The 922,746-nt window shown below is 54.6% G+C and carries 857 protein-coding genes, 9 tRNA genes, 3 rRNA genes and 16 pseudogenes (2 of these 885 running past the window's edge); 447 read left to right on the top strand and 438 right to left on the bottom strand.

Annotated elements, in window-relative coordinates; genetic code table 11:
- A protein-coding gene (mnmD, locus tag C1J03_RS21220; RefSeq protein WP_114888389.1) for a tRNA (5-methylaminomethyl-2-thiouridine)(34)-methyltransferase MnmD crosses the window boundary here: on the top strand, positions 1-29 show its end. The gene continues 643 nt to the left of window position 1, outside the view; 29 of the gene's 672 nt are visible here — the last part of the coding sequence; its start codon lies beyond the left edge, outside the window; it ends in the stop codon at positions 27-29.
- Positions 26-895, top strand: coding sequence for a DMT family transporter (locus tag C1J03_RS21215; RefSeq protein ID WP_114888388.1), 870 nt, complete (start codon positions 26-28; stop codon positions 893-895). Before mnmD ends, C1J03_RS21215 begins: the two co-directional genes overlap by 4 nt.
- On the opposite strand, the gene C1J03_RS21210 is transcribed toward C1J03_RS21215, so the two are convergent.
- Positions 860-2,833, bottom strand: coding sequence for a lytic transglycosylase domain-containing protein (locus C1J03_RS21210; protein WP_174234484.1), 1,974 nt, complete (start codon positions 2,831-2,833; stop codon positions 860-862). The two genes, C1J03_RS21215 and C1J03_RS21210, sit on opposite strands and share 36 nt — an antisense overlap.
- A gap of 130 nt (positions 2,834-2,963) precedes the next feature.
- Here C1J03_RS21210 and dapA point away from each other — a divergent pair, with 130 nt between their 5' ends.
- Positions 2,964-3,839 carry a 4-hydroxy-tetrahydrodipicolinate synthase gene (dapA, locus tag C1J03_RS21205; protein WP_114888386.1) on the top strand — a complete coding sequence of 292 codons (876 nt, stop codon included), beginning with the start codon at positions 2,964-2,966 and terminating at the stop codon, positions 3,837-3,839.
- Between the two features lie 58 nt (positions 3,840-3,897).
- Here the strand turns inward: dapA and C1J03_RS21200 are convergent, their stop codons facing one another.
- From C1J03_RS21200 to pdxR, 6 genes are all read right to left on the bottom strand, one after another.
- On the bottom strand, positions 3,898-4,770 hold the full coding sequence (locus C1J03_RS21200; RefSeq protein WP_114888385.1) for a dimethyl sulfoxide reductase anchor subunit family protein: 873 nt from the start codon (positions 4,768-4,770) through the stop codon (positions 3,898-3,900).
- Entirely contained in the window at positions 4,770-5,528 is a 759-nt protein-coding gene (locus C1J03_RS21195) for a 4Fe-4S dicluster domain-containing protein (RefSeq protein ID WP_114888384.1), read from the bottom strand. The genes C1J03_RS21200 and C1J03_RS21195 overlap by 1 nt, the downstream gene beginning before the upstream one ends.
- On the bottom strand, positions 5,525-8,341 hold the full coding sequence (locus C1J03_RS21190) for a molybdopterin oxidoreductase family protein (protein ID WP_114888383.1): 2,817 nt from the start codon (positions 8,339-8,341) through the stop codon (positions 5,525-5,527). Before C1J03_RS21190 ends, C1J03_RS21195 begins: the two co-directional genes overlap by 4 nt.
- A gap of 12 nt (positions 8,342-8,353) precedes the next feature.
- A complete protein-coding gene (gene pta / locus C1J03_RS21185; RefSeq protein WP_114888382.1) occupies positions 8,354-9,355 on the bottom strand; it encodes a phosphate acetyltransferase in 1,002 nt (333 codons plus the stop codon).
- Between the two features lie 37 nt (positions 9,356-9,392).
- Entirely contained in the window at positions 9,393-11,174 is a 1,782-nt protein-coding gene (gene xsc, locus C1J03_RS21180) for a sulfoacetaldehyde acetyltransferase (protein ID WP_114888381.1), read from the bottom strand.
- Positions 11,175-11,260: 86 nt separating this feature from the next.
- Positions 11,261-12,748, bottom strand: a complete 1,488-nt coding sequence (gene pdxR / locus C1J03_RS21175) for a MocR-like pyridoxine biosynthesis transcription factor PdxR (protein WP_114888380.1) — start codon at positions 12,746-12,748, stop codon at positions 11,261-11,263.
- A gap of 271 nt (positions 12,749-13,019) precedes the next feature.
- Here pdxR and C1J03_RS21170 point away from each other — a divergent pair, with 271 nt between their 5' ends.
- Positions 13,020-13,388, top strand: coding sequence for a BrnA antitoxin family protein (locus C1J03_RS21170; RefSeq protein WP_216825877.1), 369 nt, complete (start codon positions 13,020-13,022; stop codon positions 13,386-13,388).
- A 440-nt stretch (positions 13,389-13,828) separates the two neighbouring features.
- Here the strand turns inward: C1J03_RS21170 and C1J03_RS21165 are convergent, their stop codons facing one another.
- From C1J03_RS21165 to C1J03_RS21145, 5 genes are all read right to left on the bottom strand, one after another.
- Positions 13,829-14,116 carry a hypothetical protein gene (locus C1J03_RS21165; protein WP_114888379.1) on the bottom strand — a complete coding sequence of 96 codons (288 nt, stop codon included), beginning with the start codon at positions 14,114-14,116 and terminating at the stop codon, positions 13,829-13,831.
- Positions 14,117-14,514: 398 nt separating this feature from the next.
- A complete protein-coding gene (locus C1J03_RS21160) occupies positions 14,515-15,351 on the bottom strand; it encodes an FAS1-like dehydratase domain-containing protein (protein ID WP_114888378.1) in 837 nt (278 codons plus the stop codon).
- A 144-nt stretch (positions 15,352-15,495) separates the two neighbouring features.
- Positions 15,496-16,524 carry a fatty acid desaturase gene (locus tag C1J03_RS21155; protein ID WP_114888377.1) on the bottom strand — a complete coding sequence of 343 codons (1,029 nt, stop codon included), beginning with the start codon at positions 16,522-16,524 and terminating at the stop codon, positions 15,496-15,498.
- 162 nt (positions 16,525-16,686) lie between these two features.
- Complete coding sequence (locus C1J03_RS21150) at positions 16,687-17,286, bottom strand: metallophosphoesterase family protein (RefSeq protein ID WP_114888376.1); 600 nt, start codon at positions 17,284-17,286, stop codon at positions 16,687-16,689.
- Positions 17,283-18,191 carry a DMT family transporter gene (locus C1J03_RS21145; RefSeq protein ID WP_254694119.1) on the bottom strand — a complete coding sequence of 303 codons (909 nt, stop codon included), beginning with the start codon at positions 18,189-18,191 and terminating at the stop codon, positions 17,283-17,285. Before C1J03_RS21145 ends, C1J03_RS21150 begins: the two co-directional genes overlap by 4 nt.
- Positions 18,192-18,273: 82 nt before the next feature.
- Here C1J03_RS21145 and C1J03_RS21140 point away from each other — a divergent pair, with 82 nt between their 5' ends.
- Positions 18,274-19,137 (top strand): polysaccharide deacetylase family protein, encoded by an 864-nt coding sequence (locus C1J03_RS21140; RefSeq protein ID WP_114888375.1) that lies wholly within the window; start codon positions 18,274-18,276, stop codon positions 19,135-19,137.
- 357 nt (positions 19,138-19,494) lie between these two features.
- On the opposite strand, the gene C1J03_RS21135 is transcribed toward C1J03_RS21140, so the two are convergent.
- Positions 19,495-19,827, bottom strand: a complete 333-nt coding sequence (locus C1J03_RS21135) for a hypothetical protein (RefSeq protein ID WP_162798628.1) — start codon at positions 19,825-19,827, stop codon at positions 19,495-19,497.
- A 376-nt stretch (positions 19,828-20,203) separates the two neighbouring features.
- On the opposite strand from C1J03_RS21135, the gene C1J03_RS21130 reads away from it, so the two are divergent.
- Positions 20,204-21,085 carry an isocitrate lyase/PEP mutase family protein gene (locus tag C1J03_RS21130; protein WP_114888373.1) on the top strand — a complete coding sequence of 294 codons (882 nt, stop codon included), beginning with the start codon at positions 20,204-20,206 and terminating at the stop codon, positions 21,083-21,085.
- A 271-nt stretch (positions 21,086-21,356) separates the two neighbouring features.
- On the opposite strand, the gene rpsO is transcribed toward C1J03_RS21130, so the two are convergent.
- From rpsO to rbfA, 7 genes are all read right to left on the bottom strand, one after another.
- Positions 21,357-21,626: a 30S ribosomal protein S15 gene (gene rpsO, locus C1J03_RS21125; protein ID WP_114888372.1), complete on the bottom strand. Its 270-nt coding sequence runs from the start codon at positions 21,624-21,626 to the stop codon at positions 21,357-21,359.
- A 139-nt stretch (positions 21,627-21,765) separates the two neighbouring features.
- On the bottom strand, positions 21,766-22,812 hold the full coding sequence (locus C1J03_RS21120; RefSeq protein ID WP_114889128.1) for a calcium-binding protein: 1,047 nt from the start codon (positions 22,810-22,812) through the stop codon (positions 21,766-21,768).
- 90 nt (positions 22,813-22,902) lie between these two features.
- A complete protein-coding gene (locus tag C1J03_RS21115) occupies positions 22,903-23,442 on the bottom strand; it encodes a DUF1643 domain-containing protein (protein WP_114888371.1) in 540 nt (179 codons plus the stop codon).
- A 90-nt stretch (positions 23,443-23,532) separates the two neighbouring features.
- Positions 23,533-24,021 (bottom strand): hypothetical protein, encoded by a 489-nt coding sequence (locus C1J03_RS21110; protein ID WP_114888370.1) that lies wholly within the window; start codon positions 24,019-24,021, stop codon positions 23,533-23,535.
- A gap of 191 nt (positions 24,022-24,212) precedes the next feature.
- Positions 24,213-25,124: a tRNA pseudouridine(55) synthase TruB gene (gene truB, locus C1J03_RS21105; RefSeq protein ID WP_114888369.1), complete on the bottom strand. Its 912-nt coding sequence runs from the start codon at positions 25,122-25,124 to the stop codon at positions 24,213-24,215.
- A gap of 95 nt (positions 25,125-25,219) precedes the next feature.
- Entirely contained in the window at positions 25,220-25,960 is a 741-nt protein-coding gene (locus tag C1J03_RS21100) for a phosphodiester glycosidase family protein (protein ID WP_114888368.1), read from the bottom strand.
- Positions 25,960-26,397: a 30S ribosome-binding factor RbfA gene (rbfA, locus tag C1J03_RS21095; RefSeq protein ID WP_254694290.1), complete on the bottom strand. Its 438-nt coding sequence runs from the start codon at positions 26,395-26,397 to the stop codon at positions 25,960-25,962. The genes C1J03_RS21100 and rbfA overlap by 1 nt, the downstream gene beginning before the upstream one ends.
- An 85-nt stretch (positions 26,398-26,482) precedes the next feature.
- Between rbfA and dapB the strand changes: the two genes are divergently transcribed.
- Together dapB and C1J03_RS21085 are read left to right on the top strand one after the other, a co-directional pair.
- Positions 26,483-27,301: a 4-hydroxy-tetrahydrodipicolinate reductase gene (gene dapB, locus C1J03_RS21090; protein WP_114888366.1), complete on the top strand. Its 819-nt coding sequence runs from the start codon at positions 26,483-26,485 to the stop codon at positions 27,299-27,301.
- A 92-nt stretch (positions 27,302-27,393) separates the two neighbouring features.
- The gene (locus C1J03_RS21085) at positions 27,394-27,747 is read left to right on the top strand and encodes a dihydrodipicolinate reductase (protein WP_114888365.1); all 354 of its coding nucleotides are present in this window, start codon (positions 27,394-27,396) and stop codon (positions 27,745-27,747) included.
- 18 nt (positions 27,748-27,765) lie between these two features.
- Here C1J03_RS21085 and C1J03_RS21080 read toward each other — a convergent pair whose 3' ends face one another.
- Entirely contained in the window at positions 27,766-27,948 is a 183-nt protein-coding gene (locus C1J03_RS21080; protein ID WP_114889127.1) for a DUF1674 domain-containing protein, read from the bottom strand.
- A 139-nt stretch (positions 27,949-28,087) separates the two neighbouring features.
- On the opposite strand from C1J03_RS21080, the gene C1J03_RS21075 reads away from it, so the two are divergent.
- Entirely contained in the window at positions 28,088-29,356 is a 1,269-nt protein-coding gene (locus C1J03_RS21075; protein WP_114888364.1) for an RsmB/NOP family class I SAM-dependent RNA methyltransferase, read from the top strand.
- On the opposite strand, the gene C1J03_RS21070 is transcribed toward C1J03_RS21075, so the two are convergent.
- Positions 29,353-30,108 (bottom strand): phosphate/phosphite/phosphonate ABC transporter substrate-binding protein, encoded by a 756-nt coding sequence (locus C1J03_RS21070; RefSeq protein WP_114888363.1) that lies wholly within the window; start codon positions 30,106-30,108, stop codon positions 29,353-29,355. The two genes, C1J03_RS21075 and C1J03_RS21070, sit on opposite strands and share 4 nt — an antisense overlap.
- Before the next feature lie 186 nt (positions 30,109-30,294).
- Here C1J03_RS21070 and C1J03_RS21065 point away from each other — a divergent pair, with 186 nt between their 5' ends.
- The 6 genes from C1J03_RS21065 (at position 30,295) to C1J03_RS21040 (ending at position 37,496) form a co-directional block, all read left to right on the top strand.
- A complete protein-coding gene (locus C1J03_RS21065; protein ID WP_114888362.1) occupies positions 30,295-32,043 on the top strand; it encodes a heparinase II/III family protein in 1,749 nt (582 codons plus the stop codon).
- Between the two features lie 18 nt (positions 32,044-32,061).
- Entirely contained in the window at positions 32,062-33,648 is a 1,587-nt protein-coding gene (gene purH, locus C1J03_RS21060; RefSeq protein ID WP_114888361.1) for a bifunctional phosphoribosylaminoimidazolecarboxamide formyltransferase/IMP cyclohydrolase, read from the top strand.
- Positions 33,649-33,662: 14 nt separating this feature from the next.
- Positions 33,663-34,163 (top strand): signal peptidase II, encoded by a 501-nt coding sequence (gene lspA / locus C1J03_RS21055; protein WP_114888360.1) that lies wholly within the window; start codon positions 33,663-33,665, stop codon positions 34,161-34,163.
- A gap of 51 nt (positions 34,164-34,214) precedes the next feature.
- The gene (locus C1J03_RS21050) at positions 34,215-34,718 is read left to right on the top strand and encodes a DUF3035 domain-containing protein (protein ID WP_114888359.1); all 504 of its coding nucleotides are present in this window, start codon (positions 34,215-34,217) and stop codon (positions 34,716-34,718) included.
- A 112-nt stretch (positions 34,719-34,830) separates the two neighbouring features.
- Positions 34,831-36,186, top strand: coding sequence for a M16 family metallopeptidase (locus C1J03_RS21045; protein WP_114888358.1), 1,356 nt, complete (start codon positions 34,831-34,833; stop codon positions 36,184-36,186).
- Positions 36,183-37,496 (top strand): M16 family metallopeptidase, encoded by a 1,314-nt coding sequence (locus C1J03_RS21040; RefSeq protein WP_114888357.1) that lies wholly within the window; start codon positions 36,183-36,185, stop codon positions 37,494-37,496. Before C1J03_RS21045 ends, C1J03_RS21040 begins: the two co-directional genes overlap by 4 nt.
- A gap of 12 nt (positions 37,497-37,508) precedes the next feature.
- Here C1J03_RS21040 and C1J03_RS21035 read toward each other — a convergent pair whose 3' ends face one another.
- Both C1J03_RS21035 and deoC read right to left on the bottom strand, forming a co-directional pair.
- On the bottom strand, positions 37,509-39,851 hold the full coding sequence (locus C1J03_RS21035) for an aldehyde dehydrogenase family protein (RefSeq protein WP_114888356.1): 2,343 nt from the start codon (positions 39,849-39,851) through the stop codon (positions 37,509-37,511).
- Between the two features lie 36 nt (positions 39,852-39,887).
- Positions 39,888-40,898, bottom strand: a complete 1,011-nt coding sequence (deoC, locus tag C1J03_RS21030) for a deoxyribose-phosphate aldolase (RefSeq protein ID WP_254694117.1) — start codon at positions 40,896-40,898, stop codon at positions 39,888-39,890.
- Positions 40,899-41,074: 176 nt separating this feature from the next.
- Between deoC and C1J03_RS21025 the strand changes: the two genes are divergently transcribed.
- The 7 genes from C1J03_RS21025 to C1J03_RS20995 all read left to right on the top strand — a co-directional run bounded on the left by C1J03_RS21025 (position 41,075) and on the right by C1J03_RS20995 (position 48,201).
- The gene (locus C1J03_RS21025; protein WP_114888355.1) at positions 41,075-42,568 is read left to right on the top strand and encodes a DUF4153 domain-containing protein; all 1,494 of its coding nucleotides are present in this window, start codon (positions 41,075-41,077) and stop codon (positions 42,566-42,568) included.
- Positions 42,565-43,257: a response regulator transcription factor gene (locus tag C1J03_RS21020; RefSeq protein ID WP_114888354.1), complete on the top strand. Its 693-nt coding sequence runs from the start codon at positions 42,565-42,567 to the stop codon at positions 43,255-43,257. Before C1J03_RS21025 ends, C1J03_RS21020 begins: the two co-directional genes overlap by 4 nt.
- On the top strand, positions 43,245-44,192 hold the full coding sequence (locus tag C1J03_RS21015; RefSeq protein WP_114888353.1) for an ATP-binding protein: 948 nt from the start codon (positions 43,245-43,247) through the stop codon (positions 44,190-44,192). Before C1J03_RS21020 ends, C1J03_RS21015 begins: the two co-directional genes overlap by 13 nt.
- 75 nt (positions 44,193-44,267) lie before the next feature.
- Complete coding sequence (locus C1J03_RS21010) at positions 44,268-45,257, top strand: metal ABC transporter solute-binding protein, Zn/Mn family (protein ID WP_114888352.1); 990 nt, start codon at positions 44,268-44,270, stop codon at positions 45,255-45,257.
- Positions 45,258-45,259: 2 nt separating this feature from the next.
- Entirely contained in the window at positions 45,260-46,066 is an 807-nt protein-coding gene (locus C1J03_RS21005; protein WP_114888351.1) for a metal ABC transporter ATP-binding protein, read from the top strand.
- Between the two features lie 3 nt (positions 46,067-46,069).
- Positions 46,070-47,275 carry a metal ABC transporter permease gene (locus C1J03_RS21000; RefSeq protein ID WP_114888350.1) on the top strand — a complete coding sequence of 402 codons (1,206 nt, stop codon included), beginning with the start codon at positions 46,070-46,072 and terminating at the stop codon, positions 47,273-47,275.
- On the top strand, positions 47,272-48,201 hold the full coding sequence (locus tag C1J03_RS20995; protein ID WP_114888349.1) for a metal ABC transporter permease: 930 nt from the start codon (positions 47,272-47,274) through the stop codon (positions 48,199-48,201). Before C1J03_RS21000 ends, C1J03_RS20995 begins: the two co-directional genes overlap by 4 nt.
- Here C1J03_RS20995 and uraH read toward each other — a convergent pair.
- Complete coding sequence (uraH, locus tag C1J03_RS20990) at positions 48,181-48,540, bottom strand: hydroxyisourate hydrolase (protein ID WP_114888348.1); 360 nt, start codon at positions 48,538-48,540, stop codon at positions 48,181-48,183. The two genes, C1J03_RS20995 and uraH, sit on opposite strands and share 21 nt — an antisense overlap.
- A gap of 411 nt (positions 48,541-48,951) precedes the next feature.
- Here uraH and mutL point away from each other — a divergent pair, with 411 nt between their 5' ends.
- The 3 genes from mutL to C1J03_RS20975 are packed head-to-tail and all read left to right on the top strand — an operon-like array spanning position 48,952 to position 53,034.
- Positions 48,952-50,778: a DNA mismatch repair endonuclease MutL gene (gene mutL, locus C1J03_RS20985; protein WP_114888347.1), complete on the top strand. Its 1,827-nt coding sequence runs from the start codon at positions 48,952-48,954 to the stop codon at positions 50,776-50,778.
- Positions 50,775-52,019, top strand: a complete 1,245-nt coding sequence (locus tag C1J03_RS20980) for a DNA recombination protein RmuC (RefSeq protein ID WP_114888346.1) — start codon at positions 50,775-50,777, stop codon at positions 52,017-52,019. Before mutL ends, C1J03_RS20980 begins: the two co-directional genes overlap by 4 nt.
- Position 52,020: 1 nt before the next feature.
- Positions 52,021-53,034, top strand: coding sequence for a pyridoxal-phosphate dependent enzyme (locus C1J03_RS20975; RefSeq protein WP_114888345.1), 1,014 nt, complete (start codon positions 52,021-52,023; stop codon positions 53,032-53,034).
- Here the strand turns inward: C1J03_RS20975 and C1J03_RS20970 are convergent.
- Together C1J03_RS20970 and C1J03_RS20965 are read right to left on the bottom strand one after the other, a co-directional pair.
- Positions 53,031-53,675, bottom strand: a complete 645-nt coding sequence (locus tag C1J03_RS20970) for a ChrR family anti-sigma-E factor (RefSeq protein WP_114888344.1) — start codon at positions 53,673-53,675, stop codon at positions 53,031-53,033. The genes C1J03_RS20975 and C1J03_RS20970 overlap by 4 nt on opposite strands.
- Before the next feature lie 5 nt (positions 53,676-53,680).
- Positions 53,681-54,187 (bottom strand): sigma-70 family RNA polymerase sigma factor, encoded by a 507-nt coding sequence (locus C1J03_RS20965; RefSeq protein ID WP_254694288.1) that lies wholly within the window; start codon positions 54,185-54,187, stop codon positions 53,681-53,683.
- A 267-nt stretch (positions 54,188-54,454) separates the two neighbouring features.
- Here C1J03_RS20965 and C1J03_RS20960 point away from each other — a divergent pair, with 267 nt between their 5' ends.
- Genes C1J03_RS20960 through C1J03_RS20940 form a run of 5 tightly spaced genes read left to right on the top strand, consistent with a single transcriptional unit; the run spans position 54,455 to position 59,078 of the window.
- The gene (locus C1J03_RS20960; protein WP_114889125.1) at positions 54,455-55,774 is read left to right on the top strand and encodes an NAD(P)/FAD-dependent oxidoreductase; all 1,320 of its coding nucleotides are present in this window, start codon (positions 54,455-54,457) and stop codon (positions 55,772-55,774) included.
- On the top strand, positions 55,771-56,532 hold the full coding sequence (locus C1J03_RS20955) for a DUF1365 domain-containing protein (protein WP_114888342.1): 762 nt from the start codon (positions 55,771-55,773) through the stop codon (positions 56,530-56,532). The genes C1J03_RS20960 and C1J03_RS20955 overlap by 4 nt, the downstream gene beginning before the upstream one ends.
- A gap of 14 nt (positions 56,533-56,546) precedes the next feature.
- On the top strand, positions 56,547-57,779 hold the full coding sequence (locus tag C1J03_RS20950) for an MFS transporter (protein ID WP_114889124.1): 1,233 nt from the start codon (positions 56,547-56,549) through the stop codon (positions 57,777-57,779).
- A 4-nt stretch (positions 57,780-57,783) separates the two neighbouring features.
- Positions 57,784-58,350: a DUF3833 family protein gene (locus tag C1J03_RS20945; protein WP_114888341.1), complete on the top strand. Its 567-nt coding sequence runs from the start codon at positions 57,784-57,786 to the stop codon at positions 58,348-58,350.
- The gene (locus C1J03_RS20940; protein WP_114888340.1) at positions 58,347-59,078 is read left to right on the top strand and encodes an SDR family NAD(P)-dependent oxidoreductase; all 732 of its coding nucleotides are present in this window, start codon (positions 58,347-58,349) and stop codon (positions 59,076-59,078) included. Before C1J03_RS20945 ends, C1J03_RS20940 begins: the two co-directional genes overlap by 4 nt.
- Before the next feature lie 2 nt (positions 59,079-59,080).
- Here the strand turns inward: C1J03_RS20940 and C1J03_RS20935 are convergent, their stop codons facing one another.
- The 3 genes from C1J03_RS20935 to C1J03_RS20925 are packed head-to-tail and all read right to left on the bottom strand — an operon-like array spanning position 59,081 to position 61,422.
- The gene (locus tag C1J03_RS20935; RefSeq protein ID WP_114888339.1) at positions 59,081-60,142 is read right to left on the bottom strand and encodes a saccharopine dehydrogenase; all 1,062 of its coding nucleotides are present in this window, start codon (positions 60,140-60,142) and stop codon (positions 59,081-59,083) included.
- Positions 60,139-60,756 carry a glutathione S-transferase family protein gene (locus tag C1J03_RS20930; RefSeq protein WP_114888338.1) on the bottom strand — a complete coding sequence of 206 codons (618 nt, stop codon included), beginning with the start codon at positions 60,754-60,756 and terminating at the stop codon, positions 60,139-60,141. The genes C1J03_RS20935 and C1J03_RS20930 overlap by 4 nt, the downstream gene beginning before the upstream one ends.
- 12 nt (positions 60,757-60,768) lie before the next feature.
- Positions 60,769-61,422 (bottom strand): histidine phosphatase family protein, encoded by a 654-nt coding sequence (locus tag C1J03_RS20925; protein WP_114888337.1) that lies wholly within the window; start codon positions 61,420-61,422, stop codon positions 60,769-60,771.
- Positions 61,423-61,634: 212 nt separating this feature from the next.
- On the opposite strand from C1J03_RS20925, the gene fdhF reads away from it, so the two are divergent.
- The 3 genes from fdhF (at position 61,635) to C1J03_RS20910 (ending at position 65,997) form a co-directional block, all read left to right on the top strand.
- Positions 61,635-64,403 carry a formate dehydrogenase subunit alpha gene (gene fdhF / locus C1J03_RS20920; protein ID WP_114888336.1) on the top strand — a complete coding sequence of 923 codons (2,769 nt, stop codon included), beginning with the start codon at positions 61,635-61,637 and terminating at the stop codon, positions 64,401-64,403.
- A gap of 65 nt (positions 64,404-64,468) precedes the next feature.
- Positions 64,469-65,653: a hydantoinase/carbamoylase family amidase gene (locus tag C1J03_RS20915; protein ID WP_114888335.1), complete on the top strand. Its 1,185-nt coding sequence runs from the start codon at positions 64,469-64,471 to the stop codon at positions 65,651-65,653.
- Between the two features lie 125 nt (positions 65,654-65,778).
- Complete coding sequence (locus C1J03_RS20910; RefSeq protein ID WP_114888334.1) at positions 65,779-65,997, top strand: DUF6500 family protein; 219 nt, start codon at positions 65,779-65,781, stop codon at positions 65,995-65,997.
- 17 nt (positions 65,998-66,014) lie between these two features.
- Here C1J03_RS20910 and C1J03_RS20905 read toward each other — a convergent pair whose 3' ends face one another.
- Together C1J03_RS20905 and C1J03_RS20900 are read right to left on the bottom strand one after the other, a co-directional pair.
- The gene (locus C1J03_RS20905) at positions 66,015-66,716 is read right to left on the bottom strand and encodes a response regulator transcription factor (RefSeq protein WP_114888333.1); all 702 of its coding nucleotides are present in this window, start codon (positions 66,714-66,716) and stop codon (positions 66,015-66,017) included.
- Positions 66,713-68,623 carry a hybrid sensor histidine kinase/response regulator gene (locus C1J03_RS20900; protein WP_254694116.1) on the bottom strand — a complete coding sequence of 637 codons (1,911 nt, stop codon included), beginning with the start codon at positions 68,621-68,623 and terminating at the stop codon, positions 66,713-66,715. The genes C1J03_RS20905 and C1J03_RS20900 overlap by 4 nt, the downstream gene beginning before the upstream one ends.
- A 202-nt stretch (positions 68,624-68,825) precedes the next feature.
- On the opposite strand from C1J03_RS20900, the gene C1J03_RS20895 reads away from it, so the two are divergent.
- From C1J03_RS20895 to C1J03_RS20830, 14 genes are all read left to right on the top strand, one after another.
- On the top strand, positions 68,826-70,787 hold the full coding sequence (locus tag C1J03_RS20895) for an AMP-binding protein (protein ID WP_114888332.1): 1,962 nt from the start codon (positions 68,826-68,828) through the stop codon (positions 70,785-70,787).
- Between the two features lie 130 nt (positions 70,788-70,917).
- On the top strand, positions 70,918-71,736 hold the full coding sequence (locus tag C1J03_RS20890; protein ID WP_114888331.1) for an ABC transporter ATP-binding protein: 819 nt from the start codon (positions 70,918-70,920) through the stop codon (positions 71,734-71,736).
- On the top strand, positions 71,729-72,349 hold the full coding sequence (locus tag C1J03_RS20885; protein ID WP_162798627.1) for a hypothetical protein: 621 nt from the start codon (positions 71,729-71,731) through the stop codon (positions 72,347-72,349). The genes C1J03_RS20890 and C1J03_RS20885 overlap by 8 nt, the downstream gene beginning before the upstream one ends.
- Positions 72,349-73,356, top strand: a complete 1,008-nt coding sequence (locus C1J03_RS20880; protein WP_114888329.1) for a branched-chain amino acid ABC transporter permease — start codon at positions 72,349-72,351, stop codon at positions 73,354-73,356. Before C1J03_RS20885 ends, C1J03_RS20880 begins: the two co-directional genes overlap by 1 nt.
- A 1-nt stretch (position 73,357) precedes the next feature.
- On the top strand, positions 73,358-73,798 hold the full coding sequence (locus C1J03_RS20875; RefSeq protein WP_114888328.1) for a hypothetical protein: 441 nt from the start codon (positions 73,358-73,360) through the stop codon (positions 73,796-73,798).
- Between the two features lie 45 nt (positions 73,799-73,843).
- Positions 73,844-74,920 carry a branched-chain amino acid ABC transporter permease gene (locus tag C1J03_RS20870; protein ID WP_114888327.1) on the top strand — a complete coding sequence of 359 codons (1,077 nt, stop codon included), beginning with the start codon at positions 73,844-73,846 and terminating at the stop codon, positions 74,918-74,920.
- A 94-nt stretch (positions 74,921-75,014) separates the two neighbouring features.
- The gene (locus C1J03_RS20865) at positions 75,015-76,307 is read left to right on the top strand and encodes an ABC transporter substrate-binding protein (RefSeq protein WP_114888326.1); all 1,293 of its coding nucleotides are present in this window, start codon (positions 75,015-75,017) and stop codon (positions 76,305-76,307) included.
- Between the two features lie 75 nt (positions 76,308-76,382).
- Positions 76,383-77,219 carry an ABC transporter ATP-binding protein gene (locus tag C1J03_RS20860; RefSeq protein ID WP_114888325.1) on the top strand — a complete coding sequence of 279 codons (837 nt, stop codon included), beginning with the start codon at positions 76,383-76,385 and terminating at the stop codon, positions 77,217-77,219.
- 54 nt (positions 77,220-77,273) lie between these two features.
- On the top strand, positions 77,274-78,500 hold the full coding sequence (locus C1J03_RS20855; protein WP_114888324.1) for a phenylacetate--CoA ligase family protein: 1,227 nt from the start codon (positions 77,274-77,276) through the stop codon (positions 78,498-78,500).
- Between the two features lie 43 nt (positions 78,501-78,543).
- Positions 78,544-80,208: an ABC transporter permease gene (locus tag C1J03_RS20850; RefSeq protein WP_114888323.1), complete on the top strand. Its 1,665-nt coding sequence runs from the start codon at positions 78,544-78,546 to the stop codon at positions 80,206-80,208.
- 65 nt (positions 80,209-80,273) lie between these two features.
- Positions 80,274-80,582, top strand: coding sequence for an Arm DNA-binding domain-containing protein (locus C1J03_RS20845; protein WP_114888322.1), 309 nt, complete (start codon positions 80,274-80,276; stop codon positions 80,580-80,582).
- A 455-nt stretch (positions 80,583-81,037) separates the two neighbouring features.
- The gene (gene yghU, locus C1J03_RS20840) at positions 81,038-81,907 is read left to right on the top strand and encodes a glutathione-dependent disulfide-bond oxidoreductase (protein WP_114889122.1); all 870 of its coding nucleotides are present in this window, start codon (positions 81,038-81,040) and stop codon (positions 81,905-81,907) included.
- 144 nt (positions 81,908-82,051) lie between these two features.
- Positions 82,052-83,059 (top strand): extracellular solute-binding protein, encoded by a 1,008-nt coding sequence (locus C1J03_RS20835; protein ID WP_114888321.1) that lies wholly within the window; start codon positions 82,052-82,054, stop codon positions 83,057-83,059.
- 323 nt (positions 83,060-83,382) lie between these two features.
- On the top strand, positions 83,383-85,122 hold the full coding sequence (locus C1J03_RS20830; RefSeq protein WP_114888320.1) for an adenylate/guanylate cyclase domain-containing protein: 1,740 nt from the start codon (positions 83,383-83,385) through the stop codon (positions 85,120-85,122).
- Positions 85,123-85,256: 134 nt separating this feature from the next.
- Here C1J03_RS20830 and ykgO read toward each other — a convergent pair whose 3' ends face one another.
- A complete protein-coding gene (gene ykgO / locus C1J03_RS20825) occupies positions 85,257-85,382 on the bottom strand; it encodes a type B 50S ribosomal protein L36 (protein WP_025058716.1) in 126 nt (41 codons plus the stop codon).
- Between the two features lie 80 nt (positions 85,383-85,462).
- A tRNA-Val gene (locus tag C1J03_RS20820) sits at positions 85,463-85,537 on the bottom strand.
- Positions 85,538-85,686: 149 nt separating this feature from the next.
- Here C1J03_RS20820 and C1J03_RS20815 point away from each other — a divergent pair.
- Entirely contained in the window at positions 85,687-86,547 is an 861-nt protein-coding gene (locus tag C1J03_RS20815) for an N-formylglutamate amidohydrolase (protein ID WP_114888319.1), read from the top strand.
- Positions 86,548-86,609: 62 nt separating this feature from the next.
- Here the strand turns inward: C1J03_RS20815 and C1J03_RS20810 are convergent, their stop codons facing one another.
- Positions 86,610-87,863 (bottom strand): DNA polymerase IV, encoded by a 1,254-nt coding sequence (locus C1J03_RS20810; RefSeq protein ID WP_114889121.1) that lies wholly within the window; start codon positions 87,861-87,863, stop codon positions 86,610-86,612.
- Positions 87,864-87,921: 58 nt separating this feature from the next.
- Between C1J03_RS20810 and C1J03_RS20805 the strand changes: the two genes are divergently transcribed.
- Positions 87,922-88,329: an NUDIX hydrolase gene (locus C1J03_RS20805; protein ID WP_114888318.1), complete on the top strand. Its 408-nt coding sequence runs from the start codon at positions 87,922-87,924 to the stop codon at positions 88,327-88,329.
- 180 nt (positions 88,330-88,509) lie between these two features.
- Here the strand turns inward: C1J03_RS20805 and pyrF are convergent, their stop codons facing one another.
- Both pyrF and C1J03_RS20795 read right to left on the bottom strand, forming a co-directional pair.
- Entirely contained in the window at positions 88,510-89,205 is a 696-nt protein-coding gene (gene pyrF, locus C1J03_RS20800) for an orotidine-5'-phosphate decarboxylase (RefSeq protein WP_114888317.1), read from the bottom strand.
- A gap of 340 nt (positions 89,206-89,545) precedes the next feature.
- Positions 89,546-89,860, bottom strand: coding sequence for an orotidine 5-phosphate decarboxylase (locus tag C1J03_RS20795; RefSeq protein WP_114888316.1), 315 nt, complete (start codon positions 89,858-89,860; stop codon positions 89,546-89,548).
- A gap of 394 nt (positions 89,861-90,254) precedes the next feature.
- Between C1J03_RS20795 and clpB the strand changes: the two genes are divergently transcribed.
- Positions 90,255-92,870 carry an ATP-dependent chaperone ClpB gene (clpB, locus tag C1J03_RS20790; protein WP_114888315.1) on the top strand — a complete coding sequence of 872 codons (2,616 nt, stop codon included), beginning with the start codon at positions 90,255-90,257 and terminating at the stop codon, positions 92,868-92,870.
- A gap of 83 nt (positions 92,871-92,953) precedes the next feature.
- Here the strand turns inward: clpB and C1J03_RS20785 are convergent, their stop codons facing one another.
- Together C1J03_RS20785 and C1J03_RS20780 are read right to left on the bottom strand one after the other, a co-directional pair.
- The gene (locus C1J03_RS20785; protein WP_114889120.1) at positions 92,954-93,430 is read right to left on the bottom strand and encodes a fasciclin domain-containing protein; all 477 of its coding nucleotides are present in this window, start codon (positions 93,428-93,430) and stop codon (positions 92,954-92,956) included.
- 269 nt (positions 93,431-93,699) lie between these two features.
- Positions 93,700-94,809 (bottom strand): calcium-binding protein, encoded by a 1,110-nt coding sequence (locus C1J03_RS20780; RefSeq protein ID WP_114888314.1) that lies wholly within the window; start codon positions 94,807-94,809, stop codon positions 93,700-93,702.
- Between the two features lie 252 nt (positions 94,810-95,061).
- Here C1J03_RS20780 and msrP point away from each other — a divergent pair, with 252 nt between their 5' ends.
- The 9 genes from msrP to C1J03_RS20730 all read left to right on the top strand — a co-directional run bounded on the left by msrP (position 95,062) and on the right by C1J03_RS20730 (position 104,000).
- Positions 95,062-95,970 carry a protein-methionine-sulfoxide reductase catalytic subunit MsrP gene (gene msrP / locus C1J03_RS20775; protein WP_114888313.1) on the top strand — a complete coding sequence of 303 codons (909 nt, stop codon included), beginning with the start codon at positions 95,062-95,064 and terminating at the stop codon, positions 95,968-95,970.
- A 260-nt stretch (positions 95,971-96,230) separates the two neighbouring features.
- Entirely contained in the window at positions 96,231-96,854 is a 624-nt protein-coding gene (gene msrQ, locus C1J03_RS20765) for a protein-methionine-sulfoxide reductase heme-binding subunit MsrQ (protein WP_254694115.1), read from the top strand.
- Positions 96,855-97,605: 751 nt separating this feature from the next.
- Positions 97,606-99,066, top strand: a 16S ribosomal RNA gene (locus C1J03_RS20760).
- A 159-nt stretch (positions 99,067-99,225) separates the two neighbouring features.
- Positions 99,226-99,302: transfer RNA gene (locus C1J03_RS20755), tRNA-Ile, on the top strand.
- A 21-nt stretch (positions 99,303-99,323) separates the two neighbouring features.
- Positions 99,324-99,399: transfer RNA gene (locus C1J03_RS20750), tRNA-Ala, on the top strand.
- 414 nt (positions 99,400-99,813) lie between these two features.
- A 23S ribosomal RNA gene (locus C1J03_RS20745) occupies positions 99,814-102,646 on the top strand.
- A 91-nt stretch (positions 102,647-102,737) separates the two neighbouring features.
- Positions 102,738-102,852, top strand: a 5S ribosomal RNA gene (rrf, locus tag C1J03_RS20740).
- The 16S, 23S and 5S rRNA genes sit together here with 2 tRNA genes alongside, the layout of an rRNA operon.
- A gap of 118 nt (positions 102,853-102,970) precedes the next feature.
- A complete protein-coding gene (locus C1J03_RS20735) occupies positions 102,971-103,846 on the top strand; it encodes a glycosyltransferase family 2 protein (RefSeq protein WP_114888310.1) in 876 nt (291 codons plus the stop codon).
- Positions 103,847-103,923: 77 nt separating this feature from the next.
- A tRNA-Met gene (locus C1J03_RS20730) sits at positions 103,924-104,000 on the top strand.
- 288 nt (positions 104,001-104,288) lie between these two features.
- Here the strand turns inward: C1J03_RS20730 and C1J03_RS20725 are convergent.
- Together C1J03_RS20725 and C1J03_RS20720 are read right to left on the bottom strand one after the other, a co-directional pair.
- On the bottom strand, positions 104,289-104,963 hold the full coding sequence (locus tag C1J03_RS20725) for a 1-acyl-sn-glycerol-3-phosphate acyltransferase (RefSeq protein WP_114888309.1): 675 nt from the start codon (positions 104,961-104,963) through the stop codon (positions 104,289-104,291).
- Positions 104,964-105,195: 232 nt separating this feature from the next.
- Positions 105,196-105,873, bottom strand: coding sequence for a nitroreductase (locus C1J03_RS20720; protein WP_114888308.1), 678 nt, complete (start codon positions 105,871-105,873; stop codon positions 105,196-105,198).
- Between the two features lie 389 nt (positions 105,874-106,262).
- Here C1J03_RS20720 and C1J03_RS20715 point away from each other — a divergent pair, with 389 nt between their 5' ends.
- On the top strand, positions 106,263-108,125 hold the full coding sequence (locus tag C1J03_RS20715; RefSeq protein ID WP_114888307.1) for an AMP-binding protein: 1,863 nt from the start codon (positions 106,263-106,265) through the stop codon (positions 108,123-108,125).
- A 407-nt stretch (positions 108,126-108,532) separates the two neighbouring features.
- Here C1J03_RS20715 and C1J03_RS25485 read toward each other — a convergent pair whose 3' ends face one another.
- A complete protein-coding gene (locus C1J03_RS25485) occupies positions 108,533-108,757 on the bottom strand; it encodes a hypothetical protein (RefSeq protein WP_162798626.1) in 225 nt (74 codons plus the stop codon).
- A 101-nt stretch (positions 108,758-108,858) separates the two neighbouring features.
- Between C1J03_RS25485 and C1J03_RS20710 the strand changes: the two genes are divergently transcribed.
- Positions 108,859-109,752 carry a LysR substrate-binding domain-containing protein gene (locus tag C1J03_RS20710; protein ID WP_162798625.1) on the top strand — a complete coding sequence of 298 codons (894 nt, stop codon included), beginning with the start codon at positions 108,859-108,861 and terminating at the stop codon, positions 109,750-109,752.
- 515 nt (positions 109,753-110,267) lie between these two features.
- On the opposite strand, the gene C1J03_RS20705 is transcribed toward C1J03_RS20710, so the two are convergent.
- Positions 110,268-110,882, bottom strand: a complete 615-nt coding sequence (locus C1J03_RS20705) for a TetR/AcrR family transcriptional regulator (RefSeq protein ID WP_114889119.1) — start codon at positions 110,880-110,882, stop codon at positions 110,268-110,270.
- A 112-nt stretch (positions 110,883-110,994) separates the two neighbouring features.
- On the opposite strand from C1J03_RS20705, the gene C1J03_RS20700 reads away from it, so the two are divergent.
- Positions 110,995-111,675, top strand: a complete 681-nt coding sequence (locus tag C1J03_RS20700; protein ID WP_162798624.1) for a PspA/IM30 family protein — start codon at positions 110,995-110,997, stop codon at positions 111,673-111,675.
- A 74-nt stretch (positions 111,676-111,749) separates the two neighbouring features.
- Positions 111,750-112,031 carry a YiaA/YiaB family inner membrane protein gene (locus C1J03_RS20695; RefSeq protein ID WP_114888304.1) on the top strand — a complete coding sequence of 94 codons (282 nt, stop codon included), beginning with the start codon at positions 111,750-111,752 and terminating at the stop codon, positions 112,029-112,031.
- A 197-nt stretch (positions 112,032-112,228) separates the two neighbouring features.
- On the opposite strand, the gene uxuA is transcribed toward C1J03_RS20695, so the two are convergent.
- From uxuA to C1J03_RS20675, 4 genes are all read right to left on the bottom strand, one after another.
- On the bottom strand, positions 112,229-113,389 hold the full coding sequence (gene uxuA, locus C1J03_RS20690; RefSeq protein ID WP_114888303.1) for a mannonate dehydratase: 1,161 nt from the start codon (positions 113,387-113,389) through the stop codon (positions 112,229-112,231).
- Positions 113,390-113,417: 28 nt separating this feature from the next.
- Entirely contained in the window at positions 113,418-114,728 is a 1,311-nt protein-coding gene (locus C1J03_RS20685) for a TRAP transporter large permease (protein ID WP_114888302.1), read from the bottom strand.
- Entirely contained in the window at positions 114,725-115,219 is a 495-nt protein-coding gene (locus C1J03_RS20680; protein ID WP_114888301.1) for a TRAP transporter small permease, read from the bottom strand. Before C1J03_RS20680 ends, C1J03_RS20685 begins: the two co-directional genes overlap by 4 nt.
- 82 nt (positions 115,220-115,301) lie before the next feature.
- Positions 115,302-116,318, bottom strand: coding sequence for a TRAP transporter substrate-binding protein (locus C1J03_RS20675; protein ID WP_114888300.1), 1,017 nt, complete (start codon positions 116,316-116,318; stop codon positions 115,302-115,304).
- Between the two features lie 327 nt (positions 116,319-116,645).
- Between C1J03_RS20675 and C1J03_RS20670 the strand changes: the two genes are divergently transcribed.
- Positions 116,646-117,335, top strand: coding sequence for a GntR family transcriptional regulator (locus C1J03_RS20670; RefSeq protein ID WP_114888299.1), 690 nt, complete (start codon positions 116,646-116,648; stop codon positions 117,333-117,335).
- A gap of 175 nt (positions 117,336-117,510) precedes the next feature.
- Here the strand turns inward: C1J03_RS20670 and C1J03_RS20665 are convergent, their stop codons facing one another.
- Entirely contained in the window at positions 117,511-118,206 is a 696-nt protein-coding gene (locus C1J03_RS20665; protein WP_114888298.1) for a GntR family transcriptional regulator, read from the bottom strand.
- Positions 118,207-118,307: 101 nt separating this feature from the next.
- Here C1J03_RS20665 and uxaC point away from each other — a divergent pair, with 101 nt between their 5' ends.
- The 4 genes from uxaC to C1J03_RS20645 are packed head-to-tail and all read left to right on the top strand — an operon-like array spanning position 118,308 to position 122,756.
- Complete coding sequence (gene uxaC / locus C1J03_RS20660; protein WP_114889118.1) at positions 118,308-119,714, top strand: glucuronate isomerase; 1,407 nt, start codon at positions 118,308-118,310, stop codon at positions 119,712-119,714.
- Between the two features lie 15 nt (positions 119,715-119,729).
- Entirely contained in the window at positions 119,730-120,551 is an 822-nt protein-coding gene (gene kduI / locus C1J03_RS20655) for a 5-dehydro-4-deoxy-D-glucuronate isomerase (protein ID WP_114888297.1), read from the top strand.
- The gene (kduD, locus tag C1J03_RS20650) at positions 120,548-121,294 is read left to right on the top strand and encodes a 2-dehydro-3-deoxy-D-gluconate 5-dehydrogenase KduD (protein WP_114888296.1); all 747 of its coding nucleotides are present in this window, start codon (positions 120,548-120,550) and stop codon (positions 121,292-121,294) included. Before kduI ends, kduD begins: the two co-directional genes overlap by 4 nt.
- The gene (locus tag C1J03_RS20645) at positions 121,284-122,756 is read left to right on the top strand and encodes a mannitol dehydrogenase family protein (protein ID WP_216825876.1); all 1,473 of its coding nucleotides are present in this window, start codon (positions 121,284-121,286) and stop codon (positions 122,754-122,756) included. Before kduD ends, C1J03_RS20645 begins: the two co-directional genes overlap by 11 nt.
- Here the strand turns inward: C1J03_RS20645 and C1J03_RS20640 are convergent.
- The 4 genes from C1J03_RS20640 to C1J03_RS20625 form a co-directional block, all read right to left on the bottom strand.
- The gene (locus C1J03_RS20640) at positions 122,710-123,987 is read right to left on the bottom strand and encodes a TRAP transporter large permease (RefSeq protein ID WP_114888294.1); all 1,278 of its coding nucleotides are present in this window, start codon (positions 123,985-123,987) and stop codon (positions 122,710-122,712) included. The genes C1J03_RS20645 and C1J03_RS20640 overlap by 47 nt on opposite strands.
- A gap of 1 nt (position 123,988) precedes the next feature.
- Positions 123,989-124,519, bottom strand: a complete 531-nt coding sequence (locus tag C1J03_RS20635; RefSeq protein ID WP_174234483.1) for a TRAP transporter small permease — start codon at positions 124,517-124,519, stop codon at positions 123,989-123,991.
- Positions 124,520-124,603: 84 nt separating this feature from the next.
- Complete coding sequence (locus C1J03_RS20630) at positions 124,604-125,587, bottom strand: TRAP transporter substrate-binding protein (RefSeq protein ID WP_114888293.1); 984 nt, start codon at positions 125,585-125,587, stop codon at positions 124,604-124,606.
- A 156-nt stretch (positions 125,588-125,743) separates the two neighbouring features.
- The gene (locus C1J03_RS20625) at positions 125,744-126,262 is read right to left on the bottom strand and encodes a peroxiredoxin family protein (protein ID WP_114888292.1); all 519 of its coding nucleotides are present in this window, start codon (positions 126,260-126,262) and stop codon (positions 125,744-125,746) included.
- Positions 126,263-126,418: 156 nt separating this feature from the next.
- Between C1J03_RS20625 and C1J03_RS20620 the strand changes: the two genes are divergently transcribed.
- Positions 126,419-126,841, top strand: a complete 423-nt coding sequence (locus tag C1J03_RS20620) for a GlcG/HbpS family heme-binding protein (protein WP_114888291.1) — start codon at positions 126,419-126,421, stop codon at positions 126,839-126,841.
- A gap of 32 nt (positions 126,842-126,873) precedes the next feature.
- Here the strand turns inward: C1J03_RS20620 and C1J03_RS20615 are convergent, their stop codons facing one another.
- From C1J03_RS20615 to C1J03_RS20600, 4 genes are all read right to left on the bottom strand, one after another.
- Positions 126,874-127,785 (bottom strand): NAD(P)-dependent oxidoreductase, encoded by a 912-nt coding sequence (locus C1J03_RS20615; protein ID WP_302661609.1) that lies wholly within the window; start codon positions 127,783-127,785, stop codon positions 126,874-126,876.
- A 110-nt stretch (positions 127,786-127,895) separates the two neighbouring features.
- Positions 127,896-128,807, bottom strand: coding sequence for a sugar kinase (locus C1J03_RS20610; RefSeq protein ID WP_114888289.1), 912 nt, complete (start codon positions 128,805-128,807; stop codon positions 127,896-127,898).
- A gap of 9 nt (positions 128,808-128,816) precedes the next feature.
- Positions 128,817-129,128 (bottom strand): cupin domain-containing protein, encoded by a 312-nt coding sequence (locus tag C1J03_RS20605; RefSeq protein ID WP_114888288.1) that lies wholly within the window; start codon positions 129,126-129,128, stop codon positions 128,817-128,819.
- Between the two features lie 21 nt (positions 129,129-129,149).
- A complete protein-coding gene (locus tag C1J03_RS20600; protein ID WP_114888287.1) occupies positions 129,150-129,893 on the bottom strand; it encodes an SDR family NAD(P)-dependent oxidoreductase in 744 nt (247 codons plus the stop codon).
- A gap of 369 nt (positions 129,894-130,262) precedes the next feature.
- On the opposite strand from C1J03_RS20600, the gene C1J03_RS20595 reads away from it, so the two are divergent.
- Positions 130,263-130,955 carry a GntR family transcriptional regulator gene (locus C1J03_RS20595; protein WP_114888286.1) on the top strand — a complete coding sequence of 231 codons (693 nt, stop codon included), beginning with the start codon at positions 130,263-130,265 and terminating at the stop codon, positions 130,953-130,955.
- A gap of 316 nt (positions 130,956-131,271) precedes the next feature.
- Here C1J03_RS20595 and gltS read toward each other — a convergent pair whose 3' ends face one another.
- The 4 genes from gltS to C1J03_RS20575 all read right to left on the bottom strand — a co-directional run bounded on the left by gltS (position 131,272) and on the right by C1J03_RS20575 (position 135,398).
- Positions 131,272-132,480: a sodium/glutamate symporter gene (gene gltS / locus C1J03_RS20590; protein ID WP_114888285.1), complete on the bottom strand. Its 1,209-nt coding sequence runs from the start codon at positions 132,478-132,480 to the stop codon at positions 131,272-131,274.
- A gap of 413 nt (positions 132,481-132,893) precedes the next feature.
- Complete coding sequence (locus C1J03_RS20585) at positions 132,894-133,610, bottom strand: formylglycine-generating enzyme family protein (RefSeq protein WP_254694114.1); 717 nt, start codon at positions 133,608-133,610, stop codon at positions 132,894-132,896.
- 48 nt (positions 133,611-133,658) lie between these two features.
- Positions 133,659-134,879, bottom strand: a complete 1,221-nt coding sequence (nirK, locus tag C1J03_RS20580) for a copper-containing nitrite reductase (protein ID WP_114888284.1) — start codon at positions 134,877-134,879, stop codon at positions 133,659-133,661.
- A 141-nt stretch (positions 134,880-135,020) separates the two neighbouring features.
- Positions 135,021-135,398, bottom strand: coding sequence for a c-type cytochrome (locus tag C1J03_RS20575; RefSeq protein ID WP_114888283.1), 378 nt, complete (start codon positions 135,396-135,398; stop codon positions 135,021-135,023).
- An 887-nt stretch (positions 135,399-136,285) separates the two neighbouring features.
- On the opposite strand from C1J03_RS20575, the gene C1J03_RS20570 reads away from it, so the two are divergent.
- Positions 136,286-136,894 (top strand): adenylate/guanylate cyclase domain-containing protein, encoded by a 609-nt coding sequence (locus tag C1J03_RS20570; RefSeq protein ID WP_114888282.1) that lies wholly within the window; start codon positions 136,286-136,288, stop codon positions 136,892-136,894.
- Positions 136,895-136,995: 101 nt separating this feature from the next.
- On the opposite strand, the gene C1J03_RS20565 is transcribed toward C1J03_RS20570, so the two are convergent.
- Together C1J03_RS20565 and C1J03_RS20560 are read right to left on the bottom strand one after the other, a co-directional pair.
- Entirely contained in the window at positions 136,996-138,960 is a 1,965-nt protein-coding gene (locus tag C1J03_RS20565) for a hypothetical protein (protein WP_114888281.1), read from the bottom strand.
- A 4-nt stretch (positions 138,961-138,964) separates the two neighbouring features.
- Positions 138,965-140,221, bottom strand: a complete 1,257-nt coding sequence (locus tag C1J03_RS20560) for a phosphatase PAP2 family protein (protein WP_114888280.1) — start codon at positions 140,219-140,221, stop codon at positions 138,965-138,967.
- Positions 140,222-140,364: 143 nt separating this feature from the next.
- On the opposite strand from C1J03_RS20560, the gene C1J03_RS20555 reads away from it, so the two are divergent.
- The gene (locus C1J03_RS20555; RefSeq protein WP_114888279.1) at positions 140,365-141,966 is read left to right on the top strand and encodes a hypothetical protein; all 1,602 of its coding nucleotides are present in this window, start codon (positions 140,365-140,367) and stop codon (positions 141,964-141,966) included.
- A gap of 379 nt (positions 141,967-142,345) precedes the next feature.
- On the opposite strand, the gene C1J03_RS20550 is transcribed toward C1J03_RS20555, so the two are convergent.
- Genes C1J03_RS20550 through rfbF form a run of 8 tightly spaced genes read right to left on the bottom strand, consistent with a single transcriptional unit; the run spans position 142,346 to position 149,204 of the window.
- Complete coding sequence (locus tag C1J03_RS20550) at positions 142,346-143,368, bottom strand: TIGR00180 family glycosyltransferase (RefSeq protein ID WP_114888278.1); 1,023 nt, start codon at positions 143,366-143,368, stop codon at positions 142,346-142,348.
- Between the two features lie 20 nt (positions 143,369-143,388).
- Positions 143,389-144,210 (bottom strand): cephalosporin hydroxylase family protein, encoded by an 822-nt coding sequence (locus tag C1J03_RS20545; protein WP_114888277.1) that lies wholly within the window; start codon positions 144,208-144,210, stop codon positions 143,389-143,391.
- A complete protein-coding gene (locus C1J03_RS20540) occupies positions 144,210-145,034 on the bottom strand; it encodes an NAD-dependent epimerase/dehydratase family protein (RefSeq protein WP_114888276.1) in 825 nt (274 codons plus the stop codon). The genes C1J03_RS20545 and C1J03_RS20540 overlap by 1 nt, the downstream gene beginning before the upstream one ends.
- Positions 145,031-145,522 (bottom strand): acyltransferase, encoded by a 492-nt coding sequence (locus C1J03_RS20535; RefSeq protein ID WP_254694113.1) that lies wholly within the window; start codon positions 145,520-145,522, stop codon positions 145,031-145,033. Before C1J03_RS20535 ends, C1J03_RS20540 begins: the two co-directional genes overlap by 4 nt.
- Before the next feature lie 17 nt (positions 145,523-145,539).
- Positions 145,540-146,784: a class I SAM-dependent methyltransferase gene (locus C1J03_RS20530; protein WP_254694112.1), complete on the bottom strand. Its 1,245-nt coding sequence runs from the start codon at positions 146,782-146,784 to the stop codon at positions 145,540-145,542.
- Positions 146,781-147,350, bottom strand: a complete 570-nt coding sequence (locus C1J03_RS20525; RefSeq protein ID WP_114888275.1) for a dTDP-4-dehydrorhamnose 3,5-epimerase family protein — start codon at positions 147,348-147,350, stop codon at positions 146,781-146,783. The genes C1J03_RS20530 and C1J03_RS20525 overlap by 4 nt, the downstream gene beginning before the upstream one ends.
- Position 147,351: 1 nt before the next feature.
- Positions 147,352-148,440: a CDP-glucose 4,6-dehydratase gene (gene rfbG, locus C1J03_RS20520; RefSeq protein WP_114888274.1), complete on the bottom strand. Its 1,089-nt coding sequence runs from the start codon at positions 148,438-148,440 to the stop codon at positions 147,352-147,354.
- Positions 148,431-149,204: a glucose-1-phosphate cytidylyltransferase gene (rfbF, locus tag C1J03_RS20515; protein ID WP_114888273.1), complete on the bottom strand. Its 774-nt coding sequence runs from the start codon at positions 149,202-149,204 to the stop codon at positions 148,431-148,433. The genes rfbG and rfbF overlap by 10 nt, the downstream gene beginning before the upstream one ends.
- 472 nt (positions 149,205-149,676) lie before the next feature.
- On the opposite strand from rfbF, the gene C1J03_RS20510 reads away from it, so the two are divergent.
- The 4 genes from C1J03_RS20510 to C1J03_RS20495 all read left to right on the top strand — a co-directional run bounded on the left by C1J03_RS20510 (position 149,677) and on the right by C1J03_RS20495 (position 155,147).
- Positions 149,677-150,435 (top strand): hypothetical protein, encoded by a 759-nt coding sequence (locus C1J03_RS20510; protein ID WP_114888272.1) that lies wholly within the window; start codon positions 149,677-149,679, stop codon positions 150,433-150,435.
- Positions 150,436-150,518: 83 nt separating this feature from the next.
- A complete protein-coding gene (gene aspS / locus C1J03_RS20505) occupies positions 150,519-152,294 on the top strand; it encodes an aspartate--tRNA ligase (protein ID WP_114888271.1) in 1,776 nt (591 codons plus the stop codon).
- A 267-nt stretch (positions 152,295-152,561) separates the two neighbouring features.
- Positions 152,562-153,953 carry a DUF1800 domain-containing protein gene (locus C1J03_RS20500; RefSeq protein ID WP_114888270.1) on the top strand — a complete coding sequence of 464 codons (1,392 nt, stop codon included), beginning with the start codon at positions 152,562-152,564 and terminating at the stop codon, positions 153,951-153,953.
- Positions 153,954-153,968: 15 nt separating this feature from the next.
- Complete coding sequence (locus C1J03_RS20495) at positions 153,969-155,147, top strand: DUF1501 domain-containing protein (protein ID WP_114888269.1); 1,179 nt, start codon at positions 153,969-153,971, stop codon at positions 155,145-155,147.
- 16 nt (positions 155,148-155,163) lie between these two features.
- Here the strand turns inward: C1J03_RS20495 and C1J03_RS20490 are convergent, their stop codons facing one another.
- Positions 155,164-155,343 (bottom strand): hypothetical protein, encoded by a 180-nt coding sequence (locus tag C1J03_RS20490; RefSeq protein WP_114888268.1) that lies wholly within the window; start codon positions 155,341-155,343, stop codon positions 155,164-155,166.
- 151 nt (positions 155,344-155,494) lie between these two features.
- On the opposite strand from C1J03_RS20490, the gene C1J03_RS20485 reads away from it, so the two are divergent.
- Positions 155,495-156,217, top strand: a complete 723-nt coding sequence (locus C1J03_RS20485) for a GNAT family N-acetyltransferase (protein WP_174234482.1) — start codon at positions 155,495-155,497, stop codon at positions 156,215-156,217.
- 10 nt (positions 156,218-156,227) lie between these two features.
- Here C1J03_RS20485 and C1J03_RS20480 read toward each other — a convergent pair whose 3' ends face one another.
- Positions 156,228-156,947, bottom strand: coding sequence for a response regulator (locus C1J03_RS20480; protein WP_114888267.1), 720 nt, complete (start codon positions 156,945-156,947; stop codon positions 156,228-156,230).
- Between the two features lie 135 nt (positions 156,948-157,082).
- Here C1J03_RS20480 and mce point away from each other — a divergent pair, with 135 nt between their 5' ends.
- The gene (gene mce / locus C1J03_RS20475) at positions 157,083-157,487 is read left to right on the top strand and encodes a methylmalonyl-CoA epimerase (protein WP_114889112.1); all 405 of its coding nucleotides are present in this window, start codon (positions 157,083-157,085) and stop codon (positions 157,485-157,487) included.
- Positions 157,488-157,490: 3 nt separating this feature from the next.
- Complete coding sequence (locus tag C1J03_RS20470) at positions 157,491-157,787, top strand: DUF1467 family protein (RefSeq protein ID WP_114888266.1); 297 nt, start codon at positions 157,491-157,493, stop codon at positions 157,785-157,787.
- On the opposite strand, the gene C1J03_RS20465 is transcribed toward C1J03_RS20470, so the two are convergent.
- From C1J03_RS20465 to trpS, 5 genes are all read right to left on the bottom strand, one after another.
- Positions 157,741-158,454 carry an EI24 domain-containing protein gene (locus C1J03_RS20465; RefSeq protein ID WP_114888265.1) on the bottom strand — a complete coding sequence of 238 codons (714 nt, stop codon included), beginning with the start codon at positions 158,452-158,454 and terminating at the stop codon, positions 157,741-157,743. The two genes, C1J03_RS20470 and C1J03_RS20465, sit on opposite strands and share 47 nt — an antisense overlap.
- Complete coding sequence (locus C1J03_RS20460) at positions 158,445-159,017, bottom strand: nitroreductase family protein (protein ID WP_114888264.1); 573 nt, start codon at positions 159,015-159,017, stop codon at positions 158,445-158,447. The genes C1J03_RS20465 and C1J03_RS20460 overlap by 10 nt, the downstream gene beginning before the upstream one ends.
- Before the next feature lie 2 nt (positions 159,018-159,019).
- Positions 159,020-160,126 (bottom strand): class II histone deacetylase, encoded by a 1,107-nt coding sequence (locus C1J03_RS20455; protein ID WP_114888263.1) that lies wholly within the window; start codon positions 160,124-160,126, stop codon positions 159,020-159,022.
- 76 nt (positions 160,127-160,202) lie between these two features.
- On the bottom strand, positions 160,203-160,823 hold the full coding sequence (locus C1J03_RS20450) for a cysteine hydrolase (RefSeq protein WP_114888262.1): 621 nt from the start codon (positions 160,821-160,823) through the stop codon (positions 160,203-160,205).
- A 33-nt stretch (positions 160,824-160,856) separates the two neighbouring features.
- Entirely contained in the window at positions 160,857-161,876 is a 1,020-nt protein-coding gene (gene trpS, locus C1J03_RS20445) for a tryptophan--tRNA ligase (protein WP_114888261.1), read from the bottom strand.
- Between the two features lie 79 nt (positions 161,877-161,955).
- Between trpS and C1J03_RS20440 the strand changes: the two genes are divergently transcribed.
- Complete coding sequence (locus C1J03_RS20440) at positions 161,956-162,645, top strand: rhomboid family intramembrane serine protease (RefSeq protein WP_114888260.1); 690 nt, start codon at positions 161,956-161,958, stop codon at positions 162,643-162,645.
- A gap of 18 nt (positions 162,646-162,663) precedes the next feature.
- Here C1J03_RS20440 and murJ read toward each other — a convergent pair whose 3' ends face one another.
- From murJ to C1J03_RS20420, 4 genes are all read right to left on the bottom strand, one after another.
- On the bottom strand, positions 162,664-164,256 hold the full coding sequence (murJ, locus tag C1J03_RS20435) for a murein biosynthesis integral membrane protein MurJ (RefSeq protein WP_114888259.1): 1,593 nt from the start codon (positions 164,254-164,256) through the stop codon (positions 162,664-162,666).
- Positions 164,257-164,321: 65 nt separating this feature from the next.
- Positions 164,322-165,524 carry an MFS transporter gene (locus tag C1J03_RS20430; RefSeq protein ID WP_114888258.1) on the bottom strand — a complete coding sequence of 401 codons (1,203 nt, stop codon included), beginning with the start codon at positions 165,522-165,524 and terminating at the stop codon, positions 164,322-164,324.
- 116 nt (positions 165,525-165,640) lie between these two features.
- Entirely contained in the window at positions 165,641-168,418 is a 2,778-nt protein-coding gene (locus C1J03_RS20425) for a [protein-PII] uridylyltransferase (RefSeq protein ID WP_114888257.1), read from the bottom strand.
- A gap of 8 nt (positions 168,419-168,426) precedes the next feature.
- Positions 168,427-169,611, bottom strand: coding sequence for a penicillin-binding protein activator (locus C1J03_RS20420; protein ID WP_114888256.1), 1,185 nt, complete (start codon positions 169,609-169,611; stop codon positions 168,427-168,429).
- Positions 169,612-169,699: 88 nt separating this feature from the next.
- Here C1J03_RS20420 and rsmI point away from each other — a divergent pair, with 88 nt between their 5' ends.
- From rsmI to C1J03_RS20400, 4 genes are read left to right on the top strand one after another with little or no spacing between them, the layout of a single operon-like run.
- Positions 169,700-170,563 carry a 16S rRNA (cytidine(1402)-2'-O)-methyltransferase gene (rsmI, locus tag C1J03_RS20415; RefSeq protein ID WP_114888255.1) on the top strand — a complete coding sequence of 288 codons (864 nt, stop codon included), beginning with the start codon at positions 169,700-169,702 and terminating at the stop codon, positions 170,561-170,563.
- Complete coding sequence (locus C1J03_RS20410) at positions 170,560-170,940, top strand: YraN family protein (RefSeq protein ID WP_114888254.1); 381 nt, start codon at positions 170,560-170,562, stop codon at positions 170,938-170,940. Before rsmI ends, C1J03_RS20410 begins: the two co-directional genes overlap by 4 nt.
- A gap of 59 nt (positions 170,941-170,999) precedes the next feature.
- Complete coding sequence (gshB, locus tag C1J03_RS20405; RefSeq protein WP_114888253.1) at positions 171,000-171,935, top strand: glutathione synthase; 936 nt, start codon at positions 171,000-171,002, stop codon at positions 171,933-171,935.
- Positions 171,936-171,988: 53 nt separating this feature from the next.
- Complete coding sequence (locus tag C1J03_RS20400) at positions 171,989-172,846, top strand: alpha/beta hydrolase (protein WP_254694111.1); 858 nt, start codon at positions 171,989-171,991, stop codon at positions 172,844-172,846.
- On the opposite strand, the gene C1J03_RS20395 is transcribed toward C1J03_RS20400, so the two are convergent.
- The 4 genes from C1J03_RS20395 to cobU all read right to left on the bottom strand — a co-directional run bounded on the left by C1J03_RS20395 (position 172,812) and on the right by cobU (position 176,232).
- Positions 172,812-174,326 (bottom strand): YifB family Mg chelatase-like AAA ATPase, encoded by a 1,515-nt coding sequence (locus C1J03_RS20395; RefSeq protein ID WP_114888251.1) that lies wholly within the window; start codon positions 174,324-174,326, stop codon positions 172,812-172,814. The two genes, C1J03_RS20400 and C1J03_RS20395, sit on opposite strands and share 35 nt — an antisense overlap.
- A gap of 72 nt (positions 174,327-174,398) precedes the next feature.
- Positions 174,399-175,076, bottom strand: a complete 678-nt coding sequence (locus tag C1J03_RS20390) for a glutathione S-transferase (RefSeq protein WP_114888250.1) — start codon at positions 175,074-175,076, stop codon at positions 174,399-174,401.
- A gap of 59 nt (positions 175,077-175,135) precedes the next feature.
- Complete coding sequence (locus C1J03_RS20385; protein ID WP_114888249.1) at positions 175,136-175,714, bottom strand: histidine phosphatase family protein; 579 nt, start codon at positions 175,712-175,714, stop codon at positions 175,136-175,138.
- Positions 175,711-176,232 carry a bifunctional adenosylcobinamide kinase/adenosylcobinamide-phosphate guanylyltransferase gene (gene cobU, locus C1J03_RS20380; RefSeq protein ID WP_114888248.1) on the bottom strand — a complete coding sequence of 174 codons (522 nt, stop codon included), beginning with the start codon at positions 176,230-176,232 and terminating at the stop codon, positions 175,711-175,713. Before cobU ends, C1J03_RS20385 begins: the two co-directional genes overlap by 4 nt.
- A gap of 96 nt (positions 176,233-176,328) precedes the next feature.
- Between cobU and C1J03_RS20375 the strand changes: the two genes are divergently transcribed.
- From C1J03_RS20375 to C1J03_RS20355, 5 genes are all read left to right on the top strand, one after another.
- Positions 176,329-177,204, top strand: a complete 876-nt coding sequence (locus tag C1J03_RS20375; RefSeq protein ID WP_114888247.1) for an RNA polymerase factor sigma-32 — start codon at positions 176,329-176,331, stop codon at positions 177,202-177,204.
- Between the two features lie 105 nt (positions 177,205-177,309).
- The gene (coaBC, locus tag C1J03_RS20370) at positions 177,310-178,503 is read left to right on the top strand and encodes a bifunctional phosphopantothenoylcysteine decarboxylase/phosphopantothenate--cysteine ligase CoaBC (protein ID WP_114888246.1); all 1,194 of its coding nucleotides are present in this window, start codon (positions 177,310-177,312) and stop codon (positions 178,501-178,503) included.
- Between the two features lie 66 nt (positions 178,504-178,569).
- Positions 178,570-179,004, top strand: a complete 435-nt coding sequence (gene dut, locus C1J03_RS20365) for a dUTP diphosphatase (RefSeq protein WP_114888245.1) — start codon at positions 178,570-178,572, stop codon at positions 179,002-179,004.
- Between the two features lie 35 nt (positions 179,005-179,039).
- Complete coding sequence (locus tag C1J03_RS20360) at positions 179,040-180,044, top strand: HesA/MoeB/ThiF family protein (protein WP_114889111.1); 1,005 nt, start codon at positions 179,040-179,042, stop codon at positions 180,042-180,044.
- A gap of 84 nt (positions 180,045-180,128) precedes the next feature.
- Positions 180,129-182,150, top strand: coding sequence for a M3 family metallopeptidase (locus C1J03_RS20355; RefSeq protein WP_114888244.1), 2,022 nt, complete (start codon positions 180,129-180,131; stop codon positions 182,148-182,150).
- A gap of 8 nt (positions 182,151-182,158) precedes the next feature.
- Here C1J03_RS20355 and C1J03_RS20350 read toward each other — a convergent pair whose 3' ends face one another.
- Genes C1J03_RS20350 through C1J03_RS20320 form a run of 7 tightly spaced genes read right to left on the bottom strand, consistent with a single transcriptional unit; the run spans position 182,159 to position 189,249 of the window.
- Positions 182,159-183,088 carry a 2-hydroxyacid dehydrogenase gene (locus C1J03_RS20350; RefSeq protein WP_114888243.1) on the bottom strand — a complete coding sequence of 310 codons (930 nt, stop codon included), beginning with the start codon at positions 183,086-183,088 and terminating at the stop codon, positions 182,159-182,161.
- Positions 183,085-183,495 (bottom strand): VOC family protein, encoded by a 411-nt coding sequence (locus tag C1J03_RS20345; protein WP_114888242.1) that lies wholly within the window; start codon positions 183,493-183,495, stop codon positions 183,085-183,087. The genes C1J03_RS20350 and C1J03_RS20345 overlap by 4 nt, the downstream gene beginning before the upstream one ends.
- A gap of 28 nt (positions 183,496-183,523) precedes the next feature.
- Positions 183,524-184,663 carry a rod shape-determining protein RodA gene (rodA, locus tag C1J03_RS20340; protein WP_114888241.1) on the bottom strand — a complete coding sequence of 380 codons (1,140 nt, stop codon included), beginning with the start codon at positions 184,661-184,663 and terminating at the stop codon, positions 183,524-183,526.
- A complete protein-coding gene (gene mrdA / locus C1J03_RS20335) occupies positions 184,660-186,603 on the bottom strand; it encodes a penicillin-binding protein 2 (RefSeq protein WP_114888240.1) in 1,944 nt (647 codons plus the stop codon). The genes rodA and mrdA overlap by 4 nt, the downstream gene beginning before the upstream one ends.
- Before the next feature lie 16 nt (positions 186,604-186,619).
- Positions 186,620-187,249 (bottom strand): rod shape-determining protein MreD, encoded by a 630-nt coding sequence (locus C1J03_RS20330; RefSeq protein WP_114888239.1) that lies wholly within the window; start codon positions 187,247-187,249, stop codon positions 186,620-186,622.
- Entirely contained in the window at positions 187,246-188,166 is a 921-nt protein-coding gene (gene mreC, locus C1J03_RS20325) for a rod shape-determining protein MreC (protein ID WP_114888238.1), read from the bottom strand. Before mreC ends, C1J03_RS20330 begins: the two co-directional genes overlap by 4 nt.
- Before the next feature lie 36 nt (positions 188,167-188,202).
- Positions 188,203-189,249 (bottom strand): rod shape-determining protein, encoded by a 1,047-nt coding sequence (locus C1J03_RS20320; RefSeq protein ID WP_114888237.1) that lies wholly within the window; start codon positions 189,247-189,249, stop codon positions 188,203-188,205.
- Positions 189,250-189,432: 183 nt separating this feature from the next.
- On the opposite strand from C1J03_RS20320, the gene C1J03_RS20315 reads away from it, so the two are divergent.
- Positions 189,433-190,017 (top strand): VOC family protein, encoded by a 585-nt coding sequence (locus tag C1J03_RS20315; protein ID WP_114888236.1) that lies wholly within the window; start codon positions 189,433-189,435, stop codon positions 190,015-190,017.
- 69 nt (positions 190,018-190,086) lie between these two features.
- Positions 190,087-190,491, top strand: coding sequence for a RidA family protein (locus tag C1J03_RS20310; RefSeq protein ID WP_114888235.1), 405 nt, complete (start codon positions 190,087-190,089; stop codon positions 190,489-190,491).
- Between the two features lie 46 nt (positions 190,492-190,537).
- Here the strand turns inward: C1J03_RS20310 and C1J03_RS20305 are convergent, their stop codons facing one another.
- Positions 190,538-192,127, bottom strand: coding sequence for a 2-isopropylmalate synthase (locus C1J03_RS20305; protein ID WP_114888234.1), 1,590 nt, complete (start codon positions 192,125-192,127; stop codon positions 190,538-190,540).
- Positions 192,128-192,404: 277 nt separating this feature from the next.
- Here C1J03_RS20305 and C1J03_RS20295 point away from each other — a divergent pair, with 277 nt between their 5' ends.
- On the top strand, positions 192,405-193,070 hold the full coding sequence (locus tag C1J03_RS20295) for an SDR family NAD(P)-dependent oxidoreductase (RefSeq protein ID WP_114888232.1): 666 nt from the start codon (positions 192,405-192,407) through the stop codon (positions 193,068-193,070).
- Positions 193,064-194,593 carry a cryptochrome/photolyase family protein gene (locus C1J03_RS20290; RefSeq protein ID WP_114888231.1) on the top strand — a complete coding sequence of 510 codons (1,530 nt, stop codon included), beginning with the start codon at positions 193,064-193,066 and terminating at the stop codon, positions 194,591-194,593. The genes C1J03_RS20295 and C1J03_RS20290 overlap by 7 nt, the downstream gene beginning before the upstream one ends.
- On the opposite strand, the gene C1J03_RS20285 is transcribed toward C1J03_RS20290, so the two are convergent.
- Together C1J03_RS20285 and C1J03_RS20280 are read right to left on the bottom strand one after the other, a co-directional pair.
- Positions 194,558-194,938: an antibiotic biosynthesis monooxygenase family protein gene (locus C1J03_RS20285; protein WP_114888230.1), complete on the bottom strand. Its 381-nt coding sequence runs from the start codon at positions 194,936-194,938 to the stop codon at positions 194,558-194,560. The two genes, C1J03_RS20290 and C1J03_RS20285, sit on opposite strands and share 36 nt — an antisense overlap.
- Positions 194,935-195,258 carry an NIPSNAP family protein gene (locus tag C1J03_RS20280; protein ID WP_114888229.1) on the bottom strand — a complete coding sequence of 108 codons (324 nt, stop codon included), beginning with the start codon at positions 195,256-195,258 and terminating at the stop codon, positions 194,935-194,937. The genes C1J03_RS20285 and C1J03_RS20280 overlap by 4 nt, the downstream gene beginning before the upstream one ends.
- Before the next feature lie 71 nt (positions 195,259-195,329).
- On the opposite strand from C1J03_RS20280, the gene C1J03_RS20275 reads away from it, so the two are divergent.
- On the top strand, positions 195,330-196,016 hold the full coding sequence (locus tag C1J03_RS20275; RefSeq protein WP_114888228.1) for an ArsR/SmtB family transcription factor: 687 nt from the start codon (positions 195,330-195,332) through the stop codon (positions 196,014-196,016).
- A 4-nt stretch (positions 196,017-196,020) separates the two neighbouring features.
- Here the strand turns inward: C1J03_RS20275 and C1J03_RS20270 are convergent, their stop codons facing one another.
- Positions 196,021-197,460: an MORN repeat-containing protein gene (locus C1J03_RS20270; RefSeq protein WP_114889110.1), complete on the bottom strand. Its 1,440-nt coding sequence runs from the start codon at positions 197,458-197,460 to the stop codon at positions 196,021-196,023.
- A 183-nt stretch (positions 197,461-197,643) separates the two neighbouring features.
- On the opposite strand from C1J03_RS20270, the gene C1J03_RS20265 reads away from it, so the two are divergent.
- From C1J03_RS20265 to C1J03_RS20255, 3 genes are all read left to right on the top strand, one after another.
- Positions 197,644-199,302, top strand: coding sequence for an NAD+ synthase (locus C1J03_RS20265; protein ID WP_114889109.1), 1,659 nt, complete (start codon positions 197,644-197,646; stop codon positions 199,300-199,302).
- 196 nt (positions 199,303-199,498) lie between these two features.
- Positions 199,499-200,311 (top strand): alpha/beta hydrolase family esterase, encoded by an 813-nt coding sequence (locus C1J03_RS20260; RefSeq protein WP_114888227.1) that lies wholly within the window; start codon positions 199,499-199,501, stop codon positions 200,309-200,311.
- 8 nt (positions 200,312-200,319) lie between these two features.
- On the top strand, positions 200,320-200,724 hold the full coding sequence (locus C1J03_RS20255; RefSeq protein ID WP_114888226.1) for a DUF1801 domain-containing protein: 405 nt from the start codon (positions 200,320-200,322) through the stop codon (positions 200,722-200,724).
- Between the two features lie 48 nt (positions 200,725-200,772).
- Here C1J03_RS20255 and C1J03_RS20250 read toward each other — a convergent pair whose 3' ends face one another.
- Positions 200,773-201,699, bottom strand: a complete 927-nt coding sequence (locus tag C1J03_RS20250) for an MBL fold metallo-hydrolase (RefSeq protein WP_114888225.1) — start codon at positions 201,697-201,699, stop codon at positions 200,773-200,775.
- 205 nt (positions 201,700-201,904) lie between these two features.
- On the opposite strand from C1J03_RS20250, the gene gltX reads away from it, so the two are divergent.
- Positions 201,905-203,239 carry a glutamate--tRNA ligase gene (gene gltX, locus C1J03_RS20245; RefSeq protein ID WP_114888224.1) on the top strand — a complete coding sequence of 445 codons (1,335 nt, stop codon included), beginning with the start codon at positions 201,905-201,907 and terminating at the stop codon, positions 203,237-203,239.
- A 35-nt stretch (positions 203,240-203,274) separates the two neighbouring features.
- Here gltX and C1J03_RS20240 read toward each other — a convergent pair whose 3' ends face one another.
- Positions 203,275-203,829: a gamma-glutamylcyclotransferase family protein gene (locus C1J03_RS20240; protein ID WP_114888223.1), complete on the bottom strand. Its 555-nt coding sequence runs from the start codon at positions 203,827-203,829 to the stop codon at positions 203,275-203,277.
- A gap of 268 nt (positions 203,830-204,097) precedes the next feature.
- Between C1J03_RS20240 and gcvH the strand changes: the two genes are divergently transcribed.
- Positions 204,098-204,457 carry a glycine cleavage system protein GcvH gene (gene gcvH / locus C1J03_RS20235; protein WP_114889108.1) on the top strand — a complete coding sequence of 120 codons (360 nt, stop codon included), beginning with the start codon at positions 204,098-204,100 and terminating at the stop codon, positions 204,455-204,457.
- A gap of 116 nt (positions 204,458-204,573) precedes the next feature.
- Here the strand turns inward: gcvH and C1J03_RS20230 are convergent, their stop codons facing one another.
- The 3 genes from C1J03_RS20230 to C1J03_RS20220 are packed head-to-tail and all read right to left on the bottom strand — an operon-like array spanning position 204,574 to position 208,712.
- The gene (locus tag C1J03_RS20230) at positions 204,574-205,458 is read right to left on the bottom strand and encodes an inositol monophosphatase family protein (RefSeq protein ID WP_114888222.1); all 885 of its coding nucleotides are present in this window, start codon (positions 205,456-205,458) and stop codon (positions 204,574-204,576) included.
- Positions 205,459-205,518: 60 nt separating this feature from the next.
- The gene (locus tag C1J03_RS20225) at positions 205,519-208,047 is read right to left on the bottom strand and encodes an ABC transporter permease (RefSeq protein ID WP_114888221.1); all 2,529 of its coding nucleotides are present in this window, start codon (positions 208,045-208,047) and stop codon (positions 205,519-205,521) included.
- Complete coding sequence (locus C1J03_RS20220) at positions 208,044-208,712, bottom strand: ABC transporter ATP-binding protein (RefSeq protein WP_114888220.1); 669 nt, start codon at positions 208,710-208,712, stop codon at positions 208,044-208,046. Before C1J03_RS20220 ends, C1J03_RS20225 begins: the two co-directional genes overlap by 4 nt.
- A 51-nt stretch (positions 208,713-208,763) precedes the next feature.
- Here C1J03_RS20220 and C1J03_RS20215 point away from each other — a divergent pair, with 51 nt between their 5' ends.
- The 4 genes from C1J03_RS20215 (at position 208,764) to preA (ending at position 212,674) form a co-directional block, all read left to right on the top strand.
- A complete protein-coding gene (locus tag C1J03_RS20215; RefSeq protein WP_114888219.1) occupies positions 208,764-209,417 on the top strand; it encodes an arylesterase in 654 nt (217 codons plus the stop codon).
- Between the two features lie 239 nt (positions 209,418-209,656).
- Positions 209,657-210,988: an NAD(P)-dependent oxidoreductase gene (locus C1J03_RS20210; protein ID WP_114888218.1), complete on the top strand. Its 1,332-nt coding sequence runs from the start codon at positions 209,657-209,659 to the stop codon at positions 210,986-210,988.
- Between the two features lie 25 nt (positions 210,989-211,013).
- Positions 211,014-211,361, top strand: coding sequence for a DUF1428 domain-containing protein (locus C1J03_RS20205; protein WP_114888217.1), 348 nt, complete (start codon positions 211,014-211,016; stop codon positions 211,359-211,361).
- A gap of 11 nt (positions 211,362-211,372) precedes the next feature.
- Complete coding sequence (preA, locus tag C1J03_RS20200) at positions 211,373-212,674, top strand: NAD-dependent dihydropyrimidine dehydrogenase subunit PreA (protein WP_114888216.1); 1,302 nt, start codon at positions 211,373-211,375, stop codon at positions 212,672-212,674.
- Between the two features lie 4 nt (positions 212,675-212,678).
- Here the strand turns inward: preA and C1J03_RS20195 are convergent, their stop codons facing one another.
- Both C1J03_RS20195 and C1J03_RS20190 read right to left on the bottom strand, forming a co-directional pair.
- Positions 212,679-213,179: a hypothetical protein gene (locus C1J03_RS20195; RefSeq protein ID WP_114888215.1), complete on the bottom strand. Its 501-nt coding sequence runs from the start codon at positions 213,177-213,179 to the stop codon at positions 212,679-212,681.
- 105 nt (positions 213,180-213,284) lie between these two features.
- Positions 213,285-213,914 (bottom strand): TetR family transcriptional regulator C-terminal domain-containing protein, encoded by a 630-nt coding sequence (locus tag C1J03_RS20190; RefSeq protein WP_114888214.1) that lies wholly within the window; start codon positions 213,912-213,914, stop codon positions 213,285-213,287.
- A 148-nt stretch (positions 213,915-214,062) separates the two neighbouring features.
- On the opposite strand from C1J03_RS20190, the gene C1J03_RS20185 reads away from it, so the two are divergent.
- The 7 genes from C1J03_RS20185 (at position 214,063) to C1J03_RS20155 (ending at position 220,792) form a co-directional block, all read left to right on the top strand.
- Positions 214,063-215,313 carry a Zn-dependent hydrolase gene (locus C1J03_RS20185; RefSeq protein WP_114888213.1) on the top strand — a complete coding sequence of 417 codons (1,251 nt, stop codon included), beginning with the start codon at positions 214,063-214,065 and terminating at the stop codon, positions 215,311-215,313.
- A gap of 7 nt (positions 215,314-215,320) precedes the next feature.
- Positions 215,321-215,644 carry a hypothetical protein gene (locus tag C1J03_RS20180; protein ID WP_114888212.1) on the top strand — a complete coding sequence of 108 codons (324 nt, stop codon included), beginning with the start codon at positions 215,321-215,323 and terminating at the stop codon, positions 215,642-215,644.
- Positions 215,645-215,735: 91 nt separating this feature from the next.
- A complete protein-coding gene (gene hydA / locus C1J03_RS20175) occupies positions 215,736-217,196 on the top strand; it encodes a dihydropyrimidinase (protein ID WP_114888211.1) in 1,461 nt (486 codons plus the stop codon).
- A complete protein-coding gene (locus tag C1J03_RS20170) occupies positions 217,196-217,978 on the top strand; it encodes an ABC transporter ATP-binding protein (protein ID WP_114888210.1) in 783 nt (260 codons plus the stop codon). The genes hydA and C1J03_RS20170 overlap by 1 nt, the downstream gene beginning before the upstream one ends.
- Positions 217,979-218,062: 84 nt before the next feature.
- Entirely contained in the window at positions 218,063-218,926 is an 864-nt protein-coding gene (locus C1J03_RS20165; protein WP_114888209.1) for an ABC transporter permease, read from the top strand.
- Positions 218,926-219,762 carry an ABC transporter permease gene (locus tag C1J03_RS20160; protein WP_114888208.1) on the top strand — a complete coding sequence of 279 codons (837 nt, stop codon included), beginning with the start codon at positions 218,926-218,928 and terminating at the stop codon, positions 219,760-219,762. Before C1J03_RS20165 ends, C1J03_RS20160 begins: the two co-directional genes overlap by 1 nt.
- Before the next feature lie 40 nt (positions 219,763-219,802).
- The gene (locus C1J03_RS20155; RefSeq protein WP_114888207.1) at positions 219,803-220,792 is read left to right on the top strand and encodes an ABC transporter substrate-binding protein; all 990 of its coding nucleotides are present in this window, start codon (positions 219,803-219,805) and stop codon (positions 220,790-220,792) included.
- Between the two features lie 127 nt (positions 220,793-220,919).
- Here the strand turns inward: C1J03_RS20155 and C1J03_RS20150 are convergent, their stop codons facing one another.
- Positions 220,920-221,471, bottom strand: a complete 552-nt coding sequence (locus C1J03_RS20150; protein WP_114888206.1) for a L,D-transpeptidase — start codon at positions 221,469-221,471, stop codon at positions 220,920-220,922.
- A gap of 136 nt (positions 221,472-221,607) precedes the next feature.
- The gene (locus C1J03_RS20145; protein WP_005851393.1) at positions 221,608-221,814 is read right to left on the bottom strand and encodes a cold-shock protein; all 207 of its coding nucleotides are present in this window, start codon (positions 221,812-221,814) and stop codon (positions 221,608-221,610) included.
- Between the two features lie 493 nt (positions 221,815-222,307).
- Here C1J03_RS20145 and C1J03_RS20140 point away from each other — a divergent pair, with 493 nt between their 5' ends.
- Positions 222,308-223,255, top strand: coding sequence for an aldose epimerase family protein (locus tag C1J03_RS20140; RefSeq protein ID WP_162798623.1), 948 nt, complete (start codon positions 222,308-222,310; stop codon positions 223,253-223,255).
- Positions 223,256-223,375: 120 nt separating this feature from the next.
- Here C1J03_RS20140 and ettA read toward each other — a convergent pair whose 3' ends face one another.
- On the bottom strand, positions 223,376-225,031 hold the full coding sequence (gene ettA, locus C1J03_RS20135) for an energy-dependent translational throttle protein EttA (RefSeq protein WP_114888204.1): 1,656 nt from the start codon (positions 225,029-225,031) through the stop codon (positions 223,376-223,378).
- 109 nt (positions 225,032-225,140) lie between these two features.
- Here ettA and C1J03_RS25480 point away from each other — a divergent pair, with 109 nt between their 5' ends.
- Positions 225,141-225,503: a hypothetical protein gene (locus C1J03_RS25480; RefSeq protein WP_162798622.1), complete on the top strand. Its 363-nt coding sequence runs from the start codon at positions 225,141-225,143 to the stop codon at positions 225,501-225,503.
- Positions 225,504-225,639: 136 nt separating this feature from the next.
- Here C1J03_RS25480 and C1J03_RS20125 read toward each other — a convergent pair whose 3' ends face one another.
- Positions 225,640-226,659 (bottom strand): IS110 family transposase, encoded by a 1,020-nt coding sequence (locus C1J03_RS20125; RefSeq protein WP_114888203.1) that lies wholly within the window; start codon positions 226,657-226,659, stop codon positions 225,640-225,642.
- A 205-nt stretch (positions 226,660-226,864) separates the two neighbouring features.
- Between C1J03_RS20125 and C1J03_RS20120 the strand changes: the two genes are divergently transcribed.
- From C1J03_RS20120 to C1J03_RS20100, 5 genes are all read left to right on the top strand, one after another.
- Entirely contained in the window at positions 226,865-227,893 is a 1,029-nt protein-coding gene (locus C1J03_RS20120; protein WP_114883818.1) for an IS110 family transposase, read from the top strand.
- A 290-nt stretch (positions 227,894-228,183) separates the two neighbouring features.
- Positions 228,184-229,248, top strand: a complete 1,065-nt coding sequence (locus tag C1J03_RS20115) for an alpha/beta hydrolase (protein WP_254694110.1) — start codon at positions 228,184-228,186, stop codon at positions 229,246-229,248.
- A gap of 225 nt (positions 229,249-229,473) precedes the next feature.
- Positions 229,474-229,914 (top strand): universal stress protein, encoded by a 441-nt coding sequence (locus tag C1J03_RS20110; protein ID WP_114888201.1) that lies wholly within the window; start codon positions 229,474-229,476, stop codon positions 229,912-229,914.
- 17 nt (positions 229,915-229,931) lie between these two features.
- Positions 229,932-231,485 (top strand): alanine/glycine:cation symporter family protein, encoded by a 1,554-nt coding sequence (locus C1J03_RS20105; protein WP_114888200.1) that lies wholly within the window; start codon positions 229,932-229,934, stop codon positions 231,483-231,485.
- 68 nt (positions 231,486-231,553) lie between these two features.
- Positions 231,554-232,165, top strand: coding sequence for a nicotinate-nucleotide adenylyltransferase (locus C1J03_RS20100; RefSeq protein WP_114888199.1), 612 nt, complete (start codon positions 231,554-231,556; stop codon positions 232,163-232,165).
- On the opposite strand, the gene C1J03_RS20095 is transcribed toward C1J03_RS20100, so the two are convergent.
- Complete coding sequence (locus C1J03_RS20095; RefSeq protein WP_114888198.1) at positions 232,148-232,972, bottom strand: DMT family transporter; 825 nt, start codon at positions 232,970-232,972, stop codon at positions 232,148-232,150. The genes C1J03_RS20100 and C1J03_RS20095 overlap by 18 nt on opposite strands.
- 87 nt (positions 232,973-233,059) lie before the next feature.
- Here C1J03_RS20095 and dacB point away from each other — a divergent pair, with 87 nt between their 5' ends.
- A complete protein-coding gene (dacB, locus tag C1J03_RS20090) occupies positions 233,060-234,553 on the top strand; it encodes a D-alanyl-D-alanine carboxypeptidase/D-alanyl-D-alanine endopeptidase (protein ID WP_114888197.1) in 1,494 nt (497 codons plus the stop codon).
- A 6-nt stretch (positions 234,554-234,559) separates the two neighbouring features.
- On the opposite strand, the gene C1J03_RS20085 is transcribed toward dacB, so the two are convergent.
- On the bottom strand, positions 234,560-234,985 hold the full coding sequence (locus tag C1J03_RS20085; protein WP_114888196.1) for a tellurite resistance TerB family protein: 426 nt from the start codon (positions 234,983-234,985) through the stop codon (positions 234,560-234,562).
- A gap of 120 nt (positions 234,986-235,105) precedes the next feature.
- Between C1J03_RS20085 and C1J03_RS20080 the strand changes: the two genes are divergently transcribed.
- The 3 genes from C1J03_RS20080 to C1J03_RS20070 all read left to right on the top strand — a co-directional run bounded on the left by C1J03_RS20080 (position 235,106) and on the right by C1J03_RS20070 (position 239,605).
- A complete protein-coding gene (locus C1J03_RS20080; RefSeq protein ID WP_114888195.1) occupies positions 235,106-236,686 on the top strand; it encodes a lysine--tRNA ligase in 1,581 nt (526 codons plus the stop codon).
- A 63-nt stretch (positions 236,687-236,749) separates the two neighbouring features.
- Positions 236,750-237,151, top strand: a complete 402-nt coding sequence (locus tag C1J03_RS20075; protein ID WP_114888194.1) for a DUF4864 domain-containing protein — start codon at positions 236,750-236,752, stop codon at positions 237,149-237,151.
- Between the two features lie 162 nt (positions 237,152-237,313).
- Positions 237,314-239,605: a glycosyl hydrolase family 28-related protein gene (locus tag C1J03_RS20070; RefSeq protein ID WP_114888193.1), complete on the top strand. Its 2,292-nt coding sequence runs from the start codon at positions 237,314-237,316 to the stop codon at positions 239,603-239,605.
- A gap of 70 nt (positions 239,606-239,675) precedes the next feature.
- Here the strand turns inward: C1J03_RS20070 and C1J03_RS20065 are convergent, their stop codons facing one another.
- From C1J03_RS20065 to C1J03_RS20055, 3 genes are all read right to left on the bottom strand, one after another.
- Positions 239,676-240,344 (bottom strand): hypothetical protein, encoded by a 669-nt coding sequence (locus C1J03_RS20065; protein WP_162798621.1) that lies wholly within the window; start codon positions 240,342-240,344, stop codon positions 239,676-239,678.
- A 226-nt stretch (positions 240,345-240,570) separates the two neighbouring features.
- Positions 240,571-242,775 (bottom strand): excinuclease ABC subunit UvrB, encoded by a 2,205-nt coding sequence (gene uvrB, locus C1J03_RS20060; RefSeq protein ID WP_114888191.1) that lies wholly within the window; start codon positions 242,773-242,775, stop codon positions 240,571-240,573.
- Between the two features lie 100 nt (positions 242,776-242,875).
- Positions 242,876-243,160, bottom strand: a complete 285-nt coding sequence (locus tag C1J03_RS20055) for an antifreeze protein (RefSeq protein WP_114888190.1) — start codon at positions 243,158-243,160, stop codon at positions 242,876-242,878.
- Between the two features lie 141 nt (positions 243,161-243,301).
- On the opposite strand from C1J03_RS20055, the gene C1J03_RS20050 reads away from it, so the two are divergent.
- Entirely contained in the window at positions 243,302-243,613 is a 312-nt protein-coding gene (locus tag C1J03_RS20050; protein ID WP_114888189.1) for an ETC complex I subunit, read from the top strand.
- Positions 243,614-243,807: 194 nt separating this feature from the next.
- Positions 243,808-244,725 (top strand): MYG1 family protein, encoded by a 918-nt coding sequence (locus C1J03_RS20045; protein ID WP_114888188.1) that lies wholly within the window; start codon positions 243,808-243,810, stop codon positions 244,723-244,725.
- A gap of 20 nt (positions 244,726-244,745) precedes the next feature.
- On the opposite strand, the gene C1J03_RS20040 is transcribed toward C1J03_RS20045, so the two are convergent.
- Together C1J03_RS20040 and C1J03_RS20035 are read right to left on the bottom strand one after the other, a co-directional pair.
- Positions 244,746-245,525, bottom strand: coding sequence for a 3-methyl-2-oxobutanoate hydroxymethyltransferase (locus C1J03_RS20040; protein WP_114888187.1), 780 nt, complete (start codon positions 245,523-245,525; stop codon positions 244,746-244,748).
- A gap of 3 nt (positions 245,526-245,528) precedes the next feature.
- The gene (locus tag C1J03_RS20035) at positions 245,529-246,509 is read right to left on the bottom strand and encodes a sterol desaturase family protein (RefSeq protein ID WP_114889107.1); all 981 of its coding nucleotides are present in this window, start codon (positions 246,507-246,509) and stop codon (positions 245,529-245,531) included.
- A 105-nt stretch (positions 246,510-246,614) separates the two neighbouring features.
- Between C1J03_RS20035 and C1J03_RS20030 the strand changes: the two genes are divergently transcribed.
- Complete coding sequence (locus C1J03_RS20030) at positions 246,615-247,538, top strand: LysR family transcriptional regulator (protein WP_114888186.1); 924 nt, start codon at positions 246,615-246,617, stop codon at positions 247,536-247,538.
- Between the two features lie 31 nt (positions 247,539-247,569).
- On the opposite strand, the gene C1J03_RS20025 is transcribed toward C1J03_RS20030, so the two are convergent.
- A complete protein-coding gene (locus C1J03_RS20025) occupies positions 247,570-248,187 on the bottom strand; it encodes a TetR/AcrR family transcriptional regulator (protein ID WP_114888185.1) in 618 nt (205 codons plus the stop codon).
- A gap of 126 nt (positions 248,188-248,313) precedes the next feature.
- Between C1J03_RS20025 and C1J03_RS20020 the strand changes: the two genes are divergently transcribed.
- The 8 genes from C1J03_RS20020 (at position 248,314) to C1J03_RS19985 (ending at position 257,878) form a co-directional block, all read left to right on the top strand.
- Positions 248,314-250,359: an NADH:flavin oxidoreductase gene (locus tag C1J03_RS20020; RefSeq protein ID WP_114889106.1), complete on the top strand. Its 2,046-nt coding sequence runs from the start codon at positions 248,314-248,316 to the stop codon at positions 250,357-250,359.
- Between the two features lie 104 nt (positions 250,360-250,463).
- Positions 250,464-250,793, top strand: a complete 330-nt coding sequence (locus C1J03_RS20015) for an arsenate reductase family protein (RefSeq protein WP_114889105.1) — start codon at positions 250,464-250,466, stop codon at positions 250,791-250,793.
- A 396-nt stretch (positions 250,794-251,189) separates the two neighbouring features.
- Positions 251,190-252,581, top strand: coding sequence for a tyrosine-type recombinase/integrase (locus tag C1J03_RS20010; RefSeq protein ID WP_114888184.1), 1,392 nt, complete (start codon positions 251,190-251,192; stop codon positions 252,579-252,581).
- 442 nt (positions 252,582-253,023) lie between these two features.
- Positions 253,024-255,660: a hypothetical protein gene (locus C1J03_RS20005; RefSeq protein ID WP_162798620.1), complete on the top strand. Its 2,637-nt coding sequence runs from the start codon at positions 253,024-253,026 to the stop codon at positions 255,658-255,660.
- Complete coding sequence (locus C1J03_RS20000; RefSeq protein ID WP_114888182.1) at positions 255,647-256,273, top strand: hypothetical protein; 627 nt, start codon at positions 255,647-255,649, stop codon at positions 256,271-256,273. Before C1J03_RS20005 ends, C1J03_RS20000 begins: the two co-directional genes overlap by 14 nt.
- Before the next feature lie 473 nt (positions 256,274-256,746).
- A tRNA-Arg gene (locus C1J03_RS19990) sits at positions 256,747-256,823 on the top strand.
- Between the two features lie 165 nt (positions 256,824-256,988).
- Complete coding sequence (locus C1J03_RS25475; protein WP_162798619.1) at positions 256,989-257,129, top strand: hypothetical protein; 141 nt, start codon at positions 256,989-256,991, stop codon at positions 257,127-257,129.
- A 155-nt stretch (positions 257,130-257,284) separates the two neighbouring features.
- Positions 257,285-257,878, top strand: a complete 594-nt coding sequence (locus C1J03_RS19985) for a hypothetical protein (protein ID WP_216825875.1) — start codon at positions 257,285-257,287, stop codon at positions 257,876-257,878.
- A gap of 232 nt (positions 257,879-258,110) precedes the next feature.
- Here C1J03_RS19985 and C1J03_RS19980 read toward each other — a convergent pair whose 3' ends face one another.
- The 5 genes from C1J03_RS19980 to C1J03_RS19960 form a co-directional block, all read right to left on the bottom strand.
- The gene (locus tag C1J03_RS19980; protein WP_162798618.1) at positions 258,111-259,292 is read right to left on the bottom strand and encodes a tyrosine-type recombinase/integrase; all 1,182 of its coding nucleotides are present in this window, start codon (positions 259,290-259,292) and stop codon (positions 258,111-258,113) included.
- Between the two features lie 182 nt (positions 259,293-259,474).
- A complete protein-coding gene (locus C1J03_RS19975; RefSeq protein WP_114888179.1) occupies positions 259,475-260,347 on the bottom strand; it encodes an amidohydrolase family protein in 873 nt (290 codons plus the stop codon).
- A gap of 10 nt (positions 260,348-260,357) precedes the next feature.
- Positions 260,358-262,169 carry a feruloyl-CoA synthase gene (locus C1J03_RS19970; protein WP_114888178.1) on the bottom strand — a complete coding sequence of 604 codons (1,812 nt, stop codon included), beginning with the start codon at positions 262,167-262,169 and terminating at the stop codon, positions 260,358-260,360.
- Positions 262,170-262,172: 3 nt separating this feature from the next.
- Complete coding sequence (locus C1J03_RS19965) at positions 262,173-262,655, bottom strand: MarR family winged helix-turn-helix transcriptional regulator (RefSeq protein ID WP_114888177.1); 483 nt, start codon at positions 262,653-262,655, stop codon at positions 262,173-262,175.
- Between the two features lie 4 nt (positions 262,656-262,659).
- Positions 262,660-263,427: a crotonase/enoyl-CoA hydratase family protein gene (locus C1J03_RS19960; RefSeq protein ID WP_114889104.1), complete on the bottom strand. Its 768-nt coding sequence runs from the start codon at positions 263,425-263,427 to the stop codon at positions 262,660-262,662.
- 369 nt (positions 263,428-263,796) lie between these two features.
- On the opposite strand from C1J03_RS19960, the gene C1J03_RS19955 reads away from it, so the two are divergent.
- Positions 263,797-264,945, top strand: coding sequence for a lytic murein transglycosylase (locus C1J03_RS19955; protein WP_114889103.1), 1,149 nt, complete (start codon positions 263,797-263,799; stop codon positions 264,943-264,945).
- A gap of 45 nt (positions 264,946-264,990) precedes the next feature.
- On the opposite strand, the gene C1J03_RS19950 is transcribed toward C1J03_RS19955, so the two are convergent.
- The 3 genes from C1J03_RS19950 to C1J03_RS19940 form a co-directional block, all read right to left on the bottom strand.
- Positions 264,991-266,340 (bottom strand): hypothetical protein, encoded by a 1,350-nt coding sequence (locus C1J03_RS19950; protein WP_162798617.1) that lies wholly within the window; start codon positions 266,338-266,340, stop codon positions 264,991-264,993.
- 405 nt (positions 266,341-266,745) lie between these two features.
- Positions 266,746-267,231: a hypothetical protein gene (locus C1J03_RS19945; protein WP_216825874.1), complete on the bottom strand. Its 486-nt coding sequence runs from the start codon at positions 267,229-267,231 to the stop codon at positions 266,746-266,748.
- Between the two features lie 423 nt (positions 267,232-267,654).
- The gene (locus C1J03_RS19940) at positions 267,655-268,080 is read right to left on the bottom strand and encodes a hypothetical protein (RefSeq protein WP_114888174.1); all 426 of its coding nucleotides are present in this window, start codon (positions 268,078-268,080) and stop codon (positions 267,655-267,657) included.
- 152 nt (positions 268,081-268,232) lie between these two features.
- On the opposite strand from C1J03_RS19940, the gene C1J03_RS19935 reads away from it, so the two are divergent.
- The gene (locus C1J03_RS19935; RefSeq protein ID WP_114888173.1) at positions 268,233-268,841 is read left to right on the top strand and encodes a TetR/AcrR family transcriptional regulator; all 609 of its coding nucleotides are present in this window, start codon (positions 268,233-268,235) and stop codon (positions 268,839-268,841) included.
- Positions 268,842-269,389: 548 nt separating this feature from the next.
- Here C1J03_RS19935 and C1J03_RS19930 read toward each other — a convergent pair.
- The 3 genes from C1J03_RS19930 to C1J03_RS19920 form a co-directional block, all read right to left on the bottom strand.
- On the bottom strand, positions 269,390-269,662 hold the full coding sequence (locus tag C1J03_RS19930) for a YrhK family protein (protein ID WP_114888172.1): 273 nt from the start codon (positions 269,660-269,662) through the stop codon (positions 269,390-269,392).
- Positions 269,663-269,672: 10 nt separating this feature from the next.
- On the bottom strand, positions 269,673-270,305 hold the full coding sequence (locus C1J03_RS19925) for a MarC family protein (RefSeq protein WP_114888171.1): 633 nt from the start codon (positions 270,303-270,305) through the stop codon (positions 269,673-269,675).
- Positions 270,306-270,676: 371 nt separating this feature from the next.
- On the bottom strand, positions 270,677-271,579 hold the full coding sequence (locus C1J03_RS19920; protein ID WP_114888170.1) for a LysR family transcriptional regulator: 903 nt from the start codon (positions 271,577-271,579) through the stop codon (positions 270,677-270,679).
- A 125-nt stretch (positions 271,580-271,704) separates the two neighbouring features.
- Between C1J03_RS19920 and C1J03_RS19915 the strand changes: the two genes are divergently transcribed.
- Positions 271,705-272,598 carry a sulfotransferase domain-containing protein gene (locus C1J03_RS19915; RefSeq protein WP_114888169.1) on the top strand — a complete coding sequence of 298 codons (894 nt, stop codon included), beginning with the start codon at positions 271,705-271,707 and terminating at the stop codon, positions 272,596-272,598.
- A 448-nt stretch (positions 272,599-273,046) separates the two neighbouring features.
- Here C1J03_RS19915 and C1J03_RS19910 read toward each other — a convergent pair whose 3' ends face one another.
- From C1J03_RS19910 to C1J03_RS19880, 7 genes are all read right to left on the bottom strand, one after another.
- Positions 273,047-273,802 (bottom strand): sulfite exporter TauE/SafE family protein, encoded by a 756-nt coding sequence (locus tag C1J03_RS19910; RefSeq protein WP_114888168.1) that lies wholly within the window; start codon positions 273,800-273,802, stop codon positions 273,047-273,049.
- A 180-nt stretch (positions 273,803-273,982) separates the two neighbouring features.
- The gene (locus C1J03_RS19905; protein ID WP_114888167.1) at positions 273,983-274,621 is read right to left on the bottom strand and encodes a MarC family protein; all 639 of its coding nucleotides are present in this window, start codon (positions 274,619-274,621) and stop codon (positions 273,983-273,985) included.
- Positions 274,622-274,940: 319 nt separating this feature from the next.
- Complete coding sequence (locus tag C1J03_RS19900) at positions 274,941-275,738, bottom strand: class I SAM-dependent methyltransferase (protein ID WP_114888166.1); 798 nt, start codon at positions 275,736-275,738, stop codon at positions 274,941-274,943.
- On the bottom strand, positions 275,738-276,511 hold the full coding sequence (locus C1J03_RS19895; protein WP_114888165.1) for an ABC transporter ATP-binding protein: 774 nt from the start codon (positions 276,509-276,511) through the stop codon (positions 275,738-275,740). The genes C1J03_RS19900 and C1J03_RS19895 overlap by 1 nt, the downstream gene beginning before the upstream one ends.
- On the bottom strand, positions 276,508-277,569 hold the full coding sequence (locus C1J03_RS19890) for a FecCD family ABC transporter permease (RefSeq protein ID WP_114888164.1): 1,062 nt from the start codon (positions 277,567-277,569) through the stop codon (positions 276,508-276,510). Before C1J03_RS19890 ends, C1J03_RS19895 begins: the two co-directional genes overlap by 4 nt.
- A gap of 84 nt (positions 277,570-277,653) precedes the next feature.
- Entirely contained in the window at positions 277,654-278,808 is a 1,155-nt protein-coding gene (locus C1J03_RS19885) for an ABC transporter substrate-binding protein (protein WP_114888163.1), read from the bottom strand.
- A 484-nt stretch (positions 278,809-279,292) separates the two neighbouring features.
- A tRNA-Thr gene (locus tag C1J03_RS19880) sits at positions 279,293-279,367 on the bottom strand.
- A 229-nt stretch (positions 279,368-279,596) separates the two neighbouring features.
- Here C1J03_RS19880 and C1J03_RS25585 point away from each other — a divergent pair.
- The 7 genes from C1J03_RS25585 (at position 279,597) to C1J03_RS19850 (ending at position 284,506) form a co-directional block, all read left to right on the top strand.
- Positions 279,597-279,770, top strand: a complete 174-nt coding sequence (locus C1J03_RS25585) for a hypothetical protein (RefSeq protein WP_174234481.1) — start codon at positions 279,597-279,599, stop codon at positions 279,768-279,770.
- Positions 279,771-279,774: 4 nt separating this feature from the next.
- Positions 279,775-281,046, top strand: coding sequence for a UDP-N-acetylglucosamine 1-carboxyvinyltransferase (murA, locus tag C1J03_RS19875; protein WP_114888162.1), 1,272 nt, complete (start codon positions 279,775-279,777; stop codon positions 281,044-281,046).
- Positions 281,043-281,513: a DUF2948 family protein gene (locus C1J03_RS19870; RefSeq protein WP_114888161.1), complete on the top strand. Its 471-nt coding sequence runs from the start codon at positions 281,043-281,045 to the stop codon at positions 281,511-281,513. Before murA ends, C1J03_RS19870 begins: the two co-directional genes overlap by 4 nt.
- Before the next feature lie 4 nt (positions 281,514-281,517).
- Complete coding sequence (locus C1J03_RS19865; RefSeq protein ID WP_114888160.1) at positions 281,518-282,015, top strand: GNAT family N-acetyltransferase; 498 nt, start codon at positions 281,518-281,520, stop codon at positions 282,013-282,015.
- A 101-nt stretch (positions 282,016-282,116) separates the two neighbouring features.
- Entirely contained in the window at positions 282,117-283,421 is a 1,305-nt protein-coding gene (hisD, locus tag C1J03_RS19860; protein ID WP_114888159.1) for a histidinol dehydrogenase, read from the top strand.
- A gap of 111 nt (positions 283,422-283,532) precedes the next feature.
- Entirely contained in the window at positions 283,533-284,012 is a 480-nt protein-coding gene (locus tag C1J03_RS19855; RefSeq protein WP_114888158.1) for a UPF0262 family protein, read from the top strand.
- A 95-nt stretch (positions 284,013-284,107) separates the two neighbouring features.
- Entirely contained in the window at positions 284,108-284,506 is a 399-nt protein-coding gene (locus tag C1J03_RS19850; protein WP_114889102.1) for an arsenate-mycothiol transferase ArsC, read from the top strand.
- Positions 284,507-284,515: 9 nt separating this feature from the next.
- On the opposite strand, the gene C1J03_RS19845 is transcribed toward C1J03_RS19850, so the two are convergent.
- Both C1J03_RS19845 and C1J03_RS19840 read right to left on the bottom strand, forming a co-directional pair.
- Positions 284,516-284,875, bottom strand: coding sequence for a hypothetical protein (locus tag C1J03_RS19845; protein WP_114888157.1), 360 nt, complete (start codon positions 284,873-284,875; stop codon positions 284,516-284,518).
- A 174-nt stretch (positions 284,876-285,049) separates the two neighbouring features.
- Positions 285,050-286,141, bottom strand: a complete 1,092-nt coding sequence (locus tag C1J03_RS19840; protein WP_114888156.1) for a porin — start codon at positions 286,139-286,141, stop codon at positions 285,050-285,052.
- 666 nt (positions 286,142-286,807) lie between these two features.
- Between C1J03_RS19840 and lepA the strand changes: the two genes are divergently transcribed.
- The 4 genes from lepA (at position 286,808) to C1J03_RS19815 (ending at position 290,333) form a co-directional block, all read left to right on the top strand.
- The gene (gene lepA, locus C1J03_RS19830; RefSeq protein WP_114888154.1) at positions 286,808-288,607 is read left to right on the top strand and encodes a translation elongation factor 4; all 1,800 of its coding nucleotides are present in this window, start codon (positions 286,808-286,810) and stop codon (positions 288,605-288,607) included.
- Between the two features lie 96 nt (positions 288,608-288,703).
- On the top strand, positions 288,704-289,228 hold the full coding sequence (locus C1J03_RS19825; protein ID WP_114888153.1) for a hypothetical protein: 525 nt from the start codon (positions 288,704-288,706) through the stop codon (positions 289,226-289,228).
- Positions 289,225-289,620, top strand: coding sequence for a hypothetical protein (locus C1J03_RS19820; protein WP_114888152.1), 396 nt, complete (start codon positions 289,225-289,227; stop codon positions 289,618-289,620). The genes C1J03_RS19825 and C1J03_RS19820 overlap by 4 nt, the downstream gene beginning before the upstream one ends.
- Before the next feature lie 212 nt (positions 289,621-289,832).
- Entirely contained in the window at positions 289,833-290,333 is a 501-nt protein-coding gene (locus tag C1J03_RS19815) for an alkylphosphonate utilization protein (protein WP_114888151.1), read from the top strand.
- Positions 290,334-290,553: 220 nt separating this feature from the next.
- On the opposite strand, the gene C1J03_RS19810 is transcribed toward C1J03_RS19815, so the two are convergent.
- From C1J03_RS19810 to C1J03_RS19780, 7 genes are read right to left on the bottom strand one after another with little or no spacing between them, the layout of a single operon-like run.
- Positions 290,554-291,030 (bottom strand): class I SAM-dependent methyltransferase, encoded by a 477-nt coding sequence (locus tag C1J03_RS19810; RefSeq protein ID WP_114888150.1) that lies wholly within the window; start codon positions 291,028-291,030, stop codon positions 290,554-290,556.
- Positions 291,027-291,788, bottom strand: a complete 762-nt coding sequence (locus C1J03_RS19805; protein ID WP_114888149.1) for a polysaccharide deacetylase family protein — start codon at positions 291,786-291,788, stop codon at positions 291,027-291,029. The genes C1J03_RS19810 and C1J03_RS19805 overlap by 4 nt, the downstream gene beginning before the upstream one ends.
- Positions 291,788-292,921, bottom strand: coding sequence for a glycosyltransferase family protein (locus C1J03_RS19800; protein WP_114888148.1), 1,134 nt, complete (start codon positions 292,919-292,921; stop codon positions 291,788-291,790). Before C1J03_RS19800 ends, C1J03_RS19805 begins: the two co-directional genes overlap by 1 nt.
- Positions 292,921-293,502: a histidine phosphatase family protein gene (locus C1J03_RS19795; protein ID WP_114888147.1), complete on the bottom strand. Its 582-nt coding sequence runs from the start codon at positions 293,500-293,502 to the stop codon at positions 292,921-292,923. Before C1J03_RS19795 ends, C1J03_RS19800 begins: the two co-directional genes overlap by 1 nt.
- Positions 293,499-294,557: a glycosyltransferase gene (locus C1J03_RS19790; protein WP_254694109.1), complete on the bottom strand. Its 1,059-nt coding sequence runs from the start codon at positions 294,555-294,557 to the stop codon at positions 293,499-293,501. The genes C1J03_RS19795 and C1J03_RS19790 overlap by 4 nt, the downstream gene beginning before the upstream one ends.
- Positions 294,557-295,798 (bottom strand): glycosyltransferase family 4 protein, encoded by a 1,242-nt coding sequence (locus C1J03_RS19785; protein WP_114888146.1) that lies wholly within the window; start codon positions 295,796-295,798, stop codon positions 294,557-294,559. The genes C1J03_RS19790 and C1J03_RS19785 overlap by 1 nt, the downstream gene beginning before the upstream one ends.
- Positions 295,795-297,000: a glycosyltransferase family protein gene (locus C1J03_RS19780; RefSeq protein WP_114888145.1), complete on the bottom strand. Its 1,206-nt coding sequence runs from the start codon at positions 296,998-297,000 to the stop codon at positions 295,795-295,797. Before C1J03_RS19780 ends, C1J03_RS19785 begins: the two co-directional genes overlap by 4 nt.
- A 355-nt stretch (positions 297,001-297,355) precedes the next feature.
- On the opposite strand from C1J03_RS19780, the gene C1J03_RS19775 reads away from it, so the two are divergent.
- Entirely contained in the window at positions 297,356-299,941 is a 2,586-nt protein-coding gene (locus tag C1J03_RS19775; RefSeq protein WP_114888144.1) for a mechanosensitive ion channel family protein, read from the top strand.
- A 6-nt stretch (positions 299,942-299,947) separates the two neighbouring features.
- Here C1J03_RS19775 and C1J03_RS19770 read toward each other — a convergent pair whose 3' ends face one another.
- From C1J03_RS19770 to C1J03_RS19755, 4 genes are read right to left on the bottom strand one after another with little or no spacing between them, the layout of a single operon-like run.
- Positions 299,948-301,105, bottom strand: coding sequence for an ABC transporter permease (locus C1J03_RS19770; protein ID WP_114888143.1), 1,158 nt, complete (start codon positions 301,103-301,105; stop codon positions 299,948-299,950).
- Complete coding sequence (locus C1J03_RS19765; RefSeq protein WP_114888142.1) at positions 301,102-302,130, bottom strand: ABC transporter permease; 1,029 nt, start codon at positions 302,128-302,130, stop codon at positions 301,102-301,104. The genes C1J03_RS19770 and C1J03_RS19765 overlap by 4 nt, the downstream gene beginning before the upstream one ends.
- Positions 302,127-304,031 (bottom strand): ABC transporter substrate-binding protein, encoded by a 1,905-nt coding sequence (locus C1J03_RS19760; RefSeq protein WP_254694287.1) that lies wholly within the window; start codon positions 304,029-304,031, stop codon positions 302,127-302,129. The genes C1J03_RS19765 and C1J03_RS19760 overlap by 4 nt, the downstream gene beginning before the upstream one ends.
- A gap of 1 nt (position 304,032) precedes the next feature.
- On the bottom strand, positions 304,033-305,802 hold the full coding sequence (locus C1J03_RS19755; RefSeq protein WP_114888140.1) for an ABC transporter ATP-binding protein: 1,770 nt from the start codon (positions 305,800-305,802) through the stop codon (positions 304,033-304,035).
- A gap of 197 nt (positions 305,803-305,999) precedes the next feature.
- Between C1J03_RS19755 and C1J03_RS19750 the strand changes: the two genes are divergently transcribed.
- The 13 genes from C1J03_RS19750 (at position 306,000) to C1J03_RS19690 (ending at position 319,722) form a co-directional block, all read left to right on the top strand.
- Positions 306,000-306,491: a class I SAM-dependent methyltransferase gene (locus tag C1J03_RS19750; protein ID WP_114888139.1), complete on the top strand. Its 492-nt coding sequence runs from the start codon at positions 306,000-306,002 to the stop codon at positions 306,489-306,491.
- A 168-nt stretch (positions 306,492-306,659) separates the two neighbouring features.
- Complete coding sequence (locus tag C1J03_RS19745; protein ID WP_114888138.1) at positions 306,660-307,715, top strand: C4-dicarboxylate TRAP transporter substrate-binding protein; 1,056 nt, start codon at positions 306,660-306,662, stop codon at positions 307,713-307,715.
- Between the two features lie 73 nt (positions 307,716-307,788).
- The gene (locus tag C1J03_RS19740; protein WP_114888137.1) at positions 307,789-308,322 is read left to right on the top strand and encodes a TRAP transporter small permease; all 534 of its coding nucleotides are present in this window, start codon (positions 307,789-307,791) and stop codon (positions 308,320-308,322) included.
- Entirely contained in the window at positions 308,322-309,662 is a 1,341-nt protein-coding gene (locus C1J03_RS19735) for a TRAP transporter large permease (RefSeq protein ID WP_114888136.1), read from the top strand. Before C1J03_RS19740 ends, C1J03_RS19735 begins: the two co-directional genes overlap by 1 nt.
- A complete protein-coding gene (locus tag C1J03_RS19730) occupies positions 309,659-310,435 on the top strand; it encodes an IclR family transcriptional regulator (protein WP_114888135.1) in 777 nt (258 codons plus the stop codon). Before C1J03_RS19735 ends, C1J03_RS19730 begins: the two co-directional genes overlap by 4 nt.
- A 28-nt stretch (positions 310,436-310,463) precedes the next feature.
- Positions 310,464-312,560 carry a 3-hydroxyacyl-CoA dehydrogenase NAD-binding domain-containing protein gene (locus tag C1J03_RS19725; protein WP_114888134.1) on the top strand — a complete coding sequence of 699 codons (2,097 nt, stop codon included), beginning with the start codon at positions 310,464-310,466 and terminating at the stop codon, positions 312,558-312,560.
- On the top strand, positions 312,557-313,729 hold the full coding sequence (locus C1J03_RS19720) for an acetyl-CoA C-acyltransferase (protein WP_114888133.1): 1,173 nt from the start codon (positions 312,557-312,559) through the stop codon (positions 313,727-313,729). Before C1J03_RS19725 ends, C1J03_RS19720 begins: the two co-directional genes overlap by 4 nt.
- Positions 313,730-313,740: 11 nt before the next feature.
- Positions 313,741-314,940, top strand: coding sequence for an acyl-CoA dehydrogenase family protein (locus C1J03_RS19715; RefSeq protein ID WP_114888132.1), 1,200 nt, complete (start codon positions 313,741-313,743; stop codon positions 314,938-314,940).
- A complete protein-coding gene (locus tag C1J03_RS19710) occupies positions 314,937-316,070 on the top strand; it encodes an acyl-CoA dehydrogenase family protein (protein WP_114888131.1) in 1,134 nt (377 codons plus the stop codon). Before C1J03_RS19715 ends, C1J03_RS19710 begins: the two co-directional genes overlap by 4 nt.
- 34 nt (positions 316,071-316,104) lie before the next feature.
- Positions 316,105-316,473: a PaaI family thioesterase gene (locus C1J03_RS19705; RefSeq protein ID WP_254694286.1), complete on the top strand. Its 369-nt coding sequence runs from the start codon at positions 316,105-316,107 to the stop codon at positions 316,471-316,473.
- A complete protein-coding gene (locus tag C1J03_RS19700; protein ID WP_114888129.1) occupies positions 316,470-317,240 on the top strand; it encodes an oxepin-CoA hydrolase, alternative type in 771 nt (256 codons plus the stop codon). The genes C1J03_RS19705 and C1J03_RS19700 overlap by 4 nt, the downstream gene beginning before the upstream one ends.
- Positions 317,240-318,241 (top strand): NAD(P)H-dependent flavin oxidoreductase, encoded by a 1,002-nt coding sequence (locus tag C1J03_RS19695; RefSeq protein ID WP_114888128.1) that lies wholly within the window; start codon positions 317,240-317,242, stop codon positions 318,239-318,241. The genes C1J03_RS19700 and C1J03_RS19695 overlap by 1 nt, the downstream gene beginning before the upstream one ends.
- Complete coding sequence (locus C1J03_RS19690) at positions 318,238-319,722, top strand: class I adenylate-forming enzyme family protein (protein ID WP_114888127.1); 1,485 nt, start codon at positions 318,238-318,240, stop codon at positions 319,720-319,722. Before C1J03_RS19695 ends, C1J03_RS19690 begins: the two co-directional genes overlap by 4 nt.
- Before the next feature lie 118 nt (positions 319,723-319,840).
- Here the strand turns inward: C1J03_RS19690 and rpe are convergent, their stop codons facing one another.
- Positions 319,841-320,530, bottom strand: a complete 690-nt coding sequence (gene rpe / locus C1J03_RS19685) for a ribulose-phosphate 3-epimerase (RefSeq protein WP_114888126.1) — start codon at positions 320,528-320,530, stop codon at positions 319,841-319,843.
- Positions 320,531-320,713: 183 nt separating this feature from the next.
- On the opposite strand from rpe, the gene C1J03_RS19680 reads away from it, so the two are divergent.
- The 4 genes from C1J03_RS19680 to C1J03_RS19665 all read left to right on the top strand — a co-directional run bounded on the left by C1J03_RS19680 (position 320,714) and on the right by C1J03_RS19665 (position 324,609).
- A complete protein-coding gene (locus tag C1J03_RS19680; protein WP_114888125.1) occupies positions 320,714-321,925 on the top strand; it encodes an aminotransferase-like domain-containing protein in 1,212 nt (403 codons plus the stop codon).
- Positions 321,926-321,979: 54 nt separating this feature from the next.
- Positions 321,980-322,624 carry a DUF1007 family protein gene (locus C1J03_RS19675; protein ID WP_174234480.1) on the top strand — a complete coding sequence of 215 codons (645 nt, stop codon included), beginning with the start codon at positions 321,980-321,982 and terminating at the stop codon, positions 322,622-322,624.
- Complete coding sequence (locus C1J03_RS19670) at positions 322,609-323,508, top strand: nickel/cobalt transporter (protein ID WP_114888124.1); 900 nt, start codon at positions 322,609-322,611, stop codon at positions 323,506-323,508. Before C1J03_RS19675 ends, C1J03_RS19670 begins: the two co-directional genes overlap by 16 nt.
- 75 nt (positions 323,509-323,583) lie before the next feature.
- Positions 323,584-324,609 carry a glycosyltransferase gene (locus C1J03_RS19665; RefSeq protein ID WP_254694108.1) on the top strand — a complete coding sequence of 342 codons (1,026 nt, stop codon included), beginning with the start codon at positions 323,584-323,586 and terminating at the stop codon, positions 324,607-324,609.
- On the opposite strand, the gene C1J03_RS19660 is transcribed toward C1J03_RS19665, so the two are convergent.
- Positions 324,554-325,387, bottom strand: a complete 834-nt coding sequence (locus C1J03_RS19660) for an ABC transporter permease (RefSeq protein WP_114888122.1) — start codon at positions 325,385-325,387, stop codon at positions 324,554-324,556. The genes C1J03_RS19665 and C1J03_RS19660 overlap by 56 nt on opposite strands.
- A 91-nt stretch (positions 325,388-325,478) precedes the next feature.
- Between C1J03_RS19660 and C1J03_RS19655 the strand changes: the two genes are divergently transcribed.
- Genes C1J03_RS19655 through C1J03_RS19645 form a run of 3 tightly spaced genes read left to right on the top strand, consistent with a single transcriptional unit; the run spans position 325,479 to position 328,936 of the window.
- A complete protein-coding gene (locus C1J03_RS19655) occupies positions 325,479-326,816 on the top strand; it encodes a sugar transporter (RefSeq protein WP_114888121.1) in 1,338 nt (445 codons plus the stop codon).
- A 12-nt stretch (positions 326,817-326,828) separates the two neighbouring features.
- Positions 326,829-327,482, top strand: coding sequence for an ABC transporter ATP-binding protein (locus C1J03_RS19650; protein ID WP_114888120.1), 654 nt, complete (start codon positions 326,829-326,831; stop codon positions 327,480-327,482).
- Between the two features lie 2 nt (positions 327,483-327,484).
- Complete coding sequence (locus C1J03_RS19645; RefSeq protein WP_114888119.1) at positions 327,485-328,936, top strand: glycosyltransferase; 1,452 nt, start codon at positions 327,485-327,487, stop codon at positions 328,934-328,936.
- Here C1J03_RS19645 and C1J03_RS19640 read toward each other — a convergent pair.
- Genes C1J03_RS19640 through glf form a run of 3 tightly spaced genes read right to left on the bottom strand, consistent with a single transcriptional unit; the run spans position 328,927 to position 335,964 of the window.
- On the bottom strand, positions 328,927-332,820 hold the full coding sequence (locus tag C1J03_RS19640; RefSeq protein ID WP_114888118.1) for a glycosyltransferase family 2 protein: 3,894 nt from the start codon (positions 332,818-332,820) through the stop codon (positions 328,927-328,929). The two genes, C1J03_RS19645 and C1J03_RS19640, sit on opposite strands and share 10 nt — an antisense overlap.
- A gap of 48 nt (positions 332,821-332,868) precedes the next feature.
- Positions 332,869-334,764 (bottom strand): glycosyltransferase family 2 protein, encoded by a 1,896-nt coding sequence (locus C1J03_RS19635; RefSeq protein ID WP_114888117.1) that lies wholly within the window; start codon positions 334,762-334,764, stop codon positions 332,869-332,871.
- A 45-nt stretch (positions 334,765-334,809) separates the two neighbouring features.
- A complete protein-coding gene (glf, locus tag C1J03_RS19630; RefSeq protein WP_114889099.1) occupies positions 334,810-335,964 on the bottom strand; it encodes a UDP-galactopyranose mutase in 1,155 nt (384 codons plus the stop codon).
- A 250-nt stretch (positions 335,965-336,214) separates the two neighbouring features.
- Between glf and C1J03_RS19625 the strand changes: the two genes are divergently transcribed.
- On the top strand, positions 336,215-338,947 hold the full coding sequence (locus C1J03_RS19625; protein ID WP_162798615.1) for a calcium-binding protein: 2,733 nt from the start codon (positions 336,215-336,217) through the stop codon (positions 338,945-338,947).
- Between the two features lie 106 nt (positions 338,948-339,053).
- On the opposite strand, the gene C1J03_RS19620 is transcribed toward C1J03_RS19625, so the two are convergent.
- The 11 genes from C1J03_RS19620 to C1J03_RS19570 form a co-directional block, all read right to left on the bottom strand.
- Positions 339,054-340,571: a calcium-binding protein gene (locus C1J03_RS19620; protein WP_114888115.1), complete on the bottom strand. Its 1,518-nt coding sequence runs from the start codon at positions 340,569-340,571 to the stop codon at positions 339,054-339,056.
- 243 nt (positions 340,572-340,814) lie between these two features.
- Positions 340,815-342,350, bottom strand: a complete 1,536-nt coding sequence (locus tag C1J03_RS19615) for a calcium-binding protein (protein ID WP_114888114.1) — start codon at positions 342,348-342,350, stop codon at positions 340,815-340,817.
- A 186-nt stretch (positions 342,351-342,536) separates the two neighbouring features.
- Positions 342,537-344,780 carry a M10 family metallopeptidase C-terminal domain-containing protein gene (locus tag C1J03_RS19610; RefSeq protein WP_114888113.1) on the bottom strand — a complete coding sequence of 748 codons (2,244 nt, stop codon included), beginning with the start codon at positions 344,778-344,780 and terminating at the stop codon, positions 342,537-342,539.
- Between the two features lie 262 nt (positions 344,781-345,042).
- Positions 345,043-346,800, bottom strand: coding sequence for a M10 family metallopeptidase (locus C1J03_RS19605; protein ID WP_162798614.1), 1,758 nt, complete (start codon positions 346,798-346,800; stop codon positions 345,043-345,045).
- Between the two features lie 276 nt (positions 346,801-347,076).
- Positions 347,077-347,307, bottom strand: coding sequence for a hypothetical protein (locus C1J03_RS19600; RefSeq protein WP_114888111.1), 231 nt, complete (start codon positions 347,305-347,307; stop codon positions 347,077-347,079).
- Between the two features lie 76 nt (positions 347,308-347,383).
- Entirely contained in the window at positions 347,384-349,816 is a 2,433-nt protein-coding gene (locus C1J03_RS19595) for a hypothetical protein (RefSeq protein ID WP_114888110.1), read from the bottom strand.
- Complete coding sequence (locus C1J03_RS19590) at positions 349,813-354,468, bottom strand: glycosyltransferase (RefSeq protein WP_174234479.1); 4,656 nt, start codon at positions 354,466-354,468, stop codon at positions 349,813-349,815. The genes C1J03_RS19595 and C1J03_RS19590 overlap by 4 nt, the downstream gene beginning before the upstream one ends.
- 32 nt (positions 354,469-354,500) lie before the next feature.
- Positions 354,501-355,316 carry an inositol monophosphatase family protein gene (locus C1J03_RS19585; RefSeq protein ID WP_162798613.1) on the bottom strand — a complete coding sequence of 272 codons (816 nt, stop codon included), beginning with the start codon at positions 355,314-355,316 and terminating at the stop codon, positions 354,501-354,503.
- The gene (locus tag C1J03_RS25470) at positions 355,313-356,050 is read right to left on the bottom strand and encodes a hypothetical protein (protein WP_162798612.1); all 738 of its coding nucleotides are present in this window, start codon (positions 356,048-356,050) and stop codon (positions 355,313-355,315) included. Before C1J03_RS25470 ends, C1J03_RS19585 begins: the two co-directional genes overlap by 4 nt.
- The gene (locus C1J03_RS19575; RefSeq protein ID WP_114888107.1) at positions 356,047-356,622 is read right to left on the bottom strand and encodes a D-sedoheptulose-7-phosphate isomerase; all 576 of its coding nucleotides are present in this window, start codon (positions 356,620-356,622) and stop codon (positions 356,047-356,049) included. The genes C1J03_RS25470 and C1J03_RS19575 overlap by 4 nt, the downstream gene beginning before the upstream one ends.
- A 32-nt stretch (positions 356,623-356,654) precedes the next feature.
- The gene (locus tag C1J03_RS19570; protein ID WP_216825873.1) at positions 356,655-357,734 is read right to left on the bottom strand and encodes a Gfo/Idh/MocA family protein; all 1,080 of its coding nucleotides are present in this window, start codon (positions 357,732-357,734) and stop codon (positions 356,655-356,657) included.
- Positions 357,735-357,904: 170 nt separating this feature from the next.
- Between C1J03_RS19570 and C1J03_RS19565 the strand changes: the two genes are divergently transcribed.
- Positions 357,905-358,624, top strand: coding sequence for a hypothetical protein (locus tag C1J03_RS19565; RefSeq protein ID WP_162798611.1), 720 nt, complete (start codon positions 357,905-357,907; stop codon positions 358,622-358,624).
- Here C1J03_RS19565 and C1J03_RS19560 read toward each other — a convergent pair.
- Genes C1J03_RS19560 through C1J03_RS19540 form a run of 5 tightly spaced genes read right to left on the bottom strand, consistent with a single transcriptional unit; the run spans position 358,621 to position 362,689 of the window.
- Entirely contained in the window at positions 358,621-359,481 is an 861-nt protein-coding gene (locus C1J03_RS19560) for a Stf0 family sulfotransferase (protein WP_114888105.1), read from the bottom strand. The genes C1J03_RS19565 and C1J03_RS19560 overlap by 4 nt on opposite strands.
- Positions 359,482-359,514: 33 nt before the next feature.
- The gene (locus tag C1J03_RS19555; RefSeq protein ID WP_114888104.1) at positions 359,515-360,432 is read right to left on the bottom strand and encodes a phosphoglycerate dehydrogenase; all 918 of its coding nucleotides are present in this window, start codon (positions 360,430-360,432) and stop codon (positions 359,515-359,517) included.
- A gap of 20 nt (positions 360,433-360,452) precedes the next feature.
- Positions 360,453-361,355: a hypothetical protein gene (locus C1J03_RS19550; protein ID WP_114888103.1), complete on the bottom strand. Its 903-nt coding sequence runs from the start codon at positions 361,353-361,355 to the stop codon at positions 360,453-360,455.
- The gene (locus C1J03_RS19545; protein ID WP_114888102.1) at positions 361,340-362,014 is read right to left on the bottom strand and encodes a 6-phosphogluconolactonase; all 675 of its coding nucleotides are present in this window, start codon (positions 362,012-362,014) and stop codon (positions 361,340-361,342) included. The genes C1J03_RS19550 and C1J03_RS19545 overlap by 16 nt, the downstream gene beginning before the upstream one ends.
- Before the next feature lie 6 nt (positions 362,015-362,020).
- Positions 362,021-362,689 (bottom strand): acylneuraminate cytidylyltransferase family protein, encoded by a 669-nt coding sequence (locus tag C1J03_RS19540; protein ID WP_114889096.1) that lies wholly within the window; start codon positions 362,687-362,689, stop codon positions 362,021-362,023.
- A gap of 153 nt (positions 362,690-362,842) precedes the next feature.
- Here C1J03_RS19540 and C1J03_RS19535 point away from each other — a divergent pair, with 153 nt between their 5' ends.
- From C1J03_RS19535 to ureG, 12 genes and pseudogenes are all read left to right on the top strand, one after another.
- Positions 362,843-363,916, top strand: coding sequence for a GSCFA domain-containing protein (locus C1J03_RS19535; protein ID WP_114888101.1), 1,074 nt, complete (start codon positions 362,843-362,845; stop codon positions 363,914-363,916).
- Complete coding sequence (locus C1J03_RS19530) at positions 363,900-364,721, top strand: hypothetical protein (RefSeq protein ID WP_114888100.1); 822 nt, start codon at positions 363,900-363,902, stop codon at positions 364,719-364,721. Before C1J03_RS19535 ends, C1J03_RS19530 begins: the two co-directional genes overlap by 17 nt.
- A 275-nt stretch (positions 364,722-364,996) precedes the next feature.
- Complete coding sequence (locus C1J03_RS19525; RefSeq protein WP_114888099.1) at positions 364,997-365,359, top strand: Hpt domain-containing protein; 363 nt, start codon at positions 364,997-364,999, stop codon at positions 365,357-365,359.
- Positions 365,360-365,565: 206 nt separating this feature from the next.
- The gene (locus C1J03_RS19520) at positions 365,566-366,510 is read left to right on the top strand and encodes a glucokinase (protein WP_114888098.1); all 945 of its coding nucleotides are present in this window, start codon (positions 365,566-365,568) and stop codon (positions 366,508-366,510) included.
- Positions 366,511-366,607: 97 nt separating this feature from the next.
- On the top strand, positions 366,608-367,453 hold the full coding sequence (locus C1J03_RS19515) for an urease accessory protein UreD (protein WP_114888097.1): 846 nt from the start codon (positions 366,608-366,610) through the stop codon (positions 367,451-367,453).
- A gap of 3 nt (positions 367,454-367,456) precedes the next feature.
- Positions 367,457-367,759, top strand: a complete 303-nt coding sequence (locus C1J03_RS19510; protein WP_114888096.1) for an urease subunit gamma — start codon at positions 367,457-367,459, stop codon at positions 367,757-367,759.
- A gap of 9 nt (positions 367,760-367,768) precedes the next feature.
- Positions 367,769-368,071, top strand: a pseudogene (locus C1J03_RS25815) (urease subunit beta); the annotation flags it as partial.
- Positions 368,060-368,437: a lysozyme inhibitor LprI family protein gene (locus tag C1J03_RS25995; protein WP_174234511.1), complete on the top strand. Its 378-nt coding sequence runs from the start codon at positions 368,060-368,062 to the stop codon at positions 368,435-368,437. The pseudogene C1J03_RS25815 and the gene C1J03_RS25995, both read left to right, overlap by 12 nt.
- A 1-nt stretch (position 368,438) precedes the next feature.
- Entirely contained in the window at positions 368,439-370,148 is a 1,710-nt protein-coding gene (gene ureC / locus C1J03_RS19500; protein ID WP_114888094.1) for an urease subunit alpha, read from the top strand.
- A 9-nt stretch (positions 370,149-370,157) separates the two neighbouring features.
- Positions 370,158-370,631 carry an urease accessory protein UreE gene (locus C1J03_RS19495; RefSeq protein WP_114888093.1) on the top strand — a complete coding sequence of 158 codons (474 nt, stop codon included), beginning with the start codon at positions 370,158-370,160 and terminating at the stop codon, positions 370,629-370,631.
- Complete coding sequence (locus C1J03_RS19490) at positions 370,573-371,268, top strand: urease accessory protein UreF (RefSeq protein WP_254694107.1); 696 nt, start codon at positions 370,573-370,575, stop codon at positions 371,266-371,268. Before C1J03_RS19495 ends, C1J03_RS19490 begins: the two co-directional genes overlap by 59 nt.
- Entirely contained in the window at positions 371,265-371,909 is a 645-nt protein-coding gene (gene ureG, locus C1J03_RS19485) for an urease accessory protein UreG (RefSeq protein ID WP_114888091.1), read from the top strand. Before C1J03_RS19490 ends, ureG begins: the two co-directional genes overlap by 4 nt.
- Before the next feature lie 3 nt (positions 371,910-371,912).
- Here ureG and C1J03_RS19480 read toward each other — a convergent pair whose 3' ends face one another.
- The 7 genes from C1J03_RS19480 to xylF form a co-directional block, all read right to left on the bottom strand.
- The gene (locus tag C1J03_RS19480; protein WP_114888090.1) at positions 371,913-372,464 is read right to left on the bottom strand and encodes a thioredoxin family protein; all 552 of its coding nucleotides are present in this window, start codon (positions 372,462-372,464) and stop codon (positions 371,913-371,915) included.
- A 72-nt stretch (positions 372,465-372,536) separates the two neighbouring features.
- Positions 372,537-372,911, bottom strand: a complete 375-nt coding sequence (locus C1J03_RS19475) for a VOC family protein (RefSeq protein ID WP_114888089.1) — start codon at positions 372,909-372,911, stop codon at positions 372,537-372,539.
- 53 nt (positions 372,912-372,964) lie between these two features.
- Complete coding sequence (locus C1J03_RS19470; protein WP_114888088.1) at positions 372,965-373,645, bottom strand: DUF1045 domain-containing protein; 681 nt, start codon at positions 373,643-373,645, stop codon at positions 372,965-372,967.
- Between the two features lie 136 nt (positions 373,646-373,781).
- Positions 373,782-375,218 (bottom strand): xylulokinase, encoded by a 1,437-nt coding sequence (gene xylB, locus C1J03_RS19465; protein ID WP_114888087.1) that lies wholly within the window; start codon positions 375,216-375,218, stop codon positions 373,782-373,784.
- Positions 375,215-375,964 (bottom strand): ATP-binding cassette domain-containing protein, encoded by a 750-nt coding sequence (locus C1J03_RS19460; protein ID WP_114888086.1) that lies wholly within the window; start codon positions 375,962-375,964, stop codon positions 375,215-375,217. The genes xylB and C1J03_RS19460 overlap by 4 nt, the downstream gene beginning before the upstream one ends.
- Positions 375,965-377,296 carry a sugar ABC transporter permease gene (locus C1J03_RS19455; protein WP_114888085.1) on the bottom strand — a complete coding sequence of 444 codons (1,332 nt, stop codon included), beginning with the start codon at positions 377,294-377,296 and terminating at the stop codon, positions 375,965-375,967.
- Between the two features lie 163 nt (positions 377,297-377,459).
- On the bottom strand, positions 377,460-378,494 hold the full coding sequence (gene xylF, locus C1J03_RS19450; RefSeq protein ID WP_114888084.1) for a D-xylose ABC transporter substrate-binding protein: 1,035 nt from the start codon (positions 378,492-378,494) through the stop codon (positions 377,460-377,462).
- A 213-nt stretch (positions 378,495-378,707) separates the two neighbouring features.
- Here xylF and C1J03_RS19445 point away from each other — a divergent pair, with 213 nt between their 5' ends.
- Together C1J03_RS19445 and C1J03_RS19440 are read left to right on the top strand one after the other, a co-directional pair.
- Positions 378,708-379,976 (top strand): ROK family protein, encoded by a 1,269-nt coding sequence (locus C1J03_RS19445; protein WP_114889095.1) that lies wholly within the window; start codon positions 378,708-378,710, stop codon positions 379,974-379,976.
- 53 nt (positions 379,977-380,029) lie between these two features.
- Complete coding sequence (locus tag C1J03_RS19440; RefSeq protein ID WP_114889094.1) at positions 380,030-381,457, top strand: CRTAC1 family protein; 1,428 nt, start codon at positions 380,030-380,032, stop codon at positions 381,455-381,457.
- On the opposite strand, the gene C1J03_RS19435 is transcribed toward C1J03_RS19440, so the two are convergent.
- From C1J03_RS19435 to C1J03_RS19390, 9 genes are all read right to left on the bottom strand, one after another.
- Positions 381,454-382,779, bottom strand: a complete 1,326-nt coding sequence (locus C1J03_RS19435) for a cytochrome-c peroxidase (RefSeq protein ID WP_114888083.1) — start codon at positions 382,777-382,779, stop codon at positions 381,454-381,456. The two genes, C1J03_RS19440 and C1J03_RS19435, sit on opposite strands and share 4 nt — an antisense overlap.
- Before the next feature lie 137 nt (positions 382,780-382,916).
- Positions 382,917-383,924: an LLM class flavin-dependent oxidoreductase gene (locus C1J03_RS19430; RefSeq protein WP_114888082.1), complete on the bottom strand. Its 1,008-nt coding sequence runs from the start codon at positions 383,922-383,924 to the stop codon at positions 382,917-382,919.
- 131 nt (positions 383,925-384,055) lie between these two features.
- Positions 384,056-384,922 carry an NAD(P)-dependent oxidoreductase gene (locus tag C1J03_RS19425; protein WP_114888081.1) on the bottom strand — a complete coding sequence of 289 codons (867 nt, stop codon included), beginning with the start codon at positions 384,920-384,922 and terminating at the stop codon, positions 384,056-384,058.
- A 159-nt stretch (positions 384,923-385,081) separates the two neighbouring features.
- A complete protein-coding gene (locus C1J03_RS19420) occupies positions 385,082-385,834 on the bottom strand; it encodes a CDP-alcohol phosphatidyltransferase family protein (RefSeq protein WP_114888080.1) in 753 nt (250 codons plus the stop codon).
- The gene (locus tag C1J03_RS19415) at positions 385,831-386,523 is read right to left on the bottom strand and encodes a phosphatidylserine decarboxylase (protein WP_114888079.1); all 693 of its coding nucleotides are present in this window, start codon (positions 386,521-386,523) and stop codon (positions 385,831-385,833) included. Before C1J03_RS19415 ends, C1J03_RS19420 begins: the two co-directional genes overlap by 4 nt.
- 524 nt (positions 386,524-387,047) lie before the next feature.
- Complete coding sequence (locus C1J03_RS19410; RefSeq protein WP_114888078.1) at positions 387,048-387,485, bottom strand: potassium channel family protein; 438 nt, start codon at positions 387,483-387,485, stop codon at positions 387,048-387,050.
- A gap of 238 nt (positions 387,486-387,723) precedes the next feature.
- Positions 387,724-388,401: a cyclic nucleotide-binding domain-containing protein gene (locus tag C1J03_RS19405; protein WP_114888077.1), complete on the bottom strand. Its 678-nt coding sequence runs from the start codon at positions 388,399-388,401 to the stop codon at positions 387,724-387,726.
- A 489-nt stretch (positions 388,402-388,890) separates the two neighbouring features.
- Positions 388,891-389,091 carry a hypothetical protein gene (locus C1J03_RS19395; RefSeq protein WP_114888075.1) on the bottom strand — a complete coding sequence of 67 codons (201 nt, stop codon included), beginning with the start codon at positions 389,089-389,091 and terminating at the stop codon, positions 388,891-388,893.
- Positions 389,092-389,180: 89 nt separating this feature from the next.
- The gene (locus tag C1J03_RS19390) at positions 389,181-390,554 is read right to left on the bottom strand and encodes an aspartate aminotransferase family protein (RefSeq protein WP_114888074.1); all 1,374 of its coding nucleotides are present in this window, start codon (positions 390,552-390,554) and stop codon (positions 389,181-389,183) included.
- 158 nt (positions 390,555-390,712) lie between these two features.
- On the opposite strand from C1J03_RS19390, the gene C1J03_RS19385 reads away from it, so the two are divergent.
- From C1J03_RS19385 to C1J03_RS19375, 3 genes are read left to right on the top strand one after another with little or no spacing between them, the layout of a single operon-like run.
- On the top strand, positions 390,713-391,897 hold the full coding sequence (locus C1J03_RS19385) for a M24 family metallopeptidase (RefSeq protein ID WP_114888073.1): 1,185 nt from the start codon (positions 390,713-390,715) through the stop codon (positions 391,895-391,897).
- A gap of 3 nt (positions 391,898-391,900) precedes the next feature.
- Positions 391,901-393,061, top strand: a complete 1,161-nt coding sequence (gene argE, locus C1J03_RS19380; RefSeq protein WP_114888072.1) for an acetylornithine deacetylase — start codon at positions 391,901-391,903, stop codon at positions 393,059-393,061.
- On the top strand, positions 393,054-393,749 hold the full coding sequence (locus C1J03_RS19375; RefSeq protein ID WP_254694106.1) for a GntR family transcriptional regulator: 696 nt from the start codon (positions 393,054-393,056) through the stop codon (positions 393,747-393,749). Before argE ends, C1J03_RS19375 begins: the two co-directional genes overlap by 8 nt.
- A gap of 265 nt (positions 393,750-394,014) precedes the next feature.
- Here the strand turns inward: C1J03_RS19375 and C1J03_RS19370 are convergent, their stop codons facing one another.
- The 4 genes from C1J03_RS19370 to gabT form a co-directional block, all read right to left on the bottom strand.
- A complete protein-coding gene (locus C1J03_RS19370) occupies positions 394,015-394,956 on the bottom strand; it encodes an HAD family hydrolase (protein ID WP_114889093.1) in 942 nt (313 codons plus the stop codon).
- A 511-nt stretch (positions 394,957-395,467) separates the two neighbouring features.
- Positions 395,468-396,640 carry an MFS transporter gene (locus C1J03_RS19365; protein ID WP_114888071.1) on the bottom strand — a complete coding sequence of 391 codons (1,173 nt, stop codon included), beginning with the start codon at positions 396,638-396,640 and terminating at the stop codon, positions 395,468-395,470.
- Positions 396,633-397,391 (bottom strand): DeoR/GlpR family DNA-binding transcription regulator, encoded by a 759-nt coding sequence (locus C1J03_RS19360; protein ID WP_114888070.1) that lies wholly within the window; start codon positions 397,389-397,391, stop codon positions 396,633-396,635. The genes C1J03_RS19365 and C1J03_RS19360 overlap by 8 nt, the downstream gene beginning before the upstream one ends.
- Positions 397,392-397,780: 389 nt before the next feature.
- Complete coding sequence (gene gabT, locus C1J03_RS19355; protein ID WP_114888069.1) at positions 397,781-399,064, bottom strand: 4-aminobutyrate--2-oxoglutarate transaminase; 1,284 nt, start codon at positions 399,062-399,064, stop codon at positions 397,781-397,783.
- An 812-nt stretch (positions 399,065-399,876) separates the two neighbouring features.
- Between gabT and C1J03_RS19350 the strand changes: the two genes are divergently transcribed.
- The 5 genes from C1J03_RS19350 (at position 399,877) to C1J03_RS19330 (ending at position 405,114) form a co-directional block, all read left to right on the top strand.
- Entirely contained in the window at positions 399,877-401,016 is a 1,140-nt protein-coding gene (locus C1J03_RS19350; RefSeq protein WP_114888068.1) for an ABC transporter substrate-binding protein, read from the top strand.
- 84 nt (positions 401,017-401,100) lie between these two features.
- A complete protein-coding gene (locus C1J03_RS19345) occupies positions 401,101-402,213 on the top strand; it encodes an ABC transporter ATP-binding protein (RefSeq protein ID WP_114888067.1) in 1,113 nt (370 codons plus the stop codon).
- A gap of 8 nt (positions 402,214-402,221) precedes the next feature.
- Entirely contained in the window at positions 402,222-403,151 is a 930-nt protein-coding gene (locus tag C1J03_RS19340; protein WP_114888066.1) for an ABC transporter permease, read from the top strand.
- Positions 403,148-404,317: an ABC transporter permease gene (locus tag C1J03_RS19335; protein ID WP_114888065.1), complete on the top strand. Its 1,170-nt coding sequence runs from the start codon at positions 403,148-403,150 to the stop codon at positions 404,315-404,317. Before C1J03_RS19340 ends, C1J03_RS19335 begins: the two co-directional genes overlap by 4 nt.
- Positions 404,318-404,358: 41 nt before the next feature.
- Entirely contained in the window at positions 404,359-405,114 is a 756-nt protein-coding gene (locus tag C1J03_RS19330; protein ID WP_254694283.1) for a helix-turn-helix domain-containing protein, read from the top strand.
- 531 nt (positions 405,115-405,645) lie between these two features.
- On the opposite strand, the gene C1J03_RS19320 is transcribed toward C1J03_RS19330, so the two are convergent.
- From C1J03_RS19320 to C1J03_RS19295, 6 genes are all read right to left on the bottom strand, one after another.
- Positions 405,646-406,074 (bottom strand): GNAT family N-acetyltransferase, encoded by a 429-nt coding sequence (locus C1J03_RS19320; RefSeq protein WP_114888064.1) that lies wholly within the window; start codon positions 406,072-406,074, stop codon positions 405,646-405,648.
- Between the two features lie 4 nt (positions 406,075-406,078).
- A complete protein-coding gene (gene rsgA, locus C1J03_RS19315; protein ID WP_114888063.1) occupies positions 406,079-407,155 on the bottom strand; it encodes a ribosome small subunit-dependent GTPase A in 1,077 nt (358 codons plus the stop codon).
- Positions 407,156-408,078: 923 nt separating this feature from the next.
- Complete coding sequence (locus C1J03_RS19310; protein WP_254694105.1) at positions 408,079-408,645, bottom strand: universal stress protein; 567 nt, start codon at positions 408,643-408,645, stop codon at positions 408,079-408,081.
- Between the two features lie 14 nt (positions 408,646-408,659).
- On the bottom strand, positions 408,660-409,073 hold the full coding sequence (locus C1J03_RS19305) for an STAS/SEC14 domain-containing protein (RefSeq protein ID WP_114889090.1): 414 nt from the start codon (positions 409,071-409,073) through the stop codon (positions 408,660-408,662).
- Between the two features lie 699 nt (positions 409,074-409,772).
- A complete protein-coding gene (locus tag C1J03_RS19300) occupies positions 409,773-410,303 on the bottom strand; it encodes a hypothetical protein (RefSeq protein WP_114888062.1) in 531 nt (176 codons plus the stop codon).
- Positions 410,304-410,326: 23 nt separating this feature from the next.
- Positions 410,327-411,574, bottom strand: a complete 1,248-nt coding sequence (locus C1J03_RS19295; protein ID WP_114887356.1) for an IS256 family transposase — start codon at positions 411,572-411,574, stop codon at positions 410,327-410,329.
- A 727-nt stretch (positions 411,575-412,301) separates the two neighbouring features.
- On the opposite strand from C1J03_RS19295, the gene C1J03_RS19285 reads away from it, so the two are divergent.
- Entirely contained in the window at positions 412,302-414,194 is a 1,893-nt protein-coding gene (locus C1J03_RS19285; RefSeq protein ID WP_114888060.1) for a VPLPA-CTERM sorting domain-containing protein, read from the top strand.
- Between the two features lie 166 nt (positions 414,195-414,360).
- Here C1J03_RS19285 and C1J03_RS25630 read toward each other — a convergent pair whose 3' ends face one another.
- The 4 genes from C1J03_RS25630 to C1J03_RS19275 all read right to left on the bottom strand — a co-directional run bounded on the left by C1J03_RS25630 (position 414,361) and on the right by C1J03_RS19275 (position 415,534).
- Positions 414,361-414,519: a hypothetical protein gene (locus C1J03_RS25630; RefSeq protein ID WP_216825871.1), complete on the bottom strand. Its 159-nt coding sequence runs from the start codon at positions 414,517-414,519 to the stop codon at positions 414,361-414,363.
- Positions 414,506-414,637 carry a hypothetical protein gene (locus C1J03_RS25990; RefSeq protein WP_302661608.1) on the bottom strand — a complete coding sequence of 44 codons (132 nt, stop codon included), beginning with the start codon at positions 414,635-414,637 and terminating at the stop codon, positions 414,506-414,508. The genes C1J03_RS25630 and C1J03_RS25990 overlap by 14 nt, the downstream gene beginning before the upstream one ends.
- On the bottom strand, positions 414,634-415,152 hold the full coding sequence (locus C1J03_RS19280; protein WP_254694104.1) for a tyrosine-type recombinase/integrase: 519 nt from the start codon (positions 415,150-415,152) through the stop codon (positions 414,634-414,636). Before C1J03_RS19280 ends, C1J03_RS25990 begins: the two co-directional genes overlap by 4 nt.
- Positions 415,153-415,303: 151 nt before the next feature.
- Positions 415,304-415,534, bottom strand: coding sequence for a hypothetical protein (locus C1J03_RS19275; RefSeq protein WP_114888058.1), 231 nt, complete (start codon positions 415,532-415,534; stop codon positions 415,304-415,306).
- Positions 415,535-416,307: 773 nt separating this feature from the next.
- Between C1J03_RS19275 and C1J03_RS19265 the strand changes: the two genes are divergently transcribed.
- Positions 416,308-416,901: a VPLPA-CTERM sorting domain-containing protein gene (locus C1J03_RS19265; RefSeq protein WP_114888056.1), complete on the top strand. Its 594-nt coding sequence runs from the start codon at positions 416,308-416,310 to the stop codon at positions 416,899-416,901.
- A gap of 955 nt (positions 416,902-417,856) precedes the next feature.
- Here the strand turns inward: C1J03_RS19265 and C1J03_RS19260 are convergent.
- From C1J03_RS19260 to C1J03_RS19235, 6 genes are all read right to left on the bottom strand, one after another.
- The gene (locus C1J03_RS19260) at positions 417,857-419,242 is read right to left on the bottom strand and encodes an FAD-binding oxidoreductase (protein WP_114888055.1); all 1,386 of its coding nucleotides are present in this window, start codon (positions 419,240-419,242) and stop codon (positions 417,857-417,859) included.
- 177 nt (positions 419,243-419,419) lie between these two features.
- Positions 419,420-419,947, bottom strand: a complete 528-nt coding sequence (locus C1J03_RS19255; protein ID WP_114889089.1) for a TRAP transporter small permease — start codon at positions 419,945-419,947, stop codon at positions 419,420-419,422.
- A gap of 56 nt (positions 419,948-420,003) precedes the next feature.
- A complete protein-coding gene (locus tag C1J03_RS19250; RefSeq protein WP_114888054.1) occupies positions 420,004-420,978 on the bottom strand; it encodes a TRAP transporter substrate-binding protein in 975 nt (324 codons plus the stop codon).
- A 23-nt stretch (positions 420,979-421,001) separates the two neighbouring features.
- Positions 421,002-422,285 carry a TRAP transporter large permease gene (locus tag C1J03_RS19245; RefSeq protein WP_114888053.1) on the bottom strand — a complete coding sequence of 428 codons (1,284 nt, stop codon included), beginning with the start codon at positions 422,283-422,285 and terminating at the stop codon, positions 421,002-421,004.
- A gap of 1 nt (position 422,286) precedes the next feature.
- Positions 422,287-423,807: an amidase gene (locus C1J03_RS19240; RefSeq protein WP_254694103.1), complete on the bottom strand. Its 1,521-nt coding sequence runs from the start codon at positions 423,805-423,807 to the stop codon at positions 422,287-422,289.
- 117 nt (positions 423,808-423,924) lie between these two features.
- Positions 423,925-424,887, bottom strand: a complete 963-nt coding sequence (locus C1J03_RS19235) for a LysR substrate-binding domain-containing protein (RefSeq protein WP_216825870.1) — start codon at positions 424,885-424,887, stop codon at positions 423,925-423,927.
- A 622-nt stretch (positions 424,888-425,509) separates the two neighbouring features.
- On the opposite strand from C1J03_RS19235, the gene C1J03_RS19230 reads away from it, so the two are divergent.
- Complete coding sequence (locus tag C1J03_RS19230; protein WP_114888051.1) at positions 425,510-425,794, top strand: hypothetical protein; 285 nt, start codon at positions 425,510-425,512, stop codon at positions 425,792-425,794.
- Positions 425,795-426,268: 474 nt separating this feature from the next.
- Here C1J03_RS19230 and C1J03_RS19225 read toward each other — a convergent pair whose 3' ends face one another.
- The 3 genes from C1J03_RS19225 to C1J03_RS25625 all read right to left on the bottom strand — a co-directional run bounded on the left by C1J03_RS19225 (position 426,269) and on the right by C1J03_RS25625 (position 428,571).
- A complete protein-coding gene (locus C1J03_RS19225) occupies positions 426,269-426,745 on the bottom strand; it encodes a hypothetical protein (protein WP_114888050.1) in 477 nt (158 codons plus the stop codon).
- A gap of 686 nt (positions 426,746-427,431) precedes the next feature.
- Positions 427,432-427,926 (bottom strand): helix-turn-helix transcriptional regulator, encoded by a 495-nt coding sequence (locus C1J03_RS25805; RefSeq protein ID WP_254694102.1) that lies wholly within the window; start codon positions 427,924-427,926, stop codon positions 427,432-427,434.
- Between the two features lie 36 nt (positions 427,927-427,962).
- Positions 427,963-428,571, bottom strand: coding sequence for a hypothetical protein (locus C1J03_RS25625; protein WP_216825869.1), 609 nt, complete (start codon positions 428,569-428,571; stop codon positions 427,963-427,965).
- A gap of 254 nt (positions 428,572-428,825) precedes the next feature.
- Here C1J03_RS25625 and C1J03_RS19210 point away from each other — a divergent pair, with 254 nt between their 5' ends.
- Positions 428,826-429,443, top strand: coding sequence for a 2OG-Fe(II) oxygenase family protein (locus tag C1J03_RS19210; RefSeq protein ID WP_114888049.1), 618 nt, complete (start codon positions 428,826-428,828; stop codon positions 429,441-429,443).
- Positions 429,444-429,587: 144 nt separating this feature from the next.
- Here C1J03_RS19210 and C1J03_RS25460 read toward each other — a convergent pair whose 3' ends face one another.
- On the bottom strand, positions 429,588-429,752 hold the full coding sequence (locus C1J03_RS25460; protein WP_216825940.1) for a hypothetical protein: 165 nt from the start codon (positions 429,750-429,752) through the stop codon (positions 429,588-429,590).
- 591 nt (positions 429,753-430,343) lie between these two features.
- Here C1J03_RS25460 and C1J03_RS19205 point away from each other — a divergent pair.
- On the top strand, positions 430,344-430,757 hold the full coding sequence (locus tag C1J03_RS19205) for a hypothetical protein (protein WP_114888048.1): 414 nt from the start codon (positions 430,344-430,346) through the stop codon (positions 430,755-430,757).
- Positions 430,758-431,642: 885 nt separating this feature from the next.
- On the opposite strand, the gene C1J03_RS19190 is transcribed toward C1J03_RS19205, so the two are convergent.
- Together C1J03_RS19190 and C1J03_RS19185 are read right to left on the bottom strand one after the other, a co-directional pair.
- Positions 431,643-431,909: a hypothetical protein gene (locus C1J03_RS19190; protein WP_114888045.1), complete on the bottom strand. Its 267-nt coding sequence runs from the start codon at positions 431,907-431,909 to the stop codon at positions 431,643-431,645.
- An 82-nt stretch (positions 431,910-431,991) separates the two neighbouring features.
- Entirely contained in the window at positions 431,992-432,216 is a 225-nt protein-coding gene (locus tag C1J03_RS19185; RefSeq protein WP_114888044.1) for a DUF1127 domain-containing protein, read from the bottom strand.
- Positions 432,217-432,757: 541 nt separating this feature from the next.
- Here C1J03_RS19185 and C1J03_RS19180 point away from each other — a divergent pair.
- The 3 genes and pseudogenes from C1J03_RS19180 to C1J03_RS19160 all read left to right on the top strand — a co-directional run bounded on the left by C1J03_RS19180 (position 432,758) and on the right by C1J03_RS19160 (position 436,434).
- Positions 432,758-434,092 (top strand): hypothetical protein, encoded by a 1,335-nt coding sequence (locus C1J03_RS19180; RefSeq protein WP_114888043.1) that lies wholly within the window; start codon positions 432,758-432,760, stop codon positions 434,090-434,092.
- Positions 434,093-435,164: 1,072 nt separating this feature from the next.
- Positions 435,165-435,614: pseudogene (gene istB, locus C1J03_RS19165) on the top strand (IS21-like element helper ATPase IstB); the annotation flags it as partial.
- A 238-nt stretch (positions 435,615-435,852) separates the two neighbouring features.
- Positions 435,853-436,434 carry a LabA-like NYN domain-containing protein gene (locus tag C1J03_RS19160; RefSeq protein WP_114888039.1) on the top strand — a complete coding sequence of 194 codons (582 nt, stop codon included), beginning with the start codon at positions 435,853-435,855 and terminating at the stop codon, positions 436,432-436,434.
- Positions 436,435-436,685: 251 nt separating this feature from the next.
- Here C1J03_RS19160 and C1J03_RS19155 read toward each other — a convergent pair whose 3' ends face one another.
- Positions 436,686-437,171 (bottom strand): RidA family protein, encoded by a 486-nt coding sequence (locus C1J03_RS19155; RefSeq protein WP_114888038.1) that lies wholly within the window; start codon positions 437,169-437,171, stop codon positions 436,686-436,688.
- A 343-nt stretch (positions 437,172-437,514) separates the two neighbouring features.
- On the opposite strand from C1J03_RS19155, the gene C1J03_RS19150 reads away from it, so the two are divergent.
- Complete coding sequence (locus C1J03_RS19150) at positions 437,515-438,030, top strand: GNAT family N-acetyltransferase (RefSeq protein WP_162798609.1); 516 nt, start codon at positions 437,515-437,517, stop codon at positions 438,028-438,030.
- A gap of 148 nt (positions 438,031-438,178) precedes the next feature.
- Positions 438,179-439,237 carry an IS110 family transposase gene (locus tag C1J03_RS19145; protein WP_114888036.1) on the top strand — a complete coding sequence of 353 codons (1,059 nt, stop codon included), beginning with the start codon at positions 438,179-438,181 and terminating at the stop codon, positions 439,235-439,237.
- Between the two features lie 28 nt (positions 439,238-439,265).
- Here the strand turns inward: C1J03_RS19145 and C1J03_RS25455 are convergent, their stop codons facing one another.
- The 4 genes from C1J03_RS25455 to C1J03_RS19135 form a co-directional block, all read right to left on the bottom strand.
- Positions 439,266-439,472, bottom strand: coding sequence for a hypothetical protein (locus tag C1J03_RS25455; protein ID WP_162798608.1), 207 nt, complete (start codon positions 439,470-439,472; stop codon positions 439,266-439,268).
- Positions 439,473-439,806: 334 nt separating this feature from the next.
- A complete protein-coding gene (locus C1J03_RS25450; RefSeq protein ID WP_162798607.1) occupies positions 439,807-440,016 on the bottom strand; it encodes a hypothetical protein in 210 nt (69 codons plus the stop codon).
- A gap of 41 nt (positions 440,017-440,057) precedes the next feature.
- A complete protein-coding gene (locus C1J03_RS19140; protein ID WP_114888035.1) occupies positions 440,058-440,465 on the bottom strand; it encodes a universal stress protein in 408 nt (135 codons plus the stop codon).
- A gap of 165 nt (positions 440,466-440,630) precedes the next feature.
- Entirely contained in the window at positions 440,631-441,878 is a 1,248-nt protein-coding gene (locus tag C1J03_RS19135; protein WP_114883178.1) for an IS256 family transposase, read from the bottom strand.
- 913 nt (positions 441,879-442,791) lie between these two features.
- On the opposite strand from C1J03_RS19135, the gene C1J03_RS19130 reads away from it, so the two are divergent.
- The 3 genes from C1J03_RS19130 (at position 442,792) to C1J03_RS19120 (ending at position 444,321) form a co-directional block, all read left to right on the top strand.
- Positions 442,792-443,511, top strand: coding sequence for an META domain-containing protein (locus C1J03_RS19130; protein WP_114888034.1), 720 nt, complete (start codon positions 442,792-442,794; stop codon positions 443,509-443,511).
- Between the two features lie 85 nt (positions 443,512-443,596).
- On the top strand, positions 443,597-444,010 hold the full coding sequence (locus tag C1J03_RS19125; protein WP_114888033.1) for a c-type cytochrome: 414 nt from the start codon (positions 443,597-443,599) through the stop codon (positions 444,008-444,010).
- Between the two features lie 83 nt (positions 444,011-444,093).
- A complete protein-coding gene (locus tag C1J03_RS19120; protein WP_254694101.1) occupies positions 444,094-444,321 on the top strand; it encodes a DsbA family protein in 228 nt (75 codons plus the stop codon).
- On the opposite strand, the gene C1J03_RS25445 is transcribed toward C1J03_RS19120, so the two are convergent.
- Complete coding sequence (locus C1J03_RS25445; RefSeq protein WP_162798411.1) at positions 444,254-444,475, bottom strand: hypothetical protein; 222 nt, start codon at positions 444,473-444,475, stop codon at positions 444,254-444,256. The two genes, C1J03_RS19120 and C1J03_RS25445, sit on opposite strands and share 68 nt — an antisense overlap.
- Before the next feature lie 152 nt (positions 444,476-444,627).
- Here C1J03_RS25445 and C1J03_RS19115 point away from each other — a divergent pair, with 152 nt between their 5' ends.
- The 6 genes from C1J03_RS19115 to C1J03_RS19090 all read left to right on the top strand — a co-directional run bounded on the left by C1J03_RS19115 (position 444,628) and on the right by C1J03_RS19090 (position 448,768).
- Positions 444,628-445,473: an alpha/beta fold hydrolase gene (locus C1J03_RS19115; protein ID WP_114888032.1), complete on the top strand. Its 846-nt coding sequence runs from the start codon at positions 444,628-444,630 to the stop codon at positions 445,471-445,473.
- A 113-nt stretch (positions 445,474-445,586) separates the two neighbouring features.
- Positions 445,587-446,042, top strand: coding sequence for a GFA family protein (locus tag C1J03_RS26135; protein WP_114888031.1), 456 nt, complete (start codon positions 445,587-445,589; stop codon positions 446,040-446,042).
- Between the two features lie 233 nt (positions 446,043-446,275).
- Positions 446,276-447,064 carry a class I SAM-dependent methyltransferase gene (locus C1J03_RS19105; RefSeq protein ID WP_114888030.1) on the top strand — a complete coding sequence of 263 codons (789 nt, stop codon included), beginning with the start codon at positions 446,276-446,278 and terminating at the stop codon, positions 447,062-447,064.
- 231 nt (positions 447,065-447,295) lie between these two features.
- The gene (locus C1J03_RS19100) at positions 447,296-447,580 is read left to right on the top strand and encodes a hypothetical protein (RefSeq protein WP_114888029.1); all 285 of its coding nucleotides are present in this window, start codon (positions 447,296-447,298) and stop codon (positions 447,578-447,580) included.
- 76 nt (positions 447,581-447,656) lie between these two features.
- Positions 447,657-447,857, top strand: coding sequence for a 30S ribosomal protein S21 (gene rpsU / locus C1J03_RS19095; protein ID WP_114888028.1), 201 nt, complete (start codon positions 447,657-447,659; stop codon positions 447,855-447,857).
- A 386-nt stretch (positions 447,858-448,243) separates the two neighbouring features.
- On the top strand, positions 448,244-448,768 hold the full coding sequence (locus C1J03_RS19090) for a cupredoxin domain-containing protein (protein ID WP_114888027.1): 525 nt from the start codon (positions 448,244-448,246) through the stop codon (positions 448,766-448,768).
- A 377-nt stretch (positions 448,769-449,145) separates the two neighbouring features.
- On the opposite strand, the gene C1J03_RS25440 is transcribed toward C1J03_RS19090, so the two are convergent.
- From C1J03_RS25440 to C1J03_RS19070, 4 genes are all read right to left on the bottom strand, one after another.
- A complete protein-coding gene (locus tag C1J03_RS25440; protein WP_162798606.1) occupies positions 449,146-449,292 on the bottom strand; it encodes a hypothetical protein in 147 nt (48 codons plus the stop codon).
- A gap of 28 nt (positions 449,293-449,320) precedes the next feature.
- On the bottom strand, positions 449,321-449,713 hold the full coding sequence (locus C1J03_RS19080; RefSeq protein WP_114888026.1) for a hypothetical protein: 393 nt from the start codon (positions 449,711-449,713) through the stop codon (positions 449,321-449,323).
- Positions 449,710-450,114 carry a hypothetical protein gene (locus tag C1J03_RS19075; RefSeq protein ID WP_162798605.1) on the bottom strand — a complete coding sequence of 135 codons (405 nt, stop codon included), beginning with the start codon at positions 450,112-450,114 and terminating at the stop codon, positions 449,710-449,712. The genes C1J03_RS19080 and C1J03_RS19075 overlap by 4 nt, the downstream gene beginning before the upstream one ends.
- A gap of 337 nt (positions 450,115-450,451) precedes the next feature.
- Positions 450,452-450,784: a hypothetical protein gene (locus C1J03_RS19070; protein ID WP_114888024.1), complete on the bottom strand. Its 333-nt coding sequence runs from the start codon at positions 450,782-450,784 to the stop codon at positions 450,452-450,454.
- A 325-nt stretch (positions 450,785-451,109) separates the two neighbouring features.
- On the opposite strand from C1J03_RS19070, the gene C1J03_RS19065 reads away from it, so the two are divergent.
- Positions 451,110-451,889, top strand: a complete 780-nt coding sequence (locus tag C1J03_RS19065; RefSeq protein WP_162798604.1) for a class I SAM-dependent methyltransferase — start codon at positions 451,110-451,112, stop codon at positions 451,887-451,889.
- A 218-nt stretch (positions 451,890-452,107) separates the two neighbouring features.
- Here C1J03_RS19065 and C1J03_RS19060 read toward each other — a convergent pair whose 3' ends face one another.
- Positions 452,108-453,361, bottom strand: a complete 1,254-nt coding sequence (locus C1J03_RS19060; protein ID WP_114888022.1) for an NAD(P)/FAD-dependent oxidoreductase — start codon at positions 453,359-453,361, stop codon at positions 452,108-452,110.
- 280 nt (positions 453,362-453,641) lie between these two features.
- Here C1J03_RS19060 and C1J03_RS19055 point away from each other — a divergent pair, with 280 nt between their 5' ends.
- On the top strand, positions 453,642-454,325 hold the full coding sequence (locus tag C1J03_RS19055) for a rhomboid family intramembrane serine protease (RefSeq protein WP_114887067.1): 684 nt from the start codon (positions 453,642-453,644) through the stop codon (positions 454,323-454,325).
- 273 nt (positions 454,326-454,598) lie between these two features.
- Here C1J03_RS19055 and C1J03_RS19045 read toward each other — a convergent pair whose 3' ends face one another.
- The gene (locus tag C1J03_RS19045) at positions 454,599-454,799 is read right to left on the bottom strand and encodes a hypothetical protein (RefSeq protein WP_114887065.1); all 201 of its coding nucleotides are present in this window, start codon (positions 454,797-454,799) and stop codon (positions 454,599-454,601) included.
- Positions 454,800-455,069: 270 nt separating this feature from the next.
- Between C1J03_RS19045 and C1J03_RS19040 the strand changes: the two genes are divergently transcribed.
- The 3 genes from C1J03_RS19040 to C1J03_RS19030 all read left to right on the top strand — a co-directional run bounded on the left by C1J03_RS19040 (position 455,070) and on the right by C1J03_RS19030 (position 456,594).
- A complete protein-coding gene (locus tag C1J03_RS19040; RefSeq protein ID WP_114888021.1) occupies positions 455,070-455,609 on the top strand; it encodes an RNA 2'-phosphotransferase in 540 nt (179 codons plus the stop codon).
- A gap of 195 nt (positions 455,610-455,804) precedes the next feature.
- On the top strand, positions 455,805-456,203 hold the full coding sequence (locus C1J03_RS19035) for a c-type cytochrome (protein WP_254694100.1): 399 nt from the start codon (positions 455,805-455,807) through the stop codon (positions 456,201-456,203).
- A 184-nt stretch (positions 456,204-456,387) separates the two neighbouring features.
- Positions 456,388-456,594, top strand: a complete 207-nt coding sequence (locus tag C1J03_RS19030) for a DUF1330 domain-containing protein (RefSeq protein WP_368073910.1) — start codon at positions 456,388-456,390, stop codon at positions 456,592-456,594.
- A gap of 501 nt (positions 456,595-457,095) precedes the next feature.
- On the opposite strand, the gene C1J03_RS19025 is transcribed toward C1J03_RS19030, so the two are convergent.
- Both C1J03_RS19025 and C1J03_RS19020 read right to left on the bottom strand, forming a co-directional pair.
- On the bottom strand, positions 457,096-458,250 hold the full coding sequence (locus C1J03_RS19025) for a low temperature requirement protein A (RefSeq protein ID WP_114888019.1): 1,155 nt from the start codon (positions 458,248-458,250) through the stop codon (positions 457,096-457,098).
- A gap of 412 nt (positions 458,251-458,662) precedes the next feature.
- A complete protein-coding gene (locus C1J03_RS19020; RefSeq protein ID WP_114888018.1) occupies positions 458,663-459,676 on the bottom strand; it encodes an AraC family transcriptional regulator in 1,014 nt (337 codons plus the stop codon).
- Between the two features lie 128 nt (positions 459,677-459,804).
- On the opposite strand from C1J03_RS19020, the gene C1J03_RS19015 reads away from it, so the two are divergent.
- The 7 genes and pseudogenes from C1J03_RS19015 (at position 459,805) to C1J03_RS18985 (ending at position 467,160) form a co-directional block, all read left to right on the top strand.
- Positions 459,805-461,223, top strand: a complete 1,419-nt coding sequence (locus tag C1J03_RS19015) for a DUF1254 domain-containing protein (RefSeq protein ID WP_114888017.1) — start codon at positions 459,805-459,807, stop codon at positions 461,221-461,223.
- 223 nt (positions 461,224-461,446) lie between these two features.
- Entirely contained in the window at positions 461,447-461,818 is a 372-nt protein-coding gene (locus tag C1J03_RS19010; RefSeq protein WP_114888016.1) for a hypothetical protein, read from the top strand.
- Between the two features lie 43 nt (positions 461,819-461,861).
- Positions 461,862-463,868, top strand: coding sequence for a DUF1214 domain-containing protein (locus C1J03_RS19005; protein WP_114888015.1), 2,007 nt, complete (start codon positions 461,862-461,864; stop codon positions 463,866-463,868).
- A gap of 78 nt (positions 463,869-463,946) precedes the next feature.
- Positions 463,947-465,464, top strand: a complete 1,518-nt coding sequence (locus C1J03_RS19000) for a DUF1254 domain-containing protein (protein ID WP_216825868.1) — start codon at positions 463,947-463,949, stop codon at positions 465,462-465,464.
- A gap of 118 nt (positions 465,465-465,582) precedes the next feature.
- A complete protein-coding gene (locus C1J03_RS18995; RefSeq protein ID WP_114888014.1) occupies positions 465,583-465,780 on the top strand; it encodes a hypothetical protein in 198 nt (65 codons plus the stop codon).
- A gap of 166 nt (positions 465,781-465,946) precedes the next feature.
- Positions 465,947-466,360, top strand: a complete 414-nt coding sequence (locus tag C1J03_RS18990) for a DoxX family protein (protein ID WP_254694099.1) — start codon at positions 465,947-465,949, stop codon at positions 466,358-466,360.
- Between the two features lie 335 nt (positions 466,361-466,695).
- Positions 466,696-467,160 (top strand): annotated as a pseudogene (locus tag C1J03_RS18985) (DDE-type integrase/transposase/recombinase).
- A 293-nt stretch (positions 467,161-467,453) separates the two neighbouring features.
- On the opposite strand, the gene C1J03_RS18980 reads toward C1J03_RS18985, so the two are convergent.
- On the bottom strand, positions 467,454-468,080 hold the full coding sequence (locus C1J03_RS18980; protein ID WP_114888012.1) for a CDGSH iron-sulfur domain-containing protein: 627 nt from the start codon (positions 468,078-468,080) through the stop codon (positions 467,454-467,456).
- 39 nt (positions 468,081-468,119) lie between these two features.
- Entirely contained in the window at positions 468,120-468,401 is a 282-nt protein-coding gene (locus C1J03_RS18975) for a GNAT family N-acetyltransferase (protein ID WP_114888011.1), read from the bottom strand.
- Between the two features lie 173 nt (positions 468,402-468,574).
- Between C1J03_RS18975 and C1J03_RS26210 the strand changes: the two are divergent.
- From C1J03_RS26210 to C1J03_RS25620, 7 genes and pseudogenes are all read left to right on the top strand, one after another.
- Positions 468,575-469,265, top strand: a pseudogene (locus C1J03_RS26210) (IS6 family transposase).
- 283 nt (positions 469,266-469,548) lie between these two features.
- A complete protein-coding gene (locus C1J03_RS18965; RefSeq protein ID WP_114888010.1) occupies positions 469,549-470,511 on the top strand; it encodes a glutathione S-transferase family protein in 963 nt (320 codons plus the stop codon).
- A gap of 536 nt (positions 470,512-471,047) precedes the next feature.
- Positions 471,048-471,389, top strand: a pseudogene (locus C1J03_RS18960) (transposase); the annotation flags it as partial.
- Positions 471,390-471,551: 162 nt separating this feature from the next.
- A complete protein-coding gene (locus C1J03_RS18955; RefSeq protein WP_114888009.1) occupies positions 471,552-471,980 on the top strand; it encodes a hypothetical protein in 429 nt (142 codons plus the stop codon).
- Positions 471,981-472,514: 534 nt separating this feature from the next.
- A pseudogene (locus C1J03_RS26130) lies at positions 472,515-472,943 on the top strand (TniQ family protein); the annotation flags it as partial.
- Positions 472,944-473,111: 168 nt separating this feature from the next.
- Positions 473,112-474,206, top strand: a complete 1,095-nt coding sequence (locus C1J03_RS18945; protein ID WP_254694097.1) for a hypothetical protein — start codon at positions 473,112-473,114, stop codon at positions 474,204-474,206.
- On the top strand, positions 474,199-474,483 hold the full coding sequence (locus C1J03_RS25620) for a hypothetical protein (protein WP_216825867.1): 285 nt from the start codon (positions 474,199-474,201) through the stop codon (positions 474,481-474,483). The genes C1J03_RS18945 and C1J03_RS25620 overlap by 8 nt, the downstream gene beginning before the upstream one ends.
- A 687-nt stretch (positions 474,484-475,170) precedes the next feature.
- Here C1J03_RS25620 and C1J03_RS18935 read toward each other — a convergent pair.
- The gene (locus tag C1J03_RS18935) at positions 475,171-475,461 is read right to left on the bottom strand and encodes a hypothetical protein (protein WP_114888006.1); all 291 of its coding nucleotides are present in this window, start codon (positions 475,459-475,461) and stop codon (positions 475,171-475,173) included.
- Between the two features lie 249 nt (positions 475,462-475,710).
- Here C1J03_RS18935 and C1J03_RS18930 point away from each other — a divergent pair, with 249 nt between their 5' ends.
- Positions 475,711-475,890 (top strand): hypothetical protein, encoded by a 180-nt coding sequence (locus tag C1J03_RS18930; protein ID WP_114888005.1) that lies wholly within the window; start codon positions 475,711-475,713, stop codon positions 475,888-475,890.
- A gap of 71 nt (positions 475,891-475,961) precedes the next feature.
- Here C1J03_RS18930 and C1J03_RS18925 read toward each other — a convergent pair whose 3' ends face one another.
- Positions 475,962-476,246 carry a hypothetical protein gene (locus C1J03_RS18925; RefSeq protein WP_162798602.1) on the bottom strand — a complete coding sequence of 95 codons (285 nt, stop codon included), beginning with the start codon at positions 476,244-476,246 and terminating at the stop codon, positions 475,962-475,964.
- 230 nt (positions 476,247-476,476) lie between these two features.
- On the opposite strand from C1J03_RS18925, the gene C1J03_RS18920 reads away from it, so the two are divergent.
- Positions 476,477-476,884, top strand: coding sequence for a WYL domain-containing protein (locus tag C1J03_RS18920; protein ID WP_254694096.1), 408 nt, complete (start codon positions 476,477-476,479; stop codon positions 476,882-476,884).
- Positions 476,885-477,594: 710 nt separating this feature from the next.
- Here the strand turns inward: C1J03_RS18920 and C1J03_RS18910 are convergent.
- From C1J03_RS18910 to C1J03_RS18895, 3 genes are all read right to left on the bottom strand, one after another.
- Positions 477,595-477,900, bottom strand: coding sequence for a DUF4389 domain-containing protein (locus tag C1J03_RS18910; RefSeq protein WP_114888002.1), 306 nt, complete (start codon positions 477,898-477,900; stop codon positions 477,595-477,597).
- 454 nt (positions 477,901-478,354) lie between these two features.
- The gene (locus C1J03_RS18900) at positions 478,355-479,044 is read right to left on the bottom strand and encodes a DUF2306 domain-containing protein (RefSeq protein ID WP_114888000.1); all 690 of its coding nucleotides are present in this window, start codon (positions 479,042-479,044) and stop codon (positions 478,355-478,357) included.
- Complete coding sequence (locus C1J03_RS18895; RefSeq protein ID WP_114887999.1) at positions 479,041-479,853, bottom strand: class I SAM-dependent methyltransferase; 813 nt, start codon at positions 479,851-479,853, stop codon at positions 479,041-479,043. The genes C1J03_RS18900 and C1J03_RS18895 overlap by 4 nt, the downstream gene beginning before the upstream one ends.
- Before the next feature lie 101 nt (positions 479,854-479,954).
- On the opposite strand from C1J03_RS18895, the gene C1J03_RS18890 reads away from it, so the two are divergent.
- The gene (locus C1J03_RS18890; RefSeq protein WP_114887998.1) at positions 479,955-480,845 is read left to right on the top strand and encodes a LysR family transcriptional regulator; all 891 of its coding nucleotides are present in this window, start codon (positions 479,955-479,957) and stop codon (positions 480,843-480,845) included.
- A 435-nt stretch (positions 480,846-481,280) separates the two neighbouring features.
- On the opposite strand, the gene C1J03_RS18885 is transcribed toward C1J03_RS18890, so the two are convergent.
- Entirely contained in the window at positions 481,281-482,474 is a 1,194-nt protein-coding gene (locus C1J03_RS18885) for an IS91 family transposase (RefSeq protein WP_114886494.1), read from the bottom strand.
- Between the two features lie 12 nt (positions 482,475-482,486).
- Positions 482,487-483,374: a tyrosine-type recombinase/integrase gene (locus C1J03_RS18880; protein ID WP_114887997.1), complete on the bottom strand. Its 888-nt coding sequence runs from the start codon at positions 483,372-483,374 to the stop codon at positions 482,487-482,489.
- A gap of 353 nt (positions 483,375-483,727) precedes the next feature.
- Here C1J03_RS18880 and C1J03_RS18875 point away from each other — a divergent pair, with 353 nt between their 5' ends.
- The gene (locus C1J03_RS18875; protein WP_114887996.1) at positions 483,728-484,918 is read left to right on the top strand and encodes a hypothetical protein; all 1,191 of its coding nucleotides are present in this window, start codon (positions 483,728-483,730) and stop codon (positions 484,916-484,918) included.
- Positions 484,919-485,201: 283 nt separating this feature from the next.
- Positions 485,202-485,816, top strand: coding sequence for a DUF6854 domain-containing protein (locus C1J03_RS18870; RefSeq protein WP_114887995.1), 615 nt, complete (start codon positions 485,202-485,204; stop codon positions 485,814-485,816).
- Between the two features lie 63 nt (positions 485,817-485,879).
- Here C1J03_RS18870 and C1J03_RS25430 read toward each other — a convergent pair.
- From C1J03_RS25430 to C1J03_RS18860, 3 genes and pseudogenes are all read right to left on the bottom strand, one after another.
- Positions 485,880-486,065: pseudogene (locus C1J03_RS25430) on the bottom strand (IS30 family transposase); the annotation flags it as partial.
- A gap of 222 nt (positions 486,066-486,287) precedes the next feature.
- A complete protein-coding gene (locus C1J03_RS18865; RefSeq protein WP_254694095.1) occupies positions 486,288-486,875 on the bottom strand; it encodes a hypothetical protein in 588 nt (195 codons plus the stop codon).
- 45 nt (positions 486,876-486,920) lie between these two features.
- Entirely contained in the window at positions 486,921-487,223 is a 303-nt protein-coding gene (locus C1J03_RS18860; RefSeq protein ID WP_114887994.1) for an ArsR/SmtB family transcription factor, read from the bottom strand.
- Positions 487,224-487,341: 118 nt separating this feature from the next.
- Here C1J03_RS18860 and C1J03_RS18855 point away from each other — a divergent pair, with 118 nt between their 5' ends.
- The 7 genes from C1J03_RS18855 (at position 487,342) to C1J03_RS18825 (ending at position 492,783) form a co-directional block, all read left to right on the top strand.
- The gene (locus tag C1J03_RS18855; RefSeq protein ID WP_114887993.1) at positions 487,342-487,776 is read left to right on the top strand and encodes a YeeE/YedE family protein; all 435 of its coding nucleotides are present in this window, start codon (positions 487,342-487,344) and stop codon (positions 487,774-487,776) included.
- Between the two features lie 4 nt (positions 487,777-487,780).
- Positions 487,781-488,212 (top strand): YeeE/YedE family protein, encoded by a 432-nt coding sequence (locus C1J03_RS18850; RefSeq protein WP_114889083.1) that lies wholly within the window; start codon positions 487,781-487,783, stop codon positions 488,210-488,212.
- 11 nt (positions 488,213-488,223) lie between these two features.
- Positions 488,224-489,108 carry an MBL fold metallo-hydrolase gene (locus C1J03_RS18845; RefSeq protein ID WP_114887992.1) on the top strand — a complete coding sequence of 295 codons (885 nt, stop codon included), beginning with the start codon at positions 488,224-488,226 and terminating at the stop codon, positions 489,106-489,108.
- A gap of 24 nt (positions 489,109-489,132) precedes the next feature.
- A complete protein-coding gene (locus tag C1J03_RS18840) occupies positions 489,133-489,558 on the top strand; it encodes a TIGR01244 family sulfur transferase (RefSeq protein ID WP_114887991.1) in 426 nt (141 codons plus the stop codon).
- A gap of 26 nt (positions 489,559-489,584) precedes the next feature.
- On the top strand, positions 489,585-491,312 hold the full coding sequence (locus tag C1J03_RS18835; RefSeq protein ID WP_114887990.1) for a SulP family inorganic anion transporter: 1,728 nt from the start codon (positions 489,585-489,587) through the stop codon (positions 491,310-491,312).
- 232 nt (positions 491,313-491,544) lie between these two features.
- Positions 491,545-492,543, top strand: a complete 999-nt coding sequence (locus C1J03_RS18830; protein ID WP_114887989.1) for a permease — start codon at positions 491,545-491,547, stop codon at positions 492,541-492,543.
- A 12-nt stretch (positions 492,544-492,555) separates the two neighbouring features.
- Positions 492,556-492,783 (top strand): thioredoxin family protein, encoded by a 228-nt coding sequence (locus C1J03_RS18825; protein WP_114883182.1) that lies wholly within the window; start codon positions 492,556-492,558, stop codon positions 492,781-492,783.
- Positions 492,784-493,084: 301 nt separating this feature from the next.
- Here the strand turns inward: C1J03_RS18825 and C1J03_RS18820 are convergent, their stop codons facing one another.
- Entirely contained in the window at positions 493,085-494,245 is a 1,161-nt protein-coding gene (locus tag C1J03_RS18820) for an IS30 family transposase (RefSeq protein WP_114883801.1), read from the bottom strand.
- A 574-nt stretch (positions 494,246-494,819) separates the two neighbouring features.
- Between C1J03_RS18820 and C1J03_RS18810 the strand changes: the two genes are divergently transcribed.
- From C1J03_RS18810 to C1J03_RS18795, 3 genes and pseudogenes are all read left to right on the top strand, one after another.
- Positions 494,820-495,131: a thermonuclease family protein gene (locus tag C1J03_RS18810; RefSeq protein ID WP_114887987.1), complete on the top strand. Its 312-nt coding sequence runs from the start codon at positions 494,820-494,822 to the stop codon at positions 495,129-495,131.
- Between the two features lie 748 nt (positions 495,132-495,879).
- A pseudogene (locus tag C1J03_RS25795) lies at positions 495,880-496,047 on the top strand (IS66 family transposase); the annotation flags it as partial.
- A gap of 1,386 nt (positions 496,048-497,433) precedes the next feature.
- The gene (locus C1J03_RS18795) at positions 497,434-497,721 is read left to right on the top strand and encodes a hypothetical protein (protein WP_114887985.1); all 288 of its coding nucleotides are present in this window, start codon (positions 497,434-497,436) and stop codon (positions 497,719-497,721) included.
- A 100-nt stretch (positions 497,722-497,821) separates the two neighbouring features.
- Here C1J03_RS18795 and C1J03_RS18790 read toward each other — a convergent pair whose 3' ends face one another.
- The 4 genes from C1J03_RS18790 to C1J03_RS18775 form a co-directional block, all read right to left on the bottom strand.
- Complete coding sequence (locus C1J03_RS18790) at positions 497,822-498,334, bottom strand: helix-hairpin-helix domain-containing protein (protein WP_254694094.1); 513 nt, start codon at positions 498,332-498,334, stop codon at positions 497,822-497,824.
- A 237-nt stretch (positions 498,335-498,571) separates the two neighbouring features.
- Positions 498,572-499,288 (bottom strand): hypothetical protein, encoded by a 717-nt coding sequence (locus C1J03_RS18785; protein WP_162798599.1) that lies wholly within the window; start codon positions 499,286-499,288, stop codon positions 498,572-498,574.
- A gap of 129 nt (positions 499,289-499,417) precedes the next feature.
- Positions 499,418-499,840: a hypothetical protein gene (locus C1J03_RS18780; protein WP_114887983.1), complete on the bottom strand. Its 423-nt coding sequence runs from the start codon at positions 499,838-499,840 to the stop codon at positions 499,418-499,420.
- A gap of 212 nt (positions 499,841-500,052) precedes the next feature.
- Positions 500,053-500,466, bottom strand: a complete 414-nt coding sequence (locus C1J03_RS18775; protein ID WP_162798598.1) for a VanZ family protein — start codon at positions 500,464-500,466, stop codon at positions 500,053-500,055.
- A 1,015-nt stretch (positions 500,467-501,481) separates the two neighbouring features.
- On the opposite strand from C1J03_RS18775, the gene C1J03_RS25425 reads away from it, so the two are divergent.
- Entirely contained in the window at positions 501,482-501,631 is a 150-nt protein-coding gene (locus C1J03_RS25425) for a hypothetical protein (RefSeq protein WP_162798597.1), read from the top strand.
- Positions 501,632-501,701: 70 nt separating this feature from the next.
- Here the strand turns inward: C1J03_RS25425 and C1J03_RS18770 are convergent, their stop codons facing one another.
- Positions 501,702-502,337 carry a VPLPA-CTERM sorting domain-containing protein gene (locus C1J03_RS18770; RefSeq protein ID WP_162798596.1) on the bottom strand — a complete coding sequence of 212 codons (636 nt, stop codon included), beginning with the start codon at positions 502,335-502,337 and terminating at the stop codon, positions 501,702-501,704.
- 360 nt (positions 502,338-502,697) lie between these two features.
- A complete protein-coding gene (locus C1J03_RS18765) occupies positions 502,698-503,009 on the bottom strand; it encodes a hypothetical protein (RefSeq protein ID WP_114887980.1) in 312 nt (103 codons plus the stop codon).
- A gap of 101 nt (positions 503,010-503,110) precedes the next feature.
- On the opposite strand from C1J03_RS18765, the gene C1J03_RS18760 reads away from it, so the two are divergent.
- Positions 503,111-503,341 (top strand): hypothetical protein, encoded by a 231-nt coding sequence (locus C1J03_RS18760; RefSeq protein ID WP_114887979.1) that lies wholly within the window; start codon positions 503,111-503,113, stop codon positions 503,339-503,341.
- A gap of 829 nt (positions 503,342-504,170) precedes the next feature.
- Here C1J03_RS18760 and C1J03_RS18750 read toward each other — a convergent pair.
- The 4 genes from C1J03_RS18750 to C1J03_RS18735 form a co-directional block, all read right to left on the bottom strand.
- Complete coding sequence (locus C1J03_RS18750; RefSeq protein ID WP_162798595.1) at positions 504,171-505,064, bottom strand: TniB family NTP-binding protein; 894 nt, start codon at positions 505,062-505,064, stop codon at positions 504,171-504,173.
- 44 nt (positions 505,065-505,108) lie between these two features.
- Complete coding sequence (locus tag C1J03_RS18745; RefSeq protein ID WP_162798594.1) at positions 505,109-507,430, bottom strand: transposase family protein; 2,322 nt, start codon at positions 507,428-507,430, stop codon at positions 505,109-505,111.
- Positions 507,427-508,098, bottom strand: a complete 672-nt coding sequence (locus C1J03_RS18740) for a hypothetical protein (protein WP_254694093.1) — start codon at positions 508,096-508,098, stop codon at positions 507,427-507,429. The genes C1J03_RS18745 and C1J03_RS18740 overlap by 4 nt, the downstream gene beginning before the upstream one ends.
- A gap of 428 nt (positions 508,099-508,526) precedes the next feature.
- Entirely contained in the window at positions 508,527-509,087 is a 561-nt protein-coding gene (locus C1J03_RS18735) for a hypothetical protein (RefSeq protein WP_114887974.1), read from the bottom strand.
- Between the two features lie 1,716 nt (positions 509,088-510,803).
- Here C1J03_RS18735 and C1J03_RS18725 point away from each other — a divergent pair.
- Both C1J03_RS18725 and C1J03_RS18720 read left to right on the top strand, forming a co-directional pair.
- A complete protein-coding gene (locus C1J03_RS18725; RefSeq protein WP_114883178.1) occupies positions 510,804-512,051 on the top strand; it encodes an IS256 family transposase in 1,248 nt (415 codons plus the stop codon).
- 61 nt (positions 512,052-512,112) lie between these two features.
- The gene (locus tag C1J03_RS18720; RefSeq protein ID WP_114887972.1) at positions 512,113-512,841 is read left to right on the top strand and encodes a hypothetical protein; all 729 of its coding nucleotides are present in this window, start codon (positions 512,113-512,115) and stop codon (positions 512,839-512,841) included.
- A 172-nt stretch (positions 512,842-513,013) separates the two neighbouring features.
- Here C1J03_RS18720 and C1J03_RS18715 read toward each other — a convergent pair whose 3' ends face one another.
- The 7 genes from C1J03_RS18715 to C1J03_RS18685 form a co-directional block, all read right to left on the bottom strand.
- Positions 513,014-513,379 carry a VOC family protein gene (locus C1J03_RS18715; RefSeq protein WP_114887971.1) on the bottom strand — a complete coding sequence of 122 codons (366 nt, stop codon included), beginning with the start codon at positions 513,377-513,379 and terminating at the stop codon, positions 513,014-513,016.
- A 92-nt stretch (positions 513,380-513,471) separates the two neighbouring features.
- Entirely contained in the window at positions 513,472-514,212 is a 741-nt protein-coding gene (locus C1J03_RS18710; RefSeq protein ID WP_114887970.1) for an ABC transporter ATP-binding protein, read from the bottom strand.
- Positions 514,209-515,063 (bottom strand): ABC transporter ATP-binding protein, encoded by an 855-nt coding sequence (locus tag C1J03_RS18705; protein WP_114887969.1) that lies wholly within the window; start codon positions 515,061-515,063, stop codon positions 514,209-514,211. The genes C1J03_RS18710 and C1J03_RS18705 overlap by 4 nt, the downstream gene beginning before the upstream one ends.
- Positions 515,060-515,974, bottom strand: coding sequence for an ABC transporter permease (locus C1J03_RS18700; protein WP_114887968.1), 915 nt, complete (start codon positions 515,972-515,974; stop codon positions 515,060-515,062). Before C1J03_RS18700 ends, C1J03_RS18705 begins: the two co-directional genes overlap by 4 nt.
- A 13-nt stretch (positions 515,975-515,987) precedes the next feature.
- Complete coding sequence (locus tag C1J03_RS18695; protein ID WP_441351144.1) at positions 515,988-516,989, bottom strand: ABC transporter permease; 1,002 nt, start codon at positions 516,987-516,989, stop codon at positions 515,988-515,990.
- A gap of 57 nt (positions 516,990-517,046) precedes the next feature.
- Positions 517,047-518,642: an ABC transporter substrate-binding protein gene (locus C1J03_RS18690; RefSeq protein ID WP_114887967.1), complete on the bottom strand. Its 1,596-nt coding sequence runs from the start codon at positions 518,640-518,642 to the stop codon at positions 517,047-517,049.
- A gap of 54 nt (positions 518,643-518,696) precedes the next feature.
- Positions 518,697-519,758, bottom strand: a complete 1,062-nt coding sequence (locus tag C1J03_RS18685; protein ID WP_114887966.1) for a dipeptidase — start codon at positions 519,756-519,758, stop codon at positions 518,697-518,699.
- 112 nt (positions 519,759-519,870) lie between these two features.
- Between C1J03_RS18685 and C1J03_RS18680 the strand changes: the two genes are divergently transcribed.
- Both C1J03_RS18680 and C1J03_RS18675 read left to right on the top strand, forming a co-directional pair.
- Complete coding sequence (locus C1J03_RS18680) at positions 519,871-520,797, top strand: LysR substrate-binding domain-containing protein (protein WP_114887965.1); 927 nt, start codon at positions 519,871-519,873, stop codon at positions 520,795-520,797.
- A gap of 352 nt (positions 520,798-521,149) precedes the next feature.
- Entirely contained in the window at positions 521,150-521,902 is a 753-nt protein-coding gene (locus C1J03_RS18675) for an SDR family NAD(P)-dependent oxidoreductase (protein ID WP_114887964.1), read from the top strand.
- 179 nt (positions 521,903-522,081) lie between these two features.
- Here the strand turns inward: C1J03_RS18675 and C1J03_RS18670 are convergent, their stop codons facing one another.
- The gene (locus C1J03_RS18670) at positions 522,082-522,510 is read right to left on the bottom strand and encodes a DUF4399 domain-containing protein (RefSeq protein ID WP_114887963.1); all 429 of its coding nucleotides are present in this window, start codon (positions 522,508-522,510) and stop codon (positions 522,082-522,084) included.
- A 195-nt stretch (positions 522,511-522,705) separates the two neighbouring features.
- Between C1J03_RS18670 and C1J03_RS18665 the strand changes: the two genes are divergently transcribed.
- The 4 genes from C1J03_RS18665 (at position 522,706) to C1J03_RS18650 (ending at position 524,672) form a co-directional block, all read left to right on the top strand.
- Positions 522,706-522,960 (top strand): GlsB/YeaQ/YmgE family stress response membrane protein, encoded by a 255-nt coding sequence (locus C1J03_RS18665; protein ID WP_114887962.1) that lies wholly within the window; start codon positions 522,706-522,708, stop codon positions 522,958-522,960.
- 121 nt (positions 522,961-523,081) lie between these two features.
- Positions 523,082-523,495 (top strand): c-type cytochrome, encoded by a 414-nt coding sequence (locus tag C1J03_RS18660; protein ID WP_114887961.1) that lies wholly within the window; start codon positions 523,082-523,084, stop codon positions 523,493-523,495.
- A 36-nt stretch (positions 523,496-523,531) separates the two neighbouring features.
- A complete protein-coding gene (locus tag C1J03_RS18655) occupies positions 523,532-523,711 on the top strand; it encodes a DsbA family protein (RefSeq protein ID WP_114887960.1) in 180 nt (59 codons plus the stop codon).
- Between the two features lie 67 nt (positions 523,712-523,778).
- Positions 523,779-524,672, top strand: coding sequence for a DUF1186 domain-containing protein (locus C1J03_RS18650; RefSeq protein ID WP_114889081.1), 894 nt, complete (start codon positions 523,779-523,781; stop codon positions 524,670-524,672).
- A 164-nt stretch (positions 524,673-524,836) separates the two neighbouring features.
- Here C1J03_RS18650 and C1J03_RS18645 read toward each other — a convergent pair whose 3' ends face one another.
- Positions 524,837-525,631 carry a GNAT family N-acetyltransferase gene (locus C1J03_RS18645; RefSeq protein WP_114887959.1) on the bottom strand — a complete coding sequence of 265 codons (795 nt, stop codon included), beginning with the start codon at positions 525,629-525,631 and terminating at the stop codon, positions 524,837-524,839.
- A 457-nt stretch (positions 525,632-526,088) separates the two neighbouring features.
- Here C1J03_RS18645 and C1J03_RS18640 point away from each other — a divergent pair, with 457 nt between their 5' ends.
- Entirely contained in the window at positions 526,089-526,784 is a 696-nt protein-coding gene (locus C1J03_RS18640) for a hypothetical protein (protein WP_216825866.1), read from the top strand.
- Between the two features lie 1,202 nt (positions 526,785-527,986).
- Here the strand turns inward: C1J03_RS18640 and C1J03_RS18635 are convergent.
- From C1J03_RS18635 to C1J03_RS18625, 3 genes are all read right to left on the bottom strand, one after another.
- Positions 527,987-529,897 (bottom strand): DUF3604 domain-containing protein, encoded by a 1,911-nt coding sequence (locus C1J03_RS18635; protein ID WP_114887958.1) that lies wholly within the window; start codon positions 529,895-529,897, stop codon positions 527,987-527,989.
- A 78-nt stretch (positions 529,898-529,975) separates the two neighbouring features.
- A complete protein-coding gene (locus tag C1J03_RS18630) occupies positions 529,976-531,550 on the bottom strand; it encodes a hypothetical protein (protein WP_114887957.1) in 1,575 nt (524 codons plus the stop codon).
- A 556-nt stretch (positions 531,551-532,106) separates the two neighbouring features.
- Positions 532,107-532,649, bottom strand: a complete 543-nt coding sequence (locus C1J03_RS18625; protein WP_162798593.1) for a c-type cytochrome — start codon at positions 532,647-532,649, stop codon at positions 532,107-532,109.
- Positions 532,650-533,180: 531 nt separating this feature from the next.
- Between C1J03_RS18625 and C1J03_RS18620 the strand changes: the two genes are divergently transcribed.
- The 3 genes and pseudogenes from C1J03_RS18620 to C1J03_RS18615 all read left to right on the top strand — a co-directional run bounded on the left by C1J03_RS18620 (position 533,181) and on the right by C1J03_RS18615 (position 536,303).
- Positions 533,181-533,938, top strand: a protein-coding gene (locus C1J03_RS18620) for an IS5 family transposase (protein WP_441351119.1) whose coding sequence is annotated in 2 segments (ribosomal slippage) — positions 533,181-533,505 and positions 533,505-533,938 — 759 coding nt in all. Because the reading frame shifts where the segments join, the coding sequence is not laid out codon by codon here.
- Positions 533,939-534,398: 460 nt separating this feature from the next.
- Positions 534,399-534,827, top strand: a pseudogene (locus C1J03_RS26125) (TniQ family protein); the annotation flags it as partial.
- A 168-nt stretch (positions 534,828-534,995) separates the two neighbouring features.
- Positions 534,996-536,303: a hypothetical protein gene (locus C1J03_RS18615; protein ID WP_254694092.1), complete on the top strand. Its 1,308-nt coding sequence runs from the start codon at positions 534,996-534,998 to the stop codon at positions 536,301-536,303.
- 227 nt (positions 536,304-536,530) lie between these two features.
- On the opposite strand, the gene C1J03_RS18610 is transcribed toward C1J03_RS18615, so the two are convergent.
- The 3 genes from C1J03_RS18610 to C1J03_RS18600 form a co-directional block, all read right to left on the bottom strand.
- Positions 536,531-536,605: transfer RNA gene (locus tag C1J03_RS18610), tRNA-Gln, on the bottom strand.
- Between the two features lie 76 nt (positions 536,606-536,681).
- Positions 536,682-538,007: a mechanosensitive ion channel family protein gene (locus C1J03_RS18605; RefSeq protein WP_114889079.1), complete on the bottom strand. Its 1,326-nt coding sequence runs from the start codon at positions 538,005-538,007 to the stop codon at positions 536,682-536,684.
- 77 nt (positions 538,008-538,084) lie between these two features.
- A complete protein-coding gene (locus C1J03_RS18600) occupies positions 538,085-539,212 on the bottom strand; it encodes an STING domain-containing protein (RefSeq protein WP_162798591.1) in 1,128 nt (375 codons plus the stop codon).
- Positions 539,213-539,350: 138 nt separating this feature from the next.
- On the opposite strand from C1J03_RS18600, the gene C1J03_RS18595 reads away from it, so the two are divergent.
- Positions 539,351-539,764, top strand: coding sequence for a hypothetical protein (locus C1J03_RS18595; protein ID WP_114887953.1), 414 nt, complete (start codon positions 539,351-539,353; stop codon positions 539,762-539,764).
- 58 nt (positions 539,765-539,822) lie between these two features.
- Entirely contained in the window at positions 539,823-540,269 is a 447-nt protein-coding gene (locus C1J03_RS18590; RefSeq protein WP_114887952.1) for a hypothetical protein, read from the top strand.
- On the opposite strand, the gene C1J03_RS18585 is transcribed toward C1J03_RS18590, so the two are convergent.
- Together C1J03_RS18585 and C1J03_RS18580 are read right to left on the bottom strand one after the other, a co-directional pair.
- Positions 540,266-541,264, bottom strand: a complete 999-nt coding sequence (locus tag C1J03_RS18585) for an NADPH:quinone reductase (RefSeq protein WP_114887951.1) — start codon at positions 541,262-541,264, stop codon at positions 540,266-540,268. The two genes, C1J03_RS18590 and C1J03_RS18585, sit on opposite strands and share 4 nt — an antisense overlap.
- Positions 541,265-541,349: 85 nt before the next feature.
- Positions 541,350-541,802 carry an SH3 domain-containing protein gene (locus C1J03_RS18580; RefSeq protein ID WP_254694281.1) on the bottom strand — a complete coding sequence of 151 codons (453 nt, stop codon included), beginning with the start codon at positions 541,800-541,802 and terminating at the stop codon, positions 541,350-541,352.
- Between the two features lie 183 nt (positions 541,803-541,985).
- On the opposite strand from C1J03_RS18580, the gene C1J03_RS18575 reads away from it, so the two are divergent.
- The 5 genes from C1J03_RS18575 to C1J03_RS18555 all read left to right on the top strand — a co-directional run bounded on the left by C1J03_RS18575 (position 541,986) and on the right by C1J03_RS18555 (position 549,632).
- Positions 541,986-542,972, top strand: coding sequence for a 2-hydroxyacid dehydrogenase (locus tag C1J03_RS18575; RefSeq protein WP_114887949.1), 987 nt, complete (start codon positions 541,986-541,988; stop codon positions 542,970-542,972).
- Positions 542,973-543,114: 142 nt separating this feature from the next.
- Positions 543,115-544,893 (top strand): gamma-glutamyltransferase, encoded by a 1,779-nt coding sequence (ggt, locus tag C1J03_RS18570; RefSeq protein WP_114887948.1) that lies wholly within the window; start codon positions 543,115-543,117, stop codon positions 544,891-544,893.
- Between the two features lie 9 nt (positions 544,894-544,902).
- Positions 544,903-546,306 carry an FAD-binding oxidoreductase gene (locus C1J03_RS18565; RefSeq protein ID WP_114887947.1) on the top strand — a complete coding sequence of 468 codons (1,404 nt, stop codon included), beginning with the start codon at positions 544,903-544,905 and terminating at the stop codon, positions 546,304-546,306.
- Between the two features lie 85 nt (positions 546,307-546,391).
- Complete coding sequence (locus tag C1J03_RS18560; RefSeq protein WP_114887946.1) at positions 546,392-547,003, top strand: hypothetical protein; 612 nt, start codon at positions 546,392-546,394, stop codon at positions 547,001-547,003.
- A gap of 136 nt (positions 547,004-547,139) precedes the next feature.
- Entirely contained in the window at positions 547,140-549,632 is a 2,493-nt protein-coding gene (locus tag C1J03_RS18555) for a GcvT family protein (protein ID WP_114887945.1), read from the top strand.
- A gap of 124 nt (positions 549,633-549,756) precedes the next feature.
- On the opposite strand, the gene C1J03_RS18550 is transcribed toward C1J03_RS18555, so the two are convergent.
- From C1J03_RS18550 to C1J03_RS18535, 4 genes are read right to left on the bottom strand one after another with little or no spacing between them, the layout of a single operon-like run.
- Positions 549,757-550,542, bottom strand: coding sequence for a glycoside hydrolase family 25 protein (locus C1J03_RS18550; protein ID WP_114887944.1), 786 nt, complete (start codon positions 550,540-550,542; stop codon positions 549,757-549,759).
- The gene (locus C1J03_RS18545) at positions 550,542-551,192 is read right to left on the bottom strand and encodes a DUF938 domain-containing protein (protein ID WP_114887943.1); all 651 of its coding nucleotides are present in this window, start codon (positions 551,190-551,192) and stop codon (positions 550,542-550,544) included. The genes C1J03_RS18550 and C1J03_RS18545 overlap by 1 nt, the downstream gene beginning before the upstream one ends.
- Entirely contained in the window at positions 551,189-552,268 is a 1,080-nt protein-coding gene (locus tag C1J03_RS18540) for an NAD(P)/FAD-dependent oxidoreductase (RefSeq protein WP_114887942.1), read from the bottom strand. The genes C1J03_RS18545 and C1J03_RS18540 overlap by 4 nt, the downstream gene beginning before the upstream one ends.
- Complete coding sequence (locus tag C1J03_RS18535) at positions 552,265-553,206, bottom strand: aldo/keto reductase (protein ID WP_114887941.1); 942 nt, start codon at positions 553,204-553,206, stop codon at positions 552,265-552,267. Before C1J03_RS18535 ends, C1J03_RS18540 begins: the two co-directional genes overlap by 4 nt.
- 573 nt (positions 553,207-553,779) lie before the next feature.
- Here C1J03_RS18535 and C1J03_RS18525 point away from each other — a divergent pair.
- Positions 553,780-554,208 (top strand): hypothetical protein, encoded by a 429-nt coding sequence (locus C1J03_RS18525; RefSeq protein ID WP_114887939.1) that lies wholly within the window; start codon positions 553,780-553,782, stop codon positions 554,206-554,208.
- Between the two features lie 291 nt (positions 554,209-554,499).
- On the opposite strand, the gene C1J03_RS18520 is transcribed toward C1J03_RS18525, so the two are convergent.
- The 8 genes from C1J03_RS18520 to xdhA form a co-directional block, all read right to left on the bottom strand.
- Positions 554,500-555,579 carry a BMP family ABC transporter substrate-binding protein gene (locus C1J03_RS18520; RefSeq protein WP_114887938.1) on the bottom strand — a complete coding sequence of 360 codons (1,080 nt, stop codon included), beginning with the start codon at positions 555,577-555,579 and terminating at the stop codon, positions 554,500-554,502.
- A 50-nt stretch (positions 555,580-555,629) separates the two neighbouring features.
- Complete coding sequence (locus C1J03_RS18515) at positions 555,630-556,550, bottom strand: ABC transporter permease (protein ID WP_114887937.1); 921 nt, start codon at positions 556,548-556,550, stop codon at positions 555,630-555,632.
- A complete protein-coding gene (locus C1J03_RS18510) occupies positions 556,551-556,862 on the bottom strand; it encodes a hypothetical protein (protein WP_162798589.1) in 312 nt (103 codons plus the stop codon).
- Positions 556,859-557,944 (bottom strand): ABC transporter permease, encoded by a 1,086-nt coding sequence (locus C1J03_RS18505; protein ID WP_114887935.1) that lies wholly within the window; start codon positions 557,942-557,944, stop codon positions 556,859-556,861. Before C1J03_RS18505 ends, C1J03_RS18510 begins: the two co-directional genes overlap by 4 nt.
- A 99-nt stretch (positions 557,945-558,043) precedes the next feature.
- Positions 558,044-559,564: an ABC transporter ATP-binding protein gene (locus tag C1J03_RS18500; protein WP_114887934.1), complete on the bottom strand. Its 1,521-nt coding sequence runs from the start codon at positions 559,562-559,564 to the stop codon at positions 558,044-558,046.
- Positions 559,557-560,357, bottom strand: coding sequence for a xanthine dehydrogenase accessory protein XdhC (gene xdhC / locus C1J03_RS18495; RefSeq protein ID WP_114887933.1), 801 nt, complete (start codon positions 560,355-560,357; stop codon positions 559,557-559,559). Before xdhC ends, C1J03_RS18500 begins: the two co-directional genes overlap by 8 nt.
- The gene (gene xdhB / locus C1J03_RS18490; protein ID WP_114887932.1) at positions 560,354-562,717 is read right to left on the bottom strand and encodes a xanthine dehydrogenase molybdopterin binding subunit; all 2,364 of its coding nucleotides are present in this window, start codon (positions 562,715-562,717) and stop codon (positions 560,354-560,356) included. The genes xdhC and xdhB overlap by 4 nt, the downstream gene beginning before the upstream one ends.
- A complete protein-coding gene (gene xdhA, locus C1J03_RS18485) occupies positions 562,714-564,087 on the bottom strand; it encodes a xanthine dehydrogenase small subunit (RefSeq protein ID WP_114887931.1) in 1,374 nt (457 codons plus the stop codon). Before xdhA ends, xdhB begins: the two co-directional genes overlap by 4 nt.
- Before the next feature lie 315 nt (positions 564,088-564,402).
- On the opposite strand from xdhA, the gene dnaE reads away from it, so the two are divergent.
- Positions 564,403-567,912 carry a DNA polymerase III subunit alpha gene (gene dnaE, locus C1J03_RS18480; protein WP_114887930.1) on the top strand — a complete coding sequence of 1,170 codons (3,510 nt, stop codon included), beginning with the start codon at positions 564,403-564,405 and terminating at the stop codon, positions 567,910-567,912.
- Between the two features lie 71 nt (positions 567,913-567,983).
- Positions 567,984-568,805 (top strand): hypothetical protein, encoded by an 822-nt coding sequence (locus C1J03_RS18475; protein ID WP_114887929.1) that lies wholly within the window; start codon positions 567,984-567,986, stop codon positions 568,803-568,805.
- Between the two features lie 4 nt (positions 568,806-568,809).
- Here the strand turns inward: C1J03_RS18475 and C1J03_RS18470 are convergent, their stop codons facing one another.
- On the bottom strand, positions 568,810-569,004 hold the full coding sequence (locus C1J03_RS18470) for a SlyX family protein (RefSeq protein ID WP_114889078.1): 195 nt from the start codon (positions 569,002-569,004) through the stop codon (positions 568,810-568,812).
- Between the two features lie 124 nt (positions 569,005-569,128).
- Between C1J03_RS18470 and hisS the strand changes: the two genes are divergently transcribed.
- From hisS to hisG, 3 genes are read left to right on the top strand one after another with little or no spacing between them, the layout of a single operon-like run.
- Entirely contained in the window at positions 569,129-570,625 is a 1,497-nt protein-coding gene (hisS, locus tag C1J03_RS18465; RefSeq protein ID WP_114887928.1) for a histidine--tRNA ligase, read from the top strand.
- Complete coding sequence (locus C1J03_RS18460) at positions 570,625-571,704, top strand: ATP phosphoribosyltransferase regulatory subunit (RefSeq protein WP_114887927.1); 1,080 nt, start codon at positions 570,625-570,627, stop codon at positions 571,702-571,704. Before hisS ends, C1J03_RS18460 begins: the two co-directional genes overlap by 1 nt.
- Positions 571,701-572,399, top strand: coding sequence for an ATP phosphoribosyltransferase (gene hisG, locus C1J03_RS18455; protein WP_114887926.1), 699 nt, complete (start codon positions 571,701-571,703; stop codon positions 572,397-572,399). Before C1J03_RS18460 ends, hisG begins: the two co-directional genes overlap by 4 nt.
- Before the next feature lie 64 nt (positions 572,400-572,463).
- Here the strand turns inward: hisG and C1J03_RS18450 are convergent, their stop codons facing one another.
- A complete protein-coding gene (locus C1J03_RS18450) occupies positions 572,464-572,895 on the bottom strand; it encodes a DUF1489 family protein (protein ID WP_114887925.1) in 432 nt (143 codons plus the stop codon).
- A 216-nt stretch (positions 572,896-573,111) separates the two neighbouring features.
- Between C1J03_RS18450 and C1J03_RS18445 the strand changes: the two genes are divergently transcribed.
- From C1J03_RS18445 to C1J03_RS18420, 6 genes are all read left to right on the top strand, one after another.
- Complete coding sequence (locus tag C1J03_RS18445) at positions 573,112-575,391, top strand: adenosylcobalamin-dependent ribonucleoside-diphosphate reductase (RefSeq protein WP_114887924.1); 2,280 nt, start codon at positions 573,112-573,114, stop codon at positions 575,389-575,391.
- Positions 575,392-575,713: 322 nt separating this feature from the next.
- Complete coding sequence (gene phnD, locus C1J03_RS18440; protein ID WP_114887923.1) at positions 575,714-576,688, top strand: phosphate/phosphite/phosphonate ABC transporter substrate-binding protein; 975 nt, start codon at positions 575,714-575,716, stop codon at positions 576,686-576,688.
- Between the two features lie 67 nt (positions 576,689-576,755).
- Positions 576,756-577,547 (top strand): phosphonate ABC transporter ATP-binding protein, encoded by a 792-nt coding sequence (gene phnC, locus C1J03_RS18435; RefSeq protein WP_114887922.1) that lies wholly within the window; start codon positions 576,756-576,758, stop codon positions 577,545-577,547.
- Positions 577,544-578,365: a phosphonate ABC transporter, permease protein PhnE gene (gene phnE / locus C1J03_RS18430; protein WP_114887921.1), complete on the top strand. Its 822-nt coding sequence runs from the start codon at positions 577,544-577,546 to the stop codon at positions 578,363-578,365. The genes phnC and phnE (C1J03_RS18430) overlap by 4 nt, the downstream gene beginning before the upstream one ends.
- Positions 578,365-579,180, top strand: coding sequence for a phosphonate ABC transporter, permease protein PhnE (gene phnE / locus C1J03_RS18425; RefSeq protein ID WP_114887920.1), 816 nt, complete (start codon positions 578,365-578,367; stop codon positions 579,178-579,180). Before phnE (C1J03_RS18430) ends, phnE (C1J03_RS18425) begins: the two co-directional genes overlap by 1 nt.
- A complete protein-coding gene (locus tag C1J03_RS18420; RefSeq protein ID WP_114887919.1) occupies positions 579,177-580,070 on the top strand; it encodes an HAD-IIA family hydrolase in 894 nt (297 codons plus the stop codon). The genes phnE (C1J03_RS18425) and C1J03_RS18420 overlap by 4 nt, the downstream gene beginning before the upstream one ends.
- An 18-nt stretch (positions 580,071-580,088) precedes the next feature.
- Here the strand turns inward: C1J03_RS18420 and C1J03_RS18415 are convergent, their stop codons facing one another.
- On the bottom strand, positions 580,089-580,625 hold the full coding sequence (locus tag C1J03_RS18415; protein WP_114887918.1) for a histidine phosphatase family protein: 537 nt from the start codon (positions 580,623-580,625) through the stop codon (positions 580,089-580,091).
- Positions 580,626-580,916: 291 nt separating this feature from the next.
- Between C1J03_RS18415 and C1J03_RS18410 the strand changes: the two genes are divergently transcribed.
- The 3 genes from C1J03_RS18410 to C1J03_RS18400 all read left to right on the top strand — a co-directional run bounded on the left by C1J03_RS18410 (position 580,917) and on the right by C1J03_RS18400 (position 585,379).
- Complete coding sequence (locus C1J03_RS18410; RefSeq protein ID WP_114887917.1) at positions 580,917-582,092, top strand: MFS transporter; 1,176 nt, start codon at positions 580,917-580,919, stop codon at positions 582,090-582,092.
- Between the two features lie 259 nt (positions 582,093-582,351).
- Positions 582,352-583,977, top strand: coding sequence for a thiamine pyrophosphate-binding protein (locus tag C1J03_RS18405; RefSeq protein WP_114887916.1), 1,626 nt, complete (start codon positions 582,352-582,354; stop codon positions 583,975-583,977).
- Positions 583,964-585,379 carry a tetratricopeptide repeat protein gene (locus C1J03_RS18400; protein ID WP_114887915.1) on the top strand — a complete coding sequence of 472 codons (1,416 nt, stop codon included), beginning with the start codon at positions 583,964-583,966 and terminating at the stop codon, positions 585,377-585,379. The genes C1J03_RS18405 and C1J03_RS18400 overlap by 14 nt, the downstream gene beginning before the upstream one ends.
- A gap of 58 nt (positions 585,380-585,437) precedes the next feature.
- Here the strand turns inward: C1J03_RS18400 and C1J03_RS18395 are convergent, their stop codons facing one another.
- Positions 585,438-586,634, bottom strand: coding sequence for an ROK family protein (locus tag C1J03_RS18395; protein ID WP_114887914.1), 1,197 nt, complete (start codon positions 586,632-586,634; stop codon positions 585,438-585,440).
- A 192-nt stretch (positions 586,635-586,826) separates the two neighbouring features.
- Here C1J03_RS18395 and C1J03_RS18385 point away from each other — a divergent pair, with 192 nt between their 5' ends.
- The 8 genes from C1J03_RS18385 to eda all read left to right on the top strand — a co-directional run bounded on the left by C1J03_RS18385 (position 586,827) and on the right by eda (position 595,805).
- A complete protein-coding gene (locus C1J03_RS18385; protein WP_114887912.1) occupies positions 586,827-587,846 on the top strand; it encodes a sugar ABC transporter substrate-binding protein in 1,020 nt (339 codons plus the stop codon).
- Positions 587,847-587,926: 80 nt separating this feature from the next.
- The gene (locus C1J03_RS18380) at positions 587,927-589,009 is read left to right on the top strand and encodes an ABC transporter permease (protein WP_114887911.1); all 1,083 of its coding nucleotides are present in this window, start codon (positions 587,927-587,929) and stop codon (positions 589,007-589,009) included.
- Entirely contained in the window at positions 589,009-589,776 is a 768-nt protein-coding gene (locus tag C1J03_RS18375) for an ATP-binding cassette domain-containing protein (RefSeq protein ID WP_114887910.1), read from the top strand. Before C1J03_RS18380 ends, C1J03_RS18375 begins: the two co-directional genes overlap by 1 nt.
- Positions 589,773-590,402, top strand: a complete 630-nt coding sequence (locus tag C1J03_RS18370; RefSeq protein WP_254694091.1) for a nucleoside/nucleotide kinase family protein — start codon at positions 589,773-589,775, stop codon at positions 590,400-590,402. The genes C1J03_RS18375 and C1J03_RS18370 overlap by 4 nt, the downstream gene beginning before the upstream one ends.
- A gap of 163 nt (positions 590,403-590,565) precedes the next feature.
- Positions 590,566-592,116, top strand: coding sequence for an AMP-binding protein (locus tag C1J03_RS18365; RefSeq protein ID WP_114887909.1), 1,551 nt, complete (start codon positions 590,566-590,568; stop codon positions 592,114-592,116).
- Between the two features lie 184 nt (positions 592,117-592,300).
- On the top strand, positions 592,301-593,329 hold the full coding sequence (gap, locus tag C1J03_RS18360; protein WP_114889076.1) for a type I glyceraldehyde-3-phosphate dehydrogenase: 1,029 nt from the start codon (positions 592,301-592,303) through the stop codon (positions 593,327-593,329).
- A 13-nt stretch (positions 593,330-593,342) separates the two neighbouring features.
- The gene (edd, locus tag C1J03_RS18355) at positions 593,343-595,142 is read left to right on the top strand and encodes a phosphogluconate dehydratase (RefSeq protein ID WP_114887908.1); all 1,800 of its coding nucleotides are present in this window, start codon (positions 593,343-593,345) and stop codon (positions 595,140-595,142) included.
- A 21-nt stretch (positions 595,143-595,163) separates the two neighbouring features.
- The gene (eda, locus tag C1J03_RS18350) at positions 595,164-595,805 is read left to right on the top strand and encodes a bifunctional 4-hydroxy-2-oxoglutarate aldolase/2-dehydro-3-deoxy-phosphogluconate aldolase (protein ID WP_114887907.1); all 642 of its coding nucleotides are present in this window, start codon (positions 595,164-595,166) and stop codon (positions 595,803-595,805) included.
- A gap of 24 nt (positions 595,806-595,829) precedes the next feature.
- Here eda and C1J03_RS18345 read toward each other — a convergent pair whose 3' ends face one another.
- Positions 595,830-596,351 (bottom strand): winged helix DNA-binding protein, encoded by a 522-nt coding sequence (locus tag C1J03_RS18345; RefSeq protein ID WP_114887906.1) that lies wholly within the window; start codon positions 596,349-596,351, stop codon positions 595,830-595,832.
- Between the two features lie 174 nt (positions 596,352-596,525).
- Here C1J03_RS18345 and C1J03_RS18340 point away from each other — a divergent pair, with 174 nt between their 5' ends.
- Together C1J03_RS18340 and C1J03_RS18335 are read left to right on the top strand one after the other, a co-directional pair.
- Entirely contained in the window at positions 596,526-597,440 is a 915-nt protein-coding gene (locus tag C1J03_RS18340) for a lipid A-modifier LpxR family protein (RefSeq protein ID WP_114887905.1), read from the top strand.
- Between the two features lie 213 nt (positions 597,441-597,653).
- Positions 597,654-598,715 carry a Hint domain-containing protein gene (locus tag C1J03_RS18335; protein ID WP_114887904.1) on the top strand — a complete coding sequence of 354 codons (1,062 nt, stop codon included), beginning with the start codon at positions 597,654-597,656 and terminating at the stop codon, positions 598,713-598,715.
- Positions 598,716-599,065: 350 nt separating this feature from the next.
- Here C1J03_RS18335 and C1J03_RS18330 read toward each other — a convergent pair whose 3' ends face one another.
- The gene (locus tag C1J03_RS18330; protein WP_114887903.1) at positions 599,066-599,635 is read right to left on the bottom strand and encodes a TlpA disulfide reductase family protein; all 570 of its coding nucleotides are present in this window, start codon (positions 599,633-599,635) and stop codon (positions 599,066-599,068) included.
- 23 nt (positions 599,636-599,658) lie between these two features.
- On the opposite strand from C1J03_RS18330, the gene argH reads away from it, so the two are divergent.
- Genes argH through C1J03_RS18310 form a run of 6 tightly spaced genes read left to right on the top strand, consistent with a single transcriptional unit; the run spans position 599,659 to position 605,656 of the window.
- Positions 599,659-601,050 (top strand): argininosuccinate lyase, encoded by a 1,392-nt coding sequence (argH, locus tag C1J03_RS18325; protein WP_114887902.1) that lies wholly within the window; start codon positions 599,659-599,661, stop codon positions 601,048-601,050.
- Entirely contained in the window at positions 601,047-601,220 is a 174-nt protein-coding gene (locus tag C1J03_RS25575; protein ID WP_174234478.1) for a hypothetical protein, read from the top strand. The genes argH and C1J03_RS25575 overlap by 4 nt, the downstream gene beginning before the upstream one ends.
- Positions 601,220-601,381, top strand: coding sequence for a hypothetical protein (locus tag C1J03_RS25415; RefSeq protein WP_162798588.1), 162 nt, complete (start codon positions 601,220-601,222; stop codon positions 601,379-601,381). Before C1J03_RS25575 ends, C1J03_RS25415 begins: the two co-directional genes overlap by 1 nt.
- A 3-nt stretch (positions 601,382-601,384) precedes the next feature.
- Positions 601,385-601,702: a DUF2834 domain-containing protein gene (locus C1J03_RS18320; RefSeq protein WP_114887901.1), complete on the top strand. Its 318-nt coding sequence runs from the start codon at positions 601,385-601,387 to the stop codon at positions 601,700-601,702.
- A gap of 41 nt (positions 601,703-601,743) precedes the next feature.
- On the top strand, positions 601,744-603,009 hold the full coding sequence (gene lysA / locus C1J03_RS18315; protein ID WP_114887900.1) for a diaminopimelate decarboxylase: 1,266 nt from the start codon (positions 601,744-601,746) through the stop codon (positions 603,007-603,009).
- A gap of 40 nt (positions 603,010-603,049) precedes the next feature.
- A complete protein-coding gene (locus C1J03_RS18310) occupies positions 603,050-605,656 on the top strand; it encodes a TIGR02302 family protein (RefSeq protein ID WP_114887899.1) in 2,607 nt (868 codons plus the stop codon).
- An 18-nt stretch (positions 605,657-605,674) separates the two neighbouring features.
- Here C1J03_RS18310 and C1J03_RS18305 read toward each other — a convergent pair whose 3' ends face one another.
- Positions 605,675-606,499: a zinc-ribbon domain-containing protein gene (locus tag C1J03_RS18305; protein WP_114887898.1), complete on the bottom strand. Its 825-nt coding sequence runs from the start codon at positions 606,497-606,499 to the stop codon at positions 605,675-605,677.
- A gap of 165 nt (positions 606,500-606,664) precedes the next feature.
- Here C1J03_RS18305 and C1J03_RS18300 point away from each other — a divergent pair, with 165 nt between their 5' ends.
- Genes C1J03_RS18300 through C1J03_RS18285 form a run of 4 tightly spaced genes read left to right on the top strand, consistent with a single transcriptional unit; the run spans position 606,665 to position 609,576 of the window.
- A complete protein-coding gene (locus tag C1J03_RS18300) occupies positions 606,665-607,342 on the top strand; it encodes a cell division ATP-binding protein FtsE (RefSeq protein ID WP_114887897.1) in 678 nt (225 codons plus the stop codon).
- Between the two features lie 26 nt (positions 607,343-607,368).
- Entirely contained in the window at positions 607,369-608,247 is an 879-nt protein-coding gene (locus C1J03_RS18295; protein WP_114887896.1) for a cell division protein FtsX, read from the top strand.
- Positions 608,244-608,978, top strand: a complete 735-nt coding sequence (locus C1J03_RS18290) for a lysophospholipid acyltransferase family protein (protein ID WP_114887895.1) — start codon at positions 608,244-608,246, stop codon at positions 608,976-608,978. Before C1J03_RS18295 ends, C1J03_RS18290 begins: the two co-directional genes overlap by 4 nt.
- Positions 608,971-609,576 carry a pyridoxamine 5'-phosphate oxidase family protein gene (locus C1J03_RS18285; protein ID WP_114887894.1) on the top strand — a complete coding sequence of 202 codons (606 nt, stop codon included), beginning with the start codon at positions 608,971-608,973 and terminating at the stop codon, positions 609,574-609,576. Before C1J03_RS18290 ends, C1J03_RS18285 begins: the two co-directional genes overlap by 8 nt.
- Positions 609,577-609,992: 416 nt before the next feature.
- Here C1J03_RS18285 and lpdA read toward each other — a convergent pair whose 3' ends face one another.
- From lpdA to C1J03_RS18215, 14 genes are all read right to left on the bottom strand, one after another.
- Positions 609,993-611,381, bottom strand: a complete 1,389-nt coding sequence (lpdA, locus tag C1J03_RS18280; RefSeq protein WP_114887893.1) for a dihydrolipoyl dehydrogenase — start codon at positions 611,379-611,381, stop codon at positions 609,993-609,995.
- Positions 611,382-611,498: 117 nt separating this feature from the next.
- Positions 611,499-611,894, bottom strand: coding sequence for an MAPEG family protein (locus C1J03_RS18275; RefSeq protein WP_114887892.1), 396 nt, complete (start codon positions 611,892-611,894; stop codon positions 611,499-611,501).
- Entirely contained in the window at positions 611,891-612,154 is a 264-nt protein-coding gene (locus C1J03_RS18270; protein ID WP_114887891.1) for a hypothetical protein, read from the bottom strand. Before C1J03_RS18270 ends, C1J03_RS18275 begins: the two co-directional genes overlap by 4 nt.
- A gap of 94 nt (positions 612,155-612,248) precedes the next feature.
- Positions 612,249-613,751, bottom strand: a complete 1,503-nt coding sequence (odhB, locus tag C1J03_RS18265) for a 2-oxoglutarate dehydrogenase complex dihydrolipoyllysine-residue succinyltransferase (protein ID WP_114887890.1) — start codon at positions 613,749-613,751, stop codon at positions 612,249-612,251.
- A gap of 3 nt (positions 613,752-613,754) precedes the next feature.
- Positions 613,755-616,709, bottom strand: a complete 2,955-nt coding sequence (locus C1J03_RS18260; RefSeq protein WP_114887889.1) for a 2-oxoglutarate dehydrogenase E1 component — start codon at positions 616,707-616,709, stop codon at positions 613,755-613,757.
- A gap of 533 nt (positions 616,710-617,242) precedes the next feature.
- Positions 617,243-618,130, bottom strand: a complete 888-nt coding sequence (sucD, locus tag C1J03_RS18255; RefSeq protein ID WP_114887888.1) for a succinate--CoA ligase subunit alpha — start codon at positions 618,128-618,130, stop codon at positions 617,243-617,245.
- Positions 618,131-618,189: 59 nt separating this feature from the next.
- Positions 618,190-619,389, bottom strand: a complete 1,200-nt coding sequence (locus tag C1J03_RS18250; RefSeq protein ID WP_114887887.1) for a hypothetical protein — start codon at positions 619,387-619,389, stop codon at positions 618,190-618,192.
- Complete coding sequence (locus tag C1J03_RS18245) at positions 619,389-620,024, bottom strand: hypothetical protein (protein ID WP_216825865.1); 636 nt, start codon at positions 620,022-620,024, stop codon at positions 619,389-619,391. The genes C1J03_RS18250 and C1J03_RS18245 overlap by 1 nt, the downstream gene beginning before the upstream one ends.
- Before the next feature lie 73 nt (positions 620,025-620,097).
- Positions 620,098-621,291 (bottom strand): ADP-forming succinate--CoA ligase subunit beta, encoded by a 1,194-nt coding sequence (gene sucC, locus C1J03_RS18240; protein ID WP_114887886.1) that lies wholly within the window; start codon positions 621,289-621,291, stop codon positions 620,098-620,100.
- 188 nt (positions 621,292-621,479) lie between these two features.
- Complete coding sequence (locus tag C1J03_RS18235) at positions 621,480-622,193, bottom strand: DUF4344 domain-containing metallopeptidase (RefSeq protein ID WP_162798587.1); 714 nt, start codon at positions 622,191-622,193, stop codon at positions 621,480-621,482.
- A complete protein-coding gene (locus C1J03_RS18230; protein WP_114887884.1) occupies positions 622,190-623,224 on the bottom strand; it encodes a MaoC family dehydratase in 1,035 nt (344 codons plus the stop codon). The genes C1J03_RS18235 and C1J03_RS18230 overlap by 4 nt, the downstream gene beginning before the upstream one ends.
- A 1-nt stretch (position 623,225) precedes the next feature.
- The gene (locus C1J03_RS18225) at positions 623,226-623,429 is read right to left on the bottom strand and encodes a DUF1737 domain-containing protein (protein ID WP_114887883.1); all 204 of its coding nucleotides are present in this window, start codon (positions 623,427-623,429) and stop codon (positions 623,226-623,228) included.
- Positions 623,430-623,440: 11 nt separating this feature from the next.
- Positions 623,441-623,998, bottom strand: coding sequence for an NnrU family protein (locus C1J03_RS18220; protein ID WP_114887882.1), 558 nt, complete (start codon positions 623,996-623,998; stop codon positions 623,441-623,443).
- Between the two features lie 6 nt (positions 623,999-624,004).
- Positions 624,005-624,862, bottom strand: coding sequence for an HpcH/HpaI aldolase/citrate lyase family protein (locus tag C1J03_RS18215; protein ID WP_114887881.1), 858 nt, complete (start codon positions 624,860-624,862; stop codon positions 624,005-624,007).
- Positions 624,863-625,157: 295 nt separating this feature from the next.
- On the opposite strand from C1J03_RS18215, the gene C1J03_RS18210 reads away from it, so the two are divergent.
- Positions 625,158-625,490, top strand: coding sequence for a hypothetical protein (locus C1J03_RS18210; protein ID WP_114887880.1), 333 nt, complete (start codon positions 625,158-625,160; stop codon positions 625,488-625,490).
- 100 nt (positions 625,491-625,590) lie between these two features.
- On the opposite strand, the gene C1J03_RS18205 is transcribed toward C1J03_RS18210, so the two are convergent.
- The gene (locus C1J03_RS18205) at positions 625,591-626,346 is read right to left on the bottom strand and encodes a sulfite exporter TauE/SafE family protein (RefSeq protein WP_114887879.1); all 756 of its coding nucleotides are present in this window, start codon (positions 626,344-626,346) and stop codon (positions 625,591-625,593) included.
- 421 nt (positions 626,347-626,767) lie between these two features.
- On the opposite strand from C1J03_RS18205, the gene mdh reads away from it, so the two are divergent.
- Positions 626,768-627,730 carry a malate dehydrogenase gene (mdh, locus tag C1J03_RS18200; RefSeq protein ID WP_114887878.1) on the top strand — a complete coding sequence of 321 codons (963 nt, stop codon included), beginning with the start codon at positions 626,768-626,770 and terminating at the stop codon, positions 627,728-627,730.
- Between the two features lie 80 nt (positions 627,731-627,810).
- Here mdh and C1J03_RS18195 read toward each other — a convergent pair whose 3' ends face one another.
- Entirely contained in the window at positions 627,811-628,470 is a 660-nt protein-coding gene (locus C1J03_RS18195) for a VPLPA-CTERM sorting domain-containing protein (RefSeq protein ID WP_114887877.1), read from the bottom strand.
- Between the two features lie 774 nt (positions 628,471-629,244).
- On the opposite strand from C1J03_RS18195, the gene C1J03_RS18190 reads away from it, so the two are divergent.
- The 11 genes from C1J03_RS18190 (at position 629,245) to C1J03_RS18145 (ending at position 636,882) form a co-directional block, all read left to right on the top strand.
- The gene (locus C1J03_RS18190; protein ID WP_114887876.1) at positions 629,245-629,907 is read left to right on the top strand and encodes a DUF1194 domain-containing protein; all 663 of its coding nucleotides are present in this window, start codon (positions 629,245-629,247) and stop codon (positions 629,905-629,907) included.
- A 163-nt stretch (positions 629,908-630,070) separates the two neighbouring features.
- The gene (gene sdhC / locus C1J03_RS18185; protein WP_114887875.1) at positions 630,071-630,454 is read left to right on the top strand and encodes a succinate dehydrogenase, cytochrome b556 subunit; all 384 of its coding nucleotides are present in this window, start codon (positions 630,071-630,073) and stop codon (positions 630,452-630,454) included.
- A gap of 12 nt (positions 630,455-630,466) precedes the next feature.
- Entirely contained in the window at positions 630,467-630,838 is a 372-nt protein-coding gene (gene sdhD, locus C1J03_RS18180; protein WP_114887874.1) for a succinate dehydrogenase, hydrophobic membrane anchor protein, read from the top strand.
- An 8-nt stretch (positions 630,839-630,846) separates the two neighbouring features.
- Positions 630,847-630,996 (top strand): hypothetical protein, encoded by a 150-nt coding sequence (locus tag C1J03_RS25410; protein WP_162798586.1) that lies wholly within the window; start codon positions 630,847-630,849, stop codon positions 630,994-630,996.
- 66 nt (positions 630,997-631,062) lie between these two features.
- Positions 631,063-632,868: a succinate dehydrogenase flavoprotein subunit gene (sdhA, locus tag C1J03_RS18175; RefSeq protein ID WP_114887873.1), complete on the top strand. Its 1,806-nt coding sequence runs from the start codon at positions 631,063-631,065 to the stop codon at positions 632,866-632,868.
- A gap of 33 nt (positions 632,869-632,901) precedes the next feature.
- Positions 632,902-633,804, top strand: a complete 903-nt coding sequence (locus C1J03_RS18170) for a hypothetical protein (protein WP_114887872.1) — start codon at positions 632,902-632,904, stop codon at positions 633,802-633,804.
- Entirely contained in the window at positions 633,804-634,127 is a 324-nt protein-coding gene (locus tag C1J03_RS18165; RefSeq protein ID WP_114887871.1) for a hypothetical protein, read from the top strand. The genes C1J03_RS18170 and C1J03_RS18165 overlap by 1 nt, the downstream gene beginning before the upstream one ends.
- Positions 634,128-634,133: 6 nt before the next feature.
- Positions 634,134-634,967: a hypothetical protein gene (locus tag C1J03_RS18160; RefSeq protein WP_114887870.1), complete on the top strand. Its 834-nt coding sequence runs from the start codon at positions 634,134-634,136 to the stop codon at positions 634,965-634,967.
- Positions 634,955-635,734 carry a succinate dehydrogenase iron-sulfur subunit gene (locus C1J03_RS18155; protein WP_114887869.1) on the top strand — a complete coding sequence of 260 codons (780 nt, stop codon included), beginning with the start codon at positions 634,955-634,957 and terminating at the stop codon, positions 635,732-635,734. Before C1J03_RS18160 ends, C1J03_RS18155 begins: the two co-directional genes overlap by 13 nt.
- Positions 635,735-635,788: 54 nt before the next feature.
- Positions 635,789-635,995 (top strand): hypothetical protein, encoded by a 207-nt coding sequence (locus tag C1J03_RS18150; RefSeq protein ID WP_114887868.1) that lies wholly within the window; start codon positions 635,789-635,791, stop codon positions 635,993-635,995.
- Between the two features lie 41 nt (positions 635,996-636,036).
- Positions 636,037-636,882 carry an urea carboxylase-associated family protein gene (locus tag C1J03_RS18145; RefSeq protein WP_114887867.1) on the top strand — a complete coding sequence of 282 codons (846 nt, stop codon included), beginning with the start codon at positions 636,037-636,039 and terminating at the stop codon, positions 636,880-636,882.
- Here C1J03_RS18145 and deoD read toward each other — a convergent pair.
- The 3 genes from deoD to C1J03_RS18130 form a co-directional block, all read right to left on the bottom strand.
- On the bottom strand, positions 636,879-637,583 hold the full coding sequence (deoD, locus tag C1J03_RS18140; protein ID WP_114887866.1) for a purine-nucleoside phosphorylase: 705 nt from the start codon (positions 637,581-637,583) through the stop codon (positions 636,879-636,881). The genes C1J03_RS18145 and deoD overlap by 4 nt on opposite strands.
- A 369-nt stretch (positions 637,584-637,952) precedes the next feature.
- Positions 637,953-638,294: an H-NS histone family protein gene (locus C1J03_RS18135; RefSeq protein ID WP_114887865.1), complete on the bottom strand. Its 342-nt coding sequence runs from the start codon at positions 638,292-638,294 to the stop codon at positions 637,953-637,955.
- Positions 638,295-638,387: 93 nt separating this feature from the next.
- Entirely contained in the window at positions 638,388-640,355 is a 1,968-nt protein-coding gene (locus C1J03_RS18130) for a protein meaA (protein ID WP_114887864.1), read from the bottom strand.
- Positions 640,356-640,506: 151 nt separating this feature from the next.
- Here C1J03_RS18130 and C1J03_RS18125 point away from each other — a divergent pair, with 151 nt between their 5' ends.
- The 7 genes from C1J03_RS18125 to C1J03_RS18095 all read left to right on the top strand — a co-directional run bounded on the left by C1J03_RS18125 (position 640,507) and on the right by C1J03_RS18095 (position 647,416).
- Positions 640,507-641,910, top strand: a complete 1,404-nt coding sequence (locus C1J03_RS18125; RefSeq protein WP_114887863.1) for a 1-acyl-sn-glycerol-3-phosphate acyltransferase — start codon at positions 640,507-640,509, stop codon at positions 641,908-641,910.
- Positions 641,911-642,023: 113 nt separating this feature from the next.
- On the top strand, positions 642,024-643,304 hold the full coding sequence (ccrA, locus tag C1J03_RS18120; protein WP_114887862.1) for a crotonyl-CoA carboxylase/reductase: 1,281 nt from the start codon (positions 642,024-642,026) through the stop codon (positions 643,302-643,304).
- A 216-nt stretch (positions 643,305-643,520) separates the two neighbouring features.
- Positions 643,521-643,736 (top strand): hypothetical protein, encoded by a 216-nt coding sequence (locus C1J03_RS18115; protein ID WP_114887861.1) that lies wholly within the window; start codon positions 643,521-643,523, stop codon positions 643,734-643,736.
- Entirely contained in the window at positions 643,675-644,394 is a 720-nt protein-coding gene (locus tag C1J03_RS18110; protein WP_114887860.1) for a helix-turn-helix transcriptional regulator, read from the top strand. The genes C1J03_RS18115 and C1J03_RS18110 overlap by 62 nt, the downstream gene beginning before the upstream one ends.
- A gap of 108 nt (positions 644,395-644,502) precedes the next feature.
- Positions 644,503-645,138 carry an acyl-homoserine-lactone synthase gene (locus tag C1J03_RS18105; RefSeq protein ID WP_114887859.1) on the top strand — a complete coding sequence of 212 codons (636 nt, stop codon included), beginning with the start codon at positions 644,503-644,505 and terminating at the stop codon, positions 645,136-645,138.
- Positions 645,139-645,179: 41 nt separating this feature from the next.
- Positions 645,180-646,718, top strand: coding sequence for an ATP-dependent DNA helicase (locus tag C1J03_RS18100; RefSeq protein WP_114887858.1), 1,539 nt, complete (start codon positions 645,180-645,182; stop codon positions 646,716-646,718).
- Complete coding sequence (locus C1J03_RS18095; RefSeq protein ID WP_174234477.1) at positions 646,718-647,416, top strand: SDR family oxidoreductase; 699 nt, start codon at positions 646,718-646,720, stop codon at positions 647,414-647,416. Before C1J03_RS18100 ends, C1J03_RS18095 begins: the two co-directional genes overlap by 1 nt.
- A gap of 3 nt (positions 647,417-647,419) precedes the next feature.
- Here C1J03_RS18095 and C1J03_RS18090 read toward each other — a convergent pair whose 3' ends face one another.
- The 11 genes from C1J03_RS18090 to C1J03_RS18040 form a co-directional block, all read right to left on the bottom strand.
- A complete protein-coding gene (locus tag C1J03_RS18090; protein WP_114887856.1) occupies positions 647,420-648,181 on the bottom strand; it encodes a TIGR02186 family protein in 762 nt (253 codons plus the stop codon).
- Entirely contained in the window at positions 648,181-649,095 is a 915-nt protein-coding gene (locus C1J03_RS18085; protein WP_114887855.1) for a sulfite exporter TauE/SafE family protein, read from the bottom strand. The genes C1J03_RS18090 and C1J03_RS18085 overlap by 1 nt, the downstream gene beginning before the upstream one ends.
- An 87-nt stretch (positions 649,096-649,182) precedes the next feature.
- On the bottom strand, positions 649,183-650,154 hold the full coding sequence (locus C1J03_RS18080) for an ABC transporter permease (protein ID WP_114887854.1): 972 nt from the start codon (positions 650,152-650,154) through the stop codon (positions 649,183-649,185).
- Positions 650,155-650,158: 4 nt separating this feature from the next.
- Complete coding sequence (locus C1J03_RS18075; RefSeq protein ID WP_114887853.1) at positions 650,159-651,277, bottom strand: ABC transporter permease; 1,119 nt, start codon at positions 651,275-651,277, stop codon at positions 650,159-650,161.
- A gap of 1 nt (position 651,278) precedes the next feature.
- A complete protein-coding gene (locus C1J03_RS18070) occupies positions 651,279-652,895 on the bottom strand; it encodes an ABC transporter ATP-binding protein (protein WP_114887852.1) in 1,617 nt (538 codons plus the stop codon).
- A 2-nt stretch (positions 652,896-652,897) separates the two neighbouring features.
- Positions 652,898-653,893 carry a BMP family lipoprotein gene (locus tag C1J03_RS18065; protein ID WP_114889075.1) on the bottom strand — a complete coding sequence of 332 codons (996 nt, stop codon included), beginning with the start codon at positions 653,891-653,893 and terminating at the stop codon, positions 652,898-652,900.
- A 139-nt stretch (positions 653,894-654,032) separates the two neighbouring features.
- Entirely contained in the window at positions 654,033-654,473 is a 441-nt protein-coding gene (locus C1J03_RS18060; protein ID WP_114887851.1) for a GNAT family N-acetyltransferase, read from the bottom strand.
- Entirely contained in the window at positions 654,470-655,081 is a 612-nt protein-coding gene (gene tsaB, locus C1J03_RS18055; protein WP_114887850.1) for a tRNA (adenosine(37)-N6)-threonylcarbamoyltransferase complex dimerization subunit type 1 TsaB, read from the bottom strand. Before tsaB ends, C1J03_RS18060 begins: the two co-directional genes overlap by 4 nt.
- Complete coding sequence (locus tag C1J03_RS18050; RefSeq protein ID WP_114887849.1) at positions 655,074-655,634, bottom strand: NifU family protein; 561 nt, start codon at positions 655,632-655,634, stop codon at positions 655,074-655,076. Before C1J03_RS18050 ends, tsaB begins: the two co-directional genes overlap by 8 nt.
- 149 nt (positions 655,635-655,783) lie before the next feature.
- Positions 655,784-656,239, bottom strand: coding sequence for a universal stress protein (locus tag C1J03_RS18045; RefSeq protein WP_114887848.1), 456 nt, complete (start codon positions 656,237-656,239; stop codon positions 655,784-655,786).
- A 347-nt stretch (positions 656,240-656,586) separates the two neighbouring features.
- Positions 656,587-656,817 (bottom strand): hypothetical protein, encoded by a 231-nt coding sequence (locus tag C1J03_RS18040; RefSeq protein WP_114887847.1) that lies wholly within the window; start codon positions 656,815-656,817, stop codon positions 656,587-656,589.
- Between the two features lie 124 nt (positions 656,818-656,941).
- Here C1J03_RS18040 and C1J03_RS18035 point away from each other — a divergent pair, with 124 nt between their 5' ends.
- Positions 656,942-657,658, top strand: coding sequence for a M48 family metallopeptidase (locus C1J03_RS18035; RefSeq protein WP_114887846.1), 717 nt, complete (start codon positions 656,942-656,944; stop codon positions 657,656-657,658).
- Here C1J03_RS18035 and C1J03_RS18030 read toward each other — a convergent pair.
- Entirely contained in the window at positions 657,655-657,951 is a 297-nt protein-coding gene (locus C1J03_RS18030; RefSeq protein WP_254694090.1) for a CBU_0592 family membrane protein, read from the bottom strand. The genes C1J03_RS18035 and C1J03_RS18030 overlap by 4 nt on opposite strands.
- Before the next feature lie 103 nt (positions 657,952-658,054).
- Between C1J03_RS18030 and C1J03_RS18025 the strand changes: the two genes are divergently transcribed.
- Positions 658,055-658,429, top strand: coding sequence for a YigZ family protein (locus C1J03_RS18025; RefSeq protein ID WP_114887845.1), 375 nt, complete (start codon positions 658,055-658,057; stop codon positions 658,427-658,429).
- Here C1J03_RS18025 and trhA read toward each other — a convergent pair.
- The 8 genes from trhA to C1J03_RS25405 form a co-directional block, all read right to left on the bottom strand.
- Positions 658,391-658,999, bottom strand: coding sequence for a PAQR family membrane homeostasis protein TrhA (trhA, locus tag C1J03_RS18020; RefSeq protein WP_114887844.1), 609 nt, complete (start codon positions 658,997-658,999; stop codon positions 658,391-658,393). The two genes, C1J03_RS18025 and trhA, sit on opposite strands and share 39 nt — an antisense overlap.
- Positions 659,000-659,047: 48 nt before the next feature.
- Complete coding sequence (locus C1J03_RS18015) at positions 659,048-659,416, bottom strand: thiol-disulfide oxidoreductase DCC family protein (RefSeq protein ID WP_114887843.1); 369 nt, start codon at positions 659,414-659,416, stop codon at positions 659,048-659,050.
- A 39-nt stretch (positions 659,417-659,455) separates the two neighbouring features.
- Positions 659,456-659,737: a hypothetical protein gene (locus C1J03_RS18010; RefSeq protein ID WP_114889073.1), complete on the bottom strand. Its 282-nt coding sequence runs from the start codon at positions 659,735-659,737 to the stop codon at positions 659,456-659,458.
- Between the two features lie 180 nt (positions 659,738-659,917).
- Entirely contained in the window at positions 659,918-661,303 is a 1,386-nt protein-coding gene (gene rimO / locus C1J03_RS18005) for a 30S ribosomal protein S12 methylthiotransferase RimO (protein WP_114887842.1), read from the bottom strand.
- Between the two features lie 40 nt (positions 661,304-661,343).
- A complete protein-coding gene (locus tag C1J03_RS18000) occupies positions 661,344-661,829 on the bottom strand; it encodes a rhodanese-like domain-containing protein (protein WP_114887841.1) in 486 nt (161 codons plus the stop codon).
- A 2-nt stretch (positions 661,830-661,831) separates the two neighbouring features.
- A complete protein-coding gene (locus C1J03_RS17995; protein WP_114887840.1) occupies positions 661,832-662,356 on the bottom strand; it encodes a YHS domain-containing (seleno)protein in 525 nt (174 codons plus the stop codon).
- A gap of 139 nt (positions 662,357-662,495) precedes the next feature.
- Positions 662,496-663,284, bottom strand: coding sequence for an SseB family protein (locus C1J03_RS17990; protein ID WP_114887839.1), 789 nt, complete (start codon positions 663,282-663,284; stop codon positions 662,496-662,498).
- Positions 663,281-663,475, bottom strand: a complete 195-nt coding sequence (locus C1J03_RS25405) for a hypothetical protein (protein WP_162798585.1) — start codon at positions 663,473-663,475, stop codon at positions 663,281-663,283. Before C1J03_RS25405 ends, C1J03_RS17990 begins: the two co-directional genes overlap by 4 nt.
- A 453-nt stretch (positions 663,476-663,928) precedes the next feature.
- Here C1J03_RS25405 and C1J03_RS17980 point away from each other — a divergent pair, with 453 nt between their 5' ends.
- The 4 genes from C1J03_RS17980 to C1J03_RS17965 are packed head-to-tail and all read left to right on the top strand — an operon-like array spanning position 663,929 to position 668,624.
- On the top strand, positions 663,929-664,588 hold the full coding sequence (locus tag C1J03_RS17980) for an ABC transporter ATP-binding protein (RefSeq protein WP_114887837.1): 660 nt from the start codon (positions 663,929-663,931) through the stop codon (positions 664,586-664,588).
- On the top strand, positions 664,566-666,269 hold the full coding sequence (locus C1J03_RS17975) for a capsule biosynthesis protein (protein WP_114887836.1): 1,704 nt from the start codon (positions 664,566-664,568) through the stop codon (positions 666,267-666,269). The genes C1J03_RS17980 and C1J03_RS17975 overlap by 23 nt, the downstream gene beginning before the upstream one ends.
- Positions 666,266-667,099: a 3-deoxy-8-phosphooctulonate synthase gene (gene kdsA / locus C1J03_RS17970; protein ID WP_114887835.1), complete on the top strand. Its 834-nt coding sequence runs from the start codon at positions 666,266-666,268 to the stop codon at positions 667,097-667,099. Before C1J03_RS17975 ends, kdsA begins: the two co-directional genes overlap by 4 nt.
- Before the next feature lie 28 nt (positions 667,100-667,127).
- The gene (locus tag C1J03_RS17965; RefSeq protein ID WP_114887834.1) at positions 667,128-668,624 is read left to right on the top strand and encodes a phosphomannomutase/phosphoglucomutase; all 1,497 of its coding nucleotides are present in this window, start codon (positions 667,128-667,130) and stop codon (positions 668,622-668,624) included.
- 54 nt (positions 668,625-668,678) lie between these two features.
- Here C1J03_RS17965 and mdoH read toward each other — a convergent pair whose 3' ends face one another.
- The 7 genes from mdoH to C1J03_RS17930 all read right to left on the bottom strand — a co-directional run bounded on the left by mdoH (position 668,679) and on the right by C1J03_RS17930 (position 677,824).
- Positions 668,679-670,574 (bottom strand): glucans biosynthesis glucosyltransferase MdoH, encoded by a 1,896-nt coding sequence (gene mdoH / locus C1J03_RS17960; RefSeq protein WP_114887833.1) that lies wholly within the window; start codon positions 670,572-670,574, stop codon positions 668,679-668,681.
- Complete coding sequence (locus C1J03_RS17955; RefSeq protein ID WP_114887832.1) at positions 670,571-672,094, bottom strand: glucan biosynthesis protein; 1,524 nt, start codon at positions 672,092-672,094, stop codon at positions 670,571-670,573. The genes mdoH and C1J03_RS17955 overlap by 4 nt, the downstream gene beginning before the upstream one ends.
- Entirely contained in the window at positions 672,094-673,332 is a 1,239-nt protein-coding gene (locus C1J03_RS17950) for an OpgC family protein (RefSeq protein WP_114887831.1), read from the bottom strand. The genes C1J03_RS17955 and C1J03_RS17950 overlap by 1 nt, the downstream gene beginning before the upstream one ends.
- 45 nt (positions 673,333-673,377) lie before the next feature.
- Entirely contained in the window at positions 673,378-674,727 is a 1,350-nt protein-coding gene (locus tag C1J03_RS17945) for a tetratricopeptide repeat protein (protein WP_174234508.1), read from the bottom strand.
- A 192-nt stretch (positions 674,728-674,919) separates the two neighbouring features.
- Positions 674,920-676,140, bottom strand: a complete 1,221-nt coding sequence (locus C1J03_RS17940) for a CaiB/BaiF CoA transferase family protein (RefSeq protein ID WP_114887830.1) — start codon at positions 676,138-676,140, stop codon at positions 674,920-674,922.
- A 103-nt stretch (positions 676,141-676,243) separates the two neighbouring features.
- Positions 676,244-676,813 (bottom strand): GcrA family cell cycle regulator, encoded by a 570-nt coding sequence (locus C1J03_RS17935; RefSeq protein ID WP_114889071.1) that lies wholly within the window; start codon positions 676,811-676,813, stop codon positions 676,244-676,246.
- A 102-nt stretch (positions 676,814-676,915) separates the two neighbouring features.
- Positions 676,916-677,824, bottom strand: coding sequence for a DMT family transporter (locus tag C1J03_RS17930; RefSeq protein WP_114887829.1), 909 nt, complete (start codon positions 677,822-677,824; stop codon positions 676,916-676,918).
- A 256-nt stretch (positions 677,825-678,080) separates the two neighbouring features.
- Here C1J03_RS17930 and C1J03_RS17925 point away from each other — a divergent pair, with 256 nt between their 5' ends.
- Both C1J03_RS17925 and argF read left to right on the top strand, forming a co-directional pair.
- Positions 678,081-679,253 (top strand): aspartate aminotransferase family protein, encoded by a 1,173-nt coding sequence (locus C1J03_RS17925; protein ID WP_114887828.1) that lies wholly within the window; start codon positions 678,081-678,083, stop codon positions 679,251-679,253.
- Between the two features lie 77 nt (positions 679,254-679,330).
- Positions 679,331-680,236: an ornithine carbamoyltransferase gene (argF, locus tag C1J03_RS17920; RefSeq protein ID WP_114887827.1), complete on the top strand. Its 906-nt coding sequence runs from the start codon at positions 679,331-679,333 to the stop codon at positions 680,234-680,236.
- A gap of 17 nt (positions 680,237-680,253) precedes the next feature.
- Here the strand turns inward: argF and C1J03_RS17915 are convergent, their stop codons facing one another.
- Together C1J03_RS17915 and hrpB are read right to left on the bottom strand one after the other, a co-directional pair.
- Complete coding sequence (locus C1J03_RS17915) at positions 680,254-680,712, bottom strand: NUDIX hydrolase (protein ID WP_114887826.1); 459 nt, start codon at positions 680,710-680,712, stop codon at positions 680,254-680,256.
- A gap of 136 nt (positions 680,713-680,848) precedes the next feature.
- Positions 680,849-683,272 (bottom strand): ATP-dependent helicase HrpB, encoded by a 2,424-nt coding sequence (gene hrpB / locus C1J03_RS17910; protein ID WP_114889070.1) that lies wholly within the window; start codon positions 683,270-683,272, stop codon positions 680,849-680,851.
- Positions 683,273-683,360: 88 nt separating this feature from the next.
- On the opposite strand from hrpB, the gene meaB reads away from it, so the two are divergent.
- From meaB to C1J03_RS17895, 3 genes are all read left to right on the top strand, one after another.
- Positions 683,361-684,335: a methylmalonyl Co-A mutase-associated GTPase MeaB gene (gene meaB / locus C1J03_RS17905; protein ID WP_114887825.1), complete on the top strand. Its 975-nt coding sequence runs from the start codon at positions 683,361-683,363 to the stop codon at positions 684,333-684,335.
- A 141-nt stretch (positions 684,336-684,476) separates the two neighbouring features.
- Positions 684,477-684,779 carry a 50S ribosomal protein L28 gene (rpmB, locus tag C1J03_RS17900; RefSeq protein WP_114889069.1) on the top strand — a complete coding sequence of 101 codons (303 nt, stop codon included), beginning with the start codon at positions 684,477-684,479 and terminating at the stop codon, positions 684,777-684,779.
- A gap of 131 nt (positions 684,780-684,910) precedes the next feature.
- Positions 684,911-685,387, top strand: a complete 477-nt coding sequence (locus C1J03_RS17895; protein ID WP_254694087.1) for a copper chaperone PCu(A)C — start codon at positions 684,911-684,913, stop codon at positions 685,385-685,387.
- On the opposite strand, the gene C1J03_RS17890 is transcribed toward C1J03_RS17895, so the two are convergent.
- On the bottom strand, positions 685,384-686,076 hold the full coding sequence (locus C1J03_RS17890) for an NAD-dependent deacylase (RefSeq protein ID WP_114887824.1): 693 nt from the start codon (positions 686,074-686,076) through the stop codon (positions 685,384-685,386). The genes C1J03_RS17895 and C1J03_RS17890 overlap by 4 nt on opposite strands.
- Before the next feature lie 216 nt (positions 686,077-686,292).
- Between C1J03_RS17890 and C1J03_RS17885 the strand changes: the two genes are divergently transcribed.
- The 7 genes from C1J03_RS17885 (at position 686,293) to C1J03_RS17855 (ending at position 692,132) form a co-directional block, all read left to right on the top strand.
- Entirely contained in the window at positions 686,293-687,168 is an 876-nt protein-coding gene (locus C1J03_RS17885) for a carbon-nitrogen hydrolase family protein (RefSeq protein ID WP_114887823.1), read from the top strand.
- An 81-nt stretch (positions 687,169-687,249) separates the two neighbouring features.
- Positions 687,250-687,468: a translation initiation factor IF-1 gene (gene infA, locus C1J03_RS17880; RefSeq protein ID WP_010137880.1), complete on the top strand. Its 219-nt coding sequence runs from the start codon at positions 687,250-687,252 to the stop codon at positions 687,466-687,468.
- A gap of 46 nt (positions 687,469-687,514) precedes the next feature.
- Positions 687,515-688,093 (top strand): Maf family protein, encoded by a 579-nt coding sequence (locus tag C1J03_RS17875; protein WP_114887822.1) that lies wholly within the window; start codon positions 687,515-687,517, stop codon positions 688,091-688,093.
- Complete coding sequence (locus tag C1J03_RS17870) at positions 688,090-689,112, top strand: ribonuclease E/G (RefSeq protein ID WP_114887821.1); 1,023 nt, start codon at positions 688,090-688,092, stop codon at positions 689,110-689,112. The genes C1J03_RS17875 and C1J03_RS17870 overlap by 4 nt, the downstream gene beginning before the upstream one ends.
- Positions 689,109-689,294 carry a DNA gyrase inhibitor YacG gene (locus tag C1J03_RS17865; protein WP_114887820.1) on the top strand — a complete coding sequence of 62 codons (186 nt, stop codon included), beginning with the start codon at positions 689,109-689,111 and terminating at the stop codon, positions 689,292-689,294. Before C1J03_RS17870 ends, C1J03_RS17865 begins: the two co-directional genes overlap by 4 nt.
- 92 nt (positions 689,295-689,386) lie before the next feature.
- Positions 689,387-689,461: transfer RNA gene (locus C1J03_RS17860), tRNA-Phe, on the top strand.
- 481 nt (positions 689,462-689,942) lie between these two features.
- Complete coding sequence (locus C1J03_RS17855) at positions 689,943-692,132, top strand: NADP-dependent isocitrate dehydrogenase (protein WP_114887819.1); 2,190 nt, start codon at positions 689,943-689,945, stop codon at positions 692,130-692,132.
- Positions 692,133-692,314: 182 nt separating this feature from the next.
- Here C1J03_RS17855 and C1J03_RS17850 read toward each other — a convergent pair whose 3' ends face one another.
- Entirely contained in the window at positions 692,315-692,995 is a 681-nt protein-coding gene (locus tag C1J03_RS17850) for a hypothetical protein (RefSeq protein ID WP_114887818.1), read from the bottom strand.
- A gap of 214 nt (positions 692,996-693,209) precedes the next feature.
- Complete coding sequence (locus tag C1J03_RS17845) at positions 693,210-694,007, bottom strand: alpha/beta fold hydrolase (RefSeq protein WP_114887817.1); 798 nt, start codon at positions 694,005-694,007, stop codon at positions 693,210-693,212.
- A gap of 247 nt (positions 694,008-694,254) precedes the next feature.
- On the opposite strand from C1J03_RS17845, the gene C1J03_RS17840 reads away from it, so the two are divergent.
- Positions 694,255-695,283, top strand: coding sequence for a glutathione S-transferase C-terminal domain-containing protein (locus C1J03_RS17840; protein WP_114887816.1), 1,029 nt, complete (start codon positions 694,255-694,257; stop codon positions 695,281-695,283).
- Positions 695,284-696,461: 1,178 nt separating this feature from the next.
- On the opposite strand, the gene C1J03_RS17835 is transcribed toward C1J03_RS17840, so the two are convergent.
- Both C1J03_RS17835 and C1J03_RS25400 read right to left on the bottom strand, forming a co-directional pair.
- Positions 696,462-698,018, bottom strand: a complete 1,557-nt coding sequence (locus tag C1J03_RS17835) for an arylsulfatase (RefSeq protein WP_114887815.1) — start codon at positions 698,016-698,018, stop codon at positions 696,462-696,464.
- Positions 698,019-698,911: 893 nt separating this feature from the next.
- The gene (locus C1J03_RS25400) at positions 698,912-699,142 is read right to left on the bottom strand and encodes a hypothetical protein (RefSeq protein WP_162798584.1); all 231 of its coding nucleotides are present in this window, start codon (positions 699,140-699,142) and stop codon (positions 698,912-698,914) included.
- Positions 699,143-699,662: 520 nt separating this feature from the next.
- Between C1J03_RS25400 and C1J03_RS17825 the strand changes: the two genes are divergently transcribed.
- Positions 699,663-700,154: a DUF1993 domain-containing protein gene (locus C1J03_RS17825; protein WP_114887813.1), complete on the top strand. Its 492-nt coding sequence runs from the start codon at positions 699,663-699,665 to the stop codon at positions 700,152-700,154.
- A gap of 78 nt (positions 700,155-700,232) precedes the next feature.
- Here the strand turns inward: C1J03_RS17825 and C1J03_RS17820 are convergent, their stop codons facing one another.
- On the bottom strand, positions 700,233-700,988 hold the full coding sequence (locus C1J03_RS17820) for a globin domain-containing protein (RefSeq protein WP_114887812.1): 756 nt from the start codon (positions 700,986-700,988) through the stop codon (positions 700,233-700,235).
- A 307-nt stretch (positions 700,989-701,295) separates the two neighbouring features.
- Positions 701,296-701,724, bottom strand: coding sequence for a MerR family transcriptional regulator (locus C1J03_RS17815; RefSeq protein WP_114887811.1), 429 nt, complete (start codon positions 701,722-701,724; stop codon positions 701,296-701,298).
- A 73-nt stretch (positions 701,725-701,797) separates the two neighbouring features.
- On the opposite strand from C1J03_RS17815, the gene C1J03_RS17810 reads away from it, so the two are divergent.
- Complete coding sequence (locus tag C1J03_RS17810; protein WP_114887810.1) at positions 701,798-702,433, top strand: cation transporter; 636 nt, start codon at positions 701,798-701,800, stop codon at positions 702,431-702,433.
- Positions 702,434-702,531: 98 nt separating this feature from the next.
- On the opposite strand, the gene C1J03_RS17805 is transcribed toward C1J03_RS17810, so the two are convergent.
- Complete coding sequence (locus C1J03_RS17805; RefSeq protein WP_114887352.1) at positions 702,532-703,779, bottom strand: IS256 family transposase; 1,248 nt, start codon at positions 703,777-703,779, stop codon at positions 702,532-702,534.
- A 552-nt stretch (positions 703,780-704,331) separates the two neighbouring features.
- On the opposite strand from C1J03_RS17805, the gene C1J03_RS17800 reads away from it, so the two are divergent.
- The 3 genes from C1J03_RS17800 to C1J03_RS17790 all read left to right on the top strand — a co-directional run bounded on the left by C1J03_RS17800 (position 704,332) and on the right by C1J03_RS17790 (position 707,368).
- Positions 704,332-705,216: an AraC family transcriptional regulator gene (locus C1J03_RS17800; protein ID WP_114887809.1), complete on the top strand. Its 885-nt coding sequence runs from the start codon at positions 704,332-704,334 to the stop codon at positions 705,214-705,216.
- A 148-nt stretch (positions 705,217-705,364) separates the two neighbouring features.
- Positions 705,365-706,342 (top strand): oxidoreductase, encoded by a 978-nt coding sequence (locus C1J03_RS17795; protein WP_114887808.1) that lies wholly within the window; start codon positions 705,365-705,367, stop codon positions 706,340-706,342.
- 75 nt (positions 706,343-706,417) lie between these two features.
- The gene (locus C1J03_RS17790) at positions 706,418-707,368 is read left to right on the top strand and encodes an oxidoreductase (RefSeq protein ID WP_174234476.1); all 951 of its coding nucleotides are present in this window, start codon (positions 706,418-706,420) and stop codon (positions 707,366-707,368) included.
- Positions 707,369-707,461: 93 nt separating this feature from the next.
- Here C1J03_RS17790 and C1J03_RS17785 read toward each other — a convergent pair whose 3' ends face one another.
- Genes C1J03_RS17785 through C1J03_RS17765 form a run of 5 tightly spaced genes read right to left on the bottom strand, consistent with a single transcriptional unit; the run spans position 707,462 to position 712,281 of the window.
- Positions 707,462-708,928 carry an aldehyde dehydrogenase gene (locus tag C1J03_RS17785; RefSeq protein ID WP_114887807.1) on the bottom strand — a complete coding sequence of 489 codons (1,467 nt, stop codon included), beginning with the start codon at positions 708,926-708,928 and terminating at the stop codon, positions 707,462-707,464.
- A gap of 10 nt (positions 708,929-708,938) precedes the next feature.
- The gene (locus tag C1J03_RS17780) at positions 708,939-709,976 is read right to left on the bottom strand and encodes an LLM class flavin-dependent oxidoreductase (RefSeq protein WP_114887806.1); all 1,038 of its coding nucleotides are present in this window, start codon (positions 709,974-709,976) and stop codon (positions 708,939-708,941) included.
- Positions 709,977-709,980: 4 nt separating this feature from the next.
- Positions 709,981-710,898, bottom strand: coding sequence for a flavin reductase family protein (locus C1J03_RS17775; protein ID WP_114887805.1), 918 nt, complete (start codon positions 710,896-710,898; stop codon positions 709,981-709,983).
- Positions 710,895-711,707, bottom strand: coding sequence for an alpha/beta fold hydrolase (locus C1J03_RS17770; protein WP_114887804.1), 813 nt, complete (start codon positions 711,705-711,707; stop codon positions 710,895-710,897). The genes C1J03_RS17775 and C1J03_RS17770 overlap by 4 nt, the downstream gene beginning before the upstream one ends.
- Complete coding sequence (locus C1J03_RS17765) at positions 711,679-712,281, bottom strand: amino acid synthesis family protein (protein ID WP_114889066.1); 603 nt, start codon at positions 712,279-712,281, stop codon at positions 711,679-711,681. Before C1J03_RS17765 ends, C1J03_RS17770 begins: the two co-directional genes overlap by 29 nt.
- A gap of 104 nt (positions 712,282-712,385) precedes the next feature.
- Here C1J03_RS17765 and C1J03_RS17760 point away from each other — a divergent pair, with 104 nt between their 5' ends.
- The 3 genes from C1J03_RS17760 to C1J03_RS17750 are packed head-to-tail and all read left to right on the top strand — an operon-like array spanning position 712,386 to position 713,788.
- Positions 712,386-713,090 (top strand): GntR family transcriptional regulator, encoded by a 705-nt coding sequence (locus C1J03_RS17760; RefSeq protein ID WP_114887803.1) that lies wholly within the window; start codon positions 712,386-712,388, stop codon positions 713,088-713,090.
- Entirely contained in the window at positions 713,083-713,379 is a 297-nt protein-coding gene (locus C1J03_RS17755; protein WP_114887802.1) for a DUF1330 domain-containing protein, read from the top strand. The genes C1J03_RS17760 and C1J03_RS17755 overlap by 8 nt, the downstream gene beginning before the upstream one ends.
- 22 nt (positions 713,380-713,401) lie before the next feature.
- Positions 713,402-713,788, top strand: a complete 387-nt coding sequence (locus C1J03_RS17750; RefSeq protein ID WP_114887801.1) for a carboxymuconolactone decarboxylase family protein — start codon at positions 713,402-713,404, stop codon at positions 713,786-713,788.
- Positions 713,789-713,827: 39 nt separating this feature from the next.
- Here C1J03_RS17750 and C1J03_RS17745 read toward each other — a convergent pair whose 3' ends face one another.
- The gene (locus tag C1J03_RS17745) at positions 713,828-714,658 is read right to left on the bottom strand and encodes an alpha/beta hydrolase family esterase (RefSeq protein ID WP_114887800.1); all 831 of its coding nucleotides are present in this window, start codon (positions 714,656-714,658) and stop codon (positions 713,828-713,830) included.
- A gap of 288 nt (positions 714,659-714,946) precedes the next feature.
- Here C1J03_RS17745 and C1J03_RS17740 point away from each other — a divergent pair, with 288 nt between their 5' ends.
- The 14 genes from C1J03_RS17740 to C1J03_RS17675 all read left to right on the top strand — a co-directional run bounded on the left by C1J03_RS17740 (position 714,947) and on the right by C1J03_RS17675 (position 728,774).
- Positions 714,947-715,093: a hypothetical protein gene (locus tag C1J03_RS17740; protein ID WP_162798583.1), complete on the top strand. Its 147-nt coding sequence runs from the start codon at positions 714,947-714,949 to the stop codon at positions 715,091-715,093.
- Positions 715,094-715,335: 242 nt separating this feature from the next.
- Positions 715,336-716,736, top strand: a complete 1,401-nt coding sequence (locus C1J03_RS17735) for a selenium-binding protein SBP56-related protein (RefSeq protein WP_114887798.1) — start codon at positions 715,336-715,338, stop codon at positions 716,734-716,736.
- 3 nt (positions 716,737-716,739) lie between these two features.
- Positions 716,740-717,408, top strand: coding sequence for a hypothetical protein (locus C1J03_RS17730; protein ID WP_114887797.1), 669 nt, complete (start codon positions 716,740-716,742; stop codon positions 717,406-717,408).
- A 160-nt stretch (positions 717,409-717,568) separates the two neighbouring features.
- On the top strand, positions 717,569-718,447 hold the full coding sequence (locus C1J03_RS17725; protein WP_114887796.1) for a LysR family transcriptional regulator: 879 nt from the start codon (positions 717,569-717,571) through the stop codon (positions 718,445-718,447).
- Between the two features lie 93 nt (positions 718,448-718,540).
- Positions 718,541-719,365 carry a putative hydro-lyase gene (locus C1J03_RS17720; protein ID WP_114887795.1) on the top strand — a complete coding sequence of 275 codons (825 nt, stop codon included), beginning with the start codon at positions 718,541-718,543 and terminating at the stop codon, positions 719,363-719,365.
- Positions 719,366-719,389: 24 nt separating this feature from the next.
- Positions 719,390-720,421, top strand: coding sequence for a TRAP transporter substrate-binding protein (locus C1J03_RS17715; RefSeq protein WP_114887794.1), 1,032 nt, complete (start codon positions 719,390-719,392; stop codon positions 720,419-720,421).
- A 29-nt stretch (positions 720,422-720,450) separates the two neighbouring features.
- Positions 720,451-720,999: a TRAP transporter small permease subunit gene (locus tag C1J03_RS17710; protein ID WP_114887793.1), complete on the top strand. Its 549-nt coding sequence runs from the start codon at positions 720,451-720,453 to the stop codon at positions 720,997-720,999.
- Positions 720,996-722,279: a TRAP transporter large permease gene (locus tag C1J03_RS17705; RefSeq protein WP_114887792.1), complete on the top strand. Its 1,284-nt coding sequence runs from the start codon at positions 720,996-720,998 to the stop codon at positions 722,277-722,279. Before C1J03_RS17710 ends, C1J03_RS17705 begins: the two co-directional genes overlap by 4 nt.
- 199 nt (positions 722,280-722,478) lie before the next feature.
- Positions 722,479-723,831: an acyclic terpene utilization AtuA family protein gene (locus C1J03_RS17700; protein ID WP_254694086.1), complete on the top strand. Its 1,353-nt coding sequence runs from the start codon at positions 722,479-722,481 to the stop codon at positions 723,829-723,831.
- The gene (locus C1J03_RS17695; RefSeq protein ID WP_114887790.1) at positions 723,828-724,127 is read left to right on the top strand and encodes a DUF4387 family protein; all 300 of its coding nucleotides are present in this window, start codon (positions 723,828-723,830) and stop codon (positions 724,125-724,127) included. Before C1J03_RS17700 ends, C1J03_RS17695 begins: the two co-directional genes overlap by 4 nt.
- Positions 724,128-724,205: 78 nt before the next feature.
- On the top strand, positions 724,206-725,318 hold the full coding sequence (locus C1J03_RS17690) for an S-(hydroxymethyl)glutathione dehydrogenase/class III alcohol dehydrogenase (protein ID WP_114889065.1): 1,113 nt from the start codon (positions 724,206-724,208) through the stop codon (positions 725,316-725,318).
- Positions 725,319-725,497: 179 nt separating this feature from the next.
- Positions 725,498-725,956 carry a (2Fe-2S)-binding protein gene (locus C1J03_RS17685; RefSeq protein ID WP_114887789.1) on the top strand — a complete coding sequence of 153 codons (459 nt, stop codon included), beginning with the start codon at positions 725,498-725,500 and terminating at the stop codon, positions 725,954-725,956.
- A gap of 2 nt (positions 725,957-725,958) precedes the next feature.
- A complete protein-coding gene (locus tag C1J03_RS17680) occupies positions 725,959-728,202 on the top strand; it encodes a xanthine dehydrogenase family protein molybdopterin-binding subunit (RefSeq protein ID WP_114887788.1) in 2,244 nt (747 codons plus the stop codon).
- Positions 728,202-728,774, top strand: coding sequence for a hypothetical protein (locus tag C1J03_RS17675; RefSeq protein ID WP_114887787.1), 573 nt, complete (start codon positions 728,202-728,204; stop codon positions 728,772-728,774). The genes C1J03_RS17680 and C1J03_RS17675 overlap by 1 nt, the downstream gene beginning before the upstream one ends.
- Here the strand turns inward: C1J03_RS17675 and C1J03_RS17670 are convergent.
- The gene (locus C1J03_RS17670; protein WP_114887786.1) at positions 728,768-730,321 is read right to left on the bottom strand and encodes a trimethylamine methyltransferase family protein; all 1,554 of its coding nucleotides are present in this window, start codon (positions 730,319-730,321) and stop codon (positions 728,768-728,770) included. The two genes, C1J03_RS17675 and C1J03_RS17670, sit on opposite strands and share 7 nt — an antisense overlap.
- Before the next feature lie 136 nt (positions 730,322-730,457).
- Between C1J03_RS17670 and C1J03_RS17665 the strand changes: the two genes are divergently transcribed.
- From C1J03_RS17665 to C1J03_RS17655, 3 genes are read left to right on the top strand one after another with little or no spacing between them, the layout of a single operon-like run.
- Entirely contained in the window at positions 730,458-731,495 is a 1,038-nt protein-coding gene (locus C1J03_RS17665; RefSeq protein ID WP_114887785.1) for a pyridoxal-phosphate dependent enzyme, read from the top strand.
- Positions 731,495-732,640, top strand: coding sequence for a M24 family metallopeptidase (locus C1J03_RS17660; protein ID WP_114887784.1), 1,146 nt, complete (start codon positions 731,495-731,497; stop codon positions 732,638-732,640). Before C1J03_RS17665 ends, C1J03_RS17660 begins: the two co-directional genes overlap by 1 nt.
- Positions 732,637-733,386 (top strand): maleate cis-trans isomerase family protein, encoded by a 750-nt coding sequence (locus C1J03_RS17655; protein WP_114887783.1) that lies wholly within the window; start codon positions 732,637-732,639, stop codon positions 733,384-733,386. The genes C1J03_RS17660 and C1J03_RS17655 overlap by 4 nt, the downstream gene beginning before the upstream one ends.
- A 1,300-nt stretch (positions 733,387-734,686) precedes the next feature.
- Here the strand turns inward: C1J03_RS17655 and C1J03_RS17645 are convergent.
- Complete coding sequence (locus C1J03_RS17645) at positions 734,687-735,655, bottom strand: SMP-30/gluconolactonase/LRE family protein (RefSeq protein WP_114887782.1); 969 nt, start codon at positions 735,653-735,655, stop codon at positions 734,687-734,689.
- A 374-nt stretch (positions 735,656-736,029) separates the two neighbouring features.
- Here C1J03_RS17645 and cls point away from each other — a divergent pair, with 374 nt between their 5' ends.
- Positions 736,030-737,460 (top strand): cardiolipin synthase, encoded by a 1,431-nt coding sequence (gene cls, locus C1J03_RS17640; RefSeq protein ID WP_114887781.1) that lies wholly within the window; start codon positions 736,030-736,032, stop codon positions 737,458-737,460.
- A gap of 197 nt (positions 737,461-737,657) precedes the next feature.
- On the opposite strand, the gene C1J03_RS17635 is transcribed toward cls, so the two are convergent.
- Complete coding sequence (locus C1J03_RS17635) at positions 737,658-738,179, bottom strand: DUF3833 domain-containing protein (protein ID WP_114887780.1); 522 nt, start codon at positions 738,177-738,179, stop codon at positions 737,658-737,660.
- A 181-nt stretch (positions 738,180-738,360) separates the two neighbouring features.
- Between C1J03_RS17635 and C1J03_RS17630 the strand changes: the two genes are divergently transcribed.
- From C1J03_RS17630 to C1J03_RS17615, 4 genes are all read left to right on the top strand, one after another.
- Complete coding sequence (locus tag C1J03_RS17630; RefSeq protein ID WP_114887779.1) at positions 738,361-738,615, top strand: GlsB/YeaQ/YmgE family stress response membrane protein; 255 nt, start codon at positions 738,361-738,363, stop codon at positions 738,613-738,615.
- Positions 738,616-738,830: 215 nt separating this feature from the next.
- The gene (locus C1J03_RS17625; RefSeq protein ID WP_114887778.1) at positions 738,831-739,829 is read left to right on the top strand and encodes an aldo/keto reductase; all 999 of its coding nucleotides are present in this window, start codon (positions 738,831-738,833) and stop codon (positions 739,827-739,829) included.
- Positions 739,830-740,036: 207 nt separating this feature from the next.
- Positions 740,037-741,902: a molecular chaperone HtpG gene (htpG, locus tag C1J03_RS17620; protein WP_114887777.1), complete on the top strand. Its 1,866-nt coding sequence runs from the start codon at positions 740,037-740,039 to the stop codon at positions 741,900-741,902.
- A 213-nt stretch (positions 741,903-742,115) separates the two neighbouring features.
- Positions 742,116-742,499: a phage holin family protein gene (locus C1J03_RS17615; protein ID WP_114887776.1), complete on the top strand. Its 384-nt coding sequence runs from the start codon at positions 742,116-742,118 to the stop codon at positions 742,497-742,499.
- A 444-nt stretch (positions 742,500-742,943) separates the two neighbouring features.
- Here the strand turns inward: C1J03_RS17615 and C1J03_RS17610 are convergent, their stop codons facing one another.
- The 4 genes from C1J03_RS17610 to C1J03_RS17595 form a co-directional block, all read right to left on the bottom strand.
- The gene (locus C1J03_RS17610; RefSeq protein ID WP_114887775.1) at positions 742,944-743,279 is read right to left on the bottom strand and encodes a hypothetical protein; all 336 of its coding nucleotides are present in this window, start codon (positions 743,277-743,279) and stop codon (positions 742,944-742,946) included.
- A 125-nt stretch (positions 743,280-743,404) separates the two neighbouring features.
- Positions 743,405-743,926 carry a hypothetical protein gene (locus C1J03_RS17605; protein ID WP_114887774.1) on the bottom strand — a complete coding sequence of 174 codons (522 nt, stop codon included), beginning with the start codon at positions 743,924-743,926 and terminating at the stop codon, positions 743,405-743,407.
- A 100-nt stretch (positions 743,927-744,026) separates the two neighbouring features.
- Positions 744,027-744,404, bottom strand: a complete 378-nt coding sequence (locus C1J03_RS17600; RefSeq protein ID WP_162798582.1) for an amino acid synthesis family protein — start codon at positions 744,402-744,404, stop codon at positions 744,027-744,029.
- Between the two features lie 427 nt (positions 744,405-744,831).
- Positions 744,832-745,608: a LytTR family DNA-binding domain-containing protein gene (locus tag C1J03_RS17595; RefSeq protein WP_162798581.1), complete on the bottom strand. Its 777-nt coding sequence runs from the start codon at positions 745,606-745,608 to the stop codon at positions 744,832-744,834.
- 197 nt (positions 745,609-745,805) lie between these two features.
- Between C1J03_RS17595 and C1J03_RS17590 the strand changes: the two genes are divergently transcribed.
- Positions 745,806-746,450, top strand: coding sequence for a hypothetical protein (locus C1J03_RS17590; RefSeq protein WP_114887771.1), 645 nt, complete (start codon positions 745,806-745,808; stop codon positions 746,448-746,450).
- A gap of 72 nt (positions 746,451-746,522) precedes the next feature.
- Positions 746,523-747,035, top strand: coding sequence for an aggregation factor core (locus C1J03_RS17585; RefSeq protein WP_216825864.1), 513 nt, complete (start codon positions 746,523-746,525; stop codon positions 747,033-747,035).
- Between the two features lie 494 nt (positions 747,036-747,529).
- On the opposite strand, the gene C1J03_RS17575 is transcribed toward C1J03_RS17585, so the two are convergent.
- The 3 genes from C1J03_RS17575 to C1J03_RS17565 are packed head-to-tail and all read right to left on the bottom strand — an operon-like array spanning position 747,530 to position 750,318.
- The gene (locus tag C1J03_RS17575; protein WP_254694085.1) at positions 747,530-748,183 is read right to left on the bottom strand and encodes a GntR family transcriptional regulator; all 654 of its coding nucleotides are present in this window, start codon (positions 748,181-748,183) and stop codon (positions 747,530-747,532) included.
- 27 nt (positions 748,184-748,210) lie between these two features.
- Positions 748,211-749,233, bottom strand: coding sequence for a Gfo/Idh/MocA family protein (locus C1J03_RS17570; RefSeq protein ID WP_114887768.1), 1,023 nt, complete (start codon positions 749,231-749,233; stop codon positions 748,211-748,213).
- Complete coding sequence (locus tag C1J03_RS17565) at positions 749,230-750,318, bottom strand: isocitrate/isopropylmalate dehydrogenase family protein (RefSeq protein WP_114887767.1); 1,089 nt, start codon at positions 750,316-750,318, stop codon at positions 749,230-749,232. Before C1J03_RS17565 ends, C1J03_RS17570 begins: the two co-directional genes overlap by 4 nt.
- A gap of 126 nt (positions 750,319-750,444) precedes the next feature.
- On the opposite strand from C1J03_RS17565, the gene C1J03_RS17560 reads away from it, so the two are divergent.
- From C1J03_RS17560 to C1J03_RS17515, 9 genes are all read left to right on the top strand, one after another.
- Positions 750,445-751,449, top strand: a complete 1,005-nt coding sequence (locus C1J03_RS17560) for a TRAP transporter substrate-binding protein (RefSeq protein WP_114887766.1) — start codon at positions 750,445-750,447, stop codon at positions 751,447-751,449.
- Between the two features lie 81 nt (positions 751,450-751,530).
- A complete protein-coding gene (locus tag C1J03_RS17555) occupies positions 751,531-752,058 on the top strand; it encodes a TRAP transporter small permease (RefSeq protein WP_114887765.1) in 528 nt (175 codons plus the stop codon).
- Positions 752,055-753,341 (top strand): TRAP transporter large permease, encoded by a 1,287-nt coding sequence (locus C1J03_RS17550; RefSeq protein WP_114887764.1) that lies wholly within the window; start codon positions 752,055-752,057, stop codon positions 753,339-753,341. Before C1J03_RS17555 ends, C1J03_RS17550 begins: the two co-directional genes overlap by 4 nt.
- Before the next feature lie 13 nt (positions 753,342-753,354).
- The gene (locus C1J03_RS17545) at positions 753,355-753,645 is read left to right on the top strand and encodes a putative quinol monooxygenase (protein WP_114887763.1); all 291 of its coding nucleotides are present in this window, start codon (positions 753,355-753,357) and stop codon (positions 753,643-753,645) included.
- Positions 753,642-754,439, top strand: coding sequence for an N-acyl homoserine lactonase family protein (locus C1J03_RS17540; protein WP_114887762.1), 798 nt, complete (start codon positions 753,642-753,644; stop codon positions 754,437-754,439). Before C1J03_RS17545 ends, C1J03_RS17540 begins: the two co-directional genes overlap by 4 nt.
- Positions 754,436-755,662, top strand: coding sequence for a 3-oxo-tetronate kinase (gene otnK / locus C1J03_RS17535; protein WP_114887761.1), 1,227 nt, complete (start codon positions 754,436-754,438; stop codon positions 755,660-755,662). Before C1J03_RS17540 ends, otnK begins: the two co-directional genes overlap by 4 nt.
- Positions 755,659-756,306 carry a 3-oxo-tetronate 4-phosphate decarboxylase gene (gene otnC, locus C1J03_RS17530; protein ID WP_114887760.1) on the top strand — a complete coding sequence of 216 codons (648 nt, stop codon included), beginning with the start codon at positions 755,659-755,661 and terminating at the stop codon, positions 756,304-756,306. Before otnK ends, otnC begins: the two co-directional genes overlap by 4 nt.
- Positions 756,307-756,751: 445 nt before the next feature.
- Positions 756,752-757,348 (top strand): sulfite oxidase heme-binding subunit YedZ, encoded by a 597-nt coding sequence (locus C1J03_RS17520; RefSeq protein WP_114887758.1) that lies wholly within the window; start codon positions 756,752-756,754, stop codon positions 757,346-757,348.
- A gap of 182 nt (positions 757,349-757,530) precedes the next feature.
- On the top strand, positions 757,531-758,565 hold the full coding sequence (locus C1J03_RS17515; RefSeq protein WP_114887757.1) for an IS110 family transposase: 1,035 nt from the start codon (positions 757,531-757,533) through the stop codon (positions 758,563-758,565).
- Positions 758,566-758,915: 350 nt separating this feature from the next.
- On the opposite strand, the gene C1J03_RS17510 is transcribed toward C1J03_RS17515, so the two are convergent.
- The gene (locus C1J03_RS17510; RefSeq protein ID WP_114887756.1) at positions 758,916-759,809 is read right to left on the bottom strand and encodes a LysR family transcriptional regulator; all 894 of its coding nucleotides are present in this window, start codon (positions 759,807-759,809) and stop codon (positions 758,916-758,918) included.
- Positions 759,810-759,943: 134 nt separating this feature from the next.
- On the opposite strand from C1J03_RS17510, the gene C1J03_RS17505 reads away from it, so the two are divergent.
- The 3 genes and pseudogenes from C1J03_RS17505 (at position 759,944) to C1J03_RS17495 (ending at position 762,835) form a co-directional block, all read left to right on the top strand.
- Complete coding sequence (locus tag C1J03_RS17505; protein WP_114887755.1) at positions 759,944-760,456, top strand: SRPBCC domain-containing protein; 513 nt, start codon at positions 759,944-759,946, stop codon at positions 760,454-760,456.
- Positions 760,457-760,637: 181 nt separating this feature from the next.
- Entirely contained in the window at positions 760,638-761,051 is a 414-nt protein-coding gene (locus C1J03_RS17500; protein WP_114887754.1) for a c-type cytochrome, read from the top strand.
- 290 nt (positions 761,052-761,341) lie between these two features.
- Positions 761,342-762,835, top strand: a pseudogene (locus tag C1J03_RS17495) (BCCT family transporter).
- A 137-nt stretch (positions 762,836-762,972) separates the two neighbouring features.
- Here the strand turns inward: C1J03_RS17495 and C1J03_RS25985 are convergent.
- The gene (locus C1J03_RS25985) at positions 762,973-763,098 is read right to left on the bottom strand and encodes a hypothetical protein (protein WP_302661606.1); all 126 of its coding nucleotides are present in this window, start codon (positions 763,096-763,098) and stop codon (positions 762,973-762,975) included.
- A gap of 533 nt (positions 763,099-763,631) precedes the next feature.
- On the opposite strand from C1J03_RS25985, the gene C1J03_RS17490 reads away from it, so the two are divergent.
- Together C1J03_RS17490 and C1J03_RS17485 are read left to right on the top strand one after the other, a co-directional pair.
- Complete coding sequence (locus C1J03_RS17490) at positions 763,632-764,483, top strand: NAD(P)H-hydrate dehydratase (RefSeq protein WP_114887753.1); 852 nt, start codon at positions 763,632-763,634, stop codon at positions 764,481-764,483.
- 461 nt (positions 764,484-764,944) lie between these two features.
- The gene (locus C1J03_RS17485) at positions 764,945-766,126 is read left to right on the top strand and encodes an FMN-binding glutamate synthase family protein (protein ID WP_114887752.1); all 1,182 of its coding nucleotides are present in this window, start codon (positions 764,945-764,947) and stop codon (positions 766,124-766,126) included.
- A gap of 476 nt (positions 766,127-766,602) precedes the next feature.
- On the opposite strand, the gene C1J03_RS26120 is transcribed toward C1J03_RS17485, so the two are convergent.
- Both C1J03_RS26120 and C1J03_RS17475 read right to left on the bottom strand, forming a co-directional pair.
- Positions 766,603-767,058: a GFA family protein gene (locus tag C1J03_RS26120; RefSeq protein WP_114887751.1), complete on the bottom strand. Its 456-nt coding sequence runs from the start codon at positions 767,056-767,058 to the stop codon at positions 766,603-766,605.
- A gap of 192 nt (positions 767,059-767,250) precedes the next feature.
- Positions 767,251-767,889: a helix-turn-helix transcriptional regulator gene (locus C1J03_RS17475; RefSeq protein ID WP_114887750.1), complete on the bottom strand. Its 639-nt coding sequence runs from the start codon at positions 767,887-767,889 to the stop codon at positions 767,251-767,253.
- Positions 767,890-768,064: 175 nt separating this feature from the next.
- Between C1J03_RS17475 and C1J03_RS17470 the strand changes: the two genes are divergently transcribed.
- Positions 768,065-769,516: an FAD-dependent monooxygenase gene (locus tag C1J03_RS17470; protein WP_114887749.1), complete on the top strand. Its 1,452-nt coding sequence runs from the start codon at positions 768,065-768,067 to the stop codon at positions 769,514-769,516.
- Positions 769,517-769,666: 150 nt separating this feature from the next.
- Positions 769,667-769,852, top strand: coding sequence for a DUF2783 domain-containing protein (locus tag C1J03_RS17465; protein WP_114887748.1), 186 nt, complete (start codon positions 769,667-769,669; stop codon positions 769,850-769,852).
- A gap of 281 nt (positions 769,853-770,133) precedes the next feature.
- On the opposite strand, the gene C1J03_RS17460 is transcribed toward C1J03_RS17465, so the two are convergent.
- The 5 genes from C1J03_RS17460 to C1J03_RS17440 are packed head-to-tail and all read right to left on the bottom strand — an operon-like array spanning position 770,134 to position 775,482.
- Positions 770,134-771,642: a UxaA family hydrolase gene (locus C1J03_RS17460; protein WP_114887747.1), complete on the bottom strand. Its 1,509-nt coding sequence runs from the start codon at positions 771,640-771,642 to the stop codon at positions 770,134-770,136.
- Positions 771,635-772,651 (bottom strand): zinc-binding alcohol dehydrogenase family protein, encoded by a 1,017-nt coding sequence (locus tag C1J03_RS17455; protein WP_254694083.1) that lies wholly within the window; start codon positions 772,649-772,651, stop codon positions 771,635-771,637. The genes C1J03_RS17460 and C1J03_RS17455 overlap by 8 nt, the downstream gene beginning before the upstream one ends.
- Positions 772,648-773,433 (bottom strand): ATP-binding cassette domain-containing protein, encoded by a 786-nt coding sequence (locus tag C1J03_RS17450; RefSeq protein ID WP_114887746.1) that lies wholly within the window; start codon positions 773,431-773,433, stop codon positions 772,648-772,650. The genes C1J03_RS17455 and C1J03_RS17450 overlap by 4 nt, the downstream gene beginning before the upstream one ends.
- 60 nt (positions 773,434-773,493) lie before the next feature.
- Positions 773,494-774,435, bottom strand: a complete 942-nt coding sequence (locus C1J03_RS17445) for an ABC transporter substrate-binding protein (protein ID WP_114887745.1) — start codon at positions 774,433-774,435, stop codon at positions 773,494-773,496.
- A 33-nt stretch (positions 774,436-774,468) separates the two neighbouring features.
- Positions 774,469-775,482, bottom strand: coding sequence for an ABC transporter permease (locus C1J03_RS17440; RefSeq protein WP_114887744.1), 1,014 nt, complete (start codon positions 775,480-775,482; stop codon positions 774,469-774,471).
- Positions 775,483-775,648: 166 nt separating this feature from the next.
- Between C1J03_RS17440 and C1J03_RS17435 the strand changes: the two genes are divergently transcribed.
- On the top strand, positions 775,649-776,554 hold the full coding sequence (locus C1J03_RS17435; protein ID WP_114889062.1) for a GntR family transcriptional regulator: 906 nt from the start codon (positions 775,649-775,651) through the stop codon (positions 776,552-776,554).
- On the opposite strand, the gene C1J03_RS17430 is transcribed toward C1J03_RS17435, so the two are convergent.
- The gene (locus tag C1J03_RS17430) at positions 776,551-777,528 is read right to left on the bottom strand and encodes an aldo/keto reductase (protein ID WP_114887743.1); all 978 of its coding nucleotides are present in this window, start codon (positions 777,526-777,528) and stop codon (positions 776,551-776,553) included. The two genes, C1J03_RS17435 and C1J03_RS17430, sit on opposite strands and share 4 nt — an antisense overlap.
- Positions 777,528-778,640 carry a mannitol dehydrogenase family protein gene (locus C1J03_RS17425; RefSeq protein WP_114887742.1) on the bottom strand — a complete coding sequence of 371 codons (1,113 nt, stop codon included), beginning with the start codon at positions 778,638-778,640 and terminating at the stop codon, positions 777,528-777,530. Before C1J03_RS17425 ends, C1J03_RS17430 begins: the two co-directional genes overlap by 1 nt.
- 105 nt (positions 778,641-778,745) lie before the next feature.
- On the opposite strand from C1J03_RS17425, the gene C1J03_RS17420 reads away from it, so the two are divergent.
- From C1J03_RS17420 to C1J03_RS17405, 4 genes are all read left to right on the top strand, one after another.
- On the top strand, positions 778,746-779,597 hold the full coding sequence (locus tag C1J03_RS17420) for an amidohydrolase family protein (RefSeq protein WP_114889061.1): 852 nt from the start codon (positions 778,746-778,748) through the stop codon (positions 779,595-779,597).
- A complete protein-coding gene (locus tag C1J03_RS17415) occupies positions 779,597-780,838 on the top strand; it encodes a PfkB family carbohydrate kinase (protein ID WP_162798580.1) in 1,242 nt (413 codons plus the stop codon). Before C1J03_RS17420 ends, C1J03_RS17415 begins: the two co-directional genes overlap by 1 nt.
- 397 nt (positions 780,839-781,235) lie before the next feature.
- Entirely contained in the window at positions 781,236-781,433 is a 198-nt protein-coding gene (locus tag C1J03_RS25395; protein WP_162798579.1) for a hypothetical protein, read from the top strand.
- Between the two features lie 373 nt (positions 781,434-781,806).
- Positions 781,807-782,895: a tyrosine-type recombinase/integrase gene (locus tag C1J03_RS17405; RefSeq protein ID WP_114887739.1), complete on the top strand. Its 1,089-nt coding sequence runs from the start codon at positions 781,807-781,809 to the stop codon at positions 782,893-782,895.
- Positions 782,896-783,229: 334 nt separating this feature from the next.
- Here C1J03_RS17405 and C1J03_RS17400 read toward each other — a convergent pair whose 3' ends face one another.
- From C1J03_RS17400 to C1J03_RS17375, 6 genes are read right to left on the bottom strand one after another with little or no spacing between them, the layout of a single operon-like run.
- Positions 783,230-783,565: an NIPSNAP family protein gene (locus tag C1J03_RS17400; protein WP_114887738.1), complete on the bottom strand. Its 336-nt coding sequence runs from the start codon at positions 783,563-783,565 to the stop codon at positions 783,230-783,232.
- The gene (locus tag C1J03_RS17395; protein ID WP_114887737.1) at positions 783,562-783,972 is read right to left on the bottom strand and encodes a GFA family protein; all 411 of its coding nucleotides are present in this window, start codon (positions 783,970-783,972) and stop codon (positions 783,562-783,564) included. Before C1J03_RS17395 ends, C1J03_RS17400 begins: the two co-directional genes overlap by 4 nt.
- A gap of 5 nt (positions 783,973-783,977) precedes the next feature.
- The gene (locus C1J03_RS17390) at positions 783,978-784,955 is read right to left on the bottom strand and encodes an NAD(P)H-dependent flavin oxidoreductase (RefSeq protein WP_114887736.1); all 978 of its coding nucleotides are present in this window, start codon (positions 784,953-784,955) and stop codon (positions 783,978-783,980) included.
- Between the two features lie 5 nt (positions 784,956-784,960).
- Positions 784,961-785,167 carry a tautomerase family protein gene (locus C1J03_RS17385; protein WP_114887735.1) on the bottom strand — a complete coding sequence of 69 codons (207 nt, stop codon included), beginning with the start codon at positions 785,165-785,167 and terminating at the stop codon, positions 784,961-784,963.
- Positions 785,168-785,178: 11 nt separating this feature from the next.
- A complete protein-coding gene (locus C1J03_RS17380; RefSeq protein WP_114887734.1) occupies positions 785,179-785,553 on the bottom strand; it encodes a nuclear transport factor 2 family protein in 375 nt (124 codons plus the stop codon).
- Positions 785,550-786,173, bottom strand: coding sequence for a glutathione S-transferase C-terminal domain-containing protein (locus C1J03_RS17375; protein WP_114887733.1), 624 nt, complete (start codon positions 786,171-786,173; stop codon positions 785,550-785,552). The genes C1J03_RS17380 and C1J03_RS17375 overlap by 4 nt, the downstream gene beginning before the upstream one ends.
- Before the next feature lie 132 nt (positions 786,174-786,305).
- Here C1J03_RS17375 and C1J03_RS17370 point away from each other — a divergent pair, with 132 nt between their 5' ends.
- Positions 786,306-787,187 (top strand): LysR family transcriptional regulator, encoded by an 882-nt coding sequence (locus tag C1J03_RS17370; protein WP_368073907.1) that lies wholly within the window; start codon positions 786,306-786,308, stop codon positions 787,185-787,187.
- A gap of 40 nt (positions 787,188-787,227) precedes the next feature.
- On the opposite strand, the gene C1J03_RS17365 is transcribed toward C1J03_RS17370, so the two are convergent.
- Positions 787,228-788,163 (bottom strand): LysR substrate-binding domain-containing protein, encoded by a 936-nt coding sequence (locus C1J03_RS17365; protein WP_114887732.1) that lies wholly within the window; start codon positions 788,161-788,163, stop codon positions 787,228-787,230.
- A 188-nt stretch (positions 788,164-788,351) separates the two neighbouring features.
- Here C1J03_RS17365 and C1J03_RS17360 point away from each other — a divergent pair, with 188 nt between their 5' ends.
- Positions 788,352-789,371, top strand: coding sequence for a zinc-binding alcohol dehydrogenase family protein (locus C1J03_RS17360; protein ID WP_114887731.1), 1,020 nt, complete (start codon positions 788,352-788,354; stop codon positions 789,369-789,371).
- Between the two features lie 118 nt (positions 789,372-789,489).
- Here the strand turns inward: C1J03_RS17360 and C1J03_RS17355 are convergent, their stop codons facing one another.
- Complete coding sequence (locus C1J03_RS17355; RefSeq protein WP_114887730.1) at positions 789,490-790,302, bottom strand: alpha/beta fold hydrolase; 813 nt, start codon at positions 790,300-790,302, stop codon at positions 789,490-789,492.
- A 65-nt stretch (positions 790,303-790,367) separates the two neighbouring features.
- Between C1J03_RS17355 and C1J03_RS17350 the strand changes: the two genes are divergently transcribed.
- Positions 790,368-790,667 carry an ArsR/SmtB family transcription factor gene (locus tag C1J03_RS17350; RefSeq protein ID WP_114887729.1) on the top strand — a complete coding sequence of 100 codons (300 nt, stop codon included), beginning with the start codon at positions 790,368-790,370 and terminating at the stop codon, positions 790,665-790,667.
- 142 nt (positions 790,668-790,809) lie between these two features.
- Here C1J03_RS17350 and C1J03_RS17345 read toward each other — a convergent pair whose 3' ends face one another.
- The 14 genes and pseudogenes from C1J03_RS17345 to C1J03_RS26115 form a co-directional block, all read right to left on the bottom strand.
- Complete coding sequence (locus C1J03_RS17345; RefSeq protein WP_114887728.1) at positions 790,810-791,463, bottom strand: hypothetical protein; 654 nt, start codon at positions 791,461-791,463, stop codon at positions 790,810-790,812.
- Position 791,464: 1 nt separating this feature from the next.
- Positions 791,465-791,839: a MarR family winged helix-turn-helix transcriptional regulator gene (locus tag C1J03_RS17340; protein WP_162798577.1), complete on the bottom strand. Its 375-nt coding sequence runs from the start codon at positions 791,837-791,839 to the stop codon at positions 791,465-791,467.
- Between the two features lie 799 nt (positions 791,840-792,638).
- A complete protein-coding gene (locus C1J03_RS17330; RefSeq protein ID WP_114887725.1) occupies positions 792,639-793,922 on the bottom strand; it encodes an amidohydrolase family protein in 1,284 nt (427 codons plus the stop codon).
- On the bottom strand, positions 793,922-794,866 hold the full coding sequence (locus C1J03_RS17325) for an ABC transporter permease (protein WP_114887724.1): 945 nt from the start codon (positions 794,864-794,866) through the stop codon (positions 793,922-793,924). The genes C1J03_RS17330 and C1J03_RS17325 overlap by 1 nt, the downstream gene beginning before the upstream one ends.
- A gap of 2 nt (positions 794,867-794,868) precedes the next feature.
- Entirely contained in the window at positions 794,869-795,918 is a 1,050-nt protein-coding gene (locus C1J03_RS17320) for an ABC transporter permease (protein WP_114887723.1), read from the bottom strand.
- A complete protein-coding gene (locus tag C1J03_RS17315; protein ID WP_114887722.1) occupies positions 795,908-797,449 on the bottom strand; it encodes an ABC transporter ATP-binding protein in 1,542 nt (513 codons plus the stop codon). The genes C1J03_RS17320 and C1J03_RS17315 overlap by 11 nt, the downstream gene beginning before the upstream one ends.
- A gap of 6 nt (positions 797,450-797,455) precedes the next feature.
- Positions 797,456-798,463 carry a BMP family protein gene (locus C1J03_RS17310; RefSeq protein WP_114887721.1) on the bottom strand — a complete coding sequence of 336 codons (1,008 nt, stop codon included), beginning with the start codon at positions 798,461-798,463 and terminating at the stop codon, positions 797,456-797,458.
- Between the two features lie 498 nt (positions 798,464-798,961).
- Positions 798,962-799,219, bottom strand: a complete 258-nt coding sequence (locus tag C1J03_RS25790) for a DUF6525 family protein (protein WP_114887720.1) — start codon at positions 799,217-799,219, stop codon at positions 798,962-798,964.
- Entirely contained in the window at positions 799,216-799,851 is a 636-nt protein-coding gene (locus C1J03_RS17300) for a DUF1826 domain-containing protein (RefSeq protein WP_114887719.1), read from the bottom strand. Before C1J03_RS17300 ends, C1J03_RS25790 begins: the two co-directional genes overlap by 4 nt.
- A complete protein-coding gene (locus tag C1J03_RS17295; RefSeq protein ID WP_114887718.1) occupies positions 799,848-801,056 on the bottom strand; it encodes a GTP-binding protein in 1,209 nt (402 codons plus the stop codon). The genes C1J03_RS17300 and C1J03_RS17295 overlap by 4 nt, the downstream gene beginning before the upstream one ends.
- 12 nt (positions 801,057-801,068) lie before the next feature.
- Positions 801,069-802,151 carry a CobW family GTP-binding protein gene (locus C1J03_RS17290; protein ID WP_174234475.1) on the bottom strand — a complete coding sequence of 361 codons (1,083 nt, stop codon included), beginning with the start codon at positions 802,149-802,151 and terminating at the stop codon, positions 801,069-801,071.
- Positions 802,152-802,225: 74 nt separating this feature from the next.
- Entirely contained in the window at positions 802,226-802,516 is a 291-nt protein-coding gene (locus C1J03_RS17285) for a hypothetical protein (protein WP_114887716.1), read from the bottom strand.
- Positions 802,513-803,088, bottom strand: coding sequence for a nickel/cobalt transporter (locus tag C1J03_RS17280; RefSeq protein ID WP_114887715.1), 576 nt, complete (start codon positions 803,086-803,088; stop codon positions 802,513-802,515). Before C1J03_RS17280 ends, C1J03_RS17285 begins: the two co-directional genes overlap by 4 nt.
- A gap of 8 nt (positions 803,089-803,096) precedes the next feature.
- Positions 803,097-803,570, bottom strand: a pseudogene (locus C1J03_RS26115) (DUF1007 family protein).
- 102 nt (positions 803,571-803,672) lie between these two features.
- Between C1J03_RS26115 and istA (C1J03_RS17265) the strand changes: the two are divergent.
- Positions 803,673-805,172: an IS21 family transposase gene (istA, locus tag C1J03_RS17265; RefSeq protein ID WP_114882484.1), complete on the top strand. Its 1,500-nt coding sequence runs from the start codon at positions 803,673-803,675 to the stop codon at positions 805,170-805,172.
- Positions 805,169-805,933: an IS21-like element helper ATPase IstB gene (gene istB / locus C1J03_RS17260; RefSeq protein ID WP_114882482.1), complete on the top strand. Its 765-nt coding sequence runs from the start codon at positions 805,169-805,171 to the stop codon at positions 805,931-805,933. The genes istA (C1J03_RS17265) and istB (C1J03_RS17260) overlap by 4 nt, the downstream gene beginning before the upstream one ends.
- 213 nt (positions 805,934-806,146) lie before the next feature.
- Here the strand turns inward: istB (C1J03_RS17260) and C1J03_RS17255 are convergent, their stop codons facing one another.
- Entirely contained in the window at positions 806,147-807,181 is a 1,035-nt protein-coding gene (locus C1J03_RS17255; RefSeq protein ID WP_114887712.1) for a zinc ABC transporter substrate-binding protein, read from the bottom strand.
- 56 nt (positions 807,182-807,237) lie between these two features.
- Between C1J03_RS17255 and C1J03_RS17250 the strand changes: the two genes are divergently transcribed.
- Genes C1J03_RS17250 through C1J03_RS17240 form a run of 3 tightly spaced genes read left to right on the top strand, consistent with a single transcriptional unit; the run spans position 807,238 to position 809,293 of the window.
- Positions 807,238-807,753: a Fur family transcriptional regulator gene (locus tag C1J03_RS17250; protein WP_114887711.1), complete on the top strand. Its 516-nt coding sequence runs from the start codon at positions 807,238-807,240 to the stop codon at positions 807,751-807,753.
- Positions 807,750-808,499 (top strand): metal ABC transporter ATP-binding protein, encoded by a 750-nt coding sequence (locus tag C1J03_RS17245; RefSeq protein ID WP_114887710.1) that lies wholly within the window; start codon positions 807,750-807,752, stop codon positions 808,497-808,499. Before C1J03_RS17250 ends, C1J03_RS17245 begins: the two co-directional genes overlap by 4 nt.
- Complete coding sequence (locus tag C1J03_RS17240) at positions 808,499-809,293, top strand: metal ABC transporter permease (protein ID WP_114887709.1); 795 nt, start codon at positions 808,499-808,501, stop codon at positions 809,291-809,293. The genes C1J03_RS17245 and C1J03_RS17240 overlap by 1 nt, the downstream gene beginning before the upstream one ends.
- A 430-nt stretch (positions 809,294-809,723) precedes the next feature.
- Here C1J03_RS17240 and C1J03_RS17235 read toward each other — a convergent pair whose 3' ends face one another.
- The gene (locus C1J03_RS17235; protein WP_114889059.1) at positions 809,724-811,013 is read right to left on the bottom strand and encodes an MFS transporter; all 1,290 of its coding nucleotides are present in this window, start codon (positions 811,011-811,013) and stop codon (positions 809,724-809,726) included.
- Positions 811,014-812,080: 1,067 nt separating this feature from the next.
- Between C1J03_RS17235 and C1J03_RS17230 the strand changes: the two genes are divergently transcribed.
- The 4 genes and pseudogenes from C1J03_RS17230 to C1J03_RS17220 all read left to right on the top strand — a co-directional run.
- Positions 812,081-813,169 carry a tyrosine-type recombinase/integrase gene (locus C1J03_RS17230; RefSeq protein WP_114887708.1) on the top strand — a complete coding sequence of 363 codons (1,089 nt, stop codon included), beginning with the start codon at positions 812,081-812,083 and terminating at the stop codon, positions 813,167-813,169.
- 432 nt (positions 813,170-813,601) lie between these two features.
- Positions 813,602-813,766 (top strand): annotated as a pseudogene (locus C1J03_RS26205) (IS110 family transposase); the annotation flags it as partial.
- Positions 813,751-814,119 (top strand): annotated as a pseudogene (locus C1J03_RS17225) (transposase); the annotation flags it as partial. The pseudogenes C1J03_RS26205 and C1J03_RS17225, both read left to right, overlap by 16 nt.
- A 707-nt stretch (positions 814,120-814,826) precedes the next feature.
- Positions 814,827-814,928: pseudogene (locus C1J03_RS17220) on the top strand (IS5/IS1182 family transposase); the annotation flags it as partial.
- Positions 814,929-815,083: 155 nt separating this feature from the next.
- Here C1J03_RS17220 and araD read toward each other — a convergent pair.
- Positions 815,084-816,814 (bottom strand): L-arabinonate dehydratase, encoded by a 1,731-nt coding sequence (gene araD, locus C1J03_RS17215; RefSeq protein WP_114887707.1) that lies wholly within the window; start codon positions 816,812-816,814, stop codon positions 815,084-815,086.
- A gap of 373 nt (positions 816,815-817,187) precedes the next feature.
- Here araD and C1J03_RS25390 point away from each other — a divergent pair, with 373 nt between their 5' ends.
- The gene (locus tag C1J03_RS25390) at positions 817,188-817,409 is read left to right on the top strand and encodes a hypothetical protein (RefSeq protein WP_162798576.1); all 222 of its coding nucleotides are present in this window, start codon (positions 817,188-817,190) and stop codon (positions 817,407-817,409) included.
- A 12-nt stretch (positions 817,410-817,421) separates the two neighbouring features.
- Here C1J03_RS25390 and C1J03_RS17210 read toward each other — a convergent pair whose 3' ends face one another.
- Entirely contained in the window at positions 817,422-822,947 is a 5,526-nt protein-coding gene (locus C1J03_RS17210; RefSeq protein ID WP_254694081.1) for a RecQ family ATP-dependent DNA helicase, read from the bottom strand.
- A 547-nt stretch (positions 822,948-823,494) separates the two neighbouring features.
- Between C1J03_RS17210 and C1J03_RS17205 the strand changes: the two genes are divergently transcribed.
- The 4 genes from C1J03_RS17205 to C1J03_RS17190 all read left to right on the top strand — a co-directional run bounded on the left by C1J03_RS17205 (position 823,495) and on the right by C1J03_RS17190 (position 826,485).
- The gene (locus C1J03_RS17205; protein WP_114887705.1) at positions 823,495-824,727 is read left to right on the top strand and encodes an MrcB family domain-containing protein; all 1,233 of its coding nucleotides are present in this window, start codon (positions 823,495-823,497) and stop codon (positions 824,725-824,727) included.
- On the top strand, positions 824,724-825,170 hold the full coding sequence (locus C1J03_RS26110) for a 5-methylcytosine restriction system specificity protein McrC (protein WP_114887704.1): 447 nt from the start codon (positions 824,724-824,726) through the stop codon (positions 825,168-825,170). Before C1J03_RS17205 ends, C1J03_RS26110 begins: the two co-directional genes overlap by 4 nt.
- Positions 825,171-825,183: 13 nt before the next feature.
- Complete coding sequence (locus tag C1J03_RS17195) at positions 825,184-825,675, top strand: 5-methylcytosine restriction system specificity protein McrC (RefSeq protein WP_254694080.1); 492 nt, start codon at positions 825,184-825,186, stop codon at positions 825,673-825,675.
- Between the two features lie 516 nt (positions 825,676-826,191).
- Complete coding sequence (locus C1J03_RS17190) at positions 826,192-826,485, top strand: glycine zipper domain-containing protein (protein ID WP_114887702.1); 294 nt, start codon at positions 826,192-826,194, stop codon at positions 826,483-826,485.
- Between the two features lie 301 nt (positions 826,486-826,786).
- Here C1J03_RS17190 and C1J03_RS17185 read toward each other — a convergent pair whose 3' ends face one another.
- A complete protein-coding gene (locus tag C1J03_RS17185) occupies positions 826,787-827,794 on the bottom strand; it encodes a helix-turn-helix domain-containing protein (protein WP_114887701.1) in 1,008 nt (335 codons plus the stop codon).
- Between the two features lie 507 nt (positions 827,795-828,301).
- Here C1J03_RS17185 and C1J03_RS17175 point away from each other — a divergent pair.
- Positions 828,302-828,679 carry a hypothetical protein gene (locus C1J03_RS17175; RefSeq protein WP_114887699.1) on the top strand — a complete coding sequence of 126 codons (378 nt, stop codon included), beginning with the start codon at positions 828,302-828,304 and terminating at the stop codon, positions 828,677-828,679.
- A complete protein-coding gene (locus C1J03_RS17170) occupies positions 828,676-829,890 on the top strand; it encodes an HlyD family secretion protein (protein ID WP_114887698.1) in 1,215 nt (404 codons plus the stop codon). Before C1J03_RS17175 ends, C1J03_RS17170 begins: the two co-directional genes overlap by 4 nt.
- A gap of 738 nt (positions 829,891-830,628) precedes the next feature.
- Here the strand turns inward: C1J03_RS17170 and C1J03_RS17165 are convergent.
- The 6 genes from C1J03_RS17165 to C1J03_RS17140 all read right to left on the bottom strand — a co-directional run bounded on the left by C1J03_RS17165 (position 830,629) and on the right by C1J03_RS17140 (position 837,955).
- Entirely contained in the window at positions 830,629-831,654 is a 1,026-nt protein-coding gene (locus C1J03_RS17165; protein WP_114887697.1) for an ABC transporter ATP-binding protein, read from the bottom strand.
- 22 nt (positions 831,655-831,676) lie between these two features.
- A complete protein-coding gene (locus C1J03_RS17160; RefSeq protein WP_114887696.1) occupies positions 831,677-832,951 on the bottom strand; it encodes an MGH1-like glycoside hydrolase domain-containing protein in 1,275 nt (424 codons plus the stop codon).
- Positions 832,951-834,183, bottom strand: coding sequence for a carbohydrate ABC transporter permease (locus C1J03_RS17155; protein WP_114887695.1), 1,233 nt, complete (start codon positions 834,181-834,183; stop codon positions 832,951-832,953). The genes C1J03_RS17160 and C1J03_RS17155 overlap by 1 nt, the downstream gene beginning before the upstream one ends.
- On the bottom strand, positions 834,180-835,472 hold the full coding sequence (locus tag C1J03_RS17150) for a carbohydrate ABC transporter permease (protein ID WP_216825863.1): 1,293 nt from the start codon (positions 835,470-835,472) through the stop codon (positions 834,180-834,182). Before C1J03_RS17150 ends, C1J03_RS17155 begins: the two co-directional genes overlap by 4 nt.
- 69 nt (positions 835,473-835,541) lie before the next feature.
- Positions 835,542-836,888 (bottom strand): ABC transporter substrate-binding protein, encoded by a 1,347-nt coding sequence (locus C1J03_RS17145; protein ID WP_114887693.1) that lies wholly within the window; start codon positions 836,886-836,888, stop codon positions 835,542-835,544.
- On the bottom strand, positions 836,885-837,955 hold the full coding sequence (locus tag C1J03_RS17140) for a substrate-binding domain-containing protein (RefSeq protein WP_114887692.1): 1,071 nt from the start codon (positions 837,953-837,955) through the stop codon (positions 836,885-836,887). Before C1J03_RS17140 ends, C1J03_RS17145 begins: the two co-directional genes overlap by 4 nt.
- Positions 837,956-838,117: 162 nt before the next feature.
- Between C1J03_RS17140 and C1J03_RS17135 the strand changes: the two genes are divergently transcribed.
- The 3 genes from C1J03_RS17135 to C1J03_RS17125 all read left to right on the top strand — a co-directional run bounded on the left by C1J03_RS17135 (position 838,118) and on the right by C1J03_RS17125 (position 840,525).
- Positions 838,118-838,804, top strand: coding sequence for a D-lyxose/D-mannose family sugar isomerase (locus C1J03_RS17135; RefSeq protein WP_114887691.1), 687 nt, complete (start codon positions 838,118-838,120; stop codon positions 838,802-838,804).
- 3 nt (positions 838,805-838,807) lie between these two features.
- Positions 838,808-839,254 (top strand): GNAT family N-acetyltransferase, encoded by a 447-nt coding sequence (locus C1J03_RS17130; protein WP_114887690.1) that lies wholly within the window; start codon positions 838,808-838,810, stop codon positions 839,252-839,254.
- Between the two features lie 119 nt (positions 839,255-839,373).
- Positions 839,374-840,525, top strand: a complete 1,152-nt coding sequence (locus tag C1J03_RS17125) for a glycerate kinase type-2 family protein (protein WP_441351118.1) — start codon at positions 839,374-839,376, stop codon at positions 840,523-840,525.
- A gap of 381 nt (positions 840,526-840,906) precedes the next feature.
- Here C1J03_RS17125 and C1J03_RS17120 read toward each other — a convergent pair whose 3' ends face one another.
- Positions 840,907-842,154 carry an IS256 family transposase gene (locus tag C1J03_RS17120; protein WP_114883178.1) on the bottom strand — a complete coding sequence of 416 codons (1,248 nt, stop codon included), beginning with the start codon at positions 842,152-842,154 and terminating at the stop codon, positions 840,907-840,909.
- A gap of 1,248 nt (positions 842,155-843,402) precedes the next feature.
- Between C1J03_RS17120 and C1J03_RS17110 the strand changes: the two genes are divergently transcribed.
- A complete protein-coding gene (locus tag C1J03_RS17110) occupies positions 843,403-844,371 on the top strand; it encodes a TAXI family TRAP transporter solute-binding subunit (protein ID WP_114887688.1) in 969 nt (322 codons plus the stop codon).
- A 79-nt stretch (positions 844,372-844,450) separates the two neighbouring features.
- Here C1J03_RS17110 and C1J03_RS17105 read toward each other — a convergent pair whose 3' ends face one another.
- Complete coding sequence (locus tag C1J03_RS17105) at positions 844,451-846,706, bottom strand: ABC transporter substrate-binding protein (protein WP_162798575.1); 2,256 nt, start codon at positions 846,704-846,706, stop codon at positions 844,451-844,453.
- 63 nt (positions 846,707-846,769) lie between these two features.
- On the bottom strand, positions 846,770-847,756 hold the full coding sequence (locus C1J03_RS17100; RefSeq protein WP_114887686.1) for a TAXI family TRAP transporter solute-binding subunit: 987 nt from the start codon (positions 847,754-847,756) through the stop codon (positions 846,770-846,772).
- A 460-nt stretch (positions 847,757-848,216) separates the two neighbouring features.
- Here C1J03_RS17100 and C1J03_RS17095 point away from each other — a divergent pair, with 460 nt between their 5' ends.
- Entirely contained in the window at positions 848,217-849,377 is a 1,161-nt protein-coding gene (locus tag C1J03_RS17095; protein WP_114883801.1) for an IS30 family transposase, read from the top strand.
- A gap of 399 nt (positions 849,378-849,776) precedes the next feature.
- The gene (locus tag C1J03_RS17090; protein WP_114887685.1) at positions 849,777-851,717 is read left to right on the top strand and encodes a DUF3604 domain-containing protein; all 1,941 of its coding nucleotides are present in this window, start codon (positions 849,777-849,779) and stop codon (positions 851,715-851,717) included.
- A 204-nt stretch (positions 851,718-851,921) separates the two neighbouring features.
- Here C1J03_RS17090 and C1J03_RS17085 read toward each other — a convergent pair whose 3' ends face one another.
- The 4 genes from C1J03_RS17085 to C1J03_RS17070 all read right to left on the bottom strand — a co-directional run bounded on the left by C1J03_RS17085 (position 851,922) and on the right by C1J03_RS17070 (position 856,747).
- Positions 851,922-853,082 carry an IS30 family transposase gene (locus C1J03_RS17085; RefSeq protein ID WP_114887684.1) on the bottom strand — a complete coding sequence of 387 codons (1,161 nt, stop codon included), beginning with the start codon at positions 853,080-853,082 and terminating at the stop codon, positions 851,922-851,924.
- A 468-nt stretch (positions 853,083-853,550) separates the two neighbouring features.
- Positions 853,551-854,348, bottom strand: coding sequence for a transglutaminase family protein (locus C1J03_RS17080; RefSeq protein ID WP_114887683.1), 798 nt, complete (start codon positions 854,346-854,348; stop codon positions 853,551-853,553).
- A 26-nt stretch (positions 854,349-854,374) separates the two neighbouring features.
- Positions 854,375-855,316: an alpha-E domain-containing protein gene (locus C1J03_RS17075; RefSeq protein ID WP_114887682.1), complete on the bottom strand. Its 942-nt coding sequence runs from the start codon at positions 855,314-855,316 to the stop codon at positions 854,375-854,377.
- Positions 855,317-855,319: 3 nt separating this feature from the next.
- Positions 855,320-856,747: a circularly permuted type 2 ATP-grasp protein gene (locus C1J03_RS17070; RefSeq protein WP_114887681.1), complete on the bottom strand. Its 1,428-nt coding sequence runs from the start codon at positions 856,745-856,747 to the stop codon at positions 855,320-855,322.
- 209 nt (positions 856,748-856,956) lie between these two features.
- On the opposite strand from C1J03_RS17070, the gene C1J03_RS17065 reads away from it, so the two are divergent.
- Complete coding sequence (locus tag C1J03_RS17065) at positions 856,957-860,277, top strand: transglutaminase family protein (RefSeq protein ID WP_114887680.1); 3,321 nt, start codon at positions 856,957-856,959, stop codon at positions 860,275-860,277.
- A 28-nt stretch (positions 860,278-860,305) separates the two neighbouring features.
- On the opposite strand, the gene C1J03_RS17060 is transcribed toward C1J03_RS17065, so the two are convergent.
- From C1J03_RS17060 to C1J03_RS17035, 5 genes are all read right to left on the bottom strand, one after another.
- Positions 860,306-861,058: a proteasome-type protease gene (locus tag C1J03_RS17060; protein ID WP_114887679.1), complete on the bottom strand. Its 753-nt coding sequence runs from the start codon at positions 861,056-861,058 to the stop codon at positions 860,306-860,308.
- Positions 861,059-861,180: 122 nt separating this feature from the next.
- A complete protein-coding gene (locus tag C1J03_RS17055) occupies positions 861,181-861,963 on the bottom strand; it encodes a transglutaminase-like domain-containing protein (protein WP_114887678.1) in 783 nt (260 codons plus the stop codon).
- A 743-nt stretch (positions 861,964-862,706) separates the two neighbouring features.
- On the bottom strand, positions 862,707-863,492 hold the full coding sequence (locus C1J03_RS17045; RefSeq protein ID WP_114887676.1) for a transporter substrate-binding domain-containing protein: 786 nt from the start codon (positions 863,490-863,492) through the stop codon (positions 862,707-862,709).
- A gap of 27 nt (positions 863,493-863,519) precedes the next feature.
- Positions 863,520-864,224, bottom strand: a complete 705-nt coding sequence (locus C1J03_RS17040; protein ID WP_114887675.1) for an amino acid ABC transporter permease — start codon at positions 864,222-864,224, stop codon at positions 863,520-863,522.
- On the bottom strand, positions 864,221-864,898 hold the full coding sequence (locus tag C1J03_RS17035) for an amino acid ABC transporter permease (RefSeq protein ID WP_114887674.1): 678 nt from the start codon (positions 864,896-864,898) through the stop codon (positions 864,221-864,223). Before C1J03_RS17035 ends, C1J03_RS17040 begins: the two co-directional genes overlap by 4 nt.
- A gap of 504 nt (positions 864,899-865,402) precedes the next feature.
- Here C1J03_RS17035 and C1J03_RS17025 point away from each other — a divergent pair.
- Positions 865,403-865,502 (top strand): annotated as a pseudogene (locus tag C1J03_RS17025) (IS5/IS1182 family transposase); the annotation flags it as partial.
- A gap of 356 nt (positions 865,503-865,858) precedes the next feature.
- Here C1J03_RS17025 and C1J03_RS17020 read toward each other — a convergent pair.
- The 8 genes from C1J03_RS17020 to C1J03_RS16980 all read right to left on the bottom strand — a co-directional run bounded on the left by C1J03_RS17020 (position 865,859) and on the right by C1J03_RS16980 (position 874,786).
- A complete protein-coding gene (locus tag C1J03_RS17020; protein ID WP_114887672.1) occupies positions 865,859-867,403 on the bottom strand; it encodes an FAD-binding domain-containing protein in 1,545 nt (514 codons plus the stop codon).
- A gap of 29 nt (positions 867,404-867,432) precedes the next feature.
- Positions 867,433-867,648 carry a TIGR03643 family protein gene (locus C1J03_RS17015; protein ID WP_114887671.1) on the bottom strand — a complete coding sequence of 72 codons (216 nt, stop codon included), beginning with the start codon at positions 867,646-867,648 and terminating at the stop codon, positions 867,433-867,435.
- A gap of 53 nt (positions 867,649-867,701) precedes the next feature.
- A complete protein-coding gene (locus C1J03_RS17010) occupies positions 867,702-868,856 on the bottom strand; it encodes an FAD-binding domain-containing protein (RefSeq protein ID WP_254694079.1) in 1,155 nt (384 codons plus the stop codon).
- Between the two features lie 97 nt (positions 868,857-868,953).
- Positions 868,954-869,718 (bottom strand): IS21-like element helper ATPase IstB, encoded by a 765-nt coding sequence (istB, locus tag C1J03_RS17005; RefSeq protein WP_114882482.1) that lies wholly within the window; start codon positions 869,716-869,718, stop codon positions 868,954-868,956.
- Positions 869,715-871,214 (bottom strand): IS21 family transposase, encoded by a 1,500-nt coding sequence (gene istA, locus C1J03_RS17000; protein WP_114882484.1) that lies wholly within the window; start codon positions 871,212-871,214, stop codon positions 869,715-869,717. The genes istB (C1J03_RS17005) and istA (C1J03_RS17000) overlap by 4 nt, the downstream gene beginning before the upstream one ends.
- A gap of 357 nt (positions 871,215-871,571) precedes the next feature.
- A complete protein-coding gene (locus tag C1J03_RS16995; RefSeq protein WP_114887669.1) occupies positions 871,572-872,021 on the bottom strand; it encodes a hypothetical protein in 450 nt (149 codons plus the stop codon).
- Between the two features lie 402 nt (positions 872,022-872,423).
- A complete protein-coding gene (locus tag C1J03_RS16985) occupies positions 872,424-873,542 on the bottom strand; it encodes a hypothetical protein (protein WP_114887667.1) in 1,119 nt (372 codons plus the stop codon).
- Between the two features lie 5 nt (positions 873,543-873,547).
- A complete protein-coding gene (locus tag C1J03_RS16980) occupies positions 873,548-874,786 on the bottom strand; it encodes a hypothetical protein (RefSeq protein ID WP_162798574.1) in 1,239 nt (412 codons plus the stop codon).
- Positions 874,787-874,900: 114 nt separating this feature from the next.
- Here C1J03_RS16980 and C1J03_RS16975 point away from each other — a divergent pair, with 114 nt between their 5' ends.
- Together C1J03_RS16975 and C1J03_RS16970 are read left to right on the top strand one after the other, a co-directional pair.
- Complete coding sequence (locus tag C1J03_RS16975) at positions 874,901-875,533, top strand: TetR/AcrR family transcriptional regulator (protein WP_114887665.1); 633 nt, start codon at positions 874,901-874,903, stop codon at positions 875,531-875,533.
- Positions 875,534-876,201: 668 nt separating this feature from the next.
- Complete coding sequence (locus tag C1J03_RS16970) at positions 876,202-877,773, top strand: adenylate/guanylate cyclase domain-containing protein (protein WP_114889058.1); 1,572 nt, start codon at positions 876,202-876,204, stop codon at positions 877,771-877,773.
- A 576-nt stretch (positions 877,774-878,349) separates the two neighbouring features.
- Here C1J03_RS16970 and C1J03_RS16965 read toward each other — a convergent pair.
- On the bottom strand, positions 878,350-879,024 hold the full coding sequence (locus tag C1J03_RS16965; protein WP_114887664.1) for a GntR family transcriptional regulator: 675 nt from the start codon (positions 879,022-879,024) through the stop codon (positions 878,350-878,352).
- A 154-nt stretch (positions 879,025-879,178) separates the two neighbouring features.
- Here C1J03_RS16965 and C1J03_RS16960 point away from each other — a divergent pair, with 154 nt between their 5' ends.
- The 13 genes from C1J03_RS16960 (at position 879,179) to C1J03_RS16905 (ending at position 890,802) form a co-directional block, all read left to right on the top strand.
- Positions 879,179-880,237 carry a Gfo/Idh/MocA family protein gene (locus C1J03_RS16960; protein ID WP_114887663.1) on the top strand — a complete coding sequence of 353 codons (1,059 nt, stop codon included), beginning with the start codon at positions 879,179-879,181 and terminating at the stop codon, positions 880,235-880,237.
- A gap of 89 nt (positions 880,238-880,326) precedes the next feature.
- Positions 880,327-881,334: a TRAP transporter substrate-binding protein DctP gene (dctP, locus tag C1J03_RS16955; RefSeq protein WP_114887662.1), complete on the top strand. Its 1,008-nt coding sequence runs from the start codon at positions 880,327-880,329 to the stop codon at positions 881,332-881,334.
- A gap of 32 nt (positions 881,335-881,366) precedes the next feature.
- Positions 881,367-881,957 (top strand): TRAP transporter small permease, encoded by a 591-nt coding sequence (locus tag C1J03_RS16950; protein WP_114887661.1) that lies wholly within the window; start codon positions 881,367-881,369, stop codon positions 881,955-881,957.
- Positions 881,954-883,249: a TRAP transporter large permease gene (locus C1J03_RS16945; RefSeq protein ID WP_114887660.1), complete on the top strand. Its 1,296-nt coding sequence runs from the start codon at positions 881,954-881,956 to the stop codon at positions 883,247-883,249. The genes C1J03_RS16950 and C1J03_RS16945 overlap by 4 nt, the downstream gene beginning before the upstream one ends.
- 23 nt (positions 883,250-883,272) lie before the next feature.
- A complete protein-coding gene (locus C1J03_RS16940; protein WP_114887659.1) occupies positions 883,273-884,046 on the top strand; it encodes an HpcH/HpaI aldolase family protein in 774 nt (257 codons plus the stop codon).
- Positions 884,043-884,882 (top strand): shikimate dehydrogenase family protein, encoded by an 840-nt coding sequence (locus C1J03_RS16935; RefSeq protein WP_114887658.1) that lies wholly within the window; start codon positions 884,043-884,045, stop codon positions 884,880-884,882. The genes C1J03_RS16940 and C1J03_RS16935 overlap by 4 nt, the downstream gene beginning before the upstream one ends.
- Positions 884,879-886,765, top strand: coding sequence for a bifunctional sugar phosphate isomerase/epimerase/4-hydroxyphenylpyruvate dioxygenase family protein (locus C1J03_RS16930; RefSeq protein ID WP_114887657.1), 1,887 nt, complete (start codon positions 884,879-884,881; stop codon positions 886,763-886,765). Before C1J03_RS16935 ends, C1J03_RS16930 begins: the two co-directional genes overlap by 4 nt.
- Positions 886,766-887,742: 977 nt before the next feature.
- Entirely contained in the window at positions 887,743-887,940 is a 198-nt protein-coding gene (locus C1J03_RS16925) for a helix-turn-helix transcriptional regulator (RefSeq protein WP_114887656.1), read from the top strand.
- Between the two features lie 129 nt (positions 887,941-888,069).
- Complete coding sequence (locus C1J03_RS16920; RefSeq protein WP_114887655.1) at positions 888,070-888,771, top strand: hypothetical protein; 702 nt, start codon at positions 888,070-888,072, stop codon at positions 888,769-888,771.
- The gene (locus tag C1J03_RS16915) at positions 888,768-888,965 is read left to right on the top strand and encodes a hypothetical protein (RefSeq protein ID WP_114887654.1); all 198 of its coding nucleotides are present in this window, start codon (positions 888,768-888,770) and stop codon (positions 888,963-888,965) included. The genes C1J03_RS16920 and C1J03_RS16915 overlap by 4 nt, the downstream gene beginning before the upstream one ends.
- Complete coding sequence (locus C1J03_RS25385) at positions 888,962-889,474, top strand: hypothetical protein (protein ID WP_162798573.1); 513 nt, start codon at positions 888,962-888,964, stop codon at positions 889,472-889,474. The genes C1J03_RS16915 and C1J03_RS25385 overlap by 4 nt, the downstream gene beginning before the upstream one ends.
- Before the next feature lie 67 nt (positions 889,475-889,541).
- Positions 889,542-889,823, top strand: coding sequence for a helix-turn-helix domain-containing protein (locus C1J03_RS25380; protein WP_162798572.1), 282 nt, complete (start codon positions 889,542-889,544; stop codon positions 889,821-889,823).
- 484 nt (positions 889,824-890,307) lie between these two features.
- Entirely contained in the window at positions 890,308-890,802 is a 495-nt protein-coding gene (locus C1J03_RS16905) for an autoinducer binding domain-containing protein (RefSeq protein ID WP_162798571.1), read from the top strand.
- Positions 890,803-890,867: 65 nt separating this feature from the next.
- Here C1J03_RS16905 and C1J03_RS16900 read toward each other — a convergent pair.
- Together C1J03_RS16900 and C1J03_RS16895 are read right to left on the bottom strand one after the other, a co-directional pair.
- A pseudogene (locus C1J03_RS16900) lies at positions 890,868-891,158 on the bottom strand (ATP-binding protein); the annotation flags it as partial.
- 80 nt (positions 891,159-891,238) lie between these two features.
- Complete coding sequence (locus tag C1J03_RS16895; RefSeq protein WP_302661628.1) at positions 891,239-892,123, bottom strand: LysR family transcriptional regulator; 885 nt, start codon at positions 892,121-892,123, stop codon at positions 891,239-891,241.
- Between the two features lie 95 nt (positions 892,124-892,218).
- On the opposite strand from C1J03_RS16895, the gene acdA reads away from it, so the two are divergent.
- Positions 892,219-893,436, top strand: coding sequence for a 3-sulfinopropanoyl-CoA desulfinase (gene acdA / locus C1J03_RS16890; RefSeq protein WP_114887650.1), 1,218 nt, complete (start codon positions 892,219-892,221; stop codon positions 893,434-893,436).
- Positions 893,437-893,824: 388 nt separating this feature from the next.
- Here the strand turns inward: acdA and C1J03_RS16885 are convergent, their stop codons facing one another.
- Positions 893,825-894,121: a hypothetical protein gene (locus C1J03_RS16885; RefSeq protein ID WP_114887649.1), complete on the bottom strand. Its 297-nt coding sequence runs from the start codon at positions 894,119-894,121 to the stop codon at positions 893,825-893,827.
- Positions 894,122-894,390: 269 nt separating this feature from the next.
- On the opposite strand from C1J03_RS16885, the gene C1J03_RS16880 reads away from it, so the two are divergent.
- From C1J03_RS16880 to C1J03_RS16845, 8 genes are all read left to right on the top strand, one after another.
- The gene (locus C1J03_RS16880; protein WP_114883178.1) at positions 894,391-895,638 is read left to right on the top strand and encodes an IS256 family transposase; all 1,248 of its coding nucleotides are present in this window, start codon (positions 894,391-894,393) and stop codon (positions 895,636-895,638) included.
- Positions 895,639-895,768: 130 nt separating this feature from the next.
- On the top strand, positions 895,769-896,149 hold the full coding sequence (locus tag C1J03_RS16875) for a hypothetical protein (RefSeq protein WP_114887648.1): 381 nt from the start codon (positions 895,769-895,771) through the stop codon (positions 896,147-896,149).
- A gap of 85 nt (positions 896,150-896,234) precedes the next feature.
- Positions 896,235-896,690, top strand: coding sequence for an exonuclease domain-containing protein (locus C1J03_RS16870; protein WP_368073906.1), 456 nt, complete (start codon positions 896,235-896,237; stop codon positions 896,688-896,690).
- A 159-nt stretch (positions 896,691-896,849) separates the two neighbouring features.
- Positions 896,850-896,924 (top strand) — tRNA-Gly (locus tag C1J03_RS16865).
- 222 nt (positions 896,925-897,146) lie between these two features.
- Positions 897,147-898,949 (top strand): ABC transporter transmembrane domain-containing protein, encoded by a 1,803-nt coding sequence (locus C1J03_RS16860; RefSeq protein WP_114887647.1) that lies wholly within the window; start codon positions 897,147-897,149, stop codon positions 898,947-898,949.
- Between the two features lie 89 nt (positions 898,950-899,038).
- Complete coding sequence (gene lysM / locus C1J03_RS16855) at positions 899,039-899,470, top strand: peptidoglycan-binding protein LysM (RefSeq protein WP_114887646.1); 432 nt, start codon at positions 899,039-899,041, stop codon at positions 899,468-899,470.
- Positions 899,471-899,984: 514 nt separating this feature from the next.
- Complete coding sequence (locus C1J03_RS16850; RefSeq protein WP_114887645.1) at positions 899,985-901,865, top strand: acyl-CoA synthetase; 1,881 nt, start codon at positions 899,985-899,987, stop codon at positions 901,863-901,865.
- Complete coding sequence (locus C1J03_RS16845) at positions 901,862-902,794, top strand: alpha/beta hydrolase (RefSeq protein WP_114887644.1); 933 nt, start codon at positions 901,862-901,864, stop codon at positions 902,792-902,794. Before C1J03_RS16850 ends, C1J03_RS16845 begins: the two co-directional genes overlap by 4 nt.
- Positions 902,795-902,797: 3 nt before the next feature.
- On the opposite strand, the gene C1J03_RS16840 is transcribed toward C1J03_RS16845, so the two are convergent.
- Positions 902,798-903,634 (bottom strand): alkaline phosphatase family protein, encoded by an 837-nt coding sequence (locus C1J03_RS16840; RefSeq protein ID WP_114887643.1) that lies wholly within the window; start codon positions 903,632-903,634, stop codon positions 902,798-902,800.
- A gap of 219 nt (positions 903,635-903,853) precedes the next feature.
- Here C1J03_RS16840 and C1J03_RS16835 point away from each other — a divergent pair, with 219 nt between their 5' ends.
- On the top strand, positions 903,854-904,357 hold the full coding sequence (locus C1J03_RS16835) for a hypothetical protein (protein WP_114887642.1): 504 nt from the start codon (positions 903,854-903,856) through the stop codon (positions 904,355-904,357).
- A gap of 6 nt (positions 904,358-904,363) precedes the next feature.
- Here the strand turns inward: C1J03_RS16835 and C1J03_RS16830 are convergent, their stop codons facing one another.
- The 14 genes from C1J03_RS16830 to C1J03_RS16765 form a co-directional block, all read right to left on the bottom strand.
- Positions 904,364-906,001, bottom strand: a complete 1,638-nt coding sequence (locus C1J03_RS16830) for an ABC transporter ATP-binding protein (RefSeq protein WP_114887641.1) — start codon at positions 905,999-906,001, stop codon at positions 904,364-904,366.
- A complete protein-coding gene (locus tag C1J03_RS16825) occupies positions 905,998-906,813 on the bottom strand; it encodes an ABC transporter permease (RefSeq protein WP_114887640.1) in 816 nt (271 codons plus the stop codon). Before C1J03_RS16825 ends, C1J03_RS16830 begins: the two co-directional genes overlap by 4 nt.
- Positions 906,810-907,766 carry an ABC transporter permease gene (locus C1J03_RS16820; protein WP_114887639.1) on the bottom strand — a complete coding sequence of 319 codons (957 nt, stop codon included), beginning with the start codon at positions 907,764-907,766 and terminating at the stop codon, positions 906,810-906,812. Before C1J03_RS16820 ends, C1J03_RS16825 begins: the two co-directional genes overlap by 4 nt.
- A 15-nt stretch (positions 907,767-907,781) precedes the next feature.
- A complete protein-coding gene (locus tag C1J03_RS16815; RefSeq protein ID WP_114887638.1) occupies positions 907,782-909,386 on the bottom strand; it encodes an ABC transporter substrate-binding protein in 1,605 nt (534 codons plus the stop codon).
- A 120-nt stretch (positions 909,387-909,506) separates the two neighbouring features.
- Positions 909,507-911,501, bottom strand: a complete 1,995-nt coding sequence (locus tag C1J03_RS16810; protein ID WP_114887637.1) for a CocE/NonD family hydrolase — start codon at positions 911,499-911,501, stop codon at positions 909,507-909,509.
- Between the two features lie 46 nt (positions 911,502-911,547).
- A complete protein-coding gene (gene dtd, locus C1J03_RS16805) occupies positions 911,548-911,994 on the bottom strand; it encodes a D-aminoacyl-tRNA deacylase (RefSeq protein WP_114887636.1) in 447 nt (148 codons plus the stop codon).
- The gene (locus tag C1J03_RS16800; RefSeq protein ID WP_114887635.1) at positions 911,994-912,668 is read right to left on the bottom strand and encodes a nitroreductase; all 675 of its coding nucleotides are present in this window, start codon (positions 912,666-912,668) and stop codon (positions 911,994-911,996) included. The genes dtd and C1J03_RS16800 overlap by 1 nt, the downstream gene beginning before the upstream one ends.
- Positions 912,665-913,780 carry a TFIIB-type zinc finger domain-containing protein gene (locus C1J03_RS16795; RefSeq protein WP_114887634.1) on the bottom strand — a complete coding sequence of 372 codons (1,116 nt, stop codon included), beginning with the start codon at positions 913,778-913,780 and terminating at the stop codon, positions 912,665-912,667. Before C1J03_RS16795 ends, C1J03_RS16800 begins: the two co-directional genes overlap by 4 nt.
- Before the next feature lie 188 nt (positions 913,781-913,968).
- Positions 913,969-915,078 carry an SPFH domain-containing protein gene (locus C1J03_RS16790; protein WP_114887633.1) on the bottom strand — a complete coding sequence of 370 codons (1,110 nt, stop codon included), beginning with the start codon at positions 915,076-915,078 and terminating at the stop codon, positions 913,969-913,971.
- A 94-nt stretch (positions 915,079-915,172) separates the two neighbouring features.
- On the bottom strand, positions 915,173-916,144 hold the full coding sequence (locus tag C1J03_RS16785) for a DUF2927 domain-containing protein (protein ID WP_254694078.1): 972 nt from the start codon (positions 916,142-916,144) through the stop codon (positions 915,173-915,175).
- A gap of 6 nt (positions 916,145-916,150) precedes the next feature.
- Positions 916,151-917,347 (bottom strand): toxic anion resistance protein, encoded by a 1,197-nt coding sequence (locus tag C1J03_RS16780; RefSeq protein WP_114887632.1) that lies wholly within the window; start codon positions 917,345-917,347, stop codon positions 916,151-916,153.
- A 39-nt stretch (positions 917,348-917,386) separates the two neighbouring features.
- On the bottom strand, positions 917,387-918,271 hold the full coding sequence (locus C1J03_RS16775; RefSeq protein WP_114887631.1) for a 5-bromo-4-chloroindolyl phosphate hydrolysis family protein: 885 nt from the start codon (positions 918,269-918,271) through the stop codon (positions 917,387-917,389).
- 136 nt (positions 918,272-918,407) lie between these two features.
- Positions 918,408-919,226: a TerC family protein gene (locus C1J03_RS16770; protein WP_114889056.1), complete on the bottom strand. Its 819-nt coding sequence runs from the start codon at positions 919,224-919,226 to the stop codon at positions 918,408-918,410.
- A 100-nt stretch (positions 919,227-919,326) separates the two neighbouring features.
- Positions 919,327-920,247, bottom strand: a complete 921-nt coding sequence (locus C1J03_RS16765) for a pseudouridine synthase (RefSeq protein WP_114887630.1) — start codon at positions 920,245-920,247, stop codon at positions 919,327-919,329.
- Between the two features lie 63 nt (positions 920,248-920,310).
- Here C1J03_RS16765 and C1J03_RS16760 point away from each other — a divergent pair, with 63 nt between their 5' ends.
- Positions 920,311-920,760 carry a nucleoside deaminase gene (locus tag C1J03_RS16760; RefSeq protein ID WP_114887629.1) on the top strand — a complete coding sequence of 150 codons (450 nt, stop codon included), beginning with the start codon at positions 920,311-920,313 and terminating at the stop codon, positions 920,758-920,760.
- A 121-nt stretch (positions 920,761-920,881) separates the two neighbouring features.
- Here C1J03_RS16760 and C1J03_RS16755 read toward each other — a convergent pair whose 3' ends face one another.
- Complete coding sequence (locus C1J03_RS16755) at positions 920,882-921,571, bottom strand: metal-dependent hydrolase (protein WP_114887628.1); 690 nt, start codon at positions 921,569-921,571, stop codon at positions 920,882-920,884.
- A gap of 184 nt (positions 921,572-921,755) precedes the next feature.
- Here C1J03_RS16755 and gatC point away from each other — a divergent pair, with 184 nt between their 5' ends.
- Together gatC and gatA are read left to right on the top strand one after the other, a co-directional pair.
- Positions 921,756-922,043, top strand: a complete 288-nt coding sequence (gatC, locus tag C1J03_RS16750; RefSeq protein WP_114887627.1) for an Asp-tRNA(Asn)/Glu-tRNA(Gln) amidotransferase subunit GatC — start codon at positions 921,756-921,758, stop codon at positions 922,041-922,043.
- Positions 922,040-922,746, top strand: the 5' end (the start) of a protein-coding gene (gene gatA / locus C1J03_RS16745; protein ID WP_114887626.1) for an Asp-tRNA(Asn)/Glu-tRNA(Gln) amidotransferase subunit GatA. It continues 781 nt past the right edge of the window; the window shows 707 of its 1,488 coding nt (coding positions 1-707); the start codon lies at positions 922,040-922,042; its stop codon lies beyond the right edge, outside the window. The genes gatC and gatA overlap by 4 nt, the downstream gene beginning before the upstream one ends.

Here is a 922,746-nt window from a genome sequence, read left to right as displayed (position 1 = left end):
GACACATGACACGCGCGGTACTGCCATGAGCCAAAGCAATAACATCTCCCTCGGCATTGCGCTGATGGTCATGACTACCTTTATCTTTGCGGTTCAGGACGGCCTCTCCAGGCATCTGGCGGGGGAATACAACGTCCAGATGGTCGTGATGATCCGCTATTGGTTCTTTGCAGCCTTCGTGATTGCAATTGCGCGGCGCAAGGCTGGTGGCATCCGAGAAGCAGCACGCACAACCCAACCGGTGTTGCAAGCGGTGCGCGGTTTGCTGTTGGCGCTTGAAATCTGCGTTATGGTTGTGGCCTTCACGTTGCTTGGACTGGTGGAAAGCCATGCGGTCTTTACCTGTTATCCGCTGTTGGTCGCAGCATTGTCCGGCCCGGTGTTGGGCGAACGCGTAGGTTGGCGGCGTTGGGCCGCGATTGGCGTGGGTTTCATTGGCGTGCTGATCATCCTTCAACCCGGTCGGGCGGTGTTCGATATTCGCTCTGCGATCCCGCTGTTGGCGGCAACGATGTTTGCGGTCTACGGATTGTTGACCCGCTATGCTGCCCGGCGTGACAGCACAGCGACTAGTTTTTTCTGGACCGGATGCATGGGGGCTGTGGCCATGACGGCAATCGGCGTCTGGTATTGGGAGCCGATGAGCGGGCCTGACTGGGCGTTGATGGGGATGCTTTGTTTGACCGGTGTCAGCGGCCACTGGTTACTGATCCGTTGCTACGAGGTCGCCGAGGCAAGCGCAGTTCAGCCCTTTGCCTATCTGCAGCTGGCCTTTGCTACCATCATCGGCATTACTATTTTTGGCGAAACGGTGCGGAGCAATGTGGTGATCGGGGTCGCGATTATTGTGGCAGCTGGTCTATTTACGTTTTGGCGCGAACGGCAAAAGGGTTGATCCTGTCAGCTCTTGAGCAAATGGAATAGGCAGCGGGTTCAGACCCAAACGCGCACGGTAAACAGGTAGGCTTTCAGTGACGCGCATCACGTAGTTTTGCGTCTCGCGGAACGGAATCATCTCGACCCAATCAACGATGTCGATATCGCCTTCGCGCGGATCGCCATAAAGGTCCATCCAGCGGATAGGGCGGCGAGGTCCCGCGTTATATGCGGCCGATACCATGGCCACATTGCCGTCAAACTGTCCCGCCATTTGGGACAGGTACGTTGAGCCCAAAACGGCATTATAGACAGGATCAGCCGTCAGACGGTCGGTTGTGTGCAAAGCGCTTACCCCAAGATCACGGGCAACGTCGCGTGCCGTGCTGGGCATCAACTGCATCAGGCCGCGCGCACCGGCACCTGATTTAACAACCGGATCGAATTCGCTTTCGCGGCGCGCAATGGCGAGGCTCATTTCCGGAGCCATGTTCAATTTTGCGTCGGCCAACGGGTGCAGGGCATAGTAGGGTGCCGCAATGGTTAGGCCGCGACGGGCCGCGCGTTTGCCGATCATCACGGCCAGATGTGGCTGGCCAGCGTCGATAGCGGCCTGGCCCAAAAGCTCTAGATCCTCTGTAACAAGCTGATCTGCCAGATGTGTCCAAAACCGTTCAGCAAGGCTCAACTCTCCGGAGGCTTGCAGCAACATGCCCGCCTCAAAAAGTGGTGCTTTGGAAACTGCGCTGGTGCGCCAATCAATAAGGGGCACACGGCCCGTTAGGCTGGTGTCAAAAGGCAGTTCTGCCCGGTCCGCAGCCAGCAACCCGTAAAATGAGGTCTGGTATTTGGCACCCTCAGAATAGGCCTTGTCGGCCTCTTCTTTGTTGCCCATGGCCTCCCACGCGCGGCCTTGCCAATATCCGGCACGGCCTTGGGAGATCGGTGATCGAACTTGGCTGTCATGGGCTAAAAAGTGTTTCAATGCGCGTTCGGGGTCCTTTAGAAAACGCAGCGCAAGATAACCTGACAGCCATTCCAGATCAGCATAATCGGAACCTCCATCAAGGAAATGCTGCGACGCCATCTTGTACGCGACCGCGGGATCGCCTGAGCGCATTTCACCGCGTGCCAAAGCACGCCTTCGGTTGGACCAAGCTGATGGTTTGCCAAGTGCTTCGACGCTGGTGGATTTCTCCAGCATGAGGGTTTTGGCATCCCCCGCGCGGTTTTGGCGGATGCGCCATTCAAACAACGCGTGCGACAGCCCTCCCGTATTGCGCAGTTTTGGCGGCAAAGCATCGACCAGCGACGCCGCGTTTCTGGTGCGTCGCTGCAAGGCGATACGCACCTCAGTGAGGGTGATCGTGTCCTTGCTGACAAAGTCGTACATTTGGCGGGCTTCGTCGAATTCGCGTTGCCAGACCATTTCATCCAGACGCGCATCGTGATGTGGTTTTAGCAAACCCTCGTAGCGGGCCAGAAACATGCCCTGCGATGTCGCGTTCATGGGCATGGTGCGCCATGCCAGAACAACACTGGCCTCGGCGTCGCCCGTTTGCCCATCAGCGGACAACGCCGATGCGTAGGCCAGCACACCGCGCGGGGTCTGAGGGGGCTGTGCCGCAAAAAATGCGCGGACTGCGGCTGCGTCCTCTTGGATCACGGCAGGCTCAGATTGCTTGCGCAGGTACGCTTCTCCAGGCCAATCGGGGCGGCGAATAAGGAACGCGGTGACATCCGCAAAACTACCCTGACCTGCACGCAGGCGGTGCCATTCGATGATGTCGGCTGCAACAGCGCCATCGCGCACAGCAATCCGTGCGGCGTTATCAAAGCTACCACCCCGCATTGCATCCATAGCCCACCCAAGAGGACGCGGACGTTCGGCGGCGGCTGGCAGTGTCAGCGCTATTACCAGCAGGCAGGCCGTCGTTAGGCGTCTCATCACTTGCATTTCCTATCGTACGAAGGGTACAGCCTTTCAGCATAGACCGCCCCGCTGGTTATTCAATTCACGAACCTGCGGGCGGCTATCTAATCACCAGCAGGCCACCCGCTTGCTTGCACAACAAAGGAGCGTGCACATGTTCAAAGGCTCAATGCCTGCCCTCGTCACGCCGTTCAGGAACGGCGATCTGGACATTGATGCGCTCAAAAAGCTGGTGGAGTGGCATATCGGCCAAGGTTCCAAGGGACTTGTTCCTGTCGGGACCACGGGCGAATCGCCGACGTTGACCCACCGCGAGCATGAGATGGTTGTGGAAGAAGTTGTCAAAGCCGCCGCTGGCCGGGTCCCTGTTATTGCAGGTGCGGGATCAAATAATACCGCTGAGAGCATCCGCTTGGCGCAGCACGCTGAAAAAGTCGGCGCGGACGCGGTTCTTGTTGTGACGCCCTACTACAACAAGCCGACGCAAGGCGGTCTGATTGCGCATTTCAAAGCGGTGCACGAATGCTGTGCTTTGCCGATCATCATCTATAATATTCCGGGCCGTTCCGTTGTGGACATGTCGCCTGAAACGATGGGCGAGTTGGCCAAACTGCCGCGCATTGTCGGGGTCAAGGACGCCACTGGCGATCTGGCGCGGGTCTGTGACCAGCGCATGACCTGCGGCAAGGATTTCATCCAGCTGTCTGGCGAAGATGCGACGGCACATGGGTTTAACGCTCAAGGCGGAACAGGTTGTATTTCCGTGACGGCAAACGTTGCGCCCAAGCTGATGTCGCAAATGCAAACGGCTTGCCTTGATGGTGACTATGCAACTGCGTTGGACATTCAGGACCGCCTGATGCCACTGCACAAAGCGATCTTTACGGAGCCGGGTTTGGTCGGTGTGAAATACGCGATGTCCAAGCTGGATCTATGCTCGGAGGAGGTGCGCTTGCCGCATGTGGGTCTGACCGACAGCACCAAAGCATTGGTTGAAGAAGGCATGCGCCACGCTGGATTGATGAACTAAGACCAATCGGTCAGATATTTTAACGAAGAAGGCGGGGGATGACCCCGCCTTTTTTGCGTTAGCGCTTGCCGTAATACAGGCCAACAACGTGCTCGGCTTCGGCAAAGAACAACCAGCGAGCTGTCAGAACGCCTGCTACATGGGCAAGGACAGCAACCAGCGCAAGGATATGGTTGAACGGCAACAACAACAGGATTACCGGCAGCACAGCCATCAACCCTAGTGCGATGATCCGCAGTTTTTGGCTGTGTTTGCGGCCAATGACATGTACAAATTCGCGCAGCAGGTAGTTGGTGCCCGTGTGGGGCGGTTCAAACGCACGGACCTTGCCGATACCACCCAATTGAGTGGCGCTGGCCATATCTGTATCACCAACAGCAAATGCGCCGTCGCCACGAACCCAGGTTGCAAACTGGATCACCCCGGCAAGGGCGATCAAGATCAGCGACCATGTGACCTGTCCGGCAAGCAATGCCCCGCCCGCAATGGACAGCGACATGAAATTAAGCGGCGTAAGGCGAGAATGCCACCGGGGTACCGTCTTGAGCTGGGCGTAGATCATCGAGGTGGTAAACACCGTGCCGAGGGAAAAGATTGCACCCAGAATGCCAAGGACCGTCCAGCGCTGTCCAAAGAACACCAGGCCAGCCCCGTAAATCGCCATGACCACAAGGGCTGCAACGGCGCACCACCCTTCGCGGCTGAGCCAGCTGGTCTTCCATTGAGTAAAGGCCTTGAGCGCGCGTTCAGGATGGCCAAGGTGGAACGTCGACGAGATCAACCCGCCAACAGCCAAGACATATGCAATAGCGAAAAAGGCAAATGCGCTCCATCCGGTGACGGCCGGAAAGCCTAAGCCAAGCCAGATAAGTAGACCAAAACCGAGGCCTGAAAAGGTGCTAAAGAAGATGACGGAGGGGGCAGGATGCATCAGAGTTTCTCCAGCGTCTTGTCGAGCCAACCCAGAAAGCCCTTAGGCTCTGTGTCGATGGGCTCAAGGAAAGGGGCAAGGATGTCGAGTTGTTCATCCGTGCCTGACAATGTGTCTTTGGGGCGTGGCGGCAGGTATTTGTTGACCGGCTTGGTGCCTTGTTCAGGCATCAGATCAACACCACCTCGGTTGGCCACCAGGATGCTAACATCACTGTAGGGGTCGCCGAGATCGCCAAAGTGCCGAGCACCCGAAGGGCAGGTACGTACGCAGGTTGGGACGCGGTCTACCTCGGGCAGGTTTTCGTTATAGATCCGGTCGACGCAAAGGGTGCATTTTTTCATCACGCCTTCTGCCTGATCCATCTCGCGTGCGCCGTAAGGACATGCCCAAGCACACAGACCGCAGCCGATGCAGTCGCTTTCGTTAACCAGCACGATGCCATCCTCGACGCGCTTGTAGCTGGCACCGGTTGGGCAAACGGTGACACAAGGCGCGTCCTCGCAATGCAGGCAAGATTTAGGGAAGTGGACCAACTGCGCTTCGCCGACGGGAGGCTGCACTTCGTAGCTGTGCACACGGTTTAGGAAGGTTCCCGATGGATCCGCCCCGTAGGGATCTTGATCCGACAGGGGCGCGCCGTAGTTTTCGGTGTTCCAACCTTTGCATGAGATCACGCAAGCATGGCACCCGACGCAAGTGTCCAGATCGATCACGAGGCCAAGTTTTTTAGCGGTGCTGGTGGGCAGTTGTGTCATTTGCCGACCTTCCATTTGAGTTCTTTTGGACCGGGACCCACAGAGGATTTGATAGGCGGAAATTCCGGTTGCGATTCCGTGGGGGCCGCAGTTTTCTCGATTTTGACCTTGAGGTCGAACCACGCAGCCTGACCGGTAATCGGGTCAGAGTTGGCCCACCGCATGCCATCTCCTTTAGGGGGCAGCAATTCGTGGATTAAGTGGTTCAGCAAGAAGCCCTTGGTTGCTTCGGGCGCGTCCTTGTCGAGCGCCCAAGCTCCTTTGCGTTTGCCGATCGCGTTCCACGTCCAAATCGTGTTTTCGTTCAGCGCAGCCATTTCCATGACAGGCACAGTGATCTCACCATGCGGCGAGGTGATCCGCGCCCAATCGCCGTCTTCCAGGCCGTTTTCTTTCATCAGCTTGGTCGGCACATACATCGGATTACGACCGTGCAATTGCCGCAGCCAAGCGTTCTGACTACCCCAACTGTGATACATCGCCATCGGGCGTTGGGTCAGGGCGTTGACGGTAAAACCATCGTTGCCGTGCTGGTCGGTTTCATACCAAATTGGCAGAGGTGACATGGTGTGTTTGATCCGCTCACGCAGGTGATCTGGCGGTTGGCGATCCCCGTGGCCTTCGGCAGCACGTTGGAATTTCCGCATAGGCTCAGCATAGAGCGAAAACAAATAGGGTTGCGGCGCATCAAAGATGCCCATGCCAACGGCCCAGTCCTGATAGGCTTTGTTCCAGGGTTTGTAGTAATTCGCGCCCTTCGGGATATGTTCGACGAAAAATCCGCCGTTTTCGATATAGGCATCAAGCTGCTTTGGATTGACTTCGCCGCGACCTGATTTGTCGCCGTTGGGCCCGCGGAAGCCGGCCAATGGGCCAATGCCGGGGCGACGTTCGTGGTTGGTGATATAGTCGCCGTAATCTGCATATTTCTGGCTGCCGTCTTCGTTGACGAAACCCGGCAGGTTCAGTTTGGCACCCAGATCACACAGTGCGGATTGGAACCCGCGCACGTTGCGGTCAGGCTCCACCACCGGCCAGCGAATTGCATCAGCGGCGGCGTCAGCCTCACAGATTGGGCGGTCCAGCAAAGAGATACAGTCGTGGCGTTCCAGATAAGTCGTGTCAGGCAGGATCAGATCGGAATAGGCGACCATCTCAGAGGAATAAGCGTCCGAGTAGATGATGTGCGGGATGACGTATTCGCCGCTCTCATCTTTGTCGGTCAGCATCTCCATCACGCCTTTGGTGTTCATCGACGAATTCCATGACATGTTGGCCATGTACATAAACAGCGTGTCGATCTTGTAGGGATCACCGGTATAGGCGTTCGAGATCACCATATGCATCAACCCGTGCGATGACATCGGGTTTTCCCATGTGAAGGCTTTGTCGATGCGGGCAGGGCTGCCATCAGCCTTGAGAGCGAGGTCTTCGGGGCCGTGGACAAATCCCAAATGCGGACCGTTGAGCGGAGCGCCCGGCGTGACGCCGACATGTGGCTTTGGGTGTGCCGTGGCGGGTTTTGGATAGGGCGGTTTAAAGCGGAAACCGCCGGGGACTTCGACTGTCCCGAGGATGATCTGCAGGACATGCAAAGCGCGGCAGGTCTGAAAGCCATTCGCATGGGCCGAGATGCCGCGCATGGCGTGGAACGACACGGGGCGACCCGTCATGGTCTTGTGCTTTTCGCCGCGGAAATCGGTCCACTCGTGGTCCAATTCAAACGCTTCATCGAAGGCCACGCGCGCCAGTTCGGCGGCGATGGTGCGGATACGCTTGGCTGAGATGCCAACACGTTCTGCAACCGCTTCGGGGGTGTATTCATCCGACAGATATTTCTCTGCCATCTGGTGGAAAACCGGACGGTGCGTGATGCCCTTGACCCGGTGAGTGGCCGATAGATCTGGGCGAACGCCGGGTTTGTCAAAGGCCGCTGGCTTGCCCGTGTTGCGGTCGATCACCAGCTCTTTGCCGTCCTTGTCGCGCAGAAAGAGACCAAAATCAGGTGATTTCTCATCACCATTCACCAAGACTGGTGCGTCGGTATATTGGGCAAGGTAGTTCAAATCGATGCGACCGGCCTTCATCAGGCAATGGATCATCGACAGGATAAACAATCCGTCGGTGCCGGGCGTGATGCCAACCCAATCATCGGCGACCGCGTTATATCCTGTGCGGATCGGATTGACGCCAATGATACGCGCGCCGCGTTTCTTGATCTTGCCAATGCCCATTTTGATCGGGTTGCTGTCGTGATCCTCTGCCACACCGAAAAGCATGAAAAGCTTGGTATGGTCCCAATCGGGTTGGCCAAATTCCCAGAAAGCGCCGCCCATCGTATAGATGCCCGCCGCCGCCATGTTGACCGAACAAAAACCGCCGTGAGCTGCATAGTTGGGTGTGCCAAAGTTCTGCGCCCAAAACGAAGTAAAGGACTGCGACTGATCGCGGCCTGTGAAAAACGCCAGCTTTTCAGGATTGTCGCGGCGGATAGGCTCCAGCCAATCGGCGGCAATTTGTAGAGCTTCATCCCAGCTGATTTCTTCGAATTCGCCTGACCCACGTGGGCCGACTCGCTTCAGCGGATTGCGCAAGCGAGACGGAGCGTTGTGTTGCATGATGCCTGCGGACCCCTTGGCACATAGCACGCCTTGATTGACGGGGTGGTCTCGGTTGCCTTCGATATAGGCGACTTCGCCGTCCTTCATATGGACGTTAATTCCGCAGCGGCATGCGCACATATAGCAGGTCGTCTTACGAACCTCGTCCGATACTTTCGGTGACAGGTCGATCACGGGCTGTTTATGCGTCATGTGGATCCTAACTTAGGGCTTGGCAACTTGAAGGGTGGTCACGGCAATCATGTTTGTTACGTCTGCCGCACTACATCCGCGCGACAGGTCGTTGGCGGGCTTTGCAAGACCTTGAAGTACCGGGCCAATGGCGTCGGCACCACCAATGCGTTGGGCTATCTTGTAGCCAATATTTCCCGCGTCAAGGTTTGGAAAAATCATGACATTGGCATGGCCGGCGACCTTTGATCCCGGTGCTTTTGACGCGCCAACATCCGGCACGAACGCTGCATCGAACTGCAACTCGCCGTCTGCGGCAAGATCAGGGTGATCGCGGTGCAAAATTTCTAATGCGTCCGTCACCTTAGTCACCGCTGCATGGCGCGCCGAGCCCATAGATGAGAAAGACAGCATCGCAACGCGGGGCACGTCGCCCAAAAGTTGCTGAAACGAAGTGGCCGAGGCGGCGGCGATCGCAGCAAGCTCGGGGGCGGCGGGATCGATAACCAATCCACAGTCGCCAAAAATCATCGCCTCGCGGCCAGACGGGTGCCCTGCAGGCAGAACCATCAAAAAGAAACTTGATACGAGAGGGGCGGCATCTGCTTTGCCGATAATCTGCAATGCCGCGCGTACCGTCTCTGATGTCGTCGCAACGGCGCCGCCAACTGTGCCATCCGCGTAGCCACTGCGCACCATCATGGCCGCAAACACCATCGGATTGTGGGCTTGGGTCGCCGCAACTTCTTCGCTGACACCCTTATGCTTGCGCAGCTCAAAATAGCTGTCTGCAAATTCTGATACCAGCGGCGAGGTCTGAGGGTCTTGGATGGAAATGCCGTTGCCAGCCGATGCCCCGGCATCAGCCAAAGCAGCTTCAATTTTAGCGGATGCGCCGACGAGAGTAATTTGACCCATCCCAGCATTGCGTGCAGCAAGTGCGCCGGCCACGACCCGAGGGTCATGGCCTTCACTTAGAACGATATGGGCTGGCTCAGACGCTGCGCGGCCACGTAGGTCTTGCAGCACTGTCATAGCCAGTCCTTCTTTTTGAGGGAGCCCAAAGGCACCCTTACACGCTTACCTGTTGGCGCATGTCATCTTTGTTTATACCTGCAACAGACACGGGCTTTTTCATCGCGTCGCGACGGAAAGGCTCACCCAGCTCTTGGTTCAGAATAACTTCGATGAACGTGGTAACGCCGTCTTTCATCTGCTCTTTCACAGCGGTGTTCAGCACGTCTGTCAGTTGTTCCATGCCGGTACATTGTACACCCTTCAGGCCGCACCCTTTTGCGATCTCGGCATAGTTGACGCCTTCATTCAGCTCAGTGCCGACAAAGTTGTCTTCGAACCACAATGTCGTGTTCCGCTTTTCAGCACCCCATTGGTAGTTCCGGAAGATCACCATGGTGATCGCAGGCCAGTCACCGCGACCACATGCTGTCATCTCGTTCATGGAAATGCCGAACGCGCCGTCGCCTGCAAATCCGATGACCGGCACATCTGGGCAGCCAATTTTTGCGCCCAAAATTGCAGGGAGACCATAACCACAGGGGCCAAACAGACCCGGCGCGAGATATTTGCGGCCTTTGTCGAAAGAAGGATAGGCGTTGCCGATGGCGCAGTTGTTGCCGATGTCAGAGCTGATGATTGCGTCCTTTGGCATTGCGGACATGATGGCGCGCCATGCTTGACGGGGGGCCAAACGGTCGGGCTGCCGGTTGCGCGCACGCTCGTTCCAGTCGACACCCTCGTCTGCGTCATCTTCGTGATCCATTGAGGACAGCTCTTGGGCCCAGCGGGATTTGGTCAAACCAACCAGGTCTTTGCGTTCCTGACGACCTTTGTCGCCAGCGCCTGCACCAAGATGCTCAAGCAATTGCTCGGCGACGCGTTTTGCGTCACCTTGGATCGCCACGTCGACTTTTTTGGTCAGGCCAATGCGATCAGAGTTGATGTCAACCTGAATGATCTTTGCTTCCGTTGGCCAGTAGTTGATTCCATAGCCGGGAAGGGTCGAGAACGGGTTCAGGCGATTGCCCAACGCCAACACGACGTCGGCCTTTTGGATGATTTCCATCGCAGCCTTGGAGCCGTTATAGCCCAACGGGCCGATGGCCAAGGGGTGCGAGCCGGGGAACGCGTCGTTGTGTTGGTAGTTGCAGGCAACGGGTGCGTCGAGTGCTTCGGCCAGTTTCGCGGATGCATCGATACCGCCGGACAAGATCACGCCAGCGCCGTTCAGGATGACCGGGAAGGACGCTTCGGACAGCAGTTTTGCCGCGTTTTTGACTGCCTGCTCGCCGCCCTGTGGGCGCTCAAGGCGAATGATTTGTGGAAGTTCAATATCGATAACCTGCGTCCAGTAATCACGCGGGATGTTGATCTGCGCCGGAGCGGAACCGCGCCATGCTTTTTCGATCACACGGTTGAGGACTTCGGCCATGCGTGAGGGGTCGCGCACTTCTTCTTGATAGCAAACCATATCTTCGAACAATTTCATCTGTTCAATTTCCTGGAAACCACCTTGACCGATTGTCTTGTTGGCCGCCTGAGGCGTGACCAGCAACATAGGTGTGTGGTTCCAGTAGGCAGTTTTGATCGGCGTCACAAAGTTTGTAATGCCGGGACCATTTTGCGCAATTGCCATGGACATTTTACCAGATGCACGTGTGTATCCGTCTGCGATCATGCCGCCAGATGTTTCGTGCGCGCAATCCCAGAATTTGATGCCTGCAGCGGGAAACAAATCAGAGATTGGCATCATGGCTGAGCCAATGATCCCGAATGCATTGTCGATGCCATGCATCTGCAGCACTTTTACAAAAGCTTCTTCGGTGGTCATCTTCATATCTGGTGATCCTTGGGTTCAGTTGATGAGTTCGAATCTTGTTTGAGGGCAAAGTAAGCCTTCGGGCAGGTTGAAGTTAGGGCCAATTACGTCGCTGGGCTAAGGCCAGATGCTGGGGCTTGAGAAATTGCCGCTGCGATCTCTTTCAAGCCCTCCGAAATGCGCCCCACCGGAATGGATGAATAGCCTAACCGGTAGAAATTCGTTGCTTGGTGCGCGCCGCCAAAAAACGAACGGCCAGGTTCGATTAAGACCCCTCGCGATTTGAGGCTGCGGGCAAGCTGTTCGGTGTCGACATGCTCTGGTGCGCGCATCCAAAAGGACGATCCACCATGCGCGCCTTGGCCGGCAATATGTAGACCGTAGCGTTCAATCCCGGCCTCCATCGTAGTGCGGCGTTCGTTTAGCGCGCCGGCCATCCGGCGAATGAGGGCGTCATAATGGCCCAGCGACAGGAAATACGAAGCGGTACGTTGAATATGACCGGGGGGATGGCGCAGCACGGAGGCCCGCAGGGCGCGGACCTCGCGGATAAAGGGCTCAGAGCCTACCAGATATCCCAGACGCAGCCCTGGAAAGAGCGATTTAGAGAAGCTACCGACGTAGATCACGCGGCCATCCTTATCGAGCGATTTAAGCGCGGGAGAGGGAGGGCGCAGGAACGAGGTTTCGAACTCGTAATCATCTTCAACGATCAGCGCGCCCATATCGCGGGCGCGCGCCAGAAGGGCGCGACGGCGCTCCATCGGCATGGTCGCGTTGGTGGGGCATTGATGGCTGGGCGTTGTGAAAATTACGTCTGTATCTGGTGGAATTGCCTCGGGCGGAATTCCGTATTGATCGACGCGCACAGGTGTCACATGGCAGCGTGACTGGATCAGAATGTCGCGCAGGGCATGATAACAGGGGTCCTCGAGCGCGGCGCGGCGGCGCTGTGTCAGGAGAACCTGAGCGGTCAGCCAAAGCGCATTCTGGGCCCCAAGCGTGATCAGGATTTGCTCTGGCGCTGCAGAAATGCCGCGGCGGGGCAGCGTGTGACGTGCGATGAACTCGATGAGGTTTGGATCATCCTGATCGTAGTAGTCCGTAGTCATAGACGTAAAGTCGCGCTGCCCCAGGGCCTGCAAGGCGCAAAGCCGCCAATTCGCGTGATCGAACAACGTTCTATCGGCTTGACCATAAACAAACGGATAGCGGTACTCGGCCCAGTCCTGAGGTTTGGTGGGGGTGACGCCGCCGCTAAAACGTTGACCAATGGCGCGGGTCCAGTCGACCGCATCCGTTGTGCCCTGAGGAGCCGCAAAAATGGGAGGCGTAGGCGCATTATCAGACACAAAATAGCCGGATCGGCCGCGTGATGTCAGGTAATCATTCGCCAAAAGCTCGGTATAGGCGATTGTCACAGTGATACGGCTGACGCCAAGGTGCTGGGCCAGCTTGCGCGTTGAAGGTAGCTTTTCCCGACACTGAAATCGACCTGACAAAATGCCTTGGGCAATCATTTGTTGGATCTGCGACTGCAGAGTCCCCTGCGCGTCAGGGTGTAGAAAGAAGGTCTCGACGGGCAGGGCCATTTGAGCAGTCTTACATTGGACCTATTGCGAGTGCAAACTGGCCATACATCTGATTGAATTGGAATTTGGGTGTTATTCCAAACTACCACCTATGGCTTCAGATGTAAATCGATAATGAGACTTTAGGTTTCAATAATCGACAAATGCTTGGCCATTAGCCTGTGCATCAGACGTGCACAACATGTACACCGCCTGTGCACCGAACGGCGCATTCAGGACTGATTTGAGTATTTGGATGATGTTGTCCTTACCAGACAGGAAGGGACACACCATGCGGCACAAAGACGCTCACACCCAGATGCTTTATGAGTTGGAGCAATTGCAGACAGAGCTGAGCGTGCAATGGCTGGGGGAAAGCCTGCCGACTGAGTGGAGTGGGATGGAAGGCTGGGAGCCGGTGGCACCGCATAGAACGCGCGTGACGCTGAGGTTGGACAGCGACATGGTGCGCTGGTTTCGCAAGCTGGGTCCGGGATATCAAACGCGGCTAAACCGGGTGCTGCGGGTGTATTGGACGGCGTTGCTGTCAGGGCAGATCAAGGGATATCCGAATGACAATACGGTGCCACGGATATTGAACGACGCGCACCAGATGATTGACGAGATGCGCGCAGATCGTGCCGCGCGTGAAAAGAAGTGAGGGGGCAGGGCCTGCGGGCGATTGTTGTGTAGGCTAGTGGCTGGGCCCTGCTGCACTTCATCCATCGAGAGTGATGCGCCGTTTCATGGTGTTTGTCGGAGTACGTTGGGCGTGTTCAAGCGGCGAAGCGCCAGTGCTTGATAAGAACCGGGTATCTGAACAGGCATATGGACGTCCAGAAAAGGAACGCCATCGTCCAACTTGAATGCTTTTTTTGCCCCGACATTCGGATTTTTGCTACGCAAATGCAGGCAGAGCAAAAACCATCACAAACAAAACCAATAAACTGCGCTTATTTCCTCATACCGTTCCTCTCCTAGCGCATTTTGCCCAAGAGCATTTCTAAAGAGATTCTCAATGGAGGTTTCCTGCCCATAGTTGATTTTGGGATCAAGTGTTCTATCTGGAATAGCATTCGTTATCAGGGCTGATACACAATTCTAGCCCTTTTCAAAACGGGCAGCATCGAACTTTCTTAAATCGGCGCCATCAACAACGTCATAGATTTTTCCACCGATGCAGCGTCCCTCAGGTGTCCAAATGACCTGCATCTTACGAACAATGTCAGAGCCGTTTCGATCAATAGCGAGGTAGATCTGATTGCTGTTGGGGGGGTGATAAAGAAGATCGCAATTTTGGTAATTGAGCGTGAATTTTTGCCGAATTTCCCTCTGAGAACTGTTGAGCCTTTTGACATAATAAGCCGTAGCCCCGACAAGCGGAGCCATTACAAAAAGTAAATCAGCTAAGAGAGACTCAGCGCTATTGTAAGGGAAGGGCAGAAACCTTGAAGCGGGGTGGTACCTGTTCATTACATGAAAAGCGAACGCGAAATAGATCAGAACGATGGGGGCAAGTGTGTAGGTCTAGACGGTCATTTTTCTAACTATGTTGGCAAAGGTACTTCCAAGCATTCTACTGGGCCTCCTCGTTCTATCGGGTATCAACAGGCCGTCAGGTTGCAGGTGCAACATTAGTTAGTGCCGCACTTTCGGATGGCCCTGGCGATAGTTTGCAGTTGTCCGGTTAAAGAACCCGCCGCTATTGGTGCCAAGCGGCCATTTTCCGGAAACCACTGGAGGCGCAGCCGTAGCGGGATGCTCGCCATGGGCCTGGTGAGGGCGGATCAGAAGTGCGCCTTTGCGGTCATTGCCAAAACGCCATCGTGGCGCTTGGCCCACAGATCGACAGTGTTGCCGGTGCGGCGGCCTTTGATGTGGAAAGCCGTGGGGCCCGAGATAGGAGCCAGAGCGCGGAAGGCGAATTGCCTTGGCGTCTGGCCGGTTTCTGCGCAGGCCAAATCGACCAGCAGTGTGGCCGTTAGGGGGCCGTGGAAAACCAACCCGTCATAGCCTTCGACATCACGCGCGTAATCCGCGTCATAATGGATGCGGTGTCCATTGAAGGTCAGGGCGGAATAGCGAAACAAGAGCGCTTCGCTTGGTGTGACGACGCGAGAGAACTCAGGGTCTAGAGGGGCGGGGGTGCGCACAGGGGACGGGGCAGCAGGGTCTGGATCTGCGCGGTAGACGATATCGTGTTCTTCGGTGAGGGCGAGCCGATCGTCCTGGTAGAGTTTGTGTTCAACTTGCACGAAGCACAGCTTGCCCGACCGGCCATCCTTTTCCACAACGCTTTTGATGGCCGAGTGTTTTGCGACATCCTTGCCCAAGATCAACGGAACGTGGAACGTAAAATTACCACCAGCCCACATGCGGCGCGGCAGAGCGATGGGAGGCAGGAAGCCACCCTTTTTGGGTTGTGCGTCGCGGCCCAATTCGCTGTGCCGCGTGGCCTCAAGGAAATAGAGCCAATGCCACAGGGGCGGCAAAGGATCAGCGTGGGTAAACGACGGGGAGCGGTCCAGCGTGGCTTGCATGAATTGAGCTGGTTGAGGACGCAGGTTGTCCTGCATCTGCGCCGTGCGCCCTATCCAGCTTTTTGGATCATGCTTTGATGTCATCCGCTCTCGCCTTGCTGCACCAACGCTGGGGGTTGGTATTGAAACAATGTACCCGGATGCAAGGCAAGCTCAATGACTGCCTTGGGAAGGCCGAAACCGAAAGCTTGCAATAGATGCTGATTAAGCGGTGCGTAGTGTCGTGAATTAGGCCCGGCGCGCTTGGGCGAATGACAACAAGCGCTGGCTTTTTCCATCCCAAAGGTGAAGGCGCGCGTTTGCAAAGCTCTCACGGACGGTCATGCGATTGACGTCAGCAAGGATGGCATGGTCGCGCAGGACTTCGGGTAGCCGGTAAAACGGGATGCGGCTGTAGAGATGGTGCACGTGGTGGATGCCGATGTTTGCGCTGAACCATTGCAGGACTGAAGGCAGGACGTAATGCGAGCTGCCGTGCAGGGCGGCTTCGTGCAAGTTCCAGCCTTCTTCTTCGTCCCACTGGGTCGTGTCGAACTGGTGCTGGACATAAAAGAGCCAGACGCCTGCGGTTGCAGCAAGAAGCGTTGAGGGCAAGAAGATCAGCAAGATCGGCATCAAGCCACCGAAATACGTAATAATAAGCAGACCACCCACGAGAGCCGCATTGGTGAACATGGCACTGGCCCAATATCTTGCTTTGTTCATCAGACCCAAGGGGATCCGGTTTTGAAGAAAAAAGAGATAGCCCGGCCCGATGGCAAAGAGCATGATGGGGTGGCGCATGATACGGTAGCGTATCCGCCAGATAAGGCTAAGTTCGTTATATTCATCGACGGTAAGCGTATAGATGTCGCCGATGCCGCGACGGCCAAGATTGCCCGAGCTGCTGTGGTGCATGGAATGGGTGCGGCGCCAAACATCGAATGGCGTGAGGGTCAGAACGCCAAGTACGCGGCCGATCCAATCGCTGGCCGTGCGGTTCTTGAAGAACGCGCCATGGCCGCAATCATGTTGGATGGTAAAGAGACGCAGCAGAAAGCCTGCGTTGCACAGCGATATTGCGAGGGTCAACCAACCGCTAATGGAATAGGCCCACCAAGCGAGTGCCCAGAGCAGAATGAAAGGTCCAAGCGTGACCGCAAGTTCAACTGAACTGCGCAATGTGCTGGGCTCGCGATATTCTGAAAGGACTTTGACCCAATCGCGCGCCGCTCCCAAGTTATGATTTTGCAGAGACGATTCGGATTTTTGGGTCATGGGCCTGCCGCTGGTTGTTATTTTGAGCCTTGATAAACGAAAGTAGCGTTTGAGCAACGGATATCGACAAATCAAGTAATGCGATGTTTAGACGCATACCCTTATCGCAGGTTGGGCAGGCGCATTTGAGGCGTGCTGCGAGGGCATGTCAGACGTGTTCGCTCAGATCAAAAATACGGTTGGATTGGGGCCAAGATTGCTGATTTTGCTGGCCCCAATTGTAGATTTCATCCCCCATGCCTCGTGGATATGACCGCATAAAACATGGCTTGGGTTCCGTGTTTCGATGTGGGTTGTCAGTGCTTGGCTGCCTTGGTGGGATCCATCCGCTTGAACATCGCAATGACCGAGGGGGGGCGTGTGACTGACGAGGATTGCGTCTTTTGGACAAGCGGTTAGCAGTTCTTGCGCCTCAGCCTCTGACTGACCGACATTCCATACGGCATCGTTTTGGATTGGAGTTTCGCCGCCCATGCCGAAAATGGTCAGGCCTTTCAGGGTGACGCTGTCACCGTGCAAATAATGCGCCCCGGTCCAGTCCTGCGCGATTGAACGCAGCGCCGCCGGGTCGTCATGGTTTCCGTGCACAATTACGAAGGGGCAACGCAGCGCTCGCAGCACCTTTAAGGTGTCATTGGCACCCTGGCCGTGTGTGGCAAAATCACCCGCTCTGATGACGATATCTGCGTCGTGTGCGCAATCGACGATGATCTGTGCTGCGCGCGTGTCCCGGTGGAGATCTGAGAAACCAACAATTTTCATGACTGACGTCCAAATCGTAGCATCACGGCCCCGATCAGGGTCAGGAGTGTCGACAGGACCTTGGCTAGATTGAGCTTTTCGTTAAGGACGAACACACCAAGCAACAGCGCAAAGACGATCGACGTTTCGCGCAAGGCGGTAACCAGTGCAATCGGCGCTTGGGTAAAGGACCAAACGACCAGCGCGTAGGCCACATAAGATGCGCCCCCGCCCAAGAGCACCAAGCGTATGCCTTTGCGAGGCACCTTGCGGAGGGTTTCAGGGCGGGTGATCGCCATGATTGCAAGCGTTGCGATGGTGTTGCCGATGGCAAGCCACCCATAATACCCCAATGCTGTTCCTGCCTGGCGTGCGCCCAAACCGTCGACGAGCGAATAAGATGCGATAAAGCAGCCCGTGATAAGTGCAAAAACGGCCGCCTTTGGGTTGGCCCCACCGTCAACGCGCCTGACCAGCGCCAAGGAAATGATCCCCAACCCGATCAGCGCGATGGCTGCGATTTGGATTGGGTACAGGACAACGCCCAAAAACATCACCGAAACACCGGCGACAATCAACGGCGCGGTGCCGCGTGCAAGGGGATAGACCTGCGTCAGGTCGCCGACGCGGTAAGCGGCCAGCAAAAAGAACTGATAGCCCAGATGCAAAAGAATGCCGGCGGCGATCAACGGATAACTTGACGGCGCGGGGGCCGGCACGAAGGCCAGCGCGGGAACTGCGAACAACCCCTGACCAATCACAACCGCTGTCATGGCCAGATATTTGTCGCCGTCCCCTTTGACCATCGCATTCCACACAGCATGAAACAGCGCGGCCAAGATAACGGCGAAAAAGACGATAGGTTCCATGAGGTGCATTCCAAGTTGGGCAGGCGCAGTTTGCACCCGGTTGTTGCGGGCTACCATTCATCCTTGGGGGGCCGTCGACAAGAGCGATCTTTGACACAATAGTTACAGCCAAAGAAACAGCCGCAAATCGAGCCCAAAGATGAAGATTGCCTTTACGATGGACGACCTGCCGTTGTGGCCTGTGTCCTATCCTCCGGCCGGATATACGGCTGAGGGCATTGTGGCGTCGATCCGGGGCGCGTTAAAACAACATTCGATTTCTGGGGTCTATTCGTTTTCAAACTCTTGGCCGCTTTTGAAAAATCCAGAGTTTTCAAAAATCCTAGATGATTGGGTTGGTGATGGGTATTACATCGCCAATCACACCCATTCTCATATCGAGTTGCCTGATGTGACAGCTGAGGCGTTTATTGAGGATATTGATGCGGCGGAACGGCATCTGGCTCCTTGGCTGCCCAAAGCTCCGTTAAAGCTTTTCCGGCATCCTTTGTGCCATTGGGGCGAGACGCCTGAAAAGTTGGGGGACGTGAATGCTCATTTGCAACGCAGGGGCTTAACACCGGTTGATGTGACGTCTTGGGCGTATGAATGGACATGGAACCGCGCCTACCGAAATGCTTTGGATGCGCAGGACGAAGCCGCAGCAGAGCACGTAAAAGCAAGTTTCTTGGATTTCTCAGCGGCCCAGTTGCGCCATGATATGGCTGCTGCTGAGGCTTGGTTCGGGGAGGAAATCATCGGTATTACTTTGGGGCATAACGTCCCGTTTTTTGCCGATATCGCGTCTGACTACTTTGCGCGTCTAAAAGAAGAAGGCGCGGTTTTTGTCCCTCTTGAGGACGCGCTGCAGGGGCCAGCCCAAAGGGCGGTAGGCTCGGTCGTTTTGGGGGAGTTTGTGGTCCTTCAGCAAAAGTTGGCGGCCATTGCAGGGCGTCCTACCCCAAAGATCCCCGAGGCTCAGGTCGCCGTGCACGCCAGGATTGTTGAGATGGCGATGGGTTAGGGCGGGTGAGGATGTGAAGGCCGTTATTGGGGTTTATTCATAGGTTCAGATAGCGACTGTGCGGAACAGGTGACCCCGTAGGGCCAACTAAGTTGCCCTCAGGAGAGACGGAAAATGTCATTCGGCCTGTTTTAAAATCATAGACTTTAGCATCGCTTGGAAAATCAGGTCTTGCTCATCCCAGTCGCTGTAAGGAACCTGATTCCAAACCTCAAACCGCACAAACATATGGTCAGGGAGACCGTAACTGGTCCCGCAAGCCCACGTTCCGCAGTGCCTAATGATAGGGTCGCCTATCGGGGACAGGTGTTCTTGCGGGAATAGGTAGGCACCGCGCGAGACCTTCAGGTCAGTAGGTTAGGGCAAATCTTGAGGCTCCCTCGTAAACCATTTGAAACCACCTTCCAGCGGAATACCGATTTGCTGAACGCGGTCCAAGAGTCCCAATCCTGTCCAAATGTCACTTTCCGTATCGACCATACGTATACGCAATTTCTGGAATTGTCCTGGGAAACCAATGGCGTTTGCCTGATCAGGAGCAAAGCTCCCGTAGACCAAACGACTTGCCGTGAGCGGTTCTGGCAGGCACTCCTCTCCTTTTCTCAAATATTCATTTGGTCTCATCGAGAGTTCGACACTCCATCTTTCCAGATCTGGAAGGGATAGATAAACATTCAACAATGTCGCCATTCTTGGCCGTTGTTTGCATCCGAACATCGAGGGTCTCTCCGTAGCACGACACGTAATCATGCGAGCGCTGGGCATTTGCCGCAAACGCCAGGACGAAGGAAAATAGATAGGGAATTGCATAGATCAGAGCTGTCCGCTTCACCGACGCTATCCTTTCACAGAACGATTGCCTGACGCCGATTAGCGTCTATAGGTGCGTAATAAATTCAACTCAGAATGAGTAAATACTCAAGTCAATTGCGTTCAACCTTTGCGCCATTACGTGCATCCAGATGCGAATTTTCTGGAAATCACTGCTTGAGGCTTCCTTGGCCCGTTGGTTTAGCGGAGAATGACACCGGCAGGTGTTCGCATTTGCTCAAGAATGGAGATGCACATGCCTGAGACAGTTGCGAACCCGATGGCGGATCGTTTGCGCGCGCTTATCGCGCGGGGCGAATTGATCAAAATGCCCTGCTGCTTTGATGCGCTTTCAGCGAAACTGATTGAGCAAGCTGGTTTTGATCTTACCTTTTTGTCGGGGTTCGGTGCATCCGCGTCGCGGTTGGGCGCACCCGATACGGGGCTGATGAGTTATGGCGAAGTTCTTGATCAGGCGCGTAACGCCATGCGCCCGCTCACAATTCCGATGATGGTGGATGGTGATACGGGGCACGACAACCCGATGAATGTTATGCGTACGGTAACAGGGTTTGCGCGCGCGGGCTGTGCTGCGGTTATGATCGAAGATCAGGTCGCCCCAAAACGGTGCGGTCATACCATGGGCAAGAGCGTCGTCTGTCGTTCTGAAGCCATCGACCGCATTCATGCCGCCGTGGAGGCGCGGGCGGACCACGACATTATGATCCTTGCGCGCACGGATGCCCGCCGAGAGCATGGGCTTGATGAAGCACTTGCGCGTGCGGAGGCGTTTGCCAAGATCGGTGCCGATATTCTGTTCGTCGAGGAGCCGTATACCATCGAGGAAATGGCGACGATTTGCAGTTCTGTCGACGGCGTTCACATGGCGAATATGCTTGAAGGAGGGCAGACGCCTATACTGCCGCCCGAAACGCTCGCTGAGTTGGGTTATTCAATCGCGGCCTATCCGCTGACGCTGCTTTCTGCCGCGATGAAGGCGATGAATGCGGCTCTTGTGGACCTTGCAGCGGGACGGTCTGCGCAGGAACATCTTTTGGATTTCGCCGACCTGCGCGCTCAGATCGGCTTTGAAGAGTATCACAGAAAAGCGACGGCAATGAACGATCGCGCGCGATAGCGCTGCGCCTATTGGAATGGAAAATGCCCTGAAGTTTTCGGTTGGTTCGTCACGACGCATATGATGAAATCGGCTGCACTTACGAGATCTCGAAAACGGGCTGAATTTGCTTTGATGTTATTGATGAAGAATGCGGCGTAACTGAAGAATACCTCTTCGCCGCAACTACCCGGTGTTTTTGCAAACGCCTAAGGCTACTTCCTAGACTGCAGGAAACGAAAAAACCGCGCCCCTTGGGACGCGGTTTTCTGTCGTACGAGAGTTTTTGCGCTTAGCGGCGCAGGCCGAGACGCTTGATCAGGTCTTGGTAACGCGCAACGTCTTTGGACTTAACGTAATCCAAGAGCTTACGGCGTGTGGCGACCATTTTCAGCAGGCCGCGACGGCCGTGGTTGTCTTTTTTGTGGGTCTTGAAGTGCTCTGTCAGCGTGGCGATGCGCGAGCTAAGAACGGCGACCTGAACTTCGGGTGAACCAGTGTCACCTTCTTTGTGGCCGAATTCCTTCATGACACGTGCTTTTTCTTCGTGCGTGATCGACATCGGGATCTCCTTTTCAAAGGTTAGTGTGATGGCGCAGGCCGGGATGTCGTCCAGCACAGGCCCATGGAGTGTTCCGGGTCGACAGTGAGTCGCCCTCAGATCGCCGCGTATAGGAAAGTTTTACGTGTTTGGCAAAGCCTTAATGAGGCGTTTCGCCGTGACCCAGCAGCAAGCCCGATGCCGCGGCGGTACTCAGGGGCAAAAGCGCGATATCATCGATGTTCAGCGCCGTGCCGTTGACCTGCGCCACCACCACGTCGTTCAGCATCACTTGCATTTGCCCGGGTACGGCGGGATCAGTGCCGATCGAAACATTTGGCTGGGGTGCTGCGCTATCGCTGTCATCCCAAACTAGGACAAGACTGTCGTCTTCTTGGGCGAAATCGAGAATTTCTGCGGCGTCGCCCTGATTGATCCAATCGCCCAGCACGATGGTATCTTCGCCGTTCCCCGCCGTAACGATATCGTTTTTGCCAGCGATCAGTACATCATCGCCGCTACCGCCATTTAGAAAATCGCCATCGTCGGTATCCGTATTTTCGGCGTCGTTAGAACCAGCTTCCACGCCGTTGATCAGGTCATCACCCCAACCCCCAAATAAACTATCGGCCCCCGCGCCACCGGTGAGTACGTCGTCCTCAAGTCCACCTTGAAGTACATCGTCGCCTGTGCCGCCAGACAGCGTGTCCGCCCCGTCAGAGCCGTGCAGGTAGTCGTCACCGGCCCCGCCATAAAGATCATCTGAACCGCTGTGGCCGAAAAGCGTGTCATTCGCATCGCCACCCCAAAGCGTGTCGGCACCGTCATCCCCATCAAGGTAATCATCGTCTGACCCGCCCAACAAGCTGTCATCGCCGTCATCGCCATGCAGGTGATCAGCACCGCCATTCCCGAAAAGCAGGTCATCGCCTGCGTCACCGGCAATATTCTGATCGTCATCGTTGCCAGTCAGCGTATCATCGGTGGCAGAACCGGAAATCTGTTCACGGGTCGTCTCATATTCGTCAGTTGATATGTCGCTTGGATCACCGAATTCTATTTGCGGAGAGGCCTCAACATCGGGATTGAGCATATCATCGGGATGGCCTTGCACCGGGGCAATATCATCTTCCTCATCGGCGGAGGTATCAACGAAGGCGACCGAGCCCACGGCCATCAATCCCATCAATCCAGCCAACCACAACATCTGACGATCCAATACAAAAACAGGCGGCGCGAACCGCATAGCCCAGAACATATTGGCAACAAATGCCGCCTCAGGTCAAAAGCTATAGTGTTAAGTGGTTAATGGATCATTGTCGGAAGCGGCAGTTTCCCAGTGGTCAGGTTGCGCGGTATAGCGCAGGTAAAGCGGGTGTTTTGGGTGGCCATGTTTGGTGAGGCCCAGATGGAAAACGGGCTTATCCAACTGCCGCAGCATTGCGCCGACAGTCGCCCCACGGTCCAGATGCGCACCATGTGTCCCCCACGCGGCGATCACATCTGTGGCCCACTGAACCCCTTTAGTAATCATACGGTCATTATCGGGCCCAATTGGGTCGGTGGCCGCGCGCATATCGCGGGGATCTGTGGCTCGGTAAGCAAAGATGTTGGTGACCCGAAAACCACCATAACCCAATGTGCGCGCGCGGCGCTCGCACCGCTCGACCGTTGGATCGTTATGCACTTCTGTGGCTGTGGACGGGTTCAGCATAACAAAAAGAACGCTTTGGGCTGTCGGGTCCCACACCCGGGTCAGCGCGTAACGGTAGCGTTCGCAGTCGGAATAAACGGCCGTAGATGGAGCGTCTGCTTTGGTGTGGCTACGGGTAATCATGCGTCCCTTGTGCCAGTGGACGGGTTGATTTTCAAACGCAAAACCGCCGCGTGAGGGAGGGCGCGCGGCGGTTTGGAGAGCGAGGTGGGATTAACCGATTGCGACGGCGGGGCGCGGTTTGGGCGTAAAGGCGAGCCCGTGTGCTTCGATCACCCAAGCGGCGACCAGCGCATAGATCACGTGGCCATACAGCGCGACCCAAGTGATGCCGCCAAAACCGAGGAAGGCAGGCATGCCGGCCACCAAATGCGCCATGACATAAAGTGCGAACACCCACAGGACCACACCGTAAGCCGCCGCAGTGACTACCCAAGGCAGGGACGGCAAATTCGCCCGCTGAAGTGGCCTGGCGATCAGGAAGTACCCCAGCACGTAGGCGACCATGCCCGTCATTGCGTGCAACAAATGCGCAAGACCGCTGGGGCTGGCTCCAAAGACTGACTTGAGTGTTGAGCTGGCCAATCCAACCGGAGCGAGCTTGGCCATGCCCAAAAGTGGGCTGATGCCTTGACCGTAGGCATCAAAGGCAACGGTGGCGAGCGCGCCGGCGCTTAGAAGGGTGAAGAGGGCCTGTTTCATAGTGTTTTCTCCTGCATGGCGTTTCGTTGATACCAATATGCAGGTGCGGTTGGCCCCTGTGCAGGGGGCCTCACGCAGGGATGATCGCCGCGACGCTAACTGAAACAAACCCTGTCACAAACGCCTTATTCTGCTGACATCCGCGTGTGCGGGATGTCAGACTGTAACATTCGGAACTCATCAGTTCCGAATTAGTTTTCTTGGTTAAATACCCGCGACGGGTGCAGCTCGCCTGACTTATAGCGGCCCACTGCGATAGCGCGGCCTTGGAACGAGGCCCAGACCTCATCGCCGTATTCAGCGTCGCCTGCAAAAACCAAGCCCGGATTGCCATTGCGCAGCTTGGCGGTCCCTTCGGCAGTTGCGGTGACTTCTGGCAGGTCCTGTAGTCCTAACTCAAGCGGTCCCACATGCGTATCCAACGCTTCGGTGCGCGCCATCTCTTCGACCTGCGCAAGGGTCAGGGCATTCTCAACCTCGAAGGGGCCCGACCAAGTACGGCGCAGTTCGCGCACGTGACCCTGACAGCCCAATACATTCCCCAAATCCCGCGCGATAGAGCGCACATAACCACCCTTGCCGCAGACCATCTCTAGCGTGACGTGGTCTGCATCGGGACGATCGATCAACAGCAGGCTTTCGACAAAGAGCGGGCGCGCCGCGATCTCCATCGTCTCGCCGTCGCGGGCACGCTTATAAGCACGCTCGCCGTCAATCTTGACGGCTGAAAACTGCGGGGGGACTTGTTCGATGTCGCCGACAAACTGACCCAACGCGTCCTTGATCGCTGCATCGTCTGGGCGCAGGTCTGATGTGTTCAGAACTTCGCCTTCTGCATCATCCGTGTTGGTCGAAATGCCGAGCCGCACGGTAAACACGTAAGCCTTCAACGCATCAGTAATGTAGGGCACGGTTTTTGTTGCCTCACCCAAAGCCACGGCCAGCACTCCGGTTGCATCAGGATCAAGCGTACCTGCATGGCCCGCTTTGCGCGCATCAAAGGCCCAACGGACCTTGTTGACCACAGCAGTTGAGGTCGGTCCGGCGGGCTTGTCGATCACGACCCACCCCGAAATATCGCGTCCCTTGCGTTTGCGTCCCATGTCGTCCCTCAAATTGCTTGGTTGGCGGGCTGTAACGGCTGACGGCACTGCTGCCCAGCCCGTTAGATGTCTAAAACGTCGAAATGGGCCGAAATTTACTTTTTTTCAGGCTCAACCACGCCAATAATTGGCCCAAGTGCAGTAAAGCCCGCGCCTTTGCGGCCCAAATCGGGTGCGCGCATGCGCGAGATGTTACCATCGAAATAGAGAGCATTCTTGAGCGCAAGGTGGTCGCGGTAAAGGCTGCCGAACTCGTGGAAGGTCACCGGCTGATTCGAAATCGCAAAAACCGCCCTTAGGCCATCTTGGCTGCTGCCAACGCCGTTGCGGATATAGCGTGAAGTGCTGTCTTTGAGGAAACGGGGGTGCAGCTTTCCGTCAATCACCAGCATCGGCCCGGATTGTGTGGCGCTTTTGCATTTGCGGGCTTCGTTAACGTAGCGGAGGGTTTCGATGACATCTGCGCGCCCGTCATTTAGGCACAAAACGCCATTGGGCAGCAGCCCGAAATTTCCCGGGCCAGCGTTCGTGATTACGCGCTGCACCTCTTTGCCGTCTTCGATATAAAGGCCGACTGGTGCGCGATCATCGTGGTACATGCCGGCGTTTGTCGCAAACCCTAGGCGCGTTCCTTGCGTACTCAGCGCCCCATCGATGCTGCCGAAATAGCCAAATGGCGTGCCGGATTCGTTGTGCAAGAACAGACGCAAGGTTTCGGACGCCAGATCGACTTCGCAAATGGTGTAGCCATTGCCCGAATATTCAATGTCGCGACATTGCGCGGCGTGCAGGGGAGTGGCCGCCAGCAGCCCGAGCACCGCCAGCACACGCCACATTAGGCTGGGCCTTGATCGGGCGCGCCATCTTCATCTGTATCAGGCGCTTCGGCATCGCGGCGTACCACGTCCTGGGCCAGCATCCGGCGTGTTTCGTCCATCCGGTCAAAGGTTTCGTCCAGTTGGAACCGCAGATCTGGCGCGAATTTGAGGGCGAGTTTTTTGGAAACCAGCCGCCGCAACTCGCCTTTGTTGCGAGACAAGAGCTTGAGCACGTCCTCGCGTCCAATACCGCCCAACGGCAAAACGTATGCCGTTGCGATCTTGAGGTCGGTCGACATACGAACCTCGCCCACGGTGATCGACATGCGGTTGAGATCTGGATCATGCACGTCGCCGCGCGCCAGAACCTCGCTTAACGAGCGGCGCACCAGTTCGCCAACGCGCAGTTGCCTTTGTGCCGGGCCACGGCCTTCTTGATCTTTGTTCATTCCCATACGCCCCATCTAAGGTGTCATTGCGCCTTTGCCAAGCATCGCGCCGCACGCTAGACGGGGACAAGTTTTTCAGAGGGCAAAACACATGACCGACACCACAGGGATCGCAATCACTGGCGTATCAGGGCGCATGGGCCAAATGCTTGTGCATGAGGTGCTGCAAAACCCGCACACCCATCTTGCCGGCGCTATTGAACGTGCAGGCCATGACTGGGTTGGGCGTGATCTGGGAGCTTGTATGGGCGTGGCTGATTTGGGCTTGCTCGTGACGGATGATCCTTTGGAAGGGATCAAGGACGCGCAGGCCATTATCGATTTCACTGCACCTGCAGCCACGTTGGAGTTTGCGACACTCGCGGCCCAAGCGCATGCGGTCCACGTGATTGGGACGACTGGCATGACCAACGAGCAGATCGCAACGCTTGAACCGGCCGCGCGCCATGCCGTGATCGTGCGTGCGGGGAATATGAGCCTTGGCGTTAATCTGCTGACCCAACTGACCAAGCGCGTGGCCGCCGCATTGGACGATGATTTCGACATTGAGATCATCGAGTCGCATCACAATCAAAAGGTGGATGCGCCCTCGGGCACGGCCCTTATGCTGGGCGAGGCTGCGGCCGAAGGGCGCGGTGTTGCGCTGGGCGACGTATCTGATCGAGGCCGCGACGGCATAACCGGTGCGCGCAAACGCGGCGATATTGGCTTTACCGCTATTCGGGGCGGCGACATTGTGGGCGAACATGACGTGCTTTTTGCGGCCGCAGGCGAACGGATCGTGCTGCGCCACGTGGCTTCGGACCGCAATGTCTTTGCCAGAGGGGCGCTCAAGGCGGCGCTTTGGGGGCAAGGCCGCACGCCGGGGCAATATGACATGCTGGATGTTTTGGGTCTGTCAGAAAACTAAGCTGGGGCTGCGTTAACTAATTTCAGGCGAAATGAAACCAAACGGCGGTTCGGTGCGTATCCCTTTAAGTACGCCACTTGGGGATCGCACCGATGAAGTTCATTTTCGCCTTGATAACCGCCATAGTGGTGTCCGCAGCTCCAGCGTTGGCCGATTTTGCAACGGTAAAAAGCGAGGCCGCATTCGTCCAACTGGTGCGCGACAAAACGCTGACCCGGCCGTTGGTCAAGATCAACCTCTCCCCAAGCGGTAAAATCAGCGGCAAGGGTGCGATTTGGGACGTTGCGGGCAAATGGACATGGGAAGATGGATTTTTTTGCCGAAGCCTTGAATGGGGCGGTGATGATTTGGGCTACAACTGCCAAGAGGTGGCGGCATCGGGCACATCCATCCGTTTCACATCAGACCAAGGCACCGGCGACAGCGCTGATTTCCGCCTGCGCTAAGGCGTTTGGGCGGGCCGTTCAAAAATCGACGGCAATTCCCTTTTTCTCCCAATCGCCATAGCGGACGGGCTCGGGTCCTTCGCGACCCCCCAGTTCGGGCGGTAAATCAAGCTTTTTTGCTGCGGCACGACGCGCTTCGGCTTCGGCCAATGCGCGCTGCGCGGGAGGGGGCAGATCGGATTTAGGCTCAGGTACCGGCATAACCGCAGCGTCGGTAATCGGTTTCGGCTCTGGTTTAGGATTTCCTGCCACGCGATGCCCCTTTGCTCTATGCTAGCTCTTGATATACGCCGCGCCTTGGCCCAGACAACCCGACGACCCCATTCAGAAAGACCTCATCATGTCAGACACCGGCGTTCAAGCCCGCAAAAGTGCCGTGTACCTCCTTGATGAGGTGCTGGGAGAGGGCAAGTTGATGTCCGAACTGTTGGGGGCTGGCGTTCTCGATAAGCTGCCGCCCGATGACCGCGCCCGTGCGCAGCGACTGGCGTTGGATACGTTGCGCAATCTGGAACGCGCGGATCGGTTGCTGCAGAAACACCTGAGCAAATACCCGGCGCTGACCGTGCGCAATGTATTGCGCGTCGGTACGGTTGAACTGTGTCAGGGCGGTGCTGCCCACGGTGTGGTCAACGCTATGGTTACGATGGTTGGTGCGCATCATCGCCACGCCAACCTTAAAGGGCTGGTCAATGCGGTCCTGCGCAAGATTGCCGCCGAAGGCCCAGAGGCATGGGCGGCCTTGCGTGCACCACGCTTGCCAAAATGGCTGCGCGTTCCTTTGGTTGAGGCTTGGGGTGCCGAAGCCATGGCCGCGATGGAAGCCGCGCATCTTGCTGGTGCGCCACTTGATCTGACAGCCCGGGGCGATGCTTCAGAATTGGCCGAAGCTGTTGTTGGTACGATGTTGCCCAATGGCTCGGTGCGGATCACAGACGCAGGGCAAGTTTCTGCAATGCCGGGTTTCGAGGCTGGTGACTGGTGGGTCCAAGACGCCGCAGCGGCTTTTCCCGTCCAAGTGTTGAACCCACAAAAGGGCGAAGCAATTCTGGACCTATGTGCGGCACCGGGGGGCAAAACGATGCAGTTGACCTCGCGCGGCGCGCAGGTTGTCGCTGTTGATAATTCGCCCTCGCGCATGGCGCGCGTTCGCGAAAACCTTGCTCGTGTGCACCTTCCAGCCAAGACCAAAGTGATGGATGCGCGCGCCGTTGAAGGCGAATTTGACGCGATCCTGCTTGATGCGCCGTGCTCTGGCACGGGAACGATTCGCCGTCACCCTGATTTGCCCCACGCTAAGGATGGTTCAGAATTCGGGGCGTTGATGGACTTGCAAGAACAGTTGATCGACCATGCGTGGAGCCTGCTAAAGCCCGGCGGACGCATGGTGTTTTGTACCTGCAGCCTGTTGCCCGACGAAGGCGAAGTCCAAATTGACGATGCATTGGAGCGTCATGCCGACATGCATGTTGACCGCGATGCTCTTGCATTGCCGGGCATTGATCCAAGCTGGATCACCTCAGAAGGCGGCCTTCGTCTACGTCCTGATTATTGGGCGGAGCATGGCGGCATGGACGGATTCTACATCGCTAGCTTGCGCAAAGCTTAATCCGCCGCACTGGCAGGCGGGTTCGGCACGGCGAGGTACGTCTCTTTGGGGATGCGCACAATCCCCTTTAGGCCAAGGCAATCCGCGTCCTCGGGGATCAACGCGGCAATGGCCTCAGCGACTGCATCAAATGTCGTATCTGCGTCCGCATTTGGCCCGGCGATGTAAGGCAGACCGGGCGTAGGTTGCGTGTATTCAAGCACCCGCAGTTTTTCGGCCCAAGGCTCATACCGCTTGATCAAAGCCCATGTTTGCGCATCAACCGCAGCGATATCTGCGGACCCATTTGCGACAGCATGGGCGGAATTGACGTGACCACCGCTTTCGAACCGCTTGGTGAACCAAAACCCGTGCTGCTGCAGATGAGCGTAAGGTGCCGCCCAACCGGATTGCGAGATTGCCATATTATAGGCGAACCGAGCTTCGCGGTATTCAGCAATATCGCCGCGCAGATCATCTTCCCGCACGATAATCGCGCTGTTGTAATAGCCCGGCGCGCAGCCGTCTAATCCAAAATCGGGCGTCCCAATCAGGGTGACGGTTTCCTGCAATTGCGTGCGAAAGGGCATTCCACAGGTTTGGCTGAGCACCAGTGCAGGGTCGCGCCAAACGCTGAATTCCTCGGCCTCTTGTGCTAAGGTTTCGGGGCTTGCGATCCCGCGGTCCGCGAAGGACGTGCGCAGCAATGCCCAATAACGCGCGTGAGCCTCAGACAGTTCGGGGCGGGCATACATCATTAGGTTCGCGATCATTGTGCAGCCTCCGGCGCAGGTTTGACCCAAAGGTGGGCCTCTCGCCCCCTTGCTGCAAGCCCAATTTAGGCCGGGTCCTGCCGAGATTGCAGCGATTCTGGCTCCATCAGCGAAAGTCGGTGACTTGCTGCGTCTTGGGCGTTATGTTGCTGACAAACGCCAGTAGAGCGTGGATAGGCATAGCAGATGTTCAACCAGACCCGGATCGGTGCGCGCAAGGCGCGTTTTTTGAACCTGTGGCACGCACGGGCCGCAACCCGTTCGCGTGGCAAAGCGCGTGGATTCGTGTCTTCTCCTGAACCGCGCACGATCGGTTCCTTTGCGCGGGGCCGTCAGCTGATCGCTGGCAATTTTCTGTTTGCAGGCAATCTGGTGGCCGACCGGGAGAAATCTCCGTGGGACATTACACCCCCCGATGCTGGTTTCGCCGAAGCATTGCACGGGTTTGCCTGGCTTGATGACCTGGCCGCGGTCGGCGACATCGCTGCGCGTCAAACTGCGCAACGCTGGCTTTGGGGTTGGATTGAGCTTTACGGGAAAGGGCGCGGCCCCGGCTGGACGCCAGACCTGACGGGGCGCCGTCTGATACGGTGGATCAACCATGCCCTGTTTATGTTGCGCGGCAATGACACGCCCAACAGCGACGAATTCTACCGGTCTTTGGTGCAGCAAACGCGTTTTCTATCCAGACGTTGGCACGGTGCTCGGCCCGGGTTGCCGCGTTTTGAAGCGCTAACAGGATTGATTTACGCAGGCCTTTCGATCGAGGGGCTCGAGACACTTGCTGATCCAGCGATCAAAGCGCTCGCGCGGGAATGCGCCAGCCAAATCGATGCCCAAGGAGGGTTGCCGACGCGCAATCCCGAAGAGCTTTTGCAGGTGTTCACACTGCTAACATGGGCCGCCGCCGCACTTAGCGATGCGGGCCGTCGCACGCCACAGGCCCATCTGGCTGCCATTGAGCGCATCGCCCCGACATTGCGAACGTTACGCCATGCTGATGGTGCTTTGGCGCGGTTTCATGGTGGCGGGCGCGGTGCCGAAGGCTGGCTTGATCACGCATTAGCCTCTGCTCGGGTTCGTGCGGGCCACCCTGATGGGCTTGCCATGGGCTACGCGCGGCTTTCGGCGGGGCGAACAAGCGTTATCGTAGATGCCAGCCCGCCGCCCAGCGGTGCCGCCTCGGCGAATGCCCACGCCTCGACCCTTGCGTTTGAGTTAACGTCTGGGCGTCGGCCGTTGATTGTAAACTGCGGATCAGGTGCGTCTTTTGGTCTGGACTGGCGGCGTGCCGGCCGGGCCACCCCGTCACATTCTGCCCTGTCGCTGGGCGGGTATTCCAGCGCGCGTTTGGATGTGCCTGACCGCAATTCTGGCGTTGAATCGTTGATTGACGGCCCCGCTCATGTTCCCGTGGAAATCACGCCGGTCTCGGATGGGATGCGGTTTCAGGGCGGACACGACGGCTATGTCTTGACACATGGCCTGACCCATGCGCGGACGCTGGAGCTGACGTTGGATGGCCGCGCGATGGCTGGTGAAGATATGCTGTTGGCCATGGAAGACGCCGACAAGCGCCGCTTTGATCGGGCGTTAGATGGCACCAAATTGACCGGCATCGTCTTTGAAATTCGCTTTCATTTGCATCCTGAAGTCGACGCGACAGTGGATTTGGGTGGTGCCGCCGTCAGCATGGCGCTCAAGAGCGGAGAAATCTGGGTCTTTCGCCATGATGGGGTGCTGGATCTGACGTTAGAACCGGGCGTGTATCTTGAGACCACGCGTCTCAAGCCCCGCGCGGCGCAGCAGATTGTGTTGTCGGGCCGCGCAATAACCGAAGTGACCCGAGTCCGCTGGTCCTTGTCCAAAGCGCAGGAAACTGCGATTGGCGTGCGTGATCTGTCGCGAGAAGATCCATACCGCGACGAAGACTGACATAAAGGACCCCAATCTATGCCCGATCTGCACCCCGTCAAACGCGCCCTTCTTTCCGTATCCGACAAAACGGGGCTAGTTGATCTGGGCCGCGCTCTTGCCGATCGAGGGATCGAATTGTTGAGCACAGGAGGCACTGCAAAGGCCCTACGCGATGCCGGTCTTGAAGTGCGCGATGTGGCGGATGCAACGGGATATCCCGAGATGATGGACGGCAGGGTCAAGACGTTGCACCCGGTGGTGCACGGCGGTCTGCTGGCGTTGCGCGATAATGATACTCACCGCGCGGCGATGGACGAACATGGCATCGGCGAAATTGATCTAGTCGTGGTGAACCTTTATCCGTTTGAGGCCACCGTGGCCAAGGGCGCTGCTTATGACGATGTGATCGAAAACATTGATATCGGCGGTCCGGCTATGATTCGCTCGGCTGCAAAAAACCATGGGTTTGTGAATGTGATCGTCGATGTGGAGGATTACGCTCCCTTCCTCGAAGAGCTTGCGACACATGGAGGCCAGACGACCTATGCCTTGCGCCAACGGTTGGCCCAGACCGCCTATGCGCGCACGGCAGCTTACGACACAGCCGTGAGCACGTGGATGGCAGATGCAGTTGGCGGCACGCCGCGCCGCCGGAGCTTTGGCGGAACACTTGCTCAAACCTTGCGCTATGGCGAAAACCCGCATCAGCAGGCGGCTTTTTACACCGATGGCACAAGTGCTGCCGGCGTGGCGACGGCGGCCCAACATCAGGGCAAGGACCTGTCCTATAACAATATCAACGACACGGATGCCGCGTTTGAGCTGGTGAGTGAGTTTGATCCCCAAAACGGCCCAGCATGCGCAATCATCAAACATGCCAACCCTTGCGGCGTAGGGACGGGCAGCACCATGATTGAGGCCTATATCCGCGCATTTGACTGTGACCGCACGAGTGCATTTGGCGGGATTATCGCGCTGAACCAGACGCTGGATGGTGCCACAGCAGAGGCGATTAGTGGCATCTTTACCGAAGTTGTCATCGCTCCGGGTGCTGATGCTGATGCGCTGGCGATCTTTGCCAAAAAGAAAAACCTGCGCCTGCTGACCACGGACGGTCTGTCGAACCCTGCTGTGGCCAAACTGGCTGTGCGGCAGGTGTCCGGCGGCTATCTTGTGCAGGACAAAGACGTAGGCCGGATCAGCCGAGATGATCTGAAAGTTGTGACCAAACGCGCGCCATCAGATCAAGAGTTGAGCGATCTGCTCTTTGCTTGGACGGTCGCGAAACATGTGAAATCCAATGCGATAATCTATGTCAAAGACGGCGCAACCGTGGGCGTTGGAGCAGGCCAGATGAGCCGCGTTGACAGCACACGCATTGCCGCCCGCAAAGCACAGGACATGGCCGAAGCGATGGGCCTGCCCACGCCCCTGACCCAAGGGTCGGTTGTGGCGTCAGATGCATTTTTCCCGTTTGCCGACGGGTTGATCACTGCAGCTGAAGCGGGTGCAACAGCGCTTATTCAGCCCGGTGGATCAATGCGCGATGACGAGGTGATCGCGGCTGCTGACGCGGCAGGTTTGGCGATGGTCTTTACCGGCATGCGCCACTTTAGGCACTAAAAGGGGCAAGGGTTATGAAGGTCATCTTCTGGGCGGGGCTCACAGCCTTTCTGGCCGATCAGGTCAGCAAATATGTGGTGATCCATATGATGGAACTCGCCCGTATCCGCAGCATTGATGTCTTGCCGCCGGTGCTCAATTTCCGCTACGGCGAAAACCGGGGCATCAACTTTGGCCTCTTTGGCGACGGCTCAGACGCCAGCCGTTGGATTTTGATTGTCCTGGCGCTGGTGATCTGCGGCGCGGTCCTGATTTGGGCCATGCGCACACCGTTGGGTCGGATTGGCCTGATCAGTACCGGTTTGCTGGTGGGCGGAGCACTTGCGAATGTGGTGGACCGTTTGATCTATGGCTACGTACTCGATTTCTTGAACAACTCATGCTGCGGGTTCACCAACCCGTTTGTGTATAACCTTGCGGATGTGTTCATTTTTGCAGGGGCGATTGGATTGATCGTCTTTGCAGAACCGACCAAACCAAAAGGAAAAAAGAAGCCCGTCAAAAAAGTCGGGTGACATTGCCTGTTGGCCTGCGATATTGAGGGGCAGTACCCGAGGAGACGACCCATGCGTCTGATGTTTGCCATATTGCTGATCCCTGCCTTTTTGGCGGGGTGTGCCAACGTCGGCCTGCGGGATCTTCGTAGCGATTCAGAAGGCCCGGACGAATTCAGTGTGCAGCCTGTTGGAGCGCTTCAGCAGCCATCAGATTATAGGGCCCTGCCGGCACCGACGCCCGGCCAAGCCAACCTCACGGACCGCAACCCCAAACAAGAAGGGCTTACGGCCTTTGGCGGCAGCATTGGTAATCCAACAGGACCGATCCCTGCAAGCAATGGCGCACTTGTCCAGCACGCAAGTCGCTTGGGAGTGACCCCCAGCATACGTCAGGATCTGGCGGTAGCCGACGCTGAATTCCGCCGCAGCAAATCGCGATTCACACAGTACCGCATTGTCCCGGTCGATCGCTATGATCAAGCTTACCGCTCTCAGGCCATCGATGCGCAGCGCGAAGCTGCGCGCTGGCGCCAAGCAGGTGCCCGCACGCCGTCTGCCCCTCCACCTAGCTAATCCAAAGAGCATTACATCTTTGTGATCTTCTACTGCCTGCCTTGATCCTTGGCGGATTGGGCGTAGGTACTGTGGTACAGATAAAATTGCCTCCCCATTCAAAGGATCCCCGATGCTGAGACTCCTGCAAAGCGCGGCGCTTGCCGCAGCACTGGCACCAGCCGCCGCACAAAGTGAGACACGGGGTGGCGTGACCGATTTCGTGCTTGATAACGGCATGCAGATCGTTGTCGTCGAAGACCACCGTGCGCCGGTCGTCCAGCATATGCTGTGGTACCGCGCGGGATCAGCGGATGAACCCAAAGGGTCATCAGGGGTTGCGCATTTCCTGGAACACCTGCTGTTCAAAGCAACCGACAAGCTTGAAGCCGGAGAGCTATCGGCCACAGTTGCGGCCAATGGCGGGCGCGACAATGCGTTTACCAGCCACGACTACACCGCATATTTCCAACGTATCGCAGCTGACCGCCTTGAGCTGATGATGTCCATGGAAGCTGACCGGATGAAAAACATCCGTCTGACGCCTGAAAACATCGAAACAGAACGAGACGTGATCATCGAAGAACGCAACCAGCGTACCGAGAATGATCCCGGTGCTCTTTTTGGTGAACAGATGTCTGCGGCGCAGTATCTCAATCACCGGTACGGTACGCCGATCATCGGTTGGATGCACGAGATGCGCGAACTTGATCTGGAAGATGCGCTGTCTTTCTACGAGCTTTACTACTCACCCAATAACGCCATTTTGGTCGTCTCAGGCGATGTGAAACCAGATGAAGTGCGCGCTTTGGCCGAAAAATACTATGGTGTCATCCCAGCAAACCCTGATTTGCCGGACCGTTTGCGCACAGAAGAGCCGCCGCAAAATGCAGAACGGCGTGTGATCTTTCGGGATGCGCGCGTGGCGCAACCTTACGTCAGCCGGAGCTATCTGATGCCGGAACGTGACAGCGGCGCGCAAGAAACCTCTGCGGCGCTGACTATTCTTGCGCAGATTCTGGGCGGCGGCACGACCAGCTATTTCGCCGAAAAGCTCCAGTTCGACGAACCGGTCGCGACCTATTCCACAGCTTACTATTCAAGCGTCTCTTTGGATGACACGACGTTTCGTATGATAGTGGTGCCCAGCGACGGCGTAAGCCTGCAAGAGGCCGAAGATGCGATGGATGCAGCACTGGCTCAGTTTGCCCTCGACGGTGTGAACCCCGAACAGCTGGAGCGGATTAAGCTGCAGATCCGAGCAAGCGAGATTTACGCCCAAGACAACGTTGACGGGATCGCCAATCGCTATGGCCGCGCGCTGACGTCCGGCCTCACCATCAAAGATGTGCAGGACTGGCCCGGATTGCTTGATGCCGTCACCGAAGACGAAATCATGGAGGCGGCAAAGCTGTTGCGCCGTGAGGCTTCCGTCACGGGCTGGCTCATGAAGCCAGAAGCACCCGTCCAGTCAGGAGAAACCCAATGAGATTTTTCGCAGCCATTTTGCTAAGCCTGACCCTCACCGCCCCCGCACATGCTGAGGTCGATATTCAGGCTGTGACGTCTCCGGGCAGGACCACCGCTTGGTTGGTAGAGGAGCACTCGCTGCCTTTTGTCGCCCTAGAGCTGTCATTTCGTGGCGGTACATCATTGGATGCGCCCGGCAAACGCGGTGCCACCAATCTGATGATGGGCCTCATTGAAGAAGGGGCTGCGGACTTAGACGCACGTGAATTTGCCCGCGCAACGGAGGCCATGGCGACCAGCTTTGGCTTTTCTGCGGGCAGCGAGGACGTGACGATCTCGGCGCGTTTCCTGACCGAGAACTTCGATGCTTCGGTGGAACTGTTGCGCAAGGCCCTGCAAGAGCCGCGCTTTGATCCGGCAGATGTTGAACGTGTTCGCGCGCAGGTGATCTCAGGTATTACCTTTGAACTCAAAGATCCTGGCGACATCGCCAGCGCCGCATTCGCTGCGGCGACCTACGGCGATCATCCTTATGGCACGCCCGAGCAAGGCACGCTTGAGAGTGTTGCGGCCCTGACACGCGACGACATCGTTGCAGCCCACCGCGCGGTGCTGGCCCGTGACCGCGTGTTGTTTAGTGCCGTGGGTGACATCACCCCCGAGCAGTTGGGCGTTTTGATCGATACGTTGCTGGGTGCATTGCCCGAGACGGGGGCCCCGATGCCGCCGAAGATTGAGCCTCAAATTCCGCCGGGCGTTACGGTTATCGACTTTGATACGCCGCAGTCCGTCGCGCTCTTTGGTCAGTCCGGTATTGGCATTGATGATCCGGATTACTTTGCCGCTGTTTTGCTTAACCAGATTTTGGGGGGTGGGTCATTCGAGAGCCGTTTGATGACCGAAGTGCGTGAAAAGCGTGGCCTGACCTACGGCGTCTATTCCTACCTCTGGCCACGTGATTTGGCGGCAACTTATATGGGCTCTGTGAGCTCAGCCAATGACCGCATCGGCCAAGCCATCGAGGTGATCCGCGACGAATGGGAAAAGGCTGCAACCCAAGGCGTGACCGAAAACGAACTGCGCGATGCAAAGACTTATCTTACGGGGGCCTATCCCCTGCGGTTTGATGGCAACAGCACCATTGCCAGCATCCTTGTGGGCATGCAGATGATCGGGCTGACGCCTGAGTATGTGAAAACGCGCAATGAATTGGTTGAGGCCGTGACCCTAGAAGACGTCAAACGCGTCGCTGGTGAACTTCTTGATCCCGAAGCGTTGCATTTTGTGGTTGTTGGCCGCCCCGTTGGGCTTGAGACGACCACCGAGTAACAGTGCGGTGCCCTATTCGCCGTAGGGCACCCAGACATTCTTGATCTCTGTTGCGGCCTGCAGAAATGCGTGGCCGTGACCTTCGCTGCTCATCCAATCACGGGCCATGCCGTTGTTAACCCATGTTCGTTTGAGGTTGCTGGCAGAACCATGCTCGATCACGGCGGAATGCGCCGCCGCACCAAAGCTCCAGATCGCATCAATATCCATATGCCGCGCCATAGTGTCAGCGACAGCTTTGTGTGGGCCGGTCAGGATGTTGACCACCCCAGCAGGCACGTCCGACGTCTCAAGCACTTGAATGAAGTCTGTGGATGCCAGCGGGAATGCTTCGCTCGCTGCCAAGATCACACGGTTACCCATGGCAATCGCCGGAGCCATGCAAGAAATCAGACCAAGCAGGGGTGCTTCTGTCGGGCACAACGCGCCGATCACACCCACGGGTTCCTTCATCGCCAAAGCCACACCGCGGATCGGAACGCCGTGCACTTGGCCGTCGTATTTATCTGCCCAGGCTGCATAGGTGAATAGACGGTCGATGCTGGCATCAACCTCTTTGCCGCCAACCTTGCCGCCGGTCATCGCATCAATCTGCTTGCCGAATTCGTCGCGGCGCGCTGACAGGTTTTCAGCGATGTAATACAGGATCTGTGCCCGAAGATGTCCGGTGGTTTTGCTCCACCCGTTGGCCGCTTGTGCTGCCTCAACTGCGTTGCGCACATCTTTGCGGTTGGCTTGTGACACATGCCCCAAAAGCGCACCTGATTTGCCCCAAACGGGCGCGGAATATCCGCTGTCTGGTCGCGCTTGTTTGCCCCCGATATAAAGCTTGGCTGTCCGGTCGATACCGCCCTTTGGTGCGTCTTCTCCGGTAAATGGCTGCAGGTCTTTCAGTGGCTTGGCGTTGCCTGACGGTTTGGTGTAGCCAAACAACCCCTCCCAACCGCCTTCACGACCAAAGCCGCTTTCGCGTACGCCGCCAAAGCCAGCAGCGGCATCCATCATATTGGTTCCATTGATCCAAACGATCCCAGCAGCAAGTTTTGGCGCAATATCCAATGCAAGATTTACGTTTTCAGACCAAACAGTCGCGGCCAGCCCGTAACGGGTGTTATTGGCCAAGGCCACGGCCTCAGCAGGGGTGCGGAACGTTGTTGAAACCAGCACAGGTCCGAATATCTCTTCCTGCATCACCGTATCAGCCGGATTCAATCCAGTGATCAATGTTGGCGGATAATAGCTTCCCTCTGAGGGGATTTCACAAGCGGCCACATGGGTCTGCCCGGCGTCGTTTGCTGCGACCAAAGCCCGGATGTTCGCCAATTGAACCGGGTCCACAATTGCACCCACGTCGATAGATTTGTCTAAGGGGCTGCCCATCCGCAACTTGTCCATCCGCGCGCGCAGCTTGGCATAGAACACATCTGCAACAGGCTCATGCACCAGCAGTCGTGATCCCGCGCAACAGACTTGACCTTGATTGAACCAGATCGCGTCGACCAACCCCTCGACCGCTGAATCAAGATCCGCATCGTCGAAAACGATGTAGGGTGATTTCCCCCCCAGCTCGAGGGTCAGCGCCTTGCCGCTTCCTGCCGTGGCCTCGCGAATGCGCCGGCCCACAGCGGTGGACCCAGTAAACGCCACTTTGTCGACATCCGCTGCCACAACCATTTCGCCCACAGCGCCATCACCAGTCACAATGTTGACGACGCCCTTAGGCAGGCCCGCCTGTTGGCAAATATCTGCGAATAACAGCGCGGTTAGGGACGTATACTCAGCTGGTTTCAACACCACCGTGTTGCCCATGGCCAATGCTGGAGCCACCTTCCACGCCAGCATGAGTAGCGGGAAGTTCCACGGGATCACTTGCCCGCAAACACCCAGCGCGGACCGATCTGGCAGCTCGCTTTCCATCAGTTGGGCCATGCCGGCGTGGTAGTAAAAATGCCGTTGCGCCAGCGGCACATCGATGTCGCGCGCCTCCCGGATCGGCTTACCGTTATCAAGCACTTCGAGCACAGCAAACAGTCGGGCGTGTTTCTGCAAAAGCCGCGCTAATGCATAAAGGTACCGTGCCCGTGCAGCCCCTCCGGCCTTTTCCCACTTGGGTTGCGCGCGCCGCGCCGCTTTGACGGCGGCGTCCACATCTGACTGCCCCGCTTGGGAAATTGTCGCCAGCACGTCGCCTGTCGCTGGGTTGCGGCTCTCAAAGCCGTCGCCAACTTCGGTAAAAGCTCCATCGATGAAATGGCCAAACTGCCCGCCTTGATCGACGATCCAAGCCAGCGCTTCGGCCGCAGATTCTGGGGCCACACCATAGTCCATCGTTTCGAAAATCTCAGAGACGCTCATGGCTTCATCTTTCCAAATAAATTCAAATCGGCCTGCTTAGCTTGTCGCATGCCGGTAGCCTGCCGAGTAATTGCCTGTCACGTGATGCTCCAGCTGCCGCTCGATATCATTTAACAGCGACGACGCACCAAAGCGGAAAAGGTCAGGCCGCAGCCAGCGATCGCCCAGCTCTTCTTTGATCAACGCCAGATACGTAATCGAATCCTTAGCCTTTGATATCCCGCCCGCGGGCTTGTACCCGACACGGATGCCTGTGCGGTCATAGTAATCTCGGATCGCACGGATCATCACCAAACTGACGGGAAGGGTCGCGTTGACGCTTTCTTTGCCGGTCGATGTTTTGATGAAATCAGCCCCCGCCATCATGCACACCAACGAGGCGCGCGCGACGTTGCGCAGGCTGCCCAACTCTCCAGTGGCTAGGATCGCTTTGACATGGGCGTCGCCACACGCCACGTGGAATTGCTGCATTTCGTTATAAAGCGCGTGCCAATTGCCGGTCAGCACATGACGGCGAGAGATCACAATATCAATTTCTGCGGCACCTTCGGCTACGCTTTGCTCAATCTCAGCAATGCGGAGTGGCAAAGGGGATAAACCCGCCGGAAATCCTGTGGATACCGCTGCTACTGGGATGCCGCTGCCGGCCAGCGCCTTGACCGCGGCTGGGATCATCTCGTGATAGACGCAGACGGCTCCGGTGGTGACAGGGGCCATGCCGAGGCTCTTCAACAGCGCGGGTGCGACCGGCTGGCGCGCCTTGGCACAGAGCCGCGCAACGCGGCGATCGGTGTCATCGCCCGACAGGGTCGTCAGGTCGATGCAGGTGATCGCGCGCAAAAGCCATGCGGCTTGATGCGCCTTTTTGACGGACCGCCGCGCAGGCAGTGATGCCGCGCGCCGTTCAATCGCCGAGGTGTTCGCCTGCGCGCCCAGCACCCAATTGAGGTCCAGAGGCATTCCCGGGTTACGTGGCTCGGCCACCTGCGGCAGGTGGTTTTCCGTGGCTGTCGGGGCCCGAAGCATATCGGTTGAAGGAACGGTCATCAAATCAGCTTTCACACAAAGGATCAGGCAGCAAAGATCGCATGACAATGCCCGCAAATGCAAGCCGCAGCGCCGCGTAACCTCTGCGCAAAAGCTGCACAAATCTCGCGCGTGGTGTGCACGCCTGAATGTCAAAACGAATGCAACAGGGCAGTTAGGCTAAGAAAGGCCAACAGATGAAAACATTTCTGATCCAGGGCGTTCCGCCAAGTGTCAGCCAAGATGGCTGGTGGCTATCGAGTAGTGCACCGTCAAATAAACAGCCTACGTCAGACAAGGCAGGCAAACTGGGGGCGGAGCATTTGCGGCTCGGATTGCTGATTTTGTCGATCGCGTTGGGGGATGTGTTGGTTTGGCAGGTTCTTCCGGGCCTGTCTTTGGCCGTTTTTGGGGCAGCACTGATTATAATGGCGCTGATCGCCAGCGGTCGAAAAACATCGCCCACGCAACTCTCGCTTGTGGCGGGTCTGTCCTTGCTGGTGTTGATGCCGTTGGTGGAGTTGGTGCAGCCGCTGTCCTTGTTGGTGTCGTTTGCCGGTTTGTCGATGATCCTTGCCCTTATCGCTGGTCTGCACGCGTCTGAGCTGTTGCGAGGCGCGCGCCGCCTTTGGCCGTTGGGCGTACAGCAGACTGCAAAGGATGCAGTTGGTCTTTTTGAAGCGCAGTCCAATCAAGCGTTGCAGAACCGAGCGCAGCGGATGGCTTTTGCTTGGCTTATGCCGCTGGTCCTTGGTGCGATTTTCATTTTACTTTTGGCTGATGCGAATCCGGTGTTGCTCGATTGGATTGAACGACTGCCCGAAGTTAACATGCCCAATCCAGCACGCGTCGCCTTTTGGTTGTGTCTGGTGCCGCTAGGATGGACAGTCTTGTCCTTGATTGAAACGCGCGAACGTCTGCGCCGCCCAGCCGCGCGCAAGGCACAAGCATTCCGTCCTGTGCGCCAAGGTTTTATCAATCAGGCGTCGGTCACACGGGCGCTGTTGCTCTTTAACGTGGTCTTTGCCCTGCAGACGGTGATGGATATCGTCTATCTTTATGGCGGCGTTGGCCTACCAGAGGGCATTACGTATGCTCAATACGCCCATCGTGGGGCCTATCCTTTGTTGGTTACCGCGCTTTTGGCCGGGGGCTTTGCATTGGTGACGCGCAAATGGGTCGACGGAGACAAAGCGCTGCGTCTGCTCTTGATGATTTGGATCGCACAGAACGTCGCGCTTGTTGTCAGCTCGCTGGTGCGGCTCGACCTTTATGTCGACATCTACGGACTGACACATTTGCGCATGGCCGCGGCGATTTGGATGGCGCTTGTGGCGACCGGCCTAGCATTGGTCATTTGGCAGATTTGGCGCGGTCACGCGAACGCTTGGATGTTAAACCGCAGCGCGGTGTTGGGGGTCGGGGTGCTATATCTAAGTTGCTTCATCAGTTTTGACGCGGTCATCGCACGCCACAATCTGTCCATGCCTGTGCAGAGCGACACTTATTACCTGTGCAGGCTTGGCGACGCGGCAAAGCCCATAATTGCGCAAGCCGAGCAGCGTGGCCGCAGCATCTGCCCGGGCAAAAATCGTGAAATTGTGGCCCCGGCGGATTGGCGCGAATGGGGCTTTCGAAACTGGCGCGCGCGCCGTAGCCTTGACGCAGTCACTGCAGAGGTCGCGTTTTGAGTACCCATATCCTGATCGTCGATGACGACCCACAAATCCGCGCTGTCTTGCGCATTGCCTTGACCCGCGCGGGCCATGAAGTGTCCGAGGCCGGCGATGGGGCCGAGGGCCTCGCCAAAGCGCGGACCGGCCGGTTTGACCTGATCGTGCTTGATATCGGGATGCCAGAGATCGACGGGCTTGAGGTTTGTCGGTCCTTGCGGGCCAGCGACGATACACCCGTCTTGTTCCTGACCGCACGCCAAGATGAGATCGACCGCGTGCTGGGGTTCGAATTGGGAGGCGACGATTATGTCACCAAGCCATTCTCCCCCCGAGAGTTGCTTGCCCGGATCAAAGCAATCTTGAAACGCACCAAGGGGGTGGCCACAACGCCGACCGACACTGCGCAGTCCAAAGGGGTTCTTCGGATCGATTTGGCGCGCCACAGTTGCACGGTCGGCGGTGCCCCGGTCACCCTGACCGCGCGTGAAATGACGATCCTAAGTCAGCTTATGTCCCGGCCTGATCAGGTAATGCCGCGGCCAGCGCTGACCGATGCGGTATACGGCGCGCATATTCATGTATCTGACCGAACCCTCGACAGTCATCTGCGAAACCTGCGGTCAAAACTGTCCAAAGCGGGTTGCGCGGACGCCATTGAAACGGTGCACGGCGTTGGTATTCGGATGGGCCCGTGCGCAGGGTAGCGCCCAAATGGCGACCGCCGTTGGCGTTGGTCATTGGCGGAACGTTGGCAGCGGTGCTTTGCCTGCCGCTGATCGCGATTGGGTACCTTAAGGTTGCGGGCGATATCTTAGGTCGGGCCGAAACGGCGTGGCTTTTGGGGTGGATGGCGGTGATCGCGACGTCGATCCTTGGGTTTCTTTTGTGGCGACTGGTACTGCGCCCGGTCTATGCGCTTACGGTCCATGCGCGATCTGTGCGTGTTGGGCAAACTGGCGTGCGCCCCCCGGATCATTTTGGCACGCCCGAATTTTCTGATCTGGCTGATAGCGTCATCGACATGGGAGCCGCGCTGCAAAACCGTACTGCTAGCCTGCGCGCTTATGCCGATCATGTCACCCATGAGCTAAAATCGCCGCTGACCGCCATCACGGGTGCCGCCGAGCTGCTTGAGACCGATCTATCGCCCGAAGATCGCGCGGCTCTAGGCGCGACAATCACCCAAGCCGCCAGCCGGATGCAGCGCCTGTTGGACGATATGCGCCAGCACGCGGTTGCTTCTCAGACGGGCGAATTGGGTGAGACGGATTTGTTGGAAGGTGCTGAGCGCATCGACATTGAAGGGTTAGAGATGATCGTGCAGGTCGGGGGGATGATCCCACTTCCGCCGGCGGACCTAACGGTTGTGCTGACGCAGCTGGCGCAAAACGCTGCGGATCATGGAGCCCAAACCCTTACGTTGAACTGGGCCGGATCTGAACTTGTAGTATCAGACGACGGCAGCGGCGTGGCGCAGGGTAATCGGGCGCGCATATTCGATCCGTTTTTTACGACCCGTCGCGATGAGGGGGGAACCGGCATGGGCCTCAGCATTGTGCACAGTCTTTTGTTGGCGCGCGGCGCTCAGATTGTGCTGTCTCCGACGGAGATTGGGACAGAGTTTGTGATTGCCTTTTAAGGGATACCGCCAGCTTTATTGCGAATAAGTCGCAAGTGCATTGACTTAGTTGCGAGTCACTCTCATATTGGACCCATGAAAGTAAATAAGTCAGATCTGACCTCGACACGCCGTGCTGCCCTTTTGGGAGGGCTGGCTGCGACTGGTTTGGCGCTTTCGCCAATTTCCGCACAGGCTGAGACAACGCCAAACGTTGTGGCTACCACAGGCATGATTGCAGATGCGGCACGCCAGATCGGGGGTGATCTGATCAATGTGCGTGCACTGATGGGGCCGGGCGTTGACCCACATGGCTACCGTCAGACCCGCAGTGATATTGTCGCGATGACCCGTGCTGATCTTGTGCTTTGGCATGGCCTTTATCTTGAAGCGCAGATGGAGCGGTTCTTTGAAGACCTTGGGCGTAAACGCACCGTGATTGCGGTGGCCGAAGCTATTCCAAAAGACCAGCTGTTAAGCCATGCTGACTATGATGGGCGCTATGATCCCCACGTTTGGATGGACCCTAGCCAGTGGCGTGGTGTGGTCTCCGAAGTTGAACGCGCGCTGAACATTATGGCCCCCCAACACGCGAATATTTTTGCCGCTAACGCAAGCACGTATATTGCGCGCCTCGACGCGCTGTCGGCCTATGCAAGTCAAACACTCGCACAAGTCGCGCCGGATCAGCGTGTGCTGCTGACAGCCCATGACGCTTTCGGGTATTTTGGCCGTGCTTACGGGTTTGAGGTGATTGGCATCCAAGGGATCTCCACCCAAAGTGAGGCAGGCCTGAACCGGATCAGTAATCTGGTCGACACGCTAGTGGACCGCAAGATTAGGGCCGCCTTTGTCGAGACGTCGGTGTCAGATCGCAATATCCGCGCCTTGATCGAAGGGGCCCATGCGCAGGGTCACAACGTTGCTATCGGCGGGTCGCTTTATAGCGATGCCATGGGGCCAGACGGAACCTATGAGGGCACGTATCTGGGCATGATCGACCACAATGTTACGACCATTGCCAAAGCACTGGGCGCAGATATCGATCCGCGCGGCATGGCAGGCAAACTCAAGGGAGAAGGCTAAACATGACACTGGAGCTTGCAACAGATCACGGCGTCGCCCTCAGCGATGGTGCGCGCAACGCGAGCCCGTTGGCAATCCGTGGGATGACCGTATCTTATGGACAAAAGCCCGCTGTGTTTTCGGTTGATATGACGATTGAACCGGGCAAGATGACTGCGATCATCGGCCCGAACGGTGCTGGTAAATCAACATTGTTGAAAGCCGCGCTGGGCATTCTTAAACCGCTAGCCGGCAGTGTAACGGTTTATGGAAAACCAGTCGGCCAACAGCGTAACCGCATCGCTTATGTGCCCCAGCGCGCCAGTGTCGACTGGGATTTCCCAACACGGGTGATCGACGTGGTGTTGATGGGGCTCTACCCGCAACTTGGGCTGCTTGGCCGGGTGCGTGCCACCCACCGGGCCAAGGCCGAAGGCTGTCTTGAGCGTGTTGGCATGCAGGATTTTGCGACCCGCCAAATCGGCCAGCTTTCAGGTGGCCAGCAGCAACGTGTTTTCTTGGCGCGCGCTTTGGCGCAGGACGCCGATCTATATCTGCTGGATGAACCATTTGCGGGCGTCGATGCAGCAACCGAAAAGGCGATTATCAGCGTGCTGAAATCCTTGCGCGATGCAGGCAAAACCGTCGTCGCCGTGCACCACGATCTAAGCACCGTTGCTGAATATTTCGACAATGTGTTCTTGATCAACACGCGCCGGGTCGGCGAAGGTTCTGTTGAAGACGTCTTTACCCCCGAGACTTTACAAATCGCTTATGGTGGCCGTCTTGCTGGCGCTCAGGTTGATGCGCTTAGCGGCACGTCTGGCTAAGCTATGATAACCGACGCGCTGCTGCTGCAACTGGGGTACAATGCCACCCTCGTGACCATTGGCGCATGCCTTTTGGGCATGGCTGCTGGTGTCGGCGGCACATTCCTTTTTCTGCGCAAACGCGCCCTCGTCTCTGACGCAATCAGCCATGCGACGCTGCCCGGTGTTGGCATCGCGTTCATGGTCATGGTGGCGTTTGGAGGAGAAGGGCGCAACCTGATCGGACTGTTGAGCGGGGCCGCGGTGTCGGCGGCTTTGGGGCTGCTGTGCGTTAACTGGCTGAGCACGCGCACCCGTCTTGCCGAAGACGCCGCCATTGGTGCCGTCTTGTCGGTTTTCTTTGGTTTTGGCATCGTGCTGCTGACCATTATTCAGACCATGAGCGCGGGCCGCCAAGCGGGGCTAGAGGGCTTCTTGCTTGGCTCAACGGCAGGCATGTTGCGCAGTGACGCGCTGATCATCGCGGTCTCTGCGGCTCTGACGCTGATGTTGGTTTTGGTGCTGCGCCGTCCACTGACCCTTGCCAGCTTTGATCCAGATTTCGCGACGACGACAGGGCAAAACGTAACCCGCACCGACCTTGCCATGATGGGAATTGTCCTTGCTGTGACGGTTGTTGGTCTCAAGATTGTGGGCCTGATCCTGATTGTCGCACTGCTGATTATTCCGCCCGTTACGGCGCGGTTCTGGACGGACCGGACTGATCACGTCGTGCTTATTGCGGGCGCACTTGGGGGCGTGTCAGCCTATGTGGGTGCCGCGATTTCGGCGGCGCAACCTGCCATGCCCACCGGACCCATTATCGTGCTGGTAGGCTTTGGCCTATTTGCGCTGTCTTTGTTGCTTGCCCCTGAGCGTGGTGTCGTTTCAGCGCTGATCCGGCATCGCCAATTTCAGCGCCGCGTGCATCTGCGCCAAGGGTTGCTGGCGCTGGCCCAAGGCCAACCCATCTATGAACGCCTAACGCTTCGACTGCTCCGCTCAGAAGGGTGGGCATTGCCCGACGGTGTTGCAACAGACGATGGCCGCGCCCGCGCCGCCAAAGCGCTGCGCGACGAGACCCGCTGGCAGACCATTCGCCGCGACCCGGCCTATGAGGCCGCCGCGGCCCATTACGATGGTCTCACACCCATTGAAACGGTACTTACCACCGATCAAATCGAACAGGTGGACCGAGACATTGGTGCGCCGCGCGGGGTGACATCATGAGCGGTGATGAGTTCGTCCCACTGTCGCTCGTACCCATGCTGATCGGCATCTGTGTTGCTGTAGCCTGTGCTCTGCCGGGTAACTTTCTGGTGCTGCGGCGTCAGGCGCTGATTGGCGACGCCATCAGTCACGTTGTGTTGCCGGGGATCGTCGTTGCATTTTTGATAACTGGCGAGGTGTCGACCTGGCCCATGTTGCTTGGTGCTGCGGGTGCCGCCGTGGTTGCGGTTGTCTGTATCGAGGCCGTGCGCCGTCTGGGCAAGATCGAACCCGGTGCGGCCATGGGCGTGATTTTTACCGCGATGTTTGCAGGCGGGGTGTTGCTGCTCGAGCAGTCAGACACCTCATCAGTGCACCTTGATGTGGAACATGCGCTTTATGGCAATCTGGAAAGCTTGATCTGGCTCGATGCTACCGGTTGGTCGTCGCTTTGGGATGTCCAAGCGCTTGCTGGCCTGCCTGTCGAACTGCCGCGGATGGTGTTCACGCTGATCTTTGTCTGCGCCTTCATCGCGGTCTTTTGGCGCCCCTTAAAGATCAGCACCTTTGACGAGGGATTTGCCCAGACGATTGGCTTGCATACGGCACCGCTGGGTCTGGCACTTGTCATTGTTGCTGCCATTGCCGCCGTCGCCGCATTTGACGCTGTGGGCAGTATTATTGTCATTGCCATGTTCATCTGCCCGCCCGCCGCTGCGCGCATGATGACCAACCGGTTGGAACATCAACTGGCGTGGTCTGCTGGCTTTGCTGCTTTATCCGCGATCCTTGGCTACGTGATTGCTGGATACGGGCCGCTATGGATTGGCATGGCAGATGCCGTGTCTGCCGCCGGAATGATTGCGACAATCTCAGGTCTTATTCTGGCAGTGGCAGCGGTCTTTGGACCGCACCGAACCCGAGGGTCAGCTGCCGCGGTAGGTTGAAAACCCAAACGGCGACAGCAAAAGGGGCACATGGTAGTGCGCCTCTTTGTCCGAAATCCCAAATCGGATCGGAATATGATCTAGAAAGCGCGGCTCTTCTGCTGGAACCCCGATGCGGTCCAGATAAGCCCCCGTCTCAAAGACCAGCTCATAGGTGCCGGGCACACATTCGCCTTTTGGCAAAATCGGCGTGTCTGTGCGACCATCTGTATTGGTGCTGACTTGCGCCAACTTCGTGCGATTTTCACCCTCTAAGCGGTAGAGCGAAATCGCCATGCCGCCTGCAGGTTGTCCACTTGCTGTATCAAGCACATGCGTCGTGAGGTATCCTTGGGTCATCTGGCGTACTCCGAAATGGATGGTTTTCCGCAAGCTAGCGAGTTTTGCTCGCTAGTCCAACTGCCAGTGCTCTCATAACCCCCCGTTTAACCAAGCGATTCGTAATTAATTGGCCGCCGATTCGTTTTTGCTTTGACCTACGAATCATCCTTCGCCTATATCTAGTTTCACAAACTAGACAGGCAATGTTTCGGCGAAGGATCATCAAGATCTTGTGTGTGCTGCATTTGAGTACGCATTTAAGCACGAACATTAGCTTCCAGGCATACGGCGCAATTAGAACGTCGAGCAGTCAGCGGGTCGGGCAAATTGTCCGGCTCGTTCGCGTTTGGGGGCAGGTCATCAATTTTGACTGTTCAAGCGTGCCGATCCTCTGGCAGAATCGGGCGGCAATATGCTAGGTATTGCGGCATGGCACATCCCAACCCCAACATAAGCGCTACGGCCCCGGTAATCCGGCAGCTCGACGAGATGGCGATCAACCGGATCGCTGCCGGCGAGGTCGTGGAGCGCCCGGCATCGGCAGTCAAAGAACTGGTTGAGAATGCTATCGATGCAGGGGCCACGCGCATCGCCATCGATTACGCTGATGGCGGCAAAACACTCATTCGCGTTACGGACGACGGCTGCGGCATGTCGGCCCAAGATCTTCCGCTTGCCTTGTCACGCCATGCGACGTCCAAGATTGATGGAAGCGACCTGCTTAATATTCATAGCTTCGGTTTTCGGGGCGAGGCGCTGCCATCACTTGGTTCCGTCGGCCGGCTAACCATAACCAGCCGTGTCGCTGGCCAAGAAGGAGCTGAGATCACGGTCGCAGGAGGTCACCACGAGCCTCTCCGCCCTGCAGCACTCAGCGCTGGAACAATAGTGACCCTGCGCGATCTCTTTTATGCTACGCCCGCGCGGCTAAAATTCATGCGGACCGACCGCGCTGAAGCGCAAGCGATTGCCGATGTGATCAAACGCCTCGCCATGGCTGAGCCCTTTGTTAGGTTTGTGCTGCGTGATGTCTCGGGCGATGGACCGTGCCGCGATGTTTTTCGCGCCGAAGCGGAGCAGGGCGATCTATTTGACGCGCTCCACGGCCGATTGCGCACCGTTTTGGGCAAGGAATTCGCCGAAAATGCCCTGCCTATCGACGCACAGCGCGAAGGGTTTCATCTGACCGGATTTGCCGCCCTGCCAACGTATTCGCGCGGTTCGACCATGGCTCAATATCTCTTTGTGAACGGCCGCCCGGTTCGGGACAAAATGCTGATTGGGGCCCTGCGCGGTGCCTATTTCGATTTCCTAAGCCGCGACCGACACCCCGCTGCGGCACTTTTTGTCGACTGTGATCCAACGCTGGTCGACGTGAACGTGCATCCTGCCAAATCTGAAGTCCGTTTTCGGGATCCCGGCCTCGTGCGCGGGCTTATCGTATCTGCCTTGCGCCATGCGTTGGCAGAGGCGGGGCACCGCGCATCGACGACGGTTGCTAATGCGACGCTGGGTGCATTTACGCCAGAGCCAGCAGGCGCGCGCGTATACCAAATGGATCGACCCTCAATGGGACCGCGCGGCGGGGTGATTGAACCTGCGTTTGCGGAAACTGCAGGCATGTGGGGGCGGGTCGAAGCGCCGGAGCCCACGCAGGAAAATGAAGAAGCTCCCGACTACCCCCTCGGAACGGCCCGCGGTCAGGTACATGAAAATTACATAATCGCGCAGACGGCCAATGGCATGGTGATCGTGGATCAACACGCCGCGCATGAGCGTTTGGTCTATGAGCGCCTCAAAGGCCAGATGGCCGAAAATGGCGTCGCGGCGCAGGCGCTTTTGATCCCCGAAATCATCAGTCTGTCGCCCTCAGATCGCGCGCAGATATTATCGGTTTCGGCTGATCTCGCCCGCTTTGGCCTGACCATTGAACCCTTCGGTGGGGATGCTGTCGCCGTGCGCGAAACGCCTGCGATCCTTGGTGAAGTAGATGCAGGCGCCATGCTGCGAGATATCTTAGATGAACTAGACGGCGAAGGCGAAAGCTTGCTGGTTCAGGCCCGGATCGAAGCAATCCTAAGCCGGGTTGCCTGTCACGGTTCTATTCGCTCAGGCCGCAGGATGCGCGCCGAAGAGATGAACGCCCTCCTTCGTGATATGGAGGCGACACCGCATTCTGGGCAATGCAACCACGGCCGCCCCACCTATGTCGAACTAAAGTTGAGCGATATTGAACGGCTCTTTGGCCGCACATGATTGAAATTGGCACCTATAGCTTTGCCCTAGATGACCCAAGGGTGATTGCCGCCGGAATTGGGGCGGCATTGCTGTTGATCCTTTTTGCCTTGCTGATCATGGCAGTGCGCGCCGCTGGGCGATCGGCGCGGGTTACCGAACCGCTCGCGCGCCAGATGGCCGTTTTAGGCGGTCATGTACAGCAGCTTGGCGCGGGTCAGGAACAGCTGCGGGGCGGGCTTCAAACCGTGTCGGATACTCAAGCCAACGGCCAAAGTCAGATTATTCAATCCATGGAAACGCGCCTGAATGCAGTGCAAATGCAGATGCAAGAAAAGTTGGCCGATAACGCCACGCGATCTGCCCGTGCGCTGGCGGAAATGCAGGAACGCATCGGCCAGACTCTGAGTGGTTCGTCCAAGCAGACAACAACGAGCCTGACGCAGCTGCAAGAGCGGCTGGCCGCCATCGACCGCGCACAAGACAACATCACCAAGCTGTCGGGTGACGTGTTGTCGTTGCAAGACATCCTGAGCAACAAACAGCGACGCGGGATGTTTGGAGAAATTCAACTGACGGACATCGTGTCCAAGGCGTTGCCATCAGACAGTTATGCGATGCAGCATACCCTTTCGAACGGCAAACGCGCAGATTGCTTGGTGCACTTGCCCAACCCGCCGGGACCCATCGTCATTGACGCGAAGTTTCCCTTTGAAGCGTTTGAGGCGCTCGCTGCTGCGGAGACCAAAGAGGATCAGGCCCGCGCCCTGCGCGCTTTGGCTCAATCCGTACGAGTGCATATCAAAGCGATCTCGGCGAAGTACATTATCGAAGGCGAAACCGCGGATGGCGCGATCATGTTTTTGCCCTCCGAAGCGGTCTATGCGGAGCTACATTCACGACTGCCCGAAGTCGTGCGCGAAGGGTTTGCCGCACGGGTCTGGATTGTTTCGCCGACGACCTGCATGGCCACGCTCAATACCATGCGCGCGATCCTCAAAGACGCCCGGATGCGCGAACAGGCCGGTGCGATCCGCAAAGAACTGGGCCTGCTGCACAGTGATGTAGAGCGTTTGGTGTCACGCGTGGGCAACCTAGATCGGCACTTTGGTCAAGCCCGCAAAGACGTAGAAGAAATCATGATTAGCGGCGAAAAAGCTGCCAAACGCGCAGGTCGTTTGCATGATTTTGATTTCGAAGAGCTTGCCCCCGAAGATACTGCACAAGTTGTGCCCCTGGCCCCGCAGAGCAAAGGAAGTTAAAATGACCGGCCCCGACACCAGCGGTATGACGCTGGACGCGATCCGAACCAACACCGCTGCAATTGCAGGGCAGGTGGTGCATACACCGAGCATTGAGATGCATTCACCGCTGATAGATCGCGTGTTGGATGGCGGGTCGGTAACCCTCAAGCTCGAGTGTTTTCAGCACACGGGCACCTTCAAAGCCCGCGGCGCACTGAGCGTTGCGCGCGGCCTTGATGCGGATCAACGGGCGCGCGGGATCACGGCGGCGAGTGCGGGGAACCACGCCATTGCGGCCGCTTGGGCTGCGCGGCAGATTGGGGCATCGGCCAAAGTGGTGATCCAATCGAACGCAAATCCGTTTCGCGTCGCCATGGCCCGCGCAGAAGGTGCTGAAGTTGTGATGATGCCACCGGGTCCCGAAACCTTTGCTGAAGCAGAGCGCCTGGTCCGCGACGAAGGTCGGACGTTTATCCATCCCTTTGAGGGCCTTGGCACATCGCTGGGCACAGCGGGGGTGGGCTTAGAACTGATGGAGAATGCAGTGGGGCTTGATGCCGTCGTGGTGTCAATTGGCGGTGGAGGGTTGATCAGTGGGATCGCAGCAGCGGTAAAACAGATCAATCCGGCCTGCGAAGTTTTTGGCGTCGAACCAACAGGTGCCGCCAGCATGTCACAATCGATGTCTCAAGGCGCACCTGTTCATCTAGATAAGGTGGATACAATTGCCGACAGCCTAGGAGCGCCGATGGCGCTGCCCTTTAGTCACGCGCTATGTGCAGCCTATCTCGACGACATTGTGACGTTGGACGATGACATGATCTGCGCCGGCATGGTGGTTTTCCAACAAGAAGCAAAACTCGCTGTTGAGCCCGCGGCAGGGGCAGCTCTTGCGGCTGTGTTGGGGCCCTTACGCGACCGCCTTGCAGGGCGGCGCGTAGGGGTAATTGTATGCGGCGCGAATATCGACGCCCAATCTTACCTAAAGCTGATGGCCCGTGGCAGATCGGCTCTGGACGGTCTTTGCACTTAAATCCGGACGAATTTTTGCACCAGACGCGGTAACCAACCGGCGAAACGCAGTGGCGCGTCGGTAACGGCAAGGCAAATACAATCGCAAGCAATGTCGGCAACCGGAATATGCTGAACATCAGAATCCGCGATCTCGATATCGCCGCGCGCAAAAACTTCGTCGTCGTCGTGAAAAGCACCCTGCAGCACGAGCGTCATCTCAGTCCCATGGTGACCGTGATCTGGCATCGCAGCGCCCGCTGGAATAAAGAGCAGTCGTGCGGTGGCCCGGGTGGATGTCTTTAGGATCGCTTGTTTTACACCCATGCCAACGGGCCGCCAGCGGATCGCATCCAGATCACCGCCAACGTAATCCTGAAGTGGCGCAGGAAGCGCCCCGGCAGGGCGGCGCGTGGCGGGCACCTCGGCATACCGTTCCTTCAGTTGCGCCAGCGTGCGCGCGAGGCTTGTCTCAGACAGGCTCGCAACGTCTTCTTCCTCCAGAACAGCGCCGCCGAGCGTGTCAAAGCTATCAGCAGCAGCGCGGCAGACGTCGCACATCGATACATGTGCCGCGACGATCAAGTTGAACGCCTCGGGTAAACTACCAGTGGCGTAGGCCATTAGTGTGTCGTCATCTAGGTGGTGATTAATCTTGGTCATTTCTGTCACTTCAAACTGTGGCGTAGTTTTTCAAGCGCCAACCGGATACGGGATTTGATCGTGCCAAGGGGCAGACCGGTGAGGGTTGCGATCTCAGACTGGCTGAGGTCGCCGAAATAGGCTTGTTGAATTAAACTGCGTTGTTCCTCGGGCAGGTCGGCAAGGGCCGTTCGAAGCAGGGTCGCCTCTTGCTGAAACGCGATGACCTCTGCTTGGTCGGGTTCAGGCTCAGGGCCCCATGTTAGGTCTTCAGGTTCAGGGCGCCTGTCACGCCGGAAAATATCCGTGCGCCGGTTCCTTGCAATTGTAAAAACCCAAGTAGCGACGGTGGCGCGGGTCGGGTCAAACTGCGCTGCCTTGTGCCAAAGCGTTGCCATAACATCTTGCGCGCATTCCTCCGCAGTGGCCGGGTCAGTACCTGAATTGATCAAGAAACCTTTGATACGTGGAGCAAAATGGGAAAAAAGAGCACTAAAGGCGTCAGTGTCCCGCTCATCTCGGACGCGCAACATTTGATCTACCCAGTTTGCTGACTGCTGATCTTTGGTCACCTGATGTTGCCCTGCTCTCGTTTGCTTACGGTCACCGCTTTGAGCAGCCCAGGCCAAGGCCCCGCGCTGAGTGTCGTGTGTTTGTGTTTGAAAATCAACTAACATGTATTGTCTACGCCCGGGCTACCCGGTTGGATCAAAAAGAAAATCGAAACTCATTTACATCCAGAAACGTATCTGAGCCGTATAGTGTTTATTGCGAATGAAAATACAGGACTGCTGCACAATATGCCTTTTGAAGCCCCCCAACGGGACATTATACCCAGCGCCTCAATATCCCAAAAAATCGCAGTCGTCGGTGCCGGAATTTCCGGGATGGGTGCGGCGCATATGCTGGGTGCTGATAACCGCGTTACGCTATTCGAAAGCCGGTCACGCCTAGGCGGTCACGCGCGCACGGTGATGGCAGGTAGGAACGCGGATCAGCCTGTTGATACGGGGTTCATCGTGTTCAATTACGCGAACTACCCGCATCTCGCCGCACTTTTCGCCGAGCTTGACGTGCCGGTGGTCAAATCCAACATGAGTTTTGGCGCGTCCATCGATGGTGGCCGTCTCGAATACGCGCTGACCAGTTTTAATGCGATGTTTGCGCAGCGCCGCAATCTGGCGAACCCTAAGTTTTTGCGCATGCTGCGCGATATTGTGACCTTCAACAAACGCGCCGTCGAGTTGGCAAGTGATCGGTCCAAAACGATCGGTCAATTTCTGGCCGCCCTTGGGACAGGTGACTATTTTCGGGACTACTACCTGCTGCCATTGTCCGGTGCGATCTGGTCGACGCCGACCCGGCAGATCATGGATTTCCCCGCTCACGCGCTTGTGCAGTTCTTTGAAAACCACGCGCTGTTGCAATATTCCGGGCAACCCCAATGGTATACGATTCAGGGCGGTGCGCAGGCCTATGTGTCTCGGATCGAGGCTGCAATGAACAGTGTGGGTACTGATGTTCGTTTGAATGCAGCTGTTCAGTCAGTCCGCCGCACGGGCTTTGGTGTGCAGATCAAGACATGGGGCGGCGAATGGGAAGATTTTGACGCGGTCATCTTTGCCACTCACTCGGATGACACGCTGGCGATGCTAGATGATCCAAGTTCGCAGGAAACTGCGACGCTGGGTGCGATTGCTTATCAGCCCAATGATATCGTCCTGCACTCAGATACGGCTATGATGCCCCAACGTCGCGCGACGTGGGCCTCGTGGGTTTACTCCGAAGATAGGAAAGTCAAATCTGACCGGATCGACCTGACCTATTGGATGAACTCTCTGCAACCTATTCCGATGGATGAGCCATATTTCGTGACGCTCAACACGAAACGCACCATCCGTGAAGATTTGATTCATGACCAGACCACCTTGCGCCATCCAGTCTTTGATCTTGCAGCGATGGCAGCACAGGAACAATTGCAGGGCTTTAATGGATCCAACGCGACATGGTTCTGTGGTGCTTGGACGCGACATGGATTTCACGAAGATGGTCTGGCAAGTGCCGTAAATGTCGTACGCGGCATTCAGGGTGCGTTGGCATTGCCCATGGCCGCCGAGTGACCTCTGGCGTTGATCATATCGCAGGGACAACGTTCCATGCCCGCAAAGGTGCGATCAGCAATGCCTTTCGCTATTCGATCGATTATATGCTGTTGGACGCAGAGGCAGATCTAGAAACGCCGGGTCTTTTTTCGCGCAACGGGCGTGGTTTGACCGCAATTCATGACGTGGATCACGGCGGTGCGCCGGGTCTGGGACGCGGCCCGGTTTGGGTGCGTGATGTGCTGTCGCAACACCAGATCGACGGCGTCGCGCGGATCGAGTTGCTTGCGCAACCTCGGGTGCTGGGCCATGTGTTCAATCCGGTTAGCTTTTGGCTCTGCCGGGATATTGCGGGCGCGTTAATCGTTGTTATCGCTGAAGTTTCCAACACCTTTGGTGGCCGGCACAGTTACCTCTGCTATCATTCGGATGGGTCAGAGATTTTGCCGCAAGACAAACTGACCGCGACCAAGATATTCCACGTCTCCCCCTTTCAACCAGTCGAGGGTGGGTACACATTTAGATTTGACATCACGCCTGAGCGCATCGGGATCTGGATAGATTATGAGCAAGGTGACGGCGGCCTGATCGCCACCCTCACCGGCAAGCGCACACCACTCAGCAATCGGCGCATCTTGCAAAGCATGATCCGCCGTCCTTTGGGCGCGCGCCGTGTGCTGGCATTGATCCATTGGCAGGCTCTAAAACTTTGGTTTAAGGGCGCAGGATACCGCGCGCCCCCTGAACCGCCATCCAAAGAAGTAACACGCGGGTGACGGTGCTTGGTGATATGCCCGCGCGTGCAGATCGCTTGCCTGCATATGCGCTTTTTGCGGCGTTGTTGGCCTGTGCGGGCCTGCCAATATATATCCATGCTCCGAAATTCTATGTTGATGAATTTGGGGTCTCACTTGCAGCCCTCGGTACGGTTCTCTTTGCGCTACGACTGCTTGATGTTGTCCAAGATCCGTTGTTGGGCCGTCTGTCAGAAAGGCTGCGCCACCACCGTGCAACAGCCGTAACTGTTGCCTGCATTATCATGGCCGCCGCGATGATCGGGCTGTTTGCCGTCCCACCACTGACCAGCCCGCTTGTGTGGTTCGGAGCTATGCTGACGTTGGTGTTTTCCGCCTTCAGCTTTCTGACAATCTGCTTTTATGCTCAGGGTGTCGCTAAGGCAGACGGGATGCCCGGTAAAAGCCATGTGCAGCTTGCGACATGGCGCGAGACGGGCGCGCTCTTGGGCGTTTGTGCAGCGTCAGTTGCGCCGGTGGCGTTAGGTGTCGCGATGGACCAGCCCTTTGCCGGCTTTGCTGTTGGTTTTTCCGTGCTTGCCGTTGTTGCTGTGATCGCGATGCGCAGTGAATGGCGCAGCGCTGGCATTCCCGAAAGCACCGGGTTTGGCACCGTCTTGCGTGATCCGCTGGCGCGGCGTTTGCTGCTGATTGCGCTCTTCAACGCAGCGCCGGTCGCTGTCAGTTCAACCTTGTTTCTGTTTTACGTTGAAAGTGCGTTGGATGCGCCGGGCTATGAAGGCCCGCTGCTGTTGCTGTTTTTCCTTTCAGCCGCCGGAGCAGCTCCGATCTGGGGAGCGCTCGCGCAGCGCCACGGCCCAAAACGCGTTCTGCTATGGGCCATGATGTTGGCGATTTTTGCGTTTGGCGGTGCGCTGTTTTTAGGACCGGGCGATGTATGGCTGTTCGCCGCTGTTTGTCTGGCATCAGGTGCCGCGATGGGGGCTGACCTGACGCTGTTGCCCGCGTTATTCGCGACTCGCATGTCTCAAATCGCGCCTTCTGCCGCCGAAGGGTTCGGGATTTGGTCTTTTGTATCCAAATTGACGTTGGCTTTGGCGGCGATCACCCTACTTCCTGCATTGGAAACAGCTGGATTTGACGGTGGTGCCGCGGCTCCGCCGCCCCAAGCACTTGATCTGTTGCGGCTGCTTTATGCGGGTGTTCCGTGTGTGCTGAAACTCGCCGCCATTGCGCTTTTGTGGCGCACAGAAATCGAGGAGGTCTGAGCGAATGAGTGACCCAATCATCTTCTTCATGCTCGGCGTAGGAGCCGTATTCATGGTGCTGATTTTGTTGCGCCGATTTGCCGGCTTTGCCAGCCAGCGCGAGACCGATTACGCAGGTGGTGCGCCGCAGTTCGACCTCAAAGAACATTTGAACGGAAAGATGATCTGCGAGGGTGTGATCTTTGGCCCTCTAGGCGGTATGACCAGCAGTTTCGTCGCTGATTTTGATGCGCGTTGGATCAACAATGTTGGCACCATAAAAGAGGTTTTTACCTATAACGATGGCAGTGTGCAGGAGCGTGCGTGGACGATTACGCTCGGTGATCGGGGCCACTTTACCGCAACTGCAGATGACGTTCCGGGCGTTGCGCAAGGACATGAAGCGGGGCCGGTGGTTTTGTTCCGCTATCCGATTAGGATGCCAGAAAGCGCCGGGGGATATGTGCTAAATGCATTTGATTGCATGTACTTGACGTCAAATGGCACGATCGTGAACCGCAGCCAATTTCGCAAATTCGGTATCAAGGTCGCAGAGCTTGTGGCCACAATTCGTAAAGAGGACCAATCATGAAGACGTGGCAGGGCAAAAGATATTGGTTGGTTGGGGCAAGCGACGGGCTGGGCGCGGCATTGGCCCAACAGTTGAGCCGTGCAGGGGCCGAAGTGATCTTGTCGGCGCGGTCTGAGGACAAGCTCCATGCGCTAGCCAAGACATTGCCTGGTCGCGTGCAGGTGCAAAAGGTCGACGTCTCCGATCAAGACAGTGTGAATGCTGCGGCTAAAGCTGTCGGCGACGTAGACGGGATTGTTTATTTGGCCGGCGTGTACTGGCCGTTTGGGGCAAAGGATTGGAACGCAGAACAAGCCACAGCAATGGCGGATATAAACTTTACTGGATTGATGCGTGTGATGGGTCAAGTGGTCCCGCAAATGGTGACGCGGGATGCAGGGCATATCGTGATCACGTCAAGCTTGACGGGTTTTCGGGGGCTGCCGGGATCCATTGGATATACCGCATCAAAGGCTGCGACGATGTCTTTGGCGGAATGCATGTATGCCGATTTACGCAAAACTGGCGTGCAGGTTCAGGTTGTTAATCCGGGTTTCATTCGCACGCAGCTTACCGAAAAGAATGACTTTAAAATGCCATTCTTGATGGAACCTGAGGACGCCGCGCGCGAGGTGTTTGAACACATGAATGGCGACGGTTTCAAAAAGAGCTTTCCATGGCTCTTTTCGCTGTTATTTCGCGGCAGTCAATTCTTGCCAGATAGCATCTACTACCGGATTTTTTCCTAACGCTAAAGCGTGGCACTATGCTGGTGATAGAGCGTATCAGCGCGCGACCAGACATCGGCGTGTGTCTGGGCAAGCTGCACAAGCGTCGGAAGCAACTGGGCGGCAAAATCCTCTGAGCTTTCCAGCGGTAAGAGCGATGGCAGGTTGTCGATGGCCATGACATCCAGAGGCGGCGTTTGATGCACGCGCAGGGCAGGGGCATCCCAACTTGTGGCGCGATCATAGACCGGTACGGGATTGAACGCACTGTCAGGGTCGCAAGCAATATCCCCTATCACGCGCAAATTCCGCGACTGATCCATAGCTGTGGACGGGACAAAAACAGGCGTGCTTTCGCGCGCTAGGATGCAATTGAAAAACAGAGCATGAGCAAGGATTTCCGGAAATGGACCACCCTTTGCGGTTTCTTCCATGTCCCATTTTGTCACGGAAACACCAAGTGCCTCGCAAAGATCGGCAGCCCCGGCCCCAACACGCCCCAGCGCCCCAATGATCAACGCATCAGGCATTGTTGTGCCCAAACTGGACAGATCAGCGCGCAAATCAGCCTTAAGCGCTGTGGCATCTGGATAGGACGCAACGGGGCCGCAAATGCTACCATCTTGTTGGGCGATCCAGCATTTAATGGCCATTGCGGCGCCCGCAAAGCCCGCCCAATATCCAAACGCAGCAACCCGGCGACCATCCCCATTCGTGAGGTATTCCAGATCAAGCAGCGTGCCACAGCCCGCCTTAAACCGACGAAGCAGTATCTGCCCCGCGGTTTGTCCTTTATAGGCATGGCCGAACATGATGTGGCGGTGCCGCAGGGGCGTGCCGTCATCCGGCAATTCCTTGAGACCGAAAATAACCGCGTCCTTGGGCGCATCAGGCCAAGACCCAGCAGCAACGACTGTGCATCCGGCCGCGGCGTAGGCCTGCGTATCGATCACGCGGCTGTCTGTGGCCTCTACTGACACTTCAAAACCCGCGTCGCGCAGGGTAGCCGCTCCTTGAGGTGTCAAGCCCGTCCGCGTTTCATTCGCGCGCTGTTCTGCACGCAGCCAGATATGAGGCGCGCTCATAGCATGTCCTCCGCGCGGCAAAACTTGACGCTGTCACGGGCGTCCATTGCCTTCATAAATGCCGTGATGCCGGGCAAGCCGTCCAAGGGCACACCGTCACCTTCAAGCCAGCTGCAAACCACAAAAAGATACGCATCTGCAATCGAGAAGGTCTCGCCAAGCACGTAAGTGCCGCGCAGGCATTCATCCTCAACATAGGCCGCACTGGCTGCCATGGTTTGAGGAACTTTGGCCGCCATATCTTCATGGCTGCTGGCCTGATCTGCCCAGCGGGTACCGCGCCCTCTGTGGGCGTGATTCACATGCATGGTGGAGGCGAGGTAGTACATCACGCTCCGCACATGCGCCGCTGGCTCCGGGTCTGACGGCACCAACCCCTTTTGTGGTGCGCAGGCGGCAATATAATCCAGCAGCGCACCGGTTTCGGTCAACACTGTGCCGTCCGAAAGCTGCAACGCGGGCACACGGGCCTTTGGGTTGATAGCGCGAAACTCGGGTTTGGTCTGCTCAGCGCTTCCAAAATCAACCCGCTGCGCGGTCCAATCCAGTCCGGATTCTTGCAGTCCAATGGCGACAGCAATCGAGACGGTGCGTTTGGCAAAATAGAGTTTCACAGGACGACCCCTTCAGATGTGAGTTTGAAACTGTCGACGTGCAACAGTATCGAGATGCGGAACAGCGTTGAATAGTACAGGAGACCAATGCCCGCCAATGGGATGCAGCCGGTGCAGCGACGTGTGCATGATTGCCAGCGCCACCCGCGCCATTGCCGGAATGCCAAGACCCATCGCCTGTCCCATCACCATGGAGATCAACCCGCCAGATGTCACGACCAATGCCGGGCCATCGCCCGCGCCGATCTCTGCAATCACGTCTTCAATACGGGTCTCAAACTCGACAAAAGTTTCAGGCGCGCCTTCGATACGGCCTGATTTCCAGCTTTCAAAGACTTCTGGCAGGTGCTGTGAAAACTGCCCCTGTTCCGTGGGAAACGGAACGCCATGTTGTTCCTGCAACAGTGTTGCGAGGGTGAAATACTCAAGTTCGTTCAGACGCGGATCGCGCTCTGGTTCAAGCCCAGTGTCCATACCATCGGCAGTCTCAATATGGCGACGCAGGGTGCCAGTATAAAGGCGCATGTGTGGGGTCTGGCTGTCGTTCAGATGGGTGCCAAGCCATTGCGCTTGTTCGTGGCCCAGCGGGCTGAGACGATCATAACTGGCTTCGTCGCGGGCACTAGAATTGGCTTGGCCGTGGCGGATGAGGGTGACGTAGGACATGAGGCTCTTTCACTGGGTGCTTCCGTGATAGGTCAGGCCTGCGCCGTTTGAAAGCGCGCGCGCCTCCAACAAGGGTATTTTTGGTCAAACAACCCCCAGACGGAGCGTATCGGAAACCCTGATGGCGTAAATCCGGGGTGCAGGGTCGGGAATGGGACTCCTGACGTGCGACAGATTTCGCTATAGAGTGGGAGAGTGTTTAGGAGATTAGCATGGCGGATAAGGTCACATTCACGCTGGACGGCGAAACCGTTGAGGCTGAAGCAGGTATGACAATCTGGGAGGTTGCCAATGGTCGTGGCCTGATCATCCCGCATCTGTGCTTGAAGCCAGCACCGGGGTATCGCCCCGATGGCAACTGCCGCGCCTGCATGGTTGAGATTGAGGGCGAACGCACCTTAGCTGCATCTTGCATCCGCGAACCTTCCGACGGGATGGTTGTGACAACTGACAATGCGCGCGCGCAAAACGCCCGCAAAATGGTTGTGGAGCTGCTGCTAGCCGATCATCCTGAACAAGCCGTAAGCCACGATAAATCCAGCCACATGTGGGACATGGTCGCGCTGAATGGTGTCGAAGAAAGCCGCTTTCCTAAGATCGAAGTGGATCATATTCCACTGTTGGATGACAGCCATGTTGCGATGAGCGTCAATCTGGATGCTTGCATCCAATGCGGGCTTTGTGTGCGGGCCTGCCGCGAGGTTCAGGTCAATGACGTGATCGGGATGTCTGGACGTGGCCAAGACACCTATCCAACGTTTGATATGGCTGATCCGATGGGCGCATCAACCTGTGTGGCGTGTGGCGAATGTGTGCAAGCTTGTCCGACGGGCGCGTTGTTGCCCGCGACAGTTGTTGATGAAAACCAGATCGGTGACAGTGCTGATTTCGATAGCGAAACCAAAAGCATTTGCCCATTCTGCGGTGTCGGCTGCCAGATATCACTCAAAGTCAAAGACGGCCGTGTGAAATACGTCGAAGGCATCAATGGGCCTGCGAATGAGGGACGGCTCTGCGTCAAAGGGCGTTTTGGCTTTGACTACATCCACCATGCGCATCGCCTGACGAAACCCTTGATCCGGCGCGACGATGCTCCGGCAAAGGGGTTGAACGTGGACCCCGGCAACTGGGAAAGCCATTTCCGTGAAGCGTCATGGGAAGAAGCACTGGATCTCGCCGCAGACGGTATGAAAAAGGTCGGTGGCCGCGGCGTCGCGGGCTTTGGATCCGCCAAATGCACCAATGAAGAAGCGTATCTCTTTCAAAAGATGATCCGTCAGGGCTTTGGTCATAACAACGTCGATCACTGCACGCGGCTTTGCCATGCATCCTCGGTTGCCGCTTTGATGGAAAATGTTGGATCTGGTGCTGTGACCGCGACCTTCAACGAGATCGAAAACGCGGATGTGGCGATTGTGATCGGGGCTAACCCTGTCGAAAACCACCCCGTCGCCGCGACCTTCTTTAAGCAGTTCACCAAACGCGGTGGCAAGCTGATCGTAATGGATCCACGCGGCGTTGGTTTGCGGCGGTTTGCGTCGCATATGCTGCAATTCCGGCCTGGCACGGATGTGTCCATGCTCAACGCGATCATGCATGTGATCGTGGAAGAAGAGCTTTATGACGCGCAATATATCGCTGCCTACACCGAAAACTGGGAAGCCGAAAAAGCGCATCTGAAGGATTTCTCGCCCGAAAAGATGGCTGGCATTTGCGGGATCGAAGCGGATGTAATCCGCGAGGTTGCACGGGTGTTTGCGGGTGCCAAGGCCGCGATGATCTTTTGGGGGATGGGCATTTCGCAGCACATCCACGGCACCGATAATTCGCGCTGCCTAATCAGTTTGGCACTGATGACCGGCCAAGTTGGGCGTCCCGGTGCAGGCCTGCATCCTTTGCGTGGTCAAAACAACGTACAAGGTGCTTCTGACGCGGGTCTCGTTCCGATGTTCTTGCCTGACTATCAGTCTGTGACGGATGATGGCGTCCGGTCTGCCTTTACGGACGTCTGGAAGAGCGACGATTTCAGCAATGAAAAAGGTCTGACCGTGACCGAGATCATCGATGCGGTGCATGATGGCGACATTCGGTCGATGTATGTGATGGGCGAGAACCCAGCGATGTCGGACCCCGACACGGCACATGCTCGCGCCGCATTGGCCAAGTTGGAGCATCTTGTCGTCCAAGATATCTTTCTCACAGAGACTGCAAACTTCGCCGATGTGATCCTGCCCGCCAGCGCCTTTGCTGAGAAATCGGGGACTGTCACAAACACCAATCGTCAGGTGCAAATGGGCCGGGCTGCGCTGGCACCACCTGGTGAAGCACGCCAGGATTGGTGGATCGAGGTTGAGCTGGCCAAACGGCTGGGCCTTGGTTGGTCTTACGAAAGCCCCGCAGATGTGTTTGCGGAAATGAAGCTGAACATGAAGTCCCTCAACAACATCACGTGGGATCGCCTGGAGGCGCAGGATGCGGTGACGTATCCGTCGCTGTCGCCCGAAGATCCCGGGCAGGCTATTGTTTTCGCGGATGGTTTTCCACGTGTGGACGGCCGTGCCAAATTCACGCCAGCAAGCATTATTGCGCCAGATGACACGCCCGATGCAGAGTATCCGATGATCCTAACCACAGGTCGGCAGTTGGAGCATTGGCACACGGGTTCAATGACGCGGCGTTCGGCGGTTCTGGATGCGGTGGAGCCTGAAGCGAACTGTTCGCTGCATCCATCGACCTTCCGTAAGCTTGGTATTGACCCAGGTGGTCATGTGCGTCTGACGACGAAACGCGGCAGCATCGAGATTATGGCGCGCTCCGACCGGGCCGTGTCGCCAGACATGGTGTTTCTACCCTTTGCCTTTGTTGAAGCGGCGGCGAATATCTTGACCAATCCGGCGGTGGACCCTTTTGGCAAAATCCCGGAATTCAAGTTCTCGGCCGTAAAAGTCGAAGCTGTGACGGATGCAATCGCCGCAGAGTGAATGAAGGGGCCATGGCCCCTTCAGACGCCGCTTGAGAACCCTAGGCCAAAAGATATGGGGGCAATATGTCCGTTGATGCCGTACGGTTTTTGAATGATTTGAAAGAGTTGCGCAGTTTCGGTGCTGCAGGCAGCGGAAATGGTGTGGTCCGGCCAGCCTACTCTGATGCAGATGTTGCCGCGCGAGGATGGCTGGCGGAGCGCATGCAGGACGCAGGTTTGCGGGTCGAGATGGACGCGATGGGCAACCTCTTTGGGCTCGCGGATGAAACGTCGATTTTGCTGGGGTCGCATTCAGACAGCCAACCCGAAGGGGGCTGGCTGGACGGCGCGCTGGGCGTGATCGCAGCGCTTGAGGTGGCGCGGGTGTCTCAGTGGCCCGTGTCAGTTGTGTCTTTTCAAGATGAAGAGGGGCGATTTGGCGTCACCACAGGCAGCGCTGTTTGGTCCGGGCATCTGTCGCAAGATCATGCGGATGAGCTGAAAGATCACGATGGAATTCGGCTTAGCGAGGCGCGGCAGGCGGTGGCTTCGATGGTGACCGGCCCCATAAATCCGAAGCAATTTCAGGGTTTTATTGAACTTCACATTGAACAAGGGCCGACACTGGATCAATCTGGAGAGCAGATAGGTGCCGTCACAGATATCGTGGGTATCCGCGACATGAAGGTTACCTTTGAGGGCCAGCAAAACCACGCAGGAACCACGCCGATGCACCTGCGTCGCGATGCATTTCAGGCGCTTGCCACGTTCAATCAGACGCTGAATGAGCGGTTACGGAATGTGGTAACGCCGCAAACGGTTTGGACACTTGGGCATGTATCGCTGCACCCTAACGCTTCGTCGATTGTTCCGGGAAAGGCCGTGTTTTCAATGCAGTGGCGTGATGCCGACGCTGGTCGACTGGGCCGAATGGAAAAGATCATCCGCGAAACAGCGGAGGAAATTGCAGCGGCGCGCGGGATGGTCGTGGGGTTCGGTCAAATGTTGGGTCTTGAGCCTGTCGCGATGGATACGACGTTGCGCCAAGCGGTTGAGACGGCAGCAGAAACCGTGACGCCGGGCAAGTGGCGACAGATGCCGTCTGGAGCGTTGCATGATGCCACCAATGTGGCGCGGTTGATGCCTGTCGCGATGGTCTTTGTGCCGTCCATCGGAGGGATCAGCCATGCCTTTGAGGAGGACACCCACGAGGCCGATTTGGTGGTCGGGGTTGAGGTGTTGGCGCAAGCCGTAGTGAACCTCGGTTAACGGGCTGAAAACACGCTGGAAATCGGGATGTGACATCCGTACACGCCGCGTGCACAACCTGTGCACCGTTGTGTGCACGGGGCGGAGGGTTAACAAGCCGAGCGGATGTAAACGGGGGTAGCGCCATGAGATCGAGTTTAAGGCAAAGAGCCATCGCTGTTTGTGATGAAAAGATTGCAAAGAAAGGCGCGACGGTGGGCCTGTCGTTCTATGCGTTTTTTGCAAACAAAAATGACCAACCCGAGCTGTTGATGGAAGCGGCTACGTGGTGGATCAAAACGCACGAGCTTGATCATTTCGAGAAGGCCGTGAAAATTCGGGAAATGATCAGTTCAGGCATCTGATTAGGCTGAGCTTTGCCTTAGCTCCAGACCACGTCGCCAAGGAAAATATACCCAGCTCCGTAGATCGTTTTGATCAGCTGCGGGTTTTTGGGGTCTTCCCGCAGTTTTGTACGCAGGCGCGAGATGCGGACGTCCATCGCGCGGTCAAAGCTCTCTGATGCAGCACCGCCAAGGGTTTCTTGCATTTGTGTGCGGCTGATCAGGCGTTTGGGTGCATCCAGAAACAGCCGCAACACTTCGCCTTCGGCATGCGAAAAGGGCGTCTCAACCCCTTGGGCATCTTCGAGCATGTATCTGTCAAAATGCGCGGTCCAATCGTTGAAGCGGGCAGTGTTGGCGGTTTGCGGCGCGGGGCGGTTGCTGCGCAGGCGGGCGCGGATGCGGGCGACAACTTCGGCGGGATCAAAAGGTTTGATGATGTAGTCGTCCGCCCCAAGCTCAAGCCCGGTGACGCGGTCCTGCACCTGAGCGCGGCCAGAGATGATGATCACCACAGCGCCTTTTTCAAGCGCCAACCGGTGCACGAGCGTCAGCCCGTCTGTGTCGGGCAGCGATAAATCCACCAAGCAGACATCGGGCGTTTGACGGGCAAGGGCGGCCTCAAACGCAGATGCGCGGCCAAAGCTGAGCGTGTCAAATCCAGCCTCTTGCAGGACGTCTGACAACAGGCTGCGAATCTCGGGTTCATCGTCGAGAATGCTGACCAGCGGGCGCTTCATTGGGCGGCCACATCGCGCGGGGCGATCAACGATGTCAGATCAGACGCAGCAAAGGGTTTGCGCAAGACGGGGGCGTGTTTTTGCGCCTCAAGGAACAAGGGGGCGTCGGGCGGCAACGAGGTCATCAGGATCAGCGGCAGACAGCCGGGGCCAAGACGCCGCACGAGGTCGATGCCGGTTGCGGCACCTGCAAGTTGGATGTCTGAGAGGATCAGCGAAATCTCAGGTAGATCGGCAAGCAGGGCGGTGGCTTCATCGGCGCTGGCAGCTTCGATCACGGAATGGCCGATTTCCATCAACATGTCGCGCAGCAACGCGCGCAGATCGTCGCGGTCTTCGACAAGCAAAGCCAGACCGGTGGGAGCACTGACCGCGGCGCGGTAGGGCAGGCGTAGTGTAACGCAGGCTCCGTCTGGGCCGTTGGATAGGCGCAGATCACCGCCAGCGATTTTGGTCATGTCGTAAACCATGGAGAGCCCGAGGCCCGACCCTTCGGCCCCTTTGGTGGTAAAGAATGGATCGAAGGCACGTTTGAGTGCGGCGTCTGAGAAGCCGGGACCAGTATCAGCGAGTTGCCATTCGATCCACGTGTCATGCACCAGCCGAACCGTCAGGGTGATACGCCCCGACGCACCGCAAGCATCACGGGCATTGAGAATGAGGTTCAGCAGGCTGTCTTGCACCATGCCTTTGTCAAGTAAAACAGGGCTTTGTGGTGTCTGGATATCGAGGTCAAGTTGCACAGCCGTTGGCAACGTTGCGGCGGCAAGTGTCGCGAGATCACCCATGAGGGTGGGTATGTCAGTGGCAACGGGGCGCAGGGTGCGCGCGCCTGTCATCTCGGCGATTGTGCTGAGCAGCGCACCCCCACGGCGGGCCGCAGCCAGCGTGCCTTCGATCAGCGGTTCGGCATCACCGGGCAAGGTGGGCAGGGTGCCAAGGCGCGATTGCATGCCAAGGATGATGGTCAGCAAATTCGAGAAATCATGCGCAAGGCCAGAGATCATCTGCGCGGCGAGTTCGCGTTTGCGGGTCTGTTGTAGGGCCACGCGGGTTTGGGTTTCTTCGGTCACGTCCATCGACAGGATATAGACGCCGCCCTGCATGTCAGGGGTAAAGGCCGTACGGATGCGACGCGCGCTGGGATCATCGGTGAATTCCACAACGCTTGCGGCGCCGCTGTAGGCCGTATCGAGCGCGGATGCGATTTTGTCATGGGCAAAAGTTCCAAGCGCGTCACGAATGTGGCGGCCAAGGATCGCGGAGTGTCTGCCGGGCAGCACCGATGATAGCTTGCGGTTGGAGTACGTATAGTGACCTGTGGCGTCCACATGCGCGATATGAGCCGGCATCATTTCGGTTGTCAGTCGCGTACGGGCCTCACTGGCGGTAAGCTGGCGTTTGGTTTCCTCAAGAGCTGTGATGCTGGCGGCAAGTTCGCGGTTGGTCGCCGCCAATTGTTCAGTGTGCGCAAGGACCTGATCATTCAGCGCACCAGCACGGGCGCGCAGCAATGTTTCCTGCGCTTTGGTGGCGGAGATGTCGGTGTAGACGGTGACCCAACCGCCATCGGGAAGGGGTGATCCTTCAACGCTAATGGTTCTGCCATTGGCGCGGGTGCGTTCCATGTAATGCGGCTCGAATGCGCGGGCCTGCATTGTCCGTTCTGTCAAGAAAGCCTCAAGGTCTTCGATATGCCCATATTCGCCAGATTGAGCGAGAAAGAGGATGCTGTCCTGAAATGTAGCACCGGGCGTGACAAGCGCATCGGGAAGAGAAAACATCTGCTGAAAAGGGGCGTTGCAGACAACGAGGCGCAGGTCATTGTTATAGATGGACAGCGCCTGAGCAATCAGGTTCAGCCCGGCAGTGGTCATAGCCTTGGTCACGTCATCAGCAATGTGCATCGGTGTCTCCTTTCGCAATGCCAACTTTGCACCAGAGAGCGAGAGGGGGGAAGGGCTGTAACAATTCGTAAGGATTGCGAAAACATCAGGAAAAAGTTGACGCTGACAGTGGATGCATCATCCTTGTACGACAACAGAATCGTGCAAGCGATTATACGTGCCCAATAGAGGCGCGGTTTGGGAGGAGACTTTTTTGGCCGACATGACACCTCAAGGCGGGGATACCCGTTCAATGCCTGCGTTGCTGCGACGCAATGCGGCGATGTTTGCCGACGCTCCTGCTTATCGTGAAAAAGAATATGGCATCTGGCAGACGTGGAGCTGGTCGCAGACGCTTGAAGAAGTCGAAGCGCTGGCGCTGGGGCTTTTGAATCTAGGGGTCAACGAAGGCGATTTTGTCGCTGTGATCGGACGCAACCGGCCAACGCTTTATTGGGCGATGATGGCGATTGAGATGTGTGGCGGCGTACCTGTGCCCCTGTATCAAGACGCCAACGCCGAAGAGATGGCCTATGTGATGAGCCATTGTGGTGCGCGCATGGCCGTGGTCGGCGACCAAGAACAGGTGGATAAGATCCTTGAAGTCGAAGACCAGCTGCCGAATTTTGAGCGGATGGTTTACCTCGATCCGCGGGGATTGCGCAAATATGACCATGCGCTGCTGGACCAATATGCATTGGTTCAGGAAGCGGGCCGGAAGGCGCGCGGCAAACTCGAAGCTGAGCTGGCGTCACGTGAGGCCAAGCTGAATTACGACAGCACTGGTGTGATGCTTTATACTTCCGGCACAACCGGCAAGCCTAAGGGCGTGGTGTTGAGCAACCGCAACATCATCGAGACGGCAAAATCTTCGTCTGAGTTTGATGATTTGCGCCAAAGCGATGACATTCTTGCCTACCTGCCGATGGCTTGGGTTGGCGATTTTATCTTTTCGGTGGGCCAAGCGCTGTGGACGGGGTTTTGCACCAACTGTCCTGAAAGCGCGGAAACCATGCATGTCGATCTGCGTGAAATAGGCCCTACCTATTATTTTGCACCGCCTCGGGTGTTTGAAACGCAGCTGACCAATGTGATGATCCGAATGGAAGATGCCAGCCCGATGAAAAAACGGCTGTTCGATTATTTCATGGCCCATGCGCGCAAAGTGGGCCCTGCGATCCTTGATGGCGAAGATGTTGGCGGGATGGACCGGCTGAAATACCGTCTGGGCGAGTTGTTCATCTATGGGCCACTCAAAAACACGCTGGGCTTTAGCCGCGTGCGTGTGGGCTATACGGCGGGCGAGGCGATTGGGCCGGAGATCTTTGATTTCTACCGAAGCCTCGGGATCAACCTCAAACAGCTTTACGGCCAGACAGAAGCGACGGTTTTCATCACCGCGCAGCCTGATGGCGAAGTGCGCAGCGATACGGTGGGGGTTGCGTGCCCCGGTGTGGAGCTGAAGATTGCTGACAACGGTGAGGTTTTCTACCGCTCGCCGGGCGTGTTCGTTGAGTATTACAAAAACCCCGAAAGCACCCGCGACACCAAGGATGCCGAAGGTTGGGTTGCGACAGGCGATGCAGGGTTTATCGAAGAAGGTTCAGGCCATTTGCGGATCATTGACCGGGCCAAAGACGTTGGCAAAATGGCTGATGGATCACTCTTTGCGCCAAAATACGTTGAGAATAAACTGAAGTTCTTTCCCAACATTCTTGAGGTTGTGCTGTTTGGTAATGAGCGCAGCGAATGCACTGCGTTTATCAATATTGACCTGACGGCTGTGGGCAACTGGGCTGAGCGAAACAACATCGGTTACGCGTCCTACCAAGAGCTTGCGCGGCATCCGCAGGTGATGGGGCAAATCCAGGAACATGTCGAAGAGGTCAACGCGAGCGTTGCCCAAGACGAGATGCTGTCGGGCTGCCAAGTGCACCGCTTTGTTGTCCTGCACAAAGAGCTGGATGCGGATGACGGCGAATTGACCCGCACCCGCAAAGTACGCCGCAAGATTATCGGTGAGAAATACGCCGATATCATCGCGGCACTTTATGATGGGTCCAAGTCGGTGAGCACCGAGACAGAAGTGACCTATGAAGATGGTCGCAAGGGGTCGATCAAAGCGACGCTAGAAGTGCGCAGCGCCAATGTGATGCCGGTTGCGGCCCGGATGGCGGCGCAATGACGCAACAGCACGCGTCTGCGACGACGTCCCGCCCGCCATCCCGTAATCGGAATGCCAGCATGCGTGTGACGTGTCACGGGACCGAAAACTGCGTTTGGGGAATGATATCCAATTGTGAGAGAGGATCCGCATGAAGGATTTGGCCGACAGCTATCAGACGGCAGACGGGCGCACGATTGGCCCTGTGGTCATGGAGATGAAAAACATCACGCTGAGCTTTGGCGGGGTGGAGGCGATCAAGGATATCTCGTTTGATATTCGCGAAGGTGAGATTCGGGCGATTATTGGGCCGAATGGGGCTGGGAAATCGTCGATGTTGAATGTGATTTCAGGCTTTTACGTGCCGCAAAAAGGTGAAGTCTGGTACAAGGGCGCGCGCCGTCCGCAGATGAAGCCGTTTCAGGTGGCCGAGCAGGGAATTGCGCGGACGTTCCAGAATATTGCGCTGTTTGAGGGCATGTCTGTGCTTGATAACGTGATGACGGGGCGGTTGACCCACATGAAGACCGGGTTGTTCGCGCAGGCGTTCTGGAAGGGCAAAGCGGAAGCAGAAGAGATTGCGAACCGGGAAGTTGCCGAAAGGATCATCGATTTCTTGGAAATTCAGGCCATTCGCAAGACGCCTGTATCGCGTCTGCCTTACGGTTTGAAAAAGCGCGTCGAGCTGGCGCGGGCCTTGGCCGCTGAGCCGTCGATCTTGTTGCTGGATGAACCGATGGCGGGAATGAACGTCGAGGAAAAAGAGGACATGAGCCGCTTTATTCTGGACGTGAACGACGAATTTGGCACCACGATTGCGCTGATTGAGCATGACATGGGCGTGGTGATGGACCTGAGCGACCGGGTGGTCGTGATGGATTATGGCCGCAAGATCGGCGACGGGACACCAAGCGAAGTACGCAACAATCAAGAGGTGATTGATGCGTATCTGGGTGTTGCGCATGATTGATTTGGGGAGACTTGTGGCGGCGTTGCGTAGATGCGGGACAATTGTAGCCTTTGCTTTGTTGTCTTCGGCGGCTCAGGCAAAGGATGCTGAGCTGTGCGATGGCGAGAGAGTCGCGGAGTATAGGCACATGTGTGCGGCTTACACGGCCTTTTGCTCTGCGTTTCTGGCTGATCCGGAAACACTCGATCGTTCATCCCTTTCTCCGTTACCGGGTAAGGCGCGCCGCGACTTTGCGTTCCCTAAGCTCCACAGCGACACGCTGGGTTTTCTTAAAACACCGCATTCGCGTATTTCGGTCGTCTATTACGACAACACGCCAGCCTGCGAGTTGCTGATGGTCGGTGTCAGCTACGCTGATTTTTCGAACGGCTATCGAGTGTGGAAGCAAGGTACCGGCAAGGATTTTGCGACGAGAAGTTCGATCGAACCCAAGTCAGCAAAACGAATGGATCATGCGTTTGCTGCAGTTTTTCTGGCAGGGCAGCGTGACGACGGACGCGTCACTGAATTGACGATGAACTGGAACCTTTCGAAGGGACTCACCCGGGTTAAGGTTGCTTACATGCGCCCGCGCGAACACACACGTAAGTTGTTGTCGATGGAGAAAAACTGATGAACGAACAACTGGCTTTCACCATCGAGGTGTTTCTTAACGGGCTGATGGCAGGGGTGCTCTATGCGCTTGTGGCTTTGGGCTTTGTATTGATCTACAAAGCATCCGGAATTTTCAATTATGCCCAAGGGGTTATGGCGCTTTTTGCGGCGATGACGCTGGTGGGTATTCAAAACGGGCAGGTGCCGTTTGCGCATCTGATCAACGCGATCTTTGGCACGGATGTGCACAAGTTCGGGTGGACCGTGCATTCGGGTTTTGCGATCCTATTTACCGTTATGGTGATGGTTGTGCTGGCTGTACTGGTGCAGCGGTTGGTGTTTCGACATCTAGTGGGCCAAGAGCCGATCATCCTGTTCATGGCGACGATTGGATTGGCGTATTTCCTTGAGGGCGTGGCCGATTTGATGTGGGGGTCCGAACTTAAGGCGCTGAATGTTTGTGCGACCGAAGGGCTTTGCCTTCCTCAAGGGCTGAACTCGTGGATTGATGAGACGACGTACAACACCTTTGGCTACGGCTTTTTCATCGACAATTTGGATATCGTGGCGAGCATCATTGCCGCGGTCTTGGTCTTAGGGTTGGTGATGTTTGCGCAATATACCAAGCAAGGGCGCGCGATGCGGGCTGTGGCGGATGACCATCAGGCAGCACTGTCCGTGGGGGTTTCGCTGAACTTCATCTGGATATTGGTATGGTCGCTGGCTGGTTTCGTGGCGCTGGTTGCAGGGATCATGTGGGGCGCGAAGTCGGGTGTGCAGTTCTCGCTGTCACTCATCGCGCTTAAGGCATTGCCAGTGTTGATGCTGGGTGGGTTTACCTCGATCCCTGGTGCAATCGTCGGCGGTTTGATCATCGGGGTCGGCGAGAAGATGTTTGAGTTCTTAATCGGTTCGCCATTCCTTGGTGGTGCCACAGAGAATTGGTTTGCCTACATGCTAGCGCTCGTCTTCCTGGTGTTCCGTCCGCAGGGTTTGTTCGGGGAGAAGATCATTGAGAGGGTTTGATATGACGCGACTGTTAGAATTAGCGAAGCGTATAGGCCTCTTTGCGTGCGCTCTCGGCGTAGCCACAACTGTTCAAGCTGCCTGTATCGACGACGCCGGCGGCCCGCAGATCGAGAAATTTGAGACCTTTAAGGCAGCAATGCTTGAAGGAAACTTTGAGTTGGCTGCCGCGCAGGTGGATATGGGCGGCAACCGCGAGAACGAAGTGGTTAGGGGTCTTAATCGGCTCAAACTGCAGGGGCTTGAAGGTTTCGACCGATGCGTTTTGCTAAGCCGCCGGGTTCACAGCCCCAATTTCACATCTGAGATATTGTACTTCACCGTTGGTGCAGACGTCGAATACTGGTTGTTGTTGTCTGCGGTGCAGGTCGACGGCGAGGTATCTTTGACGGATGTAACCTTGAGCGATAGTTACAAGCGGTTCCGGGAGTGGCTGCAATGATGAGTATTTCGGCACGATCACAAATGTCCAGAAAGGGCTGCACATATGTTCTATCGTGAAGCAGGCGATTTCAGCACAACCTATGCTGAGGACCAGCAGACATTTCCGATCAAGTTTGATCGCTACCGCTACTATGTGGTGCTGTTCATCGCGATTGTGGTCATTCCATTCATGGTCAATGACTACTGGGTGAACTCGATTTTCATGCCCTTCTTGATCTACGCGATCGCGGCGATTGGATTGAATATTCTGGTGGGATATTGCGGACAGGTGAGCCTTGGGACCGGCGGGTTCATGGCTGTGGGGGCATACGCTTGCTATAAGTTGATGACGTCGATGCCTGATGTGAGCATGTTTGTGCATGTTTTGCTGTCGGGTCTGATTACGGCCGCGGTTGGTGTGCTGTTTGGTCTGCCAAGCTTGCGGATCAAGGGGTTTTACCTCGCCGTGGCGACGCTTGCGGCGCAGTTCTTTTTGGTGTGGCTGTTTAACCGGGTGCCGTGGTTTTACAACTACTCCGCTTCGGGCCAGATCAGTGCACCAGAACGCGATACTTTCGGGATCATCATCACCGGGCCGAACACCGAAGCCTGGGCGGCTTACGGGTTCTGTCTTATCTTTACGATCGCCTCTGCGGTGATCGCGCGCAATCTGACGCGGGGCTCTGTTGGGCGCCGTTGGATGGCGATCCGGGATATGGATATCGCCGCCGAGATCATCGGTGTGAACCCACTGCGTGCGAAACTGACGGCATTTGCGGTCAGCTCGTTTTTCATCGGGATTTCAGGCGCATTGTTCTTTGCGATCTATCTGGGCGCGGTTGAGGTCGGCGAGGTGTTCGGCATCACCAAGTCTTTCTTGGTGCTGTTCATGATCATCATTGGTGGGCTTGGCAGCATCTTTGGCAGCTTTGCCGGGGCGGCATTCTTGGTATTGCTTCCAGTGGTGCTCAAGGTTGTGGGCGTGGATCTGCTGGGCTGGCCTACGGACATCGTGGCGCATTTGCAGTTGGTGATCGTGGGCGCGCTGATCGTGATATTCTTGATCGCAGAACCACATGGCATCGCGCAACTGTGGCGCGTGGCCAAAGAGAAATTGAGATTGTGGCCCTTCCCGCACTAGGCTGGGGGCACATGGGTGGGCAGATTGCTCACCCTACGGGACGACCGGGAAAACCCGGCAGTTAATCGGATAATATCCAAGGGAGGAAACACCGATGAAATATAGACTAGGTAAACGAGTTGCTGCGGGGGCCGTCGCAGGTCTGATGGCAGCAAGCCCCGTGATGGCGGATCTTGTATTTCCAAGCATGAGCTACCGGACTGGGCCATATGCGGCAGGGGGCATCCCTTTTGCTGACGGCTATGCGGATTACTTCACGATGATTAACGCCCGTGATGGCGGCATCGGCGGCGTGATGACAACCGTGCCAGAATGCGAAACCGGCTATAACACCGAAAAAGGTGTTGAATGCTACGAGTCGCTCAAAGGCGGCGGCGGGTTGGTTTACCAACCTCTGTCCACAGGCATCACATATCAGCTGATCCCAAAAACCACAGCTGATGACATTCCAATGCACACAATGGGCTATGGCCGGACGTCTGCAAAGAATGGCGAAGTGTTCACGCACACATTCAACTACCCTGCCAACTATTGGGATGGTGCGTCTGGTGCTGTGAACTATCTGCTCAAGGAAAACGGTGGCGATCTGAACGGCAAGAAGATCGCGCTGGTTTACCACAACTCCGCTTATGGCAAAGAGCCGATCCGGACGTTGCAAGAACTGTCCAAGAAGCACGGTTTTGAGTTCAAAGAAGTGCCCGTTGACCACCCTGGTCAGGAGCAGAAATCGCAGTGGCTTCAGATCCGTCGCGACAAGCCTGACTATGTGATCATGTATGGTTGGGGTGTGATGAACCAGGTTGCCGTTCAGGAAGCCGTCAACATCCGCTTCCCGATGGAAAACTTCATCGGCGTTTGGTGGTCCGGTTCGGAGAATGATGTGCTTGCTGCTGGCGAAGGTGCCAACGGCTACAAGGCGCTGACGTTCCACGGTGTAGGCAGCGACTTCCCTGTGTTCGACGACATCCAGAAATACGTTGTTGATGCAGGAAATGCTGCTGGCGCGGGCGATCAGATCGGTACGGTTTTGTATAACCGCGGTTTGTACGCAGCGATGCTTGCGGCTGAAGCTGCTCTGAACGCTCAGGGTATCCACGGAACTGCCGACATTACGCCTGGAATGATGCGTGACGGAATGGAAGCACTGGAAATGACCGAAGCGCGTATGACCGAACTGGGTCTGCCGAACTTTGGTCCTGAGTTCAAAGTCAGCTGCCAAAACCACGGCGGCAACGGCCTTGTTGGTGTTACGCAGTGGGATGCATCGACCAAGACATGGTCGTTGATTTCTGACTTCTCAGCGACAGATGCTGATGTTGTTCAGCCCCTGATCGACGCGGATTCTGCGGCCTATGCGGCAGAAAACAAGATCGAAGCTGGCTGTTAATAAACCGTTCTTTCCCCGGCCGCTGCACCGTGTTGCGGCCGGGGAATTTAAGATTATTTGGAAAGATGAAGCCTCATGCTGGATGCTGCCAAAACCAATGACGTCACCTCCGAGACCTTGCTTGAGGTCAACAATATCGAGGTGATCTACAATCATGTGATCCTTGTGTTGAAGGGCGTGAGTTTGAATGTCCCCAAGGGGGGTATCATTGCGTTGCTGGGCGGTAACGGTGCGGGCAAGACGACGACCCTCAAGGCGATTTCCGGTTTGCTTGCCAGCGAGCGCGGCGAGGTGACCAAGGGGTCGATCAAATACCGAGGTCGCGAAATTCAACACACCGATCCGGCAGAGACCGTCAAAAGCGGTGTGGTTCAGGTGATGGAGGGGCGGCACTGTTTTGAGCACCTCACCATCGAGGAAAACCTGCTGACCGGTGCCTATACGCGCGGGGATGGCAAAGCAGCCATCGCGGCGGATTTGGAGATGGTGTACAACTATTTCCCGCGTCTGCGGGAGCGGCGGAAATCCCAAGCGGGTTATACATCGGGCGGGGAGCAACAGATGTGTGCTGTGGGCCGTGCATTGATGAGCCGTCCTGAAACGATCTTGTTGGATGAGCCGTCGATGGGACTGGCCCCACAATTGGTCGAGCAGATTTTTGAGATTGTGAAGACGATCAACGAAAAGGAAGGCGTGACCTTCCTGCTTGCGGAGCAGAACACCAACGTGGCGCTGCGCTATTCGCATTACGGTTATATCTTGGAAAGCGGACGCGTCGTGATGGACGGTCCTGCCGCGGATTTGCGTGAAAATCAGGATGTGAAAGAATTTTACCTGGGTATGTCGGATGAGGGACGCAAGTCGTTCCGCGACGTGCGCAGTTATCGGCGGCGTAAGCGCTGGTTGAGCTAAGGGCGTGGAGGCAGATAGCTTCGTTTTATGCATTAGGGTGGCAGAGTGGAACACATGGTGAGCACAGGTTACTTCGATGAGCTTGAGACGCGCAGCATGGACGCGCGTGCCAAAGATATTGCGGCTGCCCTACCGGCGCAGATCGCGCGGGCGCAGGCGCTGTGTGGGTATGGCGACACATTGGCGGGCATTGATGCGGCCCAGGTCACGCAAGTCGCCGACTTGGCCGATCTGCCCGTGTTGCGCAAATCCGAGCTTGGCCGCGCACAGGCATCACAACCTCCCTTTGGCGGCTTCACGACCAAGCCCGCTTGCGGCTTCAGTCATGTTTTTCAATCCCCTGGCCCTATTTACGAACCCTCAAGTGTCGCGCCGAACTGGTGGCGCATGGGGCGGTTTCTGCATGCCTGCGGGATCGGTAAAGGCGACATTGTGCAAAATTGCTTTGGCTATCACCTCACGCCAGCGGGTATGATTTTTGAAAGCGGCGCGCGGGCTGTTGGGGCAGCGGTTTTGCCCGCTGGAACCGGCCAAACGGAGCTGCAGGTGATTGCGGCGCGAGACGTTGGGACGACCGCCTATGCGGGTACACCAGATTATCTCAAAGTGATCCTTGAGAAAGCCGACGAGATGGGCGTGACCCTTGGCATTACCCGTGCCGCAGTTGGCGGCGGTGCTTTGTTTCCAAGCTTGCGCGCTTGGTACGCTGAACGCGGCATTACCTGTTTGCAGTGCTACGCCACGGCTGATTTGGGCAACATCGCCTACGAAACCCCGGCTGTTGAGGGGATGATCGTGGATGAAGATGTTATCCTAGAGATTGTCACGCCCGGCACAGGCATTCCTGTGGCCACCGGCGAAGTTGGTGAGGTGGTTGTGACCACGCTGAACCCTGATTATCCGCTCATCCGATTTGCGACAGGAGACCTGAGTGCCGTAATGGAGGGGCCGTCGCCTTGCGGTCGGACCAATCTGCGCATCAAAGGTTGGATGGGCCGCGCGGATCAGACGACCAAGATCAAGGGCATGTTTGTGCGCCCTGAGCAGGTCGCCGATCTGGTCGCGCATCACAGTGAAATCACCCGAGCGCGGGTCATTGCCAGCCGCGTCGGTGAGCAAGACGTCATGACTGTCCGCATTGAATCGTCCAGTGGCGACGCGGCAGCTTACGGCGCATCTGTTGCCCAGCTGTTGAAGATGAAGGGGCAGATTGAGGTCGTCGCCCCCGGTAGCCTGCCGAAGGATGGTTTGGTAATCGAAGATCAACGGACCTACGAGTAAGTCAGCCACTGGCATTCCTGACAGAAATCGTCGAAATAGAGACATGACCTCTACGCCGACCAATATTGCACCACCTTCTGTGCCCCGCGAGGGAATGCGCCTGCTTAAGGGCGTGTCGCTGCTTGTGGCGAGCATTTGCGCATTACCGATGTTGGCGGTGGCCATTGCGGCGCTCACTGGCGGCACGCAAACCGTGCGCCACCTGGCCGAGACGGTTTTGCCAGGCTACGCAGGCACCACGCTGCTGTTGGTGGTGCTGGTCACTGCAGGCACCTTTGCGATTGGCGTTAGCGCCGCGTGGCTGGTGACAATGACCCGCTTTCCGCTGGTGCGGGTGCTTGAGGTCGCATTGGTGCTGCCACTGGCGTTTCCGGCTTACGTGTTGGCCTATGCCTATACCCATATTCTGGACCACCCCGGCATTGTGCAAACGACCTTGCGCAGTGTGACGGGGTGGGGTCCGCGCGATTATTGGTTCCCAGAGATACGCTCGCTTGGTGGTGCCGCACTGATGCTGATCCTTGTGCTGTATCCGTATGTTTATCTTTTGGCGCGAGCGGCGTTTCTGCAGCAAAGCGGCAGCACGTTTCTGGCTGCACGGGCGCTAGGTTCCAGCGCTTGGGTCGCTTTCTTTAGGGTCAGCCTGCCGCTGGCGCGCCCCGCCATCGCGGGCGGCGTGCTGTTGGCAGTGATGGAGACGATCGCAGATTTTGGCACAGTCGCATATTTCGGCGTCCAGACATTTGCCACGGGCATCTACACCAGCTGGTTTTCTCTGTTTGATCGATCAGGGGCTGCGCAGCTTGCGCTTTGTTTGCTGAGTTTCGCGCTGCTGTTGGCGATGTTGGAGCGTGCCCAGCGAGGAGGGGCCAAATACCATGATCCGTCACGGCGCGCGGATGTGATGCCGCCCGTTCCCTTGCGCGGCATGCACGCTGTGACCGCGCTGTTGGTCTGTGGTCTGCCGGTGGTTTTTGGGGCGTTGCTGCCGATTGGTGTGCTTCTCTGGATGGGGATTGGGTCGGAGCAGAATATTCTGAGCCCGCGGTATCTGGGGTTTATCCGTAATTCGCTAACGCTGGCCGGGATCGCGGCCGTTGTGACCGTGATGGCAGCGATCTGCGTTGGGTTCTTTCAGCGGCTTCGGCCAGGGCGGTTATCGCGGGGGGCGGCGTATGTTGCACGGTTGGGCTATGCGGTGCCGGGTGGCGTGATTGCTGTTGGGTTGCTGGTGCCATTTGCGGCATTCGACAATCAGTTGGATGCGTGGATGCGCGCCACGTTTGATATTTCCACCGGATTGCTGATCACGGGATCGATCTGGTTGCTGATCACGGCATATCTGGTGCGCTTTCTGGCTGCCGCCCTTGGGGCTTATGAGGGGGGGCAGGCGATGGTGCACGCGAATATGGACGCAGCGGCCCGTTCATTGGGTGAAACACCACTGGGCACGTTGCGCCGGGTGCATCTGCCGATTTTGGCCCCAAGCCTGCTGACAGCGTTGTTGATCGTGTTTGTTGATGTCATGAAAGAGCTGCCCGCAACGCTGATCATGCGGCCCTTTAATTATGACACGCTGGCGGTGCAGGCCTACCGTCTTGCCAGTGATGAACGGCTGAATGGGGCCGCGGTACCGAGCCTTGTGATTGTGGCAGTGGGGCTATTGCCGGTGATCTTGATCTGCCGTCAGGTGGGCCGGCCGCGTTAGACGATCGCGGATAACGACGCACTACCCACGATTTTAGTCTCCCATTGTGCTACTATGATCTCTCAATGTTCAGCATTTTTCATAAACTGACGGAGGCGGACGCGCAGAGGGCCGCTGTTGGGCGACATGCTGCTGGACGTGGTCTGTCGCTTTGCCGCGATGAAAGTGGTGCGGCCGAGTGGACGCTGGATTTCGAAATGAATGGCGAGCGCCGCGAGCTTCGTTTGGGCGCATACCCGGAGATGTCCGTGAAGGTGGCGCGGGCGGAGGCTGCGAAATGGCGCCGTCTTGTGCGCAGCGGGTTTGATCCAACCATACAGCAAGAGAAAATCCGCGCTGATGCGGCACGCAATCTGCACCAGTTCTATTGCTGAATAAAATGAGGCGGCTGGCTCCGTTAGACGGTCACGCATTGAGCTGATCGGCTTCGTTCGGGTCGAGGTTGGCAGGCCATCCAAACTGAAATATTTCGGATGCCTTAGCCACAAACAGATTGGTGCACAGCTGATGACAGGAAGAAAGAAAGCCGTTGTAAAGATGATGACCTGAAGCAAACTTTTCAGCTATATGCCCGCATCGTTCTAGGAAACTGCAATCATCAGCATGACCAGCTATGAATAATCGACGAGACATTGGGGACGGCTTTGGCGGATGCCTTGTAAGGCGCAAAAATCTCTTATTAAAATTCACTTAGGTTAATGACGGTGCACAGACCGCCATTCCCCTTCAGGACTCAGCCAGCATCACTTTCGCCTGATCCCTCTGGCCCTTGCCCCTGATGCAAGGCACCATATGTGTTAGCAAGCAAACCCAAACAAGCGAGACCGATATGACCGACACCTACACGCCCCCCAAAGTCTGGACATGGGAGGCTGAGAACGGCGGCCAGTTCGCCAACATCAACCGGCCCATCGCGGGCAAAACCCACGATAAGGCGTTGGAAATCGGTAAGCACCCTTTGCAGCTTTATTCGCTGGCAACGCCCAATGGCGTCAAGGTTACCATTCTGCTCGAAGAACTGTTGGCCGCTGGTCATACAGGTGCGGAATATGATGCTTGGCTTGTGAATATCGGTGAAGGGAACCAATTTAGTTCCGGTTTTGTTGAGGTGAATCCCAACTCAAAGATCCCAGCCTTGATGGATCATTCCGGTGATGCGCCGCAGCGGGTATTCGAATCTGGGTCAATCTTGCTCTATCTGGCTGAAAAATTCGGGGCCTTCATGCCGACGGATGCCGCCCAAAAGACCGAAATGATGAGCTGGCTCTTTTGGCAAATGGGTTCAGCGCCGTACCTTGGTGGTGGTTTTGGTCACTTCTATGCCTATGCACCGGAGAAATTCGAATATCCGATCGACCGGTTTTCGATGGAAGCCAAACGTCAGCTTGATGTGATGGACCAGCATCTGGCCGAGCATGACTACTTCGCAGGCTCGTATTCAATTGCCGATATGGCGATCTGGTCGTGGTACGGGCAACTGGTGCTAGGTCGGCTTTATGGGGCCGCGGAGTTCCTTGATGTGGCGTCCTACAAAAACGTCATGCGCTGGGCTGAAGCGATTGATGCGCGCCCTGCCGTGACGCGCGGGCGCATGGTCAATCGCGCTTTTGGTGATGATCTGTCGATGCAATTGCATGAACGCCATGATGCCAGCGACTTTGAAACCAAGACGCAGGATAAGATTGCGCCGGAGATTTAACTAAACGGCGGCATCGTTTCAATTCCGACTATTTTAGTCGGAAAGGGTTGCGCGCCGCCGCTCAATCTGTTCCTTAGTAAACAAGTCAGGAATTGCCGCGGCGATTCCGGCAACGTAACTAAAGGATATGATACCGTGAAACTAATGACGTCTACCGCGCTTGGCCTTGCCCTCGCATCAATCGCTCTGCCCGCGCTCGCCGAAGGTGAGCTGAACCTTTATTCCTCGCGCCACTACGATACAGACGAGCGGCTCTATTCAGATTTCACTGAAGCCACCGGCATCAAAATCAACCGCATTGAGGGCAAAGCAGATGAGCTTTTGGCCCGGATGCAGGCTGAAGGCGCGAACTCTCCCGCCGATGTCGTGTTAACCGTCGACACCAGCCGCCTCAAGCGCGCCAAGGATATGGGCCTGCTGCAGGCCATCGATAGCCCAATGCTTGAGGAAAAAGTGCCTGCTAACCTGCAGGATGTGGACAATCAGTGGTTCGGCTTTTCCCAGCGCGGACGGATCATTTATTACGCCAAGGACACCGTGGCGAACCCGCCAATGACGTATCTCGACCTTGCTGATCCTGCCAACAAAGGTCTGGTCTGCATTCGGTCGTCCTCCAACACGTATAACCAGACATTGCTGGCAGCTATCGTCACCCATGAAGGTGAAGAAAAGGCGACAGAATGGGCGCAAGGTGTTGTCGATAACATGGCCCGTGCGCCTCAGGGCGGCGACACTGACCAACTGCGCGGCATCGTTTCGGGTGAATGTGGCATCGCGGTCTCGAACACCTACTATTTTGCACGTGCGATCCGCAAAGATGTGGACGGCGTGAGTGCTCAGATCGACAAGATCGGCCATATCTTTCCGGATCAGGACGGCAATGGCGCGCACATGAACCTTTCGGGTGGTGGTGTGGCAGCCAATGCACCCAACCGCGATAACGCGGTGGCGTTCTTGGAATATCTCACATCACAACAGGCGCAGGAGTATTTCTCGGCTGGTAACGATGAATACCCGGTCGTTGAAGGCTACGATCTTGCTCCCTCTGTCGCACAATTGGGCACGTTCAAAGCGGATGAGGTAAATCTATCTGAAGTGGCGCTGAACATCCCCACCGCGCAGAAGATCTTCAACGCTGTTGGCTGGGAATAACCCCAACCAACACAACGATGAAGCAGGGCGGTCCTATGGGGCCGCCCTTTGCTTTGCGGGGGGCAGGTTTAGAGATGAACCAATTCCGATGCTTGGGTTGAGCCCAGAGTAACTGTTTTCGAAGCGTACAGTTTTTGACGTTCGCAATTTTTCGCGGGCTTTGGCTACGTTCGCAGGAGCAATTTGAGTCTCAAGAGAAGCCGATTGCGACCAATGAAACCTAAGGAAACTGACAGGTTGGTTCAGGGCTGATCTGAGAAAAGCGCCTTGTTAGATTGACCTACTTCAGTGCCTACTCATCCCCGACGGAGGGGGAACGGCGCATGGAACGAAAATTAGCGGCGATACTTGCTGCCGACGTTGTTGGGTATTCCGCGATGATGGCGGATGACGAAGAGGCCGCACTGGCCGACCTCAAAGAACATCGTGAGACCGTTTTTGACCCGATTTTAGCGACCTACAGTGGGCGGATCATCAAATTGATCGGCGATGGTACACTGGTTGAATTTCCATCGGCCGTCGATGCCGTTCAGTTTGGATTGGATGTTCAAAGGGAGTTAGCCAATCAAAGTTCGCGCCTGCAGTTGCGCATTGGAATTCATCTTGGTGATGTGATTCTGGAAGATGATGACATTTATGGGCACGGCGTAAATATCGCGGCCCGGCTTGAGACGCTGTCGCCGGTGGGCGGTATTTGCATATCCTCCATCGTTTATGAGTGTATTGGTCGTCGAATTGCCGATTTTTTTTCGGACATGGGGCAAAACACCTTAAAAAATATGTCCAACTCCATCCGATTATACGCGTGGCAACCAAAAGAAGAAATTACGGCTCCCCCGGTAAGGCAGGAAAGAGAGAAGCCCTCAGTCGCCGTGTTGCCCTTCGTGAATATGAGCGAGGATGAGGACCAGCAATATTTCAGCGACGGTATTTCAGAAGACATCATCACAGGGCTCTCACGGTTCCGAACCTTGCTTGTTGTCGCCCGCAGTTCGTCGTTTAAATTCAGACAGTCGGACTTGAGCGACAGCGAAATCGCGGCCAAACTTGGGGTGCAATATTTGGTCGAAGGGAGTGTGCGCAAAGCCGGAAACAGAGTCAGGATATCCACACAGTTGATTGCGGCAGACACTGGCAACCACCTTTGGGCCGAGCGGTATGATCGAAACCTTGAAGACATCTTTAATGTCCAGGATGAGGTAACTCAAAATATTATCGCCGTGCTTCCAGGACGGGTCCAGCACGATGTTGCTGAAAGAAGTACTCTCAAGCCCACAGAAAACATGAAAGCGTATGAGCTTTTGCTGAAGGGTAAGGCCCTCCGTGACGGATTGAACCCACAAGATACTGCGCGGGCTAAACAATACTTTGAAAAAGCTCTCAAATTGGATCCAACCTATGCCCGCGCGTACATGTATCTTGCCGATACGTATGTGGTTGATATGTGGCTCGGCCTTGCCGATCCGGACGCGCCCAAACACGCCTTGGATATCGCCCGCAAAGGGGCCGCGCTCGACAACAACGATGTCTATATTCAGGACCAACTTGGATATGCCTATTTATGTGCCCAATTGTGGGGTCATGCGGATGTGCAGTTCGAAAAAACACTGTCGCGAATTGTTAATGAAGCGGAGTCCATGGCGTGGTGTGGGTATGGATTTTTGCTCCTTTCCCGTCACGAAAAAGCATATGACGTTGTCATCGAAGCAATGAGACTTGACCCGCTCCATCCCCCGGCTCTGGATTGGATACTCGGGCAAGTTTATTTTTTCCTTGGCCGATACGACGATGCAGTTGGCAAGTTAATCGGCGAAGCGCATTTGAATTCGATAGCGGATGCGTTTCTCGTAGCGGCATTTGCGCATTCTGAACGGCAAAGCGAGGCCGAAGCTGCGTTAGAAACTTTTGTCCAACGCCGGCGCGCGGAGCTTGAGAGCCGCGGCATATCAGCGGGTGCAAACACTATCTCGGAACTTGCCGGAGGTTTTAGGGCAACGTGGCGAAATCCTGACGATTGGGTTTTGCTCGCCTCTGGGCTGCGCCGAGCGGGCCTACCAGATTAAACATCGGGTCTCTTTTTGGAGCGGATGAAGGAATACTGCGCCTGCTTAGCAGCCATCATGAGATGGCTACCGGGTATAGTCATAGAAAAAGCCGCCCCCGAAGGAGCGGCTTTTGTTCACGATACAGTGCTGTCTTAACCCTGGCGGGCTTTGAAGCGCTTCTGTGTCTTGTTGATCACATAGACGCGGCCTTTGCGACGCACAACACGGCAATCACGGTGCCGATTCTTGAGCGAGCGGAGTGAATTGCGAACTTTCATCAGTTCAATCCTTCCAAATCATGGCGCGGGCCAGCGCCGGGTTGCGGGCGACCCCATAGAAAAGGGGCCAGTGAAACAGGTGGTGGGCGATACTGGGATCGAACCAGTGACCCCTTCGATGTCAACGAAGTGCTCTACCGCTGAGCTAATCACCCCCTATGAAACGCGAAATTCTCTACCCCAAATAAAATGGGGCGCGAAAACGACGCGCCGGTTTGGCTGCTATAAAAGGAGTCGCGGGGCGGATCAAGGGCTTTTGGCTTTGAATAAACATGCGCTATGGTCGCAGGCGGAAGGAACTACGATGACACACCCGGCCTTTGAAGTGTTGCAACCGGATCGGAACCGGTCCTGCGTCGTTTTTGCGTCGCCTCATTCGGGGCGTGATTACCCGTGGTCCTTCCTGCGAACAACGGTTCTGAACGAGCATGCGATCCGGTCTTCTGAGGATGCATTTGTCGATCGCCTGTTCGATTGTGCCCCAGATTTTGGCGCGCCCTTCATCAAGGCGGAGGCCCCGCGCGCCTACGTGGACCTTAACCGGGCGGCGGATGAACTGGACCCGGCACTGATCGAAGGCGTGCGCCGTTTGGGGCATAATCCACGTGTCGCCTCAGGCCTGGGGGTTATCCCGCGGGTCGTGGCCAATGGGCGTGCGATCTACCGAGGAAAGATGAGCATGGACGAGGCCACGATGCGCATTGAGAGCTGCTGGCGGCCCTACCACGCGATGGTGCAGACCCTTTTGGATGCCGCACATGACCGGCACGGTCAGGCGGTGTTACTGGATTGTCATTCGATGCCCCATGAAGCAATCGACGGTGTTGCGCGCGCTGGTATGACACGGCCTGACGTTGTGCTGGGTGACCGTTTTGGTGCGGCTGCGAGTGGTGATGTTGTGGACCGGGTCGAGGCGGCCTTTGTCGCGGCAGGGTTCAATGTAACCCGCAATTCGCCCTTCGCAGGGGCATATATCACGCAAGCCTACGGGCGGCCTCAACGCGGGCAGCATGCAGTGCAGATCGAAATCGACCGCTCGCTTTATATGAATGAAACGCTTATTCGGCCAAACGCTAATTTCGACGCCGTGCGCGAGGCTTTGCGCGGGGTTGTTGCGGATGTGGCACAGATTGGTCAAGGGCGGGTGCCTTTGGCGGCTGAGTGACTCGGCGCGTTTGTCTGGCAAGCGGCGAAAACACTGTAACAAACGAGACCGGCTGAGTTAAATCAACGCAGCGACCGGCCTTTGATTATAGCGCGGCTGCCATATTTGTCGCGAATGGTATCTGTTGCGCGCTCGGCTTTGCCGCGTTGAACCGCGCTGGGATCCAGTAAATCACCCGACAGGTCTGATTCTTTTGCATCGATCAAGTTCGAGAGGCCGCACCCAATAAGCCTGTAGGGCCCCTGATTCCCGACCTGATCAAACAGATCGCGCGCGGTGCGGTAGATGCGATCTGCCAACTGAGTCGGATCGCGCAGAGCGACGCGACGCGACAACAGGCTATGATTTGAGCGTTTGAGTTTGAGGGTGACAACGCGGCCCGCCATGCCTTTGGCCTTGGCACGGTCCGAGACCTGTTCGGCCAACCGCCAGATGTGCCCATCAAGGACTTCGAGATTTGACGTGTCATCGCCGAAGGTTGTTTCCTTGGAGATCGATTTGACCGGCGCATGGGCCGAAATGCGTCGTCGATCCTGACCGCGTGCAAGGTGCCAAAGCCGCCCACCCATGCCGCCAAAGCGCGCGACCAAATCAGCTTGTTCCCAACGCAACAGATCCGAAAAGGTGCGAATGCCAGCTTTGTCCAGCGCAGCTTGAGTGACGGCACCGACGCCCCAGATCAGTTTGACGGGCCTGTCGCGCAGGAAGTCAGCGGTTTCATGGGTGCCAATCACCGAAAAGCCGTTTGGTTTGTCGAGGTCCGAGGCGACCTTGGCCAGAAACTTATTGTGGCTGAGGCCAATGGACCCGGTCAACCCCAGCTCGGTTTTCATACGGCGCACAAGGCGGCCTAACATCACGGCCGGCGGGGCCCCGTGGAGCTGCGCGGTCCCGGTCATGTCGAGAAAGGCCTCGTCGAGCGATAGCGGTTCAATGGCGGGCGTAAGTTCTTCCATCATTGCGCGGATGGCGCGCGACGCCTCAACATAGGCCTCCATGCGCGGCTTGATGATCACCGCCTCAGGGCAAAGCTTGAGCGCTTGGAACATCGGCATCGCTGAGTGAACGCCCCTGATGCGCGCAATATAGCAGGCAGTAGACACAACTCCGCGCCGCCCACCGCCAATAATGACAGGCTTGCCGTCTAACTCTGGATTATCGCGCTTTTCCACTGAGGCATAAAAGGCATCGCAATCCATATGTGCTATGGACAGATCAAAGAGTTCAGGATGCGACAAAGTTCGAGGGCTGGCGCAGGCCGGGCAACGGCGCGCGGGTTCAAATTCGGTCAGACAGTCGCGGCAGAATGCGGGCATGGGGATTGCGGCCTGAGGTTGGATGCACCAGATATAAACCGGAGCCAGGAGGATGAACATGGAATTCTATGGGGCAAAACTTGCGCTGTATCTTGGTGACCAGCTGGCGGTGATCTTGCGCGATGAAAAGCCGGGGCTGCCCTTTGCGGGCTATTGGGATCTGCCGGGCGGGGGGCGCGAGGGCAATGAAACGCCTATCGCTTGTGCCCTGCGCGAGTGTCACGAAGAACTGGGGTTGAACGTGCCCAAGGCGTCCGTGATCTGGCAGCGCGCCTTTGAAGAAGCAGGATGTGCCAAATGGTTCTTTGTGGCGAAACAGCCAGCTGATATGTCGAAAAACGTGCAGTTTGGTGATGAAGGCCAACGCTGGATGCTGATGAGCGAACAGGAGTTTCTGGCGCACCCCAAGGCAGTTCCGGCGTTTCAGGACCGCCTAAAGGTTTGGATAGGTGAACGGGATGGGTGACATAAAAGCCCCCCGCTGATGGTAGCGGGGGGAGGTGACGAACATCAGGAAGATCCAGTTCGTCGGGGAGTATCACCATCTATCATCTACCATATTGTGGGTTTTTGACCTAGTCAGGAATTCCTGACCAAGCGGTAAATGCATGTTTGTTGTGAATTTAGCACACGCGTAGGTTTAATATTAGGTGTTCGCTATCTCTAAGAGAATAGCTCTTGCGGCTGCCGCTGGATCTGCCGCCTGCCAAATTGGACGGCCAACAACCACGTGATCCGCACCATTTGAAATCGCTCGTGCTGGGGTCGCTACACGTTTTTGATCTCCCAAATCGGCTCCCGCGGGGCGTACCCCCGGGGTCACAATTAAGCGGCCATTGGCTTCGGGCAATGCACGGATGAGTGCTGCCTCTTGGGGCGATGCGATGACGCCGTCGGCTCCAGCCTCAAACGCACGGGCAGCGCGGGTCACAACCAGATCAGAGATATCGCCGGGCTGGATCAACGCATCATCCAGATCGGCCCGGTCCAGCGATGTCAGGATCGTAACGCCAAGGATCTTGAGTGATGTGCCTGCAGCGCCTTCCTTGGCGGCGCGGATAACATGCGGATCACCATGTACGGTCAGAAAATCTAGATCGAATTGCGCCAGTCCACGCACGGCAGCCTCAACAGTAGCACCAATATCAAAGAGCTTCATATCCAGAAAAATACGTTTGCCGTGTTCCTGCTTCAGCTCGTTGGCGAGCGCCAGCCCGCCTCCAGTGAGCATACCAAGGCCAATTTTGTAAAAGCTGACTGTATCACCGAGCCGTTCGGCAAGCTCTAGCCCCATCACGGCGTTTGGTACATCAAGGGCAACGATCAGGCGGTCATCAGTCATGGGGGCGCTCCGGCACAGGGGTAAACGGCCTTGGTTTACGGAGGGCAGGGGGCCAAGTCCATGCTGAAATGGCCCGTGTGGAGCGATAGAGAACACGTTCTCGCAAGGCTTGGGCCGGGGCGCGCAAATTGCGTTATGGGTTTAAGGAGTTTGGAGCCGGCACCTTCGTGCTAGATATCTATGACCAACTTATTTGTTCTTTGCGCCCTCAAAGGGTCGTTTCGCACAACTCCGGGCAGGTTTCGAGATCGCCAATGTAAGGACCATCGACTTCCGAAACCGTAAGCTGGGCCAATCGGGCCTGCTTACTTAACTGCAAGTACCGGATGTGCTGGTTGTATCAGGCGGCGTTTCGACCGGGCAGGCGCGCGATCTGCTGAAGCCACTCAAAAGGTTCGAATTTGGCCCGACCAGCGCGGGGTGCTGGATGCTGGGGTGCGAAATCGGAGAAAATGCCGCCACCATTTAGATGAAGGCGCTGCGCTTGGGTTGCGAGGCCCTCGGCTGCATCTTCAAAGGATGTGGTGATTGGGGCATCAATGCCGCATGCATATTTGCGCGTCACGCCGCCATCGCGGATGATAACGGTTCCTTCAAAGGACTGTGTCGCGGCGTTGTAGACAACATCGCAAAGCTGAATTGGTTGAATAAACATGTTCACCCTCATGGGTTGTTGTTGACTGCTCTAATCTGGATTTGGGTATTGTCCCCTGATTTTCCAACGTGCGAAGGTGTTTTTTGATTTCACATACGGCTGATATTGACGCGTAGTTCTTTAGAGTTCTTTTAAATTCAGTGGGATACCAAGAAAAAAATTCTTAAGGTTTTTGAGAAATAGTCAGTAAATTCGACGTGTTTAGACGCCGAATAGCATCTGCATGTTACGGCAGACCCATCAGAAAGACGGTGCGGAGAGGGGTCTCTTAAGGTCATGCCCCTCTTGATACGGTGCCCAACACACCCCAAATAAAGATCAAGGCTTGGCAATGCTGCACGCTGCAATCGCGGGTGCACAAAGGTCGGGCGCTTATAGAGAAAAGGAGAGAACCATGGACCTAAGCAAGTTCACGGAGCGGTCGCGCGGCTTTGTACAAGCGGCCCAAACAATCGCAGCACGAGACAGCCATCAGCGGCTGACACCAGAGCACATCCTCAAAGCATTGATGGACGACGATCAAGGGCTAGCAAGCAACTTGATTTCCGCCTCAGGCGGGCAGCCTGCACGCGTGGTTGAAACGCTGGAATTGGCGTTGGCAAAGATGCCCAAGGTTACAGGCGACGCCGCACAGGTTTATCTGGATGGTACTACGGCAAAGGTTTTAGCTGAGGCAGAAGCGTTGGCGAAAAAGGCTGGGGACAGCTTTGTGCCAGTTGAGCGTGTTCTGATGGCACTGTGCATGGTTAAATCTGGGGCCAAAGTGGCGCTAGATGCGGGCAATGTCACAGCGCAGGGCCTGAACGGTGCAATTAACGACGTTCGTAAGGGACGTACGGCCGACAGTGCCAGTGCCGAAGATGGCTATGACGCTTTGAAGAAATACGCGCAGGATCTGACCGAGCGCGCCGAAGCCGGTAAAATCGACCCAATCATCGGCCGTGACGAAGAAATTCGCCGCGCGATGCAGGTGTTGAGCCGGCGCACAAAGAACAACCCGGTTCTGATCGGGGAGCCGGGCGTAGGTAAAACCGCAATTGCCGAAGGGTTGGCCCTGCGTATCATCAACGGTGATGTGCCCGAAAGCCTGCGCAACAAACGCTTGTTGGCACTGGATATGGGCGCGTTGATCGCAGGTGCAAAGTACCGCGGTGAGTTTGAGGAGCGGCTCAAGGCCGTTCTGACCGAGGTGACAGAGGCGGCTGGTGAGGTAATCTTGTTCATCGATGAGATGCACACGCTTGTTGGCGCGGGCAAAGCAGACGGCGCGATGGACGCGGCCAACTTGATCAAGCCGGCGCTTGCGCGGGGCGAATTGCACTGCGTGGGGGCCACGACCCTCGATGAATATCGCAAATATGTTGAAAAAGACGCGGCATTGGCGCGTCGGTTCCAGCCTGTGATGGTCCTTGAGCCGACGGTGGAAGATACTGTGAGCATCTTGCGCGGGATTAAGGAAAAATATGAGGTCCACCACGGTGTTCGCATTTCCGATAGTGCATTGGTTGCGGCAGCGACGCTGAGCCATCGGTATATCACCGACCGGTTTCTGCCGGACAAAGCCATCGATTTGATGGACGAGGCGGCGAGCCGGTTGCGCATGGAAGTTGACAGTAAGCCAGAAGAGTTGGATGCGCTGGACCGCCAGGTTCTGCAAATGCAGATCGAAGAAGAGGCGCTGAAAGCCGAAGATGATGCGGCGTCCAAAGATCGGTTGGCGACACTTCAAGAAGACTTAGCCAACCTGCAAGAGCGCAGTTCCGAGATGACGGCTGCGTGGCAGGCAGAGCGCGACAAGCTGGCCGGTGCGCGCGACATCAAAGAAAAGCTGGATCATGCCCGCGCCGAGTTGGAGATCGCCAAACGTGAAGGCAATTTGGCCAAGGCCGGTGAGTTGTCTTATGGCGTGATCCCGCAGTTGGAAAAAGAACTGTCTGACGCCGAAAGCCGTGAAGAAGGCATGATGGTCGAAGAGGCCGTTCGCCCAGATCAGATTGCATCGGTTGTTGAACGTTGGACAGGCATTCCGGCGGGCAAAATGCTGGAAGGTGAGCGCGACAAACTGCTTCAGATGGAAGATCAGCTGCATGGTCGGGTGATTGGCCAGTCGAAAGCTGTGAAGGCCTTGTCAGATGCTGTGCGCCGTGCACGCGCAGGACTGAATGACGAGAACCGTCCTTTGGGATCGTTCCTGTTCTTGGGACCAACCGGCGTGGGTAAAACCGAGCTGACCAAAGCCGTGGCTGAGTTCCTCTTTGACGACGACAACGCGATGGTGCGTATCGACATGTCTGAGTACATGGAGAAACACAGTGTTAGCCGTCTGATCGGGGCACCTCCGGGCTATGTCGGGTATGATGAGGGTGGTGTGCTAACCGAAGCTGTGCGGCGCAGACCTTATCAGGTTGTGTTGTTTGATGAGGTGGAAAAGGCGCACCCGGATGTGTTCAACGTTCTGTTGCAGGTGCTCGATGATGGTGTTCTGACCGATAGTCAGGGCCGCACTGTCGATTTCAAGCAGACGCTCATTATCTTGACGTCCAACCTTGGGGCCCAGGCGCTGAGCCAACTGCCCGAAGGCGGCGACATGGCGCAGGCACAACGGGATGTGATGGATGCGGTACGTGCGCATTTCCGGCCAGAATTTCTGAACCGGCTGGACGAAACCATCATATTTGACCGGTTGAGCCGCGATAATATGGACGGGATCGTAGACATACAGATGGCGCGGTTGCTCAAGCGATTGGCTGGTCGCAAGATCACCCTTGAACTTGATGATGGTGCCAAGAAGTGGTTGGCCGACGAAGGCTATGATCCGGTGTTCGGGGCGCGCCCATTGAAACGGGTGATCCAGCGTGCGTTGCAGAATCCATTGGCCGAAATGCTGTTGGCCGGGGATGTCCATGATGGGGATACCTTGCCAATAACGGTGGGTGTGGATGGATTGCTGATCGGGGATCGTGTGTTGCCTAGCAATAGGCCCAAGCCGGACGACGCGACGGTTCACTAAGACGCACTTTATACATGTTTTAAAAAAGGCCCGCCGGATCACTCCGGCGGGCCTTTTCCTACTTTATGTTGGGGCCTTCCAACTTAGGGCATGATCACTTTGTCGATGATGTGGATGACACCGTTTGTCGCCTCGACATCTGCCGTTGTTACGGTGGCATCATCCACCATCACGCCGTTATCCAGATCGATCATCAAGGTAGTGCCCTGCACGGTTGTGGCTTCCATGTTGTCGGTAAGGTCGGTCGACATTACTTTGCCGGCCACTACGTGGTAGGTCAGTATGCCCACCAGCATATCTTTGTTTTCGGGCAGCAGCAGGGTTTCGACTGTGCCTTCTGGAAGGGCTGCAAAGGCCTCATCTGTCGGGGCGAAGACGGTGAAGGGCCCGTCGCTCTTGAGGGTCTCTACCAGACCAGCGGCTGTCGCGGCAGCAAGCAGTGTGGTGAATGAGCCTGCGTCAGCGGCGGTGTCGACGATATCTTTGGCGTGGCCGTCCGCGAAGGCAGCACCGCTCATCAGGGTTGCAGTTGCGAGGGCAAGAGCTGTGGTACGAAACATTTGGATCTCCCAAGATTTGTCCATGCCGGTGTTGGCATTGAAAGGGATACGCCTCAGGGGCCCAACTGGTTCAGCGTAAAACTGTACATAAACTTCTTGATTTGACCCCGGCGCGACCTAAGCCAGCGTGGTTTTTGATTTCGAATGACACTTTTGTGAAATGGCAGTTTCGCGCTCAGGCATCAGAGGGGCCAAGTGGCTCCCGAATTACATGCAAAAAAGACCGGGACAGTGCCCGGCCTTCTCCGCTGTCTTCACCATGTGTGGGATCAGATGAAGATAAAGTCGTTTTCGTCGATCAATGTCGCATCAAAGTTGCGCAGGGTGATGTGGTAGTCGACGCTATAGGCGACGCTCGTATGTGCGCCGTTTTGGATGACCGTCAAATCTGTAAGGCTGTTGATGTCGTCATAGCGCGAGAAATCCATAATATCGATGCCATCTTCGAAATCACCGATCATGTCCTCGTCCATGCCATCTTCAAAGATAAAGCGATCCGCTCCGGAGCCGCCCCAGATTGTATCGTCGCCACCGCCACTGAGGATTGTGTCGTCGCCGCTACCGCCAGATATCTTATCAGAACCGTCAGCGGCAAGGATATTATCGTTGCCCGCATGGCCATAGACGATGTCATTGCCAGCGAAACCATAAAGTGCGTCATCGCCCGAGTTGCCGAACAAGCGGTCATTGTTACGGCCGCCAAGGACAGTATCGTCGCCGCTGCCAGCATTGACCATGTTGTTGCCTGAGCCGCCCCAGATCCAATCGTCACCGTCGCCGCCGTCGATCCGGTCTTTGCCCTGGCCAGCTTTGATGGAATCGTTACCCGCCCCGCCAACGACGTAGTCGTTATCTGCACCGGCATCGATGGTGTCATCGCCATTGCCACCCAAGATCCGATCGCGCCCTTGCCCACCAAGCACGTTGTCGTCACCGTCCCAACCCGCAAAATAGTCGTCGCCGTCGCCCAGATCAATCGTATCGGCGAGTTCAGTTCCAAAGAGACGGTCATCGCTTGAGGTTCCTTCGGGAGCGCGTGCTTCGACAAAACGCAGGTCATAGTTTTGCGTCGCGGCGTTTGCGGAACTGAGTAGAAACTGGTAGTTTGTGGTCTGCGAAGCTGTGAACGAAAGTTCGAGCGTCTGAATGCCCGTGCTCGACAGATCGCCAGTAACTACAAAACTGTCGCGTGCGCTGAGCGCCTCAAGCGACAGGGGACCGTCATCGGCATTGTACCGGAGCATAAATGTGTAGGTCATATTGGCCAAAAGGTCGGCACTATGCGTGTCAGTCGGATCCGCACCACCAAGAGCACCAAGGATGTTGTCACCAAGTGCAACGTTGAATGGGTTGTCAAATGTCTCTGTAAAGGTCGCCATTCGGTGCCTCCTGTCAAATATTCTGGCCGAGTGACCCTGCTGCGCGACATGCGCATAAGGTTAACGACCATCAACGATTAACCGGGAACTGGTGCGGGAATGGGGCGGCAATAGGGCGATGTCGGGCTGAATTTCGTGCGGAAGTAGCGATTCTGACAATCCGGTGTGGATGCTGTAATGATGTCGAAAGAATTTGGTGCCTGCGTTTTAGAGACCTATCTACAGTAAGAGATGTAAAAGGGAGGCCGGAATATGGCTATGCGCTGGACCAACACGCTGAAAGACCGAGACGTAACTGATGAGGCGTCTTTCTTTAACCGCCGTCAGCTGATGGGCGGTGCCGCTGCAGGAATTGGCCTTGCTGCGATGATGGGGCAGGCGCAGGCCGCCACAGAAGAGCTGGAGCCCAGCAGTTACGAGGACATCACCGAATACAACAACTACTTTGAATTCGGCACTGGAAAGAATGACCCTGCAAAGAATGCAGGTAGTTTGGTGACAAAGCCGTGGTCGGTGCAGATCGACGGTCTGGTCGACAGGCCGGGCGAATATGCCTTTGAGGACATCATAAAGGCGATGACCATCGAAGAACGCATCTACCGGTTCCGTTGTGTTGAGGCGTGGTCGATGGTGGTGCCATGGAACGGCTTTGAACTGGCCGATCTGCTGGACATGGCCGGGATTCAATCGAGCGCGAAATATGTAGCGTTTGAAACGGCGCTGCGTCCTGATGAGATGCCGGGTGTGCGGTTCCCGGTGTTGGATTGGCCTTATGTTGAGGGTCTGCGTCTGGACGAAGCGGTGCATCCGCTTACCATCATGGCGACGGGCATATACGGCAAAGACATTCCCAACCAGAACGGCGCGCCGTTGCGGTTGGTTGTTCCATGGAAGTATGGCTTCAAATCGATCAAGTCGATTGTGAAGATCACCCTGACGGATGTTGAACCACCCACCAGCTGGAACAAGTCGAACGCCCGGGAATATGGCTTCTATAGTAACGTGAACCCTGAAGTTGATCACCCGCGCTGGTCGCAGGCTTCCGAGCGTCCAGTTGGCGGCGGGCTTTTTAGCGGCCGCATCCCGACATTGATGTTGAATGGCTACGAAGAAGACGTGGCCGAACTTTATGCTGGTATGGATCTCAAGGCTAACTTTTGATGGCGCCCGGGCGCGCGCTGACTTGGGCGGGCGCCACGGGGACTTTACTGGGTCTATTGTGCTGCTTTACGCCACTGTTGCCCTTCTTGCTGGCAGCAACAGGATCCTCTGCGTTGTTAAGCATTCTTTACCAAGATGCCGTCTTGATCCCCTTTGTTGTGTTGTCGATGGTCGTGATGTGCGTTGGGGTCTTGAAGATGCGAGGCCGCAGCAAAAACGTCTGAACGTCCATGCGACCTTCGTGGCTCGGAGATTTTAACGTGACACTTAAAGATCTGATAAACAGTACCGCGCGTAAGGTGCCGACATGGGCTGTCTATGTTCTATGCCTTCTACCAGTACCGTGGTTGTTGTATCTGGCACAGACCGGTGGATTGGGGCGCGAGCCAATCAAGGCGCTTGAACATGAGTTGGGCGAGATAGCGTTACAGCTCTTGATCATCGGGCTGATGATCACACCAATCCGGCGCTTCCTTGGACTTAACTTGATCAAATTTCGCCGCACGGTTGGCGTGTTGGCTTTCACGTATGTCGCGTTGCACCTCTTGGTTTGGGTGGTGCTCGATATGAGCCTGCTCTGGGGGCAGATGTGGGGCGATATCTGGAAGCGTCCATATATCACCATAGGAATGGCGGGATTCGTAGCGCTGATCCCTCTAGCGATCACCTCAAACAACATGTCGGTCCGCAAATTGGGGGCAGGGGCGTGGAAGAAGCTACATAAGCTTACCTATCTCGCCGTTTTGCTTGGGGGCATTCACTACATCTGGCTGGTTAAGGGCATTCAACTTGAACCGCTCATCTATATGGCGGTGATATTGGGGCTGTTGGCGCTCAGGTGGCCCAAGAAAAGGGCGGAGCCGCCGCGAGTCGCAGCGCAGTGAGAGTGAAACGGGCCCCTTGGGGCCCTTTTTCTTTGGTGAGGGGGCAAAAAGTGAGTCGCTCGGACCGATATTTGATGAATCTGGGTGAATCGGTCGGTTGATTCGAGGCGATTTTGGCTCGAGTTTCGCGCTGTCTTGGGGAAAAGCCTGTGGATAACCCAACATGTAGATAATGGGGCGCATATGCTGCCCTAAGGGAAGCGTAATAAAACAACGACAAACCACCTCCCGGCGAAACTTTGCACAAGCAACTTGCTGTTTTTACCTAGAAAATAGCAATCTCAACAATTCGAACGTATTTCTTGAAAAAAGGGGTTGCGGGTCTGAGTGACTAACTCTAGAAGCCCCTTTACCGGACGAGCAGTGACGCTCTAGGGGACGCCAGAGGGGCCGGACGAGACGGAAACGGATCAGACGGCGCTGAGGCGGTTGAAGAAAATCAGAGGTTAACGAGGCGGGGCGCGCCAAGAAGATAGGGCGCATCTGGTTACGTTTGTTTCTACGTTATTTGAAAATTTGATATCTGAAGAGATATGTGGGCGGTTTGGTTCAGTTCGATGGATCAGCCTCTACATATCGCGCTCTTAGACTTCGGTCGATTATAGAGTGTCAGCTTCACTGTTTGGACGGCTTCTGGTTATCTTTGATAACTGAAGCACAACAAACAGAAAAGACGCCTGTAGTATTCAGTAAGTACTGCAGGTCGATGTGCAGAGGTTCGAACGTCAAGGTTAAGCATGCAAATGCTTTTCAACTTGAGAGTTTGATCCTGGCTCAGAACGAACGCTGGCGGCAGGCCTAACACATGCAAGTCGAGCGCACCTTCGGGTGAGCGGCGGACGGGTTAGTAACGCGTGGGAACATACCCTTCTCTACGGAATAGCCTCGGGAAACTGAGAGTAATACCGTATACGCCCTTCGGGGGAAAGATTTATCGGAGAAGGATTGGCCCGCGTTAGATTAGATAGTTGGTGGGGTAATGGCCTACCAAGTCTACGATCTATAGCTGGTTTTAGAGGATGATCAGCAACACTGGGACTGAGACACGGCCCAGACTCCTACGGGAGGCAGCAGTGGGGAATCTTAGACAATGGGCGCAAGCCTGATCTAGCCATGCCGCGTGTGTGATGAAGGCCTTAGGGTCGTAAAGCACTTTCGCCAGGGATGATAATGACAGTACCTGGTAAAGAAACCCCGGCTAACTCCGTGCCAGCAGCCGCGGTAATACGGAGGGGGTTAGCGTTGTTCGGAATTACTGGGCGTAAAGCGTACGTAGGCGGATCAGAAAGTATAGGGTGAAATCCCAGGGCTCAACCCTGGAACTGCCTTATAAACTCCTGGTCTTGAGTTCGAGAGAGGTGAGTGGAATTCCAAGTGTAGAGGTGAAATTCGTAGATATTTGGAGGAACACCAGTGGCGAAGGCGGCTCACTGGCTCGATACTGACGCTGAGGTACGAAAGTGTGGGGAGCAAACAGGATTAGATACCCTGGTAGTCCACACCGTAAACGATGAATGCCAGTCGTCGGGCAGTATACTGTTCGGTGACACACCTAACGGATTAAGCATTCCGCCTGGGGAGTACGGTCGCAAGATTAAAACTCAAAGGAATTGACGGGGGCCCGCACAAGCGGTGGAGCATGTGGTTTAATTCGAAGCAACGCGCAGAACCTTACCAACCCTTGACATCCTGTGCTAACCCGAGAGATCGGGCGTTCTCGTAAGAGACGCAGTGACAGGTGCTGCATGGCTGTCGTCAGCTCGTGTCGTGAGATGTTCGGTTAAGTCCGGCAACGAGCGCAACCCACATCTTTAGTTGCCAGCATTTAGTTGGGCACTCTAAAGAAACTGCCCGTGATAAGCGGGAGGAAGGTGTGGATGACGTCAAGTCCTCATGGCCCTTACGGGTTGGGCTACACACGTGCTACAATGGCAGTGACAATGGGTTAATCCCAAAAAACTGTCTCAGTTCGGATTGGGGTCTGCAACTCGACCCCATGAAGTCGGAATCGCTAGTAATCGCGTAACAGCATGACGCGGTGAATACGTTCCCGGGCCTTGTACACACCGCCCGTCACACCATGGGAGTTGGTTCTACCCGACGACGCTGCGCTAACCCTTCGGGGAGGCAGGCGGCCACGGTAGGATCAGCGACTGGGGTGAAGTCGTAACAAGGTAGCCGTAGGGGAACCTGCGGCTGGATCACCTCCTTTCTAAGGATGTTTCTAGTATCTTGAGCTTGCTCTTGATCGTGAAACACTTAGCAAGATCAGCAAACAAAGCTGGTCAAAAAACGTTGTATCGCAAGATACAGCATGGACCGAGCCGTCCTCATATCTCTTCAGAACAGAAACACGAGCTACCGCTCGTATGGGTCGGTAGCTCAGGTGGTTAGAGCGCACGCCTGATAAGCGTGAGGTCGGAGGTTCAAGTCCTCCTCGACCCACCATTATCCCGAGAGGGATGTGATGGGGCCTTAGCTCAGATGGGAGAGCGCCTGATTTGCATTCAGGAGGTCAGGAGTTCGATCCTCCTAGGCTCCACCAAATACAGCAGAACACATCTTCAAGCGTTGCTTACAACGTTTGAACGTCTGTTCTGCAGACGAATTGACATCGTAAAGAGAGATACAATAACAACACTGTTTGTTCATGCCGAGTATGGTTATGAGCTCAGTTTGGTGCGGATACCTTCGGGTTGAAGCAAGCATTTGCGCGGCTGTTTCCTCGGCCAACCTTATGTATGCCAGCTGAAAAGAACGTGTTGTCCAAGTCAAGTACACTAACCAGAGGAACGACGCTTACTTCCCGCACGGATAGTGAGCTATATGCGTTTCTCATCAGTCCAAACTAAAGTTTGGGCGGGTAAAAAGTATGCTTTTGAACCGGAATAAGGGAAAAACAGTTTCTTACCAGCTTCTGTTTTCCGCGCAGGACGCAAGTCTTGCTTTTTCTGGATCAAATCAAGCGCGAAAAGGGCGTTTGGTGAATGCCTTGGCAGTAAGAGGCGATGAAAGACGTGATACTCTGCGATAAGCCATGGGGAGCTGAGAATAAGCTTTGATCCATGGATTTCTGAATGGGGCAACCCACCTGATACTGTGTTATTTTAGCTGCTTCGGCGGCGACGAATAATGCGGTAAAACAGGTATTTATAGACTGAATACATAGGTTTATAAAGGCAAACCCGGGGAACTGAAACATCTAAGTACCCGGAGGAAAGGAAATCAATTGATACTCCCCTAGTAGCGGCGAGCGAACGGGGACCAGCCGAGCCTCAATTGTGGTTAGAATGCGTTGGAATGCGCAACCAAAGTGGGTGATAGTCCCGTATAAGAAGCATGAGAGGACGTATTAAGTAGGGCGGAACACGTGAAATTCTGTCTGAAGATCGGAGGACCACCTTCGAAGGCTAAGTACTCCTTACTGACCGATAGTGAACCAGTACCGTGAGGGAAAGGTGAAAAGCACCCCGACGAGGGGAGTGAAACAGTACCTGAAACCGAACGCCTACAATCAGTTGGAGGGGCTTTACGCCCTGACAGCGTACCTTTTGTATAATGGGTCATCGACTTGGTCTCACGAGCAAGCTTAAGCCGTTAGGTGTAGGCGCAGCGAAAGCGAGTCTTAATAGGGCGTTGAGTTCGTGGGATCAGACCCGAAACCGAGTGATCTAGGCATGGCCAGGTTGAAGGTTAGGTAACACTAACTGGAGGACCGAACCCACATCCGTTGAAAAGGATCGGGATGAGCTGTGCCTAGGGGTGAAAGGCCAATCAAACTCGGAGATAGCTGGTTCTCTGCGAAATCTATTTAGGTAGAGCGTCATCCGAATACCCTCGGGGGTAGAGCACTGGATGGGTAATGGGGCCTTACCGGCTTACTGATCCTAACCAAACTCCGAATACCGAGGAGTACTAGATGGCAGACACACGGCGAATGCTAACGTCCGTCGTGAAGAGGGAAACAACCCTAACCTACAGCTAAGGCCCCTAATTCATGGCTAAGTGGGAAAGCAGGTGAGACGACCAAAACAACCAGGAGGTTGGCTTAGAAGCAGCCATCCTTTAAAGATAGCGTAACAGCTCACTGGTCTAAATAAGTTGTCTTGCGGCGAAGATGTAACGGGGCTCAAGCCATGAGCCGAAGCTTAGGATGCATTTATTGCATGGTAGCAGAGCGTAGTGTGACATAATTCCATGTCTCCTTATCCACTTCGGTGGAGTTGGAGACGCGGAGTTTTCTGTGAAGCGGGCCTGTGAGGGATCCCGTGGAGAGATCACTAGTGAGAATGATGACATGAGTAGCGACAAAGAGTGTGAGAGACACTCTCGCCGAAAATCCAAGGGTTCCTGCTTAAAGCTAATCTGAGCAGGGTAAGCCGACCCCTAAGGCGAGGCCGAAAGGCGTAGTCGATGGGAACCAGGTTAATATTCCTGGGCCAGATGGAAGTGACGGATCTCGAGGGTAGTTCATCCTTATCGGATTGAATGGGCTGCTTAGAGGTTCCTGGAAATAGCTCCATCGTTAGATCGTACCCTAAACCGACACAGGTGGATAGGTAGAGAATACCAAGGCGCTTGAGAGAACTATGTTGAAGGAACTCGGCAAAATACCTCCGTAAGTTCGCGAGAAGGAGGCCCAGTTTCTACGCAAGTGGAAGCTGGGGGCACAAACCAGGGGGTGGCGACTGTTTATTAAAAACACAGGGCTCTGCGAAGTCGTAAGACGACGTATAGGGTCTGACGCCTGCCCGGTGCCTGAAGGTTAAAAGGAGGGGTGAGAGCTCTGAATTGAAGCCCAGGTAAACGGCGGCCGTAACTATAACGGTCCTAAGGTAGCGAAATTCCTTGTCGGGTAAGTTCCGACCTGCACGAATGGCGTAACGACTTCCCCGCTGTCTCCAACATAGACTCAGCGAAATTGAATTACCGGTCAAGATGCCGGTTACCCGCGGTTAGACGGAAAGACCCCGTGCACCTTTACTACAACTTCACACTGGCATTAGGCCGAACATGTGCAGGATAGGTGGTGGGCTTTGAAGCGTGAACGCCAGTTTGCGTGGAGCCTCCCTTGAGATACCACCCTTGTTCTGCTTGATGTCTAACCGCGGTCCGTTATCCGGATCCGGGACCCTGTGTGGTGGGTAGTTTGACTGGGGCGGTCGCCTCCTAAATCGTAACGGAGGCGCGCGAAGGTTGGCTCAGACCGGTCGGAAATCGGTCGTTGAGTGCAATGGCAGAAGCCAGCCTGACTGCGAGACTGACAAGTCGAGCAGAGACGAAAGTCGGTCATAGTGATCCGGTGGTCCCAAGTGGGAGGGCCATCGCTCAACGGATAAAAGGTACGCCGGGGATAACAGGCTGATACTGCCCAAGAGTCCATATCGACGGCAGTGTTTGGCACCTCGATGTCGGCTCATCTCATCCTGGGGCTGGAGCAGGTCCCAAGGGTATGGCTGTTCGCCATTTAAAGAGGTACGTGAGCTGGGTTTAGAACGTCGTGAGACAGTTCGGTCCCTATCTTCCGTGGGTGTAGGATACTTGAGAGGAGTTGCCCCTAGTACGAGAGGACCGGGGTGAACGATCCACTGGTGGACCAGTTGTTATGCCAATAGCAGTGCTGGGTAGCTATGATCGGACAGGATAACCGCTGAAGGCATCTAAGCGGGAAGCCCCCCTCAAAACAAGGTATCCCTGAGAGCCGAGGTAGACCACCTCGTCGATAGGCCAGAGATGTAAGTGCAGCAATGCATTCAGTTGACTGGTACTAATTGCTCGATAGGCTTGATTTGATCCAGTAGAAGCGAGACTTCTACTTATCAGACAGAAGCATACACATCATGTTTACTGTACATGACTTGGACATTCAGAGGATTTTCATGGTTTGGTGGTCATAGCGCGAGCAAAACACCCGATCCCATCCCGAACTCGGCAGTTAAGTGCCGCCGCGCCGATGGTACTGCGTCTTAAGGCGTGGGAGAGTAGGTCACCGCCAAACCTAGTAAATCCTTTGAAATTTTGTATCTCTCTTCGATGTTCCATTTACCTACCACCTTCAAACACGCTTCGGCGTGTTTTTTGTTGTTTAAAACTGCGGCTTCGGCCTAGGTAGGCGGATGCAGATTTGCGCAATCACAATGGTTTACCGCGATCACTGGGCTTTGTCGCAGTGGTACCGTCATTTTGGTGCGCAGCTGGGGCACGGGAATCTCTTCATCGTTGCGCATGGTGCAGATCCACGAATCGCGAAACTTTGCCCAAAGGCGAATATCGTGACGATTCCCCGGGGCGACCTCAGCGATTTTGATGCGCAGCGCGGCCGGATGTTGAACCATCTCCAAAACGCACTGTCTGAGGTTTATGATTGGGTCATCCGCACTGATGCTGATGAGTTGATTTGTCTGGACCCCGCACGATTCGCCAGTTTTGAGGATTTGCTGTCAAACCGTCAGGGGGATGCGGTCTTTGCTCTGGGTCTGAACGTGATCGAAAAGGCCGTGGACGAAGATCTGAGCGCGCAAGACAATGTGTTTGCCCTCAGGGACCGCGCGATATTCTCAGGCCACTATAGCAAGGCCTGGGCTGTGCGCGGAGGCATAAGCCTCGATCACCACGGTGTGCGGGTCGATCCCAGTAGAGTCCAAGCTTTTAACTACGATCTGCCCGTAGGCGTCTATATGGCCCACCTCAAGTTCGCCAATACAGCCGCTCTTGCAAACGCAAACACCCACCGCAAACAGATCGCACAGGGCAAGGGCACCAACCTACCAGGCACCGCTTGGAGAAAACCCAAAACCAACGCAAAACTCATGTTCAAAAATGCCGAATTGTTTGTTTTGCAGCCGTGGGATGAAGCCTCATCGTTAGCCTACGAACTGCAGATGCAAACCGTTAAACGAAACCCGAAAACGGGGCTCATTCGTAGCAAGTTCATTGCACCGAAAGCGAAGACAACGCTACCTGATTGGTTTGCGACACTGGGTGAAAAATAAAGGTTCAGAAACTTGATGATAAGTCCGATAATGCACTTGAGGTCACTGACGATTGGTACTAGGTAATCCAAACTTGGCGCGGGATGGAGCAGCCCGGTAGCTCGTCAGGCTCATAACCTGAAGGTCGTAGGTTCAAATCCTACTCCCGCAACCAAAGTACCGCGAAACCGCCGTTGGCCCACAAGCCGCGGCGGTTTCGCTGTTTCTTGCACCAGTCAATGTCAGTATCCCAGTAAGATCGCCCTGTAGGCCACTGGAGCAGCCATCAACCTGTGGAGTAAGCACGATAGTATTGGAACCAGACCCCGCAGGCTTTCAGCAGCTTTGGCCCGGGCATCAGGCGTATTCAGCGCCGTTCCAAGATTCGTGACTTCCTAGCGATAAAGAGCAGTAAGGTGTTGATGGAGGGGAACTGCTTAGTGGGACAACGTCGCTTTGGTCGCTAAGAGTTCAGATGCACTTCGAGCGTTTGGTTGAAAGCGGTGAGATCTGATCCGGGTTCAAGGTCAGTCAGCGGGACTAATGTTAAGCTAACGTGGCGCCGTCCCAATTTTCTTCCGATGAAGCTCCAAAACCCATCGTATTTGGCAGGCTGAAATTTACCCAAGCCGTCCAATCTTAATAACATCACTGGCGTTTCTGGTTCTGCCACTAAGATTTCGTGTACGCCGGACAAAGCCGGATGTACGACTTCTTCCGGTTGCCTTCGAATTTTTCCGGCAGGAAATAGCAAAACCGAATTTCCATTGGTAAGCACTTTGTGGATGACGTCCAATGTGTAAGCCTTACGTTCTTGACGCTTCTCAACAGGCCATGATTTTGGAGAGCTCATAGGGATGGCGGCTGCGACGTACATGGGAAACCATTGTGCCCAGCTGTAGTATTCATCGTAATGCACCGTCGGCCGAATGCGCATTGTCGTATAAAAAACAGCGGCAATAAGCGGGCCATCATGGCGGCTTACGTGGGTTGCCAAGATTAACGTCCCTGGCGCGTCCTGTAGTAGGTGCTTGTTGGAGCAACTGATATTATAGAAAAGACCATAGTAGGTTCTAACCAGAACGAAGAACAAGTGCCGCAACCATCTTCCAATCGTTGCATCAATGAATTTTTTCATAAATATATTTTCTTTGAAAGGCTGTTAACTGCACTTCCCATACACACGACACCAACTCACTGAGAATAACAACAACGAACTATTTCCTTTGAAACCTGAACTAAAGCGGCCGTCACTGACAGCGGCGGCTTTGCCCGCGTATCGGTCATTAGGTCTGGTCGCATTGAATCGGCTGCATCGTCCTCTAGCAGAGGGCGCTTAAGTCAGGCACAACAACCACGCATTGGGCAATTCACTCGGCAAAGCCAAGGAAACGCGAGGTGTTTACGATGGGCCGTCGACGCGAGACAACTGAGTTCGCGACAAATTCTTCGTCCGGCCATCCAAGTGCTACGCAGGTCAGAATGACTTGATCGTCGGGAATTCCCGCCACTTCCCGCACCACCGGGCTTTGCATGATGCCTTGCCCGTTGATAACTGCCCCAAGGCCTTTGCTCCAGGCGGCTAAAACCAAACCATATGTCATCGCGCCGGTGTCAAAATGCGCAATGGTGTTTCCCAGCAGAGCGCGATCAAAGCAGACAACTATCGAAACTGGCGCGTCAAACTGGCGAAATCCGCGCATAACCCAATCCTGTCGGCGTTCTGCATCATGGCGTTCAATCCCCATGGCTTCAAACAACTGAACTGCAATTTCGATCTGCCGGGCGCGGTGTTCGCCTTCATAGGCCGCATAATCCTCAATCTCGCGGCTGGGCGGTGTGCCATTGAGCATCCGTTCGGTGTTGCCATTGCGGACTTGTTCGAGAGGCGCACCCGTAAGTACATGCATGTGCCAAGGTTGGGTGTTCATTGAAGAGGGCGCGCGATTGGCTAGCGAAATGATTTCTTCCAACAGTTCCCGCGAAACAGGTTGGTCAGTAAAGCCGCGAATGGAGCGGCGCTCTTGCATTGCTTGATCGAGGTTCATCAGTTTCCCTTTGTTGATTCAACTCGCGGTCCCGCATCGGGAACGTGATCAAATCTCTTTGGCTTGCCGCAAGTATTTCGCGAGCTCTCGTCCAACGACCTAAGCCTATTTGCAATTAAGATTAAACCGCAGGGGAGCGTTTTCAGATGATTTTGGTGATGTGCTGTCACGGGACGAAGCACGATCAATCAAAGGCAGCCGACAAGGGCGATGCACGGTCATTCCAATAACGGCGCTTCAACTCAAGGCTCCGTTCGCTTCCCAATGCCTCCTCAGGACTGAAGCTTCTCAGAAAGACGTAACGCGTGATAAGGATTGCCACGAACTGACCGCGAGGTCAGGGTGGTTCGAATATTGAATTGGCAGATTTTGAACGGGAAAAACTCTCAATGGCAACATTTAGCGACGACTCAATTCGCAACCACGACGATATTATACGTTTCGAAGCGGAAATGACCCTTGAGCAACGTCTGCCAGAACGAAGCATTCTAGATGTTTTCGAGGGCAGCGCCGCGCGGTTCCCTAATGCCACAGCAATCACGATGTTGATGACCGGAGCCCCAGATGAACAGCCACGTCGTGTGGATTACAGCCAATTGCTGGGAATGATCCGTGGTGCCGCCAATATGTTCTTCGAATTGGGCGGTCCGGCACCAGGCGTTGCCTATATGCTGCCCTCTTTGGTGGAAACCTATGTGACCCTGTGGGGGGCAGAAACCGCCGGCTATGCGGTTCCCATCAATTTTCTTTTGCAACCTGACAGCATCGCTGAGCTGCTCAAGGCATCGGATACAAAAATTCTTGTGGCGCTAGGGCCGCACCCTCAGCTCGATATCTGGGAAAAAGCGCTGCAATTGCGAGAACAGATTCCTGACCTGATCTTAGTTCGCGTGTCTCCTCCCGGAGCTCCGGCCGAAGACGGCGCGATTGATTATGGCACTGCTTTGATGGACCAGGCCCAGGATACACTGATCTTTGGCGAACCGCGTGGCGGTGATGATGTTGCGGCATACTTTCATACTGGTGGAACGACCGGTGTCCCAAAGCTCGTGACACATACACATCGCAGTCAACTCGTGGCCGGGTTCGGCGGTGCAGCCATGTGCGGATACTCGCCCGACGATATTCTCACGGCTACGCTGCCGTTGTTTCACGTTGCGGGCACCATCGTTACAGGACTGAGCGCATTTATGGCAGGCGTGGAGCTCGTCGTTATGTCGCCGGGTGGACTCCGCAACCAGGCTATCGTCGAAGGATTTTGGCGCTTGGTTGCGCAACACAAGGCCACGTTGGTTGGCGGTGTTCCGACAGCGATGGGTGCAGTGTTGCAGGTGCCTGTTGGGGATCATGATATTAGTAACTTGCGCGCTGGCTTGACTGGTGCGGCACTACTACCGCCTGCGGTTGGATCACGTTTCAAACAAGTGACGGGGCGTTATCTGTATGAAATACTTGGAATGACCGAGGCGTCGGGATTGGTCAGCATCGACCCGTTTTCTGGCCCCGGTGGCGTAGGTTCAGTCGGTTGGGCGCTCCCCTATACGCAGGTCGATATTATGCGCCTGAATGCGGATGGAAGCCTGAGGGAACTCTGTGCGAATGACGAGATCGGAGTAATTGCGATCAAGGGAGATCATATATCGCCTGGCTACCGCGACCCCAAACACAATGATGGCGTTTTTGATGCGGGTCGGCTGAATTCTGGCGACCTTGGGTACAAAGACGAACAAGGCCGCATCTACGTTGCCGGTCGCTCCAAAGATCTGATTATCCGGAGTGGACACAACATTGATCCTACCATGATCGAAAATGCAATGAGTACGCACCCAGCGGTCGCGCTTGCTGCAGCCGTCGGCATGCCCGACGCCTATGCCGGAGAACTACCTGTTTGTTTTGTTCAGTTACTTCCAGGTGCAGATGTGAGCGAGGAAGACTTGCGTCAACACGCTCAAAATACCGTTGACGAGCGTCCCGCATGGCCAAAGCGAATACTCGTAGTAGACACCATTCCTCTGACTACAGTCGGGAAGATCTATAAACCAAGTTTGCGATGCGAAGCAGCTAGGCTTCGGGTCGTGGATTTGGTCCAGAATGAATTGGGGCTGTCGCCTGCTGGTGTCGAAGTCTTGGATGGGGGCACCCGTGGCATGCGGGTGACGGTGACACTTTGTGAGGCTGACCGACCCTCGGCTCTTATTGTTGAGAATGTCCTAGCGGCCTACCTGTTTGAAGCTGAAGTGCAAATTCAATAGGCTTCTTTGGGGCGAGGAGCCAAAGGAAGCTCCCCACTTATCTTGATGCAACAGAATGGCAGTTTCAGGTAGAAGGTAGGCCGCGGCTTCTCGTTTGGCGAACGGCAATTTTGTTTGCTTAGCAGACTTTGGATCAATGTGCGGCCAATGACAGGTCTGAACCCAAAACGGTCCGATTGAAATCATAGCCTTCGCTTGCGCAGCAAGCCGCCTGATCCAAGAGCCACGCTGCAACGCAAAACGATGAAATCTTCCATTCGTAGGAAACGCAGAGAAGTTTAGCGTGCCTATCGCTGAGTCGCAGGCTTAGATGCACTCGCTGGTTTTCTTGAGCCCGCCAACACATGAAAAACATCTACAGGCTGGCTAGTGGCAATAATTATCCAGTAACACCTCTTTGCATCCTTTCAACGGATTAGCGGTGCTTTGGCAAATCTAGATAATTCTGTTTTGTGCTCATCAATACGCGCATCCTCGCGCAACCGCGCACTCAAGTGAGTCAAATCAGGCTGTGGTTGAAATAACGGTACGAGAGCTTTCAACACCCAACGATCCCAAGCTGAGTGGCGGACTTTGGTCCCAAGGCCCGGTGTTTCAAGCACCTGACAATCTTGTTGATATGTGTTTTCCATGTCTGTCTCCATTTTCCCCTCGATACAGACTGCATCCGCGCGTCCCCTATGCTCAAACGCTGTTGCTTGACATCAATTGTTCCAAAAAGTCACAAAGGGGGATGCCAAGGTCCCTGCCTCCCCTAAACGCATTGCGTGCCTTCGAGGCAGCCGGTCGACTGGGCAGCTTTACGCAGGCGGCCGAAGAGCTGAATGTATCGCATTCGGCTATCTCTCGTCATGTGCGTGGGCTGGAAAAACGCCTGAATGTGCACCTCTTTCGTACGCAGAACATCGGAGTGGCGCTCACTGATCAGGGTCACCTTTACTTGGCAGAAATCACCCCCGCATTTGACCAGATTGCGCAAGCAACAGAGGCGCTTTCGGTTCCTCCCGAAGGGGTAGTGACGCTGACGACCGAAAGCACCGTTGCCCAAAAGTGGCTGGTGCCTCGGCTCGCCAATCTTAAAAAACGCCATCCTGACATAGACCTGAGAATATCAGTTGCGGCACAGGTCATGGATATTGAGGCTCATGATTTCGATGTGGGGCTGCGTTACTTGCAAGGCGATTCATCCGATGGCTATGATCTATTATTTCCTTCGATTGTTAGGGCTTATGCGGCACCAAGTTTCGTTCCAAGAAATGGCGCGGCTCTTGATCTTGTGGCCCTGGCCAGCGGCCCTCTGATCGAAGAAGCAACCTTCCGGATTTGGCCGGAATGGTTCAAATTGGCCGGCCATGAGGGTGCTGCAGACCTTGATCTACCGCATCCCCTCGGCGCGCTTCTCGCTATCCATTCCGCGGTCGCGGGGCTAGGTGCCGTGCTCATGGATGAATGCCTCTGCGAGCCGGAAGTTCAAGCGGGCACGCTCGTACAGCTCACCAAAATCGGAATCCCATTTGGTGGTTACTATCTTGCAGTCAACGACCGGGCGGGACGCCGCAAAGCCGTTAGCGCTGTTCGCCAATGGCTTCTCGATGAATGCGCTAACTCCGAAGAACAGACAGCTTAAAGGGCGTAGGCGCTGGGTGGACCTCTCGGTGATACGGCTGTCTTTGTCGTTCAGGCGAGAAAGACATTCGGAGCTGGTTACCGCACTAGGTGTCGCCCATTTCGGCTTCTCTCAATCGACTGAACGACGGTTAACAAGGACGCTTTTGCGAAATGTGCGGTTCTCCAATTAGGGGACAGCCAATAAGCATTCTTGTCTATAAAACAATAATGCGCAGGCCGTCCGATAGGTAACGTCAGAGACCGGTTACTCATTTGGGTTGATCAAAATATCGTCTAGGATCTCAATGCGCCGATCGTCATCGCAAGCGAGAAGGCGATGCAAAAGCTGGGCGTGGACTTTACAAAGAAATGCGGTGATAGGCGATGAACTCGCCGCCGCGAGGTGGGTTCTGGGTAGGCACTTCAATTTTCGAAATGGCTAGTCGTCTATAAACGGCCACATACTTCGAATGCATCTGTAAGTCCTATGCTTTGGCCAAGACAGGTCCAGCATGCGGCCCGTCCTGCCAATTATCACTTGTTCGGAACCACCAGATGGATGCCTCTTGTCATGGCCTCGATCAAGGCATGCACTTCTGAGGCCAACAATTCGGCTGGTGTTCCGACAAAACGGCCGTGAAGCGACAGCTGGACCACACCATGGACAGAAGCAAACAGAGTTTGGGCACGAAGCCTTAGCGAATTTGGGTCAAGATCCGGGCGCATCTCGGCGAGGGGGCTTATCAGCTGTGCAACCAGAACGACGTGTTCCGTCTTGTACCAGTCCGGAAACTCGACACCCTCAGGAAGACGGTGAAAAAAGATCGCTGACCATAGGCGGGTATGGTTCAGGGCAAAATCAACGTAGGCCCGCCCAAGTGCCTGCATCTTTTCTGCCGGCGTTGAATCTTCGCAAACAGATTCGCGCAGAGCATCACCCAACCGGGCGAGGGTCCGTGAATTGACGAGGATCACAAGTTGGTCCAGATCCTGTACGGCATTATAAAGAGCCCCCAGCGCACAGCCTGCGTCGGTTGTCACGTCGCGAGCCTTTAATCCTTTTATTCCCTGCGCAGCGACACGCGCTTCCGCAGCATCAATAAGACGCTTGCGAAGATCAGCTCGGTTAGCTTCCCGCTTAGTCTCCATTTTTAGTTCTCCAAAAGAAATTTGAACAATGTTCATATTTGCACTTGAACAATGTTCATGCTCGTCGTACATGTTCAATGTGAACGATGTTCAATTATCAGGAGAAACTACGATGTTCAAACAAATAATGACCTTGGCTCGCGGCCGTATGACCGACAGCTCACTTACAGTGCTTGATGCGAATGCCTTGGCTTTGCTTCGCCAACAGATGCGGGATGCAGCGCAAGGCGTTGGTAAATCCCGCAAAGCGGTTGCAGTTGTAATGGCTTATGCAGAACGCGAAAAATCCACCCTCAAGCGGATTGAGGCTCAAATCTCTGACCTCGAGACCCGCGCTTTGGATGCGCTGGCGAAGGACCGAGAAGAACTCGCTGCTGAAGCTGCAGAAGCAATTGCCCGTCTTGAAGCCGAGCGTGACACGACTCGCCGAGCGATCAAGACTTACGAAACCCAAATAGTTTGCCTGAAATCCAGCTTGGCAGAAAGCGAGGCCTGCCTGCGCGATATGAAGCAAGGTCAACATCTCGCAGAGGCCAACGACAAGGCACATCGTCTGCGCGGTAGTATGCCTTCAGGCACGACCAACGACCTGAAAGACGCCAAATCCACCCTGGAACGCTTGCAAGAGCGCCAAGAGCATGCCGACGCCACCGCGGCTGCTTTGGTCGAGCTGTCGGTTGGAGATAATGCCGAGGATCTGGCCACGCGTTTGGCCGACGAAGGGTGCGGTTCGCCAATGAAACCTGACAGCGCCTCTGTTCTCGAACGGTTGAAGAAGAAGGCCGCAAAATAGCGTCAAATTCATCAACTCAACGTCGATTATTATTCAGTCTAAATTCTACCAAACTTAGTTAAAGGATCAACATCATGAATACCTACATCAACAAATCATCGAATTCCTGGAACCTCTTCACGTATGTCCAGTTCGCGGTAGCGGCCGCTATGATGGCAGGTGGTATTTACTCACTGGAAGCGAGTTTTGCCGCTAAAGGTTTCTACGCCATGGCAGCCATTATGCTGGTCAGCTCGACCGTGACCATTACGAAAGCACTTCGAGATAAAGAGGAAAGCGAGCGCATGCATAACAAACTAGAAGACGCCCAAACCGAACGCCTTCTGGCCGAAGCGAGTTCGACCGAAACAGTTTGATTTGGAAGTGGCCAGAGTTTCAATGCGAGCTCTGGCCTACCCATGGGCGAACAAGGCAGAGTAAGTATCGCTGGTATCAACCTCCCCCGACCAACGATACTTGCGAAACCGCCGATGGCCACAAGCCGCGGCGGTTTCGTTGTTTCTCTCAAGTGCCAATGTCCCAGCAAGACTGCTGCTTCGCCGTCAATTATGATCTACTTGTGTTCAGCGCTCATTGCCGCAATGGCACCTTGTAGCTCTGCAAGGCTCTTGAGACGGCCAATATAGCTATAGCCAGGGTTTGATTTCTGACCTGCCTCGAATTCTAGCAGGTGGCCGTGATCAGGGCGAAAGGGCAGATCGCTTGCTGGGAGTGGCCGGTCCTTGATCAACCGGGTCAATACGTCGAGCATGTCTGTGCTGCCTTCAAGCAGGCCAGATTCAAAAAAGCTACCGTTTACTTCGCGCCGCACATTACGCAGATGAGCAAAATGTATACGATCGGAAAATTCGCTGGCGATGCCCGGCAGATCGTTGTCGGGATGAGCGCCAAGTGATCCGGTACAGAGTGTCAGGCCATTTGTAAGCGTGGTTTGTGCGGCCACCATGAACCTTAGATCGCCTGCTGTTGAGACGCAGCGGGGCAGTCCAAACAGAGGCCGCGGCGGATCATCTGGATGAATCGCAAGCTTAACGCCAAGTGCTTCGGCCTCTGGAACGACGACCTCAAGGAAAGACGCGAGGTTCGCGCGCAAATCATCATGGGAAAGCTGTGAAAAGCGCGCGATGCCGGTGCGCAGGTGATCACGGGTGAAACCTGTGGCGCTGCCAGGAAGTCCGGCGATAATGTTGCTTTCCAACGCTGCCTGCGCCGTTCCATCCATGGTCCCAAATCTGGTTGCAGCCTCAACTAAAGACTGCTCGTCATAACCTAACTCAGCATTTGGGCGCTTTAGGATATGCACGTCAAAGATGATGAAATCGACGATATCGAACCGAAGGGCCTGCCCGCGGCCCGCAACTTCATAACTCAGATCCGTGCGGGTCCAGTCGAGTAGAGGCATGAAGTTGTAACAGATGATCCGTACACCCGCTTCAGCGAGATTGCGCATGGTTCCGATCCAAGCTTCGATCTCTGCCTTAGCGAGGCTGCCTTTCAGCTTGATCTCATCCGACATCCAGATCGACTCGCAAACGTCCCAAGTCAGGCCGCTCTGTTCGATCATGGCCTTGGTCGATGCGATCTCTTCGGCTGGCCAGACCTCTCCCGGCTTGCGGTTGTGCAGGGCAGTGACGATCCCCAAAGCACCCGCCTGTCTGATCTGCGACAAGGAGATTGGATCATCGGGTCCAAACCACCGCCAGACAGGTTTCATTGGGGCCCCATATTCTGCGCAAGCAAGCTCATTTGAAGGTCATCGGCATCAATGTGCGCGGCAGCCAAAGCGCAATTTCTGGGAACAGGATGATCAAAATCAGGATCAACAGCATTGGCGCGAGGATGATACAGACGTCCCTCATAACACTGATCACGTTCATACCTCCAATGGCTGCCGATATCAGCAGACATAACCCGTAAGGCGGCGTCACCAGCCCAAACGCCAGTGAGATAATGCCAATGATCGCAAATGCGATTGGGTGGATGTCTGCTGCTGTTGCGACGGGCAAGAGCACTGTGCCCAAAATAATGATAGTTGGAATGGCGTCGATGAACAGGCCAAAGAACAGGAAGAGGGCGGCAATAATTAGGGAGGTGCCGATCATTCCGAGCTCATGTGCGGTCAAACTATCTACAATCAAACGCGGCACGTTGTAGAACGCCAGCATCCAGCCAAAGGCCGATGCTGTGCCAATCGCAAACAGTGAGATGGATGCGAAACGGCCGGTGTCATAAAAGATGTGCCCCAAGTCCTTGATGGTCACCGTGCGGTAGACAAACACGCCGAGGATCAGCGCATATCCCGCCGCGATGATCGCGCTTTCTGTAGGGGTTACGATGCCCCCGACAATGCCGCCAATGACTAGGATAGGGGTCAGCAAGGCCAAGGCGGCCCCTTTGAAGGCGCTCCAGAATTGGGCAAATGTTGGCTTCAGTGCGATCGGGTAGTCATAGACTTTTGCGTATCCATAAACGGTCGCCATCAATGCCCCGCCAATCAGCAGGCCCGGAATGGCACCAGCCAAGAACAATGCGCCCACTGAAATTTGCATCACGCCACCCCAGACCACCATCAAAATACTGGGCGGAATGATCACGCCCATGACCGACGAACATGCGGTGATCGCGATCGCAAAGCGCGTGTCATACCCTTCTTTGACCATCGCTGGGATCAGGATTTTGCCGCACCCAGCTGCATCCGCTGTCGACGATCCCGAAATGCCAGCAAACAGCATGGAAACGGCAACATTCACGTGGCCCAGTCCGCCGGGCATCCAACCTGTCAAGACGCGCGCCAGATCAATCAGTTTGGTGGTGATTTTTCCTGAATTCATCAGGTTTGCGGCCAACAAGAAGAACGGCACAGCAAGCAATATGAATGAATTGTAGGACTGAAACATCCGGTCCAAGATGATGAAAGGGGTCAACCTGATATCCAGAATGACGATTGGAATTGTCGCGATCCCCAGCGCGAATGCGACGGGAACTCGGATTAGGATTAGGAGTAGAAACCCGCCAACCAGAACGGCGCAGGCAACACCTGTTGTGATGATCATGATACTGCCTCTTTGCTCGTGCGGTAGGCCGCGAATGCTTCATACAGACGGTAGCCGCTGAAAATGGCCCAGATCGTACCAGCAAGCGGGACGGAGATATAAATCCATAGCAAATTTGCACGTAACATCATCGAACTTTGGATGGATCCAACTTTGGCGTATTCGATGCCGTACCAAGCAAACAAGGCGGCAAAAATCAGTATGAATACATATACGACCGATTTCTGAAGCAGCTGCCCCAGCGGGCTCATGGCGTCCGGGGTGATGACAACATCAAAATGTGTGCCGTCCCAGACTGCAACCATGGAGCCAATCATAACCACCCATACGAAGATGAAAGTGGCCAGTTCTTCGGTCCAAAGATAGGTAGGGATAATACCTGTGTAGCGCGATATCACCTGCATGCCGACGGGTATCGCAAGTGATGCCATCAGGCAGCCCAGCAAGATGCGCAGACCACCGCAGAATGTTTCGAGGAATCGCCCTACCATGATGAGTTCGCTTCAATTCTGTGGAGCTTAGGGCTCCAAGTTAAAGAAAAGGGGCACCCAGGAAGGGTGCCCCTAAATCGCATCACATGCCGCGTACGTTCGCAAGCAGGTCGGTCGCATTGATCTCAGCAGCAAAGGTGTCTTGAACTGGGATCACCATCTCAAGCAGCTTCTCGCGGCCTTCAAATTCCTGAACCTGAACTTGACCCGCATCCACCATTTCTTGCAGCTTTAGGCCGTCTTCACGAGACTCCAGCTCACGGCCGAATGCGCCGGCTTCTGATCCCGCTTTCATGACCGCCGCCTGCAAAGCTTCAGGCAGCTTGCGGAAGGTTTTGCCACTCATCACAATGGGACGCACAGTGATTGTGTGCTTGGTCAAAGTGACATGTGGCGCAACTTCATAGAACTTGAGGTTTTGAATGCTTGCAGCTTCGTTTTCAAACCCTGCAATTACGCCGGATTGGATGGCATTATAGACCTCGTTATAGGCAATCGCCGATGGCGCCGCCGTCAGGGCCGAGAAAGTCTGAGCCTGAATGGGGGCACCCATAACCCGCATCTTGTGACCTGCGAGTTCTTCAAGATTGCCAATAGGTGCGCTTGAAACAAGGTTGCGAACACCGCCACCAGTATAACCGATGATCATGATATCTGCGTTTTCAGCCAATTCTGCTTCCAACGGTGCAAAGGCGTCGCTGGACAGAACTGCGTTCCAATGGTCCAAATCACGGAACAGGAAAGGCATATCCATCAGAGGGATCGCAGGCGCGAACTTGGCCATATTTGAAGGTGCCATGATGGTGTAATCAATCGCCACACCCTGCTGCAGGAAATTGACGTAGTCTTTTTCTACACCCAGTTCACCGTTCAGGCGCAGATCAAATTCAACGTCGCCATCATAGTATTCACCAACCAAGTCAGCGAATTTTACCATTGTTTTTGTGAAAGCATGGTTGTCGTCAAACATGCTTGCACCACGCAGTGTGACGTCTTGTGCGTAAGCCGCCGTGAATGAGATCACGCTCATCCCGGTTACCAAAGCGAGGCCCTTTGTAAGGTGAAGCGCCTTTTTTGCTGCCATATTTAGAATTGTCATCTTGTTTCTCCCAGTCATCAATTTCCCGCCCAGTCATGTGTTTGGGCGGGTAGATTCTGTGCAAATCTGCAGAGACCTAAACCTGCCAGTAGCTGCACGTCAAGAAAAATGCGGACTAGTATGGTACTTTGAATTATGCCAGTCTTACCCGATCAGTTGGCAAGATGCCCAAACAGAGGGAGAGCGAGGAGTGCTAGAACAAAGCGAAGATATTCTCAGATTAGCTTTCAGCGGAATGGTGTTACGATTGCAGTTAAGCCTTTAGGCATTAGGTGAATATCGTAGCCCAGTATAAGAACACGCGGCAAACAGGCATCGGATTTTGAAATGATAACGCTAGAGCCGTCTCAAGACGCAAAAAGGCTTACAACGACAGAAGAAGTCTTTCGTCAGTTGAAGTCGGACATCATCTCTTTGAAATTGGCCCCAGGCGCAAAGCTCTCGGAAGCTGAGATCGCCAAAGCTTGCAATGTGTCCCGCCAGCCGGTCAGAGAAGCATTTATGCGATTGGGGGAATTGAACCTCCTCGAGATAAGGCCACAAAGGGCGACCCGCGTGCGCAAAATATCGCATGAGGAATTGCGCAATACGCGGTTTATCCGAGCTGCGGTTGAGGTCGAAGTTGTTCGGATGGCGTGCCAAGTCGCGCAGCAGGACCAGCTGGATTTGATCGCAGAAAACCTAAGCCTGCAAAGGCAGGCCGTCGACGCCAGTGATGCCGCAATGTTGAAGTCGCTGGATTATCATTTCCATAATTTGATCTGTCTTGCCGCCAATTGCGCACACGCATTCAAAGTGATCGCGCAGAACAAGGCGCATACAGATCGCGCCTGTACACTTGAGTTGTCCGACGCAGAGGGCATGCAAGAAGTTCTTGAAGGGCACACTGGCATCTATGATGCTTTGTGCGAAAGAGATGAAGAAACAGCTGTCGCAAGAACACGATTTCATCTCAGGCATCTTGACGCCACATTAAAGAATGCTTGCAAAAATTCCCCGGACTTCTTCGAGGATTAAGGGACTGCTCGGCTGATTTGACAGCACCATTTGGCCGGCTGTTGGTTTGGGTTAGGGAATTGAACGTAACGCCGTTCTCAATCGGCAAGCGTTCTTGTCGACGCGGCGAATATACCTTCGCCAGAAACCCAGTTTCTTGCGGTGATGAGTTCAACGTTAAAGGGGATGACTATGGCTACGCGATTTCGCAATAATCGGGATAACGCTCGACAATCGTAGGTAGGATGTCCTTGATCGCTGAAATATGCTCGCGGAGTAGCTTTTCCGCTTGAGCAGTGTCGCCCTTCAGGATGGCTTCGAGGATTTTCCGGTGTTCTGCAATGACGTGTTGGCGTCTTTCTTGTGACAAGGATAAGAAACGCAGCCGGTCCAAATGGCCTTTTTGTTCGCGGATGAGGGGCCAAATATGATCGTGTCCGGAGACAGCACAGATAAGTTCGTGGAACGCTTCGTCGATAGCGTGAAAAGCCGCGGTATCTGCCAGCAAAGCCAGCTCTTGATCGGCAATATTGGCCCGCATGCCTTCGACTAAGTGTGCTTTGTTTTTGACCACAGCTTCGCGCAGGCATTCTACCTCAAGGGCTGTTCTGGTGAACACGGCGTCGTGAATCGCGCGCAGTGAAATTTGGGTGATCAGAGTGGGGCGTTGCGCGCGAATAGACAAAAAACCAAGGTTCGAGAGCCGGAAAAAGGCATCGCGGACGGGTTGACGCGACACGTCAAGTTGCCTGGCCACGTCCACTTCCGAAACCTTTGTGCCGGGCGGCAGCTTGACCGAAATCACCGCAATATAGAGCGCGTCAAAGACACGTTCGGTAGCTGATCCCCGGGATGTCTTGAGAGGGCTGAGGGTTGGGATGTGAATTGTCATTTCAGTAACCAGTTAGGTCGAATGAAAGCCTAATTGCGCTTTGACACATCTAATCATCTAGCATATTAGAATACTAGTTGGAAAATACGGGGCATATTGCAGTGACACTAACCGATCCTGACCGTCTTTTCCCCGTAGGCGAACGACAGCGCGATCTGGCGCGCGCGCTTTATGGCGCAGTGTCGGACCTCCCTATCCTTAGCCCGCATGGACATTGTGACCCAAGCTGGTTTGCCAAAAATGCGCGGTTCTCAAACCCTGCTGAGCTTTTTGTTGTGCCGGATCATTACGTGTTCCGCATGCTCGTCAGCCAAGGCGTGCCAATGGCTGATCTGGGTATTCCGCGGGTTGATGGTGGTCTGGTGGAAACTGATCCTCGCAAGATTTGGCACCGCTTTGCCGCCGCATTTTCGCTCTTTCGGGGCACGCCCACGGCGATGTGGTTGGATCATTCATTCGAACATGTATTCGGGATTGATCAGGTTTTGAGCACATCAACAGCGGATGCTATTTACGACAAGATCGAAGCGAAGCTTGCAACACCTGCATTCCGGCCGCGCGCATTGTTTGACCATTTCAACATTGAGCTTCTTGCCACGACAGAGGGCGCAACGGATGATCTGCGCTGGCACCGCTACATTAAAGAAAGCGGATGGCAGGGCAAAGTCGTGACGACCTACCGTCCCGACGCCGTTGTCGATCCTGATTTTGCAGGGTTTGCAGAAAACGTCACAGCCCTTGGCGCGCTAACCGGCGAAGACACGTCAACATGGTCTCGCTATCTGGCGGCCCACGTTGCACGCCGCGCGTTTTTTAAATCTCATGGGGCCACGGCTTCGGATCATGGCCACCCAACCGCGACCACAGCAAATTTGAGCCAAGACGATGCGCGTGCGTTGTTTGCCACAGTTCTTTCCGGCGGGTTTTCTGCCCAGCAGGCTGAAATGTTTCGTGGTCAGATGCTGACAGAAATGGCCAAGATGAGCATCGAGGATGGGCTAACGATGCAAATCCACCCTGGCTCGCGGCGCAATCATAGTGCTGATGTTTTCGCCCAATTCGGGCGCGACAAGGGGTTCGATATTCCCGGTCGCACGGATTATGTCGAAGCGCTTAAGCCGTTGTTGGATGCCGTGGGCATGGAACCCGATCTGACAGTGATTTTGTTCACGTTGGATGAAACTGCGTATAGCCGCGAGCTTGCGCCTTTGGCGGGTGCGTATCCGGCGCTGAAGCTGGGCCCGCCTTGGTGGTTCTTTGACAGCTATGAAGGCATCAAGCGGTTTCGCGAAGCAACGACCGAAACCTGTGGATTTTACAATACGGCCGGATTTAACGATGACACCCGCGCATTTTGTTCGATCCCCGCGCGCCATGATGTGTCGCGCAGGTCCGACTGCGCCTATCTTTCGACCCTCGTCACAACAGGGCGTCTGCGTGAAGCGGACGCCTTTGAGGTCGCCTATGACCTCGCCTACGGGCTTGCCAAAACTGCCTATAAACTCTGATCTGAAAGCACCCAAATGACCAACGCACAGACCCGCTACGCCATTGATCCTGACACAGCAAAGACGTTTGACACGGCAAAGTTGCGCGAGCATTTTCACTTAGGCGATTTATTTGCCGACGATGAGATCCGATTGGTCTATTCCCACTATGACCGATTGATTTTGGGCTCTGCTGTACCAACCAAAGGTCCGCTGACGCTGGATCACGTTCCAGAAACCGGCACGGCGACGTTTCTTGAGCGGCGTGAAATGGCAGCCTTGAACCTTGGCGATGCAGGGCAGATCACAGTCGCAGGCAAAACCTACCAAATCGGCACAGGTGAGGTCCTTTATATCGGGATGGGCGCTGGTCCGGTCACACTGGAAAGCGGACGTTTCTATCTGCTTTCAGCTCCCGCACACCGCATATGTCCCACCACATTGATCAAGTTGGCTGATGCACGCAGGGTCGAGCTTGGGGCGCGCGAGACAGCCAATGAACGAGTTATCATTCAGTTCCTGCATCCAGAAGTTTGCGAAAGCTGCCAGCTGCTTATGGGGTATACACAGTTTGCGCCCGGCTCAGTTTGGAACACGATGCCGGCACATCTGCATGATCGCCGGATGGAGGCTTATCTTTACTTTGACATCCCAGAAGACCAGCGCGTCTTTCATATCATGGGCACACCGGACGAAACGCGCCACATCGTCATGGCGAATGAAGAAGCCGTCATTTCGCCACCGTGGTCGGTTCACTGTGGGGCAGGGACTTCATCCTACACGTTCTGTTGGGCAATGGCCGGTGACAACGTCGACTTCACCGATATGGATATGGTCGCGATGGAGGACTTACGATGAGCGAAGCGTTTCGTCTGGATGGCAAACGCGCGTTTGTGACCGGGGCCAATACCGGAATTGGGCAGGCGATTGCCGTTTCTCTGGCGGATGCAGGGGCCCATGTGATTGCGGCCGGCCGGTCCTCTTGTGCCGATACAGTCGTGAAGATCAAGGCGCTGGGCGGCAATGGCGAGGCCTGTCTCATTGACTTATCTGATCCCGCCAAAGCGGTCGGAGTTTTGGAGTCTGTTGGCGATCTCGATATACTTGTGAATAACGCCGGCATCATTCGCCGCGCAGACAGCGTTGACTATAGCGAGGCTGATTGGGACGACGTCATGGACGTGAACCTCAAGGCTGTTTTTATGATGTGCCAGACGTTTGCCCGCGCGGCAATCGCGCGTGATACGGGCGGGCGGATCGTTAACATTGCATCCCTTTTGTCGTTTCAGGGCGGTATCCGCGTTCCAGCCTATACCGCATCGAAGCACGGTGTTGCGGGTCTGACGAAACTTTTTGCCAATGAATGGTCTGCGCATGGCATTAATGTGAATGCGGTTGCGCCCGGCTATATTGCGACCAACAACACGACCGCCTTGCGCGATGATCCCAAACGCAGCGCGGAAATTCTGTCGCGCATCCCTGCCGGGCGCTGGGGCGATCCCGCGGATATTGCTGGTGCCGTTACGTTCTTGTGCGCGCCTGCCTCGGCGTATGTGACGGGCAGTGTTCTGAATGTCGACGGGGGCTGGCTTGCCCGATAAACCGCGTCTGAAACGGTCTGGTCACACGCCCAAGGTTGGGATTGTGCACTTGGGGCCGGGGGCGTTTTTCCGGGGATTTAATGCGGTCTATACCGACGAGGCCACGGAGTTGGCGGGCGGCGACTGGGGAATTGTTGCAGTCAGTTTGCGCAGCCCAACTGCCCGCGATCAGTTGAAGCCGCAAGGCAATGTGTTCACTTCCGTGACGCTCGCTCCCGAAGGGTGGGAGCCGCGTATAATCCACTCCATTGCCCAAACGCTTGTCGCGCCAGAAGATCCGCAGGCGGTTGTTGCGGCGATGGCTGATCCGAACATCAAAATCGTGTCGTTGACGATCACAGAAAAAGGGTACTGCACCCAGCCTTCGACTGGTGAGTTGGACCTAGAGCACGCCGATATTGCGCATGACCTGTTGCACCCTGATCAACCAAAGTCTGCGGTGGGGTTTATTGTGGCGGCTTTGGATGCGCGGCGCACGGCAGGGGTCAAGCCTTTCACGGTGTTATCTTGCGACAACCTTCCGTCCAACGGGGCTTTGGCGCGTGCGATTGTCCTTGAGTTCGCGCGGCAGCGTAACGGCGAATTGGCAGATTGGATCGCTCGAACAACGACTTTTCCCGCAACGATGGTGGACCGGATTACGCCTGCGACAACGAATGACGATATTGCCAAGCTTGCTGATATCACAGGTTACGACGACCAAGCCTGCGTATTTCACGAAGGGTTTCGGCAGTGGGTAATTGAAGATGACTTCGTTGAGGGGCGCCCAGCATGGGATATGATTGGCGCCAAAATGGTCGCCTCGGTTGCTGCCCATGAGATGATGAAGCTGCGCTGCTTGAATGGCACGCATTCAACGCTGGCGTATCTGGGGTATCTCGCGGGGTATGACACCATCGCGCAGACCGTTGCTGACCCCGATTTTGAGGTGTTGTGTAACACGCTTTGGCGCGATGAGATCATACCGACGTTGAAGCAACCGGACGGCGAAGACTTGTCCGCCTATTGTGCAGCCCTGATGGCACGGTACAAGAACACCGCCATCCGGCACCGGACATGGCAAATTGCGATGGATGGTAGTCAGAAATTACCGCAACGATTGCTTGGGACGATTGCGGATGATCTGAACATGGGTTGCGACCCGAAAGGGTTGGCTCTCGCGGTGGCTGGCTGGATGCGGTACGTGGGCGGGCAGGACGAAAATGGCGGACCAATAGACGTGCGCGACCCGCTTGCCTTGGCACTGAAGAACGCTAGCGAAGGAGCCAAAACAAACGCCGATAAAGTTTCAGCGCTGCTGGCGTTTCACGATATTTTCCCCAGCACGCTGGCAGTGGACCACCGCTTTTGTGATCTGGTCACCAAGGCCTATGGTGGCATTGCCGAGGGTGGTGCAAAAGCCGCCGTTCGAGCTCTTAGAATAGAGACGGAAGCCAGAGCGAAACAGCAGGCACATAAGTGACCAAGATAAGTGCACCAAGGATCGCAAGATAGAACGGCCAAATAGATTTCAGCGCCTCTTCGATCTTGATCTTGCCGACAGCACAGCCCACGAACAAACAGGTCCCAACGGGTGGTGTGCACAGGCCAAGCCCGAGGTTCATCAGCATCATGATACCAAACTGCGTCGGATCCATACCAAGGCCCTTGGCGATTGGTAAAAAGATCGGCGTACAAATCAAGATCAACGCTGCCATGTCCATAATCATGCCAAGTAGCAAGAGGATGACGTTGATCATTAGCAGGATGATAATGGGGTTATCCGAGATCGTGACAAGCGCATTGCTTAGTCTTTCGGGGACTTGGTACAGGGCCAGCAGATACGCAAACGAACTCGCAAAGGCGATGAGGATCATCACCATTGACGTTGTTCGAACGGTTCCTTTGATGGCTGTTAAGAACGACTGCCAACTTAGGCTGCGGTAGTAAAAAGTTGTTAGAAGAATGGCGTAGATTGCACCAAACGCGCCGGATTCTGTGACCGTAAAGACGCCTGACAGTGTGCCACCAACGATGATCACAGCAGTGAAGAAACCCGGGATCGCATCAGCGGCGGTGCGCCCAACTTCACGCCACCCTGGGAAAGGCTCAGACGGATATTTGTGTTTGATCGACAACGCGTAGGCCGCAATAGCGAGGCTTGCGCACATTAAGATACCTGGAATGACCCCAGCAAGAAACAGCTTGGAAACGGAAATGCCGCCGCCCGCTGCAACCGCAAAAATAATCATATTGTGGCTGGGTGGAATTACGACACCCGCAATGGAGGAAGTCACGGTTACATTGACTGCGAAATCGGGGCGATAGCCGCGTTCCTTCATGACGGGAACAAGGATTGAACCCAATGCAGAAATATCCGCAACAGCGGAGCCAGAAATGCCACCAAACAGCATGCTCGAGAAAATATTGACCATGGCGAGGCCACCTTTGAGGTGTCCTACAAGCGCAGAGGCCAGTTTAACCAGCCGGACTGCAATCCCGCCATGCAACATGATTTCGCCTGCAAGCACGAAGAAAGGGATCGCCAAGAGGGAAAATACTGACACACCAGCGGTCGCCCGCTGAAATGTGATCAACATCGGAAACCCTTCGAACCAAAAGGCCGAAGCAGCGGCGATGCCCATGGCGAATGCGACTGGCATGCCGATAACAACACCAAGCCCGAACACGAGCATTAGGATAGTGAGGCCCATATTAGGATTCCTGCAAATTAGTGGTGGTGTTCCATGTCGAGAAGGTCAGCAATCGTATGATCCCCCGCGACCCGGCGTTCAAGACCATCAGGACGCCACACAAGGTGATGGCCAGTGTTCGAAAACTCTCGGGAATGTTGAGCATTGGAAGAGACGAGTCCCAGCCAAATTGCATCAATTGAATACCCGCATAAAACATCACTGCGCCGAAGGCGGCGAGGATGAAGTCGATGATGACGATAATTACCTTTTGAACGCGCAAGGGTGCCATGTCTCTGAACAAGGAAACGCCGAGGTGCGTATCGTCCCGCACGCCTGCTGCGGCCCCAAGAAATGCAATGTAGCAGACAAGTAAAAGTGCCAATTGTTCGACCCATGTCGGGGTGAAATTTAGAACATAGCGTCCAAAAACCAACCATCCGAAGGTTATAATCAGGACGACAAGCGCGAGTGAGGCCGTAGCAATGCAGGTCCATTGAATGGCGTTAAGCAGCTTCTCGGTGCGGGCTATGATAGAATTGCGGTCAGTCATATTTGCCTCGCGACATGCCAAAGGAAAAAGATCAAACGGCCCTCGATACAAGGATCGAGGGCCGTTCAGGTTTTGCGAGATCAATTAGCCGCCGTTGCGGATCATGTTAACCAAATCGGTCAGATCAGGGTTCGCTGCGAGGAACTTGTCGTACACAGGGGCCATCGCTGCTTGGAATGGGCCTTTGTCTGCGATTTCGTTCACCACTGTGCCGCCGTCTTGGACGATTTTCATGCTTGCGGCTTCACGGGCCTGCCACAGTTCGCGCTGCAAATCGGCGCTTGCGCGGCCGGCTTTCATAACGACGTCCTGCTGCTCAGGTGTCAGCTTGTCCCAAGATATTTTGCTCATGCACAGGCATTCTGGAATGATCAGGTGCTGTGTCAGCGAGTAGAACGAAGCAACTTCGTAGTGGCTTGTCGATTCGTAGGACGGTGGGTTGTTTTCCGCGCCATCCACAACACCGGTCTGGATTGACTGATAAACTTCAGCAAATGCCATTGGTGTCGCGTTGCCGTCCATGGATGCAACCATGTCTACGAAAAGGTCGTTGTTCATTACGCGGATTTTCAGGCCAGCAACGTCAGCAGGCGTGTTGATCGGGCGTACCGAGTTATAGAAAGAGCGTGCACCAGCATCGTACCAGCCGAGCGGCACCACGCCACGTTTGATCATGCCTTCGCCGATTGCGGTGCCGACATCGCCATCCATGAGCTTATACATCTCTGGGATGCTGCTGAAGATAAAGGGCAATGAGACAACGTTGGCTTCAGGAACTGATGTACCAAACGGTCCAAGGCTGAATTCGCCAAAATCGATAACGCCCAGGCGAAGCTGTTCAATGGCGTCTGGCTGGCTGCCTAGAACGCCGTTGTGGAATGTTTTTGCTGTAACCTCGCCACCGGTGCCCTCAGAGACGGCATCCGCAAATGCTTCCATCGCGATGGAAACGGGGTAGTCTTCAACGTGGATGTTCCAGCCGCGAAGTTCGCCCGCAGCAACAGATGATGCGGCGAATGCAAGGCAGCTGCCGAACAGCGCGCTGCGAAGTGTGATACTTTTGGTCATGTGATCCTCCCAGATTCAATTTGGGTTGGTTGGCCTGTTTGCAGTCGGGTGAAAGCAGGCGGGCTTACCAACAGGTATACTAGTATTAAAGGTGACAGCCAAAGTCAATCAAACCTGTTGCACCTTTCGTTATCCCGCATGTTCTGCTGACCTCTATCAGACAGTTCCGCGGTGGGGGCGGTCGTTTTGTTTGTTGAAAATCATACCGTCCAACAATTCCCCAAGTTCAGGACGGACCGCTGGGCCATTGGAAATTGAGACAATAATCTGACTGCCATCTTCGCGTAGAACAAAAACGCCAGGCTCCGCAAAACAGCCATCGGCCTCTTGGGGCGACAAGGGTTCTGTCACATAAACACCAAGTGTCGCCATCTGATCTTCGGTCAACCCGTACCCTAAGTCGAAATCCCACCCGAATTCTGCTTGATCCGCTTGCGCTTTTTCTTGCGAATCGGCTGACACCACAGCGATGTCAAAACCGGCATCTGCCCAAGCAGCGCGCATCTCGTTGAGGGTGTTGAGGTACTTTTTGCAACGCGGGCAATGTTTGCCGCGGTAGACGACAAGGAGTGTCCAGTTTTTGCTGGGGCCACCAACAGTTATCTCACCTCCATTTGCACGCGCAAACGTAAGGGGGCTCAGGATACTGCCTGGGGTTGGTTTCGGTGTAGGCATTTTGGGCTCCTGTGCGGGTTGTAAGCGACATATTGGCGTGACACTTCTTGGCTATACTACTAGCATACCAGAAACATTATCTAGCGTGAATTGCAGATCGCAGCGCTTTTTTCCCGTCACTGTTTGAGTGCAACACGACACAACAGGAAGTACCCGATGCTGAAAATCTGCAGGCTAGACGACGCTGATACCACCCGAATTCTGGAAGGTGCGAAAGCAAAGGCCAAAGAGATTGGTGTATCAATGTGTATCGCTGTGACCGACGAAAGCTGTAATCTGCTGGGGTTCATGCGGATGGACGGCAGCAAGATACCAAGCATCACTTTGGCGATCGACAAAAGTTATACGGCCGCTGGCACGCGCAAGCCAACGCATGACCTGGCTGAGGCGAGTATGCCGGGAAATCCTGTTTATGGGCTCACGTCTACGGTAGGGGGTCGGATGGTCGTGATTGCTGGTGGCTTGCCAATTGTGTCGGACGGCGACGTCATTGGCGCAATCGGTGTAAGTTCCGGCACGCCCGCGCAAGATTTGTCTGTTGCAGAGGCGGGCGTGCAAGCCTTTAAGCTGCGCAAATAGCGCGGGCGTAGATATTAAGACCAACCTCAGCCCTAGCTTTCAAGCTTAAGAAAATAGTCGAATATTTCGGGCACGTTGCCTTGGCTCATGCCAGCGCCCATCGCCGCCTGAAGGTTGTTTGATGTGCCTTCCGCAATTTCGGAGCGGGTGCCTAGATCTTCGGCCATTTTCAGGAAATAACCGATGTCTTTGTTGGCGTTTGCGATGGAAAAACCCAAATCGCTGACACCGTCGACCGCGTAGTTCTTGCAAAATCCCATAAAGGGAGAATTGGAAGGACCGGCGGCCATGATATCATACAGCTGCTTGCGATTGACACCGGCACGTTCCGCGACAGCGAAAGCTTGGCTCATGGTGCTGACGGTGGTCATGCCCATAAAGTTATTGATCAGCTTTGTTGTGTGCCCCGCACCAAGCGCGCCAAGGTAAAAGACATTTTCGCCAAGGATGTTCAAAACAGGCGTCACCTTGTCGTAGGTTTCCTTGTCGCCCGCAGCCATGATGTTCAGTAAACCATCTTTTGCGTGGGCAGGTGTGCGGCCAAGTGGTGCATCAATCATTCCTGCGCCTTTCGCCGCCAGATCGGCACCGATCTTGCGCGTGGAGTCAGGAATAGAAGTTCCGAAGTCAATCACGACTGCACCGTCTTTGATTCCAGCAAGAATGCCATCATCCCCGTAGATCAAGCTTTCGACAACTTCCGAGGTCGTCACGCACAACATGATGATATCACACTGAGCGGCGAGTTCTTTTCCTGTTGAGGCAGTGCGCGCACCTCGTGCAACAACAGCTGCGATAGCGTCTTTGTTCCGGCCCATGACAACAGGCTCAATCCCATTTTTTTGCAGGCATTCGACCATATTGCCGCCCATAAGACCGAGGCCAATGAAACCGATGACGGGATTTTGCATGTCTTTACTCCTAAGCGTGGATAACGTTTTCAATTCAGCACACTAAATCATAACAGACTAGTATACCAGAGTCATATCAAAGAAAGCGCTGGGCATTTTCTGTTGTTCCAGAAAGGTGCGAGTTGCGGGGTACTTATGCGGGCTTAATGTTTAAGAGACATCGGTTTGACGGATACCAAAGCGCCACGTGCTTGGACTACAGCGCCGGACAACTGACACGCAGCCGCAATGCTTTGCGGTAAAGAAACCCCGTCGTTCAATCCAGCAAGAATTGCAGCGTTAAAACTGTCACCGGCCGCCGTGGTGTCTATGACGTCCGCGATGGACGGTACAGAAACCGTGCCTTCACCTTGCGGGCTGCAGTGATAAATCGCATCGGCCCCGTTCTTTACAATGACGGTGTTGGCCCCAGCTGTTTGATACCGCTGTGCGGTGGCCTTTGGATCGACATCCTCAAACCAAGTGGCTTCATCCTCGAATGACGGCAATACGATGTCGGATACCTCTGCTCCTGCCATCGTCCCTTGCAACATGGTTTCGTTATCTTCCCAAAGCCGGGGTCGCAGGTTTGGGTCAAATACAATTGTCCTCCCTTTGGCCCGCCCCGCACGTAATGCGGCTAAAAGGGTTTCGCGCCCCAGCGCATTCAGGATCGCAAGTGTGATACCCGAAAAATAGATCAGGTCGTGATCATCAATCGCAAGGCTCAGCGCGCGCGGGTCTGATGCCAAGCTGCGCGCCGCAGATTGCCCCCTCCAATAGGAGAAACTGCGCTCGCCGTTTTCGAGTGAGATCAGGTAAAGACCAACAGTACTGTCCGGTACCACGACCCCGTATTGATCATTGATGTCCGCATCTTTGATCGTCGCGCGTAGTTGACCCGAGATCGCATCAGTGCCCAATCCGGTATAGTATGAAATGCTGATATCGGGATTAAGGCGGCGCAAATACCATGCTGTGTTGAACGTATCACCTGCAAAGCCAAGCCGGAATACGCCAGCTTCGTCTTGAGGCGACATCTCCGCCATACACTCCCCGATTGATAGAACTCTCATGATCCAGGCCTATAAAAAATCATCACGTCGTGGCGTGAAGCAATCAACCAAAGTGCCGGGTTCAAGACAGACGCAGCCGTGTTGCAACTCGCTTGGAATGACAAAGCTATCGCCGGGTCCGACCTCGCGCTGCTCATCACCCAAAGTGAACCGAAACCGACCCGATTCAACGTAAGTCGATTGCACATGGGGGTGATGGTGCAATGCACCAACAGCCCCTTTAGCGCCAAACCGAAAGGCAACGACCATCATGTCGGGGTGGTCCGAAAGAACCTGCCGCGAGACGGATTCACCCGTTGAGACTATAGGAAAGTCTGACATGTCATATCCTCTTGCTGGCGTTTAGCTGAACAGCATGCCGCCGTTAAGGTCTACATTGGTGCCTGTGACGAATGCACTATCGTCACAGGCCAGGAACAAGACAAGATTTGCGGCATCATCCACATGACCCTGTCGTTTAAGCGGTGCATTGGCCTCAAAACCGCGGCGTCCTGCATCGGGCGTGTGGACGTTATGGAAATCGGTGTCGATCATGCCGGGGCACAATGCGTTGACGCGGATGTCAGGGCCCAACTCTTTGGCGAGACCGCGTGTCATTGTCATGACGGCACCCTTGGACGTGGCGTAGGCCACGGCACCGGGTCCACCCCCATCACGACCCGCTTGGCTGGCTAGGTTCACAATCGCGCCGGATTTCATATGAGCAAGGCAGGCTTTGGTCATCATGAACGTACTTGTTAGGTTCAACGTCATGACGGCGTTCCAATGCTCGAGTTCCATTTCAGCGATGGTTTTGCGCGCAATAAGCCCGCCCGCGTTGTTGACCAGCACGTCGATGCTACCAAAGGCGTCCATTGTCTTTGCGATCAAATCGTCAACATCGGCCTGATTGTTCAAATCACCCTGCACTGCAATGGCTTTGCCGCCCGCCGCTTCGATCTGCGCTACGGTTGCGTCTGCACCCTTTGAACTGGAGAAGTAGTTAATCGCAACGTTCGCACCCTCGGACGCGAGTTTTGCAGCAACCGCACTGCCGATATCGCGCCCGCCACCAGTTACGATGGCCGTTTTACCTTTGAGTTTCATGGGAAATTTCTCCGTTGTTTTTCGGCCTGCGCCGGATGTCGGTTATGTGGTCGCGCGCTTTTCCTTCACGACCTCGAATTTTCCATACACATCCGCAAAGAAAATGTAGGCTCCATAGCTTTGGTCAGCCAAGAATTTGAACACCCTGTTGGGCGCGCCGCGATAGATGTCGAATCAATTCCGCACGACTAGCATACTAGTTAAATTCTGGCATACTAGTTAGAAATTGCGTAGAAGGTCTGCCAAGGGTCCTGTCTTTCTTTGTGCCCCCGAGGTATGTGCGGTGCAGCCACGGCCACGATGGCGTTCTTGCGCGTTTTGGTGCAAGCCAAAGAATGTGCGGTGACCATCTTATGAGGAGATGATGATATGGCGAATGCAGGCCGAGTGACGGAACGACGGACCAGTGTTGATGAAGTCTTCGCATATCTACATGAGCAGATCCTTTCCCTGGGGTTGCTCCCCGGCGACAAGATTTCCGAAGCTGATATGGCCGCGCGTTTTGGCATTTCGCGACAGCCTGTGCGTGATGCCTTCAGCCGGCTCGCAAACCTTGACCTGTTACTGATCCGACCGCAGCGGGCCACCGAGGTAAAAAGGTTTTCGATGCGCGAGATTGAAAAGTCGCGCTTTGTAAGAGCGGCGGTCGAAAGGGAAGTTTTGCGTAGGGCGTGCGTGCTGTGCGATGCGGATGGTGCAGCACTGTTGGATGCGTCACTTAAGGCTCAGGACAAAGCGGTGCAAGCACGTGATGTCGACGGTTTCGGCACGCTGGATTACGAGTTTCACAAAGCAATCTGTGAAATTGCACAGGCCGATTTCGTATTCGACGTCATAATGACCGAGAAGGCAAAGGTGGATCGCCTGTGTCGACTTGCTTTATCGAAAGAGCAACGGCTGCCGGACCTGTTGTCGGATCACCAACGAATTGCGGATGCGATAAAAGCACATGACGCAGACCTCGCTGTTGAGGTTGGTAAGTTCCATCTGTCGCGACTGGATGAAACGATCGTGAGAATTACCGAAACGAACGCCAACTATTTTGAACCGGCTGATACCTAAGGGCTGCGCTTAAGGGGCCTAATGACGTTATTTGATGAGGGAATTCTGTTGGCTCATCATAGCCGCAGATGAGTGGGGTCTGAGGCAGACATCCAAGAGCCCTGGCGAGAAGATCGACAAAGTATCCAAACCCGCGACGCAGAAGCACTTTTCATCTGAAAAGAGGTTTTGGCCTGTTTTGGACGTTAGAGATTTGGTGGTTTAGACATTAAGTCAAATATTTGATCACGATGGCAAAGAAATTCGACCCCTCGGAACCTCCAGGGGAAGCTAGGGACCAAGTTGTGCGGCCCAATAGTATTGCGCTGTTGGCCCTCTAAAGTCCCACAAAGAACTGGATGATTGCTGCATTTGCCAGATCAACAAAAAATGCAGACACCAAAGGCAAGACGATAAACGCCAAGGGGGCTGGCCCGTACCGTTTCGTCACCGATGACATATTTGCGATGGCAGTTGGTGTGGCGCCAAGTGCGAAACCCGCAAACCCCGCGCTAAGAACCGCAGCTTGATAGTTTCCGCCAGCCAGTCTGAACACCAAAAATATAATGAACATAACTGTCATTAGGGCCTGCATTGCTAGTACCGTCAAGATTGGTCCGCCTAGTTCAGCAAGTGTCCAAAGTTGCATACTCATCAATGACATTGCTAGAAATACAGACAAACAATAGTCTGAAATCACAGCGAGGGCAGGGGTGCGTGCGGGCCAAGTGATGCTACGGAATACGAACGGTACCGTGTTCGACATTACTATTCCGACCAGTAGGCAGGGTACGAACAATGGAAGTTTCAGGCCAGCCTGCCCAATGGCGTCGTGGCCAAAATAGCCAAAAAGAATGGCCACGTGTATCGCCAAGAAACCGCGCATCAGCGAGATATGATCAATTTGAGTGATCTGATCATCGTCATCTTGGAACTCTAATCCGACAATCGCATCGTCCGAAACATCGCCGCGCAGGTGCTTGCGGTCGATCAGGTATTTGGCAATGGGGCCGCCCATTAGGGCTGCCAAGATAAGTCCCAAAGTCGCAGCTGCGATCCCCATTTCGGCAGCTGCAGCAAAGCCCGAGATTTCTTCTATCTGCGGCCCCCACGCAATCGCTGTGCCATGCCCGCCAATCAAAGAGGCGGAACCAACAAGTGGAGCCGCAGATGCAGGAATCCCGAAAAGCGTAACCCCGGCCAAGCCAACAAGGTTTTGTAAAATCATGAACCCGAATGTCAGCGCCAACAGCGTGATCAGCAATTTGCCGCCCCGAAACAGGTCGGAAACACGCGCATTGAGGCCAATCGTGGCAAAGAAAACCACAAGCAAATAGTCGCGAACCTGCAGGTCGAAGACTATTTTCCTGTCAGTTATTATAAAAAATGCCCACGTTAGCGCCGCGATAACTAAGCCGCCTGAAACGGGTTCGGGGATGTTGTAGTCGCGCAGAAACGCGATCTTGCGGGTTAAGAAGGCCCCCAAAAAGAAAACGATAAAACCAAGCGTGACGGCGATGAAAGCTGGAATTTGTATATCAGACATGGGTTGCGCTCGCGGCCTAAATCATAGGTGGATTTTTCAAATTGAACGGAAGCCGACCCAAAGTTGTCGTCGCACGTTCGGCGCGGTGTTGCTGGGAGGCATTTGCAAAATTCAAAACACTCCTAGACGAGGCGCACCGAATTGGTCAACAAGCCCCTTAATCGAAATGACCGAACGAGCGGTTTCTTCGATCGCACTCTGGTACATCTCCTGCGTTCGGATCCGTGTATCCATATATGCGGTGCATTTATATGGAACGCACTTCAAAATCTGACCGGTCACGTCCACTTGAACCAACTCTAACGAGGGCAAACCGCCATGTTCGAATATTGCATCGCTCCTTCCCCTCGGGGTGCGTTAACCGATGGAGCGCGCGCGCAGCCTCAGATTTAGCGAGCCTTTTCAGGGAAACCCTACGACGCGACAACCAATCGCAAGCCCAAGTGCGCGGGAGGGCTCCCAACGGCGCATCCGCCCCGCGCAGGATCTCTTGTGAAGACTGGGATCGCTGCCATGTGCTCCCCTCCAACATAAAATGCGGGGCACCGGTTGTTAGAGAAATCGGGATCGTAGCAATCACTAGTCCATTCCCAAACACTGCCGTCCAGATCCATCACACCAGCGCGCGTGGCGCTAAAACTGCCAATGGGCTTCAACGTTCTGGGCGACGCAGGTTCGGTGCGATAGGAGTTAGCCCATTCAAGCAATGGATCATCAAAAAGAGGTTCAGGCTCTTCGGGCAAAACTTCGTGCGCGAGCGCAAGCCACTCTTGGCTGGTTGGAAGTCGGTAGGTCTTGCGTGATTGTTGGTTGATCCACGTGATATATTCTTGAATATCAATCCAATTCACGCCGGTTGCTGGATAGTCAGCTTCTCGCCCTTTACGACGCACCGTTAGCTCCAAGGAACACGCCCTAGCGGCGTGACATCTGTTCCATTCCGCGACGGTTAGCTCATGTTTCTGTACGGTGATTGGGTGGTGTTGGGCATCCAGCGCATCGGTGATGACGACCTCAGGGTCGAAAGCAGTTTCCTCATTCAAAAGAAGTGCCCCAAGAACCGCCGCGCTGCATATAAATACAGCAGCGCCCGCGGCCATCATCGCCTTGGGTTTGGCAGGCCACTTCATTTAGTGGCCCACCTATTTTTCAAACAAAGTGTCATTTCGCGACCATGATCAAAGGAACGAGCGGGCCGGCACAACTTGCGCCATCAAGTCGTTGTCCCATTCGCCCGCAACAACAAAGTGCGCTGTTGCCCCCATCAATGATGCCTCGATCAGGTTGTGGTTCACATAGGCGTAGATGCCCGGTTGTTTAAACGTGTACACGGCAGCGCCCGCTGACCCGCCGCGGATGAACCAAGTTTCAAGGTTAGATTGCGGAGTGTCTGAGAACGAGCCCGCTTCCCATACCAAGTCCGCATGGCCGCCAATCAAGTGCGGACGTGTGTCGCGGTTTGCCTGTGCGTGTACCATCAAAACGGTTTTGCCGACTTCAGATTTATATGCGTTTTCGCCGGTCATTGAGCCTACGGAGCCGTTGAAAACCGAATGTGTTGGCGTCAGTGTCCGCATCGCATCAAGGCTGTCGCTGTAATCTTCGCCTGGGCCTTCATAGTCGATGTAATACCCATCCTCGTCCATGGGCAGATAATAATCCTGCTCACCCACATAAACGATATCGTCATACTCAACTCGGTTGCCGTCCCCATCTTTGAGGCCGTCTCGGGGCAGGACCATCACAGCACCGTTCATGCCGTGGCAAACGTGGTACGGGATCATGTCCCCACCGGGGGCGCAGTGATAGACAAAGACGCCCGGCTTGGTCGCTTTCCACCGCAACACGGTTTCTTCACCAGGCAGGACATGGGTCAAACCGCCACCACCCAACGCGCCAGTAGAGGCATGAAAGTCGATGTTGTGCTCCATGAAGCTATCTTCGGGATTTCGAAGTGTCACTTCGACGTAATCCCCTTCGTGCACAATTATCAGCGGGCCAGGAACAGAGCCGTTGTAAGTCAACGCCCAGATATAACCGTCATTGTCTTCATCAACGAGCATCCGCTTTTCGGTTGTGGTTAGTTCAATTTCAACGATCTTTGGTCCGTCTGTAGCAACCTGCTCATGCGCAGGGGCAAGCGGTGGCATCACCATTTCTTGTTTGACGCGTGGCAAGTGCGATAGATCGACCTCCTTGCCCTCAACTGTTACCTGCTCGGCGGCTTTGATCACATTGTCATAGCTTGACCCAAGTTTTTGAACAAAGAGCTTTGGATGCTTGGCGGCCCCTTGCGCAGTAGACGCGCCAGTTGCCAAAGCCACACTGGCCAAGGCTGTTCCTTTCAGAACATTGCGGCGACTTGGGTTGGTTTGAACCGTCTTTGATCTCTTGGACATGCGCTTTCCTCTCAAATGATTGACCGTGCCCTTGAGGTGTCTCTCAAGCGCCCGTGGAATACATCGATCTGGCCCGCTATGACGTCAGAAAAAGCAGTAGTCGTGATCATCGCGGCTGATGTGCCTAGGTGTAAAATCGAATTAGTTGAAGGTGGCCAAGTATGAGACGATATCAGCCAACTGTTCTTCTTTGCGAAACCCTTTGAACGACATCTTGGTGCCGGGCATAAATTTCTTTGGATTCGCGAGAAATTCACTAAGTGATGCTTCATCCCAAACGAGCCCGGCTTCTGCTTGAGCAGTAAGTGCTTTGGAATACTTGAAGCCTTCCACCGCGCCGGCGGAGGCTCCAACAATCCCGTTCAATTCAGGGCCTACCCGGTTCTTGGCTTTTTCGCCGACCATGTGACAAGCTTTGCACTTGGAGAATAGTTTCTTGCCTTTGTCGGGATTACCTTCCGCAAAAACTGGGCCCGACATAATTGCGAGCACTAAAATCACTTGAGTGACTATTTTCATTGTGGGTTCCTCCGATGGGTGAGCCTTGAGCATAGCCGAAGAAGAAACGATCAGTCCATGTTGACGGCGTATTGCGTAAGACGGTCATCATTTCGCTCGCGCTTTGCCATGTTCCATTACAGCTGACTTTCGCTGTGGGGCGCACCACGATTAGCTATTCTCTTCAGATTGAGGTGTTTCAGTTGTGTACGTCAAAGCTGCCTGCAGCCACCCACAATCATTACAATCTCACAAGCCTGCTCCCCCGAGGCGTTGTTTGTTTTGGGCACTCCCAAACCCTAACGTTCCAGCCAATTGAATGCTTAAGGCTTTCCCGTCAGGGACAAGCCTGCTCTCCATCAACAAATTTCGTATGACTGAAGATGCTTCAGCACGCTCCGATGCATCACCCATCAGCAGCGCTTCGCTTGTTGCGAGCCTCTGAGACCTGTAACCCACGCAGCCCAGCAGTGATGCGCATAAAGCCTGTTTTCACGCAAATTTCCCGCAGTATTTACGTTCCTTTGACGTAACTTTGATGCTGCTTTTACGTCGCTCAGTTGAACTAAAACTATAGCGGAGGATTCTCTTCCCCGGTGCGATTTAGGAAACCTGCCGGTTGGCAGAACAACCCGAAAGGTTAAAGAAATGAAGCTCTTATCATTCGGTTCAAATACTACCAGATTTATCGCTAGACCGAGATTCATACACAATTTGTATCTTGCCCCGAATATCGACTTTGCACCGCGCATATTCACGCCTGCAATGCCCGTTCGGTTACTCTTCAATCCGCAAAGCGGCACTTGCGTTGGCACCCCGTGTCAGTCGCACGGCGAGTTAATGCATCGGTGTGTCGGCGTCGCTCAGTCCAAAAGCTTTGAGGCATTACTTACCAAGGGAGAATTGACATGGTGAACGCGGCATTGAGAATACCCGGTCCAAAGGGTGATCACCGTACCCTGTTTTGTCATCACGATTTGGTTCGCGATGAGATCAAGAATAGCTTTTCGGAGAACCTCGGTGAAACGCCGAGCGAGAAAATTGTATTGACGCTCCTAATGACAGACATTGTTGGATCGACGAGTAAATTAGCGCTACTTGGCGACTATTGCTGGGCCGAATTATTGGACCAACATGATGAGATCGTTCGAGAACGGGTCCGTGAATTTGGGGGCCACACCATAAATACGACAGGAGACGGTTTCATCACCGCGTTTTCTGGCCCCACGCGCGCGATTCACTGCGCTCGAAAAATACGAGCAGAAGTTGCCCGCCTAAACATTGCGATCCGCGTGGGAATCCACATCGGCGAATGCGAGCGTCGTGGTTCCGATATCAGTGGATTGACCGTCCACATCGCAGCCCGAATACTGGGTTGCGCGTCGCGCGGGCAAGTCTTGATCTCTGAAACAGTGAGAGACGTCACGATCGGATCTGGGCTTGATCTCCGCCATATTGGCGCACCAAGCCTCAAAGATGTTCCGGGAAACTGGCCGCTTTATGAGGTTCGGATCTAGAGGTTTGAGGGCGAGTGCGCTGCGTATTTTGATTACCTTCATGGTTGGGGCTTGAGCAATCGGTTCACATGATTACTGCGACATACAGATTTGGGCAGAGCTCAAGACTCGAACCGCGGCAATCGTGTCCAGTCTGAAGTGAGGCACCCGCCACCGATCCGGGTTTCCGGAGGGACCGGGTCGTAGGTTTCGAACAGTGGGTTAATAGGCGCTGTCATCGGTATCGCCCGACCGTCATCAGTTGTTGCCAAGGTATTGATAGCGGTTCGCGTCACTGGGAGGCCAGAATGGACCCGCGAGGCTACAATATGCGCTGACATCGCACTGGATACACTGGTGCCATTCATAGGAAACGTGCTTCCACTAAAGTACCCACTAGCCAGAACACCTCCGTGAACCCGACTGTCATCGCAGATTGCCGCCGCCGTCGGCGGGAAAGCAAACGGATGATCAAAACCTTCGCTCGAATAAAGCGCGGGCTGACGCGACTTGCGAAATGAACCCGCTGCGACAAGGGTTTCACTGCCCGTGGCAATGTCTGATATTGTCCCCGCGTTTTGTACAAAGATAGGGGGGATCGCCACCTCTGGCCAAACAGGGCGCTGAGCGTCGAAATAAGATTGCCGTGCGCCATTTCTGGCGAGGCCCAACGCGTCGTCCCGCTCGACCCACAACTCGGCCTTGGCATTGTTATCCAGCGACAGTGCTTTCAACCCGATTTCCCAACGACCAGCCAGATCGGGCCTTCCGCCTTGGAATTGGAAGTAGTCTCGATCTATCGCGGTATGCCGCACCGCAATCATGATGCGCACGCGCGGTGTTTCGAAAAAATAACCGACGCACTGAACGTAGACGCGAGCCAGCAAAGTGTCTCCGTCGAGCAATTCCCAGAATTTTCCAATCTTTGCGTCGGTGATCGTCAAGGTTGGCCCGCCGGGTGGTGTCACTGTCAACTCGATTTGCGGATCAGCGGCGTTGCAGGTTGGCAGCCAGATCTCGACTAAATTCGACGTGCCGTCGTCGGGCTGAACAATCCAACCGAGTGTTTGCTTGGTTGCAAGTTCGTCACCGCGAAAGCTCGCATGTGTGTCCGTATCAAAGAAATTTCCCGCCGGAATCGTGATTGCCGAGGCTGAGGTCCCGTTCAGGATTGTATCGAAAAGCCACTCCATCGGGCCATGGCCGTCGTGACCACCAGCAATGCCTCCAAAACTGAAATTGATCTGCGGTTTCCCGCTTTGCCCGGCCAATTGAAATATCCACAGCACCGCCATGAGCACGGAAGGGATTAGGAAATTGCCATGCGTTGCGTCAACCGCCCGGCTGCTCAGGTTGACGGCAATAATCGGATCGCCGGGCCCATCGCCCCCGGTCATCACGTCAAGCACGTGCGTTCCGTGTCCTAGGCTCGTTGGCAAGCGGGGATAACGTTCAGGGTCGAAACTATTGGCGTAATCATCTGCATAAAGCGCGTGTTCGTCGACGTTGCCACCTTGGTTAAATTCATTCAGCAATTGGTCGATGTCGATCGCGGCATGCGTGGTAAGGGCATCTTGATCCCAAAAGCCAATGATGCGGGTTTCCGTGACGGATTTGCGAAAACGCGCATTCGCAAAACCGATGCCGGTGTCCATGATCGCGACGATACTGTCGCCAGGGGCCATTTCGACAGCCAAGTCCATGGAGCCAACCGCCTCGATATCCTCAATCGGAACCCCAGTCAGCAACAACTCGCCCCACTCACGTCTTTCGATTGTGGAATAGATGCTCGACAGGGCACCGAGTTCTGAAAAACCAACTGCCAATACTTGTCCGGAACTCGTTAGCTCCAACGGTTTCAGTCCTGTCGGGAAAACCACGACATAGTCTCCGCCCGGAGCAAAGTTGCTTTGAAACTCTTCCAGTGCACCAACAGAAGTGAACAAGAATGTATAGGCAACAATCAGGTCATTGTGATCCTTGTCGACGGAAGACACCGGTGAGGGAACCAATAGCCAGTGCTGTGCGGGATCCTGCGAATTTTGCGCAGGATCCAATTCTATCTCATCAGTCCATTCGGCTGCCATCGCCCTAACTCCATTCGGCCAGAGCGTCTGCCCAGAGTTGGCCCAACTCGGTAGAGCCGGTCCCCAATATATTTATGTTGTTTCCTTTTCGTTCATAGGCGGGATTGTCAGGATTAGCCCCGGTGTTGATGGTTTGGATAGCGAGTGATGGAATGAAATCAGGACTGTTACCGGGCGTCCCGGCAACCAACGGATAAAGCGGCCCATTAAAGCTGTAATTTTTCACATCCCAATTTACGACCGCTGGTGCTGTTGAGGCATTTTGCAGTCGCATCACGAAATATCGCCCCAGCACCATTCCAAGATAGGCACCAGCTGCTGAATCTACTGGGAAATGCACCCCGGCCACTGTCCGGTTCACCGCTATCCGATAAGCTTGGCGCATCAATTGGGTCTTGGTGTGGTCCGCGCTGGGCCCGAGATTGGCTGTTGCAACGGTTGTCTGCGCTTCTTGTCGATGATCCGCCAAAACGCCCATGACGACCGCAATTGCAAAAGATTCGGTCGCGTGACCACTGGGGAGGCTTGAATGCCCGGGTGTCATGATCAACGGCTGAACCTGCGGCGAATATTCCGAAGGGCGGCGGCAGGCCATTGCGTCCTTGAACCGCATCTCGATCGCCACCACCGCAGACTGAACCGCATAAAGCAACTCGATGGTCTTGCGCATTCGTGGAAGGGGCGTTGTCATAATAGAGGTGAAGAAAGTCATTATGTCGTCGATTTCGGCCATGATTTCGACCGCACGATCGCTGCGCAAGTCGGCGTAGCGGCGCAGCCATTCCATTTGGACCCGGAACAAATCGGTTCCCGGTCGCCGCATGGCAAAAAGTTGCTCGGGCGCACCGGCAGCGCCCTGCATTTGATCAAGCGGAGCCGGTACGATTTGATTGCGATGCCACAACGTCGCCCAAGAACCTAGATCTTGTGTATCACCGGCCTCAGCACTCAGCGCGAATTCCAACGGTTGCAGCAGCTCCTGAACAAAAATGACCTGCCTTACTCGGTTGGACCAGAGATTTGTATTCAAAGGGTCGCCGAATGTGTGTTGCTTCGGGGCGCGCTCCACCACTTGCCAGTTTCCGACAATCCCATCGCGGTTTTTAAGCAGTGCGCCCGACGTATACGGAGAGACCGTTTCTCCTCCGGCATTGCCTGCGTTGCCCGCATTTCCGGCGTTACCCGCATTTCCTGCGTTGCCCGCATTTCCGGCGTTACCCGCATTAAGCGGGCCTGAGCCAGCACCAAAATTTTCAAACATGTAACACCTAAAATAATTGCGTTGCTTAAAAAGTCACCAAAATACACTCTTTTGCGCTATCGTAGATGTGCAGCTTAAATCGAAGCCAAACCCAACTCGCGCGGAACCATTCAATTATGTCTAGGTCCAACAATAGCACGGAATTGACAAAATCCGGAGTCAAGAATTTTTCGTTCAAAACTTTTGGACGTTTTCAGATCACCGCTCCGGACGGATCGGACATAACTCCGCCCTCGCAAAAAGCTCAAGGATTGCTGGCGATTCTGCTCACTTCTCCTGATTTTTGCCGTCCCAGATCCAAGCTCCAAGACTTACTCTGGAGCGACCGTGAACAAGATCAAGGAGCAGCCAGTCTGCGCCAAGAGATTTCTGGATTGAATAAACGGTTTCGCGTTTTTAGTCAGTTGCTTGGCACCGACAGATCCATCGTGTGGTTGGAGAAGTTGCTTTTTGAAGCTGACTGCGATGAAAACGGACCGACCGAGCTGGCAAGCACCCGCAATCGCGAGTTCCTCGAAGGCAACAATGTCAAAGACCCGGAGTTTGCCAACTGGCTGAGAGATCGTCGCACGGAGTTCGAAAACAAACAGCCAACCCCAGCCAAGATTCGGCACGGTGTCGATGAGGTAGGGCCCAGAACTTTGGTGCTTTCATATTCTGAAACCGCGAGCCCATTATCCAAGCATCTGGCAAGCGCCGTCTCTAGTGGCGTACGGGACTGGCTGCCATTGGATGTGCGAAACGTAATGCCGGCTCTCTTGCCCGCCGACGCCCTTCTACTTGAAGTCGATGAAACCCGGATCGGCCAAGACGCCTATGTGCAAGTTGTTCTGAAGGACGTTGAAAAGGGAAATACACTGTGGCGTAGCGCACTTGAGTTTGAGGTAGGAAAAGGAGGGGATGTCCGGAACAACCTGACTAAGCTCATCAACGAATCCATCGATCGAACGCTTACAACTTTGTCGTTCGATTCTAGTGGGCTGACTCCGCGCAATGCCAATGCTGCGATCCAGGCAATCGAGCGCATGTTTACGTCACACGGCGATTCCTTTGACACGCTGTCTAGAGTCTTCGAAGAAGAATACAAATCAACTGGTCACGGAGTTTTTCTCGCCTGGCAAGCATTTCTGTCGACTTACGTTGTCGGCGGCCGCAAGGCCCACGATCGCGTGGCCATGTCTGAAGAAGTGCGCAGCCTTGTCCACCAAGCCTTGATGTCTGAGCCGCACAATGCATTGGTTTTGGCTCTATGTTCCCATGTTAACGCATTTACCTTGGGCGACTATCACAGCGCGTTCGAACTTGCAGACCGCAGCGTAAAACTTCAGTCGAACAACCCTTTGGGATGGATGTTTCGTGGTGTTGCGTTGATCAACCTTGGTCGACTTGATGAAGGTCGCAAAAGCATTTCTCAGGCCAGAAACACAACCGGCGAGGCACCTTATCGCTATCTGATAGACTGCTACTCATGCATTGCAGAGATGCTAAGTGGTGATTTCCAGAACGCAAAGGCTTACGGGGCGACCTCGCTAAGCTATATGCCGGATTTCGCACCAACCTTAAGGTACCTTCTGGCGACGCATCTTGCTCTAGGAGACACTGTCGCTGCGGAAAAAACAGCCAGGCGCCTCAAGGAATTGGAACCAGATTTTGAACTGTCCCTTCTTGCGGAGCCTGAATACCCCAACCCATTGATGAAGCAGTACAACGTAATTGATTTGAAAAAGCTCCCCAAGCTGCTCTGAAAATTGAGGTGCCTCAGGCTGATGAAGGGGCGACATTCTGCGAACAAGGTCTGCTGTTCTGTCTCCGAGGTGGGCCCTAATGCGTTTTCTTGTGTCTTGCTGGGGTGTTTGGTTCAGGAATGCGTGTTGCTAACTTCAACTGTCAATTGAGACGTCACTCATCTTTCAACTCCGACCCTGAAATCCATATGCCGATCGTTCTGCGCGGCGTCCACACCTACAAACAAAGCCAAAATAGTGCGTTCAAGCTCTCTATTGAGTTTCGCTATCGTCTTGTTTCAGCAGGAGGTCAGGAAAGCTGACAGCATAACGAAACCCAATTTCCTCCATGTAGTCACGAGCTGGTTTAGGTGCCGGTTTTGTGCTTGGGGGCTTTTTCTCAGAGTGCTTCATATTTTTTACCCTCTCCAGCATTGTCTTGTGAAATCAGTGTTGCCCGAAGGCTCTCTGAAATGAAGGCAAGTTTTTCATGATATTTTTTCCGCTGTTCGGTTCCCCCGACAAAAATACTTTTGAAATCGGCGCGGGTGCGGACCATTCGTTCAGTATTGTAGAGGGGTCGTTCAGTGAAGCCAGAGATCCGGGCTGGCGGAACACCAGAAAGTGCAGCAATCCTGCTGCGCACCACCTGTCCAATTACCCTGCGCGCAGCTTCTTCATCGATGTCGTCGACTTCCTGCAAGCGGGCGGTTGTCTTGTCTATAAGCTGCATCACTTCAGGTCCGCGACGCAAAACAACCATATTATCCTCAGATCTATAGTAGCTATGAACTAAGTTTCGGGTGCAAATGAATCCAAGGTCAGGGATAGCGATGAATTTTCCTTCAGCCATATCCATCATGCCAACACCAAGGTCAAAGAACCCCGGAACATTCCAGCTCTGGAGGAATTGGTACCTAGCGATCAGCCTTTCCCTCCGTGCAACTGCATAGGTTGTGGTAAACGGTAGTTGACCAAACAAACGTATCCTCTGCCCTGCCGTGGGTGGAGCGATTTGTCGGACAGGGTCGAGCCGAACTCGTGCGTTTTTTTCGTCCAAGACATCTATATGGATAAGATACCCGCCTGCACAAACGGCGTCAGGGTCCTGTTCGAGGCGATGTTTTGCTCTCTCCATTGTCTCCATGATCGGATAGTCGTCATCCGCAGCCATGATCAGATATTCGTCAGGTGCACTCTTCAGTACTTCTAGAAGGCGGTCAAAAAGAGACAGGTCGCTGCTGTACGGTTGGTAATCAATCTCGATGCTGGCTTCAGCTGCCAGCTTTGCGTTCAGCGGCTTAAAAGCTGCGTCACTGCCGTCCGCCAAGATAATTTCCACATCCGGATAGAACTTTTCGTAGTATCCAAGCACACCGCTTAATGAGGTTGGGCGGTTGCGGGTGGGGATAATGATACGCATTGGCTCTACTTTGATAACTGCTATTTTCGCGCTAGAATGCCTTCAGGGCAAACACTCAGCAGCAGCTTGCCATCCATTTCACGGTCCAGTTCAAAGGCCAATGTGTCACCGTCGGCCGCTTTTACACCGCCGCCGTCGAGCCTAGTCATGAATTTGCGTAAGGCTGTCTTAGGATTGTTGCCTGGAGCCCATGGACGATTGGGGAACATGTCTTCAGCAAGGTCCTCAACGATCGTATCATACACAATACAATAGCTGCCTTTAGAGGTTAGCGGGGAATAGAGTTCCAGCTCTTTGATCACATGATCTTCGGTATGGTTGGAATCGAGTGCTACCAACACTTTTGACCCAGAAGGGATCAGTGCCTTGGCACGTTCGGCCGTATCAGTTTCGGTTGATGAACCCTCTACCATGTCTACGTAGGCGCTGAGTGGATGCGCTTCGATAGCGTCCCGATTATGCTGGCGGATGTCGATATCGATGCCAATCACCTTGCGGTGCGACTTGGCTGGATCAAAAGCGCGGCCTTCAGCGAGCGCATCACAAACGTCCAACATGGCCAACAATGATGCACTCAGCATCAAAGACCCACCATGGGCAATGCCAGTTTCAAAGATAACATCGGGGCGGGTCTTATAAACCAGCTCCTGGAAACCAACGATATCGGCAGGTAGTTGGATGATCGGGCGGCCGGCCCAAGCGAAGTTATACATGTAATGTTCGCGAAATGCGTGGTCCATCCATTGCGCAGAGGAACCGTTCCACGAGTCTTTGCCTTTATAGCCTTCGATGCGGGCACTACGCTCTTTTTCGAATTGGGCTATTGGATCTTGGTTTGGCATCAAGAAGATTCCCCATTTTCTAGTTTTAATGACGTGACTAGTGCCGGCAAATCGTCAGCCAAGTACCGTGGGCAAAAGTCGCATAGCTGGACAAGCTTGTCGACCGAGATTGGTGGGAATTTCCGGACAAGTGTGTTGGGTTGAAACTCGACTTTGAAGTCTAGTTCACGCAGCCGCACTGCAATTTCTTGGTGGCTTGTTACCCGGCCGCTGGCCAAATTATAGCAGCCGCTGCTTGCATCGCGCGATATGGTGGCGAGGGCCGTTACGACATCTTCGACAGACACATAGTCCTTAGCGGAGGAAGGCTCTTCGCTGATCACAACCTCGCCGTCGCGGACAACCGAACCCAGCACTGATCCTAAGAAGGTATTTGAGCTCATTCCCGCACCGTATACATTCGACAAACGTGCGCTAATCATACGCGCATCAGGGTAGGTAGCGCACAACGCTTCACCCAACAGCTTGGCCAGATCATAGGTGGAATCTGGAGAAGGCAGTACGTTAAGTATTTGATTTTCTTGCGCAGGTTTTTCGTGCTCGGTGATTCCATAAACACGGGTGCTAGACAGATATACCAAGGATGAGAAACTGCAGCGCTGCATCAGCTCGCTAAGCAACGTTACCTGCGACTGGATCGTGAGGTGGGGGAATAGCCGAAAATTACCCGTCATCCCAATGCAGTAAAACACAGCACCCAGATCACCTTTAAGCTCTGAAAGCTCTGCTCTGCTTGGTGTTTCGACTGCGTAGCCCTCATGCCGCAGACGGGCAACCAAAGCGGTGCCGATAAAACCTGTTGATCCCAGAACAGTCGCTTTCATCGCCGGGCCTTTATCGGCACCGCAGGATTTCCCGCTGCTACATGATACGCTGGAATTTCAGACCGCACGACGCTTTGTGCACCTATCACACACCCCTTGCGCACGATGGCACCATCCAGAAAAACCACGCCTGCGCCGATCCAAACGTCATCTTCAATCACAATACCGCCCTTACTGGGCCGAAAACCTTGATTAATAATCGGGATGTCGGGATCGACATACTCATGGTTGACTGGCGCAAAGGTGCAATTGGCTGCAATGGCCACATCGTTGCCGATTGTAAGGCCATTTCCAGTGTAAAGCACGCAACCTGAATTGATATAAACCCGTTCGCCTAGGATCAGATCTCCGTTGCCGCCAACGGGCTTAATCTTGACGAAGCTGTCGACCATGGAGTGCGCGCCGATACGTATCAGCGTCCCGCGGGTGCTGTCTTCAATATCAGCGAGCTTGGAAATCTGTGCGGTTGGATGAATGTCGATCGTCACGGAACGCGCGTGCCTCCTTACGGGCTAAATTCTTCGATTTGTGGAATGGCGATTACAAACTTTGCATCCCAATCGCCAACATAACTGAGTTGCGCTGCGACCTCGTTTTTTATGTTCCAAGGAAAGATCAGGATACGGTCAGGTTTTGTTTCCTCAATCTTGTTCGGGCGTTCAATTGGCAGACGTGATCCGGGCATGTATTTACCCTGTTTAGCGGGTGCCATATCGCAGACGTACTCAATCAGGTCGGACCGAATACCGCAGAAATTCATAAACGTATTGCCCTTTGCAGCGGCACCATAGGCCGCAACACTGAGCCCTCGGTCTTTGGCATCCATAAGGTACCGCATCGCGCCGTTACGGATGTCGTAGACCGACGTTTGGAACGCCGCATAATACTCTCGTGTGGCCATCCCGGCATCACGTTCGCGTTGCAGTAACATACTAACGTTGTCACTAAGTGGATACGGCTGTTGGTCCGCGCGCTGAGCATAGACTCGCAAACTTCCGCCGTGTGTGCCAATTTCCTCAACGTCAAAAACGTGCAACCCGTTAGCAGTTGCTATGCGATCAACCGCCAAAAGTGACAGATAGGAGTAGTGTTCATGGTAGATCGTATCGAACTGACATTCGGACACCAACCGCATCAAATGCGGGAACTCGAAGGTTACGACCCCTGTGTCCTTCAGCAGAATTGAAAACCCAGCCAGAAAGTCATTGATGTCAGGGACATGGGCCAAAACGTTATTGGCGGCTATCAGATCGGCTGATTTGCCCGCGTTGCGCAACCGTTTTGCTAGATCGCGGCCAAAGAATTCTTCGTGTGTTTCAATGCCCTTTTCGCGCGAAGCGACGGCCGTGCTGTGGGTCGGTTCAATGCCGTAGCAGGGAACTTTAAGCTCTTGGACATACTGCAAAAGGTAGCCGTCGTTCGAGGCGACCTCCACAAAGCACGATGATGTGGTTAGATCAAACCGCTCCGCCATCGTTTCAACGTAGGATTGCGCATGGGCCAACCACGATTTCGAGGTCGAGCTGAAATAGGCATAATCCGCAGAGAAAAATACGTCACGTTCGGCAAAATCCTGAGTTTGAACGAGCCAACACTCATCACAAACCAAAACCCGCAGTGGGAAATAGGTTTCTGGCTCTGCCAATTGTTCTGCCGTCACGTAGGAATTTGATGGCGGCGCTGTCCCTAGGTCGACGAATGTAAGGCTCAGGTTGTGTCCGCAATGTCGGCAGTTTGATGTTGTCATCATATCATCGGAACTCCGGGAAGATCAGCTTTGTCGAGCGGGGGAAGGTCACGATCTCTTGATGATTGTTGTCCTTGCTTAAGAGGCCATCGAATATTCAGAATAGGATCAAATGCATCAATGCCGCTCTCATGCTTTTGAGCATAGGGTCGAGAATGAAAATAGAACATCTCACAATTATCAGTCAGAGTCTGAAACCCGTGCGCGAAACCTTCTGGGATCAGCAACGCATTGCCAATCGTGGCGTCGAGCAGACAAGCGGTGTGCTGGCCAAAAGTCTTTGAGCCTTCGCGCAGATCGACGGCGACGTCGTATACTTGCCCAGCGAGGCATGTGACCAATTTGACTTCGGAAAAAGGCGCGCGTTGATAATGCATGCCACGCAGCGTCCCAAAGGTGCTGGTCAGGGTTCGGTTGGCTTGTGCGACTTCACCAAGCCAGCCTGCCTGAGCAAGATCATCCTTGCAAAACATCCGCTCAAGATATCCGCGGTCGTCACCTAGGCGATGTCGTCGAACTTCGATTACGCCGGCCAAAGCTGTTTCGTGAAAAGTAAAACGCCCCGCCATCTCAATGACCACCTTGCTGCTGGTCGATGAAATTTGCGATCTGGGCCTGAGTAAACGCAGCCATATCTTTGCCGTCAGCCCATGCCTTGTACCAGCGGATGGTTTCATCGATGGTTCTGTCAAGGTCCCAGCGCGCCGTCCAACCAAGTTCAAGCATTGCCTTAGAACTGTCGAGCCTCAACAGGTTTGCTTCAAGCGGTGCATCAGCTTGGGGAGACACCTCAAGGCTTGCGCCATCACCCCACAAAAGCGCCGCGCGCTCTGAAATGGCCAACGCGCTAGCTTCCCCGCGAAGATCAGGGCCAAAATTCCAAGCTGGTTTTTGAACGATGTGTTCCATTGATTGCATCATATGCTCAGCAACGACGAGATAGCCGTTGATTGGGTCAAGCACATGCTGCCAAGGGCGCACCGCAGTTGGGTTACGAATTTGCGCTGAATCTCCCGCGACGAATGCGCGGATACAATCCGGTACCAAACGATCTTTGGCCCAGTCACCACCACCTATAACATTGCCCGCGCGGACCGATGCTATGCGCATCCCATGGCCATTTTTTGGAGCAAAGCTCTTGCTCCATGTTGCGATGACCAATTCAGCGGCAGCCTTGCTGGTGCTGTAGGGGTCGGCAGCCCCGAGCGGATCGATTTCGCGGAAAGGATAAATGCGCTCGGGGTTTTCATACACTTTGTCAGTCGTTACAGCGACAACAGCACAAGGATATGGCAGTTGCCGCGTGGCTTCCAATACATGCGCTGTGCCCATTACATTTATTTCAAAGGTCTCTACCGGAACTGAATAACTGCGCCGGACAAGGGACTGCGCAGCAAGATGAAAAATAACCTCGGGCTGTGCTTTGGCGACCGATTTCTGCAATGCGTCTACGTCACGAATATCTGCGATCTGGTGATCTGTAATTTTGTCGGCGACACCACATAATTCAAATAGATTTGGCGAACTTTCAGGTGCCAAAGAATACCCAGTGACACGTGCACCCATATGGCTCAGCAGTAGAGCCATCCAAGCCCCTTTGAACCCGGTATGTCCGGTTAGGAATACGGATTTATCTTTCCAGAAAGAAATTAGCTCCATGTCTTCCAAGGCGCTTCATCCCGAGCCAGCAGCCCGTCTAGTGTATTGCGGTCGCGCAGCGTGTCCATTGGTTGCCAAAACCCGTCATGCCGAAATGCCCGAACTTCTCCTTCTGCCGCAAGTTGTGTCAGTGGTTTACCTTCCCAAGCGTCGGAATCGCCGTCGATATAGTCGAGAACCTTCGGAGATAGAACAAAGAACCCACCATTTATCCGAGCACCATCACCACTTGGCTTTTCTGCAAAGCCTTTGACTGCGTTGTTCTCATCTATGTCCAGCGCACCAAAACGCCCCGGGGGCGCTACAGCCAATATCGTCGCCAATTTATTGTGACTTTTATGAAAGGCGATTTCAGCAGTTAGATCGACGTCAGCAACGCCGTCCCCATACGTCATACAGAAATCATCATCACCAATGTATTTCGCAACCCGCTTGAGGCGTCCACCTGTCTGAGTTTCGAGGCCTGTATCAATCAAAGAAACGCGCCAGGGTTCGGCATCTCGATGATGTACATCAACTCCGCTTGTTCGCATGTCAAATGTTACGTCCGACTTGTGCAAAAGGTAGTTAGAGAAATATTCTTTGATAAAATATGATTTGTATCCAAGGCAAACGATGAAGTCATTAAGGCCATGTGCTGAATAGATCTTCATAATATGCCACAAGATCGGCATGCCGCCTATCTCGACCATCGGCTTTGGCCGGATATGCGTTTCTTCGCTGATGCGGGTACCAAGACCTCCGGCTAGAATGACGACTTTCATTTAAATCCAGTCCATCATTTTAGGGCCCGAGTAACGCCTATTAGTTGAGCCTTTTTGTGTCAACAGCCTACCATGAGGTGCTGCGCTTCGCCGATGCAATGCTGCCGAGGGTTCAAGTCAGACGATAGGTTGCTGATTCCAACGTGACTAAAGTCAATGTCTGGATAATAGCTGCAATGGCGGCGTAGTTGATCCTTCAATTCATGGCTCAGAATTTCGCAGCGGCCCGCACGGCCAATATTCTTGCGGGTGCTGACACCTTGAATTTTAGTCTGGGCAGCATCCAGGACTTCTTGGCGACGAGCCAAGGCAAGACGAAATGCTTGTCCTAGTTTTCCATGAGGTTCATTATAGGAAAAGAAGTGCCGGCGTTACGCTCGCGCCAAACTTACATAGAAATTAATGTACCAGGATATAGCCATATCCGCGCAGGTTTCTCTACGGCCACCTGCCCAAAAACCATGGATACCACATGCCAGACCCGATCCTTGTCCATCAATCCGCCGTCAACATGACCCGCCCCATTACCCATTTTCAGGTGTTCGGCGAACGGCGATCTGGCACAACCTATCTGCGCAGTCTCATGGAGCAAAATTTGAAGGCCAAGGCAGTGCATCATTATGGCTGGAAACATGGTTTTATGACTGTGCCCGCTGTCTCGTCCGAGGCGCTGATCATATGTATCGTGCGTGATCCGCTGGAGTGGATCCTAAGCCTGCACGCCACGCCTTTTGCTGCGGAACCCCAGTTGAAAGAACTGAGCCTATCCAAGTTTCTGCGCGCGGAATGGGACAGTATTGCGCGGCCAGCGGGGCAAGGTTGGCGCAATGCGGGGTACCGCCAGAACATGTCCTTGCGCGGCGAGGTGCTACAGCTTGACCGTCATCCAATTGAGGGCCGGCGCTTTCATAACATCCTTGAGATGCGCACCGTTAAACTGCGCGCTCATATTGGGATGACCCAACGGTTTGCCCATGCCTGTGTCGTGACGCTTGATGACGCGCGCGATCGCCCAGAAATGTTGGTCGATGCGCTTGAAAGCCGCTTTGGGCTCGCGCGCAGCGGCCCTTTTAAGCCGATCCAAGAATACGTCGGCAACAAAGGTAATCCGCCCTCAGCGTCGTTAGATGATCTGTCTCCCGAGGATCATGAATTCATCCAAAAGGGTCTGGATTGGACCCTAGAGCGCCCCTTTGGTTACGATCTGACTACCCAGACTGCCAAAGCATAGCCTGCAGGCACGACGCACCCTTGACTTCATGGCCCCCAAACGGTGTATCTGCGCCGAACATTTGCCCACCGAAAGGGACCGTCATGCACGCCTACCGCTCACAAACCTGCGCCGACCTCAATGCCTCTAATGTCGGGGATACTGTGCGTTTGTCAGGCTGGGTCCACCGAGTGCGCGACCACGGCGGCATTCTGTTCATCGATCTGCGCGACCACTACGGCATAACGCAGATACTCTGTGACCCGGATTCAGCGGCATTTTCCGGAGTGGAAAAGGTCCGCGCGGAATGGTGTATCCGGATCGACGGTGAGGTCAAAGCGCGTGATGCATCCTTGATCAACAGCAAAATCCCGACTGGCGAGATCGAAGTGTTCGTCCGCGAAATCGAAGTACTGGGCGCATCCGCCGAGCTGCCCTTGCAGGTATTTGGTGAACAAGAATATCCCGAAGAAACGCGCCTGCGCTACCGTTACCTCGATCTGCGCCGTGAAAAGATGCAAGCCAACATGGTGTTGCGTTCAGACGTTGTGACGTCGATCCGCAAGCGGATGTGGGACCAAAAATTCCGCGAATTCCAGACACCGATCATCACGGCCTCTTCGCCAGAAGGCGCGCGCGACTTTCTGGTCCCAAGCCGTCTACACCCGGGCAAGTTCTATGCGCTGCCACAAGCCCCGCAGCAGTTCAAACAGCTGTTGATGGTCTCAGGCTTTGACAAGTATTTCCAGATCGCGCCGTGTTTCCGCGATGAAGACCCGCGTGCTGACCGATCGCCCACTGATTTCTACCAGCTTGATTTGGAGATGTCCTTTGTCACGCAGCAGGACGTCTTTGACACGATTGAACCGGTAATTGGCGGCATCTTCGAAGAATTTGGCGGCGGCAGGGCCGTTGATAAAGACTGGGCGCAGATTTCCTACAAAGATGCAGCTCTGTGGTATGGCTCTGACAAGCCCGACCTGCGTAACCCGATCAAAATGCAGGTTGTGTCCGAGCATTTCGAAGGCTCCGGATTTGCGATTTTTGCCAAGCTTCTTGAGCAAGACGGCACTCAAATTCGCGCAATTCCGGCCCCGTCTGGCGGCAGCCGCAAATTTTGTGACCGTATGAACGCGTTTGCCCAGAAGGAAGGCCTTCCTGGTATGGGCTACATCTTCTGGCGCGACCAAGGCGAGGGCATGGAAGCTGCAGGACCTTTGGCCAAGAACATCGGGCCAGAGCGGACCGAAGCCATTCGTCAGCAACTGGGCCTTAAAGTTGGCGATGCGGCCTTCTTCCTAGGCGGAAAGCCCAAGACCTTTGAAGCCGTTGCGGGCCGTGCGCGCAATGTCATCGGCGAAGAGCTGGGTCTGACCGACAAAGAGCGCTTCGCTTTTGCGTGGATCGTCGACTTCCCGATCTTTGAGAAAGACGCTGAGAGCGGCAAGATCGATTTTGAGCACAACCCTTTTTCAATGCCGCAGGGCGGGATGGAAGCGTTGCAGGGCGATCCGCTTAAAGTGCTGGGTTATCAATACGACCTTGCGTGCAACGGCTATGAGCTGGTGTCCGGAGCCATCCGAAACCACAAGCCAGAGATCATGTTCAAGGCGTTTGAAATCGCGGGCTACGGCGAAGACGAGGTACGCAAGCGCTTTGGCGGCATGGTTAACGCGTTTCAATACGGCGCTCCGCCCCACGGCGGGTGTGCCGCTGGGATTGACCGCATCGTAATGTTGCTGGCTGACGAAGCGAACATTCGCGAAGTTATCTTGTTCCCGATGAACCAGCGCGCAGAAGATCTGATGATGAACGCCCCAAGTGAGCCAGCCCCGGATCAGTTGATGGAGCTCGGTCTGCGTGTCATCCCACAAGACTAAATAGAACGCCGCGGTATCCCCGCGGCGTTTCTTTTTTGTCTGCCGCGGTATGGGTCTTTGTTTTGAAAGCTGGCTTGGCGTGAGGCATTATTGCTTACGTGACAGCATGAATTTCCGCGTGGCCTTTAAGTACATGCCATTCCTTCAATCTGATGCAGATGTCGCGGGCACAGTTCCGCCAAATCATCCCCTGAACGCGGCGACCCGTGCAATGGCTCGGGTGAAGCCCTATATTGGGCGAGAAGGTACCAAAGCAAAGGGCTGGTTGTGACGTTTTCACCTGAGTTTGCCGAGCGGCGTTTTGGCTACGGTCTATCGCCGTTAAATCCGCCTGTAGCTTCCACAGCAGCGATGCTCGCTGGAATAACGGCTGCTGATGTTCAGGCGGAAAACTTCCCGATTGAGGGTTTTGAGACATTCCGCAATCGGATGATCCTTGCCACATCCAAACGCAAAGAGCTCAAGAAAGCCCGCAAGGCTGGAGCGAAGGACGACGTCCAACGCCTCACAAAGGAGCGCAAGGTGATCAACCGCGCTGCCCGCCAAGATAGCAGGCGTTGGATGCTTGCCAGCATGTTGCGGCGTGCTCATACACAGCAAGCATTTTTTGAGCGTTTGGTTGCATTTTGGGGGGATCATTTTTCGGCCCAAGGTAAGGCCGGCGTGCTGCGCCGTGGCACCGCGCCATTTATCGAAACGGTCATGCGGCCACACGTTGGTGGGCGCTTCGCAGATTTGTTGATCGCGGCTGTGACCCACCCACTGATGGTTCACTATTTGGATCAAGAGCGATCCATGGGGCCGCAAAGCAACCGTGCCCTAAAAATAGGCCGCAAGGCAGGACTGAACGAAAACCTTGCCCGCGAAGTGATTGAGTTGCACACGCTGGGCGTCAGTGGCCCTTATACGCAAGACGACGTGCGCCAATTGGCAGAGCTGTTCACTGGCATGAGCTTTCAGGTTGAGCATGGATTCAAGTTCCGAAAAGACTTTGTTGAACCAGGAACTGAAACAGTCCTTGGCAAGACTTATGGACCCAAACCAAGCATCGGCGTGATCCACAGCGTTCTAGAGGACCTTGCGCGCCATCCCGCCACCGCACGCCATATCGCCCAGAAATTGGCCGTGCACTTTGTTTCCGACATGCCCGATCCCCTGTTGGTGGCGCATCTTGAAGCGGCCTATCTGGAAAACGACGGTGCACTGATGCCGGTTTATGCGGCCTTGCTGGAACATCCGGCCGCATGGCAGGAGACTGCGCTGAACATGCGACCAGCGGATGAATTTATTGGTGCAGCCTTTCGTGCGCTGGGGATGACATCTGGCGCTGTTGATGGGTTGGTCGAAAAAGACATTATTGACCTGTTTTACAAGCCGATGGCGCTGATGGGCCAAACCTATCAAAAACCAGATGGCCCCGACGGTTGGCCCGAAGAGGACAACGCGTGGGTCACACCTCAAGGTATTGCGGCGCGGATGGAATGGGCGATGCAGGTGCCACTGCGGTTAATGCCGGAACTGCCTGACCCGCGTGATTTTGTCGTAACAGCGCTGGGCGCGCTTGCTCCGCCGGAGGTGGTTTTTGCCGCTGGTGCCGCTGAAAGCCGGCATGAAGCAATTGGCCTCGTGCTTTGTGCACCAGCGTTTCAGCGGCGCTAGGAAAGGATGACCCAAATGACATCACTCTCCCGCCGACGCTTTTTGACCCGCGCCACGCTTGTTGGCTGCTCTTTAGCCGCGAGCCCGCTGCTGACCCCCGTGAGCTTTGCCCAAGCACCTTGGGATACCCGACTGGTTGTGATTATCTTGCGTGGCGGAATGGATGGGCTGGATGTGGTGCGCCCCATTGGTGATCCGGGATTTGCAGCGCTGCGGCATGCCACGTTGCGTGATCCGGGGCTGGATCTGGACGGGTTTTTCCAACTGCACCCGGCGCTGGGCGGTCTGATGCCGATGTGGCAGCGTGGGCAATTGGGATTTGTGCATGCCGTGTCCACTCCCTACCGCGATAAACGCAGCCATTTCGACGGGCAGGATTTGCTGGAGGCTGGAACCAGCGAAGATGGTGTGGTTGCGCGCGACGGCTGGTTGAACCGCATGCTCCAGCAAGTGCCGGGTGTGCATGCAGATACGGCCTATGCCATTGGCCACAGTGACATGCGTTTGTTGAATGGGGCTGCGCCGGTCGCGAACTGGGCACCTGATTCTGATCTGCGTCTTAGCCCGCAGGCATTGCGCCTTGCTGAGTTGGTCATGGAAAGCGATCCGCAGATGCACGCAGCCTTGGCTGAGGCGATGTCGCTCTCTGAAGGGGCGCAAGCCGCGATGATGGAGGGCGATGCATCCGGGCGTCAGACACCGCATGCTGAAATTGCGCATTACGCGGCCGACCGGTTGAACAAAGACGCTCGTGTTGCTGCGTTTTCGCTAAATGGATGGGACACGCACCGTGGTCAGGCCAATTTGTTGCCGCGTGCGCTGAAACCCTTGCAAGAAACGCTGCTGACACTAGAAAAATCAATGCGCCCAGATGCCTGGCAGAAAACAGCTGTGATCGCAATGACTGAATTTGGACGCACCGCGCGCGAAAACGGGACCCGGGGAACCGATCACGGGACAGGCGGGCTGATGGTTATGGCCGGTGGTGCGGTGCGGGGTGGCAAGGTCCATGGGCAATGGCCAGGCGTAACACCCGATGCTCTTTATGGTGGACGTGATTTGATGCCGACGCGCGATGTGCGTGCCCATGCCGCATGGATTATGCGAGGGCTGACAGGCATCGATAACGCAACGCTAGAGCGTCACGTTTTTCCAGGGTTGGAAATGGGCGCGGATCCACAACTGTTGATGTGACGCGCCAAAAACGGCTCTAAAAGAAGTCTAGTGATGTTGTGTAGGCCCAGATGCTGTCACCTAAATCGGATGTGCCAGTCTGGATAGAAGAAATCGCAGCTACAGCAAGACCAACGACGGCAGCGCAAAGAACGACCCAATCGACGGTCACGGCACCAGATGTGTCGGCACGGAATTTTGTCAAAAAGCGCTTCATCGCTTGCTCCTAGGGTTAGTATTAATGATTTGTTTATTGTCATAATGTGGCAGGAGTTTGGTCCTGAGAGGCCCATACTTCGGCAGATGCAGGTTTCAGGCGTGAAATTACTGGCCTTGGCCATGGCGGGTATTCGCCATAACGTTCAGGTATGTTGACCGAAAATCCCCCCGCGCCTTTAGGCTCTCTCGTACCGAATTGGACAGCGCCAGCGCGCCCGTCCGGTGTTCCCCTTGAAGGCCAATATGTCCGGCTGGAACGGTTGAATCCCGAACGCCATGCAGCACTTCTTTTTAATGCCTACGAAGGACATGACGCAGTCTGGGACTACTTACCTTATGGCCCGTTTTCGTCATCTGCCAAATATCACCGTTGGGTCCGAGACGCGTCTGCTCATGATGACCCGCTGTTTTATGCCATCAAGAACCTTGAAACAGGCCACTGGGAGGGGGTGGCGAGCTATCTGCGTATCGCTGCTGACGCAGGTTCAATCGAGGTAGGCAATATTAACTACGGTCCGGCGCTGCAGCGCACCCGTGCGTCAACCGAGGCGATGTTTTTGATGATGCAATGGGCCTTTGAGGCCGGGTACCGACGCTATGAATGGAAATGCAATGCGCTCAACGCCCCGTCCCGCCGTGCGGCGCAACGTCTGGGCTTCAGCTTTGAGGGGGTCTTTCGGCAAGCGCTCGTTGTGAAGGGCCGCAATCGTGATACCGCTTGGTTTGCGGCAATAGATTCTGAATGGCCCGCGTTGAAAGAGGCTTATGCGACGTGGCTGTCACCTGCGAATTTTGACAAAGATGGCCAACAAATTGAGCGGTTGGGCGATATGACCGGTCTTGTAAGGGACGCCAGCGACCCCACGCTTTAGCGCGCCACGCTTAGATTGCTATTTTTTGGTTAAGCCGTTGTTGGATCAACCCCGCGATCTGCGCAGTCTCAGATGCCGCGGATTGGCCGAGTGCACGCTTCTCAGCCAGAGCCAACGCAGCTTTTTCAAGCCGGGGATCATCCGCACTGCGTGCCACACCGCTTAGAAACTGCGCCACGTAATCCAACGCAACATCATTGGGCGGATCTTCGAGAACTTCGGCAATGTGGGACATGTCATCCTGAAATGCCATGCGGTCAGGCGTGATCGTTTCATCCGACAACATGCGGGGACTGGCAGGCAGCCGATCTGCGGGGAGGGCGGATAGGATCAATTCCTGAAAGGCCGCTAGTGACACAACAGGTTTGTCTAGAAACCCATGCGCCCCAGCAGCCATCGCATCAGGGGCACGGTGGGTATCCCCGGATGTCGCTATGACAATTGTGCCGTCCGCCTGTGCCTGCGCCAGTTCTGTGATCAAATCAACGCCGTTTCCGTCCGGCAGGCCCAAATCGACCACCACAATTGATGGGCGGTACACTTGAAGATGGCGCCGCGCTGAGCGCAGACAATCCGCCCGCCGAATGCGCGCGCCAGAACGTAGGCACAAGAGCCGCATCGCTTCGCATGCATATCGGCTGTCTTCGATGACTAGAACGGTAAGCCCCAAAAGAGGCCGCGCCGCGGTTGGCGTTGGGATGTTCGCCGCAAAGGGGTCTAACGTATCCATGTGGGTCTCCGAGGGTTGAATCGCTTTACCCATCGTTACGTAAACTTGCCTAACAGGGCGTTAATGCGTCGCATTGCGCTGGGCAGTTTCACGCGGCATAACCCCCCCAAACGCCCCACCTTGTTGGAGAAGAAGATGATCGGACGCCTCAATCACGTTGCCATCGCTGTGCCGGATCTGGATGCTGCCGCTGATCAGTACCGCAATGCTCTGGGCGCAACTGTCGGCGCGCCGCAGGACGAACCAGACCACGGCGTGACAGTCATTTTTATCGAGCTACCCAATACCAAGATCGAACTTTTGTACCCTTTGGGGGAAAATTCGCCCATCAATGGTTTCCTCGAAAAGAACCCCGCCGGCGGCATTCACCATATTTGTTATGAGGTCGACGATATCATCGCTGCGCGCGATCATCTTCAGTCAACCGGCGCCCGCGTTCTGGGCACCGGTGAGCCCAAGATAGGTGCCCACGGCAAGCCCGTGCTGTTCTTGCACCCCAAGGATTTTAACGGCGCGCTTGTCGAACTGGAGCAGGTCTAAATCATGGGTGTTATGTCTGGTCTCGTCCTGTTCGCTGTCATCTGGTTCATGACGTTCTTTGTTGTGCTGCCGTTTCGGATCAAAACCCAAGGTGACCTTGGTGAAACCTTGCCCGGCACCCACGCCGGCGCGCCTGAGCACCATCATCTCAGGCCAAAGGCACTGATCACTACCGTGATTGCCGTGCTTCTTTGGGGGATCATCGCCGTGATCATCCTGTCGGGCGCGATCAGTGTAGATGATGTAGGGAGCTTTATGGGCGGGGGTCGCCCTGTGGCAATAGATGGAACAGATGGGTAAACGTCGCGGCTCCCAAGATTGGCACCAACAGGTTCACCACTGGAATTGAGAGCGGGATCGCCATCAAAATACCTGCGGCCCAGATTGTCAGAATATTCCGACGCCGCAGCACACGGGCCTGCTTTCGTCCGACCCGTCGCATTGCGGCCAGCGTGTAATATTCCCGGCCCAACAAGAATCCATTTACGCCCCAAAAAATGAAGATCGCGATAGGCGCAAACACGATATAGGCGATCAACGCGAGCACATTGACGCCCACCAGCACACCAAGAAAATTCACAGTATCGCGCAGCGCTTCCCAAAATGGCGTGCGGGGGCGTTGCGGCAGGGTTGGATAATGCACCGCTTCGACGGCGTCAGCCACATCATCGAGAAACATCGACGTGATGGCAGAGGCGACAGGAACCATCAAGAAGATCGACAGCACCAACAGTAGGATCGCCGCACCCCAGCTTACAAGATCGTCGAGCCAGTTCACCTCGCCCAAAAACGGCAACCAAACATCATCACCGGTCATCCAGTTGCCCAGCCAGACGAAGCCGGCAGAGACAGCCACCAGCAAACACAGCGCCAGCCCGATCCCCATCAACAGTACCCGCCGAAAGCGCGGATCATCAAGCTGTCCCAGCGTCTGTGAGAACGCGGAAAAGATGAGCCCTATAGCCATGTCGTCAATGCCTCAATGTCGGGGCGCGGGCGATCTGGGGGCGCGCTGGTTTCCGTACCGATGTGGATGATGCCTGCGATCCGTTCATGCGCCTCCAGCCCAAAGCCTTGCGTCTGAAAGTCGCGATCATGAGAAACCCAACCGCTAAGCCAATTGGCCCCCCAGCCAGCAGCCAGCGCTGCGTTCAGCAATGCGAGGCAAACCGCCCCCGCAGAATATGTCTGTTCAAGTGCTGGGATCTTCTCGGAGGGTTTGTGCACTTCGACGACAACGACGGCAAGTTGTCCTAGGTCGAATTGACCGCGCCCTTTTTGGATCTGCTCGGCATCCAAGCCCAATGCCGTTCCTCTTGCCTGAGCAAGTTCCGCCAAAGGGCCCATCGCCGCCCGGTCGATTACAATAAAGCGCCAAGGCTCCAATTTACCGTGATCCGGGCTGCGTGCGGCCGCCGTCAAGAGCGGCATCAGCGCCGTTTGATCTGGGACAGGTAGGCCCAATGTCTTAGCGGGGCGCGAGCGCCGGGTTTGCAGGAACTGCAACGCATCTGCGTTAAGGTCGGGCAAGACTATATCCCCAATTCTAAAGCAAGCTCATCGATAGTGTCTTTCAAAAACGCTCCGAAGCGCGCGTTAGGCTGGCGCACGGTAAATGCGTGTGCAAACGGATCAGGGGCGGTGATCTGACTGCCTGACAGCGCCTCAAGCGTCGCATGCCCGCAAAAGGGTACATAGACCTCAGAATAGCCGCCCTCATGCACCAGAACCAGTTTGCCGTCGCACAGGCGCTCTGCTGCATCCTTGATCCGCAGCGTCATCTGGCGGAATGTGTCAGCGGTGGCCAACATACGTGCCAACGGGTCAATGACCGCAGCATCATAACCGCAGGCAACAACGATAAGATCTGGATTGAACGCCTCAATTTGCGGGATCACCACACGGTCCAGTGCATAGAGATAGGCATCATGCCCGGTTCCTGCAGGCAGCGGCAGATTGAGGTTATACCCCACGCCCTTGCCCTTACCCCGATCCAGCAGTGCGCCAGTATCCAGAGGATAATTCCCCTCTTGATGCAGCGAAATGGTGAGCACATCGTCGCGGTCGTAATAAATCGCTTCGGTCCCGTTGCCGTGATGCACATCCCAGTCCAGTACGACGACACGGGCCGCATGCCTCTTGGCTTGCGCTGCTTCAATCGCAATCGCGATGTTGGCCATGAGGCAAAAACCGTTTGGAAAATCTGGCAGGCAGTGATGGCCCGGTGGACGGCTGAGCGCATAGGCGTTTTGGACTTCGCCAGTCACAACCGCATCCACAGCACCCACGGCGAGGCCCGCTGACAGCGCGGCCAACTCATACCCACCAGCGGCGAAAGGCGTCCGTCGGCCAAGCTCGCCACCGCCAGCATCAGACATCGCTTTGAACTCATCAAGGTAACCCGCTGGATGCACCCGCAATAACGCCTCACGGCTGGCCTCGGAAGCCGAATGTACATCAAGGTCGTGGGTTAACCCGGTCACGTCCATCAGGTTTTTGAGCCGCCGCTTTGTCTCGGGGCTTTCGGGCAGGCCACCTGCCGCGAGGGGTTGTACCAACCCGCCGATGGGAAGCGTAAAGGCATAATTGCCACCACCATGCCACATCGTGCGTTCGTCAAAGAAAAAACCGGTGCTCATGTCGCGTTCCCGTCCAGATATTTCGTTGGAAATTGGCGAATGCGGCGCAGATTGTCCATGCTCAGCGTACCGCCCCTTAGATGTCCTGCATCGCTGTGATCACTTCGTCCAACGAGCGCCGTGCACCGGTCTGCAGATATTCCATCGCACGCAAAGAAGCCTCATGTGCTTCAAGCGAGGACCCCGCCACGCAATCCTCAATGATCCGGCAGAAATAATCCGACTGATGGCCGTCAACAAAGGTGTAGTGCACGCAAACATCTGTCAGCCCACCCACCAACAAAAGCGTATCTACCTTGAGCCCGCGCAGCAATATTTCGAAGTCCGTGCCAAAGAATGCCGAATAGCGGCGCTTTCGGATCAGATAGTCGTCGGGGCGAAAATCCATCTCTTGCACAGCGATCGCGGTGGTTGGGTTGTCTTCAAGGCAATGCACGTCCTCGTCGCCATCCAATTCGCGGCCAAAATCAACCATGTCAGGGCGGTGCACTTCTTGGATGAAAATCACCGGAATACCGGCCGCCCGTGCGGCATCAATCGCCCCGCGCGCATTGAGCATGTGGTCACGGTAGCCGGGCATGTTGTCAATCGAACGCACTTCGGACGCGTCGATAAAGGTACTTGCCTGAATGTCGATGACGATGAGCGCCGCGCGTCCTTCGATCAGCGCACGGGTCGGAGAGTTTGTGTTGGCCATGGGGTTCTGCTCCTTGATGGGGGCAGGCTTAGGTTACCCGACCATCCCGATAATTTCACGGGTCTTTTGCAAGATCGGCGCAGTAATCTCGCGTGCCTGCAGGGCACCGCGCGCGAGTAGGCGGTCGATCTCGGCGGGATCGTTCATCAATCGCGCCATTTCAGTCGAAATAGGTGCGAGTTTCTCAACGGCAAGCTCCGCAAGAGCGGGCTTAAACGTGCCGAACTGCTGACCACCTACATCGCGCAGCACATCTTCAACGCTTTGTTCATTGAGTGCGGCATAGATATTGACCAGATTACGGGCCTCAGGGCGATCCTTAAGACCGGCGATTTCAGAAGGCAGCGCATCGGGATCTGTCTTGGCTTTGCGGATCTTCTTGGCGATGGTATCGGCATTGTCGGTCATGTTGATGCGGCTGGCGTCCGATGGATCAGATTTCGACATCTTTTTAGAGCCATCGCGCAAAGACATCACGCGGGTTGCGGCACCTTCGATCACAGGCTCCGTCAGCGGAAAAAAATCAACGCCGTAGTCATGGTTGAACTTGGCAGCAATGTCGCGGGTCAGTTCCAGATGCTGCTTTTGATCTTCGCCCACAGGCACATGCGTCGCGTGGTAAATCAAAATATCGGCCGCCATCAATGCGGGGTATCCAAACAAACCAAGGCTCGCGGATTCGGCGTTTTTGCCTGCCTTGTCCTTCCACTGGGTCATGCGACCCATCCAGCCCATGCGCGCAACACAGCTGAAGATCCAACCCAGCTGCGCATGCTCTGGCACGGCAGATTGATTGATGAGAATGGATTTTTCAGGACTGATGCCTGATGCGATGAACCCGGCGGCCAGCTCACGCGTGTTGTGGCGTAGTTTCTCGGGATCCTGAAACACCGTGATCGCATGAAGATCGACCATGCAATAAACGGTCTGAAAATCGCCAAGGTTCTGCATATCCACAAAGCGCTTGATCGCTCCCAAATAGTTGCCCAGCGTCAAGCCACCAGATGGCTGAATTCCCGAGAACACGCGCGGGGTGAAAGTGGTATCTGTCATGGCGTGCTCCTAAAGGGGGCTGGAAGTGGCGGTGCGATGGGCTTACCCATGGCGCATACGCCCGTCAAGGAGACCGCACATGTCTGATCCGTCCTTTGAGCCACCCGTCAACAAACTGCCACAGGTTGTTGTTTTATTGTTTCTGGCTATCGCCGGTGTCGAGGGTGGACTGGCGCTAGGAGAAGCAGGGCTGATCGGCGGCCCCAGTGCCATCGGATGGCGTCTTGAACTGATCCGGGATTGGGGCTTTTCGGGCGATATCTTTAACCAGATGCTAGCGTCAGGGCAGTGGCCCTTGCGCCACGTCGCGCGGTTCGTGACCTATCCCTTTATTTACTTCAGCTTTTCCCAAAGCATCTTTGCGATGGTGTTGCTATTGGCGCTTGGCAAGCTGGTCGGCGAGGCGATGGGGCAGGTAGCTGTGTTCCTGATATTCTTCCTGTCTGGCATCGGTGGCGCGTTGATCTATGCATTGCTGCTCAACGATCCTGCGTGGCTTGTTGGAGCCTATCCAAGTGTTTACGGGCTGATCGGTGGTTACAGTTTTGTCACATGGCACAGGCTTGGCGCGGGTGGAGGCCAGCAGATGCGTGCATTTACGCTGATTGCGATGCTGATGGGCCTCCAACTGGTTTTCAGTATGTTTGCCAGCGTTGGAATGGGTTGGGTCGCAGAGCTCGCCGGGTTTGTTTGCGGATTTGGTCTTAGCTTCTTGGTGGTGCCGGGTGGTTTTTCCAGCGTGTTGCGACGTTTTCGTCATCGCAGTTAGGTTGTTCCTCGGGCGAGTTTAACTCCGACGCATCGCTGATTTGAATTCACTAATTTTGAAGGCTCCGATCAACTGACCAACACCGAAGTAACTGACTGCCCCAACAAGGATCAGTGCCAGCAATCCAAGGCCGCGCCACCAGGCCAAGTCAAGGATCGGTTGCAACACCGAATTGGCCGCCCACAACGCGACGCCCATCGCGATTGAGGCCGCAATAATCCGCCAGATCCGTTTGCGGAAACGAGCGTCCAGCTTTGCTGCCTGCCCATAGCCGCGCGCGCCCCGTGAAAGCTGTGCAAACATCACCCAACCCGCAACTGAGGCAGCAACAGCCGGTGATAACCAACCAAAAAATGGAGCCAGCCCAAGCGCGAGGCCTGCATTAACCACCATCGCAACAACGGCAAAATAGAACGGACGCTTTGTATCAGCGCGGGCAAAATATAGCGGCTGCAGGATTTTTTGCAGCACAAACGCAGGGAGCCCCAACCCATATATCGCCACTGCCAATGCGATATTGGCGACGTCTTCAGGCCCTGCCGCACCACGTCCAAACAGAACCGACGCCAACGTAAAGGGGATCACTACCAGTGCCACGGCTGATGGAATGGTGAGCGCCAGTGACACCTCTGCTGCGCGGCTTAATGTGGTTTGTGATCCCGCATCATCGCCAGCTTTCAGTCGCCGCGATAGATCGGGCAGCAGCACCACGCCGATTGCGATGCCGACCACACCCAGCGGCAGCTGATACAATCGATCTGCATAGCTGAGCCACGCCACGGCACCGTCATAAAAACTGGCGACTTGACGACCGACCAGCAAGTTCACCTGAACCACACCGCCGGCAAGGGCGGCCGGGGCCGCAATAATGGCCAGACGCTTGAGATCAGGTGTCAGCCTCGGGCGATGCGACAGTTTCAAGGTGAACCCTGCGCGCCGTGCAGCCCACCAGACCAACGCAAGCTGTGCAGCCCCAGCAAAGGGGACCGACAGCGCAAGCGCATCGCCAACGCTCAGGCCCATCGCTTGGTCCAAACCACTCGCTACGGCATCAGGTGCCGGTTGGCTAAGGGCAGCACCGACCAGAACGGCACCGATAAAAATCACGTTAAGAACCACTGGGGCCGCCGCGGCCGCCATGAAACGTCCCGTGGCATTGAGCACGCCTGAAATAAGCGCCGCCAAAGAGATAAAGAGGATGTAGGGAAACGCGAGGCGGCCGTATTCCACAGCAAGGTCAAACCGTTCATCTCCGGCAAACCCTGACGCCATTAGCAGCACAAGCCCCGGCATCGCCACGACACCCACAGTGGTAAATATCGTCAGGATAAATGCCATGCCAACAAAGGCGTCTTGGGCGAACCCTTCGGGGTCATCGCCCGCCTCTAGGCGTTTAGAAAACATCGGCACGAAGGCCATGTTGAAGGCGCCTTCGGCAAAAAAGCGGCGAAACATGTTGGGTAGGGAAAACGCCACCAGAAACGCCTCGGCCACTGGGCCCGAACCAAGGTATGCCGCAATCATTACATCGCGCACAAATCCCAGAAAGCGGCTGGCAAGGGTCCAGACCCCAACGGTGAAAAAGCCGGACATGAGGCGGATGGGTTTCATCGGGAACTCTCGTTACGGGTTGGCTATGTGACCTAGCGCTTGGGACGCAGCGGTGCAATTGGCAATCAAGTGGACGGCTCCATGGTGATCCGGCGCGCAGCCAGCGCCAAGCCGACCAAACAGAAGAGTCCGGCAATGGCATACCACCCCAGAACGCGCTGGATATCGCCTGCCGGCATTTCTCCAGCTGCGGTGGTTGATCCTGCCGCCAGCAGCAGTGAAGCGGCAAAGACCAGCCTGCCGACGAGGCTTTGTACGGAAAGATACGTGGCGCGGTTGTCATCGGGCAGCAAAGGTTGAATGCGTGCGAGAATAAAGGGTTGTGACAGAGCGTTGGGCACCATGCGCAGGAATAAAAATGCAATCGCCAGCGCCGACGTGGTCAGCGATAGTACCCCGGCCAGCGCAATCTGCATCGCGAAGGCAAGGAGCAAGATCCCCGTTAGGCCGATCCGGTTGCGTAAACCCAGCGCTACCAGCGACACTGCCACCGACAACAGCATCATGATGGCAGAAACGCCGCCACTGACCAACGGAGTTTGGGCGGCCAGACCGGTATTTGAAAGCGCACTAAGGATAAATGGTTGCCCAAAGACAAATGGCAGGTGGCTAAAGCCGTACATCAAAACCGCCAATGCAAAAAGCCAGCAGAGCACTGGATGTTTGATCGCATCACCGAGCGAGCCAAGCTGCAGGGCAGGGTGCGGGCCCGAACGACGCCGTTGCGGCTCTGACAGACGCAAGGTGATGAACAACATCCCGGCAAACGCTAGCGCAGAGGCTAAGAATGGCAACGCAGGGGCATAAAGTGCCATCGCACCGCCGGTGACAGCAGATATCGCCAACCCGGCAAAGGTAAACCGCCACGCACGTAGTTCTTGCTCCTCAACCTCATCAGCACGCCCGGCATCGACAAGTGATTCATAGAGCAATGCGGTATCGGTGCCCGAGGCAAAGGCGATGCTGGCCCCGAGACACAGCTGCCCCATCGCAAACATAGTAAAGCTGTCGCCAAACGCGATGAAAGCCATCCCTGCGATCGCCGCAACCGCCGAGAATATCAGCGTCCGACGCCGCCCCAAACGGTCGGACATATAGCCTGAAGGTACTTCAAGCACTGTCGTTGAGATGTCGTAGACGGCATAAAGTGCAATCGCCTCAGACGCAGACAGCTGCTGTTGGAAATAGAGAAACCAAATGGCCTGCCAAAACAGCAGATTTTGAGTGAATTTGAACCATGGATAGAGGGCAATGTTTTGGCTGGGCACGGGGGGAGGGCTGCCTTGGCTGGGTCAAATCAGCTTAGGCGTAGCAGAGGCTGCAGGGAAGGGGGCGCGATCACATTGGATAGATCGAAATTCTGCTACCATTTCTGGGTCAAACGCTACACGTCCGCGCGCGCCACACCCTCGGTAATTGCCTGACGGAGGCGTTTTTCCAGCGTGCGCTGTTTGCCCTCGGCGTAATATTTCAGCCCAAACATATCTTTAACGTAGAATGTATCGACGACCTGCGCGCCATAGGTCGCGATAACGGCATTGGCGACGTAAACGTTCGAATCTGCCAATGTGCGCGCCAGATCATACAACAATCCAGGGCGGTCGCGGGTGTCGACTTCGATGATGGTATAGATTTCGGACCCGTCGTTATCAAAGGTGATGTGGGTCGGTACTCGGAATGCCTTTTCGCGCTTCTTAACCTTGTCGCGTGATTTCAGCGCATCACGTGCGATAACTTCACCGCGCAGAGTTTTGGCGATCATCTTCCGCAAGCGCGGCAAGCGCGCCGCTTCGTAGGCGTTGCCATCGGCGTCCTGTATCCAAAACGCATCCGTGACGAACCCGTCCTTTGTGGTGTAGCTGCGCGCATCCACCACGTTTGCCCCCACAAGTGCCAGCGCGCCCGCGAGGCGCGAGAATATGCCTGGGTGATCGGCCATGACAAAACAGGCGCGCGTCGCGTCGCGGTCCTGATCGGGGTGCAAGTCGATGCGCACGTCCTCGTTTGAAATGCCGCGCAACAGCTCTGCAAACGCGACGTGTGCCGTGACATGTAGGCCCTGCCAATAGGGCGGGTAATGCCGAGCGGTTTCAATTTTCAGGTCTTTCTTTGGCCAATCGCCCAGCGCGGCGCGCAACCCTTTCTTGGCCTCTGTCCCGCGGTTTTCACGGTTTAGGTCCTCAAGCCCGGTTTCCAGCGCTCGCCGTGTTTGGCGGTAAAGTGCACGGATCAAAACGGCCTTCCAGTTGTTCCAAGTGTTCGGCCCAACCCCGCAAATATCGCAGACCGTCAACACTGTCAGCAGGTCCAAACGCTTGACCGTTTGCACGGCTTTGGCAAAGTCGCGCACAGTGCGCGGATCAGCAATATCGCGTTTTTGCGCCATGTCGGACATCAACAGATGATAGCGTACAAGCCATTCGGCGGTATCGACCTCGTCTTGCTTGAGGCCCAAACGCGGAGCCACTTTTCGCACAATCTTGGCTCCCAAGATCGAGTGATCCTCAGGGCGTCCCTTGCCGATATCATGCAACAAAAGCGCCACGAACAATACCCGGCGGTTGACCCCCTCTTTTAGGATCGTCGACACCACCGGCTGATCTTCTTCCATCTCGTCTTTTTCGATCCGGGCCAGATGGCCGACGCATTGGATGATGTGTTCGTCCACAGTATAGCTGTGGTACATGTTGAACTGCATCATCGCGACAATTGGCTCAAATTCCGGGATAAACGCGCCTAAAACGCCCAGTTCGTTCATCCGCCGCAACGCGCGTTCCGGATTGCCATGTTTCAACAGCAGATCAAGAAAAATGCGCTGGGCTTCTGGGTTGTTGCGCATGTCGTCGTCGATCAGCTTTAGGTTCGCTTTGACCGTCCGCATTGCATCTGGATGGATCAACATACCCGTGCGCAAGGCTTCTTCGAACAGGCGCAATAAGTTTAGCTTGTTTGATAGAAAATCCGCGTCATCAATGATCGAAATGCGGTTATGCACCACTTCGTAGCCTTCACGAATTTTGGGCCGGCGACGAAAGAAGCGCTCCAGTAACGGCTCGGGCTTTGCATGCATCGCTTCAAGCTTGGTTAGGAAGATACGTGTAAGATCCCCCACCTCTGTTGCATGGCGGAAATAAGCCTGCATGAACAACTCAACGCCGCGCCTGCCGTCTTTGTCGAAATATCCCATGGCCTCTGCGACCTGGACCTGCATGTCAAAAGTCAGCTGTTCAGTTGCGCGCCGGGTCAACAGATGTAGATGCCCACGAACCGCCCATAGAAAATTCTCTGCGTCTAGAAACGTCTTATATTCGTCTGGGCGAAACACGCCTTTTCCGACCAAATCAGCCGAGTTTTTCACCTTGTGGATATATTTTGCGATCCAGAACAGCGACTGCAGATCGCGCAAACCGCCCTTACCCTCTTTAACGTTCGGTTCAACGACATAACGTTGGTCTTGCTTGAGGTGTCGCGCGTCGCGCTCGTCTAATTTGGCTTCAATGAAATCGCGCCCGGATCCGGAAAAGAGATCCTTGTTCAGTGCCGTTCCCAGCTGCTTGGCCAACGCTGCATCACCTACGATATGGCGGTGCTCCAGCAAGGTCGTTTGAATCGTATAGTCTTCTGAACCCAACTTTACACAGTCGCGAATGGTGCGGCTGGCATGGCCTACCTTTAGTTTGAGGTCCCACAGCATATAGAGCATCGACTCGATGACGCTTTCCGCCCATGGGGTGATGGTTTTTGGGGTCAGGAACAGCAGGTCGACATCCGAGAAGGGAGCCATTTCGCCGCGCCCATATCCGCCTACGCCGATGACTGACAAGCGATCGGGCTTATCTTGGGTGCTGGCCGCAGTCAGTTGAAGTGATGCTACGAGGGCGGTGTTAACCATCCCATCCGTCAAATACGTATAGGCTGACGTCATTCCGCGCGCGTCAAATGGCGATAATGCAAAGCGATGCGCAATTAGGTCGCGGCCCTGCACTTGGGCTGCACGCAACACTTCGACGACAGCGGCCCGGTGTTCAGCCGGATCCGAGGTCGCCTTTATTGCCTCTTGGACCGCCTCTGCGACCGCAACAGCGTCAAAAATTTCAGAAGGTTCAGCAATCAGGCGCGGTGTCTCCGCCCCGCCTGATTGTTGTTTTTGGGTTTCTGGCAATGTGTGGCTCAGAAACCAGCGCCGCCAAAGGCACGCGGCGCGGCCTCTAGCACGACAACTTGTTGATTGCGGATCGATGCAACCGCAAGTCCGCGCTCATTGGTGCCATCTGCGCGTAGCCGGAAGATACCGCTGGCCCCGCGAAAGCCCGCCCCTTGGGTTAGTGCGGCGCCGGTCAGAGCATCGGTTTTGCCGGACTGCACCAGTGACCCAATCGCTGCAATTCCGTCAAAAGACAGGCCTGCGATGTCCAACGGACCGTTCCCATAAGCAGCTGTGTAGCGCTGACGAAACGCGCTGGTCGCCCCCGGATCAGGCAACGCGAACCAGCCGCCCTGAACACCAGAAAGCTCCAGCGTCTGCACCGGAATGTCCCAGCGGGTCAGGCCAATGTACTGGGTGGCGGGTGACGTTACACCGGCCTCCGGCAGTAGTTGGGCAAAGAGCGGAAGCGCTGTCGCAGAGCTGGTCGTCAGAAACAGTGCGTTTGCGCCCGAGCTATCCATGGTCGCCTTGACCTGCGGCACAGCTGCCAAGACAGATTCTTGGCTGTTGGAATAGGCCACAACGCCAGACTGGGTGGCACCATTTGCCGCAATCGCTTTTTGGATCGCGGAGCGCCCGAGCTCACCGGCGACATCCTGCGCATGCAAGATTACGATTCGGTCCCTACCTGAGCGTTTAGCATAGCTCACAAGCCGAGATGCCGTGTTGTCGAAGGTTGGCCCAAGCACGAAGACGTTGCCGCCTGCGATGGTTGGGTTGTTGGAAAACGCCAGAACGTTAACGCCTTGAGACGCCACGGCATTGCCTGCCGCATTTGCGGCCTCGGCATAGACTGGCCCAAGAATGATCTTTGCGCCCTCGTTTACGGCTTGGCTTGCAACACTCGCCGCCTGTGCTGCATTGCCCGCCGTTGCATAAATGCGCAAATCAATCTGAACCCCACCTAGGTCACGGATCGCAAGTCTTGCCGCGTTTTCAAGGTTCTGCGCCAAAAGCTCGTCTGAGGCTGAACCGCCGCGCGGGATCAACAACGCCACCGGAACAGGAGCATTCGTATCAATTTTGGGGCCGCCACTCGTAGCAGAACCACCCAGAGAGGTTGGATCACAAGCAGCAAGGATCAAGGCAAAAATAGGCATCGAGATGATGTGCCACGGCTTGCGGATCGCGCGTAAAAAGGCAAACATAAATTCGTAACTCCCAAGGTGTTGGTCGAGGGCCTGCGCCGCCCGTCTGATGCAGTGATAATAAACGGTGCGAAAGGCGGGTCCAGCGTTGAATTACATGAATGTGAAGCTGGCACCGGGGCTGTATTTTGTCGGGGTGCCAATTGGGTCCGCGCGCGACATCACTTTGCGTGCACTCGATGTGTTGGCCAGCGCTGATGTACTGGCCGCCGAAGACACCAGATCAATGCGCAAATTGATGGATATTCATGGCGTCCCTCTGAACGGACGCCGGATTGTGGCGCTCCATGAACACACGGGTTCAGGGACAGTGGCACGCCTTTTGGAGGCCGCGGCTCAAGGCCAGTCGGTCGCTTATGCCTCAGAGGCGGGCATGCCGCTTATTGCCGATCCGGGTTTTGAGTTGTCGCGTGCCGCTGGGCAAGCCGGATTGATGGTCACCTGCGCTCCAGGACCGTCCGCTGTGGTCACTGCGCTTGCGTTGGGTGGGTTGCCCACGGACGCGTTTTTCTTTGCTGGGTTCTTACCCAATGCCAAAGCGGCCCGTCTGGGAGCTTTGGAAAAGCTCCGCGATGTGCCCGGGACATTGGTTTTCTACGAATCACCCAAGCGCGTTGGCGCAATGCTTCGGGATGCTGGAAAGACATTGGGGGGTGAGCGTTCCGCCGCAGTTTGTCGCGAATTGACCAAGAAGTTCGAAGAAATTCGACGCGGCACATTGGACGAACTGGCCGAGGCCTACGCGGAGGCCAACCCAAAGGGCGAGATTGTCGTTCTTGTGGCGCGTGGAAATTCACCAATTGTTAGTGAGACAGATGTTAATTCTGCACTTAGGGCGGCATTGGCGGATATGTCGATGCGCGATGCTGTGGATGCGGTTGCGGCGGCACACGCTTTGCCACGCAGGCAAGTTTATCAGGCGGCCCTTGCACTGGGGAAAGATAAGACATGAGTTGTAGTGAGGCAAAAAGTCAGAAGGGTGCTTTGGCGTACCACGCGGGATTGGCTGCAGAACACAGGATCGAACAGGACTATTCTCAGCGCGGTTATTGCGTGGCGCAGCGGCGCTGGCGTGGCAAGGCCGGAGAGATCGATCTCATCCTGAATGACGGGAACGGTCTGATATTTGTTGAGGTCAAGCAAAGCGGCAGTTTTGATCGTGCGGCCGAACATGTGCGCCCTGCCCAGATGCAACGGATTTGCCGTTCTGCTGAAGAATACTTGGCACGAATGCCAAATGGCAGCCTCACAGATATGCGGTTTGACGTCGCACTTGTGAACGGCAAGGGCGAGCACCGGATCATCGAAAACGCTTTTGGTGAGGGCTGACCCATTGCACAGATGCTTTTGCTGGGCCATCTAAAGGTCAATCAGCAAAAGGGACGCCCATGAAAATCGCCTTTCAAATGGACCCAATCGGGGCCGTGGACATCAATGCCGACAGCAGCTTTCGCCTTGCAGAAGAAGCGCAGGCACGCGGACACACTCTGTTTTTCTACACGCCCGACCACCTTGCCTATCAAGAAGGGCGGATAACAGCCCGCGGTCAGGACATGACCGTGCAGCGGGTTCAAGGAGATCACGCCCAACTTGGCGAGATGCGCGAAGTTGATTTGGCTGATTTCGACGTAGTCTGGCTGCGGCAAGACCCGCCTTTTGACATGCATTACATCACGTCGACCCATCTGTTGGACCGGCTTAGAGAGACCACGCTGGTGGTGAATGACCCGTTCTGGGTACGCAATTTTCCAGAAAAGCTGATGGTATTGGATTTTCCGGACCTGACCCCGCCCACCACGATTGCCCGCGATCTTACCACCATCCGTGCCTTCAAGGAAAAACACGGCGATATCATCGTTAAGCCGCTTTATGGAAATGGTGGTGCAGGGGTGTTCTTGCTGACCAAGGACGACCGAAACCTCAGTTCCCTGCATGAGCTTTTCACGGGGTTTTCGCGTGAACCATTGATCGCCCAAAAATTCCTGCCTGACGTATCAAAGGGCGACAAACGGGTGATCCTTATTGACGGTGAACCGGTTGGGGCCATCAACCGTGTGCCCGCCAAGGGTGAGACGCGGTCCAACATGCACGTGGGTGGCCGCCCCGAAAAAGTGGGGCTGACTGAGCGTGATCTTGAGATTTGCGCGCGGATCGGTCCAGTTTTGAAGGAAAAAGACCAAATTTTTGTAGGAATTGATGTGATCGGCGACTATTTGACAGAAATTAATGTCACGTCGCCCACCGGCATTCAGGAGCTGGAACGTTTCGACGGCACTAACATTGCCGCCAAAATCTGGGAAGCGATTGAGCGCCGACGCGCATGAGTGTTGCGCGCCTTCTACTCAATCAGTGGTTTATGCGGGTTGAAAAGCGCCGAATGCGCAACGCCATAGGGCCCATGGAGTTGCGGTATAATTTTGAAAAACAGGCGCGCCTGTTATTTCACGCCCCAAGGGGCACGACAAAGCGTTGGACCGCCCTTGGCGGCGTCGACACTTTGGAACTTACCCCCCGCCACGTCCAACAGGATCGGGTCATTTTGTACTTCCATGGGGGTGGGTTTGTTTTTGGCAGCCCCGAAACTCATGCCGCCCTCGCAGCTCAACTTGCCCACCGGGTGAAGGGGCGTGCACTTCTGCCTCGCTACCGTCTTGCCCCTGAGGCCGTTTTTCCTGCTGCCGCGCTGGATGTCCGGGCTGCTTGGGACGGGTTGATCGCTGATGGGGTTGATCCGGCGCATGTGGTCATTGGTGGCGATAGCGCGGGTGGCGCGCTGGCCTTTGGCCTGTTGGCACAGCTTTGTAGCGAAGGCGCGCCAATGCCTGGCGCGGTGTTTGGCTTTTCTCCTCTGACGGATATGACCCACTCCGGCGAGAGCTTTGTGGCGAATGCAGAGTGCGATGTCATATTGCCAGCCGAGCGGGCTGGTGAAATGGCAGAAATATTCTTGAACGGCCAGCCTCCCGACGACCCGCGCTGCAGTCCGCTCCATGGTCAATTCCATGGCGCTCCGCCAACTTGGTTTACCGTGGGCGATACCGAAATTTTGCGAGATGATGCGCGCAGGCTAGCGGATGTTTTGCGCCGTGATGGTGCCCCCGTAAATCTGGTCGAGCGTCACGATCTACCGCATGTTTGGCCCCTCATGCATAACATTCTGCCCGAGGCACGCGAGACTTTGGATGCGCTGGCAGAGTGGATCAAGCAAGTGCAAGGCTGGCCAACCGAAAGCTGACGGCTTCGGCAATATGTGGGCGGCGAACCTCTTCAGAGCCGTCAAGGTCGGCGATGGTGCGCGCAACCCGGAGGACGCGGTGGTAGCCCCGCGCCGAGAGATGAAACCGCTCCGCCGCCCGGCTTAAGATATCGCGCCCTTCTGCATCTGGCGTCGCTACTTGTTCCAACACATCGCCCTCGGCATCCGCATTGCAGATCATCGCCGGGTAGGCTGCATAACGGGCCTGCTGCACAGCGCGCGCCGCTGAAACCCGCATTCGGACTTCCGCCGATCCTTCGCCCGAAGCGGGCAAATCAAGGTCCGTATAAGAAACTGGCGGCACATCGACACGCAGATCAAACCGGTCCATCAACGGGCCCGAAATACGGCCAAGATAATCCTCTCCACAATGCGGAACCCGGGCGCAGGCCCGTGCAGGATCAGTCAAATACCCACATTTGCAGGGATTGGCGGCAGCGATCAGTAAGAACTTGCAAGGATATTTCACATGGGCATTTGCGCGCGCGATCATCACTTCACCCGTCTCAATGGGTTGGCGTAGAGTTTCCAAAACGGCGCGACCGAATTCGGGGAATTCGTCCATAAAAAGCACGCCATTATGAGCCAGACTTACCTCGCCCGGTTTAGCTTGCCGCCCACCTCCAATAACCGCTGCAGTTGACGTGGTATGGTGAGGGTCGCGGTAAGGTCGCGCCCGAGATATCCCACCTTCGTTCAACAATCCCGCAAGTGAATGGATCATAGACGTCGATAACGCCTCTGCCGCCGAGAGGGGTGGCAGGATTGAGGGGAGCCGCTCTGCCAGCATGGACTTCCCAGACCCCGGTGTACCGACAAGCATCAGGTGGTGACGCCCAGCCGCGGCAATTTCCAGCGCCCGTTTTGCACGTTCTTGCCCTTTGACCTCGCGCAGATCTTTGGCGTGAGCCTGTTCGCTGACCTCGCCGGGCTCCGCCGGAGACAGCGGCACCTGGCCAGTATAGTGGCGCACCACGTCGCCCAATGTGGCCGCCGCAATAACCTGCGTCGCCCCGACCCAAGCGGCTTCTGCACCGGATGCTGCAGGACACAAAAGGCTTCGCCCTTCTTGGGCAGCGGCCATTGCGGCGGGTAGCGCACCGACAACCGGCACGAGCGTTCCATCCAAAGACAACTCCCCCAATGCGACGACATCTTGCGTGACATCACCCGGCAAAATATCGAGCGCAGCAAGCAGCGCCAAAGCGATGGGTAAGTCGAAATGACTGCCCTCTTTTGGCAAATCGGCGGGGCTGAGATTTACGGTGATCCGTTTCGACGGCAAGGCTATCGCCATGGACGTCAGTGCCGTGCGCACCCGGTCGCGCGCCTCGGAAACCGCTTTATTGGGTAGGCCCACTATAGAAAACGCGGGCAAACCCGGGGTCACGGCACATTGCACCTCAACCATCCGGGCTTCAACGCCTTGAAACGCAACAGTATAGGCGCGCGAAACCATGTCATTCCCTTTCAACTCTCACCGAATGGTTAAGAGGTAGGGAGCGAGTGTTTAGGAAGCGTTAACGATGTTTCAAACAGGCCAAGGGGCTATTGCCGTGCCCATATCGTAGGGGAACGGATCATAAGTGACCTTGAGCCCCTCTTTGCGCCACGCCTGAAATGCGGGATCGCTGAGTGTGGCCTCACAATAAGCGCGCGCTTCGTCTGACACAGGCAGGTCATAGCCGATGATCCGGGCACAAACGGGCGCATAAAACGCATCTGCTAGCGAGTACGCGCCGAAAAGCCATGGCCCATCTGATGCTTGTTCCCGCGCAAATTTCCACAACTCTTCAATCCGAGCAATATCAGCAAGGACCGCGTCTGACGCAGAATAACCTGCATTCACATGGACCAACTGCATGGGGCAGGCTTCGCGCAACGCCCCAAACCCCGACACCATCGCAGCACATAGCCACCGCGCACGCGACCGCGCGACGGGATCTGTGGGCCACATTGCGCGTTCTGGGTGCCGTTCCGCCAACGTCTCGGCCATGGCCAATGTCTCGCCGATCACCTCACCTTCGGGGGTGCGCAAAATCGGGACAAGACGCGCCGGAGCAAAAGGGGCCAGATCGTCCGCGAACGTGCCACTGTAGAGCCCAGCCAGAGTTACCTCATGGTCCAGATTGAATTTTTCTAGCATCAGCCAGCCCCGTAAGGACCAACTAGAAAAGCTGCGATCGCCGATAATTAGGTTATATGTCATGGGCCAAACCTATCGGGAGCTACCCGGTTGGTGCAAATGCAATTTTGTGGCGCGGATCATCACGGGACGTGATTGATAACCTCAGCATGGCAGGTGTCACCGTGGTGCAAGGTCGTCACCGACAGATTGTCTATCTTATGCGCAAAGGCATCATAAGCGCTGACCCTAAGGGCGCGTTGTAGCTGGGTCAGGATCACCCCAAAATGCGCGACAGCGATTATATGTGAATGCGGATGGTCTTGGTTCAGGCGGTTCACAATGGCGTTCACCCGCGCCGATGTAGTGTTCCAGCTTTCGCCACCGGGGGGGGCTACATCACCGGGTTGTTCCCAATAAGCGCGGCTCAATTCTGGATGGCGTTTGGCAACGATATCGAACCGAACGCCGTCCCATTCGCCGAAATGTAACTCCCGTAGATCTTTGTGATGGGGCAGGCGCCTGCGCGTCTGCGCGGTAAGGGCATCTGCCGTCGCAGAGGCACGCATAAGGTCCGAAGAGATCATAAGCGCTTCGTCTGGCAAATATGCATTCAGTCGCGCAATTTGTTGGGTATCCGAAAGATCGGCGGGGACATCCCGCCATCCAACAAAGGTCTTTTCATGTGTTGGGCCGTGGCGCACCCAGTGCCAAACCGTCATGGTAAGTGTCCCTTGAGCACCAGAGGCAACCCAGCGATGACCTGCACGGCAAGGTCAGCCTCAGCCGCGAGGGCGATATTCAGACGCCCTTGGAACTCCCGAAAGCGACGGGCCAAAGCGTTATCTGGCACGATCCCGTACCCCACTTCGTTGGAGACGATAATCCACGGCGCGGCACACCTGCGCAACGCGTCCAGCAAGGATGCTTGAACCAAAGAAATTTCTGCATCCGCCATCATCTGATTGCTCAGCCACATGGTCGCACAATCGATCAAAACCGCATCTTTGGACGTTAACCCGGCAAGCGTCGGCGCAAGGTCCAGCGGCTCTTCAATAGTGCGCCAGCGGGCATCTCGGCGCGCTCGGTGTATCGCCACGCGAGAATTTGTTTCGCTATCGCCGATCTGACCTGTGGCTAGATAGATCGCATCTAAGTTATTGGAAAGTATAAAGTTTTCAGCCCATTGGGATTTCCCTGAGGCCGCCCCACCTAGTACAAACGTGCCTGATGGCAACATTTTTCACCTTCATTCATGAACCAATTCCGAAGTTCATGCGTATCCCTATCGAAGGCGCATCACAAGATACGCCACTGCGATAGGGAGTATTGTGCAATGGCAATCAGAACTTCACAGGATTTTTCTCTGACCCGGACAGCAATGAAAGCCGAGCTTTTAGATGCCGAGACCGAGTTGAAACTGGCGTATGCGTGGCGAGATGAGCGCGACGAAGCAGCCCTTCACCGCTTGATTACAGCTTACATGCGCCTCGCCATTTCCATGGCATCAAAATTCAAACGGTACGGCGCGCCAATGAACGATTTGATCCAAGAAGCGGGCTTGGGACTTATGAAAGCCGCCGACAAATTTGACCCTGATCGGGGCGTGCGGTTTTCGACCTATGCCGTCTGGTGGATCAAAGCATCGATTCAAGATCACGTGATGCGCAATTGGTCGATGGTGCGCACCGGGTCGACGTCCAGCCAAAAATCGCTGTTTTTCAACATGCGCCGCGTGCAGGGGCGTCTGGAACGCGAGGCCGCAGCTCAAGGTGGAACGCTTGATAAACATCAGCTACGTCAGATGATCTCAACTGAGATTGGCGTGCCGCTCCATGATGTCGAGATGATGCAAGGGCGGCTGTCCGGCTCTGATTATTCGCTGAATGCGACGCAATCGTCAGAAGACGAAGGCCGCGAATGGATTGACGCACTTGAAGATGATAGCGCCCAAGCCGCCGAAAACGTTGAAGAAAGCCATGACCTTGTGCAATTGCGCTCTTGGTTGTTGGACGCGCTGGTCGGGTTGAACGACAGAGAGCAATTTATTGTTCGCGAGCGCAAATTGCGTGAAAATCCACGCACGTTGGAAAGTTTGGGACAAGAGCTGAGCATAAGCAAAGAACGCGTGCGGCAGCTTGAAGCCGCGGCGTTTGACAAGATGCGCAAGGCGCTTGAGGCACAATCGCACGAAGTACGTCATTTCTTGTGATCTGATGATTTGATGCCAACAGCGTTGCGGTGACATTGCTGCGCCCTTGTCGCGCCCAAAGGTGGGGCCTATGCTCAGCGTTCAAGGGCCATGAAGGGGCGCATCATGCTGGCAGGCAAACATATTCTGCTCATCATCGGTGGTGGGATTGCAGCGTTCAAGTCGCTTGATTTGATCAGGCGTTTGCGTGAACGCGGAGCCGTCGTAACCCCAGTCTTGACCCTTGCGGGCGAAGAATTTGTAACACCCCTTTCCGTTTCAGCATTGGCCGGAAGCAAACTGTACCGCGATCTGTTTGATCTGGGCGACGAGGCCGAGATGGGCCACATCCAATTAAGCCGTGTGGCTGATCTGGTCGTGGTTGCTCCGGCCACCGCCGATCTGATGGCCAAGATGGCGGGCGGTTTGGCCAATGATTTGGCCTCAACCTTGTTGCTGGCGACAGACACACCGGTACTGATCGCACCGGCAATGAACGTGCGCATGTGGCAACACGCAGCAACGCTACGCAATCTCGCTACCCTCAAGGCTGATGGCATTGCGGTCGTGGGACCGAACGAAGGCGACATGGCGTGCGGCGAATTTGGCCCCGGACGCATGTCGGAGCCGTTGGAGATAGTTGCAGCGATTGAGGCGCGCTTGTCGGATGGACCTCTAACAGGGCGGCGCGTTTTGGTGACATCCGGCCCGACGCATGAGCCAATTGATCCAGTCCGCTATATCGCAAACCGTTCTTCAGGGGCGCAGGGCACAGCGATTGCGCGCGCTTTGTCGGCGCTGGGCGCTGAGGTGGTGTTTGTAACGGGCCCCGCCGATGTTCCACCGCCGGACGGCGTTGAGGTGGTCGCGGTCCAGACGGCACAGCAGATGTTAGAAGCCGTCGAAGCCGCATTGCCTGCAGATGCGGCTGTCTTTGCCGCAGCCGTCGCGGATTGGCGCGTCACATCCGCTTCTGATCGCAAGCTAAAAAAGACCAAGGATGGTATCCCTGCGCTGACATTTACCGAAAATCCCGATATTTTGCGCCACGTCAGTGGCCTGAAAAAGGGACGCCCTGCATTGGTCATCGGCTTTGCAGCTGAGACTGATGATGTGCTGGAGAACGCAACGGCCAAACGGCTTCGTAAAAGCTGCGATTGGATCGTGGCCAATGATGTTTCACCGGGTACTGGCATTATGGGTGGCACGGAAAATGCCGTCACACTGATCAGTGACACCGGGGCAGAAGATTGGCCGCGCATGGACAAAGCTGCGGTGGCCAAGAAACTGGCTGCGCGTATTGCTGAAGCTTTGGGGTAAAAAAGGCGATGTCTGCGATGATGAACTCAAACAATTGGAAACGCTGCCGTGCCTGAAATCGCCTGTATGTGGGAGCCGGACGCGGATCGATCGCTGGGGCTTCCGCGCTATGAAACCGCGGGCGCTGCTGGCGCGGATTTGCGTGCTCAATTGCCAGATGGCGCTGTTGAGCTGCCGGTCGGACAGCGCGTCTTGATCCCGCTTGGGCTGCGTATGGCGATCCCCGAAGGGTTCGAGGTACAGATCAGGCCCCGGTCGGGCCTTGCGCTCAAGCATGGCATCACTTTGCCAAATAGTCCCGGCACCATCGACGCAGATTATCGCGGACCGGTTGGGGTGATCCTGTTAAACGCCGGCGACGGGCCTTTTGTGATCGAACATGGCATGCGGATTGCTCAGATGGTTGTTGCGCCTGTGGTGCAAGCAGATTTTGCTGCTGTCGAGGCACTTGATGATACCGTGCGCGGCGCTGGTGGCTTCGGCTCAACCGGGGTTAGCTAGTGCTGGTCGTAGTTCTTGGCGTTGTGATTTGGGCCATGGGGGCTGTGTTAGGCACACCCAAGCCAGCGCGTTGGCTTATGTTGGGCGTTTTGCTGGTTGCGGCCATAGGCATTCAATTGGTGTTTCCTGACGGTCATCCGCTGCGCGCTGTCACCGGAGGAGAGGCTGCCTTGTGGCTGATTGTCCTAGGGGCGGCGGCCGTGGTCTGGGTCTATAAAATTATCTTGAAGCGACTGAAGGCGCAGGCTGTTCAGGATGACGTTCCCGTTGTCGCTCAGAATGGGTCATTTTCCGATACAGAACTAAACCGCTATGCCCGCCACATCGTTCTGCGGGAGGTTGGCGGTGCTGGGCAAAAGGCGCTTAAGAATGCGAAAGTACTGGTGATAGGGGCAGGCGGATTGGGTGCGCCCGCGTTGCAATACCTTGCTGCGGCAGGCGTGGGCACCATCGGGGTAATTGACGACGATACCGTTGAGAACGCGAACCTGCAACGTCAGGTAATCCATAAGGACGCATCAATTGGCACGCCAAAGGTGTTCTCTGCTGAAGCTGAAATGCTGGCCCAAAATCCGTTCGTAACAATCAAACCCTATAATCGCCGCCTTACGGAAGAAATCGCGCCCGACCTTTTCGCGGACTTCGACGTGGTGCTTGATGGGACAGATAATTTCGACACGCGCTATCTGGTCAACCGGACTGCTGTGTCAGCAGGCATACCGCTGATCTCTGGTGCGCTGAGCCAATGGGAAGGGCAGCTGAGCGTGTTTGATCCTGCCCGCGATGCACCTTGCTATTCCTGTGTTTTTCCGACACCGCCCGCGGCGCATTTGGCCCCAAGCTGTGCTGAGGCCGGTGTGATTGGCCCTTTGCCTGGCGTGGTGGGTGCAATGATGGCCGTAGAGGCAGTCAAACTGGTTACGGGGGCAGGCACAGCACTACGCGGCCAGATGGTAATTTATGACGCGCTCTATGGTGAAAGCCGTCAGATCAAGCTGAAACGTCGGCCTGATTGCGCCGTATGTGGCGCGGGCAGCTAAGGGCCCCGCATCGTCAAGAAATTCCGCGCTGTGATTGCAACCTGACCGACGCATGCATACCTTTAGTCTCAAAGGAGCCCCCCCATGACATCGACCACAAATACACTGCTGCAGGACTGGACTACGCCTTACGGATTAGCCCCGTTCGATGCCATTTCTGATGATGATTTTGCGCCTGCACTTGAGGCGGCTCTTACAGCGCATCGAAATGAAATTGATACAATTGCGACGGCATCAGCGGATCCGAACTTTGCCAATACGATTGAGGCACTGGAGGCCGCGGGCAAAGCGCTTGATCAGGTGCTTGGGGTGTTTTTCACGGTCGCCGGAGCGGACAGCAACCCCGCGCGTGAGGCGTTGCAGCGTGACTTTTCACCAAGACTTGCCGCGCATTTTGCTGAGATTTCCAGCAACAAAACACTGTTCTCCCGCATCGCAGCTGTCTGGGACGGACGCGAAGCATTGGGTTTGACAGGCGAACAAGCGCGAGTTCTGATGTTGACGCACCGCGGTTTCGTACGCTCAGGGGCAGCACTTGAAGGCAGCGCTGAAGCACGCATGAAAGAGATCAAGGGGCGGCTTGCCGTGCTGGGAACCGAATTTACCCAGAACCTTCTGGCAGATGAGCGCAGCTGGTTCATGCCGCTGGCGGAGGCCGATCTTGAAGGACTGCCGGATTTCGTTATTGATGCCGCGCGCGCGGCTGGGGACGAGAAAAAGCAAGATGGGCCGGTTGTAACGTTGTCCCGTTCATTGATCGTGCCGTTCCTGCAATTCTCGCCGCGTCGCGACCTGCGCAAGATTGCGTTCAAGGCGTGGGAAGCGCGCGGCGCAAATGGCGGCAAGACCGACAACCGTGCGATTGCCGCCGAAATCCTCGCCCTAAGGCAAGAACGCGCGCAGCTTCTTGGGTACGCAAGCTTTGCCGACTACAAGCTTGAAACCGAAATGGCCAAAAAACCTGACGCCGTCCGTGGCCTTCTGATGGACGTCTGGGAACCCGCCAAGCGCCAAGCCGAAGCAGATGCTGATGTGCTAACCGCGATGATGCACAAAGACGGCGTGAATGACGATCTGGCTCCGTGGGACTGGCGCTATTATGCGGAAAAGCGGCGTGCGGCGGAGCATGACCTGGATGAAGCTGCGCTAAAGCCTTACTTCCAATTGGACCGGATGATTGACGCGGCCTTTGCCTGCGCCACCAGACTATTTCACCTGAAATTCGCACCCCTCGACGTGCCGCTCTATCATGAGGATTGCCGTGCATGGAAAGTGACCCGCGACGGAAAACATGTGGCTGTATTTATCGGGGACTATTTTGCGCGCGGATCCAAACGGTCGGGCGCGTGGTGTTCTGCGATGCGGGCGCAGGCGCGGTTTCCCCAAGCTCAGACGCCAATTGTCATCAACGTGTGTAACTTTGCCAAGGGCGATCCAGCGCTGCTGAGCTATGATGACGCGCGCACGCTTTTTCATGAATTTGGCCACGCTTTGCACCAAATGCTGTCGGATGTGACCTATGAAAGTGTGTCGGGCACCTCTGTCGCGCGAGATTTTGTTGAGTTGCCAAGCCAGCTTTATGAGCATTGGCTTGATGTGCCAGAAGTGCTTGGTGAGTTTGCGATCCATGCCAAAACAGGCGAAGCGATGCCGGCTGAGATGCTCGAAAAAGTACTTGGTGCCGCGACGTTCGATATGGGGTTCCAGACCGTAGAATACGTGGCCTCGGCTCTTGTTGACCTGGCTTTCCACGAGGGCGATGTCCCAGCAGATCCAATGGCACGACAAGCGGAGGTGTTGGCTGAACTTGGCATGCCGGCTGCGATCACCATGCGGCACGCGACACCGCATTTCGCGCATGTGTTTGCGGGGGACGGCTATTCCAGCGGTTATTACAGCTACATGTGGTCCGAAGTGATGGATGCCGATGCTTTTGAAGCCTTCGAAGAAGCAGGCGGCGCCTTTGACGCGGAACGCGCCAAGGCACTGGAAGAACATATTCTGTCTACCGGAGGCAGCCGCGATGCAGCCGAACTTTACGTTGCATTTCGCGGCCGACTGCCGGGGGTTGAGGCCCTGCTCAAAGGACGGGGATTGGCAGCTTAACCTCTGCCTCAATAGCCCAGTGTTCGATCCACAAGGTTAAGAAAAGGCTCACCTGCTTCGCCACGTCGGATGTTTTCAACGATGACCTGCGATGCAGTCACCGACCGTGTCTCCGCCGCGATATGCGGCGTCACGGTAACGTGCGGGTGCGCCCAAAAGGGGTGCTCTACAGGCAGCGGTTCAATCCGAAATACATCTAGCGTGGCGTGTGCAATCTGGCCGTTGTCGAGCGCTTCAATTAATGCGCTATCGTCGATCAGAGGTCCGCGCCCGGGATTGATAATGAACGCCCCACGCGGCATTTGCGCGAGCGTTTGCGCGTTTAGGGTGTTTTCCGTAGCTGCTGTATCAGGCAGGAGCGTCACGCAAATTTCGGCGCGAGACAGCGCATCTGCTAGACCTGCTTCGCCATGTAGGCAGGTCACCCCCGCCATTTCTTTGGCGCTCCGCGACCAACCAGTGACATTGAACCCGAGATTAATCAGCGCTGCTGCCGCCGATTGACCCAATGCGCCAAGACCAAGGATAACCACCTGACGCTCCTGTGCCAAAGGTGGGGTGCGCGGGGTCCAATCGGTGCTCCGGTTCAGAATGTCGATGTCCAAACCCAAATGATAGCGCAGCACATGGGCCGAGATCCATTCCACCATGGCACTTGTCAGCCCCGGATCGACCATTCGCGCCAGCGGGATGCGCAGGGTCTCATTGCCCACAATTGTCTCCACCCCGGCCCACAGGTTCAGCACCGCTTTTGCGCGGGTATAGGGGGTGAAATCCTGCAGCTCGCTGTTGGGCGCATAGACAATATAGTCGACTTCATCTGCCGGGATGTCCTGGGCTAGGTTAGCGTCAATATTTGCGGCTTTCAAAGCTACACGCAGGTGCGATTCATATTTTTGCCACCGGTCAGGTTGGGCTGCGAACAGAATGTTGATCATGTAGCGAAGGCTCCGTTCATGTCGGCAAGGCCCTTGATCTCGATTGGGTTGCCAGAGGGGTCTCGAAAAAACATTGTTGACTGCTCGCCGGGCTGACCTGCAAAGCGTGTCTGCGGCGAGAGCACGAAATCCGCACCAGCCTCTTCGAGCCGGTCAGCCAGTGCGCGCCAGTCTGCATGTTGCAGCACTACGCCAAAATGGGGCATCGGCACTTTGTGATCCCCGACCAATCCTGTAGGGGCATCGGCAAATGGCGTACCCAAATGACACGAAATCTGATGTCCGAAAAAGTCGAAATCGACCCACGTCTGTGTGCTGCGCCCTTCGGCACATCCCAAAAGATCGCCATAAAAACGCCGGGTCTCGTCCAAATCGGTCACGTTAAAAGCAAGGTGAAATATCGACATTTAGGTTCTTTCTGAAGGGTTCATGACGTTAGCGTGGTCTATGGACATGCGCGGATTGCACCAACCCAAAGGCAAGAAGCAAAACCAGCATGGCCGAGCCTCCGTAGCTAACCAATGGCAGTGGTACCCCGACGACGGGAGCAAGGCCCATCACCATCGACATATTCACCGCAAAAAAGAGGAAGAAATTGAGCGCAATACCAAGCGTCAGGAGAGAGGCAAACCGGTCCTTGTTAAGGATCGCAGACACCACGCAGAACACGATTATCAGTGCATATAGCGTCAGCAAGGATATCCCGCCAACAAAGCCGAACTCTTCGGCGAGCGTTGTGAAAATAAAGTCGGTGTGTTTTTCGGGCAGAAAATTCAGACGGCTCTGTGTGCCTTGCATAAAGCCGCGCCCAGTCCAGCCGCCAGATCCCAGTGCAATCTTGGATTGGGTGATGTGATAGCCCGCGCCCAACGGGTCCGTAGACGGATCGAGAAAGGTATCAATGCGGCGGAACTGATAGTCCTTGATCAACTGCCAAGGCGTGCCGCGTGATTGAAAAACTGTTGTCACCAGTCCAATGGCCCCCGCTAGAACGGCGGCGAAGTAGGCCCAGTGCACACCGGCCAGAAACATCAGCCCACCACCGGCCGTCAGCAGCAAGATCGCGGTGCCAAGATCCGGCTGGCCAAGTACAAGCCCCGTCGGCACAAGGATGATGAGCACCGGCAGCAAAACCCACAAGGGGCGCGAGGTTTTCTTGGCCGGTAGCCAATCATAATAAGCCGCCAGAAACATCACGAGCGTTATCTTGGTCAGCTCAGACGGTTGAAGACGGAAAAACCCCAGATCGATCCAACGTTGCGCACCCATTCCGACCGCGCCAAAGAGTTCAACGGCAACAAGCAGCATCAAAGACAATCCGTACGCCAGACCGGCAAGGTTGCGCCAAAGCCAAATCGGCACCATGCCAACTGCCAGCATCAAGACGACCCCGAGGCCAAACCGCTTCATCTGCGTTGCGGCCCACGGGTCAAATTTGCCGCCTGCCACGGAATAAAGCATCAAAAACCCAAAGCCCGCCACACTGGCCAGCAGTAAGGCCAGAGGCCAGTGGAAGAACAGGATTTTGCGCAGCCCGACAGGGACAGATTTGACGCTATGCTCTAGATAACTCATGCCTGATCGTTGCCCTTGATCTGGGCCACTGGCTTTACATCACGCAAGGCTTCTTGTTGGATTTTGATCCTATCGCGGTCGCCGGTCGGATAGGCCTCCAACGGGGGCTCCCCGCCATAAAGCGCCTGCAACATCACATCTCGTGCAATCGGAGCGGCCGCAACTGATCCGCCACCGCCGTGTTCAACCAATACTGCCACCGCATAGCGTGGCTTGTCATAAGGTGCGAAGCTGACAAAAAGCGCATGATCACGCCGCCCCCAAGGGAGGTCTTTGTTGCGGGTCACGCCGCGTGCACGTTCAGCAGCCGTAATATTACGGACCTGACTGGTTCCGGTCTTGCCTGCCATGCGCTCGCCGTCCGCGATAATTCGGCTGCGATAGCCCGTCCCACGACGGTTGTTGACCACCTCGTACATTGCGCGGCGTATCTTGCGCAGATTGTTTTCATTCATGTCGAGCTTTTCGCCCGCCCCTGACGGCTGTTCCACGCCATCAACAGATTTCACCAATCGCGGTGTGATCGACCGCCCCGTCGCGATCCGTGCTGTCATAACAGCCAGCTGAATGGGCGACGCTAGCATAAATCCCTGACCGATGGAGGCGTTGACGGTATCACCAACCACCCAGCCCTCGCCTCGGTTCTCGCGCTTCCATGCCATTGTGGGCATCAGGCCAGCATTCACCGAACTCAGCGCCAAATCATGCTTGATCCCAAGGCCAAAGCGTCTCGCCATGGCAGAAATTTTTTCAATCCCGACTTTTACGGCCAAATCGTAGTAATAGACGTCGCACGATTGCTTGAGCGAGTTTTCCAGATCGACCCAACCATGGCCCGCACGTTTCCAGCAGTGAAACCTCCGCCCGGCAACCTCAAGGTGGCCGGGGCAATAAGCGGTGTCATCTGGCCCTACTAGCCCATCTTCGAGAGCCGCCATTGCGGTCATCATCTTGAACGTTGATCCCGGTGGATAAGCCCCTTGCACGGTTTTGTTGACCAGTGGTCTGTAGGCTGAATTGAGAAGTGGGTTATAGTTTTTGGATGAAATGCCACCGATAAAAAGGTTGGGATCATAGCTGGGAGCCGACGCGATTGCAGCTAGGTCACCTTTTTCGAGGTCAATCATGACCACAGCGGCACTTTCGCCGCCCAACCGCGCCATCACGTAATTCTGGAGGTTCGCATCAATTGTCAGCTGCAGATCGGCCCCTGATTGCCCTTCGCGGCGCGCCAGTTCGCGCATGACGCGACCCGTGGCGTTGACCTCGACCTGCTTGGTGCCGGCGGTGCCGCGCAAAAGCGCCTCTTCGCGGGCCTCAACGTTGATCTTGCCAATATTAAACCTTGGAATGCGAAGCACTTGATCGGGGTCGTCTAATGCGTCCAGATCTGCTTGCGAAACCCGTCCTACACGCCCAACGATATGTGCAAAGTCAGACCCACGCGGATAAACGCGGGTAAGCCCGACCTCAGGCGACACACCCGGCAACGCGGGCGCATTCACTGAAACGCGACTGACATCATCCCAGCTTACGTCCTCCAAAATGGTGACCGGAAGGAACGGGGCAGAGCGTTTCACCTCTGCCAGTACCCGTGCGCGCGTTTCATCATCAACGGCAATGATGGCGGCAAGGCGGTCCAACACGGCCTCGACGTCGCCTGCATCCTCGCGCACCAACACAATACGGTAGCTGGGCACGTTTTGCGCCAAACGCATACCTTTGCGGTCAAAGATTTCGCCACGAGTTGGTGGGATCAGCCGGATATTAATGCGGTTTTCTTCGGCAAGTAGGCGGAATTGATCCGCCTGATCCACCTGTAGAAAGCGCATCCGTGCGGCCAACCCACCCATAAACAACAGCTGCGCTCCCCCCAAAAGAGCGGCGCGGCGGCTTAGTTTACTATGGCTTGCCTCGATATCTGCGCGGCTGCGTCTCATGATTGGATGCCTCGTATCATGCGCGCTGCCCCTTCGAGTCCAATTCCCCGGGAGCAGTTTTGCGTACGCCCATCAGACCATGGGTTACGCCCGCGATCAACGGGTAGAAAAGCAATGTCATTCCCAGCTCAATCAGGCTGAGCCCCCAAGGTGCCGTGTCGACCAGGAGGAGGCTCAAGATGATCCGGTTGGCTATAAAGATGGAGACCATCACAAAAGCCACTGCAATCCACTCTGCTACGAAGGTAGCATCGCGCAAACCGCGTTCGCGCATCTTTAGGTTTTCGCACCCCACCAGCGTCAACAAAGCGAGCAACCCTGGCGGGCGCTGCAGCAACATATCCGCAAGAAGAAATATCCCCGCCAACAAGATTGCGGGGACGTATTCGGGCCGCCGCAAGGACCACGCCATCGCAAAACCAAGCAGTAAGTCGGGGCCGATCCAACGCCGTGGATCGCTTAGGTGAAGCAAGCGTTCCAGCCGTGCATCACTACTGTCCGAGGCCGCAAGCGGCACCAGATCAGTGGTAAAAAGATCAACCGGAGCCGTATCAAGCGGCAGCAATTGGTAGAAAATAATCAGCGCGGTAAGGAGCACAAAACCCGCACGCATCAGCCAAAGCCGGGCAGGGGAGAGCTCGTTCATGGCTGCGTGGCGTCCGGGGCATCTTCAGACGGCACGATCATCTCAGGGTTAAGTGGACCGTTTGGCGTTATGACGAATGCAGTATTTGAAACCGGGTCAGTACCGTGATCACGCAGCACGCGCAGGAATTCGAGCCGCTCATAATCTGCAGCGAGGCGAACGCGCAGACGTCCACCCGGATCCGCCGCAACCTGTCCGATAAGCAATCCCGCTGGAAACACTCCGCCGTCGCCCGAACTGATAACCCTATCGCCGGGGCGTACCAAATCTGGATTTTCAATGAAATCGAGCGGCGGTGCCGCTGAATTGTCACCAGCCACAATGACCCGTTGGCCCGAGGGTTGAATCGTCGCTGGAATGCGACTGGATGCATCGGTCAGCAGGATCACCCGCGCGGTGTTTTGGCCCACTCCGGAGATACGCCCAACCAGCCCGATGCCGTCCATCGTCGCCCAGCCATCCACCAATCCATCGCGTGCGCCGACATTGAGCAGCACGGATTGCCGGAAGGGCGAGCCGGAATCGGCCAAAACCACGCCCGTAACATAGGTCAGCCGCGGATCAAGCCGCACCTTGTTCAGATCCAACAGGCGCGCGTTCTCTTGCTCAAGCTGAAGGGCCGCTTCTTTCCAAACCTGCATCTGGCGTAGTTCTGAGCGCAATTCACCGTTTTGTTCAGAGAGGCGTCGATAGCTTTGGAAATCGCGTAACAAATTCACCGTGCCTGTGACAGGAGCCATGGCCCACTCAAAATTTGGCACGACGCTGTCAGTGATTTGGGCGCGAAACCGTTCTACACGCGGACTGTCGATGCGCCATATCAGGAATATAGCGCCCAATACCAACACCAGCACAGCCAAAAGCAACCGGCGCAAAGGCCCCGTGTAATCATTGGAATTTGATCTGTCTCTGGCCATGTCGGTTCAGGCTCTCCTGCCCGTCGCGCGGGGCGTTTAGCTGTCGTAGTCTATCGCGTGGCGCAGCTGTTTTTCAAACTCAAGCGCCTTGCCAGTGCCTAGCGCCACACAATTGAGCGGCTCATCCGCGATCGAAACCGCAAGGCCCGTCTGCTCGCGCAGCGCCAAATCCAGATCGCCCAAGAGCGCGCCACCACCTGTCAGCATCACGCCCCGGTCCACGATATCGGCAGCCAAGTCGGGAGGCGTTGTTTCAAGCGCGGTCATCACAGCTTCGCAAATTTGCTGAACCGGCTCGGCCAGTGCTTCGGCAATCTGAGCTTGGGTCACTTCGATCTCTTTGGGCACCCCGTTCAACAGGTCACGCCCACGAATTTGCATAGAACTCCCGCGACCGTCATCGGGCATACGCGCAGTGCCTATCGACGTTTTGATCCGCTCCGCCGTGGTTTCGCCGACCAGAAGGTTCTGTTGACGGCGCAGATAGCTGATAATCGCCTCGTCCATACGGTCGCCGCCAACGCGCACTGAGCGCGCATATACGATGTCGCCCAACGAGAGCACCGCGACTTCGGTGGTGCCGCCGCCAATATCCACGACCATATTACCGGTTGGATCAGTGATCGGCATGCCGGCCCCAATGGCGGCCGCAATCGGCTCTGCAATCAGGCCTGCGCGGCGTGCACCAGCGCTAAGAACAGATTGCCGGATCGCACGTTTTTCAACCGGTGTGGCCCCATGAGGCACGCACACAATGATCTTGGGCTTGGAAAAAGTGGAGCGTTTGTGGACCTTGCGGATGAAGTATTTGATCATCTCTTCGGCGGTGTCAAAATCGGCAATGACCCCTTCGCGCATGGGGCGGATCGCTTCAATGCTGCCCGGCGTACGGCCAAGCATCAGCTTTGCATCCTCGCCCACGGCCAGTACTTTTTTGACGCCGTCTTTGACGTGATAGGCCACAACGGACGGCTCTGACAAAATAATGCCGCGCCCTTTGACGTAGACCAACGTGTTCGCGGTACCCAGATCGATTGCCATATCGGACGAGAACAGCCCACGCAGGTTTCCAAAGATATTCATCGGGCTCGGTACTCTCACAATTGGGTTTGGCCCGCGACTCTTTCAAGGCTGGCTGGGGGTCTTTATATGCGCCGCGATCATGGGGTGAAAGGGGGGTTCCGTAAGGACCTCGGCATGTTGTTGCCGCTATGATATCTTGTGAGGCATAGCCACCGGTCAACCCAGCGTTAACAGGAGCAAGTCATGAAGAAAATTCAAGTTTTGGGCGTTCATCATATCACCCTAAATGGGGCGGACCGACAGACGAGCATTGATTTCTGGGAGGGCGTGCTGGGCATGCCCTTTATTTTTGACCAACCGAATCTTGATAACCCTGAAGAGGGACATCTTTACTTTGATCCAGGCGACGGGCGGTTGATAACTATCTTTTCCGACGAAAACCGCGCAGGCAACAGCGACCGGACCCCAACGGATCCGGGCTGCGTCCATCATTTAGCTTTCGAAGTTGACCGTGCAATGTTTGACCAGGTCCCTGTACGCCTAGAGGCGCGCGACATTAAACACTCTGGCGTCAAAGACCGCGGCTTCATGCATTCGATTTATTTTAAGGATCCGCTGGGCCTGTTGATCGAAATGGCCTGCTACACGTTCATCCCACCGCGCGGGTCGTCTCATGCTGAGATGATGTTGGAGGCGCATAAATTGCGGGTCGCGCGCGGTGCCAATGCGATTGAACGCGAAGATTTGGCAGATGCCGCTTTGTTGATCGTGGAGCGGGGGCAAAAATCGCTGAGCGAAGACCGCGGGGCACGCAACCCTTTTGCATAAGGGCACCCCAATCTTCGCCAGATTGTGATATGGTTCTGGTCCGCAACAACATTTGAAAAGGACATATTCATGGCCCCCAAACGCATAAATCCAGAAAACCTTTACAACAGTCTTACCTACGGATTTTCCCACGCCACAGTGAGCGAGCCAGGGCAATTGTTGCACATTTCAGGCCAAGTAGCATGGGACAGTGAGTACAACGTGGTTGGTGGAAATGACCTCGGTGCACAGGCACGGCAGGCATATGCCAATCTCAAAGCAGTGTTGGAAAGCCAAGGGCTGACCCCGGCTGATTTGGTGCGGATCAGGACTTATGTTGTGGACCATTCGCCCGACAAGCTTGAGCCAGTGGCCGCAGAAATGATGGCGTTTTACGGGGATGCGACCCCGGCTGCGAACACTTGGATCGGTGTGCAGGCGCTTGCTTTGCCAGATTTCCTGATCGAAATTGAGGCCACTGCACAGATGCGCTAGAGATTTAGGCGAGGCGAGGTGGGCAAATTGATTGCCCACCCTACATTTAGCTCACATCTTTGTAGCTGACCTCACGCTTGTCCGTGCCGCCTTTTTCACGGCGCACCAACAGACGGTTGAGCGCGTGAATATAGGCGCGCACCGAGGCCACAACCGTATCGGTATCCGCTGATTGGCCCGTCACAATGCGCCCGTCTTCTTCCATACGTACGGACACGGTGGCCTGTGCATCGGTTCCTTCGGTCACCGCATGCACCTGATAAAGTTGCAGGCGTGCGGAATGGGGCACCAGCGCTTTGATGCAGTTAAACGATGCATCGACAGGGCCGTCGCCGGTCTGCTGGGTGCTCTGTTCGGTTCCGTCTACATCAAGGACCATATTGGCCTGCTGTGGCCCGTCTGTCCCGCAGATGACACGCATGGATTTAAGTTTGATCCTGTCTGCTTCGGGGTCTGTGGCCGTGCGCATCAGCGCAACCAAGTCGTCGTCGTAGATTTCTTTTTTGCGGTCTGCCAGCTCTTTGAAGCGTACAAATACGTCCTTGAGTTGATTATCCCCCAGCTCAAACCCGAGGTTCTCCAGCTTGGAGCGCAGGGCAGCGCGGCCCGAATGCTTGCCCATGACGATGTTGGTCTCTGACAGCCCCACATCTTCGGGACGCATGATCTCAAACGTCTCTGCGTTTTTCAGCATGCCGTCTTGGTGGATGCCGCTTTCGTGCGCAAAGGCGTTCTTGCCAACGATCGCTTTGTTGAACTGCACTGCAAAACCGCTGACGGCTGCAACGCGGCGCGAAATGTTCATGAGTTTGGTGCTGTCGATTTCGGTCCGGTAAGGCATAATGTCATTACGCACCTTGAGGGCCATCACGACCTCTTCGAGCGCGGTGTTGCCCGCACGTTCGCCCAGACCGTTGATGGTGCACTCCACCTGACGCGCGCCAGCTTCAACGGCGGCAAGGCTGTTGGCTGTCGCCATGCCGAGGTCGTTGTGACAATGCGTGGCAAAGATGATCTCGTCCGCGCCCGGCACGTTTTCCAGCAGGCCGCGGATCAGTTCGGCGCTTTCGCGTGGCGCAGTATAGCCGACGGTGTCGGGAATATTGATCGTCGTGGCACCCGCTTTGATCGCGATTTCGACGACCCGGTAAAGGTAATCCAACTCGGTCCGCGTGGCATCCATAGGTGACCATTGTACATTGTCACACAGGTTGCGCGCGTGGGTCACGGTTTCAAAGATCCGATCGGCCATCTGGTCCATATCAAGGTTCGGGATCGCGCGGTGCAGCGGCGAGGTCCCGATGAACGTGTGAATGCGTGGGCGGGCGGCATGTTTTACCGCGTCCCAACAACGGTCGATATCGCCGATCTGCGCGCGGGCCAGCCCGCAGATCACTGAGTTCTTTGAATTGCGCGCAATCTCGGACACGGCATTGAAATCACCCTCGGAAGCGATCGGAAACCCGGCTTCGATGATGTCTACGCCCATTTCATCCAGCAGTCCGGCGATTTCCAGCTTTTCAGCGTGGGTCATTGTCGCACCCGGCGATTGCTCGCCATCGCGCAAAGTAGTGTCAAAAATCAGGACGCGGTCTTGTTGTGTACCAGCGGCGTGCGGATTGGTGTTGTCAGTCATTTTATGGCTTTCTGTTCTGCTGTGATTTTCCGTGGCGCGCGGCACATCCCTCTGAGCGGGCGCGCCTGGATGGCACGCTCAGAGGCGGGCTAGCAACAGCAGTAGGGCACGCAGCGAAGGCGCGGTCATGCGCGCGAGGGACGAAGTATGGGCTGCGTTATTCATAAGAGACAAGATACCTGCACGCGCGAAAAAGAAAAGCGCAAAAATCGCCATGGCCCGCAGTGTCTTTGGAAACAGCCCTTGAATGCACCGCCGCATCGTCTAGCTGAGGGGCATGACACAGGTTCTTATCATCGGCAGTTCGGGCGGCATTGGCCGCGCCTTGGCCTCTGCGGCAGCGGCGCGAGGGTGCGATGTAACGGGGCTTTCGCGCTCGGCTGACGGGTTCGACATCACAGATGAGGCGTCGGTTGAGGCACACCTAAGCAAACTTGATGGGCCGTTCGACACGATTATCTTGGCCACAGGGGCGCTGGAAGTGAATGGTGCCAAGCCTGAGAAATCTATCAAAGCTGTGACAGCGCAGGCGATGATGGACCAGTTTGCCACCAATGCCATTGGGCCGGCGCTTGTCCTGCGCCACGCAGCGCGCCTGTTAACGAAGGATGGGCGTGCGGTTTGCGCCGTGCTGTCGGCGCGCGTGGGATCAATCGGTGACAACCGCTTAGGTGGCTGGACCAGTTACCGCGCAGCCAAGGCGGCAGTAAATCAGATCGTGCACACCACCGCGATTGAACTTTCCCGCAGCCACACGCACAGCATTTGCGTGGCCTTACACCCCGGCACAGTTGCGACGCCTTTCACGCAAAGTTATCTGGGGCGACATCCTTCTGTTCCACCCCAGGATGCGGCGAATAACCTACTCAATGTGATCGACGGTCTGTCCCCGCAGGACATTGGTGGTTTCTTTGACTGGGCCGGCAAGGTGATCCCTTGGTAAATCGGCTCATTTTAGTGCTGGGCGATCAATTGACGCCGTCTTTGAGCGCATTGCGCGAGGCCGATTGCAAAACCGATACGGTCGTAATGGCCGAAGTTGCCTCGGAAGCCGAATATGTTCGCCATCATCCAAAGAAGATCGCGCTGATCTTTGCGGCGATGCGCAAATTTGCAGGTCAACTGAAGCAGGACGGCTGGAACGTCGCGTACACCCGGCTCGATGATCCAGATAACGCGGGCTCCATCCCTGGTGAGCTGCTTAGGCGCGCTGCGGAATTTAAGGCGCAAACGGTACTGGTGACGGAGCCGGGCGAATGGCGACTTATTGAAGCGCTCAGGGATACGCCGCTTGATATGCATCTGTTGCCGGATGATCGGTTTCTTGCCAGCCACGCAGAGTTTGAGGGCTGGGCAAGAGACCGCAAGCAGCTGCGGATGGAGTATTTCTACCGTGACATGCGCCGCAAAACAGGGCTGTTGATGGAGGGCGATAAACCTCAGGGCGGCAAATGGAATTTTGACCACGACAACCGTAAGCCCGCAAAAGCGGATCTCTTTGCCCAAGGCCCGTTGCGGTTTGAGCCAGATCCGGTGGTGAGCGAGGTGCTGGACCTTGTGGAGGTACAGTTTGGTGAGAATTTTGGCGACTTGCGCCCGTTCTGGTTTGCTACCACGCGGGAACAAGCGCTTGCGGCGTTGAACCACTTCGTCACCCACAGCCTGCCGCGCTTTGGCGACTATCAGGACGCGATGCTGACAGAGGATCCGTTTCTGTATCATGCCGTGATTTCGCCCTACCTCAACATCGGTCTGCTAACCCCGCTTGAGGTTTGTGAAGCTGCTGAAGCCGCTTTTATGCGTGGCGATGTACCAATCAACGCGGCCGAAGGGTTCATCCGTCAGATCATCGGCTGGCGAGAATATATGCGCGGAATCTATTTCCTAGAAGGGCCGAGCTATGTTTCGCGCAACGCGTTGGAGCACACGCGTGATTTGCCCGGCTTTTTCTGGGGGGCAAAGACAAAGATGGCCTGTGTTACTGCCGCCATCGACCAGACCAAAAAACACGCCTACGCGCATCACATTCAGCGGTTGATGGTCACCGGAAATTTCGCTCTGCTCGCGGGGATCGACCCACACCAGGTGCATGAATGGTATCTCGAGGTGTATGCGGATGCGTTTGAATGGGTTGAAGCTCCCAACGTTGTTGGAATGAGCCAATTCGCGGATGGCGGCGTGATCGCATCCAAACCTTATGTGTCCTCGGGGGCCTACATCAATCGCATGTCGGATCACTGTAAAACCTGCGCTTACAAGGTCTCCCAGAAGACCGGAGAGGGCGCGTGCCCCTTTAATCTTCTGTATTGGGACTTCCTGCTTCGCCACCGCGATCGGTTCGCAAACAATGCGCGGATGGGCAATATGTACCGTACCTGGGACCGCATGAAAGACGACCACAAGGTGCAGGTTTTGGATGATGCCAAGGTGCTACTGGCCCGGCTCGACGCGGGTCAAGCCGTCTAGTTCACCATGTGCCGATTGGCTATCTGTCGGCGCTTCATCGCGCTCAAACATGCCGTAGTCCCGGATCACATGCGCAATGCGCAAAAGATAATCGGTAAAGATACCTGAGCGTCCGGCTTTTTGGGCGCTGCGATGTTTGGACAGCTCTCGCCATGCGGCAACTGCGGCCTCGTCTCGGAAGAACGAGAGGGACAGCAGCTTGTTCGGATCGCTCAGGCTTTGGAAACGCTCAACCGAGATGAAACCTTCGACTTCGTTGACCAAAGCCCGCATATCTGCGGCGATATCGAGGTACTGATGTTTGTGGGCAGGGTCAGGCATAACTTCGAAAATGACGGCAATCATTGGGATGATCCGTGCGGCGCAGATGCCAGCTTCAGGAAACACCGTTCTTCGCGCAGCAAGAACTTCTCAGACTGTGCAAAGGCGTAGTTTTCTTGTCCCAACGGGTCATTGCGAAGCCGCTCGCGATAGTCCTCATAAGCCGCCAAAGAGGGGATGTTGTAGACACCATACGCTAGCGTACTGGACCCCTCGTGCGGTGCAAAATAGCCGATCAACTCGGCCCCACAGCGTGGGATGGCTTGCCCCCAATTTCGGGCATATTGACCAAATGCAGCATGTTTGGTCGGATCGATTTGGTAGCGGATGATACAGGTCAGCATGTTATCTCCTTGGGGTTGCTGTCCTTATCTAGGCCATTGAATGGCGCGAATGCTTCGGCTAAGGTCGAAGTATGAAAGAAGGCCCAGATATCTCTCACATCGCGGCGTTGATCGGTGATCCCGCGCGCGCCAATATCCTGACTGCGTTGATGAGCGGTAAGGCACTGACCGCAACGGAACTGGCCGCGGAGGCAGGGGTGACGGCGCAGACGGCCTCAACCCATCTGGCCAAGCTCGAAGCGGGTGGGCTGACAATTGTGCGCAAATCGGGGCGGCACAAATATATCTCGCTTGCCGGACCAGAGGTCGCACAGGTGCTTGAGGCGCTGATGGGGCTGGCCGCTGGATCGGGACATTTGCGCAGGCAACCGGGGCCCAAAGATGCAGCGCTGCGCGAGGCGCGGGTTTGCTACAATCACCTTGCCGGGGAAAAAGGCATCGCCGTGTTTGGCTGTTTTGTGTCCAAAGGGTGGATCGCGGGCGAAGGGGATGCGCTGTCACTGACGGACGCAGGCCATACCTTTGTTTCGGATTTTGGCGTAGATTTAGCCGAGCTTTCAACTGCCCGCGCCCCACTTTGCCGCCCCTGTCTGGATTGGAGCGCGCGGCGGAATCACCTTGCCGGTAGCGTTGGACGTGCGTTGCTAAATCGGATGGAGGTGTTGGGCTGGGCCCGCCGAATTCCCAAGACCCGTATCGTAGATTTCACCCCCGAGGGCAGCCGCGCCTTTGCGCAAATGTTCCCAAAAACAGCCTGATTCATTAACCGCCGTTGGTTTCTTGCTCAGCTTCAGTTTCTGGCGCGACATCAATGGTTTCCTCGGCAAGCGCGCCGCCGTCCCACTGGCCGCTTACTTCTTGGCCACTCGCATAGCGCATTGAGCCCGGGCCCTGGCGTTTGCCACCGACGAAATTACCCGCATAGACATCACCATTGGCATAGGTCGCAATTCCTTGGCCCTCGATTTCGCCATCAACCCACGTGCCTTCATAGGAAAACCCACTGGCCATCGTGATCACGCCCGCTCCGTTGCGGGTGCCACCAGAAAAACTACCCTCATAGACAGTGCCATCGGGGTAGGTTGTCATGCCCTTGCCGTGGCGCAGACCGTCTTTCCACCCCCCGTCATACCGACGACCGTCGCTATAGGTCAGAACGCCCTGTCCGTCATTGCGCGCATTCACAAAACCGCCCTCATAGACCATGCCGCTGGGATACGTCGCGACGCCCTGGCCCTCGATCACTCCGCTGACCCAATCGCCTTCATAGGTGGAACCATCGGGATAGGTGATCTTGCCCTTACCTTCGGCGAGGTTGGCGGTGAAAGTTCCAGTCTGAACTGAGCCGTCGGGATAGGTCACAATCCCTTCGCCGTCTGACTGGCCATTGACCCAATTGCCGCTGTAAATATAGCCGTCCACGCCCGTAAAGGTGCCCTGTCCCGCGCGCTGATCAGCGGCATAGCTGCCTTGATAGACATCGCCATCTTTGGTGGTGGATATGCCCTGGCCTTCGCGGCGCCCGTCAACCAGATCGCCTTCGTAAATATCGCCGTTGGCCTGAATGATCTTGCCTTTGCCGTTCAGCTGACCGCTCTTCCACATCCCATCCAACACAAAGCCCTCAGGGTGGGTTAGTTTGCCTTCGCCGCTGCGGGCACCATTCACGACCGAGCCCTCATAGACGGCACCTTCGGCGTCTGTGATCGTCGCAAAGCCTGTAGCTGCTCCGTCAACCCAGTCGCCTTTGTATTGATACCCCGTCGAGGTCTGCATCACCCCTTTGCCGTGGCGCTTGCCATTGCGAAATCCGCCCTCGTAGCGTTCGCCGTTCGAATGTTGCGACACGCCTTGCCCCATAATGGTGCCATCGGCCCAATCGCCTGCATAAGTCCCACCATCTGCCATGGAAATTTTGCCAAACCCATCTGGCTTTCCTTTGGAAAAGCTACCCTCATAGACTGACCCATTGGGGAACTTGGCGATCCCTTCGCCTTTGATCTCACCCTCTACCCATTCACCGGAATACTCATAGCCATTGGGGAGGCGGTAGGTGCCATTGCCGTGTTGCAGCCCTTCTTTGAAGGTACCCTCATAAACCCCGCCATCATCGTATTGCTTGCTCTCAACCTGAGCCGCGGCGGGGTGCGCAAAGGCGAGTGGCAAGGTGGTGGCTGCAAGGATCAAACGGCGAAATATCATGGTGTACCTGCTGTCGGCGTCAAGGATCATCACGCCATGCTCAGCATGGGTGCTAAACCGCAGCCTAATGGCGCAGGTGCAACTGGGCAATCTTCTTTTGGGCAGCATATGTTACGCACGGTCTTTCCCTCGGCCGCGGTTCTGCTACATCGGAGCGTAGGTTTGTTGAAAGAGGCCCTGCACATGACAGCACGTTTTCGCATCACATTGGGGCAACTAAACCCAACTGTTGGGGATCTCGCAGGCAATGCTGATTTGGCGCGTGACACGTGGGCCAAAGGAAAAGAGGCGGGTGCCGATCTGGTTGCGCTGCCCGAGATGTTCCTTACGGGCTACAATGCTCAGGACCTTGTGATGAAACGCGCTTTTCAGCTTGATGTGATGACCCACATCAACGCGTTGGCTGCGGATTGCGCAGATGGCCCGGCACTGGCAATTGGTGCGCCTTGGGCAGAGGGCACCGAGCTTTTTAATGCCTATCTCATCCTCAAAGGCGGCAAGATCGCCAGCCGTATGCTTAAGCATCATTTGCCCAATGAAACCGTTTTTGACGAAGTGCGCATCTTTGACAGCGGTCCTTTGGGCGGTCCTTACTCCGTCGGGAATACCCGAATTGGCAGCCCTATTTGCGAAGATGCATGGCATGAAGACGTCGCAGAAACGCTGGCTGAGACAGGCGCGGAATTCTTGCTGGTGCCCAATGGATCACCCTACTACCGCGGCAAATTTGAGACCCGGTTAAACCATATGGTGGCCCGCGTAATCGAGACGGAGCTGCCGCTGATTTACCTTAATATGGTCGGTGGCCAAGACGATCAGGTGTTCGACGGTGCGAGCTTTGGCCTCAATCCGGGTGCCAAATTGGCATTTCAGATGCCGGTCTTTGACAGCACTGTGGCTCATATTGATCTGGAGCAAGGTACTGAGGGTTGGCGCATCGTTGATGGTGAAAAAGCGCCGCAACCCGACCAATATGAGCAAGACTACCGCGTGATGGTACAAGGTTTGCGGGATTACATGCGCAAAACCGGATTTAAAAAGGTCCTGCTTGGTATGTCCGGTGGCATCGATTCGGCGCTTGTGGCAACAATCGCAGCCGATGCCTTGGGCCCCCAGAATGTCCGCTGTGTCATGCTGCCTTCGGAATACACTTCGCAAAGTTCGCTGGATGATGCTCAGGCCTGTGCGACCGCGCTGGGTTGCCAATATGACTATGTGCCCATAGCCCAAAGTCGCGCAGCCATTACCGACACGCTTGCTCCGATCTTTGATGGCACTGAGCCTGACCTGACAGAGGAAAATATCCAATCTCGTCTGCGTGGATTGCTGTTGATGGCGATGTCCAACAAATTCGGTGAGATGTTACTTACCACTGGGAATAAATCCGAAGTCGCCGTTGGCTATGCGACCATTTATGGCGACATGGCGGGTGGCTATAATCCAATCAAAGACCTTTATAAAATGCGTGTGTTTGAGACCTGCCGCTGGCGCAATAACAATCACCGCGATTGGATGATGGGCCCAAAAGGGGCCGTGGTTCCCGATAATATCATCACCAAAGCCCCTTCGGCCGAACTGCGCGATGACCAAAAAGACAGCGACAGTTTGCCTGATTACCCAGTATTGGATGCGATCCTTGGCATCCTCGTTGATGCGGATGGCAGCGTGGCTGATTGCGTCGCAGCGGGTTTTGACCGCGACGTGGCAAAGAAGGTCGAGCATCTGATTTATATCAGCGAATACAAACGCTTCCAATCGGCACCCGGTCCACGTTTGACAAAAGGTGCCTTCTGGCTTGATCGCCGTTATCCCATCGCAAACCGTTGGCGCGATCCAAGCTGAGCGCGGTAATTGTGTGCTGCCCCATGCGATTTCATCGAAGGGCGGCAGCCTAAGAAACTTTGACCATCTCCGATGAGCCGCGGCGGTCATACGCCGAAAGTTGAGCTTGAATGCCGCTGACCACGGCTCTGTGACTTGTGAACTTCTCGCCGCGTTGTCAGACTGAACCGGATAACCAATTCACCGGAGTTTTTTCATGTCTGTCACACGTTGGGCCGCGGCCTTTGTCTTCCTTGGTTTCGCAAGCCCTGCGCTGGCGTGCGGCTCAGACAGCGAATGCAAAATCGGCGACCGCCATTACCAGATTGCTCTGCCCGAAGGATACGACGGGCAAACGCCGATTGGGGCGGTGATCTGGTCGCATGGGTATGGTGGAAGCTCCGCAGGCGTGATGCGCAACGGCAGTTTGCGCAAAATGGTAGCAGCCCAAGGCTTGGCGCTTATCGCGGTTGAGGCAAAGGGTGGCGGTTGGGATATTCCCAACAATCCGCGCGATATGGCCAGCACAGGCGAGGCGGAACTGGCCTATTTTGACGCAGTTATCGAAGACGCAGCCGAGCAATTTCCACTTGATAAGTCGCATCTTGTGGCAAGCGGATTCAGCGCAGGTGGCATGATGACATGGACGTTGGCCTGCGCGCGCTCTGAGGATTACGTGGGTTTTGTGCCGCTCTCAGGCACCTATTGGCTGAAGACGCCGGAGACATGCGACGCGCCCGTTACCAGCATTGTGCACATCCACGGCGACAGGGATGGCACCGTCCCTCTGAATGGTCGTGAAATTCGCGAGACCAAACAGGGTTCCGTTGCCGAAGCGCTAAGCATGTACGCGGATTTTGGGAGTTTCGGCCCGACCAAGCCGTCCCAGGGGCCAGGGCTTAATTGCGAGACGCGCACCAGCCCGGGTGGCGAAATTCTGGAGTTCTGCTTGTTTAAGGGCGGCCATTCGTTCCGAACTGAGTATTTGCAATTTGGCATCGGTCGCCTGCGGGACGTAAACAAGCTATAAGCTCGGCCATGTCAGACGATATTGCGGCATTTCTGGAAAACGTCACACCGGCCAACAGGCAGGATGAAGCAGTGCGCCTAGATGCGTTTTTCCGAGATGTTACCGGTTGGCAGCCAGTGCTCTATTCTGGCGGTATGTTAGGGTATGGCAGCTACGATTACCGGTACAAATCTGGTCGCCGAGGGAGCTATTTTGCGACCGGGTTTGCACCACGCAAGGCCAAGCTTTCGATCTACATTCTGCCGGGCTATGCGGATTTTGACGATATTCTGAGCCGTTTGGGTCGGCATAAGATGGGGCAATCTTGTTTGTATCTGAACAAGCTGGATGATGCCGATCTTGATGTGCTGGCTGAACTGATCCGCGCAGGTCTCAAGAATCTCCAAAGCCATTGGCCCGTAAACCCGACTTGATCTCAGTGGGTGGTGCGGGCTGACAAATTGGTGCCAGCCCGGGAAGGATCAGACCAACAGCTGGTAGCTGTGCGGCACATAAACAAATCCATCGTCTTTTGAATCAACATAACCGACAGCAGGCCATGGCATGTGATAGCCAACAAAGGGTGTCTTGTCGGCGGCAAGCATGCCCAGCATGGTACGGCGGGTCGCGGCGGCGGCGGCTTTATCTTGGTCAAACTTGACCTCCCAATCGGGATGCGCAAGCGACCAGACATAGTGGTTGGCGAAATCTGCGCCCAACAACAGCTGCTTACCGTCTGATTCCAGCATATAAGCCATGTGCCCGGGTGTATGGCCAAAGGCTGCCATTGCCGTAATGCCTGATGCGACGCTACCACCATCATCTAGCATGGTGGTTTCATCTGCGAGCGGGCGTACTTTGGCTTCGAACCCTTCGTTTTCCGCCTTGGCCCATGCATCGAATTCAGTTGAGCCGGTGACATAGCGGGCATTTGCAAATGTGCGTGCGTCTCCGGTGGTCAGCCCGCCGATGTGATCTCCGTGCATATGCGTCAGAACCACAACATCAATCTGGTCAGAGCTATAACCCGCAGCCATCAGCGCCGCAGCGGTCGCTGCGCCATCAAGGCCAGTGTCGAACAAGATCAGTTCTGATCCGGTGTTGACAACTGTTGGCGTGAAGAAAAACTGTGCGACATCTGTCGGCAGGTTTGCAGCGGCCGATACTTCATTAAAGGTGGCTTCATCGACGTTGAGGCCAAAAATATTGTGCGGGCCTTCAACGGGACGTGTGCCTGCCAAAATCGTGGTCACTTCGAACGCACCCAGCTTGACGCGCTGATAGGGGGCAATGCCCAATCCTTGCATCGGTGCGCTGGCGCGGACGGCACTGGCCCCTGCGGCGGCAAGTGGCAATGAAGCGGCCCCGGCAAGTGCGGCACGACGGGTGAATGAAGGTGTGTTGGTCACAGTGGATCTCCTATGTAAGATTTCGCTCTGGTGTCCTACTTTAGCGCTTTTCCCGCGCAAGCACAGGGAAGGGTGCTCATTTTTTCGTCAGGTCAAGGGGGGCGGCAGCCTCGGGTGCATCTCATTTGAACGCGCAGGCACCAGCAGCCAACTGGACAAATCCACAGTGCTGTGACAAATCCACATCGAACAGGAGAACCCCGATATGTCCGCCAAAACCATCACCCGCTTCGCCCCATCCCCCACCGGTTGGATCCATGTGGGCAACTTGCGCACAGCGCTGATGAACTACCTGATCGCACGCAAAGCAGGCGGCGAATTTATTCTGCGCATCGACGATACGGACCCGGTGCGCTCCAAAGAAGAATATGTCGACGGCATCAAGCGTGATCTTGAATGGTTGGGTCTGCATTGGGACCGGGTGGAGCGGCAATCATTGCGGATGGATCGCTATGAAGCCGCCGCTGAAGAACTGCGCAAGATGGATCGGTTCTATGAAGCATTTGAGACGCCAACCGAGCTGGACCTAAAGCGCAAAAAGCAGCTCAATATGGGCAAACCTCCGGTCTATGACCGTGCGGCGATGGCGTTGACGGATGCGGAAAAAGACGCATTGCGGGCGGATCGCGGAGCAGGTGTGTGGCGCTTCAAGCTCGACCGCGAGCGGATCGAATGGCCCGATGGTATCCTTGGTGATATCTCAATCGACGCGGCATCGGTCTCGGACCCGGTCTTGATCCGGGGCGATGGGCAGATCCTTTATACGCTGGCTAGCGTTGTTGACGATACGGATATGGGCGTTACCGATGTGGTGCGCGGCTCTGACCATGTGACCAATACGGCCACACAAATTCAGATCATGAACGCACTTGGCGGTGCCGTGCCATCCTTTGCACATCATTCACTGCTGACCGGCCCGCAAGGCGAAGCGCTGTCAAAACGTCTCGGCGTTTTGGCTTTGCGCGACTTGCGTGAACGCGGCGTGAAGCCCTTTGCTTTACTAAGCCTGATGTCGCGTCTTGGGTCGTCTGATCCGGTTGAATTGCGCACAGATATGGCCGAGCTGATTGATGGCTTTGACATCGGGCGCTTTGGCTCCTCGCCAACAAAACTTGATGATGCTGATCTGATGCCGTTGACCGCGCGTTACTTGCAGACGTTGTCATTAGAAGACGTCGCAGCCGAAGTCGAAGCCGCTGGCGTGCCAGCAGAACTCGCAGCACAATTCTGGGACGTGACACATGACAACATCACAACGCTGCATGATCTTGCGCCGTGGTGGAAGATGTTTAGCGAAGGGGCCGAGCCCGATATCGAGCCAGAAGACCGTGAATTTATTGCACAAGCGATGACGCTGCTGCCGGATGCGCCCTTTGATGGTCAGACGTGGTCCAACTGGACAACTGCGGTCAAGGAGGCAACCGGGCGCAAAGGCAAAGGCCTGTTCATGCCACTGCGCAAAGCGTTGACAGGGCAAGCCCACGGGCCGGAAATGGCATCCTTGATGCCGCTGTTGCAGGTATTGAAGGCGCGGGGCTGAACAGCGCGCTGCTTAGCCGATGCTTAGAGCCTCAGTCAGCGAACCAGCGCGTTAACACGCCCAAGGTGGTGATCCACCAAAGCGGTTTCTTCTGCAGAAAGCTCTTGAGCACGCGGGTACCGGGGTGCTGTGCGGTCGTTAAAGACAGGCGTGTCCCAGCCATCTGTCGTGTCATAGAAACCCGTGACACCAGCGGTTCCAAATTCACGGTGAAACCCTTGCGTCACGACGTCGAGGTAGCTCAACAGAATGTGGTGATCGCCGCCGATTTTCTGGCTTTCTGGTGGAACGACGTAGTGCGCAATCTGTGGGGGTGGCGTCATCTCATGCACGACCGCAGGGCCCGAGCTGTGCCGCTGATATCCAGTCTCTCGAAGATCAAGCGCTCCCCAATCTGCATCCGGTACGGCTGCAATAAGCCCATCGATGGCACTGGAGGGATCAGGGACGACGGTAAGGTAAACAATGTCGCGGCCATGGGTCCGAACCCAAGCGCGCCGCCAACCCTGTAGTTGGGCATGCCGAGCATCGGGGTAGTCATGGGTCGCGCGGTTGACCAGGCTGCCGTAGCCAAAGAAGTAAGGGGTCATATCAAGGCTCCGCAATCATTGGCTTTTACCCAATCATTTTGTGTGCTCCGTCACAAGGGCATCTGAGGTAACACTTGCATGGCCATGTCAAAGGTTAGGCCGATGTGGCTTGCCAATAACAAAGGACCAACTGCGCGGAGACGCTTGAAGATCCCAAGGATCGACCGTGCTGCGCGAAATTCGTGGTGGGTGATTGCCGTTTCAGGTTGCCAAACTGCTCTTTCTAGATGCAAATTTCAGAAAATAGAAAACGGAGAACAAACGCATGATGAAATTTACTGAAGAGCATGAGTGGCTGCGCGTTGAGGGCGATGAAGTTTTGGTAGGCATTACCATCCACGCCGCAGAGCAGTTGGGCGATGTGGTCTTTGTCGATCTGCCCGATGAAGGCACCACCATCAGCAAAGATGACGAAGTGGTCGTGATCGAAAGCGTTAAAGCTGCGTCGGATATTCTGGCCCCAGTTGACGGCGAAATAACCGAGGTAAATGGCGCGCTGTCTGACACGCCCAGCATGGTCAATGAAGACGCACAGGGCGAAGCATGGTTCTTTAAATTGAAGCTAAGCGACCCGTCCCAGATGGACGAATTCATGGATGAAGCTGCCTATCAGAAATTTGTCGCCTGAATATTTCCCAACTTCGAAATTGGCCAATTGAATGCCCCGGCACAGGCCAAGACCCTAACGTTTACCTCAGATGCGTGAGGTGGATCCGTGATCTTGGGTTAAGGCGGCGCTTCGCCTCAGCCAGCGGGTTCCAACAAAAAGCTGAAGATCTTCTTCAGCTTGTTCCATGTGACCTTATCCGGCGCGACCAACAGATGTCCCTCAAGCCGTGCTGCGGAATAATCACCACCATCCAGCATCTCAACATGGGCACCAGCGCGCGCGCAGATCAACGCGCCTGCGGCGTGATCCCACGGATGCAACGAGGCCGTTAACAAGAAATCCGCATAGCCTTGTGCAAGCATCCGGTATTCATGTGCTGAACAGCGCAACGACCCAACCTTTGCAAAGCTAGGAAAGGTCGCGGCCAGCGCGGGTTTGTGGTGATGGGCAAATATACTCAGCGGAATAAAGCCCGAGAGCGCCTCAACCGGTTTGCCCATCGCGGCCTTGAGGTCACGTGCGGGGCCAAAGGAGCGCTGCAACTGCGGTATGCCGTCTTCATCCGCAATCGCCCAGTTGTCGGCGATGGGATCATAGATCATCCCGAACACCGGCTTGCCATAGCGGGTGGCGGCGATGATCACCCCAAAAAGGGCCATGTCATGGGCGAAATTCCAGGTCCCATCCACTGGATCAATATGAAAAGCCAGCTGAGCATCACCAATACCGACCAGCAGCTTTGGGTTGGTTGATGCAGCCTCTTCGCCGATGACCAGCGCGTGCGGAAAGGCGATCTGCAAAGCGCGGGCGATCATCGCTTCAGCGGCGGTGTCCGCTTCAGTGACCAAGTCATCCGGGCTTGATTTGCTGCGAATTGCGTCTTGGGACAGCGCGCGAAACCGCGGCAGGATCTCGGCACGGGCCGCGCGGCGCACGGTGTTTATGACGTGATTTTGCTGCGCATTGCTCAGCGCCGGGGCGAGCTTGGCGGGCAGGCTCTCAGTTTCAGTCGCGGTCATCGTGGATGGCTCCTTTAATTGGGAGCATTTGACCCTCTTGGGTCCGCCGGGGCAAGGGGACTATTCGCGCGCACGCAGCACTTGTGCAGGCCGGGTATTAAGCGAGCGCAGGGCAAAACCAACGCCCGCCAACACTGTAGCTGCGATTCCGCCCGCGACGATTAGCAACGCTGAGGACCAAATAATGGTGAAATCTGTCTCCATTACAAAACGGCTCACGGCCCATCCACCCAATATTCCGGCTAGCAAAGCCACAGCCCCTGCACACAGGCCCAAGAATGCAGCACGAAAGATGAAACTCGCAGCAATGGCGCGCCGAGAAGCCCCCATGGTTTTCAAAAGCGCGGCCTCGTACGTGCGCGCCTCGGCCCCTGCCGCTGCCGCGCCGATCAGAACCAAAAACCCGGTAAGCAATGTCGCCGCGGCCCCGTAAGATACAGCGGCTGCTAACCCTGTAAGAACTGACGCCACCCGGTCAATCGCATCACGGACGCGAATTGCGGTGATGTTGGGGAACTGGCCTGCGAGGTCTCGCAGGATCGCGGCTTCGGCTTCGGGCTCGGCATAGACGGTGGAAATAAACGTATGCGGCGCACCCGAAAGGGCGCTGGGGTTCATGGTCAGGATAAAGCCGATACCCGCCGTCGAAAAATCGACCTCTTGAAAGCTGGCGATGGTTCCAGTTACGTCACGGCCAAGCACGTTGATGGTCAGGGTGTCGCCAAGGCTAAGCCCCATTTCGGCGCCTTCTTCGGCGGCAAAGCTGATCAGCGGCGGGCCGGTGTAATCCGCGTCCCACCAACTGCCTTCGGTGATAATTGTGTCCTGGTCTGGGGCGGCTGCATAAGTCACACCGCGATCACCCCGCAGCACCCAATGATCGCCACCGACCTCGCGCGCTGGCTTGCCGTTGATCTCGCGGACGACCCCGCGCAGCATGGGAGCGCTGTCCACAGCGCTGACGGCCGGATCGCCCAAAAGGCGAGCGGTATAGCCTTCCATTTGATCCTTTTGGATATCGACAAAGAAGTATGACGGGGCGACATCGGGCAGGTTGCCTGAAATAGCCTGCCTTAGGTTCCCATCGATTTGCCCAACAGAAGCGAGCACCGACAAACCCAATCCAAGAGAAAGCACAACGGCCCCAGCACCTTCACCGGTCCCACCGATTGCCGATAATGCCCACCGCAAGCGTGGTCGTCCACGCGCCAATTGTGCACCGCGCCGTGCCCCAACCCGGATCAGCGCTGCGGCCCCTACAAGCAACAAAAGGGCCGCGGCGATTCCGCCCAGCGTCCAAAGCGTGAGCCACCAACTGCCGTTGAACCAACCGGCAAGGCCAACAAGCAGCGCGATTGCGGCCAGTGTCGCAAAGACATAGCGCCCTGCGGGCCAACGTGCAGCCCCATCCCAGGAATCGCGAAAGAGCGTCGCTGCACGAACCTGTTCGGTGCGGGCCAGCGGCCAAAGTGTGAAAATGAACGCGGTCAGTAATCCATACGCTGCCGCCTCGATCAGCGGTGCAGGGTATACTGCGAAGGCCGCTGGGATCGGCAGCCGCGCCTCAATCAAGGGCGCAAGCAGAACAGGAGCCAGCGCGCCCAAAACGACGCCGATACCGACGCCAAGCAAGCTCAGCGTGCCAATCTGCAAGAAATACGTCTGAAATATCGTGGCCCGGTCACCGCCAAGGGCTCGCAATGTCGCGATAACTTCGGTTTTGCGCGCCAGATAGCTGCGCACTGCCGCTGAGACCCCGACACCGCCCACGGCAAGACCAGACAGCCCCACAAGGATCAAGAACGCCGATAGCCGCTCTACAAAGCGAGCGACGCCGGGAGCACCATTGCGCGCGTCACGCCACCGCATGCCACTATCAGCAAAAGCGTCCGCCGCTTGATCTTTGAGCGTATCGAGGTCGGCGTCAGCCGGCAGGTCTAGTCGGTATTTCGTTGAATAAAGTGTGCCCGGGGATAACAAACCGGACTCGGCAAGGCTGTCGGTGCGCACCAACGTCCGGGGCCCAAGAGCAAAGCCACTGCCCGCGCTGTCGGGTTCGCGCGCAATTAGCGCGGACAATCGGTAAGGCTGTGTCCCGAGGTTGAAGCTGTCTCCCACTTCAAGGCCCAATCGGTCGCTCAACGCACGTTCCATCGCGGCACCGGGGACACCGTCCTCGACTGCAAGGGCGGCCTGCAAAGAGATATCGGGTTCAAGCAACATGGTGCCGATCAAAGGATAGGCGTCATCAACTGATTTGACTTGGGTCAACGCACGATCCGCGGCCCCGCCATCCCCGACGACGGCCATGGAACGGAACTCTGCAACTTCGGACATCGCGAGCGCTTGGGTCTGCATCCATGCGCGCTCAGAATCTGTGGCAAACCGGTATGTCAGGTCCAGCTCTGCATCACCGCCTAAAAGTGCCGCACCTTCTCGTGCAAGACCGCCTTCAATTGCGGCTCGGACGGATCCAACGGCCGCAATTGCAGCGACACCAAGGGCGAGACAGGCCAGAAACAGGCGAAATCCCCGCAACCCTCCGCGTAATTCACGCCGGGCAAACCGGGCCGCCAGTTTTAGGCTCATGCGACGCGCCCGTCATGCAGCCGGATCACCCGATCACAGCGCGCTGCCAATTCATCTGAATGTGTAACCAGTACTAAAGTGGCCCCGTAACGGTCGCGCAGATCAAAGAGTAGATCCATGATCGCGGCACCATTTGTGCTGTCGAGGTTTCCGGTTGGTTCATCTGCCAGCAATATCGCAGGTTCAGGTGCCGTGGCTCGGGCCAATGCGACGCGCTGCTGCTCGCCCCCTGATAACTGCGCAGGGTAATGGCCCATCCGGTCGCCAAGCCCGACAGCATTAAGGGCGACCTCTGCGCGGTCAAACGCATCTGCATGGCCAGCAAGTTCTAGTGGCGTCGCAACATTTTCGAGCGCTGTCATCGTAGGGATCAGATGAAAGGACTGGAACACAATTCCCATCCGGTCACGCCGAAACAGCGCCAACTCATCTTCGTTCATCGCGCTTAGGTTTTGGCCCAAGGCTGAAATGGTCCCGCCCGTTGCTTGTTCAAGCCCGCCCATAACCATCAGCAGTGATGACTTGCCCGATCCGGACGGCCCAACCAGCCCCACCGTTTCACCAGCGTTGATCTCAAGCGTGATGCCCTTGAGGATATCCACACGACCGGCATTGCCATTCAGGCTCAACACTGCATCTTGGAGAGAGAAGACGGGATCGCTCATCGGGCCACCTTTGGTTACGCGTACCCTTTGGGATATGGAGGAAAAAACGCAATGCGCAAGGTGATCGCCTACATTCTTATGAGTTTGTCACTCTGCCAGCCGCTCATGGCGCAGGCTGACGATATTGTGATTGCAGTACTTGGGGATAGCTTGACCCAAGGCTACGGGCTGCCGGCCGAGGATGGTCTGGTGCCGCAACTTCAACGTTGGCTTGATGCGCAAAGGGCCGACGTGGTCCTACTTAACGCCGGTGTGTCCGGTGATACGACGGCCGGAGGGCTGTCGCGGGTTGATTGGACGCTGACGCCCGACGTGGACGCGATGATCGTAGCGCTGGGTGGCAATGACCTGCTGCGCGGCCTCGCCCCCGAGGATGCCCGTACCAACATCGACGGGATACTTAGTGCCGCAAATTCCAAACAGGTCGAGGTGTTGCTTATCGGAATGCAGGCCCCTGGGAATTTCGGGGCCGACTACAAGGCGCGGTTTGATGCGGTCTATCCCGAACTCGCGACCAAACATAATGTGCTTTTGATGCAGAACTTTTTCGCAGGGTTGCTTGAGAGCGCTCAGGCCACGGACCCCGCCAGTTTGCAGCGCTGGTTTCAAGCAGATGGCATTCACCCCAACGCCGAGGGCGTCGCCAATATTGTGACGCGCATCGGCCCTGAGGTTTTGGCACTGATCGATACAATCAAAGAATAAAGGCTTTGAAAGTAAGATTTGCATCCTAGGGGTTATGGGACGCCTGCAGGAAAGGCGATTTCCTGCCTTTTGTAGCGTGGCGTGGGAACGCCCCTGAACCTCCAATGAAATACCAGTTTTAAGACATAGGCGAACTGGCGTCACATGCAAAATGCTCATTATTAATTTTACCAGTTGATAAAAAAATGAGCCTGTGCGAGATTTTTTGGATTAGAGGGCATTACGCAAAGGGATCTTAGATGGGCGACAAGGTATTTGAGCCGGGGATCAAGGCAGGGCGACTAACGGCCGAGGCATATGCGGATCACTTCTCAGATTTGCATCCGGCGCTGGACACGCATGAGGCGCTTGTCGCTTCTGATCGCTGCTATTTCTGTCATGATGCGCCCTGCATCACGGCTTGCCCCACGGACATCGATATCCCGTTGTTTATCCGCCAGATCGCGACGGGTACGCCCGATGCAGCGGCCCGCACAATCCTGAGCCAGAACATCCTGGGCGGTATGTGCGCTCGAGTTTGCCCGACAGAACAGCTGTGTGAACAAGCCTGCGTGCGGGAGGTTGCTGAAGGCAAACCTGTGCTGATTGGTCAGCTGCAGCGCTATGCCACCGATCATTTACAAGCCCAAGACATGCATCCCTTCACGCGCGCTGAAACTACGGGGAAAAGCGTCGCTGTTGTTGGCGCGGGCCCCGCTGGACTGTCATGCGCGCACCGACTTGCGATGCTGGGCAACGACGTCGTCATCTATGACGCACAACCCAAGCCCGGTGGGCTGAATGAATATGGAATCGCGGCCTATAAGACGCCTGACGGCTTTGCGCAGGCCGAGGTCGATTGGTTAATGCAAATCGGTGGAATCAGCATCCAGCATGGCAAAACGCTGGGCTCTGATCTGAGCCTTGATGGCCTGAAATCTGAACATGACGCGGTTTTCCTTGGCATGGGGCTTGGCGGTGTGAATGGGCTAAGCGTGCCGGGAGCCGATAAAGACAATGTTTTGGATGCAGTCGATTTTATCTCAGATTTGCGGCAAGCGGGCGATTTGGGGCAGATCCCAGTGGGTCGCGATGTTGTGGTGATTGGGGGCGGCATGACGGCAGTGGACGCCGCAGTGCAGGCCAAGCTGTTGGGTGCGCTGAATGTTACACTTGTGTACCGTCGCGGGCGCGGTGCCATGAACGCATCTGGTTTTGAACAAGACCTTGCAGCCTCAAAAGGGGTGCGGATCGTCACTCATGCCATGCCAAAAGCGGTGCACGGCAATGGAGCCGCGCGCGAGATCGAATTTGACTATGTGGACGATCAAATGCAGCCAACAGGCGAGACACTGCAACTGGCTGTGGATCAGGTTTTTAAGGCCATCGGCCAGACGCTTGAAGGCGCTGACCTGCCAGTACTTGACGCAGGCAAGATCAAGGTGGACGCTGTAGGCCAGACTTCCGTGAGCGGAGTTTGGGCCGGAGGTGACTGTGCATCAGGCGGGGATGACCTTACTGTGACTGCCGTCGCTGAGGGCCGTGACGCTGCAATGGACATCCATGCAGCGCTTTCGAAAAACGCGGGTTGAACCCCGCATCAGGGAGGACTGCACAATGTACATCATGAGTTTTGTTGCCGCCGTACCAACGGCGAAACGCGCTGAATATGAAGCCCACTGCACTGCCGCTGCCCAGATTTTCAAATCCCACGGCGCAGTGCGTGTCGTAGAATGCTGGGGGACCGAAGTGCCGCCCGGAAAGATGACATCCTACCCCCTAGCGGTGGCGGCAAACGAGGACGAAACCGTCGTGACTGGCTGGCAAGAATGGCCCGACAAGGCCACGTGTGACGCCAATATCGGCAACGCAATGCAAGACCCCCGCTTTGCAGCGATGGGTGAGATGCCGTTTGACGGAAAACGGATGATTTATGCAGGGTTCGAGACCCTGCTCGACACTTAGGAGCAGCAGATATGGCCGACCTCACCAGCACCTTTATCGGGATCAAATCACCTAATCCGTTTTGGTTGGCCTCTGCGCCGCCCACGGACAAAGAATACAACGTCCGCCGCGCCTTTGAGGCCGGTTGGGGTGGTGTGGTTTGGAAGACGCTGGGGTTGGACCCGCATGTGGTCAACGTAAATGGTCCGCGCTATGGCGCAATCTACGGGGCGGACCGGCGGCTTTTGGGGCTTAACAACATCGAGTTGATCACCGACCGGCCGTTGGAAACAAATTTGGCTGAGATCAAGGCGGTCAAGCGCGACTATCCTGATCGCGCAATGATCGTTTCCTTGATGGTGCCCTGCGAAGAAGACCCTTGGAAGTTCATCTTACCCTTGGTCGAAGAAACTGGGGCCGACGGGGTCGAGCTGAACTTCGGCTGCCCACACGGCATGTCAGAACGCGGGATGGGCAGTGCTGTGGGGCAGGTGCCTGAATACATCGAAATGGTGACCCGCTGGGTCAAGGCGAACACACGGATGCCTGTGATCGTAAAGCTGACGCCCAACATCACGGATGTGCGCAAACCAGCGGAAGCAGCCAAGAATGGCGGCGCGGATGCGGTAAGCCTGATCAACACGATCAACTCGATCACAAGCGTTGATCTGGACCTGTTTGCACCCGAACCTACCATAGACGGCAAAGGTGCGCATGGCGGCTATTGCGGCCCTGCCGTGAAACCCATCGCGCTGAACATGGTGGCTGAAATTGCGCGCGATCCCGACATGCACGGCCTGCCGATCAGCGGGATCGGTGGCATAACGACGTGGCGCGACGCCGCCGAATTCATGACGTTGGGCGCGGGTAACGTGCAGGTTTGCACGGCTGTAATGACTTATGGTTTTAAGATCGTTGAGGAAATGATCAGCGGTTTGTCAGACTATATGGACAAAAAGGGGATGACATCGGTCGATGAGATCGTTGGCCGCGCGGTGCCGAACGTCACGAATTGGAACCAGTTGAACCTCAACTATGTTGCGAAGGCCAAGATTAATCAGGACCTGTGCATTTCTTGTGGGCGTTGCTTTGCAGCCTGCGAAGACACATCACACCAAGCAATTGCCATGTCTGAGGACCGCACATTTACGGTGATCGACGATGAATGCGTGGCATGTAATCTGTGCGTTAATGTCTGCCCAGTTGAGGCTTGCATCACAATGGAGCAAATGGCCCCCGGTACAACCGATCCTCGCACCGGCCGCATTGTCGAGCTTGAATATGCCAACTGGACGACGCATCCCAACAACCCAATGGCCAAAGCGGCGGAGTAACGCGTTAGTCATCTCTGCCAGATAGCCGTTTCAGCATCGGTGAAGTTGGTAGAGGATCGGGCGGGTCTACTTTGGGAAGGTTGCTGCCAAAAGGGACAGGCTCGCCTGCGTCATCGCCTGTGCTTTCCGTTTGAGCAGAGCGTCGCGCCGCGTCGAGCCCCGATTCAACCAAACGCCGCCTGCTGTTGGTGTCAGGTTGTGGGGTTTGCGCATTTTGAACCTGTGCATTTACCACAGAGCTGCGGGTCGCATCGGTTGTCTGTATTGGGCCGGCAGAGAACCTTCGAAACGGCGCTATTGGCGGCGCGCTCCCGCTTCCAGTGCCATAGCCGCCGCCCAAACCAGAGTGCGAAGTCGGCGTGCCGTTGTTGGTGCTGGCGTTGCCAGATTGCGCAGGGGCGACCGCTTGGACGCCTTGTGCCTCGCCTTTTGGTGTGGCCGATTGCGGGGTTTGCGGGGCCGGCGCTTGTTGCACAGTCAGGCCGCCCAATAGAATTGAACTCATCTGCTATCTCCATCTTATTCCAAAAGAGGAGCCCGCCACCTGACAACAAATTTGCGCCTTAGATATGAACGCGAAGTTAATGCCTGCGGTTATCGCAAAGGGTGGTTAATTCTTGCCTAGTGTTGGGGCCAGCTGGTGTAGAAAAAGACTGCGCAAATGTGCCGAGGCACGCGCATGAGGGTCTTCTGGGGTCAACAACACAGCAACTTGGGCCCCAAAATCTGCATAATGCTGCGTTGTTGCCCAGATCGAAAAGATTAGATGCGCAGGGTCTAACGGGGCAAGCCGCCCGGCATCAATCCAGTCTTGGATCACGGCGCATTTTGCATCGAATAGAGGTTTCAGATCAGCCTGTAGATGCGGCAGCATGCGCGGCGCACCCTGAAGGATTTCCCCGGCGAACAAGCGGCTTTCACGTGGCAGATCACGGGCCATGTCAAGTTTGCGTTGTACATAGCTGAGGATTTCCTCAATCGGGTCCCCGTCCGGATGCAATTCGACCAACGGATCGAGCCATGTCTCCATGAGTTGGCTAAGCAGGGTGACGTGAATGTCTTCCTTGCTGTCGAAATAATAAAGCAGGTTTGGCTTACTGAGGCCCGCTTGAGCCGAGATCATATCAAGGGTCGCGCCGCGAAATCCGTGGGCAGAAAAGACCTCCAGCGCGGCATCCAAAATCAATAGCCGGTTGCGCTTTTGGATACGACTTGGTTCTTTCCCGGTAGATTGCGCCATCGTGGTCTCCATGTTGTGTCGCCAAATGAGGCTCTGCGCGCAGGACATTGGGTAAAGCGGCAAAGCAGTTCTTGACAGATTTGAGCCTAACCGCAATCGTAGCTTTACCAAATGGTAAAAAACGCCACCCCAGCAAAAGGAGCCAGTAATGGCCGCGCCAGGAGAGAACCTCAAGATCAACCCAGACCGCTTGTGGGATAGCCTGATGGAGATGGCTACGATTGGCCCAGGTGTTGCAGGGGGCAACAACCGACAGACGCTCACGGATGCTGATGCTGAAGGTCGCGCCTTGTTCCAATCTTGGTGCGAAGCTGCGGGCTGCACCATGGGTCTAGACCAGATGGGCAATATGTTTGCGCACCGCGAAGGCACGGACCCTGAAGCACTCCCGGTTTATGTTGGATCGCATTTGGATACCCAACCTACGGGCGGGAAATATGACGGAGTTCTAGGCGTGCTAGGCGGGCTCGAGATTCTGCGCACGCTCAACGATCTTGGCATCAAGACAAAACACCCCATCGTTGTGACAAATTTCACCAACGAAGAAGGCACGCGGTATGCGCCTGCGATGCTATCCTCGGGGGTGTTTGCGGGCATTCACACGCAGGATTGGGCGTATGATCGTGTCGACGCAGATGGCAAGAGTTTTGGCGATGAACTGGCCCGCATAGGATGGCGCGGAGAAGAAGAAGTTGGCGCGCGCAAGATGCATGCGTTCTTTGAGCTACATATTGAGCAAGGGCCGATCCTTGAAGCAGCAGGGAAGGACATTGGGGTGGTGACACATGGCCAGGGCCTGAGCTGGACGCAGGTTACGGTAACCGGCAAGGACAGCCATACAGGATCAACGCCGATGCCGATGCGCAAAGATGCGGGTCTGGGTATGGCGCGCATCTTGGAGAAGGTGAACGAGATCGCACTAAGCCACGCGCCTCATGCTGTGGGTGCAGCGGGCCATATCGATGTCTATCCAAACTCGCGCAATGTCATCCCGGGCAAAGTTGTCTTTACCGTTGATTTCCGGTCCCCAGATCTGAGTGTGATCGAAGACATGGAGGCGCGTTTGCGCGTCGAGGCTCAAGCGGTCGCGAATAACATGGGCTTGGCGATCGAGTTTGAAAAGGTAGGGGGGTTTGATCCTGTAGCCTTTGATGAGGGCTGCGTGACGGCCGTGCGCGAGGCGGCGCAACGTCTGGGGTATAGCCATATGGATTTGATCTCAGGCGCGGGACATGATGCGTGTTGGGTCAACCGAGTGGCTCCGACTGCGATGGTGATGTGCCCTTGTGTTGATGGATTAAGCCACAACGAGGCGGAAGAAATCACCAAAGAATGGGCAATGGCGGGTGCGGATGTACTGCTCCATGCGGTTGTCGAGACGGCAGAGGTTATTGGGTGAACCGAGCATGATTGTGGTGGGTCAACCAACGTCTGGAAAGATCGATGCCCTAATCGATGACGAGCTTTCCATGGCACTCAGCAGCAAGGATCGGGTGACGCGCAAGACAGCGCAGGCTTTTGTGCAGACACGACGCACACCCCGCGAAGTGACGGTCAATTTTTCGGGCGGAATGGCACAGACATGCTGGTCGGTTTCAAAAGGTGATGGAACCTACCGGGTGGTGTATCTGCCCACAGCAGGGTATTTTTCGCTTTGCGTTGAAAGTGATTTCGGGCCCTTGGACATTGGCGTGCATGGACCAGCACTTGGGTGCTACGGATCGGTCTAGGCTAGGCAGCCCTGTAAATTCCCGAAGCTTTTCGGGAGAGATGAAATCAGACCCTCGGTAACTCTGGGGTCGTGCGATTGGGAGAAACGTGATGAGCAAAGTGATCAAAGGCGGCATGGTTTGCACTGCGGACCGGACTTGGAAAGCGGATGTGCTGATCGAAGGCGAAAAGATCATTCGCATTGGCGAAGATCTGGTGGGCGACGAGTATATCGACGCGGAAGGAGCCTACGTTATTCCGGGTGGGATCGATCCCCATACACATCTTGAGATGCCGTTTATGGGTACAACTGCCGCCGAGACTTTCGAGAGCGGAACCTGGGCTGCGGCCGTTGGTGGGACCACGATGATCGTCGATTTCTGTCTGCCCGGTGCGGATGGATCGATCAAAAACGCGATCAATGAGTGGCACCGCAAATCTGCGCCACAGATATGCTCGGACGTCGGCTATCACATGGCGATAACCGGATGGAACGAGAACGTCTTTGACGAGATGAAAGACGCCGTTGAGATGGGCGTTAATTCCTTCAAACACTTCATGGCCTATAAGGGCGCGTTGATGATTGAGGATGACGAGATGTTCGCCTCTTTCAAGCGCTGTGCAGAGTTGGGCGCGCTGCCGATGGTGCATGCGGAGAACGGCAATTTGGTCGCGGAGCTGCAGCAGAAATATTTTGATCTGGGGATCACCGGGCCAGAGGGTCATGCTTATTCGCGGCCTCCCGAGTTGGAAGGCGAAGCTGCGAACCGGGCGATCACGATCGCCGACACCGCAGGGGTGCCTTTGTACATTGTGCATGTGTCTTGCGAGCAGACCCATGAGGCGATCCGCCGTGCGCGCCAAAAGGGGATGCGGGTGTATGGCGAGCCGCTTATTCAGTTCCTGACGTTGGACGAATCTGAGTATTTTAACAAAGATTGGGACCATGCAGCCCGTCGCGTAATGTCGCCGCCGTTTCGAAGCAAAGACCATCAGGACAGTCTTTGGGCTGGTTTGCAGTCCGGGTCATTGCAGGTGGTTGCGACGGACCACGCCGCGTTCAACACCGAGCAAAAGCGGGCAGGGCGCGATGATTTTCGGATCATCCCGAACGGGTCCAATGGGCTGGAAGAACGCCTTGCCGTACTGTGGACCGAAGGCGTGGAAACGGGTCGCCTCACGCCCAATGAGTTTGTCGCAGCGACCAGCACAAACGTGGCCAAAATCCTCAATATCTATCCTCGCAAGGGCGCGATCGTTGAAGGGGCTGATGCAGACATCGTGGTGTGGGATCCGAAGATAAGCAAGACGATATCACCCGCTAACCACCATTCAGTGTTGGATTATAACGTGTTCGAGGGCTTTGAGGTGAAAGCACAAAGCCGATATACGCTGAGCCGAGGTGAAGTGATCTGGGCATGGGGGCAGAATTCGCAACCTAATCCGGGCCGAGGCAAATTCATTCCACGGCCTGCATTCCCGTCGGCAAATGTCGCACTTTCTAAGTGGAAAGAACTGAACAGTCCCAAGATGATCAAACGCGATCCGCTCAACATTCCTGCGGGCATTTGATGACTACCAGCACTGTAATTTCTGCGAAGAATTTGGACCTGACGTTCCAAACGAACGATGGGCCGGTCCACGCGTTGAAGGACGTATCCCTCGACATTGAAAAAGGCGAATTCGTCAGTTTCATCGGGCCATCGGGTTGCGGCAAAACGACGTTCCTGCGGGTGATGGCGGATCTCGAGCGACCAACCGGGGGCAATGTGACCGTGAACGGGGTGAGCCCCGAAGCGGCGCGGCGCGCTCGGGCCTATGGGTATGTGTTTCAGGCGGCGGGGCTTTATCCTTGGCGCACGATTGGCGGCAACATTCGCTTACCGCTCGAAATTATGGGATTGCCCAAGGCCGAGCAGATCGAACGCGTGGCGCGGGTTTTAGAGCTGGTTGAATTGGCTGGGTTTGAAAACAAATTCCCTTGGCAGCTTTCTGGAGGCATGCAGCAGCGCGCCTCTATTGCGCGGGCGCTGAGTTTTGATGCGGACATCTTGTTGATGGATGAACCGTTTGGTGCCTTGGACGAAATCGTTCGAGACCACCTGAATGAGCAGCTCTTGAAGCTGTGGGGCCGGACCGGCAAGACCATCGCGTTTGTGACCCATTCGATCCCAGAGGCGGTTTACCTGAGCACCAAGATCGTTGTGATGTCTCCGCGACCGGGACGGATTACGGATGTGATCGACAGTCCTTTGCCGCGAGAACGGCCCTTGGACATTCGCGACAGTCCAGAATTTCTGGAGATCGCGCACCGTGTGCGGGACGGGTTACGCGCGGGGCATGCGGATGACTGAGTTTTCTGCGCAGGCCAAAGCATTGAACATCCGCGGCATGAGTGGATCGAGATTGCTGGGAATGGCGAAACAGGAGGCCTCCGCATGAGCCGCAGCGTTTTACCTGTTTTGACCATTGTCGGCCTGCTGGTTGTGTTGTGGTATGCGGCGGCTGTTTGGCTGAATGCGCCTTGGGCCTATGACAAGGCGACGCGGTCAGGGGAGGACCTGACAGCGCGCATGCTGGTCGCGGATACTTGGTCACAAGATAAGCCAAAGCTGCCGGCACCTCATCAGGTTGTAACCGAAATTTGGAAAACGACCGTAGAGAAGAATATCACGTCCAAGCGGTCGCTGGTTTACCACAGCTGGGTGACGCTGAGCGCAACTTTACTTGGGTTCGCGATGGGAACGGGATTGGGCATTTTGCTTGCGGTTGGGATCGTGTTCAACCGCGTAATGGATATGAGCGTAATGCCGTGGGTGATCACCAGCCAGACCATTCCCATTTTGGCGATTGCACCGATGATCATCGTGGTGCTGAACGCAGTGGGCATTTCTGGATTGCTGCCCAAGGCTATGATTTCCATGTACCTTTCGTTTTTCCCGGTTGTCGTGGGCATGGTGAAGGGATTGCGCAGCCCGGATGTGATGCAACTTGATCAGATGCGCACATGGCATGCGAGTGCTGCACAGACGTTTTGGAAACTGCGTTTGCCTGCATCGATGCCGTATCTTTTTACCTCGCTAAAGATCGGGATGGCGGCGTCGTTGGTTGGGGCGATCGTCGGGGAGCTGCCGACAGGCGCAATTGCAGGTTTAGGCGCACGGCTGTTGGCCGGAAGCTACTACGGACAAACCATTCAAATCTGGAGTGCGTTGATCATGGCGGCGGCTTTGGCAGCAGCGCTGGTGGGCATTATCGGGGTGATCCAGCGGGTCACGCTTAAGCGGATGGGGATGGCGTAGTGGGCTGGCTCATCTTTGCGGTCGCGGCCTGGGTGATTGGCATGGCCATCAACATGACGCTCGCGCGCCAGAAACCGTCGCGCGTACGCGGGCTCGCTGCGCCGATTGTTTTTGGCCTGACGCTGATTGCAGTGTGGGAAGGGATCGTGCGCGGGTTTCAGATCAGCCAAGTTCTGTTGCCGGCACCCTCAGCGATTGCAGCGCGGTTTGCCACGTCGTTGGACATCCTTTGGGTGGATTTCGTGCAGACAGTCCTGAAAGGCGCGCTTTCGGGATATGTCATTGGATGTGGTGCGGCATTCCTGATTGCGATTGCAGTAGATCGGTTTGATTTTCTGCGGCGCGGATTGCTGCCCGTCGGGAACTTCGTGGCAGCATTGCCGGTGATTGGGATGGCCCCAATTTTGGTGATGTGGTTCGGTTTCGACTGGCAATCAAAGGCTGCTGTTGTCGTGGTAATGGTGTTTTTCCCGATGCTGGTGAACACCGTGCAAGGGCTGCAATCAACAGATGCCATGCAGCGTGATTTGATGCGGACCTATGCTGCGGGGTACTGGCGTACTCTGGCCAAGTTACGGCTGCCAGCGGCGATGCCCTTCATCTTTAACGGGCTCAAGATCGGCACGACCTTGGCCCTCATCGGTGCGATTGTTGCTGAGTTTTTTGGCTCTCCGACGCGGGGGATGGGTTTTCGTATCTCAACGAGTGTCGGCCAACTTGCGCTTGATCTCGTATGGGCTGAGATTGTTGTGGCCGCGATTGCAGGCTCTGCCTTTTATGGCACGATGACATTGATTGAGCGGGCAGTGACATTTTGGCATCCAAGCCAACGCTAATAAGATAGAAACGAACGACCAACCAAAGGGAGATACCATAATGAAAAAGATCACATATGCAGCCGCAGCGACGGCGATGGGCTTGTTGGGCACGCAAGCCTTGGCGGCGGATGATGTAACACTACAACTGAAGTGGGTCACGCAGGCGCAGTTTGCAGGCTATTACGTCGCGCTCGACAAAGGGTTCTACGAAGAAGAAGACTTGAATGTCACGATCAAGCCCGGTGGACCGGATATTGCACCCACTCAAGTGCTCGCTGGCGGCGGCGCTGACGTGACTGTGGACTGGATGCCATCGGCCCTGTCTGCGCGTGAAAAGGGTCTGGCGATGGTCAACATCGCGCAGCCTTTCAAATCGTCGGGCATGATGCTGACCTGCCGCAAGGATGCCGGGATCGAAACTACGGATGATTTCAAAGGCCAAACTTTGGGCGTCTGGTTCTTTGGCAATGAGTTCCCATTCCTGAGCTGGATGAACAAGCTTGGCCTCAGCACTGATGGCGGCGATGACGGTGTGACCGTGCTCAAGCAAGGTTTCAATGTTGATCCGCTCTTGCAAAAGCAGGCGGCTTGCGTGTCCACGATGACCTATAATGAATATTGGCAGGTGATTGATGCGGGCCTGACGCCTGAAGATCTGCAAGTGTTCAAATACGAAGACCAAGGCGTCGCGACGCTGGAAGATGGTCTTTATGTGCTGGAAGACAAGCTGTCTGATCCTGCGTTCGAGGACAAAATGGTCCGTTTTGTACGCGCATCGATGAAGGGTTGGAAATACGCCGAAGATAATATCGAAGAAGCGGCTGACATCGTTCTGGAAAATGACGCTTCGGGTGCACAAACCGAAGAGCACCAGCGTCGGATGATGGGCGAGGTAGCCAAGCTGACAGCGGGCTCAAACGGCGCTCTTGATGAGGCAGATTATCAGCGCACAGTCGACTCGCTGTTGTCTGGCGGTTCGGACCCGGTGATTTCCAAAGCTCCTGAAGGTGCTTGGACGCACGCGATCACGGATAAAGCGCTGAACTAACTCTTTGCATCAACGCTAAAGAAAAGGCCGGCCATAACGTCGGCCTTTTTTGTGCCCATTGGTTTTAGGGGGCAAAACGAAAAAGGGCCGGAGTTTCCTCCGACCCGTTCAATCGATTTTGTGTCTTTTACAGTACGGTGACGACCGTTCCGAGTGGGACGCGCTCATACAGATCTTCGACATGCGCATTTAGCATCCGAATGCAGCCGCTAGAAACTGAGCGACCGATAGATTTCGGAGCGATGGTGCCGTGGATCCGGAAGTACGTGTCTTTGCCGCCTTGGAACAGGTAAAGCGCGCGCGCACCCAATGGGTTGCCTGGGCCACCTGGTTGCGCTTCGGTGTTGCCGATGAAGCGGGAATAGGCGCTGGGGTCACGCTCGATCATCTCATCTGTGGGACGCCATGTGGGCCACTCTTTTTTCACAGAGATTGTCGCGGTGCCCGAAAACTCAAGGCCAGCTTTGCCAACGCCAACGCCGTAGCGGTAGGCAGTACCTGGTGCAGTCACAAAATAGAGGTAGTAGCTGCGCGGCAGAATCAAGAGTTGGCCGGGCTGGTATGTCTTCTTGATCTTCACCTCTTGTGGGGTCGGATCAAACGCAAGTGACTGTGCGGAAAGGACTTGGGGCAAAATTGCAGCAGCAGCAGTGCTTGCAATGAATGTACGGCGGCGCATGAAAATATCCTATTTTAAGGGCATAATTATCACTTAGATTGCCAAAACACGCCGTTTTAGCAACCCATCGCATCAAAAAACCGGCCATCCGTTGCGGAATGGCCGGTCAAGTTTTCGTGTCTCTTGCGACGAAAGCTTAGGCGAGTGCGATGTTTGACGCAGATTCGCGGCCGTCACGGCCTGCTTCGATATCGAAAGTAACTTTCTGGTTGTCGGCCAGACCTGTCAGGCCTGCGCGCTCAACGGCAGAAATGTGCACGAACACATCTTTGCTGCCGCCATCGGGTGCGATAAAGCCGAAGCCTTTTGTTGTGTTGAACCATTTTACGGTGCCAGTGGCCATATCCGTAGTCTCCATCTTCATGCCATCCGCGTTGTGCGATGGCCCGGCGTTGTCGGTCTGGATCGAACTGAGCGCCGTATTAGGGAGACAGTGGGTCGAAATAGAATAACGTTTGCTCTTTGGATATGGCATTCCAAGGTGATTCGTTCAAGATGGACCCCGGCTCGGCTCGCGGATAGGCATATTTGTGCCGGTAATCGCTATTTTATTGAGGAAATCGATGAAAGGAACGCATCACGTTTTCGTTAGGTTGACTTAAATGGGTCTGTTTGCGACGCAACTGTGCCGGGAAATTCATGGCAAAAGCGGCCTACGGAGCACGATTTTTCTGCTTTAGACGCGTGGAATTTGCTACTTTCGGATGCGCTAATTGTAGCTATTTGTGGCTTGGACGGGCTTAGAAGATTGTCGCAAGGGAAAGGTCTGTTCTGTCGCAATCCGGCCAACAATGTGAGAGCTTGCCCCTGACCATGTCAACCGGAGGGCACTGGCGTTGCATTCAGATGAGATCATTCTTGAAGGGTTCGGCCTTAAGGCAAGCCTACTTTCGTTTGGTGCGACCTTGCGCGATCTGCGGATCGACGGGGTTTCGCATCCTTTGGTCGTGGGTTTGGCTCCAGAAGACGTCCGCGCGCACGCAAACCTCTATTTTGGAACGGTTGTTGGCCGCGTCGCAGGGCGGATCGGATACGGGCGAACGCAGATCGCAGGCAACAACGTTCAACTGCCCATAAACGGTGACCCCCATCATCTGCATGGGGGACCGGGAGGGTTTTCCCAGCGTGACTGGCAAGTAGTGGGGCGCAGCGATCAATATGCTGCATTGGCTCTTCACAGTCAGGCTGGCGATCAAGGTTATGCCGGCTCGGTTGATGTGACCGCCCACTATGAGATCGTTGAGGGGCCGATTTTGCGATTAACCCTGACTGCGCGCAGTTCGGCAGAGACGTTGTTGAACCTATGCCACCATCCCTACTTCAATTTTGACGGAGCCCCGACAATCAATGACCATTCGCTAGAGATCGCGGCAGATCGATATCTGCCAGCAGACGAAACGGCCTTGCCGACAGGCGAGGTTGTGGGGGTTGATGGCCCGTCTGATTTCCGAGCACCTCACCAGATTGGCGCAGATGCGTTTGATAATACCTTTTGTCTGTCGAGTGCCCCAATGGGGCCGGTGGCCTTTGCCGGACGGCTAAGCGGTGGTGCCGTGGTGATGGAAGTCTGGACAACGCAACCGGGCCTGCATGTCTATACAGGCGAGGGAATTCCAGACGGTTTGGCAGGGCTTGACGGGCGGCAATATGGGCCGCGCGCCGGGGTCGCGCTTGAGGCGCAAGGTTGGCCAGATGCACCCAACAACGCGGCGTTTCCAAGCATTCGGCTGAAGGCCGAAGAGGTTTATGAACAAGTGACAGAATATCGGTTTGGTCGCAGCTGATCGACCAGAAGATTAGCCATCAGGTTCAATCCACAGCGGCAGTCATGCTGGGTGGATAGGCGTCGAAATCTCAGGTGAAATCGGCGGGAGTTTGGTGGGCGGTGCCGCCCACCAATATTGTTAGCGAACGAATTTCTTGTGCTTCAAACGCTTTGGTTCCAAAGCGTCGGCACCCAGACGGAGCTTCTTGTCTTCTTCATAGTCGGTAAAGCCACCTTCAAACCATTCGACATGCGCGTTGCCTTCAAAGGCCAACATATGCGTACAAATGCGGTCCAAGAAGAAACGGTCGTGCGAGATCACGACGGCGCAACCAGCAAAATCTACCAGCGCATCTTCGAGGGCGCGCAGTGTTTCAACGTCCAAATCGTTTGTCGGTTCGTCAAGCAGCAGCACGTTGCCGCCTTCTTTCAAAAGCCGCGCCATGTGAACGCGGTTACGTTCACCACCTGAAAGTTGCCCGACTTTCTTTTGCTGATCGCCACCTTTGAAGTTGAACGATGAACAATAGGCGCGCGAATTCACCTCGGCATCACCAAGTTGGATCAATTCAGCACCGCCTGAGATGGCTTGCCATACGTTATCATCGGCTTTGAGATCATCGCGCGACTGATCGACATAAGAGAGGTCGACCGTATCGCCATATTCAATCGTCCCGGCATCAGGCTCTTCTTGGCCGGTCAACATTTTGAACAGCGTTGATTTACCCGCACCGTTCGGTCCGATCACGCCGACAATGCCGCCGGGCGGCAGTGAGAAATCAAGACCTTCTACCAGAAGCTTGTCGCCCATGGCTTTTTGCAGGCCACTGACTTCGATAACTTTGTTGCCCAAGCGAGGTCCGTTGGGGATGACGATTTGAGCGCGGGTAAGCTTTTCGCGCTCGGACGTTTCAGCCATTTCATTATAAGATTTGATCCGGGCTTTGGATTTCGCCTGACGGGCTTTGGCCCCTTGGCGCATCCATTCCAGTTCGCGCTCCAGCGTTTTCTGCTTGGATTTATCCTCCCGGGCTTCTTGGCCGAGGCGTTTTGCTTTCTGCTCAAGCCAATCGGAATAGTTGCCTTCGTTGGGAATGCCCTTGCCGCGATCCAGTTCAAGGATCCAGCTGGTGATATCGTCCAAGAAATAGCGATCGTGCGTGACGATTAAGATCGTCCCTTTGTAGTTGATCAAGTGTTGCTGGAGCCACGCGATGGTTTCAGCGTCCAAGTGGTTGGTCGGTTCATCCAAGAGCAACATTTCAGGCGCTTCAAGCAGCAGCTTGCACAGCGCCACCCGGCGCGCTTCACCGCCTGAAAGGTCCGAAATACGCGCATCATCAGGTGGGCAGCGCAACGCTTCCATCGACACGTCGATTTGGCTGTCGAGATCCCAAAGGTCCTCTGCGTCGATCTGGTCCTGCAACTGCGCCATTTCATCGGCGGTCTCGTCGGAGTAGTTCATCGCCAGATCGTTGTACCGATCAAGGATCGCCTTTTTAGGAGCCACACCAAGCATCACGTTTTCGCGTACAGACAGCGTTTCGTCCAGTTTGGGCTCTTGCGGCAGGTAGCCTACGCGGGCTCCTTCTGCGACCCACGCCTCGCCGGTGAAGTCTTTGTCCATGCCGGCCATGATCTTCATCAGCGTGGATTTACCCGCGCCGTTCACACCAACTACACCGATTTTTACGCCCGGCAGGAAGTTCAGGTGGATGTTCTCAAAGCATTTTTTGCCGCCAGGATAGGTCTTGGAGACACCTTGCATGTGGTAGACATATTGATAAGCGGCCATTGCGGCATTCCTTCAAAGTAGAGACGTTTGGGTTGCAATATCGCTGACGCCGGGCAAGATCAACGCAGCGTGGTCAGATCGTCTGATTAAAGCAGTGTTTTAGGGGCGGATGATGCGCAATTTTTTCTTGGTGGGCCTGGCGCTTCTTCTGGTGGGGTGCAGTGTTGCAGCTCGTTTGTCGGCACCGCCGAACCTGTACCTTAATGGGAAAAACTATCCGGCTGAACTGGTTCCGGCCTCTTTGCAAACCATCGAGCCGAATATTTTTTATGTAACAGACCGTGCGCCAGTGGATGCGGATAGCGGCCAAACAAGCTATTCGCGGGCCCGTTCACAGGGCATGGCATTCGGCGCAGCGAAGGTCCTGTGTGGATGGCTCCTGCATAGCAAGACATTTTTGATCAGATTTGTGCATTTGTCAGAAGCAGTCATGTGTCCGGCCTGTTTGCGCGGTTTTGACCGCTGGCCCTGATGGGTTCCGCAAACCAAGTCCCTTACAGCTTAGCGGGCTATGACGCCCGGGACCTTCGACGGGGTGTCCTGGTTTTGGCGGCAGACTTATGCACCATCATCTCGCGGGTCTTGCTAACTCTTTGTTCTTTTTCCTTTTAGGCCGTGTGCGGTGTATAAGGTTGGTTGCGGGTGAGAACGGCCCAGACGATCCGAGCAGTCTTGTTGGCCATAGCGACAGTTGCCAAGCGCGCGGGTTTTCGTTCCAGCAGCGATACCAGCCATTTACTTGCGCGCTCTGGGTGCGATTTGGTCTGTCGGACAAGCGATGTCATGCCAACGACCAACAATGATCGTAAGTATTGATCGCCCATTTTTGTAATGCGACCGAGCTTCTCTTTGCCGCCGCTGGATTTGTTCGCAGGCGTCAGACCGAGCCATGCTGCAAACTCGCGGCCATTGCTGAACTGATGACCATCCCCAATGCTGGCGATGATTGCCGAGGCGGTCACAGCGCCGACGCCTGGTATGGTGCGCAACAAACGGACCCGCGCATCTTCCTTGGCGACAAGCTTCAGCCGGTCTTCATACCAGCGGAGCCGTAAATGTAATGCCATGAGATGTTCGCAAAGGTTATGGATCACCTCATTGGCAATCGCGGGCAGGTCAAGCACTTCGCCTGCTAAAATATCCTCCGCAAATCCGATGACCTGGGCGAGGCCCCTCGCAATGTAAACCCCAAACTCAGCGACCATACCACGCAAGCCATTGATCAGCTGCGTGCGTTGGCGGACAAGCAGAGCTCGTGCGCGATGGAGTGACAACAAAGCTTGTTGCTCAACGGTTTTTATTGCCACAAACCGCATTGTAGGACGGGTAACGGCCTCACAAATGGCTTCCGCATCAATGGCATCGGACTTGCCGCGCTTCACGTATGGTTTCACATAAATCGGTGGGATCAACCGAACGTCATGGCCAAACTTCGTCAGCTCGCGTGCCCAATGATGCGCGCTGCTACAAGCTTCCATGCCAATCAGGCAAGGTTCGATCTTGGAGAAGAACGGCAACAATTGTGCCCGTCTCAAAGGCCGGTTGAAGGCGACCTCGTCGTCTTTCGTGATCCCGTGAACTTGGAAAATGTTCTTGGCCAGATCAAGGCCGATTGTGGTAACTCGCATTGGGTGGCTCCTCCTATAAGCAGATATGGACATCTACAGTATGGCGCATTGCGACGCCGGTTGGAGCAAGAGCCATCCACATGGTGTAATCGCGGGATGAGTCGCCATGAAACTTCAAAAGAAGTTGATGGTGGTTGTTCCCCGATAAGATGAAAATACGGGCTCATGACGAGGTGTCTGGCCCAAGCATCATTGGAGAACAGCCATGGCCGATTATATCGGACTCGACGTATCAATGAAAGAGACTGCGATTTCCATTCGGCGCGCAGGTGCGCGCGTTTGGCGAGGGAAATGCAATTCAGATCCAGCGCGAATTGCGCAAATTGTTAGAAAGCGCGCACCCGGCGTCGTGCGGGTGATTTTCGAAACTGGTCCGCTGTCAGTGTGGTTTTATCATGCTTTGAAGGAAGAGGGACTGCCTGCTATTTGTATCGATGCACGCCACGCTAAGGCGGCGCTCGACATGGCGGCGAACAAAACGGATGCAAATGATGCAGATGGTCTGGCTCAGTTAGCTGAGGTCGGTTTTTATCGAGAGGTTCGCGTGAAAGGTTATGACAGTATGCTTGCTCGTTCACTGATAGCTGCGCGAACTCGACTGGTCAGGATCACAGTCGAATTGTCAAACCAAATCCGTGGGCTCATGAAGACGTTCGGATTGATTGTGCCTTCGGGCAAAGGACGCAGCTTTGACGCAAATGTTCGTAGACTTCTGGTGGATCAGACCGAGCTCTCCAACATTCTATTGCCACTGTTGAATGCTTGGCACGACATGCGGATGCGCGCAGCGGATCTTACAAAACTGCTGCTCGCGGTGGCGCGCAAAAGCCACGCCTGTCGACTTCTCATGACCATCCCTGGAGTGGGTGCAATTACAGCCACGTCCTATGCGACAGCTATTGAAGATCCGGGTAACTTCAAAAACTCACGCGCTGTCGGGGCCTGGCTCGGACTGACCAGCCGACGATACCAATCTGGGGAGGTTGATTACAGCGGCAGGGTATCTCGCCGCGGAGATCGACATCTCAGAGGGCTCCTTTACGAGGCCGCACTCGTCATCCTAACCCGGTCAAAGATGCAAAGTGATCTGCGAACATGGGCGCTCAAGCTTAAGGAACGTGTTGGCACGAAACGCGCAGCAGTCGCATTGGCACGCAAATTGGCAGTCACAATGCATGCGATGCTGAAAACCGGATCAGCGTTCAATCCGATTGCTCAACCATTAAGCCTCTAAACACCCTCTTGCGCTCGACATCCTGAGCGCGGCGAGACGTCCCTGCCGGGACGTGGGTTGAGTAATTCCGTTTGATGGGCTGCACCGGCATTCACTGTTGAGTGCGTCATCCACATTGGAAGCTCCACCTGCTAAACCCATCATGCGGCGGCTATATGTCGACCGCGAAGACGACCCTGCACCCGGCATACGAGATCTCGACCCTCAGGAGCAAAGTGCAAGACCAGCTTTGCCAATCTACGTAGGAGCCCGAAAAGGTACCGCGATTGCTGGGTTATGGGAAAAAGTGCTTGCAAAACACTATGCGATTAGACGACCCCATCAGGTTCGGGGCTGAAGACTGGGACGATCTAGTGGCGCGGACCCATGTGGACCGAGGTGGGCGTTTGTCGCGGTTGGATGTCATTGGCGTCGAAGAGTTCGTACGATTTGATCCCGCACCTCTCGCGGCCACGCGCCTGGATGGGGGATTGCGGGTCGAAACCGTAGCCGAGCAATCTTATGAGGCGCAGACCGTAGCGTTCCAAGATGAAGTGCGCGCACAAATCAAGCACACCGGTCATGGACGTATTTTGGTTTACGTGCACGGCGTTCGAAATGAATTTGACGACAGTTTAACCACATTGGCGAACCTGTGGCACTTTACCGGCCGTCGCTCTATCCCGATTTCGTTCAGTTGGCCGGCGGGTAATCGCGGGCCGCTGGGCTATTTCCGAGACCGCGCCGCGGGAGATTTCAGCGTCTTTCACGCCAAAGAATTCCTGCGCATGCTAGCTGCAATGCCAGAAGTCGAAGACATTGATATCGTTGCGCATTCGCGCGGCACAGACGTGATGACACAGGCGTTGCGTGAGTTGATCATCTTTCAGCGCGGTCGGGGTGTGAACCCAAAGCTGGGGTTGAAGACGGGCACTTTGATTTTGGCGGCTGCTGATCTGGATACCGGGATTGTACGCCAACGCTTGCTTTCTGAGCGGTTCTCAGAGGCGTTTGAGCAGGTGAATGTTTATGTGAACCCGGATGATACTGCCATTCGCGTGTCATCGTTCCTGACCAAAACGCCGCGCATTGGAGCGCTGCGCCAAGATGACTTTAGCCGTGTCGAAATTGCCCGACTGGCTAAAGAAGATCTGATTCAGTTTATCCGCGTAGAGGGAGCCGGTAGAGCTGACAGCCATTCGTACCTTCGCAATAATCCTGCCGTGCTGTCAGATATCGTGCTGGCATTGCGCACCCGCGCCTTTCCCGGCGGTACATTGCGCCCCCTAGAAGCGGATGAGGACGGCGTTTGGGTGTTGCAGTCAAATTATCCACTCGAGCGCTTGCCAGAAATCGTGATTGAGTCCGATCGATAGCACCCAAGGTGGTCAAATTGACGCAGGGCCATCCACTGAATCAAAAATAGATATCCGATAAGGCTGCCATTTCTTTGAATTGCAGTTCAGATGACTGTTATATATCGAGCATTCGGTTAATTAGACTTTCTGGAATTTGTTAGACTTGCGAAGGGGAGAGCGTTCAGCGATCCTCTTTAATTAGGTGCAGTCGAAAGGCACGAGATAATTAACAGGGACATCGACATGACAAAAACCACAATCATTGTGGGTCTGGATGGGTCAGAGGCAGGCGCACGAGCGCTCACCTATGCCAAGGAACAGGCCACGCGGATCGGGGACTGCGCTATTGCGCTGTGCTACGTGATCGAATGGTCACCGTTCAGCTTTCAGACACCTGAAGAGAACGAAATGCGCCATAAGCGCCGCGAAGAAGAGCTGCAGACCGTAAACGAACGCGTTCTGGATCCCGCGGTCGCGGCGGCTAAAAAAGAAGGCTTTGACGTTGTTGGTATCGTACGCCACGGCGATGTTGCCGATACTTTAGAAGACCTTGCTAAGCAGCATGGTGCCAGTCAGATCGTTGTGGGCCGGGTCGGCGCACGGGGGCTGAAAGAGCGCCTTTTCGGTGGTGTGTCGGGTCGTCTTGTCGCCACGGCATCCGTGCCTGTCACAATCATTCCATAACCTGAAGGGGCATACCGATGAAGAATTTTCTCAATCCGGTTCTGGCTGCAGCAGCGACGCTGAGCCTACCGACACTTGCCGCCGCTCAGGAAGCGGGCAGCATGGACGAAAAGATCAACAGCATATTTGCCAGCTCGACGGGCTGGTTTGTAAGCCTGATTTTCGCTCCAATCCCCGGCACATCCTTTCCTTGGATTGTGATGTGGTTGGTGATCGGCGCGTCGATCTTTACGATCTACTTTGGTTTCATCCAGATCAAGGCGTTTGGTCATGCGATTAGCCTCGTAAAAGGCGATTATTCCGATCCCAATGATGCGGGCGAGGTCAGTCACTTTCAGGCCCTTGCGACAGCACTTTCGGGAACTGTCGGACTTGGTAACATTGCCGGCGTGGCTGTTGCTGTAGGCATCGGTGGGCCGGGTGCGACGTTCTGGATGATAGCTGCGGGCCTTCTGGGCATGGCGTCTAAGTTCACTGAATGTACGCTGGGCGTGAAGTACCGGAATGAATATGCTGATGGATCGGTCTCTGGTGGCCCGATGTATTACATTTCAAAGGGTTTTGCTGAGCGCGGCGCACCGGGTGGCAAGTTCCTTGCGGTCTTGTTCTCGATCTTCTGTATCCTTGGTGCGTTGGGCGGCGGGAACATGTTCCAAGCCAACCAAGCACATGCGCAAATCTCTGGCATCGTAGGCGACTATCCTGGCTGGATCACGGGCATCATCTTTGCTGGTGTGGTTTTTGCTGTGATCGTTGGCGGTATCAAATCCATTGCGCAGGTTACTGAAAAGGTCGTGCCATTCATGGGCATCCTTTACGTAGCAGCGGCGCTGGTGGTTCTGCTGGTCAACTATGATCAGATTGGTTGGGCCTTTGGTCAAATCTTTGCCGGTGCGTTTACCGGTCTTGGGGTTGCAGGCGGCTTTGTTGGCGCTTTGATCCAAGGCTTTAAGCGGGCTGCATTCTCTAACGAGGCTGGTGTTGGTTCTGCGGCGATCGCGCACTCTGCGGTCAAGACCAAAGAGCCTATCACAGAAGGTGTGGTTTCCTTGCTGGAGCCCTTCATCGATACTGTCGTGATCTGTACCATGACAGCATTGGTCATCACCATTTCAGGTCAGCTGATTATTGATCCGGCAACGGGCAATTACATGTTGAATGAAGCGGGTACCGCGATTGCAACAGTGGATGGTAACTCCGGTGTGTCACTGACTTCGGCGGCGTTTGCGACAGGCTTTAGCTGGTTCCCATTCGTACTGGCGATTGCAGTGGTTCTGTTTGCTTTCTCGACCATGATCAGCTGGTCCTACTATGGACTGAAGGCATGGACGTACCTGTTTGGTGAAGGCAAGACGACCGAACTTGTGTTCAAGGTTATCTTTTGCATCTTCATCGTGATCGGTGCGGCAGCAAGCCTTGGTCCGGTTATCGACTTCTCCGATGCTGCGATCTTTGCGATGGCTGTGGTGAACATTTCGGCGCTCTACGTTCTGATGCCGATCGTAAAGGCTGAGATGATCAGCTACTTCGCGCGCCTGAAATCAGGTGAGATCGTCAAGCACGGTCACTGAGCTTTGGTTGACACAGGTGCCGCAAGGCGCCCTAACGGCCCCCGGATTAGATTTCGGGGGCCGTTTTTTTGCGCCATCACTTTCCCTTTGCGCACCCCGGCCAAGTGATTGGTCTTTTGGGTGGATCGTTTGACCCTGCGCACGCGGGTCACGCGCATATCACCCGTGAGGCGCTTAAGCGGTTTGGCCTGGATAAGGTCTGGTGGCTGGTGAGCCCGGGCAATCCCCTGAAGAAGCTCGGACCAGCACCGTTGCCTGCGCGATTGGCGCGTGCTCGGGAGGTTATGCGACACCCCCGCGTGACGGTGACAGACATCGAAACCCATCTGGGCACGCGTTATACGGCACAAACATTGGCCGCGTTGCAACGCAGATACCCGCAAGTGAAGTTTGTTTGGTTGATGGGGGCAGATAATCTGGCCCAGTTTCATCTGTGGCAAGACTGGCGGCAGATCGCCGAAACGGTACCCATCGGCGTTTTGGCGCGCCCCGGGCAGCGTATCTCAGCGCGGATGAGCCGGGCTGCGTCGCTTTATGCACCTTACCGAATACCGGGGCGGTTTAGTCAGCTTCTGGCGCGCGCAGATGCACCGGCGTGGTGTTTTGTAAACGTGCCGATGGTGGACATATCTTCGAGTGCTATTCGCGCGGCAGGAGATTGGTCAGCGGAGTCGGGTTGAGGCGAGGCCGGACGTGATGATGATGCTGAGACCAATCCAGGTCCAGCTGTCGGGTAGATCGCCAAAGACGGCCCAGCCGAGCCCAACGGCAGCAACCAATTGAAAATAGACCAACGGGGCCACACGGGTCGCAGGGACCAGCTGACACGCATAAAGCAGCAACAAATTTCCCAACATCGAGCAAAAGGCCGACGTGATTGTCAGCGCTGCAATTGTGCCCGTGAACGGGGGCAGTTGTGTCAGCCCGAAGGGGGCAAGCAGAAGTGCGCTGATTGCGAGTTGTGAAAACACCACCGCAATAGGAGAGCCAAGTGTGTTGAGCCAGCGCGATGTTGTCAGAAACGCGCCGTAGCTGCACCCCGCGGCCACCGCCCATAACAGGCCTGTAGAAGCACCCATCCCAGGTCGCACGACGACCAGCACGCCGAGGAAACCAAACGCGATCAGAATTGAGCGCAAAGGTGTGACAGGTTCGCGTAGAAATATCGCAGCGAGGACAAAACTGATCAGGGGGCCGATAAAGAACGCTGCAAAGACGGTTGCGATCATCTCGGTCTGTAGGGCGATCTGGATGGATGTGATGCCGAAAGACAGCAAAACTGCGCGAAACCAGATGCGCCAATTTGCAAAAAGTGCGATGCAACCTTTGGGCAAAAACGGGAGCACAAAAAGCGTACCAATCAAGAATCGCGACCAAGCGATGAACGCCGGTGCAACGCCCAGTTGGCTCGACAAGAGTTTCCCCGCGCTGTCTCCAGCAGGGACCAGAGACATGGCGACAAACATGATCAGAACAACGCGTTGCATTGCACAGGCGCTATCATGCCGATGTAGTAAAAGGAATGTCATAGGCTTGGCTTGAAGGTGGCGCGCAGGTTGGGTTAACTCTGGTCTATGAAAGGCAACATCTCACGGCGCGTTTTTGTTGGATCAACCCTCGCGGGCGTGGTCCTGCCGCGCGTTGCGATTGCTGCGCCACCTGAGACGTCATTGCGTCCGGTGCCGCGCGATCCAAAAATGCGCAAGCGCACGGCGCGTACCGTAGAAGAAATCCTGGGCCGTGCGCGGTTGCAGGGCAAAGTGTCTTTTGCCGTTGTTGAGGCCGCCAGTGGCAAGGCGCTTGAAGCCGAAGATGCCGCATTGGCCAAGCCGCCTGCCAGCGTCGCCAAAGCGCTAACCGCCCTTTATGCATTGGATACACTGGGCGAGGATCATCGTTTTTCGACACGGTTGATGTTCACGGGGGGCATCGAGGATGGCGAAATTCTGGGTGATCTTCTGCTTGTCGGTGGGGGTGATCCGACGCTAGATACCAACGGACTGGCCTCGATGGCGCAGACCCTCAAGACGGCGGGGGTCACGGCTGTCCGCGGTGGCATTAAGGTTTATGATGGCGCGCTGCCAACTTTGCGCGATATCGACCCCGGTCAGCCTGATCATGTTGGGTACAACCCTGGCATTTCGGGTATCGCACTGAATTTCAACCGCGTGCATTTTGAATGGAAGCGCGGCTCGAACGGATATGCCGTTACGATGGAGGGTCGGTCAGATGGGCTGCGTCCTGCGGTCCACATGGCCAGCATGGCAGTCAAAGACCGCAGCACGCCGATTTTTACCTATAGCGATTCAGGCACGCGTGACGTCTGGACCGTGGCCAAGGGTGCGCTGGGCAAGGCCGGAGCGCGTTGGTTACCTGTGCGCAAGCCGGGGCTTTATGCGGGCGAAGTCTTTGCAGTGCTGGCGGGTGCGCAAGGCATCAAACTGGGCAAGCCCGAATTGATCGATACACTGCCGGAAACGACTATGTTGGTGCGCCACCTTAGCAAAGAACTGCGGGTCATCCTGCATGATATGTTGAAGTATTCCACGAACCTAACCGCTGAAATAGTGGGGATGGCTGCAAGCCAGAAGCGGATTGGCCGGATAGAGACACTAGAGGCTTCTGCGGCTGAAATGAACGCATGGGCCAAGATGACGCTGGGCATGGCGTCTCCGGCGCTGGTGGATCATTCGGGGTTGGGTGACGCCAGTCGGGTCACGGCACCCGATATGGTTTGTGCATTGGTCGCCATGCAAGGCAGCGATTTTCATGAGATACTCAAGCCCGTTGCACTTCGCGATTCCAAAGGACGCCCGGTGCGCGATCACCCTGTCAAAGTCGTCGCCAAGACCGGCACTTTGAATTTTGTATCTGCCCTCGCGGGCTATATTACCGGCGAGGATGGCACAGAGCTCGCTTTTGCCATCTTTGCCGCTGACGAAGACATCCGAGCGACAATCAAGCGCGAGGACCGAGAACGCCCGCCCGGCAGCCGAAGCTGGAACGGGCGGGCAAAGACATTGCAATTGGCGCTGATTGAGCGCTGGGCGCTGCTCTACGCCTCCTAAGCCAGTTTAGGTAAGGTGGCGCGCCCGTGCGCCACGCTCAATGGCGGCCGCGTGCAGGCGATCAATGTTCAGCTCATATCGAATTTCTTCGAGCAGTCGTAATTCTGCCTCATCCAACCTGCCATCAGCAGCGGCCACATCGCAGGCCAGCGCATAGGCGGTTTCGTTCATCCGTTCTGGCAGAGATTCGCGGATCAGGCCGAACAGCGCATCAAGCCCGTCTTCTTGCTCAAAAAGGTCAAATACCGTCTGGCTGATGGTACTGATGCGGTCGATGTCGAAGCTCGCAAAGACCGGCAATAGGTTCACTGCCGCCTGAATCTTGATTAATTCAGTCGTTCGGATCTCTTCATCTGACGCTGAAACGGCGATCATCAGGGCTACGAGGCAGTCCTGTGCGCTGAGCGCGTGTGGTTCGGTGCTGTTGGGCATCTTGTTTTCCTTTGCTCTGCCTTCATGAGGTGCAGATTATTGACGCCCCACGGGGGAGGCAATAGGAACAAGGCCAGCCGGGCGTATGGGACGCAGTTGGCGCAAATCTAGGTGATCTGAATGTCTGAGATGCGGGATGCAGCAATGCAGAGCAAAGCGTGGCCCTTTGAAGAGGCGCGGCGCGTGCTGAAACGCTATCATGGCAAGATGCCTGAAAAGGGATATGTGCTGTTTGAGACCGGCTATGGTCCGTCAGGCTTGCCACATATCGGGACGTTTGGTGAAGTGCTGCGGACCACTATGATCAAGCGCGCGTTTGAGGAAATTTCTGAAATCCCCACCAAGATGATTTGTTTTTCAGATGATCTGGATGGAATGCGCAAAATCCCGGGCAACGTGCCACAGCAAGAAATGCTGGCGGAACACATGCACAAACCGCTCACCAGCGTGCCGGACCCGTTCGGAGAGTTTGAGAGTTTTGGTCATTATAACAACGCGATGCTGCGTCGGTTTCTTGACACATTCGGGTTCGAATATGAGTTTTACTCCGCACGGGAATTCTACCGGGCGGGCCATTTTGATGAAATCCTACTGCGTGCTGCGGCGCGTTATGATGACATCATGGATGTTATGTTGAAAACCTTGCGCGAAGAACGCCGTCAGACGTATTCGATCTTTTTGCCAATTCATCCTGAGACAGGCAAAGTTCTGTACGTCCCGATCAAGGAGGTTAATGCCAAGGGTGGCACGATCACCTTTGATACCGAGGAAGGCGAAGAAATGACTTTGCCGGTCACGGGCGGTCATGTGAAATTGCAATGGAAGCCGGATTTTGGCGCGCGCTGGGCCGCGTTGGATGTCGACTTCGAAATGTATGGCAAGGAACACGCCACCAATACCGCAATTTATGACCGGATTTGTGAGATTTTGGGGGGCAAAAAGCCAGAACACTTTAGTTATGAGCTGTTTTTGGATGAAAACGGCCAGAAGATTTCGAAGTCGTCAGGCAACGGCATCTCAATCGATCAATGGCTGAGCTATGCCAGCACGGAATCGCTGTCGTATTTCATGTATCTCAAGCCAAAGACGGCCAAGCGCATGCATTTTGATGTGATTCCCAAAGCTGTGGACGAGTACCACCAACAGCTTCGCGCCTATGAGGGCCAGGATATCAAAGCGCAGTTGAACAACCCGGTTTGGCATATCCACGGCGGGGATGTGCCCAAATCAGACATGGTCGTGCCATACTCGATGCTGCTGAACCTCGCGTCAGTGTCTTCAGCTCAGGACAAATCACAACTCTGGGGCTTTATTCAGCGCTATGCGCCTGATGCGACGCCAGAAATAAACCCCGGCATGGACGCAGCGGCGGGTCACGCGGTGCGGTACTACAATGATTTTGTGAAGCCGGCCAAAGTGTTCCGCGCGCCTAGCGATCTGGAGCGAGAAGCGCTTGAAGAGCTACGTGACGAATTGGTGAAATGGGACGGTGGTTTGGACGCTGAGGCGCTGCAAACCATGGTGTTTGCGGTCGGCAAGGAACGTTTTGATCCGCTGCGCGGTTGGTTTACAGCCCTCTATGAGGTGTTGCTAGGTGCCAGCCAGGGACCGCGTTTTGGCGGGTTCATAGCGCTTTATGGCGTGCAAGAAACCATCACGCTCATCGAGGATGCGCTGGCAGGAAAACTGATTTCTGGATGATATACTTGCCCTGCGGCTCGCGCGCCTTACCCTAAGGTACGTGGGCTGACATGGAGAGTTGCAATGCGGACGGTGGTTTTTTCGTTAATGTTCTGTGTGATTGGGGCGTTTGGCGCTCAGGCGCAGGACGCTGGGATAAAGGGCACAATCTCCCAGCAGTTCGACGCTTTCAGGGCAGATGATTTCGCTCAGGCCTTTGAGTTTGCAAGTCCGTCGCTGCAACAAATGTTTCGCACGCCGGATAATTTCCGGGCCATGGTTACCCAAGGCTATCCAATGGTTTGGAAACCTGCAGACGTGCGTTTTCTTGAACTACGCGAGTCCAGCGGGACCTATTGGCAAAAGGTCATGATCACAGACGACAAAGGTGCGGTGCACGTGCTGGAATACCGGATGCTTCAGACCAATGAGGGATGGCGCATCAATGGCGTGCAAATCCTCAAGGAACCTGCCGCGAACGTATAATCCCATTTGCGCAACGGGCACCGTGACGGTGGTGTAGCCGCGCTTTAACCCATCGTTGATATTTCCCTACCTCGCACTGGCAGCATCGTCAGTGGCGGGATCAATCAATCGGCGCGTTGCACTGGCGAAGGTCAGCGTGGGTGCTGTGGGAAAGGGATATTGATGAATAAGGCGATTACCGAGGGTGTGCTTTTAATGCCGCCAGTATTTGCGAATGGGTTAGGCGTGTGGTCAAGCGGGGACGGGACGCCGGGTTCAGGGACATATGCGAATGCATCGAACGCTGCCTTTGTCCCAGCTGATCAGGATTTTGGTGGCGCGTTGGAATTGGCCAAGACGCAAAGCGTGCAACGCCTGCGCTACATGGGCGAGACGCCTCTGTTGCCGGGGTGCTACCTGAAAGTTACGGTTCGGATAAAAGCAATAAGTGGCAATTTGCCGTCCGTGCGCATCTCGGGGTATCCGGGCGGTGCAGGGGGCGGCAAAATCGGCGGCGTGCCTGAGTTCTCTGTCGCGGTTCCGCTGACATCTTACGGTGAGGTGGTCGAAGTCAGCGCGATTATCGGCGGCGGTGACCGGCGCGGGGTCGACATGGTTTGGGGTCCTGCGGCGGTTTATGGTCATTTAGGGATCGATCTGGTTGGACAGAACGGCGGTCTGGTGCGCATCGATGACATCAGGGTTGAAGACATCAGCTCGGTTTTCCTCAGCGACATTGTGGCCACGGTGGACGTGCGCGATTATGGCGCAATTGGCGATGGCACAACTGATGATACCGCGGCCTTTGAGGCCGCCAATAATGCTTCAAGCGGGCGAACTGTGTTGGTCCCAGCAGGGATTTTTCGTCTAGAAGGCAGCGTTACCTTTGACGCGCCGACCCGGTTTGAGGGCACTGTTCGGATGGCCGATGATGCCGTGCTGCTGCTGCGCCAGAATTACGATCTCGCCAATTATATCGATGCTTTTGGCAATGAAGAGTTGGCCTTTAAGAAAGCGTTCCAAGCGCTTTTGAACAACGCAGATCACGAATCCCTCGATCTTAGTGGACGTAAGGTCAACGTCACGGCCCCGATCGACATGCAAGCAGCCGTGGGCAATCGCACCAGCTATGGAACGCGCCGGGTCATCCACAACGGTCAGCTGCTCGCGGCCTCAGATGGGGATTGGGCCACGGAAACTGTCGTGGCAAGCGGTACCTATAATACCAATAGCACGCGCACGCTGAGCAATGTCAGCAACATTGCCAACATCCCCGTCGGGGCGCATGTTTCTGGGGCTGGCGTTGGCCGTGAAGTTTATGTCCGGTCCAAGAATGTCGCAGCCAACGAGATCACTTTGAACGCGGCACTACACGATGCAGAAGGGACGCAGAACTTCACCTTTCGCCGCTTCAAATACCTTTTGGATTTTAGCGGGTTTACGGTTCTGAGTAAGTTTGCTTTGCATGACATCGAGTTCCAATGTTCTGGCGTTTCGAGTGGGATCATGTTGGCACCCGCGGGCACGATCTTTTCTGTAAAGGACTGCTTTATTACTGCGCCAAAGGACAGGGGTATCACCTCTTCGGGCGGTGGCTGTCAGGGGATGTTTGTCGAGCGTTGCCAGTTCCTATCTAGCGAAGATCAACTGAATGTGCCCCAGCGTGTGAGTATCGCGTTGAACACCAACGCCAACGACGTGAAACTGCGCAATAACCGCGCCACGCGTTTCCGCCATTTTGCTATTCTGGCAGGGCAGAACAACCTCGTGACCGGCAATCACTTTTTTCAGGGAGACACTGTTGCTGGCGGTGTCAGATCCGCAGGGCTGGTGCTGGCGGCGCAACATACATCGTCGATTGTGTCGCATAACTATGTCGATAACTGCTTTATTGAGTGGACGAATGAACGTGATCCGGCCCCGGAATATCAAAATGAATTCTCCTTCAGTTCACTTGATGTGACGAGCAACATTTTTCTGTCAGGTGAAGTCGCAACATGGTTTAGCTATTTTGTCGTGCGTCCACATGGGGCGGGGCATTTCATCAATGGGCTAAACATTTCGGGCAATCGGTTTCGGAGCATCAACGGATATATAGACCGGGTGGAGAGGGTTGACACCAGCTTTGCGAACCTCGCGTTTCAGCGGATGCGCAATGTGAATGTATCTGGCAACTCATTCCATGGGGTCAGCACTTCGGTTCAGAATCCGTACCGCTTTAGCCATAATGAAGCGGCGGTCGCTCAAACTTGGGTTATCGATGCGGGTGAAGGATTGCCGTTTGGCGGTTGGGCGCTGAATGTAGATTCCCTTGTTGCCAAGAACACGATCCGCAATGCCGCCAATCAGGTGGTCGATACCATGCCCTATATTCGTGCTCAGCAAGGGCCAAACAATGATCAAATTCATTTGATCTGGGACCAGCCCGTACGAGGGACAGTTCAGCTGACGGTCCGTATGGACAACGACGTCTAAAGCGAGCGAGTTGATACGGGAAGAAGACATCATGAACCCTCGGTGCCAAAGAGCGCCGGGGTTTTTGACGTTAGAATTCGCGCCACAGGCCAATCTTTAAACCAGTATTCTCAAACGCGCCGACGCGCGCTTCAGCTCCGAGTTGGAGCTTGAATTTAGTCTTGCGCGGAGCAAAAATGAAGGACGGCGCTAGGGTGCCATAACTCTCGCCGCCAACAGATCCTAGGTAAACCTGAAGCATTCCCGAAAACCGATCAGAGAGACTTAGCCCCAAAGTGCTGTCGATTTTTGTCAAATGTAGACCCTGTCCCAAATCCCAATTTACAGATGCATCGACTGCCATCCAGCCGTTTTTTTCACCAAGGGAAAATCCACGCCCCCAACTAATGCCGGTACGGACATGCGGAATGATGACATCACCGATCCAGTCTGCACCAACACCAAGCTCGTAAGCCCAGCGGTGTTTGCCGTCCCGATCACCCAGTGGCCGGCGCAGAAAAAGCGTCACAGTGCCTGCCTGTCCTTGAATCGGACTGCGGTAAATATTCGCGTCGATGCCAAGGGTTAGGTCGTCGCGAACCCCAAATTCCAGATAGGTGGCGTTAGCCGTCTCAAGAAACCAGGTTGAGGTGAAGGAGATCGACGTAAACGTGCTACCTTTTTCACGCAGCCAAGCACCAGCCTGCATGGGGCCGGCTGTAGACAAAAAGATTAAAAGTGAAGTGATTAATCGTAACACAGAGCCGTCTCCCGACGTGCAGTGTCATTAATCACGGTTAATAATTACTTACTCAGAGCGGAAAGTGTTAAATTTAATCCAAAAAATGAGAACGGATTTGGGATGCCAGTGGGTGCATTTTAGGGCTACGGGTTGCTCTACGAAGAGGGCGTTTGTCTCGCGAAGACGCCTATCGCACGGAATTGCAAATGGTGGCTGAATTAACAAACCGAGTTTGACGCAGCCTCTACTTTTTGCCCCGCCGTTTCACACCACCGTGCATCCCACCACGGCCCATCGTCGAGCGGCCAGAGGCTTTGTGTGCGTCATTTACGGCCTTTTCGACAGCATATTGGCGGGCCATCGGATCGTCCGCGATCGCAAGATCCACCGCCTCTAGTCTTTTGACTTCGTCCCGCAGGCGCGCCGCTTCTTCGAATTCCAAGTTCTCAGCTGCCTTGCGCATATCGGTACGCAAGCCTTCCAGTACGGTCTTCAGATTGCCCCCGGCCAGCGGGTTGTCGATTTTGGCAGTGACACGGTTCATGTCGACGTCGCCCTTGTAGAGGCCTGCAAGGATGTCTTCGACGTTCTTCTTAACGGTCGTCGGCGTGATGCCGTGCTTTTCATTATAAGCGACCTGTTTCACACGTCGGCGCTCTGTTTCACCCATCGCGCGTTCCATGGATCCGGTGATGCGGTCAGCATACATGATCACACGGCCCTCAGCGTTCCGTGCCGCACGCCCAATCGTTTGAATGAGCGACGTCTCAGAGCGCAGAAAGCCCTCCTTGTCCGCGTCCAAAATAGCAACCAGCCCACATTCAGGAATATCGAGGCCCTCGCGCAAAAGGTTGATCCCGATCAGCACGTCAAACGCCCCCAAACGCAAATCGCGCAGGATTTCGATACGCTCAATTGTGTCAATGTCGCTGTGCATGTAGCGCACGCGGATGCTCTGCTCGTGCATGTATTCGGTCAGGTCTTCGGCCATACGCTTGGTTAAGGTAGTGCAGAGCGTCCGCATCCCCGCAGCCGACACTTTGCGCACTTCATCCAAGAGGTCATCGACCTGCATTTCAACGGGGCGTATCTCAATCGGAGGGTCAATCAGGCCGGTTGGGCGGATGATCTGTTCTGTGAAAACGCCGCCGGTCTGCTCAATTTCCCACGAAGCAGGCGTGGCAGAAACAAACACCGATTGAGGTCGCATAGCATCCCATTCCTCAAACTTGAGGGGGCGGTTATCCATGCACGACGGCAGGCGAAAGCCGTGTTCGGCCAGTGTCATTTTACGTCTAAAGTCGCCTTTATACATGCCGCCGATTTGGGGAACGGAGACATGGCTCTCATCCGCAAAGACAATCGCGTTGTCAGGGATGAATTCGAACAGGGTGGGGGGCGGCTCACCCGGTGCGCGACCTGTTAGATAGCGTGAGTAGTTCTCGATCCCGTTGCAAACGCCTGTCGCTTCCAGCATCTCAAGATCAAAGTTGGTGCGCTGCTCAAGCCGTTGCGCTTCCAGCAGTTTTCCGTCGCCGACCAACTGATCAAGCCGAATGCGCAGCTCCTTCTTGATGCCAATCACGGCTTGGCTCATGGTGGGCTTTGGCGTGACGTAGTGGCTGTTTGCATAGACGCGGATCTGTTCGAAATTATCGGTTTTTTCGCCAGTCAGCGGGTCAAATTCAGTGATGCTTTCCAGCTCCTCGCCAAAGAACGACAGGCGCCAGGCGCGGTCATCAAGGTGCGCCGGAAAAATTTCGAGTGAATCGCCGCGCACTCGGAACGAGCCGCGCTGGAATGCCGCATCGTTGCGTTTGTATTGCTGAGCCACAAGGTCGGCAATTACTTGCCGCTGGTCGTAGCTTTCGCCAACCTTCAGATCTTGGGTCATGGCACCGTAGGTCTCGACCGACCCAATTCCGTAGATGCATGATACCGAGGCCACGATGATTACATCGTCACGTTCCAGTAACGAACGGGTCGCCGAATGCCGCATCCGATCGATCTGTTCGTTGATCTGGCTTTCTTTCTCGATGAAAGTATCAGACCGCGCTACATATGCTTCGGGCTGGTAATAGTCATAGAAGCTGACGAAATACTCGACGGCATTCTCCGGGAAGAACCCTTTGAACTCCCCAAAAAGTTGGGCGGCGAGGGTTTTGTTGGGGGCTAGGATAATGGCGGGCCGCTGGGTCTGCTCAATGAGCTTGGCCATGGTAAAGGTCTTGCCCGTCCCCGTGGCACCCAAAAGAACCTGATTGCGCTCACCGTTGCGGATGCCTTCAGACAGCTCTTTTATTGCCGTTGGTTGGTCGCCGGCAGGTTCAAATTCTGTCTGGAGTTTGAACGCGCGCCCGCCTTCAAGTTTGAGCCGTTTGCGAACGTCTTCTGCTGCGTTGGCAAGGATCGGTTCCCCATCGGAGCGGTCTGTCTGAGCGTAGGGCATTGCGTGATCCTTCGGGGGCTGCCTTACAGTTGGCTGCAACGCCCGTAACTTCAAGCCCTGCTAGCCTGCATTCCTGTCAATTTCTGACAGGAGGAAGGCCTTATTCCGTCAGACGCACGCGGTTGGCCCGCACCGCTTCGACGAGTGGGTCCAGTGTGGCGTTCATAATCTCTTCTGGGTTTTTGCCTTGTAGGATCGCAGAATTGCCAGCAACGAACGCCTCGGCCATCGCGGGGCCTTTTTCAGTGAGCATTCTCAGATTTTCATCTGAATGTGCCGGTATTGCGCCGCTCATCCCCATTACACGTAGGGCCATGACCGTTTGGGTTTCAAACATTAACGATGTTGCACGTGCTTGAAGCGCGAAGAGTGAAAGGGGAGTCATTGTAGCCTCCTAATTGGCATGAATTCTTACATAATTGCTGCACTGCAGCATTGTAAGGGGAAAAACTGATGTTTACCGTCATGCTCTTGCTTTTTGAGTGTATCGCCCGATAAATAGGGCGCAACATAAATTGGAGTCCCCATGCGCGCGAGAATCTACCAGCCAGCCAGAACAGCGATGTCCTCTGGCTCCGCCAAGACCCACGTATGGCTTCTGGAATTTACCCAATCCGAAGCGCGTGAGGTCGATCCGCTTATGGGTTGGACATCGTCCAACGACACTCAGTCCCAAGTCCGGCTTCAATTTGATACGCGTGAAGAAGCCGTTGAATATGCTAGTGAAAACGGCATAGACGCACAAATTCAAGATCCCCAAAAACGCAAGCCCAACATACGTGCTGGCGGGTATGGCGAGAATTTCGCGACAGGCCGTCGTGGAGCGTGGACGCATTAAATTTTGTGAATTGCGAATGATGTTGGGCGGAATTTCTGTACATATCTAGCCGCCGCTCTTGCAATTCACCTTGAGATTAATTCTCCCTAAAGCACTGCGCTGAATGAAATCTCATCAAGCCAGCACCTCCCCTACATGATGTGAGCGGCCCACCCGGTCGCTTTTTTCGCTTATTGATCGATAGGACCGCACCGATGACCATTACCCACCTTGTTACCCATTCGGGCGGCTTTCATGCGGATGAATTGCTGTCTTCGGTGATCCTTACCCGCCTTTTCCCAAAAGCCGAGTTGGTTCGCAGCCGTGATGCGGCTTGGATCACACCGTCACCAGAGAAAATTATCTATGATGTTGGTCGGGAATTTGACGCCGACGCGCAGATATTTGACCATCATCAGCGCCCCACGCCGCTGCGCGAGGATGACCAGCCCTACAGTTCTTTCGGACTGATCTGGACTTTCTACGGGCGTGAATACCTGCGTGCGCTCGACGTGCCGGACGCGGATGTTGACGACATCCACCACAGCTTTGACAAGAGTTTTGTGGTGCCGATTGATCTGGTGGACAATGGCGCCTTAGCACCTGCCACGGCAGGCCAGCTTGCTGGTATGACTTTGCCGGTCCTGCTCGAGACGTTGAAGCCCGTCTTTGATAGCCGCGGCGCTGATGCTGATGACAAGGCCTTTGCAGCTGCTCTACCTATTGCGCGTGCATTCGTTGAGGCGTCTATCGCTGGCAAATCTGCCAAGCGCCGCGCCGAGGCTGCGGTTTTGGCATCCATCGCCAACGCAGGCTCTGCGCAGGTGTTGGAATTGCCGATGGGCATGCCGTTTCGATCAGCCATTGAAAAGGCCGGCGCGGATCATCTTTTGTTCGTTGTTCATCCGCGCGACGATGATTGGGCGATCATCGGCATTCGCCTAAGCGGGGACAGTTTTGAACAGCGCGCCGATCTACCTGCGGCATGGGCCGGACTAACAGATGCTGAACTTGAGCAAGCTTCTGGCGTTCAAGGTGCGAAATTTTGCCACAACGGCCGCTTTATTGCTGTGGCCAGCACCCGAGAGGCGGCACTTCAAATGGCCGAGCTTGCAGTCAAAGAAGCGGCCTAAGCAGCGTGTCGCGGCTCCGGTCAATCCTGCCAGACTTTGCCTAACGCGCTCTCGTCCATCTCGACAATATGTTCTGCATCGGGGAAGGCCCCGTTTGTCACGTCGGCGATGTACTCTTGATAAGCGGCGATGCGTTCGCTTTGGAGCCGGTCGCGCTCTTCTGCAAAGTTGCGGTATGTTTTGGCATGGCGCGGAATATGTCCGCGATTTTCACCAAGTAAATCGGCCGAGAACAGATACTGCGCGTCACAGCCACCGCCTGAACCAAGCGAAATTGTCAGCATAGATGTGCGGGGGCTGATCTCGGAGGCAAGGTTGGCCGCGACGACTTCCAACTCAACCGCAAAAGCCCCGGCGTCCTCAAACGCCTGCACTTGGCGCCAAACTGTCTTTGCTTGTTCCAACGTTTTGCCCACAGCGCGGTAGCCGCCCGTCCATGTGGCCTTTGGCGGGACCAATCCTACGTGGCAAATTACCGGAACGCCTTCGCGGGCAAGCACTTCGACGACCGCCGGGCTCATGCCGCAATAAACCGATTGCGCGCCGGCTTGCATTGCGGCCATCGCGTCGCGCAATGCTTCTGTGGCACTCGCGTGTTTCCCCCACGGCAAACCAAACTGAAAATGGGTGCCAGGCACCGCCTTGGCAAAATGTGCGCGCTCCGGAATGAACGCAGTACCGATCATATCCATGCCAGCCTCTCCGGCTGCGATGGCCTCTTCTTCTCGCGTAACCTGAACATAGGCCAGCTTCCGTTTGCCCTTGGCTTCCAGCAGCTCTTTTACAGACAGTCCTTTCATGACTTAGCTCCCCATGATCCGCTTGCGACGTTCTTTCATCCGTTCATTCGCCGCCGAGGTGCCGTCGTGAAATGACCCGAAAAATTTGTCCCACGGTATTTCCAGCGACCCGTAGTTACACTCGAAATACCGGTGATGCATTTGGTGGTGGAAAGTGCCCAGCTTGAGGCGGTTTTCATCTTTGACCATCAAACCTTCGAACCCTGTATGCGTCGTGGCCGCAGTCAGCGTGTAGTATTGCAGGTGAAACAAAATATGGACCGGGCTGGCGGCAACGACCCAATGGATCAAGACCGTACCAAGGTAGATCACATGCTCAACGGGATGCATGGATAGGCCAGACCAGGGGCCCACATTGATGTTGCGGTGGTGGAGCGAATGCACATGTTTATACAAGAACGGGACGTGCAGCAGGCGGTGTATCCAGTAAAAACAAAAGCTCTCCCAAATTGGGATCAACAGGAACATCGCGATGAACCAAACTGGATGCGCAGCCCATGTCAGCAAGGGGGCGTAGCCATTGGCCAATGCCCAAAACATGAGCACTTCGTAGGCGGTCCAGACAAATACACCGCTGCCCAAAGTCCAAAACATATTGTCCCGAATTTGACCCCCTAACGTGAACTGCCTGCCGTTTTTCATCAGCGGCCGTGGGTCATATTTCAGCGTCTGACCCTGTTTGGAAAAAGTGTAGAAATACAGATGCAGCCCGCCCGCGACAGCTGCCATCAAGACAAGGTTGCGGACATACATTTCAGCGATCCAGCCGACCGCAAGTGTTTTGGTTTCCTCCAGAGGGGGTTGAAACCAATAAAAAGAGATAAAAGCGATCCCAACGATGATCAGCTTTTCGGTAATCAAAAACCAAGAATTCCAAACCCAGGCCAACATTTCTAGCGGCCGTAATGGCCACCGAAAAAACGGAGACACTGTCAGTGGAACGGCAGGAACATGGTTCCACCCTTTGAGGGGGGCATCGGGCATCTTGGTCACCTTGGTTGGGCTGCGTCTGTGCTGCAGTTTGACAGAACGCACTTCATATGAAAAACAGTTTTAAAGTGCGAATAAGATCTGATTATTAGAGGTAGTATGGCCGTTTCACTAAAGGCGATGGCCTATTTCACGACCGCTTTGCGTCATGGCAACATTGCTAAAGCTGCGGCTGAACTGAATATCGCAGCCTCCGCCGTGTCCACGGCCATTGATCAAGTTGAGGCAGCGTTTGATCTGACCTTGATCACTAGGCAGCGGTCCCGAGGCATAAAGCCAAATGCCAGCGGACTGGCAATTGCGCGTAAATTTGAGCGGTTGCTAGAAGATTACCGCTCGGTGCTCAGTGAAGGGACCGCCCTAAAACAAGCGCTGAGCGGCGCTTTGTGTATCGGATACTACGCACCGATCGCTCCAGCTTTTTTGCCAAAAATCCTGTCATCCTTCGTGCCTGAAGCAAGCGATATCGTTCTGCACCTTGATGAATGTGACAATGATACCGCCCAAGAGGGCCTGTTGAATGGAAAATACGATGCCATTCTATTTGTCAGCGAAGATGCCCGCCCTTCGGTCGAGTTTGACGTGTTGGTTGAGGCTCCTGCATATTGCCTTCTCCCCAAATCGCACGACTTAGCGGGCCAGAGCAGCATCAGTTTAGCCCAAATCGCCCAAGAACCCTTGGTCGTCCTAAATCGCCCGGTCGCCTCAGCTTATTATCGAGGCCTTTTTGATACTCAGACCCACGGTGTTTCCATTGCGGCCTATGCAAACTCGACCGAAATGGTCCGGAGCCTCGTGAGCGAGGGCTATGGGTGCGCAATTCTAAACATGCAGCCCCTGACGGTGACTAGCTACAGTGGCGAAGACGTGGTCGGGCTCCCAATTTCTGATAATCTTCCGCCTTTGACGCTTGCGGTCGCGTATGACAAATCCCGCCCTCGCAAGCTTGTTCAGCATTTTGTCGATGAATGCCGCGCGCATTTCTCGGGTGTTGGCCCCGAACGATGCATTGTTGAAAAATAGAGCTGCAGCACAGCCAGCTGAAGTGTCGGCATCAGTGATGTGGATGGCGGTTTAGAAAACGATCGACATCTTCGGACGTTGGACGGACACCTGCAAAAAGCTCAACATAGTGCTGAACCCGCGCCAATCTCTCTTCTCTCGTTTCTTCGACTTGCATCGAGATATAGCCGATCTGCGTGTAGATGACTGTCAGGCTTCGGACATCCGCTTGCTCTTTTGAAAAAGCATGGCAGGTGAACATGTTTGCCACGGCCTTTATCCGGCGAGCGTCGGCTTCGTTTAACCTTAGTTTCAGATCTGGATCGACGCGCGCCCAATTGCGAATGGCCAGATCAAGCCGCGCATCGAAAAGCTCCGGGTCAAGCCAGCAATCCATCAGATTGAAAAGCGCCTCGCAAATATTGGCGGCATCTGTGTTGCACTGGTCGACAAGGTTTCCGGTGTTTTTGCTTTCCCAGCGCTGAACCATTGCGCTGTGCAGTTCAGAAATATCCTCAAAATACCAATAAAACCCAGTGCGGGTCAGGTTGAGTTTTTTCGCCAAGGGCATCACCTTTACGGCGTTAATCCCTTGAGAAATCAAAAGCTCATAGGCGGCATTGAGCCAGAGATCTTTCGAGCCGCGTAGGCGAGGGTAGGGCGCTGTCATATGCGGCACCCTATATTTCTTGACACACATGTCAATTATGCAGCATCCTTGGAACATGACACATGTGTCAAGATACCGGCAAGAAATGGCACTCCAGCCTAAGCCTCTGATCGCGAGATGACCCTGATGACCAAAGATCCGCTGTTGCAGCCCTTTCAACTAAAGCACCTGACGTTGAAAAACCGAATTATGACGACCAGTCATGAACCTGCATATCCAGAGGACGGGATGCCCAAGGAACGCTACCGCGCGTACCATGAAGAGCGCGCCAAAGCCGGCGTAGCGCTGAGCATGACAGCGGGATCAGCAGCGGTGTCCAAAGACAGCCCGCCCGTTTTCAACAATATTCTGGCCTACAAAGACGAAGTGGTGCCATGGATTCAAAACCTAACTGATGGGTGTCACGAGCACGGGTGCGCCGTCATGATCCAGTTGACCCATCTTGGGCGACGTACCACTTGGAACAAGGGAGATTGGCTGCCTTCTGTGTCCTCATCTAAACACCGCGAGCCTTCACATCGCGCGTTCCCAAAATTGATCGAAGACTGGGATATTGACCGGATCATCAACGACTTTGCAGATGCGGCCGAACGCATGAAAGCTGGCGGCATGGATGGCATTGAATTGCTGGTTAATGGCCACTTGCTGGATCAATTCTGGTCACCGCTGACCAATGATCTGGTGGGCCCATACGGTGCAGACACGCTTGAAAACCGCATGCGGTTCCCTTTGGATGTCCTCGCCGCAGTCCGTAAACGGGTTGGTCCCGAGTTTATCGTGGGATTCCGTTTTACAGCGGATGAAGTGCAGAAGGGCGGCATTACTGCGGCAGATGGGTTGGAGATTGCTAAAAAGCTGTCGGCAACAGGCCTACTCGACTTTCTTAATGTCAATCGGGGACGCATCCATACAGACCCAGCGATGACTGATATGATCCCTGTGCAAGGCATGGCCAGTGCCCCGCATCTGTCTTTTGCTGGGCAGGTAAAAAAGCTAACTGGGATGCCAACTTTTCATGCCGCCAGGATTCCAGATGTAGCAACCGCACGTCACGCGGTTGATGCTGGCTTGTTGGATATGGTGGGTATGACGCGCGCGCATATGGCTGATCCGCACATCGTTCAAAAGATCATGCAAGGTCGCGAAGATGATATCCGCCCTTGCGTTGGGGCGACCTATTGTCTTGATCGCATCTATCAAGCGGGCGAGGCACTATGCATTCATAACGCGGCAACTGGGCGCGAATTGACGATGCCCCACGTAATCCAGCCTGCTGAAACAAAGCGCAAAATCGTTGTGATCGGGGCTGGGCCTGCTGGGTTGGAAGCCGCGCGTATTGCTGCTGAGCGTGGCCATGATGTTGTTGTGTTTGAGGCGCAACCAAATCCCGGTGGACAGGTCCGTTTAACCGCCCAAAGTCCGCGCCGCCGCGAGATGATTTCAATCATTGATTGGCGAATGTCCCAATGCGCCGCGCGCGATGTGGTCTTTTACTTTAACACGTGGGCCGAAGCCGCGGACGTGACGGACCTGAACCCCGACGTGGTGATCGTCGCGACAGGGGGGATGCCAAATATGGAGTTGTATGAGACCGGCAAAGAAGCGGCGCATGTCGTTTCGTCGTGGGACATCATCGCGGGAGATGTGAAGCCTGCACAAAATATCCTGATCTATGATGAAAGCGGCGATCATCCTGCCCTGCAAGCGGCGGAAATCGCAGCGGCCGCTGGATCAACGGTCGAGATTATGACCCCGGACCGCACGTTTTCCCCTGACATTATGGCGATGAATTTGGTCCCCTACATGCGGTCTTTGCAGGACAAGGATGTGACCTTTACTGTGACTCGCCGCCTGTTGGAGGTTGAGCGCAATGGCAACAAACTGACAGCCACCATCGGCACGGATTACAGCGATCATTTTGATACAAAAGACTACGATCAGGTCGTTGTAAACTACGGCACTCTGCCGTTGGACGCGCTTTACTTTGATCTCAAGCCCCACAGCTCAAATGGTGGCGCTGTGGATCATAATGCATTGATCGCGGGCACCCCGCAGACTGTCACACGCAACAAAGAGGGGACCTTTCAATTGTTCCGTATCGGTGACGCGGTCTCGGCCCGAAATACGCATGCTGCGATCTATGATGCGCTGCGCCTCGTTAAGGATCTGTAGGGCGACAGGTTTCGGACCGGCCCCTAGGAAACCCCCCATCCAATGGCTTGCGTTAGAGGGCCCAAGCGGTGAAGTTAGGGGCCAACGCCAAAGGAAGTTGCGACATCATTATTTATGGATTGAGTACCTGTTCGATTTGCCAAAAAGCCCAAAAAGCGCTGGAGGCAGAACGCAAAGATATCACTTTTCGAGATATCCGATCAGACCCTTTGAGCGAGGCGGAACTGGCTGATCTGATTGTGGAATTTGGGGATCGGTTGGTGGATCGAACATCGAATGACTACCGCGCTCTGAATGACTGGTTGAAAAATTCGGAGGCTGAGGCGCAGATATCTGCAAAGCCCAAAGTCATGGCCCGCCCCGTGATCCGCGACGGGGATACGTATTATCTAGGTTGGGATGATGCAGTTCAAAAGGCGCTGCTGACGGGTTGATTCTTGCATGCAGTTTAGCCGTGCTAGGCGCTTGCACGTAGCCCTGTCGACAAGATCTCGGACCACTCGCTCGACCGGTTTTTGGCAAGGACCGCCAAATCGATGGGCCAAGGGCTAAAATTGCTTTTGATTTCAGGAACCATGGCAGGTAGACACCCCATGAGAACGGTTTTCCGAACCGTTTTCACGCGGCTCCGTAGCTCAACTGGATAGAGCAAGGACCTTCTAAGTCCGAGGTTGAGGGTTCTTATGTTAACCAGTCTCGCAGAACGCATTAACAGTCCTCAGATGTTTGTTACGTATTTGTTTTATAACGATTTATCGACGTACTTTTTAGATATTTACTAATACACATTTATAACTATCATCGTCCACTAGGCTTCAATGGTGGAATAGATGAAGAACTTTACTCGCTTGAACCGGTCAACTGGTCGCATAAAGGCGTTCTCGCTGATCGACAACGCAGGTGATTCAGTTCATGCATTTGACCTCTTCGTGGATAGCCTTGTCCAAGAAGGCCTCCATGCCAAAACTGTTGAGACATATTCAAATCATATTGCAGCGTTCCTGGACTTCTTGACCGAAGCGAAGGTGTTTGGTTACCCTTGCCGTCAGTCCGAAATCCTGCCTGCTGTCGAAGCATATTTGCCTGCCAGGCTGGCCGGGGCAAATGCTCGCAACGAGTTTGACATTATCTCACGCAAAATACTGGGGCAGACGAAGCTCACAAAATCATCCGCCAAGAACCATGCAGCGGCCATCAATAAATTCCTACTTGGAAGTGACAATCACGCATTGCACATGCAGCAAATCGAAGACTGGGAGACCGGAGTAGCAGGCAATGCGCCACAACAAATTTTCCAAGTTTCGACACGGCAAAGGTCCAGCGCTGAGATAAAGAGAATTTGCCAAAGCAGCATGTTGGTCAATGTTATGAACCATCACCCAACCAAAGCTGCTGGAAAAGTCCTAACAGTGAGAGGCAAGGACGCGAGTAATAACCGAGACAAAGATTTTCCAGCAGAGCATATTCTCCCCTTTCTCGATTGCGCTACTTGCGCGAGAGACGAAGCATTGTGGGCATTGCAAGCAGGAACAGGCATGCGACCACACGAGGCAATCCTAATGGAAATGGATCAAATTGACTTTACTCGCAGAACCGTAGTCGTAGAAGATCCACATAACCGACGTTTCGCCAGTCAAATGCCTGATGAGTATATTGCAAGGTGGAAGGGGCGAGCCGTAAGCGAAACCTATTTCATTCCAATCTTGCGAGACCGGTTTTTCAAGGCATTGGAACGCTATATCAGGACTGAGTATATGCCCCACCCTAATGAAACGCTCGTTTTTCAGTCAATAAAGGGTGACCAGAAGCCGTATGTTTCTGTGAGTGACAAGAGTAGAGTGCAATCTTTTAATCGCGCATGTCTACGCCTTCAGAAAAGAACACCAGAAACCAAACTGGGTTTAAGCGAGCTTACTCCACATTCCCTTCGGCACTTTTACGGCACTTTTATGCTCAACTACGTCCCCGTCGGAAACAACAAATATGGCTTAGAGCCGGTCGATGTACAAAGGCTGATGGGCCATGAGAAGCTCGAAACGACAATGAAATATGCGCGGCGGGACAAGCATGCACTCGATGCCAAGATTATATTCATGAATATGCAAGCTATGAATGAAGGACCAGAAGTTGACCAGCTGGTAAAGTGGATGGCCGAAAAACATTCCAACCAGGCAAAACGGCTGAATGATATTTGGTCTGCGAGGCTGAGTGGCAATGATTAACTTATCGGACAAGCCTAGTATCTCAGATAGTTTGACTATCAAGAGACTCCGTCACCATATGAATGCGACATTCGCATCCCTTAAGCGGGAGGTCGGAGATTTCCCCAGTCGAGATCAGAAAAGAAAGCTGAGACTAGCTGAGGTCATCTCCAGTTCAGTGACAAACAGAGATGATCCGCAAACTATCGTGAGGTCTTTTTGCGAAATTGCAACCCGAAACGCACGTGTAGATGATAAAATAGCACTATCTTGCAATTACTTCTCATTCACTGAAAAAAGCTCGAGCCGGAACCATATTCGAAAATTTTGCCGCATGGTTCTGTACTTTTCTTGGTGCGAGCGGGATGTCACTTTACCAATTCTATTCAAAATGGAGAAGGCCATAACTCCAAAAATGAGGCAAGAAAGCCCGTCTCTGGTACTCAGAACATTAGCGAACTACGTGTCAGAATCCATAGAAGTTAAGAAATTTGGAAAACATATCCAGCAGTGGCTGACGCAATACTCGCTGAGTTGGATATACTGCACAGATTGGATCAACTTTTCAGATATAAAGGGTATCGAAGCCGCACAACTGCACGTTTTCATGTCTGACTATAATAAAAATAGGAAAGGAAATCCTTCTTCAGTTGAGAGAACCGTGAAGATATTTGCAGAACGCGGATACATCAACCATGACGTAAATGAATACAATGTTGCAAAGAAGGACGCCTTTAACTCTGCTCGTAACACGAGCTCAGGGCCGGAAGAGCTGAATGCCTTCATTACTCCTCGAAGGAGATCTGATCAGAGCTACTTCTATCTCCTCCCGCAATTAGAAGTTGATGGATTTGCACCCGCAGTAACCACTGTCCAACTTTGGGATAAGTTATTCGCTGATTACATCATCCACCGGGAGCAGACTGGACGTTCTGCCAATGAAAGGAGAAGACCGGCCTTACATGTTCTTGCCGACTACATCGCGATAATGCTCCCAATATTTGAGATGCACACTTCAGAGCCTATCGATATGCCGGTGTCTCCGAGAAAATTTACCCGATACCCGTTTGTTAGCCAAACGCTTCTACAAAGGCCTTTCCCTACCTATCTAGAATATCTCAAAAAACGCGGCCTGGCGAAATCCAGCCAGAAAGCCAATCTATACGCTATCTACGATTTCTTTCAGTGGGTTGAATTGAATCTGGCAACGCAAGATTTTACAGATATCGCAGGGCCGGGATTCAAGTGCCCACTTCACAGGAAGGATTTCCCGTTCGTCCCGCGACCAACTGGGACTACAAAGATCCCATTTACAGAGGAGGTCTATCCCCTCGTGTTCCTTTATGTCCAAGAGGTAGAGCGGATTGGTATGTATCTTGAGGCCCATCCCGAAATTGCAAGAAAAGTTTGCAATTTCACCAATCAAGCATCCGATCACATGGTTGACCTTCGCGATCTCGATACCGAGTTCAACATTAGCTATCAAGATGATGTCTTTAGGGTTTTTCAAATACCTCAGCGCTTAATCGTTGGGGCCAAGAGGGCATCAAACGGCATAAACCTTAGCGCGTTCCGACTTTTGATATTTATACTTGAAACTGGTCTGCGTGGACAATCTTCACAATGGCTTGACGAAAGCAGCTGGGCCAAACATAGCGACAAGTATAGCGATGAAGACCCTATTAAACTCATTCATATCAATACAGACAAGACGGGGATAACGAAGGACATTCCAGTGCTATCTCGTGTGGCCGAGATGCTGAAGCGCCAACAGGACCATAGGCAGTCAAAGGGAATACCAGAAATTGTTACTGACTACGAAGGGCGCGCATTGTCGCCATTCAAACCTTTGGTGCCGCTGTTTGCCAAAGAGGATGGCTCGGTAATTTCTGATGGGGGCTATTCGGGAGTGTGGGTTGATCTTTTGCTTAGTTTACAGGGCTTTTTGCATGAAAGTGGCTTTTCTTTTAAGCCTCTGATAAAAGTGAAGCCGCCAAAAGAAGACGACACAGGAAAGGACGGGCCTGACGGATGTGCCGTTTGCCGATTGAACTGGTCGCCTGTTCACACTCCTCACTCGGCGAGGGCAAGCTTTGTCACTCGGCGTTCTGGTTCAACAAAATACGTCGTTTTGGCCGAACTTATCGGGCACAGCGATCCAGTTTCTACGCCGTATTACGATGTCCCAGGTTTTGATAAGATCGTTGATGTGCTCGAACATCAAGATAGGCCGCCATTGGATGCCTCATCCTCAATAAGCGAATTGCGGTCGCAGCTCACATCGCCGGACCATAGTGCAGAAGAAGTGATACATCGGTTTGGTATCAGCAGCCTGCGAGATCTGCATGAATCGGAGGACGGCAACGAAGATCCAAAGGGGATTGAACTTCTCAAATCCAGCCAAGCGTCAGAATTGGTGTTCCGTGAGACCCACATTTGCCCGGCTGGAGAAATGTGCCCAGATGATGTCATTTTAGCCGCTGGGGGCCCTATGCGCTGCGGCACCTGCAAATTGGCCTGTAAGTCCGTAGACCACCTACCAGCTATCGAGGCCAAGTGTAGGGTACTCATAGCCCGCATACAGACTACGAGTACTTCTCTAGTGAGGGAGAAGCGAGGAGGGAGGGATAGAGCTCGCCTGAGGTCGCTCCATGGCAATCTCATGGCCGACAGCTACCAGTTGGTGGGCTGGCAGGACGCAAGCGTCACTCTCCGCCGGCTGTTCGAGGAGAAAAAGTCCGAAGGTATCGTTGCAGGTAGCCCAGACATTATCAAACTTCAACTAAATCGCGTGGTCCGGCAGGTGCAACCAGCCCAGTTTTTGGTGGATCGAATTGTCGACGCGAAAATGTATCCGTCGTTGAGCGATGAAGTTCTACAGCGTCAGGCGTCTCGCTTGGTGAGGAAACTGGCCATGTCTGAACAGGAGGTTTTTGCTGATGAGAATGAGGAAATTTTGACGCTTTACAGCCTAATTAAGACTCGCCTGAAAGTTCTCGGTAAGACATGGGATGAAGCAGGAGAACTACTCGAACAAGAATTCGGGACTCTTATCGCTGACACGAAACCAGAAGTGAGGCTCGTAAATGCCAGCTCCTAAAGGTTCGAAAAACGCAAAGGCATATCAGGATGCCATCACTTCCAAAAACAAAGCTTCAGTTGAGGGGGAGCTCGCGAAGTTAAAGGAGGCCCGCGCAAACTTCGAATCCATTACAGCTTTGTCGCAAGCTATAGCCAAGGCAACGGGACTTACAGATGTTACGATAAGACGCAATAAAGCATACCGAGTACTAATAATAAAATACATCAATGAACAAGGTGGCAAGTCTGGATACATGTCGAGAGCGGAAGCTGAACTGAATAAATTAAGACACAAGGTAACTGAGCTCGAGTTGCGACTTAGTAATGCCTCAGCAGACAACGGTCGCTTGCAGGCGTTTATCAGCAAAATGCAAGATTCGGAAAGCAGCACCCCGCAGATTGAGGCCGCCTCCTCGATTGAAGACCATGAAGTGGACTGGGAACAAGACTGTCACCGAACGTACAGTCTGGTTCAGGCAATTTTGTCCCGTGCGTTTTTTGAGATAAACTTCGCCAAAAATACAATTGAAGACAGAACCGGCATTGAGGAAAATGAGATAATTGCTGGCGCAAATATTTCGCAGCCATTTATCGGGTGGTGCAAGAGGAAAGGCCTGAAAGATGGGCGGTAAGAAAATTGGTGGACCGCAGCGCATACTGCATAGCCTTGCTAAGTTGACGAGGAATATTTGATCAGGATACACAGGTGTCGCCTCCATGCTCAGAATAGCTGACAGATTGAAGCGCAGAAATCGGTATTAGAGCGGGTAAACTTAAACACCGGATATGACCCAGTAAACTTACCTAATGGTTGGAAAAACCGAAACGCTGACGATTGGCCGTAGAACTGGTGTCACGAAGAAAGCCCTAGACCTAGCCCAAAGGGTTGAGGGTTCCTTGCTGGCCATCGCAGAGCGAAATGAAAACCGAGACGATTGGCTCGGTTTTCAGGGGCGCGATGGGAACAGATGCGAATTATCTGACAGCCTGGATAAGACCCGACCCCTTCCGGCGGTTAAGAAAAGGTTAAGGCTTGATGACTTCGAATTGTTTACTTTGTTTTTTAACTTTTAACACCAATGCCATGGTGGTAGTGAATGCCCGTGGCCCGGTAGCTCAGCTGGATAGAGCAGTTGCCTTCTAAGCATCTGGCCGGGGGTTCGAATCCTCCCCGGGTCGCCAAATTATTGTTTTTAAACAGTGGTTTGCTGGATTTTTGGCCATGATTTTACTCCGGCCAGTTGCCGGCCGCAAAGATGGCCTTAACGGTGCCTTGATATCGCACTGGGCAACTGTAAATGTGGTCCGCGGGATGCCCGGCTTGGCCAATGCCAGACGGGCTGACAGATGCGATCCCTCGACCAATTGGCGGTGACGTTCACAAACCAAGAGCGGTATTTTGTATCTGAATCGACGGCCTACCGCGTGCTGAAGGCGCATGCCGCAGAAGAAATGGCGACCGTTGAAGGCTGGAAGCCCGGACTGTAAAAGGCGGAGCAATATTGGACCACAGAAACGGCTGCGAGATGCGGTTGTCGCGGAGTAAAATCCCGCCACTTTGAGCCCTTCGTTTAAGCGGAGGGCGGGAGATGTATTCTGTGGATATTTATAGTCGAGTGCGTCGAGCGTGTTTGAAGGATGGGATGTCGGCGCGTGCAGCGGCGCTGTATTTCAACAAAGATCGCAAGACGATTGCGAAGATGCTGCGGCATGAACTTCCCCCAGGTTATCGGCGTTCCGAGGAGCCCCGTCGCCCAACGCTTGATGCTTATGTTGGGATTATTGATGAGATCCTGCGCACAGACAAAGCGTTGATCAAAAAGCAGCGCCATACAGCCAAACGGATATTTGAGGTTCTGCGTGACGAACACCAATATACAGGCAGTCAGACGACGGTGACGTATTACGTGCGCGAGCAAAAGCGACGGACCAAGGAAGTGTTTGTGCCGCTGTCGCATCGTCCGGGCCATGCGCAGGTTGATTTTGGCGAGACGCTTGGTGTGATTGGCGGCAAGGAGTGCAAGATCCACTTCTTTGTGATGAGCCTGCCACATTCTGATGCGGTGTTTGTGAAGGGATACGGGCCGGGATTTGCGACACGGGACACGATTTCTTTCGCGGTAAACCACCCGCTCATTGGCAGTTCTTCTGCCGGATATGGTTGGGGCATAAAAAAAGCCCTCCTCGATTTGAGAGAAGGGCAGCAACCAGTCAGACCCCTCTCGGGACCCTCCTAGCCGCTGTGTCGGGGGAAGATCAGACACCGGACCTGCATTCTCGCCAAATTAAGGCGTGCTTCCTCGGCTTTCGTGAACGCGATCCATCTGGCTCATTCCAGACTTCATCTGAATTCGGATTACTGAGAGCCACCCCTCAAACCGCTTTCGCGGACCTACTGGTCGATACATCGACGCGACACTAAACGTTTCTCACAGTCAACCTGATTGGTAATACCCGGTCATGACCAGTTCAAGAGGCGATCTGATCTAGCCAATCAGAATAATGCTGCATCATCTCTGACCTCTGATCCATGTAGAGCGCTCTGTTATATGCCCCGCCATGAGTTTCCGGCACGGCATGGGATAGCTGCAGCTCAATGATGCGCGGCTCGTACTTCAAGCGTTCAGCCAGAACTGTGCGAGCAGTCGCGCGAAAACCATGGGCCGAAACCTCGGACTGATCGTAAGTCAGGTTGGTCCGCAGAAATTTGGAAAACATAACGTCGCTGAATGGCTTGTACGGATTGGACCAAACATATTCCCGGTGCCCGGATATTCCCCTTTGCTCTTCCAAGATGCGTAAAACTTGCCGCGACAAGGGCACAGCGTGCCCGCCCTCAACCTTAGTGACGCCATCCCGCCAAATCCGATCTTCCAGATCGATGTCAGCCCATCGCATGCAGCGAACCTCTCCCGGCCTTTGGAATGTCCGGACCAGAACTTCCAGCGCAGGCCGCACAATCGATGTTCCATTATAGGCGTACAGCCGCCGCATGAACTTGGCGATTTCTTCAGGGTGGATCAGAGCAGCTCGGTGCTTGGCCTTCGGTGATGGCTTGAGTGCCGCGCCTATGTCTCGGCTGGGATCGAATGGCGCGAGGCCCAGAGCGACCGCGTAGCGCATCACCTGTCCGATCATGCCTTTTACCCGACGGCCGCTATTAACGGCTCCCCTGCCTTCGATACTGCGCACCACAGACAAGACATCTGTCGGGCGGATATCGCCGACGCGCATGTTGCCGATGGCCGGATTCACATCCTTCTCAATCCTGAAGCGAAACCGGTCAGCATGGGCGTCAGACCAACCCGGTGCGTTTTGAGCGAAGAAGTCGGCCGCGACCTCCTCAAACGTCTCGCCCGGAGCAACGGCAAGTTGCCGCCGCTGGCGCTCTTTCTCCCGAACCGGATCAACGCCAGTAGCGCGCGCCGCGCGCATCTGATCCGCCTTTTCCCGCGCTATTGCCAGACTGACATCGGGATACCTCCCCAGACTAACCATGGTCGCCTTGTCGTCTCTACGGTAACGTAGATGCCAAGTCTTTGTTCCATTAGGCGTGATGGTCAGCGTCAGGCCGTTGCCGTCTGCTACGCGCTTAACTTTATCTCCCGGTTTGGCGGTTTTGACTTTGCTGTCGGTGAGTTTTCTAATCAATTTCGTACTCACTTTTTGTGATTAACTAAATTGAACTGTGACCAGTTGTGATCTATATATTCCACCCAAGTTACTTATTGTAAAGGGTTTGTGGCGATGTATGATCAGTGGTTCGGTAGCTTCCGGGGCCGCCATCATGCATATCTTTCACGGCATGAAACGCATTTCCACATGTGCAAGAATTACGTCAGCCCTAGCAAACGTGCGGCGTTGCCTTTGGTGATGTCGTCGCGCAGTTCGTCCTTGATTGCGATCTTCTCAAAATCTGAGAGCCAGCGTTCGGGTGTAATCATGGGCCAATCAGAACCGAACAGGACTTTCTTTTTGAGGATCGAATTGCAGTAGCGAACAAGAATTTCAGGGAAGTACTTTGGCGACCAACCGGACAGATCAATATAGACGTTTGGCTTGTGCTGTGCGACCGCAAGGGCCTCTTCCTGCCAGGGAAAGGATGGGTGCGCGAGGATGATTTTCATCTGAGGAAAATCCACCGCGACATCATCCATGTACATCGGATTGGAATACTTCAGCCGCATCCCATTGCCACCGGGCATCCCCGAACCAACACCGGTTTGACCAGTATGGAACAGGGCAATCCCACCCTCTTCGGCGATCGCTTCGTAAAGGGGGTAGGCCATCGGGTCGTTAGGGTAAAACCCCTGCATCGTGGGGTGAAATTTGAACCCTTTTATGCCAAAATCTCTGATCAGGCGGCGGGCCTCGCGCACGCCCATTTTGCCTTTCCATGGATCAATCGAGGCGAAAGGGATCAGCACGTCATCGTTTTCGGCAGCCAACGCGGCGACCTCTTCGTTTTTGTAACGCCGGTAGCCCGTTTCTCGTTCGCTATCGACGGGAAAGATCACGGCCGCGATGTTCTGCGCACGGTAATGCGCGGCGGTGTCTTGGATCGTCGGCGGATGTTCCCAGGGCGCGCGAAAGTACGTGGCCATTGCGGATTGCAGATCGTCATATCCGTCGTCTCCATGGCAGCCGCAAGGCTCTTCGGCGTGGGTGTGAATGTCGATGGCGCGGATTTTTGAAAGATCGACCATAGGGCGTTCCTTAGATTTTTGCGACCGCAGGGTCGTTGTTGTCATAGAGCCGCGTTAACAGATCCGCGCGGCGTGTTAGTATTGTCCTGAAATTCAGATTGCCCTTGGCCGTCATTTCGCCAAGCGCCATGGAGGCAGGATCGCTCAGCACAATCGCGCGCGATACATATGTTGAGCTGCTCGATCCGGTGGCGTTTCCAACCAACCGGTCGCCTATTTCTTTTCGCAGATTAGGGTCACAGAGCACGCCATTTGTCTGCACGGCAGAAAAACCAGCGCGCTTTACCTCAGCGATGTTGGGAAAGATCATCAGCCCGATCTGATCCTTATCCGCACCCGTTATCACCAGATCAGCGGCCAAAGGGGCAAGGCGGGCAAGCATATCAAGCCGCAACTGACCTGCTCGCACCCAAGTACCCGTCAGCAGTTTGAAATCTTCGCTCATCCGGCCATCGAACTTGAGACCTTTATTTGGGTTCTCGGGGTCCACAAACCGCATCGCGTCGCCCGTGATAAAGAAACCTTCGGCGTCAAATGCCTCCGCTGTCTTTTCCGGGGCATTCAGGTAGCCTTCCATCACATTGGGGCCTTTGACCCGGACTTCGCATCGCATTTCGTCGTCCGGAACCAGCTTCACCACGACGCCCGTGGCCGGCACGCCAACAACACCTGACCGGTCGGTCGGCTCTTGTTGGATCATCAGGGCAGGGGCGGTTTCTGTCAGTCCCCAAGACGAGGTCATGAGGGGCACCTCGCCTTTCACTTCCATCGCCATATTCTCAAACCCCTCCCAAACGTCCTGCGGCAACGACGCGCCCGCATAGAAAATCAGGTCTAGGTTTTCGAAAAATCTATGACGCAACCCTGTGTCTTTTTGGAGTGCGTTCAAGAGCATTTGAAACCCCAAGGGAACGTTAAAGCATAGGGTCCCCGCAACCATGCCTAGGTTCTGGATCGTGCGATCAAACAAGCCTTCGACCGGCTTACCATCGTCAATATAAAGCGCGCCGCCATTCGCCAGCATCATGTTGAAATTATGAGAACCGCCAAACACGTGGTTCCATGGCAACCAATCCATCACGCGCGGTGGGCGTTCGCGCAGAAAAGGCAGCGCATCGGCGAGCTGCGTTTGGTTTGCACACATCATGCGATGGGTGGTCAGCACCCCCTTGGGAACTGAGGTTGATCCCGAGGTCATCAGAATTTTTGCAACGGTCTGGGGCGTCACAGAAGCATGAGCCGCGTCTACGTCAACGCCTGCATCGCCTTTGATCAGAGCGTCGAACGGTGTCGCGGAAGACATCCCCGGTTGGCTGGCGATGATCTCTACTTTTGCCAAAGCATCCAAACTGAGTGCCTCGGCATAACGGCCAGCATCAACCACATAGGCCATCGCGGGGCGGGTCAATTCAACCGCCTGCAGCAACCGACCATGTGCCGCCGAGACGAGCGAATATTGCTCGGCCACCGGGACCGTGGGCACGCCGATGTATTGCGCTGCAAGGCTCAGCAGCGCGTGATCGACCCCGTTTCCCGACATGATCAGAATGGGTGTATCCTGCCCCATGCCCCTTGCCAGCAGGGCCTGCCCTATGGCGCGGACCTTTTGTAACGTCGCGCCGTAGCTTTCGGTGCGCCACCCCGCGCCGCTGCGTTCCGCAATGAACACGGCGTCAGGCGTTGCTTGCGCCCAATGATGCAACCAGTCACCGGTTTTTTCCACAACCGGACCCATCTCGTAATTTGAACGGAGCAGGATCGTGCCATCGGGTCGATCATGGCGTGTCACCGAGTGGGGCAGGAATTGAGACGTGCGCCGCATCCTCTAGCTCCCAAAAGATCTGTTTTGGATCAACTGCATCGCCGCGATCACCGTTTTGCGGGTGTCTTTGTCTATGTCCAAAAAGACGCGTTCTTCGTGTGCCTTAACTGCGGCAATTGCTTTGTCATAAAGTTGCCGCCCAGCTAGCGTTGCCATCAGCGCATATGCGCGCCGGTCTGTCGGCACCCGTTCGCGGATGATCAAGGCGCGTTGTTCAAGCGCGTCGATAATGACCACAAGGTTGGGTCGCTCCACGTCCATCGCGGCAGCAAGTTGCGATTGGCTGAGGCCCGGATTGTCGACGATCAAAACAAGGGCGGAGTAGGTCAGCATACGCAAGCCGAATGGCTTTAACGTCAGGCTCAGGTCCGCCTGCACCACATTGAACGCCCGTTTCATATGGTAGCCCATAAACTCTCGCAGGGTTTCATCGCTGACTGGTGGGGTGCTGGTCGCGGGCTGCGGGGTTGGTGCAGGATGCTTCATCAAATCACCGGAATTTAGGGGCGCGTTTTTCAAGGAAAGCGCTCAGGCCTTCTTCGGCATCGGGTGTCGTCTGTGCCAAGGCCGTCGCCAAGGATTCCACAAACAAGCCATCGCTTTGGGACATGTCGTTGATCCGGGCGATCGCCTGTACCATCAGGTAGTTGGACATCGGCGCATTTCGGGCAATTTTGCCTGCGAGGCTTCGGGCCAACTCAAGCGCCTCACCTTCTTTGACAGAGTAATGCGCCAATCCAAGTGCCACGCCTTCATCCGCCCCGTACTTACGGCCCGTAAGCATCATCTCGGTCATGCGGTCAGGGCCGATCAATCGACCAACTCGCGCCGTTGCACCACCACCCACAAAAATACCGCGCCGCCCCTCAGGAAGTTGAAAAATAGTCGACGGTTCAGCGATACGGACATGCGTCGACGTTGCCAGCTCAAGGCCGCCACCGATTACAGCGCCAAACATCGCGGAGACCACGATCAGGCCGCCAAACTGGATTTTTTCCATAACGCTATGCCAGTGGCGCGAATGGAAAAGATTATCCTCTGCGGAGCGATGCACATGCTCAGACAGGTCCAGCCCTGAACAAAAATGGCCTGCGATCCCGGTCAGGATCACAACGCGCAGGTCTTTGGGAGGTTTTGAGAAAAAGCTGTCTAACGCGATCAGCAGATCTTCGCACATGGCATTCCGCTTGGCAGGTCGGTTCATTTTCAGGGTCGCGACATATCCGTCAACGTCGATCTTAAGAATGGGTTCGCTCATTTGGACCTCATCAGCGTGGGGGACGGTATGAAAATGCATAGGTTTTTCAAACCTCAATCTCGGTTCTCACGTAATAAGTAGGTATATGGCATAATCATTTTTCTACATAATGAATTCGCTAGGTTGGGCAATGTCAACTGCCTCGACAAAATTTCGGCACCACATCTTTCCTACTTAAGGGCTGCCTCAAACCCATCATTGGATTGAAAGAAGGCTAGGCTTCGACGGACCGCGCAGGCCTTGCATAATACCGGAGTAATTGGCGGCTCGATGTTTCGGCAAAACCCCGCAGCCCCGGTGCGATCTGATTTGCGCGTGCCGGTCATTGCGGTAGGATGCGGAAAATCAAAAAAAGGTTCGGGCATCAAAATGAGCATCACGCGTCGACATTTCGGACTTGGCATTGCAGCGATTTCACTGAACGCTTGCGGCGGCAGTTCTACTTTGGGGCCACGATCCACGGGCAGTACCAGTGGATTGCCCGCTGATCTTCGACCTACACCAAACGTCGCCTATGACGCTTGGGTTGCCAGTTTTCGCGGACGTGCAGGCAGCAGCGGTATATCAGACGCGACATTGGCATCCGGATTTCGCGGCACGGGATATCTGCCCGGCTGCGTAAAACGCGACCGAAACCAAACGGAATTCAAACGCAGCCTTGAAGATTACCTCTCCATCGCCGCCTCCGATGAGCGCATCAGCAAAGGGCGCGCGGCCTTTGGTCGACACAGTGGCACCTTGAATGCGCTGGAGGCCAAATACGGTGTTGATGCGACCATCATTTGCGCGATTTGGGGGCTGGAAAGCTTTTTCGGCGAGCGGCGCGGCGATGTGCCCGTTGTGTCAGCAACATCAACGCTTGCGTTCGATGGTCGACGCGGCGCGTTTTTTGAAAAACAGCTGATCGCTGCGCTCAAAATATTGCAAAATGGAGATACTACTCCGGCGCAGCTGACGGGCAGCTGGGCTGGGGCAATGGGTCACACACAGTTTATTCCCACATCTTACCAGGCGTTTGCAGTCGATTACACAGGGGATGGACGGCGCGATATCTGGTCTGATGACCCCACAGACTCTCTGGCTTCAACAGCGGCTTATTTGGCGCGCAATGGCTGGACCCGTGGTCTCCGTTGGGGCGGTGAAGTTGGAAATAGCGCGCCCGCAGGTACGGTGATCCAACCGCAAGCGGGCGGGCCAAAGTTTGCTGTCACCAGCAACTTCCGCGCGATTAAGCGCTACAACAATTCGGATGCTTACGCGATTGGCGTGGGTCATTTGGCGGACCGTATCGGTGGTGCCGGACCTCTGCGTGGCAGCTTTCCACCAGATGCTACGGGCCTGACAAAAGATGACCGGGTCGCGTTGCAAAAACGTCTGACGGCCAAAGGGTTTGATACTGATGGCGCTGACGGCGTGCTTGGCCCCAAGAGCCAGAAAGCGATTAGCGACTATCAAAGCAGTGTGGGTCTTGAGCCAACAGGCATCCCATCGCCTGAATTGCTGCGTAGCTTAGGCTAACGTTTGGGACTAATGCAGTGCTTTTTAACGGGTGGGATGAGCGTTTCAGGAGTCTGGTCCGGTGACCAATCTTTTCAACTCTTGTTTCACCAAGGCGGGTACAAAGATGTAAGTGTTGTCGCGCAAATAGTGTTTGGACAGTAGGTCAAATACATCGCGTGACAGAATGACGGGCAGATACGCGGTGTGTTTCTGCGAGACAACTTGATGCTCGGTTTCCAAGTCGGTGATGTCATAACCGATGACAAGTTTGTCGTCGCTTGTTGGTTCATACCCGAGCAAGGAAAGTCGATGGTAGAATTCATTGCTGTATTTTTTGGTCCCGTGATCTGACGCGCGGAAGAGAATTTGTCTCCCTTCCGCAATCTCGATAATCCTCGATAGGGTAATATCGGTTGGGTCTGCGATGGTGACGTTTTCGTATTCCGCCGCGATGGTTCGCAGGCTGACTTCGTCATTTGGCGACGGCACCTCGCCCTCCTTGGAGGTTGTGATAAATTTGCTTTGCTGTTCTTTGTCACCCACGATCACAGTCTTTTTCGGGGCCCAGCCTTTTTGTTTTTCGTACTCACGGATCCGCCTCACAGCGATTTCGACCCGGTGAGGAGGAATATCAAACTCTTCTAACCCTGGCAGGAAGAGGTGCTCGTCGACGACTGGAAACAGGACATATTCGCCCGCATCTTCCGAATTGAACTGATCCAAGACGCGAATGAAGCCTTCGTCACCTTCGGCATTGTCAAATTTGCCCCATAGATTTGTGTGGAGCGGCCGCTTGGAAGACAATGTGGGCCCAATGGTGTGGTCGTCCATAATGAGGTTCTTTGCGACTTGGTCGCCTTCGCCCGTAAACATTAATGAAAAACCATCTGGAAAAGCGAACCGCCCGGTTCCCGCAGCAATCGCTTTAGTTAGCTTTTCCTGGGCGTCTTCGACATGATCGCGCCAGTTATCCCTGTTGATCCGTCGCCACAATTGCCGAACACCGGCCACTCCAAAAGCATAAATAATGATGTTGGGCATATGGTACATCAGATGCTGTTTGCCGACTGGTTTACCAACAAGTCCCCAAACATAATCCAATGCTTTGGCCGCACGTTCAGACAGGAGAAGGAAACTCGGAAGAACTCCAATCAAATATTCGCCTACCTCAGGAAAAATCACCAATACAGAGGCAAAGAACAAAGTTAGCCATCCTGCCACCCTCAGCATAAACTGACTAAAGCTGGACGCTTCGGGAAACTTATGGCTCAGAAATGGCTCAACAAGATCCACATCGACCCGATCGCCGGCCCTGATCTTATTCGCCAATTTAATAAGGGTTCTCTTGGATAGTGGTTGGCCCAAACCAGATCTCGCTAAGCTTTGTCTGACGTCCCTTAAGCGCGACACCATTGACCTTAAGTTGACAATGAATTGCTTGCGGCATCAAGTCGATTTCCAAATTCTATTCCCAGCATTCGTTTGCGGTCGAAGCAATGGGGTGCTCCAAGAATTGAAAATACCTCGCTTGGTGAGCTTGGAAACGGTGGGAATTCGGGTTGCGAATGGTTTTGAAAATGCGTTGTCGCGAAGGTGGTCGAGCGACTTGAGAATACCGCAAATGAGCTACATATGTTTTATGCACAGTTTTCTGCGGTGCCACTACCAGGAGACAATGTGCTCTAGACTCTGAATGTTGAAAACAGTTTTCTTGAGAGACATCATAATCCTAATTTTCGCGAACCTGCGCAGCCGTCTCGCCAGATATTTGATGCCTAGCTCTCAGTTCAATTGCCGGCCTCTAGATATCTCGGCGCGTTAGACGGGGCGTTTATCGATCAAACTATAGGTCAAAGCCTGAGAAAAACTATGTGGCGCTAGTATATAGGCTGGCCGATGTGTGCCGCGTTCTGGTGTGACCGACAGCAGGGTAACCGTCTCGCCGCACGGGCTCATGAACGTTAGCTTTTCAACAGGACAAGAGCGAGCAAGGCGCTTCAGATAGGCAGCTTGAACAGGCGAGATACGCTCGCCGCGGTGATCAGGTGCATTGCTATTGGCGGCAAGCCGGTTTTGTAGCCCGATAACACGGTATTCATCGCCTACCTCAAACTCTGCCGACTGCTGCAGAACATTGCCATGCATCGATCCCAATGTGACCCAAACATCTGCAATTGCGATTTTGCTGAATAATGCTTCTGAGGGATCAAGCCGGAACGCGTCCGCAATATCTGGAACGACCCATGGCTGAGCTCGGCCTAACGAAAAGCTACTGAACGCTGCTTGCATTTTCTGGACTTCCATCGCGAAACTACTTTCTCGGTAAACTCGTATTAACAGCTTCTTTTTCAACGACGGATCGGCCGATTTCGCGACTGAATTGTGTCATTTTCTGTGTTTTCTGCACATTTAGGGCTCAAATCGAGGATTGTTTCAAACTCAGCGGGAGCGAAGAATTGATCGAACACTTTTAGGGAGAGTGGTTGCGACTCTGTAATTTCGCGTCAAAATACAGGTTTCAAAATCAGCCAAGAGGTGAGCGTAGCTGTGGTTTACTCTGGACTGGGTAGACCACGCATAGGCTGCTCTCGGCATCAAGGTCTGCTAAGCGGGACAAAGTGGAAATAGACCGAGCTGTCTTGAATGTCCGCTGCTTTGCCAAATCAATTCCCGCATCCAAGAGGTCTAAGATGCGGGAATAGTCTATGTTGGGAGGGGTGTGAAATGTCACCCTTTCGGACGGGCAACCGCGCGATCTCCTTTGAGCCATTTTAGCGAATCTACATAATCAAAGGCGAGTGAGATTGCGTTTACGACAGCCAGAACCGTTAGGTAGGTCTGATAACTTCCGCTGCCCTCGGGGCGTGCAAACAGGATGTATGCAACCAGCAGGGTCCAAGGCACGACGTGACCAATTGCAGTTGCTTTTGACAGGCCGCGCTCGAAGGGGACGGGAGCCAGGCTGAGCAACATGCCAGCAACTACAAGAAACACAACAAACCCGCTGCCAGGTTCTCCGAGGAAGAATATAGAAGCCATGTTGACGGGGCCGAGAATGAACATCAGCCAGAATTTCACCCATTTGGGAAGCGAGATGAACGATTGCAGAATGTCAGAGAAAAGTGAGGCGGGTTTGGGGGAGTCATTTGTCATTGGGTCTCTCTTTGATTTTGGCGTGATCTTGTTGCCGGTAGGGGAGAGGTAGAATAATTTGGTTGATCACTCAAATATAAATTTGGTGGATCAACCAAATGTGATGGTTTCGACGAGACATCCGTATTTCCAGCCACTAAGTTCAAGAAACCATGAAATACGCCAAGCCATATGACAGAGCCGCCGCTTTGAACGCGGCCCTTTTCCTGTTCTGGGAGAGGGGATTTCATGCGACATCGATCAAGGATCTGGAAGATGCGTTGAAGATGCGGTCGGGGAGCATCTATGCGGCTTTCAAAAGCAAAGAGAATCTCTACGCTTTGGCTTTGGAGCAATATTTCCAAAACAGTCAGAACGCCTTCGAGAAAGATGTCCTTGAAGCCCAATCCCCCTTGGCAGGACTCGTCGCAATGATCCGCCGGATATCGCAGGCTGATGACATACTTCGTAGACCATGCATGCTGATCAAAGCTGTCATCAATGCGACCGACGACACAGCCGAAATCGCTGGGATTGCCCGTGATTACCGTAAGCGAATGGTTGAGAACATGGTGCAGGGGTTTGAAAAGGCCAGGCAACTTGGTGAATTGCAGTCAAATAGCGAGCCCAAGGCTTTGGCCAGTCAATACCAAACGGACGTCATAGGATTGCAGGTCGAAGCACAAATGGGCGCTGACACGCAGCATTTTGCGAATAGGGTGGAAGAAACAGCACGCCGCTACGAAAGATTACAGGTAATGAACCTATCGGGGATCAGTTGAGAGGCTACCGTCGGCCATTCGGTCTTGGACCAGCATCGGTCACTAACGGATCAAGGCTGCGGTTGACGTCAGAACCATCTGGAAACGCCCATCAATGCGCCGGCGCTGGCTGTCCGTGAGGTGGGATACCGTCCTGAAAATCGCGACGGGAAAAATCCGAATGGGAAATGTCGCCTGAGAAAAAACTGGCCATATATACATATAGCCTCGGGCAGGGCTAATTCAGGCAATCAGGTGTTGCCTGGTTCTCCTATTTTCTGTGGGAACGCCAAGATATGCCGATTGTTCTTGAGTGCATCTGCCGGGTGATTTCCATCACGGAGAGATTCCCATGCTGTTCCCGCACTAACCAGTGCTCTTATAGCCGATAGGTGCATTGAAACCTTCAAACTAGGGTCAGGACCTAAAAACCGACCAAGAGCGGTCATTCGCTGCATTTGCCCCAATGGCGGTTACTCGGTTTTGGTCCACCTATCGGTACTCAGGTCCGCGCCTTCTTACACGAAATTTGGTGCGGCAACTCCCTGGAAGGGGATTACAATCCGGCCTTAACCGCCAGTTATCTCGTCGTAATCACCTACACGAAGGTATGCGACTTCTCGGTAAAGCTTGATTGTTGGACGCAGCCCAAAAAGGACTGATCCAACCACAAATAGCCATGTCGCTATATATGTCGTGGTCTCGCTAAAAAACAGGATGCTTCCTATCACAAACAGGACCGCCGCTGAGACATCCACAATGGTGTAGGCTAGTTCGCAATAAGCGTATATTTTCTTGTGCTGTTCAGTTCGCGTATGATTGTCAGGGTTAAATATCTTCATCGTAAGCTCCTTAGGCGAGGCCGGGCAGCACAGCTTTGATACCCGCCACAACCATTTCAACTGCAATCGCAAGCAAGATCATGCCCATCAACCGTGTCATGATAACCCGCATTGTGTCGCTTAGAACCTTCCCAAAGAAGGATGCAAAGAACAGCACGACAAATAGAATAGCGAGGATGGCCGCAACCACACCACCAATGGAAATGTACCCCTCAATCCCTTTTGCATGTCCCGCATAAATGATCAGTGTCGCAATTGTCCCGGGGCCGACGATCATGGGAAATGTAATTGGATAAAAGGCGAGCCCGGACAAGTCCGCCATATGCGCCTTTTCGCCATCTGTACCGTGGTGTGATGTGATCTCTTGCCCGTTCAGCATCGACCACGCGATATGAGCGAGCACGATACCGCCAGCGATCCGAAATTCATCAATAGAAATGCCGAAAAAGCCGATGATTTGCTGTCCCGCAAACAGAATGATCCCGCACATGATGGCGGAAAACAACGTGATCTTAACAGCCAGACTGCGTTGCTGCACTACTGTGAATCCAGCGGTCAATGCCAGAAAAATCGGCAAATTCACGAAGGGGTTCATGATTGCAAAAAAGGCACCAAATGCCTTGGTCAGCTCAGCATGGTCCACGGCGCATCTTTCTAAGATTAGAGCTACTCAAGCTGCGTTAGTGCAGAGGCACGTTGGAAAATTCCAGCCCCATGCGCCCATTGGGTAAATGTGCCCGAGCCATAGATCAAGTCAGCAACTCCCAATTTCGGTCAAACCAATTCCAAACGCAAACCAAGTGCTGAACGCGAACTGGGCCTGACAGAAGCGGACGTTGGCTGCGGTGCGGCAAAACTGGAAGCTGGGCTCAGAGCGGCCCTTCGCTGCGGCATGCACCAAAGACAGCTATGTGGGCAAAGCAACCTTTCGTCTATTGTATTTCAATGGCCGTTTGTGCCGTTAGCCTCACTTATGAAACCGTTGTTGACCGCTCACGCCGGGCACACGCGCCACTAAGTCTCGACTTGAATACCCGACCTAAAATATTCCCCTGCAAAGGCCATAAACTTGCGCACGGCGGGGCGCAGGTAGCTTTCCTTCGAGGCGACCAACCAGAGCGTATGATGGAGCTCCTCATGGTGAAAACAACGGACTAAGTCTGGGGTTGCGTCACCTGTAACACAGGGCAACAAACCTAATCCTGCAACGGATTGGAGGGTTGCGACCATGCTGGTAACAGCATTTACCTGATAGAGAATATCTTTTGGGTCGAGTTGCTGGTTGAGCCAGTTCACCGCTTTCATGCCACGGGCGACTTCGTCGGAATAGATCACGAACTTCCGGCCTTTCGTCTCCTCTAAGGATCGTGGCGCACCGTACTTTCGATAATATGCCGTATTGCAATAAATCCCGAGCGGAATCCGAGCCAATTTTTTAGCTATTAGTGTATCTCCGGTAAGCTCATCCAATGGTCGAAGCGCCAAATCGGCTTTGCCCACTTCTAGTGGCGATTGGCTTTTGTCCCACGCCACATCAATCAACAGTTCGAACGAAATATCGGGGTTAGTTTCTCTGAATTTTGAGGCCATTTCGACGCCAAATCTCTGCATCGCCTCAGCATTTCCCGCAAACCGGATCACACCTTCATCATCGCGAGCCAACTGGTCAGCAGCAGTTTGGACGGATGCCGCTGAAACACGCATTGTTTTCGCGGCGTCAAATAAAACCAACCCTTGGGCCGTCAAGCTGTACCCACGGTTCGTGCGCTCAAAAAGCGCAAGATTGAGAGCGTATTCTAATGCGTCTATGCGGCGCGCAACAGTGGTATGGTTCATGCCGATGATACTGGCAGCAGCGAGCGTCGACCCCTCTTCAGCAACAGCCAGAAACACTCGAACGTCGTTCCAATTGAACATTATTCCCCCAAGCTTAGGGGCATTGTGCACTATTGCAGAGCCGCAGGCCACTATTGTGTATTTGTGCAATGGGTGGCTGCATATAGCTTTTGGGCAAGATATTTGGAGTATGAAGGAATTTCACAATGCCTAACTTGCCTACAAAAACCCGCGACATACACAATCATCATATCGACAGCACGGTCTGGGACGACATTCATTTTCGCGACGATGACATTATTATCGGGACGTATGGAAAATCTGGGACGACGTGGATGCAACAAATCGTCAGCCAACTGATCTTCGAAGGTGAGGAAAACCTGCCTGTGTCAGAGATGAGCCATTGGGTTGATCTGCGCATACCGCCCAAAGAGGTGAAACTGCCGATGATTGAGGCCCAGACGCATCGACGCTTTCTAAAGACGCATCTTCCAGTCGATGCGCTCGTCTTTTCTGAAAAAGCAAAATACATTTATGTTGCACGCGATGGTCGCGACATTGCTTGGTCTATGCACAACCACCATGCTTGCGCCAATGATGCATGGTATGACGCGCTCAATAACACGCCTGGTCGTGTCGGGCCTCCGATCACGCCACCAATTGGAACCACCCAAGATTACTTTGAAAACTGGTTAGACAATGATGGAACACCCTTCTGGCCCTTTTGGGAGAACGTCCGTTCTTGGTGGGCCATTCGCAACCTTCCAAACGTGATGTTGGTGCATTTCGCGGACCTTAAGTCGGACATGGAAGGCCAAATTCGCCGCATCGCCGAATTCATTGACGTACCTGCCGAGCAGGCCGTCATGGACCGCGTGCTTGAGCATTGCTCATTCGATTACATGAAAGCAAATGCAGCCCAAACGGTGCCGCTTGGTGGTGCATTTTGGGAAGGCGGCGCAAAGACTTTCATCCACAAGGGTAATAATGGCCGTTGGAAGGACGAGCTCCCACAATCAGTGAGTGACCGGTATGAGCAGGTTGCTGTTACAGAACTTGGAGAGACCTGCGCAAATTGGCTCAAGAACGGCGGATCTTGAGCGCTGGCTGCGGGTTATGCCAGAGCGCACCTGTTCAAAAAAATGATGACTGACCAACACCAAGTTACCAATGTTATGAAGTGGGATCCCGTTATTGACTGAGCATATGCAACCCGGGAAAACGTTGGACAAACTGCATTCGAAATATTGCAGAGCCCCGAATGAAAAATTCAGTCGACATCGCCTTCCGTTGGAATATGCGTGAGCCTGAAAAGGCTGTTCGCAAAAGATCAGGTTCTGGAAAATAGGCTGCGCGCTGCTGGAATGATATCAGAGCCAGATTTTACCCTCTGTAAGATAGGGGATAACGGACACCTTAAACTGCACGCCAACGATATTGCCTTTTATCAGTGGCCGCGTCCTTGTCCCAAGCCGTCAATTTTACATCGCGCAGCATCGGTCGCTTTGGGCACAGCGCGCACCTTGTCTCAAGGTCCGCTTCGTCTGTTCAGCGCAGAAAGAACACTGCCGCCATGGTGACGCCGATGACGGTCACGAAGTGACGCAAAAGGTCGGTCCTAACGATGCGGCGGCTCATTCTCGCGCCCAGATAGCCGCCAACAGTTGCGCTGATGGCCATCACGAGCGCAGGTTTCCACACGATCAATCCAGCAGCAATGAAAGTGGTTGCCGATACCAACGAGACGACGGCCGACAATACGTTCTTGAGGCCGTTCATCCCATGTAAATTGACGTACCCGATGAATCCAAATGTTGCGAGCAGCATGATACCAAGCCCCCCGTTGAAATAGCCGCCATAGATTGACACCGCGAGGATCGCTGCCATCGAGACGGCAACTCCGGCGCTGTTCACGCCGCGTTTCTGAATCATGCGCAATAAGGCCGGTCCGAAGGCGAACATCACCGTCGCAAGCAACAACAGCCAAGGCACAACCCACAGAAATGTATCGGCGGGGGTGATGATCAGCAAAAGCGCCCCCAAGACAGAACCAACAAACCCGACACCGACAATAACCCAAAGCGACAACACGCCCTCGCGCTGCATGTCGTGCCGAAAGCCCCAAGCACTGCTGATATATCCTGGCAAGGCTATCAGCGTTGCCGTGGCGTTGGCGCTGATCGGGGGGACGCCCAGATATATCAACGCAGGCAAGCTCAGGAACGTTCCACCCCCGGCTACGGCGTTGAGAAGACCCGCGGCAAACCCGGCTCCGACAAGTAGGAAGATTTCAAAGATCGTCATGATAGGGGGCGGTCTTTCGCGTTCAGAAGCATTTGGCTGGGGCCAATGCCAATGCTATAAAGGTTCGGCTAGGTGTTCATATACCTGGGCGATCACCAAGCGATCCGCGGTGGAACAATTGAGCTAAACAGCTCCGCCTAAATGGACCTTCGATGTTGATTGCCCGGATTGTGACGAAAGCTAAAGCGAGCCTGTCGACATGATTTCGACAAACGCCGATAGAACCGCATCTGCGGCGACTGAGGCCAGTATCATTCCCATAACCCGGCTCACAATCGCTGCACCCGAATTCCCGATCAGTCGAATAATTGGTTCTGCAAGTAGCATGAATAGATACGCGACCGCGAGGACGGCCATCATAACTGCAGCTGTGACTATCTGATCAGTTACCGCAAAATGGTTGTTGTCCGTCAGAAGCACGATCGCGAGCATAGCTCCGGGTGATGCGAGGGATGGAACCGCAAGTGGGAAGATCGCTGGTGAAGGTCGACTGTCGTCGGGCAGATCGGCATCTTGTTCGACCGAGCGCTTGTCCGATTCCTGCTTTGAGTCCCCAAAAATCATTGTCAGCGCAAACATGAAGAGGATGATTCCGCCGGCAACTTGAAAAGACAAAAGACTTATACCCAAGGCATCGATTAACAGCTGTCCGAAAACGAGAAAGAACAAAAGGACGGCTGCACTAACGATGGTAGCAAGTAGAGCTGTGGAACGACGCGCTGCCGTTGCCATCCCTGCAGTAACCGCAATGAACACGGGTATTGTGCCAATCGGATCGATAACCACCCAAAGTGTAATAAAACGTTCTAAAATATCCATTTAGCGATATCATCACACTTGTCGCGAATGGTCACGATGTTCTTTGAAATGATTACTCGTTACGAGTGAACGGCGGCTCCGCCTCGTAACTCGGGCATAGTCCCAGCAGACTTCGCTGAAGTAACACCGAATTGCGGCTTCTGTAGCTGCAATGCAGCGTAGTAACGGGATCAATCAGGGCGACGGGTATTCTGTATCAGTGATAGATGCGATTTCAGTTCGAGCGGTTTGGGCTCAAAGCTGCCGTTCGCTATACGGCACAGAAATGTCTGCTATGTGGGCAAAGTGCGCTCTCGCCGAGCCCAAATAAATGATCGTTTCAAGTATTTCCAATCTTTTCAAACACAAGCGCATAGCGGTTTTCCGATGACTGCCGAAGGCGTTTAACGATGGGCAAAGCTTGCATACCTTGATGGTATAACGGAGCCACGTTTAAGGCGCTGCTATAGCTCAGACCTTGAGACGTTATTTCCTCTCGCAGCCTTTGTGCAGTCAGGCCCCCAGAGTACGGAAGCCTTCCTCGAATGGAAGCATCGCATGCACGCTCTTCAACTGAGCGCGGTGTTTCTGGTGCAAGCAGATGCGCAAGCCACCGTTTTAGGCGATAGCTTCGCGAAAAAGGTCGCGTCCAATCCCCGTCGTTGACAAGCAACCGTCCCCCTGGCTTCAAGACACGGAGCCACTCAGCGTAGGCCGCCAAGGGATCGGTCAAAGTCCAAGCTAGATGTCGTGTCGTCGCAAAATCGAAACTGTTGTCTGCGACGGTCGCCAAGTTTTCGGCATCGCACAAAAGTGGCCTCCACGATTGACCCTCGAGTTTAGCCTTGGCGATAGTGTGCATCGTCTCAGAGAAATCTAGGCCTGTCACCTCCGCACCGAGACTACAGAGCATTCGGCTTATTTCACCCGTGCCACAGGCCAAATCAAGGACATGTAATCCCTCCATATCTTCGTCGGGACCAAGTCCCATGGCTTGCCGAAGGAACATTTGCCAATTGGGTTTACCAAACTGGTCTTCAATTTTGTGAGACGCACTTTCATCAAAGGTTGCTGCGCGGGCGGACCAATAGGTGCGTATCTCTTCTTTGAGATCGAAGTTCTGTCCATTGCTCTCCATCACGCTGGCAATCTCGCATCGACGTAGAGTGCGCCGCGCTGCGTTTGTTCCAAGTCCGTTTCTACTCGGTATGTCTCTCCGATGACTGAGAGGGATAAAATGTCTGCCGGCAAACCGTCCGCCAGAACTTTGCCGTCGCGTAATAGAACCAACCTATCGCAGAACTTTGCCGCGAGGTTCAGGTCATGCAGCGCAGCCATAACAACGGGCCTACGTTTACCAACTTCGGTTCGGATAGAAGTCATGATGGACAGCTGATGGTGAAGGTCGAGCGCACTTGTTGGTTCATCCAACAAGATGACTTCTGGCGCACGCACCAGTGTTTGTGCCACGGCAACCATCTGCGCCTGCCCACCACTGAGGTCTGCAATTCCGCGACTAGAAAGATGCGCCAATCCCAACGCATTCAATGTGTCCGAGACGCGGTCCAAATTATCGGAGTTTACGCGCCAACCGCTTGTCTGCTTCAATGCAAGCAACACGCTTTCAAACACGGTTAACAACGCATTGCAGCCAAACGCCTGCGGCATGTAGGCGACTCGTTTTGCCCGATCCTTACGTTTGAGGTTTGTGATGTCTTCGCCGTCAATTTGGATTGCACCTGCCATCGGTTTGATAAGGCCCGCTAGGGATTTGAATAACGTTGATTTTCCGGATGCGTTTGGCCCGATCAGCCCAACAAATGAACCGCCTTTAATTGCGGGAATATTGATGTCTTCGAGAACGGCGCGACCGCTATATCCGGAGGTAAGGTTTGCAATGCTAAGGGTCATGACAACTTCTCCCGCCGCGTACTAAGGATGATCGAAACAAACACCGGCACGCCAATCAGTGCGGTGATAATGCCGATCGGATAAATGATGCCGGGGGTGATGGACTTCGAAATCAACGAAGTCAGTGACAATACAAGCGCACCAACAAGCGCGGACAGAGGTACGAAAAACCTCTGATCTTCACCGACTAAGAGGCGGGCAATATGTGGTCCAACCAGGCCGATAAAACCGACCGTTCCGACAAATGATACCGCCGTTGCAGCCAGCAGTGAGACGCATATCAGCATTTCAACGCGCAGTCGGCCAACATCGACGCCCATACTTTCCGCAGTTGCCTCGCCCATGCGAAGTGCTGTCATTGGCCACGTTCGATACAGACTGAACGGGATTGCCACGCAGAGCAGCAACGTGCCCAGTGAGATTTTTTCCCAGCTAGCTCGGCTTAGTGAACCCATCATCCAGAAAACAATGCGGGCGATTTGATCCTCTGACGCCATGTATTGCATCAACGAGAGAAGCGCCGTGAAGGTAAAGAATATCGCGATACCGAACAGGATCATCGTTTCTGATCCCACCCCTTTAAGGCGGGTCGCAAACAAGATGAACCCACAGGTCATCAATGCAAAAACAAATGCATTCATCGTGACCAGAAGTGGCCCAACCGCCGGAATGACGCTAAACCCAAGCACAATGGCGAGAGACGCCCCAAAGCTTGCCGCTGCCGACACACCCAAGGTGAATGGTTCAGCTAAAGGGTTGTTCAGGATTGTTTGCATCTGCGCACCCGCAACGGCCAAGAGCGCTCCGACAAGAACCGCCGTGACAGCAATGGGCAAACGATAATCCCAAACAATGACCTTCAGGCGCACGCCATGTGACATAGGGTCGGCGAAAACCTCAAATACCGTAGACAACGGGTATCCTCCGGGTCCAGTAGCAACGTCTACAAAGAAGCTTATGACCAAAAGCGCGGTTACAAGCGCGATCATCGCGAAGCGGCGTGTATTTTGCGCAGAATACGCTTGCCGCATTTCGGCAGGATCAACATCAGTTGTCATGAATTCGGCCTCCTAAGCCACGTGCATCCGCGCCAAGAAGGAAGGTAAACTTCGATCAGGGCACGGATGATGAGGAGTAGGAAATTAGCCGTCGTTTTCTAGAGTGCCCCAGAAAACGCCCGAATAATCGATGGGAAGGAACTTATCGTGAAGTTCCGTCATCGTTGCATCTGGGTCTAAGTCCTCGAACAGATCTGGATGTATCCACTTGGCAAAGGCCTGCATTGCAACGAAGTGATATGGACTGTTGTAGAACTGGTGATAGACCGAGTGGAAACGGCCATTCTTGACGGCCGACAGCTCTGGCCAACCATCACGGTCTGCAAGTGCAGCAAGACGTTCCTGAACCGCGGCATCACTGGCTTCATAACCAAAAAGTACCGCCGCAGTATCTGGATTTGCTTCTGCCCAGTTAGCGCCCGTACCAATAATCACTTCAGGATCATCGGAAAATATGGCCTCAAGACTAACCGCGGCCGTGAAACCAGGTGTCTTTTGCGACCCCCAATTTCGGCCACCGGCCAAGTCAACAAGACGGCCCATATTGGCGGCACCAAAGGTGTTACAGCATTTTGCTGGATTATATCCCGCTGCACGTTCGATGAAGACAACCGGTCTGTCTTCGATGGGTATTTGTTCAACCCGCGCATAGATCAGCTTCATTTGTGATTGATAGTAGTCTGAGAACTCGTCTGCTTCATCGCGTCTGTCAAAAATGCGCCCGAGCAGTTGAATACTTGGTACCGTGTTTTGCGTTGGGTCCTGCCTGAAATCGACAAAGATGGTTGCGACACCAGCTTCTTCAAGCTTTTCGATGATGCCACTTTCTTGAGCTTTGAGAAGGTTACCCAAGTTCATAAGCACAACTTCGGTACCGAGCGAGATCACAGCTTCAAGGTTCCATTCATCCGAATACGGACTTCCGAAGCTTGGGATGTCTGCAGCTTCTGGGAAAACTGCTTGGTATTTTCGGTAGGCGTCAGGATCAAACAGAACCATGTCGTTCTTCCAGCCGGCAATACGTGCAAACGGGTTTTCTTGGTCCAGCAATGCGATGGAATAGATCATACGACCTTCGCCAATCACAACCTTGGACGGATTCTTTTCAACTTCGACCGTACGGCCGGCGATATCGGTAACGGTAATAGTCTCTGCGGTGGCGAGCGTGGCGGACGCAAAACTAAATGCGATGGCTGCGGTGGCGGAGCAAAGACCCCGCGTCAGTGAACTGACATTCATGGGTCTCTCCTTGAGGATTAAAACGGCGGGCAGATGCGCGTCGCTGACGTTCTAAAATATTAACTGATCGTTTTTGTCAAGTATAATGGCGTGAGTGCTAAAGTCGAAAGGCGTGTTAGAAAGCAAACATTGATCATGACCGCAGCAAATTCAATTTGGGCTCAGAGCCGTTGTTCGCTGCGGGCCACACTAGGTCCAAAAATGCCGATATTTGGCAATTTCCAATTTATGAGTCCAAATCCAACTATTGTCTTAGAGGCCGCCGATGTGCCTTCCTCGAACACTAGCTGGTTGACCGTATTCAGGTAGGCTTGATCACAGGTCCCACTGCTGCTGAGCTGCGTGCCCATCTTCAAGCTTGGCGGGAGGGAAAAGAATGTATTGCTGGAAAAAAGAAAACAGCACATCATTCGATCTGGTGAACCACGATGTGCAGCCATCAAATATACGATTTCATCTAATTTATTTATTCTAGGGGATTTTATGGTGCTGCTAGGGAGAATTGAACTCCCGACCTCGTCATTACCAATGACGCGCTCTACCACTGAGCTACAGCAGCCTATAAAATCTAGGGCTCTAGAACATATGCCCTACTAATACCCTACTAGTTTCTTTCTCTACTTGGTAACTCACAGCTTTAACACACCAATCTAGAATGGACCTACCCATTACCAGGGGTGTGCTCTACCACTGAGCTACCACAGCACTTTGGCGGGTGATTAGACGCATTCGCATATTGACGCAACCCAATTCTGGACCCTGCCGCAGCCCTGCGATAGACAAGCCACATGGCAGACAGTAAGCCCCACAAACCCGCGCCCAAAAAGGCGCAAACCCGCGAAGAGCGTATGAAGTCGGCGTTGAAGTCGAACATGGCGCGGCGCAAGGCGCAAGCACGCGCGCGGGCAGGGGACAAGGGCACGACAGGCACGGCGCATCCTGCGCCAGAAAAAGAAAGCTAAGGCAATGGATTCAATACTGGTACGCGGCGGCAGCGAACTGAACGGGCAAATTCCGATCGCGGGGGCAAAGAACGCCTGCCTTCCTCTTATGCCCGCAACATTACTCAGCGAAGAGCCGTTGACACTTACCAACGCGCCACGCCTCAGCGATATCCGCACCATGACGGAACTGCTGCAGTCTTTGGGTGCCGAAATCACCTCGCTTCAGGACGGCCATGTGCTGGCGATGTCATGCCACGGCGACATCAACACCCATGCGGATTATGATATTGTGCGCAAAATGCGCGCCTCTAATCTGGTGCTTGGCCCGCTTTTGGCGCGCGAAGGCCATGCAGAAGTGTCGCTGCCCGGGGGCTGCGCGATCGGTGCACGTCCCATGGATATCCACACCGATGGCCTCACTCAGATGGGAGCCGAAATTGATCTGCGCGACGGCTACCTGCACGCAAAAGCACAAGGCGGCCGGCTCAAGGGGGCCGTCATTGATTTTCCCTTCGCCAGTGTCGGGGCAACTGAAAACATCATGCTAGCTGCTACGCTGGCCAAAGGCACCACGGTCATCAACAACGCCGCGCGTGAGCCTGAGATTATTGATCTGGCCCGTTGCCTGCGCGCGATGGGTGCCCATATCGACGGCGACGGCACCTCTACCATCGCGATCGAGGGCGTCGACAGGCTACACGGTGCCACGCACCCTGTTGTTGCCGACCGGATTGAACTTGGTACGTATATGCTGGCTCCTGCGATTTGCGGTGGCGAAGTCGAATTACTGGGCGGCAAGCTCGAACTTGTTGGCGCTTTTTGCGAAAAACTGGACGCAGCAGGCATCGAAGTCACCGAAACCGCCCGCGGCCTCAAGGTGAAACGCCGCAATGGCCGCGTCTCGGCCGTGGATGTCACAACCGAACCGTTTCCCGGCTTTCCCACTGATTTGCAGGCCCAGATGATGGCGCTGTTATGCACCGCTGACGGCACATCCGTTCTCGAAGAAAAGATATTTGAAAACAGGTTCATGCACGCACCCGAATTGATCCGCATGGGAGCCAAGATTGATGTCCAGGGCGGCCAAGCCACAGTGACTGGTGTGGAAAAGCTCAAGGGTGCGCCCGTTATGGCGACGGACCTGCGCGCCTCTGTCTCGTTGATCCTTGCGGGGCTCGCAGCAGAGGGTGAAACCAAGGTTTCGCGCGTCTACCATCTGGATCGCGGGTATGAACATGTTGTGGCAAAACTGCGCGGCGTAGGCGCAAATATTGAACGGATCAAAGAATCATGAGCCAAGACGCAAGTTTTGAAGACGGCCGCGAAGCCCCCCTAAATCTAGGTGCGCTTGATGTCGGCGATCTGACGGTGATCTCGTCTCTGACACAAGACGCGGTTTTTCCAGCCTCTGAGATGCGCTGGCACCGTGCGGGCTCGCGCTTTGCATTGCTGGTCAACCGCGTCCGTTGGGAAGACAAAGGCCTTACGCGCCACGCTCCTGAACGGGTGCAATCGGTTTTGATGTTCAACACTGTGCAATCTGTTGCGTCTCAGGGCGTGCCAAAGGGCGACGCCGACACCATTCTTTCGCTGCTGCAAATCAGCTTTGAAGAAACCGAAGCACCTTCCGGTTTTGTGACGCTGACCCTTGCGGGCGATGGCGCGATCCGCCTTGAGGTCGAAGCGCTGGATATCACGGTCAAAGATGTGACCAAGCCCTACGCCGCGCCCTCCAAAAAGCTACCACAGCACAAAGACTAATTTGATGTTGCACACACGCCTCGCCACGCCAGATGACACCACCTTATGGCGCGCCCTGCGCCGCGACGGCATCGTGCGCTATCCCAGTGTCTTCATCCCATCATTGGAAGAACATGATGCAACCCCGGTTGCCCAAGACGCTGAAAACCTCGCCAGAGGGGATCGGGTTTTGGCCTTTCAGGATACCACGCCGATCGGCCTCGCGGGGCTGAACCTCTATCCGGGCCGCGCATCCCACCGCGCAGAAATCGGGCCCTTTTATATCATCCCCGACGCCCAAGGCAGCGGTGCCGCCGCCACATTGATGGAGGCGCTTGTCGCCCTCGCGCCGTCCTTGGGCATTTGGCAGCTTGAACTCGCCGTGAACGAAGACAACCCGCGCGCCATTGCCCTATACTTACGCCACGGCTTTATCCAGATCGGCCGCATCCCCAACGCCCTCATCGGCAAAGACGGTCCTGAACATGATCTGTTGATGCTGCGAAATCTGCCGCGCCCCTAAACCCTTGAGCCTTGGCGGCCCAGCCGCTAGTGCTCGGCTCATCACCTGCTTTTTGGCCTCAACCACCTGCGCCAAAGGCACTCAACATTTTGGAGCACATGATGCCCGTCACGCTCGACAGCACTGCCTCGGATTTTGAGGCCGCCTTTACCACGCTCCTGAACGCTAAGCGCGAAGACAGCCCCGATGTTGATGTCGTCGTCGCAGACATCATTTCCGATGTGTGCAGCCGCGGCGACGCTGCCGTGATCGACCTGACCGCAAAATTTGACCGGCTCACCCTGACCCCGGATACCCTGCGCATTACCGAAGCCGAAATCGACGCGGCCCTGGCCGAAGCCCCACAGGCTGAACTTGATGCGCTGAACCTCGCCGCTGACCGTATTGCTGCCTACCACGCACGCCAGTTGCCCGTAGACGAAAGCTGGACCGATGATACCGGTGCTACTTTGGGTTGGCGCTGGACGCCTGTCTCCGCCGCGGGCCTTTATGTGCCGGGGGGGCTTGCCAGCTATCCATCATCGGTCCTGATGAACGCGGTTCCTGCCAAAGTCGCAGGCGTGCCGCGCCTTGCCATGGTTGTACCGACACCCGACGGTATTCTCAATCCGCTGGTGCTGGCCGCTGCGCGTTTGGCGGGTGTCGATGAGATCTACCGCATTGGCGGGGCGCAGGCCGTTGCGGCACTTGCCTACGGTACTCAGAGCATCGCTGCCGTCGACAAGATCACTGGCCCCGGCAACGCATATGTCGCCGCTGCGAAACGTCGTGTTTTTGGCAAGGTCGGCATCGACATGATCGCGGGACCCTCAGAAATCCTCGTCATTGCCGACGCTGACAACGATCCCGATTGGATCGCCCTCGATCTGCTCAGCCAAGCTGAACATGATGAAAGCGCGCAATCCATCCTGATTACCACGGACGCGGCGTTTGGGCGCGCTGTGGCAAAGGCCGTCGACAAGCGTCTCGAAACCCTTGCACGGCGCGCCATCGCCGGCGCAAGCTGGCGCGACAACGGTGCGATCATCACGGTGCCGGACCTTGCCGCTGCAGCCCAACTGAGCAACCGCATCGCACCAGAACACCTTGAGCTATGTGTGGATGATCCTGACGCACTCAGCGCTCAGATCACCCATGCCGGCGCTATTTTCCTTGGCCAATGGACACCAGAAGCCATCGGCGATTACGTAGGCGGCCCCAATCACGTGTTGCCCACCGCACGTTCGGCACGCTTTTCTTCAGGGCTGTCAGTGCTCGATTTCATGAAGCGCACGACATTGGCAAAAATGACCCCAGAAGCTTTGCGCGCCATCGGCCCTGCCGCCGAAACGCTTGCGCAATCGGAAAGCCTTGAGGCGCACGGCCTCTCGGTGACGGCACGTCTGTCAAAGCTAAACCGATCTTGACATCGCTGCAGCGCAGCATCACTCTTCAGTTCAATTCTCAGCGCTGATTGCCTGAAACGTGCTGCTCGGTTAAGCAGGCATTCACACAGTCCAAGTAAGGGGACAGCTCACATGTCTCGCATCACCCATATCGTCCTCGATGACGCCAACTTGCCCCCGCCCACAGCGGAGATTGAGCAAGAGCGCAAAGTCGCGATGTTCGACCTGCTAGAAGACAACTCTTTTGCCCTTCCAAAACGCGATGATCGCGCGCCGCCGCAAGGCCCTTACCACTTAGGTTTGTCGATCCGCGACAAGCGGCTGGTCTTTGATGTGAATACGGAAGCATCTGAAAAAGCAGCAGAATTTCACCTGTCGCTAGGCCCGTTTCGGCAAGTGGTCAAGGACTACTTCCAGATTTGCGAAAGCTACTTCGACGCGGTGAAAAAACTGCCCCCGGCACAGATTGAGACCATCGATATGGCGCGTCGTGGCATCCACAATGAAGGAAGCCGGGTGTTACAAGAACGGCTTGAAGGCAAGGCAGAGATTGACACTGACACCGCCCGCAGGTTGTTTACGCTCATCTGCGTATTGCACTTCGGGGGATAGAATTGGCTGAAGACCTGCCTCAAAAAGACCCGCCCCAAGAAGGCTTGCCTCAATCGGTCCTGTTTTGCTGCGATCATAATGCCGTTCGGTCACCCATGGCTGAAGGGATGATGAAAAAACTCTACGGCACCGACATCTATGTTCAGTCGGTTGGCGTGAAGAATGATCTTGAGATTGACGGCTTTTCGATCGCGGTCTGTCAGGAACTGGGTGTAGAGCTGTCGCGCCACCGGTCGCGCAGCTTTGACGAAATGCAGCAATGGGGTGACGATCTTAGCTCATTTGATCTAGTTGTCGCACTTAGCCCGGCCAGCCAACGCCGCGCCTTGGAACTAACCCGCTTTTTCCACCTTACGGTTGAATACTGGCCGATCCTTGATCCCACCGGCATCGGTGAAAGCCGCGAGGCCAAGCTCGTACAATTCCGCGCCGCCCGTGATCAGATAATTTCGCGTCTCACGGGGCGTTTTGGGGAACCAGATCACCCATTCTAGGCGTTAAATTCAGCTCGAGGCACAAAGCGTAGCCGCTTTGGATCCAAACTCTTTCCATTCGCGCCAAAACCGCTCGTCGCCGTCCCGGTCAGACTGGCGAACCTCTTGAGCCTTTTCGGGCTCCTTGAAAAACTTGGCGCCTCGTCGCTGATCTCCGCCTGAAAGCGACCGGTCAGCCACCGCTTGAATACAGCCACACCGCGCGCGGCTCGCTTTCTTGCGACCCTGGGATTGGCACGCCTTTTGAACCGGCCCGGTCGCATACAGCACTTCGCCACCACCGCGACTGCCACCCGGATTATACCCGCGCGACCCGCCGCAAGCGGCCAGAAACCCAAGCGCCACAATCGCCAAAACCAGATTTTTCATACTATTGCCCTATCTCACGACCCGCGGTGTTTTCACCTTGCGACAGCCCGCTCTGCTTTAACGCGACTATGCATCAAAGCGGGCAGGGGAGCAATTCACGTTTGGGGCAGCCGCATGACGGTCAAATGCCGCACCCGCATGGTTGCGGGCGCGGCATCGTAAGGAAAATCAGACTCAGAACTTCCAGCGGGCGCCGACGAAGGTTACGTCCAGATCTTCATAGTCGCTTCCGGCGCTCTCAAACTCATAGGTGCGGTAAGTCGCGTAGAGTTCGACGTTATATGCATCCAGCTTCTGCACCACAGCCAACCCGATCGAACTTGACGAAGACCCGGTTATCTCAAAGTCGTCACCGCCATAATAATCCAGCGATAGCGCGGTCCTGCCAATCGCGAACCAATCGCGCTGCAGTCCTGCTTTGGCATAAAAATAACTTGCGTCGCCCTGTTGCTCGCTGCCACCAGACAACGCGAAACTCACGCCAGTGGGCGTGTGAAGCACCGCCGCAGAGCCGACAAGCAGCTCTTCTGCTGAATCGCGGATCGAATACGCCAATCCTCCGGCGACATTAAAATCGCCATAGTCGCGGCCGTAGGTCACACCGATATCGTAGTATTCATCGTCGTTGCCGCTAGCCAACACTTCTGTACCTGCAGAGATTGAAGCGACAAACCCATTATACTTTGGTGTGTCATAACGGATGCGGAAACGCCGTGCGCCGTCGAAGGAGTTGAAAACATCGCCGCCCCGAACGCCAGAGCCTGCACCACTCGCGAGCCGGAATTCCTGGCTACCGGACAGATCCTGCGGGCTGGAATAGGCAATCAATGACGTCCCAGAAAGGTCCGACTCAGCTGCGCCATCCGACGCGGTGCTACCTTGACCAAACCAAAACGTACCCAGCGTTGGAGAGGCGTAGACAATTTCGACTTTTCGCAGCTCAGTCCGGCTGTAATCCACGTCAAAACTATTATCATCAAGACTAATTGAGCTGGACCCGGTCAAACCCAGCCCTGTTTCGAAATTAAACCGAAACTCCGCTCCGTTCTGCAGCCCTTGTTTGAACATCACTCCAGCACGCGAGTTGGAATTGTCATTATCGGTTAACCCGGTCTCGGTATCGAACCCATCATCAACGCTGATGATCCCTAGGTTTAGATGTCCATAGAAATCCCAACTGGATTCCACATTCTGAGCGAATAAAACACCCGGCGTGGCAATCAGGGCGGGAAGGGCAATCTGTGCAACTCGGGTTGGCAATGACATTTTGCATTCCTTTATATGTTCAGCGCCGTTCAACGACGCGGCTCTGGTTTGGTGTTTGACACAAGCGATCTCAAGTTCAATTTACAACCTTGGTGCGAATGGTCAAATGATCAATGTGAGTGCGTGAGCGGTATATTCATTCACATTTTTGCGACGCGAAAAGGCGGCGGCTGGGTCGGTGATCATAAGGTTTTTATACAGTTTGTCCCGGTCTAGTACAGCCTGTTCAATGCGAGCGTGTGGAAGTTCAGGCGGTTGAGGCGTTCCGTACCATCAGTCTACCAGCACAAGTTGGCGAACGGTTTTGTGAAACCAAAAACAGTACAACCATCAGATAAAATGGAATTTTTCGACGATTCACTTATTCAGGCATCCAGTCAATGTGGCTCCAGACCAAAGGCGCCCAATCATTTTGCTGCCCTAGAGACAAAGAGCACGCCAGCACCCTTTAAGATGGATGTCATTCTCTGAAGCATCACTATCACCCCGGTCCAGTGCCTGGAGCGGCAGCGACATTAACCTGCCAAAACTTGTAGGTTACGAGGTTTGATTTGAGGCCAATTCAAGGGGGTAAAATCGTCTGAACTCCGCCCCAATCGCAAAGCGGTTTGCGCCAGAGGCCATCCCACCTTGACCACCCCGCAAAACCGCACCATATCCTCATATATGACAGCACTTTCACACATCCGTAATTTCTCCATCGTGGCTCACATTGACCACGGTAAATCCACGCTTGCCGACCGGTTGATCCAGTCGACGAACACTGTGGCCGACCGGGACATGAAAGAGCAAATGCTCGACAGCATGGACATTGAGCGCGAGCGCGGCATCACCATCAAAGCCCAAACCGTCCGCATCAATTACACGGCCAAGGATGGCGAGGAATACGTTCTCAACCTCATCGACACCCCCGGTCACGTCGATTTCGCCTACGAAGTCTCCCGCTCCATGCGTGCGGTTGAAGGCTCGTTGCTGGTCGTTGATAGCACTCAAGGCGTCGAAGCACAGACCCTCGCGAACGTGTACCACGCCATTGACGCAGACCACGACATCGTACCCGTCCTGAACAAGATTGATTTGCCAGCATCTGATTGTGACCGCGTGGCCGAACAGATCGAAGACGTCATCGGCATCGACGCATCCGGCGCAATCCGCGTGTCTGCCAAAACCGGGCAGGGCATCGAAGAAACACTCGAATCCATCGTCAAGAACCTGCCAGCCCCCACAGGCACCCTTGATGCACCTCTCAAAGCGATGCTGGTGGACAGCTGGTACGACAGCTATCTCGGCGTCATTGTGCTTGTGCGCATCATGGACGGCCAGCTCCGCAAAAACGACCGCATCCGGTTTATGCAAAACGGCGCCGTGCACCATGTTGACCGCATCGGCGTTTTCCGCCCGGCCATGACCGAAATTGACGTGCTCGGCCCCGGTGAAATCGGCTTCCTGACCGCCTCAATCAAACAGGTCCGCGACACCCGCGTTGGCGACACGATCACCAGCGAAAAGAAAGGCTGCGAGGTCGCTCTGCCGGGCTTTAAACCTGCGCAACCCGTCGTCTTCTGTGGCCTATTCCCCGTGGATGCCGCCGAATTCGAAGACCTACGCGAGAGCATCGAAAAGCTCGCCCTCAATGATGCCTCCTTTAGCTTTGAGATGGAAACCTCTGCTGCCCTCGGCTTTGGCTTTCGCTGTGGCTTCCTCGGGCTGCTCCACCTCGAGGTCATCCGCGACCGGATCGAGCGTGAATATAACATCGACCTGATCACCACCGCGCCCTCCGTCATCTACAACATCTTCATGAAGGACGGCACCACCCAGCAGCTGCACAACCCCGCTGACATGCCCGACCTCACCTTTGTCGATCACATCGAAGAGCCGCGCATCAAGGCGACGATCCTTGTGCCCGACGAATACCTCGGCGATGTGCTCAAGCTCTGTCAGGACCGCCGCGGCATCCAGATCGACCTCACCTACGCCGGCTCGCGTGCGATGGTGGTCTATGATCTGCCCCTGAACGAAGTGGTCTTTGACTTCTACGACCGCCTCAAATCGGTGACCAAGGGCTATGCAAGCTTTGACTACGCCATGATCGGCTACCGCGAGGATGCGCTGGTGAAAATGTCGATCCTTGTGAACGACGAACCCGTCGACGCGCTCTCCACGATGGTCCACCGCGACCGCGCCGACATGCGGGGCCGCGCTATGGTCGAAAAACTAAAAGACCTCATCCCCCGCCACATGTTCAAAATCCCGATCCAAGCGGCGATTGGCGGCAAAGTCATCGCGCGTGAAACTTTGTCTGCCATGCGCAAAGACGTCACGGCCAAATGTTATGGCGGCGATGCATCTCGGAAACGCAAACTGCTCGATAAGCAGAAGGCGGGTAAAAAGAAGATGCGGCAGTTTGGGTCGGTTAACATTCCGCAAGAAGCATTTATAAGTGCTTTGAAAATGGATGGCTAAAAGCCGATCGTTTCAGCTACGGTGGGAGGCGGCGTATTGCAAAGCAGTGAGCATGCCCACAAAGTGAGTTGGAACAGCTGGGCTAGGTGAATATGGGTGAGTGAGTTTCTATTGATTGTATTCGCGAGTTTCACTGTTTTTCTTGCGGAGAACTGGGGTAATATTTTATCTGGCATCGGAACTGCGCTGACAGTCGGTTTCTCGTGGCGTGCAAAAAACGCAGCGACATTGGCGAAAGAAGCGTCTCAGAATACTAAGACTAAACTTCAAGGCCTCGACCTACTTTCAGAGATTAGCAGGCTTAATGGAAGAATAGATGACATGAACTATCGTCTTGAGGCAAAAGATTGGCCGATAATCAGTGAGCGCGCTACTGACTTGCGCGTATCCATCGCTGCAATAATTGCAAACGATGAAGCCGTATTCTCAAAACCGCTACAAGAGCGACTGGGTGAGTCAGTAAGTCAATTTCGGATTATCGCAGGCGCAGCAGATCGTTTTGTACAAAAAGCTGACGCAAACCCTGATATAGTGCGATATAAACGGATCGTGGCTGATCAGAAAGAAACGATAGTTTTGGCATTGCAAGAGGCTAGGATCAAAATGGAGGTCCAATCGTGAACGGTGAATTTGGTGCTACTACTCTGAATAAGTGGAGATCTCTAACCAAATTGTTAGAATCACTAACCAAAAAAGGAAAGCTGAAATGGAGAGAAACTTCAAACGATGACGAGTTTCTAACATCTCATGCAGGAATTGTTGTCGTGTTGCGCCAAACAACGAGTGTGGACACACCAGAGGATCTCTATGTTGTTTCACTTAGAAACAAACAGGGAAAGGTCATTGATGTTTTCGATGATGAATTGCTTGATAGAGACCAAACTGAGACTAACTATTTTATGCTTCTAAAGGAACTAATGTTGGGAATAAGACGAAACATGTCGGGCGCTGACGAGGCGCTTGATGAACTGCTTCAAGCGTTGTCGGAAGAAGATCAGGACTTGCCGTTTTAATATAAATTCTTAGCCGATTACCTGCCGCACTTCCCACCCCTCGGTTCGGACGCGGCAGTCCTAATGAAACTGACTGCGTGACTCCCCGGCGAAATTCTCACGAATTCCGCGCTCGGCACTTCAATCGGTCCCCCGGGCCGATTGATCGGGGCCTTGCCCCGACCGTGCCTCGCCCCATTGCACCCCTTCGCAATCACAGATAGCCAATCGCCATGACATGCCCCCTCTGCACCACACTCGACGCACCCCTCATCTCAACACCCGTGCCCGGCGGTCCAGCGGACGCTGCTGTCAACATCTGCGCCACCTGCGCGGACCAGGCCACCGCGCCTGATCATTTCCGCGCCCTCGCCTCCACCATGTGGTCCGAAGACCCCGCGCTCCAAGTCCTTGCCGCGCGCACTCTGGCCCGCCTCGACACCGATTGGGCCCGTGATCTGGCCGAACAGCTCTACCTTGATGATGAAACCCGCGCTTGGGCCGATAACGTCGCCGCCGCCACCCATCACCGCGACGCCAACGGCCAGCCGTTGGCCCACGGCGATACCGTCGTGCTGATCAAGGATCTCAACGTCAAAGGGGCAGGGTTCACCGCCAAGCGTGGCACCGCCGTGCACCGCATTTCGCTGGTTGAGGACAACGACGCCCATATCGAAGGCCGCGTCGAAGGTCAGCGCATCGTCATCCTGACCGAGTTCGTGCGCAAACGCTAAATCCGCGCCCAATGCACCGCGGCGATGCACACCCTGTGCACACCCTGTGCACACCCTGTGCACGGTCTGAGTACGCCCGGTGCACAGTTGTGGAGCGATCATCAGAGGCATACGCGGGTAGAACCCGAACCGCATCGGGATGCCGTCAGGGCGACGATGTGATTACAGGATACAGCGATTAAAATGCGTTGAGCAGTTGTCGTTGCTACTGGTGATCGGCTCAGGAGCGGTAGAAAAGATACCGCTTTGGATCAACCGTGTCGGGGCCTGAAATCTGGGTGAACCCCAACAGCGGTTGCTGGGATACAACAAGTCCACCCGGCACCATCAACGGCGCAATCAGCGGCGACAAGCGCGCGCCTTCCTCGACGTCTTTCTCTTTGATACCAAATCCAAAATCGTAATGCGCCAATGCCATTTTGGCACCCTGCCTTGCCAGCGCGCTCAGCATGTCATCGGCTTCGCCCAGCAGGAAATCAGCCTCTGGCGGCACGCAGCTGGGATGGGGTTGCAGAACCCGGTCAATCACGTGAATACGCCGCGTTGGCAGCTCTTGACGCAGATGGTCATAAGTGCGGCCATTGCCGAGCCCAAGCTCAAGCACGTCGCCCGGAATGTCGGCAATCAACGTTGCGGCCCAATTCAGCCCATCAATTTGAGCCGTCAAACGGCGCCGCATGGATTCAAGTCGGCTCATGGCAAGTTATCTTTCATTTTTGACAAGTCGCAAGCGACCGCCCCCCCGTCCAACAGAACGCGCAAGCAGTCATGGGTGAATGTCCATATTTTCCTGTTGTGCACAAGGTGATGCGTAAGAATCCCTAGCGGCTCCGCAGCATCTGTTTTGCCCTCACGACGATCCGCCAGCAACTTGGCGAGCAGGCTAATCAGTTCATCTTGCGGGACTAATCCGCGATGCCCGCGCCAGAAAATAGGGTCAACGTGGGTGTTGATCTGCGTCAGACCAGGCGCTGCAAATCGCGATTTTCGCGGGAGGTATGTCGAAAGCCCGACATAGCCGTTGTCCGCCAATTGCGGGATGACCCGGTCGTCTATTCGGTTCCAGGGCGGCACAAAAATGGGCACCAGTTTTGGGCCAAACAAGATCTTCATGCGGGCGAGCCCATCCACCAGTTCTTGTTCAGTCTCGGGGCGCAGGAGGCCGAATTCTGCCAGCTTCTGGCTTCCCGCAAAGTGTTTTACGTGCTCCCAGCCGTGCACTAATGGCACTACCGTTGCGCTATCCGCGATTTTTTCGGACAGTCGCGTGTCGGCCAGCTTTGGGATCACCGCGACATGAACTGGGACGTTCAACTTCTCTGACAGTCGGATCAGCCGTCGAAATGCACGAGTCGTGGTTACAGCATCATCATCGCGCCACCAAATCGGCAGCGCGAGACCATCGTGCCGCATCTTTGCCAGCTCAGCCTCGACTGGGCCCCAGTTAGCCTTCATCACATCGCCCCTCGCAACTTATGGGCGATGTGCACCGTCTTTGTGGCACCGTCAAGGCCGAGGCTGCGCGGCATGCGTGTAGAGGCATGCAAAACCCGTTCAATGGCGACTAGTAAACTGGCAGCAGTTAGGTCGCTGTTTTTGAGCAACGCAATCCCATCCAGTTGCGCAAGAGCCTGCGCGCGCAAACCCTGCTCTACCTCGCCGCCCGCGTCGAAAGGCACGAATACTGCAGGCGTCCCAGCCTGCAGAATATCAAGCGCCGTGTTGTACCCACAAAGTGAAACGGAGGCCGTCGCGTGGTGCAGCATTTGTCTAAAATCCGGGCGCGCAGGTTCTGCCACAACCGAAGCGGGCATTGGACCCAGCTTGGCAATACGCGCGGCTGGATCTGCCCCACCAACCAACAGTCGCCAAGTCTGCGATGGGTCCATCGCCGCCGCCTCCATCGCGGTGGCATAAACATGTGCACCGACATCGCCACCGCCTGCACTTACGATGATCTCACCCTTACCAAGCGCCATAGGGTGCAGCGCAGCTGCGGCAGGGGCGACAAAACCGGTGTAGTGCAGCTTAGCTTCTAGATCACCTGAGACCGGCCAGCTGAGCGCCAACGGTGCTATAGCCGGATCAGAATGCACCAAAACTGCGTCATAGAAAGTGGATATGATCTGGTCGGCCAAACCCGCCTTTGCAGGTTTGGAAGGCGGTGCCAGAATGTCGCGGATTGAAGCGCAGATCAGCGGTCGATTGCTGCTGTTATGGGCAGTGGCCAACAGGGCTTCGAACTCCTGTCGCAGGCTGCGCCGGCCAAAGGGAAACAGCTCTGTAATGAGGATATCAGGCTTCATTGCCTTGAAGAAACCCAACAACGCTTCCTGACGGTCGCGCTTGTAGGGCTCGCTTGCAACCTGCCCATCGGCATCTAGCAAGGTTGCAAAGTCGACCCCATCCGACCGCAGCGGCGGCAGCTGTGCAATCTCAACATCTGCGCGATCCAGCAGTTGGCTTGGCATACCACCAGAAACGACCATCACTTTGTCACCGGCGTCTTTGAACGCACGGGCGAGCGTCAGAGCCCGGGCCAGATGGCCCGTACCCAATAGATGTGTGACGACGATCATGACGTGCATTAGGGGCGCTTTTCCAAACGAACCGGATCTGGCCACATAGTCCAACTCTCGGGGGTAACCTCGATCACAAACAACCGTCCACGCTTGACCGCAAAGGGGGCAGGGCCGTCAAAATTCCATCCGCTTGCCTGTGCCAGTAATACCCGCATAACCCCGATATGACACACAGCGACAGTATCGCTTTGCAAACCCGCAACCCAGCCTTGCAGGCGGGCACGCAGTTCACTCACGCTTTCGCCACCTGCTGGGCGGTAATCCCAACCCCACTGTTCGATGTCGCGAAACCCGCTGGTGGGATCAGCGCGAAGTTCAGTGCCATGCAGACCTTCCCAATCGCCCCAATTCATCTCGGTCAATGCATCTGAGGTTTGTGGTTTGCGTCCACTTACCAACTCAGCCGTTCGCGCCGCGCGTTTCAAAGGGCTCGACCAAAGGGCCGCTTGATCCCACGGAGATGGGAGGGCAAGGGCTGCAAGATCCACCTCGGCTTCTGCATCAAGTGCGATGTCGCTGCGCCCTTGAATGCGGCCTTCGCGGTTCCACGCGGTGTGGCCGTGGCGTAAAAGAGCAAGTCGGATCATGAGATACCTCCCTTTGAAAACCCTGCGCACAACGTGTCACGCGCAGCGGGCAGCAAGTGATGCGCGGCAATGTAAGAACGGATAGATGTCGCGTTTGGCGGGGCAGCGAGTGTGCTTTGCAGCAGCGCCACCAATCCGTCGACACCTGCCTCAGGGCTGGGGTATTGGCCGGGCACCAGCACGTCGCGGACGCCCGGTCGGTCTTGTGCGACAACACCAACACCGCGCGCCTGCGCTTCGAGATAAGTAAGCCCAAACGCTTCGTTCACGCCCGGCCAGAACAGCAGGCATGCACGCGCATAGGCAGCATCCATCGCATCCCCGTCCAACTGACCCAGGAACTTCACCCGGTTCCCGAACGGGGCCATGCGCAATTCGACATCAGGCCGGGCAGGGCCGTCGCCTGCGATCTCAAGCGACCAGTCACCACTAAGCGCTGCAAGGCTTTTCGCAATAAGGTCGTAGGACGCGAGTTTATCGCCGGGTCGCATCATCCCTACGCTCAGCATGGTCTTGGTCGGTTGCGCAGCAGGAGGCAGTTCTGACAGGGGCAAGAATGGCCTGAGATGGATCAATTGCTGACCCGCAGGCGCATAAGATTTTAGCGCGATCTCGTCGTGCTGTGTGAGGAAAAAGATGACATCTGCAGTGTCGCATGCTGCCTCTGCTGCTTGAGCATAGGCATCCCATGGTCCGCCCAATCGCTTGCGTGCGCGGGTTGCTTCGACCAAAAAATATGGGATGCCAAGGGCGTTTGACACTGCGGGACCGATCAGATCGGGGGCTTTGTAATAAGAGTGGTAGGTCAGCCACCCTTGCCAGCCTGCGTCGCGGCCTTGCGCAATAATATCGGGGATCAACGCGGCGGCTTCAGCAATTCTGGCCGCCTGAAACGCTGCATCACCTTTGCCGTCCCGACTGCGAAAATCACATGGTAGATCGCAAACCACGCCGCCAGCATCGAGAGCTGCAAGCAGCGCGCGAGCCATGGTGCGGTCGCCGGAGGGCACTGGATCATGCGGGGGTTTGAGCGGCGCATAAAAGCTCAGCCGCATCAGCTTGCCGTGCTTAACAAATTGTTCAAACGCATCTGCAGACGGGCGATGCCAGGCGGCATGGTGAAATCTTGGCGGAGCCGCGCAAAGGCCGCTTCAGCCAATCTGGGTCCAAGATCAGGATCCGCAGCGAAGGCCGCAACAGCCCGCCCAAGAGCAGCGGGCGCATCATCGCTTAGGATGCCGTGGGTGCCGTTATCGATGAATTCTGGAATGGCAGAGACCGGCGTCGACAGGATCGGCAATTTTTGACTTGCCGCTTCCATCAGCACGTTTGGCAGACCGTCGCGGTCACCATCCTTGGCTACCCGTGAGGGCAGCACAAAAAGGTCACTGGCACGCATTGCCTCAATCACCTCGGGTTGGTCGCATGCACCGCGCCATGTGATGCGGTCCGATACTCCCAAAGCAGCCGCGCGTGCGCGCATCTGCGCGTCCAGCGCACCACCTCCGATATGGGTCCAGTGCCAGTTGAGCGTTTCTGGCAACAGCGCTAGCGCGTCTATCAGGTTGTCAAAGCCCTTCTTTTCCACAAGCCGTCCGACGGACATCAGCTTAAGCGGGCCACCGACATCGCGCAGGGTGCGCAATGGAGGGGCAGGAAAACGACCAAGGTCGAGGCCATGGTACACAAGGTCAATGCGCTCAGGCTCTGATGTAAGGCTGCGAAGATGGGTCGCGCCAAACCCCGTACAGGTCACACCAAAATCCGCCCCGTGATGCGTGGGAGACAGCTTTTCACGCAGCTCCCATTCGGGCGATGTCCAGATATCCTTGGCGTGTGCTGAAAACGACCACGGCACTCCGCGCAGGATCGCCGCATAACGCGCGACAGAAGACGGTGTGTGTAGAAAATGGGCATAAAGCCCGCGCAATGTGCTGGGGGCCTCATGTGCAAGGACGCATGCCTGCCCAAAACGGCGGCGGCGATTGGGCGTGTCATCCCGCGCAAGATCTGCGGCAAAGGCATGTTGCGCTGCGTCAAAACCAGGGAGTGCTTCCACCGCGTTTGTTGCTTGCGCCACACGCTCGGGTTCATCGCGCAAATACTCGGGCAAATAACGCACACGGGCGCGCAATTGATCATGCAAAGGATGGGTCTTGATGTCGGTCGGATGGCGCAGCGACCAAATATCAAAGTGCAACCCAGCCTCTTCCAGCGCCACAAGTTCCTGCGCAATGAAAGTCTCGCTCAACCGCGGCCAGCCTTTTACGATAATGGCGAGGGGCTGCTCAGTCACGTCTTGTCTTGCATCAGGGCGCGGGCGCGCTTGATGACGACGTCCAGCCCGTCCAGCAATCCGTCTGCTCCTGCATCAGATGGCTTGCTCTGGCTGGGCAACCGGCGGATTGCGGCGATCATCGATTGTGGTGTCATACCATCACGGGTTTCGTCCAGCATGCGTACCAGTCCTAGCTCTTCGGCGCGCGAGGCGCGGATCCATTGTTCCAGACGCGGCACCGTACGCGGGACGATCACGGCGCGTTTGTCAAAGCTCAGAACTTCGCAAAATGTGTTGTAACCGCCCATGCAGACAATTCCTTCGGCCCCCGCAAAAAGCGCCTCAATCCGACTGTCAAAACCAAGCGCTGTAACCCGTCCGCCTAGTTTTGCCACCCGCGCATCAAAAGCATCCCGAACATCGCCCGACAGGAATGGGCCATAGATCAAAACAGCGCGCGGGGCCAACGTGGGATCCGTTTCATAGGCTTCCAGCACCAGAGACACCATCGCGGCGCCATCACCACCACCACCTGGCGTGACCAGGATGTAGGGCTGTTCAGGTGCATCCGCGGCGTCTGTTACCTCGCGCCTCAGGTAGCCTGTCCAGTACATGCGGTCTCGTGTGCGGTCCGACAGGGCAAGGCCGCTGGTGGGGTCATACACATCACGCATTCCGTAGACCCAGATTTCGTCATAGAGGTTCTCTGCGGCAGGCATGCAACCCTTGCGCTCCCACTCTGCGGCTAGAACCTCAGGCTCGTCCAGCACGTCGCGCAGACCCAACACGGTCTTGGTCCGCCCGCGCAACTTGAGCCATTCCAGCGTCGGTAGCAGTTCACCGCGAAACCCGGTGGGCTCTTTGTCAACGATCAACAGATCAGGCTCATATTGTTCAATCGCGGTCTGAATCAAACCCGCCCGCAAAGATGTGGTGTCGTCAATATCCAGGCCCAGCGTCTGGCTGACATAGCTGCCATCGCTTAATTTGGTGACACCGGGCAGGCGAATGTGGTCGACCCGTTCGGGAAATGTAAACCGCCCGGCAACTGGCGATCCGGTCAGGATGATAGCCGAGGCGTGGTCGTCGCTTTCGGTCAGCGCCGACGCCAAAGCGCGCGAACGCCTCAGGTGACCTAGGCCAAATGTATCATGGCTGTAGAACATCACGCGCCGGGTGGGCGGTTCTGTCTGAGTATGACGTGAAGATCCGTGTGGCATGCATGCTAATCCAAAGCGTTCTCCTCATTCTAAAGCCTCAAACAGCTGACCAAAAGGCGAAAAAGTTAACGCAAGCGTCATAAAATCATCCAATGCTGCAAATCTGCCGATGATAGAAATGCCCCCGCTGCTGTTATGTACTGTCAATGTCTTGATGCCCTCCTGAGTGCCGATGTGTTGCCCAGTGCCCAACTGCGCACTGCAACCTGCGCCAGGTGATATGACACTGGTGTAAAACGCCTAATCTCTTGGGCGCATTACCAAACGTGAGATCGATGGAATTGCAAAGAAGCGGTGGAACGCCTAGCGTCCGCGAAATACGTACAGAATAAACACTTACCGCACGGGGAATTTGATGGTCCGGCTTTTTCTTGCAGTTTTTGCAATAGTCTTAACAACACTAAGCATCTCAGCCCCTCTTGGTGCGCAATCGCTGGGGTCTTTGTTACCCGGCCAGGCGAAAACCGAAACCGAAATCGTTAGTGAAACTCTGTCTGAAACATTGCGCAACGCTGCCAATAATGGGGTTAGCGTTGTTGTCATCGACCCAGACGGCAAAGTGTTAGGTCAAACAGAAGCGGCCCCGCACACCGAGGACGGGCTGCCAAACGTGGACGGCACCAGTTTGATGGAGGAGCAGGAGCGCGCAGATCGGTTTCGCAGTGCTTTGACAGAACATCTGATGGAGCTGCCTGCGGCCTTTAACGAAGTGCAGTTCATCCTACGAGCCGCCAGCCCGGACGGCACCATTATCGCTTTTTTCAACGCGCTGGGTCTGAGCCTGCTGATGTTTGCAGCGGGTGCACTATTTGAGCGCAAGATTTTCGCGCAACGCATTGCTTCCCGCTGGCTTGCCCCACGGATTAAGGAAAATCCGCAAGGCTACTCTGAAAAGATGCCGCTGCTTTTGTTCCGCTTTGGCTTGGGCGTTGTTGGTATTCTTGTTTCTATTGCCGTGGCTTACATCCTTGGTGCGATTATCTTTGGGCCGATCGAAGATACGGCCATGCGGTTTACCGTCACTCTGATCAATGTTGGTTACTTTTCCTGCCGATTGGCCGCGGCCTTGTGGCGTATGATCCTGTCGCCCTTTTTGTCCCAATACCGCATTCCCAGCCTCACAGACCGCGAGGCGAAGCGTCTGCACCTGTGGCTGTGGTCATTGGCCAGCATCGATATCGTCTTTATCCTGTTCGGCATCTGGATCGGCGAGTTGGGGCTGAACTATGACGTCTATGCCTTCATTTCTTCGATGATGTCGGCGACGATTGTGCTGCTAAATATCTTGATGGTTCTCGTTAATCACAAGGCGATCTCCAGTGCATTGCGGGCCGACAAACCCTATGCTGAATGCAGCCTCATGATCAGGATGCTTGTGCGCCTTTGGGCCCCTGTTGTGATCCTTTATGTGCTCTTTGCCTGGGCTGAATTGACCTATGACTTGGTGCTCCAGAACCCCAGTTCGGTACCGCTGATTGCCGGTGCGTACGGCATTCTGATTTCGATCATCGTGGTTTACGGGGTCATCAGCTACGCGATTGAACGTTGGTTTGCGCGCGCCCGCGCCATTCGTCTTCTCAAGGAACAACGCCGGGAACTTGAAGCGCTGGAGCAGGCACGGGCAGAGATGGAAGCGCTTGCCCTGCGCCAACGTCAGGAAGACGGCCCCGACGAAGATGATATCAAAGATGCGGCCCTTGTGGTTATGGATCCAGAGACAGGCTCAGCGCCTGCGCTGCCTGCCGTTGCCGCGGATGAGGTGATAACCAAAGCCAGCACCGCAATCGACATAGGCGGCGATGGCGAACCGGCGCAGGACGATGTCTCGGCCCTGCAACATGATATCTTGGTCGCCCAGCATACCCTCGAAGATCAGGGCCTGACGCCGCGTGGCGCGCTCAATAGCTTTGAAGCGCTGGCTCGGCGGGTCGCAGGCATCCTTGCATTTGTGGCCGGGATTTACGCGTTTTTCTACATTTGGGATAATGATAGTGCGCGCATGGTCGAAAGCTATGCCGACCGGGTGCTGGACATTATGGCCATCCTCTTTGTGGGGTACATCGTTTATCACGCTTTCCGCATCTGGATCGACAACAAGATCGCGGATGAGACAGCGGATGATGTCGAAGGTGAACTGGGCGGTGAAGGCGGCGGAACAGGTGCCTCGCGCTTGGCCACGCTACTACCGCTATTTCGGAACTTCATGTTGATTGTGGTGGTTGTGACGCTCGCCTTGATCATTCTGATGGAAATCGGGATCAACGTTAGCCCATTGTTTGCTGGTGCCGGGATCGTCGGCATCGCTGTTGGTTTCGGTTCCCAAGCTTTGGTACGCGATATCTTTGCGGGCGCATTTTTCCTCTTTGATGATGCATTCCGCAAAGGTGAGTATCTGGATGTCGGCGGCGTAAAGGGCACGGTCGAGAAAATCTCAGTGCGGTCCTTTCAGTTGCGACATCACTTGGGCGCGCTGCACACCATCCCCTTTGGTGAGCTGCAGGTCATGACCAACTACAGCCGTGACTGGGTGATCATGAAGCTGCCCTTGCGAGTGACATACGACACCGACGTTGAGGTCGTGCGCAAGATGATCAAGCAGCTGGGCGTCGAGCTGTTGGATGATCCGGTGATCGGCAATAACTTCATTCAACCTTTGAAGTCACAGGGCGTCATTGAAATGCAGGACAGCGCGATGATCATTCGCGTCAAATTCATGACCAAACCCGGCGATCAATGGCTTGTGCGCAAAAAGGTTTATGAAGAAATTCGAGAGCTCTTTGAGCGCAATGGCATCCGTTTTGCCCACCGCGAAGTTACGGTGCGCCTGGCTGACGGCAAAGTTGAGGACCTGAACGAAGAACAAAAGAAAGAGGTTGCCGCTGCCGCCCATGCCTCCATGGAAGAAGAGCTGATGGACGACACCGAGGGCGATGACCGCTAGGCGCGCCTAGCTGCGATAAGGATCAAGTGAGGCCCGCAGCCCGTCGCCAAGGAAATTGAACGCCAGAACCACCACAATGATCGGCAACATCGGGATCGCCGTCCAAGGGTAGATCTCAATGCTGGCGAGGTTCTGCGCGTCATTGAGCATCACACCCCAGCTGACTGCGGGAGCACGTAGACCCAAACCCAGAAAGCTCAGGGCGGTTTCGCCCAAGATCATCGCCGGGATCGACAAGGTCGCGCTCGCAATCAGGTGAGACATGAAGTTTGGCAACAGGTGTTTGCGGATCACACGAGACGGCCTTGCCCCCATCATCTCAGCGGCGCGCACGTATTCTTCTTCGCGCAGCGACAGAAATTTGGATCGGACCGCACGGGCCAGTCCCGGCCAATCAAGAATGCCCAAGATGATCGAGATGATAAAGAAGACTGACACCGGCCCCCAGTTCGACGGCACCGCAGCAGACAGCGCCAGCCACAAGGGAAGCTCTGGCAGCGAGCGCAAAATCTCAATGGCGCGGTTGATGAACCAGTCTGTCTTGCCGCCAAAATAGCCCGCAATGGAGCCAAAGAAAATACCAAGGATAAACGACACCGTAATGCCGATGATGCCCACGGTTAGCGACAGCTGAGCCCCATAGAGAATACGGCTGAATACATCGCGGCCCAGTCTGTCCGATCCCCAAACAAATACCGTCGCACCTTCAGGCGCGCAAAAAAGATGGGTGTCCGAAGGGATCAAGCCAAAGAGATTGTAGGTATTTCCTTCGCAGAAGAACTCCAAGGGTGCCGCTGTGGTCTTGTCGACGGTGTAGGTCCAGCGGTAGTTTTCCAGATCGGCGACGGCCGTCGTGGGATAAACATAAGGGCCGACAAACGATCCTTCATGCCACAGGTTGATGCTTTGTGGCGGATGATAGAGGTAATCCGCGCTGCGTTCATTTGCAGTATAGGGCGCTACAAACCCAGCCACCGGCAAGATCAGATAGCACAACAGCAAGAACAGACCAGAGATCAGGCCCAGCTTATGTCGACGAAATTTGCGCCACATCAAAATCCAGCCAGGTGCATCGAATTCTGCTCGCTCTGGCGCGGAAAGGTTGGCCTCGTCTTCCCATGGTTCGGAGTCGACGAAACGGTCGTCTGACGGGGAGGTACTCATGTCTCGCGCCCTCCGTAACGGATGCGCGGATCCAAGAGCACCAGCAGCATGTCAGAAACCATCGTCCCGATCAGCGTTAGGAGTGCGACGAACATCAGCACAAAGCCCGCTAGGAACTGATCTTGCGATTTCAGCGCTGCCAGAAGGTAGGGTCCAATCGTCTGGAGGCCCAGCACGACCGATACCAAAACCGACCCCGACACCATCGCAGGCAGCAGGTTGCCAATATCAGCGACAAAAGGGTTAAACGCCATGCGTAGCGGGTATTTCGCCAGCATCCGCGACGGCCTCATGCCTTTGGCGATGGCGGTTTCTACGTATGGCTTATCTAATTCATCAAGCATATTGGCGCGCAACCGCTGCATCATCGCCGCGGCACCAGACGTCCCGATCACGAAAGTCGGCACAATGAGGTGGACCATGATGGATTTGACCTTGTCCCACGACATCGGTTCGCCTTCATAGACCGGATCCATCAGGCCCCCGATGGGCAGATCAAAGTATTTGTGACCGTAGTAGAATAACATCAACGCCAGTAGAAAGTTGGGTGTCGCTAGACCCAGGTAGCCTACGAACCCAGCCGTATAATCCACCCAAGTCTCTGATTTCGCGGCGGCCAACACACCAAGGGGCAGGGCGACGAGATAGACAAAAACCACTGCTGCAAGGTTCACCAGAACCGTCAGCCACAGCGCGTCACCGACGATGTCTGCGACAGGCAGGTCAAATTCAAACGACCAGCCAAAGTTGCCTTGGATCAATCCATAAAAACCCTGCGGCCCCGGCGCAAACCCAACCCAGATGAGGTATTGTTCCCATATTGGCCGATCAAGCGCGTATTCCGTGCGCAGGAATTCTGCCTTTGCGACACCTTCGGCCTGACCTGTTGCGCGCAATTCTGCGATCTGGTTCGACAGGTAGTCCCCGGGCGGCAAGTTGATAATGACAAACACCATCACCGACACCACCACGAGCGTCAGCAGCATGGTGAAAAAGCGGTAGACCGCGTATTTCAGAAACATCATTGGGAAACCTGCTGCATGCCGTCCTCAAAGTAAAACTCATCAATGCGGTGGATGCCAAAATGTGCGCCCGGGTCAAATGCCCAGACACCATTTTCTGGCACATTGCGCAGCGAAAGCGAAACAACAACCGGCTGTGGGGCCTCTGAAAGCACGCCGATGCCGTATTGTTGCTCGGCATGGATGGTTAACATTTCATCCCAGATCGCAGTCAATGTTTCGGTATCGGAGGTTTCCATCCATTGATGGCTCAGTTCCATCAGGCGTGCGGGTTCCGGCATGTCTGGTGCTTCGCCCGCCTGACCCGACGTTTGAAAATATTGCCCCCATTTCGGCCAAGCAAAGAATTCCTGCTGGGTCGGGGCGAGGTAGCCTGGCGATGTCTCTGCGCGCGGCAGGCCATTGTCCCAGCCATACCACGTCGCTGCCATCGCAACGCCAGCGTAGACCCGGTTGCGCAAGATATCACGGTCCAGCGGGCGCATGATCAACCGGATGCCCAGCTCGCGCCACGTATCGGTAATGATCGCCAGTGCGTTCTCTTCTTCTTGCCGTTCGCCGGCCGTTTCGATCACGAATTCCATGGGGCGTCCATCCGGCAGCTTGCGCAGGCCTGACGGTGTCCGCTCAGTAAGGCCCATTTCGTCAAGCAACGCATTGCCACGCTCAATATCAAGGACCGACCACATTTCCAGATCCGCATCCTTGTGCAAGGGGCTCATGTTAATGGCCGTCATGCCACCTTCGACGGCGAGGCCAAAGTACAGCGCGCGGTTGATCATGCGCCGGTCAATGCCAAGGCTGAGCGCACGGCGGAACCGCACATCACGTATGACCTCGCGCCATACGGGGTCGGCAAAATTCAAATTAGGATAGATGGCAATTTGGCTGGCTGCCCCGTTTTCCCACAGCAAAGTCTTGTATTTTCCGCCCTCGTTTTCGCCTTTCTTAAGGATCGCCACATCGCGAAAATCAAGGCCACGCGCCTGAAGATCAACTTCGCCAGCATTGGCCTTTGCTGCGATCAGGCCGCCGCCGACAATCGTCATTTCGACGACGTCGATATAGGGCAGTTGCACACCGCGCTTGTCGATGCGGTGAAAATACGGATTGCGGACAAAGAGCTTGCGAGACGATTGCTGATTGCTTGCGTTCGACCACGGATGCAGCGTCGGCTGGTCAGGATTGTCGAACTTATTCATGCTGTCGTATTTGTTATGCAACGCAGCCCAGCTTCTGACCCGCGCTGTTTTCATGTTCGAGCGCAACTCATCAGAATCCGCATAATCAATGTGGAATTGCTTGAGGTAATGCGCGGGCCGGTAGATGAACGGTGGCGCTGCTTGCGCAAGCAGCGGCAGGAAGACCGGATTAGGGTCATCCCATTCAAATACTACGGTCAACGGATCGGGGAAAGTCACGCTCCCCAACTTTCCATTTACGGTCATGAATTCCGGGGGGCCGGTAGGGGTGATTTTTTCGTTATTAACGATGTCGTTCCACCAATACTCAAAATCAGCTGAGGTGAACAACGCGCCATCTGACCAGCGGTGCCCGTCGCGCAAATGCATGGTGAAGCGGCGATTGTCCTCGACATCTATGGCACGCAGAATGTCAGGCTTTAGCGAATAATCAGGGGCATAGCCTACCAGTCGGGCATACCCGTAAACAACCATTTGCCGCACATCTTTGGAGCGAGAAACGAGCGTGCGCAGCGTCCCACCCTGGCGGCCATAGCTGCGGCCTTTGGTTTCCATATCCGAAATCAGCGGTTCATTCGGCAAACGCTCCGTCACGGGAGGTAAATCGCCCCGCGCGACTTCGGCGGCCCAGAAACTTGATTCTTGCATGGTTTGCGCAGAGGCCGGACCCGACAGAAGGGCGATGACGAAAAGGATCAACATTTTATGCATGACAACGCACCATGTGGCCGGATTCAATCTCGCGCAGAGCAGGCGCGGTGTTGCCTTCAAATCGGTACATTTCTGGCCATCCGGTCGGATCACCAGCGCCCTTGGCTACCAGATCAAGGTCGATGGGGCGGTTAACGTCCGGTTCAGGCTGGGCCGCAATCAACGCCTGCGTATAGGGGTGTTGTGGGTTGTAAAACAGCAAATCTGGTGTGGCTTGTTCGACAATGACACCTGCGCGCATGACGGCAACCTCATCAGCGATCCGGGCGACTACCGCCAGATCATGACTGATGAAAAGATAACTCAGCCCCGCCTCGTCGCGAATATCCTCAAGCAACGTTAGGATCTGGTCCTGAACCGAAACATCCAGCGCCGACGTCGGTTCGTCACAAACCAAAAGCTGTGGATCAAGCGTTAGTGCGCGGGCAATCGACAGACGCTGGCGTTGGCCGCCTGAAAACGCATGCGGATACCGTTTGAGCATCTCAGGGTTCAAACCTACCAACCTCAGCATTGCCGCTGCCTTGTCGAGGCGGTCGGACTTTGTGCCGATGTGGTGGATATCCATCGGCTCGGTGAGTGCGGCTTGTACCCGCATCCGCGGGCTAAGCGAGGAATAGGGGTCTTGGAAAACCATCTGGACTTGTTTTTGGAAGTCGCGGCGCTGGTCTTTGTTCATCTCGTGGACGGCGATTTGGCCTTTGCCCTTTGCACCGCAAAACAGCACCTCAGCCCCCGGATCAGGCATCATCGCGCCCATTGCGATCCGCGCGCAAGTCGTTTTGCCTGACCCGCTCTCGCCCACAATGGCAAGCGTGCGGCCGCGCGGCAGGCTCAAACTAACATCACGGCAAGCCGTGACAGAGATCGGCGCGCTCCAGCCGCCGGCCCGCATGGTGAAGGTTTTCGTGACGTTCTTAAGATCAAGAATAATATCGCTTGAGGGCTCGCCGCGTTTCGGCTCAGCAATTTCAGGGATCATCGGGGCTGCGGCAAAAAGCTTGGCGGTGTAGCCATGCGCAGGGCTGCCCAGAACGTCCACAGATCGGCCCGCTTCCATGACGCGACCCTTGTTCATGACCACCACTTTATCGGCCATGTTTGCAACAACGCCTAAGTCATGTGTCACAAGGATGAGCGCCATCCCGGTTTCTGCTTGCAGCTCTTTGATAAGACCCAACACCTGCGCTTGTGTGGTTACATCAAGCGCTGTGGTCGGCTCATCCGCGATCAGCAATTCGGGGCGTGCCACCATAGCCATCGCAATCATGGCGCGCTGGCGCATGCCACCTGACATCTCAAACGGATAGCTGCGCCAGGCCCGCAGGGGATCGGCAAAGCCGACACGGTCAAATTGCTCGAGTACCTGCGCTTTCGCCGCGGATTTGCTGATGTTGCCGTGCAGATGCAAAACCTCTGACACTTGATCGCCCAATCGGTGCAGCGGCGAAAGCGAACGCATCGGTTCTTGAAAGATCATCGAAATCCGGTTGCCCCGGATCTGGCGCATATCTTTGGGCGCGGTTTTCAGCAGATCCTGCGATTCGCCTCCCGATGTGAAGGTCACAGTCCCGCCACGCATTTGCGCCGCACCCGGTAGGATGCGCAGGATTGAACGGCACGTCAGCGTTTTCCCCGACCCGCTTTCTCCGACCAAGGCGAGCGTTTCGCCCTTGTCCACAGCAAAGCTTACATCACTAACGACCGGGTCATCTTTGCCGAAGCCGATGCTCAGGGAGGATACGTCCAACAAGGGGGTCATGCTCGTTCTTTTATAGGTAACATTACAAGGCGGCAGGGCTTTTCGTTTGCTGAAAGACAGTCAACCCGATTTGTCCCGCAGCGTCCAGTGGTCTTACCACTCTGGCATTCTCGGTTTGATGACACGTCCGTTACAGGGCTACACTTTTATTCGATGATAGCCCATGTAGGGTCCAGACCTTGAATCGGAGCCCCATCATGAGCCGCCTTGACCTTTTTATCGCCCGCATGGTGTCCCAACGTGCCTGTATCGATCACGCCGTGGCGCTTACGCGCGGTATGGCCGGACCCGTTTTTGAGCTGGGATTGGGCAACGGTCGCACGTACCACCACATGGTTGAGGTGATCAAATCCCGCGATATCTATGTGTTTGAACGCGCTGTTGCTTCGCATCCTGACAGCACACCACCCACAGATCATGTGCTGCTGGGGGACGTTTTTGAGACGCTACCCCAAGCACTCGCGCGCTTTGGCCCCAATGCGTCGTTGGTTCACGCCGATCTTGGTGGGCATAACGCCACCAAGAACGATCAGTTCGCCCGCGATGTGTCCCCTTTGGTTGAGCCATTGCTGGCCCCCGGCGGTCTGATGGTTGCAAGTGATCGGATGTATTTCGAGAATTTGACTGAATTGCCACTGCCCAAGGACGCTGTTCCAGGGCGTTGTTTTATCTATCAAAAAAACACTTAGGTACGTAGCCAGACGGCCTTTCACAGCTTGATTTAGCAAGACATGACCGGCAGCGCATCGCGCGGCTGGCAAGTTTCGCTTGCGCGGGTATCGGTCAATCTCTAGCGTGCGTTGATCATAAGTGAAACATAGTTTTACTATGTGAAACAAATCCTTGGGAGGAACCACATGACATTTCTCAAAATACTGTCTTTGGCAGCGGCGCTTTCAACGGCTGCGTATGGAGCAGCCGCTGAAACAACATTGATCCACGGCGAGGCTGGCCCCAACCGTGGTGCCCGCGCCGATGCGTTGCAGTGGTTTGCCGATCAGTTGACCGAGCGGTCAGCCGGCGACATTAAAGTAGATATTCAGTGGGGCGGTGCGCTCTTTAAGGCCAAAGCCGCAGTTCAATCGATCGCGGATGGTGTGGCGGACATGGGCAGTGTCATCGCCGTCTATTATCCACAGGACATGGCAGGCTACGGCATTGCCGACCTGCCTATCAATAACCCCGACAGCTGGGTTGGGATGCGCGCCACGGACGAGTTGATGCGCACAAACCCGGCGATCCAAGCCAACCTCGAAGATCAAGGTTTGGTCTACATCGGGACGTGGACAGCCAGCCAGGTGCATATTGGTTGCAAGGGCGATGCAATTCGCTCGGTCGCAGATATTGAGGGTAAGAAAGTCCGCGGTGTGGGCGCCTATGGCAAGGTCTTTGGTGAAATGGGTGCGAACATGGTCAACATGTCTATCTATGACGCTTATCAAGGTTTGGATACCGGCCTGATCGACTGCTCACAGGGGTATTCTTATGCCGTTGCCGCGCTCAAGCAGGCAGAGGTGATGGACAACTATACGCTGCTAAATTGGGGTCAAATTGGCGCCATCGGTATCTTTATGAACGCCGATTCCTATGACAGCCTGAGCGCTGAACAACAGGAGCTGGTGATGGCGACAGGTTCTGACATGGCGGATGAGTTTGGTCGCCTGATCAACACAGCTAACGCCAAGGCCGTGGTCGCGATGAAAGACGCGGGCGTTGAAGTGATCGAGCTGTCAGATGTTGACCGGAATGCCCTGATTGGGGCTGGTGGAAAGTTCCTCGATGAATGGACCGCAACTGCCGACAAGACAGGCCTGCCCGGAGCAGCACTGTTGGGCGAATACAGAGCCCTTCTCGAAAAATACTCTGCTGAGCGTGACGACATGGGCTACCCTTGGGAGCGCGCGTCAAACTAAGCCCGAGAGCTAAATCGATCGGCAGGTTTGCCGGTCGGCACCAACGTTCATAAGCTACGGGAAGGGCCGGGCCATGTTGATACCGCTCGAGAGAATTTTACTCGCATTGGGTGCGCTTGCGGTGATCTTGCTGGCGGGGCTCATCACCACAAACGTGATCGCCCGCGCCCTGTTTAACGGCAACATTCCTGACAGCGTGACGATGGTGCGCGAACTCATGGTCGCCGCCATTATCCTTCCACTTGCTGCAGCGACAGCAGCCCGTGCCCATGTCAGCGTGGCGTTCTTGTCTGATCGGTTCCCTGCACGTTTTCGATCGATCCTGATCATCATGGGGTCGCTTATCGGGGTGCTGGCGCTGAGCGCACTGATCTACGCCAGCGGGCGCGAATTCTTGAGCGTCTGGGGCAAGGGCAGTTTTTTCTATGGTGATCTCAACTTGCCCAAATGGCCCGGACGCCTGCTGTTTTTGATCGGGATCGTTGCCACGTTTTTGCGGCTGGCCGAATTGGTTTGGCGCGACACGCGTACGGTTCTTAGCGGCGGCGAAGTTTCTGATGAACAACAACATGTGGGCGACCTCTTGCAAGAAAACGAGGCCCGCTAATGGACGCCTCAACCATCGGGATGATTGCATTCGCGGCGGTCTTAATTTTGTTGGCGCTGCGGGTGCCGATTGCCTTTACCCTCGCCAGTGTGGCCACCGTCGGCACGTTTTTCATATTTGCTTTCCGTAGCGGATCCTTCGCGCCTGAACGTGCGATCAAGGCGACCACATCTATGGTGTTTTCCAACTCCTTCGACCTAGTGCACTCCTATGATCTCTCTATGATCCCGCTGTTTGTCGCGCTTGGACATATCGCCTACAAAGCCGACATCACAACCAAGATTTATCATGCAGCAAAGGTTTGGCTCACGCGTTTGCCGGGAGGGGTCGCCATGGCATCTGTCATGGGATGCGGCGGTTTTTCCGCAATCACCGGCAGCTCGATCGCCTGTGCGTCAACGATGGGCAAGATTTGCACGCCAGAGATGTTGCGCATGGGCTATGATCCGCGGCTTGCGACTGCATCTGTGGCCGCCGGCGGCACGCTGGGCTCACTCATTCCTCCGTCGGTTTTGTTCATCATTTACGGCATCTTCACCGAGACCTCGATTTCTTCGCTTTTCCTCGCAGGGATTCTGCCCGGACTGCTGACGTTGGCCGGGTTCATCTTGGTGATCGCCGTCTGGGTTTGGTATTCTCCCGAAATCGCACCGTCGACCGCCACGCGCTATTCCACATCAGAACGGCTTCGTGCTGCACGTGACAGCTGGCCTGCTGTGCTGCTTTTTGTACTGATCATCGGTGGTATTTACGGGGGCATCTTTACCGCAACCGAAGCCGCCGCTGTCTGTGTCTCGGCTGCGGCTGTTATCGGATTTGCCCAACGCAAATTGACCATGCGCAGCCTGTGGGAAGCCGTGAAGGAAACCTGCATCCAAACCTCGGCCATCTTCCTCATTGCAGCGTGCGCGAAAATCTTTGTGGCCTTTGTGGCGCTCACCGGGGTTGCTCCGATGATTGTGGGTGCCGTGTCGGACGCCCAACTGTCCGTTGTTCTATTGATGCTCTGTATTGCAGTGATCTATCTGCTTTTGGGCATGTTCCTTGACCCCATCGGCATCATGGTATTGACCTTACCGTTGATGATCCCGCTAGTAGAGAGCTATGATCTGAACCTCATTTGGTTTGGTGTGGTGGTGATCAAATTGCTTGAGATTGGTTTGATCACACCGCCTGTCGGCCTCAACGTTTTTGTCATCGCCAATGTGGTCGGCAAAGAGGCACCAATTGACAAAATCTTTGCCGGTATCACTCGGTTCCTAAGTGTGGATTTCATTGTGCTGATCTTGATCATGTCCTTTCCAACCCTCTCGCTCCTGATCCCGATGGCTGCAAGATGACGGACCAAAGTACTGACCGCAAATTTGCCAACACTCTGGCCCGGGGGCTAGAGGTGCTGCGTGCTTTTCGCGCCAGTGACAATGGCCTGACCCATGCGCAAATCGCAGAGCGGACAGGGCTGCCAAAACCTACGGTCTCGCGGCTGACCTATACGTTGTGCGAGGTGGGCTATCTGAGCCATGGAGGCCGCAACGATCGGTTTCGGCTAGGACCTGCGGCAATAGCGCTTGGGTCTGTGGCGTCGGTCGCCGTAGGGTTTGTCGATCAGGCCTCCGAGGCGATGCAACGGCTGGCCGATGACACCGGCACGTTGGCGATCATTGCTGTGCGTGACGGCGCGCGGATGATGCTGGTGCGCACATGGCGGCCTGCCACTGCATCGACAATTTGGTTGGAACCGGGCCACCGCATTCCGGCCTTCGGATCTTCCTCCGGGATGGCTGTGTTGGCGAGCTTGGATGATACACGATTTGCGGCCATGGACCCGAACGAAGAAATGCGGGCATTTCGCCAATCGGGCTATGAACAATTGTTGGCTCAGGGCTTTGCAATCGTGCCTGATGGCACCCGCTATAGCGCCACGGTCAACGCCGTCAGCGTACCGTATTTCGCGGGCGAATTTGGCGAAGCTGTGTCTTTTACCTGTGGCGCACTGCCCGCCGATTTACCGCAAGCACGTATGGAAACTGAGGTGGGCCCGGCCCTGCGGGATTTGGTGCGCGCACTTGAACAGCGCAGTGGATCAGCCCCAGCTTTGACCCGCCGCGGCTAGCCCCAAGTTATCACTCAAGGAGACCCAGATGACCGACAAGATCGCCTATACCCGCCACGATGACATTGCCGTCTTGCGCATCCAAAACCCGCCTGTGAATGCACTCGGCGTGGCCGTGCGCCGTGGATTGGCCGATGCAGTGGACCGCGCCGAAGCGGATGCGGGGGTGCGCGCGGTGCTGATTGTGGGCGATGGGCGCGCATTTATTGCGGGCGCCGATATCTCAGAATTCGGCAAGCCTCCGATGTCGCCAAATTTGCCGGACCTTTGCAACCGTATTGAAGCGTCGCCCTTGGTTGTTGTTGCCTCCATGCACGGGGTCTCGCTTGGTGGCGGGTTGGAAGTCGCAATGGCGGCGCATTACCGGATCGCGCAGCCTGGCAGCCGCGTGGGTTTGCCAGAGGTGCATCTGGGCTTGTTGCCCGGCGCAGGGGGCACCCAGCGATTGCCGCGTTTGATTGGTGTTGAAAATGCGATCGAAGTCATCACCACGGGACGGCACATTCAAGCCGCTGAAGCGCTTGAGCTGGGCATCATCGACAAGATTGAAGAGGGCGATCCCGAAACCGTTGGGTTGGCCTATACCAAATCCCTGCTGGCAAAGGATGCGCCGCGCCGCCCGATCAGTGAGATGCCGGGCCCGGATCCAATCGACTGGGACGCGACTTATGCTGCGATCCTCAAGAAAGGTCGGGGACAAATCAGCCCCGCAACAGCCGTACGCGCAATTCAAGCAGCGTCTGAGCTGGAGTTTAGCAAGGGTATGACCCGTGAACGCGAACTCTTTATGGAGTTGATGAAGACCGACCAGCGCAAAGGTTTGATCCACGCTTTCTTTGGAGAACGCGCCGTGAGCAATCTGCCAGAGCTCAAAGGTGTCGAGCCGCGCCCGTTGCAAAGCATCGGTGTGATTGGTGGTGGCACAATGGGGGCAGGCATCGCGACGGCCGCGTTGCTGGCTGGTTTCAAAGTTGTCTTGATTGAGATGAAGAAAGAAGCTGCCGACGCCGCGCAGGACCGCATTTCTGGCAATCTGTCTGGTGCCTTGAAACGCGGCAAGATCACCCAAACGCAATTCGATGCTCTGACGACGACGGCGCTGGAAGTGTCAGTTAATTATGACAGCCTAAGTGATGTCGATCTGGTCGTGGAAGCGGTTTTTGAGGATATGTCCGTCAAGAAACAGGTGTTTGCCAAGCTTGACGCGATCTGCAAGCCGGGCGCGATCCTGGCCACCAACACCTCTTACCTCGACATCAACGAAATCGCTGCGAGCACCACGCGACCAAAAGACGTGATTGGTCTGCACTTTTTCTCGCCCGCCCATGTCATGAAACTGCTCGAGGTTGTCGTGGCAGATCAGACAGCGCTTGATGTTACAGCGACAGGCTTTGCGCTGGGCAAGGCGCTTGGCAAAACGTCCGTGCGCGCGGGGGTCTGTGACGGGTTCATTGGCAACCGCATCCTTGCAACATACCGGACCGCGGCGGACCACATGGTGCTTGATGGTGCCTCTCCCTACCAAATTGATAAGGCGCTGACCGACTTTGGATTTGCGATGGGCCCCTATGCGGTGGCTGATCTTGCGGGTCTCGACATCGGCTGGGCCACCCGCAAACGCAAGGCACCTGAGCGCCATCCAGATGAGCGCGTCCCAACCTATATCGATCGTCTTTGTGAGCAGGGACACTTTGGCCAAAAGACCGGGCAGGGCTACTATATCTACGAAAAAGGCAAGCGTGGTGGTGTGCCAAACCCTGAGATCACCCGTCTGATTGAGGCTGAACAGCAAGCGCTTGGGATCACCCCACAAAGCTTCACGGATGCCCAGATCGTGCGCCGTTACATGTGCGCGATGGTCAACGAAGGTGCGCGCGTTCTCGAAGAAGGCATTGCCGCGCGACCACTCGACATCGATATGACGCTTCTCTTTGGGTATGGTTTTCCGCGCTATTGGGGCGGACCGATGAAATGGGCCGACATTCAGGGCCTACCGCAAGTGTTGGCCGATATCGAAGAATACGCATGCGAAGATGCCTGGTTTTGGCGCCCCGCACCTTTGCTGCGGGACCTGATCGCCAAGGGCCAAGATTTTGAACACATGAACAAGGAAGCTGCGACATGAAACAAGCTGTCATCGTCTCTGCCGCCCGGACCGGGCTGGCGAAATCCTTTCGGGGATCGTTCAACACCACCCACGGGGCCGCAATGGGGGGGCACGCGGTTGAGCATGCTGTTGCGCGTTCCGGGATTGATCCGGCCGCAATTGAAGATGTCATGATCGGCTGCGGCTTTCCTGAGCACGCGACTGGTCAGAACATCGCCCGCCAAATCGCGCTGCGTGCGGGTCTGCCGGTGACTGCGTCTGGTGTGACGATCAACCGTTTTTGTTCATCTGGGTTGCAGACCATTGCGATGGCCGCGAATGCGATTTGCCAAGAAGGTGCCGGGCCCATGGTTGCAGGGGGCGTCGAGAGTATCTCGATGGTGCAGCCTCAGGCCGCGAGCATCCAAGACGATTGGTTGGCCGAACACAAACCCGACGTGTATATGACGATGATCGAAACGGCGGATATCGTGGCCAAGCGTTATGGCATCAGCCGCGATGACCAAGACGCCTACGGTCTGCGCAGCCAGCAGTTGATTGCAGCCGCACAAGATGCCGGCAAGTTCAACGACGAGATCGTGCCGATGCAAACAACCATGGCCGTGCAAGACCGCGAAACCAAAGAGGTGACGCACCAAAACGTCACTGTCGACCGCGATGAATGTAACCGCCCACAGACGACATTGGACGGGCTGCAAGGATTGAACCCGGTGCGCGAAGGCGGCTTTGTCACCGCGGGCAATGCCAGTCAATTGAGCGACGGGGCTGCGGCTGTTGTGTTGATGGACAGCGTTGCCGCTGAAAAGGCGGGGATCACCCCGTTGGGGGCGTTCAAGGGTTTCGCCGTCGCCGGGTGCGAGCCGGACGAGATGGGCATTGGCCCAATTTACGCTGTGCCGCGTTTGCTGGAGCGTCACGGGCTGACGGTAGCTGACATTGATCTGTGGGAACTGAACGAGGCTTTTGCGTCCCAGGCGCTCTATTGCCGTGACACGCTTGGCATCGATCCACAGGTTTGCAACGTCAATGGCGGTGCCATCGCGATCGGTCATCCGTTTGGCATGACCGGCGCACGGATGGCGGGACACTTGATGTACGAGGGCAAGCGACGCGGTGCGAAATTGGGTGTCGTGACAATGTGCGTGGGCGGCGGCATGGGGGCTGCGGGCCTGTTTGAAATTTACTGAAAGGACGGATCATGGACCTGAGTTATTCCCAAGAAGAGATCGCCTTTCGAGAAGAAGTTCAGGGCTTTCTCAAAGAAAAACTGCCCAAAAACTTGAGCGATAAAGTGCGCAAAGGGCAGGAGCCCACCAAGCAAGAGCAAGAAGGATGGCATGCGATCTTGAACGCCCAAGGTTGGCTGGCACCAAACTGGCCAATTGAGTATGGCGGCGTCCAGTGGAACGCCGTGCAGCGCCATATCTTTGAAGATGAATTGGCTGCGCATTATGCTCCGCGCGTTGTGCCATTCGGGCTTTCGATGTTGGGGCCGGTCTTGCAGAAATTCGCCAACCAAGAGCAAAAAGATTACTGGCTGCCCCGGATTTTAGCAGGCGATGATTGGTGGTGTCAGGGGTATTCCGAACCGGGTGCAGGCTCCGATCTGGCCTCGTTGAAAACCAGTGCTGTCAAAGACAGCGACCACTATATCGTCAACGGACAGAAGACTTGGACGACCCTTGGACAGCACGCCAACATGATCTTTTGCCTCGTGCGCACCGACAAGGACGTCAAGCAACAAGAGGGCATTTCATTCCTGCTGATCGATATGGAGACACCGGGCATCGAAGTGCGGCCAATTGTGTTGTTGGATGGCGGTGCCGAGGTCAATGAGGTCTGGTTCACGGACGTGAAAGTGCCAGTCACAAACCTTGTAGGCGAAGAGAACAAGGGCTGGACCTATGCCAAATATCTGCTGACCCACGAGCGTACAAGCATCGCCGGGGTCGGTTTTTCGCAGGCCGGTTTGCGCGCTGTCAAACGCATCGCGCGGGCGGAATTGGCTGGGGGTAAGCCGTTGATGAAAAACCCACATTTCGCGGCACGTGTCGCCCAGGTTGAGATCGATCTGGTCGCGATGAGCATGACAAACCTGCGGATCATTTCAAAAGCGGCCGCGGGGCAGGCTCCCGGTGTTGAAAGCTCAATGTTGAAAGTGAAGGGCTCGATTATCCGTCAGGAAATCAACGATCTGGCGCGCCGCGCAGCAGGGGCTTATGCGATGCCCTTCGCCTCAGAGGCGATTGAAGGCGCAAATGATGCCCTACCTGATCCGCACGCCGCAGGGCCCGTGGCTGCGCAATATTTCAACAACCGCAAACTGTCGATTTTTGGTGGATCTAACGAGATCCAACGTTCGATTATTGCCAAAACCAAGATGGGAGGTGGCAAATGAACTTTGAGCTGACCCAAGAGCGGCAAATGCTGCAAGATACATTGCGCCGCTTTCTGAGCGACCGCTATGACACCGCGACCCGCAACAAGATCCTCGAAAGCGAGACGGGTCTATCCACCACCATCTGGACCGAGCTGGCCGAGTTGGGCATCATCGGTGCGCTCTTTAGTGAAGAGCAGGGCGGCTTTGGCGGCAAAGGGTTTGATCTGGCCGTCGTGTTCGAAGAACTGGGCCGCGCGGGCGTGGTTGAACCGTTTTTGGACACCGGCGTGCTTGCTGGCGGGTTGATTGCCGATCTGGGGAATGAAGCGCAAAACGCTCACATCGAAGAGATCATCGCAGGCAGTCTACATCTGGCTTTTGCCCACGGTGAACCAAGCAGTCGCTATGACCTAACCCGGGTGCAAACCAGCGCAATCGATAGCGGCGATACCATTGCGCTGAGTGGGCGCAAAGCTGTCGTGATCAACGCGGAAGCCGCCGATATGCTTGTCGTTTCTGCCCGCGAAAGCGGTGAGGCAGGGGATGTGGGTGGAATTTCATTGTTCGTTGTTCCGACAATTACAAAAGGTCTGACCGTCCAAGGATACGCCTTGTTGGCGGGTGGCCGCGCGGCAGAGGTGACCTTGGATGATGTCCGCGTCCCTGCCAGCGCCCGCCTTGGCGAACCGGGCCAAGCGTCCTCGGCGATAGAGGCGCGCGTCGCAGCCGCTAGTGTCGCGCAATGCGCCGAAACGTTAGGCGCAATGGAGACGGCCTGTGCATTGACGATGGATTACCTAGGCACCCGCAAACAGTTTGGACGGCCCATCGGCACGTTTCAGGCGTTGGCCCATCGCATGTCCGATTTGTTGATCGAGATGGAGCAGGCGCGCTCAGCGGTGATCCTCGCTGCGGGGCATCTTGAAGACGAACGTGCTGACCGTGAACGCCACATCAGCCTTGCTAAGAACCTGTTGGGTCGCGCGGGCCGTCTGGTCGCCGAAGAAAGCATCCAGCTTCATGGTGGTATCGCCATGACGCAAGAATACGAACTGGCCCATATCGCCAAACGCATCGTTATGGCCGACCACCGGTTCGGCGATGTCGATCATCATCTGGAGCGGTTCATTGACCTCACCTCAGACTGAAACACTGATCCGAGACGAGACCGGCGCCCAGCGCATGATGGGCTACGTGGTCGATGTATCTGACCCCGCACATGGCCGTTGTTTGCTGGATTTGGATGATCGACACCTCAACCGACACGGTGTGCTGCATGGCGGGATTGCGGCGACTTTGCTTGATAATGCCAGCGGCACAACGGGGTCGCTGACCGTCGACGCCAGTGGCAGAGCGCCGTTCCTGACCATTTCGCTGACCACACAATTCGTGGGGCCGGGCCGAAAGGGCCGCGTGATTGCCACGGGTACGGTTACAGGCGGTGGACGCAGCTTGCTCTATATCACTGCCGAGCTGCTGCACGAGGATGGCACCTTGATTGCAACCTCCACCGGCGTATTCAAACGGGTCCCACAGGAGAGACTGACATGACCGCGCGGATTGAAGATGCCGGTGACCGGTTGATCATTTGGAATGGCAATGCGGCGCGGCGGGGGGCTTTGACGCCCGAACTTTATGACGCCATCGCGGAGGCCATGCGCCGCGCAGAAGAGCCGCGCATTCGGTCGGTTGTCCTGACTTCGGCCGGTGATTTCTTTTGCGCAGGCGGCGACCTGAATGTGCTGATCGAGCGGCGCAAACTGTCAGAACCTGAACGGCGCCTGCGTGTCGATACCTTGCATGATCTTGTGCGTTCCATGCGCGCCAGTCCGGTTCCGTTGATTGCCGCAGTTGAAGGCGGTGCGGCAGGCGCTGGGCTGTCTTTGGCGCTGGCGTGTGATCTGATTGTGGCGGCTAAGGGCGCAAAATTTACGGCGGCCTATATCAAGGCGGGATTGGTCCCGGATGCAGGTCTGACGGCTTCGCTGGCGCGTATGTTGCCAAGGCCCTTGGCAATGGAAATGTGCCTTCTGGCCCGCCCTGTCACTGCGGAACGAATGCTGGAGTTGGGAGCCGTAAATGCTGTTGTTGAAACCGGGCAAGCGATGACCGGGGCCACTGAATTGGCGGACAGCATCGCCGCTGGGCCTCGTGCCGCGCAAGGCACGATCCGCAGGTTAGTTGCCACCGCCTACGAGACAAGCGAAGCAGCACAGCTCGATGCCGAGCGCGACGCCATGGCCCGCGCGGCTGGCGGCGAAGAAGCGGCTGAAGGCATCGCGGCTTTTCTTGAAAAACGCACACCGGAGTACCGCTGATGATCTGGGATACCGCCCTTACCCGTACTTTTGGTACGCGCCTGCCCATCGTCGCAGGGGGGCTGCAATGGCTGGCCGATGCGCCTTATGTAAGTGCGGCGGCCCATGCGGGCATCATCGGTTTTGTCACCGCCGCCAGCTTTGCCACCCACGATGATCTGCGCGCAGAAATCCGCAAAACCCGTGCGCGTTGCGGTGACCTTCCCTTTGGCGTCAACGTTTCAATGCTGCCCAAACTGGTCGCGGATGATCAGACCGAGGATATCTTTCGCCTGATCGCCGACGAAGGGGTGCGTTTTATTGAAACCTCGGGGCGCAATCCTGAGCCCTATATTCCATTGCTCAAAGATCTCGGTTTTACCATTCTGCACAAGGTGCCAGCGGTCAAATATGCGCGCAAGGCGCAGGCCGTTGGGGTGGATATGGTCTCAATCGTGGGGGCCGAATGCGGCGGGCATCCGGGCATGGAGTTGATCGGGTCCTTTGTGAACGCTGCCATGGCTGGCCAGGACATAAAAATCCCGTTTCTGATTGGCGGCGGCGTGGGGCACGGCAGTCAACTTGTTGCGGCGCTGTCGATGGGTGCTGCAGGCGTCATCATGGGCACGCGTCTGCTGGTTGCCGAAGAATTGACGGCCCACCGCGACTATAAACAAGCGCTGGTGGATGCCTCTGAAGGCGATACCGCATTGACCATGGGGTCGGTGCGCAACACGATCCGCACGCTGGCCAATGAAACTACGGCAGAAGTTGCTCGCATGGAGGCGGAAACGCCAAATATCACCATCCGAGATTTGCTGCCGTTGGTGTCGGGCCAGATCGGGCGCAAAGCCTATGAAACAGGGGATGTCAGCCGCGGCATGTTGTCGGCTGGGCACGCCTTGGGCCTGACCGACAAAATCGAACCGATGGCCGATATAATCGACCGGATCGAGGCGCAGGCTCTTACGGGGTATGGCCACTTGAGCGGTGCGATGCGCCAGCAAGAAGCTGCGGAATGACTGCGCGCGTAGAGAGTTTTCTGCAGGCTCAGGTGAAGAACCGGCCCAACGCTCTGGCGATGAGTGACAGCAGTGGCGTGCGCTGGAGTTTTGCGGAGCTTGACCGCGCAGCAGGTGCTTTGGCAGATGTGATGCGACAAGGCGGGGTGCAACCCTGCGACAGAGTGCTCTTGCTGTCGGAAAATTGCGCGGCAGCGGTCGCGACGCTCTTTGCCGCGTGGAAGGTGGGGGCGGTGATCCTGCCGATCAATGCACGTCAAAGTCCATCAGAACTTCAACGGATTATTGACCATGCGACGCCTGCGATGGTGCTGTTTACCTGCCAAGTTTCGGATGAGGCCGCGGCCCATGCACATCGTATGAATGCAATTGAAGTTACCGGTTTCTTTGGCGCGCTGCATGTCGCGCAACCTCTGCCATCTTCGCCTGATCCGGTTGTCAGTGACGTGGCGGTCTTGCTCTATACGACAGGCACCACAGGCGATCCCAAAGGTGTGATGCTGACCCATGAAAACGTTCGATTTGGAGGTGTGACTTCGGCAAATTTACGCAGCATGGTGCCCCAAGATTTGATCTATGGCGTGCTACCGATCACCCATGTGTTCGGCCTTGCCTCGGTCGTGACCGCGGCGGCCTTTGCGGGTGCGGCGGTGCAGATGGAGGCGCGGTTTTCTGCGGCAAAGCTGTTCGCGGCGTTGCAAGATGGCGTAACCCTTTTGTCTGCCGTGCCGCAAATGCACGCTCTGTTAATGCAGCACACCAAGGAGCAGGGATTGAGCGCTCTTGGATCAGAAAATCTGCGCTATGTGTCCTCAGGTGCCGCTCCGCTGGATCCAACATGGAAGCGCAAGGCCGAGGCGTTTTACGGCGTGGCCTTGCAGAACGGATATGGCATGACAGAAAGTACAGCTGGTATTTGTGCGACGGCTAATCCTCTGGGATCGAAAGATATTTCTGTCGGCCCACCCTTGCCGGGAGTTGAGGTTCGGATTGATGATGTGGGCGACGGAACCGGTGAAATCTTGACCCGGGGCGGCCATGTGATGAAGGGCTATTACCGCAATGACGCGGAGACAATGAAGGTGCTGGACGGCGACGGCTGGTTGCGTACTGGTGATCTAGGCTGCGTCGACGATGCGGGGCATTTACACATCTTAGGCCGTTCAAAAGAACTGATCATTCACGGTGGTTTTAATGTTTATCCGCCTGAGGTCGAAGCGGCGCTAAATGACCATCCGCAGGTGATCCAATCAGCGGTGATTGGGCGGACTAAAGATGGGGATGAAGAGGTGTTGGCCTTTGTGCAGGTAGCTGAGGGCGACGCGCCGAATGTCGAAGATTTGAAGGCCTTCGTGAAAGACCGACTTACCGGATATAAACGCCCAAGCAGGATCATTCTGGCATTCAATTTGCCGGCCGCCCCAACGGGTAAGATCCTGAAACACAAGCTTTTGACGGAGTTTGTGGATCAGCTGGGCTGAAGGCTGCAAGCCGGAATTGAAACGCCAAGTTTACGAAGCAAAATCGCAAATCTCTAAGCGTGCACACCGAAGTAAACGGAGAAACCGGCCGCCTTTTGAGATGTCTTAACAGCTGAGATCAGACATATGTGCCCACTGCCGCAGCTCGGATTGCGCGGATGTTTTCGCCGTAAGGTGCCGGATTGGAAGCCGATCCACCCTTAAAGACTGCAGAGCCTGCAACCAGCACATCTGCACCGGCTTGAGCCACGGTGGGTGCGGTTTTTGCGTCAACGCCGCCGTCAATTTCAATATGGATTGGTCGATCGCCGATCATAGCGCGCAATGTGCGAATTTTGTCGGTCATATCGATGAATTTTTGGCCCCCAAAGCCGGGGTTCACGGTCATCACACAGACCAAATCGGTGATGTCGAGCAGATGCGCGACAACCTCTGCCGGGGTGCCGGGATTCAGAGCTACTCCGGCTTTGCAGCCCGCCGCGCGGATCGCCTGCAGGGTGCGATGAATATGAGGTCCTGCCTCGACATGGGCGGTAATGAAATCCGCACCGGCCTGTGCAAAAACGTCGATATAAGGATCGACGGGCGCGATCATTAGATGCACATCCATGATGCCTTTGATGTGCGGGCGGATCGCGGCGCAGGTTGTCGGACCGAAGCTGATGTTGGGCACAAAATGACCATCCATCACATCGACATGAACCCAATCGGCACCTTGGGCCTCAACGGCTGCACATTCGGCACCGAAATTGGCGAAATCAGCGGCAAGGATGGAAGGGGCAATTTTGAGGGAACGGTCGAAGGTCATGGGCGTGGGCCTTTGGCTAGGGACGCTTGCGTCTTAGCGGGCAGTGCGCCGCGTTGCAATCGCTGGGTCGTGGTATCGCGTTGCGCGTAAGACCGATCCCGTCAAAGATATTTTAGGTAAGAGATATTGACCTAATGGTGTTGCTGGTGTTGTTATGATGCGGGAGACGTCAGGGAGAGAGACATGGACTGGGCAGAAATTTTCGCGAGCCGCACAAAACGGATGGCCGCCAGCGAAATCCGCGAGCTTTTGAAGCTGTTGGATCAGCCAGATATCATTTCATTTGCGGGTGGTATTCCGGACCCAGCACTTTTTCCGACGAAGGCCTTTCAGGACGCATTTTCGGATGCTTTGAGCGGTGATACGCAAGATGCAGCTCTGCAATATTCGGTCTCTGAGGGCTACGGGCCGCTGCGTGACTGGATCGTGGGCGAGATGGCCAAGCTGGGCATTCCGTGTTCTCGTGACAATATCTTGATCACATCGGGCTCGCAGCAAGGCTTGGACTATCTGGGCAAGATGATGCTTTCGCCAGGGGATACGGCGCTGATTGGCTGGCCCACATATCTGGGGGCTTTGGGAGCGTTCAACGCGTACGAGCCACGCTATGATCGCCTGAACTCTGGATCGAACCGCAGCGCAAAAGATTACGCGGATGCAGCACGCGAAACAGGCGGGCGCGTCAAGTTCGCCTATATGTCGGTCGATTTTGCCAATCCCACCGGAGAGACGCTGGACGCGGCCGCACGCGACCACGTGCTTGATCTGGCCGAAGAGCTGGATATCGCCGTGATTGAGGACGCAGCATATCAATCGCTGCGTTATGACGGCGAAGCGATTGCACCTGTGTTGGCACGAGAGATTGTGCGCAAGGGCGATATCGAGGCGTGTCGCACGATTTATTGCGGCAGTTTTTCCAAGACACTGGCACCTGGGCTTCGGGTTGGCTGGGTTTGTGCGGCGCAGCCAGTTATTGCCCAACTTGTCTTGTTGAAACAGGCGGCGGATCTGCACAGCGCGACAATCAACCAGATGGCGATTGCGACCGTTGCGACAACGATTTTTGACAGTCATGTGGCCAAAATTCGAGCGGCTTATTCGGCGCGGCGCGATTGTATGCTTGAGGCATTAGCCGCGCATATGCCGGAAGGTGTGGAATGGACGCGGCCCGAGGGCGGCATGTTTGTCTGGGTCACGCTGCCGGAGCATCTGAATAGTAGCGATCTGTTGGAGCAATCGCTAAAGACCGAACGGGTAGCATTTGTACCCGGCCATGCGTTTTTCGCAGATGGGTCGGGCACCAATACCCTGCGGCTCAGCTTTTCTCGGGCAGATGAGACAACAATTCGCGAAGGCGTGCGGCGGTTAGCTGCGCTGATTTCGGCTGCTGTTTAGATCGTGAAGCTGAAGGCAATTGCAGCCCGCTGCGCTGCAGCTTAGGTTGCACGTATGATCCGTCTGTTTGCCTTTTTCACGATGCTATCGACGCCGATTGCGGCGCATCCACATATTTTTATCAACACTGGGATTGAAGTGTTGGTGGATGCGCAAAACCGTGTGACGCATCTGAAAGTGACATGGGAATATGACGAGCTTTATTCATTGCTCGTGACCGAGGACATGGGCCTGGATGACGATTATGACGGCACCCTGACGGAAGCTGAGATCGCCCGTCTGACCGGATTTGACATGAACTGGATCGAAGGTTTCAACGGTGATCTGGAGGCGACGCTGGGCAATGTGCCTGTGAGGTTGTCAGGGCCGAAGAACGTAACGGCAAGCTTTGACGACGGCAAAATTACCACGACACATCTGCGCGCCGTCGAGGAGACGCCGTCGCTGGATGCATCAACGCTGAATATCCTGCCCTATGATGCGACGTATTACACGGCCTATGAGGTTAGCTTGCCCGTAAGTGTAACCCGTGAAGGGTGCGAGGCAGTTGTGAGCCCGCCCGATATTGACGCAGCCCTTGCGCTAACGCAGGCCGAATTGGCGCAACTACCGCCTGATGTCGAAGCGGATGAGGCCGGATACCCAAAGATCGGCAAACGGTTTGCAACGTTAGTGCAGGTGACATGCCCCGCATCCTGAGCATTTCCTTGCTGGTCCTCGCTGCGGCGCTCGCGGTGCTGTGGTTCAGCGGCGGGTTTGAACGGATTGCGGTGTATGCGGCAAGCGAACAGCGTGCTTTCCAGAATACGATTGCGCGGACACTTCGCGCGCTCAGAGGCGGCGAGCCGGGGGCATTGGCGCTGCTGATGTCGGCCTGTTTCGCTTATGGATTTTTCCATGCGGTTGGGCCGGGGCATGGCAAGCTGCTGGTGGGTGGCTACGGACTGGGTCGCGCCGTGCCGATGGTCCGGCTGTCGGCGATTGCGCTGATCTCAAGCTTGGGCCAAGCCGTGACCGCGATTATCTTGGCGTATGCGGGGCTGTGGCTGTTAGGCGCAACGCGCGAAGCGATGATCGGCACATCCGAGCAGATCATGGCTCCCGCAAGTTACGCGGCGATCGCGTTGATCGGAGGATGGCTGGCCCTGCGCGGCATGCGGCGCTTGATACGAGCAAGGAAGACTTCGGGCCACGATCATCACGGGGAAAGTGACACGTGCGAAAGTTGCGGCCATCGCCATGGACCCTCCTTGGAAGAAACGCAGGCAGCGGGCACGCTGCGCGAAGCGGTAATTCTGATTGCAGGCATCGCGATCCGGCCCTGTACCGGTGCGCTGTTTGTGCTGATTATCACGTGGCAAATGGGCATCGCGGCCGCTGGCATCGCTGGTGTGTTTGCTATGGCGCTGGGCACAGGCGCAGTGACAGTCGCGGTCGGACTTGCGGCGTCAGGCTTTAGAGGTGGCATCTTGCGTGGGCTGGCAGGCGCGCCCGCGTTGAACTGGGTGATCCCGGTGATTGAGGTGGTTGCCGGGGCCGGGGTCTTGGCGCTGTCGCTGGGCCTTTTGGTGCGCAGCATTTAAACATCGATCAGGGGTTGGGCATCCCAGTCCGACTGATGTATGCAACGCCCACATTCACCGCTGAGGATACCTGTCTTGACCCTTGAAACTACGTCCAACGCTGGCCGCCTTGTGGCGGTTGTGGTGACTTTTAACCGTCTTGCTCAGCTTAAGATCACGTTGGAGCGGTTGCTCGGAGTGCAGGCTGATCATCTGGCCGCCGTGGTTGTCGTTAACAATGCCAGTACTGATGATACGGCGGCCTGGTTGGAGAGCCAAACCAACACCCGGCTGAATGTGATCACGTCGTCCAAGAACCTTGGCGGGGCAGGTGGATTTGAGATCGGGATGCGCCACGCAATGGAGCAGTTGTCGCCAGATTGGATTGTGGTGATGGACGACGACGCGCGGCCAGAGCCTGCGTGTTTTGTCAAGTTTCATAGTGCACCGCGCAGCAGCCATTGGGGCTGGTCGGCTGCTGTGTACCACCCATGCGGCAAAATCTGCGATATGAACCGGCCTGCGATCAACCCGTTTTGGCATTGGGATGTGTTCAAAAGCACACTCACGGGCGGGCGGAACGGGTTTCATTTGTCTGAGCCGGAATACGAGGCCGCAGGATCACGTGACATTGATGTGGCATCCTTTGTTGGCTTTTTCATCGCTGCTGAGGCCGTGCGCCAGATTGGTTTGCCGGATGGTAAGCTGTTTATCTACGGGGATGACGTGCTGTATTCACTGCGTTTGCGCCAAGCGGATGGACGCATCGCATTTGATCCCAATTTGCGGTTTGAGCATGACTTTTCCACCATTGAAGACGGAGAGAAGCGCTTTCGGCCCCTGTGGAAATGTTATTATCATCACCGCAATCTGTTGATGGTGTACCGGGTGGCCGCAGGTTGGTTCTTTGTGCCCGTTCTGCTGATCGTGATCCCGAAATGGCTGTTGAAAGTGAGCAACTACACTGGTGAAAAGCGTGCATTTATGGGGCTTATGATGCGCGCAATCTGGCATGGGCTGCGCCGCCACACGGATGTGACACACCCCACGGTGGTCGCATGGAGCACTAGCGTTCCAGCAAAGCCCGGTGATAGCGACGCATCAAGATCAAACCCAAAGTGAGGGACGCGACCCCGGTCATCAGTACGAATATCTCGCTGACGTAGGACGCTGTGTAAGTCGGGTAAAACCCCTGCCGCATCAGTCCGGTGACATGCATAAGTGGATTGTACCACAGGATATTTTGAGCCGCGGTAGGTAGATCTTCGTAAAGAAATAATACCCCCGACGCAATCATCAGCGGACGCATTGCGATGCCCCAGATCGTGTCCCAGACGGGCCAGAGCCCGCCAACAACGCAGTTAAGTGTGCCCATGCCAAGGCCCAAGAGCATCGCAAGACCCATGGACCAAATAATTGGTGTGACCTCCAGAGTAGTGCGGGCATCGGTAAAGAATAAGATTCCGGCCAGCAAGATATAGGCGACGAGCACCGAGGTCATACTGTTGAGCAAAAACCGCGCCAGCACCGTGTCGAGCCAGCTGACCGCTGGATAAGAAAGCAACGCACGTGAGAAATTGATTGAGCGTGCAATCAGGCTCGCCAGGTTTGAGTAAAGCTGAAACGGCAAGTAACCCGTAGCGTAGAACAGCAAAAAACTGGTGCCAAGCGACGGCGTGCGCAACAGAAGTGAAAATCCCATGGCCAGCACGAGGATTGCGCCCAAAGGCTCCAGGATTGCCCAGACATAGCCACCCGGTGATCGGCCGTAGCGCGTCGACATCTCGCGCAGGATCAGCGCCGATATGCAGCGAAACGAGGCGAAGCGCATGTTACGCCCGCCGCCAAACGCGTTAGCGGGGCGTTGGGCTGGTTCAATATCTTGCGGTGAATATGTCATGTGAAAAGCCGTTCCGATGCTGGCAATAACGTTGTGGAGTATGTAGAAGGTCAGACAAGAATTCAAACGGCTAAAGCCGGGACACTAAAGCATGCCTGAAGATAACACAGCCCCTCGTCCGACACCGCAAAGCCCGCAAGAGGCCGCAGCCGAAGCGGCACGCGCGCCTGCGGCCCCTGCGGTTCCTGCTACGCATCGGACTGGAACACAGCCCGTGGTGCAATCCGTGCGACAACCTGCCGTCCGAAAAAAACCGCCTCCCGGTGGTCAAGTGCCTACAGTGAACATTCGTCCGCTGGCCGTACCTGCCACGATGCGCAAGCGGCATTGGAAGCTTTTGGCCAGCTTTTTGGGGCTGGTCGTCATCCCGCTCACGCTGGTTATCCTATACCTCTCGATTTATGCGGAGGATCAATACGCTTCGACGACTGGCTTTACTGTGCGACAAGACGAAGGCGGCGGGGCGTCGGAATTGCTTGGCGGGCTTTCGGCGATCGTCGGGGGTAGTTCCGGGGGGGCGGACAGCGAGATTTTGTATGAGTTCATACAAAGCCAAGAAATGGTCAATATCGTGCAGGATCGGCTGGATGTCCGTGGGCACTATGCCCAAAATTGGCCGAACGACTGGGTCTTTGCGATCTGGCCTGATGCGACGGCAGAGGACATGAAATGGTACTGGCAACGGATTGTGCGCATCTCCCTCGACAGTTCTTCGGGGCTTATGGAAGTGCGCGTGCTGGCCTATGATCCGCAGTTGGCTCAAGACATTGCCAAAGAAATTGTGCGTGAAAGCCAGGACCGGATTAATTCACTGAATGCGCAGGCCCGTGATGACGCGATGAGTTATGCGATTTCGGATCTCAATCTGGCGGTGGACCGGTTGAAGCAGGCACGCGAGGATTTGACGCGGTTCCGCACCCGAACGCAGATCGTAGACCCAGCCGCCGATATCCAGGGCCGCATGGGTGTGATGAACAACTTGCAACAACAGCTGGCGGAATCGCTAATCGAATACGATCTGCTGTTGGAAACGACCAAAAGCAGTGATCCGCGCATCGTACAAGCCCTGCGTCGCACCCAAGTTATCCGCGAGCGGATCTCTTCAGAGCGCGACACCTTCTCCAGCGATGACACCGCAAATGGTGGCGTCGGCGAGGACTATCCCTCGCTGATCGCCGAGTTTGAGAGTCTGAGCGTGGACCGGGAGTTTGCCGAACAGACCTATGGTGCGGCCCTCGCTGCGCTTGATCTGGCGCGCAACAACGCCCAGCGTCAAAGCATGTATTTGGCGACCTATATTCAGCCCACGCTTGCGCAAACATCGGAATACCCGTCGCGTTGGGGATTGGTGGCGATGGCAGCGTTCTTTTTGTTGTTATCATGGGCGATAATGGCGTTGATCTTTTATTCGCTTCGCGACCGTAATTGAGCTGAACGGCAGATGATCCGTTTTGAGAACCTCTCAAAGACCTATTGGGTGCGCGGTGTGCCCAAAATGGTCATCAACGATCTGAATTTGACGCTGCCGACGGGAAAATCGCTCGCCCTTCTGGGTCGAAACGGGGCTGGAAAATCTACGCTGCTGTCAATGATTGCTGGGAATCTGCGGCCAACGGCAGGGCGGATTGTTTCGGATGGCACAATTTCATGGCCCGTCGGATTCGGCGGATCATTTCACCCTGATTTGACTGGCGCGCAGAACATCCGATTTATTGCACGCATCTACGGTGTAGACACCGACAGCCTGATCGTATTTGTGCGCCATTTTGCCGAATTAGGACCGCATTTTTACATGCCGGTGCGTAGCTACTCGTCGGGCATGCGCTCGCGGTTGGTGTTTGGTGCGTCGATGGGTATTCGTTTTGACACCTATCTGGTGGACGAGGTGACTGCGGTGGGGGATGCATCGTTCAAACGCAAAAGCCGCGCGGTCTTTGTGGACCGTATGAAGACGTCTTCCGCCATTTTGGTTAGCCACGACATGGGCCAAGTTCGCCAGTTTTGCGAAGCCGGTTTGGTACTGGAACAAGGGCGTATTCAGTATTTTGATGATTTGGATCAGGCAATTGATCTGCACGAAAGGTTGATGTCCTGAACATGCGCATTCTTTACTATAACTGGGTCGATTACCTGGATGATGAAGCACGTGGTGGCGGCGTCAGCGTCTATCAGCGCAATGTAATGCGTGCGTGGGACAAGGAACGCGGGGTGCAGGCTACGTTCCTCTGTGCCGGGTTGTCCTTTGATCTAAAAGGCAACGTGCCGCGCTGGGAGAAACTCCGTCACGGCCCTGACGAGAACCGTGCAAATCGCTATGAAATCGTAAATTCTGCCGTTTTGGCTTCGGGTCATTCTTCATATGGTGATCCCGCGCAGATAAGTGATGCGGCGACCGAAGATGTGGTTGCGGACTTCATACTTGAGACGGGACCCTATGATGTTGTTCATTTCAACAACCTCGAGGGGCTGCCAGTGGATGTGCTGCGTCTGAAGCTGCAATTTCCAAAGACGAAATTCATCTTGTCGCTGCACAACTACTATCCGATTTGCCCGCAAGTAAACCTGTGGCAGCGAGAGGAGGTCTCGTGCGCCGATTTTGAAAGCGGGCGTGCGTGTGTCAACTGCCTGCCCGTAGTTCAGAACCCCCGCCATTTGCGATTGGCCAATGCGCTGGCGTATCGATTGAAATCTGCGGGTATCCGGCCGGGATCGCGCCTGTTCAGTTTTGGGTTCAGGAACATGATGCGGGTGGGCTCACGGGCATCTCGTCTATTGGCCAAACTGCGGCCTAAGACTTCACGCGTCGCACCCGATCAAGCTCCGCATTTTGCCGCACGGCGGCCTGCAATGATCGACGCCATCAACGCCAATTGCGATGTGGTGCTGGCAGTGTCAGACCGCGTAGGCCAGATCGCAGCGGATTACGGCATTCGCCCTGATATCTTGCACACCAGCTATATCGGCACCGCCCATGCCGCGTATTTTGAGGCCACAAAGCCCGCTCAGTCGCTACTGGCGAAAGACGGCACGGTGCGGGTCGCATATCTGGGATACATGCGGGCGGATAAGGGTTTTCCATTTCTTCTGAGCGCTTTAGAGAATTTGGATGACGCGGATGCCGCCCGCTTGCATTTAGTGGTCGCAGCGCGGCAAGGCAGCCCTGATCTGATGCACCGAATGATGGCGTTGGAGCCGCGATTGGCGAGCCTAACGCATCTGGACGGCTACACTGCGGATGGGCTTGATGATTTGCTAGAGGGCGTTGATCTGGGGCTGATCCCGGTCATGTGGGAGGACAACCTGCCGCAAGTCGCCATTGAAATGCATGCGCGGCACATCCCTTTGCTGACCTCCGACATGGGCGGCGCGTCTGAGCTTGGGGGAGGCACCGCATTGGTACACCGCGCTGGTGACGTGGGTGATTTTGATGCGCGGATTGCGGATGTTTTGCAAGACCGTGTTGATCTGGATGCTTACTGGGCTGATGCGCTTGCCCCGGTGTCAATGGATGGGCATATCGCGGATCTCAAGCGCTACTATCAGTCCTGACGCGTTAGCCTTGCGCGTACGAAGTCGCTGTCGGTCCACGGCACAGATATACCATTTTCATAAATCACATCGCGGCCTTCGCTAACCACGGCGAGGTATTTTCGGTACTCTTCGGCGTCGTTGAAATGCTGGCCGCGTGCGACTTCAGCGAGCGCTTTGCGGCGAAAATCAGCGTTATATTTGAAATGCGCAAACAGAAGTTCGCGGTCAGCAGGCTTTGTGCCCCCAACGTAATGTAGTCCCGCCGTAGGGCGCATCCACGGCTGATAGCGCAGCAGGGCCAATTTTTGTGCGACAAACAATTCGGGCCGCGACCCAGGGATCAAGCGGTGGCGAACAGCACTTGTCCAAGTGCGACTGTTCGAAAATGGGCCTCGACTGGTGGCGTTAGTGAGGAACGGTTGGTTTTCGGTGAAGCCGCAATCGGAAAAAGGATCACCGTTGGTAAAATCTGCTGCCGCGAGCGGCCCTCGCGGGTACATGTCCAGCATGAAAATCCGCACTGCATCTGCATCTGCAAAGTCGTCTTCCGCAAGCAAATCGGGCAGAGATTGTCGCTGGGGATGTTGCCAAACCAACAGCTCATCGGCATCGGCCATCAAGCTCCATTTCCCAACCCGAAAGTTGGAAATTAGCGCCTGCTGCCATGCCACGCCGTAATACGAGCGGCTATATTCGGTATCGACAGTGAACAGCGCGACATCGGGCTGTTCAGCTAAATATTCGAGCGTGCCATCATCCGAGCAATTATCGGCAATGAGAAAACTCTTGACCCCAAGGCTACGGTAATGGGCAAGAAAATGCGGGAGCATGAACATCTCGTTGCGCACACAGGCCACGACGGCGACAGAAGCATTGCGTGCCAAATCCAAACGGTCGGGAGGCGAGATCATCTCAAGCGCGTTGGAATGGGGACCCAGCGTGGCATTCTGAAAGCTTGGCCAAATTTTTGCAGGCCGCAGAATGGGCGTTTTAAGCCGTGCGTAGGCTGCGTCCTGCGCTGCTGGGTCGTCAAGGTGAACAAGTTTAACTGGCGCGGTTTGACTGGCGTCAAACCCATTGACCCAGCGCGGCACTGCAATCCCCCCAGACGCTTCGCGGCGGCGTACGGTGATAAGGTAATCTTCGCCCTCAACTGAGATCCCTTTGAGCGAGAGCAAATCGCCCAAAAGTTTGTCTTCCATAAACGAGCTTTGCAACAGGGCCTGACCTTGGGGCGTTTCAAGCGCGCTCAAAGCGGCCCCCATGGCGCGACGGCTGAGCATATAGCCTGAACCACCATCGGCATAGCGCGACGGCTCGGGTGATTTATCCAACTCAAGCCGCCCACGCGGGCTGGTGGATTTCGCTACATGCCAACCGCGGTCCATTTGTCCCGGTGCAAGGATCAACGGGCGGCCATAATAATCGAACTTGAGATGGGGCAGCCCATCGAAAAGCGTGGGCACATTCACAAAGCAATCGTCGTCTACTTTGTAGAGATGCCCGAATTGAGTCTGCTCGTGTACCCAGCGCACAGCCGCAAGTGTCTTTTCCGGCAGCCCCTCATAGTCATCCGCCGCCTGCAGTCTTAGCACATCACCCGCAAGCACACCTTTGGGATCTGTGCCGCCGCCAATGATGATAACATAGGGCACGCCAATCGCGGCCAGATCACTCAACCAGCCGCGCCGCATTTGCGGAATGCGGGTGTCCAGATGGGCCTCGCAGGAAAATACTGTGACGACCGTGTTGTGAAGGCCCAGGCCCGCAGAAAGCATCGCGGTGGCGGGAAGAGAAGCAGCTTGATGCGACCAACGCTTGAGGGCCTCTTTTGCCAGTGGATCGTTCCCCGATCGGGTCAGCAGGGCTTGCGCATGCTCGAGGGCCGGTTGGTCGGTTTGGAGTGGGCTATCGGGCGTTTCTTGCCAGAGCGCGTTTGCTTCGGCGTGGTGGTTGCCTTGTAAAAGCGCTGCCACTACCGACAAATTCAGACCTGAAGCAAGCGCTTCATCGGGCATTCCGTTAAGTTGTTTGACGTAATCCAACAGGTGCGTTTGTGATGGATCATCTAACAAGGTTTGGGCCGCGCGGGTCGTCACTTCTGTTTTTGCGGCATCGGCGTTGATAGAAGTCTCCGCATAGAGCGATGGCATGCACTCCCGCGCGGCTGTTGTTAGTGAAGTGTCCTGTGCTGCGTCTTCGGGCGTTTCAGGATGAGCCAGATGGCGGAGTGCTGCTTCGCCAGTGATTGTTTGAGTGGGAACAGCAAAGTCGCGACGAAAGCGGGGCAGATCGATGCAGTCGGTTTTTGCGAGTGAGTCTAGGTGGCGTTGGGTTGGTGCGCCCGATTGTAGCGCTGCAAATGCGTCGCGAGCATGGATCAACGCGGGGGACAGCTCTGGCTCTCGTGCCGCCAATGCAGACCAAAACGCAGGGGTCAGTGCGTAGACCTTCAGACACAGTGTCTCGATTTGCTGGGCAGTGTCAGGTTCAAAACGGTCCCGCGCAGCAAGCAAGTCGGCGGTCGCGTCAATAAGGGCGGCGCAATTGCTGCGGCCCCAATAGCTGGTGGATTGAGCTTCAAGAAATGCTGCATAGGCGTTGATCAACGGCGCAGTATCAAAAGGAACATCCTCTGCTGCCACCCGTTGCATGACCCACGCCAGCGGCGGCGTCATGATCCAATCGTCACTATTTTCAGTCAGCCGGTTGATGAGCGTAGGCAGGCCGGCGTGATCACCTTCAAGCCAACGCCAAGGCAGCAGGGCAGAAACTTCCCATGGGAAGGTAAGATCTGGCATTTTTCCTAAACCCAACGTCTTTGCTGCAGCGGACAGATCGCGAAGCGAGGTTGGATCGGGCGTGTTGCAGGCAAGTTCTGTCAGGGCGAGGCAGGCTTTGCGAAGCTGTCCCTTTGGGGGGGCATTGGCGGCCAGATAAGCGCCAAACGGCGACGTGGCATTGCTGACGAAAGCGCTGAGGGCGTCGTGTTCAGCGCGGAAGCGCGCCTCGGTCTTGGCATCATGTTCCGGCGCTGGTGGCGAGGGCAGCGGTGCGCTCGTGGTGGTATCTTGCGATAAAAAACCATCCAGCTTCATGCCGTGTGCTAGCCGAACAAGCTTAGCGCGCGCGCCCTGTGTGAGGATGGGCATCAAACCCGCAAACCGGACATGCTCAATCACCTGCGCTGCGGCCAACGCGTCCGTCTTCAGCTCAGGCCCGTCCTCAAGCATCGTGGTGATCCGCGCAGCAAGGGCTGCGCGGGTGATCGTGAGGGAAGTCCCACCGACGTACACCGTTAGTGGTGCATCCGGGGAGATCGCTTGCCAGATGCGTCCGGGGATAATGCTGCGAAGGTGTTGTTCCGCACCGATCGTTTCTGTGATGAGTTTGAGTGGTAACGGCATATCGGGCAAGCCAAGAGCCAACTGTTGATCCGCAGGTTGCACCCCGCGTAGCATCAGGCGTTGGTCGAGCCGCAGCGCGGGGCCATCCCCCAAAGCGTCAGCGACGCGTACATCCATCTCAAGCGTGGGACCCAACAGACCGCCGTAGAAATCTGCATACCCCGCACCACGCATGCCGGGGAAAGGCCGGGTGAAGCGGTTTGCAAAACGAAATGCCTCGGTGCCATCAATTTGGACACTCAGGCTTGGTCCTTTAAATTCAAGGACCACATTCACACCGCTGTCGGGCATGGCAACATTGCGGTGCTGTTCGCGTGCCCAGACTTCGCCTTTGCGGCGATTGACAACAGCCGTCCCGGTATCGGCACGCAATGAGAGGTGAAACAGAATGTTGCGTCGGCTGAGGTCAAAAAGCGACAAATTGCAGTAACGGTCGTGCCGGAAGTCCGCACGGTAGGCAAGGCGAGCGTCGCCGTGGGGTGCGAATGGTAGCATTTCAGGTGGTTCCTGCGAGGTTTTTGGCGAAGCGTTTCTGCGGTTTTCTTATCGCCCAAGCGCGCGGCTGATGCAAACCCACTGTGACCGCCCTGACGCTTGCATCAATCGGGTCAATCGCTTGCCGATATAGGGATCCAATCGGGCACCTTCAGGGAAGGGGGGCAGCTTTGAGATGACACGTGCCGCCTGCAACAAGAAACAGACCTTGCCGGCTTTGTTCATCGAGGTGTGAAACAGTTTTTCCCACAATGCCCGGCCTAGCAGCCGGTGCTCTGCGCCGGACGGTAGGTCAGTTGAAGCATCTGCCACGGCACGCGCCAAAGCTGCAGGCGCAATCGGCGCGAGCCATTGTCGCCGGTCTTCAGTGCGCTGGCTGATTGTGACATCGGCATGCGCCAAGTGCAGGACGCGGCCCGCGCGCAAGGCGGCGCGGTGGAAAAAGGACCAATCCGCGAGGGGGCCGTTCCCGAATTTTAGGGTGGCCTGTGTGATGAGATTGCGAGAGATGATCTTGGCTGAGGGGTGGCAGTAAAGCGACAGGGCGATGTCTGCAGTCATCTCAATAATCTGCGGTTTGTCAGACTTAGGAGGCAAATCAGCTATGTCGTGAAATCCGTTGTGAATCCCAGCGTCGGGTCCGGTTCCGATGCGCATGGGAGCTAGGCCCAGATCAGCGCTGTGGTGCAGCACCGAGTTGAGCATTTGCAGCTGAGCACTGGGTGCCAGCAGATCACCAGCGTCGAGAAAAATCGCATACGTCCCGATGGCTTGCGCCAGCCCGGACATGCGGGCAGCACCGGCACCGGGCGTGTTGCTTGAGACTACCGTGACGATCAGGGTGGGCAGCTCGTCGATAACAGACTGTGCCTTACCAACATCGACGCGATCACATGACACGATAATCTGTGCGCCGCAGGGCTGTGCTGCCGCGAGCGAGGCAAGCGTGGCGCGCAGGGCGTCCGCGTCTCCGTCCCACGGTATCACGATGCTCAGCGGTACTTTTGAGGCCAGCTCAAGCCCTGCCGAAGCACCAACACCAGCGTCCCAATCGGGCAAATAGCGCAGATTATGATGCTTGAGCAACTTGGCTGCTTCGGCAAGGAACGCCGCGCGCCGATCGGGGTCGCGGATCACGCTGAGCCGTTCATAAAGCAACCGACTGGCCAGAGCGCCGTAGGCGGGAACCCCGCCGGGCTTATCGGCGTTCATCAAAAGCGAAAGACGTTCCAATACATCAAACTGGTCGAAAATACGCGGGGAATCCTCCCCGGTGATCTGGCCGGCACGCTCGCGGGTCTGCAAATAGAGCGGCGCGGGCACATGGGCAATGGTTTGGGTGCGGCATGCTGCTTGGTGGAAGAATGCGTGATCCTCAAATAATGTGCCTTCGTCAAAGCGCAGTCCTTTGATCAACTTGGCGCGGTAGAGTTTATTCCAAGCCGACGGGAAATGATCGATCACCTGCGCCCAAGTCTTAAGGGGCATGAGATGCGGTGTTTGGGGTGCTGCCTCGTCAAGTTTCGGTGACGAGTGGATGGCAGAGTGATCTGTATGGCCACCACCGGGATAAACCGATCGCACGCCGCATGCCGCCCAATCGGCACCTGTGCTGGTTAAGGCCGTCAGCAAAAGCGATAGATAGTCAGGTGCGACCACATCATCGCTGTCAACAAAGGCGATGAATTGCCCCTGGGCAACGGCGAGACCGGCATTGCGTGCGGCTGAAAGGCCTCCATTTGTTTGCCGCAAAATGCCAAAGCGCGGATCGCCATCAATCGCCACAACAGCGGCACCGTAGCTGTCATCTGTGGCCCCATCATCGACCACGATGACCTCGAAATCGGTGTGGCTTTGATCGCGCAGGCTTTGGATGCAGGCGGCGACATGGTCTTCGACATTATAGACCGGGACGATGACGCTGATGACGGGAGGCTGGCTCATGCCCCTATCTGGCGCGAATTGGCGCTGCAGGTAAAGGGGGCCGTGTCATAGCGGGTCTGCGTGGAACGCCCCAAGCGTATCCCCGCTGGCGTCAGCCGCGAGATATGCGGCTGCAGTGTCCATTGCCTCGCGGATCGTCACATCCATATCAAGGTAGCGGTAGGTCCCCAGGCGGCCTACGAAGGTAACGCCCTGCGTGGCTTTTGCCCGGTCGATATACTCGGCCAGCAGTTCTTTTTCTGCGACCATGCGGATGGGGTAATAGGGGATGTCGTCAGGCCCCGCCGCCCGCGAATATTCGCGGTAACAGACGGAACCATCATGGCTTTCCCAAGGTGCGAAATGCTTGTGTTCGGTGATGCGGGTATGGGGAACATCAGCGTCACCGTAGTTCATCACAGCGCAGCCTTGATAATCGCCATCATGCGTGAACCGCTCGAAATCAAGTGTGCGGTAGCCCAGTCGGCCCAGCTCAAATCCGAAATAACCGTCAAGCGCACCGGACCAGAACACATGCGCAAAATTTGCCGCCATATCGGGCGCATAAAGCGTATTCAGCTGCACGGTGATGCTCGGATGATCCAAAATCGCGGTGATCATTGGAGTATATCCGTCCTTTGGCATCCCTTGATGTTTATGAAAGAAATAGTTGTCGTCGTAATTGAAACGCAAAGGCAGCCGCTTGAGGATCGATGCAGGCAGATCGCGGGGCGAGCAGCCCCATTGCTTTTCAGTGTAGCCCTTGAAAAACGCTGCATAAAGATCGGGACCAACAAAGCGCAGCGCCTGTTCTTCGAAAGTCTGCGGATCGGTGATGGTGGTATCGGCTTGGGTCTCGATAAAGCTGCGCGCTTCAGTTGGCCCCATGGTGCGGCCATAGAACTGGTTGATGGTGTGCAGATTGACTGGCAAGGAGAAAACTTGGCCTTGTGCGGTCGTCTTGACCCGGTTCCGGTAGGGCATAAACGTCGCAAAGCCGTTGACGTAATCCCAGACTTCGTCGTCGTCAGTATGAAAAATATGTGGGCCGTACTCATGCACCAACACGCCGGTATCTGCATCGCGGGCGGTGTGGCAATTGCCACCGATATGGTCGCGCCCGTCAATAATTGTGACGCTATGGCCAGCCTCAGCCAGGCGACGGCCAATAACCGCGCCGGATAGCCCTGCACCAACCAATAGGATTTCTTTTTTCGCCATCTTCACCGCCCCTTGTTCACGCATGATCCCTACCTGCGTTTTTGCCGCGACAAAAGGGATGTTTTGGGATGTTGCGTGGGCCAATTAGCGGCCCCTCTCTTCTTGCCGACATTAAGAATTAATTCACCATATCAAATATTTAGTTAAAGAAAATCTGAACTAAGCTCCGCATTTCTGCCTGATTCCTTGCACATCCACGCCTGCTCTTTTCGCCAATCCTATTGTTGGAACGCTGAGTGGAGTGGGATTTGTGCAGCTTTATTATCAATATCATCTGACCTCGAACGTTGAGGCGTTGGACACCGATATCCGCGATCTGGAGATTGTGCGGTTGTCTACAGGGACGTATCTGTATTCGGCCACAGGGCAGGGTGGCGGAGTAAGTATGTACCGGCTGCGGGCGGACGGCAATCAAGCACTGCTGCGCGATACATCGCATTATTCTGGTCCACAGAATGGGACGGCGATTGGTCAACTGACCGAAGTAGAGCTGAACGGGATGCGGCAGCTGTTGGTTGGCGGGCTTGACGGGGCTGCTCTGGCCGGGAACCGCTTGCTTGACAACGGAGAACTGGGCGGGCGCATCATCACGACGTTGCCGGGCAGTACGGCGGAACCTACGGCGCTTGCTGTATTGCTCGGCAATGGAACAGAAGCGCTTTACGCGGTGGATGAGGCTGGTGGGCTACTCACCACTTACACAGTGCGCAACGATGGCAGTTTGGGGCAGCGGTCTGTGGCGAGCAGCGACCGCGATGCATTCACCTTGGACGTTGAGGTTCAGCTAGAGATTGCCACCATTGGCAATCGCTCTTTTGTGTTGGCGGCCGACAGCGGCGGCGACGGCGTATCAAGTTTTATGGTGACAAACGTGGCGACGGGCGCGCTGGGTGCGACCGACAGGTTGGGCGCAGAGCAGGGTTTGGGGATCGATACGCCGACGGTGCTGCAGACCGTGCAGGCTTACGGGGCCACATGGGTGCTGGTCGGATCAGCGGGCAGCGGATCTATTTCAGTGATGCGGTTGTTCTATGATGGTCGGCTCGAGGCGACGGATCATATTTTGGACAGCCGCGATACGAGGTTTGATGATTTGGCGGCCATGGACGTGGTCAGGGTCGGGGATCAAGCGCTGGTTGTCGCGGGCGGTGGTGACGACGGGTTAAGCCTGCTGAGCTTGCTGCCGGATGGGCAACTCGTCCATCTGCAAAGCATCGCGCATGATGGCGAAAATGGGCTTGATAATATTTCGTCCATCGAGGTGATCAAGCTTAACGGTCGGTTGCAGGTCTTTGTCTCTGCCACCAATACGCCTGGGGTGATGCAGTTTTCGATTGATGTAAGCAACATCGGCATTGTGATGCGCGATACCGGAGTAGCCACCGACCGGTTGACTGGGGGCGCAGGCGACGACATGATCGTGGGCGGTTTGGGCGTTGATATTCTGAACGGTGGTGCGGGCGATGACATCATGGTTTCGGGCTATGGGCGCGGGGTCATGGATGGGGGTTCGGGGCGCGATATTTTCGTCATCCGCCCCGGTGAGGGGATGATCCGCATCCGCGATTTCAACCCGAGCGAGGACAGACTTGATCTGGGACACCTGCCGATGCTGCGTAATACAGGGCAACTGAACATAAACCAAACTGGCTACGGCGCGCGGATCACCTATGGCGATACCGTGATCGACATCGACAGCCATAATGGTCAGAGTTTGGGGACACGTGACTTCTTTCCCGGTTCTATGCAACGCCTTGGAACACCGGACCGCGCCATGATCCTAAGTGGGCCTTATGATCCGTCACTTGTGGTTAACAACGCTGGTGCCGGCACGCCCGATTATGGCCCACGCACACAGTACGCTGGCGGCATCGGCGATGTCCGCGGCGGGCCGACCTATGGGGGCGACGGACCCGGCAGCAACGTTGGGACTTCAGTTTCCACAAGCAGCAGTGGAACAACGGGCGGAACGGGCCTTCCCGGTGCCCGAGGTGCCGCTACTCCCGGACGTACTGTTAACGCCACTGAACGAGCGCAGGTCATTTCAGGCAGCGTCGGCGATGACACGATCAGCGTAGGCGGTGGCAATGATCGGGTCTTTTCTGGCGCAGGGCATGACTTTGTGGCGGCGGGGCTTGGCAATGACATGGTCGGATCGGGTTCAGGCTGGGACACCGTCAACGGGGGGTGGGGGAATGACAGTATTTACGGAGGTTCAGGTAACGATTTGATCCGCGGTCAAGGTGGCCATGATGAGCTTTGGGGCGGTAACCAAAATGACATCGTTGAGGGTGGTGCTGGCAACGACCTTCTAGGTGGCGGGCGCGGAGATGACATCGTGCGTGGGGGTGATGGCAATGACACTGTCTATGCGTTTTGGGGTGCTGACCGGATCGGCGGAGGGAACGGAAATGATGAAATCTGGGGTGGCTATGGCACTGATACGATCTGGGGCGATGGAGGATCTGATACGATTGGGCTCTATGATGGCAATGATGCGGCCTCGGGAGGGTGGGGCAGCGACCTGATTTATGGCGGCCGCGGCAATGATCGATTGGAGGGCAACGGCGGCCACGATGAGCTATATGGTGCCCCCGGCGCGGATACGATCAACGGCGGATCCGGCAGTGATACCATCTATGGCGGCTCTGAAAACGACTGGGTCAATGGAGGCGAGGGCGCAGACTTAATATATGGCGGTCGGGGACGAGACACGATTGTTGGCGGCAATGGCAACGACCGCCTTGGTGGTGGCGCGGATGCCGACAGCTTTGTGTTTCATGCCCGTCACGGGACCGACCGTGTTGCAGATTTCCGGGTCAATCAGGATCAACTGCATTTTGATATTGAAAACCTCAGTCTTGAAGACGTGCGGATCACACAAGTGGGCAATAACGCGGTTGTTAATACGATACAGGGCACAATTACCCTCGAAGGCGTCCGCGCTTCTTCTCTCGACAGCGACGATTTCCTATTTGGATAGTTTGTTGCTTGCTATCCGTGCATGGTTTCAATTTGATCCTGAATGGAAAAAAGGGCCGCATCCCAATTCGGAAACAGCCCTTTCAATAGCTTATGTCAGTTGTTGATCAGAAGATGAAATCATCCTCAACCAGATCGCCGACAGCCAGACCTTCTAACGTCAATGTCGCATTTGTAGCTGATGTGATGACCACATTGCCGCCGGAATTACTGGCGTGATTTGCGATCATATCCGTGAAATCGGTAATGCCTGCTGCCGTGCTCATCAGCACTTCGTCCACATTCACCGCGAAATCGGTGATCGTATCTGCGGTCGCCGCAAAGACAAAAACATCCGCCCCGGCACCACCTGTCATCCGGTTGATACCTGTGCCACCGTCAAGCGTGTCGTTGCCGGTGCCGCCGAAAAGCGTATCATTGCCCGACCCGCCAGACAGATCATCGTTTTCAGTGAAGCCGTAGACCGCATCATTGCCGTCACCACCAAGCACGGTGTCATTCCCGGCTCCGCCAAAGAGCGCGTCATTGCCGGTGCCACCTGCGACATAGTCATCGCCGCCACCGCCGTAGACAGTGTCGTTGCCCGCCGCACCATAGACGCTATCCGCGCCCGCAGCACCGCCCAGCAGATCGTTGCCGCCACCACCGTAAATTACGTCTTCACCAGTCCCGGTCCAGATCTCGTCTGCATCGGCACCACCACCAGCGGTGTCATTGCCACCACCGGTATAGATCTCGTCGCGGCCAACCGAACCCCAGACTTGATCCGCAGCATCGCCACCACCAGCCCCAATGAGATCATCACCACCTCCGCCGTAGAGCGTATCGCCGCCGCCACCGCCGTAAATGGTGTCGTCGCCTGCTCCGCCGCCGACAAAGTCAACGCCGTTGCCAACAAAAATAACGTCCGATCCGTAGCCACCATAAACGGTGTCATTGCCGCCGCCACCGCCAATGGTGTCATTACCGTTCGCGCCAAAGGCAAAGTCATTGCCCGCGCCAAGGTATATCACGTCGTTGCCATTCCCCCCGTTTACAGAGTCGTCACCATTGCCGGCCAGAACTGTGTCGTTGCCGCCAAGGGCTGCGACCGTGTCATTGCCACCAAGCGAGGCGATTTCCTCAGAGGCACCGGTGCCGGTAATGTCATCTGCACCTTGGGTAATGTCGGGGACAGTTGCGCCCAACTGAGCGATCTCATCGAACTGTATCGTTTGGTTTGGCGCGAAGGGGCCCGATGTAATCAGTCCAATATCAATGTCGTCTCCGAAAAAATCGTCCGAGATAGTCGAAATATCAGGCCCGGAAAGCTGAAAAACTGCAAAGGTTGAATCGTTGCCGACCGAATATATTGGAACGCTTCCGAAGCTCCCGTTTACCTGCGCAATGAATGAGAAAGCACCAAGATCGTCCAGTGATACGCCATCCAACGTGATATCTATGAGGCCAGGTATGTTTAAATCCGCCAGCCTGATACCTTCGAAAACAGGGCCAAAGTTGGTATAGGAGAAGGTGCCAGGCGCGCCAGCGCTGGTGCGAATGATCAGAGTGCTCTCGTTCTCGCTTATTGTATTGCCAAACCTGTCAGAAGTTTCTCCGAAACCGGAAAGTGTGTATGTGGGCAAAAGTGTATCCTTTCAATGGTTCTTAGAATCTTTGATAAAATTTTCGCAACATTTCAAATTGGTGATTTCTCGCGAAGATAACTCGATAGGTTTTTTGATCAGCTAAAAAATGTGCTAAATTAAAATACGCATAGTTATTCTGCTATAAGTAGCAATAGATATTCTTTTAGATAGGTGTTCAATGCCAAAAAGGGCCGCGTCCAATTCGGACACGGCCCTTTCAAAATTACAATTCAGCTTCCGCTAGAAAATGAAGTCTTCCTGATTGAGGTCTGATATCGAGACGCCTTGCAACGTGAGGATTGAATTCGCATCTGTCGTGATGACGACGTTGCCGCCTGCACCAACCACATGGTTGGCCATCATGTCCGCAAAACTGTTGATCCCAGCAGCTGCTCCCATGCGGATGACGTCTTCGCCTTCGGTGAAATCGGTGATGGTATCAATGCGGCCTGCAAACACGAAGGTGTCTTCACCTGCACCACCGGTCATTCGGTTAATGCTGGTTCCACCATTCAACGTGTCGTTACCGTCGCCACCAAATAGCGTGTCGTTGCCATTTCCCCCACGCAAGTCGTCTGCTTGGGTAAACCCATAGAGTTCATCGTTTCCGGCACCGCCAACTAAAGTATCCTCGCCAGATGCGCCAAAGAGCATGTCATTACCGATACCGCCATCGACATAATCATATCCAGTTCCGGCATAGATTGAATCGTTGCCGTTCCCTCCGTAGATGTCGTCGAAACCTGAACCGCCGGCTAGAAGGTCATTGCCAGCACCACCGTAGGCGGTGTCGTTGCCAGTGCCAGTCCAGATTTCATCTGCATTGGCCCCCCCACCTGCAACGTCATTGCCGCCGCCAGTGTAAATTTCGTCATTTCCGGCATCGCCCCAAGCTTGGTCTGCAGCGTTGTCATTGCCAGCCCCCAAGAGGTCGTTGCCGGAGCCACCATAGATGGTATCTGCGCCGTCGCCGCCATAAATACTGTCGTTGCCAGCGCCTCCCCCAACAAAGTCTCTTCCATCGGCTACGAAGACGAGATCAAATCCGTAGCCGCCGTAGACGGTATCATTGCCAGCGCCGCCCCCCAAAGTGTCCGCGCCATTGCCGCCAAGGGCAAAGTCATTGCCGGCTCCAAGGTAGACGACATCATTGCCGTCGCTGGCAGTGACGGAATCGTTCCCGTCACCGGCGGTCACGGTGTCGGCACCCGCAAAGGATACAACCGTATCGTCGCCTCCCAGCGCTGCAATATTGTCAGCCCCGGTTGTGCCGGTGATGTAGTCGTCGCCCGCTGTAATTTCGGGTGCGTTGATAACGTTGACGCCTGCAATTTCGTTGAAGCCAATAGGTTGGTTTGGCGCAAAGTCACCAGTGGTGATCGAAGTGATTGACGAGACCCGATTTGGGAAGAAATTGAACGCGGCGGGTGTACCGATTGGCAGCTCTGGGCCGTTGAGCACAAATTGCATTTCTGAATCAAAAGATGACAATGCAAATACTAGAGATGTATTTCCACTCCAATTGACTGTGGCAAAGAGTATATCTGGACCTCCTGGCAAGGGTCGCCCGTTTACGGTGATGTCCAAAAGGCCAGGAATGTCCAGCTCGGCCAAGCGCAGGCTGGTTCCGGAGATCAAGGGTCCATTGGTGTAGCTGAATGTGCCGGGAGCTCCGTCGCGGACGCGGATGGACATTTCGATGCGATCTACTCGAGTAGCGTCGCCTGTATTGCTGTCATAGAAGGCTTGAAAGCCAGAGAATTGATATGTCGGCACTGCGAAACCTCTTTCAAAATGCGGGCTGTTATTTTGGGTTTGCCCCCAGCCTTCGCGTGAATAACCTCAGAAGGAATTGTATTGGTGAGGTTTCATCAGTGGTCAAGCGGGCATTGGTCGCAGTCCGTCGACCGTTGCATTTACGCATACGCCCATTGAGTGCCGATTTGTCTGCTTAAGGTCGTATCAAAACACAAAATCGCCTGCGTCCAACTCATTCAAATTGACACCTAGAATGAGCAGGCTGTCTCCGCCGGTGCCGTTCACCAAGACATTTGAGCCTTGGCTGGATAGGTGGTTGCTGCGCAGATCAGCGAAGCTGGAAATGGGCGCATAGCCGGAAAAATCGATCCTCTCTAATGCCGAACTCGCGTTGAAATCGGCAATACGGTCGTCTCCACCGGTAAAGATGAAGGTATCGTTGCCGGTTCCGCCAGTTAAGGTGTCATTGCCACCGCCGCCCGCGATAATGTCATTGCCGCTGGCACCATAAATAGCATCATCGCCTTGGCCGCCGCGGCCCGTGTCATTCCCTCGGCCCAAATAGACAATATCATTGCCTTCACCCGCATCGACGAAGTCGTTTTGATTGAATGCAAAGATTTGGTCCCGACCTGTGCCGCCATAAATGACATCATTGCCAAAGCCACCATAGACAAGATCGTTACCGGTCCCGGCATAGAGGTTGTCGTTGCCAAAGCCTCCGCCTATCTCGTCATTGCCATTTCCGCCGCTGACAGTGTCGTTGCCATAGGAAGTCCAGAGGTTGTCGTTTCCGTCTCTACCCAAAAGTCGGTCATCGCCTCCCCCAGCATAAAGGCTGTCTGCGCCGATGCCGCCGTCAAGCGTGTCATTGCCGCCACCACCACCTAGAACATCGTTGCCTGCGCCGCCCGTCAAATAATCGTTGCCGTTCCCTCCCCACATTTGGTCAAAACCGGCCTCGCCATTCAGAACGTCATTACCTGCACCGCCGTACGCAGTGTCATTGCCCACACCGCTGAATACCCGGTCACTGCCGTTCTGCGAGAACAGCAGATCGGAACCGCCGCCAGATCTCAGTATATTTGACGCGTCATTGCCATAGACAGTATCGTTGCCATTGCCCAAGTTCAGGTTCTCAATAGTTGTGCCGCGCGCGATGCTCATGTTTTCGCGAAGTCCGGCAATGTTCGAAAATGCTTGTTGGCGTAAATCAACGTATTGGTCGCCATTTAGATAGGTCAGATTGATCCGGTCTATCCCGCCGGCATCGCTGATCGCGAACGCAATTGGTTCACCGGTATAATCACTGTTCGTTCGCCCGGAGGCGAGCGCATCGAAAAGCGTTCCCATGTAGCCATCCAACGTAGTACCCTGACCGTAAACGGTGTTACCTGCCGTAGCGGAACCTGCATCTGCGGCGCCGTATAGGTTCTGGATTGCGAGAATATCAGCGATCATTGGGCCCGAAAGGCGGGCAAAACTGGCAGAGGTGAAGGTGTTCTCATCTTGATCGAAATACGACATAACCGACTGCGCCCAGCTGTCGTTTCTGAAGTTCTCGTCGAAACCGTAGGTCGCGTTGCTATTGTAATCGCCCTGATGTCCCAGGCCGAGCGCGTGGCCAATCTCGTGCACATAGGTCTGGAATGAGTAGCTGTCGATCGACGTGCCATTGCTGCGCAGCCAGTCGGTTGACACGTTCACAAAGGAGCTGGTAATCCGCCCGCCCGATGTTTGTGAATTCGCATATGCACCATCATCAAAATCGTCAAATTCGATGTCCGCATTAAAAGAGACTTCGCGGAAATCGATATCCGCCACACGTTCCCACGCTTCAAATGCCCAGCGGGCAAGCTCGCGGCCAGAGGATGTTAATCCTCCGATGTCGACCGTGATGATATTGTCAGATACGGTGCTGAAACTGCGTTCGCGGCCGCCCCAATAGCCCTCGGTTAGAAAGTTGGCGAGAGTATCAAGCGATGCTGCACCCCCAGTAGGCGGCTGCGGAGGTGTACTGCCACCGGTCACCGACAACTCGTAACTCCCGGTTCGGAAGGAGCTGTAAGCCTCAGCGGAAATGTAATAAGTGCCTGACGGGTAAGCGAGCCGAAAGCTCAATTCGGAATCGAGCCTACCATTCGCGTCATCATTGTAGTCGACCAGAGATCCGGCATCATCGTAAAGCCTTAGATACGTATCATTCAGGGTCACGCCATCCAGAGAGATTGTATAATTCCGACCGGAAACTAAATTGATCGCGATCCAATCGTCGTCACCGTTAAAATCGATACTGCCTGAAAATGAATCTCCAACACTCATAGTATAAGCGGTATTGACGCCATCTGCTGCGTCATTCCCTTCGCGTAAGCGCGCAAAAACTGGCTGCGAAACTTCAAACGCACATCCGTCAGGGGCGCTGGGCAATTGGAAACACATAGTGCACATTTTTAGGAGCCTTCCGTGGCAGGGAAATCAAAATGTAATTGTGGTTGGCGAATTCAAGTTGAATACGCGTTTCTAAAAAGTATAGCTATATCTTTGACTTATGCGAAGCGAGTCAATCGTGTGCAATGCCATTTGCACATGCTGCGACAAACAATATCACCTCAAATTATAGGTTCCAGTTGCGGCAGGAATTTAGGCGAAAGGCGGCCCGCTTATGCTTGAACGGTGATAATTCTCTCACTATTCGACCAATGTCGCTCCATTAAAATACGAAGTCTCCCTGATCCAATGACGCGATTGTGGTGTTTTCCAGCAAAAGGGTAACTCCGTCGCCCGCTTCGACAAGCACACCGGAATCGGTGTCGCGGATGTGGTTGTTCATTAAGTCATCAAAATTAGCGATCTCGCTCACGTAAGAGAAGTTTATGGTATCACCTGAGTCGAAATCGGTCAGTGTGTCATCGCCTGCGCCGAAGTAGAATTGGTCTGCACCCGCGCCGCCGCTGATCATATCGTCACCCTGGCCAGCACTGATCGTATCGTTGCCAGCTCCACCGAGGACGGTATCATCGCCGCGACCGCCATAGATGATGTCGTTGCCGCTGCCGCCAAGCAGTTCGTCTGTGCCGTCACCCGCACCCATCGCGTCGTCGCCGTCACCGCCGTAGACCGTATCGTTGCCAATGCCGCCATAGATCGTATCATTTCCACCGCTGCCAAAAAGTTGGTCATTCCCAACAAAACCACCGACAATGTCACTGCCTCCACTCGCATAGACAGTGTCACTGCCGACACCACTGTAGATAATATCCGCGCCAGTGCCGCCACCGATCATATCGTTGCCGTTTCCGCCCAACACAACGTCATTGCCACCGCCGGCCCAAAGCTCGTCCCAACCATTCCCGCCGTAAGCAGTGTCATTGCCCATCCCGCCATAGATGGTGTCATTCCCGTCTTCCCCAAAGAGCGCGTCATTGCCGTTGCCGCCGCCTACCACATCGCTCCCCGCACCAGCGCGCAGCGTATTGTTTGCGTAATTGCCTTGCATTGTGTCATGACCCGACCCAGAGGACGCGTTTTCGATCAGTGTCCCTTGAGCAATGGTCAGATTGCCGGTGCCACCATCCACGTTGGATTGACCGGTTTCATAGAGGCGGATCGTATTGTTACTGGTGGTAAAGCTGTAGTCGAGGGTATCAATCCCGCCTGCATCCCAGATCGTCATCGACACAGGATCACCATCATAGGTGCCCGTCGTGCGGCCCAAACTCATTAGTTGGAACATATCGCCAAGATAGTTGCCGAGGTTTGAGTCTGCGCCATAAATAGTATCGCCTGCGGTCACAGAGCCTGCCCCGGGCGTGCCGTAGAGGTCTTGGATGGCCGCGATGTCGGCGATCATCGTTGTGGCCAGCCGTGCATAACTCGCATCGTCGCGAGTGTTTTCGTTTTGATTGAAGTACGACATCACCGACACGCTCCAGCTGTCATTGATGAATGTCGCTTCTGAATAATCGGCACCGCCATCGTAGTCACCCAAATGGCCCAAACCTAAGGCATGACCAATCTCGTGCATGATGGTTTGGAAAGCATAGCCATCCAGAGTGGCCCCGTAGCGTTCGAGCAGCCCATCATCAATGTTGACGGTGGCCGAAAGTAGCGTGTCGCCAGTCAGGTTGGTTGTTGCATATGATCCGCTAGTTGCAATTTCAAAGGCGATGTCTGCGGAGCCTGAAGTTTCGCGGAAATTGATGTCTGCCACCATTTCCCAGCTTTCCAGCGCGGCACGGGTTAAAAACTGTTCAGACGCCGAAAGGCCGTTCATGTTCACTGTGATCTGTGCCCCAGCACCCGTGTCAAAGGACCGCCCGTCACCGCGGTAACCTGACAAATTGGCCCAAAAACCGGTAGTCAGGAAATCTGCCATTTGGTTAATAGTGCCGTTGCTGCCTTCAGCGTTAGCTCTTGCAATGGACGGACCAGTTTCATGGGCGTCGGCAAAAGCACAACTGTCGATCATTTGAATTACTTGGTCACACATCACACACATTGGGGCATGTATCCTTCTGCAGTCGGGTTTGGTTCAATCGACCAGACCGATACAGAGGAACTATTGCCAAATTGGGGCCGAAATGGGCTGCACCTGCCACAAAATTTACCAGACCCCGCCTTAAAGGGGCAGATTTCTCGCCCTGGTCAACCCGCTCATTAATCGTCCATAGATGCGCCCATCAAGCTTGCTGTCCGTAACATCAAAGCGCATCGATGGACCGCGCCCCGATTGCGGGGATCCTGTTCACTGCAGATGCACGGCAAGCTGCCAGTCGCGACTCTCTTCGAAAATCAACTGAACCGTAAGTGGCGTCCTGAACGGCGCAACCTTTTCGAACGCACCGCTTAAGGCTGCGCACATGACTGGGTCAGTACATTCAAGGGCCACATTCCCAAGATCGGCATCGGCTACGGCCAGCCCTGCACTCAAAAAAGATGCGGCTAAATGAGCCGCAAAGCTCAGGTGTTTTTGCATGTCATGGTCCAACAGGGCATGCAAATGGACCTAACCACCAAGTGGCGCTATGCAAGGTACCCCGGTGCCGCTCCGCCTATTCGGTCAAATCGTCAAAATCTGCGCGCGCAAATGTTGTCAGCTTGCCCCCACGCGATGCGTTCACAATTTTCCCGCCCGTCGTTTCAAATGCAACCCGCGCATTCAGGAAGCCTGCAGAAATATCGCGCCACGTCGGCGGACACCACGGCTTTGCGCTGCGATAAGATTTGATGAAGTGGTTGCCATCATCAAACGACACTGGGAATGGAAAACGGGGATCGCGGCGCAATTGCATCGAGAATGAATAATCCATCCCGTAAAGCGCCACATCGCGGATGCCCATGTAATGCGCCATCTGAAGCGCAACAAACACGGACGAACCGCCAAGCGAGACATAGCTGCTTGGGTCCATCGAAAAGAGCGGAAGGTGATTGCCGACATTGCGAAGGGAGACGAAGGATCCGTTAAGGTCTTTTCCTTCACCACGTGGCAGGCAAAAGATAGGCATGCCTGCGGCGTCGTCGATCATTTCCTGCCCAAAATCCTCAATCATCAGGGTGTCGGCAGAAACGACGTAGTCCTCGCGCAGCGCTTGATCGGCGTAGCTGAGGTAAAAGCGGTTGAAGCAGAATGTTACGTCGCCAGCTGGGATGCGTCCTAGATCATCTAACCGTACACTGGGCCCATTGCCCACAATCCAAGCACGCTGACCTTTGTGTTTGTCTTTGAGCATTTCCACCCCGGGACGTGGTGCACCCTGCGTATTGAAAAACGCCTCTGGCCCGAACAAGGGGCGCTGTTCAGTCTCAAAGGACCCCCCGATGGAACGACCAGTTCGGTTTAGGATCGACATCGGTGCGCCTGGGACAGGATCAAGATAGGTCGAGAACGCCACCGCCGTGCCACCAATCTCAGCCAATGGATACTCCTTGATCCCGCTTAGGCGTGACTGCGAGGCCCCGCTGCCAAGCGCCCAGCCTTGCTCGGTTTTGCTGTGTGTTGTCCAGAAGCCCCCTTTGATCGTGACGCCGTCCCGGGCGATCCAGGACAGTTCAGTTTCTTGGTCAATAAAATCGGCCGTTGAGATGCTGTGCGTCTCGACCAGCCCCTCGAAATCATGAAACTCCAGCGTCAGCTCCGCACCCAACTCTGCTTTTGTGGCGACGACACCGCCTTCAAATTGCACGGGATCAGCTTCGCGCTGCAGGGTTGATGGCATCAAACGTATCAGTTCGGTTCCGGTGGAATCTTTCAGGCGCACTTCATCAACGCCCGCATCGCGGTGTAAGGACAGCTGGGCCAGTACCATATGTGACAACGGATTATACAGAACCATGGGCTCGGTGCTGAGTGCGCTGTGCCGCCGCGGCCGATTGCCTAAGGTGGTTGTGTGCACCGGCTTAGCGGCCAAGCCGGGCAAAGATACCTCGGTGCGCGCATATTTCAGGGCCTCTGCCGCGATGCCGCGCCAGAAGGTGTCTCCGACCATATCATCATCCATGACACCCGCGAAAATCGCAGGCAGCGTTTCTGGGGTGGTTCCTATCACGCCCAAGGCCCCAACAGGCCAGACGGAATTTACATCGATCGGCGATGCAATAACCGGCGTACCAAGCCCCAGCGCGGCCTCGGCCACGCTGGCCAGCTCCGGTGTCAGATGCGGCAAGTAAAGCGCGCGCGCTGATCCCACTTGACCCGCCAGATGGGCCCATGTGTCAAAACTAACCGCTTCGGGGACACGTGCGACATGCGCCGCGCCAAAACCAATAAGCACGACGTCAAACGGCGCGCCTCCTCGCGCCGCATGAGTCTTGCACGCCATGCACAGGGTGTTTATCCCTTGGGCATCAAGCCAGTCATATCCGGTGGACAACATTACCAGCGAACGGGTTTTTTCAAAAAACAGATCGTCTGAGTCAAACGCAAGCGGGCAGGGTGCAAGACTGGTGGCAAAGCACATCGATCCGTCGGCTTTGAGCGTTGCAAGATCAGCATGCCAATTGGTCTGCACTACATCATTCAGGCTAGTCGCCGCGCGTGCATGCCATGCAGCAGCGGCATTCCCGATCAGAACGGTAGGACATCCAACAGCAGCAAAAGCTGGCAAGAGTGGTGCAAGCATCGGATCGCCGACGACGATAAGATCGGGCGCGTGGTGTATCAGCAGTTTGCGTAACCGACGCAGCCGTGCAGGAGATAGCCAACTGCCTGCATGATCCGCAGCTTCGCCGACCGTTGCTGGTGTACTCAACGGAGCGTTGGGCAAGGTTAAGAACGGGCGTTGACCCCGAGGTGTGGGCCGTAGCGACACCAGTTTGTCAGCCCGAGCCATACGTCGTCTTGCGCCGTCTTGCGACGCATAGATGTCGATTGTCACGTGCAATGTCTGTGCACGCGCCGCGACATACGCCCTGAGTGCTTCGGATTGTCGATGACGCGGTGTGCCACCGCGCAAAGCCAAGGCGGTATCAAAAATGACCGTTTTCATCGTTTTTGTCCGATCTTCTTGGCCGGCAAGGGCAGTTCATGCCATTGAGGCTTCGCATCATCCACCTCGTCCGGCGAACCTTGCAGGATATCAACACCAACAAAGCCCTTAGAGAGGGCAGTTTGCGGGACCACAAGCAGAGCATACCAGCCATCTTTTGTTGAGACGGGATGCACTATCACACGGATTTCTTCGGACCATGCCGCAGCCACCCCACCCGGGGCCGCGCCTGGCCCCTGAATGCAAAGCAACATGTGCGCGTCATCAACATCTGCCTTCGCAGTAACGGCGATATTGCGCACTTTGATTGATAGGTCGAAGCCGCCCAAAATGCTTTCAAGATCGGTGACACCAAGTTGACGCATCCTCAGACCAAGTGGGCGGGTGTCGGCTGAGGCGCCTATCTCACTGGGGATTTGCGCATCGTCTTGGCGAATATGGATTACCCGACCGGGTGGTGACTCCGGTGGCACGGCAAGGAAGACCCTCTGCAACGGGATGCTACGCAAGACAACTGTTGCAAGGCGTTGTGCGCCTAAATGGATCACAAACCGTTGCCGCGGGTGCTTGCCATGGACAAACGTACCGGCCTCAAGGTTTAGGATCGAGGCTCCGATAGGCGCGGGTAAGGCCAGATCAGCGGTCTTGCCCAAGCTCCAGACCCCAGTGGGTCCGGGTTTCGACCATCCGCCCGCCAGCAATGCCTCTGTCTTGCCGCTATCGTCAAAGATGAACGTGGCGGGCAGGGGCAGGCGGTTCTGATTATCTTCCAAATCTTCGCATTGGGGCAATTGTTGACGCCAGCGCCGTGCATCGTCAGCGGCGCGCAGGCCTTGCACGAATGTAAGCGCAAGTGGTTGTGTGGGAACATTTCCATCCGGTGAAGACCCGGCGTTTGTCCAGATTTCGCACGCATCGGGCGTTGTGCCCTCTGTACCTGGTGGCACCAGACAGATTACCTGGGCGCGTTGCCACATGGCCATGTCTTTGCTCAACGGCAAGCAAACCTGCCAGCCGTCTGCCCCATTCGGCAAAGGGGCTGCAAACACCGTCGATCCCAAAATAGCAAAGCGCATGTGAGAGGGCATTGATCCTTTGCCCAAGAGGCGCAACATTCCGTCTGCCGCGTCCACGGTCACATGAACGAGCGGCCAAGTGGCATCTCTGGGAGCAGGCAACGCAGCATGGCTGATCCTGTTCGGCAAAGTTGTTGTGGTGACGCCTTTGAACGCAACGGCAATCTGGCGAATGTCTCCGCTTAGCCCCAGCGCTATTGGCCTCATGGCATCCGGGAATTCAAAACGCAGGTAATCGACGCCTAGCGCCGCCAACTCATGCGGGACCACAATGGAAAAGCGGCGCGAGTTGCCGTTGTCCATCGCAGCTTCGGCCAACAGCTCATCGCCGACGTACATCCGAACGCGTTGACCCTTGAATTGATCCGTTTCAGCATTTGGCGCGATGCTATGAGTTTCAAAGTTGAGCCTGACGGCCGTGTCATGCGGAAGTTTGGGTGTAAACTGCATGATCGCTTCTGGGCCGTTATTCCAAACGAGACTCGGTTCTGCCCGTGCCCAACCCGCGACAAGACGGGCAAAGCCTGCATCAGCCTGCGTGCCAAATCCCGCGTGACCGACACTGCTGCTCGCGTTTGGCTGCGCCAGATGTAAAGGGGCTAGGGAGCGAATTTTTGAGGATGTACGTTTGAAATCAAAGGGCTGGACTGGCGCGCGCATAGGCGAGATCGCCATCAGCGCAATCGCGGGCTTTTGTGGCTCTGCTGTGTGATCGCCGCGCGGCGCAACCCCGGTGAAGAGTGCGTAGTTCTGATTTTCGCGCTCGTGCGCGCCGTTGAGATGCGGCGGCTCTTGCACCAACAAGAGGGTTTGATCCGAGGGGGTCCAAACCTCTGGGGGCGTTTCAATCCGGTGAATGGAAGCGCCGGCCGCGAGATTTTCGATCAAAGTAATCTGTGAGTCATTCAATATGACCCGTAAACTATGCGGCAAGGCGTATTCTTGTGGGTTATGCAGCATGATCTCAAGCCCGCTGCCTGGTGGTGTTCCGGCGGGTAGGTGGAAGGTTACTGAAGCCTCGGTGTCCTGCATGATGGCACCAAAAATGGACCGCGCACCCCAGCCATGCAGCAAGGTGCCGCCGGCAATCGGGGCCGATGAAGCAAGGCTCAGCACATCCCCCAACGCGACAGTTTGGCCTGATGTCGCAGGCGCAATAACGTTGCTTACGCGCGCAGCACTTAGATGCGCGAGCGGATCAACAGTACCCCCTTTGGGCAAAGCAGATTTTAGGGTCTTCGCAAGCGGACTGTTCCCGCGCAGTGGATTTTGGCCAAGGATTGCGTCTGCCGTTGCGTCTACCGCTTCGATCACGGGGACCGAAAATGCATGCAATATAGCTTGGGTTTGTGGGTCGGAGCATTCGGGCGCGTCCAACCAAAGGCCAAGTGACGCGGGCGCAGCATGCAGGGCGGCAGCCAGATCGGCGTCGCTTACTGCTTGGATTGTACCGGCATGCCCAGCAGGCACATTTGGCCCCGCTTGCCACATGGATTTTGGGACCAACACACGCAGTTCGTTTAGGCCCGTTTCGATCTGCTTGAGAAGGCGTGAAACGGCATCATCGAGACCCTGCATCGGCGTATCAGGCAATAAGACAATGACTGCTTTGCCTGCATGAGAAATCGCGCTGCGCCCCCATTTTTGAACGTCCGTTGCATAACTCTTGGTATCTGATTTGCGCAGTCTACCACCTGCAAAGACCAAATCCTGCCCCTGCCCATTTTCGGACTCTAAGCTAACGATTTCTAGCCCATCAGGCGAGCTTCCGTTATCGCATATCATCAACCCGCCTTCGTTGCAGAATGCGGCCGTCAGTGCCGCGCCTAAATGCGAAGAGACAAATGTCGCAGTGTCAAAACGAGGCAATAGATCAATGCTCAAAAGATCTGAGAGAGGCGGGATCTTGCTGGATATCAAAAGCAGATGACTGGACCTGCCTTGCGCTTCAATCTGCGCACAAGCTTCTGATAGCGCGCTGCAAAGTGCGACGTCCTGCACCAGATTACTTGCGTCGACTAACACCAGCACATCGCGTTCGACCCGGAACTGCAGGGCATCTCGCGCAACCGCTCCGCGTTTGCTAAGCAGCAATGGCCAGTCCAGCGCCAGCTCAAGCGAACCCAGCGATATTTGCGTACCACCCAGCGTTTCATGATGTACCGAAATATCGATGTGCGTCGCGTCCGCATCCCACCGGCTGAGGGTGCCTGAGGTCGTGAATTGCTCGGCAGTGGCATCGCCAGTCAGGTGCACAGGTGCCAAAATAAGGCCGGGGGCACCAAAGACGATCGTATCCCCGGGCTCTGCTCCAATGATGGCACCGTTAAGCTTAACTGTAGTGCCGTGCAGCGTGGCGCGCGCATCCAATAAATGCAGCTCGCGTCTCTGTGGCGCATAGCGAGGTTCACTTATACGGTCCGCCGGTTTCCCCGGGAAGCCAGGCTGTTCAAGCAGAAGAGGCGGTACGTTTCTGCGGGCGGCATTCATGAGGCCTAGCATTTTCTGGCCTGCGGTCAGTGTATCGGGTGACTGGCGCATCATGGCGCGCACCGGTTCGCCCACGTGGCCCTCGGCCAGCACATCCTTCACGGCCTCGGCGAACGCAGCGGTGTCGCCGAGCGGCACAGAACGGACAGCATCACCGGCGACTTCCTTGAGCAGCGGCAAATCATAGGCGACGGTGGGCACCCCCATCCAAGCGGCCTCAACAGGAGGATATCCGTAACCCTCGAAATAGGACGGGAACAACAGAAGCTTTGAGCGTGCGAGCAGTTGGAATTTCTCGACGTCTGTAATCTGTTCCAACACCTCGATGGCGAAATTTGGCACGTGCGAATAATGTCGGCGAAGCGCTGCGACATAGTCGTGATTCACACCCCTGCCAAATACCAAAGACAGCACAGAGCCTTCGAGCGTTTCAGGGGCAATGGCAAAGATGTCCTGCGCGCCTTTATGAGGGTCTTCGGTGCGCACAAACATGGTCACGCTGTCGCGCGAGGTCGCTGGAGCAACGGCATCTGCCACCAGATCATTGATCGACGGATGCCAATGGCCAAAGCTGCGCGGCGCGTCCTCGGGGCCAGCGCCAAAATAGCTTCGGGCATATTCCACGCCTTCGTCTGCAATCGTTACGACCAACCCGCCACTGTCGACCACCTGACGCCAACTTTCGGTCGGCATGGGGGAGCGCGGGAAGGGCGATAGATCGGCATACCAATTTGGTGTCTCAAAACTGAGCAGCGCCACCCGAGCACCACACGCGCGGGCATGGCTGAGTGCGGCATCATAAAATTCTGCGTTGAACGCACCTGTCGGAATCACAATGACCCAATCAGAGTGCATTTCTTCGGGCAGTTCAAAGGTTGGTGTCACCAAATTCGTAATCGGATGCTGGGTCACATAAGGATCGAAATCACCCTGAAACAAAGGCTCGTTGTTGGTGACATATGTAACGTCACCGCCTGCGCGGGCCATGGAGTAGGCCAGCATCAACGACAAGTAGCGCCCACCGGAATAGATGCCCCGAGGCATTGTCGTAAAAACAGAGATCTTTTGCGAAGTGGCGGCGTGCATGTGGCGTCCTTGATCCAATTGTCGCGGCGGCCCTAAGCCCCCAGTATCCCATCCAAAGCGGCGCTCAGCGCTGGGTCCGCCACAGGGTGGCATGCCAGACTGTTCTGCGACCCTAGTGCCATAATTGATGCCGGATTGCACCAATCGACATCGTCCCCGTCTGCAGTAGAGCGCCAGACGCCCCCTGCCTCGCGGATGATAAGCCCCGCGGCGACCTCATCCCATATTTTTGCCTCAATAGACGCGACCCCAGCAAACTGTCCGGCAGCGACGCCACAAAGATGCAACGCCTGCGCCCCTAGGTTGCGGATTTTTCCAACCGCGCGCAGTGCTTTCCAACGCGTGCCAGTGCCCTCCATCAGGCGGTCCAGTAGACCTGTCGAGATCACCAAGAGCTCGGATGGCTGATCAGGTAGAAGCATCCGAGTTGTCACACCGTCCTGAACCCGCAACGCCCCGTAACCGCGCCGCGCAGCGTAGGTTATGCCCTGACCTAATGCGCAAACAGCCGATAGGCATGGCCCGTCTTGATCCACGAGCGCCACAGATATTCCGACAAAGGGCAGGCCTGCGATGAGGTTTCCCGTCCCGTCAATAGGGTCAATAATCCAGTAGCGATCAAGTCGCGCTGTGCTGTCGTGCGCGCGTTCTTCGCTTAGGACAGGGACACCGGGCAACACCAGCTCCAGCGCATCCTGCAAAAACGCGTCTACTGCGAGATCGACATCCGTTACGTAGTCTTGATGCGCCTTTTTGTCGGCGTGTGCGGGGCTGTGGCGCAGAGCGAGCGCTTCGGCATCGGCAACAGTGTTGAGCAATGCATCAAGGGTGGCGGCACCTATGTTCACAACGGCCCCATGTCGATTGTTATGTCCAACTGCGGTTCGCCGTCCAGGTTCACCTGAACCCGGTTGCTGGCTTGGTACGGCAGGCAAGGTGTTATGCCGCCTGTGGCAACCCATTGACCGGCGGCAAGTGCTGCACCGTGTTGGCGTGCCATACCAAGAAAATGCTGCAAGATAGCATCTGGCGAGCCAATCAACTGATCGAAGCCTTCATCAGCGGCCCTTTCGCCGTTGATGTCTTGGGTGAACCGCGCGGTGCTCAGGTCGGGTAAAGGGGCTTCATGTATCGCTCCCAGCACTAGCGCTCCGGTGGCGCAGCGATCTGACACAAGGGCGATCACGCCGATTTCAGGCAAGCCTTGAACCGGCGAGGACGGCATTTCCAGTGCAACGCACCATGCATCATAGCCGGTCATGTCCGCGTTCAGGCGCAATGCTATCTCGACTTCGCCCTTTAGCTCAAACAATTCATAACCGGGTGCAATGCGCGGCTGAAACAGGATTTCTGAGTGCTCAACCGCTCCGTAATAGGGCACATCGACGCCAAAAGCGGCGCTGCTGGCCAGATTGCTGCCGCCGATTTTCCAACCGCCGATGCGGGTCGGCGTGCGCGCCTGTTCTGCGGCGAGGGCGGCGTAGGCCGCATCCAAACTAGGGAACATATCGCCAGATTTGAGGGTGACAACGTTCAAGGGGCTTCGGTCACGACGTAGGTAGGGGATGGGCTGGCCCGTCACCCCACCAGATCCCGGGTCTCATATTCTGCTTTGCCGATTACGAAATCAATCGTTGCGGTTAGCCAGATTGAATGAAGGTTTTCGACAACGTTATAGGCATGTGAAGGCACCCAAAAGCTGAGATCAGAAGCCGCTTTCAATGCGTTGTCTTCCGTACGGCCCGTAAATGAGATTACCTGCATCCCCATGTCGCGTGCTTTATGTGCCGCATTGACGACCGAAGGAGATTGCCCGCTGGTCGAGATCAGCACCACCGCGTCGCCTTCATCGCCGTAGTGTTCGATCGCTTTGGCGACCCAGTGGTCGTAGCCAAAATCATTTGCAAAGCAGGTCATGAGGTTGGGGTCATGAAAAGTGACCGCGCGGACTTTACCCTGCTTGGTGAAATCAACAGCACCGTGCTCAGCAATCGAAGCCGACGCACCGTTGCCCGCAAACATCATCTTGCGTTTGGCCGCACGAATGCCTTTCGCAAGCGTGGCGAATTCTTGAATACGCTTTTCAACCTCAGCATTGATCAGCAAGTCGCGGTATTGCGCGAAATAATCGTCCAGAAAAGCTTGCGCATCCATGATCTGTCTCCTTGGCCCGAAGGCGTTATTCCTCAGGCCGACGTATCGGCGTTAAGCTTTTGATAAAGCCGCGGTGCGGTATGTCGCTCCGTTGCATAGATCCGGTCGACCAATTGCATGACCCGCAGGGCGGATGCGCTGTCACCATCGCTGTCGGCGGCGTTGCCAGTCGCGATCCATTCAGCAAATCCTAGGGCTTCGCGATCCCAACTCTCATCGGCTTCCCAAGTTTCACGGGTTTCTTGTTCGAACGTTGCTGCAGGTGCCACCGCGCGGTTGCGCGCCACGACCAGCTCTTCGGCACCGTACGCACCTGAGCCAGTCTTAAGCCCGTTAAGGACCATATATCCGCGTTCCATAAACACCTCGAGCGCAAACAAATGCCGCCATTGGATCATCGTGGAATGCAACGATGCAGAACACCCCGTTTGGGAGTTGCGTAGGTTGGCAAAAACGTTGTCCTCAATGCCTGGGATGTTCCAATAGAGGTTGGACACCATGGCCTGAGCCTCGTCAAAATTACCCGCCAGATGTAGGAAAAGGTCGAGCATGTGAATGCCCTGGTCCAACAGGATACCGCCCCCCGCCAACTCAGGTTTTGCGCGCCATGTATCTAGGTATCCCTCATCCACCGATTTGCCGTAGCGCCCGCGCATCCAAAGGACTTTGCCGAATTCGCCATCATCAACGATTGACTTCATCTTAACGGCCGCACCGTGGTGACGATGGTTGAATCCGTACATCAACACGCGCTTGGTTTGCGCTTCGACGCGGCGAATTTCTTTGACCCCGTCGGCGTTAAAGGCCGGTGGTTTTTCGCAGAACACATGTTTTCCGGCCTGCATGGCGGCAATCGCCAGCGGTTGGTTTAGCGCATTGACCGTACAGATAAATACTGCGTCGATGTCGGGCCGCGCAAGCAATGCCTCCGGGCTCTCGGCGCGCAAATCACCAGGTACCACATCCCCCGGATAGCCAAAAATTGAAACGACCTCGCCGGTGGCATTGCGGCGCACCGCTTCCATCCTGCGTTGGCCCATGACGCCGTAACCGATAATTCCGTAGCGCAGAATGTTGCTGCCCTCGCACTTAATATTCGCGCAAAACGACAACGTCCTACGCCCCTAAAGAACCGCTTAGCAGTCTGACATATGTTGTTCAAGAACTGCACGCAGCGCGGGTGCCATGCGGTGGCAAAGAGACGCCTGAAGAACAATTGTCTGTCCTTGCCCGCTCGACTAGGATGCGCAGACTTTATCCCCAGACAAAAGGACGCAAACGGTTGGATACTGTCTATCTTGATGACGCATTGAAGGTTGAGTGTCTGCCGGGTGAAGGCAAGCGCCTAGTGGTTGTCCTGTCGGGGATCGGTCACGGCTTTGCGGGCATGCAGCATGCCGAATTCGCGGGTACCGCGTCGGATGGTGGGCAGAATACGGTAATGTTTGTAGCTGACCGCAAGCGAAGCTGGTTTTCTGCCGATGGATTGGTCCCAAAAATCGCCGATGTCGTAGGCGAAGCGTTGCATCACGCGGGGCTGAACGCCTGCTACACCCTTGGCAATTCTATGGGAGGCTACGGCGCGATCCGGTTAACGATGGACATGCCGGTCAAAGCTTCGCTCGCTTTTTCGCCACAGTTTTCGATGGACCGCAGTGTCATCAATGAGGCGCGCTGGGATCAATACCGGCCATTTATCGACCTGTCCCGGCATTTGCCGCTGTCGCGCTGCATCTCGCCCGACACGACACATTATGCAGTTTTTGGTGCAGGCTCCCCTCCCGAGGTCCGCCACCGCGACTTGCTACCGCATGCGCCAAACCTAAATTGCCTGATGCTGCCGGGGGCCGGACACAACATCGTTGTTCGGCTAAAAGAGACCGGGCACCTCAAACCTTTGGTTCTTGCCATGCTTAATGAGGATGATGGCGCAATCGCACAAATCTCGGCCCGCTACGCGCTAGACATTGCAACAGTGTTGGCTGCCGAAAAAGCAGGCTAGACTGCATCCGGCTTTAGGGTCTTATCAGCACGCAGCAGGTCGGTTTGGCAGTCCGCAAGAAACTGATCGCGGAGCGCATCGGTATTTTTCGCAGCGACTTTACGATACTTGCCATCATCCAGTGACAACTCGCCTGGATCCACATCGACCAATGCGCCGATCTTGCGCATGACGGTGCCGGGATCGGTCACCACTTCTTCGTATGTGATCCGCAGGGGCGACAGGTTCAGCCCAGCAAAGAGCCGCTCGTAGGTGGCCATCATTTGCGTAATCAGGTGAACTTGGCTGGTAATCGCCTCGTAATCATAGGGCACTTCGGCAAATTGCGTATCGCGATCCTGACGCGCGTGCCACGTGCCAGATACAAAGCCACGGTAGCGCGAAATGGCCTGACCCAACAGATCTTCGCGGGTCAGGTAAACAATCCTTGCTTGCATCAACACGGGCGCGCAATCAGGATCGAGCAAGAATGGCAAAATCTGTGGCAGGTCACACTTGATTTGCGCCACACCATTTTTTGAGCGGGAACCTTCGATCACGAGGTCCAAAAGCGCGCGTAAGTTGGCCGGTTTATGAGTTTCAAGAACACTCTTGAGCGCGTCGCTGTTGCGGTTCAAAAGCTCTCCGCCACGGCCAAGCTGCCCTGTGGTTGCGAGCGCTGAAGATAATGCTGTGCTACCCGAGCGGGGGGTCATACAGATCAGGATCACCCGGCGGTCCGCAGCATCGTCAAATTCTTTAGGAACAACGGTATTGTCAGCAGTCAGCATGGTGCCGAACCATTCCAGCGCCTGCAAGAGGTTGTTGTAATATTGGGGGCTCAGCAGATATTGCAGGGCGTCTCTTTTGGGGGGCATGATGTATCTTTCTAAGCCTTGGGCCGGACTGTTTCAGCCAAGAACCGATGCAATATTTTTGAGTGTATTGGCATGCACCGCTTCGACCGCGCGCACCCCGTTGTTGGCATTGTGGCTCGACAGCGCAACGTTGTCCATTTTCTTCAGCGGGTTGTCTGCAGCCAACGGCTCCACCTCAAATACGTCTAACGCGGCGCCAGCAATCGATCCAGATTGCAGCGCGGCGATCAACGCTGCTTCATCAACCAGCGGCCCACGCGCCATATTGGCTAGGATCGCAGTGTCTTTCATTGCATCCAGAAACGCGGCATTGATCAGATTGCGGTTTTGATCGGTTAGGGCGCAGGCAAGGCAGATAATATCCGCCTGAGCAGCCAGATCGAGTGGCTCAATCGACCCTTCTTTGAAGGGGTCATGGTGTATGACGTTCATGCCAAAGGCGCGGCCCAGCCCTGCTATGCGTCCACCGATCGCACCCAGACCGATCATTCCTAACGTTGCGCCGCGCAGTTCGATGCCTCGCGGCTTTGGCCAGCCTCCAGCACGAATGGCTCGGTCGGTCTGCGCCAATTGACGGGTGACCATTAAGATCATCCCAAATGCGACTTCGGCCACCGCATCGGCAAATGCACCCGGCGAATTCATGACGGGCACGCCTAGATCGGCAGCCGCCGCATGATCGATGCTATCGGTGCCAGTTCCCCATTTTGCGATGCCCTTTAAGCGCGGGGCCGCGGCTTCCAGCACGCGTCGGGTCACTGCATCATCACCCGCCAGCCAGCCATCGATATCGCCCACCAGTGACAAACACTGCGCCTCGTCCATGAACTGGGTCACGTCCGGCCAGATCGGATCATAGCCCATGTCTTTGAGCGCGGCATCAAAGCGGGGTTTTTCATTCAGCATCATAATGTTGCTGACAAGCACGCGAGGGCGGTTGGTTTCAGGCAAGGTTTCGGGCTTTCTTTGGATCAGGAGGCGGTCGCGGCTGGCAGACCATAGAGCGGCAGAAAATCGTGGTAAAGAGGTGCATCTTGAAGGACTGTCATTTGGCTTGAAAGAACCGCAAGGATATCATCGGGCAACTGGGGCATATCGCTGTCAGCAACAGGATTTTCTGCAAAAAAGCGATCAAAGAACTGACCTAATCCATCCGCGGATCCTGCCGAGAAATTCGCCATCAGCTTGAACTGCGCCCATTCTGGCGTCTTAAGAATCTCTGGGGCCTGCGTTTCGATCATCGCATTAATTTTGCGCTGAAGGATCAAGAAAGTAGGCGGCGGCGAGACGTTAAGTGCGGATTGAGGCGCGTAAGGCGAAAGATCGACATTCAACAGCGTGCTGATTTGATCCAGATAGGTCGCAGGGTCCGCGCGGAGCAATTCATACGGCAAAAAATGTGTCTTCTGGGGCCCGAACGCAGTGGCGGCACCGTTTAGATCAAATACCCGTGGCATGTGATGGAGACTGAAACGCCGGGTGAATTCTGCGGCGGGCTGGCCTTTGGTAAAGCTGTCGTTGTTAAACGAAGAGGTCAGATAGCCTTGCGGACTGCGGGTTGTAACAAGTACTTTTGCCGTTGGCCAAACATGCCCAAGGGCCATAGCCAGCCGGGGAAAATCATGCACCATAAGGTCCTCGCAACTCGCAAGGCATGGCAATGGCGTGTCACAGGGCAAGGTGGCAAAGGCATCCGTCAGCTGCGCGTCGGTGATGGTTTTCCATGTCGCGCCTTTTAAGGCAGCGGTTAGGTCCCAGTGTTCGTAGGTCAGAACACCAGCGCGCGCTGCATCTTCGGCGGTCTGTTGCAGCCAAGTGGTTCCGGTTTTGCGTTGACCGATGTGTAGGACGCGCGGAGCTAGGTTTTCTGGCATAAGATCAATGCTTGTTGGAGGTCGCATACCCAGCGCACGGGTGTGTCGCTGGGTGTTGTTTCAGGCTGCACGGCTAAATCCAAAGCTGCCTGTTTATCTGCATCTCCCACCACCAATACCACTGAGGCACACTCGGCCAGCGCAGCGGGGCCAAATGTCAGGCGCGCATGTGCATGGGGAACTGTTTCTGGTACGGCGGCCATGCGCAAACTCACATCTGCAGATTCTGGCCGTCCGGGAAACAATGATGCTGTATGCGCGTCATCACCTATGCCGACGAATGCCACAGCGGGGGGCCAGGCCATAGCCGCGACACCTGCGCGCCATTTCTCAAGAGCTGCCTCAGGTGCCGGGTCGGCGCCAAAACCTATATAGTGACAGGGGCAGCCCGCGTCCGAAAAGATCCTGCGGATCATGCCCTCGGTGGAGGCTGGGTCATCAATGCCTACCAAACGTTCGTCGCTCGCTACGATATCAATGCGGTCCCAATCTATGCCGCTCTTACTCAGAACCATGGGCAGGACTTTGGCCGGAGTTCGCCCGCCAGACACCATCAAACCAACACGCTCAGCACTCTGTGATAGGGCCAACAAAAGACCCTCATGGATCTGTTTGGTGGCCTCTGCCACGGGGTCTGGGCAAAAGGAAAGTTGGGCCATGCGCTGTTATGCGCCCTGAACGATGGGCAGCATGGCTGCTGCGATATCAAGGTCTTCTTGCGTCTTGATCACGTGGCCAGCCATCTGGCTTACCTCAGAATAGCCAATGCGGCCCGCGTATGTTGCACATCCACCGGATTCCTTAGCTGCCAGAAATGTCTCTGACCGCCAAGCCGTGATCGACCAGACGATGCGTTTGACTGGGCGCAAATCCTGACTGTTTTCCTTCTTGTCGAAGGTGAAATTCACCGGTTCGTCATCGAACACGCACTCGAGTTGCCCATGAACAACACTCATCACTGCATCGAATTCGTTGTTGCGGACCATTTCAACAAATCTGCACGTATCTTCCACGCTCAGTAAGGGCGCGATTGAATGCACCTGCACGACGAAATCACATGTGTGTGCTCGCAAGAACTCGGTCACAAAATCTTCGCTGGTGGCGCTGTTGTCGCCTAAGGCGTGGGGTCGTTGATGGAATTGGGCCCCTTCGGCTTCGGCGACTGGCCCAAAATCGGGATGCTCTGAATTCACCCAAATCTCGTCAAAAACACCTGCATCCTTACATTTGCGGATCGCGCGCACGATCAACGGAACACCGTCAAGCAAAGCAAGGTTCTTCTTTGGTAAGCGCTGGCTGCCCATGCGGGCAGGGATCATGGCGATAATTTTCATTGGTGCATCCCGCATCGGTAAACTAACGATTGTTTATGACACCCCCCTCTTTGGTTCAAGGACCAGATGGTGTCTCATGTTGCCGCCCTGCGCGCGCTGTGATTGACTAGAGCCACGCAGCGGCCGCCGCTGCATCCTTATGAGGATCACCGTATGAAATCGCCCTACACCGACCAACCAAAGCGCGCTTTTTGGCGGCATGGCGTCGTGGCACGCAAGCCGGGGCAGGCGGACGGCATGTATACGCCCCGGTTTTCTGTTGACCGCGCAGCGCGGATTGTGACCGCTGGCTCATGTTTTGCTCAGCACGTAGGCCGAACCCTACGCAATGCTGGTTTTGCCGTACAAGACGCAGAACCGTTGGAAGCACGAGTGCCCGACCGGTTGGCTCAGAAATTTGGCTACAGACTTTATTCCGCGCGTTACGGCAACATTTACACGGCCCGTCAGCTGATTCAGCTGCATCAAGAGGCTGTGGGCGAAATCACACCGGCAGACCCCGTCTGGGAAAAGAATGGTCGCTATTTTGATGCATTCCGCCCAAGCGTTGAACCAACCGGGTTGGAGAACCCACAACAGGTCGCTGCGCACCGCGCGCAACACTTGGCCGCCGTGCGCGACATCTTTTCTAAGGCTGAGCTGTTTGTTTTCACCTTCGGGTTGACCGAGGCATGGATCGACCGGGAAACCGGCACCGTTTACCCAACTGCACCGGGGACAGTGGCCGGGTCATACGATTCCGCGCGCCATGTTTTCAAGAACTACAGCTACCCCGAAATACTGGCCGATTTTCTGGAATTCCGCGAACGGATGATGGCAGCCAATCCAGATATTCGTTTTATGATCACTGTCTCACCAGTGCCGTTGGCGGCTACTGCCTCAGAGCAGCACGTCGAGGTCGCAACTGCACGTTCCAAGGCGATCTTGCGAGCGGTGTGCGGCGAAATCTATGACAGCTGCGACAACGTCGACTACTTTCCAAGCTATGAGATCATCACCTCACAAAACAATGCGGGTGTTTTCTATGCCCGCAATCAACGCGATGTGACGGACGAAGGCGTTGGTGCCGCAATGGGGGCATTTCTAGCAGCACATGACCCTCAAAGCGAACATGCCGCGCTTGGCAATACGGCCCTTGCACCTGTCTCTGAAGGCCCAGTAGATGCAGCGGATGACGAGAATGATCTGATCTGTGAGGAAGCTCTGCTCGATGCCTTCGCTAAATAAGACTGCTCCCCTGCGGGTCGCTGTAATCGGAAACAGCCATGTTGGTGCGCTTCGGTTGGGGCAAAAGCGCCTGCCAGAACGGCATGCGGATGTAGAGATCACGTATCATTCCATGCCCGGCGGGTTGGCGCGCCAGTTGGTGCTTGGGTCAAACCTGCAACTTGGTCTGCCCGAAGATGTGGTGCTGAACGACGTGCAAGCCGCTGCACTAAAACGGTTGGGGTCCCAAGCCCCTCTTGACCTTAGTACCTTTGATCATGTGCTTTTTGTTGGGTTATCCAATACGGCAATGGTGATCGCACAATTTCTTGCCAGTCATCGTATCGAAGGGCTCTATGAGGCCGGTCCCGGTTCGCTGGTATCGAGAGAAGTCGCAGAAGCCGTGCTTGAGGCCTTGGCCTTTCAAGTCGTACCACAAGCCGATTGGGTTAAGTGGCAAGGGCGCAGCTTAACCCAATATATCGGCCCTCGCGCTGCAATGACGGTTGATGACCCGAACGCCGATGAGCGCCGGTTCGGTGCCTGGCGGACGTTGGCGCAATCTGAAGTTTCACCTGGACCTGCGCTTGATGCGTTCGAGGATAAGGTTGCGGCCACGCTGGCCGAGCGTGGATTTTTCCTAATGCGTCAACCCCGTGAAACGCTTGGCTCAAACAGCCTGACCAAGCCCGAGTATTTGAATTTCTTTGGCCGCGAGATGCCGCCCGGTGGTGACTATGTGCATATGAATGCTGCATATGGCGCGAGTTTTCTGACGCAATACTTCGACGGTTTGAAGGACGGGAACCAAAAGGGTTTGACCTGAAGCGGTGGACCCGTGTGTTGGACGGAACGCGCCTTAATCCGGCGAACCACTGCTCGAGATTGGCGAGGGTATCCAAAAAAGCAGCACGAATTTGGAAGCAGTGAAGCTGGCAGTCCTTAACTATTTTCAAGCTGTCAAATTATCGCCACTTTTCCCGTTAAAGTGGTCTTGACGGAAGAACGCCTGCGACGTGGCGAAATGGAGAATGGTGATTGAAAAATGGCTATAGATGACAAATCATCCCTTCTAGAACTTCAGTATATTGCGCGCGGGGCATGACCCAATTGAACGCCAAGGAATTGCCGGACTTGGCAAAGGTCAGGGGCGACTTTTTCGGGACGTTGCGCACGAGCAGTGAGCAGATCGCGCGACATGCTTTGCTGGCATGGGACGGCGATAATGTCGAAGGGATCAACGTCAATTTGAAAGCGGCACAAGATACCCTGCATAGGATCGTTGGGGCTGCCAACCGTGTTGGGTTGCATCAACTTGGGCACACCGCCCGCCAATGCGAGCAGGCAATCATCGGACATCTTTCTGGTCCTGATATTGATCTCGCGATTTGTCCTGGTGAGTTGATTGTCGAACTGGACATGTTTGTTCAAGCAAGCAACGACATTTTACAGCACGACGCCTAAGGCACCTTCTTGGGTCAAGTTATTCGGCGGTGGACGTACGGCTTATTTATTTAGCAAATTCCGGAAAATCAGCGACTAAATGGCGGCACTCGTGGGCATAGCTTGGCCGCAAGGGGTATTTGCATTTGACCTTTTTGAGGTTTCATACTTTGACCCCAGCGAGGAAAGCGGCCAAGTTGGTTTGACTGCGTTTGAAGGGCCCGACCATGACATTGATTATTGCTGACGTTGGCGGCACGAACACGCGCATGGCGATGGTGCCGCATGACACCAAGCAGATGGAAACTGTGCGGCATTTCGACAATGCAAAATACGCGACGTTTTACGATGTTCTTGGCGAATACCTTGCTGATGCAGGCGACCCCAAAGTACGCGCGTGCAGCGTCGCGATGGCTGGGCCAGTTTTGTCGGGGCAGGGGGCGCTGACAAACCGCGATTGGATGATTTCGGTAGAGGGACTCAAGTCAGCGGCACAATGCGGTCGCGCCGTTTTGATAAACGACCTTTCTGCGCTGGGCTACGCTTTGGGCAATCTGCCTGAGGGGGGCACCGATCCGATAATGACGCCCGAAACCGATGCTGCAAAGAATGGCCAGTCCTTGGTTGTCGGTCTGGGCACCGGGTTCAACGTATGTCCCGTTCGGGTCATGCCGTCGGGTGCGTCCTGTTGTCTTGAGGTTGAGGCAGGTCATACCGAATTGCCCCGTGCAGTCATCGCGCCGCTGGAGGCGCAGATCGGGAACAGCGTAGTGGCTTTTCCCACCGTCGAAGACCTTTTTTCAGGTCGAGGTCTTGGCAAACTTTATGACATCGTCTCCGGCCACGAAGGAAGTTCCGGCAAAGATGTCGTGACCGCGTATCGGGATGAAGCTGATCCCCATGCGCGGCAAGTTCTAACTCTCTACGCCCAGCTTTTGCGCCGTCTGTGCGCCGAATTGGCGCTGCAATACATGCCACGTGATGGCATTTATTTGGCGGGTAGCGTTGCGCGCGGGGTTCTTTCTCCGGAATTTCTGCCACATCTGACTGCTCCGACCGGTGCACAGAAACGTTTTGGGGATCCGCTGGGAAACATGCCTATGTCACTGATCCTAGAAGACGCAGCTGCACTTCATGGCTGCATCGCCGCAGAGGAAATGCTGGGCGGGTGATTAATTTTTAGGCAACTGCCTGAATTATAGCGCGAATGCTTGGCTAACAAGCGAAAGAGACTCATCATCTACTGCGGCGCGTGATGAAATCAGGCGCATGAACCAACATGCGCCGTTACAGACCACATATGATCCGCACTCGGCCCAACCGCGTGCCAAAGGTGCTGCACGCGTGGCGGTTATTGCGGATGCCAAGGGCGTAACGCGCCTGCGTGATCTGCGGCAATCTGGTTGTCTCAAACTGGTATTCCCCAAGACGTTCCGTCCCGATGCTGAAGCCGTTTTGGTCAATACCTCCGGCGGCATAACCGGGGGCGACCGTCTTGATCTGACGGTTGAGGTAACCGACGGCGCTGCGCTAACTGTCTCCACTCAAGCGGCCGAGCGGATTTACCGCGCGCAACCCGGTGAAGAAGGCCGTGTGCGGAACATGCTGTCCGTTGGGCCAAACGCCAAACTGTCTTGGTTGCCCCAAGAAACGATCTTGTTTGATCACGCTGCCCTGCGCCGCAAGCTGAGCATTACATTGGACCCAACGGCAGAGTTGGTGTTGGCGGAAACCCTCGTCTTTGGTCGGACGGCCATGGGTGAAATCGTGCGCAATCTGTCATTGAGGGACCGCGTTTCGATCACGCGCGAGGGCGCGCCGCTCTACCTCGATGACATTTCTCTGCAGGGCGATGCTGCGGCTCATCTTGCCAGGCCCGCGACCGCAGGAGGCGCAGGCGCGATTTGCAGCCTTGTTTGCGTTTCGCCATCGGTCGCCACCCTTTTGCCACGCCTGCGCAGTGTTTTGCCTCGCACTGCCGGGGCCAGCATGATTGCCCCTGATACAGCCGTGATGCGGATCCTTGCCCCTGACAGTTTTGTCCTGCGGCAAAGTTTGATCCCAGTGCTGAACCTGCTGACCAACAACACATTGCCCCCCTGCTGGAGACTGTAATCGATGCAACTTACCCCGCGTGAAAAGGACAAGCTACTGATCGCCATGGCTGCCGAAATTGCGCGCAAACGACTGGCACGTGGCGTCAAGCTGAACCACCCAGAAGCAATCGCGCTGATCACTGATACGGTCGTTGAAGGTGCCCGCGATGGCCGGTCTGTCGCTGATATGATGGAGGCGGGAGGCCATGTGGTGACCCGTGATCAATGCATGGACGGCATCGCCGAGATGATCCCCGAAGTACAGGTCGAGGCGACCTTTCCAGATGGGACAAAGCTTGTCACCGTCCACAATCCAATCCGCTAGGAGCCGCCCATGATCCCCGGAGAAATCATTCCCGCCGACGGCACGTTAACCCTTAACGAAGGGGCCAAAGCGCAAACCTTGATGGTCGCCAATACTGGCGACCGCCCTGTGCAGGTTGGCAGCCACTACCACTTCGCCGAAACAAATCCCGCGCTCGATTTTGATAGAGATGCGGCACATGGCTGTCGTTTGGATATCGCTGCTGGAACCGCTGTGCGGTTTGAACCCGGACAGCGTCGTGAGGTGCAGCTGATCCCGATTGGTGGCGCGCGTAAGGTGTTCGGGTTTAATGGTAAGGTGATGGGCCCACTTGCGCTCGCAGCAGGGCTTTTGCTTTCGACGTTTTTCGCGCCGGGTGCACAAGCGCAAAGCGCTTTAGAATGCGTTAGCCCACAGACACAGCAGCTTATGAATGCCTGTGCCGCGCGGGACTACGACATGTCCGACATCGCGCTGAATGCTGCTTGGGGTCCTGCCAAGAGTTACGCCGACAGCATCAAGCAAGGTGCGGCCCTGCTCAAGGCACAACGTGCTTGGTTGGCCTACCGCGATGCGGCGTGCGAAGTGCAGGCGAGCCCCTATCAAGGCGGCTCGATACAGCCGTTGATCCACCTCGTTTGCCTAAGCGAACTGACTGAGCAGCGTACCGCAATGCTCAACGAATTCCGGAGCAACTGACATGCCGACGCAAATTCCCCGCGCTCAATATGCAGCGATGTATGGCCCTACAACGGGCGATAAAGTCCGCCTGGCCGACACCGATCTGATTATCGAGGTTGAGCGAGACCTGACCACCTACGGCGAAGAGGTCAAATTCGGTGGCGGTAAAGTGATCCGTGATGGGATGGGGCAATCGCAGGTAAGCCGCGCCGGTGGAGCGGTCGATACTGTCATCACGAATGCGCTGATTGTGGATCATTCGGGCATCTATAAAGCCGACGTCGCACTCAAAGACGGGCTGATCCATGCCATTGGCAAGGCCGGCAATCCCGATACCCAAATTGGTGTCGACATCATCATCGGGCCAGGCACGGAAATCATCGCAGGCGAGGGGCGCATCCTGACGGCGGGCGGGGTGGACAGCCACATTCATTTCATCGCCCCGCAACAGATGGAAGACGCGCTGCACTCCGGGGTCACCACGTGTTTCGGCGGCGGCACGGGCCCTGCGCATGGCACACTGGCGACCACATGCACGCCTGGGCCTTGGCATATCGGACGGATGCTGCAGGCGTTCGATGGGATTGCGATGAACGTTGGCTTTGCAGGCAAAGGCAACGCCAGCCAACCGCAAGCGCTAGAAGAAATGGTGCGGGGTGGTGCCTGTGCGCTCAAGCTTCACGAGGATTGGGGCACAACACCTGCCGCCATCGATTGCTGTCTGACTGTCGCTGATGCGATGGATGTCCAAGTTATGATCCACACCGATACACTCAATGAGTCCGGCTTTGTTGAGCATACGGTGGGGGCCATGAAAGGCCGCACGATCCATGCCTTTCACACCGAAGGCGCAGGAGGTGGTCACGCACCCGACATAATCAAAATATGTGGCGAGGAATATGTGATCCCGTCGTCAACCAACCCGACGCGGCCCTTTACGGTCAACACGCTCGAAGAGCATCTGGACATGTTGATGGTGTGCCACCACCTCGACAAATCAATCCCCGAAGACATCGCCTTTGCCGAAAGCCGCATCCGGCGCGAAACGATCGCTGCCGAGGATATATTGCATGACATCGGTGCGTTTTCGATTATCGCGTCCGACAGTCAAGCTATGGGCCGCGTAGGCGAGGTGGTAATCCGCACATGGCAGACCGCAGATAAGATGCGCAAGCAACGCGGGCGTTTGCCAGAAGAAACCGGCGAAAACGATAATTTCCGGGTGCGCCGCTACGTCGCGAAATACACCATCAACCCGGCGATCGCTCAAGGAGTTGGCCATGTGTTGGGCTCGGTTGAGCCAGGCAAAAGGGCCGATCTGGTGTTGTGGAACCCGGCATTCTTTGGCGTCAAAACTGAGATGGTGCTGATGGGCGGCACCATCATTGTTGCCCAAATGGGTGATCCCAACGCGTCGATCCCCACACCACAACCTGTCTATAGCCGACCCATGTTTGGAGCCTTTGGCCGATCCTTGGAACGCTCTTGCGTCACGTTTGTGTCGCAGGCTGCTCAGTCGTCCGGCATTGGGGCGGAGCTTGGATTGGCGCGCGATACCATCGCCGTGAAAAACACCCGCACCATTGGGAAAAAGGACATGATCCTCAACGACGCCTTGCCAGTGATGGAGGTCAATCCAGAAACCTACGAGGTCCGCGCTGATGGCGAATTACTTACCTGTGAGCCTGCAGAAACCCTGCCCATGGCCCAACGCTATTTCATGTTCTGAGGGATATTTATGAACACACCCATTGCCCAAACGCACCACCGAAATGGCCATTGGTCCGGTCCTGCGCAGACTTGCACGCTGGATTATGCTGCCCGATTCTTGCGCCGCAAACGCCTGGAAACAACACAGGGTCAGGCTTTCATCGTGGACCTTGCTCAGACGACGTCACTAGATGACGGCGATGCGCTGGAACTTGAGGATGGTGCGCGCATTGAAATCCGCGCTGCAGATGAAGAACTGTTGTCTGTGACGGGGCGCGACCTTGTCCGGTTGGCCTGGCACATTGGCAACCGGCACACGCCCTGTCAGATCGCGCAGGGTCATCTACTGATCCAGAACGATCCGGTAATCGCGCATATGCTGGAACATCTTGGCGCGGAATTAGCCCCCGTCACAGCGCCCTTTACGCCAGAAGGTGGGGCATATGGCATGGGCCGAACGCACAGCCACGATCACGGGGCAACGGCGCATTCGCATGCCTGACACAGCCCTTTTGACCCTGACGCAATGGTTTTCGCCCAGCTTTCCGCTGGGGGCTTTCGCCTATTCGCATGGGCTTGAAACAGTGATCCAAAACGAAACGATCCGCACGGCCAGCGATCTGCAGGAATGGCTCGAGGATGTGATGGCGCATGGCACGGGGCGCAATGATGCAATCTTGCTGCGTGCGGCGTATCGATGCGAAGACCTCACATCTGTGCAGTCCGTTGATGCCCATGCCCGCGCCTTTGCAGCGAGCGCTGAACGGCTAATTGAGACACTGGATCAAGGCAGCGCCTTTGCCCGAACCACTGCCGCACTTTGGGATACCGATGCGACACCCTTAACCCTTCCCTTGGCCGCCGGTTTTGCGGCGCGACAGCTGGATCTGCCGCTCGATCTGACCGTCACACTTTATCTTCAGAGCTTTGCAAGCAACCTCGTTTCTACCGCCGTGCGCCTTGTTCCGTTGGGTCAGACCGAAGGGCAAGCGGTACTGTCTGCCCTCGCGCCCCTGTGCCACGTTATTGCGCGCGAAACTGCAGACACATCCCTCGAAGATCTCTCCAGTACTGCATTCCTCAGCGATATTGCAGCGATGCAGCACGAAACTCTCAGCCACAGGATATTTCGCACATGAGCACCATGAATGGCCCACTGCGCATCGGCATTGGCGGTCCCGTCGGCGCAGGTAAAACCACGCTAACCGCTGCCATCGCCCGCGCCTTACACCCGAAGCTTTCGCTGGGCGTGATCACCAACGATATCTACACCCAAGAGGATGCCGAAGCACTGATGCGGATGCAGATACTGCCCCAAGATCGCGTGATCGGGGTGGAAACCGGCGGCTGTCCGCACACCGCGATCCGTGAGGATGCGTCCATCAACCTCGCCGCCATCGCGCGTATGCGAGACCGCCACGCTGACCTTGATCTGGTGTTGATTGAGAGTGGCGGCGACAACCTGTCAGCGACCTTTAGCCCCGAATTGGCCGATTTAACAATCTATGTGATCGACGTTGCCGCAGGAGAAGAAATCCCGCGTAAGGGGGGGCCTGCGATCACGAAATCCGATCTGCTGGTCATCAACAAGACCGACCTTGCACCGCATGTCGGTGCTTCTTTGGAAGTGATGAATCGCGATGCCAAAAAGATGCGCGGGGCGCGCCCGTTCGTATTTTCCGCTTTGCGCCATGGTGATGGTGTCGATGCGATTGTGGACTACATCTTGCGCGAAGGCGGGCTGGAAGCGCAGATGACGACCGTCAAGCAAGCTAGCTAACGGCTAAGTATCACGCCATTTAATCGAACAGCCAATGCTCGCTGTCTGATCCGCGGGTCCGTGTTTTGTTGCCGCGATTTGGCGCATGGCATCCAGCAGTTCAGCCTTGCGCGTGTCTGATGTCTCGCGCCCTGCATTGTCCAACCGTCCGCGATATTGCAGCTCAAAATTGGCATTGAAACCAAAGAAGTCTGGCGTGCAAACAGCTCCATATGCCTTTGCCACTGATTGATCTTCGTCGATCAGATACGGGAAAGGGAAACCATGGCGATCGGAAAATTTCACCATGTTTTCAGGATTGTCTGAGGGTACATGCGCATAGTCATTGGACATGACTGCAACGACGCCGACCCCCTCAGCCATTAGACTTGCCGCATCGCTCGACAGCTTGTCGGCAATGGCCTGAACGTAAGGGCAATGATTGCAGATAAAGGCGATCAACAGGCCGTTTTCGCCCATCAACCCGACTAAATCATGACGTGCACCCTGCGGGGTCGCCAGATCAAAAGCTGGTGCTTTCCAACCAAAGTCGCAGACAGGGGTATCAAGAAGCATCGGCTTTTCCTTTGTAGTTTTGGCCTAAGTCCCGCCATCGCCGAACGCCGCATGCACTTGGCTGGACTAATCCTACGTTTCGAAATCGACATGGATATGGTTGCCGTCTGGATCCCATACGTTGAAGGCCACAAGCTTCATCTTGGGCTGGTCTGAACGACGATACTTTTCGCCAGAGGCGTTCAGGCGATCCTCAAAGCCTGTGGCCCCTTCGGCCCGGAATGCGAAATGCTCAAGCTTCAGCGGCACCTCGGATCCGGTGCCTGCGTCCTCTTCGACATCCATCAGATGCACGACTGCTTGATCCCCGGCGAACAGCCACGCGCCGGGAAACGGAAAATCAGGCCGCTCGCCAATGCGCAGACCCAGAATATCCGTGTACCACGTGACCATTTTGTCCAGTTGTGTCGTGCGGAGGTTGACGTGATCGAGCTTGGTTATCTGCATGGAAGGTCTGCCTATTCTACTTATGTCAAAAACGTCTTCGCTTTTCGGAAAGCTCAAACAAGGACGTTCCCGCCCAACGGGTAGCGCGCGATTTCACCGAACATACCATTCTCATTTTGCCCCACCAGCGTAAGGCTGTCGATACGCACAGGGTCAGACAGATAGGGTGCGAAATGCGCCGCTGCGAGATCGCGCGCGACCTCAGGCTGTTCAGTCCAACCCGTCAGGGTCATGTGAAACCTAAACTGATCCAGCACGTAAGGGTAACCCCAGTCGCGCAGGTGTTGATCCTGTTCTGGAGAAAGCGATTTTTTGCGCCGCTTAGCCAACTCTTGTTCTAAAGGCGGCGCACGGAAATTATCCAACCGGGTCACAACCTCAGCTGCAAGCTGGGCCAAACCCGTCTGATCTCCGCACGGTGTCAATGTCACGATGCGGCCCAGGCAGGTGACTTCGAGCCCCTCTAACATGACAGGCGACAGCGTTTGGCTCAAGGCGGATATGGCTGCCTCAAGCGCCACCGCATCGGTGCCATTTCTTAGGAAGAACGGCGGTTTGATCGTGCCGTGCAGGCCGTATTTACGCGGGGTCCGTGTCAGTTTGGCCAAATCCAGATCACCGACCATTGCGTGATCCACAGCCACGCTGCGCGCCACATCCCAGCCCATCCAGGCCGCGCCAACCTCTGCAAAAGCACCTTGAGGCGTATAGTAGATAGCGTAGCGTTCAAACATGCCCGTGCCCCTCGTGCGGTCACCTTGGTTTTCACGAATTTAGTTGGCGATGCAAGGTGCAGGAGTAACCAGGAGCGCAAGCAGCTATCGTCCTCATCTCAGAAGACTAGCAGAGCGGCCGAGGATCAATCACTGATTAGAGGGCCTTCAGCGCAGCGTAGGCCGCCCTGTAGCGAGCGTAGCCATCTTGCATCGCGCCGCTGAGAGCTGCATCTGGTGCAACCGTCTGTGCCAACGGAGGTTGCGTCGCGATCTCGATACCAGCGCCCGTCGCGGCCATCATTCCGAGGCGCGCGGCACCGAGGGACGCTCCGAAATCACCGTCTTTTGGCACGTCAAGCTGGATACCCAGTGTGCTTGCCAGCATCGACAGCCAATGTGCAGATTTTGCACCGCCACCTAATGCTAGGGCGCTGCCAATTTTTGTACCAGTTGCGGCGAGGGCCGCCTGATTGTCGGCAAAAGCAAAGCTGACACCTTGCAAGACTGCGCGCGTCGCTGCGCGGGCATCAGTTGCGTGATCGAGGTGCAGAAATTGGCCGCGGATGGATGCATCATTATGAGGGGTTCGTTCGCCGCCTAAGTAGGGCAGAAAAAGCGTACGCGAAGGGGCTTCAACGGGTCCAAGATCGGACGTTAGCGCCGCTGCAGATTGCCCTGTCAGGCGTGACAGCCATTCAAGCGCATCACTGGCGGCAAGGATCACTCCCATCTGGTGCCATGTTCCCGGCACTGCGTGGCAAAACGTATGCACGGCGGAGGCGGGATCAGGTCGGTAGCCGTCGTTGGCAGCGAACAGAACACCTGAGGTCCCAAGCGACAAAAACGCCGTGCCATCCTGCACCACGCCCGCCCCGATGGCCGCCGCGGCATTGTCGCCTGCGCCGCCTGCTATAATCATCTGTGGCAACCCCAAATCGGCGGCTAAAGATGCGCGCAATTTGCCAGAGGGCGCAGAGCCTTCGACCAAGGTTGGCATCTGACTGCGCGAAAGGTGGCACTCGTTTAAGAGCGCGTCGGACCAATCCCGTGCGGCTGTATCGAGCCAAGCTGTGCCAGCAGCGTCAGACATTTCCGATGCATATTCGCCAGTCAGAAACAGGCGGAGGTAGTCTTTGGGCAGCAAGATATGGGCCGTCTTCGCAAAAATCTCTGGTTCGTGCCTGCGCACCCATTCGACTTTTGGGGCAGTGAAACCGGGAAAAACGATGTTGCCGGTGATCTCGCGAAAGCGTGGATCAGCGTCCATCGCGGCGGCCTCAGCGTGGCTGCGGGTGTCATTCCACAACATGCAAGGGCGCAGCGGGACACCATCTGCATCCACAAGGGTCGCGCCGTGCATGTGCCCGGCCAATCCAATGCCCGCAACGCCGCTACAGTCCGCTTTTGCCGCAAGTGCGCGCAACGCCGTTACAGCAGCATCGCACCAGCTTTGAGGGTCTTGTTCAGACCAGCCATCGTGCAACCGCTCGACACTCAGCGGCACGGTGTGCTCAGCTAACACCTGTTGGGCGTCGTTGATCAAAATGGCCTTGAGTGACGACGTGCCTAGATCAAGACCAATAAAACTCATGCCGCGGCCTTTGGGTTTTTGCCGAGGATAATCATCGACAAGATGTCATCCTCGGTGACGTCCTCCACCCGCTCTGATCCCACCATCTGGCCATTCTTCATCACGGCGATACGGTCGCATAATTCCATCATTTCACGGGTGTCGTGACTGATCAGGAAAATACCCAAACCCTGTTTCTTCAGCTCTTTGATCAGCTCTGCCACCATCGCGGTTTCATGCACCCCCAGGGCCGCTGTCGGTTCATCCATGATCAGGATTTTGGCATTAAAATAGACGGCACGTGCAATGGCAACGGATTGCCGTTGCCCGCCTGATAAAGCCGAAACAGGTTCTTTGAGCTTTTTGAAGTTTGGGTTGAGGCGCGCCATGATTTTGCGGGTCTCCGCTTCCATCCGCCCATCATCGACAAAACCAAGTCCGGTCGTCAATTCTCGCCCCAGAAACAGATTGCTTGCAGCATCCAAGTTGTCAGCCAAGGCAAGTGTTTGATAGATCGTCTCGATATTCTGATCGCGGGCATCGCGGGGGGAGTTGATCTCCACCTTGTTGCCGTTGATGAAGATCTCTCCGCTGTCCATTTTGTAAGCGCCAGAGAGCATCTTGATGAGCGTTGATTTACCCGCCCCGTTATGGCCAAGCAATCCGACAACCTCGCCGGGTTCCAAAGTAATGCTGACGTTATCTACCGCCTGCACACCGCCAAAAGCGATCGAGACGTCTTTCATTTCAACCAAAGGTGCTGTCATTTACTTGGCTCCTAAACGCTTGCGGTAGATGATGTCGACCCAGACGGCAAAGACCAAGACGGCGCCCACAACAATGTTTTGATAGGGCGCATCGACGTTGACCATCGCCATGCCCGATTGCAGTGATTGCATGATCAACGCGCCAATGATTGCGCCGTAGATCGTGCCAATACCGCCTGATAATGCCGTGCCACCAATTACAGCAGCCGCGATAACGCGCAGCTCATCCAGCGTGCCAATGTCATTGGTGTGATAGGTCTGGCGAGCCGAGGCAACAATCGCGCCGATGGCGCAAAGCAGACCCATGATGGCAAAAATCTTGACGGTCAGGAGCCGCGTGTTCACGCCGGTCAATTCGGTCGCATCAGGGTTCCCGCCGGTTGCAAAAATATAGCGCCCCAGCCGTGTTCGCTGTGCCACGACCGTCATTGTGATCGCGACGACCAACAACACGAGCACCGAGATAGGTAAGCCATAGCTCGCCGCACAAACTTCTGCACTTTCGCAGCCATATTCTGCAAAGTCGCGCGCAACGACGCGTTCGGGCACATTGTAGGCGTTTAGGACTGCAACAAAGCCCAAGATCGCGATCATCAGTATTGCGCCAATGGTGACTTCTGCCGCGACAGGTTTTACCGGAAAACCGTGCCCGACACGTGTGCGCCGGGCATTAATCAAAAGCCACGCTGCAGTGGCCGCAGCGATCAGTCCAACGATCCAGCTCCATGCTGCGCCAAGGGTTCCGTTGATCCCACCAAAGAGTTGAAATGTCGGATCGAGTGGCCCGATCGTTGCGCCATCAGTCATAAACCAGCCGACGTTGCGCCAAATCAACAGCCCGCCAAGCGTGACAATAAAGGCAGGGATCAGTTGGTAACCCACCAACCAGCCCTGAGCAGCGCCAATCGCGGCACCCGTAATCAAACCAGCAAGGATCGCAATCCAGGGAATCATCGGGTGGCCCAGCGGAAGGCCGAGCACGTCGGGCAAAAACGCTGTTTGGGTCATCGCCATAACTGCCGAACAGGTCGCCAACAGCGCGCCAACGGACAAATCGATGTGCCGCATGACAATGATAAAGACCATGCCCGTGGCCATGATCCCCACCGATGCGGTCTGAATTGTGAGGTTGAAAATGTTGCGGGGCGTCAGGAACGTCCCTTCCGTGAACATGCCCAACGAAAAGCCCGCGTTATTATAACCGGTATAAAGATGAAATCCGGCTGCGATCACAAAGAATGCGCCGATCATGCCCAGCAGGCGGGTATCTAGCTCAAGAGACTTGAGAAATGATTTGGAGCGCGGTGGCGCAGTTTGGGTTGCGTCAGACATCAGAAGTCTCCGGTCTCGGGGAAGTTGGGGTGCGGCAAAGTGCATGCAAAAGCCGGTCTGGCCGTCGTTGACCTATGGCGAACTATCACATGTCTTTGAGAAAAAGAGGAAGAATGCCGGCCCGCTGCAGGTGCATCAGGCCGGCACTGATAGAGGCTGAGGCTTAGTTACAAGGAGCAGGACCCGCGGTCACACCCTGGCAAAGCGCTTCTTTGGTGATCCAGCCTGCGTCAACCACAGCCGACAGGTTGTCAGCGGTGACGGGCACAGGAGCCAAGAAGATGGCGGTCAATTCTGTGCCGGCAGGCGACGTCCATGACTGGTGATTGGTAACGGCCATCATGTCGCCGTCGCTGCTGGCCAGCTCAACTGCGATCTCGCCCGCGGCTTTGCCCAGTTCACGTGCATCTTTCCACACGGAAACAGTTTGTGTGCCAAGTGCGACGCGGTTCAGTGCAGCGTGGTCGCCATCTTGTCCGGAAACCGGGATGCCTTCCATGCCTTGGGCCGTAAGCGCAGCAACAACACCGCCTGCAGTGCCGTCGTTAGACGCAACAACCGCATCAACGCCGTTGTCGTTCGCGGTCAGGATCTGTTCCATGTTGCGCTGAGCGTTGGCAGGAAGCCAGCCATCGGTATAGGCCTCGTCCACGATGGTGATTGCACCGCTGTCGATCGCCGCCTGCAAGATCTCTTGCTGACCGCCGCGCAGGAAGTCTGCGTTTGGATCGGTCGGTGAGCCTTTGATCATAACATAGCGACCTTCGGGCTGTGCTGCGAATACGGCGCGCGCTTGCATCCGGCCAACTTCGACGTTGTCGAATGTCAAATAGAACGCGCGGCTGTCTTCGATCAGGCGGTCATAGCCTACAACAGGGATACCCTCAGCTGCGGCGGCGTCGATTGCGGGACCAATGGCCGCGCTGTCTTGTGCCAGAATGATCAGCGCATCAACGCCCTGAGCGATCAGGCTTTCAACATCAGAAAGCTGCTTTGCCGAAGACGATTGCGCGTCAGCAGAGACATAAGTTGCACCGGCGGCTTCAAGCGCGCCTTTGATGGCAGCCTCATCGGTCTTCCAGCGCTCTTCCTGGAAATTCGACCAGCTCACACCAACAGTCACACCGTGACCATCTGCGAATGCCATGTTACCAAATCCGGCGACCGCAACAGCGGCGGCGATTACATATTTTTGCATTTTTATCCTCCCAAGAACTGCCGCATTTTTTTATCAAGCGCGGCTGAGTCGTTTGACCCTGACTTAGATTGCCCTATTTTTTTCAGTTGTCAAAATAAAAACTTGCCATGCGGCCATAGTTTCGCTGTATCATGAGCGGTGACGGGCGCTGAGGGATTGTTTTGTCATGCGATTCCCACCAATCAGCGCGATTATTTTCGAAGGCTAAAGTATTTGGATGATGCAGCTTCATATACCGGCACGGCCCTAAACACTGAAGGTTGTGGTCCGCTTTTGCCCGGCGAGCGGGGAACGGCCAAGCCGTTGCGGCAGCAGATTTTCGAATATGTTCGAGCAAACGGGCAGGCTGCGCGGTCTGATATGACGCGTGCGCTTGATATCAGTCCGGGCTCGGCGACCACGCTGACGGCGGAAATGATCTCTAGCGGTCTTTTGCGCGAAGTCGCGGGTCTTGCCCGTGAGCAGGGCCGTGGCAGGCCTCCCGTGGCGCTAGAAGTAGTGCCGGACCAGACCTATGTGATCGGTATTAAGCTCTCGCACAAAAGCCATTCCGCTGTGGTAACAGATTTTGCGGGCAATATGATCGCTGATGCCTCGGTGGACACGGTCCACACCCGGCGCAGTCTGTCCCAGCTGATGGACGAGATCGCCGAATTGATTGATAAGGTGTTGATCCAAAGTGGTAAGTCGCCCGCTGACATCAAAGCCGTTGGCATTGGGTTGCCTGGAATTGTTGATCATCAATCTGGCGTAGTGCCATGGTCGTCACTGCTGAGTGAGCGGGACCAAGATCTGGCTGCTGCTTTTGCAGCGCGGTTTGAGATGCCGGTCTACCTTGATAATGACGCCAACATGCTGACCTTGGCTGAGCTGTGGTTTGGTGCAGGCCGCGTCATGACAGATTTCGCCGTCGTCACGGTCGAACATGGTGTGGGGATGGGGCTGGTGTTGAACAACCGTCTTTACCGAGGGGCGCGGGGCATGGGGCTGGAACTGGGGCATTCGAAGGTGCAGTTGGACGGTGCCTTGTGCAAATGCGGACAGCGCGGTTGCCTTGAGGCCTACCTTGCCGATTACGCGCTGACCCGCGAAGCCGGGACAGCGTTGGATCAGACATATGGTGGAGACCAGAACGAAAGCGATGTTCTGGAAACCCTCTTTCAGCAGGCGAAATTGGGGAATACTTCGGCCCAGATGATTTTTCGCCGCGCCGGTCGATATCTGGCGTTGGGACTATCCAATATAGTGCAGCTCTTTGATCCCGGTTTGATCATCTTGTCTGGCGAGCGGATGAAATATGACTACCTTTATGCCGACGAAATGTTGACTGAAATGCAATCCCTGACCCTGTCCCAAGGCCGCGCGCCGTGCGAAATCGCGATCCACGCTTGGGGGGATCTGGTCTGGGCGCGGGGGGCCACAGCGTTGGCGCTGTCGTCTCTGACGGACCAAATGTTCAGCAAGTCGGATTTGGCGCTGTGAGGATCGGCATTGCGCTGGCATGTGTGCTAGCAACCCCTGCGGTTGCGGACCCCATGTTTCAAGACATCTCGGATCATTTGCCGCGTCACGTCTATAGTGGTGGGTGGGAACATTTTGTCGGCGGAGGCCTCGCGATTTTCGATTGCGACGGGAATGCTTTACCGGATATTTTTGCCGCTGGTGGCAAGAACCCGGCCAGCATGCTGCGCAACGGGGGCGATATGCAATTCACCGCTGCCCCCTTGCTGGACATCCAAGGGGCGACCGGGGCCTATCCGCTGGACATGGATGCTGATGGCATCATGGATTTGTTTGTCTTGCGGGTTGGGGCCAACCAGCTGTTGAAAGGTGGGGCCAATTGCAGCTTTACCGATGCGACAGCCAAGTGGGGCATCCCGACCCAAGATAAATGGAGCACGGCATTTTCCGCGTGGTGGCAAGACGACTTAAATGGCCCTGTTTTGGCCATTGGCAACTACGTTGATCGCACTGACGTCGATGGTCCGTTCGAGGCATGTGATGACAATGCGATCCTTTGGCCCGGGGCAGGCGGTTATCGCTTTGAGACCCTTGCGCCAGGGTTTTGCCCTCTGTCTATGTTGGCGGCTCAGGATGCGCGCGGGCGTACGACGCTGCGGATATCGAACGACCGGCACTACTATATCTCAGGTGGCTACGAGCAAATGTGGGATGTCTCTGAACGTCGGTTTTTGACCGAGGATGACGGCTGGAAAAACGTGTCACTCTGGGGCATGGGCATCGCCAGCCGCGACTTAACCGGCGATGGGCTTGACGAAGTGATGTTGACCTCAATGGGCGACCAATTGCTGCAGATCGCACAGGCAGATGGGACGTATGCCAATGCACCCTACGAAATCGGCACTTACGCCCAACGCCCCCATATCGGGGATGATGGACGCCCCTCGACCGGCTGGCACGCCGAGTTTGGCGACATTGATAATGATGGCCGTGCCGACTTGTTTATCGCCAAAGGCAACGTTGATCAGATGCCAGGAATGGCAACGCGCGACCCCAACAACCTTCTGATGCAAAATCCAGATGGCCACTTTGTTGAAGCCTCGGTGGGGGCAGGCGTCGCATCGGTCAAAAGGTCGCGTGGTGCGGGGCTTGCGGATTTCGATGCGGATGGGCGGCTTGATTTGGTGGTGCTGAACCGTCGCGCGCCGCTTGAGCTTTATCGAAATGTAACTGCGGATAGTGGCAATTGGGTGCGGATCTCGCTTCGGCAACCCGGCAGTAACCGCGACGCAATCGGTGGCGTGATTGCAGTCACGACAGGCGAATCGACACAGACAATGCAGCATACCATCGGCGGGGGTCATGCAGGTGGCCAGCTTTTGCCAAGGCACTTCGGTTTGGGAGAAGCAACGCAGGCTGAGGTAAAGGTGCATTGGCCCAACGGCTTCAGCTCGATCCATCAGGCCAAAGCGGGTGAGACCCTGATAATCACCCGGCCCTAATTTGGATTAGGAATGCGCAGCCCGCTTGGAACTGCGTCGGGAACGCCTAGTCGTCCCGTAATGCTGATCGGATCGGTCATGCTGTCTAAAAACGCAAGGATGGCTTTGACGTCGCTGTCGCTTAGGCCAACGGGTTTCACCTCCACTGCCGCAGCAATCTGCGCGGCCTGCTCTGGGTCTGACATAACTGCAAAATCATCGGTCTCAAATGGCGGCAAGATCGCCTGCCACGCTTCATACCGTTTCAGCCCAGCCGCGGGGTCTGCGTGGTCCATGATAAACCGCCCCAAATCTTGGTGACTTCCCGCATGCCCATAAGGACCGGTCAGTGCAACATTGCGCAGCGACGGCGTGCGAAATGCATACAAGTCCGCGCGTTTTCCAGTCACCCGAAACCGCCCCTCATCGCGCTGATGGTCTTCAAAACTCGCGGCTTTGCCGGGCCCAATCTGCGGTGCGCCCATGGCGTGGAAATCGTGATCCGTCAAATAGGCGCCTGCGTGGCAGGTCGAACACCCTGCGCCTCCGTAAAACAGCATCATCCCGGTTTGAGCCGCACCCTCCAACTGTGCTTCATCGCGCAAGACCGCATCAAAAGGTGCAGTGTCAGAGCGCCATTCATGAGCCATAAACACCGCGATCGCGTTGGAAATATCGGTGAATGCGATCTCCTCTGGCCCGCCGATATGATCATAAACGTCTTGGAATTGAACCGCATAGGCTGGGAGGCCTGCAACCCGTTTTGCCAGTTGATCCCACGCGCCAGCGCCGCCGGCAATCAACCCTTGGCGGACCGCGCGGGCGACACCGTTTTCGGAGTGGGAGCCTGCCATCTCATCGCGACTGAGCACAGGAAACATCGTCTGAGCGGACAAAAGCGATGCAAAGCCAACAACCATGTCTTCGTCCATCGGCGTGCGCAACCCACCGGGCCGAGACGGGTCAACCTGCAAGCGACCATCATGAAAAAGTACGGTGAACTCGCGTGCGCCTAGGTTAAAAAGCGCAGGGGCATTGCGGGGGATACGTTCTTCGGGTGGATTGTTCGGATCGGCCCGCCGGGCAGGGCCCAGACCAATGCCGCCATCCCCAAAGCCAAGTGATACCCCATCGGCCGTTCCAAGACTGGGGTGGTGGCAGGTCGCACAGGCGACCTCCCGGTTGCCAGAAAGAATCGGATCGTAGAACAACAACTGGCCCAACTGTGCTTCGGCCAGGTTGTTTTCAAAATAGTCGCCGTCCACGATCGGGTTGGGCAGGGTTTGGGCGGTGGCCATCGTGCCGTGCAAGCCAAGGGCGATTAGCATCAGTTTAGATTTCATTTACGTTGCCCTTGAAGATGATTTGCGCTGCTAAGATGACGGTCATCTGCAGCGCAGACAAGAGTAGGTCGTGCGGCAGGGCGGAAAATCAATTTGCAAAGCCGCGGGTCGTTTTGGTTTGATGCGCGTGTGCTTAATCACGCGGTGGCTGTGTGGTCGCGTAAATCCTTCAGAGCGTCCGCTGCAATTTCAAAGGACCTCAACCGTGCTGGATGGTCATGGATCATACCTGTCACCAACAACTCGTCTGGTTGGTATCTGTCGATAATGGTTTGCAACTGCTGTTTGACCGTTTGTGCAGACCCAGTGGCAGAGCACGACAAAGCCTGATTCACCTGCGCGAGCACCGGCGCAGGAATCTGTGCCGCCAGATCATGGGTCGGGCGCGGTAGCTTGCCGGGATTACCGGTCCGCAACTTTGCAAAGCCCAAAATTTGCGAAGACCTGAGGTATTCGGCTTCTTCATCGGTGTCTGCGGCGCAAACCCCAGCCGCCATCATAACATGCGGTTGGCTCAGCGATTGCGACGGCCTGAAGGTTTTGCGGTAGATATCCAACGCCTCTTGCAGCATCGCAGGAGCGAAATGTGATGCAAAGGCGTAGGGTAGGCCCAGCATCGCCGCGAGTTGCGCGCCATAAAGGCTGGAGCCGAGTATCCAGACGGGCACCTGCGTGCCTGCGCCGGGGATCGCACGTACCGGCGCGCCGTCTTGGGCCTCAGAAAAATAGCCGATCAGTTCCTGCACATCTTGCGGAAAACTATCATCGGGTGCCATGTGCCGTCGCAAGGCGCGGGCGGTTGCCATATCGGTTCCGGGTGCACGGCCCAGCCCCAAATCGATCCGATCAGGAAAGAGCGTTGCGAGTGTCCCGAACTGTTCAGCCACAACAAGCGGCGCGTGGTTGGGGAGCATAATGCCGCCCGCACCAATCCGCATGGTTTTGGTCGCGGCCGCCACCTGTCCGATTACCACTGCCGTTGCTGCGCTGGCGATGCCGGGCATGTTGTGATGCTCAGCCAGCCAATAGCGGTGGTAGCCGGCGCACTCCGCCGCACGCGCGAGGTCGACAGTATTGGCGAGTGCATCGGCGGCAGTCTGACCATCGGCAATCGGTGAAAGATCAAGCAGAGAGAAGTGTTTCATTGGAAAATCCAGTGCTTTCTATCTGTATTTTAGGGACCCAAACCGAAGCTCGCTGAGCTGAATATGGATGCTTTGGTAGGACGTAAACAGTGAAATCATCGTCCTTCGGTGGGTTTCGGTGCGGCAAGAACCTACTTCAAAAGAGAGATCAGTTCCGGCACATAGCGGTTGCCTTCGCCCTTTGCCTCTGTGTCCGCATAAACGCCCGCCACTGCAAATGAGACGTTTCCGGCCATCTCCAGATAATCGGACATCGCCTGATAATAGCTAATATCTTTGGCTGCATTGGACAGTGAAAACGCCAAACCAGACGGATCACCATCAGTCAGAAAAGGCGTGAAACGGTCCAGCACCACGCTGCGCCCGCCACCGTTTTGCAAGACGTCCAAAAGCGCCAAAGGATCAATGCCGGCTTTGTCTGCTGTGGCCGCTGCTTCCGACAGGACGGCGGAAAACCCAAGTGAAACGTAATTGTGGATCAACTTCATGGTGTGACCCGCGCCAACCCCGCCCACATAGGTGACGTTTTCCGCGTAGGTCTCAAACAGGGGCAGTTGCGCATCAAACAACGCCTTGTCGCCGCCCACAATCAGGTTCAACCGCCCCTCAGCGGCTTCTTTAGGCGTACGGGTCATGGGGGCGTCCAGAAAATGCCCGCCAGCGGCCTCGATCTGTTTTGCGATCTCAAGAGTTGAGTTGGGAATGGCGGTTGAGCAATCGATAACCACCGTCCCAGGCGAAATTCCGGCCAGCACACCGCCCTCGCAGTTTAACACATCTTCGACCTGCGGCGTGCCTGTGACGCAGATGATAATAACGTCGCAGAGTTTTGCAATATCGGCACCTGTGCCTATCGCGCGTGCACCAAGTGTCGTCAGATCATCAGTCGGCTGGTTGCCGGGATGGTCCAGAAACGAAACCTCGCGTCCGGATTTAGCGATGTTCATGGCAATGCCGTGACCCATGAGGCCGACGCCGATGATACCAACTTTTTCCATGCCCAATTCCCTCTGTTACAGATCGCTAAGAGTGCCACAGTTTATTGCTTTGATCACCTGCCACTTTGAAAGCGGGTTTGATCGTTTCCGCGGGCTAGGCATCGCCCAGACACAAGGATTTGGCTGGACACGGCTAGCTTTTCCAAACTTCGTGGAGCGTTATTCTTTGTCGCCAAGGGCCTTGGTTTGCTTTCGTTGGGCAAGATAGGAGAGCGGCAGTGACAAAAAATAAAGCGTGTTTCCTGCGATCAGGGTGGGCCATGGATAAACCATCAAGGATACAACCAGAACAACCGAAGCGACGATGACCAGCGGCAATGTCGAGCGTTTGATCGACATGTGTTTGATGGAAAAGGTAGGCACCGTGCTGATGGCGAGAAAGCCGACACAAATCACGTAGATCGCGCGGAAAAACGGAAGATTCGTTTCCTGCCAGCCGTAGAGATGCATAAAGACCGGCATCAGCGCCAAACAGGCAAGCGCAGGTGCGGGAACGCCAACAAAGAAGTCGTCCTTCCTGAGCGAGACCTCAGAGCTTTTTACCGACAGGTTGAACCGGGCAAGGCGCAACGCGCAGCAGACTGCCAGCACAAGCGCTGCAAGCCAGCCTAAATTCGCATGCTCGGTTCCAAGATAGAGCGTGTTGTAGATCAAGATACCGGGCGCAATTCCAAAGTTGAAAAAATCCGCCAGCGTATCAAGTTCAGCGCCGAACGGGCTGGCAGTATCCAAAAAGCGTGCCAATTTTCCGTCTGCTGCATCCAAGAATACCGCAAGCAAGATAAAGTAAAGCGCGGTTTCAATATGCCCCTCAAGGCTCATTCTAACCGACGTCATACCCGCGCAGATCGCAAAAACGGTGACCATGCTTGGGACGATGTGGCGCAGCTTGATGCGGGAAGGCGTATTCATTCAGCAATGCCGCCGCGCTGTGTGTTTGGGTTGGCAAGGTCGGCCAAAATCGTCTCGCCTGCGACGGCGGTTTGCCCAACTGACACAAGCGGGGCCACGCCTTTGGGCAGGTAGATATCTAGACGGCTGCCAAAACGGATCAGGCCAAACCGATGTCCAACCTCAATAGCGTCGCCTTCACTGACAAAACAGACGATCCGCCGCGCCACGAGCCCTGCAATCTGCACAACGCCAATCCGAACGCCATCTGGAGATTCGATTGTTAGGCTATTGCGCTCATTATGTTCGCTCGCCTTGTCCAAAGACGCGTTGAGGAATTTGCCGTGGCTGTAAACAATATGTGTCACATTGCCCGCGATCGGAGCGCGGTTCACGTGGCAATTAAAGACGTTCATGAAGACGGAAACCCGCTTTACGGGGTCGTCGCCCAATCCTAGATCTTTGGGTGGCACAACATCTTCGACCAAGGACACAATGCCATCTGCAGGTGATACAACGAGGCCTTCCTGTTGGGGTACAATCCGAACGGGGTCACGAAAGAAGTAATAACACCAGACTGTTACGCCTGCACCAAGCCAAAAGAGCGGCTCCCAGACCAACGCGAGACACAAAGCAATCACTGCAAAGATCGCAACGAACTTCCGGCCTTCTTTGTGCATCGGGACGGCAACGATTTTGAGCATGTTCATGGAAGTTCTTTCAAGAAAAGGCAAAGTACCGGGTTGTAACCGCACTCAGAAAGCCGGCAATGGCGCGCAATAGGTGCGATTTTTATCCGCGTCCTTGGGTTTGTTGCGTCGCGGGCAAACTCTTCCCAGTTTGGTGCCGGAGGGTCAATGATGCATTCTGTTTTTGGGTTTCAGGCTTTGTGGAATGCAGATGTTAAATGACGGTGAAAATGGTCCGACAAAAGCGTGTCACGTTCCGTTTTGAGCGAGTGTTTTGCCTGATTGTCTTAATGGGCATAGGGATGATTGCTCAAACCTCAGGCGAGTAGATGCGGTAAGGTTTTGGGTGATGGTCAAGCAGCCCAAACACCAATCCTAACTTAGGTATTGATACATAACCAAGTAGACGCGACAGCGGCTTCCGTCTGGGATGCAGGGCGTATATTGGGCTAGACGTTCCGTTTGTGGGCCGTGGTCCAGACGCCACTTTTTTCCCCGCCGCCCGGCGTGATGCCAAATTAATCCTCAGTTGAGTAGTGCCGCATTCAATCGCCGGTAATATCATCCGGCAGAAGCCTTGAAACAAGCCCAACCAAAAGCGCGATACTCACCCCGAAACTGAGCAATCCACTCACTGCGCTGAACGTTGAAAATAAGCGAATACTGGGGCCCAAAACGATGTCGCCATATCCCAGCGTCGTATAGGTTACTGCAGAAAAATACAGCGCTTCTTGCATTTCAACAAAGGCACCCAAGGCAAGCCAAACAGCCGCCCAAAGCCAGATCTGGAAACCGTGCGACGCAAGGATCGCGGCAATCATCATGCCAACAAGCAGTATTTCCTTGAACTTCTTTTTGGTAATCCAAGAATGCTGCGCGGTGCTCTTCAAGAGGGGCAAGCAAGCGAACAGCGCTAAGATGTGCAGAATGCAGCTGGCTCCAAGTAAAACCGTGCCTAACGCGACCTGGTAAAAAAGATTCATTGGAAGGGACCCTTTTCTTCGAGCATCAGACGTCTTTGTAAACGTCTATTCGAAAACAAAACTTGGACACTGCCATGCGCTTTGTGACAGCCGCCGTCATTCATCGTTTTGCGGGAAACGCAGGCTTTGCGCAAGACTTTGTACACCAAGTCCAGCGTCGAGCCAGAGCTCTTAGAGCACGTGTGGCTTTCCCCGCGCGAGCCGTGAGTTGGGTCAGAAGTCAGGTACGGCAATGGCCTCAGCGCATCTTGGCGGATTGCGCCAGTTTCAACGCCATATCTTTTGAAAACAGGGACTCGACGGCGATACGGAAATGCACATTTTTCCCCATCGCTTCCAGCAAACGGTGCCTGTCCCACACCACAGCTTTTGAGCCAGCGCGGCTGTGGACGGTCGCGGTTGCTTCGAAGCCACCAATGATGGAAACCTCGCCGATGAAGACTGTGGGCCCAGTGGTAAATTTATAGTCGTTCTTGCAGACGTCGACTTCACCCTCAAGAACGTAAAAAACGTGATCTGGCACAACGCCCAACTCGGTTAATATTTCGGGTCCGTCAAAGGTTTTGATTTCGGCCGTTTTCATTAACTGTCGAAACGCACCTGGCTCGATGTCGCCGATTGTCTCGTAGATTGAGAGGTGGGCCTTAGAAATTGAAAAGGTCGAGCGATTGGCAAGGGTGCGGAGAAATCCGTATATCGACGTTGTCCCAATACATGCAGTGCCAAAGATCGCGGGCCAAAGCGGATCGTCCGCTGCAACGAAATAATACAACAGGTAAAGTGACGTTCCCAACAGCAGAAAAAGCCTCAGAGTTAGCTGGTTGGAAAAGATATAAGCTATGGTTTGAAGAGCCGCAGCCGCCACCACGATAATGCCGGGTGAGGTCAAGAAATCGGCAGCCGTTTCAACCCACATTCAAGAACCCAAACCACAAATTTGCAAAACGTGTTGAAATCGCTGGCAGGAAAAACAACGTCGCGCAAGATGTTTCTCGTTCTGATTGAAGCGCTGGATGTACAAAATACACCGAAATCTTTGAGTGTTGCTGCTGTTTGACACTGAAGGTTTCGCTGGGATTGGTGTGAATTTCCGAGAGAGTATCAAGGTAAATACAGCCACAGATTTCGAAGGCCCGGTTCAAAAGCTGAGCCTCAGGGTTCGTGTGCAGTCATAACATATCAAGATCTTGTAGATGCATCATTTGGCCGCTCTGAATGAAAAATGCTCTTGCGGCTAACCATGATCGGTTGCGGTATGACTCTGTCAGATAACGAGCAGCATAGTTGGGTTGCTTAAGCGAAACTCTGCAAGACGCCCACACATATCATCTGAGAAGCACGCTGTGCCCAACTCAATATGGCAAGGCCGCCCGTATCGCCAATCGAGGAGTTAACAAACCCCAGTTCAGACATCTCGGGCGGGAAAGCACGCCGCAAGTGCCGGAACACCGGCATCCGTCAAACCGGGATTATAGCTGGCACTGAACGACCGTAAAGTTGGACCAGGCCCCATTGCCGTTTGGCGCAACGCATCAGCCAACCTGTCCGCGGCCTCTAGGCAAACAGGGCTGGCGATTGCCTTTAGGGCATCGATCAATATGTTCATGAGAGGTGGTCTCCTGCCTTCAAGATATCCTGCGGCCGGAAGTGGCGCAACGCAATATGGCTGTGCTTTCCGACCAAAGATTGCAGAGGTTAACCAAGAACAGAATTGACGGCACGCAACGTTGCCGCAACCACGGTGTCAGCCTCGTCTTTGCTTAGACAAAATGGCGGGGCAAATCCAAGGATGTCACCTTGGGGCATCGCCCGTGCAATTACGCTGTCTTGCTCCAGCAATTTTGCTGAGACCTGCGGGCCGATCTTGTCCGCCGCATCAAAGAAAGTCCGATTGTCCTTATCTTGCACAAATTCCACCGCGCAAAGCATGCCCTCGCCGCGGATGTCCCCAACATGGGGATGATCAGTCAATGCCTCGGCCATGGTTTTATTAAGATACGCGCCGACGTTCCCTGCGTTTTCAACCAGATTAAGGTCTTCAATCAGCTTGAGGTTGGCGACCCCGGCGGCAGCACCGATGGGATGCGCGGAATAGGTCCAGCCATGGCCAATGGGGCCGTTTTCATCGGTACCTTGCTCCAGCACCTTCCAAACTTTGTCCGAAATGATTGAGCCAGACAGTGGTGCGTAGGCAGAAGTTAATCCCTTGGCGATGGTGATAATATCGGCCTCAAACCCATAGTGATCAGCCCCGAACATGGAGCCCAAACGCCCAAAGCCGGTTACAACTTCGTCTGCGATCAACAAGATGTCATGCCTGTTGAGGACCGCTTGGATGGCAGGCCAATATCCGGCGGGGGGCGGCACAATGCCACCAGTGCCCAAGAGTGGTTCGCCGATGAACGCAGCAATTGTATCCGCTCCTTCATGGGCGATCTGGGCTTCGAGGTCGGACACGCAATGGGCTACAAACTGCGCTTCACTTTGCTCTAAATTCTTGCGGCGGTAGTAGTAGGGAGCCTCTGTGTGGAGTACCCCGGCGAGCGGCAGGTCGAATTTTTTGTGAAACAACTCAAGACCGGTCAGCGATCCTGTCATCAGTCCTGATCCGTGATATCCACGCCAGCGCGAAATGATCTTTTTCTTCTCTGGGCGTCCCAGGATATTGTTGTAATACCAAATCAATTTGATGTTGGTTTCGTTCGCATCAGACCCGCCAAGGCCAAAGTAAACCTTGGACATATTGGCCGGCGCGCGGTCGAGGATCATTTTGGACAGCGTGATCGAAGCCTCGGTGCCGTGTCCGACGTAAGAATGATAATAGGCCAGCTCCTTGGCCTGCGCCGCGATCGCATCGGCGATCTCTTGACGGCCGTACCCGGCGTTGACGCAGTAGAGCCCGGCAAAGGCATCCAGAAGCTTGTTGCCGTCTCGATCTTCGATGTGAACGCCGCTGGCGGTCTTGATAATCCGGCTTGGGCTTTCGCCTCGGGCGTGTTGAGCCAGATGTGTCGAGGGATGAAAGAAATTATCGCGGTCCCAACTGTCCAATTGATCGTTCTTGAGCATCTTAACATCCCGTTTTTAGAGGCGTGATTTACAATTTGTGCACAACGACGCATGAATCACTTGCTTTACTGGCGGAAAATCACACAAAATCACAAATAACTCCATCACAATCTTCATGTTGTGTACATCTAAAGATCAACCACTCGAAAGGATGGCCCTTGCCTCAAGAAAATGCCCCCTTCCGCTCGGCGGAATATGCCCGTCGCATCGCCAAGACTCGTGCGGCAATGCAATACGCAGGTCTGGATGTGCTGTTTGTCACGGATCCCTCAAACCAAGCATGGCTCACGGGCTATGACGGCTGGTCATTCTATGTACATCAAGGGGTTTTGCTGGGGCTCGAGGGCGATCCGATCTGGTGGGGGCGCCAGATGGACAGCATTGGCGCTGGCCGCACCTGCTGGATGGATACGGATCATATCCACGGCTACGGGGACCATTTCGTGCAATCGACACAACGTCATCCGATGCAAGATTTGGCAATCCATATTCGCGACTTGGGATACGAAAAAGCCCGCATCGGTGTTGAGATGGACAACTACTATTACTCCGCCAAGGCCCACGCGACACTGCTAGAGGAATTGCCGCAAGCAACGATCGGTGACGCCACCGCGATGGTCAATTGGCAGCGGTTGATCAAATCCGAAGACGAGATTGCCTTCATTCGAAAGGCGGCGCGGATTTCCGAAAAAATCATGATCACTGCATTGGATAAGGCTGAGCCGGGGCTGCGCAAAAATGAATTGGTTGCAGACATCTACCATGCTGCGATCACGGGAGTGGATGACATCTGGGGGGATTATCCCGCCATTGTTCCGCTCACGCCCTCAGGGCTGGATGCCACGGCGGCTCATCTCACTTGGGATGGCACGCCCATGCGCAGCGGCGAAGCAACGTTTTTCGAGTTGTCTGGGTGCTACCGTCGGTATCACGCGCCGCTTTGCCGGACGATCTATTTGGGTACACCGCCCGCTGAAATGCTCGCGGCCGAACAGGCTCAACTCGAAGGGATTGAGGCAGGGTTGGATGCTGCGCGGGCAGGGGGGCGCACGTGTGACATCGCCAACGCCTTTTTGGACGTCCTAAAGGCGCATGGAATAAAGCGGGAAGGGCGATGCGGCTACCCGATTGGACTTAGTTATCCGCCAGATTGGGGCGAACGCAGCGCCTCTATTCGCAGCGAAGACCAAACCATTCTTGAGCCGGGAATGGTGTTTCACTTTATGCCTGCGCTGTGGATGGACACCTGGGGATTAGAGACAACTGAAACCATTCTGATCACCGAAAATGGTGCTGCAGAGGCGCTTTGCAATGTCGATCGCAAGCTGTTTGTGAAACCGTAAGTCATGGAGTTATTGAACCGGACCAAGGAAGTGCTGCACGACCTGATCGGCTTTCCCACGGTCTCCACTGACAGCAATCAGGCGTTGATTGCATATGCCGCCAACCTGCTGAGCGATTGCGGGGCCAAGGTTGATCTGGTCGCAGCACCTTGTGGCACCAAAGCCAATTTATTTGCCACGTTCGGCCCGGAAGTCGATGGTGGCATTTTGTTGTCGGGCCATAGTGACGTTGTGCCTGTCACAGATCAAAACTGGACCAGCGACCCTTTCACAATGACGGAGCGTGAGGGGCGGCTTTACGGTCGTGGTACCTGCGATATGAAGGGGTTTATTGCGGGAATCCTTGCCTTGGCACCTCGGTTTGCCACTCGGGTTACAACCCGTCCCTTGCATGTCGCACTGACCTATGATGAAGAAACCGGCTGCCTTGGCGCGCAGCATTTGGCGCAAACCTTGCAAGACCGCGGTTTAACTCCCGGCGTGGCCATTATTGGTGAGCCCACGAATATGCGGATCATCGAAGGCCACAAAGGTTGTTACGAATATTCGACCCATTTTCGGGGGCTGGAGGGGCATGGATCGGCCCCAGAGGCAGGGGTGAATGCCGTCGAATTCGCCGTGCGTTATGTGAATCACCTGTTGGATTTGAAGCACATGTTGCGAAGCATGGCCCCAGACGGCAGCCCGTTTGTACCGCCTTGGACCACTGTGAACGTCGGTGCGCTGCACGGAGGTGTCGCGCATAATGTGATCGCATCCAAGGCGCAGGTTGATTGGGAAATGCGACCGGTTCAAACCTCTGATGCAGATTTTGTAAAATCCGCATTGAACCAGTATTGCGAGACCAACCTTTTGCCAGAAATGCGTGCGGTTTTCCCCGCAGCACGGATCGAACTCGAGACCATCGGAGAGGTCGCGGGCCTTGTTCCAACACATCACAACGAAGCCAAACAGATCGTCAGCGCTTTGACTGGTTCAAACAGCGCAGAACTGGTGGCATTCGGAACCGAAGCGGGTATTTTTCAGGCGTTAGGTACGGATGTGGTCGTTTGCGGGCCCGGATCAATCGAACAGGCGCATAAAGCGGATGAATTCCTGTCCTTGGACCAATTGTCGCTTTGCATTGATATGCTCGAGCGGCTTGGGAGCAAATTGAGTGACTGAAAAAGACCCCCTGAATGACGGCACTGATGAAACGCCCAACGTTCGCGACCGACATGCAGCCTTGCACCATGAATTACGCCAACGAATCTGCTTGCTGGATTACCCCCCGGGCATGCGGTTGTCAGAGACCGCACTGGCAGAGGAGTTTGGCACCAGTCGAACACCCCTAAGGCGGGTGCTGGCGCGGCTTGAGGACGAAGGGCTGGTGCGTTCGCTTCATGGAGTCGGCACTATTGTGACCGACGCTAATATTAGCGAGCTTGCTCAAGTCTATAGGTTGCGGGTCGAATTGGCAGAGCTTGTCGGTCGCGTTGATCCGGTGCAACCCGACGAAGCGTTTTTGGAGCGACTGAACCATTTCGTAACCCGGGGCGCAGATATCATTCAATCCGGCACACCGCATGAGTTTACTCAGTTTGATATGGACGTGTTCCAGTTTCTACTTGAGCTGACGTCAAACGAACCCCTTCGCCAGACGCTTGAACGGCTCTACTTTCAGACCAAACGCATTTGGCTGAAGTCCGCAATCGAGGCCCAACTGGACCTGCAAGAAGAGTTTCGAATTTTCCACCACGAGTTGGAAGCCATCCAATTGGCCCTGCGGTCTGGAGATCTAGAGGCGGCGGCCCACATCCAACGCGCACATATCTCGATGAGCTTCAAACGTCTTCAAGGGCAGAATACGTAGACACCGCCAAGCGCCGACCGATGGTTTCTGAAGGAAGAATTCGAGACGTGATGTGCGATCGGTTTGAAGCCAAATTCACGAACTGGCTGTGAGCCTAGGCCCGAGGTAACCAGTCTGGTCTCAGAAGTCCTTGTTAGTAGCGAGTATCCAATCAACTGGTTTCCGCTGTTTGTCTATCGATTGGAAAATCCCCGTAACGGTGTTGAAGGCCGTTGCAGCGAGCGACTGCATTGAGCCCAGTACAGACAATTGCAACTGCCGGGGCTTACTCTTCAGGCCAGATCACCGCCCAATCTTGCGCCATATCGGCAAAATACCATCCGCGATTGCCACCCTCTTCAAGTCCGCGGTTCAGGACGCCGATGTGTCCCTCGCGGTCGTAGGCCCATTCGCGCTCAGCATCCGTGTGATGGACATAAAGGCCAAAAGCTGGGCCATCGCCCGATGTGGTCCATTCCAACATTTGGAAATCTCCATCCGAGTTTCCACCAGCGAAGATTGGTCGCTTGCCTATGTGATGGTTAATGGCGACCGGCTTGCCAGCCTTGTCGTCGTTAAAAAACAAGTCAGGTTTCTTCATCAGCGCCGGTGAGTCGCCGTCAGCAACATATTCAGAGATGAGCGAGGACCCTATGACCTGATTGACTGGAATATTGTAAGCATCCTCCGACAAAACCCGGATAAAATCGATGCCGCCACCGGAGACAATGTAGGTCGCAAAGTCTTCGTCGCGCAGATAGCTCAGCAGCTCCAGCATTGGTTGATAAACCATTGCGGTATACGGCTTACCCGTGGTCGGATGGGTGGCTTCCGCGAGCCACTCGTCAACGGTGGCTTTGAAATCGGCTACGCTCATGCCAGTATGGGCCACAGCCAGCACTTCAAGAATCCCGTCTTTGCCAGTCGCCAACAGCGCTTCGATGTCGCCCGCAGCAGCAGCTTTTAACGCATCAGAGTTAAGTGAAGATGCGTCCATCTTCTTTACCTGATCTAACGCGAAATAGAGCTGAAAATAAACTGGTTGCTCTGCCCAGAGCGTGCCGTCGTTGTCAAAGACAGCGATCCGGTCCGAGGGCGTGACATAGTCGTCGGATGTTGGGTCCGTTACCGCATCGACAAAAGCGATGATGGCGGATCTGGTCTCCCCGGCGTTCCAGGAAGGAAGCGGATCGGCAGCTAAAGGAGATGCCAGCAAGGTCACAACCATTCCTGCCACTGCTTTAATTTTGGATTGAAAAATCATTTGTCTTATTTCCCCAATATTTTTGCTGACAGGATTAGGACGCTACAAGTTTCAATTAATGAGCGCAATTCGGTGGTTGGTCCCGATCCCCGGCAAAACTGTTTCGTTGGGTGATCGCCTCCTGCATCGCCGTGCCGTGAACAGAACGTTGCTGCCCATAACGTAAAACACATGGCAGGCTGTATTGTCCTCAGAATAGACATGAAATGTCGTGCACCCAACGACAGGTTTGAGCCCATTGTGGCAGTGTTGGAACCGTACTGCCTGCGCATGCAGCACGGAAACCTGCTGTGGAGCCGCAAACTCGCTGCTTCATCGCAGAAGAGGTTTTCAGCCATTTTACCGGAATCCAGTGGATCTGAAGTCGCAAATTCATACAACGTAGATGGAGCCGGCGTTGGAGGTTGCGAACCGACTGTATGGTGCTTGGTTGCTGCTTCAGCAGCCCTAGCCTGCGCAGGTCAAAGCACAGTGATCAGTCTTCAACTTTTAATTTCGGTGCCAAAAACGCCGCGAGGATCGCCAACCCTGCCAGAGCAATGAATGACAGGCGCATTCCCGTTAGTTGGGCGATAAAGCCGATCACTGGCGGCCCCAAAAGCATCCCGCCATAGCCCAATGTTGCAACGCTCGCTATCGCTGGGCCGGTTGGCACATCTGGGTCTCGTGCTGCACGCGAAAACACCAACGGCATGACGACAGCATATCCCACGCCAGTCAGCGCGAAGCCGAACAAGATTGCGGGCACCTCCTGCCCGACAATGGCCGTTGTCAGTCCAATAAAAGCGGTTGCGGCACTCGCTCGTACCGTAACGACGGGCCCAAATCGCTCCACCAACATTCCGCCACCAAGGCGGGTCAGAACCATGGTCGCGCTGAATGCTGCGTATCCAAGGGCGGCCTGCGCTTCGGTTGCGTTGGCGGCGACCCGCAAGAAAACAGCGCTCCAATCGGCCATTGCGCCTTCACCCATTGAGATCGCAAAGGCAATGATGCCCACCAGAAACAGCGCTCCTGACGGTAGCGCCACAAGCGGGTTCGATGTGCCGTCAGCGGGCAACGGTTTTTCTGACCTCTTCACAGAGATCATCGCGCTCAAAGCAATCGCACCGCCAACGAAGGCGACCGCAGTAAAATGCAATTCGGGTGCCAAACCCATACGAACGGCGACGAACCCGCTTGCTGCTCCCAGCCCAGCACCGAGGCTGAACATCGCGTGAAAAACCGACATTGTGCTGCGTGCCGTTCGTTTTTCGACTTGTGCGCCCCAGCCATTCATCGCCACGTCCATCGCTCCGTGCATGGCCCCAAATAAGAAAAGCGCGACAGCAAGTGCTAGCGGTGCGGGGGCGAATGCCAGAAGAATCAGTGCGGGAGCATAGGCCCATGCGCAGAGGGTCGTCAGTTTGGGCGCGCCCCATCGTTCAGAAAGCGCGCCAGCAAGGGGGAACGACGCAATGGCCCCAGCTGCGAGAGCCAAGAGCAACAGGCCCAATGTGCCGGGTTCAAGATCAAACCGTTCTTTGAATGCAGGGACGCGGGCAGCCCATGCGCCAAAGAGCATTCCGTTCAGCGCAAAAGCCGCAACGACGGCGCGCCATTCAGCATCAGCCCAAAGTGACGTCGGGCGAGTGGCTGCATCAGACATGGGTCACCTCGATCCCGGCTTCCACGAACGGTGCCATGGGTTCGGCCACGGCATCTGTCACGATCACGTCGATCTCATCCAAGTCCAAGACCCGATGCCGCCCTCGGCGCATCAGTTTAGCGGTGGATGCGACCACGACAACCTGTGCCGATGCTCGTGCCATTGCGCGCTTTACGCCTGCCTCGCCTGCGTCCTCGGCGCTCAACCCGAAGTTAGCCCAAAGACCGCAAGCTCCGAGTAGGCACAGGTCGGCGGCGATGGTGCCTATGCACCGCTCTGCATCCGCGCCAGTTGCCATCGCCCCCTCTGGACAAAGCGGACCACCAATGAGTTGGACATGCGCCCCTCGCGCGAGCGCGGCAAGCGCCACAGAAGGTGCAGCCGTTACAATGAGGCCACGAAATTGGGGGGAGAGGCGAGAAGCGACAGCGTTCATCGTAGTCCCGGCATCTATGAAGATTGTTCCGTCGTTTGGGATGAGTTCTACGGCCCTGTTGGCGAGCGGGCCAAGTGCTTCGTCAGGCTGACCTGCACGCGAGTGATAGGCTGGAGCGGGACCGACCATGGGCATCGCGCCGCCGCGCACGCGACGCAAAAGGCCTTCTCGCTCCAATGCGATCAGATCACGGCGGATAGTGTGCACGGAAATACCAAGCTCATCCGCCAACGCAGTTGCGACAAGTGGCGCACCTCTTTTTAAGCGTTCACGAAGGGTGGCTTGGCGGGTGTCAGGATTGTTAAGGTCATGCATTGCAGCTTTATGCAGGGCTTTGCAGTATGTTGCAATTCTTTGCGTGAACTTGGATTGCGCGGTCCCTGAAGGGTAATCCTAAGCTAACGGCATTTACGGTTCATGAAAGAATTTGTTGATCAACACTGTGTTGACGTCTGGGTTGGCGGGGTGGGTCGGTTGGTGGTTGAAAAGTATGAGGTTTTTCGGATTGATCGAGGGGTGAACTGTGCCTTTGGCAAAGAAGGGCGTCGATCTATAAACTCAAACTTAGGCTACTGAAGCAGGCAGATTGCCAACTGGTCGAAGTGTACCGATAAAAATCGCCATTTCGATGTCAGTTTCCAACAGCCAATCGCTGTTTATGTCGAAATTTTCTTAACTATCCCGGTATGGAGGTCCAGCTTTGATCAGACCAGCGCTTCCTCAATAGATTTCTCGAGGATATCCAGCCCCTCATCAACAAGACTAGGCGCAGCAGAAAGTGGGACCAGCAAACGAATTACGTTTCGCTGTGGGCCTGCCGTGAGGAGGATCAGCCCGTTTTTCAGAGCCCTATCTACAATTTTAACCGTCAGGTCACCGTTGGGCGCGCGGCTAGATCGGTCGGTAACGATTTCGATAGCGTTCATGCAGCCAAGCGCGCGAACGTCCCCGATGCAGTCGAAAGAGTTGCGCTGTGCCATTTTCCGTAAACGGGTGTCGATCTGGTTCCCCATATCAAGGCCGCGTTGCAGTAGGTTGTCTTGTTCGATCACCTCCAGCACCGCCAGTGCAGCCGCACAAGCAACCGGATTGCCACCGAACGTTCCGCCCAAACCACCTGGCGGAACGGAATCGATGATATCGGCCCTGCCAACAACACCTGAAATAGGAAGCCCGCCACCGATGCTTTTACCGATGCAGGTTAGATCAGGCGTTATCCCAAAATGCTCCATAGCAAACATTCTACCGGTCCGGCCCATGCCTGTTTGAATCTCATCTGCGACCAGAACAATGCCATGTTCATCACAAAGGGCGCGTAGGTAATTTAGGAATTCGGGCGTTGCAATATTGTAGCCGCCTTCGCCCTGTACCGGCTCAAAAAACATTGCGGCGATTTGATCGGGCGGACAGTCGCTGCGAAACAAAGTTTCAAACGCCCGTTTGGTATCTTCTAGCGTGACGCCGTGGAATTCATCGGGGAAGGGCAGACGGTAGATTTCGCCTGGGAACGGACCGAACCCTTCTTTGAATGGAACCATGCGCGCGCTGAGTGCCATGCCCATGTAAGAGCGCCCGTGATATCCGTTCGTGAACGTGATCAAAGCGGGACGACGCGTAAAATACCGTGCAATCTTGATCGCGTTTTCTACAGCCTCACCACCGGCAGAAAAGAACAAAGATTTCTTGGGAAAATCGCCTGGAAGCAACGCGTTCAAACGCTCTGCAAGTTCGATATAGGATTTATACGGCGTGACTTGAAAACAAGTGTGGGTCAGTTGATCAAGTTGATCCTTGATCGCGGCCACCACTTCAGCATTTCGATGGCCAACGTTCTGACAGCCGATGCCGCCGCAAAAATCAATGTACCGGTTGCCTTCGACATCCCAGACTTCGGCATTTTCGGCCCGGTCTGCAACAAATGTCGAAGAAAAGGCGATCGCTCTGGCGACGGCTTTGTCGCGTCTTGCCTCAAACTCTTGATTGCTCATTTTGGCCTCGCATATGGGCTGCTAAAACTTCTGAACCAGTCATGCTGAATGGAGATGCTCCAGACGCTGGGGTAGATTCCATCTTCGTCCTGAACGCGATCAAGCCCTAGCTTGTTGGCAGGCCGGTTCTTGGTCCGTGAATTCAGCTTAGATCACAAAACGATTCCTGTCCTTGCCGTGTTCCTTTGTCAATTGGTGCCGGGAAAACGCGATATTGTGTTCTAACGATTGAGAAAAATGGGGACCGGCTCATTTTGCTAACAGTTCGTGAAAGCCTTTATAAACACGGAAAGCAGCCTTGCTCTTGTCGTCTTGCCCGCCAAAATGAGGTTGGTTTCTTGATAGCGAATTGAAAAAAGAGTGACTTCTGGGATCACCAAGTGCTTAATGATCGAAGGCCCAAGGGCCCGACGCGACGACAATATTTGTTCGAAGTCTAGGGGGACGCTCTAATTCTGCACGGTAAGCTGCTCTATGAGAATGCTACTTATGTTAGTCTGAACAGCTCCGCGCTGGGTAAGATGCATGCGCATTCATTTGAGACCAAAATGTCCGATAGTCTAAATTTGGCGACGTCTTCGGCAAATTTAGCTGATGACCGGATATGCAGAATATGAAGTCTACCATCCAAGATACTGCAGCAGATGCGTGGTATGCTGGGGCTTCTCCTCTTTTGGGGTTGTCATGAACGAAAATTGAAGTCCGCAGCAGATGAAAGTTGAGCCAAAAAAAACAAAAATATTGGTGATCTAACCACAGCGATTTTGTGGACATCTGCCCATTCCATTCACAATCCTTCAGGAGGAAAAACAATGACGATTAATAATAAAGGCTATAGCCGCCGGTCATTTCTAAAGACCGGATCCACATTAGGTGCTGCGGCACTGGCATCACCAGCGCTTGTTTCAAAAGCCTTTGCCTCTTCAGGCGAGCTGAACATTCTGATGTGGTCAGACTATCTGCCCGACAGCTTTTTGGCCGAGTTCAAAGCCGAAACGGGCATCTCTGTAAACTTTACAGGCATCGGTTCTAACGAAGAGCTGATCAACAAAATGAAAGCGGCGAACGGCTCTGGCGCGGATATCATTTCCCCGACAAACAACCGCTCGCTTCAGTGGGGGCCATTGGAGCTGCTACAGCCGATCGACATGAACCGCGTTGAGATCGACAAGGTAAATCCAGCGATGGCCAAAATTGGCCCTGATGCTTGGAACTTTGGCGACGGTAGCACCTGGTTGCCACATATCTGGGGCACTGAAGGCATGGCATGGCGCGTTGACCTTTGGACGCCCACCGATGCATCTGGTGTACCTTCTTACGGCGACGTTTGGGCCGAGGAAAATGCTGGTAAGACCATGATGCGCGCGCATTCTGGTATGCTTGGCGCTGGTCTGCACATGGAAGCAACGGGCCAGATGGACGTTGGTTCTGTTTGGGCTGCCTACGAGTCAGAGGAAAACATGCGCAAGACTTGGGGCATGATTGCTGATTGGTGTATCGCACGTAAGTCGAACCTGAAGCTGATTTGGAATGACGCCGACACGCAGAAAAACGGCCTGTTGAACGACGGTGTTATTGTTGGTCAAACTTGGGATGGTCCACCGTTGGCATTGAAATCTGCAGGCGAGCCGGTCACGTACCAAGCGCCTAAAGAGGGTGCGATGGCTTGGGTCGATGGGATGTCAATTCCTAAGGGCGCCAAGAACACCGACGAAATCTATGCGTTCATTGACTTTGCATATCGTGAGAAGCCTGCTGGCGTTGCCATTGATGGGCATGGGTATAACTCGCCTGTGTTGAATGCTGACAGCCATGCAAGTGCGCAGTATGCAACAAACTTCTCCGAAGCTTATCCTGGTGATGCGCTGGGCAACTTGAACGCATGGCCTGCAGAAGCACCTTGGTATGCAGACGTTCGTACCGAGTTCGTGAACAAGTTTAAGAGCTCGTAAGCGAAAAAACTATGCCCTGACTGATTTATTGGTCAGGGCAACAACAAAAGAATAGCTACAAGAAACTACTTTGGGGAAAGTCATATGAGCGCTGGTGTTGCTGTCAATTTAGAGGATGTCTGGATAAAATTCGGGGATTTTGTCGCGGTCAGAGAAGCTAATGTTGACATCAAAGGTGGCGACTTTTTCTCGTTCCTAGGGCCATCGGGCTGTGGAAAAACAACAATTTTGCGGGCTGTGTCTGGCTTTCTTGACCCTTCAGAGGGGCGGGTATTGATCGGTGGCAAAGACATGGCCGGGATCGGGCCTAACAAGCGCCCAACGGCATTGATTTTCCAAAACCTCGCTCTGTTCCCATTGATGAAAGTCTGGGAGAATATTACGTTTTCGATGGAAGTCGCCGGCGCCTCAGCAGGTGAGCGGCGCAAACGCGCAGATGAACTGCTGGACATGATTGCCCTGGGTGGGCAAGGCGATAAGTTCCCGTCTGAACTGTCTGGCGGACAAAAACAGCGCGTTGCGATCGCACGCGCGTTATGTGCCGAACCTGATGTTTTGCTGCTTGATGAGCCCCTTTCTGCGCTTGATCTAAAACTGCGCCAACACATGCGGACTGAATTGCGCGAAATTCAGCAACGCGTCGGGATCACATTTATCTATATTACGCATGACCAAGGCGAAGCGTTGACGATGTCAGACAGTGTTGCCGTGATGCGCGCAGGTGTAATCGACCAGATCGCTGGTGGACATGAAATTTACGATCACCCGGCGACACCGTTCGTTGCGTCCTTTGTCGGGGAGAACAATGTTTTCCGTGGCAAGATTCAGTCGATCAACGGCAACGAAGCGATCATCCGCACCAATCGATCCGGCGATCTGTTGACCCAAGTCACACCAACCGCGATCGGTAAGATGAGTGTTGGCGATGATGCGATGATGTTCATACGCCCCGAAGCCTTAGCTTTGGGTAGCGCGGACGAAAGCAGTAAGACAACCATTTCTGCGAATGTCCTAAACGAGGAATTTGAGGGTAATTCTTATAGCGTGTTCTTGGAAGGTGACGGCGGCAAGCAAATCAAAATGTCGCTTCCCAACTTAGGACAGGACCGCGAGTCTTCCAAAGGCAGCAACATGACTTTGCACTATGATGTATCAAACGCGGTTGTGATGCCTGCGGGCGAATTAGCGTCAGAGTAGGGGTGAGCATGAAAAAGCCCAAGGTCTTGTCGCAGTTCTTCAAAAACAACGGCCCCGTAATGGGAAGCGCTCTGCTGCTTCTAGTCGGGTTTTGGATCATCGTACTTATCGTTCTGCCCCAGGTTTCAATGTTGGATTTCTCCTTCAGGTACAATCTGCCCCCAGCCGAAGTTGGTGGGCCAAACGACGTATACACTCTTAAGAATTATCGCCAACTGGTGTACGGGGCTGCTGGCTCTAGTGGAACGTACAACACCGTCGATTTGATGGTTTTTGTCCGTACGATTGTCACCGCACTGTTTGTGACAATCGCAAATATCATCATGTGTTACCCGCTTGCTTACTTTCTGGGGCAATCACAGGGGACCAGTTTCGCACGCCTTTTGGTTGTCATGTTGATCATTCCTTATTGGATCAATGAGATCTTACGCGCCTTTGCTCTACGGATCATATTCGGGGAAAGCGGGCTGCTTAACGAAGCGTTGATGTTGCTGCATATCACATCTGCCCCCGTAGACTTTATCCGTGAAAACTACGCGCTCTACGCGGGTTTGGGATACGCGTACATTCTTCTGATGCTGTTCCCGATGTATAATGTCATCGAGAGCCTTGATCGCAACCAAATCGAAGCCGCGCGCGACATGGGGGCCAGCTGGATCCGCATTCACCGGCGCATCGTTATCCCTCATGCCAAACCAGGGATCGCGTCAGGCGCGACTATGGTGTTCATGCTGTCGGCTGGTGCGCTGGCTGTCCCGCAAGTCTTGGGTGGGCCATCAAGTCTTTGGTTCACGCAGTTGGTCTATCAATGGTTCAACGACTCCCTGAATTGGCAACAAGGATCGGCCTATGCAATCGTTCTGCTGGTCTCCAGTATTGCGATCGTCTTGGTGCTCATGCGTTTCTTCAAAGTTAACATGGGGGACATTGGGAAATGAGTTCCAAATATGTCTCCCGTATAGCGCTTGGTGCCTATCTGCTCATCTTCTTTGGGTATCTTTTAGGTCCATTGTTGGTCATGAGTTTGACCGCCTTCAACTCCTCTAGCTTTCCGTCTGTTTCGCCTTGGGCTTGCTATTCCTATGAATGGTTCAACGTCCTTTTCAACGATCAACGGATATTGAACGGGATTAAGAACAGCGTAATTATTGGCGTCGGTACTGTTATCTTGTCGGTTGCAATCGGCTTGGCGGCGGCACTTGTCCTGACACAGGTTTGGCCCAAGCTGCGCACGACCTATTACACAATTATCATCGCCCCAATTCTTATTCCTGGCGTGGTTCTTGGCATCTCGACGATTGTGTTTTGGGATCGAGTTAGTCAAGTTTTTGGGCCTTCCTCAGACGCTCTGTTTCACAACGGCCTGTTTCTAACCATCTTGGGGCAATCTACCTTTATTGCCTCATACGCGATGCTGATCTTTGTTGCGCGTCTTCAAAGATTTGACCCCGGTCTAACCGAAGCCGCCCTGGATCTTGGTGCCACCCACACACAAGCGTTTCGTAAGATTATGCTGCCGTTCTTGCGTCCAGCAATTGCCTCCGCGGCTGTGTTGGCTTTCTTGGCCTCATTTGAAAACTACAACACAACCACATTCACTTTTGGGAACTATCCGACACTGACGATCGAGCTGGCGCAAAAGGTGCGCTACGGGATCAATCCATCGATTTCAGCACTCGCATTCATCATTGTCGTCCTAACTATTTTTGGGGCGCTTGCGTTTGAAGCCTATCGTCGCAAAGTGGCGAATGCTGAAAAAGCCAAGACCGCCAAAGCGACGCCTAAACCTGTTGGGACAGCCCGAAGATTGCTAAGCAGCAATCCCGCGGCGCTCATGTTGGTCATGTTGTCTTTCTTGGTGATCGCGATGGTCGGAACGGCACAGAGCCATAGTCCAGAGCAATGCAAGTTAGATGTTCGTGCCGCCAAACAGGTGCAAATTGACCTCCGTATTGAAGCCTTGACCGAACAACGCCGGTTAAGAAATTTGGAGCAGCAGAGCAATGCTCCAGAGGCCCCTGCAGCAGACGGGACCAACGAAGCCGCTCCAAATTCAAGCGGCGCCTTTGGCAATGTCTTCCAAGGATTGGACCAGAGCGAATAAAATTTTGCTACATCGGTGATGCTACAATCTTCTTGCTTGGTATGATGGTCGCCTCCGATCTCTTGGTGGTTGCCGCCAGTGTGTTGGCCGGAGATGCCTTTGTCCTGAGGTTCTTGACCGGGATATCAGGTGTATTTACGACATTTATCTTTGTTGAAGCCCTTGTCGGTGTGCCGATGTTGCTGCTGCCTACAAGAGACAACCTAGCAAGCCCCGAGGCGGCGACAGAAAGCGACCGCGCGATGCTGGCCACACCCGATGCGTTCATGAATGATAAAAACATCTACACCGACAGCAACTTGACGCTCGCGCGCGTGGCGCGGCGGTTATCGGTCCCGGTGCGAGATGTCTCAACAGCGATCAACCGAATAACAGGTGAGAATTTTCCTCGCTACATTAATGGCTTTCGCGTTCGTCATGCTCAAGATGCTTTGCGCAAGACCGAATTGCCGATTACAGAGGTGATGTCTGACGCCGGGTTTGTCAGTAAATCAAGTTTCAATACCGAATTTCGCGGGATCACGGGGCAGACACCATCGCAGTTTCGTTCAGGCAGGGAAGACGCCACCCAGCCCGTTCGACTTCACAATTCTGAGCAGTTCAAGCGGCGTGTCTTTGAGCCGAATACATCCGCAACAACGGAAGCTCCCGGGTTAAGAACGAAGCCGTGGCTTTCACTCAACCCGCTCTCAATGATGATGTCGGCGTTGGTATCGCCCGTTTGGCTGCTGATCACGTACATGTCGCTTAGGATGTCTTTGCCGCGCGCCAGCGCATCAGCAACGCGAGCGGACTGAAGGATCAGACGAATTGGTAGCGCCGCTTGGGTCGAAACGCTGTCGCCCCCGAAATCCCCAGCGACGAACCGTAGCCGCAGACTTATGCAATCGTGGCTATCGTCACTTCGAATGAGCGCAGTGCCGCGTCCCATGACGCCTCTCAACTGCAAAAGATGTGCAACCCGTGGGGATTGAATCTGGACAACCCCAAACGCACCAGCTGGTATTTGCTGCCCGGATTCAGTTTGGACTGCGATACTTGTTGGCCAGATCGCCTGACGGTCTGCCTCTTGAGCGATTGAAGCGAGGGGGGCGAAGATTACCGCCGCCTGCGCGACCAAGCGCATGAATGGGTTGAGATGTGTTAACATTTGGAAAGCCCTTTTGTGCAAAGTTCGTTGAGTTGCTGCATCCAGCGGCAACGTCTTGTACTTAGGCGATCGCGATGCGTGAAAAGCCCAGATACGCGATCTAGAACGTTCGTTACCGCTATTGCGAACGTCGTCTAATGTCGTAAGTCACCAATCCATGACGCCTTCCGCACGGTTGTTATGGGGCCAGCATTGCCATCTTGAGGGTTTCGTCGCCACTGGCTTCGAACATTCCTTCCCCAGTTACTGCAAAGCCATATCGCTCATAGAAAGGGAGGCCGATCTTGTTGTCTTTGAAGACCTCGACGGTCAGTGGCCCTTTGAGGGCAACAACATGATCGACCATTTGGCGACCCATGCCCTTGCCATGCTGAGAGGGTGCAAGGAACAAACCGCCAATTTCTGTGTCGATCATAGCAATGAAGCCAACTGGAACGCCGTTATCTTCCAGCACCCATGTTTCGGCATTGGGAAAATATATGTTGCGCATGTCTTTGCGCACTTGGTCTCTGACTTCGACCGACAAGAATGGATGCGCAAGCGTGTCTGCGGTGTCCCAGATATCGATCAGTGCTTCGATGTCATCGGTTTTATATTTACGGATCATTGTCTTACTTTCTGCTTTTCTTCTGAATGGAGCTGATCATTTTGTGCAGCGATTTGTCGGCGCTTTTACGTTCAGCTAATGTGGAGGAGTTGAACCGATCTTCCGCAGCCAACTTGTTCCACCGGGTCAATCTGGCTCGGTCAATTTCCCCACGTTCCAATGCGTTTTTAATGGCGCAGCCGGGTTCAGCTTCGTGTTTGCAATCGTTGAAGCGACATTGGTTTGCTAAGGCGACCATGTCGGCAAACACATCCGCAATTCCTGTCTTCACATTGGTGAGCTGAAGTTCTCGCATTCCGGGGGTGTCCAGCACTGCGCAGCCGTCGGATGTGAAGTGCAATTGACGCCGGGTGGTTGTGTGACGGCCCTTGCTGTCGTCGTCACGAATGGCCGCCGTTTCAGTGACGCCATCCCGGAAAAGCGCATTGACCAGTGTGGATTTCCCCACGCCAGATGACCCTAAGAATGCAACCGTTTGTCCCGGCTTGCACCAAGGGGCGAGCCGGGCAATGGGCTCCTCGCTCAAGGCGTTCAGCACTTCCACCAGAACACGGTTTGAAATTGCGCGCGCTGCGTCCAAATATGGGGCTGGATCATCACAAAGATCGGCCTTTGTGAGCAAGAGCACCGGCATTACCTCTGCCTCAAATGCCAAAGCAACATAGCGTTCAAGCCGCGCGAGATTGAAATCTTTGTTGCACGAAGACACGATAAACACGGTGTCCACGTTGGCTGCGATCAGTTGCCGATTGCGATCCGATCCAGGTGCTCGGCGTTCAAAAACGCTGCTACGGTTCAAAACCCTGCTATGCGAAGGGTGTTGCTGATCGAAGAACAACCAATCACCGACTGTTGCATCAGGTCCAGGCGGGATGACGGTATCAAGGCCTTCGCCGAGGACATGCAGTCCCGTCCTGTGGACTTCAACCACACGAACGGGTGGCATTTCAACAGGATCGTCAAAGTTAGTTTGTTGGCTAAAGAAGGGCTTCCAGCCAAGTTTTTCCAGTGGCGAACGCTCGCGTCTAGGAAGCTTGCCGGAACCCGAAGGCGGCAAAAAATTGGAATAGTCCCGTGTCATTGTTGTGAACTTTCGTGTTCGGGCACGGGTCAACCCCGGGCCATAATATGTAGGTTAACTAGATTGCAAAAATGAGTTCACCCACGGCAACAAAGCGGGGCGGTAGCTTGGTCAAATTTTGCACCGGGAGGACGCTTTGCCTCCCCACATTATCGGGACATAAAATCTCCATGAATACAAACTTAACGTAGTCCTACTTAGCGATTTTAGCAATCTACTCGTGAGTTAGGTTAGATTTGATATGAGTTCAAGAAAGATCAGATCGGTCATGGAGTTAAAGAGGATGGCCGTCTCAATGCCGCACTTTTGAACAAGTAAACCTGCGATTTTCCCGGAAATTCCATTCAGAAAGATGGAGCGCACTACAAAAAAGAACGTGAGCGGTATAAGCTGCTGTCGCAATTGGCAAATGCAATAGCCCAAAGAAAACTGCAGTCAGAACACTTGCTGTCCAAAACACAATGTTGGTGAGGCCACCCAAACAATGCCGTTGCGCCGGCCCCAGTTTCGGATGACCAACGCAAGCATGGAAACCAGAAAGAGCCTTAGTTGGATCGCCTCAGCGAAGCCGTTTTAGGATCATTGCCGGGCGTCTGGTTGTCTTGGTTACTTTTCGCAACAAGGACGGACTTTTCCTTGCAGCTTGATGTAACCGGCGTTTCCTCTCCGAGCCTCACACGTTGTCGAATAATAATACTGCTTTTGAAGAATTGGCAGTAGCGCTTCGAGTTTCGAGGGCGATACAGGGCGTTCGTCATTCTTTAAGGCCAACCCAGCTCGTACAATGTAGATCATAATGGGTCGCGCCAGCATCCACATCCAGCGTTACTCGAAAGCAAGAATAGCGCCGACGCTTTGGGAAGAAACTGCTTAATAACAAGCCTCTTGGTTCTGCACGGAACGTCTAAGTTCAAAATGGCGAATTATCGAACCACGTGAACGGAGCAATTCGCGTTGCGCACAACCCAAGCGGCGGTGGAGCCGAGGATGAAGTCGGAAACTCTGGGGCTGTGGGACGCAACGACAATGCAATCGACGCCGTTATCGTGGGCGTAGTCGACGATGGCGCGCCCGGCATGACCTGAAATGAGTTTGGTTTCGCAATCCTCCAGGGATTGAGCCATTCGGGACATAGCATCCTCAATTTCTGTATGCGTCCTGTTCAGTGCATCAGCGGGAATTTCTGCAAGGACAAAACTGGGGATGGGCTCCATGACATGCACAATGGTGAATTTTGCCCTATCACTTGCCAGCGTTTTCGCTGCTTGCAATGATGCGTGGGTGTCATGCTCGTTGTCTACGAGAACCGGCACAAGAATATTCTCATACATAGATCCAACTCCTATTGTTATCTGCTGCTTAAAGTACCCGGTCTGTCTGTTGTCGGTATTGAGCCATGTCAATTGGTGCCACACGCCACGCTCTCTTTGTGGAAATTCCGATGCGAAAATAGGCTTTTCCGTTGCGATCGCACGCTCGAAACCGGCCATTCTACCCTTACTGATTAGACTGGGAAGTTCTCTTCTTCTTCTTCCTGTTCGGCACTCTCCTGCCGGCCATTAAGCCAAGTTTCGGCCGCTTCGGTATCACTAAGTGTGAAGCTTTTTATGTCGAGAGATCGAAACACTGCTCCTTCAAACTCGGCGGCGGTTCGGACCCATGCAGTGTCACAAAGCACAGCACATTTTTTAAACTTGCCCAGCAATCCGAGCAGCTCCGGCATGCGATACAGTTCGACAACCAGCGCGCTCAAGGTAGGCATCGCGAAATCGGAAATCGTGTAGAGCATCTTACCGTTGCTAACGCCTTCGGACTTCCTAAGCAGGTGATCTAACACCGTGCTCATTTCGTCTGCATCAATGGCCCCAGAAAGTTCGATGTTTATCCGGTCTGCGGATACCTTGGTGACGTTTAACATATTAAAGATCCTTTCTCTTTGCGGCAAAGGATAAGCAAGCAGAGCTGTCTTCAATTGATCCAAGTCAAGATTCTCCTAGCTGCAGATCAAGTGGGTAGATATATGTTGTTGGATGGGTTCCAGATTGCAAAAATTCCAATGTGTCTTGCGGCGCATGGCACACCAAACTTGAAATCTTCTTCACGGTCGCTTTCTAAGTGGCGCACATTGGCCTGAAGCATTGGTGTTGTTGCACGATAATACGCTGATACCCTCGCCGCCCATACAAACAGCAGGACTTAGCCGCTCAGGCAAAGGGATTCACCAATGCCGACGCCTACTGGCGGTGGCTGGCTGACTAGGTGGTGACCAGGCGCTTTTCATAACGACTAAACCCGGCTGGCTTTGCGCTGGCCGGGGGAAATCACTGTTCCTTTTTTTGCCGTGAGGGGCGGAGAACAGTACTTGCACTACGCCATGCAGCAATGCTCAAAGAGTGTCCCTGTATTGCCCTTTGCGAACCTGCCAAGACACCCTAAGCTCAGGACCTACAAATGGGATGCACCCACATCGGCAGCCTCGACCCAGAGCAGACACTGGCTGAAAACGCAGCTATTATCGGATTGCGGGTAAGCCGGTAGGTCGTCGCAAGCCACTTTAAGGCCGTTTTCGGCTCCCGCCGGACCTTCGAGCAAGCCGCGGGGAAAGGCAGGACAGATCCTATTTGCACTTATATCGCGCTGCAAGTTGTTTCCATTCTCGACCACTACCTGCCGATTTCTGCACTTCCGAACGCACTTCGAGACCCGATTCATCTGCAGACAGGCGAAATAGAAACTTCATAGGCAAGGGGCCTTTTCTAAACTTAACCTCTTGATATATAATGTACGATGTGAAGCTCTTGTTTTTCTTCATTTCGTCTGCGGGCCTCCACCCGCTGGCACGGTCAGACCACTGGACCTTGATCATTTTTTTTGAGGTATCAAGAGAGATAGCTTCACCTAAGAAGGCTCTGGTATTTTTGGCATTACCCATACCGCCGCTCGATGTGGCCTTGCTAAATGCACATTCAACTATTTTTGCGTCAGCCACGTCTGAAATAGTTGCGAGCACAATTGCAACAAAAGCAACCCGGAAGAGTGTATTAGCGATGTACCTACCTTGTGGGCTTTCACTATTGCACTGAGCTGTTTCTGCGATCTTTGGGCGAAAAAAAGTTAGTAAAACTGCCGCAGGCTGAGTTATTGTCAAATCTGGTGTTTAAGGGTTTCTGGTCATGCGGCGATCTGGCTGTTTTCAGTGGCTTCAATTCCGTCTTTGAATGCGACGCCGGTGATGACTTTGGCGAGGTAGTCAAAGCCGCGTAGTTTCCTCCAGTTTTGCTCGGCGCATTGCCCCAGCTTGAACATCATGTGCAGCATGCCGTCGCGTGAGAGGCAGCCCTTTGATCGTTTGGTGCGATGACGGATCGTGGCAAAGGCGGATTCAATTGGATTACTGGTGCGGATGCTTTGCCAGTGTTGTGCTGGAAAGTCGAAGAATGCCATGAGTTCCTCGCGGTCCTTTTGCAGGCACAGCGTCGCCTTGGGGTATTTGGGTTCGTAGGTTTTGATGAACAAATCTAAGGCCTTGCCCGCATCATCTTTGGTCTCAGCCTGCCGGATGTTGTGGATCGCAGCTTTGGCCTTTGGCTGAGACAGCTTGGGCAAACAGTTGAGCACATTCATAGTTTTGTGTTGCCAACAGCGTTGATGACGGGTCTCAGGATAGACTTCATCTATGGCGGCCCAGAACCCCATGGCACCATCTCCAATAGCAAGTTTCGGGGCGTTCATTCCCCGGCTTTTGAGGCTGAGGAGAGCCTCGCGCCAGCTCTGCGTGGACTCGCGCACCCCGTCCTCAATAGCCAAGAACCGCTTCTTGCCACGGGCTGTTACCCCCACAATCACAAGGGCGCAGAGCTTGTCATCCTCGCCCCGAAGGCCGCTGTGGACACCGTCAGCCCAGATGTAGACCAAGGGCTCATCGTCCAACGCTGCCTTTCTCCACTCGCCGTATTCGTTGGCCCAATCGCGCTTGAGCCGTGAGACCGTATTTGCCGACAATCCCGCCGCATCAGGGCCCAGAAGAACCTTGAGAGCCGAGCCCATTTCACCGCTGGAGATGCCCTTCAGATACAGCCATGGCAAGGCCGCTTCCAACGTTTTGGTTCTGCGCACGTACGGTGGCACCAGGGCCGAATGGAATGTCACGGGCTGGCCGTTTTTTGAGCGAACCTTGGGAATGCGCACGTTCACGGGGCCGATGCCCGTTTGGAACGGGCGCTCGGGATGATGCCCATTGCGCACAACAGTCGCATGACCGGCCTCAGTGCGCGCGGTGGTAAACTGAGACAGATAGCTTTCAAGCTCAGCTTCAACGGCTGTTGCGATCAATTGCTGCGCTCCTGTTCTCAATAAATCCGTCAGCGCGTCCGTGATCCCGTCTCGACGCGAAAAATCAACAATGTTAGTCGTTTCCATGGTGGTGTATCTCCTTCGGTTGGGCTGCTGTCTCGCAACAACAAATCAACCAGATACGCCGCCAACCTTCAAATCCCCCAAACACCAGATTCAGTCATAGCTCCCCCAGACCCTCTCCAGATCATACCCCAGAGCCCCCACCCAAGGGTAACCAAACTCCAAAATGCCCCCAAGAATGCCCCACTTTGGGTCTCTGGGCCCTCCGAGACAGGGTAACCTCAGGGGCTACCTTCCAGTTATTAGGGGGATTATGGGGGGAGATAATACCTAGTAGGTAATAGGTATAAGTAATCGATAAGATGAGAAGATAATAGAAGAAGACCCTAGTAGATTTCCCCTAGAAAACTACCCTAGTAGGTATAATTATTATTACCCAGATAATACCTACTCTCCCTCACAATACCCCTAACCCCTATGAGCCAAAGGACCCCTTATGATTCAAGAGATAGAGAATCCTTGGTACTCCCGCACCATTGATGTGCACACTTGGTCGGATCACCCTGAGGTGGCTCAGTTCGTGGACAGGGTGTGGGAGGAAGGGCACCTGCCTGACGATGTGGTAAAGGGGAAGACGGGGCCAAGTCAACCGCGAGCGCAAGTGCTTCACCTGAAAGCAAAATTTATACTATCAAAATGAAAACGTCCCCGATACGTTATCTTTGATAAGTTTTACATGATGGCATTACCTCGGTGTTGACGCCTCGGGTTTTTCTTAGAGGGAGCAAGAGTGAAATACAATTTTTTGACTGTCACAGCTGTGGCATCCAGTTTGATTTCTGGAGTAGTTGGGGCGGCGACAATTGACGTGAGTCCTGGAGAAATTCTTGTCCTTACAGTCAAGACCGAAACAGATGGGCTTTCTTCGGTAGCACGCACAGGCACTCTGGACAATCGGAGTGAGCTTGTTAGCAAAGATCAGTTTAATAACGAAGGCACTCTGATTAATTCTGGCAAACTGACCAACTTCTATAGCACGATGACCAACTCTGGTACGCTGACCAACAATCGCGCACTAAACAACTTCGGTGCGCTGAGCAGCACCGGAGTTTTGAATAACGAAGGCACGCTGGACAACTATGGGAAGTTGAACAATGACGGCACGTTGACAAACACCGGAAAGTTGAACCATTGGTCATCCGAGCTAACCAACAACGATCAACTGACCAACGACGGCACGCTGGAGAACCATGACCGTCTATTCAACTTCGGTACTCTGACCAATACTGGAACTCTGACCAACTACGAAGCTTTGCTCAACTCCGGAACGCTGACCAACACTGGCACGCTAAAAAGTACAGTTTCGATGAGCAGCAGCGGCGCGCTGAACAACGACGGTACTCTGAGCAGCACGGGTTCGCTGACCAACAATGGCTCGCTAAACAACAAAGGCACACTGAGCAGCAAAGGTATGTTAAATAACAATAGTAAGCTCAGCAACGCCGGCACACTGAACCAAAACGGCACGCTGAGCAATGCAGGCACGCTGTCCAATAATGGCAAACTGAGCATAATCGGCACACTGACAAATACTGACACACTGAACAACTCGGGAACGCTGAACCACAACGGCACGCTGAGCAATGTCGGAACGCTGAACAACGACAGCAATATGTACTTAGATGGTACGGTTAAAAACAACGGTATTTTTAATAACAATGGCTCGCTAACCGTCGCGAAGGTGACCAACTATGGCACGCTGACAAACACCGGCAAACTGGATATATCAAATGAGCTAACGAATAACGGTAAACTGATTAACGCCGGCACGCTGATCAACAGCGACTTGCTGACCAATAACAGTAAGGGAACGCTGACTAACACCGGCACGTTGACCAGCTACCAAAATTTGTGGAACCGCGGCGCACTGAACAACTCTGGAACGCTGAACAACTACGGCTCGCTGAGCAACGACGGCACACTGACCAACGACGGCACGCTTAACAACCGTCGGTTCGATCTGTTCAACAACGGCAAGCTTACAAACAATTCACGCATGAATGTTCTGGCTGGGTCGGTGGTAAGTGGCAGGGGCTTCATCGAACAGAACGCCGGCAGTTTAATTGTTGACGGAGAAATACAACAGCGGGTTTCAATAAAAGGCGGGTCGTTGGGCGGGAGCGGGTCAATTATAGGTGATCTGAATTTATCTAACGCTCTGATTGGGCCGGGCAACTCAGCTGGAATTTTGACGATTGGTGGCAGCCTCACATCAACTGATGTTTCTACACTGGCTTTCGAACTGTTCGGAACAGAAGTAGGCACTGAGTACGATCAATTGAACATCCTAGGCAATGTAGAACTGGCTGCTTTTACAATCTTCGACATCAATTTTGGCGGTAGTTTTACGGCAGCCGACGGGGACATCTTTGATTTGCTGGTTGGGGATAGCTTTGGGTTCAAAGATTTAGACAGCTTCGTTTTTGATTACTCAGAGGCGCTAGGTGTAAATTGGAGCAGCTCAATTGTTTCGCTGGATAATAATCGACAGTCCGTACGTCTCACTGCTGCTGAACAAATAGTTGCGCCGGTCCCAGTTCCCGCCGCGTTTCCCATGTTGGCGCTTGGTCTCGGGGCATTTGGTTTTTTTGGCCGCCGCAAAAAAAACAGGGCAGTAAGCTAACCTAACAGCACAATTTTTAGAAATTGATATAAAATCCGAACACCACGACCCGCAGTGACCTTCCTGATGTTCCCGATTGGCATAAGGGGCGTCTCAGCGTGGACGCAAACTTGGATTATTTGAGGTGAAAGCTGTGGTTCCCGTTAATTGGCTCAGATCCTAGTCGCTATCCCGAATTGTGGCGCGCCATACGATCCAGATAGCCCTGACACCGCACGTCCTTCCTGTTCTGGATGTGGGCTTTGAGCATCCCATCTGTAATTTCGGAGTACTCGGGCATGTCGGGCAGCTTGATAGACGTAGGCAATGACCTAAGCGTCGGCATTGGTAAAGCCCTGAGCCCGAGCAGCCAGATCCTCAGCCTTGGAACGAGTAAGGCCGCCATCGTATTCAGCGATAGCGGCCCTCTCCTCGAACGCGTCTATGTCAGGGGGCACCATCATGACGGTAACCTGATCTGATCAATGATGCCGCGTTTCTGCTCGTCCGAGATTCCAGCTGAATAAATGCTGTACGTGATCCCATTCTCGGACCGAGCAGACTTGTGCCCCACCAGAGACGCGGTGAAGTGCTCAGGAACACCCGTCCGCTCGCACTGGGTGATGAACCACTTGCGGGTGGAGTGGAATACCAAGCCCTGCCTCTCGATGCTCAGCGCCTCCCTGATCTTGGCGAAACGCTTGGTGATGTCGTTTACCTTCAGGCCCGGGAACAGCGGGCCAACGGATGGCAGGGTTGATAACATCTGCTCCAACTCTGAATGCACCGGGACCAACCGCTCAGCCGCATCCGTCTTCAGCAGACGAAGCTGATTGGGTTGAAGCTGGAAGAACTGACCAAGGTTGCCCTTCGGTACCAGATCCTCCCTGAGCAAACCCGCTGCTTCTCCTGCCCTCATACCGGACAAAAGACAGATCGACATGACCTTACCAATCACGGGATCGTTCGAACCCAGCAAGCGCTGCACCTCTTTGTTGGTGGGGACAGCATAAGGTTGGTGCCGTACCTTGGCCTCTAGACCTCCCAGACCTTGAACAGGTGTTCCGGCCAGTCATCGAAGGCACGAATGACAACCACGTCGTCTTCATTGAGGTTGAAGGGGTCCATGCTCAGCCCCTCTGAAAGATGAGGTCTGGCAGGACTGCGCCCAGTACAAAGCTCAGAGGTACAGGGAGCGACACTGGCAAAGCCCAGGAGGGCACGATCGCCAGCACGATCAGCAGGACAGCGATACTCTGAGGCGCTGCGAGGGTGAGCTCAAAACGTCGCTTGAGCGCGTAAGACAAGGCCAGCCGGAAGCCGACCCCAGCTGCGAACAGCAGCGTAAAGGTGGTAAACATCTATACATCTCCATGAAGGTTTCTTTGTATAGATGCCTGTGTTTACTCAGTTTTCGGACACAATCTGTGTTGGTTGGTTGATTTTTCTGGGAGAAGAATGAATGGTTGAAATCTCACGAGAAGAACTAGAATTAGTTGAGCTTTTTTTTGCAAACGAAGAGCCGGAATCCTGGCCCGTTTAGCTTCAAGGGGCACTCCGAATATTTTAAGGCGTCAACTGCAACGGACAAGGATGCAAAACCTAAAGCACTGGAACTTGGGAAGCGACTCAAGCAGCCGGTAGAAGGCGCAGACGACCAGCGCATGAAGTTCAGGGTTCCCTGCTATGACGATGACGGAGAGGCAAAAAAATGGGTGGTGGGAGTATTTCTTACACATTCATCCCAAATTAGTTCCACCATTCGTAACCGGTGAACACATCGTTGCCCCATGAGCGCCTCTTGGAAAGAATGTAGGATCGGCATGATATTCTCGGTTCGCCTTGGGAAAATTTACGTAACTCCGTCCAATGATCGAATTAACCGATCGATTCTGCCCAAAGCGTTTAAGGGTGAGGGAATTAGCTTGTTTCCAAACTCACCACATTCAAGCTGTCTGCTTCGAACTGTATAGAAATAGTGGACAACACATTGAAAATAAGGCGGAATAACGGCTAATTTTAGAATTATTAGTGTTCTCTCATGCACGACAAGGCGTTAGTTTAGTTCGTGTTGAAAGGCCTAAATTCTTAATTAGTCATTAGGTTGTTAATAGTAAAAATTTTGGAGAGAAAAATGCGTATCGAAACTATTAAGAGTGTTGTTGCGGCAGCCGTATTCGCAACAATCGCAACTGGCGCGAGCGCTGCAACCGTTGTTATTGGCGCTACGCCAGGCGACTCTTCGGTGCTGAACCCGTTGGCTGTCTCAGAAACTGTAGGGGGTACCGAGTTTAGAAATCGGAATTGGGAAAACATCACCAATGGCGATGGTGGTACTAACCCGTGGGGCGCTGGTGGTGGTGTTTACTCATCTGTGGGTAAATACTCTTCTATGACCTACAGTTTTGCAAATTCAGACTCTCTGAGCTTTCTTTGGGGAACGCCTGACGGTGGTAACAATGGTCTGAGCCTCAGCTTTGGTGGTGCAAACACGTTGGATCTTACGGCCGCGGCCTCCAGCCTTAATATTCCGTCCTCTGCAACGGGTGTTTATGTTACAATCAGCGACATCGGTTATTTCGACACAGTGACGTTCAGTTCTGAACAGCGCGCGTTTGAATATGCGGCCTTGTCCACTACTCCAGTCCCACTTCCAGCTGCCTTGCCATTGTTGCTGGCAGGCCTTGGTGGTCTGGGCATGATGCGCCGCAAGAAGAAAACCAGCTGATCTAATTGATCAACTAACTAATTGAGGGGGGTCGGCCAAAGGGTCGGCCCCTTTTTCTTTTGGAGCGGGCTAGTCAGGAATGCCTAGCTTTGAGTTGGCGAAGGCTCGAACCTCGGCCCATCGGTCGGCCATTTCATTGATGTTGAATCCACCACGCCTAACCGGATAACTCTATCCATCCCCCCGTCCGGGCATCCTGTGTGGGTGTCTGGGCGGGGGCTTCCAACCCATAATTTTTTTTGCCATCACCACCACCAACAATAACCACACACCACCCTCGGCGCTTACCCAGACCCTCTCCAGATCTTACCCCAGAGCCCCCACCCAAGGGTAACCAAACCCCAAATTGCCCCCAAGAATGCCCCACTTTGGGTCTCTACCTCATAATACCCCTAACCCTATGAGCCAAAGGACCCCTTATGATTCAAGAGATAGAGGACCCTTGGCACTCCCGCCCCATTGATGTGCACAGGTGGTCGGATCATCCTGAGGTGGCTCAGTTCGTGGACAGGGTGTGGGAGGAGGGGCACCTGCCTGACGATGTGGGGGGTAGTTGATCGTTTCAGTCAGATCACCGCTAACAAGGCCTTCTACGACGTTGGTAGAGATCGCAGCATTCGACAGTAAGGGCGGCAAAGCGGACGTTCACTGCAAGCGAAAATAGTCTTCATCCAGCCTGAAAAGCGGACATACGGATCTACCCATCAAGGTCGATCAACGAGCAGAGAGGCCTGATCGTTAACGTATGCTTCAGCCTTTTGATATTTGGGCGAACGGTCACGGTCTTGCTATGGTCTGAAATTACCGACTTTCGGAGCTGGTCGCCGTGATCTCGTCTTGGTGAGTGCAAGCTGGAAGAGTAGGCGGGCAAGTCCCGAAGATTGTTATGCGGGCGCAAAGGTCAGACAAGCTTGCCGTGGACGGTCTACCTTAAATGCTTTTCCTGGACACATTGTTAGCTGATATCGACGATTTTACCCGGGTTCATGATGTTATTTGGGTCTATTGCGCGCTTGAGCGTCGACATCAATCCATAAGCATTGCCATGTTCTTCCAACATATATTCCTTTTTGCCAGTACCAACACCATGCTCACCGGTGACGGTCCCACCAAATGACAGAGAAACGCGATTAACATTCGATGCAAGAGATTTTGCACGCATCAATTCGTCTGGATCATTTGGATCGAACAGGATCAGTAAGTGGAAATTCCCATCACCGACATGCCCGACGATCGGAGCAATCAGCCCAGCCTCTTTAATCAATTCCTTGGTACGTGAAATACAGTCTGCCAGCTCGGAAACTGGGACACAGCAGTCTGTTACAACGCTTTCGCAGCCCTTGCGGAGCGATTTTCCGGCGTAATAGGCGTTGTGTCGCGCCGTCCATAAGCGATTGCGATCTTCAACTTTGGTGGCCCATGCGAAGCCCGACACACCGAATTCTTCTCCGACACCCTGAAACAGCTCAACGTGCTCTTGTACGCTGGCGTCGGACCCGTGGAATTCCAAGAACAAATGCGGTTTTTCGGGCAAGTTCATGTCGGGGTTGAAAATGTTCATGCCTATCATCTGCATCTCGTCCAACAACTCGACCCGCGCCAGTGGAATGCCCATTTGAATGGCCATAATCACAGTATTGACGGCATCATCGACCGTTTCAAAGGCACAGGTTGCGGCAAGGATCGCGTCTGGCTGAGCAAACAAACGCACAGTCAGTTCGGTAATGATCCCAAGGGTGCCTTCGGACCCGACAAAGAGATGGGTCAAATCGTAGCCAGCCGAGGATTTGCGGGCGCGTGACCCTGTTTCAATAATTGTTCCGTCAGGCAACACCACTTCCAGCGCCATAACATTCTCGCGCATGGTGCCATAGCGCACGGTATTGGTGCCCGAGGCGCGTGTGGCCGCCATGCCGCCAAGTGTGGCATCGGCACCTGGGTCGACAGTGAACATCAATCCAGTGGCGCGAAGCGCGGCGTTTAGCTGCGTGCGCGAAACCCCGGGCTGAACAACGGCGTCCAGATCGTTTTCGTGAATCGCGAGGACTTTGTTCATGCGACTGGTATCTACGCTGATCCCGCCATGAATGGGGATGACGTGACCTTCCAATGAGGTCCCGATGCCGAATGGGACGACAGGCACTTTGTATTGCGAACAGATTTTCATGATCTCGGAAACATCTTCGGTGCTTTCAGGAAAAGCAACGGCATCGGGTAATGCCGGCGTGGAATAGGCCTCGTCGCGACCATGGATTTCCCGAATACTGTCGCCGGTGGACACACCCTCGCCAAGCAGGGTCTTTAACGCAGAAATAGCCAGCGCGGTATTGTCCTTTGTCATGTCATTTTCCTTTTTGATCTTTTCACTTGCTTTGAACGGCCGTGACGGTGGCATTGTCGAGCATGTTAGCAAACCTTGTAGTGTTGCTCGCGTGGTGCTTTTTTCTAAACTTAGCCCACATTTCGACAGAGCTGACACGCTGGGCGTTGACGTCGGAATCGACTAAAAATAGAGAGTTTAATCAAGCTTTGTGGCAGTATCTTCTACGTCATCGTCGCCAGCCCACCGCGCAAAGAGGTGAATGAGGATGACAATCATCGACACAGGTACCGCCACAGATATCCACGCCATGGGGATGCCAAGGGTATCAGCCGTCAGGCCTGATTGCCGTGCAAGATACCCCTTTGCGAAACCGCCTCGCAGTCCGACAAAGCAAAAATAGATGACTGGCAGGATAAAGGTCAGCACCGCTGCGCTTTGGACTGCTTTTGCAAAAAAGGTGAGACCATGCGGCGGATCGGGAAACACACTTTGCATCAACACAGCATCTGACTGCGTCTTGAATGACAGCGTGGCTCCCAGCAGCCCTGTCCATACCATCGCGTAGCGGGCGACATCTTCGGTCCAGACAGGGGGCGAAGAAAAGACATAGCGCGCAATGATTTGTACAACGACCGTCACGAACATGAGGCAAACCGCAAAAACGGCAACGCCGCGCATCAATAAATGCAAGCGGTCACTCGTGCTGATGATGAGTTGGCGCATCTTCATACTCCGGTTTCAAGACGTGGCGGGCCGTTTCTTGCGGCCCGCCCAAGTGTTTAGCGGTTGTCGTCAGACAAGGACTTCCAAAGCGCGGTATCCTCGGCCGTCATTAGGTCTGAATCGTAGACCGGCAAAGACGCTTCGCGGAAGACGGCACGCTCTTCTGGTGTGAGGCGCTGAACGGTCACGCCATTTTCCTCAAGCGCGATCAGTCCGTTGACCGATGCCTCTGCCAGCCATTCGCGGGCTGCCGCATCTGCGGTTTCAACCGCTGCATCAACGCTTGCACGATCCGCATCAGACAATCCATTGTACCAATCTTTAGACGCAATGACCGCCCGCAGTGGCCAGATTACATCTGCATCGGCAAAGTTCTTGATGAAGTCTGTTTGGCCAAACATCACAGGAATGAAAGGCGAATTCAGGTAGCCGTCGATAACCCCTGTTTGCAGACCGGCAGGAACTTCACCCCATGGCACGATCGTACCGCTGGAACCCCAAGCCTGATACATCGCTATCTGTGCATCGTCCAAAGCACGCATCCGTAGCGACGCCATGTCTGCCGGAGAACGCACAGCCTGTGTGGTTGTAATCACGCCAGATGCTGGCCCAAGCGGTGCAAGTGCCAAGAGGATTGCGTCCTGCTTTGCCAGGTTTTCGTTGATCCGCGTGTAAACATCTCCCGCAGCCAAAGCGCGGTCCATATGCGAGATATTTTCAAAGATATAAGGCAGGCGAACACCGTAGATAAACGGATCAACCTGCGCGACGGCGCGCACATCGGAAAGCGAGATCTCAAGCAAGCCAGTCGAGACCTGATCGAATTTTTCGGCTTCGTTGCCGACAGAGCCGCGTGGCATTTCGCGCACGTCCATGCCCGCTTCTTTAAGCGCATTGCCAAAAGCGAATGCCCAGTTGTACGAACCTGATGTTTCCAGATCCGGCTTGCTGTCCAGTGCAATCTTGACCTCCGCTGATGCAGATGTTGTCAATGCGAGCAATGCCGCAAGTGTAAGTGCCTTAAGTTTCATTGGTCGTCCTCCCTTAGGTTTGGTTAGTTCACGGAAAATCCGAACAAGCGCGGTAAAGTGAGACTGATCGCAGGCCAGTAGACGAGCGCCAGTAACAACAACACTTGAACGAAAATGAAGGGCAACGCAGCATAAGCCAGCCGCCAATAGTTGAGATCGGTCAGTGCGGATACGACCACAAGGCATTTGCCCAAAGGCGGCGTAATCAAACCAACACACAGATTGAAGCATAACACGATGCCCAACTGGATCGGGCTTATGCCTTGCTCCAAAGCTTGCGGTGCAAAAAGCGGGATCAACAGCGTCAGGGCAACGGGTGTATCCATAAACATGCCCGCGATAAGAAAGATGATCACAAGGAAGAACAGGTACTTTGTTCCAGTCAGCCCAAAAGAGTCGACCCACGCGGCCAAAGCGCTAGACCAGCCAAGCTGTCCCGCCAGATACCCCAGCACCGAAATTGCTGCGAGAATAATGAAAATCGTGCCTGTCATCTTTGCCGTGGCTTCGATCGCGTCAAAGATCATGCGCCAATTTAGCCCTTTGTAGAACTGGCCTGCAAAGAGAGCGAAAAATACCGCGATGGCAGAACCCTCGGTTGGTGTCGCCAGTCCGAATACAAGCGATCCAAGTATGACAACAGGCAGGCACAAAGCCGGGGCTGCATTTCGCAAACTTGGCAAGAAACGCGGCAGGTCATCAGATTCGCCACCTGGGTGCCCCTTGATATGCGCAATCACCGCGTTAAGGATCATCAGCCCAGCGGCCAGCATCAGGCCGGGGATCACACCTGCTATGAACAAGGCTGCAACAGAAGCACCCGTCAATCCGCCGTAAATGATCATGATAATCGATGGCGGGATGATCGGCCCAATCATCGACGATGCCGCGGTGATCGCCCCCGCATAATAGGGGTCATAGCCACGCGCTTTCATTTCCGGCACGAAAGTACGGGACAGGGCCGCACTGTCCGCAATCGCCGACCCCGAAATACCCGCAAAGAAGACACTTGTAAGGATATTTACATGCCCCAGACCGCCGCGAAAGCGCCCGACGATTGACATGGCAAAATCGATCAGGCTGCGGGTCACTCCTGCTCGACTCATGATTTCCGCGGTAAGGATAAACAGAGGCATCGCCATAAATGCGAAGACGTCAAGTTGGGCAAAAATGCGTTGCGGCAGGATCGACAGGAACTGGGTTTTGTCTACTGCGACGAAGGTCACTACGGATACCGCGCCCATCAGGTAGGCAAAGGCCGTTCCGCTTATAAGCAGTAAAACAAAGATGATGGGGATCAGCCACATATTACACCGCCGTCCGCATATCGCGGCTTTGGGGTGCAAGCACGGCCCCAAAATCAGGCGGGTGCGTCACAATAGACTTCAAATCCACATCCGAGTTTGGAAGGGTTTGCAAATCTGCCAAAGGCCGCGCCGTCTGTTCCGAGCCCGCAAAAAGGGTTTCCATGGCCTTAGCAGCGCTGAGCAGCCCTTCGTCGCCACGAAGTGGCCCCATGACTTGAAAGCCGAACGGCATGCCTGCTGCATCACGGCCACAGGGGAGCGTGATCGAGGGACTACCCGTCAACGATCCCCGATAGCAAAGCGCGAGCCACCGATAGTAAACATCCATCTTTTTCCCGTCGATTTCGTCGACATAGGGCTGTGTCCACGCGAACGGCGATACGGGTGATGTCGGCAAAACGATCACATCAACCTCTGCTATCAGTGCGTTAAATTTCCGCAGAATGCGGGATTGCTCTGCATGAGCCCAGCCACGGTCGGCCAACGACATGCTATGTCCAAGGGCAACATTGTCTTTGATATGCGCGCCAAAGCTATCAGGGTCGGCCTCAATCCCCTCACCAAAGGCGACAATAAAACTTTCGGCCCGAAGGATATCAAAACAACGGTCCATTTCACCAAGATCAAGATCGACCGCGCGGCATTCCTTGACCTGAGGCCGCAGCACCGCAAGACGCGCGCGAAAAATTTCGCGGATGCTTTGCTCGACTGGTGCGCCACCAAAGTCTTCGCAATAGCCAACCCGTAGATCCTTTAAGTCAATGGAAGGCAGTGCTGCGAAACGGCCTGTGTCCGAGGGCGCGGATAGCGGATCATCAGCGTGATATCCCTTACACACGTCCAGCATCAGCGTCAGATCATCTACCGTTCGTGCCATTGGTCCAAGCACTGAAATACCCGACCACCCCAAGGGTCGCGTTGGATGGGCAATCACATCAACAGAAGGACGGTAACCGACCACGCCGCAAAGCGCTGCGGGCATACGAAGTGATCCGCCAGTGTCAGATCCCGTACAAAGTGGCAAAAGGTTTGCAGCCAACGCCGCGGCAGACCCACCAGACGAGCCACCCGCAATAAGGTTGGCATCAAACGGATTGCCCGTTGCGCCCCAAACAGGGTTGTAGCTGTTGCCACCCGCTCCCATTTCTGGGACATTTGTCTTAGAAAGAATTATGGCACCCGCCGCGCGCAGGCGCGCGACCATCGGCAAGTCGTTATCAGGAACATGCCCTCGTGCGCGAATGCTACCATGGGTGGTCAACAAGCCTTTGGTGTTTTGCAAATCTTTCACGCCAATCGGCAAACCGTCGAGCGGACCAATCGGGCAACCTGTTTGCCAGCGTTTCGTCGCATCAGCCGCCGCAACAGTGGCATGATCGATATCCAGCGCGGCCAGTGCATTGATTTTGGGATTGAAACGCGAAATTTTGTCAAGGCAAGCCAGCAGATAAGCCGTCGGCGTCATGCTCTTGGACTTAAACGCTGCAAGCACCTCACAAGCAGACAAAGCTGTAACGCTCAACAGCGGCCTCTCACATTCATGATATATGAAACAAACACCAAAGCCCTCCCAAACCGTGCGTTTGGTTAAGGTAGTGAATGAAACAGATGAAAAATAGTGAATTATTCGCCCATAACATTAACCAAAAGGAATGGTTTGGATGTCTGCAGTGGTTTGTCGCAAACATTTAAGGAACAGCGAGAGTGTCGCGTTTTGTGAAACTTGGTCTTTGCGCCAAAAACAGCGGGCCTCTGACAACAGGTCGCGCGTTTCAAGTGGCAGGATCACAATGTCACCCCGCGCAGCCTGTGCCTGCGCTAGTCTTAGCGGGAGCAAGCCAAACGCAGGCATCGCACGCAGAAGTTCAAGGTTCAGTGCAATCGACAAAGACGCAATCGTATTGATGGGCGGCGACAATCCGTTTGCGGCAAAAAGCGCGTCTACCGCTTGGCGCGCAACGGAAGTGGGGTGTGGTAAAATCCAAGGATAACTGCTGACATCTGCCCATGCCACATCACCACCTTGTACAAGCGGATGATTGCGACCAGCGACAACGACAACAGGTTCAGAGAACAGCGCCATTTGGTCAATCCCCGCCAATTCGTGAGGCTGCCAGATTCTCGCAATCACCAGATCCAATGCGCCTGATTCAAGCTGCGGCAAAAGTTCAACAAAATGGCCTTCGGAAACGGATACATTGGCTTGCGGCGTACTGCGTTTTAACAGTGCAATGGTGTTGGGCAATAAGGTGGGCGCGACCGAACTGACAACGCCCACAGATACAGAACCAGATACCCCGCTTGTCATCGCCTCGATGTCAAACGCAGCGCGATCAATTTGCCCAAGCGCTTTGCGCGCGTGATCCGCAAGGCGGGTGCCAATCGGCGTCAGGTACAGCCGGTTGCGGTCCCGAGTGACCACGGGCGCGCCAACGATTTTTTCCAACTCGGCAATCTGTTTGGACACAGCAGGTTGCGTCACCCCGAGCGCCTCAGACACCCGCGCGACCAACTTAAGATCGGACAATGCAACGAGGGCACGCAAGTGCCGAAGCGTTATCCCTTGATGAAAGTTCTTACCCAGAATTTGCGCTACCTCCAAGCGAAGCCCCTCTAATTATGTCATAATTTCTTTATATAAGACACATAATTGGGTCACATGGAATTATTCCAACCCACATCGATTTTGAATGGGGCAATTAGCATTGGCCCTAATGATTAAAGTCGTTGAGTAGCGTTCATAGAATCGCGCCATAAAACGTTGCGCTTGCGCCCGGATGTTTCTCATAAATGGCTACCCTCGTGTCGACCCGGAACGACAACCAAAGCCCGCTTCGACCCGCGACCTGTGAGTTTGTCAAATGCGTTTGTTCGCACACGCAGCTAAAGTCCGCTTTGAGCTGCCGCACCAGAGCATTTCGGTCGTTTGTTCAATGTCCGGATTGGGCCGGAAGCTGCCGTCTACATTTCCCAAGATGATGGTCAGTAAGGGCGGAAACCGGACTTTCGCTGCGGGGCGCATCAAGGTCTGCTATGCGGGGCAAAGGGTGAATTCGCTGCCTTTGCACCAATGAACAGTCTCGGCCTTTCTACGAGATGCAACGGTCTGGCGTTTAGGTCTGAGGTAGCAATTTAACATGATTACTAGGTCAAACCCAAAGCGCGTGTTAGCGCTTTATGACGGGTTTCAATATCGGAACCTTGTTTAGAGAGAAAAAAACATCATGCCATTCGTAACCGTATCCCATTGGACTGCAACTGAAGTCACAGACGAAATGATTGCAAAAGCGGACGCAAAATTTGTACCACTGATCAAGGCCAACGGCGCAACTGGTGTGCAGATGGTGCGAACCGGTGACTTGAGCATATGTGTCATAACCCAATACGCTGATGCAGCGACTGCACAATCCGCACAGGCCAAGATTGCAGGCCTTCGAGAGCAGGTTGCAAAAGAGTTTCCCATGACCATGACCAGCGCACATGGCGGCGATGTTGTTGGCGGTTCATAGTAGCAACAGTTGGCTTGTTGTTTTCGTTTAGCGGGCGATGAAAGCCAAACACCCCCGCATTTGCGCGGGGGGCCTTACCGTTTGCAATACAGCAAAAGCTCGAAATGGGCGGTCGCCTGCACGCCAATAAGGTTGGCTGTGGGGTAGTGGGTTGCGTTTAACCACTTGATCTAAAAAGCAGTCTTGTTCGGATAGCAAATTTTTTACCAAGTCATACGGCCATTGTGTCGAGAAAAGAGATTTTTTTGCTCAAATCTAAAATTACAGACGCCGGGTATGTTCTTGCTGCGCTGGCTGTTTGTGCATCTGCATCAGCGATGGCGTTTCTGTTCCTTTACTTTTATGGCGTCGTTGGAGGTCCAATCATCGACAACATTGTTTACACATCGCTAGACTGGGTCGTGAAGCTTTTTTTATAGGCGCTATCGGTTACCAGCGACGCCGTTTGGTTCTCTGCGTTTATCAAGCCAAAATTTAGACGCGATCTTGTTTAAGCAAGAATGCTGCTGTCTCTAACAGGCTGTCAGACACATCGCGAAACTGAATCCCGAGTTGCGCCTGCGCTTTGGCACCGCTGACCTCTGCGCGCTGACCCAGCGCCGGAACGATCCCACGGATCGTAGGATCAAATAACGCCAAAAAGCGCATCAGCAGATTTGGTGCCACGCGTGTCGCGATTTTCCGATCCGGGTATTGAGCCTTGAGGATCGCCGCAAACTTCGAGAATTCCAGATACCCGCCGCAACAGGCAAATCGTTCGCCCGCACTTTCGGGATGCTCAAGCGCCGCGATGTGGGAGGCTGCTACGTCCCGCACATCCACGCAAGGAAAGCCAACATTTGGCACCATTGGGTCTTTGCCAGATAGTGCCCGCTCTACGATTGCCAAAGACGCGCCAAAACGTTGCCCGATAGGTTGCCCAAGCACCAGACCGGGATTGATGGTCGTCAACGCAATATCTGGAGCATCATTTGCAACGAAGTCCCAAGCGGCACGTTCGGCCAGTGTTTTGGACTTTGGATATGCCGCTGACGTTTTTGTGTCGGCCCAGTCCGTTTCGTCAAATGCCGCCCCTCCAGGTTTTTGAGGATAGCTGACAATGGCGACTGTTGAGTGAAATGCGGCTTATTCTACCCTTCCGGCACGTATTGGGAAGTCGACTCTGATATTCTGTAAAAGGGCTTTTCAACCAAATTACGACTTTGATCGCTTGGATCCGAGATTGAGGAAAGATGCCAGAATTGACGAGCTTGAACTGGAACGTACCTCGGCGATGCGTGCGCCATTGATCCGCTGAGGATCGTCAATATCTTGTTCATGTAGTGTCGCGACTTCAGCCCATAGTGACCGATGCTGCGGTATGCACATTTCGACAATAAGGGCGGAAACCAGACCTTCGCTGCGGCTTGGACAGAGGTCTGCTGTGCGGGACTTTTCGGTCGTTCGCCGCAACTGCGAAAGTGCAATAATTTTGCAAAGCCCTCCGGCACATTGGTCGAAAGGGAGCCGTTCGTTGCAAGTGCTAACCTTAATGGGTGCTACTTATAAAGCGGACCTCCAACAAGCAATCCCAACACATCTTATTTCTGTTGCGGCAGTCCGGCACCCGGAATTTTTCACGATGGTAGGGCCGCCAGTCAGCTTTCAATCAAAAGTTCTTCGATCAACGATCCGAGCAGTTGGGTTCTGCTTTTGACGTTTGCTTTTCGGTAGATCGCATTGTTTTGCGACTTAATTGTACCCGAACTGGTGCCGCGCAACTCGGCTATTTCATCGACGGTCATACCCTTTACTGTCAGCAAAGCGACATCCCTCTCCGCCTCACTCAATCCCCAGCGGTCGAACTGTAGGCCGAGCATTTCAAAGAACTCGCCTTGAGCGGACCTTAGCAGCCGTTTCGTTTCCTTATGGCGCTGTAAAATGAGATAGTAACTGCGCCAAATAAGAAGGCCCCCGATGGCAAATCCAAAGAGAGTTATAGTGGCAATTACCTCATGCACAATCCAGCTCGCGCTGAACAAATAATACCCAGATATTTCGCCAATCAATTCAGTCAAAAATGCCAATGCAGAGGCCGCATAAAGAACGGCCCCTACATTGAATGTCGTGACTGTGCTGGACTTTATTCTCACAACGAAGCTTCGCAAGCCCAGTCAAGGTGCGATGGCTTAGTCATCGCCTTCACTATCGTCACCGCCATCATCACCTTCGCTGTCGCCACCGTCGTCACCGCCATCATCACCTTCGCTGTCGCCACCGTCGTCACCGCCATCATCACCTTCGCTGTCGCCACCGTCGTCACCGCCATCATCACCTTCGCTGTCGCCACCGTCGTCACCGCCATCATCACCTTCGCTGTCGCCACCGTCGTCACCGCCATCATCACCTTCGCTGTCGCCACCGTCGTCACCGCCATCATCACCTTCGCTGTCGCCACCGTCGTCACCGCCATCATCACTTTCGCTATAGCCGCCATCGCCGCTATCATCATCGTCGTCTTCACTATCGCGACCGTCTTCACCGTCATCGTCGTACTCATCATCGCTTTCCGACCTGTCGCGCACAACAGTGCCACCTTTGTCGAGCACAATTTCACGCTCTATCCCTGGGCCTGTAGCTTCGAACCGAGTGTTTCCAAAAAGGGTTCGACTGATCTCAATTCTCTTAAAGCCCTGCTGCGTCAGTTGCTCAATGATAGCCTCCTTGGAACTTTGAGCCATTGCTGTGCTTGCCATCAACGCAAATGACGTACTAATCAGTATTGTTTTTGTAGACATTTTACTTCCTCGGTCTGAGTGTAGACTGAGAAGAGCACGCAACGTGATTTTGAGGAATATAACTTTGGATGAAATCGGCCTGATTAACCCAAAGAGGCATTTTTTGACTTCTGCCTTTGATGGAGACAGGGAACACGTGAAATTAGGACTGCATCCCATAATGTGAACCACACGGGGACATGGAAAAATGCCAAAGACCAACCGAAATTCTGAAATTTTGGCCCCGACTGCCGACCTGGTAGCAGAGTATAAATATGCTTGAGCAGACCAAATACCAAAAACTATTCTCGACACCGCTTATACGCTTTAGAGTCCCCGATTGCGCAGTCCTCAACGCGGCTCTTCTCATGGAGAGTGAGCAGATGCGTGCTGAAAACTCAGGGGTCTCAAAGTCCAATCGTGGTGGGTGGCACTCGGAAGGTAATTTGTTTGAGAGTGATGCTCCAAGCATTCAGAGGATTAGAAATGCTGCACAGGATGCGGTTCTTGAAATAACCCGGAAGGTCAGTTCCAAAGTCGACCCAGAGAGCCTCGACATGAAGCTATTTGCTTGGATGAATACCAATCCGAGGGGTGGATACAACGCGCCGCACACGCACCCGGGGGCACATTGGTCAGGCGTCTACTATGTCTCGCAACCTGATGTGGAAGACGGTTCATCGGGGATGATCGAATTTCTGGACCCCCGCTCTGCAATGCCACATTGGCGCATTTTGGAAGCCAGCTCATTTCGTGAAAAACTGACGTTCCGGCCTTCGGTTGGTGAACTGATTGTGTTTCCCTCCTATCTTATGCACTGGGTTCACCCCAATCATACTGATGCTGAACGGGTAACCATAGCTTTCAACGCCACATTCCGGCGGCCGAAATAGGCACCGTAGAGAAGGCTAACCCATCTTAGCGCGGAAAATCAGAAGTCCGCCTCGTTTGCTGGGCAACTGACATTACAACGGAACGCTGCATGACGCACGAACGGCAGCAATGCGGAAGCTGCGCTGCGGCGGCGTCCAGACTTGCTAACGGGGTGCATGTTCAAGAAGCGCACGAGCGTATGGGCTGTTGCGACCGCCTCCATCCAACGCGAGTGTGCCGCTGCGCGCCGCGTATCCAACCAGAACAGCCCCCGGATCCACCCGGCTAAGGCCGCGTCCGATGGAACGTGTGGCAGATGTGGCGGCCATATGTTACCATCAGGAAGCGCCTGGTTGAGATGAGGGATGCTGTCCGAGATGCTGATTTGGCACCCGGCATAGTTCAGATTTCGGATATCAAAACCAAGTTGGGCAGCATTCGAACCAGCTTTCACAGTTTTCACGACAGCATCGATCCCATCGATCAACAGCTACACAATGACTCCCTGTTGACGTGCTGTCGATGCGGCCATGTTGGTGAGCGGGCGCGGGCATTTATGCATAATGAGGGTGTGTGCAACTGCTGCGCGGTTTTCACTCGCTACGGAAAAAATGGCGCCTGAAGGTGCAAGGTTTGGCGAATAGCACTTCTTCAAGAAGTCATCGACCAAGCTCGATCACGCCACAATGCCGCCTGCCATTGTGGCCATTCGCTGCAACTGCGAAATCTCAGGGTAGGTGAATTCACAGTCTGCGGACTTTGCCGCTTGATGCTGATACAGCGAAGTCAGTCCCCGTTGGCGCATTGGCCAATTCGGTGAACAGGGTGTGGCGACGCAGCAAGGCTTCCCCGAAGTGGTCCTTCAACAGGGCTAAACTGGACACAATCCAATCCGGCCGGTAACCACCCTGATATCGGATATGTCAGTTGCGGACTTTAAGCCCAATTTCTGGCTGCGTCTCCTTGCTAATGGCTGCTATGGCTTAGAGTTTGTAGATTTTGTCGACATCACTGGGGGAATGGAAGGTGCCCGCGTTCTTCTCGGCTGTTTTGCCTTGTCTGCTGATCTTGCGGCGGAAACCTTGTTGGTTGGCACTAGGTTAGAAGGTTTTGAGCCGACGGCGGGATTGGGTCGAGGAGTAGCAACTGGGGTTGGCTTGGCGTCGGCTGCCGCTTTGGACGTGGCTTTTGGCGAGATCGCAGATTTCGGCTTTTCGGCGTTCTTCATCCCCCGAGTAGCCGCAGCTTTGGGCTTCACATTTGTTGGTGCCTTAGCGGCAACTTTGGGTTCAGCTACGATTACGGTTTTTGTGTTTTCTTTCAGTGCCTTATAATCTGCGAAATTGGCTGCGGCCTCGGGTTTGGCGGGAATTTTTTGTTCTAACTTTACCTTGGCAGAGGCTGCCGACTTTGGTTCGACTTTCGCCCTGGCTGAGATCACAGGCTTGGCGGGTGGCACTGCTTTTGGTTTTGTGGCAGCCTTTGGCTTCGTGGAAATCTTGGACTTGGCTGCGACCACTGTCTTCTCAGCGGATTTGCTAGATGTTGTTGGCGCTTTAACAGCTTCTGAAGCGCTAACCTGTAATGCGCGATAAGGGATAAACGGCGCGTTTATCGCCAAGCTGGTGAAATCCTGCATTATCCTGAAGTTGGTGCTAAGCGTATAACCTGCCATCCGAATTGCGGCGACATGAAATTTCAACGGGGTTTGAATTGGGGACATCATTGGTTGCTCCGAATTGAGTTCGATACAAACGGGCAAATAGTGCCCTGACCTCGCACAAACATGCTTTACCAAGTGCTAAGCAACGGCGAGTCCTTGGCACTATACATCACTTATTGTGCAGTCGCAGCAAGAAAACGCTGCGATGCAGCAACTCTACCAAATACGAGTAATGATAGTTTCGGACGAGTCGTCACCCAAGGTGCAAGGTTTGGCAATCGAGATCAACTTCCGCAGGAAAAAGAAAGTTTTTCCTGTCAGGGATTCAGATCCCAATCCATCAAAGGCACAGTCATTCGAGAGAAAAAAGGGTCAGCATCCTCGGGAGGAGGTGAGGATGCTGACCTCAGAATAACGGGTTCCGGGAGGAAGGGCCGTTAAGGTTCGGCGTCAGGCAAACTCTGGGAGGAGCGAGCCCTGACACCTCTCAATGCCGCCTCTGTGGGGCAGCATCGGTGCCGTGAGGATTGTGCGAGCGTGGCGCACAATCCATTTCTCAAGTTCTGTCGGATTCGTAAGTGACCAGAAATCTCGCATGACGCTTGATCTCACTTTGTGTGATCCCAATCTGCGCCAGCTCTTGATCAGACATTTTGCGCAGGACAGACTCCATTCTTCCGATCTGAAGATTTGTCACAAAATTAGCAAAGCCACTGTAAACCTTAGAAGCGTACCCCTTACAGACCGATGCGACTCGGAGTATGGAGCGCTGCAACTGCGGCCAGAGGTTCGGAGTACCAACGGCATTGACATGAGTTTTCATTGGGTTCGTCCTTTATCGGTTTTTCTGTTGCGAACTCGGAATAATTCGAGTGCGACATCATCATGTTGGTTGGTTCAGCACTCTATGGACGCGCACCGCCATATGCGGCTTCGTGTGCGACGTCCTTGATCGACAATCGAGAGATTCCGATGTCGGCAAGGTCACTGTCAGGCATGGACTGAAGGGCGTGTAGGGTCTGAACATAAGCGCTGCGCCGGGCACGGCGTTCTGTTGCTGTAGCTCTGTTGGCTTCAAACCAATCGCGAAGCCAATTTCCGGGATGAAAGAAGTTTGCTGCGTATACCATTTCTCGTACTCCTGTGCTCGCTGGTGCGCTCGGCGTTATAACGATAGCGCTAACGTCACTGCTTGATTGGAAGATAGGGAAATGCTGCACCTGCACAATGGGCGATATAGGAATGCCGCTATGCAGCATTCGCATGGCTGTGAGCGGTGCAAATTTGGGCACCTTGCCAACGCGCGAGGCGGTTAACCAATTTGACCGAGGCTGTTGCCCGACAATTGATGTCTGTTGCTCAAGAATTGAACGGAAAAGGAACTCTGGTTCGAAAAAACGTGTAAATTCGTCAACCCTTTCAGAAGCTTAACTTTTCTTGAAGTGGTAATTCGATCACATGGATCATGTGTCTGAGGGAACCTTTGAATGACCGATAGAGTGAATTTGGCATCATAAAGGACCTATTTTTTTCATTCTAGAAACAGCTTTCCTGTAAACAGAGTGCCTTTGTAGTTGTGACTGCTTTCAAATCAGCGCCCCCATGTGCTGACACCAGTTCGCAGATCCACTATGAATTGCGTTGATTTCGGCAAAAATTTGGAGAGCTGGCGTGCGAAATGACATCTCGGATTTACTGACCTTCATCAGTCAGAATGATCTTTGGTTTGGGAGCTTGCAAGAAGTCGTGGCAGAGCATTTGATGCCTGCGCTTGAGGAATTTGACCTCGATCATGATGATCTGCCCGAAGTGTTAGGCGAGCCTTGGCCCGGCGTGTTGTGGGGATGCGGTTTTGAGGATTTTCTGAGCCGCCGGTATGAGGGCGGTAACATTGTCGACCTTTATCTCAAGCGGCTCGGATGGACCGAAACAGCCGCCAATCGTGAATACTTTGCAGCCCTGAGAGATACCCCAGTCAGTCTTTACGAAGTCGGTGAGGTGAAGCCCGGAAAGTCTATGGTGCTGAAGGATTTGCTTAGAGACAACAGGCTTGTCACGGTGTTTGAAGGTTCGGCAACTCAGTCCTTGAAGCAGTGGGACCGGATTGTCGTTCGTGTTATTTCCGAAAACGATACCCATGTGATTTCGGGCGCGCTCTTGGCCTTTTCTGCGGAGGCTGTGGCCTTTTTGTTTGATGGTTTGATCGCTGTGTTGAACCTCGACGAAGACACTGAGCTGACACTCACGACGAGCCAACTTTTGAAATGTGCGCCTATCTTCACCAACGCTTGGCTTTTTACTGCCTTACCTCGGGCGCTTTCTGAGGACATGCCAGAATTCACCAACGCAGATGGTGATGACATCATGTTTCATGATCTGAGATTTCCGTTTGCGACAGGCGTAAGGCAGAAAGAAATTTCCGCTTGCTTGAACCAGGTCAATGGCTTTGTTCCAGATGGGGCGCGTTGTTGGACTTGGCTTGCGCCACACGGAGGTAACCCTCCAATGCTAGGCGATAGTCTGATGTTGGATTCACGCGCCGAAGGCCGCACGGTGTTAGGCCATTTAGAACTCAAGGGTAAATCCCTGCTTATCAATGTGAATTCATCCAAACGCGCCGACAGGGTGCGCGACCTGGTGGTGAAAGCATCCGGCGAACACTTAAAGCAGCCTTTGACCACAATCCGTACTGTTGAACAGATGATGTCTGAGGAGCAGGACGAACGAGGTCTTGAAGATGCTGACGAAGTCCCACCAGAGATTGTAAAGCAGATTGTTCAGGACCATATGGACCAGCACTATCGCGAAACACTTGATGCACCGATACCAGCGTTGGGCGGAAAATCACCCCACCAAGCGGTGCGGAGCAAGGCTGGACGTGCGAAAGTGATCGACTGGCTTAAGACGCTCGAGAACAACAGCGCAAAGCATCACAATGACGCAATAGAAGAGTACGATTTTGGTTGGATGTGGGGAGAGCTTGGTCTGCAAGAATACCGAAAATAAGTGTTTAGCACGATGAGCTGAAATGCTGCGCAAATTATCAATGCCCGTTTTGGGGCAGCTGCATTGCAGCGATGAATAGACTTCCTAAGGTCCGCTATCGCCAAATGAACTTTATGCTGCGCTTCGATCTGACGACCGCTTTGTCCATAGCAGCCATTCGCTGCGGCCGCTTCCAATGACTGCTGTGCGGGACAAAACCGCCTGATGCACGTGCAGAGAGATTTGCTTCCGCGCTTCGACCAAATCTGTGAACCAGTCGCCGCATTGAATCCCTGACATTCATGGGTTCGTTGGAGCAAGGCACACGTACATGTCAAATGATTTAGACAAAAAAAAGGCGGTGACCTCGGAAGGGAGGGCACCGCTAGTAATACTAGTACTAACTAATACTAACCGCAGAAACCTGCGATAAGCCTTTTCGGTTGGCAACGCGCCCTCGGGAGGAGGAAAACGCCCGTCACCGTTGCGTGTCAGCATCTCTGGGAGGAGATGGAAAGCCGACACAAGTTCTATATCCCTTTGATACGGAGTATTGCTGCGATGCAGCAAGATCATTTGCCGCGCCGCAGCACTGAAAGCTCCAATCGTCCAGTTTTCTGGCACATTCGGCCCTTTATGCACAAGCATCAGGCAGAAATGGATCTGCTTCCAGTTCCAACGTTACCGGGAAGCGGATCGTCACAACCTGTTGGTAAAGGATCAAGCGAAAGACGCTCGAAGCGCGCCGCTTGCATGTTGGAAAAGGCCGATCTTTCGCTATGAAATGTGTGCAAGCGTGCCCATCATGAAGTCGCGGCTATAGTTGAGGTGCCGAACGCGGGCATCATCTTCTGATCTGTGTATTACGGTTTCGTAGTCTGCAAAGCAGATCAACTGGGCATCATTTTGGATCAGTTGGAAGTTTCGATTGTTAAGAAAGGCCATCTGAAACGAGACCGCGGCGCTCTCGCTTGGAAAGTTGAGTACAGTTGTGTTTCCACCGGCGTTGTTGAGTAACCCATAGCAAGCCACCTTCTGTTGTTCGAAGATGAAGCTAGCGAACTCAATGGTGCTTTCTTGATACACCGCAAAGCGTCAAAACGTTATCGCGCTAGGACCAAGTGGGACCGGTAAAACACATGTTGCTCTCGGCCTTGGACTGGCAGCTTGCCAAAAGGGCTTGAAGGTACGTTTCACCACAGCCGCTGCACTGGTTCATGAAATGATCGAGGCAGTTGACGAACGCCGACTGCAACGACACCAAAAACAACTAGCAGCCCAAGATTTGCTGATCATTGACGAACTTGGGTTCGTGCCACTCTCCAAGACCGGGGCCGAGTTGCTGTTCGAAGTGATCAGTCAACGATATGAACGCGGCTCCATCATCATCACATCCAACCTGCCGTTCGATGAATGGACAGAGGTCTTCGGATCAGAACGCCTCACGGGTGCCATCCTCGACCGCCTGACACACCACGTCCATATCCTGGAGATGAATGGTGAAAGCTATCGGCTGAACCAAAGCCGAAACCGCACAGCCTGAACAAACCCAACTGAAGCCAAGGAGCTGACAAATTGGCCAATTTCTCTCCGGGACGCTGACCGATTTTACTCCGGGATTGACACCCACTGTGCCATTCTGGGAAGAGAGTGGTTACGGTATCATTGAAACGTCTATTTCGGTGCTAGGCTTCGAGCCCAGTCATATTACCACCCTACGGGGTTTTGGTGGTGTGCCCTGGAACTACTGGTGCATCCATCGAATATGGGAAGGACAAATCTTGTTTTATAAGGACGAACGGCTTGCGTTGTTCATTGACGGACGGAACCTCTATTCCGCATCCAAGGCGCTTGGTTTCGATATCGACTATAAACTTCTGCGGCAGGAATTTGTGCGTCGTGGAAAAATGGTCCGTGCGCTTTACTATACCGCGTTGATCGAAAACGATGAGTACTCCGCCCTTCGCCCCCTTGCGGATTGGCTAGGCTACAATGGCTTCACCATGGTGACCAAGCCCGCCAAGGAATATACTGACAGCATGGGCCGGCGTAAGGTCAAAGGAAACATGGACATCGAATTGGCCGTGGATGCTATGGAATTAGCACCGCGCGTCGATCACATCGTCCTCTTCTCCGGCGATGGGGATTTCCGGCCGCTGGTCGAAAGTCTGCAACGGCAGGGCGTTCGGGTGTCTGTGGTGTCAACAATGCGGAGCCAGCCGCCGATGATCTCAGATGATCTGCGTAGACAAGCTGACAACTTCATCGACTTAGATGCGCTGAAGGACGTGATTGGCCGTCCACCGCGTGAAGTCTCCGCCGCCAGGGAACAAGTGAAAAAGCCGCGTTCTGTAGACACATGAACCGCCCTGATGACCGGCCCACATCGAAGCTCCGCTCACCGTTGAAGGTAATGAGAGGGCGTTCACAGGAGCCGCAAGAGCGACGGCAAGACCAAGGGCGATTCCAAAAAGACGCATATCAATCTCCATTTGCTGCGGACGTCATGTAGGTCCGCTTTGAGCCGGAAGCGACATTGGTGGGCGAGTGATTTGGCCCAATTTCTGCACCATGCGTGGAGGTCCGCAATGCGGACAAATCCGACCTTAAGAGTTCACGGCGCGATCAATACTTCGCCCTCAATTTCCATTGCGAAACCAAGCGGCAATACGGACACACCTATTGCAGAGCGCGCGTGACGACCAACGTCTGGGCCGAACACCTCAATGACAAGGTCACTAAATCCATTCACCACAAGATGTTGTTCCGAATAGCCTGGCGCAGACGTCACCATTCCAAAAACGCGGACCCACCCAATTATTCGAGACAACTCACCAATTTCTGCTTTGAGGTTCGCAAACACGCTCAATGCCACCTCGCGAGCTTCCACATATCCTTGATCTGTTTTGATGTCGGCTCCCACAACTCCAAAGGGCCCCGCAATATTGCCATCCATTGCACTCTTAGGATGCCCCGAAAAAAGCGCGCGATCACCTCTGATGTTCACAAACTCAAATGGTAAGTGTAAACCCTCCGGCAGCTTAGTCGGCTGTGGCAATTTCAGACCTAGTTGTTCCAATCTACTTTCTGGTGTCGGCATACTTAGTCCTCGGTTCAATCTATGCTTTGACAGGCTATACCTAATGAGGATGAATGTCTCCAGTGGGCCCTTTGTTGCCGTTCACCGCAAGACGAACGAAGGTCCGCAATGGGCCGTTCGCGACATTGGTCGGCGAGTGATATGGTCCAATTTCTGCACCATGCACATTTCAACTAAAAGGGCGGATTGCGGACCTTCGCTGCGCCATGCGTGGAGGTCCGCAATCGGGACTTAGTTACCCTTCACTATTAGCCAACCAATGTCCGCTTCCGCCGTCCAGTTGAATTGACTTAATTCTCCATTCACGTGACGGTTTATGGTGAACTTTGTGGAGTGTTTTGACATGACGGAAATATCTGTACGGCTAGCGAGCAATGCAGAGGACATCGAAGTGGCACGTGCGCTGTGTCGAGATTGGTTGGACTGGCATTGGAAAAACTACCCGCCGGATTGGCCAAGGGGTGACGACCATCCGATGAACCCTATCGGATTCGAAGCGACCCTCGAAAATTTGCCTGACATTCACAAGCGACCGCTTGGCGGGATTCTTATTGCCTCGGTGGACGGGAAACCCTCTGGATGTGTCATGTACGGCGAAGCAAAACCGGGGATCGCGGAATTTCATCGAATGTTTGTGAGTGTCTCTAGTCGAGGTCATGGTCTTGGTCGCAAATTGCTAGACGGCATGTTTGAGCAGATGGTCGCTGACGGATACCAGCGTGTATTCTACTCATCTGCCACATTCTTAACGCACGCGCGCGCAATGTATGAGAATGCCGGTTTTGTCCCGATAGCACACCCCAATGGATTTCCAGATGAGTGGCGCGACAAAGTCTATTTCATGGAACGTTCGCTCTAGTCGTCGCACACGGCGATTGAATTGAATTAACTCACCTATGAGCATAGCGGACTTTCGTGTGCCGTGCAGCATCAGTCAGTAATGGGATGTACCGGCTGCTTCACCCAGCAGGTTAGGCTGGGCCTATACTGCACATAGGAGAAGTAGCATGGCGAAGAATGATTTTGATGAGCTGATGTCGGTTGGCGTCGATATTGGCAAAGACGTGTTTCATTTGGTTGGCTTTAACAAAGAAGGTCAGCTTGTGTTGCGCAAGAAGATTAAACGCATGGCGCTGATCATGACGTTTGAAGAACTGCCGCATTGCATCGTTGGTATGGAAGCCTGCTTAAGCGCGCATTTTGTCAGCAGGACGCTGCGCAAGATGGGGTTTGAGCCACGGATCATTCCAGCAATTTACGTGAAGCCGTTCAACAAAGGTCAAAAGAACGATTACAACGATGCTGAGGCGATTGCCGAAGCTGCCCTGCGCCCCAATCTTAAAACGGTTACCGAGAAGACGCAGGAGCAACTGGACTTGCAGGCACTGCATCGCGTGCGTTCCCGGCTCGTATCGCGGCGGACGGTGACGATGAATCAGATCCGCGCATTTTTAATTGAGCAAGGGATCACTGTTCGCAAAAGCGTGGCTGCATTACGCACGTCGCTCCAAGCCATTTTGGACAATCGCAGTGATGAGATATCCTTGCGGATGCGCAAGCTGATCCTTGGTCTCCAGCAAGATTGGATCTGGACGGACAAACGGATCGAAATGACGACGTCTGAGATCAAAGCAGTCAGTGAAAGCGAGGCAAGTTGTCAGCGCCTCATGACCATCCCTGGGATTGGGCCAATCATCTCAACGGCTGTGGTTGCGGCTGTCGGAACTGGCGAAGCTTATGATCGCGGGCGCGACTTCGCAGCCTGGCTTGGTCTCGTCCCCCGGCAATACAGTACGGGTGGGCGCACCATTCTAGGTCGTATCACAAAGCGTGGCAGCCGTTATCTGCGCATGCTGTTTGTGCAAGCCGCTCAAGTCATCATGATGCGGCCAAAGAACTGGCATAAGTTCAGTTTTGGCCCGTGGTTGGAGGCTGCCGCGACGCGCATGCAGCACAACAAGTTGGGCGTAGCGCTGGCGAATAAACTGGCCCGCATTGCCTGGAGCGTTCTTAACTCAGGCAAAGACTTTGATTGGAAAGAAAAGGAATTTGCGACTGCGATCTAATCACAGCCGCACACGATGTTCGTAAACCTCAATTGTATGGAACGGAATAAGGCGCACCCAAAGTCTGAGAGCCCAGATGGTCATCATAGATCAGGTCACTAATGAGACAGCGGCGCGTGCGTACTCCCAACAGGGCCACGGCAAAATACTCAAGCCGATCACAGGCCGGATACATATCAGCGACTTCCAGAAGACGTGCAATTGAACACTTGCGAACAGCAGCCGGTACATACATCTGGGCTCAGAGCCGCCGTTCGCTGCGCTTTGGTCCAAGGTGGGCTCTGGGCCGATTGTGACCAATGCTGCACCATGCACATCTTGGCAAAAAAGGCGAAGCAATTGAAGCGCCACCTTGGCCCACCCCGCGCAGCAACAAGGCCCGCCAGACCTGACCGTGAAACCCCCTGCTTTAGGCCATACGGGCACAAGACGCCCGTTCCCGCAGGGAATACAAGCGCAACACCAACCCCGACGACTTGAGCTTTTAAGCGTGTTTGTGCTTTCCGATAAGACGGATAACCTGACAATCTCTTGTGTTCCTGAAGCTAAGGATAATGCTCACAGGTGATCTACTTAGTAAGCGCTTCTTTCGCGGCATCAACAACGATTGAAGGGATCTCATCGTCACCTTCACGGCTAACAATTTCATGTACAAAAAAAAGCAGCTTTTCATACTGATCTCGAAGCGCTTGAAGGTCATCCAAACCTAACCCGGCGTGTACTTCTGGATTGCTGAGGTGCAAATTTAATCTATCCAGTTGGCTAGGTTTATTTATCATCTCGCCTCTCACTTTCTCACTGCGCTTAACGTAACGAAGCCCTAGCGTATGACGTGGACCGAACATTTGGCGTGTCGGACAATATGCGCGGCCGTACTGCCTAGTAGATAGTCTGAAACCACAGGAATATGTGATGCCATAATGATGCAATCCGTTCCGTTTGCCGTAGCCCATTCCTCAATCGATCTGCCAGAATGGCCAACAACTACAACACTATTGCCGTGAAGCAGTGGTGCAGCCATTTCACTTAGTTCTGCCTGAACAGTCTTTAGTCTTTCAGCAGTGAATTCTGGCGGTACATAAGACATAACGTAACTGGGAATCTGCTCAATCACATGCAGCAGAGTAATTTTTCCATCGCGTCCCGCCATCAGTTTTGCGACCGACAGTGCCTTTTCTGTGTTACGTTCTGATCCGAACTGAACTGGCACAAGAATATGACTGTACATCTGTTTTCTCCCCTAGTTTTTAACACCACGCCATCTGGTGGCTGATCATCATAAATATTAGTTTGGTTGATGATGGTAAGGCTGGATTGATGTGTCAATGACAGTCATGCGCTGGGGGAATACGGCGTGGAGTTATTGTCAAATCTGGTGTTTAAGGGTTTCTGGTCATGCGGCGATCTGGCTGTTTTCAGTGGCTTCAATTCCGTCTTTGAATGCGACGCCGGTGATGACTTTGGCGAGGTAGTCAAAGCCGCGTAGTTTCCTCCAGTTTTGCTCGGCGCATTGCCCCAGCTTGAACATCATGTGCAGCATGCCGTCGCGTGAGAGGCAGCCCTTTGATCGTTTGGTGCGATGACGGATCGTGGCAAAGGCGGATTCAATTGGATTACTGGTGCGGATGCTTTGCCAGTGTTGTGCTGGAAAGTCGAAGAATGCCATGAGTTCCTCGCGGTCCTTTTGCAGGCACAGCGTCGCCTTGGGGTATTTGGGTTCGTAGGTTTTGATGAACAAATCTAAGGCCTTGCCCGCATCATCTTTGGTCTCAGCCTGCCAGATGTTGTGGATCGCAGCTTTGGCCTTTGGCTGAGACAGCTTGGGCAAACAGTTGAGCACATTCATAGTTTTGTGTTGCCAACAGCGTTGATGACGGGTCTCAGGATAGACTTCATCTATGGCGGCCCAGAACCCCATGGCACCATCTCCAATAGCAAGTTTCGGGGCGTTCATTCCCCGGCTTTTGAGGCTGAGGAGAGCCTCGCGCCAGCTCTGCGTGGACTCGCGCACCCCGTCCTCAATAGCCAAGAACCGCTTCTTGCCACGGGCTGTTACCCCCACAATCACAAGGGCGCAGAGCTTGTCATCCTCGCCCCGAAGGCCGCTGTGGACACCGTCAGCCCAGATGTAGACCAAGGGCTCATCGTCCAACGCTGCCTTTCTCCACTCGCCGTATTCGTTGGCCCAATCGCGCTTGAGCCGTGAGACCGTATTTGCCGACAATCCCGCCGCATCAGGGCCCAGAAGAACCTTGAGAGCCGAGCCCATTTCACCGCTGGAGATGCCCTTCAGATACAGCCATGGCAAGGCCGCTTCCAACGTTTTGGTTCTGCGCACGTACGGTGGCACCAGGGCCGAATGGAATGTCACGGGCTGGCCGTTTTTTGAGCGAACCTTGGGAATGCGCACGTTCACGGGGCCGATGCCCGTTTGGAACGGGCGCTCGGGATGATGCCCATTGCGCACAACAGTCGCATGACCGGCCTCAGTGCGCGCGGTGGTAAACTGAGACAGATAGCTTTCAAGCTCAGCTTCAACGGCTGTTGCGATCAATTGCTGCGCTCCTGTTCTCAATAAATCCGTCAGCGCGTCCGTGATCCCGTCTCGACGCGAAAAATCAACAATGTTAGTCGTTTCCATGGTGGTGTATCTCCTTCGGTTGGGCTGCTGTCTCGCAACAACAAATCAACCAGATACGCCGCCAACCTTCAAATCCCCCAAACACCAGATTCAGTCATAGCTCTACGGCGTGTCGATACACCTTGAAATGTACGATACGGCCAAGCTTCGGGCGGGATTGCGGCCCAATCCCGTATATGGCGGACGGGGGGTAAAAACTTAGAGGTTGGAATGGCCACTTGTCCTCCCCTCGCTACATTGCCTCACGCGGGTTTTTGATGAAAGCGGACATTGTGTTTATCGCGGCGGATGGCCGGATTGAGCCCTCTTTACCGAATTTCTGCAATGCAGCTAATGTCTACTATCACGGTAGCGGCAAAAAACGCTCAACAACCACTTAGGTTTTGAACAGGATTTATGGCAGCGTAAAATAATATGATTTATGGTCGTTAAACAAACGAGCCTTTTGGGAGTGCACCTATTGTTCGCCAGCGTGTGAATTTTGATCTATGTCAAGGACGCACAGCCAAAAACCTGAAAACATGAAGTCGTTCCATGAATGTGGTATTGGCCAGGAACAGGAACACTCTGGACCAGCCCGTATTTTTTCGGGGGGAGAGAGTTTCGGGCAACCGGAAACGGGGCCATTGGGTTCTATACTCGATCTTCAGTGGTCCTTCCTTCCCAAAAAGGACAGTTTTTCGAACGGTTCGATGTGGAAGCCGACATTGGGCTAAAGTTAACGAACTTCCGTTTTGTCCCGCATTGCAGACCTTAGTGCGGGACGCAGCGAAGGACTGCTTTGTGACATTTGGCGCTTTGAGATTTAATAGGCCCAGACCCTAAGACGCGGCGGGAGTTGCATTCGACCTATTGATCTAGCGTGGCAAATGATCTCTATTGGAACGCTAAATGAAAACTTGAAGGACCAGCAATGTTGTCCATTCGCCGCTTGTTGCCTCTGCTTTTCTGTTTTTCACTTTTTGCCGGAACATCTGCGTCAGCAACTGCGGACGGTCCTGATTATTATGCTGTAACAGGCGTTGCGAACAACGATGTCTTGAATATTCGGACTATACCTTCGGCTTCGGGTACTTTGATTGGAGCCATACCACCTGACGGGGACGGCATCGCCAATCTTGGTTGTGTGGGAGGGGTCACCTACGAAGAATGGGTAGATGTGACTGAGGAGGAGCGGGCAGAAAGCGTCAAGACGAGGTGGTGTCGCGTTGGCTATGATCGCACTATTGGGTGGGTCGCGGGTTGGTTTTTGACCGAAGGCAGCGGTGAGGATCAATTTCGGGCTGGAGGTAGGCTAATCGACATAGCGGGTTCCGAATGGCAAGTACGCGATTTTGCAGGCGAACTCTCGAAGGCTGATGCTTGGATTTCTTTCAAATCAGATAATGCCGTCGTTGGCAGCGGAGGCTGCAACAACTTCAATGGAACGTATGAAGCTGATCAGGGTCCAGCACTTTTTGGTCCGATAGCATCAACCAGAAAGATGTGTCCTGATCCGGAAATGCAGACCGAAATGCTTCTGTTTCAAGTGTTGGGCGATGCCCAAGAAATGGTAGCGTTTCATCTTGTAATGGCTCTTTTCGACAACAATGGTGCAATGTTGGCGACCTTTGAGCGCAGCGACCCAGACTAATTTAGTTCTATTTGCTGACTGAGTGGGTTGTCCCGTCATGATCAGGCAAGGTAGCTGTTTAATACTTTAATGAAAAAGGTCACCGATGAACCGATTTGTACTTTTTTTCCCGTTGCTTGTTTTGGGCTCGTCGCTAGGAGCTGAAAGCACCGGGCAAGATCTGTTCGCCGAGAATTGTGTTTTGTGCCACGGCACAGTGGGACGTGGCGACGGTCCCAAGGCTGGAGAATTGGGTACACCCCCGCCAGATCTGACAAAAATCGCCGAGCGCCGTGACGGGGTTTGGCCCATGCTTGAAATTATGTCGATCATCGATGGTTACTCCCGCAACACGCTCCCGCGAGAAGATATGCCAGTCTTCGAAAATTTCTTGGACAATGACATGGTAGAATTTGACACTGGAAACGGTGTGGAAGTTCTGGTGCCAAGTAAGCTTGTCGAGATAGTGAACTATCTCGAAGATCTACAGGATCCTGCGCCAGAGCGATACGTACCTTGAGGCCGCTTCCTAAATGACAAAAGAAAAAGGGATGGAATGGCAAAGATTGATTTTTGGTTTTCTATCGGAAGCACGTCACAGTAATGCGCCTGCCCGATCTTGCGAAGAAGGTTGGGATCGAGTTTCGATGGCGGCCATTCGACGTTCGACACGTCATGATCGGAAAGAAGAACATACCCTTCAAAAACAAACCGGTGAAAACAGCCTACATGTGGCGTGATATCGAGCGAATGCCCGGCACTCTTATCTTTGCATCAGCACCGTCGCGGCATCGCTTAACAATGCAGAAGCCGATTGTGAATCAGCAATGAAACTGGTGAGTAAACCCACTCCAAGTACTGCGATTGTGACAAATGTAAAAGTGCGTCCCGAATGCGTCTGTCGCCTTGCTCCTAGTGTATCGATAGGCCTGTCGTAATCAACGCGATGATGCTTCAGCATGGCTGTGTCGAATATCGGGTTCATTGGGTTGCCTCCTTGTTGATGAGGCCACTTTGTCAGGTTGAGAAACATGGTGCTTGAGGCAACCCCTGTGAAACCCTTGTGAAATGCCTTCGAAATCGCACTGATCTCGCAGGTCGCTTGCATGATTTCGCATTTAGCGGTTCACTGGATCCATGCGATATCAATTTTCTGGCTATGTTTTAGATACCGAAGCCCATTCTCTTTTCTGTGATGGTAGGCTCCAACCGATTGAACCCCAAGTCTTTGATCTGCTGCACCTTCTTCTGAGGAACGCCAGTGCCTTGGTGACAAAGGATCAACTGATCGAAGAAATCTGGGGCGGTCGTATTGTCTCTGAGTCCGCGATCAGTGCGCGTATTGCAGCAGCGCGGAAGGCCGTTGGAGATGATGGAAAACGACAAGCGATTATTCGCACAATAGCGCGTCGAGGACTGCAATTCGTTGCCGAAGTGGCCAATGATCCACTGGCTGAACCAGCACTCGACAGCTCGTCGCGAAGACCAAAGATCCGTTATGCTACTGCCGACGACGGGGTAAAAATCGCCTTCTCAACATCAGGCAGTGGCCCTCCGTTAATGCGCTCCGGGCATTATCCCTCACATCTTGAGCTTGAATGGGAGGAGGAAACTCAGCGCCCGATGTTTGACGCTCTAGGTAGCAGCCATACACTGATAAGAGTGGATCATCGCGGCAGTGGACTATCTGATTTGGATGTTGATGATTTCAGTACGTCACGCTGCGCGAAAGATTTGAAGGCCGTGGCGGAAACCCTGGGACTGGACCGCTTCGGGCTGTTTGGCAGTTCAAGTGGCGCAATGGTCTCTGTCGAGTTCGCTGCGATGTATCCCGAGTCTCTGACAAAACTGATAACACTTGGCGGCTATGTCGATGGTCGCTCTGTTAGGGGAGACGCTTCAAAGTCTGGCGCTAACGATGCTCTTCTAAGAATGGTAAAAGAAGGATGGGAAACACATGATGGCCTGCAAGCGACTCTGTAACATCGTAAGTTTGGGTTCTTTGCAGCGTTCGCTAAGATGATATTTAGCATTTGCGATTTTATAGGTCCTGATTCTACAATCAAACCATTCTGAACGTTGGCGGGGTTGAGAAGATGGCGATTACAGCAGCTTGTGAATGCGGACTATGCAGGGTCGAACTTTCTCGACTGCCAACAAAGCGCCTGTTTTGCCATTGTACGATTTGTCAGGAAGTCTACGGACAGCCTTACGCCGATGTAACAATAACCGATGCTCGTACGATCCACCCGTCGAACACACGGCCCATTACTTTTAGAAAACACAAGAAATCGCTCGCTCTTGATCGCGGCACTTGCATGGAGTGCAAAAGGCCGGTGCTGGGGCTTCTTAAGCTTTTTCCTGGTGTGAAACTCGCATTTCTACCTAGGTATACGCTTGGGAAAATGGCTGATGAAATAATGCCAAGTATGCACATCCACTATCAGTCGAGGATCAAAGATAGCATAGATAATATACCAAAGATCGAAGGTGAGATTCGAAGTACAATTGCCTGTCTTGGGCCTTTTATATCGGCTTACCGAGGGCGTTAGCCCAACGATTACTTTTATTTGGGCCGCACCAACGGCGGTTTTTCCCACGACTCGTTCATAGGATCATGAAATCCGCTGCGCGCGCAACTGTTCGCTGTTTGAAAAGTTACCTAGCATGAAACAGAGCGAAGCCAGCGAATGTATCAAACGGAAATTTGGGGTTCCGTCACTTTGTTCATGATACAACGCCTTAACGTGGGAACTTTGTGGCATTTTGGTCAAGGGAGATTGAATTGGATAAATTTCGTTTAACGCACGCGGCGGCTCAAAAATATGACAAACACAGTGTGCCTGCAATGTTTGGACCATTGGCGCGGGCCACGTTAGATAAAATACCTTTACCAGCGGACGCGCATATCATTGATATCGCATGCGGGACCGGTGCCCTGACACGCGAAATCGCCTCTCGCCTAAAGGGAAACGGCCGCATTGTTGGCGCAGATTTGAATGAAACGATGACCGAGTTAGCGACGCAACGACATCCATCTGATGCCCACGAAGCGATCTATGTTGCGGCTGACGTCTGCGAACTGCCCTTTGAGAATGCAGTTTTCGACATAGCCTTTTGCCAACAGGGTTTACAGTTCTTCCCCGACAAATCGGCCGCGTTGGCTGAAACCCGGCGCATTCTCAAAAAGGGGGGGAAACTGAACCTTACCTGTTGGAGTGCGATTTCTCCGTTCAACGGAGCATTGTCTGATGCTTTGAGCGATCATGTTGGCGAAGCTGCCTCCACCAAAGCAAAAGCACCTTTTTCTTTTCGTGACGGCGATGTGATCCGCGAACTTCTTGAGGGATCCGGGTTCATAATTGAAGCTCATCAAACCATCGTACTTGAGCGGCGGTTTGAAAACCTTTTTGAACAGATTATGGCGTTGCCCATCGAGAAAGACTTAAGCGAAGCTGGAGATTTGGTTACAAGTGCAGTCGTTAAAGATGTGGCCAGTAAACTTTCGAAATATGCCGTAGGTGAAGTTTTTTTAGTGCCGCAAGAGGCTCATTTGTTCGAAGCACAAACCTAGGCTGCTTTTTGCGCCGTGGTGATGAACGTCATTCGAAATCCGGACATTCGCTGCGCCGAAACACGGGGGTACTATGGGCTCTGACCGGTCATTTGCCGCGCTGAGTACCAAGGTCCGCTCTGGGCCGAGAGTGACGGCGACGGTAACCCAAAGGTTCTCAGATTTTGTTTGCCCGGATTGGAAAGGCTGGTAAACTTGCCAATTCCAATAGAAGCCAAGGAGTGCGAAAAGATGCCAGTTTTTAGACTTACCGAATTTACATCACGAGATATGAGCAAGATGGTCGAGTTCGCTGAAACTATACGCGAAGAAGTGGCCGCTGCTGGCGCGGAATTTATTGATGTTATCTCAGTGGGCGAAGGCAAAGGCATTGTTATCGCCAAATATGCTACTCAAGCTAAGATGGAGGCTGCAACCGAAATCAACAAAGCCGCATTTGGAAAAATGATTGCGGCGGGCATTGTCGACTCAGATAGCATCAGAGGGCAATCCGGTGAGATTACTTTCTCTTTCTAAGTTAGTGGCGGAAGAAGCCATGAATTTAGCTCCGCCAATTATTGCAACTTCAAACTGAAAAGCTGGTGTAAATCACATGCAGGTTAGTGTTCGTGACAACAATGTCGATCAGGCCCTCCGGGTTCTGAAGAAAAAACTACAGAGCGAAGGCGTTTTCCGTGAAATGAAGCTCAAGCAACATTTCGAAAAGCCGTCCGAGAAAAAAGCACGCCAGAAAGCTGAAGCTATCCGCCGTGCCCGTAAGCTGGCACGCAAGAAATTGGAACGCGAAGCGTGATGTATTTCATTTCTCGATGCTGAACAAATGTACCCCCGTTGCCCAATGGCAGCGGGGATTTTACGTTTCCGTGGGCCTTTTTTCAAATGACACCCCGAGATATCAAAGCCCCTGAGCCCGTCTACTCGAGGGCCGCTTTAATTACTTCAAAGCATTGGGTGGTTCTCGCAATTTTTCACACCCCCAGAGTTCTATTCTGTGCCTTTCTATGATACAAGGCTGTGTGAATGCCATTCCCATTTCGATTCCTCTCGCCAGATAAGCCCTTGCTTTCTAACAAGAGTCGCAATTGAGGGGAGCGCGCACCTCGATTGCCAAAATTGATGAGTAGGTGCCACCAAATTCAGGCTCCCAGAAGTAAAAAACACTAATTGTCGGAGGAGACGATGAAATCGTTTTTAGTAGCTTTCGCCCTTTGCCTTGCGGCAGCCTTGCCAGCTTGGGCCTCAAATGCAGATACAGAGCAAAGCAATCAACACCACCACGAGCAGGTGTACGACTTGCCCCTAAATGATCTCTTTAGGAAGCCGGACGATGGGGATTTAGTCACAAGAACTATCAAATTGAACATCATAGAAACCGAAACTGGTTACATGCTTTTTGAGCCTGATGCGATCCCCATCAATCATGGCTCAGTGGTGCGCTTTCTTATCAAGAATGGTGGTGAGTTGGATCACGAGTTTTTCCTTGGTTCGTTCGACCAAGTTGCCGAACACCATCAATGGATGCTCAAGAATCCTGACATGGAACACGACGACCCCAACGGAATCTCACTTCCGAGCGGCGAGACAGTGGAGGTGGTTTGGAAGTTTCCAGAAATGGTCAATTTGGAGTTTGGCTGTCTAATCCCAGGCCATCTCGAAGCAGGTATGTGGGGCGTGATAATGGTGCATGACCACCTTGCGCACTAAACTTGCTCAGTAGGCCGGCTAGGGATCAGGATTGTCGAATAGCAGCCATTCACCCGGGGCTCATCCGCTGCGGCGCGGCTAAGGACCGCTTGGTCCCGCACAGCAGACCTCTGTCCAAGTTGCAGCGAAGGTCCTGTGTGGATGGCTCCTGCATAGCAAGACATTTTTGATCAGATTTGTGCATTTGTCAGAAGCAGTCATGTGTCCGGCCTGTTTGCGCGGTTTTGACCGCTGGCCCTGATGGGTTCCGCAAACCAAGTCCCTTACAGCTTAGCGGGCTATGACGCCCGGGACCTTCGACGGGGTGTCCTGGTTTTGGCGGCAGACTTATGCACCATCATCTCGCGGGTCTTGCTAACTCTTTGTTCTTTTTCCTTTTAGGCCGTGTGCGGTGTATAAGGTTGGTTGCGGGTGAGAACGGCCCAGACGACCTTGCACTGAGGGTTAAGCCCTCCGCGATGCTTAGACCAATACTCAAGTGTTGCCGGTTTGCTCTCACCGCATTTCGTGCATGTCTTGGTCATGATTGCCTCCTGACGGTTGGCGCGTTCATTATGCGGCCCTCTTAGCTTTGCGGCGTTTGCTTGCCGCCTTGTTGCGTTTGGCGACAGCCTCACGGCAGGGGTCGCTGCAATACTTGGTGCGCTTCCCCTCGTCGTCCTCATACTTCTTGCCGCAACAGTCACAGCGCCGGTATGAGCGCAGCAGGTTGAAATCGATGCCCGCTCCCAATCCATGCTCACTGACGTATTTGCGCAGGGCGTAGGTATCCACGCCAGCGATGAGGCACAGGCTCTCACGTTGCTCTGCATGCTCATCAGCGGTCAGCCAGTGCTTGGCCTCTGCGGTGATCCGCGCCCGGTTCTTTGGGCTGTCCATCATATCGCGGCCTTCAGCATCACTGACGGCGCGAATTATAACTGCGGCTGCGAGGGCAGGGGTCATCTCAGCATCGATCCTCCCGGTATCTGACCAAGCATCTCATCTTTTACCACTTTGCCAAGCATCGATCCGATGCCCTCAACGGTGCCACTGGAGCCTGTCTCTGGGAACATCACAGCGCGTGCCGTATCAATGAAACCTGAGAAGTCGCTGTTGTCATAACCGATCCGGTAAGAGTTGTTTTTGCGGCGGTAGCTGGCAATGAAACTCTCCAGCTTCAAATCACCCCGGCCATTCGTTGCGGCCTTGCTTTCGTCCATCGACTTGATGACACGCCAGCGGTGACGCAGCTTGCCCAGTGACGCTCGTGCCGTCTGGTCGAGGCTGGCCTCAATTAGCCCATCCATGCGCCCTACCAGCTCTTCTAGGGCCTCAACCCGATCTAGGTTGGGATCACCCTTCACAGCTAGGGCAGGGGTGGCAGGGGGAGGATTTAGTCTGGCGAGCTGGATGAGGGTTATCGGTGATCAAACCTATCCCCACCCGTGTTCCGCCAGGAACATCCCCAAGATACAATCTGGCTGAATCGGCTGCTAGTAGGTTGTGAGCAAAAGTCGGCCAGATTACAGAATCGCAATTCTGCGTACTATTCAGAGTGCCTCTGAATGCCCTCCCGTGCCTACTGGTGCCAAAGGGCTGAGAATGGCTTGAGTGATGCTAGGCTGATGCGCTCTCGGCGGCTGAGGTGGCCTGCGGGTGCCGCACCCTTTGCAAGCGTTTTGCATGGGTTATTGCGAAAGCTTACTTCTTGAATAAATCAGAGGTGCAGCGGTACATCCTGTCCCGATCAAGCGTCAGGAACAGGAATCCAGTGCCATGGACGAAACTCTTGGACATGCTTGAACCCTGCCATGAGCAGCCGCTGCCGTCTGAGTATTGATTGGCGTCATCAGAACAGAAGATCTCCTTGGTCTCTACTCCAGAACCATCGATCTTGTAGATCACGCCGTCGCTGATAGAAAACTCTGGGAAATCTAACCCGGGGGCAAAACAAAGGTAATCCTTCAAACCGTCCTTTGCGGCGGCAGCGGTCGTGATTGCGGCAATGGCCACAGCTATCAAAATGGTCTTCATGGTGCTCTCCTAAGGGTCGCTTTGGGTAGGGGGCAGAATGACACCCTAAGCCAAATTGGGGTCAGTTGCATATAGGGGCAAAATCCTGCGCTAAAGATTTAACTACCCCAAGGTCGGCTGTGGAGCCCTTAATGACCAATGCTGCAACATGCATATTTCGACAATAAGGGCGGAAGGACTAAGCTGCGGCGAGCATCAAGGTCTGCTTTGCAGGGACAAAGTTGTCGCACGCTACAACCGCGGGCTGTGCAGAGCTACCAATGTATCGACATCGTGTAAGGCGTGCTACGATGGCCCATTCACGAGTGGCCAGAGAGGAAGCATTATGTCCGGGACATCGTACCCACCTGAATTTGTGACAAACCTCGAAATGCAGTGGGGTATCGGGTTTCTTTCGCCGGGCGGGCCAGAGGAAGTGAAGGAAATCCTTCGTGACATCGTTGTCGGTGGGAAGACGGTCCTAGACATTGGATGCGGCACTGGCGGTCCAGATATTGTAATCTCGAGGGACTTAGCGCCAAAGCGCCTCGTGGGCATCGATATCGAACCCTTCCTTGTCGAGACTGGCCGAAAAAATATTGCTGTTGCCGGATTGGATAAGGTTGCTGAACTGATATTAGTCGAAGTGGGTCCCTTGCCTTTTGAAGATCAGAGCTTTGACATCGTTTTCAGCAAGGATTCCCTTATTCATGTCGAGGACAAGGCTTCGCTTTACCGCGAGGTGCTTCGGGTCCTGAAACCTGGCGGGCAATTTGTTGCTAGCGATTGGTTGCGCAGCGCCAATGCCGATGAGTTGGCGGGATACAACGAATGGCAGTCTTTGACATCGCTTAGTTTTTCCATGCAAACAACAGATGAGACTAAGGTCGAAATGACTGTTGCCGGTCTTGAGGACGTCAAAACTCGCGACCGAACCGAATGGTACGCAGAAACTGCTGCTCGGGAAGTCAAAATGATGGAGAGCGGCGAATGGCGAAGCCAGTTTATTGCAGCCTTTGGTGAAGAAAATTACATCAAGAAACTCGCGGTGCGCATTGCCAATGCCCGCGCGGCAGAATGTGGTGGTCTAATGCCGACCCACCTCTTTGGCCGCCGAGCCAAGTAGGCCCAACTCTAGCTCAAAGCTGCCGTTCGCCGCGATTAGTACGAAGGTTCGCTGTGGGCCGGAAGCCGACTTTACGAATATGGCACTACCGGCAGCTTTGTCCCGCTTAGCAGGCCTTGATGATCACCGTAGCGAATGGCGGCTTAAAGCCCAAACCAACTGATGCCGCACAGTGCGTAGATGACCTGAACCCATACAAAACTGCCGCTCAGATCCAATCAGGTAAATCGTTCCGGAGCAAAATCGTTAATATTGCAATAGGGTGCTCGCCCCTGCGCAAGATCAGTCACGATTTTGCCGGTTACTCCCCCTAGCGTAAGGCCGATATGTTGGTGTCCAAAGGCAAGAGTGATGCGGCTCGAGGTCGGTGAGGGACCTATTACTGGAAGAGCATCCGGCATCGTTGGGCGATGACCCAGCCATGCGTCGTCAGGCGAACCGATATCTCCAAACATTTCATGTGATTTGCGCTGAAGGTAATCAGTGCATTTGGTGTTGAATGCAGCGTCTTTAGCATTGATTTCAACCGTACCGGCAATACGCAATCCGTGGGCCATCGGCGTGGCGTAGAAACCCGCTTCGGCCCAGCCAACCGGCCGTGATACTAGTCCCCCGTCGTTGCGATAAAGGATGTGATAGCCGCGCTCGGTGCCTAGTGGCAGATGTTCAGCGCCGGAGCCTTTTATCTCGTTCGAACGTACGCCAGCCGTTAGTGCTAGGTGACCCGCGCGGAGTTCGGTGCCATCTTTAAGATAAGTTGTCACCCCAGTGTCATCGGCATCACAACGTTCAACACAGCAGGATAGATAGGTCCCACCAAGTGCTTCAAATCGTTTGTGCATGCGCTCGACCAATTCCTGCGGATTGGTCACATGCCGTGCGCCTTTGAAGTTCAGGCCACAGTGTATGGGTTGTTTCAGGTTTGGTTCCAGTTGGTGGACGTCATCTTTGGAGAGTTCTTCGAATTCCACACCCTGCGCGCGTCGCATCGCATTGCTGTTGCGCGCACCTTCATACCCCGCTTTGGTGGACCAGACATAAAGGCAGTCGTTATTTACCATCAGGTCTTCGGCTCCTGCCTCAGCAATCAGCGGGTCGAGGCCGGCATCAGTATGCGTCAGGAACTGACCCAGTGCTTCGCTGATTTGTTTAACACGAGAGGGGCGGCAGTTGTTTAGGAACGCCAACATCCATCCGGGGTTTCTCAATCCGTGCAACAGGTTAAAGGTTAGTGGGCTTTCCCGGCTGGTCAGCAGATGCGGCAGAGATGTAAAAATCGATGGGTTGTTGACCGGAATGCAAGCATATGTCGCGATGGTACAGGCCGACCCATACGTTGTGCCCGACCCGGGTGGGTTGGGGTCGCAGATGAGGGTCTTTAGACCATCCCTTTGAGCATAGAGCGCAGCTGACATACCAACGATACCAGCACCCACAACGATGAGGTCAAATTCGTTCTGCGGCATTGTCATATTCGTTCCGTCTGTCACGCTCGTGGGAGCTTTCTTGCTGGGTGATGCGGGTTTTCTGCAATAATTACCGCCTTATAGCAAATATCAATAACTTCGACAGTCAGTTTCGTCCTCTCAGCGTCCGCTTCAATTCTCCAACTCAGTTTTCGAAGGAATATCGGACGCGTTTTGGGACACCGCCAAGAAATCAGAAAAACGAATAGGCTACGGTCTAATGGAGGCGCTGTTCGCGTAGCGAAGGCAGCTTTCATTGTCGTCTTGAAGGGAATATTGAAATTTCATGGCAACAGATAAGCGCGATCAATTTCACAGACACCCCAAAAAGGTTGAACCCGGTGCGCCCGGATTTCTTTGGGTTCTGATAGGCGTTATGGCGGTGATTGAGCTGCCACTTACTCTGTCAGATGCAGGTTGGATCGGCTCAAACAGTTGGCGTATAAACGTCTTTTTGTATGGTGCATTCTGGCAACTTTTGCTCGATGGAGGCCTTGCTCCGCTCTATGCAAGTCAGAAAGTGCTGATGTTTCTGACGCACGCGTTTTTGCATGGCAGTATTGCGCATTTTGTCATGAATAGTGTGGTTCTTCTCGCCTTGGGAAAGGGGGTGGCAGCATACCTTGGCGTCGGTAAAACCATTCTCTTGCTAGCCTTATCAGCAATTACTGGTGCCGCCGCTTTCGGGCTGTTGTCAGCCGCGAGCGGCCCAATGATTGGAGCGTCCGGGGCCGTTTTCGGCCTTCTTGGCCTGTGGCAAGCGTGGGACTTCAGGCAGCGACGCCAATTAAACCAATCAGTGCGACCTGTCCTGAGCGGAATAATGGGCCTGCTCCTCGTCAATTTGGTGCTGTTCGTAGTGCTATCTGGGACACTTGCCTGGGAGGCACACTTAGGTGGGTGGATCGTTGGCTGGACTGCCGCTTGGACTTTCGCAAGCCAACGAAAAACAAGATCCCAGAGCCTTTGAGAGACCGATGCTCTGTTTACAAGATGCAACCCCCTTCGCAGGCCCAGGTTCCGGCAAACATTCGATCCCTGCGCGGCAGCTACGCTTGCGAGCGAAATGTCGACCCAAGGTTCATGCCGCTTTTTGAGGATGACTATGATCTGATCGCACAAGGCTTCCAACAGCGAGGTAGCCTGAGGCGCTCACAGGAGATGATCAGAACTCTCGTAAATTTGCGGCAATTGCAGTTACCGAAAGCTTAGATTGAGATGCAAACTGGTGGTGCTAGGAAGGTCAGTCTGGCCACTCAAGTTCAAAATTTTGCACAACAACACTCAACAGATGCTCTTGATTACCTTCCATGGCTTTCGTCATGAAGTTACGAATATCCGCTTCGCTCGCGCCAGCCTCTCGCGCTGCTTTTTGACAGGTTCCTAAAATCTCAAAAGAGTTTGCGCTGCACGCGCTTAGATCAACGGTGGCCAAAGTTTTCATATTTCCGAGTTCCTTAGATGTTTTGTTTCATGCTGCTTTTTTAGCAGCCGATAGTTTCGCCAGAATTTACGAGGTCGCCTTCTGACGTGACGCATTGAGAGATGTGTTACTGGCTGGTAGCCAAAACCCGGTCGGAAAAGCCAATATCAAGGGGTTGCTGGATAACTACCTTCGTCATAAACAATCCAGCTGAAGACATTTGGAATGCCTTGGAAGTCTGAGCCAAAAGTCGGTTCTGGTTTTCAAAAATGAGAATTTATGGAGCTAGGAATGAGCAAGGAAGCCAAATTTCTAAGTATGGCGTTGCGCCACAAGCCAGAAGAAATTGGGCTGGCATTAGACAAGAATGCATGGGCTGATGTCGACGATCTACTTCTGAAAATGAAGAAGGCCGGGCGGAAACTGTCACGGCAACAACTTGAAGAGATTGTCGCAACAAACGACAAGCAACGGTTCACTCTGTCACCGGACGGGACCCGCATCCGGGCTGCCCAAGGCCATTCGTTTGAGGTGGATTTAGGTCTTGAGCCTTCGGAGCCGCCCGCAGCTCTTTTTCACGGAACAGCACGGTCCAATTTGGATAGCATCTTTGTCAGTGGGCTTGAGGCCAAAGGTCGATCCCAAGTGCACCTATCAACCGATGAGACAACGGCTAAGAAGGTCGGCGAACGGCATGGAAAGGCGGTCATTCTTTCCGTTGATGCAGAACGCATGCACAATGATGGTTTCCTGTTCTACCGTGCTGACAACGGTGTCTGGCTGACCGACAGGGTTCCCAGGGATTACTTGGGTTTTGGACTGGTTCAGTGAAAAAATAGAAGAGAGCCACTCCCACCATATCATCCGCAAGCGCCTGTGCCTAGCTGAGACGAGGGAAGCTGAGCTGTTGCGCTTTGTCCGGCCTCGTCAGTACAGCTATGGCAGAGCCCGACAGGTTTGAATTCGCGTTGATGTATGCAACATTGGATTAACTCAGACTAATGCAAGCAAGGGAGAACGCTTTTGTTGTTTCGACTAGTTTTAGCGATGATAGCCGCGGCCGGGACTGCCTCTGCTCAAAATACAGAAGTAGCGAAAGGGCAGGACTTATTTCTTTACTTTTGCGCCGAGTGTCACGGTAGCGATGCCGAGAGCATTGGACCAATAGCTGAAATGCTAGCCATCAATCCACCTGAGCTCACTTTGCTTGCCGAACGCAACGGCGGTAAATTTCCAACGGAGTATGTTGCCATGCAAATCGACGGCCGCATCAGCGTTGCCAGTCACGTAGATATGCCTGTTTTCGGTCCATATCTGGGTAGCGATCAGTCGGTAGCGATCAAACTGCCAAGCGGTCAGCCTATGTTGGTCACGCAGAACTTGGCCGATCTGATCGCCTATTTGCAGTTTGTTCAAACCGAGTAATAATGGATGGTTCATTGGGCTAAGCAAGGCGTAGCCTTGGCCGTAAATTGCTGCTGCTACAGCGACGCCGAGCTTCCACAGCTGAACATAGTGCCAGAGGTTCAAGTAACGAATGGCGACACTAGCGGGCTTTCGCAAAATCCTTTCAGAACAATGGTAACGAACAACTTAAGGGGAGCTAGCAATGACCAAAGGGTACTGGATCGCAAATAATCTTGTTCATGATAGCGCAGCATACAAAGCATACCAAAAAGCAAACGCTGGCCCGCTCAAAGAGTATGGCGGCAGGTTTCTGGTCCGTGCAGGGAGGCAGATGACCCCGGAAGGCGCAATGCATCCGCGCAGTGTCATCATAGAATTTCCAAGCTATGAGGACGCAGTCGCATGCTAAAAAAGTGTCTCGTATCAAGATGCTTTGGCGATCCGCCAACCAATTGCAGACACTAATTTGATCATCGTCGAAGGCTACGACCCGTGAAGCAGACAATTCGCAACTGGAAGCCAAAACACTAGAAAATGAGTCAAAATGCTAGACCTTGAGACTCTGGACACCTTCCTTTCCTCTGAAGAAAGCCCGGATGATTGCATGATGCTTTCTGACTTGGAATGAGCAGTTGGGCACCTAAGAAGGGCAAGACGCATCCCGCATCACAGGTATTCACGCGCCAAAGGGGTTTCCTGAACAAACCTGGACTAGAACTGCGCTTAGGTCGGGAAAACCTGATATTTTGCCCCCAGCCGGAGCAGACCTCAAGTAGAGCGAAATTCTGAGTTCTGATGGGCTGGACATCGGCGGCTGCTGGTTCGCCAGTGCCCCTATGCGCCCGATTTAGTGCTCAATGAACTCCACTTTTACACAAGAGAAAAAGCTTTGAGACGGAACCCTCTGAAACTATGCGCAGCTCAATTTTCGGTGGACTAGGACGGTTGCAACCAAGAGCAAGGCAATGAGCTCCAGCGCCATTGGTGCCGCTAATCCAAGGAGCAGGACCAAACCAGCGACGAATAGCAGCAACCAGCGGCCCGTACCGTTCGGGTGCACCCGGTCGCGGATCAGCCAAAGGGCAGCAAGATAAATTGCAATGGGAACAGCTATAGCCAAGATACCAACCTGTGTATCAATTTGCGCGGACTGGCCGAGAGTGTTCAGCATAACAAGCATGCCCGCGCCTGTTGCTGCTCCCGCGGCGAAGAGAGCAAAATGGCCATAGGCCCACAACAGGGCATGCCTCAACGCATCGCTTCTTAGATGCCCGTCAGCGGTGAAATACACCCCCCATAGTGAGAAGGCGATGATTGCCGACAGGGACGCCAGCCAAAGGTATTCTAAATTGGGTAAGGCCGCTTCGTCCTCAAGTTGGATCATTGCTGTGATCGCGATGAATGTCTCGCCCAAAACGATAATGTTTAGGAGACCATAACGTTCAATCATGTGGTGGCGATGCCAAGTGGTGGTACGTTGGCGCTCGGCAATTGCTGGAACGGCCAGTTCACCAGCCGCCCCGATTAGAAAAAGCGGGAGATAGGCCGCGGATGTTGGGGCCACAAGCACAACAATTCCGATCCAATAGAGCTGCATTGCGGCGATTCCACTGGCGTAGCGCAAAGCCGTCTTGCGATGTTTTGGATCCGCTCGGGCTGCGCCCAGCCAGAATGCGGCCATCCCGAGTCGCATGATGATGAACCCAAAAAGTGCAAGCCAAATCCTCTGATGCTCAAAAACCGCCCCGATACCGGCTGCCAACATCAACGCACCGAACATGATGACCATCGTGAGAATGCGAAAGGTGGCGGAATCGTCATCATAAGCCGAGGCGAACCACGTGTAGTTCATCCAGGCCAGTCCGATCATAAAAAAACTACATACGAAACTGATTATGCCCTGTGCGGCATGGGCCGCCTCAATAGCATGTGCAAGCCCGTGTGCGGCAGCCGCAATCGCAATGACTGCCGCCAAGTCGAACATCAGTTCCAGTGGAGTCGCTCCGCGATGGGTCTCGGTTGAATCACGCGGAGGAAAGTAAAAGAAGCTGCTGTTTTTTTTCATCTTGATCCGAGTTTGCTAAATTAATGTACCAAGTTAAAAAACCTATCTTCTATGTTGTGGTAGTTTGTTGTTTCTATCAAGCCCTCTGGGCGGATTGGCGGTGGTTTGGGTAACTGATACGCACTACGCGTAAGTTTTGGTTTCAGAGGCAGGGTTAATCTGGGTATTGGCCTGATTGAATGTCACTGGCACAGACCACTGGATTTGGGGATTCATTGGTGCGACCATCGAAGCCACCAGGTCCACTGGCTGCCGTACAAAAGTTGAACGTTTAACCCGTCAATATTGATACAGGTCACGAAGTGTTACGAGCGCTGTTCGGGCATAAAGATCACTTTTCAAACCGGGGCGAAAACCTACTGCCCAAAAAATTGTGACTGTTGGTCCCACTGGCTATAACCTTTCCATGGGTTCACGTGAGGATAAAACCACTACGACTTATTTTCTGAGCCTGTCGCGGGGAAATTCCGAGATTGGTTGAGAAGGCTCTGCTGAAGTTATTTGGGCTGGTGTATCCGAGCGTGGTTGCAACTTTTCTAACCGTGCTCCCTTTAAGGCTGAGCAATTCTTGCGCACGCTGCATGCGGACATCATTTACCAGCGTTCGAAAGGTAACCCCTTCTTCGTTTAGCTGCCTTTGAAGGGTTCGCACGCTTGTTCCAAGCGACATTGCAGTACGATCCAAGGAGATAATTTGCTCAGAGAGTTGTTGTAAAACAAGTGCCTGCGTAGATTGAACGAGCGTTGTGGGCGGCCCTGCGGCTCGCTCTCGTAAGATGTCTTGGCGCGACGTAATCGCTAGACTAAGATTGTCTGGATTTGAAACACCTAGAACATTGCGCGGAAAGTATATTCGGAGATCTTTGTGCCCGAAGGTAACTGGACAATGGAACGTTTCCTCGACTTGGAATTCTTTTACTGGCTTTGGAAAATCAAACTCTATGCGCAATGGAACCCATTTATCCCCGAGAAAATGTCGCGGGATACTTAAGATAGAGGCAATGGCGGTGTAAGCAACATCTGGATAACTTGGATGTCCTCTTAGTCCAAATACATAGGAATATATGACCTCACGTGTGCCAACTCTCATGCCCACCCGATCAGTATTTGAGTGAAGTTGCATCTCTTTTTGGGCCCGTAGAAGAGCAGTTCCCAGATCAGGGGCTCCTAAAACATAGCGGCCCCAAGCACCATAGTCCGCCACGGTTATAAAGGGTGCCCAAAGTAATCCAAGTCGGTCGTACCCTATGCTGCGAGATACTAAGCCGATAAAATTAGAAAGTGCGTGTTCCGAAATATATCCATCACGGGCATCAATAAACCTCTTCGGAAGGCCCACTGCATGCAACGCGCTTCTGGTTTTCTTTTCGCCTAGTTGTTCTACCGCAAACTGCGGCATAGCCCCAAGGGACATGGCTGAGATCATGGGCGGTCGGTGGCTCACTTCAATGCTCCAAGGTATATTTTTTCAGTTTGGCGTGAACTGATACACATTACAATGAAGTTATATGCGAAGCTTTTGGTAAGGTATTTTGTTTAAATACGGAGGCTAAAATGAATTCCACAAAACTCAAATTAATTCGCTCTGCATGTACTCTAAGCGCCCTTACAATTCTTGCCACTCCAGCATTTGCCCAAATGAGCGATGTCACGCGCTCAATGGTAGAGCGCCGCGCTTGTGAGGCGGCTATTTGGGGGCTACCTGCCATTAGCGCTTATGACATCGAACTTTCATTGCAGCGTGATGCGGGCGCAGAACCTGGTGTCATTGGGTATATGTCTGCGCCAATGGACTCGCGGCACGGATTTCTGACGGCCAACGATGTGACCCCATATGTAATTGGAGGCCTGACGACGAAGGATGGCCCCATAGTGATCGAAGTACCTCCTGCGGGCGACAAAGCTGCCTTCTTCGGCACTATTGTAAACGCTTGGCAAGTGCCCCTTGCCGATGTTGGCACAACGGGTACTGACAAAGGTGAGGGCGGAAAATATCTCATCCTGCCACCTGGCTATGACGGCGACGTTCCCGAGGGTTACATCACCTCTCAATCCAACACTTGGGGCGTGCATTTTGCTTTCCGCCCAGTCGCTAAAAACGGCGGCACCCACGCCGATCAGGCAGCCTATGCACAGAAATTGCAGTGGTATCCATTGGCCAATGCCAACAACCCATCCCCTACAGAATTCGTCGATTTAAAAGAAAACCCCGTCAATACTCTGCCCGTCTATGACATGAGTTATTTTGCCGATCTGAATGCAGTTGTTCAGCGTGAACCCGTGCTTGAGCAAGACAAAGCCATGATGGGGATGCTTGCTTCGCTTGGAATTGAGCGCGGCAAACCCTTCAATCCGGATGCGGAAATGCAGGAAGCGATGCTAGCTGGGTTGGACTGTGCCTATGATCAAATGCAGGCGCGATTTGTCACTGATGGTGGTGGTTTCAAATCAATTTGGGACGACCGGCAATGGGGCCCATTCGCAATTGACCCCGAACAAGCCAAGCTTGGGTTCCCCTTTGTCACCGAGACCGCGGTTCTGACTGATGAACGCGCAGGGCAGTATTTCTATCTGACTTATCTCCCCAAGAACCTTGGTGGCGGCACCTTCTATCTTGGGGCGGTTCGTGATGCAGACAATAACATGCTGAACGGCAAAGACACCTATAAGCTCAACGTTCCCGCCGACACACCAGCCGAAGATTTTTGGTCGGTGATTGTTTACAGCATGGAATCCAAAGGGTTTGTCCAAGGGGCCGAGAGTGTTGGGCGCGCGACACCAAATCTACCCGACATGAATACAAATGCTGATGGATCGGTTGACGTCTATTTTGCACCATCTGCACCAGAGGGTCAGGACGCAAACTGGATTCCGACAGGTGAAGATTTCTTCCTCCTGTTTCGCCTCTATGGCCCAGCAGAGGGCTGGCTCGAAAGTGGGTGGAAACTGGCCGACGTGGAAAAGGTTAATTAGAGGTTTAAGCGGGTCACTCAAATGGCTCGAAACTAAATGCGGGCGCGGCGAGGAACTTGCCAGTTTCACATGTCCAGAGCCGGAAGCCTGTCATGGAAACTCAACCGACGGAAAGCGAAATCTGGCTGTCTTTGGACGACTAAGCCGGGCGAATGAAGGAACCAGGCCTGCTGCCTCGTGGCTTTGGTTACTTCATTTACACAAAGACTTGGGGGTAACGGCAATGGAACCTGAACTTGGAACGAACCTGATTGAAAGGCTTAACGGGCCGTTCAGTCTTCGGCTGTTGTTGCAACCTACTATGGCACTGTTGTTTGCAATGCGAGATGGCCGCAAAGATGCAAAAGAGGGAGCACAACCTTACTTGCAGGCCCTCCTAAATCAGCAAACGGACAGCAGGCGCGAGACTGTTTCCTCGGCGTGGGCGTCACTTAGCAAAGTCATGACCATCGCGTTTATTCTGGATTGTGCGTTTCAGTATGCCACCACGGGATCTGTCGCCTTTCTTGAGGCAATCGCCATGGTACTTTTGCTGTGTGCCATTCCGTACACCCTGATCCGCGGTCCTGCCGCGCGTTTCTTCAGCAGCAGATAGAAACCGGCGCATCCTAATCAATCAACCACACGGAGAGAACACTATGAAGAGAAAATCAAGAATGCTTACGGCTGTCAGTGTGGCAGCAATCTGCGCCACCATGGCCGTAACCAGCGCATCAGCACAGGCGCTGAGCAGAGTTGGCGGCGATAACCGGGCTAAGGCCATTGGCGAAATGACCGACGCGCGCGTTATGGAAGTGTTGCGCAGCGAGGGCCGCGTTAAGATGAGCGGCCAGTTCTTTGCCACCGACAGCACCGATTTGAGCAGTGACGCGCCGGTGATCTTGTTCAAGATGGCAAAGGTAATGGAAACCTTGCCCGAAATGCGCCTGGCAATCGTTGGACATACCGACTCTGAGGGCGATTTTGCCTACAATGTCGAATTGGCTCAGCGGCGCGCCGAAGCGGTTCGCGATGCCCTGCTCGCAGAACCGAACAATGTAGCACCTGAACGCCTTGTGGCGATGGGAGCCGGATCAATCAGCCCTGTGGCCTCAAACCTATCCGATGAAGGCCGCGCGCTGAACCGACGCGTCGAGTTCGTCCTGCTCGATGAAGCTCTGATGGAGCAGAAACCGCAATCCGCCACGGCGCAACCGTTCGAGCAGAGCTCCGCCAAATATGCAGCAAATGTGCCGGAAAATGTCGTGACACCAGATGTCGTCGATACCGAGGTCCTCGGCCGTCTGGAGTTCTTTGATGGCATGCCTAAGCCGGAGACTGTCAACAAAGTCTATGACAACCTTGACCTGATACGCAGCACGACCGCTTTTCTTGACGGCATGAAAATCGCTTCATTGCGTGGGTTGCTCATGGGATATGGCGCAGAAGGTGTTGAGCCGAATGAAGTAGTCATCCATTCCGGCCTGATGGATGCACGTTCGATCTGGCTGACACCTAACACGACCACCATCTACGTTGCAGCACATCTTGATTTGTCACAGGGGCCAGTTGTCATGGACACCCCTGGCGGGTTGTTGGGTATCGTTAATGACGCGGCATTCGGGTATGTCGTAGATATCGGGGCTTTGGGTCCAGACAAGGGCGAAGGCGGGAAATACCTTTTCCTGCCACCCAATTACGAGGGTGAAGTACCTGAGGGATACTTTGCCATTAAATCCACTTCGTATGACCATTGGGTCGTTCTGCGTGCCAACCCGGATGCCGATGGCACAACGGAAGGTCCGGTTGCAAAGATCAAAGAACGGCTGAATCTCTATCCCTTGGTACAAGCAGCCAATCCACCCGATGAAACATTCCACGATTTCACGGGCCGTCAATACAACACCGTGCACGCCAACAATTTTCATTTCTTTGAAGAGATTAATGCCGCGGTACAAGCCAATCCAACAGGCGCTTTTTCCCCGGAGATCCTCGGCAACTTTGCGGCCATTGGTATTAGAAAAGGCCAACCGTTCGAGCCAGATGCGCGGATGAAAAAGATCATGACCGAAGCCGCAGCGGTGGGGAACGCAACAGCGCGTGCTTTGGCCTTCAGCCCGCGAGATCCTGGTGTGTTCTTCTATGAAGATCGTCAGTGGAATTCGCCGTTCCAGCGCCAAAGCTACGAATTCCTCGAAGACGGTGCCCGTATGCTGGATGACCAGACGTTCTTCTTCTACTATGCAACCGGGATTACACCGGCGATGACATCACCACCAGTGGGCGCTGGATCCATTTACGAAGTTGGTGCCAAGGATGTGAACGGCGAATATTTGGATGGTGGTAAGACCTACTCTGTGACCTTGCCCGGTCCAGTTCCCGCCAAGAACTTTTGGTCTTTTATGGTCTACAGCGGACAGACCCGCTCAATCCTGGAGACAGATCAGAAGTCCGGTGGCATTGATTCTAAAAGCCCCGATATCTTGGCCAACGACGATGGCAGCTTTACTGTTTGGTTTGCTCCTGAACCACCCGAGGGCAAGCAAGGCAACTGGGTGCAGACCGTTCCGGGGAAAAGCTTCCATGTGCTACTGCGCCTTTATGGACCGTTAGAGCCGTGGTTCGAGAAGACTTGGATGCCCGGCGATTTCATACCAGATGAATAGAACGAAACCAAAATAAAACATTCCCACAGACACATTGTCGGTGGGAATGAAGGCACTACGCTTAGCGCGGGAGAATTTATGATGAAAAAGACTATTTTGGGGAGTTTGATGGCCACACTGATGGCGGCGAACCCGATGGTTGCCTCAAGTGAAATCAGTAAAGAGACACTTGATTCCATCTCAACGCCGGATTCTGTCGAAACATCTATTGGAGTGCTCAAGTTTATTGATGGCGCGCCGTTGCCGGAAACCGCCGTGACCGTTTATGACTATCTAGATCGGATGCGTGGCGTGGATGCTTTCCTGAAAGGTATGCCCGCAGCTTCTGTTCACATGCTAATAGAAGGCGCTCATAGCCTTGGTGCGGAAGAGGCCCATCAGGTCATAATATTTGACAAACTGATGAACGCACAATCCCTGTTTCTAACGGGCAATAGCTCGACCATGTATGTCGTTCCCGACCTTGATCTTGAACGGGACGGACCCACGGTGATCGAGGCACCAGCAGGTGCTTTGGGCGCCTTTAATGATGCCTATTTCCGCTACGTTGGTGATATTGGTCCAGCCGGTCCCGATAAAGGCAAAGGAGGCAAATACCTTGTTCTTCCACCCGGGTTTGATGGCGAAATCCCTGATGGGTATTTTGTCGTTAAGTCGCCCTCTTATCAGGTCTGGGTGTTCATGCGGATGTCCATCACTGATGGTTTGGAAGCTGCGACCAAAAATGTGAAAGACAACCTCAAAGTCTACCCACTGAGCGAAGTGGACAATCCTCCTGCACTTGAACTTATCAGCGCGTCGGGGAAGGCTTTTAACACCGTGCACGCCAACAACTTTCATTTCTATGAAGAACTTGATGCCGTGATACAAAAAGAACCGCTTGAGTTGTTCAGCAAAGAAAGCCGCGGTCTGTTTGCGTCAATTGGTATCGAAAAAGGTAAAGCGTTCGATCCAGACGACAGGATGAAGGCCATCCTTACGGATGCGGTTGCCATCGGTAACGCCGCAGCTCGTTCAACTGTCTGGTATCCGCGTGAGGAAAAGACGCTGGGCGGAGTTCGTATTTATCCAGATCAAAACTGGGTTGTCGCATTTTACAAAAAGAACGTGTTCTTTGATGGTGATGATAGCCAAACAATGAACACAGATGCGCGGGTGACTTTCCACTACCCCTATACGGCGGTGACCCCAGCAATGGCCAATCCACAGCCAGGCTCTGGATCGGATTATGCGTCCGCCTTTATTGATGCCGACGACCAACCTTTTGACGGCTCGAAGACCTACAAGGTGACGTTGCCACCAAATGTGCCAATTAATAACTTCTGGTCCTTCACTCTGTATGACTCCCAGACGCGGTCTATGCTTCAAACTGATCAGGTATTGCCCGCGATTGATAGCATCCAGAACGACCCAAAAGAAAATTCCGATGGATCTGTCGATATCTACTTTGGCCCTGAGGCACCTGCTGGTCAGGAGCAAAACTGGGTTCAAAGTATCCCCGGAAAGAGTTTCTTTACCATCCTAAGGATGTACGGCCCTATGGAACCATGGTTTGAACAAACATGGCGTCCAAGCGACGTAATGCTTGTGGAATAACGAGCATTCGGTGGATCGGCGGATAAATCGCCCGCCGGACCATTAAGAAGTACTGTTGGATATAGATAACGCTCATTAACATCGAACCGAGAAACAAAATAAAATGGAGGAAATACAAATGATAGTTAAAACAAAATCTAAAAAGGCTCTGACCATTTTACCGCTGATAGCAGTATCAATTTTTCTGTCTGCGTGTTCCGACAATATCGACAACCGCCAAGATCGGCGCGACGACCGCCAAGACTGTCGCCAAGATGAGGGTATTGTTGGTGGAGACAAGCGAGACTGTAAACAAGAAGAGCGCGCCGCAGGCTAAATTGATATTTGCAGCCGGCCCAGTGTCGGCTGTGTACAACAACGATTTGAGACTGTTTAGATATGACACTGGTTAGAAACCATCACTAGTTGGATTTTTCCTTGAAAAAATTGAACAAAATATCTCAATATAAACTCACCATAACTTGCAAAAAGGACACTAGCACGTGGACAGTTTAATAAACTCCCTTAAGAAAATTGCGATGCCAGCAGGCCGCATCATGCTTTCGATTATGTTTATCCTTGCGGGGTTCGGTAAGATTACAGCCTATTCAGGAACCGCCGCATACATGGCCTCCCAAGGTGTACCAGGTGTCTTGTTGCCATTGGTCATCCTTGTGGAACTGGGTGGTGGCTTGATGCTGCTGGTTGGATATAAGACGCGTTTGGCGGCTTTCCTTCTTGGAGGCTTCAGCGTGTTGTCGGGTCTCATGTTCCACCTAGTTCCAAGCATGTCTATGGAAAGTATGCAGGCGCAAATGGAGATGACCAACTTCTTCAAGAATTTGGCGATTGGGGGCGGGATGGCATATGTTTTTGCCAATGGATCTGGTGGTATGTCCATCGACGCACAGGACTGAGGTTAAACACCAAGTGCCCCGCCAAAAATGGTGAAACACTAGGTTTAAACAGCGTATACTGTTTTGTACCTCTTGGAAAAATCTCGACATTACCCGGGAAGAATTTTTAACATAGGATTAGAAAATCCACGATCTGCATCTGTGCAGAGCGCAAAGGAAAATTGAAGATGGCGGCTTGTTTACTCTCCCAAAACGAGCCTCCGATTGGTAAATCGGTGGTTCTTGCAGGGGTTCGCGTAATGTTGTGTGGCGCTTTCTGATTTCATTGGGAAAAATCGAGACAAAGAGCCCATAGGTTTGCGTGGAAGTTGCGCATAAGTTTGCGTGATCTCGTGATGGATGTCACTGTGGCGTGCTTTGGCGGTAAACGGATCTATTTGTGGCGAGCCGTAGACGATGAGGGCGAAGTTCTTGAAGTCCTGGCCCAACCCCGCCGAAACAAGCGCGCAGCCCTTAAACTTATGCGGAAACTCCTGAAAAAGCAGGGATACATTCCGGATAAGATTGTTCCCGACAAGCTGGGTTCATATTCTGCGGCACTTCGGGAGCTTGGCCTGGAGCATCTTCATGTTACAGGTGGTTGACTGAACAATCGGGCAGAGGTTTCACATCAACCGACGCGCCGACGGGAACGCCGAATGGGCCGGTTCAAATCGCCAGGGTCAATGCAACGGTTTCTGTCTGCCCAAGATGCCATCTACAACCATTTCAATTTGCAACGTCATCTGACCTCCCGCTCAAATCTCCGTCACTTACGCGCCAAGGCGCTTGCTGAATGGTGTGAAATTGTTGCCGCTTAAATTCGGGCTGTTTCAATTTAGCTGACCTGAACGAGTTACTGTGACAAAGCCTTTTGGGAAGCTAGTCGTGTGCCAAGCATATCTCCCAAACCTACTTTCGACTGGTGCGGATCTCCACTAACGAAACTCTTTTGCAGAGCCGCCGTGTCAATCGCGGCGTAAGATTGGTTACCCACGCCCCTTGAATTACTGCGTGATAGCTTTGATTTATCGCAACAGAAGAGGGTGCAGGCTTTCAAATAAAATGCGACTGAGCCATTTTCATCCAATGCCTGCAAACTGGTTTAATAGCGTCAGTCCTGCCAATTCACGTCATGGTGAGTTCCATCACAGAATGGTTTGTTCTTTGATTGACCACAGCGACAAAGGATAAACTCTTTTTCGCTTGCCCCGAGACCGTTGAATTCGGCTGCAAGTTCAACATTCTTGACCACGTATGGCCCGTTTTTGCTAATTGAAACCGAGACATCATCGCTGTCCACGTGATGCTCCACCTCATCCCCGACAGCAATACGCAATGCACCTGACGGGCAGGCTGCGACAACTGATTTTATGCCTTCTAGAGATCCATTTTCAGGTTTTATCCATGGTTTTTTGGAGGGATCGAACACGGATAATTGTAGCCGTTGGCATTCGGCAATGTGTCCGCACAAAACCGGCGTATAGGATACTGTAACTTGTTGGCCTTCGACGTTGCCACTGTATGAGATCGGAGTGTTGCGTATTTCTGCGTCTCCATTGCCTGACTTAAACCCCGCTGCGACATGTGACCCATCACAAAACGGCTTGTTCTTTGATTGCCCACAACGGCAAAGCCCATACGCGGGCTTGTCAGGTTCAATAGCGCCAACGTTCGTTCGTAGATTCGGAATACCCTGAACAATAAGTGGTCCATCTTCTTTGGGTGTAATTTTAGCCATTGGCTACTCCTTGATTAAAATTGTGATCGATTAAGTTTGTTAAAGGACGTCGCGTGTCTCGGGAAACTTTCCGAACTGCGATTTTACAAACGGACAAAGCGGCACGATTTTCACGCCATCCTTTCGCGCGTCTTCAACCATCCTCAAAAAAAGCGCCTTCCCAACACCTTGTCCTTTCAGGTCTTCTGGTACATCGGTGTGATCGGCAATTATCATATGCTCGCTTGCGATAGAAAACGTTAGCTCGCTTTCACCGCTCGCACCTTCAATAAGTGTAAAATATCGGCCTTTAGTCACCGATTTTTCTAAATCAATTTTCATTTCGCGTCCTTTGGCACAGGGGCCAATCAGACCGCTGTTTTGGTATAGTTGATCCGACCTACACTCCAATTGGCCAGGTCGTCATAGCCTCTTGAACTTCGCTCATACTGTTAATGATGGGACTGTTGCATTAACCGCCATACTTGGTCAATCTTCATACTTTGGGGTGTTAGATGCAGATCCGAAACCCATTCAAACGCCATTGTTTTCCACAAGAAGTCATCCCTTTAGCAGCGCGCTGGTATTGCTGCTTTCCACTTTCATACCCAAAAGATCGTTGATCTTCTTTCAGAGCGCGGTGTCGCAGTGACCGTTCAAAAATCTGGGCCCGAAATTGCGCGGCGCGCGGAGAGATACCTACGTCGTTCCAGCTTAGATTGGCATGTGGACAAAACCTGCCTTCGGGTGAGTGGGAAATGACGTTATCCTTGGCGCGCTGTCGACGTCAACCACCAGTTGGATGATTTTCGTCTAACAGCGCGGCGGGATGCCAAAGCAGCTAAAGCCTTTTTGTTCAAGACGATTGAACGCGTCAGATTGCACCGTCCAGTTTTGATCATCACCAACAAAGTGCCGACCTATTACAAAGTAATTTGCGAGATAAATCACTGCTATGATCCGTATTTTGATGGCATTAGGCACATCGACAAAAAGTGGCGAAACAACCGGATCGAAAGTGACCACGCGGCGTTAAAGCGGTTACTTGGACATCGGCAACGTTTCCGGTCATTGCCAACAGCAAAAGCCACACTGAAAGGTATTGAGACAACCGGAACAATCAAAAATCAGCACATCCACAATCCTCATCCTGGTGTTCAGGGAGAGGTAGGCTTTGTGAAAAACTTGTTCAGAACCGCAGCATAATCGTAAGCTGCATGACTATCCAAACTGTATACGGAAATTCCCTAGATTTATCGCAAGATGTGGCTCCACTGTTTTTGCTTTCAGGGGGAAGCAAAAATAAAATTTGGAGAATGGTAAGGGAGGGTGATATCGTGGTAAGATAGTCGCGGGATATCGAATGTTGGGCGCGCTTCTGAAAGTTACTCGGAAAGACATTAGTGTGGCTATTCTATCTAGTATGGCCGGCTATGAGATTGAAATCCATAGAATTACTACGGAGTCAAGACTGCTTGAAAGGGCTAATATGAAAAGCACTTCGACCGAGAAAAACTACGGCAACACATGGGAAACTGAGGTAAGTGACAGCGGAGAGTTCGTGCGTCATCAAACCGAGTTTCGCGCGAGGATCAGTTCGTATGGTTCAGCAGAATTTCCTTCGGAAAGTGAGCGCTACCATCTTTATGTTTCTTATGCGTGCCCTTGGGCGCATCGAACCCTAATCGCGCGCAAATTGAAAGGTCTAGAGAAAGTCATCAGCTACGATGTTGTTCACCCGTTTTTGCCCCGCTCAGGTTGGTCTTTTGATTCATCCTCACAGGGTGCGACCGGCGACCGCGTCAACGGATTCGAGAATCTGAAACAAGCTTATTTGACGGCTTCTCCCCAATTCGACGGTGCGGTAACGGTTCCGGTGCTGTGGGACAAGAAAACGAAGAAGATCGTTAATAATGAATCATCCGAAATCCTCAGATTGTTGAATTTCGAGTTCCAGCAGTATGCTACAAACCCCGATCTTGATTTGTATCCTCAAAACAAGCGAGCCGAAATTGATGAGCTGAATGACTGGATTTACAGGCACATCAATAACGGTGTTTATCGCTGCGGATTTGCCACATCGCAGACGGCCTATAGCAAGGCTTTCGAAAAGCTTTTTGCGGCACTGGATCGCGTTGAAAGTATACTGGGTGGTTCCAGATACCTGACCGGACCAGATTTGACCGAAGCGGATATTCGCTTATTCACAACACTTGTGCGGTTCGACGCAGTTTACGTCACGCATTTCAAGTGCAACCGGAACCGTATTGTGGATTTTCCAAATATCAGCGGTTTTACGCGAGACCTTTACCAGACACCGGGTGTGGCAGAGACCGTCAATATGACTCACATTAAGCACCATTATTATGAATCGCACCTCCATATCAATCCGTTTGGCATCGTTCCTGACGGGCCCGAGTTGGACTTTGAAATCCCACACGGGCGGAGTTAGTGATGTTGAATTAAATTCCTACCGGGTCGATACCAATTCCCAGTTCAAGAGTTTAGTTAAGCTGGTACTGCCGCAAAGTATTTGCCGGTTGAAAAATGACATCAATAGCTCAACGCCATTCAGAAATTTACCGAGTGTGAGCAGATCATCAAGAGCTATAGCCGAAAGTTGGTGACGGGTTGATTGGGTGGCATATCATTGCGGTGTTTAGCGACGTCGCACTTTACCAATAAAAGGATATTTTTTGGAACACGAAATATTGTATAGCCAAAGCAATTCCCTTGACCGAACTATTTATATCCTCACCATACACAAAAAAGCGTTCCACTTTGGAGCGCTTGGTTAGGAGAAACATCCGTGGCTATTGTCCTGGGAATTTATTTTGGCGTTCTGTTTTTGGTTTTTATAAAATTTAAGTTGTTGCCCTGGAACGGTTTTTGGAAATCCGTTTCCGGGATCTTAGGTTCAGGACCCATTAAATGCCTTGCTGCTGATTTGTCGTCATGATTCACAGACCCCAATGATTTGGGGGTACGATGAGCAATCTTTATTGGCTAACCGAAGAGCAGATGTTGCGGTTACGCCCGTATTTTCCGAGGAGCCGAGGCAAGCCACGTGTCGACGATAGACGTGTTTTGAGCGGTATTATTTTCATCAATCGCAACGGCTTGCGCTGGTGTGATGCACCTGCCGCGTATGGCCCTCCCAAGACGTTTTACAATCGTTGGAAGCGCTGGAGCGATATGGGCGTTTTCGCTCGGATCATGACTGGATTGGCGGTTAAAGCACCCGACAATAAAATGATATCGATTGATGCGACCTACCTCAAAGCGCACCGCACGGCCTCAAGCCTGGGGCTTAAAAAGGGGGGCGTGGGCGGCTATGCGCATAGTCCCGCAAGGGGAAAGACTGCGCGAGGGGAAGCTTGGTATGAACTCGGTTTTGACGTTCAGACTGGCCTGATAGTCTCCGAGAATGGGGAAAGCAGAAAACGCTGATCCAAAGGTCAACTCACAACACATTTTTTCAAGGGACTTGGAATGGCTCTGACGGCAAAAACTTTTCGAAGCGATATTTTGACACCGAATTTAGATGAGCTTGACCAAGGCTATGACCTAATTCATCGAGCATTCAATGCGGTTGCGGCAGTCGACGCGTACGCTGCCCATATCTTTTATGCAGCTGAAAAAATGGACATTAACGTATCAGCCGAGCTGTCACTTGATCAGAAGGCCTCAAGGGATGATACCGCATTTCGGCAGGCGCTTTCGGATAACTGTAGCGAATTTTGTATTTTGCGCGACTTGGCAAAAGCCAACAAGCATGCACGATTGACCCGCCATAGACCTCAAGTGGCAAATTCTGGACAGGCCAACGTTAAATCAAAAGGTTATGGACAAGACGGGTATGGCGAAGGACGTTATGGCGGACCACCACAAATATTTGTTGAGGTTAATTGTGGCCAATAACACTACGTTGAAACCTTGATAAGAAAATCTGTAAAGATGCTGGATCGTGTTGCTAAAGATCTCGGGGTCGATATCGGTCAAGACTAATCACGTCGACGCAGCGGTTTCGGATGAAAAACCGTTTAGTCCGGCACTGTCGCCATTTGTCATTTTGGCAGTGAACGTGCGCTGTGAGCGAAGAACCGGTCAAAACTCATACGTTTTTGGCAAAGGCGAAAACGACGGGTGAGTTCTGTAATTGGGGTTCTGTCTACAAGCGGTCTTTCCTACAATGCGCAGCCCATGGCGGGTCTCAGCCCAAAGAACGCTAGGTTGCTGAGATCCAGATCCGCACCGCGATCCCAAACGGCTTCACAGCTCTTGGCATACCCCGTACGGTGGCCTTACGCACCAAGCTGACTATGGCCGTTCACTCGCCGGAAATCATCGCCAGCTATCACGATGCGATCCCGCTGAAGTGCGGCAAACCACGCGCTCGCTTGTCTTCCAGCGGCGTGAAACCAAGCGTCTGTTGTCTGATCCCCAAAGCTGCCGATGATAACCCTCAGCCAAAATGGCTTTCGTATTCCGTCCAGAGGCAGTATCTCGCACAGTGTGTTACAACCACTCCCCCTCCGTCCCGAACCGAACCACAGGGAAACGATCCCGTCATTTCTATCTCGGATCGCGGCGCTGAACGGAATATGCGCTGCTGACTTCGCATTGGACATGGGATTTTCGCTTAAGAAGATAGTCAATCTCGAAGATGCTGCTTTGCACAGGCTTGCCGCAAGTGGCGGACTAAGTGACCTTCAACTCGAAGAACTCATTTCCTGGACGGGAAGGGGTGTCGGCGATTTTCGGACGATCTTTCGAGGTGAGGTGTTTGTCTCTCGTGCACTCAGGAACCCAATCATACGAGGCTGTCCTGTTTGTTTGCGTAAAGATGCCGAAGCTGATCATCTCCGACCGCTCGCTCAAATGACGATGCGTGGGGATTGGCAAGTGCGAGAAATCGATCTTTGCGTCGAACATTGCCATCCTCTGGTGCCGCTGTGGAAGCACACACCCCAGTCCGTTAGATATGATCTTTCATCTCGCTTCGCCGAGATCCTGAAAGACGTCCTGGAAGGTAGTTTAGAGCAGCCATGCATGACGCCTTCGCCTTACGACACTTGGCTCGACACCCGTCTTCAAACGGGAGCTGACGATACATGGCTCGCTGATCACACACTTTATGCTGCAACGACATTTTGTACGCTTCTGGGTACAGAACTACTGCGATTGGAGGATGTGTCTCATTTGGATCCAAGTGCGCGGCTTCAGCGGGCCCGGACCTTGGGCTTTTGTGTAGCAAGCCATGGAGAGGCAGCAATCCGGAATGCACTGAACGAGCTTGCCGCCCTTTCTGATGGCTCCAACGCCAAACCGCAAAAGGCTTTTGGTCATTTATTCATCGATTTCAGTCAGGCACATCTGGACAAAGAAGACTTCACCCCATTTCGGAAAATTCTGCGGGATGGCATCGTCGGCATCTGGCCGGTTGCTGCCGGAGAAACTGTTCTTGGGATTGCCCAGCCTGTAAGGCAACTGCACTCAATTCTGACTGCATCGGAAGAGACAGGGATCGGGCCTGTGTTACTTGAACAATGCCTAATTGATGCTGGCGCGATTGCTGCTGACGATGACAGGCCCATTTCTCGAAAAACCTTCGACGCAGCAACCTTTGCTGACCTGCTGGCGGAAATTCCGACGCTGGTTGGTCCTATCGGAATGCAGCGAGCGATGGGCGCAAAGAAGGGGCAATTTGCTTCATTGGCCATTGATGGCGTGTTGGTGCCTCGGATCAACATCCCTACGATCAATTCTCCTTGGCGGAAGTCGGACGGCATTGCCTTAGTCGCTGAACTTCAAGCGATGGCTGTTCGAATAGAGCCCTCAGACAAACGGTGGGAAGGAATACAGGAGGCCAAAAACCGCTCTGACTTAAGCGTCGGGAAAATAATTGCCGGACTACGTGCTGGTAATCTAAAACTGGCTCGCCGTACGGATCTTGAGGGGTACGCAGCGTTGTGTGTCCTGAAGGAAGAGATCGACCGGATGAAGTCTCAAGAACAAGAGGCCGCTGGCGGTCCTTTGATTACTGCTGCCACCTTTGGCCGATCAGTTGGTGTACGCACCCAAGGATGGTTCGAAAGTCTTGCGGCTGTGCTGCATGCCTTTGGTGAGGCGGCGCTCTATGGGTAGGACAGGACCGAACAAGGGCAAAGGCGGTTCAGATCAGTATACGCCCCTGCCTTACCCCCTACTTAAATCCAAAGCATGGCGGTCCCTTAGCGGGGCCGCTGTCAAAGTGTTTTTCGAGCTGCACAGCCGCACCTACCTTGCCCAGATGGACGCGCTCAAGAAATACCGCGCCAAGGCACAACAGACTGTCCGGGTGGAACGGGTATCGGTTCACGAAGGCGGACAGGCGATTGTGGGCGATGTGAACCACGGGGGGAGGGTTGAGCATGAAAAGTGACGGCAACCCCATGGACCCAGCTCAAAGGCTCAGAAACGCACCCAGGTGCAGCGCTACAGCCAAGTCGACAGGACAGCGCTGCCAATGCCCCTCTAAGCAAGGGTGGACCGTCTGCCGCTTGCACGGCGCAGGTGGTGGGCATCCATCTGGGCCAAGTCATCCCTCGTGGAAGCACGGTTTGCGCTCTAGAGAATGGACGGAGATGCGCAAGCAAATCAATGAGCTTGTGCGGGGGGCGCTTCAGTCCAATCATACTGAATAAGCCGCGTATCGGCTTGAACTCAGTTGGAAGACTAACGGAAAGCCTCCGATGGCCGCTCTGCCATTCTACGATATTCAAACTGGCACAAGCATTCACAAATAAGGGAGGGAAGCGGTCTTTCGCTGCGTCCTGAATGAATGACTGCACTGCGGACAAAACGGACCTTGGACGCATTCGCCGCCATGACCGCTTCCGGCCCTTAGCGGACCTTGATGGCCTTTGCAGCGAACGGCAGGTCTGAACCCTTAGTGACCGATGCTGCGGCATGCACATTTGGCAGTAAGGACGGATTCTCAACCTATGCTGCTGGTACGAGGTGAGATTGCGTCAACGGCGAGAACCGACAGCCCGTCGTTAGAATTTTAAGAACCCCAGCTTCGAACTGGCAATTCGCAAGATTTGTACGGCCCTGCAAACGGCGTGCGTCAAATGTCGGCCACGATCTCGCCCTTCATCTCGCCAGTCATCCGCGTTCGATCCTGTTGGTGTACCGATCTGCGAACTTCATCGATCTTCAACTCGGCGGCATCCCTTGTGGCTTTGTCGGGCCATTCGGTGATTGCCGCGCTGGTCCGATCGCTGGTCCGGATTACCGTTACGCGACTGGCTCCAAAACTCTTCAGTGCGGGAAGACGTTTCTCCTCGATGGCGCGCAAGGCTATCGCGTAGTCGACACCGTCGGCAATTTCCCATGTGGTGATTGTAATATACCGCATTTCTCTTACTCCATTTCTGCCATCACAGCTTACCATGGATCCCGCCCAACTCTTACGGTTTGTCAAAATAAACGAATGTCAGTCCATTGCGAAATGAAGATTGCTGTTGTTTCGAAGAATGGCTCAACCTGACTTTGCAGTCGAACCAGATAGTTGAGGCAGACAATCTCTTGGCCCAAGCTGCTTCTGAGCATGTTTCTGTGTTACCATCAAAGATAGAGATCATCGCCACCTTGTTAGGAGATAGAGATGACAACCCCTGTAGAAAGAACTGAGCGACTCAATCATCTGAAGGACAAGATGCGTGAAATGGAGGTGCTATTTGAGGAAACAGAAACAGCTTTCGGAGATCTGACTGACGAAGAAAAAAGGTCACTAAAAGGTCTCGCAAGCGCTATCGAATACCACGCCAGCAAATTGAAGAGCTAACCTCTGATCTATAGGCTGGTAGTAACCGATACCGCATCAAGCACATTTCTTGTAATAGAAGTATGACTACGTCACGAGACCGGAGGATCATTCTTTCCGCGACCTGCCAAATCGCTCAACTCGCGATCATGTGCATGCACGATCGCAGTACGCAACTCGTTTGACAATTTATCAATCGCAAGAACAACTTTGCCGTCGTGAATAGCTAAAATCTGATCTTGAGTAAGCGTAGTTTGACCATAGTTCTCTATGTAAATCTCAATGGAGCCGGGCATCACGCGCCGTACCGCGCCAATCGCGACTTGACCCTCTTCCGCGAAAACCTGCGCATCGTTCTCAATATCTGAGAGCTGCATATCTTCTCCCTTACCGGTTGCTGACCCCCTCAAGGAAATCCACCACGTAAATGTCTCAGTCATGATAAGCAGAATTCGTTCGGGCGCAAGCATCTGACGCCTATACTGGACACGGACAAAGCCATTTCCCAACAAAGTGAAGGGTGCCTGACGTCAGCAGGTTTTTTGCGGGACTAAGAAATTCATCTGGCCTAGGATTGGGCAAACAAGTTTGCATTGGGAACTCCGCAATGAAGTTAGGCCGCGTTGAAGTAGCATTGATGTTCACATTTGCCTTTGCTTTGTCTGCGCAGGCCCAATCGGTACACGAAGCGCCGCTTTGCGAGGCGGCAAAAACAAACCGAGTTGTCGAGATTGTCTACGACAAGGACGTCAGCAAAGGCTGCCTTCCTCGTCTTGTAGATGTGCACCAAGTTGCGATTGGCAATAACGGCAAAATGTACATGCACGGCTGGCAAACTCGTGGCTGCACCAAGGGCCGCGATTATGCGTCAGAACGGATTTTCAGACTGGATAAAATCAAGTCAGTTGAGGTTGTTAACGGGCTTTTCAATGAGAAATCTCAATCCATCAAGAGTGAGGGATGGGATGGTTGCATCGGGTCAAATTGCTTTATCAAGCAGAACATCTGCGAATAGCTCTGACTGCGATGGCTTTTTGTCCATGATCTCTTAGGGTCCTTGGCAGGAGCTCACATATAGAAACTGACGTTTCAATGAGGACGTCGCAATTTTGGGCAGATTGGGAGACATAAGTTGCACTTTGCGGGTTCACCTTTGAGTACTTCAACAGACACGAACACTTTGTTAGCGCAACGGACCCGGACCTTTCTCTGCCAAATTGCCAGACAGGCAAGGCCCATCACCTATCAAGCTCTCGCAAAGGCTTTGGATCTTTCGCCACCAAATACGATCCATCAGCTCACGACTGCGCTAGAATGCCTGATAGAAGAGGACGCCAACGCTGGCCATCCGTTGATTGCAACACTCGTTGTCAGCAAGGGACGAGGCGGATTGCCAGCGCGTGGGTTTTTCGATTGCGCACGGCGCGTCGGACGTTTCGACGGCAGTCTTTCGGATCCCGATGGCGCGTTTTTTTATGCCGCAGAGTTCAAATTAGCTGACACATTTTGGCGTAGAGCATAGGGAATTGTTGAGGCAGAGGTCCAAACTAGACAGCTCTTTCGAATATGCGGACTAGCAGAAATTCTGCGATGTTTTCCCGGGAAGGGAGCGGCCTGACCGAACATTCTTCCGTCTGCCTTTTGCCGCAGCAAGGCTTCCGTATAGCTGCCATTGGTGCACGATGCGGCTAAAGGGCCACAGAGGACGGAACAAAGTATCCAGCCCTAATCCAGCTCAGTCCACGGCCAAGGTTTTACGTTGCTGGCAGCCGTTTGGAATCTTGCCGCCTTGGCAATCCATATACCCAAGTCAGATCCAAAATCGGCCAACCGTTCATTAGGCTGCTGTTTGTTGACCAGCATGACAATAAACTGAACAACCGTCGCCACCCCAAGCACCGTTTGTGCAAGAGAGATCATGAAAGCGATCAACAGCATGTAAATGAACCGCTGCAGCATATTGTCTGGTTGCTCAGGCTCAATCTGTTCGCCAAGCAGGCGGCCTTCAATCTTTGCTTCTTCTTCGTTCACTATCTCGTCCCCCGTTTGATAACCGAGCCTATCCAATACAAATCAGTAAAAGACCTTGTCAGCAATACGGCCGCATTACCAAGGCAATTCGAAGATACGGAGGGCATACATGTGCCAACCAACATCTTTCACGAACGGCCCACAGCGGTCATTGGTTCGTCCCGCAGCGAACGGCGGCTTTGAGCCCAAACTGCAATCGCGCTGCCAGGTGGTGAAGGGCCGCTTAGCGGAACTGCTCGCCTGTGCTGCCAATATTCTACCCTTTGTGATTTGCGACGAAATAGGTGGGAAAAAACCGACCGTCAGTTACCGCGAAACCTAATGCGATGATGGCAACGCCGCCATGTGTCCGGGCTGCCAGAGCCTGTGAATCCCCATCGTTGCCAACAGGGCGTCATAGAATTTCACCGTACTATCAAAATCCTTCGTCCCAATCCTTACATAACCAATCATCTCATTGTCCTACTCTTGAAGGTTTATTGCTCAGACTCTTCAGCGACGAAGTCCGTTTCGGTACCAAGAGCACCCTCACCAAAACCTCGGCGATCAAAAGGTTAAGTGCCCAAGCAGACACCATCATAGCGTCGCGTAGCGGTCCCGTCGCTTCTGTTCCAGAAAGGATCATCCACCCGATGCCGATGAACGTCTGTGTCGACGCGCCCTGACCGATCGCATAGGCACGCAATATATTGATGCTGTGTTGAAAGATGTTTCGTGACCTGATCGCAGCAATTGAACTAACGATGCAGCCGATCATCGCGAAGCCAAGGATAATCCGCGCCCAATACAGCAAGTTCCCCTGGAGGCTGATCGGAAAGCTGTAGAAATGAGCCACCCACAATCCACTTCCCGCCGAAAGACACCCTGCCACTGCAACAATCCGACCAAACGCGCGGTGTGCTGCAGGATGCTGCCGCCTGATGCTTGGCAGGAACTGAATAGCGCCGAGAAGACAAAACAAGAAACTGCTCAGAATGTGCAGGATGATGGGGAAGGGTGTTGCTGACGCCCGCGGGTTATCGGGTGCGATCGCGGGTCCGCCTGCGAATTCGAGCACGCGGAACAAGCCTCCAAAGGTCGGGATGAACGAGTACGCAAGGATAAAGGTCAGGATCACCCATTCTGATTTTCTCAGAACCTTCATGAGCCAACCTCCTGATGTGTTGTTGCAGCAGTGGTTTCAGTCTCGTGCTCCAGTCCGCCGGGTCGACGCGCCCAGAATGCGGTGCTGGCTTGCCCCGCGCAGGACCCCAGATGGATGGGCTGAAAGCTAATGTCATTCAGCTGACACGCTTCCAGCCATGAGACGCCCTGCTGTTCCGTGATTGCCCATGTCCGCCAGCGCATTTGGATGAATGCACCAAAATAGGATCGCCGCGTTAGACACACGAACAGCATTCCGCCCGGCTTGAGAACGCGCACCATCTCTCTCAATGCGTGCTGCGGCTCCGGCAAGTGTTCAAGGACGTGGGCGGCCATGACTAAATCAAATGACCCGTCAGCATAGGGTATCGAAAGTATATCTGCCTGCTTCAGTTCCGGCACCAAAACGGCCTGCCGCATCTCTGCGTCAGCCATCGTCAACATCTCTCCAGAGAGATCAATGCCGCAATAATTGAGGCGCTCCGGCAGAATGCTGTTCAGTGCAATGGACAGACTTCCGCTTCCGATCCCACAATCCAGCACCCTTGCTTTTGACCCGATCGATCCAAGTGCGGCCTGCGCGCCGGACGCAACCAATAGACGCCGGTATGCTGCATCAAGCCCGTACCGCCGTGCTGTCCGTCCCCAACTGCGAGAGGCAGCATCGTATTGGCTGGTTAAGTCCTCTTTGGTCCTCAACTGCCGACTGATCGCGATCCGCCAAGAGCCAAATTGGTAGGTGGTCATAGGAATTGTTTGCCGGCTTGATGGATCGATCGACGCGGCGATCGATTGCGAATAGTTGTGCATTTGGCCAGAGTCCTTGATGGAGGTTTCGTATTCGCCTCCTCCTAGCCCACCCCGATTCAGTATAAAATTGCATATTTTGTAAGTTCTGGTATGCGCAAATCATGGAGTGGAAAAGATCAGCTTTTGACTGGAATCAGGCGCGGGCATTTCTCGCCACCGCCGAAGAGGGATCGCTTTCAGCAGCCGCTCGCGCGCTTGGGCTCACTCAGCCCACACTTAGTCGACAAGTTGCAAGTCTCGAAGAAACGCTTGGTGTGACATTGTTCGAAAGAACCTCACGTGCGCTGTTGCTGACCCAGGCCGGGACACAGTTGCTGGAGCATTTCCGAACTATGGGCGAGGCCGCAAATCGCATTTCTATCGCGGCCACAGGGCAATCCGAAGCGGTGACTGGGCATGTGGCAATTGCCTGTACGAATGGAATGGCAACCTTTTTCCTTCCGGACATTCTCAAAAAGCTTCAGGTGGTAGCGCCAGACCTTCAGATTGAAATCATAGCGTCCAATGAGATGAGCGACCTGCGACGGCGTGAAGCGGATATTGCGATCCGGCACGCCCGCCCTCAGGACGAAAACCTTTTCGCTAGACGCGTGCGGGACACGACCGGCCATCTTTTTGCATCATCAGTTTACCTTGATGCGGTCGGTCGCCCTTCGCATCCCTCGGATTTTTCCAAGATGCAGTTTGTCGGCTTTGAATATCCTGAACGTATGCTTGGGCTCATGGCCTTGCGCGGTCTCAATCTGACGGTGGCTAATTTCAACTTTTCCACGGCAAGCGTGACCATGTCATTGGAACTGATGCGTAAAGGGCTGGGCATTGGCATTCTTCCGGTCGACATTGGTACGGCCTATTCCGAGCTCGAAAACCCCTATCCGGATTTTGAACCTATAGAGATAGAATCTTGGCTCGTCGCGCACCGGGAATTGAAGACAAACCTCAGAATTCGACTAGTGTTTGACCTGTTGGCAGAGTGTCTGAGCACGAAGTAGCTAAATGCCGGAAAGCCGCCGTTCGCTCGCCACGCAGCGAAGGTCTGAAAAGTCCCGCTAAGCAGACCTCCATACGTAGTGCAGCGAACGTCCGGTATCCTGAAGGTTTTTCGATGAGGGCCGCGGCGTTACGACTGCCGCCAAGTGATGGCGGCCCGCGTTGACAAACCCCGGAAGGAGGAAGCCGCGGGGGGCTGGGAACTGTCTATGGGGAAAGTGAGCTGACGGTTGGGTTTGACTTCTCGTCGGATCGGCATCCTGATTGATAGCGGGCGCTATTGGCATCCTCTGACCGGCACGCAGCTGAGCGATCTGAGGGCCATTTGGGTTCCACAGCTTTGACTTTGGTCCATATCTGAACGCCAAGCATATAGAGATCGGGCCGGAACAGGTAGTTGGACCGGGGCATGGTAGACGAGAGTGACGGGCGGTTTGTCATGCGGCCTGCTCCCTTGGTGGTGCCCTTGATCTTGGCTGTTGTCCTCGACGGAATATCTCCACGATACGCATCGGCCCACCACAGCATGGGCATGGCTCGCGCAGTGTAAGCGGGATCACCTCAGCGCTTTGCTGTGGCTCTTGATCGGGTTGCTCCACCTCAAGCAGGGTTCGGATCTTGGCGATGTTGGTCTTTCGGGTCGCGTTGGCCAGCAGGCCATAGTGCCTGATGCGGTGGAAGCCGTCGGGCAGGACGTGGATCAGGAATCGGCGAATAAACTCGCTGGTAGCCAGGCGCATGGCCTTTTGGCGGTCGCCTGTTTTGATCCGATAATCCTTCCAGCTGAAAGCCACGGTCTTGGCGTCCGCGCAGACCAATCGGGCGTTCGAGATGGCGACGCGGTGGGTGTATCGACTGAGATAGGCCAGCACGGCTTCGGGACCACCGAAGGGAGGTTTGGCATAGACCACCCACTCGGACTTGCAGAACGGGGCGAGCCACCCAGTGAAGACATCGGTACCTGACAGCCCAGCAAGATCGCCGAAGAATGTCAGTTCTCCTGCCCGGTGTAGTGCTAATAGACCTTCGATAAACAAGCGGCGAAAGAGACGCGACAGCACCCGTACATGCAGAAAGAACCCCGGCTTGCAGCCGACCCAACGGGTGCCGTCGGGCGACAACCCACCGCCGGGCACGATCATGTGGACATGGGGATGGTGGGTCAGCGCCGATCCCCAAGTATGCAAAACGCTGGTCATGCCAACCCGTGCGCCGAGGCGCTTGGGGTCGGCACCGATGGTGGTCACCGCCTCGGCTGAGGCGCGGAACAGCAGTCCGTAGATCGTTTTCTTGTTCCAGTAGGCAATCTGGGCGATCCCGGCGGGGAGTGTGAAGACCAGATGGAAATACTCCACGGGCAGCAGGTCTTCAGCCCGCGCAGCCATCCAGTCGATTGCCGCTGGTCCCTGACACTTTGGACAATGCCGGTTCTTGCAGGAATTATAGGCGATGTGCTGGTGATCGCACTTGGTGCAAGCGGCAACATGTCCGCCGAGCGCCTCAGTTCGGCAGGCTCCAATGGCTGACATCACTTTGAGCTGGCTGAGGCTGATATGCCCAGCATTGGCCTGCCGCCATGCGGGACCGTACTTTCGAAAAATGTCAGCAATCTCTAGCTTCGGACGAGACACCGGCCCCGAGCGTCACTCCAACCCTCGTCGGAGCGTGTGATCCTGCAACTGTTTGAGGTTGTCGAACGGGCTGACCGTATTGCGGATCGTCTTGGTGGCGACGTGGGTGTAGCGCGCTGTCGTGCTCAGCTTGGAATGACCCAACAGGACCTGGATCACCCGCATATCGGTATTGGCCTCCAGCAGATGGGTCGCAAAACTATGCCGCAGAGTATGCAGTGTCGCCGGTTTGTTGATCCCAGCCATGTGCTTTGCCGAGGTGAAGGCGCGATTGAGCTGGCGTGGTGACAACGGATTGATCTTGGGTTTTCCGGGAAATAGCCAGCCCTCGGGTCGTGCCTCGAGCCAATAGTCTCGCAGCAGGTCCAAAAGCTTCTGCGACAGCATCGCCTTACGGTCTTTGCCATTCTTGCCCTCGTCGACATGGATCAACATCCGGTCGCTGTCGATGTCGGCCACTTTGAGGTGGCAAACTTCGGACGCCCGCAGCCCTGCACCATAGCTAATCCCGAGCGCGGCCCGGTACTTCAGCCCGGGTCCGGGAACAGCTGCCAGCAAGTCGCCGATCTCCTTGATGCTGAGCACGACCGGCAGCTTCCTCGGCTTGCGCCGGAACTGCATGTACCGCTTCATCTCTTCGCGCCCGCAGGTCACGCCGAAGAACAACCGCAAAGAGACGATCCGGGTGTTGAAACTCGCTGTCGATACATCTGTATCTGTCATGTGTAGCTGATAGGCGCGCAACTCATCTGGCGTAGCTGTGTCCGGTGGTCGACCCAGAAACGCAGCGAAGTTCTTAACCGCGCGGATGTGCCCTTTTTGCGTCGTCTCCTTTAGCCCACGGATGCGCATATCTTCAATCATCCGCTCACGCAGCGGCGTCGTTCTATCGTCCCTCATGGAAGCCTCCTGTCCTTGGATTGAGAGCCTCAATCGTCGGACAGGTTCGTCAGATCACAAAATGAGCCCGGTGGAGGTCAGCGCGCACCACCAGCCACAAACGCCATTGCCGCGCGAGCGGCTTAGTCCATCCGCCCTTAACGTCGAAATGAGCATGGTGCAGAAATTTGGGCCAAATCACTCGCCCACCAACGTCGCGAACGGCCCATAGCGGACCTTGATGGCCTTTGCAGCGAACGGCAGGTCTGAGTCCTTAGTGACGGATGTTACGCGTTGCTCCAAGGTCTGCTATTTGGAACGGATAAGACTTTGCTGCGTTGCTCATTACCCAGCGGTCTGTTCAAAGGAGCACTATGCTAAGCGCTTCTATTCTAACGGTTGTCGTGCTCGTCGGCTCAGTCTTGATCTGGCCAAAATTGGCCAATGCGGAGCTGTGGCGTGCAACGGTCACCCCTTTGGCCTCCATAATTGGAAGCGGGTTCCTCGTTTTGGGGCCGATACTTGACATCAGCTACGGCGGCTACGCCCCATTGGTCATGTTGGGTTTGTGCGCAGTTGCCTATCTTTTTGGAAGTGCCATCCGCTTCAATATCGCGCAGATTGCAGATCGCCCAAAGGTTTCGCCTTTGTTGGAACGGCTGGAGATGATCTCGTCTGTTGTGCTGGCTTTTGCGTTTTTTGTATCAGTTGCGTATTATTTGAACTTGTTTGGTTCATTCGGAGTGAGCCTGACGGATCTTAACGACAGTTTTCACGCAAACTTGCTCACAACGGCAGTTTTTGTGTTGATACTTGTTGTCGGCTGGACACGCGGCTTTTCAGCGCTTGAGCGGATGGAGCAAGTTTCAGTCGGCTTGAAATTGGCGATAATTGCAGGTCTGGTATTCGGCCTTGCAGTGTACTTTGGCAAAGTGGCGCAGTCTGATGCTCTCCATTTCGATCAACCCAAAATAACAGGCTGGACCTCCTTCACGCTCATGGCTGGATTGATTGTGACTGTGCAAGGTTTCGAGACATCCAGATACCTTGGCGCGACCTATGACGCTGCATTGCGCATTCGTTCGATGAAACTTGCGCAGTGGATCTCAACGGTCATCTATTTTGTTTACATTATCCTTTTAACCTACGCTTTCGATTCCGATCCTCTCTCTCTTGATGAAACTGCTATCATTGATCTCATGCAGATTGTTGCGCCCATTCTGCCTTTACTACTTGTTGTGGCAGCGCTTAGCGCTCAATTCAGCGCAGCTGTTGCTGATACGGGTGGCTCAGGGGGGCTCATTGCAGAAGTTTCTAAGGGCAGAATATCCGAAAAACTCGCCTATGCACTACTTGTGGGAACAGGGATCTTGCTCACTTGGACAGCCAATATCTTTGAAATCATCAGTTACGCATCGCGGGGATTTGCAGCTTATTACGCAATCCAATCTTGCATAGCTGCAATCTCAGCCGGCAGGTGCGGCGATACTTGGAAGGCAATATTATTTACAATGATGGCAATGATCGGCACCAGTATCGCAGTGTTTGGCACTCCCGTAGAATGAATCAAGCAGACATTGGGATATAAGATATAGCAGTGCCAAAGGCCGCGCTACGGTCCCTGGCCTTTCCGGCTGCGAACGGCCGCAATGCAATTAACCTAAGAGTATTGGAACGACCCAAGACCCAGAAAGGGCTTGGAGAACCGTTCTTGGCGCACGTATAATCTCCAGCGGCGATCCAACTTAGGAATGCCGCGTAACAGTTTTCCCTTTTTTGGGGGGATCGGACCCATCCTGTGGCGTCCACCTTGGCCCGGGCTGGGCACTATTTCTAGGAGACAATTTAATGCCAAATGCTAAATACACGATGCTTACCGTTGCTTCTTGTGCACCTGAATTTTTGAAGGATGCGCTTGTTCATACCGCTAAAGTTGCTGAAGAATTGCGCGCTGATGCCGGTGCTGTTGGAACACGAGTTGGCGTCACGGCAACGGGTTCTGATGCGGGCTCACTTTTCCTTCTACAAACCTATAATGATCTAGGGGGGATTGATGCAGCCTTTTCCGTTTATGAAAGATCAACCGACTATAAGGCTTTGATTGGAAGTGGAAAAGTCAGCATTAACTTGCGCAATATCATGAAACTGGAAGATGTAGGGCTGACGCAAAATAGTGCCGACGTACCTGCCTACGGAGTTGTAACACGAATGGGCACTCAGGGGCCAATGGTTGAAGAGGCCCGTGCGCTCGTACCAAACTTTGAAAACAACGGCGCAATGTTCTTACGTTATGGTACGCTGGTAACCGGTAGTGCGGCGGGGCGGCGGTTGCTGTTAGTGGCCTATCCGTCGATGGATGCAATCGAAAAAAGCTATGACGCTCTGCGGGCCGATCCTAAGTACGCCGCCTTCATCGCAAAAGCAGAAATCGATTTCCGCAATATCATCCGAATTACCGCCTAAACTTGCTAGAACGGGCTGCATTGGGTGCAGCCCGTGACTGATTTTGGTAAATCGCTATGTGACGGCAATCAGGCCCCTCGATATCTCCTCTCGCTCAGCAAGTGTCAGAGCAAGACGGGATCTGACCCGCTGCTCTGGCGGGCGAATGCCGCCAGTGCGAACGAGAAGCAGATAAATCGACGACCACGCGCCATCAAACCCACGTCCAATCAAACTCATCGACTCCCCGCGTTGCCATCTATCCCATATCTCTGACTTCTGTCAGTCTGTGAAAAATACTCGGCGACGATACTTCATAGGGCTCACTCAATCTTTCCAAAAAGATTAAAGTGTTGCGTCCACCAGTTGAGGCCACCGCCCAATTTACCGATCTGCTGTACCGCAGCTAAAGTCCGCTTTTGGGATGCGGTCAGAATTGTCCAAATAGCGCCGGTCCAAAGTCTTGAATGCTTCAAAATTCATTTCGCGGCATCAGTTGCCAACGCGTTGCGTCATCGCGTCATGGACAGCTTGCATGCCGCGTTCGGCCATGTCCGTGACCTCTGCGGCGTGGGTATGCAGTCCTGCGACGACGTCAGGATCAGCCGAAGTCCGGACGACGACAATGCCCTCTTCAGTCACTTCTATTTGCGATTGCATCTCGGCACCGTTTGCAAACAGAATATCCAGTGTTGGACTTTGGATGAAAATCTGGGGGTCATCGCCGCGCCCGACGCGGTCGACCATTCCGACAACGTGGCTGACAAGCACTGCCATAACATCTTCATCGGACGAACGCGTGACCGTGCGTATTCCGTTCGGCAAATTTGTGACTTCGCGGGTAATCGTGTCGAAGTTTTCGAACATGACCGCAAGCTCGTCGGACTCAGCTTGCGATGCATTCCCACCGCGAAGGCCGGGCATATTTTGCATGTCATGCCCCATGCCATTCGCGCTGTGCCTGTCATGCATGCTGCTGTGCATGACAGCGTACATGCGCATCTGGATCGTGTCTTTGAACGCGACCCCAAGACCAATTGCTACGAGAGCAACGCCGATGACGATCTTTGATTTTCTCATCGCAAACTCCATTTTGTATCCCAGCGGCGCAGGGCGATTTCAGAATTACTTTTGCGGGCAGTAGAGGCGGTGCAAAACCGTGATGACTTCCGCAGCCTCAACACCCCTCACCGAATAATAGATGGTTTGACCATCCCGTCTGGTTTCAACCAATTCAGCGTCTCGAAGTTTTTTAAGGTGATGCGACATTGCGGGCTGGGAAAGACCTGCGCTGTTGGCGAGACTAAGAACGCTTTGCTCGCCGTCCAGCAAAATACACATCAGGCGCAGGCGCACCGGCTGTGACAGCATTTCCATAAGCTTGGCTGCTTCTGCAATTTTGGGCTCGAGTGCGGTGATGTCCAGCATTGGGCAAATTACCTCTTGTGTATTTATGATCGCTTATATAAACAATCGCACATGTAATGGCAAGCGTGTCGATATGAACGTGCGCCAAAAACTATGCAACACAATAAGGAGTTACTAGGTGGAAACTGATTTTACCCCCTTTGCATCATTGCTTGGTGGCGCGCTCATTGGCTTGTCAGCCATTGTGCTATTGGCCGCCCACGGACGGATTGCAGGCATCAGTGGCATCGTGTCACGCATATTGCCCCCTTCGGTTGATAAGGCCGGATTGCCACAAGGCATCATATTTTTGGTCGGCCTTGTGCTTGCGGCACCGCTTTGGTCCCTCGCGACGGGAGCCGCGCCTATGCAAGTGGTGTCAAACAACGGACCACTGCTTGTGATCGCTGGTCTGTTGGTCGGCTTCGGTTCGGTCATGGGGAATGGCTGCACAAGTGGTCACGGCGTATGTGGCATCTCGCGCGGATCAGCGCGTTCAATTGCTGCGACGATGACGTTCATGGCCACGGCCTTTGTGACCGTCTTTGTCCTGCGCCATGTCGTGGGGGGCTAAGATCATGCATATTTTCAGCACACTCTTCGCAGGGCTTTTGTTTGGGACCGGGTTGATCCTGTCTGGCATGGCAAACCCCGCGAAAGTCCAGAACTTCCTTGATCTATTCGGCACTTGGGACCCCAGTCTTGCATTCGTTATGGGCGGCGCGATCATGGTGACGATGCCGGGGTTCTGGCTTGTTCAGAAGCGCGCAAAGCCGCTGTTTCATGACGTATTTCATCTGCCGACACGCACTGATTTTGATGCAAGGCTCGTCGTTGGGGCCGCCACGTTTGGCGTGGGTTGGGGCTTGGGCGGTTTCTGCCCCGGCCCGGCATTGACGGCATTGCCATTGGCCGCCTCTGGCACGCTTTGGTTTGTTCCAGCGATGCTGGTTGGCATGGTCGTCGCGAAGTATTCGACAACATTACAGCCCAAAACCCGTGCCGTTTGAAAGGAAAGACAATGCAAACTTATCCCGTTGATATGTCAATGAAACCAGACGTCAAAGCCTTCTTTGACGCAGCCACTAACACGATCAGCTATGTGATTTCTGATCCGAAAACCAAGGCCTGTGCGGTCGTGGATTCCGTGATGGACATTGATTACGCATCCGGTCGCATTACCCATGATCATGCCGACCGCATTGTAGATCATATTACCTCAAATGGGCTGACATTGGAATGGATCATCGAAACCCATGTCCATGCGGACCATCTGTCTGGCGCGCCCTATTTGCAGGAAAAGCTCGGCGGCAAAATCGGCATCAGTGCGCGGATCATGGAGGTCCAAGAGACGTTCGGGAAAATCTTCAACGAAGGCACTGATTTCCAACGGGACGGGTCGCAATTTGATGCGCTTTTCCAAGACGGCGATCGCTACAAGGTCGGCGAGGTTGACGCCTTTGTCATAGCCACACCAGGACATACGCCAGCTTGCATGGTGCATGTCATGGGGAACGCGGCCTTTGTGGGTGACACGATGTTCATGCCTGACGGTGGGTCAGCACGCGCCGATTTCCCGGGTGGGAACGCCGATGAACTTTACGACTCGATCCAGAAAGTCCTCACCCTGCCAGACGAAATGCGGCTGTTCATGTGCCATGACTACGCACCAAACGGGCGCGACATTGCGTGGGAAACGACCGTCGCCGACGAGAAGGCCGATAACATCCATGTCGGTGGGGGCGTGACCCGCGCGGCCTTTGTCAAACTGCGCTCTGAACGTGATGCAACGCTGGCCATGCCCAAGCTGATCATCCCGTCCTTGCAGGTCAATATGCGTGCTGGTGAAGTGCCCGAAGATGCAGATGGCAGACCTGTGTTGAAGGTGCCTGTTAACCAACTCTAAAACCGCTTCTTTAGGAAAACCACGATGCAAATCACACAACTCGACGCCCTGACATATGTCGGACCACAAATCTCGGTTGCCAATCTGGACGAACTGAAACGGTTGAACATCAGGACGGTCATCGTCGCGCGCCCCGAAGGCGAGACAGCCGATCAGCCCACGATATCCGCCCTGCGTGACGCTGCGGGCGCATTGGGTATTACCGTTCACCAGATACCTGTTGTTTTCGGCAATATTTCCGATGACGACGTGCGCGCATACGGTGCGATCACATCAGCAGCAGATCATCCGGTTTTTGCCTACTGCCGTAGCGGGTTGCGCGCTACAACGCTCTGGGCGCTCAGCGCGGCAGAGCAAGGACACACACCTGACGAGATCCTGCGCATGGCAAAAGCCGCAGGTTTTGACCTTTCCGCTTTGGCGGGTCGGCTTGCTGCACAGGCTGCATAACTGAAAACGTAAAAGGGTCACGGGTCATGAATACGACGCAACTAGCGAAATATCTGCCCATCCTCGACTGGGGCCGCACATATGACCGTGGCACGCTGACCAATGATCTGGTGGCCGCAGTGATCGTGACGATCATGCTGATCCCCCAATCGCTAGCATATGCTTTGCTTGCGGGTCTACCGCCGGCAATGGGGCTCTATGCGTCGATGGTCCCGATTGTCCTATATGCAATCTTTGGAACAAGCCGCGCGTTGGCTGTGGGGCCCGTTGCGGTTGTGTCGCTTCTGACAGTGGCCGCCGTCAGCAAAATCGCTCTGCCCGGAACGGCTGAGTATATTGCGGCTGCGATCACGCTGGCGTTTCTGTCTGGCCTGATATTACTCGCCCTTGGCTTGTTTCGGCTGGGGTTCTTGGCGAACTTTCTGTCCCACCCCGTGATCGCCGGGTTTATCACGGCGACAGGCATCATTATCGCGGCGAGTCAGCTCAAGAATATCCTTGGGGTCGACGCACATGGGCACACGCTACCCGAGCTTATCGGATCGCTTGCGCACAATGTATCGCAAGTGAATTGGATCACCGCAGTCATTGGCGTGGTGGCGACAGGTTTCCTGTTTTGGGTGCGCAAAGGGCTATTGCCATTACTTGTCGGCCTGGGAGTTGCCCCGCGCAAGGCTGGGGTCGTTGCAAAAGCCGGACCTGTCGCCGCGATTGTGGCCACAACTTTGGTTGTTTGGTTTTTTGATCTTGCCGCAAATGGGGTGCAGGTCGTTGGGGATGTGCCTAAGGGCTTGCCACCGCTCACCTTACCATCCTTCTCGATGGATATGTGGTCCAGCCTGATTGGCGCTGCTGTGTTGATCTCGGTCATCGGGTTTGTTGAATCCGTTTCAGTCGCGCAAACATTGGCCGCGAAGAAGCGCCAGCGGATCGACCCAGATCAAGAGCTGATTGGATTAGGTGCCGCCAATCTAGGTGCGTCATTCACAGGCGGTTTCCCTGTGACGGGCGGGTTCTCACGGTCTGTCGTGAACTATGATGCGGGCGCGGACACACCCGCCGCGGGGGCTTATACTGCGATTGGTCTTGCAGGAGCCTCAATGTTCCTGACCCCCCTCATATTCCATCTACCCAAAGCGACGCTTGCAGCAACGATCATTGTTGCCGTCCTCTCGCTGGTTGATTTCTCGATCCTGAAAAAGACATGGCACCATTCAAAAGCGGATTTCGCGGCCGTCGCGGCGACGATGAGCATCACACTTTTAATGGGTGTTGAATTGGGCATCACGGCTGGCGTTTCGATTTCGGTCCTAATTCACCTCTACAAAACATCACGCCCCCACATGGCAATTGTCGGTCAAGTGCCCGAGACCGAACATTATCGCAACGTCTTGCGCCATGATGTTCTGACCGATCCAACGATCCTGACGATACGCGTCGATGAAAGCCTATATTTTGCGAACACGCGTTTCTTGGAAGATCGCATCTATGACGAAGTTGCCAAACAGCCCGCGCTCCAACATGTCGTGCTGATGTGCTCGGCGGTAAATACGATCGACATGTCCGCACTGGAATCGCTTGAGGCGATTAACGCACGGCTCAGGGTTGGCGGTGTCACGTTCCACTTTTCCGAAGTGAAGGGGCCAGTTATGGATCAGCTAAGCGCGACCGGATTTCTGGAGATATTGAGCGGCGAAGTGTTCCTAAGCCAACACGGGGCTCAATCCGCTTTACGTGTTAGATCAGACCTGTGATCACCCCGTATTCAAATACAATGATGGGAAGCAATCAACAGAAGCTTCCATTCGTGCGACGTGCAGCATTTCGTAGGCATAAACCCTGTAAGCGGGACAAAGTGTGCATTCATTTTGTGTCTTCAAGGCCTGCTATTTCGAGCCCGATGAACCGAGGTTTGACCAAGGTTCTTGATGCAAATCAAAGATCACAACTCCCTTATGTGCCCAGATGTTAATGGAGTAAGAAAATATGAACATCTTTGGTTGGATCAACGATCAGCTTCTTCGGATGCAATGGCTTGCAGAGCTGGTGTCAGCGGGTATTTCAGCCGCTGGTCTTGATCCAACTTCTCGTGTCGGCGGATCAATCCACTTCTTTGTCTATGACGTCATCAAAATCTTTATCCTGCTCTCGGTTTTGATCTTCCTAATTTCGGTGGTGCAAAGCTATTTCCCGCCTGAGCGAACACGCCGTATACTTGGTGGGCGTTCTGGAGTTTGGGCCAATACGCTTGCCGCACTTCTGGGCACGATCACACCCTTTTGTTCATGTTCATCAATACCGCTTTTTATCGGATTTACGGCTGCACGGTTACCACTGGCGATTACGTTTTCGTTCCTGATCTCTTCACCACTGGTGGACTTGGCCTCCGTTATTTTGCTCGCCTCGATCTTCAACTGGTCCATTGCACTGGCCTATGTGTTTGTAGGCCTTGTGGTCGCGGTCGTCGGCGGCACGCTGATTGGGCATGCAGGAATGGAGGATCAGGTGGCCGACTTCGTCCGCAATGCTCCTGTGCACGACACGGACGACACCATGAGTTGGGCCGAGCGCCTGCGCTATGCCCGCGATCAGGTATCCGAGATAATGCACCGCGTTTGGCTCTATGTTTTGATTGGTGTGGGAATTGGCGCGGCGATCCACAACTGGGTTCCAGAGGCCATCATTAGTACGCTATTGGGGCAAGATAAGTGGTGGTCCGTACCCGTCGCAACACTGATTGGTGTGCCCATGTATGCGGACATCTTTGGAACGCTGCCAATTGCCGAAGCTTTGATCGGCAAGGGCGTCGGATTGGGCACTGTATTGGCATTCATGATGGCCGTGACCGCACTGTCACTGCCGTCAATCATCATGCTCAAACGCGTGGTGAAACTGCCACTTTTGTTACTTTTCCTGACAGTCGTAACCGGTGGAATTCTCGGGATCGGCTTTCTCTTCAACGCAATTACAGATTGGTTCATCTGAAAGGGAAACGAAATGATTATCAAAATTCTTGGTTCGGGCTGCAAGAAATGCGTGGCACTTGGCAACAATGCAAAAGCTGCGGCTGAGGCGGTGGGAAATGAATTCGAAATCGTCAAAGTTACGGATTTCGCTGAGATAGCGGGCTATGGTGTGATGTCCACACCGGGTCTAATCATCGACGAAAAGCTTGTCTCGGCAGGCAAGGTGTTAACTGTCGAAGAAATCGGTGCATTGTTTTGATCTTGGTCCATTCACTGGTTGTGCGGAATACTGATCTTCTGTGGTTGCGGTCATTCGCTGTAGTGCAGAGATTTGGTGAAATGGGCTAACTGCCGCCGTTAGCTGCGTTTGCACATCGAAAAAACCGGGTTGCAGCCCCGAGCGTCCGCTTTCTCCAAGTCGCCCAATTTAGTTTGCGGGCGCAGCGAATGGCGGCTCTCCGCCCTTGTTGCCAACATGTGCATGGTGCAGCATTGGCCACAATGGGCTCCGAACTGCCGTTCGCTGCGCTTTGGTCGAAGGTCGGCTTTGGGCGGCGACCTCAACCGGTCGATGCAACACACTCAGCGAACTTCTCTGCTGGGGTTTGATATTGCAAGGTCTTGCGAGGACGTTCGTTAAGTTGCCTTGCAATTGCGCTGAGCTTTGCCTGAGAATGAACGGATAAGTCGGTTCCTCTTGGCAAATACTGCCTCAAAAGCCGGTTGGTGTTCTCGTTTGATCCACGTTGCCAAGGTGACTGCGGGTCGCAGAAGTAGACATCGACATCCGTGGCCAGTGTGAAGCGCGGATGATCTGCTAGCTCTTTGCCACGATCCCACGTCAAGGATTTGTAAAGTTCTCGCGGCAGCTTCTGAGCCGACTTGATCAGCGCAGTGACGACGCTTTCAGTGTCCTTGTTCGCGACTTTCACCAACATCACGTATCGTGAATGCCGCTCGACCAGGGTCGCGATATAGCTGTTCTTCGATCCGCCAATCAGGTCGCCTTCCCAGTGACCCGGAACAGCGCGATCCTCGACGGATGCAGGCCTTTCGCTGATGGACACAGCATCTTTAATCTGGCCATTACCGTTGCGCTTTAGGCTGGCATGCTGGGAACGCCTGACTGTGCGTTTTGCGCGCAAGTGCGCCAGCAGCTCCTTTTTGAGAACGCCACGTGCCTGTATATAAAGGCTTCGATAGATAGTCTCGTGTGACACCTGTTTGTGCGCCTCCTCCGGGAACGCCCGTTTGAGCCAACCCGCAACCTGCTCGGGAGACCACTTGCGCCGTAGCTTTGCTGATACTGCGCGGGCCAATGTCGGGTGACAAGCCAGCTTGCATATCTTTGGACGCAGAGCCCGGTTCCAAGCAGCCTGATCTGAACTAGACGCACGATAGCCGACTGATCCGCCATTGCGCCGCACCTCCCGGCTGATCGTTGAGGGCGCACGTCGCAACTGGCGTGCAATCGCACGCAAGGATTGCTTGGTACTCAGCCCGCGGGATATCTCTTCGCGCTCAGAGAGGCTCAATGCAGAACTGCCACGCCTGCGATCCGGCGGCCGTATCCCGCCCGTAGGTGAGATGACCGAAAATACCGACGACGATTGGCGATCAAAGACCCGCCCAATCGAACTCATCGACTCCCCACGTTGCCATCGATCCCAGATCTCGGCACGCTGCTCAGCTGAATAGTAAATCCTGCGACGATACTTCATTCAAAACACTCCATCTCTTTCTAAAGATTAAAGTGTTGCGTCGACCAGTTGAGGCCACCGCTCCTTTGAGACATTCGCCGTCCAAAGCTCGAACGGCCGGTTTTTCCGTTTTGGGTCAGCTTGTGACTTGAAGGTCAAAGGTCTGTCGCGAAAGGCAGAACTATGTGTCGCCTCACAGCCGGGGCAATCTCACAGCGTTCCGTTTTAGCCGAGACAAACGCCCCCGCCCATGACATGTTCACGTTATGTCTCGTCATACCTCACCCAATAAAAAGCGCATTGATGATGCCTTCCCCGTGCGGATCAAGGTCAAGATACCGCAGGGAGGGCTTGGAAACCTCATTGGAGAAATTCACGTTTGGCTCAGGGAAAACTTAGGCCAATGTCGCGCTGCGAACCAATCCACACGAGGGCTTTATTGCGACGCGACGGCGTATTATTTTCGGGACATTACAGACGCCAGCGCATTCTTAGCAGCTTTTCCAAAGCTTGAGCTTGCGGACGGCGTTGAGCAGGCAGGATTCGGATAGATGCTTTCACTGTTCCTTCACTGGCGCGACGATATGAACACACCATGCCGCGCCTGACCCCCTTCAATGTTCTTGGCCTTATCACCCTGATAGGCTTTCTAGGCTTGCAGGCTGTTGAGCGGATTCCAGAGCTTAGTGGCTCACCTAGTGAAGCTACTAGCCTAGAGACCATAACAGGGGCCGTCACGTGGGTCCGCGACGGTGACACCATAGAGGTGGCTAAGACGCCAATTCGGTTTGAATCGCTGGACTGTGACGAGCGTGGCACGGCCAGAGGTGACAAGGCCACAGACCGCATGAAGCGGCTTATCTCTGGCCAAACGCTCACGCTATCTGAACGGCAGGCAATCCTATGACCGGAAGATAGGAAGCTGTGTTTTACTGGACGGGCGGGACCTTGGGTCAATTATGATCAAAGAGGGATACTGCAAGCGGTTCTGGTAACGTATCCGACCCCCCACACCCCTTTGAGGCAGGGAGATATTGTGCGCACGCAGGGGGGCTTAGGTGTGGGTGCCGATGCCTCCGGTTTTTTTAGGGGGGTAAACTCTGAAGGCCGACACCCTAAGACCGACAGCTTCGCCTTTGCCCATGAAAGCCAAATAGCACTGTCATAAGGAAGCTGTTTGGTGGGCGAAATGGGGGGTGAGAACAGTTTAGATTGACGCAAGTAGCTGATTTTATTTATTTATATATGAAGAATTGGCGGAGGCTCAGTCTACCTGCGGGTGCTGCACCCTTGTAGGCAGCTCTGCTATGTTTGCGAGGAATTAAACGAAACCTTCGCCGCCGCAGTTTCTGCATCGCATCATCTTTAGACCAAAGCACGAGCTACACCGAGCGTATTTCGGGTAGCCGTTAGTGTCGCGTCCCCCTACGATATCTCCTTTGCCGCCGCAAAACTCACACGGGATCCGGCCAGAAGCATGGCAACGACTGCAACGTTGCTTCACCGACTTCACACCGTCTTGAGAAGCATGTTTCCACATTCTGCCTATGACCCTCCAAAGAAAAACTACGACTCATGACACCATATGCAGCAAATTCGGCGCGACTTGGTTGCATTAGTGTCTTTTTGACGAAGGTTATTCCGCGTCGCTGAACGTAGGATATGCACTCACCCGCATGAAGCGGCTACGTGCCTATTTGGATCACGGCTTTCTGGAACTGGACAACAACACAGCCGACCGGTCCATGCGCGGCATCGCTATTGGTTGCAAAAACTACATGTTCATCGGAACCGAACGTGGAGGCAAATCCGCAGCCATCGTCTAAACCTTGATTGAGACCGCCAAGCTGAACAGCGTTGATCCGCAAGCATGTCTTAGACCCAAGCTTGGGCAAAGAATTTAGCTCACTTATTTCCAAAATGCATTCAAAGTATATTAGCTTATATTACACCTGCAGAATTTTTCCCCCACAGAGTACTATTAATAAGGGTCAAAACAGATATCTTAGTCAAGCTGGTCAGTTTTTCTGGCAACTGACTAATGGCTTGAGCGTTCCCCAGATTACTCACACTTGCAGCCACAGCAGCCACAGCTGCGGGGAAGGGCGCAGGGAGGGCCATAGAGACCTCCTGGCCTCTCAAGCACCCCGTCACATCGCAGCGATTTGGGTGGGGGAGATCGAAGGGACCGCACCTCACCCCACCCGTGTCCCGCTAGGAACATAACAGAGATATTGCTGGCCAGTGCGCTTTCAAGTTACCGCCAATAAACACCCAGATCTGGCGCAGTTGTGGCGGAAAGATGGGAAGTGATGGTCGATAATGGCATCAAAGCCCTAAACTATTGATTTAATGGGTATCTATCTGCGGAATATGCGCCGTTTGGCGATAGAGTGAGATGTCGTAAAATAACGTATTGAGAATTTACCTGGTGTCAAACCGGGTACGCAGGCCGGGTAGCGCATTGCACACTGTCAAAAACAACTTGGTAGGAACGGGCAGTCTCGTTAGCGCTCCGTCACTGCGCGGTCTGTATTCCTATCGTGCGCGGCGCAGACGACAGCAACCTTTCTGCCGCCGATATCGTCGGGGATTAAGACCTCCCTCAGAACGGCGTAGTGGCTGTGCTATCCACGGCCACTGCAAGTTTCTTAGCCGAACGCCTACGCGCTTAAAACGGACCTCGTCGCAGTCCTGATAATCAGGCGAATCATCTGATCGATCTTATCCGATGCGTTTGGGGCAGGTTTTTGTTTGTTTCCAAATTTGATCCATTCAAGCTGCCCGTCTCCAATTGTACTCACATCAAGAATGACGCGGTCGAAATAAGGCGGAATAACGGCAAATTTTTGACATTCTAGTGTTCTCAGATGCGTGGCAGGGCACTAATATCAAGGGACGCATAATCAGTAAGAAGCCTTACTTAGTAGCATAGTTAGTAGTGTTAAAGATTCTTAGGAGTTCGTAGAAGAGGCCCCTTCATTGCGGCCTCTTTTATTGTGTATGAGCTGATTTTTGGCAGCTCAGTTGAATTGGAACTCCTGAAAGAAGCCGATCGCATCTCAAAGGTCTGTGATAGCCATCGACGAGTTAGCTCTATGGGCCAACAGCGCTTGGGCTCAAAAAATTGACCTCAAGGTGTTAACAATGGTTAAGTATCTTAAGTCACTTTCTTCAGAGAGTGACATAGGAAATTAGGTGAGGGACAGATGGAAACACTTATTGCACAAATTATCGGTGGTGCACTTGGCGGCACAGCAGGCGGTAAAGTTGGACCGGGCAGCGGGGGCATGGGAAGTATCGGCAACTTGATCGCTGGTGCTGTTGGTGGCGTTGGCGGGGGTCAGTTATTGGGCGGTCTGTTGGGGGCTGCTGGCGGTGACGCAGCTAGTGGCATCGACATCGGCGCAATGGCTGGAAATCTGGTCGGCGGGGGCGTTGCTGGTATGATTGTCCAGCAAGTTGTCGGCATCATCATGAAGAAAATGAAGGGCTAAATTGTAGTAAGCGTTTGGTGAACCTGCACTGACGGTTTGGTTTTTGCTGATCTAAGTGTCCACCATCGATAGTGGACACTTAGCCCCCCCCCTCGAAGGATTAGGCGGGCTGGTGGAGCCGGGGCCTACCCGCGCCACAATTTTTCGATTTCCGATAATGAATAATTGGGTTGCTGGGGTAAGCGCGCGGAAAATATGCCTTTGGCGGATCAGCGTAGCCCCACTCCAATCGAGCGGGTTCGGCCTCGATCAGGTCGAACACATCCTTGCCAAACATCTTGACCATCCGTTTGGCATACACAGGTCCAATGCCACGGATCATGCTTGAACCAAGGTACTTTTCGATGCCATCGAGGGATGTTGGTGCGGAGGTTTTCAAGAACCGAGCGCGAAATTGCAGGCCGTGCGTACTGTCATTGACCCATTCGCTAGAGGCGGTGACCCATTCCCCGGCCGAGATCATTGCCGCATGTCCGATGGTCGTGACAAAGTCCCTGTGGCCACGTGCCTTCAAGCACAGGACGCAAGATCCGCTTTCAAGGCTGTGGAAGGTTGCGCGTTCAACCAGACCGGCGATAACTTCCTGCTCTGAATTTTCTACCGGGCGTTTCATTCAATTCCATTTTGGTCGGGATGTCTGACTGAGGTCGCGGCGGTCGACAGACAAATCTCTGATCGGACACTGCATGTACCAAATGCGGCTCCATCACGTCCGTTTATCATTATGCCTGTTTGACGCGGCATAAGGGATAGCCGGACTGTCCTTGCAGAGACTGGTTCGCATTGGTCTGACAGCGCCATTCGTCCTAATAGTAGCGTAGGTGATGTGCTCCTTGGCTTGGGGAACTTGTCATTCGCAGTATCTAGCCCTGACCTCATATCTTAAATAGAAAAAGCCGCGGTATTCTCGCCGTGGATACGGACCCACACCCAACATTCGGATCTCCTCCGAAAACCGTCGACCGTTGTGACTTCCAGAACCATTCTGGATGCGTAGTTTATTTGCGTGTCCTAATTCCAACGCTGGGAAGAATACGGTCCTGAAGCCTTGGCAGATGAACTGTGGCTTCACTTTGGCCTTCACAAGCTCACCGCTTTGAATTTCGGTGAGATCTACTAAATGACCTGCCTTGGTTCCTGCTCCGTGGATTTTAAACGTCTGAGGCTCCTCCAGGTCAAATTGGCCTGAATTCAACCCCGAGCTAAAATTCTGCTCTTTGCTTTGCCAAACGTCGCCAAACGAAAACCGCAGTGTGTACGCTCCGGGTGGAACAAGGACTTTGAAGAATGCACCGCCGACGATGTAAGCCGCTAGCGCTTGGTGTTTCGTTTCTTCATCAATCAACGTTAGAATATAGTCGCGGCCTGGTGATGTTTTGACCTGAAGCGGAAAAACGGCAGGCAGACCGCTGCGATTCCAAAGCAGGCCAGAGGTTGTAGGAACAGTTGGATCGGTCTGGGTGTCTGCAGCAGAAAACGCAGGAATTATGCACGTGATCAAAGCAAAACATAGCTCCGTTGGAGCTCGACCGATGCTTTTTACAACTGCCCAAATCAGCATCAACACCTGTCAGCTCCTCGGTTCTCTTCATTAATGTTACCACAGATATCTTGCAAAGGAATGGCGCAGAACGAGGTTCGCCTCCAGCTTCGTACACTGACGTTTGAGCGCGGGTCATCGTCGATTTATCCGCTGCTAGAGCGGACTGGCGGAATACGCCCTCCCGCGCGTCGAAGACCTCGGTTGGCCATGGCGCTTGCTGATCTCCCAACGCGGTCTCATCACCCATACATCCATCAATACCTTGTCGACGCGTCGAACTACCAAGAAACGCAGGCCCAGCAACAGCGCATAGACAGCGCTAGTGACGATAGCCAAGTTCACTAAAGTAGCAATTTCTGGGTGCAGTGCTGATGCGGAGGTGAGATCAAACCCACTGATAATGATGAAGAGGGTAGCGGCTGTGAAAGCTATGGCGGGCAACAGCAGTATGCGAACAAGTACGACGGTCACATTGATGATGAAGGCCACGAGCGTCACAATCTGCCAGCGAAGGCTATAGATAACGGTGAACGCAATGAGGGCTGCGAGAACAGCGAGAAAGATGGTCCAAAACATTTAGCTGCTCCTAGCAGCTTCAAGTCGCAGCGGTTGGGTGGGGGGAGAGCAATTTAGGGACTACGCATCACCCCACCCGTGTTCCGCTAGGAACATATCTGAGATATGGATTGCCAGCACGTTTTCAAGCTACCGCCAATATCCACCCAAAACAGGCTGGATGACCTCGACCCGCGCACCTTAAGGTCTGGCGTTCAGATCGCAGTGGTTATTTATGCGTATTGGTTGAGATACCGTCTCGCCAATGGACGCACCAGAAGGCTGTTGGCTGCCAATCCCAGTCCAAGCCCCAGCATTGCACCCAAGGCATCTGCATAAAAATCGGCCAGCTCTCCTTGTCTGCCAACGTGCGGCTGGATCAGTTCGATCAAGATTCCGTAGAGAAGTGCTGAGGGCGCAATCCATCTGACCGCTCGGCGGTAAATCACTGCACATGGAAAGGTCAGCGCTGCAAAGGCAATAAGATGATGAACTTTGTCAGGGCCAGGGGCACTACTTGTGGGCAGGTTAATGGGCAAAAGCGTAAGGGCCGCAATTATGGCCGCCACGGTGAGTGTGACACTGATTGAAATCGTTCTGCGTAGCCGAGCGTAGGGAAACGGAGCGTTGTAGGTGTCTGCTGTCAAAATTTGCTTCCCTTTGCTAAAGGCCAGATGTGACATATAAACTTGAGCCAGTTTCCTAACAGGTCATTTCGAGTACCTCAAAGGGGTACTTGGGTGTTTGATCCCACGGTTGATGGTGTGATCTGTTCTTTGGAATGGAAGGGAGCATTATGGGACAGGTTCGTCACGGGCTCGCCCCGACTACGCATGCGGCCACGAGCCATGGAAAAGTGCAGCCGAGGGCCGAGTCAGCAGGATGGGACTTAGGCAAACCTAGCAAGGCCAAGTCCTAAGTAAGAAAAAATCCACCTGTGGGAATTTTAGTGGGAAGCTTTGAGTTTAAAGGGGGGTAAGTTATCTTAAATCAATTGCTTGGCTAAGTATTATGGCTGGGATGGTAGGAACCCCAGCCAGATGATCCCTTTCATAGGCTTACGGGGCCAGAGACCCAAAGTGGGGCATTCTTGGGGGCAATTTGGGGTTTGGTTACCCTTGGGTGGGGGCTCTGGGGTAAGATCTGGAGAGGGTCTGGGGAAGAGCCGAGGGTGGTGTGTGGTTATTGTTGTCGGTGGTGATGGTGATGGTGGTGGTTGGTGATGGCAAAAAAAAATTATGGGTTGGAAGCCCCCGCCCAGACACCCACACAGGATGCCCAGACGGGGGATGGATAGAGGTATCCGGTTAACGTACGAGCTTACATGACACCCTAAAAGTATGGGTTTCCTTACCTTTCGTATGGTTTTTTACGAATGGAGCGCGCTTTCTGAGCGCCATCTTAGGCTTTGGCCCCGGTCCTTTTACCATATCGTTAGGCAGGTAGGAGAGAGCACCAATCTTATTTCTTACCGCCCTAAGGAGAGCCGCAAATACCGCGCGGCTTGAAAGCGACGCTTCTTAAGTCGCCAATTGGCTTGAAAGCGCCCAGGCACAGCAATATCTCAGATATGTTCCTAGCGGGATATGGTGGGGGTGATAGTTGGTCGCTTTGTTCTTCACCCACCCAAGCGCTGCGACGTGAAACCGCTAGGAACACATAATGAAACTGTTTATTCGATCTCTGATCCGTTGGGCGTTCTGGGGCATCCTAGTCTATCTTACCCGTGGTGGATTCAACACCAATGAAATGGCCGACCGATGGGCCGAGGTTCGAGCCTTCACAAACTCAAAGTTTGGCATCCCTGACTAACCCGTTCCAAAGGAAAAAGGGGCCGACCCTTTGGCCGCCCCCCCCTCAATTAGTTAGTTGATCAATTAGATCAGCTGGTTTTCTTGCGGCGCATCATGCCCAAGCCACCAAGACCTGCCAGCAACAATGGCAAGGCAGCTGGAAGTGGAACTGGCGTCAATTCAGCAGTTACCTCAACACCGGCTCTGAAAGCACCAGGACCAGCGTTAGCAGTTGTTTGAACTTGGAAGCCATTTGTCACCGAAAAGGATAGTTCATTCATCCCAGCCAAAAAGACTGGCGTTGATGTAGCACCAACGACTGCGGCTAACGGAAATTCAAATGCAGCGAAACCGAAATCGATCTGGCTGATGAGAGAACCGTTCAACGATGCCGTGCCGTAGTTGTCTACGCCCCAGAGCCCTGACAGTACAGCGGTAGAACTGTCATACCCGCTCAAGTCAAAAGTCCAAACAAAGGTATTTGTCTGCTCGATTTGATTGGCGGCGGTATCCCAAACCCATGTTGATTCAGGACTAGTGTCGCCCGGAACGCTTGTGTAAGCCCCGTTGCTCACGTCGACCATTGCCTGACCGCCGTTCATGACAAAACCACCGACACTGCCAGAGCCAGTTGCAGCAGTCCCAACGGTTGCCGCCATGGCAGAAGTGGATGCCACAGCAGAAATAGCCAAAAGGCCAGCGGCCACTAAAAGTTTAATACGCATTTTAATCTCCAGAATTTTTACCATTTATAACCAGACGACCAATTAAGGATTCAGACTAATTACCCGAGCTTTAAATTAACGCCTTGTCGTGCATAGGGGAACACTACTAATTCTAAAATTTGCCGTTATTCCGCCTTATTTTCAATGTGTTGTCCACTAGTTCTATACAGTTCGAAGCAGACAGCTTGAATGTGGTGAGTTTGGAAACAAGCAAATTTCCCCACCCTTAAACGCTTTGGGCAGAATCGATCGGTTAATTCGATCATTGGACGGAGTTACGTAAATTTTCCCAAGGCGAACCGAGAATATCATACCGATCCTACATTCTTTCCGAGAGGCGCTCATGGGGCAACGATGTGTTCACCGGTTACGAATGGTGGAACTAATTTGGGATGAATGTGTAAGAAATACTCCCACCACCCATTTTTTTGCCTCTCCGTCATCGTCATAGCAGGGAACCCTGAATTTCATGCGCTGGTCGTCTGCGCCTTCTACCGGCTGCTTGAGTCGCTTCCCAAGTTCCAGTGCTTTAGATTTTGCATCCTTGTCCGTTGCAGTTGACGCCTTAAAATATTCGGAGTGCCCCTTGAAGCTAAACGGGCCAGGATTCCGGCTCTTCGTTTGCAAAAAAAGCTCAACTAATTCTAGTTCTTCTCGTGAGAATTCAACCATTCATTCTTCTTCCAGAAAAATCAACCAACCAACACAGATTGTGTCCGAAAACTGAGTAAACACAGGCATCTATACAAAGAAACCTTCATGGAGATGTATAGATGTTTTCTACCTTTACGCTGCTGTTCGCAGCTGGGGTCGGCTTCCGGCTGGCCTTGTCTTACGCGCTCAAGCGACGTTTTGACCTCACCCTCGCAGCGCCTCAGAGTATCGCTGTCCTGCTGATCGTGTTGGCGATCGTGCCCTCCTGGGCTTTGCCAGTGTCGCTCCCTGTACCTCTGAGCTTTGTATTGGGCGCAGTCCTGCCAGACCTCATCTTTCAGAGGGGCTGAGCATGGACCCCTTCAACCTCAATGAAGACGACGTGGTTGTCTTCCACGAGTTGACCGACATCGGCATCCCAATGCACAGTTCTGGATCCTCCAACCAAGCCACATAAAGGTCCAAAATCAGCACCCTTAGCTGCTTCCTGAACGCCATCTTAGGCTTTGGCCCCGGTCCCTTTACCACATCGTCAGGCAGGTGCCCTTCCTCCCACACCCTGTCCACGAACTGAGCCACCTCAGGATGATCCGACCACCTGTGCACATCAATGGGGCGGGAGTGCCAAGGGTCCTCTATCTCTTGAATCATAAGGGGTCCTTTGGCTCATAGGGGTTAGGGGTATTGTGAGGGAGAGTAGGGATTATCTGGGTAATAATAATTATACCTACTAGGGTAGTCTTCTAGGGGAGATCTACTAGGGTCTTCTACTATTATCTTCTCATCTTATCCATTACTTATACCTATTACCTACTAGGTATTATCTCCCCCCATAATTCCCCTAATAACTGGAAGGTAGCCCCTGAGGTTACCCTGTCCCGGAGGGCCCAGAGAGGACCCTGAACAGTGGGGCATTAACAGGGGCATTCCGGGGACCCTTGGAGGACCTGACTGCTTGTTCTGCTGATGCCAATGGAGCATAAGCGTGCACGAATCACTGAGGCCAGTATTTCGGATGCATAAAAAGTAGTTAATTATCAACTGGTTATGAGGGTTCGATTTGTGCGGCATGCCATAAGCGTGCACGTTGGAAGCATAAGCGTGCACATGGGATTCCAAAGAAAAGGCCCGCCAAAAGGCGGGCCGGTTTCATCTTCGAGGCGTCTTTTGTGGCCGCCTTTATCTGTGCAGATCAAGTAACTTTTGACTGTCGAATGCTTCCCTGAAATCCGGGGCCGTGAACGGCGAATAATCTTCGCGAGTGCCCGTTTTCAAGGCGAATTGCTTCGCAAAATCTTTGGCACGAAGTTGCGTTTTCTTCTTCAGCTTCGCTTCAATCAACGTCTCAATCAAAAGTTCAATGACAAGGCCCCATCGATGTGAACAAGCATAGTCAAGGCGGGCCAAAAAATCTGGCGTCACAAGTTGCTCGATGTTGATTTCGACTTGATCCGCATAGAGGTAAAGCAGCCTGACAAGATCTTCTTCATCGCGCTTCATATTGATCTCGTGAAAACGAACTGGCTCCACAAGGTTTTCCAGTTGTTCGTAAGACTGAATATATTTGTTCAACGCTGGCACACCCGACAGGATCATCATCAAAGGCCAGCGCGTCTCTTTCATCATGGACTTAAAACTGTCCAGAAAAACCCTGTTAGATTTGGCCCCGTCGCTGAAGACATGCTGGCATTCGTCATAGTGAATTCCAATAACGCCCTGCTGTTTAGCTTGATGAAGGACCATCTCCCAGATGTACTCTTGGGTACGGGTTCCTTGGATATCATATCCGAGAGCTTTCAGTGTCTTGATGCCAAGATCTTTGAATGTAACTCGACCGGAAAGTAGGCAGCTGACGATCTCTGCCGGTCGCCCATCTGGCATGGGTGTCTCACTTTCGTTGAAATCGCTGATCAGTTTTTTCAACTCGCGAGTTTTGCCAACTCTCGACTCTCCAGTGACGACCAGTCCACGCACCTCCAGATTTCCAGCCATTTGGCTTACGTAATACTCCCGCAAACATCTCTTAAATACGCCCCTCAACTTTTCTGCCCGCGGCAATTCAAAATGACCCATTTTCAGCGGCTCAGCGATTGAAATGTCTTCCATATCTAAATAGTTCATTTGAACGTACCTTTGGTTTTGGGCCTGCCGATTGGCTGGTGTTTGGGATCAAGTGTTTTTGCCTCGAGGGGAGGGGCAGCCTTCGGGTCTTCGGCACCATCAACAGATGTTGCCCCTGCGGCAGCTTCAGAGGTGCCTTTGATGGAAACGGTGGCCGGATTACCATCCAGATCGCCTGTGACCGCTTCGCCGTTGCCGATGGAAAGGACCCCCGGACCACTTACGCCTGAATTGATGTCACCGGGGCGCACTGTTTGAGTATTCCCAGACGACTGAATGACGCGAGCACCACTGAACACGGAGGCGGCTCTGTTTCGAATTTCATCGATGGTAGAATAGCTCCGAGGCAGATTTCGTTCGACACCGATTTTCCTCAGCTGGTCAAATCGCCGACGCTGTTCTGATGCAATTCGGTCCTCATAGATCTCGGTGACGCCTGGATTCTCCTTGCGATAGGCCTGCGTTACTTCGATCACCTCCGAAACAGTCAGATCCGCAAATGCCGTAACCTGAAGCTGAAGCCGGAATTCGCCTGCGACACCGGGAATGATGGCTGTCGCTTCAGTTACGTTGTCTGGATCGACGAACACCGTAACTTTGACCCCTGGCTCGCGGTCGATAGCGATCTGAAACGCCTCCGAATTGTACCAAATTCCGCTAAACACCCGAACACCTTCATCGTTTGGTGTTACCTCGCTTTTCCATCCCAGATGAATTCGGCGCTGGTCTTCGTTCAACGGTTTAAACAACCCACGGTTCTCATTGAGCTCATTGAGGACCTCAGCGGGGCGTCGGCCACCCATCCCAACCCCCATATGCCGCATGGAAGGATATTCATCGATGAAGAACCGAGTTAGAATTCCGTAGAGTTCATCAATATCAAGGACACCATTGGCTTTGGCATCATAGCCAGGAATTTCGCCCGCTTTTCGGCCTGTGTAGCCATGGATCAGTTTAAGTAAGGTTGACTCATTAGTGCCAAAGAGACGCTCGATGTAAGGCTTGTCAGCGGAAGCAGAAGTTCGAACTGCCGTGTAGTTTGCAGACAGTCCGAGAAGGCAACTGACAGCAACGCTGTTGCGCAGTGCAACGCCATTGTCAGTTTTGACCATGCCTAAACCCATTGCCGGGGCCGGGTCGCCTTTGCAGTCATACTTCTTTTTTTCTTTGGTTTTGTCCCGTGTTGCCATCCTATAGAGGGCCAATGTCGCCTCGGTCGTGGGATCATTGCAGAGGATCCAAGCCAGCGGCATTCTGGTCGCAACGTCGATCATCACGAGCAGGGTAAGTCGCTTTCGAACTTCTTCGTCCATTTCTTCGAGCGTCTTTTTGTCATCACATGATAGGTGCTCCCAATAGCCCTGCGCCTTGGCACAAGAGATCAGCGAAAGTTTGCATTCATCTACTTCGACAAGCTCGCCTGGACACAAGGCACGAATATCGCTGCTACCGCGCCCCCTTTTGTTGCGAGCATGACGTACGCCCTTAGTTGCAACCAATAACTCAGTGGGACTGAGGAGGTAGTTTCTATGGGCTGTCAGAGTCTTCTGAGAGGGTGCAATTAACGGCTTCAGTCCATTCCTCTTTCGGACTTGGTTTTCCTCATGAACCAGCATCTGTAGGTGCTTGTAAACGTTGGCCGGGGAGGTGGCCTTTAGATCCAACCCGATTTCTTCCCATGCCTTGGTCATTAGCTCTAACAGCCTGTTTGCGAGTCTTTGGAGCCGATTTCCCTTCAGATGATCTCGTGTCGCGAGAGCAGCGATGGGATCTTCGTCAGGTCCCAAATCATCATATAGCGCTAAGTATTTTAAGATTGTGCGCCCTGCATAGAGAACCCATTCTGAATTTCTGCCGCCGCGAGAACTGGAGGAACGCACCTTTTTGCCAAGAATATCTGTCGCGATCTTGCAAATGAATTTCCGGTTCTCAGCCTTATTCAAAAGCGGACCTGTTAAGCGAAGACTTGGCTTGCACAGCTCGAAACGGAGTTTGGTTTCCAATGTTTCGGCAGCGACGCAGATTGCCCGGCGGAAATGTCCATGTTCTTGCTGAAACATTGGAAGTTGCTCAGCTGTCTTCAGGTCGCCAAGGCGCCGTTCAACAACACCAACTGCCAAAGGACTCGAACTTTCCACGTTTACTGCGGCTGTTTTCAACAGTCCAACGTATTGGGAAAACCCCATGACGGTGATTTCGCCCGTTTCGAGGTCCATCAATTCGTATCCGTCGTCGGTCTTAGAACCGAACGCCATCTCCTTGTTAACGAGTGTCACCTTGGTCCCAGTGGCGTAGTTGTATCGGGGGATAAAGCTCATGCTGCCACCTGCACGCAGGAGGTTTCAAGGATCACATTATCCATGTTGGCAGTCAGTTTCTTGCGTGCGATCAGACGAAGGCAGGCGCGGAAAACACGCCGTTGCGGCAACGCAACATGAGGAAAGATGTCTTTGATTTGCCAAAGAGTACTAAGGTTTTCAGCAGCAAAGAGGGTGAGGTCGTCCGCTTCTTGATCAGTTTGTTGTACCATTTCGTGCATACGAAATAGGTTCTCTCGACGCTGCCGGGAATAATCGTCGGCATCGATAACAACTAAATCATTAGCGGCAGTCGGCGGTGTCGCCTCACGGATCGCGGAGATTTCCCGCCAGGTTTTGGGTCTGGAAAGACTTTCCCCATTGCGAACAAAAACGAGACTGCGACGGCCGGATTTGAAAGTCATAAGCAGATCGTGCGTGTATTCACGCGACTTGCCATCAATCTCAAATTTGACCGTCAGCGGCTGAAAACTGACATCATGAATGTCTGGCGACAGGAGAACTTCGATTGCGACCGCAGCTTCGGCAGCACTTTCACAAATTGCGACCTTGGGTTGCCAATCGTTGGCAGCAGTCTTGTAGGTGAGCCAAATCGTATGAGATGTGGAACTCCGGAACCCAGGATTGCGAACACCATCGAATGGCTGCACCCCATAAATATCGCCCAACTTGATTGCCGAAGCCTTTGGAAGCTTCGGTGGCGAGTAGTCCCACGCGTCATGGCCGCCATTGTCGTTTGTCACAGTATTTCTCCGACCCGATTGTGCAGAAGAAGTCGAAGCTTTGTTTTTTGAATGACCCATTGGTCTGTCCTCACGTAGTTCGAGTGTTGACGGCCTGCGAACGCAGCCGAAACAGTCGGTTTTGAATTGGTCTGAAAAAAGGAGAACGGAGTCTGTCCGTTCTTTTCAGACGCCTATTCGTGAGAAAGACGAGAGAAAGACACTCAAAGACTTAGGCTTGCACTGATCAGTCAAATCATTGCGAGCGACGTCCTTTTGGTATGTTTTGGTAGAACAGGTCATGTTGATAGTCCAAGATCGAAAGTACATTCGAGCGGTCGCTCAGAAACAGAGTTCTATGGAGGGGAAGAAACCTAAAGCGACCAAGAGAAACGGTTAATATAGCGGGTGACAGGCCGCAGCTTCTCAGGAAACTCTCCCGAATTTTGGCCTGTGTCGCCATGGGTCTGCTTCAGCAAGGCTGACTCAATAGTACGAAATAAACGCTCGACATACGGCTTTTCAGCCAATGCATGACTTCTGACGGCTGTGTAGTTTGTAGACATTCCGAGAAGTCTACCGACAACAGCTTTCGAACGTACCTTGTTGGCATTGTCAGTTTTGATCAAGTACAAATCAATTGGCCAGTCACCTCCGGAGGCACTTTCACAAATGGCGACTTTGGGTTGCCCATCATTTGCGGCAGTCTTGTAGGTGAACCAAGCCGTAATAGATGTGGAGCTTCGGAAACCAGGGTTCCGCACACCGTCGAACGGCAGGACACCGTGGATCGAGTCAAATTTGATCGCTGACGCTTTCGCCAGCTTTGGTGATGGATAATCCCACGACTCGTGGCCGCCATTATCGTCTGTTACTGTATTTCTCCCACCCGATTGTGCAGAAGAAGTCGAAGCGTTGTAATTTGAATGACCCATTGGTCTGTCCTCACGTAGTTCGAGTGTTGACGGTCTGCGAAAGCAGCCGAAACAGTCGGTTTTTTGAATTGGTCTGAAAAAAGGAGAACGGAGTCTGTCCGTTCTTTTCAGGCGCCTATTCGTGAGAAAGACGAGAGAAAGGCACTCAAAGACTTAGGCTCGCACTGATCAGTCCGATCATTGCTAGCGACGTCCATTTGGTATGTTTTGGTAGAGCAGGTCATGTTGATAGCCCAAGATCGAAAGTGCATTCGAGCGGTCGCTCAGAAACAGAATTTTAGGGAGGTGACGAAACCTAAAGCGACCAAGATAAACGGTTAACTAGAACCGAATTTGGGTTGTACCAGATATGATGTGTGCATTCGTCATGACGGCTAATAAACGATAAAACGCCCAAGAAAGTCAAGACGAAAATCAAAGGCATTCTGAAATCGATTCAACCAAGGCATGTAGTGCCCTTTTGGCAACATGGCTCCAGTCGAGCGACTCTCAGATGTATCATCACAATCTCTTAACCAACGAAGCTGCGCGCACGGTGTCTAGTAGCCTTATTGAGTGATGGCGGCCCTGGTCCCCGGAAACGATTCGGCGTTATCGCCATTTTGCGGCGGCGAATCAGGCAAAAAACTGGATATCTACCATAACAAAGATCGCCAATATGATGCGAATATCAAAGACGAGCCTATCTTAGATTTGACCGAATAATGGCATCGCTATCCTTGGTAATCATTACCTATCCTCATCACTTAATTCAGTTGGAATTTGGGCTACGCCCAAATTTGACCTCAAATAATTAATTAGCCGCCATAATATCAAGGATAGTTTATTGATTTCAGTAGGTTATTGACTCAAGCCAATTTGAGACCCATCCTGAAGTCCAAACGTGGGGCCTTCGATGGTCAGTAGGAAACGAGGATTGGAAGGGAGAAGATGAATGACTGATTTACTTGAGCGCATTAGCGTAAAGCTAGTATTGGACGCACATCGATGTGTCGTATGTACCGGCATTTATACTCGTTCTTTCGATGCGAATTCAATTCGGTTTGACCTAAACGGTTCAGGATTAAGTTCAGGAAGGTCGGATCGGAAAAGATTTGCCTGGGTCGCGTTCCCCTTAGGGGGATCTGACGATGATGGCCCTTGCAATCCCACGTCAGTTTCATTGCTCAGGAAGTTCTCTGGCCACCAGTTCGAACCCCAAGCAGAGGATCCTCAAGCGTCTGGCCATGCTGTAACCAAGTGCATCAAAGGCAACCGATTAACAGTACTAGCTAAACCTAAGGTTGACCGAGGGCCGAGGGCGCAGATTGTTTGGCTGCCTCGCTCAAACACCATGTCAAATGGCTTGGGCGGTGAGCATCATCCCTCGCTGCAAGCAGGGGACACGCGCTACAATCCCGCAAACAAAATTAACGGAGAAACATGGCAGATTGGCCCTCGGTTACAACAATCTGCCCGGCCAGAAAACAGTATTTGGCTGTATTTCCTGTTGATCAAGAACCTTCAGTCCATACGTGTCCCAGCCCGGCTTGATGGGCGCAACAGCTCCGCCCAATTCGGGAAATCAATATACGAGCCGCGAATTGAACTTAACCGTACAAACGATGACCATGGAGCTATGACTGAATCTGGTGTTTGGGGGATTTGAAGGTTGGCGGCGTATCTGGTTGATTTGTTGTTGCGAGACAGCAGCCCAACCGAAGGAGATACACCACCATGGAAACGACTAACATTGTTGATTTTTCGCGTCGAGACGGGATCACGGACGCGCTGACGGATTTATTGAGAACAGGAGCGCAGCAATTGATCGCAACAGCCGTTGAAGCTGAGCTTGAAAGCTATCTGTCTCAGTTTACCACCGCGCGCACTGAGGCCGGTCATGCGACTGTTGTGCGCAATGGGCATCATCCCGAGCGCCCGTTCCAAACGGGCATCGGCCCCGTGAACGTGCGCATTCCCAAGGTTCGCTCAAAAAACGGCCAGCCCGTGACATTCCATTCGGCCCTGGTGCCACCGTACGTGCGCAGAACCAAAACGTTGGAAGCGGCCTTGCCATGGCTGTATCTGAAGGGCATCTCCAGCGGTGAAATGGGCTCGGCTCTCAAGGTTCTTCTGGGCCCTGATGCGGCGGGATTGTCGGCAAATACGGTCTCACGGCTCAAGCGCGATTGGGCCAACGAATACGGCGAGTGGAGAAAGGCAGCGTTGGACGATGAGCCCTTGGTCTACATCTGGGCTGACGGTGTCCACAGCGGCCTTCGGGGCGAGGATGACAAGCTCTGCGCCCTTGTGATTGTGGGGGTAACAGCCCGTGGCAAGAAGCGGTTCTTGGCTATTGAGGACGGGGTGCGCGAGTCCACGCAGAGCTGGCGCGAGGCTCTCCTCAGCCTCAAAAGCCGGGGAATGAACGCCCCGAAACTTGCTATTGGAGATGGTGCCATGGGGTTCTGGGCCGCCATAGATGAAGTCTATCCTGAGACCCGTCATCAACGCTGTTGGCAACACAAAACTATGAATGTGCTCAACTGTTTGCCCAAGCTGTCTCAGCCAAAGGCCAAAGCTGCGATCCACAACATCTGGCAGGCTGAGACCAAAGATGATGCGGGCAAGGCCTTAGATTTGTTCATCAAAACCTACGAACCCAAATACCCCAAGGCGACGCTGTGCCTGCAAAAGGACCGCGAGGAACTCATGGCATTCTTCGACTTTCCAGCACAACACTGGCAAAGCATCCGCACCAGTAATCCAATTGAATCCGCCTTTGCCACGATCCGTCATCGCACCAAACGATCAAAGGGCTGCCTCTCACGCGACGGCATGCTGCACATGATGTTCAAGCTGGGGCAATGCGCCGAGCAAAACTGGAGGAAACTACGCGGCTTTGACTACCTCGCCAAAGTCATCACCGGCGTCGCATTCAAAGACGGAATTGAAGCCACTGAAAACAGCCAGATCGCCGCATGACCAGAAACCCTTAAACACCAGATTTGACAATAACTCATGACCATGAGGGTCTGTATCAAGTATGTCTGACTCAATCATCAATTGGGAAAACATTGCTGCCTCTGTCGAAAGCTGTCTCTTAAAGAGTCGGTACTGGTCGGATCATGTTGCCAATAGCTTGGAACGGTTGAAGGCCAATTTGGATGCCCAGCAGCGGTCTATGCCGACTATCACCGCTATGAAGCGGGCAGGGGGCAACCTAGTCATTTTTACGGTCGCCGACACACCACAGGACGTGGTGGACTACATTGACCAGATCTGCGGCGACTGTGGCAAGCTGTGTGAAGAGTGTGGCAATGCGGCTTATGTTCAGCACACGACTCCAATCAGGCGATTGTGCAGCTGGTGCTATGCTAAAGGCGCACCCTGGATCCGAGATCTGGATGTCGCAACTGAGTTCCCAGATCTTGTCAGTGATAACACAGCAAGCCTTGTGCCTGCCACTGGCCGGGGGTGGTATGCCATCATCCGCAAGCGCCTGGCTGAGATGAGGGATGCTGTCCGAGAGGCTGATTTGGCACCCGGCATGGTTCAAATCTCGGATATTAAAACCAAGCTGGGTAGCATTCGAACCGGCTTTCACAGTTTTCACGACAGCATCGATCCCATCGATCAACAGCTACACAATGACTCCCTGTTGACGTGCTGTCGATGCGGCCATGTTGGTGAGCGGGCGCGGGCATTTATACATAATGAGTGTGTCTGCAATTGTTGTGCGGTTTTCGATAGGTATGGGAAAAGTGACGCCTGAAGGTGCAAGGTTTGGCAATCGTACTGCTTTAAAAAGAGATCGGCCCAGAGCCGACTTCCATCGGTTCCGTCTGCGCCGCACAGCAGCTTTCGCATTGCTGACATTCGTGCGAGGCGCTGCAATTTGAAGACGAATCCGACGCCAGCGGATGAAACTATCGGCGTTTTTGGTGTCAGGTACTGGTTACTTCAAGCAGTTCAATTCGGTTGCCAAATGGGTCATTGATGTAAATCCGTTTCATGTCCGGAAAATCCATATCGGTTCGGTACGCGATGCCGCTGGCATCTAGATGCGAAACTGCATGTTTCAAAGATGTTACCCTAAATCCTGGATGGGCTTTTTTTGCCGGAGTAAATGGGTCTTCCACGCCGATATGAAGCCGAATACCATGGGCTTGAAACCAGACTCCACCACGTCCACGCAACGCACTTGGTTTTTCTATCTCCGAAAACCCCAAGATGCCGCCGTAAAATGTACGAGCTTTGTTTTCTTGATTTTTAGGTATCGCAATTTGAATGTGGTGTAATTCTTCAATCATGCCTTCAGGCCTCAACGCCCCACTCAGGTGCGACTATCATATCAATCTGACGGTATATTGACAACGTTATGCATGCATCCCCAACCCACTATTCAAATAGAGGCCGCGAATAATTCTTGCGAATAGGCGTGCCGCGCCTGCGCGTTTCGGAGCGTTTCAACATCCATAATCTCGACGATTTCGCCGTCTCTCATGACCGCCAAGTGCTCACACATATGACCCACGACGGACAGATCATGGGAAACCATCACGTAGGTCAATCTGTGTTCCGAGCGCAAATCAGTCAGCAAGTTTAGAATCTCAGCCTGTATCGAGACATCAAGTGCTGACGTTGGTTCATCGAGCAGCAAAATGCTGGGCTCAGGGGCCAACGCGCGGGCGATGGCGACCCGTTGTCGTTGTCCACCGGACAGTTGATGTGGATAGCGAAACCGGAACTTAGCGCCAAGACCAACATCATCCAGTAGCTTCACCACACGCGCGTCGATGTCGCGAAAGCCGTGCAAATGCAGGGTTTCGCCTAACACCTGATCCACCGAATGACGCGGATGAAGTGAAGCATAGGGGTCTTGAAACACCATCTGAACCGTCTTGTAGAACGCTTTTTGCCGTTTTTTGGCAACTGGCGTTTCATCCACCGATATTGCACCAGACCAATTTGGAACCAGCCCCATGATCACGCGCAGAATGGTTGACTTGCCCGACCCGCTTTCGCCCACCAGTCCAAAACTGGCACCGCGTTCGACATGAAAACTTGCATGACGCACGGCATCCACACGGTCGCGACCGCCACCGAACCAAACACTTAGATTTTCAACAGTCAGCATGGTCATATGCGACCACTCACGCTGGGTGCCTCAGACCATGCCGGATCGCGATCCAGGACGTCCAGTTTTTTGCGTGGCGCATTCAGGCGCGGCAGTGAATTGAGTAATCCACGTGTATAAGGGTGCTTGGCGTCGTGGAGATTTTTGGCATCGCAGACTTCGACGATACGGCCCAGATACATGATCAAGACGCGATCACAAAAATCGGCTACTAGATTGAGATCATGGCTGATGAAGATCAGCCCCATACCACGATCCGTGACCAGCTTGTCGATGATCGACAGAACCTGTCTTTGGACAGAGACGTCAAGTGCCGAGGTCGGTTCGTCTGCGATCAAAATGTCGGGGTTCGGGATCAGCATCATTGCGATCATGATACGCTGCCCCATGCCACCTGACATTTCATGTGGGTAGGCGCGCATAACACGCTCCGGGTCTCTGATTGAGACGGCCTCCAACATTTCGAGAGCCTTGGCGAAAGCCGCTGACTTGCTGGCCTTGTTGTGCAGGCGATAGGCCTCTATGATTTGTTGGCCAATGGTCATGACCGGGTTCAGAGAGAATTTTGGATCCTGCATGACCATCGAAATTCGCTGCCCGCGAACATCGCGCATTTCACGCTCTGACTTCATCATCAAGTCGATACCTTCCAGCGATATCTGATCAGCGGTAACTATACCCGGTGGACGGATCAAACGCAGGATGGCCCTGCCCGTCATCGACTTGCCTGATCCGCTCTCTCCGACAATCGCAAGGCGTTCTCGCCCAAGCGTAAAGGACACGCCCCGTACGGCATCAAAGACACCGTTGCGCGACGGGAATTTTACCCAAAGGTTCTCGACATCCAGTAGCGTCATTTTTCACTATCCTTCGGGTCCAGAACATCCCGCAGCCCATCACCAAGCAAATTGAACGCCAGCGAGACAGTGAAAATGGCCATGCCGGGAACCGTTGCGACCCACCAGTAGTCAAGAATGAACCGACGCCCTTCAGAAATCATCGCGCCCCACTCCGGGCTGGGCGGTTGTGCGCCAAGACCCAAGAAGCCAAGACCAGCAGCAGCCAGGATAATGCCCGCCATATCTAATGTAACCCGCACAATCAGCGAAGAAATGCACAAGGGCCATATGTGTTTGGTAATGATGCGCAGGGCCCCTGCACCTTGCAACTGGATGGCGCTGATAAAATCCGAAGATCGGATCGTCAGGGTCTCAGCCCGTGCAATCCGGGCATAGGGCGGCCATGCGGTCAATGAGATTGCGAGTACCGCGTTTTCGATGCCAGCACCCAACGCAGCAACAAAGGCCAAGGCCAGTACAAGGCGCGGGAAGGCAAGGAAAATATCAGTGATCCGCATCAGAACCTGATCCGTCCAGCCGCCAACATAGCCCGCAACCGTTCCAACCAGCAGCCCGGTGATCGGCGCGATCAGCGCCACGAGCCCGACAATGTACAACGTGATCCGTGAGCCGTAGATCAACCGACTTAGGATATCGCGGCCCAAACTATCCGTGCCCAGAACATGGCCCTCTGACCACAAGGGTTGCAGGCGATTGCCAAGTTCTTGTGCAAACGGATCATGCGGGGCCAGTAAAGGGGCCGCAAAGGCGATCAGCCCCAGCAAGATCAATATCCAAAGTCCGACCATTGCCATCGTATTGCCGCGAAACGATAACCATCCTTGGTAGAACGCCGAAAGCTTTGCATGTCTGCGGGACGTCGGCGTGTCGGTCAGCAACCATGCGCGCCATGTCTGGGCTTGGGCCATCGATTTTGCCACTCTATTTTGCACGGGGATCAAACACCTTGTAGAGTAGGTCTGAGAAAATATTCAGCAAGATAAAGATCAAGCCAACCACAACCGTGCCCCCCATAACCGCACTCATGTCTGCCGACAAAAGAGCTGTGGTGATGTAGCTGCCGATACCAGGCCAACTGAATATGATCTCTGTCAGAACTGACCCTTCGAGCAAGTTCGCATAGCTCAGCGCGATTACGGTGATCAGTTGCACCCGGATATTCTTGAACGCATGTCGCCAGATGACAGCGTTTTCTGACATGCCTTTGACCCGCGCGGTTGTGATGTATTCTGCGCTGAGTTGTTCCAACATGAACGAGCGTGTCATGCGGCTGATGTAGGCCAGTGAATAATAGCCGAGCAAGGACGCAGGCAGCACAATATGGCTTAGCGCGTCTTTGAAGACTACCCAGTTCCGATCAAGAATACTGTCTACTAGGATCATGCCCGTCACAGACGGGACAATATCGACATAAAATATGCCGACCCGGCCGGGCCCACCGACCCACCCCAGAATACCGTAGAACACCAAGAGACCCATCAAACCCAGCCAGAAGATGGGCATTGAATAGCCAACCAGCGCAATGACCCGAGCCACTTGGTCGATCCAAGAGCCGCGTTTGACAGCGGCAATAACGCCCAGTGGCACGCCCAGCACAATCCCGGCGAAGACGCCAATCGTGGCTAATTCCAACGTCGCCGGAAAAACCCGCTTGATATCATCTGCCACAGGACGTGCCGTCAAAAGCGACTTCCCAAAATCGCCGTGAATGACATCCCAGACATAAAGGCCAAATTGAACGATGATGGGCCGGTCCAACCCCAGTTGTTCATAAGCGGCGTCATAGGTGGATTTTGACGCCTGCTCACCGACAATGGCCAGCACCGGGTCAATCGGCATGACCCGTCCAATGATGAATGTGACGAAGATGAGACCCAACATCGTCACGATGATTGAGCCAAGCGTCAGGAACGTCGCCCTGATCCAAAGTTCAAGAGGCGCCTTATGGCGCCCCCCGTTTTTGTGTTCAGTCAAAGCCACTTACTTGGTTACCGGCCAGTATGATACAGCCGTGATAGCCCCGCCTAGGTTGAGGTTTTGCACCGCTTCGTTACGGCCTGTTTGCTCAATCTTTTGAAACAGGATCGCAAATGGTGCGATGTCGCGAAACTCGGACTGAATGTCAGCATACATCTTTGCACGTGTGTCGCGGTCGCTCTCGACAACAGCCGCAGCAACTTTTTCGGTCAACCCACCGGTGTCCCAGGCATTCCGATAGGCCAACAGGCCCGTTGCGCCTGCTTCGTCCGAATTGTCAGGGTTATATGCGAATGTACCAGCGTTTGTGTGTGGGTCGGGATAATCTGGTCCCCACGCGCCCATATACATATCCAGTTCCCGCGCACGGTAACGGCCCAGAATGGCCTTGGCCGTTCCAACTGTAATGTTCAGAGTGATACCTGCCTGGGCAAAGGTATTTTGCAGCGATTGTGCAATCTCGATCCGCTCTTGCGCTTCGCGTACACCAACTTCAATTTCGAACGGGCCAACACCGACGGATGCCAGCAATTCCTTGGCCTTTTCTACATTCAGGCTGAACGGGTTTTCGTCGACGGCACCCAGATAGGTGCGCGGCAGGAAGTTCTGATGGATCGTGTACTGACCGTTGAGAAAGCTGTTCTGCATCCCTTCATAATCGACCAGATACTTGATCGCCTGACGCACTTCGGGCTTGGCCAGCTCTGGGTGCTTTTGGTTGACCGAGATATACATCAAACGTCCGCGCAACTCATCATCAATTGCCACGCCGTCAGCTTCGCGCGCACCAGCGATATCTTCGGGATTCAGGTTGCGGGCAACGTCAATGTCGCCGCGTTCCAGCATAAGACGCTGGGTCGCACTTTCCTGCACGTGACGCACGATTACGCGTTCCATGGCAGGCGCACCGCCGAAGTAGCCAGGGTTACTGACAAGCGTGACGCTTTCGTTGGGCTTCCAGCCTTGCAGAATGTATGGACCGGACCCGGCGGAATTGGTGGCAAGCCAGTTATTGCCCAGATCGCCATCAACTTCATTGGCCATCACCACCTCTTTGTCGACGATACCACCGATTGTGGCTGTCAGACAGTTCAGCACGAAAGACGTCGCATAGCGCTTGTCCGTTGTGATGCTGATCGTATTGCCGTCGGCCACGATTGTTTCACCAACATTCTCTGCGGTGAAACCGAATTGTGTCAGAATGAACGATGGCGTTTTGTTCAACGTCACCACACGACGCAGCGAAAACTCTACGTCTTCGGCACGCACGGGATTGCCTGAATGAAACTTGACCCCTTCACGCATCGTAAAGGTGATGGTGCGGCCATCCTCGCTGACGGTCCAGCTTTCAGCCAGATCCGGCTGATAGCCCGCATCGAGGTTCAGCGGGTCAAAATTGACCAGCTTACTATAGATGTTGCGGCTCACGTCAGACCCGGCAAATTCAAAGCTTTGTGCAGGATCAATTGTGGTGATGTCGTCAATCCGGTTGGCAATCACCAGCATGTTTGCCGGCGTTTCTGCCACGGCAGCAAAGGACGTCAGTCCAACTGCCAGGCCAAGGGCCGCGCTGGATAGTAAACGGTTAAAAGCATTCATAATTCTAGACCTCTCCTATTTGGTTTTCAATAAAGTTGCGGGTGCTTGATGGGGTTAAGACCCCCAGGTTTTCTCCAGCACACGCAACCAGTTTCCATGACACAGCTTGGTCAACAACGTATCGTCATATCCATGCTGGGTCATGGCCTGTCTCAAGTTGGGCAGTTCAGCAACCGTTGTCACATCCTGCGGCACAATCGCTCCGTCATAGTCAGAGCCAAGACCAACCCGATCTTCGCCTAGATGTTCGATTAGATGATCCAGATGTCGCAGCATCTGTTCCAGTGGCACATCTTCAATCATGCGCCCATCGTCGCGTAAGAATGCCACCGCGAAATTCAGCCCGACCATGCCGTCGCTATCCTTGATCGCGGCCAACTGATCATCGGTAAGGTTCCGCGAATGTGGACAAATGGCGTGCGCGTTGGAATGGGTCGCCACTAGCGGTTTGGTGGAATGGCGCGCAACGTCCCAGAATCCGGCGGTGTTCAGGTGCGAAAGGTCGACCATCACGCCCAATTCGTCACAGCGTTTCACCAATCGCAAACCGTGATCCGTCAAACCTGAACCAATATTGGGGTCGCTGGGATAGCGAAACGGCACACCATTGCCAAAGATTGTCGGACGGCTCCAAACGGGGCCAATGGAACGCAAACCCGCCTGATACAGCACTTCCAACGTGTGCAAATCGGGATCAATTGCCTCAGCCCCTTCGATATGAAAAATCGCAGCCATCTGGCCTGCAACAAGAGCCGCACGTATATCGGCAACGCTGCGGCACACCTTCAGCGCGCCTTTGTTTTCCAGATCGAAAAGTATCGCCGCGATGGCCATTGCAACGGGCAAAGCATCTTCCCAATCGATGGCATCCGGTAAAGGAAGATCGTAGGTGGGCTTGGCCATCTCTGCCATCTTGAAGGCTTTATCCATCGGCGAAGGAATATAAATGGCAAAGAAACCGCCGCCAAAACCTCCAGCCTTTGCCTTGATCAAATCAAGCGCGCCATCCCGCCCAGTCAGAAAACTGTCAGTGGCAGAAAGCCCGCCCGCACGGTAAAGGTGCAGCAGGACATCATTGTGACCATCAAAAATGACTGGCGCGGTGGCAGCGTTCAAATCAATCCCCGAGAATTTCTTAACGCTAAGCTAACGAATGTTTTGTCATGGACGAGTCGAGATACCATGAGTTATGCTCATATTCCTATGCAGTTTTTGCAAGGAACCCAAAATGTCCCGGAAATCCTGGCACAGCCTGCCCGAATATCAGGCTCTTCGCGCCCTGATGCAGGGGGGCACAGCGACAGCTGCTGCTGAACAACTGGGCCTGTCGCAATCCGCGGTCAGTCGCTCAATCGGGAACCTTGAGGCGCGCACTGGCCTGACGCTTTTTGAGCGAGAAGCCGGTCGATTGCGCCCAACCGAAGAGGCAGTGCGATTGAACCACCGCCTTGACCCGTTGTTTGAAGCCCTGGACAGGATCGACGGCCCTAAACAGCCGGTTCAGGAAACACTGCGCCTGATCGCACCGCCAACCTATGCCCATCGTTTTCTTGTCAGCCACATCGCCAGCTTTCTTGCCATCAACCCGCATTTCTTTGTGAGCCTCGAAGTCAACACATCCGACGAGGTGATCCGCGCGATTCTCGAAGACCGTTTTGATCTTGGCTTAACCGGAGTCGAACTCCAGCGGGTCGGAGTCAGAATGCAGGCTTTCCGTGTCTCATCAGCTGTCTGTGTGATGACAGCTGATCATCCGCTTGCTGCGCAGACAGATGTGCATCCGGTTGATCTGGACAACCAGCCCATTGTTGCCATTGCAAGTCGCCATGCCCGCCGCACTCAGCTCGATAAAATCTTCAACCAAGCGCGCAGCAAGCCGCGGATCATGGCCGAGGTATCAACCTCGTTCGCCGCTGTGGATCTGGCCAAAGAAGGGTTGGGCCTTGCCGTGGTTAACCCCTTTCCAGTCTACCATTATCGCTCAAGTGATCTCGCCTTTCGCCGGTTTGTATCGCCGATAGAATATCGCAGCTACTTCGTCATGTCCGACATACGCCCTTTACCCCGCATCGCTCGCGCATTTATCCGTCATCTTAGGCTCCACACACCGGCTGATCCCCACTCAAAAAGAGTCGCTGCAAATGCCCAAAAGTGAGTTTAGGAATCCAACTGAAGATGATCCGTCCTGATAAATGGTCATCGCGACTTTAGGACGGCTGGGCCGCAGAAGAAGCTGGTAGACATCGCGTCTCAGAAATGTTGCGTCGAGGTGGCACGGGCCAAGTCGCGCGTTTCACATCTGTGTATACAATGTCTCCCTGTTGACGTGCTGCCGATGCGGCCACGTTGGTGAGCGCGCCAGAGCATTTATGCATAATTAGTGTGGGCGCAGAAAATGGTTAATGGAACAGTGTTCGTGTGCCTTTTGGATCGGGATTTCTGTTAAACCTTGCCCTGGTGAGGCGGCTGGCCTAACCCGAAATTCAGTAACCAAAGGAACGTTTAGAATGTTGGAAAAAGTAGCTTTGGTTACAGGTGCGGCCCGCGGGATCGGCCTTGCGACAACACGATTGTTCATCGAACAAGGCTGGCGTGTTGCGATGGTGGACCGCGATGGCGAAGCGCTTGTCGAGGCCGCTGATGGCCTGAACCAAGCCAGCCCATTCTTGTATGACATTTCGATCCCAGAGCAAGTTGACGAGATGGTGAGCAGCATTGTTAGCGCATTTGGTCGCATCGACGCAGTGGTGAACAACGCCGGTGTCGCCGATTTTGGCCCAATCGAGACCACCGATTTCGCGCGTTGGAAAGAAGTTATGGCGACCAATCTGGACGGGACGTTTTTAGTATCACAAGCCTGCCTTTCGGCCCTTAAGGAAACGCGCGGCGCGCTTGTGAACATCGCTTCAATCTCTGGATTACGAGCTTCTACCTTGAGGGTTGCGTATGGGACCTCCAAAGCTGCGGTGATCCACCTAACCAAACAACAAGCTGCTGAATTGGGCGAATATGGAATCCGGGCCAATTGCGTTTGCCCCGGCCCGGTACGCACCAAGCTGGCTATGGCCGTTCACTCGCCGGAAATCATCGCCAGCTATCACGATGCGATCCCGCTGAATCGTTATGGATCTGAGCGCGAGATCGCAGAGGTGATAACTTTTCTATGCTCCGATAGAGCCAGCTATGTCACCGGTCAAATCATCGCGTCAGACGGGGGCTTTGAAAGCACGGGAGTTGGATTGCCTGCGCTGCGTACATAAGGGGCCGCCACTGGGTAGTGGAGAAATCCCAACTGAAACACCCAGAGAAATTTGAAGCCTTAACGGTTAAACCGCTGCTAAGTCAGCGAGCTTGGCTTCGTGCAGTAGCCGTGGTCCAAAACACCAGAGCAACTCCCACAGCATTTATGCTCACGTACAAAGTGCTCTGGTGTCTCGGTCTAGTTTACCGTGACTGTAATGACCTCACTCATGACAGGCGGATTGTGCGGCACGTGGCTCCAATCGCCAAGAAGCAGCTGTAGCGTATGTGTGCCCGCAGGCAGCTTTTGAGTTATTTGTGTCTGACCGCCACCGAAATGGACAATTTGGTCCGTTGCGGGCAGCCCAGAATCAAGATCCAAAGAGCTCGGGTCAGTATTGATCAACAGGTGGTGATGGCCGGTGTTGTCCATTTCTGTGCCTGCTGGCGCAACGCCCATGCCTTCAAGTCCGAAAATGATGGTTACAGGGTTTGAGACCGTCGAACCCTCGGTAGGTGATATAATGTATGCCCGTGCGTCTGCTGGTGCTGGGCTGCGGTGACCGTCTGCAACGGCTGCTCCGGCAAGCAGAATTCCTGCGGTCACAGTTGAAAATAAGCACTTCATGTTAGTCTCCCTGAAAAATGAGCAATGATCTGCCCTTTATCATATAGCCCCAAGAGCAATTCTCCCAACAAAGTTGAGCCGAAAACGACTACTCTGTACGCACAACAGATTGTGGTGCAAGGCACTCACAGGACTTGAATCAAGCGCGGTTAGCATCCAAAGTTTCTCCAAGCATGACAACCCGGAGGCAAAATCATGGTGTTTGGAAGCATTTTTGCGATGCTTGTCATAGGTGCTCTTGCTGGCTGGTTATCAGGGAAAATTATGGAAGGCCGTGGCTTCGGGCTTCTAGGGAACATAATCGTTGGGATCGTTGGCGCTTTCCTAGCTGGCCTCATTTTCCCCGCTCTTGGATTTTCGGTTGGCGGCGGAATCGTCGCTTCAATTTTGCACGCTACAATCGGCGCAGTGATACTGCTTTTTCTGATCGGTTTAGTGAAGCGAACCTAATCAAATAGTTTATACTAATCTGGTCTCACGTCAGAGAACGCCATCAATCTAAGCATTTGATTAGGTCCCTTCATGATCAGGCAAGGTAGCTCTTTAAATACTTTAATGAAAAAGGTCACCGATGAACCGATTTGTACTTTTTTTCCCGTTGCTTGTTTTGGGCTCGTCGCTAGGAGCTGAAAGCACTGGGAAAGATCTGTTCGCCGAGAATTGTGTTTTGTGCCACGGCACAGTGGGACGTGGCGACGGTCCCAAGGCTGGAGAATTGGGTACGCCGCCACCAGATCTGACAAAAATCGCCGAGCGCCGTGACGGGGTTTGGCCCATGCTCGAAATTATGTCGATCATCGATGGTTACTCCCGCAACACGCTCCCGCGAGAAGATATGCCAGTCTTCGAAAATTTCTTGGACAATGACATGGTAGAATTTGACACTGGAAACGGTGTGGAAGTTTTGGTGCCGAGTAAGCTTGTCGAGATAGTGAACTATCTCGAAGAGTTACAGGATCCTGCGCCAGAGCGATACGTACCTTGAGGCCGCTTCCTAAATGACAAAAGAAAAGGGCATGGAATGGCAAAGATTGATTTTTGGTTTTCTATTGGAAGTACGTATAGCTACCTCACAGTAATGCGCCTGCCCGAACTTGCGAAGAAGGTTGGGATCGAGTTTCGATGGCGGCCATTCGACGTTCGACACGTCATGATCGAACAGAAGAACATAACCGTGGGCCAGAAGGTCGGGGAGCGTTGACATCTGAATTGACCTGCCGTGCGAATATGTTTCATTAAGCCAACGTCGGCCGACTGAAGGAAAAGCCATGACTCCCGAAGAAATCATGCGCAATCTCGCGCGCGACGACATTTTCCCGAAAGCCGCTATGGCCGAAGCGCGCGCTAGGCGCGAAGAAATGGTGCCAATCTTTGTCGATCTGGTCAGCCATCTTGCACGTCAGTCCATCCCGGAGATGAAAGACTCTGACTTGATGGCCCTTATTCCTATCTTCCACATGCTTGGCGAATGGCAAGATCCACGCGCTTATCGCCCATTAGTTCAGATGCTCGCTCGCCCGACCAGCGTCATCGACCATCTCCTCGGAGACGCCGTGACCGAAACGAGCTTTCGCGTCATCGCCGGAACATTCGACGGTGACTTGCAACCCTTGTTCGACGTCATCGAGAACAAGAAGGCCGATGAATTCGCGCGCACGGCCCTGATGAGCGCCCTCGTCCTGATTGCGCAACTGCACCTCACCCAACGCCCGGTGATAGAGGATTACTTTCGGACCTTCCGCCAGCGATGCCCCAAGGCTTCGAGCGACGTTCTCACCGGCTGGATGGACGCCGTTGCCGACCTCGGACTTGAAGACATGTCAGAGACTGTGCGCGTTGTTTTCGACACGGGCCTGATTCCGAAGAACTACTACGATTTCGGGCATTTCCTTGAGGATTTGGGGGCCACGCTCGATGCAAATGGCTCACCCGTAAACCGCCGTTACCAGAATTCCCTGATCACCGATGCCATCGAAGATCTGTCGAAATGGCACTGCTATTCAGATGCGTTCCTCACGCAGCAGAATATCCGTAAGGTCAGCAATGATTTGCGCGTGGCCCCCTGGACTGAAGCCTTTAAACACCCGACAGTCCCAGTCGGCCGTAACGACCCCTGTCCCTGCGGCAGCGGCAAGAAGTTCAAGAAATGCTGCCTGTACTGAAACCCGACAGAACCTGAAGTGACCCGCACAACGGTCGTCGACGCAGGACGCAGAGAAGGCCAGCTATGAGCCCTTTTTGACCAATGCTCCGAAGTGGCCAAAGGTCTGCTCTGCTCACAACGTGAGAGGAGACATCGAACCCGAACCGGAATTCGGATCGCTAATTATTGGGCGGCCAAACGCTCGTCATCAAAACAAAAAGCAGTTACCCAATCGGTGTTCAATACGCCTAGCTTTGCGCAGGCAGCTTGTGAGGCCAAGTTTTCGGCTTTGATACCCGTATTGAAGGCGCGCATACCCTCGTTCTCCCACATATACACAATCGCTAGAGCCCCAAGCCGCGCGGCCAACCCTTGTCCGCGATAGTCTTTCTGGGTTGCTAGCACACCCCAGAAAGCCTCAGTGGCACGGGGCGTGTCAGGAGCATGCATCGCATATGACGCCGCGGTGGCCACAGGTGTACCGCTGACGTCTGTCGCAATCAGGTTTATTCCCGGAATAACGCTGCCACGCATGATTTCGCCGGGCATCGCTGACAGGCCGCAACTCTGGCATAACTCTACCGTTGCTTTGATCACCGTTTCAGGCGTAGTCGCATCTAACCGCGAAATGGTCAGGTTTTCTGGCGCAGTCTTACTGTTCAAAAGGGTTTTACTTGCCTCATAAGCCGCGCGGCCACCACGATGGTACAAACTTTGCGCTGTCCGCAGCCCTTTGGCCTTTAGGCCTGCCAGAAGAGCAGTCGCGCCAGTTTTGGGATAATAGAAACACATTCCTAAGCCTTGTAACCGAGCGAGACTGGTCATGATCTCTGCGGTGTCTTCCCCCGGATCGCTTAGTGATACGACAGTCCCGTAGTAAGCATAGCGAGGATGGCCTTGAACGACACGCCAGAGATTCTCACCGCGCCTAAGAAAGGTACGATGCGCAGGATTTCCGAAGAGTTCGGTGTAAGCCATCGCGCAATCCCTGAATCTAAACGACAATTAGGCATCGTGAACTTGCTCCGCAGCAACTGATAATACGTTCAGTTCCAACAGTTGCTTTGCCAACTTAGCGTCATAAACCAACAGTATGCAAACCAAGCAAGCGATGCCTGCGGCGCTACTCCGTTCATGCGTGTTTTAGAGAACGTAGATGGGTCGCCTAGGCCCCCGGTGATGTTTCCCACCACTTTACAGCTGGAAGAGTGCCGATGACCCTACGAGGCCCTAACTTCATGGTCGGAACACAGCATCATGACCGTCAATGCACAAGAACTTAGTCTCCAGCAGAGAGTACCTCTCTGCCCACCCCTGAAGCTTGATTTGCATCAAGGCCATAAGCTACGTTGCAGAAGTCTTATAATGTGGCTCACTGCTGACTTCCATTGCGTCTAAGCTGCTCTGTTTGGGTTTATTTTTAAGGAGAGAAACCGTGACCAAATATAATTTGATGCCCATCGACATATGGAAGTTCATAAAGACTGGGCTTTTGGCTACCGCAACAGTGGTGACTATGTTGGCGACTTCTGCCTCGGCGGACACGGCAGAAGCACGATGCGACATCTATCCCGCAAAGTCGGACCAAGCGTCCGACATGATCTCATGCAGCTTCTCGCAGCGGCAGGGCTTTGTGACCATCAGACGTGCAGACGGTGTGACCCACGAACTGGAGCCGGACGGAAACACGGTCGGCAATTTCAAAGACAAGGATGGCCGCAGGGTCTATCGGCAGAGTGGTCTCGGTGACCAGGGTCTGATCTTTCGATTTCCGGACGAAAGTGTTTTCGTCTATTGGAACGCAGCTGCGCTTGAACCTGATAACGCGGACAATCCAGCCTTTCCCTTCTCCACCAAAGATTATGATGCCACGACACTCTTGAACTGCCGAGACGCGAGCGACACCAAATTCGGCCAGTGCCCTGCTGGCATATTGCGTATGGAAGACCGGCAGGCTTCGATTGTGGTTCAGAACCAGAAAGGCGAACAGTTCACGATCAACTTCATGACTGGCTATGTAAACGCAACCAATCGCGAGGTGGAGGCTATGATAAATGGCGATATATGGACCGTCACAGTCAATGGTGCAGAGGTGTACGAAGTTCCGATTGCCGCGATTGAAGGTGGCTAATATGAACCGGGTTTGTTTCCGGCTACTGCTTTTAGCCGGCTCAATATTTTGCGCACTGAGCACAAATGCTGGTGATCTTACAGGTATTCCCTGGCGGCTGGTCGAGATCCAGTAAATGAATGACAGCGTGGACATTCCCGAAGATACGTTAAAGTTTCCGTTCAGCTTTAAGCTGATAGCCAAGCCGCGTTTCAAGCCGACCGTATCGGAAACATTACAATCACAGACAGTTTTTTAACCTCTTTGCATGTTGAAGAGCCGCCGTGGAAAACGGCAAATGTGGTCGATGCTGCTGCCAAAACCCAGATGAGGGAAACTGGCTTCGACTTTGGCCAGCAAAATCCAAACCTGGCGGGAACTGAGGCACTTAAGATACTGGAGGCTGGCGAATGAACGAGCGTATGCTCAACATCACCTCAGCTGACTATAGTCCGAGCAGTCCCAATCCAGTTGTGGTTACTATGAGAAGAAGGGTCGCACTTAGTTGAAATTTGCGTGCTGTCAGCTCGTCAATTTGCATCGGAGCAAGCTCGATAGAACCGAGTTCATTTTTTCTTTTGTCAGCGGTAAATTGGGTCATCATTCATTCTTTCACTACGACGATAAAGTCGCTTTGGTTTAAAAAGGGTTGCGCAGATAGTGCTGCGCAACCCGAACTAGTTAATCTCGAGCCTAACTCCCGACTGAAGGGACGAGGAACAGTCGAGAAGGCTCTAAGGCACACTGTGGTTAATCCTAAATAAGCCGTGAAATGAGTATGCCCTGTGCGGTTCAAGCGGCCAATTGCTTGAATATTTAATTATTTAAAACAAATACCTACCGCATATGTATGATTTATTTAGGGTCAAATCCCTGAACGATCACAACTTATTGCAGCTACTGTTCGGCATCAGTCAACCTCGCACGGTATTCTACCCTTCCGGCACGTATTGGGAAGTCGACTCTGATATTCTGTAAAAGGGATTTCCAACCAAATTACGACTTTGATCGCTTGGATCCGAGATTGCGGAAAGATGCCAGAATTGACGAGCTTGAACTGGAACGTACCTCGGCGATGCGTGCGCCATTGATCCGCTGAGGATCGTCAATATCTTGTTCATGTCGTGTCGCGACTTCAGCCCATAGTGACCGATGCTGCGGTATGCACATTTCGACAATAAGGGCGGACTGCGGACATTCGCTGCGGTGTGTTCCACCGTCTGCTATGGCGTATACCAAATCGGTGATGTGTATGCCCGATCCTGCTGTGACGGTGGCACGCCCTCGGGCAAACCAACACCGTAGAAAGCAGCGTCGTAGGTTGTCCAGCGTGGTGTGGGAATCTCAAGAACCCGAACATAGTAGAAGGCACGCTGTGAGGGATCGAAATCGGGGTCTTCCCAGAAGGCCATCAGAAGTGAATCGCCAATATCGTTGGTGTATGTGGCAGCCTCGATGTTGACGGTATTGCCGACGGCACGTTCACAACGAGCTTCAATGATTTCTCGGTCATCGGAGCAAACGACATCATAGACAAGCTCTTGTGCTTGGTCGTTTGAATCGAGCCAACCCTTTACAACTTGAACACGGTCTAAGTTCGCTCCGTCCGGGTCACGCAGTGTGCGGATCATCAGTTTAGGGGCCATGCCGTCAGGTGCGTTTTGCAAATCACCGCCCATGGGCACACCGCCCAGATAACCTGTCTTGGCAAAATCTGGCCTCAGCACATCGTCGGCATTATACTCCCAGCCGCCGAACACCCGGACAGTCATACGGCTGCCTGTGGTTGCGTATGTTTCTTTGCGTTTCATTGCATCCCACAAAGCCTCGCGCGTGTTTTCCTTGGCCCATACACCTTGAAGCCCCGACGCGATGGTCTCAAATTCATATGTACCTGTGCCCGCATTCTGCGGATCGGGGACGATCTCTCCTTCGAACCGGTCGAGACCCGGTTCCATCAACGACACTTTGCCGAAATAGTTATCTTCTCGGCTGGTGGCCAGCGAGGTGTGTGAATCGGTTCCACCGATCATTCCAAACTTGAATGGGTTGATGCCGAGCGCTTCTTCCATTTGAAGGCCGACCTTCAATCCACCCCGGGCGTATTCATGTGGCAACATTTCCGGTGTTTTCGGCTCACCGTTCCAATTTCCTCGATCCCAATTTTCATAGTCAGCGAACTCGTCGTTCGGTGACAGGAACGGATGCGCTTCTCCATCACCCTTCATTTGAGTGACCTCATAGAGAGGTTCCCATTTGGCACGGCGCTCTGCATATTCTTGGTCTATTGGGTCTCCGGACTGGGTCTCGACAGAGAACATCACACCATTCGAGATGTTGCCATTGTGGGGGATAGCAAGAATCTGCCCACCGGTTTTTTCTTCGTAGACTTCCATCCAATCCCACAGTTTCTCGGGGTCGTCGGACTCATAGGCAGCGAACGGTAGGACTTTTTTCGCCTCCGCCGCACCATCCCGCATTATGACGACGCGGTGCAGATTATTGCCACCTGGCGCTGATGACCATTCGTAGCCGATGAAGGCCGTAAACTGCCCGGGGGTATTGTGGTTTTCAGCGTGGTCTATGATCTCTTCCCAGACAGTGCGGGTCAGCGCAGGGTCTTTGAGCGGATCATTGCCCCCAACGATGACATTCAGGCCCCAGTTTTCAAAGGCTTCGTAGATCTTGCCTTCTTTGTACAGGTCGTGCGTGGTCCGGCCGACTTCGCTTTTTAAAATGGCGGGATCTGAACGCTCGATAAGCACCGCAACACCAAGGCTCTCTGCGTGATCTGCCACTACGAGCCAGTCCAGAGGTCTGACCAGTTTGACCGGCTGCCCAGAGCTTGCAATAACCTGCTGACCTTTCGCAAAGCGATAAGCCTCATCCGGGCCTAACGTATTGCCTACCAATCCAGCATCCCAAGAATACGAAGTGTGCAGATGTGAATCTCCCCAGAAGACACGATCAGGTGCCTCGAAGTTTACGAAAGGAGAGTAATTCTCTGTCTTCTCGACAATTTCGTTTTTCGGTACGGAAAAATCAGGCCCGCTCGCTTGTTGGGCAGAGGCCGATGACGGCAGGACTGTACTCAAAGTGAGCAGTGCGCCAGTTAGCGTTTTTCCAATCGACATTTTCACATTCCCTTTTTTTTCAAGTATTGCTGAGTAAGCTTCTTGAGGCAATGCCAGCCGCCGATCAGGGCGTTGAAACTAGGGACGTGGCGGTAGCGCACCCCGATGCTGCAATAGCTGTAAAAACTCGAGGATGGTCCTCGTGCTCACGTCGATTGACCCCTCGACTGCGACCCCGATGCCACCCTGGTCGAGTTCTTGCGGTTCGCCGCGTTCGAACTGCGGGTCAAGCATCGTCAGCTCCGGCGGCACCTCAGGACATAGCGGCGCTCCCTCCAGCATAAAACCAACCGCATCAAGAAGCAGGGCCCGTGCCGCCTGGATCCGACCGCTCCCCGTTTCCACTTGGCCGAACGGGAGTGGCGGGTCGCGAGAGAGATCAAGTAGGCTGAAAACGGCGCACCCTTCAACGAGCCGGATCGACATCTCGGCGCGGACATCAACCTCTTCAGAGGTCTGTGGCTCACCACGTTCCCAAGAGCTTGGGCCGGTTCTCTCGCAGGCGAACCCTCGCACATCAAGCCGTCCCCTCGCGATAACAGCCTTCTCTCTAGCTTCAGCCTCCAACCGTTGCAGCGTAATGCGCGAACCGCAGGTATCCAGAAGAACAATATCGGAAAACAGGTCCGGCAATTGGTGCTGCAAGTCTCTAAGATCCAGCACGGTTTTCACGCCAATCCGGGTCGGCGCGACAGTTGCAAGCCGAAGGTCGAGGCCATAGGCGACTTGCCCGTTCGGTGCCGCTAGCGTTTCGTCGATCCTGAAGTCGACGCGTCGACCGGCGGTGGTCGCGGTAGGTAGTATGGGTGCCAGCCCTGCATTTGGTAGAACCCCGTTTGTTTGCCCCAATGCGAGGAGGCTGATCAGCGTTTCCGCGCCGGTGTCGACCGAGCCTGAGAGAATTGCGCCGATCCCACCGCTTCCTATCTCTCGAAGGTCAACTTGACTGTAGTGCAAGTCCAGAAGGGTAAGAGCCTCTGGCAAATCAGGACAGACAGGATTCTCCGACAGGGTCGCTCTTCCAGTCTCGCGGATCACAGTCCGCACACGTTCCGTCACCCCAAGAAGGTTGGCCAACCAGCCAATCACCCCACGGGGCGCGAGCTCGAGATCAACCAAGGAGAAGACGATACAGTCTCCCTGAATGCCTACGCCGACAGCGACGTCAACGTCGACCGTCTGTGTCAGCAAGCGAGCGCCGCGCTCCTCCTCTCCCGTCCCGCTAATCTTGCATCGGTAGACAACGGCCTTAACCGTGCCGCTCCCACGCACAGTATCTCCCGCCGCTCGCGCATCGTTCAGTGTGACATCGAGGCTGAGCCCACAACTTGGATTTAGAGTGTCCGAGATCAGCCCCGGCAGGGCACGCTGGAGTTCGCGAAGGTCGATTAATGCGTTCACTCGGAGTCGCGTCTCCGTCTCCGGAGCGAGTCCGAGATACAGAGCAAACGGAACGCTGGAATCCCCGATAGGAAAGGCTTCGGCGATGCGAAACGTAACGTTCCCGGCATAATCTGCCGGATCAGCCAGTCTGTCTGCGATTGCCGTGCGATCCGCCTTTGAATCTTCCGCCGCACTACCGCATCCGCTTAGGGCGAGAGCGGCCGCGCATGAAAAGGCTCTCAAAGCGATGCCGACCCTTCCTATTAACATCCTGCCGCTCCTTCAGTGCCGCTGTCCGAGCCTGCCACTAATTTTCTTTTTAGACAATTGCTGGATGGGAGGGGAGCGAGTGTTCTCGCTATGCACCCATTGGACGACCTCCCGAGCGCTCAATCGTCGAAAGACACAGGAACGATCTGGAGGAATGGGTCCGGCTAGATCGGCTTGGCTTTGATAAAGTCTGGATACCCAGTTTGCCGTGGCAACAAAGCAGGGTGCGGCGAGTGGCAGGTTCGTCCGTTGATCGAAGGTCAAACCGCCAAAATGCTGCACGATGCGCGAACGACAGCAATGCGAAAGCTGCACCGCAGCGTGGAAGTGTGTGATGGACGGCAGCAATGGGCCGTTCGCGACCGTGATACGCGAGTGATTTGGCCCAATTGCTGCACCATGCACATTTCGTCAATAAGGGCGGGAAGCCAACCTTCGCCGCGGTCGGTGCGAGTGACTGCTGTGCGGGACAAACCAGCCGTTCGCCGCGGTGCCGCAACCGTAAGCCTTTTGAATGACCGAGTTGCCGACAAGCCGGACTTTAAACTAAATGAGATTAGGGAAAACCCGCGCGCATGTATGCGATGATCTTCCAAATGTTTTCTTCGCTCAGATTATCTTTGAACGCGGGCATGTCGGTCCCAGATCGATCTCCGCCTTCGGAAATCGTCCAGAGGAGATATTCATCTCCTGACATCGGCATTTGGACAAACCATCTAAGCAAGGCTGGAGAAGGAACAAGAGAGCGTCCCGCCTCACCGTCTCCTAAACCTTCCGCGCCATGACATCCTGAACAATTGGCAGAATAGAGTGTCTCTCCTTCGGCAATAACCTGCGGCGTTGCCCGAAAAGGGCTTCGAGCGCCCCGATAGGTCGCGGGCATTCCCTTGTTCATGTATGTCCAGTGTCGCTGCATCCTCTGCTGTTGGCCTTGACCCATGTCGCCCCAACCCCAGCCATGCATGCCGTCGGGCTGCATATGGCCCGGCCCCATCGGGCCGTGACCCCACCAGTCACCGTGCTGCGGGGCTGAAACGCAGGCCGCTGTAAGTCCGAATAGGGTGGCTAAAACGAGAAAATATGGTTTTGGCTTTTTCATCACTGGCACCTCCATGTTTCAGTCTGACTTTACCATAAATTTCTCAAACGGTCAGATTGGTGGCGAGCGAAAGAAATTAGGCAGGTAAAATGTCTTTTTTGTCCGCCGCTTGGCCGAGGCCGCATTGGCTACATTGACGAGTTCTTTCTCTCATAAACTCGGAAGCGTTTTCCGGAGAGTTGAGAAGATCTGGTATTTGCCATTTTTCTTGTGACGTTTTCGTAACGAGATGTTCTGTTGTTTTCACACAACTGCTACACCATAGTTCTAATCCGGTCCCCATTTTTGGCCTCCACAATGTTAGTTAATCGACCTATTTTCATGTCCGAGCGACCGTTAGTGTTTAGGCGTTTCTTAGGCCATCAAGTGTATATTGATCTTGTCCCGTTTAGGTTGCAGTCTCTCAACTCATTTACGCGGCCTTTTGTTCGAATGCCAAGAGGCCTTTTCCGCCTAGGTTCAGGACCCATTAAATGCCTTGCTGCTGATTTGTCGTCATGATTCACAGACCCCAATGATTTGGGGGGCACGATGAGCAATCTTTATTGGCTAACCGAAGAACAGATGTTGCGGTTACGCCCGTATTTTCCGAGGAGCCGAGGCAAGCCACGTGTTGACGATAGACGTGTTTTGAGCGGTATTATTTTCATCAATCGCAATGGCTTACGCTGGTGTGATGCACCTGCCGCGTATGGCCCTCCCAAGACGTTGTACAATCGTTGGAAGCGCTGGAGCGATATGGGCGTTTTCGCTCGGATCATGACTGGATTGGCGGCTAAAGCACCCGACAATAAAACGATCTCGATTGATGCGACCTACCTCAAAGCGCACCGCACGGCCTCAAGCCTGGGGCTTAAAAAGGGGGGCGTGGGCGGCTAATCGGTCAGACCAAGGGCGGCATGAACACCAAATTGCACGCCGTCACTGACACCAGCGGTCGCCCGATCCGCTTCTTCATAACGGCCGGTCAGGTCAGCGATTACACCGGCGCAGCAGCGCTACTGAGCAGTTTACCCGAGGCTGATTGGTTACTCGCCGACCGGGGTTATGATGCAGATTGGTTCCGAGAAGCCTTGTCAGACAGGGGAACACGGCCCTGCATCCCCGGCCGCAAGTCACGCAATAAGACCGTTAGATACGACAAGCGCCGTTACAAACGTCGCAACCGCATCGAACGAATGTTTGGAAGGCTCAAAGACTGGCGACGCGTCGCAACCCGCTATGACCGCTGCCCCAAGGTATTCCTGTCAGCAATCGCCCTCGCAGCAACCGTCATATTCTGGTTATGAGTCCTGAACCTAATCACGTCGACGCAGCGGTTTCGGATGAAAAACCGTTTAGTCCGGCACTGTCGCCATTTGTCATTTTGGCAGTGAACGTGCGCTGTGAGCGAAGAACCGGTCAAAACTCATACGTTTTTGGCAAAGGCGAAAACGACGGGTGAGTTCTGTAATTGGGGTTCTGTCTACAAGCGGTCTTTCCTACAATGCGCAGCCCATGGCGGGTCTCAGCCCAAAGAACGCTAGGTTGCTGAGATCCAGATCCGCACCGCGATCCCAAACGGCTTCACAGCTCTTGGCATACCCCGTACGGTGGCCTTACGCACCAAGCTGACTATGGCCGTTCACTCGCCGGAAATCATCGCCAGCTATCACGATGCGATCCCGCTGAAGTGCGGCAAACCACGCGCTCGCTTGTCTTCCAGCGGCGTGAAACCAAGCGTCTGTTGTCTGATCCCCAAAGCTGCCGATGATAACCCTCAGCCAAAATGGCTTTCGTATTCCGTCCAGAGGCAGTATCTCGCACAGTGTGTTACAACCACTCCCCCTCCGTCCCGAACCGAACCACAGGGAAACGATCCCGTCATTTCTATCTCGGATCGCGGCGCTGAACGGAATATGCGCTGCTGACTTCGCATTGGACATGGGATTTTCGCTTAAGAAGATAGTCAATCTCGAAGATGCTGCTTTGCACAGGCTTGCCGCAAGTGGCGGACTAAGTGACCTTCAACTCGAAGAACTCATTTCCTGGACGGGAAGGGGTGTCGGCGATTTTCGGACGATCTTTCGAGGTGAGGTGTTTGTCTCTCGTGCACTCAGGAACCCAATCATACGAGGCTGTCCTGTTTGTTTGCGTAAAGATGCCGAAGCTGATCATCTCCGACCGCTCGCTCAAATGACGATGCGTGGGGATTGGCAAGTGCGAGAAATCGATCTTTGCGTCGAACATTGCCATCCTCTGGTGCCGCTGTGGAAGCACACACCCCAGTCCGTTAGATATGATCTTTCATCTCGCTTCGCCGAGATCCTGAAAGACGTCCTGGAAGGTAGTTTAGAGCAGCCATGCATGACGCCTTCGCCTTACGACACTTGGCTCGACACCCGTCTTCAAACGGGAGCTGACGATACATGGCTCGCTGATCACACACTTTATGCTGCAACGACATTTTGTACGCTTCTGGGTACAGAACTACTGCGATTGGAGGATGTGTCTCATTTGGATCCAAGTGCGCGGCTTCAGCGGGCCCGGACCTTGGGCTTTTGTGTAGCAAGCCATGGAGAGGCAGCAATCCGGAATGCACTGAACGAGCTTGCCGCCCTTTCTGATGGCTCCAACGCCAAACCGCAAAAGGCTTTTGGTCATTTATTCATCGATTTCAGTCAGGCACATCTGGACAAAGAAGACTTCACCCCATTTCGGAAAATTCTGCGGGATGGCATCGTCGGCATCTGGCCGGTTGCTGCCGGAGAAACTGTTCTTGGGATTGCCCAGCCTGTAAGGCAACTGCACTCAATTCTGACTGCATCGGAAGAGACAGGGATCGGGCCTGTGTTACTTGAACAATGCCTAATTGATGCTGGCGCGATTGCTGCTGACGATGACAGGCCCATTTCTCGAAAAACCTTCGACGCAGCAACCTTTGCTGACCTGCTGGCGGAAATTCCGACGCTGGTTGGTCCTATCGGAATGCAGCGAGCGATGGGCGCAAAGAAGGGGCAATTTGCTTCATTGGCCATTGATGGCGTGTTGGTGCCTCGGATCAACATCCCTACGATCAATTCTCCTTGGCGGAAGTCGGACGGCATTGCCTTAGTCGCTGAACTTCAAGCGATGGCTGTTCGAATAGAGCCCTCAGACAAACGGTGGGAAGGAATACAGGAGGCCAAAAACCGCTCTGACTTAAGCGTCGGGAAAATAATTGCCGGACTACGTGCTGGTAATCTAAAACTGGCTCGCCGTACGGATCTTGAGGGGTACGCAGCGTTGTGTGTCCTGAAGGAAGAGATCGACCGGATGAAGTCTCAAGAACAAGAGGCCGCTGGCGGTCCTTTGATTACTGCTGCCACCTTTGGCCGATCAGTTGGTGTACGCACCCAAGGATGGTTCGAAAGTCTTGCGGCTGCCGGTCACACCCCTGCGACACGCATGCCGCATCCGAAATTTGGTGGCGAGTGGGTCTATGCCTCAACAAGCGATATCGAAGAATTTCACAAACGCTTTGTGACAACTAAGATAATGAGAGATGAGTCTGGCCTGAAAAAAGCATCATTGCTTGCGAAACTGAAGGCGGCAGAGGTTAAACCGTTTGCGCCAAATGGAGAGGATTACGGCCCGCTTTATCTCCGCGAGGATGTCGAGGGAGTCCTCAAGTAGCTTCATTTTGAGGGCAATTCGGCCGCATCGGCTCCGAACATTCCAAAATGAGTGAAGCGACAGTGCTGTGTGGTCGACGCAATTCGCCGAATCTAATGTGCAAAAACGCACTTAAGCCTCATCTGCGGAGAGGAATTCGGCAAAAACAAACTTCTTGACACGAATATGCATGAAGTTGGCCAAAAACTGCACGCTTATGGTCCATTGGCAGCTGATCTGATGGGTATTGGCTGGGATGGTAGGATTCGAACCTACGGTACACGCTACCAAAAAGCGTTGCCTTACCACTTGGCTACATCCCAACGTGAGGCGCTAGATAGGACGACGCGGCGCGGGGCGCAAGTGTTTATCGCCAAGAAATTTCACGCAGGTCGTAGGTTATTCCTGAACGGCGTCATCTCGGAGCAAATCGCTGTGCTCTTCCGCCCGTTCTTGGTCGATGATCTCATCAAGATCTTTGTTCAACGTCGCCTCTACGTCTTGTGCGGGGGCAGGGGGCTGCGGCGCTGTTTCGAGGTGTTCTGTACCTGTAGCATGGGATGTGCGTTTGGCGGGGTCTTCTGTGGCTTGAATGATGCGATATGCGGGAGCGGAGGCCGTCAGGTTCGCTTCGTCGAATGCGGCAAGCGTCAAACGGATCGCCTCGGACCGCGCTAGGGTGATGCCGGTTTCGTTCTGATTGATCCACGCCGCCATATTCAATGAAATCGAGCTGTCATCAACCGACTGCACCCAGACGGAAACCTTAGGGGTCTCAAGCACAAAGGGCAGCGCGTTCAGGGTTTCGGTTGCAAGCTGCCGCGCATGATCGAGGTTGGCGTCAGAGCGAACGGACAGCGTGTAAGTGAACCGGCGCTCCTCGTTGCGGGAGAAATTTACGATGCGGCTTTTGAAAACAGTCGAATTGGGGATGCGGATATGGTTGCCATCAAAGCTAAGGAGAATCGTTGCACGCGATGTCAGGCGGATGACCTTGCCAGTATCGCCTTCGATTTCGACAGTGTCGTTGGGCCGAAAAGGCTGACGGATCGAAAGCATGATGGATGCGATGAAATTCTCAACCGTGTCGCGCACGGCAAAGCCTATGGCCAGGCCAACAATCCCGGCCGCACCCAAAATACCAGAAAGCAGTGCTGTCGCGCCCACGATATCGAGGGCTACCACCAATCCACCCACAATAAAGATCAGCCGAAGCACTTGCCGGTAAATGTCAGCGATAAAGGCGTTTGGGGCCAACTTGTTCCACGGTTTTTTGAGACGGGCGATAAAAAACCCCAGCGTGACAACCAGCATAAAGGCGGCGAGGGCGACCAGCGCTAGGGGCAGAAACGCCATCGCCTGCTGCGCGCGCGCCGTAAAACGGGCAACAGCCGGGTTCAATCGCTCCACTACGTCGGTCGTCTCATAGATGTCGTTCTCTATGGCGACGATGCCTTCTATCCGGCTTACGAGCCTGGTGAGTTGGCCCGCAGCAGCGGTATCCAAGGTGGTGCCCTGCAAGGTCACAATTCCAGCGCTGACTGAAACCGTAACGTCGCCGTACCCGTCGAGTTCGTGCACAATGTCGCGGATACGTTGGGCGATGGCCTCATCAGCGACAGCACCCTCCGTAACGGAGATCGGGCCGCTAGGCTGCGTGGTGACGGTCTGCGCCAGAGCACCAAGCGGAATGGAAAGGCAAAGCAGAAGGGCAATCAGGCGCATAAAAATCTCAGGTAAAATTGAGCGAACAATACCGCCAGAATAGGCGCGCGGCACAGTTGTTACAATGCACCTCTAGTTTAGGAGGCTTGCGTGTCCAGCACTGCAATGGCTTCTTCAAGGGTTAGGATCCGCACATTTTGAAAGCTACACCCGTTCGCGGGATCGTTCGCCAATCGGCGGAGTGTTTCAAAATAGATCTCGATCAAGCGGGCCTCAATAGGGGCGATTCCGTCGTCATCATCGACCTCTGCATAGTCGCGGACATAGTCGGCGGCGGCACGGTATTGCTGGCTGACCGAAAGGCTGCTGATCGGTGTCGGATAATCGATCAGGTAATTGCCAATCCGTTGAAAGAAGTAGCCGCCTCGCGGGTGGCCCTTATGCGGATAGAATTGTCGTTTGATTTCTTTCTTAGATCGACCCAGATCGTCCATGACTGGGTTATCGTCATTGTCTGTGATCTCGTCACCAAAGCGTTGGATCAGGGTGCCTGTGGCCCGGTCCACTTCGCTGACGCGCGCAGGGCGCAAAATGATCAAGCCCTCTAGTTCTGGAAAATCCTGAAAGATACCGCCTTCGCGCAGCGCCCATTGCAAAAAGTTGTAAAACTGCCCGGTCGCCAGTCCCGTGGTGGAGGCGACGTTGATTAGGTGCACACCACCAAAATAGTTGCTGATCGGGTTGCTCCGGTGGACATTGCGTTGCGCAAAGGCGAGCTGTTCCAGAACTGGCTGTGCGCCCGTGCCCGCGGGCGTTATCAGGGCGCGCTCTATCGCGGCCTCAGAATAGTCGTCCACTACGGTCAGATTGCTTTGTACGGTATAGAATACGTTCTTTGGCTGTTTGTCTTCCGTATCGCGTTCCGTCAACAGGATAACAGGGATGCCATTGGCATGCAGGATTGCAAGTTCGTAAAACACGTTCGGGCTAGCGTTTGAAAGATCCGCAATCGCGATATCGCAATGCATGATGTTAGCAAAGATATGGGGAGGGATGTCGCCTGTATGGTTCGGAGGAATAATCACATCCCATTCTGGCGCGCCATTGGCCGTATGTTGGGCTAAAACGCGGCGGGTGGCGGCCGCGATGTTCGGAATATGTGTTGCATTGGAAAGCCCGCTTTCATCCAAATCGTCATTCATCGGGCCAATGATGAACACCCGTTTAAGCGGTGCGCCAAGTCCAATTGCCAAACTGTACCTCATCTTCCTGCGCAGGAAACCTCCCCTGAATATGGGGCCAAACGCTTGCCGGGCTGTTGTTTGTTAACTATGCTTAACGAAAGGTCCCCATGCGTCAAGCAACCACTGATTGTCGCAGATCTGACGAACCGGAGAAGTGTCATGGAAGAGCAGCGTCCACTCGCCCGCGTTCCCGCATTGGTTCGCCGTAGCGACGGCTTTTCTGAACAGTTTTCGCTCCCTGATGACACGCATTTTTGGATCAGGATCGAAATGCCCATCAGTGATGCGTTGTTGATCAGCGATTTTTCCCTTGGCGCATTGTCTGAGTATGACGGCGGCATGGCCTTGATAGACGCACTCGCTCAATGTGGTCAAATCCAACCCCGCAAGATCACCTTTCTTGCCCTTGGCTCCGAAGAAGACGATAGCGTTGCCGAAACTATGATCGGCCTTGATGGGGTGATCGAGGCCTATGTTTCGCGCCGACGGATGTTTGTTTCTGGCAAGGAACTTGCGACGAAACGCGGCAAGGTGTCGGTTAGCTATCAGTTCCATAGCTTCGAACGTGGTTAATCCTTCGTTAACCAAACTTCCTTAGCAAGGACGTCATTCGCGTTAAACGGGTGATGCAATGGCAGAATACCAATCCTTGATCGTTGAAGGCGCTCAGACCGGCAGGGCACTAGCCCCCGGGCTGGCGTGGGATGACAAAGCTCTGTGGGTGCAGGACACGGCGATGCTGTTGCTGGACCCACCTGATGGGGCGGTGCCGCCGGAGGGCCCTGTTCCCCTACAAAGCCAGAATGGTCGCCGCATCGCACTCGACCGGGTGACACTTGATACTACCCATCAGCCCATCCGCAACGCGACTGTCTTCAAGCCGCGCTATGGGCCTGTTCAGGCCTTGCGCCTGCGCGCCCCGGCTGAACTGGTTGGGGATGACGGCGAGGCCATTACTGTGCCCGAAGGCCACTACGTGCTCCGCCAGCCAGACGGCCGGATCACAGCGCTTCCGCCACATAGCTATAAATGTCGCTATGTGTTCGTCGCCGCTGCAGGGCCCTCGCCACACATTTAATCTTTGAGGACACAGTCAATCAGGATCGCGCCAGCGCGGCCTCCGGCCTCAACGGCTTGTTGTGCATGAGCGGTGTCTGCCAACGCAAAAACCTTTTCCACTGGGCAAGTCAGCGCGCCGTCGGTCAGGGCTGCGTGCAGGCGTTTGATGGCTGCATCACGCTCGGCCTTTGGCAGCAGATATATTAAAATGACATCGATGGTTACGGCCTTGAAAAGCAGAGGTCCGAACGGCAACACTGGGGCCATCTCCAATGCTGATCCATAGGCCGCGATTGTTCCATTTTCGGCGATCACATCGGTGTCGACACCAAGGTTGATGCCGAATTCAACCTCCAAGATCCGGTCAACTTGCGCACCGTCATTTGCAGCAAGTACCTGCCCCGCTAGATCCTCTGCCGCATAATCCAGAACGACATGTGCGCCAGCGGCTAATACGCGGTTACGGTCGCGTGCGCTACAGGTTGCGATCACCCGCGCACCGCCCCAACGTGCCAATTGCACGGCAAGGTATCCGACTGTCCCACCGCCGCCTGAAACCAACAAGGTTTGCCCAGCAACGTCGCCCCCGCCAAAGACCGCATGGCAGGCCGTGAGGCCGGGGATACCTAGCGTCGCCCCTGTATCAAAGCTGACGCCATCCGGTAGTGCCACAGCTTGGGTCGCGGGCAATGTTATGTGAGTGGCGGCTGTGCCAAAAGCCCGCTGCCATTGACCATTCCAGATCCAAACGCGACTTCCGATCCGCGATGGATCCACGTCGGCCCCAACGGCCTCGATCACGCCAGCGCCGTCGCTATGAGGAATGACGAGTGGAAAAGGGGGGGCTGTCACACCGGGGCGGCTGCCAGCGCGGCTCTTGACGTCCGAAGGATTCACGCCAGAGCGGTGAAGTGCAACCCGCACCTCTCCCGATCCGGGGTTCACATCGGGCATTTCGGAAAGGGTCAATACGTCGGCTGCTTTGCCGAATTTTTCATAGGTAACGGCGTGCATCAGTCAGGCTCCTGTGACGACATGGTGTCGACCGGACCTTGCGCCAAACCAGCAGGCACTGCAATTGCCGTTTGAGCGGTTGCGCTTAGTTGAAAACCTCAGCAGGGGCGACGCCCCATAGGCGCGCTTTCGGAGCCCAGCCTTTGAAGCCGCCCGAACGGAGCAGGCACCATTCTGTTTCGCAGGCACCGACACGTGCGACCACGCCGAACTCAAGCGCCACAGTCACCGGGGCCGCAGGGTTGGCGCGGCTGCGCAATTGCAGCATGTCTTTTTCAACCAATACGGTGCGCGCGCCCGATAAGAGCGAATAATGAACCCAGCCGCCCATGCCGTCGCGGTCTTCGACGCGCCGCCAGTGACCGTGCTCTGCGGTCACGCGCAGCGGCATATCGCGACGTTTAAATACCCAATCGATCCGGTGGCTTAGGGAGGGGCCGCGACGCACATTGCCCTCGACGGCTTTCATAGAGACAAAGCGGGGCAAGGGGCGTTTGGTCACTTTGCCGATATCAGAAGCCATGGCCATGCTACACATAAAGGGAATCGCAAATAGCGCAGCCACGAGTGACTTTGTGATCGAAAATTTCATTCTGGTGCCGCCTGCACTGTGGAATATCTGTTTTTGCTCATTTGCGGCCCGGGAGTTCTTGTGCCTCGTCGCCGCTTGGGACACCATGCCACCAAGAGGCGCGCTAAGCCAAGGCCGGGGAGACCAGATATGTCAAAGCAACGCTTGAGTGTTGTAGTCACGCGACGGTTGCCAGATGTGGTTGAGACCCGTTTGTCGGAACTGTTTGATGTGCGACTGCGGGACGACGACACGCCAATGACCCGTGAAGAACTGGGTGAGGCGATGCGGACCTGCGATGTGCTGGTGCCTACCGTTACGGATGAAATCGACAATACGCTGATCGGCCAAGCGGGTGACCGGCTGAAGCTGATCGCGAATTACGGGGTCGGAGTGGATCATATTGACGTCGCCACCGCACGCCAGCGCGGCGTTTTGGTGAGCAACACACCCGGTGTTCTAACAGACGACACGGCCGATATGACTATGGCGCTGATCCTCGCGGTGACACGGCGGATGCCTGAGGGTATGGCCGTTATGCAGCAAGACAAGTGGCAAGGCTGGGCACCCACGGCGCTGTTGGGCGGACGTGTCAGCGGGCGCCGCCTGGGCATCCTTGGGATGGGTCAGATCGGTCAGGCGGTCGCGCGGCGCGCAGCGGCATTTGGCATGCAGGTGCATTATCACAACCGAAAACGTCTGCGTCCCGAAGTGGAGCAAGAGCTTCAGACTAGCTATTGGGAAAGTTTGGATCAGATGGTGGCGCGGATGGATGTGATCAGCATCAACTGTCCGCACACGCCGTCGACCTTTCATCTGATGAACGCGCGGCGCTTAAAATTGATGAAACCGGATTCGGTGATTGTGAATACCTCACGCGGTGAAGTGATCGACGAAAACGCCCTGACCCGGATGTTGCGCGCCGGCGAAATCAAAGGTGCCGGGCTGGATGTCTATGAGCATGGCGCGGCAATCAATCCACGCCTGCGCGAGCTGTCTAATGTGGTGTTGTTACCGCATATGGGTTCGGCAACGATGGAAGGTCGAATTGAGATGGGCGAAAAAGTTATCATCAACATCAAGACGTTTGATGACGGCCACCGGCCACCGGATCAGGTTGTGCCATCAATGCTTTAGCGTTTCCTGTTTTGCCCCTTCTTGAGGGAGCTGACAGGCTTAACGATTGTTGCGAGATGACGGGGCACGGCCTCAAAACTCTTCGCGTGAATGGTTTTAGCCGAAGGAATGCGGGCGTGATCCGCTTGATTGGAGAAATGACATGCGGTTTGTATCCTTTGTAGTGGGCGTGATGGTTGCGGGGGCAGGTTTTGCTCAACAAGCGGCGGATGGCGTTGAGCCTGAGGCCGCCGCCGTTGGTGTGTTTGAGAGCTTGTCGCCCGAAGTGAGCGCTGCTCTGGAGGCCAAGGCCGCAGGACAGGTTGTCAGATCGCAAGACTTTATGGTTGCAGCAGCGAACCCTCACGCGGTGCAGGCGGGATATGACGTTTTGGCACGAGGTGGCACTGCGGCGGATGCGCTGGTGGCGGTTCAGGCGATGCTGGGACTGGTGGAGCCACAAAGCTCGGGCCTTGGTGGGGGTGCTTTTCTGGTTTGGTATGATGCCGCCTCGGGCGAGCTGACGACACTTGATGGGCGCGAGGCGGCACCCCTGGCCGCGACGCCACGTTTGTTCCAAAATGAAGCCGGGGAGCCGCTCAAATTCTTTGACGCAGTTGTCGGTGGGCGGTCCGTTGGCACGCCGGGCACGCCCGCGTTGATGGCTCAAGCGCACAAACGTTGGGGAACGCAAGATTGGGGGTCCTTGCTGGCCCCGGCAATTGATTTGGCGAATGCTGGTTTTACCGTATCGCCCCGTTTGGCCGGTTTGGTGGAAAATGACGCAGAGCGGCTTGCCAGTTCAGATGTCACCGCGGCCTATTTCTTGCCCGGCGGCACGCCGATCAAGGCCGGTGATACGTTGATCAATCAAGCCTACGCACAGACCCTGAAAACAATCACTGAAGGGGGCATCGGTGCCTTTTATGCCGGTGATCTGGCAAAGAAAATTGTCGGCACTGTGCAAAATGCAAAGGGCAATCCCGGCGTGTTGTCTGAGGTTGATTTGGCCATCTACCAGGTAAAAGAGCGCCCGGCCGTTTGCGCCACTTACCGTGATCATGAAGTCTGTGGCATGGGCCCGCCGTCCTCTGGCGCTGTGGCCGTAGGTCAAACGCTGGGCATGTTAGAGGGTTATGACCTAAGCGCTGGGCCGATGGACGCAAATGTACGGCGTTTGATCGGTGATGCTGCGCGTCTCGCGTTTGCGGATCGTGGGCGCTACCTTGCGGATAGCGATTACGTCCCTGTCCCAGTCAAAGGTCTGCTTGATCCGGCGTATCTGACTGAACGCGGTGGTTTGCTTGCGGGGGATGATGCCTTGCCTGAAGTGACACCCGGCAATCCGGAATATGACCATGCGCTAAACTGGGCCGATGACACCGCGATTGAACTCCCGTCGACCTCGCATATCTCTATCGTGGACGGCGCGGGCAACGTGGCCAGCATGACGACCACAATTGAGAATGGCTTTGGCAGCCGTCTGATGGTCGGGGGTTTTCTGTTGAACAACGAGCTGACGGATTTCTCGTTTCGCAGCCATGTAGATGGCGTGCCTGTGGCAAATCGGGTTGAGCCGGGCAAGCGGCCTCGCTCTTCTATGGCCCCAACAATCGTGCTGAAAGGCGGCGCGCCGGTGCTGGCAATCGGTAGTCCTGGTGGCAGCAGAATCATTGGCTATGTGACACAAGCGGTTATCGCGATGCTCGACTGGGATATGGACGTGCAGCAAGCGGCGTCATTGCCACATGCGGTGAACCGGTTTGGGAAGTATGACCTCGAAGAGGGCACGGCGGCGGCTGAAATGGCAGACGAGTTGACGGCCTTGGGGTATGAGGTTGGAACGCGGTCGTTGACGTCTGGTTTGCACCTGATTGAGATCGGAACAGATTTGCAAGGTGGTGCGGACCCGCGCCGAGAAGGCATCGCACTAGGCAATTAAGGAGAGACCATGGTTGAGGCTACTACATTGCCGCGCAATGAGGACGGGATTGCCTGCGTCCTTGGTGTGCTCAAACAGCAATTCGGAGAGCGGTTTCAAACGGGGGCCGCGATCCGTGAACAGCATGGGCATACGACCACCTGGATTGAAAACCAACCACCCGATGCCGTGGTCTTTGCCCAATCAACGCAGGATGTGTCGGATATTGTAAAGGTGTGCGCTGCGCATAAAGTTCCAATTATCCCATTTGGAACAGGTACTTCTCTGGAGGGAAATGTAAACGCGCCCGCTGGGGGGATCAGCATTGATCTGAGCCAGATGAATGCTGTTGTTGAGGTCAACGCCGGTGATCTGGATTGCCGTGTGCAGCCGGGTGTCACGCGCATGGCCCTCAATACGCATCTAAGAGATCAAGGGTTATTCTTTCCGATTGATCCGGGGGCTGATGCTTCCATTGGCGGGATGGCTGCTACGCGGGCTAGTGGGACGAATGCAGTCCGCTACGGCACGATGAAAGACAATGTGTTGAGTGTCGAGGCCGTGATGGCCGACGGAAAAATCATCCGGACAGCAAGCCGTGCGCGCAAGTCTTCGGCGGGGTATGACTTGACGCGGTTGATGGTTGGCTCTGAAGGGACGCTGGCAGTGATCACCGAAGTCACCCTGCGTTTGCAAGGCATTCCCGAAGCAATATCAGCCGCGCGCTGCTCCTATCCTTCGGTCGAGGCTGCCTGCCAAACTGTGATGGCGGTGATCCAATACGGGCTGCCTGTGGCGCGGATCGAGTTGTTGGATGCGATGGTCGTCAAGGCAGTGAACAGCTATTCCAAGCTCACTCTTCCTGAGACGCCGCTTTTGTTGCTGGAGTTTCATGGCTCGGACGCAAGTGTTGCCGAGCAGGCAGAGGTATTTGGCACGCTGTCCGAAGAATTTGGCGGCATAGGCTATGCCGTGACGACAACGGCAGAAGAACGCAACAAGCTTTGGCAGGCGCGACATGACGCGTATTGGGCAATGTTGACGCTGCGTCCGGGGTGCAAGGCGGTGGCGACAGATGTCTGTGTGCCGATTTCCAGCTTGGCTGAGGCGGTCGTTGCTTCAAGCCGCAAAGCCGCGGAGCTGGACCTTGTAGTGCCGATCGTGGGTCATGCTGGCGATGGTAATTTCCATGCGACGCCGCTGGTGGATATGGAAAACGCTGATGAACTGGAACGGGCTAAGATGTTTGTCAGCTGGCTGAACGATTTGGCCATTTCCATGGATGGAACCTGCACCGGCGAACATGGCATCGGGCAAGGGAAACGGCCCTATCTGCTCAAAGAACTGGGCGGTGCTGTGGACATCATGCAGTCGATCAAAACCGCCCTTGATCCCGATAATATCATGAACCCCGGCAAGATAGTCGGCGACTGATTAAGGGGCGCGAACAAACCAGTTTCTCGCCCCATTAGCGCCGTGTTTTCGGGGTGTTCTTCTAACCCAAAGGGTTTGGGAGAGCATGATGTTGAAAGTGATTTTGGGGTTGGGCGTGACCCTGTGCATGACCACAGCGGTGGTCGGGTATGACTACAGCCGCCAAATGTCGGCACATGGTGCAGCCGCGCTACAACTCGACCAGTATCTTTCCATGATCCCTGACCGGATGTCAGAATTCGCGGCGCGCAATGAAACGGCGAAGCCAAGCAAATTGCCTCAGGTGCGACAGCTCGCAATGAACTCGATGGATGACGATTGGTCGAATATGACCAATGAGCAGCAAATTGATTCCATGGCCAGTGGCAGCCCAATGTTGGAAAAGATGGTCAGTGCTGACCGCGCGGCTTCAAAGCAACGCTGGTGGGACCGTATTCGTCAGAAATTCAAACCGGAGGATAAAAACGCGGGCAACCGTCTGGCTGATATTCGCGCGCGCAATACCCCTAGGCCGCGCCGAATGGGCATGAACCCGGCTGATCTTGCGAATATGAGCCCCGCGCAGATCGCTGCAAACATGGGCGCGATTCAAAAAGGCCTAAGCACGACGGCCATAAACAACATGAATGACGTCGTTTCAGGTATGAAAGAGGCAGGCGTTGATATGAGCGTATACCGCAGCAGCATCTACGACTGATCCCCGCCTAACATCATTCCAACCGCTAAAATCAACGTTGCAAGTCGGTTTCGCGCTGTCTTGTGTCGGCGTGTGATGACGTCACTTTCTTGCCCGTCCTAAAACGAAGACGACACTCAGCAAGGGAACGTGGGACATGAAAACGCAAGTTAAGGCACTGGTCGTCGGTGGGGGTGTCGTGGGCACATCAATTGCCTATCATCTTGCGCGCGCTGGCTGGGATGACGTCATGCTGCTGGAGCGTGATGAGTTAACCTCAGGATCCACGTGGCACGCGGCAGGGCTGCTGCCCTATTTCAACATGTCCTTTGCGACGACCCACATTCACGACTATTCCATCAAGTTCTACAAAACGCTTGAAGAGGAAACCGGGTTGAATGCCGGCTTTGCCGTAGTTGGTAACCTGCGTATGGCCCAGACTGACGAGCGGATGGAAGAATACATGCTCTATGCCTCCACAGCAGAGACATGCGGCGTGCCTTACGAATGGATGACCCCAGATGAGATCAAGGCGAAATGGCCGCTGATCCGAACAGAAGACCTCAAAGGCGCAATCTACCACCAGACGGATGGCTACATAAATCCCGCAGATGTGACCATGGCGATGGCCAAAGGCGCGCGTCAGCGCGGCGTGATGATTGAGCGTAAATGGCAGGCTGATGCGTTTCACTGGAATGGCAATGCGTGGGAAGTCACGGTCACCAAAATGGTCGAAAAGGGTGGCAACCTTGTTCCCTCCGACGAGCAGATCGTGATCACAGCTGAACACGTCGTCACCGCCAGCGGTAACCATGCGCAACGCACCGCCAAAATGCTGGGTATCAAGATACCTGCGATCCCCGTCGAGCATCAGTTCATCGTGATGGACCAAGACCCAGATCTGGTCAAATTCCGCGCTGAGGGCAATGTAGAGCATCCCGTCATTCGCGACGCCGATGCACAAAGCTATGTGCGCGAAGAGCGCGGCGGTTGGATTTTAGGTGTCTACGAAAAAGACGCACCTGCGCGTTTTGAATACGGCGTGCCAGACAGCTTTCGTGCCGATTTGTTCCAGCTCGATCTTGACCGGATCGAAGGTCAGTATCTCGCGATGAATCATCGCATTCCTTCGACCGAAGATTGCGGGCTGAAGGATGATTTCAACGGTCCCATCTGTTACACGCCGGACGGAAACCCACTGGTCGGCCCTGCGCCGGGGCTGCGCAACATGTGGCTGGCAGAAGGGTTCTCATTTGGCATCACGGCCGCAGGGGGCACAGGCTATTACCTCGCTCAGATGATGGTCGACGGTGAAGCAGAGATCGACATGGCGAGCCTTGATCCCAAACGCTACGGCGAATGGATGACCACGGAATTTGCTGCCCGCAAGAACGAGGAGGCATATGAGCATGTCTATATCGTCCACCATCCCGATGAAGAACGTCCAGCATGTCGGCCCCTGCGCACGTCGCCCGCCTATGACCGGCAAGCCGAGCGCGGCGCGCAATTTGGTTGGGTGAACGGTTGGGAACGTCCAAACTACTTTGCGCCCAAGGGGTTCAGCGACCATGACGCTCGTTCTTTCCGGCGCGGCGGTTGGTGGCAACACGCCGTTGATGAGGCACGCGCAATTCGCGAGGGTGTGGGTTTGGTCGACGCGACCGCCTTTACCAAACATCTTGTCAAAGGACCGGGAGCCACTGCGTTCCTTGATTGGTTTACCTGCAACAAGCTGCCATCGGTGGGTCGCATCAACCTGACTTACGCGCTGACAGAGGCCGGAACAACGCGCACCGAATATACCATCGTGCGTCTGGCTGAGCATGAATATTATCTGGTGAGCGCGGGCGGCTGGACGGCATACGATTCCGATTATCTGCACAAGGCAATCGAAGATAAGGCCCCTGAGCTTGGCTATATCGAATGCCATGATGTGACCACGCAATGGGGTGTTTTTGCCATCGCGGGTCCAAAATCTCGCGATGTCCTGCGCGATGTCATCAAGGATGCGGACCCCGATACCGTACTGTCGAACAAGCGCTTTCCTTGGCTGACGATGCGCAACATCGAACTGGGCATGGTTCCTGTGCGCGCCATTCGAGTGGCCTATACCGGCGAGCTTGGATGGGAGCTGCACCACCCGATCGAGATGCAAAACCATCTGTTTGATTTGCTGGAAAAATCCGGCGAGAAACACGGGATGAAGCTGGTTGGTGCACGTGCCCAAAACTGGTTGCGTCAGGAAAAATCCTACCGTGCCTTCGGGACTGAGTTGGGCCGTGACGCCACGCCGCTCGAAGCTGATCTCCCGCGTTTTGTGGACCTGTCCAAAGATTTCCATGGCAAACAAGCCATGGTGGATCACGGGATTAATGCAAAATGTGTGACCGTGTTGATTGAAGGCCCTGACGATGCTGATCCGTGGGGCCGCGAGGTGCTCTATGCGGGTGACACGCGAGTAGGCCGTCTAACTTCGGGCGGGTATTCTGTCGCTTTTGGCAAGTCCATCGGTATGGGTTACGTCAAGCCGGAACACGCCGAAGTGGGCACCAAACTGCAGGTCAAAATGTTTGATCAGCTTTGGTCAGCTGAGGTGGTCGAAGACAGTCCTTATGATCCAAAGAATGCTACCATCCGCGCGGACGGGTAACATCGTCTTAGTCAGTGGGGGTTTGAAACGGATATCAGAGCGGGAATTTTTCCCGACCGCTTTCCCACGCATCCAAGGTGCCTAAGCTACAGTCCGTCGGTGGGTTCGCGGCTTGTGCAAAGGATCACTTGGCTTTCCGGGTCTCATACCAACTTTCCCATGTCGCACGACCGCCAGAGAAGGCGTTAAGATCGACCTCTCCGGCAACTCCCGGAACCAAGCCCGTGGCGCTGTATTGCCAGAATGTCCAACGCTGGCCGGGGAATGCCATGGCGGGGGTTTTCGCAGTGCTGCGCAGCCAGAATTCATAGCCACTGATACGGCCGAGGTCATTTTCGCTGTAGAACCTCGGTGTGGTGTAGATAATTGGACGTTGACCATAATGCGCCTCAACGATGCGAAGCCACCGACGCATCTGATCTTGTACCTCGGCTGCGGGGGGGCGCACTTTGGCGCATGTGGGCGAAAAGGGGTTCCACTCCATGTCCAGCACCGGCGGCAATGCGCCTTTTACCCGGGGCACATTGCGGATGAACCAGCGGGCCTGAACCTCAGGGGAGGTGCAGAAATAGTAGAAATGATAGGCCCCTCGGGCAACACCTGCACGCCCCGCTCCGCTCCAGTGATCGGCGAACATCGGATCAAGCAGATCGCCACCCTCAGTAGCTTTTATGAAAGCAAAGTTCGTACCCTTGCGCCGTGCCTCAGCCCAATCAATGCTGGTCTGGAACCGTGCGGCATCAATGCCATGGACCGGATATCGCTCTGGCCCACGCCCGTCAAAGTCAACCGGATTGGTATCGGCAAATCGCGGTGCAATCGGTTCGCCCACGGGGGCCACGGGGCCACCGCTGCCACAGGCAGTAAGAAGGGCGATGGACAAGGCCGCGAGAATGGGAGCAAGGCGCATCAGTGAGGACTCCTGGCTAAAAAGGCGAGGTTATTGGCGGGCATCTCGCGCGGTGTATCGACGGTTAGCCCTGCACCGGTCAGGTGAGATAAAATCCAATCATCATCCTTGTATCCGATTGTTGGATCGGCGGCGCGCAACTCGGCATCGAACCGCGCATCTCCTTCAGATGTCAGCGTCCCGCCGCGTTTGAAAGGACCGTAGAGTACAAAAAGCCCATTCAGGCTAAGTGCCTGCGCTACTTCATTGATCAGCGTCGTGGCAGCAGGATTGGGAATGAGGTGCAACAAATTGATCAGAACGATCAGATCGAAAGGACCGTCTTTTGCTCCCCACCCAGCGGTTGTTGCATCAAGATGGCGGGTGGGGGCGAGGTTTTGTAGGCCGGCCTCAGCTGCATGAGCATCAATGCTGGCAACGCGGGTTGGCTCGACTTCGGTGGGATGCCAATGCAGTTGCGGGACAGTGCGCGCAAAGCGGACGATGTGCTGGCCGGTGCCGCTGGCAATCTCCATAGCGCGACCTTTGACGGGTGCGACCTCTTGCAAAAGCGTTGATAGGAAGCCTGCATTCCGCTCTGCCGATGGCGCGTGCAGCTTGGCACCGTCTTGCGGGGTCGTGACGCTTGCTGATGGGGGCAGGCGGGTCATCCGCGCAGCCTATCCGGCGTGAGTGCCGAAACGGTTTCTGTAGTCAACACAGGCGTACGTCCCATGACCAAATCCGCCACCAGTTGAGACGCGGCTGGGGCCGTCTGAAAACCATACCCACCTTGCCCAGCACTCCAGATAAACTCTGGTGTATCGGGATCGCGTCCCAACACTAAATTTCGATCTGGTGCAAAACTGCGCAGTCCCGCCCAAGATGCCAGCAGGCGCGTCACTGGTTCGGTGACCAAGGCCTCGTAGCGCGCCAAACCTTCGGCCAAGACCATGTCATCGGCATAAGCATCATGGGCCGTCGTGACGTGTTCTTCGGCAGGAGAAACCAGCAAAGCACCAGCATCAGGCTTGGCATACCAAGTCTCGCCAATTCCAAAAAACATTGGCCAATCGCGCGTGTCATGTCCACCTGGGGCGGGTATGCGCGCCATAGACCGGCGATGCGGCACAATCCCCAGCGGTGCGACGCCTGCCATCTCGGCCACGCCATCTGCCCAAGCCCCAGCAGCGTTGACCAGCTGGGGAGCGCTATGGCTTTGTGCCCCGCAATCGACATGCCAATGACCGTTCTCGCGCCGGATGCCTGTCACGGCGGCACCGGTCAGAACCTGGCCGCCGTTCTTGCGCACCTCGCGCGCGAAATCTTGCATCATCCTGTCGGTATCAATGTCGTAGGCCTCGGAATGGTAGCCCGCAAACGCGACCTTTTCGCTGTTGAGCACAGGCACCATCGCAAGCGCTTCTTGGGTCGTGATTTCATGAACGCCCATGACGCCCATGTCATGATCAAAACCCGCGCGGTCGTGGGCTTCTGCCAAGATGAGCAAGCCACGAGGAGAAAGATAACCCCCTGCATGGCTTCGGTGATATTCAGCGCCTGCTTTATTGAGCGCAACCGTACTCGCCAGCCCGTAGTTTTCTTCGAACAGCGCAGCTGAGCGGCCAGACGCATGAAATCCAAGCGCTGTTTCTGCCTCCAGCACGGTGACCTTCGCGTCTGCTGATAGACGTGCCGCGGCGGATAATCCTGCGATGCCGCCCCCGATGACGATAATATCGGTCATGATTGTTCTTCCAGACGATCTGTAGCCGGCGGAGGCGTTGGAGAAAGAGCTGAAATTCGAGCGTAAACATCGGGCGTCATGGCATAGTTCATCGCCGCCAATGACGGAGCCAACTGTTCGGCGGAGCGCGCAGAGATGATGGGTGTGGGCGTAGTTGAATGCGCGGCCGCCCATGCCACAGCCAATGTCGCTGGATGCACACTCAATTCAGCGGCAATTTCTGCCAAACCAGCGGCAGCACTATGCATAAAATCTTGCCCATAGCGTGCGGCATAGCGATCATCTTCGGCGAGCCGTCCGGCACCGCCACCACTGGTATATTTCCCGGTCAACAGCCCACCACCCAAGGGAGAATAGGGGGCGACAAGGATGCCTAGGTCCTGTGCCATTGGCAAAATTTCAACTTCGGCCTGCCGTTTGACGAGGTTATACATTGGCTGGATGACCGCGACGCTTTGGTCAAACTTGGCGGCGATCGACGCGGCTTTGACCACCTGCCAAGCCGCAAAATTCGAGAGGCCGATATGGCGGATATGGCCTTTGGCGCGCAGATCGGCAAATGCCTCAAAACTTTCATGCATGTCGGTGTCAGGATCAAAACGGTGCAGGTAAAGGACATCAAGGGTTTCAAGCTGCATCCGCTGGCGCGACATCTCAGCCGAGCTGCGGATGTTTTGCGCAGAGGCACCGCCGGTATACGCGGCCTTGGTTGCAATGATCAGACGTTCGCGGTGTGCACCCAGCATCCCACCAAGCAACGTCTCAGATGCGCCATCGGTATAAACATGGGCCGTATCGAAATGAGTGATCCCTGCGTCGATACATGCCTCAAACATCTCACGCGAGGCGGCGGCGTCGGCACGCCCACCAAATTGCATGGAGCCAAAGGCAAGGCGACTGGCGGGAGTGCCATCAAGGCTGGTTAGCTTTTGTGTCATACATGATTGGTGGCACGACGCGGAAAGTGGTGCAACGGGCAAAGCTGTGTTGATTTAGAATAAAGTCACAGGTGCGGAATTGAGAGTTTCTTGTACTGGCAAGACGACCCTTTACTTGCACGTCATGGGTCGCAGTTGCGACGGGTGGCCTCGATTTTTTCGTGCCCGTTTCCGTAAGAAAAGAAGCCCGCGCGTCGGCTCGCCCGAACCATCGGCGATGATCTCGTTCAACACACCGGGTATCGAAATTCTGAGCGCAAGTGATGGCCAGCTCCGTTCTTTCGACAAGTTCCATTCGTGCATCGTGTTGCCAAGTTCACTGTTGCCCTTGAACATATTATTCAGGGTTTGGTGATTGTACCCTTTGCGGGGTAAAGCTGCCGTCCACTTCAAATGTATCAATGTCAGCTACATGATACCGCTCAACAAACTGTCGTTTTTGGAAAGCTTGTGCGGGTGCGAAGGCATTTGGATCATGCTATTGCGCAACATGGTTTTGAATTTGCTTAAGGGGAACTCGAACGCATGTTGCGCTTAGGCCTGATTGCATTGAAACGCTAGTGCAACCAAACGATGATTGTGGTGAACATTATGGACATGGCCTGCTTTGCAATGAGGCGACGGATCAGTTTATTTTTTGCCGCACTGTGCGCGAGTCTTTCCGCCTTTGTTTACGAAGCAGGTGTAAATCCGGGCCATGATCCGACGAGCCCTTGGTACGTTGCGGGGATAGCTGGATTTGCAGCTGGCGCTTGGGCCTGGGCAGTCTTCCCAAGGATGGGGCGTCACTGGCTCAAAGATATACTCTGGATTGCGGGTGCGTTCCCTTGTGTCGGAGCCATGACCGGGGCGTTGTTATCGTTCGGTCATCCATTGGGAATTATCGGTGGTTTGCGTGTCGCTCTCGATCTTCCATTTTTGTTTCCTGAAGTGATTGCGCCTCTTTATCTTTTCGGGGCTGGATTGGCATTCTTGTTACCTCGCATTCCTCGTTTTCGTTGAAGGCAGCACAAGGTGTTGGCTACCATTTTGAATGTTACTTTCCCGCAAGGTCAACATTCAGGAACCTTCCTAAAACGCTCATTTTTGAAACAGGCCCGAGCAACATCTTTTGACGCGGCCACAAACCACCTTCATACCCAAACAGTTGTTGAACATTTTTGCATCTGACGCGAAAGCGGGCATTAGCTGCGTCGCGAGAATTCGATAATGAGGGCTCAAAGCCGCGGTTAACCCTAATAAAAAGGCCCCGCATCATACGGGGCCTTTTTACTTTTCAAAAAGTGACTCCCGTTATTGTGGGATGTCGCCTTCGATGCCTTCGACGTAGAAGTTCATGCCGGCCAAGGTGCCGTCATCTGCTGTTTCGCCGTCAGCCAACCAATCAGAGCCGTCCTGCTTTTTGATCGGACCGGTGAAAGGCATATAGGAGCCGTCAGCGATAGACGCCTTCAACGCCAGCGCTTCTGCTTTAACGTCAGCTGGTACCGCATCGGAAATCTCGCCGATGCCGACCATGCCGGCGCCAATGCCGTCCCATGTGTCTGTGCTTTCCCAAGTGCCATCCATAACGGCCTTGGTGCGTGCGATGTAGTAGGGGGCCCAGTCATCAATGATCGAAGACACACGCGGCAGCGGTGCATATTGCGCCATGTCGGAGGCTTGACCGAAGGTGATCACATTGCCCGCTTCCTGTGCAGCCGCCTGAGGCGCAGTGGAATCGGTGTGCTGCAAGATCACATCTGCGCCTTGCTCGATGAGTACTTTGGCTGCATCGGCTTCTTTGGCAGGATCAAACCATGTGTAGGCCCAAACGATCTTGAACTGTACATCTGGGTTGGCTTTTCTGGCATGAAGAAACGCCGAGTTGATGCCACGGATCACTTCGGGGATCGGGTAGGATCCGATATAGCCGACGGTATTGGATTTTGTCATCTTGCCGGCAATGTGGCCCTGAATCGCGCGGCCTTCATAGAACCGTGCAGAATAGGTCGATACGTTGTCGGCACGCTTGTAGCCAGTCGCGTGCTCGAATTTCACATTCGGGAATTTGGCCGCGACGTTGATTGTCGGGTCCATATAGCCAAACGATGTGGTGAAGATCATGTCAGCGCCGTCTAGTGCCATCTGGGTCATGACGCGTTCGCTGTCAGGACCCTCGGCCACGTTTTCGACAAACACGGTTTCAACCGCGTCGCCAAATTCTGCTTCGACCGCGAGGCGACCTTTGTTATGCTCGTAGGTCCAGCCGCCGTCACCGACAGGGCCGACATAGACAAAGCCGAGCTTGGTCTTGGCGTGGCCATCGGCCAGTGCGCCGGTTGCCAATGCCATTGCCATTGCGGCACCAGTCATCAGTTTGGTGAATTTCATGAAACGTCTCCCAGGTGTAAAACCCCATTTGCGGGGCATGGTGATTGGCCTCAAGATGAGGCATGGAATGTCCGCCCCAGCGAACCGGGCGCGGCACTTTTGTCTGCAGACAAGATCACCAGCACAACGATGGTGATCACATACGGTGACATTGCCAGATATTCGACAGGAATGGCAACGCCGGCGCCCTGTAGATTAAGCTGCAATTGAGTAATTCCGCCAAAAAGATAGGCACCCGCCAGCACGCGCCAAGGCTTCCATGATGCGAATACAACCAGCGCGAGCGCGATCCAACCAACGCCGGCGGTCATGCCTTCGGTCCATTGCGGAACACGGATCAAACTGATGTAAGCCCCGCCCAAGCCCGCGCAGGCTCCGCCAAACATGATCGCAGCGGTACGGATACGCACGACCTTGTAGCCAAGCGCATGCGCTGCGTCGTGGTTTTCGCCGACCGCGCGTAAAACGAGGCCAATGCGCGTGAACTTCAATGTGGCCCAGACCGCGGCGACCAGCGCCAGACCCAGATAGAGGATGATGTCATGGGTCAACAGGATCGGCCCAATCACAGGAATATCACTCAGGGGCCCGAAGTCGACATCCCCCAGACGCGGCGGTTTTACCCCAACATAGCTTTGACCCATCAGGGCAGAAAACCCGAGACCAAAGAGCGTTAGCGCCAGCCCAGAGGCGACCTGATTGGCCAGCATCACTTGCGTGAGAAACACAAACAGAAGGCTGATCGTAGCCCCACCAACGGCTGCTGCGACAAACCCCAACAGCGGTGAGCCCGTCTCAACCGCGGTTGCAAAGCCGCAGATCGCGCCCATGATCATCATACCTTCGACGCCAAGGTTCAGAACGCCCGTGCGTTCCACGACAAGCTCGCCTACGGCAGCAAATATCAGGGGCGTCGCGGCCACCAGAAAACCTGCAACAAAAAGAACTGGATTGATCGCTGACAGGTCCATTTAGAGCCCTCCGTGAAGGCTAAGATGAATGACGAAAGCAACAAACGCGGCAGCTCCGAGCATTTGCGCAAAATGCCGGATAGATGGCCGATGCAGCCGTGCGAGCATCGAGGCTAGCCGTGGCATATGCCGGGTTGCCCAGACGCCAAGGCAAAGGGCGCTGAGCAGAATGGCAATATGCACCGCGACAAATACAGCCAGTGCCGTCCCTGCGAGTTCACTGTTCCCTTGGAGCATCAAATGGACCATTCCCAGCATCATGAGGCCCATCAGCGCCCCCATCATGAGAGGTCGTATTTCCAAATGTCTCATATGGATGCCTCCGTCCGGCCAAACCGCAGCCGGTAATTGGTGAAGAGATCAAGCGCCAGCAGGAAGAAAAGCAGCATGCCCTGAAACACTTGAATGGCCGCTGCAGGCAACCCGAGTTTGGATTGCGCGATGTCACCGCCGATGTATGTCAGCGCCATCAGACCGCCTGCCAACAAAATTCCAACCGGGTGCAACCTGCCCAAAAACGCGACGATGATCGCCGTAAAGCCATAGCCTACGTTGAAATCAATCGTCACCTGACCCGCAGGCCCCGACACTTCGAACATGCCTGCCAGCCCGGCTAGCAATCCCGACATTCCGAGGCAGAACAAAATCAATCGCGCAGGATTAACACCTGAGAACTTCGCGGCACGGGGCGCTTCTCCGGTCACCCTAATGGCAAAACCCAACCGGTGCCGTGCCAGCAAAACATAGGCGAAAATCACCGCAATCAAGGCCGCAACCACACCCCAGTGCATACCGGACCCTGCAATTAATTCGGCGTTATGCGCAGGTGCGTATTGCTGGAGATTTCGACTGCCCGGAAATCCAAAGCCTTCGGGATTTTTCATCAAGCCCAAGGACATTGAGGCGAGGAACTGCTCTGCGACATAGACCAACATGAGCGAGACCAAAATCTCGTTGGTTCCAAATTTCACCTTAAGAATTGCCGGGATCATCGCCCATAGCCATCCGCCAAAGGCACCCGCGAGAACCATCAGCGGAAAGATATACCAGCCTTCACCGGGATAAAACGCAAGCCCCATACCTGCGCCAAACAGCGCGCCCATGATGTATTGCCCTTCGGCTCCGATGTTCCAAATCCCGGCTTTAAAACCCAAACTTAGACCAATGGCGATTAATACCAGCGGCGCACCCTTGATCAGCAATTGTGGCCGATAGTAAAAGGCAAAATCCCCAAACAGCGGCTCCCAGAAGATCGTTAAGATCGAAGCGATCGGGTCCTTGCCCAAAGCCAAAAACAGCAGTCCGCCAAAGAACATCGTTGCGATTACAGCAAGTAGCGGTGTCGCCAATGAAAACGCGCGGCTTGGCTCTGGGCGTTTTTCTAATCGGATCATACGCCGGTCCTGACTTTAGTTTTTAAATTGATTGAAGTTTTTTGGGGGTCTAGTCTGTCTAACTCAAAGATAGATCCGCGACATGTCGGCATAAGCGTTTCAAACATGAGCCACCTCCATGCCGTGCGCGCCGCCCATCATAAGGCCGATCTCGTCGACGGTCAGCCCCATGGCGGGCCGAGGTTCAGACAGCCGCCCTTCGTTGAGCGCTGCAAACCGATCCGAAATCTCCATCAGCTCGTCCAGATCTTGACTAATCACGATGATCGCCGTGCCATTCTCAGCCAAATCAAGCAGCGCTTGCCTAATTGAGGCGGCGGCAGATGCATCGACCCCCCAAGTGGGTTGATTGACAACGAGCACTTCTGGCCGCTGTAATACTTCGCGCCCAATCACGAACTTCTGCAGGTTACCCCCAGACAAAGATCGCGCGGCAGATCGTGGGCTCGGCGTGCGTACGTCAAATTCCTTAATGATTTTTTCAGCGAACTTTGTGGCGGCAGGCCAATTCAAAAATCCAGCTGTTTCCAAGCCTTCGCGCACAGCGCCCGTCAACATCGCGTTTTCTGTCAGCGACATATCCGGTGCGGCGGCATGGCCGAGACGCTCTTCGGGTGCGGTGAGTATGCCGAGTGCGCGCCGAACAGTAGGGCCCAGGACACCGATATCTTGGTCACGAAAATGGATCATCCCACGGGCGCTGAGCACCTCGCCTGACAACGCGCTCAGCAATTCGTCTTGTCCGTTGCCAGCAACTCCGCCGATGCCCAGCACTTCGCCTGCGCGCAACTCAACATTGATCTCTCGAAGGGGCATACCAAAAGCGCTTGGCGATTTGGCAGATAGCGCTTTGAGCGCGAGCACCACGTCACCAGGCGTTTTGCCTGCCCGGGTAGGGGTCTGAAGGACCGTGCCCACCATCATCTCGGCCATGTCCCGGGCCGTGGTTTCACGAGGGGTGCAATGGCCCACGACTTTACCTAATCGCAAGATCGTGGCGCTGTCACATAGGCTGCGGATTTCTTCGAGCTTGTGTGAGATGTACAAAATGGCTGTGCCCTCGGCGCTCAGCTTTCGCAAGGTTTTGAATAGGATTTCAACCTCTTGCGGTGTCAGGACACTTGTTGGCTCATCCATGATCAACAGCTTCGGATCTTGCAGAAGGCAGCGAATAATTTCGACCCTTTGGCGTTCGCCGGCAGATAGATCACCGACAACCCGATCAGGCGATAGGGGCAGCCCATAGGTCTCTGATACTTCACGAATTCGGGCCGACAGAGCCCTCAGTTTTGGGGCGTTCTCCATGCCAAGGGCAATGTTCTCGGCCACGCTCAGTGCGTCAAAAAGTGAAAAATGTTGGAACACCATGCCGACCCCGGCAGAGCGCGCCGCGCGAGGTTCAGATGGGGCGTAAACATCCCCGTGCATCAACATTTGACCCGCATCAGGCTTGACCAGACCATAGATCATCTTGACCAAAGTCGATTTTCCCGCACCGTTTTCACCCAAGAGTGCATGCACTTCGCCGGGTGCAATCCGTAAGGACACTTCGTCATTCGCAACGACGCCCGGATAGGCTTTGGTCAGGCCGGTCAGATCAAGAAGTGTGCTGTCAGTCATGGCATTTGGTCCCCGGATTTTGTCCAGTATCGCCACGTTGGCGCGTGTCTTTCAAGAGAGTGAGAGCAGTGCCATGCGCGATCTGCGCTGGGTGTTTGCCCAAGGATGGATCGCCGATAGGGCAGGTGATCTGTGCAGGTTCCAGTCCAAGCGCTTTGAGCCGACTGGAAAAGCGCGCCCACTTCGTTGCTGACCCAATCAGCCCGCAAGAAGCAAAACCACGTTCCAGCAAAGCAGCACATAGTTTTAGGTCAATATCATGCGAATAGGTAAGGATCAGATGATGCGCCTCGGTCGGGGCGTGTGCGGCTAGGCGCGGCATGTCGAGGGTAGGAACGATGTCTATGTGCGCCGGCACGTTGGCGGGAAACCGATCTGGGGTCGCGTCGACCCACGTGATTGCAAAAGCATCCAACGGCGCAATTTGGTTTACCATCGCGCGGCCCACATGACCTGCACCCCAAATCCACAAGGGCCCTAGGGGTGTTTCCGGCAGGATCGACAGATCAATAGCGAGGCTCGGATCGCCATTTGGTCCGGCACCATCGCGTGAATAGCGCAAGCTGACGGCCCCGCCGCAGCATTGTCCCAAGTCGGGGCCCAGAGGGATTGTCTCGTGCGCTTCTGATTGATTGTCGTTCAGCATTTTTCGCGCTGTCGTGATGGCGCGGTATTCCAGCGCCCCGCCACCAATTGTTCCGACAATCCGATCGGCGCGCACAATCATCGCGGTGCCAGCGTCACGGGGGGCCGATCCGCGTGTTGCTGTGATTTCTATACAGATGTGGCTCATCCGCGTGCCCGCTCGACCGCGTTCAGCACCGCTTCGGCAGTCGCGGGTGTTTGCAGGTCGCCGAAATTCGGACCACAGGCGGCCACCGCATCGGCCAGCGCCAGATAAGCAGAAATGCCAAGCATAAGAGGTGGCTCTCCCACGGCTTTGGAACGGTAAATCGTCTGCGCAGGGTTTGGTTGATCCCAAAGCGCCACGTTAAACACATCCGGGCGATCAGAGCAGGACGGGATTTTATAGGTCGCAGGCGCATGGGTTTTCAGCACGCCCTTTGCGTCCCAAACCAGTTCTTCTGTGGTCAGCCAACCAGCGCCCTGAACATAGCCACCTTCAATTTGGCCAATATCAAGCGCTGGGTTCAGCGAAGCGCCAGCGTCATGCAGAATGTCAGCCCGTAAAATGCGGTTCTCGCCCGTGAGGGTGTCGATCACAGTTTCGGTCACCGCCGCACCATAGGAAAAGTAAAAGAAAGGCCGGCCACGCCCTTTGATCCGGTCCCATTCGATATCTGGGGTTTTGTAAAAACCAGTGGCCGATAAACTGACCCGGTTTACATAAGCCGAGGCCGCGGCCTGAGCGAAGGTGATCTTGGTTTCGTCTATCGACACCATGCCGTCTTCAAAATGCACGGCCTCCGGTGTGGTTTGATGCAGTTCAGCGAGATGCTCGGACATACGTGTGCGTATGGTGTCACATGCTGCTTGAACGGCCATGCCATTCAGGTCGGTGCCTGAGGACGCGGCGGTTGCAGATGTGTTGGGCACTTTGCCTGTGTCTGTTGCCGTGATTTTCACGAGATCGGTTGAGACGCCAAACCGTGCGGCAGCAACCTGCGCGATTTTCTGAAACAGACCCTGACCCATCTCCGTTCCGCCGTGGTTCAGGTGGATCGAGCCATCTTGGTAAACATGCACCAATGCGCCTGCCTGATTAAGATGGGTGAGCGTAAAGGAAATGCCGAATTTTACCGGGCTCAATGCAATTCCGCGTTTCAGCACGGGGTGCTCTGCGTTCCATGCCGCAATGGCCGCTCGGCGCGCGACGTAGTCAGAAGAAGACGCCAGACGATCAGTCAGCGCGTTGATAACGCAGTCGGTGACGGGCTGGTGATAGGGGGTGGTCTGAACGGTGGCCGCCTTGGCAGTCGGCGCATCGCGAGAAGCAGCATTTGTTGCACTCTGCGTGTCTTGCAAAGTGCCAGATGAGGGTTCTTGGGCGCTATCAGCGTAGTAATTAGCGCGCCGGACCTCATGCGGGTCGCGTTGCAGATGCTGCGCTATATGATCCATGACGCGCTCAATTCCGACAACCCCTTGAGGTCCGCCAAAGCCACGAAATGCGGTTGCTGATTGCGTATTCGTCTTGAGACGGTGCGAGGTGATCCGGACATCGCTAAGATGATAAGCGTTGTCAGCATGTAGCATGGCGCGGTCAGCAACTGGGAGGCTAAGGTCCATCGCCCAACCGCAGCGGACATATTGTTTAAAATCAAGCGCCTGGATGCGTCCATCGGAGTCAAACCCGACGGTGTAGTCGATGCGAAAATCATGCCGTTTGCCGGTGATGATCATATCGTCGTCGCGGTCATAGCGCATTTTGCAGGGCTTGCCCGTGCGTGCCGCAGCAATGGCGCACGCGACTGCCAAAGCATTGCCCTGGCTTTCTTTGCCGCCAAATCCGCCGCCCATGCGCCGTATCTCGACGCGGACACTGTGCATTGGGGTCCCCAGTGCCTCGGCAACCTTGTGCTGGATTTCGGTCGGGTGCTGGGTTGAACTGTGCACAACCATGTCGCCACCTTCTTGGGGCAACGCGAGGGATGCTTGCCCTTCGAGATAAAAGTGTTCCTGACCGCCAACAATTATCGATCCGGTCAAGTTCTGCGGTGCTGTTTGAAACGCAGCGTCCGGATCACCTTTAGTATAGATGCGGGGACCGTCCTCAAAACGGCTGTTTGCAGCCAACGAATCTTCGATGCTGAGAAGGGCTGTTGCCGGTGTGAATGCAAATTCACCCAACCGTGCGGCTGCCCGTGCCGCAAGATGAGATGTGGCAATGACCATAAATATTGGCTGCCCGACATAATGAACTTGACCCATGGCAAGCAGCGGCTCGTCATGGTTGGAAGGTGATACATCATTCGCGTGAGGCAGATCGTCGGCGGTAAGAACCGCGACGACACCGGGGGCGGAATTCACAGCCGATAAATCCACCGCGTCGAGCGTGCCCGCAGCGATTGTGCTGAGGCCAAAGGCAATATGCAACGTATCCGCTGGGAGAGGGATGTCGTCAACATAACGCGCGGTACCCGTCACATGAAGGCGGGCGGCGTCGTGGGGCAGGGGCTTTGCGACGCTCATGACATCACCAGATGCAGGTCGGTTTGGGTACCCGTTGCCTCCAGATAATACCTCAGCAACAGGTTTTGCGCTGACTTGAGACGGTATTCGGCAGAGGCGCGCATATCATCGAGGGGCTGGAAATCTTCAGCTAGGGCCTGCATCGCCGCTCGAAACGTTTCCTCCGAAAAAGACTGGCCTGTCAGGACAGCCTCCGTTTGAGATGCGCGTTTTGGGGTGCCGGCCATACCGCCATAGGCGAGGCGCGCCTGCGTAATATTATCGCCATCGCGGGTTATGTTCAGGCAAGCGCAGACAGCAGATATATCTTGGTCGAAGCGTTTTGAAAGCTTGTAGCACCGCAAGGTGTCGGGCTGTTTTGGTACGCTAACAGCCTCGACAAATTCGCCTTTGGCACGGTCCTGTTTACCATAAGTAATAAAGAAATCCTCAAGCGGCATACTGCGCCGGGTATTCCCGTGGCGCAGATGTAGCGTGGCATTCATCGCAATCAGCGCAGGGGCTCCATCCCCAATAGGCGAGCCATTGGCGATGTTGCCGCCGATGGTCGCGGCATTGCGCACTTGCACAGACCCATAGCGGCGAAGCATCGCTGCAAGGCTAGGAAAATGCGGCGCAAAATGCTGCTCAAGATCAGTGATCGTCGTGGTGGCCCCGATGTGCCAATGATCGCCTTCGTCCTTGATGCCGCTCAGGTCAGAACACCGGTTGAGAAAAGCCACAGACCCCAGATCGCGGAACTGCTTGGTCACCCAAAGGCCAACATCGGTGGCCCCAGCGATCAGCGTCGCATCGGGATTTGCAGCATACCACTCGGCCAGCGCATCGCCACTTTCTGGGTGGGTAGGTGCCGCTGCACCTTCCACCACAGGCAAGTTTTGAGGCAGCGAAGCCAGATGTGGAGGAACGGGTGCTTGGGCTAACTCTTCGGCGGCGCGAATGATGGGGGCGTAGCCAGTGCAGCGGCAAAGGTTGCCAGCAAGCTGTGTGTCGTGATCGTCATTTCCGTTAAGCTGCGCCGTGGCCATCGAAACCACAAAACCGGGCGTGCAAAACCCACATTGGCTGCCGTGGTGGTCGATCATCGCGGTCTGGGCGGGATGCAAGGTGCCATCAGCCTCGGCCAATCCTTCGACGGTGGTGATATGCTTGCCGTGGACTTGCGGCATAAACAGGATGCAGCCATTGAGCGCGCGGTTGCCTGCTTCGTCCGAAATCATCACGGTGCACGCTCCGCAGTCGCCTTCACGGCATGCTTCCTTGGTGCCAGTAAGCCCGCGTCTTTCACGCAGCCAGTCGAGCACCGTTGTCGTGGGGGATATGTCGTGAAGTGACACACTCTCTCCGTTCAGAAGAAACGTGATGTCCATGGAGTTCGCCTGCCGCGTTACATGTGGCCCAATTGTGCGGTGCGTTCGATGCGGTGTAGAACACGGGTCGCGGGCTTATCGTTTCAACACGCTACGCGCAGGAGATAGGATTCGGCAAGGGGCTTGCTGTTTTGGCCAGCTGCGATTGGGGCACGCAGAGCGGGCGGGATATCTCTGCAGGTATGGAGGGATTTATCAAGACCGCGATCTGCATGTCCCCGCGTCGAAAAAAAAGGCGCTAGCCAATGGAAAGAAGCCGCGCGATTTGTGGTGTTTCCGATAGAAGCCGCGGCAGAAGGCGGCTAATCTGGGATCATGTCTCAGAATCCTAAGTTCATCCATTTGCGCACCCATTCCGAGTACTCCTTGCTAGAAGGTGCTCTGCGGCTCAAGAAAATGCCAGGCATGTGCGCAAAGGCGGGCATGCCTGCGATGGCGCTCACCGATAAAAACAACATGTTTGCGGCGCTCGAGTTTTCAGTCGCGATGTCAGACGCAGGCGTCCAGCCGATCGTCGGCTGTCAGGTCGATCTGGCGTATGTTGAATCCCGTCCTGGCGAACGGCCCCGCGACCCGGCCCCGGTGGTGCTGCTTGCGCAAACCGAAGTTGGATATGAGCACCTCATGAAGCTCAATTCCTGTCTCTACCTCGATAAGGGAGGCGCGCTGCCTGAGGTGACGCTGGACGAGTTGCAGACCTATGCGGGTGATGTGATTTGCCTGACAGGGGGGCCGATTGGTCCGGTTGGGATGCTCTTGCAAGCGGGCCAATTGCCAGCCGCGCAAGAGCTGATGGACCGTCTGAAGGCCATGTTTGGTGATCGGCTCTATGTCGAGCTGCAGCGCCATCCCGGCGATGACGGCCAGCCCGAAGATGAGCGCCTAACGGAGCGCGGTTTCGTCGAAATGGCATACGCAATGGACCTGCCTCTGGTCGCCACCAATGATGTCTATTTCCCAGATACAAAGATGTATGAGGCCCATGATGCCCTAATTTGTATCGCCGAAGGGGCTTATGTTGATCAGCAGGAACCGCGCCGTCGCTTGACGCCGCAGCACTATTTCAAAACCCAATCCGAGATGGTCACACTATTTGCTGACCTGCCTGAAGCGATTGAAAATACAGTCGAAATCGCCAAGCGCTGCGCTTTTAAGACCTATCGCCGCGATCCGATCCTACCTAAGTTTGCAGATAACGAGATCGAAGAGCTGCGCCGCCAATCCATCGAAGGACTAAAGGCGCGACTGGCCGTGATCCCGCATGCTGACACTGTTGAGGAATACGAAAAGCGGCTCGAATTTGAGCTGGGGATCATCGAGGGCATGGGATTTCCCGGCTACTTTCTGATCGTTGCGGATTTTATCAAATGGGCCAAAGATGAGGGCATTCCTGTTGGCCCCGGTCGTGGTTCTGGTGCGGGATCGCTGGTTGCCTATGCGCTGACGATTACGGACCTTGACCCGTTGCGCTACCAGCTTTTGTTTGAGCGTTTTCTGAACCCCGAACGTGTCTCCATGCCCGACTTCGACATCGACTTTTGCATGGACCGGCGCGAAGAGGTCATCCGCTACGTTCAAGAAAAATACGGGCGAGACAAGGTCGGGCAAATCATCACCTTTGGTGCGCTGTTGTCCAAAGCTGCTGTGCGCGATATCGGGCGCGTGCTGCAGATGCCGTATGGGCAGGTCGACCGTCTATCCAAGATGATCCCGGTCGAAGGCGTCAAGCCGGTTTCCATTGAAAAAGCCCTCGCGGACGAGCCGAGATTGCGTGAAGAAGCGCGCAACGAAGAGGTAGTCGCGCGGCTGCTTGACTACGGCCAACAAGTCGAAGGTCTGCTCAGGAACGCATCGACCCACGCCGCGGGCGTGGTGATTGGCGACCGGCCTTTGGATGCGCTTGTTCCGCTGTATCAGGACCCGCGCTCTGACATGCCCGCTACGCAGTTCAACATGAAATGGGTGGAGCAGGCTGGACTGGTGAAATTCGACTTTCTTGGCCTAAAAACCTTGACTGTGATCCAGAATGCTGTTGACCAAATCCGTTCAGGTGGTCGCCACTTGCATCTTGCTGCGGACGGAACAGAGTTGTTTGTTCCGCCTGAAGGGTTGGTAGACGATATTGCGACGATCCCCTTGGATGATGAGGCGTCTTACAAGCTTTATGCTGGTGCCAAGACGGTGGCAGTGTTTCAGGTTGAAAGCTCGGGCATGATGGATGCGCTCAAGCGCATGAAACCTACCTGCATCGAAGACATCGTGGCGCTTGTGGCGCTATACCGACCTGGCCCAATGGAGAACATTCCGACCTATTGCGAGGTCAAGAATGGGCTAAAAGAGCGCGAGTCTATCCATCCGCTGATCGATGATATTCTTGAGGAAACTCAGGGGATTATCGTCTACCAAGAACAAGTTATGCAGATCGCGCAAGTTATGGCGGGTTATTCGCTTGGTGGGGCTGACCTGTTGCGCCGTGCCATGGGTAAGAAGATCGCCGAAGAGATGGCGAAGGAACGTCCAAAGTTCGAAAAAGGCGCCATGGAAAATGGTGTTGAAAAGAAAAAAGCGGCAGAAGTTTTCGACCTTCTGGAAAAATTCGCCAACTACGGTTTCAACAAATCCCACGCGGCCGCCTATGCGGTCGTCAGCTACCAAACGGCCTGGCTGAAGGCGAACCACCCTGTCGAGTTTATGTCCGGTGTGATGAACTGCGATCTTCACCTCACGGACAAGCTTGGGGTCTATTTCGAAGAGGTTCGAAAGCGGCTTGAACTGCCTTGGGTGCCGCCTTGCGTCAACAGATCCGATGCGACTTTCAAGGTTATTGATGGGGCGCTGATCTATGCGCTGGGCGCGTTGAAAAACGTTGGCGTTGAGGCGATGAAACTCATCACCGAAGGCCGCAAGCTGGAAGGTGTTGACCGCCCGTTTGCCACGTTGTTTGATCTTGCGCGACGGGTTGACCTTAAGCGCGTCGGCAAACGTCCGCTCGAAATGTTGGCGCGTTCGGGTGCGTTCGATCAGCTTGATCCCAACCGTCGCCGGGTCTTTGACGCACTTGATGCGCTGGTCGGTTATTCCGCCGCGATCCACGAGCAAAAAGCCTCCAATCAGGTCTCGCTTTTTGGCGAAGCGGGCGATGATCTGCCCGAACCGCGCATGATGCCTGGGGACGATTGGTTGGCCGCTGAACGCCTGACAGAAGAGTTCAAGGCCGTCGGTTTTTATCTCTCGGGGCACCCGCTTGATGACTACATGGGGCCACTCAAACGCAAGGGCGTGATCACGCTTGACGAGTTGGCAGAAAAGGCTCTGAACGGTCCTTTGGTTGCTAAACTGGCTGGTGTTGTCGCCGGACGGCAAGAACGCAAATCAGCACGCGGCAACCGGTTTGCCTTTGCGCAACTGTCTGACACCACAGGCGCTTTTGAGGTCACGCTGTTTTCTGACACGTTGGAAAAATGCCGCGAACATTTGGAAACAGGGGCCAAAGTTGTGATTTCCGTCGAGGCCACGCTAGAGGCAGATCAACTTAAGCTGCTGGGTCGCTCCGTTGTCCCGATTGATACCGCAGTAGAAGATGCAGGCGGCATGGGGTTGCGCATCTTTATTGAAACGCCCAGTGCGATTGGTGCGGTTGCCGACGTGTTGGCTGGGGCGCAATCAGCGGTCAAATCCGCGCTTGGTCCAGTGCAGCTGTGTTTGATGGATCCTAGCTTGCCGGGCGAAGTCGAAGTGGACCTTTGCGTGCAGTACCCCGTCACACCGCAGATCAAGGGCGCTATTCGTTCACTTGGTGGTGTGCTGGAGGTTGAGGAAATCTGACCCATAGCCCCCGCTGGACGAAGACGTTGCTGTGCGCTATCACGGATCTCGTTTTCTTAGGGGGGAATGTTGTGCGGATATTTCAGGGCTTCGCTATCGCGGCTGTCCTTGCAGGATGCAGTGATCCACTTGCCGGGGTGCCACGTCTGTCTGACGTTGATGTGGCTGACACCGATCCTGTCGTTGCGGCATTGCCTGACGCCGCTGAACTTGAGCGCGAAGGCTTCTTTGGAACCGATGCTGCTAAAGGGGATGCACCGAGTATCGCGGCATCGCCAGCTGCCTCAACCGGCGGCGGTTTCTTCAGCCGCCTGATAAGCTCTGCAAATGATGCGGCGGAAAACGCCACGCCTCCAACGCAGCAGACCGCAGCTTTGGCCCCGATTTCTGCGCCACCCGCGGCCACTGGGCCAGATGCCCAAGACGTCGCCTTTGGCACTGTTCTGCCCTTTGGTAGCATCGCGCGCGTATGTGAAGCCAAAGGAAAACCTCTTGGCTCAAAGGTTGATGTGTTGAGCAAAAGGGGGCTGAAACTATACGATTCCGCCCCGAATATTATTGCAAAACGCACTTTCTACATCACCGGGTACACTGACGGATGCCCGCGGCAGTTCACCGCTGCAACGGCACTCTTTGGGTCGCCTTCGCTGTATGAACAGCTGCGTTTCAGCCCGGCGGGTAAAAACCTGCCTCACGCTGCGACAGATGTGGCTTATGACGGCTTAAAACGCCGCGTCTGCGGGTCCAGAAAAAACAAGCCCTGCGGTAAGAGAGTCTCAAGTCTCGATAAAACGACAGTCTTTGTCAGCGCTTACGAGTTCTATGGCGACAATGCCCGCTGGTCAGAATTTCTTGTGCATAGCGGCAGAACCTTGGCCGTCGCCATTAAATGACCGCTTAGTAGTGGGGTGGCCGTTCGTCACCAACGACGATACCGCCGGCACCGGAAGCCTCACGCTGACCTTCGCGGCGCATCAGCATCTCAACACGGCGGGTTAGCGCTGTAATCTCAAGCTCTTGGCGGGCCACAATATCCGACAGGTCATCGACCGTCCGCGTCATGTGCGCAATCTGTTCTTCAAGCTGTTCCATGTCGTTGGAATTAGGCGCTTGGGCCGTCTTTGGCAATGGGTCGGTCGCGCGGCTTGCCCCGTCGCAGACCATCCGGTAGACGCAGGTCGAAATTACCCGCGTCTGCGCAGCCCCGAGGTGCCCCATGGCCAAGCCCAAAAAGACCCCCCGCCCCAAGGCCGAAACGCCCAAGGGTTTCCGTGATTATTTTGGCGCAGAAGTCACGCAGCGCGCTGATATGCTTGCTAAGATTGCCAGCGTCTACAGCCGCTATGGCTTTGATGCGTTGGAAAGTGCCGGTGTTGAGACGGTCGAAGCTTTGGGCAAGTTCCTGCCCGATGTTGACCGCCCAAACGAAGGTGTTTTTGCCTGGCAAGAAGATGCAGAGGCTGACAAACCCGGCGATTGGCTCGCGTTGCGTTACGACCTGACGGCACCGTTAGCCCGCGTCTACGCGCAGCACCGCAATGACTTGCCGACGCCCTACCGCCGCTATGCCATGGGTCCTGTCTGGCGAAATGAAAAGCCGGGTCCGGGGCGGTTTCGTCAGTTTTATCAATGCGATGCGGATACTGTCGGTGCCTCCAGTGTGGCCGCTGACGCCGAGATTTGCGCAATGCTGGCTGACTGCCTCGAAGAGGTTGGCATCGAGCGTGGTGACTACATTGTTCGTGTGAATAACCGCAAAGTGCTTAGCGGTGTGATGGAAGTCGCAGGGCTTTCTGGGGACGACAAAGAAGCGGAGCGCGGCATCGTGCTACGTGCGATCGATAAGCTCGACCGCCTTGGCACGGACGGTGTTCGTGCATTGCTTGGCGCAGGTCGCAAAGATGACAGCGGCGATTTCACTGGTGGTGCAGGGCTGTCTGATACGCAGGCAGACGTGGTCATGGGCTTTATGCAGGCCAAAGGTGCGACTGGAACCGCAACGGTTGATGCTTTGCGCGCCCTCGTGACTGGCTCCGCAATTGGCCTCGACGGTGTGGCAGAGCTTGATACCATCGAAGGGTTGCTTGCGGCAGGCGGGTATGGCCCCGACCGGATCGAGATCGACCCCTCGGTTGTGCGCGGACTTGGCTATTATACCGGTCCTGTTTTTGAAGCAGAGCTCACCTTTGAAATCCTCGATGACAAAGGACGCAAGCGGCAGTTTGGGTCTGTTGCGGGGGGCGGGCGCTATGACGATCTCGTTAAGCGTTTCACCGGCCAGGAAGTGCCGGCAACGGGTGTTTCCATCGGTGTAGACCGGTTGTTGGCCGCATTGCACGCCAAGGGGCGTCTGGATGCGAAATCGGACGGTCCCGTGGTTGTAACGGTGATGGATCGCGCGCGGATGGCCGAGTATCAGGCGATGGTAGCTGAACTGCGGCAGGCCGGGATCCGGGCAGAAGTTTATTTGGGCAACCCTAAAAACTTTGGCAACCAGTTGAAATACGCAGATCGTCGCAACAGCCCTGTCGCGATTATTGCGGGCGGCGATGAGTTCGATAATGGTTTGGTTCAGATCAAAGACCTGATCTTGGGCGCAGAAATTGCCGAACACGCGACGCATGAAGAGTGGAAAGACCGCCCCAGCCAGATCGAGGTGCCGCGTGGCGAATTGGTTGCCCAAGTGCAATCGATCCTCAAGAGCCGCCGCTGATGCCGACACGCGCGCAAACGAATGCCAAGGCCGCGGCCTTGCGCGCTATTTTTGAAGCGCAAGGTGCGGTCCCGGTCGAGCCCCCAATTCTGCAACCAGCGGAAACGCTTCTTGATCTTTATGGCGAGGATATTCGCGCGCGCGCCTACGTTACCAGCGATGCGCTGCGCGGGGAGCAAATGCTGCGGCCTGATTACACTGTTCCCGTTGTGCAGATGCACATGGCCCATGGCGCGGAGCCTGCGCGCTATACCTACGCGGGCGAAGTTTTTCGCCGACAAGAACACGACCCTAGCCGCACCAATGAGTATGTGCAGGTTGGGTATGAGGTGTTTGAACGTGCTGATCCCGCTTCAGCGGATGCCGAAGTATTTGCGCTGATCGCGGGTGCGTTGCGCGGTCTTCCCGTGCGTGCGGTGACAGGTGATATCGGGCTTTTGATGGCGGCCGTTTCTGGGCTGGATACAACGCCGGCCCGCAAGGGAGCGCTTATGCGCCACATCTGGCGACCTCGTCGGTTTCGCGCATTGCTGGAGCGTTTTTCAGGGCGCACCCCGGTGGCTGCAGCACGTTCTGAGTTGCTGGCAGGTGGAGGCAATTGCGACGCGCCGCTGACGGGCAAAAGAACAGGTGCCGAGATTGACGCCCGCGTCGTTGCCCTCAAGGCAGACGCCGCCGCACCTCCGATTTCTGCGCGTGAAGTAGATCTGATCGAAACTCTTTTGGATATCCGCGGCCAGATGCCTGCTGCGCTAAGCAGATTGCATGATTTGGCCGTCGATTTACCCACGATCACAGCGGCCGTGGCCCGGATTGAGGCACGCCAAGAAGCCCTGCGTGCACGCGACGTCGATGTAGGCACGCTGGTATTTGAGGCAAGCTACGGTCGATCTTCGATGGAATATTACGACGGTTTCGTATTTGGATTTCGTGCTGAAGATCGTGCTGACTTGCCAAATGTGGCCAGCGGCGGGCGCTATGATGCACTGACACGCCGATTGGGCGATGGGGTAGAAATCCCCGCTGTGGGCGGTGTAATGCGCCCGGGCCTTTTGCTGGAACTGGAGGGCGTGGCATGACGCTCAAACTCGGTGTGCCGTCCAAGGGGCGGCTGATGGAAAAGACGTTTGACTGGTTTGGTGCGCGTGGCATCACCTTGCGCCGCAGCGGATCTGACCGTGAATACGCCGGCGCAGTTGACGGTATTGGCGGTGTATCGCTGGTGCTGCTTTCGGCAGGCGAAATCCCGCGTGAGCTTGCTACAGGCCATCTGCATTTGGGTGTCACCGGTACTGACTTGATCCATGAAAAACTGCCCCTGTGGGAGCAGATGGTGGAGCCGGTCGAAGAGTTGAATTTCGGTCATGCGGATCTGATTTTGGCAGTGCCCATGGCTTGGGTGGATGTCGATACCCTTGATGATCTTGATGCGGTTGCAGCTGCCTTTCGAGCGCGACATGGGCACCGCTTACGGATCGCGACGAAATACCACCGTTTGGTTCGGGAATTCATGCGCCAGGGAGGCGTCGCGGACTATTCGTTGGTCGACAGCCAAGGCGCGACCGAAGGCACCGTCGCAAATGAGACGGCAGAGGCGATTGCTGACATCACCTCAAGCGGCGAGACGCTGCGTGCGAACCATTTGAAAATTTTAAGTGACGGGTTGATGCTGCGCAGCCAAGCGACGCTTTGGCGCAGCCGAGTAGCTGAGCTAGATGATGCGCAATTAAATACGCTTGAGAGCTTGATGAAGCGCCTAGACGCAGGGGCATAATCCAAAGGGCACGCTGAAGCGCGACGCCTTTATTGAGATTTGCAAAATGCAAATCAGGGTGCTGTTACAGGACCCCGATTTCAGCCAATGCACGGTTAAGCTCTATTGGCAGGACATCTTCATTTTCGCGCCCTTTTGGCAGATCGGGCGGAGCATCTGCCGTGGCAAGATAACGCCATCCTTGGAAGGGGCGTTTCAGGCTTCCTTGGGTACGGATCAGGTCGGGGTTTAGAACGATGGCGCAGCGGCGAATCCCGTCTGTGCCGAAATATTCATCCAGTCGCTCAACCCGCTGTCGGCACTGTATTACACCCTTTACGACCCAGTAAATCGAACCGCCATTGATGATTTCGTCCCCACGCTTTGGCCACATCCGTGTGACGTGACGGGGCAGTCCATCGGGTGCTTGTGCGCGTTTGTTTGATTGCCATTCAATCATATCTTCGACGTTTTCAGAGCCGACTGAGAGCTTTATAAGGTTGACAGTTTTAGCCATCCTCCTACATCGCAGAATAACGGCAGTGGTGCAAGAGAAACAGTGTGTGTTTTTCTGAATTTCGCCCGCTATATAGTGTTGACGCGGCCGGCTCATACCACATATAGATCGCCACAACACCTGCTTCGGGCCATCACAAGGCCGTTTCAGAATCCTAACAGACACCGTATAATGCAGGGCCAACCTGCCTATTTTCAAGTATAGAAAGCGCCACCTATGTCCCGTTTTTCCGCCCCTATTGCCGAACAGATCTGGGATATGAAGTACCGCTTCAAAGCAGCGGATGGCACGCCAAAAGACATAAGCGTCGAGGATACTTGGCAGCGCATCGCGAATGATCTGGCACAGGTCGAAAACGACAAAAGCAGCTGGGAAAAAAAGTTCTACGAAGCGCTTGAAGATTTCAAATATTTGCCTGCGGGACGCATCACGGCGGGAGCAGGAACTGCACGCCGTGTGACGCTGTTTAACTGCTTTGTTATGGGGACCGTTCCTGACAGCATGGGCGGTATTTTCGACATGCTCAAAGAAGCGGCATTGACCATGCAGCAGGGCGGCGGAATTGGGTATGATTTCTCGACCATCCGTCCCAAGGGCGCGGATGTACTGGGCGTGTCGGCGGATGCTTCTGGCCCGTTGAGCTTTATGGATGTGTGGGACGCGATGTGCCGCACGATCATGTCCGCAGGCTCACGCCGGGGCGCAATGATGGCAACGATGCGTTGTGATCACCCTGATGTAGAGGATTTCATTGCCGCCAAATCTGACGCTGCGCGGCTTCGGATGTTCAACATGTCCGTGCTGATTACCGACCCCTTCATGGATGCGGTCAAGGCGGATGGGCCTTGGGATCTGAAATTTAACGAGACGGTCTACAGGACTGTTCAGGCCCGTGATCTGTGGAACCGGATCATGAAGGCCACTTATGAGTTTGCCGAGCCTGGTGTGATTTTCATCGACCGGATCAACGCGGCTAACAATCTTAGCTATTGCGAAACGATTGCTGCGACGAACCCCTGTGGCGAGCAGCCATTGCCGCCTTATGGTGCATGTCTCTTAGGCTCAATCAACATGGCGCGCCTTGTTAGCGATCCGTTTGAAGATGCCGCGGCCCTTGATCAAGACGCGCTGAGCGAATTGGTCGCTACTGCCGTGCGGATGATGGACAACGTCGTGGATGTCTCCAAGTTCCCGCTTCCGGAGCAGGAGCGTGAAGCAAAGGCGAAGCGCCGGATCGGGCTTGGTGTGACTGGGCTGGCGGATGCTCTGCTTATGGTCGGGCTACGCTACGGCTCTGACGAAGCGGCAGCACAAACCGAGGCATGGCTCAAGGCCATCGCCCGCGCGGCCTATCTGGCGAGCGTCGATCTGGCCAAAGAAAAGGGTGCTTTTCCGTTGTTTGATGCTGAGGCATTTTTGGCCTCTGGCACAATGCTGCAGATGGATGAAGATGTGCGCGATGCGATCCGTGAACACGGCATTCGTAACGCGCTGCTGACCTCAATTGCGCCGACCGGCACGATCAGCCTTTATGCTGGGAACGTCAGCTCGGGCATCGAGCCGGTTTTTGCTTATGCTTACAAACGCAAAGTTCTGCAGAAAGATGGCACTCGGACTGAAGAAGAAGTCGTCGATTACGCTGTCCAACTGTGGCGTGAGCTTAAGGGCGATACACCATTGCCGGACTACTTCGTTAACGCTCAGACGCTGGCCCCGCTGGAGCACGTCAAAATGCAGGCAGCTGCACAAAAATGGGTCGACTCGAGCATTTCCAAGACCATCAACTGCCCCGAGGACATCAGCTTTGACGCGTTCAAAGATGTCTACATGGAGGCATGGGATACCGGGTGCAAAGGCTGTACGACCTACCGTCCCAATGACGTGACCGGTTCGGTTCTGACCGTATCCGATGAAGCCCCAGAAGTTGTCAGCACCAACGGCGAAGAGCCTGCGATGCCCCATGGCGACGTGATCTATATGTCTGAACCGCTCGATCGTCCCAGCGAGCTTGAAGGCAACACCTATAAAGTCAAATGGCCTGACAGTGAGCATGCGATTTATATTACGATCAATGACATCGTGATTGGGGGCCGCCGCCGTCCGTTCGAAGTGTTCATCAACTCTAAAAATATGGAGCATTTTGCTTGGACGGTTGCTCTTACGCGCATGATTTCAGCAGTGTTCCGGCGCGGCGGTGATGTGTCGTTTGTTGTAGAAGAACTCAAAGCCGTGTTCGACCCACGTGGTGGCGCGTGGATGGCAGGGAAATACATCCCCTCAATTCTTGCAGCGATCGGCGGCGTGATCGAACAACATATGATCGCGACAGGGTTTATCGCCGGCGAAGGTATGGGACTTAAGTCCGACCCGCAGGCCAAAGTCGTTGGCCTTGACGCCCCACGCGGCAAGGCATGTTCAAGCTGCGGTCAGTTTGAATTGCGTATGGTCGAGGGTTGCATGACATGCGGCAGCTGCGGCTACAGTAAATGCGGGTAAGATTGCTCTGATTCACCTTGCGCTGGGTGGCTGCGCTTTGGTTACGGCAATAGAGAATCTCGTGTGGGGACACTGCAATGCTGCGTTTTCATTGATCGGCACGTCTAAGCATTAGTGGAGCTTAGACGTGCCGCTGGAGCAGGCCTGAACTGCTGCGTGAAACACAGACGGCCTACAGGTAGGCTGGGTTTTCCCTATTTGTCACTTTCCCCAGAATGAAAAATGAACATACCGGCAAAACGGTTTCCTACATAGGAATGTGAAAGAATCTTTGCTCATCTCCCAAGATACCGCGTAGCCTATTGATCAGGGAGGAATTTACATGAAACTTATGAACGCTCTTTTGTCTGGTGCAGCAGTCGCACTGGCATTTTCTTTTGCTGGCCCCGCGGCGGCACAGGATTGTCCACGTGGTGATCTCGACAAACGCTTTTGCGATGTCGACGGCGATTTGGTCGCCGATACACCCACAGATCCCGCCGATCAGGTGGATCCGGACACACTGATTTTTGCCTATACACCGGTAGAAGATCCAGCTGTCTACAAAGAGGCTTGGTCCGATTTTCTGACCCACCTGGAAAAAGAGACCGGCAAATCGGTTGTCTTCTTTCCGGTACAGAATAACGCGGCCCAAATCGAAGCAATGCGCTCAGGACGGTTGCATATCGCTGGCTTTAACACCGGCTCTAACCCGCTGGCTGTGAACTGTGCTGGTTTTAATCCGTTCACGATTATGGCGTCCAAGGACGGCAATTTCGGCTACGAGATGGAAATCATCACCTATCCAGGGTCCGGGATTGATAAGGTCGAAGACATTAAGGGCAAGCAACTTGCCTTTACATCGCCCACGTCGAACTCAGGCTTCAAAGCCCCATCGGCAATCCTGAAGGGTGATTTCGACATGCTGCCAGAGCGGGACTTCGAACCGGTCTATTCAGGCAAACACGACAATTCGATCCTCGGCGTTGCCAACAAAGACTATATGGCGGCTTCAATCGCCAACTCGGTCAAGGCAAGAATGATCAGCCGTGATGTCATCAAGGCCGACGACGTCAAGGTGATCTACAAATCGCAGACCTTCCCGACGACTGGATTTGGTACCGCGCATAATCTCACACCTGAACTGAAGGACAACATTCGTAATGCGTTCTTCAGCTTTGAGTGGGAGGGCACGTCGCTACAGGCAGAATTCGAGAAATCGAACGAAGGCCAGTTCCTGCCGATGACCTACGAGGTCTTCTGGGAAGTGATCCGCAAGATTGATACCGCAAATGGCGTAAGCTACGCCTGCGAGTAACTTCTGATCGGGCGGGCCAAACGGTCCGCCCTTTCCAACAAAAAACACTTGGGGTGGGGAGGCTTTCATGCTGCGGCTTGAGAAGCTTGTGAAGACATATAAAACGGGCGATCAGGCCTTGAAGGCTGTTGAGCTGGAAGTGCCGGAAGGGCAGGTTCTTGCTTTGATCGGCCCATCGGGTGCCGGTAAATCGACCCTTATTCGCTGTATTAACCGCCTGGTAGAGCCAACATCTGGCAAGGTTTATCTAGGTGATGTTGAGCTGACGGGACTGTCTTCGGGCGCATTGCGCCGAGAGCGCCGCCGTATGGGCATGATCTTTCAGGAATATGCGCTTGTTGAGCGGCTGACCGTCATGGAAAACGTACTTTCAGGACGTCTTGGCTATGTTGGCTTTTGGCGCAGTTTTCTCCGCCGCTTTCCACAATCAGACGTCGATGAAGCATTTCGCCTGCTAGACCGAGTGGGATTGGCGCATATGGCCGACAAGCGCGCGGATGAGCTTTCGGGCGGCCAACGCCAGCGCGTCGGCATTTGCCGTGCACTTATTCAAGACCCGGCGGTGCTTTTAGTGGATGAACCCACAGCGTCTTTGGACCCCAAGACATCGCGCCAGATCATGCGACTGATCTGCGAGCTGTGCAAAGAACGTGGGCTTGCCGCGATTATTAACATTCACGATGTGGCCCTTGCGCAGATGTTTGTTCAGCGTGTCATTGGGTTGCGCTTGGGGGCCGTCGAATTTGATGGCCCGCCTGATGGGTTAACCCCAGAAGTCCTGACCACGATCTATGGCGCAGAAGACTGGGAAGCGACCATCGAAAAGGTCGACGACGAAGAAGAGTTGGCCGCGCAATGAGCGATACTAGTTTCGACGCTGCCGCCCGTATCGGTCAGCCATGGAAGAAACCGCCCTTTGTTCAGCGCAGATGGCTTAGGTTGCTGCTGATCGGCGGCTTTCTCGCGTATCTTGTGGCCGCCTATATGACGATCGATGTGAATTGGTCGCGCGTTTATGAAGGGCTGGAGCGGGGCAAGAAGTTCGTTCTCGCCTTTATGGCTCCCGACTTTACAACGCGCTCAACGGATATTTGGGAAGGCATGATCGAGAGCATCGTCATGACGGTTGCCTCTTCCGTTGTTGGTATCGCGATCTCCATTCCAATCGCACTGGGTGCTGCGCGCAACGTGGCCCCGCTACCTGTTTATCTGATTTGCCGCAGCATTATTGCTATCAGCCGAGCCTTGCAGGAAATTATCGTGGCCATCTTGCTGGTGGCGATTTTTGGGTTTGGTCCTCTTGCGGGTTTCCTGACGCTCAGCTTTGCAACAATCGGCTTTCTGTCCAAGCTCTTGGCGGAAGACATTGAGAGCATGGACAAAGTGCAGGCCGAGGCGATCAAAGCTTCTGGCGCGCGGTGGACACAGTGGATCAACTACGGAGTACAGCCGCAGGTCATGCCGCGTCTGATCGGGCTTTCGATCTACCGAATTGATATCAACTTCCGCGAAAGTGCCATTCTGGGGCTTGTGGGGGCGGGGGGCATCGGTGCCACGCTGAACACTGCCTTTGATCGTTATGAATATGATACGGCCGCAGCGATATTGCTGGTTATCATCTTGATAGTCATGGCGCTTGAATACCTATCCGGCGTCGTTCGTGCGAGGGTCCAGTAATGCCTATACGTAACGAAAAAGGACTAAAGATCTGGCATCGACGCACCGGCCGAGAAAGCTTGAGCCATTGGGTTCTATGGCTCATCGGGGTCGCGATCTTTGGCTATTGCTGGCAGCAAATCTCGAACACGACCACGTGGTTTTTTGTTTGGGACGCTCCGCGGATCGCGAATGACATTTGGATGCGCGCAACGCCGCCAAAGTGGTCTTACATTGCCCAGCTCGGTAAGCCCATTTGGGATACGTTGAACATCGCGACACTGGGCACGATCATATCGTTGTTTCTTGCTGTTCCTGTCGCGTTTCTGGCGGCGCGCAATACAACGCCGTCGGCGCTTTTCATTCGCCCAATTGCGCTCTTGATCATCGTCTCAACCCGCTCAATCAACTCTTTGATCTGGGCGTTGTTGCTGATTGCCATCATTGGCCCCGGCGTTTTTGCGGGCGTTATCGCAATCGCGATCAGGTCTATCGGGTTTTGTGCAAAGCTCTTGTATGAGGCCATAGAAGAAATCAATGAAACGCAAGTTGAAGCGATCACCGCGACCGGGGCGTCGCGTTGGCAGGTTATGGCATACGGTATCGTTCCGCAGATCATGCCGGCTTTTGCAGGGATCGCTGTGTTTCGGTGGGACATTAACATCCGCGAGTCGACAGTTTTGGGCCTTGTTGGGGCTGGCGGTATCGGGTTGCAATTGTCTTCGTCTCTCAACGTGTTGGCCTGGCCACAAGTATCGCTCATCTTGTTGGTCATTCTCGCAGCTGTTGTGATTTCGGAGTGGGTCTCGGCCAAAGTTAGAGGCGCTATCATTTGAACGTGCATGAGGCGTTTGCGGCCTATGAGGCCGTCAGGCATCGCCTACCTACAGTGGCGAGAAAAGGGGCATGCAAACAGCTGCCCAATCTCGACGCGATTGCTGAAGAGATGGACGTCTTTTTGCTAGACGCTTTTGGTGTTCTCAACATCGGTGAAACTGCGATTGCAGGTGTTCCTGAACGGATAAGGGGTTTGCAAAAGGCGGGCAAACGGGTGTTGGTCGTGTCAAACGCAGCTGGCTTCCCCCATGCTAATCTGATGACCAAGTACCGGAACCTTGGATATGATTTTGCCCCTGAGGACGTCATCACAAGCCGGAAAACGCTGCTGCGCGGTTTGCAGTCTGAACCCAAATGCCACTGGGGATTGATGGCGACCGAAAGTCTTGGGCGTGCGGATATCGAAGACCTCAATATTACCTATCTTGGTGAAGATCCGGCCGTTTATGATGCCGCTGAAGCGTTTCTTTTAATTGGCGGTGCTGCTTGGACACTGGATCGACAAGCCATGCTTGAAGCATCGCTTGTCCAGAACCCGCGCCCTGTTTACGTCGGCAACCCTGATATTGTGGCCCCACGTGAAACTGGGTTTTCGACGGAACCGGGGGCCTTTGCACACCAACTGGCGGACCGTACCGGGGTATCACCGCGGTTCTTTGGCAAACCATTTCAGAACATCTTTGATCTCGCATTTGAACGGCTCGAAGACCCGGACATGCAGCGGATTGTGATGGTCGGCGATAGCCTTCATACGGATATCTTGGGCGGTCAAATCGCTGGTGTCAAAACCGCATTGATTGCTGGATTTGGATTCTTTGCTGGCAACGATGTGATGGCACCGATAGAGCAATCTGGAATTTGTCCGGACTTCATTTTGGACCGCCCTTAGCATCGCAACCCAAGCTGCCTATCGATACTGATGTATCTGACAATTTTGCAGCATGAAGCCGATAACTTCTTGAAACGCGTTTCCGTGACCAACGATTGCAACATTCTCGCTTTCGATAGTGGCCAAGGTTTCAACGAAGTTAGCGATACGGTTCTGAAACACCTGTTCGGGTTCTTTCGGCACGAGATCTTCTGAGCCTTCGTGGGGATACCACCACCTTGGCGGTAAGTGTCCAAATGAAAGGTCCGGAAAATCAACGCTTAAGGCATCCGGGTGCCTGCCGACGTCGCCGCTGTATTTAAGAAGCTCGTGATGGCCATGGCGAACTTCAATAGGCGCAATCCCATCGAAAATTGTATTGGCAGTTTGGAGCGCGCGCGTAAGGGGAGACGCGATGACGCGTTTGATCTCCAACTCAGCAATGGTTTTGCGCGCCTCACTTGCTTGTTCAAATCCAAGCTGTGTCAGCGGCGCATCAAAGATCAGTGGGTCAATGTCACCCTGAAAAGCCGCATTGAATTCAGATTGACCATGCCGAATGAAATAGATTGCCATGCAACAGTTATCCCTAAATATCTCGTTTTGACCGACATAGCACGCCCTCGGGTATGGCGCGATGGCTTGTATTTCTACCGTCCTCTCTAACTCTAAAACAGCATCTGATTGTCAATTGCAAAGAGGCAGCTTGCAATGGTCCTCACCTGTCATTCTCGGTGCCAATCGCACCTGTTGGCCACAAGTGTAGGGATCTGCTCCAACTTCTTTTGTGCACCCCACACAGAAAGCCATTGCTAAAGCGCACCACAAGCCTGAGCGTCGCGGTGAACAGCAGCGACCGGATACGAAATGTCACGATCCTCGACACTCATCTTGTTTTTCACGGCGATCTTCTTGCAGTCGGGGGCCTATGGCCTGACCTTCATGCTGCCTCGGCTGTTCAGCAGCTTTGGTGCAAGTGAGAAAGTCGTCGGTGTGATGCTTCTGGTGACAACGCTGGCCACAATATTCACCGTCTATTTTGCCGGTCATCTGTCAGATATGTTGGGACGGCTTCGCACGCTTGGCATCGCCTGCTTTGCCATATCAGGATCGCTATATCTTTATGGCTCGGTAAGTTCGGTGGGCATCTCGCTTGTTCTTGCGAGCGTCCTGTTGGGGTTCGGGTGGGCCTTGACGTATTCACTTGCCCCGATCGTCCTGACACGTTTGGTGAGCGCAGCCGAGCGCGTGCGGTTTTTTGCATTATTGTCTATTTTCGTGATGGCAGGCTTTGGGCTGGCCCCGGTTTTGGCATCGCTCCTGGAAAAATTTGGATATTCAATCCGCGACGCTTTCTATGTCACATCAGCATTTTGCCTGATCAGTGCGTTCTTGTTTCTTAGTCTCGACAAGCCCATCAAATCTCATGCGCTTAACCCTGCACCTGAAGGGTCTTCACGGATTACATGGGCCTCAATTGTCGCGGTCTTAAAATCGCGAGCTCTGTTGCCTGTTATTATGGTGTGTCTGGGCGCCAGCGTCTTCTCAGGTCTGAACAATTTTCAAACCGTATTTGCAGATGACAGGGGCCTAGAGTACAGCACCTTCTTTTTGGTCTACACAATGACCGTAATCGTGTTTCGGCTTTTGCTTGTCCGGTTCAAAGGCGGAAAGAACCCGTACCTTACGATCGCAATCCTCCAATACCTAATGTGCGCCAGTGTGGTTTTGTTCATTGTGAGCGGAGGTAGCGCGCTGCTTTATGTCGTCGTCGCGATTTTGTTTGGGTTGGGCTACGGTGTTTCCTATCCGATCCTTGTTGCCATGGCCGCGAATGATGCAGAGGAACACTTGGGGCCTCAAACGCTTCAACTTTTTGCGTTGACCTATTTCGTCGGCGTGTTTGGTTTCCCGTTGATCGCTGGCTGGCTGATCGTTGAAATTGGATACACGCCGCTTCTAATCATCGTGGCTGTATTGGCGGCCGTTGAGGCCACAATGGCGCTGCGCCGTGCAATAGTTCCGTCACGCAAGCGTTTTTGACGGGCAGTTGTTGCACAAGCCAAGATCGTAGCGTTCAAAATTGAAATAAATGTTACGAACAGCAGCTTTTTGATGCACAGCGTCACGAGGTATTCGAGCTCACAGCCTTTGAAACAGACATTTCGGGGCAGTTGCACGTTCACAATTGGCTGAGGTGGCATAGTTATGCTGCGCAACCCGCTGTGGGCAGGCTATGAAATATGATGAACCCGAAGACCGCGAACGGCCATATGCAAATTGCTGAAAGACAAACCAAGCCATGAATGATCTAGATCCCGCCGCTCAATCAGCGTCCGACGTCATAGCACAACGCCTTTTTGATGCGGGATGCCGTCATTCTTTTGGCATACCGGGGGGCGAGGTTCTGGCGTTGATGGACGCTTTGGATCGGGCCGGGCTGTCTGTCAGTTTGGTGAAGCATGAAAATTCTGGTGGGTTTATGGCCGAAGGTACCTATCATGCGGACGGTGCGCCCGGGGTGCTTTTTGCCACGATCGGGCCGGGTATTGCGAATGCCGCGAATGCCATCGCCAACGCTTGGCAAGACCGTGTTCCAATGATCGTGCTTACCGGTTGCGTCCCTGCGATCGAGGCGCAAACTTATACCCATCAGGTTTTTGATCATGTGAAATTCCTTGAGCCGATCACAAAGGCCGTATTCCGAGTGGAGGCTGGCACCGCTGGGGTCGTGATCGACAAAGCGCTCAAGATCGCGACGTCTGGACAACCCGGACCTGTTGTCTTGGATGTGCCAATTGACGTGCAACGCGAGGTATCTAGCAGTTGGATGAAGCCGCGCCACCAACCAGATGTGGCGATGGTGCCGGCACCTGGGCCGCTAGCTGTGGCGAACGCCTGGCTTGCCGCCGCGAAACGCCCCATCGTGCTGGCGGGCGTAGATGCGATTGGCGATCTGGACAGCGCCGCGGTGGCCAAATTCTGTACCAGCCGCAATATCCCGCTGCTGACAACCTACAAGGCCAAAGGCATTCTGCCCGAAACGCACGATCTGGCGCTTGGTGGAGCTGGGTTGTCTCCAGTCTGCGATAAAATCGTACATCCGCTGATTGCCCAGTCGGACTGCATCATTCTGGCAGGTTATGATCCAATTGAAATGCGCATTGGTTGGCGGGATATTGTAACGCCTGACCATAACGTCATCGATATCACGGCCGTTACCAACACCCATTACATGCACCAATCCGCGCTGAATTTTGTGGGTTCGGTTGCGGACACCCTGCTGGCTTTGGGCCCATCTGGGGATCCCGCAAAACACTGGTCTGGCAACGAGGTCGCGGTGGCGAAGAGCGCGTTAAGAACAGCATTTAATATTGAAGAAACATGGGGCCCTGCTGCCATTGTCAATGAAGCGCGCAAAGCCTGTCCGGCAGGCACCATCGCCACCGCAGACAGCGGGGCGCACCGCATTGTTATGTCCCATGTCTGGGAGGCTGACGTGCCGCATGGCGTGCTGCAATCCACGGCTTTATGTACAATGGGCTGTGCCGTACCGTTGGCCATTGGCCGCAAACAAGCGGAACCTGACCGGCCTGTCATTGCCTTTGTTGGTGACGCAGGGGTCGAGATGTTCCTTGGTGAACTGGCAACAGCCCGCGATCTCAAGTTGGGCATCCCCATTGTGGTGTTCATCGACGAACAACTTGGCCTTATTGAGCTGAAACAGCGCGGCACCCAGATGCCAAACCTTGGTGTCGAATTCCCCGGTACTGATTTTCCCCGCGTTGCGGACGCGATGGGGGGCATTGGCGTGACTTGCCGTGACCGCGAAAGTCTCAATGCGGCGATCACCGATGCGTTTACCAAAGATACATTCACATTGATTTCAGCAGTAATCGGAAGGAACGCGTACGATGGCCGGATCTGAAGCCTTGAAGTTCCCTGTATGCCTCAGAGATGTACGCGGTGTGCCGGTATCTTATGCCGATCACGGTGCGATCGATGGGCTGGAACGTGCCGTTATCATGTCACTGACGTTTCGCGGTGATGCCATTGCCGAAATCGACACTGTGCTGGCTGAACATCCTGATTTCATCATGGGGTGGCTCTTTAAGGCGGGCTGGTTAACGCAGGCAATGGAGACACGGATCTACGATGTAATGCTGGAAAGTCTGGGTCAGGCTGAGCGTCGCATGGCCAGCGCCAATGACCGTGAGCGCGGCCATTTCGAAGCGATCAAGGCTTGGGTAGATGGCGATTTCTTTGGCGCAGTCCAGAAGTGGGAGGCGGTGCTGACCACCTACCCAATGGATTTACTTGCGCTTGAGTTGGTCCATTACACCATGGTTTTGCTGGGTGACGTTCAGGGCCAACGCGATGTTGTGGCCCGTGTCTTTAACCTTTGGGACGAAGACATTCCCGGGTATGAGTTTGTTTTGGGTTTTTATTCCTTTGGGTTGGAAGAAAATCGTGATTTTTCGCGCGCCGAAGATATGGCGCTGCAGGCGCTTTCTATCCGCCCCGACAACCCTTATGCGATCCACACCGTCAGCCACGTAATGGAAATGCGCGGTCATCAGGCCGGTGGCATTCGCTTTATGAAAGACCGCGCTGGCCTTTGGGGCACGTCGAACTTTGCCAATCATTTGTGGTGGCACACTGGGCTCTATCATCTTGATCTTGAGCAATATGATCAGGTCTATAATATCTTTGATACCCAGCTGGATTCCCGAAACAAAGAAGGTCACCGTTACGAAGAACTCGATGCTGCGGCCCTTCTGTGGCGAATGAATTTGGTGGGTCAGGACTCTGGTGATCGATGGACGCATTTGGCCAATAAATGGGAACCCGCCGCACAAGACACGCTTTATGCGTTCAACGATGTGCACGCGATGCTGACCTTTGTGTCCGACGACCGCAAAGATGCGCAAAAGGCGTTGCTGACCGCCAATGAACGCTATCTTGAAAGCGCGTCGGACGCGAACACTGCCATGACCCGCGAGATCGGCTTGCCGTTTTGTTTGGCGATGCGCGACTTTAAGGATGAGAACTACGCATCTTGTGTCGAACGCCTTTTGCCGGTGCGTTACATGACCCACCGTCTTGGCGGCAGTTACGCGCAACGCGATATTATAGGCTGGACGTTGCTTGAAGCTGCGTTGCGTGCCCGTAACTTCGACCTTGCCCTAGCGCTTGCAAACGAACGCACAGGCGTCAAACCGACGTCTGTCCAAAATTGGCGCGCTGTCGCACGTGCGTTCAAAGGTTTGGGTGATCATAGCAATGCAGATCGAGCAACGGCTAAAGCTCAGGCGGTTATCGCGTCGTAAGTACGGCCTTGATGGTGGGGCAGGGGAGTAGAACATCTCCCCGCTGGATGTCGCAAATTTAGCCTCGGCCAAGTCCTGAATTTGTGTCCAGCATGAACTGTGCCACAATGGGGCTGCTCGCGGCCCCAAGACCACGGGCATTAGGTCCGATGGCTCCGGCTTCGATTCGTGGGGTGATCAGGCCGCGGGTGTCTTGGGTGACAAGGTAGCGCCGCACCCGTTCCACAAGCGCTTCGCGAATTTCGCTAGGAAAAGAACCGTCAATGAGGATCGCTTCAAAATCGATGACAGAACAGATCGACAAGGATGCCTTTGCCAACTCTTGTGCGGTCTCACCAATCCAAGGATCAGCGTAGCGCATGATAGAGGACCAATCTTGTGGGGTTTGCCACAGGATGCCCGGATCAATGCCCGCATCGTTTAGGCGAGATTCAAGTAAATGCAACGAGGCAACATCGACCAACTGACGACTTTCCCCCGACGGGCCAGTACTACGTAACGCCCCCAAAGCGCCAGCATTACCCTGATGGCCCTCAAAGACGGTTCCGTTCAAAACGACACCTCCGCCAATGAAGGACCCAATGAAGAAATACGCATAATCGCGGAAATCGGACCCTCGCCCGTGCAGATGTTCGGCCTGACAAGCCGCGGTTGCATCATTATCGACAAACACCGGCAGCTCCGAAAACTGCGCAACGACTTGTGGGAAATCAATTCCTTCCCAATGTTTCATGGGTTCGGTCTCCGGCCCATCGCTGTGCCATTTCCAAAGCTCAAACGGCATCGCGATACCAATGCCGCAAATGCGCGCCCGGGCATCTTCAGAAAGGTCAGCTAAGAACTCTGTAATCCCATTTTCTAGAAACGAAAATATTTCATCGGGCACGGGGTGTTGATAGGCGATGTGCGCTTGTTTGCGCACAGCCCCGGTGAAATCCAAAAGCAGCAGATCTGCGCTGCGCCTCCCCACTCGTAGACCCAACGATAAAACGCCGTTTGGATTAAGGTGCATTGGGATTGATGGTTTGCCGACTTTGCCCCGGATTGGGTCGCCGCGTTTAAGGATTGCGTCCTTTTCCAGCTTGCGCAGGATAATAGAGACGGTTTGCGGAGACAGCCCTGAAAGCCTCGCTAGGTCGCTCCCGGGCGTGGGCCCAAGGCGGCGCAGCATCGACAGCAACAGCCGTTCATTATGGTCGCGTACCCCACTTTGGTTTACGCCCCGACGCCCTGTTACTGGATTACTACCGTCCATTGGCGAACCATATGCCTTTAATCATCTGCGTAAAAGGTGACTCGGATCGATTAATAAATCAACTTTATTTATTTATTGACAGCGCAAAGCGAATCTGGCTTTTTGATACGCAATCTGAGGGTGTAGCGCCTTTGGGGTTTGTCTCGGAAAGATCTGCGGCAATATTTGAAAATAGTTTCTTGGGAGGAAACCATGAATAAACTTATTACCGGCACCGCGCTTGCAATGATCGCTATGGCTGGCACAGCATCTGCTGATGGCCACGGGGTATCTGCGTGCTTGATCACCAAGACCGACACCAACCCATTTTTCGTCAAAATGCGCGAAGGGGCCGAGGCCAAAGCAGAAGAACTAGGCATCACGCTCAACAGCTATGCGGGTAAGGTTGATGGCGACCATGAAACCCAAGTCGCTGCGATCGAGACTTGCATCGCGAATGGCGCAAAGGGCATTCTTTTGACCGCTTCCGATACATCCTCCATCGTGCCAGCCGTTCAGCAAGCCCGCAATGCAGGTTTGGTGGTGATCGCACTCGATACACCGCTAGAGCCAATTGATTCAGCCGATATGACCTTTGCAACGGACAACTTCCTTGCAGGTGAGTTGATTGGTAAATGGGCCGCCAGCGCGCTGGGCGATGACGCGGCGACTGCTAAGATCGCGATGCTTGATCTGGCCGTTAGCCAACCCACAGTTGGTGTTCTGCGTGATCAGGGTTTCCTACAAGGCTTTGGCATCGACCTGGGCGACCCCAACAAATGGGGTGATGAAACCGACGCACGTATCGTCGGGAATGACGTCACGGCGGGCAACGAAGAAGGTGGCCGCAAAGCTATGGAAAACCTGCTGGCTCTCGACCCTGAGATTAACGTTGTCTACACTATCAACGAACCTGCGGCAGCTGGCGCCTACGAGGCACTCAAGTCGATTGGCCGTGAAAACGATGTCTTGATCGTATCGGTCGATGGTGGTTGCCCCGGTGTGGCCAATATCAAAGACGGTGTGATTGGTGCCACGTCGCAGCAATATCCACTGCTGATGGCCTCAAAAGGGATTGAAGCAATTGCTGCCTTTGCCAAGGATGGCACTCTGCCTGCCGCGACAGACGGCAAGGATTTCTTTGATACGGGTGTGGCGCTGGTGACGGACAAGCCAGTGGACGGTGTGGACAGCATCGATACTGCTGAAGGCACCAAGCTCTGCTGGGGCTAATACCCTCGCAAGCGTTTTGAAAACCGCCGGGCCCAGATCAGGGTCCGGTATTTATTTAAGTGTTAAGGGGATCACTCGGGATGTCATCGCAGGACGATTACGAAGGCGCGGCAACACAAAGTCGGGCAACTGTTGCGGAATTTGACGACCATAGACGTGGTTTTGTTGGCAGCTTCCACCACGCATTGCATACGACACCGGCGCTGGTTCCCCTGATCGTTCTCCTCGCTGCTATTGTCATTTTTGGAATGCTTCTGGGTTCTAAGTTCTTTTCGCCCTTCGCACTGACCTTGATCCTGCAACAGGTCCAGATTGTCGGTATTGTGGCCGCGGCCCAATCGTTGGTTATTTTGACCGCAGGCATCGACCTCAGCGTAGGGGCCATTGCAGTTATTTCTTCTGTTATCATGGGGCAATTCACCTTTCGCTACGGCCTGCCGGTCGAAGTCGCTGTGGCCTGCGGATTGATCATTGGGACAGGCATCGGGGCGGTCAATGGCTGGTTGATCGCCGTGATGAAGCTGCCGCCGTTCATCGTAACGCTTGGGATGTGGCAAATCGTGCTTGCGGCGAATTTTCTGTATTCTGCGAATGAAACCATCCGAAGTCAGGATATCGCCGCCAACGCACCATTGCTTCAATTTCTAGGCACCACGTTCAAAGTCGGAGCCGACGCTGATGGCCGGGGCGGGGCGAATTTCACCTATGGTGTACTGTTTATGGTTGGTGTGATTTTGTTGCTCTCTTATGTTCTCAAACACACCGCGTGGGGGCGCCATGTTTACGCTGTGGGCGATGATCCCGAGGCCGCAGAGCTGTCGGGGGTTAATGTCAAAGGCACGCTCATTTCTGTATATGCGCTGGCCGGTTTGATCTGTGCCTTCGCGGGATGGGCCCTGATCGGCAGGATCGGGTCGGTATCCCCCACATCTGGACAGCTTTTGAACATCGAAAGCATCACCGCCGTTGTTATCGGGGGCATCTCTCTCTTTGGCGGGCGCGGCTCCATACTAGGTACCTTGTTTGGCGCATTGATCGTTGGGGTGTTTACGCTTGGGTTGCGCTTGCTGGGCGCAGACGCTCAATGGACGTTCTTGCTGATCGGCGCTCTCATTATTGCGGCGGTTGCTGTGGATCAGTGGATCAGAAAGGTGGCCGCATAATGGAACCGATTTTACAAGGACGCGGGTTGGTCAAACGGTACGGTCGTGTCACTGCATTGGATAACTGCGATTTTGAACTGTATCCGGGCGAGATTTTGGCCGTCATTGGCGATAATGGTGCCGGGAAATCTTCTCTGATCAAGGCCGTATCGGGCGCTGTTATCCCAGACGCGGGTGAAGTCTTTCTGGAGGGTGAAAAGGTGAATTTCACCTCTCCAATCCAAGCGCGGGATGCTGGGATTGAAACGGTCTATCAAACCCTTGCGATGTCGCCGGCGTTGTCGATCGCCGACAACATGTTTATGGGGCGAGAAATTCGCAGGCCCGGCTGGCGCGGCAAGTTCTTGCGCCAATTGGACCGCCCGACAATGGAGCGCATGGCCCGTGACAAGCTGACGGAGCTGGGGCTGATGACCATCCAAAACATCAACCAAGCGGTTGAGACGCTTTCGGGTGGTCAACGCCAAGGGGTCGCCGTGGCCCGCGCCGCGGCTTTTGGCTCCAAGGTTATCATCTTGGATGAACCCACCGCTGCTTTGGGCGTCAAAGAAAGCCGTAAGGTGCTTGAGCTTATTCAGGATGTTAAGTCGCGTGGTATTCCGATAATCTTGATTAGCCACAATATGCCTCATGTGTTCGAGGTGGCCGATCGCATACACGTGCACCGTTTGGGTAAGCGTCTTTGTGTGATTGATCCGAAGGATTACACGATGTCTGATGCTGTTGCCTTTATGACCGGCGCTAAAGAAGCGCCTGCTGCGGCGTGACCGATACCAAAGCCATTGCGGCTAAACTCTCAGAGCAAATTATGGCTGCGCCGCGCAAGGGGCGTCGTCGTTTGGTGGCGCTCGCTGGTCCACCGGCCAGCGGTAAATCAACCTTTGCTGAGCAATTGGCTGAGGCGCTAATCGGCGCGGGCAGTCAAGCTCAGGTTGTTCCAATGGACGGTTTTCATTTGCACAATCCGATTTTGATTGAGCGCGACCTGCTAAGGCGAAAGGGTGCGCCAGAGACATTCGATGCTGCGGGTTTTTATGAACTTGTCCGGCGTCTAGGCATTGAGGATGCAGTGTTCTTTCCCACCTTTGACAGAGCCCGTGACATCGCAATTGCCGGGGCCGGGCAGGTAGATGCAAATGTTGATACGGTCATCGTCGAAGGGAACTACCTGCTCTTTGATGAACCGGTGTGGCGCGACCTGCATCCGTTGTGGGACTTCGCTATCCGCCTGGATGTGCCGATGGACGTCTTGCGCGCACGATTGGTAGCGCGATGGTTGGAGCATGGTTTGTCCACAAAACAGGCCGAAGCACGTGCGTCTGAAAACGATTTGCCGAATGCAGAACGTGTGATCAAGGCGGCGCTGATCGCGGATGCAACCCTGACAGCTTAGTGATGTAGGAGATCTAACGGTTCTTCTTTTGAGGTATCCCGAACATGTTGAAGTGTCGTGATTGCGGGTCTGATCAGATAGTGCGGCGCTCACATCTCACACCGGCAAAGATTGTAGACAGAGCAAAATCCAGTGTTAGTCTCTTGTTAACAAGGAGCCTCGCATGACAGTTTACAAAACCGCCCTAAAAGATGTGCCTCTGACCAATCAGAGCATCACGGAACGGGTTTTCGAAGGGCTTGTAGGTCGCCCTGATGAAGTTGTGCTGACAGATGGTTTGACGGGTACCACCATTACTGCCTCCGAATTTTTGGACCGCGTCAAACGTCTGGCCGGAGGTCTGACGGCCAAGGGGTTTGGCAAGGGGCAAACCGTTGCAGTGATTGCGCCTAACAGCCCAGAGTACTGTGTGATTTTTCATGCCGTTGCTTGGGCAGGAGGGACGATCACTACGCTTAACCCTACCTACACAGCTTCAGAAATCATGCACCAGCTCAACGATTCCGAAGCCGAGTTACTCATTACCGTTCCCGCCATTCTGGAAGCGGCACAAGCCGGTATTGCTGGTACGAAAGTCCGGGAAATCGTGACGATAGAACCGGCGGACGGGATGGTTTCCCTTGAGGATCTCATGGGTGAACCGATATCCGAACAGGTGCCCGTCAACATTGAAACCCATAGTGTCGTGCTGCCCTATTCTTCGGGAACGACTGGTTTGCCCAAAGGTGTCCGGCTGTCGCATCGCAATCTTGTGGTCAATGTAGATCAGTGTTGCCTTGGCACAGGTTTCCGTCCGGGTGAGGTCGCGGCCGCTTTCCTTCCGTTCTTTCACATCTACGGAATGACTGCCTTGATGAATATTCATCTGGGTTGTGGTGGCGCTTTGGTGACCATGCCGCGCTTTGATCTGGAGCTTTTCTTACGCATTTCCCAAGACCACAAAGCGCGCCGTATGTGGGTTGTCCCGCCGGTCGCCCTTGCGCTGGCAAAACACCCAATCGTCGACCAGTTCGATTTAAGTAGCATTGAAGAAATCTTTTGCGGGGCTGCTCCTATGGGGGCGGAATTATCCGACGCTGTGGCCAGCCGTTTGGATTGTGTGGTGGCGCAGGGCTACGGCATGACAGAACTCAGCCCCGTATCGCACGTCACGCCCAGTTCCGCTCCGCGTGCAGGGGCATCAGGCTTTGCAGTGTCGAACACTGATTGCCGCATCGTTGATCCAGACAGCGGCAAGGATCAGCCACCAGGCCAGACAGGCGAGCTGTGGATTAAAGGCCCGCAAGTCATGCTGGGCTATCTCAATAATGATGCGGCTACCCAAGGAACGATGGCTCCGGGCGGATGGCTCAAAACAGGTGACATCGCGTTGATTGATACGGATGGCTACATGTTTATTGTGGACCGCTTGAAAGAGTTGATTAAATACAAAGGCTTTCAAGTCGCTCCCGCTGAACTTGAGGCAACGCTGGTCGGTCATGCGGGCATTACCGATGCTGCGGTCATTGGCCAACCCGATGAAGAAGCAGGAGAACTGCCGATTGCATTTGTCGTAGTTGCAGATCCCGCTCCTACAGAAGATGAGATCAAGGCGTTCATCAAAGACACGCTATCGACGTATAAACAACTGCACAGAGTGATCTTCGTCGATCAAATCCCCAAATCTGCTTCGGGGAAAATCTTGCGCCGGGTATTGCGCGATCAAATCAGTTGATCCGAGCGCCTTTTAGGCCGCGGATACTTGAAACTTCGTTCTGTTTTCAACTTTGCCTGAACCGCAGTGCAAAAAACCATGCTGTGTTCAGGTTGAAACCTCTACTATATTCCCTTAGGTTAGCGCTAACATGGGCGGGCTGCTGGACAAGCGGCACGCGACGGATGCAACGAGGGGAACTATCATGGCACTCAAGATCGCAATCAATGGCTTTGGCCGCATTGGCCGTAACGTCCTGCGGGCCTTGGTGGAATATGGCTTTGACGGAATAGAAGTGGTCGCGATTAACGACCTCGCAGCACCAGAGACGTTGTTACATCTGCTGAAATACGATTCTGTACATGGCCGGCTCAAGGCCGATGCCAAGCTTGAAGGTGACGTGCTGCATGTCGCAGGCCAGACCATTCGCTTGACTGCGGAGCGTGATCCCAAAGCCCTTCCTTGGGGCGACGTTGATATTGCCTACGAATGTACCGGCCTTTTCACTCAGCGTGACAAAGCAGCGATGCATCTGGAGAATGGCAGCAAACGCGTGCTGATATCTGCACCCGGCAAAGGGGCAGATCGCACAATCGTCTTTGGGGTCAACGAGGGCGAAGTGACGGCGGAAGATACCGTTGTGTCGAATGCCTCGTGCACAACGAACTGTTTGGCACCCATGGTCAAAGTGCTCGATGATGCCTTCGGGATCGAAACGGGGTACATGACCACCATCCACGCCTATACTGGTGACCAGCCTTCGCATGATACCGCGCACCGCGATCCCTATCGTGGCCGGGCCGCAGCGCTGTCGATGGTTCCAACGTCAACGGGTGCCGCAACTGCAATCTCACTGGTGATCCCACATATGAAGGGTCGCCTTGAAGGATCTGCCGTTCGGGTCCCAACGGCAAATGTCTCGCTCGTCGATCTCAGCTTTATGCCGAGCAACGCGGCAACCATCGAAGCCGTGAACGCGGCCATGCAAGCGGCGTCAAACGGGCCGATGGGGCAGGTGCTTTCTTTTGAGGCTGACCCGCTTGTTTCTGTCGATTTTAACCACGACCCTCACTCAAGCTGCTTTGCCCCTGCGCAAACAAAGGTGACCGAGGGTGGTATGGTCCGGGTCGTAAGCTGGTACGATAACGAATGGGGCTTTTCGAATCGTATGAATGACACGGCGCGCCTAATGGGGCAGCTGATGCAAAATCACGCGGCAAACGATCCCGCCTGAACAGGAGGCACACATGCTTAACGATATTGTCGCACGCGTCACGGATCGGATCGTAGAACGTAGCGCAGATAGCCGCAGTGCCTATCTTGCCCGTATGCGGCGGGCCGCAGAGGACGGGCCCGCACGCGCGCATTTATCATGCTCCGGCCAGGCCCATGCCTATGCTGGCGCAGGCCCTGACCAAGATGCGCTTGCAACAAAATCCGCGGGTAACATCGGCATCATTACGACCTACAATGACATGCTGTCCGCACATCAACCGTTTGAACGGTTTCCGGATTTGATCCGGGATGCCGCCCGCGCGGTTGGCGGCACGGCGCAGGTTGCCGGTGGTGTGCCTGCGATGTGTGACGGCGTTACCCAAGGCACGCCGGGCATGGAATTGAGCCTCTTTTCGCGCGACGTAATTGCCTTGGCTGCTGGCGTTGGCCTCAGTCATAATACATTCGACAGCGCTGTTTTCTTGGGCGTCTGTGACAAGATCGTGCCGGGCCTCGTTATTGCCGCACAAGCCTTCGGGCATTTGCCAGCGATCTTTTTGCCTGCGGGTCCGATGGTTTCTGGCTTGCCCAACGATGAAAAAGCCAAGGTCCGCCAACAGTTCGCCGCTGGTGAAGTCGGCCGCGATGAATTGATGGCCGCTGAGATGGCATCCTATCATGGCCCCGGAACCTGCACTTTTTACGGCACTGCGAACACCAACCAGATGTTGATGGAATTCATGGGTCTGCACTTGCCCGGTGCGTCATTTGTGAACCCAAATACGCCTTTGCGCGATGCATTGACTGCCGCAGGCGCGCAGCGTGCGTTGGCGATAAGTCACCTGGGCAATGATTATACGCCGGTGTGCGATGTGCTAGATGAACGTGCATTTGTGAACGGGATTGTTGGGCTCAATGCAACAGGTGGGTCGACCAATCTTCTCATTCACCTTGTTGCGATGGCGCGCGCTGGCGGCATTATCCTCGACTGGGCGGACTTTTCGGATCTGGCGGATGTAACGCCCCTGATCGCCCGGGTTTATCCCAACGGTCTGGCGGATGTGAACCACTTCCACGCAGCTGGCGGTCTTGGTTTTATGATCGGCGAATTGCTCAGCGCGGGTTTACTGCATGAAGGTGTTGAGACGATCGCGGGCCAAGGTCTGGATCGGTACACGCAAGAACCTAAACTTGACGGCGACAAGGTGTCTTGGGTCTCGGGCGCTGGAAAAACGCTCAACGACAAGATCCTACGTCCGGCGACAGAGCCGTTCCAGGCAACGGGTGGTCTCAAACGGCTGGACGGATCGCTTGGCGCGGCGGTGACCAAAGTGTCGGCCGTGAAGCCTGAGCACTATATTGTCGAAGCCCCAGTCCGAGTGTTTCATGATCAAGAAACGGTCAAGGTGGCGTATAAGAATGGTGAATTTACCAGCGATGTGATTGTTGTCGTCCGTTTTCAGGGCCCCAAGGCCAACGGCATGCCTGAGTTGCACAGTCTGACACCAGTTCTGGCGAACCTTCAGGCCAAGGGCTTGAACGTCGCACTTGTGACCGACGGTCGCATGTCCGGTGCATCGGGAAAAGTTCTGTCAGCAATCCACGTCTGCCCCGAGGCCGTCGATGGCGGGCCAATTGCTCGGCTGGCTGATGGCGATGTGGTTCGGGTTGACGCAAAAGATGGTCGGCTTGAAATTATCACCGAGGGCGTATTGGACCGCCCATTGGTCACCGCCGATCTGAGCGGAAATGAACATGGGCAAGGGCGCGACCTTTTTGCCAATTTCCGCGCGCTTGTTGGATCTGCCGACACGGGCGCTAGCGCTCTATAATCTCTCGAAAAAGGAACGACCATGACCCCGCAAGACGCATCAGCTGCAGCCTATGAGATTGCCCGCATGGCACCGATCATCCCAGTGTTGGTTGTGCATGATATTGCTCACGCACGTCCCTTGGCCGAAGCGTTGGTGGCTGGTGGATTGCCAGCACTTGAGGTCACATTGCGGACACCAGCCGCACTTGAGGTCATCGCTGAAATGGCAAAGGTCAAAGGTGGCATTGTCGGTGCAGGAACGCTGCTGACACCCGGTGATGTCGCGCGCGCCAAGGACGCAGGGGCGCTGTTTGGTGTGTCACCCGGGGCCACGGATATTCTGTTGGATGCGTGCGAAGCGGCTGATTTACCTACGCTGCCAGGTGCCGCAACAGCAAGCGAGGCCATGCGCCTTCTTGAGCGCGGCTATGACATGCTCAAGTTCTTCCCCGCAGAAGCGTCTGGTGGGGCACCTGCGCTAAAGGCTATCGGTTCGCCGTTGCCACAAATCCGCTTTTGCCCAACTGGCGGTGTCAGCACGTCGAACGCAAGCAGCTACCTAAGTCTTCCAAATGTGGTCTGTGCCGGGGGCAGTTGGGTTGCACCTGATGCGCTTGTTCAGGCTGGCGACTGGGATGCGATCACTGAACTGGCAAGGGCAGCAAGCAATCTCGCTCGCTGACTGCGACACAGCCACCGCGCTGCGCTAAAGAGAGGCGGCGGCGCGGCTGGATTGATCGTATTGCCCTGAAAGCGCCCGAAGCGACGCCGCGATTTCGCGCAGCTCATCCCCGGACAAATCCATGCGTGACAACCCATCGAGAAAACAACTGCTCCGCACTTTTCGGTAGGCTTCGCATAATTCCGTGCCGGACGGTGACGTGCTATAAAACACCTCCTTACCGCGCTTTTCGGACACCAAAAGCTCTTGTTTCAGAAGCTTACGCAAGGCGTAATTGACCGTATGCGTGTCTTCGATATTCAATAAAAAGCAGATGTCGGTCAGTCGCTTTTCGCGTCCGCGCGAATTGGTGTTGTGCAGCACCAGAATTTCCAGCGGCGTTAAATCCGCCTTGCCCGCAGCGGTCATGCAGCGCGACATCCAGCGACTAAAGGCGTTGTAGGCGATGATCATCCCGTATTCGAGCTCAGAGGCTTCCCACATTTCGCCCTCAGCCAGATGGCGCGACGACACAATGCGGCGGTTGGGGAGTGGAGTTTCGGACATGAAAAAGCGCCTTTTCGCGAGGAATTTATCAGCGTTATGTTAACGTATCTACTGGTGCCCACAAGCCTCACGTAAGGGCTAAAATGTTACTGCCGTTACGGTTGAGCACTAGCTAGCGCTGACCCAACCGTTTACGAAAGCTAAGCCGGGGGGCGCTTTGCACGGGGATATCCGATGTTTCGAATTTTTGCAGGGGTGCTCATGGCATCTCTGGTTGCCCTTTCGCCGGCTCAGGCCGAAGACCGTAGCCGCCTTGGCTATGGTCGCATGTTTACCAATGACTATTTTGGGGATGGCAAAGACCGCTGGCGCACGGGATCGATTTCCTCCTCTCGGGTGTGGGGGCCGACATGGCAAGGCCAGGTGCCCCAAGGCTTTGGCGAATTGATCGAATTGCGCCTTTCAGCCGAAGTGCTGGCTCCCGATAACCTCGAGACGCCCGATGTTGGCGATCGGCCCTACGCAGGTTCGATTACGATCGGCGCACATACCCATTTTGGCTGGAATGGCTTTGACATGAGCACGGGGGCCGATCTTGTTTTGACAGGCTCAGGGACTGGGCTTGGGAGCTTACAGCGCGAATTCCACGAGCTCTTTGGCATGCAGGTCCCGTCTGATGAAGTATTGGATAACCAGATTTCAGGGATAGATCCGACCCTTGTTGTTGAGATGGCCCGGACACTGGACCTGAGTGATCAGGTCACCTTGCGCCCGTTCCTTGAAGGCCGTGCCGGCGCCGAAACGTTTGTGCGCGCAGGGTTTGATCTGACGTTAGGAAACATTGGGCAAGGCGAGTTGTTGATACGCGAGAATACGACCGGCCAACGCTACCGTGTGATCCAAAACAGTGACAACGGCGGGTTCAGCTTTGTCGTGGGGGCCGACATGGCGCAGGTTGCTAAGAGCATCTATTTGCCCGAAGACCAAGGATTTGACTTAACCGGCAGCCGAGATCGCGTACGGGCCGGAGTGCATTGGCAGGGCGACAGCGCCTCCGCTTTTTATGGGCTGACTTGGCTCGGTAAAGAATTTGAAGGCCAGGACGACGATCAGGTTGTTGGGTCCATTCGGGTCAATTTTCGGTTCTGACACAAAAGAGCACAAAGCATGTTGCGATAGCTCATGTCGTAGCACGCCTCGAGTCCGATGCACTAAATATGGTCATTTCAGGAAAATCTGCGTCCACGAAAGCGACATAACAATGCAACACCCGCCATGCGGGAATAAATTGCCCTCTTCCCAGAGCGAATCACCTGAGTTATTCTATTCTCAATAAAAAAAGAGCATGAGGCAGAGACAGGCATGGGAACGGGCTATCGTGGCACGTTCGTTATATCCTGGTCGCAAACAGACATAGACGGTCTTGAGGCTGCACCTGTGCATGCGTTGACCGTCGGGGCCGCTTGGGCCTGGCGTGGTGACGCCATCCGTGTGGATGGACCGTCGGACGTATTGCGACTGGATGAAGCGGACGGTGCAGACAAACTTCGCAAACGCGCGGCGCGCATGGTGCACCGCCTTGTTGGCACCGCCCTTGAGCGGAACCCTGCACCAAAGCGGGCAACAATCGATATGCCGATCATGGACAACAGTTTTGTCATGACGGACGGCGCAAAAAGCTACACCGTGACCTTGATCGAGGTCGGTCGGGGTAGCCAACCGTTATTGATGTTCCTCGACGAGATGCCGCCGCGAGACCGTGATCTGTGGATCGTGCACCACACGCTGGGTTCGGGCATCGGCGACAGCGGTACGGATGCGCAAGGCGGCGTGATCTGCTTTACGCCGGGTACGCGCATTCTAACGCCCAATGGCTCTGCCTTGATCGAAGATCTCGCCGAAGGCGATTATATTCAGACCAAAGACAATGGCGCACAGCCGGTTCAATGGGTCGGCAGTCGGCGTATGACAGGTGCCCGCCTGTTTGCGATGCCGCGTCTGCGTCCTGTGCGGATCAATGCGGGCGCTTTGGGTGGTGACTGCCCTGATGGCGATTTAGTGGTGTCGCCCCAGCACCGTGTTCTGATCAAGGGCGCAAAGGCGCAAAGCCTGTTCAATACATCAGAAGTTTTGGTCGCGGCGAAGGATCTGATCAACGGAAAAACCGTGTCCGTCGACATGCGGGCGCGCGAAGTGACCTATATTCATCTGTTGTTAGAAGAACATCAGGTGATGTGGGCCAACGGTGTTGAGACAGAGAGCTTTCACCCCGCTTCTGCATCCCTCGCGTCGCTTGGTGAGTTAGATCGAAAACGGCTCCTGACGCACTATCCCGAGTTGGAGTTTGACCCTCACACGTACGGCAGCTTTGCCCGGCGCACGTTGTCTTCCTCGGAGGCGGCAATTCTCGGCCACGCTGCCTAGTCAGAGCGTAAACAATCAAAGGTCTTAGGGCGTTTCGTAAAAAGAGGCCCCGAAGGTGCCGTTTGGGCGTGTAAGGCGAAGATCCTTACCGTCGGCCTTCCATTTTTTGGCGGTCAGCTCCCAGCGCGGGGCCACTGCCTGCTGTCGGCGGCGATCAACCCCCAGTCTTTTTCACAGTGGATTTTCTTACCAGCGATAGTGTTTCGAAATTGCTGTTCAAACATATTTTGATCGAACTCGGCAGCCGCTACTTGTCGAAAAGCGGCCCGCCAGTATGGATTCTATTTTAGTATTACTTCCGCTGAATACCGATGAAACCAACAACGACGTTGGTTCTAGTTATCAAACAACTAGCTGGCCTCACCTTCCACTAGTGCTTTGATAATCGCGCGTGCGTTGTCGCTATGCCAATCTGCATCGCCGCGCAGTCGCGCAATTTCGCGCCCTTCGGGATCAATCAAAACAGTGATCGGTAGACCAAAGATACCCATTTGCGAGGCCAGTGATTGTTTAGGATCTTGATGACGTGGAAGGTTTTCGATGCCGGCTTTTGCAAAGAATTTCTTGATGCCTTCAGGCGAATTACGGCCAGTTGCGATAGTCAGAACTTCGAAGTTCTTCCCACCAAATTCCTTTTGTAAGGCTGACAGATGCGGCATTTCTTTGCGACAGGGTGCACACCATGTTGCCCAGAAATTCACCAACACATATTTGCCCTGCCAGTCCTCAAGCGTTGCATTACCGGCATCGTCCGCCAGTTCAAAAGCGGCGTTGGACGTGGACTTGGGCGTATCATGCACCACAAGTTTTTTCATATCACCTTCGCGCAGGCTTAGAATCATTTCACCGTCCCCTGCAAGGGCGGGGTTTGCACCCCATGTCAGGGCCGTATACACGAGCGCCAATGCAATTTTCTTCATGGGTCCCTCCGGGGATAGGCCAAATGTCAAACAAAACCTCGAACAAAATGTGGGGCGGCCGCTTTGCCGCTGGACCTGATGCGATTATGGAGGCGATCAATGCCTCAATCTCGTTTGATCAGCGGATGGCGGCGCAAGATATTGCCGGGTCTCGTGCCCATGCGGCGATGTTAGCCGCACAAGGCATAATCACTGATAGCGACGCGGCTTCCATTCGGGAAGGGCTGCTCACGGTCTTGTCAGAAATCGAAGGCGGTACCTTCGAATATTCCACCGCACTCGAGGACATTCACATGAATGTCGAAGCGCGCCTCAAAGAGGTCATCGGTGAACCTGCGGGTCGTCTTCACACTGGGCGCAGCCGAAATGATCAGGTTGCGACAGACTTTAAGCTTTGGGTCCGGGATCAATTTGATGCAGCTGAAACTGGTCTGCTGGCGCTGATCACGGCGCTTTTGGGTCAGGCGGAGGCGGGGGCCGATTGGGTCATGCCCGGCTTTACGCATCTCCAAACCGCGCAGCCAGTGACATGGGGCCACCATATGATGGCCTATGTCGAGATGTTTGGCCGTGACTTGAGCCGCATGCGCGATGCGCGTGCGCGCATGAACGAATCCCCCTTAGGGGCCGCAGCACTTGCGGGCACTTCTTTTCCCATCGACCGGCAGATGACGGCCGAGGCGTTGGGGTTCGACCGTCCTGCGAGCAACAGCCTTGATGCGGTCAGCGACCGTGATTTTGCGCTGGAGTTCTTAGGAGCGGCCAGCATTTGCGCTATGCACCTAAGCCGCTTTGCAGAAGAGCTGGTGATTTGGTCCTCGGCTCAGTTTCGATTTGTCACGCTGTCAGACCGTTTTTCGACCGGCTCCAGCATCATGCCACAAAAAAAGAACCCCGATGCCGCAGAGCTGATCCGCGCCAAGATCGGGCGTATTTTTGGCGCGAATGTCGCGTTGATGATGGTGATGAAAGGCCTGCCGCTGGCCTATTCCAAAGACATGCAAGAAGACAAAGAGCAGGTGTTTGACGCCGCGGATAACTTGATGCTCGCGCTGGCCGCAATGGAAGGCATGGTACGCGATATGTCTGCCAACCGACCCCAACTGGCCGCCGCGGCGGGCTCTGGGTTCTCAACTGCGACAGACCTAGCAGATTGGCTGGTGCGCGTGTTGGGCCTGCCGTTCCGTGATGCACATCACATCACCGGCAGTCTTGTTGCGTTGGCTGAGAAAAATGGCTGCGACCTGCCCGATTTGACGCTGGATCAGATGAAATCCGCCCATGATGGTATCACTAGCGATGTCTTTGATGTGCTGGGGGTGGAAAATTCAGTTAACTCACGTACATCATATGGTGGGACGGCACCCGATCAGGTGCGTGCCCAAGTCATACGCTGGAAAAAGGTTTTGGCATGAAACGACTGTCTCTATTGCTGGTGTTGACCGCATTGAGTGCATGCGGTGTGGACGGTGAACCAGTACGTCCAACGGTTGATGGTGCTGTAACCCTGTCAAACTCCGGTGTGCGGGTTGGCGGCGTTCTCGGAATTAATAAAGGGCCGCTGTCGGTCGGTTTGGGATTTTGATGCGTATTACACTTACAATCTGTGCTCTGTTTCTTGCAGGGTGCGACGGTCCTCAATCTCAAGATACCCAGCGTTACCGCGCTACTGAAAACCCAGTACCGTCGACGACAGGCGTGAAGGTAGAAGGCGAAGCACGGGTCGGCGTAAGCGGGACTTTCTGAGCAATGTCCATTTTGCGCATGATCTATCTGGCCCTCGCGGTTTGGGGGGCCATCCATCCGATGTATTATTTCATCCAATGGTTCAGCCAGAATGGCTTTGATATCAGGGGTATGGTGGATGCATGGCACGTAAATGCGGCTTCCAGCGGATTGGTTTGGGACCTAACAATTGCTGCCATTGCCTTGACGGTTTGGATCGTGGCTGAAGTAGCTGTTCGGCGCAATTGGCTCGCGCTGGTTGCCATCCCGGCGACCTTCTGTATTGGGGTAAGCTGCGGCTTGCCACTTTATCTTTTTCTGCGGTCGGCACCTGTCAAATAGGGCGACAGCCTGCAGCGTAGGTATTCAGGACCAAGGAAATTATGGATCATTTCATCTACAAGAACGGTGCACTTTTTGCTGAAGACGTTGCAATTTCTGAAATTGCGGCAGCCGTGGGTACGCCGTTCTATGTCTATTCAACAGCGACCTTGTTGCGGCATTTTCAAGCATTCGACGACGCGCTTGATGGCATGGAACATTTGGTTTGCTACGCAATGAAAGCCAATTCCAACCAAGCCGTCCTGCGCACACTCGCGCAGGCTGGGGCGGGGATGGATGTTGTGTCAGGTGGCGAATACCTGCGTGCCAAAGCCGCGGGCGTGCCAGGCGAGCGCATCGTGTTTTCCGGCGTAGGCAAGACCGCCGAAGAGATTACGTTGGCGCTTGAGGGCGGTATCCGCCAATTCAACGTGGAAAGTGAGCCAGAGATGGTGGTGCTCGACGCGGTAGCGCGCAAGCTTGGCGTGGTTGCTCCCATTACGATCCGCGTGAATCCAGATGTGGACGCCAAAACCCACGCAAAAATCGCGACCGGAAAATCTGAGAACAAGTTTGGCATCCCAATCGCACGTGCGCGCGAAGTCTACCAACTTGCCGCGTCGATGTCGGGCCTCAAGATTATCGGCATCGACGTTCATATTGGCAGCCAGTTAACTGACCTTGCCCCGTTTGAGCAGGCCTACCAGAAGGTCGCCGAGCTGTGCGGTATCCTGCGCGCGGATGGGCATGATATCATGCGGCTTGATTTGGGCGGTGGGCTAGGTATCCCTTACGAAAAAGGCAATACCGCGCCGCCTTCACCAGTGGAGTACGGTGCAATGGTCCAGAAGACACTTGGGCATTTGGATTGCGAAATCGAGATTGAACCGGGCCGTCTGATCGCAGGCAACGCAGGATTGATGGTGAGCGAAGTTATCTATGTCAAATCAGGCGAGGGGCGTGATTTCCTGATCCTTGATGGTGCGATGAACGATCTTATTCGCCCTGCCATGTATGAAGCACACCATGATATTGTTGCGGTGATTGAGCCAGCCGTAGGCGTTGATCAACAGCCCTACGACATTGTCGGTCCCGTCTGCGAATCTGGCGATACATTTGCCAAGCAGCGGATGATGCCGCCGCTCGCAGCAGGGGATCTTGTCGCGTTTCGCAGTGCTGGTGCCTACGGTGCAGTGATGGCCAGCGAGTATAATTCGCGCCCCCTTATCCCCGAAGTGTTGGTGCATGGCGATCAATTCGCGGTTATCCGCCCAAGACCGACCTTTGACGAAATGATAAATCGAGATACCATTCCTGAATGGCTTTAGGAGCGCTCCGCCCCTAGGCTGCCCAAAACGAAGGTTCCTCATGGCGACATTCACTCCCAACGATCTACGCCGCGCAATGGCCGCCGTGCGCTGGCCGCTGCGTTGGACACGTTTGGGTATGTTCGCCGAAGCTGCGGTTCAAAGCCTGTGGCCGTTGATGACCGTATGCTTGTTGTCGTTGGCGGCGCTGATGCTGGGACTGCACGAAACACTGCCGATCGAAGCGGTTTGGGCCGCGTTCGTTGTGGCCATTTCGGCAGCAATTGGCGCGCTGGTTTACGGCCTGCGTCGGTTCAGGATCCCATCAAAGGGTGCCGCAATGGCCCGGTTGGATGCGAGCCTGCCCGGCAGGCCAATCACCGCACTTTTGGACGTTCAAGCGATTGGCGCTGAGGATGATGCCTCAGCCGATGTTTGGCGCGCCCATAAACAGAGAATGGCGTCGCGGGCTGAGGCTGCGCGCGCCGTGCCGGGCGATCTGCGGGTCTCGGACCGCGATCCTTATGCGTTGCGTTATGTGGCGGTGCTTGCCTTTGGCATCGCTCTGCTTTTTGGATCGATCTGGCGTGTTGGAAGCGTGACTGAAATGGCACCCGGTGCGGGCGGGTTGGCAAGTGGGCCGGTTTGGGAAGGCTGGGCAGAACCACCGCGCTACACCGGGCGTCCAACGCTGTATCTCAATGACCTCAACGAAGGCGTGCTGCGCCTGCCGGTCGGCACGCTGATGACGCTGCGCCTTTACGGCGAAGTCGGGGCGTTGGCGCTAGAAGAAACCGTCTCTGGTGCGGTGGCGACACTAGAGGAATCGCAAGAACTTGCACAAGATTTCAAGGTTTTGCAGGACGGTGAAATTGCAATCAACGGACCAGATGGCCGACGCTGGGATGTAAGCGTGATGGCGGATCAAGCCCCCAAAATCAGCATTCTTGGGCAGCCCGAAGTGGCAGCCCTAGGCGAGATGCGTTTGCCCTTTGCCGCAGAGGATGACTACGGGGTTGAGGCAGGAGAGGCGCGTATCACGCTTGATCTCGCCTCGGTGGATCGACGGTACGGCCTGATCATTGACCCTGACGTTCGGCCCGAAATTGTTATCCCCTTACCGATGCCAATTGCGGGGGACCGCGCGTCGTTTGAGGAAAATCTGATCGACGATTTCTCCGAGCACCCTTGGGCGAACCTGCCAGTGACCATCACCCTTACAGCGCTTGACGCGGCAGAGCAGCAGGCGGTGACGGCACCTAACAAGATAACGTTACCAGGTCGTCGATTTTTTGATCCTTTGGCGGCCGCAGTGATTGAGCAGCGCAGATATCTGCTTTGGAGCCGCGCGAATGCGGGTGAAACAGCACAAGTTTTGCGCGCGATCAGCTATTTGCCCCAAGATATTTTTCGCTCTGAAACCACAGCACTGCGTCTGAACCGTCTGATCTCACGGCTTGAGTTGCGCGCCAGTTATGGCCTTGACGAAGAGGTCCAAGATGATCTGGCGCAAGAGCTATGGGACCTCGCGCTTGAATTGGAAGAAGGCGACTTGGCGGACGCGCTTGAACGGATGCGACGTGCACAGGACCGACTGAATGAGGCGATGAAAAATGGTGCTTCGGATCAGGAAATCGCAGAGTTGATGCAAGAATTGCGCCGCGCAACCGAAGAATACATGCAGCAGCTGCAACGCCAGCAGGCCGAAGAGCAAGAAGGCGAACAGAACCAGCAACAACAGGGCGAAACCATGCAGATGACGCAGGATGACCTGCAGCGCATGATGGACCGTATCCAAGAGCTGATGGAGCAAGGCCGCATGGCCGAGGCCGAACAGGCGCTCAAAGAGCTGCAAGAGCTGATGGAGAACATGCGCGTCACTGAAAGCCAGCAAGGCCAAGGCGGGCAGTCGGCTGGCGAACAGGCCATGGAGGACCTTGCCGAAACCCTGCGTGAACAGCAGGGGCTGAGTGATCAGGCGTTCCGCGATCTGCAAGAACAGTTCAACCCCAATGCGCAGACGGGAGAGAGCCAGCAAAACGAAGGCCGCAATGGTGGGCAAGGGCGCGGCGAAAGCCATGAGGGCCAGAACGGTCAAGGCCAAGAAGGCGAGCAACAGGGGCAAAACGGTCAAGGTGGCCAACAAGGCCAAGACGGCAGCGCCGGTGGACAAGAACAGGGTTTGGCCGAACGGCAGCAAGCGCTTCGTGATGAATTGAGCCGCCAAGAAGGACAGCTTCCCGGTCAAGGAACGCAAGAAGGTCGCGATGCCCGCGAGGCGCTTGGGCGTGCGGGTGATGCGATGGATGAAGCCGAAGAGGCGCTGCGTAATCAGGATTTGGCCGAGGCCATCGACAACCAGTCACAGGCTATGGAGGCCTTGCGTGAAGGCATGCGGTCGCTTGGCGAAGCGATGGCGGAAGAAGAGCAGAACCGTCAGGCTGGCCAAGGCACTGCGGAATCGGATCGCCGTGGGGACAACCGGGATCCGTTGGGCCGCGAGCAAGGCTCCAACGGGGCGTCAGGCAGCGATAATGATCTGACCCTGAACGATGAAGCTTATGGCCGCGCACGCGAGTTGCTGGATGAGATCCGTCGCCGCTCAGGCGAGACAGCCCGCCCCGAGGTGGAGCGTGACTACCTTAACCGACTACTGGATCGGTTCTGAGTTAAAGTAAGCTGCCGCTCAGGAGGGTTTTGAACTTGATGCCATCGCATCAAGCCACTGCAGGAACGTCGTCACTTGTCCGTTCAGCCAGACGCGCCCCTGATCGATCAACGCTACGTATTGCGTCAACGTGGGTTCCAGCGCTGGAACGGCCGCAGATAGTTGTGGTGCAAAAAGATAAATAGCGCTGAGGATCAACGCGAGCAGCACAATCAGCATGAACCCGGAACGAAACCCACGTTTTTTTCGTTGATGGGTTGGAGCATCGATACGGGTCTGATCACTCGCCCCGCCTTCATCCTGATCGGACGAAGATCGCAGCGAAGAATTGATTTCTTCGATATCCGGAAGCAGGTCACGACGAGAATTTAGCGCAGCCGCCGTGGTTGCAGCGTCATCAAGTTGTTCAGGATCTTCGCCCCGCATCCGAGCCATACGTGTGCGGGACTCGCGGGCGCGGCGCTCTGCGTCATCTTCGGGCGCGCTGTCGTCGATACCCAATTCCGGCTGTGTTTCAAGCGTCGCGGTGTCACGCGTATTGGTACGCGCTTCGCGCTCGGCTTCCGCTTCTTGGCGAAGGATATCTGCCACAGCTGGATCAAGTCGCTTGCGCTCGGGTTCGGCAGCGGGGGGCGTAGGCTCCGGCGGGGGGGATACTTCTTCGTCCGGGGCAGGGGCCGAAATGTCTTCAGCCTCGTCGTCCTCGTCGGACGGCGCATGATCTGCATGGTGTTGATACCAAGTCTGGCCGCAGTTTGAGCACTGCACATCCCGCCCTGTGGTTGGGATTACCTCGTCCGGCACCTCGTATTGTGCGTCGCAATTCGGGCAAGTCAGCCGCATCTCGTGTCCTGCTGCATTAAAGATTGTTCATTTCTAACCGTTAACCTTTAGCAAATGTCATCGTTTGTACACTAAAAGTACACCTAAGACTTGAAGCGTTGCTCAGATGCATTGAAACCCGAACTTTGCTGAGGCACAAGAGGCCAAACAGGATGGGGGCCCTGCGTGATCGAGCTGGAAAATGTGGCTTATAGCTATGGGGGTGGCGAGCTGCTGTCGGATATTTCGCTCAAGCTGGCTGCGGGATCGTTTCACTTCCTGACGGGGCCTTCGGGTGCGGGCAAAACCACATTAATGAAGCTGTGCTACGGCGCGCTCCTGCCAACTGCTGGACAGATCAGGGTTTTTGGAACTGATGTTCGGGAGTTGGACCGCGACGGTATCGCCTTGATGCGCCGCCGGGTTGGTGTGGTCCACCAAGATTGCCAATTCCTCGACCATCTGCCTGTTGCCGACAATATCGCATTGCCTTTGGCCGTGTCCGGGCGTGACACCGATGCTGGTGGCGAAGACCTGAGCGACCTTATGACGTGGGTGGGTCTGACTGATCGCGCTCGGGCTTTGCCAGACGAGCTGTCGGGAGGGGAACGTCAGCGAGCAGCCCTCGCGCGCGCGGTCATCATGTCACCTGACGTGGTGCTCGCCGATGAACCAACGGGCAATGTCGATTGGGAGATGTCGCAACGACTGCTGCGCCTATTGATCGAGCTGAACCGCATGGGCAAAACCGTTTTGGTTGCCACGCACGATCTGAGCCTCATTCGCGCGACAAAGGCGCATGTACAAGCCCGGGTGTTACGGATCGCAAATCGGCGCATTCAGCTTGCGGGGGCAGATTTGTGAAGGCTGCGCTGACCCCATTGCGCCGAATGTTGTCAGGTGATCGTCAAGCTGATCGTGTCGTGCCGCCTTCGGGCTTTACCGCACAACTGACCCTCTTTGCTGCAGGTGCAATGGCCTTTCTGGCAGTTTTTGCGCTGGCTCTCTCTTTGGCCTCAGGTCGATTGGCGCAGCGTTGGGGAGCGGAGCTTGCTCAATCCGCGACTATCCGCATCGCAGCGCCGCAGGACCAGCAACAAGCGCAGACCGATGCAGCACTGCTGATCCTCGAGACAACAAAGGGTGTCGCCAGCGCGCGCGCGCTAAGCAATGAAGAACAACAAGCGCTGCTGGCACCTTGGTTCGGAGCTGATCTGGCGCTGGATGCACTGCCCGTGCCACGGTTGATTGAAGTGATTGAAGAAGACGGAGGCATGGATGCCGCTGGTTTGCGGTTGCGTTTAGCAGCCGAAGTTCCCGGTGCCGTTTTAGACGACCACACCCGCTGGCGCGCTCCTTTGGTCGATGCTGCGGACCGGTTGCGCAGTCTGGGCTGGCTGTCGATCGTGTTGATTGCCGCCGTTATGGGGGCGATGGTGACATTGGCTGCAAACGCGGCCTTGGCGGCAAACGCTCAGGTGGTCAAAGTCTTGCGCTTGGTTGGTGCGACAGATGCCTATATCGCTCAGGCTTTTATCCGTCGCTTCACCCTGCGCGCGCTCGTTGGGGCTGCGGGCGGTACGGTTTTGGGCCTTATCGCAGTGTTTGCCCTGCCGCGTGGTAATGAAGAAACAGCAAGCTTTCTGACCGGGATCGGCTTTCAGGGCTGGCACTGGTTGGTTCCACTTTTGATCCCACCTCTGGCCGGATTGGTGGCCTTTATCGCAACGCGCCTCGCTGCACGCCGCACATTGGAGAGCCTCGCATGAACATTCTGCAGTGGATCAGGTCCATCTTGTTTTCGGCGCAGGCAACGATCGCAATGCCCATCATTGGCCTACTCTATGCACCTTGGGCAATGTTCTCAAAACGCGGTGCTTACGCCGCTTGTAAGGGGTATTCGCGCTATATCTTCTGGACGGCGAGTTGGATGATTGGCATGCGCTGCGAAGTGCGCGGCAAGATTCCATCAGGTGCGGTCTTGGTCGCGTCCAAGCATCAATCGTTTCTTGATATCATGATGATCTTTACGGCGTTGCCCCGCACCAAGTTCATTATGAAAAAACAAATCCTCTGGACGCCGGTGATTGGGCAATACGCAAAGCGGATGGAGATGGTGGCCGTGGACCGTGGCAAGCGCGGCAAAGCGATCAGCAAAATGGTTGCGGATGTAAAAGCGGGCCAACGCGAACCTGGCCAGTTGGTGATCTATTCCCAGGGCACACGTGTCGCACCGGGGCGCAAAGTGCCTTATAAAGTCGGCACTGCGGTTCTCTATGAACAGCTTAACCAGACCTGCATACCTGTGGCGACCAATGCTGGCGTCTTTTGGCCGCGCCGAGGTCTTTTCCGGCGCCCGGGTGTGGCTGTGCTCGAATTTCTGGAACCGATAGAGCCGGGGCTTGATCGCGAAACGTTTATGGCCACGCTAGAAGAACGCGTGGAGGTGGCCTCTGAAAAGCTGCTGGACGAGGCAGGATTTGAGCGGCCCGATGCGTAAGATTTTAGATATCGCGTCCTTAGAAGCGCTCTATGGAACGCCCGGAGCCGCCTCGCTGCGCAAAGTTGCGGATCACCTGACGCCACTTTACCTGAAATGGATCATGGCATCGCGCCTGTGCATCGTCAGCACAGTTGGGCCTGACGGAACCGATGGCAGCCCCCGTGGCGATGATGGACCCGTTGTTTTACCACTGGATGCAAAGACGCTGGCGATGCCCGATTGGCGCGGCAATCAGCGGCTCGATACGTTGCGCAACATCGTAACCGACGGTCGTATATCTTTGATGTTTCTCGTACCGGGCTCAAACACGGTTGTGCGTGTGAATGGCCAAGCCATGGTAACAGATGATGCCGATCTGCGGATGCGTTTTGAAAAGAAGAACCGCCAACCCGCGACTGTTATCGTGATTGAAGTGGCTCAGGTTTATACCCAATGCGCGCGCGCTTTGTTGCGCGCAGGCACGTGGGGAAATGTGGAACAGAGCGATGATTTGCCTTCAGCTGGAGAAATCTTGGCTGAAGTTAGTCTAGGTGAGGTAGGTGGGGCCGAGTATGATGCGGCTTGGGGCGCGCGCGCAGCCAAGACCATGTGGTAGTGGTAGGCGAGCTTTAGAACTTAATAATATTGATGACCTGGCGACCAAAAGAGCAATCAATGTGAAGTGCTTGAAATTTGTTCTCACACCTAAGCCACCCCGCATCGGCTCGCTTTTTTTGGGTGGTCTCGTCATGCAAAAACGAAGATTTTTTTCGAAAGCCTCTGTCGGCCTTGAGCTATAACAATTCGGTTCGCAGCAGCAGCAGCAGCAGCAGCAGCAGCAGACTGATCAGGCTGTGCGCCAAAGATCACATCCGAATTGTTGATCGTCTCATCGCAGTCCCTCAATGTGTCCAAAATCGCAGGCCTCAAGCAAGACGAAGCCTACAGTATGCCAGATTTGAAATTGGGGACGAAAAAAGGAGTGGGGCCCGCGTGCCGAAAATCAAAAGAAATCGGCGCGCGAGCTTGAGCTTATGCGTGAATGGCACCGTCGCCGCAGGCTAGGGCAGCCTCTCGGACCGCTTCTGAATAGGTTGGATGCGCGTGGCAAGTCATCGCAAGGTCTTGCGCCGACGCGCCGAATTCCATCGCGACGCAAATCTCATGAATGAGATCACCAGCCGATGGGCCAATAATATGACAGCCCAGAATGCGATCGGTGTCTTTGTCGGCAAGGATTTTCACAAATCCATCACCGGCAAAATTCGCTTTTGCCCGCGCATTCCCCATAAAGCTGAACTTGCCAACCTTATAGGCGCGGCCTGCTTTCTTGAGCGTTTCTTCGGTCTCGCCAACATTGGCAACTTCGGGATGCGTATAGATCACACCCGGGATCACGCTGTAGTTTACGTGGCCATGTTTGCCAGCAATCACCTCCGCTGCGGCAAGGCCTTCGTCTTCGGCCTTATGCGCCAGCATTGGCCCTTCGATCACGTCGCCGATGGCATAGACGCCCTTGATAGAGGTCTCCCAATGGTCGTTCACAGCAATCTGGCCGCGGTCTGTCATCTTGATCCCGAGCGCATCAAGACCAAGTCCGTCGTGGTAAGGCTGCCTGCCCGTTGCAAGCAATACAGCGTCGGCGTCGATCTCGTGTTCGCTGTCGTCTTTGCGCAGCTTGTAAGTCACCGTTGCCTTGGTTTTTGTCGCTTTGGTCGATTGAACGGCAGCGCCCATGATGAATTTGAAACCTTGTTTTTTCAGCATCCGCTGGAAGACCTTTTGTACCTCAGCGTCCATGCCAGGCGTGACCGCATCAAGGTATTCCACAACCGTCACTTCGGAGCCAAGACGGGCATAGACGGAGCCCAACTCAAGTCCGATGACACCCGCACCGATCACAACAAGGCGCTTGGGCGTCTTTGACAGCGACAGCGCGCCGGTTGAAGTCACAACGATTTTCTCGTCTACCTCAACGCCTGGCAAGGAAGACGGCACAGAGCCTGACGCGATAATGATATTTTTGGCCTCATGCAGATCGTCTCCGACCTTGACCTTGCCCACCTCAGGGATGGACGCCCAACCTTTGATCCAATCAATTTTGTTCTTTTTGAACAGGAATTCGATGCCTTTTGTATTGCCGTCCACAGTACCCTGTTTGTAGGCCTGCATCTGCTTCCAATCAACGGAAGGAGATTTGCCCTTAAGGCCCATCTCAGCGAAGTTGTGTTCCGCTTCATGCAACATATGCGATGCATGCAAGAGCGCCTTGGAGGGGATGCAGCCAACGTTCAGGCAGGTCCCGCCCAGCGTGTCACGTCCCTCGACGCAAGCTGTTTTCAGGCCAAGCTGCGCACAGCGAATTGCTGAAACATAGCCGCCGGGGCCGGAGCCGATCACGATAACATCATAGCTGGACATGGGGGGTCTCCTTGGTGGTGAGGCGCATGATTTTACCGCGCATGTTGATTTGAGGGTAGGGGGGCAGGCCTCCCGGCGCAAGCGTCAGCCCCAGAAGTTTTTCTGGAAGGATGTACGTCAGACAAGCGCGGCGACCAGCATCAGTGCCGTGGCAACAAAGCCGGTCATCCAGATGAAAGACCGATAAGGTTTCAGACCCAGCGCGTAGGCAGGGATATAGAGCACCCGAGCAGCCAAGTAGATCCAGGCCATCACGGCGGTGAAGCCGCTGTTTTGGGAGGACATTTGGATGACGCCAACGGCAATGCCAAAAAGGATCAGCCCTTCGAAATGGTTGCCAAATGCACGGCCAAGCCTTGCTGTGCGTTCTGAGAGGTCACGCGAAGGGGCGCGATCGCGCGGCGACATGGTGTAACCGGGGCTCAGCTCCAAGTTGGCAGGGATGGCGTAAAGCATAAATTGCAAGATCTGCAGGAGTGCCGCAAGCGTAAGAGCGGTGAGTTCTGGGGTCATGCGGTTTCGATGAAATAGGCAGTCGCATGCGTCACAGTCGCGCCGTCATCCGAGCTTAGTGCGGCGGAGCGGTCGATCCATGCCTGGGCGCGGCTGCGGTCGCTGACCTGCAGCAGGATAAATGCATGGGTGTCGCTGTCCGCATCGCGCCAAATTTGTAGCACCGTTAGGCCTGCGTCACGTCGCGCCTCGTCATCTGCGTCAAAGGCGGCCTTCCAAGGCGCATAGCTGGTGATGTTTTGGTAGCAGATCAATTGCATGGCATTGCTCCTTGGGAGGGCAAGTGGGGTGGCGCGGGCGCGCCAGGTGATCATATCACACTTGGTTGCCCGCGCCCGCTGAGCCTTTGTTGGTCTACAGATCCATCAACAAACGCCGAGGATCCTCAAGCGCTTCTTTCACACGTACCAGGAACGTAACCGCGCCTTTGCCGTCGACAACGCGGTGGTCGTAGCTGAGTGCCAGATACATCATTGGACGGATCACGACTTGCCCGCCAATCGCCATCGGACGGTCCTGAATTTTATGCATACCCAAGATGCCTGACTGCGGAGGGTTCAAAATAGGTGAACTCATCAGAGAGCCATAGACGCCGCCGTTGGAGATTGTGAACGTCCCGCCCTGCATGTCTTCCATCGACAGCTTGCCGTCGCGCGCACGGGCACCTTTTTCTGCGATGGCTTTTTCGATCTCTGCAAAACTCATTGCATCCGCATCGCGGATAACCGGAACCACAAGACCCGTGGGCGTGCCAGCGGCAATGCCCATGTGGACGAAGTTCTTGTAGACAATGTCGGTGCCGTCGATCTCTGAGTTGACCTCAGGAACTTCGTTCAGGGCATGTACACAGGCCTTGGTGAAGAAGGACATAAAGCCCAGCTTCACACCGTGCTTTTTCAAAAACAGATCTTTGTACTCGTTGCGCAGTGACATGACCTCGGTCATGTCGACCTCGTTATAGGTGGTCAGCATGGCTGCGGTATTTTGGCTGTCTTTGAGACGCCGCGCAATTGTTTGGCGCAAACGCGTCATCTTAACGCGCTCTTCGCGTGATGCATCGTCAGCGGTGACTGGTGCGCGAGGCGTTGCCGCAGGCGCAGGAGCCGATGCAGCAGATGTACCTGCTGTGATCGCCTTGGCCACGTCTTCTTTCATGATGCGGCCATCACGTCCGGTGCCTGTGACCTGATCACGGCTGACGCCTTGTTCTGCCATTGCTTTCTTGGCTGAGGGTGCATCTTCGACGTCTTTGCCGCCCGAAGATTGCGCCGCTGGTGCCTGTTCTTGCGCGGGTGCAACTGCTGCAGCGGCACCATCGCCCGACGCGATAATCGCGAGCTTTGCCATGGCATCAACGGTGCTGCCTTCTTCGGCGATGATCTCGGTCAAGGTACCTGCAGCAGGGCTGGGCACTTCGACGCTCACCTTATCCGTTTCAAGCTCGCACAGCATTTCGTCCTGAACGACCGTATCACCGACCTTTTTGAACCACGTGCTGACAGTTGCCTCGGTGACACTTTCGCCCAAGGTCGGGACCATCACATCAACGTTCGTGGCTTCGGTCTTGGCCTTTTGAGGGGCTGCTTCTTTGGCCTTGGCCGGGGCATCGCCAGTGCCAGCGCCTTCGCTTATGGTCGCAATGAGCGCATCAACGCCCACAGTTTCGCCCTCGGCCGCAATGATATCTCCCATGGTGCCTGCAATTGGGCTGGGCACTTCGACTGTGACCTTGTCGGTCTCCAGTTCGCAGAGCATCTCGTCAACGGCCACAGCATCACCGGGTTTCTTAAACCATGTCGCCACGGTCGCCTCGGTCACGGATTCGCCTAGCGTCGGTACGCGTACTTCGCTTGTCATGGTTTATTTCCCTTTCACTGTCAGCGCATCGTCAACGAGGGCTGCTTGTTCTGCTTTGTGTTTGCTCGCCAGACCCGTGGCGGGTGACGCGGCGGTGGCACGTCCCGCATAATCGGGTCGGCCGAATTTGGCCTTGATACGCCCCAAGACCCATTCAATGTTGGGCTCGATGAAGGACCAAGCCCCTTGGTTCTTGGGCTCTTCCTGACACCATACCATTTCGGCACCTTTGAACCGCTCCAACTCTTTGACCGCGGATTGCGCGGGGAAGGGATAGAATTGCTCAAAACGCATAATGTAGACGTCCGTAATGCCGCGCTGGTCGCGCTCTTCCAACAGGTCAAAATACACTTTGCCAGAACACATGACGACGCGCTTAATCTTGTTGTCGGCAACCAATTCAGTCTCGGAATTGCCCTGTTGCGCATCGTCCCACAGGACACGGTGGAAACTTGACCCAGTGGTGAATTCCTCTGCCTTGCTGACAGCCTTTTTGTGGCGCAGCAGGGATTTTGGGGTCATCAACATCAACGGCTTGCGGTAACTGCGGTGCAGCTGGCGGCGCAGAATATGAAAGTAGTTCGCTGGTGTCGTGCAGTTGGCCACGATCCAGTTGTCACCGCCACACATTGTCAGGAAACGTTCCAGACGTGCGGAAGAATGCTCCGGCCCTTGGCCCTCATAGCCATGGGGCATCAGGCAGACGAGGCCTGACATCCGCAGCCACTTACTTTCACCAGAGCTGATGAATTGGTCGAACATGATTTGTGCACCGTTGGCAAAATCGCCGAACTGCGCCTCCCAAAGGGTCAGTGCATTGGGCTCTGCCAGCGAGTAGCCATATTCAAACCCAAGTACCGCGTATTCAGACAACATCGAGTCGATCACTTCATACTCGGCCTGCCCCTCGCGGATGTGGTTGAGCGGATAGTAGCGTTCTTCAGTGTCTTGATTGATCAGCCCTGAATGGCGCTGGCTGAATGTGCCGCGCGTGCTGTCCTGTCCGGCAAGCCGCACCTTATAGCCTTCGGTCAGCAACGAGCCAAATGCCAATGCCTCGGCTGTCGCCCAATCAAAGCCTTCGCCCGATTTCATCATCTGAGCCTTAGCATCCAGAAGGCGGCCAATAGTTTTGTGCAAAGGAAAGTCATCAGGTGCCGTAGTCAGGGCGGTGCCTACGTCTTTCAGAGTTGCCTTATTGATGGCTGTTTTGCCGCGTTGGTACTTCGTGTCCTGTTTGTCCAGGTGCGACCATTTTCCGTCCAGCCAATCGGCCTTGTTGGGGCGGTACTCCTTGCCCGCCTCAAATTCGTCGCTCAGGTGGGCCTGAAACGCGGCCTTCATGTCCTCGATCTCGCCTTCCGGGATCAGCCCGTCTTTGACCAGACGATCCGTATAAAGGGTCAGCGTGGTTTTCTGAGTTTTGATCTTTTTGTACATGACCGGGTTGGTGAACATGGGCTCATCACCCTCGTTATGACCGAAGCGGCGGTAGCAAATGATGTCGATCACAACGTCTTTTTGGAACTTCTGGCGGAACTCCGTCGCCACGCGTGCCGCATGAACAACCGCTTCGGGGTCATCGCCATTCACGTGGAAAATCGGTGCTTCGACCACCAGCGCGTTGTCGGTGGGGTAGGGGCTTGAGCGGCTAAAGTGCGGGGCCGTGGTGAAGCCAATCTGATTGTTGACCACGATATGCATTGTGCCGCCAGTGCGGTGACCTTTGAGGCCTGACAATGCGAAACACTCTGCCACAACGCCCTGACCCGCAAAGGCTGCATCGCCGTGCAGCAAGATTGGCATAACCGTGGTCCGGTCGATGTTTTCTTGTTGGTCTTGTTTCGCCCGTACTTTGCCGATCACGACCGGGTTTACGGCCTCAAGGTGTGACGGGTTCGCCGTCAGACTAAGGTGCACAGTATTGCCGTCGAATTCGCGGTCTGATGACGCACCAAGGTGGTATTTTACATCCCCAGATCCATCGACATCCTCGGGCTTGTAACTGCCGCCCTGAAATTCGTTAAAGATCGCCCGGTAGGGTTTTTGCATAACATTGGCGAGGACCGACAAACGCCCCCGGTGCGGCATGCCAATCACGATATCATGAACGCCCAATTGACCGCCGCGTTTGATGATCTGCTCCATTGCTGGGATCAGGCTTTCGCCACCATCCAAGCCGAAACGTTTGGTGCCCATATATTTTACGTGCAGGAACTTCTCAAAACCTTCGGCCTCGACCAATTTGTTGAGGATCGCTTTGCGCCCTTCGCGGGAGAAGGCGATTTCCTTACCCAGACCCTCGATCCGTTCTTTGAGCCAACCGGCCTCTTCGGGGTTGGAAATATGCATGTACTGGAGTGCGAAGGTACCGCAGTACGTCCGCTTCACGATGTCCACAATCTGGCGCATCGTCGCGATTTGTAGGCCCAAAACGTTGTCGATAAAGATCGGGCGGTCCATGTCGGCATCCGAAAAGCCGTAGGATTTTGGATCGAGCTCGGCCAACTTGCCGGTTTCGCGCATGCCCAATGGGTCAAGATCCGCCGCCAAATGTCCGCGGATACGGTAGGCACGGATGATCATCAGCGCCCGAATACTATCAAGCACGGCACGTTGGATTTGATCGTTGGAAATTTCTACGCCCTTGGCGGCGGCCTTCTCAGCGATTTTGCCACCCGCGGCTTTGGCCTCAATAGGCCACTCGCCAGTGAGCGCAGCAGTTAGGTCATCGCCGGGCGAGGGGGGCCAATCGGCGCGTGCCCATGAAGGGCCCGTGGCCTCAGCTTTGACATCGCTGCCCTCGTCCCCGAGCGCTTTGAAGAACGCCTGCCATGCTTCATCGACCGCATTGGGATCGTTGGCATAGCGCGCGTACATCTGTTCCAGATATTCCGCGTTGTGCCCCTGCATGAAGGAGGAGGCATGAAACTGGTCGTTGGCTGGGTGGTCGGTCATAGAAGTACCTCTTGTGGGTGGGGGCCACTTGCGCCCAATTCGCGCATTCGGAGTTTTGTAAAATTAGATCGTATGCTTCTTTCTACGCATGTCAGCGTAGTGAAATAGGCAGATGCAACGAGGCGCAGATTATATCTCATCGCTTTGTTCTACTTAGTGTTTTCAGAGGTGAAGGCGCTACATCGGGCTCAACGGAGCCTCTACAATACAGGTGCCATTGGGCTTGCACGGTTGGATCAGGAGTGCATGCTGTTAAAGCGTTGTAAATTGTGTGAGCCGGATCGATCGAAGCGCAAAGAGCGCGGAAATGATTGCGCATTATTTGGGCACTCCCTTCAGGGAGTAAGAAAACCTGCCCGCCCCGAGGGCCGGGATCACGGAAAGTGACCTCGACCATCTGTGGCGTGCAGGCGCTTGCCAAAAATAAGCGGGCAAGTTGAGTGCTGACAGTAGTCTTGAGGCGCGCCAAGGCATCGCTCGTTCTACGCCACGGCTGGAGCATGCTGTTCTCGAACCATATGCCAGCGCTCGGATCATGCCTTATCAATCGCCTCTTTGACCGCTTCACCCAAGGTCGCAGGGCTGTCGGCGACGATGATGCCTGCTTCGCGCATGGCGTTGATCTTGCTTTCTGCATCGCCTTTGCCGCCAGCGACGATCGCGCCAGCGTGACCCATACGGCGGCCGGGAGGGGCCGTGCGGCCTGCGATGAAACCAGCAGTTGGTTTCCAGCGGCCCTTTTTACGCTCATCCGCCAGGAACTGAGCCGCTTCTTCTTCGGCTGAACCGCCAATTTCACCAATCATGATGATGGACGTTGTCTCGGGGTCGGCCAAGAACATCTCAAGGACGTCGATATGCTCGGTCCCTTTGATCGGGTCACCGCCGATTCCTACGGCGCTGGATTGGCCCAGACCCAGATCTGTGGTTTGCTTTACCGCTTCATAAGTCAGCGTGCCCGAACGCGAGACGACGCCACAAGAACCGCGCTTGTGGATGTGGCCCGGCATGATGCCAATTTTGCAGGCGTCAGGCGTGATAACACCGGGGCAGTTTGGCCCGATTAGTCGAGACTTTGAGCCTTGCAGTGCGCGCTGAACCCGCATCATGTCGAGCACAGGAATGCCTTCGGTGATGCAGACGATCAGCTCCATTTCGGCGTCGATTGCCTCAAGAATGGAATCTGCGGCAAAGGGCGGCGGAACATATATGACCGACGCATTGGCCTCAGTCATGTGCTTTGCTTCGTGAACCGAGTTGAACACCGGCAGGTCCAAATGTGTTTGCCCGCCTTTGCCCGGTGTCACACCACCAACCATCTTGGTGCCGTAAGCAATCGCCTGTTCGGAGTGGAACGTGCCCTGCGAGCCGGTGAGCCCCTGACAGATGACTTTGGTATTTTCGTCTACGAGTACGGCCATGATGCGGTCCTTGTTCTGGTCTGTTTTGCCCCGGAAGGGCGGGATGAAAGCGGCAGGTGTCAGCCGCGTTTGAAAGGATTGAGCTGTTGGAAACGAGGGGAACGGAGCACGGGCCATCTGTCATATAGCGTGGCGCGTTGGGGAGAAGTGCCCGAAGGTGTGGCGGTAAGAGGGTCAAGCGATATCGCGCGCCGTAGTTCACGCGCGCTAAGCGGAGCGATCTTGCCCTGACGCGTTGCAATCAGCATCGACAGAGCAATTTGTAACGTTGCCTCGGGATCGAAATTGGTGACCTGCGGGTTGGTTAGGCTATCTTTTTTCGGGGTGAATAAAGACGTACGCTCCGCAAAAAACATGGCGCGAACACTTTCGTTTCCCTCGGCATAAACCGTTTGGGTTCGCGTTCGTCGACCAACGCTCATTTGCAGCGGTGGTTCGTTTGCGTAATGCGTCATCAGCCGATCAAGCAGGCCCCTCGCCAAAGGGTTGCGCCGTCCGTTTTCCAGCAAACTGGGTAGATAGCCGTTCAACACCCGCATCACTTCAGCAGCATCGCGGGACAAGGACGGATTTTCGTTTGTTGGGCGCTCAAGTCCTGTTGGGTCGATCCCGGCGCTGTCGCAGAAATCATCGATCAAATCTCCGCCCACTAGGCCGTCGCGCTCCAAAAGCCTTACTTTGAGGCGCTCAGGTCCGACCGCCTCGATCCAAGGCGCCAGCACCCGGGCGTGATCGAACCGCTTTTGTCTAAGGGACTTGTTTAGATATTCAGGAAATGCTGTTGTACCGCCGCGTTTGATCATTTCAGAATAGGCGCTGAGCGTGAGTGACACTTGATCGCGGATATAGACTACGTAATCGGGTGCGTCGAAGTACTGCCTAAGTAGCTTGTCAAAACGAGTCACGTCGGACGGTGTGCGCAGATAATGTGCGGCGTGTTCGCTGGACGCTACATACAGATCTTTGTCCGCTTTATTCTTGGCAAGGCTTGCCTCAAACCTGCGGACCATTTGTTCAGCATAGCGCTCTTGTTCGGTCAGCTTTTCGATCTGCAAGAGCCTCGAGATATGTGGGTCAGGGATATGGATCCCGCTGGCAGAGAGTGCCGCGATTGGCAGTTCCCATTGGCTGGAGTAGTTCGGATCAAGCCGATCATACAAAACGCCCATTCTGCTCAATGCGTTCGTATTGGCATACAAGAAACTCTGAATCGAGGTCGAGCCAACTTTGGGCCTTCCGATATGAAAGACCGCGCGCATCAGTTACTAGACCCCTGCAGTTTTAATCCAGCATAAAGCCGGTCTACAGCAATAAAGGTTTGCCCATCTTGAGTGCCAACATGCACGACCGCGACACGGCCCCGTACCAATTCGCGGCCTTCGATCAAGGCGGTTTCTTTACCAATCTCATGAGTGTCGGGCAAAGAAATTGGCGTTCCAAAAACCGGTGGCTGGGCCATTTGAGCACGCAGCGCAGCGATCGCCGCATCGCTGTGGTCACCGTCAAAGGTCACTTCGCAACGCCTCTCAACACCGCGTGGTGCATCAAGCGGACGTGGAGCAAGGCTATCGCCCCAAAAGGTGAGCGAGAAAGGTGCTTCGTCAGTGTTCATATTGCGACGCGCTTGCGCTTCGGTCTGACCCGCCTTGAAGCACCATTTGTTGAATGCTGTGATGCCGGCGTGAGGTGTCGCTTGCGCGGTACCAAATTGAGGCACCACCAGCAAAAGTGATGAAAGTGCCACCGCGCCAAATTGGTGTGGGAACTTGAAAGCTAAACCAATCGTCGCTCGAGCCTCAACGGTCTGTTGACTTGTCTGCCGAGCCTTGCCCAAGCCGGAACAAACCAGCTTGAGCGAAATCGAGGCGTCTGCACAATAGCCGAGTCGCTTCATCAATCCTTCCTGCAAAGCAGAGAGCAGATTGGTGAAAACAGCCGTAGAGCTAGTGCGAAGACGCGACAATTGATCAGCCTTTAACCGCTTTGACGATTTTTTGTGCGCCATCTTTCAGGTCATCCGCCGCGATCACGTCTAGGCCGCTTTCATTGATGATCTTTTTGCCTTCGGCGACCTTGGTGCCTTCAAGGCGGACAACAAGCGGGACTTTTAGCCCAACTTCTTTCACCGCGGCAACGACGCCCTCTGCGATCACATCGCAGCGCATGATGCCGCCAAAGATGTTTACCAAAATGCCTTTGACCTGTGGGTCAGAGGTGATGATCTTGAACGCTTCCGTCACTTTTTCCTTGGTTGCACCGCCGCCCACGTCGAGGAAGTTGGCAGGCTCGGCACCATAAAGTTTGATGATGTCCATCGTCGCCATCGCTAGGCCCGCACCGTTCACCATGCAGCCGATTTCGCCGTCCAGAGCGATGTAGTTGAGGTCGTATTTCGACGCCTCCAGCTCTTTGGGGTCTTCTTCGGTTACATCGCGCAGTTCTGCGATGTCGTTGTGGCGGTACATGGCGTTGCCATCAAAGCTAACCTTGGCGTCCAGCACTTTCAGATCACCACTGTCTGTGACGATCAGCGGGTTGATCTCAAGCATCTCCATGTCTTTTTCCATGAACGCTTTGTAGAGCAGACCCATCAAGCCCACACATTGCTTGACCTGCTTGCCCTCCAAACCTAGGGCAAAGGCGACACGCCGGCCGTGGAATGGTTGGTAGCCAGTTGCAGGGTCGACAGCAAAATTGATGATCTTTTCTGGCGTGCTTGCAGCCACCTCTTCGATGTCCATGCCGCCCTCAGTTGAGCAGACAAAACCTACACGGCTTGTTTGGCGATCGACCAGCAGGGCCAGATATAATTCAGTTTCAATGCCTGCGCCGTCTTCGATGTAGATGCGGTTGACTTGCTTGCCGGCAGGGCCTGTTTGGTGCGTCACCAGCGTGCGGCCCAGCATCTTTTTGGCCTCTTGCGCGGCTTCTTCAACAGACTTCGTCAGCCGAACACCGCCTTGTTCGCCTGCGTCAGCTTCCTTGAAACTCCCTTTACCGCGTCCACCAGCGTGGATCTGCGCTTTGACAACCCACAAAGGACCGTCCATTTCGCCAGCGGCAGATTTTGCATCTTCGGCTTTGAGGACAACCCGTCCGTCAGAGACAGGGGCACCATAACTACGCAAGAGGGCTTTCGCCTGATATTCGTGGATGTTCATGAAAAACGGTCCCGTTTTTTGTTCCAGTCAAGTCGCGTTATACGACGGAGTCTTAAAGCTCAGTTAGCAGTTTTTCCCATGTAACAAAAGATTCCCACCCAAAACCGACATTTGTGATCACACGTTTAAATCCTGTGATCACAAAGCCGTTCTGGATACCCTGCTAAACATGTTGAGAATCTGCAAAATCAGTCGTTTGGGGCAATTTGAAGTAAATGGTCTTCGAATTCGGAGCATATTGTGATGGCTTTGTCGTCTGGGTTGTAAAATGCGTTTGCCTCGCCACAAGTTACAACTGAGACCGTAACGGTCTCAGGTAAGGTCATCAGGGTGTTGAGTGCACCAACCTCTCGCTCAATCACAATGGTCGCCATTCCGCTTTGGCCTTCGGTGAATTGGAATGTTTCGCCGTCGCGCTTTTCCGCCATTTCATCAAAAACAGGCCCCCAGCTGTCAATCGCCAGCTCGAATTCCTCCTGGCAGGTTTCTGCCCGCTCTTCCGGTAACCCCAGATCACGGGCGAAATCTTCGCGGTCTTCGACATCTGCGCCATAGAACAGGCACACCAGATTGTAGAAACGCTGCAATTCTGCCCCATGCACATCCCACGCTGTTTCAGGCGAATCCGTTGCTGATTCCGCCTCAAATGCGATTGCAGCATAATAGGCAATCTCAGTTGCTCTATCGTCATCGAAGGTGGCGTTGATCAGCAAGATCGACGCGGTGTCTGCCGCGTCGTCTTCTTGGCCCATGATCGGCAGTCCGAGCACGTCGATAAGCGCGTGTCCCAGCTCATGGTAAAAGACTGAGATCAGATTGGCTTCGACAAATGCATCCTGCACCTCATCCGCAAGGGCACCGCAAGGCAAGGCCATGCTAAATGCGAGTGCGAGCCGCTTCACAGCGGCATCAGTGCCCAATAATCGAGGTCCAGCAGCACATCAGGTGGGTATTTGCCATCCGCGCCTTTCAATTTGAATGGATCGCCGCCCTTTGTTGCAACCAGCCGCAAGCGAATGGCACCAACACCCGGTGCTTTGGTCTCCGCTTTATCAAGAACTTCAGACCATGCCCTTATAGTGTCGCCTGCAAGGCACGGATTGGCATGCGCCCCTCCGTTGAGGCCGGCGATCATCTGCGCATTGGCTAGCCCGTTGAACGAAAGTGCCCGCGCCATCGAAATAACGTGGCCACCATAAATCAGGCGGGACCCGTCGGGCCGCGCCAATGTGTCAAAATGCACCTTGGCTGTGTTCTGCCACAGGCGCGTCGCCATCATGTGTTCGGCTTCTTCGATCGTCACGCCGTCGACGTGGTCGATCATTTCGCCGATCTCATAATCGCCCCAGCGGTGTGGCTCTCCTGCAAGCTCAAAGTCGTACCGTGAGAAATCGAGGCCCTTGGGGATGCGCAGCTGCCCGACGCTAAGCGCATTGGGCAAATTCGGGACCACCGTCTTGGGAGCAGGTGCATCCAGATCGCGTTTGCGCACCATGACCCAGCGGACGTATTCCAGCACCTTTTCGTCATGCTGGTTTAACCCTGTGGTGCGCACATAGACCACGCCCGTTTTGCCATTTGAGTTCTGCTTGAGGCCGATAACTTCAGACACACTGCGCAGCGTATCGCCAGGCCAGATCGGTTCTAGCCATCGCCCTTGAGCATACCCAAGATTGGCGACGGCGTTCAGGGAAACGTCTGGGACGGTTTTGCCAAAGACCACATGGAACGCGATTAAATCATCCAGCGGGCTGAAGGGCAGTCCACAAGCCTGCGCAAATTGGTCCGAGGAATAGAGCGCATGTCGCGCCGGATAGAGCATGTGATAAAGCGCGCGCTCGCCCATCTTAACCGTGCGTGGGACGGCGTGATTAATCACTTGCCCAACGGTATAATCTTCAAAGAAGCGCCCGGCGTTTGTCTTGGCTGCCATCTTAATGCGCCCCGAGCTTTGTGTCTGGCGTGTATTTGCCCTCAACGTCTTTAACGACGGCTTGTCCGCAGCGCATAATCCCAGCCGTATGGTCCCATGTTTGCGTGGGCGAGCCGTGGAGCGCCCAACCGTTGTTCAAGGCTTCTGTAACCTTGTGGCAGAATGCGGATGTGTCCTCTTCGGACAGGAATCGGTAAAGCTTCATGGCGGCTCCGGTCAGGTTGGAAATGGTGATACGCCGAGGGCAACATGCACACCCGAGATGATCACAAATAGGACTGTGGCGATCACGGCAAGGCGGATATAAGTGGCACGCCCTGCAGGCGGCGGCGGTGTCCAGTCTGGCTCTGCCTGGTTGATCAGCAGCATTGTCACACCAGACCAGGCCAACATCGCCCCGAAAAGGAGTATCGACGCCAAATCCCCGTTTACCAACAAATGCGCCACGGCCCAAAAGGCGACGGCGACCAATTGCGGATGGCGCAGCGTGTAAGCGGGCCACGCCTTGGCCCCTTTGGCCGCACTCGATCCAAAGACCCACAAGGCAATCAGCATCGCGAGGTTGTTGATGTGGGTAAAGAACGATGGCGGGTTCCAGACCGGAATGAACTCTGCCATCCGGTAGCCGATGATGATCAGCAACAGCGCCACCACGATGCCGATGGTCACAGGCAACCGGCCTGCATCGCCCATCGCGGCACGTTTTTCCGGCATCAGGCGTTTGAAGAAATGTGCGCCGACCCAAAGGATCAGGCCGAGTATTAGTAGGGTCATGGCAGATTACTCCGTGCTTAGTCGTGCAATAGCTTCCAGCTTTGCCAGCGTTTCACGGGCCGATGCAACATGCAAATTCTCTACGATCCGCCCATCGACCACGGCCACGCCTTGGCCTTCAGCCGATGCGGTATCGAACGCGGCGATTTGGCGGCGGGCAAGATCGACCTCAGCGTCAGAGGGGGAAAACGCTTGGTTTGCGATCTCAAGCTGGGCGGGATGGATAAGTGTTTTGCCGTCAAAACCCATATCGCGGCCTTGCTCGCACTCTGCGCGCAATCCATCTTCGTCCTTGAATGCATTATAAACGCCATCAATGATTGCGATGTTTTCCGCTTTGGCCGCCAGAACGCACAGCCCAAGCCCCGTCATCAGAGGTAGCCGATCGGAGCGGTACCGCACCTGTAGATCTTTGGCCAAGTCATTCGTGCCCATCACCATGCCGGACAGCAATCGGTGCGCAGCAATCGCCGGCGCATTCAGCATACTGCGGGGGGTTTCCATCATCGCCCAGATTGGCAGACCGCCAGTGACCTGTGCCAGCGCATCAAGATCAGCGGGGCAGTCAACTTTGGGCAAAAGAACCGCGTCGGCCCCCATCTTTGCGACAGCTGCCGCGTCATCATTGCCCCATGGCGTATCCAACCCGTTGATCCGCACAACTTTGAGCCGTGCGCCGTAGCCGCCAGTGGCGAGAGCATCTGCCAAGGTTGTACGGGCCGCGATTTTCTCCTCAGGCGTTACCGCATCTTCGAGGTCAAAGATGATCGCGTCCGCTGGCAGGCCGCGCGCCTTGTCGAGTGCACGTGTTTTGGAGCCGGGAATATAAAGGACAGAGCGCAGCGGGCGGGTCGCATCGGACATAGGAAGATTCCTTTGGTAATAATCTTGCGCGCAGAGGGGCATTTTGGGATGAAAACTTCAAGAGCAATTGCGCCGCACCGCAGCAAAACTTGACCGGAAGCAGCTGCGCACGATTGATTAACCAGTATTTTAGGTCTCGGGGCGCATGTTTCAGACGTTGCACAGACTGAAGAGGCCAGTGAGGCACTCTGACGAGGTGTGGAGCGTCTACATAACCTAGGCCATCCGGGTCTGTTTCAAAACCGAACGGACAGATAATACCGGGGATCGCCTTTTCGAATGAAAGGCCCTTAATATGAACCGTACCGCTAAGATTTTCCACCTGGTGGCCCTGACCGCTGCGGCAGCACTCGTCCTTGCCACAACGACAGACGCCGCCGCTCAGCGCGCACGCAATTGTGGTCCACGTGAAACCATCGTCAGCCGCCTTGCCGAGAAACATGGTGAATCGCGGCAATCGATAGGGCTTGGGGCCAACAATTCCATGATTGAGGTTTTCGCTTCTGATGATACCGGGTCTTGGACCATCACGGCGACGATGCCGACGGGTGTGACTTGCCTGATCGCCTCTGGCAAATCGTTCGAGCATATTGCCGAAGCGCTGCCCGCCAAAGGCACTGACGCTTAAGCCGTCCCAACACCACCGGGATTGTTGGGGGTGCTACATTTGGGGGGCGCTGCACCACATCGGTTGTAGTTTTCAGTCACAAGCGCGTTTAACCTTTGTCCTAGGTCAGCCCATCCCAGATCAATTTGCAGCCTGTGATGATCAAAAGCTGGTAAGTAAGGCCAAAAAACAGACGCTCCGGTACTAAAAAATGCGCGCGCACCCCAATCCATGCCCCCAGCACTGCAAATGGGGCGAGTACCAGATCAGCCAAGATCGTCTGCGCGCTAAAGATGCCCAAAAAAGTGTAAGGCACAAATTTCGCGATGTTAATTATCAAAAATACGACCACGGTAGTCGCCTGATATTCCGTTTTGTTCAGGTTGCGCGACAGCAGGTAAATCGCCGCAAGCGGCCCGCCTGCATGGCTGACAAAGCTGGTAAAGCCGGCTGATACCCCCATCAGCCCCCCGACCCAGTCCGGCATGGTGCCAGTTGCAATGCGAATCCAACCGCGCTTAAGCGCGAAGCGCCAAAACACAAACCCCAACGACACACCGCCGATTAAGAGCCGCAACAGATCAGGCGTGGCCAGTTGGTAGACAAGTGCGCCCAACGCAACCCCCGGCAGGCCCCCTGCGATAAGCAAGACCGCCTCGCGACGCCCCCATTTACCCCAGAACGGGCCAAGCGCGCTAAGATCGATCAACAGCAATAGCGGCAGCATGATCCCCAGTGCCATGCCGGGTTCGATGATCAGAGCAAGTATCGTGGCTGAGGCAAAGGACGCACCCGAGCCAAAACCGCCTTTGGAAATGCCAGCAAAAATGACCGCAGGTACAGCGACAGCAAAGAAGGTCCAATCGAGGGTCAGCATGTCATCTACTAAAGAATCCAATTTTATTCAGCACAACCACTACAGATGAAGGTTCGGCCGTTGCGCCGACAAGATCACCAAACCTCTACGGGGACTATCCCAAAAGAAGTGCACTGAGAGAACACTTACGATCCCTCCCGCATTGTTCGATAGAGCTTGACCCAACGAACATCGCGCGGCTTTGAAAACCCGTACGGCCGTGAATAACCGCTGGGTCGCGTCTTCGACAACGCATGGCCCGTACCAATCAACATCTTTAGGTGTGAAGGATCCAAGAGGGCCGCGCGGAGATTGAGTTTGGCTCATATTGCTGGCTGTCTTCCGATTTGTCGCGCAATTGGGCAAGGTTTGTATGCCAACTTGCGCGTCCAAGCGGATGGGTTTATCCCCCCTGCAACGCAAACCTCATGGAGTACTGCACATGGCCAGAGCCAAAATCGCGCTGATTGGCGCGGGCAACATCGGGGGCACGCTTGCCCACCTTGCTGCCGTCAAAGAACTGGGTGACGTTGTGATGTTCGACATCGCCGAGGGCCTACCGCAAGGCAAGGCACTTGATATCGCCGAATCCGGCCCTTCTGCTGGATTTGATGCCGCAATGTCCGGCACACAAGACTATGCAGATATCGCAGGTGCTGACGTCTGCATCGTGACCGCAGGTGTCGCCCGCAAACCCGGGATGAGCCGCGATGATCTGCTGGGCATCAACCTCAAGGTTATGAAATCTGTCGGCGAGGGCATCGCAAAGCACGCCCCCAACGCTTTTGTGATCTGCATCACCAACCCGCTTGATGCGATGGTCTGGGCGCTGCGTGAATTCTCTGGCCTGCCACATGAAAAAGTCTGTGGCATGGCGGGTGTTCTTGATAGCGCGCGCTTCCGTCACTTCCTTGCTGACGAATTCAACGTGTCCATGCGCGATGTGACAGCCTTTGTGCTGGGTGGGCATGGCGACACCATGGTGCCACTGGCGCGCTATTCGACTGTGGCCGGTATCCCATTGCCCGATCTGGTGAAAATGGGCTGGACCAGTCAGGAAAAACTCGACGCGATCATCCAGCGTACCCGTGACGGTGGCGCTGAAATCGTGGGTCTGCTGAAGACAGGTTCTGCATTCTATGCGCCTGCGACATCCGCGATTGAGATGGCCGAAGCCTTCCTTAAGGATCAAAAGCGCGTGCTGCCTTGTGCGGCCTATGTGGACGGTGCTTACGGGCTTAACGGTTTTTACGTCGGCGTGCCGACTGTGATCGGTGCCGGTGGTGTTGAGAAAGTCGTCGAGATTTCGATGAACAAAGACGAGCAGGCGATGTTCGACAGCTCCGTTAAGGCCGTCAAAGGTTTGGTCGAAGCGTGCAAAGGCATCGACGGCTCATTGAGCTAAGTCTCAGAGATAGAAACGAAAAGGGGGCGCGCTGATCACAGCGCGCCCCTTTTTGGTTTGATCGTTAACTTAAGTGCAGATCAAGCCGCTTTGCGCTTACGACGGAAGGCACCAAGTCCGGCAACTGCGCCGCCCAACAGCAGAACACTGGCAGGAAGTGGCACGGGGGTTGGCTCAAATTCAGCAGTGAATCCGGAGAGATAGAAGGGAGTATCGACCGCCGAGAAGCTGATCGAGAAAAACTCGCTGACGGGTCCAAGGGGCGTCGTGACGCTAACAAACGCGCTGTTAAGGAATCCGAAAGAAGGAGTGGCCGTGAGGAAACCAGCATCAGTGGTGATTGATGCAACAAGCCTATCCCCTGACCCGGAGATGTCATCATGGCTGGCCCCGCGGAAGGTGAAGTCAGACAAGAATGTGACGGCAGTGCCAAAGGTCAGCGTGACCGTTTCCCTGCCGTCAACATTGTCGTCACCTGACTGGACGCATTGCGATGAGGCCGTCAGTCCAGTCGAACAAACGCCCAGACCAGCTGGTTGACCACCAGACACACCGTCAAGATAAGCATAGGCGTTCGATGTCAGCCTGACGTCAAGGCCACCAAAGTTGAAGGTTTGCCCTTCGACACTCTGTTCACCAATGCTGGCGACGAGATCAACAAAATTTATATCCACCGTGGCGGCGGCGGCGGCAGTTGTCGTGGCAGCGACAATGGCCAATGTAGAAATAAGCGTTTTCATCTTATTGTACCTTTCAAGGTCATATTTAAAAGAACGTGTTTATCGACACGAACTGCACAAATGCCGCCAGCAGTTCGGCGACAATTCGCTGCAAACTATCAAGGACATAAACCTGCCACTAAGGAATTGGGTGAAACGGCACGAAATGCACGGTACCCGCGAAATTTGGTGCGCCGTTGAGGGATTATGGCGGCAATGTGTCATTACTGTAGCTCAATGGGAAACAGCCGATAGGTGGCGGTGTGCCATCCCCAAGATGTTTGCAGCGCTATGAGAATCGTTTTGGCGGAGCAGTATCCCCCGAAACAGGTCTGATCTGGTTTTGAATGCCGAACGTCTTGGAGCGCAAATCTTTGAAGCAAAGCACGACGAAGTTCGCGCGCCAAACTTTCAACAGCAGTGGCGCGCGTGGGCGCGAAAAAAACTTCAAAGGCTCGTGAGAGCTTTATAATGAAGGGGAATTTCCGATCTGCCCGCAAACTCAGATAAGTCGAGAACCGATTAAGCCGGGCAGATCGGCAGAGTTGTTCGAATGAAGAGAGAATAACACTTCAAAGGTGCCCACCCAAAGATCCATTGGATTATGGGTGATATTACACGTTAGCCTAGAAGATTGTCTCGAACGCCAATTCAGAGATCCAGTGTCTCAACGCATTGTGTGTAAAACGGAAACGACTCACGAGCTGATTTCTGCTCAACAACCGATTCGTTTACGCCAAATGTTGCACTTGAAAGTGAGATGCGCCTTCACGCCGATTGGGCTAAGGTCGCCTCATGCGTCTACTGCTTGCCTCGACCCTTGCTCTTTGGCCCATCATCGCGCCCGCCTGCGATCTTGCGCTGATGCTGGCTGTGGATGTTTCAGGCTCGGTGGATGAACATGAATACCGGGTGCAAATGGATGGTCTGGCCGCAGCCCTGCGCGACGGGGTCGTGGCCGACGCTCTTGTGCGGCAAACCGCGAGCGTGGGCTTGATCCAGTGGTCCGGTTCGTCCCGTCAGCGCCAAACGATCCCTTGGACTGCTGTAAAGAGCTTCAATGATGTTGCAGTGCTTGCAGACCAGATCGCCGCCGACCCGCGGCTGTGGCGCAACTTTTCAACCGCCGTGGGCGAGGCGGTGGCCTTGTCCATCCGGTCTTTTGAGCAGGTTCCGACATGCCGTCGTCGGGTTATTGACGTGTCAGGTGACGGCATTTCCAACGAAGGGCCATCCCCGGAGGAATACCGAAGCGTCTTGGCCGACAAGGGCATTGCCGTGAACGCCCTCGCGATTGAGACGGACGACGCCGACCTCACGGCGTGGTTTTTTGAACACCTTATTCACGGGGAAGGCGCATTCGTGATCACTGCAAATGGATTTGAAGACTATCCCGCTCAGATACGCCGAAAACTGCAACGTGAAACGACACAACAAATTTCGGCACTGAAAAAGTGATCACAGCCGCGAACCCTGTGATCACAAAAACGCCAGCTGAACAGATATGGGCGCAAACCATAGCTGGGCTGGGGCAATTTCTATGCGAATATGAGGCGCAGTCACGTGACACTCCCGTAAAATCCGCTATCACTAGACCAAGCAATCGCAAAGGAGCCGCACAATGGCTGATGTGAACCGGGGCAATCGCCCGCTGTCACCGCACCTGACAATCTACCGTCCGCAACTGACGTCCATGACATCGATCCTGACACGGATCACCGGCAATGCGATGTTGGTCGCAGCGTTGTTGATCGTGTGGTGGTTCTTGGCCGCCGCGACCGGCCCTGCCTATTTCGACTTCGTCAACGGGTTTATCACCAGCTGGTTCGGTGATCTGATCATGTTCTTGTCCGTCTTAGGCCTTTGGTATCATACGCTCGCAGGCGTGCGGCATCTGATTTGGGATAACGCAGTTGCGATGGATATTCCCACCGCCGAAAAGCTGGGGATTGCCGCAATTGTTGGGTCGGTGGTTTTGACCATTCTGACCGTCATCATCGTCTGAGGGGGCTGACACATGGCATTTATGACAGACCGCAAACGCGCAATGGGCCTTGGATCCGCAAAAACAGGCACCGCGCATTTCTGGGCCATGAAAGTGAGCTCCGTTGCTTTGCTGATCCTGATCCCGTTTTTCGTTTTTACCTTCGGTTCAGCACTTGGCGGCACTTACGAGGAAATCCTCGCGTATTATTCACGACCTTTCCCGGCAATCATCGCAGCATTAACGATTGGGGTGGGCTTTAAGCACTTCAACGGCGGTGTGCAGACGTTGATCGAAGATTACGTCCACGGCACAAGCCAAAAGGTCGCAATCATTCTGATGACTTGCGTATCTTACGGTGCAGCCGCGGTTGGTATTTTTGCAATTGCTCGTTTGGCGCTTTGAAGGGTCGCATGGTCGAATTTGCAAAGGGCATACCACTTTTTGTGCCGGGGAATGACCTGGCGGGGCATCTGCGCGCCAAAGGGATTCCCAACGAGCCGATGCTCGGTGACACACTGGAAGATTTCAAAGCTGCTCCTGGCAGTTTGAGATTTAGCTGAACAATGACGAAAGGCGTGTGCTGCGTTCATGCGCGCTCCGCCACTTGATCGAGAAAGGCACGACCGATGGCTGCTTATGAATACGAGACACATGAATACGACGTAGTTGTTGTTGGCGCTGGTGGCGCTGGCCTGCGTGCAACGCTGGGCATGGCGGAGCAGGGGCTGCGGACCGCCTGTATCTCCAAGGTGTTTCCAACACGTTCCCACACCGTTGCGGCGCAGGGAGGCATTGCAGCGAGCTTGAGCAACATGGGCCCCGACAGCTGGCAGTGGCATATGTATGACACGGTCAAAGGGTCCGATTGGCTCGGCGATACGGACGCGATGGAATACCTCGCGCGCGAAGCACCCAAAGCGGTCTATGAGTTGGAGCATTACGGCGTACCATTCTCGCGGACCGAAGAGGGCAAAATATACCAACGTCCCTTTGGTGGCCACACAACCGAATACGGCGAAGGCCCACCCGTACAGCGTACATGTGCTGCTGCGGACCGGACCGGACACGCGATCTTGCACACGCTGTATGGTCAGTCTCTCAAGAATAACGCGGAATTCTACATCGAATATTTCGCCATCGATCTGATCATGTCCGATGATGGTGTCTGCCAAGGTGTGCTGTGCTGGAAGCTTGATGACGGCACCATGCACCTTTTCTCGGCCAAGATGGTCGTGCTGGCGACAGGTGGCTATGGCCGCGCATATTTCTCTGCAACTTCTGCGCATACCTGCACCGGCGACGGCGGCGGGATGACCGCACGGGCGGGTCTGCCATTGCAAGATATGGAATTTGTGCAGTTCCACCCCACCGGTATCTATGGTGCGGGTTGCCTGATCACCGAAGGCGCACGTGGTGAAGGCGGCTACCTCACCAACTCTGAGGGCGAGCGTTTCATGGAGCGCTATGCGCCGACCTACAAAGATTTGGCCAGCCGTGATGTGGTGAGCCGCTGTATGACGATGGAAATCCGAGAAGGCCGCGGCGTGGGCGAGAAGGGGGATCACATCCACCTTCACCTCAACCACCTGCCACCCGAAACACTGGACCTGCGTCTGCCGGGTATCTCTGAATCGGCCCGCATCTTTGCCGGCGTTGACCTGACAAAAGAGCCGATCCCGGTTCTGCCGACGGTCCACTACAACATGGGCGGCATTCCGACGAATTATTGGGGCGAAGTTTTGGCCCCGACGAAGGACGAGCCTGATCGTGTCTCTCCAGGCCTGATGGCTGTGGGCGAGGCAGGCTGCGCATCCGTGCACGGTGCCAACCGTCTAGGTTCAAACTCGTTGATTGACCTTGTGGTCTTTGGTCGTGCCGCAGCTATTCGTGCGGCAGAGATTGTTGACCCTAAGTCGGCCGTACCGACGCCAAACCAGAAATCCATTGATGCAGCATTCGATCGCTTTGATGGCCTGCGCCATGCCAAAGGCCAGGTGCCAACAGCTGAATTGCGCCTTGAGATGCAGCAGACCATGCAAGCCGATGCGGCCGTATTCCGCACCGACAAGACGCTGGCTGAGGGTGAGGAAAAGATGAAAGACGTTTCAGGAAAACTGAACGACCTTCACGTCACCGACACCTCGCTGGTTTGGAACTCTGACTTGATGGAAACGCTTGAACTGACCAACCTGATGCCAAACGCGGTTGCGACAATCACTGCGGCTGCAGCACGCAAGGAAAGCCGAGGGGCACATGCCCACGAGGACTACCCGGACCGTGATGATAAGAACTGGCGCAAGCACAGCTTGATCTGGTTCAAAGGTCAGAAAGCCGAACTTGGGTTCCGTGGCGTTCACCTGAACCCACTGACCAGCCACAATGAAGGCGGCATCGACCTCAAGAAAATCGCTCCAAAAGCGCGGGTCTATTGATCGCCAATCGGCACCAGCCAGAAACGTGAGGCCATGAACGACACGCAACAGATCGGCACCGGATGGCAGCAGCATGGGATAACCCCCGTGCTGGCCTTTCAGGTGTTCGGCATGCGGCGGTCGGGCAATCACGCGATTATTGACTGGATGATGCGCAATGCGCCGGTGACTGCGACGGGTGGGTTGTTTTACAACAACTGTCGCCCCCGTGCCGATCCGACCAAGCATTTCGCATCGGTTGATGTTTCCGGTTCTGACCGCAAAGTGATCTCGTCGCGCGACATGGAATTGGCCGACCGCATGCAAAGTGCGGGGGATGGGCCCATGGTGTTGGTGTCATACGAAGACATGATCCCGCGCCAGGAGAGCAAACCACAACAAGCCAGCCGGGGCTTTTCAAGCGATGATTTTAGCCGCGAAGTCCTGATCTACCGGAGCTTTCTAAATTGGTCTGCATCCATGCTCGCCAAGCTTAAGCGCAACGCGTCCCTAGGCGCTACGCAGCGGATGCGGGTGATGTTTAATAGCCTGCGCACCTACATTGATGGGCTTGATTTACTGGCTCAACCGCATGTGGTTGGGCTTTGTTATGACGACTGGATGCAATCTGAGGCGGCGCGTGCTGACATGTTGGCGCGGCTTGGCTTGCCGGTTGTTGATAACGCGCGCGGCCAAGTCCAACGATTTGGTGGCGGATCATCCTTTCAGAACAAAGTGTCGGCCCCTGAAGACCTGAACACCACATCACGCACCGAAGAAATGTCAGATGACATCGAATACCAGATGTTGCTGTGGACCACCGCCCATGACGCGGCATTTGTTGAACGCCTGATCCCGCATTTCCCGAAAGATGCCGAGCGGTTGGTGCAGCTGGCCGAACAATCGAATATTAACGTGACCTTACCCAAATTGGAGGACGTGTCATCATCCGTCTAATGACCCTAGCACTGGCCACAACGGTTGCTTTGAGTGGCTGCGCCGAATTTCAGACCGCCGTTGACAGCACAGCAAGGCGTGGTGCCAAAGGCGTCGTCGCCGAAACGCTTGCGATCCAATTTCCCGCTGTACCCAAGGAGATGATTTCTCCGTTCACCGATTGCATCATCGACAACGCGTCGTCGTCTGAGATTGGCGAATTCACCAAGGATACAGTTGTGGGCACAGACGAAAAAACGGCCGCGCTCATCCGTGATATTCTTTCGCGCCCAGAGACGGTCGAATGCTTGCGCAGCGCCAGCACGAACGGTTTGGCAGGGTAGGGCAGCATGACACCTGATCTGATCCTGCACTGCGGTGTGCAAAAAACGGGCAGCACGGCGTTGCACCATTTTTTGCAGGCCAACCAAGATGCGCTGAGGGGTGACCTGGCGATTTTGACGCCGCGCAAAGGGTCTGCGTTGCGCGAAATGGGTCGGCTTGCGGGTCTCTTTTCCCTTGGGGATGCGACCGAAGGCGCGCTAGTACATGCGATCGAAGAAATCCGCGCGGAGGTCCAATCGCTCTCGGTGTCGCGTGTTCTGGTCAGCCATGAAAATCTGCCGGGTGCGATGATGGGGCGCGCAGGAGTTACAACGCTTTATCCGCGTCTCGACGCGCTGCTCGCTCTTTTTGAAGCGCATCTTGCGCCGTTACACCCGACATATGCGTTTTACACGCGAGATATGGGTGGCTGGAAGCGTTCTGTTCACAATCAGGCTGTAAAATCAGATAGTTACACCAATCCGCTTGAAGAATTCATGCATGATACAGCTGATTGCGGGGCATGGGATACGCTCGAACAGCGTGTCTCGAATGTCCTTGGCCAAAAGCGCGCGCATTTCTTTGCGCTAGAAAAAGAGGCAGACCGGACGCGTCCGGGGCAACAGCTTTTGCAGCTCTGCGGCGTGAATGCAGATCAGCACGCAGCGCTTAAACCGCTCAGCTCGGCCCGAAACGAAAGCTTGGGGCACGGCGCATTGGAATTTATGCGTTTGATGAATGGCCTCAATCTAGACCGACCAGCCCGCCGTAGCGTGGCACAGCTTATCACTCAGAACCCGACCCTATTTGCGCAAACGCGCCCCGACACAGAAAAAGGAACCGCACCATGGTACAACTGACCCTTCCCAAGAATTCGCGCATGACCAGTGGCAAAACCTGGCCAAAGCCCGAAGGGGCCACCAACCTGCAGGAATTCCACGTCTATCGTTGGAACCCCGATGACGGAAAAAACCCCGCGGTCGATACGTATTTTGTCGATCTCGATAGCTGCGGTCCGATGATTTTGGATGCGCTGATCAAGATCAAGAACGAGATCGATCCAACGCTGACGTTCCGCCGTTCTTGCCGCGAGGGGATCTGTGGCTCCTGCGCGATGAACATCGATGGGATCAACACGCTGGCATGTACCTACGGCATGGCCGAGGTCAAAGGCGTGGTGAAAATCTATCCGCTCCCACATATGCCAGTGGTCAAGGATTTGATCCCGGATCTGACCCATTTCTACGCACAGCACGCGTCGGTACAGCCATGGCTGAAGACCGAAACACCCGCGCCAGCAAAAGAATGGAAGCAGTCTATCGAAGACCGCTCTGAGCTTGATGGCCTTTATGAGTGCATCATGTGCGCGTGTTGCTCGACCTCATGCCCCAGCTATTGGTGGAATGGCGATCGGTACCTAGGACCAGCCGCGCTGCTTCATGCGTACCGCTGGATCATCGACAGCCGGGATGAGGCCACAGGCGAGCGTTTGGATGACCTAGAAGACCCGTTTAAGCTTTATCGCTGCCACACGATTATGAACTGCGCCAAGACTTGCCCCAAGGGACTGAATCCAGCGCTGGCGATTGCCAAAATCAAGAAGCTAATGGTCGAACGGAGAGTCTGAGAAAAGATGCGATTGAGGGTGGCGCGCCACCCTCAGCGCGGTTGAGGAACGCCTATGCCTATTGTTCTCGGTCTGCTCATCGCTTTTGGCATCGTCTACCTTTTCACTCGAAAAGGGGCCGCTACCCGCAATTGCCGGTGGCGCAAAGATGCGCTGGGCGACAAGGGCAGTTTGCGAAAATACCGATGTGCTGCATGTGGTGCCGAAGCGTTCACCGCGTCCAAAGGCCCGCCCGACACATGCAAGAAAGCACTTTCATAACCATCGCTGTAAGAGAAGCCAGTACCAAAAAGGGGATGCCCATGACCGATGCTCCTGCAGATGCAAACACCCGCCGTGCCGTGAAGCCGGTGATCTGTTATCCGGTGGAAACGCTACCAAAGCCGGATATGGCGCTCTTGGATCTTGCACGGTCTGGAATGTCCAAAACGGGCGAAGTGATCGCGGCACCCCGTGAGGCGGCGGTGTTCCATGTGCCCGCAGGCCACTTTTTTCGCATCTCGTCCGTTGAGGGTTCACAGGTGGGCGATCTAAACCTTTGGAATGCCAATGATTTGGCTGAGCGGTTCTATTCTGGAAAAACCCGCGCTTTGCATGGCACCCACATCACCCGAGGCGATCGTATGTGGTCCAGTTTTCCGGGGCTACGCCCAATGGCGACGCTGACGCATGATACATTAGGCTGGTACGGCATCGATGAATTCGGCGGATCAGTGCATGATGTGATTGGCACCCGCTGCGATCCTTACACGCATAATTTGCTGTCGGGCGGACAGTATCATCATTGCTGCCATTCCAACCTCACGCGCGCGCTGGCCAATCATTTAGACGTGCCTTTGGCCGAGGCGGAACAGCATGTGCACGACGTGCTCAACGTCTTCATGTGCACCGGATTTACCCGCGATACGGGGCAGTATTTCATGAAAGCAAGCCCGGTGCGGCCCGGTGACTATCTTGAATTTTTTGCCGAGATTGACCTGATTGGTGCCCTAAGCGCATGCCCTGGTGGCGATTGTTCTGCCGAACATTCATCGGATAGCACAATTTGCTACCCGCTATTGATTGAAACCTTTGCACCGAAACCCGGTGCCTTAAGGGATTGGCAGTCGCCTGTTCAAAACGGGTATGACCGCAGCCATGGCGCCTAGGTAAAGGCCGCTTCCAGCGCGATCTCCACCATGTCTCCAAACGTCTTTTCGCGGTCTTCAGATGGGAGCGCTTCGCCTGTTTGCAGGTGATCTGAGACAGTCAAAACGGCCAAGGCACGGCGGCCATGACGCGCAGCAAGCGTATAAAGCTCAGCGGCTTCCATCTCGACCCCAAGGATACCATGGCGCGTCATCTGCTCATCCAGATCGGGGCGTTCGGCGTAGAACACATCTGACGAATAAATCCCGCCCACATGTGTCTTGGTGCCCCTTGCCTCTGATGCTGCAACAGCGGCGCGCAACAGGCCCCAGTCGGCACAAGGCGCAAAGTTCATTTCGCGGAAAATACCGGAAGAGGGCGAGGTAATCGTGGTGGCCGTCATCGCAATGATCACGTCGCGAATGCCCACCTGTGGCTGCATGCCGCCGCAAGACCCGATGCGGATCAGGGTTTGGGCGTCATATTGGGTCATCAACTCATTGGCGTAGATAGATAGCGAAGGCATGCCCATGCCAGAGCCCTGAATCGTCACAGGATTGCCCTTCCACGTGCCGGTAAAGCCAAGCATGCCGCGCACTTCATTCACCAATTTTGGCGCATCTAGAAATGTTTCAGCGGCCCATTTCGCGCGGTAGGGATCGCCAGGCATCAATACGGTTTGGGCGATTTCGCCAGGTTTTGCTCCGATATGGACGGTCATCGCACTCTCCCTTTAATTTCTAGCACGTTGCCGAAAGAGCGGACGCGCCACAAGGGGCAATTGTAGGGGGTATGTCGAGATATGCTCTTCAGGCCCAACGCCCAATGAGCACTCATGTTTGGTTTTCACAGGATCAAGAACGCGGCCCTTGATCAATTTATGAACCTGATTGTTCGCGGGTGCCCAGCACCTACGCAACATTCAACCCGCCTGAACAAGATTAAAGTGCGCAGGTCTCGAAGTAGGTGAAATAACAAAAGCGAAGCAGCGATGCACGACAGGGACCCCGGCAATTCAATTTTCTAACACGCGTATTTGGCGAATAGCTCACTTCAATACGCGTGTCAGTGGTAATCGAATTCGACGGATTTAAATTTCCATCGCTGAAGGAGAAACTCCAGCATCAACCTGCGCGCGATACCAATTTGGCTGACGGCCCTTGCCTGTCCAAGTTTGTTTTGGATCGGCGGGATTAGCGAACTTAGGTTTGGCCGGTTTGCGGGGCTTTTTTGCAGCTTTGGCGAGCTTCTTTTTCGGCTTTTGATCTTCGCTCAAGTCATTGAGAGAAAAGCCAAATTCAGCAGCAGCTTTCTCGGCAGCTCTCCGGGCATTGCGACGGTCGCGTGCCTGAACAGATTCCAACGCTTTTTTGACGTCATTCAGAAGCTTCTCAAGCTCCTTTTGACTCATATTCTTTAGATCTTTATTCATCAGCAGTCTTTCTCTTTTCCCAGGACTCTATGATTAAAACGCCATTATCTAATAAATTCCGACAAAGCTTCACCTATTTTGTAACAGCAGGCGCTATTCCGCCGCAACTTCTGCGGGATGGGCGAGAGTAACAATGTCGTGCATTATCACATTCAATTCAAAGTCCTTGGGCGTATACACCCGTGCCACACCCATTGCGCTCAGTCGTTGAGCATCGTCTTCAGGAATAATTCCGCCAACGATAACCGGGATATGGCCAAGCCCGGCATCTTTCATTTGCACCATCAAATCCTCAACCAATGGGATGTGTGATCCAGATAGAATCGATAGCCCGACCACATGCGCGCCGTCGTCACGCGCCGCTGAAACGATTTCTGATGGGGTTAAACGAATGCCCTCATAAGCAATATCCATGCCGCAATCCCGCGCGCGTACCGCGATTTGCTCGGCTCCGTTGGAATGCCCATCAAGACCGGGCTTCCCCACGAGGAACTTAAGACGGCGACCCAATCGGTCACTCACCGCGTCCACAGCATCGCGCAGATCATCAAGGCCTTCGGTTTTATTTGACTGCCCTTTGGCTACGCCTGTGGGCCCTCGATATTCACCATGTACGGCGCGCATCTGAGCCGCCCATTCGCCTGTTGTCACGCCAGCCTTAGCCGCTGCAATTGACGGGGGCATAACATTGCGCCCTTCGGCGGCGGCAGCGCGCAGATCGGCGAGGGCTTTTGCTACAGCATCCGTGTCACGCCCGGCGCGCCAAATTTCCAACTGCTCAATTTGTTCTGCTTCTACTGCGGGGTCCACAACCATAATCCCACCGTCTCCGGTCATCAGAGGCGACGGTTCACCCTGCTGCCACTTGTTGACGCCGACAACAATCGTTTCGCCGGCTTCGATCCGGTTCAGACGGTCCGCGTTACTTTCAACAAGTCGGCCCTTCATATAATCGATTGCGGAAATAGCGCCGCCCATTTCATCCAGATTTGCCAATTCGGCACGTGCCCCGGATTTGAGAGCCTCGACCTTGGCATCTACGGCTGGGTTTCCATCAAACAGGTCATCGAATTCCAACAAATCGGTCTCATAAGCCATGATCTGCTGCATCCGCATGGACCATTGCTGATCCCATGGCCGCGGTAGGCCAAGTGCCTCGTTCCACGCAGGTAATTGCACAGCCCGGGCACGCGCCTTTTTTGAAAGCGTCACGGCCAGCATTTCGATCAGAATACGGTAGACGTTATTCTCAGGCTGCTGCTCGGTGAGGCCAAGCGAATTGACCTGCACGCCGTACCGGAACCGCCGGTATTTGGCTTCCTGAACGCCGTAGCGTTCTAGGCAAATCTCGTCCCACAAATCGACAAAGGCCCGCATTTTGCACATCTCGGTCACGAACCGAATACCAGCATTTACGAAAAACGAAATGCGACCCACCAATGCAGGGAAGTCTTTGGGTGCGACGCGGGGCTTTAGGGCATCCAATACGGCCGTTGCTGTGGCTAATGCAAAAGCCAATTCCTGCTCTGGCGTCGCCCCGGCTTCTTGCAGGTGATAAGAACACACATTCATCGGGTTCCATTTCGGCACGTTCGTATAACAATATTCAGCCACATCCGCGATCATCTTGAGCGACGGGGCGGGGGGGCAAATATACGTACCGCGGCTTAGGTATTCCTTGATCAGATCGTTCTGCACCGTGCCTTGCAAAGCCGAGATATCGGCACCTTGCTCCTCGGCCACCGCGATATAGAGCGAAAGTAGCCACGGCGCGGTCGCGTTAATCGTCATTGATGTGTTCATCTGATCCAGCGGGATGTCCGCAAAAAGTGTGCGCATGTCGCCCAGGTGACTGACGGGCACGCCAACTTTGCCAACTTCGCCGCGCGACAGGATATGATCACAATCATAGCCCGTCTGCGTAGGCAGATCGAAAGCCACAGAAAGCCCCGTCTGCCCCTTTGCAAGGTTCGCGCGATAAAGCGCGTTAGACGCGGTGGCTGTCGAATGACCAGCATAGGTGCGGATCAACCAAGGGCGGTCTTTTTGCGTCTGTGACATGGGTAGGCCTCACTGAATCGGATTGGTAATAATATTGCGCTGTGCAGTAGATAGGCGAAATATTATGCTGCTGTCAATTCGCTGCGTTGCGGCATTGTGCCGGACCTGTCGGCGATTGTTCAACAGGCCAAATGATGCGACGGTATAGCTTATGACGCAGACCGTTCAGCTTCCACTGTGGCTCTTTATCTTGATCATGCTTTTTGCGGCCGTCACCGCCTTGAGCCATTTTCTATTGCCATCTGTTCGTTGGTTTTTCCGCCGCAGGCTGGAACGTGCCGTCACTCAGATCAATAAGCGCCTCACCCGACCTATTGAGCCTTTCAAACTCGCGCGGCGCTACGACATGATTCAGCGGCTTATCTATGATCCAGAAGTCAGCCGCGAGATAGCTGCGTATGCCAAAACCGAAGGAATTCCGGAAAACGTCGCGTTTCAAAAAGCAAAAAGCTATGCGCGCGAGATCGTGCCCAGTTTCTCTGCCTTTGCCTATTTCGGCTTTGGTATTGGCGTGTCCAAGGCCCTTGCGCGCTCCGTCTATAGTATCAAGACGTCAGACCAGAATGAGCCGACGTTCAACGCGATCCCTGCGGACGCCACTGTAATTTTTGTCATGAACCACCGAAGCAATATGGATTATTTGCTGGTGACATATCTCGCTGCGCGAACCTCAGCGCTGAGTTATGCCGTGGGTGAATGGGCGCGGGTTTGGCCGCTAAGCCTGCTGATCCGGTCGATGGGGGCGTATTTCATCCGACGCAAATCACGGGGTGCGCTCTACCGCAAGGTGCTAGCGCGCTATGTTCAGCTTGCAACAGCCGGTGGGGTTAATCAGGCGATTTTTCCCGAAGGTGGGTTGAGCCTTACAGGGGTATTGCAGCCGCCTAAACTGGGGTTGTTGTCTTATGTGGTCGACGGTTTTGACCCCGAGGCGGAGCGTGACGTCGTGTTTGTACCCGTCGCTATTAACTATGACCGCGTTCTCGAAGACCGGGTGCTGATCGCAGCCCACAAGCGCGGCGACCGCCGCTTTGGCGCGCGGATATCCGTGGTTGTGGGTTTCATCTTGCGTAAGCTTTGGGGACGGTTGCGAGGCGCTGATACGCGATTTGGTTCCGCAGCTGTGGCCTTTGGCGAACCGTTGTCCTTACGTGCGGTACAAGGAATGAAAGTTGATGCCCTATCTCTTGACCTAATGCGCCGGATCGAAGTTGCGATGCCGGTATTGGGCGTCCCGCTGATCGCGACGGCGTTGTTGGAAAAAGGGCCGCTCAGCGCAGTGGATTTAGAGGCCGAAGTTGCCAAGCTGATAACGCGGGTGCCGGCAAAGAACCTTGCCTTGCAGAAAGATGCCGTACCCGAAGATGTCGCAAGCGCCTGCCAGCACATGGAATTACACGGCACCATAGAAAAGCAGGACGGTCGTTGGGCGATTCAGGTGGGGCAAGAGTCGGTGGCCCAATTCTATGCCAACTCAATCGCCCATTTCTTATCCGATGCCGCTCCAGGTGGTGCTGCGGGTGCAAAGGAAATTTCTGCACCTGCAGGGTCATAAAGTTACCAGAATGGGCCTTTGAAGGTTGCAATGTTGCGCGCTCGGACATATTCCATGCGTTGAACGCCGCGATTCTGCGCTGCGGCACTTTGAATTAATGGCAGGAGGCTGGCATGGCACTGGATACACAACACGCAACCTACGAGGCACCTGAAAAGGACCTTTATGAAGTGGGCGAAATGCCCCCAATGGGCCACGTGCCAAAGCAGATGTATGCATGGTCCATCCGCCGCGAACGCCACGGAGAGCCTGATACCGCGATGCTCGAAGAGGTCGTGGACGTACCAGAGCTCGACAGCCAGGACGTGCTTGTCCTCGTGATGGCAGCAGGCGTGAATTACAACGGCGTCTGGGCCGCCCTTGGTGTTCCGATCAGCCCCTTTGATGGTCACAAGCAACCCTACCATATTGCGGGTTCTGATGCGTCAGGGATCATCTGGGCCGTCGGCGATAAAGTAACGCGCTGGAAGGTCGGCGACGAGGTCGTGATCCACTGCAACCAAGATGATGGCGACGATGAAGAGTGTAACGGCGGCGACCCGATGTATTCGCCAAGCCAGCGGATCTGGGGCTACGAAACGCCTGATGGGTCGTTTTCGCAATTCACCCGCGTTCAAAGTCAGCAGCTGATGCCGCGCCCACAGCACCTGACGTGGGAAGAATCCGCATGCTACACGCTTACTTTGGCCACGGCGTACAGGATGCTCTTTGGTCACGAACCCCATGACCTCAAACCCGGCCAAAACGTGCTTGTTTGGGGTGCTTCAGGTGGTTTGGGCTCCTATGCAATTCAGCTTATCAACACTGCAGGGGCCAATGCGATCGGCATTATCTCGGACGAAAGCAAACGCCAGTTCGTGATGGATTTGGGGGCCAAAGGTGTCCTGAACCGCAAGGATTTTAACTGTTGGGGTCAACTGCCCACGGTTAACACGCCCGAATATGCCACGTGGTTCACTGAGGCGCGCAAATTCGGCAAGGCGATCTGGGAAATTACGGGCAAGGGTGTGAACGTCGACATGGTGTTTGAACACCCCGGCGAAGCAACTTTTCCGGTTTCGACTTTTGTGGTCAAAAAAGGAGGCATGGTCGTGATCTGCGCAGGCACGTCAGGTTTTAACCTCACATTCGACGTGCGCTACATGTGGATGCATCAAAAGCGCCTTCAAGGCAGCCACTTTGCCCATTTGAAACAGGCCTCTGCAGCCAACAAGCTGATGTTGGAACGCCGTTTGGACCCGTGCATGTCAGAGGTGTTCACCTGGGCCGATCTGCCTCAGGCTCATATGAAAATGATGCGCAACGAACATAAGCCGGGCAACATGTCCGTTCTTGTGCAGGCCCCAACGACAGGTCTGCGTACGCTTGAGGATGCGCTCGAAGCCCGCAGTTAACATTTTATTGTTTCCAACTGCGCAACAATGCCCCGCGAATCGTTTCTTCGGTTCGCGGGTTTTTACGTTTCAGAATTGGGGGTTAATCAGAACAATGGCTTGATAAACACGGCCTCACTATTTCTGGGGAGTTGAAAAGCGTGAATATATTATCGCAATTAATACATGTTAGGGTTGTGTTAACCATCTATTAACCATTAGAAAGTGAATCTGACAATGCGAAGTGACTGGATATTGGACGTTCTTGCCGATCTACGCGCCTTTGCGATGTCGAACGACTTGCCCGCGCTTGCGGAACAATTGGACGACACTGCAATCGTCGCTTTGGGTGAGATCGCCGCGTTGGAAGAGAGGACTGCGGTTCAAACGAATGGTAACACATCGACAGGCAGAACAGATTTTGGAGACATTGGAGCAGGCGGACGCGCTTGAAGCTCTTCAAGTAGCGATCGTAGCGCTCAGGGATCTCTACGAAATTGACCATATGGTCTATCATTGGGTCGATAGTGCAGGGGATCAATACGGCTGCGGGACCTACTCTGTCGCGTGGCAGGAACGATACCTTGATCAGAATTTCTTGCGCATCGATCCCGTAGTACTTGGCTGCTACCAGCGATTTCACCCTGTCGATTGGAAACGGTTGGATTGGTCCAGCAAAGCCGCCCGTGCTTTCCAAAAAGAGTCGCTGGAATATGGATTGGGCAACCAGGGCTTCTCAGTGCCGATCCGCGGCCCCAATGGTCAATTCGCGCTTTTTACCGCCAACACCACATGTGACGACGATACATGGGAACAGTTTGGCGAACTCCATCGCCGAGATTTCATACTCATTGCGCATTACTTCAACCAAAAAGCGCTGGAGTTCGAACCGCTGCGCAAACCCGAAAGTGCGCAACCTCTGTCCCCCCGCGAAGTGGATGCCATGACGCTCTTGGCCATCGGCTACAGCCGGGCGCAGGTGGCAGACACGCTGTCGATCTCTGAACACACGTTGCGTGTCTATATCGAAAGTGCCCGGTTCAAGCTCGGGGCCATGAACACAACTCATGCAGTTGCGCGCGCCCTTACACGCGGATTGATCGTCGTCTGACTGCGCGTTGCGCAAGACCAGCACCCAACGAACGCTCTGCTGTGACAACGTTAAAGGGCGCTCCGGTAATCCTTTGTGCATCACTTGGATGCCGGGAGGGCCGAACAGATGCTGCGATTTCTTTATGCCGACGAATTGAAGGACTACCCACGCCTTGCCAGTGGAATGTTCACGGATCGCGCAGATCAATTCCACACGCGACTTGGCTGGGAGGTCAACGTAGGCGCCGACGGCTATGAGCAAGACGAATATGACGCGATGAACCCGCTTTACGTGATCTGGGAGACGCCTGAAGGGCAGCACGGTGGCTCTATGCGGTTTTTACCCTCTACCGGCCCCATCATGGTAAACGACCACTTCAGCCATTTGCTGTGTGGCCCTATAACCAGTCCGCTCATTTGGGAATGTACCCGTTTCTGCCTGGCCCGCAGCGCAGGCCCGCACGTTGCGGCTGCTCTGATGCTGGGTGGTGGTGAGATCATGAAAGGGTTTGGGATCAAGCATTTCGTCGGCGTCTTTGATGCACGGATGGTACGGATATGTAAACGCGTAGGATCTTCCCCAGAAATTTTGGGAACAGACGGCGAAGGCCAGGCGGCGATAAGTGTGGGTTTGTGGGAGTTTGATGACGCGTCACAATCGCGTTTGGCCATCCGCGCAGGCATTGATCCGGCCCTTACGGCGCGTTGGTTTCAACGCGCGTTCGGCCACCAACCCACCCAAGATTTTGCCAAGGCAGGCTAACCCCTCTGGCCCCTCCGGCGGCCCTGTCATAGGGTCGCCGCATGAACGAAATAGCCCTCACATATTCCGATGATCAGGCCGCCGCCTTTGACGCCGTAGCCGAGATGCTGCGCAGTGCGGGGGTGCATCTGGACGACAGCCTGCTAACCCCATCGCCCAGTGGTGCAGATCAAGTGATGGCGATCACCGGCAAGGCGGGTTCAGGCAAAACGCTGTTGTTGGCCGAGCTCTATAAGGCGCTTGAGGGGGCAGGGGTTAATGTCATCTCTGGTGATTACGAGTCCCGCAAAAAGCGTGACAAACGCACGCTTGCGATTTTGGCACCTACCAACAAAGCGGCGAGTGTTCTGCGCTTGCGCGGAGTGCCCGCAACCACCATCCACCGCATTCTATATACGCCCGTCTATGACCCCGAATACGAACGCATTGCCGAATGGTTATCGGGCAGCGGTGAACGGCCTGTGGATGTCGAAGGCTTGACCGATCTGGCGCTAGACCGCGCCGCGGCGTTTTTTGCCAACAATAAATCGATACCTGGTGCGCTTGCAGCAGCCGGTTTGCGCGGTAGCGATTTCATCACCGGCTGGAAGCGCCGCGAAGACCCGCTCGATATTGGTTTCATCGACGAAGCCTCGATGCTCGATGATAAACAGTTCCAAGACCTCAAGGAAATATTCCCAACTTTGCTGCTGTTTGGCGATCCCGCACAGCTGGCTCCTGTGAACCAGTCAGGCACGATGGTGTTTGAGAAACTGCCAGAAACCCGCGTTAAAAACCTCGACCGAATTTTCCGGCAAGAGGCCGACAACCCGATCCTTGATCTGGCCCATGCGCTGGGGGATCCCTCCCTGACGTTTGAAGATTTTGAACGCATGATCGAAGACGCGTCCAAGCGCGACGAGCGCGTCGTTTGGGGCCAGCGGGTCGAGGTTGATTTGATGGCACGCTCGCCAGTGCTGGTTTGGCGAAATGCCACACGCATCCGTTTGATAAATGCGTTTCGCAACGTGCATGGCGCACCCGAAGATGCGCTGTTGGCCGGCGAGCCGTTGATTTGCGACGGTATTGAGTTGCCTTTGAAGCACCGCAAAAAACGTCTTGATCTGGAAGCGCGCGGGCTGATTAAGGGGGCGCAGGTGATTTATCTAGGCGAAGGGCGTAAGCCGGGGTTCAGCCGGTTGCACGTGATGGGGGCCGAAGACCCGCAGGTTAGCGCCGCCTCGATCGTGAAGATCGAAAAACCTGATGAAGAAGAGCCTTTCATTCCCTTTGCTGCGCGCATGGGGGCTACTTTCTTGCATGGCGCTGCGGTGACGATCCACAAGGCGCAGGGCAGCCAATGGGACACGGTGCAGGTCTTTGCCCCAGATTTATACGGTGCGGCCCGAATGGGCCGCGTTGAGGCAGGACAGCCCCTTTGGAAGCGCCTTGCGTATGTCGCGATTACCCGTGCGCAGGAGAGATTGATTTGGGTTGTGCGCAACCGTTTGGCCAAGCCGACCTATGAATTGACAGTGGATGACCTGCGTGCCGCTCCAGCAGCACCTCTCATGCTAGACAATACCGAAGAGGAAATTTGATGCCGCAAATCTTGATTACAGGGGCTTCTAGCGGAATTGGCCGCGCCACGGCTGAGTTGTTTTTGGCCACTGGGTGGCGTGTGGGTCTGATCGCGAGGCGCGCAGAGCTATTGCATGAAATTTGTGCGGGCCATGACCGCGCCGTCGCCCTACCTGCAGACGTGACTGATGCCACCGCGATGAAGACGGCATTTGACCAGTTCGGTGCGCCAGATGTGCTCTTTAACAACGCCGGTCTTTTTGGCCCATCCGCGACCATTGACGAGGTAGCCCTTGAGGATTGGGAACGAGTTCTGAGCGTAAATCTGACCGGCATGTTCATCGCCGCGCGGCTTGCGTTCGGGGCCATGCGGGCGCGGGGGCAGGGTGGACGGATCATTAACAACGGATCCATTTCCGCGCATGTCCCGCGTGAGAGTTCAGTTTGCTATACAACCACCAAACACGCGATCACGGGGCTGACCCGCTCCTTGTCGTTGGACGGACGGCCTTTTGATATTGCGTGTGGGCAAATTGACATCGGCAACGCAGAATCTCCGATGGTGGCGGACCTGAAATCAAAGCAGCCGGGGCTTGATACGATGTCGGTGGATCACGCGGCGCAATCGGTGCTGCATATGGCGCAGCTGCCGCTAAGCGCTAACGTGCAGTTCATGACCGTGATGGCGACAAAAATGCCGTATATTGGGCGCGGCTAAAAGCTAGCGGCGCAGCAGGCCAAAGATCGCGGAAGCACCCCAACCGGCCGAAATCGCAATCGCCAGGGACATCAACCCATAGAGAAACGACTGCTCGCGAGACATATTATAAAGCCACCGCTCCATGCCGACTTTGCGCACATCAATCAGCGTCTCGTAGTCCGCTACAACTTGACCACCCCGTGTAAGGTAAATCCGCGTCAGATAGTCCCCTTCCGTTAGGGCTGCTGGCAGCTCGACAGAGGTTCGGAAAAGCGTTTGTTCCTCGATCGAGACCTCGCCCTCCCGGATTTGGTACAAACCAGAATTCTTGCGGATACGAATAAGCGATTCAGAAAAGGCAGCGGCGTCCGCGATATCATGCGGCGCGCCAACGGACCGAATAGCCTGCGCAATTGACACTTTGTTTCGTTGGTCTTCGACCGCACTCAGAATATCTTCCAGCGGTGAACTTGTAACGACGGCATAAAAACTGGGCGCGCGGTCGACTTCAACTGAATCTACGTTGATCCAAATCCCGTAGCGCTTTTCCTTGCGACGAACAACAACAGGCATCGATGGGCCTGCAATCGTCACAATGACTTCCAGAGGCGGGCCATCTGGGATCGCCTGTTCGCGCTTTACCGCGCCAAATATCAGGATTTCCGAACCATCGAAATTCGTTGTGATCGACACTTCGTTTTTGCTCAGGCCCAATACGACCTCTTCTTTTGCCATCGCAGGCAAGGCCAGCATCAACGCCAGCGTGATGATTAGCGCGCGCATCAGTGACCGCCCGCTTTGCCAAGGGAATAAAGCTCAGCGGGTTGAATCAAAAGCTCGAGCGCCAGTTTGCCGCACACCACCAGCACCATGATCGCTAGCAAAATGCGCAGCTGTTCGGCCTTCATTTTGACGCCAATGCGTGTGCCGATCTGCGCGCCGATGACGCCACCAATCAGTAGCAAAACGGCAAGCACGATATCAACGGTGAAGTTTGTCGTCGCATGAAGCATCGTCGTGAATGCAGTTACAAAGATGATCTGGAACAGAGATGTACCCACGACAACTTTCGTCGGCATACCCAAGAGGTAAATCATCGCAGGCACCATGATAAATCCGCCACCGACGCCCATGATCGCAGCAAGAATACCAACAGCCACACCAACGATCAGCGGTGGAATGACGGAAATATAAAGACCCGAGACGCGGAACCGCATCTTCAAAGGCAATCCATGGATCCAGTTGTGCTTTTTACGCTTGGCGACTTTGCCTTTTTTGATGTTGCGGATTGCATTGAGGGATTCGAGGAACATCAGTCCCCCAATCACGCCTAGGAAAACCACATAGCAAAGCTTGACCAGCAGATCGACCTGACCCTGCGCCTTGAGATAGTTGAACACCATCACACCAAGTGCCGCGCCAAACAGACCACCGATCAACAGCACGGTGCCCATCCTGAGATCCACCGTCTTTCGCTTGAAATGCGCAAGAACACCGGAGAAGGACGAAGCAACGATTTGGTTTGCTTCTGTCGCCACTGCGACCGCTGGAGGGATGCCAATAAAGAAAAGCAGCGGCGTCATAAGGAACCCGCCGCCCACGCCGAACATACCAGACAAAATGCCCACAATGCCGCCCAACCCCAGGAGGAGAAAGGCATTCACCGACACTTCGGCTATGGGCAGGTATATTTGCATGACCCCTGTTAGCGGGGGCTCCTTTCAAAATCAACAACGGATGCTGCGGTGCCGCAAGGAGGACTCAGGGGTTGGCCCTATCTGGACTTATCTTTCTTTGACGTAAGGTTCGCCTCCGGCGCGTGGTGGAATGGCTTTGCCACCAAAACCGGCGAGGATCAGGACTGTCATGATATAGGGCAGGGCCCCCAAAAGCTGGCCCTGTACTTTCATGCCCGTAAGCGACTCGATAACATCGGGTCGCGTTTCAAGCGCGCCGAAAAGACCAAACAACAACGTCGCCCAAAGCGCATACCAAGGCCGCCACTTTGCAAAAATCAGTGCTGCCAATGCGATGAACCCACGTCCGGCCGACATGTCTTTGACAAATCCTGCCTGTAGCGCTGTGCTGAGATATGCGCCGGCAAGTCCGCACAAAATACCGCAGATCACGACCGCGGCATAGCGCAGGCCGATCACCGAGACGCCGGCGGTGTCAACGGCAGCTGGGTTTTCCCCAACCGCGCGCAGTCGCAGACCAAAGCGTGTGCGGTAAAGAAGCCACCACGTGAGTGGCACCGCAGCAAAGGCGACGTAGACCAGCACCGAATGACCCGAAATCAGCTCTGAATAAAGCGGGCCAATGATGGGTACATCCGCAATGCTATCAGCAAAGGGCAGTGTAACGGGTTCGAACCGGCCGCCAGCAAACAAGGAAGGCGTGCGGCCCCCTTGGCTGAACCAATGCTGCGCAATGAGAACCGTCATGCCCGCCGCCAAAAAGTTGATCGCCACGCCAGAGATCAGCTGATTGCCACGGAACGTGATTGAGGCGACCCCATGCAGCGCACTGAGCGCGACCGACGCCGTTATGCCTGCAGCCAGGCCTAACCAGACCGACCCCGTCAACGAGGCAATCGCAGCCGAAAAGAATGCCGCGGCGAGCATTTTGCCCTCAAGGCCGATGTCAAAGATGCCTGCACGCTCAGAATAGAGGCCCGCAAGACATGCCAATAGCAGCGGCGTTGCCAAACGGATGGTGCTGTCGAGAACTTGGATTAGGGTGAGATATGCTTCCATCTGCTCAACCCTCCTTGCGTTCAGGCTTGGACGAACGGGCGCGCCGCAGCGCAAGGAATATCCGCTCTAACGGCATTCTGACCATATTGTCGAGCGCGCCGGTGAACAGGATAACCAAGGCTTGGATCACCACAATCAGCTCGCGTGGAATAGAGGTCCACAAGGCCAACTCTGCCCCACCCTGATACAAGAACCCAAAGAGAATGGCCGCGATAAACACACCCAGGGGATGCGAACGGCCCATCAAAGCCACGGCGATGCCGATAAATCCGGCGCCTTCTGTGGAGTTCAAAACCAGCCGTTCGGCCTCGCCCATGACATTGTTCACCGCCATCAGCCCAGCAAGCGCGCCAGAGATGATCATAGCGATCATGGTGATTTTTACCGGTGAGATGCCTGCATATTTCGCCGCGGATTCCGAATGGCCATACGCACGGATCTCGTATCCCAGCCGCGTGCGCCAAATCAGCAGCCACAACAGGACACAAGCGGCCATAGCAACCAACAAAGACACGTTCGCCGGTGCCGCCTTAGAGAACTCAATCCCAAATGGGGCCAGAAGATCATGGAGCGTAGGCAGGTTGGTTGCCTCAGGAAAACGCGCGGTTGCAGGGTCCATGCTGCCTTGCGGGCGCATCAAGTTGACCAGAACGTAGTTCAGCAGGGACGCCGCGATAAAATTGAACATGATCGTGGTGATCACGATATGGCTGCCGCGCTTCGCCTGCAGCCAAGCCGGAATTGCCGCCCACGCCGCGCCAAAAAGCCCCGCCATTACCGCGGCCCCAACCAGCGCCAGCGACCAATGTGGCCAAGGAATGTAGAGACAGGCAATTGCCACGCCCAAACCGCCTAGCATCGCTTGGCCTTCGCCACCAATGTTGAAGAGCCGCGCGTGAAAGGCGATGGACACGGCAAGCCCCGTGAACATGAAATTCGTCGCGTAATAAAGCGTATAGCCCCAGCCATAGGTCGAGCCGAGCGCGCCGTTGACCATCAGTTTAACCGCCTCAACGGGGTCTTCGCCAATGCCGAGGATGACGAGGGCCGATAAGATCGCCGCCAGCAACAATGAGATCAGTGGGACGAGGATAACCTCAGCCCATTTTGGCATGACATCCATCTCAGGCTCCTTTTCCTGCGTCTGACGCTTCCGCCGACTTTGCTGTCACGCCTTGAACTGCGTCAGTGTCGGTGATCCCCGCCATCATCAAACCAAGCTCTTTTTCGTCAGTTTCATCAGGGTGGCGCATGCCCATGATCTGCCCGTCAAACATCACTGCGATGCGGTCAGATAGTGCCAGAATTTCCTCTAGCTCCACGCTGACCAGCAAGATGGCCTTGCCTTGATCGCGCAGAGCGATGATTTGCTGGTGGATGAATTCAATCGCTCCGATGTCCACGCCGCGTGTCGGCTGGCCAATCAATAGCAAGTCGGGATTGCGTTCAATTTCACGCGCAAGAACAACTTTTTGTTGGTTGCCGCCCGAGAAATTCTTGGCCGCCAATTTCGGGTTAGGCGGGCGCACATCAAACCGCTCCATCTTGGCGACGGTGTCTTCCTTGATCGCAGTATTGTCCATCAACATACCGTTGCGGTACGCGTCATCATGATGATAGCCGAATGCAACGTTTTCCCACGCGTGGAAATCCATGATCAAACCTTCGCGCTGACGGTCCTCTGGTACATGTGCAATGCCGCGTTTGCGGCGCGATTGGGCATCCGACAGCTTGCCCGTTAGATCGATTTCTTTTCCGTTAACGGTGATGCGGCCCGTGGCGTCTTCATAGCCGCCCAGCACCTCAAGCAACTCTGATTGGCCATTGCCCGCAACGCCTGCAATGCCAACAACTTCGCCCGCGCGCACCTGCAGATCGATCCCGCGCAACCGCTCCACACCTTTTTCGTCGATAACCCGCAGGCCTTGGACATCCAGCACGACCTCGCCGGGGGTCGCAGGAATTTTATCGATGCGCAACAACACCTTGCGGCCGACCATCAACTCAGCCAACTCTGCGGGCGATGTCTCGGATGTCTTGACGGTCGCGGTCATCTCTCCGCGGCGCATCACCGAAACCGTATCGGTTGTTTCCATGATCTCGCGCAGTTTGTGCGTGATCAGAATGATGGTTTTCCCTTCGGAACGCAGACGCCCCAAAATACGGAAAAGTTGATCGGCTTCGGCAGGGGTAAGCACGCCCGTGGGCTCATCAAGGATCAGAATATCGGCTTGCCGGTAAAGCGCCTTGAGGATTTCAACACGCTGCTGCATGCCAACGCCGATGTCTTGCACCAGCGCGTCAGGGTCCACGTTCAGCCCGTAATCATCGGCCAATTCGACAAGCGTGCGCCGCGCTTTGGCGAGCGATGGTTTCAGTAGCTTTCCGTCTTCGGCACCCAGAATGATATTCTCAAGCACCGTAAAATTCTCGACCAGTTTAAAGTGCTGGAACACCATCCCGATGCCCGCTGCAATCGCGGCTTGGCTGTCGGTGATATTTGCCTTGTTGCCTGCGATAAAAATCTCGCCTGCGTCGGCTTTGTAAAAGCCATAAAGGATCGACATCAGCGTGGATTTTCCAGCGCCGTTTTCGCCAATAATGCCGTGGATTGTGCCGGGCATAACGCGGATCGAAATATCCTTGTTCGCCTGTACAGGGCCAAAGGCTTTTGAGATGCCTTTGAGTTCAATTGCTGGGGCAGGCGTCTCCGCCTGCCCCGATGTTTTGTTCAAAGCCACGTTTAGAAGCTCAAGACAGGGCAGCTATCGTCTGCCATGTAGTTGTGCACTTCCAGCTCGCCGGAGCCGATCTTGGCTGCGGCTGCATCAACGGATGCCTGCATCGCTTCTGTCACCAGAGACGCGTTGTTTTCATCCATCGCATAGCCGACGCCGCCATTGGCGATGCCCATGACGTTAAAGCCTTTTTCCATGCCTGGACCATCGGTCATTGCTTGGTAAACAGCGTTATCAACCCGCTTGAGCATTGACGTCAGAACCTTGCCTGGGTGCAGGTGGTTTTGGTTGCTGTCCACGCCGACTGACAAGATGCCTTCATCGGCAGCTGTTTGCAGGACGCCTACGCCTGTACCGCCGGCAGCAGCATAAACCACGTCAGCACCTTGGCTGATCTGCGCTTTGGTCAGCTCGGAGCCTTTTACGGGGTCATTCCAAGCGGACGGCGTTGTGCCCGTCATGTTTGCAATCACGGTTGCATCAGGGTTCACCGCTTTTACGCCTTGGGCATAGCCGCAAGCAAATTTACGGATCAATGGGATGTCCATGCCGCCGATGAAACCAACAGTGCCAGTCTTGGACGCTTCAGCAGCCATCATACCAACAAGGTACGAACCTTCATGCTCGTTGAACACAACAGAACGGACGTTGGGCTGATCCACAACCATGTCGATGATCACGAAATCGGTGTCAGGATAGTCTGGTGCAACTTGGCCCAGCACATCGCCAAACGCAAAACCGGTCATCACAACAGGGTTCGCACCGGATTCGGCAAAGCGGCGCAGAGCCTGCTCACGCTGTGCTTCGGACTGAATCTCAATCTCGGCGAATTTCCCGCCAGTTTCCCCTGACCAACGCTGCGCGCCGGCAAAGGCTGCTTCGTTAAAGGATTTGTCGAATTTGCCACCCAGATCAAAGATCAGGGCAGGGTCTGCCATGGCAGCGCCAGCACTTAGAGCGATGCCAGCAGCGGCACCAAGAAGTTTTGTCATCAGAGTCATAAATCTCTCCCAGTTTTTAATGTTGGGGCAAGTGCCGCCCAGATCAAAAATCAGCGCGGTTTGCCCGGTCGCACAAAAGTGATGCGCGATCATCGCCAAAGTAGGGCGCAGCCACGCCGCCGGGTCAACCGGATTCTGTCTAGGAGGGAGGGTTATCTGGTGCCTGACCATGGGTAAACGCACGCGTTAACAGCAAAGCGTCGACCGCGGGCCCGTCTTGCCGGGTATAGTAGGCACGGCGGGTGCCGGTGATCTCAAAGCCAGATGTGGTATATAGTTTGGTTGCCGTGGAATTATCCGCTGCGACCTCAAGAAAAGCGAAGTCCGCGTGTTTTTCTGCGTGCTCTAGCCATTGAATCATCAACTTTCTGCCCAAACCTGAGCCATGATGGGCCGGATCCACAGCAATTGTGATCAGCTCTGATTCTCTAGCAACCGTGCGCGTGATGGCAAAGCCATGCGGGACTTCATGCGCCATTGCATAGGGGTTTGCGAGCAAGTCAGAGAACTCGGCCGGATGCCAAGGCCGGTCATGCGCAAAGGCTAGGGCATAGATACGCGCCATTTCATTGGGCGTCATGACACAATCACAGGTGGCGCATCGCGTGCCGGTGCCGCATCCGCCGGCCGCAAGTAAAGCGGTGCGGGCCGCCCAGGATTGTTGTGAAACCGCTGTGCAGCCAGATATGCGATCGCGACGGCGGTGAGATGCTTAGGGGCCTCTCCACGCGCGCCGATAAGTGGGCCGTCATGAGGCGGAATATCGGTGAAGGGAACAAGCGACGGATCGGAAAGAATTGGAATTTCAAAACCTTGGGCGAACACGTCTTCGCGCCGGGCGTCAACGGTACACACACACGGACCCTCGGTGCCAAAGCGCAGCGCGTCAAACGCGTTGACCCCAACGGCTGGTATGTCCAATCCCAAAGCGAGCCCACGCGCAGCAGAGACTGCAATGCGGATGCCCGTGAAATTACCGGGTCCAATACCGACACCAATCGCATCAAGGTCTGCCCATTCTTTACCCGCAGTGTTTAGTAATTCACCGCACAACGCCAACAAGCGCTCGCCCTGACCCTTTGCCATCTCTTCTTGTGACTGACCCAAAATCTGCTCGCCCAAAAGCAAAGCGGCCGCGCAATGCGCGGCCGATGTATCAAACGCCAAAACCAAAGGAGTATTAGGCAACAGGGCGCACCTCTGTCACCTCTGGAATATAGTGGCGCAGCAGGTTCTCAATACCCATCTTGAGGGTGAGCGTTGATGAGGGACATCCCGCGCAAGCCCCCTGCATGTGCAGGTACACGATGCCGCGATCAAATCCATGAAACGTGATATCACCGCCGTCTTGTGCAACCGCAGGGCGTACTCGGCTGTCGAGCAACTCTTTGATTTGACCAACGATTTCGCCGTCTTCACCGTCATGATCCGCGTGACCTGATGTATGTTCGTGACCAGATGCCATGACCGATTGACCAGATTGGAAATGCTCCATGATCGCACCCAAAAGGCTTGGCTTTAGGTGATCCCACTCGATGCCTTCAGCTTTGGTGATGGTCACAAAGTCGGTGCCAAAGAACACACCGCTCACACCATCAACAGCAAATAGTCGTGTCGCCAAAGGCGAGCTGACCGCAGCTTCAGGTGCTGGAAAATCCGCCGTTCCCATTTCAAGAACAGTTTGCCCCGGCAGAAACTTTAGTGTGGCCGGGTTTGGGGTGGATTCGGTCTGAATAAACATCACAAGCCTCCTTGGCAGCGTTCCCTATTGATATGCGGATTACCACGGCTCAAGTCAAGGTTTAGAAGCGTTCTAAATTGCTGTCGTGGTCACCTTAAACGCGTAAATCAGCCGTTTCAGAGCCTTACAAAAGCACCATCAAGGCCGACCTACGTAATAGCTTCCAGACGTTCCTTGCTGAGGTCGCCGGGCACAATTGTAATTGGAACGGGCAGGGTGCCTGCATTGCGTGTCAGTTGCGTAACCAGCGGCCCTGGACCCTTCTTATCGGTTCCAGCCCCTAAAACCAGCACACCGATTTCTGTGTCCTCAGCGATTTGAGCCATTATTTCTTCTGCGGCGTTGCCTTCGCGAATGACGAGTTCAGGATCAATGCCCTGCCGATCGCGCATCCACTTGGCAAAAACTTCGAAATGGACCTCGATCCGTTCGCGGGCCTCGGCGCGCATCAAATCGCTAACGCCAATCCAGTGATTGAACTCATCAGGCTCGATCACCGCCAGGACTTCGACCCCGCCGCCGGTCTTGGACGCCCGCATCGCAGCGAATCGCATCGCGTTTAGACATTCTCGGCTGTCATCAAGCACCACAAGAAACTTACGCATGGGTTTTCTCCAATTCAGGCCGCAGCGCGGCTTGCAGATCATGGCGGGGGATGCGCGCCGTTGCAATTAGCTTTTGTAGGTTCAGTCGGTAAATTTAGCAGATGGACGCGGCATCATCCAAATACTTGCCGCGACACCCCGAAGCGTCGCCTCCGAGCGTTTGATACATCTGGCGGACCCGAACGAATGCTGAACCGGAGTATTGGGTCAGCCCTTTATGGCTATTGATCAACCTACCCTTTGGTTTTCGCGCACAGCGAGGTCACCGTCATGCACAGGGTGTAAAAACGCGATCCTTCTTGCCGGATAGCATGAAGGGACCAGTAAGTTTTGGAATTTAAGGCCGCTCAAGGCTTGCTGCGGTAGATGCCTTCAGGGAGGTCCAAGGCGGCTGCCAAATCCCGTAATTGCTCGGGGGACAGAGTGATCTTATCTACTTTGTCATTGCGCGGGTCCCACTGCTCGAGCGTGATGGAGGAGGCAAAAGCGTGCACGCTCACGTCTTCGCGAAGCGGTGTGGTGCCTTCGTCGATCAACGTGATCACAGTGGCGTCAAATTCGTGCTCTATGGTAAACATGGTACAAGTTTAGCCCATCAGGGAACCGGCGCAAGCGCTTGGTCAACGTGGCGTGTTCGGGGTGGCCCTGAACGCCCAGCGTGCTAGAACTATTGTTAGTTATTTTTCGGGACAGGAGCCCCAGATGTTCATTCGCACGCTTGGCACACTTGCGGCCGTTGTCTTGTTGGCGGCCTGCGAAGTTACAACTGTCTCTGCGCCGCAAGGCGGGCCTGCGGGTGCGCCGAAGTTGTCTGGGCCCACGCTTACGGCAAATCAAGCGGCACGTAGTTTTGTGCGCGTGGTTCAATTGGTTGAGCCTGTGGCGGAGCGGGAGTGCCGTGCACGCACCTCGAGGGTCAACTGCGATTTCTACATCGTCGTTGATGACCGCCCCGGCCAACCTGCCAACGCTTATCAGACGCTTGATAAACGTGGCCGTCCGGTTATCGCCTTTACGCTGGCGCTGATTGAGGATGCACGCAACGAGGATGAACTGGCCTTTGTTCTCGGCCATGAAGCGGCGCATCACATCGCAGGCCATATCGGTCGCCAGCAGCAAAATGCTGTTGCGGGGGCTGTCATCTTTGCCGGGCTTGCAACCCTCAGCGGGGGCGATGCAAACACGATACGCTCTGCTCAAGAGCTCGGCGCACAGGTAGGTGCGCGCAGCTACTCCAAGGATTTTGAGTTGGAGGCAGATGCACTAGGAACGATCATCACCGCGCGCGCAGGCTTTCAGCCGCTGCGCGGGGCAGAGTTTTTTACCCGCATTCCCGATCCGGGTGACCGCTTTTTAGGCACACATCCACCCAACCGCGATCGGCTTGAAACAGTGCGCCGCACGGTCGCTGGGCTTTAGGCCCCAACGTTTGCATGTGGAACCTGAGGCACCGTCGGTCGCATCAAGCGGATTGCAATACCAATAAGCGACATGCTGATCCAGAACGTTTGAATAAGGGCCGAGGCAAGGTTGAAGCTGGACGTTAGTCCGATCAGCACAAAACTGGACGAGCACAGGTTCATGCAGAAATACTTGACCGAGTTCCCCGAGATTATCCGCAGGGTGAGCAGGGTGTAGGTCGTCACATAGAGCGCAAACCCGGTGATGCCGATCATCTCGGCCGTCGCATGCGGAAAAAGCATAAAGCTCATGGAGAAAAATCCATCTCTAAAATTTATTTGAAAAAAGCAGGTCCGTATAATCTCTCAACGCTACGCGCAGGGCCGCGCGGACCCAAGTGGGGTATTCCTTACCATGCGTAAACTTGGGGTCATTTTGACCGACAAAGGCAGCAAATATGCGGTGTCTGGATGCCCCGTCCGCGACCGCGCTAGCATTGATGCTGCCGTCAAATCGCTGCGACGCGACAAGGCATATGCCAAGGCCACCCATAATACTTGGGCGGCGGTGCTGTCACAGGGGGGCGGGATCAAAGCTGATGACGGCGAATCCGGTGCGGGGATGATCGTAATTCGGATGCTGGAACGCGAAGACCTTCTGGATCATTTGATCGTGGTCACGCGGTGGTACGGTGGCAAACATTTGGGTGGTGACCGGTTTCGCCATGTCCAAACCTGCGTGCGCGCCTACTTAGACGCTCAGCGCGATGGCTCCGAAAAAGCAGATTGACGCAATCAGCACAAATCCGTGCCAAATCGCATTATGAAACGGCATCGACTTGCGTGCATAGACAATGGTACCCAGCGAATAGATCAAGCCGCCCGCCACTACCAAAGACAGCGCGGTTCCGGGCAGGTTTTTCCACATCGGAACGATCAGCAGAACAGAAAGCCAACCCATCCCCAAATAGAGAGCCAGCGATCCACGCGCATCGGTTTTCCAGAACCAAAGCTTTGCCACCGCGCCGATCAGTGCCAGCGCCCAGACAATTCCAAGGATGCCGTAGGCAAAACCGGAGCCGATAACCGCGACAAGCGGCGTGTAAGTGCCGGCAATTTTGAAATAGATCGCGGCGTGGTCAAGGCGGTGCAGCAAGGGTCGTGTGCGGTCAATCGGCGACATGTGATAAATCGCGGATGCCGCAAAGGCACCGACCATGCACAGCCCATAAAGCAGCACGGCCCATGTGTTGTCTGTATTCATCACCAGCAGCGCGGTCGCTGGAATAGCAAAAGCCAACCCAGCGGCGTGTACCGCCCCATCGGCGACTGTTTCAGCTTTGGAAAAAGGATACCCCATAGGATTGAGTTAGCATCCCTTCACTGTTTGATCATTGCTAACCTTGCGTCATTCGCGCGAGCGGCGCAGGTGCATGCGGTAAAGGACCGGGGCCAGCAATGTATTATAGACCCAAGCTGCAACGCGGTTCACACCCGGCAGGGCAAAGAACTTCGCAATGCGCCGCATGCGCGGGATTTCTCGCCAAAGTACGATGAAGGCGGGCAGCCCCGCATAAACCTGACCGTCTTGGCGGACATGCAGCCGTTTTGCCGCATCCTCAGCGCTGATGCCCCATTTTGCCAGCTGGACCGGATCATCGAGATCATCATACGTGATGGGTAACCCCGCCTGAGCGCTAAGCTTGGCGTAGTGATCGACCTCGCGCCGGCACACTGGGCAGGAGGCATTATAAAGGACGTCCGTTGGCTTGTTCATATTACGCCACATAGTGCGCAAGCCGCGCAGCGACAGTGCTCAGCGCGGTTTGTTGCTATCAATCCAACGTGACATCATGGTTTTATCGCGAAAGCACTCCTGCGGCACGTCGCGGCGTTTAACCCGTGCAATACGCTCGGCAAAGGCAACTTGCTTTGAGGAGGGGTAATTCGAAAACCGCCCCTGAGGTGCTGGAGTTTTATGCGCATCGATCCATGCCGATAATGCCGCCCGATCACGTTCGATCCCGCGCGGCAAAGGCGTGCCTGATTTACTTGCAAGCACCCGTGCATAACTCATCTGCTTTTCGGTCGCAGGCATTGGCTGGGCCAGTGGCAAGTCGTCCTGAACCGGCCGCGCGCCTTGGGCCGAGGAAAAAATACCGGGAAACTGTGGTTGGAAAGACATGAGATGCACTCCGTTCTATTCGCTATCAACAATATAGAACAGAACGGGAACATTTTCAAGGGGTAGGCTATTTTGGCACAATTACAGCGCCATCTAAGGTTTTTTCACAGCACCCCAAAGATCGTATTCGCCGGCTTCTTCAACCTCGACCGTGACGATGTCGCCAACTGACAGCCCTTCAAACCCTTCATCGATAAACAAATTCCCATCGATCTCGGGGGCATCCGCTTTGGTTCGGCAGGTCGCTGCTTCGTCGTCAATCTCGTCGATGATAACGTCCATCACTTTGCCCACCTTTGCGGCCAGCTTTGCCTCAGAGATGGCTTGCGCTTTTTCCATAAAGCGGTCCCAGCGTTCTTGTTTGACCTCAGCGGCGACGTGATCGGGCAAATCATTGGAGCGCGCGCCCGCGACGTTCTCGTACTGAAAACACCCGACACGATCGAGTTGCGCTTCGTCCATCCAATCAAGCAATGTCTGGAATTCGGTCTCGGTTTCGCCGGGGTAGCCGACGATAAAAGTAGAACGCAGGGTCAGATCCGGACAAATGTCGCGCCAAGCGTCGATTTCGTCCAACGTTTTGGCCGCGGCGGCGGGGCGGGCCATACGTTTGAGGACATCAGGATGCGCGTGCTGGAATGGAATATCGAGATAGGGCAGCACAAGGCCATCGGCCATCAGCGGGATCAACTGCCGCACATGGGGGTAAGGGTAGACATAATGCAGCCGCACCCAAGCACCCAAAGACCCCAGATCACGGGCCAAATCGGTAATATGCGCCCGGTGGCCACGGTCTTCGGCATGTTTGATGTCAACGCCGTAAGCCGAGGTGTCTTGAGAGATCACCAGCAGTTCTTTGACCCCGCCCGCCACCAACTTTTCGGCTTCGCGCAGCACAGCATGGGCAGGGCGCGATTGCAGGCGGCCGCGCATGTCAGGGATGATGCAGAATTTGCACTTGTGGTTACAGCCCTCGGAAATCTTGAGGTAACTGTAGTGTCGTGGCGTCAGGCTGACCGCCTGTGCTGGCAACAGGTCGATGAAGGGATCTGGAGAAGGCGGCACAGCGGTATGGACCGCGTCCAACACTTGTTCGTATTGATGGGGCCCTGTGACCGCGAGCACCTTGGGGTGCGCGCCAGTGATATAATCGGGTTCTGCACCTAGGCAGCCTGTCACAATCACCCGGCCATTTTCTGTAAGCGCCTCGCCAATCGCATCAAGGCTTTCGGCCTTGGCACTGTCGAGGAAACCGCAGGTATTTACGATCACCGCATCTGCACCCGCATAATCTGGCGAAATCGCATAGCCTTCGGCGCGCAGGCGCGTCAGGATCCGTTCGCTGTCCACCAACGCCTTGGGACAGCCAAGCGACACCATGCCGATTGTTGGCTGGCCGGGGCGGTCACTGGGCGACGATTTATCTAGCCGCACTTTTGGTGCGAGATCCGGGCGGAGGTTTGGTGGGTTTGTGCTCATGTGCCGCCTATAGGGCAAGGCGCGCGGTGGGGCAATTGCATCACGGATGTGTAACAGGCAGCCCTGCTTTGATCCAACCCGGCCCGGCACCGGAGCCAAGCATCCCCTCGGGTACGTCAATGATATGGGTGAACCCTGTTGATGTCAGCCGCTTGGCCAACCCGCGCGACCGCACGCCACGTGCACAGATCAGCGCGATCGATGCCCCGAGGTCATTGTCGACATGCGCCAAAAGAACGTCGCTAAATTCCGGGTCGCGCATATCAAGGGGCAATGCGCTTGCACCAATACCCGTCCGGGCCCATTCATCAGGGCGGCGTATATCAATCAGCGCGATCTGCCCCGACAATGCCTTGTCATGTGCATCCGAAACGCTGAGGCTATTGTTGGAGATTTCGGCCCCGAGATTGAACCACCGTGCCGCTGCAACACCCCCACCAAGCAATACCGCAAGACCAAGAAAACCCCGCCGCGATTTACGCAGACGGGGTTCTTTGCCAGCCGGTTGGGGCGTTCCGGCTGTCATAGTTAGTTCAATGGCGCAGTGCTGGACCATTGCGGAACTGTGCTTGTCGAAGCGTCTTTGGGCTCAATGCTGACCCAGTTGTTCTCAGACAGCACGAGGTTGCCAGGAATGTCTTCTTCCCAAAAACCTACGACGACCGGGGTAATGTTGAGATAAAGCTTACCGTCCAAAATGCGCCAAAGCGTTGGGTTGCCGGGTACTTTACCGCCCTTTGCGACGCCATAGGCGCAGTGCCCATCATATTGAGGCGCATATTTCGCAGGTTCGGCGACAAACGCGTCGCGGTTTGCTTCAGACGAGAAAGCAAACGTGGCTCCGTTATAGTCGGCAGTGATTGCCGCGTTACCGGGAACAGGGGCCGTCTGACTTTCGCCAACCTGATTTTGCGGCAGGCTGAAATAGGCGACAACGTCAAAGCCCGACGCGGCAAAGCCGGTCTCGTCAATGTATTGGCCACCAGCAAAAGCGGCACCAGCCATACTGATTGCTGTGGCCGCGGCGGCAAGAGTAAGGGCGAATCGTTTCATCTAAACTTCTCCTATTTTGGGGCGGCATGGCCCCGATACAGGTATTGGTAAGCGAGCTTGGCGCGCCGTGCATCCCCAAGACGGCGTGTCTCAAGCGCTTGTGACCGCGGCGTGATTGGGCGTCAGAATTGCGCTTCGATTATTTCAAGATCGGAGGTTTTGACGGGTCGCTGCCCGGAGCCATCCGAGGTGTTTGTTGCAAAGGCTCCATCTGCGGTAGGTCAAAACGCAGCCCCACCCGCATCAATTTATCGACCACAGGGTCGCCCGGAGCAAAAAAGCCAACGTCCATTGCGCCCGCTTCAATCCCCGAAAATGTCAGGGCTTCGGACGCGGCACGCACTAGGGCATCCTGCGCACGTGGGATCGCCCCGATAAAGGCCAGCAGATGCCCGCGTCCGCCCCCCTCATATTCGACACCGACCAGCCATGCGTTGGCAGCCATACCCGTCGCGGTCGCCAGTTTGGCGTCGATCGCGGTGATCAGCGTTTCAGGTAAGCCCTTGGGCGGCAAAACGGTTTCAATGCGTGCCTGAACCTCACCTGCCTCATGGCTCAGTGTTTGGCGTAACCAGTCGAGCGCGTCGGATGGCAGCAAAATCGCCGAGGGTGCGACATTCATATTAAGTGCAAGTCCAAGCGATTGACCCTCGAGCATTTGCGTTACGGCACGGCCTGATAACGCAACATAAGGTGCTTCAGCCCCCACATAGCTTGCCAACCGGGCCGCGCGGTCAAACGCGAGCAGGTAATTGCCCGTCTCCATCTCCAACAGTTTTGGTGTGACTTGGTCGCCTTCGGGTTCAGATTCCAGCAGCACGAACAACTCAATATCCGCCATGCGTTCGTAGAACCGCAAACGCACAGTGTCGTCATCCGGGGCGGCCATCATTGCAGCGTGGGCGGTATCAAGCGGGGTCTGCGTCATCCATTACCTCTGGCACAGGGGCTCCGGCGCGGCAGGAGCTGCGCCTCGAACCAAGGGTTCTCTTTAGCCACCTCGTATTGCGCGACGACGGATGTGACAAGGCAAACACGCCATTCCGCCAATGCCTTTGTTGTGGTGCGAGAACCGGGCAGATCTGATTTCATCGCATGCCCGCCGATCATGACAGCCAACCGCAAGCCTCCCAAAACGACAGATTTTACTGACGCACTTCGAATTCGAGAACCGTGAACAGCAATCAGGAACCGCGCAAATCCATCGTTGCGATAGACCCGACGGGTTTGCTGGCGGACCTCTAAGCCCGGGTTGTAACCGTGCCGAACCTGGATTTCGCCGCAAAACGGGCGTTGATGCAGCGCAAGGTGGTGTTTGGCTAGACCCCATTTTCGTGTGTATAAGCACCCGGATTCACACATATTTTTCACCTTGAATGCAAAGGGAACGGGCCTTTGGGGGCGTTTTGCGTTCCGGAGGCCTGAATTCCCCTATTTGGTTTGAGCCAGCGTTGTACATTTGTATCCAAATCAGACATAATGCGGACAAGTTCGGTGAATAGATCATTAGTACACCTCTGCTAAGGAGGGGCGTGTTCGACTTCGCAAGCCAAGCCGGAGCAGTCAGGCGATATGCTAGAGTTTCAAAATGTCTCAAAGTCCTTCTGGACGGGCACACAGCACAAGGTGATCCTTGATCGCGTGTCGTTCCGCGTGGAGCTGGGTAATTCTCTCGGCATTCTGGCTCCCAACGGGACGGGAAAAACAACGCTAATCAATATGATGGCCGGTTTGGAAAAGCCCGACGAGGGCGAAATCCGACGCCTATGCAAAATTTCATTTCCCCTTGGGTTTATGGGGGGCGTGGTGGGTAAAGTCTCTGCAATGGAAAACGCCCGCTACATTGCGCGGCTCTATGGGTTGGATCCCGACTATGTCGAAAGCTTCTGCCGGTGGCTTTGCAACTTAGGCGAATATTTCGATCAACCGCTGGGAACGTATTCAGCGGGCATGCGCGCGCGGTTCTCATTTGCGCTGATGTTGGCGCTCGATTTTGATATGTACCTCATCGACGAGGGCATGCCATCGACCACAGATGTGGAATTTAACCGAAAAGCAGGGGAAATCCTTCAGGAACGTCTGCGCACGACCACCATCATTATCGTCTCGCACCAGGCGCAGACGCTTGAAAAATTCGCCCGTTCGGCTGCTGTCTTGATGAATGGACAGCTGACCATGTTCGATAGTTTGGAAGAAGCGAAACAGCTCTATGACTACGAAACCCAAAGCTAGAAAATTCCGCATCAAGCGCGCGCCCTCTGTCGATCCTTCGGCACAGACCGGGGAATTGCGATCACGTCCGGCAGATCCCGCCGCTGGCGTGACACGTCGTGCCGCAGCCCCAGCGGCTGAAACTCCCAATCCGCAGGCGATGCGCCAAGAAGAACCGCCGCGCCGCGGTCAGGTGTCTTCAGCAACCCAAGTGAGCGGTGAGCAGGACATGGATGCAATCCGCCGCGAGGGCCTGACCGGGCGGCAATTGCGCATGGCGCGCCGCGTGGCGCAAAAGCATGGGCTGCCTGCGACTTCAGATTTTGATGCTGTACGCCTTTTGCGCGCAAAAGGCATCGATCCGTTTCAGCGTTCAAACATGCTGGAACTTGTCGTCCCGCAGGCGGGGGGAGAGCAGCATGAAGGCGGGGCGGGCGATACGTTTGCTACACTGCCGGGTCAAACGGGTGGTGCCGGCGCGGGGCGTGTCCAACTGCCACAAACCGTCCCCACAGACCGCGAACCGCTGCCGTCGGTTGAGCTAAGCCCGATGGAGCGCCGGATGCGCGAAATTTCGGATATTCAGGCCGATATTTCGAACCGTCGTCGCAAAAAGATGGGTCTATTGTTGGTTCGGTTGGCGTTTTTTGTCATGATCCCAACCTTCTTTGCAGGCTACTATTTCTACAATATTGCAACACCACTTTATGCGACCGATAGCCAGTTTTTGATCATTCAGAACGAAGGCAGCGGGTCGCCGGGGGGGTTGGGTGGGCTGTTGCCCGCGCAATACGCAACCAGCCAGGATAGTATTGCCACGCAAAGTTATTTGACTTCAAAAGACGCCATGTTGCGGCTTGATGAGGATGCTGGTTTCAAGGACCACTTTACGAAAGAAAACGTCGATCCCATTCAGCGCCTCAATCCAAATCCGACAAATGAGGAAGCCTATAAGCTGTACAAAAAGAATGTGAAAATTGGCTATGACCCTACCGAAGGGGTTATTCGCATGGAGGTCATCGCAGCGGATCCTCAAGTTGCGACACAGTTTTCAGAACGGCTGCTGGTTTATGCTGAAGAACGCGTAAACGCGTTGAGCCAGACCAAGCGTGAAGACGGGATGCGCGATGCCCGCATTACTTATGACAAGGCCGTTGGTACGCGCCGCAGTGCACAAGAAAGCCTGATCAAATTGCAGATCGAGAACGGCGTCGATCCCGAAGCTGTGATTGCTGCACTTCGCACCCAGATCACCAACTACGAGACGATTGTGATCGAAAAGGAACTTGAGCTGGCGGCATTGCTGGACAATTCCCGCCCGAACCAAGCCAAAGTCGAAGGCGCGCAAGCCGACGTCCGCAGGATCCGGGCTCAGTTGGTTAAACTTAACGCGCGGATGATCAACGCCACAGAAGGCGAGAACTCACTGGCCCAACAAGCCGTGAACTTGCAACTGGCCCAAGCCGATCTGGCATCTGCGGATGCCAATCTGCAACTGTCGTTGACCGGGCTTGAAGCCGCGCGCACGGAAGCCAATCGCCAAGTTCGCTACCTCACAATTGCGGTGCGCCCCGTGGCAAGCGAAGAGCCGTCTTATCCGCGCAAGTTCGAGAACACGATCTTGGCATTCCTAGTGTTTGCAGGCATCTATTTGATGTTGTCGCTGACGACATCCATCCTAAGAGAACAGGTAACATCGTGACCCATGTAAATATCGGCGACCTGATCGTCGGCAATGACCGCCCCTTGACCGTGATCGCTGGGCCTTGCCAGCTTGAAACGGAAACGCATGCCCAGATGATTGCAGGCGTGATGAAAGAAGCATGCGAAGCCGTGGGCGCACAGTTCATTTTCAAGGCGAGTTACGACAAGGCCAACCGCACATCGCTTGGTGGCAAGCGGGGGCTTGGCATCGACGAAGGCCTCAAAGTTCTGCAATCTGTGGGCCGCGCAAATGGCGTACCTGTCTTGACGGATGTCCATACCCAAGAGCAGTGCAGCATCGCAGGCGAAGTTGTCGATGTGCTGCAAATTCCAGCGTTTTTATGTCGACAGACCGATATCCTGCTAGCGGCAGGCAACACCGGTAAGGCAGTGAACGTCAAAAAGGGTCAGTTCCTTGCCCCGTGGGAAATGCCAAACATCGTCGACAAAATCGAGAGCACCGGGAACAAGAATATCCTGCTGACCGAACGCGGCACATCCTTTGGCTACAACACGCTGGTTGCTGACATGCGCAGCCTGCCGCAGATGGCGCAAACGGGCTATCCGGTTGTTATGGATGCGACCCATTCGGTTGCTCAGCCTGGTGGCAAGGGCGGTTCGTCGGGTGGGCAGCGTGAATTCGCACCGGTGATGGCACGTGCCGCAGCGGCCATTGGGGTTGCTGCGATCTTTATGGAAACGCATGAAGATCCCGATAGCGCTCCGTCTGATGGGCCCAACATGATTTATCTGGACCAAATGCCGAACCTCATCAAAACGCTGATGAAGTTTGACGCATTGGCCAAAGAATTCCCGCTCAGCTTCTGAGTACTCTCCAAATAGAAGGTTTGTAGACGTGACAAAACCGGCCTCCACCGTGACCCAAAACACTTGGGAATTCCTCCGCGATCCAATGATCACGCCAACAGGTTTCCGAGAATATGATGCCCGTTGGAAATATCCCGATGACATCAACTTGCCAGGCATCACGGCGCTGGGCCTAGGTCTTGGCACCCAGATGCAACGCCGCGGAATTGAACCGGTGATCGCGGTTGGCAACGACTACCGCGACTATTCGCTGTCGATCAAAAATGCGCTGATGCTGGGCCTGATAGAGGCGGGTATCCATGTCAAAGACATCGGCCCGGCACTGTCCCCGATGGCATATTTTTCGCAGTTTCATCTGGATGCGCCTGCTGTTGCGATGGTCACGGCAAGTCACAACCCCAATGGTTGGACAGGCGTTAAGATGGGGTTTGAACGCCCGCTGACCCACGGCCCGGACGAGATGAACGAGCTGCGCGAGATCGTATTGAACGGGCAGGGCGAACCGCGTGATGGCGGAAAATACGAATTCATTCCCGGTGTCCAAGAAGCATATCTTGACGATCTGGTGGGCGACTTCAAAATGACGCGCAAGCTCAAGGTGGTTTGCGCCACCGGCAACGGAACCGCGTCTGCTTTCGCGCCAGAGCTGTTCCGGCGTCTGGGCGTTGAGGTCGTTGAGAGCCACAACCAGCTTGATTACACCTTCCCGCATTATAATCCGAACCCAGAAGCGATGGAAATGCTGCATGACATGTCTGCATCGGTCAAAGCTTCAGGTGCTGATTTTGCTCTCGGCTTTGATGGTGATGGCGACCGCTGCGGCGTTGTGGATGATGAAGGCGAAGAGATTTTTGCAGATAAAGTCGGCGTCATCATGGCGCGTGATTTGGCCAAAATTTACCCTAATTCGACTTTCGTGGCAGATGTAAAATCAACGGGCCTTTTTGCGTCAGACCCGGAGCTGCAAAAGTACGGCATCACAGCTGATTACTGGAAAACTGGGCATAGCCACATGAAGCGGCGCGTCAAAGAGCTTGGGGCCCTTGCGGGGTTTGAGAAATCTGGCCACTATTTCTTGGCGGAGCCAATTGGGCGAGGTTACGATTGCGGCATGCGTGTCGCGGTTGAAATTTGTAAGCTGATGGACCGCAATCCAGAGATGTCGATGTCCGATTTGCGACGCGCTTTGCCACAGACATGGGCCACGCCGACAATGTCGCCCTACGCGTCTGACCTTGAAAAATACGATATCCTCGCGCGGTTGGTCGATAAACTTGTAGCCATGCACCGAGCAGGTGAAAAGATCGCGGGCAGGACGATCAAAGAGATCGTGACCGTAAACGGTGCCCGTGTGATCTTGGATAACGGCGGTTGGGGGCTGGTTCGCGCTTCGTCCAACACACCCAATCTGGTCGTGGTTTGCGAAAGCCCCGAAAGCGAAGCCGAGATGCACGCAATCTTTGCCGATATTGACGCTGTGATTAAAACAGAACCGGGTGTGGGCGAATACGACCAGACAATCTAGGGTGAATTGACGCGATTAGGGGGCGGGAGGCATCACAACCTCGCGCCCTTTTTGCTATTCCGCAGCGATGGTGTCTGCTTTTTCCAAGACTTCACGCAGGTGCGCACGCTCTAAGCGTGCGCGGCCGACGATTGCGGGCTCACGCAAGGTATGGGGGCTGTTGAGGCGCAGCGTGCCGGGCATGACCCTTGCGATCTCAACACCGGAGAGTGCCGACAAGGGCACTGATAAAACGAGGCTCGCGACAATCGGCACCAACCACAACGAGATGAGTCCCGCCATCAACCCGCTGAGCAATATCAAACCAAACACCGTTTCAAACCAATGAAACGCCAAAAGCTCGCGCCAAGAATGACTGCGTGCTTCGCGTGATTGAGGTGCCCACGCTTCAGCTTGGCCAAAGGTTGCACGCAGCACGGCTTTGGTTTGCTGGATCATAAGGATCGGCGCATAGGCGATGGACAGCAGAACCTCGGTAACAAAAGCGCCAAGAAACGCGGGCACCCCGCCAAACACGCGCGCCGCCTTGGGTGTCGCTGCAATGATCCCGGCGCCTGCGATCTTGGGCGTCAGCAGCATCGCGTACATGATGACAAGAAAGACGGCTGAATCGATATGGCTCATCGCGGGGGGCCAATCAGGAAAGAGCGGGTTCGTTTCATTGAAATAGCGGATCACGTTGGTCTCAGAATCCTTGCCAAGCAATGACCAGATCACCAGCAACACAAACCATGCTGGCGACAAAAGATAAGCCACCGCACCGTGGAACAGATGAAAGCGCGAGACAGGATGGAACCCTGCCGTGCGGAGCAGACGCAGGTGTTGCAGATTGCCGCGACACCAGCGCCGATCGCGGATCACATAATCGACCAAGGTAGCAGGGGTTTCTTCAAAGCTGCCGGTGACACGCGGCAGGAACCGAACGCCCCATCCTGCACGGCGCAAAAGCCCCGCCTCAACAAAATCATGGCTTAGAATTAGTTGATCCTGGCCTCGCAAACCGCGCAAATGCGGAAGGCCCGCACTGTCTGCAAAGGCGCGCGTTCGGATGATCGCGTTGTGGCCCCAATAGTTGCCCTCATGGCTTGCCCATAGCGCCAAACCCTCGGCCAAAAGCCAGCCATAAGCGATGTTGGAGAACTGCTGCAACCGCGCGAAAACAGTGCGCGCCCCGATCAACATCGGAAAGGTCTGGATCAAACCGGCCTGCGGATCATGCGACAACTCAGAGGCCAACCGATCGATTGCGCGGCCCGACATCAGGCTGTCTGCGTCCAACACCACCATACCTTCGTATGCGGCACCCCATCCTTCGATCCAGTTCAGCAGGTTTCCAACTTTTTTGTCAGTGTTCATGGCGCGACGACGGTAGTGCACCGCAAATCCCCTGGGGGCCTCGGCCTGCAATGTTTGGAACGCACGCCATTCTTGCGCGGCAATCGCTTCGTCTCGCGTGTCGGACAGGACAAATAATGTATAGTTGTGCGGCCCGTTGCGTTGGGCGAGATCTTGAAGCATTGCCGCGGCATTGCCAAAGACATTAACGGCCACTTCGTTATAGGCGGGCACCAACAGCGCCACATCAAGGCCCTGCACGCCTTCGGGGCCACGTGTGTCAGCTTCTGCGCGGGCGAGCAGGCCAGCGATGGCGACGCCCACGGTGCTGACGGATAATGTGACCCAAACAAACGTCGCGCCAATCATCGTCAAGAGCGCCCATTCAAGGGACGTCATTCCAGCATCTGCGAGCCACCCATAGAGCCCATAAACCAACAGTGCCGTGCCAATCAGCGCTGGTACAAAAGTAGCCGCACGCCAGCGCCAGCCGATCTCGGCTTCAGCGGATGCCTTGCGCGGTAACTCCGTTGGCGTCGGCGCGCGGGAAAAATCCTGCACCTCGACATCCAGAGGCGCACGCGGCGGCATGTTTTCTGGCAACAATGGCGTCATGGTTTTGTCCACCGGTAGAGCCACACCTCACTCAGTGGGCGTCCATCAATCCGAAGCTGCGCACGAAACTCTGCAACGTCGGCCTCATCGGGTTGAAAGGTAAACGCCAACCGAGGCCCATTTGTTTCGGGGTTGCGTTGCAATATTCCCGGCGTGGTTTCCACATCATTGCTGCGCACCAAAATCTCGATGGTGCTCAGATCTTCTGGCAGGGCGTCGCCGGTTTCGAAATCGATCACAACAATCTGACCGCCCTCAGGTCGTCCACCCATCGCAGTATTCTGCACGCGCAACAGGCCGTGCTCTCTGGGCGCAGGCTCTGCTCCCCAGCGCAAACCGTAGCTCATCTTATGCTCGGACCCAGCTGGGATGGCTTTGGAAGGGCGCCAATATGCGACGATATTGTCGTAAATTTCAAGGTCAGCAGGGATTTCAACCAGCGTCACGGATCCTTGGCCCCAATCTTCGTTTGGGGTGATCCAGACAGCTGGGCGGTCGTGATACAGCGCCTCAAGATCGTTGTAGTCGCCAAACTCTCGCTTGCGTTGCATCAGTCCAAATCCGCGCGGGTTATTATCACCGAACGCGCTGATCTGAAGCCGTGTCGGGTTCGACAGTGGCCTCCAGATGATTTCACCGCCGCCGTTGTGAATGAGCAATCCGTCACTGTCATGAACAGCGGGGCGGAAATCCGAGAACCGCTGCCGCATGGTATCATCAAACAAGAACATAGATGTCAGCGGCGCGATGCCAACGTTCACCAACTCGGTGCGCGCAAAGAGATGCGCTTCAATCTGCATCTCAAGGACCACCCCGTGGGTGATCTCAAAACGGTAGGCTCCCGCTACACTGGGGCTGTCTAAAAGCGCGTGCAACACGGTTGTATTTGAGCCAGCTGCTGGTGTTTCCAGCCAGAATTCGGTGAAGTCGGGAAACTCTTCACCCATTGGGTCGCCCGTTTTGACCGCGAGGCCGCGCGCGGACAGGCCGTATATTTCACCTGTGCCAATGCCTCGAAAATAGCTGGCCCCTTGGAATACGGCGTATTCCTGAAAGATGCCGGGCTTTTCCAGCTCCGCGCGCAGGCGCAGCCCTGAGTAACCCAATGTCTCATCAAGCGGCAGTTCGGGGAATTCATCGGTGCGGTCAAAGACCTCAAGATCAAAAAGAACAGGGCTGGCCATGCCACCCTCGACCACATTGATGCCCACAGCCTGGGGAAAATAAAGGCCCGGCGGGAATACATCGACCCGCTGCGGGACCTCAGAGTTCTGCCAAAGAGCATTCCGACCATCAAACCAGATTTGACGGTATTGATCATAAGTCAGTTTTTGCCAAGCGTCCGGAACCATCGGGCGTGGCGCGTAATCCTTGGCAGCCAGCACGCGCGCTTTTTCAACAACATCAGCGTGGTCAAATTGCACCGCATTACCGACGCGGAGGCCAGGTTGATCCGCCCAAGCGACCTGCGGTACCGCTGCCAGTGCAGCGAGTGATTTGAGGACATCGCGACGTTGCATCAGTTTACTTTCTTTCGCCAAGGTTGTGATTTGAACCACCCGGCACCGTAGGCCGTTGCGACCAAGATAAGGGCTCCGCCAATATTCACCACCCAAACGTTGAATGTGTCGCGCCCGATCTGGTCCATAACAAAGCCCATGACCCGCGCAGTGAACATTGAGACTACAAAAACCGCAAGCGACTGCTGTCCGACCTTTAGAATGACGGCGACGACCCCCTGCCAGGCCCTCGCCAAAGCGCCTTGGCCGCTAGCAATCAGCCTTGCACCTTTGTCTCCGGCGAGAACCCAAGCAAGGTAAGCGAGGCTAAGAAAATGCAGATACCGAAAGAGACCAAAGTCACTTTTGTTGATCAGCGGCTTGATTGCGATCCGGGTATCTATGACCCAGTTTCCAGTTTCAGTGACGTAAAACCAATCCCGCGCGATTGCGCGAACGCCAATACTGCTAAGCGGGATGTTCGCGACCAAAATAAACACGGCCAGAGCAATCAAAAGGCTGTGGACTGGCGGTTTGGGGAGCCAACCGCGCATAAAAGCAAAGCCGGTAAAGAAGACCAATTGCCAGCCGAACGGGTTGAAGAACCACCGTCGATCCGACCAAGGCTCCGCCGGCAACGATAACCGCGCGGACCCCCAAAGCCATTCTTGGGCACCCAGCCAAACGACGAATACAAACGCCGCGACTGCCCATAGGTTAACACGCGACAGCGCCATGATGATGGGCATCATCGCAAGTACGACCATATACATCGGCAGAATGTCGAAATAGTTCGGCACATAGCTCAACGTAACAAGGCCAATCAAAGGCACAGCGGGATCGTTAAAGAACTTCCAAAGGTTCAGCGACCCAATGTAGTTTTTGTCGAAACCACCGTAGTAATCGAATGCTGCCAGCAGGGCCGCCACCGCGATGAAAAGTCCTAGATGCGCCCAGTAGACCTGCCAAACCCTAAAGGCCACGCGCGCCGTTCCAAGCCGCCAGCCCATGCGGTCGAACGTCCCACCAAAGGCGATCGCGGACGCCATACCGGAACAGAAAACGAAAATCTCCGTCGCATCAGAAAAGCCCCAGCGCGCTGGGATCCATGAGGTGAAAAAGTTACCCGGCGTATGCGCCATCAAGATGATGAACATGGCGATGCCGCGAAAGAAATCGAGCCGCAAATCGCGCACGCGGGGTGCGGATATTGCAGGGGCAGTTGCTATGGGCAGTGCGTCAGTTGCAGCCAGCGTCATGTTTTTTGATCTTCACTCATTATCAGGTAATCCAACAGCGCGCCGTTATTGTGCCGGAATGCGCCGAGCATAGTTAATCTTGTCGAAACGAACGGCTGCAAAACGGTCTTCGTTGCCTCCGCGCACAGCCAAACGGTCATGCAGGATTTGTTCGGCTTCGTTAAAGCGACCCGCACGCAGCCCCGCATCAATTGTCATGCGTTCAAACACATCGCGTTGGGCGTGACTACCGCCAATGCTCTGCATGGCAGGGCGTGCCGTCGCGAGGTGCCTAAAGGCGACGTCATACCGCCCTTCAGCAAAGGCATTAAGACCGGCAAGTGCGGCTTCACCGGGGTTGGCGATCCGTACGGGCATATCGCCGCTCTTTTTTGCGTCACGAGCAAAGCGTGCCATCATCGCATCTTGCGCAGAGCCCCGTTCGGCCCCCGTAAGCGCCAGCATATAATGCAGGTCGGCAAAGACCAGACAGCCATCTTCGACCCGCTTTTCGGAATGATCCGCCAATTCTGCCCAGCGGCGACCGACGTTGACCCCTTCGAGTTCAAGCCGCATCAACAGCGACGTTGCATTGGAGATATCGCGGTAATCATCTGTCTTGTCAGAGCGGATTTGCGCATCATAAAGGCCGAGCGCCACGTCAAGTTCGCAGCGATCAAGGTGGAGCAGCGCTTTGTGCCACCAGACATGATAGCGAAAATTGTTCGAGCCGGACCAAGCGGCGGTGTTGTCTTCGATCAGAGCGATCCCAAGATCGGGTCGCGCAGTCATGTCATGAACATGTGCCACCGCGTGCAGGCCCCAAGCATCGTCATGGGCCAAGGCGAGACCCGCATGCCCGACACGTTCGGCGGCCTTATATTCCCCGGTTTCTTCAAGCGTGAAGGCGTGGCAGCCTAACAGGTAACCTCTGCACGGATGATCGTCGCCATGCGCGCTTAGCACCCGCTCGATTGACGCGCGCATTCCAGTGCTGTCGCCTAGGATAAAGCGGATACCGTGACTTGCCTTGGCGGTGAGCGTGTCAGCCGTGAAGGTAGCAAGCACGTCCTCAAGCGCTGCGATCGCCCCGGTGGGGGATCCATCGAGCCATCGCGCAAGCGCCACGATCCAGCCTGCCTCGCGGGCTGTGATCTCCGTTTGGCGCTGCAAATCTTGTGCCGATGCAAGGGCTTGGCGCGCGGTCTCAACCAGTTCAGCCCGGCCCATCATCAGTGAAAACATCCCCCGTGCCGCATGGGCCATGGCAAATTCGGGTTCGGCCGTCAAAAGCGCGCCAAGGTGTACTGGGGTTTGTGTTCCATGGGCCAAAAACGCAACAATCATTGCGTTCCAATCTTCAAGCGCATCGGCGGAAGATAGGGTCACAGGGCATGTACAAATATCGGTTCTGATCACAAGGTCTACCTTTAACTAATGTCTACAATCATTAGAAATAGCGGCATTGGAGGCGTTTAAGAACGATCTTGATCGCTGTCACACGTCAACGTGAAGCCGTCCACAAGTTTCGTGAGCAGATGTGTCAGTCGTTCTCAAAAATGGCGTCAATCTGCGTAAACTCAAGGGACTGGAGCAGTTTTCCGCTGGTCAATCCGTGGTATCTGCGCCGGTGTCCTTGGCCCATGTTTCAAGAATCTCGTCGGTATCTTGGCCAAAACGCGGAGGGGGACGGCGATAAGTGACGGGGGTCTTGGACAATTTGAGCGGATTGCCAAGTAGGCTGACCTGTCCTGATGCAACGTCATCAACAGGCATTTCAAACACCGTGCCACGGGCCTTTGCCTGTGAAGATGAAAGCGCTTCGCCGACAGTGTTGATGGGACCAGCTGGTACTTTTACAGATTGCAGAGCCGCAAGTAGATCGTTCTTGGTCCAAGTTTGAATGGCTGGGACTAAATGCACCATCAACGCGTCGCGGTTTTCGATCCGGGCGAGGTTTGTGGTGAACTTCGGATCCACCACTAAATGGACCAACCCAAGAACATCACAGAACCGAGCAAATTGCGGGTCATTGCCGACAGCCAACAACAGGTGACCGTCAGAACATTCAAAGGCATCGTATGGGACGATGTTGGGATGTGCATTGCCGCGCCGCTGGGGAAGCTCGCCTGACGTCAGGAAATTCACACCCTCATTGATCAGCCACGCCATCTGGGCATCAACCAGCGCCAGATCGATGTGCTGGCCTTCGCCCGTCGCGTCACGGTGGCGCAAGGCGGCCAGCACACCGATGGTCGCGTACATGCCGCACATGACATCCGCGATGCCCACGCCCACTTTTGTCGGCACTCCGTCTGGATCGCCCGTCAGCGACATAATCCCGCCAAATCCCTGAGCCATCAAATCATAGCCGGGCTGCTCTCGATTTGGACCGGTTTGTCCGTAGCCGGAGATTGAGCAATAAACCAGCGCCGGGTGCTTGGCCAAAAGCGTTTTGTGATCCAGCCCGTATTTGACCAGACCGTCAGGCTTGTAATTTTCAACGATCACATCGGCCCGAGCGGCGAGCTGGCGTATCGTGCGTTGGCCTTCGTCGGTTGAAATATCCACGGCGATGGACTGCTTGTTGCGGTTCGAAGACATAAAATAGGCGCTGAGGTCGGTGCGGTTTCCGTCGGCGTCCAAAGCAAAGTTCGGTCCCCAACCCCGCGTATCGTCACCGCCCGATTTCGGATTCTCAACCTTGATCACGGTCGCACCCAAATCACCCAACATCTGCGTACAGGTGGGGCCCGCCAGAATCCGACTGAGGTCGAGCACAAAAAGCCCGTCAAGCGCCCCAGGGGTTGGTTTAGATGCGTCCGACATAGGCACCTCGTTCAATACCACAGGCTTAGACGGTAAAACCGCCCGCCTGTTTGAGGAGTAAAACGCACCGCGCAGCAGTGCGGATTATGTAGGGCAGGTGCCCTTAGCGGCGACGATCGCGCCGTGCGGACATTGGTTGGAACGCCACACCGACATGGGCCTCGCAATAAGGCTTGCCTTGTTGCACAGGCAGGCCGCAGAACCAGAAGTCCTCGGTCGCGGGATCACCTACAGGCCATTTGCACGTCCGTTCCGTCAGTTCCATCAGGCTGATCTTTTTGGCCTTCTTCTCGATTTCGTTGACCTTAGCCAACGCTTCGGGACTGATTTCATTTGCAGATGGCTGCGGTGGCAGCGGTTGCCCCGCTGGGATAATCTGCTTGCGTGAAGGGATGACCGCATTTGGGTCAATCGCAGGCTCGGTCTTAAGCTCAGGCTTCACCCGTACGGGTGCCTCCTTGACCTTCGGCTCTACCTTTGGTGCAGGTTTTGCCTTTGCGTCGGGCTTGGCTGCTGCACCTGCCGTCGCACGGTTGGACAGGCCCAAACGGTGCACTTTGCCGATCACCGCATTGCGTGTGACCCCGCCCAATTCCTTGGCGATCTGGCTTGCGGATTGGCCTTCGCCCCACATCTTCTTCAGCGTTTCCACGCGGTCATCGGTCCAGGACATTTCGCCATTCCCCATTTAAAAAGCGGCCCGGTAAGCGGACCGCTTTGTCATTCTTAGCTCTCTATAATAATCGCTCACCTGTCAGGCGCAAGGTGTGAAGCGTCATTGGTCAGTATGAGATTGCGGTACGACGGTCTTTAGTCGCGCTTCGCGGACCGCCAGCAACACCGCCCCGGCCACAATCACCGCGGCACCCAATACAGACACTGCATCGGGAACGACACCGTAGAACGCAACATCGTATAAGGCCGCAAAGATCAACGTAGCATAGCTGAACGGAGCAACAAAGCTGGCATCCGCCCGCGCCATTGCGTTTACAAAACAGGTCTGAGCGACCGCCATGCAGCCGCCCAACGCGGCCAGCAGCCCCCATTGTGCGGCGCTTGGTGCCTGCCAAACAGGAATTACTGCAATACTGGCGATGCAAAACCCGATAAGATTATTGACCAAAAGGATCTGAAACGGGGCCTCTCGGCCTGCCAGTTTCTTGATGAAAATCAACTCGAGCCCCATTATCATTGCAGCAGACAAGGCCAAAAGGGCCGCGGGCTCAAAGCTTTCAGGGGTTGGGCGCAACAATATCAGCGCCCCGACAAAGGCAAAACCTGCTGCGGACCAACGGACCCGCCCAACCTTTTCGCCCAAAAGAGGGATCGCAAGCATCATCGCAAAGACCGGGTTTAGGAATGAAATCGCCGTGGCGACAGCCAGCGGAATAAACTGCACGCTTGCAAACATCAGGGTGATCCCACCCCATCCGCAACTCGTGCGCGCGATATGCAGGCCCCAGTTTGGGCGCTCCAACGCGGGGCGTAGGATTGCCGCTGCCGAGCTTAACGCCAAAAAGGCGAATAAAAATCGGCCATGGCTGATTTGTAAGGGATGCAGCGGCACCCCGTACTCTTGCGATCCCAAGGCCTTGGCCATCAGCGTGGTCAGCGCCACAAAGGCTGAGGCGATCAAGATCAGGCTGGCCGCTAAGGCATTGTTGGGGGGCTTTGCTTGGTACACCAGTTTGCTATGCCGCGACCGGATGCTGCGAGCTAGTTGCGAAATTACCCTTTGCTAATCCTGACCGGACGTTCTACCAAAACCTCCATGAACACTGCGTACAATATCCTTTCCCGACGACGCTGACGCTGTGCCCTTTGCGGGCTCAGCTTGTCTGACTGCACGCCTGTTTATTCCCATCCCTTATCCACTTGACCCTCCGCGCTTCGCATGGCCTTCTGAGCCTTCGATGCGGCCCTTTACAAGGATGATCCAGATGATCGATTCCGTTCTGCCGACCTATTCCCGTGCCCCCATGAGCTTTGTCAAAGGCGAAGGCACCTGGCTGATCGAGGCGGATGGCCGACGTTTTCTGGATCTTGGGGCAGGTATCGCAGTTAATGCATTGGGCCATGCCCATCCTGCGTTGGTGGCGGCTCTCACGGAGCAAGCGTCAGCGCTTTGGCACACCTCAAACCTCTACCACATCCCGCAGCAGCAGGCTTTGGCGGACCGGCTTGTGGAGCATACCTTTGCCGATACAGTCTTTTTCACCAATTCGGGCACAGAAGCTTGCGAACTGGCCGTAAAAATGGCGCGTAAATATTTTTACGACAAGGGCCAACCCGATCGTACTGATATCATAACTTTCTCAGGGTCGTTCCATGGCCGTTCCTCTGCGGGGATCGCGGCTGCGGGATCTGAAAAGATGACCAAGGGCTTTGGTCCTTTGCTGCCTGGTTTTGTGCATCTCGAATTTGATGATCACGACGCACTCGCAGCCGCGATCAATGATAAGACGGCAGCGATTATGTTGGAGCCGGTTCAAGGTGAGGGAGGCATTCGCCCGCTGCCTGATAGCTGCCTCAAAGGCCTACGCGATCTGTGTGACGAGCATGGCGTGCTGATGATCCTTGATGAAGTGCAATGTGGTGTGGGCCGTACAGGCAAACTCTTTGCGCATGAATGGGCCGGGATCACACCGGATATTATGATGGTTGCCAAGGGCATTGGTGGCGGATTTCCTCTGGGTGCCGTGCTTGCAACTGAAGACGCAGCATCGGGCATGACAGCTGGAACGCACGGCTCCACTTATGGTGGCAACCCTCTTGGTTGCGCCGTGGGTTGCGCGGTTATGGACATTGTCGCTGATCCAGAATTTCTGGCCGAGGTGAACCGCAAAGCCGGCCTTTTGCGTCAAAAGCTAGAAGGGCTTGTCGCGTCGCATCCAGATGTATTTGAAACCGTGCGCGGCTCAGGCCTGATGCTGGGCGTGAAATGTAAGGCCAGCAATATTGACATCGTCAACGCGTGTTACGCTCAAGAAGTCATTACCGTGCCGGCCGCTGATAATGTGATCCGACTGCTGCCGCCTCTCACGATTTCTGACGATGAAATTGCAACCGCCGTTGACCGGCTTGATGCCGCCGCTTCTAGCCTTTCTGCCTGACACTTTCGGTTAAAAAATATCCTCGGGGCTTCGAGGGGGCAGGCAGCCCTCTCGTGCTCTCTAACAAGAGACATACGATGACAAATTTTCTCGATATTCACCAAACTTCAGCCGCGGATTTGCGCGGGATCATCGACAGCGCGGCCTCCATGAAGGCCGCGCGGGCGGGCCGTCCACGTGGGGCGCTTGATGATGACCAGCCTCTCAAGGACCATATGGTCGCGCTTATCTTTGAAAAGCCATCCACACGGACACGCGTTTCTTTTGATGTCGGCGTGCGTCAAATGGGGGGGCAAACGTTGGTGCTTTCAGGTGCTGATATGCAGCTTGGCCATGGTGAGACCATCGCAGACACCGCACGAGTATTGTCGCGCTATGTGGATTTGATCATGATCCGCACATTCGAAGAGCAAACCCTGCTGGATATGGCCGAATACGCCACTGTTCCGGTGATCAATGGGCTGACCAACCGCACGCACCCTTGCCAGATTATGGCTGATATCATGACGTTTGAAGAACACGCTGGCCCCATCAAAGGCCGCAAAGTGGTTTGGACAGGTGATGGTAATAACGTCTTCGCAAGCTTTGCCCACGCGGCCAAGCAATTCGACTTTGAGCTTGTCTTTACCGGTCCGCCGCCGCTTGATCCTGAGACTGCTCTGAACGGCCTTTACTCGATTGAGCGTGATCCGCAGAAGGCAGTTGCAGGAGCTGATTTGGTTGTGACTGACACGTGGGTATCGATGCACGATCCGCAATCCGCGCGGGAACGTCGCCACAATCAGTTGCGCGGGTATCAGGTTAACGATGCCCTCATGGGCCACGCCAAACCTGAAGCGCTGTTTATGCACTGCTTGCCCGCGCACCGCGATGATGAGGCGACAAGTTCGGTGATGGACGGGCCAAGTTCAGTGATCTTTGACGAGGCTGAAAACCGTTTACATGCGCAAAAGGCCATCATGCGCTGGTGCTTGGGAACCTAAAGCAGCCCGAACAACAATCAAAGTGCGCGCAAAATCGCTTTCAGCTCAGGCTCGGCTACAAGATCAGCAGCCTCGGTTGGTGCGAACCACTTGCGCGTACGCTGCCCTGCTTCGGGATAGTCCGCCGACAAATCAGTGACTTCCGCCAGATAAACGGATGCTTCGACCGGAACGGTTTCGCCGCCCCTCATGCCCTTGTCATAGTCGTAAAATCCGATGGGTTCGGAGACCATATCAGCATGCTTTACGCCGGCTTCTTCCCACGCTTCAACACGTGCAGCGCCAGCACCATCCAGCCCGTCGATGGGCCAGCCTTTGGGGACGATCCAACGCCCGGTGTCACGGCTTGTGATCAGTAAAACTTCTTTTCCGTCAGTGGTTTGGCGGTAGCAAACTGCAGCGACTTGCGCGCGTTTTGGCCGGTGCCAAATGGGCCGGATCATTTCTGACCAAGCCGCCCTAAAAATGTGCATCATAGTTTTTATCCGTCTGTCTCAATTGTTTTTTTATTATCGTTGAGCGATTTAATATAACTCAAACCTTAAGAAATTACAAATCACGCTCAAGGCATGAGTGATTTTTCGCTTTGAGTGCTGATACTTACTGTGAATTTTATGTGCCGCGCGGCTTGGCACGCAAGGTTGGATCCGCCTGTGTCGGGTCTTCGGGCCAGGGATGTCGCGGATAACGGCCGCGCATGTCTTTGCGCACATCTGCATAAGATGCAGCCCAAAAACCGGGCACGTCCATCGTCACCTGCACGGGCCGTTGGGCGGGCGACAACAAGGTCACCTGCAGCGGTTTTCCAGCGACTGTCGGGTGCCGGTTGGTGCCAAACATCTCTTGCAGTCTCACGGCAATTTGGGGCGCGTCCCCGTCATAATCAATCGCAATGCGTCGACCCAACGGTGTTTCGAAATGCGAAGGAGCAGCGGTATCAAGCATCTGTTGCTGGTCCCAATCCAGCCGTGCGCGCAGGGCAGGGAGCATATCAAAGCGCTTCCAGTCAGCTGCGTTGCGCACCCCGGTTAAATGCGGGAGGAGCCAATCCTCTAGCGATTTCATGAGGCTGTCTTCGCTGAAATTGGGGAAATCTTCGCGTCCGTTGAGCAACCGTGCACGAGCCAGAAACCGCGCCGCAGGTTTGTCGGGGGCCAGCCCAAGTTGGCGCACGCCGTCCAGCATTGCACGCGCAATGTGATCAGGCGGCGCATCAGACCAGCTACGATCATCCAGGACCAAGGCTCCAAAGCGTTCGTGCTGGCGCGTCTCAACGCGGTTATCGCGTCGTGACCAGACACAGACATCATGCCAACTGATTTGCGCCCCAAAACTACTGCGCAGGGCTGCATCGCTCAAGACGGCAGCCTGCCGGATGCGAGCTTCGCGGGGGTCGCCGTCTAGATCGGTGGCCACAATCAGTCGCATGCCAGCCAGCGCATCACCGTCGGGCATCACAGCGCCCTTGCCGCCAGACAGAACATAGCGCGGGGCGTCGCCTTTACGGCGCAACCCGATGCGGTCGGGGTAGGCCAAAGCGGCCAGCGTGCCCAGATCGTTTGGCCCGTTTGGTTGGGTATGTCGCGCCAGGCGTTTGGCTTCTTGGCGGATGCGAGCAAGGGCAGGCATGTGCGCATCTGAAACAGAACGGTCGCCTTTGATGGCGCGCAGTCGCAGCGACAGATCCACGCCAGCACCCCGCAAGGGATCACGCTCTGAGAGCAGAGAGGCCAGCAGCGCCGCATCGCCACCGCCCTTGGTGAGCATATGTGCAAGGCGCGGATGCAACGGCAGCCGGGCAAGGATGCGGCCGTGCGCAGTGATGCGCAGATCTACGTCGAGCGCGCCCAACATCTGAAGGACTGCCTGCGCCTCAGCCAGACGTCCCGGATGTGGCGGGGTCACAAAAGCCAGATCGCTGGCCTGCGCACCCCACAAGGCCAATTCCAGTGCAAATGCACTTAGATCGCCGGCCTCGATTTCCGCCGGGGGGTACGCTGCCAACGCGCCATCTTCGCCGCGGGTCCAAAGCTTGTAGGCTGTGCCTGGTTCAACGCGACCGGCGCGTCCCGCACGTTGGGTTGCCTCGGCGCGGGTGACGCGCTCGGTAATCAGTCGCGACATGCCTGAGGACGGATCGAAGCGTGCCCGCCGTGCGCGGCCTGCGTCGACCACGATGCGGATGCCTTCAATGGTCAGTGATGTTTCTGCGATGGATGTCGCCAGCACGACTTTACGGCCAGTTGTGGCTGGGGCAATCGCTGCGCGCTGTGCTTTGAAGTCCATCGCGCCAAACAGCGGTGCAAGAGTACAATCATCAGGCAACTGGCCCTTAAGCAGGTTTTCGACGCGCCGTATCTCGCCTTCGCCGGGCAGAAACACCAACGCGGAACCGGGCCCTTCTGACAAAGCGCGCAGCACCAGATCAGCAACTGCAGCCTCAAAGCGCTGTGTCTTGCCAAGCGGTCGATCGAGCCACTGTGGCGTGACGTCAAAGCTGCGCCCTTGGGACGTGACGACCGGCGCATCCATCAATGCAGCGACAGGCGTCGCATCAAGCGTCGCAGACATCACAACGAGCATCAGATCGTCGCACAAGGCCTCCGCGATCTCAAGGCAAAGTGCGAGGCCCAGATCAGCATTCAGCGAACGTTCGTGGAATTCATCAAAGATCACAGCGCCCACGCCGGGCAAATCTGGCGCTTCTTGGATCATGCGGGTCAAAATGCCTTCGGTCACGACCTCAATCCGCGTGGATTTTGAAACGGCGGAGGCACCGCGCACCCGAAACCCCACGGTGTGCCCAACGTCCTCGTTTAAGGTAGCGGCCATGCGTTCGGCCGCTGCCCGTGCCGCAAGACGGCGCGGCTCCAGCATCAAGATACGCCCAGTGGTCAGGTTAGCTGCCAGCATCGCTAGTGGTACGCGCGTTGTTTTGCCCGCACCGGGCGGGGCCTGAAGGACGACACGGGCGTGATCGCGCAAGGCGCTGATCACCTGCGGCATCACCGCGTCAATGGGAAGGGTCAAAGCCATATCGATGTTATCCGCGCTGACGCCGCGCGGGGCAAGGCTGGACATTTGGGCGTCCTCACTTGAAAACGAGATAACGACGGAGGCCCACATGGATATCACCGACTTGGCCCGCGGCATTGCCAAAGGGGAACGCCGCGCGCTGGCGCGAGGGATCACGCTTGTTGAAAGCTCGCGTGAAGACCACCGGGTTTTGGCCGCCGAACTCTTGGCTGCAATCCCTCAGGGACGCGAGGCGCTGCGTATCGGCCTGTCTGGTACGCCCGGGGTGGGCAAATCCACTTTCATCGAGAGCTTTGGCATGATGCTAACAGGGCAGGGGCTGCGGGTGGCCGTGCTTGCGGTTGATCCCAGCTCAGCCCGCTCCGGTGGGTCGATCTTGGGGGATAAGACGCGCATGGACCGGCTGGCCCGTGATGGGAATGCGTTTATTCGCCCCTCTCCAAGCCAAACCCATCTCGGCGGGGTCGCGCGGCGATCACGAGAAGCGGTGGCGTTGTGCGAGGCTGCGGGATTCGACGTGGTGTTGATTGAAACGGTGGGCGTGGGTCAGTCAGAGACCGTCGTGGCGCAAATGTCGGATGTGTTTTTGTTGCTCTTGGCCCCAGGAGGCGGCGACGAGTTGCAAGGCGTGAAACGCGGGATCATGGAAATGGCCGATCTCATTGTGGTCAACAAGGCTGATGGTGATTTGAAACCCGCAGCGATGCGGACCCGTGCGGATTATGCCGGGGCTTTGCGGTTGATGCGCAAGCGTCCCCAGGACCCCGAGGGGTATCCTTGCGCGACAACTGTCTCTGCGCTTGAGGAAAACGGCTTGGCTGAGACATGGGATGCACTGTGTGAACTGACGCAGTGGCGGCGCGAGAATGGCTTTTGGAAGCAAACCCGCGCAGATCAGGCGCGTTACTGGTTTGAGGATGCAGTAAAAAACGCGCTTTTGGCACAGCTGGAGACGCCCCATGCGCGCGCGGCCCTTGCCCAGCTCGGCAAGGCGGTCGCCCGTGGTGACGCTGAACCAAGTGCGGCTGCCCGCGACTTTGTGCAAAGGTTGGGGATAAAGTAGGGTGCATCTTGCGCATCCGGGTTGACCCCATGCGCGATTCCTCCTAAAGCCAGCGAACCAATTTCAGGGTTGCCCTTCGCGCGACCCGCAATGCTGTGGCACCGGATCGCCGGGACCACAGACAGCCAAAAGGATGATCCCATGTCGCGCCGTTGCGAATTGACCGGAAAAGGCCCGATGTCGGGCAACAATGTAAGCCACGCCAACAACCGCACCCGTCGTCGGTTTTTGCCGAACCTTAACGACGTGACGCTTCAGTCCGAATCGTTGGGCCGTAGCTTCAAGTTGAAAATCTCTGCCGCTGCCCTGCGCAGCGTCGACCACCGCGGTGGGCTGGATCAGTATCTGGCCAAGGCGAAAGACATTGAACTGTCTGCCAACGCGATGAAGATCAAAAAAGCTATCGCAAAGTCTGGCTCAGAAGCAAACGCTCTGACGTCCTAAGACGATTTTGCAGAATTAATACTGCAGCCCCGGTCCGCATTGGCCGGGGCTGTGGCGTTTTGGCGACTCCAAACTAGGAAAGCGCTGGGCTAAACCAAGCCTGAATCATGCTTGAGAAGGAGCACTCCATCGTGAAAAACCGGTCTCTCATCACTGGTATCGTTGCCGTTGTTGGCCTGTTGGCTGTCTTTATGGCCGTGCTCACTTTCAAGGCTGCCCCTGTCGATCCAATGGTCAAGGTCATGGTGGTAAGGGATGCCTATTTGCGCAGCTCGACCCCAAGCTCAAAATCAGGTGCGGGCTTCATGGAATTAATCAATCAGACCGGCCAAGATGACCGACTGATCGGTGTACGCTCAGATCTTGACGGGATGGTGCAGCTGCACAGCCATTCCGAGGACGCGAATGGCGTTATGACGATGGGCGAAATCGAAGGCGGCGTTGTGATTCCGGCCGGTACTACGCATCTTTTTGCACGCGGGGGCGATCACCTGATGTTAATGGGAATGACAGCGCCGCTGGATCAAGGCCAAGAAGTACCCGTGACGTTGATCTTTGAGACCGCAGGCGAAATCAAAGTGATGATTCCGGTCGATAGCGAACGTTAACTCGCCAAGAGAGCATCGACCCAAGCAGGCACCGTCTGTGTCGCGGGTCCGGTGATGTGACGCGCGAACTGCGAACCGACGGATGAGGGCTCAAGATTGATTTCGACCGTGTCTGCCCCGGCGCGCCGCGCTTCGGCGACGAAACCGGCCGCAGGATAGACATTGCCCGATGTTCCAATCGCAGCAAACAGATCCGCTTGCCCGAGTGTCTCGAATATCTCATCCATCTGATACGGCATTTCGCCAAACCAGACGATGTCAGGTCGCGCAGCGGGCTGGCTGCAGGCAGGGCAGGTGTCACCAGCCGCCATGACCATCGGGGCCTCCCATCGGTGATCGCAAGCAGCACATAGAGCAGAATTCACGGCGCCGTGCATATGGATCAGGTTTCGCGTCCCGCCTCTCTCGTGCAGGGCATCCACATTCTGTGTCACAACCAACACACGGCCCGAATGCTCGGCCTCTAGGCGTGCCAATGCCTTATGCGCGGCGTTAGGGGCAGCCTCGGCGGCTTGCGCCCGGCGGGTGTTGTAAAAATCAACAACCAGCTTGGGGTCGCGTGCAAACCCTTCTGGGGTGGCAACATCTTCAACACGGTGCTGCGCCCAAAGGCCTGTCTCGGCACGAAATGTCTCAAGCCCGCTTTCCGCGGAAATGCCGGCACCTGTGAGGATAACGATATTGCTCATGAAAATTGCTCCATTGGCGGATATTAGGGCCGAGATCCACTGCGGGCCAATGGCTCAGATATTTCGAGGTGGTGCAGTTTGATGATTGTTACTGCCCATGTGACACCTCTGAAATGTGAAACCGTTGGGGTATAAAGTCAACGCTGACTACCGGTCAATCCACGCCCTATTGTGGCTTGCCGGGCAACATCGCAAGATGCCCAAAAGGAACCTAAGATGAAGATTGCTACCGCCGCCTATCCTTTGGATGTGCTCAGCTCTTGGGCTCAGTACGAGGACAAAATTGCTGCCTGGATTTCAGTTGCTGCCAAAGAGGGTGCGGACCTCGCGGTCTTTCCCGAATACGGCGCAATGGAGTTGGCAACGCTTGCCGGTATGGACGTGGCCGCTGACCTTGAGGCATCGCTTTTTGCGGTCTCAGATAGGCTGGCGGATGCCGACACGCTGCACCTACGCCTTGCCGCAGAGCATAACATGCACATTGTCGCGGCCTCAGGCCCTACCGCTACGCAAACCCGCCCTGTAAATCGAGCACGTCTCATTACACCCGGTGGTCAAGTCGGCGTGCAAGACAAGCAAATCATGACCCGGTTTGAGCGCGATGTTTGGGGGGTGATCGGAGGCAATAAGTTGCAGGTCTTTGATACTGCCATAGGGCGCATTGGTATCTTGATCTGCTATGACAGCGAATTCCCGCTGCTGGGACGCGCCTTGATGAAGTGCGACATCATTGCCGTGCCTAGCGTGACTGAGGCCCTTGCAGGCTATTGGCGGGTCCGTACCGGATCGATGGCGCGTGCATTGGAAAACCAATGCGTCACGGTGATGTCTTCTATTGTAGGACCTGCTGATTGGTCAGAGGCTTTGGGCAATCCGATCGGGGCAGGAGGGGTGTTTTGCCCGCCAGACACAGGCTTTCCTGATACGGGTGTGTTGGCCGCGGGGCAAATTTGCGCCCCGGGGTGGACCTATGCCGAGGTCGATTTGAACGCCATTGCACAGGTGCGCGCAGACGGTGTTGTGCTGAACCGTGCGCACTGGCCTGAACAGGCCGGCCGCGACACTCCGGCGCTTAATGTGGCTTTGCGCTGAATCACCCTTGAAAATCTGGTTAAATGCGCCCATCTAAGCCTGCGCCCTCATATCGGAGGGTAAAAGGATCAAGGAGAGACCATGGCCAAGGAAGATATTCTCGAATTCCCCGGTGTCGTAAAGGAACTCCTGCCGAACGCGACATTTCGGGTCGAGCTTGAGAACGGCCATGAAATCATTGCGCACACGGCAGGCAAAATGCGGAAAAACCGTATTCGTGTTCTTGCAGGTGACAAAGTTCAGGTGGAAATGACCCCCTACGATTTGACCAAAGGTCGGATCAACTACCGGTTCAAGTAACCGCCTGAAAAGGCGCGTCTTTTGGGGCGCGTCAGGGGGTATCGCTATGACATTTATTCTGGGCTCAGGCTCTCCGCGTCGGTTGGAATTACTGGCGCAAATCGGCGTTGTGCCCGATGCCGTACGTGCGCCTGACATCGACGAGACACCCAATACAGCAGAATTGCCGCGTCCCTATTGTGCCCGTATGGCACGCGAAAAGGTTGCGGCGGTTCCCGCAGAGCATGATGATATTGTGCTGTGCGCTGATACGACCGTCGCCATAGGCCGCCGGATTCTTGGCAAGCCTGAGGACGCGATCGAGGCCGCCGCTTTCTTGCGCGCCATGTCGGGACGCCGCCACAAGGTTATTACCGCGGTGGCAGTGAAGCGTGGCGGCAAGGTCTGGGAAAAGGACGTCGTCAGCACCGTTCGCATGAAAAGTCTGTCTGAAGCAGAACTCGCGGCCTATATTGCGACTGGTGACTGGCAAGGCAAAGCGGGGGGCTACGGCATTCAAGGGCCGGCTGGCGCATTGATCCCGTGGATTTCAGGATCCTTTACGGGCATTGTCGGCTTGCCCTTGGCAGAGACCGCGAATCTGCTGCGCGCAGCACACGACCACATTGATGGAGGCACGCCATGAAAGGCCGCACAATTATTCTGGACCATTTCGGTGAGGTCGAAGCTGCGGCCCTTATGGTCGACGGCCAACTCGACGATCTGCTCATTGATGGCGATGCGCCGCGTGTCGGCACCGTCTACCGTGCGATCGCGGACCGACCTGTCAAAGGGCAGGGGGGCATGTTTCTAAAAACGCCGGACGGCGCTGCGTTTCTACGACAGATCAAGGGGCTTGCCCCTGGACAACCGATCCTGTGCCAAGTCACTGGCTTTGCCGAACCCGGCAAGGCGATCCCAGTCACAGCCAAGATTTTATTCAAAAGCCGCTATGCCATTGTTACGCCTGATGCGCCGGGCCTGAATATCTCGCGTCGAATTCGGGATGAGCCAGAGCGGGACCGGCTGTTGGAGATCGCGCATGAGGCGATGGGGGATGCAAAACATGGCCTGATTCTACGTTCATCCTGTGAAGGCGCAGATTCGGATGCCATCTCTGATGACGTCGAAGCAATGCTGGCGCTTGCAATCACTGTGCTGGACGATGCTGAGACCTCCATGGAGGTCCTTGCCGAGGGGGACGGTCCCCATATCCTCGCTTGGCGCGATTGGGTCGCCAAGGCGGAAGTCGTGACAGATGAGGGCGGTTTTGGCGATCATGCCGTGTTGGACGCCATCGACATGTTGCTAACGCCTCAAGTCAACCTTGCGGCTGGGGCATCGATGTTTGTTGAGCCGACCCGAGCACTGGTTGCTGTCGACGTAAACACAGGCGCTGATGCGTCATTGGCTGCGGGGATCAAAGCGAACATGTCTTGCGCCCGTGCGTTGCCGCGCGCGTTACGGCTCAGGGGCCTTGGCGGGCAGATCACGCTTGATCTTGCACCGATGCCCAAGAAGGACCGTCGCAGCTTTGAGACTGCCCTAAGACAGGCCTTCCGCGGTGATGAGGTGGAAACAACCCTTGTTGGATGGACTCCCCTGGGCCATTACGAGCTGCAGCGCAAACGTGCCCGCGCGCCATTACTGGAAGTCTTGCCATGAGTTGTCCGATCTGCGCGACACAGACCCATGCAAAATACCGCCCCTTCTGCTCGCGCCGCTGTGCTGACATCGATTTGGCCAAGTGGTTCAATGGCTCATATGCGGTGGCTTCGCAGGACCCAGAAGACCTAGAAGAAGCGCTTGAAACGGCCGCCCGTGAAGAGCTTCAAAAGCCGCATTGAGCAGTGTCTTAATATCCGTGCAAAAAGAGGCTGGACACCCCCGCCGCAAGCCCCTAGAAACCGCTCACCCGGCCTCGTCAGAGGCCTCCCGTGCCTGGGTAGCTCAGGGGTAGAGCAGTGGATTGAAAATCCTCGTGTCGGTGGTTCGATTCCGCCCCCGGGCACCACTTAAGACTAATAGAAACAACGATAAAATTGATATCGTTGCTGCCTGCTCTTTTTGAGTATTATCTTGAGTGCATTTACCATTTTATTTTCGCAACTCGTAACGGTGTGGTCCTTAACTACTGCAGGATTTCACTTGTCGCGAACAGTATTGAGCTGTTCGAAGGCAACAAAGGTATCTTGCCAAGCAACTTTGTTCACCAAGTAAAATCACCAGGGTTGTATTGAATATCGTTCCTGGATTTTTTCGCTCTCTTTTGCGAGCCAGCGTTCCATTTAAAATTAGCTAACCAATATGGTGCGTTGGGAAAATTACTACGAACACCCAGCCCGGAGGATGTTTGTCTGTCTCTATGGTTTCAGGGTCCATCGACCTGCTCAAGATCACGAATTAATTCCCTGCCGTCAATGTATACCGCAGTATACGGTTGGCGTTGGTTTGTGCATGGGCTATGAGACGGCAACCCCATCTAGGAGCTGACCATGTACGATATTATCTATACCAAGGTAGACGAAGCGCCAGAGCTAGCTTCTGCGTCTTTCCTCCCGATCATCAAAAGGTTTGCTGCAGCCGCTGGTGTTTCCATTGGCACAAAAGATATTAGCCTAGCGGGACGCATCCTTGCTGCGTTCCCTGAGCATCTGAGCGCGTCGCAGCAACAGTCGGACGATCTGGCAGAGCTGGGCCGTCTCGTGAAAACGGCAGAAGCCAACGTGATCAAATTGCCAAACATTTCGGCGTCTGTACCGCAGCTCGTTGCAGCTGTGAAAGAGCTCCAAGCTCAGGGTTTTGCGTTGCCGGATTATCCCGAAACACCCAACACAGACGCGGACAAGGCTGTTCGAGGCAAATATGATGGCCTCAAAGGGTCCGCGGTAAACCCAGTTCTGCGGGAGGGTAACTCCGATCGTCGCGCAGCCAAGGCTGTCAAAAGCTTTGCGCAAAAAAACCCACACCGCATGGGGGACTGGTCGGCCGATAGCAAAACGCATGTTTCCGCGATGTCTGGCGGCGATTTCTTCTCAAATGAAGTTTCCACGACAATCAACAAAGACGTCGTCGCCAAGATCGTTCTGACCACAGACGCAGGCGATACAGTCCTCAAGGAAAATATCGCTTACCCTGCGGGCACAGTGGTTGATGCCACATTTATGAGTGCGGATGCCCTCAAGACCTTTCTGGCAGGCGAAATTGAGAAAACCAAAGCGGACGGCACGCTTTTCTCCCTGCATATGAAGGCCACCATGATGAAGGTTTCTGACCCCATCATCTTTGGTCACGCGGTCAAAGCGTTTCTAGCGCCAGTCTTTGACGCGCATGGGGATGAGATGGCCACGCTGGGGGTAAACCCGAACTCCGGACTTGGTGATCTGCTAGAGCGGGTTAAAGTTAATGCAGCGATCCTGAAAGATGTCGAGGCTTGCATGGCGGCACGTCCGCCTATGTACATGGTTGATTCCGACAAAGGCATAACCAACCTGCACGTTTCATCCGACGTGATTATCGACGCCTCAATGCCTGCACTTATTCGTGCCGGTGGCAAAGGGTGGGGGCCGGATGGCAGTGAATCAGACGCGAACTGCGTGATCCCCGACAATTCTTATGCGCCCGTTTATGACGAAACGATCAAGTTTTTCAAAGAAAATGGCAAGCTGAACCCTGCCACCGTGGGCACGGTTCAAAATGTCGGGTTGATGGCGCAAAAGGCCGAAGAGTACGGCTCACACCCCACGACCTTTGAGGTGGCCAAGGCGGGAACGGTCAAGATGATCCTTGAGGATGGCACCGTGATGCATTCGCATAGCGTTGCGGCGGGCGATATCTGGCGGTCTGCATCTGCACGCAAGGCGCCCATTGAAGACTGGGTGAACCTTGCCATCGACCGTCAAAAGGCCGAAGGCTGCCGTGCTATTTTCTGGCTAGACGCCGCGCGCGCGCATGACGCAGAACTAATCGCCTACGTCAAACCGATCCTAGAGGCCAAAGGCGTTGCGGATAAGTTTGAGATTATGGCCCCCCGCGAAGCCACCCGTGCCTCGTTTGAGACTATCACCAAGGGCGAGAATACAATTGCCATCACCGGCAATGTGTTGCGCGATTACCTAACCGATCTGTTCCCGATCTTGGAGCTGGCGACTTCTGCCAAGATGCTGTCGATCGTCAAACTGATGAACGGTGGTGGTCTGTTCGAAACCGGTGCTGGCGGCTCTGCGCCCAAGCATGTCCAACAGCTGGTAGAAGAAAATCACTTGCGTTGGGACAGCCTGGGCGAGTTCTGTGCACTGGGAGAAAGCCTGACGTTCCTTGCCGACGCTAAGGGCAATGAAAAGGCCCGTGTGTTGGGTCAAGCCGTTGACGCGGCTACTCAGGGCATTCTGGATAACAGCCGCTCGCCATCGCGCAAAGTTGGCGAGCCGGATAACCGGGATAGCCACTATTGGTTTGCGCGCTATTGGGCCGAAGCATTGTCAGACCAAACAGACGATGCCGAGCTTGCAGGGCATTTTGCGCCCATCGCAAAAGCGCTGGCTGCCAACGAAAGCAACATTCTAGCTGAGCTTGCTGAGGTTCAAGGGCCTCCTGCTGATCTCGGCGGGTACTTCCGCACGGATGTAGCCAAAACAGTTGATGTGATGCGTCCGTCAAAGACGTTGAATGAAATAATCGGCTGAGCGATCTGAGACTATTGGGCCGCGTACTGAAGAATGTGCGCGGCCCAATTTCCTACCAGCGATCAAACTTCCTCAAATTAATGTTCCGAGCTCGAAGGCCCTGGCCGAGTTTATCCCCTCGGCACTCGGCAGCCTTCTTTTTCCCAAAGCGGGCATAAATTAGTTTCGCGTCGATCTGAGTTTTAATGTGCCGTTTTGTCTTTGATAAACGCATGGATTTTCGTTGCTATGTCAGACGCTGTTGCGCCGGCTTCTTCGAGGGTTGCCGTCCCAGAGATTGTCCAGCCTGCACTAATGTTGACCGCCTTTTCAATTGCCATACCGGACATCGCACAGGCCGTATCATTGCAAGCAACGATAAATGAGAGCGTCGTATCAAAGGGGCTTACCACTTCGCAGCTGATCGTTTGGGAGGGTGAAAGATCTACATGGACACAAAGGAAATCAGCACCCTGTGTGGCGGAATTGCCTGCCGCACTGCGTGCTATCCGGTGGCCTTCTAAAGGTTCCTGAGCCAGCTTTGCAGATGTCGCAGATAGACGTTTGATGTTCAGATTAGTCATCTCAGGCGCGACTAGATTGGATGAATAACTCAAAGCTGTGACCAAGGGGATTGGTTGATTGTGGCCATCGGTAAAGACTGGTTCTATGTCAGTACACGCTACCGATCCGCTTTCAAAAAGAGGCTCGCCATCGCGCTTAACCTTAAATGTCGGGCCACCGCGAAGTAGTGAACCGTCTGCTGTAATAGCGCCAAAGTCGACGAACCGAAAATACTCAGGACAGCTCTGTGCTTGTGCGTGATTGATCCATAAGCACGCGGCGAGCACATAAACAGATATCGAAAGCGCATTTCTTTTCATTTGTGAACTTTGCCAAGTTAGTGAGAACGAACATTGGCCCTATCCTATTTGGGCCCTGCGGTTTTTACAGCCTAAAAAGGTCATCACTGCTTGCCATGCTTGCGGCACTCTTAGAGACATAATGTTAAAGATCTTTAGGTGGCAATCTGTGGTTCTTGAGGTTTGTGGCTAGCGGGGGCTGCGTCTGCGATTTCAAAGAGCCCGCTTCACATTGTTATCTCTGAATCGTTTGCTGGATCAGTTCGTTGACCTGCCGCGGTGTTTCAATCGAAGAGGAGTGACCAGCTCCTTTGAACACTTGCAACACTGATCCTTTGATTGCCGCATGTAGGCTTTCTGATTTTGCTGGAACAGTCGCGATGTCTTCATCCCCCACACCGATCCCAACCGGGATTTGGATTTTACTCAACAGGCCCTTGCAATCTTTGCGGTCAATGACCCCTTGGACCGCGCGGGTAATGCCAATCCGATCATTGCTGGTTATTATTTTAGCCCACTTCTGCCTTTCGCCTGCCCGATGGGCATCGTTCAAAAAAGACTGGCCAAACATTATTGGCATGACGCGGCCAATGACTGCCCACAAGCCGATCCAGCGCGCTACGATATTGAGCATCCGGTACTTTGGGCCGTTTTCATGCGGCTCCGGATCCGCTGAAGTATCGAGTAAAGTCAGTGTTTTCAGCAATTCTGGATGTTGTGCGGCCAAGCGCATGCCCACAAAACCACCCATGCTCAACCCCACAAAATGGCACGGCGCGATATCCAAATGTCTGATAAGTTCTGCAGCGTCATCCGTAAGCGTATCGATATCATACCCGCTGTCGGTAATGCCGCTGTGCCCTTGCCCACGATGGTCGAAAGCAATGCATCGATAACGATCCCGAAATTCCGCGATTTGAGCTTCGAACATCGCTCCGCTGAACAGAAGGCCATGTGAGAAAACGATCGTTTCACCAGCTCCTTCAGTGTCGGTGTAGTGAATGCTTGCACCATTCAATTTGGCATATGGCATGAATTTCCCCCGGGGCTAAAATGCACCATAGCACGCGTTTACGTAAGTCGGCCGCCTGAACACTGTAATTTTGACAAGTATTGTTGTCGAAACTTTTGCTGCCAACATTTGTGGATGGATGGCCAAAGCTAATCGATGAGGTTTTGCGGCGAAACTTCGGGGCACGGCAATTGCCCGGCGAAGAAGAACTGGCGGTCCCAGCCTTTCTGTACCATCGTTGTGCCGATAGACAGTGAGGCAAGCGACGATGAGTTCTACAGACGAATCCCAAACTGACGCCAAGGCACGACGCGCAAAGGGCGAGTTTGTACGCGGCGTCAGCAAGTTTCGTTCCGTGTTAGGCGAAGACAATCGCTTCCCTGCAGAGCCTGGGCGCTATCATCTGTTTGTCGCGCTTAACTGTCCATGGTGCCACCGTGTGACGCTCGCTCGCAATGTTCTTGGCCTACAAGACAGTATTACCATGGACGTGGCGTTCCCCAGTCGAACAACAGAAACGGATCCTATTGAGCCTAATCGCTGGGAGTTTAATCCTACGCGCGTGGCGTCATTGACCAATACAACCTTGCCCGAGTGCACAGCTGAAACCGCTACGGGACAGAACTTCCGGCTCGCCAAGCAGATTTACCAGGCTGAAGGGTCTGATGAAGCGTCTGTTCCGATCCTTTATGACAAGAAAACCAAGCAGATCGTCGCCAACGAGAGCGCCGAAATTATTAGGATGCTGAACCAACAGGCCCATGCGCTCGGCAGTATCATTTCAGACGATCTGAGACCGGACCTCTATCCATTGGGCAGCGAGTACATTGCGTTGCGACACGATATCGACGTGCTCAACACGCAAATTTATGCGGACATCAACAATGGCGCATATAAGGCCGGTTTCTCTTCCGATCAGGCGATCTATGCCGCTGCCTTCGCGCAGTATTTTGAAACGCTGGGTACGCTAGAAGAACTGTTAGCTTCTGATTGCCGCCAGTTTCTGACTGGCAACTACTTTACTGAGGCAGATCTTCGTCTTTTTCCAACGCTCTATCGGCATGACCCGGTTTATTACGTTCGGATGAAATTGAACGGTGCTAGGATTTTGGACTACCCGAATCTTTGGCGTTGGCTGTGCCGCGTGTACGCAGTGCCGGGCGTGGCGGCCAGTAATTCATTGGTACATTGCCGTCAGGGTTACTTTGGCCGATCGTGGAACAATGTAGTTCCTCTGGGGCCGTTCCACCCTAAGCCTTATCCAGAAGCTTATTTGCATCCGGAACTCGCAAACTAATCCATCGGATCAAATAAATATTCAGCTTAACGGATGCACAGTGGGAAGGGTTTTTTGGTTCAATGAACCAACATTTCTGGTCTGAGTATCTTGGCGCATTTTGGTAATGCTTCGAAAGCTCAAACGCTGATCAAGGAACTGTGGTCGAAATGAATATGCTCAGATTCGCGACATTTCTACCGCTTTCATCACCTAACACGCTGCAGACACGGCGAAATTCCTGCCCTAGCTGAACACAGCGTCTCATCTGCAGTCGCGGACTACAACATTCCGGGCCTGGTTGTTGGTGTATCCATCCGAGGCAAACACTACTTTTAAACAACGGGTCTTGCGTCGCGTGAAGAAAACATCGCGTCTCGCCTGTTTACGCACACGATCGGAGATCCTCTCTTCAAGTCCCAAAGATAGTGCCAGATGTTTCCGGGTTTGATTGCTTGGTTGACCGATTGGCAGCCTGCGGCGGCAAGCTGAAAGAGGGCTCAGACGGTCCGCTCAACGAACGGCAGCTCAGAGCCAGTGCTTCCGTTTTCTACGTTGCAGCGACTGTCTGGTTTGGAGATTCTATGTGGCGTTGTCTGGAACAGACACTTCAACGGGTTGTGACATCTCAAGTCGCCAATCATACGAAGATTGGGAAACCGGATAGATTTTCTTGCCGGTCTCTGGCTGAAGTGCACGCAATTCTTGTTGGGTCAATTTGTTCCCAGTTCCCCACTGTAGCTTGTGGGCGATATTGCTACTAACAAAAGGGAAATGAAAAAATGGCGGCTACCTGATCCATCTCAAGACATCTGCTGTACGAGTTCTGTGCAATCGTATTCTGGGTCGAAACCCTGAACTATTATAGAATGCGCGTCGTCCGCAGCCAATTGAATGTCGATTTGGCACCGTGGACCGTAGCTCCGTCCTTGCAGCTCGGGCACCCCTCGGAAATCACTGCGCTGTTGGAATGGTACGACTAACAACCATGGTACCTAGTCTCTTGCGGATGAAGAGAAGGGTCGCCAAAAACCTTTGATGCCGTAAATCTCGTCATGCAGTGACGAATACGAAAGACGGACAGTTCTCAGATTTCATTTGTAGTCAGTGCTCTGCACGATGAGCGCAATCGACAGCGCTCCGAAAAAGGGTGCCCTCAAAAAGGACACCCTACGATCAACTTGAGCAGTAGTTAAAGGTCAGCCGCCTTGACTGCGCTGCAAACCTTCAAGCACCTGATCAATCCCGAAGCTGGCCGCCTTGGAACGTGGCGGGTAGTCTACGAAAGTTGACAAGAACTGGCCGACAAACGCTTGAGCCGGGACCAGCAGGTAGAGCCGGTCAAAGCGCCACTGAGTATAGCCAGGAGCTTCGTCTTGGGCACGCTCAAACGGGTCGCTATAAAGGTCAATGATCTTTGGGAGGCGAAGAAACGTGAATGGTTCTTCCCAAACGTCAAAGCCTTCTGCGCGCTGTTCAGCAAATACCACTTTCCAACGACCATACCGTAGGTTCACAAGGTCGCCACCATCCGAGAAGTAGAAGAATTCTTTACGTGGTCCTTCTTCAGTTTCGCCTCGGAAATAGGGCATGAAGTCATAGCCATCCAAATGAACTGGCTCGTTTTCTTCACCGAACGGGGCCTCGGTCAGCATCCGTTCTTTCATATCGGTATCGCCAAGTGCGGACATGAACGTTGGGAACCAGTCGAGGTGGCTGATGATCTGGCTTGACTTGCGACCCGGCTCAATTACGCCCGGCCATTTGATCATCATCGGAACGCGATATCCGCCTTCCCAGTTGTCGTTCTTTTCACCCTTAAACGGTGTTGTGCCGCCATCGGGCCAGCTGAAGACTTCAGCACCATTGTCGGTGGAATACATGACAACCGTGTTGTCTGCGATCCCTAGCTCTTCCAGTTTATCGAGCAGTTCGCCAACCATACCGTCATGCTCAACCATTCCATCGGGATAAACTCCGAGGCCTGTAACACCCTCACTTTCAGGTTTCAGGTGCGTGTTGATGTGCATCCGAGTGGAGTTGTACCATAGGAAAAACGGCTTTTCCTGTTCGGCCGCGCGATCCATGAAATCGAGAGCGCCCGCCGTAACTTCTTCGTCGATGGTCTCCATACGTTTCTTGGTGAGCGGACCGGTGTCTTCAATTGTGCCATCCGCATTGGATCTGATGACGCCACGCGGACCAAAGTTCTTACGGAATTCCGGGTCTTTAGGATAGTCGACGTTTTCCGGCTCTTCTTCAGCGTTGAGGTGATAGAGATTGCCAAAGAATTCATCGAAACCGTGATTGGTAGGAAGCATTTCATCCAGATCGCCCAGATGGTTTTTCCCATATTGTCCGGTCATGTACCCCTTGGATTTCATGTATTCGGCGATGGTGGGGTCTAGGGGGCTCATGCCTTCTTTGGCACCCGGAAGACCGACCTTTAGCAATCCAGTGCGAAAGCCTGACTGGCCGGTGACAAATGACGCGCGTCCAGCGGTGCAAGATTGTTCGCCATAGCCATGGGTAAACAGCATACCCTCACTGGCAATACGGTCGATGTTGGGCGTTTCGTATCCCATCATACCCTGATTGTAAGCGCTGACATTCCACATACCAATGTCATCGCCCCAAATAACGACGACGTTTGGTTGACTGGACTGAGCAAAAGCAAACGACGTTAGGCCAAGCCCAGCAATCGTTGCCAATGCTAGGCTTCGACACCCTTTTTGAAAGTGAGATGTAAAATTCACTATTTTCTCCCCATACTTATTTTAGCCGACACTCCCCAATTGAAATGTCATCCCCTGCATGTTGCCGCTGTTTCGCGTTCCTATCAACCCTGTTGGTAACGCAGAGTTGTGCTTTGGGTATCTGCGCGAAACCTGATCTCTGCAGTCGGGGCAATCTAGCTAAGCGTCTGACCGACCCCCGTTTGGGTGGATTTTCCGGCCCACATTCGTTCAGCTTTTATCGCAACAGCCGTCATAGGTTAACTGGTGCTGCGGGCATGCCAGGCGTGCCTTGCGCCAATCTTTGTGAGCCAGAGCATGAACCAGAAGTCGAACCGCGTTTCGCGCAAAACCCTTGCAGGAAATTTACAGTGGTTGAGGCGAGCTTTTCTCGCCGGAATTTCGAATAGATCGGCCAATCCAGCGAGGCAAAGTGCGCTGCGTGCTTGACCATCGAAAGGTGAAATCGTTGTTTCGCGAGGGTTCACCGTTCGCAACTTCTTCGTATACGCAACAAGTAACGAGGTTCAGGAAGTCGTGCCCATGGTCAATGATGCGCTTGGTTTGCAGAGGTGCTTCCAACATGCCCACGAAGGATACCAATATCCTGCTGTGTGATATCTAAAACCATCTTAAAATTCCCCCTTGGTGCAATACAAAAGTTTATCCGTGACATATTCGGTCACTGGATGGTCAGCGAGGTGCCTGCCATCAAACCTGTTGGTATAAAAAGTCGGTTCAAGCTTGTTGAGTAATTTGCGCTGTGAGTATTCGATGGGCCCATCTGGCCATCGTTGACGGCTAAGTATTGCTTCGACACCGTTAACTTCTGACGTACCACGCAAAAACGTGTCCCTGTCATACGCGACCCCAGTTTCATCGGGGTAAGGAAGCCTCTTCCATTCGCCATGATCTTAGTCCGGAAATGTATTGAAGCCATCCGAGGAATGGTATGTGTGCCCTAATCCGCTATCAAAAAGCACATCTGATCTTGGCATTCCCCCAACGAGCGCGAGGCGTGCGTGGAGCGGGTTGAGATCAACGTCGACACCGACGAAAATCGAAAATTTTGGGAAAGTGACCTGATCCCATTTGCCACTTTCATTCAGGATGGAGACCGTACCACCGGGGGTAATAAGGCTCATCCCACTCTCGGCCCTATCAGCTCTTCCAGATTGCACACTAGAAATCGGAACCTTAATTCCCGCTGGCCATTGAACCTGAACCACCCTGTCGCTGCCCGGTACACTGGTGGTGTGATACATACTTACTATGAAGGGGCCGACCTCAAGAGGAGAGACCAAGTTTGGAACCAATTCGCAAGCAACGCCGCGCCCTTCATCATATTCTTGACTAATCTCTTACACCGAAAAGGAAAAATGGTCATTTTCATCATGGGGCAACGTTACACAAATGGCCGTTATTGACGCCTCCTGTTCTGCTCAGGTCAAAGCAAATTGTTGAGCTGTTCCAAAATCTTATGATAAAGCGCAGCAGGTTTTGAAGATCTTCGTGACGCTGCTTCGACGCAACCCTAGGCACCCCGTAAGCCCGCCGTACTCCTTGAGCTTGCTGCGGCGAAATTTGTAGATATTGGTGGAGTCCAAACGTTCGGCTTCTTGGCACCTCTGTTTGTTCAAGCTGACACCCAAAAGGAACCTCGTGATGCAAAATCCTGTCCCAAGCTATGCCCACGCTCTGCGCAGCCTTTCTGCTATTCTAGCAAAGGCGGAAACGCATTGCGACGATCGCAAAATTGACCCTAATGCCTTGCTAACATCTCGGCTCTTTCCCGATATGATGACTTTCACCCGCAACGTTCTGGTCACTTGCGACACTGCAAAAGGATTGGCGGCGCGGTTGTCCCAAACTAACAATCCTAGCTTTGAGGACAACGAAACCACATTCGAAGAGCTTCAGGCCCGTATTGCTAAGACGATTGCGTTCATGGAGTCTGTTCCAGATGCTGCGTTTGAGGGCGCTGAGCAACGTGATGTGGTCATGAAGTTTGGCCCAGAAGAACGGACCTTCACCGGATCTGCATATTTTACTGGATTTGCTGTGCCGAACTTCCATTTTCACATGACGACAGCCTACAATATTCTACGTCACAACGGTGTGGAAATCGGGAAGCGCGATTTCCTCGGCGCGAACTAATATGCGCCCTGCCTGAATTGTGGAGTTACAGTTCGGGCAGGGCGTTACTAAGAGTTCCTCGAACAACCTTGCAAAAGGTCACATCATCAAGGCCTTGCTGACCTTGGCTGCTTTCCCATCGTATTTGGAGGCATCCACACCAAGCTCAGCCAGAGCCATGTCGAGCTCATCCTCGGTCATCGCCTCTATGGCTAGTTCCGTCATTTTCATGATGTTGATCTTCCGCTGTAACGGCCCATTGGTTTCACCAAAGAAACTTCGGTTCTCAAACGCAAAATCATCCGCATACTTGGCCACAAAATGGGCAAGAAACGTGTTGATGCTTGTCCGTACACGCGGATCATCTGTCATTAAATCCGAAGATGCATCAAGCGTTTCCAGCATCAGACTGGTCCACCGCTCCGCGCCCTTATCGTTCATCAACTGCATTGCGTTGTGGGTGTGGTGGAAGTTCAGCCTGAACTCTGCTCCATGATAATACGGCCCGCCGCCCATCACGTCGACCCACATAGATGCTTGGGTGTTGATGTGATGTCCAATCCCACCAACCCGCTCAAAGACGGAAGTGAACCAAGCTTCATCCGCAAAAACGCGCTCGTAGAAGTTTTGAACAATCCGAACGATCGGGTCTTGGCCCAAAACGGAGTAGAGCTGCCAAAACTGAATGGGTTTTGACGCATCACTTGGCGCGGTCAGGGAGACGATTTCAGGCATCCGATGGGCTTCGGCTGGCAACAAACCTTTTGCGACCGCCGATGCGATGTAATCCCGCTGAATTTTTTCGCTCATGTAACCATGGCGCGTTGGGAATTTTGGAAGATCGATGCTTGCCATGATGCGCTCTCGCTGGGGTTTCAGCCCGTTTTGTTGCTAGATTGAATTCCGCGCGATTTAGACACTGTGCGGAGCAGTGAACTTAGGTGTGACACCTTTAGGTTTCAACGGGCGGTGCTGCTCCAACGCTCGATATCGAGAGGAAAAAATTTCCGCGCGGATGTTCCTGGCAGTTCTTACGTTGGAGTGGGAGGTTCGGAAAGTTGATTAAATCATGCTTGCAACTGATGTGAACCTTGGCTGTGCAATGTTCGAATTCACATCGTGCGGGCAACCTTCGAGTCCAAAGGCGCTTAAGCAAATTTGGCTAACTGTCTCGCACATGGTTTCGAGTGCATAAACGATGGTCAGCCAGGGACGCTAAAACATAGCAGTCCTCGGAAACGCCACTACCGTCGCAGCCCTTCGATATCCGACCAAGTTCTTTTTCCAGTGCTTTGAGCCGAGCGATCTTTGCGCGAACGTCCGCAAGTTGCGACGAGGCGATATCCGTCGCCGCTTCGCATGACCGATCTGGATGTTCTTGTAGTTCAATCAAGGAGGAGATCGATTCTATCGAGAACCCCAGGTCGCGGGCATGGCGAATGAAGCTGAGACGCTCCAGTCCAACTTGGTCGTAGCGCCTCTGGTTGCCTTCTGTGCGTTCAGGTTCAACCAATAACCCCATTTCTTCATAGTAGCGGATCGTCGGGATTTTGACCTTTGTACGCTTTGAAAGCTCGCCGATGGAAAACATGAACAAACCCCTTGAACCTCTAGTTACTAGAGACATTACACTAAGGGTAACCAGAGATAAAAGGGGGTTCTCCATGGGTAGTTGCTGCGGGCATGACGCCAAGTTTGATGGCGTTTCAGAAGATTACAAAAGGCGACTTTGGATCGTGATTGTGCTCAACGCGACGATGTTTGTCGTGGAGATGACGGCCGGCCATTTGGCACAGTCCCAGGCATTGCAAGCAGACGCTCTCGACTTTGCAGGCGATGCGCTCACTTATGGTATTTCCCTCGCGGTCATCGGGGCCTCAATCCGTGCCCGAACCAATGCGGCGCTGTTCAAGGGTGCCAGCCTGCTTTTGATGGGTCTCTGGGTTTTCGGATCGACTGTGTATCAGGTTTTCTATGTCGGTGTCCCCACGGCAAAGATCATGGGCGCGGTTGGTTTTCTTGCGCTGCTGGCCAACTTGGCGAGCGTGTTGCTATTGGTGCGTTACAAGGATGGCGATGCGAACGTGCGCTCGGTTTGGTTGTGTTCACGAAACGATGCCATCGGCAACGTTGCGGTGATGTTTGCAGCCTTTGGTGTCTGGGGCACAGCAAGCGGTTGGCCCGACCTAATCGTCGCGACGATTATGGCAGGACTGTTTCTGTCATCTGCGTTTCAAATCGTGCGCCAATCCCTCGCAGAACGGCAGGTGATGCTGAACCACGAGCTTATGGACGCGTGATGGAGATCGGGCTGGTTCGTCCTAGTTCAGGGATTTCAGTAGGGGCATTGGCTTCAAACCTCGAGTTATTGTCAAATCTGGTGTTTAAGGGTTTCTGGTCATGCGGCGATCTGGCTGTTTTCAGTGGCTTCAATTCCGTCTTTGAATGCGACGCCGGTGATGACTTTGGCGAGGTAGTCAAAGCCGCGTAGTTTCCTCCAGTTTTGCTCGGCGCATTGCCCCAGCTTGAACATCATGTGCAGCATGCCGGCGCGTGAGAGGCAGCCCTTTGATCGTTTGGTGCGATGACGGATCGTGGCAAAGGCGGATTCAATTGGATTACTGGTGCGGATGCTTTGCCAGTGTTGTGCTGGAAAGTCGAAGAATGCCATGAGTTCCTCGCGGTCCTTTTGCAGGCACAGCGTCGCCTTGGGGTATTTGGGTTCGTAGGTTTTGATGAACAAATCTAAGGCCTTGCCCGCATCATCTTTGGTCTCAGCCTGCCAGATGTTGTGGATCGCAGCTTTGGCCTTTGGCTGAGACAGCTTGGGCAAACAGTTGAGCACATTCATAGTTTTGTGTTGCCAACAGCGTTGATGACGGGTCTCAGGATAGACTTCATCTATGGCGGCCCAGAACCCCATGGCACCATCTCCAATAGCAAGTTTCGGGGCGTTCATTCCCCGGCTTTTGAGGCTGAGGAGAGCCTCGCGCCAGCTCTGCGTGGACTCGCGCACCCCGTCCTCAATAGCCAAGAACCGCTTCTTGCCACGGGCTGTTACCCCCACAATCACAAGGGCGCAGAGCTTGTCATCCTCGCCCCGAAGGCCGCTGTGGACACCGTCAGCCCAGATGTAGACCAAGGGCTCATCGTCCAACGCTGCCTTTCTCCACTCGCCGTATTCGTTGGCCCAATCGCGCTTGAGCCGTGAGACCGTATTTGCCGACAATCCCGCCGCATCAGGGCCCAGAAGAACCTTGAGAGCCGAGCCCATTTCACCGCTGGAGATGCCCTTCAGATACAGCCATGGCAAGGCCGCTTCCAACGTTTTGGTTCTGCGCACGTACGGTGGCACCAGGGCCGAATGGAATGTCACGGGCTGGCCGTTTTTTGAGCGAACCTTGGGAATGCGCACGTTCACGGGGCCGATGCCCGTTTGGAACGGGCGCTCGGGATGATGCCCATTGCGCACAACAGTCGCATGACCGGCCTCAGTGCGCGCGGTGGTAAACTGAGACAGATAGCTTTCAAGCTCAGCTTCAACGGCTGTTGCGATCAATTGCTGCGCTCCTGTTCTCAATAAATCCGTCAGCGCGTCCGTGATCCCGTCTCGACGCGAAAAATCAACAATGTTAGTCGTTTCCATGGTGGTGTATCTCCTTCGGTTGGGCTGCTGTCTCGCAACAACAAATCAACCAGATACGCCGCCAACCTTCAAATCCCCCAAACACCAGATTCAGTCATAGCTCTCAAACCTCTGGTCGATTGCTTATCCCGTGCGCCGCAATGGGTCTCCGAAACGCTACATTTGGCTCTCGCCAGCTGTGGTCTGGGCTTCAACTTTCGCACTCTTCGACCTCCTTGGGCCTCAGTTCTTCTGGACGAAATGTGCGTTCATTTCAAACTGCGCGAATATCGGCATTCGCTCAAATTTCAAAACTCTGAACCCGCCCCATGATGCCGTTTCATTTTTGAACCGGGGCTTTCTATGCGCCATGACTGTTTGCAAATCGCCTCAGGCTGGGCAGCGGCCGATTGTAACTGCCCCCTCTATCTAAAAAACAGAAAAGCTAAGTGCATGATGCTTCAGCTTTGTGCGTTTCTACGTAATTCTTGCACAATCCTACGGGGCACTTGCAAAACGGATGTGTTTGCTGAGTTCATCGCGTTAGAGTTCTCTTCGATTTGGAGGCGATGAATGAACCTGCTCAATTTTCTGGCTGACGTTAAAGAACACATCGCTCAAAGTGGCATTCCCGATGGGTTCCAGCACTGCGGTGTCCGTAACATGGGTGTAATGCAAACTCAGCACGCGAAATTTAATACATGCGCGGTGATTGATCCCCTGATTGGTCTGGTATTGCAAGGCCAGAAGACCGCACGATATGGCTCGAGGCAGGTCGAATATAGAGCTGGCGATGTGCTGATCGTCGGTCAAACGTTGCCAACCATATCTTCGATCCTGAACGCCACGCCAGATGTTCCTTTTATCGCGGCCTATGTCAGTCTTGATATGCAGGTCTTGCGCAATCTTTATAGCGACATCGATGGGGGCCGCGGCACAGACAATACGGCCCCAGCCTTTGTTACTGGCGCGGCCGAGGACGAGTTGATTGATGCAATGGCCCGCCTTTTCCGGTTGCGTCGCGATCCCGTCGAAGAGCAAGCCCTGGGGGCTGCGGCGCTGCGCGAGGTCTATTTCCGCGTCTTACGCAGCAAGCATGGCCAAGCGTTGCAGCAAATGATCCACCTCGACAGCAAGGCGAACCAAATTGCAAAAGCGATTGCGCACATCCGTAAGGAATACCGCAGTTCGATAAAGGCCGCTGACCTGGCGTCGATCGCTGGGATGAGCGCATCGATCTTTTACGAGAACTTCAAACAGATCACGGCTAATAGTCCGCTTCAGTATCAAAAAGACCTACGCCTGCATGAAGCGCAACGGATGCTTCAGCAAGCCCAGGCACCAGTTTCGCAAATCGCGTTGAGTGTTGGGTATGAGAGTGCCGCACAATTCAGCCGAGAGTTTTCGCGCAAATTTGGCGCAGCCCCCAGGACCTTTGTGGGCGCACAGGCAAGTTAGTGTCTTGTCCATTTCGCTTGGGTTTCGGAGAATTGTGCAAGGATCGCGGAGAAACGGCCCTCCTGATACCTGAACGCCAACGCTAAGTTACTTCCCATAGGTCAATGGATCGAACGGTCCCCAGCAACTGTGCATCGAAAGGAAGAACATGGCAATTTTAGATCAAGTCCCTCTTCAATCTGGTTTTCACGCGAAAAGCACCGCAAGCGAAGTTATGAAAGGCATTAACCTGACCGGAAAAACGGCCATCGTAACAGGTGGCTACAGCGGTCTTGGCCTTGAAACCGTGCGCGCATTGGCCAGCAAAGGTGCGAAAGTCATTGTTCCGGTTCGCTCTGAAGCAAAAGCGAAAGAGGCCCTTGCCGATATCGCGGGAGATATCACAACTGCGCCGATAGATTTGGCTGATTTGGGTTCCGTCAACTCATTTGCGGCCTCTATGCAAAACACGCTTCCGCAGCTCGATCTCTTGATCAACAACGCGGGTGTAATGGCAAGCCCAGAATCCAAGGTCGGACCTGGCTGGGAATCTCAGTTTGGCATCTGCCATATGGGTCATTTTGCGCTGACGCAGGGTCTTTTCTCCCTGCTAGAAAAAGCAGATGCGCCCCGTGTCGTCGCGCTGTCGTCGACCGCTCACAAGATGTCAGACATCCGCTGGGACGACATCAACTTTGAACACTCACCCTATGAGAAATGGCCTGCTTACGGCCAAGCAAAAACTGCGAACGCGCTTTTCGCCAACGCGCTTTCGCGTCGCTTGAAAGACGCGGGTGGGTTAGCTTTTTCAGTACACCCCGGTGGTATTTTCACCCCACTTCAACGCCATCTACCAAAAGAAGAAATGATCGCGATCGGATGGCTGAATGAAGATGGCGAACCCTCCGAGCTGGCCAAGGCGGGCTTTAAAACCCCCGAACAAGGTGCCTCAACAACGCTTTGGGCAGCGACCTCGCCCAAGTTGATTGGAATGCCTGGCGTATATTGTGAAGATGCAGACATCGCGGCGATGACGGATCCTGACAGCCCAACGGTTCGATATATCGGCGCGGATGCGCATATTTGCGACGACGATTCCGCAGAGCGACTTTGGGATCTGAGTGTAGATTGGCTCAAGAATACCTAAGGTTCGAAAGCCGATATCCTAGGCTTTGGCAGCCGCGAAGCTCCGTCTTCTCTAACAACGAATGAAAACATCAACATGGCTAGCAAAGAACCCAACAAGATCTTGATGGATAGTGGCTTTTCAGGCTGGACCGCAGATCGTTTGCCAGACTTGGCGGGCAAACTGTACGTAATCACGGGTGGAAACTCGGGTATCGGTTTTGAAGCCGCGAAGCATCTGGGCAGGGCAGGGGCAGACGTTGTTTTGGCTTGCCGATCCGTCGCCAAGGCAGACGACGCGGCGAAAGAGCTACAGGGGCAAATTAGGGGAAAGGTAGATGTCGTTCAACTCAATCTGAGCGACCTCTCTTCGGTACGAGCGGCAGCAGATGAACTTCGGGCAAAGTACAATAAGATCGACGCCCTCATCAACAATGCTGGTGTGATGCAAACGCCAAAACAGCAAACCGCAGATGGTTTTGAAATGCAGCTTGGTACAAATCACTTGGGCCATTTTCTACTGTCAGGTCTGCTCATAGATTTGGTTGAGGCAGCCGCAGGTCGGGTTGTTACGCTGTCCAGCATTGCGCATCTTTCTGGCGAGATCCGCTTTGACGACCTTATGGGCGAGAAGTCATATTCGCCCATAAGTGCGTATACTCAGAGTAAAGGGGCGAACTTGATGTTTGCGCTTGAGCTAGACCGCAGGCTGCAAGCGTCGGGGAAGAAGGCCGTGAGCATTGGTTGCCACCCTGGCTACACAAACACGAATTTACAAAGCACGGGTCCGACAGGGTTTTTCAACTTTCTATATAAGATAACCAACCCCATTTTCGCGCAATCAGGTCCCGAAGGCGCATTGCCGACAGTTCTTGCAGCGGCTGGTACCGAAGCGAAGCGTGGTGGCTACTATGGTCCGCAAAAGATGGCGGAAACCCGTGGCGCTGTGGGAGACGCAAAAGTCGCAGCATATATTTTGAACCAAGAAGCTGCCAAGAGACTTTGGATCGAAAGTGAAAGACTTGTTGGCTATCAATGGGCTGAGTAACTGGCGACGAAGCCGACTAGGATTGGTGCCCGGCGAAGTTCACTGATTCCAGCTAAATGGACGTCGCCCAGCAAATACATAGTGCCTGCTAGCTCACCGCATGACAAATGGGTCGGGGATCGGTTCGTCGCTGGTTCTTAGCCAGACAGCCTTAGTTTTTGTGTAGTCCAGTGCGGCTTGCAATCCGCCTTCGCGTCCGTGACCGCTCAGGCCGTGGCCTCCAAATGGGGCAATGGGGCTAACCGCCCGGTATGTATTCACCCAGACAATGCCTGCTCGAATGTTGCGGATCATGCGGTGGGCGCGGGTGAGGTCTTTGGTAAAGACGCCAGAAGCCAGACCGAACGCCGTATCATTGGCGATGTACAGCGCTTCTTCTTCTGTATCGAAACTCAAAACTGACAACACAGGACCGAAGAATTCGCTTGTAAGACACGGCGCATCAGGCGCGTTTGAACAATCAATAATCGTTGGCGGGAAATATATCCCGTCGCGGTCCAATCGCTCGCCACCTGTGATGACAATCGCCCCTGCCGCTTTGGAACGCGCCACCAAATCAACCGCCGTCTCGCATTGGCCAAGGGTGCAAAGCGGCCCGACCTCGGTTGCCATATCATCAGGGGCACCGATGACCACAGCCTCAGCCTTTTCCTTAAGCCGCGCCAGAAACGCATCTTTGATTTTGTTGGAGATGATCAACCGAGATCCCGCCACACAGCTTTGTCCGGTGGCCGCAAAAATTCCAGAGATTTGCGCGTTGACCGCACTTTCGATGTCGGCGTCCTCAAACACGATGAACGGAGATTTTCCGCCAAGTTCCAGAGACGTTGATGCAAGGTTTTCAGCCGAATTTCGCACGATATGGCGTGCGGTTTCCGGGCCGCCAGTGAATGCAATATGATCTACCTTTGGATGGCATGTCAGAACGGCCCCACAATCGGCCCCAAACCCGGTAATAATGTTTAGCACACCAGGCGGAAAACCGGCCTGGTCAAAGACGCGCGCAAATTCCAACATCGGGGCAGGTGCTTCTTCGGATGCTTTCAGAACCACGGTACACCCGGCAGCTAGGGCAGGCCCGATTTTGACGGCAGACAGAAACAGCTGCGAATTCCACGGAACGATGGCCGCAACAACGCCGATGGGTTCTCGACGCAACCAAACCTCCATGTCGGGCTTGTCGATGGGCAGATGCGTGCCTTCGATTTTATCGGCCAGACCGGCGTAGTAGCGGTAATATTCTGCGACGTAAGCAATCTGCGCTGAGGTTTCGCGGATGATCTTGCCGGTGTCACGCGTTTCTAAAGCCGCTAGTGATTGCGCATTCTGTGTGATCAGATCTGCAAGCCGGTACAGAAGCTTTCCGCGCGCCGAGGCCGTCATACCCGCCCAATATGGGGAGGCAAAAGCCGCGTGAGCCGCATCTACCGCAGCGTCCACATCTTGCGCACGCGCTTCTGGCATCATCGCCCAGACGTTTCCCGTCGCAGGGTTGCGGCTTTCGAATTGCGCGGATCCATCTGAGAATGCGCCGCCAATATATTGCTGAAAATGCTGCATCATATGTCCTTTAGGCAAACGCCGGCATGACGTCTTTGATAAACCGCTCAAGCGACGCCTTTTTGCGGTCAAAACTCATGCCGCTGTCAATCCAGAATGAGTATTCATCATACCCCATGTCTTCGTAAGTTTTGAGCCGCGAAATGGCGTCGCCGGCGGTGGCGATGACGTTATCGCGCAACATAGCTTGCGCAGAATAGAAGGGGTGATTTGCGATCTCTTCATCTGTGAGCCGCTCGATCAAACCTTGCGATACAGGTCGTTCATTTTTGAACCATGCGCCAAAGTAGCAGTAAAAGCGGTTGATCTCTTCGGCGGCCAGCTGAGCATCCTCTGCATCCGCTGCGATGTATGTGTGGTTAAGCAACATGATTTCCGGGCGTGGGACATCCGGAAACTTCGCAAGAGCCGCAGTGAATGTATCCATCAGATTCGTGATTTCACCGTCTCCTTGCCAAAGCGGCGTCACCTGAACATGGCACCCATTTGAGATCGCAAATTCATGACTATTCGGATCACGTGCGGCAACCCAGATTGGCGGACCATCTTTTTGTACAGGCTTTGGCGACGCAGTTGATGCAGGGAAGGAATGATAGGTACCTTCTTGGGCATAATCACCTTTCCACAGACCTTGCACGGCAGGGATCAATTCGCGCATCCGCATGCCCGCATCCCACGCATCCATACCCGGCACCATCCGTTCATATTCATAGCTATAGGCACCTCGGGCAATGCCAAGTTCCAGACGTCCATCGACAATCATATCCGTCATCGCTGCTTCACCAGCCAAACGGATTGGGTGCCAAAATGGTGCGATAATTGTACCTGTTCCCAGACGCACATTTTTGGTGTGACGCGCGAGGTCAATCAGGTTGAGAAATGGGTTCGGCGCGATGGTAAAATCCATGCCATGATGTTCGCCGGTCCAAACGGCATGCATGCCGCCCTCATCAGCTATTTTGGCCAATGCGATGAAGTCGTCATAGAGCTGTCTTTGGTCCTGCTCCGGTGATGTACGTTCCATATGAACAAAAAGCGAAAACCGCATGTCATCAACTCCCTAAAGTAATTGGGCGGACTTCGCCGCTTTTTTGATCGCCGTAATAGATGCCGTAATTTCCAAGTGCAGACTCAGCGGCGAACCGTTCCAGCATCGTTAGAATGGACGGATCGGTCACATCATCAAGCCCAGACCCGGTAAGAGGCACAAAGACACCTTTGGTTGGTGCACCCTCTGCTGACTGGCACATGAAGGAAATATGCTGCCGTTTGCGGTTCACATCTTCGAAAACCGAATACACAAAGCCGGGTTGAGCATGCAGCCCTGTCGATGCGATGAGGTTTTTGACTGCCGCAGATGCCCCTTCGTCCTTGACCAAACATTCCGGCAAGGCCAATCCGCCATTGCCGTCGTCCACCAACAAGACGTGCCCATCTCGCTCGATCAGTGCAGAGACAATGAGGTTGGTGCTTTGGGATAGAGCATCAGCAGCGGAGGAGGGGGTCACGTAAGCGCCGCGCGCATAGCCCAAGCCAGGCGTGGTGGTGCTGTCAAACGCCTCAACTTGCCCGATCAAGATGACATGATCCCCAGCTTCGACTGTCTTGTGCATGCTGCAATCAAACCAGCCCGAAGCGCCTGCAAGTATTGGCGATCCTTGGGGGCCGTTGTGCCATTCGACGGTTGAAAAGCGGTCTTCTACGGGGCGCGCAAAGGTGTTGGAAATCTCAATCTGGCTTTCGGCCAAAATGTTCACCGCAAAGCCTTTCGCCTGCACCAAAGCATCGTAGTTCCGAGAAGAATTGGCGAGACAAACCAGCACCATGGGTGGATCCAGCGACACCGATGTAAAGGAGTTGGCCGTGAAGCCCATCGGTTCTCCATTTTGGTCATGCGCTGTAACGACGGTGACGCCAGTCATGAACGTGCCAAAAGCAGTGCGCAGCGCGCGCGGATCAAGAGGGGTCATTGCAATTCCTTTTGAGTGGTTGGCACTTTAAGCCACGTGAGAAGATGCGCATTGACCTCGGAGGCCGCCGTAAGATTGACCATATGGCGATGACCTTTGATGGTAATTGCTGTCCCGTTTTGCACAAGTTTTGCCATTGCAATCGACATGTCTGGTGTGGAATTCGGATCGCCGTCGCCAGTGATGCTCAGAAACGGACAGGCGATGTTCGGCAACTGGTCGGCATAGGTCGCATCCCCATGCGCAAAGGCCGTGTAGGCCGTCGCATACCCAGTTAGATCAACGGCACCCAACCATGTTGCTACTTGCGCTTTGGCATCAAGTTCTATTGCGGTTTCCCCAAACCACCGCGTCAAAGGTGTTTCTAGATCGACATTTCCACGTTCAATCTCTGCGGCACGTGCTTCAACAGCGTGGCGTGAAATATCATCGCGACGATAAACCCCATTCAGCAAAGCAACACGGCGTGTCAGATCGGGATGCCGAGCTGTAAATCCAGCTGCGATCAAAGCACCCATCGAATGCCCAGCCAGATTGACGGGCCCCAGCCCAAGCTCCAAAACCGCTGCATGGCACCAAGCAACGAAATCGGGTAACTGACTGCCTGTTGGCAGAGGGTCGCTGCCGCCATGTCCCGGCATATCAAGCGCAATCACGCGGCAAACGTCCTGAAGCGCCGCTGTCTGTGGGCCCCAAGCTGCGGATTGCAATCCGACGCCGTGGATCAACACCAGTGGTTCACCAACACCTTGATCGCGGTAGCAGACCTTTAGACCAGACTTAGACAGCTGCAGGGTTTTCAGCATCATGGCCCAACTCCTTTAGGTCCTGATAGCGATCACCAATTCTATGATGAGGACGGCCTCCAATTGACGCACCCAAAGCAATCAAAATTTCGTCTGCGGCAGGCGCGTCTGCAACAGATGTTTGGATTGTGAGATAGTGCGACCGTCTGCCGCCGTCGTTTTTATCCATAAGCGGGATCATCAACGGCGCGTTGGCCGGACCGCGCGTATTGCAAAAAGACAAATAGGATTTAGCACCTACAGCATTGCGGTAATGATTGCCAAAATGAAGCGTGTGGATAAGGGCGGAGGCGTGTTCTACTTCGCCATTGAGGCCCACAATGGCGGACTTGCCATACCCTTCGACCATGTCACCGCCCCCTGCTGCATCCAACACCATCTCCGTCAGCAATGCGCCCAGCTCAGATGCGCAATCTCGGATGCCTGGTGCCAAATCTTCGACAAAACCTTGCCCCGCCCATGGGTTCCGGATCACTGCCATCGCAGCGATCATCTTGAGGGGTGTTGGCGCAGCCTTGCCGCCTTCGATCAGGGTGTTTTCAACGTGAAGAAGGGTTTTTCTGATTTCAGCAGGCACGGGAATTTCCTTTGGTGGATGATCTGGATTGACATATGGTATACCATCAGACCATATGTCAATCATTCTTGTTGCTCCAAGGGCTTGCTGTTAGATAAATTCTTATGACTTCAGAAAAAATTGCCCTGACCAAAATCGACAAAACTCCGCGGACATTGCGCGATATTGTGCAAGAGCGGATGAAAACTGCAATTTTCGAAGGCCATTTTGCCCCCGGTGAACGGCTGGTGGAGCGCCCGTTGTGTGAACAACTCGGTGTCAGCCGCACCGTGATCCGTGAGACAATTCGCTTTCTTGAAGCGGAAGGCTTGGTCGAGATCATCCCAAACCGCGGCCCTATCGTTGCGACATTTGACTGGGATCAAGCCAAACAGATTTATGACATACGCAGGCAGCTTGAGGCCTCCGCCGCGGTCGCTTGTGCTGCGAACCAAACTGCAGAATTTGTCGTTCGGTTGCGTGCTGCGTTGCGCGCGCTTGAAGCCACCATGAACGACACCACTTGGACAGAGTTGTTGCAGGCCAGCACGCGGTTCTACGAGATTATTTTCGAAGAAGCGGGCCACAGTGTCGCGTGGGAAATTGTGCAGCGGTTGAATGGCCGGATCAGCAGGCTTCGCGCATTGACCCTGTCTTCCAAGGATCGCAAGAGGCCGGGCATCGAGCATATGACGGCAATTCATGATGCGATCCTGAGCCAAAACGCAAAGGCCGCCCGCATCGCCGTAAATGCGCATATTGATGATGCAGCGCAGACCGCGTGGCGTGTATTGTCCAAAGAAGCAAAGACCGGAGCAGCAGATGGCTAAAGGATATTGGATCGCGTTTGTGGACGTAACAAACCCAGATGTCTACGCAGGCTACCAGCAACATGCCCCGGCGGCATTCGCCAAATACGGCGCACGATTTCTGGTGCGTGGTGGGGAGGCGGAAACGCTAGAGGGTGAGACATGGCAGCGGCATGTCGTGATCGAGTTTGAGAGCAAAGCACAGGCGTTGGCTTGCTATAACTCCGCCGAATATCAAGAGGCCCGACATAAACGCGCGGGTGCTTGCACTGCAAATATCGTGATTGTTGAGGGCATGCCGCCTGCATAGGCCGCACCGAAAAGGAAAAATGATGGATACTTTCGACGAGGATCTATTCCTAAAAGGACTAGAGCAACGCAAAGCCACGCTAGGGGCGGAATATGTTGAAAAGAACCTCGCTGCTGCGGACGATTTCACCCGGCCATTCCAAGAGGCAATGACCGCGTGGTGTTGGGGTTTTGGTTGGGGCGATGACGTGATTGATCCCAAGACGCGGTCGATGATGAATTTGTCGATGATCGGTGCCTTGGGAAAGATGTCCGAGTGGGAATTGCACTGTCGCGGCGCAATCAACAACGGCGTCTCAAAAGAAGAAATCCGCGCCATCATTCATGTGATCGCGATCTACTGTGGTGTTCCGCAGGGGCTAGAGTGTTTTCGTGCCGCAAGAAAGGTCTTTGAGGAACAGCCGAAATAGCAACTGCTCTTGCTCCACTTAGCCCAATGCCCCGCTCTTTCAGCCCTCTTGAAGGCGGGCATCGAACCAATCTAGAACCGTAGGTGCCCAGTTTTTTGGGCTACCATGGCCGCCCGGATGCAGCATAAGATCAATTCGCCCCGCATCGCAGTTTTCCCAATGTTTCCACCACCTATCACCCTCCACGACGGATCGACTTGGTTGACGTGTGGTGCACCCGTTGGTGGCCCTTAAGATGCGCAGGCTTTCCCAAACGTCGCCTTGTGCGATTTTGTTTTCAAACAAAGGCCGTCCCTCCAAGGGGACAGTTCTGTCGTTCCAGCCATGAGTGTGAAACAAATCGACTGGCCCTTCGCATGTCTCGGGCAGATCATCCCAAAAAGCGCCGGCAGACGGCGCGTAGGCGCGTGCACTTTCATGGGCAAAACAAGCCACATCCCAAACCATTGATCCCCCCCGCGAGAAGCCCGACAGCAACATGCGGCCCCGGTCGACATTGTAGCGCGCGGAAACATCATCCATGACATCGTTTAGAAAAGCGATATCGTCCTTTTCGTGCCCGAAGTTTTTCGCGCGCACTGCCCAGTTCTTGGGGAATCGCGCGCCGGGATGCTCTCCGTTCGGGGCGACAAATACAAAGCCGCGCTCAAGCGATTGGCGTGCGATATTCGTGCGCAGGATGCCCGCTCCACGCCCGCCGCCGCCATGCAAGAACACAACCGCGCCCCTTGGTGCATCGGTGTCTGGCAACAGAACATGATACGTGCCTCTCTCAATCTGGCAGGGTGCGTCGGCGGCACCACAATCTTGGGCACCTGCCTCGGTGGCGTGTAGCATTGTCAATATGATCCCGATGATTTTGGCCTTCATAGTGGTGCTCTTTTCCATGTGCGCGCCGCGTCCCAAAGGCGTTATCCAGCATGCCTCTAAGTTTCCAAAAGGACGTTTCGGGATGACCGTGTCACGCATGGATAAGTGACGTAGCTTCGAGGTCAAATGAACTTCCCGTAACCCGACTCAGTCACCGATCGGGAGTTTTTTGCAATCAATACGCGTGAAGGCAGGATTTTAGGAAAGCACCGCAGCGGTAAATTTTGTCTACCTTGGATGCAGGATTTTCCCTGTTCGGCGGTATGCGTTGGGTTCATCGTGTGGCAGATGACTGACCAACATTATCGACTATTCCCGACAAAATCGGGGCAGTTTGAACAGTTCAAACGCCCGTCCGATCCAAGGCTGTTGGCCTCATTCACAGCGCTGAATAACCCACAGATCATGGGCCTGATATTCCAAACCTATCTTTAGAAGGGATTGCCAGATTTGATTTTCTAACGATAGTGGATCGCAGCGCCGCGAAAGCGGTGGCTAGATTTCATCAGACAAAGGAAAATGCACTTAGGTTGATCAACACATTTGAGATGATCAGCGCAGGTACCAAAGTTTGCAAAGTTTGAGGCGCCAATTTGCGCCTTTTTGGTTTTGGCCCAGCTGGGCACAATAATAGTCGGCCCAAAAACGCGGGTAAATTTTTCATCGGGAGGAAAAACATGAACTTGAGACCAGACCCCACATTTCACGCATCACCCAAACTTGCGATGGAGGCAGCAGTTGAAAACTATGCTTTCACAGTAATGCTAAGCCCAGATGGCTCGCAGTCGGACGGTATTGCCGTTATCGATCTCGATCCGTCCTCGGATACGTACGGCGAGATCGTCCATCAGGTGATCGTTCCCAATAAGGGGGACGAATTTCACCACTTTGGCTGGAATGCCTGTTCATCCTCATTGTCCCCATTGTCGGGACACGCATTTCTGGAGCGCCGCTATCTAATCGTTCCGGGTATCCGTTCTTCGCGGATTTACGTTATCGACGTAAAAGAGCCGCTCAAGGCGCACATTCATAAGACAATTGAACCCGAAGAGCTGTTTGCCAAGACCGGCTATTCGCGTCCGCATACGATCCACTGTGGTCCTGAAGGCATTTATGTCTCCTGCCTTGGCGGCGGCGGCAAAGATGGCACAGACGGCCCTCCTGGTATCTTTATCATGGATTGCGAAACCTTTGAGATCATCGGCCAATACGAGATGGACCGAGGCAAGCAGGACAAGCATTACGATTTCTGGTGGAACCTTCCGCAAGATTACATGGTCAGCTCCGAATGGGGGCTGCCGCCTCAGTTCGAAAATGGCATCGTGCCTGAGGATTTGCTGTCCAATAAATACGGCCACTCAATTCACTTCTGGGATTTGCGGGCGCGCAAGAACATCCAGACCATGGACTTTGGTGAGAACTACCAAATGGCGCTGGAAATTCGGCCCGCCCATGATCCCACCAAGTCTTACGGTTTTTGTGGTGTTGTGGTGGACACAACCAACCTCCAGGGTGCGATCTTTACGTGGTGGCGCGATGACGATGGGGTTTGGCAGTCCAAGAAAACGATCACCATTGATCCACGTCCCGAAGATCCCGCAAACCTGCCGCCTCTCTTGCAGGGATTTGGCGCGGTGCCACCGCTCGTGACGGACATCGACCTGAGCCTTGATGACAAATACCTTTATGTCGCGTGCTGGGGTCTGGGCGAGATGCATCAATACGATGTATCAGATCCGATGAACCCGGTTTTGGCCGGCAAGGTCGAACTTGGCGGTATTGCCAAAGGCCACAAGCACCCCAACGGCAAGGGTTTTGCTTACGGCCCGCAGATGGTTGAAATCAGCCGGGATGGCAAACGCGTCTATTGGACGAATTCGCTCTATTCCACGTGGGACGATCAGTTCTACCCAGATGATGAAGGTGGGCAGATGGTCATGGCCGATGTTGGCGAAAATGGCGGTCTGACGTTGAACAAAGACTTCTATGTCGACTTCCCGAAGGGCCTGCGTTCGCATCAAATCCGGCTAGAGGGGGGCGATTGCTCCACCGATAGCTTCTGCTACCCGTCAGTCTAAGGATTGTCTGACATTGCCTCTTTGACGGCCCTTTGGTGGGCCGTCATTTTCTCTGGTCTCTATCACGGCATCAATCCCGGTATGGGATGGCCGCTGGCTGTGTCCGCAGCCCTGATGGAACGCCGACCCGCGGCACTACCCAAATCCCTTGCCATGTTAGCCGCCGGTCATTTCTTGGCGATGATTGGTATCCTGCTGCCCTTTTCACTGATGTTCTTCCTTGTCGAATGGGAAGTTCAAATCCGCATTGCTGCCGGTCTGTTGGTGATCGCGATGGGGATCTATCTGCTGATCAATCGAAGGCACCCAAGGTTTCTGGCGCGGGTCCATCCTGCGCGCCTCGCATTGTGGTCTTTCCTTGCTGCGATGGCGCATGGGGCAGGGCTAATGCTGGTTCCGATTTACTTAGGTATTTGCGCTATTGAACCCGATCAGACCGGCCATTTGGCTGCGCAAACACTGATGGCAAACAACATAAGCATCGCCTTTACCGTAGCCGCTGTTCACACGCTGTCTATGACCATCGCAGGTGGAGTCATTGCAACGGTGATCTACCGCTGGCTTGGCCTCAAGTTTCTTTCGCGGACATGGTTTAACCTTGATATGGTCTGGGCGATCAGCCTGATTATCGTAGGCGTTTTTGGCATCTATTCCGCCTATTGGGGCCATTGATCGGGATCGGGCAGGGACCGTATGCACCCGCTTAGGTTTGATCGATTCGTTTGAACATCTGCTCAATGATCTTGTTTCTGGTGGAGCAGGCGGCCAAGCACCGACGCATTAATCTTCTTTATGGATTTGCTTATAAAGCGATCCACTCTATTAATGGCTTATGACCTTCGATCAAATCCGGACCTTTCTTTGGGTGGCGCGGCTGGGCGGCTTTCGCAAAGCGGCCGAACGGCTGCATCTGTCGCAACCTGCGGTGTCCACGCGCATCGCCAACCTTGAAAATGAGCTGCGCGTCCCGCTTTTTGAGCGCGGACCCGGAGAGTTGGTCCTGACCAAACACGGTACGCTTTTACTGTCTTATGCCGAGCAGATGTTGTTCGTTGAAGAAGAGATTAAGCAACGCGTTGCCAATCCGTCTGAGGCCGAGGGTCTTTTTCGCATCGGCGCATCAGAGACAATTGCGCAGGCTTGGTTGCCTGAATTTCTCAAGGCTTTCAGCGAGCGGTACCCGCGGGTGAATGTCGACCTGACCGTCGATATTTCCCTGAACCTACGCGCGGCCCTGCTGGAACGGCGGCTTGATTTGGCGCTGTTGATGGGACCGGTGTCCGAGTTCTCGGTCGAGAATGTCGCGCTGCCACCCTTTGATCTGCACTGGTATCGATCCGCAACCAACAGCCAGACTGATCTGAGCATTATTCCAGTGATTTCATATTCGTCCAAGACGCGGCCCTACCGTGAACTCATGTCAGAGCTGTCGCGCAGGATCGGGCCAAAGGTGCGGGTGTTTGCCTCCGCTTCCCTATCGGCAAGCCTCAAAATGATTGGGGCGGGGGTTGCGGTGGGGCCGTACCCGCGCGCTTTGGCAAATGACTTTTTGGCATCTGGTCAAATTGTTGAATTCGATCCCGGTTTTCGCCCACAGCCATTAGCCTTTACCGCGTCTTACCTGTCAGAACCGCGCAGCTTCTTGGTCGAGGCCAGCGCGGAAATCGCCCAGGATGTTGCCCAAACTTGGGATAAGATCCACCCAAAGTGAATTCAAAATATCTATCACTAATGATATAAAATGACAATTTGCGTGAAATCTGACTGCATGTGATGCTTTTGCTAGGCCATGGGGGGCTTTGCTATGAGCGATACAACTGTTTCTTACAGTGACTTGGTCACGTCGTCGGCTGTCGATGTGCGCATGGCTATTCGAGACAACGCATATGACGGGCACACTGCGGGGCTCGCGGCAGGCAAGTTGCAGTGTAACATCGCCATTATTCCCGAAGAATTTGCGTTGGATTTTCTGCGTTTTTGCCAACGTAACCCCAAGCCTTGCCCAATTGTTGGTGTCAGCGACAGTGGCGATCCAATGCTGCCTACGTTGGGGCATGACATCGATATTCGGACTGATGTGTCCAAGTATCGGGTGTTTCGCAACGGCACTCTGAGTGATGAAGTGACTGACATTTCTGACATCTGGTCGGACAGTCTGGTCACGGTCGCGTTGGGGTGTTCCTTCACCTTTGAGAACGCGCTGTTGCGCAATGGCATTCCGGTAAGACATATCGAAACCAGCCGTAATGTGCCGATGTACCGTTCAAACATTGATCTGGTGCCGGCGGGCAAATTCAGTGGTCAGATGGTCGTAACCATGCGCCCGATCCCCGAGGCACAGGTCGCACAGGCCAAGGAAATCTCTAGTCGGTTTCCGCATGCACATGGCGCGCCGATTGCTGTGGGTGACCCATCGGAAATTGGTATCGCTGATCTATCGATGCCTGATTGGGGCGACGCGGTTGAGATCAAGGCTGGTGAAGTTCCGGTCTATTGGGCGTGTGGTGTTACCCCGCAAAATGTCTTGCTGCAGGCCGGTTTGCCGATCTGCATAACCCACTCGCCGGGTCACATGCTGATCGCTGACGTCGCCGAAGACGCCGAAACAACAATCCTGACAACACTTTAAAATAAAACAACTAGGAGAGCTACAATGAACAGAACCCTATCCATCCTCCTCGCGGGTACCATGCTAAGCGCGCCTGCTTTTGCTGAAGACCTGTCCGTCGTAGGCAGCTGGTCCAGCCTGCCATTGCACAACCAATATGAGGCGCCTTTTTGGACAAAAACACTGCCCGACGCGTCTGGCGGCTCCATCAATGTTGAACTCACAACGCACAACCAGATGAGCCTTGGGCTTGGCGATATCTACCCGCTGCTGGGTCAGGGTGTTTATGATGTGGCGATGACTGTGGCGGATTATGCGGTGGCCGACGCACCAGAACTTGAAGGCCTTGATGTACCGCTTCTGGCGCTGTCTGCGGATGAAGCCCGCGCCATGGTCGATGCCGCGCGCCCAATGGTTGCCGATATTTACCGCGATCGCTTTAACTCCCACGTTCTGGCCATCGCGCCATATCCACCTCAGGTCGTGTTCTGTAATCACGAGATCACCAACCTTGCTGACCTCGAAGGCCTCAAAGTCCGCGCGTCAGGTCGTATGACCGCCAAGCTGCTGGAAGCTTTGGGTGCTGAGGGCGTTAACGTGTCCTTTGCCGAAGTTCCTGGTGCTCTGCAAAACGGTGTGGTCGATTGCGCCGTCACCGGTGCGGGTTCGGGCTATAGCGCCGGCTGGTGGGAAGTCTCTACCCATCTGTTGCCAATCCCGTTGGGCGGCTGGGACCCGGTTGTGACCGCAATCAACATGGACAAATGGAACAGTCTTGACGCCGATACGCAGGGTTTGATCACAGCCCAGGTTGCCAGCGGCTTTGAAGACCTTGCATGGGACAGCGCCCAAGACGCGTTGACCAATGACATCGCCTGCCTGACCGGAAACGGTGAATGCCCATCGGGTGATGCACGCTCCATGACGCTAGTTGAGGTGAGCGATGCAGACTTCACGCGGGCCCGCGATATTCTGACCAGCGAAGTGCTGCCAGAGTGGGCAGAGCGTGCGGGTGCCGAATGGGCCGCGCGTTGGAATGAAAGCGTTGGGACCGTTGTTGGCGTCCAAATCAACTAAGTAAGCACCGAATAGGGGACGTACCGATAATGGAACTCACGATGATAGACGGGCTGCGCAGGCTCAATAGGGGGGTCGCCCTTGTCGTAGGCTTTGGCCTGCTGCTGTGTGCTGCGTTTGTGCTGACAGATATCATCATGCGCCAAATCGGTACGTCCCTTGGTGGCACAGAAGAGATCGCGGGCTACACGATGGCGCTCGCGACTTCTTGGGGCATGTCCTTCACGCTGGTCGAATTGGGCCATGTGCGGATCGACCTGCTGCGCTGCCGTGCAGACAGCTTCAAACGCGCTTTGTTTGATGTGTTTTCGATGATCGTTATGTCGGGCGTTATCATCACCATCGCGATCAAGGCTTGGCCGGTGGTCGAGCGGTCATTGGTGAATGGATCGCGCGCAAACACACCGCTTGAGACACCGCTGGCATGGGTGCAGTTGCCATGGTTCGCGGGGTGGGTCTGGTTCGCCGTAATGTCATGTCTCGTGACACTTGCCGCCCTCAGCTTGCTGGTCAAACGCCGCCACGATGAAATCGAGAGCTTTGCTGGTGCCTTCGCCGAACAGGAGAGCCTGCAATGATCGTTTATGTCTCTGTTGGCCTGCTCGGCTTGCTGGCCTTGTCCATCCCGGTTGGTATCGTTCTGTTTCTGCTCGGTTTCGGGATCGATACATTCTTTTCGAGTTTCCCGCTGACCCGCGGACTGGGCAACATGGTCTGGTCCTCTTCCAATTCCTCAACGTTGATCGCCGTTCCGTTCTTTGTCCTATTGGGCGAAATATTGGTACGCAGCGGTGTTGCGACCCGCACTTATGCCGCCCTTGATCGCTGGGTATCTTGGCTGCCCGGTGGGTTGGTCCACGCGAATGTTGCAACGGCGACCATGTTCTCTGCCACGTCTGGATCGTCCGTCGCCACCGCCGCGACAGTGGCCACAGTGGCAATGCCGCAAGCTGAAAAACTCGGCTATGACCCCAAGCTATTTTCCGGAGCCATTGCCGCTGGCGGTACGCTTGGCATCATGATCCCGCCGTCGATTAACCTGATCGTTTACGGCTTTCTTACGCAATCCTCGATCCCACAGCTGTTTTTGGCGGGGCTCATTCCGGGATTGGCCTTGGCGCTCTCCTTCATGCTGGTCACGGTTATCATCTGCCTCATCCGTCCCGATTTGGGAGGCGTACGCAGGACTTTCCCGTTCTCGCAAATGATGCGGGCGCTGCTTGATCTTATCCCGATCTTGATCCTGTTTGGCTTGATCGTCGGCTCAATCTATCTGGGCTGGGCCACTCCAACCGAGGCCGCCGCCGTGGGCGTGGCCGGTGCATTCGTTATCGCACTTGCCTTTGGGGGCGTGTCTTGGTCGATGCTGACCCTAAGCCTGACAGGCACGGTCAAGATCACCTCGATGATCATGCTGATTGTGATTGGCGCGTCGTTCCTCAACTTCACGCTAGCCTCTGCAGGTCTCGGACGCGAGCTGACAGCCTTTATGACCGATCTGGGTCTTACGCCGCTCAAGACCATTCTGGTTGTAGTCGTCCTCTATATTGTTCTTGGGTTCTTCATTGAAACATTGTCCCTGATGGTCGTGACGATCCCTATCATCGTGCCGCTGGTTGTGGCGCAGGGCTATGATGTGATCTGGTTCGGTATCTTGATGATTGTTCTGATCGAAATGGCGCTCATTACGCCGCCCGTTGGATTGAACCTTTACGTCGTGCAAGCGGCGCGGAAATCGGGAAGCCTGAACGAAGTTATGCTGGGCGCGCTACCCTATTGCCTGACGATGCTGGCCTTTGCTTTCCTGTTGATCGCTTTCCCAAGCATTGCGCTGTTTTTGCCGAATGCGTTGCAATAGCGGAAAACCCTGAACCCTAAATCTCAACCCGTGCGACCTGTTACACAAACAGGTTGCACAGGCTTGCCCAACATCAAATCGAGCTCCTTTGCGGACGGCCTCGGCTTGACAAGTGGTACCCCTCGCGCGCATCTGGTTTTAGATTGAGAGGGATTGTTATGACGCTATTTCCGCTATTGTCGAAGCAGGGGCCGCGCTGATGGTACGTGTACTTATCCCCTCTGGTGCGCTTGGTCTGAACTACGACAAAGTCGCGCTGCAACGTGGGATCGACGCCAAGCCGGACATCATTGCAATCGACGGTGGGTCGACGGATTCCGGCCCCTCGTACCTTGGACGCGGCGTGTCAAAATACGCGCGGAGCTCCACAAAACTGGAATGGGCCGGGCTGATGGCGGCGCGGGCGCAGGCTGATTGTCCTTTGGTCATTGGCACGTCAGGCACTTGTGGCAGTGATAGCGCGGTTGATTGGATGCTTGATATCACCCGCGAGATTGCCCATGAGCAGGGCATTCCGATCAAGATCGCGGTGCTGCGCAGCCAACAAGACAACGCCACCATGGTCGAAGCTTATGGCGCGGGCCAAATAACCCCCTTGGCAGGTGCACCTGAAATCACCGGCGAGACGCTAAGCAGCTGCAGTAATATCGTAGCTCTTGCCGGGGCTGAGCAGATTGCCGAAGCGCTTGCGACCGACGCCGATGTTATTATCGCAGGGCGCACAACCGATACGGCAATCATTGCGGCCTTGCCGTTGATAGAGGGGCTGCACGCAGGTGCCGCTTGGCACGGGGCCAAGATTGGCGAATGTGGCGCACTCTGTGCGACCAACCCGCAATCGGGTGTGGTGATGATGGAGTTTGACGCAGAAGGCTTTACCGTGACGCCGTTGGCCGATGGCGCGCATGCCACTCCGCATACTGTTTCCGCCCACATGTTGTACGAGAACTCGGACCCATTCATTCTGTATGAACCGGGTGGGCATCTGGATGTTACGGCTGCGCAATATGAAGCTTTGGATGATACCAGCGTCCGTGTGACGGGATCAAAATGGGTTCCATCCGACCGCTATACCGTCAAGCTAGAAGGCGCGCGGCCCGCCGGTTTTCAAACCGTGCTGATGGCGCTGTTGCGGGATGCGCGCTATGTTGAGAATGCGGGCACATGGGCCGCAGATATTGCTGAGAAATGTTCTGCTAAAGCATGCGACCGGCTGGGATTGGCACCTGAGGATTTCCGGATTGAGCTGCGCCTGATCGGCCATTCTGCAAGCTTTGGTGCGCTAGAGCCGCGCCCCGGTACGCCAACAGAGATTGGCGTGATCGGCATTGTTACTGCCGCCACCGACGCGCTGAGCCAAGAAATTGGCAAGCTTTTAAACCCCTATCTGCTGCACCATCCGCTGACATCCCAAGAAGAGCAGCCAACATTTGCATTCCTCTTTTCGCCGGCCGAAATGCCGCGCGGGCAGGTTTACGAATTCGCGCTTAACCACGTGCTGACGTTGGAGGACCCGATGCAGGCATTCTCGTTGGAGGTGATTGAGACATGAAGCCGCTGGGCAGCTTAGTGCAAAAACTACGCAGCAAGAACGCAGGGCCGTTCTGGTTGACCATTGATATCTTCTGCGGATCGCCGGAGGCGTATGAAACCGTTGTTGAGCTGCTCGATACCGCGGCCGTGGCAACCGCGCTGGGTGCCAAGTCTCAGGACCTCAAGCGGTTCGATATCCCATCGCTTAATGTCATCAAGATCAGCCTGCCGCGGCCCACCATTCAAGGGGCCGCTGATGATCGTGATATGCACGGCGCATCTTGGGCAGCACTCTTGGCAGAGCTACCCGTTTAAAAGCGCGTTTGCGCATCTTGACATATCAGGCTCCGCTGGTGCCTTTTATGAAAAACACCCACTGGAGGATCCCCCATGATGAAGACACGTGCTGCCGTCGCTGTTGCCGCAGGCAAACCACTAGAGATCATGGAGGTTAACCTCGAAGGACCCCGCAAAGGCGAAGTTCTCGTTGAGATCAAAGCAACCGGTCTTTGTCACACGGATGAGTTTACCCGTTCGGGCGATGACCCCGAAGGTATTTTCCCTGCGATCCTCGGCCATGAAGGCGCAGGCGTGGTGATTGAGATTGGTGAGGGTGTGACGTCACTTGAAGTCGGCGATCACGTGATCCCACTTTATACTCCGGAATGTCGCGAATGTGAGTACTGTTTGAATCCCAAAACGAACCTGTGCCAAAAGGTGCGCGCAACCCAAGGCCAGGGGCTTTTGCCTGATGGATCAACCCGGTTCTCGATGCTCGATGGCACGCCCATCCACCATTATATGGGCTGCTCGACATTCGCCAATCATACGGTTGTGCCCGAGATTGCGCTGGCGAAGGTCCGCAAGGACGCGCCCTTTGACAAGATTTGCTACATCGGGTGCGGTGTAACAACGGGCATAGGTGCTGTGATCAACACCGCCAAAGTGGAGATCGGTAGCCGTGCGATTGTGTTCGGTCTGGGCGGCATTGGGCTGAATGTCATTCAGGGCCTGCGTCTGGCAGGGGCCGATCAGATCGTTGGCGTTGACCTGAACGATGACAAAGAAACCATGGCGCGCCGTTTTGGCCTGACCGATTTTGTGAACCCTTCGAAAGTCGAAGGTGACATGGTCGAGCATCTGGTCGAATTGACCAAGGGCGGCGCTGATTACACCTTTGACGCAACGGGCAATGTGAACGTCATGCGCACAGCACTGGAAGCCGCGCATAAGGGTTGGGGCGAGAGCATTATCATCGGAGTTGCTCCTGCGGGTGCCGAAATTTCGACCCGTCCGTTTCAGCTTGTGACCGGCCGGATTTGGCGCGGCACCGCTTTTGGCGGGGCCAAAGGGCGCACAGATGTGCCGAAAATCGTCGATTGGTACATGGACGGCAAGATTGAAATCGACCCGATGATCACCCACAAACTCAAACTTGAAGACATCAATCATGGGTTTGAACTGATGCATCAGGGTAAATCTATTCGGGCTGTTGTTGAGTTCTAAAGCTGTTCAGAGGGCTCGCACCCATCGCCCTTAGTCGGTGGGTTGGGCGAAGTTATGATCGACCGGAATGATCATTTGACGCCGCGTCTGCTGACGCGGCGTCATTTTGTTTGGGATGGCTCAAGACGGGGTCTTGCCCTAAATCAAACGGATCAGTCTAGTTTTGTTGGGGCAACGGCATGAAACTCACGGTTAATGGGCGAGAGCATGAAGTAGACGTCGAAGAAGACATGCCGCTGTTGTGGGTGTTGCGCGACGAGCTGGGGATAACGGGTCCAAAATACGGGTGCGGAATTGCGCAATGTGGTGCCTGCACGGTGCATGTGGATGGTGTTGCCGTCCGATCGTGTCAGCTGCTTGCAGGTGATCTGGTTGGTGATGTGACCACCATCGAAGGTTTGGGCAACCCGGATGCGTTGCATGCTGTTCAGGCCGCGTGGGTGGAAGAACAAGTGGCGCAATGTGGCTACTGCCAGTCTGGCCAGATCATGCAGGCCGCATCGTTTCTGGACCTCAACCCTGAACCAACCGATGCTCAGATCGATGCCGCGATGAGCGCGAACCTGTGCCGCTGTGGAACGTACCCGCGCATTCGCTCAGCGGTCAAATTGGCTGCGGCCAAGCTGGCGGGAGTCTGAGCATGGGCCGTATCAAAACCATTGCACGCCGTAGTTTTCTGGTGGGTTCTGCCGCAGTGCTGGGGGGGGTCGCATTCGGCACATACCTCGTGCGCAAACCTATCGATAACCCGCTGCTGGACAACCTGGCTGAGGGGGACGCGGCGCTGACGCCTTATGTGCTCATCAACGCAGACGGCATCACCCTAATCACGCCGCGCGCGGACGTGGGGCAGGGATCGTATTCTGTGCAGGCCCATCTGATCGCCGAAGAATTAGACGTTGATTTGACCCAAGTTCGCATCGAACACGGGACCCCAAGTGCCGCGTATTTCAACGGTGTTGTCGCCGCTGAGGCGATGCCGATTGCCGCGACGTCCGATACATTTCTGGCGCAACAAGGTCGCGGCGCTGCGTATGCTTTGAGTAAAGTGCTAGGACTGCAGATCACCGGCGGGTCCTCGACAGTACCTGACGCCTATGAAAAATTGCGCCTCGCGGGAGCGGTCGCGCGCGAGACATTGGTGGCAGCGGCGATGCAGCAAACCGGGCTGGACCGTGCAGCGCTCAAGACTGAAGACGGCGCTGTGATGACGCCCGACGGTACGCGGATCGACTACACGGCGCTAGCACAGATCGCAGCAACGCTTGATCCTGTTGAGGACGTAACCCTGCGCGATCCGGCAAGCTGGAAATACATTGGCAAACCGCAAATGCGTACCGATGTTATTGCGAAATCCACAGGCACACAGACCTACGGCGTTGATCTGCGCTTTGACGGCATGGTCTATGCGACAACGCGCACAAATCCGGCGCGGGGCGGCGGTATCAAAGGGTTTGACGGAGCGCTGGCCCAGAGCATGCGCGGTGTCTTGCATGTATTGCCGATCACCGATGGTGTTGCCGTGGTTGCCGACAACACATGGCGTGCGTTTCAAGCCGCGGATGCCCTCGATTGCGATTGGGGTCCTGCACTTTATATCGGCGATACCCAAGCGCAGTTTGATGCGGTCGCGGCGTCCTATACCAAAGATCTTCAAGACAGCCGTTTTCGTGACGATGGCGATGTTGATGAGGCGTTGCGCGCCTCCCAAGATATGACCCAAGCTGAATACCGCGTTCCCTACCTTGCCCATGCGCCGCTAGAGCCGATGAGCGTTGTGGTTACCGTCACGGACGCGCGCATCGACATCTGGACTGGCACCCAAATCCCCGGTTTTTTGATCGACAACGTTGCACGTCTGACAGGGCGCGATGCGGCACAAATCCATCTTCATGTGATCATGTCAGGTGGCAGCTTTGGCCGACGCCTCGAAGATGATTATGTTTTGCAGGCCGTTGAAATTGCCGCGCAAATACCTGACACGCCGGTCAAAATGATCTGGAGTCGCGAAGAAGATTTCAGCCATGATTTCCCCCGTACCCTAGGGATCGCAAAGGCCCGTGGGTCGCTCAAGAACGGCCAAATCGAAAGCTTTGATTTATCCATAGCGTGCCCATCGACGTCGGAATCGTCTTTGGTGCGAATGGGCCAACCTGCAATAGGACCCGACATCGTGATTGTTGCCGGCGCTTGGGACCAACCCTATGCGATCCCAAATTACCGTGTCACAGGGTACCGCGCGCCGCAAATGGTGCCGATCAGTTCTTGGCGGTCTGTGGGCGCGTCGGGAAACGGGTTTTTCCATGAGAGTTTCTTGGACGAGATGTGCCATGCTGCCGGGGCCGATCCGATGGAAGAACGCCTACGCCTGTGCAGGCACGAACCGACGCAAAAGGTGCTTGAGGCGGTCGCCGAGATGTCCGATTGGGGCAGTGATCTGGGCCCGGGCCGAGGCCGAGGCGTGGCGATGACGCTGTCCTTTGGCGTGCCTGTGGCCGAGGTCGTTGAGGTTACAAACACGTCTGAAGGCATTCGCATCGATAAGGTTTTTGTCGCCGCTGAAGTGGGGCGCATCATCGATCCGATCAACTTTGAAGCACAAGTGACCGGCGGCGTGATCTGGGCGTTGGGCCATGCCATGAATTGTGAACTGACCTACAAAGACGGTGCGCCCGAGCAGGCGAATTACCACGACTACGAAGGGATGCGCCTTTATCAAACCCCGCAGATCATGGTGCGCGGGTTGGAAAACAACAAGGAAATTCGCGGCATTGGCGAGCCAGCTGTGCCGCCTGCGGCCCCGGCGCTTGCGAACGCAATATTTGCAGCCACCGGCCAACGCATCCGCGAGATGCCGTTGAACAAACATGTGAGGTTTGTCTGATGCGTGCGCTGGTGATTGTACTTGTTCTGGCGGCTGGTCCCGGCCTTGCCCAAGATACCTCGCGCCAGATCGGATTAGACGCTTGGGACCGGATCTTTTCGGTCACGTCCCATCCCCGGTGCACCAATTGCCATGTTGGCGAGGGCGGTCAACCGATGTGGAATGCGCTAGGCTATGGTGAGAACCGGACGCACGGTATGAATGTCCGCGCAGATCAAAGCCGGATTGGCGCGGAAAGCATCCCCTGCCGCACGTGCCATATCTCTGCTGAGAACCGTAATGCTACACCCCACGCCGCCCCGCAGATTGATGATGCGTGGCGGTTGCCGCCGATTGAGCTGGCGTGGCTGGGCAAATCTAGTGCCGAAGTTTGCGCGCAATTGCGTAATCCGGAAACCAACGACGACAATACGATCGCTGAGTTGGCAGAGCACCTGCGGAACAGTGCCTTTGTGAGCTGGGGCTTCAATCCCGGAGCAGGGCGCGAGGCCCCGCAAACATCATTGGCGATGATGGTCGATGATGTCTTGGCTTGGGGGGCCGCAGGTACGCCCTGCGCGCAAGATCAATAGCTTTGGTTCAGCTCATCAGCCACGGGGATTTCACGCTCACGGCGCGCGATATAGGCCAGCAGCTCTTCGTTAACGGCCTGATCCAAAGTAGGTTCTTGATACTCGCTTAGGAGCTTGCGTGCGTGGTTTAAGGCCCGCTCGGTAATCTCAATACCGCCCTCGGCTTGCCATTGCTCAATTGAATTATTGTCCAAAAGCTCAGGCATAAAAAACGCTGTCTGAAAATTCTCCTGTGTGTGGGGGTGGCCGAGGTAATGCCCACCGGGTCCAATATCTGGGATGGCTGAGAGCGCCTCGTCGAAGTCCCCAAAATTCACCCCTTCGGCCATGCGGTACCCCATCGCACATTGCTCTGCATCCACGATAAACTTGGCGACGGAACAATGCATTCCAGCCTCGTTCCAGCCTGCCGAATGCCAGATGTAATTAGCCCCCGAATGCAAAACGGCCGATAAGGTCGTGGCACTTTCGTAACCGGCCTGCGCATCAAAGGTTTTGGCCCCGCCCAATGTATTTGAGGTGCGCCATGGTACGTCATAAAACCGCGCCATCTGACCGATCATGAAATTCATCAGCGAAATCTCTGGCGTGCCAGCCATGGGCGCGCCAGATTTCATCGACACAGTGCTGAGGTAGTGGCCGTAGATCGCAGGGCACCCCCGCCGGACCACTTGCGTATAGGCCAACGCACTAAGCGCCTCTGCATTCAGTTGTGCCACGGACGCAGCGACCGAGGCGGGCGTATTAGCCCCTCCCAGCACAAATGGAGAGCACAACACTGGTTGATTAGCCCGGCAGAATGCGCGCATTGCGCCCAGCATTGTTTCATCCCAGACGAGCGGCGAGTTGCCGTTGCAATTGCCCGTCACCACGGGGTGGGTTTCGCAGAATTCCTTGCCAAACAGGATTTGGGACATCTCGATCACGTCTTCGGCGTTCTTGGGGCTGGTGGTCATGCCCATGAACGTCTTGTCGGAATGTTTCATCGACGAATAAGTAATCCGCAAATGGCGCTGAGAGATCGGGTGGTCGTAGGGCTCAACGATGTGATGGGCCGACGAATGCAACGCGGGCGACATGTGCGCCAACTTGTGGAACATCGCGAGGTCATCCATCATCGGATTGCGCCGTACATCATCGAGATCGCGCAAATAGGGTGCCCCGGTCATAGGAACAAAAATTGAATCCCGCCCTCCAAGCGCGACGTTTTTATTGGGATCGCGCGCGTGGTAGGTGAAATGCGCAGGGATGGTCGAAATCAGATCGCGCACCAAACCTCTGTCTAGATATACCCGGTCGCCAACCACTTTGGCACCGGCGCGTGCCCAATCGGCCAACGCGATATCATCGCGAAAGATGACGCCGACATTCTCCAAAATATCCATTGAAGCGGCATCTATTCGCTCGACTTGGTTGCCCGTCAGGATTTCGGTCGTCGGCAGATTGCGCGCAAGTCCCGGCAGCATCTCAAAATTTGGAGCAGAACGAAGTGCGCGGCGGGCGGCGCGGCCACCAGAACGGCTGCGGATTGGGGCATCGATAGTCATTGGCTTCTCCGTTCGTGGTTGATCACAGCTTGGCATGATTTCTGTTCACCAGCTTGTCCGCTGGCGAAGCATTGAGTGGAAAAATTGGCGTGATTGGTCTTGACCCGGAGGGGTGATTTAGCGCCAAGTTTGCCACATGGATATTTTGCACAACACACGCCCCGCCAAGATAAACGACATCGGCGATATGCCATGGCCTAGCACTGATGCGCCTGCCGCATGTGCGTTGGTCGCGCGTTGCCCGGTCGCTGGAGAAACGCCGCTCGAGGACGCCGTCGCTCTCGCCACCCAAGCCGGCATCACCAACCTTTGGGTTAAAGATGAACGTGGCCGCATGGGGTTGGGCAGTTTCAAGGCATTGGGGGCCGCCTATGTCATCGCCTGTGACGCGCAAGAAGGCGACGTATCAAAACGCACCTATGTAACGGCGAGTGCGGGCAATCATGGCATGTCGGTGGCCGCAGGGGCGGCCGCATTTGGCGCATCCTCGGTCGTCTATATTGCCGAAAGCGTGCCCGAGAGTTTTGCAGAGCGGCTGCGCGAGCAAGGCGCTGAGGTCGTGCGCGAGGGCAAGATTTATGAAGACAGCATGGCCGCTGCCGGTGCCGCGGCTGAGGCGCAAGGTTGGGATTTGTTATCTGACAGTTCATGGCCTGGTTATTACGCGCGCCCGCACCGTTTGATGGAAGGTTATCTGGTGCTTATGGCCGAAGCGATTGACCAGATGTCCGAAGCCCCAAGCCATATCTTCTTGCAGGCTGGTGTTGGTGGATTGGCCGCCGCATGCGCGGTTTTAGCGCGTCAGGTATGGGGCGACGGGCCGGTGATTGTGGTCGTAGAGCCGGATGCAGCACCCGCATTACACGGCTCGATACAGGCAGGGCGTCCGGTCGAATCCCAAGGTCCCGTGTCTGACATGGGCCGACTTGATTGCAAGATGCCCTCACTTATTGCGCTCCAAGGATTGGCGCGGGATGCTGATGCTTTTGCGTTGATAACCGAAGAAGAGGCGCACGCCGGCGCCGGCACGGTCATGGTTGCGGGCCTTCCCTCCAGCTCCTCTGGTGCTGCTGGCATCGCGGCTTTGCTGGCTTTATCGGACGAACAGCGCACAGCGCTTGGGATCACGGCGCAGTCGAAAGTGCTTTGTATCCTCAGTGAAGGCCCCGCCTAATGAACCGGGGCTTTCCAGAGGCGGAATTTGAGGCGCGCACCAAGCGGGCTCAGGCGCTAATGGCAAAACACAATCTCGGAGCGCTTTTGCTCACGACCGAAGCCGATGTGCGCTATTTCACCGGTTTTCTGACCCGCTTCTGGGAAAGCCCGACGCGGGTTTGGTTTGTGGTCTTGCCCGCATCTGGCAAACCCATTGCTGTCATCCCAAGCATCGGTGCCGCCTTGATGGCGCAAACTTGGGTCGATGACATCCGAACCTGGCGCGCCCCGTCATACACCGACGACGGCGTTGGCCTGTTGGGGGATACGCTGAACGAAGTTGTTGGGGCGGGGCGGATTGGCGTGCCTTCAGGCTTGGAAAGCCACCTTCGTATGCCGCTTGCAGATTGGGCGCGTTTGACGGGCGGCTTGTTAGGGAAAATCACCGACGACGCTCAGATCGTCAGCACCTTGCGCGCGGTTAAGTCAGACGCCGAGATTGGCAAGATCGCGGAGGCCTGCAATATCGCCGCGCGCAGCTTTGCTCGCGTGCCTGAAATCGCCCAGAGCGGTGTGGCGATCTCTCAAGTTTTCCGTGACTTCCAGCGTCTCGCACTCGACGAAGGAGCCGATTGGGTGCCCTATCTGGCAGGCGGCGCAGGGCCGGGTGGCTATGCGGATGTGATTTCGCCAGCACATGATGCGCCGCTTTGTGCGGGTGAGGTGCTGATGCTTGATACCGGCCTTGTCCGTGATGGCTACTTTTGTGATTTTGACCGGAACTTTAGTATTGGCCCCGCCACGCCAGATGCAGCAGACGCTCATGCCCGGTTGATCGACGCTGTGGACGCCGCAGCCGATATCGCCCGGCCCGGTGCCACCGCCGCGGATCTCTTTCACGCGATGGACGGCATTGTGACCGGCGGGGCAGGCGGGTCTGACACAGGGCGGCTTGGCCATGGGCTGGGGATGCAATTAACTGAAGGATTGTCACTCATCCCGCAAGACACCACGCCATTGGTGCCTGGTATGGTTATCACGTTGGAGCCGGGCATTGAGACCTCGGAAGGGCGCATGCTGGTACACGAAGAAAATATCGTAATTACCGACAGCGTGCCGCGTTTCTTATCCCCGCGCGCAGGGCCCGACATGGTGCAAATATGACCCCCTATTCTTATGATTTAGCACCAGAAACCGCGCGCCCGCTTGGCTTGATCGTTTTGCAATCTGATGAGACGATCGAAGGCGATTTTCGCATTATGCTGCATGAGGATACGCCGCTGCAAATATCCCGGATTGCGAGCGCGCTGGAAGTCAGCTCTGACAGCTTGCAACAGATGGAAGGGGGGCTAACGGCAGCAGCCTCGCTTTTTCCGCGACCTTCGCAATTTGCGAGCATTGGCTATGGCTGCACCTCGGCCTCAGCGCAGATAGGCAGCGCTAAAATCGCTGGATACATCCGCAACGGCACCAATGCTGAACATGTCACTGACCCGCTGAGCGCGTTAGTCGCGGCCTGTAGCAGCCTGGGCCTTAAGCGCATTGCGCTACTGTCGCCTTATGTCGCGCAAGTTTCTGATCGATTGCGCGATGCATTGAAGGACGCAGACATCGCGACCCCGTCCTTGGGCAGTTTCAACGAGGCGCGTGAAGAAAATGTTGTCCGTATCGCCGGGCCGTCGATCTATGCGGCCGCTTGCGATTTGGCCGCGCAGGGGGCGGTCGATGGCATCTTCCTTTCGTGTACAAATCTACGGACCCTCGCCATCATCCCTGACATCGAAGCCGCAACTGGCCTGCCGTGCCTGTCCAGCAATCAAGTGCTGGCCTGGCATATGACAACGACGGCCGAAACAACGGCGTCAATTCCCGGTCAATTGGGTAGGAAAATTGCTACATCATCGTTTTAATCTGCTGCTGCCTTTCGAGTTTGCGCTGAAGTACTGGTACGACCAGATTGAGGGCAGGTGGTCTAAGATTGGTGGGGGTCAAAGACTTTGTTTTCCAGAAAAGTAGGTGCGTAGATCAAAGGAGTTCTGATTGGCCTGTATCCAGCCATCTTCTCTCAAGCGGCTCGGCAGACAGCGATGGAACTGGCGTTGGGGGTGGGCCAGGTAAAGCGGCACAGGTTTGTTCTCCCCATCTCGAAATTGCCAAGAAGATCTATCCGGCGCGCCCGAAACTTCGCACGGAACGATACAATCACTGCGTCCGAGCTAAGATGGAAATCCTGTTGAGAGACTCGTTAAGGTTGCCTTTGGACGAGGTCGCAATTCCACAAACCGCGAACCAGGCCTTTCGGTATTTCCGATCTATCTACAATCACGCGCGGCGAACGCATGATCTGATCGAGTGCCCGACGATGACGACCGAGTGGTAGGAAAAAAGACCGGATGGCCGGGCTCATTGAGGATTTAAAGGGCTGACGTCAGGCTGTGCTGGCGCTGCACAACCCAATTCACAAAGGTTTCTATGAGCCGCTCTCTTTTCAGTGGGCTTCGGAAAAGTGAAGCGCTGACGCTCGGATGGGAGAACGTATTAGAAGACCGGATCCACCTGTCGATGACAAAGAACTGTCACAGTTTGTTCTACCTATCCTCTAGCTGCTCCACAATTTCCTGGATCCACTTATACCACTCAGCCGGACATGGGTTTTGCCGTCGCCCAAATCAGCCACGGTGCACATTGCTGGAGCCGAGAAGACGCATTGGAGCGCTCATACGCGCAGGCGGATTTTTGCGACGGTTGATATAGAGGCAGGTGTAATCGAAGAAATCGTGGATCAATTTTTAAAACCACACGCCGTTGTCGGCTACTGGTCAGCGGTACGAAATGCCGTCGCTTGAAGCACACAGGCCGGCGATGGAGACGGCTTGCTCAGAGTTGTAGGTGCGTCAGAAGAGCTAGTTGTTCCCTTCCTGATGATCACCAGCTCCACGATATGCGGCCTATTTCAGGACACGATCAGTTCGGGCGAGTTTTGGTGCTAGAGATCGAAATACTGATCAAGCTTCATATTCGATATCCCCAACAAGGAGTGAGCCTTTCCTCTGAAGCGGGTCGCTCCGATATTTAGGGAACCCGTTTTTCACTGTAATCTTAGATGGTTATATCGGGTAAACGAGCGAGGAAATCGAAACCGTGCTCACGGAATTGAAACCCTACGAACTCCATTTACTTCGATGATCGTAAACAGCGACAACATGCGGCCTATCCACCAACGACACCAGCCACATTTACATAAAGCGCGTAGATTGACGTACTCGCAGCCATGAAAATCCGGCTGTTCGCGCGCCCTCCGAAGCATAAGTTAGCGCACCGCTCTGGCAGGGCGATCCGGCCGATTGGACCCCCATCAGGCGCAAATATCATAACCCCATCCAAATCATCTGACCCCATGCCCCATCCGCACCAAAGATTGCCAGCTACGTCCACTCGAAACCCATCGGGCGTGCCGCGGCCTGCATCAATCAGAACCCGTTTGTTCTGGATCGTTTGCCCGTTTGTGTTGACATCATATTCAAGAATTTTCCGATTTGGCTCCCCTCGGGACTCGACAATATAGAGCTTTTGTTCATCCGGCGAAAAAGCCAATCCGTTCGGTCCCAAAACATCATCCGCGACAACCGTGGCAGTTTTGGTTTCAGGATCGAACCTATAGACGTTTTGCCCCAGTTGCGGTTCCGCCTTGTGGCCTTCGTAATTGCCCAGAATGCCAAACGGCGGGTCAGTAAACCAAATCGATCCGTCTGATTTTACAATGACGTCATTGGGTGATGATAGAAGCTTGCCCTCATAACTGTCGATCAGAACAGTGACCGCCCCGTTGTATTCCGTACGTGTTACCCGCCGGCCGCCGTGTTCACAGGTGATCAAACGACCTACCCTGTCGCGGGTCTGCCCGTTCGCGAAATTTGATGGCTCTCGATATGCCGAAACCGCTCCTGTGCCCTCATCCCAACGCATAATTCGATTGTTGGGGATATCACTCCAAAGCAGACAGCGCGCATCTCCGAACCACACAGGACCCTCGTTCCATCGACAGCCCGTGGCCAACCTTTCCACCGCAGCCAGAGGGAGTTTGTATCTATCAAATCTCGGATCCAGAGTGATCACGGAAGGATCAGGATAACGAGTAGCCGGCCGCCATGCGCCCTGGTTTGCGTTGTCGCTAGGCATGGTAAGCTCCCTATCCTCAATCGATCTATGCGATCATGGACATCCTATGTGATCAGATCAGAGTTGAACAAGCCCGCTCCGGTTCCAGCGCTTCCGGTCATAGACGGGAGCTTTGTTGAGGGGGCTAGGTCCTGAACCTATCAAGGTACAATCTGACGGTAGGCAGCGCGCCGGATCTTGGTACGCTTCGAAGAGAACGACAGCATAGAACCTGTGTTTACGATACATCTTTGCCGCAGACTACATACATTGCACGATCTACAGGTGGCAAAAACGTTTCATTGTTAAGGGCGCAAACAACGATCAAGGTGCAATTGATAACTGATGAAACAATCTGCAGAATGCAGCGGTGGGTCGTTTCAAGGGAGGTACTAATGCTCTGGCTAATTAGCCACGTTGTTATCGCTACAGCATGTATCATTCGAATTCTTCTGCGCCCACACCGGCAACCGGAATCGCGGTTGTCGTGGTTGGTGGTTGTTCTTGCGCTTCCTTACGTGGGTGTGACTGCCTATTTGCTTCTCGGCGAGACCAATATTGGGCGAAAACGTGTTGCGCGGTTGGGCAAGATACTTAATAATTTGCCACGCCCGGAAGACACCGCTGGCTGGAGCGTCCCTCTTGATGCCTCCGAAGCCCTCGGAAAATGGGCACCGCTTTTCAAAATGGGAGAGTCAATTAGTGGCTATCAGCCTGTTGGTGGCAACGTGGCGCGCCTGATGGAAAATTCTGATGCGGCCATTGATGAAATGGCAGCCGACATCGATGCGGCCAGCGACCACGTTCATTTGATGTTCTATATTTGGCTGACAGACAGCAATGGCATGAAGATAGTTGAGGCGCTGAAACGGGCCGCGTCGCGGGGTGTCACCTGTCGCGCAATGGCAGATGACCTTGGCTCAAGGGATATGGTGCACAGCCCGCAGTGGCGGGAAATGAAGGCAGCAGGGGTGCACGTGGCAAGTGCTCTTAGGATTGGAAACCCATTGCTTAGGGCGTTCGATGGCCGGATCGACTTGCGTGACCACCGCAAGATCTTGGTGATCGACAATCGGATCACTTATTGTGGCAGTCAAAACTGTGCAGATCCCGCGTTTCTGCCCAAAAAGAAATTCGCGCCTTGGGTGGATGCTGTCATGCGTTTTGAGGGCCCAGTGGTGCGCCAAAACCAGCACCTCTTTGCCAGCGACTGGATGGCGAATACAGATGAAGATATCAGGTATATTCTCCGCCAGCCCATGGATGAACCAGGGCCGGGGTTTACTGCGCAAGTGATTGGCACAGGTCCAACCGTCCGAAGTTCAGCCATGCCGGAAATGTTTGAGACGCTTATGTATGCAGCGCGCGATCAACTGTTTATTACTACGCCTTATTACGTTCCCAACAGCCCGATGGAAGCAGCACTCTGTGCTGCTGCAAACCGCGGGGTCAACACGACGATCATTTTCCCTGAGCGCAACGATGACTTTGCAGTCGGAGCGACCAGTAAAAGTTACTACGAGGAATTGCTGACTTCTGGTGTGAAAATATTTGAATACCAGCGCGGTATTTTGCACACAAAATCCATAACGCTGGATGGCGAAATCACTCTCATTGGCTCTGCTAATATGGATCGTCGAAGCTTTGATCTAAACTATGAGAACAACATTCTACTGTATGACCCTGCAATGACTGAAGATATGCGCGCTCGTCAGTCTCAGTATTTGGAAGACAGTCGGCGTGTCACCCTCGAAGAGGTTCAGGGCTGGAGTTGGCGAAAACGTATCTTGAACAACGCTCTCGCCATTTTAGGTCCCGTGCTGTGAGCGCCGAAAACAAGTTTTCGAATAGCTCACCTTCGCTATGACTGCGTCATTAGGACTGCTCAGTCCAAACGAGGGCCTACCTTGGCACAACGGGCACGAGGCGAACTTTTCTCTCGCAACTGCGGCTGTATCCGCCCGTATAGCCATCCCTCGGGCTAATTAATTTTCGAGCGGGTCTTCGTCTTTTTGCGGCTAAATCACTGCTTTTCAAAAGAAATAATAACTTCACCTATGTCGACGCCATATTTCTTCATATAGGCGCGGTTCAAGACACGGGTCTCACTGAGCTGCCACATCCAGTCGTCAAACCGCACGCGCAATGTGCCGTCCGGAACGGGCAGATCAATCAGGTATTGCCAATTAAAGGTATCGCCGCGCTCTTCGCCGGTGGCCTCGCCAATCACACCCGGAGCGCTGCCGCGCCACGTATCAGCACCGGTTTTGACCAGCGTCCACACCCGTTGCTCCGTGCTTTTGTCCTCATAGACGAAATTTTCGACCAGCGTCAGGGTCTCACCATCCCACGTACCGTTGATTACGACATCAAACCGCCGGCGCACCGTGCCAAAAACATCCTGAAACTGGCCTGTGGCGACGACGCGACCATCAAAGAACTCCTCAAGGTTGAACTCGGCCTCAGAGAGTTTTTCATCTTCCAAAGATGGCTTGCCCGCACATGCAGCAAGGCCAAGGAACAGCAGCAAAGCAATCAGACGCATTGGGGTACCTTTCACGCATTAAGTCTTTGGATCAAGCTAGCGCATGATATCGGGGCGACCAGCCCCATCAAGAACCACAGATGCTCGATCACCCAAACTGAGAGGTCGATTTCAATGAACTTGCCTCATAGTTTAAGAACTGCGACCATGCGGCCTGCGAGGTCCAAAGGGGGTGGTTATCATGGAATTCCAAAGTTTATTTGCAATGCTGGTGGTTGGTGCCTTGGCTGGTTGGCTATCGGGCCGGATCATGGAGGGCCGTGGCTTTGGCATCTTTGGCAACATAATCGTAGGAGTTGTCGGAGCGTTTCTAGCCGGGCTGATATTCCCTGCATTGGGCTTTTCTGTTGGTGGTGGTTTTATTTCGTCGATTTTCCACGCCACTGTTGGGTCGGTAATGCTCCTTTTCATCATCGGCCTAATAAAACGCTCTTAACTAAATTCCAGTCGAAGGAGCGCAAACCAATCCTAACTTGTTAGGAAAAAGCCCCTCCAAGAATTGTTTTGTGAAAAATGTTCAGGGCTTGCTCGAAAGATGGTTCATCTAGAATGCGCCGCTTGGGGCCATTCAAAGGAAAACGAAAATCTTAGCCGCCAAAATGACTGGCAGATTATTGACTGTCTGATGTTTCCGACAGCTAGAGGGACAAAATGGAAAAACGCAAACTGGGGGCCAATGGGCCAGAGATTGGCGCAATCGGCTATGGTGCTATGTCCTTTTCTGACATGTATGGACCCACAAACGAGGCCCAAAGCCATGCGGTCCTCGATGCCTGTCGTGACTTGGGCGTCACGCACCTCGACACTGCCAATGTCTACGGCATGGGGAAATCAGAAAACGCCATCGGGAGTTACCTGAAATCTAATCCGGGCGCGCAAGACGAGTTCATCATCGCGACAAAGGCGGCCATAACGCGTGATCCCGATGGCAACCGCATCTTCGACAATTCCGCTGAGCATCTCGAAGCGGAGTTGGACAAATCGTTGCAACGCCTTGGATTGGATTGCGTGGACTTATTTTATGCGCATCGCCGCGACCCAGGGATCACACCGGAAGAAACGGCCGCCAACCTTGGTCGGCTGGTTGAGAAGGGCAAGACCAAAGCAATCGGGCTTTCGGAAGTCTCGCCTGCGACACTGCGGCGCGCTATGAAAGCCCATCCGATTGCTGCCGTGCAATCGGAATACTCCCTCTCCACGCGGTTTCCTGATCTTGGACTGGTGCAGACTTGCGCTGAGTTTGGTGTTGCGCTGGTGGCCTTCTCGCCGGTGGGGCGCTCGTTGCTGACGGATAATCCGATCCCACGCGATCGCCTCCCAACCCTGCCATTCCTCGCTGGCAATCCTCGTTTCATGGAGCCGGGCCTGACCGAAAATCTACGCATCACAGATGGCTTCCGGAAACTGGCGGCTGACATGGGTATATCGGCGGCAGGGCTGGCAAATGCTTGGCTTCTTACGCGCGGGTCACATGTGATTCCGATCCCGGGAACCCGGTCAGTCGAGCACTTACAGGAGTGTATGTCTGGGGCCTCTTTGACGCTTTCTGAAACAGATCTCGAGCAGATTGAAGCTGTGCTACCTGTCGGCTGGGCCCACGGGGATCGCTATTCAGCGGAGCAATGGATCGGTCCTGAGCGGTATTGCTGAGGAGCGGCACGTTAAGGATAGAACCGAGACTGAGATGCGTAAATCGGTGCGGAACGAACAACCACCCCCGATGGTCTGACAGAAACGCAGTTTGAGCTATCTTATTACTCTGCTTGCACAACCCAGTAGGTTGAATCCGTTACGTCGAATTCATATGTTCGCGGTCGGTCATGAACAGACCTGGTTGAACAATAAAGAGGCTTCACCATGAACGATACGAACGCAAAAGAGACGTTTTCCTTTCAGACTGAAGTGGGGCAGCTCCTCGATATCGTTGCTGGGTCGCTTTATTCCAATCGTGAAATTTTCCTGCGGGAGTTGGTCTCAAACGCGTCTGATGCTTGCGACAAGCTGCGCTACGAAACTCTCACGAACCCGTCGCTCGCTGAAAGCTCTGATGAATTTTCTATCTCACTCAACGTCGAAAAAAAGGCAAAGACACTGACGGTCTCCGACAACGGGATCGGCATGAGCCACGATGACCTGCTGGAGACATTGGGAACAATTGCGAGATCTGGCACAGGAGCTTTCCTTGAGGCGCTCAAGTCGAACGGGAAAGACGGTCTGGGATTAATTGGCAAGTTCGGTGTTGGCTTTTATTCTGCGTTCATGGTGGCAGACCGTGTCGATGTTTTAACCCGCAAGGCTGGCGAGGAAAAAGCCTGGCAGTGGTCGTCGGACGGCAAAGGCGAGTTTACGATCGAGCCTGGGGAACGCGACGCTTCCGGAACGACGGTCATCTTGCACCTGAAAAAGGATGCAAAGGAGTTTCTGGAAGAAAACCGCATTCGCCAGATCATCAACACCTATTCAGAACATATCAGTTTTCCGGTGAAACTCGGCGATGACACACTTAACTCGGCGTCCGCGATCTGGACCCGCACGCCCAAAGACATCACCGAAGAACAGCACACTGAATTTTACCATCACACGTCAAATGCTTTCGATAAGCCCTGGCATGTCATGCACAACCGGGTTGAAGGCGCGGTCAACCATACCAGTCTTCTGTACATTCCCTCGGTCGCGCCATTCGATCTCCTTGATGCGGACCGGAAAAGCCACGTGAAACTCTATGTGAACCGGGTCTTCATCTCCGACACCACGAAGGATCTGATCCCAACCTATTTGAGGTTCTTGCGCGGCATCGTGGATTCTCAGGATCTGTCACTCAATGTCTCGCGTGAGATGCTCCAGTCGGACCCAAAACTTGCCAAGATCAAAACCTCGATCACCAAGAAAGTGCTTGGAGAGTTAAAGAAAAAAGCCAACAAGGCACCCGAAGAATACGCAGAATTCTGGACTAACTTCGGGGCTGTTTTGAAGGAGGGACTCATTGAGGACCCAGCTTTGCGTGACAGGATCCTGGAGATCTGCCGTTTCTCCTCCACTCAGAGCAGTGAACTGACGAGTTTGGCTGACTACGTCGGACGCTGCAAAGATGGCCAAGAGGCGATCTATTACATGGCTGGAGAAGACGCATCAAAGATTGTGCAGTCGCCGCATCTTGAAGGGTACAAAGCCAAAGGCATCGAAGTGTTGCTGTTGTCCGATCCAGTGGACGAATTCTGGCTGCAGCACGTCGCCGAATTTGAAGGCAAACCGTTCAAGTCGGTCACTCGCGGTGCCGCGGATCTGGACAAGATAGCGAAGGATGAAAACGAGGAAGACGGTAAGCAAGACGCGGAGACGCGCGATATCGCTGAGTTGATCGCATGCATAAAACTCGAACTCGGTGATGCCATCAAGGACGTCCGCCCTTCCAAGCGTCTTACGGATAGCCCTGTATGCCTCATTGCTGACGATGGAGATATGGACGTCAATCTAGAGCGGATACTTAAGAGGCACGGTCAGTTACAGCAGGGTATGCCTCGGGTCCTCGAGTTGAATCCGGACCATGCGATCATTATGAAACTCGCTGAACGCGCGAAGGGCGGCGACGCAGCGTCAGACGATTTACTCAAGGACGCCGCTCACTTGCTGCTGGATCAGGCGCGGATAGCAGATGGTGAAGTGCCGTCTGACCCCGCCGCGTTCGCACGCAGGCTTGGCTCAGTCATGGAGAATGCTCTTTAGTCGAAACTCTGATCGCCTCAGCGAGGAGTTCGCCCTTGAAACAGTGTTTGATCCACAGGCCCTAATGAAGGGGTCGCAGGCGACGTCATCGCCGGTGATACTCAGGATTTGTGGCTAGATTGGTGTCACGCCGTTTTGCCCCGTGCATCACTATTCTTGCATTGCGTGACATGATTAGACTATCGGAGTGTGAAACGGATTTAGGATTTATTGATGGTTCGACTAGCGCTTTCTGCTGCCACCTACTTAATTGCTAATGCGGTCGGCCTTCTGCTGTCTATTTTTATTCTTGATGGCTTCTCCATTGGCCCGCTGGCGTTTTTGGTGGCTGTAATGATTTTTAGCGTGGTTCAAGGCATTTCGGGGCCGCTTATTGCAAAGGTTTCTTCGAAGAACGTTCCGCAATTCATGGGTGGCATATCGCTTGTCACCATATTTATTGGCTTATGGATAACCACATTGCTGGTTTCGGGCATGCATATCGGCGGAATTGCCAATTGGTTAGCAGCGACTCTCCTTGTCTGGATCGGCAGTTTGGTTGCTGAAATCCTTATTCCCATTTTCGTGTTCAAACAGCTTAGAGAAGAGAAGAATTAAGGGTCGGAGATAATCCGGTCCCGTTACTGTCCGCCATTGCACAAAGGATGGTCTCTTGCTCGGTCGGCAACCCTACTCTTCTCCCTGACATGTATCCACGCGATGCTCTATGTCGGGGCCAGCCGCTGTCCCGCTGGATATGCTCTAGCACCGCCCTTTGCAGCTTTGGTAGGGATGCGGATTACGTTTCTCGAACACCTTAGTTTTGCATAATTGAACAGCTGCCCAACAAAAGCAAAACGCCCCGCATCAGCAGGGCGCTTTCAGACCGTCAGTGAGTGTCAGCCACGGCGTCGGTGTGCGACGCCCAGAACCCCTAACCACCTCCGAGTTGCGGAAGGAATTTCGGCATCGTGCCCTTTAACGTCTTCAAAAGAATATTATATCCCACACCGCATTTGCGGCATAAGACGGTATCGCGGCGATCTCGCCTTACGTTAAATGCTATGCAGAGATAACAATTACCTCGGCGCTCGCTACTCGCACCTCGCTGCGCGCATCGTAAAAATCCAACCAACCTCGAAGACGCGTAAAATTTTGACTGGTGGCGTCAAACAAAAACAGATCGTTGAGGACAAACTCAGCGCGCAGCTCTCGCGTGGCCAGTCGCGTGGCGGGGATCAGACTACCAGCCATCACCGCCTTGAGGTCTGCCAAGACTCGGTTCAGTTTCAGCCCGTGTTTGTCTGCACGGACGTCGCTGTAGGCCCCGGCACAAGACATGCGAAGGGGTACAGTGCGCTCGCCTGAATTGAAAAGCCGGGCAGACACGCTTGTCACACGAAAGCTCTAATATGACCCCGCAAGTCCGGCTGGTTCAATACATCCTGCCAGTAGAACGGACAAAACCGAGACCTACTCAAACATCCCACTACCGGGCGTTTGAACGAAACGCCTCATTTGCCCTACACCCAGACCGTTACGCTAAGGTCACCAGACGCCTCTTTTCTGGTCGTCACCGCCGCCTCCATTTCGGTTCCTTTGCCGCGCTGCTCCATGTTGCCACTGGGATGTCTACGTGCCTTGATATCCCATTCGTGAAAGCAAGACACTAGAAAGGGCCCCTGCGTTTCTCCATCCCTGCGGTAAGATCCCCGGCAAAATATTTTTTCCGACTGCTCATCATCCACCGACAGAAGGAAGGAAATATACGGCTGGATAAAAATGTCATTTACCATGGTTACTTCGCCAATCATCCCGTTGGAGCACGACACGGGGATATGATCCGACCGGCTGCTGGTACCGCTACATCGTACCGCGCGACCCGTGGTCGTAAAACGTGACTTGGCAGGAACGCTTGTCTGCGGCGGGCTGGCGAGCACTTTGCCAGAATTGCTCACCACTGCCACCGGCTGGGTGATTTCCGCTGCGGCCTGCGCCCTGACTATGGGGATTGCAGGCAAATAAAGGAGCTCGCAGCCCGACACAATCGACGCCTACGCGCCCGTAAGAATGTAATGCTTCAAAAGAAAAATTCTCCAATAAAAATTTAATGATCACATAATGATACGATCACACTACTCGATACTACACAGATGCATTAGTCAGGATATCCGTAACCTTGCCGCCGCCAATAACTTCGCGGACGGGTTTGCAAATCTCTGGATCTAGCACCGCTGGATCATGCTTCATTTCCGCCCAGCGATCCGATGAGTGCTGCTTTGCATAGCAGTTTGGTGGTGCTGAGAGCATATGTAGAAGCTCTTCAGTCAAAGCTCTCCCAAGTCCGGCACCAACATCGAACAATTGTGATAGGTTGTCCTGATCTTTCCCGGCGCAGGGATTGCGAAAGATTGCCATGCCAGCCGCACGCGTGATCGGTGTGCAAAGCCTTCTCATTTCGCCCTTAGTTATGTTTTTATGGTAAAAGCGCCCTTTTGAATTTCCATAGTCAGGCACATTCATTTCCCGTTGGGCGAGCTTGGCCTTTGGCTTTTTGAAGGGCAAACGGAAGGCGGAGTATCTGCGCAATCGCTTGCACAGGTTGGCTTTCTCAGCGGAACATGTCCTCGCGACAGCTGTTGTTCGGGGAATTGCAGCAAAGCAACGTTATGTCTGAATAACACAGATCGGAGGCGGTCGCAGCGAAGGTCCGAATTGAGATTATAGTGAACGATGCTGCGATATGTGCATTTTGACAGTAAAGGCGGAGCCAGGCATTCGCTAAGCGCTGCGCTAGGGGCTCCACTTGCACGTTCGGAGATGGCTGCTCTGAATTGTCCATTCACGTCTGAGCTATGCTTTGGTCAAATAATTGCTCTCAAGGTTTTAGTGAAATGGCATGGCCAGATGCCAGCAAGCGCAAAGCCAATTGAGCATATATTTCGAGCAGTCACTGCGCCTCGGTTGCTGCCACTAATTTCCTTCTAAAAGATCGGCTGACGGGCACCGTGTCACCGGTGCTCAACACCAGAATCAAATTCTGCCCGCTCTTTTGTTCATTCACAATCGCCGACTTCGCAACCCAGTGAGAGCGATGCACTTGCAATCCATCCTTCGTGGAAAGGTCACGAACAATGTCGGAAAAGCGAGCAAGGACTAACCGGCTTTCGTGTTGGGTCGTAATACGAACATAATGCTCCTGCGCCTCAACCCATAAAATAACGCCACTCAGGGGAGGATCAATTGTCGACAAAAATGTGCCCTTCTTGCTTTCGTCAACGGGCGAAGCGCCGCTGGTTGAAGCACGCAGCACCCATCCAGGGACCGACAAGAGCAAGCAAAGTGCAACGTGATTATCAAAGAGAAACACCAACTCTAATCCGAACTCGAAAACTCTCAATGTTGTACCGCTGCCAGCGCCACCAATACCCAATTCTGGATAGCCCAAAATGATATCCATGGCAGTTACAGCCAAGACAAATGGCAGATGGCTTAGCAAGATCGAGAGCACTAGGACTTTTGACTTGGAAAACGATCCTGGTGCATACCTTTCAATGATTGAGCGAGCACTGATGAACATCAAGCTCTGCATCATAATTCTGATCAGCCAATAGCAATATGTACCAAAGAGCGCAGCGAACCCACCACCACTGGGACTGCTGGCAGCAATCAAGACTGCTGCAAACAATGCGACCACTGCCATATACTTTTCTTCTAGGTGCTTCACTCATGCATTCCATTCATGCTTCTTGAACAGCACTATAGGCGTTGAACACCTTGAAATGATAGAGGTTTGCTGCTCACGAAATGTCCGTTCATTCTAATATGGATGCCCTTGGTGAAACGGTCGGTGCACCCACTTGAGGTTTATGAAACCATCGCTGTAGTGTGTCCGAAATCACCTTACCCACATGGAGATACACTATGAAGCTTTTGAAAATCGTCGCCGTTTCCCTGCCACTCTTGGCCTTCGGTGCTGCGACCGCCTCCGCTCAGGACACGTCGATGAGTTTCTTCGTTACCAGCATTGGCTCAGGAAATGGCGGCGATCTTGGCGGCCTTGCCGGTGCTGACGCCCACTGTGCTACTCTTGCTGAGGCCGCCGGTTCATCTGGAAAATCATGGACCGCCTACCTAAGCACTCAAGAGGACGGAAAGCGCGGCACATCTGCGCGTGACCGCATTGGAAGTGGGCCTTGGTACAATGCCGCAGGTGTTCTTATCGCTTCCAATTTAGATGAACTTCATCTGAGCCCGAACATTACGAAATCCACAGGCCTCGATGAAGCTGGTAATCTTGTAAACGGTCGAGGCGACAAGCCCAACCGCCATGATTTGTTAACAGGTACCATGATGGACGGAACAGCATATTTTCCAAATGTTGAGGAGGACCGCACCTGTAGCAACTGGACCAGTTCTGGCGAAGGCAGTGCGACTGTTGGGCACCACGACCGTCACGGTGGCGGCAACACTTCATGGAACGCTGCGCACAACTCGCGCGGGTGCTCACAAGAAGCCCTCACAAAAACCGGTGGTGCAGGTCTGTTCATGTGCTTTGCCGCTAATTAACCATTATCCCGTCGCTGCACCTCGTCTAGGGGGGCAGCGACCCCCATTTCTACAAACGCTGGAATTTTGCCAATGACCCACTCTGGGAAAACACTCTTAGCTGTTGTTGCTTGCAGCGCATTTTTTGCAACACCAGCTTTTTCCGATATCGCTTTCTCGTTTAACGAAGGCGCGCCTAAGGATCGTTTTACGATTACCAACACAGGCAGTTGTAGCATTGAAAATGCGACCATCATGTTGGATTTATCCACGTCAAAATCTGGCCTGATCTTTGATGTTACTGGAAAAGGCGCAGGCGTGGAGGTGTTTCAGCCATTGGTGATTATGACAGGAGCTGATGCTCTGCGTACTATTCCAAGTGTGAAAGATGGTGATAATCGCATTGAGTTAGACATCAAACAGCTTGCGGCAGGCAAGGAAGTTAGCTTCACAATCGATGTGGATGACACAATGGGCGGCAGAGAAATTACAGTGTCAGGCTCCGAGATAGAGGGCGCTCAAGTGAAATTTTCGCAAAGCGGCACAAGTGAAACCGCTTTTTTTGCCTCAAACGCAAGCGGTTTGATTAAGGTAGGCGGCTGCTGATAGCGACCGCTGCGCAACTAGATCCAGCGCGCATACTTAGGTAAAACGACCAAATAAACGTCTTTCAATCGCCCTCGGTGCGACTGCCTCCCGCGATAGCTGACATTGGCTGCGCCGTCCACGAAGGCGGCTCTGGTCCGAAAACAGACGTCGCGCGGTTCCAATGGAACGGTCGCTTCTCCGGATAGGAGTCATTGGTCCGGCCTATCGCGAAAGCCCGCTTCGAACTCAGTAGGACTAATGCTGCAAATTGTCCTGATGAGTGCTTTGGGCAGGTTTTGTATTTTGCTAAGTAGCACGAACGGTCCTTTGCTGCCATTGATTGGGCCCAACAGCGTTATCATGGCGGACCAGTGAGAAACGATCAGAAAGGTCTTCTTTGGCCCTGCCTTCGTTCTCATCTCGTCTCCTTTCAAGGATTACGATAAAACTAAGACTCTCGCTAAGCCAAGCTGCCGATCGGTCTTAAGGTTCGCTACGGGATACTGTTCGTATTACAAATGCAGGAACCGATACTTTTCCAAAATCTGAAGCAGCATCTCCTTGGCGTGTTTCCGATGCGCATGGTGGATTTGGTGTGCTTCATCCACGTTTCCGGCGCGGATTGCTTCTAGGACCCCGCGGTGGTCTTCGTTGGATTTCATCGGCAGAGGGCGAAATTGTAGTGTCATGGCGCGGGCGCGGCGAACCTGATCTACCATCATCGCAGCAATGGCTTCGACACGCCTATTTTGGCCCAAACGTACCAATTCGCTATGAAATTGATCATCTGCAATGGCCCATGCGTCTAAGTCTTCACGGCTAACAGCATGATCCATATCGTTGATCGCTTTGGCGAGCGTGGAAAGGTCTTCGTCTGAGTAATTGGCGCGTGCCGCATTGGCGGCTGATAAGCTTTCTAGCTCAGTCAGGACGTCGTAGATTTCACGCATGTCAGAAGGGGATAAAGAGAGTACCCGCAGTCCCTTGCGAGGGCGCATTTCAACAAGGCCCTGTGCCTCTAACATCAACGCGGCCTCTCTTACGGGGGTGCGGGACATGTTGAGGCGGTCGGCGAGTTCGCTTTCCAAGTGGTCGGTGCCTGCACCGAGCTCGCCAGCAAATATTAAGCGACGAAGTTCTTCGACCGCGCGTTGGGTATTGGACATCTGTTTTCCGCTTCCATCCATTCGGACTTAGATCCTAGTTTTAGCACCGCTCTGTGCGGATTTGTATATTGCATCTCTAATACGGATTACAGTCAGGTAGTCTCTGGCTGTGTTTTCAGGCTCTTTGCCATGTTTCAACCCGGAGACGACATGGGTTTGAAGAGCATGCACGCAATCCCCGCCAAACCCTGTCCAGCTGTCAGGCCCCAATATGTCTAGACTACTTTGCTCGCCAAATTTGCGCAGGCTGACGCTGCCATCTCCAAGCAGGGTGAGGGTGCCTTCGGTCCCTTCTACTAGGGCTTCGCCCATGGTGCGGCGGTGATTGTCTGCGGCGTGATCCAGCAGGCGGTTTCCGTCAAACAGCGCGCGAACACCGTTAGGGTGGTCAAACAGGACAAAGCCCGCGTCTTCACCCGCCAAAGCGGGGTTCACACGGCGTAAGTCAGCGTAAACGGCATCGGGATTGCCCAACAGGTAGCGGAACGTATCAACCCAATGAACGCCAGTTTCGTGGATCAACAGCTGTGGCAGGGTCTGAAAATACGGCTGTCTGTCGAGGTAGGCGTTGGGGCCTTGCCCATCACCGGGGCGCAGGCGAAATGTGGCCTGCAAGACGGTCCCGATGTCACCTGCGTTCATTGCGGTCTTTATCGTGCGATACCACGGCATGAAGCGGAAATTTTCATGAATGATCACGGTCGTGCCTGCTGCTTCTGCCTCGGCAGTGATCGCGGTTGCTTGGGCCAAATCGGTGCAAAATGGTTTTTGACAGATGACGGTGGGAATTCTTGCAGCAATCGCGGTTCTAATCGCATCAGCGTGGCCTGAGGGGGGCAGGATGATATCAAGTATGTCGGGTTTAGTCCGATCGAGCATGGTCTCAAGTTGATCAAACGCAGGCAACCCAGTGGCCTGAGCAGCGCTTAGGTTTTGATCGGCGGAGCCGACCAGCGTCACACCGTCGATACGGACCCATGCGCCATAGTGGAACTGGCTGAAATATCCCGCCCCAATGCAGGCTACGCGTAATGGGGCGGTTGAGATCATGCGTGGTCCAACTGGGTAATTACCGCGTTTGCTGCTTCTTGGGTGGTGGCCGATCCGCCTAAATCACCCGTTAGGATATTGCCTGCCGCAATGACGGCTTCGACAGCTTCGCGCAGACGGGTGCCATCCGCAACCAATTGGGGCGCGTCATGACGAAGGCCCAACCAATCTAGCATCATAGCGCCAGAGAGTATCATTGCCATTGGATTGGCAATGCCGCGCCCGGCGATATCCGGAGCAGAGCCGTGGCACGGTTGGAAAACCGCATGATCCAAACCGATATCTGCAGAAGGCGCCACACCCAAACCACCCATTAGACCTGCACCTAGATCAGATAGAATATCACCAAACATGTTTTCGGTGACCAAAACGTCGAAGTCCCAGGGCTTGAGCACAAACCAAAGCGCCGTTGCATCGACATAGGCGTGATCAGCGATCAGATTTGGATGTTTTGCCGCCTCCGCGTCAAACATTTCGCGAAAGAAGGCGAATGCGCGAAAGACGTTGGCCTTGTCGACACAGGTTACCAGCCCTTCGCCGCGGCCTTGGTCTTTGCGCTCCTTGGCGAGACCAAAGGCGAACGTGAACAGTTTTTCGGAGATATCGCGCGTAATGAGCAACGTCTCACGGGCTTCGTTTTTGGTGACTTCGCCACATCCTTGGGTGTGAAACAGCCCTTCGGTACTTTCGCGGATCAATACAAAGTCTACTTCTTTGCCTTCGGGCATGTTCAGCGGTGTTTTTTGGCCTGGAAAAATACGGACAGGGCGGACACCGGCAAATAGGGTCAGCGCCTTGCGTAGATCGATCTGGGGTGAAATTTCTGTACCGTCTTTGTAGCGCACTGTGGGCAGCCCCATGGCCGACAGCAAAATTGCATCGGATTTCCGTGCTGCATCCATAGAGGCATCGGGCAGTGATTCACCCGTTTGTGCATAATGGGCCGCCCCGGCTGGAACGGCCTCAAACGCTAGGCTGTATCCTCCGGACTTAGACAGATGCGCCAGTATATCCAGTGTTGGTGCCATGATTTCGGGGCCGATCCCGTCACCGTTAAATACCGTGATGTCAAATTGCTGCTTCATTTCGTTTTCCAACCTCAGTCCCAAATCGTGAATTTATCGTGCGTCAGCAATGTTTCGTTGACAATGGATTCTTTAATGCATACGTAAATAAATGCAACAACAAACTCATTGTTCAGGGAGGACAATATGAAAGGCACTTATTTAAAGCTTGCGGGAGCAGCTGTGATTGCAGCGGTTCTAGGGAGCGGCGCAGCAGCACAAACGGTTCTGCGGTTTAGTCACACCGATAACCCTGGTGGTTCACGCCAAGCGGCAGCAGAAGTGTTTGCGCAGAAAGTTAGCGAATACACCGACAACCGCTATGAGGTTCGAATTTTCCCCGCCGGTCAGTTGGCAAACGATCCAAAAGCGATTGAACAACTGATCCTTGGTGGTGTTGATTTCACGGTTTCTGCAACGGGCTCATATGCCACGCATTTGTCTTCATTGAACCTCACGGCCATGCCGTTTTTGGTAGATAGCTATGAGCAGGGTTGGGAACTTTACGACAACTCTGCATGGTTGCAGGGTGAGTTTGATAAGCTGCCTGACGTTGGCTTTCGCGTTCTATCAACGTGGGAAGCGGGATTTCGGTCGTTTACAACGAACCAACCACTAGCGACCCCTGCGGATGCGGCCAAGATGAAGATGCGCGTGTATCCAAATGACATGATCCGTTGGAGCATGGAGGCTATCGGTTTTCAGACAGTCGTCATGCCAATTACAGACGTCTACCTTGCCATTCAGCAGAACACTGTGAACGGTCAGGAGAACCCGGTCGACACGATTAATTCGTTGCGGTTTTACGAAGTTGCTCCACATGTAACGTTGACCCGTCACGTTTATAGCCCGCTGCCACTGACAATCTCAGAGGCGACATGGCAGAAGTTTTCACCCGAAGATCAAGAGGCCGTCAAGAAGGCCGCCGCTGAGGCAGCCGCCTTCAGCCGTGATCTAGTGAAGAACTCGGTTGATCAGCAAATCGCAGACATGGAAGCGGCAGGCGCCAAGGTTTCTACGCCAGTAATCGGTCCGTTCCGGAATGCAGTTGCAAGCGTCTATGACAAGGCGCGCGGTGTGTATGGGTCTGCAGAGGTCGACAAGATCCTCGCGGATGCAGCTGCTATTCGTGAGGCGTTGCCGTCGAAGTAACTTCAAACCAAAGCAGAAACTTTCCGGGACCAACGACAAAGTTGGTCTCGGAAATCCATACTTTTTGAGGAGCAGGGCTTCATGGACTACAGGCCGCACTATCCGATGCCGTTGCGCGCCCTAAGTGGCGTGATCGACGTCACTTTGGTGCTTGGAGGAACCAGCATTGTAGCACTGGTATTTACCAACGCCCTTTTGCGCGGTGCCGCAGGTTTTGATCTGGCGTGGTCACTTGAGGTGACCGCATTTTTGTTACTGTGGACAACGTTTTTAGGGGCTGCTGCTGCCATGGCGCGTGGGGCCCATATGCGGGTTACGGAGATCGTCGAAAATCTTGTGCCCCGTGCTGCGCAGATCTGGCTGGCGCTGTTTATTGATCTGATTATTGCAGCAATGCTGGTGTCGTTGATCTGGTACGGCGTATCTATCGCCAGTCATAATTGGGCGCAGAAAACCACTGTGCTGTATTGGCCTGTAGGCCTGTTGTACGCGTCAATGCCCGCCGGCATGGCCTGCGCTCTTGTTTTTCACCTTTTCAATATGGTTCGCGATTGGCGCATACCTCAAAAGCGGTCTGCCGATGACGCGGACACAGGGGCCACGCTATGATCCTTTTGTTTATTGTTGCCGTTTTTCTGGTGACTGTCTTTCTTGGCATTCCACTGGTTTGGGCAATCCTGCTGACCGCGATTTTGCCGATCTTTGTCTTCGGTCTATCCGGCTATCCGCTTCAGGCGGTCTATCTGAACTTTATTGGCGGGGTGGAGCCGAACCACTTCCTTGCGATTCCATTGTTCATTGTCGCAGGTGAGCTGATGTCACGCGGTGGCGTTGGCCTGCGCATCATCGGTTTTGCACGTGCAGCCTTTGGGTTCATGCCCGGCGGGTTAGGGATGGTCGTGGTTGGCGCCTCGATGATCTTTGGTGGAATATCAGGATCGGCAATCGCGGATTCAGCGGCTATCGGGTCAGTAATGATCAAGAACATGGCAAAGGAAGGTTATCACCGTCCGTTTGCGGCCGGCCTTGTTGCGGCGGCTGGTACTATTGGAATTATCATCCCGCCTTCGATCCCCATGTTGATCTACGGGTTTGTCGGCAACGTTTCAGTAGCTGACCTGTTTCTTGCGGGGATGATCCCCGGTGTGATCTTTGGTTTGTTTTTCATGGGTGTTTGTTATTGGGTCGGAAAATCTACGGGCTGTGATCCGGGTGGACGCATGACGACCAAAGGGGAGCTGTGGCGTTCGTTCGTCGGCACGGCACCTGCATTGTTTATGCCTGTGTTGATCCTTGGTGGTATTTTCACGGGCTGGGTAACGCCAACCGAGGCGGCTGCTGTTGCGGTGGTATACGGATTGTTTGTGACCATCGTAATTTACCGAGATTTTCACCTACGCGATTTGCCGTCGTTGATCATAGATGCCTTTGTGACCTCGGCTGTGGTGATGGTGGTGATCGGGGCGACAACGGTTCTGGGTTGGATGATCACGCTTGAGCAGTTGCCACAAATACTGGTTGCGTTCGTTCAAGATTTGTCGAGCAGCCCTTGGGTCTTTTTGCTCCTGGTCAATGTTGTGATGCTGGTTTTGGGGCTTGTCCTAGACCCTGTGCCTGCGATCTTGCTCACTGCGCCGTTGTTTCTTCCGACCGCGCAGAGCTTTGGCGTTGATCCAGTGCATCTGGGTGTCATCATGACGTGTAACGTGGCCGTAGGACTGTTTACGCCGCCGGTCGGGGCAACACTCTATGTCGCGTCGCGCATCTCTGGGGATGGGGTGCTGGCGATCGCGCGGGCAATGGCTCCGCTGTATATCGCGGCACTGGGTGCGTTGATGTTGGTGACTTACGTCCCTGCGGTGTCCATGACTATGGTAGAGATATTCCGTTGAGAAAGGAGTGCAGATGTTTGCAGTCGCAGTCACCTTCCAGATCGCACCACAGCAGATGGCGGCCTTCATGCCTCGGATGCTAGAAAATGCGCGTATCTCACTTGAGAGCGAAGCGGGGTGCCATCAATTCGATGTTGCCAGCGATGAGGCGCGCCCGAATGAGGTTTTTCTCTATGAACTCTATACCAATAAGGCGGCCTTTGACGCTCATTTGGGTTCGGCGCATTTCAATACCTTCAGCGCGCAGACGGAACAGATGATTGTGGATAAATCCGTACTTACCTATGCAAAGGTCCAGCAATGAGCGATTGGGAAGTTCACGCCGTCAAATACGCGGACCGCAATGCGCGCACACGTGCAGATAGCTTTATCTTTGACGACAATCACGATGCGCCGCACCCGATGGATTACTTCATGTGGGTATTGCGGCGGGGTGCAGAAGTGATCCTTGTTGATACGGGGTATGATAGCAATGAGGCCGCTGCACGCGGGCGACCAATTCGTCTTGATCCGGTGGCCAGTTTGGCACCTTTGGGTGTACGCCCTGAAGATATCAGTCAGGTGATTGTGACCCATCTGCATTATGATCATGCCGGCGGATTGCACCTGTTTCCCAATGCAACGTTGCACATACAGGCGGCTGAGATGGCTTATGCGACAGGACCTTGCATGTGTCATGATACGTTGCGGATGCCCTTTACGGCGGATCACATTTGCGAAGCGATAAAACGATTGTATTCGGGCAAAGTCATCTTTCATGATGGCGATGCCCAAGTTGCAGAGGGTGTGACAGTCCATTGCATAGGCGGACACAGTCGCGGGCTTCAGGCTGTGCGGGTTCGCACCTCTGCGGGGTGGTTGGTGCTCGCTTCTGATGCGGCGCATTTTTATGAAAACCTGATCCTTCGCAAACCATTTCCAATTGTTGTGGACCTAGAAAATATGCTCACAGGATTCGACACGCTAGAGCGTCTTGCCACGTCGCGCGATCTGATCATTCCTGGGCACGATCCAAAGGTTACTCAGTTTTATCCACAAGGGATCGCGGACCATATTTGGCGACTTGATCTCGGCCCAATTTCAAAGGTCACATTATGAAGCTAGGTGTTATCGCAGATGATTTCACAGGAGCGTCTGACATCGCTCTAATGCTGGCCGAAGGCGGGATGCGTTGTGTGCAATATGTGGGTATTCCTGACGTCCCTGCATCGCAGGATGTGGATGCGGGTATTGTCTCGCTTAAGTCGCGCACCATTATGGCGGAGCTGGCAGTGCAACAGTCCCTCGAAGCCTGTGAATGGTTGTTGTCGCAAGGATGCAGCCAGATCGTGTTCAAAGTCTGCTCGACCTTCGACTCTACCGCAGAGGGAAACATCGGCCCAGTCGCGGCCGCACTTGCAAAACGTCTGGGTGAAGATCAGGTCATGGTTTGCCCCGCGTTTCCCGAAAGTGGCCGCTCCGTCTATCAGGGGAACCTTTTTGTCGCGAACGAACCGTTGGCGGAAAGCAGTATGAAGGATCACCCGCTGACCCCGATGCGCGACTCCGATTTACGACGTGTGTTGCAGGCCCAGACGGATTGGGCCGTTGGCCACATCGCTGCTGACACGGTATTTGAAGGGGCGGAAGCGATCGAAAACGCGCTGCCAACCAGCCCAGCAATGCTGATCGTTGATGCCATTCGTGATGCAGATTTGCGCGCCATCGCCGAGGCCGCGCGCGCACGCAAGTTGCTGGTTGGTGGCTCAGGTATCGCGATTGGCCTGCCCGCGAATTTTGGCGCAACGCCTGCCACGCCTGTTTGGGAACCGGTTATTGGTCTTGGGGCTGTGCTGTCGGGATCGTGCAGCAAGGCCACGCGTGGGCAAGTCGCTGCCTATCAAAAAATAGCACCTTCTTATGAGATCACGCCAGATGCCGTTATGGCGGGAGAGATCGACACTGCGGAACTGGCCGATTGGGTCGTGGGGCAGGGGACGCCGCCACTGGTTTATTCCTCGGCTGATCCAAAGGCGGTGTTAGCTGCACAATCTCGGTACGGCGGCGGTGAGTTGGCGCAGAAGATTGAAGATCTCTTCATGGATCTAACAAGAAACCTAATGCAGCGCGGAGCCTCGCGGCTAGTGATTGCAGGAGGTGAAACCTCTGGCGCTGTGGTTGCGGGGCTGGATACGCAGGCGTTTTCGGTGGGCCCCCGCATTGCCGCGGGAGTACCTATGTTGCGCCCGACGGGCCGTGTCATGGGGGTGGTCTTGAAATCCGGTAACTTTGGCGGCGTAAACTTCTTTGAACAGGCCCTGACGAGGTTGAGCACTCAGTGACCGAAGAAACCCATTTGCGCGAAGAAATCACCCGCTTTGCCAAATCCTTGTTTGATCGTGGCCTGACCCCGGGAAGTTCAGGAAACATTTCCGCGCGCCTGTCGGATGGCAGTTTGTTGGTGACGCCAACGGGCAGTTCGATGGGGTTTCTTGACCCTGCGCAGATCAGTCACCTCTCTGAGGACATGACCCATATTTCAGGGGATAAACCTACCAAGGAAATCCCGCTCCACAGCGCGTTTTATGATACGCGCAAAACCACGGGAGCGGTTGTACATCTGCATTCCTCGCATGCCGTGGCGCTATCGATGCTTCCCGAGATTGACCCGCAGAATGCACTCCCGCCTCTTACGCCTTACGGCATCATGCGGTTGGGCAAAGTGCAATTGTTGCCGTTTTTTTTGCCTGGTGACGTTGCAATGGGCGAGGCGGTTCGTGGTTTGGCTGGCAAACGCTCTGCTGTTTTGTTGGCAAACCATGGTCCAGTTGTTGCTGGCCGTGATCTGGAGGCTGCGGTCTATGCGATGGAGGAGTTGGAGGAAACGGCAAAGCTGGCCATCATGACGCGTGGAATAGATATTCGCGCACTCAGCCAAAGCGATGTGCAGGCGGTGGTCGACCGTTTTGATGTCGATTGGGAGTGATGCTTTGAGCATCGAGATCAGAAGTGACTTTGCGGGGCCAAGCACCCTTAAGGTCGGTCATTTCGAAGCGGACTGGTATCCGGTGGTTCCTGACGCTCACCCGGTGGTCGTCAGGAAAACGATATCCCCTTGGGCATTGGCGTTCATCGGTTGATCCAGCCGGATCCGCACGTGATTTCAGCTGCGCAAGGGATGCAGATCCGGTTATTGGACTGGCCCGATGGGTTCCAACAAACCTGTATTGCGAGTGAACCCGGTATGATCAGATCGCTGCGGGCCATCCTGACAATCCAAGAGAATACGCCGCGCGATGATGTCTACATATCGGGTTGCTGGAAAATTGTTCCTTAGGAGAGGAACGTCAACAGGCTAGGCGCGACGGAATTGTCCGACCCCCGCGTATAAACTATCTGGTTCCTCTCGATGCACGGAAAAGGGTCCATCTATGTCACGTTTTTCTCCCTATTGGTTATGGAGGCTTTTGGCGGTGCCTGCATTGGGTATGACAAGTGCCTTGGTTGGATCATCTGACCCCCGCATTTTCCATGAGCTGTTACACCCGACAGGCGAATTCTCAGCGCGTTTTATGATCATCGCGATGTTGGCCTCCCCGTTGGTACTGTTGCTGCGCGGCTGGCGCGGTCCGCTATGGCTTAAGAAAAATCGCCGCTACTTTGGGGTGGCTGCCTTTGGCTATGCGGCCCTGCACACCATTTTTTATCTGGTCGACGAAGGCAGTGCTGCGCGGATCATTGGAGACTTGCCCAAGTTCTACATTTGGACCGGTTGGATTGCATTTGTGATCTTCATTCCGCTTGCTGTGACGTCGATGGATTACTTCGTGCGGCGTATGGGGTCTTCTTGGAAAACGCTGCAACGTACGACCTATGCTGCGGCGGTATTGACGTTGCTGCACTGGGCAGCACTGCACAACTGGGGCGGCATCGGACCCGCATTGGTACATTTCGGCCCGCTCGCGCTGCTAGAGGGTTATCGCGTTTGGTATTGGTACCTTCGGCCACGCACCCAAGCTGCGCAATAAGGGGGCTGTTCTCGGGACACTGCATTATCTAGCTGCCAACATGCGGGTGAGACACGAGCCGTCGTTTGTAAGTCCTGCAGCATTTGCCGTTGGGCCCAAAGCATGCGTGATTGGGCAGCCCTCTGTTTTGAGGTCGAGCTTCCATAGGATCACAGGATAGCTGTGAACAAGGGAGACAGAAAATGGATTACTATGCTGGATTAGACATATCGCTGCGGTCGTGCGCGCTTTGCATTGTTGATGGCAATGGAACCGTTCTACTTGAGCGCGAGTTGCCGTGTGAGGTGAGCGAAATCGCTGCATGCCTTGGCGCGTTTCCAAATCCGATTGAACGGGTCGGCTTTGAAGCGGGCACCATGAGCCAGCATCTGTTCCATGGCCTGAATGCAGAGGGCTTTGATGTGGTGTGTATGGAAGCGCGTCAGGTCAATGCAGCGCTGTCGGCAATGCGCAACAAGACAGACAAGAATGACGCACGGGGCATTGCTCAGGTCTTGCGCACTGGCTGGTTCAGCCCAGTTCATATGAAGAGCCGTGAAGCGCATGGCGTTCGCGCCCTACTGAGCACACGTAAGGCGTTGCTGAAGAAGACGATGGATCTCGCCAACGAAGTCCGTGGACTGTTGAAGATCTTTGGCATCCGTCTCCCTATGACCGTGAAGCACGGCAGCTTTGATGGCCTTGTCCGGCCACTCATCGAGATGGATGACGTTTTGGCGCATGCCTTGGTGCCGCTCTTGGATGCCCGTGTGGTTCTCTACCAGCACTTTCTGGATCTGGACCGGCGCGTCAAACGCGCGGCAAGCCATGATGAGGTTTGCATGCGGATGATGACGGTCCCAGGCGTTGGCCCGATTGCGTCACTTACCTTCAAAGCGGCTGTCGATGATCCGACGCGCTTCAAACGGTCGCGCACGGTTGGTGCGCATTTTGGCCTGACCCCACGACGTTATCAGTCTGGGGAACACGATAATCCCGGTCGTATATCGAAAGCGGGAGATCGAGACGTCCGCGCAACATTGTATGCTGCGGCAAATGCGTTGCTCATGCGAACGATGGCTGGTTCACATATCAAATCATGGGGCATGCGATTAATCCGCACCAAGGGTCGTCGTCGCGCGGTGGTCGCCGTCGCCCGCAAACTCGCCGTCTTGCTCCACCGCATGTGGACAGACGGCACCGAATTCCGTCAGGACCAGGTGGGAAGCATGGCATGATCTAAAACGCCAACACCCAATCCGAACGGGGTCGTCCCTCACCGGACGAGGTCTGTGGAAGAAGCCGAAAATGGCTGCTGCGCCACCTGAAGCGCGTCTCAAAGCAAGGCTCTCCACTGCCGATCCGACATATGCGTGCAGGGGTGCCATCACAGCATCACCCAGACTGCGAAGAGAAGCGTGACCCGGATGAGTGACAATGACCCGAAAAAAGAAGGAACATGAGCTTGACCCAAACACCCAATTAGAGAAGCGGACATTCGCTGCGGCCGCCCCCAATGATCGCTCTGGGGACAAAGCTGCCGTTGGTCTTTTCCCGGCGAATGTGCGCTGTATGGTTCAATAACCGATCAAGTCAATGATTTTTGATAAGGCGTTCTCAGCTTTGCAGCCAAGTAGTCCATCACGAGTCTGATACGTTTGTTGTGACGGACATCCGCGTGGCAAGCGAGCCAGAGTTCGAAAGTGTGTATCGGCAGTTCCGGAAGAACTTGAATAACTGATGGCCAGTTTTTAGCCATACCAACATGCAAAGGGCCAATTCCAATTCCTGCGCGCACGGCATTGATCTCGGCTACGTCGTTGTCGCAACGAAATGCAAAATCGGTTGTTGCGAGTTCAAGTCGTGCTGCCCGGTAGGCTCCGATCAATGACGGGTTGCGATCCTGGCCAAGCAAAACATGGTGCCGGAGATCATCAATAGATTTGGGCGCAGGATGCCGAGCTAAATAGTCTTCGTGTGCGAACAATCCCATCGGCAGTTCGGTCACCTTGCGTGCGACCAAATCGTTCTGGGCGGGTCGAAACAACCGGATCGCAATGTCGGCGTCTCGCTGAAGCAGGTTCGAGACCTCGTTACTCACGTCAATCTCAATTTCGATTTCTGGATACTCTCTCATAAACCCTGCGATGATGCCGGGAAGAAGCAATGTGCCAAATATTTGATTGGCCGAGAGCCTGACCACCCCACCAATCTTCTCTTCCAGTCCGGTAGCCAGTCGCTCGAATTCAGTGGCGTTACCCATCAATTCGCCAGCGGTGGTCACCAGATCGGCGCCTTTTTCAGTCAGGCGCATGCCTTCGCGGCCTCGGATGAACAAGGAAAGCCCAAGCGTTTCTTCTAGTAGATCTATGTGACGCCCTACAGTCGGTTGGGTTAATCCAAGGTGACGCGACGCAGCCAGAAGCGACCCGTACTTCGCGACGGCATGGAAAGTGCGGATGTGATCTAGGGAATAGTGCATGGTCTACCCTGTTTATGCATTTATTTATAATAATTATGCAAAAGTCGGCAATTTATCAACAAATTTGCATATCTTATCTTGGTTTCAAGCGAAATGAGTGGCCCAACCGGACCGAATTCAAAGGAACCAAACACATGTCTATCATCAAGAAATCCGCCGCCATTACTGCCACAGTGGTTGTTGCAGCCTTTGGCGCTGGCGTTTTTTTCGGCCCATCAATCAGCACCGAAATTGAAATATCAGCTCCTGCCGCTGTCGTTTGGAAAGAGCTTACCGACGGAACTAGCTACCCCGAATGGAACCCATTCGTGAAGCATCTTTCCGGTGATCTGGTGGTTGGCAAACACATCAATGTCACCATTCAGTTCGAAGGCAAAACAGCCATGAACTTCACGCCGGAAGTGCTCGTCGTTGACGAAAACGCCGAATTCCGTTGGGTTGGCAAACTGGGTTTTCGCGGTGTCTTTGACGGAGAACATTACTTCAGGCTCGAAGAAACCGATGAAGGTACGACTATCCTGCACCACGGTGAAAGTTTTCGCGGTGTCCTTGCCTACCCACTAATTGCCCTGGTCGGTGAAGGCACAAAAAACGGCTTTGAAGCAATGAACCAAGCTCTAAAGCAGCGGGCCGAACTGAAGGCCTGACCAAAAGTCATGATCAGTAATCAATCCCAAGCAAGAGTGGGTGGTTTTGTGCATTCACCTGCTACACCCAGTTTGAGAAGAAACTTTCCATTTTGCGTGTCGACGCTGCATTTGATCAGGATCAATGCGGTTTTCACCCAATGCGTTACGCTAATCACATGCAGAAAGAGGCAGATCACACATGAAGCTCTTTTTACTTTTAGTTCTGTTTTTTACTTTAGGACTTTCGCTGGAAACCTTAGGTGCAGGAGAAACGCTATTCATCGAAAACTGCGTCTCTTGCCATGGTGTTGCAGGACATGGGGACGGCCCTCTTGCAGCAGATTTGGATACACCACCAGCAGACCTGACACAAATTTCCAAACGCCGCGGCGGTATTTGGCCAATGCTTGAGATCATGTCAATCCTAGATGGCTATTCCCGAAATACACTCCCGCGTGAGGATATGCCGATCTTCGAAGGCTTTCTGGACAATGATATGGTCGAGTTCGATACGGGAAACGGAGTGAAGACCCTAGTGCCCTCCAAATTGGTTGCAATGGCCGACTATCTCGAAACCCTGCAAGACCCCGCACCGGAGGCTTATGTGCCATGAGCTCGATGTCAAATATGTCAAAACCAGTGTGTTTCGACAAAACTACTCGCGTATAACAGGCATTGGCACCTGCCGCAGCTAAAGTCTGCTGTGCGCCCTGAGTGATCAGTGCCGCAGCATACACAATCCGATGTTAATGGGGGGATCCGACGTTCCTTAAATTGCTGGCACAGCGGGATCAGAGCGGACTTTGCCGAACGAGGCTTCATGATGTTAGTCGTTCCTTGTCCCCGAATTGGTCTCCGCATATCAAGGGTCGGTGATCGGCAGAAATCAAACGGAGTTCGTCCATGAAAAACCCCATATTGATCTCTGCACTTGTGATCACTGGCACCGTTGCAGCGTGGGGTATTCTGGATGCTGACGGGCTGGCTGGATTTGCAGCACGACTGGTCCACATCCAGTTCACAAGTCGCGCATGGTTCATCATGTTGACTGTAACATTCATGTTGGTCGTCAGCGTCTGGTTGGCCTTTTCACGCTATGGAACAATAAAGCTCGGCAAGGATGACGATGAGCCGGAGTTTTCGACCCTGTCCTGGCTCACAATGTTGTTCTCTGCCGGTATGGGGGTGGGCCTTTTGTATTGGGGGGCGGCCGAACCCCTGACGCACTATAAGATCCTTGTTGAAGGTGGAGCAGGCCCGCGAGAGGCAGCCAATCAGGCGCTGTTTGTCACCAACTTCCACTGGGGCTTGCACGCTTAAGCAATTTACGCCCTCACGGGGCTGATCATCGCCTACTTTGGGTTCCGGCTTGATTGCCCGAGTTTGATCAGCGCGCCAATCGTCAAGGTCTTTGGGACGGGCAGAGTACCGAAAACTGTCGGCTGGCTCACTGATCTTCTGGCCATTGTTGCCGTTGCCATTGGTCTTGGTGGCTCAATCGCTATGGGCGTTTTCCAGATTAAGGACGGTGTCGATGCGTGGCTTGGTCTCGAGGGCACAGGACTAAGTCTTACACTGTTCATTTTCTTTCTTTTGGTTGTTGCTTATATCTTGCCTCTGACCGTTGATTTGTCGCGCGGAATGGCAATGCTGTCCAATACAGCAATGGCGATTGCAGGCGGCTTGATGGTATTCATCCTTCTGGCGGGTCCAACACATTACATAATGGGCGGCGTAACCGAGGCTGCTGGGCAATACCTCTGGAATGCATTCGTGCACGGCTTCCGAACTTTCACCTTTATGGACGAAAAGGCAGAAAATTGGTTTCAAGCCTGGACGCTGACTTACATGGTGTGGTGGCTGGCCTGGGCCCCATTCGTTGGGGTGTTCATTGCGCGGATATCCAAAGGTCGTACCATCAAAGAGTTCATTTTGGGTGTTATCCTCGGGCCATCTTTATTTTCAGTTTTGTGGTTTGGTATTTTTGGGAGCATGGGCTTTCACACAGCCTTGAACACAGACCTGCCGATCCTCGATCTGGTTGAAAACAACGCCAGCGCCATCACTTTTTACGTGCTCGACAACTTACCTGTGCCATCAATCACAATCTTCGCAGTGATCGCTGCTGCCTTTCTCTTCGTTATCACAAGTGTTGTAAGTGCCGCCTTTGTCCTGGGGATGTTTTCCAGCAATGGAGATCTCAATCCATCGGTCCGCATTAAGTTGATTTGGGGCGGCATACTGGGTGCACTGGGTTTGGTCATGATCTTATCTGGCAGTATTGATGCTATAAAATCCATCATCGCCCTAGGTGCTCTTCCCTTTGTTTTTGTGGTACTTCTGTTGGTCGTCTGTCTGTTGAAAGCCCTCAAAGCCGAGAGTGTGAATGAAAAATGAGCAATCTAATCGATACGATATTGAACATCGAAATCTTCCTCTTCATCGGGCTGCTGGTTTGGCTATATTTTAAGCCCGAGAATTCGGATGAAGAGTAGAAACCTCAACTAGCACTGAAGCAGGCCAGGAACTCTTAGTCAGACGAAATACTGGATGATACCGGCATAGGCCAAATCGATAAAGAACGCTGAAACCAGCGGTGAAAAGATAATCAGCTTCGGGGCTGACCTAGAGCGTCGACACCGATCCTCAATATCCATCATTTTGACCTTCACGCTCAAGGAAAAGTCATGGTGGCGGGACAAACAATGTTGAAGATTGTTAGTTTACGCGGGGTTGGTCTCTAAAAAACGACGGATTGTCAGCCGGGTTTTATGTCACAAGCGCTTGAAACGCTGCCCACTTTGAGTTTGGCCCGCGCAACAGAAATTTGTTTCAAAGATATGGCCGTGCGATCCTCGAACTTCCGCAATGTGGATGCTGCAAAGTAACGAATAAATTCGATACAATCGGCTGCGTGGGGTCGAAAGCGGAGGTTCCTAATATTGCTTTGTTTGGCAGCTTTGTTCGCATAGCGGACACTCTCACAGTGCAGTAAATATGCCGAATACGCGCAATTTTCTATTCATACCTGTCCGTTGCATGATCCAGCCCACCAACTCCGGCGTCGACCTTCACGTCACCTTCTGCTTGAAAACGGTTTATGTTGTGCTGCAGAATTGATTGATCTCAATCCACCGGCTGAAAGTTGTGGGTAACAGTGACCTTGCCGAATGAAACAAACCGGGAGCCGATAGTGGCAACTCAAAAACCTCAAGCGGACGTCTTTGAAATGACTGATGCCCGCTGGCAGGCGTTGAATAAATCAGGAGATGCACACAAACATCGCTACGGGCATGCGGCAATCGTGTCGGGTCCGGTCGGACAAGGTGGCGCTGCAAGATTGGCAGCGAGGGGTGCGATACGCATCGGGGCTGGCGTGGTCAGCGTTGTCTGCGACCAAGACGCAGTTGCCGAACATGCAGGCCAACTGAATGCCATAATGGTCAAACCCTACTCCGCAAACACCAACTTTCAGGAGCATTTAGCTGCGATCAAGCCGCAGGCAATCTGTATCGGGCCTAACTTAGGTTTGAACATCGCCAGCAAAAAACTACTCGCAGATGTTCTGACCCTAGGGCTTCCGACATGCCTTGATGCAGATGCTATAACACTGCTCGCTGACAAGTCGGCAAGCTTGCCAAACATCTCAAATCCACAAAGCGTTTTGACACCTCACGAGGGCGAATTGCGCCGCTTCATCCCTGAAATGTTTGCAGCAACGTCCTGCCGTGTATCTCTCGCGCAAGAGGCTGCCAGAAAGGTGGGTTGTACAGTTTTATTTAAAGGACCCGAAACAGTCATCGCAGCGCCAGATCGCATGCCCATGATTGTCTCTTCAAAGCCGTTTCGTAACACAAGTTGGCTTGCAACCGCAGGGTCAGGGGACGTGTTGGCAGGTTTTGTGACCGGTCTTCTTGCACGAGGGTTTGACGGCTTCGAAGCGGCGGCGATCGCAGCAGATCTGCATTTTCGCTGCGCAGATGCATTCGGTCCCGGTCTAGTCGCTGAAGATATCCCGGAAATACTACCACGCGTTTTCCGTTGATTAAGACCAGCTAGGCGCAAATTATCCGAACCAAAAGCCTCCTAGCGACAAACCAAGTGCTTGGTAAACAGCTCGTGGATGCTGATAAAGAGCGACTTCGAAGCCTACAGATGCGAGATGCAAAATTACTTTTGGCACCTCGAGGCAGAGCGCATTTGAGCTTTTGTAGAAGCTCAGGAAGTCTCGTGTGAATCGGGTGCTCTTGGGTAACATCGGTGTGCAAGGAGGCGCAGTCCTATGAAGGTACTGGGCCTGCAAACGTAACTTCCACCCACGTGCGAGAGGTTTGCTTCATAGCCCGCCGACTGGAGCCGGAATTCATAGTCCCGATGGAGCCCAAGCCAATCATGCGTTATCATTCAAATGAACCACTCAGGTGGAGCTGATCAGCACCTCATTTGAAGGAAGCTCAAGCCGTTGGACATTCATTGCGTTTTGAACGCAATTAACTGCAAGAACGAATGAACTGCCCTTTTCCAACATTGGATGAAGACGCGCAGGAAGTGCAGCCCCTTCTTGTCGGCCCTTATTGCCGGACTCCCTATAGTGCACCATCGTTCTTTAACATTTCCGCCATGAGCTATGGCGCATTGTCGGCACCAGCCGTGCGAGCCCTGTCCAAAGGTGCTAAACTAGCTGGATGCTGGATGAACACCGGGGAAGGGGGGCTGTCGCCCCATCACCTTGAGGGAGGCGCCGACGTCGTTTTCCAAATCGGTACAGCAAAGTACGGCGTGCGCGACGAGGCTGGCGACCTGTCAGATACCAAACTCAAAGAAGTTGCGGCGCATGAGCAAGTGCGCATGTTTGAACTAAAAATGAGCCAGGGTGCCAAGCCAGGTAAAGGCGGCATTCTGCCCGGTGCAAAGGTTACTCCAGAAATTGCTGCTATCCGTGGCATTCCGGAGGGCCAAGACTCTATCTCGCCCAACCGTCACCCCGAAGTGAACGATGCCGCCTCATTGCTTGATATGATAAATCATGTGCGCGACGTGACTGGCAAACCGGTTGGTTTTAAGGCCGTGGTCGGAAGTTATGGTTGGCTGTCCACCTTGGCGCAAGAAATTCACCGCCGTGGGATTGAATCTGCGCCAGACTTTATCACCATCGACAGTGGCGATGGTGGCACAGGTGCTGCACCCATGCCGTTGATGGACAACGTTGGATTGGTGATCAAGGAATCCCTGCCGCTCGTCGTTGATATCCTGACAGAACACGGCTTGCGCGACCGGATTAAAGTCATCGCTTCTGGTAAACTTGTGACACCATCGGAGGTCGCTTGGGCGCTGGCAGCAGGTGCTGATTTCATTAACTCAGCCCGTGGGTTCATGTTTTCTTTGGGCTGCATTCAAGCCCTCAAATGCAACAAGAACACCTGCCCAACAGGCATAACGACCCACAACAAGCGTCTACAAAAGGGTCTCAATCCAGAGAGAAAGTCAGTCAAAGTTGCCAACTTTTGCAAAAATGTAATCCACGAGGTCGAGGTGATTTCACATTCCTGCGGGGTTGGGCGCCCGCGTCTTCTCGAGCGTAAACATGTTCGTATCATGCAGTCGAATGGTACTTCAGTGGCGATGGATGAACGATATCCCTACAAAGAAATCCTGCCAGAATACTTGCCGCTGACGGCCGGAGAATAAAGGATAGTAAGGAACCTAACGAATTCAAAGGCAGAGGCCGTGAAGGCATCCGGTTTTTTGCGTCTAAGGACAAGAAGCAGAAGGCGATGGCGGAGTTATTGCCATCTCGGATTAGGAATACCTCGATGTGCCGAGCGCCAGAGCTTTCTGCGTGCGAAACCATGCCGTAGAGGACTGTTGGGGATGTTTGTGCCCCTTTGAAACGCTGCATTTTGTGTGGGAATACTAGCGCAGAGTTAGGCGTCTAGTTTCGTGCACTAGTGGTTGGTGTGCATCTTGAACGCTCCAGCTCCAGAAGCGTCCATAGATAAGTGATAGCTTTGTCGTAGAGATGATCGTTAGGCCCACAGGACACGATGCGCTGCAGCCAGAAAAGCGGCCAATAGTTGCGCGCGCAGCGGATTTCATGATCCTATGAACGAGTCGCGGCAAACAAAATAGCCGTTTGCGCATTGCACAAAAAAGTAATCGTCGGGCTACCGGCGTCGAAAAGCCGAAACAAAAGGCCCAAGGCAGGCAATCGTACTTCGAAGCTCACCTTCGAACTTTGGTATAGTATCTATGCTATCCTTGATCCTTGACTGATAGTGGATGTGCATACATGGCATTATTTCATCAGCCATTTTCCCAAGCGTATACCTAGGTAGAAATGCGAGTTTAACACCAGGAAAAAGCTTAAAAAGCCCCAGCACCGGCCTTTTGCACTCCATGCAAGTGCCGCTATCAAGAGCGAGCGATTTCTTGTGTTTTCTAAAAGTAATGGGCCGTGTGTTCGACGGGTGGATCGTACGAGCATCGGTTATTGATACATCGGCGTAAGGCTGTCCGTAGACTTCCTGACAAATCGTACAATGGCAAAACAGGCGCTTTGTTGGCAGTCGAGAAAGTTCGACCCTGCATAGTCCGCATTCACAAGCTGCTGTAATCGCCATCTTCTCAACCCCGCCACTTGTTTAGCCTGGTCCGATACTAGGATCGGGGCCGATAAAGTCGCAAATGCTAAATATCGTTATGGCGGATATTGGGTCGGGAAACCTTTTTTGAAGGAAGAGACTGGTTCGTTCCCGGCATTTGTCTCAGCCGAATTGGCGCACCCTTGATGGTGGCTTCTTGTCTATCGCAATTTAAGTTTGCTGTGCGCGGCAAATTGCAAACAAGCTGGCCCGCGAGCTTATACCCAGTTTGCTGTAGGCGCGTTTGCGGTAGGTTACGACGGTCGAGGGTGCGACGCCAATTTCAGCAGCGATCAGTTCTGCCTTTTGGCCTGCCAAGATGCCCAAGCAAGTGGCGCGTTCCCGTTTGCTTAGAACATCCAATACCGTGGGCGTGCCGGATTGAGTCTGGCGTTCAAAATGCAGCAACGCAAGCCGACCCGCTAAACTGGAAAGAGTCGGATCGGGCTGCGAAGTGGCGGTGCTCATTTGATATAGACTTACAAACAGCCTGAGGTCACCGGAGACACACAGCAAGGTCGTTTTGGCCAAAAGGCCAGGCGCATCAAAAAGCGCATGGCGGTAGTCAGCGTCCAATTCCGTGGCTATTTCGCTGAGGCGGCGCAGCGTTACCGTGCCCGAATGGGCTGCCAATAACTCAGGCAACAGTGGGTCGCGCTTGTACCAGCCATCCAGATACATTGATGCCAGTTTGTCCGCCAAAGCAGTTTGGCTGAAATGGCGCGACATAAGGCAGGATGCTTGGCTTTCGCCGATGGAAAACACCATGATCTGATCGATGCCGAGTGTTTCAACAAAGTCGCAAAACATCTCCGCGAAGGCGTCAGTTCCCAAACGCGCCAGGCAATGGGCGATGTGGTGTGCAGTCGATATTATGCCGATATCATGCCGATATCATGCCGATATCATACCATGTCCCCCGCAAAAGGGGACAGACGCTTCTGACTTAACCCCATACCCTGCCGGTAAATATTTGGAGGATGCCATGAGGCCTAAGGGACGCAACGAGACGGATTCTCTCTATTTTACCTACCCGTATTTTGATGCGCCGTCGAATCGCGATCACCTATCAGACCCCGTTTCAGTTGCCATTGTGGGCGCTGGTCCCATTGGCATGACAGCGGCTCTTGGCCTCGCGCGCGACGGGGTGGCGTCGGTTCTCTTCGACGCAAAGCTTACATTTAATGACGGCAGCCGTGCAATTTGCGTAGCTCGCTCAAGCCTGAATATTTTTGAACGCATTGGCGCTGTTGCCCCGTTTTTGGAAAAGTCGTCGGGATGGACAACCGGGCGGAGCTTTTACCGAGGTCAGCAAACTCTTGAATTCGAAATGCCCGATAGTGATCAAGAAAAATACCGACCGATGTACAATCTGCAACAGCAATATATTGAACAGTTTCTATGGGATGCCGTTGAGAAGGAACCCCTTATCGAGGCACGTTGGCAAAGCAAGGTCACGGGCGTTGAGGATACCCCAAATGCCGTGCGGCTTGAGGTGGAGGACGCTCATGACTGCTATACGATTGCGGCAAATTTTGTGTTGGCCGCCGACGGTGCAAGAAGCCAAATGCGCAAGATGCGTGGGCTGCGTCTGAAGGGCGATAATTACGAGCGGCGCTATGTGATTGCGGATGTGCAGATGCCGCTTGGTTACCCGACGATCCGCCGTGCTTTGTTTGATCCTGATTGCAGACGCGGTGCGACAATCCTTATCCATAAACAGCCGAGCAATATCTGGCGGATCGACTATCAATTGGCCGATACAGATGATGAGGCAGATGCGATGAAGGAGAGCACGGTGCGTGCCTCTGTCAGCGCGGTTTTGAACGAGATCGGCTATGATGGTGATTGGGAGTTGGAGTGGTGGAGCACCTATTCTGCCAACACCCTTGCGCTTGATGACTACCGCGACGGACAGGTCTTCTTTGTAGGAGATAGTGCGCATATCGTTCCGATTTTCGGCGTGCGTGGGCTGAATAACGGCTTGGCTGACGCACATAACATCGCGTGGAAGCTGGCTTGGGTCACGCAAGGTAAAGCAAGTCCTGCGCTACTTGATAGCTATACTCCCGAACGGCGCGGTGCCACGTTGGATGTGTTTGCCAACGCCACAAAATCCGCTCGGTTCATGACACCGCCCACACGCGGTTGGGCGTTAATGCGTGATGCGGCCTTGAACCTCGCGCTCAGCCATCCGTTTGCCGGGCAGCTCGCCAATCCGCGGCAGATGACGCCGTACACCTATGCAGACAGCCCGGTTGTTATCGCCGATGATACGACGTTCACCGGTGGTGCGCCATCGGGGGCAGCGTTGCCAGAAGCGCGCGTGGGCGATGGGTATCTGTCGGACCTGCTGGGAAAAGGTTTCTCGTTAATTGTGTTCGGGGAGGGGCTTGCGCAAAACTTGGACATTCCTGGTCTGAATCATTGTTGTTGAGGCCGGGTCTGACGCTGGGAACCTGCTGCACGGCGGTCCGTTGAGCGCCTATCTTATACGTCCTGATCTGCACATAGCCGCTCGCAGGTACGAGGCTACGCCCGCCACCAATATGCTTGGAATGAAACATGCAATTGCAGGAGCAGAACTATGAGCCCGACCGATGTAGAGCGCGTATATGATGCCCTTGCAGAAGCTCTTGATATGGTTGGTGCAGAAAAATCTAAGCTGTTTCTCGCCAAGCTTGCCCTGCTGCTTCCGAAGGAACTCGATGATGTTGAGCGCGTTCTCAGTCTCATCAACATGGCAAGCATCAATCTCGATGCTTCAAACTGAAATGAATGTAATCTCTATCTGATTTAGGAGTAGGCTCCATGTCGTCATCTGCGGATGCTGAAAGAATGCCAACTTGCAGTATTGGGCAATGGTCTGCTTCTATTTGTACTGTGGGCATTGTGGTCAGTCTGCATATCGAAATCTTGCTTTGGGCTGAGAGCAGTCATTGCTTGCAAAGTGGCGAACGGCCGCTCCGTCCGCAACCCGGTCATAGTCCCTCTCGAGCTTGCTACGGATTGCACCTCCTTCCGCTTTTCTCGCCATGCAGCGGGCCGTCTTTGCTACAATACGGCCCCAATTTGCCAAGGCACAAATTCGACGCCACCAAAACCGAGATCCTCGCTTTTTGTCGCTCTCCCGCTTGCGACATCGATGAGCGTTTCAAATATCTCTGCGCCCTTTGCAGCAAGAGCAACACCTTCGACGATATCACCGCAGTTGATATCGATATCCTCGCCCATGCGCGCATAAAGATCGGAGTTTGATGACAGCTTAATGCAAGGTGCGGGTTTGTACCCCGAAACAGAACCGCGACCCGTGGTGAACGCGATTAAATTGGCACCAGATGCAACTTGCCCAGTGACAGAGCAGGGGTCGTAGCCGGGACTGTCCATAAAGACGAAACCCTTGGACGTAATCGGCGCGGCGTAATCAAACACACCGGACAGCGGTGCTTGCCCGCCCTTTGCGACAGCACCCAGTGACTTTTCAAGGATCGTGGTCAAGCCGCCCCGTCTGTTGCCGGGGCTGGGGTTGTTATCCATTTTTGCACCATGCAGCGCACAGTATTCTTCCCACCAAGTGATCTTATCCAAAATCGCCTGCCCAATATCAGCGGAGACAGCACGGCGAGTCAAAAGGTGCTCAGCACCGTAAATCTCGGACGTTTCGGACAGGATTGATGTCCCTCCATGCTGGACCAACAAGTCAGAGGCGACACCCAAGGCCGGATTCGCAGTAAAGCCGGAATATCCATCCGACCCACCACATTGCATGCCCAACACAAGCTCAGACACGGACGCAGGGCTGCGGCTTGCTTGGTTTGCAAAAACGGCAAGTGATGCAATGTGGGTGAGACCGGCTTCGATTGTGCGCCGTGTGCCGCCCATCTGCTGGATCGTCATATAGCGCAAGCAGCCATCAGCGGTGATTTTACGGTCGCCAACAAGGTCCGCGAGCTGAAGCACCTCGCAGCCGAGCCCAACCAAAAGGATCGCTCCGAAATTTGGGTTTCGTGCGTATCCCGCCAGCGTGCGCAGCAAAATATCGTATCCGTCGCCGCGATTGGCCATGCCGCAACCACTGCCATGCACGATCGGCACAATGCCATCGACATTGGGATAGGCGTCCAACAAGCCGGATTTGTCCGCAGCTTCCGCGATGAAACGTGCGACAGAGCCAGAGCAATTCACGGACGTCAAAACGCCGATGTAATTGCGCGTGCCAACGCGACCATCTTCCCTGTGATACCCTTGGAACGTCCGAGATCGATCTGGTGCAGGCAGTGGATTGGCCGCTGATGCAAACGCATAGTCTTTGGTATGGTCGCTCATGCTCATGTTGTGGTCATGCACATGCGAGCCAGCCGGAACAAAGCAATCCGCTTTGCCAATGATTTGGCCATAGCGCAGTACATGTGAGCCAGCTGCGATATCGACTGTCGCCACTTTATGTGAACGTGGGATTGGCGTTGTCGCTATGTCCTCACCCACTTCCAAAGCGGTCAACGCAATGGCCACATTGTCGATCTCGTTCAAACGCAGCGTCTTGGCCTCAGCGCCCTCAGTCATTTAGTTGCACAATCGCTTTGATCAGACCCGCACGGTCCGAGGCCAGCTTGCTGAAAGCAGTCGTCAAGTCATCGAGAGACAGGACATTGGAGCATAGCGCATCCGCATCAATCAGATTGTCCCGGAAGGCCGACATGACCCAATCAAAATCAGCCTTAAGTGCGTTGCGGCTGCCGATCAGGCGCATTTCACGTTTGTGGAACTCAGGGTCGTTGAACGTGATGTCATCTTTGACGACACTGACCAAAACATAAGAACCGCCATGACCAACCGCAGGAAAGCCCGCCTCAATAGCGCCGCCATGACCCGTCGCATCAAACAACACGTCAAAGCCTTCGCCGCCCACGGAGGAGAGGGCAGCCTCTAAACTGGTGTGCCCACTGTCCAAGCCAAACTTATCGGCTGCCATCGTCAAACGTTCAGTGCTGAGGTCAAGTAGAGTGACATGAGCACCCTCTAGGCGCGCGAAAAGCGCGGCACCGATGCCAATTGGACCAACACCGGTCACGAGAACCGTGTCGCCCGTGGAGACCCCGGAACGACGCACAGCATGTGCACCAATGGCCAGAAACTCGACCATTGCAGCTTGTAAGGGGGTCAGCCCATCTGCCGGGTAGAGGTTTTGCGCAGGGACGGCCAGTTGCGGGACAAGTCCGCCATCCCGGTGGACACCAAGCACCTCGATTTTCGAGCAACAATTGGGCTTACCACGTTTGCAGGCGCGGCATTTCCCGCAAGACAGATACGGATTTACGACCACGAGGTCGCCTGCAGACCAGCCGCCTTCGTCTTTTGTCACCCGGCCGCTCAATTCGTGGCCGATAACACGGGGGTACTCGAGAAATGGGTGCTTACCCTCTAAAATATGATAGTCGGTCCCACACAGACCAACAGCGCAGATGTCGATCAAGACCCAGCCTTCGGGAATATCGGTGATGACAGGACGGTCCTGCACAACAAAGGTTCCTGGTTCAACGACGACTCCGGCCAGCATTGTATCGGTGCTCATGCGCCTTGCCCTCGTGGCGTCCAATCATCGGGCAAAGTGCCCTTGATGATCAGGCTCAGGATATCGTCTTTGTTCACGTCTTCGATGCGGAACGCGCCAACGTTGCGGCCTTTGTTCATGACAATCACACGGTCGCAGAGATCAAAGACGTCATGCATGTCGTGACTAATCAGGAAAATTCCAATGCCTTCGTTCTTCAAGCGGATTGTCAAATCGGCAACCATCGCTGTCTCCGACGGGCCAAGTGCCGCTGTCGGCTCATCCATGATCAGAACCTTCGCCTGAAAATAGATCGCGCGGGCAATCGCGATAACCTGTCGTTGACCACCCGACAACTTTGATACGGGATCTCTGAGGTTTTTAAAATTCGGATTGAGCTGGTGCAGCGCATCCTTGGTCTCAGCATACATGCGCGCTTCATCAAGGTTGCCAAAGCGAGTCTTCAATTCACGACCCAAAAAGAGATTTGCGGCTGCGTCCAGATGGTTGGCCAATGCCAATGTCTGGTAAATCGTCTCGATTCCATATTTCTTGGCATCTTGCGGTGATTTGAAATCAACCTTCTCACCGTCTACATTTATTTGACCACCACTGAGCGTCATCGCGCCAGACAGCATGCGCATCAGGCAGGATTTTCCCGCACCATTGTGGCCAAGTACGCCTACGACTTCGCCCGGGTATAGATCAACGGACACACCTTGTACGGCGTGGACACCACCAAATTGCTTGTCGATATCTGACATTTGAATCAGGGGCGTGTTTGGAAGGGCTGTGTCCAACATTTGAAATCCTATGAGAGTAAAGTTGGGTCGGCACACACAAGCGCGCCGACCCATGCACAATTAGTAAAGTACGTTTTGTGCTGCGGGAGTATCGATGTTCTCCTGGGTGACCATGACGACACCTGTATCGATGAAGTCAGTGATTTCATTGCCTGCCAGAATGTCAGCAATTGCATTCACGCCAAGTTCACCCATCTGGAAGGAGCCCTGAACTGCAGTCGCCAGCAATGTGCCGCTCTTAACCATGTCCTGCAGGTCAGCGTTGCCGTCAAAACCGATTGCTGTCAGCTGACCGGCTTTGCCAGCCTGCTCAATCGCACGACCCATGCCGATAGCAGTTGGCTCGTTAGCACCAAAGATGCCGATAAGATCGCCGTTCGCGGCCAAGATATCTGTTGTCTGGTTCAGCGCTGTCGCCATTTGGGACTGCGAATAGAACGGGCCAACAACTTCAATCTCGGAGTTTTCGCCAAGATATTCGACAAAGCAGCCGACGCGGCCAATCTCGGATCCAACACCAGCAACGTAAGACATCACGGCGACTTTGCCTTCACTGCCTGCGTTGTCGATCATCATCTGTGCGGCTTGCTGGCCTGCGGCGCAATTATCCGTGGACAAGAATGACTGGTAGTACTGGTCGCTGCCTTCAGCCAGGCCACTGTCGATGATCGTGACAGGAATGCCGGATTCAAACGCACGGCGCACGACAGGTGCCAGTGCTTCTGGATCGGAAGGGGCCAGCACGATGCCTGCAACGCCACGGTTGATGGCATTTTCGACCAAGGCAACCTGATCTGCGATTGCAGATTCAGAAGCTGGGCCGTTGAACGTCATTGTGTGTTCGCTGTGGGCCTCGATTGCCGCTGTCGCGCCTTTGTTTACGTTCTGCCAGAAGCTGGAGTTCGTCGTTTTGACGATCACCGCGATTTCGCCTGCGGACGCAACGGAAGCTGCGGTAGCAAGAACGCCCGTGACGAGGGCTGTTGTCAGTAATTTCTTCATGGTTTCCTCCCTTTGAAGACTTAGTCAGTGTTGTTATTTTCGATTTCGGAACTGGTCGATATAAACCGCTCCGATCACCACGATCCCGATAATGATCTGTTGTATGAAGGCAGAGGTGCCTGCCATATTCAGGCCATTGCGCAGAACGCCGATGATAAATGATCCGATCATACTGCCGGAAATACTGCCGACGCCGCCCATCAAGGACGCGCCGCCGATGACGGAGGCTGCGATGGCATCCAGTTCGTACATGACGCCTTCGTTTGGTTGCACCGTCACAAGGCGCGACATCAAAACCATGCCTGCAAGCCCGGCCAACGCACCCGATGCTGAGTAGGCCCAAATCTTGGTGCGGTCGACGTTGACACCAGAAAGGCGCGCGGCCTCTTCATTGGAGCCAACAGAAAAGATATGCCGCCCGATCTGACGCTTCTGTAAAAGGAACGCGCCAAGAACCGCCATGATGAATAACAAGACAGCCGGGTAGGGAATGCCGGCGAAGATAACCTTTGGAAAACCGTTGCTCTGCATCTCGACGGCGCGAAAAAACGAGCCATTTCCCAACGTACCGAAGGCTTCGCCCAAGCGGCTGATCGGGGCAGCACCTGTCAGTTGCAGCGCTATACCGCGCGCGATCATCATCATGCCCAGCGTCGCTACAAACGGCGTGATCCGCATCTTGGTTATAACAATGCCGTTGACGAAGCCGCAGGCCGCCCCCGCCAAGATGCCAAGCGCCATGGCTGGAACGACAGGGACGCCTGCTTTGATGACCAAGCCCGCGACAACCCCCGCCAAGGCCAGAACCGACCCCACACTTAGGTCGATGCCGCCAGTGATGATGACCATCGTCATGCCAATTGCCAATAAGCCGATAACCGAGGTTTGCAGCAGAACAGTCAGGCCGTTGTTTACGCTCAGGAATGCCGGGCTGGTGAACGAAAAGGCCAAAATCAACAAGATCAGCGTCAGCAATGCCGATAACTTGTGCAGCTTTGACCCTGTGGGTAAAAAGCTGAGTTTTGATTTGCCGTCATTGGCCGCCATTTTGTTCTTCCTTCCATGACAAACCAACCCGATCGTGAGTTATCTGTCTTTAATAATAATAAACCGTACGGCGCTGAAATCACGCCGTCAAATGTTTTTAATTTTTTTGAACATTTCGTAAAAAACAGGTATGATGGCGATATCTGAACCAGGATTTAAAACCGCAATGGCCCGTACGAACACACGCTTTGTCGAAGCGCACACTGAAATGTTAAGCATCTGTGATGCAATGGATATTGGTGATCTTTTGCCATCTGAAAACACGCTGGCATCGCGCCTTGGGGTCAGTCGAACGGTGGTGCGCAGGGTTTTGGCCCAATTGGATGAACAATCCATAATTGAGCTACATGGGCGTGAAAAAGTCATCAAACGTCGCTCGATCCAAGAAGACCGAGCCGAAGCGCCACCCGTCTTGTTGAACATTGACGAGTTGGAAGGGCGATTCTTGGATTGGGTGCTGCGCATGGACGTTCCACCGGGCACCATGTTGAACGTCGCACAACTGTCTAAGGATTTTTCCGTCGCGACCCACACCTTGCAAGAGTTCTTTTCATCGCTGAGCCGTTTCGGGATCGTCGTCCGGCGTCCAAAGGGGGGCTGGGTGCTGCACGGCTTCACAAAAGACTACGCGGTCGAGCTCTCGGATTTCCGTACATTGCTTGAGCTAAATTCCGTCAGCCAAATTGTAACGCTGCCCGACTCCCATGAGATTTGGCCGCGTCTTGATCAGCTAGAGCGCGATCACAATGATCTTCTCGACCGGATTGATGAGGATTATCATGATTTCTCACACTTGGATGAAACCTTTCACACCGCCATCAATAACGTGGTCACAAACCGGTTCGTGAAAGAGTTTCAAAAGATCATCTCGCTGGTGTTCCACTACCATTTTCAGTGGAATAAATCGGACGAACGTGTGCGCAATGAAAACGCGATCCGCGAGCATCTTGTTTATATCGACGCATTGCGCAGTCGCGAACTGGACCGTGCACAGGCAGCTGCGAGACGCCATCTTGCCACTTCAAAACAGACCTTGCTGACTTCGCTGAAGGTCAACAGCCACGTACCTTAGGTCGTCACAAAGCTGCGCGCCTGTTCAGTGAGTGGCTTGTTTGCTGCCGCTAGATTGTGCTCCAATGAGCTAACTTTGCCGGTGCCAAGCAGCACGGAGCAGGCAGCGTCATGGTTCAATGCAAATTGCAACGCCGCTTCAGCCAGCGTCAAATCTACGGCTTTGGCGCGCGCTTGCAATGCGGTGACCTGATCGAGGATGTCTTGCGACGCTGGCGCGTAATCGAACCACGCGCCGGGCTTTGGCCCCGTCGCAAGAATGCCCGAGTTGAAAATCCCGCCTAACACCAAACTCGTGCCTTGTTTTGCACATCGATAGAGCAACTCCTTCTCAGCCTCTCGGTCGAGCAAAGTCAGACGTCCGGCCAGCAAGATTACATCGAGCGCCTCACGTTGCATGACGTCGATGCAGACCTGACTTTCATTCACTCCAAGGCCAATGGCACCTATCCGGCCTGCTTGCTTAAGATCGCGCAGTGCGCCCATGCCAGATCCCAAAAGGTCCTCCATATGTCGGGCACCTTCTGTGGCACCATGCGTGTAATCGCCGATGTCATGGACATAAACGATCTCGACATGATCCGTCCCCAGCCGTTCACAACTGCTTTCAAGACTTTGGCGAATACCATCCGCTGAATAGTCGTACCGAACGTCATTCGCCAAAGGCTGGACAAAACCATCAGCCTCTTTCATCGCCGCCCCCTGAGACAAGACACGTCCTACCTTGGTTGACAATATATAGGCGTCGCGCGCCTTAGTTCGCAAAAATACGCCAATCCGTTGCTCTGACAATCCACGCCCGTAGTGGGGGGCAGTGTCGAAGTACCGAATACCGGCAGACCACGCGTGCTGAAGGACGGCGGTCACATCTGCGTCGCTTACGACACCGCCCAAATTGCCAATGCTGGCACACCCAAAGGATAATGAGGTAACCGAAACTTTGGTCTGACCAACAGGTCTTGTGACAATGGACATCAGGTGTGTTCCTTATGGGTGGCGACGATTGCAGCCAGAATGGGTTTCGGTGAAAGATCCCCGCGGTCTTTCGCCCAGGCCAGCATCGCCGCAATCCTTCGCGCCACTTTTTGGGGATGGTTTTGCGCAATATCCGCGATCCGGTGGTCCAGAAAAGGGTTCGCAAAACGCTCTAGGGTGGTGATGACGTAGGCGTCGAATTGCTCCGCCAGATCGGCCGCGACGAATGCGGTGCGCACCTCATGATGCAATACGTGCCTAAGCTGACCCAGTTCATTGGCATCGTTGACCAGATGCCGGACAAGAACATCATCCTTACCCCCGCGTGCGCGCCAACGGTCCGCAAGAAATGTATGACCAAGGTTCAAGACAAACAGCTTCAACGCCTCGATATCAGCCAGCGATGCAACGACCTGTACGGCGGGGTGCCGACAGGGGATGACCAATCCGGGCTGATCCTCGATCGCCCAAAGCGCATAGGCTTCTGCAACTGCGCCAGCTGGCTCAAGAGGTTGCGACACGATCCGGTCCACCAGCGAATTCACCCACGTCACATTGCGTTCTAGATAGGCAAGAAAATCGGGCGCGTCATCCTTCGCCAGTTCCATTACTCGAGCTTTCAGGACAGTCCCGTTGTCAACGATCAGCTCCATCGGCATGATCTGGATTGGGGCTGCGCCTGCGGCAAACCGAAGACGTAAAAGTTGTGTTAATTTGGCAGGGTAGGACATCGCCTGCTTGAAGGTAGATGACCCGTCGCTCAGTCGCGGCGCAAATCCTGCATCGCCGGTATTTGACAGAACAATCTGGGCGTCCTGTACGAAGATGCGGACCACTTCGTCCCATTGACTGGCCGTGGAAAGTGTCCGCGAGACGCTCTTTACATCCAGCGTTTCTTGCACTCTTTCACCATGAACCAACCCCTCAATGCGCACCGGATAGGACCCTACCAAAGCGGCCAAACGCGTAGTTCGGCTGGGATCACCAGAACTTTGCACAACGGTGATCGGACCTACGTCCTGACCTTCCTCCATGGCTTGCGATACGAAAAGGTCAGCGTGTGCTTGCAAGAAGCGGCTCGTGCCGAACTGAAGAATGGGCGTGGGTTGCAAGGGCTGTCCTTTCGTCGACGCCGGATTGAAGTCAGCGCTTTACGTTTGGTTGTTTTTAATTATACAAAACAATTCAAGTCAACCATATCTTCATCGGAACGTCAGATGTCTTCACTTCCTAAGATCGATGCGCATCAGCATTTTTGGCAAATTTCACGTGGTGACTATGATTGGATGACGGACGATGTCGCTGCTATTCGGCACGATATTTTTCCGCCCGACCTGTTACCATTGCTTGAAAAACATGGGCTTGCAGGGACGGTTGTCGTCCAAGCGGCAGCGACAGTGACCGAAACCGAGTTCCTTCTTGGCTTGGCCAAAGAAACTCCTTTCATCAAAGGCGTGGTCGGCTGGGTAGATCTTGAAGATCCCAGTTGCCCCGATGTGTTGGACCGTTTGATGGCCTCCGCCGCCTTCAAGGGGGTGCGCCCCATGCTCCAAGACATCAAAGACACCAACTGGATTGCTCGACCTGCCGTCGTGGGTAATTTGGTTGCCCTTGCTGAGCGCGGTTTGCGGCTTGATGCTCTTGTGGTCCCACGCCATCTGGATGTTCTTGCCCGTGTGGCCGCTGATCTGCCTCAGCTGCCTATTGTCATCGATCATTGCGCAAAGCCTGTCGTCGCTAAAGGTGCCGACGCCGGTGACTACTGGCGTGATCAGATGGCTCGCTTGGCCGAATTGCCCAATTTGATGTGCAAAATATCTGGCCTTGCCAATGAAGCTGGGCCTGATTGGAACGCGGACGTTCTGCGCCCCGTCATTGACCACGTTGTTAAACACTTTGGCTCAGAGCGGATCATGTGGGGGAGCGACTGGCCTGTTCTGAACCTCGCAGGGGACTACGACCAATGGCGGGCCGTGACCGATCAGTTGTTCGCAGACCTGCAAGAACAGGAACGCGCGGAAATTTATGGCGGGACGGCCACCCGTTTTTATGGCTTGGAGCTCTCTTGATGACCTATCACATTGCCTGCATCGGTGAACCGTTGGCGGAAATCTCGCGCGGTAAAGCGAACCTTTCCGTCGCTTTTGGCGGTGACACATTGAACACCGCGATCTATTGCGCGCGTGCTGCCAAGAACCATGACATAGCAGTCCACTACGTGACCGCGATTGGGACTGACGCCCTCTCTGAGGCAGCCCTGGAGCTGATGACACGCGAGGGTATCCACACGACGTACATGACGCGTGATCCGGAACGGCAAATCGGCATCTATGCCATCCAAAATGACGCCCACGGCGAGCGGTGTTTCCATTACTGGCGTGAAACATCCGCCGCGCGCGCCATGTTTTCAACGGACGCTTCACCGCACCTTGCGGCGATCGAGATGGCAAACCTGGTCTATCTGTCGGGCATTAGCCTCGCGATCCTAACCCAAGACGCTCGCGACCGGCTTTGGCACGCTTTGGCGGCGCGGCGCGCCTCGGGCCTTCGGGTCGCGTTCGACTCAAATTACCGCCGCAAACTGTGGGACTCTTCAGACACCGCAAAGCGCGAGATTGCACGCTTCTGGGACATCACAGATATCGCCCTGCCGTCACATGAGGATGAAGCGGAACTCTTCGGCGACAGTAACGCCACCACCATTGTTAACCGAATTGTTGCAGCAGGCGCGCAATCCGGCGCGTTAAAATGCGGCGATGCTGGACCGGTTCAAATTCCATTGTCTGACAACGTGCAAAGCTTCGCCAAAGCCCGCACCGTTGTCGACACAACAGGGGCCGGAGACAGCTTCAATGGTGCCTATCTCGCGGCCATCGCATCCGGCGGAGTACAAACAGACGCCTTGTCCGAAGCCCACCAATTGGCTGCGCGTGTCGTAGCACATCAAGGTGCTGTCTTGCCGCTATCTCCAGCCCCAACACTCCGCCGCATGGGCAGCGTCATCCGCCTCATGCCTGAACATCTGGAAGAATACAAACGTCTCCACGCCGATGTCTGGCCCGGCGTCCTACGCCGCTTGGAAGCCTCCAATTTCGCCAACTATTCTATCTACCTCAAGCAACCCGAATTCCTGATGTTTGGTTATTTCGAGTATACTGGAAGCGATTTTGAAGCCGACAATGCGGCCATTGCCGCTGATCCCATCACGCAAGAATGGTGGGCGGTCTGCGGGCCGATGCAGGACCCATTCGAGACCCGTGCAGGAGGCGAATGGTGGGCCGAAATGGAAGAAGTGTTCCATTTAACCTAATTGGTTCAATCGATTGCGGCCGACAAATCGTGAGTAAAGTGCCCGTTTCGTTGCAAATTGAACCACTTTTGAAACGAGCAATCTGATTGACTACATTTCTTCCAGCGGCGCGGCACATTTCCGCACCTCGCGGACGCAACGAGGCTTTTTCACATCTGTTTTGGGCGCGCTGCGGTAAGGCTCAATGTTCGCCATGGCGACATTCACAACATTAAAGGTTTATAGGTCCAGACCCTACCTAGCTTGCGATATGCGGCTTCAATGCACTCTCCCGGCCACAACCAATTCGATTGCATCACCGACTACGACATACCCCGCCCGAAAAAGGTGCGGGCAAGCTATCAGTTGGCCATCGATCCACCCTCCATGATGTTTTGCTGCTGGCCCGCCGTGGGCAATGACGAAACGCGGCTTGAACGTCGCCAGCAGCAAATCGAAAGCGTCTGTGGTGCTGGTCGGCATGTTCGCCATTTCGGTCGATGGTGTCGCGAAGATGTTGGTTTTCAGCACTCCCGGCACCGCTGTTGTGAGCCAATCAATACGTCGTCGAGTGGCTGACGCGCCCTTGCGGCGTACTGCCCGTTCAGCGTCGTAGTCCTTTCGCCATGATACAAGATCGAAACCGCTAGCAGAGGACCAAAATCGCCACCAATCACCTCCGTTCTGGGCGCCTACAGTGAGGCATCAGCTAGGACCTTGTCATGTCGCTCTGGGCCTGTGGCGGTTGTTGGAGTGTAGATCTTTTTAGCTTATCTTTTTTGGCTAACTAGACGCCCATAAAGGTATGGATTTTTTGCCTAGCGGGCGTTGTATATTGGTTAAGACCTCAGTTTTTCAAGCTAAATTCCTGAGTATCGCGCAGTATCACTGAGCTGCTTACCAATTGTTTTTGTTTGCTTTAATATCGCGTTGAGCTGCATGAGGTAGCACCTGCTTGCACACCGTTACCCACAAAACGCCGACAAAGAATGCCAAAGCTATCAGAGACGTTTGCGCGGAAATTGACGCATGCGAGAGCGGGAACCGACAAGTATTGGGACTCCGAAATCAAGGGCTTGGTGCTCTTCGTGGGGAAGCGATCCAAGACCTGGTATTTCCAGAAAGACGTAGGCGGTCAGACCAAACGCATTCTGATTGGCCGGTTCCCAACGATCTCAGCGCAGGCTGCACGACAAACTGCACTTGGGTTTGCTCTGGAGATGGGCAGGGGGGCAGGGAAGGCGGCGCAGATAGGCGCGCCTACGCTTGAAGCTGCGACGGAAGTCTACTTGGCGCGCCCAAAGTTGCGCTCTGAGGTCCACAAGAGTGGCACACGAAGGCAACTGGAACTCCATTTAAAAGATTGGATGCGATTGCCCCTGGATGAGATTAGCAAAGCGATGGTTGTTCGCCGCCACCAGGAATTGGCGAAGATGCCGTCTGGGGCCAACCATGTGCTTCGCGCCTTTCGGTCAATCTATAACCATGCGCGTCGGACTTACGACCTGCCCGAATGCCCTACCATGGCAATCGAATGGTATGCGGAAAAACCGGACGGCCGTATTATTGATGACTTGAAGGCGTGGCGGCAAACGATCGACGATCTGAACAACCCGATACACCGCGTGTTCTATGAGTTTCTTCTGTTTACCGGCCTAAGAAAAACCGAGGCGCTGACTCTTCAGTGGAGCAGTATCCACGAAGATCATATCCACCTGCCCATGACCAAAAACGGCCGGAGTTTCGACCTGCCCATCTTACAGTTGCATCATGAGATCCTAGCGCCGTTGCGGCCTCTCAGCCGACAGTGGGTGTTTCCTTCTCCAAAATCAGTGGTTGGGCACATCACAAAACCGGAAAGGCTCAAATATAACCCACATATGCATCGCAGGACATTTGCAACGGTTGCAATGGAAGCGGGCGTTCTGGAAGAGATCGTAGGTCGGTTGCTCAATCATACTAGGTTGTCGATCACGGGGCAAAGATACACTCGGCCGTCACTGGTTGCACTTCGTCCCTCAATGGAAGCTGCATGCAGCGAAATCACGGGTCGTATCAACTCAAGCACTTCAGCCTAATAGACTTTCTAGCAAAGCTCGAATTAGGAAGCTGGGCCTTTGCCGTGGTGTGGAAGACAACTCTGAACTCCTTGAGACATACGCTGCAAATACCGATCAGACCCTCGCTGCAAAAGAGAAATATGAGGAAAGGCTAATACGTGAAATGTGCAGGGGGAGAGTTTTTGATGGTTGCCGGTTTCATTGTATCGTCCGCCTATAGTTAGGCTTTGGACCTATCAACAGGTCCCAGCGTCAAGGGCTGCTTTGCATTCTTAGAGATTGCCTATGGTCTTGGGCCAAGAATATGCGCGGCACTCTGCATTTCCTATGGCGCGGGTTATTAGACGTCGCGCTAAGTCTGATCAAGGACACCTGATATATCTCCGTCCAGAACAGGTCGGAGGAAATGTCTATCGTATCTCAAGATGCATTTGGTTCTGACGGCGAAATCATACGCTGCAATGCAATCTGGATCGGCTGCGCTGTCCGTTCGGTAAGTTTCATAAGTCGCCAGAGATGGGAATGAAAATGCCGCAAAGGCCAGGTCATTCGGCCCCTCGTGCGGCAGAAAATATCCATGATGTGTACCGCCAAACCGTTCTACCAGCGGGATCCATGCTTTTGCATAGACCTCAAAACTGTCGATTTTGGCGGGGTCGATCTTATAGGTCACGTGACACGTAATCATGAGGGCTCCGGAAATTTCGCATGTGCGGGGATTTGCTCTAAGTCCGACGCCCAAAAGGGTTGCTCAGAGGTGAATATTCTTAGACGTTCGGCAACGATCGCGGGACCACTCAAGGACCCGGCGGGAACGATCATCTTTGTTCCGTCGCCACTGGCCCAAGGCACACCTGACCCGCAGACCCGGCAGAACGACTTGGAGATATCCCGCCCCGGCATCTGGTAATTTTCGATCTCGCCATTGCCGCTTAGCCAATCGAAGCCTTCGATGGCCCCGAACAAATTAGAGGCAAACGCCGACCCGGAGATTTGGCGGCACTGCTCACAGCTACACAAAAACAGTTTCTCGAAGTTGTTGTCGACCTCGTACGAAACTGCACCGCATAGGCAGCCGCCTTTGATTTTTTGCATCTTCGCTATCCTTCACTATGTGGCGCAACAAGTCTGCTAATGCGTTGCAACTGATCTTTAGCCTGCGTCACCATTCGGTGCAGGGTATCTTGGGCGGGCTCGATAACCCTAACGAAATCGGCGGCTTCACCGACAATCACTGGGGCAATATCTGTGTCGTCCAGATTCCGCGCGGCTTCAAAACGCGCTTGTTCCTCGGGAAGGTTTTGCCTGAGGCCCTCGATGTCCGAACTCCATTGCCGCGTGAAGGAATTTCGCATCGTGCGGAGGTTCCAACCGTCTGGCCAATCGAGACCGCGCGCCATGTCGAAGACGGAACTGCGTTCAGTATTATCACCGCTGGCACGAAGCGCGTCCCGTTTCGCATTGAAGCTCGCGAGGGATTCGTTGCTGGCAAAAAAGCCGGTTCCGCACAACACGCCTGCGGCCCCAAGGGCCAGAGCCGCGGCTAAACCACGCCCGTCTGCAACGCCGCCAGCCGCGATGACCGGAATATCCTGGGCAATATCGACGACCGCAGGAACGAAAGGCAGCGTGGCTCTGGCCCCGCCGTGTCCGCCCGCCTCGGTGCCCTGTGCGACGATGGCATCAACGCCAGCGTCCACAGCTTCGCGCGCTTGCTCAAGTGTCTGCACCTGAACGATAAGTTTTGTTTCACCGGCCCCAATATTGGCGATAAACGGCTGAAAATTACCAAATGACAGCATCAGCGCTGCGGGCGCACGATCAAGGGCCAGATCGAGCAAGTGCGGCTGACGCGCTAGCGACCACGTGACAAAGCCAACCCCAATCCGCGCATCGCCTGCAGCATCGAGTTCGCGGGTGAGCCAATCGGCGTCACCGTAACCACCACCGATCAGACCCAAACCGCCTGCATTGCTCACCGCGGCGGCAAGTGCGCCGCCGCTAACACCAGCCATGGGTGCCAATAGAACGGGATGTTCGATGTCGAACAGATCGCAGAGAGGCGTGCGAATAGACATTTCGGTCAACTCGCCATTTTGCGTCTGTACTGTTCAACCGGAACGCCACCAACGCCCCAATCCTCAAGCGCGACTTCGTCAATGACGACGAAAGTCGTCGCCGGCGACTTGCCGAGAACCCGGACCAGCAGGTCGGTAACGCCGCTGATCAATTCGGCCTTCTGATCGGTCGTGACGGCCTCACGGGTTACCTTGATGTTTACATAGGGCATATCAGTTCCTCTCAGATTTCGCGTTCTTTCATGTGGAAAACCTTAGACATGATCTTCCATTCGCCATTGGTGCGTACAATCGTAAGGAAGTCGATAAAATCCTTTGTACCGATAGAACACCGCAGACGGGCTAGGGCAGTGTTATCGCCCGCGAATTGGATCCCTTCGATCACGTCACGGCGTGGTTCATCGCGTGATGATGGGGATACGCGTTTGGCTACCACCGGAAAATACTCTTCCATCGTGCGATGGAGAAGCGGTGTTTCGTCCGCGGTTGCATAGATCGCTTTTGGATGGAACACGCTTCGTAGCATTTTGACGTCGGCGTGGTAGAGACCATCGAAGTAGATCTCCAACACGCTGGTCACTGCAGCAAATTCAGTCATGCTGCCTGCTCCATGAGACCTTCGGCGACCATCGCCTTGATCGTAGCAGGACGTGCCGCAATGCGCGCAACATAGCTTTGGGTTTTGGGATGCGCGTCAAGGCTCACCCCGACAAAACCTGCCCAATTGAGCACCACAAAAGCATAGGCGTCAGCGACAGTAAAAGTGTCACCCAGAAGAAAGGCGCGGCCGTCTGCGAGGCTTCGCTCGATATGGGCTGCACGGCGTCCGACGCCAGCCTCGGCCTTCTGTCTTGCGTCGCCAGCAAGTTCCCTACCCGAGAAAAACGGGCTGAAGGATTTATGCAACTCGGACGACACGAAATTGAGGGCTTCCTGAAGCCGACTGCGGGCGAGCGTTCCGTTTGGCGGTGCAAGCCCAGCATCGGGTGATTGATCGGCCAAGTACTGCAGGACGGCAGGATTCTCCGTTATGACCTCACCGCTATCGGTGATCAGAGCAGGGACATAGCCGTTCGGGCTGATTGTGCGGAAGTCCTCACCTGCTTCGGTCTTACCCGTTTCGGTGTCTGTCTTGTCGAGTTCGAAGGACGCGCCGAGCTCGTTTAAGATGATGTGCGATGCCATTGAGCACGCGCCAGGTTTGTAGTGAAGTTTCATCAGAGGTTCCCTTTCTGAGGTTTTGCAATGTGACTTGGGGAACGGTACCGATAATAACGCCTCACTGATAATATTGAAATCTCAGCATGATGATCTATTATTCTAATCATCTTAATCGAAAGGGTGCGCCGCGTGATAACATATGAGCAATTGGTTGTGCTGCATGCGATCGTAACAGAAGGGACCTTTCGCGGCGCGGCCGAGCGGTTGAACAAATCCCAATCTGCCATTAGCCACATGCTCAAAAAACTAGAAAATCAGATCGATATCATTCTGCTGTCGCGTGAAGAATACAGACCAACCTTAACCCCAGCGGGAGAGGTGTTTTACCGGCAAGCAACACGCGTCATGCAGCAAATGAAAGAGCTGAACATCGTTGCGAAGAACCTGAATGCCAAGCAGGAGCCAGAGGTATTTTTGGCAGTGACTGCTACGTTTCCATTTAAACCGGTTCTCGAAATCATCGGCACCATCAGGGATCGATTTCCCGCCACGCATGTAAGATTGTCCCGCGAAAGCATGGGAGGACCGATTGAGCGGCTTCTGCGCAATGACGCCGACATCATCATCGCGACGATGGATGGCGTTCCCGTTGATCAGGTCGAAGCGTTGTCCTTTGCGCAGGTCACAATTATGCCAGTGGCCCATCCAGATTTTGAACCCGCGCGAAGTTCGCACATGAAAACGGTCAGCGAAATGCAAAGCTATACACAAGTCGTCGTTGCTGACAGCAGTAGTGGTGAGTTTGCGCAAAGCAGGGATCTGCTTCCAGGCGGGCTTCGCTGGACCGTTTCGGACTTTGCAGCAAAAAAGGAAATCTTGCTGGCGAAGCTAGGCTGGGGCGGCATTCCGACACATATGATCGAAGATGAATTGGCTCAGGGAGCCTTGGTGGCTCTCAATGTTGAAGGTTATGAAACACGCCAATCGCACCTGTTTCAAATGCGCAAGCGCGACAAAGACGTCGGCATTGTTGCCCAGTCAATCTGGGAGCAACTTTCCCAGAAAGCGTAGCAAAGCTCACTAATTTCGTCGTTGTGCCAATTAGTAAATTTTAGGTCGCCGTGACATCGCTTCTGATATTTCCTGGGGTTTCGTCGGCTTGCTCCCGAAGCCAATTGACGAATAATTTAAGGACGGCCCGCGGTGGATGATACCCTTCAGGGTAAACCACAAAGTACGGCCAGTCGGAAATCTGCTTGTTTGGGAAGGGTTCGATCAGCGTACCTCGTGCGATCTCTTCGCTGATAAGAACACTCCGACCAAGCATGAACCCTTCACCATTGACCGCCGCCTGAATTGTTAGGTTGCTGTCCGTGAACAACTGGCTTGGCTTAAGGTTACCGATTGGCTGGACGTTTTCCCGTTCCAACCAAGTGCGCCAATCGAGATTGGTATTCTCTATGCCGAAAGTATGATCTGCAAGAAGTTCTTGGGTCCCGATGTCTTCCAGTGCAACGGCGTGTTTATTCCAATAATCGGGGCTGCAAGCTGGGGACACATATTCGTCCAAAAGCTTTGTTGCATGGCATCCGGGGTACACGCCTATGCCTGACCTTATTGCAAGTGTCAGATTGCTCTGATTGAAGTCCGTCTGATCAAAGGTTGCTTCGATCATCACGCGGAAGTTCGGATGCAAGGCTCGGAACTGCGGTAGCCGATGTATCAACCATCTAGCCGCCAAAGACGGTAAAATACTCAGCCTGATGTCGTCATCATTCTTAATCTCACGTATCTTCGATACATCTTTTTCAAGCTTATCAAATGTTTGATTTATCAACTTGGCAAACTGATGGCCATTCGTGTTTAGGCTGGTTTTGTTAGAAGACCGGTCCAGCAACCTCACACCCATCCAGTCTTCTAGGTTGGTTATTTGCTGGCTCACGGCGGATGGGCTGACACGTAGCTCTGAAGCGGCCCTTGATAAACTTCGATTGCGTGCAACAGCGTCAAAAACGCGCAATGAATTCAGTGGTGGTAGTATTCTCATTTGAGGTTCTCCCGGACCCAAAAGCGCCTTGGCTGGGCAACGTTCACAGTCCCGTTCACTTTGTACACCCTATACCATTAGAATTTCTAACGCCGTAGGTAGTTTTTCATGGGAACCGAGATTGGCGGGCTTGCGCTACACACACCGGAACGTCGCGTTGATTGCGGCCCTAAATTGGAAAACGTGAAATGAAAGCTGTTGGTGTCCTCGAAAACCTCCCGACAAGTAATGTGGCGAGCTTTGTAGATTTTGAACTGCCAGACCCAGTTGCCAGGGGCAAAAATCTGCTTGTTCGTATTCACGGGATATCTATGAACCCCGTGGATTTCAAAGAACGGCACGATATTGTCGGCAAGCTGGCAGAACCAGCCATCTTAGGCTGGGATGCCTGCGGCGAGGTAATGGCCGTCGGCGATGAAGTCACAGAATACAAAGCCGGCGACATGGTCATGTATGCGGGTGAGATCAACCGTCCAGGTTGCCACGCGGAGCTGCAGCTTGTTGACGAACGGATTGTCGGCCCAAAACCTACAAGGCTGACGCCAGAGGAGGCCGCCTGCGTTCCCCTGACCGCACTTGCGGCATGGGAGGCGCTGTTTGACCGTCTGGAGATTGACCGACTAACAGACGAGAATACCGCGCTTTTGATCATTGGTGGTGCAGGGGGGCTTGGGTCAATGGCCATTCAATTTGCGCGCCAGCTTTCAAAGTGCAAGATCATCGCGACAGCGTCACGCAAAGAGAGCAAGGACTGGTGCCTCAAAATGGGTGCCCATCACGTTATTGACCACTCAAAAAATCTAAAGGAGCAACTGGTTAACTTGGACCATGATACCGTTCCTTTGATTTTGAACCTCAGCAGCAACATCCCGTATTGGGAGACCATGGCTGAAATTATCGCTCCCGAAGGTGCGATTTGCTTGGTCGCCAGTACAAAAGCTAAACTGGATCTTGACCTGTTCATGGGGAAAAGCGTGCGCATCAATTATGAGCTGATGTTTACCCGATCACTGTACGCAACAGACAAAATGCCTGCCCAAGGCGATGTCCTGCGGCAGGTTGCCAAGATGATTGATTCCGGAACGATACTGCACACCAGAACCGAAGGTATGGGCAAAATTTCCGCTGCAAATATCAGAAAGGGGCATGCTCGTATTGAGGCAGGACAGATGATTGGAAAAGCGACGCTTTCGGGTATCAACACTTAATCGGGGCTATAGTCATTGGGGCAAATCAACGGAATTGCTGATCTCAGCCCGTAGTCGCCCAAATCCCATCACGTCAGGCATGGGGTATTTTCCTTAAGCGGATCCATACCAAGCGATCCTAGTCACAACGGTCGAGCATGGCCTCAACGACAGCTTCAGGTGCGTCTTCCTGAACAAGATGGCCCGCGTTTTCAATGCGCGTGATCTGTCCACCAGCGATCAAATTTGCGAACTCTTGTCCCTGCTTGAATGGAACCCAATGGTCTTTGTCCCCCCAAAGCACTCGGACCTCGCAATCCATTGGGCCATAGTGATCCTGAATCTCATCGGTCTGCGCTTGATCCATCTGTGCAATCTGTCGGTAGAACGCAGGTTGGCCAACATTGCCCAGCCAAGGCCTCATGTAGACATCAAAAGCTTCTTCCGAGAGGGGCAGACAGGCCGCGGTTTGAAGGTAGGCCCGTAGCAAGGCCGCGTGCATATAGGGCGGCATTCCAGAAAAGGCCGCCTCGTGTTGACGCACGTGCGCAACGAAAGGGGACCCCCACGGGCGCACCACTACAGCATCAAAAATCGTCAGGCGAGAATAGCGCAGATCGTTCAGATGCCACGCCCGCATCGCAGTTGCCCCACCAAAGTCATGCGCCAGAACTTCAGGTTTATCGAGGTCCCAATGAGCGAAGAGTGCGGCAAGCAGATCATTCTGGACGTTCAGGGAAACGTCCTGTCCGTCACGTTTCTCCGACTGCCCGTATCCGATGAGATCAAAGAAATACACGGTAAATCGGGACGCGAGCAACGGGGCAATCCGCCGCCAAACTTGCGACGAAAAGGGCGTGCCGTGCAGCAAGACAAGAGGCGGGCTGTCACCCATATGGCCCCATGCGACCGACGTTCCGTAATGATCGAATGTATTTGGAAGCTCTAACATAGCTGTCCTTGATTTAATCTGTGTTTCACATTAATATAGGAAGTGTCCTATATAGGAGTCAAGCTATGAGCGCGGCTGCAAAAGCCCTTTCAAGCGAACGCCGTCAACAAGTCCTGAAATGGCTCGTTGACCCTATTGCGAATTTCCCGCCACAACACACGGGCAATCTGGTCAAGGACGGTGTCTGTGTGGGGTTCATTGCCGACAAGCTTGGCATCGCGCAGCCCTCGGCGACGTCGCAAATGAAAATCTTGCAGGAAGCCGGTCTTGTGACGCCAACCCGTATCGCTCAGTGGACATTTTACAAACGTGATGAGGCGGGGATCAAAAAAGCCCTGTCCGAGCTTTCTGCCTTGTTGAACTAGGCGAAACTTGGATTTTTTCGAACGTTTATCGCATCCGCATACCCCTCCCAATACGAACACCTTAGAGCGGTCGTTTTGGGAGGGTTGCAGGTATCCAGAGAAATATGGATTGAACCCAAAAGGATGAATTGCCTCGCCCTAATCATCCGCCACGTTGGGATTTCATGAACTCACGCCGTTGCGCCAACGCTGCGATGTGTAGGCAAATCCAAAGGGGAACCGCGAAACAAGGAATGAGCAATAGTGGAAGGCTGGCGAGCGCCGCGGTTGATTGCGGTTCAGCAACGAAAGGGATTGTTCCTCGGGAGACTAGACCCGAAAGAACCGCCCCAACAAAGTCGAGCAGCCCGATGATGTGAAATGCCAAATATCGTGGTGATGCCAGAAATGCACGGTTTGCGGCCAGCTTAACCACCACAAGCGGCGCGAGAAACGCGACAAGTACATCGCCCCAACCTGCAAAGAACGCAAATATCACCGGAAGGTGGCCATAGGCCGCAACGAACAGGAACCCCGCACCCAAAATGCGCAACCCTTGCATGCCATTAAGCCAGATGGGGTTGATGCTGAGGACGTGAGTGCGAAACCAGCTCAAGCGCATCGCAAAAAGAAAGAGCAGCGGGGGAAGTAACATCGCCAAAAGCGTTAGTGCCGGTGGGTCACTCGGGGCGGTGTGAAAAACGCCCGCGCGCCCTAGCAAGACGATTGCGAATAACCAAACAACAACCAGCACGAGCATAGGTTTTGCAAATTCTGGTCGTGCGATTTGCGCTTCTGAAGCTTCAAGATACGTCATCTCAATTCCTTACTTGATGGTTATTCGAGGCCGATAATTTTTTCCGTAAGGCGTGCATATTTTGCCGCCCATCTTCGAGCTTTTCTTGCCCAATAATCTCATAAAGTTCGGTCTGGGCTTTCCTCCAAGCTGTCGTTGCCTGCTCTAACAGTGCCTCACCTCTTTCTGTCAAACGCGCAGTTTTTTGCCGCCTGTCCTTGCCAGTATTCAATTCGACAAAGCCGTCCCTGACAAAAACACCTACAGCGCGCGTCAAAGACGATTGGTCCATATCTATAGCGTCCGCGATATCCCTCAGAGGTAGGTCATGTGACTGGGCATGGCCTACCGCTGTGAGGACAGAGAACTGTGTTACCTTTAAGCCAGTATCGGCCATTGCTCGATCATAGGTTCTGGCCGAAACCCGAGCTAAGCGTCTGCTCGCGAGGTTTAAGCAATCGGTGAGGGGGTTAAACATGTAATTCCTTGCGTATGCATTCAATTGAATTCATTCATACTCAACCTTGACCAAACTTCAAGAGATACTTGTGTACACATGTAAATGGGCAGCCCTCGAAAAACCAATGCCGCTCAATTCTCGCCCTACGTCGAATAACTAACCTTAGCATAGCGCAAAAATCTTCGTTTTTGGAATTGCCGTGCTTGGAATGCGAAACCTTTCGAGGCGACACAAAGGGCTGTCGAAGAGAAACGTTAGGGTAAGCGATGGGCCTTCGGAAACACTCCGTGCCACGCATCGCACTTAACCGAAATTAGTATTCTCGGCACTGCATAAAACCTACATTAAGGAGTCATTCTGTTGAAACCTCGAAGGTTTTGAAGTCAATTTTTTCTGGCAGAAACGGGTTTTTGCCTGGTGCCAGATTAGAGCTTTCGCGAAGGTCGTTGTTTCGCCCAGTCGGAGCGAAGTCTCCAGTTTGGCCGACCCCTTCAATGAAATTTGCCTCGTCGGTGAGCGACCTGCTGCTCCTCAAACTTAGTTTAAAAACGGGACTTTTCAACAAAATTGGCCTTGGGCCCCCATTCGCTGCGCCCTGCACCAGCGACTGTTATCCTGACAAAACGACTGTTCACGGCTCATTTTCAATGGCCGCTTTTGGTATCCTATATCTAGTACCAACATTTCTGTGCTGAAACGATTTAGCCTATCAAAACCAGTGTTGGTGCGTCTTAAATTACGCGGTGTTAGAGCCGTGCCTTCTTCGCGACGATTTTGGGCGTTCTGGCAGCGATAGTGTTGCGTCGGCCCGGGGCGACTGGCTAATGATTTGGCCGTTGGCGACGACATAAAGTCGGGCAGGACGTAGACGCAGGGCTTCGATCGGGTTGCTGGCATCAAGGACAACCAAGGACGCCTTAGCGCCAACGTGTAGCCCGTAGTCTGTCAGGCCCATCGTTTTGGCGTTGTTTACGGTGATCATATCAAAGCATGTCCGCATATCATACGGGCTGGTCATTTGCGCGACATGCAATCCCATGAAGGCCACGTCAAGCATGTCGGCAGTGCCAAGCGAATACCACGGATCGAGCACGCAATCCTGACCCCACCCTACATTGATACCCATAGCCAACATTTCCTTTACGCGCGTCAAACCACGGCGCTTGGGGAAGGTGTCATGCCGCCCTTGCAGGACAATATTGATGAGCGGGTTTGGGATCACGTTGATTTCTGCTTCGGCAATAAGCGGAAGCAATTTTGAGACATAGTAGTTGTCCATCGAATGCATCGACGTCAGGTGCGATCCCGCAACCCTGCCATTGAGGCCCAACCGCTTCGTTTCGTATGCGAGAGTTTCGATGTGCCGTGAATGTGGATCGTCGGATTCGTCGCAATGCATGTCCACTTGCAAACCACGCGCCTCTGCGATTTCGCAGAGTTCTTTCACCGACGTCGCGCCGTCTGCCATGGTGCGTTCAAAATGTGGGATACCCCCAACAACATCGACACCCATGTCTAAGGCGCGGATGGTGTTTTCACGCGCGGTGGGATCGCGGTAAAAACCGTCCTGTGGAAAGGCGACAAGTTGTAGATCGATGTAGTTTTTGACTTGCTCTCGAACTTCAAGCAGCGCTTCGACCCCCAAAAGCCGATCGTCACATGTGTCAACATGGCTGCGAATAGCCAAGAGCCCCATGCTCGCCGCCCAATCGCAATAGGTGAGCGCCCGCGCAATGATATCGTCTTGGGTCATGACCTGTTTAAGTTCGCCCCATAGTCCAATCCCTTCAAGCAACGTGCCGGATGCGTTGATCCGAGGCAGGCCGTAGGACAGTGTCGCATCCATGTGAAAATGCGGGTCGACAAAAGGTGGGCTGACCAAATCGCCAGATGCATCAATCACCTTGCCAGCTTCCGAGGAATCAAGTGACCCAATGGCCGTGATTTTATCGCCTACTATTCCAATGTCCGAGACTTGCCCATCTGGCAATGTGCCGCCTTTGACGATCAGATCAAACATCAGCGTTCTCCTTTATTGAATGGCACCATAAGCGCGGCAGGCACTTCGGCACGCCGTGACATCAGGATAAGCGCGAATATCGATAGGATATAAGGCATCATCAGAAAAATCTGGTAGGGGATTTGTGTGCCCAAACTTGTCTGTTGCACGCGAATTTGCAGCGCATCAAAAGCAGCGAAAAGAACCGCGCCTAGCAGAGCCTTACCGGGTTTCCAGGATCCAAAGACAACCAATGCAATACAGATCCAACCACGGCCGTTGACCATCTCAAAGAAGAAGCTGTCGAATGCCGACATGGTTAGGAACGCGCCGCCAACTGCCATCAGACCGCTTCCCACCATAACAGCTCCCATACGTATGGCCGTGACAGATAGGCCTTGAGCCGCGACGGCAGCAGGGTTCTCACCGGCCGCCCGTACGGCGAGGCCAAGGGGGGTGCGATAGAGGACCACGCCGACGACCCCAACAAGAATGAAGGCGAGATACGTCAACGGTGTTTGCGAAAACAACGCAGGACCAAGCAATGGGATGTCTGACAAGATCGGGATTTCAAACGGTTGGAACGCTTCGATTTTTGGCGGGCTTGTGACCTCTGGCAACGCCAGCCGATATGCATAATAAGTGGAAGACGTTGCAAGCAAAGTGACACCAAGGCCAACAACATGCTGAGACAAGCCGAAGGGCACGGTGAGTGTGCTATGCAGCAGGCCAAATAACATCCCCACCAACATCGCAACGCCTACGCCGGCCCAAAGTCCAGTACCGGAATAGACCGCCATCCAACCTGCAAATGCGCCCGCGACCATGATGCCCTCAATACCAAGGTTCAAGACGCCAGCACGCTCGCATATCAACTCTCCCAATGTGGCAAAGATCAATGGGCTAGCGATGCGAATTGCTGCGGCCCAAAAGCTGGCTGTGAAGAGGATTTCGATAATTTCCATGGTTAGTCCCTCACCACACGAAATCGCGTCAACATGATTGCCAGCACCATAAGAAGGAGTGCTGTCGCAAGCATTATGTCGGCGAGATATGTGGGTACGTCTGCAGCGCGGCTCATGCTATCTGCGCCCACAAAAATACCAGCGACAAACAGCGCGGCGACGACCACGGCAAGCGGGTTCAGCAAGGCCAACATCGCAACGATGATGCCAGTGTAACCAAAACCCGGCGACAGATCGAGCGTTAGGCTTCCCTTTAATCCAGCCACCTCAGAAAACCCTGCCAATGCAGCAAGGCCGCCAGACAGGAGTGCCGTCTTCACGATCACAACGTTAACCGGAATACCCGCGAATGCAGCGGCATCCTTGTTTAGCCCGACGGCGCGCATTTCATACCCCAACGTGCTGCGGGTTTGGATGATCCAAATGCAAATGGCCGAGAAGATCGCCAGTCCAAAACCCCAATGCAGGCGCAACCCATCCACAATTCGTGGCAATTTCGCTTCGGGTATGATGCGGGCCGATTTAGGCCATCCCATGCCCATCGGGTCCTTGAGCACGCCTTCAAGGAGCATTGAGATAAACAGTAGGAAAATGAAGTTAAACAGCAATGTCGTGACGACCTCATCAACGCCAAACCGCGTTTTAAGGAGCGCGGGAACCAAAAGGACAATGGCCCCAGCTAAGATGGATGCAACAATGATCACCGGTAAGATCATGAAGCTCGGCCAAGGCAAAACGCCGGTCCCGAGTAAGACAGTCATAAGCGCACCCGCATACAGCTGCGCCTCCGCTCCGATGTTCCAGAACTTCGCACGGAATGCGACCGCGACCGCGAGGCCAGTGAAAATTAAAGGAGTTGCACGATTTAGCGTTTCAAGAATTGCGAATTTCGAGCCAAACGCACCCTTAAGGATCAATCCAATAACCGAAAACGGGTTTGCACCTGCGACCATCGCCAAAAGCGACGCGATCACGACGGTCGAGATGAGCGCGATTGCAGGTGGGACCAACTTCCGGGCCGGTGTCGGGTTCTTGATCGGCTCAAGACGCATGGGCGATGTCCGTTTCAAATCCTTGACCGGCCATCCAAAGCCCCAGTTGCGTTGGAGTCATTTCGCCTCGCTTAAATTCCGGAGAAAGTCGCCCCTCGGCAATGACATGAATCACATCCGAAAGCGCCATGACCTCATCCAAGTCCTCAGAAATTAACAGCACCGCTGCCCCCTGTTCCCGCGCGGCAAGAAGTTGACTATGCACATAGTTAACCGCGCCGATATCAAGACCGCGAACTGGTTGATTTGCCAGAATGATCTGTGGATCAGCCTCAAGCACACGCCCAAGGATCAGCTTTTGCATATTTCCGCCAGACAGCAGCCGGATCGGCGTGTCTGAACCAGGGCACCGCACATCGTACTTATCGATAATACCGTCTGCAAAGGCCCTTGATTTGCGCCAGTTCAACCAACCGCCCTTGCTAAAGGGGGCGGACTTGTACCGCTCTAATATAGCGTTCTCAACGAGGTCAAAATCAGCAATGGTGCCGGTCCTGTGCCGGTCTTCGGGAATTCGTGCGATGCCGCTTTGCACAGCGATACGGGGCGTCCATTTTTGAACAGTTTCGCTGCCCAAAATGACTTGACCCTCGGTTGGGTTCAACAATCCACCAACGACGTCAGCCATCGCGGCTTGTCCGTTGCCAGACACGCCCGCAAGACCGACGATCTGACCCGCTTTCAAGGCCAATGAAACAGACTTCAAACCAGGTACACTACCTACATCGGGCGTCGTGACATTGCGTAGCGCAAGCAGGGGCGCGCCCGGTTTTGCGGGTGAGACCTGCGGTGGTGTTGCCTCAATCCCCATCATCATCGCGGCCAGCGCGTTCTTATCGGTGTCTTTTGTATTTACGCCGCCTGCCATCTTTCCATGCCGGAGCACAACAACACGATCTGCAATCGCCATAACTTCGTGCAATTTATGCGAGATGAAGATGATCGACAGGCCTTCGGCGATGGCAAGCTTAAGTGTTGCGAACAGGTCGTCTGTTTCCTGCGGTGTTAATACTGCGGTCGGTTCATCAAGGATCAGAATGCGTACATCGCGGTAGAGTGCTTTGAGTATTTCAACTCTCTGACGCTCTCCGACGGACAGGGTTCCGACACGCGCATTTGGCGCGACAGCAAGATGAAACTTCTGTGACAGCGCCGCAATCCGTGCCTTGGCCGCTGCGCGACCCAAACTCGGTTTCAGTAGCGAATGAACACCTAACGTGATGTTTTCTTGAACGGTCAGATTATCGGCCAGCGTAAAGTGCTGGTGCACCATACCGACACCAGCATCCAATGCGGCCCGGGAATTACCGGGTGGCAATGTGTCACCGAATACGCGGACCGTTCCGCTATCGGCCGTGTATTGGCCGAACAAAATATTCATGAGTGTGGTTTTCCCCGCGCCGTTCTCACCCAGAAGGGCAACAACTTCACCAACGTCCACGGAAAGGCTGACCGCATCGTTTGCGGTCAGCTCTCCAAAACGTTTGGTAATGGCGTTAAGGGAAAGCGCCTCAACTTTGTCGTTGGACATGTTCGATTAAGACGACGATGGTTCGTTGTCGTTAATCGTGACCGAGTAAGCGCCTGACTTAATCTCAGCCTCACGTTGCGCGACCAACTCAAGTGCCGCTGCAGGAACTTTGCCATCAAACGTGCCCAAAGGCGCAAGACTTGTCCCACCTTGGTTCATGAAGGAATAGACACCATAATCCGCCGCCGCAAAGCTTCCGGCCTGCACTTCGGCGATGGCTTTATCCAGCGTCGGTTCAAAATGCCAAATAGCAGAGGCAACAACCGTTTCAGGATAGTCCGCCTGCGTATCAATGACGTTACCGATGGCAAGGATACCTTTTTCCTGCGCGGCATCAGAAACACCGAACCGTTCAGCATAAAGAACATCCACACCGTTTTCGATCATCGCGAATGCAGTTTCTTTGGCCTTTGGTGGATCGAACCAGCTTCCGATAAAGCTGACTTGGAACTTAATATCGGGGTTCATTTCAAGCGCGCCAGCCATGAATGCGTGCATCAGGCGGTTCACTTCGGGGATCGGGAAGCCACCAACCATGCCAATGTTACCAGTCTCCGTCATAGCACCAGCAATGATGCCAGATAGGTAAGACGCGTCTTGGATATAGTTGTCAAAGACCGAGAAATTAGGCAGGGCTGCATCTTCCTTAAAGCTTGATCCCATCAAGAACGCTACATTTGGATATTCAGCGGCGACTTCGCGCGCCTCTTGTTCAGCGCCAAAGACTTCGCCGATGATCAGCGTGTTTCCGGCCTCGGCATATTCGCGCATCACACGTGCATAATCGGTATTGCTAACATTCTCAGAGAATGAATAAGCGATGTCGCCACGATGCTGCGCGCCAAGTGCTGCTTTATGGATGCGGCTGACCCACTGCTGCTCGACTGGTACTGTATAGATACCTGCCGTTTTGATCGGTTCTGCAGCCATGGCCCGCCCAGCCCCAAGTATCAGTGATGTTGCTGCGGTCGTCGCCAAGAAGTACCGGCGGTTAATATTTGTAGTTTTTAACATCGTATCATCCCTTCCTCGTTTCGTCAGAGTAACGCCTTATTTAACCATTCGGTCAAGAAATTTGTTGATTGGTCGAGGTGGCAGTGCTCCCCACCATCTGCCTAATAGGGCTTTCAACTCGTAACTTTTTGACGTGAGGGGGGGGGCATCCCATGCGCAAGTTGGGCTCAAAGCAGCCATTCGTGGCGACAGCCTCCAATGACTGCTGTGCGGACAAAGCGGACTTGTGCAGCCGCGGCCAATGCTCATGCAGAAATTGCTCGCATGTGCAGCATCGCTCGTTTGCCAACGCAGTATATTTCCCCGAACCGGTCATTCTAGCAAGTCGATCCTGGCTGATTACAAAAGCTCCTCCTCATCGTGTAAAAGCCATGCAATAGAACGTATTGCTGCAAACCAACTACAATATTTTCGACGAGGTAGTTTCCGTTCCTAAAATCTTACACCGATGGCCAGTGATCTCTTATTTGCTTCGCTTCAAAATCAGATCGTCGTGCCTCAATTTACCAAAACGCATTGCTTTTCCCGGGAAAGGGTTTTCCGCTCCGCTTCGGTCAGCACAACGATTGCGTCATCGACGCTGAGGCCGTTGCTTCGCGCCTTCTCCCAAATGCGTTCGCATGATTTTGGAGACCAAGGAAGTGCCGCTTCAGCAAGCCAACTTCGAAGGGGTTGAGGCAGCCTGTCATACGTCATCATCGGGCCTGCTGCGCGGCGGCGTCTCTTAAGTGCTGTGGATCCAAGATTACCAGTCATGTCTCGTCTTCCAGATCGCAGATGGGGTCCAAAACCAGAACCAGCCGCGTTTCACCTGACCCTTCAATGGGTGGTGATCGGTGCAGTAGACCTGATCGGGGCTGTTCTGGCCAAAGTGTGCCGCGCAGAAGTATCGGCGTGCCCGTTGGGACCGTAAAGATGCGTTCGGGTTCAGCGCCATCGTGGGAGATGCCATATTGGGTCCCCGTGCCGCGATATGTGCAAACAAGCCGTGCAGTTATAGCGTCGATATGGAACTTGCGGCAGGCATTCGAGGTGATCGGTTCAAGTCGCAGGCGTACATAGGGGGCAGTCATCAAGTCGCAAAAGAGACGTGACAGTTTCGCTATATCCTTGATGAGGTGCCGCCAATGTGACCTGTCCGTCACCAACGACGTATCGCAAACTTCGGACAGAACAGTGACCACGTCCTGCGGTTTTAAGATCAGCCGAACTGATGGCAAAATAGCGGGGTCTAACCCGTCAATCCACGTTTGAAAATCTGGCAAGGGTCGCCGCTGCCAGATCGCCGCAGCACAGTCCTGCGTTGCCAGAATATTGAGGTTCTCGGGCACTTGCGTCACACCAATGCCGGTTACAGAATTTTGCAGTAAGTCTTGCATCAAGGTCATGCCGCTTGTTCCGCCCGACGCCATAGGGGGAACGGATCTGGAAAGTTTGGCAGGGTGTCAGGCGATTTAGCGATGTCTTCCGAGACGAGCGCTGCATCCAGTTGTCCCCTGATTTCGGCCCAGTCAATTCCTGCGCCAATAAAGACGATCTCTTGCCGACGGTCGCCCCACGGTTCCTGCCAGTGCGCCGTTATATAGCTGGGAATACTGTCATGTTCGGGCCAACGATCCTTTGGCACGGACGCCCACCATGTGCCCATAGGTTTGATCGACGACAACGCGCCAGCCAGCGAAAATTCAGCCACCCAATCGGGACGTGTAGCGATCCAGAAATGCCCTTTTGCGCGGATCACACCCGCTAAGTCGCCATTCAAAACCGCCATGACTTTTTCAGGTTCAAACGGTCTGCGCGCACGATAGACAAATGAGGCGACGCCGTATTCTTCGGTCTCTGGCACGTGATCTGCAAAGCCATAAAGCTCTTTGGCCCACATGGGATGTTCGTGCGCCTTCTCAAGATCAAACAACCCTGTGTCCAGAATTGCAGCTGCGGGTACATCCGAATGGGAGGTCTCGATAATCTTGGCATCTGCGTTCAGGCTGCGGATGATCTGACGGGCGGTGTCGACTTGGTGTGCTGTAGCGTCTGCGACCTTGTTCAACACCACGACATCCGCGAATTCTATCTGTTCGACCAACAGGTGGACCAAGGTGCGCTCATCGTCTTCACCAAGTGTCTCGCCTCGGTCCTTCAGAAAATCGTGACTGGAATAATCACGCAGCAAGTTCACAGCGTCCACGACGGTGACCATCGTATCAAGACGCGCGACATCCGACAGGCTTTCACCATTTTCATCGCGAAAATCAAAAGTAGCGGCGACGGGAAGCGGTACGGAAATGCCCCTGGATTCGATCAGTAGGTAATCAAAACGATCCTCATTCGCCAACCCGCGCACCTCTGCCAGCAGGTCATCGCGCAACGTGCAGCAAATGCATCCGTTCGACATTTCGACCAGCGTTTCTTCTGTGCGGCTTAGCTCTGTATCGGCGCGCACAAGGTCGGCATCTATGTTCACCTCGGACATGTCATTTACAATGACCGCAACACGCAGACCGTCGCGATTGTTCAGGACACGATTAAGGAGTGTGGTTTTTCCGGCCCCAAGAAAGCCGGACAGAACAGTGACAGGAAGTTTTTGGGTCATTTGGAATTATCCTTATGCGGTTTCGGCGGTTTGATGGGCGCGCAGCAATTCAAAGCTGTAGACAAGCTCCGAGCGGGTGATGTCGCGGGCAACGACAACGATGCGCGATTGACGGGTTTTGCCCTGCCAGTCGTGCAAGGGCAGCGGTGGGTCAAAAAGATGCTGCACGCCGTGAAACACAAACGGCATCTCAATCCCGACCAGATGTACGATGCCTTTCACGCGCAGGATGTCGGGTCCGCGCAGTCTGATGAGAGTGTCGAGCCAAAGATCAAACGCATCAGGGGGAATAGGATTGTCCAGGACAAGGGACGCCGATCCGATCCGCGCGTCATGTCTTGGCAGCGGGGCCGTGGGTGTCGCGGGTGCGGCAAAACTTGAAAGGTTATCATGTGGATCGCTGGAAACAAAAGCAGGTTCGGGTACAGGTGGTATCAGCCATGCCAATGCCTGATCTGATGTTCCCTCAGGGCGCATGCCACTTAAATCCCAAAGGGCTGCGGTTGACACCACAGCATGATCCGCCCGCAAAATATCTGCTGTTGGATTGAGTGATCGTAGCCGTGTTTCAAATGCCCATGACGTGCTCTCGGACACCAAATCGGTCTTACTAAGGACAAGCAAATCCGCCATCGCAACTTGCGAAACGGCTTCGAATTGACGGTCGCGCGTGCCCGGACCAGTTGCTGCATCCACCACCGTGACAACCCCGTCGATGCGAAAATTCCGTGCCAGATAAGTATCAACCAGAAACGTCTGTAGAATGGGGGCGGGATCGGCGAGACCCGTTGTTTCAATCACAACACGGTCAAAGGTCAGGCGGTTTTCTTGTTTGCGGGCAGCCAAACCTTGCAGGGTGCGTGATAGATCACCGAGAATGGAACAGCACAGGCAACCAGATTTCATCAAGACAACTTCTTCGTCCACGGACTCAATTAGATCGTGGTCTAGCCCCGCTTCGCCCAATTCATTCACGATGACAGCGATCCTTGGTCCGGTTGGCTGGGCTATGATCGCGTTGAGGAGTGTTGTTTTTCCCGCACCAAGAAACCCTGTCAGCAAGGTAACTGGTAAGCGAGTATCTTTTGCGGCCATGTTATCGGTCAACCTGCCTTAGCTTTTCGTTTTGTAATGTTATGACATAACATTACGTGAATAATCAAGATGCTTTAATGCAAATAGGGCAACAACATCCTAATGCTGATGGCGAGAATCATGACGCCTCCCGTCAAATGCGGCATCACCGAGATGGCTTGCACCCCATAGTGCTTCCGTGCCCCAAGACCAGCCAACCGCCGTGCGGCGACGCCGGAGGTCGCAACAGTCAAGTTGAACGCGGCGGTTCCGAGGCCCATCGTGATCACGGCAACGCATCCAACCGCAAATGCATCAAAACGAGCCGCGATCACCAGAACAAACAATGCGCCAGTGCAAGGTCTTATCGCAATGCTGGCGATCAAAGCGACCGCATCGCGTGTTGTCTCAGCGTTGCCACGTCGCCGGCACTTGGACCATGCGCGTGGCCACAGCAGCCGTGTGTGATCTGCTTGGATTGGTGGATTTTGTGCCAACTTCGTACGCTACGAAATATTAAAACAACCCCGATCGCGGCAATAGCCACATAGCTCGCTGGGGCAAGCCAAATCCCTGTGAGGTCAGCGAGATCAGCGGACCCTATTTGTAGGAGAAAATAGAGACCACCGACCAAAAGGATGGCCGTCGCTGCCTGTGCCAAACTGGACAGAACCGTCAGTGTACTCAACCGTTTTAGGGTGGCACCACTGGCAAGGGCGGCTCCGCCGATCAGCACTTTCCCATGCCCGGGTCCAAGGGCGTGGAAGAAACGATAAGCGGCCGTCGCACGACACAACGTCCAGACGGAACGTGGATCACCCGCTTGAATACCCCTAAGCGCACCAGCCATCACGTTCTGGAATGTACGTTGTTCACCAGCGGCCCATCGTTGAATTTCAAACCAATGCACCATGGCCCAAGCAACGGCACCGACAGCCAAGATACACAAAGCGATCACACCAAATCTCAACCAAATGTGAGCTGCACCTCATCAGAGAAGAGGCGTCCGACATTTTCTACCGCGGGTACAATGGCATAGGCGTAGTAGAAAAATGGATCATAAAGACGTAGAAATACGGGCGTATTGTCAATCCTCAGAGGGTGCGGCAATGGCAAATCAAATGAGACTTCGACTTGATTGTTGTTAAGCGTGACAGCAGCAGCTTCCGGGCGTCCCAGCGGATAGGCCTGGCCCTCGAATTCAGGATAGACATCGCCCTTATATGCGCTGTCCCAATTGGTTTCACCCTCTACGATTGCAGCGCGGTCAGCATCATTTATTTACCCATCTCCTTCCTGATCCAAATTCAGCGATTTAAACAAGATAAGCGTTGTAAATTCGTCGTAAGCCCATGAAATGCGAAGCGCTTTCAATTGTCCGTCAGCTCTAAAAATAAAGCCAGTGCGCGCTTCAACAAAGACAAGCGGATGTGTGTGAATCCCGGAGACAAAATGGCCATGGAAATGGTTGGGTAATCTGACCGTCGCGGAGTAAAATTCCGCAATCTAACATCTGGTGCTGTCGAGCAACGGGTGGGGAAGATGTATTCTGTGGATTTGTACAGTCGGGTGCGCCGTGCGTGCCATGTCGAAGGTAAGAACAATAGTGAGGCGGCCCGTCTGTTTGGGATTGACCGCAAAACAGTGGCGAAGATTTTGAAGCATTCGGTTCCGCCGGGTTATCAAAGAACGACCGCGCCAGTTCGTCCGAAGTTGGATCCGTTCATTGGGATAATTGATCAGATCCTGAAAGACGATAAACGGGTCATCAAAAAGCAACGCCACACAGCCAAACGTATTCATGCGCGATTGCGTGATGAACATGGGTTCACTGGCGGGATCACCATCGTCACGGACTATGTTCGTGAGAAGCAGCGACGTACCCAAGAGGTGTTTGTTCCTCTGGTTCACACCCCTGGCCATGCTCAGGTCGATTTTGGCGAGACCCTTGGTGTGATTGGTGGTGTTGAACGAAAGCTGCATTACATTGCGATATCGTTGCCGCATTCGGATGCGTTCTTCATGAAGGCATATCCGGCAGAAACGACAGAAGCCTTCTGTGATGGTCACAACGCTGCGTTTGCGTTCTTCGGTGGTGTGCCCTTGTCGGCACTGTACGATAACACCGTGATAGCGGTTGCAAAGATCTTGGGAGGAGGCAAGCGGATCCGGACCAGAACTTTCTCGGAACTACAATCGCATTATCTGTTTGAGGACCGGTTTGGCCGCCCTGGTAAAGGTAACGACAAAGGTAATGTCGAAGGTGTCATTGGCTACGGACGGAGGAACTTCCTAATCCCTGCTCCCCGGTTCGATAGTTTTGATGCTTTGAACGCCTGGTTGGAGGAACAATGTTTGAAGCGTCAGGACGATGTTGTTCGCGGGCATAGTGAGAGTATTGGTGAACGGTTGCTACGAGACCTGGACGCGTTGATGGCATTGCCCCCAACACCTTACGATGCGTGTGATAAGGTCAGTACTCGGGCAACTTCAATATCGATGATCCGTTATCGCAATAACGATTACTCCGTCCCTGTCGCCTTTGCCCATCATGAGGTTCAGGTACGCGGCTATGTCCATGAGGTCGTGATCGGCTGTGGGACCGAGATTGTCGCCCGACATCGACGATCTTACGAGAAGGCAGATATGATTTTCGACCCGATGCATTACTTGCCATTGTTGGAGCAGAAGGTTGGTGCTCTCGACCAGGCGGCACCCTTGCAGGGTTGGGATCTGCCCGATGCGTTCACGACCCTTCATCGATTGTTGGAAGCCCGCATGGGTAAGGCGGGGAAGCGCGAATATGTTCAGATCTTGCGACTATTGGAAACCTTCGAGATGGAGCACGTTCATGCTGCAATCAAACAAGCCTTGGACCTGGGCGCACTTGGCTACGATGCGATCAAGCATCTGATCCTTTGCCGGATTGAGCGTCGTCCGCCTAGGCTTGATCTCGATATCTATCCTTATCTGCCGAAAGCGGTGGTTGAGACGACAAAGCCTTCCAGCTATGCCGTGCTGTTGTCCGAGGTGGCCGCATGAACGATACTGTTACTGATACACCGCAGGTTCTGCTCAGGCATCACCTGACCAAACTTCGGCTGCCAACCTTCCAAAGCGAATACACCAAACAGGCCCAACAATGCGCCGCAGAGAACAAGGATCATGTCCAATATCTCCTGCGCTTGTGTGAGCTGGAGCTGATCGAACGTGAGCGACGGATGGTAGAGCGGCGTATCAAAGCCGCGAAGTTTCCGGCAACCAAGAGCCTGGATAGCTTTGACTTCAAAACGATCCCGTCACTGAACAAGGTGCTGGTGATGGAATTGGCCCGCTGCGAGTACACCGCAAAGCGTCAAAACGTTATCGCGCTAGGACCAAGTGGGACCGGTAAAACACATGTTGCTCTCGGCCTTGGACTGGCAGCTTGCCAAAAGGGCTTGAAGGTACGTTTCACCACAGCCGCTGCACTGGTTCATGAAATGATCGAGGCAGTTGACGAACGCCGACTGCAACGACACCAAAAACAACTAGCAGCCCAAGATTTGCTGATCATTGACGAACTTGGGTTCGTGCCACTCTCCAAGACCGGGGCCGAGTTGCTGTTCGAAGTGATCAGTCAACGATATGAACGCGGCTCCATCATCATCACATCCAACCTGCCGTTCGATGAATGGACAGAGGTCTTCGGATCAGAACGCCTCACGGGTGCCATCCTCGACCGCCTGACACACCACGTCCATATCCTGGAGATGAATGGTGAAAGCTATCGGCTGAACCAAAGCCGAAACCGCACAGCCTGAACAAACCCAACTGAAGCCAAGGAGCTGACAAATTGGCCAATTTCTCTCCGGGACGCTGACCGATTTTACTCCGGGATTGACAGATGTGCCTTGGCGGGTCCACCAAGGCACATCGCAACGCATATTAAACCCCAAAATTTACGTGACACGGGATACTTGTGCTCCAATTTTTGGCATGAGGTTTAACTGGTGAGGCTTAACTAGGCAGAGTTACTACATGCAGCCCGCAAGAGCGGTTGACAGGTTTCGGATCAGCTGAGGGTAAAGTGCTGCACCCGGCTTCAGATCAGAACCAAGCGGATCAAGAATGCCCGTCTTCGCGTCGGTTCCGTCGAGAACAGTTGCGACAAGGCTCGGATTAAACTGCGGTTCAGCCAGAACGCAATCGATGCCTTGTTCGGCGATCCGACCTTGGATTTGCGCAATCCGTGCCGGACTAGGATCAGACGCATCGCCAATGGAAATGGCTCCGGATGCTGGGAAATTAAAGTCCATTTCGAAATACTGATACGCGTCATGGAATACGATGAAACGACCATCACGGACCGGATCAAGCGTTGCCGTTACCTCACCAATCAAGACTTTGATTTCGGCCCGACCTGCCGCAGCATTGGCAAAATAAGCACCGGCGTTGTCCGGATCGGCAGCGGAAAGCTGACCCGCAATCACGTTAAGCCAGCTCATTGCATTTTGCGGGGATAACCATGCGTGTGGATCATGTGCGCCATGGTCATGTCCTTCGTGCCCGGCCTCATCTTCGTCATCATGATCATCATCTTCGTGGCCCTCTTCTTCATGGTCATCGTGGGCTTCGTCGGCGTGATCACCATCCTCTTTGTGATCGTCATCATCGCCATGTTCACCTTCTTCATGGTCATCATGCGCCTCGAACAAAGCACCTTCACGGAATTCCAATTCGATCGTGCCATCCGTTTCAAGCAATTCGGTCACAGCGGCATCAGGTGCCAATGTTTCAATCGTATCTGTCAGCCATGGCGTCAAATCTGGCCCAATCCAAAACACAAGATCAGCCTCCTGCAACGCTTTGGCCTCTGATGGGCGCAGGCTGTATTCATGCGGGCTTGCACCCACCTTAACAATCAGATCGGGTGTGCCGACGCTATCCATAACCCGTGCGACCAAGGAATGAACTGGTGCTATATCAACGGCAACCCGTGGTACTTCGGCAAAGGCGGTTCCTCCCATCAAAGTGGCAGTCAAGGATAGGGTAAGAAGCTTTCTGGACATTGAGGTCTCCATGTGATTGTATAACATTACAGATCAATTAGACGAAATGTAATAACATGACAAGTGAGTCGAGCAAGATAAACGCCGCAACAGGCCCATTGGGTTTTGCGCAACATGATCATAGCACATGTGTAAGCGATGGGCTTGCCGCAGCCGAAGCCCGTTGTGCGGCCGAGGGTCTTCGCTTTACGCCTGTGCGGCGCAAGGTGCTTGAGTTATTGCTGCAAAACCATCGCGCTCTTGGCGCTTACACGATTTTGGATCGGCTACGCGAAGACGGCTTCGGATCGCAGCCTCCCGTTGCATATCGCGCGTTGGATTTTCTTGTCGCAAATGGTTTGGCTCATAAAATTGAACGGCTGAATGCCTTCATTGCCTGCGTTCACTCCAGCCATTCCCACACACCAGCCTTCATGATTTGCCGCTTGTGCGATGCGGTGGCCGAGGCTCAATCCTCCCCCGCACGAGGTGCGTTGGGCGACGCCGCACGCGCCACAGGCTTCCGGATAGAACGAACTGTTGTTGAGGCCGAAGGCGTTTGCCCTGCCTGTATAGACAAGGCTGACCCATGAGCCTTGTTCAGGTTGAAGACCTTACAGTACGCTATGGCGTAAGTACGGTCCTGTCGGGCGTGTCGTTGCAGGTCGAACCAAGTGAAATTGTCACAATTGTTGGCCCAAACGGGTCAGGTAAAACCAGCCTGCTGCGGGCAATTATCGGCGCGGTGAAACCGGTTAAGGGTCGCGTCATACATGGGAGCGGTGTGAAAATCGGATATGTGCCGCAAAATCTGCATATTGACGAAACATTGCCAATTACAGTGTCCAGATTCTTGAAATTGCCAAGCAGCATCGCAGTTGCCGACATCGGTCATGCGTTAACGCAAGCAGGTGTACCCAACTTGGCCAAAGCGCAACTTTCACAGCTTTCGGGTGGTCAATTCCAGCGGGTCCTCCTTGCCCGAGCATTGATTGGAAAACCCGATCTGCTCCTTTTGGACGAAGCCACCCAAGGGCTTGACCAACGCGGTTCAGCATCCTTTTATCAACAGATCGAAACTGTGCGGCAGGACACGGGCTGCGCCGTTCTTATGATCAGTCATGAATTGCACGTCGTGATGAGCGCATCTGACCGCGTGATTTGCCTCAACGGCCATGTCTGCTGTGAAGGGACACCGGCGGTGGTGGCATCTGCGCCGGAATACAGGGCATTGTTCGGGACAGGAACAGGCGGCGCACTGGCCCTTTATCGGCATGAACACGATCACGGCCATGACCATGGTGATCATAATCACGACCACACTGAGGCGGCTGAATAATGCTTGACGATTTTATGGTGCGTGCCGCTCTCGCTGGAATTGGCGTTGCTTTTGCCGCCGCACCTTTGGGATGTTTTGTGGTCTGGCGACGTATGGCCTATTTCGGGGATGCCACGGCACACGCCGCGATCCTCGGTGTCGCCCTATCGTTGGCTTTTTCGATGTCAATTTTCGTAGGCACCATGACAGTGGCCTTGCTCATGGCGCTGGTCGTCAACGTGTTGTCTGGACGGGGCTATGCTATGGACACATTGCTAGGAGTCCTTGCGCATTCCGCACTTGCCTTCGGGCTGGTCGCGGTGTCCTTCATATCGGGGGTGCGGATCGACCTGATGGCCTATCTCTTTGGTGATATTCTGGCCGTCTCGCGGTTGGACCTTTCGGTCATCTGGGGTGGTGCTGCACTTGTTGTCGCGCTGATTGGCTGGCGCTGGTCGGCCCTGCTGACCTCAACACTAAACGAGGATCTGGCCTACGCTAGCGGGATCAACCCTAAACGCGAACAATTGGTGCTGACGATTGCGCTGGCCATTACGGTTGCTGTCGCGATCAAAGTCGTCGGAGTCCTACTTATTGCCGCCATGTTGATCATACCGGCAGCCGCCGCACGCCCTTTGTCACGGACGCCCGAAGGCATGGCCGTCGCCGCCGGTCTGATCGGGATGCTGTCTGCCATTATTGGTCTGCGCGCGGCCTATGTGCTTGATACGCCCGCAGGGCCATCTATTGTCTGTGTCGCGGCGATTACTTTTCTCGCGACCAGCATTCTCAGGGGTTTTAGATACACGCGGTAAGGCGGTGCTGTACCTTCCGAAGAATGCTTTTTTGAGCCAGCCTCAGAATTTATTTTTTCGCAAGCGTTGAGTTGGCGATTTAGCCCTCGTAGCGCCACGCGCAAATGTCTGGTTTCTTTGCGGCGCCGCAACATGCGCGATCATGCACTCGCGGCATATGCCATACTGCGTGCGCACGCGGCGGGAGATCCGATTTTACAGTTTGGACTCAGTGCAGTCATTCCGGACCCTGTGGTCAGCCCAACCCAAAGGGCCACTCTCTGGGCAGCGCAATTGTGCTGCCTATTTTGTTTGAACACATCGAAAACGCGACAGAGGCGGACTTCGACAAAGGTCGGCTAGGTCCCGCGTAGCAGTCACTGACACGCCGCGCAGCGAAGGTCGGCTTCGAGCTCAAAATGATCAATGCTGCATGGCGCACGAATGTCAGCTACTCGGCTTCTACGGCCAGTCGTCTGGCCAACACCAAGATCAGTATCACTGCAATGAACAGAAACACCGCACCGACAATCCATGCGATAGGTGTAGAGTAAATTTCAGCGACAATTCCGCCCAACACCAGACCCAATGCGGCCCCCAACTGTTGTATCAGCGATCTCAGAGATAGCATGGTCGACCGTTGACGGTCTTCTACACAGCGATGCAGAATGCTGCTGGCCGGCGTTTCGCTGACACCAAGGATCACAGAATACAGGACGAATACCGTCACAAAGCCGATGATACTGCCTTGCAAAGCCAATGTGATCTGAACGCCTGCCAAGCAAGCAAAGGTTGCCGCCAGCGTCATGGCGTGCCGCCGCTTGAAGATCCGGCTAACGTGCGGAGACAGAGATGCGCCGAAAGCGATGGAGAAGAAATAAGTCGCAGTCACGATACCGATGACGGTGTTTGCAAAACCCTCATCCAACATGGGTTTTGCATGGGTCGGCCAGATCACCTCGACAGGGTTGGTTGCCATCAGAAAGAACGCCAACGCTGCCAGAAGTATCGACAGAGCGGGGTGCTTCAGAGCCAAAACGCTCGCGTCCTTTACCACCGTTGGGACATTAGCGAAGCCGTGCATGAGAGCAGTAACGTTCATCGGGCGCGGTTTTTCGACAATGGCCAACATTGTGAAAACAAACACGCCCAACATCACACCGAAGCTTGCCACGTAGGACACATCATAGATGCTGAATCCAAGGCTTTTCGCGACCTCGCCCAAAATATCGGGCAGAAGGCCTCCCAAGACGGCGCCAATGGCCAATCCGACGGCATTGGCCCATTGCGCTTGGGCCAGTGCGGGCTGGACATCCACATTAGGCGCGGTGGCCTTGAAAGTTTCGACAAACCACGCATCAAGCGTGCCCGATCGAAGCGCGCGTCCAAAACCGATGAATGCAAATGAAAGCGCCAGAACATGGAAATCACTCGTCGAGAGAAAGAGCACGAGCGAAATCAAGCTGGCGACGACCGCCGCCAAAAAGACCGGTTTGCGGCCAATACTGTCGGCGAGGCCACCAAACGGCAGTTCCATCGCCATCGTCGTAAGCGAGTAGACCCCGAAGAGAAGCGAGATTTGAAAGAGGTCCATGCCACGGTCATTCAATGCCAGAGCAACAACGGCCACTGTCAGTCCCATCGCAAAACGGTCAAGGAACTGGTGTATCTGAAACACGCGAATGTGCCGTCGCGCTGACTCATTCAGTGCTGCAAAAGAGAACTCTATTTCGGTGACCATCTTTGCAGCATCGTGATTGCTGTCGATATGCACAATACATTAAGTGAGCCAGAATTTATACCGCGCACGAAAGGGGCCGTTCGAGCGAGCGGGGCGAAGGTCTGGGTTGTCCGCATAGCAGTCATTAATGTGCCGCGCAGCGAAGGTTAGTTTCGAACTAAACCGGTCGGATCGAAATCGAATCTTTCGCTCGTGCAGAAAAAAGCTGCACTGATCAGTCCGAGCACCTCTCTGCAACGCAGCTTCGAAAGCGACCGTTCAGCTAGGCCCTTTGCTTTGCATTTGCAGCGCGTAAAATTACACGCCCAATCTCCAGTCCCGAAAAATTCAAAGTAAATTGCTATGCCCGTTACGATGTGATGAAATTTGTTTGGGTTGGTAGATGTGACTAGATGGGTATTTTTGTCGAAAATCATTTAAGATCAATATCTTATTTGTATTGGATGGAGGCGATTAGGAGAATCGAACTCCGGTACACAAATTTGCAATCTATTGGTTCAATCTTGAGAGGATCTGGTGACAAATTCGGTGACAAGGCGAGACCCTTAGGTTTTTCCTTAAAACAAAAAAACGCTAAGATATTGAATTAAAATTATTTTTATGGATCAGGCGGTAAGGGGCGAGCCTACGGCCAATTGATTAACAGTCAATCATCGTTGCTATGCTGAAGTTCCGCCTCGGGATTGGATGGAAGCCGGACTGATACTGGCTGGAAAGACCACTTTTAAGCTGAACGCAGGTTCGAATACAGCTTGGGTTGGAGGGTGCAGGGATCAAACGAAACCGAGTTAACCCTTCAGCGGGTTTTGTCGACACATTGAAGATTGATCCGCCTCTCATCTGAACGATCACATATCGCTTGACCCCCAAAGTTCTATGAAATTGCTAAAAATTGGTATGCGGGCGTTGTATATTGGTTAAGACCTCAGTTTTCCAAGCAAAGCTCCTGAGTAACACACCGTATCACTGAGTTGCTTACTACTTATTTTTGTTGACTTTAATCTTGCGTAGGGTTGCATGGGGTAGCACCTGCTTGCACACCGTTACCCACAAAAGGCCGACAAAGAATGCCAAAGCTATCAGAGACGTTTGCGCGGAAATTGCCGCATGCGAGAGCGGGAACCGACAAGTATTGGGACTCCGAAATCAAGGGCTTGGTGCTCTTCGTGGGGAAGCGATCCAAGACCTGGTATTTCCAGAAAGACGTGGGCGGTCAGACCAAACGCATTCTGATTGGCCGGTTCCCAACGATCTCAGCGCAGGCTGCACGGCAAACTGCACTTGGGTTTGCTCTGGAGATGGGCAGAGGGGCAGGGAAGGCGGCGCAGATAGGCGCGCCTACGCTTGAAGCTGCGACGGAAGTCTACTTGGCGCGCCCAAAGTTGCGCTCTGAGGTCCACAAGAGTGGCACACGAAGGCAACTGGAACTCCATTTAAAAGATTGGATGCGATTGCCCCTGGATGAGATTAGCAAAGCGATGGTTGTTCGCCGCCACCAGGAATTGGCGAAGATGCCGTCTGGGGCCAACCATGTGCTTCGCGCCTTTCGGTCAATCTATAACCATGCGCGTCGGACTTACGACCTGCCCGAATGCCCTACCATGGCAATCGAATGGTATGCGGAAAAACCGGACGGCCGTATTATTGATGACTTGAAGGCGTGGCGGCAAACGATCGACGATCTGAACAACCCGATACACCGCGTGTTCTATGAGTTTCTTCTGTTTACCGGCCTAAGAAAAACCGAGGCGCTGACTCTTCAGTGGAGCAGTATCCACGAAGATCATATCCACCTGCCCATGACCAAAAACGGCCGGAGTTTCGACCTGCCCATCTTACAGTTGCATCATGAGATCCTAGCGCCGTTGCGGCCTCTCAGCCGACAGTGGGTGTTTCCTTCTCCAAAATCAGTGGTTGGGCACATCACAAAACCGGAAAGGCTCAAATATAACCCACATATGCATCGCAGAACGTTTGCAACGGTTGCAATGGAAGCGGGCGTTCTGGAAGAGATCGTAGGTCGGTTGCTCAATCATACTCCGTTGTCGATCACGGGGCAAAGATACACTCGGCCGTCACTGGTTGCACTTCGTCCCTCAATGGAAGCTGCATGCAGCGAAATCACGGGTCGTATCAACTCAAGCACTTCAGCCTAATAGACTTTCTAGCAAAGCTCGAATTAGGAAGCTGGGCCTTTGCCGTGGTGTGGAAGACAACTCTGAACTCCTTGAGACATACGCTGCAAATACCGATCAGACCCTCGCTGCAAAAGAGAAATAAGAGGAAAGGTTAGCACCTGAGGTCTGCAGGGAGAGTGTTTTTGATGGTTGCCGGTTTCATTGTATCGTTTGCCTATAGCTAGGCTCTGGGCCTATCAATAGGCCCAGCGTCAAGGGCTGCTTTGATCCAGAGCAGACACTGGCAGAAAACACGGCTATGACCGGGTTGTGGGACAAAGTTGCCGTTAGCTGCAATAGGAGCAACTACCGCTTCCGGCCCTTAGCGGATGAGGTGGATGGCTCCTGCTCCCCCGGCATCAAATGTGCCACAATGCAGTTGTCATCAACTGCTAAGAAGGGAGCCACCCAATGTCAGTAAAGACAGTCGGCCTCGATTTGGCCAAGGATGTTTTTCAAGTTCACGGTATTTCCGAGAACGGCCGCGTGATCTTCAATAAGGCAATCAAACGCGCGAAGCTGCTTGCGTTCTTCGAGACTTTGCCCCCTTGCGTAATTGGCGTGGAAGCCTGCGGGTCACGGCGTCTGCGATTGTCGCGACCATTGGCGATGCCCATCAGTTCCGAACAGGTCGTGACCTGGCGGCTTGGCTCGGACTAACTCCGCTCAATAAATCCAGCGGAGGAAGGGAACGACTTGGGGAAATCACCAAGAAAGGGGATCGGTACATTCGCAAATTGTTGGTAGTCGGCATGACGTCGCGCGCTGTCATGGCCAAGCGTTCACCGGAAAAGGTTGATCTTTGGACAGCCAAAATCATTGCCGAAAAACCATTCCGATTGGCAACAACGGCAATGGCAAACAAGGCGGCTCGTGCCATTTGGGCCATGCTCACAAAGAAACAAGAATACCGGCAGCCAGCGTTCTAACCGCGCGGACTGCCAAGAGATGCAAGACGTTGAAGTGATGATGCGGAATTAAGTCAACCAAGAGCAAGGACACTCCGGGAAGGTCCGCGGCCCTCTGAGGTCGATAAGCCGAATGGAACCTCGCTCGCGGAACTCATCAGGGCCAGTGACGGCAATGCAGTCACATAAACAGGCCGGATACCTCCTGCCTGTGCCTTTCTGGCGATGAGGTAGGCTAGCGCCAAACACAGCGTTGTCCCGGGCATTGTCCCGGGCAACCTGCTGATAAAAAGTAGAAATTTGGGGGTCGGGACAAATGGGACAGGGATCAACTCATTAAGACACACTATCCTGTAACTCGAGGCTCTCTAACCTATATTCCTTTATTGGTATATTATTGTCCCTATGCATTTTTACTGATTTTAATCAGAGAGTTGTCCGGGACATCAAGCTGTCCCGCCCCTGTCCCAAGGTCCCAAGGTCCCAAGGTCCCAGAGTCCCAAGATACAGCGCAGTCAGGCAGACTCAGACGGAGATTAGGTTTGCGATCTCTGGCCAAGCGGCCAACTAGCAAAGGTGATTGCACTTCTTGGGTCCTTCCCAGACTTCTCTAGCATGCGGGTAATTCGCACCGCGTGATGTCAGTTTGTTTGAAGGATAGCTTGGGTTGAGATTTGGGTTGTTGTTATTCATTCGGCTCCGGCCACCCAAACTGCCCTTGGGTCTCGGCGAGAGACTTCGATCGGCAGATCCCAGAAATCCAAATCCGCGCTGCGATCCTCAACGGCGTTACCGCTCTTGGTATCCTCCAGGCAGAGACCGTAGGATAAGTCCATCAGGGGTAAGGGGAAGTCTGACCTCAGGCTGAGTTGTGCAACAAAGCCGGTATGCGGCCTAAACTCGACCTTCATCTATCCGTCAGGCGATGCGGCGCAGTTTCCTCTCAACCTACATTTGGTGCCTGGTTTCTGTCTTGGCCAGGACCCTAATTGATCTCTGGTTCAGAAACTGGCGCACCAAACTCGGTCCCAAGAAAATCGAAGTCGCAGCCCTTGTCGGCCTGTTCGATATGCTGCGCGAACATCCAGCCATAACCACGCTCATATCGCGGCTCTGGTGCGACCCAAGCAGCGCTGCGTTCTGCCAATTCGCCGTCAGACAACTTAACATTCAAGGAACGGTTTGGCACATCCAGCTCAATAACATCACCAGTACGGATCAGCGCGAGCGGTCCTCCGACAAAGGCTTCGGGTGCTACGTGCAAGATGCAGGCACCGTAAGACGTGCCCGACATCCGCGCATCAGAAAGGCGCACCATATCCCGGATTCCCTGTTTCAAGAGAGCCCTTGGCATCGGGATCATACCCCATTCTGGCATTCCCGGCCCACCTTTTGGCCCAGCATTGCGTAGAACCAGAACGCTGTCGGCCGTCATTGGGTAGTCCTCGTCATTGATTATATCTTTCAGCTGAGCATAGCTGTCCGCCACAATGGCAGAGCCTTTGTGTTTCTGAAATTTTGGGTCCATCGCTGCGGGCTTGATGACAGCACCGTCGGGGGCGAGATTTCCGCGCAGCACCGCCAAAGAGCCCTCTTCATAAACTGGGTTTGACAATGGGCGGATGACATCGTCATTGTAGTTTCTTGCCCCTTCGATGTCGTGACCAAGCGTTTTGCCCGTCACTGTTATAGCCGTCAGATCCAGCTTGCCGCCGAGCTCCTTCATCATTGCAGGTAAACCGCCTGCGTAAAAAAAGTCTTCCATTAGGTATTCGCTGCCGGAGGGGCGGACATTCGTGATCACGGGTGTCGTGCGTCCGACGGCGTCTATGTCGTCGAGGGTTAAAGGGACGCCCGCGCGGCGAGCCATTGCGATCAGGTGGATAATGGCGTTGGTGGAGCAACCCGTCGCCATTGCGACCGTCACGGCATTGCGGGTTGCAGCTGGGGTAATGATTTTGTTGGGAGTAAGATCCTCCCACACCATATCGACAATCCGAAGTCCGCAGGCAGCGGCCATACGTTTGTGGCTGGCATCAGGCGCTGGGATTGAGGAGGCACCGGGCAACGTTAGACCAAACCCTTCAGCGATCGACATCATTGTCGATGCCGTGCCCATTGTCATACATGTCCCGTACGACCGAGCGATCCCGCCTTGTATGCCGTCCCACTCTGCTTTGCCAATATTACCAGCGCGTCGCTCGTCCCAATATTTCCAAACATCCGTGCCGGACCCGAGCTTTTGCCCCGCGTAGTTTCCCCGAAGCATCGCACCTGCGGGCAAAAATATGAACGGCAACCCCATGGAGATCGCGCCCATCACCAATGCAGGCGTAGACTTGTCACACCCACCCATCAGCACAACGCCGTCCACTGGATGGCTGCGCAATGTCTCTTCCACTTCCATAGCGCCCAAATTGCGATACAGCATTGAGGTGGGTTTAAGGAATTGTTCGGCAAAGTCTTGAACTGGCAGTTCAGCCGGTGTGCCGCCTGCCTGCAAAATCCCGCGCTTCACCCACTCCGCCCTGTCGCGCAGGTGATGGTGACAAGGCGACAGGTCTGACCAAGTGTTAATAATCGCGATAACGGGCTTGCCCTCCCAGTCTTCGCTCGACCAGCCCATTTGCATTGCCCGGCTACGATGGCCCATTGAACGCAGATCGTCTGGTGCGAACCAGCGTGCAGAGCGGAGGTCTTCTGGTAGTTTGGGCATAACAAATTAGGTCCGGGTGTCTGTTTCAGTGAAGACGCTTAAGATTCAACATAACGCCAAGCTAGGGCCCACGCCACAGATACGGGACCAGGTGGTAGAAAAATCGCTTCGTAATTAGGAGATCTCTCCTAGAATGAAATGCAAAACCAAAGGGTTCGAGGTATGCGAGAAAAATAACACGGACGCCGCGTCTCATAGCATGCGGTATTAGACTCGGCCGAATGGTTGTGGATGCATGGTTAACAACTTGGTTGAGGCAAAAAATGAGCTGAAGCCATACTGCGGCTAAATTTGTCGATCCTCTTGAACGGCCCAAAGTCGACCTTGGTGCGGTCAGCAGAGCAGCCTCTAAACTATGCAGCGGGATTTTGCAGTGAGTTGGTCACCCCGCCCGGACGACCCGCTAAGCGCGATCAGGGAGAACTCACATCTTGCCCGCACAGCAGTCATTGGTAGAGATTGCAGCGAAAGGCTAGATACTGATTTGGCATTCTTTGATTGGCAAGCCCAAGATCGGCTTCTGGAAACCAGTCGCGAGGTGCTCGATACACAGCGACGTTTCGACTTGGCACTTGGGTCTGAGCCAGTTGGGTGAGCAAATGGATTTTTAGTCGGGCTTGGCTTTTCCCAAAACGCGCTCTGCGATCCAGGTATGGGAATGACCGGGCAATCCATCGTTGAATATCTTGATGAGAGAAGCATAGCCAAATCCCAGCTCAGTGGCTTTGCAGATGGTCTCCTTGGTTGATACCGATCTCAAAATGAGGCCACCTCCACGGGGGGCTAACTCCTTGTTTTTCATTCTGAGCAGTGTTTGTAGCTCATCCCATGATCTTGATGAATCGACCGCTTCAGAGAAGTTTGCGCGAAGCTGATCTAGGTTCGCTTCACGGATGTCGTTGTTTTGGACTGACGCCGGTCTTGGCAGTTTCTGGTTTCTAGGATCCATTCTTACCTCCTGAGCACCGGTCCCGATGGTCAAGCCAAATTCGTGAGAAGGTTTCTCGTTGGGGCCATTGGCCTCGAAGACCAACTCAGGAATAACAACCTCCCAAGCATCGCGCCTGAAGGTATGATGGAACGCCTCGTCACCATCTTCTTTGCGCCACCGCAGAATTGCCGCCACTTCTGCAGATACAATTCGCGTGTTCGGAGGAGGTGCAAAGCTCTTTGACATTCGTCCAAGACTGCGTCCTTCGGAGTCCTTTAGGCACCACCGATCCTGTTCCAACTTCAAAGCAATAGGATCGCCAATTCGGGCATCAGGGATGGCGTTTAGGGAAGGGTGGTTGTTTCCTTGGCGACCAGCGAACGACAGATCAACCATTCGCGCTTCAGCCGACTGGAAATACCTTCGCGGCCCTGGGAACGCCTGCAGATCCGGAATCATAACACGGGTGATAACAGAAGACGAGTTTTTGGGTAGATACTCGTGGTTGTCGTTACTCATCACGATGAGGTTGCGTCGCGCACGCGTCATGGCCACATAGAACAGACGTCGGGGAGCGTCTTGATCCTCGTTGCGTGAGGGACGTTCCCAGCCTCCGTCGAGAATAATTACGTCGTCGAACTCTAGACCCTTGGCACGGTGCGCTGTGAGGAGCTTTAAGCCTGTTTGCTCGCCCCAAGTCTCGCGAGCCCATTCAGCAAACCACTCTATGACATCAGTCACTGGAAGGTTTCTAGCATCGATTTCCCTTGCCAGAATACCCAGCCCTACGCCAATCTGATCAGTCCAACGAGAGGATGGAATAGCATTCAACGTGGCTGTCATGTCTGCCACGGAGACGACCCGACTTTGATCTTTCTTCAAAGCTTCGACGAACATCTGCATTTCGCGCATCCGCCAGAGGCCAGGGAGGCGTTCATTCGCAACATCCACTGGGATGCCTTGTGTTTCGGCGAAGTCCCTGACTGAAATTAACTTCTGCCAATCTCGCGATATGATCGCAGTCCGGGACCAACTCCAGTCAGGTATCAGGCGAGAAAGGCGTAACATCTCTTGAAGTGCTGCCATTGCCTGGGATTCATTTCCGGACGGACAGCTAAGAATTTGGACCCTACCTTGTGCGACGGGATCGAGCGCTGCCATCTCTCTACCAAGAGGTTCTTTGGCTCTAGCGCGATCAACGGAGATGTCATTCCCAATCTTCATCCGGTCTGCAGATTCTTCGATCACAGCGTTTGCAGTCGCTACGATGTGTCCAGCTGATCGGTAATTCTCAGTCAAGAATACGGGTTTAGCTGCATAGTCCTCTTCGAATTGACGGATGTGCCGAACTGAGGCTCCGGCAAAGGAATAGATGTTTTGATCGTCATCGCCGACTGCAAAGAGGCTGATACGGAGGTCTGGATCATCTAGACTGCGACCTGCCACAGCAGCAATTAGCGCGTATTCTTCGGGGCCGACGTCTTGGTACTCGTCCACCAACATCCAACGGTAACCCTGGACAAGGGTTTCACGCAGTGCTTCTGCTGCAGTCTTGTCCATCCCATGGCCGCGAAGAAGTCGAACTGCATCCATAAGTAAACTGCTAAAGTCTTGGCGCTCTGCCGTAGCGCCCCCGGTAAAGTTTGCACCTACCAAACGCATCGCGAGGGCATGGATCGTTGATACAGTCACAAAGCGCGCTTCATCTCCTATCAAACGGCGCAAGCGTTCCCTAATTTCGGCGGCTGCATGGCGGTTGTAAGCTAGTACGAGAATCCCGTTTGGATCTTCGCGCTTGATCTTCACCAGATAGGCGATGCGATGCACCAGAACGCGTGTTTTACCTGAGCCTGGCCCTGCTAAGACCAGAACATTCGTCTGCTCGCGGTCATCGCGGACGATTTGTTCCTGAATCGGGTTGCCAAGAGAGTCGACGATGTCTTCCCAAGCCTGACCCGTGGCTTGCCTACGAAACTCGGTTCCGCGACCCGGCATCCACCGACGCATGAACGCGTCGCGGTCTAGAACAAAATAGTCGGCTGAAAGTCTCTCGGCCTCGTTGATACTATTCAGTCCCTTTTCGGCATATGCAGCCATGACATGGGTCTGGATTGTCTGTTCGGTGTAGTGCTCCTCAAGCGGCGCAAAGTTTTGAACGGTAAAATTCCCGCCCTTGGGATCGAGATGAAGTGTGATTGCGGGCCGAAACACTGACAAGCCTTTGCCAAGTGTAATAACTTGCTGCTCATGGAGCCAAAGCAGTGCACGGTCCATGAGTTTGTTGGGATCATTGACGGAACGTCTAAGGACAGCGTCACCATTGATCGCGCCGAGCATGCCGCCCAAAGTTGTTTCAACTGGAATATCCTTACCTCGCGTACCCTTTGGCACGCGCTCAACAAGGTGGCTGAGTAGTCGCTCCGCCCCAAGCCTGCGCAGTTCGGCTGTCTGCTCAACTATCGACCAAGAGCGCTGCAGACGTAAAAAAAGGCTTCCGCGAGACGCCTTACGTAAATGAAGGTTGCCGCGCCCACCTTCCATATCACGGCCATCCTGGGCCATGCCGCGTAAGAGGCCTTCAATGATATCAGGGCGAACTGAACTATGGCCTGTTTCCCTAAGCTTTTGGCTTGTGGCGGAAAGATTGAATGGTGTGGGCTCCCCGCTGTCTGCGTCAGGAGCTTCTTCACGCAACAGGGCGATTAGGTCGGCTTCAAGCTGAGCAGCAGCTTCGAACCGCGTCCGCGATGCGTTCTCGACACCTATGTGGAGGAAGATCGTGATGTTGGTATCATCGTTGGCGATACCCAGAGTTTCGAGGTCTGTGAGTGCTTTTCGGAGTGCAGGTGCAGTCAGGCCACTGGCTCCACTCAAAGCATCCGTCGATACACCTTCCTCTGGAGGGGCGTTGATTATGTGCTGGACGATACTCAATAGCTGACGCTTGCGGGTCGCGGAGATTTCCACGCGCTCCAAGATTGCTTTGACTTGTTCAACATCACGTACAAGCAATGAAGCGGGGAAGACTTGGACACGGTTTTCTTCCCGTCTGAGGAGCTTTGCTTCCTCGAGCCAGGCCACGGCTGTCTTGACGCGCGTGTCGTCGGTCGCGCTATCACGTTGGAAGTCATGATCCTTCTCTTCTTTGACGATCTCCCCAGCAGTCGCAATGACTTCACCGTTCTTGCGCGTTCTGCTATCCAATCGCCGGATGGACTTTAGGATCGCACCAATCTCGTGACGTGCCAGCCTGGAGCGCGCGCTTAAGCTAAATTGCCGGTCCACATCGTCGGTATTGAACAGCAAGACACATTGGGCCGGATCTCTATCACGCCCAGCGCGTCCTGCCTCTTGCAAGTAATTCTCAAGCGAGCCTGGTACATCACCGTGGACTACAAGCCGAATGTCGGGCTTATCGATCCCCATGCCGAACGCGTTGGTCGCTGCAATGACACGGAGTTCACCGACGCGGAACGCTTCTTGGATATCGCGTTTCTCCTCGGCTGTAAGGCCTGCGTGATAGCGTTCAGCGGCAAGACCCTGTTGCATGAGAAACTCAGCAACACGCTCAGTGGCGCTACGTGTCGCGCAATAGACAACGGCCCCCGATACACCACTAGTTGGAAGGCCTGTCTCAAGCGCATCCAGAATGTCGGCCAGTTTTGTGGTTCGCTGTGTAGGCAGAACCTTGAAGCTAAGGTTGGCACGTGAAGCACCACCATCAAGCAGTGTCAGATCGAGTCCAAGCCGTTCAAGAAAATGTCCGCGGATATCCTGGACAACGTCCGGCTTTGCCGTTGCAGTCAGGCAAAGGACTGGCGCGACTTCATCGCCAGAGCTTTCTTTGATGAACCGACTCACATAGCGATAGTCTGGTCGGAAGTCGTGGCCCCATTTTGAGACGCAGTGCGCTTCATCCAGCACCCACAGACCAACTTCGCGCTGGGCAAGCACCGTTCGGACCGATGTGCTGCGTAGCTGTTCTGGGGAAATCAATAAAATCGCAGCATCTCCGAGACGGACTTTGTCCAGCGCGTCGTGGCGTTCAGGGAGGGACAATAATCCATTGATAGTCACGGCCGAGGATATGCCGGCGCGAGCCAGCCCCTGCACCTGGTCCGCCATCAACGCAACGAGCGGGGAAATAACGACTGTGAGGGTGCCAGTCTTGTCGAACCGCGAAAGGGCAGGGATCTGATAGCAGATGGATTTTCCAGTCCCTGTCGGCAGGATACCAAGCACGCTTTCGCGCTCCATGGCGCTTTTCACGATCCGTTCTTGTAGTGGTCTGCCTAGTTCGTCTGCTGGCTCTGGGCGAAAGCTCTCAAATCCAAACCAGCGGGACAAGGCGCGCTTCGGATCATTGTGCGTTCTGCAATAGGTGCACCAGGGGCTCTTGCAATTGGTGTCCCTTAGGTTCCGGACAATCTTTGCGGTGTCTTTGAACTGGGCGCGTACCCACGGTGGCATGACCGAGTCACCGCCCGCGACTGAAATCCAGGACAACGCATATGCCATGGGCCAGGACAGACTAGTATCATCGAGTTGCTTGAGGGTTTGGCCCAACATCGACGAACAAGCTGCGTCCTTGAGTAATCTGCGGATTGCAGCGTGCGCCCCGTCTCGGTCGGGTTTTGAACTGCCACGGATCTCTTCGAAGAGCCTGTCGAAGCCGCCATTTTGGGGGGAACGACAGCAAAGGTAGTGATTGGCCACCAACGCATCTGGTGATCGAACGTTGAGCTCTGAAAATGCAGTAATTTGGTTTTCCAAAACTTCAAATACGAGGCGCGCATCGTAGGTGGGGTCATTGACCCGTCCTGATTGAAGCCGGCCGTCTTGGTAGTGTTTAACAAGGTGGTGGTAGGGGTTGCGCGGGAACGCCAGTGGGTTTAGCCAAAGAGTATCGATCGGGGCATCTGCTAAGGCCACAAACCGCGGTGATGCAGCGGCGAGATGCGGAAGGTCATGCGCAAGGATGTTGTGACCAATTACATGATCAAACCCTCGGCAGAATTCATCCAGTTTATCCAAACCTGCTTTGAGACCGGACTTGACAGTGAGGTCTGCCAAAGCGGGATCATGCGTCACCGCCGCAAGCGCAAATATCTTCGCTTGCGCCGGATCGACTTCTAGGTCGATCGAAACGCACCGCCCCAATATCTCGGGGGTTGTAGTAGATGGGTCTAAATCGGCGCTCAAAGTGTTTGCAATCTTTTGATAGTTCTTTGAGATCCTTACTTTTTGTGTGGAGAAAGGGAAGTAGGGCAGCGCTCGAACACATCTATAGTGGTTCATAGTTGCCACTATAGATTGTAGGGCCAAAAAATGGGCAGTGTCAGAGCATGGTTGTCTTTGTACTGAGATGTTGAGGCCGTGCACTGAATGCGGCGATGACTTGCCGTAGCCGCTAACTTTCGATCTTGGTGTAAACCTCTTTGATACTGACCTCGTTATTTAAGTTTTCTTAGACTTGTCGAAAAGAGTCCAGTTGTTCCGGCCTACTTCAGTTTCGTGACACCGTACCACGACACAGGTCTTTGAATTAGTAACGTTTTTCTTGTGTCTTAGACGGCATCCGCCATCCGGCGCAAAATTAGCAATCAGTCACATCTGTGCGAATACGTCATTCGATCATGATGCTTGACCTTAGGAAGTGCAGCCGGTCTCTTGCTTCGAGATGGCATTTATATGCTGAGACATCAGCATGCTTTGCCCAAGAGCATAACAAACAAGGTATCCAATAAGAATGGTAAGGCGTGTCACTGAACGAAGTGCTGTAGAAGCGGCGATGGATGAGTTTGACCAAATTGGCCGAGATGCCTTTTTGGCGAAACACGGTTTCGGTCAAGCCCTCCGATACTATATAATGAGGGACGGCCGCCAATACGATTCCAAGGCAATCTATGGAGCGGCCCATCGCATACAGTTTCCGGAAGATGAAGCGTTTACCAGCGATGATTTCTCTGGTGGTGAAAATGCGGTCAAACAACCCCTTGAGGCACTCGGCTTTAAGTTTGCCGCGACGGGCCCCGTAATCAGTACGGAATTTGAACGACTGCTTTCCCATTTCCTAAAGATCTATGGCGAGAAGCGCACTGGCTCATTTGGGGTTGATGATGAACTTGGCCCAGCAATGCGAAACCTTCAAGCTTGGCTGGAGCAGGTGCCTGCGGTCTTGGCCATGCCAACAATCAAAGTCAAACTAAGTGTTGGGATGGGGAATTGGACCAAAACGCCCTGGATCGCCCTATTGGACAGTCGTGAGACTACGTCGACCCAAGGAGGAACCTATATTGTATTCCTAATTGCTGAGGACCTCTCGGTCACATATTTAACACTCAATCAAGGCATGACCGAACTGCGTAAGCTCCACGGGGGTAAGGGCGCAGAAGAAGAAATGGTTCGTGTGTTGGAAAAGGCCCGCACGCTCATCGGGGATCTCGCGGACGCCGGGTTCCAACTCGACAACAACATCGATCTTCGGTCTGACACAAGTGCTGCGAAGAGTTATGAAGTTGGCACAATCGCCAATGTCGCGTTCCTAAGCTCAGCACTGCCTGACGATGAGACTGTGCACAAATACCTTGAGAATCTGCTCACAGGATATGAACGACTGATACAAGGTAAACTTGTGGAAGGGACGGAGCCAGAGGATGAAATGCCGGTGGATTTGCCCGAGTTGCCTCCGTTTGGGGTGGATAACGCTCTCAAAGACCTATTTCTCGAACGTACTGACATCGAGCGCTATCTCAATATCTGGCGGTCAAAGAAAAACCTGATTCTGCAAGGTGCTCCAGGGGTTGGGAAGTCTTTCTTAGCCCGACGTTTGGCTTACGCATTGATTGGCGCAAAGGATGAGCGAAAGGTCCAAGCGGTTCAGTTTCACCAATCCTACAGTTATGAAGATTTCGTACAGGGGTACGTGACGTCGGACTCGATGACAGCCCGGACCTACCAAACCTCCTTGGAAAGGTCCTGAACGACGGGACACACCGTCTTCTGCGACGAGGTCTAGACCGCGGCTATCTCGAAGTGACCGAAGAAACCCGCTCTCCGTGCGGAAAGCTGCGTCTGGATGTGATGACAAAGCAGCAATCCATGCTGCGAGGATTTGCAGTCTGCGATGTCGATGAATTGACGCCAGACGTTTTGCACAATCAGATCCTGCGGGCGAGCCTTTTAGGCCTGGCGAATTGCTCAGATGTGGACCGTAAGCTAAGACACGAGCTTCAGACCACTGTGCGCCGAATTTCTGGGGTTTCGCCCATTAGGTTGACGGCAAGCGTTTTCCAACGTGTTCAACTGTCTCGCAACACGTCGCAATATGGGTTGTTGATGCGAGTGTGCGAATTGGTGTTCCACGCTTTGCTCCCGGATGAGCAGGGCGCAGGATCCAGGATCCAGGTTCCAGAGCATTCTTGAAGACGAAACACGCATGCCTGCTCTTTTTGAGGAGTTTTTACGGAACTTCTACCGATCCGAACTCCCGGCGTTCAAAGTTGGCTCGGAGAGAATGAAATGGGCGGCGGCCGCGGCCAACGAAGAAGACCTGATGTATTTGCCAATCATGCAAACTGACATAACGCTGCGCTCATCGACCCAAACGATTATTGCTGATGCCAAGTATTACAAGGACGCGCTTTCCGGTGGGCGATATCAGCAACGTGTTCGGTCGGATCATCTCTACCAGCTTTCGACGTATCTTGCGCACGTCCGCAGGCGAGAGCCAGCAAAGGTGCTTTCGGGAATGTTGATTTATCCAGTTGTTGGTGAACGGGTCCGCCTCGACTACGAACTTTTAGGAGTGCCGGTGCAAATCGCTACTGTGGATTTGGGTGCCGAGTGGCAGGATATCGATCGGGAACTCAAGAGTCTGTTCAATTCTACAAAGGATATTGACGTTTCCATTGGTCTATCTGGGAGCTGAGATGCAGGCCCGTGGTGAGCTGAGCTACAATTTCCCTCCAGCTTGGGCGAAGTCAGGCACCTTTCGGAGCCGGGAGCCTCTCATATCGATTTGAAGGATCCATCTGCCCCGGCTCCATAACACACTGTGGCCTGAGCTTTCTCAACCCAGGCCACAGGATCCGTTTAACCTGCTGGGTGAAGCAGCCGGTACATCCCATTACTGACCGATGCTGAGGTATGCACATTTCGACAATAAGGGCGGAAACCGGACTTTCGCTGCAAGTGCGAGAAAATTGTACCCGGACGCTAAAACTGGACCTTCACCAGAAGCTATGTTGCTTCTTCCTGATTGCCGGATTGCTGACATTTGCGCGCTGGGTAGCATACTCGTAGCCAACAAATCAGCGCTGTTGACCGATTGGCCAGTACGCACAAAACACAGTCCTAAAGCCACAAGATTACAGCGGCCATACCCCCTAAATCTTGGTGCATGAGGCGGCCACAACGGAAGCCCACGTCAGAAACGGATAGAACCATGACACACACACGCTCAACAAATTGCCTTTCCATCATCGCGGCTTCAATAATCGTCGCATTGCCAATAAGCGCAAGCGCCGGAATCGTTGGCGAACAAGCTCTAAAAGGCGCTGTCGCGGGTGCCGCTATCGCGGGAGTAACTGGTGGGGACGCCGCTCAAGGGGCTGCAGTTGGGGCAGCTATCGGTGCCATAGATGGCACGATCAAAAAGGATGATTTCGAAGATCGTCACGATGGTCATAAGAGCTACAGTAAGGACAAGAACGAAGACCACCACGGTAAGAAGCACTAACTCTTCAACAGCCTAAACCCACTCACGAAAGCGCCTCGAAGCGTTTACGCGACGCCCAGGGCTGGAACGGTAAACACGTTCCAACACATGCCAAAGTAATCTGGCTAAGGCCTCAGCCTCATTCTCAATGAGCATGTGCTGGATGGGGAGCGCGCTTCAAATACTTCGCGAGGAGGTCGGTTTGAGCCTCCTCAACTGAATGGTACGCGCTTTACGAGTGCTAGGGGGTGGCCCGTCAAATAGGGAGGCATCAGGCTCCAACCCAGCTGTCATCATTTGCCGGGCCACAATCTAAACCGTCTTACTTTTTCGCGCGCCGGTAGCGTGCCGGCGTTTCACCCGTCCAGCGTTTGAACGCGACGGAGAATGCTGCCTGGTCGGAAAAGTCGAGCATGAAGGCTATCTGGGCTATGCTCTCGCCGTCTCGCAGAAAGCGCTTGGAAAGATCACATAGAACACCTTCAAGAAGTGCTTTGAAGCTTGTGCCCTCTGCCGCCAATCGCCGGGTCATGGTGCGACGCGTCATTCCGAGCTCGTCAGTGACCGCGTCTCCGGTTGGCACCCGTCCCGGAAGTCGTTCTTCCAGCATGTGCGTGATACGTTCCGACAAACTCATTGCTGCCACCGGGCGTGCCCGCAATTGTTCTTCCCCGTGCATACGAAGATGTTCGAGCAGCGCTGGATCTGCCGTTGGGATGACGAACCGCATTCCGCCGGATGGTAGTCCTATGGCATAGCCGGTACAGTTTCCCCGCACCTCGCACTCCGAGAGTTCCGACAATCGCCGACAATGCTCGAGATCGTCAGTCTCCATTTCGAGCACCAATGGGTTCAACCCGCCCGAGGTGATCTGTTGCGCTCGGCGGTACAGCCCGCAAAGCAGCATTTCACGATGGCGCGGATACTGGTGGGCCGGGATTACACCGCTGGTCAATGTGATCTTAGGTCCATTAACCGTCTCTAACAGGCCAAGCCTCAAATCTGGATCCTGCATTGCGTAGAAGCGTTGCGATAACTTGAGGGCCTCCTCCAACGTATCACTTGCGCGCACCAGGTAGGCGACAAGCGTGCCGGGCACTCCGGCAGCCAGGCCGGCCCGGCCCGCGAAGCTTTTATCTCCTAGTTCTCGGCACGCGGTTTCGACCGCGCCGGCTTCGTGCAGGATTTCCACCGAAGCGTCTGGGTCGTCGAGCGCGTCTGGATGCGCCCCGGCCATTTCCAGGATTTCCTTGAATGGAACGCGCGCAGCAGGCTCAGCGGCGTAAACGCGCGCGATATGCTTGAGCCTATAGGCGCTTACGCGTGTCATCGCCTGTCGTCCTCCCGTAGAATTGCTAGCCAGTTCGCTAAAATAAACCTGCCAGCCAGCCAATTGTCCAGAACCCACAAACAACTGTCCAGAACCCAAACGAATGCTCTGGCGTCCGGCGTTAGATCTATCTCATCCAAATAGGGAAACACAGATGATCTACTACGCACGATACTACCGCCTTTGGGCCGCAATCCAATCGCCTGAAACCAGATACTGCGCCGCCCTTCGCCGCGATGGAGGACGGAAGTGATGGGAGATGCGCCTGTTCTGTCAATCCACATCAACCTCCGCCCCTCAGTGAGTGTGAAAATCTCGCGAGATCTCGAGGAACCCCTGAAAAAAGAACACCCCAGCAAAGAGAACGCCCTACAACATCGCCGCTGGGACCCACCCTACGCTGCGGCTCGTTAAACCATTCCCGCAGACGGGCGATTTGCCCGAACACCCGAACCGATCCACACACCACAAGATGCCGCCCGCATCAAAATTCCAAGGACGCGATACGTGAAACAGCCCGTTAAACTGGTGACTTCGATGCTCAGCATCTTGGCCACGCCTGCCGCCGCTGGGGGTAACCCTCGCTGGTGGGTCTCCCCCGATCAGACCGACACCTATGCTTGGGTCGGTCTCGTTATCTTCTTCCTGGTGCTCCTTTTGGTGGCACATCTTTACGCCCGCTTCGACCGGCACGTAGAACATCGCAATTCCGGATCCCCATTGCGCACCACAATTCCCATGATGCTGACCGTCGCGCTCGCATATGAACTGATGCCAGCGCTTAGCCATTTCAGCATGCTTCTTCCTGCCGCATTGATTCTGACAGCCGTCGCCCGCGACTTCATGCTGTGGTGGCACCCTGAGAACGGGGAGTTCCAGAAATGATCGAGATTGTTGTTACATCCTTCCCCTTCGTCCTGCGCGTCATCTACCTGCGCTGGCGTGGGATGCCGGTCACACTCTACAATGTGCACCGCGCGCTGGTTCTCTGGTTCACGTTAGCCCTGGTCGTATTTTTTGCCGTTTTCTACTATTACCCCAAATCCTACACCGGCTTAGTTCCCTTCCGGACGGTTCCAGTGGTCGCCGAGAATGGCGGCACAGTGACCGACATCTTCGTTCGCGGTGGCGACAAGGTTTCCGTCGGTGATCCGCTTTTCGCCGTGGAAAATGCCGTCGAACGCGCAGCGGTCGAGATCAGCGAACGCAAGGTCGCAGAAGTCGAAAGCGCGGCTTTGATGGCTGTGCTTGAGATAGAGGGTGCGCGCGCGGCTTTGGATGCGGCGAGGGCTGCCAAGGGGCAGGCTGAATTGTCACTCGCCGATCACAAAGAGCTGCAGGCGCGCGGGTCTGTTGCCTTCCACACAAATCAACTGGAGCGGGCAATGTCGACCCTTGAGACCCGGTCCGCAGAAGTCCGCGGGGCTGAAGCACAGCTTGCAGCGGCCCAAGTTCAAGCGACGTCTGTCATGCCAGCGCAGCTTGCGAGTGCGCAATCCTCGTTGGACAAGGCCAAGGTCGACCTCGCGAAAACGATCACCCGCAGCTATGTCGATGGAACAGTTGAGCAACTGACGCTGAATGTCGGTTCTCGGGCAGCGCAAGCCGCCATGAGCCCCGCCATGCTCATCATCCCAGATCGGAAGGAGGCCGAACGCGGCCGGATTGTCGCCGGGTTCTCGCAGGTCTCGCACACAGAACTCTACGAAGGCATGGCGGCCGAAGTTGCGTGCGAAAGCAACTTCAACATCGGAATGCGCAACACGGTCCTTCCGGCCCGGATTACCCGCATCCAAGGCCCTATCTCCGCGGGCCAGATGTCGCCAAGCGGCCGATTGATGGAGCCGGCTGAGCGGGCAAAGCGCGGCCAGGTCGTGGTCCACCTCGATCTCGTTCACCCGGAACATCGCGACCAGCTCGTTCCCGGCAGCGCGTGTATTGTCCAGTCCTACACCACCGACCTTAAGGGCCCAATGGAAGGCACGGCTGTTGCCCATGCGGTCGAAGCTATGGGCATCATCAAAGCGGTGGGGATCCGCATCAAGTCGTGGCTTGGCTTGGCGTCCGGCATAGGTCTGGCCGGCTCGGGACACTAAGATCTCGCATTGCAACGCCCGAGCTTTGGCACGGGCGTTGGCGCAATCGGCCTGCGCGTTTGCCAGCACCCTCCGCAAGTTCATCGTGTGGATGCGAGAACCTCATAGTAAACTGACCTTTGATTGTGTCATGCCTCTAATTGTATTTTGAACAGATCGTTCACCGGTTGAATTCCATGTCGCCAACAACTTGAGGCTGACGCCTCTGGCTAATTGGACGGGTTCTTGTCGAAAAGAAATTTAGCCATGAGTGAATGTGCGGAAAGCAGAATTTCACCACAAGATATTGGATGAAACGGTCAAGTTTTGCCCTGATCCGTCGGTAAATTTAATGCATGATGCTAATGCTAAAAAGACGATCGTGTCGCGTCCTAAATGGGCCGTTCACGACCATGAACGAAGAGGGAGGCGGCCCGATTGCTGCGCCATGCACATCTCGACACTAAGGGCGGAAACCGGACCTTCGCTGCGCCCGCAAACTAAATTGGGAAATTGAAGAAAGCGGACGCTCGGGACTCCGTTCCAGTTTTTCCGATGTTCTGTCGCAGCTAGCAGTGACAGTGAGCCCAAGCGGTAGCCGCTTTGCAGGAGTTGGTGCACGATAGCAGACTCAATCGAATGACGCGGGGGCTCTCGTGCACTTCGGGGCCCATATTGCACTTAAAGCTTATCGTTTGGACAACATATGGCAACACAAACAACAGCGGGCGGCCCAAACAGCCAAACCCGCGCTTTTGTTCAGAGCGCCTGTTCGTCTGCTCCGAAGAAATGCAGATTGTCAGACTCGAATTTGAGACCAACTGTCTGCCCTTCGATGTCAGGGAATGCACCGGACGTCCGGACGGTCAAAAGGCCAAGTGGGCCGCAATCAATATAATGAAAGTAATCTGCGCCGAGGTATTCGCTGACTTGAACCACGCCATCACAATTCCCTGCGCCTTTATCGACAACACCGATATGTTCAGGTCGGATTCCAAGCTGCACTGCGCCTGATTTTAGGTCAGGCTGTGCTGTGAAACCGTTTTCCGTCTCACACCCTATCAGGTTCATTTTCGGGCTACCGATGAACTGCGCCACAAAGACGTTGTCTGGTTTTTCGTACAACTCGCGCGGGCTGCCGACCTGCATGATCAACCCGTCCTTCAAGACAACAATCCGGTCTGCCAGCGTCATTGCCTCAACCTGATCGTGGGTCACATAGACCATCGTGGTCTCTAACGCCTTGTGCAGGCGCGCAATTTCAAACCGCATGTCGACGCGCAAAGAGGCATCAAGGTTTGAAAGCGGTTCGTCAAACAAGAAGCCCTTCGGTTTGCGCACAATCGCGCGGCCGATGGCGACACGCTGGCGCTGACCACCGGACAAGTCTTTTGGACGGCGATCCATATAGGCGTCAAGTTTGAGAATTTCGGCGGCATGGCCGACTTTCTCGTCGATCTCGGTCTTTGGGGCACCTGCGGTTTTAAGGGCAAAGCCCACGTTTTCCTCAACGCTCATGTGCGGATAAAGGGCGTAGGACTGGAACACCATCGACAGTTCCCGCTCGGACGGGACCTTGTGGGTCATGTCATTGTCATCCAGCATGATTTGCCCGCGACTGGTTTCTTCAAGTCCCGCGATCATGCGCAGCAGTGTTGATTTACCGCACCCAGACGGGCCCACGAAGATGATCAACTCACCGTCGAGAATATCAAGGTCGATCCCCTTGATGACCTGCACATTGCCGAACCATTTTTCGACGGATTTGAGGCTTATAGAACCCATAACGTATTATCCTTTGTTTGGCTTAAGCCACGCCTTCAAGCGTTGATTCATGTTCCCAAGACAACCAGAGCGCGGCTGTCCACGAAAAGTTCGGACCCACACAGCCGTCGCCGGTCAGGGGGTTAAAGCATTCCCAAAAGCCTGATTTTTCAATCGCGCGGCACAGGTCATTGCGGACTTTCTGGCCCAGTTCGACTTCGCCTTGTTCTGTCAGGCCGTTGGCTGTCATGTAATTCATTTGCGGCCAGAGGGGACCACACCAATAACGCTGAGCTTCAAAGTCGGGGGAATCCGGATCCCAGCTTGGCAGCATGTAATCGACCTTTTTGGCGATCCGTTTCAGGTTTTCGATTGTGCGTGCCCGTTGGTCGGGCGTGCCTGTGTCCGCATAAAAACACAGCGCGCTGCAATTGCTAAAGCCCGTTGAAAATGCGCCAGTGCGGATATCGCGGGCCGTGAAGGCACCAAGCTCTTCGCTCCACAGATAATCTGTTGCGGCTTCGCCTTTGGCGATCCATGCGCCAATCTGGTCGCAGATTTCGGCGGATTTGCCCATCTCAACGGCCATCGCAAGCAGGTCTTTGTCTGCGCGCAGCAAAACGAAATGAGTGTTCGGATCAGCCATCAGGAACGGGCCCTCGTCGGTCAGGCGGCGTTGGTCCCAGCCAACGCTATCACCGAAATGCACGATGGTCAGGAACTTGTCATATTGTTCCTGCGTCGGGCGGAACGCAGGATTAACGTGCTTGTTGTCCATGCGCGTGTAGGGCGGCAGATCGGGCGCGACATCCATCAGATCAAGGCCGATGTTCCATTCAGGGCAATTGTCGCGACCTGTTTCCCACGGGTGGACGGTGGCGACAATACCGTTGGCTGTGCGGTTGTCATGAAACCATTTGTGCCATGCGAAAATCGCATCAAACACCTCTGCGCGGCGAGCGGCCCCGGTTGGGCCTTGGGTGATCTGACGCACGACCGTCGCCAGAACAGGCGGCTGTGACACGCCTGTTGACGGGATTGTGCCGTGCGTCTTACCCCATCGGGAGGGTCCGGGGAAATAGTCGGGATCGTCACTGCGAAAGATGATGCTGGGGATCATACCGTCAGGCCATTGGCCTTCGATCAGCGATGTGATCTCGGTCCAAGCGCGGTCCATGTCGTAGGTCGCGATGCCAAGGGCAACAAAGGCAGAATCCCAGTTCCACTGGTAAGGATAAAGCCCCGCCGTCGGGATCGTGAAGCCGCCGCGGTCATTATTGGCCAGTGTGTCGATTGCGAGTTGTTTTAGTGACATCATTATCCTTTCACACTACCGGCCGTCAGACCTGCTACAAGGTAGCGTTCAAACCATAAGAACAGCGCAAGCACAGGAACGGTCGCGATGACTGCGCCAGCCATAAGATGTTGGCGTGGAACCTCGGACGAGTTCAGCTCTGCGATCCCGCGCGACAGGGTGTAAAGGTCGACATTGTCGAGAAACATGAATGCAAATAGGAATTCGTTCCACGCGATCATGAAGACATAGAGCGCAACCGATGCCATGGCGGGTAAAGCGAGTGGCAGCGTGATTTTGCGGATCACGTTCAAGCGGCTGAGCCCGTCCATCAGTCCGGCTTCTTCAAGCTCGGCGGGGATGCCACGAAAGTAACCTTGGAGCATATACAGCGCGACGGGGATGGTTGTCGCCGGATAGACCAGCATCAAACCCCAAAGCGTGTTGCGCATCCCAAGTTGGCTGAAAATCGCATAAAGCGGGATCACCAGTACAATCATCGGCACCATGTAAATCAGCAAGATCGAACGGCTGAGAAAGTTCTGCCCCGGAAATTTCAACCGCGCCACCGCGTAGGCACCAGGGACCGCAAAGAACAGCGTGATCAGCACGGTCACAACGGACACCAGCGCCGAGTTCATCAGGTAACTGCCAAAGTGATACTGGGTGAACAGCTCGATGTAGCTGCGGAAAAGCGCGGTGAAGCCCTGTTCGAAATTGATCGAAAAATCCAAAGGATTTGACAACAACATCTGCTGGTTCTTCAGGCTCATCATCACCATGACAAAGAATGGCAGTGCGACGGCAATGGTGAAGGCGACAAGGCCAAAACCCTTGATAAAGCGCAGGCAAATGACCTCGATATTGTAGCGGCGCTCGCGGCCAGGGCCAAAGCCTTTGGCATTTGTGTGGAGGGCGCCTGCAACCAAGCAGGCTATCACGACAACAGCGATCAATTGACCCAACGAGTAGGTCGACATCGGCAGACCGAGAGGCTGTGCGCCCGAGGCAACTGTAAGGACCAGCACAAAGGCAAACGCGCTGAGTGCCCGCATCCCGAACGTGCGCTTTTCAGGGGTCATGCAGGTTAGAACACCAGCGGTTACCAGCCCTGCAAAGGCCCCCGCCGTAACCTGCGGCTGAAACAATTCGCCAGAGATGAACAACGCCAGAAGGGTAATCAAAGTCGTGGCAATCGCCCCCCACAGCGCACCAAACAGCAGGCAAAGATAAAAGATGTTCCCGAAACGGCTCATGCGTCGTCCTCCGTTGAGAATTTGAAGAAGATCACTGAGAAACAAAGCAAGATCAGGAATACGACAACAGCCACTGCTGCACCCGCGCCAAGATTGGACACCGCGAAGGCTTGTTCATAGACGTTCACTGTCAAGGTGCGTGTGCCCGCGGCCCCGCCTGTCAGCAGGAAGATGTCGTCGAATTTGTTGAACGTCCAGATGAAGCGCAGCAAGAACAGCACCGCCATGATGCCGGCTAGTTGCGGCAGCGAAATGAACCGGAATTGCTGGAGCGGCGTCGCTCCGTCGATTTCTGCGGCCTCGTAGATGTCGGTGGACACTGATTGCATCCGCGCGAGGATGAACAGCATCGCCAGCGGAAAATAGCGCCAGATTTCAAAGATGATCACGACTGTGAGGGCGACGGGGAAGTCAAACGACAGGCCTAAAAAGCTGATTTCAGCGACACGTTGGCCTAAGAAGTTGATCGGCCCGTCGATCACGCCAAGCTGGATCAACAGCGCGTTCAGCGTCCCTCCCGGACCCGGATCAAGAAGCAGCACCCACGCAAGGGCAACCGCAATCACTGGGGCAACATAAGGGGAGAGATACAGACCGCGTAAAAAACTGCGTCCGCGGAACGTGATGTTCATCAACTGGGCTGCGAACAATCCCATGACCAACGCCCCAACAGTGCCCGCGATCGTATAATAGAGGGAAGCCCACAGAACGGGCCAAAAGTCCGATGCGTTGAAAACTTTGCGAAAGTTATCCAGCGTGAAATCGCCATTCGTCAGCACGTTTTCGGGGTCAAACGTAAAGACAGCCTTGGTGTCTTTGACGTTGATCGGCGCATCCAGAAAAGCCTGTGTCGCGGCGACGCGCACGTTGACGTCTTCGCGTTTGCCCGCCTCGTAATCGCCAAGATCACAGGCGAGTGCGGTCCCGTCCAACGTGCAGCGGTCGTCGACACCCAGAATGTCGAGCGTGGCGGGCAACGTGTCGGTCATAAAGACGTCTGCGATGTCGCCCTGACGGGACGAGTTCCGAATGCGGTAGCGGATGTCAGCTTCATCACCAGCGGCTTCGATATCTCCCATGAGGCGCTCGTTCACGAGGATCGAAGGCGCGCGCAGATCACCCAGGGTAACAGGTTTAAAGCTGATCCAGACGTTGGCAAAAAGCGGAAATAGGACAACGGACAATACAATTGCAAACGTCGGTAACAGCATCATATAGGCCAACCGCATTTCGCGTTTGGCGAGTGGTCCCAATCCCTTGGGCGGCTGTGGTGCGTTGTCGTCTGGCATCATCTTATCCATGCAAATGGTGAGGTAAGTGGGCGGCGCGAGAAAATTCGCGCCGCCTGATTTTAGTGGTTACAGATCAAGTGCCATATGCTCGGCGACGATCTTGTCTGCGGCTTCCTGAACCGTCAGATCACCGTCTGTCATCTCGCGGATCACGCGCGACATGACTTGGGAGTTGACGATGTTGGACGCTGTGGCGAGTTGGCCATCAGCAACGCCCCAACGGTCACCCACCGAGAGACCTGCAACGATGTCGTCAATCACAGACTGCGGGTAGATGTCGCCCAGCGGTGCTTTGCGGTCTACACCAACATCCAAGCCAGCCCATGTCATCTCAAAGGATGTGTCGCCGGCTTGGGTGCCGCGACGAACTGGGAACTTGCCCTCGGGTGCTTGTGACAACCACTGGCCGTAGCCTTCGGACATCACGTACTCGACGAATTCCTGCGCGACAGACGTGTTGGCATCTGCTGAAATGCCCAAGTAACGCACGTCAGCATAGGCAGCGCCTTCCGCATTGCCAGGGCCAGCAACGACAGTCGAGAAACCAGTCATTTCGGCCAACGCAGTTGTCATCGGATTATCATCAATGGTCACGGGTGCACTGTCACGCAACCCGCCAAGCTCGTCCAAAATGGACGGTGACCAGATCACCATCGCGGCTTTACCGTCGAGGTACAATTCACGCGACTGCGACCAGTAAAGATCACCCTCAGGCGAATTCGCAACGAGGTTCTTGTAAAGCTCAAGCAGCTCGACAAGGTGGGTGGTGTCCTCGTTGATGGACCCGTCGGCGTTAACAGGCGAATAACCAGTGGCGAGCGATAGATGCTCGATCAGCTGCATCATGTAGCCTTCGTCGATCTTTGTCGCAGCCACAAAACCGTACATTTCCGGTGGGTTGTGCAGGGCTGTCATTGCAGCATTGATCGCATCAAACGTGCTTGGCGTTTCGAGACCGGCGGCCTCAAATAGATCAGCACGGTAGACCACAAGCTGTGTCCAGCCGTCTGTTGGGACAGCAACGATTTCACCATCGGACATAGCCATGGCAACGGGACCTTCGGCGAATGTATCAACCCCAAGGTTATCCATCACTTCGCTTGCCGCTGCTGCATCCAGAAGACCAGCTTCGGAGTATGGCAGGATATGGCTGACAGTCAGGTTGATGACGTCAGGCAAATCGCCAGCCGCAAACGCGGCCGTTGCGCGCGTCTGAATGTCGGATTCTTCCACTGGAATAATTTCAACCGTGTGGCCAGATGCGGCTTCAAAGCCGGCGATCATTTCTTCCTGAACGGCGATTCGTTCTGGCTGGACTTCCATTGTCCAGAACCGGATCGTGTCCGCGTTAGCGGCACCTGCCAGAAATGTAGTGGCAAGTAGACCTGCCATGATGTGTGTCGTGCGTTTCATTGAATTTTCTCCCTGTTAGAAACGTTTTTTGGAACCGCTGCTTTGTGCAGTGGTCCGTCGGTCTCGCGGCGCAATAGTTGTGCGCGCTGCAATTCTTGGTGTTTGGTTGGGTCGTCACCGTCGATGATCGCCAGTAACATATCGCCCAATCTGCGCCCGGCATGTGCCAGCGGTTGAGCCATGGTCGTCAGCGGTGGATTGGTGTGAACGCCAAACTTAAGGCCGTCATACCCGATCACCGAGATATCTTTGCCGGGTCGCATCCCGCGCGCCCGAATGGCCGCCAAAGCGCCGATGGCCATAGAGTCCGTGACGCAGACGATTGCCGTCGGCGGTTCCGGCAGATCAAGAAGCATCGCCGTGGCAATTTCACCGCCGTCATCGCTGAGGTCCGCGATCTGAATCAGCTCGGGATCAACGGGCAAGCCGTTCGATTCGACCGCCTTGCTGTAGCCGTTCAACCGGTCTTGTGTGAATTGGTATTGCAACGGCGCGCCGACAAATGCGACGCGGCTGTGACCCAGCCCGACGAGATGGTCCACGGCCGTGATAAAGGCGTCTTCGCCGTCCACATCGAACCACGCGTAGTCGTCGCATTTTCCGGTACGTCCGTGCACCACGAAAGGACATTTCAATCCCTGCAACAGCCGGATGCGCGGGTCGTTCTTGAGCGGGCGCGACATCACGAGACCGCCGACACGACCGGACCGCACCAAACGGTCAATCTGCGCCAGCTCATCTTTAGGCGAGTCCGCATGGACCACCAGCATGTCCCAATTTCGCTTGCTCATTGCCTCACCCAATCCTTGCAGGAGCTCGGCGACAAAAGTCTGCGCGATCGAATTACTGTAGCGCGGCAAAACATAGCCGATCGTCTCAGGTGTGCCGATGGACAGGCTGCGGGCTGTCTGGTTGGCCCGGTAACCCAATTCGTCCGCCGCGCGCTTAACGCGTTCACGGGTAACAGGACTGATATCGGCATAGCCGTTTAATGCACGGCTCACCGTCCCGACCGTAAGGCCGAGTTGTGCCGCAAGTACTTTTAAGCTGACCGGCTTCTCAGACATCGATTCCCTCCCAGGTTAAGTCAAGAATTACCGAAACCGGTTTCGTGAATCAAGCGAAACCGGTTTCGGTGGGCGAATTTTGATTGCATAATGTTTATAGGGAATCAAAAACCTGCACGTATCGCCTTAAGAACCACACGCAAAGACACAGGATCAAGACACATGAAACGCTCACGCATCAACGAAATTATTGCACAATCAGACGACATGATGCGTAAGCACGGCTTCGTTTTGCCACCCTTCGCCTACTGGACGCCGGAAAACTTCAAATCCTACAAAGACGCCGCGAAAAATGTCATCGACGCACGCTGCGGCTGGGACATTACAGATTACGGCGATGGAAATTTTGACAAAATGGGGCTGTTTCTGTTCACCCTGCGCAACGGCCGTTTGGCCGATCTCCAACGTGGCGGCGGGATGTGCTATGCGGAAAAACTGCTGATCTCAAAGCAGGATCAACTCAGCCCGATGCACACCCATGTCATTAAGGCTGAGGACATCATCAACCGTGGCGGCGCGACGCTTGTGGTGGAACTTTACGGCTCCGACAGGGATGGCAACTTCGACGAGACCGCAGGCGGCACGGTGTTTTGTGATGGCCTCGAGCACCCCTTTGCGGCCGGTGAAAAACTGCGCCTCGCCCCCGGTGAAAGCGTCACCCTGATGCCCGGTGATTGGCATGCCTTTTGGGGCGACGGTGGTGACGTGCTGATTGGCGAAGTCTCAACTGTGAATGACGATGAAACCGACAACATCTTTCGCGAACCCATTGGACGTTTCGCCAATATCAACGAAGACGTAGCACCCAAGCACTTGCTGGTAAGTGATTATCGGACATGGCTGGCCTGAGAGATGATTGCTGATGCTTCAAACAACGCCGCGTTCTGCGCCAAACTGGAAGAGGCGCTACTGGATGATTTAAGGACCACATCGATCCAAGGGGTCAACAGCCGCATCAGCCTCGCGTTGCAGGATGCTGACGGGTCACTACGCGCAGGGCTGTCCGGGACCACGTCGTACGGTTGGTTGCGTGTGACTATGCTGTGGGTTTCGGCGGATCATCGGCGCTCGGGGGTGGGGTCGCAATTGATGCATGACGCGATAGAGCTGAGCCTCGAACGGGGTTGCCACGCGGCATGGTTGGAAACGTCCAACCCGCAGGCGCGCGCCTTTTATGAGGATCTTGGATTTGAAGCTTTTGCCGAACTGGCAAATGACGCGGGTGCTATGCCGGAAAGCCACACGCGTTGGTTCTTACGCCGCAATCTTATGTCCTCGCAACTCGGAGAGAGCCCATGACGAGATTCACTGTCTGTCCCCGGAGTTTTCTTGAGAGCTTATTTGACGAGGCTGTCACCGTTGCCGACCCAATGCGCATTGTCGCGGCCCATTTACCTTCGTAACTAGCAGGACGATTGGTGATCATTGGCACGGGTAAGGCGAGCGCGCGAATGGCCGAAGCGGTTGAGGCCCATTATGGCCCGTGCGACGGGCTAGTGATTACGCGAAACGGCTACGCGCGCCCCACCCAAGGTATCGAAATCGTCCAAGCGCCCCATCCGGTTCCCGATGCGGCAGGTGTTGCCGCGACAAGTCGGTTGATCGACCTTGTAACAGGGGTCTCGCCAGATGATTTGGTCGTCGCGCTTATCTCGGGCGGCGGGTCTGCCCTGCTGTGTGCCCCGAGCGAGGGTCTGACACTCGACGACAAAATGGCCGTGAACCGTGCGCTGCTGGCCTCTGATGCGCCGATCGATGAAATGAACGTCGTGCGCAAACACCTCAGTCGGGTGAAGGGTGGGCAATTGGCAGCTGCCTGTCATCCGGCCCAGTTGCTGACACTGTTGATATCGGATGTGCCCGGAGACGACCCCTGTCATATCGCGTCCGGCCCCATGGTCGGCGAGGACAGCACCGCGCAGGCTGCACTCAACATTATTGGGACGCGGGGCATTGCCTTGCCGTCCCATATCCGTCGCGCAATCGCCGAAGGATCATCCGTTGTGTCGCCAGATGATCCGCGTCTGAAAAATGCCGAAACACGCATTATCGCCGCCCCTTCCCATTCCATCGCCGCCGCCGCAAAGCTGGCAGAGGTCGCGGGGTTAGACGTTCGAAATCTCGGCGATGCACTTGAGGGCGAGGCTCGCCATCTTGGCGAGCAGCAGGCACAATTGGCACTTTCGCTTCAATCCGAACTTGGACCCAACGACAGGCCGATCCTGCTATTGTCTGGTGGCGAATGCACCGTGACGTGGCGAGGCTGCGGCATCGGTGGCCCAAATGCAGAGTACGCATTATCTGCCACCATCACCCTGAACGGCCAGCAAGGCATTCACGTTCTTGCCTGCGACACCGATGGGGTCGACGGGGCCGCCGAAGTTGCCGGTGCCTATGCGGGGCCAGATACGTTGTTGGTCGCTCACGAAGCTGGACACGACCCCGCAACTTCGCTGGCCCAAAACGACGCCCATAGCTTCTTTGCATCTGTCGATGGGCAGATTGTGACAGGGCCTACGTTGACGAATGTCAACGATTTCAGGGCGATCCTGATCTCACCAATTACTTAAGGGGTTGTTGCAATCTGGCCGATACGGGTCGTTTGAAGAACTGCCTAAATCGCTCCATGAAAGCTGCGCTGTAAATACCAAACCAGCACCGCTTAGTTCTGGAGGGTGAACTGGTTGCTCCTTTCATTAAGCAACTCGCGATTGACGTACCGGCAAACGAGACATTCGAAGCATTGGTTCGCTGACCGACGTTTTTGTTGACAAAATGCTGCGCTCTGCATGAATGGCCAGTTTGGTGAAGCTGCACCACAGCATTGGCGCGCCCAGCAAAGGTCGGCTACGGGCCGTTCGCGACATCTATGCGAGAGCTAGGCTCGAGACCTTTATGATACCGCAGCATTAGTCGAGTTATTGTCAAATCTGGTGTTTAAGGGTTTCTGGTCATGCGGCGATCTGGCTGTTTTCAGTGGCTTCAATTCCGTCTTTGAATGCGACGCCGGTGATGACTTTGGCGAGGTAGTCAAAGCCGCGTAGTTTCCTCCAGTTTTGCTCGGCGCATTGCCCCAGCTTGAACATCATGTGCAGCATGCCGTCGCGTGAGAGGCAGCCCTTTGATCGTTTGGTGCGATGACGGATCGTGGCAAAGGCGGATTCAATTGGATTACTGGTGCGGATGCTTTGCCAGTGTTGTGCTGGAAAGTCGAAGAATGCCATGAGTTCCTCGCGGTCCTTTTGCAGGCACAGCGTCGCCTTGGGGTATTTGGGTTCGTAGGTTTTGATGAACAAATCTAAGGCCTTGCCCGCATCATCTTTGGTCTCAGCCTGCCAGATGTTGTGGATCGCAGCTTTGGCCTTTGGCTGAGACAGCTTGGGCAAACAGTTGAGCACATTCATAGTTTTGTGTTGCCAACAGCGTTGATGACGGGTCTCAGGATAGACTTCATCTATGGCGGCCCAGAACCCCATGGCACCATCTCCAATAGCAAGTTTCGGGGCGTTCATTCCCCGGCTTTTGAGGCTGAGGAGAGCCTCGCGCCAGCTCTGCGTGGACTCGCGCACCCCGTCCTCAATAGCCAAGAACCGCTTCTTGCCACGGGCTGTTACCCCCACAATCACAAGGGCGCAGAGCTTGTCATCCTCGCCCCGAAGGCCGCTGTGGACACCGTCAGCCCAGATGTAGACCAAGGGCTCATCGTCCAACGCTGCCTTTCTCCACTCGCCGTATTCGTTGGCCCAATCGCGCTTGAGCCGTGAGACCGTATTTGCCGACAATCCCGCCGCATCAGGGCCCAGAAGAACCTTGAGAGCCGAGCCCATTTCACCGCTGGAGATGCCCTTCAGATACAGCCATGGCAAGGCCGCTTCCAACGTTTTGGTTCTGCGCACGTACGGTGGCACCAGGGCCGAATGGAATGTCACGGGCTGGCCGTTTTTTGAGCGAACCTTGGGAATGCGCACGTTCACGGGGCCGATGCCCGTTTGGAACGGGCGCTCGGGATGATGCCCATTGCGCACAACAGTCGCATGACCGGCCTCAGTGCGCGCGGTGGTAAACTGAGACAGATAGCTTTCAAGCTCAGCTTCAACGGCTGTTGCGATCAATTGCTGCGCTCCTGTTCTCAATAAATCCGTCAGCGCGTCCGTGATCCCGTCTCGACGCGAAAAATCAACAATGTTAGTCGTTTCCATGGTGGTGTATCTCCTTCGGTTGGGCTGCTGTCTCGCAACAACAAATCAACCAGATACGCCGCCAACCTTCAAATCCCCCAAACACCAGATTCAGTCATAGCTCGCATTAGTCACTAAGGGCGGGAAGCGGACGTTCGCTGCATGGCGAACCAAGGTCGGCTGTGCTGGACGATGCGGTCTCTTAGGTTCCGACGAGGCAGGCGACCCGAGCATCGCAGCCATTTGGCCAGTATCGAACAATACTCACCGCTAAGCTTATTTAGTTCGAACTCAGGCGGGCAAACATTGGGAGCAATGCTTGAAATACAATTGCGTTGGAGCGGATCGGCTAAATCTAGAAGGTTTAGTTTGTGTTATCGAGGATGAGACTGTTTCGGCCCTGAACAAAACAGAAATCATGCATCAGCCACTCGGTTCCTGAAATCACCCGAGCCGCCGAGCCAAAGGAACTCTCATCAGTAGGCCAATAACGTGCTCGAACCTTGTAATCACAGTTTTTGCCTATTTGCTCTTTGACTGAAACGACCACGATGTCTTCGATCTTTCCGAGAACGACAATAAACATGCAAAACGTAAGCCTAGTCTTGCAGGGCCTTTATGATTGCATCTTGCCTGTGACCGTCCAGATGGACTATTGAGGTGCTCATACCTTTTCTATTCTTTCTTTACCCTGCCATCGGTTGACGCCGATCTGGCAGGGCTTTTTTTATGTCAGCCTAGCCTAGCCTAGCCTAGCCTAGCCGCGTCACGGCAGGTCTGCGGCCAAAACATAAACTAACCATCACTTTGCGGCGTTCAACCCGTTTGATCGACCAAGTTGAGCAAGCCCTTCAGCCGCGTGGACAAACCGTTTTCAGCAAAATAGTTGCCAGCAGTCGTTGAGTTATACCATTGCGATAGCCCACTTGGAGGCCTTTCGCGCTTGAGAATTCAATATGCTCTGAGCATAATCCGTGTTTACCACGAACACACTGCTGGGCTTTCCGCAGGGGAAGATGTGATGGCAGCAACAACAGTTCGACAGATAAGATTTTCTGTTTAGAGGGCCGCGACAAAATGATTCCAGCTCACGACGCCGTGCTTTGGCAATCATTTTGTGGAAACCAACTCGGAAAGCGCCCGCCATACCCAGCTTATACCCAATATTTACTTGCTTTTTCGTCGACGCATGTAGTTGATGATTCCACATGATGGCTAGCGTCAGAACTTAGCCAAGAAGGCAGCCTCGCTGCTGCAAAGGGGATAAAAATGACATCAAGATTGATAAAAGTAGCCTGCTTATCGGCTTCTGTAGCCCTAGGGGCGTTTGCCGTAAGCGCACAAGAGACCGTAATCCGAATTGGCACAGGTGGGAAAACAGGTGTCTACTACCCAACCGGCGGAGCCATCTGTCGCCTGGTCAACCGTGGCACTGCCGAACACGGAATTCAATGTACCGTGGAGTCGACGGGCGGATCAGTTTACAATTTGAAAGCCGTACGTGCAGGTACGCTTGATTTCGGAATTGCGCAATCTGACTGGCAATTCCACAGCTTCAACGGCTCTTCGAAGTTCGAAGAGGATGGTGCGGATCAGAATTTGCGAGCAGTGTTTTCGGTCCACCCTGAACCATTTACGGTGGTCGCGCGCGCTGATGCTGGCATAAAAACCTTTGATGACCTTAAGGGAAAGCGGGTCAACATTGGGAATCCCGGCTCAGGCTCTCGCGGGACGATGGACGTTCTTATGGCAGCAAAAGGCTGGACTGTGGGCGATTTCGAACTCGTTACAGAGCTAAAGTCTTCCGATCAGGCACGGGCTGTCTGTGAGGGCAAGATCGATGCTATGGTCTTTACCGTTGGTCACCCCAGCGGATCAATCAAAGAAGCAACAACTGAATGCGACACTGTACTTGTTGAAGTCGCTGGTCCAGAAGTTGAAGCGCTAATTGCAGACAACCCCTACTATCGAACTGCGACAGTTCCAGGTGGCATGTATAAGGGGAATGAAGATGATACCCAAACATTTGGAGTTGGGGCAACATTGGTAACATCCAGCAAAGTGCCTGATGAAACCGTTTACGCGCTTGTGAAATCAGTCTTCGACAACATGAGACGTTTCCGAAGGCTTCACCCAGCACTTGGCATCTTGAAAGAAGAAGAGATGGTCAAGGATGGCCTTTCAGCACCGTTGCACGATGGGGCCGCTAAGTTCTACTCGGAAATAAACACGAACTGACCATCTAGGTTTTGTGACAGAAAGGGGAGTGCATTGGCACTCCCCTTTCTGTTTGCGCCTTACAGTGTAGAACATACCGTCAAAGCGGGGCGACGATACTGATTGTGAACCAAATATAGAAACCCACCGCAAGAATGGGAATGGGGTACAAAACCGCCCCCAATTTGTTGACGCGACTTGCAGCGACACTCCTTTGGCTGGCCAGTAACCAATAACTTAATACGCTTACCAAAATTCCAAACAGCATAATGATTTGTAGTGCAAAGAATATGTAGTCGATAGCAACGAGGTAGCCGATATTTGGGAGGTCGTTGGACAAGCGCGCGCGCAGCAACGAAACGGTCACAAGCACTAGAATGCCGCCACTTAACCGAGGCGGCAGTTCCTGAATCGGAACGGCGAACAAAAGCAAACCAATCGTAAAAAGAATGGTCATTGGGAGTAGAATTGTCGAGCTATAGCTTGTTAGGTGACGGCCTATTTCCAATGAAAGAACCATTCGGGAAAAGTTAACTTCAGTTTCTCCCTGAAAGAAACGTGTTTCACCAAGCGTTGACGCAGTCTTGATCAAGTCTTGATAGATTTGTGCGTCCAGCACCCTCCAGCCCTTTGAGGTCTTAAAGGCTTGCTCTTGCTCAACCTTAGCCAAGAGGGTTGAATTTTCATCTGCAAGCAACATCCCAAGTCTGTCCGCCACAAATCGCATGCTTTCACTATTCCGATCCTGATGCCTAACGACCAGAGTTATGTGCTGTCGGTCAAACGGGTAATCAGCAAATTGGAACTCTCCGCTAAATGTTCCTCGCACTTTGAATGTGACAATATTCATGCCATTGCGTTCACGCTTCCAGATCGGATTGTCCAAATTTATCGGTGTGACCGCATTGCTAAACTCAATCTTGTTGAGATCTAGCTTGCCCCGATACCTCAGCCAGAGATAGAAATCTAAATCATAGTTACCGGTTGCTGTGTTCAGGTTACTAACCTCGTTCAGGTCAACCCCAAAGTAAACAATCTGAGTTGCGTGCATGTACCCGTCGGACTGGGGAACAATTTCACCGCTTTCGAGTTTGTCGGAAAAATTTGGGACCATTACTGGGTTTTCGACAGCTTGAAGTTGGACTGGTGCAGAAATGAACTCGCCCAACTCAAACACGCCAACGGGAACGGTCTTTTCTGCGTTGCCGATATCGTCAAAAAATATCTTCCCCGTGATACCCTCGTAAGCGTCGGCGCGGGTGTCTAAGCTCGCAAAATGGTTTCGTATACCCTCACGTTGAATTGTTAAATCAGAGATACTCGCATCTATGCTCGCAAGTGCTTTGAACGAGACTCCTGCCGCATCATAATAAAGCGCCATGCCAGAGTCGGGCGAAGTGCCAAATCTGTCGGCAAACTCATTCCTAAACTTAATGGCATCTTCATTTGCCACGTCCCATATCATTGATGTTGTTGCTAAAATTTGATCTGTGAAATCACCCGGGCGGGTCTTAAGGATCGGGTCCGGTTCAAAGTAACTCGGGAATGTTTGGTTGATCGAGTCTGCACCGAAGATTGGCAAAGCGAACCCTGAATTGCGCATTTCGCGCACAAAATGTGCAGCGTTAACTGCATTCATGGCGAGAAATACCATTCCGCTGTCTGGCATCAGGGACAATTCCGCCACAATATCTGCCATATCAAGGTCGATATCTGGGCTTTCTGGGTCCACATCATAGAGGTGTGCGATGTCCATTCGGAGGTTCTCAGACGAAGCCTTGAAAGCGTCTCGTAAAGATCGCCCGTAGGCATCGTCGGTAGCAACAAGGGTTGCAGTCCTATAACCAAGAACGCTGCTTATGTAGTTTGCGCTGAACTCGGCTTGCATCTTATTGTTATAGGTCGCTCGAAAGTACCACGGGTTGTTTACGGTCAAAGCATCTGCTGTAGCCGTGCCCGTTATCGCCGCAATACCGTGCTCCATATAGACTGGTGCGGCGGCGATTGACGCTCCGCTGGTACGATGCCCTATCACGAGAACAGCTTGACTTTGGGTAGCGATTTCTAGGGCAACCTTTGCGGCAAGCTCAGGGGAATTCTGATCGTCGTATGCAGCCACTTCGATTGATCTGCCGTTGACGCCGCCCGCCTTATTGATCTCTTCAGCTTTGAGTCTGGTTGCATCAACCATCGCTTTTCCGAGGTGCGCGCTTTCGCCAGTCATTGGACCTGCTACTGCTACAATCCAAGGTTTTGCATCCTGCGCTTGCGTCGCTCCACCAAAGAGAACCAACGCAAAAGCCAGTGCACAAAGCAGGGTAAAGCGCGCCAAAGCGCAAATTTTGGATAATTTCATGTTTTTAAGATCCATTGGAAAGTAGATTTTGCGCTACTGGGTGTCGCACCAATGTGCTGGCCATCAATTTACACCGGTAGAATAAAAGGAGGAAGCCGCATCATGAAGTGACGCGGGCATGATGTCCTTCTGCATTTCAACTGCATCTAGGTTCGTTAGAGCAGTGTGCAGTCTCTTTAGCCGGTCAAATTTTTCGAAGACGACTTCGACCAATCTGAGAACCGATTCATCCTGCTGATCAGAGGTCGTTACCATTGTGGCGCTGACACCAAAGGTACTAATATCCTCAGTTTGGCCAAAATATGTTCCTGCAGGAATAATCGAAGCGCGGTAATGATCACTTGTTTCAAGCAGTTTGTCGATCTCTGGTCCGGTAATGCTAACCAGCTTTGTATCGCACGTCCCGGTCGCCGTTTTTATCGTCCCAGAAGGATGTCCTGCCATAAACACAATGGCGTCAACTTCGTTGTCGCAAAGAGCCTGTGCCTGCAGATCAGACGCAAATTCGCGCGTAGAGGCAAAATCGAATCTGTTCCATCCGTGTTGGTCCATCAACACTTCCATGGTCGCTCGCTGACCAGAACCAGCGTTGCCAATGTTAACTCGCTTCCCAAGCAGATCTTGAAAATTGTTGATACCGGAATTTGCGCGTGCCACGACGGTGAAGGACTCGGTGTAAAGCGCAAACACTGATCTCAATTCGACATGTGCTCCAACATCGGCGAAGGTGTCTGTTCCATTCTTTGCATGTGCTTGCCAATCTGACTGGACGATCGCGAAGTCCACCTTGTCAGCGCGCAACTGCATAAGGTTGTCGATTGACCCCCCGGATAACTCGACGGTACAGCCATGGCCTAAAAACGAATATTTGACATTATACAATCTGCAAATCGCCACCGAAACGGGGTAGTAAACTCCAGTGGGGCCGCCACTCGAGATAACTATAGATTTGTTCTCCGCCACTGCAGGAAGTGGTGCCAGGCCAAACGCAAGGATAATTGCAATACTTATTGCCGCTTTCCGCAAGCAGTTGAGCACTAATTTATGCATTCAGGAAGCCACACCAGATGTTTCAAGAGGTTTTCCATCATTTTGATTCTACAAAAGTTACGATACTCTCTCAAAAGCCATCGAAACAAGCTCTTTAGTCGGGACAAAAACGCAGCACGGTAGATGTTCCCGCCATTGGCGAAAAGCAAGCGCCGCATTCGCTTTTAGAGATTGGAAAACCCCGCATTCAGACCGAGTGGGTTAGGAGTTTTATCGAGCTAAAACCTCATCTACTCCCACAGGAAAGGTCCCGATCCTTGAGCCAAGCTTCTTTAGGCTAATGGCTCATAAATTGGAAACTGCCGAACATCGCCATATCGAATCTTGGTGCATTTTTCGTTTACCTTTCTTGATACGAATAGCGGCCATTCGCGCAGCTCGCAGCATCGGTCAGTTTGGGCGGTGGCCTCAACTGGTCGACGCAACACTTTAATCTTTAGAAAGAGATGGAGTGTTTTGAATGAAGTATCGTCGCAGGATTTACTATTCAGCTGAGCAGCGTGCCGAGATCTGGGATCGATGGCAACGTGGGGAGTCGATGAGTTCGATTGGGCGGGTCTTTGATCGCCAATCGTCGTCGGTATTTTCGGTCATCTCACCTACGGGCGGGATACGGCCGCCGGATCGCAGGCGTGGCAGTTCTGCATTGAGCCTCTCTGAGCGCGAAGAGATATCCCGCGGGCTGAGTACCAAGCAATCCTTGCGTGCGATTGCACGCCAGTTGCGACGTGCGCCCTCAACGATCAGCCGGGAGGTGCGGCGCAATGGCGGATCAGTCGGCTATCGTGCGTCTAGTTCAGATCAGGCTGCTTGGAACCGGGCTCTGCGTCCAAAGATATGCAAGCTGGCTTGTCACCCGACATTGGCCCGCGCAGTATCAGCAAAGCTACGGCGCAAGTGGTCTCCCGAGCAGGTTGCGGGTTGGCTCAAACGGGCGTTCCCGGAGGAGGCGCACAAACAGGTGTCACACGAGACTATCTATCGAAGCCTTTATATACAGGCACGTGGCGTTCTCAAAAAGGAGCTGCTGGCGCACTTGCGCGCAAAACGCACAGTCAGGCGTTCCCAGCATGCCAGCCTAAAGCGCAACGGTAATGGCCAGATTAAAGATGCTGTGTCCATCAGCGAAAGGCCTGCATCCGTCGAGGATCGCGCTGTTCCGGGTCACTGGGAAGGCGACCTGATTGGCGGATCGAAGAACAGCTATATCGCGACCCTGGTCGAGCGGCATTCACGATACGTGATGTTGGTGAAAGTCGCGAACAAGGACACTGAAAGCGTCGTCACTGCGCTGATCAAGTCGGCTCAGAAGCTGCCGCGAGAACTTTACAAATCCTTGACGTGGGATCGTGGCAAAGAGCTAGCAGATCATCCGCGCTTCACACTGGCCACGGATGTCGATGTCTACTTCTGCGACCCGCAGTCACCTTGGCAACGTGGATCAAACGAGAACACCAACCGGCTTTTGAGGCAGTATTTGCCAAGAGGAACCGACTTATCCGTTCATTCTCAGGCAAAGCTCAGCGCAATTGCAAGGCAACTTAACGAACGTCCTCGCAAGACCTTGCAATATCAAACCCCAGCAGAGAAGTTCGCTGAGTGTGTTGCATCGACCGGTTGAGGTCGCCACTCAAAGCCGCCATTCGCTGCGTTCTGCACTAACGACTGCTATGCGGGACAAAGCTCCCGTTGACGGCAATCGGCGCGACTACAGCTTCCGGCCCTTAGCCGGCTTTTACGTCGTATATCGCCAAAGACTTTTCCTGAATCGAAACAACCGTTTCAAAACAATATTTTACGGTTGCTTTGTATTAAACGGCGCTTGCACCCAATGTTCGCCGAAAACACTTCGCGAGCAATTTACATTAGGTGATCAAAGCAACTTCAAACACCCGAGCAGGTGCAACAGTTGATCAAGTTTGATTTGAATCAATGTTGTTTGCGTTTCTAGCTGGTTGAATTGCAATTCAGTTCACAAAAGCGTTATCGTAGCCCAAATATTCCATTGGAGGGAACTTTCATGACCAACCTTAGATGTCTTTCTGGGTCGACGGCCCTAGCGATCATCATTGCCAGCACATCCTTTGCTCAGGAAATTCAAGCCGACGAAGGCCAGCTGAACGGCCTGTTTCCAACCGACAAGCCATATTCTCCATATGTTGATCGTTCGTTTCCTGAGCGCCCTCTTTGGGGCGATAGCCATTTGCACACCTCCCTTTCGATGGATGCGGGCGGCTTTGGTAACCGACTAGGACTTCACGAGGCCTACCGTGTGGCGCGTGGAGAACAAGTGACGGCGTCCTCAGGTCAGGACATACGGCTCAGCCGCCCTCTGGATTGGCTGGCAATCACGGATCACTCCGACGGGATGGGCATGATTGGCGACATTCTGGCCAAGGCTCCGATCATTACGCAATACGAGCAAGGCGCGCGTTGGGCCGAAGGTTTTGGAGCCGGAGGTCAGGAAGCCGTTGACGCGACGCTCGATCTGATTGGAACGTTTTCCCAAGGCAAAATGGACCCCGAAATGTTTGCCAATTATTCACCGGGCGCACGGCGTTATGCGACGATCTGGGACGAAGTGATTAATGCTGCCGAGGACTTCAATGACCCTGGTACATTTACAGCCTTTATTGGCTTTGAGTGGACGTCTCTTGAAAAGGGGGCCAATTTGCACCGTAACGTCATTTTCCGTGATGGTCCCGACCGCGCGCGCCAGGTTGTTCCGTATACAACCCAGGCCCCCGTCGGAAGCAATGACCCGCTGGATTTGTACAAATATCTCGAAAACTATGAAACCAAAACAAACGGCTCGACCATGACATTCGCGCACAACGGAAACCTATCCAATGGCATTATGTTCCCGATGGATGCGCAATTCACCGGCAAGGCAATTGACAAATTTTATGTGGAACAGCGTGCCAAATGGGAACGTGTGTATGAGGCAACCCAGATCAAAGGTGACGGGGAAACACATCCTTTCCTTTCACCAGATGATGAATTTGCTGACTTCGGGACTTGGGATGTAGGCAATCTGGATTTGAGTGCGGCAAAAACCGACGATATGCTTGCAGGTGAATATGCTCGTGAAGCTTTGAAAAACGGCATGGTTCTCGAAGATAAATTCGGCACCAACCCCTACAAATTTGGAATAGTCGGAGCGACAGATTCGCATAACTCATTGCCCGCAATTGAAGAAAATAACTTCTTCGGCAAGCACTCCGGATACGAACCATCTCCGGAACGGCTATCTCATCCTTTCATGAAAAACGAAAATGGAGAGATCTTCAGTTGGCAACAGGTTGCATCCGGTTTGACGGCTGTCTGGGCCAAAGAAAACACCCGTGCATCCTTATTTGATGCCATGGACCGCAAAGAAGTTTATGGGACAACCGGCCCGCGCATGGCCGTGCGTTTCTTTGGCGGTTATGATTTCAACGACGCCGATCTCAAACAACGTGAAATATCCGCAGTCGGATATGAAAAGGGCGTCCCCATGGGGGCTGATTTGATCGCCCCACCGGAGAACAACAAAGCGCCCAACTTCTTGGTAGCCGCACTGCGTGACCCGATTGGTGCCAACCTTGACCGCGTGCAAATTATTAAAGGGTGGGTGGATACTGAGGGTAACACGCACGAAAAAGTATACGACGTGGTTTGGTCGGATGAACGGGAAATGGATGCAAACGGAAAACTCTCCGCGGTCGGCAGCACGGTCGATGCGGCAACAGCTACTTGGGCGAATACAATCGGTGCCTCAGAACTAGTTACGGTCTGGAGCGATCCAGATTTTGATGCTGGTGAACGTGCCTTCTACTATGCTCGGGTTCTCGAAATTCCAACACCACCGTGGTATCTCTATGATGTTGTTAAATATGGTTTGGAAGTGCCAGAAGGTGCCCCGCTTGAGCATCAAGAGCGCGCGTACACGTCTCCGATCTGGTACACACCAAAAGGCTGAACCGCACGTTCGAAGTGTGGTCTCAAAAGTTGTCGATCTATAAGGGGCGGCAATGCCAATGACTGGCTATAAAGGGTAGAAGTAGGGTCTATAAAACTACTTCTGCCCTTCAACGTAAAACAGCACCAAACTCCGATATATTTCGATGCATTTCTAAGCAGATATTCGGAAATGCTGGGCCAATGTCCGCAATCCGCGGCGACCTCAACCGGTCGATGCAACACACTCTGCGGACATCTCTGCTGGCGTTTGGTCTTGCGAGGTCTTGCGAGGTCGTTCGTTGAGTTGCCTTGCAATTGCACTGAGTTTTGCTTGGGAATGAACGGATAGGTCCGTTCCGCGAGGCAAGTGCTGCCTCAAAAGCCGGTTGGTGTTCTCGTTTGACCCGCGCTGCCACGGTGATTGTGGGTCGCAGAAGTAGACATCAACGTCGGTTGCCAACGTGAATCGCGGATGATCTGCCAGCTCTTTGCCACGATCCCACGTCAGCGACTTGTAGAGCTCGCGCGGCAGTTTCTGAGCCGATTTGATCAGCGCCGTGATGACACTCTGTGTGTCTTTGTTCGCGACTTTGACCCGCATCACGTACCGAGAATGCCGTTCCACGAGTGTCGCGATATAACTGTTCTTTGATCCACCGATTAAGTCGCCCTCCCAGTGGCCCCGAACAGCACGATCTTCGACGGACGCAGGCCTTTCGCTGATAGATACAGCGTCCTTGATCTGGCCATTTCCCTTTCGCTTCTGGCTGGCATGCTGTGAGCGCCGGACAGTGCGTTTAGCCCGCAAGTGCTCCAGAAGCTCCTTCTTCAGGACACCGCGGGCCTGTATATATAGGCTTCTGTAAATCGTTTCGTGTGACACCTGTTTGTGCGCCTCTCCAGGGGATGCGCGTTTGAACCAACCAGCAACTTGTTCTGGCGACCACTTGCGCCGTAACTTTGCGGATACTGCGTGGGCCAACATCGGGTGACAAGCCAACTTGCACATCTTGGGGCGCAAAGCCCGATCCCATGCAGCTTGGTCTGATGCCGTTGCGCGATAGCACAACTTGCCCCCATTGCGTCGTACCTCGCGGCGGATCGTTGAAGGCGCACGTCGCAACTGACGCGCAATTGCCCGGAGAGATTGCTTGGTGCTGAGCCCACGAGATATCTCTTCACGCTCAGCAAGGCTCAATGCAGAACGACCGCGTCTGCGATCAGGTAGACGTATTCCGCCCGTCGGTGAAATCACGGAAAATACCGACGATGAGTGGCGATCAAAAACGCGCCCAATCGACCTCATCGACTCGCCACGCTGCCATCGATCCCAGATATCGGCACGCTGTTCGGCTGAATAATAGATCCTGCGACGATACTTCATTCAAAACACTCCATCTCTTCCTAAAGATTAAAGTGTTGCGTCGATCAGTTGAGGCAACCGCCCTTCGTGTACAATAATCTACACGCCGCAGCTATTGGTTGCTAACCGATCAAAACTGCCATTCGCTGTGTCCTGCACCAACGACAGCTATGCGGGGCAAAACCGACCTTGGCAGAATATTGATTAATGACCGCTTGTTCGATGCTGCTCTTTTAGCGAAACGCAACTTGGGAGGATTGTGAATACTCGCTGGACTTGTAAAGCCGAACGGGTTGAGTAACAAAAATAGGCGCTCAGGTCGGCGTTCCAGCATTTTGTGGTTTACTACTGAACCGCACAGCAAGTCGGATGATATCCGACTATATGTTGAGGGCGATCACAAAATAACAACGCATCGCGATTTCAATAGAAATGTTATGAGAGGGGATTCTTCAACTGTAGCAACCGTTTAAGTATGCGACGCAGCGACTATTGCTGGACCTGAAGCGTCACCGTCATTGCCTCGTAAGCGTCGCCCATCCGCATCCCGGATACTGGTGCGGCGTCAATGGAATCACGGCCCACCGCCAATCTGATATAGCGTTCATCGGGCGAAATACAGTTGGAAACATCAAAAGCGACCCAGCCCAGCCCCTCGATATGGGCCTCGGCCCAAGCATGGGTTGCGTCCTGATCAATGCGGTCGTCCATCATCAGATAGCCGCTGACATAGCGCGCAGGGACACCCGCGTGGCGCAGAGCGGCGATGAAAATCTGCGCATGATCCTGACAAACACCGCCCCCAAGGGTTAGCGCCGCCTCGGCGGTGGTGGTGACATCCGTCGCGGCCTGCCCGTAAGGCACGGCCTCAAGGATGCGGGCGGAAAGAGCGTGCAGCTCGCCCAGATCACCATCGCGGTTCGAAATTATTTCCGAGAGCGCGGCAATGCCCTCGCCTGCTTTGGTGCGAAGCGTGCTCTGTCTAAAGTGCCACAAGGGGGCAGCCCCGTAAATTTTGCCGTAGATCCCGTCTGTGTTATGGGTTTCGATCTCGCCCGAAACTGTCAGCGATATCTGCGTGGCACCGCCCTGTGCCTGAACCAAGGTGCAGTGGTTATTGTATTGATCCTCGCATGTCAGTTCGGCTGTTCCACCCTCGATGTCCATGCTCCAGTCGTGCACAGTCTGGTTGCGATTGGTTGCAGGGGTCAGGCGCACCTGTTGCAGGCCGTAAGCGACGGGCGCATCATATGAATATGTCGTTGTATGACTAATCGAAAGCTTCATGCGCGATACGTTTCCCTTAGAGGTGGCTATCCATTAAATCGGTAGTCTTTTTCAATCTGCGCGCCGATAGTATTGTTGTCGCGGAGAAAGGCACTGATGAACTGGTGTAGGCCTGCGTCAAAGATCGACCCGATTGTGTGCGCGCGCATCTGGGCTAATTGCGCCTCTATCAGGGCATGACAGTCCATCCGTATCCCGTAATCTTTTTCAAGGTAAGACAGCTTTTCAGCGATCAGACTGCTTGAGAAATAGAGCGACCGGGGAAAGCGCGTATCAAGGATCAGGAACTCTGCGATTCCTGCAGAGGTCATCTCACCATCGCCCAGCCAGCGAAACGAGCGATGCGCAGAAACAGAGCGCAAAACCGTCTCCCATTGCACGTTATCCAGCGGTGAGCCGACAAAGCTGGCGGAAGGGAGCAGGGTGTAATATTTCACGTCAATGATCCGCGCCGTGTTGTCCGCACGCTCAACCGCTGTGCCGATCTGGGCAAAATCAAAAATGTCGTTGCGCAGCATAGTGCCATGCAGGGCACCGCGCACCAAGGCGGAGTGCCGGCGGATTTCACCCAAAAGCGCGGGCAGTTCGGTGTCGCGGATCGGGGCCTTCAGTGCGTCTTTCATCGCCATCCAGTTCTCGTTAACTGCCTCCCAAACCTCGGTTGTGAGGGCGGTACGCACCATGCGTGCATTGGTGCGTGCAGAGTGCACCGAGGACATCACGCCGGAGGGGTTGGAGGTGTCGCGCAGCAGATAATCCACCACATTTTCAGCGGTGTAATTCTCATAGATGGCGTCATAGCCGGCCCGCACCCCTGCGGTCGTAACGACGGATTTCCAGTCTGATGTGGTGTCGTTCGAGCGTGTTAATGCGATGCGAAACCCCGCCTCGATCAAACGGGCGGTATTCTCGCTTCGCTCAAGACACCGGAACATCCAATACAGCCCACCTGCGGTTTTGCCCAACATGCTCTAGTCCTCCAGAACCCAAGTGTCTTTTGTCCCACCGCCCTGACTGGAATTCACCACAAGCGATCCTTCTTGCAATGCAACGCGGGTGAGCCCACCGGGGGTAATCTCGATTCCGCGTGGAGAGACCAGCACAAACGGGCGCAAATCCACATGTCGCGGGGCCAGCCCTTTTTTGGCAAAGATCGGGACAGTGGACAGCGACAGCGTCGGCTGCGCGATGTAGTTTTTAGGGTTCGCTTTGAGCTTGTCCGCGAATGCCGCCAGCTCTTTCTTACTTGCGGCAGGGCCCACAAGCATGCCGTAGCCGCCAGAACCGTGAACCTCTTTCACAACAAGATCCGTCAGATTGTCGAGCACGTATTTCAGCGCGCCTGCTTCTGCACAGCGGAAGGTCTCCACGTTCTTGAGAATGGCTTTTTCACCGGTGTAGAATTCGATGATATCGGGGATGTAGGAATAGATCGCCTTGTCATCGGCGATGCCTGTGCCGGGGGCATTGGCGATGGTGATATTGCCTGCGCGGTAGACATCCATGATGCCTGGCACGCCCAGCATCGACTCCGGCTTGAAGTTTAGCGGATCGAGGTAGCCATCATCCACACGGCGGTAGAGCACGTCGATGCGTTTGTAGCCTCGGGTCGTCCGCATGGCGATATGGCCGTCCACGACACGCAGGTCATGCCCTTCGACCAACTCTACGCCCATCTGGTCGGCAAGAAACGAATGCTCGAAATATGCAGAATTGTGGATGCCGGGCGTCAGGATCGCCACGGTACATTTGCCCTCGCAGTTGCGCGGCGCACAAGCGGCCAGCGAGCGGCGCAGGTTCTTGGGGTAATCACTGACGGGTTTCACGCGGTTCTGACTGAACAACTCGGGAAACATCTGCAACATCGTCTCGCGGTTCTCGAGCATATACGAGACACCAGAGGGCGTGCGGGCATTGTCCTCAAGCACGTAAAAATCATCCTCGCCCGTGCGTACAATATCGGTTCCGACAATATGGGTATAGACATTGCCTGGCGGGGTCAGGCCGATCATCTGGGGCAAATAGGCGTCGTTATTGGCGATCAGCTCGACAGGGATGATCCCTGCGCGCAGGATCTCTTGGCGGTGGTAAATATCGTGCAGGAACATGTTGATGGCGCGCACGCGCTGCTCAATCCCGCGCGACAGTTTGGTCCATTCGCGGTTGGCGATGATCCGTGGGATCAGATCAAAGGGGATCAACCGCTCTTGGGCCGCCTCTTGGCCGTAGACGTTAAAGGTAATGCCGGTACGCCTGAAAAACGCCTCCGCCTCTTTGGACTTTGTTTTGAGGCGTGAGGGGTTCTGATTCATGAACCAGTTTTTATAGGCGCGGTATGGCTCTCTTACGCTGTCAGGTGCCGATAGCATCTCGTCGAAATGGTTTATTTTTTGATCCATGAAACGACCGTATCGCTATTCTGCGAGACTACAACAGATCAAAAAGATACGCTTGGTGTAAACCTTTGCGCCGTCAATGCAGCGCCTCATTTTTAGGCCCACAACAGATTGGAGCCCACCGATGCGGGCTACCTGTTGCAACTGGTCTACCCGAAGTGTCACTCATAGGCGGTAATCGCGCCGCGATGGACGCAAGGAGACAGCAAAAAATGTCAATCACCGCAAGCATCTATCACTTGACGCATTACAAATACGACCGGCCCGTGACGTTGGGCCCGCAAATAATCCGGCTGCGTCCGGCGCCGCATTCCCGCACGCGGGTGATCTCGCACAGTTTGACCGTCTCGCCCTCTGCACATTTTGTGAACCACCAGCAGGACCCTTATGGCAATTGGCTGGCGCGCTTGGTCTTCCCCGAACCGGTGCGCGAGTTCAAGATCGAGGTCGATCTGGTAGCCGATATGTCGGTCTATAACCCCTTCGATTTCTTCGTCGAGGATAGCGCAAAGGAGTTTCCGCTGAGTTATGACGCTGACATCGCCCCTGACCTCAGCATCTATCTGCGCATGGAACCTGTGGGCCCATTGTTGCAGGCATTTCTGGCCAGTATTCCGCGCAATCCTATGGTCACCATCGATTTTCTGGTCATGCTCAACAGCCGTTTGACTGCCGAGATCAACTATGAAATCCGCATGGAGCCCGGGGTGCAGACGGCCGAACAGACATTGGGCCGCGCTGCCGGGTCATGCCGCGATACCAGCTGGCTTTTGGTGCAGACATTGCGCAACCTCGGCCTCGCGGCGCGGTTTGTCTCAGGCTATCTGATCCAACTTAAACCCGATCTGGTTGCCATCGACGGCCCTGCGGGCACGGACAAGGATTTCACTGATCTGCATGCTTGGGTCGAGGTATATCTGCCCGGTGCAGGCTGGGTCGGGCTTGATCCCACGTCTGGCCTGTTGGCAGGGGAGAGCCATATCCCGCTGGCCGCAACCCCCCATTACCGCCATGCCGCGCCGATCTCGGGCGTGGCAAGTGCGGCTGATGTCGAGTTTGCCTTCGACATGCAGGTCACCCGCACGGCAGAGCACCCGCGCATCACCAAACCCTTTTCCGAGGTTGCGTGGGATGCGCTCAACACCCTTGGCCATGATGTGGATAAGCGGTTGCAAGCGGGTGATGTGCGGCTGACCATGGGTGGCGAGCCGACCTTTGTCAGCATTGACGATTTTGAGAGCGATGAGTGGAATTCTGACGCCGTGGGCCCGACCAAGCGCGGGTTGGCGGATCAGTTGATGCGCCGTTTGCAGGGAAAGTTCTCGACAGGTGGCTTGCTGCATTACGGTCAAGGTAAATGGTACCCCGGCGAGACGCTGCCGCGTTGGACCTTCTCGCTGTATTGGCGCAAGGATGGGCAGCCGATCTGGCACGACGCTGATCTGTTGGCCCGCGAGGACACGAATGAGGATGTAGGCCCCGATGACGCGCAGAACCTGCTGACACAGATTGCTGCCTATCTGTCGGTGCCGTCTGAAAACGTGCTGCCCGCCTTTGAAGACCCAGCCGAGTGGATCATCAAAGAAGGCAACCTGCCTGCCAATGTGACGCCCGATAACTCCAAGCTCGCCGACCCAGAGGAACGTGCGCGTATTGCAAAAGTGTTTGAGCGCGGCTTGAGCACGCCTGCGGGATATGTCCTGCCGGTACAGCGCTGGCAGGCGCGCGCCTCCAGCCGCTGGATGTCCGAAGTCTGGAACCTGCGGCGCGGCAAGGTTTTTCTGGTCTCGGGCGACAGTCCGGTGGGCTACCGCTTGCCGCTTGGCACGCTGCCCCATGTGCCGCAAAGCGACTATCCTTTCATCACGCCGCAAGACCCGACAGAGGCCCGTGGCCCTTTGCCTGATGCTCCTGCGCCAGTCCCGAAAGCAGCAGAGCAAAAGATTGCCCACCGCACGCAAGCTGCTGCAGGGCAGGAGCAGATTGAACAGACTTTGGGCGATCTTGATGGCCGCGTCCGCACCGCCATCTCGGTCGAGCCGCGCGACGGGCGGCTGTGTGTTTTCCTGCCGCCTGTGGAAAAGCTGGAAGATTACCTTGAACTGATCGCCGCTGTGGAAGCAGCGTCCAGCACCATAAAGCGCAAAGTCTTGATCGAGGGCTACGCACCGCCCTCTGACCCGCGGATCGAGGTGATGCGCATCGCCCCTGATCCCGGCGTGATTGAGGTGAATATCCATCCCGCCGCCAGTTGGGAGGCCTGCGTGCACACCACGCAAGCGGTCTATGAAGAGGCGCGGCAATGCCGACTTGGCGCGGATAAATTCATGACGGACGGGCGGCATACGGGCACGGGCGGTGGCAACCACGTGGTTGTAGGAAGTGCTACTCCTGCGGACAGTCCGTTTCTGCGCCGCCCTGATTTGCTCAAAAGCCTGATCCTGTTCTGGCAGCGGCACCCAAGCTTGTCATATCTATTCGCAGGAACTTTTGTGGGCCCCACCTCGCAAGCTCCACGCATCGACGAGGCACGGCATGATGTCCTGTATGAGTTGGAAATCGCGCTGGACCAGATTTGGCCCCCGAGTGAGGACACGCCGCCACCGCCTTGGCTGACGGACCGGTTGCTGCGCAACGCACTGATCGACGTGACCGGCAACACGCACCGGACCGAGATTTGCATCGACAAGCTTTACTCTCCCGATGGTCCAACAGGACGCTTGGGATTGGTAGAGTTTCGCGGATTTGAGATGCCGCCCGATCCGCGCATGAGCCTTGCGCAGCAGGTGCTGATCCGCGCGCTCATCTTGCGGTGCTGGGAAAACCCGATCAGTGGTAATCTGACCCGCTGGGGTACAACGCTGCACGACCGCTTTATGCTCCCTTCCTTCATTTGGGAGGATTTTGGCGATGTGTTGGCGGACCTGAAAGCGCATGATCTGGTGCTCGATCCTGCATGGTTCGAGGCGCAGTCCGAGTTCCGCTTTCCGTTCTGTGGCGAGGTCACGTACGAGGGCATCACGCTGGAGCTGCGCCAAGCGCTGGAGCCGTGGCATGTGTTGGGTGAGACAGGGGCGATTGGCGGCACAGTGCGCTACACCGACAGCTCATCAGAGCGTTTACAGGTCACTTTAAAAGGCGCAAACCCTGACCGCTATACTGTGACTGCAAATGCGCGTGTGGTGCCACTGCAGGCTACTGCAGCCAATGGCACCCGTGTTGGTGGCGTGCGCTACAAGGCTTGGAAACCGTCGCTATCGCTTCATCCCGTGCTAGAGGTCGATGCGCCCCTTACGTTTGACATTTTTGATAAATGGACGGGCAAATCGCTGGGCGGGTGCCGCTATCATGTGGCACATCCGGGTGGACGTAGCTTTGACACTTTCCCCGTGAATGGCAATGAGGCGGAGGCGCGACGGCTCAGCAGGTTTGAGAAGATGGGCCACACTTCAGGGGCGTTCACACCTGTGCCGGAGCGGCCCCACCCTGAGTTTCCAATGACCCTCGATCTTCGTCGCAGGCCCGGATTATAACTTTGCCTTATTAACCTTGACCGTGTCGCTATTTCGCCACTTTGGTCCCTTTTTTGCGGTAGCTTGGCAGCCGCATAAGGGCTGTGCGCAACGCATCGCCCCAATCGTCTGAAATCGTTTGATAATAGGGGTTGTCCGCCTCGATACGGGTTTGTTCCTCAATCTCGAAGCTGTCTTTAGGATAGACCTGCAAGTCCAGTGGAAGCCCTACTGAGAGGTTCGCCTTTATCGTGGAGTCAAATGAAACAAGCATCAGCTTGATCGCGTCCTCGAAACTCATGTCAGGCTGGTAGGCGCGTACAAGGATCGGCTTGCCGTATTTCGCCTCGCCGATCTGGAAGAAGGGCGCGTCTTCGGTCACTTCGATGAAGTTTCCTTCGGGATAGATCAAAAATAGCGTAGGCGCGCCGCCTTTGATTTGGCCACCGACAATCAGCGTCGCAGTAAAGCGCGACGAGCCTGTCTGTCCGCCCATGGCACTGTCGCGGATCACTTCTTGGAGAGTTGAGCCGATCAGGCGCGCAACCTGAAACATCGTGGGCTGTTCAAGAATGGTTGGATTGCGCTCTGAAACAGTTTTGGAGCGTTCTTCAAGGACACTGATCAACGCTTGGGTTGTTGCCAGATTGCCAGCAGTCATAATGGTGATTACCCGATCGCCGGGGACATCCCATGTGAACATCTTTTTGGTAGTCGAGAAATTGTCGACCCCCGCGTTGGTGCGCGTGTCGGACATGAAGACAAGGCCGCGATTTAGGCGAAGGCCAATGCAATAAGTCATTTCTCAAAAATCCGGAGCTTGGAAAGTGGCATCAGTACGTAACATGTTCCTACGGTGCTACCCGCTTTGATACAATATGGGATTAACGCAGAAAATGCAGCACACCTAACGTATCAGCCTGATCAGAATGCAATCCGGCGTACTTCGACAGATTGCTCGACAAGGTTCATCCAGCCGTAGGACGTCATAAATGATGTGTCCGCAGCATCGCGTCCCACACCAATGCGCACCATTTCCGCAGTTTTGGCCATGCCAGTTGCATCGACAAGATGCCACGCACCGCTCAGATAGACTTCGGTCACTGCATGGAAATCCTGCGGCGCTACATCCGCTCCATAAACACTGACGAAACGCGCTGGAATTCCAGCCGCGCGGGCAAAGGTGATGAGCATATGGGCATAGTCCCTGCAGACGCCAGACAGGCTGTTGAAGCTGTCTGTTGCCGTGGTTCCCGCAGGGCTGGATGCACTGTCATATCTGAAATTGCTGCTGATCCAGTCGCGCATGGCACATATCAATGCGCCTCCTTGCAAGTCCCCGAATTGGGTTGAGACAAAGTCGAGAAACAATTCGGGATGGCAATAGCGCGACGGCATCAGAAATTTGATGACATCAGCGGGTATTTGACCCCACGATGTTTGCGCAAGAGCATTCAAGGCTGTGACCCTACGCGTTACATCGACTTGCGCGTGATACCGGCATTCAAACCCTAACCCGGTCTGTATCCATCTGCGGGTTCCGATTCCTTCTTCGCCCGCAAGGCTGTAATGGGTGGTACCGGAATCGAACGTCATCTCAACGGCATGCAGACGCTGGGTCTCCTCCGCCGCAGCTTCAATTTGAAGCAACAGGTCAACAGGTTGCGTTGTGTCGTACACGAGATGGGCACGGATCAAAAATCGCATTGGATGTTCCTAAGGATAAGTAGGGCCTGTATCACACCGAGTGCAAACCATGTCGACCGTGCAAGTCGGGTTAAAATCATGAAGCGACAGCAAGGCCCTATCGAAATCAGGGAACACATACAGAGGCATTTCTATTTTGATGAAATGAAAGGAGATGAGAGGAAGGTGAATCTATTCGCAGCTGGCCCGTTCCTGCAAAATACGCTGTGGTGACGTGTTCCGTGACCAAGGCCAGTTTTAGCCCAAATGCCACCCCAAGAGTATTACGCCAAGCAGTCGAAAACACACCCATAGGGAATATCTAACCCACCCAAACGTTGCTTTCGTGTACCGATTGCCGATTTGGGGAAGCTGTGGCGCAGCGTTTGGTACTAAAGCCAACGCTCACGATAGGTCGAAATCTTGAGATCCATTACCGGGCTTTCTTCAGACCGGACATTGGTGCGCCGCGCAGCATCGGTAACATTGGGCTCTGTTCCGACATTCGCTGCACCGTCCACGAAGGTCGGCTGTGGGCCGTTTGTGACCAATGCTGCACCATGCACATTTCAACAATAAGGGCGGAATGCGGACCTTGGCCGCAATCGCCGCCATGACCGCTTCCGGCCCGAACCCGACATCCAGCGAGCACACCTCATGCTGCGGCTGCAGCCCGCATAGCAGGCATTCCTACATCTTGTGGCGCTCTCAGAGTGTCGATGCGGGACAAAGCAGCCCAAAGCCGCTTTGTCCGTTTTTTGAGATTACAGGTTTGGCAGTTCGGGCAGATCCTGGCCCAACCATGTGTTCGAGAAGGTGTTCAAGTCGCCGCCGAGGGTCTTGTGCAGGATGAACGTGTTCACCCAGAACAGCAGGTCGATGTTGCCTTTCTTGACGCCGATAAAGGCCGGAGACTCCTTGAGAATGAACTTTGTTTCGATATCGGCGTCCGCATTTGCGGCGCTGATTTCAGCGGCAACCGTGTTCCCGCTGACAAGGACATCAACCTGACCGGATTCGAATGCCGCACGTGTCGCGGCGTTGTCACCAAAGCGGATGATCTCGGTTGTTTCGGGCGCGATATTCGTCAGCTCCAGATCTTCCAGTGTGCCACCGGTCAGGCCAACCGACATGCCAGCAAGATCGGCGACGCTTGCGATGGATTTGTCAGAGGCTGCAAAGACACCGGAAAAGAACGGCGCATAAGCGGAAGAGAACCAGATGGATTTCGCACGCTCTGGGTTGGCACCCATTGTCGCGATCACAAGGTCAACGCGATCCGTTTCAAGGAACGGAATACGTTGGTTGGATGTGACCGGCACAAGTTCTAGTTCCACGCCCAGATCCGCAGCGATCAGTTTGGCAACATCAACGTCATAGCCTTCGTATTCACCTGATGCCCCCAATGACCCGAACGGCGCAAAGGATTCTGGAATGGCGATTTTAACCGTTCCAGCAGCAAGGATGTCAGCAAGGTCAGCCGTAGCTTGTGTCGCCACTACGGGGAGTGAGAATAGTGCCGCCGCAAAGAGTTTGGTAAGTTTATTCATGGTAAGTCCCTATTGATTTGAGGAGGTTTAGGCCGCGACGGGTGCTGTTTTGGGCACCGTCCCGAGCCGTTTTTCCAGCCGTAAAGCCAGCCGAGAAAGGGGAAAGCAAAGCGCGAAATAGATCAGCGCCATTAGCGGATAGATGATAAAAGGCTCTGTGCCTTCAACCGGCGCATTGGCCCACCGTTTGCCAATGCTCATCAAGTCAGAGAATCCGATGATGTAGGCTAGTGAGGTGCCTTTGATGATCTGCACCAAGAACCCGACAGTTGGCGCAATCGATACCCGAAAGGCTTGTGGCAGGATGACCAGCCGCAGCGTCTGCAAGAACCGCAGTCCAAGTGCTTCTGCGCCTTCCCACTGCCCGTCAGGCAGGCTTTGGATTGCGCCGCGCCAGACTTCGGCCAGATACGCGCTGCTATACAGGGTCAGTGCCAAACTTGCGGCGACCCAGATGTTGACCTGAACACCGATCAGGCGCGGCACACCAAGCCCGAAAAGAAACAAAAGCATGAGCAAAGGTGCTGACTGGAAAAACCAGATGTAGCACTGGGCTACGAAACGTGCCGTTTTAACCGGCATGATCCGCAAGACGGTGATGCAAGCTGCCACGATCCCGCCACCGACAAATGCAATCAATGACAAATAGATGGTGAACTGCGTCGCAAAAAGCAGCTGAAACAGCACCACGCCTTGCGGCTCTCCGAATATGGAAACGAACAGGTCCTTCATCGGGCGGCCTGCCACGTAAAGAGGTATCGCTGTAGCCCCACGAGAAGCAGCTTAAAACCCAGTGAAATCGTGATGTAGAGCAGTGTCAGGGTAAAGAAGACCTCGAATGTGCGGAACGTTCTGCTGTCGATGAACTTGCCTGCCTGCGTCAGGTCATTCACGCCGATTTCTGAAATCACGCCGGTCGTCAGAAACAAAAAGATGAACTGGCTGGCAAGCGAGGGATACATTTTGGCAACTGCTTGCGGCAGAATTATCTTGATGAAAATCAACATGTTGCTCAGGCCTAGCGCTGCTGCAGCCTCGCGTTGGCCGTCAGAGACGGTGCCATATCCTGCCCGTAGAATTTCCGAAAAATAGGCCGAAAAATTCAGGGTCAGTGCCAAAAGGGCATGTGCCCAGAAAGGCCATTGATACCCCAAGAGCATCGGCAGGCCAAACGCAACAAAGAACAACTGGACGATCAAGGGCGTGTTGCGAATGAACTCAACATAGCAGGTGGCGACGGTTTCGAGGTAGCGGATTTGCGCGAAGCGTACGCCGGATAAAAACAAGGCAAACGCAAAGCCGATAAAGGCTGCAGCTAAGGTAAGCACGATGCTAAATGCAGCACCTTCCAACAGTAGAAAGACGTACTCGCTGCGCCGATAAATCTCAAAAAACCTTAATTCCATAGTTGGGACGGAGCAGCATTAACATCTCTTTTAATAGACCTAAGCCCCAACCGCAGTGAGCATTCAAAGCCTGTGAGCAAAGAAGAGGCGGTTTCTTTGGTCATTGCACAGAAATATTGCACAGCGATATTGATCAATGCGGAACTGATAGCTCAGGTTTCCTGAGAAAAGAAAAGGCGACGCACCAGGAGGATAGTGCGCCGCCAAAACTCTACGCTGATCCAAGGGAGGAGGTTTGGACCCGCGTTACATCCTAATTGAGCGCGGTCGCCAAGTTTTTCAACTGCAAATGCTGCATTGCAGCAATGCATTTTCTGCAAAGCAGCGATCGCCTGTTTTTTAGGCATATTTTTTAAGATTTGAATTCTTTGAGAGCTCTTGTTAACCAACACACCTGCAGTGTTTGGCCTTAACACTGCCAGGCTCCGCAGTCTCCGTTATCTGGGAGGAGACCGTCGCAGACCGCGGAGCCATTTCCAACTTTGCGTTAGCAGTAGTGGCTCGGGTAGCATGAATACAACGCTGCACGCGGTCACAGACACCAGCGGACGTCCGATCCGTTTCTTCATCACCGCAGCCCAATGTGACCGATTATACTGGCGCTGATAAAACAAAACGGCAGCCCTTCGAGTGTTTGCGCGGCAGAATAGATAGTTGATGTCCGCTGCGAAGTGCACATATGACTGCTCTGGGCCCTTTGCGGTGATCTGTAGCGTTTGCGGCATCGGTCACATTGGGCTCAGACCTGCCGTTCGCTGCAAAGGCCATCAAGGTCCGCTATGGGCCGTTCGCGACCATGAACGAAGAGGGAAGCGGCCCGATTGCTGCGCCATGCACATGTCGACACTAAGGGCGGAATCCGGACTTTCGCTGCGGCTTGGACAGAGGTCTGCTGTGCGGGATAAAACGGACTTTAACATCAAGCAAAGCAATGACTGCTTTGGGTTGGGAACCATCAGTTTAGGGATATAACTTTTTGAACAAAGACAACTGATCCTTGTCTTCGCTCCTATTTCTCTTTTTGGATGTGGGCTTCCGGCTTCCCAGCTTTTGAAACACAGCATCGGCCGACAGGCGGAATTCTTGGCCTTTGCGAATAGCGGCAATCGTTTGTTTCGCCGTTCTTGCAGCGATCACATGATCAACAATCGGCGCAGGGTAGTCGTGGCCAAGTTCAAAATCACGGTCGTCAATCAATGTCTTCTCCCACTTCCAAGGCTCGTGAATAAACTCATCCGGAACGTTCTCTAATTCTGGCACCCAATTTCGAATGAACCCGCCCGTTGAGTCATGCTCCAAAGACTGTTTGATGGGATTATACACACGCATCGTATTGATACCCGTGACACCTGATTGCATTTGGAGTTGGCTGTAGTGAATCCCTGGCTCATAGTCGGTGAATAATCGCGCTAAGTGATGTCCAGTTACACGCCAATCCAACCACAGTTGATAGCTGGCAAAACTCACCAACATGGCTCGCATTCGGAAGGTAATCCAACCTTCCGCTATCAAGCTGCGCATGCAAGCATCAATGAAAGGGTACCCCGTTTGCCCTGTTGTCCATGCTAGATAATGGGCCTGATTGTGGTCATGCTCGCGCAATCCTTCGAATGCCGGATGCATACAACGCGTTTCGATTTCTGGCTGATCCTCAATTTTCTGAATAAAGTGACAGCGCCATGCAAGTCGTGATCCGAATGCGCTCAGATTCCGCCCAAAGCTCTTCTTTTCTATTGAAGAAAGTTGGGTGCGGCGTTTGGCAATAGAATGCACGACCTCACGAACCGATAGCGATCCCCATGCAAGGTGCGTTGAAAGCCTTGAGCAATGAACTTCGGACAAGATGGGTGCTGAGATGTGGTAGAGATATTTTTGAGAGCGATGATTTAGGAAGCTGCGCAAGTCAGTGACCGCCGCTATCCGACCGCCTTTTTGGACCTTGCCGGTTGGTTTATTCCCAAACATCTTGTCATCATTATCTGGCAGTATTTCAGAGCCGCAACCCAGTGTTGGGACAAGGCTATCTGGCTTTGCGTGTATGTTTTCAGCCATGCGGGCGTTTCTCGTTTTAGACCAGTCATTGCGACTGCGCAGTCTCCGTACAACTCCGTTCGTGGGAAACTCATGAAGCGCGATATTATTCGCCAAACAGAGTTTCTCGACCGCGACATCTCGCTCATAAGTCCAAGAGTTTCCCGTTTCTTCATGCGCATACATGTCGCTGATGCGGTAGCGCGTGTGAAGCTTATCGATGACATCAACGGCCTCACCAATTTCAATGATCAGCGGTTGGCCCAAACCAGTTAAAGCTGTGTTCAGATCGACCAGACAATCACGGATGAAATGCCAATGCCGACGTGATGCAAAAGGCTGCTGCCAATACTCCGGTTCAACAATATAAAGTGGTATGATTGGGGCGTTCGACTGAGAGGCTGCCAACAAAGGAGCGTGGTCATTGATCCTAAGATCACGTTTGAACCAAACGATGCTGGGCGCATGTGACATTAGAATTTGGCCTTTTGATTAGTTGATGCCTATTTATAGACTTCTCTGCGTTCTCCAAAATCGCGCACCCGTTTGCGCCAAGTCTTGTAGCTGCTGCTTTTAAGCTCATGGCGCATCAGCGTTTTCACTTGTTTGTCGCTGATCCCATATTGAGCCTTAATATCTGCAAAGCTGACGTGATCCGACAGCGCCATTTCTATGATTTCGCTGATATGTTCTGGTGGCAGGTTTGTTGTTTTTCTCATAGGCGTGACTTAGTCGGATGCCCCCCAAAGACAAGTAGGGTTAGTTTTTTTGCTTATGCATCCGCAAGTCCGAGGTCGGTAAGGATGGTTGGGATTTTCTTTTTCAATTTGAAAAACCCCTTAGTGGCGTGAGGCCATGTGAGTGTGTCATAGGCGCGCTGTTTTTGATGCAGTTGAATCCCGACAGACCTGAGCGCATCACGAGTTGCTTCTAACTGTGTCGCGGTGGGACCGATAGGAGCGTACGGGGTAACAACTTGAGTTACGCCAGCGCGTTCAGCCGCCTCAATGATGACTGTGCTCCAGTTAGTGGCGGAAGTAACGGTGCAGCCTACACTCAATCGTGCAATGGCATCTTCAACAGCGCCCTTTTTGAACGCATGTATTCGATCGCTCTGGTTTGGCTCGGCGGCAAGAACCAGACCCAGCACTCCGGAAGGTGTACCAGAAATGGAGTTTTCAACCCTACAGTCTTCGGGCGTGACCAACATCAGAAAGTCATCCTGCGGTGTCGGCTGTGGTGGAGAATGCGAAACGAACGGATGATCAAAGCTCTCGGTTAAGGGCTCAGCAATCAGCGCCAATTCACCAACGGGGTCAAACCGGCCATCGGTGTAATTTGCGATGTTTGAGGGGCGCGCCAGGTATGTTTTCCCTTTGGTGTGCAACCCGCCAATCCAGCGCCAGCTGAGCGTGTTTGCCGCGGGATCACCATCAATGAGATGACGTAGGAAAAAGTCTGCTCCCAACTCCCACGGCAAGCGCAGTGTGAATATCCAGATCGAAGCGAACCACATTCTCGCATGATTGTGCAAATAACCGGTCGCCTTGAGTTCGTCACACCATTGGTCAAAACACGCTATGCCAGTGCGTCCCGCCATCGCGTCGTCACAATCTGTCTTTCGGTGAATGTCGCTTTCAACAGCATTCAACGCATCCTGAAGACCGCTTTGGTAACGGTGCCAAACACTTGGGTGTTGCTCTAGCCATCCTTTGAAATAACCGCGCCAAAACACTTCTTGGATGAACTTCATCGCCACTGCAGGGCTATGGCGCGCGAGCGTGTGAGTGAGCACCTCTTCTTCGGTGATCAGCCTGTGACGGATCCAAGGAGAGAGCGAGGAGACCGAATTGCGATAAGCCGGACCATAATCATAATTGCGTTGAGATGCGTAATGCGCGCCAGTCCGCGAGGCGAATTTGTCCAATCGCTCAAGGCCTGCTGTCAATCCCGGAGTAAAATCGGTCAGCGTCCCGGAGAGAAATTGGCCAATTTGTCAGCTCCTTGGCTTCAGTTGGGTTTGTTCAGGCTGTGCGGTTTCGGCTTTGGTTCAGCCGATAGCTTTCACCATTCATCTCCAGGATATGGACGTGGTGTGTCAGGCGGTCGAGGATGGCACCCGTGAGGCGTTCTGATCCGAAGACCTCTGTCCATTCATCGAACGGCAGGTTGGATGTGATGATGATGGAGCCGCGTTCATATCGTTGACTGATCACTTCGAACAGCAACTCGGCCCCGGTCTTGGAGAGTGGCACGAACCCAAGTTCGTCAATGATCAGCAAATCTTGGGCTGCTAGTTGTTTTTGGTGTCGTTGCAGTCGGCGTTCGTCAACTGCCTCGATCATTTCATGAACCAGTGCAGCGGCTGTGGTGAAACGTACCTTCAAGCCCTTTTGGCAAGCTGCCAGTCCAAGGCCGAGAGCAACATGTGTTTTACCGGTCCCACTTGGTCCTAGCGCGATAACGTTTTGACGCTTTGCGGTGTACTCGCAGCGGGCCAATTCCATCACCAGCACCTTGTTCAGTGACGGGATCGTTTTGAAGTCAAAGCTATCCAGGCTCTTGGTTGCCGGAAACTTCGCGGCTTTGATACGCCGCTCTACCATCCGTCGCTCACGTTCGATCAGCTCCAGCTCACACAAGCGCAGGAGATATTGGACATGATCCTTGTTCTCTGCGGCGCATTGTTGGGCCTGTTTGGTGTATTCGCTTTGGAAGGTTGGCAGCCGAAGTTTGGTCAGGTGATGCCTGAGCAGAACCTGCGGTGTATCAGTAACAGTATCGTTCATGCGGCCACCTCGGACAACAGCACGGCATAGCTGGAAGGCTTTGTCGTCTCAACCACCGCTTTCGGCAGATAAGGATAGATATCGAGATCAAGCCTAGGCGGACGACGCTCAATCCGGCAAAGGATCAGATGCTTGATCGCATCGTAGCCAAGTGCGCCCAGGTCCAAGGCTTGTTTGATTGCAGCATGAACGTGCTCCATCTCGAAGGTTTCCAATAGTCGCAAGATCTGAACATATTCGCGCTTCCCCGCCTTACCCATGCGGGCTTCCAACAATCGATGAAGGGTCGTGAACGCATCGGGCAGATCCCAACCCTGCAAGGGTGCCGCCTGGTCGAGAGCACCAACCTTCTGCTCCAACAATGGCAAGTAATGCATCGGGTCGAAAATCATATCTGCCTTCTCGTAAGATCGTCGATGTCGGGCGACAATCTCGGTCCCACAGCCGATCACGACCTCATGGACATAGCCGCGTACCTGAACCTCATGATGGGCAAAGGCGACAGGGACGGAGTAATCGTTATTGCGATAACGGATCATCGATATTGAAGTTGCCCGAGTACTGACCTTATCACACGCATCGTAAGGTGTTGGGGGCAATGCCATCAACGCGTCCAGGTCTCGTAGCAACCGTTCACCAATACTCTCACTATGCCCGCGAACAACATCGTCCTGACGCTTCAAACATTGTTCCTCCAACCAGGCGTTCAAAGCATCAAAACTATCGAACCGGGGAGCAGGGATTAGGAAGTTCCTCCGTCCGTAGCCAATGACACCTTCGACATTACCTTTGTCGTTACCTTTACCAGGGCGGCCAAACCGGTCCTCAAACAGATAATGCGATTGTAGTTCCGAGAAAGTTCTGGTCCGGATCCGCTTGCCTCCTCCCAAGATCTTTGCAACCGCTATCACGGTGTTATCGTACAGTGCCGACAAGGGCACACCACCGAAGAACGCAAACGCAGCGTTGTGACCATCACAGAAGGCTTCTGTCGTTTCTGCCGGATATGCCTTCATGAAGAACGCATCCGAATGCGGCAACGATATCGCAATGTAATGCAGCTTTCGTTCAACACCACCAATCACACCAAGGGTCTCGCCAAAATCGACCTGAGCATGGCCAGGGGTGTGAACCAGAGGAACAAACACCTCTTGGGTACGTCGCTGCTTCTCACGAACATAGTCCGTGACGATGGTGATCCCGCCAGTGAACCCATGTTCATCACGCAATCGCGCATGAATACGTTTGGCTGTGTGGCGTTGCTTTTTGATGACCCGTTTATCGTCTTTCAGGATCTGATCAATTATCCCAATGAACGGATCCAACTTCGGACGAACTGGCGCGGTCGTTCTTTGATAACCCGGCGGAACCGAATGCTTCAAAATCTTCGCCACTGTTTTGCGGTCAATCCCAAACAGACGGGCCGCCTCACTATTGTTCTTACCTTCGACATGGCACGCACGGCGCACCCGACTGTACAAATCCACAGAATACATCTTCCCCACCCGTTGCTCGACAGCACCAGATGTTAGATTGCGGAATTTTACTCCGCGACGGTCAGATTACCCAACCATTTCCATGGCCATTTTGTCTCCGGGATTCACACGCAGCGAATGTCTCCTATGACGGGCCGCACTGCGGCATCATGACTGGCGGGCGAATGGCAGCTTTGGGCCGTTCGCGACGTTGGTGGGCGAGTGATTGGGCCCAATTTCTGCACCATGCACATTTCAACTAAAAGGGTCTCAAAGCGGGCTTTCGCTGCGGTCTGGACCAGCGACTGCTATGCGGGACTTAGCTGCCATCAAGTACCGAACGGCGAATGTCCGTTTTGTAGATGACAGTGTCTGCGCCTAGTCGAAAATACTATCGAGATTTCCGATAATACTGATGAGCAAGGCCACGCCACAAATCAGGATCGCCAACCAGAACACATAATGCATAACAAGCGCTGAAACGCCGATACCAACGGCCATAAATGAAAGCCGGTGTGGTTCGTTTCGGTATAATCCTATGCCGCCAAGAACTACCGCAATACCCGCCACACATAGCGCGGCAATTGTAATGAACTGACTATAGTCTTGGGGCGGCGGAGTGGGTTTTGGGGCTGGCTCCCGTGCCAATGCACGCGCGGCTGATTGCTTAATTTCTGCTGCAATCTCACCAATGACAGTACCGCTACTCTTCTCTTGCGGCTCAAAAAATGCAGAGAGTTGTATGAGAATAACCACAAGACTTGCAATTCCCAGCATGAACCCAGCCAACCCAAATTTAGCAGGCCGATCTTTGATTGTCAGTTCCATCGGACTACTCTTTCGTCGTTCCAAAGCGTTCAGATAAATGACCGGGATGGCCAAATTATGGCATCTGAACCCAGACTGTTTCCCAGTTGGGTTCACGCATTAACTTTTATAAAGCGCAAAGGCAGCCACTGGGGGCGAACGCAGCATCATTCTCAATGGGTTCTCAACTGCCATTCGCTGCGGCTTGATCGAAGGTCCGCATTGGGCCGTTCGCGACGTTGGTGGGCGAGTGATTTGGCCCAATTTCTGCACCATGCACATTTTAACTAAAAGGGCGGATTGCGGACTTTCGCTGCGCTTTGCATAGAGGTCTGCTGTGCGGGACAAAACCGACATTCGACCTGGCCGCACCAAAGACCGCTTTTAGAAAGCAGTCAAATGGTGTGGCTCGACTTTGTTCTGCTACTGCGAACAACTATTCAGGTTTATCGGAAGTGCGGATGTTGCAACTTCTGTGTCTGCTGTCGTTTCCAAATGATCCAGAAGGTCGTGAAAGTTGTTTCCGGCGACATCCTCAAGCTCAGTGCTGGCATGAACAACGAGTTCGCTTTGGGTCCACGCGTCATTTGGGGTGAAGCTCCAAGAAGTTTCGCCTTCACCAACATGAACCGTCCCATCTACGATTTGACCATCTCCAGCCGCTACTTGAATGTCCTTGCTCAAAAGATGGCGATCAAAGGGGCGGTCAAAAGCGATGTACAACGAATCTGTTGTTCCAACACATGGCACTGTTGCTTGCCAAAGGCTCACATCTGGTCGTTCTCGAAGGGCTAATGAAACCGAAAACGTTCTGGAAAAAGGGGGTAAAACTGAAGCCCCATCTGCTGATGGCCAACCGCCGTCGACAGATAACGTATAGAGTTGCCCCGCGCGCAAGGCAGGGCCGAGTTCCACATTGGTTGCTACTTCACGCTTGATACGACCAGGATCAATCAGCACTGTCAGCCGCGTTCTTTCTTCATTCCAAAGTTCCTGTTTGAACCGCATGAAGGCCGCATTATCGACGTTGCCCGCTGCATCGCGAAGCTTGATATAGTCGAAGGCAACTTGAGGCGACATCGGTGTCGAGAAATGAATGTAGAACCGAAGCACATTTTCAGGCAGTATGTCGCCGCTTGGGTAGGTGGCGGTGACCAAAGCATCAACCGCGAGACCATCGGGCGGAATGGAGAATGAGACGAAGTCGTCATTTGCCTCGGGTATCCGAATACGCGCGACATAGTCTTGGCCCGTTTCAAACCCAAAGGCAGGCAAAAACGTGAGGGCATCATCGGTCCGTGTGTATTGACCAGTAATTGCTATGCGACCCTCGCAGCAGGATTCAGCGGGGCCCACAAAAACTTCAAGCAGTTCCGAGGGACGCACCTGCGCCCAATGGATGCCGACCAAAGGTAAGATTACCGGCTCTGCCCCATCTTGCGGTAGCGTCAAATCCTGTGATTGCGCAGCTGAACTCATCATATTCACCAATAGGAAGGTCGCCACATATTTGGCGACCCCGTTGTTTATATCTTGTATCATGTTTCTCACTGCGTCCGCGTTGGATCTGGCGCATAATCAGGGAAGTCAAACTCCGCTTTCATGTTGTGAATTCGGTTGGGGAACCACGTTGGGTTGGTATCGAGGTTCAGGCTACCCGTGTAGAGATCGCGGGTGATCGAAGCCAACATGCCCTCGCCGACCTGTGTCATGTGCATCGACATCCCGTCGAACATGACTGCTTCACCCACCGGGCCATAGGGCATCACGGGATGCAGATCGAGCTTGCCGCCGCGCTCAAAGTCGTTGTGATCGACGACTTTCGCGTCTTGCAGCCCGGAGATCGGGATGACCTGCGGCGAGCGGCTGTCATTGGTCACCAACAACATCGTTTGATCCTGCATCTGGAACGGGATCATATCCAGCGGCTGGCCGTTACCATAGTCCATGATCGTGTTGGCAGCGATCTTCGCCCCGTCTTGAATGTCCTCCAGCGGCACCAGCACGATTGGGCTGCAGGTATAGGCGGCTACCAACTGCGGTTTTCCGTCGATCTCTTGCACGGACATGGCCCGGATAGGGGCGCGGCTCTCATACTGGTCATGGGTAATATGATACATCTCAACATTTGTGATGCCTTGGCTTCCATCGAACGGAAACGGCATCCGGCGCAGCGAAGACAAGAAGTTGTCATGGGCCACACCAGCAACGAAAAGCTCCCCCTCGTAATATTCCATGTCCATGATTGCGAGTGTGCGCAGCGGGATTTCACCCTTGGCGATGTCCCGTGTTAACGGTGGCATCGGACCCATCCCACGAACGCCAAACGTAGTCTCGCCTTCGGGGAATTCCATCAAGCCTTGTTTTTGGAAGTCAAACGAGGCGAGATCTACAAGGCTAATCTGTTGATCCTGTGTCACTTGGATAATTGCGGGCCGCGAAGCAGAACTGCCGATACGCGTCACCGAGATGTAAAGGTCTTGGGTGATCGGGTGGGATGCCATGTCATTGAGTTCGATGGCATGGACACCGACACCAAGCAGTTCAGCGATTTTCGCATCGATGTTGGCAATCGAGCTTGGCATGATCTGCTCTGGACCACCCGTTGCAGGCATGTCGAAAGCGTAGATGGCACCATTGTAGTTATCGCCCACAAAAAGCGTTCCGTCCTCGGCAAATTCAAGAGCACCAGCGAACTTGATATCCAATGATGTGTCAGCAAGAGCGCTGGTTCCGATCAGCAACGCCACTGAAAGTGTTATGGCAAACTTGTTTTGTTTCGACATGTTGGTCTCCCGTTTGGTGTTTGCGTCGACGGCGTGTTGACGCATAAGTACTGGTATTGTACTGATCAGTAGATAATAATGCTGCGCAAGATGAGTCAAGGAGTTTTATACTGAATGGTAGAAAACAGTAAGAAACGCAGTCCAGGTAGACCGCGAAAATTCGATGAAGATGAAGTGCTGGACAAGGCGATCGACGTATTTTGGGAGCTCGGATATGAGGCCTCGGATACAGAGACGCTCGCCAAACGTACGGGCCTGACAAAACCAAGCCTTTACAATGCCTTTGGGGCTAAGGAAGACCTGTTCGTGGCGGCCATTAATCGATACCGGCAAACGCGATCAAAGGCGTCCTTGGATGCCATGGCAAAAGCTGACACGCCCAGCGAAGGGATACGGGATTACTTCATCAACCTTGCAAACAATGTCGCTTCGCCCAATCACCCATCCGGCTGCCTGATCTTGTCCATCGCTATGCCCTTGATGGATCGGCTGCCCAAAGTCGCAGCGGTCTTGAATACGGCACCCAAGGAAAGCTACGCGCGTATGTCTGCCTATTTCGAGGAACAGATCGAAAAGAATAGCTTGCCCAAAAATTTCGACGCTCACGCCGCGATTTCCCTGATCATGGACTTGGGTGCCGCGATGATCATGCAAGCGCGCGCCGGAGCGCCATTGGAGGCACTTAAGATCAAGGCAATTCGTAACACCGATCTTGTTTTGATCACCGGCCAGGGGTCCCTACGATAAGGAAGCTCAACGCCCGGTTGTGGGTCAACAGCGGGAAAATTATGAACTAATCCCTCCCTTGTCAGACATTGGTCTGCCCCATCGGAGGGTTTTTTAAACACGTGGCACTTGTATAGCACCGCTAGCCCAACGAGTCAGCTTTGGCTCAAAGCCGTCATTCGCTGCGACCGCCTCCGATGACTGCTATGCGGGACAAAACCGCCGTTGACTGTAAAAGACGCGACCGCCGCTTCCGGCCCTTAGCGGACCTTGATGGCCTTTGCCGCGAACGACAGGAATGAGCCCTTTGTGACCAATGCTGCATCACACACATGTTCGCGAAAAGACGGAGAGCCTCCGTTCGCTGCGATTAGTACGAAGGTCCGCATTGCAGACACAGTCTCGACTAAATTTCTTGAGCCCGCCGCCGCACCAGCCCGAATGGTTAACACGCATAGAGCGTGTGTCTCCCCTGTCAAAACGGTGGCGATGACCAGCCCGTTGCTACTGAGTTTCTTCTAACCGGACACCCCACCCCCCACCGCCTTTGGCGGTGGGGGGTGGGGTTGAGCTCTAACCTGCGATGCAGAAAAACTGGCCACATAGCTATGAATGCTTGTTAGGTGCGCAAAACAGGATCATGCATCATAGAAGTTTCCACCAGGGAAATGCTGCAGCAAGGGTATTTGATGGACCATTTCGGGCGTTTTCTTTTGGCGCGGCCATATTGGTTGGTCGTCGTCGTTTTGATTGCACTCGTCGGTCTTCCGGCGGCTATTTGGCTTGATCTGCGCAACCTGTCGGATGAAACGCTTCGTCGGCAGGCAAGCAGCTTAAATGGTATCATCACATCAGTACGGTCATATTATGCGACGAACGTAGTGTCGCGGGTGGTGAATTCCGATACTGAAACTCAGGCACTGCACAATTATCTTGATGTGAATGGGGCAATCCCGATCCCGGCAACGCTTTCGCTCGAACTTGGAGCGGAGATCGGGTCGGCTGAGGGAGATGTTGAGTATCGCTTTGTCTCGGATTACGCATTCGCCAACCGTCCTCCACATAGGCTCGATGAGTTCGAACGCAGTGCGTTGTTCCAATTTCGTGCCGAGCCGCAGGGACCGCAATTCATTGTAAATTCAACAGGAAATGTATGGAACCGCGAGATAACTCTGGCGACGCCAGTGGTTATGGAAGGGGGATGCGTCAGCTGCCACAATTCCCATGCCGAGAGCCCTAAGACGGATTGGATCGTTGGTGACGTCCGCGCATTGCAAACCGTTACTGTGCGTCAGCCCGTGGCCCTCAACCTATGGTCATTTAAGTGGCTTCTGCTCTATTTTGCGGCCGCCGGAACCATGGGTCTTTTCTTTGCTGCTATGCAGTACAAGCTTGCTGGCAGTTTCAGCCGGATGAACGATGAGCTGACCGCAAACAACGAGTTTTTGGCTGGCATATCGTTGAAGATTTCCAAGTACCTTTCACCGCAAGTCTACAAATCGATCTTTTCAGGAGAGAAAGACGCTTCGATTTCTACCGAACGGAAAAAACTGACGGTTTTCTTTTCTGACATTAAAGACTTCACGGCCACGACGGAACGTATGCAGCCAGAAGAGTTAACCGCTCTCCTAAATGAATATTTCACTGAAATGTCCCACATCGCCGAAGCCCATGGCGCAACCATCGACAAGTTCATCGGTGACGCGATTGTTGCGTTCTTTGGTGACCCAGAGACGAAAGGTGCCACCGAAGACGCGCGTGCCTGCGTGCGCATGGCATTGGATATGCAGCGACGGTTGACGGATTTGGGCGAAGTATGGAACCAGAAAGGACTTGAACATCCGTTCAAAGCGCGAATGGGGATCAACACAGGATTTTGTAACGTTGGCAATTTTGGCTCTGACGAGCGGATGGATTACACGATCATTGGTGCCGAGGCGAACTTGGCCGCAAGATTGGAAAGCATCGCAGAACCAGGCGGTATCGTTCTGAGTTACGAGACCTACGCTCATGTCCGCGATATCATTGAGGCAGAGCCATTGGAGGCTGTTCAATTCAAAGGCATCGCGCGCGAAATTATACCCTACCACATCAAAAAAGTGCAGGTTCCCGAAATTAAAACTCGTAAGGTCCTGCAGGTAGAAGAAGGAAGCAAGCTGACGGTAGATTTGGCGTCCTTTGATGAACCAACGCGCGCGGCGCTGCGCGCGACCATCCAGGATGCCCTAATCAAAGTTCAGCCACCTGAAACGGCTTGGTAACGAGATTTTGTTGCTTGGTTCTGTGGTGTCATATCTGGACAGATCCGGCTACGCACAAAAACAAACGATCAAGTATTTTTTGCATGAAATGCTAAGAAACGAACAACCCGTTCCAAACCCAATAGCACTTTCTGATTGAAGCTGAAAAATGAACTCTGACCAACGCAATCACGGTCGCTCTGGGCTCGAACTGGTCATTCGCAGCATCTTGCATCAGGGTCAGGTTTGGTACGAAGAGGGGCCTTGAACGCATGGCATCCAGCGGCAGCTTTGTCCCGCACAGCAGACCTCTATGCAAAGCGCAGCGAAAGTCCGGTCTCCGCCCTTAGTACCAAAATCTACATGCCGCAGCATTGGTCAATAAGGGCTCTAAGCCGACCTTCGCTGCGGGATACATCAAGGACTGCTATTGCGAGACAAAGCTGCCGTTGGTTGTCATGTCCGTAATGCCGGCTGTTAGCCTGTAGCCGATACACGAAGATGGGTAGCCCTGTCCGAAATCTTGGTGTTGAGGCTGAAGATCCGCTTGCTATCATAGCCTTCAATGTGGAGCGTTGAATCCAAATGGTCAGTTGATCAAAGTAAGTCAGCGGTGTTTTCCATCGCCGCCAACGTATGCTCCAGCCCCTTGCGCACATGCTCTTCAAGGATGCTCACCGCAGTCGTCACGTCGCGCGCCAATGCGGCTTCCAGCATCATGCGGTGCTCGTTGGTTGCAACATCGCCGCGGTATGTGAGAACAAGCAACTGATACCGCAGATACTTGTCAAATATTGTACCATGCAAGGACAGCAGGTTTCGCGATTGGCATCCGCTAATCAAGGCTTGATGAAACTCCCAATCGTACCGCTTCCAAAGTTCTTTTTGCGATTGATCCCCTGCAACCATCTTTTGCTCGATCAGATGAAGTTTGTGATGCGCGGCAACAAGGTTGCCTTCCCACTCCGTGTCACCCGAGGCGATTGAGGTCTCAAGAGCGGAGCATTCCAAAAGGATGCGCAGTTTTGCAACCTCGATTAGATCCTTCTTTGAAACAGGCTCAACGAAAAAGCCCCGCTGCTCTTCGGCGACAACAAATCCCTCGCTCGCCAGCCGGTTCAATATTTCGCGCAAGGTTGACACACTTGCCGCATAGCGTGCGCGTAAGCTGTCGAGCTTGAGCTTTGAGCCGGGTGCCAGTGCGCCAAAAATAATATCGCGTTTTATGCGCTCGTAGGTGCTGGAGCCAACTGTGCTGGAAGTGCGGGACATGGTGATTTGATCCGATGAGTTGCCATCTGATCATACCAAGAATCTAAGAGATTTCTCAATCCCTATAAAAATCCTCTTTTTTATAAAACATCATACATTATTGCTAACTTCATAATTTATGATACCGTCGACATATAGTGGGGACAGAATCAAAGTGGCTCAGCCTGTAAAAATTGCAGTAGTCGGTGCAGGCCTTGTTGGGCTCAGGCACATCGATGCGATTTCCCAATTGAAAGCTGCCAGCCTTGTTGCAGTGGTTGAGCCGTCCGGGGCGCAGTTTGGCGAAACGCCCGTTTATTCTGATCTAAATGCTCTATTTGACGCTCATGACATTGACGGAGTGGTCTTATCCACGCCCACTCCCTTGCATCTTGATGGCGCGCAATGCTGCCTTCAACACGGCGTTCCGGTGTTGGTGGAAAAACCATTGGCCGCTTCAGTCTCCGAGGCAGCGCAGATCGTGCGTGCGAGTGATGATGCCGAGGTTCCCGTGCTTGTGGGTCACCACCGTCGCCACAATCCGCTGATCCAGAAGGCTGCCTCGCTTATCAAATCGAGAGCTATTGGCGATGTCCGTGCGGCACAGGCCACATGTTGGTTCTATAAACCCGACGACTATTTCGACACGGCTCCTTGGCGTAAGCAACACGGCGCGGGGCCGATCTCTGTCAATCTTGTCCACGACGTCGATCTCATGCGCTATCTGTGCGGAGAAGTCGTATTGGTTCAGGCACAAATGGCACCGTCACGGCGTGGATTTGAGAACGAAGACCTTGCTGCAGCCGTTCTACGCTTCGAGAGCGGTGCAATCTGCACAATCACTGTGTCTGACAGTATCGCCGCCCCGTGGAGCTGGGAGATGACCTCAGCCGAATATCCCGTATATCCCTTTACGGATCAGTCTTGTTATCTGATCGGCGGCTCCGAGGGGTCCCTTTCAGTCCCTGATATGCGCCTATGGCGGCATGACGGGGAGAATTCGTGGTGGAACTCAATCTCTGCCACCACCATGCCCCGCGCGTTCTCAAACCCACTTGTCAACCAAATCGCTCATTTTGCAGATGTAATCCGAGGTACGGTAAAGCCGCTTGTCAGTGCCCGCGAAGGGTTACGCACAATGCAGGTTATTGAAGCGATCCAAACGGCTGCAGTTAACCAGACGACCGTGCATATCGACCCGCACCTAGCGGAGTTTCCAACTGCCGCCGAGTAACGACATCCAATTGCTTGTTCTTGCACTGCAATACCAAGCGACCATGTATAACCGCCCAAAACAGGGCACAAAAGTCTGGGAGGACACTTATGACCAAGAAATTTACACGCCGCCTGGCGCTTGCTACGATGATTGCAGTGGGGTCATTCGCCTCTACAGCCGCTTTCGCAGATGGCCACCAAATCAAGCTTCGGATGTCTACCTCTGGCTCAGAGACCGACCAGCGCTCTGTGGCGATGGCTGAAGTTTTTGGCCCAGCAGTATCAGGTTTTGCTGCCTATGAACCAAGCTACAACGCGACCTTGTTTGCACAGGGCACTGAGCTTGAGGCGATCAGTCGTGGCAATCTTGAGATGTCGATCACTTCCGCTCAAGAGCTGGCGCAATTCTTTCCCGAATTCTCGATCTTTACGGCGGGATATGTGCATCAGGATGCCGCCCATCAGGTCGCTGTGTTCAACGACCCTCTGATGGACGCATTCAAAGCAAAAGCCGAAGAAGAGCTGGGTGTGAAGCTCCTCTCGGTGATGTATTTGGGCCGTCGCCAAGTGAACCTACGTCAGACCAAAGACGAACTAACAGTCACAACACCTGCCGATTTGGCCGGTGTGAATCTGCGGATGCCCGGCACGGACGCGTGGCAGTTCCTTGGTAAAGCCCTTGGTGCTGCACCGACGCCGATGTCCTTCTCCGAGGTCTATACAGCGCTTTCGACGGGGGCCGTAGACGGTCAAGACAACCCGCTGCCTACTGTTGTCGATGCGAAGTTCTATGAGGTAACCAACCAGATCGTTCTGACATCCCATCTTGTCGACTTAAACTACATCGCGATGTCGGCAGAGGTGTTCAATGGCCTTACTGCGGAGCAGCAAACGGCACTGCAAGCCGCAGCAGATGCGGCAGCAGAGTCCGGCCGTCAAGCACAGCTTCAGAAAGAAGCCGACCTCGTTTCGTTCCTCGAAGAGCAAGGCATGTCGATTTACGAGCCTGATGTTGCGGCCTTCCGCGATGCCGTGCAGTCTGCTTATCTGACAAGTGAATTTGCGGCGACATGGCCTGAAGGTGTGCTGGATAAGATAAATGCACTCGGCAATTAATCTGAAAATGTAAGACAAGCAGGGGAGCGACAATGAGACAAGTTTTCAAGTGGCTCCCCCGCATCGCAGAAGCAATCGCAGCCTTTATGCTGGCGTCTATTTTCCTGACGTTCCTGTTGCAGATCGGGTCTCGCTACCTTCCCAAAGTAGTGGACGGTCTTGGCCTAACCAAGACCCTGCCGATGCTTGCGGCCGTTGAGCCGCTGGGCTGGACGCTTGAGTTGATCGGTATTCTCTGGGTTTGGGTCATTTTCTTTAGTTGCGCCTTTGTGGTGCGCGAACGGGACCATGTCAGGTTTGACATCGTGTATCTCGTTGTGCCGCGTAAAGTGCGTCGCATCTTCGCCATGGCAGCAGCCTTGGCGATTGTTTGCGGCATGATCTATGCGTTTCTACCAACTTGGGATTACATCGATTGGATGCGCAGACGCGGGACGTCCACAGTACGCAATCCGTTTTCTGGCGACAAAATCCCTCTACGCTCCGTTTTCTCGATCTATGCAATCTTCATGATCGCCATCGCTATACGCTATGCGTGGCTGTTTATCGACGTTTGGCGGAACGGCCCTCCCAAAACCGAACTCGAGTTGATCTTGGAAGCCGAAGGCAAGGAGAAGCCATGAGTTTTGAACTTGCAGCCTGTCTTGTGACCCTCTTTGTGCTAGCCGGTATCGGCACGCCAATCGGTTATTCAATCATGCTCGCCTCGATTGCCTACCTTGGCTTTGCAGGCCTTGATACCGCACTGGCAGGAGAAAAAATCCTTCAGGGGTTTTACCAGAGTGCAATCCTGCTCGCGGTGCCTTTGTTCATTGTCGCTGCGAATATAATGAACGCAGGCTCGATCACGGACCGTCTTTTGAACTTTTGCGTGGCGGCGGTCGGACGGTTCAAGGGCGGGCTTGGCCATGTGAATGTAGTGGCCTCACTCATCTTTTCGGGCATGTCCGGGTCAGCCGTGGCGGATGCGGCAGGAATTGGAAAGATCATCATTTCAATGATGACGCGGGACGGGCGCTATAGCCGTGGCTACGCTGCGGCGATCACAGCGGCCTCTGCCACTATCGGGCCGATCATCCCACCCTCGATCCCCATGGTGCTCTATGCACTGGTCTCCAAGGCATCTATTGGCGCGCTGTTTTTGGCAGGTATCTTGCCGGGCTTGATGATGGGGGCCGTACTGATGATCATGAATGGCTATTTGGCCCGTAAGCGCGGTTTTGCGCTTGAAGAGCCGGTGCCCCTGCGCGAGTTACCCCGCAAGACTGCGAATGCGTTTCCTGCGCTTTTGATGCCAGTCATCTTGCTATACGGCATTTATGGCGGTGTCACGACGCCGACCGAAGCTGCGGCGGTTGCGGCATTCTATGCACTTTTATTAGCGATGCTATTCTATCGCGCACTCTCGTTGCGTGGGCTGTATCACGTGTTCGTGGACAGCGCCCGGTCGTCCGCCTCGGTGGGGATCGTCATTGGTGGGGCGTTCATCCTCAACTACATCGTGATCACCGAACAAATTCCACAAGCGATATTGGCGATGTTGGATGGAATGGACGTGCATCCGCTACTGTTCCTTCTGGCCGTTAACGTATTGATTTTGCTATTGGGCTGCGTGCTGGATGCTACGACAATCATCCTTGTGATCGTTCCGTTGTTCATTCCGACATGCGAAGCGCTTGGCATTGATCTGGTTCATTTTGGCGTGTTGGTTGTGGTCAATTCGATGATTGGTTTGATCACCCCGCCTTACGGGATTTTGCTATTTGTCATCAATGCGGTGACCGACATTCCTCTGCGGGAGATTATTTCAGAAATCTGGGCATTCCTTGCGGTGCTTATAATTGCCTTGATGGTGATGATGGTCTCCCCCGATCTGGTTTTATGGCTACCCCGGCTCATGGGCCATAACGGCTAATCACCACCTGAAAGGAACTTTACATGAAGAACCCTACAAACCTGTTCAAGGCAGCATTGAAAGAGCGTCGCCATCAGCTTGGGATCTGGAACACGATTGGTGGGAATACCGTTCCCGAACTATTGGGCGGTGCCGGGTTCGACTGGGTGCTGGTTGACTGCGAACATGCGGCAATCGAAACGGTTGAGGTGCTGCCCGCTTTGCAAGCGATCGCTACGTCCCCAAAGGTCTCGGCGATTGTGCGCCCTGCAGATAATGACGCGACCTTGTTCAAGCGCATTCTTGATATGGGTGCCCAGAGTTTGCTTGTACCTTATGTACAGACGGTAGCTGAGGCCGAGAATGCGGTTGCTGCACTGCGGTATGGTCCGCACGGGGTGCGCGGAATGGCAGGAATGACCCGTGCGACACGTTACGGCAAAGTGGACGACTATTTCGCTGTTGCATATGATGAAATGTGCCTAATTCTGCAGATCGAAACCGTGCAAGGGTTAAAAAACCTCGAAGCGATTGCCACTACTGAAGGCGTTGATGCAATCTTTATTGGTCCCGCCGATTTGAGCGCCAGTATGGGGCTGCCGGGTCAAATGGATCACCCGGATGTTGTTGCTGCAATCCATGATGCGATTGAGCGTTTGCAGAAATTGAATGTACCTGTTGGCTTGATGGCCTTGGATCCCGTGGCGGCAAAAGACTATATTGCGCGCGGCGTTGCATTTACCGCAGTTGGCGTTGATCTGGTCATGCTGGCAGACGCGGCACAAGACCTGCGGCAGAGCTTTGATTCACCTAAATGACGAAACAGCTCAAGCTTGGCTTGATCGGCGATAATATTGCCATGTCCCAGTCGCCCAAACTCCATCAACTTGCCGGACTGCAGTCTGGTATTCCTGTTAGCTATACCCGTCTTGTGCCCAAGGACATGGGTCTGTCGTTTGAAGCCCTGTTCTCGGGGCTGCGCCAAGAAGGGTATCACGGGGTAAACGTGACCTATCCTTACAAAGAACGTGCAGCAGGACTAGTCACCGTGGCCAACCCGCTAGTGAGGGCCATCGGTGCGGTCAATACGGTCGTCCTCGCTGGTGCGACCCCGCATGGGTATAACACAGACTACAGTGGCTTCATTCACGCATATCGGACGGTGCGTGGGAATGCGGCACTGGGGAAAGTTGTATTGATCGGCGCGGGCGGTGTCGGCAAGGCAATTGCCTTTGCTCTCTTGACCCTCGGCACGACCGAAATCGTCTGCGTTGATCTTGAGCGGGAAAAAGCGCGCGCTTTGGCAAATGCTTTGGTGGCAACGGGGACAAGCTGCTTAGTAACGATTGCACGCCGCGTGGAAGACGCGGTTGAGGCAGCGGATGGGATCATCAATTGCACCCCATTGGGAATGGTTGGCATTGGTGGCACCCCATTGAACGCCGCACTGATGGCAGGAGCCAATTGGGTCTTTGATGCCGTCTACACCCCCGTTCAGACACAGTTTCTACAAGACGCTCAGGCGGTGGGGCTTACAGCCATTTCCGGTTACGCGCTATTCTTCGGGCAAGGTATCGACGCATGGCGATTATTTTCCGGCACTGAACCTGACGTTGCAGCCTTGCGCGCAGCCCTTACTGGAGACACCTCATGAAAACGTCGATTGCAACTGTCTCCATCTCCGGCAGCTTGCCCGAAAAGCTCGAAGCGATAGCCGCAGCAGGCTATGATGGTATTGAGATATTCGAGCAAGATTTCATCACCCATGATGGCAGCTCGCGCGATGTGGGCAACCTCATCCGATCCCTCGGATTGGAGATCACCCTGTTCCAGCCGTTTCGCGATTTCGAGGGTCTGCCAGAGCCATTGCGCGCCAAGGCTTTTGATCGCGCCGAGCAAAAATTTGACCTGATGCAAGAGCTTGGCACCGATCTGGTGCTAATCTGTTCGTCTTGCCACCCCGCTGCCCTTGGGGGAATTGATCGTGCGGCAGAGGATTTTCAGGCGCTGGGTGAACGTGCTGCAAAGCGCGGCTTGCGTGTGGGATATGAGGCCCTGGCATGGGGAAAACACGTTAACGACCACCGCGATGCATGGGAAATCGTGCGCCGCGCGGATCATGAAAATGTAGGGATCATCCTTGATAGTTTCCATACTTTGGCACGCAAAACTGACCCAGATACGGTCCGCCGTATCCCCGGGGATAAGATATTCTTTGTTCAGCTCGCCGATGCGCCATTGATCGATATGGATCTACTCTATTGGTCACGCCATTTTAGAAATATGCCTGGTGAAGGGGATTTGCAGATTACGCAGTTCATGCAGGCGGTGATGGCGGCGGGCTATAGTGGCCCGATCAGCTTGGAGATTTTCAATGATCAATTTCGCGGCGGCAGTGCGCGTGCGATCGCAAAAGATGGCTATCGTTCGCTCGTTTCACTGATGGGTGACGTGCAGCAGGCGGAACCTTCTTTGCACATCGATATGCCGGCCATCCCACCGCGCCGAAAGGTGAATGGCGTCTCTTTCATCGAGTTTGCCACCCGCGGCGATGAGGGCACTCAGCTGGAAGCCGCGCTGGCGTCGCTCGGGTTCATGTGCTCTGGTCGCCACATTTCCAAGGCGTTGACGCTGTGGACTAGCGGCGACATTCGCATTGTAATCAACCGCGAGACGACCGGTTACGCAAGCAGCGCCTACAATGCACACGGCACAACTGTCTGTGATATTGGTTTAAGCGTTGACGACGCCACGATGACTGTAGCACGTGCAACCCACTTGGGGGCCTCACTCTTCTCTCAGCCCACCGGACCTGGTGAGTTGGACATCCCTGCGATCCGCGGTTTAAGCGGTAGTGTGCTACATTTCATCGACAACGACAGCGGGTTAGCTGAAGTGTGGGACGTTGAATTTTCCTCGACGGGGACGGCTGGCACTGGAGCAGGACTAGCTCGGATCGACCACCTTGCTCAGACCATGAGCTATGATGAAATGCTGAGCTGGTCACTGTTCTATTCCACCCTGTTCAAAATGGACCGATCCCCCATAGTAGATGTAATTGATCCGGACGGGTTGGTCCGCAGCCAAGCAATGGAAACGGAGTCAGGCACATTCCGCATGACGTTGAATGGGGCTGAATCCCATCGCACCATGGCGGGGAGCTTTTTGGCGGATAGTTTCGGGGCCTCTGTCCAACATATTGCAATTGCAACTGATGACATTTTCGCCACCTGCGATGCCTTGACCGCTACCGGCTTTGAACCCCTGAGAATGCCCTCGAATTACTACGCCGACCTCAACACGCGCTTCGATCTGTCCGCTATTGCCCTGGACAAGCTAAAGGCCCGAAATATCCTGTATGACGAGGACGTAAACGGCGCATTTTTCCAACTGTATTCCCGCCCTTTTGCTGGGGGTATGTTTTTTGAGATCGTAGAAAGGCGTGATGGATATGCAGGCTATGGCGCACCTAACGCCCCGTTTCGCATCGCCGCACAGAAACGTTTGTTGCGCCCCAAGGGCTTGCCAAAGGTTTAGGGCAAACGACAATAAAGCCACCGATAATGACGTCAAAATCTTTGAAAGCGTCGACGCCAGTGACTTAGGGTGACAGATGGGCCACCGCAAATGGATCACGGCTCTACGATGAAACGTATCTTTGGTGCCAAGGCATACTTTGAATCCTGGCCCTAAAGCTCAAATGCCACAAAATTAGCTTCGGTCATCTGGATGTCCGCCTACCAATTTTCTCCGTAGCGTCGCGCCCAAGCAGCGGAGGTCTGCCACGCTAGGCGGGATCCATTTCGCGGTGTCAGTTGCCGAAATGTGGGTACAATCCCTTGCCGTTTCGCAATTCCGGCTCGGCCAAGGAGTGGGCCACATGTACTTGTGTTCTCGGCCGAACTCGCGTTCTGGCCGTTGGCGTCGACAGGTATCTTAGCGATCTGCGGGAATCGGGTGTCGAATCGCTGCCCCGAAAGGGCAGTACTGACTCACCTCTTACGGCGATACTTGAAGAAAGCGCCCAGTTTTTCTCTGTTTTGGTGTCTTTGGGTGGCATAAATGAAGTTTTTTAGGGCCTTTTTCGGTACCAAATTTTTGCAAGAAACCTATGGCCCTAAAAGTCCCTATAATTAGTCTTACCCGCATTGCCTCAAGTGGTGAAGGCTGTTGGATAATAGTGGACTTGATCATTCAAAATGAACGCATTTGAGTAAGGCCATCAGAATTATTTCTTTTGCATCAATAGTATAGTCGATCGATCCGAATTGACACATCTCTTGTCTCAGAAGAGTCAGGTATCTTGTCAAAAATCTATTTGGTAATCTGAGGCCACATTATAGTGTTACGTTCAATGGAATACGTAACACTATAATGTTTGGGGTTGAAGGTATTGGACACACTAAAATGTTTAATTAGTTTCATAAAAATGAAAACGCACTATAATGTTAATTAAAACAATAGCTTAAGCTTTCATTGTGTGCGATGTATTTCCACGTGACAGGAGGCATGACATGAACAAGGTAAACAGTGACCGACTAATGACGCGGCAAGAAGTTGAAGAACGACTTGGAATCTCGAAGCGGTTCTTAGAGGTGTCTGCAGCACAAAAGTTGGGGCCCGCATTATTTCGTATTGGCCGATCTGTGAGGTATTCGGAGGCTGATATTCGACTTTGGATCGATCAACAGCGCGACGATCTGAGTGCTTAGGGTAGAATACATTCGCATACGAAAGGTGAGGGAACTCAAACGCCTAATTTTCTCTTACATTTAGTTTGCCTAAAAACCGCAGAGATTGACCTGCAAAGAAATAATATTTTACCTCAATGGAGACTTGGAATGTCAACGTACACGTTGGGCAAAGGCTACCCTATTGCCAATCATAAAAATCAATACTCAACAGCAGAAATTGAAAGCGAGGAGGGAAATACTATTAAGAACCGCTCATTGACCGCATGTCAGAATTTACCACAACCTGCATTGAACCGAACAATTGATGATGGCCACGACTTGGTGCGGGAAGCTTTTGACAGAACCGAAGAAACAGTTCCGTATAATCCCGCCAACGAGAATCCAAATCCGATCAAAAAGGCCCATCTGCACGAAGCTAGCAAGAGTGGTCTTGGACGTGGATCTACGGCTTTGCCTCATGAATGCCGTGAACTTGTATCCGACGGTAAAGTAATGCTGACAAGCAAGTTTAGCAAAGGGGAGAGCTATGCCTCCACTCCCCAATCAGAACCCACCCCGCTCTTTGGGATATTGAGAGAAGCAAAACCAGTGCCCTGGGAAAGGCTTGGCCCGTTAGCCGATCCGATAGTGGAAGATCCTCGCAATCGAACGCACGTAGACGGCGAAAACCGAGCACCTGATGAAACACGCATAACACTCATTGGATGGGAAGTAATCCAAGCTGCTTTCGACAACCCAATCGAGGTCTGTCCAGTCGATTTTATGGATAAGAATTCCGTTAAGCGGCCGAATACCAATCGACACAACCGTGCTGCCGAACTCGACGAAAAGCCGGGGGTGACGAAATGAGCTGTGATCCTGCCGAAAATCTGGCCGAACAGAAAGTTCGCAGATTTGCATTCATTGGCCCTCTGAATGGCGTGTTCAATCTATTTGAGGCTGGAAATGAACTGCGTCGATTTAGAGCGAATGCTGAAGGCACTTCTCGTTTTGCGGCCGGTATTGCCGATCAATTCAGTGACGAGCTGGAGGCGTGGGAATGAGGCCTGCTCAAGCAAATGAAAAGGGTGACCGTGCGAGTGATCCAATCGTGCCGCTCGGGCATAAGAATGGTACGTACCACTTCATTTCACCAAGCGGCGAATTGCGCAGCATGAAGGCGGAAGGCCTGGAGGCGGGGCGTGGTGTGAAGGCGCTTTTCAGCGGCATAAGCGAAGAGATCGAGAGCTGGTGTCATATCAATTTCTTAGGGTCCAACGGTGTTTGGTCGCAAAAGGATGCTGGACATTGGATCATCAAAGCTTGCAACGTTAGAGGCATCTTTGATCCTGCAACCGCAGATATGAGATCTATCGGCGTCTGGCGTGATGACAGCACGAGGGCAATTGCCCACTGTGGAGACGTTGTCGTCTCAGCGGACGGTAACGTCATTCCACTTGCGGAACACAAAGCCAAGTACATTGCGATTGGGGCTTCTCCGATTAACCGGCCTGCAGACAGCCTACGGATCGCTATACGCAAGCACCACAGGGAGCCTCTCATCTGGGTATAGATCAATGGTCGTTTTTTGCTCGGGCCGCAGTCTGGCAGAAGTTGATGCTGAAATTGGGTTTGAGCGATTGAAGGTCATTCACGCGATCATTGCCGCAAACATTCCAGAGCGACCGGATCAGAGTGATGATGGTATTTTTCGAGTGAGAGAAGCGCCGCTTACGCCGAAAGAGCACGATGTCCTGTGTTGGCTTGCGTGCGGTTTGCGCAATGATCAGATCGCCTTCAAAGGGAATATTGCGGAGGTCACAGTTCGTAAACACCTGATAAACATTCGACATAAGCTGGGCGCTGCGACGCGCGAACAAGCGATTGCAATCGCGATTCGAGATGCATGGATTTCCCTGTGAGCCGGTGACGCCCGTCTGTGGATGTTTTGACATTGGTGTCGGTCAAAGTGGTGATCCACGCAGCACCTCACGCCAAACCGTGGCTTAGAACTGTTCTTAAAAACTGCGTCTAACGGTCATTTTTGTATTCTGTTGCCTATGCAGGGTAGCTCTAAACAAACTGTCCGATTTCGCCCTCTGTGTGATTATATCGGATTCGATAAGTTGTTTTCATCTGCAAAGAAGACAAGCTTGGGTTCAATTGTTCCAGCGTGTGAAATATTGCTAAGGGGTGTCGGTTCGTTTCAATGCCCTAACGACTGCAATGTGGGATAAAGCGGCCTGGCTCCCAGCTGCACGAAAAGCTAGCCGAACGTCTGTTCTAAATGCCAATGCGTTTGATCAGCGCTTACATCTGCTCAACAATTCTTTGGGAGGCGTTTCACGGGGGAATGTCGTGGTAGGGTTTTAATTTATGGGAAGTCTTCCACAGGTTCTAGATCACGTGGACCGCATTCTGAAATGCACTTCTATAAGCGACGTCTGGGCCCTCCATGCGGAACAGATGAGTTTGTATGGATTTGATCGCCTGCTTTATTTAGCTACTAGTTTTCGAGAACATGGCCGCTGGGGAGAAAATGCGGACGTGCTGGTTTTAAGCAACTACAATAAGGATATTATCGACCACTATGTTGGCAAGGGACTTCACAAGAAGGCCAACATGGTGCCTCAAGAAAAATCCAAACCTGGCGCGTATAGTTGGCGTGAATTTCTGGAGCGGCAAAAACGCGGTGAAATCACTGACGATGAGAAAGAACTCGGTGAGCTCCGTACCAAGTGGAAAATTCATGCAGGTTATACCATTTGGTTCGACGAAATCAGCGAACGAAATAATAGCGTTATGGGTCTTGGCGCAAACCGAAAGCTATCTCAGGATCGTGTGGATGCTCTCTGGGCGCAGAAGGGAAGTGAAATTTTCCTGCTGTCAATCCCGGAGTAAAATCGGTCAGCGTCCCGGAGAGAAATTGGCCAATTTGTCAGCTCCTTGGCTTCAGTTGGGTTTGTTCAGGCTGTGCGGTTTCGGCTTTGGTTCAGCCGATAGCTTTCACCATTCATCTCCAGGATATGGACGTGGTGTGTCAGGCGGTCGAGGATGGCACCCGTGAGGCGTTCTGATCCGAAGACCTCTGTCCATTCATCGAACGGCAGGTTGGATGTGATGATGATGGAGCCGCGTTCATATCGTTGACTGATCACTTCGAACAGCAACTCGGCCCCGGTCTTGGAGAGTGGCACGAACCCAAGTTCGTCAATGATCAGCAAATCTTGGGCTGCTAGTTGTTTTTGGTGTCGTTGCCAATGTCTGCTTTGTGCAAATTCCTCCGGAAGTGAAAAGCGACAACTGCGGTTGTCCCAAAAACACGCGACCCTCTTTTTCAAATCTGAGTTACAAGTACAGTTTCGTGTTTGAAGAGCTTTGCCAATTCCATCTCGCGGGACGCGAACTGTCCATCGCGTGCCGTTACCAATACCAACTTCCTGAACGACGTATCGGGCAGGCCAATGCTCTCGACAGACTCAGACCGATACCGCTCGACATCTGGTGTTGGCAAAAGTGTGAACCCGAGACCCACTGAAACGCATTCCATGATCGCTTCGAGGTTATCCAGAACGATCGTTTCCGCACCTAGAGGGCGTTCGTGTTGAAGCATTTCGTTCGCGATGAGCTTTCCGATCCCCGTATTAGGCATGAAATGAAAAAATGGGTGCCCGTGCAGCAGTCCCTTAAGGCCACCTGCCATCAGAGACTTGTGCGCCGCAAATACAATTGGCTCCTCTCGCAAGACCAGTTCGATAAGCCCATCGGGCACTCCGTCCGTATCGGTGATAACGGCTGCATCAAGTTGTCCGCTTATGACCTTCGCCTGTAAAGTTCTGGAGAGGCCTGTTTCAAATTCAAATGACCCTTGCGGCGCGTCGCTTTTCGCTTTTTCCAGAAACCCTGGCAGCAAACGAACAGCCGCAGTTGTGACGAAACCGATACGGAAATGTCCGACAAGTGTATCTGTAGGGCGGCAAATTTTGAGAAGGTTGTCCTCACATTGCAGCAGCGGAATTGCTTTCTCTACAATGGTTCTCCCTATCGGAGTAAGCCGTGGTGGCCGAACGGAGCGGTCAAACAGGTTTACGCCAAGTTCGGCTTCTAGGGCCTTAATTTGCATCGAAAGCGCTGACAATGTCATGTTTGACTGTTCGGCGGCCTTTGCAAATGAGCCCACTTTAGAAACGCGTACGAGAGTTCTTAACGACCGTGTCTGCACAAAATCAGCTTTCTTGTATTTAACGTCCAATCATATTTGATTGAACTGAATATATGCAAGCTTACTCTGGCGATATCATTTGAGAAGGACACGCCATGAGACATCCGCTTGTTAACGTCGCAAAAGAACTGGCACCGGGATTTGAAAACCGTGCGCCCGGATGGGACAGCTCACGGACGTATTGCTGGCAGAATGTAAAAGAGCTGGCCGACGCCGGCATTATGGGAATGTCGATCCCGAAAGAGTATGGCGGGAAAGGTGCGAGTTTCCTTGATGTGGTGATGGTGGTTGAGGAAATTGCTAAAGTCTGTGCCCTGACCGCGCGCGTTGTTGTCGAAGGCAACATGGGCGGCATCAGCGCCGTTATGGGCTACGGCAGTGATGGGCAAAAAGCATTTTGTGCGCCGCATGTGCTGGCCGGTGACAAACCCGCGATATGCATAACCGAAACCGATGCAGGGAGTGCGGCCACAGAAATGCGCACAACGGCCCGCAAACAAGGCGACACATACATCCTGAATGGCACCAAGCATTGGATTACGGGCGGCGGTGTATCGAAGCTTCATCTGGTCTTTGCCCGTGTTCTTAACGAAGCGGGCGTTGAACAGGGGATTGGCGGCTTCATTCTGTTTGCTGACCCGATTTCTGGTGAAGTCCCGCAAGGGTTCAGCATCGCTGGTCGAGAGCGGACCTTGGGTCTGTGCGGTATGCCCGAAGCGGAGTTACGTTTCGAGTACGTCGAGGTCCACGAGAAATGGTTGCTCAAGCCGCCATCAGGTTTGAAACGCGGTTTTTCTGATTTGATGAATGCCTATAATTCGCAACGTGTGGGTGCCGGTACTATTGCAATGGGTGTTGCCGCAGGAGCGCTTGAACAGGCGAAACGTTACCTCCTTGAGCGCGAACAGTTCGGCCGCCCCCTTGCGGAATTTCAAGGTTTGCAGTGGATGCTGGCGGATATGGACACACAGGTTCATGCGGCGCGTTTACTTTTACATCAGGCAGCAGCCTCGCACGGGCCGAACGGCAGCCAATTCCCTGATATGACCATGGCCGCCCGCTCCAAACTCTTTGCCTCAGAGATGGCGATCAAGGTGGTCAATGACGCGCTCCAGATGTTTGGTGCCCGCGGCTACAGTGACAAAGAACCGCTTGAACGCATGTATCGCGACGTGCGGATGTTCACCATTGGTGGCGGAACCGCTCAGATCTTGCGCACGCAGCTGGCTGGAAGCATTCTTGGCATCAAGACGCCACAGACGCGGGACGGCTATATGCGCGTTTCAGACATGGGTTCAAACGCCGCCGAATGAGGAAAGTAATACGCCTTTTGGGTTCCAAGAGTTTGTAGATTTCCTTGATGCAATCAGTGAAATTGCAACAACCCCGCCTGCCGATAATTGATTGAAGCCGACATTCGTGCAACCTGCAGCATTCTGTACATTGGGCCCGAAGCCGCCTTTCGCTGCGGCTTGATCGAAGGTCGGCATTGGGCCGGGAAACGGTCCTTGAAGCGTGAATGCCGAACGGCAACTTTGTCCCGCATCGCAGACATTCATTTAGCGCGCAACGAACGGCGGCTCTGAGCCCAGAGTAATTGATGGAGCGGCCTGCACATTTCAAGTTAAAGTTGGAAATCGGGCATTTGTCGCGATGTGTTCGGATAAGGGCGTGGTGCCTGTACTAGCTGGATAGAGGCCGCTACTCGTGTTCGCCATCATAGCGGCGACCCGAACCGTTTGCGAACAAATTGGGCTTCTTAGCAGCTGCGGTATAAGTTGCGACCGTAATCGCAGTGGCTCCTATCAACACAGTGTGCCCAAGAATGCTTGCGGCAAGCATCGTATAGCTCCCGATAGAGATGGCAAAAGCAACTGCCCACATTAACGCCAAAGCCTGCAACACGTAGTGTCGTGTCGCAACATCTGTAATGTTACGAAGCGGGCTGACATCAGCATCAAATATGAAGTTCCATCCGTTAATGATAAGTTGTTTCATCGAGCGTTCCCTACTGATCCGACTGCCCCCAGGGGGCTCGCCACTATGTTTCTACGTGCATCCATTGTTAACGATACGGGGGAATGCTCCAGATGGATCACTTAGCGGTTGATCGATCCAGTATGCTTTGCAAGCCAGAGCTATACACTTCGCCCGCACCACGCTGGAGCTATGACTGAATCTGGTGTTTGGGGGATTTGAAGGTTGGCGGCGTATCTGGTTGATTTGTTGTTGCGAGACAGCAGCCCAACCGAAGGAGATACACCACCATGGAAACGACTAACATTGTTGATTTTTCGCGTCGAGACGGGATCACGGACGCGCTGACGGATTTATTGAGAACAGGAGCGCAGCAATTGATCGCAACAGCCGTTGAAGCTGAGCTTGAAAGCTATCTGTCTCAGTTTACCACCGCGCGCACTGAGGCCGGTCATGCGACTGTTGTGCGCAATGGGCATCATCCCGAGCGCCCGTTCCAAACGGGCATCGGCCCCGTGAACGTGCGCATTCCCAAGGTTCGCTCAAAAAACGGCCAGCCCGTGACATTCCATTCGGCCCTGGTGCCACCGTACGTGCGCAGAACCAAAACGTTGGAAGCGGCCTTGCCATGGCTGTATCTGAAGGGCATCTCCAGCGGTGAAATGGGCTCGGCTCTCAAGGTTCTTCTGGGCCCTGATGCGGCGGGATTGTCGGCAAATACGGTCTCACGGCTCAAGCGCGATTGGGCCAACGAATACGGCGAGTGGAGAAAGGCAGCGTTGGACGATGAGCCCTTGGTCTACATCTGGGCTGACGGTGTCCACAGCGGCCTTCGGGGCGAGGATGACAAGCTCTGCGCCCTTGTGATTGTGGGGGTAACAGCCCGTGGCAAGAAGCGGTTCTTGGCTATTGAGGACGGGGTGCGCGAGTCCACGCAGAGCTGGCGCGAGGCTCTCCTCAGCCTCAAAAGCCGGGGAATGAACGCCCCGAAACTTGCTATTGGAGATGGTGCCATGGGGTTCTGGGCCGCCATAGATGAAGTCTATCCTGAGACCCGTCATCAACGCTGTTGGCAACACAAAACTATGAATGTGCTCAACTGTTTGCCCAAGCTGTCTCAGCCAAAGGCCAAAGCTGCGATCCACAACATCTGGCAGGCTGAGACCAAAGATGATGCGGGCAAGGCCTTAGATTTGTTCATCAAAACCTACGAACCCAAATACCCCAAGGCGACGCTGTGCCTGCAAAAGGACCGCGAGGAACTCATGGCATTCTTCGACTTTCCAGCACAACACTGGCAAAGCATCCGCACCAGTAATCCAATTGAATCCGCCTTTGCCACGATCCGTCATCGCACCAAACGATCAAAGGGCTGCCTCTCACGCGACGGCATGCTGCACATGATGTTCAAGCTGGGGCAATGCGCCGAGCAAAACTGGAGGAAACTACGCGGCTTTGACTACCTCGCCAAAGTCATCACCGGCGTCGCATTCAAAGACGGAATTGAAGCCACTGAAAACAGCCAGATCGCCGCATGACCAGAAACCCTTAAACACCAGATTTGACAATAACTCACCACGCTGGTCCGTCGGACATAGCGATAGTTGACTTGGATCAAAGCAATAGTTGCTGGTTTAGATAAGCTTAAGTCTCAAAAGGAGATGTGCCATGGCTAAAGAGAAGCGGGGCCTAATTGAGGCTGATGAGAACGACAAGAAGTCCGTACAGGAGCTTTTGGAGATACGTAAAGAGCATCAGCAGAAGAAAATCGGTGAGGTAGATCATAACATCCAAGAGATGCTGCAAGAAGAATTTCATCAGGTATGGGACGATACGATCATGCCAGCGCTTGAACGCCTCAAACGTACTAGCGAAACACTACTCGAGCGTTTTAGCGACTATGAAGACGAATTCAAAGGTTACTTGAGGGACCGAGAGCCCGATGTGGATGTAGAGTTACTTGCAGAAATCTACGGTTATCCTCCAAGGGCCAAAGCTAATGAAAAACAGAATGAGGATAGTGATAGGGAAATGAAACTGGATTCTTGAGATAAGAAGAAACTGCTAGCCAACTACGACAAGGCGAAAGAAGCCAGGTAGCTACCCGTGTTGATTTTACTGTCGGGCTAATCGCATGTTCCAACTGAACCAGTTGCGCACATTCTGCCATCGCTCCAAGTTGCTCTGCTCAGGTTCGCGCCGCTTAGGTTGGCATCATTTGCTGACTGTCTATGCGGCTTTGTTTCACCACCTGAACACACACTGCCTCGTGCAGCACAGCCCATTTGACGAAAAGGCCCTAACGTCCGCTTGTGCGCGGTATGGCGTGCCAATGATAACGTCACATTGGATCAACAGCGTCACAGTTGCCCGTCAGGCATGGCCCGCGTTGAAAGGGGCAGGGGGGCATGGCCTCGCGAACCTAAAAAGGCACCTTGGCCTTAATTTTCATCACCATGACGCAGGCGAGGACGCACGTGCCGCGGCCACGGTTGTTTTGAAGGCAGAGGATATTTTGGGCAGGGCATTTTCTCACCTCAAGATCAATCGCCAGTTGGCGTTTCAGTTTGAAGATCGCTCAGAGGATTAGTCGTGGTTGGGCGGATTGGAAAAGCCGCACTGCAGCAGCCAGGTAGATCGGTAAGGGGCGACTTGCGCTATTTGTCGTTGTGACTGCGCTTGTTAGCAAAACATAGACGATCGCCGTCTTGACGCCCTCAAATCCATGAAATATGCATACTTTTGTTGAGCGGGTGTTGTGTAATGGTTAAGACCCCAGTTTTCCAAACTGGAGATGGGGGTTCGATTCCCCCCACCCGCTCCAGAAATTCATTTCCGACAGATCACCTACCAAAGTGGAGTTATTGATAATGCAACTTTTTGAAATTAAATGTTTTATTAAGTTTTGAGCGCAAGCTTTCCGAACTGAAGATGAGGGTTCGATTCCCTCCGCCCGCTCCACACCTTCTTCCAAGACAGTCGAGACTCGCTTGACCCCGTGCGTCGACGCGGCCATGAACCGTTCATACGCGACAAAGGAATGCGCATGGCCAAGCCTCCAACGCCCCCACAAAGCAACGAAACAGAACGCGCAACGTCTCGCGCTGTAAGTGGGCTTCGCGCATTATTGCCGTTTATGCGACCTTATCGGGTGCTGATGGCACTGGCAGCATTGGCACTGACGTCGACGGCAATGATCTCACTCGCGCTGCCGCTTGCGGTGCGCCGGGTGATCGACAACTTTGGTACGTCCAACCCTCAATTGCTCGATCAGTATTTCACAGCTGCTTTGGTGATAGCTGCTCTCCTCGCTGTCGGGACGGGCCTGCGCTATGCACTTGTGACGCAATTGGGCGAACGCGTCGTGGCAGACATCCGCCGCGCTGTTTTTGATCAGGTCATCGGGATGAGCCCTGCATTCTACGAGCGCATCATGACTGGCGAGGTCCTGAGCAGGATCACAACCGACACGACCCTAATCCTCAGCGTGATCGGATCATCGGTGTCCATTGCATTGCGGAACATACTTATCTTTGGCGGCGGGCTGGCGTTGATGATGCTGACCTCTGCAAAATTGACGGGTTTGGTTCTTCTGATTGTGCCAGTTGTGGTGGTGCCAATCCTTACTTTGGGCCGGAAACTTCGGGTTATCAGTCGCGAAAATCAGGACTGGATAGCGGCAAGCTCAGGCAATGCGTCCGAGAGCCTATCGGCCGTTCAAACGGTGCAAGCATTCACCAATGAAACGACGAGCCGAGGCCAATTCGCGGAGATGACGGAGGCGTCATATGACGCCGCGCGCCGCCGGATTAGGACCCGCGCTGCAATGACGGTGATTGTGATTTTTCTGGTCTTTTCGGGCGTTGTTGGCGTGCTCTGGATTGGCGCGCACGATGTGCGCGGCGGGAATATGAGTGCGGGCGCGTTGGTGCAATTTGTCATCTATTCCGTTATGGTGGCCGGTGCTGTTGCAGCCCTTTCTGAGATTTGGGGCGAATTGCAGCGCGCCGCGGGGGCGACCGAACGCTTGGTTGAATTGCTTCAGACCAAAGATTCCGTGGTTGACCCACAGGTGCCGGCGATGCTGCCAGACCCAGTTGTGGGCCGGATAACTTTCGAGGATGTGAATTTCTCCTATCCTGCTCGTCCGGGAATAGTTGCACTTGATGGTGTGGATTTGGTGATTGAACCGGGCGAGACGGTCGCCTTCGTGGGACCGTCCGGTGCGGGCAAGACCACCATCATTCAGCTCATCTTACGGTTCTATGATCCCCAAGAGGGGCGGATCACGTTGGATGGTTTCGATCTTCGCGATCTGACGCGCGATACCTTTCGTCGTTCGGTGGCGCTGGTTCCGCAAGACCCTGTGATTTTTGCGACCTCTGCGCGCGAAAATATCCGTTTTGGCCGCCCCGATGCCACGGATGCTGAAATCGAAGCTGCGGCGCGCGCGGCTGCTGCGGACGAGTTTCTGCGTGCATTGCCCGAAGGGTATGACAGCTATCTAGGCGAACGCGGTGTAATGTTGTCTGGGGGTCAGAAACAGCGCATTGCCATCGCCCGTGCCATTTTACGAGATGCGCCGGTGTTGTTGTTGGATGAAGCCACAAGCGCGTTGGACGCGCAAAGTGAACGCGCGGTTCAGCTTGCTGTTGAGGACCTTAGCGCAGGGCGTACCACGTTGATTGTCGCGCATCGATTGGCGACGGTCAAAAAGGCGGACCGCATTGTTGTGCTCGAGGCGGGCCGCATCGTGGCAGTTGGTACGCATGATGATTTGGTCGCAAAAGGCGGGCTGTATGCGCGATTGGCGAAGCTTCAGTTTACCGATGGGCTTGCCGCAGAATAAATGCATCACCTAGGTTCGGTCGTTTTCGCTTGCCATGAGCAGGTGGTGATCAGACAATCCAGTGTGTTTTAACCAATAGGAGTATCAAAATGGGTCTGTGGAGTTTTGTTAAAGGCGCAGGGAAGAAAGTCTTTGGCGGCGATGACGACGCTGAGGTGTCTGGTGCAGCGCTGCAAGATGAGCTGAAAGAGCTTGGCCTTGACGCTGAAGGTATCGACATCACTGTTGACGGCGACAAGGTCAAAGTCACAGGCAAAGCCGTTAGCCAAGAGATGAAGGAAAAAGTCATCCTTGCAGTAGGCAACGTCGAAGGGGTCGCGTCCGTTGAGGATGATGTCGCCGGTGGCGAAGGTGAACCCGTTTTTCACACCGTCGAAAAGGGCGATACTTTGTGGGCGATTTCAGCCAAAACGCTTGGAAATGGCGCGCGGTACGAAGAGATCTTTGAGGCTAACAAGCCGATGTTGAGCCATCCTGACAAGATCTACCCCGGGCAGATGCTCCGCATCCCTGCGGCATAATCGAAAATAACTCACGCGCTCCGTCGTTTCGGGGCGCGTGTTGGGTTTTGGGCCACGCAAGCGCGTCTGATAGGGCGTGTTAATTGTTTTTGAACGTGACAAAACTGAGTGGCAAAGATGTGCGCGATCGTGGCAACCTCTTCAACCCCAGTAAATAGGGCCAAGAGCCTGGTTTGAATGCCTCCCAAATCGTCTGCAGTTCGCAAACAGTCTAAGTCAGCACAGTGGTTTCAACCGCTAGAATGATTATCTGAAAACTTGTCTGGACTAAATCATCGGCCACATCCGAGTTTGAAGAGAGCCAGGCTTGAGAGACCGCAGCGCTGATGGGGATGTAACCGGTCGGCCGGCCACAAATATCGGTATTTGAGGCGTTTGAACCATACAATCCGCACAGATTTTATGACGTAGCGTATTACGGTTAGGCTTTATCTTGAATTTTATGCGGTAGGGCTGCATCGTTGTACACTATAGAGTGCAGTGCCGGAAAAACTGGCGCGCGGGGAGGACGACCATGACGTATGCTGGGTACAAAGATCGCAATGCCATTGAGGCGGAAATGTCGTGGGATACGAGCGACAGTCCTAAGACGCTTTACCGTTTGCTGGAGGGAACCGCGAAGAAGTTTCCGAACCACAATGCGATAAGTTATCAGATCTTCTCTGGCCCCAAAGACAAAGCAGAGACGCTGTCATGGTCACAGTTGTTGGAAAAGACGGCTCAGACCGCGAACCTCTTTCGCAGCCTTGGCATCGGACCCGATGACGTGGTGGCCTATATTCTACCAAATTGTAACGAGACGGCGATCACGCTTTTGGGTGGCGCAGTAGCCGGGATCGTAAACCCGATCAATCCCTTGCTGGACGCCACGCAAATCGGTTCAATCCTGCGCGAGACGAACGCCAAAGTCGTCGTGACCCTGCGGCCTTTCCCGAAAACGGATGTCGCAGAAAAAACGGCTGAAGCCGTGGCTCTTGCTCCCAATGTCACTACCGTGATTGAAATCGATTTGGTGCGCTATCTGACGCCGCCGAAATCTTGGATTGTACCGCTGATCCGGCCCAAGCTTACGACCCAGAACCAAGCGACCTACCTTAATTTCAACGCGGAAATTGCCAAGCAGCCTAAAACACTGAGCTTTGAAGACCCACAAGAAGACCGCGTCGCCTGCTATTTCCACACTGGTGGCACAACGGGCATGCCAAAGGTTGCGCAGCACAAATACTCTGGACTGATCTACAACGGTTGGTTGGGCCACCGGCTACTGTTCACAGAAAATGACAACATCATGTGTCCGCTGCCGTTGTTTCATGTCTTTGCCTGCCATGTGATCTTGATGGCGGCGATCCACTCGGGCGCGCATGTGGTCTTTCCCACGCCGCAGGGGTACCGCGGCGATGGTGTGTTCGACAACTTCTGGAAGCTGATCGAGCGTTGGAAAATTACGTTTATCATCACGGTTCCGACGGCGATCTCTGCCAAGATGCAGCGCCCAATTGATGCCGATGTGAGTACCGTCAAAACGGCATTCTCGGGCTCGGCTCCGCTACCTCTTGAGCTGTTTCGCCGATTTGAAGAAGCGACGGGTGTTACGCTGATCGAAGGTTACGGCCTGACCGAAGCGACTTGCTTGGTGTCGATCAACCCACCTGATGGCGAAAAGAAGGTTGGCTCAATCGGCATTCCTTTCCCGCATACCCAAGTTAAGATCATTAAAGGCACTGCAAAAGGGCTTGTTGAAGCAGGCGCGGACGAAATTGGTGAGATTTGCGTGTCAAGCCCTGGCGTCTATGCGGGCAACACCTACACGGAGGCGGATAAGAACAAAGACCTGTATTATAAGGATGAATTCCTGCGAACAGGTGATTTGGGCCGGATCGACAGCGATGGGTATATCTGGATAACAGGGCGCGCCAAGGATCTGATCATTCGAGGCGGGCACAACATCGATCCCGCTGAAATCGAAGAGGCGCTGCTGGGTCATGAGGCCGTTGCATTCGCTGGTGCCATTGGGCAGCCGGATGCCCACGCGGGCGAAGTGCCTTGCGCCTTTGTTGAACTAGTGCAGGGGGCATCGGTGACCGAAGCGGAGCTGACTGCCTTTTGTAAGGACAGGGTCAAAGAACGCGCGGCTCAGCCCAAGCACATGACCATCATGGATGAGCTGCCCAAAACGGCGGTGGGCAAGATCTTTAAGCCTGATCTGCGCCGGCATGCGATCAATCGCATTTATAACAAAACGCTGGAGAGTGCTGGCTGTACTGCGCGCGTCGATCACGTGGTTGATGACAAAAAGCGCGGGCTTGTCGCGATGATCGCAATGAACGGCGAGGACCATGCGGCAGTGGGTAAATGCCTGGATGCGTTCGTCGGTCAGTGGGAGCCGGCTGCTTGAGCGGACCCGATTATGCCAAGCTTTTGGATGCGGAGGTCTGGGCCTATATCGAGCGTGGTGCGGAGTTCTATCCGCCAAATGCCGTAGCCCTCAGCATCCAAGAGCAGCGCGCGGTCTACAACGCCATGTGCGCGGCTTTCCATCAGGGTTATCCTGAAGGTGTGACGGCACAAGACGCCCCATTTGGCGGCGTTCTTTGCCGCATCTACCAAAGTGCATCCCCAGTTACGGTCATCTATTATCATGGCGGCGGTTTCGTGGTTGGGGACCTTAACAGCCATGACGATGTCTGCGCCGAGATTTGTGCGGGCACCGGCTACCGGGTGGTATCTGTGGACTACGCTCTTGCGCCCGAAACGATGTTCCCAGGGTGTTTTAACGATGCTTGGGCGGCGTTCGATGCAATCCAAAAAACCTATCCCGGACCGATTGTGCTGGCGGGCGACAGTGCGGGGGGCAACCTTGCCGCGGCTGTTGCTCATCATGCGCGGGGCAGGGCGGTAGACCGGGTTATTGGCCAAGTTCTGATCTATCCCGGATTGGGCGGTGACCGTGGCCAAGGATCCTACATAACCCACGCCAATGCGCCCGAACTGACCACAGCAGATATGGCATTCTACATGAAGGTTCGTTTTGGCGGTGCCGTGACACCCAAGGGAGACCCACGATTTGCGCCGTTACAGGACAGTGATTTCTCCAATCTGCCCCCCAGCGTTTTGATCACTGCAGAATGCGATCCACTGGCAAGCGACGGCGAAGCTTACTGCAACGCGCTGGTGGCTGCGGGCGGCAAAGCGGTCTGGATCAACGAAGCTGGCCTTGTCCACGGATGCCTGCGCGCGCGTGTCATGTCGCGAAAGGCTGCCGAATTCTTTGACAAGGTTGTGGACGGTATCGCAGCGCTTGGCCGTGGTGATTGGCCTTACTGACGACTAGCTTAAAAAGCTCTTGGCCTTCATGCTTGCAGGTATTGGTGCGCCAAGCCGGCTCAGGATGGTTGGTGCAAGCTGTAGCTGATCAATCACCGTATCCACATCTGGGCCCTGAGCGGGACCAAAGTAATAAAGCCCCGCGTCTTGTTGCAACGGGTCCCGGCCACCGTGGTGGCCACGCTCATCTTGGCCGTGATCCGCCGTGACGATGATTTCGTAGCCAGCATCCAGCCAACGGGAGATAAAGGGCGCAAGCATTTCATCCATCACAGCGCAGGCATGGTCCATTTCCTGACAATCGTGGAAATAGCGATGCCCCATACAGTCGAGCGTGCAGGTGTGCAGCATCCCGTAGTTCAGGTCGAACCGCTCGCAAATATTGGTCAGCGTCCCAAAAAGATCGACGTCACTGGGCGTCATCTGATTGATCTGCCCATAACCCGTCATGGTGTGAAACCGTCCGTGGTTGATGGTGTCGCTTGCGGGCTCATCGTATTCAATATCGCGTACGAAATCGAAGGGGTGGCGGTTAAAGAACTCTGACCAAAAGCTATGCGCAACGGCCCCGGTTACACCGCCGCCCGCGCGCACCTGAGAGAAGACGTCAGGCTGGCTCAGCCGAAAGACATTCCCATTGCCGGTGCACCCATGTGTCGCCGGGGCCACGCCTGTATGGATGGATGCATAGCACGACGCCGAAATGGACGGCAGGACTGACCGGATTTTCCAGACTCGCGCATCTCCGCTGTCGACCCAGCCTTCGAGATTGCCAAATAACCTGCGCCAATTGCGCCACGGGACGCCGTCCAAGATGATCAGCAGAAGTTTGTTGTCCATGATAGGCCCCTTCGGTGTTTTCGGTATCTGAGCGCAGCTTTGTCGGGTGCGCAAGTACCATTAGGTTGCGCCAAAGGAGATTTCATAGCTTTGGAGTCGACCAAGAAGTAACCCAAGCGCGCCGCTCGCGCGGATGTGAGGAACCCGTGATCAATCTGTCATCTCACGTGGATGGGATTTGACCTAGAGTGCAGGAAAATGGAACCGAATGAGGGCTGCATGGCAAAGACATCTAAAACCAACCGGCGCAAGCAAGCACAGGTGGACAAACAACAAACAACCCCGGCGGAACCTTCGCGGCGCAATGTGCTCAAGTTGGTCCGAAATGGCGCGATCGGGGCCGTGGCCCTCGGTGGTGCTGGGTATCTCGGTCGGGGCTGGTTCAACGAGTTCCTTGAGGAACATGACCTGACGCGCCTGGGGCAGGGCAAGCCGGCAGTTGTTCAGGTGCATGACCCCACCTGTCCGATCTGCACCGCCCTGCAGGGGGAAACACGCGCCGCCATGAAGCAATTTGGCGAGTGTGACCTGTTGTATCTGATTGCAGATATTAAACAGGAAAACGGCGCGGACTTTGCCGCCAAGCACAATGTGCCACACGTAACGCTTGTGCTGTTTGACGGCGCAGGCGGAGCGACACAGGTGCTTAGCGGTATGCGCTATGTCGACGAACTGCGCCCGCTTTTAGCGGGGCATTTCGAGACGCATGGGATCAAATCATAAGCCTATTTAATTCCCGGCACTTTCCATTTTGCGATGCGCAATAACTTCCTCAAGCCAGCCGATCTTCATCTCAGGTACTGAGCTGAGCAGGAGATCGGTGTAGTCATCAAACGGCGGTGACAGCACCTGAGATTTAGGTCCGTACCGCACAACTTCGCCCTGAAACATAACCGCGATGCTGTCTGCGATGGCTTTCACCGTCGCCAGATCATGGGTGATGAACAGATAGGCTACGTCTTCGATTTTCTGCAAACGCAGCAACAGCTTGAGAATGCCATCAGCCACCAGCGGATCCAGCGCCGATGTAACCTCGTCGCAAATGATCAACTTGGGCTTTGCCGCCAAGGCGCGCGCGATACACACGCGCTGTTTTTGACCGCCCGACAACTCAGCCGGATAGCGATCCTGAAAACCAGTTCCCAGCTCGATCTCATCCAAAAGCTCTTGGAGGCGCTCTTGTTTCGCTTTGCCCTTTAGGCCGAAATAGAACTCGAGTGGGCGACCGATGATGGTGCCAACAGTCTGGCGCGGATTCATCGCCGTGTCAGCCATTTGGTAGATCATCTGCAATTCGCGCAAATCATCCAAAGGCCGCGTGGCTAGATCAGGCGTCAGCACCCGTCCGTCAAAGGTTATCTGCCCAGCAGAAGGGGGCAAAAGCCCTGTGATCACGCGTGCCAACGTGGACTTACCTGATCCACTTTCGCCAACCACCGCCAGAGTTTGACCGGGGTGCAGCTCAACGTTGATGTCTTTGAGGACATCGAAATTGGTGCCTTTGTAACGCGCAGTGATGTTCTCAATCCGTAGCACTGGCGTATCGGTAGGGGTCTTTTCTTCGTGCTGAATCGAACGAACAGAGACCAGCGCTTGAGTGTATTCCTCTTGCGGGTTGTTGATGATCTGATCGGTGGTGCCGTATTCGACCATCGCACCTTGTTGCAAGACCATGATGTGATCGCTGACCTGCGCCACAACGGCAAGGTCATGGGTGATATAAAGTGCTGCAACGCCTGTATCACGGATTGCTTCTTTAATTGCGGCCAGCACGTCGATCTGTGTTGTCACATCCAACGCGGTTGTTGGTTCATCGAATACCACAAGATCAGGCTGCGGGCACAGAGCAAGAGCCGTCATGCACCGCTGCAACTGACCACCCGAAACTTGGTGTGGATAGCGGTTGCCGATATTTTCTGGATCCGGCAGACCCAGCTTAGTAAAGAGTTCAATCGCCCGTTTTTCAGCGTCTCGTTTGGAGAACTTGTTCTGGATAACAGCGGCTTCGATCACTTGTTCCATGATCTTTTTTGCCGGGTTGAACGACGCGGCCGCAGATTGTGACACGTAAGTCACCTCTGCACCGCGCAAACGGCGCACATCGCGCACACCCGATTTGAGTACGTCGCGCCCGTTAACCCAGACCTCGCCGCCCGTCAGTTCAACACCGCCACGACCATAAGCCATTGCAGCAAGACCAATGGTGGATTTACCCGCACCGGATTCGCCAATCAGGCCAAGCACTTTGCCGGGCCCCAGATCGAAATCCACGCCGTGCACGATCTCGATGTCACGCGGACGTTCGCCCGGTGGATAGATCGTCGCACCAATCTTGAGTCCGCGTATTTTGAGAAGAGGTTCCGTCATCCTCGGCCCCCTTTCAGTGATGTGGTGCGATTGAGGACCCAGTCGGCAACCAGATTGATTGAGATGCACAAAGTGGCGATGGCATAGGCAGGATAAAGAGCAGCCTGAATACCGTAGTTGATGCCTTCTTTGTTCTCTTTCACGATTCCACCCCAATCCGCGAGCGGTGGCTGAACGCCAAGACCGAGGAAAGATAGGGTTGAGATGAAGAGCACCATGAAGATGAAGCGCAGGCCCATCTCAGCGACGAGAGGGGAGAGAGCATTCGGTAGTGTTTCACGAAAGATGATCCAGCCAATTTTCTCACCACGCAGGCGCGCGGCTTCGACATAGTCCATAACGGTGATGTCGACCGCAACGGCGCGGGCCAAACGGAAGACCCGTGTGCTGTCGAGCAGGCCCATCAGCAGGATCAGGATTGTGGTTGTGGTCGGCATAACCGACAGAACCACAAGCGCGAAGATCAGCGATGGAATGGACATGATCAGATCGACAAAACGGCTAATGGCTTGATCCACCCAGCCGCCGGAAACAGCCGCAAAGAAGCCCAGAACAGACCCTGTTACAAAGCTCAGGATTGTTGCCATCGTTGCGATGAAGATCGTTGTACGTCCCCCGTAGATGAGGCGCGTCAGCAAGTCACGACCAATGCTGTCGGTGCCAAGCAAAAACTGTGATGACGAAGGTTCCCAAACATCGCCGACAACTTCGGCCATACCATATGGAGCAAGCAACGGCGCGAAGAGTGCCATGAGGAAATAGAGCGCTGTGAAGAACAGGCCGATCAATGCGGAGATTGGAATGTTCTTCATTTTGGATGCCTCAGTCTTGGGTTGGCAAGAATGGACACGATGTCAGCGATCAAGTTCAGACCGATGTACACAGCCGCAAAAATCAGGCCACAGGCTTGCACAACCGGAACATCTCGTTTGGACACGTGGTCCACAAGATATTGTCCCATGCCCGGATAGGCGAACACAACTTCAACAACCACAACACCAACAACCAGGTAGGCGAGGTTGATCATAACGACGTTCACAATAGGCGCGATGGCGTTCGGAAAGGCGTGTTTGGCGATGATTTTCAGCATCCCCATACCCTTGAGTTCTGCGGTCTCGATATAGGCGGACTGCATCACGTTCAGGATTGCGGCGCGGGTCATACGCATCATATGTGCGAGCACCACGAGGGTGAGAACCATGACTGGGATGGCAATCGCGTTGAGCTTTTCAGCAAGGCTCATGCCGTCGTTGATGATCGCAACTGAGGAAAACATGCCCCATTTGATCGAAACCCAATAGATCAGGACGTAGCCGATCATGAATTCAGGGATGGAAATGGTTGTCAGCGTAACAGCCGAGATCACTTTATCAGGCCAGCGGTCTTTGTAGCGAACAGCCAAGAGGCCAAGGAATATTGCCAGAGGGACAGAGATAACTGCAGCCCAGAAAGCAAGGAAAAGTGTGTTTTTAAGTCGGAAACCAAGGCTTTCAGCAATGTCGCGGCCATTGGTAAGAGCGGTGCCCAAATCTCCTGTTAGGAAACCTCCGAGCCATTGGAAGTAGCGGGCCACGGGCGGATCGTTCAGGCCCAGGCTTTCGCGCAGGTTGGCAAGGCTTTCGGGGGTCGCAGACTGGCCCAGAATTTGTTGGGCCACGTCGCCGGGCAGCATCATTGTGCCGCCAAAAATAAGGATTGATGCTGCGAAGAGAAGCATCAAGCCCAGCGATACACGCTGGACTATCAGTTTTGCTATTGGATGCATTAGTTCAAGACGCCCTTAAGCGTCGTTCACCCAGCATCTGATCATTGCTTTGTTGTTCATCATGCCGCCGTTGCCATCGGTAACCCAACCGCCGAGGTTGTTGGATACACCCGAGACAAAGTCGTTGAACATTGGCAGGATCAATCCGCCTTCTTCGTTCAGCATGCGGCCCATCTGGGAATAGATTTCCTTGCGCTTGCCGTTGTCCAATTCAGCCTTGGCTGCATTGAGCATCGTGTCAAACTCAGGTCGCTTCCAACGGGTGTCGTTCCAGTCAGCTGTCGAAAGATAGGCTGTGGAATACATCTGGTCCTGGACCGGACGACCGCCCCAATAAGACGCACAGAATGGTTGTACATTCCAAACTTCTGACCAGTAACCATCGTTTGGTTCACGCTTGATTTCCAGTGGGATACCAGCGGCTTGCGCTGTTTGCTGGAACAGAGCTGCGGCATCAACAGCGCCCGGGAACGCACCGTCTGCAACGCGCAGAACGATCGGTGAGCCGTCATGGCCTGATTTTGCGTAATGCTCTTTGGCTTTCTCGATGGAAAATTCACGCTGTGGAATTGTGTCATCAAACAGCGGGTAGGACGAGTTGATTGGCATGTCGTTGCCCAACGAACCGAAGCCGCGCAAAATCTTGTCGACCATTTCTTGACGGTTAATCGCATATTTCAGCGCCAGCATCACATCGTTGTTGTCAAAGGGTGCTGTGTCCACATGCGCTATAAAGACATAGTGGCCACGTCCCGAAGCGGACTGTACCGAAAGGTTTGGTGCACGGTCCAGAAGAGCTGCAACTTTGGGATCAACGCGGTTGATGGCGTGAACCTGACCAGACTGCAGGGCAGCGGTACGTGCGGTGGCGTCGTTCAGGACAAGTTGTTCAATTTCATCGGCCCAACCACGGTTCTCTGAATCCCAATAGTCTTCGCGGCGTTTGAATGCGTGACGGACGCCTGGCTCGTCGATTTCAAGCGTGTACGCGCCTGTACCGATCGCGGCACCTGGATCGTCCATACCACCGTTTGGCTGGATCATCAGGTGGTAGTCGGCCATCAGGAACGGCAGGTCAGCGTTTGCTGTTTCAAGATCAACGATGAAGTTATCGCCGTCGACTTTCATCCCTGCGATGCCTTTCATGATGCCCAGAGCACCCGATTGGCTGTCTTCATTTGAATGGCGTTCCATTGTTTTCAGAACGTCTTCCGCTGTCATGTCCTTGCCGTTGGAGAAAGGAATGCCTTTGCGAATTTTGAAGACCCACTGCTTGGCGTCGGCAGATGCCTCAACACTTTCGGCCATCCGGTAATCGATTTCGCCGTTTTCAGTGACTTCTACAAGTGTTTCACCCCAAGCGCGCAGGTTGTTAAGCGGCACTTCGGACGCTGTCAGGGCAGGGTCTTGTGTGTTTGTGGACTCGCCACCGTCAGAGGCAACGCGCAACATGCCGCCGCGCTTTGGCGTTGCGTGGCCATCAGCTTTTGCAGCGTCAGACAGCATGGTATTTGCAACCGCTGCCGTTACACCCAGTGCAGCTGCGCGGCCGACAAATTCACGGCGCGTCATCAGGCCCTTCGTGACCTTGCTACTTAGAAATTTGAGTTGATCGTTCATTTTGGTTCTCCCGTTAGATTTTTAGCGTCTTTTATGCGCTGTTTTATTGATTGATGAATCAACGTCGCGCATTTTCCCACGTCTCGCAAGTGGTAATGCCCCGACGGCGTGACGGCCTTGTTACAGCGCATCCCGCGGAATGCTGTCGTGTAGCGTGCGGGTATAGATTTGGACGTCGTTCTCAAATGCATCAATCTGCGCAGTTAAATGAAAGGTTTGCGCATCAGCCCACATCTCGCAGGATGTCTCTGTGCGCAGGACGATATCATCGCGCTCCAGCTCATCGCTCCAATGACAAGTCCCGCGTGCGGACAATGGATCATCAGGATGGATATCCCAGCGTTCTCGCGCAATCGATCCAGCAATCAAGCCGTGGCTTTCATCGCGTTCCTTGCCAAAATCATCCTCAATTACCAACGACACCATCCCGGTTGTCATATCAACTTCGCGCCGTCTGACATGTGCAGCTTCGCGCAGGGTTTCCACTTTCCACGGGGCGGCTGCATCGGGGGGAGGAAAACTGACCTCGTCACCGCCCGGACTGGGCCGCTGGGGCAGGGTGATCTGCCCGGATTTCAACGACAGCGTAGCGGCCTCAGGTGCCGGCCAAATCAAGGGCCAATAGGCGGTTGATACGGCAACCCGCAACCGGTGCCCCTTTGGCACCCGGTAGGCGATTTGATCAAGCGCAACAGTAACCTCTTGAACGGTTCCCGGCTTCATCGGTTCCGGATTCGCAGCTCCGTTTCGATGGCTTAGGTTCAGCACGCCATAGGTGATCCGGGTACTGGCCCCATCGGGATGCAAATGACACAGCCGAACGGCGATCTGGGCCTGCGGGCGGTCCGCACTTAGGCGTAAATTCAAACGCGGCGCGCCGACAATGTCCATATCCGCGGCCAAAGGTGCGCTGTCAAAACAGCTCGAAAGTGCATCATCCTCGCGTTGGTCCCCCGGCATTTCCGGACCCAACCAAATGGCGCAATACTCTCCCGACGCCCCACCACAATGAGCAGGAGAGGCGACTGTCTCGGAAAGCGCCCCCGGTGCATCGCTAAGCGCGGCATCTGTCAGGTGAAGGGTTTGAACTGGCAGATGCCTTGTGGCCCCTTCAGCTTCGGCTATCCAGCGACCCGGCCGATTTGCATACCATGTCGCGGGGCGCACGCCATCCATCAGGTAGGCACGGTAGGCGGGGTCATCTTCAACGCCGGTTTCTGCGTCTTTTAACCAACGGTCCCACCAGCGCAGTGCTTCTTGCAAAAAGCCAATGCGCGGTTCGGGCACGGCGAAATGCGGGTACTTATGCACCCACGGCCCGACGATACCCTTGGCCCCGGGTAACGCTTCAACCAACTGCGGCACGGCATTTTTATAAGCATCGCCCCACCCCCCGACGGCCAGAACTTTGGCCTTGATGGCGGAATAATCCTCAATGACTGAGCCGTGCTCCCAATAGGCGTCGCGCCTTTGGTGGCGCAGCCAGACAGACGGCAAAAACGGTTCGTTTTCCAACCGGTCCAGCCACATCTCGCGCCAATTTTTGCGCAGCGCAGGATCGGGTGCGCGCGAGGAGTACGACCACATCGTCGCCCCCCAACCTAGGTTTTCATTCAAGAGGCAGCCACCCTTGTAGTGGATGTCATCGGCAAAACGGTCCACGGTCGAACACAGCGTAATGATGGCCTTGAGCGGCTCTGGAGCCAGCGCTGCGACCTGTAGCGAATTGAAGCCGCCCCAACTGATCCCCATCATCCCCACGCGGCCATTGCACCAAGGCTGCGAAGCGGCCCAATTCACGATTTCGACGGCATCGGCCAGCTCTTGGGCGGTGTATTCATCCGTCATGATCCCTTCACTGTCGCCATTGCCGCGCATGTCCACGCGCAGACAGGCATAGCCGCGGGCCGCAAACCATGGATGGGTCAGCGCGTCGCGCGCACAGGTGCCGTCGCGTTTTCGGTAAGGCAGGAACTCCAAGATCATCGGGACCGGATCATCGCCCGCATCCTGCGGCATCCATGCCCGTGTGGACAAGCGGGTGCCATCGGACAGTGTGATCCCCATGTCGGGATCTTCGGTAATCTCGCGGAGGGTGTTGGGGGTATGTGTCATAAGGCTAAGCCTCTTCGCCCAAACCCTTGCTGTCAATGCAATATCCCTACGGCGCGTCCGTATCCATCCAGATCGTCACCGGCCCATCGTTGGTCAGGCGCACGGCCATATCCGCACCAAAGCGTCCAGTTTCGACCGTGATACCCAAATTGCCAAGATGCGTGGCAAAGGCTTCGTACACCACTTTGCCCTGTTCGGGGTCCGCAGCACCTGCAAAACCCGGACGGTTTCCGCGTGATGTATCCGCAGCCAAGGTGAATTGGCTCACGACCAATGCTGCACCACCGGTTTGCACCAGACTTAGGTTCATCTTGCCTTCCGCATCCTGAAAAACCCGCAGCTTGCTGATCTTGAGCGCGAGGGCAGATGCCGTGTCTCCGCTGTCACCGGGCATGGCACACACTAAGATCAACAACCCTGCGTCAATACCAGCAATCTGTGCGCCATCTACACTGACTGATGCATCACTGACCCTCTGGATGAGGGCCCGCATCAATCAGCCCAATCAATAATGTCATCGGGGGTGGCACGCTCTGTTTGGAAACTATTGGCGGGATGGTCCTTGTCCGCATATCCCAGTGAAATCGCGCAAAGGATCAATCGATCCTCAGTTAATCCAAGATGTTCGCGCAGCAAAGGGGCGTATCCTGCAATCGCTGCCTGCGGGATCGTGGCGATCCCTAAAGCCGTCGCGGCCAGCGTAAAGGCGGTGACAAAACCGCCGCTGTCCATTGCGCCGTAGGGCCCCAGTTCGGCGGGCGAAGAGACGATTGCCACATGAGGCGCATCGAAAAAGGCGTAGTTGCGTAGCATCTGCTGCATGCGGCCCACGCGGTCAGATTTTTCGATGCCAACAGCATCATAAAGCTGAAACCCGCATGTCCTGCGTCGCTCCGCATATGCGCCAGAATACCCTGACGGCCAGTCAAGATCGGGCTTTGGCACGGTGCCTTTACTCGCGGCTTCAGTAAGGGCTGCCCGCAAGGTTTCAGTTCCAGCACCGCGGGTCATGGTGACCTGCCAAGGTTGCGCGTTACACCACGACGGCACATGGCGCGCGGTCGCGACAATCTGTTTCAGCACATCCTCTGGGACGGGTTCGGGCAGAAACGCCCGGCATGATCGGCGCGTACGTAAAATGTCGGTGAGGGTATCGATTTTGTTCATTGGTTCATTGCCCATGCATAGCCTACAGCTCCGGCGACAAGCAGGCCGGCGATGATGGCAAAGATGATTTTGATCGTTGAATAAGGGCGTTCGCCTTGGACCCGGCCCGTGCGGCCATTCACGACAAACCGAAACGTCCGCCCACGATATTTGTAAGCTGCGAGCCAGACGGGCAACAAGATATGTTTGAATGTCATCGCATCCATATCCGTACCGATCGAATGGATGCGCTGGCGGTCGCCGCCAATGTCGAATTTCACGTCACGCTCAATCACTCGGTCCATGTGTTGGCGCGCTTCGCCAAAGCCTGCTTCTAAGGAAACGGTATAGCCCTCTGCCCGGAACCCGGCGAGGTATTCGGGCGCGTAAGGCTCAAGTGCCGACAAATCCCAAGGCTCAAGCGCATCCGTAAACCGTTTGGGCAGCGATGTTGCAGCCAGCACCAGTACATCATCAAAAAACCGCGCAACGCGACCAGAGGCGCTGCGCCAGCGTACTTTTGCAACGCGTTGTTGCGTGCGTTTGCCGTCGCGCATGACGGTGCGGGTTTCATAATAAACCGTGCCACGCTCGCCAGTATAACGCGACCGGGTTTGCGCATCGAAGGTCCAATAGGGCACGTAAATGCCGTCCATCTTGCGCCCTTTACGCGCGTATTCCTTGAGGCCACCGGGCGCGAACCACAACTGTCCCAGCCAATCCGTCATTGCCCCACGGGCCAATTCCTCGGTCAGTCCAAAGGGCAACACCGCGCGCGGTTTGATATGCCGGTGCGTGCCGGTGTCGATGACAACAGGCGTCGCACAAAAGGGGCATTCGGTTGCGTGCTTGTCGGGGTCGAATTCAACTTGAGCCGCGCAGTTGGGGCATTGCGTAACGCGGGTTTCTTCCATCTCGGCGCTGCCAAGATCTTCGGCAAGTGCGCGCTCGAGATTGAGCTCGGTGATTGGCGTTGTGCGAAATCCGCTGCCTTCGATGACCTCGGTATTGCCACAGTGATCGCACACCAATTGCGCCGCTTGCGGTTCATAGCGCAAATCTGATCCGCATTCATCGCAAGGAAAGCGGTGCATATCCGTGATCGGTGCAGGAGGCGTGTCGAAAGGGGGCATTATGCGCCTTTGGCTGAGGGTTGCTGCAACATTCAATCTTGGTCGGCTGAGGTCAACCTCGCGGGGGGCTATCTGATCTGGAGCACCGCTAACCGGTAGGAAGCACAAAACTGCAGCGCGCCTGCGTTCGCAAGTCTAGTGACTAAGCAACTGTGGCGGCCGACACCAAACCGCGCGAAGATCCGAGATCAGCTGCCGGGTGGGGGCGGGGGAAGTACCGTAAACAACTGCGCCAACTCTGCCACATCTTCGGCTTGCAACCAGCCATCCTGACCTGGTGTCCAGACATAGCTTTCACGGCTCAGCTTTGCTTCTGCTGCCATCCGGCCCATCGCAGCCTTTGAAAAAGGTCCAGTTGTTTTGCCATTTTCGGCCAGATGCCAAACCTTCTCGATGGCTGGCGGAGGCGGAGGCGTTTGATTGCCAACAGCGACCGGCCGTGCGCCCCATGGGCCAGCTTGAATGGCTTGCGCGCCGATTTGCATGCCAAGGCCTGCGCCCATGCCCGCCTGGATCGCGGCGGCACCTGCGCCGTCCCGGCCAAGCGACTCGGCAGCTTGGAACTGCATGTATTCGTTCAGATTTCCGATCACACCCATAGAGGATCGTTTGTCCATGACCTCTTCGACAGAGGGCGGCAGCGATATGTTTTCAATGTAAAGCTCTGGCATCGACAACCCGTATTCGGCCAGTTGTGCAGCGATTTCGGTACCGACCAATTTGCCCAATTCGCGGGTGTTGGCAGCCATATCCAGAACCGGGATCTGCGCGCGTGCGATGGTCCGCGAGAACTCCTGCACGATGATGTTGCGGATTTGGTAGCTGATCTCGTCCATGGTGAATTCGCCGTCTGTGCCAACAATCTCGGACAAGAAACGCGCGGGATCACTCACCTTGATGCTATAGGTGCCAAAGCTGCGCAGGCGGACCGGGCCAAATTCCGGATCGCGCACGATAATCGGGTTTTTGGTGCCCCACTTGAGGTCATTGAACCGGGTGGTGTTGACGAAATACACCTCAGATTTGAATGGGCTTTTGAAGCCGTGATCCCAGTGTTGCAGCGTCGTCATGATCGGCATGTTGTTGGTTTCAAGCATATAAAGACCGGGTGTAAACACATCCGCGATCTGGCCTTCATGCACAAACACCGCCGCTTGGCCTTCGCGGACCGTCAGTTTGGCACCATATTTGATTTCGTGCGCCTCACGCTCAAACCGCCAGACCATTGTATCGCGGGTGTCGTCGGTCCAGTGGATGACGTCGATGAATTCACCGGTGAGGAAATCGAAAATACCCATGGGTCAGTGTCCGTTCAGTTTGAGGATTGTGGAAATAGGTTACTTGGGCACCCTGTCAGGCGGCAAGAGATAATCGAGAGGGAAAAAGCCGTTGTCACGCTGGACCGCCCGTCAGTTCACGCGAGATTTCCAGTACCGTCGCGGCGGCCTCAGAAGCCGACATGCCCGGGCTTAGCCGTGGGTCGTAAAGCATCTGTAAAAGCATGGCGTCATGGTCTGTCAGGAGTGCAAATTCATCATCATCATTAAAGATCGAAGGCCGCGCAGCAGGGCTGTCATTGGCAAGGCCCAGACCCTGAGCCAGCTCTTCGTGAATGCACGACAGGCGCAAGAGCGATGGGTTCTCAGCGCGAATTACTGCAACAGCGGCTGTGTAGGTGTTGGCATCGGGCCCACCTGCAAAGGCCGCGACGACACAATAAGTATCGCGGGGCATATTGCGCAGCGCTTTTAGGCTGTTTTCTGTGATGCCGGGCACGAGAGCCGCGGCTTCTGCCAGTGCTTCGGCGCGATCGTCTTCACCTGCGATGATCACGGCAAAGTTGGGACGCCCTCCAGTGCTTATCGGGTGGCGTGTGATGCGTGACAGGCGCGCGGCATATGCAGAAACATCTGCACTTGCGCGCTTTCGCTCGGAAGGCGGGACTCCTGCGCCATATATTACCTGCATCCGGACTGGTGTCTCCCACCGACGCAGCGGGCTTTTGCCGCCTCGACCCGAAAAATTGCCATCGTATTCATTGTAAAATGCGATTTTCTCGAAGTTGCGAGCCAATGTCGTAGCCGTAAAGGGGGTGTCTTCACCTCCACCATCGCGGCGCAACAAACCCTGCGACAGTTGCGCGGATTGAACCTGATTGAGGTAGCTTCGCAATTGCGCGCTGGCCTCCGATGTGGGTTTTGCCACAACAGGAGCCGCTGTGTTGCCAAGGCCTGCAGGGCGCGCGACCGGGGTTAGGACAGGCTCGCCGGTCAGGCTGCCCAAAGTGCAGGCACCCAGAACTGCGGCGCACCCCAGCACTGAGACCCTTTTGGCCAACCGTTCCATTCGCGCCGCGCGCACCATAATCGCTTAGCCCTGTACCGAACCACCGGCAGCATCGCCGAGGCCGGTCTTTGTCGCTTTGGCTGCCGATAGCGTATCGCGCAGTTTGGCCTCCATCTCTTTCAAGTCCTTTTCTGCCGAAGCTCGTTTTGCTTTACCCGCATCTGCGATCTGCAAAGATTCCTCGATGGTGCCGATTAGGTCGGCGTTCGCCTGCTTGACGGCCTCGATGTCGAACACGCCGCGCTCCATTTCTTCGCGGATGATCTTGTTGCTGTCGCGCAAGTTTTTAGCGTTCGATGTCAGCAATTCATTGGTCAGATCATTTGCCTCACGTACCGCAACAGCGGCTTCTGCCGAGCGTTGGATCGTGACGGCTTGCGCCAACTGGGTTTCCCACAAGGGAACGGTGTTCACGAGGGTCGAGTTGATCTTGGTCACAAGTGATTTGTCATTTTCCTGCACCAACCGGATCGAGGGCAGCGATTGCATTGTGACCTGACGTGTCAATTTGAGGTCATGCACCCGACGTTCCAGATCATCGCGGGCAGCACGAATGTCGCGCAGCTCTTGTGCAACCATCACCTGATCATTCTCAGCGGCTTTTTTAACATCGGCCTCTTTGGCTGGGATGACGGTTGCGTCTAGATCCGCCATTTTGGCTTCGCCTGCAGCAATATAAAGAGCCAGCTCATCATAAAATTGCAGCGTCTTGTCATAAAGGATGTCGAGGGATTTTATGTCTTTTAGAAGTGTGTGTTCATGGCCCAACAGATTGTCGGTGATCCGGTCGATCTGGCCTTGCACCTGTTCAAACTTCGCGGTGAATTTGGCAAACGGTGCCGCGCGCCCGATAAGCTTTTCCCACCAGCTACGCTTGCGCCGTACATCCAGCTCAGAGATCGAAAAACCTCGGATCGTGGTCACAATGCTGCGCAGACTGTCGCCGGCAGGGCCGACGTCTTTGTTGCGCACGTCCTGCAACATCGCTTGGCTGATTTCCTGCAGCTCGGCTTGCGCGGCGGACCCGAATGAAACGATCGATTGTGTGTCGTCCATATCGATCTCGGCCATGCGGCGTTTGATCTCGGCGGAATGGGGCGCGTCGGCCTGTTCCAGCGTGATAATGGCGTCTGCCGCTTGGGGTTCGGCAAGAACAACTGCGGTGACTTCTTCGAGCATGGCGAGCGATTGGGTGGCTTTTTCGCGAACAATATCAGACATTTAAAATTTTCCTCATCAGGTGATCTAGGGGTGTGCAGGTCATTTAGACAGCACTCCTTCTCGGGATAGCCGCTCGCGCAGCACATCAATTTCAATATTCAGATCGCCACGGTCATCAAGCAGCGATTTGCGGGTACGGGCAGCAAAATTCTGGTCCAGATCCTCTAGCAGGGCGAGGTAATCGTCACGTGCTTGCGTGTCACGGGACCGGGAGAATATGTCGGCAAACTTGATCGTCGCATCCCGCGCACCTTGAAGATAGACGACCAGATATTTCCGCGCTGCTGTCAGATCGCGAGGGTCCTCTTCGACTGTGCGAATAAGGTCGCGCGCCGTGTTTTGGAACGCGGCCAGACGCTCGCTGGCACCCCGATCACCTGCGCGTTTCATCGCGTCGTTCATCGCTGTGAGGTGCTTTTCAGCCTCATCAACAACCCGTGCGACGCGGTCTTGTTGAAACGTATCAACACCCTCCATGCCTTTGGAGCGCAAAGGATCAATGCCAAAGGCCGCAACATGCAGACCCGCAGCGCTGATCCCATACAGCAGAGGGGCCATCACATCAAAGCTGTTAAGATGTGCAGCTGCTGCCAAGGCAGTGCCTAAACCGGTCAAGGCGCTGGCGGCCATCTTGCGTGGAAACGCCGGCCGACGTGCGACCTTGCGCGCGTCAAACGCAACCTCGGCCCGCAACCCCGCGCGCAATATCCATGCGGCTAATGTTAACACGCCAGCACCAGCCAGCCCAAGGACCAAGCTTTGTGCTCCGTCATTCAGAGACGTAAATACCAGCGGGATGGCAGGCAGAAACAGCAGGTTCGCGCGACCTCCGACAGGATCCACATCGATCCGCGCGGGCGCATGGCTTGTCTTTGGCCCGCCGCCCGCTGAGGGGCTGTGTTTGCCGCCAAACCGTTGCGCCATCAGAGGCCTCCTAGCCAGCCGGTGCAGACGCCAAAAAGCAGCACCAACAATGCCGCGTATGAAATCTTCTGGAATGGTGTCGGTGTCATCTGTGCCCCTTGTGTGCGACTAACATAGCCCCGCCTTGGTCTATTCGCTAGTGCCGCTGCGCGGTGCGCCGCTCTGCATTCAGCTTTCGGGTGTAGCCAGACTGGATCACCTCAACCGCAACAAGCACAAGGACGCTGAAATAGAAGGTCGTCTTGGACATTGGAATGACTTCATAGCCGAAGAACCGCAGAGCAAGAGTATCGTCATGCATCGCGTGAGACGCGGCTTGCCCGGCTTCGCCCAGCAGAACTATGCCGACGATCAACAAAATAAAGAGACCCAGGACCTCGTACATTCGGTTCGCCTCAAGAAATTCGGTGACCCGGTCGGCCAAGAGCATCATCGCCAGCCCCGACAGAATGATTGCCGTCGCAAGGATTGCAAAGACATCCGTGATCGCCAGCGCTGACAGCACGGAATCGAACGAGAAGATGAGGTTCATGAAAACGATCAGCAGGACCACTTGCACCGCTGATTTGCCTTTTTTACCTGACACATCGGTGCCCAAGTGCTCAATCGCCAGCATGTGGCTGATTTCCTTGACGGCGGTGTACATGATGAACACCCCACCGATAATAAACACCAGCGTGGCAAAGTTTACGCCGCCCGTAATGACGCCTTCCCAGTTGAGAATGAAAAACGGCTCGGCCATCGCATCAATCAGCCGGATCATCACAAACAACAGGACGATTCGCAGAGCCACGGCAATCAGGATGCCCCATTTGCGCACTGCTGCTTGGTGCGCGACAGGCGCACGTTGGCTCTCGATCGAGATATAAAGCAAGTTGTCGAAGCCCAATACCGCTTGCAAAAAGCACAGCATTACTAGGTTTCCCAGATTTTCGATTGTCAGCAGATCAGCCATGTCATTCCCCGTCAGGTCGTGTTTTTTCAACCCATAGCGGAGCATCGCTGCAAAGTGAATTGCGCGTCAGAGGGAAAAACTTGGTCTTTGTGTCAATTTCCTAGCGGCGCGGTTTGCCTTTGGCCGGCTTGCCCTTGCTCGGTTTTTCGGAGGCACCCTCTGGGCGAGGGCGTCCGGGCTGACCGGGGCCACCAAAATCGCCCTTATGCGGCACGCGGCGCTTAAAGGGACGTTTGACGGCGGTGGGTTTCTTCTGTGCGGTGCCGGTCGGATCGCCCAAGTCCATGCCCAACTGCTCGCGCAGCATCTTGCGGCGGACTTCTTCCACGGCACCGGCTTTCAAGTCGCCCAGTTGGAAGGGGCCGTAACTCACCCGGATAAGGCGGTTCACGCTCAGGCCAACAATATCCATAGCACGGCGGATTTCGCGGTTCTTGCCTTCACGTATGCCGATCGTCAGCCATGCGTTGGCACCTTTTTGCCGATCAAGCGTCACTTCCATTGGCTGAAAGGGCTCGCCATCTGCGATCATACCTTTGCGCAACGGCTCTAGTGCTTCGTCTGAAGGGCGGCCGTTCACGCGCACGCGGTAGCGCCGCAGCCAACCCGTAGAGGGCAGTTCAAGCTTGCGTTTGACGCCACCGTCATTGGTCAACAGCAGCAACCCTTCGGAATTAAGGTCAAGGCGTCCAACGCTCATTACCCTCGGCATATCTTCAGGCAGCGCGTCATAGATCGTCGTGCGGCCTTTTTCATCACTGTCGGTTGTGACCAGCCCGGTAGGCTTGTGATAAAGCCAAACGCGCGCGGGTTCAGCATCTGCGATTGGCTTGCCATCCACGCTCACGGTATCCGCACCCGTTACATTCAGCGCAGGCGAAGTGATCTTTTCGCCGTTCACGGAAACGCGGCCAGCTTCAATCATGCGCTCTGCTTCGCGGCGGCTGGCAACGCCAGCGCGGGACAAAACTTTGGCAATACGGTCGCCCTTGGGCGCCTCGGAGGGGGGCATATCAGTCATGGGCCGAGCCTTAGCGCGTTTGCCCCCCTTGCGAAAGGGACCGTTTTGCCTCCATCAAGGCCTATGACTTTCCGTTCTTACATGGAAGATGCCCTGAGCGAGGCGCGTGCGGCCGCAGCCCGGGGCGAAGTGCCAGTGGGTGCTGTGATCGTGTCACCTAGCGGCGATGTTGTTGCACGTGCTGGCAACCGGACCCGAGAGTTAAACGATCCCACGGCCCATGCAGAAATTCTGTGCCTGCGCGAAGCTTGCGGCAGCGCAGGCTCAGAGCGACTGCCCGGCCACGCGCTTTATGTCACGCTGGAGCCTTGTGCGATGTGTGCCGCTGCCCTTGCTGCAACCCGCATCGCGCGGCTGTATTACGGCGCGTCTGATCCAAAATCAGGCGGTGTGGCCCAAGGCGCACGAGTATTTTCGCATCCCCAATGCCACCACGTGCCAGAGGTGTTTGACGGGATTGCGGGCGAAGAGGCTGAAGTGATGCTGAAAGAGTTTTTTGCAGCAAAACGGTAGGGCCTTTTGGCGGACCAAGCAGAAATTCTTTTTGGAGCGCTATTTTGCTCCAGACCATGCCGCTTAGCACATAAACGAATGCCTTAAGGCCCGGGTCGTAGATTGGCCTTGTGAATAGACGTCAAAACACAATCGACCGCATCACTTGTGGCTCAATCACATCCACACCGGGCAACCCGTCAATCAACACCTGCGCCGATTGTTCTAGTGCCCCAAATGTCCGGTAGTGACAGGGAATGACGGTCCTGAAATCAAAATACCGTTTGGCCGCATAGGCCGCCTGCGCCATGTCCATGGTGTAAAAACCACCCGCAGATAGGATGCCGATGTCAGGTTTAAAGTAATCCCCGATCCAATCCATATCCGCCATGATCCCGGTGTCGCCTGAGACATAGATGCAGTGCCCTTCGCCGCGGATGACAAAGCCAGCTTCGCGGCCCATGTAGCTTTTGCGTTCATCAGACAGCGACGACGAATGCGTTGCCGGCACAAGCGACACTTCAACACCGCCCAATTTTGCGGTCCCTCCGAAATTGTAGGCGGTGACATCCACGCCATGGGTTTCGCCGAAATGCGTCATAAGCTCGTATGGGCCAACGGCACCGATCCCCTGTGCGTTTGCAATCGCGGCCAGATCACCAGTGTGATCGTCATGCCCGTGGGTGATCAAGAGTTTCGTCGCGCCAGCAGTAGCAGCCGCATGCTGATCCTTTGGCAGCATTGGATTGCCTTCAAGCCATGGATCGACCAACAGCACCTGATCTTCTATCTCGATGCGAAATGAGCCATGACCAAGCCAGATGATCTTCATGAAAGTGGTACCCTTTTTTTGATGTCGCTCATCGCCAGTTTAGCAATTTTTCCCGCCGCGCGAAGCCTGATGTGCAGAAAAGTTCACTTCACATTGCGTTGCGTGATGGACCTGCCCTTGCGAGGGCGCGCTGGGCCGGGTAAATGCCAAATAACCATATGTGCCGAAACCCAAGAGGACGCCCATGTCGATAGATGAAAGCACCGCCGCTCGCGTGGCGAAACTGGCCCGGATCAAGGTTGATCCTGCGGCTCTTCCAGCGCTTGCCAGCGAGTTTAATACTATTTTGGGCTTCATCGAGCAGTTGGCCGAAGTGGACATCGAAGGCGTCGAGCCGATGACCTCCGTTACGCCTCAGCGGCTTAAGCGGCGCACAGATGTTGTAACCGACGGCAGCCAGCAAGCTGCCATCCTGACCAATGCGCCAGACGCGCGCGAGGGGTTCTTTGCAGTGCCAAAGGTGGTGGAATGACTGATCTGAACAAATTGGGTCTGGCCGAGGCGCGCGATGCGTTGCGTGCGGGCGATGTGACCTCCCAAGAGTTGACGCAAGCATGCCTTGGGGCGATCGATGGGGCAGGGAAATTGAACGCATTTGTCCATCACACCCCTGAATTGGCCATGGATCAGGCCCGCGCCGCGGATGTGCGGATCAAGGCGGGCGACGCCCCAGCAATGTGCGGATTGCCCATCGGGATCAAGGATTTGTTCTGCACCAAAGGTGTGCCGTCCCAAGCGGGCAGCCGCATCTTGCAGGGCTTCTTGCCGCAATATGAAAGCACCGTCAGCCAGAATTTGTTCGATGCGGGTTCTGTCATGCTGGGCAAGCTCAACATGGATGAATTCGCCATGGGCTCGTCCAATGAAACTTCTGTTTACGGCAATGTGGTCAACCCTTGGCGTCGCGGTAATGATGATGCGGCTTTGACGCCTGGCGGCTCGTCCGGTGGTTCTGCGGCCGCCGTCGCGGGGGATTTGTGCCTTGCGGCGACAGGCACAGATACCGGTGGTTCAATCCGCCAACCTGCGGCCTTTACTGGGACGGTCGGCATCAAGCCGACATACGGGCGTTGTTCGCGCTGGGGCATTGTGGCGTTCGCGTCCTCGCTTGATCAAGCTGGCCCCATGACCAAATCCGTGCGTGACGCAGCAATTATGCTGGGCGCGATGGCGGG

The sequence above is a fragment of the Sulfitobacter sp. SK012 genome (genome assembly GCF_003352085.1).
Lineage (GTDB): Bacteria > Pseudomonadota > Alphaproteobacteria > Rhodobacterales > Rhodobacteraceae > Sulfitobacter.
Note: the sequence above shows the minus strand (reverse complement) of the source record. Positions and strands in the feature narration are given on the sequence as shown.

Coding starts and splice junctions, on each gene's coding strand:
- C1J03_RS21215 (WP_114888388.1), top strand. CDS start 26: ATGAGCCAAAGCAATAACATCTCCCTCGGCATTGCGCTGATGGTCATG.
- C1J03_RS21210 (WP_174234484.1), bottom strand. CDS start 2,833: ATGCAAGTGATGAGACGCCTAACGACGGCCTGCCTGCTGGTAATAGCG.
- dapA (WP_114888386.1), top strand. CDS start 2,964: ATGTTCAAAGGCTCAATGCCTGCCCTCGTCACGCCGTTCAGGAACGGC.
- C1J03_RS21200 (WP_114888385.1), bottom strand. CDS start 4,770: ATGCATCCTGCCCCCTCCGTCATCTTCTTTAGCACCTTTTCAGGCCTC.
- C1J03_RS21195 (WP_114888384.1), bottom strand. CDS start 5,528: ATGACACAACTGCCCACCAGCACCGCTAAAAAACTTGGCCTCGTGATC.
- C1J03_RS21190 (WP_114888383.1), bottom strand. CDS start 8,341: ATGACGCATAAACAGCCCGTGATCGACCTGTCACCGAAAGTATCGGAC.
- pta (WP_114888382.1), bottom strand. CDS start 9,355: ATGACAGTGCTGCAAGACCTACGTGGCCGCGCAGCGTCTGAGCCAGCC.
- xsc (WP_114888381.1), bottom strand. CDS start 11,174: ATGAAGATGACCACCGAAGAAGCTTTTGTAAAAGTGCTGCAGATGCAT.
- pdxR (WP_114888380.1), bottom strand. CDS start 12,748: ATGGCCCTGCCCGTCGAGACCTTCTTTCTACACCCTGACGCGCAGGGG.
- C1J03_RS21170 (WP_216825877.1), top strand. CDS start 13,020: ATGCGGCACAAAGACGCTCACACCCAGATGCTTTATGAGTTGGAGCAA.
- C1J03_RS21165 (WP_114888379.1), bottom strand. CDS start 14,116: ATGGCTCCGCTTGTCGGGGCTACGGCTTATTATGTCAAAAGGCTCAAC.
- C1J03_RS21160 (WP_114888378.1), bottom strand. CDS start 15,351: ATGACATCAAAGCATGATCCAAAAAGCTGGATAGGGCGCACGGCGCAG.
- C1J03_RS21155 (WP_114888377.1), bottom strand. CDS start 16,524: ATGACCCAAAAATCCGAATCGTCTCTGCAAAATCATAACTTGGGAGCG.
- C1J03_RS21150 (WP_114888376.1), bottom strand. CDS start 17,286: ATGAAAATTGTTGGTTTCTCAGATCTCCACCGGGACACGCGCGCAGCA.
- C1J03_RS21145 (WP_254694119.1), bottom strand. CDS start 18,191: ATGGTAGCCCGCAACAACCGGGTGCAAACTGCGCCTGCCCAACTTGGA.
- C1J03_RS21140 (WP_114888375.1), top strand. CDS start 18,274: ATGAAGATTGCCTTTACGATGGACGACCTGCCGTTGTGGCCTGTGTCC.
- C1J03_RS21135 (WP_162798628.1), bottom strand. CDS start 19,827: ATGGCGACATTGTTGAATGTTTATCTATCCCTTCCAGATCTGGAAAGA.
- C1J03_RS21130 (WP_114888373.1), top strand. CDS start 20,204: ATGCCTGAGACAGTTGCGAACCCGATGGCGGATCGTTTGCGCGCGCTT.
- rpsO (WP_114888372.1), bottom strand. CDS start 21,626: ATGTCGATCACGCACGAAGAAAAAGCACGTGTCATGAAGGAATTCGGC.
- C1J03_RS21120 (WP_114889128.1), bottom strand. CDS start 22,812: ATGTTGTGGTTGGCTGGATTGATGGGATTGATGGCCGTGGGCTCGGTC.
- C1J03_RS21115 (WP_114888371.1), bottom strand. CDS start 23,442: ATGATTACCCGTAGCCACACCAAAGCAGACGCTCCATCTACGGCCGTT.
- C1J03_RS21110 (WP_114888370.1), bottom strand. CDS start 24,021: ATGAAACAGGCCCTCTTCACCCTTCTAAGCGCCGGCGCGCTCGCCACC.
- truB (WP_114888369.1), bottom strand. CDS start 25,124: ATGGGACGCAAACGCAAGGGACGCGATATTTCGGGGTGGGTCGTGATC.
- C1J03_RS21100 (WP_114888368.1), bottom strand. CDS start 25,960: ATGTGGCGTGTGCTGGCGGTGCTCGGGCTGCTGGCGGCCACTCCCCTG.
- rbfA (WP_254694290.1), bottom strand. CDS start 26,397: ATGGGAATGAACAAAGATCAAGAAGGCCGTGGCCCGGCACAAAGGCAA.
- dapB (WP_114888366.1), top strand. CDS start 26,483: ATGACCGACACCACAGGGATCGCAATCACTGGCGTATCAGGGCGCATG.
- C1J03_RS21085 (WP_114888365.1), top strand. CDS start 27,394: ATGAAGTTCATTTTCGCCTTGATAACCGCCATAGTGGTGTCCGCAGCT.
- C1J03_RS21080 (WP_114889127.1), bottom strand. CDS start 27,948: ATGCCGGTACCTGAGCCTAAATCCGATCTGCCCCCTCCCGCGCAGCGC.
- C1J03_RS21075 (WP_114888364.1), top strand. CDS start 28,088: ATGTCAGACACCGGCGTTCAAGCCCGCAAAAGTGCCGTGTACCTCCTT.
- C1J03_RS21070 (WP_114888363.1), bottom strand. CDS start 30,108: ATGATCGCGAACCTAATGATGTATGCCCGCCCCGAACTGTCTGAGGCT.
- C1J03_RS21065 (WP_114888362.1), top strand. CDS start 30,295: ATGTTCAACCAGACCCGGATCGGTGCGCGCAAGGCGCGTTTTTTGAAC.
- purH (WP_114888361.1), top strand. CDS start 32,062: ATGCCCGATCTGCACCCCGTCAAACGCGCCCTTCTTTCCGTATCCGAC.
- lspA (WP_114888360.1), top strand. CDS start 33,663: ATGAAGGTCATCTTCTGGGCGGGGCTCACAGCCTTTCTGGCCGATCAG.
- C1J03_RS21050 (WP_114888359.1), top strand. CDS start 34,215: ATGCGTCTGATGTTTGCCATATTGCTGATCCCTGCCTTTTTGGCGGGG.
- C1J03_RS21045 (WP_114888358.1), top strand. CDS start 34,831: ATGCTGAGACTCCTGCAAAGCGCGGCGCTTGCCGCAGCACTGGCACCA.
- C1J03_RS21040 (WP_114888357.1), top strand. CDS start 36,183: ATGAGATTTTTCGCAGCCATTTTGCTAAGCCTGACCCTCACCGCCCCC.
- C1J03_RS21035 (WP_114888356.1), bottom strand. CDS start 39,851: ATGAGCGTCTCTGAGATTTTCGAAACGATGGACTATGGTGTGGCCCCA.
- deoC (WP_254694117.1), bottom strand. CDS start 40,898: ATGACCGTTCCTTCAACCGATATGCTTCGGGCCCCGACAGCCACGGAA.
- C1J03_RS21025 (WP_114888355.1), top strand. CDS start 41,075: ATGAAAACATTTCTGATCCAGGGCGTTCCGCCAAGTGTCAGCCAAGAT.
- C1J03_RS21010 (WP_114888352.1), top strand. CDS start 44,268: ATGAAAGTAAATAAGTCAGATCTGACCTCGACACGCCGTGCTGCCCTT.
- C1J03_RS21005 (WP_114888351.1), top strand. CDS start 45,260: ATGACACTGGAGCTTGCAACAGATCACGGCGTCGCCCTCAGCGATGGT.
- C1J03_RS21000 (WP_114888350.1), top strand. CDS start 46,070: ATGATAACCGACGCGCTGCTGCTGCAACTGGGGTACAATGCCACCCTC.
- C1J03_RS20995 (WP_114888349.1), top strand. CDS start 47,272: ATGAGCGGTGATGAGTTCGTCCCACTGTCGCTCGTACCCATGCTGATC.
- uraH (WP_114888348.1), bottom strand. CDS start 48,540: ATGACCCAAGGATACCTCACGACGCATGTGCTTGATACAGCAAGTGGA.
- mutL (WP_114888347.1), top strand. CDS start 48,952: ATGGCACATCCCAACCCCAACATAAGCGCTACGGCCCCGGTAATCCGG.
- C1J03_RS20980 (WP_114888346.1), top strand. CDS start 50,775: ATGATTGAAATTGGCACCTATAGCTTTGCCCTAGATGACCCAAGGGTG.
- C1J03_RS20975 (WP_114888345.1), top strand. CDS start 52,021: ATGACCGGCCCCGACACCAGCGGTATGACGCTGGACGCGATCCGAACC.
- C1J03_RS20970 (WP_114888344.1), bottom strand. CDS start 53,675: ATGACCAAGATTAATCACCACCTAGATGACGACACACTAATGGCCTAC.
- C1J03_RS20965 (WP_254694288.1), bottom strand. CDS start 54,187: ATGTTGCGCGTCCGAGATGAGCGGGACACTGACGCCTTTAGTGCTCTT.
- C1J03_RS20960 (WP_114889125.1), top strand. CDS start 54,455: ATGCCTTTTGAAGCCCCCCAACGGGACATTATACCCAGCGCCTCAATA.
- C1J03_RS20950 (WP_114889124.1), top strand. CDS start 56,547: ATGCCCGCGCGTGCAGATCGCTTGCCTGCATATGCGCTTTTTGCGGCG.
- C1J03_RS20945 (WP_114888341.1), top strand. CDS start 57,784: ATGAGTGACCCAATCATCTTCTTCATGCTCGGCGTAGGAGCCGTATTC.
- C1J03_RS20940 (WP_114888340.1), top strand. CDS start 58,347: ATGAAGACGTGGCAGGGCAAAAGATATTGGTTGGTTGGGGCAAGCGAC.
- C1J03_RS20935 (WP_114888339.1), bottom strand. CDS start 60,142: ATGAGCGCGCCTCATATCTGGCTGCGTGCAGAACAGCGCGCGAATGAA.
- C1J03_RS20925 (WP_114888337.1), bottom strand. CDS start 61,422: ATGTCCTACGTCACCCTCATCCGCCACGGCCAAGCCAATTCTAGTGCC.
- fdhF (WP_114888336.1), top strand. CDS start 61,635: ATGGCGGATAAGGTCACATTCACGCTGGACGGCGAAACCGTTGAGGCT.
- C1J03_RS20915 (WP_114888335.1), top strand. CDS start 64,469: ATGTCCGTTGATGCCGTACGGTTTTTGAATGATTTGAAAGAGTTGCGC.
- C1J03_RS20910 (WP_114888334.1), top strand. CDS start 65,779: ATGAGATCGAGTTTAAGGCAAAGAGCCATCGCTGTTTGTGATGAAAAG.
- C1J03_RS20905 (WP_114888333.1), bottom strand. CDS start 66,716: ATGAAGCGCCCGCTGGTCAGCATTCTCGACGATGAACCCGAGATTCGC.
- C1J03_RS20900 (WP_254694116.1), bottom strand. CDS start 68,623: ATGCACATTGCTGATGACGTGACCAAGGCTATGACCACTGCCGGGCTG.
- C1J03_RS20895 (WP_114888332.1), top strand. CDS start 68,826: ATGACACCTCAAGGCGGGGATACCCGTTCAATGCCTGCGTTGCTGCGA.
- C1J03_RS20890 (WP_114888331.1), top strand. CDS start 70,918: ATGAAGGATTTGGCCGACAGCTATCAGACGGCAGACGGGCGCACGATT.
- C1J03_RS20885 (WP_162798627.1), top strand. CDS start 71,729: ATGATTGATTTGGGGAGACTTGTGGCGGCGTTGCGTAGATGCGGGACA.
- C1J03_RS20880 (WP_114888329.1), top strand. CDS start 72,349: ATGAACGAACAACTGGCTTTCACCATCGAGGTGTTTCTTAACGGGCTG.
- C1J03_RS20875 (WP_114888328.1), top strand. CDS start 73,358: ATGACGCGACTGTTAGAATTAGCGAAGCGTATAGGCCTCTTTGCGTGC.
- C1J03_RS20870 (WP_114888327.1), top strand. CDS start 73,844: ATGTTCTATCGTGAAGCAGGCGATTTCAGCACAACCTATGCTGAGGAC.
- C1J03_RS20865 (WP_114888326.1), top strand. CDS start 75,015: ATGAAATATAGACTAGGTAAACGAGTTGCTGCGGGGGCCGTCGCAGGT.
- C1J03_RS20860 (WP_114888325.1), top strand. CDS start 76,383: ATGCTGGATGCTGCCAAAACCAATGACGTCACCTCCGAGACCTTGCTT.
- C1J03_RS20855 (WP_114888324.1), top strand. CDS start 77,274: ATGGTGAGCACAGGTTACTTCGATGAGCTTGAGACGCGCAGCATGGAC.
- C1J03_RS20850 (WP_114888323.1), top strand. CDS start 78,544: ATGACCTCTACGCCGACCAATATTGCACCACCTTCTGTGCCCCGCGAG.
- C1J03_RS20845 (WP_114888322.1), top strand. CDS start 80,274: ATGTTCAGCATTTTTCATAAACTGACGGAGGCGGACGCGCAGAGGGCC.
- yghU (WP_114889122.1), top strand. CDS start 81,038: ATGACCGACACCTACACGCCCCCCAAAGTCTGGACATGGGAGGCTGAG.
- C1J03_RS20835 (WP_114888321.1), top strand. CDS start 82,052: ATGACGTCTACCGCGCTTGGCCTTGCCCTCGCATCAATCGCTCTGCCC.
- C1J03_RS20830 (WP_114888320.1), top strand. CDS start 83,383: ATGGAACGAAAATTAGCGGCGATACTTGCTGCCGACGTTGTTGGGTAT.
- ykgO (WP_025058716.1), bottom strand. CDS start 85,382: ATGAAAGTTCGCAATTCACTCCGCTCGCTCAAGAATCGGCACCGTGAT.
- C1J03_RS20815 (WP_114888319.1), top strand. CDS start 85,687: ATGACACACCCGGCCTTTGAAGTGTTGCAACCGGATCGGAACCGGTCC.
- C1J03_RS20810 (WP_114889121.1), bottom strand. CDS start 87,863: ATGCCCGCATTCTGCCGCGACTGTCTGACCGAATTTGAACCCGCGCGC.
- C1J03_RS20805 (WP_114888318.1), top strand. CDS start 87,922: ATGGAATTCTATGGGGCAAAACTTGCGCTGTATCTTGGTGACCAGCTG.
- pyrF (WP_114888317.1), bottom strand. CDS start 89,205: ATGACTGATGACCGCCTGATCGTTGCCCTTGATGTACCAAACGCCGTG.
- C1J03_RS20795 (WP_114888316.1), bottom strand. CDS start 89,860: ATGTTTATTCAACCAATTCAGCTTTGCGATGTTGTCTACAACGCCGCG.
- clpB (WP_114888315.1), top strand. CDS start 90,255: ATGGACCTAAGCAAGTTCACGGAGCGGTCGCGCGGCTTTGTACAAGCG.
- C1J03_RS20785 (WP_114889120.1), bottom strand. CDS start 93,430: ATGTTTCGTACCACAGCTCTTGCCCTCGCAACTGCAACCCTGATGAGC.
- C1J03_RS20780 (WP_114888314.1), bottom strand. CDS start 94,809: ATGGCGACCTTTACAGAGACATTTGACAACCCATTCAACGTTGCACTT.
- msrP (WP_114888313.1), top strand. CDS start 95,062: ATGGCTATGCGCTGGACCAACACGCTGAAAGACCGAGACGTAACTGAT.
- C1J03_RS20735 (WP_114888310.1), top strand. CDS start 102,971: ATGCAGATTTGCGCAATCACAATGGTTTACCGCGATCACTGGGCTTTG.
- C1J03_RS20725 (WP_114888309.1), bottom strand. CDS start 104,963: ATGAAAAAATTCATTGATGCAACGATTGGAAGATGGTTGCGGCACTTG.
- C1J03_RS20720 (WP_114888308.1), bottom strand. CDS start 105,873: ATGAACCTCGATCAAGCAATGCAAGAGCGCCGCTCCATTCGCGGCTTT.
- C1J03_RS20715 (WP_114888307.1), top strand. CDS start 106,263: ATGGCAACATTTAGCGACGACTCAATTCGCAACCACGACGATATTATA.
- C1J03_RS25485 (WP_162798626.1), bottom strand. CDS start 108,757: ATGGAAAACACATATCAACAAGATTGTCAGGTGCTTGAAACACCGGGC.
- C1J03_RS20710 (WP_162798625.1), top strand. CDS start 108,859: ATGCCAAGGTCCCTGCCTCCCCTAAACGCATTGCGTGCCTTCGAGGCA.
- C1J03_RS20705 (WP_114889119.1), bottom strand. CDS start 110,882: ATGGAGACTAAGCGGGAAGCTAACCGAGCTGATCTTCGCAAGCGTCTT.
- C1J03_RS20700 (WP_162798624.1), top strand. CDS start 110,995: ATGTTCAAACAAATAATGACCTTGGCTCGCGGCCGTATGACCGACAGC.
- C1J03_RS20695 (WP_114888304.1), top strand. CDS start 111,750: ATGAATACCTACATCAACAAATCATCGAATTCCTGGAACCTCTTCACG.
- uxuA (WP_114888303.1), bottom strand. CDS start 113,389: ATGAAACCTGTCTGGCGGTGGTTTGGACCCGATGATCCAATCTCCTTG.
- C1J03_RS20685 (WP_114888302.1), bottom strand. CDS start 114,728: ATGATCATCACAACAGGTGTTGCCTGCGCCGTTCTGGTTGGCGGGTTT.
- C1J03_RS20680 (WP_114888301.1), bottom strand. CDS start 115,219: ATGGTAGGGCGATTCCTCGAAACATTCTGCGGTGGTCTGCGCATCTTG.
- C1J03_RS20675 (WP_114888300.1), bottom strand. CDS start 116,318: ATGACAATTCTAAATATGGCAGCAAAAAAGGCGCTTCACCTTACAAAG.
- C1J03_RS20670 (WP_114888299.1), top strand. CDS start 116,646: ATGATAACGCTAGAGCCGTCTCAAGACGCAAAAAGGCTTACAACGACA.
- C1J03_RS20665 (WP_114888298.1), bottom strand. CDS start 118,206: ATGACAATTCACATCCCAACCCTCAGCCCTCTCAAGACATCCCGGGGA.
- kduI (WP_114888297.1), top strand. CDS start 119,730: ATGACCAACGCACAGACCCGCTACGCCATTGATCCTGACACAGCAAAG.
- kduD (WP_114888296.1), top strand. CDS start 120,548: ATGAGCGAAGCGTTTCGTCTGGATGGCAAACGCGCGTTTGTGACCGGG.
- C1J03_RS20640 (WP_114888294.1), bottom strand. CDS start 123,987: ATGGGCCTCACTATCCTAATGCTCGTGTTCGGGCTTGGTGTTGTTATC.
- C1J03_RS20635 (WP_174234483.1), bottom strand. CDS start 124,519: ATGACTGACCGCAATTCTATCATAGCCCGCACCGAGAAGCTGCTTAAC.
- C1J03_RS20630 (WP_114888293.1), bottom strand. CDS start 125,587: ATGACCAAAAGTATCACACTTCGCAGCGCGCTGTTCGGCAGCTGCCTT.
- C1J03_RS20625 (WP_114888292.1), bottom strand. CDS start 126,262: ATGCCTACACCGAAACCAACCCCAGGCAGTATCCTGAGCCCCCTTACG.
- C1J03_RS20620 (WP_114888291.1), top strand. CDS start 126,419: ATGCTGAAAATCTGCAGGCTAGACGACGCTGATACCACCCGAATTCTG.
- C1J03_RS20610 (WP_114888289.1), bottom strand. CDS start 128,807: ATGAGAGTTCTATCAATCGGGGAGTGTATGGCGGAGATGTCGCCTCAA.
- C1J03_RS20605 (WP_114888288.1), bottom strand. CDS start 129,128: ATGTCAGACTTTCCTATAGTCTCAACGGGTGAATCCGTCTCGCGGCAG.
- C1J03_RS20600 (WP_114888287.1), bottom strand. CDS start 129,893: ATGAAACTCAAAGGTAAAACGGCCATCGTAACTGGTGGCGGGCGCGAT.
- C1J03_RS20595 (WP_114888286.1), top strand. CDS start 130,263: ATGGCGAATGCAGGCCGAGTGACGGAACGACGGACCAGTGTTGATGAA.
- gltS (WP_114888285.1), bottom strand. CDS start 132,480: ATGTCTGATATACAAATTCCAGCTTTCATCGCCGTCACGCTTGGTTTT.
- C1J03_RS20585 (WP_254694114.1), bottom strand. CDS start 133,610: ATGAAGTGGCCTGCCAAACCCAAGGCGATGATGGCCGCGGGCGCTGCT.
- nirK (WP_114888284.1), bottom strand. CDS start 134,879: ATGTCCAAGAGATCAAAGACGGTTCAAACCAACCCAAGTCGCCGCAAT.
- C1J03_RS20575 (WP_114888283.1), bottom strand. CDS start 135,398: ATGAAAATAGTCACTCAAGTGATTTTAGTGCTCGCAATTATGTCGGGC.
- C1J03_RS20570 (WP_114888282.1), top strand. CDS start 136,286: ATGGTGAACGCGGCATTGAGAATACCCGGTCCAAAGGGTGATCACCGT.
- C1J03_RS20565 (WP_114888281.1), bottom strand. CDS start 138,960: ATGGCAGCCGAATGGACTGATGAGATAGAATTGGATCCTGCGCAAAAT.
- C1J03_RS20560 (WP_114888280.1), bottom strand. CDS start 140,221: ATGTTTGAAAATTTTGGTGCTGGCTCAGGCCCGCTTAATGCGGGTAAC.
- C1J03_RS20550 (WP_114888278.1), bottom strand. CDS start 143,368: ATGCGTATCATTATCCCCACCCGCAACCGCCCAACCTCATTAAGCGGT.
- C1J03_RS20545 (WP_114888277.1), bottom strand. CDS start 144,210: ATGCCAAACCAAGATCCAATAGCCCAATTCGAAAAAGAGCGTAGTGCC.
- C1J03_RS20540 (WP_114888276.1), bottom strand. CDS start 145,034: ATGAAAGCGACTGTTCTGGGATCAACAGGTTTTATCGGCACCGCTTTG.
- C1J03_RS20530 (WP_254694112.1), bottom strand. CDS start 146,784: ATGATGACAACATCAAACTGCCGACATTGCGGACACAACCTGAGCCTT.
- C1J03_RS20525 (WP_114888275.1), bottom strand. CDS start 147,350: ATGGCGGGGCGTTTTACTTTTCACGAAACAGCTTTGGCCGGCGTAATC.
- rfbG (WP_114888274.1), bottom strand. CDS start 148,440: ATGGAGCTAATTTCTTTCTGGAAAGATAAATCCGTATTCCTAACCGGA.
- rfbF (WP_114888273.1), bottom strand. CDS start 149,204: ATGAAAGTCGTCATTCTAGCCGGAGGTCTTGGTACCCGCATCAGCGAA.
- C1J03_RS20510 (WP_114888272.1), top strand. CDS start 149,677: ATGCCAGACCCGATCCTTGTCCATCAATCCGCCGTCAACATGACCCGC.
- aspS (WP_114888271.1), top strand. CDS start 150,519: ATGCACGCCTACCGCTCACAAACCTGCGCCGACCTCAATGCCTCTAAT.
- C1J03_RS20495 (WP_114888269.1), top strand. CDS start 153,969: ATGACATCACTCTCCCGCCGACGCTTTTTGACCCGCGCCACGCTTGTT.
- C1J03_RS20490 (WP_114888268.1), bottom strand. CDS start 155,343: ATGAAGCGCTTTTTGACAAAATTCCGTGCCGACACATCTGGTGCCGTG.
- C1J03_RS20485 (WP_174234482.1), top strand. CDS start 155,495: ATGTTGACCGAAAATCCCCCCGCGCCTTTAGGCTCTCTCGTACCGAAT.
- C1J03_RS20480 (WP_114888267.1), bottom strand. CDS start 156,947: ATGGATACGTTAGACCCCTTTGCGGCGAACATCCCAACGCCAACCGCG.
- mce (WP_114889112.1), top strand. CDS start 157,083: ATGATCGGACGCCTCAATCACGTTGCCATCGCTGTGCCGGATCTGGAT.
- C1J03_RS20470 (WP_114888266.1), top strand. CDS start 157,491: ATGGGTGTTATGTCTGGTCTCGTCCTGTTCGCTGTCATCTGGTTCATG.
- C1J03_RS20465 (WP_114888265.1), bottom strand. CDS start 158,454: ATGGCTATAGGGCTCATCTTTTCCGCGTTCTCACAGACGCTGGGACAG.
- C1J03_RS20455 (WP_114888263.1), bottom strand. CDS start 160,126: ATGAGCACCGGTTTTTTCTTTGACGAACGCACGATGTGGCATGGTGGT.
- C1J03_RS20450 (WP_114888262.1), bottom strand. CDS start 160,823: ATGGCCAACACAAACTCTCCGACCCGTGCGCTGATCGAAGGACGCGCG.
- trpS (WP_114888261.1), bottom strand. CDS start 161,876: ATGACAGATACCACTTTCACCCCGCGCGTGTTCTCGGGAATTCAGCCA.
- C1J03_RS20440 (WP_114888260.1), top strand. CDS start 161,956: ATGTCTGATCCGTCCTTTGAGCCACCCGTCAACAAACTGCCACAGGTT.
- murJ (WP_114888259.1), bottom strand. CDS start 164,256: ATGAAACCCATCCGCCTCATGTCCGGCTTTTTCACCGTTGGGGTCTGG.
- C1J03_RS20420 (WP_114888256.1), bottom strand. CDS start 169,611: ATGTTTGCCTTTTTACGCGCGATCCGCAAGCCGTGGCACATCATCTCG.
- C1J03_RS20410 (WP_114888254.1), top strand. CDS start 170,560: ATGAGTTGTAGTGAGGCAAAAAGTCAGAAGGGTGCTTTGGCGTACCAC.
- gshB (WP_114888253.1), top strand. CDS start 171,000: ATGAAAATCGCCTTTCAAATGGACCCAATCGGGGCCGTGGACATCAAT.
- C1J03_RS20400 (WP_254694111.1), top strand. CDS start 171,989: ATGCGCAACGCCATAGGGCCCATGGAGTTGCGGTATAATTTTGAAAAA.
- C1J03_RS20395 (WP_114888251.1), bottom strand. CDS start 174,326: ATGGTTTCGCGCGCCTATACTGTTGCGTTTCAAGGCGTTGAAGCCCGG.
- C1J03_RS20390 (WP_114888250.1), bottom strand. CDS start 175,076: ATGACATATAACCTAATTATCGGCGATCGCAGCTTTTCTAGTTGGTCC.
- C1J03_RS20385 (WP_114888249.1), bottom strand. CDS start 175,714: ATGACGGTTTGGCACTGGGTGCGCCACGGCCCAACACATGAAAAGACC.
- cobU (WP_114888248.1), bottom strand. CDS start 176,232: ATGTTGCCATCAGGCACGTTTGTACTAGGTGGGGCGGCCTCAGGGAAA.
- C1J03_RS20375 (WP_114888247.1), top strand. CDS start 176,329: ATGGCAATCAGAACTTCACAGGATTTTTCTCTGACCCGGACAGCAATG.
- coaBC (WP_114888246.1), top strand. CDS start 177,310: ATGCTGGCAGGCAAACATATTCTGCTCATCATCGGTGGTGGGATTGCA.
- dut (WP_114888245.1), top strand. CDS start 178,570: ATGTGGGAGCCGGACGCGGATCGATCGCTGGGGCTTCCGCGCTATGAA.
- C1J03_RS20360 (WP_114889111.1), top strand. CDS start 179,040: ATGGGGGCTGTGTTAGGCACACCCAAGCCAGCGCGTTGGCTTATGTTG.
- C1J03_RS20355 (WP_114888244.1), top strand. CDS start 180,129: ATGACATCGACCACAAATACACTGCTGCAGGACTGGACTACGCCTTAC.
- C1J03_RS20350 (WP_114888243.1), bottom strand. CDS start 183,088: ATGATCAACATTCTGTTCGCAGCCCAACCTGACCGGTGGCAAAAATAT.
- C1J03_RS20345 (WP_114888242.1), bottom strand. CDS start 183,495: ATGTCGATATTTCACCTTGCTTTTAACGTGACCGATTTGGACGAGACC.
- rodA (WP_114888241.1), bottom strand. CDS start 184,663: ATGAGTTATCTAGAGCATAGCGTCAAATCTGTCCCTGTCGGGCTGCGC.
- mrdA (WP_114888240.1), bottom strand. CDS start 186,603: ATGAGACGCAGCCGCGCAGATATCGAGGCAAGCCATAGTAAACTAAGC.
- C1J03_RS20330 (WP_114888239.1), bottom strand. CDS start 187,249: ATGAACGAGCTCTCCCCTGCCCGGCTTTGGCTGATGCGTGCGGGTTTT.
- mreC (WP_114888238.1), bottom strand. CDS start 188,166: ATGGCCAGAGACAGATCAAATTCCAATGATTACACGGGGCCTTTGCGC.
- C1J03_RS20320 (WP_114888237.1), bottom strand. CDS start 189,249: ATGAATATCTTTGGAAACCTGCGTGGGCTGTTCTCGTCCGATATGGCA.
- C1J03_RS20315 (WP_114888236.1), top strand. CDS start 189,433: ATGAAGAAAATTCAAGTTTTGGGCGTTCATCATATCACCCTAAATGGG.
- C1J03_RS20310 (WP_114888235.1), top strand. CDS start 190,087: ATGGCCCCCAAACGCATAAATCCAGAAAACCTTTACAACAGTCTTACC.
- C1J03_RS20305 (WP_114888234.1), bottom strand. CDS start 192,127: ATGACTGACAACACCAATCCGCACGCCGCTGGTACACAACAAGACCGC.
- C1J03_RS20295 (WP_114888232.1), top strand. CDS start 192,405: ATGACACAGGTTCTTATCATCGGCAGTTCGGGCGGCATTGGCCGCGCC.
- C1J03_RS20285 (WP_114888230.1), bottom strand. CDS start 194,938: ATGATTGCCGTCATTTTCGAAGTTATGCCTGACCCTGCCCACAAACAT.
- C1J03_RS20280 (WP_114888229.1), bottom strand. CDS start 195,258: ATGCTGACCTGTATCATCCGCTACCAAATCGATCCGACCAAACATGCT.
- C1J03_RS20275 (WP_114888228.1), top strand. CDS start 195,330: ATGAAAGAAGGCCCAGATATCTCTCACATCGCGGCGTTGATCGGTGAT.
- C1J03_RS20270 (WP_114889110.1), bottom strand. CDS start 197,460: ATGATATTTCGCCGTTTGATCCTTGCAGCCACCACCTTGCCACTCGCC.
- C1J03_RS20265 (WP_114889109.1), top strand. CDS start 197,644: ATGACAGCACGTTTTCGCATCACATTGGGGCAACTAAACCCAACTGTT.
- C1J03_RS20260 (WP_114888227.1), top strand. CDS start 199,499: ATGTCTGTCACACGTTGGGCCGCGGCCTTTGTCTTCCTTGGTTTCGCA.
- C1J03_RS20255 (WP_114888226.1), top strand. CDS start 200,320: ATGTCAGACGATATTGCGGCATTTCTGGAAAACGTCACACCGGCCAAC.
- gltX (WP_114888224.1), top strand. CDS start 201,905: ATGTCCGCCAAAACCATCACCCGCTTCGCCCCATCCCCCACCGGTTGG.
- C1J03_RS20240 (WP_114888223.1), bottom strand. CDS start 203,829: ATGACCCCTTACTTCTTTGGCTACGGCAGCCTGGTCAACCGCGCGACC.
- gcvH (WP_114889108.1), top strand. CDS start 204,098: ATGAAATTTACTGAAGAGCATGAGTGGCTGCGCGTTGAGGGCGATGAA.
- C1J03_RS20230 (WP_114888222.1), bottom strand. CDS start 205,458: ATGACCGCGACTGAAACTGAGAGCCTGCCCGCCAAGCTCGCCCCGGCG.
- C1J03_RS20225 (WP_114888221.1), bottom strand. CDS start 208,047: ATGAGCCTAAAACTGGCGGCCCGGTTTGCCCGGCGTGAATTACGCGGA.
- C1J03_RS20220 (WP_114888220.1), bottom strand. CDS start 208,712: ATGAGCGATCCCGTCTTCTCTCTCCAAGATGCAGTGTTGAGCCTGAAT.
- C1J03_RS20215 (WP_114888219.1), top strand. CDS start 208,764: ATGCGCAAGGTGATCGCCTACATTCTTATGAGTTTGTCACTCTGCCAG.
- C1J03_RS20210 (WP_114888218.1), top strand. CDS start 209,657: ATGGGCGACAAGGTATTTGAGCCGGGGATCAAGGCAGGGCGACTAACG.
- C1J03_RS20205 (WP_114888217.1), top strand. CDS start 211,014: ATGTACATCATGAGTTTTGTTGCCGCCGTACCAACGGCGAAACGCGCT.
- preA (WP_114888216.1), top strand. CDS start 211,373: ATGGCCGACCTCACCAGCACCTTTATCGGGATCAAATCACCTAATCCG.
- C1J03_RS20195 (WP_114888215.1), bottom strand. CDS start 213,179: ATGAGTTCAATTCTATTGGGCGGCCTGACTGTGCAACAAGCGCCGGCC.
- C1J03_RS20190 (WP_114888214.1), bottom strand. CDS start 213,914: ATGGCGCAATCTACCGGGAAAGAACCAAGTCGTATCCAAAAGCGCAAC.
- C1J03_RS20185 (WP_114888213.1), top strand. CDS start 214,063: ATGGCCGCGCCAGGAGAGAACCTCAAGATCAACCCAGACCGCTTGTGG.
- C1J03_RS20180 (WP_114888212.1), top strand. CDS start 215,321: ATGATTGTGGTGGGTCAACCAACGTCTGGAAAGATCGATGCCCTAATC.
- hydA (WP_114888211.1), top strand. CDS start 215,736: ATGAGCAAAGTGATCAAAGGCGGCATGGTTTGCACTGCGGACCGGACT.
- C1J03_RS20170 (WP_114888210.1), top strand. CDS start 217,196: ATGACTACCAGCACTGTAATTTCTGCGAAGAATTTGGACCTGACGTTC.
- C1J03_RS20165 (WP_114888209.1), top strand. CDS start 218,063: ATGAGCCGCAGCGTTTTACCTGTTTTGACCATTGTCGGCCTGCTGGTT.
- C1J03_RS20155 (WP_114888207.1), top strand. CDS start 219,803: ATGAAAAAGATCACATATGCAGCCGCAGCGACGGCGATGGGCTTGTTG.
- C1J03_RS20150 (WP_114888206.1), bottom strand. CDS start 221,471: ATGCGCCGCCGTACATTCATTGCAAGCACTGCTGCTGCTGCAATTTTG.
- C1J03_RS20145 (WP_005851393.1), bottom strand. CDS start 221,814: ATGGCCACTGGCACCGTAAAATGGTTCAACACAACAAAAGGCTTCGGC.
- ettA (WP_114888204.1), bottom strand. CDS start 225,031: ATGGCCGCTTATCAATATGTCTACCACATGCAAGGTGTCTCCAAGACC.
- C1J03_RS25480 (WP_162798622.1), top strand. CDS start 225,141: ATGATGCGCAATTTTTTCTTGGTGGGCCTGGCGCTTCTTCTGGTGGGG.
- C1J03_RS20125 (WP_114888203.1), bottom strand. CDS start 226,659: ATGCGAGTTACCACAATCGGCCTTGATCTGGCCAAGAACATTTTCCAA.
- C1J03_RS20120 (WP_114883818.1), top strand. CDS start 226,865: ATGGCCGATTATATCGGACTCGACGTATCAATGAAAGAGACTGCGATT.
- C1J03_RS20110 (WP_114888201.1), top strand. CDS start 229,474: ATGACAAAAACCACAATCATTGTGGGTCTGGATGGGTCAGAGGCAGGC.
- C1J03_RS20105 (WP_114888200.1), top strand. CDS start 229,932: ATGAAGAATTTTCTCAATCCGGTTCTGGCTGCAGCAGCGACGCTGAGC.
- C1J03_RS20095 (WP_114888198.1), bottom strand. CDS start 232,972: ATGCAACGCGTTGTTCTGATCATGTTTGTCGCCATGTCTCTGGTCCCT.
- dacB (WP_114888197.1), top strand. CDS start 233,060: ATGAAAGGCAACATCTCACGGCGCGTTTTTGTTGGATCAACCCTCGCG.
- C1J03_RS20085 (WP_114888196.1), bottom strand. CDS start 234,985: ATGCCCAACAGCACCGAACCACACGCGCTCAGCGCACAGGACTGCCTC.
- C1J03_RS20080 (WP_114888195.1), top strand. CDS start 235,106: ATGTCTGAGATGCGGGATGCAGCAATGCAGAGCAAAGCGTGGCCCTTT.
- C1J03_RS20075 (WP_114888194.1), top strand. CDS start 236,750: ATGCGGACGGTGGTTTTTTCGTTAATGTTCTGTGTGATTGGGGCGTTT.
- C1J03_RS20070 (WP_114888193.1), top strand. CDS start 237,314: ATGAATAAGGCGATTACCGAGGGTGTGCTTTTAATGCCGCCAGTATTT.
- uvrB (WP_114888191.1), bottom strand. CDS start 242,775: ATGCCCTACGCTCAGACAGACCGCTCCGATGGGGAACCGATCCTTGCC.
- C1J03_RS20055 (WP_114888190.1), bottom strand. CDS start 243,160: ATGACTCCCCTTTCACTCTTCGCGCTTCAAGCACGTGCAACATCGTTA.
- C1J03_RS20050 (WP_114888189.1), top strand. CDS start 243,302: ATGCGCGCGAGAATCTACCAGCCAGCCAGAACAGCGATGTCCTCTGGC.
- C1J03_RS20045 (WP_114888188.1), top strand. CDS start 243,808: ATGACCATTACCCACCTTGTTACCCATTCGGGCGGCTTTCATGCGGAT.
- C1J03_RS20040 (WP_114888187.1), bottom strand. CDS start 245,525: ATGAAAGGACTGTCTGTAAAAGAGCTGCTGGAAGCCAAGGGCAAACGG.
- C1J03_RS20035 (WP_114889107.1), bottom strand. CDS start 246,509: ATGCCCGATGCCCCCCTCAAAGGGTGGAACCATGTTCCTGCCGTTCCA.
- C1J03_RS20030 (WP_114888186.1), top strand. CDS start 246,615: ATGGCCGTTTCACTAAAGGCGATGGCCTATTTCACGACCGCTTTGCGT.
- C1J03_RS20025 (WP_114888185.1), bottom strand. CDS start 248,187: ATGACAGCGCCCTACCCTCGCCTACGCGGCTCGAAAGATCTCTGGCTC.
- C1J03_RS20020 (WP_114889106.1), top strand. CDS start 248,314: ATGACCAAAGATCCGCTGTTGCAGCCCTTTCAACTAAAGCACCTGACG.
- C1J03_RS20010 (WP_114888184.1), top strand. CDS start 251,190: ATGAAGAACTTTACTCGCTTGAACCGGTCAACTGGTCGCATAAAGGCG.
- C1J03_RS20000 (WP_114888182.1), top strand. CDS start 255,647: ATGCCAGCTCCTAAAGGTTCGAAAAACGCAAAGGCATATCAGGATGCC.
- C1J03_RS25475 (WP_162798619.1), top strand. CDS start 256,989: ATGCGATCCCTCGACCAATTGGCGGTGACGTTCACAAACCAAGAGCGG.
- C1J03_RS19985 (WP_216825875.1), top strand. CDS start 257,285: ATGTCGGCGCGTGCAGCGGCGCTGTATTTCAACAAAGATCGCAAGACG.
- C1J03_RS19975 (WP_114888179.1), bottom strand. CDS start 260,347: ATGGTCGATCTTTCAAAAATCCGCGCCATCGACATTCACACCCACGCC.
- C1J03_RS19970 (WP_114888178.1), bottom strand. CDS start 262,169: ATGCGGCGCACGTCTCAATTCCTGCCCCACTCGGTGACACGCCATGAT.
- C1J03_RS19965 (WP_114888177.1), bottom strand. CDS start 262,655: ATGAAGCATCCTGCACCAACCCCGCAGCCCGCGACCAGCACCCCACCA.
- C1J03_RS19960 (WP_114889104.1), bottom strand. CDS start 263,427: ATGAGCGAACCCATTCTTAAGATCGACGTTGACGGATATGTCGCGACC.
- C1J03_RS19955 (WP_114889103.1), top strand. CDS start 263,797: ATGAGCATCACGCGTCGACATTTCGGACTTGGCATTGCAGCGATTTCA.
- C1J03_RS19950 (WP_162798617.1), bottom strand. CDS start 266,340: ATGGTGTCGCGCTTAAGGGACGTCAGACAAAGCTTAGCGAGATCTGGT.
- C1J03_RS19945 (WP_216825874.1), bottom strand. CDS start 267,231: ATGGAAGTCCAGAAAATGCAAGCAGCGTTCAGTAGCTTTTCGTTAGGC.
- C1J03_RS19940 (WP_114888174.1), bottom strand. CDS start 268,080: ATGACAAATGACTCCCCCAAACCCGCCTCACTTTTCTCTGACATTCTG.
- C1J03_RS19935 (WP_114888173.1), top strand. CDS start 268,233: ATGAAATACGCCAAGCCATATGACAGAGCCGCCGCTTTGAACGCGGCC.
- C1J03_RS19930 (WP_114888172.1), bottom strand. CDS start 269,662: ATGAAGATATTTAACCCTGACAATCATACGCGAACTGAACAGCACAAG.
- C1J03_RS19920 (WP_114888170.1), bottom strand. CDS start 271,579: ATGTTCAATTGGAACGACGTTCGAGTGTTTCTGGCTGTTGCTGAAGAG.
- C1J03_RS19915 (WP_114888169.1), top strand. CDS start 271,705: ATGCCTAACTTGCCTACAAAAACCCGCGACATACACAATCATCATATC.
- C1J03_RS19910 (WP_114888168.1), bottom strand. CDS start 273,802: ATGACGATCTTTGAAATCTTCCTACTTGTCGGAGCCGGGTTTGCCGCG.
- C1J03_RS19905 (WP_114888167.1), bottom strand. CDS start 274,621: ATGGATATTTTAGAACGTTTTATTACACTTTGGGTGGTTATCGATCCG.
- C1J03_RS19900 (WP_114888166.1), bottom strand. CDS start 275,738: ATGGAGAGCAATGGACAGAACTTCGATCTCAAAGAAGAGATACGCACC.
- C1J03_RS19895 (WP_114888165.1), bottom strand. CDS start 276,511: ATGACCCTTAGCATTGCAAACCTTACCTCCGGATATAGCGGTCGCGCC.
- C1J03_RS19890 (WP_114888164.1), bottom strand. CDS start 277,569: ATGACAACTGATGTTGATCCTGCCGAAATGCGGCAAGCGTATTCTGCG.
- C1J03_RS19885 (WP_114888163.1), bottom strand. CDS start 278,808: ATGAATGTCAGTTCACTGACGCGGGGTCTTTGCTCCGCCACCGCAGCC.
- C1J03_RS25585 (WP_174234481.1), top strand. CDS start 279,597: ATGGCAGACAGTAAGCCCCACAAACCCGCGCCCAAAAAGGCGCAAACC.
- murA (WP_114888162.1), top strand. CDS start 279,775: ATGGATTCAATACTGGTACGCGGCGGCAGCGAACTGAACGGGCAAATT.
- C1J03_RS19870 (WP_114888161.1), top strand. CDS start 281,043: ATGAGCCAAGACGCAAGTTTTGAAGACGGCCGCGAAGCCCCCCTAAAT.
- C1J03_RS19865 (WP_114888160.1), top strand. CDS start 281,518: ATGTTGCACACACGCCTCGCCACGCCAGATGACACCACCTTATGGCGC.
- hisD (WP_114888159.1), top strand. CDS start 282,117: ATGCCCGTCACGCTCGACAGCACTGCCTCGGATTTTGAGGCCGCCTTT.
- C1J03_RS19855 (WP_114888158.1), top strand. CDS start 283,533: ATGTCTCGCATCACCCATATCGTCCTCGATGACGCCAACTTGCCCCCG.
- C1J03_RS19850 (WP_114889102.1), top strand. CDS start 284,108: ATGGCTGAAGGGATGATGAAAAAACTCTACGGCACCGACATCTATGTT.
- C1J03_RS19845 (WP_114888157.1), bottom strand. CDS start 284,875: ATGAAAAATCTGGTTTTGGCGATTGTGGCGCTTGGGTTTCTGGCCGCT.
- C1J03_RS19840 (WP_114888156.1), bottom strand. CDS start 286,141: ATGTCATTGCCAACCCGAGTTGCACAGATTGCCCTTCCCGCCCTGATT.
- lepA (WP_114888154.1), top strand. CDS start 286,808: ATGACAGCACTTTCACACATCCGTAATTTCTCCATCGTGGCTCACATT.
- C1J03_RS19815 (WP_114888151.1), top strand. CDS start 289,833: ATGACATGCCCCCTCTGCACCACACTCGACGCACCCCTCATCTCAACA.
- C1J03_RS19810 (WP_114888150.1), bottom strand. CDS start 291,030: ATGAGCCGACTTGAATCCATGCGGCGCCGTTTGACGGCTCAAATTGAT.
- C1J03_RS19805 (WP_114888149.1), bottom strand. CDS start 291,788: ATGAAGGCTAACTGGGGCCCAGTCGAGGCTGAGCTGGCAAAGATGCGG.
- C1J03_RS19800 (WP_114888148.1), bottom strand. CDS start 292,921: ATGCACGTCATGATCGTCGTCACACATCTATTGGGTACGGGCCATCTG.
- C1J03_RS19795 (WP_114888147.1), bottom strand. CDS start 293,502: ATGATCCGACTTGCTCTTTTACGCCACGGCCACACCGCGTGGAACCGC.
- C1J03_RS19790 (WP_254694109.1), bottom strand. CDS start 294,557: ATGCGGCTGAGCTTTTATGCGCCGCTCAAACCCCCGCATGATCCAGTG.
- C1J03_RS19780 (WP_114888145.1), bottom strand. CDS start 297,000: ATGCCACACGGATCTTCACGTCATACTCAGACAGAACCGCCCACCCGG.
- C1J03_RS19775 (WP_114888144.1), top strand. CDS start 297,356: ATGGTCCGGCTTTTTCTTGCAGTTTTTGCAATAGTCTTAACAACACTA.
- C1J03_RS19770 (WP_114888143.1), bottom strand. CDS start 301,105: ATGAGTACCTCCCCGTCAGACGACCGTTTCGTCGACTCCGAACCATGG.
- C1J03_RS19765 (WP_114888142.1), bottom strand. CDS start 302,130: ATGATGTTTCTGAAATACGCGGTCTACCGCTTTTTCACCATGCTGCTG.
- C1J03_RS19760 (WP_254694287.1), bottom strand. CDS start 304,031: ATGTTGATCCTTTTCGTCATCGCCCTTCTGTCGGGTCCGGCCTCTGCG.
- C1J03_RS19755 (WP_114888140.1), bottom strand. CDS start 305,802: ATGACCCCCTTGTTGGACGTATCCTCCCTGAGCATCGGCTTCGGCAAA.
- C1J03_RS19750 (WP_114888139.1), top strand. CDS start 306,000: ATGAGCCGCCTTGACCTTTTTATCGCCCGCATGGTGTCCCAACGTGCC.
- C1J03_RS19745 (WP_114888138.1), top strand. CDS start 306,660: ATGACATTTCTCAAAATACTGTCTTTGGCAGCGGCGCTTTCAACGGCT.
- C1J03_RS19740 (WP_114888137.1), top strand. CDS start 307,789: ATGTTGATACCGCTCGAGAGAATTTTACTCGCATTGGGTGCGCTTGCG.
- C1J03_RS19735 (WP_114888136.1), top strand. CDS start 308,322: ATGGACGCCTCAACCATCGGGATGATTGCATTCGCGGCGGTCTTAATT.
- C1J03_RS19730 (WP_114888135.1), top strand. CDS start 309,659: ATGACGGACCAAAGTACTGACCGCAAATTTGCCAACACTCTGGCCCGG.
- C1J03_RS19725 (WP_114888134.1), top strand. CDS start 310,464: ATGACCGACAAGATCGCCTATACCCGCCACGATGACATTGCCGTCTTG.
- C1J03_RS19720 (WP_114888133.1), top strand. CDS start 312,557: ATGAAACAAGCTGTCATCGTCTCTGCCGCCCGGACCGGGCTGGCGAAA.
- C1J03_RS19715 (WP_114888132.1), top strand. CDS start 313,741: ATGGACCTGAGTTATTCCCAAGAAGAGATCGCCTTTCGAGAAGAAGTT.
- C1J03_RS19710 (WP_114888131.1), top strand. CDS start 314,937: ATGAACTTTGAGCTGACCCAAGAGCGGCAAATGCTGCAAGATACATTG.
- C1J03_RS19705 (WP_254694286.1), top strand. CDS start 316,105: ATGATGGGCTACGTGGTCGATGTATCTGACCCCGCACATGGCCGTTGT.
- C1J03_RS19700 (WP_114888129.1), top strand. CDS start 316,470: ATGACCGCGCGGATTGAAGATGCCGGTGACCGGTTGATCATTTGGAAT.
- C1J03_RS19695 (WP_114888128.1), top strand. CDS start 317,240: ATGATCTGGGATACCGCCCTTACCCGTACTTTTGGTACGCGCCTGCCC.
- C1J03_RS19690 (WP_114888127.1), top strand. CDS start 318,238: ATGACTGCGCGCGTAGAGAGTTTTCTGCAGGCTCAGGTGAAGAACCGG.
- rpe (WP_114888126.1), bottom strand. CDS start 320,530: ATGACCTTCGACCGTTCCCTCAAAATTGCCCCTTCCATCCTTGCCGCT.
- C1J03_RS19680 (WP_114888125.1), top strand. CDS start 320,714: ATGGACTGGGCAGAAATTTTCGCGAGCCGCACAAAACGGATGGCCGCC.
- C1J03_RS19675 (WP_174234480.1), top strand. CDS start 321,980: ATGATCCGTCTGTTTGCCTTTTTCACGATGCTATCGACGCCGATTGCG.
- C1J03_RS19670 (WP_114888124.1), top strand. CDS start 322,609: ATGCCCCGCATCCTGAGCATTTCCTTGCTGGTCCTCGCTGCGGCGCTC.
- C1J03_RS19660 (WP_114888122.1), bottom strand. CDS start 325,387: ATGACATATTCACCGCAAGATATTGAACCAGCCCAACGCCCCGCTAAC.
- C1J03_RS19655 (WP_114888121.1), top strand. CDS start 325,479: ATGCCTGAAGATAACACAGCCCCTCGTCCGACACCGCAAAGCCCGCAA.
- C1J03_RS19650 (WP_114888120.1), top strand. CDS start 326,829: ATGATCCGTTTTGAGAACCTCTCAAAGACCTATTGGGTGCGCGGTGTG.
- C1J03_RS19645 (WP_114888119.1), top strand. CDS start 327,485: ATGCGCATTCTTTACTATAACTGGGTCGATTACCTGGATGATGAAGCA.
- C1J03_RS19640 (WP_114888118.1), bottom strand. CDS start 332,820: ATGCTACCATTCGCACCCCACGGCGACGCTCGCCTTGCCTACCGTGCG.
- C1J03_RS19635 (WP_114888117.1), bottom strand. CDS start 334,764: ATGAGCCAGCCTCCCGTCATCAGCGTCATCGTCCCGGTCTATAATGTC.
- glf (WP_114889099.1), bottom strand. CDS start 335,964: ATGGCGAAAAAAGAAATCCTATTGGTTGGTGCAGGGCTATCCGGCGCG.
- C1J03_RS19610 (WP_114888113.1), bottom strand. CDS start 344,780: ATGTGCACTATGTGTTTCCAATTGCCCAGCGCCCCTGACGGATGTGCG.
- C1J03_RS19605 (WP_162798614.1), bottom strand. CDS start 346,800: ATGATCGACAGTTGTGCTTTTGCCGACGCCCATGAAACTGGTCCGTCC.
- C1J03_RS19600 (WP_114888111.1), bottom strand. CDS start 347,307: ATGCAAAAACACCTGAGCTTTGCGGCTCATTTAGCCGCATCTTTTTTG.
- C1J03_RS19595 (WP_114888110.1), bottom strand. CDS start 349,816: ATGAAAACGGTCATTTTTGATACCGCCTTGGCTTTGCGCGGTGGCACA.
- C1J03_RS19590 (WP_174234479.1), bottom strand. CDS start 354,468: ATGCACGCCGCCACTTCGCAAAAGATCTCTGTTTTTACGACAATGCCT.
- C1J03_RS19575 (WP_114888107.1), bottom strand. CDS start 356,622: ATGGATGCGCAAGCTTTTCTGGACGATTATTTCGCGCAATACCGCGAC.
- C1J03_RS19560 (WP_114888105.1), bottom strand. CDS start 359,481: ATGCCCCCCAAAAGAGACGCCCTGCAATATCTGCTGAGCCCCCAATAT.
- C1J03_RS19550 (WP_114888103.1), bottom strand. CDS start 361,355: ATGCCAGAAAACCTAGCTCCGCGCGTCCTACACATCGGTCAACGCAAA.
- C1J03_RS19545 (WP_114888102.1), bottom strand. CDS start 362,014: ATGGCCCAACTTTCCTTTTGCCCAGACCCCGTGGCAGAGGCCACCAAA.
- C1J03_RS19540 (WP_114889096.1), bottom strand. CDS start 362,689: ATGAAAATTATCGCCATGATCCCTGCCCGCATGGGCAGCCAGCGCTTA.
- C1J03_RS19535 (WP_114888101.1), top strand. CDS start 362,843: ATGAAATCGCCCTACACCGACCAACCAAAGCGCGCTTTTTGGCGGCAT.
- C1J03_RS19530 (WP_114888100.1), top strand. CDS start 363,900: ATGCCTTCGCTAAATAAGACTGCTCCCCTGCGGGTCGCTGTAATCGGA.
- C1J03_RS19525 (WP_114888099.1), top strand. CDS start 364,997: ATGACCCAATTGAACGCCAAGGAATTGCCGGACTTGGCAAAGGTCAGG.
- C1J03_RS19520 (WP_114888098.1), top strand. CDS start 365,566: ATGACATTGATTATTGCTGACGTTGGCGGCACGAACACGCGCATGGCG.
- C1J03_RS19515 (WP_114888097.1), top strand. CDS start 366,608: ATGAACCAACATGCGCCGTTACAGACCACATATGATCCGCACTCGGCC.
- C1J03_RS19510 (WP_114888096.1), top strand. CDS start 367,457: ATGCAACTTACCCCGCGTGAAAAGGACAAGCTACTGATCGCCATGGCT.
- C1J03_RS25995 (WP_174234511.1), top strand. CDS start 368,060: ATGGGCCCACTTGCGCTCGCAGCAGGGCTTTTGCTTTCGACGTTTTTC.
- ureC (WP_114888094.1), top strand. CDS start 368,439: ATGCCGACGCAAATTCCCCGCGCTCAATATGCAGCGATGTATGGCCCT.
- C1J03_RS19495 (WP_114888093.1), top strand. CDS start 370,158: ATGAACACACCCATTGCCCAAACGCACCACCGAAATGGCCATTGGTCC.
- C1J03_RS19490 (WP_254694107.1), top strand. CDS start 370,573: ATGGCATGGGCCGAACGCACAGCCACGATCACGGGGCAACGGCGCATT.
- ureG (WP_114888091.1), top strand. CDS start 371,265: ATGAGCACCATGAATGGCCCACTGCGCATCGGCATTGGCGGTCCCGTC.
- C1J03_RS19480 (WP_114888090.1), bottom strand. CDS start 372,464: ATGCTTCTTGATACCCCTGTCTGCGACTTTGGTTGGAAAGCACCAGCT.
- C1J03_RS19475 (WP_114888089.1), bottom strand. CDS start 372,911: ATGCAGATAACCAAGCTCGATCACGTCAACCTCCGCACGACACAACTG.
- C1J03_RS19470 (WP_114888088.1), bottom strand. CDS start 373,645: ATGTTTGAACGCTACGCTATCTACTATACGCCTCAAGGTGCTTTTGCA.
- xylB (WP_114888087.1), bottom strand. CDS start 375,218: ATGAGTTTTATTGGTCTTGATCTAGGCACGTCGTCACTCAAGGCCATT.
- C1J03_RS19460 (WP_114888086.1), bottom strand. CDS start 375,964: ATGACAGCACCTTTGGTTGAAATGAAAGACGTCTCGATCGCTTTTGGC.
- C1J03_RS19455 (WP_114888085.1), bottom strand. CDS start 377,296: ATGTCTGACGCAACCCAAACTGCGCCACCGCGCTCCAAATCATTTCTC.
- xylF (WP_114888084.1), bottom strand. CDS start 378,494: ATGCAAAAATATGTAATCGCCGCCGCTGTTGCGGTCGCCGGATTTGGT.
- C1J03_RS19440 (WP_114889094.1), top strand. CDS start 380,030: ATGTTTCAAGACATCTCGGATCATTTGCCGCGTCACGTCTATAGTGGT.
- C1J03_RS19435 (WP_114888083.1), bottom strand. CDS start 382,779: ATGAAATCTAAACTGATGCTAATCGCCCTTGGCTTGCACGGCACGATG.
- C1J03_RS19430 (WP_114888082.1), bottom strand. CDS start 383,924: ATGAAACACTTCTCTCTGCTTGATCTTTCACCGATTGCCGATGGTCAG.
- C1J03_RS19425 (WP_114888081.1), bottom strand. CDS start 384,922: ATGGAAAAAGTTGGTATCATCGGCGTCGGCCTCATGGGTCACGGCATT.
- C1J03_RS19420 (WP_114888080.1), bottom strand. CDS start 385,834: ATGAATACGCCTTCCCGCATCAAGCTGCGCCACATCGTCCCAAGCATG.
- C1J03_RS19415 (WP_114888079.1), bottom strand. CDS start 386,523: ATGAACATGCTCAAAATCGTTGCCGTCCCGATGCACAAAGAAGGCCGG.
- C1J03_RS19410 (WP_114888078.1), bottom strand. CDS start 387,485: ATGAATCTTTTTTACCAGGTCGCGTTAGGCACGGTTTTACTTGGAGCC.
- C1J03_RS19405 (WP_114888077.1), bottom strand. CDS start 388,401: ATGTGGGTTGAAACGGCTGCCGATTTCTTGACCTCACCCGGCATTATC.
- C1J03_RS19395 (WP_114888075.1), bottom strand. CDS start 389,091: ATGAACATATTGATCGATGCCCTAAAGGCAATCGCCAGCCCTGTTTGC.
- C1J03_RS19390 (WP_114888074.1), bottom strand. CDS start 390,554: ATGCTCAAGAACGATCAATTGGACAGTTGGGACCGCGATAATTTCTTT.
- argE (WP_114888072.1), top strand. CDS start 391,901: ATGGAGTTATTGAACCGGACCAAGGAAGTGCTGCACGACCTGATCGGC.
- C1J03_RS19370 (WP_114889093.1), bottom strand. CDS start 394,956: ATGGTTGTGACCTTGCTGGCATCTCCTTTAGCTGCCGATCCGCTTCCT.
- C1J03_RS19365 (WP_114888071.1), bottom strand. CDS start 396,640: ATGTCTGATGCAGCCACTCGCCCGACGTCACTTTGGGCTGATGCTGAA.
- C1J03_RS19360 (WP_114888070.1), bottom strand. CDS start 397,391: ATGCATGACCTTAACAATCCTGACACCCGCCAAGCCACCCTTCGTGAA.
- gabT (WP_114888069.1), bottom strand. CDS start 399,064: ATGAGCAATCAAGAGTTTGAGGCAAGACGCGACAAAGCCGTCGCCAGA.
- C1J03_RS19350 (WP_114888068.1), top strand. CDS start 399,877: ATGACGATTAATAATAAAGGCTATAGCCGCCGGTCATTTCTAAAGACC.
- C1J03_RS19345 (WP_114888067.1), top strand. CDS start 401,101: ATGAGCGCTGGTGTTGCTGTCAATTTAGAGGATGTCTGGATAAAATTC.
- C1J03_RS19340 (WP_114888066.1), top strand. CDS start 402,222: ATGAAAAAGCCCAAGGTCTTGTCGCAGTTCTTCAAAAACAACGGCCCC.
- C1J03_RS19335 (WP_114888065.1), top strand. CDS start 403,148: ATGAGTTCCAAATATGTCTCCCGTATAGCGCTTGGTGCCTATCTGCTC.
- C1J03_RS19330 (WP_254694283.1), top strand. CDS start 404,359: ATGATGGTCGCCTCCGATCTCTTGGTGGTTGCCGCCAGTGTGTTGGCC.
- C1J03_RS19320 (WP_114888064.1), bottom strand. CDS start 406,074: ATGATCCGTAAATATAAAACCGATGACATCGAAGCACTGATCGATATC.
- rsgA (WP_114888063.1), bottom strand. CDS start 407,155: ATGACACGGGACTATTCCAATTTTTTGCCGCCTTCGGGTTCCGGCAAG.
- C1J03_RS19310 (WP_254694105.1), bottom strand. CDS start 408,645: ATGGCCGGTTTCGAGCGTGCGATCGCAACGGAAAAGCCTATTTTCGCA.
- C1J03_RS19305 (WP_114889090.1), bottom strand. CDS start 409,073: ATGTTAAACGTCACCAAGGTATCCGCAGACCGGATAAACATCGAACTT.
- C1J03_RS19295 (WP_114887356.1), bottom strand. CDS start 411,574: ATGGAAACGACTAACATTGTTGATTTTTCGCGTCGAGACGGGATCACG.
- C1J03_RS25630 (WP_216825871.1), bottom strand. CDS start 414,519: ATGCCGACGCTTAGGTCATTGCCTACGTCTATCAAGCTGCCCGACATG.
- C1J03_RS25990 (WP_302661608.1), bottom strand. CDS start 414,637: ATGATGGTGCCCCCTGACATAGACGCGTTCGAGGAGAGGGCCGCTATC.
- C1J03_RS19275 (WP_114888058.1), bottom strand. CDS start 415,534: ATGTTTACCACCTTTACGCTGCTGTTCGCAGCTGGGGTCGGCTTCCGG.
- C1J03_RS19265 (WP_114888056.1), top strand. CDS start 416,308: ATGCGTATCGAAACTATTAAGAGTGTTGTTGCGGCAGCCGTATTCGCA.
- C1J03_RS19260 (WP_114888055.1), bottom strand. CDS start 419,242: ATGACAAAGGACAATACCGCGCTGGCTATTTCTGCGTTAAAGACCCTG.
- C1J03_RS19255 (WP_114889089.1), bottom strand. CDS start 419,947: ATGCGCCAACTCATCATCAGCACGAGTGACCGCTTGCATTTATTGATG.
- C1J03_RS19250 (WP_114888054.1), bottom strand. CDS start 420,978: ATGAAACTTAAGGCACTTACACTTGCGGCATTGCTCGCATTGACAACA.
- C1J03_RS19245 (WP_114888053.1), bottom strand. CDS start 422,285: ATGTGGCTGATCCCCATCATCTTTGTTTTACTGCTTATAAGCGGAACG.
- C1J03_RS19230 (WP_114888051.1), top strand. CDS start 425,510: ATGCCATTCGTAACCGTATCCCATTGGACTGCAACTGAAGTCACAGAC.
- C1J03_RS25625 (WP_216825869.1), bottom strand. CDS start 428,571: ATGTCTACAAAAACAATACTGATTAGTACGTCATTTGCGTTGATGGCA.
- C1J03_RS19210 (WP_114888049.1), top strand. CDS start 428,826: ATGCTTGAGCAGACCAAATACCAAAAACTATTCTCGACACCGCTTATA.
- C1J03_RS25460 (WP_216825940.1), bottom strand. CDS start 429,752: ATGGCCGCCACATCTGCCACACGTTCCATCGGACGCGGCCTTAGCCGG.
- C1J03_RS19205 (WP_114888048.1), top strand. CDS start 430,344: ATGTCAGTTGCGGACTTTAAGCCCAATTTCTGGCTGCGTCTCCTTGCT.
- C1J03_RS19190 (WP_114888045.1), bottom strand. CDS start 431,909: ATGAAAACTCATGTCAATGCCGTTGGTACTCCGAACCTCTGGCCGCAG.
- C1J03_RS19185 (WP_114888044.1), bottom strand. CDS start 432,216: ATGGTATACGCAGCAAACTTCTTTCATCCCGGAAATTGGCTTCGCGAT.
- C1J03_RS19155 (WP_114888038.1), bottom strand. CDS start 437,171: ATGCCGACACCAGAAAGTAGATTGGAACAACTAGGTCTGAAATTGCCA.
- C1J03_RS19150 (WP_162798609.1), top strand. CDS start 437,515: ATGACGGAAATATCTGTACGGCTAGCGAGCAATGCAGAGGACATCGAA.
- C1J03_RS19145 (WP_114888036.1), top strand. CDS start 438,179: ATGGCGAAGAATGATTTTGATGAGCTGATGTCGGTTGGCGTCGATATT.
- C1J03_RS25455 (WP_162798608.1), bottom strand. CDS start 439,472: ATGTATGTACCGGCTGCTGTTCGCAAGTGTTCAATTGCACGTCTTCTG.
- C1J03_RS25450 (WP_162798607.1), bottom strand. CDS start 440,016: ATGATAAATAAACCTAGCCAACTGGATAGATTAAATTTGCACCTCAGC.
- C1J03_RS19140 (WP_114888035.1), bottom strand. CDS start 440,465: ATGTACAGTCATATTCTTGTGCCAGTTCAGTTCGGATCAGAACGTAAC.
- C1J03_RS19135 (WP_114883178.1), bottom strand. CDS start 441,878: ATGGAAACGACTAACATTGTTGATTTTTCGCGTCGAGACGGGATCACG.
- C1J03_RS19130 (WP_114888034.1), top strand. CDS start 442,792: ATGTTGTCCATTCGCCGCTTGTTGCCTCTGCTTTTCTGTTTTTCACTT.
- C1J03_RS19125 (WP_114888033.1), top strand. CDS start 443,597: ATGAACCGATTTGTACTTTTTTTCCCGTTGCTTGTTTTGGGCTCGTCG.
- C1J03_RS19120 (WP_254694101.1), top strand. CDS start 444,094: ATGCGCCTGCCCGATCTTGCGAAGAAGGTTGGGATCGAGTTTCGATGG.
- C1J03_RS25445 (WP_162798411.1), bottom strand. CDS start 444,475: ATGAACCCGATATTCGACACAGCCATGCTGAAGCATCATCGCGTTGAT.
- C1J03_RS19115 (WP_114888032.1), top strand. CDS start 444,628: ATGCGATATCAATTTTCTGGCTATGTTTTAGATACCGAAGCCCATTCT.
- C1J03_RS26135 (WP_114888031.1), top strand. CDS start 445,587: ATGGCGATTACAGCAGCTTGTGAATGCGGACTATGCAGGGTCGAACTT.
- C1J03_RS19100 (WP_114888029.1), top strand. CDS start 447,296: ATGCCAGTTTTTAGACTTACCGAATTTACATCACGAGATATGAGCAAG.
- rpsU (WP_114888028.1), top strand. CDS start 447,657: ATGCAGGTTAGTGTTCGTGACAACAATGTCGATCAGGCCCTCCGGGTT.
- C1J03_RS19090 (WP_114888027.1), top strand. CDS start 448,244: ATGAAATCGTTTTTAGTAGCTTTCGCCCTTTGCCTTGCGGCAGCCTTG.
- C1J03_RS25440 (WP_162798606.1), bottom strand. CDS start 449,292: ATGACCAAGACATGCACGAAATGCGGTGAGAGCAAACCGGCAACACTT.
- C1J03_RS19080 (WP_114888026.1), bottom strand. CDS start 449,713: ATGACCCCTGCCCTCGCAGCCGCAGTTATAATTCGCGCCGTCAGTGAT.
- C1J03_RS19070 (WP_114888024.1), bottom strand. CDS start 450,784: ATGAAGACCATTTTGATAGCTGTGGCCATTGCCGCAATCACGACCGCT.
- C1J03_RS19065 (WP_162798604.1), top strand. CDS start 451,110: ATGTCCGGGACATCGTACCCACCTGAATTTGTGACAAACCTCGAAATG.
- C1J03_RS19060 (WP_114888022.1), bottom strand. CDS start 453,361: ATGACAATGCCGCAGAACGAATTTGACCTCATCGTTGTGGGTGCTGGT.
- C1J03_RS19055 (WP_114887067.1), top strand. CDS start 453,642: ATGGCAACAGATAAGCGCGATCAATTTCACAGACACCCCAAAAAGGTT.
- C1J03_RS19045 (WP_114887065.1), bottom strand. CDS start 454,799: ATGAAAACTTTGGCCACCGTTGATCTAAGCGCGTGCAGCGCAAACTCT.
- C1J03_RS19040 (WP_114888021.1), top strand. CDS start 455,070: ATGAGCAAGGAAGCCAAATTTCTAAGTATGGCGTTGCGCCACAAGCCA.
- C1J03_RS19030 (WP_368073910.1), top strand. CDS start 456,388: ATGACCAAAGGGTACTGGATCGCAAATAATCTTGTTCATGATAGCGCA.
- C1J03_RS19025 (WP_114888019.1), bottom strand. CDS start 458,250: ATGAAAAAAAACAGCAGCTTCTTTTACTTTCCTCCGCGTGATTCAACC.
- C1J03_RS19020 (WP_114888018.1), bottom strand. CDS start 459,676: ATGATCTCAGCCATGTCCCTTGGGGCTATGCCGCAGTTTGCGGTAGAA.
- C1J03_RS19015 (WP_114888017.1), top strand. CDS start 459,805: ATGAATTCCACAAAACTCAAATTAATTCGCTCTGCATGTACTCTAAGC.
- C1J03_RS19010 (WP_114888016.1), top strand. CDS start 461,447: ATGGAACCTGAACTTGGAACGAACCTGATTGAAAGGCTTAACGGGCCG.
- C1J03_RS19005 (WP_114888015.1), top strand. CDS start 461,862: ATGAAGAGAAAATCAAGAATGCTTACGGCTGTCAGTGTGGCAGCAATC.
- C1J03_RS19000 (WP_216825868.1), top strand. CDS start 463,947: ATGATGAAAAAGACTATTTTGGGGAGTTTGATGGCCACACTGATGGCG.
- C1J03_RS18995 (WP_114888014.1), top strand. CDS start 465,583: ATGATAGTTAAAACAAAATCTAAAAAGGCTCTGACCATTTTACCGCTG.
- C1J03_RS18980 (WP_114888012.1), bottom strand. CDS start 468,080: ATGGCTAAAATTACACCCAAAGAAGATGGACCACTTATTGTTCAGGGT.
- C1J03_RS18975 (WP_114888011.1), bottom strand. CDS start 468,401: ATGAAAATTGATTTAGAAAAATCGGTGACTAAAGGCCGATATTTTACA.
- C1J03_RS18965 (WP_114888010.1), top strand. CDS start 469,549: ATGAAAAGCACTTCGACCGAGAAAAACTACGGCAACACATGGGAAACT.
- C1J03_RS18955 (WP_114888009.1), top strand. CDS start 471,552: ATGGCTCTGACGGCAAAAACTTTTCGAAGCGATATTTTGACACCGAAT.
- C1J03_RS18945 (WP_254694097.1), top strand. CDS start 473,112: ATGACGCCTTCGCCTTACGACACTTGGCTCGACACCCGTCTTCAAACG.
- C1J03_RS25620 (WP_216825867.1), top strand. CDS start 474,199: ATGGGTAGGACAGGACCGAACAAGGGCAAAGGCGGTTCAGATCAGTAT.
- C1J03_RS18935 (WP_114888006.1), bottom strand. CDS start 475,461: ATGCGGTATATTACAATCACCACATGGGAAATTGCCGACGGTGTCGAC.
- C1J03_RS18930 (WP_114888005.1), top strand. CDS start 475,711: ATGACAACCCCTGTAGAAAGAACTGAGCGACTCAATCATCTGAAGGAC.
- C1J03_RS18925 (WP_162798602.1), bottom strand. CDS start 476,246: ATGCAGCTCTCAGATATTGAGAACGATGCGCAGGTTTTCGCGGAAGAG.
- C1J03_RS18920 (WP_254694096.1), top strand. CDS start 476,477: ATGAAGTTAGGCCGCGTTGAAGTAGCATTGATGTTCACATTTGCCTTT.
- C1J03_RS18900 (WP_114888000.1), bottom strand. CDS start 479,044: ATGAAGGTTCTGAGAAAATCAGAATGGGTGATCCTGACCTTTATCCTT.
- C1J03_RS18895 (WP_114887999.1), bottom strand. CDS start 479,853: ATGCACAACTATTCGCAATCGATCGCCGCGTCGATCGATCCATCAAGC.
- C1J03_RS18890 (WP_114887998.1), top strand. CDS start 479,955: ATGGAGTGGAAAAGATCAGCTTTTGACTGGAATCAGGCGCGGGCATTT.
- C1J03_RS18880 (WP_114887997.1), bottom strand. CDS start 483,374: ATGAGGGACGATAGAACGACGCCGCTGCGTGAGCGGATGATTGAAGAT.
- C1J03_RS18875 (WP_114887996.1), top strand. CDS start 483,728: ATGCTAAGCGCTTCTATTCTAACGGTTGTCGTGCTCGTCGGCTCAGTC.
- C1J03_RS18870 (WP_114887995.1), top strand. CDS start 485,202: ATGCCAAATGCTAAATACACGATGCTTACCGTTGCTTCTTGTGCACCT.
- C1J03_RS18865 (WP_254694095.1), bottom strand. CDS start 486,875: ATGAGAAAATCAAAGATCGTCATCGGCGTTGCTCTCGTAGCAATTGGT.
- C1J03_RS18860 (WP_114887994.1), bottom strand. CDS start 487,223: ATGCTGGACATCACCGCACTCGAGCCCAAAATTGCAGAAGCAGCCAAG.
- C1J03_RS18850 (WP_114889083.1), top strand. CDS start 487,781: ATGCATATTTTCAGCACACTCTTCGCAGGGCTTTTGTTTGGGACCGGG.
- C1J03_RS18845 (WP_114887992.1), top strand. CDS start 488,224: ATGCAAACTTATCCCGTTGATATGTCAATGAAACCAGACGTCAAAGCC.
- C1J03_RS18840 (WP_114887991.1), top strand. CDS start 489,133: ATGCAAATCACACAACTCGACGCCCTGACATATGTCGGACCACAAATC.
- C1J03_RS18835 (WP_114887990.1), top strand. CDS start 489,585: ATGAATACGACGCAACTAGCGAAATATCTGCCCATCCTCGACTGGGGC.
- C1J03_RS18830 (WP_114887989.1), top strand. CDS start 491,545: ATGAACATCTTTGGTTGGATCAACGATCAGCTTCTTCGGATGCAATGG.
- C1J03_RS18825 (WP_114883182.1), top strand. CDS start 492,556: ATGATTATCAAAATTCTTGGTTCGGGCTGCAAGAAATGCGTGGCACTT.
- C1J03_RS18820 (WP_114883801.1), bottom strand. CDS start 494,245: ATGAAGTATCGTCGCAGGATTTACTATTCAGCTGAGCAGCGTGCCGAG.
- C1J03_RS18810 (WP_114887987.1), top strand. CDS start 494,820: ATGCCGCGCCTGACCCCCTTCAATGTTCTTGGCCTTATCACCCTGATA.
- C1J03_RS18795 (WP_114887985.1), top strand. CDS start 497,434: ATGGAAACACTTATTGCACAAATTATCGGTGGTGCACTTGGCGGCACA.
- C1J03_RS18790 (WP_254694094.1), bottom strand. CDS start 498,334: ATGAAACGCCCGGTAGAAAATTCAGAGCAGGAAGTTATCGCCGGTCTG.
- C1J03_RS18780 (WP_114887983.1), bottom strand. CDS start 499,840: ATGTTTTGGACCATCTTTCTCGCTGTTCTCGCAGCCCTCATTGCGTTC.
- C1J03_RS25425 (WP_162798597.1), top strand. CDS start 501,482: ATGAAACTGTTTATTCGATCTCTGATCCGTTGGGCGTTCTGGGGCATC.
- C1J03_RS18770 (WP_162798596.1), bottom strand. CDS start 502,337: ATGCGTATTAAACTTTTAGTGGCCGCTGGCCTTTTGGCTATTTCTGCT.
- C1J03_RS18765 (WP_114887980.1), bottom strand. CDS start 503,009: ATGGTTGAATTCTCACGAGAAGAACTAGAATTAGTTGAGCTTTTTTTG.
- C1J03_RS18760 (WP_114887979.1), top strand. CDS start 503,111: ATGTTTTCTACCTTTACGCTGCTGTTCGCAGCTGGGGTCGGCTTCCGG.
- C1J03_RS18750 (WP_162798595.1), bottom strand. CDS start 505,064: ATGGGTCATTTTGAATTGCCGCGGGCAGAAAAGTTGAGGGGCGTATTT.
- C1J03_RS18745 (WP_162798594.1), bottom strand. CDS start 507,430: ATGAGCTTTATCCCCCGATACAACTACGCCACTGGGACCAAGGTGACA.
- C1J03_RS18735 (WP_114887974.1), bottom strand. CDS start 509,087: ATGGGTCATTCAAATTACAACGCTTCGACTTCTTCTGCACAATCGGGT.
- C1J03_RS18725 (WP_114883178.1), top strand. CDS start 510,804: ATGGAAACGACTAACATTGTTGATTTTTCGCGTCGAGACGGGATCACG.
- C1J03_RS18720 (WP_114887972.1), top strand. CDS start 512,113: ATGTCTGACTCAATCATCAATTGGGAAAACATTGCTGCCTCTGTCGAA.
- C1J03_RS18715 (WP_114887971.1), bottom strand. CDS start 513,379: ATGATTGAAGAATTACACCACATTCAAATTGCGATACCTAAAAATCAA.
- C1J03_RS18710 (WP_114887970.1), bottom strand. CDS start 514,212: ATGACCATGCTGACTGTTGAAAATCTAAGTGTTTGGTTCGGTGGCGGT.
- C1J03_RS18705 (WP_114887969.1), bottom strand. CDS start 515,063: ATGACGCTACTGGATGTCGAGAACCTTTGGGTAAAATTCCCGTCGCGC.
- C1J03_RS18700 (WP_114887968.1), bottom strand. CDS start 515,974: ATGGCCCAAGCCCAGACATGGCGCGCATGGTTGCTGACCGACACGCCG.
- C1J03_RS18690 (WP_114887967.1), bottom strand. CDS start 518,642: ATGAATGCTTTTAACCGTTTACTATCCAGCGCGGCCCTTGGCCTGGCA.
- C1J03_RS18680 (WP_114887965.1), top strand. CDS start 519,871: ATGTCCCGGAAATCCTGGCACAGCCTGCCCGAATATCAGGCTCTTCGC.
- C1J03_RS18675 (WP_114887964.1), top strand. CDS start 521,150: ATGTTGGAAAAAGTAGCTTTGGTTACAGGTGCGGCCCGCGGGATCGGC.
- C1J03_RS18670 (WP_114887963.1), bottom strand. CDS start 522,510: ATGAAGTGCTTATTTTCAACTGTGACCGCAGGAATTCTGCTTGCCGGA.
- C1J03_RS18665 (WP_114887962.1), top strand. CDS start 522,706: ATGGTGTTTGGAAGCATTTTTGCGATGCTTGTCATAGGTGCTCTTGCT.
- C1J03_RS18660 (WP_114887961.1), top strand. CDS start 523,082: ATGAACCGATTTGTACTTTTTTTCCCGTTGCTTGTTTTGGGCTCGTCG.
- C1J03_RS18655 (WP_114887960.1), top strand. CDS start 523,532: ATGGCAAAGATTGATTTTTGGTTTTCTATTGGAAGTACGTATAGCTAC.
- C1J03_RS18650 (WP_114889081.1), top strand. CDS start 523,779: ATGACTCCCGAAGAAATCATGCGCAATCTCGCGCGCGACGACATTTTC.
- C1J03_RS18645 (WP_114887959.1), bottom strand. CDS start 525,631: ATGGCTTACACCGAACTCTTCGGAAATCCTGCGCATCGTACCTTTCTT.
- C1J03_RS18635 (WP_114887958.1), bottom strand. CDS start 529,897: ATGTCGATTGGAAAAACGCTAACTGGCGCACTGCTCACTTTGAGTACA.
- C1J03_RS18630 (WP_114887957.1), bottom strand. CDS start 531,550: ATGTTAATAGGAAGGGTCGGCATCGCTTTGAGAGCCTTTTCATGCGCG.
- C1J03_RS18625 (WP_162798593.1), bottom strand. CDS start 532,649: ATGAAAAAGCCAAAACCATATTTTCTCGTTTTAGCCACCCTATTCGGA.
- C1J03_RS18615 (WP_254694092.1), top strand. CDS start 534,996: ATGACGCCTTCGCCTTACGACACTTGGCTCGACACCCGTCTTCAAACG.
- C1J03_RS18605 (WP_114889079.1), bottom strand. CDS start 538,007: ATGCGCCTGATTGCCCTTCTGCTTTGCCTTTCCATTCCGCTTGGTGCT.
- C1J03_RS18600 (WP_162798591.1), bottom strand. CDS start 539,212: ATGAGGTACAGTTTGGCAATTGGACTTGGCGCACCGCTTAAACGGGTG.
- C1J03_RS18595 (WP_114887953.1), top strand. CDS start 539,351: ATGGAAGAGCAGCGTCCACTCGCCCGCGTTCCCGCATTGGTTCGCCGT.
- C1J03_RS18590 (WP_114887952.1), top strand. CDS start 539,823: ATGGCAGAATACCAATCCTTGATCGTTGAAGGCGCTCAGACCGGCAGG.
- C1J03_RS18585 (WP_114887951.1), bottom strand. CDS start 541,264: ATGCACGCCGTTACCTATGAAAAATTCGGCAAAGCAGCCGACGTATTG.
- C1J03_RS18580 (WP_254694281.1), bottom strand. CDS start 541,802: ATGTGTAGCATGGCCATGGCTTCTGATATCGGCAAAGTGACCAAACGC.
- C1J03_RS18575 (WP_114887949.1), top strand. CDS start 541,986: ATGTCAAAGCAACGCTTGAGTGTTGTAGTCACGCGACGGTTGCCAGAT.
- ggt (WP_114887948.1), top strand. CDS start 543,115: ATGCGGTTTGTATCCTTTGTAGTGGGCGTGATGGTTGCGGGGGCAGGT.
- C1J03_RS18565 (WP_114887947.1), top strand. CDS start 544,903: ATGGTTGAGGCTACTACATTGCCGCGCAATGAGGACGGGATTGCCTGC.
- C1J03_RS18560 (WP_114887946.1), top strand. CDS start 546,392: ATGATGTTGAAAGTGATTTTGGGGTTGGGCGTGACCCTGTGCATGACC.
- C1J03_RS18555 (WP_114887945.1), top strand. CDS start 547,140: ATGAAAACGCAAGTTAAGGCACTGGTCGTCGGTGGGGGTGTCGTGGGC.
- C1J03_RS18550 (WP_114887944.1), bottom strand. CDS start 550,542: ATGCGCCTTGCTCCCATTCTCGCGGCCTTGTCCATCGCCCTTCTTACT.
- C1J03_RS18545 (WP_114887943.1), bottom strand. CDS start 551,192: ATGACCCGCCTGCCCCCATCAGCAAGCGTCACGACCCCGCAAGACGGT.
- C1J03_RS18540 (WP_114887942.1), bottom strand. CDS start 552,268: ATGACCGATATTATCGTCATCGGGGGCGGCATCGCAGGATTATCCGCC.
- C1J03_RS18535 (WP_114887941.1), bottom strand. CDS start 553,206: ATGACACAAAAGCTAACCAGCCTTGATGGCACTCCCGCCAGTCGCCTT.
- C1J03_RS18525 (WP_114887939.1), top strand. CDS start 553,780: ATGATTGTGGTGAACATTATGGACATGGCCTGCTTTGCAATGAGGCGA.
- C1J03_RS18520 (WP_114887938.1), bottom strand. CDS start 555,579: ATGAAATTCACCAAACTGATGACTGGTGCCGCAATGGCAATGGCATTG.
- C1J03_RS18515 (WP_114887937.1), bottom strand. CDS start 556,550: ATGGACCTGTCAGCGATCAATCCAGTTCTTTTTGTTGCAGGTTTTCTG.
- C1J03_RS18510 (WP_162798589.1), bottom strand. CDS start 556,862: ATGAGACATTTGGAAATACGACCTCTCATGATGGGGGCGCTGATGGGC.
- C1J03_RS18505 (WP_114887935.1), bottom strand. CDS start 557,944: ATGATCCGATTAGAAAAACGCCCAGAGCCAAGCCGCGCGTTTTCATTG.
- C1J03_RS18500 (WP_114887934.1), bottom strand. CDS start 559,564: ATGACTGACAGCACACTTCTTGATCTGACCGGCCTGACCAAAGCCTAT.
- xdhC (WP_114887933.1), bottom strand. CDS start 560,357: ATGAGCCACATCTGTATAGAAATCACAGCAACACGCGGATCGGCCCCC.
- xdhB (WP_114887932.1), bottom strand. CDS start 562,717: ATGAGCGTCGCAAAGCCCCTGCCCCACGACGCCGCCCGCCTTCATGTG.
- xdhA (WP_114887931.1), bottom strand. CDS start 564,087: ATGGACATCACGTTTCTTCTGAACGGAGAGAGTGTGTCACTTCACGAC.
- dnaE (WP_114887930.1), top strand. CDS start 564,403: ATGTCTCAGAATCCTAAGTTCATCCATTTGCGCACCCATTCCGAGTAC.
- C1J03_RS18470 (WP_114889078.1), bottom strand. CDS start 569,004: ATGGAACAGCTTGAAGAACAGATTGCGCACATGACGCGGACGGTCGAT.
- hisS (WP_114887928.1), top strand. CDS start 569,129: ATGGCCAAGCCCAAAAAGACCCCCCGCCCCAAGGCCGAAACGCCCAAG.
- C1J03_RS18460 (WP_114887927.1), top strand. CDS start 570,625: ATGCCGACACGCGCGCAAACGAATGCCAAGGCCGCGGCCTTGCGCGCT.
- hisG (WP_114887926.1), top strand. CDS start 571,701: ATGACGCTCAAACTCGGTGTGCCGTCCAAGGGGCGGCTGATGGAAAAG.
- C1J03_RS18450 (WP_114887925.1), bottom strand. CDS start 572,895: ATGGCTAAAACTGTCAACCTTATAAAGCTCTCAGTCGGCTCTGAAAAC.
- C1J03_RS18445 (WP_114887924.1), top strand. CDS start 573,112: ATGTCCCGTTTTTCCGCCCCTATTGCCGAACAGATCTGGGATATGAAG.
- phnD (WP_114887923.1), top strand. CDS start 575,714: ATGAAACTTATGAACGCTCTTTTGTCTGGTGCAGCAGTCGCACTGGCA.
- phnC (WP_114887922.1), top strand. CDS start 576,756: ATGCTGCGGCTTGAGAAGCTTGTGAAGACATATAAAACGGGCGATCAG.
- phnE (WP_114887921.1), top strand. CDS start 577,544: ATGAGCGATACTAGTTTCGACGCTGCCGCCCGTATCGGTCAGCCATGG.
- phnE (WP_114887920.1), top strand. CDS start 578,365: ATGCCTATACGTAACGAAAAAGGACTAAAGATCTGGCATCGACGCACC.
- C1J03_RS18415 (WP_114887918.1), bottom strand. CDS start 580,625: ATGGCAATCTATTTCATTCGGCATGGTCAATCTGAATTCAATGCGGCT.
- C1J03_RS18410 (WP_114887917.1), top strand. CDS start 580,917: ATGTCACGATCCTCGACACTCATCTTGTTTTTCACGGCGATCTTCTTG.
- C1J03_RS18405 (WP_114887916.1), top strand. CDS start 582,352: ATGAATGATCTAGATCCCGCCGCTCAATCAGCGTCCGACGTCATAGCA.
- C1J03_RS18400 (WP_114887915.1), top strand. CDS start 583,964: ATGGCCGGATCTGAAGCCTTGAAGTTCCCTGTATGCCTCAGAGATGTA.
- C1J03_RS18395 (WP_114887914.1), bottom strand. CDS start 586,634: ATGGACGGTAGTAATCCAGTAACAGGGCGTCGGGGCGTAAACCAAAGT.
- C1J03_RS18385 (WP_114887912.1), top strand. CDS start 586,827: ATGAATAAACTTATTACCGGCACCGCGCTTGCAATGATCGCTATGGCT.
- C1J03_RS18380 (WP_114887911.1), top strand. CDS start 587,927: ATGTCATCGCAGGACGATTACGAAGGCGCGGCAACACAAAGTCGGGCA.
- C1J03_RS18375 (WP_114887910.1), top strand. CDS start 589,009: ATGGAACCGATTTTACAAGGACGCGGGTTGGTCAAACGGTACGGTCGT.
- C1J03_RS18365 (WP_114887909.1), top strand. CDS start 590,566: ATGACAGTTTACAAAACCGCCCTAAAAGATGTGCCTCTGACCAATCAG.
- gap (WP_114889076.1), top strand. CDS start 592,301: ATGGCACTCAAGATCGCAATCAATGGCTTTGGCCGCATTGGCCGTAAC.
- edd (WP_114887908.1), top strand. CDS start 593,343: ATGCTTAACGATATTGTCGCACGCGTCACGGATCGGATCGTAGAACGT.
- eda (WP_114887907.1), top strand. CDS start 595,164: ATGACCCCGCAAGACGCATCAGCTGCAGCCTATGAGATTGCCCGCATG.
- C1J03_RS18345 (WP_114887906.1), bottom strand. CDS start 596,351: ATGTCCGAAACTCCACTCCCCAACCGCCGCATTGTGTCGTCGCGCCAT.
- C1J03_RS18340 (WP_114887905.1), top strand. CDS start 596,526: ATGTTTCGAATTTTTGCAGGGGTGCTCATGGCATCTCTGGTTGCCCTT.
- C1J03_RS18335 (WP_114887904.1), top strand. CDS start 597,654: ATGGGAACGGGCTATCGTGGCACGTTCGTTATATCCTGGTCGCAAACA.
- C1J03_RS18330 (WP_114887903.1), bottom strand. CDS start 599,635: ATGAAGAAAATTGCATTGGCGCTCGTGTATACGGCCCTGACATGGGGT.
- argH (WP_114887902.1), top strand. CDS start 599,659: ATGTCAAACAAAACCTCGAACAAAATGTGGGGCGGCCGCTTTGCCGCT.
- C1J03_RS25575 (WP_174234478.1), top strand. CDS start 601,047: ATGAAACGACTGTCTCTATTGCTGGTGTTGACCGCATTGAGTGCATGC.
- C1J03_RS25415 (WP_162798588.1), top strand. CDS start 601,220: ATGCGTATTACACTTACAATCTGTGCTCTGTTTCTTGCAGGGTGCGAC.
- C1J03_RS18320 (WP_114887901.1), top strand. CDS start 601,385: ATGTCCATTTTGCGCATGATCTATCTGGCCCTCGCGGTTTGGGGGGCC.
- lysA (WP_114887900.1), top strand. CDS start 601,744: ATGGATCATTTCATCTACAAGAACGGTGCACTTTTTGCTGAAGACGTT.
- C1J03_RS18310 (WP_114887899.1), top strand. CDS start 603,050: ATGGCGACATTCACTCCCAACGATCTACGCCGCGCAATGGCCGCCGTG.
- C1J03_RS18305 (WP_114887898.1), bottom strand. CDS start 606,499: ATGCGGCTGACTTGCCCGAATTGCGACGCACAATACGAGGTGCCGGAC.
- C1J03_RS18295 (WP_114887896.1), top strand. CDS start 607,369: ATGTTGTCAGGTGATCGTCAAGCTGATCGTGTCGTGCCGCCTTCGGGC.
- C1J03_RS18290 (WP_114887895.1), top strand. CDS start 608,244: ATGAACATTCTGCAGTGGATCAGGTCCATCTTGTTTTCGGCGCAGGCA.
- C1J03_RS18285 (WP_114887894.1), top strand. CDS start 608,971: ATGCGTAAGATTTTAGATATCGCGTCCTTAGAAGCGCTCTATGGAACG.
- lpdA (WP_114887893.1), bottom strand. CDS start 611,381: ATGTCCAGCTATGATGTTATCGTGATCGGCTCCGGCCCCGGCGGCTAT.
- C1J03_RS18275 (WP_114887892.1), bottom strand. CDS start 611,894: ATGACCCCAGAACTCACCGCTCTTACGCTTGCGGCACTCCTGCAGATC.
- C1J03_RS18270 (WP_114887891.1), bottom strand. CDS start 612,154: ATGCAATTGATCTGCTACCAAAACATCACCAGCTATGCGCCTTGGAAG.
- odhB (WP_114887890.1), bottom strand. CDS start 613,751: ATGACAAGCGAAGTACGCGTACCGACGCTAGGCGAATCCGTGACCGAG.
- C1J03_RS18260 (WP_114887889.1), bottom strand. CDS start 616,709: ATGACCGACCACCCAGCCAACGACCAGTTTCATGCCTCCTCCTTCATG.
- sucD (WP_114887888.1), bottom strand. CDS start 618,130: ATGGCCGTACTCGTAGACGAAAATACCAAAGTCATCTGTCAGGGGCTC.
- C1J03_RS18250 (WP_114887887.1), bottom strand. CDS start 619,389: ATGCGCGCGGTCTTTCATATCGGAAGGCCCAAAGTTGGCTCGACCTCG.
- C1J03_RS18245 (WP_216825865.1), bottom strand. CDS start 620,024: ATGAAGCGACTCGGCTATTGTGCAGACGCCTCGATTTCGCTCAAGCTG.
- sucC (WP_114887886.1), bottom strand. CDS start 621,291: ATGAACATCCACGAATATCAGGCGAAAGCCCTCTTGCGTAGTTATGGT.
- C1J03_RS18230 (WP_114887884.1), bottom strand. CDS start 623,224: ATGGCAGCCAAGACAAACGCCGGGCGCTTCTTTGAAGATTATACCGTT.
- C1J03_RS18225 (WP_114887883.1), bottom strand. CDS start 623,429: ATGAAGCTTTACCGATTCCTGTCCGAAGAGGACACATCCGCATTCTGC.
- C1J03_RS18220 (WP_114887882.1), bottom strand. CDS start 623,998: ATGACCCTACTAATACTCGGCCTGATCCTTTGGGTCGGCGCACATTTC.
- C1J03_RS18215 (WP_114887881.1), bottom strand. CDS start 624,862: ATGTCCGATGCGACCCGCCCGCTGCGCTCTGTCCTTTATATTCCCGGC.
- C1J03_RS18210 (WP_114887880.1), top strand. CDS start 625,158: ATGAACCGTACCGCTAAGATTTTCCACCTGGTGGCCCTGACCGCTGCG.
- C1J03_RS18205 (WP_114887879.1), bottom strand. CDS start 626,346: ATGCTGACCCTCGATTGGACCTTCTTTGCTGTCGCTGTACCTGCGGTC.
- mdh (WP_114887878.1), top strand. CDS start 626,768: ATGGCCAGAGCCAAAATCGCGCTGATTGGCGCGGGCAACATCGGGGGC.
- C1J03_RS18195 (WP_114887877.1), bottom strand. CDS start 628,470: ATGAAAACGCTTATTTCTACATTGGCCATTGTCGCTGCCACGACAACT.
- C1J03_RS18190 (WP_114887876.1), top strand. CDS start 629,245: ATGCGTCTACTGCTTGCCTCGACCCTTGCTCTTTGGCCCATCATCGCG.
- sdhC (WP_114887875.1), top strand. CDS start 630,071: ATGGCTGATGTGAACCGGGGCAATCGCCCGCTGTCACCGCACCTGACA.
- sdhD (WP_114887874.1), top strand. CDS start 630,467: ATGGCATTTATGACAGACCGCAAACGCGCAATGGGCCTTGGATCCGCA.
- C1J03_RS25410 (WP_162798586.1), top strand. CDS start 630,847: ATGGTCGAATTTGCAAAGGGCATACCACTTTTTGTGCCGGGGAATGAC.
- sdhA (WP_114887873.1), top strand. CDS start 631,063: ATGGCTGCTTATGAATACGAGACACATGAATACGACGTAGTTGTTGTT.
- C1J03_RS18170 (WP_114887872.1), top strand. CDS start 632,902: ATGAACGACACGCAACAGATCGGCACCGGATGGCAGCAGCATGGGATA.
- C1J03_RS18165 (WP_114887871.1), top strand. CDS start 633,804: ATGACCCTAGCACTGGCCACAACGGTTGCTTTGAGTGGCTGCGCCGAA.
- C1J03_RS18160 (WP_114887870.1), top strand. CDS start 634,134: ATGACACCTGATCTGATCCTGCACTGCGGTGTGCAAAAAACGGGCAGC.
- C1J03_RS18155 (WP_114887869.1), top strand. CDS start 634,955: ATGGTACAACTGACCCTTCCCAAGAATTCGCGCATGACCAGTGGCAAA.
- C1J03_RS18150 (WP_114887868.1), top strand. CDS start 635,789: ATGCCTATTGTTCTCGGTCTGCTCATCGCTTTTGGCATCGTCTACCTT.
- C1J03_RS18145 (WP_114887867.1), top strand. CDS start 636,037: ATGACCGATGCTCCTGCAGATGCAAACACCCGCCGTGCCGTGAAGCCG.
- deoD (WP_114887866.1), bottom strand. CDS start 637,583: ATGACCGTCCATATCGGAGCAAAACCTGGCGAAATCGCCCAAACCGTA.
- C1J03_RS18135 (WP_114887865.1), bottom strand. CDS start 638,294: ATGAATAAAGATCTAAAGAATATGAGTCAAAAGGAGCTTGAGAAGCTT.
- C1J03_RS18130 (WP_114887864.1), bottom strand. CDS start 640,355: ATGTCACAGACGCAAAAAGACCGCCCTTGGTTGATCCGCACCTATGCT.
- C1J03_RS18125 (WP_114887863.1), top strand. CDS start 640,507: ATGACGCAGACCGTTCAGCTTCCACTGTGGCTCTTTATCTTGATCATG.
- ccrA (WP_114887862.1), top strand. CDS start 642,024: ATGGCACTGGATACACAACACGCAACCTACGAGGCACCTGAAAAGGAC.
- C1J03_RS18115 (WP_114887861.1), top strand. CDS start 643,521: ATGCGAAGTGACTGGATATTGGACGTTCTTGCCGATCTACGCGCCTTT.
- C1J03_RS18110 (WP_114887860.1), top strand. CDS start 643,675: ATGGTAACACATCGACAGGCAGAACAGATTTTGGAGACATTGGAGCAG.
- C1J03_RS18105 (WP_114887859.1), top strand. CDS start 644,503: ATGCTGCGATTTCTTTATGCCGACGAATTGAAGGACTACCCACGCCTT.
- C1J03_RS18100 (WP_114887858.1), top strand. CDS start 645,180: ATGAACGAAATAGCCCTCACATATTCCGATGATCAGGCCGCCGCCTTT.
- C1J03_RS18095 (WP_174234477.1), top strand. CDS start 646,718: ATGCCGCAAATCTTGATTACAGGGGCTTCTAGCGGAATTGGCCGCGCC.
- C1J03_RS18090 (WP_114887856.1), bottom strand. CDS start 648,181: ATGCGCGCGCTAATCATCACGCTGGCGTTGATGCTGGCCTTGCCTGCG.
- C1J03_RS18085 (WP_114887855.1), bottom strand. CDS start 649,095: ATGCAAATATACCTGCCCATAGCCGAAGTGTCGGTGAATGCCTTTCTC.
- C1J03_RS18080 (WP_114887854.1), bottom strand. CDS start 650,154: ATGGAAGCATATCTCACCCTAATCCAAGTTCTCGACAGCACCATCCGT.
- C1J03_RS18075 (WP_114887853.1), bottom strand. CDS start 651,277: ATGGATGTCATGCCAAAATGGGCTGAGGTTATCCTCGTCCCACTGATC.
- C1J03_RS18065 (WP_114889075.1), bottom strand. CDS start 653,893: ATGACTCTGATGACAAAACTTCTTGGTGCCGCTGCTGGCATCGCTCTA.
- C1J03_RS18060 (WP_114887851.1), bottom strand. CDS start 654,473: ATGACGCCCAATGAAATGGCGCGTATCTATGCCCTAGCCTTTGCGCAT.
- C1J03_RS18050 (WP_114887849.1), bottom strand. CDS start 655,634: ATGTTTATTCAGACCGAATCCACCCCAAACCCGGCCACACTAAAGTTT.
- C1J03_RS18045 (WP_114887848.1), bottom strand. CDS start 656,239: ATGCGTAAGTTTCTTGTGGTGCTTGATGACAGCCGAGAATGTCTAAAC.
- C1J03_RS18040 (WP_114887847.1), bottom strand. CDS start 656,817: ATGTTTACCATAGAGCACGAATTTGACGCCACTGTGATCACGTTGATC.
- C1J03_RS18035 (WP_114887846.1), top strand. CDS start 656,942: ATGTTCATTCGCACGCTTGGCACACTTGCGGCCGTTGTCTTGTTGGCG.
- C1J03_RS18030 (WP_254694090.1), bottom strand. CDS start 657,951: ATGAGCTTTATGCTTTTTCCGCATGCGACGGCCGAGATGATCGGCATC.
- C1J03_RS18025 (WP_114887845.1), top strand. CDS start 658,055: ATGCGTAAACTTGGGGTCATTTTGACCGACAAAGGCAGCAAATATGCG.
- trhA (WP_114887844.1), bottom strand. CDS start 658,999: ATGGGGTATCCTTTTTCCAAAGCTGAAACAGTCGCCGATGGGGCGGTA.
- C1J03_RS18015 (WP_114887843.1), bottom strand. CDS start 659,416: ATGAACAAGCCAACGGACGTCCTTTATAATGCCTCCTGCCCAGTGTGC.
- C1J03_RS18010 (WP_114889073.1), bottom strand. CDS start 659,737: ATGCCTGCGACCGAAAAGCAGATGAGTTATGCACGGGTGCTTGCAAGT.
- rimO (WP_114887842.1), bottom strand. CDS start 661,303: ATGAGCACAAACCCACCAAACCTCCGCCCGGATCTCGCACCAAAAGTG.
- C1J03_RS18000 (WP_114887841.1), bottom strand. CDS start 661,829: ATGACAGCCGGAACGCCCCAACCGGCTGGCAAAGAACCCCGTCTGCGT.
- C1J03_RS17995 (WP_114887840.1), bottom strand. CDS start 662,356: ATGAAACGATTCGCCCTTACTCTTGCCGCCGCGGCCACAGCAATCAGT.
- C1J03_RS17990 (WP_114887839.1), bottom strand. CDS start 663,284: ATGACGCAGACCCCGCTTGATACCGCCCACGCTGCAATGATGGCCGCC.
- C1J03_RS17980 (WP_114887837.1), top strand. CDS start 663,929: ATGCTAGAGTTTCAAAATGTCTCAAAGTCCTTCTGGACGGGCACACAG.
- C1J03_RS17975 (WP_114887836.1), top strand. CDS start 664,566: ATGACTACGAAACCCAAAGCTAGAAAATTCCGCATCAAGCGCGCGCCC.
- mdoH (WP_114887833.1), bottom strand. CDS start 670,574: ATGACGCCATTGTTGCCAGAAAACATGCCGCCGCGTGCGCCTCTGGAT.
- C1J03_RS17955 (WP_114887832.1), bottom strand. CDS start 672,094: ATGCAACGTCGCGATGTCCTCAAATCACTCGCTGCACTGGCAGCGGTA.
- C1J03_RS17950 (WP_114887831.1), bottom strand. CDS start 673,332: ATGACGCTGGCTGCAACTGACGCACTGCCCATAGCAACTGCCCCTGCA.
- C1J03_RS17940 (WP_114887830.1), bottom strand. CDS start 676,140: ATGTCGGACGCATCTAAACCAACCCCTGGGGCGCTTGACGGGCTTTTT.
- C1J03_RS17935 (WP_114889071.1), bottom strand. CDS start 676,813: ATGTCCTGGACCGATGACCGCGTGGAAACGCTGAAGAAGATGTGGGGC.
- C1J03_RS17925 (WP_114887828.1), top strand. CDS start 678,081: ATGATCGATTCCGTTCTGCCGACCTATTCCCGTGCCCCCATGAGCTTT.
- argF (WP_114887827.1), top strand. CDS start 679,331: ATGACAAATTTTCTCGATATTCACCAAACTTCAGCCGCGGATTTGCGC.
- C1J03_RS17915 (WP_114887826.1), bottom strand. CDS start 680,712: ATGATGCACATTTTTAGGGCGGCTTGGTCAGAAATGATCCGGCCCATT.
- hrpB (WP_114889070.1), bottom strand. CDS start 683,272: ATGGCTTTGACCCTTCCCATTGACGCGGTGATGCCGCAGGTGATCAGC.
- meaB (WP_114887825.1), top strand. CDS start 683,361: ATGGATATCACCGACTTGGCCCGCGGCATTGCCAAAGGGGAACGCCGC.
- rpmB (WP_114889069.1), top strand. CDS start 684,477: ATGTCGCGCCGTTGCGAATTGACCGGAAAAGGCCCGATGTCGGGCAAC.
- C1J03_RS17890 (WP_114887824.1), bottom strand. CDS start 686,076: ATGAGCAATATCGTTATCCTCACAGGTGCCGGCATTTCCGCGGAAAGC.
- C1J03_RS17885 (WP_114887823.1), top strand. CDS start 686,293: ATGAAGATTGCTACCGCCGCCTATCCTTTGGATGTGCTCAGCTCTTGG.
- infA (WP_010137880.1), top strand. CDS start 687,250: ATGGCCAAGGAAGATATTCTCGAATTCCCCGGTGTCGTAAAGGAACTC.
- C1J03_RS17875 (WP_114887822.1), top strand. CDS start 687,515: ATGACATTTATTCTGGGCTCAGGCTCTCCGCGTCGGTTGGAATTACTG.
- C1J03_RS17870 (WP_114887821.1), top strand. CDS start 688,090: ATGAAAGGCCGCACAATTATTCTGGACCATTTCGGTGAGGTCGAAGCT.
- C1J03_RS17865 (WP_114887820.1), top strand. CDS start 689,109: ATGAGTTGTCCGATCTGCGCGACACAGACCCATGCAAAATACCGCCCC.
- C1J03_RS17855 (WP_114887819.1), top strand. CDS start 689,943: ATGTACGATATTATCTATACCAAGGTAGACGAAGCGCCAGAGCTAGCT.
- C1J03_RS17850 (WP_114887818.1), bottom strand. CDS start 692,995: ATGAAAAGAAATGCGCTTTCGATATCTGTTTATGTGCTCGCCGCGTGC.
- C1J03_RS17845 (WP_114887817.1), bottom strand. CDS start 694,007: ATGCCATATGCCAAATTGAATGGTGCAAGCATTCACTACACCGACACT.
- C1J03_RS17840 (WP_114887816.1), top strand. CDS start 694,255: ATGAGTTCTACAGACGAATCCCAAACTGACGCCAAGGCACGACGCGCA.
- C1J03_RS25400 (WP_162798584.1), bottom strand. CDS start 699,142: ATGAGCCTTATTACCCCCGGTGGTACGGTCTCCATCCTGAATGAAAGT.
- C1J03_RS17825 (WP_114887813.1), top strand. CDS start 699,663: ATGCAAAATCCTGTCCCAAGCTATGCCCACGCTCTGCGCAGCCTTTCT.
- C1J03_RS17820 (WP_114887812.1), bottom strand. CDS start 700,988: ATGGCAAGCATCGATCTTCCAAAATTCCCAACGCGCCATGGTTACATG.
- C1J03_RS17815 (WP_114887811.1), bottom strand. CDS start 701,724: ATGTTTTCCATCGGCGAGCTTTCAAAGCGTACAAAGGTCAAAATCCCG.
- C1J03_RS17810 (WP_114887810.1), top strand. CDS start 701,798: ATGGGTAGTTGCTGCGGGCATGACGCCAAGTTTGATGGCGTTTCAGAA.
- C1J03_RS17805 (WP_114887352.1), bottom strand. CDS start 703,779: ATGGAAACGACTAACATTGTTGATTTTTCGCGTCGAGACGGGATCACG.
- C1J03_RS17800 (WP_114887809.1), top strand. CDS start 704,332: ATGAACCTGCTCAATTTTCTGGCTGACGTTAAAGAACACATCGCTCAA.
- C1J03_RS17795 (WP_114887808.1), top strand. CDS start 705,365: ATGGCAATTTTAGATCAAGTCCCTCTTCAATCTGGTTTTCACGCGAAA.
- C1J03_RS17790 (WP_174234476.1), top strand. CDS start 706,418: ATGGCTAGCAAAGAACCCAACAAGATCTTGATGGATAGTGGCTTTTCA.
- C1J03_RS17785 (WP_114887807.1), bottom strand. CDS start 708,928: ATGCAGCATTTTCAGCAATATATTGGCGGCGCATTCTCAGATGGATCC.
- C1J03_RS17780 (WP_114887806.1), bottom strand. CDS start 709,976: ATGCGGTTTTCGCTTTTTGTTCATATGGAACGTACATCACCGGAGCAG.
- C1J03_RS17775 (WP_114887805.1), bottom strand. CDS start 710,898: ATGACCCCTCTTGATCCGCGCGCGCTGCGCACTGCTTTTGGCACGTTC.
- C1J03_RS17770 (WP_114887804.1), bottom strand. CDS start 711,707: ATGATGCTGAAAACCCTGCAGCTGTCTAAGTCTGGTCTAAAGGTCTGC.
- C1J03_RS17760 (WP_114887803.1), top strand. CDS start 712,386: ATGACTTCAGAAAAAATTGCCCTGACCAAAATCGACAAAACTCCGCGG.
- C1J03_RS17755 (WP_114887802.1), top strand. CDS start 713,083: ATGGCTAAAGGATATTGGATCGCGTTTGTGGACGTAACAAACCCAGAT.
- C1J03_RS17750 (WP_114887801.1), top strand. CDS start 713,402: ATGGATACTTTCGACGAGGATCTATTCCTAAAAGGACTAGAGCAACGC.
- C1J03_RS17745 (WP_114887800.1), bottom strand. CDS start 714,658: ATGAAGGCCAAAATCATCGGGATCATATTGACAATGCTACACGCCACC.
- C1J03_RS17740 (WP_162798583.1), top strand. CDS start 714,947: ATGACTGACCAACATTATCGACTATTCCCGACAAAATCGGGGCAGTTT.
- C1J03_RS17735 (WP_114887798.1), top strand. CDS start 715,336: ATGAACTTGAGACCAGACCCCACATTTCACGCATCACCCAAACTTGCG.
- C1J03_RS17725 (WP_114887796.1), top strand. CDS start 717,569: ATGACCTTCGATCAAATCCGGACCTTTCTTTGGGTGGCGCGGCTGGGC.
- C1J03_RS17720 (WP_114887795.1), top strand. CDS start 718,541: ATGAGCGATACAACTGTTTCTTACAGTGACTTGGTCACGTCGTCGGCT.
- C1J03_RS17715 (WP_114887794.1), top strand. CDS start 719,390: ATGAACAGAACCCTATCCATCCTCCTCGCGGGTACCATGCTAAGCGCG.
- C1J03_RS17710 (WP_114887793.1), top strand. CDS start 720,451: ATGGAACTCACGATGATAGACGGGCTGCGCAGGCTCAATAGGGGGGTC.
- C1J03_RS17705 (WP_114887792.1), top strand. CDS start 720,996: ATGATCGTTTATGTCTCTGTTGGCCTGCTCGGCTTGCTGGCCTTGTCC.
- C1J03_RS17700 (WP_254694086.1), top strand. CDS start 722,479: ATGGTACGTGTACTTATCCCCTCTGGTGCGCTTGGTCTGAACTACGAC.
- C1J03_RS17695 (WP_114887790.1), top strand. CDS start 723,828: ATGAAGCCGCTGGGCAGCTTAGTGCAAAAACTACGCAGCAAGAACGCA.
- C1J03_RS17690 (WP_114889065.1), top strand. CDS start 724,206: ATGAAGACACGTGCTGCCGTCGCTGTTGCCGCAGGCAAACCACTAGAG.
- C1J03_RS17685 (WP_114887789.1), top strand. CDS start 725,498: ATGAAACTCACGGTTAATGGGCGAGAGCATGAAGTAGACGTCGAAGAA.
- C1J03_RS17680 (WP_114887788.1), top strand. CDS start 725,959: ATGGGCCGTATCAAAACCATTGCACGCCGTAGTTTTCTGGTGGGTTCT.
- C1J03_RS17675 (WP_114887787.1), top strand. CDS start 728,202: ATGCGTGCGCTGGTGATTGTACTTGTTCTGGCGGCTGGTCCCGGCCTT.
- C1J03_RS17670 (WP_114887786.1), bottom strand. CDS start 730,321: ATGACTATCGATGCCCCAATCCGCAGCCGTTCTGGTGGCCGCGCCGCC.
- C1J03_RS17665 (WP_114887785.1), top strand. CDS start 730,458: ATGGATATTTTGCACAACACACGCCCCGCCAAGATAAACGACATCGGC.
- C1J03_RS17660 (WP_114887784.1), top strand. CDS start 731,495: ATGAACCGGGGCTTTCCAGAGGCGGAATTTGAGGCGCGCACCAAGCGG.
- C1J03_RS17655 (WP_114887783.1), top strand. CDS start 732,637: ATGACCCCCTATTCTTATGATTTAGCACCAGAAACCGCGCGCCCGCTT.
- C1J03_RS17645 (WP_114887782.1), bottom strand. CDS start 735,655: ATGCCTAGCGACAACGCAAACCAGGGCGCATGGCGGCCGGCTACTCGT.
- cls (WP_114887781.1), top strand. CDS start 736,030: ATGCTCTGGCTAATTAGCCACGTTGTTATCGCTACAGCATGTATCATT.
- C1J03_RS17635 (WP_114887780.1), bottom strand. CDS start 738,179: ATGCGTCTGATTGCTTTGCTGCTGTTCCTTGGCCTTGCTGCATGTGCG.
- C1J03_RS17630 (WP_114887779.1), top strand. CDS start 738,361: ATGGAATTCCAAAGTTTATTTGCAATGCTGGTGGTTGGTGCCTTGGCT.
- C1J03_RS17625 (WP_114887778.1), top strand. CDS start 738,831: ATGGAAAAACGCAAACTGGGGGCCAATGGGCCAGAGATTGGCGCAATC.
- htpG (WP_114887777.1), top strand. CDS start 740,037: ATGAACGATACGAACGCAAAAGAGACGTTTTCCTTTCAGACTGAAGTG.
- C1J03_RS17615 (WP_114887776.1), top strand. CDS start 742,116: ATGGTTCGACTAGCGCTTTCTGCTGCCACCTACTTAATTGCTAATGCG.
- C1J03_RS17600 (WP_162798582.1), bottom strand. CDS start 744,404: ATGAATGTGCCTGACTATGGAAATTCAAAAGGGCGCTTTTACCATAAA.
- C1J03_RS17590 (WP_114887771.1), top strand. CDS start 745,806: ATGAAGCTTTTGAAAATCGTCGCCGTTTCCCTGCCACTCTTGGCCTTC.
- C1J03_RS17585 (WP_216825864.1), top strand. CDS start 746,523: ATGACCCACTCTGGGAAAACACTCTTAGCTGTTGTTGCTTGCAGCGCA.
- C1J03_RS17575 (WP_254694085.1), bottom strand. CDS start 748,183: ATGTCCAATACCCAACGCGCGGTCGAAGAACTTCGTCGCTTAATATTT.
- C1J03_RS17570 (WP_114887768.1), bottom strand. CDS start 749,233: ATGATCTCAACCGCCCCATTACGCGTAGCCTGCATTGGGGCGGGATAT.
- C1J03_RS17565 (WP_114887767.1), bottom strand. CDS start 750,318: ATGAAGCAGCAATTTGACATCACGGTATTTAACGGTGACGGGATCGGC.
- C1J03_RS17560 (WP_114887766.1), top strand. CDS start 750,445: ATGAAAGGCACTTATTTAAAGCTTGCGGGAGCAGCTGTGATTGCAGCG.
- C1J03_RS17555 (WP_114887765.1), top strand. CDS start 751,531: ATGGACTACAGGCCGCACTATCCGATGCCGTTGCGCGCCCTAAGTGGC.
- C1J03_RS17550 (WP_114887764.1), top strand. CDS start 752,055: ATGATCCTTTTGTTTATTGTTGCCGTTTTTCTGGTGACTGTCTTTCTT.
- C1J03_RS17545 (WP_114887763.1), top strand. CDS start 753,355: ATGTTTGCAGTCGCAGTCACCTTCCAGATCGCACCACAGCAGATGGCG.
- C1J03_RS17540 (WP_114887762.1), top strand. CDS start 753,642: ATGAGCGATTGGGAAGTTCACGCCGTCAAATACGCGGACCGCAATGCG.
- otnK (WP_114887761.1), top strand. CDS start 754,436: ATGAAGCTAGGTGTTATCGCAGATGATTTCACAGGAGCGTCTGACATC.
- C1J03_RS17520 (WP_114887758.1), top strand. CDS start 756,752: ATGTCACGTTTTTCTCCCTATTGGTTATGGAGGCTTTTGGCGGTGCCT.
- C1J03_RS17515 (WP_114887757.1), top strand. CDS start 757,531: ATGGATTACTATGCTGGATTAGACATATCGCTGCGGTCGTGCGCGCTT.
- C1J03_RS17510 (WP_114887756.1), bottom strand. CDS start 759,809: ATGCACTATTCCCTAGATCACATCCGCACTTTCCATGCCGTCGCGAAG.
- C1J03_RS17505 (WP_114887755.1), top strand. CDS start 759,944: ATGTCTATCATCAAGAAATCCGCCGCCATTACTGCCACAGTGGTTGTT.
- C1J03_RS17500 (WP_114887754.1), top strand. CDS start 760,638: ATGAAGCTCTTTTTACTTTTAGTTCTGTTTTTTACTTTAGGACTTTCG.
- C1J03_RS25985 (WP_302661606.1), bottom strand. CDS start 763,098: ATGATGGATATTGAGGATCGGTGTCGACGCTCTAGGTCAGCCCCGAAG.
- C1J03_RS17485 (WP_114887752.1), top strand. CDS start 764,945: ATGAACTGCCCTTTTCCAACATTGGATGAAGACGCGCAGGAAGTGCAG.
- C1J03_RS26120 (WP_114887751.1), bottom strand. CDS start 767,058: ATGGCGATTACAGCAGCTTGTGAATGCGGACTATGCAGGGTCGAACTT.
- C1J03_RS17475 (WP_114887750.1), bottom strand. CDS start 767,889: ATGTTTTGCGACTTTGTTGAAACACTCGGCATCGATCAGATCATGGTG.
- C1J03_RS17470 (WP_114887749.1), top strand. CDS start 768,065: ATGAGGCCTAAGGGACGCAACGAGACGGATTCTCTCTATTTTACCTAC.
- C1J03_RS17465 (WP_114887748.1), top strand. CDS start 769,667: ATGAGCCCGACCGATGTAGAGCGCGTATATGATGCCCTTGCAGAAGCT.
- C1J03_RS17460 (WP_114887747.1), bottom strand. CDS start 771,642: ATGACTGAGGGCGCTGAGGCCAAGACGCTGCGTTTGAACGAGATCGAC.
- C1J03_RS17455 (WP_254694083.1), bottom strand. CDS start 772,651: ATGAGCACCGATACAATGCTGGCCGGAGTCGTCGTTGAACCAGGAACC.
- C1J03_RS17450 (WP_114887746.1), bottom strand. CDS start 773,433: ATGTTGGACACAGCCCTTCCAAACACGCCCCTGATTCAAATGTCAGAT.
- C1J03_RS17445 (WP_114887745.1), bottom strand. CDS start 774,435: ATGAAGAAATTACTGACAACAGCCCTCGTCACGGGCGTTCTTGCTACC.
- C1J03_RS17440 (WP_114887744.1), bottom strand. CDS start 775,482: ATGGCGGCCAATGACGGCAAATCAAAACTCAGCTTTTTACCCACAGGG.
- C1J03_RS17435 (WP_114889062.1), top strand. CDS start 775,649: ATGGCCCGTACGAACACACGCTTTGTCGAAGCGCACACTGAAATGTTA.
- C1J03_RS17430 (WP_114887743.1), bottom strand. CDS start 777,528: ATGTCCATTGTCACAAGACCTGTTGGTCAGACCAAAGTTTCGGTTACC.
- C1J03_RS17420 (WP_114889061.1), top strand. CDS start 778,746: ATGTCTTCACTTCCTAAGATCGATGCGCATCAGCATTTTTGGCAAATT.
- C1J03_RS17415 (WP_162798580.1), top strand. CDS start 779,597: ATGACCTATCACATTGCCTGCATCGGTGAACCGTTGGCGGAAATCTCG.
- C1J03_RS25395 (WP_162798579.1), top strand. CDS start 781,236: ATGACGAAACGCGGCTTGAACGTCGCCAGCAGCAAATCGAAAGCGTCT.
- C1J03_RS17405 (WP_114887739.1), top strand. CDS start 781,807: ATGCCAAAGCTATCAGAGACGTTTGCGCGGAAATTGACGCATGCGAGA.
- C1J03_RS17400 (WP_114887738.1), bottom strand. CDS start 783,565: ATGATTACGTGTCACGTGACCTATAAGATCGACCCCGCCAAAATCGAC.
- C1J03_RS17395 (WP_114887737.1), bottom strand. CDS start 783,972: ATGCAAAAAATCAAAGGCGGCTGCCTATGCGGTGCAGTTTCGTACGAG.
- C1J03_RS17390 (WP_114887736.1), bottom strand. CDS start 784,955: ATGTCTATTCGCACGCCTCTCTGCGATCTGTTCGACATCGAACATCCC.
- C1J03_RS17385 (WP_114887735.1), bottom strand. CDS start 785,167: ATGCCCTATGTAAACATCAAGGTAACCCGTGAGGCCGTCACGACCGAT.
- C1J03_RS17380 (WP_114887734.1), bottom strand. CDS start 785,553: ATGACTGAATTTGCTGCAGTGACCAGCGTGTTGGAGATCTACTTCGAT.
- C1J03_RS17375 (WP_114887733.1), bottom strand. CDS start 786,173: ATGAAACTTCACTACAAACCTGGCGCGTGCTCAATGGCATCGCACATC.
- C1J03_RS17365 (WP_114887732.1), bottom strand. CDS start 788,163: ATGAGAATACTACCACCACTGAATTCATTGCGCGTTTTTGACGCTGTT.
- C1J03_RS17360 (WP_114887731.1), top strand. CDS start 788,352: ATGAAAGCTGTTGGTGTCCTCGAAAACCTCCCGACAAGTAATGTGGCG.
- C1J03_RS17355 (WP_114887730.1), bottom strand. CDS start 790,302: ATGTTAGAGCTTCCAAATACATTCGATCATTACGGAACGTCGGTCGCA.
- C1J03_RS17350 (WP_114887729.1), top strand. CDS start 790,368: ATGAGCGCGGCTGCAAAAGCCCTTTCAAGCGAACGCCGTCAACAAGTC.
- C1J03_RS17345 (WP_114887728.1), bottom strand. CDS start 791,463: ATGACGTATCTTGAAGCTTCAGAAGCGCAAATCGCACGACCAGAATTT.
- C1J03_RS17340 (WP_162798577.1), bottom strand. CDS start 791,839: ATGGCCGATACTGGCTTAAAGGTAACACAGTTCTCTGTCCTCACAGCG.
- C1J03_RS17330 (WP_114887725.1), bottom strand. CDS start 793,922: ATGTTTGATCTGATCGTCAAAGGCGGCACATTGCCAGATGGGCAAGTC.
- C1J03_RS17325 (WP_114887724.1), bottom strand. CDS start 794,866: ATGGAAATTATCGAAATCCTCTTCACAGCCAGCTTTTGGGCCGCAGCA.
- C1J03_RS17320 (WP_114887723.1), bottom strand. CDS start 795,918: ATGCGTCTTGAGCCGATCAAGAACCCGACACCGGCCCGGAAGTTGGTC.
- C1J03_RS17315 (WP_114887722.1), bottom strand. CDS start 797,449: ATGTCCAACGACAAAGTTGAGGCGCTTTCCCTTAACGCCATTACCAAA.
- C1J03_RS17310 (WP_114887721.1), bottom strand. CDS start 798,463: ATGTTAAAAACTACAAATATTAACCGCCGGTACTTCTTGGCGACGACC.
- C1J03_RS25790 (WP_114887720.1), bottom strand. CDS start 799,219: ATGACTGGTAATCTTGGATCCACAGCACTTAAGAGACGCCGCCGCGCA.
- C1J03_RS17300 (WP_114887719.1), bottom strand. CDS start 799,851: ATGACCTTGATGCAAGACTTACTGCAAAATTCTGTAACCGGCATTGGT.
- C1J03_RS17295 (WP_114887718.1), bottom strand. CDS start 801,056: ATGACCCAAAAACTTCCTGTCACTGTTCTGTCCGGCTTTCTTGGGGCC.
- C1J03_RS17290 (WP_174234475.1), bottom strand. CDS start 802,151: ATGGCCGCAAAAGATACTCGCTTACCAGTTACCTTGCTGACAGGGTTT.
- istA (WP_114882484.1), top strand. CDS start 803,673: ATGTATTCTGTGGATTTGTACAGTCGGGTGCGCCGTGCGTGCCATGTC.
- istB (WP_114882482.1), top strand. CDS start 805,169: ATGAACGATACTGTTACTGATACACCGCAGGTTCTGCTCAGGCATCAC.
- C1J03_RS17255 (WP_114887712.1), bottom strand. CDS start 807,181: ATGTCCAGAAAGCTTCTTACCCTATCCTTGACTGCCACTTTGATGGGA.
- C1J03_RS17250 (WP_114887711.1), top strand. CDS start 807,238: ATGACAAGTGAGTCGAGCAAGATAAACGCCGCAACAGGCCCATTGGGT.
- C1J03_RS17245 (WP_114887710.1), top strand. CDS start 807,750: ATGAGCCTTGTTCAGGTTGAAGACCTTACAGTACGCTATGGCGTAAGT.
- C1J03_RS17240 (WP_114887709.1), top strand. CDS start 808,499: ATGCTTGACGATTTTATGGTGCGTGCCGCTCTCGCTGGAATTGGCGTT.
- C1J03_RS17235 (WP_114889059.1), bottom strand. CDS start 811,013: ATGGTCACCGAAATAGAGTTCTCTTTTGCAGCACTGAATGAGTCAGCG.
- C1J03_RS17230 (WP_114887708.1), top strand. CDS start 812,081: ATGCCAAAGCTATCAGAGACGTTTGCGCGGAAATTGCCGCATGCGAGA.
- araD (WP_114887707.1), bottom strand. CDS start 816,814: ATGCCCAAACTACCAGAAGACCTCCGCTCTGCACGCTGGTTCGCACCA.
- C1J03_RS17205 (WP_114887705.1), top strand. CDS start 823,495: ATGGTAAGGCGTGTCACTGAACGAAGTGCTGTAGAAGCGGCGATGGAT.
- C1J03_RS17195 (WP_254694080.1), top strand. CDS start 825,184: ATGCCTGCTCTTTTTGAGGAGTTTTTACGGAACTTCTACCGATCCGAA.
- C1J03_RS17190 (WP_114887702.1), top strand. CDS start 826,192: ATGACACACACACGCTCAACAAATTGCCTTTCCATCATCGCGGCTTCA.
- C1J03_RS17185 (WP_114887701.1), bottom strand. CDS start 827,794: ATGACACGCGTAAGCGCCTATAGGCTCAAGCATATCGCGCGCGTTTAC.
- C1J03_RS17170 (WP_114887698.1), top strand. CDS start 828,676: ATGATCGAGATTGTTGTTACATCCTTCCCCTTCGTCCTGCGCGTCATC.
- C1J03_RS17165 (WP_114887697.1), bottom strand. CDS start 831,654: ATGGGTTCTATAAGCCTCAAATCCGTCGAAAAATGGTTCGGCAATGTG.
- C1J03_RS17160 (WP_114887696.1), bottom strand. CDS start 832,951: ATGATGTCACTAAAACAACTCGCAATCGACACACTGGCCAATAATGAC.
- C1J03_RS17155 (WP_114887695.1), bottom strand. CDS start 834,183: ATGAGCCGTTTCGGGAACATCTTTTATCTTTGCCTGCTGTTTGGTGCG.
- C1J03_RS17150 (WP_216825863.1), bottom strand. CDS start 835,472: ATGCCAGACGACAACGCACCACAGCCGCCCAAGGGATTGGGACCACTC.
- C1J03_RS17145 (WP_114887693.1), bottom strand. CDS start 836,888: ATGAAACGCACGACACACATCATGGCAGGTCTACTTGCCACTACATTT.
- C1J03_RS17140 (WP_114887692.1), bottom strand. CDS start 837,955: ATGTCTGAGAAGCCGGTCAGCTTAAAAGTACTTGCGGCACAACTCGGC.
- C1J03_RS17135 (WP_114887691.1), top strand. CDS start 838,118: ATGAAACGCTCACGCATCAACGAAATTATTGCACAATCAGACGACATG.
- C1J03_RS17130 (WP_114887690.1), top strand. CDS start 838,808: ATGATTGCTGATGCTTCAAACAACGCCGCGTTCTGCGCCAAACTGGAA.
- C1J03_RS17120 (WP_114883178.1), bottom strand. CDS start 842,154: ATGGAAACGACTAACATTGTTGATTTTTCGCGTCGAGACGGGATCACG.
- C1J03_RS17110 (WP_114887688.1), top strand. CDS start 843,403: ATGACATCAAGATTGATAAAAGTAGCCTGCTTATCGGCTTCTGTAGCC.
- C1J03_RS17105 (WP_162798575.1), bottom strand. CDS start 846,706: ATGAAATTATCCAAAATTTGCGCTTTGGCGCGCTTTACCCTGCTTTGT.
- C1J03_RS17100 (WP_114887686.1), bottom strand. CDS start 847,756: ATGCATAAATTAGTGCTCAACTGCTTGCGGAAAGCGGCAATAAGTATT.
- C1J03_RS17095 (WP_114883801.1), top strand. CDS start 848,217: ATGAAGTATCGTCGCAGGATTTACTATTCAGCTGAGCAGCGTGCCGAG.
- C1J03_RS17090 (WP_114887685.1), top strand. CDS start 849,777: ATGACCAACCTTAGATGTCTTTCTGGGTCGACGGCCCTAGCGATCATC.
- C1J03_RS17085 (WP_114887684.1), bottom strand. CDS start 853,082: ATGAAGTATCGTCGCAGGATCTATTATTCAGCCGAACAGCGTGCCGAT.
- C1J03_RS17080 (WP_114887683.1), bottom strand. CDS start 854,348: ATGAAGCTTTCGATTAGTCATACAACGACATATTCATATGATGCGCCC.
- C1J03_RS17075 (WP_114887682.1), bottom strand. CDS start 855,316: ATGTTGGGCAAAACCGCAGGTGGGCTGTATTGGATGTTCCGGTGTCTT.
- C1J03_RS17070 (WP_114887681.1), bottom strand. CDS start 856,747: ATGGATCAAAAAATAAACCATTTCGACGAGATGCTATCGGCACCTGAC.
- C1J03_RS17065 (WP_114887680.1), top strand. CDS start 856,957: ATGTCAATCACCGCAAGCATCTATCACTTGACGCATTACAAATACGAC.
- C1J03_RS17060 (WP_114887679.1), bottom strand. CDS start 861,058: ATGACTTATTGCATTGGCCTTCGCCTAAATCGCGGCCTTGTCTTCATG.
- C1J03_RS17055 (WP_114887678.1), bottom strand. CDS start 861,963: ATGCGATTTTTGATCCGTGCCCATCTCGTGTACGACACAACGCAACCT.
- C1J03_RS17045 (WP_114887676.1), bottom strand. CDS start 863,492: ATGAATAAACTTACCAAACTCTTTGCGGCGGCACTATTCTCACTCCCC.
- C1J03_RS17040 (WP_114887675.1), bottom strand. CDS start 864,224: ATGAAGGACCTGTTCGTTTCCATATTCGGAGAGCCGCAAGGCGTGGTG.
- C1J03_RS17035 (WP_114887674.1), bottom strand. CDS start 864,898: ATGGAATTAAGGTTTTTTGAGATTTATCGGCGCAGCGAGTACGTCTTT.
- C1J03_RS17020 (WP_114887672.1), bottom strand. CDS start 867,403: ATGTCACATGCGCCCAGCATCGTTTGGTTCAAACGTGATCTTAGGATC.
- C1J03_RS17015 (WP_114887671.1), bottom strand. CDS start 867,648: ATGAGAAAAACAACAAACCTGCCACCAGAACATATCAGCGAAATCATA.
- istB (WP_114882482.1), bottom strand. CDS start 869,718: ATGAACGATACTGTTACTGATACACCGCAGGTTCTGCTCAGGCATCAC.
- istA (WP_114882484.1), bottom strand. CDS start 871,214: ATGTATTCTGTGGATTTGTACAGTCGGGTGCGCCGTGCGTGCCATGTC.
- C1J03_RS16995 (WP_114887669.1), bottom strand. CDS start 872,021: ATGGAACTGACAATCAAAGATCGGCCTGCTAAATTTGGGTTGGCTGGG.
- C1J03_RS16985 (WP_114887667.1), bottom strand. CDS start 873,542: ATGATACAAGATATAAACAACGGGGTCGCCAAATATGTGGCGACCTTC.
- C1J03_RS16980 (WP_162798574.1), bottom strand. CDS start 874,786: ATGTCGAAACAAAACAAGTTTGCCATAACACTTTCAGTGGCGTTGCTG.
- C1J03_RS16975 (WP_114887665.1), top strand. CDS start 874,901: ATGGTAGAAAACAGTAAGAAACGCAGTCCAGGTAGACCGCGAAAATTC.
- C1J03_RS16970 (WP_114889058.1), top strand. CDS start 876,202: ATGGACCATTTCGGGCGTTTTCTTTTGGCGCGGCCATATTGGTTGGTC.
- C1J03_RS16965 (WP_114887664.1), bottom strand. CDS start 879,024: ATGTCCCGCACTTCCAGCACAGTTGGCTCCAGCACCTACGAGCGCATA.
- dctP (WP_114887662.1), top strand. CDS start 880,327: ATGACCAAGAAATTTACACGCCGCCTGGCGCTTGCTACGATGATTGCA.
- C1J03_RS16950 (WP_114887661.1), top strand. CDS start 881,367: ATGAGACAAGTTTTCAAGTGGCTCCCCCGCATCGCAGAAGCAATCGCA.
- C1J03_RS16945 (WP_114887660.1), top strand. CDS start 881,954: ATGAGTTTTGAACTTGCAGCCTGTCTTGTGACCCTCTTTGTGCTAGCC.
- C1J03_RS16940 (WP_114887659.1), top strand. CDS start 883,273: ATGAAGAACCCTACAAACCTGTTCAAGGCAGCATTGAAAGAGCGTCGC.
- C1J03_RS16935 (WP_114887658.1), top strand. CDS start 884,043: ATGACGAAACAGCTCAAGCTTGGCTTGATCGGCGATAATATTGCCATG.
- C1J03_RS16930 (WP_114887657.1), top strand. CDS start 884,879: ATGAAAACGTCGATTGCAACTGTCTCCATCTCCGGCAGCTTGCCCGAA.
- C1J03_RS16925 (WP_114887656.1), top strand. CDS start 887,743: ATGAACAAGGTAAACAGTGACCGACTAATGACGCGGCAAGAAGTTGAA.
- C1J03_RS16920 (WP_114887655.1), top strand. CDS start 888,070: ATGTCAACGTACACGTTGGGCAAAGGCTACCCTATTGCCAATCATAAA.
- C1J03_RS16915 (WP_114887654.1), top strand. CDS start 888,768: ATGAGCTGTGATCCTGCCGAAAATCTGGCCGAACAGAAAGTTCGCAGA.
- C1J03_RS25385 (WP_162798573.1), top strand. CDS start 888,962: ATGAGGCCTGCTCAAGCAAATGAAAAGGGTGACCGTGCGAGTGATCCA.
- acdA (WP_114887650.1), top strand. CDS start 892,219: ATGAGACATCCGCTTGTTAACGTCGCAAAAGAACTGGCACCGGGATTT.
- C1J03_RS16885 (WP_114887649.1), bottom strand. CDS start 894,121: ATGAAACAACTTATCATTAACGGATGGAACTTCATATTTGATGCTGAT.
- C1J03_RS16880 (WP_114883178.1), top strand. CDS start 894,391: ATGGAAACGACTAACATTGTTGATTTTTCGCGTCGAGACGGGATCACG.
- C1J03_RS16875 (WP_114887648.1), top strand. CDS start 895,769: ATGGCTAAAGAGAAGCGGGGCCTAATTGAGGCTGATGAGAACGACAAG.
- C1J03_RS16870 (WP_368073906.1), top strand. CDS start 896,235: ATGTTCCAACTGAACCAGTTGCGCACATTCTGCCATCGCTCCAAGTTG.
- C1J03_RS16860 (WP_114887647.1), top strand. CDS start 897,147: ATGGCCAAGCCTCCAACGCCCCCACAAAGCAACGAAACAGAACGCGCA.
- lysM (WP_114887646.1), top strand. CDS start 899,039: ATGGGTCTGTGGAGTTTTGTTAAAGGCGCAGGGAAGAAAGTCTTTGGC.
- C1J03_RS16850 (WP_114887645.1), top strand. CDS start 899,985: ATGACGTATGCTGGGTACAAAGATCGCAATGCCATTGAGGCGGAAATG.
- C1J03_RS16840 (WP_114887643.1), bottom strand. CDS start 903,634: ATGGACAACAAACTTCTGCTGATCATCTTGGACGGCGTCCCGTGGCGC.
- C1J03_RS16835 (WP_114887642.1), top strand. CDS start 903,854: ATGGCAAAGACATCTAAAACCAACCGGCGCAAGCAAGCACAGGTGGAC.
- C1J03_RS16830 (WP_114887641.1), bottom strand. CDS start 906,001: ATGACGGAACCTCTTCTCAAAATACGCGGACTCAAGATTGGTGCGACG.
- C1J03_RS16825 (WP_114887640.1), bottom strand. CDS start 906,813: ATGAAGAACATTCCAATCTCCGCATTGATCGGCCTGTTCTTCACAGCG.
- C1J03_RS16820 (WP_114887639.1), bottom strand. CDS start 907,766: ATGCATCCAATAGCAAAACTGATAGTCCAGCGTGTATCGCTGGGCTTG.
- C1J03_RS16815 (WP_114887638.1), bottom strand. CDS start 909,386: ATGAACGATCAACTCAAATTTCTAAGTAGCAAGGTCACGAAGGGCCTG.
- C1J03_RS16810 (WP_114887637.1), bottom strand. CDS start 911,501: ATGACACATACCCCCAACACCCTCCGCGAGATTACCGAAGATCCCGAC.
- dtd (WP_114887636.1), bottom strand. CDS start 911,994: ATGCGGGCCCTCATCCAGAGGGTCAGTGATGCATCAGTCAGTGTAGAT.
- C1J03_RS16800 (WP_114887635.1), bottom strand. CDS start 912,668: ATGAACAAAATCGATACCCTCACCGACATTTTACGTACGCGCCGATCA.
- C1J03_RS16795 (WP_114887634.1), bottom strand. CDS start 913,780: ATGCCCCCTTTCGACACGCCTCCTGCACCGATCACGGATATGCACCGC.
- C1J03_RS16790 (WP_114887633.1), bottom strand. CDS start 915,078: ATGGGTATTTTCGATTTCCTCACCGGTGAATTCATCGACGTCATCCAC.
- C1J03_RS16785 (WP_254694078.1), bottom strand. CDS start 916,144: ATGGTGCGCGCGGCGCGAATGGAACGGTTGGCCAAAAGGGTCTCAGTG.
- C1J03_RS16780 (WP_114887632.1), bottom strand. CDS start 917,347: ATGTCTGATATTGTTCGCGAAAAAGCCACCCAATCGCTCGCCATGCTC.
- C1J03_RS16775 (WP_114887631.1), bottom strand. CDS start 918,271: ATGGCGCAACGGTTTGGCGGCAAACACAGCCCCTCAGCGGGCGGCGGG.
- C1J03_RS16770 (WP_114889056.1), bottom strand. CDS start 919,226: ATGGCTGATCTGCTGACAATCGAAAATCTGGGAAACCTAGTAATGCTG.
- C1J03_RS16765 (WP_114887630.1), bottom strand. CDS start 920,247: ATGACTGATATGCCCCCCTCCGAGGCGCCCAAGGGCGACCGTATTGCC.
- C1J03_RS16760 (WP_114887629.1), top strand. CDS start 920,311: ATGACTTTCCGTTCTTACATGGAAGATGCCCTGAGCGAGGCGCGTGCG.
- C1J03_RS16755 (WP_114887628.1), bottom strand. CDS start 921,571: ATGAAGATCATCTGGCTTGGTCATGGCTCATTTCGCATCGAGATAGAA.
- gatC (WP_114887627.1), top strand. CDS start 921,756: ATGTCGATAGATGAAAGCACCGCCGCTCGCGTGGCGAAACTGGCCCGG.